Origin of the sequence: Variovorax sp. PBS-H4 (assembly GCF_901827205.1) — a bacterium.
In the GTDB taxonomy this organism is placed as follows: domain Bacteria; phylum Pseudomonadota; class Gammaproteobacteria; order Burkholderiales; family Burkholderiaceae_C; genus Variovorax.
Genome location: NZ_LR594675.1, coordinates 2,574,200 through 3,476,316 on the forward strand (window position 1 = coordinate 2,574,200; position 902,117 = coordinate 3,476,316).

At 66.9% G+C, this 902,117-nt stretch carries 840 protein-coding genes, 7 tRNA genes, 5 pseudogenes and 3 riboswitches (2 of these 855 running past the window's edge); of the genes and pseudogenes, 422 read left to right on the forward strand and 430 right to left on the reverse strand.

Features of this window, described 5'->3' with window-relative positions; all coding sequences use genetic code 11:
• The 6 genes from E5CHR_RS12165 to E5CHR_RS12190 all read left to right on the forward strand — a co-directional run.
• On the forward strand, positions 1-60 hold the 3' end of the coding sequence (locus tag E5CHR_RS12165) for an ABC transporter substrate-binding protein (protein WP_162579916.1). 1,317 nt of this gene lie to the left of the window's left edge; only the last 60 of its 1,377 coding nucleotides appear in the window; the start codon falls outside the window, past its left edge; it ends in the stop codon at positions 58-60.
• 25 nt (positions 61-85) lie between these two features.
• Positions 86-967 (forward strand): carbohydrate ABC transporter permease, encoded by an 882-nt coding sequence (locus E5CHR_RS12170; RefSeq protein WP_162579917.1) that lies wholly within the window; start codon positions 86-88, stop codon positions 965-967.
• Between the two features lie 82 nt (positions 968-1,049).
• Positions 1,050-1,901, forward strand: a complete 852-nt coding sequence (locus E5CHR_RS12175) for a carbohydrate ABC transporter permease (RefSeq protein WP_162579918.1) — start codon at positions 1,050-1,052, stop codon at positions 1,899-1,901.
• A gap of 21 nt (positions 1,902-1,922) precedes the next feature.
• On the forward strand, positions 1,923-2,993 hold the full coding sequence (locus E5CHR_RS12180; protein WP_162579920.1) for an ABC transporter ATP-binding protein: 1,071 nt from the start codon (positions 1,923-1,925) through the stop codon (positions 2,991-2,993).
• A gap of 291 nt (positions 2,994-3,284) precedes the next feature.
• Complete coding sequence (locus E5CHR_RS12185; protein ID WP_332061233.1) at positions 3,285-3,707, forward strand: tripartite tricarboxylate transporter TctB family protein; 423 nt, start codon at positions 3,285-3,287, stop codon at positions 3,705-3,707.
• A gap of 7 nt (positions 3,708-3,714) precedes the next feature.
• Complete coding sequence (locus E5CHR_RS12190) at positions 3,715-5,238, forward strand: tripartite tricarboxylate transporter permease (RefSeq protein WP_162583697.1); 1,524 nt, start codon at positions 3,715-3,717, stop codon at positions 5,236-5,238.
• Between the two features lie 151 nt (positions 5,239-5,389).
• Here E5CHR_RS12190 and E5CHR_RS12195 read toward each other — a convergent pair whose 3' ends face one another.
• Together E5CHR_RS12195 and E5CHR_RS12200 are read right to left on the reverse strand one after the other, a co-directional pair.
• Positions 5,390-7,156: a DEAD/DEAH box helicase gene (locus E5CHR_RS12195; RefSeq protein ID WP_162579922.1), complete on the reverse strand. Its 1,767-nt coding sequence runs from the start codon at positions 7,154-7,156 to the stop codon at positions 5,390-5,392.
• Positions 7,157-7,378: 222 nt separating this feature from the next.
• The gene (locus E5CHR_RS12200; RefSeq protein WP_162579923.1) at positions 7,379-8,599 is read right to left on the reverse strand and encodes a methyltransferase domain-containing protein; all 1,221 of its coding nucleotides are present in this window, start codon (positions 8,597-8,599) and stop codon (positions 7,379-7,381) included.
• Positions 8,600-8,838: 239 nt separating this feature from the next.
• Here E5CHR_RS12200 and ettA point away from each other — a divergent pair, with 239 nt between their 5' ends.
• The gene (ettA, locus tag E5CHR_RS12205; protein ID WP_162579924.1) at positions 8,839-10,500 is read left to right on the forward strand and encodes an energy-dependent translational throttle protein EttA; all 1,662 of its coding nucleotides are present in this window, start codon (positions 8,839-8,841) and stop codon (positions 10,498-10,500) included.
• A 54-nt stretch (positions 10,501-10,554) separates the two neighbouring features.
• Here the strand turns inward: ettA and E5CHR_RS12210 are convergent, their stop codons facing one another.
• The gene (locus E5CHR_RS12210) at positions 10,555-11,919 is read right to left on the reverse strand and encodes a TAXI family TRAP transporter solute-binding subunit (RefSeq protein WP_162579926.1); all 1,365 of its coding nucleotides are present in this window, start codon (positions 11,917-11,919) and stop codon (positions 10,555-10,557) included.
• Between the two features lie 19 nt (positions 11,920-11,938).
• Here E5CHR_RS12210 and E5CHR_RS12215 point away from each other — a divergent pair, with 19 nt between their 5' ends.
• Positions 11,939-12,220 (forward strand): hypothetical protein, encoded by a 282-nt coding sequence (locus E5CHR_RS12215; RefSeq protein ID WP_162579927.1) that lies wholly within the window; start codon positions 11,939-11,941, stop codon positions 12,218-12,220.
• Here E5CHR_RS12215 and E5CHR_RS12220 read toward each other — a convergent pair.
• The 3 genes from E5CHR_RS12220 to E5CHR_RS12230 all read right to left on the reverse strand — a co-directional run bounded on the left by E5CHR_RS12220 (position 12,217) and on the right by E5CHR_RS12230 (position 14,234).
• The gene (locus tag E5CHR_RS12220; protein ID WP_162579928.1) at positions 12,217-12,408 is read right to left on the reverse strand and encodes a hypothetical protein; all 192 of its coding nucleotides are present in this window, start codon (positions 12,406-12,408) and stop codon (positions 12,217-12,219) included. The genes E5CHR_RS12215 and E5CHR_RS12220 overlap by 4 nt on opposite strands.
• A gap of 119 nt (positions 12,409-12,527) precedes the next feature.
• Positions 12,528-13,556, reverse strand: a complete 1,029-nt coding sequence (locus E5CHR_RS12225) for a P1 family peptidase (protein WP_162579930.1) — start codon at positions 13,554-13,556, stop codon at positions 12,528-12,530.
• Positions 13,557-13,589: 33 nt separating this feature from the next.
• The gene (locus E5CHR_RS12230) at positions 13,590-14,234 is read right to left on the reverse strand and encodes a cation transporter (RefSeq protein ID WP_162579932.1); all 645 of its coding nucleotides are present in this window, start codon (positions 14,232-14,234) and stop codon (positions 13,590-13,592) included.
• Between the two features lie 55 nt (positions 14,235-14,289).
• On the opposite strand from E5CHR_RS12230, the gene E5CHR_RS12235 reads away from it, so the two are divergent.
• Positions 14,290-14,763 (forward strand): Cd(II)/Pb(II)-responsive transcriptional regulator, encoded by a 474-nt coding sequence (locus E5CHR_RS12235; protein WP_162579933.1) that lies wholly within the window; start codon positions 14,290-14,292, stop codon positions 14,761-14,763.
• A gap of 20 nt (positions 14,764-14,783) precedes the next feature.
• On the opposite strand, the gene E5CHR_RS12240 is transcribed toward E5CHR_RS12235, so the two are convergent.
• The 8 genes from E5CHR_RS12240 to E5CHR_RS12275 form a co-directional block, all read right to left on the reverse strand.
• Positions 14,784-15,788 (reverse strand): glycerophosphodiester phosphodiesterase, encoded by a 1,005-nt coding sequence (locus E5CHR_RS12240; protein ID WP_232062046.1) that lies wholly within the window; start codon positions 15,786-15,788, stop codon positions 14,784-14,786.
• Positions 15,789-15,949: 161 nt separating this feature from the next.
• A complete protein-coding gene (locus E5CHR_RS12245) occupies positions 15,950-16,531 on the reverse strand; it encodes a DUF1439 domain-containing protein (RefSeq protein ID WP_162579935.1) in 582 nt (193 codons plus the stop codon).
• Positions 16,532-16,561: 30 nt separating this feature from the next.
• Entirely contained in the window at positions 16,562-17,347 is a 786-nt protein-coding gene (locus E5CHR_RS12250) for an amino acid ABC transporter ATP-binding protein (RefSeq protein ID WP_162579936.1), read from the reverse strand.
• Entirely contained in the window at positions 17,331-17,984 is a 654-nt protein-coding gene (locus tag E5CHR_RS12255; protein WP_162579937.1) for an amino acid ABC transporter permease, read from the reverse strand. Before E5CHR_RS12255 ends, E5CHR_RS12250 begins: the two co-directional genes overlap by 17 nt.
• A gap of 9 nt (positions 17,985-17,993) precedes the next feature.
• A complete protein-coding gene (locus E5CHR_RS12260; protein ID WP_162579938.1) occupies positions 17,994-18,656 on the reverse strand; it encodes an amino acid ABC transporter permease in 663 nt (220 codons plus the stop codon).
• A gap of 8 nt (positions 18,657-18,664) precedes the next feature.
• Positions 18,665-19,456, reverse strand: coding sequence for a transporter substrate-binding domain-containing protein (locus E5CHR_RS12265; protein ID WP_162579939.1), 792 nt, complete (start codon positions 19,454-19,456; stop codon positions 18,665-18,667).
• Positions 19,457-19,563: 107 nt separating this feature from the next.
• On the reverse strand, positions 19,564-20,532 hold the full coding sequence (locus E5CHR_RS12270; protein ID WP_162579940.1) for a Bug family tripartite tricarboxylate transporter substrate binding protein: 969 nt from the start codon (positions 20,530-20,532) through the stop codon (positions 19,564-19,566).
• 42 nt (positions 20,533-20,574) lie between these two features.
• The gene (locus E5CHR_RS12275; RefSeq protein ID WP_162579941.1) at positions 20,575-21,015 is read right to left on the reverse strand and encodes an OsmC family protein; all 441 of its coding nucleotides are present in this window, start codon (positions 21,013-21,015) and stop codon (positions 20,575-20,577) included.
• Positions 21,016-21,204: 189 nt separating this feature from the next.
• On the opposite strand from E5CHR_RS12275, the gene E5CHR_RS12280 reads away from it, so the two are divergent.
• Positions 21,205-22,896, forward strand: a complete 1,692-nt coding sequence (locus tag E5CHR_RS12280) for a long-chain fatty acid--CoA ligase (RefSeq protein WP_162579942.1) — start codon at positions 21,205-21,207, stop codon at positions 22,894-22,896.
• A 22-nt stretch (positions 22,897-22,918) separates the two neighbouring features.
• Here the strand turns inward: E5CHR_RS12280 and E5CHR_RS12285 are convergent, their stop codons facing one another.
• The 4 genes from E5CHR_RS12285 to E5CHR_RS12300 all read right to left on the reverse strand — a co-directional run bounded on the left by E5CHR_RS12285 (position 22,919) and on the right by E5CHR_RS12300 (position 25,684).
• Positions 22,919-23,308, reverse strand: coding sequence for a lysozyme inhibitor LprI family protein (locus E5CHR_RS12285; RefSeq protein WP_162579943.1), 390 nt, complete (start codon positions 23,306-23,308; stop codon positions 22,919-22,921).
• A gap of 113 nt (positions 23,309-23,421) precedes the next feature.
• Positions 23,422-23,844: a GNAT family acetyltransferase gene (locus tag E5CHR_RS12290; RefSeq protein ID WP_162579944.1), complete on the reverse strand. Its 423-nt coding sequence runs from the start codon at positions 23,842-23,844 to the stop codon at positions 23,422-23,424.
• 66 nt (positions 23,845-23,910) lie between these two features.
• Entirely contained in the window at positions 23,911-24,321 is a 411-nt protein-coding gene (locus tag E5CHR_RS12295; RefSeq protein ID WP_162579946.1) for a VOC family protein, read from the reverse strand.
• A gap of 19 nt (positions 24,322-24,340) precedes the next feature.
• A complete protein-coding gene (locus tag E5CHR_RS12300; RefSeq protein WP_162579948.1) occupies positions 24,341-25,684 on the reverse strand; it encodes an NAD(P)/FAD-dependent oxidoreductase in 1,344 nt (447 codons plus the stop codon).
• A gap of 138 nt (positions 25,685-25,822) precedes the next feature.
• On the opposite strand from E5CHR_RS12300, the gene egtB reads away from it, so the two are divergent.
• The 5 genes from egtB (at position 25,823) to E5CHR_RS12325 (ending at position 29,663) form a co-directional block, all read left to right on the forward strand.
• The gene (gene egtB / locus E5CHR_RS12305; RefSeq protein ID WP_162579949.1) at positions 25,823-27,076 is read left to right on the forward strand and encodes an ergothioneine biosynthesis protein EgtB; all 1,254 of its coding nucleotides are present in this window, start codon (positions 25,823-25,825) and stop codon (positions 27,074-27,076) included.
• Positions 27,073-28,059, forward strand: coding sequence for an L-histidine N(alpha)-methyltransferase (gene egtD / locus E5CHR_RS12310; protein WP_162579950.1), 987 nt, complete (start codon positions 27,073-27,075; stop codon positions 28,057-28,059). Before egtB ends, egtD begins: the two co-directional genes overlap by 4 nt.
• Positions 28,060-28,095: 36 nt before the next feature.
• Complete coding sequence (locus tag E5CHR_RS12315; protein ID WP_162579952.1) at positions 28,096-28,377, forward strand: DUF427 domain-containing protein; 282 nt, start codon at positions 28,096-28,098, stop codon at positions 28,375-28,377.
• Positions 28,374-29,117, forward strand: coding sequence for a 2OG-Fe dioxygenase family protein (locus E5CHR_RS12320; protein ID WP_162579954.1), 744 nt, complete (start codon positions 28,374-28,376; stop codon positions 29,115-29,117). Before E5CHR_RS12315 ends, E5CHR_RS12320 begins: the two co-directional genes overlap by 4 nt.
• A 108-nt stretch (positions 29,118-29,225) precedes the next feature.
• Entirely contained in the window at positions 29,226-29,663 is a 438-nt protein-coding gene (locus E5CHR_RS12325; RefSeq protein ID WP_068683349.1) for a universal stress protein, read from the forward strand.
• Between the two features lie 17 nt (positions 29,664-29,680).
• Here the strand turns inward: E5CHR_RS12325 and E5CHR_RS12330 are convergent, their stop codons facing one another.
• Positions 29,681-30,322 carry an RluA family pseudouridine synthase gene (locus E5CHR_RS12330; protein ID WP_162579956.1) on the reverse strand — a complete coding sequence of 214 codons (642 nt, stop codon included), beginning with the start codon at positions 30,320-30,322 and terminating at the stop codon, positions 29,681-29,683.
• A gap of 47 nt (positions 30,323-30,369) precedes the next feature.
• On the opposite strand from E5CHR_RS12330, the gene E5CHR_RS12335 reads away from it, so the two are divergent.
• Positions 30,370-31,611 (forward strand): MFS transporter, encoded by a 1,242-nt coding sequence (locus tag E5CHR_RS12335; RefSeq protein ID WP_269474081.1) that lies wholly within the window; start codon positions 30,370-30,372, stop codon positions 31,609-31,611.
• Here the strand turns inward: E5CHR_RS12335 and E5CHR_RS12340 are convergent.
• The gene (locus tag E5CHR_RS12340) at positions 31,608-31,910 is read right to left on the reverse strand and encodes a 2Fe-2S iron-sulfur cluster-binding protein (RefSeq protein ID WP_162579958.1); all 303 of its coding nucleotides are present in this window, start codon (positions 31,908-31,910) and stop codon (positions 31,608-31,610) included. The genes E5CHR_RS12335 and E5CHR_RS12340 overlap by 4 nt on opposite strands.
• Positions 31,907-32,056 carry a hypothetical protein gene (locus E5CHR_RS12345; protein WP_174255716.1) on the reverse strand — a complete coding sequence of 50 codons (150 nt, stop codon included), beginning with the start codon at positions 32,054-32,056 and terminating at the stop codon, positions 31,907-31,909. The genes E5CHR_RS12340 and E5CHR_RS12345 overlap by 4 nt, the downstream gene beginning before the upstream one ends.
• 77 nt (positions 32,057-32,133) lie before the next feature.
• On the opposite strand from E5CHR_RS12345, the gene E5CHR_RS12350 reads away from it, so the two are divergent.
• Both E5CHR_RS12350 and E5CHR_RS12355 read left to right on the forward strand, forming a co-directional pair.
• Positions 32,134-32,652: a GNAT family N-acetyltransferase gene (locus E5CHR_RS12350; protein ID WP_162579960.1), complete on the forward strand. Its 519-nt coding sequence runs from the start codon at positions 32,134-32,136 to the stop codon at positions 32,650-32,652.
• 22 nt (positions 32,653-32,674) lie between these two features.
• Positions 32,675-33,598: a DUF808 domain-containing protein gene (locus tag E5CHR_RS12355; RefSeq protein WP_162579962.1), complete on the forward strand. Its 924-nt coding sequence runs from the start codon at positions 32,675-32,677 to the stop codon at positions 33,596-33,598.
• A gap of 25 nt (positions 33,599-33,623) precedes the next feature.
• Here the strand turns inward: E5CHR_RS12355 and mnmH are convergent, their stop codons facing one another.
• Positions 33,624-34,673 carry a tRNA 2-selenouridine(34) synthase MnmH gene (mnmH, locus tag E5CHR_RS12360; protein WP_162579964.1) on the reverse strand — a complete coding sequence of 350 codons (1,050 nt, stop codon included), beginning with the start codon at positions 34,671-34,673 and terminating at the stop codon, positions 33,624-33,626.
• Complete coding sequence (locus tag E5CHR_RS12365; RefSeq protein WP_162579966.1) at positions 34,673-34,891, reverse strand: hypothetical protein; 219 nt, start codon at positions 34,889-34,891, stop codon at positions 34,673-34,675. Before E5CHR_RS12365 ends, mnmH begins: the two co-directional genes overlap by 1 nt.
• Before the next feature lie 150 nt (positions 34,892-35,041).
• Here E5CHR_RS12365 and E5CHR_RS12370 point away from each other — a divergent pair, with 150 nt between their 5' ends.
• Positions 35,042-37,897 carry an autotransporter family protein gene (locus E5CHR_RS12370; protein ID WP_162579968.1) on the forward strand — a complete coding sequence of 952 codons (2,856 nt, stop codon included), beginning with the start codon at positions 35,042-35,044 and terminating at the stop codon, positions 37,895-37,897.
• A 91-nt stretch (positions 37,898-37,988) separates the two neighbouring features.
• Entirely contained in the window at positions 37,989-38,387 is a 399-nt protein-coding gene (locus E5CHR_RS12375) for a hypothetical protein (RefSeq protein ID WP_162579970.1), read from the forward strand.
• Between the two features lie 35 nt (positions 38,388-38,422).
• Here E5CHR_RS12375 and E5CHR_RS12380 read toward each other — a convergent pair whose 3' ends face one another.
• Positions 38,423-39,814: an MFS transporter gene (locus E5CHR_RS12380; RefSeq protein ID WP_174255717.1), complete on the reverse strand. Its 1,392-nt coding sequence runs from the start codon at positions 39,812-39,814 to the stop codon at positions 38,423-38,425.
• A gap of 177 nt (positions 39,815-39,991) precedes the next feature.
• Between E5CHR_RS12380 and E5CHR_RS12385 the strand changes: the two genes are divergently transcribed.
• Together E5CHR_RS12385 and gshA are read left to right on the forward strand one after the other, a co-directional pair.
• Entirely contained in the window at positions 39,992-40,660 is a 669-nt protein-coding gene (locus tag E5CHR_RS12385; protein WP_162579972.1) for an alpha/beta hydrolase, read from the forward strand.
• Between the two features lie 115 nt (positions 40,661-40,775).
• Positions 40,776-42,353: a glutamate--cysteine ligase gene (gene gshA, locus E5CHR_RS12390; protein ID WP_162579974.1), complete on the forward strand. Its 1,578-nt coding sequence runs from the start codon at positions 40,776-40,778 to the stop codon at positions 42,351-42,353.
• Here the strand turns inward: gshA and E5CHR_RS12395 are convergent.
• Positions 42,348-43,370, reverse strand: a complete 1,023-nt coding sequence (locus E5CHR_RS12395; RefSeq protein WP_162579976.1) for an ornithine cyclodeaminase — start codon at positions 43,368-43,370, stop codon at positions 42,348-42,350. The two genes, gshA and E5CHR_RS12395, sit on opposite strands and share 6 nt — an antisense overlap.
• 145 nt (positions 43,371-43,515) lie before the next feature.
• Between E5CHR_RS12395 and E5CHR_RS12400 the strand changes: the two genes are divergently transcribed.
• Positions 43,516-43,893 (forward strand): response regulator, encoded by a 378-nt coding sequence (locus E5CHR_RS12400; RefSeq protein ID WP_162579978.1) that lies wholly within the window; start codon positions 43,516-43,518, stop codon positions 43,891-43,893.
• A 7-nt stretch (positions 43,894-43,900) separates the two neighbouring features.
• On the opposite strand, the gene E5CHR_RS12405 is transcribed toward E5CHR_RS12400, so the two are convergent.
• On the reverse strand, positions 43,901-45,097 hold the full coding sequence (locus tag E5CHR_RS12405) for an acyltransferase family protein (RefSeq protein WP_162579979.1): 1,197 nt from the start codon (positions 45,095-45,097) through the stop codon (positions 43,901-43,903).
• A 141-nt stretch (positions 45,098-45,238) separates the two neighbouring features.
• Here E5CHR_RS12405 and E5CHR_RS12410 point away from each other — a divergent pair, with 141 nt between their 5' ends.
• The 3 genes from E5CHR_RS12410 (at position 45,239) to E5CHR_RS12420 (ending at position 47,517) form a co-directional block, all read left to right on the forward strand.
• Positions 45,239-46,129 carry a LytTR family DNA-binding domain-containing protein gene (locus E5CHR_RS12410; RefSeq protein WP_162579981.1) on the forward strand — a complete coding sequence of 297 codons (891 nt, stop codon included), beginning with the start codon at positions 45,239-45,241 and terminating at the stop codon, positions 46,127-46,129.
• 63 nt (positions 46,130-46,192) lie between these two features.
• Positions 46,193-47,146, forward strand: coding sequence for a ribosome biogenesis GTPase YlqF (gene ylqF / locus E5CHR_RS12415; RefSeq protein WP_162579983.1), 954 nt, complete (start codon positions 46,193-46,195; stop codon positions 47,144-47,146).
• Positions 47,147-47,229: 83 nt separating this feature from the next.
• On the forward strand, positions 47,230-47,517 hold the full coding sequence (locus E5CHR_RS12420) for a putative quinol monooxygenase (RefSeq protein WP_162579985.1): 288 nt from the start codon (positions 47,230-47,232) through the stop codon (positions 47,515-47,517).
• A 44-nt stretch (positions 47,518-47,561) separates the two neighbouring features.
• On the opposite strand, the gene E5CHR_RS12425 is transcribed toward E5CHR_RS12420, so the two are convergent.
• Genes E5CHR_RS12425 through E5CHR_RS12450 form a run of 6 tightly spaced genes read right to left on the reverse strand, consistent with a single transcriptional unit; the run spans position 47,562 to position 53,201 of the window.
• A complete protein-coding gene (locus E5CHR_RS12425; RefSeq protein ID WP_162579987.1) occupies positions 47,562-48,359 on the reverse strand; it encodes a fumarylacetoacetate hydrolase family protein in 798 nt (265 codons plus the stop codon).
• Between the two features lie 12 nt (positions 48,360-48,371).
• The gene (locus E5CHR_RS12430) at positions 48,372-49,364 is read right to left on the reverse strand and encodes a Bug family tripartite tricarboxylate transporter substrate binding protein (RefSeq protein ID WP_162579989.1); all 993 of its coding nucleotides are present in this window, start codon (positions 49,362-49,364) and stop codon (positions 48,372-48,374) included.
• Between the two features lie 18 nt (positions 49,365-49,382).
• Positions 49,383-50,630 (reverse strand): alpha-hydroxy acid oxidase, encoded by a 1,248-nt coding sequence (locus tag E5CHR_RS12435; protein ID WP_162579991.1) that lies wholly within the window; start codon positions 50,628-50,630, stop codon positions 49,383-49,385.
• Entirely contained in the window at positions 50,627-51,547 is a 921-nt protein-coding gene (locus tag E5CHR_RS12440) for a TauD/TfdA dioxygenase family protein (RefSeq protein ID WP_162579993.1), read from the reverse strand. Before E5CHR_RS12440 ends, E5CHR_RS12435 begins: the two co-directional genes overlap by 4 nt.
• Positions 51,548-51,594: 47 nt before the next feature.
• Positions 51,595-52,752 (reverse strand): iron-containing alcohol dehydrogenase family protein, encoded by a 1,158-nt coding sequence (locus tag E5CHR_RS12445; protein ID WP_162579995.1) that lies wholly within the window; start codon positions 52,750-52,752, stop codon positions 51,595-51,597.
• Positions 52,753-52,757: 5 nt separating this feature from the next.
• Positions 52,758-53,201 (reverse strand): nuclear transport factor 2 family protein, encoded by a 444-nt coding sequence (locus E5CHR_RS12450; protein ID WP_162579997.1) that lies wholly within the window; start codon positions 53,199-53,201, stop codon positions 52,758-52,760.
• A 170-nt stretch (positions 53,202-53,371) separates the two neighbouring features.
• On the opposite strand from E5CHR_RS12450, the gene E5CHR_RS12455 reads away from it, so the two are divergent.
• From E5CHR_RS12455 to E5CHR_RS12475, 5 genes are all read left to right on the forward strand, one after another.
• Entirely contained in the window at positions 53,372-54,349 is a 978-nt protein-coding gene (locus E5CHR_RS12455) for a LysR family transcriptional regulator (protein ID WP_162579999.1), read from the forward strand.
• Positions 54,350-54,540: 191 nt separating this feature from the next.
• Positions 54,541-56,157, forward strand: a complete 1,617-nt coding sequence (locus E5CHR_RS12460) for an AMP-binding protein (protein ID WP_162580001.1) — start codon at positions 54,541-54,543, stop codon at positions 56,155-56,157.
• An 11-nt stretch (positions 56,158-56,168) separates the two neighbouring features.
• Complete coding sequence (locus tag E5CHR_RS12465; protein ID WP_162580003.1) at positions 56,169-57,152, forward strand: 3-keto-5-aminohexanoate cleavage protein; 984 nt, start codon at positions 56,169-56,171, stop codon at positions 57,150-57,152.
• Positions 57,149-57,865 (forward strand): fumarylacetoacetate hydrolase family protein, encoded by a 717-nt coding sequence (locus tag E5CHR_RS12470; protein WP_162580005.1) that lies wholly within the window; start codon positions 57,149-57,151, stop codon positions 57,863-57,865. Before E5CHR_RS12465 ends, E5CHR_RS12470 begins: the two co-directional genes overlap by 4 nt.
• Positions 57,862-58,866 carry an NAD(P)H-dependent flavin oxidoreductase gene (locus E5CHR_RS12475; protein WP_162580007.1) on the forward strand — a complete coding sequence of 335 codons (1,005 nt, stop codon included), beginning with the start codon at positions 57,862-57,864 and terminating at the stop codon, positions 58,864-58,866. The genes E5CHR_RS12470 and E5CHR_RS12475 overlap by 4 nt, the downstream gene beginning before the upstream one ends.
• Here the strand turns inward: E5CHR_RS12475 and E5CHR_RS12480 are convergent.
• Positions 58,863-59,786 carry a LysR family transcriptional regulator gene (locus E5CHR_RS12480; protein WP_162580009.1) on the reverse strand — a complete coding sequence of 308 codons (924 nt, stop codon included), beginning with the start codon at positions 59,784-59,786 and terminating at the stop codon, positions 58,863-58,865. The two genes, E5CHR_RS12475 and E5CHR_RS12480, sit on opposite strands and share 4 nt — an antisense overlap.
• A gap of 143 nt (positions 59,787-59,929) precedes the next feature.
• On the opposite strand from E5CHR_RS12480, the gene E5CHR_RS12485 reads away from it, so the two are divergent.
• The 6 genes from E5CHR_RS12485 to E5CHR_RS12510 are packed head-to-tail and all read left to right on the forward strand — an operon-like array spanning position 59,930 to position 65,269.
• Complete coding sequence (locus tag E5CHR_RS12485; protein ID WP_162580011.1) at positions 59,930-60,913, forward strand: zinc-binding dehydrogenase; 984 nt, start codon at positions 59,930-59,932, stop codon at positions 60,911-60,913.
• A gap of 1 nt (position 60,914) precedes the next feature.
• Positions 60,915-61,448: a VOC family protein gene (locus E5CHR_RS12490; protein WP_162580013.1), complete on the forward strand. Its 534-nt coding sequence runs from the start codon at positions 60,915-60,917 to the stop codon at positions 61,446-61,448.
• A 33-nt stretch (positions 61,449-61,481) separates the two neighbouring features.
• Positions 61,482-62,576, forward strand: coding sequence for a TRAP transporter substrate-binding protein DctP (dctP, locus tag E5CHR_RS12495; RefSeq protein WP_162580015.1), 1,095 nt, complete (start codon positions 61,482-61,484; stop codon positions 62,574-62,576).
• 17 nt (positions 62,577-62,593) lie between these two features.
• A complete protein-coding gene (locus tag E5CHR_RS12500) occupies positions 62,594-63,142 on the forward strand; it encodes a TRAP transporter small permease (protein ID WP_162580017.1) in 549 nt (182 codons plus the stop codon).
• 4 nt (positions 63,143-63,146) lie between these two features.
• A complete protein-coding gene (locus E5CHR_RS12505) occupies positions 63,147-64,460 on the forward strand; it encodes a TRAP transporter large permease (RefSeq protein WP_162580019.1) in 1,314 nt (437 codons plus the stop codon).
• 20 nt (positions 64,461-64,480) lie between these two features.
• A complete protein-coding gene (locus E5CHR_RS12510; protein ID WP_162580021.1) occupies positions 64,481-65,269 on the forward strand; it encodes an SDR family NAD(P)-dependent oxidoreductase in 789 nt (262 codons plus the stop codon).
• Between the two features lie 31 nt (positions 65,270-65,300).
• Here the strand turns inward: E5CHR_RS12510 and E5CHR_RS12515 are convergent, their stop codons facing one another.
• Together E5CHR_RS12515 and E5CHR_RS12520 are read right to left on the reverse strand one after the other, a co-directional pair.
• The gene (locus tag E5CHR_RS12515) at positions 65,301-66,548 is read right to left on the reverse strand and encodes a restriction endonuclease subunit S (RefSeq protein ID WP_162580023.1); all 1,248 of its coding nucleotides are present in this window, start codon (positions 66,546-66,548) and stop codon (positions 65,301-65,303) included.
• 39 nt (positions 66,549-66,587) lie between these two features.
• Positions 66,588-68,255, reverse strand: coding sequence for an HsdM family class I SAM-dependent methyltransferase (locus E5CHR_RS12520; protein ID WP_162580025.1), 1,668 nt, complete (start codon positions 68,253-68,255; stop codon positions 66,588-66,590).
• Between the two features lie 128 nt (positions 68,256-68,383).
• Between E5CHR_RS12520 and E5CHR_RS12525 the strand changes: the two genes are divergently transcribed.
• Positions 68,384-69,322, forward strand: coding sequence for a succinylglutamate desuccinylase/aspartoacylase domain-containing protein (locus E5CHR_RS12525; RefSeq protein WP_162580027.1), 939 nt, complete (start codon positions 68,384-68,386; stop codon positions 69,320-69,322).
• Positions 69,323-69,332: 10 nt separating this feature from the next.
• Here E5CHR_RS12525 and E5CHR_RS12530 read toward each other — a convergent pair whose 3' ends face one another.
• A complete protein-coding gene (locus E5CHR_RS12530; RefSeq protein ID WP_162580029.1) occupies positions 69,333-71,132 on the reverse strand; it encodes a glutamine--tRNA ligase/YqeY domain fusion protein in 1,800 nt (599 codons plus the stop codon).
• Positions 71,133-71,267: 135 nt separating this feature from the next.
• Between E5CHR_RS12530 and E5CHR_RS12535 the strand changes: the two genes are divergently transcribed.
• The gene (locus E5CHR_RS12535) at positions 71,268-71,600 is read left to right on the forward strand and encodes a hypothetical protein (RefSeq protein WP_162580031.1); all 333 of its coding nucleotides are present in this window, start codon (positions 71,268-71,270) and stop codon (positions 71,598-71,600) included.
• Positions 71,601-71,681: 81 nt separating this feature from the next.
• On the opposite strand, the gene E5CHR_RS12540 is transcribed toward E5CHR_RS12535, so the two are convergent.
• The 4 genes from E5CHR_RS12540 to E5CHR_RS12555 all read right to left on the reverse strand — a co-directional run bounded on the left by E5CHR_RS12540 (position 71,682) and on the right by E5CHR_RS12555 (position 74,482).
• Positions 71,682-72,527, reverse strand: a complete 846-nt coding sequence (locus E5CHR_RS12540) for a LytR/AlgR family response regulator transcription factor (RefSeq protein WP_162580033.1) — start codon at positions 72,525-72,527, stop codon at positions 71,682-71,684.
• On the reverse strand, positions 72,524-73,591 hold the full coding sequence (locus tag E5CHR_RS12545) for a sensor histidine kinase (protein ID WP_162580035.1): 1,068 nt from the start codon (positions 73,589-73,591) through the stop codon (positions 72,524-72,526). The genes E5CHR_RS12540 and E5CHR_RS12545 overlap by 4 nt, the downstream gene beginning before the upstream one ends.
• Positions 73,588-73,881, reverse strand: coding sequence for a 2TM domain-containing protein (locus E5CHR_RS12550; protein WP_162580037.1), 294 nt, complete (start codon positions 73,879-73,881; stop codon positions 73,588-73,590). The genes E5CHR_RS12545 and E5CHR_RS12550 overlap by 4 nt, the downstream gene beginning before the upstream one ends.
• A gap of 73 nt (positions 73,882-73,954) precedes the next feature.
• Positions 73,955-74,482: a DUF6622 family protein gene (locus E5CHR_RS12555; RefSeq protein WP_332061234.1), complete on the reverse strand. Its 528-nt coding sequence runs from the start codon at positions 74,480-74,482 to the stop codon at positions 73,955-73,957.
• Between the two features lie 231 nt (positions 74,483-74,713).
• Between E5CHR_RS12555 and E5CHR_RS12560 the strand changes: the two genes are divergently transcribed.
• The 6 genes from E5CHR_RS12560 (at position 74,714) to E5CHR_RS12585 (ending at position 90,880) form a co-directional block, all read left to right on the forward strand.
• Positions 74,714-75,997, forward strand: coding sequence for an efflux RND transporter periplasmic adaptor subunit (locus tag E5CHR_RS12560; protein ID WP_162580039.1), 1,284 nt, complete (start codon positions 74,714-74,716; stop codon positions 75,995-75,997).
• 10 nt (positions 75,998-76,007) lie between these two features.
• Positions 76,008-79,142, forward strand: a complete 3,135-nt coding sequence (locus E5CHR_RS12565) for an efflux RND transporter permease subunit (protein WP_162580041.1) — start codon at positions 76,008-76,010, stop codon at positions 79,140-79,142.
• A 9-nt stretch (positions 79,143-79,151) separates the two neighbouring features.
• Entirely contained in the window at positions 79,152-82,466 is a 3,315-nt protein-coding gene (locus E5CHR_RS12570; protein ID WP_162580043.1) for an efflux RND transporter permease subunit, read from the forward strand.
• 32 nt (positions 82,467-82,498) lie between these two features.
• Positions 82,499-83,938: an efflux transporter outer membrane subunit gene (locus E5CHR_RS12575; protein WP_162580045.1), complete on the forward strand. Its 1,440-nt coding sequence runs from the start codon at positions 82,499-82,501 to the stop codon at positions 83,936-83,938.
• 246 nt (positions 83,939-84,184) lie between these two features.
• Positions 84,185-89,986 carry an autotransporter-associated beta strand repeat-containing protein gene (locus E5CHR_RS12580; RefSeq protein WP_162580047.1) on the forward strand — a complete coding sequence of 1,934 codons (5,802 nt, stop codon included), beginning with the start codon at positions 84,185-84,187 and terminating at the stop codon, positions 89,984-89,986.
• A 69-nt stretch (positions 89,987-90,055) separates the two neighbouring features.
• Positions 90,056-90,880, forward strand: a complete 825-nt coding sequence (locus tag E5CHR_RS12585) for an undecaprenyl-diphosphate phosphatase (RefSeq protein ID WP_162580049.1) — start codon at positions 90,056-90,058, stop codon at positions 90,878-90,880.
• 68 nt (positions 90,881-90,948) lie between these two features.
• Here E5CHR_RS12585 and E5CHR_RS12590 read toward each other — a convergent pair whose 3' ends face one another.
• Positions 90,949-92,784, reverse strand: a complete 1,836-nt coding sequence (locus E5CHR_RS12590; protein WP_162580051.1) for a hypothetical protein — start codon at positions 92,782-92,784, stop codon at positions 90,949-90,951.
• Between the two features lie 71 nt (positions 92,785-92,855).
• On the opposite strand from E5CHR_RS12590, the gene E5CHR_RS12595 reads away from it, so the two are divergent.
• Positions 92,856-93,038, forward strand: coding sequence for a hypothetical protein (locus E5CHR_RS12595; protein ID WP_162580053.1), 183 nt, complete (start codon positions 92,856-92,858; stop codon positions 93,036-93,038).
• An 889-nt stretch (positions 93,039-93,927) separates the two neighbouring features.
• Here E5CHR_RS12595 and E5CHR_RS12600 read toward each other — a convergent pair.
• The 7 genes from E5CHR_RS12600 to E5CHR_RS12630 all read right to left on the reverse strand — a co-directional run bounded on the left by E5CHR_RS12600 (position 93,928) and on the right by E5CHR_RS12630 (position 102,404).
• A complete protein-coding gene (locus E5CHR_RS12600; protein WP_162580055.1) occupies positions 93,928-94,431 on the reverse strand; it encodes a hypothetical protein in 504 nt (167 codons plus the stop codon).
• A 376-nt stretch (positions 94,432-94,807) separates the two neighbouring features.
• Complete coding sequence (locus E5CHR_RS12605; protein ID WP_162580057.1) at positions 94,808-95,656, reverse strand: proteasome-type protease; 849 nt, start codon at positions 95,654-95,656, stop codon at positions 94,808-94,810.
• 3 nt (positions 95,657-95,659) lie between these two features.
• The gene (gene mutS / locus E5CHR_RS12610) at positions 95,660-98,296 is read right to left on the reverse strand and encodes a DNA mismatch repair protein MutS (protein ID WP_162580059.1); all 2,637 of its coding nucleotides are present in this window, start codon (positions 98,294-98,296) and stop codon (positions 95,660-95,662) included.
• Between the two features lie 108 nt (positions 98,297-98,404).
• Complete coding sequence (locus tag E5CHR_RS12615) at positions 98,405-98,920, reverse strand: hypothetical protein (RefSeq protein ID WP_162580061.1); 516 nt, start codon at positions 98,918-98,920, stop codon at positions 98,405-98,407.
• 183 nt (positions 98,921-99,103) lie between these two features.
• Positions 99,104-100,420: a sulfatase family protein gene (locus tag E5CHR_RS12620; protein WP_162580063.1), complete on the reverse strand. Its 1,317-nt coding sequence runs from the start codon at positions 100,418-100,420 to the stop codon at positions 99,104-99,106.
• A gap of 23 nt (positions 100,421-100,443) precedes the next feature.
• The gene (locus E5CHR_RS12625; RefSeq protein ID WP_162580065.1) at positions 100,444-101,412 is read right to left on the reverse strand and encodes a Bug family tripartite tricarboxylate transporter substrate binding protein; all 969 of its coding nucleotides are present in this window, start codon (positions 101,410-101,412) and stop codon (positions 100,444-100,446) included.
• Between the two features lie 8 nt (positions 101,413-101,420).
• A complete protein-coding gene (locus tag E5CHR_RS12630; RefSeq protein ID WP_162580067.1) occupies positions 101,421-102,404 on the reverse strand; it encodes a Bug family tripartite tricarboxylate transporter substrate binding protein in 984 nt (327 codons plus the stop codon).
• A gap of 136 nt (positions 102,405-102,540) precedes the next feature.
• On the opposite strand from E5CHR_RS12630, the gene E5CHR_RS12635 reads away from it, so the two are divergent.
• Positions 102,541-103,038, forward strand: a complete 498-nt coding sequence (locus E5CHR_RS12635) for a MarR family winged helix-turn-helix transcriptional regulator (RefSeq protein ID WP_162580069.1) — start codon at positions 102,541-102,543, stop codon at positions 103,036-103,038.
• Between the two features lie 19 nt (positions 103,039-103,057).
• On the opposite strand, the gene E5CHR_RS12640 is transcribed toward E5CHR_RS12635, so the two are convergent.
• From E5CHR_RS12640 to E5CHR_RS12655, 4 genes are all read right to left on the reverse strand, one after another.
• The gene (locus tag E5CHR_RS12640) at positions 103,058-104,053 is read right to left on the reverse strand and encodes a Bug family tripartite tricarboxylate transporter substrate binding protein (protein WP_162580071.1); all 996 of its coding nucleotides are present in this window, start codon (positions 104,051-104,053) and stop codon (positions 103,058-103,060) included.
• A gap of 229 nt (positions 104,054-104,282) precedes the next feature.
• The gene (locus E5CHR_RS12645) at positions 104,283-105,374 is read right to left on the reverse strand and encodes a mechanosensitive ion channel family protein (protein ID WP_443083071.1); all 1,092 of its coding nucleotides are present in this window, start codon (positions 105,372-105,374) and stop codon (positions 104,283-104,285) included.
• A gap of 11 nt (positions 105,375-105,385) precedes the next feature.
• Positions 105,386-107,620, reverse strand: coding sequence for an FUSC family protein (locus E5CHR_RS12650; RefSeq protein ID WP_162580075.1), 2,235 nt, complete (start codon positions 107,618-107,620; stop codon positions 105,386-105,388).
• Entirely contained in the window at positions 107,620-108,648 is a 1,029-nt protein-coding gene (locus E5CHR_RS12655) for an inositol monophosphatase family protein (RefSeq protein ID WP_162580077.1), read from the reverse strand. Before E5CHR_RS12655 ends, E5CHR_RS12650 begins: the two co-directional genes overlap by 1 nt.
• A gap of 125 nt (positions 108,649-108,773) precedes the next feature.
• Here E5CHR_RS12655 and E5CHR_RS12660 point away from each other — a divergent pair, with 125 nt between their 5' ends.
• Both E5CHR_RS12660 and cysE read left to right on the forward strand, forming a co-directional pair.
• Positions 108,774-109,538 (forward strand): RNA methyltransferase, encoded by a 765-nt coding sequence (locus E5CHR_RS12660; RefSeq protein ID WP_162580079.1) that lies wholly within the window; start codon positions 108,774-108,776, stop codon positions 109,536-109,538.
• A 36-nt stretch (positions 109,539-109,574) separates the two neighbouring features.
• On the forward strand, positions 109,575-110,348 hold the full coding sequence (gene cysE, locus E5CHR_RS12665) for a serine O-acetyltransferase (RefSeq protein ID WP_162580081.1): 774 nt from the start codon (positions 109,575-109,577) through the stop codon (positions 110,346-110,348).
• A 12-nt stretch (positions 110,349-110,360) separates the two neighbouring features.
• Here cysE and mog read toward each other — a convergent pair whose 3' ends face one another.
• Both mog and yjgA read right to left on the reverse strand, forming a co-directional pair.
• Positions 110,361-110,960 (reverse strand): molybdopterin adenylyltransferase, encoded by a 600-nt coding sequence (gene mog, locus E5CHR_RS12670; RefSeq protein ID WP_162580083.1) that lies wholly within the window; start codon positions 110,958-110,960, stop codon positions 110,361-110,363.
• On the reverse strand, positions 110,957-111,613 hold the full coding sequence (yjgA, locus tag E5CHR_RS12675; RefSeq protein ID WP_162580085.1) for a ribosome biogenesis factor YjgA: 657 nt from the start codon (positions 111,611-111,613) through the stop codon (positions 110,957-110,959). Before yjgA ends, mog begins: the two co-directional genes overlap by 4 nt.
• Before the next feature lie 66 nt (positions 111,614-111,679).
• Between yjgA and pmbA the strand changes: the two genes are divergently transcribed.
• Positions 111,680-113,050, forward strand: coding sequence for a metalloprotease PmbA (gene pmbA, locus E5CHR_RS12680; RefSeq protein ID WP_162580087.1), 1,371 nt, complete (start codon positions 111,680-111,682; stop codon positions 113,048-113,050).
• A gap of 42 nt (positions 113,051-113,092) precedes the next feature.
• On the opposite strand, the gene E5CHR_RS12685 is transcribed toward pmbA, so the two are convergent.
• The 9 genes from E5CHR_RS12685 to nirB all read right to left on the reverse strand — a co-directional run bounded on the left by E5CHR_RS12685 (position 113,093) and on the right by nirB (position 123,945).
• A complete protein-coding gene (locus tag E5CHR_RS12685) occupies positions 113,093-113,542 on the reverse strand; it encodes a GatB/YqeY domain-containing protein (RefSeq protein WP_162580089.1) in 450 nt (149 codons plus the stop codon).
• Positions 113,543-113,652: 110 nt separating this feature from the next.
• On the reverse strand, positions 113,653-113,865 hold the full coding sequence (gene rpsU, locus E5CHR_RS12690; protein ID WP_007833691.1) for a 30S ribosomal protein S21: 213 nt from the start codon (positions 113,863-113,865) through the stop codon (positions 113,653-113,655).
• A 98-nt stretch (positions 113,866-113,963) separates the two neighbouring features.
• Positions 113,964-115,208: an NAD(P)/FAD-dependent oxidoreductase gene (locus tag E5CHR_RS12695; RefSeq protein ID WP_162580091.1), complete on the reverse strand. Its 1,245-nt coding sequence runs from the start codon at positions 115,206-115,208 to the stop codon at positions 113,964-113,966.
• Positions 115,208-116,338, reverse strand: a complete 1,131-nt coding sequence (locus E5CHR_RS12700; protein WP_162580093.1) for a sterol desaturase family protein — start codon at positions 116,336-116,338, stop codon at positions 115,208-115,210. The genes E5CHR_RS12695 and E5CHR_RS12700 overlap by 1 nt, the downstream gene beginning before the upstream one ends.
• A gap of 79 nt (positions 116,339-116,417) precedes the next feature.
• A complete protein-coding gene (gene cobA / locus E5CHR_RS12705; protein WP_162580095.1) occupies positions 116,418-117,212 on the reverse strand; it encodes a uroporphyrinogen-III C-methyltransferase in 795 nt (264 codons plus the stop codon).
• Positions 117,209-118,123 (reverse strand): DNA-binding protein YbiB, encoded by a 915-nt coding sequence (gene ybiB, locus E5CHR_RS12710; protein WP_162580097.1) that lies wholly within the window; start codon positions 118,121-118,123, stop codon positions 117,209-117,211. Before ybiB ends, cobA begins: the two co-directional genes overlap by 4 nt.
• A gap of 98 nt (positions 118,124-118,221) precedes the next feature.
• Entirely contained in the window at positions 118,222-121,017 is a 2,796-nt protein-coding gene (locus E5CHR_RS12715) for a nitrate reductase (protein WP_162580099.1), read from the reverse strand.
• Positions 121,018-121,036: 19 nt separating this feature from the next.
• Positions 121,037-121,462, reverse strand: coding sequence for a nitrite reductase small subunit NirD (nirD, locus tag E5CHR_RS12720; RefSeq protein WP_162580101.1), 426 nt, complete (start codon positions 121,460-121,462; stop codon positions 121,037-121,039).
• Between the two features lie 14 nt (positions 121,463-121,476).
• On the reverse strand, positions 121,477-123,945 hold the full coding sequence (gene nirB, locus E5CHR_RS12725; protein WP_162580103.1) for a nitrite reductase large subunit NirB: 2,469 nt from the start codon (positions 123,943-123,945) through the stop codon (positions 121,477-121,479).
• Positions 123,946-124,012: 67 nt separating this feature from the next.
• Between nirB and E5CHR_RS12730 the strand changes: the two genes are divergently transcribed.
• Positions 124,013-125,779, forward strand: a complete 1,767-nt coding sequence (locus E5CHR_RS12730) for a bifunctional protein-serine/threonine kinase/phosphatase (protein WP_162580105.1) — start codon at positions 124,013-124,015, stop codon at positions 125,777-125,779.
• A gap of 32 nt (positions 125,780-125,811) precedes the next feature.
• Here E5CHR_RS12730 and E5CHR_RS12735 read toward each other — a convergent pair whose 3' ends face one another.
• A complete protein-coding gene (locus E5CHR_RS12735) occupies positions 125,812-127,089 on the reverse strand; it encodes an MFS transporter (protein ID WP_162580107.1) in 1,278 nt (425 codons plus the stop codon).
• A gap of 38 nt (positions 127,090-127,127) precedes the next feature.
• Between E5CHR_RS12735 and E5CHR_RS12740 the strand changes: the two genes are divergently transcribed.
• The gene (locus E5CHR_RS12740; RefSeq protein ID WP_232062047.1) at positions 127,128-128,633 is read left to right on the forward strand and encodes a type IV pili methyl-accepting chemotaxis transducer N-terminal domain-containing protein; all 1,506 of its coding nucleotides are present in this window, start codon (positions 127,128-127,130) and stop codon (positions 128,631-128,633) included.
• 143 nt (positions 128,634-128,776) lie between these two features.
• Here E5CHR_RS12740 and E5CHR_RS12745 read toward each other — a convergent pair whose 3' ends face one another.
• The 4 genes from E5CHR_RS12745 to E5CHR_RS12760 all read right to left on the reverse strand — a co-directional run bounded on the left by E5CHR_RS12745 (position 128,777) and on the right by E5CHR_RS12760 (position 133,352).
• Positions 128,777-129,583, reverse strand: a complete 807-nt coding sequence (locus E5CHR_RS12745; protein ID WP_162580109.1) for an ABC transporter ATP-binding protein — start codon at positions 129,581-129,583, stop codon at positions 128,777-128,779.
• Positions 129,580-130,494, reverse strand: coding sequence for a nitrate ABC transporter permease (gene ntrB / locus E5CHR_RS12750; RefSeq protein ID WP_162580111.1), 915 nt, complete (start codon positions 130,492-130,494; stop codon positions 129,580-129,582). Before ntrB ends, E5CHR_RS12745 begins: the two co-directional genes overlap by 4 nt.
• 10 nt (positions 130,495-130,504) lie before the next feature.
• Entirely contained in the window at positions 130,505-131,749 is a 1,245-nt protein-coding gene (locus E5CHR_RS12755; protein ID WP_162580113.1) for a CmpA/NrtA family ABC transporter substrate-binding protein, read from the reverse strand.
• Positions 131,750-132,065: 316 nt separating this feature from the next.
• Positions 132,066-133,352 (reverse strand): nitrate regulatory protein, encoded by a 1,287-nt coding sequence (locus E5CHR_RS12760; RefSeq protein WP_162580115.1) that lies wholly within the window; start codon positions 133,350-133,352, stop codon positions 132,066-132,068.
• A 90-nt stretch (positions 133,353-133,442) separates the two neighbouring features.
• On the opposite strand from E5CHR_RS12760, the gene tsaD reads away from it, so the two are divergent.
• Positions 133,443-134,495, forward strand: coding sequence for a tRNA (adenosine(37)-N6)-threonylcarbamoyltransferase complex transferase subunit TsaD (gene tsaD, locus E5CHR_RS12765; protein WP_162580117.1), 1,053 nt, complete (start codon positions 133,443-133,445; stop codon positions 134,493-134,495).
• On the opposite strand, the gene E5CHR_RS12770 is transcribed toward tsaD, so the two are convergent.
• Positions 134,440-135,186 (reverse strand): alpha/beta hydrolase, encoded by a 747-nt coding sequence (locus E5CHR_RS12770; RefSeq protein WP_162580119.1) that lies wholly within the window; start codon positions 135,184-135,186, stop codon positions 134,440-134,442. The genes tsaD and E5CHR_RS12770 overlap by 56 nt on opposite strands.
• 194 nt (positions 135,187-135,380) lie before the next feature.
• A complete protein-coding gene (locus E5CHR_RS12775; protein WP_162580121.1) occupies positions 135,381-135,740 on the reverse strand; it encodes an Hsp20/alpha crystallin family protein in 360 nt (119 codons plus the stop codon).
• 119 nt (positions 135,741-135,859) lie between these two features.
• On the opposite strand from E5CHR_RS12775, the gene E5CHR_RS12780 reads away from it, so the two are divergent.
• The 25 genes from E5CHR_RS12780 (at position 135,860) to E5CHR_RS12900 (ending at position 159,638) form a co-directional block, all read left to right on the forward strand.
• Entirely contained in the window at positions 135,860-137,143 is a 1,284-nt protein-coding gene (locus tag E5CHR_RS12780; protein WP_162580123.1) for a branched-chain amino acid ABC transporter substrate-binding protein, read from the forward strand.
• Complete coding sequence (locus E5CHR_RS12785; protein ID WP_269474082.1) at positions 137,094-138,329, forward strand: pyridoxal phosphate-dependent aminotransferase; 1,236 nt, start codon at positions 137,094-137,096, stop codon at positions 138,327-138,329. Before E5CHR_RS12780 ends, E5CHR_RS12785 begins: the two co-directional genes overlap by 50 nt.
• Positions 138,330-138,439: 110 nt before the next feature.
• The gene (gene rpsO / locus E5CHR_RS12790) at positions 138,440-138,706 is read left to right on the forward strand and encodes a 30S ribosomal protein S15 (RefSeq protein ID WP_162580127.1); all 267 of its coding nucleotides are present in this window, start codon (positions 138,440-138,442) and stop codon (positions 138,704-138,706) included.
• 218 nt (positions 138,707-138,924) lie between these two features.
• Positions 138,925-141,207, forward strand: a complete 2,283-nt coding sequence (pnp, locus tag E5CHR_RS12795) for a polyribonucleotide nucleotidyltransferase (protein ID WP_162580129.1) — start codon at positions 138,925-138,927, stop codon at positions 141,205-141,207.
• A 79-nt stretch (positions 141,208-141,286) separates the two neighbouring features.
• Complete coding sequence (locus E5CHR_RS12800) at positions 141,287-142,285, forward strand: NAD(P)H-quinone oxidoreductase (protein WP_162580131.1); 999 nt, start codon at positions 141,287-141,289, stop codon at positions 142,283-142,285.
• 13 nt (positions 142,286-142,298) lie between these two features.
• Complete coding sequence (tpiA, locus tag E5CHR_RS12805) at positions 142,299-143,048, forward strand: triose-phosphate isomerase (RefSeq protein ID WP_162580133.1); 750 nt, start codon at positions 142,299-142,301, stop codon at positions 143,046-143,048.
• Positions 143,049-143,087: 39 nt separating this feature from the next.
• On the forward strand, positions 143,088-143,510 hold the full coding sequence (secG, locus tag E5CHR_RS12810) for a preprotein translocase subunit SecG (protein WP_162580135.1): 423 nt from the start codon (positions 143,088-143,090) through the stop codon (positions 143,508-143,510).
• A 164-nt stretch (positions 143,511-143,674) separates the two neighbouring features.
• Positions 143,675-143,759: transfer RNA gene (locus tag E5CHR_RS12815), tRNA-Leu, on the forward strand.
• Between the two features lie 56 nt (positions 143,760-143,815).
• Positions 143,816-144,175: an NADH-quinone oxidoreductase subunit A gene (locus E5CHR_RS12820; RefSeq protein WP_068678761.1), complete on the forward strand. Its 360-nt coding sequence runs from the start codon at positions 143,816-143,818 to the stop codon at positions 144,173-144,175.
• Between the two features lie 12 nt (positions 144,176-144,187).
• A complete protein-coding gene (locus E5CHR_RS12825) occupies positions 144,188-144,667 on the forward strand; it encodes a NuoB/complex I 20 kDa subunit family protein (protein WP_162580137.1) in 480 nt (159 codons plus the stop codon).
• Positions 144,668-144,679: 12 nt separating this feature from the next.
• Positions 144,680-145,288, forward strand: a complete 609-nt coding sequence (locus E5CHR_RS12830; RefSeq protein WP_162580139.1) for an NADH-quinone oxidoreductase subunit C — start codon at positions 144,680-144,682, stop codon at positions 145,286-145,288.
• A 7-nt stretch (positions 145,289-145,295) separates the two neighbouring features.
• Positions 145,296-146,549, forward strand: coding sequence for an NADH-quinone oxidoreductase subunit D (locus E5CHR_RS12835; RefSeq protein WP_162580141.1), 1,254 nt, complete (start codon positions 145,296-145,298; stop codon positions 146,547-146,549).
• An 8-nt stretch (positions 146,550-146,557) separates the two neighbouring features.
• Positions 146,558-147,088 carry an NADH-quinone oxidoreductase subunit NuoE family protein gene (locus E5CHR_RS12840; protein ID WP_162580143.1) on the forward strand — a complete coding sequence of 177 codons (531 nt, stop codon included), beginning with the start codon at positions 146,558-146,560 and terminating at the stop codon, positions 147,086-147,088.
• Entirely contained in the window at positions 147,085-148,428 is a 1,344-nt protein-coding gene (nuoF, locus tag E5CHR_RS12845; RefSeq protein ID WP_162580145.1) for an NADH-quinone oxidoreductase subunit NuoF, read from the forward strand. The genes E5CHR_RS12840 and nuoF overlap by 4 nt, the downstream gene beginning before the upstream one ends.
• Before the next feature lie 15 nt (positions 148,429-148,443).
• On the forward strand, positions 148,444-150,600 hold the full coding sequence (nuoG, locus tag E5CHR_RS12850; protein WP_162580147.1) for an NADH-quinone oxidoreductase subunit NuoG: 2,157 nt from the start codon (positions 148,444-148,446) through the stop codon (positions 150,598-150,600).
• Positions 150,597-151,673, forward strand: coding sequence for an NADH-quinone oxidoreductase subunit NuoH (gene nuoH / locus E5CHR_RS12855; protein ID WP_162580149.1), 1,077 nt, complete (start codon positions 150,597-150,599; stop codon positions 151,671-151,673). The genes nuoG and nuoH overlap by 4 nt, the downstream gene beginning before the upstream one ends.
• 11 nt (positions 151,674-151,684) lie before the next feature.
• On the forward strand, positions 151,685-152,230 hold the full coding sequence (gene nuoI, locus E5CHR_RS12860) for an NADH-quinone oxidoreductase subunit NuoI (RefSeq protein WP_162580151.1): 546 nt from the start codon (positions 151,685-151,687) through the stop codon (positions 152,228-152,230).
• A 39-nt stretch (positions 152,231-152,269) separates the two neighbouring features.
• Positions 152,270-152,917: an NADH-quinone oxidoreductase subunit J gene (locus E5CHR_RS12865; protein WP_162580153.1), complete on the forward strand. Its 648-nt coding sequence runs from the start codon at positions 152,270-152,272 to the stop codon at positions 152,915-152,917.
• On the forward strand, positions 152,914-153,222 hold the full coding sequence (nuoK, locus tag E5CHR_RS12870) for an NADH-quinone oxidoreductase subunit NuoK (RefSeq protein WP_028248920.1): 309 nt from the start codon (positions 152,914-152,916) through the stop codon (positions 153,220-153,222). Before E5CHR_RS12865 ends, nuoK begins: the two co-directional genes overlap by 4 nt.
• A 10-nt stretch (positions 153,223-153,232) precedes the next feature.
• Complete coding sequence (gene nuoL / locus E5CHR_RS12875; protein ID WP_162580155.1) at positions 153,233-155,266, forward strand: NADH-quinone oxidoreductase subunit L; 2,034 nt, start codon at positions 153,233-153,235, stop codon at positions 155,264-155,266.
• 24 nt (positions 155,267-155,290) lie between these two features.
• Entirely contained in the window at positions 155,291-156,769 is a 1,479-nt protein-coding gene (locus E5CHR_RS12880) for an NADH-quinone oxidoreductase subunit M (protein ID WP_162580157.1), read from the forward strand.
• Positions 156,770-156,792: 23 nt separating this feature from the next.
• Entirely contained in the window at positions 156,793-158,280 is a 1,488-nt protein-coding gene (nuoN, locus tag E5CHR_RS12885; RefSeq protein ID WP_162580159.1) for an NADH-quinone oxidoreductase subunit NuoN, read from the forward strand.
• Between the two features lie 5 nt (positions 158,281-158,285).
• Positions 158,286-158,591 carry a DUF2818 family protein gene (locus tag E5CHR_RS12890; protein WP_162580161.1) on the forward strand — a complete coding sequence of 102 codons (306 nt, stop codon included), beginning with the start codon at positions 158,286-158,288 and terminating at the stop codon, positions 158,589-158,591.
• A 1-nt stretch (position 158,592) separates the two neighbouring features.
• On the forward strand, positions 158,593-159,183 hold the full coding sequence (locus E5CHR_RS12895) for an NUDIX domain-containing protein (protein WP_162580163.1): 591 nt from the start codon (positions 158,593-158,595) through the stop codon (positions 159,181-159,183).
• Positions 159,184-159,194: 11 nt separating this feature from the next.
• A complete protein-coding gene (locus E5CHR_RS12900) occupies positions 159,195-159,638 on the forward strand; it encodes a DUF1178 family protein (RefSeq protein ID WP_162580165.1) in 444 nt (147 codons plus the stop codon).
• Between the two features lie 109 nt (positions 159,639-159,747).
• On the opposite strand, the gene E5CHR_RS12905 is transcribed toward E5CHR_RS12900, so the two are convergent.
• A complete protein-coding gene (locus E5CHR_RS12905) occupies positions 159,748-161,532 on the reverse strand; it encodes an ABC transporter transmembrane domain-containing protein (RefSeq protein WP_162580167.1) in 1,785 nt (594 codons plus the stop codon).
• Positions 161,533-161,610: 78 nt separating this feature from the next.
• On the opposite strand from E5CHR_RS12905, the gene E5CHR_RS12910 reads away from it, so the two are divergent.
• From E5CHR_RS12910 to E5CHR_RS12960, 11 genes are all read left to right on the forward strand, one after another.
• Positions 161,611-162,159, forward strand: a complete 549-nt coding sequence (locus E5CHR_RS12910; RefSeq protein WP_162580169.1) for a MarR family winged helix-turn-helix transcriptional regulator — start codon at positions 161,611-161,613, stop codon at positions 162,157-162,159.
• Entirely contained in the window at positions 162,140-163,618 is a 1,479-nt protein-coding gene (locus tag E5CHR_RS12915; RefSeq protein WP_162580171.1) for an efflux transporter outer membrane subunit, read from the forward strand. Before E5CHR_RS12910 ends, E5CHR_RS12915 begins: the two co-directional genes overlap by 20 nt.
• Before the next feature lie 29 nt (positions 163,619-163,647).
• Positions 163,648-164,955: an HlyD family secretion protein gene (locus tag E5CHR_RS12920; protein WP_162580173.1), complete on the forward strand. Its 1,308-nt coding sequence runs from the start codon at positions 163,648-163,650 to the stop codon at positions 164,953-164,955.
• A gap of 14 nt (positions 164,956-164,969) precedes the next feature.
• Positions 164,970-166,529 (forward strand): DHA2 family efflux MFS transporter permease subunit, encoded by a 1,560-nt coding sequence (locus tag E5CHR_RS12925; protein WP_162580175.1) that lies wholly within the window; start codon positions 164,970-164,972, stop codon positions 166,527-166,529.
• A gap of 162 nt (positions 166,530-166,691) precedes the next feature.
• Positions 166,692-167,462 (forward strand): ABC transporter ATP-binding protein, encoded by a 771-nt coding sequence (locus E5CHR_RS12930; protein WP_162580177.1) that lies wholly within the window; start codon positions 166,692-166,694, stop codon positions 167,460-167,462.
• Complete coding sequence (locus E5CHR_RS12935; RefSeq protein ID WP_162580179.1) at positions 167,463-168,185, forward strand: ABC transporter ATP-binding protein; 723 nt, start codon at positions 167,463-167,465, stop codon at positions 168,183-168,185.
• 61 nt (positions 168,186-168,246) lie between these two features.
• Complete coding sequence (locus E5CHR_RS12940) at positions 168,247-169,440, forward strand: ABC transporter substrate-binding protein (RefSeq protein WP_162580180.1); 1,194 nt, start codon at positions 168,247-168,249, stop codon at positions 169,438-169,440.
• Between the two features lie 29 nt (positions 169,441-169,469).
• Positions 169,470-170,657 carry an ABC transporter substrate-binding protein gene (locus E5CHR_RS12945; protein WP_162580182.1) on the forward strand — a complete coding sequence of 396 codons (1,188 nt, stop codon included), beginning with the start codon at positions 169,470-169,472 and terminating at the stop codon, positions 170,655-170,657.
• 75 nt (positions 170,658-170,732) lie between these two features.
• Positions 170,733-171,608: a branched-chain amino acid ABC transporter permease gene (locus E5CHR_RS12950; protein ID WP_162580184.1), complete on the forward strand. Its 876-nt coding sequence runs from the start codon at positions 170,733-170,735 to the stop codon at positions 171,606-171,608.
• A 13-nt stretch (positions 171,609-171,621) separates the two neighbouring features.
• The gene (locus E5CHR_RS12955; RefSeq protein ID WP_162580186.1) at positions 171,622-172,602 is read left to right on the forward strand and encodes a branched-chain amino acid ABC transporter permease; all 981 of its coding nucleotides are present in this window, start codon (positions 171,622-171,624) and stop codon (positions 172,600-172,602) included.
• Positions 172,603-172,765: 163 nt separating this feature from the next.
• On the forward strand, positions 172,766-173,704 hold the full coding sequence (locus E5CHR_RS12960; protein ID WP_162583702.1) for an SMP-30/gluconolactonase/LRE family protein: 939 nt from the start codon (positions 172,766-172,768) through the stop codon (positions 173,702-173,704).
• 10 nt (positions 173,705-173,714) lie between these two features.
• On the opposite strand, the gene E5CHR_RS12965 is transcribed toward E5CHR_RS12960, so the two are convergent.
• From E5CHR_RS12965 to E5CHR_RS12980, 4 genes are read right to left on the reverse strand one after another with little or no spacing between them, the layout of a single operon-like run.
• Complete coding sequence (locus tag E5CHR_RS12965; protein ID WP_162580188.1) at positions 173,715-174,455, reverse strand: aspartate/glutamate racemase family protein; 741 nt, start codon at positions 174,453-174,455, stop codon at positions 173,715-173,717.
• A gap of 23 nt (positions 174,456-174,478) precedes the next feature.
• Positions 174,479-175,867, reverse strand: coding sequence for an amidase (locus E5CHR_RS12970; protein ID WP_162580190.1), 1,389 nt, complete (start codon positions 175,865-175,867; stop codon positions 174,479-174,481).
• A complete protein-coding gene (gene hydA / locus E5CHR_RS12975; protein ID WP_162580192.1) occupies positions 175,860-177,350 on the reverse strand; it encodes a dihydropyrimidinase in 1,491 nt (496 codons plus the stop codon). The genes E5CHR_RS12970 and hydA overlap by 8 nt, the downstream gene beginning before the upstream one ends.
• Positions 177,351-177,382: 32 nt before the next feature.
• A complete protein-coding gene (locus E5CHR_RS12980; RefSeq protein WP_162580193.1) occupies positions 177,383-178,708 on the reverse strand; it encodes an MFS transporter in 1,326 nt (441 codons plus the stop codon).
• A 260-nt stretch (positions 178,709-178,968) separates the two neighbouring features.
• Between E5CHR_RS12980 and E5CHR_RS12985 the strand changes: the two genes are divergently transcribed.
• Positions 178,969-179,670 carry a GntR family transcriptional regulator gene (locus tag E5CHR_RS12985; protein WP_162580194.1) on the forward strand — a complete coding sequence of 234 codons (702 nt, stop codon included), beginning with the start codon at positions 178,969-178,971 and terminating at the stop codon, positions 179,668-179,670.
• A 24-nt stretch (positions 179,671-179,694) separates the two neighbouring features.
• On the opposite strand, the gene E5CHR_RS12990 is transcribed toward E5CHR_RS12985, so the two are convergent.
• From E5CHR_RS12990 to E5CHR_RS13040, 11 genes are all read right to left on the reverse strand, one after another.
• The gene (locus tag E5CHR_RS12990; RefSeq protein ID WP_162580195.1) at positions 179,695-180,798 is read right to left on the reverse strand and encodes a glycosyltransferase family 2 protein; all 1,104 of its coding nucleotides are present in this window, start codon (positions 180,796-180,798) and stop codon (positions 179,695-179,697) included.
• A gap of 142 nt (positions 180,799-180,940) precedes the next feature.
• Positions 180,941-181,576 (reverse strand): FABP family protein, encoded by a 636-nt coding sequence (locus E5CHR_RS12995; protein WP_162583703.1) that lies wholly within the window; start codon positions 181,574-181,576, stop codon positions 180,941-180,943.
• Between the two features lie 107 nt (positions 181,577-181,683).
• The gene (locus E5CHR_RS13000) at positions 181,684-182,742 is read right to left on the reverse strand and encodes a lipocalin-like domain-containing protein (RefSeq protein WP_232062048.1); all 1,059 of its coding nucleotides are present in this window, start codon (positions 182,740-182,742) and stop codon (positions 181,684-181,686) included.
• 6 nt (positions 182,743-182,748) lie between these two features.
• Positions 182,749-183,819, reverse strand: coding sequence for a PLP-dependent cysteine synthase family protein (locus tag E5CHR_RS13005; RefSeq protein WP_162580196.1), 1,071 nt, complete (start codon positions 183,817-183,819; stop codon positions 182,749-182,751).
• A 116-nt stretch (positions 183,820-183,935) separates the two neighbouring features.
• Positions 183,936-186,488 (reverse strand): FtsX-like permease family protein, encoded by a 2,553-nt coding sequence (locus E5CHR_RS13010; RefSeq protein WP_162580198.1) that lies wholly within the window; start codon positions 186,486-186,488, stop codon positions 183,936-183,938.
• A gap of 235 nt (positions 186,489-186,723) precedes the next feature.
• Positions 186,724-187,974: an RNA polymerase sigma factor gene (locus E5CHR_RS13015; protein WP_232062049.1), complete on the reverse strand. Its 1,251-nt coding sequence runs from the start codon at positions 187,972-187,974 to the stop codon at positions 186,724-186,726.
• A complete protein-coding gene (locus tag E5CHR_RS13020; protein WP_162580202.1) occupies positions 187,971-188,330 on the reverse strand; it encodes a YciI family protein in 360 nt (119 codons plus the stop codon). Before E5CHR_RS13020 ends, E5CHR_RS13015 begins: the two co-directional genes overlap by 4 nt.
• Positions 188,331-188,549: 219 nt before the next feature.
• Positions 188,550-189,845: an amidase gene (locus E5CHR_RS13025; protein WP_162580204.1), complete on the reverse strand. Its 1,296-nt coding sequence runs from the start codon at positions 189,843-189,845 to the stop codon at positions 188,550-188,552.
• Positions 189,846-189,912: 67 nt separating this feature from the next.
• A complete protein-coding gene (locus tag E5CHR_RS13030) occupies positions 189,913-191,271 on the reverse strand; it encodes an NAD(P)H-dependent oxidoreductase (protein ID WP_162580206.1) in 1,359 nt (452 codons plus the stop codon).
• Positions 191,272-191,274: 3 nt separating this feature from the next.
• Positions 191,275-192,150, reverse strand: a complete 876-nt coding sequence (locus E5CHR_RS13035) for a phytanoyl-CoA dioxygenase family protein (protein WP_162580208.1) — start codon at positions 192,148-192,150, stop codon at positions 191,275-191,277.
• A complete protein-coding gene (locus tag E5CHR_RS13040; RefSeq protein ID WP_162580210.1) occupies positions 192,147-192,836 on the reverse strand; it encodes a GntR family transcriptional regulator in 690 nt (229 codons plus the stop codon). Before E5CHR_RS13040 ends, E5CHR_RS13035 begins: the two co-directional genes overlap by 4 nt.
• A gap of 133 nt (positions 192,837-192,969) precedes the next feature.
• On the opposite strand from E5CHR_RS13040, the gene E5CHR_RS13045 reads away from it, so the two are divergent.
• Complete coding sequence (locus tag E5CHR_RS13045; RefSeq protein WP_162580212.1) at positions 192,970-193,398, forward strand: DUF4189 domain-containing protein; 429 nt, start codon at positions 192,970-192,972, stop codon at positions 193,396-193,398.
• 22 nt (positions 193,399-193,420) lie between these two features.
• Here E5CHR_RS13045 and E5CHR_RS13050 read toward each other — a convergent pair whose 3' ends face one another.
• The 3 genes from E5CHR_RS13050 to E5CHR_RS13060 all read right to left on the reverse strand — a co-directional run bounded on the left by E5CHR_RS13050 (position 193,421) and on the right by E5CHR_RS13060 (position 196,774).
• Positions 193,421-194,380 (reverse strand): Bug family tripartite tricarboxylate transporter substrate binding protein, encoded by a 960-nt coding sequence (locus E5CHR_RS13050; RefSeq protein ID WP_162580214.1) that lies wholly within the window; start codon positions 194,378-194,380, stop codon positions 193,421-193,423.
• A 146-nt stretch (positions 194,381-194,526) separates the two neighbouring features.
• The gene (locus E5CHR_RS13055) at positions 194,527-195,729 is read right to left on the reverse strand and encodes a CaiB/BaiF CoA transferase family protein (protein WP_162580216.1); all 1,203 of its coding nucleotides are present in this window, start codon (positions 195,727-195,729) and stop codon (positions 194,527-194,529) included.
• Between the two features lie 133 nt (positions 195,730-195,862).
• Positions 195,863-196,774: a LysR family transcriptional regulator gene (locus tag E5CHR_RS13060; RefSeq protein WP_162580218.1), complete on the reverse strand. Its 912-nt coding sequence runs from the start codon at positions 196,772-196,774 to the stop codon at positions 195,863-195,865.
• Between the two features lie 224 nt (positions 196,775-196,998).
• On the opposite strand from E5CHR_RS13060, the gene E5CHR_RS13065 reads away from it, so the two are divergent.
• A complete protein-coding gene (locus E5CHR_RS13065) occupies positions 196,999-198,159 on the forward strand; it encodes an acyl-CoA dehydrogenase family protein (RefSeq protein WP_162580220.1) in 1,161 nt (386 codons plus the stop codon).
• Between the two features lie 28 nt (positions 198,160-198,187).
• Here E5CHR_RS13065 and E5CHR_RS13070 read toward each other — a convergent pair whose 3' ends face one another.
• Positions 198,188-199,801 (reverse strand): alpha-amylase family glycosyl hydrolase, encoded by a 1,614-nt coding sequence (locus E5CHR_RS13070; protein WP_162580222.1) that lies wholly within the window; start codon positions 199,799-199,801, stop codon positions 198,188-198,190.
• Positions 199,802-199,811: 10 nt separating this feature from the next.
• Complete coding sequence (locus E5CHR_RS13075) at positions 199,812-201,956, reverse strand: glycoside hydrolase family 3 N-terminal domain-containing protein (RefSeq protein ID WP_162580224.1); 2,145 nt, start codon at positions 201,954-201,956, stop codon at positions 199,812-199,814.
• Between the two features lie 127 nt (positions 201,957-202,083).
• Between E5CHR_RS13075 and E5CHR_RS13080 the strand changes: the two genes are divergently transcribed.
• Genes E5CHR_RS13080 through E5CHR_RS13095 form a run of 4 tightly spaced genes read left to right on the forward strand, consistent with a single transcriptional unit; the run spans position 202,084 to position 208,806 of the window.
• Complete coding sequence (locus E5CHR_RS13080) at positions 202,084-203,367, forward strand: glucoamylase family protein (protein ID WP_232062050.1); 1,284 nt, start codon at positions 202,084-202,086, stop codon at positions 203,365-203,367.
• The gene (locus E5CHR_RS13085) at positions 203,364-204,755 is read left to right on the forward strand and encodes a glycoside hydrolase family 15 protein (RefSeq protein WP_162580228.1); all 1,392 of its coding nucleotides are present in this window, start codon (positions 203,364-203,366) and stop codon (positions 204,753-204,755) included. The genes E5CHR_RS13080 and E5CHR_RS13085 overlap by 4 nt, the downstream gene beginning before the upstream one ends.
• Positions 204,752-206,545 carry an ABC transporter ATP-binding protein/permease gene (locus E5CHR_RS13090; RefSeq protein WP_162580230.1) on the forward strand — a complete coding sequence of 598 codons (1,794 nt, stop codon included), beginning with the start codon at positions 204,752-204,754 and terminating at the stop codon, positions 206,543-206,545. The genes E5CHR_RS13085 and E5CHR_RS13090 overlap by 4 nt, the downstream gene beginning before the upstream one ends.
• Positions 206,542-208,806, forward strand: a complete 2,265-nt coding sequence (locus E5CHR_RS13095) for a CocE/NonD family hydrolase (RefSeq protein WP_162580232.1) — start codon at positions 206,542-206,544, stop codon at positions 208,804-208,806. The genes E5CHR_RS13090 and E5CHR_RS13095 overlap by 4 nt, the downstream gene beginning before the upstream one ends.
• A 30-nt stretch (positions 208,807-208,836) precedes the next feature.
• Here E5CHR_RS13095 and E5CHR_RS13100 read toward each other — a convergent pair whose 3' ends face one another.
• The 7 genes from E5CHR_RS13100 to E5CHR_RS13130 all read right to left on the reverse strand — a co-directional run bounded on the left by E5CHR_RS13100 (position 208,837) and on the right by E5CHR_RS13130 (position 216,651).
• Positions 208,837-209,493 carry an ABC transporter ATP-binding protein gene (locus E5CHR_RS13100; RefSeq protein WP_162580234.1) on the reverse strand — a complete coding sequence of 219 codons (657 nt, stop codon included), beginning with the start codon at positions 209,491-209,493 and terminating at the stop codon, positions 208,837-208,839.
• The gene (miaA, locus tag E5CHR_RS13105) at positions 209,490-210,419 is read right to left on the reverse strand and encodes a tRNA (adenosine(37)-N6)-dimethylallyltransferase MiaA (protein ID WP_162580236.1); all 930 of its coding nucleotides are present in this window, start codon (positions 210,417-210,419) and stop codon (positions 209,490-209,492) included. Before miaA ends, E5CHR_RS13100 begins: the two co-directional genes overlap by 4 nt.
• A gap of 145 nt (positions 210,420-210,564) precedes the next feature.
• On the reverse strand, positions 210,565-211,869 hold the full coding sequence (locus tag E5CHR_RS13110; protein WP_162580238.1) for a four-carbon acid sugar kinase family protein: 1,305 nt from the start codon (positions 211,867-211,869) through the stop codon (positions 210,565-210,567).
• Positions 211,866-213,134 carry a ribulose-bisphosphate carboxylase large subunit family protein gene (locus E5CHR_RS13115; RefSeq protein WP_162580240.1) on the reverse strand — a complete coding sequence of 423 codons (1,269 nt, stop codon included), beginning with the start codon at positions 213,132-213,134 and terminating at the stop codon, positions 211,866-211,868. Before E5CHR_RS13115 ends, E5CHR_RS13110 begins: the two co-directional genes overlap by 4 nt.
• Before the next feature lie 5 nt (positions 213,135-213,139).
• The gene (locus tag E5CHR_RS13120; protein ID WP_162580242.1) at positions 213,140-213,682 is read right to left on the reverse strand and encodes a VOC family protein; all 543 of its coding nucleotides are present in this window, start codon (positions 213,680-213,682) and stop codon (positions 213,140-213,142) included.
• A 61-nt stretch (positions 213,683-213,743) separates the two neighbouring features.
• Positions 213,744-215,624, reverse strand: a complete 1,881-nt coding sequence (locus tag E5CHR_RS13125) for a TRAP transporter large permease (protein WP_162580244.1) — start codon at positions 215,622-215,624, stop codon at positions 213,744-213,746.
• 7 nt (positions 215,625-215,631) lie between these two features.
• Positions 215,632-216,651 (reverse strand): TRAP transporter substrate-binding protein, encoded by a 1,020-nt coding sequence (locus E5CHR_RS13130; RefSeq protein WP_162580246.1) that lies wholly within the window; start codon positions 216,649-216,651, stop codon positions 215,632-215,634.
• Between the two features lie 114 nt (positions 216,652-216,765).
• Here E5CHR_RS13130 and E5CHR_RS13135 point away from each other — a divergent pair, with 114 nt between their 5' ends.
• Entirely contained in the window at positions 216,766-217,827 is a 1,062-nt protein-coding gene (locus E5CHR_RS13135) for a LacI family DNA-binding transcriptional regulator (RefSeq protein WP_162580248.1), read from the forward strand.
• Between the two features lie 73 nt (positions 217,828-217,900).
• On the opposite strand, the gene E5CHR_RS13140 is transcribed toward E5CHR_RS13135, so the two are convergent.
• Positions 217,901-218,863: an alpha/beta hydrolase gene (locus tag E5CHR_RS13140; RefSeq protein ID WP_162580250.1), complete on the reverse strand. Its 963-nt coding sequence runs from the start codon at positions 218,861-218,863 to the stop codon at positions 217,901-217,903.
• 157 nt (positions 218,864-219,020) lie between these two features.
• Positions 219,021-220,889 (reverse strand): DNA mismatch repair endonuclease MutL, encoded by a 1,869-nt coding sequence (gene mutL / locus E5CHR_RS13145; RefSeq protein ID WP_162580252.1) that lies wholly within the window; start codon positions 220,887-220,889, stop codon positions 219,021-219,023.
• Positions 220,890-220,958: 69 nt separating this feature from the next.
• On the opposite strand from mutL, the gene E5CHR_RS13150 reads away from it, so the two are divergent.
• Positions 220,959-221,609, forward strand: coding sequence for a DedA family protein (locus E5CHR_RS13150; protein WP_162580254.1), 651 nt, complete (start codon positions 220,959-220,961; stop codon positions 221,607-221,609).
• A 69-nt stretch (positions 221,610-221,678) separates the two neighbouring features.
• Here E5CHR_RS13150 and E5CHR_RS13155 read toward each other — a convergent pair whose 3' ends face one another.
• The 4 genes from E5CHR_RS13155 to tsaE all read right to left on the reverse strand — a co-directional run bounded on the left by E5CHR_RS13155 (position 221,679) and on the right by tsaE (position 227,759).
• Positions 221,679-221,957 (reverse strand): glycine zipper domain-containing protein, encoded by a 279-nt coding sequence (locus E5CHR_RS13155; protein ID WP_162580256.1) that lies wholly within the window; start codon positions 221,955-221,957, stop codon positions 221,679-221,681.
• A gap of 145 nt (positions 221,958-222,102) precedes the next feature.
• Positions 222,103-225,681 (reverse strand): indolepyruvate ferredoxin oxidoreductase family protein, encoded by a 3,579-nt coding sequence (locus E5CHR_RS13160; RefSeq protein ID WP_162580258.1) that lies wholly within the window; start codon positions 225,679-225,681, stop codon positions 222,103-222,105.
• Between the two features lie 33 nt (positions 225,682-225,714).
• Positions 225,715-227,256 (reverse strand): N-acetylmuramoyl-L-alanine amidase, encoded by a 1,542-nt coding sequence (locus E5CHR_RS13165; RefSeq protein WP_162580262.1) that lies wholly within the window; start codon positions 227,254-227,256, stop codon positions 225,715-225,717.
• Positions 227,257-227,261: 5 nt separating this feature from the next.
• Entirely contained in the window at positions 227,262-227,759 is a 498-nt protein-coding gene (gene tsaE / locus E5CHR_RS13170) for a tRNA (adenosine(37)-N6)-threonylcarbamoyltransferase complex ATPase subunit type 1 TsaE (RefSeq protein WP_162580264.1), read from the reverse strand.
• Between tsaE and queG the strand changes: the two genes are divergently transcribed.
• Positions 227,745-228,812, forward strand: a complete 1,068-nt coding sequence (gene queG, locus E5CHR_RS13175) for a tRNA epoxyqueuosine(34) reductase QueG (RefSeq protein ID WP_162580265.1) — start codon at positions 227,745-227,747, stop codon at positions 228,810-228,812. The genes tsaE and queG overlap by 15 nt on opposite strands.
• 3 nt (positions 228,813-228,815) lie before the next feature.
• On the opposite strand, the gene E5CHR_RS13180 is transcribed toward queG, so the two are convergent.
• Together E5CHR_RS13180 and E5CHR_RS13185 are read right to left on the reverse strand one after the other, a co-directional pair.
• Positions 228,816-229,247, reverse strand: coding sequence for a hypothetical protein (locus tag E5CHR_RS13180; protein WP_162580266.1), 432 nt, complete (start codon positions 229,245-229,247; stop codon positions 228,816-228,818).
• 18 nt (positions 229,248-229,265) lie between these two features.
• Positions 229,266-230,171, reverse strand: a complete 906-nt coding sequence (locus E5CHR_RS13185) for an AEC family transporter (protein WP_162580267.1) — start codon at positions 230,169-230,171, stop codon at positions 229,266-229,268.
• Between the two features lie 107 nt (positions 230,172-230,278).
• Here E5CHR_RS13185 and E5CHR_RS13190 point away from each other — a divergent pair, with 107 nt between their 5' ends.
• The 4 genes from E5CHR_RS13190 (at position 230,279) to E5CHR_RS13205 (ending at position 233,980) form a co-directional block, all read left to right on the forward strand.
• Positions 230,279-231,253: a tripartite tricarboxylate transporter substrate binding protein BugE gene (locus E5CHR_RS13190; RefSeq protein WP_162580268.1), complete on the forward strand. Its 975-nt coding sequence runs from the start codon at positions 230,279-230,281 to the stop codon at positions 231,251-231,253.
• 63 nt (positions 231,254-231,316) lie between these two features.
• Positions 231,317-232,231: a site-specific tyrosine recombinase XerD gene (gene xerD / locus E5CHR_RS13195; RefSeq protein WP_162580269.1), complete on the forward strand. Its 915-nt coding sequence runs from the start codon at positions 231,317-231,319 to the stop codon at positions 232,229-232,231.
• Positions 232,206-233,003: a DUF72 domain-containing protein gene (locus E5CHR_RS13200; protein WP_162580270.1), complete on the forward strand. Its 798-nt coding sequence runs from the start codon at positions 232,206-232,208 to the stop codon at positions 233,001-233,003. Before xerD ends, E5CHR_RS13200 begins: the two co-directional genes overlap by 26 nt.
• On the forward strand, positions 233,000-233,980 hold the full coding sequence (locus E5CHR_RS13205; protein WP_162580271.1) for a Bug family tripartite tricarboxylate transporter substrate binding protein: 981 nt from the start codon (positions 233,000-233,002) through the stop codon (positions 233,978-233,980). The genes E5CHR_RS13200 and E5CHR_RS13205 overlap by 4 nt, the downstream gene beginning before the upstream one ends.
• 5 nt (positions 233,981-233,985) lie before the next feature.
• Here the strand turns inward: E5CHR_RS13205 and E5CHR_RS13210 are convergent, their stop codons facing one another.
• The gene (locus tag E5CHR_RS13210; protein WP_162580272.1) at positions 233,986-234,798 is read right to left on the reverse strand and encodes a ferritin-like domain-containing protein; all 813 of its coding nucleotides are present in this window, start codon (positions 234,796-234,798) and stop codon (positions 233,986-233,988) included.
• A gap of 37 nt (positions 234,799-234,835) precedes the next feature.
• On the opposite strand from E5CHR_RS13210, the gene E5CHR_RS13215 reads away from it, so the two are divergent.
• Positions 234,836-235,360 (forward strand): gamma carbonic anhydrase family protein, encoded by a 525-nt coding sequence (locus tag E5CHR_RS13215; RefSeq protein ID WP_162580273.1) that lies wholly within the window; start codon positions 234,836-234,838, stop codon positions 235,358-235,360.
• Between the two features lie 21 nt (positions 235,361-235,381).
• Positions 235,382-236,380, forward strand: coding sequence for an Hsp33 family molecular chaperone HslO (gene hslO, locus E5CHR_RS13220; protein WP_162580274.1), 999 nt, complete (start codon positions 235,382-235,384; stop codon positions 236,378-236,380).
• Positions 236,381-236,387: 7 nt separating this feature from the next.
• On the opposite strand, the gene E5CHR_RS13225 is transcribed toward hslO, so the two are convergent.
• The 12 genes from E5CHR_RS13225 to E5CHR_RS13280 form a co-directional block, all read right to left on the reverse strand.
• On the reverse strand, positions 236,388-237,362 hold the full coding sequence (locus E5CHR_RS13225) for a hypothetical protein (RefSeq protein ID WP_162580275.1): 975 nt from the start codon (positions 237,360-237,362) through the stop codon (positions 236,388-236,390).
• 79 nt (positions 237,363-237,441) lie between these two features.
• A complete protein-coding gene (locus E5CHR_RS13230; RefSeq protein WP_162580276.1) occupies positions 237,442-238,362 on the reverse strand; it encodes a 4-deoxy-4-formamido-L-arabinose-phosphoundecaprenol deformylase in 921 nt (306 codons plus the stop codon).
• Positions 238,363-238,398: 36 nt separating this feature from the next.
• Complete coding sequence (locus E5CHR_RS13235) at positions 238,399-239,442, reverse strand: bifunctional UDP-4-keto-pentose/UDP-xylose synthase (RefSeq protein ID WP_162580277.1); 1,044 nt, start codon at positions 239,440-239,442, stop codon at positions 238,399-238,401.
• A gap of 34 nt (positions 239,443-239,476) precedes the next feature.
• Positions 239,477-240,490 carry a formyltransferase gene (locus E5CHR_RS13240; RefSeq protein ID WP_162580278.1) on the reverse strand — a complete coding sequence of 338 codons (1,014 nt, stop codon included), beginning with the start codon at positions 240,488-240,490 and terminating at the stop codon, positions 239,477-239,479.
• Entirely contained in the window at positions 240,487-241,470 is a 984-nt protein-coding gene (locus E5CHR_RS13245) for a glycosyltransferase (RefSeq protein WP_162583705.1), read from the reverse strand. The genes E5CHR_RS13240 and E5CHR_RS13245 overlap by 4 nt, the downstream gene beginning before the upstream one ends.
• Positions 241,471-241,487: 17 nt before the next feature.
• Entirely contained in the window at positions 241,488-242,609 is a 1,122-nt protein-coding gene (locus E5CHR_RS13250) for a DegT/DnrJ/EryC1/StrS family aminotransferase (RefSeq protein ID WP_162583706.1), read from the reverse strand.
• Between the two features lie 64 nt (positions 242,610-242,673).
• On the reverse strand, positions 242,674-243,063 hold the full coding sequence (locus tag E5CHR_RS13255; RefSeq protein ID WP_162580279.1) for a DMT family transporter: 390 nt from the start codon (positions 243,061-243,063) through the stop codon (positions 242,674-242,676).
• The gene (locus tag E5CHR_RS13260) at positions 243,060-244,679 is read right to left on the reverse strand and encodes a glycosyltransferase family 39 protein (RefSeq protein ID WP_162580280.1); all 1,620 of its coding nucleotides are present in this window, start codon (positions 244,677-244,679) and stop codon (positions 243,060-243,062) included. Before E5CHR_RS13260 ends, E5CHR_RS13255 begins: the two co-directional genes overlap by 4 nt.
• A 226-nt stretch (positions 244,680-244,905) precedes the next feature.
• Positions 244,906-245,181 carry a cell division protein FtsB gene (gene ftsB / locus E5CHR_RS13265; protein ID WP_162580281.1) on the reverse strand — a complete coding sequence of 92 codons (276 nt, stop codon included), beginning with the start codon at positions 245,179-245,181 and terminating at the stop codon, positions 244,906-244,908.
• A gap of 18 nt (positions 245,182-245,199) precedes the next feature.
• Positions 245,200-246,483, reverse strand: coding sequence for a phosphopyruvate hydratase (gene eno / locus E5CHR_RS13270; protein WP_162580282.1), 1,284 nt, complete (start codon positions 246,481-246,483; stop codon positions 245,200-245,202).
• Positions 246,484-246,526: 43 nt separating this feature from the next.
• Positions 246,527-247,381, reverse strand: coding sequence for a 3-deoxy-8-phosphooctulonate synthase (gene kdsA, locus E5CHR_RS13275; protein ID WP_162580283.1), 855 nt, complete (start codon positions 247,379-247,381; stop codon positions 246,527-246,529).
• Positions 247,382-247,460: 79 nt separating this feature from the next.
• Complete coding sequence (locus E5CHR_RS13280) at positions 247,461-249,131, reverse strand: CTP synthase (RefSeq protein ID WP_162580284.1); 1,671 nt, start codon at positions 249,129-249,131, stop codon at positions 247,461-247,463.
• A gap of 203 nt (positions 249,132-249,334) precedes the next feature.
• On the opposite strand from E5CHR_RS13280, the gene coaBC reads away from it, so the two are divergent.
• The 4 genes from coaBC to E5CHR_RS13300 all read left to right on the forward strand — a co-directional run bounded on the left by coaBC (position 249,335) and on the right by E5CHR_RS13300 (position 252,127).
• Entirely contained in the window at positions 249,335-250,558 is a 1,224-nt protein-coding gene (gene coaBC / locus E5CHR_RS13285; protein WP_162583707.1) for a bifunctional phosphopantothenoylcysteine decarboxylase/phosphopantothenate--cysteine ligase CoaBC, read from the forward strand.
• Positions 250,558-251,007, forward strand: a complete 450-nt coding sequence (locus E5CHR_RS13290; RefSeq protein WP_162580285.1) for a hypothetical protein — start codon at positions 250,558-250,560, stop codon at positions 251,005-251,007. The genes coaBC and E5CHR_RS13290 overlap by 1 nt, the downstream gene beginning before the upstream one ends.
• Positions 251,004-251,450, forward strand: coding sequence for a dUTP diphosphatase (gene dut, locus E5CHR_RS13295; protein ID WP_162580286.1), 447 nt, complete (start codon positions 251,004-251,006; stop codon positions 251,448-251,450). Before E5CHR_RS13290 ends, dut begins: the two co-directional genes overlap by 4 nt.
• Before the next feature lie 185 nt (positions 251,451-251,635).
• The gene (locus tag E5CHR_RS13300) at positions 251,636-252,127 is read left to right on the forward strand and encodes a glycine zipper 2TM domain-containing protein (protein WP_162580287.1); all 492 of its coding nucleotides are present in this window, start codon (positions 251,636-251,638) and stop codon (positions 252,125-252,127) included.
• A 56-nt stretch (positions 252,128-252,183) separates the two neighbouring features.
• Here the strand turns inward: E5CHR_RS13300 and E5CHR_RS13305 are convergent, their stop codons facing one another.
• Positions 252,184-252,708 carry an FKBP-type peptidyl-prolyl cis-trans isomerase gene (locus E5CHR_RS13305; RefSeq protein ID WP_162580288.1) on the reverse strand — a complete coding sequence of 175 codons (525 nt, stop codon included), beginning with the start codon at positions 252,706-252,708 and terminating at the stop codon, positions 252,184-252,186.
• A gap of 14 nt (positions 252,709-252,722) precedes the next feature.
• Here E5CHR_RS13305 and E5CHR_RS13310 point away from each other — a divergent pair, with 14 nt between their 5' ends.
• The 3 genes from E5CHR_RS13310 (at position 252,723) to E5CHR_RS13320 (ending at position 254,745) form a co-directional block, all read left to right on the forward strand.
• On the forward strand, positions 252,723-253,865 hold the full coding sequence (locus E5CHR_RS13310; protein WP_162580289.1) for a cupin domain-containing protein: 1,143 nt from the start codon (positions 252,723-252,725) through the stop codon (positions 253,863-253,865).
• Entirely contained in the window at positions 253,858-254,361 is a 504-nt protein-coding gene (locus E5CHR_RS13315) for a hypothetical protein (protein WP_332061243.1), read from the forward strand. The genes E5CHR_RS13310 and E5CHR_RS13315 overlap by 8 nt, the downstream gene beginning before the upstream one ends.
• 93 nt (positions 254,362-254,454) lie before the next feature.
• The gene (locus E5CHR_RS13320; protein ID WP_162580290.1) at positions 254,455-254,745 is read left to right on the forward strand and encodes a hypothetical protein; all 291 of its coding nucleotides are present in this window, start codon (positions 254,455-254,457) and stop codon (positions 254,743-254,745) included.
• 120 nt (positions 254,746-254,865) lie between these two features.
• Here E5CHR_RS13320 and E5CHR_RS13325 read toward each other — a convergent pair whose 3' ends face one another.
• The 6 genes from E5CHR_RS13325 to E5CHR_RS13350 all read right to left on the reverse strand — a co-directional run bounded on the left by E5CHR_RS13325 (position 254,866) and on the right by E5CHR_RS13350 (position 259,820).
• Positions 254,866-255,648 (reverse strand): MBL fold metallo-hydrolase, encoded by a 783-nt coding sequence (locus E5CHR_RS13325; protein ID WP_162580291.1) that lies wholly within the window; start codon positions 255,646-255,648, stop codon positions 254,866-254,868.
• Positions 255,649-255,767: 119 nt separating this feature from the next.
• On the reverse strand, positions 255,768-256,847 hold the full coding sequence (gene bamC, locus E5CHR_RS13330; protein WP_443083072.1) for an outer membrane protein assembly factor BamC: 1,080 nt from the start codon (positions 256,845-256,847) through the stop codon (positions 255,768-255,770).
• A gap of 115 nt (positions 256,848-256,962) precedes the next feature.
• Positions 256,963-257,853: a 4-hydroxy-tetrahydrodipicolinate synthase gene (gene dapA, locus E5CHR_RS13335; protein ID WP_162580293.1), complete on the reverse strand. Its 891-nt coding sequence runs from the start codon at positions 257,851-257,853 to the stop codon at positions 256,963-256,965.
• A 60-nt stretch (positions 257,854-257,913) separates the two neighbouring features.
• Entirely contained in the window at positions 257,914-258,456 is a 543-nt protein-coding gene (locus E5CHR_RS13340; RefSeq protein ID WP_443083116.1) for a class I SAM-dependent methyltransferase, read from the reverse strand.
• Positions 258,453-258,593, reverse strand: coding sequence for a hypothetical protein (locus E5CHR_RS13345; protein ID WP_174255718.1), 141 nt, complete (start codon positions 258,591-258,593; stop codon positions 258,453-258,455). The genes E5CHR_RS13340 and E5CHR_RS13345 overlap by 4 nt, the downstream gene beginning before the upstream one ends.
• Positions 258,594-258,599: 6 nt before the next feature.
• Positions 258,600-259,820, reverse strand: coding sequence for an MFS transporter (locus E5CHR_RS13350; RefSeq protein ID WP_162580294.1), 1,221 nt, complete (start codon positions 259,818-259,820; stop codon positions 258,600-258,602).
• Positions 259,821-259,973: 153 nt separating this feature from the next.
• Here E5CHR_RS13350 and E5CHR_RS13355 point away from each other — a divergent pair, with 153 nt between their 5' ends.
• The gene (locus tag E5CHR_RS13355; RefSeq protein WP_162580295.1) at positions 259,974-261,950 is read left to right on the forward strand and encodes a DNA topoisomerase IV subunit B; all 1,977 of its coding nucleotides are present in this window, start codon (positions 259,974-259,976) and stop codon (positions 261,948-261,950) included.
• A gap of 21 nt (positions 261,951-261,971) precedes the next feature.
• Here E5CHR_RS13355 and E5CHR_RS13360 read toward each other — a convergent pair whose 3' ends face one another.
• Together E5CHR_RS13360 and E5CHR_RS13365 are read right to left on the reverse strand one after the other, a co-directional pair.
• Positions 261,972-262,541, reverse strand: coding sequence for a ferritin-like domain-containing protein (locus tag E5CHR_RS13360; RefSeq protein ID WP_162580296.1), 570 nt, complete (start codon positions 262,539-262,541; stop codon positions 261,972-261,974).
• A gap of 43 nt (positions 262,542-262,584) precedes the next feature.
• Positions 262,585-263,301 (reverse strand): RNA polymerase sigma factor, encoded by a 717-nt coding sequence (locus E5CHR_RS13365; protein ID WP_162580297.1) that lies wholly within the window; start codon positions 263,299-263,301, stop codon positions 262,585-262,587.
• 91 nt (positions 263,302-263,392) lie between these two features.
• Between E5CHR_RS13365 and E5CHR_RS13370 the strand changes: the two genes are divergently transcribed.
• The 3 genes from E5CHR_RS13370 to E5CHR_RS13380 all read left to right on the forward strand — a co-directional run bounded on the left by E5CHR_RS13370 (position 263,393) and on the right by E5CHR_RS13380 (position 266,981).
• Complete coding sequence (locus E5CHR_RS13370) at positions 263,393-264,316, forward strand: lytic transglycosylase domain-containing protein (protein WP_162580298.1); 924 nt, start codon at positions 263,393-263,395, stop codon at positions 264,314-264,316.
• Positions 264,317-264,401: 85 nt separating this feature from the next.
• A complete protein-coding gene (parC, locus tag E5CHR_RS13375) occupies positions 264,402-266,786 on the forward strand; it encodes a DNA topoisomerase IV subunit A (protein ID WP_162580299.1) in 2,385 nt (794 codons plus the stop codon).
• Between the two features lie 12 nt (positions 266,787-266,798).
• Positions 266,799-266,981 carry a hypothetical protein gene (locus E5CHR_RS13380; RefSeq protein WP_162580300.1) on the forward strand — a complete coding sequence of 61 codons (183 nt, stop codon included), beginning with the start codon at positions 266,799-266,801 and terminating at the stop codon, positions 266,979-266,981.
• A 53-nt stretch (positions 266,982-267,034) separates the two neighbouring features.
• Here E5CHR_RS13380 and E5CHR_RS13385 read toward each other — a convergent pair whose 3' ends face one another.
• Positions 267,035-268,129 (reverse strand): MBL fold metallo-hydrolase, encoded by a 1,095-nt coding sequence (locus tag E5CHR_RS13385; RefSeq protein WP_162580301.1) that lies wholly within the window; start codon positions 268,127-268,129, stop codon positions 267,035-267,037.
• Between the two features lie 130 nt (positions 268,130-268,259).
• Here E5CHR_RS13385 and E5CHR_RS13390 point away from each other — a divergent pair, with 130 nt between their 5' ends.
• A complete protein-coding gene (locus E5CHR_RS13390) occupies positions 268,260-271,823 on the forward strand; it encodes a patatin-like phospholipase family protein (RefSeq protein WP_162580302.1) in 3,564 nt (1,187 codons plus the stop codon).
• 43 nt (positions 271,824-271,866) lie between these two features.
• On the opposite strand, the gene E5CHR_RS13395 is transcribed toward E5CHR_RS13390, so the two are convergent.
• Complete coding sequence (locus E5CHR_RS13395) at positions 271,867-273,570, reverse strand: hypothetical protein (protein ID WP_162580303.1); 1,704 nt, start codon at positions 273,568-273,570, stop codon at positions 271,867-271,869.
• Positions 273,571-273,736: 166 nt separating this feature from the next.
• Here E5CHR_RS13395 and E5CHR_RS13400 point away from each other — a divergent pair, with 166 nt between their 5' ends.
• From E5CHR_RS13400 to E5CHR_RS13450, 11 genes are all read left to right on the forward strand, one after another.
• On the forward strand, positions 273,737-274,408 hold the full coding sequence (locus tag E5CHR_RS13400) for an amino acid ABC transporter permease (RefSeq protein WP_162580304.1): 672 nt from the start codon (positions 273,737-273,739) through the stop codon (positions 274,406-274,408).
• 13 nt (positions 274,409-274,421) lie between these two features.
• Positions 274,422-275,075, forward strand: a complete 654-nt coding sequence (locus E5CHR_RS13405) for an amino acid ABC transporter permease (RefSeq protein WP_162580305.1) — start codon at positions 274,422-274,424, stop codon at positions 275,073-275,075.
• Positions 275,076-275,118: 43 nt separating this feature from the next.
• Positions 275,119-275,916 (forward strand): transporter substrate-binding domain-containing protein, encoded by a 798-nt coding sequence (locus tag E5CHR_RS13410; RefSeq protein WP_162580306.1) that lies wholly within the window; start codon positions 275,119-275,121, stop codon positions 275,914-275,916.
• A 40-nt stretch (positions 275,917-275,956) separates the two neighbouring features.
• Positions 275,957-276,736 (forward strand): amino acid ABC transporter ATP-binding protein, encoded by a 780-nt coding sequence (locus tag E5CHR_RS13415; RefSeq protein WP_162580307.1) that lies wholly within the window; start codon positions 275,957-275,959, stop codon positions 276,734-276,736.
• Positions 276,737-276,848: 112 nt separating this feature from the next.
• The gene (locus E5CHR_RS13420) at positions 276,849-277,589 is read left to right on the forward strand and encodes a sugar phosphate isomerase/epimerase family protein (protein ID WP_162580308.1); all 741 of its coding nucleotides are present in this window, start codon (positions 276,849-276,851) and stop codon (positions 277,587-277,589) included.
• A 10-nt stretch (positions 277,590-277,599) separates the two neighbouring features.
• Positions 277,600-278,550 carry a sugar kinase gene (locus E5CHR_RS13425; RefSeq protein WP_162580309.1) on the forward strand — a complete coding sequence of 317 codons (951 nt, stop codon included), beginning with the start codon at positions 277,600-277,602 and terminating at the stop codon, positions 278,548-278,550.
• Complete coding sequence (locus E5CHR_RS13430) at positions 278,550-279,536, forward strand: 2-hydroxyacid dehydrogenase (RefSeq protein ID WP_162580310.1); 987 nt, start codon at positions 278,550-278,552, stop codon at positions 279,534-279,536. Before E5CHR_RS13425 ends, E5CHR_RS13430 begins: the two co-directional genes overlap by 1 nt.
• Positions 279,537-279,538: 2 nt before the next feature.
• A complete protein-coding gene (locus E5CHR_RS13435) occupies positions 279,539-280,564 on the forward strand; it encodes a LacI family DNA-binding transcriptional regulator (RefSeq protein WP_162583710.1) in 1,026 nt (341 codons plus the stop codon).
• A gap of 192 nt (positions 280,565-280,756) precedes the next feature.
• Positions 280,757-281,962, forward strand: a complete 1,206-nt coding sequence (locus tag E5CHR_RS13440; RefSeq protein ID WP_162580311.1) for a saccharopine dehydrogenase family protein — start codon at positions 280,757-280,759, stop codon at positions 281,960-281,962.
• A complete protein-coding gene (gene amaB, locus E5CHR_RS13445) occupies positions 281,959-283,470 on the forward strand; it encodes an L-piperidine-6-carboxylate dehydrogenase (protein ID WP_162580312.1) in 1,512 nt (503 codons plus the stop codon). Before E5CHR_RS13440 ends, amaB begins: the two co-directional genes overlap by 4 nt.
• Before the next feature lie 248 nt (positions 283,471-283,718).
• Positions 283,719-284,960 (forward strand): MFS transporter, encoded by a 1,242-nt coding sequence (locus E5CHR_RS13450; RefSeq protein ID WP_162580313.1) that lies wholly within the window; start codon positions 283,719-283,721, stop codon positions 284,958-284,960.
• Positions 284,961-285,117: 157 nt separating this feature from the next.
• Here E5CHR_RS13450 and E5CHR_RS13455 read toward each other — a convergent pair whose 3' ends face one another.
• From E5CHR_RS13455 to E5CHR_RS13475, 5 genes are read right to left on the reverse strand one after another with little or no spacing between them, the layout of a single operon-like run.
• Positions 285,118-285,669: an Lrp/AsnC family transcriptional regulator gene (locus E5CHR_RS13455; protein WP_162580314.1), complete on the reverse strand. Its 552-nt coding sequence runs from the start codon at positions 285,667-285,669 to the stop codon at positions 285,118-285,120.
• Complete coding sequence (locus E5CHR_RS13460) at positions 285,590-286,048, reverse strand: RidA family protein (protein ID WP_162580315.1); 459 nt, start codon at positions 286,046-286,048, stop codon at positions 285,590-285,592. Before E5CHR_RS13460 ends, E5CHR_RS13455 begins: the two co-directional genes overlap by 80 nt.
• A complete protein-coding gene (locus tag E5CHR_RS13465; protein WP_162580316.1) occupies positions 286,045-287,040 on the reverse strand; it encodes a transglutaminase family protein in 996 nt (331 codons plus the stop codon). Before E5CHR_RS13465 ends, E5CHR_RS13460 begins: the two co-directional genes overlap by 4 nt.
• A 9-nt stretch (positions 287,041-287,049) precedes the next feature.
• Positions 287,050-289,740: a circularly permuted type 2 ATP-grasp protein gene (locus E5CHR_RS13470; RefSeq protein WP_443083073.1), complete on the reverse strand. Its 2,691-nt coding sequence runs from the start codon at positions 289,738-289,740 to the stop codon at positions 287,050-287,052.
• A 55-nt stretch (positions 289,741-289,795) separates the two neighbouring features.
• Entirely contained in the window at positions 289,796-293,293 is a 3,498-nt protein-coding gene (locus E5CHR_RS13475) for a transglutaminase family protein (protein ID WP_162580318.1), read from the reverse strand.
• A gap of 166 nt (positions 293,294-293,459) precedes the next feature.
• On the opposite strand from E5CHR_RS13475, the gene E5CHR_RS13480 reads away from it, so the two are divergent.
• The 11 genes from E5CHR_RS13480 (at position 293,460) to E5CHR_RS31975 (ending at position 315,511) form a co-directional block, all read left to right on the forward strand.
• On the forward strand, positions 293,460-295,853 hold the full coding sequence (locus E5CHR_RS13480; protein ID WP_162583711.1) for a DNA internalization-related competence protein ComEC/Rec2: 2,394 nt from the start codon (positions 293,460-293,462) through the stop codon (positions 295,851-295,853).
• 87 nt (positions 295,854-295,940) lie between these two features.
• Positions 295,941-297,467 (forward strand): circularly permuted type 2 ATP-grasp protein, encoded by a 1,527-nt coding sequence (locus E5CHR_RS13485; RefSeq protein ID WP_162580319.1) that lies wholly within the window; start codon positions 295,941-295,943, stop codon positions 297,465-297,467.
• 18 nt (positions 297,468-297,485) lie between these two features.
• On the forward strand, positions 297,486-298,442 hold the full coding sequence (locus tag E5CHR_RS13490) for an alpha-E domain-containing protein (protein WP_162580320.1): 957 nt from the start codon (positions 297,486-297,488) through the stop codon (positions 298,440-298,442).
• Positions 298,443-298,723: 281 nt separating this feature from the next.
• Positions 298,724-300,952, forward strand: coding sequence for a type I secretion system permease/ATPase (locus E5CHR_RS13495; RefSeq protein ID WP_162580321.1), 2,229 nt, complete (start codon positions 298,724-298,726; stop codon positions 300,950-300,952).
• The gene (locus tag E5CHR_RS13500; RefSeq protein WP_162580322.1) at positions 300,949-302,364 is read left to right on the forward strand and encodes an HlyD family type I secretion periplasmic adaptor subunit; all 1,416 of its coding nucleotides are present in this window, start codon (positions 300,949-300,951) and stop codon (positions 302,362-302,364) included. The genes E5CHR_RS13495 and E5CHR_RS13500 overlap by 4 nt, the downstream gene beginning before the upstream one ends.
• Before the next feature lie 44 nt (positions 302,365-302,408).
• Positions 302,409-302,621 (forward strand): hypothetical protein, encoded by a 213-nt coding sequence (locus E5CHR_RS13505; RefSeq protein WP_162580323.1) that lies wholly within the window; start codon positions 302,409-302,411, stop codon positions 302,619-302,621.
• Positions 302,622-302,829: 208 nt separating this feature from the next.
• Positions 302,830-303,693, forward strand: coding sequence for a hypothetical protein (locus tag E5CHR_RS13510; protein ID WP_232062052.1), 864 nt, complete (start codon positions 302,830-302,832; stop codon positions 303,691-303,693).
• A gap of 173 nt (positions 303,694-303,866) precedes the next feature.
• Entirely contained in the window at positions 303,867-304,793 is a 927-nt protein-coding gene (locus E5CHR_RS13515) for a hypothetical protein (protein WP_162580325.1), read from the forward strand.
• The gene (locus E5CHR_RS13520; RefSeq protein WP_162580326.1) at positions 304,790-306,760 is read left to right on the forward strand and encodes a hypothetical protein; all 1,971 of its coding nucleotides are present in this window, start codon (positions 304,790-304,792) and stop codon (positions 306,758-306,760) included. Before E5CHR_RS13515 ends, E5CHR_RS13520 begins: the two co-directional genes overlap by 4 nt.
• Positions 306,753-307,682: a hypothetical protein gene (locus E5CHR_RS13525; RefSeq protein WP_162580327.1), complete on the forward strand. Its 930-nt coding sequence runs from the start codon at positions 306,753-306,755 to the stop codon at positions 307,680-307,682. The genes E5CHR_RS13520 and E5CHR_RS13525 overlap by 8 nt, the downstream gene beginning before the upstream one ends.
• Positions 307,683-307,903: 221 nt before the next feature.
• Positions 307,904-315,511 carry a calcium-binding protein gene (locus tag E5CHR_RS31975; RefSeq protein WP_162580328.1) on the forward strand — a complete coding sequence of 2,536 codons (7,608 nt, stop codon included), beginning with the start codon at positions 307,904-307,906 and terminating at the stop codon, positions 315,509-315,511.
• A gap of 59 nt (positions 315,512-315,570) precedes the next feature.
• Here E5CHR_RS31975 and glpK read toward each other — a convergent pair whose 3' ends face one another.
• The gene (gene glpK, locus E5CHR_RS13595; protein ID WP_162580329.1) at positions 315,571-317,067 is read right to left on the reverse strand and encodes a glycerol kinase GlpK; all 1,497 of its coding nucleotides are present in this window, start codon (positions 317,065-317,067) and stop codon (positions 315,571-315,573) included.
• A gap of 16 nt (positions 317,068-317,083) precedes the next feature.
• Positions 317,084-317,854, reverse strand: a complete 771-nt coding sequence (locus E5CHR_RS13600; RefSeq protein ID WP_162580330.1) for a DeoR/GlpR family DNA-binding transcription regulator — start codon at positions 317,852-317,854, stop codon at positions 317,084-317,086.
• Positions 317,855-317,953: 99 nt separating this feature from the next.
• Between E5CHR_RS13600 and glpD the strand changes: the two genes are divergently transcribed.
• The 7 genes from glpD (at position 317,954) to E5CHR_RS13635 (ending at position 325,672) form a co-directional block, all read left to right on the forward strand.
• On the forward strand, positions 317,954-319,603 hold the full coding sequence (gene glpD, locus E5CHR_RS13605; protein WP_162580331.1) for a glycerol-3-phosphate dehydrogenase: 1,650 nt from the start codon (positions 317,954-317,956) through the stop codon (positions 319,601-319,603).
• A complete protein-coding gene (locus E5CHR_RS13610; protein WP_162580332.1) occupies positions 319,594-320,667 on the forward strand; it encodes an ABC transporter ATP-binding protein in 1,074 nt (357 codons plus the stop codon). The genes glpD and E5CHR_RS13610 overlap by 10 nt, the downstream gene beginning before the upstream one ends.
• Before the next feature lies 1 nt (position 320,668).
• Entirely contained in the window at positions 320,669-321,739 is a 1,071-nt protein-coding gene (locus E5CHR_RS13615) for an ABC transporter ATP-binding protein (RefSeq protein ID WP_162580333.1), read from the forward strand.
• An 82-nt stretch (positions 321,740-321,821) separates the two neighbouring features.
• Positions 321,822-322,712 (forward strand): carbohydrate ABC transporter permease, encoded by an 891-nt coding sequence (locus E5CHR_RS13620; RefSeq protein WP_162580334.1) that lies wholly within the window; start codon positions 321,822-321,824, stop codon positions 322,710-322,712.
• An 8-nt stretch (positions 322,713-322,720) separates the two neighbouring features.
• Positions 322,721-323,533: a carbohydrate ABC transporter permease gene (locus E5CHR_RS13625; protein ID WP_162583712.1), complete on the forward strand. Its 813-nt coding sequence runs from the start codon at positions 322,721-322,723 to the stop codon at positions 323,531-323,533.
• 11 nt (positions 323,534-323,544) lie between these two features.
• Positions 323,545-323,853, forward strand: a complete 309-nt coding sequence (locus E5CHR_RS13630; RefSeq protein ID WP_162580335.1) for a DUF2160 domain-containing protein — start codon at positions 323,545-323,547, stop codon at positions 323,851-323,853.
• 88 nt (positions 323,854-323,941) lie between these two features.
• A complete protein-coding gene (locus E5CHR_RS13635; protein WP_162580336.1) occupies positions 323,942-325,672 on the forward strand; it encodes an ABC transporter substrate-binding protein in 1,731 nt (576 codons plus the stop codon).
• A gap of 75 nt (positions 325,673-325,747) precedes the next feature.
• Here E5CHR_RS13635 and E5CHR_RS13640 read toward each other — a convergent pair whose 3' ends face one another.
• From E5CHR_RS13640 to E5CHR_RS13660, 5 genes are all read right to left on the reverse strand, one after another.
• On the reverse strand, positions 325,748-326,365 hold the full coding sequence (locus E5CHR_RS13640; RefSeq protein WP_162580337.1) for an HD domain-containing protein: 618 nt from the start codon (positions 326,363-326,365) through the stop codon (positions 325,748-325,750).
• Complete coding sequence (mltB, locus tag E5CHR_RS13645) at positions 326,365-327,423, reverse strand: lytic murein transglycosylase B (protein ID WP_162580338.1); 1,059 nt, start codon at positions 327,421-327,423, stop codon at positions 326,365-326,367. Before mltB ends, E5CHR_RS13640 begins: the two co-directional genes overlap by 1 nt.
• Positions 327,424-327,577: 154 nt before the next feature.
• Entirely contained in the window at positions 327,578-329,578 is a 2,001-nt protein-coding gene (locus tag E5CHR_RS13650) for a transglutaminase family protein (protein WP_162580339.1), read from the reverse strand.
• Between the two features lie 4 nt (positions 329,579-329,582).
• Entirely contained in the window at positions 329,583-330,527 is a 945-nt protein-coding gene (locus E5CHR_RS13655; RefSeq protein WP_162583713.1) for a DUF58 domain-containing protein, read from the reverse strand.
• A gap of 38 nt (positions 330,528-330,565) precedes the next feature.
• Positions 330,566-331,486 carry an AAA family ATPase gene (locus tag E5CHR_RS13660; protein WP_162580340.1) on the reverse strand — a complete coding sequence of 307 codons (921 nt, stop codon included), beginning with the start codon at positions 331,484-331,486 and terminating at the stop codon, positions 330,566-330,568.
• A gap of 74 nt (positions 331,487-331,560) precedes the next feature.
• On the opposite strand from E5CHR_RS13660, the gene E5CHR_RS13665 reads away from it, so the two are divergent.
• The 9 genes from E5CHR_RS13665 (at position 331,561) to E5CHR_RS13705 (ending at position 342,994) form a co-directional block, all read left to right on the forward strand.
• Positions 331,561-332,514, forward strand: a complete 954-nt coding sequence (locus E5CHR_RS13665; RefSeq protein WP_162580341.1) for a histone deacetylase family protein — start codon at positions 331,561-331,563, stop codon at positions 332,512-332,514.
• A gap of 4 nt (positions 332,515-332,518) precedes the next feature.
• The gene (locus tag E5CHR_RS13670; protein WP_162580342.1) at positions 332,519-333,799 is read left to right on the forward strand and encodes a mechanosensitive ion channel family protein; all 1,281 of its coding nucleotides are present in this window, start codon (positions 332,519-332,521) and stop codon (positions 333,797-333,799) included.
• A 137-nt stretch (positions 333,800-333,936) separates the two neighbouring features.
• Positions 333,937-334,686 carry an electron transfer flavoprotein subunit beta/FixA family protein gene (locus E5CHR_RS13675; RefSeq protein ID WP_162580343.1) on the forward strand — a complete coding sequence of 250 codons (750 nt, stop codon included), beginning with the start codon at positions 333,937-333,939 and terminating at the stop codon, positions 334,684-334,686.
• Between the two features lie 23 nt (positions 334,687-334,709).
• Complete coding sequence (locus E5CHR_RS13680) at positions 334,710-335,645, forward strand: electron transfer flavoprotein subunit alpha/FixB family protein (RefSeq protein ID WP_162580344.1); 936 nt, start codon at positions 334,710-334,712, stop codon at positions 335,643-335,645.
• An 83-nt stretch (positions 335,646-335,728) separates the two neighbouring features.
• Positions 335,729-337,519 carry an acyl-CoA dehydrogenase gene (locus E5CHR_RS13685; protein ID WP_162580345.1) on the forward strand — a complete coding sequence of 597 codons (1,791 nt, stop codon included), beginning with the start codon at positions 335,729-335,731 and terminating at the stop codon, positions 337,517-337,519.
• Between the two features lie 57 nt (positions 337,520-337,576).
• Entirely contained in the window at positions 337,577-338,539 is a 963-nt protein-coding gene (locus E5CHR_RS13690) for an NAD(P)H-dependent flavin oxidoreductase (RefSeq protein ID WP_162580346.1), read from the forward strand.
• Positions 338,540-338,585: 46 nt separating this feature from the next.
• Positions 338,586-339,680, forward strand: a complete 1,095-nt coding sequence (locus E5CHR_RS13695; RefSeq protein WP_162583714.1) for an acyltransferase family protein — start codon at positions 338,586-338,588, stop codon at positions 339,678-339,680.
• Between the two features lie 236 nt (positions 339,681-339,916).
• Positions 339,917-340,414, forward strand: coding sequence for a hypothetical protein (locus tag E5CHR_RS13700; protein ID WP_162580347.1), 498 nt, complete (start codon positions 339,917-339,919; stop codon positions 340,412-340,414).
• A gap of 15 nt (positions 340,415-340,429) precedes the next feature.
• Positions 340,430-342,994 (forward strand): hypothetical protein, encoded by a 2,565-nt coding sequence (locus E5CHR_RS13705; protein ID WP_162580348.1) that lies wholly within the window; start codon positions 340,430-340,432, stop codon positions 342,992-342,994.
• Between the two features lie 54 nt (positions 342,995-343,048).
• On the opposite strand, the gene E5CHR_RS13710 is transcribed toward E5CHR_RS13705, so the two are convergent.
• From E5CHR_RS13710 to E5CHR_RS13725, 4 genes are read right to left on the reverse strand one after another with little or no spacing between them, the layout of a single operon-like run.
• Positions 343,049-344,155 carry a glycosyltransferase family 4 protein gene (locus E5CHR_RS13710; RefSeq protein ID WP_162580349.1) on the reverse strand — a complete coding sequence of 369 codons (1,107 nt, stop codon included), beginning with the start codon at positions 344,153-344,155 and terminating at the stop codon, positions 343,049-343,051.
• Between the two features lie 51 nt (positions 344,156-344,206).
• Positions 344,207-345,253, reverse strand: a complete 1,047-nt coding sequence (locus tag E5CHR_RS13715; RefSeq protein WP_162580350.1) for a cytochrome d ubiquinol oxidase subunit II — start codon at positions 345,251-345,253, stop codon at positions 344,207-344,209.
• Position 345,254: 1 nt separating this feature from the next.
• A complete protein-coding gene (locus E5CHR_RS13720) occupies positions 345,255-346,646 on the reverse strand; it encodes a cytochrome ubiquinol oxidase subunit I (RefSeq protein WP_162580351.1) in 1,392 nt (463 codons plus the stop codon).
• 4 nt (positions 346,647-346,650) lie between these two features.
• Positions 346,651-347,262, reverse strand: coding sequence for a GbsR/MarR family transcriptional regulator (locus E5CHR_RS13725; protein WP_162580352.1), 612 nt, complete (start codon positions 347,260-347,262; stop codon positions 346,651-346,653).
• A 330-nt stretch (positions 347,263-347,592) separates the two neighbouring features.
• Between E5CHR_RS13725 and E5CHR_RS13730 the strand changes: the two genes are divergently transcribed.
• From E5CHR_RS13730 to E5CHR_RS13755, 6 genes are read left to right on the forward strand one after another with little or no spacing between them, the layout of a single operon-like run.
• A complete protein-coding gene (locus E5CHR_RS13730) occupies positions 347,593-349,725 on the forward strand; it encodes an ATP-binding protein (RefSeq protein WP_232062055.1) in 2,133 nt (710 codons plus the stop codon).
• Entirely contained in the window at positions 349,718-350,176 is a 459-nt protein-coding gene (locus E5CHR_RS13735) for a response regulator (RefSeq protein ID WP_162574488.1), read from the forward strand. The genes E5CHR_RS13730 and E5CHR_RS13735 overlap by 8 nt, the downstream gene beginning before the upstream one ends.
• A complete protein-coding gene (locus E5CHR_RS13740) occupies positions 350,166-352,694 on the forward strand; it encodes a response regulator (protein WP_162580354.1) in 2,529 nt (842 codons plus the stop codon). The genes E5CHR_RS13735 and E5CHR_RS13740 overlap by 11 nt, the downstream gene beginning before the upstream one ends.
• Complete coding sequence (locus E5CHR_RS13745; protein WP_162580355.1) at positions 352,687-353,331, forward strand: biliverdin-producing heme oxygenase; 645 nt, start codon at positions 352,687-352,689, stop codon at positions 353,329-353,331. The genes E5CHR_RS13740 and E5CHR_RS13745 overlap by 8 nt, the downstream gene beginning before the upstream one ends.
• Positions 353,328-354,452 (forward strand): chorismate synthase, encoded by a 1,125-nt coding sequence (aroC, locus tag E5CHR_RS13750; RefSeq protein ID WP_162580356.1) that lies wholly within the window; start codon positions 353,328-353,330, stop codon positions 354,450-354,452. Before E5CHR_RS13745 ends, aroC begins: the two co-directional genes overlap by 4 nt.
• Positions 354,452-355,681, forward strand: a complete 1,230-nt coding sequence (locus E5CHR_RS13755) for an MFS transporter (RefSeq protein ID WP_162580357.1) — start codon at positions 354,452-354,454, stop codon at positions 355,679-355,681. Before aroC ends, E5CHR_RS13755 begins: the two co-directional genes overlap by 1 nt.
• A gap of 117 nt (positions 355,682-355,798) precedes the next feature.
• Here E5CHR_RS13755 and E5CHR_RS13760 read toward each other — a convergent pair whose 3' ends face one another.
• On the reverse strand, positions 355,799-356,209 hold the full coding sequence (locus tag E5CHR_RS13760; RefSeq protein ID WP_162580358.1) for an Hsp20/alpha crystallin family protein: 411 nt from the start codon (positions 356,207-356,209) through the stop codon (positions 355,799-355,801).
• 15 nt (positions 356,210-356,224) lie between these two features.
• Positions 356,225-356,671, reverse strand: a complete 447-nt coding sequence (locus tag E5CHR_RS13765) for an Hsp20/alpha crystallin family protein (RefSeq protein WP_162580359.1) — start codon at positions 356,669-356,671, stop codon at positions 356,225-356,227.
• Between the two features lie 259 nt (positions 356,672-356,930).
• On the opposite strand from E5CHR_RS13765, the gene E5CHR_RS13770 reads away from it, so the two are divergent.
• The gene (locus E5CHR_RS13770; RefSeq protein WP_162580360.1) at positions 356,931-358,340 is read left to right on the forward strand and encodes an MFS transporter; all 1,410 of its coding nucleotides are present in this window, start codon (positions 356,931-356,933) and stop codon (positions 358,338-358,340) included.
• Positions 358,341-358,352: 12 nt separating this feature from the next.
• On the opposite strand, the gene E5CHR_RS13775 is transcribed toward E5CHR_RS13770, so the two are convergent.
• The 3 genes from E5CHR_RS13775 to E5CHR_RS13785 all read right to left on the reverse strand — a co-directional run bounded on the left by E5CHR_RS13775 (position 358,353) and on the right by E5CHR_RS13785 (position 361,022).
• Positions 358,353-358,544: a hypothetical protein gene (locus E5CHR_RS13775; protein ID WP_162580361.1), complete on the reverse strand. Its 192-nt coding sequence runs from the start codon at positions 358,542-358,544 to the stop codon at positions 358,353-358,355.
• A gap of 172 nt (positions 358,545-358,716) precedes the next feature.
• The gene (locus E5CHR_RS13780; RefSeq protein WP_162580362.1) at positions 358,717-359,583 is read right to left on the reverse strand and encodes a class I SAM-dependent methyltransferase; all 867 of its coding nucleotides are present in this window, start codon (positions 359,581-359,583) and stop codon (positions 358,717-358,719) included.
• Positions 359,580-361,022, reverse strand: coding sequence for an FAD-binding protein (locus E5CHR_RS13785; protein ID WP_162580363.1), 1,443 nt, complete (start codon positions 361,020-361,022; stop codon positions 359,580-359,582). The genes E5CHR_RS13780 and E5CHR_RS13785 overlap by 4 nt, the downstream gene beginning before the upstream one ends.
• A 234-nt stretch (positions 361,023-361,256) precedes the next feature.
• On the opposite strand from E5CHR_RS13785, the gene E5CHR_RS13790 reads away from it, so the two are divergent.
• A complete protein-coding gene (locus E5CHR_RS13790) occupies positions 361,257-362,891 on the forward strand; it encodes a hypothetical protein (RefSeq protein ID WP_162580364.1) in 1,635 nt (544 codons plus the stop codon).
• A gap of 21 nt (positions 362,892-362,912) precedes the next feature.
• Here E5CHR_RS13790 and E5CHR_RS13795 read toward each other — a convergent pair whose 3' ends face one another.
• Positions 362,913-363,707, reverse strand: coding sequence for an IclR family transcriptional regulator domain-containing protein (locus E5CHR_RS13795; RefSeq protein ID WP_162580365.1), 795 nt, complete (start codon positions 363,705-363,707; stop codon positions 362,913-362,915).
• A gap of 157 nt (positions 363,708-363,864) precedes the next feature.
• Here E5CHR_RS13795 and E5CHR_RS13800 point away from each other — a divergent pair, with 157 nt between their 5' ends.
• The 10 genes from E5CHR_RS13800 to E5CHR_RS13845 all read left to right on the forward strand — a co-directional run bounded on the left by E5CHR_RS13800 (position 363,865) and on the right by E5CHR_RS13845 (position 374,635).
• Complete coding sequence (locus tag E5CHR_RS13800) at positions 363,865-364,788, forward strand: shikimate dehydrogenase family protein (protein ID WP_162580366.1); 924 nt, start codon at positions 363,865-363,867, stop codon at positions 364,786-364,788.
• 17 nt (positions 364,789-364,805) lie between these two features.
• The gene (locus E5CHR_RS13805; protein ID WP_162580367.1) at positions 364,806-365,660 is read left to right on the forward strand and encodes a sugar phosphate isomerase/epimerase family protein; all 855 of its coding nucleotides are present in this window, start codon (positions 364,806-364,808) and stop codon (positions 365,658-365,660) included.
• Positions 365,661-365,725: 65 nt separating this feature from the next.
• A complete protein-coding gene (locus E5CHR_RS13810; RefSeq protein ID WP_162580368.1) occupies positions 365,726-366,562 on the forward strand; it encodes a shikimate dehydrogenase family protein in 837 nt (278 codons plus the stop codon).
• A 29-nt stretch (positions 366,563-366,591) separates the two neighbouring features.
• Positions 366,592-367,803, forward strand: coding sequence for a 3-carboxy-cis,cis-muconate cycloisomerase (gene pcaB / locus E5CHR_RS13815; RefSeq protein ID WP_162580369.1), 1,212 nt, complete (start codon positions 366,592-366,594; stop codon positions 367,801-367,803).
• Entirely contained in the window at positions 367,800-368,234 is a 435-nt protein-coding gene (locus E5CHR_RS13820; RefSeq protein ID WP_162580370.1) for a carboxymuconolactone decarboxylase family protein, read from the forward strand. The genes pcaB and E5CHR_RS13820 overlap by 4 nt, the downstream gene beginning before the upstream one ends.
• Positions 368,231-368,995, forward strand: a complete 765-nt coding sequence (locus E5CHR_RS13825; RefSeq protein WP_162580371.1) for an alpha/beta fold hydrolase — start codon at positions 368,231-368,233, stop codon at positions 368,993-368,995. The genes E5CHR_RS13820 and E5CHR_RS13825 overlap by 4 nt, the downstream gene beginning before the upstream one ends.
• Positions 368,996-369,095: 100 nt before the next feature.
• On the forward strand, positions 369,096-369,572 hold the full coding sequence (locus tag E5CHR_RS13830; RefSeq protein ID WP_162580372.1) for a type III secretion system chaperone: 477 nt from the start codon (positions 369,096-369,098) through the stop codon (positions 369,570-369,572).
• Between the two features lie 11 nt (positions 369,573-369,583).
• Positions 369,584-373,261, forward strand: coding sequence for a hypothetical protein (locus E5CHR_RS13835; protein WP_162580373.1), 3,678 nt, complete (start codon positions 369,584-369,586; stop codon positions 373,259-373,261).
• Positions 373,262-373,348: 87 nt separating this feature from the next.
• On the forward strand, positions 373,349-374,023 hold the full coding sequence (locus E5CHR_RS13840; RefSeq protein ID WP_162580374.1) for a DsbA family oxidoreductase: 675 nt from the start codon (positions 373,349-373,351) through the stop codon (positions 374,021-374,023).
• A gap of 66 nt (positions 374,024-374,089) precedes the next feature.
• Entirely contained in the window at positions 374,090-374,635 is a 546-nt protein-coding gene (locus E5CHR_RS13845) for a DUF4124 domain-containing protein (protein WP_162580375.1), read from the forward strand.
• A 20-nt stretch (positions 374,636-374,655) separates the two neighbouring features.
• Here the strand turns inward: E5CHR_RS13845 and E5CHR_RS13850 are convergent, their stop codons facing one another.
• Positions 374,656-375,519, reverse strand: coding sequence for a LysR family transcriptional regulator (locus E5CHR_RS13850; protein ID WP_162580376.1), 864 nt, complete (start codon positions 375,517-375,519; stop codon positions 374,656-374,658).
• Positions 375,520-375,602: 83 nt separating this feature from the next.
• Between E5CHR_RS13850 and E5CHR_RS13855 the strand changes: the two genes are divergently transcribed.
• The 3 genes from E5CHR_RS13855 to E5CHR_RS13865 all read left to right on the forward strand — a co-directional run bounded on the left by E5CHR_RS13855 (position 375,603) and on the right by E5CHR_RS13865 (position 378,509).
• Entirely contained in the window at positions 375,603-376,775 is a 1,173-nt protein-coding gene (locus E5CHR_RS13855; protein WP_162580377.1) for a YbfB/YjiJ family MFS transporter, read from the forward strand.
• 36 nt (positions 376,776-376,811) lie between these two features.
• Positions 376,812-377,405, forward strand: coding sequence for a carboxymuconolactone decarboxylase family protein (locus E5CHR_RS13860; RefSeq protein ID WP_162580378.1), 594 nt, complete (start codon positions 376,812-376,814; stop codon positions 377,403-377,405).
• A 216-nt stretch (positions 377,406-377,621) separates the two neighbouring features.
• Positions 377,622-378,509, forward strand: a complete 888-nt coding sequence (locus E5CHR_RS13865; protein WP_162580379.1) for a DUF3014 domain-containing protein — start codon at positions 377,622-377,624, stop codon at positions 378,507-378,509.
• Here the strand turns inward: E5CHR_RS13865 and E5CHR_RS13870 are convergent, their stop codons facing one another.
• From E5CHR_RS13870 to E5CHR_RS13935, 14 genes are all read right to left on the reverse strand, one after another.
• A complete protein-coding gene (locus E5CHR_RS13870; protein WP_162580380.1) occupies positions 378,510-379,832 on the reverse strand; it encodes an RNA polymerase sigma factor in 1,323 nt (440 codons plus the stop codon).
• A 118-nt stretch (positions 379,833-379,950) separates the two neighbouring features.
• Positions 379,951-380,376 (reverse strand): YciI family protein, encoded by a 426-nt coding sequence (locus E5CHR_RS13875; protein WP_162580381.1) that lies wholly within the window; start codon positions 380,374-380,376, stop codon positions 379,951-379,953.
• 132 nt (positions 380,377-380,508) lie between these two features.
• Positions 380,509-381,387, reverse strand: a complete 879-nt coding sequence (locus E5CHR_RS13880; protein WP_162580382.1) for an NAD(P)H-hydrate dehydratase — start codon at positions 381,385-381,387, stop codon at positions 380,509-380,511.
• Complete coding sequence (locus E5CHR_RS13885; protein WP_162580383.1) at positions 381,387-382,154, reverse strand: histidine phosphatase family protein; 768 nt, start codon at positions 382,152-382,154, stop codon at positions 381,387-381,389. Before E5CHR_RS13885 ends, E5CHR_RS13880 begins: the two co-directional genes overlap by 1 nt.
• A gap of 79 nt (positions 382,155-382,233) precedes the next feature.
• Positions 382,234-385,137 carry an aminomethyl-transferring glycine dehydrogenase gene (gene gcvP, locus E5CHR_RS13890; protein ID WP_162580384.1) on the reverse strand — a complete coding sequence of 968 codons (2,904 nt, stop codon included), beginning with the start codon at positions 385,135-385,137 and terminating at the stop codon, positions 382,234-382,236.
• Positions 385,138-385,184: 47 nt separating this feature from the next.
• Entirely contained in the window at positions 385,185-385,556 is a 372-nt protein-coding gene (gene gcvH, locus E5CHR_RS13895; RefSeq protein WP_162580385.1) for a glycine cleavage system protein GcvH, read from the reverse strand.
• Positions 385,557-385,613: 57 nt separating this feature from the next.
• Entirely contained in the window at positions 385,614-386,786 is a 1,173-nt protein-coding gene (gene gcvT, locus E5CHR_RS13900; protein WP_162580386.1) for a glycine cleavage system aminomethyltransferase GcvT, read from the reverse strand.
• A 41-nt stretch (positions 386,787-386,827) separates the two neighbouring features.
• A riboswitch (glycine riboswitch) is annotated at positions 386,828-386,941 on the reverse strand.
• A 12-nt stretch (positions 386,942-386,953) separates the two neighbouring features.
• Positions 386,954-387,053, reverse strand: a riboswitch (glycine riboswitch).
• A gap of 16 nt (positions 387,054-387,069) precedes the next feature.
• Entirely contained in the window at positions 387,070-387,957 is an 888-nt protein-coding gene (locus tag E5CHR_RS13905; RefSeq protein WP_162580387.1) for a hypothetical protein, read from the reverse strand.
• A gap of 305 nt (positions 387,958-388,262) precedes the next feature.
• A complete protein-coding gene (locus E5CHR_RS13910; RefSeq protein ID WP_162580388.1) occupies positions 388,263-389,540 on the reverse strand; it encodes a TRAP transporter large permease in 1,278 nt (425 codons plus the stop codon).
• Between the two features lie 25 nt (positions 389,541-389,565).
• Positions 389,566-390,060 carry a TRAP transporter small permease gene (locus E5CHR_RS13915; protein ID WP_162580389.1) on the reverse strand — a complete coding sequence of 165 codons (495 nt, stop codon included), beginning with the start codon at positions 390,058-390,060 and terminating at the stop codon, positions 389,566-389,568.
• Positions 390,061-390,146: 86 nt separating this feature from the next.
• Positions 390,147-391,124 carry a TRAP transporter substrate-binding protein gene (locus E5CHR_RS13920; protein ID WP_162580390.1) on the reverse strand — a complete coding sequence of 326 codons (978 nt, stop codon included), beginning with the start codon at positions 391,122-391,124 and terminating at the stop codon, positions 390,147-390,149.
• A gap of 52 nt (positions 391,125-391,176) precedes the next feature.
• Positions 391,177-392,193, reverse strand: a complete 1,017-nt coding sequence (denD, locus tag E5CHR_RS13925; protein ID WP_162580391.1) for a D-erythronate dehydrogenase — start codon at positions 392,191-392,193, stop codon at positions 391,177-391,179.
• A gap of 23 nt (positions 392,194-392,216) precedes the next feature.
• Positions 392,217-395,024 (reverse strand): ATP-binding protein, encoded by a 2,808-nt coding sequence (locus tag E5CHR_RS13930; protein WP_162580392.1) that lies wholly within the window; start codon positions 395,022-395,024, stop codon positions 392,217-392,219.
• Positions 395,025-395,040: 16 nt separating this feature from the next.
• On the reverse strand, positions 395,041-396,735 hold the full coding sequence (locus E5CHR_RS13935) for an electron transfer flavoprotein-ubiquinone oxidoreductase (RefSeq protein WP_162580393.1): 1,695 nt from the start codon (positions 396,733-396,735) through the stop codon (positions 395,041-395,043).
• A 120-nt stretch (positions 396,736-396,855) separates the two neighbouring features.
• On the opposite strand from E5CHR_RS13935, the gene E5CHR_RS13940 reads away from it, so the two are divergent.
• From E5CHR_RS13940 to E5CHR_RS13950, 3 genes are all read left to right on the forward strand, one after another.
• Complete coding sequence (locus tag E5CHR_RS13940; protein ID WP_162580394.1) at positions 396,856-397,638, forward strand: SDR family oxidoreductase; 783 nt, start codon at positions 396,856-396,858, stop codon at positions 397,636-397,638.
• Positions 397,639-397,715: 77 nt separating this feature from the next.
• On the forward strand, positions 397,716-398,546 hold the full coding sequence (locus E5CHR_RS13945; protein WP_443083074.1) for a DMT family transporter: 831 nt from the start codon (positions 397,716-397,718) through the stop codon (positions 398,544-398,546).
• The gene (locus E5CHR_RS13950; protein WP_162580395.1) at positions 398,543-398,962 is read left to right on the forward strand and encodes an acyl-CoA thioesterase; all 420 of its coding nucleotides are present in this window, start codon (positions 398,543-398,545) and stop codon (positions 398,960-398,962) included. Before E5CHR_RS13945 ends, E5CHR_RS13950 begins: the two co-directional genes overlap by 4 nt.
• 48 nt (positions 398,963-399,010) lie before the next feature.
• On the opposite strand, the gene E5CHR_RS13955 is transcribed toward E5CHR_RS13950, so the two are convergent.
• Positions 399,011-400,381 (reverse strand): sensor histidine kinase, encoded by a 1,371-nt coding sequence (locus E5CHR_RS13955; RefSeq protein WP_162580396.1) that lies wholly within the window; start codon positions 400,379-400,381, stop codon positions 399,011-399,013.
• Positions 400,378-401,055, reverse strand: a complete 678-nt coding sequence (locus E5CHR_RS13960; protein ID WP_162580397.1) for a response regulator — start codon at positions 401,053-401,055, stop codon at positions 400,378-400,380. The genes E5CHR_RS13955 and E5CHR_RS13960 overlap by 4 nt, the downstream gene beginning before the upstream one ends.
• 85 nt (positions 401,056-401,140) lie before the next feature.
• Here E5CHR_RS13960 and E5CHR_RS13965 point away from each other — a divergent pair, with 85 nt between their 5' ends.
• Together E5CHR_RS13965 and E5CHR_RS13970 are read left to right on the forward strand one after the other, a co-directional pair.
• Complete coding sequence (locus E5CHR_RS13965) at positions 401,141-401,854, forward strand: phosphatase PAP2 family protein (protein WP_162580398.1); 714 nt, start codon at positions 401,141-401,143, stop codon at positions 401,852-401,854.
• Positions 401,855-401,900: 46 nt separating this feature from the next.
• Positions 401,901-403,664, forward strand: a complete 1,764-nt coding sequence (locus E5CHR_RS13970) for a phosphoethanolamine transferase (RefSeq protein WP_162580399.1) — start codon at positions 401,901-401,903, stop codon at positions 403,662-403,664.
• 40 nt (positions 403,665-403,704) lie between these two features.
• Here the strand turns inward: E5CHR_RS13970 and E5CHR_RS13975 are convergent, their stop codons facing one another.
• Positions 403,705-404,286 (reverse strand): peroxidase-related enzyme, encoded by a 582-nt coding sequence (locus tag E5CHR_RS13975; RefSeq protein ID WP_162580400.1) that lies wholly within the window; start codon positions 404,284-404,286, stop codon positions 403,705-403,707.
• Between the two features lie 183 nt (positions 404,287-404,469).
• Between E5CHR_RS13975 and E5CHR_RS13980 the strand changes: the two genes are divergently transcribed.
• The gene (locus E5CHR_RS13980) at positions 404,470-405,351 is read left to right on the forward strand and encodes a phosphate/phosphite/phosphonate ABC transporter substrate-binding protein (protein WP_162580401.1); all 882 of its coding nucleotides are present in this window, start codon (positions 404,470-404,472) and stop codon (positions 405,349-405,351) included.
• On the opposite strand, the gene eutC is transcribed toward E5CHR_RS13980, so the two are convergent.
• Together eutC and E5CHR_RS13990 are read right to left on the reverse strand one after the other, a co-directional pair.
• The gene (gene eutC, locus E5CHR_RS13985; RefSeq protein ID WP_162580402.1) at positions 405,348-406,142 is read right to left on the reverse strand and encodes an ethanolamine ammonia-lyase subunit EutC; all 795 of its coding nucleotides are present in this window, start codon (positions 406,140-406,142) and stop codon (positions 405,348-405,350) included. The genes E5CHR_RS13980 and eutC overlap by 4 nt on opposite strands.
• Entirely contained in the window at positions 406,139-407,530 is a 1,392-nt protein-coding gene (locus tag E5CHR_RS13990) for an ethanolamine ammonia-lyase subunit EutB (RefSeq protein WP_162580403.1), read from the reverse strand. The genes eutC and E5CHR_RS13990 overlap by 4 nt, the downstream gene beginning before the upstream one ends.
• Before the next feature lie 117 nt (positions 407,531-407,647).
• Here E5CHR_RS13990 and E5CHR_RS13995 point away from each other — a divergent pair, with 117 nt between their 5' ends.
• Complete coding sequence (locus tag E5CHR_RS13995) at positions 407,648-408,025, forward strand: FKBP-type peptidyl-prolyl cis-trans isomerase (protein WP_162583715.1); 378 nt, start codon at positions 407,648-407,650, stop codon at positions 408,023-408,025.
• A gap of 74 nt (positions 408,026-408,099) precedes the next feature.
• Here E5CHR_RS13995 and E5CHR_RS14000 read toward each other — a convergent pair whose 3' ends face one another.
• Positions 408,100-409,698, reverse strand: a complete 1,599-nt coding sequence (locus tag E5CHR_RS14000) for a glucan biosynthesis protein (protein ID WP_162580404.1) — start codon at positions 409,696-409,698, stop codon at positions 408,100-408,102.
• Between the two features lie 169 nt (positions 409,699-409,867).
• On the opposite strand from E5CHR_RS14000, the gene ada reads away from it, so the two are divergent.
• The 3 genes from ada to alkB are packed head-to-tail and all read left to right on the forward strand — an operon-like array spanning position 409,868 to position 412,288.
• Positions 409,868-410,947 carry a bifunctional DNA-binding transcriptional regulator/O6-methylguanine-DNA methyltransferase Ada gene (gene ada / locus E5CHR_RS14005; protein ID WP_232062296.1) on the forward strand — a complete coding sequence of 360 codons (1,080 nt, stop codon included), beginning with the start codon at positions 409,868-409,870 and terminating at the stop codon, positions 410,945-410,947.
• Entirely contained in the window at positions 410,944-411,627 is a 684-nt protein-coding gene (locus E5CHR_RS14010; protein WP_162580405.1) for a 2OG-Fe(II) oxygenase, read from the forward strand. The genes ada and E5CHR_RS14010 overlap by 4 nt, the downstream gene beginning before the upstream one ends.
• A 4-nt stretch (positions 411,628-411,631) precedes the next feature.
• Positions 411,632-412,288 carry a DNA oxidative demethylase AlkB gene (alkB, locus tag E5CHR_RS14015; RefSeq protein WP_162580406.1) on the forward strand — a complete coding sequence of 219 codons (657 nt, stop codon included), beginning with the start codon at positions 411,632-411,634 and terminating at the stop codon, positions 412,286-412,288.
• A 90-nt stretch (positions 412,289-412,378) separates the two neighbouring features.
• Here the strand turns inward: alkB and E5CHR_RS14020 are convergent, their stop codons facing one another.
• Positions 412,379-412,909, reverse strand: a complete 531-nt coding sequence (locus E5CHR_RS14020) for a 4-hydroxylaminobenzoate lyase (protein WP_162580407.1) — start codon at positions 412,907-412,909, stop codon at positions 412,379-412,381.
• Positions 412,910-412,930: 21 nt separating this feature from the next.
• Positions 412,931-413,920, reverse strand: a complete 990-nt coding sequence (locus tag E5CHR_RS14025; protein ID WP_162580408.1) for a tripartite tricarboxylate transporter substrate-binding protein — start codon at positions 413,918-413,920, stop codon at positions 412,931-412,933.
• 213 nt (positions 413,921-414,133) lie between these two features.
• Here E5CHR_RS14025 and E5CHR_RS32080 point away from each other — a divergent pair.
• The 3 genes and pseudogenes from E5CHR_RS32080 to E5CHR_RS14035 form a co-directional block, all read left to right on the forward strand.
• Positions 414,134-414,178: pseudogene (locus E5CHR_RS32080) on the forward strand (hypothetical protein); the annotation flags it as partial.
• Positions 414,179-414,199: 21 nt separating this feature from the next.
• Positions 414,200-415,012, forward strand: coding sequence for a LysR substrate-binding domain-containing protein (locus E5CHR_RS14030; RefSeq protein WP_332061244.1), 813 nt, complete (start codon positions 414,200-414,202; stop codon positions 415,010-415,012).
• Between the two features lie 55 nt (positions 415,013-415,067).
• Positions 415,068-415,772, forward strand: coding sequence for a nitroreductase (locus E5CHR_RS14035; protein WP_162580409.1), 705 nt, complete (start codon positions 415,068-415,070; stop codon positions 415,770-415,772).
• On the opposite strand, the gene E5CHR_RS14040 is transcribed toward E5CHR_RS14035, so the two are convergent.
• Positions 415,753-417,414: an alpha/beta fold hydrolase gene (locus E5CHR_RS14040; protein ID WP_162580410.1), complete on the reverse strand. Its 1,662-nt coding sequence runs from the start codon at positions 417,412-417,414 to the stop codon at positions 415,753-415,755. The two genes, E5CHR_RS14035 and E5CHR_RS14040, sit on opposite strands and share 20 nt — an antisense overlap.
• A 104-nt stretch (positions 417,415-417,518) precedes the next feature.
• Entirely contained in the window at positions 417,519-418,106 is a 588-nt protein-coding gene (locus E5CHR_RS14045) for a LuxR C-terminal-related transcriptional regulator (RefSeq protein ID WP_162580411.1), read from the reverse strand.
• Positions 418,107-418,180: 74 nt separating this feature from the next.
• Between E5CHR_RS14045 and E5CHR_RS14050 the strand changes: the two genes are divergently transcribed.
• The 3 genes from E5CHR_RS14050 to E5CHR_RS14060 all read left to right on the forward strand — a co-directional run bounded on the left by E5CHR_RS14050 (position 418,181) and on the right by E5CHR_RS14060 (position 420,353).
• Entirely contained in the window at positions 418,181-418,981 is an 801-nt protein-coding gene (locus E5CHR_RS14050) for a CoA transferase subunit A (protein WP_162580412.1), read from the forward strand.
• A gap of 1 nt (position 418,982) precedes the next feature.
• Complete coding sequence (locus E5CHR_RS14055; protein WP_162580413.1) at positions 418,983-419,621, forward strand: 3-oxoacid CoA-transferase subunit B; 639 nt, start codon at positions 418,983-418,985, stop codon at positions 419,619-419,621.
• Between the two features lie 153 nt (positions 419,622-419,774).
• Entirely contained in the window at positions 419,775-420,353 is a 579-nt protein-coding gene (locus E5CHR_RS14060) for a DUF4142 domain-containing protein (protein WP_232062057.1), read from the forward strand.
• Between the two features lie 575 nt (positions 420,354-420,928).
• Here the strand turns inward: E5CHR_RS14060 and E5CHR_RS14065 are convergent.
• The 3 genes from E5CHR_RS14065 to E5CHR_RS14075 all read right to left on the reverse strand — a co-directional run bounded on the left by E5CHR_RS14065 (position 420,929) and on the right by E5CHR_RS14075 (position 422,843).
• On the reverse strand, positions 420,929-421,171 hold the full coding sequence (locus tag E5CHR_RS14065; protein ID WP_162580414.1) for a hypothetical protein: 243 nt from the start codon (positions 421,169-421,171) through the stop codon (positions 420,929-420,931).
• Positions 421,172-421,328: 157 nt separating this feature from the next.
• Positions 421,329-421,673 (reverse strand): cupin domain-containing protein, encoded by a 345-nt coding sequence (locus tag E5CHR_RS14070; RefSeq protein ID WP_162580415.1) that lies wholly within the window; start codon positions 421,671-421,673, stop codon positions 421,329-421,331.
• A gap of 273 nt (positions 421,674-421,946) precedes the next feature.
• Positions 421,947-422,843: a LysR family transcriptional regulator gene (locus E5CHR_RS14075; RefSeq protein WP_162580416.1), complete on the reverse strand. Its 897-nt coding sequence runs from the start codon at positions 422,841-422,843 to the stop codon at positions 421,947-421,949.
• 102 nt (positions 422,844-422,945) lie between these two features.
• Between E5CHR_RS14075 and E5CHR_RS14080 the strand changes: the two genes are divergently transcribed.
• From E5CHR_RS14080 to mmsB, 4 genes are read left to right on the forward strand one after another with little or no spacing between them, the layout of a single operon-like run.
• Entirely contained in the window at positions 422,946-424,466 is a 1,521-nt protein-coding gene (locus E5CHR_RS14080; RefSeq protein WP_162580417.1) for a CoA-acylating methylmalonate-semialdehyde dehydrogenase, read from the forward strand.
• Between the two features lie 10 nt (positions 424,467-424,476).
• Entirely contained in the window at positions 424,477-425,631 is a 1,155-nt protein-coding gene (locus tag E5CHR_RS14085) for an acyl-CoA dehydrogenase family protein (RefSeq protein ID WP_162580418.1), read from the forward strand.
• A 42-nt stretch (positions 425,632-425,673) separates the two neighbouring features.
• On the forward strand, positions 425,674-426,789 hold the full coding sequence (locus tag E5CHR_RS14090) for an enoyl-CoA hydratase/isomerase family protein (protein WP_162580419.1): 1,116 nt from the start codon (positions 425,674-425,676) through the stop codon (positions 426,787-426,789).
• A 49-nt stretch (positions 426,790-426,838) separates the two neighbouring features.
• Positions 426,839-427,735 (forward strand): 3-hydroxyisobutyrate dehydrogenase, encoded by an 897-nt coding sequence (mmsB, locus tag E5CHR_RS14095; protein ID WP_162580420.1) that lies wholly within the window; start codon positions 426,839-426,841, stop codon positions 427,733-427,735.
• A 32-nt stretch (positions 427,736-427,767) separates the two neighbouring features.
• Here mmsB and E5CHR_RS14100 read toward each other — a convergent pair whose 3' ends face one another.
• Positions 427,768-427,935, reverse strand: coding sequence for a hypothetical protein (locus tag E5CHR_RS14100; protein WP_174255719.1), 168 nt, complete (start codon positions 427,933-427,935; stop codon positions 427,768-427,770).
• Positions 427,936-428,171: 236 nt separating this feature from the next.
• On the opposite strand from E5CHR_RS14100, the gene E5CHR_RS14105 reads away from it, so the two are divergent.
• Positions 428,172-430,151, forward strand: coding sequence for an ATP-dependent metallopeptidase FtsH/Yme1/Tma family protein (locus E5CHR_RS14105; protein WP_162580421.1), 1,980 nt, complete (start codon positions 428,172-428,174; stop codon positions 430,149-430,151).
• Between the two features lie 143 nt (positions 430,152-430,294).
• A complete protein-coding gene (locus tag E5CHR_RS14110) occupies positions 430,295-430,942 on the forward strand; it encodes a TetR/AcrR family transcriptional regulator (protein ID WP_162580422.1) in 648 nt (215 codons plus the stop codon).
• Positions 430,943-430,963: 21 nt separating this feature from the next.
• On the opposite strand, the gene E5CHR_RS14115 is transcribed toward E5CHR_RS14110, so the two are convergent.
• The 8 genes from E5CHR_RS14115 to E5CHR_RS14150 all read right to left on the reverse strand — a co-directional run bounded on the left by E5CHR_RS14115 (position 430,964) and on the right by E5CHR_RS14150 (position 444,495).
• A complete protein-coding gene (locus E5CHR_RS14115) occupies positions 430,964-431,695 on the reverse strand; it encodes a hypothetical protein (protein ID WP_162580423.1) in 732 nt (243 codons plus the stop codon).
• A 1-nt stretch (position 431,696) separates the two neighbouring features.
• Complete coding sequence (locus E5CHR_RS14120; RefSeq protein WP_162580424.1) at positions 431,697-432,020, reverse strand: chaperone modulator CbpM; 324 nt, start codon at positions 432,018-432,020, stop codon at positions 431,697-431,699.
• 4 nt (positions 432,021-432,024) lie between these two features.
• Positions 432,025-432,996, reverse strand: a complete 972-nt coding sequence (locus tag E5CHR_RS14125) for a DnaJ C-terminal domain-containing protein (protein WP_162583718.1) — start codon at positions 432,994-432,996, stop codon at positions 432,025-432,027.
• Between the two features lie 26 nt (positions 432,997-433,022).
• Positions 433,023-433,637, reverse strand: a complete 615-nt coding sequence (locus E5CHR_RS14130; RefSeq protein ID WP_162580425.1) for a histidine phosphatase family protein — start codon at positions 433,635-433,637, stop codon at positions 433,023-433,025.
• Positions 433,638-433,698: 61 nt separating this feature from the next.
• A complete protein-coding gene (locus tag E5CHR_RS14135; RefSeq protein WP_162580426.1) occupies positions 433,699-436,347 on the reverse strand; it encodes a helix-turn-helix transcriptional regulator in 2,649 nt (882 codons plus the stop codon).
• A gap of 57 nt (positions 436,348-436,404) precedes the next feature.
• Positions 436,405-439,056, reverse strand: a complete 2,652-nt coding sequence (locus E5CHR_RS14140; RefSeq protein WP_162580427.1) for a helix-turn-helix transcriptional regulator — start codon at positions 439,054-439,056, stop codon at positions 436,405-436,407.
• A 76-nt stretch (positions 439,057-439,132) separates the two neighbouring features.
• A complete protein-coding gene (locus E5CHR_RS14145) occupies positions 439,133-441,772 on the reverse strand; it encodes a LuxR C-terminal-related transcriptional regulator (RefSeq protein WP_162580428.1) in 2,640 nt (879 codons plus the stop codon).
• Positions 441,773-441,849: 77 nt separating this feature from the next.
• Positions 441,850-444,495 (reverse strand): helix-turn-helix transcriptional regulator, encoded by a 2,646-nt coding sequence (locus tag E5CHR_RS14150; protein WP_162580429.1) that lies wholly within the window; start codon positions 444,493-444,495, stop codon positions 441,850-441,852.
• A gap of 132 nt (positions 444,496-444,627) precedes the next feature.
• On the opposite strand from E5CHR_RS14150, the gene E5CHR_RS14155 reads away from it, so the two are divergent.
• Complete coding sequence (locus E5CHR_RS14155; RefSeq protein WP_162580430.1) at positions 444,628-445,602, forward strand: Bug family tripartite tricarboxylate transporter substrate binding protein; 975 nt, start codon at positions 444,628-444,630, stop codon at positions 445,600-445,602.
• A 37-nt stretch (positions 445,603-445,639) separates the two neighbouring features.
• Here the strand turns inward: E5CHR_RS14155 and E5CHR_RS14160 are convergent, their stop codons facing one another.
• The 5 genes and pseudogenes from E5CHR_RS14160 to E5CHR_RS14180 all read right to left on the reverse strand — a co-directional run bounded on the left by E5CHR_RS14160 (position 445,640) and on the right by E5CHR_RS14180 (position 453,162).
• The gene (locus E5CHR_RS14160) at positions 445,640-447,190 is read right to left on the reverse strand and encodes a phospholipase D family protein (protein ID WP_162580431.1); all 1,551 of its coding nucleotides are present in this window, start codon (positions 447,188-447,190) and stop codon (positions 445,640-445,642) included.
• A 38-nt stretch (positions 447,191-447,228) separates the two neighbouring features.
• Positions 447,229-447,863 (reverse strand): annotated as a pseudogene (locus tag E5CHR_RS14165) (CDP-alcohol phosphatidyltransferase family protein).
• Between the two features lie 126 nt (positions 447,864-447,989).
• Entirely contained in the window at positions 447,990-449,435 is a 1,446-nt protein-coding gene (locus E5CHR_RS14170; protein ID WP_162580432.1) for a GTPase/DUF3482 domain-containing protein, read from the reverse strand.
• A 166-nt stretch (positions 449,436-449,601) separates the two neighbouring features.
• The gene (locus E5CHR_RS14175; RefSeq protein WP_232062059.1) at positions 449,602-450,984 is read right to left on the reverse strand and encodes a DUF2868 domain-containing protein; all 1,383 of its coding nucleotides are present in this window, start codon (positions 450,982-450,984) and stop codon (positions 449,602-449,604) included.
• Positions 450,985-451,188: 204 nt separating this feature from the next.
• On the reverse strand, positions 451,189-453,162 hold the full coding sequence (locus tag E5CHR_RS14180) for an ABC transporter ATP-binding protein (protein ID WP_162580433.1): 1,974 nt from the start codon (positions 453,160-453,162) through the stop codon (positions 451,189-451,191).
• A 135-nt stretch (positions 453,163-453,297) separates the two neighbouring features.
• On the opposite strand from E5CHR_RS14180, the gene E5CHR_RS14185 reads away from it, so the two are divergent.
• Together E5CHR_RS14185 and E5CHR_RS14190 are read left to right on the forward strand one after the other, a co-directional pair.
• Positions 453,298-454,131, forward strand: coding sequence for a DODA-type extradiol aromatic ring-opening family dioxygenase (locus tag E5CHR_RS14185; RefSeq protein WP_162580434.1), 834 nt, complete (start codon positions 453,298-453,300; stop codon positions 454,129-454,131).
• A 21-nt stretch (positions 454,132-454,152) separates the two neighbouring features.
• Positions 454,153-455,034: an alpha/beta fold hydrolase gene (locus E5CHR_RS14190; protein WP_232062060.1), complete on the forward strand. Its 882-nt coding sequence runs from the start codon at positions 454,153-454,155 to the stop codon at positions 455,032-455,034.
• Positions 455,035-455,037: 3 nt separating this feature from the next.
• On the opposite strand, the gene E5CHR_RS14195 is transcribed toward E5CHR_RS14190, so the two are convergent.
• Positions 455,038-455,868, reverse strand: a complete 831-nt coding sequence (locus tag E5CHR_RS14195) for an aldo/keto reductase (RefSeq protein ID WP_162580435.1) — start codon at positions 455,866-455,868, stop codon at positions 455,038-455,040.
• An 87-nt stretch (positions 455,869-455,955) separates the two neighbouring features.
• Here E5CHR_RS14195 and E5CHR_RS14200 point away from each other — a divergent pair, with 87 nt between their 5' ends.
• The 6 genes from E5CHR_RS14200 to E5CHR_RS14225 all read left to right on the forward strand — a co-directional run bounded on the left by E5CHR_RS14200 (position 455,956) and on the right by E5CHR_RS14225 (position 465,037).
• A complete protein-coding gene (locus E5CHR_RS14200) occupies positions 455,956-456,822 on the forward strand; it encodes a hypothetical protein (RefSeq protein ID WP_162580436.1) in 867 nt (288 codons plus the stop codon).
• A 15-nt stretch (positions 456,823-456,837) separates the two neighbouring features.
• On the forward strand, positions 456,838-458,154 hold the full coding sequence (locus tag E5CHR_RS14205; protein WP_162580437.1) for a DNA polymerase Y family protein: 1,317 nt from the start codon (positions 456,838-456,840) through the stop codon (positions 458,152-458,154).
• Positions 458,147-461,518, forward strand: coding sequence for an error-prone DNA polymerase (locus E5CHR_RS14210; protein WP_162580438.1), 3,372 nt, complete (start codon positions 458,147-458,149; stop codon positions 461,516-461,518). Before E5CHR_RS14205 ends, E5CHR_RS14210 begins: the two co-directional genes overlap by 8 nt.
• 170 nt (positions 461,519-461,688) lie before the next feature.
• Positions 461,689-462,708 (forward strand): aromatic ring-hydroxylating dioxygenase subunit alpha, encoded by a 1,020-nt coding sequence (locus E5CHR_RS14215; RefSeq protein WP_162580439.1) that lies wholly within the window; start codon positions 461,689-461,691, stop codon positions 462,706-462,708.
• A 62-nt stretch (positions 462,709-462,770) separates the two neighbouring features.
• Positions 462,771-463,979 (forward strand): ABC transporter substrate-binding protein, encoded by a 1,209-nt coding sequence (locus tag E5CHR_RS14220; RefSeq protein ID WP_162580440.1) that lies wholly within the window; start codon positions 462,771-462,773, stop codon positions 463,977-463,979.
• Positions 463,976-465,037, forward strand: coding sequence for a xylose isomerase (locus E5CHR_RS14225; protein WP_162580441.1), 1,062 nt, complete (start codon positions 463,976-463,978; stop codon positions 465,035-465,037). Before E5CHR_RS14220 ends, E5CHR_RS14225 begins: the two co-directional genes overlap by 4 nt.
• On the opposite strand, the gene E5CHR_RS14230 is transcribed toward E5CHR_RS14225, so the two are convergent.
• Complete coding sequence (locus E5CHR_RS14230; RefSeq protein WP_162580442.1) at positions 465,038-465,823, reverse strand: TetR/AcrR family transcriptional regulator; 786 nt, start codon at positions 465,821-465,823, stop codon at positions 465,038-465,040.
• Between the two features lie 231 nt (positions 465,824-466,054).
• Here E5CHR_RS14230 and E5CHR_RS14235 point away from each other — a divergent pair, with 231 nt between their 5' ends.
• Both E5CHR_RS14235 and E5CHR_RS14240 read left to right on the forward strand, forming a co-directional pair.
• Positions 466,055-469,672 carry a hypothetical protein gene (locus E5CHR_RS14235; protein ID WP_162580443.1) on the forward strand — a complete coding sequence of 1,206 codons (3,618 nt, stop codon included), beginning with the start codon at positions 466,055-466,057 and terminating at the stop codon, positions 469,670-469,672.
• Between the two features lie 104 nt (positions 469,673-469,776).
• Complete coding sequence (locus E5CHR_RS14240) at positions 469,777-470,697, forward strand: hypothetical protein (protein ID WP_162580444.1); 921 nt, start codon at positions 469,777-469,779, stop codon at positions 470,695-470,697.
• A gap of 6 nt (positions 470,698-470,703) precedes the next feature.
• Here the strand turns inward: E5CHR_RS14240 and E5CHR_RS14245 are convergent, their stop codons facing one another.
• The 4 genes from E5CHR_RS14245 to E5CHR_RS14260 all read right to left on the reverse strand — a co-directional run bounded on the left by E5CHR_RS14245 (position 470,704) and on the right by E5CHR_RS14260 (position 475,112).
• A complete protein-coding gene (locus E5CHR_RS14245) occupies positions 470,704-471,159 on the reverse strand; it encodes a hypothetical protein (RefSeq protein WP_162580445.1) in 456 nt (151 codons plus the stop codon).
• 106 nt (positions 471,160-471,265) lie between these two features.
• Positions 471,266-473,785, reverse strand: coding sequence for a cbb3-type cytochrome c oxidase subunit I (locus E5CHR_RS14250; protein ID WP_162580446.1), 2,520 nt, complete (start codon positions 473,783-473,785; stop codon positions 471,266-471,268).
• Positions 473,782-474,717, reverse strand: a complete 936-nt coding sequence (locus E5CHR_RS14255; RefSeq protein WP_162580447.1) for a cytochrome c oxidase subunit II — start codon at positions 474,715-474,717, stop codon at positions 473,782-473,784. The genes E5CHR_RS14250 and E5CHR_RS14255 overlap by 4 nt, the downstream gene beginning before the upstream one ends.
• Positions 474,714-475,112 (reverse strand): c-type cytochrome, encoded by a 399-nt coding sequence (locus E5CHR_RS14260; RefSeq protein WP_162580448.1) that lies wholly within the window; start codon positions 475,110-475,112, stop codon positions 474,714-474,716. The genes E5CHR_RS14255 and E5CHR_RS14260 overlap by 4 nt, the downstream gene beginning before the upstream one ends.
• Before the next feature lie 77 nt (positions 475,113-475,189).
• Here E5CHR_RS14260 and E5CHR_RS14265 point away from each other — a divergent pair, with 77 nt between their 5' ends.
• Positions 475,190-476,023: a c-type cytochrome gene (locus E5CHR_RS14265; RefSeq protein WP_162580449.1), complete on the forward strand. Its 834-nt coding sequence runs from the start codon at positions 475,190-475,192 to the stop codon at positions 476,021-476,023.
• Positions 476,024-476,062: 39 nt separating this feature from the next.
• Here E5CHR_RS14265 and E5CHR_RS14270 read toward each other — a convergent pair whose 3' ends face one another.
• Complete coding sequence (locus E5CHR_RS14270) at positions 476,063-476,470, reverse strand: GreA/GreB family elongation factor (RefSeq protein WP_162580450.1); 408 nt, start codon at positions 476,468-476,470, stop codon at positions 476,063-476,065.
• Between the two features lie 505 nt (positions 476,471-476,975).
• Between E5CHR_RS14270 and E5CHR_RS14275 the strand changes: the two genes are divergently transcribed.
• The 8 genes from E5CHR_RS14275 (at position 476,976) to E5CHR_RS14310 (ending at position 485,287) form a co-directional block, all read left to right on the forward strand.
• Positions 476,976-478,028 carry a TRAP transporter substrate-binding protein gene (locus tag E5CHR_RS14275; RefSeq protein ID WP_162580451.1) on the forward strand — a complete coding sequence of 351 codons (1,053 nt, stop codon included), beginning with the start codon at positions 476,976-476,978 and terminating at the stop codon, positions 478,026-478,028.
• 34 nt (positions 478,029-478,062) lie between these two features.
• Positions 478,063-479,178 (forward strand): LLM class flavin-dependent oxidoreductase, encoded by a 1,116-nt coding sequence (locus E5CHR_RS14280; protein WP_162580452.1) that lies wholly within the window; start codon positions 478,063-478,065, stop codon positions 479,176-479,178.
• Positions 479,179-479,198: 20 nt separating this feature from the next.
• Entirely contained in the window at positions 479,199-480,233 is a 1,035-nt protein-coding gene (locus tag E5CHR_RS14285; RefSeq protein ID WP_162580453.1) for a TRAP transporter substrate-binding protein, read from the forward strand.
• 55 nt (positions 480,234-480,288) lie between these two features.
• The gene (locus tag E5CHR_RS14290) at positions 480,289-481,329 is read left to right on the forward strand and encodes a TRAP transporter substrate-binding protein (RefSeq protein ID WP_162580454.1); all 1,041 of its coding nucleotides are present in this window, start codon (positions 480,289-480,291) and stop codon (positions 481,327-481,329) included.
• A gap of 126 nt (positions 481,330-481,455) precedes the next feature.
• Positions 481,456-482,490 (forward strand): TRAP transporter substrate-binding protein, encoded by a 1,035-nt coding sequence (locus tag E5CHR_RS14295; RefSeq protein WP_162580455.1) that lies wholly within the window; start codon positions 481,456-481,458, stop codon positions 482,488-482,490.
• A 13-nt stretch (positions 482,491-482,503) separates the two neighbouring features.
• Positions 482,504-483,007, forward strand: coding sequence for a TRAP transporter small permease (locus E5CHR_RS14300; protein ID WP_162580456.1), 504 nt, complete (start codon positions 482,504-482,506; stop codon positions 483,005-483,007).
• Positions 483,008-483,045: 38 nt separating this feature from the next.
• The gene (locus tag E5CHR_RS14305) at positions 483,046-484,341 is read left to right on the forward strand and encodes a TRAP transporter large permease (protein ID WP_162580457.1); all 1,296 of its coding nucleotides are present in this window, start codon (positions 483,046-483,048) and stop codon (positions 484,339-484,341) included.
• Between the two features lie 4 nt (positions 484,342-484,345).
• Positions 484,346-485,287 (forward strand): SDR family NAD(P)-dependent oxidoreductase, encoded by a 942-nt coding sequence (locus E5CHR_RS14310; RefSeq protein WP_162580458.1) that lies wholly within the window; start codon positions 484,346-484,348, stop codon positions 485,285-485,287.
• 137 nt (positions 485,288-485,424) lie between these two features.
• On the opposite strand, the gene E5CHR_RS14315 is transcribed toward E5CHR_RS14310, so the two are convergent.
• Positions 485,425-487,236 carry an acyclic terpene utilization AtuA family protein gene (locus tag E5CHR_RS14315; RefSeq protein ID WP_162580459.1) on the reverse strand — a complete coding sequence of 604 codons (1,812 nt, stop codon included), beginning with the start codon at positions 487,234-487,236 and terminating at the stop codon, positions 485,425-485,427.
• Positions 487,237-487,343: 107 nt separating this feature from the next.
• On the opposite strand from E5CHR_RS14315, the gene E5CHR_RS14320 reads away from it, so the two are divergent.
• The 3 genes from E5CHR_RS14320 to E5CHR_RS14330 are packed head-to-tail and all read left to right on the forward strand — an operon-like array spanning position 487,344 to position 490,251.
• A complete protein-coding gene (locus E5CHR_RS14320) occupies positions 487,344-488,240 on the forward strand; it encodes a succinate--CoA ligase subunit alpha (RefSeq protein ID WP_162580460.1) in 897 nt (298 codons plus the stop codon).
• Positions 488,237-489,436, forward strand: coding sequence for an ATP-grasp domain-containing protein (locus E5CHR_RS14325; protein WP_162580461.1), 1,200 nt, complete (start codon positions 488,237-488,239; stop codon positions 489,434-489,436). Before E5CHR_RS14320 ends, E5CHR_RS14325 begins: the two co-directional genes overlap by 4 nt.
• Complete coding sequence (locus tag E5CHR_RS14330) at positions 489,433-490,251, forward strand: enoyl-CoA hydratase-related protein (RefSeq protein ID WP_162580462.1); 819 nt, start codon at positions 489,433-489,435, stop codon at positions 490,249-490,251. Before E5CHR_RS14325 ends, E5CHR_RS14330 begins: the two co-directional genes overlap by 4 nt.
• Before the next feature lie 15 nt (positions 490,252-490,266).
• Here the strand turns inward: E5CHR_RS14330 and E5CHR_RS14335 are convergent, their stop codons facing one another.
• Complete coding sequence (locus tag E5CHR_RS14335; RefSeq protein ID WP_162580463.1) at positions 490,267-491,040, reverse strand: GntR family transcriptional regulator; 774 nt, start codon at positions 491,038-491,040, stop codon at positions 490,267-490,269.
• A gap of 138 nt (positions 491,041-491,178) precedes the next feature.
• Here E5CHR_RS14335 and E5CHR_RS14340 point away from each other — a divergent pair, with 138 nt between their 5' ends.
• The 4 genes from E5CHR_RS14340 to E5CHR_RS14355 all read left to right on the forward strand — a co-directional run bounded on the left by E5CHR_RS14340 (position 491,179) and on the right by E5CHR_RS14355 (position 495,810).
• Positions 491,179-492,168, forward strand: coding sequence for a Bug family tripartite tricarboxylate transporter substrate binding protein (locus tag E5CHR_RS14340; RefSeq protein ID WP_162580464.1), 990 nt, complete (start codon positions 491,179-491,181; stop codon positions 492,166-492,168).
• A 100-nt stretch (positions 492,169-492,268) separates the two neighbouring features.
• Complete coding sequence (locus tag E5CHR_RS14345) at positions 492,269-493,438, forward strand: acyl-CoA dehydrogenase family protein (RefSeq protein ID WP_232062061.1); 1,170 nt, start codon at positions 492,269-492,271, stop codon at positions 493,436-493,438.
• Complete coding sequence (locus E5CHR_RS14350; protein ID WP_162580465.1) at positions 493,438-494,457, forward strand: NADP-dependent oxidoreductase; 1,020 nt, start codon at positions 493,438-493,440, stop codon at positions 494,455-494,457. Before E5CHR_RS14345 ends, E5CHR_RS14350 begins: the two co-directional genes overlap by 1 nt.
• Before the next feature lie 150 nt (positions 494,458-494,607).
• Entirely contained in the window at positions 494,608-495,810 is a 1,203-nt protein-coding gene (locus tag E5CHR_RS14355) for an acyl-CoA dehydrogenase family protein (RefSeq protein WP_162580466.1), read from the forward strand.
• A gap of 22 nt (positions 495,811-495,832) precedes the next feature.
• Here E5CHR_RS14355 and E5CHR_RS14360 read toward each other — a convergent pair whose 3' ends face one another.
• Positions 495,833-496,789 (reverse strand): Bug family tripartite tricarboxylate transporter substrate binding protein, encoded by a 957-nt coding sequence (locus E5CHR_RS14360; protein ID WP_162580467.1) that lies wholly within the window; start codon positions 496,787-496,789, stop codon positions 495,833-495,835.
• Positions 496,790-496,835: 46 nt separating this feature from the next.
• Positions 496,836-498,077, reverse strand: a complete 1,242-nt coding sequence (locus E5CHR_RS14365; protein ID WP_162580468.1) for a CaiB/BaiF CoA transferase family protein — start codon at positions 498,075-498,077, stop codon at positions 496,836-496,838.
• Between the two features lie 126 nt (positions 498,078-498,203).
• Between E5CHR_RS14365 and E5CHR_RS14370 the strand changes: the two genes are divergently transcribed.
• The gene (locus E5CHR_RS14370) at positions 498,204-499,322 is read left to right on the forward strand and encodes an NAD(P)H-dependent flavin oxidoreductase (RefSeq protein ID WP_232062062.1); all 1,119 of its coding nucleotides are present in this window, start codon (positions 498,204-498,206) and stop codon (positions 499,320-499,322) included.
• Positions 499,323-499,339: 17 nt separating this feature from the next.
• Here E5CHR_RS14370 and E5CHR_RS14375 read toward each other — a convergent pair whose 3' ends face one another.
• Positions 499,340-500,209 carry a GntR family transcriptional regulator gene (locus tag E5CHR_RS14375; protein WP_162580469.1) on the reverse strand — a complete coding sequence of 290 codons (870 nt, stop codon included), beginning with the start codon at positions 500,207-500,209 and terminating at the stop codon, positions 499,340-499,342.
• 85 nt (positions 500,210-500,294) lie between these two features.
• On the opposite strand from E5CHR_RS14375, the gene E5CHR_RS14380 reads away from it, so the two are divergent.
• The 8 genes from E5CHR_RS14380 (at position 500,295) to E5CHR_RS14415 (ending at position 507,850) form a co-directional block, all read left to right on the forward strand.
• Positions 500,295-501,458, forward strand: coding sequence for an iron-containing alcohol dehydrogenase family protein (locus tag E5CHR_RS14380; protein WP_162580470.1), 1,164 nt, complete (start codon positions 500,295-500,297; stop codon positions 501,456-501,458).
• A gap of 164 nt (positions 501,459-501,622) precedes the next feature.
• Positions 501,623-502,777, forward strand: coding sequence for an LLM class flavin-dependent oxidoreductase (locus E5CHR_RS14385; protein WP_197893855.1), 1,155 nt, complete (start codon positions 501,623-501,625; stop codon positions 502,775-502,777).
• 6 nt (positions 502,778-502,783) lie between these two features.
• Positions 502,784-503,902, forward strand: a complete 1,119-nt coding sequence (locus E5CHR_RS14390; RefSeq protein ID WP_162580471.1) for a flavin reductase — start codon at positions 502,784-502,786, stop codon at positions 503,900-503,902.
• 56 nt (positions 503,903-503,958) lie between these two features.
• Positions 503,959-504,807 carry an SDR family NAD(P)-dependent oxidoreductase gene (locus E5CHR_RS14395; RefSeq protein ID WP_162580472.1) on the forward strand — a complete coding sequence of 283 codons (849 nt, stop codon included), beginning with the start codon at positions 503,959-503,961 and terminating at the stop codon, positions 504,805-504,807.
• Between the two features lie 11 nt (positions 504,808-504,818).
• Positions 504,819-505,604: an SDR family NAD(P)-dependent oxidoreductase gene (locus E5CHR_RS14400; protein WP_232062063.1), complete on the forward strand. Its 786-nt coding sequence runs from the start codon at positions 504,819-504,821 to the stop codon at positions 505,602-505,604.
• Between the two features lie 44 nt (positions 505,605-505,648).
• A complete protein-coding gene (locus E5CHR_RS14405; RefSeq protein WP_162580474.1) occupies positions 505,649-506,887 on the forward strand; it encodes a CaiB/BaiF CoA transferase family protein in 1,239 nt (412 codons plus the stop codon).
• Between the two features lie 12 nt (positions 506,888-506,899).
• Positions 506,900-507,514: a glutathione S-transferase gene (locus E5CHR_RS14410; protein ID WP_162580475.1), complete on the forward strand. Its 615-nt coding sequence runs from the start codon at positions 506,900-506,902 to the stop codon at positions 507,512-507,514.
• A 63-nt stretch (positions 507,515-507,577) separates the two neighbouring features.
• Positions 507,578-507,850 carry a hypothetical protein gene (locus E5CHR_RS14415; RefSeq protein ID WP_162580476.1) on the forward strand — a complete coding sequence of 91 codons (273 nt, stop codon included), beginning with the start codon at positions 507,578-507,580 and terminating at the stop codon, positions 507,848-507,850.
• 21 nt (positions 507,851-507,871) lie between these two features.
• Here the strand turns inward: E5CHR_RS14415 and E5CHR_RS14420 are convergent.
• A tRNA-Gly gene (locus tag E5CHR_RS14420) sits at positions 507,872-507,945 on the reverse strand.
• A 212-nt stretch (positions 507,946-508,157) separates the two neighbouring features.
• Here E5CHR_RS14420 and E5CHR_RS14425 point away from each other — a divergent pair.
• Positions 508,158-509,468, forward strand: coding sequence for a tyrosine-type recombinase/integrase (locus tag E5CHR_RS14425; protein WP_162580477.1), 1,311 nt, complete (start codon positions 508,158-508,160; stop codon positions 509,466-509,468).
• On the opposite strand, the gene E5CHR_RS14430 is transcribed toward E5CHR_RS14425, so the two are convergent.
• The 87 genes from E5CHR_RS14430 to E5CHR_RS14855 form a co-directional block, all read right to left on the reverse strand.
• Positions 509,441-509,701: a helix-turn-helix transcriptional regulator gene (locus E5CHR_RS14430; protein WP_162580478.1), complete on the reverse strand. Its 261-nt coding sequence runs from the start codon at positions 509,699-509,701 to the stop codon at positions 509,441-509,443. The two genes, E5CHR_RS14425 and E5CHR_RS14430, sit on opposite strands and share 28 nt — an antisense overlap.
• An 85-nt stretch (positions 509,702-509,786) precedes the next feature.
• A complete protein-coding gene (locus E5CHR_RS14435; protein WP_162577774.1) occupies positions 509,787-512,423 on the reverse strand; it encodes a hypothetical protein in 2,637 nt (878 codons plus the stop codon).
• 192 nt (positions 512,424-512,615) lie between these two features.
• On the reverse strand, positions 512,616-512,768 hold the full coding sequence (locus E5CHR_RS14440) for a hypothetical protein (RefSeq protein ID WP_162580479.1): 153 nt from the start codon (positions 512,766-512,768) through the stop codon (positions 512,616-512,618).
• A complete protein-coding gene (locus tag E5CHR_RS14445; protein WP_162580480.1) occupies positions 512,762-513,007 on the reverse strand; it encodes a hypothetical protein in 246 nt (81 codons plus the stop codon). Before E5CHR_RS14445 ends, E5CHR_RS14440 begins: the two co-directional genes overlap by 7 nt.
• Positions 513,004-513,186 (reverse strand): hypothetical protein, encoded by a 183-nt coding sequence (locus tag E5CHR_RS14450; RefSeq protein ID WP_162580481.1) that lies wholly within the window; start codon positions 513,184-513,186, stop codon positions 513,004-513,006. The genes E5CHR_RS14445 and E5CHR_RS14450 overlap by 4 nt, the downstream gene beginning before the upstream one ends.
• A gap of 12 nt (positions 513,187-513,198) precedes the next feature.
• The gene (locus E5CHR_RS14455) at positions 513,199-513,471 is read right to left on the reverse strand and encodes a hypothetical protein (protein WP_162580482.1); all 273 of its coding nucleotides are present in this window, start codon (positions 513,469-513,471) and stop codon (positions 513,199-513,201) included.
• Positions 513,468-513,845 carry a hypothetical protein gene (locus tag E5CHR_RS14460; RefSeq protein WP_162580483.1) on the reverse strand — a complete coding sequence of 126 codons (378 nt, stop codon included), beginning with the start codon at positions 513,843-513,845 and terminating at the stop codon, positions 513,468-513,470. The genes E5CHR_RS14455 and E5CHR_RS14460 overlap by 4 nt, the downstream gene beginning before the upstream one ends.
• On the reverse strand, positions 513,842-514,039 hold the full coding sequence (locus E5CHR_RS14465) for a hypothetical protein (protein ID WP_162580484.1): 198 nt from the start codon (positions 514,037-514,039) through the stop codon (positions 513,842-513,844). Before E5CHR_RS14465 ends, E5CHR_RS14460 begins: the two co-directional genes overlap by 4 nt.
• Positions 514,040-514,047: 8 nt before the next feature.
• The gene (locus E5CHR_RS14470) at positions 514,048-516,174 is read right to left on the reverse strand and encodes an AAA family ATPase (RefSeq protein ID WP_162580485.1); all 2,127 of its coding nucleotides are present in this window, start codon (positions 516,172-516,174) and stop codon (positions 514,048-514,050) included.
• A complete protein-coding gene (locus E5CHR_RS32125) occupies positions 516,168-516,695 on the reverse strand; it encodes an NUMOD4 motif-containing HNH endonuclease (RefSeq protein WP_162580486.1) in 528 nt (175 codons plus the stop codon). Before E5CHR_RS32125 ends, E5CHR_RS14470 begins: the two co-directional genes overlap by 7 nt.
• A complete protein-coding gene (gene thyX / locus E5CHR_RS14480) occupies positions 516,692-517,417 on the reverse strand; it encodes an FAD-dependent thymidylate synthase (protein WP_197893856.1) in 726 nt (241 codons plus the stop codon). The genes E5CHR_RS32125 and thyX overlap by 4 nt, the downstream gene beginning before the upstream one ends.
• Positions 517,414-518,520 carry a metallophosphoesterase family protein gene (locus tag E5CHR_RS14485; RefSeq protein WP_162580487.1) on the reverse strand — a complete coding sequence of 369 codons (1,107 nt, stop codon included), beginning with the start codon at positions 518,518-518,520 and terminating at the stop codon, positions 517,414-517,416. The genes thyX and E5CHR_RS14485 overlap by 4 nt, the downstream gene beginning before the upstream one ends.
• Before the next feature lie 223 nt (positions 518,521-518,743).
• Positions 518,744-519,238, reverse strand: a complete 495-nt coding sequence (locus E5CHR_RS14490) for a hypothetical protein (RefSeq protein ID WP_162580488.1) — start codon at positions 519,236-519,238, stop codon at positions 518,744-518,746.
• A complete protein-coding gene (locus E5CHR_RS14495; RefSeq protein ID WP_162580489.1) occupies positions 519,192-519,467 on the reverse strand; it encodes a hypothetical protein in 276 nt (91 codons plus the stop codon). The genes E5CHR_RS14490 and E5CHR_RS14495 overlap by 47 nt, the downstream gene beginning before the upstream one ends.
• Positions 519,460-519,618, reverse strand: a complete 159-nt coding sequence (locus tag E5CHR_RS14500) for a hypothetical protein (RefSeq protein WP_162577775.1) — start codon at positions 519,616-519,618, stop codon at positions 519,460-519,462. The genes E5CHR_RS14495 and E5CHR_RS14500 overlap by 8 nt, the downstream gene beginning before the upstream one ends.
• Complete coding sequence (locus E5CHR_RS14505) at positions 519,615-523,181, reverse strand: DNA polymerase (protein ID WP_162580490.1); 3,567 nt, start codon at positions 523,179-523,181, stop codon at positions 519,615-519,617. Before E5CHR_RS14505 ends, E5CHR_RS14500 begins: the two co-directional genes overlap by 4 nt.
• Positions 523,148-523,546 (reverse strand): hypothetical protein, encoded by a 399-nt coding sequence (locus E5CHR_RS14510; RefSeq protein ID WP_162580491.1) that lies wholly within the window; start codon positions 523,544-523,546, stop codon positions 523,148-523,150. The genes E5CHR_RS14505 and E5CHR_RS14510 overlap by 34 nt, the downstream gene beginning before the upstream one ends.
• Entirely contained in the window at positions 523,534-523,782 is a 249-nt protein-coding gene (locus E5CHR_RS14515) for a hypothetical protein (protein WP_162580492.1), read from the reverse strand. Before E5CHR_RS14515 ends, E5CHR_RS14510 begins: the two co-directional genes overlap by 13 nt.
• Positions 523,782-524,348, reverse strand: a complete 567-nt coding sequence (locus E5CHR_RS14520) for a deoxynucleotide monophosphate kinase family protein (RefSeq protein ID WP_162580493.1) — start codon at positions 524,346-524,348, stop codon at positions 523,782-523,784. The genes E5CHR_RS14515 and E5CHR_RS14520 overlap by 1 nt, the downstream gene beginning before the upstream one ends.
• Positions 524,323-524,574: a DUF7220 family protein gene (locus tag E5CHR_RS14525; RefSeq protein ID WP_162580494.1), complete on the reverse strand. Its 252-nt coding sequence runs from the start codon at positions 524,572-524,574 to the stop codon at positions 524,323-524,325. The genes E5CHR_RS14520 and E5CHR_RS14525 overlap by 26 nt, the downstream gene beginning before the upstream one ends.
• Before the next feature lies 1 nt (position 524,575).
• Positions 524,576-524,887: a hypothetical protein gene (locus tag E5CHR_RS14530; RefSeq protein ID WP_162580495.1), complete on the reverse strand. Its 312-nt coding sequence runs from the start codon at positions 524,885-524,887 to the stop codon at positions 524,576-524,578.
• A 1-nt stretch (position 524,888) separates the two neighbouring features.
• Positions 524,889-525,863 (reverse strand): hypothetical protein, encoded by a 975-nt coding sequence (locus E5CHR_RS14535; RefSeq protein ID WP_162580496.1) that lies wholly within the window; start codon positions 525,861-525,863, stop codon positions 524,889-524,891.
• Positions 525,832-526,434 (reverse strand): hypothetical protein, encoded by a 603-nt coding sequence (locus tag E5CHR_RS14540; protein WP_162580497.1) that lies wholly within the window; start codon positions 526,432-526,434, stop codon positions 525,832-525,834. Before E5CHR_RS14540 ends, E5CHR_RS14535 begins: the two co-directional genes overlap by 32 nt.
• Complete coding sequence (locus E5CHR_RS14545; protein ID WP_162580498.1) at positions 526,406-527,146, reverse strand: putative quorum-sensing-regulated virulence factor; 741 nt, start codon at positions 527,144-527,146, stop codon at positions 526,406-526,408. Before E5CHR_RS14545 ends, E5CHR_RS14540 begins: the two co-directional genes overlap by 29 nt.
• Complete coding sequence (locus E5CHR_RS14550) at positions 527,143-527,337, reverse strand: hypothetical protein (protein ID WP_162580499.1); 195 nt, start codon at positions 527,335-527,337, stop codon at positions 527,143-527,145. Before E5CHR_RS14550 ends, E5CHR_RS14545 begins: the two co-directional genes overlap by 4 nt.
• Entirely contained in the window at positions 527,337-528,179 is an 843-nt protein-coding gene (locus E5CHR_RS14555) for a hypothetical protein (RefSeq protein ID WP_162580500.1), read from the reverse strand. Before E5CHR_RS14555 ends, E5CHR_RS14550 begins: the two co-directional genes overlap by 1 nt.
• Before the next feature lie 40 nt (positions 528,180-528,219).
• Positions 528,220-530,934, reverse strand: a complete 2,715-nt coding sequence (locus tag E5CHR_RS14560) for a hypothetical protein (RefSeq protein WP_162580501.1) — start codon at positions 530,932-530,934, stop codon at positions 528,220-528,222.
• A 321-nt stretch (positions 530,935-531,255) separates the two neighbouring features.
• The gene (locus tag E5CHR_RS14565) at positions 531,256-532,752 is read right to left on the reverse strand and encodes an SNF2-related protein (RefSeq protein ID WP_162580502.1); all 1,497 of its coding nucleotides are present in this window, start codon (positions 532,750-532,752) and stop codon (positions 531,256-531,258) included.
• 102 nt (positions 532,753-532,854) lie between these two features.
• The gene (locus tag E5CHR_RS14570) at positions 532,855-533,334 is read right to left on the reverse strand and encodes a hypothetical protein (RefSeq protein ID WP_162580503.1); all 480 of its coding nucleotides are present in this window, start codon (positions 533,332-533,334) and stop codon (positions 532,855-532,857) included.
• A 32-nt stretch (positions 533,335-533,366) separates the two neighbouring features.
• Positions 533,367-534,599: an ATP-dependent DNA ligase gene (locus tag E5CHR_RS14575; protein ID WP_162580504.1), complete on the reverse strand. Its 1,233-nt coding sequence runs from the start codon at positions 534,597-534,599 to the stop codon at positions 533,367-533,369.
• Positions 534,600-534,602: 3 nt separating this feature from the next.
• Complete coding sequence (locus tag E5CHR_RS14580) at positions 534,603-534,983, reverse strand: beta-sandwich lipoprotein (RefSeq protein WP_162580505.1); 381 nt, start codon at positions 534,981-534,983, stop codon at positions 534,603-534,605.
• A gap of 523 nt (positions 534,984-535,506) precedes the next feature.
• A complete protein-coding gene (locus E5CHR_RS14585) occupies positions 535,507-535,860 on the reverse strand; it encodes a hypothetical protein (RefSeq protein WP_232062064.1) in 354 nt (117 codons plus the stop codon).
• A complete protein-coding gene (locus E5CHR_RS32130; protein WP_443083075.1) occupies positions 535,811-536,122 on the reverse strand; it encodes an NrdR family transcriptional regulator in 312 nt (103 codons plus the stop codon). Before E5CHR_RS32130 ends, E5CHR_RS14585 begins: the two co-directional genes overlap by 50 nt.
• Complete coding sequence (locus E5CHR_RS14590) at positions 536,119-536,373, reverse strand: hypothetical protein (RefSeq protein ID WP_162580507.1); 255 nt, start codon at positions 536,371-536,373, stop codon at positions 536,119-536,121. Before E5CHR_RS14590 ends, E5CHR_RS32130 begins: the two co-directional genes overlap by 4 nt.
• Before the next feature lie 301 nt (positions 536,374-536,674).
• On the reverse strand, positions 536,675-536,971 hold the full coding sequence (locus E5CHR_RS14595; protein ID WP_162580508.1) for a hypothetical protein: 297 nt from the start codon (positions 536,969-536,971) through the stop codon (positions 536,675-536,677).
• The gene (locus E5CHR_RS14600; RefSeq protein WP_162580509.1) at positions 536,968-537,309 is read right to left on the reverse strand and encodes a DUF2958 domain-containing protein; all 342 of its coding nucleotides are present in this window, start codon (positions 537,307-537,309) and stop codon (positions 536,968-536,970) included. The genes E5CHR_RS14595 and E5CHR_RS14600 overlap by 4 nt, the downstream gene beginning before the upstream one ends.
• Positions 537,306-537,527, reverse strand: coding sequence for a hypothetical protein (locus tag E5CHR_RS14605; protein ID WP_162580510.1), 222 nt, complete (start codon positions 537,525-537,527; stop codon positions 537,306-537,308). The genes E5CHR_RS14600 and E5CHR_RS14605 overlap by 4 nt, the downstream gene beginning before the upstream one ends.
• Positions 537,528-537,755, reverse strand: coding sequence for a hypothetical protein (locus E5CHR_RS14610; RefSeq protein WP_162580511.1), 228 nt, complete (start codon positions 537,753-537,755; stop codon positions 537,528-537,530).
• Between the two features lie 3 nt (positions 537,756-537,758).
• Positions 537,759-537,977, reverse strand: coding sequence for a hypothetical protein (locus tag E5CHR_RS14615; protein WP_162580512.1), 219 nt, complete (start codon positions 537,975-537,977; stop codon positions 537,759-537,761).
• A 2-nt stretch (positions 537,978-537,979) separates the two neighbouring features.
• Positions 537,980-538,720 (reverse strand): DUF7227 family protein, encoded by a 741-nt coding sequence (locus E5CHR_RS14620; protein ID WP_232062065.1) that lies wholly within the window; start codon positions 538,718-538,720, stop codon positions 537,980-537,982.
• A complete protein-coding gene (locus E5CHR_RS14625) occupies positions 538,668-539,288 on the reverse strand; it encodes a hypothetical protein (protein ID WP_162580513.1) in 621 nt (206 codons plus the stop codon). The genes E5CHR_RS14620 and E5CHR_RS14625 overlap by 53 nt, the downstream gene beginning before the upstream one ends.
• Before the next feature lie 2 nt (positions 539,289-539,290).
• Positions 539,291-539,662, reverse strand: a complete 372-nt coding sequence (locus tag E5CHR_RS14630; RefSeq protein WP_162580514.1) for a hypothetical protein — start codon at positions 539,660-539,662, stop codon at positions 539,291-539,293.
• On the reverse strand, positions 539,662-540,210 hold the full coding sequence (locus E5CHR_RS14635; RefSeq protein ID WP_162580515.1) for a hypothetical protein: 549 nt from the start codon (positions 540,208-540,210) through the stop codon (positions 539,662-539,664). Before E5CHR_RS14635 ends, E5CHR_RS14630 begins: the two co-directional genes overlap by 1 nt.
• Positions 540,211-540,263: 53 nt before the next feature.
• Positions 540,264-540,467, reverse strand: coding sequence for a hypothetical protein (locus E5CHR_RS14640; protein WP_162580516.1), 204 nt, complete (start codon positions 540,465-540,467; stop codon positions 540,264-540,266).
• Positions 540,467-540,847, reverse strand: coding sequence for a hypothetical protein (locus E5CHR_RS31790; protein ID WP_232062066.1), 381 nt, complete (start codon positions 540,845-540,847; stop codon positions 540,467-540,469). Before E5CHR_RS31790 ends, E5CHR_RS14640 begins: the two co-directional genes overlap by 1 nt.
• 2 nt (positions 540,848-540,849) lie before the next feature.
• A complete protein-coding gene (locus E5CHR_RS14650) occupies positions 540,850-541,074 on the reverse strand; it encodes a hypothetical protein (RefSeq protein WP_162580517.1) in 225 nt (74 codons plus the stop codon).
• A gap of 10 nt (positions 541,075-541,084) precedes the next feature.
• Positions 541,085-541,321: a hypothetical protein gene (locus E5CHR_RS14655; RefSeq protein WP_162580518.1), complete on the reverse strand. Its 237-nt coding sequence runs from the start codon at positions 541,319-541,321 to the stop codon at positions 541,085-541,087.
• Positions 541,322-541,332: 11 nt separating this feature from the next.
• A complete protein-coding gene (locus E5CHR_RS14660) occupies positions 541,333-541,593 on the reverse strand; it encodes a hypothetical protein (RefSeq protein ID WP_162580519.1) in 261 nt (86 codons plus the stop codon).
• Positions 541,590-541,901 carry a hypothetical protein gene (locus E5CHR_RS14665; RefSeq protein WP_232062067.1) on the reverse strand — a complete coding sequence of 104 codons (312 nt, stop codon included), beginning with the start codon at positions 541,899-541,901 and terminating at the stop codon, positions 541,590-541,592. The genes E5CHR_RS14660 and E5CHR_RS14665 overlap by 4 nt, the downstream gene beginning before the upstream one ends.
• Positions 541,879-542,061 carry a hypothetical protein gene (locus E5CHR_RS14670; protein WP_162580520.1) on the reverse strand — a complete coding sequence of 61 codons (183 nt, stop codon included), beginning with the start codon at positions 542,059-542,061 and terminating at the stop codon, positions 541,879-541,881. The genes E5CHR_RS14665 and E5CHR_RS14670 overlap by 23 nt, the downstream gene beginning before the upstream one ends.
• Positions 542,054-542,257 (reverse strand): hypothetical protein, encoded by a 204-nt coding sequence (locus E5CHR_RS14675; RefSeq protein ID WP_162580521.1) that lies wholly within the window; start codon positions 542,255-542,257, stop codon positions 542,054-542,056. The genes E5CHR_RS14670 and E5CHR_RS14675 overlap by 8 nt, the downstream gene beginning before the upstream one ends.
• 13 nt (positions 542,258-542,270) lie before the next feature.
• A complete protein-coding gene (locus E5CHR_RS14680) occupies positions 542,271-542,618 on the reverse strand; it encodes a hypothetical protein (protein ID WP_162580522.1) in 348 nt (115 codons plus the stop codon).
• 22 nt (positions 542,619-542,640) lie between these two features.
• Positions 542,641-542,934, reverse strand: coding sequence for a hypothetical protein (locus E5CHR_RS14685; RefSeq protein ID WP_162580523.1), 294 nt, complete (start codon positions 542,932-542,934; stop codon positions 542,641-542,643).
• Positions 542,935-543,030: 96 nt separating this feature from the next.
• On the reverse strand, positions 543,031-543,267 hold the full coding sequence (locus E5CHR_RS14690) for a hypothetical protein (protein ID WP_162580524.1): 237 nt from the start codon (positions 543,265-543,267) through the stop codon (positions 543,031-543,033).
• A 10-nt stretch (positions 543,268-543,277) separates the two neighbouring features.
• On the reverse strand, positions 543,278-543,628 hold the full coding sequence (locus tag E5CHR_RS14695; RefSeq protein ID WP_162580525.1) for a hypothetical protein: 351 nt from the start codon (positions 543,626-543,628) through the stop codon (positions 543,278-543,280).
• Positions 543,625-543,921: a hypothetical protein gene (locus E5CHR_RS14700; RefSeq protein ID WP_162580526.1), complete on the reverse strand. Its 297-nt coding sequence runs from the start codon at positions 543,919-543,921 to the stop codon at positions 543,625-543,627. The genes E5CHR_RS14695 and E5CHR_RS14700 overlap by 4 nt, the downstream gene beginning before the upstream one ends.
• A complete protein-coding gene (locus tag E5CHR_RS14705; RefSeq protein WP_162580527.1) occupies positions 543,918-544,136 on the reverse strand; it encodes a hypothetical protein in 219 nt (72 codons plus the stop codon). The genes E5CHR_RS14700 and E5CHR_RS14705 overlap by 4 nt, the downstream gene beginning before the upstream one ends.
• Complete coding sequence (locus E5CHR_RS14710; protein WP_162580528.1) at positions 544,133-544,501, reverse strand: DUF2528 family protein; 369 nt, start codon at positions 544,499-544,501, stop codon at positions 544,133-544,135. The genes E5CHR_RS14705 and E5CHR_RS14710 overlap by 4 nt, the downstream gene beginning before the upstream one ends.
• A gap of 3 nt (positions 544,502-544,504) precedes the next feature.
• Positions 544,505-544,972, reverse strand: coding sequence for a hypothetical protein (locus E5CHR_RS14715; RefSeq protein WP_162580529.1), 468 nt, complete (start codon positions 544,970-544,972; stop codon positions 544,505-544,507).
• A gap of 1 nt (position 544,973) precedes the next feature.
• A complete protein-coding gene (locus E5CHR_RS14720; protein WP_162580530.1) occupies positions 544,974-545,135 on the reverse strand; it encodes an Rmf/CrpP family protein in 162 nt (53 codons plus the stop codon).
• Positions 545,135-545,383, reverse strand: coding sequence for a hypothetical protein (locus E5CHR_RS14725; protein WP_162580531.1), 249 nt, complete (start codon positions 545,381-545,383; stop codon positions 545,135-545,137). Before E5CHR_RS14725 ends, E5CHR_RS14720 begins: the two co-directional genes overlap by 1 nt.
• A gap of 1 nt (position 545,384) precedes the next feature.
• On the reverse strand, positions 545,385-545,780 hold the full coding sequence (locus tag E5CHR_RS14730; RefSeq protein WP_162580532.1) for a hypothetical protein: 396 nt from the start codon (positions 545,778-545,780) through the stop codon (positions 545,385-545,387).
• Positions 545,781-546,058: 278 nt separating this feature from the next.
• Positions 546,059-546,235, reverse strand: a complete 177-nt coding sequence (locus E5CHR_RS14735) for a hypothetical protein (RefSeq protein ID WP_162580533.1) — start codon at positions 546,233-546,235, stop codon at positions 546,059-546,061.
• A 56-nt stretch (positions 546,236-546,291) separates the two neighbouring features.
• Positions 546,292-546,558, reverse strand: coding sequence for a hypothetical protein (locus E5CHR_RS14740; RefSeq protein WP_162580534.1), 267 nt, complete (start codon positions 546,556-546,558; stop codon positions 546,292-546,294).
• Between the two features lie 17 nt (positions 546,559-546,575).
• A complete protein-coding gene (locus E5CHR_RS14745) occupies positions 546,576-546,938 on the reverse strand; it encodes a hypothetical protein (protein ID WP_162580535.1) in 363 nt (120 codons plus the stop codon).
• Positions 546,935-547,333, reverse strand: coding sequence for a hypothetical protein (locus E5CHR_RS14750; RefSeq protein ID WP_162580536.1), 399 nt, complete (start codon positions 547,331-547,333; stop codon positions 546,935-546,937). The genes E5CHR_RS14745 and E5CHR_RS14750 overlap by 4 nt, the downstream gene beginning before the upstream one ends.
• Positions 547,330-547,587, reverse strand: coding sequence for a hypothetical protein (locus E5CHR_RS14755; protein ID WP_162580537.1), 258 nt, complete (start codon positions 547,585-547,587; stop codon positions 547,330-547,332). The genes E5CHR_RS14750 and E5CHR_RS14755 overlap by 4 nt, the downstream gene beginning before the upstream one ends.
• Positions 547,588-547,589: 2 nt before the next feature.
• Positions 547,590-548,264 (reverse strand): YadA-like family protein, encoded by a 675-nt coding sequence (locus E5CHR_RS14760; RefSeq protein WP_162580538.1) that lies wholly within the window; start codon positions 548,262-548,264, stop codon positions 547,590-547,592.
• A gap of 26 nt (positions 548,265-548,290) precedes the next feature.
• Positions 548,291-548,659, reverse strand: coding sequence for a phage protein NinX family protein (locus E5CHR_RS14765; protein ID WP_162580539.1), 369 nt, complete (start codon positions 548,657-548,659; stop codon positions 548,291-548,293).
• A 1-nt stretch (position 548,660) separates the two neighbouring features.
• Positions 548,661-548,969, reverse strand: a complete 309-nt coding sequence (locus E5CHR_RS14770) for a hypothetical protein (protein ID WP_162580540.1) — start codon at positions 548,967-548,969, stop codon at positions 548,661-548,663.
• Positions 548,966-549,196 (reverse strand): hypothetical protein, encoded by a 231-nt coding sequence (locus tag E5CHR_RS14775; protein WP_162580541.1) that lies wholly within the window; start codon positions 549,194-549,196, stop codon positions 548,966-548,968. Before E5CHR_RS14775 ends, E5CHR_RS14770 begins: the two co-directional genes overlap by 4 nt.
• 1 nt (position 549,197) lies before the next feature.
• On the reverse strand, positions 549,198-549,545 hold the full coding sequence (locus E5CHR_RS14780; RefSeq protein ID WP_162580542.1) for a hypothetical protein: 348 nt from the start codon (positions 549,543-549,545) through the stop codon (positions 549,198-549,200).
• Positions 549,542-549,718: a hypothetical protein gene (locus E5CHR_RS14785; RefSeq protein ID WP_162580543.1), complete on the reverse strand. Its 177-nt coding sequence runs from the start codon at positions 549,716-549,718 to the stop codon at positions 549,542-549,544. The genes E5CHR_RS14780 and E5CHR_RS14785 overlap by 4 nt, the downstream gene beginning before the upstream one ends.
• A complete protein-coding gene (locus E5CHR_RS14790; RefSeq protein ID WP_162580544.1) occupies positions 549,715-550,140 on the reverse strand; it encodes a hypothetical protein in 426 nt (141 codons plus the stop codon). The genes E5CHR_RS14785 and E5CHR_RS14790 overlap by 4 nt, the downstream gene beginning before the upstream one ends.
• Positions 550,137-550,535, reverse strand: coding sequence for a hypothetical protein (locus E5CHR_RS14795; protein ID WP_162580545.1), 399 nt, complete (start codon positions 550,533-550,535; stop codon positions 550,137-550,139). The genes E5CHR_RS14790 and E5CHR_RS14795 overlap by 4 nt, the downstream gene beginning before the upstream one ends.
• Before the next feature lie 546 nt (positions 550,536-551,081).
• Positions 551,082-551,360: a hypothetical protein gene (locus E5CHR_RS14800; protein ID WP_162580546.1), complete on the reverse strand. Its 279-nt coding sequence runs from the start codon at positions 551,358-551,360 to the stop codon at positions 551,082-551,084.
• Positions 551,357-551,554, reverse strand: a complete 198-nt coding sequence (locus E5CHR_RS14805) for a hypothetical protein (RefSeq protein ID WP_162580547.1) — start codon at positions 551,552-551,554, stop codon at positions 551,357-551,359. The genes E5CHR_RS14800 and E5CHR_RS14805 overlap by 4 nt, the downstream gene beginning before the upstream one ends.
• A gap of 2 nt (positions 551,555-551,556) precedes the next feature.
• Positions 551,557-552,261 (reverse strand): hypothetical protein, encoded by a 705-nt coding sequence (locus E5CHR_RS14810; protein WP_162580548.1) that lies wholly within the window; start codon positions 552,259-552,261, stop codon positions 551,557-551,559.
• Complete coding sequence (locus E5CHR_RS14815; RefSeq protein WP_162580549.1) at positions 552,251-553,912, reverse strand: hypothetical protein; 1,662 nt, start codon at positions 553,910-553,912, stop codon at positions 552,251-552,253. The genes E5CHR_RS14810 and E5CHR_RS14815 overlap by 11 nt, the downstream gene beginning before the upstream one ends.
• Positions 553,909-554,106 carry a hypothetical protein gene (locus E5CHR_RS14820; RefSeq protein WP_162580550.1) on the reverse strand — a complete coding sequence of 66 codons (198 nt, stop codon included), beginning with the start codon at positions 554,104-554,106 and terminating at the stop codon, positions 553,909-553,911. Before E5CHR_RS14820 ends, E5CHR_RS14815 begins: the two co-directional genes overlap by 4 nt.
• 4 nt (positions 554,107-554,110) lie before the next feature.
• Positions 554,111-554,449, reverse strand: coding sequence for a hypothetical protein (locus E5CHR_RS14825; protein ID WP_162580551.1), 339 nt, complete (start codon positions 554,447-554,449; stop codon positions 554,111-554,113).
• A gap of 554 nt (positions 554,450-555,003) precedes the next feature.
• Positions 555,004-555,279, reverse strand: a complete 276-nt coding sequence (locus E5CHR_RS14830; protein ID WP_162580552.1) for a hypothetical protein — start codon at positions 555,277-555,279, stop codon at positions 555,004-555,006.
• On the reverse strand, positions 555,272-555,535 hold the full coding sequence (locus tag E5CHR_RS14835; RefSeq protein ID WP_162580553.1) for a hypothetical protein: 264 nt from the start codon (positions 555,533-555,535) through the stop codon (positions 555,272-555,274). Before E5CHR_RS14835 ends, E5CHR_RS14830 begins: the two co-directional genes overlap by 8 nt.
• Before the next feature lie 3 nt (positions 555,536-555,538).
• The gene (locus tag E5CHR_RS14840) at positions 555,539-555,733 is read right to left on the reverse strand and encodes a hypothetical protein (protein ID WP_162580554.1); all 195 of its coding nucleotides are present in this window, start codon (positions 555,731-555,733) and stop codon (positions 555,539-555,541) included.
• Between the two features lie 179 nt (positions 555,734-555,912).
• On the reverse strand, positions 555,913-556,167 hold the full coding sequence (locus E5CHR_RS14845; RefSeq protein WP_162580555.1) for a hypothetical protein: 255 nt from the start codon (positions 556,165-556,167) through the stop codon (positions 555,913-555,915).
• Between the two features lie 9 nt (positions 556,168-556,176).
• A complete protein-coding gene (locus E5CHR_RS14850; RefSeq protein WP_162580556.1) occupies positions 556,177-556,761 on the reverse strand; it encodes a hypothetical protein in 585 nt (194 codons plus the stop codon).
• A 155-nt stretch (positions 556,762-556,916) separates the two neighbouring features.
• Positions 556,917-557,750 (reverse strand): hypothetical protein, encoded by an 834-nt coding sequence (locus E5CHR_RS14855; RefSeq protein WP_162580557.1) that lies wholly within the window; start codon positions 557,748-557,750, stop codon positions 556,917-556,919.
• A 525-nt stretch (positions 557,751-558,275) separates the two neighbouring features.
• Between E5CHR_RS14855 and E5CHR_RS14860 the strand changes: the two genes are divergently transcribed.
• From E5CHR_RS14860 to E5CHR_RS15065, 42 genes are all read left to right on the forward strand, one after another.
• Entirely contained in the window at positions 558,276-559,079 is an 804-nt protein-coding gene (locus E5CHR_RS14860) for a LexA family protein (RefSeq protein WP_162580558.1), read from the forward strand.
• On the forward strand, positions 559,076-559,309 hold the full coding sequence (locus E5CHR_RS14865) for a hypothetical protein (RefSeq protein WP_162580559.1): 234 nt from the start codon (positions 559,076-559,078) through the stop codon (positions 559,307-559,309). Before E5CHR_RS14860 ends, E5CHR_RS14865 begins: the two co-directional genes overlap by 4 nt.
• Positions 559,306-559,701, forward strand: a complete 396-nt coding sequence (locus E5CHR_RS14870) for a hypothetical protein (protein WP_162580560.1) — start codon at positions 559,306-559,308, stop codon at positions 559,699-559,701. The genes E5CHR_RS14865 and E5CHR_RS14870 overlap by 4 nt, the downstream gene beginning before the upstream one ends.
• A gap of 207 nt (positions 559,702-559,908) precedes the next feature.
• Positions 559,909-560,349 (forward strand): hypothetical protein, encoded by a 441-nt coding sequence (locus tag E5CHR_RS14875; RefSeq protein ID WP_162580561.1) that lies wholly within the window; start codon positions 559,909-559,911, stop codon positions 560,347-560,349.
• Complete coding sequence (locus E5CHR_RS14880) at positions 560,342-562,066, forward strand: phage terminase large subunit family protein (protein WP_162580562.1); 1,725 nt, start codon at positions 560,342-560,344, stop codon at positions 562,064-562,066. Before E5CHR_RS14875 ends, E5CHR_RS14880 begins: the two co-directional genes overlap by 8 nt.
• Before the next feature lie 179 nt (positions 562,067-562,245).
• The gene (locus E5CHR_RS14885) at positions 562,246-563,799 is read left to right on the forward strand and encodes a hypothetical protein (protein WP_162580563.1); all 1,554 of its coding nucleotides are present in this window, start codon (positions 562,246-562,248) and stop codon (positions 563,797-563,799) included.
• A 2-nt stretch (positions 563,800-563,801) separates the two neighbouring features.
• Positions 563,802-565,313 (forward strand): S49 family peptidase, encoded by a 1,512-nt coding sequence (locus E5CHR_RS14890; RefSeq protein WP_162580564.1) that lies wholly within the window; start codon positions 563,802-563,804, stop codon positions 565,311-565,313.
• 12 nt (positions 565,314-565,325) lie between these two features.
• Positions 565,326-565,802 carry a hypothetical protein gene (locus E5CHR_RS14895; RefSeq protein ID WP_162580565.1) on the forward strand — a complete coding sequence of 159 codons (477 nt, stop codon included), beginning with the start codon at positions 565,326-565,328 and terminating at the stop codon, positions 565,800-565,802.
• A gap of 29 nt (positions 565,803-565,831) precedes the next feature.
• Positions 565,832-567,013 carry a hypothetical protein gene (locus E5CHR_RS14900; RefSeq protein ID WP_162580566.1) on the forward strand — a complete coding sequence of 394 codons (1,182 nt, stop codon included), beginning with the start codon at positions 565,832-565,834 and terminating at the stop codon, positions 567,011-567,013.
• A gap of 82 nt (positions 567,014-567,095) precedes the next feature.
• On the forward strand, positions 567,096-567,536 hold the full coding sequence (locus E5CHR_RS14905; protein ID WP_162580567.1) for a hypothetical protein: 441 nt from the start codon (positions 567,096-567,098) through the stop codon (positions 567,534-567,536).
• Between the two features lie 21 nt (positions 567,537-567,557).
• Complete coding sequence (locus tag E5CHR_RS14910; protein ID WP_162580568.1) at positions 567,558-568,052, forward strand: hypothetical protein; 495 nt, start codon at positions 567,558-567,560, stop codon at positions 568,050-568,052.
• A gap of 6 nt (positions 568,053-568,058) precedes the next feature.
• Entirely contained in the window at positions 568,059-568,895 is an 837-nt protein-coding gene (locus tag E5CHR_RS14915) for a hypothetical protein (RefSeq protein ID WP_162580569.1), read from the forward strand.
• Positions 568,895-569,479: a hypothetical protein gene (locus E5CHR_RS14920; protein ID WP_162580570.1), complete on the forward strand. Its 585-nt coding sequence runs from the start codon at positions 568,895-568,897 to the stop codon at positions 569,477-569,479. Before E5CHR_RS14915 ends, E5CHR_RS14920 begins: the two co-directional genes overlap by 1 nt.
• Before the next feature lie 3 nt (positions 569,480-569,482).
• Positions 569,483-569,890 carry a phage tail terminator-like protein gene (locus E5CHR_RS14925; RefSeq protein WP_162580571.1) on the forward strand — a complete coding sequence of 136 codons (408 nt, stop codon included), beginning with the start codon at positions 569,483-569,485 and terminating at the stop codon, positions 569,888-569,890.
• A gap of 79 nt (positions 569,891-569,969) precedes the next feature.
• On the forward strand, positions 569,970-571,196 hold the full coding sequence (locus E5CHR_RS14930; protein ID WP_162580572.1) for a phage tail tube protein: 1,227 nt from the start codon (positions 569,970-569,972) through the stop codon (positions 571,194-571,196).
• Positions 571,197-571,281: 85 nt separating this feature from the next.
• On the forward strand, positions 571,282-571,680 hold the full coding sequence (locus E5CHR_RS14935; RefSeq protein ID WP_162580573.1) for a hypothetical protein: 399 nt from the start codon (positions 571,282-571,284) through the stop codon (positions 571,678-571,680).
• An 8-nt stretch (positions 571,681-571,688) separates the two neighbouring features.
• Complete coding sequence (locus tag E5CHR_RS14940) at positions 571,689-572,051, forward strand: phage tail assembly chaperone (RefSeq protein WP_162580574.1); 363 nt, start codon at positions 571,689-571,691, stop codon at positions 572,049-572,051.
• Positions 572,052-572,059: 8 nt separating this feature from the next.
• Positions 572,060-576,373, forward strand: coding sequence for a phage tail tape measure protein (locus E5CHR_RS14945; RefSeq protein ID WP_162580575.1), 4,314 nt, complete (start codon positions 572,060-572,062; stop codon positions 576,371-576,373).
• Positions 576,370-576,993 (forward strand): hypothetical protein, encoded by a 624-nt coding sequence (locus E5CHR_RS14950; protein ID WP_162580576.1) that lies wholly within the window; start codon positions 576,370-576,372, stop codon positions 576,991-576,993. Before E5CHR_RS14945 ends, E5CHR_RS14950 begins: the two co-directional genes overlap by 4 nt.
• Positions 576,994-577,065: 72 nt before the next feature.
• Positions 577,066-577,689 carry a hypothetical protein gene (locus tag E5CHR_RS14955; RefSeq protein WP_162580577.1) on the forward strand — a complete coding sequence of 208 codons (624 nt, stop codon included), beginning with the start codon at positions 577,066-577,068 and terminating at the stop codon, positions 577,687-577,689.
• Entirely contained in the window at positions 577,689-578,105 is a 417-nt protein-coding gene (locus tag E5CHR_RS14960) for a DUF6950 family protein (RefSeq protein WP_162580578.1), read from the forward strand. Before E5CHR_RS14955 ends, E5CHR_RS14960 begins: the two co-directional genes overlap by 1 nt.
• Entirely contained in the window at positions 578,093-582,514 is a 4,422-nt protein-coding gene (locus tag E5CHR_RS14965) for a phage tail tip fiber protein (protein ID WP_162580579.1), read from the forward strand. Before E5CHR_RS14960 ends, E5CHR_RS14965 begins: the two co-directional genes overlap by 13 nt.
• 1 nt (position 582,515) lies before the next feature.
• The gene (locus E5CHR_RS14970) at positions 582,516-583,103 is read left to right on the forward strand and encodes a DUF4376 domain-containing protein (RefSeq protein ID WP_162580580.1); all 588 of its coding nucleotides are present in this window, start codon (positions 582,516-582,518) and stop codon (positions 583,101-583,103) included.
• A gap of 43 nt (positions 583,104-583,146) precedes the next feature.
• Entirely contained in the window at positions 583,147-583,587 is a 441-nt protein-coding gene (locus tag E5CHR_RS14975; protein WP_162580581.1) for a phage tail fiber protein, read from the forward strand.
• Positions 583,587-585,368 carry a hypothetical protein gene (locus E5CHR_RS14980; RefSeq protein WP_162580582.1) on the forward strand — a complete coding sequence of 594 codons (1,782 nt, stop codon included), beginning with the start codon at positions 583,587-583,589 and terminating at the stop codon, positions 585,366-585,368. The genes E5CHR_RS14975 and E5CHR_RS14980 overlap by 1 nt, the downstream gene beginning before the upstream one ends.
• A 141-nt stretch (positions 585,369-585,509) precedes the next feature.
• The gene (locus tag E5CHR_RS14985; protein WP_162580583.1) at positions 585,510-585,881 is read left to right on the forward strand and encodes a hypothetical protein; all 372 of its coding nucleotides are present in this window, start codon (positions 585,510-585,512) and stop codon (positions 585,879-585,881) included.
• 76 nt (positions 585,882-585,957) lie between these two features.
• Entirely contained in the window at positions 585,958-589,089 is a 3,132-nt protein-coding gene (locus E5CHR_RS14990; RefSeq protein ID WP_162580584.1) for a hypothetical protein, read from the forward strand.
• Between the two features lie 148 nt (positions 589,090-589,237).
• Complete coding sequence (locus E5CHR_RS14995) at positions 589,238-589,561, forward strand: hypothetical protein (protein WP_162580585.1); 324 nt, start codon at positions 589,238-589,240, stop codon at positions 589,559-589,561.
• Positions 589,558-589,953 (forward strand): hypothetical protein, encoded by a 396-nt coding sequence (locus E5CHR_RS15000; protein WP_162580586.1) that lies wholly within the window; start codon positions 589,558-589,560, stop codon positions 589,951-589,953. The genes E5CHR_RS14995 and E5CHR_RS15000 overlap by 4 nt, the downstream gene beginning before the upstream one ends.
• 12 nt (positions 589,954-589,965) lie before the next feature.
• A complete protein-coding gene (locus tag E5CHR_RS15005) occupies positions 589,966-591,012 on the forward strand; it encodes a hypothetical protein (protein WP_232062068.1) in 1,047 nt (348 codons plus the stop codon).
• The gene (locus E5CHR_RS15010; protein ID WP_162580587.1) at positions 591,012-591,494 is read left to right on the forward strand and encodes a hypothetical protein; all 483 of its coding nucleotides are present in this window, start codon (positions 591,012-591,014) and stop codon (positions 591,492-591,494) included. Before E5CHR_RS15005 ends, E5CHR_RS15010 begins: the two co-directional genes overlap by 1 nt.
• The gene (locus E5CHR_RS15015; RefSeq protein WP_162580588.1) at positions 591,491-592,195 is read left to right on the forward strand and encodes a hypothetical protein; all 705 of its coding nucleotides are present in this window, start codon (positions 591,491-591,493) and stop codon (positions 592,193-592,195) included. The genes E5CHR_RS15010 and E5CHR_RS15015 overlap by 4 nt, the downstream gene beginning before the upstream one ends.
• Before the next feature lie 10 nt (positions 592,196-592,205).
• Positions 592,206-592,466, forward strand: a complete 261-nt coding sequence (locus E5CHR_RS15020; RefSeq protein WP_162580589.1) for a hypothetical protein — start codon at positions 592,206-592,208, stop codon at positions 592,464-592,466.
• A gap of 51 nt (positions 592,467-592,517) precedes the next feature.
• A complete protein-coding gene (locus E5CHR_RS15025; RefSeq protein WP_162580590.1) occupies positions 592,518-592,745 on the forward strand; it encodes a hypothetical protein in 228 nt (75 codons plus the stop codon).
• 14 nt (positions 592,746-592,759) lie between these two features.
• Complete coding sequence (locus tag E5CHR_RS15030) at positions 592,760-593,089, forward strand: hypothetical protein (protein WP_162580591.1); 330 nt, start codon at positions 592,760-592,762, stop codon at positions 593,087-593,089.
• 1 nt (position 593,090) lies between these two features.
• The gene (locus E5CHR_RS15035; protein WP_162580592.1) at positions 593,091-593,351 is read left to right on the forward strand and encodes a hypothetical protein; all 261 of its coding nucleotides are present in this window, start codon (positions 593,091-593,093) and stop codon (positions 593,349-593,351) included.
• Positions 593,348-593,635 carry a hypothetical protein gene (locus E5CHR_RS15040; protein ID WP_162580593.1) on the forward strand — a complete coding sequence of 96 codons (288 nt, stop codon included), beginning with the start codon at positions 593,348-593,350 and terminating at the stop codon, positions 593,633-593,635. Before E5CHR_RS15035 ends, E5CHR_RS15040 begins: the two co-directional genes overlap by 4 nt.
• The gene (locus tag E5CHR_RS15045) at positions 593,632-594,231 is read left to right on the forward strand and encodes an N-acetylmuramidase family protein (RefSeq protein WP_162580594.1); all 600 of its coding nucleotides are present in this window, start codon (positions 593,632-593,634) and stop codon (positions 594,229-594,231) included. Before E5CHR_RS15040 ends, E5CHR_RS15045 begins: the two co-directional genes overlap by 4 nt.
• Positions 594,232-594,300: 69 nt before the next feature.
• Entirely contained in the window at positions 594,301-594,624 is a 324-nt protein-coding gene (locus E5CHR_RS15050; protein WP_162580595.1) for a hypothetical protein, read from the forward strand.
• 85 nt (positions 594,625-594,709) lie between these two features.
• Complete coding sequence (locus E5CHR_RS15055) at positions 594,710-595,075, forward strand: hypothetical protein (RefSeq protein ID WP_162580596.1); 366 nt, start codon at positions 594,710-594,712, stop codon at positions 595,073-595,075.
• A 264-nt stretch (positions 595,076-595,339) separates the two neighbouring features.
• Entirely contained in the window at positions 595,340-595,879 is a 540-nt protein-coding gene (locus tag E5CHR_RS15060) for a hypothetical protein (protein ID WP_162580597.1), read from the forward strand.
• Between the two features lie 8 nt (positions 595,880-595,887).
• Complete coding sequence (locus E5CHR_RS15065; protein WP_162580598.1) at positions 595,888-596,304, forward strand: GNAT family N-acetyltransferase; 417 nt, start codon at positions 595,888-595,890, stop codon at positions 596,302-596,304.
• Between the two features lie 244 nt (positions 596,305-596,548).
• On the opposite strand, the gene gdhA is transcribed toward E5CHR_RS15065, so the two are convergent.
• Together gdhA and E5CHR_RS15075 are read right to left on the reverse strand one after the other, a co-directional pair.
• Positions 596,549-597,892 carry an NADP-specific glutamate dehydrogenase gene (gdhA, locus tag E5CHR_RS15070; RefSeq protein ID WP_162580599.1) on the reverse strand — a complete coding sequence of 448 codons (1,344 nt, stop codon included), beginning with the start codon at positions 597,890-597,892 and terminating at the stop codon, positions 596,549-596,551.
• Between the two features lie 138 nt (positions 597,893-598,030).
• Positions 598,031-598,852 (reverse strand): ferritin-like domain-containing protein, encoded by an 822-nt coding sequence (locus tag E5CHR_RS15075; RefSeq protein ID WP_162580600.1) that lies wholly within the window; start codon positions 598,850-598,852, stop codon positions 598,031-598,033.
• A gap of 229 nt (positions 598,853-599,081) precedes the next feature.
• On the opposite strand from E5CHR_RS15075, the gene alaS reads away from it, so the two are divergent.
• From alaS to E5CHR_RS15100, 5 genes are all read left to right on the forward strand, one after another.
• Positions 599,082-601,706, forward strand: coding sequence for an alanine--tRNA ligase (gene alaS / locus E5CHR_RS15080; protein WP_162583729.1), 2,625 nt, complete (start codon positions 599,082-599,084; stop codon positions 601,704-601,706).
• 106 nt (positions 601,707-601,812) lie between these two features.
• A complete protein-coding gene (locus E5CHR_RS15085) occupies positions 601,813-602,832 on the forward strand; it encodes a 2-dehydropantoate 2-reductase (RefSeq protein WP_162580601.1) in 1,020 nt (339 codons plus the stop codon).
• Between the two features lie 34 nt (positions 602,833-602,866).
• On the forward strand, positions 602,867-604,120 hold the full coding sequence (locus E5CHR_RS15090; protein ID WP_162580602.1) for a D-amino acid dehydrogenase: 1,254 nt from the start codon (positions 602,867-602,869) through the stop codon (positions 604,118-604,120).
• Positions 604,121-604,230: 110 nt separating this feature from the next.
• Positions 604,231-604,908 carry a hypothetical protein gene (locus E5CHR_RS15095; RefSeq protein ID WP_162580603.1) on the forward strand — a complete coding sequence of 226 codons (678 nt, stop codon included), beginning with the start codon at positions 604,231-604,233 and terminating at the stop codon, positions 604,906-604,908.
• The gene (locus E5CHR_RS15100) at positions 604,905-605,552 is read left to right on the forward strand and encodes an RES family NAD+ phosphorylase (protein ID WP_162580604.1); all 648 of its coding nucleotides are present in this window, start codon (positions 604,905-604,907) and stop codon (positions 605,550-605,552) included. The genes E5CHR_RS15095 and E5CHR_RS15100 overlap by 4 nt, the downstream gene beginning before the upstream one ends.
• A 3-nt stretch (positions 605,553-605,555) precedes the next feature.
• Here E5CHR_RS15100 and E5CHR_RS15105 read toward each other — a convergent pair whose 3' ends face one another.
• Positions 605,556-605,717 (reverse strand): hypothetical protein, encoded by a 162-nt coding sequence (locus E5CHR_RS15105; RefSeq protein ID WP_162580605.1) that lies wholly within the window; start codon positions 605,715-605,717, stop codon positions 605,556-605,558.
• A gap of 190 nt (positions 605,718-605,907) precedes the next feature.
• On the opposite strand from E5CHR_RS15105, the gene E5CHR_RS15110 reads away from it, so the two are divergent.
• The 17 genes from E5CHR_RS15110 (at position 605,908) to E5CHR_RS15190 (ending at position 621,982) form a co-directional block, all read left to right on the forward strand.
• The gene (locus E5CHR_RS15110) at positions 605,908-606,882 is read left to right on the forward strand and encodes a Bug family tripartite tricarboxylate transporter substrate binding protein (RefSeq protein ID WP_162583730.1); all 975 of its coding nucleotides are present in this window, start codon (positions 605,908-605,910) and stop codon (positions 606,880-606,882) included.
• A 7-nt stretch (positions 606,883-606,889) separates the two neighbouring features.
• On the forward strand, positions 606,890-607,705 hold the full coding sequence (locus E5CHR_RS15115; protein WP_162580606.1) for an SDR family oxidoreductase: 816 nt from the start codon (positions 606,890-606,892) through the stop codon (positions 607,703-607,705).
• Positions 607,706-607,724: 19 nt separating this feature from the next.
• Positions 607,725-608,279 (forward strand): cupin domain-containing protein, encoded by a 555-nt coding sequence (locus E5CHR_RS15120; RefSeq protein ID WP_162580607.1) that lies wholly within the window; start codon positions 607,725-607,727, stop codon positions 608,277-608,279.
• 19 nt (positions 608,280-608,298) lie between these two features.
• A complete protein-coding gene (locus tag E5CHR_RS15125; protein WP_162580608.1) occupies positions 608,299-609,171 on the forward strand; it encodes an alpha/beta fold hydrolase in 873 nt (290 codons plus the stop codon).
• Between the two features lie 25 nt (positions 609,172-609,196).
• Positions 609,197-610,024, forward strand: coding sequence for an IclR family transcriptional regulator (locus E5CHR_RS15130; RefSeq protein WP_162580609.1), 828 nt, complete (start codon positions 609,197-609,199; stop codon positions 610,022-610,024).
• A 10-nt stretch (positions 610,025-610,034) separates the two neighbouring features.
• Entirely contained in the window at positions 610,035-610,871 is an 837-nt protein-coding gene (locus tag E5CHR_RS15135; RefSeq protein WP_162580610.1) for an SDR family oxidoreductase, read from the forward strand.
• Positions 610,864-612,561, forward strand: coding sequence for a thiamine pyrophosphate-binding protein (locus tag E5CHR_RS15140; RefSeq protein ID WP_162580611.1), 1,698 nt, complete (start codon positions 610,864-610,866; stop codon positions 612,559-612,561). The genes E5CHR_RS15135 and E5CHR_RS15140 overlap by 8 nt, the downstream gene beginning before the upstream one ends.
• A gap of 9 nt (positions 612,562-612,570) precedes the next feature.
• Positions 612,571-613,371, forward strand: a complete 801-nt coding sequence (locus tag E5CHR_RS15145) for an aspartate dehydrogenase (protein ID WP_162580612.1) — start codon at positions 612,571-612,573, stop codon at positions 613,369-613,371.
• Between the two features lie 10 nt (positions 613,372-613,381).
• The gene (locus E5CHR_RS15150; RefSeq protein ID WP_162583731.1) at positions 613,382-614,860 is read left to right on the forward strand and encodes an aldehyde dehydrogenase; all 1,479 of its coding nucleotides are present in this window, start codon (positions 613,382-613,384) and stop codon (positions 614,858-614,860) included.
• A gap of 112 nt (positions 614,861-614,972) precedes the next feature.
• Positions 614,973-615,944: a VOC family protein gene (locus E5CHR_RS15155; RefSeq protein WP_162580613.1), complete on the forward strand. Its 972-nt coding sequence runs from the start codon at positions 614,973-614,975 to the stop codon at positions 615,942-615,944.
• 11 nt (positions 615,945-615,955) lie between these two features.
• A complete protein-coding gene (locus tag E5CHR_RS15160; RefSeq protein ID WP_162580614.1) occupies positions 615,956-616,951 on the forward strand; it encodes a Bug family tripartite tricarboxylate transporter substrate binding protein in 996 nt (331 codons plus the stop codon).
• 21 nt (positions 616,952-616,972) lie between these two features.
• Positions 616,973-618,127, forward strand: coding sequence for an FAD-dependent monooxygenase (locus tag E5CHR_RS15165; protein ID WP_162580615.1), 1,155 nt, complete (start codon positions 616,973-616,975; stop codon positions 618,125-618,127).
• A gap of 26 nt (positions 618,128-618,153) precedes the next feature.
• On the forward strand, positions 618,154-618,375 hold the full coding sequence (locus E5CHR_RS15170) for a recombinase-like helix-turn-helix domain-containing protein (protein WP_162580616.1): 222 nt from the start codon (positions 618,154-618,156) through the stop codon (positions 618,373-618,375).
• Between the two features lie 12 nt (positions 618,376-618,387).
• The gene (locus E5CHR_RS15175) at positions 618,388-619,425 is read left to right on the forward strand and encodes an aromatic ring-hydroxylating oxygenase subunit alpha (protein WP_162580617.1); all 1,038 of its coding nucleotides are present in this window, start codon (positions 618,388-618,390) and stop codon (positions 619,423-619,425) included.
• A 33-nt stretch (positions 619,426-619,458) separates the two neighbouring features.
• Positions 619,459-620,430, forward strand: a complete 972-nt coding sequence (locus E5CHR_RS15180; protein ID WP_162580618.1) for a PDR/VanB family oxidoreductase — start codon at positions 619,459-619,461, stop codon at positions 620,428-620,430.
• A gap of 27 nt (positions 620,431-620,457) precedes the next feature.
• Positions 620,458-621,564, forward strand: a complete 1,107-nt coding sequence (locus E5CHR_RS15185) for a porin (protein ID WP_162580619.1) — start codon at positions 620,458-620,460, stop codon at positions 621,562-621,564.
• A gap of 115 nt (positions 621,565-621,679) precedes the next feature.
• A complete protein-coding gene (locus E5CHR_RS15190) occupies positions 621,680-621,982 on the forward strand; it encodes a PIN domain-containing protein (RefSeq protein WP_162580620.1) in 303 nt (100 codons plus the stop codon).
• Between the two features lie 83 nt (positions 621,983-622,065).
• On the opposite strand, the gene E5CHR_RS15195 is transcribed toward E5CHR_RS15190, so the two are convergent.
• Positions 622,066-622,956, reverse strand: coding sequence for a LysR substrate-binding domain-containing protein (locus E5CHR_RS15195; RefSeq protein ID WP_162580621.1), 891 nt, complete (start codon positions 622,954-622,956; stop codon positions 622,066-622,068).
• Between the two features lie 116 nt (positions 622,957-623,072).
• Between E5CHR_RS15195 and E5CHR_RS15200 the strand changes: the two genes are divergently transcribed.
• The 3 genes from E5CHR_RS15200 to E5CHR_RS15210 are packed head-to-tail and all read left to right on the forward strand — an operon-like array spanning position 623,073 to position 626,422.
• Positions 623,073-623,921, forward strand: a complete 849-nt coding sequence (locus E5CHR_RS15200; protein ID WP_162580622.1) for a TauD/TfdA dioxygenase family protein — start codon at positions 623,073-623,075, stop codon at positions 623,919-623,921.
• Between the two features lie 36 nt (positions 623,922-623,957).
• A complete protein-coding gene (locus E5CHR_RS15205; RefSeq protein ID WP_162580623.1) occupies positions 623,958-624,932 on the forward strand; it encodes a tripartite tricarboxylate transporter substrate-binding protein in 975 nt (324 codons plus the stop codon).
• Positions 624,929-626,422, forward strand: a complete 1,494-nt coding sequence (locus E5CHR_RS15210) for an aldehyde dehydrogenase family protein (protein ID WP_162580624.1) — start codon at positions 624,929-624,931, stop codon at positions 626,420-626,422. The genes E5CHR_RS15205 and E5CHR_RS15210 overlap by 4 nt, the downstream gene beginning before the upstream one ends.
• A 68-nt stretch (positions 626,423-626,490) precedes the next feature.
• On the opposite strand, the gene E5CHR_RS15215 is transcribed toward E5CHR_RS15210, so the two are convergent.
• The 4 genes from E5CHR_RS15215 to E5CHR_RS15230 all read right to left on the reverse strand — a co-directional run bounded on the left by E5CHR_RS15215 (position 626,491) and on the right by E5CHR_RS15230 (position 632,281).
• A complete protein-coding gene (locus E5CHR_RS15215; protein ID WP_162580625.1) occupies positions 626,491-629,214 on the reverse strand; it encodes a CoA-binding protein in 2,724 nt (907 codons plus the stop codon).
• A gap of 17 nt (positions 629,215-629,231) precedes the next feature.
• Positions 629,232-630,518 carry an ATP citrate lyase citrate-binding domain-containing protein gene (locus E5CHR_RS15220; RefSeq protein WP_162580626.1) on the reverse strand — a complete coding sequence of 429 codons (1,287 nt, stop codon included), beginning with the start codon at positions 630,516-630,518 and terminating at the stop codon, positions 629,232-629,234.
• Positions 630,519-630,668: 150 nt separating this feature from the next.
• The gene (locus E5CHR_RS15225) at positions 630,669-631,436 is read right to left on the reverse strand and encodes a class II aldolase/adducin family protein (RefSeq protein ID WP_162580627.1); all 768 of its coding nucleotides are present in this window, start codon (positions 631,434-631,436) and stop codon (positions 630,669-630,671) included.
• A gap of 200 nt (positions 631,437-631,636) precedes the next feature.
• Complete coding sequence (locus tag E5CHR_RS15230) at positions 631,637-632,281, reverse strand: nitroreductase family protein (RefSeq protein ID WP_232062069.1); 645 nt, start codon at positions 632,279-632,281, stop codon at positions 631,637-631,639.
• Between the two features lie 528 nt (positions 632,282-632,809).
• Between E5CHR_RS15230 and E5CHR_RS15235 the strand changes: the two genes are divergently transcribed.
• A complete protein-coding gene (locus tag E5CHR_RS15235) occupies positions 632,810-633,052 on the forward strand; it encodes a hypothetical protein (RefSeq protein ID WP_162580628.1) in 243 nt (80 codons plus the stop codon).
• A gap of 11 nt (positions 633,053-633,063) precedes the next feature.
• Here E5CHR_RS15235 and E5CHR_RS31980 read toward each other — a convergent pair whose 3' ends face one another.
• Together E5CHR_RS31980 and E5CHR_RS15240 are read right to left on the reverse strand one after the other, a co-directional pair.
• Positions 633,064-633,198 carry a hypothetical protein gene (locus tag E5CHR_RS31980; RefSeq protein WP_269474051.1) on the reverse strand — a complete coding sequence of 45 codons (135 nt, stop codon included), beginning with the start codon at positions 633,196-633,198 and terminating at the stop codon, positions 633,064-633,066.
• Positions 633,199-633,254: 56 nt separating this feature from the next.
• A complete protein-coding gene (locus E5CHR_RS15240; protein ID WP_162580629.1) occupies positions 633,255-633,698 on the reverse strand; it encodes a universal stress protein in 444 nt (147 codons plus the stop codon).
• A gap of 102 nt (positions 633,699-633,800) precedes the next feature.
• On the opposite strand from E5CHR_RS15240, the pseudogene E5CHR_RS15245 reads away from it, so the two are divergent.
• The 9 genes and pseudogenes from E5CHR_RS15245 (at position 633,801) to E5CHR_RS15285 (ending at position 641,521) form a co-directional block, all read left to right on the forward strand.
• Positions 633,801-636,132 (forward strand): annotated as a pseudogene (locus tag E5CHR_RS15245) (heavy metal translocating P-type ATPase).
• Positions 636,133-636,143: 11 nt separating this feature from the next.
• Positions 636,144-636,269 (forward strand): annotated as a pseudogene (gene ccoS, locus E5CHR_RS15250) (cbb3-type cytochrome oxidase assembly protein CcoS); the annotation flags it as partial.
• Positions 636,270-636,333: 64 nt separating this feature from the next.
• On the forward strand, positions 636,334-637,776 hold the full coding sequence (ccoN, locus tag E5CHR_RS15255) for a cytochrome-c oxidase, cbb3-type subunit I (RefSeq protein WP_162580631.1): 1,443 nt from the start codon (positions 636,334-636,336) through the stop codon (positions 637,774-637,776).
• 7 nt (positions 637,777-637,783) lie between these two features.
• Positions 637,784-638,410: a cytochrome-c oxidase, cbb3-type subunit II gene (gene ccoO, locus E5CHR_RS15260; RefSeq protein ID WP_162580632.1), complete on the forward strand. Its 627-nt coding sequence runs from the start codon at positions 637,784-637,786 to the stop codon at positions 638,408-638,410.
• 10 nt (positions 638,411-638,420) lie between these two features.
• Positions 638,421-638,558 carry a cbb3-type cytochrome oxidase subunit 3 gene (locus E5CHR_RS15265; protein ID WP_162583733.1) on the forward strand — a complete coding sequence of 46 codons (138 nt, stop codon included), beginning with the start codon at positions 638,421-638,423 and terminating at the stop codon, positions 638,556-638,558.
• A gap of 9 nt (positions 638,559-638,567) precedes the next feature.
• Positions 638,568-639,482 carry a cytochrome-c oxidase, cbb3-type subunit III gene (ccoP, locus tag E5CHR_RS15270; RefSeq protein WP_162580633.1) on the forward strand — a complete coding sequence of 305 codons (915 nt, stop codon included), beginning with the start codon at positions 638,568-638,570 and terminating at the stop codon, positions 639,480-639,482.
• 7 nt (positions 639,483-639,489) lie between these two features.
• Complete coding sequence (gene ccoG, locus E5CHR_RS15275; RefSeq protein WP_162580634.1) at positions 639,490-640,929, forward strand: cytochrome c oxidase accessory protein CcoG; 1,440 nt, start codon at positions 639,490-639,492, stop codon at positions 640,927-640,929.
• 35 nt (positions 640,930-640,964) lie between these two features.
• The gene (locus E5CHR_RS15280; protein WP_443083077.1) at positions 640,965-641,270 is read left to right on the forward strand and encodes a FixH family protein; all 306 of its coding nucleotides are present in this window, start codon (positions 640,965-640,967) and stop codon (positions 641,268-641,270) included.
• 5 nt (positions 641,271-641,275) lie between these two features.
• On the forward strand, positions 641,276-641,521 hold the full coding sequence (locus E5CHR_RS15285; protein WP_162580635.1) for a hypothetical protein: 246 nt from the start codon (positions 641,276-641,278) through the stop codon (positions 641,519-641,521).
• 159 nt (positions 641,522-641,680) lie between these two features.
• Here the strand turns inward: E5CHR_RS15285 and E5CHR_RS15290 are convergent, their stop codons facing one another.
• Positions 641,681-642,421: a hypothetical protein gene (locus tag E5CHR_RS15290; RefSeq protein ID WP_162580636.1), complete on the reverse strand. Its 741-nt coding sequence runs from the start codon at positions 642,419-642,421 to the stop codon at positions 641,681-641,683.
• A 185-nt stretch (positions 642,422-642,606) separates the two neighbouring features.
• Here E5CHR_RS15290 and E5CHR_RS15295 point away from each other — a divergent pair, with 185 nt between their 5' ends.
• Both E5CHR_RS15295 and E5CHR_RS15300 read left to right on the forward strand, forming a co-directional pair.
• Entirely contained in the window at positions 642,607-643,275 is a 669-nt protein-coding gene (locus E5CHR_RS15295; protein WP_162580637.1) for a Crp/Fnr family transcriptional regulator, read from the forward strand.
• A gap of 114 nt (positions 643,276-643,389) precedes the next feature.
• Positions 643,390-646,305, forward strand: coding sequence for a Tn3-like element IS1071 family transposase (locus E5CHR_RS15300; RefSeq protein ID WP_003049965.1), 2,916 nt, complete (start codon positions 643,390-643,392; stop codon positions 646,303-646,305).
• A 434-nt stretch (positions 646,306-646,739) separates the two neighbouring features.
• Here the strand turns inward: E5CHR_RS15300 and E5CHR_RS15305 are convergent, their stop codons facing one another.
• From E5CHR_RS15305 to mltG, 7 genes are all read right to left on the reverse strand, one after another.
• On the reverse strand, positions 646,740-649,655 hold the full coding sequence (locus E5CHR_RS15305) for a Tn3-like element IS1071 family transposase (RefSeq protein ID WP_003049965.1): 2,916 nt from the start codon (positions 649,653-649,655) through the stop codon (positions 646,740-646,742).
• A gap of 369 nt (positions 649,656-650,024) precedes the next feature.
• Positions 650,025-650,690, reverse strand: a complete 666-nt coding sequence (locus tag E5CHR_RS15310) for an ankyrin repeat domain-containing protein (protein ID WP_162580638.1) — start codon at positions 650,688-650,690, stop codon at positions 650,025-650,027.
• Positions 650,687-651,493, reverse strand: a complete 807-nt coding sequence (locus tag E5CHR_RS15315) for a TatD family hydrolase (protein ID WP_162580639.1) — start codon at positions 651,491-651,493, stop codon at positions 650,687-650,689. Before E5CHR_RS15315 ends, E5CHR_RS15310 begins: the two co-directional genes overlap by 4 nt.
• Positions 651,494-651,557: 64 nt before the next feature.
• Entirely contained in the window at positions 651,558-651,932 is a 375-nt protein-coding gene (locus E5CHR_RS15320) for a PilZ domain-containing protein (protein ID WP_162580640.1), read from the reverse strand.
• Positions 651,929-652,948 (reverse strand): DNA polymerase III subunit delta', encoded by a 1,020-nt coding sequence (locus E5CHR_RS15325; RefSeq protein WP_162580641.1) that lies wholly within the window; start codon positions 652,946-652,948, stop codon positions 651,929-651,931. The genes E5CHR_RS15320 and E5CHR_RS15325 overlap by 4 nt, the downstream gene beginning before the upstream one ends.
• A complete protein-coding gene (gene tmk / locus E5CHR_RS15330) occupies positions 652,945-653,586 on the reverse strand; it encodes a dTMP kinase (RefSeq protein ID WP_162580642.1) in 642 nt (213 codons plus the stop codon). The genes E5CHR_RS15325 and tmk overlap by 4 nt, the downstream gene beginning before the upstream one ends.
• Entirely contained in the window at positions 653,583-654,602 is a 1,020-nt protein-coding gene (gene mltG / locus E5CHR_RS15335; protein ID WP_162580643.1) for an endolytic transglycosylase MltG, read from the reverse strand. Before mltG ends, tmk begins: the two co-directional genes overlap by 4 nt.
• 85 nt (positions 654,603-654,687) lie before the next feature.
• Here mltG and ygfZ point away from each other — a divergent pair, with 85 nt between their 5' ends.
• A complete protein-coding gene (gene ygfZ / locus E5CHR_RS15340) occupies positions 654,688-655,611 on the forward strand; it encodes a CAF17-like 4Fe-4S cluster assembly/insertion protein YgfZ (protein ID WP_162580644.1) in 924 nt (307 codons plus the stop codon).
• 21 nt (positions 655,612-655,632) lie between these two features.
• On the opposite strand, the gene E5CHR_RS15345 is transcribed toward ygfZ, so the two are convergent.
• Complete coding sequence (locus tag E5CHR_RS15345) at positions 655,633-655,845, reverse strand: YbdD/YjiX family protein (protein WP_162580645.1); 213 nt, start codon at positions 655,843-655,845, stop codon at positions 655,633-655,635.
• The gene (locus E5CHR_RS15350; RefSeq protein ID WP_162580646.1) at positions 655,845-657,914 is read right to left on the reverse strand and encodes a carbon starvation CstA family protein; all 2,070 of its coding nucleotides are present in this window, start codon (positions 657,912-657,914) and stop codon (positions 655,845-655,847) included. Before E5CHR_RS15350 ends, E5CHR_RS15345 begins: the two co-directional genes overlap by 1 nt.
• Before the next feature lie 336 nt (positions 657,915-658,250).
• Between E5CHR_RS15350 and E5CHR_RS15355 the strand changes: the two genes are divergently transcribed.
• A complete protein-coding gene (locus E5CHR_RS15355; RefSeq protein WP_162580647.1) occupies positions 658,251-659,957 on the forward strand; it encodes a hypothetical protein in 1,707 nt (568 codons plus the stop codon).
• Positions 659,958-660,030: 73 nt separating this feature from the next.
• Here the strand turns inward: E5CHR_RS15355 and E5CHR_RS15360 are convergent, their stop codons facing one another.
• Genes E5CHR_RS15360 through E5CHR_RS15375 form a run of 4 tightly spaced genes read right to left on the reverse strand, consistent with a single transcriptional unit; the run spans position 660,031 to position 663,872 of the window.
• Complete coding sequence (locus E5CHR_RS15360) at positions 660,031-660,663, reverse strand: response regulator transcription factor (protein ID WP_162583735.1); 633 nt, start codon at positions 660,661-660,663, stop codon at positions 660,031-660,033.
• 2 nt (positions 660,664-660,665) lie between these two features.
• Entirely contained in the window at positions 660,666-662,027 is a 1,362-nt protein-coding gene (locus E5CHR_RS15365; protein ID WP_162580648.1) for a cache domain-containing protein, read from the reverse strand.
• Between the two features lie 28 nt (positions 662,028-662,055).
• Positions 662,056-662,925, reverse strand: a complete 870-nt coding sequence (locus tag E5CHR_RS15370) for a YbgC/FadM family acyl-CoA thioesterase (protein WP_162580649.1) — start codon at positions 662,923-662,925, stop codon at positions 662,056-662,058.
• Positions 662,922-663,872 carry an alpha/beta hydrolase gene (locus E5CHR_RS15375; RefSeq protein WP_162580650.1) on the reverse strand — a complete coding sequence of 317 codons (951 nt, stop codon included), beginning with the start codon at positions 663,870-663,872 and terminating at the stop codon, positions 662,922-662,924. Before E5CHR_RS15375 ends, E5CHR_RS15370 begins: the two co-directional genes overlap by 4 nt.
• 67 nt (positions 663,873-663,939) lie before the next feature.
• Between E5CHR_RS15375 and E5CHR_RS15380 the strand changes: the two genes are divergently transcribed.
• A complete protein-coding gene (locus E5CHR_RS15380) occupies positions 663,940-665,076 on the forward strand; it encodes an iron-containing alcohol dehydrogenase (protein WP_162580651.1) in 1,137 nt (378 codons plus the stop codon).
• Here the strand turns inward: E5CHR_RS15380 and E5CHR_RS15385 are convergent.
• Positions 665,046-665,930: a LysR family transcriptional regulator gene (locus E5CHR_RS15385; RefSeq protein WP_162580652.1), complete on the reverse strand. Its 885-nt coding sequence runs from the start codon at positions 665,928-665,930 to the stop codon at positions 665,046-665,048. The two genes, E5CHR_RS15380 and E5CHR_RS15385, sit on opposite strands and share 31 nt — an antisense overlap.
• A gap of 91 nt (positions 665,931-666,021) precedes the next feature.
• Here E5CHR_RS15385 and bla point away from each other — a divergent pair, with 91 nt between their 5' ends.
• The gene (bla, locus tag E5CHR_RS15390) at positions 666,022-666,900 is read left to right on the forward strand and encodes a class A beta-lactamase (protein ID WP_162580653.1); all 879 of its coding nucleotides are present in this window, start codon (positions 666,022-666,024) and stop codon (positions 666,898-666,900) included.
• Positions 666,901-666,915: 15 nt separating this feature from the next.
• On the opposite strand, the gene E5CHR_RS15395 is transcribed toward bla, so the two are convergent.
• From E5CHR_RS15395 to E5CHR_RS15410, 4 genes are all read right to left on the reverse strand, one after another.
• Positions 666,916-667,137, reverse strand: a complete 222-nt coding sequence (locus E5CHR_RS15395) for a hypothetical protein (protein WP_162580654.1) — start codon at positions 667,135-667,137, stop codon at positions 666,916-666,918.
• 135 nt (positions 667,138-667,272) lie between these two features.
• A complete protein-coding gene (locus E5CHR_RS15400) occupies positions 667,273-668,307 on the reverse strand; it encodes an acyltransferase family protein (protein WP_162580655.1) in 1,035 nt (344 codons plus the stop codon).
• Between the two features lie 6 nt (positions 668,308-668,313).
• Positions 668,314-670,671 (reverse strand): Tex family protein, encoded by a 2,358-nt coding sequence (locus E5CHR_RS15405; RefSeq protein ID WP_162580656.1) that lies wholly within the window; start codon positions 670,669-670,671, stop codon positions 668,314-668,316.
• Between the two features lie 164 nt (positions 670,672-670,835).
• Entirely contained in the window at positions 670,836-671,741 is a 906-nt protein-coding gene (locus tag E5CHR_RS15410; RefSeq protein WP_197893857.1) for a LysR family transcriptional regulator, read from the reverse strand.
• Between the two features lie 168 nt (positions 671,742-671,909).
• Here E5CHR_RS15410 and E5CHR_RS15415 point away from each other — a divergent pair, with 168 nt between their 5' ends.
• From E5CHR_RS15415 to E5CHR_RS15435, 5 genes are all read left to right on the forward strand, one after another.
• A complete protein-coding gene (locus E5CHR_RS15415; RefSeq protein ID WP_162580658.1) occupies positions 671,910-672,722 on the forward strand; it encodes a 2OG-Fe(II) oxygenase in 813 nt (270 codons plus the stop codon).
• Between the two features lie 6 nt (positions 672,723-672,728).
• Positions 672,729-673,535: a 2OG-Fe(II) oxygenase gene (locus E5CHR_RS15420; RefSeq protein ID WP_162580659.1), complete on the forward strand. Its 807-nt coding sequence runs from the start codon at positions 672,729-672,731 to the stop codon at positions 673,533-673,535.
• A gap of 6 nt (positions 673,536-673,541) precedes the next feature.
• Positions 673,542-674,777, forward strand: coding sequence for an MFS transporter (locus tag E5CHR_RS15425; protein ID WP_162580660.1), 1,236 nt, complete (start codon positions 673,542-673,544; stop codon positions 674,775-674,777).
• Between the two features lie 157 nt (positions 674,778-674,934).
• Positions 674,935-675,495: a DUF2239 family protein gene (locus E5CHR_RS15430; protein WP_162580661.1), complete on the forward strand. Its 561-nt coding sequence runs from the start codon at positions 674,935-674,937 to the stop codon at positions 675,493-675,495.
• A gap of 134 nt (positions 675,496-675,629) precedes the next feature.
• Positions 675,630-676,976 (forward strand): MATE family efflux transporter, encoded by a 1,347-nt coding sequence (locus tag E5CHR_RS15435; RefSeq protein ID WP_162583736.1) that lies wholly within the window; start codon positions 675,630-675,632, stop codon positions 676,974-676,976.
• A 114-nt stretch (positions 676,977-677,090) separates the two neighbouring features.
• On the opposite strand, the gene E5CHR_RS15440 is transcribed toward E5CHR_RS15435, so the two are convergent.
• Genes E5CHR_RS15440 through E5CHR_RS15465 form a run of 6 tightly spaced genes read right to left on the reverse strand, consistent with a single transcriptional unit; the run spans position 677,091 to position 686,044 of the window.
• On the reverse strand, positions 677,091-678,320 hold the full coding sequence (locus tag E5CHR_RS15440; protein WP_197893858.1) for a hypothetical protein: 1,230 nt from the start codon (positions 678,318-678,320) through the stop codon (positions 677,091-677,093).
• A 34-nt stretch (positions 678,321-678,354) separates the two neighbouring features.
• On the reverse strand, positions 678,355-679,821 hold the full coding sequence (locus tag E5CHR_RS15445; protein ID WP_162580662.1) for a Dyp-type peroxidase: 1,467 nt from the start codon (positions 679,819-679,821) through the stop codon (positions 678,355-678,357).
• Positions 679,822-679,829: 8 nt separating this feature from the next.
• Positions 679,830-681,128, reverse strand: coding sequence for a hypothetical protein (locus E5CHR_RS15450; RefSeq protein WP_162580663.1), 1,299 nt, complete (start codon positions 681,126-681,128; stop codon positions 679,830-679,832).
• A gap of 27 nt (positions 681,129-681,155) precedes the next feature.
• A complete protein-coding gene (locus E5CHR_RS15455; protein ID WP_162580664.1) occupies positions 681,156-681,587 on the reverse strand; it encodes a hypothetical protein in 432 nt (143 codons plus the stop codon).
• Between the two features lie 59 nt (positions 681,588-681,646).
• The gene (locus E5CHR_RS15460; RefSeq protein WP_162580665.1) at positions 681,647-683,509 is read right to left on the reverse strand and encodes a GMC family oxidoreductase; all 1,863 of its coding nucleotides are present in this window, start codon (positions 683,507-683,509) and stop codon (positions 681,647-681,649) included.
• A gap of 6 nt (positions 683,510-683,515) precedes the next feature.
• On the reverse strand, positions 683,516-686,044 hold the full coding sequence (locus tag E5CHR_RS15465) for a hypothetical protein (RefSeq protein ID WP_162580666.1): 2,529 nt from the start codon (positions 686,042-686,044) through the stop codon (positions 683,516-683,518).
• 393 nt (positions 686,045-686,437) lie between these two features.
• Between E5CHR_RS15465 and E5CHR_RS15470 the strand changes: the two genes are divergently transcribed.
• The gene (locus E5CHR_RS15470; protein ID WP_162580667.1) at positions 686,438-686,896 is read left to right on the forward strand and encodes a hypothetical protein; all 459 of its coding nucleotides are present in this window, start codon (positions 686,438-686,440) and stop codon (positions 686,894-686,896) included.
• 22 nt (positions 686,897-686,918) lie between these two features.
• Here E5CHR_RS15470 and E5CHR_RS15475 read toward each other — a convergent pair whose 3' ends face one another.
• From E5CHR_RS15475 to E5CHR_RS15515, 9 genes are all read right to left on the reverse strand, one after another.
• A complete protein-coding gene (locus E5CHR_RS15475; protein WP_162580668.1) occupies positions 686,919-688,523 on the reverse strand; it encodes an MFS transporter in 1,605 nt (534 codons plus the stop codon).
• Between the two features lie 49 nt (positions 688,524-688,572).
• The gene (locus tag E5CHR_RS15480) at positions 688,573-690,006 is read right to left on the reverse strand and encodes an MFS transporter (protein ID WP_162580669.1); all 1,434 of its coding nucleotides are present in this window, start codon (positions 690,004-690,006) and stop codon (positions 688,573-688,575) included.
• A complete protein-coding gene (locus E5CHR_RS15485; protein WP_162580670.1) occupies positions 689,993-691,198 on the reverse strand; it encodes a multidrug effflux MFS transporter in 1,206 nt (401 codons plus the stop codon). The genes E5CHR_RS15480 and E5CHR_RS15485 overlap by 14 nt, the downstream gene beginning before the upstream one ends.
• 203 nt (positions 691,199-691,401) lie before the next feature.
• The gene (locus E5CHR_RS15490) at positions 691,402-691,944 is read right to left on the reverse strand and encodes a methylated-DNA--[protein]-cysteine S-methyltransferase (protein ID WP_162580671.1); all 543 of its coding nucleotides are present in this window, start codon (positions 691,942-691,944) and stop codon (positions 691,402-691,404) included.
• A gap of 10 nt (positions 691,945-691,954) precedes the next feature.
• Complete coding sequence (locus tag E5CHR_RS15495) at positions 691,955-692,575, reverse strand: PqiC family protein (protein ID WP_162580672.1); 621 nt, start codon at positions 692,573-692,575, stop codon at positions 691,955-691,957.
• Complete coding sequence (locus tag E5CHR_RS15500) at positions 692,572-694,200, reverse strand: PqiB family protein (RefSeq protein WP_162580673.1); 1,629 nt, start codon at positions 694,198-694,200, stop codon at positions 692,572-692,574. Before E5CHR_RS15500 ends, E5CHR_RS15495 begins: the two co-directional genes overlap by 4 nt.
• Positions 694,197-694,859: a paraquat-inducible protein A gene (locus E5CHR_RS15505; protein ID WP_162580674.1), complete on the reverse strand. Its 663-nt coding sequence runs from the start codon at positions 694,857-694,859 to the stop codon at positions 694,197-694,199. Before E5CHR_RS15505 ends, E5CHR_RS15500 begins: the two co-directional genes overlap by 4 nt.
• The gene (locus E5CHR_RS15510; protein ID WP_162580675.1) at positions 694,856-695,479 is read right to left on the reverse strand and encodes a paraquat-inducible protein A; all 624 of its coding nucleotides are present in this window, start codon (positions 695,477-695,479) and stop codon (positions 694,856-694,858) included. The genes E5CHR_RS15505 and E5CHR_RS15510 overlap by 4 nt, the downstream gene beginning before the upstream one ends.
• Positions 695,476-696,420, reverse strand: coding sequence for a LysR family transcriptional regulator (locus tag E5CHR_RS15515; RefSeq protein WP_162580676.1), 945 nt, complete (start codon positions 696,418-696,420; stop codon positions 695,476-695,478). The genes E5CHR_RS15510 and E5CHR_RS15515 overlap by 4 nt, the downstream gene beginning before the upstream one ends.
• A gap of 79 nt (positions 696,421-696,499) precedes the next feature.
• Between E5CHR_RS15515 and E5CHR_RS15520 the strand changes: the two genes are divergently transcribed.
• From E5CHR_RS15520 to E5CHR_RS15540, 5 genes are all read left to right on the forward strand, one after another.
• Positions 696,500-697,690, forward strand: a complete 1,191-nt coding sequence (locus E5CHR_RS15520; protein ID WP_162580677.1) for an MFS transporter — start codon at positions 696,500-696,502, stop codon at positions 697,688-697,690.
• Positions 697,691-697,730: 40 nt separating this feature from the next.
• Entirely contained in the window at positions 697,731-698,762 is a 1,032-nt protein-coding gene (locus E5CHR_RS15525; RefSeq protein WP_162580678.1) for an aldo/keto reductase, read from the forward strand.
• A 258-nt stretch (positions 698,763-699,020) separates the two neighbouring features.
• On the forward strand, positions 699,021-699,692 hold the full coding sequence (locus E5CHR_RS15530) for a winged helix-turn-helix domain-containing protein (RefSeq protein ID WP_162580679.1): 672 nt from the start codon (positions 699,021-699,023) through the stop codon (positions 699,690-699,692).
• The gene (locus tag E5CHR_RS15535; RefSeq protein WP_162580680.1) at positions 699,689-701,047 is read left to right on the forward strand and encodes an ATP-binding protein; all 1,359 of its coding nucleotides are present in this window, start codon (positions 699,689-699,691) and stop codon (positions 701,045-701,047) included. The genes E5CHR_RS15530 and E5CHR_RS15535 overlap by 4 nt, the downstream gene beginning before the upstream one ends.
• Positions 701,044-701,826, forward strand: coding sequence for a glycosyltransferase (locus tag E5CHR_RS15540; RefSeq protein WP_162580681.1), 783 nt, complete (start codon positions 701,044-701,046; stop codon positions 701,824-701,826). Before E5CHR_RS15535 ends, E5CHR_RS15540 begins: the two co-directional genes overlap by 4 nt.
• Here the strand turns inward: E5CHR_RS15540 and E5CHR_RS15545 are convergent.
• Positions 701,783-702,511, reverse strand: coding sequence for an FMN-dependent NADH-azoreductase (locus tag E5CHR_RS15545; RefSeq protein ID WP_162580682.1), 729 nt, complete (start codon positions 702,509-702,511; stop codon positions 701,783-701,785). The two genes, E5CHR_RS15540 and E5CHR_RS15545, sit on opposite strands and share 44 nt — an antisense overlap.
• Positions 702,512-702,634: 123 nt before the next feature.
• Here E5CHR_RS15545 and E5CHR_RS15550 point away from each other — a divergent pair, with 123 nt between their 5' ends.
• A complete protein-coding gene (locus E5CHR_RS15550) occupies positions 702,635-703,564 on the forward strand; it encodes a LysR substrate-binding domain-containing protein (RefSeq protein ID WP_162580683.1) in 930 nt (309 codons plus the stop codon).
• Between the two features lie 15 nt (positions 703,565-703,579).
• Here E5CHR_RS15550 and E5CHR_RS15555 read toward each other — a convergent pair whose 3' ends face one another.
• From E5CHR_RS15555 to E5CHR_RS15650, 20 genes and pseudogenes are all read right to left on the reverse strand, one after another.
• Complete coding sequence (locus E5CHR_RS15555; protein WP_162580684.1) at positions 703,580-703,939, reverse strand: DUF1428 domain-containing protein; 360 nt, start codon at positions 703,937-703,939, stop codon at positions 703,580-703,582.
• 241 nt (positions 703,940-704,180) lie between these two features.
• A complete protein-coding gene (locus E5CHR_RS15560) occupies positions 704,181-704,651 on the reverse strand; it encodes a hypothetical protein (protein ID WP_162580685.1) in 471 nt (156 codons plus the stop codon).
• A gap of 103 nt (positions 704,652-704,754) precedes the next feature.
• Complete coding sequence (locus E5CHR_RS15565) at positions 704,755-705,660, reverse strand: SDR family oxidoreductase (protein ID WP_162580686.1); 906 nt, start codon at positions 705,658-705,660, stop codon at positions 704,755-704,757.
• Between the two features lie 149 nt (positions 705,661-705,809).
• Positions 705,810-706,748 carry a glutathione S-transferase family protein gene (locus tag E5CHR_RS15570; protein WP_162580687.1) on the reverse strand — a complete coding sequence of 313 codons (939 nt, stop codon included), beginning with the start codon at positions 706,746-706,748 and terminating at the stop codon, positions 705,810-705,812.
• Positions 706,749-706,770: 22 nt separating this feature from the next.
• Positions 706,771-708,426 carry an isovaleryl-CoA dehydrogenase gene (locus E5CHR_RS15575; protein ID WP_162580688.1) on the reverse strand — a complete coding sequence of 552 codons (1,656 nt, stop codon included), beginning with the start codon at positions 708,424-708,426 and terminating at the stop codon, positions 706,771-706,773.
• A 31-nt stretch (positions 708,427-708,457) separates the two neighbouring features.
• Positions 708,458-709,474 (reverse strand): NADP-dependent oxidoreductase, encoded by a 1,017-nt coding sequence (locus E5CHR_RS15580; RefSeq protein WP_162580689.1) that lies wholly within the window; start codon positions 709,472-709,474, stop codon positions 708,458-708,460.
• 11 nt (positions 709,475-709,485) lie between these two features.
• On the reverse strand, positions 709,486-709,947 hold the full coding sequence (locus E5CHR_RS15585) for a PaaI family thioesterase (protein WP_162580690.1): 462 nt from the start codon (positions 709,945-709,947) through the stop codon (positions 709,486-709,488).
• A gap of 125 nt (positions 709,948-710,072) precedes the next feature.
• Positions 710,073-710,870, reverse strand: a complete 798-nt coding sequence (locus tag E5CHR_RS15590) for an SDR family oxidoreductase (protein WP_162580691.1) — start codon at positions 710,868-710,870, stop codon at positions 710,073-710,075.
• 50 nt (positions 710,871-710,920) lie between these two features.
• Positions 710,921-711,124, reverse strand: a complete 204-nt coding sequence (locus E5CHR_RS15595; protein ID WP_162580692.1) for a hypothetical protein — start codon at positions 711,122-711,124, stop codon at positions 710,921-710,923.
• Positions 711,124-712,956, reverse strand: a complete 1,833-nt coding sequence (locus E5CHR_RS15600) for an acyl-CoA dehydrogenase (protein WP_162580693.1) — start codon at positions 712,954-712,956, stop codon at positions 711,124-711,126. Before E5CHR_RS15600 ends, E5CHR_RS15595 begins: the two co-directional genes overlap by 1 nt.
• Positions 712,957-712,969: 13 nt before the next feature.
• On the reverse strand, positions 712,970-714,145 hold the full coding sequence (locus tag E5CHR_RS15605) for an acetyl-CoA C-acyltransferase (protein WP_162580694.1): 1,176 nt from the start codon (positions 714,143-714,145) through the stop codon (positions 712,970-712,972).
• A 26-nt stretch (positions 714,146-714,171) separates the two neighbouring features.
• Positions 714,172-715,653 (reverse strand): annotated as a pseudogene (locus tag E5CHR_RS15610) (M20 family peptidase); the annotation flags it as partial.
• A gap of 9 nt (positions 715,654-715,662) precedes the next feature.
• The gene (locus tag E5CHR_RS15615; RefSeq protein ID WP_162580696.1) at positions 715,663-717,765 is read right to left on the reverse strand and encodes a 3-hydroxyacyl-CoA dehydrogenase NAD-binding domain-containing protein; all 2,103 of its coding nucleotides are present in this window, start codon (positions 717,763-717,765) and stop codon (positions 715,663-715,665) included.
• A gap of 177 nt (positions 717,766-717,942) precedes the next feature.
• Complete coding sequence (locus E5CHR_RS15620) at positions 717,943-718,638, reverse strand: ABC transporter ATP-binding protein (protein WP_162580697.1); 696 nt, start codon at positions 718,636-718,638, stop codon at positions 717,943-717,945.
• Position 718,639: 1 nt separating this feature from the next.
• Positions 718,640-719,410 carry an ABC transporter ATP-binding protein gene (locus E5CHR_RS15625; RefSeq protein WP_162580698.1) on the reverse strand — a complete coding sequence of 257 codons (771 nt, stop codon included), beginning with the start codon at positions 719,408-719,410 and terminating at the stop codon, positions 718,640-718,642.
• 46 nt (positions 719,411-719,456) lie between these two features.
• Positions 719,457-720,845 (reverse strand): branched-chain amino acid ABC transporter permease, encoded by a 1,389-nt coding sequence (locus E5CHR_RS15630; RefSeq protein ID WP_443083078.1) that lies wholly within the window; start codon positions 720,843-720,845, stop codon positions 719,457-719,459.
• Complete coding sequence (locus E5CHR_RS15635; RefSeq protein ID WP_162580700.1) at positions 720,842-721,795, reverse strand: branched-chain amino acid ABC transporter permease; 954 nt, start codon at positions 721,793-721,795, stop codon at positions 720,842-720,844. Before E5CHR_RS15635 ends, E5CHR_RS15630 begins: the two co-directional genes overlap by 4 nt.
• Before the next feature lie 83 nt (positions 721,796-721,878).
• Positions 721,879-723,126 (reverse strand): branched-chain amino acid ABC transporter substrate-binding protein, encoded by a 1,248-nt coding sequence (locus E5CHR_RS15640; RefSeq protein WP_162580701.1) that lies wholly within the window; start codon positions 723,124-723,126, stop codon positions 721,879-721,881.
• Positions 723,127-723,289: 163 nt separating this feature from the next.
• Positions 723,290-724,936 (reverse strand): 3-(methylthio)propionyl-CoA ligase, encoded by a 1,647-nt coding sequence (locus tag E5CHR_RS15645; protein WP_162580702.1) that lies wholly within the window; start codon positions 724,934-724,936, stop codon positions 723,290-723,292.
• Between the two features lie 188 nt (positions 724,937-725,124).
• Complete coding sequence (locus tag E5CHR_RS15650) at positions 725,125-726,426, reverse strand: UDP-N-acetylglucosamine 1-carboxyvinyltransferase (protein ID WP_162580703.1); 1,302 nt, start codon at positions 726,424-726,426, stop codon at positions 725,125-725,127.
• A 174-nt stretch (positions 726,427-726,600) separates the two neighbouring features.
• Between E5CHR_RS15650 and E5CHR_RS15655 the strand changes: the two genes are divergently transcribed.
• Genes E5CHR_RS15655 through E5CHR_RS15675 form a run of 5 tightly spaced genes read left to right on the forward strand, consistent with a single transcriptional unit; the run spans position 726,601 to position 730,126 of the window.
• Positions 726,601-728,091, forward strand: coding sequence for a protein adenylyltransferase SelO (locus E5CHR_RS15655; RefSeq protein WP_162580704.1), 1,491 nt, complete (start codon positions 726,601-726,603; stop codon positions 728,089-728,091).
• Complete coding sequence (gene msrB, locus E5CHR_RS15660; protein WP_162580705.1) at positions 728,088-728,498, forward strand: peptide-methionine (R)-S-oxide reductase MsrB; 411 nt, start codon at positions 728,088-728,090, stop codon at positions 728,496-728,498. Before E5CHR_RS15655 ends, msrB begins: the two co-directional genes overlap by 4 nt.
• Position 728,499: 1 nt before the next feature.
• Positions 728,500-729,039 (forward strand): septation protein A, encoded by a 540-nt coding sequence (locus E5CHR_RS15665; RefSeq protein ID WP_162580706.1) that lies wholly within the window; start codon positions 728,500-728,502, stop codon positions 729,037-729,039.
• Positions 729,036-729,299 carry a BolA family protein gene (locus tag E5CHR_RS15670; protein WP_162580707.1) on the forward strand — a complete coding sequence of 88 codons (264 nt, stop codon included), beginning with the start codon at positions 729,036-729,038 and terminating at the stop codon, positions 729,297-729,299. Before E5CHR_RS15665 ends, E5CHR_RS15670 begins: the two co-directional genes overlap by 4 nt.
• 47 nt (positions 729,300-729,346) lie before the next feature.
• Positions 729,347-730,126 (forward strand): peptidylprolyl isomerase, encoded by a 780-nt coding sequence (locus tag E5CHR_RS15675; protein WP_162580708.1) that lies wholly within the window; start codon positions 729,347-729,349, stop codon positions 730,124-730,126.
• Between the two features lie 57 nt (positions 730,127-730,183).
• On the opposite strand, the gene purL is transcribed toward E5CHR_RS15675, so the two are convergent.
• The gene (purL, locus tag E5CHR_RS15680) at positions 730,184-734,212 is read right to left on the reverse strand and encodes a phosphoribosylformylglycinamidine synthase (RefSeq protein ID WP_443083079.1); all 4,029 of its coding nucleotides are present in this window, start codon (positions 734,210-734,212) and stop codon (positions 730,184-730,186) included.
• Positions 734,213-734,490: 278 nt separating this feature from the next.
• Between purL and map the strand changes: the two genes are divergently transcribed.
• From map to E5CHR_RS15695, 3 genes are all read left to right on the forward strand, one after another.
• A complete protein-coding gene (map, locus tag E5CHR_RS15685) occupies positions 734,491-735,315 on the forward strand; it encodes a type I methionyl aminopeptidase (protein ID WP_162580709.1) in 825 nt (274 codons plus the stop codon).
• 29 nt (positions 735,316-735,344) lie between these two features.
• Positions 735,345-737,933, forward strand: a complete 2,589-nt coding sequence (locus tag E5CHR_RS15690; protein ID WP_162580710.1) for a [protein-PII] uridylyltransferase — start codon at positions 735,345-735,347, stop codon at positions 737,931-737,933.
• 101 nt (positions 737,934-738,034) lie between these two features.
• Positions 738,035-738,439, forward strand: a complete 405-nt coding sequence (locus tag E5CHR_RS15695; RefSeq protein WP_162580711.1) for a DoxX family protein — start codon at positions 738,035-738,037, stop codon at positions 738,437-738,439.
• A gap of 6 nt (positions 738,440-738,445) precedes the next feature.
• Here E5CHR_RS15695 and def read toward each other — a convergent pair whose 3' ends face one another.
• The 5 genes from def to smc all read right to left on the reverse strand — a co-directional run bounded on the left by def (position 738,446) and on the right by smc (position 746,248).
• The gene (gene def, locus E5CHR_RS15700; protein ID WP_162580712.1) at positions 738,446-738,985 is read right to left on the reverse strand and encodes a peptide deformylase; all 540 of its coding nucleotides are present in this window, start codon (positions 738,983-738,985) and stop codon (positions 738,446-738,448) included.
• A gap of 40 nt (positions 738,986-739,025) precedes the next feature.
• Positions 739,026-739,451 (reverse strand): hypothetical protein, encoded by a 426-nt coding sequence (locus E5CHR_RS15705; protein ID WP_232062070.1) that lies wholly within the window; start codon positions 739,449-739,451, stop codon positions 739,026-739,028.
• Positions 739,452-739,549: 98 nt separating this feature from the next.
• Positions 739,550-741,601 carry an NAD-dependent DNA ligase LigA gene (ligA, locus tag E5CHR_RS15710; RefSeq protein ID WP_162580713.1) on the reverse strand — a complete coding sequence of 684 codons (2,052 nt, stop codon included), beginning with the start codon at positions 741,599-741,601 and terminating at the stop codon, positions 739,550-739,552.
• Between the two features lie 26 nt (positions 741,602-741,627).
• Positions 741,628-742,725 (reverse strand): cell division protein ZipA C-terminal FtsZ-binding domain-containing protein, encoded by a 1,098-nt coding sequence (locus E5CHR_RS15715; protein WP_162580714.1) that lies wholly within the window; start codon positions 742,723-742,725, stop codon positions 741,628-741,630.
• A 7-nt stretch (positions 742,726-742,732) separates the two neighbouring features.
• Positions 742,733-746,248, reverse strand: a complete 3,516-nt coding sequence (gene smc, locus E5CHR_RS15720; protein WP_162580715.1) for a chromosome segregation protein SMC — start codon at positions 746,246-746,248, stop codon at positions 742,733-742,735.
• A gap of 115 nt (positions 746,249-746,363) precedes the next feature.
• On the opposite strand from smc, the gene E5CHR_RS15725 reads away from it, so the two are divergent.
• The 7 genes from E5CHR_RS15725 to E5CHR_RS15755 all read left to right on the forward strand — a co-directional run bounded on the left by E5CHR_RS15725 (position 746,364) and on the right by E5CHR_RS15755 (position 753,472).
• On the forward strand, positions 746,364-747,116 hold the full coding sequence (locus E5CHR_RS15725) for a hypothetical protein (RefSeq protein WP_162580716.1): 753 nt from the start codon (positions 746,364-746,366) through the stop codon (positions 747,114-747,116).
• A gap of 340 nt (positions 747,117-747,456) precedes the next feature.
• Positions 747,457-748,848: an ADP-ribosyltransferase gene (locus E5CHR_RS15730; RefSeq protein WP_162580717.1), complete on the forward strand. Its 1,392-nt coding sequence runs from the start codon at positions 747,457-747,459 to the stop codon at positions 748,846-748,848.
• Positions 748,849-749,184: 336 nt separating this feature from the next.
• Entirely contained in the window at positions 749,185-749,649 is a 465-nt protein-coding gene (locus E5CHR_RS15735) for a type III secretion system chaperone (protein ID WP_162580718.1), read from the forward strand.
• Between the two features lie 67 nt (positions 749,650-749,716).
• Positions 749,717-750,508: a hypothetical protein gene (locus E5CHR_RS15740; RefSeq protein WP_162580719.1), complete on the forward strand. Its 792-nt coding sequence runs from the start codon at positions 749,717-749,719 to the stop codon at positions 750,506-750,508.
• 31 nt (positions 750,509-750,539) lie between these two features.
• Positions 750,540-751,016, forward strand: coding sequence for a hypothetical protein (locus E5CHR_RS15745; protein WP_162580720.1), 477 nt, complete (start codon positions 750,540-750,542; stop codon positions 751,014-751,016).
• 154 nt (positions 751,017-751,170) lie between these two features.
• Positions 751,171-752,661, forward strand: coding sequence for a hypothetical protein (locus E5CHR_RS15750; RefSeq protein ID WP_162580721.1), 1,491 nt, complete (start codon positions 751,171-751,173; stop codon positions 752,659-752,661).
• Between the two features lie 118 nt (positions 752,662-752,779).
• Positions 752,780-753,472, forward strand: a complete 693-nt coding sequence (locus tag E5CHR_RS15755; RefSeq protein ID WP_162580722.1) for a mobilization protein — start codon at positions 752,780-752,782, stop codon at positions 753,470-753,472.
• A gap of 373 nt (positions 753,473-753,845) precedes the next feature.
• Here E5CHR_RS15755 and E5CHR_RS15760 read toward each other — a convergent pair whose 3' ends face one another.
• The 7 genes from E5CHR_RS15760 to E5CHR_RS15790 form a co-directional block, all read right to left on the reverse strand.
• A complete protein-coding gene (locus E5CHR_RS15760; protein WP_162580723.1) occupies positions 753,846-754,352 on the reverse strand; it encodes a disulfide bond formation protein B in 507 nt (168 codons plus the stop codon).
• A 1-nt stretch (position 754,353) separates the two neighbouring features.
• On the reverse strand, positions 754,354-755,439 hold the full coding sequence (locus E5CHR_RS15765) for a sulfate/molybdate ABC transporter ATP-binding protein (protein WP_162580724.1): 1,086 nt from the start codon (positions 755,437-755,439) through the stop codon (positions 754,354-754,356).
• A gap of 12 nt (positions 755,440-755,451) precedes the next feature.
• A complete protein-coding gene (cysW, locus tag E5CHR_RS15770) occupies positions 755,452-756,354 on the reverse strand; it encodes a sulfate ABC transporter permease subunit CysW (RefSeq protein ID WP_162580725.1) in 903 nt (300 codons plus the stop codon).
• A 58-nt stretch (positions 756,355-756,412) separates the two neighbouring features.
• Positions 756,413-757,303, reverse strand: coding sequence for a sulfate ABC transporter permease subunit CysT (gene cysT / locus E5CHR_RS15775; protein ID WP_162580726.1), 891 nt, complete (start codon positions 757,301-757,303; stop codon positions 756,413-756,415).
• Positions 757,304-757,391: 88 nt separating this feature from the next.
• Entirely contained in the window at positions 757,392-758,396 is a 1,005-nt protein-coding gene (locus E5CHR_RS15780; RefSeq protein ID WP_162580727.1) for a sulfate ABC transporter substrate-binding protein, read from the reverse strand.
• Positions 758,393-758,971 carry an RBBP9/YdeN family alpha/beta hydrolase gene (locus E5CHR_RS15785; RefSeq protein ID WP_443083080.1) on the reverse strand — a complete coding sequence of 193 codons (579 nt, stop codon included), beginning with the start codon at positions 758,969-758,971 and terminating at the stop codon, positions 758,393-758,395. The genes E5CHR_RS15780 and E5CHR_RS15785 overlap by 4 nt, the downstream gene beginning before the upstream one ends.
• 173 nt (positions 758,972-759,144) lie before the next feature.
• Complete coding sequence (locus E5CHR_RS15790; protein WP_162580729.1) at positions 759,145-760,059, reverse strand: LysR family transcriptional regulator; 915 nt, start codon at positions 760,057-760,059, stop codon at positions 759,145-759,147.
• A gap of 135 nt (positions 760,060-760,194) precedes the next feature.
• Here E5CHR_RS15790 and E5CHR_RS15795 point away from each other — a divergent pair, with 135 nt between their 5' ends.
• Positions 760,195-760,842 (forward strand): FMN-dependent NADH-azoreductase, encoded by a 648-nt coding sequence (locus E5CHR_RS15795; RefSeq protein WP_162580730.1) that lies wholly within the window; start codon positions 760,195-760,197, stop codon positions 760,840-760,842.
• A gap of 80 nt (positions 760,843-760,922) precedes the next feature.
• Here E5CHR_RS15795 and E5CHR_RS15800 read toward each other — a convergent pair whose 3' ends face one another.
• Both E5CHR_RS15800 and epsC read right to left on the reverse strand, forming a co-directional pair.
• Positions 760,923-761,474, reverse strand: coding sequence for an NADPH-dependent FMN reductase (locus tag E5CHR_RS15800; protein WP_162580731.1), 552 nt, complete (start codon positions 761,472-761,474; stop codon positions 760,923-760,925).
• A gap of 88 nt (positions 761,475-761,562) precedes the next feature.
• Positions 761,563-762,468, reverse strand: a complete 906-nt coding sequence (gene epsC, locus E5CHR_RS15805; protein ID WP_162580732.1) for a serine O-acetyltransferase EpsC — start codon at positions 762,466-762,468, stop codon at positions 761,563-761,565.
• 156 nt (positions 762,469-762,624) lie between these two features.
• Between epsC and E5CHR_RS15810 the strand changes: the two genes are divergently transcribed.
• The 4 genes from E5CHR_RS15810 (at position 762,625) to E5CHR_RS15825 (ending at position 766,884) form a co-directional block, all read left to right on the forward strand.
• Positions 762,625-763,518, forward strand: coding sequence for a LysR family transcriptional regulator (locus tag E5CHR_RS15810; RefSeq protein WP_162580733.1), 894 nt, complete (start codon positions 762,625-762,627; stop codon positions 763,516-763,518).
• Between the two features lie 127 nt (positions 763,519-763,645).
• A complete protein-coding gene (locus E5CHR_RS15815; protein WP_162580734.1) occupies positions 763,646-764,632 on the forward strand; it encodes a Bug family tripartite tricarboxylate transporter substrate binding protein in 987 nt (328 codons plus the stop codon).
• A gap of 136 nt (positions 764,633-764,768) precedes the next feature.
• Positions 764,769-765,791 carry a Bug family tripartite tricarboxylate transporter substrate binding protein gene (locus E5CHR_RS15820; RefSeq protein ID WP_162580735.1) on the forward strand — a complete coding sequence of 341 codons (1,023 nt, stop codon included), beginning with the start codon at positions 764,769-764,771 and terminating at the stop codon, positions 765,789-765,791.
• Positions 765,792-765,816: 25 nt separating this feature from the next.
• Positions 765,817-766,884 carry an Ldh family oxidoreductase gene (locus tag E5CHR_RS15825; protein WP_162580736.1) on the forward strand — a complete coding sequence of 356 codons (1,068 nt, stop codon included), beginning with the start codon at positions 765,817-765,819 and terminating at the stop codon, positions 766,882-766,884.
• Between the two features lie 123 nt (positions 766,885-767,007).
• Here E5CHR_RS15825 and E5CHR_RS15830 read toward each other — a convergent pair whose 3' ends face one another.
• The 3 genes from E5CHR_RS15830 to E5CHR_RS15840 all read right to left on the reverse strand — a co-directional run bounded on the left by E5CHR_RS15830 (position 767,008) and on the right by E5CHR_RS15840 (position 769,068).
• A complete protein-coding gene (locus tag E5CHR_RS15830) occupies positions 767,008-767,223 on the reverse strand; it encodes a TOBE domain-containing protein (protein ID WP_007829250.1) in 216 nt (71 codons plus the stop codon).
• Positions 767,224-767,447: 224 nt separating this feature from the next.
• On the reverse strand, positions 767,448-768,032 hold the full coding sequence (ssuE, locus tag E5CHR_RS15835) for an NADPH-dependent FMN reductase (protein ID WP_162580737.1): 585 nt from the start codon (positions 768,030-768,032) through the stop codon (positions 767,448-767,450).
• A gap of 10 nt (positions 768,033-768,042) precedes the next feature.
• Positions 768,043-769,068, reverse strand: a complete 1,026-nt coding sequence (locus tag E5CHR_RS15840) for a sulfate ABC transporter substrate-binding protein (RefSeq protein ID WP_162580738.1) — start codon at positions 769,066-769,068, stop codon at positions 768,043-768,045.
• Positions 769,069-769,203: 135 nt separating this feature from the next.
• Here E5CHR_RS15840 and E5CHR_RS15845 point away from each other — a divergent pair, with 135 nt between their 5' ends.
• The 14 genes from E5CHR_RS15845 to E5CHR_RS15910 all read left to right on the forward strand — a co-directional run bounded on the left by E5CHR_RS15845 (position 769,204) and on the right by E5CHR_RS15910 (position 782,275).
• On the forward strand, positions 769,204-769,476 hold the full coding sequence (locus E5CHR_RS15845) for an oxidative damage protection protein (RefSeq protein WP_162580739.1): 273 nt from the start codon (positions 769,204-769,206) through the stop codon (positions 769,474-769,476).
• Between the two features lie 15 nt (positions 769,477-769,491).
• Positions 769,492-771,357, forward strand: coding sequence for an FAD-dependent 5-carboxymethylaminomethyl-2-thiouridine(34) oxidoreductase MnmC (gene mnmC / locus E5CHR_RS15850; protein WP_162580740.1), 1,866 nt, complete (start codon positions 769,492-769,494; stop codon positions 771,355-771,357).
• A gap of 138 nt (positions 771,358-771,495) precedes the next feature.
• Positions 771,496-771,666: a hypothetical protein gene (locus E5CHR_RS15855; protein WP_162580741.1), complete on the forward strand. Its 171-nt coding sequence runs from the start codon at positions 771,496-771,498 to the stop codon at positions 771,664-771,666.
• 183 nt (positions 771,667-771,849) lie between these two features.
• Complete coding sequence (trhA, locus tag E5CHR_RS15860) at positions 771,850-772,464, forward strand: PAQR family membrane homeostasis protein TrhA (protein ID WP_162580742.1); 615 nt, start codon at positions 771,850-771,852, stop codon at positions 772,462-772,464.
• Between the two features lie 6 nt (positions 772,465-772,470).
• On the forward strand, positions 772,471-773,196 hold the full coding sequence (locus tag E5CHR_RS15865) for an extensin-like domain-containing protein (protein WP_232062071.1): 726 nt from the start codon (positions 772,471-772,473) through the stop codon (positions 773,194-773,196).
• Between the two features lie 36 nt (positions 773,197-773,232).
• A complete protein-coding gene (locus E5CHR_RS15870) occupies positions 773,233-774,840 on the forward strand; it encodes an MFS transporter (RefSeq protein ID WP_162580743.1) in 1,608 nt (535 codons plus the stop codon).
• A gap of 231 nt (positions 774,841-775,071) precedes the next feature.
• The gene (locus E5CHR_RS15875; protein ID WP_162580744.1) at positions 775,072-776,850 is read left to right on the forward strand and encodes a nitrite/sulfite reductase; all 1,779 of its coding nucleotides are present in this window, start codon (positions 775,072-775,074) and stop codon (positions 776,848-776,850) included.
• Complete coding sequence (locus E5CHR_RS15880; RefSeq protein ID WP_162580745.1) at positions 776,847-777,254, forward strand: DUF934 domain-containing protein; 408 nt, start codon at positions 776,847-776,849, stop codon at positions 777,252-777,254. Before E5CHR_RS15875 ends, E5CHR_RS15880 begins: the two co-directional genes overlap by 4 nt.
• An 11-nt stretch (positions 777,255-777,265) precedes the next feature.
• The gene (locus E5CHR_RS15885) at positions 777,266-777,886 is read left to right on the forward strand and encodes a phosphoadenosine phosphosulfate reductase domain-containing protein (RefSeq protein WP_443083117.1); all 621 of its coding nucleotides are present in this window, start codon (positions 777,266-777,268) and stop codon (positions 777,884-777,886) included.
• Positions 777,887-777,930: 44 nt separating this feature from the next.
• Positions 777,931-778,908 carry a sulfate adenylyltransferase subunit CysD gene (gene cysD / locus E5CHR_RS15890; protein ID WP_162580747.1) on the forward strand — a complete coding sequence of 326 codons (978 nt, stop codon included), beginning with the start codon at positions 777,931-777,933 and terminating at the stop codon, positions 778,906-778,908.
• Positions 778,908-780,248 (forward strand): sulfate adenylyltransferase subunit 1, encoded by a 1,341-nt coding sequence (locus E5CHR_RS15895; protein ID WP_162580748.1) that lies wholly within the window; start codon positions 778,908-778,910, stop codon positions 780,246-780,248. The genes cysD and E5CHR_RS15895 overlap by 1 nt, the downstream gene beginning before the upstream one ends.
• 37 nt (positions 780,249-780,285) lie before the next feature.
• Positions 780,286-780,615 carry a ferredoxin FdxA gene (fdxA, locus tag E5CHR_RS15900; protein ID WP_162580749.1) on the forward strand — a complete coding sequence of 110 codons (330 nt, stop codon included), beginning with the start codon at positions 780,286-780,288 and terminating at the stop codon, positions 780,613-780,615.
• A complete protein-coding gene (locus E5CHR_RS15905) occupies positions 780,573-781,634 on the forward strand; it encodes an NAD(P)/FAD-dependent oxidoreductase (RefSeq protein ID WP_162580750.1) in 1,062 nt (353 codons plus the stop codon). The genes fdxA and E5CHR_RS15905 overlap by 43 nt, the downstream gene beginning before the upstream one ends.
• Before the next feature lie 83 nt (positions 781,635-781,717).
• On the forward strand, positions 781,718-782,275 hold the full coding sequence (locus tag E5CHR_RS15910) for a phosphatase PAP2 family protein (RefSeq protein WP_162580751.1): 558 nt from the start codon (positions 781,718-781,720) through the stop codon (positions 782,273-782,275).
• A gap of 9 nt (positions 782,276-782,284) precedes the next feature.
• Here E5CHR_RS15910 and E5CHR_RS15915 read toward each other — a convergent pair whose 3' ends face one another.
• On the reverse strand, positions 782,285-782,545 hold the full coding sequence (locus tag E5CHR_RS15915; RefSeq protein WP_162580752.1) for a TIGR04438 family Trp-rich protein: 261 nt from the start codon (positions 782,543-782,545) through the stop codon (positions 782,285-782,287).
• A gap of 103 nt (positions 782,546-782,648) precedes the next feature.
• Here E5CHR_RS15915 and E5CHR_RS15920 point away from each other — a divergent pair, with 103 nt between their 5' ends.
• Positions 782,649-782,954 (forward strand): c-type cytochrome, encoded by a 306-nt coding sequence (locus tag E5CHR_RS15920; protein WP_162580753.1) that lies wholly within the window; start codon positions 782,649-782,651, stop codon positions 782,952-782,954.
• Between the two features lie 17 nt (positions 782,955-782,971).
• Here the strand turns inward: E5CHR_RS15920 and E5CHR_RS15925 are convergent, their stop codons facing one another.
• Both E5CHR_RS15925 and acs read right to left on the reverse strand, forming a co-directional pair.
• Complete coding sequence (locus tag E5CHR_RS15925) at positions 782,972-783,487, reverse strand: LapA family protein (RefSeq protein WP_162580754.1); 516 nt, start codon at positions 783,485-783,487, stop codon at positions 782,972-782,974.
• 105 nt (positions 783,488-783,592) lie between these two features.
• Positions 783,593-785,584, reverse strand: a complete 1,992-nt coding sequence (gene acs, locus E5CHR_RS15930) for an acetate--CoA ligase (protein WP_162580755.1) — start codon at positions 785,582-785,584, stop codon at positions 783,593-783,595.
• A gap of 166 nt (positions 785,585-785,750) precedes the next feature.
• Between acs and E5CHR_RS15935 the strand changes: the two genes are divergently transcribed.
• Positions 785,751-786,371: a YqhA family protein gene (locus E5CHR_RS15935; RefSeq protein WP_162580756.1), complete on the forward strand. Its 621-nt coding sequence runs from the start codon at positions 785,751-785,753 to the stop codon at positions 786,369-786,371.
• Positions 786,372-786,385: 14 nt separating this feature from the next.
• Here the strand turns inward: E5CHR_RS15935 and fumC are convergent, their stop codons facing one another.
• A complete protein-coding gene (gene fumC, locus E5CHR_RS15940; RefSeq protein WP_162580757.1) occupies positions 786,386-787,783 on the reverse strand; it encodes a class II fumarate hydratase in 1,398 nt (465 codons plus the stop codon).
• A gap of 121 nt (positions 787,784-787,904) precedes the next feature.
• On the opposite strand from fumC, the gene E5CHR_RS15945 reads away from it, so the two are divergent.
• From E5CHR_RS15945 to E5CHR_RS15955, 3 genes are read left to right on the forward strand one after another with little or no spacing between them, the layout of a single operon-like run.
• A complete protein-coding gene (locus E5CHR_RS15945) occupies positions 787,905-789,455 on the forward strand; it encodes a fumarate hydratase (protein WP_162580758.1) in 1,551 nt (516 codons plus the stop codon).
• Positions 789,452-790,276, forward strand: coding sequence for a glutamate racemase (gene murI, locus E5CHR_RS15950; RefSeq protein WP_162580759.1), 825 nt, complete (start codon positions 789,452-789,454; stop codon positions 790,274-790,276). Before E5CHR_RS15945 ends, murI begins: the two co-directional genes overlap by 4 nt.
• 17 nt (positions 790,277-790,293) lie before the next feature.
• On the forward strand, positions 790,294-791,055 hold the full coding sequence (locus tag E5CHR_RS15955) for a hypothetical protein (protein WP_162580760.1): 762 nt from the start codon (positions 790,294-790,296) through the stop codon (positions 791,053-791,055).
• Here the strand turns inward: E5CHR_RS15955 and E5CHR_RS15960 are convergent.
• The 12 genes from E5CHR_RS15960 to E5CHR_RS16015 all read right to left on the reverse strand — a co-directional run bounded on the left by E5CHR_RS15960 (position 791,022) and on the right by E5CHR_RS16015 (position 804,118).
• Positions 791,022-792,359 (reverse strand): MFS transporter, encoded by a 1,338-nt coding sequence (locus E5CHR_RS15960; RefSeq protein ID WP_162580761.1) that lies wholly within the window; start codon positions 792,357-792,359, stop codon positions 791,022-791,024. The two genes, E5CHR_RS15955 and E5CHR_RS15960, sit on opposite strands and share 34 nt — an antisense overlap.
• An 80-nt stretch (positions 792,360-792,439) precedes the next feature.
• Positions 792,440-793,072, reverse strand: coding sequence for a DUF6806 family protein (locus E5CHR_RS15965; protein ID WP_162580762.1), 633 nt, complete (start codon positions 793,070-793,072; stop codon positions 792,440-792,442).
• Positions 793,073-793,094: 22 nt separating this feature from the next.
• Positions 793,095-793,187 (reverse strand) — tRNA-Leu (locus E5CHR_RS15970).
• 87 nt (positions 793,188-793,274) lie between these two features.
• Positions 793,275-793,348 (reverse strand) — tRNA-Cys (locus tag E5CHR_RS15975).
• Between the two features lie 76 nt (positions 793,349-793,424).
• Positions 793,425-793,500, reverse strand: a tRNA-Gly gene (locus E5CHR_RS15980).
• A 51-nt stretch (positions 793,501-793,551) separates the two neighbouring features.
• Positions 793,552-795,993 (reverse strand): endopeptidase La, encoded by a 2,442-nt coding sequence (gene lon / locus E5CHR_RS15985; RefSeq protein WP_162580763.1) that lies wholly within the window; start codon positions 795,991-795,993, stop codon positions 793,552-793,554.
• A gap of 123 nt (positions 795,994-796,116) precedes the next feature.
• Positions 796,117-797,382, reverse strand: coding sequence for an ATP-dependent Clp protease ATP-binding subunit ClpX (clpX, locus tag E5CHR_RS15990; protein WP_162580764.1), 1,266 nt, complete (start codon positions 797,380-797,382; stop codon positions 796,117-796,119).
• Between the two features lie 139 nt (positions 797,383-797,521).
• The gene (gene clpP, locus E5CHR_RS15995) at positions 797,522-798,130 is read right to left on the reverse strand and encodes an ATP-dependent Clp endopeptidase proteolytic subunit ClpP (protein ID WP_162580765.1); all 609 of its coding nucleotides are present in this window, start codon (positions 798,128-798,130) and stop codon (positions 797,522-797,524) included.
• Between the two features lie 88 nt (positions 798,131-798,218).
• Entirely contained in the window at positions 798,219-799,532 is a 1,314-nt protein-coding gene (gene tig, locus E5CHR_RS16000) for a trigger factor (protein ID WP_162580766.1), read from the reverse strand.
• 28 nt (positions 799,533-799,560) lie between these two features.
• Positions 799,561-799,647, reverse strand: a tRNA-Leu gene (locus tag E5CHR_RS16005).
• A gap of 111 nt (positions 799,648-799,758) precedes the next feature.
• The gene (locus E5CHR_RS16010) at positions 799,759-802,938 is read right to left on the reverse strand and encodes an efflux RND transporter permease subunit (protein WP_162580767.1); all 3,180 of its coding nucleotides are present in this window, start codon (positions 802,936-802,938) and stop codon (positions 799,759-799,761) included.
• Positions 802,939-802,948: 10 nt separating this feature from the next.
• Positions 802,949-804,118 (reverse strand): efflux RND transporter periplasmic adaptor subunit, encoded by a 1,170-nt coding sequence (locus E5CHR_RS16015; protein ID WP_162580768.1) that lies wholly within the window; start codon positions 804,116-804,118, stop codon positions 802,949-802,951.
• A gap of 92 nt (positions 804,119-804,210) precedes the next feature.
• Here E5CHR_RS16015 and hpnC point away from each other — a divergent pair, with 92 nt between their 5' ends.
• The 3 genes from hpnC to hpnE are packed head-to-tail and all read left to right on the forward strand — an operon-like array spanning position 804,211 to position 807,235.
• Complete coding sequence (gene hpnC / locus E5CHR_RS16020) at positions 804,211-805,125, forward strand: squalene synthase HpnC (RefSeq protein ID WP_443083118.1); 915 nt, start codon at positions 804,211-804,213, stop codon at positions 805,123-805,125.
• The gene (gene hpnD / locus E5CHR_RS16025) at positions 805,122-805,961 is read left to right on the forward strand and encodes a presqualene diphosphate synthase HpnD (RefSeq protein WP_162580769.1); all 840 of its coding nucleotides are present in this window, start codon (positions 805,122-805,124) and stop codon (positions 805,959-805,961) included. Before hpnC ends, hpnD begins: the two co-directional genes overlap by 4 nt.
• Positions 805,958-807,235, forward strand: coding sequence for a hydroxysqualene dehydroxylase HpnE (gene hpnE, locus E5CHR_RS16030; protein ID WP_162580770.1), 1,278 nt, complete (start codon positions 805,958-805,960; stop codon positions 807,233-807,235). Before hpnD ends, hpnE begins: the two co-directional genes overlap by 4 nt.
• Before the next feature lie 38 nt (positions 807,236-807,273).
• Here hpnE and E5CHR_RS16035 read toward each other — a convergent pair whose 3' ends face one another.
• A complete protein-coding gene (locus tag E5CHR_RS16035; RefSeq protein ID WP_162580771.1) occupies positions 807,274-807,735 on the reverse strand; it encodes an SH3 domain-containing protein in 462 nt (153 codons plus the stop codon).
• A gap of 119 nt (positions 807,736-807,854) precedes the next feature.
• Positions 807,855-808,580, reverse strand: a complete 726-nt coding sequence (locus E5CHR_RS16040) for an HAD family hydrolase (protein ID WP_162580772.1) — start codon at positions 808,578-808,580, stop codon at positions 807,855-807,857.
• A gap of 15 nt (positions 808,581-808,595) precedes the next feature.
• Here E5CHR_RS16040 and hemH point away from each other — a divergent pair, with 15 nt between their 5' ends.
• Positions 808,596-809,624 (forward strand): ferrochelatase, encoded by a 1,029-nt coding sequence (gene hemH / locus E5CHR_RS16045; RefSeq protein WP_162580773.1) that lies wholly within the window; start codon positions 808,596-808,598, stop codon positions 809,622-809,624.
• 13 nt (positions 809,625-809,637) lie between these two features.
• Here the strand turns inward: hemH and E5CHR_RS16050 are convergent, their stop codons facing one another.
• The 8 genes from E5CHR_RS16050 to E5CHR_RS16085 all read right to left on the reverse strand — a co-directional run bounded on the left by E5CHR_RS16050 (position 809,638) and on the right by E5CHR_RS16085 (position 817,593).
• Complete coding sequence (locus E5CHR_RS16050; RefSeq protein WP_162580774.1) at positions 809,638-810,144, reverse strand: DUF1993 domain-containing protein; 507 nt, start codon at positions 810,142-810,144, stop codon at positions 809,638-809,640.
• A gap of 46 nt (positions 810,145-810,190) precedes the next feature.
• Complete coding sequence (locus E5CHR_RS16055; RefSeq protein WP_162580775.1) at positions 810,191-811,066, reverse strand: alpha/beta fold hydrolase; 876 nt, start codon at positions 811,064-811,066, stop codon at positions 810,191-810,193.
• Positions 811,063-812,127 (reverse strand): branched-chain amino acid ABC transporter permease, encoded by a 1,065-nt coding sequence (locus E5CHR_RS16060; RefSeq protein ID WP_174255792.1) that lies wholly within the window; start codon positions 812,125-812,127, stop codon positions 811,063-811,065. The genes E5CHR_RS16055 and E5CHR_RS16060 overlap by 4 nt, the downstream gene beginning before the upstream one ends.
• A 13-nt stretch (positions 812,128-812,140) precedes the next feature.
• A complete protein-coding gene (locus E5CHR_RS16065) occupies positions 812,141-813,124 on the reverse strand; it encodes a branched-chain amino acid ABC transporter permease (protein ID WP_162580777.1) in 984 nt (327 codons plus the stop codon).
• The gene (locus E5CHR_RS16070) at positions 813,121-813,846 is read right to left on the reverse strand and encodes an ABC transporter ATP-binding protein (RefSeq protein ID WP_162580778.1); all 726 of its coding nucleotides are present in this window, start codon (positions 813,844-813,846) and stop codon (positions 813,121-813,123) included. The genes E5CHR_RS16065 and E5CHR_RS16070 overlap by 4 nt, the downstream gene beginning before the upstream one ends.
• 28 nt (positions 813,847-813,874) lie before the next feature.
• On the reverse strand, positions 813,875-814,639 hold the full coding sequence (locus E5CHR_RS16075) for an ABC transporter ATP-binding protein (RefSeq protein ID WP_162580779.1): 765 nt from the start codon (positions 814,637-814,639) through the stop codon (positions 813,875-813,877).
• 68 nt (positions 814,640-814,707) lie between these two features.
• Entirely contained in the window at positions 814,708-815,907 is a 1,200-nt protein-coding gene (locus E5CHR_RS16080; RefSeq protein WP_162580780.1) for a substrate-binding domain-containing protein, read from the reverse strand.
• Positions 815,908-816,060: 153 nt separating this feature from the next.
• Positions 816,061-817,593, reverse strand: a complete 1,533-nt coding sequence (locus E5CHR_RS16085) for a sigma-54 interaction domain-containing protein (protein WP_162580781.1) — start codon at positions 817,591-817,593, stop codon at positions 816,061-816,063.
• Positions 817,594-818,004: 411 nt separating this feature from the next.
• On the opposite strand from E5CHR_RS16085, the gene E5CHR_RS16090 reads away from it, so the two are divergent.
• The 4 genes from E5CHR_RS16090 to E5CHR_RS16105 all read left to right on the forward strand — a co-directional run bounded on the left by E5CHR_RS16090 (position 818,005) and on the right by E5CHR_RS16105 (position 824,323).
• On the forward strand, positions 818,005-819,507 hold the full coding sequence (locus E5CHR_RS16090) for an efflux transporter outer membrane subunit (RefSeq protein WP_162580782.1): 1,503 nt from the start codon (positions 818,005-818,007) through the stop codon (positions 819,505-819,507).
• A 5-nt stretch (positions 819,508-819,512) separates the two neighbouring features.
• Positions 819,513-820,667 carry an efflux RND transporter periplasmic adaptor subunit gene (locus E5CHR_RS16095; protein ID WP_162580783.1) on the forward strand — a complete coding sequence of 385 codons (1,155 nt, stop codon included), beginning with the start codon at positions 819,513-819,515 and terminating at the stop codon, positions 820,665-820,667.
• A 28-nt stretch (positions 820,668-820,695) separates the two neighbouring features.
• A complete protein-coding gene (locus tag E5CHR_RS16100; RefSeq protein ID WP_162580784.1) occupies positions 820,696-823,824 on the forward strand; it encodes an efflux RND transporter permease subunit in 3,129 nt (1,042 codons plus the stop codon).
• Between the two features lie 139 nt (positions 823,825-823,963).
• A complete protein-coding gene (locus E5CHR_RS16105; protein ID WP_162580785.1) occupies positions 823,964-824,323 on the forward strand; it encodes a hypothetical protein in 360 nt (119 codons plus the stop codon).
• On the opposite strand, the gene E5CHR_RS16110 is transcribed toward E5CHR_RS16105, so the two are convergent.
• From E5CHR_RS16110 to E5CHR_RS16140, 7 genes are all read right to left on the reverse strand, one after another.
• Positions 824,324-825,601, reverse strand: coding sequence for an erythromycin esterase family protein (locus tag E5CHR_RS16110; protein WP_162580786.1), 1,278 nt, complete (start codon positions 825,599-825,601; stop codon positions 824,324-824,326). It lies immediately after the preceding gene.
• Positions 825,602-825,737: 136 nt separating this feature from the next.
• Positions 825,738-826,778, reverse strand: coding sequence for a flavin reductase (locus tag E5CHR_RS16115; protein WP_162580787.1), 1,041 nt, complete (start codon positions 826,776-826,778; stop codon positions 825,738-825,740).
• Positions 826,775-827,143, reverse strand: a complete 369-nt coding sequence (locus E5CHR_RS16120) for a VOC family protein (protein WP_162580788.1) — start codon at positions 827,141-827,143, stop codon at positions 826,775-826,777. The genes E5CHR_RS16115 and E5CHR_RS16120 overlap by 4 nt, the downstream gene beginning before the upstream one ends.
• 8 nt (positions 827,144-827,151) lie before the next feature.
• On the reverse strand, positions 827,152-827,937 hold the full coding sequence (locus tag E5CHR_RS16125; RefSeq protein WP_162580789.1) for an SDR family NAD(P)-dependent oxidoreductase: 786 nt from the start codon (positions 827,935-827,937) through the stop codon (positions 827,152-827,154).
• Positions 827,938-827,950: 13 nt separating this feature from the next.
• On the reverse strand, positions 827,951-829,018 hold the full coding sequence (locus E5CHR_RS16130) for an LLM class flavin-dependent oxidoreductase (RefSeq protein ID WP_162580790.1): 1,068 nt from the start codon (positions 829,016-829,018) through the stop codon (positions 827,951-827,953).
• 209 nt (positions 829,019-829,227) lie between these two features.
• A complete protein-coding gene (locus tag E5CHR_RS16135; RefSeq protein WP_162580791.1) occupies positions 829,228-830,214 on the reverse strand; it encodes a Bug family tripartite tricarboxylate transporter substrate binding protein in 987 nt (328 codons plus the stop codon).
• Between the two features lie 46 nt (positions 830,215-830,260).
• Positions 830,261-831,340, reverse strand: a complete 1,080-nt coding sequence (locus tag E5CHR_RS16140) for an LLM class flavin-dependent oxidoreductase (protein ID WP_162580792.1) — start codon at positions 831,338-831,340, stop codon at positions 830,261-830,263.
• 121 nt (positions 831,341-831,461) lie between these two features.
• Here E5CHR_RS16140 and E5CHR_RS16145 point away from each other — a divergent pair, with 121 nt between their 5' ends.
• On the forward strand, positions 831,462-832,403 hold the full coding sequence (locus tag E5CHR_RS16145) for a LysR family transcriptional regulator (RefSeq protein WP_162580793.1): 942 nt from the start codon (positions 831,462-831,464) through the stop codon (positions 832,401-832,403).
• A gap of 34 nt (positions 832,404-832,437) precedes the next feature.
• Here E5CHR_RS16145 and E5CHR_RS16150 read toward each other — a convergent pair whose 3' ends face one another.
• Positions 832,438-833,319 (reverse strand): SMP-30/gluconolactonase/LRE family protein, encoded by an 882-nt coding sequence (locus E5CHR_RS16150; protein ID WP_162580794.1) that lies wholly within the window; start codon positions 833,317-833,319, stop codon positions 832,438-832,440.
• 274 nt (positions 833,320-833,593) lie between these two features.
• On the opposite strand from E5CHR_RS16150, the gene E5CHR_RS16155 reads away from it, so the two are divergent.
• From E5CHR_RS16155 to E5CHR_RS16245, 19 genes are all read left to right on the forward strand, one after another.
• Positions 833,594-834,364: an enoyl-CoA hydratase/isomerase family protein gene (locus E5CHR_RS16155; protein WP_162580795.1), complete on the forward strand. Its 771-nt coding sequence runs from the start codon at positions 833,594-833,596 to the stop codon at positions 834,362-834,364.
• A gap of 3 nt (positions 834,365-834,367) precedes the next feature.
• Positions 834,368-836,509 (forward strand): acetate--CoA ligase family protein, encoded by a 2,142-nt coding sequence (locus E5CHR_RS16160; protein WP_162580796.1) that lies wholly within the window; start codon positions 834,368-834,370, stop codon positions 836,507-836,509.
• Positions 836,510-836,517: 8 nt separating this feature from the next.
• A complete protein-coding gene (locus E5CHR_RS16165; protein ID WP_162580797.1) occupies positions 836,518-837,720 on the forward strand; it encodes an acyl-CoA dehydrogenase family protein in 1,203 nt (400 codons plus the stop codon).
• 1 nt (position 837,721) lies between these two features.
• On the forward strand, positions 837,722-838,684 hold the full coding sequence (locus tag E5CHR_RS16170; protein ID WP_162580798.1) for an acyl-CoA dehydrogenase family protein: 963 nt from the start codon (positions 837,722-837,724) through the stop codon (positions 838,682-838,684).
• Between the two features lie 14 nt (positions 838,685-838,698).
• Positions 838,699-839,457: an SDR family NAD(P)-dependent oxidoreductase gene (locus E5CHR_RS16175; RefSeq protein WP_162580799.1), complete on the forward strand. Its 759-nt coding sequence runs from the start codon at positions 838,699-838,701 to the stop codon at positions 839,455-839,457.
• Between the two features lie 19 nt (positions 839,458-839,476).
• Positions 839,477-840,700, forward strand: a complete 1,224-nt coding sequence (locus tag E5CHR_RS16180) for an SDR family oxidoreductase (protein ID WP_162580800.1) — start codon at positions 839,477-839,479, stop codon at positions 840,698-840,700.
• Positions 840,697-841,467: a carboxymuconolactone decarboxylase family protein gene (locus E5CHR_RS16185; protein WP_232062073.1), complete on the forward strand. Its 771-nt coding sequence runs from the start codon at positions 840,697-840,699 to the stop codon at positions 841,465-841,467. Before E5CHR_RS16180 ends, E5CHR_RS16185 begins: the two co-directional genes overlap by 4 nt.
• 384 nt (positions 841,468-841,851) lie before the next feature.
• Positions 841,852-842,463: a cytochrome c3 family protein gene (locus E5CHR_RS16190; RefSeq protein ID WP_232062074.1), complete on the forward strand. Its 612-nt coding sequence runs from the start codon at positions 841,852-841,854 to the stop codon at positions 842,461-842,463.
• A 7-nt stretch (positions 842,464-842,470) separates the two neighbouring features.
• Complete coding sequence (locus tag E5CHR_RS31795) at positions 842,471-845,311, forward strand: 4Fe-4S dicluster domain-containing protein (protein ID WP_162580802.1); 2,841 nt, start codon at positions 842,471-842,473, stop codon at positions 845,309-845,311.
• Between the two features lie 115 nt (positions 845,312-845,426).
• Positions 845,427-846,791 (forward strand): NrfD/PsrC family molybdoenzyme membrane anchor subunit, encoded by a 1,365-nt coding sequence (gene nrfD, locus E5CHR_RS16200; RefSeq protein WP_162580803.1) that lies wholly within the window; start codon positions 845,427-845,429, stop codon positions 846,789-846,791.
• Complete coding sequence (locus tag E5CHR_RS16205; RefSeq protein ID WP_162580804.1) at positions 846,788-847,318, forward strand: DUF3341 domain-containing protein; 531 nt, start codon at positions 846,788-846,790, stop codon at positions 847,316-847,318. Before nrfD ends, E5CHR_RS16205 begins: the two co-directional genes overlap by 4 nt.
• A complete protein-coding gene (locus E5CHR_RS16210) occupies positions 847,315-847,950 on the forward strand; it encodes a c-type cytochrome (protein WP_232062075.1) in 636 nt (211 codons plus the stop codon). The genes E5CHR_RS16205 and E5CHR_RS16210 overlap by 4 nt, the downstream gene beginning before the upstream one ends.
• On the forward strand, positions 847,947-849,032 hold the full coding sequence (locus tag E5CHR_RS16215) for a hypothetical protein (protein WP_162580805.1): 1,086 nt from the start codon (positions 847,947-847,949) through the stop codon (positions 849,030-849,032). The genes E5CHR_RS16210 and E5CHR_RS16215 overlap by 4 nt, the downstream gene beginning before the upstream one ends.
• Complete coding sequence (locus tag E5CHR_RS16220; protein ID WP_162580806.1) at positions 849,019-849,369, forward strand: hypothetical protein; 351 nt, start codon at positions 849,019-849,021, stop codon at positions 849,367-849,369. The genes E5CHR_RS16215 and E5CHR_RS16220 overlap by 14 nt, the downstream gene beginning before the upstream one ends.
• Positions 849,366-850,208: an SCO family protein gene (locus tag E5CHR_RS16225; RefSeq protein ID WP_162580807.1), complete on the forward strand. Its 843-nt coding sequence runs from the start codon at positions 849,366-849,368 to the stop codon at positions 850,206-850,208. The genes E5CHR_RS16220 and E5CHR_RS16225 overlap by 4 nt, the downstream gene beginning before the upstream one ends.
• The gene (coxB, locus tag E5CHR_RS16230) at positions 850,205-851,173 is read left to right on the forward strand and encodes a cytochrome c oxidase subunit II (RefSeq protein ID WP_162580808.1); all 969 of its coding nucleotides are present in this window, start codon (positions 850,205-850,207) and stop codon (positions 851,171-851,173) included. The genes E5CHR_RS16225 and coxB overlap by 4 nt, the downstream gene beginning before the upstream one ends.
• The gene (gene ctaD / locus E5CHR_RS16235) at positions 851,170-852,765 is read left to right on the forward strand and encodes a cytochrome c oxidase subunit I (RefSeq protein WP_162580809.1); all 1,596 of its coding nucleotides are present in this window, start codon (positions 851,170-851,172) and stop codon (positions 852,763-852,765) included. The genes coxB and ctaD overlap by 4 nt, the downstream gene beginning before the upstream one ends.
• On the forward strand, positions 852,762-853,442 hold the full coding sequence (locus tag E5CHR_RS16240) for a cytochrome c oxidase subunit 3 (RefSeq protein WP_162580810.1): 681 nt from the start codon (positions 852,762-852,764) through the stop codon (positions 853,440-853,442). Before ctaD ends, E5CHR_RS16240 begins: the two co-directional genes overlap by 4 nt.
• Positions 853,439-853,765 (forward strand): oxidase, encoded by a 327-nt coding sequence (locus E5CHR_RS16245; RefSeq protein ID WP_162580811.1) that lies wholly within the window; start codon positions 853,439-853,441, stop codon positions 853,763-853,765. Before E5CHR_RS16240 ends, E5CHR_RS16245 begins: the two co-directional genes overlap by 4 nt.
• Before the next feature lie 136 nt (positions 853,766-853,901).
• On the opposite strand, the gene E5CHR_RS16255 is transcribed toward E5CHR_RS16245, so the two are convergent.
• Positions 853,902-854,603, reverse strand: coding sequence for a Crp/Fnr family transcriptional regulator (locus tag E5CHR_RS16255; RefSeq protein ID WP_162580812.1), 702 nt, complete (start codon positions 854,601-854,603; stop codon positions 853,902-853,904).
• Positions 854,604-854,784: 181 nt separating this feature from the next.
• Here E5CHR_RS16255 and E5CHR_RS16260 point away from each other — a divergent pair, with 181 nt between their 5' ends.
• Positions 854,785-855,183: a hypothetical protein gene (locus tag E5CHR_RS16260; protein WP_162580813.1), complete on the forward strand. Its 399-nt coding sequence runs from the start codon at positions 854,785-854,787 to the stop codon at positions 855,181-855,183.
• 24 nt (positions 855,184-855,207) lie between these two features.
• On the opposite strand, the gene E5CHR_RS16265 is transcribed toward E5CHR_RS16260, so the two are convergent.
• The 3 genes from E5CHR_RS16265 to E5CHR_RS16275 form a co-directional block, all read right to left on the reverse strand.
• The gene (locus E5CHR_RS16265; protein WP_162580814.1) at positions 855,208-856,725 is read right to left on the reverse strand and encodes a tripartite tricarboxylate transporter permease; all 1,518 of its coding nucleotides are present in this window, start codon (positions 856,723-856,725) and stop codon (positions 855,208-855,210) included.
• Position 856,726: 1 nt separating this feature from the next.
• Positions 856,727-857,284 carry a tripartite tricarboxylate transporter TctB family protein gene (locus tag E5CHR_RS16270; RefSeq protein WP_162580815.1) on the reverse strand — a complete coding sequence of 186 codons (558 nt, stop codon included), beginning with the start codon at positions 857,282-857,284 and terminating at the stop codon, positions 856,727-856,729.
• A 79-nt stretch (positions 857,285-857,363) separates the two neighbouring features.
• Positions 857,364-858,323: a Bug family tripartite tricarboxylate transporter substrate binding protein gene (locus E5CHR_RS16275; RefSeq protein ID WP_162580816.1), complete on the reverse strand. Its 960-nt coding sequence runs from the start codon at positions 858,321-858,323 to the stop codon at positions 857,364-857,366.
• Between the two features lie 104 nt (positions 858,324-858,427).
• Here E5CHR_RS16275 and E5CHR_RS16280 point away from each other — a divergent pair, with 104 nt between their 5' ends.
• The 5 genes from E5CHR_RS16280 (at position 858,428) to E5CHR_RS16300 (ending at position 862,124) form a co-directional block, all read left to right on the forward strand.
• Positions 858,428-859,108 (forward strand): response regulator transcription factor, encoded by a 681-nt coding sequence (locus E5CHR_RS16280; RefSeq protein ID WP_162580817.1) that lies wholly within the window; start codon positions 858,428-858,430, stop codon positions 859,106-859,108.
• Complete coding sequence (locus E5CHR_RS16285) at positions 859,105-860,520, forward strand: sensor histidine kinase (protein ID WP_162580818.1); 1,416 nt, start codon at positions 859,105-859,107, stop codon at positions 860,518-860,520. Before E5CHR_RS16280 ends, E5CHR_RS16285 begins: the two co-directional genes overlap by 4 nt.
• 20 nt (positions 860,521-860,540) lie before the next feature.
• A complete protein-coding gene (locus E5CHR_RS16290; RefSeq protein ID WP_162580819.1) occupies positions 860,541-860,969 on the forward strand; it encodes an RNA-binding S4 domain-containing protein in 429 nt (142 codons plus the stop codon).
• A 46-nt stretch (positions 860,970-861,015) separates the two neighbouring features.
• The gene (locus E5CHR_RS16295) at positions 861,016-861,828 is read left to right on the forward strand and encodes a PPK2 family polyphosphate kinase (protein ID WP_162580820.1); all 813 of its coding nucleotides are present in this window, start codon (positions 861,016-861,018) and stop codon (positions 861,826-861,828) included.
• A 119-nt stretch (positions 861,829-861,947) separates the two neighbouring features.
• Positions 861,948-862,124: a hypothetical protein gene (locus tag E5CHR_RS16300; RefSeq protein ID WP_162580821.1), complete on the forward strand. Its 177-nt coding sequence runs from the start codon at positions 861,948-861,950 to the stop codon at positions 862,122-862,124.
• Positions 862,125-862,144: 20 nt separating this feature from the next.
• Here E5CHR_RS16300 and E5CHR_RS16305 read toward each other — a convergent pair whose 3' ends face one another.
• On the reverse strand, positions 862,145-863,002 hold the full coding sequence (locus tag E5CHR_RS16305; RefSeq protein WP_162580822.1) for an IclR family transcriptional regulator: 858 nt from the start codon (positions 863,000-863,002) through the stop codon (positions 862,145-862,147).
• Positions 863,003-863,160: 158 nt separating this feature from the next.
• Here E5CHR_RS16305 and E5CHR_RS16310 point away from each other — a divergent pair, with 158 nt between their 5' ends.
• The 3 genes from E5CHR_RS16310 (at position 863,161) to E5CHR_RS16320 (ending at position 866,110) form a co-directional block, all read left to right on the forward strand.
• Entirely contained in the window at positions 863,161-864,498 is a 1,338-nt protein-coding gene (locus E5CHR_RS16310) for an NAD(P)/FAD-dependent oxidoreductase (RefSeq protein WP_232062076.1), read from the forward strand.
• A 165-nt stretch (positions 864,499-864,663) separates the two neighbouring features.
• Complete coding sequence (locus E5CHR_RS16315) at positions 864,664-865,119, forward strand: hypothetical protein (protein WP_162580823.1); 456 nt, start codon at positions 864,664-864,666, stop codon at positions 865,117-865,119.
• A gap of 181 nt (positions 865,120-865,300) precedes the next feature.
• On the forward strand, positions 865,301-866,110 hold the full coding sequence (locus E5CHR_RS16320) for a S1 family peptidase (protein ID WP_162580824.1): 810 nt from the start codon (positions 865,301-865,303) through the stop codon (positions 866,108-866,110).
• A 103-nt stretch (positions 866,111-866,213) separates the two neighbouring features.
• Here E5CHR_RS16320 and E5CHR_RS16325 read toward each other — a convergent pair.
• From E5CHR_RS16325 to cysS, 6 genes are all read right to left on the reverse strand, one after another.
• Positions 866,214-866,306: transfer RNA gene (locus E5CHR_RS16325), tRNA-Ser, on the reverse strand.
• Positions 866,307-866,328: 22 nt separating this feature from the next.
• Positions 866,329-867,597 (reverse strand): aspartate kinase, encoded by a 1,269-nt coding sequence (locus tag E5CHR_RS16330; RefSeq protein ID WP_162580825.1) that lies wholly within the window; start codon positions 867,595-867,597, stop codon positions 866,329-866,331.
• 82 nt (positions 867,598-867,679) lie between these two features.
• The gene (gene tilS, locus E5CHR_RS16335) at positions 867,680-868,648 is read right to left on the reverse strand and encodes a tRNA lysidine(34) synthetase TilS (protein WP_162580826.1); all 969 of its coding nucleotides are present in this window, start codon (positions 868,646-868,648) and stop codon (positions 867,680-867,682) included.
• Between the two features lie 32 nt (positions 868,649-868,680).
• Positions 868,681-869,661 (reverse strand): acetyl-CoA carboxylase carboxyltransferase subunit alpha, encoded by a 981-nt coding sequence (locus E5CHR_RS16340; protein WP_162580827.1) that lies wholly within the window; start codon positions 869,659-869,661, stop codon positions 868,681-868,683.
• A 15-nt stretch (positions 869,662-869,676) separates the two neighbouring features.
• Entirely contained in the window at positions 869,677-870,333 is a 657-nt protein-coding gene (locus tag E5CHR_RS16345) for a DNA-3-methyladenine glycosylase family protein (RefSeq protein ID WP_162580828.1), read from the reverse strand.
• Positions 870,334-870,349: 16 nt separating this feature from the next.
• Positions 870,350-871,726 carry a cysteine--tRNA ligase gene (gene cysS, locus E5CHR_RS16350; protein ID WP_162580829.1) on the reverse strand — a complete coding sequence of 459 codons (1,377 nt, stop codon included), beginning with the start codon at positions 871,724-871,726 and terminating at the stop codon, positions 870,350-870,352.
• 195 nt (positions 871,727-871,921) lie between these two features.
• Between cysS and E5CHR_RS16355 the strand changes: the two genes are divergently transcribed.
• The 5 genes from E5CHR_RS16355 to E5CHR_RS16375 all read left to right on the forward strand — a co-directional run bounded on the left by E5CHR_RS16355 (position 871,922) and on the right by E5CHR_RS16375 (position 875,242).
• Positions 871,922-872,506, forward strand: coding sequence for a tetratricopeptide repeat protein (locus E5CHR_RS16355; protein ID WP_162580830.1), 585 nt, complete (start codon positions 871,922-871,924; stop codon positions 872,504-872,506).
• A 67-nt stretch (positions 872,507-872,573) separates the two neighbouring features.
• Positions 872,574-873,149: a peptidylprolyl isomerase gene (locus E5CHR_RS16360; RefSeq protein WP_162580831.1), complete on the forward strand. Its 576-nt coding sequence runs from the start codon at positions 872,574-872,576 to the stop codon at positions 873,147-873,149.
• Between the two features lie 22 nt (positions 873,150-873,171).
• On the forward strand, positions 873,172-873,681 hold the full coding sequence (locus E5CHR_RS16365; protein ID WP_162580832.1) for a peptidylprolyl isomerase: 510 nt from the start codon (positions 873,172-873,174) through the stop codon (positions 873,679-873,681).
• 2 nt (positions 873,682-873,683) lie between these two features.
• Positions 873,684-874,445: a UDP-2,3-diacylglucosamine diphosphatase gene (locus E5CHR_RS16370; RefSeq protein WP_162580833.1), complete on the forward strand. Its 762-nt coding sequence runs from the start codon at positions 873,684-873,686 to the stop codon at positions 874,443-874,445.
• Positions 874,445-875,242, forward strand: a complete 798-nt coding sequence (locus E5CHR_RS16375; protein WP_162580834.1) for a zinc-dependent peptidase — start codon at positions 874,445-874,447, stop codon at positions 875,240-875,242. Before E5CHR_RS16370 ends, E5CHR_RS16375 begins: the two co-directional genes overlap by 1 nt.
• A 23-nt stretch (positions 875,243-875,265) precedes the next feature.
• On the opposite strand, the gene E5CHR_RS16380 is transcribed toward E5CHR_RS16375, so the two are convergent.
• Entirely contained in the window at positions 875,266-878,094 is a 2,829-nt protein-coding gene (locus tag E5CHR_RS16380) for a DUF349 domain-containing protein (protein WP_162580835.1), read from the reverse strand.
• A 93-nt stretch (positions 878,095-878,187) separates the two neighbouring features.
• Positions 878,188-881,991, reverse strand: a complete 3,804-nt coding sequence (locus E5CHR_RS16385) for a DUF748 domain-containing protein (RefSeq protein ID WP_162580836.1) — start codon at positions 881,989-881,991, stop codon at positions 878,188-878,190.
• Positions 881,992-882,575: 584 nt separating this feature from the next.
• On the opposite strand from E5CHR_RS16385, the gene E5CHR_RS16390 reads away from it, so the two are divergent.
• The 3 genes from E5CHR_RS16390 to nrdR all read left to right on the forward strand — a co-directional run bounded on the left by E5CHR_RS16390 (position 882,576) and on the right by nrdR (position 885,333).
• Positions 882,576-883,415, forward strand: a complete 840-nt coding sequence (locus tag E5CHR_RS16390; RefSeq protein WP_162580837.1) for a lytic transglycosylase domain-containing protein — start codon at positions 882,576-882,578, stop codon at positions 883,413-883,415.
• 38 nt (positions 883,416-883,453) lie between these two features.
• A riboswitch (ZMP/ZTP riboswitch) is annotated at positions 883,454-883,582 on the forward strand.
• Between the two features lie 41 nt (positions 883,583-883,623).
• On the forward strand, positions 883,624-884,868 hold the full coding sequence (glyA, locus tag E5CHR_RS16395) for a serine hydroxymethyltransferase (RefSeq protein ID WP_162580838.1): 1,245 nt from the start codon (positions 883,624-883,626) through the stop codon (positions 884,866-884,868).
• A 21-nt stretch (positions 884,869-884,889) separates the two neighbouring features.
• Positions 884,890-885,333 carry a transcriptional regulator NrdR gene (gene nrdR, locus E5CHR_RS16400; protein ID WP_106558758.1) on the forward strand — a complete coding sequence of 148 codons (444 nt, stop codon included), beginning with the start codon at positions 884,890-884,892 and terminating at the stop codon, positions 885,331-885,333.
• Here nrdR and E5CHR_RS16405 read toward each other — a convergent pair whose 3' ends face one another.
• The 6 genes from E5CHR_RS16405 to E5CHR_RS16430 are packed head-to-tail and all read right to left on the reverse strand — an operon-like array spanning position 885,334 to position 891,940.
• Positions 885,334-885,801, reverse strand: coding sequence for a type IV pilin protein (locus tag E5CHR_RS16405; RefSeq protein ID WP_162580839.1), 468 nt, complete (start codon positions 885,799-885,801; stop codon positions 885,334-885,336).
• Positions 885,802-885,808: 7 nt separating this feature from the next.
• Positions 885,809-889,261 (reverse strand): pilus assembly protein, encoded by a 3,453-nt coding sequence (locus E5CHR_RS16410; RefSeq protein ID WP_162580840.1) that lies wholly within the window; start codon positions 889,259-889,261, stop codon positions 885,809-885,811.
• A gap of 27 nt (positions 889,262-889,288) precedes the next feature.
• Positions 889,289-889,849, reverse strand: coding sequence for a pilus assembly PilX family protein (locus E5CHR_RS16415; RefSeq protein WP_162580841.1), 561 nt, complete (start codon positions 889,847-889,849; stop codon positions 889,289-889,291).
• Entirely contained in the window at positions 889,846-890,811 is a 966-nt protein-coding gene (locus tag E5CHR_RS16420; RefSeq protein WP_162580842.1) for a PilW family protein, read from the reverse strand. The genes E5CHR_RS16415 and E5CHR_RS16420 overlap by 4 nt, the downstream gene beginning before the upstream one ends.
• On the reverse strand, positions 890,808-891,383 hold the full coding sequence (pilV, locus tag E5CHR_RS16425; protein WP_332061256.1) for a type IV pilus modification protein PilV: 576 nt from the start codon (positions 891,381-891,383) through the stop codon (positions 890,808-890,810). The genes E5CHR_RS16420 and pilV (E5CHR_RS16425) overlap by 4 nt, the downstream gene beginning before the upstream one ends.
• Positions 891,374-891,940 carry a GspH/FimT family pseudopilin gene (locus tag E5CHR_RS16430; RefSeq protein ID WP_162580844.1) on the reverse strand — a complete coding sequence of 189 codons (567 nt, stop codon included), beginning with the start codon at positions 891,938-891,940 and terminating at the stop codon, positions 891,374-891,376. The genes pilV (E5CHR_RS16425) and E5CHR_RS16430 overlap by 10 nt, the downstream gene beginning before the upstream one ends.
• A 384-nt stretch (positions 891,941-892,324) precedes the next feature.
• Between E5CHR_RS16430 and pilV (E5CHR_RS16435) the strand changes: the two genes are divergently transcribed.
• The 8 genes in view from pilV (E5CHR_RS16435) to E5CHR_RS16470 are tightly spaced (at most 45 nt apart) and all read left to right on the forward strand, a layout consistent with a single transcriptional unit that may run on beyond the window.
• Complete coding sequence (gene pilV / locus E5CHR_RS16435; protein ID WP_162580845.1) at positions 892,325-892,936, forward strand: type IV pilus modification protein PilV; 612 nt, start codon at positions 892,325-892,327, stop codon at positions 892,934-892,936.
• Between the two features lie 26 nt (positions 892,937-892,962).
• A complete protein-coding gene (locus tag E5CHR_RS16440) occupies positions 892,963-893,931 on the forward strand; it encodes a PilW family protein (RefSeq protein ID WP_269474085.1) in 969 nt (322 codons plus the stop codon).
• 2 nt (positions 893,932-893,933) lie between these two features.
• Entirely contained in the window at positions 893,934-894,557 is a 624-nt protein-coding gene (locus E5CHR_RS16445; RefSeq protein WP_162580847.1) for a pilus assembly PilX family protein, read from the forward strand.
• Between the two features lie 12 nt (positions 894,558-894,569).
• Positions 894,570-899,288, forward strand: a complete 4,719-nt coding sequence (locus E5CHR_RS16450; protein ID WP_162580848.1) for a pilus assembly protein — start codon at positions 894,570-894,572, stop codon at positions 899,286-899,288.
• The gene (locus E5CHR_RS16455) at positions 899,285-899,755 is read left to right on the forward strand and encodes a type IV pilin protein (RefSeq protein ID WP_162580849.1); all 471 of its coding nucleotides are present in this window, start codon (positions 899,285-899,287) and stop codon (positions 899,753-899,755) included. The genes E5CHR_RS16450 and E5CHR_RS16455 overlap by 4 nt, the downstream gene beginning before the upstream one ends.
• Positions 899,752-900,342, forward strand: coding sequence for a GspH/FimT family pseudopilin (locus E5CHR_RS16460; RefSeq protein WP_162583745.1), 591 nt, complete (start codon positions 899,752-899,754; stop codon positions 900,340-900,342). The genes E5CHR_RS16455 and E5CHR_RS16460 overlap by 4 nt, the downstream gene beginning before the upstream one ends.
• Positions 900,343-900,379: 37 nt before the next feature.
• On the forward strand, positions 900,380-901,477 hold the full coding sequence (ribD, locus tag E5CHR_RS16465) for a bifunctional diaminohydroxyphosphoribosylaminopyrimidine deaminase/5-amino-6-(5-phosphoribosylamino)uracil reductase RibD (RefSeq protein WP_162580850.1): 1,098 nt from the start codon (positions 900,380-900,382) through the stop codon (positions 901,475-901,477).
• 45 nt (positions 901,478-901,522) lie between these two features.
• Positions 901,523-902,117, forward strand: the 5' portion of a protein-coding gene (locus E5CHR_RS16470; protein ID WP_162580851.1) for a riboflavin synthase. The gene runs 59 nt beyond the window's last position; 595 of the gene's 654 nt are visible here — the first part of the coding sequence; the start codon lies at positions 901,523-901,525; its stop codon lies off the right edge, out of view.

Below are 902,117 nucleotides of genomic sequence, written 5' to 3' on the forward strand. Positions count from 1 at the left end.
GTGCCGGTGGACAAGGCGGTCGACGAGATGATCGAGCGCATCAAGACCGTCGCTCGCTGACGCACCCGGGAAAGGCGGCTTCACCATGAGCTCTACCGCAAGCGCCGTGGCCGGCAGCACTGCTGCCGGCGCCGCGCCGGCTGCAACGCGGCCCGGCCGCTGGCAGTTCTGGGGTCGGCTGATGGTCGTCCCCTACCTGCTGGTGTTCGCGGTCTTCGTGCTCTACCCGGTGTGCTACGGGCTGTGGCTGGCACGCCATCCGCAGAGCTATGTGCACCTGGTCGAGGATCCGATCTTCTTCCGCTCGGTGATCAACACCTTCGTGTTCCTGGTGGTGGCGATCAATGTCAAGATGCTGGTGGCGTTGGTGCTCTCGGGCTTCTTCGTGCAATCGCGCTGGTGGATCAAGATCCTGGCGGGGATCTTCATCCTGCCGTGGGCCATGCCCTCGATTCCGACCATCCTGTCGGTGCGCTTCATGCTCAACCCCGAGTGGGGTGTGATCAACTCCACCATCTTCCGGCTGACCGGCGCCGACGGCCCCAACTGGCTCAACGATCCGACGCTGGCCCTGGGCTTCGCGATGCTGATGCACATCTGGAAGTCGCTGCCCTTCTGGACGCTGATCCTGGTGGCCGGCCGGCTCGCAATCCCGAGCGAGCAGTACGAGGCGGCCTCGGTCGACGGCGCCACGTCGTGGCAGAAGTTCCGCTTCATCAGCTGGCCCTCGCTGCGCACGCTCTACCTGACGTCCACCATCCTCTCGATGATCTGGACGCTGGGTGACTTCAACAGCGTCTACCTGCTGACCGGTGGCGGGCCGGCCGACCTGACGCATGTGCTGGCAACGCTGGGCATCCGTTATCTCAGGCTGGACCAGGTGGATCTGTCCATGGCCTCCATCGTGGTCGCGATGCCGCTGGTATTGCCGCTCGTCTACTTCATGATGAAGAGGCTCTCGAAATGAGCCCCCACGCTCACCACTTCGTGTATTCGCTGCCCCCCGAGGGGGCGCTCGCCCTCCTAGAGGCGGCTCGTCGGAGAGCGAAATGAAGCGCCTGACCTTCAAGTCCGTGACGACGGAAGCCAAGCTGCTGCTGATCGGCATCCCTGTACTGTTGTGGACGCTGATCCCGGTCTATCACATGGTGCTGTTCGCGATCTCGCCGCGCGACTCGGCGACCTCGGGGCGGCTGTGGCCGACGGCGCCGACGCTGGACAACTTCCGCATCGTCTTCCAGCAGAAGCATTTCTACCTCGATCATTTCTGGGTGCAGCTGGGCAATTCGCTGCTGATCGCGATCGCAGTCGGCGTGATCACGCTCTTCGTCGCGACCACGGCGGCGTTCGCGATCAGCCGGCTCAGGGTGCGAGGCGGGCGCACGGTGATGAACATGGCGCTGTTCACCTATTTCATCCCTGCGGCCTTCCTGGCGGTGCCCATGTACAAGACCATGGGCAACTACGGGCTGCTCAACAGCCAGTGGTCGCTGATCCTCGCGATGGTCACCATTGCCTCGCCCTACTGCATCTGGGTGCTCAAGCAAGCGTCGGACAAGCTGCCCTACGAGCTCGACGAGGCCGCGCGCATGGACGGCGCCTCGCCGCTGCAGCTGTTCCGCCTGGTGTACCTGCCGCTGATGGTGCCCTCGCTGGTGGCCGTTGGCACCTACTCGCTGCTCTTGGCATGGAACGAGTATCTCTATGCCTTCCTGCTGCTGTCGAACGACCGCAGCGTCACGCTGGCAGTGGCACTCGGCAACTTCCTCGCGGCCGACGATTCGCCCTGGGAACTGCTGATGGCCACCGGCCTGATCTACGCGCTGCCGCCGGCGGCGATCTACTACGCCTTCAAGCGCTACATGGTGGGCGGCCTCACCGCCGGCGCGGTGAAGAGCTGAGAACGCAGGGACGAACTTCACATGGCAGCTGTTTCCTTTCGCAACGTCAAGAAGTCTTTCGGCAAGACGGAGATCATCCAGGGGTTGGGCTTCGACATCGCCGACGGCGAGTTCGTGGTGCTGGTCGGGCCTTCGGGGTGCGGCAAGTCGACCCTGCTGCGCATGCTGGCCGGCCTGGAGGACATCACCGCCGGCGAGATCCTCATCGACGGCCGGGTGGTGAACGAACTCGAGTCCAAGGACCGCGACATCGCGATGGTGTTCCAGAGCTATGCGCTCTATCCGCATATGACCGTGGGCGAGAACATGGGCTTCAGCCTGCGCCTGCGCAACGCCGACAAGGGCGTCACCGAGCAGCGCGTGGCCGATGCCGCGAAGATCCTCAACCTCGATGCGCTGCTGGCCCGCTACCCGCGCGAGCTTTCAGGCGGCCAGCGCCAGCGCGTTGCGATGGGGCGCGCGATCGTGCGAGACCCGAAGGTGTTTCTGTTCGACGAGCCGCTTTCCAATCTCGATGCCAAGCTGCGCGTCGCGATGCGTGCAGAGATCAAGGCACTGCACCACCGGCTCAAGACCACCACGGTGTACGTCACGCACGACCAGATCGAAGCCATGACCATGGCCGACCGCATCGTGGTCATGCACGACGGCATCGTCGAGCAGATCGGCACGCCGCTGGCACTCTACGACCGGCCCGAGAACCTGTTCGTGGCGCAGTTCATCGGCTCGCCCGCGATGAACGTGGTCGAAGGCGTGCTGCGGCGCAATGGGCAGGGCAGCGTCGTCGAAGCGCACGGTGCCCATTGGCCCGCGCCGCCCGCCGGCAATGCTGCCGATGGGCAGGCGGTGCACTACGGCATCCGGCCGGGCGACATCGTGCTGGCCGAAGCGGGCAAGGGCGTGCAGGCGCGGGTGATCGTGGTCGAACCCACCGGCAACGAGACGGAGCTGCTGGTGCAGGTCGGGGAGGCCCGGCTGATCGTCGTGGTGCACGGGCGCGTGCAGGCGGCGCCGGACGACGCCGTCGGGCTTGTGATCCGGCCGGGCAGTACGCACTTGTTCGATCGGCAGGATGGGCGGCGCCTGAACTGAGCAGTGCCCGCTTTCGCATTCCTGGCTTCATGGTTCCCTGGCTCCGGGCCGGGTGAGCGCGCCGGGCGCATGCGCGCCCGCATAGCCGCGCCCGCGTTGGTGCCGTGCGCCGCGCGTCCAACCTGCGCCGCCCGGGCGCCCTTCGGCTGTACGTAGTTCCCCGCACGGCGGCGTCAGACCGCGATCAGGCGACCACCGGACCATCGCGGGGTCCGGATCCCCATCCGGACGGAGACAACGCCCGCGCCGGTCAGGCGTGGGGAGCATCCAACCATTCTTCATCGTGGACGTATGAACAACAGAAACCTTGTCAGAGGACTCTTCCTCATGGCGATCGCGCTGGCCTTCGGGCTGACGGCGCTGCGTTATCCGATCGGCGACCTGAGCCGCGCCGGGCCCGGGCTGTTCCCTGCCATGGTCAGCGGGATGCTGCTGCTGATCGGCGTGGTGACGGTGATCCGCTCGTTCCTGGTGCAGCCCGTCGCCCTGTACTTCAACTTCAAGAACATCGGCCTGATCATGGCGAGCCTCTGCGGCTTCGCGCTGATCTCCATGTACCTGAACATGATTGCGGGGATCATATTCATGGTGTTCTGCTCGACCTTCGCCGGCTCGTCCTACTCGTGGGTGCGCAACGTGAAAATTTCCGCGGGACTGCTGGCGATGGCGTTCGCGCTGCAGAAGCTCCTCGGCCTGAACCTGCCGCTGTACTGACATCATGATCGAAGTCCTCAACAACCTGGCGTTCGGTTTCTCGCACGCCCTCACTTGGCAGAACCTGATGTTCTGCGCCATCGGCTGTACGGTCGGCACGCTCGTCGGCCTGCTGCCCGGGCTGGGCCCGCTGGCCACCATCAGCCTGCTGCTGCCGCTGACGTATTCCATTCCCACCACCGGCGCGCTGATCATGCTGGCCGGCATCTACTACGGCGCGCAGTACGGCGACAGCGTCAGCGCCATCACGATGAAGATCCCGCATGCCAGCAGCATCGTGGCGTGCATCGACGGCTACGCCATGACGCTCAAGGGCAAGACCGGCCTGGCGCTGTTCACAGCGGGCTTCTCCAGCTTCATCGGCGGCACGGTCGCCATCCTGGTGCTGTCCTTCCTGGCGCCGATGCTCGGCGAGGTCGCCTTCCTGTTCGGTCCCGCCGACTACTGCGCCATGATGCTCGTGGGCTTCGTGTGCGTGAGCTTCGTCACCACCGGCAGCCTGCTCAACGGGCTGGCCATGTGCATGATCGGCGTGCTGCTGGGCACCATCGGCACCGACGTCAACAGCGGCATGCTGCGCTTCACGATGGACCTGCCCTTCCTGACCGACGGTGTGGCGATCGTGAGCATCGCGCTGGGCTGCTTCGGCATCGCCGAGATCACGAAGAACCTCGATGCGAAGGAGGAGCGCTCGCCCTTCAACGGCAAGATCAACCTCATCCCGACCTGGCCGGAGTTCAAGCGGATCATCCCCAGCGCGCTGCGCGGCAGCGTGATCGGCTCCTTCCTGGGCATCCTGCCCGGTGGCGGCCCGGCCATCGCGCAGTTCGCGGCCTACGCGGTCGACAAGAAGCTCAGCAAGTACAAGCACGAGATCGGCACCGGCTGCATCGAGGGCGTGGCCGGCCAGGCCGCAGCCGACGAAGCCGCCGCGCGCACCAGCTTCATTCCGCTGATGAGCATCGGCATCCCGGAGAACGCGGTGATGGCGCTGATGCTGGCGGCCTTCATCATCAAGGGCATCCAACCGGGCCCGAACATGATCGCCAGCCACCCCGAGCTCTTCTGGGGCCTGGTCGCGAGCATGTGGATCGGCAACGTGTTCCTGCTGGTGCTGAACGTGCCGCTGGTGCGCTACTGGCTGTCGGTGTTCAAGATCCCGTATGTGGTGCTGTTCCCGTCGATCCTGTTCTTCTGCTGCATCGGTACTTACAGCGTGAACAACAACCTCGACGATGTGCTGATCACGGCAGCCTTCGGCTTCATGGGGTACATGTTCCTGCGGCTGGAACTGGATGCGGCGCCGCTGATGCTGGGCTTCATCCTGGGGCCGATGCTGGAGGAAAACTTCCGCCGCGCGATGCTGCTGAGCCGCGGGAGCTTCGGGGCCTTCGTCACGCGGCCGATCAGCGGCACGCTGCTGGGGCTGATCGCGATCTTCGTCACCTGGCAAGTGTTGTCGTTCGTCATCCAGGCGCGGAAGAAGGATGCCGCTGCGCTCGCGCCCGTGGTGCTGGAGCCGCAGGAGTAGCGGCGCTTGCGCGCTTGAACCTGGGCGCGGTTGCCTGCGCCCGACCAGCGGCCTTCGGGCCGCTTCTTTTTGTGCGCGGCGTTAGCATGATGGGTTCCGCGCGTGAAAAAGGGCGCCGTGGCGCCCTGGATGTCGAATGCGGTCCGCTGGCTCAGCGGCCGAAGGAGCGGCCTCCGCCGCCGTAGCCGCCGCCACCCGAACGTCCGCCGCCACCGCCGCCGCCGGAGCGGCCGCGTCCGCCATTGCCGCCACCACCACCACCGCGGCGCCCGCGACCGCCGAAGCTGTCGACGCTGGTGCGCAAGGGATCTGGCTGGCCCGCCACGCCGACGATGGCTTCCGCACGCTGGTGCGCGACCGCATCGGCCTGCGTGGGGCTGTGGCTGTTGCCGTGGTGACGCGGCTGGCGTTCCTCGTGCGGCAGGTGGTTCTGCGCGTGATGGGGGGCATGATGCGGCGCGTGGTGCGGGGCGCGCGCCGGGCCCTGGCCGCCTCGGCCCGCCTGGGCGCGTTGGCCCTGGCCTTGGCCTTGGCCGCCGCCGTTGCGGCCGGCCGGCGCACTCTGGCCGCCATTGCCGCGGCGCTGTCCGCCGTTGCCGTTGCCGTTGCCGTTGCCGCGCTCACCCTGGCCCGCCTTGTTGTCGCGGATGCGCTGCATCATCTCCTGGCGCGCGGCTTTGGCGGCCGCCTGCATCACATCGCGGCTCGGTGGCCGGCCAGCGCCGCCCCACAGCGTCTGGCGGCCCATGGCGATGGGCTCGGCGCGCTCGCCGTCCTCGGGGCCGAAGCCTTCGATGACCTTGACCGGGATCTGCTGCTTGGTGAAGCGTTCGATCTCCTGCATGAAGCCTTCCTCGTCCAGGCAGACCAGGCTCACCGCCTCGCCGCTGGCACCGGCGCGGCCGGTGCGGCCGATGCGGTGCACGTAGTCTTCGCTGATGTTGGGGATCTCGTAGTTCACCACGTGCGGCAGTTCGTCGATGTCGATGCCGCGGGCCGCGATGTCGGTCGCCACCAGCGCGCGGATTTCGCCGCTCTTGAAGCCGGCCAGCGCCTGGGTGCGTGCGCTCTGGCTCTTGTTGCCGTGCAGCGCCATCGCCTGGACGCCGTTCTTGCAGAGGAAGTCGGCAACGCTGTTGGCGCCGAACTTGGTGCGGGTGAAAACGAGCACCTGGCTCCAGTCGTGCTCGTTGATGATGTGGGCGAGCAGGGCCTTCTTCTTGCCGCGGCCGACCGGGTGGATCACCTGCGCGATGCGCTGAACGGTGGTGTTGCGCGGCGTGACCTGGATGCTTTGCGGGTTCTTCAGCAGCGTGGCGGCCAGGTCGCGGATCTCGTCGCTGAAGGTGGCGGAGAACAGCAGGCTCTGCTTTTCCGTGGGCACCAGAGCGAGGATCTTCTTCACATCGTGGATGAAGCCCATGTCCAGCATGCGGTCGGCCTCGTCGAGCACCAGGATCTGCACGGTGGAGAGGTCGAGCATGCCTTGCTGCTGCAGGTCGAGCAGGCGGCCGGGCGTGGCCACCAGGATGTCGACGCCGCTCTTGAGCCTGCTGATCTGGGGGTTCATGCCGACGCCGCCGAAGATCACGGTGGAGCTCAGCTGCAGGTACTTGCCATAGGTGCGGACCGATTCCTCGACCTGCGCCGCGAGTTCGCGGGTGGGGGTGAGCACGAGGGCACGCACGCCGGTGCCCCCGAACTTGTTGGTGGCGCTGCGGCTCATCGTGAGCTTGTGCAGCAGCGGCAGGGTGAAGGCGGCGGTCTTGCCGGTGCCGGTCTGGGCGCCGCCGAGGAGGTCGTGGCCATCGAGCACGGCGGGAATCGCCTGGGCCTGGATCGGGGTGGGAGTTTCGTAGCCCTGCTCGTGCACGGCTTTCAAGATGGCCGGGGCCAGCTTCAGTTCGTCAAAGTTCATTGAGTTCAAACAAGCGCCTTCCACGGCGCAGTGGTATCGGCCCACCCGGGCGTCTTGATGACGTCGGGCCAGTAGGGGCTGATGAGGGTCAGGAGTGGAGCGAGAGGGGCCTGGATTCTGGGCCTTCTTCGTCCTCGGCAGAGAGCCGGTGTTGCGGGCAACTGGACCCGGCAACGGTGTGGATTGTCGCACGACTCGGATGTACCTCCCGAAACTGCGTGTTCATCGGCGTGCCAGGTAGACGTACATGCCCTGGATGGCTTCGCGCTGGTCTTCGCGGATCGGGGCACGAACCAGCTGCACGAGATCGAACCCGTACCGCGCGGCCAGGGCGCGCAGGTAGCGTTCGGAGTGCGCATAGCGCAGGCTCGGCAGCAGCTCGAAGTCGGCGGCTTCGCTGGAGCTGCACTCGGCCGAAAAGCAGAAGAGCCCCCGCGGAGCCATGGCCCGGCCGAGCGCCGCGAAGACCGCTTGGAGGTCGCCGACATAGATGAAGACATCCGCCGCCGTGACCAGGTCGTAGCGCTCGTCCGTGCCTTTCAGGTGGTCCGCGATTTCTGCGTGCACCAGTTGGTCGTACAAGCCGAGGGCCTGTGCCTTCTCCAGCATCAGACTCGACAGGTCGACGCCCGTGAGCCTTTGCGTCATCGGCTTGAGCAAGGGCGCGCAGAGCCCGGTGCCGCAGCCCAGGTCGAGCGTGGAGCGAAAAGAGCTGCGGCCCAACGCGGAAACATGCCGGACCAGCGTGCTGTGGGCTCGGTAGCCCAGCACGCCCACCAAATGCGCCTCGAACTGTTCGGCGTAGTCGTCGAAGAGCGTTTCGACATAGTGGCTTGGTGCTGAAGGCGGAACGGGCTGCGCCGAGACGGAGGCGAGGTAGTAGCGGTGCAGTTCGGGATCGGCGCCGTGGGTTATCGCTTGCCTGAACGCCTCGGCGGCCTCGTCGTTGCGCTTCATCTCGCGCAGGATGCCCCCGCGGTTGCTCCAGGCCTGGGCCAGGCCGGGGTCGGCCGCCAGCGCGCGTTCGTAGGAGGCGAGGGCGCGTTCGGGCTGGTCCAGCGCCTGCAGGGTCTGGCCGTGGCGCAGCCACGGTTCCGCGGCGCCCGGCGGGCCGAGCGCCAGCAATCGCTCGTAGCCGAGCAGGGCCTCCTGATGGCGATTCAACTGTCCGAGGGCGCTCGCTTTGTGGAACCAGGCATCCGCGTTGTCGGCCTCGAGCGCCAGCACCTGCTCCGCTGTCGCCAACGCATCCTGCGGGCGTGAGAGCTTCAACTGGGTCGCGGCGAGATTGACCAGGGTGGAGACGCGGCCCGGAAGCAAGGCCAGCGAAGACAGGAAGCGCTGCTCGGCGGCGTCGAAGCGGCCTTGCTCGAAGTCCTGCAGCCCTTCGAGGAACAGTTTGCGGGCCTGTTGGAAGGCTTCTTCAGTGGGCGTTGCGCACATGGTGGGGAAGGGCTCGGCCGGTGTGGAAGGTCTGGCAACCCGGGATTGCCGGAGAATAGCAGCGGCTTCATCCGCCTTGGAAGGGCCTGCGTTAGACTCGGCGACAGACCCGGTCGGAAATCGCGCTGCAGCAGCAAGCGCATGCCAGAAGGCGGATTCGCACTCGATCCTTGCGCAAGATCGGTGCCCCGGTTTTCCCACCACCCCGTGCAGCCCACATCATCGGACACCAGATAGCCATGGCCCAGTACGTCTACACCATGAACAAGGTCAGCAAGACCGTGCCGCCCAAGCGGCAGATCTTGAAGGACATTTCGCTTTCCTTTTTCCCCGGCGCCAAGATCGGCGTCCTTGGCCTGAACGGCTCGGGCAAGTCGTCGCTGCTCAAGATCATGGCCGGCCTCGACAAGGAAATCGAAGGCGAGGCCCTGCCGATGCCCGGCCTCACGATCGGTTACCTCGAGCAGGAGCCCAAGCTCAATCCGACGCATACGGTGCGCGAGTCCGTCGAGGAAGCGATGGGCGCGGTTTACGCGGCGAAGGCGCGCCTCGAGGAGGTGTATGTGGCCTACGGCGCGGAGGACGCCGACTTCGACGCGCTGGCCGCCGAGCAGGCCGAGCTCGAAGCCATCATCGCCACTGCGGGCACCGACTCCGAGCACCAGCTCGAGATCGCCGCCGACGCGCTGCGCCTGCCGCCCTGGGAAGCCAACATCGGTGTGCTCTCGGGCGGCGAGAAGCGCCGTGTGGCGCTGTGCCGCCTGCTGCTGTCCAAGCCCGACATGCTGCTGCTCGACGAACCCACCAACCACCTGGACGCGGAATCGGTCGAGTGGCTCGAAGTGTTCCTGCAGCGCTTTCCGGGCACCGTGGTGGCCATTACCCACGATCGCTACTTCCTCGACAACGCGGCCGAGTGGATTCTTGAACTCGACCGGGGCCGCGGCATCCCGTGGAAGGGCAACTACAGCACCTGGCTCGAGCAGAAGGGCGAGCGCCTCGCGCAGGAGCAGAAGAGCGAGGAAGCCCACGCCAAGGCCCTGAAGAAGGAACTCGAATGGTCGCGCCAGAACCCCAAGGCGCGCCAGGCCAAGAGCAAGTCGCGCCTGGCCCGTTTCGAGGAATTGTCCGATTACGAATACCAGCGGCGCAACGAGACGCAGGAGATCTTCATCCCCGTGGCGGAGCGCCTGGGCAACCAGGTGATCGAATTCAAGAACGTCAGCAAGTCCTTCGGTGACCGCTTGCTGATCGACAACCTGAGCTTCGAGATTCCGGCCGGCGCCATCGTCGGCATCATCGGTCCGAACGGCGCCGGCAAGTCCACGCTGTTCAAGCTGATCGCGGGCAAGGAGAAGCCGGACAGCGGCGAGGTGGTGATCGGGCAGACGGTCAAGATGGCTTTCGTCGACCAAACCCGGGATGCGCTCGCCAACGAGAAGACGGTGTGGGAAGACATCTCGAACGGCCTTGACATCATCAACGTGGGCAAGTTCCAGATGGCCAGCCGCGCGTACGCCGGGCGCTTCAACTTCAACGGCGCCGACCAGCAGAAGAAGGTCGGCACGCTGTCGGGCGGCGAGCGCGGCCGGCTGCACCTGGCCAAGACCCTGATCGCCGGCGGCAACGTGCTGATGCTGGACGAGCCCTCGAACGACCTGGACGTCGAGACGCTGCGCGCGCTCGAGGACGCGCTGCTCGAGTTCGCAGGCTCGGTGCTCGTGATCAGCCACGACCGGTGGTTCCTTGACCGTATCGCCACCCACATCCTCGCCGCCGAAGGCGACAGCCAGTGGACCTTCTTCAACGGCAACTACCAGGAGTACGAGGCCGACAAGAAGAAGCGCCTGGGCGAAGAAGGCGCCAAGCCGCACCGGATGCGTTTCAAGGCACTGAAGTAAAAAACGGCGCCTGCGCAGAGTGAGGCGAGTCCGAGCTTTCGCCGGACTCAGCGCTCAGTTCAGTGCTTCGGTGGATTGGCGCGCAGCCTGCGGCATTCGCGCCAGCACCCGCTTGCGCACCGCGTAGATGTTGTTGCGCAGCGCGTAGAGCTCTTCGGCGTACGAGAGCGGCACCGCCACCTTGTTGACCACGCGGTCAAGGTTGTCAAGCTCCTCGATGAGTGCCTCGCGATCGCCCTTGCCGGATTCCAGCTTGTTCTCGACCTCGCGCAGTCGCGCATACCAGCGGAACACGCGCCGGCGCACCCGGAACTGGTACAGCGGCGGCACCACGCGGCTGAGCGGCAGCATCAGCACCAGCAGGCCGCCCAGCACCAGCCACATCCGCTCCACCAGGTTGCTGGCCCAGAAGGGCAGGTAGCGCTGCCAGAAAGGCGGCGTGCCGTTGATGGCGCGGTCGCCTTCGGGGCTCACGGGCAACTCGCTGGTGCGTGTATTGGGAAAGTCGCGTGCGCTGTTGAACCAGCCTGCGCCGCTGTGCAGGGTCTGCGCGGCTTGCGCGAAGAGTTGGCGCAGGGCGGGATGCGTCCTCTCGCGCGCCAGCAGCGAAGTCGTGGCCGCAAGCAGCGGCTCGTCCTGCGGCGGCAGGTCGGTCGCGAGGTCGACCACGCCGCGCGGCAGCGTGACAGGCTGCAGGAATGCGAAGCGCCGCGAATAGGCGTCGCTCTGCTTGAAGTCCATGAGCCGGATGTCCGGCGCGCGCAGCAGCCGCTGCACCAGGGGCGATTGCGGCGCCGAGGCCAGCACGACCACGTCGAGCAGCCCCGCCTCCAGGGCTTCCGTGGCGGGCGCCTGTTCGAGGTTGGACAGCTGCAGCGCCTGGGGGTCCATGTGGTTGGCGAGGAACATCCGTTCCATGACCTCGGGCACGCCGCTGCCGGGCTTGTCGACGTTGACGCGCAGGTCCTTGAACTGGGTGAGCGAGGTCAGACGCGCGTTCTTGCGGTCGATCGTGCGGGCCGCGTCGGCGCGGTAGAAGAACCAGAGCGGTTCGTAGAACAGGCTGCCCAGCGAGGTCAGCCCTGCGGCCTCGTCCGCGACCGGATCGGCACTGCCGCCGCGCACAAAGCCGACGTCGGCGCCACCGCTGCGCAGCAGCTGCAGGTTGTCCTGCGAGCCATTCGTGGGCTTCAACTCGACTTCGATGCCGTTCGTCTTGAGCGCCGCCGCATAGCGCCTGCCGAATTCCGCGTAGGCGCTCCCCGAGGGACCGGTGGCGAGCGTCACGCGCTTGGGCGGTTGCGGGTCGAGCCACCAGTAGGCGGCGATCAGGAGGCCGATCACGAGGAACACCACCGGCCCGGCGGAGGCGATCAGGTCGCGGATCGAAAGGAGGATGAGGCGGAGGGTACGGGGCATGCAGGAGACGGGAGGGGGCTTGGACGCGTCGGGCGCGCGGGAGCGCATTTTGATTGGCTTTTTGTGCGGGCTCCGTTACAAAGCGCGTGCGAATTCAGGGAGCACGAATGAAAATGCCAACCTCAGCGGACGCATTGGCCGGGGCTGCCCGGCTCGCGATGTCCAACCCGACAGCGCCCGCGTCGAGGATGCCGCGCGGCTGGCCTCGGTGCACGAGGAAATAGCCCGCATGCCGATGGGCTACAGCACGCACTCCGAGGCCGAACAAGAGCGGGACGACGCCCGCGAACCCGGCGCCTAGCGCCAGACGTAATGACCGGGAACGCGCCGTCCATGCTCCCGGTGTGCAGGCACCCAGACCTTGTGCTTGCGGTGGTGAGGCATGACGTGGTGGCGTTCCATGCGGGATTGCGGCGACGGATGCGCGGGCTGTGCCAGGGCAGTGGCCGACACGGCGCAGGCGGCGAGGGCGAGAAGGATCTTCTTCATGTTTGATTTCCTTGGATGAAGTATGAGTGCTCGAATCGGCACCCCGTAAGGCTAAGGCTTTTTCACGCCGCCATGTAGGCGCAGGGCAGTGTTGACTTGGGTGCAGGCGCACCCGTCGATCAGCCCAGCTCCGAAGCGCTCGGGAAAACGCTTTCCCCGACCCGCACCGTGCGCGCCGCGCGCACCGCTCGCAGCGTCGCCCTGGCCACGACTTCGGCCGCCATCGTGCCCAGCACCGTCATCCCCGGCGCGTCGCCCGCGAGCGGCACGCGTCCTGTAGCGAGTGCGAACAGGGTGTCGCCGTCGCTCATGGTGTGCACCGGATTGATCGCGCGCGCGAGCCCATCGTGGGCCACGGCCGCCAGGCGGTTGGCCTGCACCTTGGTCAGCACGGCATCGGTTGCGACCACCCCGACCGTGGTGTTGGTGCCGGCGAGCAGGGGTTTGGGCAACTCGCCGCGCAGCAGGGCGCGCCGGGTGTCGAGCAGTGCGCGCCCGTCTTCAGTGCGAGCACCCGCCACGACTTGCGCCGTGTCCGGGTCCAGCACGTCGCCGAGCGCGTTGCAGGCGATGAGTGCGCCCACGGTCACGCCGTTGACAGTGAGCGAGGCGGTGCCGATTCCGCCCTTCATTGCCCGGTGCACGCCGAACAGCTTGCCCACCAGTGCGCCGCTGCCGGCGCCCGCATTGCCTTCGGCCGGCGCGGCGGTCGACGCGGCGTCGCAGGCCGCATAGCCGGCTGCCGCATCGGGCCGGATGCGCGGATCGCCGACAGGCAGATCGAACAGCACGGCGGCAGGCACGATCGGCAAGGTGCCGAAGCGCACGTCGAGGCCGATGCCGCGTTCCTCGAGCCAGCGCATCGCGCCCTCGGCCGCGGCCAGTCCCCACGCGCTGCCGCCGGCGAGCATCACGGCATGGACCTGCTGGACCAGGTTGCCGGGCGCGAGCAGGTCGGTCTCGCGGGTGCCGGGCGCAGCGCCGCGCACGTCCACGCCGGCCACCGCGCCCTCGCGTGTCAGGATCACGGTGCAGCCGGTAGGCCGGCGCGGATCGCTGAAATGGCCGACCTCGATGCCGGAGACGTCGGTAATGGCGCCTGCGTTCGGCGCCGGGAAAGAGGAGGACGAAGAAGACTGCTGGGACATCGCCCGACGATTATGGAACCGTGTGCGGGCGTCTCAGGCGCGTTTCGTGTGCCCGGCGCCGGCGCGGCCCAACTCGCCGCGCGCCTGCCGCAGCACCGACCATCCGCCGCTGAGCGCGAGTGCCGACATCACCGCGGCCACCGCGAGATCGGGCCAGCCCGAACCGGTGCCGAACACGCCGAGAGCCGCCAGCATCACGGCCACGTTGCCGATCGCATCGTTGCGCGAGCACAACCAGACGCTGCGCATGTTGGCATCGCCCTCGCGGAAAGCGTAGAGCAGCACCGCGACCGCCACGTTCACCCCGAGGGCCAGGGTGCCCACGAGCCCCATGGTGAGCGCCTCGGGCGGGACACCCTGCATGGCCGACCACAGCGTCTTGCCGGCGACGAAGAGGCCGAAGCCGACCATGCTGAGGCCCTTGAGCACGGCCGCGCGCGCACGCCAGGCCAGGCCCATCGAGAGCACAGCCAGGGTCACGCCGTAGTTCGCCGCGTCGCCGAAGAAGTCGATGGCATCGGCGAGGAGAGAGACCGAGCCCGAACGGAAACCCGCGCCGATCTCGATCGCGAACATGGCCGCGTTGAGCGCCAGTGCGATCCACAGCACGCGACGGTAGCGCGGCGTGTCGGAGGCCGTGAGGTGTTCGTGGTCGTGTTCGCAGCAGCTTGCAGCCATGGTTTCTCCAGTGATGGCACTATTGGAAAGGTTGAAGTCACTGGAAGGTCAAGCCATGCCGCTCGCAAACCCGCCAGGGGAACAGGGTTACCGTATCGGCGAGGCCGCCGCAAGAAGCGGCCTGAGCGCCACCAACATCCGCTACTACGAAAAGGAAGGCCTCGTCGAGCCGCAGGCGCGCGGCGACAACAGCTACCGCTTCTACACCGACGCCGACGTGCATCGCCTGCGCTTCATCCGCCTGTGCCGTGCGATGGACATGTCGCTGGACGAGGTGCGCGCGCTGCTCGGCCTGGACCTGCGCAGCAAGGCGGATTGCGCCGCGGCGAGCGTGGCGCTCGATGCGCACCTCGGCCATGTGCGCGAGCGGCTGCGCGAGCTGCGTTCGCTCGAAAAAGACCTGATCGCGCTGCGCGACTGCTGCGACGGAAGCGATGCGCACTGCCACATCATCGAGGCGCTGCACGCGCGCGCCGATGCGCAGCCTGCTGGCGAGGCACCGGGGACGCGGGCCACGCGGCACGTCTAGCGTGGTCGCTTCCAGGGCGCTCAGGGCTTCGCAGCCGCCGGCAGCCCAAGCCCGCGCTCGCGCATCAGGTCGCGCAGCAGCGCGGGGTCGTCGGTGATGATGCCGTCCACCTGCCAGTCCATCAGCTTGGCCATGTCGGCGCGCTGGTTCACCGTCCAGGGCACCACCTGGAAGCCCAGCGCCTGCGCCTCCCGGACCTGTGCGGCCGTGAGGTCGTTGAAGGCGGGCGACCAGATCACCTTGCCCGGGCTCGTGCCGGCGGCGGCCTTCACCAGCCGCGGCGCCGAGCCGAAGTCCTGGAGCCGCAGGCCCGAAGTCCAGCGCGCGTCCCTGAGCGTGCGGGCAGTGGTGAGATAGGCGCGCTGCAACTGCGGCGCCCACTGGCCGACCAGTGCCAGCGTGCGCCAGTCGAAGCTCTGCACGGTCACCCGTGGCCCCACGTCTGCCTTGTCGATCTCCGCGAGGAGCGCGCGCACCATCTGTTCAGGTGCTGCGGTCTCGTCGGGGCGTGAGGGGTCGAGCTTGGTCTCGATGTTGAAGCGAACCTGCGTGGCGTTGCGCGCGCGCACCCGATCGAAAAGCGCGGCCAATGCCGGAATGCGTTCGCCGTCTCGCGGCACTTGCAGCGCGAACTGCTTGCCGTAGGGCGTCGTCGGGTCGATGCGACCGACATCGTAGGCCTGCAGTTGCGAGAACGTCAGGCTGTGGATCGCCGGACCCTTGGCAGCGAGGAAGGCGCCATTCGCGCCGCGCGTATGGTCGGGGTTGAGTACCGTGTCGTGCGAAATGACCACGACGCCGTCGGCCGTGAGTCCGATGTCGAGCTCGAGGGTGCTGACGCCGATGTCCATCGCGTTGTCGAAAGCGGCTAGCGTGTTTTCCGGTGCGAGCGCGCGGCCGCCACGGTGGGCCTGGAGGTCGAAGTCGCGCATCGCGCCTGGGCTCGCCGCAGAGCAGCCCGCGAGCCACAGTGCCGCAGCCAGCCACGCCGCGGGCAAGCGAAGCGAGGCTAGTTCGCGAAACACCGCGGAACCGGCTTTGCCGGGCCGCTGGTGTTGCCCCTGGTGAGGGGGCTGAAGGCCGCGGCTCCAAGCCTGCATGCGCAGGCTTGGACGGCCTGAAGGGCAAGGCCTCTGGCCGCAGCACGCAGGGCGGCTACACGAAGCGGGGCAACCTGGGGGAGAGCTCATCTCAATTCGACCTTGATGCCGTCTTGTTGCACTGTAATGTCACCGATCTCGTAGGTCTTGCGCCCTACGGTCAGCTCCTCGGCGGTGAAGGTGCGCAGCGGCTGACCGCGCAGCAGCTCCTGCGCGACCATTGCGCCGATCTGCTGCAGGCGCTCGGCGTCGCGCCCGGTCACGCCCTGCAGCTCGAGCCGCTCGGCCCTCGGCTGGTCGAGCCGCAATGCGCGCGCGGGAGCGTCGTACTTGAGCGCGCTGCTGACCGAGACCACGCCTTCGACGGTGGAAGGCCGAAGCAGTGGGCTGGCGATGCTGAGCACGGCTGTGATCGCGGCGCGGTTGGCCGCGGCGTCCAGGCCCAGTTGCGGGTCGCGAAGCGCGACGGTGAAGATGTCGGCGTAGCGCTGCTGCACCGGAAAGCGCTTCGCGATCTGCGCCTGAAGCTCTTCCCGACTCGCGGTGTACTCGCTGGTAAAGAAATTGAAGCCCGCCAGCGCGGCGAAGGGCGTGGGCGCTGCAACCGAGCCGAGCAGGGCGCGCAGAAGCAGGCGGCGGGACAGCGGCGGAAGAGAGCGGTACTGCATACCGCCAAGAGCTTGCCACAGCTCCTGAGTTCAGTCGTGAAGCGAGGAGAGGAACTGCTTCAGCTCAGGCGTCTGCGGATCGCCGAACAGTTTGGCCGGCGGGCCCATCTCGTGCACGCGGCCCTGGTGCATGAAGATCACGCGATCGCTGACCTTGCGCGCGAAGCTCATCTCGTGCGTGACCATCAGCAGCGTCATTCCTTCGTCGGCCAGCGACTCGACCACGCGCAGCACCTCGCCCACCAGCTCGGGGTCGAGCGCGGAAGTGATCTCGTCGCACAGCAGCACCGCGGGCTCCATCGCCAGTGCCCGCGCAATGGCCACGCGCTGCTGCTGCCCGCCTGAGAGCTCATCGGGCATGGCGTCGAACTTCTGCTCCAGGCCCACGCGCGTCAGCAGCCTGCGCGCCTGCGAGGCGGCTTCCGGGCGGCTGCGCTTCTTGACCAGCGTCGGCGCCAGCATCACGTTCCTGCCCACCGTGAGGTGCGGGAACAGATTGAAGCTCTGGAAGATCATGCCGACGTGCTGCCGCAGCTCGCGCATGGCCATCGCGCTTTCATGCAGCAGCGGCTTGCCGTCGACCGAGAGCGAGCCGTCCTGGAAGGCCTCGAGGCCGTTGATGCAGCGAAGCAGCGTGCTCTTGCCGGAGCCGCTCTTGCCGATGATGGCGATCACCTCGCCGCGCCTGACGTCGAGGTCGATGCCCTTCAGCACCTCGTTGCTGCCATAGGCCTTGCGCAGGGCGGTAATGCGGACGATGGGCGCGGCGCCCTTGGCAGTTGTGGCGGCGGGTAGAGCTTCAGCGATGAGCGCCACGGATTTTCCTTTCGAGGTTCTTGGCGTACAGGCTCACGGGAAAGCACAATGCGAAATAGAGCAGGGCCACGCAGCTGAAGACCACGAAGGGCTTGAATGTGGCGTTGGAGATCATGCTGCCCGCCTTGGTCAGCTCGACGAAGCCGATCACCGAGGCCAGCGCCGTGCCCTTGATCACCTGCACCAGGAAGCCGACGGTGGGCGCGATGGCAATGCGCTGGGCCTGGGGCAGGATCACATGGCGCATCTGCTCGCCGAAGCTCAGTGCCAGGCTGCCCGAGGCCTCCCACTGGCCCTTGGGGATGGCGGCCACGCAGCCGCGCCAGATCTCGGTGAGAAAGGCGCTGGTGTAGAGGGTGAGCGCGATCGAGGCAGCGGTCCAGGCCGACACCTCGACGCCCAGCAACGCAATCCCGAAGTAGGCGAGGAACAGCTGCATCAGCAGCGGCGTGCCCTGGAACAGCTGAACGTAGAAGCCGATCAGCCGATCGGCCAGTGGACCGGCCGACAGGCGCAGAAAGAGCAGCAAGCCGCCCACCAGCCCGCCGCCGACGAAGGCAATGAGCGACAGCGCCACCGTCCAGCGCAGGGCCAGCAGCAGATTGCGAAAAATGTCCCAGAAGGAGAACTCGACCACGAGGAAGCCCTATCTTCCGAAGAAGAACCTGGGCCCCGCCCAGTCGAGCAACCGCCGTGCCGCCACCGACAGTGCCAGGTAGATGGCGGTTGCGATGATGAAGGCCTCGAAGGCGCGGAAGTTGCGGCTCTGGATCAGGTTGGCCGCGTAGCTCAGCTCCTCGGTCGAGATCTGGCTGCACACGGCCGAGCCCAGCATCACGATGATGATCTGGCTCACCATCGCGGGCCAGACCTTCTTCAGCGCCGGCGGCAGCACCACACGCGTGAAGACCTGCACCTTGTTCAGCGCCAGGCTCACGGCGGCCTCGATCTGGCCGCGTGGCGTGGCCTCGATGCCGGCGCGGATGATTTCGCTCGCGTAAGCGCCGAGGTTCATCACCATCGCGATCACCGAGGCGGTCTCGGGCGAGAGCTTGAAGCCCGCGGCCGGCAGTCCGAAGAAGATGAAGAAGAGCTGCACGATGAAGGGCGTGTTGCGGATCAGCTCCACGTAGCTGCCGACCATCCAGCGCAGCCAGACCGGTCCGCTCGCGCGCGCCCAGGCGCAGGCGATGCCGACGGCCATGCCGATCAGCGTGGCGACGAGCGTGAGGCCGAGCGTCCACAGGACGCCCCTGGCCAGCAGCGGCCATTGGCCGAGCACGGCCCCGAAGTCGAATTCGATGCCCATCGCCGCGGTCAGAGCGGCAGCTCGCCGGCTTCCTTGCCGAGGAACTTCTTCGACATCGCGTCGATCGTGCCGTCCTTCTTGGCCGCCGCGATGATCTCGTTGACCTTGGCTTTCAGCGCATCCTCGCCCTTGGCGATACCGATGAAGCACGGGCTGTCCTTCAGCAGCAGCTTGTACTCGGCACCCAGTTGCGGGTTCTTCTGCATCATGTTGCCGGCCACGGCGGCGCTGGTGGCGATGGTCTGTGTCTGGCCGGCGACGAAGGCAGCAATGGTGGCGTTGTTGTCCTCGAAGCGCTTGTAGTCGACGTTGGCCGGCGCCACCTTGGCGAGCTCCTGGTCTTCCATCGCGCCGCGTGTCACAGCCACGCTCTTGCCGGCCATGTCGGCAAAGCTCTTGATGGCGAGGCCCTTGGACGCATACACGGCCTGGAAGAAGGGCGCGTAGGCGGCGCTGAAATCGATCACCTTCTCGCGCTCGGCGTTCTTGCCGAGCGTAGAGATCACGAGGTCGGCCTTCTTCGTCTGCAGGTAGGGGATGCGGTTGGCGCTGGTCACGGGCACCAACTCGGCCTTGACGCCCAGCTTGGCGGCGATGAGCTTTGCCATCTCCACATCCAGGCCCTGCGGCGCCATGTCGGGGCCGACGAAACCGTAGGGGGGGTAGTCGGTGGGGATGGCGACCTTGAGGGTCTTGGACTTCAGCACGTTGTCGAGCGCGCTCTGGGCTTGGGCTGCGCCTGCGGCGAGCAGGGCAGAGGTCGCGAGGCCGAGGGCAAGCAGGCGGTGGGAAAGCTTCATGGCGGGCTCCCGGGGAGCGGTGATGGACATGGGGCTTGCAGCCAGCAGCTTTCATGCCCGCTGGCCCGCCATACATGTGCACCAGAAGCGCGCACCCGCCTGCGGGATCAATCCATCCGGGCGCCCGAGGCCTTGACGGCCTTCTCCCAACGCGGCGTCTCGGCCGCGAGGAAGCGGGCGAAATCCTCGCTGCCGAGGTAGGCGGGATCGGCCCCCTGGCTGATCATGCGCTCGCGCACCTCCGGATTGCCCAGCACCTGCCGGAAGGCATCGGAGAGCTTCGCGACCACGTCCTTCGGCGTTCCGGTCGGTGCGAGGAAGCCATAGAAGCCCACCACGTCGAAGCCCTTGATGCCGCTCTCGATGACCGTCGGAATGTCGGGCAGGGCGGGGTTGCGCGTGGCGCTGGTGACGGCCAGCGCGCGCACCTTGCCCTGCTTGTGGTAGTTGGCCGCCTGCGGAATGGATTCGGCCATGAACTGCACCTGGCCGCCCATCAGGTCGGTAAAGGCCGGGGCGCTGCCGCGGTAGGGAATGTGGACCATGTAGAGGCCGGTCGCGGTCTTGAACATCTCGGGCACGAGGTGGCTGATGCCGCCGTTGCCGGCCGAGCCGTAGTTGATCTGGCCAGGTCGCGCCTTGGCATAGCGCACGAACTCCGGCAGGGTGTTGATGGGCAGCTTGGGCGTGACCAGGAGGGCGAGCGGCTGCATCGCAGTGCGCGCGATCGGCGTGAAGTCCCTCAGGGTGTTGTAGGGCAGCTTGTTGTAGAGCGCACCGTTGATCACGGCCACGCCGGTGTTCGCAAGCATCAGGGTGTAGCCGTCTGGGGGGCTCTTGGCCACCGCATCGGCGCCCACGGAGCCGCCGGCGCCGGGCTTGTAGTCGATCACCACAGGCTGTCCGAGCACGGCTTGGAGCTTGTCGCTCAGCAGGCGGGCGTGCTGGTCCAGCGGGCCGCCGGCAGGGAACCCGATCACGACCTTGATGGGCTTCTCGGGAAAGGCGGCCAGTGCCGCGGCCGAGGCCGCCAGGCACCAGGCCGCGACCAGCGTCTTCTTGGTATTGCCGTTCATGTCTGTCTCCTCGTTGGGAGGACGATCATAAACAGCGCAGTCTCAGGTCTTGAGCGTGGCCTCCAGCGTGATCTCGGGCACGCTCGCCAGCGCTTTCGACAGGGGACAGCCCGCCTTGGCGCCGGCGGCGAGCTCCTGGAACTTCGCCTCGTCGATGCCAGGGACCACGGCTTCCAGCTGGAGCTGGATACGGTCGATCTTGAAGCCAGGACCGTCCTTCGCCAAACGCACCGCGGCTGTGGTGTCGATGCGGGTCGCCGTGAAGCCCGCGCCTTCCAGGGCGAAGGCCAGGGCCATCGTGAGGCAGCCGGCATGCGCGGCGCCGAGGATCTCTTCGGGATTGGTGCCCGTGCGATCGTCTTCGAAGCGGCTCTTGAAGCCGTAGGGGTGGTCCTTGAGTGCGCCCGTCTCCGTGCTGATCTGGCCCTTGCCGGTCTTGCCGGCGCCTTCCCAGTGAACACTTGCGCGCTTGTCTGCTGCCATGAAAGCTCCTCGTCGGTGGTGGGATGATGGAGCAGCCGTTTTACGCCGGAACGCGCGCCATGTCTGTCGGCCGCCCGCGTGAGCGGAGCACCCCTGCGATGCAGAGTCACCGACGCGACCCGCTGGGGGCTTCCCCGATGCAACCGGCTGCCTTGGCAGCGTAGGCTTGCCCGTCCCAATGGAGCCCGTATGGATCGCCCGCACTACAAGTTCTGGCCGCAGCGCCTGCCCCGTTCGATCACCGTCCCGGCCACCTCGCTGTGGCACAACCTCGCCACGGCCGCCGAGCGCTTCCCGGACAAGACGGCGCTGGTTTTCTTCGGCCGAGCGACCACCTACCGTGAGCTCGCCGGGCAGGTCGAGCGGCTCGCGGGCACGCTGCACGCGCTGGGCGTGAAGCGCGGCGACCGCGTGGTGCTCGACATGCAGAACTGCCCGCAGTTGGTGATCGCGCATTTCGCCATCCTGCGCGCCAACGCGGTGGTGGTCCCGGTCAATCCGATGAACCGGGCCGAGGAGCTCAAGCACTACATCACCGATCCCGACGCCAAGGTGGCCATCACCACGGGCGACCTGGCGCCCGAGCTCGTCAAGGCCAGCGATGCGCTTGCGCCCGGCGAGCGCCTGGAGCACCTGATCGTCACGCAGTTCACCGATGCCTTCGATCCGGAAGCGCAGGGCGACGAAGCGCCGCCGCCGGCGTGGCGCGACTGGCTGCTCGCCCGCCACCCGCTGCCTTCGCTGGCCGATGGGCAGGTCATGGCCTGGACGGAGGCGCTTGCGGGAGGCCACGCGCCGCCCGTGCATTCGGTGGGTGCCAACGACATGGCGCTCCTGCCTTACACCAGCGGCACCACCGGACTGCCCAAAGGCTGCATCCATCACCACTCCAGCCTGATGCACAACGCCTACGCTTGCCAGCTGTGGGGCCTGTGTTCGTCGGAGACCGTGGTGCTGGCCGTGGTGCCGATGTTCCACATCACCGGCACGGTCAGCGTGCTGCACACCGTCATCATGAGCGCCGGCACGCTCGTGGTCATGCCGCGGTGGGACCGCGAGGTAGCCGGCCGGCTGATCTCGCGCCGCAAGGTCACGAGCTGGACGAACATCCCCACGATGGTGATCGACCTGCTGGGCAGCCCCAATTTCGCGAGCTTCGACCTCAGCAGCCTGGTCCACATCGGCGGCGGAGGCGCGGCGATGCCGCAGGCGGTGGCGCAGCGGCTCTACGAGCAGTACGGGCTCAAGTACGCCGAAGGCTACGGTCTCACCGAGACGGCCGCGCCTTCGCACACCAACCCCTTCGACAACCCCAAGCAGCAGTGCCTGGGCATCCCGTTCATGAGCACCGATGCGCGCGTGGTCGATCCTGACACGCTGAAGGAGATGCCGATCGGCGAATCGGGCGAGATCATCATCCACGGGCCGGAGGTGTTCCAGGGCTACTGGAAGCGCCCCGACGCCACCGATGCCGCCTTCGTGGAGTTCGAGGGCAAACGCTTCTTTCGGTCCGGCGACATGGGCCGGATGGACGAGGACGGCTACTTCTTCATCACCGACCGCCTCAAGCGAATGATCAACGCCAGCGGCTTCAAGGTCTGGCCGGCCGAGGTCGAGCTCCTGATGTTTCGCCACCCGGCGATCCAGGAGGCCTGCGTGATCTCCACCACCGATGCCTATCGCGGCGAGTCGGTCAAGGCCGTGGTGGTGCTGCGCCCGACTCACAAGGACACCACCGAGCAGGAGATCATCGACTGGTGCCGCGAGAACATGGCGGTTTACAAGATCCCGCGCGCGGTGCAGTTCGTCGACGTGCTGCCCAAGAGTGGCAGCGGCAAGGTCATGTGGCGGCTGCTGCAGGAGGCGGAGAACAAGGGCTGAGCCGCGACCCGAGCGGTGCGCCTCAAGCCTTGAGCCAATCCCTGAGCTGCTTCGTGCGCTGCTCCGTGTGCTCGATCTGGCAGCCGAGCGCGACGATGTCGCGCACCGTCCCGCCCGCCTTGAGCATGTACTTGGCCCTGCAGTCGTTGTCGCGGAACTGGACCCAGGCCCGCTGCGCCTGCTGCAGCAGCCTGCGGGCGCCAGCGTAGTCGATGGCATCGGCCTTGTCGGCAGGCTCGAGCGACTTCAGCAGTGTCTGGTAGGCGGCATTGAGTTCCCTGTCCTTGCGCTCCAGTGCCTGTTGTGCGCACTGATTGATCTCGGCCGTGTTGCGGGTCCTGCACGGCTCCTGGGCGAAGACGATGCCGGACATCAGGAGCAGGGCGGTGCCTAGGCAGGACAGCTTCTTCATTTTGAAACTCCGCGAACGCTGGGGGGCGGTGTTCGCATTCTGCGCCGCTCAGGCGTGGAATTCGAGCGCCGCCTCGATCCCCGCCGCAATGCCGAGTTTGCGCTCGCGCTGTATCAGGCGTCGGGGATGAGGCGCCGTCCCAGGCTGATCACGTCGTCCTGCGTATACCCGAGCCTGCGGTAGAAGGCGACGACCTCGGCATTGGACGAGCGCACGAGGAGGTTGATCTTCGGACAGCCGCGCTCCGTGAGCAAGCGTTCGGCCTCGTGCATGAGCGCGCGGCCGATAGCCATGCGCCGGTGCCCGGGCGAGACGGCGAGGTAGTACACCCAACCGCGGTGGCCGTCGAAGCCCGCCATTGCAGAACCAAGCAGCGCGCCTTCGTCGCCGATGGCGACCAGGAAGAGCTCGGGCTGTTCGCTGAGCTTGCGCTGGATGTCGCGGTGAGGGTCGTTCCACGGGCGCGTCAGGCCGCAGGCCTGCCAGAGCGCGATCACGCCGGCTTCGTCTGAGGGCTGGAAAGAGCGAATCTTCATCACGGAATGGGGGAGTCAGGAAGAAGCCGAGTCTCGCCCGACCATCGCTGCCGGAGGTGCCGCCCTTCAGATGGCACCAGGCGGACCCTTGAGCTCGATCACGTTGCCCTCGGGATCGTGCAGGTAGATGGAAGGCCCGCTGCCTTCCGCCCCGTAGCGCGCTTCCGTCGGCCCCGCCTCCACGCCGTGGGCCGCGAGATGGCTGCGTATCGCCGCTTCATCGAAGGGATCGACGCGAAGGCAGAAGTGGTCGAGGTTGCGGCCTTCCCGCCCCGGCGGCGCGCCACCGGCCCGGCCCAGCTCGCCATCGACGGGCACGAGATCGACCATCGAGCGCCCGGCGCGCAGCTGGATCAGGCCGATGGCGTCCTGCCGGCGCTCGACCGTGCAGCCGAGGACCTCGCAGTAGAAGCCGAGCATGGCATCGAGGTCGGCGACGCGCAGGACGATGTGGTCGATGTCGCGGATGTGGATCATGTCGTGTCGTGTCGTGTCGTCAAGCCTCGCCCTTGCCCTGCACATCGGCCACCACCCGCGCATGCCGCTGAAAGCTCCAGTAGGCGCTGGCCCAGTCCATCAGCACCACGATGCGGTTGCGGAAGCCGATCAGGAAATAGGCATGCGCAAACAACCAGAACAGCCAGGCGAGGCGGCCCGAGAAGCGCAGCGGCCCCATCGGCGTGCCCAGGTCGACCACTGCCGAGTTGCGCCCGATGGTGGCGAGGTTGCCGTAGTCGCGGTAGCGAAAGGGGACTGTTTTCTTGCCCGCGATGCGGCGCAGGATGTTCGCCGCAGCCGCGCGGCCCGCCTGCTTGGCGCCGGGGGAGACGCCGGGCACCGGCACGGGCTCCTTGCCGGGCCGGTAGCTCATGGCAGCCGCCAGATCGCCGACGACGCTGATCTCGGGATGGGCCGGCAGGCTGAGGTCGGGCAGCACCTTCACGCGGCCGGCGCGGTCGCATTCGGCGCCTGTGGTCTCGGCCAGCAATCGGCCGAGCGGCGAGGCGGCCACGCCGGCTGCCCAGATCACGCAATGGCAGGCAATGCGATGGGTGCCGGTGCCGGCGCCGCCATCGCTGAACGGTGACTGCACCTCGAGCCCATCGGGCAAGACGGCCGTGACGCGGGCATTGAGGCGCACCTGCACGCCAAGCTTCTGCAATTGTTCGAGTGCCCGCTGGCTCAGGACCTCGGGCATGGCCTGCAGCACGCGGGGTCCGCCCTCGATCAGCAGCACCTCGGCCGTGCGTGGATCGATGTGGCGAAATTCGCCGCTGAGCGTGTGGCGCGCGATCTCGGCCAGGGTGCCTGCCATCTCGACGCCGGTGGGTCCGGCGCCGATCACCGCGAAGGTGAGCAGGGCGCGCCGGCGCGCCGGGTCGGTTTCGACCTCGGCGGCCTCGAAGCTCATGAGGATCCGGCGCCGGATCTCGAAGGCGTCGGCCAGGGTCTTGAGGCCCGGGGCCATGCGCGACCAGCCGTCGTGGCCGAAGTAGCTGTGGGTCGCGCCGGCGGCCACGATCAGGTGGTCATAGGGCAGGCGGGTGCCGTCGGCCAGATGCACCGCGCGTTCGCCGGGCTCGATGCGCGTCGCCTCGCCCAGCAGGGTGGTGATGTTGGGCTGATGGCGGAACAGCAGGCGCACCGGCGCGGCGATGGAGGGCGCGGCCAGCCCGGCGGTGGCCACCTGGTAGAGGAGGGGCTGGAACAGATGGTGGTTGGTCTTGTCGACGATGGTGATGTCGACGCTCGCCTGCTGCAGCTTGCGCGCTGCCTCGAGTCCGCCGAAGCCGCAGCCGATGATCACGATTCGGGGGCGGGTGGGGGAGGGCGTGCTCATCCGCCGGATGATACGCAGGCGCCGTGCACGCTCTGGCGGCTTGTGCCAAAGTGTCGCGTTCGACGGACCGCGCGAACTTGTCCTACGGCGCGGGCGCCCATGCATGGGCTAAAACCTTCGTCCAACAATGGAGACCCCATGAAGCTCACCCGGCCGGCCACGCCCGCGGCGGACGACCTGCGCGAACGCTTCCAGGCGGTGCGTGCGCAGAGCCTCGCGCTGGCAGCACCGCTCTCGGCCGAAGACCAGTGCATTCAGTCGATGCCCGACGCCAGCCCGACCAAGTGGCACCTGGCGCACACCACCTGGTTCTTCGAGACCGTGCTGCTGCAGCCGCATGTTGACGGTTATCGCGTGTTCGATGCCGCGTTCGCCTATCTCTTCAATTCCTACTACGAGGCGCTGGGGCCGCGCCATCCGCGCCCGCAGCGCGGGTTGCTGACGCGGCCTTCGCTCGAGCAGGTGCACGCCTATCGACACCATGTGGACGAAGCGGTGCACGCGCTGCTCGCACGTGGCGACGGTGCGGCCGAATGGGACGCGATCGCGGCGATCGTCGAGCTCGGCCTGAACCACGAGCAGCAGCACCAGGAGTTGATCCTCACCGACATCCTGCATGCGCTGTCGTGCAATCCCTTGCTGCCGGCCTACCGTGCGACGCCCGCGCCTGCATTGCGGCTGGCCTCGGTGGCACCTGCGATGCGCTGGCTTCCGCAGCCGGGCGGCATGGTCGAGGTCGGTCATGCCGGCAGCGGCTTCTGCTTCGACAACGAGACGCCGCGCCACGCTGCGCTGCTGCAGCCCTACGCGATCGCGGACCGCCTGGTGAACTGCGGCGAGTACGCGCAGTTCATTGCCGATGGCGGCTACCAGCGCCCCGAGCTGTGGCTTTCCGATGGCTGGGCCGCGGTGCAGGCGCAGGGTTGGCGTCATCCTGCGTACTGGCTCGCTGCCGACGATCCGCGCCTGGCCGGCCACGGCACGACCGCGGAGTGGCAGGTCTTTGGCCTCCAGGGCGTGCGGCCGATGGAGCCGGAGGCGCCGGTCTCGCAGCTGAGCTTCTACGAAGCCGCGGCTTATGCCGAATGGGCCGGGGCGCGCCTGCCGACCGAGTTCGAGTGGGAGGCTGCGCACGATGCACCCGGCATTTCGCAGATGAGCGGTCAGGTGTGGCAATGGACACGCTCCTCCTACGACCCTTATCCGGGCTTTCGCCCGCTGTCCGGCGTGGCCGCCGAATACAACGGCAAGTTCATGGTTGGCCAGCTGGTGCTGCGCGGCGGCAGCGTCGCCACGCCCGTGGGCCATGCACGGCCCACCTATCGCAACTTCTTCCCGCCGGCCGCGCGCTGGCAGTTCTCGGGGCTACGGCTCGCCAAGGATTCGCGATGAGTATTCCTGCCATCAGCCTGCATGCATTCCGCAGCGCACAGCGGGCTGCGCCGCTCTCCGATTTCGGCCGTGAGCTGTTCGAGGGGCTGAGCCGCAGCCCGCGCAGCATTTCGCCGAAGTTCTTCTACGACGCTGCCGGCTCGCAGCTCTTCGACCGTATCTGCGAGCTGCCCGAGTACTACCCGACGCGCACCGAGATGCGCATCCTCACCGAGTGCGCGCCCGAGATCGCTGCCCAGATCGGCCCCCATGCCGAGGTCGTCGAGTTCGGCGCGGGCTCGCTCACCAAGGTGCGCCTGCTGCTCGATGCGCTGCAGGCGCCGCGCCGCTACGTGCCGATCGACATCTCGGGCGAGCACCTCGAGGGTGCCGCGCAGCGCCTGCGGGCCGACTACCCACACCTGGGGGTACAGCCCTTGGTGGCCGACTACACCATGCCGCTGGTGCTGCCGGCACGCAGCGAAGGCATGGGCCAGCGCGTGGGCTTCTTTCCCGGCTCGACGCTCGGCAACTTCAGCCCCGAGGAGGCGCTCGCGTTCCTGCAGCTCGCGCAGCGCCTGCTGCGCGGCGGCGGCCTGCTGGTGGGCGTGGACCTGGTCAAGGATCCGGCGCGGCTGCACGCGGCCTACAACGACGCGCAGGGCGTGACGGCGGCCTTCAACCTCAACCTGCTGGGCCGCGCCAACCGCGAGCTCGACACCGACTTCGACCTGGATGGCTTCTCGCATGCGGCCTTCTACAACGCGCCGCTGCGCCGCATCGAAATGCACCTGGTGAGCCGGCGCAAACAAACCGTGACGCTCGACGGCCAGCGCTTCCAGTTCGAGGAGGGCGAGACCATCCACACCGAGAACTCGTACAAGTTCACCGTCGATGGCCTGCAGGCGCTGGCGCTGAAGGCCGGGCTCAGGCCGACGGCGGTGTGGACCGATCCCGAGCGCCTTTTCAGCGTGCACTGGCTGCAGTCGCCCGCGGCACAATAGCTCCGTCCCGCGATCGGCGGGGTCTTGGAGATCTGGATGAAAGCAACCTGGAACGGCGTCACCATCGCCGAGAGCGACGACACCGTGCTCGTCGAAGGCAACCACTATTTTCCGGCGAGCGCGCTCAATCGCGACTACGTCAGCTTCAGCAATCACAAGAGCACCTGCCCGTGGAAGGGCACGGCCAGCTACTACTCGCTGCTGGTCAACGGCGAGCTCAATACCGACGCCGTCTGGTACTACGCCGACCCCAAGCCCGAGGCCGAGATGGTGCGCGACCGCGTCGCCTTTTGGAAGGGCGTGAAGGTCGGCGAGTGAGCGCGGGGGTATTCGACCCGCCGTTCACTCCCGTAGACCGTCTCGTCCCGGCGCTGCGCCAGGACGGCTACGTGGTGCTGAGCCCGCAGGGCGTGTCTGAATGGCTGGGCTGCGCGCTCGCGCAGCTCGAGCCGCTGCACGCCGACTGGAACCATCTTCCACTCGACGAATACCTGAAGGACGGCGGCCGCTACCGCACCCGGCGCCACGCGTGCTTCACGGTCGAGAACGCCATCATCGAGCAGGTGCCGCATCGCGCGCACTGGCAGCCGGTCGAGTACAACGCGCTGCACGGCGGCATGCAGCGCTGGTTCGCGCCGATGGAGGCCGGCACGCTGGTGCAGCCCGCATGGCAGGGGCTGATCAAGGGCCTGGCCGAGGTGGCGAATGGCCTGCGCGGCAGGCAGCGCTGGTACGTGGAGGCGCACCAGTTCCGCATCGATACCGCCGAGGGCATCGGCCGGCCGACGCCCGAGGGCGCGCACCGCGACGGCGTCGACCTGGTGGCGGTGGCGCTGGTCGGGCGCCACAACATCAAGGGTGGCGAGACACGCGTGTTCGAGGCCGCGGGCCGGCGCGGCGAGCGCTTCACGATGACCGAGCCGTGGACCCTGATGCTGATCGACGATGCACGCGTGATCCATGAATCGACGCCGATCCAGCCCGTGGTGGAGAGCCAGCCCGGCTGGCGCGACACGCTGGTCGTGACCTGCCGCGCAGGCGCGTTCCAGGGCGATTGAGCCTCGCCCTGCCGGGCCGTAGAAGTCCTACAGCCCGGCTTCCTGCCTGGATGTACATTCAAGACCCGGTTCGGCTGAGAGCCATCACGTGAACAAACGAGGTTTGCCATGTTCAATCACATCCTGGTTCCGATCGACGGCTCCGAAACATCGATGCTCGCGGTGAGCAAGGCCAGCGGGCTCGCGTTGGCTTTCGGCAGCCGCATCACCCTGATCCACGTGGTCGACAATTATCCCTTCATCGGCGTCGGTGCCGACTACGCGCTGGGCCAGAACGAATACCTTGCAGCCGCGACCAGCAGCGCCAATGCAGCACTCGCGCGCGGCGTCGCGGCGTTGGCCGCCGAAGGCCTGCACAGCGACCAGCGCGTGATCGACGGCCATGTGGTCCATGAAGGCATCGTCGACACTGCGGAGGCGATCGGGGCCGACTTGATCGTGATGGGCTCGCACGGGCGCTCGGGCATCGAGAAGCTGCTGCTGGGCAGCGTGACACAGCGCGTGCTGCAGGACGCCAAGGTGCCGGTGCTCGTCGTGAAGGGCTGAAAGGACCAGGGGTCCGATCAGACGAAAGGCGGCGGGCTCTCGAAACGCAGCACCTTTCCATCGACGGGGTGGGCAAATTCGAGTTCGCTCGCATGCAGCAGCAGGCGGTCTGCGCGCCGCTGCACTTCCTCGCTGCCATAGAGCGCATCGCCGAGGATCGGATGGCCGATCGACAGCAGGTGCACGCGCAATTGATGGCTGCGGCCTGTCAGCGGCGCGAGGCACACGTGGCTTGCATGGCGATCAGGCAGCAGCCGCTTGACGCGCCAACGCGTGCTGCTCGGCTTGCCGTTCAACACATCGACCTTCTGCCGCGGGCGGTGGGGCCAGTCGGCGATGAGCGGGGCGTCGATCAGCGACCACGCGTCGGTCGCGGGCAGCAGTCCATCCACGATCGCTTCGTAGCCCTTGTGCACGCGCCGCTGCGCGAAGGCATCGCCGAGCGCGCGCTGCATCGCAGGGCTTCGCGCCATGAGCACCAGGCCGCTGGTGGCCATGTCGAGCCGGTGCACCACGAGCGCATCGGGCCAGCGCGCCTGCGCGCGGGCGCTCAGGCAGTCCTGCTTGTCTTCGCCGCGACCCGGCACGCACAGGAGGCCGGCCGGCTTGTCGAGCACCAGCAGGTGGGCGTCTTCATGGATCACGATGAGCGAGGACATGGCCGAGCGAGTCTATGAGCCTTCGGGCCTCGGCTATCCTCGACCCGATGTCCATTCCCGCTGCCGCCTTGCCGACTTTCAGCGACCTCACGCGCGAGCGGCCCTTCATGCGGATGTGGACCGCGCGGCTCTTCGGTACCGCGGGCAGCCAGATGCTGCTGGTCGCGATCGGCTGGCACATGTACGAGCTGACGGGCAGCGCCTGGGACCTCGGGCTCGTGGGGCTCTACCAGTTCGTGCCGGCATTGCTGCTGGCACTGCTGGCGGGACACGTGGTCGACCGCCGTCATCGCGGCCGCATCGTCGCGGCCTGCTTCGCGGTGCAGGGGCTGGTGGGGCTGGTGCTGCTGCTTGCCGTGCAGGGCCGCCACGACTCGCGTGCGCTGCTGCTGGCGCTGTCGCTGGTGCTGGGCGCGGTGCGCGCCTTCCAGATGCCGGCTCAGCAGGCGCTGACGCCGCTGCTCGTCACGCCGCTGATGCTGCCGCGGGCCATGGCCTTCAGTTCGGCCGGCATGCAGGGCGCGATCATCGGCGGCCCGGCGCTGGGCGGGCTGCTGTTCGCGGCCGGCATCGGCGTGGTCTATGGGGCCGGCGTGCTCTTGTTCGCGGTGGGCTGCCTGCTCGTCATGCAGGTGCGCTACGACCATGCGCCGCCGCCGCGCGAGCCGGTCTCGCTGTCGACCGTGCTGGCCGGCGTGAACTTCATCTGGCACCGCAAGCCGGTGCTCGGTGCGGTCTCGCTCGACCTGTTCGCGGTGCTGCTCGGCGGCGCGGTCGCACTGCTGCCGATCTTCGCAAAGGACATCCTGCACACGGGCCCGTGGGGGCTGGGGCTGCTGCGCAGCGCCCCCGCCGTTGGGGCGCTCGCGGCGTCGATCCTGCTCACGCGGCGGCCCATCGAGCGCCGGGTCGGGCGAGCACTGCTCATCGCCGTGGCTGCGTTCGGGCTCTGCATGATCGTGTTCGGCCTGTCGCGCAGCTTCGTCGTGTCGCTGCTCGCGCTCGCCATCTCGGGCGCGGCCGACATGGTCAACGTGGTGATCCGGCAGACGCTGGTTCAGCTGGAGACGCCGGACGCCATGCGTGGTCGGGTGAGCGCCGTGAATTCGATCTTCATCGGCGCCAGCAACCAGTTGGGCGAGTTCGAATCGGGCGCCACTGCGGCACTGCTGGGGCCGGTGGGATCGGTGGTGCTGGGCGGCGTCGGCACCGTGCTGGTGGCGCTGGCCTGGTTCCGGCTCTTCCCGTCGCTGGCATCGCGGGACCGGCTGGTGAAGCCGGCGGGCTAGAAGTGCGAGAAGGCCCGGGGAACATCCAGCCTCACGTCGCCCACGGGCTCCGCCACGCAGGGCAGGATCCAGCCCTCGGCCTTTTCTTCGTGGCTCAGGCCCGGCCATTCGATGCGGTAGCGCACCTCGCCGTCGAGCAGGCGGCACATGCAGGTGCGGCAGGTCCCGTTGCGGCAGGAGCTGGGCAGCTCGATGCCGGCGGCCTCGGCGGACTGCAGAAGCGTGCGGCCCGCGTCGGTGTCGAACCGGAAGCCGCCGGGTTCAACCCGCGCCGTGGCCTGCGGCGCGCTTGTACTCATTCCTTGTTCTTGACCTTCCCGCGCGGAATCACTGCCGTCGTGACCGTGCGGACCGGCTCGAAGCCCGCGGGAGGCGCTTTCGGCGGCGAAGTGTCCTTCTTCGGCTTCTTGCTTTCCTTGTTGCTGCGTTGCTGACCCTTGGGCATGTGTTCCTCCAGTGATTGATGGCCGAGTTTAGCGAGGCGGCGACAATAGAGTCCCCATTGATCGTTTCCCCGCATTCATGCCCGACTACGAAGTTCGCCCCGCCACGCTGCGCGATGCCAAAGCCATCGCCGAAGTCCACGTTGCCTCCGCCCGTGCCGCCTATGCCGGTATCCTGCCCGAGGACCAGTTGAGCGCCTTGGCGCCCTCCACGCGCGAGGCCAAGTGGCGCGAGGCCATCGAATTCAGCGAGCCCCAGGTGCACGTCGCCGTGCTGGGGGAGGAGGTCGCAGGCTTCGTCGGCTTCGACCGTTCTCGCGACCCCAAGACACCCTCGACCACCGGCGAGATCTGGGCCCTGTACGTCAAGCCCGAACACTTGGGCAAGGGCGTCGGCGTCGCGCTGTGGGATGCCGCACGTGAAGGCCTGGAGGAAGAGGGCTGCACGCTGGTCACCGTGTGGGTCCCCCTGCGCAACGATCGCGCACTGCGCTTCTACGAGCTGGCCGGCTTCAAACGAGAAATGAAGACCGCCAAGACAACGTCCTTGGGCGGCACCAGGATCGAGGAGATCCGCCTCCAGCGAACCGTGGTCTGACCTCCGAGGAAGATCCTTTTCCATGGCCTCCAGTCTTCTGCTCCTGCTCGACGACATTGCGACGGTTCTCGACGACGTTTCCATTCTCACCAAGGTTGCCGCCAAGAAGACCGCCGGCGTGCTGGGCGACGACCTGGCGCTGAACGCGCAGCAGGTGTCGGGCGTGAGGGCCGATCGCGAACTGCCCGTGGTGTGGGCCGTGTGCAAGGGTTCGTTCGTCAACAAGGCGATCCTGGTGCCCGCGGCGCTGCTCATCGGCAGCTGGCTGCCCTGGCTGGTGACGCCGCTGCTGATGGTCGGCGGCGCCTTCCTGTGCTTCGAGGGTTGCGAAAAACTGGCGCACAAGTTCTTGCACAAGGAAGAGCACGACGCCGACATGTCGCGGCACGAGCAGGCGCTGGCCGATCCGGCCGTCGACCTGGTCGCGCTGGAGAAGGGCAAGATCAAGGGCGCAGTGCGGACCGACTTCATCCTCTCGGCAGAGATCATCGCCATCACGCTGGGCACGGTGCAGGGCCAGCCCTTCACCACCCAGCTGACGGTGCTGGTGGGCATCGCGCTGATCATGACCGTCGGCGTCTACGGCCTGGTGGCAGGCATCGTGAAGCTCGACGATGCCGGGCTCTACCTGAGCCGCCGCGCAGGCGGCGCCTCGCAGGCGCTGGGCCGCGGCATCCTGGCGGCGGCGCCCTGGCTCATGAAGGGGCTTTCCATTGCCGGCACCGCCGCCATGTTCCTGGTGGGCGGCGGCATCCTGGTGCACGGCGTGCCGGCGCTCGGCCACGCGCTCGAGGCCTGGGCCGCGGACGCCGGGGGTCTGCTCGGCGGGTTGGGCTCGATGGCCGCCAATGCGGGCGTCGGAATCGTGGCCGGCGCGATCGTGCTGGTGGCGGTGGAGTTCGCGAAGAAGGCTTTTGGTTCGACGGCTGTGGGCAAGAAGGCGTAGTGTCGCAATAGACACACCCCGCGAACTACCCCAGCTGCGCCACGCGCCGCGCCAGCGTTTCGATCGCGGCGTCGGAGAGATCGTCGGCCGCCACGGTCGACCGCTCGGCCCACCGCTCGAAATGACTGGCCTGCGAACGCCGGTAGGCTGGGTCGTAGTGCAGCGTGGTCAGTTCCGCGAACAGCGCCGGCAACTCGCCTTCGGCTGCCCATTGCTGCCAGCGCCCGATCACGGCCTTGCCGTGCAGTTCCTTCAGCAACCCGAGCTGGCGTGACAGATTTTCGGGATCGTCGCCGAGGTAGGCGTAGTCGCGCAACAGGTAAGCCAGGCGGACCTCGGGGGCCGCAACGATCTCGATACAGCGGCTCGCGCGCATGTGCTTGACCAGCGGCAGCGGAACATCGAGGCGGCCGATGCGCCGGCTCTCGCCTTCCAGGTAGAGCGGCTGCGCGGGATCGATCCGTTCCAGCAATTCGGCAATGCGGGTCTCGAAAGCCGTTTGCGACGGTTGCGGGGTGCCGGGCAGGGCGCCCAGCAGCGAACCCTTGTGGGCGGCGAAGCCTTCGAGGTCCAGCACCTGCGATCCCTGGCGCGCCATGGCCTGCAGCACGCGCGTCTTGGCGCTGCCGGTGGCGCCGCACAGCACGCGCAGGTCGAGCTGTGGGCAGAGCAGGTCCAACTGCGTGATCACGTGGCGCCGCCAGCTCTTGTAGCCGCCGGCGAGCTGTTGCGCGTCCCAGCCCACCAGGCGCAGCCAGGTCACCATCGAGCCGCTGCGCAGGCCGCCGCGCCAGCAATAGACCAGGGGCTTCCAGTCGGCCGGCCGGTCCGCGAAACGCTCCTTCAGGTGGCGCGCAAGGTTCGCCGCCACCATCGCGCCTCCGACGCGGCGCGCCTCGAAGGCGCCCTGTTGCTTGTACAGCGTGCCGACGATGCGGCGCTCCTCGTTGTCCAGCACCGGGCAGTTGATGGCGCCGGGGATGTGGTCGATGGCGTACTCGCCGGGCGAACGTGCATCGATCAGCGTGTCGAAGCGACCGCGATCGTCCACGCGCACGGGTGCGGGTCCGCGCATCAGCGGGCCTTGCGCCGGGCGCGCTGGACCAGGTCCACCACGACGAGCGCGATGCCGAGCACCAGCGCGAACCAGCCGACCACCTGGGCGCCGGCGAGCATGTCGTGCCATTGGGGCGAAGTCAGGAAACGAGGCGCGATCAGGACGGCCGCGCCGATGAGGATGCACATCAGGCCGCGCTCGAACATGCGCGGCGCTCTGGAGGGTCTGGAAGCCATGCCCGAGTTTACGGGCGTGCGCCGGGACGGCCGGATGCGCAGTGCCATGCCCAAATCGGGGCAGGCGTTGTTTTCCGTGAACTACTTCCTTACAAAATGTAAACCTAAGAACTACATTCTTAAGTATTCAATGTAATACGAAAGAACTCTATGAATCGCGTTTTCCAGGTGGTCTGGAACCCGAAGCAAGGACTCTGGGCGGTGGCCTCCGAACTGGCCAGAGGGCTGGGCACATCGACCACCCAGGCGGCTGCGGTTGCCGTGGTGCTGCTGAGCCTGGCAGGCCCTGCTGCAGCCGATTGCACCGGCCCCAGCGGCGGCACCATTGCCTGCACCACCGGGACGCCCCAGACCTTCGTGGTCATCGGCGGCTACGACGCCACGCCCGGCGGCACGGTGGATGTGCAGCCTGGCGCCGTCATCAGCACGACCAACCTGCCCGCCATCAGCATGGGCGACAGCGGGACCATCCGGGTGCAGCGCGGCGCCACCGTCGAGAACAACGCCGCGCCCGGCGCGACCGGCCACTACGGCACCGGCGCCAACACCATCGAGTTCCGTGCGGGCACCACCCTCACGATCGAGCAGGGCGCCCAGGTGCTCTCCAACGGCACAGCCCCCGATGCGGAGGCGATCAACGCGCATGGCAGCGGCAACCTCATCGTCAATCACGGCGAGGTGCGTTCGCTGGCTGGCGGCGCCGCCATCTGGCTCGAGCCTTCAGGCGGCTGGAACACGGTGGTCAACGGCGCGACGGGCGTCATCGAGTACAGGGGCGCGGCGGGCGACAACATCCTGGGCGTCTCGGGCAGCATGGCCGTCGATTTCACGAACCAGGGCCGTCTGATCGGCTCGCTGAACTTTGCCGGCGGCGACGATGCGCTGCATATCCACACCGGCTCCTCCATCACCGGCGGCATCGACGGCGGTGGCGGCAACAACCTGCTGACACTCGACGGCACGGGCACCGACACCTTCGCGCACGCCCTGTCGAACTTCCAGACCTTGGTGAAGCGCGATGCGGGCACCTGGACGCTTGGCAATGCGCTGCCGGGTTCGGGCATCACCAGCACCCGCGTGGCGGCGGGCACGCTCGTCCTGGGGGCCGACGCCAGCAGCTACACCGGCAGCATGACGGTCGATGCCGGCGGCACCTTGCAGACACCGGCCGAGTTCGCGCCTCTTTCGATCGTCGACAACGGCCTGGTGCGCTTCGCCCAACCCAGCGATGGCAGCTACGCCGGCCTGCTGTCCGGCAGCGGCGGTGTCGAGAAGACGGGGGCGGGGCGGCTGGTTCTCTCTACCGCCAATACCTACGCCGGCGCGACCACGGTCGTGGCCGGGACGCTGAAGGCCGGCGCCGCCGGCACCTTCAGCGCCGCCTCCGCGCACGCCGTGGCAGCAGGCGCCACGCTCGATACCGGCGGCTTCGACCAGCGCGTGGCCGCGCTGCACAACGCCGGCACGGTGAACCTGCTGAGCGCCAGCGCCGGCAGCACGCTCACGGTCACGGGCGCCTATGTGGGGCAGGGTGGCACGCTGAACCTGGGCACGGTGCTCGGCGGCAGCAACGCCCTGAGCGATCGCCTGGTGCTCAGCGGCCCCGGCGCCAGCGCCAGTGGTCACACCACGCTGCGTGTCACCAACCTTGGTGGTCTCGGCGCCCTGACGACTGGCAACGGCATCGAGGTGGTGAGCGCGCGCAACGGCGCCACCACCACCGCCCAGACGACGCGGGACGCCTTCACGCTGGCCAACGGCCATGTGGACGCGGGCGCCTACGAGTACCGCCTCCACGCCGCCGATGCCCAGGGTGCGGGCGAGAACTGGTACCTGCGCTCGACCGCCCCTGTGCAGCTGCCGGGCACACCGGGCACGCCCGTGACCCCGGTCACGCCCGTCACGCCGGCGGCGCCCGCCGGTTCCGCCGATCCAGCTGATCCTGCCCAACCGGCAGCCGTTGCCAATCCTGCGGGCCCTGCCGATCGCGCAAGCCAGTCCGAGCCTCTGATCACCGTCAAACTACCGCTGGTTCCGGGTGAAGTGCCGACCTACCGCGCCGAAGTGCCGCTGTTTGCCGCGCTGCCGGCGCAGTTGCGCCAGGCCGACCTCGCGATGCTCGGCAACCTCCATCGCCGCATCGGCGACGAGGACGCGTCTTCGGCGGGCAGCGACCCCGTGCCGCACCGCGCGTGGGCGCGCGCGGTGTACAGCGACCTGAACATCCGCCAGGACGGGATTGCCGCGGCGCAAAGCCTCGGCCATGTGAGCGGCCTGCAGGCCGGGACAGACCTGCTGGCCGGCCGCAACTGGCGCGCCGGCATCTATGCCGGGTTCCTCGATGGCAGCGCCGACGTGAGCGGCCATGCGCGCGGGACCTTTGGCCGGGTCGGTTCCAACGACCTGCGCTCGCGCTATCTTGGCGCCTACGCCACCTGGATGGACGGCAGCGGCCTCTACGCCGACGCCGTGGTCCAGGGCGGCAGCCATCGCTTTACGGTGCGGCCCGACGGGAATGCGAGCGTGGCCGGCAAGGGAGACAGCTTCACCGCCTCGATCGAAACCGGCAAAGCCTTTGCGCTGACGGAACGCTGGACCCTCGAGCCGCAGGCGCAACTGATCTACCAGCGCGCGCACTTCGACGCGGTGGCCATCGCCGGCGGCCTGGTGCGCCAGGATGCCGATGCCGGCTGGATCGGCCGCCTGGGCGTGCGCATCAAGGGCGATTTCGCCACAGGCGCGGGCCGGCTCGAGCCTTATGCGCGCCTGAACCTGTACCGCGCGAGCGCAGGCGCTGACGTCGCCGAGTTTGTCGGCCCGGCGGGTTCGACCCGATTCGCCAGTGCCAGCGGCTACAGCGCGGCTGAGGTGGCAGGAGGCGTCACGCTGGCCTTGACGCCCGCTGCAAGCCTGTATGGCGAACTGGGGCGCGTGTTCGCGCTCGGGGGCGATGCCCGGGTCAAATCGTCGGTGCAAGGCTCGATGGGGGTGAAGCTACGCTGGTAGGCCGCGCCAAGTGCTTCGTCTTCGGTTCCAATACGGGCATTCGCGCCGGCCGAGAGGCGGGCTGGTTTGAAAGCCATTGCAGATCTTGACCATGGGACTTCTCCGCCATTGCCTTTCCGCCGTCCTGTGGGTCGCCGCAGCAACGGCCGGCGCCCAGCAGCCGCCGCAGTCCGCCGATCGCTTCCCGGCGGCGGCCATGAGCTTTCTCGGCGGCGAGCTGCCGGCGATGGAATCGGCCATCGCGGCGCGGGACCGCGACTATTTCGAGGAGGCAATGGCCCGCATGCTGGACTTCTCGAGCAGCTGGGGCTTCAAGTCGCAAGACAACCCGGCTCTGAGCCGCTTTCCGATGTGCACCGAGGCGGTATCGGATTTCCTCGTAGTCGGCATGTGCCGCATCATGACCACCGCAGACGCCTGCGAACCGGCGCTGGCTTCGCGCTTCGACGCCAACCTGCGCAAGTGTCGCGAGCTTGCTTCGCGGCCCTGAGCCCGAGGCGGCATCGGCTGCTGTGCGGCGCAGTGCTATGCGTGGGCCGTCCTTGAAGAAGGTTCCGCGTCCGGCTGATGGGCTGCCGCGTCGTCGATGTCGCGGCCGGTGAAGTCCTTCAGCCACAGCAGGCCCAGCAGCGATACCAGCGTCATCCCGAGCAGGTACCACGCCGGTGCCAGCTTGTTGCCGCTTGCGCCCACCAGCCAGGTGCTGACGAAGGGCGAGAAGCCGCCGAACAACGCCACGCCCACGCTGTAGACCAGCGACATGCCGCTGGCGCGCACATGCTTGGGGAACATCTCCGGGAGCATGGTGATGGCGGGTACCGTCTGCACCACCAGCGCGGTGCTCAGCACGCCCACCACGATGAACAGCACGGCCGCCGTGGGCGATGCGTTGAGCCACCAGAAAGCGGGGTAGATCAGCAACGCCATCGCGACGCGGCCCCACACGATCAGCGGCTTGCGACCGACGCGGTCTGAAGCCACGCCCACCAGCGGCGCCAGCACGAACGACAGGAGGCCGGTGAGCACCGCGCCGAACAGCGCCACCGTCGGCGGCAGGCCCAGCTCGCGCACCGCGTAAGTCGGCATGTAGAAGGTCACCACATAGGCTGCGGCAGTGCCTCCCAGCACGCTGAGGATGGCGGCCAGCACCGTGCGGCCGTGCTCGCTGCAGACTTCGGCGATGCTGCTGCGCTGCTCGGGGGCGGGCGGCGCTCCCGCGGTTTCCAGCGACTCGTCGAGATGGCGGCGGATGTACATGCCGACCGGTGCGATCAGCATCCCGATGAAGAAAGGTACGCGCCAGCCCCAGGCTTCCATGCCTTGCGGGCCGAGCGCCGCGGTCAGGCCGCCGGCGACCGCCGCGCCGAGCAGGATGCCCAGGCCCTGGCTGGCGAACTGCCAACTGGCCATGTAGCCCCGGTTGGCAGGCGTCGCATGCTCGACCAGCAACGTGGTGGAAGCGCCGACCTCGCCACCGGCGGAGAAGCCCTGCAGCAGCCGCGCCAGCACGATCAGGATCGGCGCTGCGACGCCGATCTGCGCATAGGTGGGGGCAAGAGCAATCATTGCGCAGCCCAGCGCCATGAGAAAGATGGTGAGCGTCATGGCCTTCTTGCGGCCCGCGCGGTCCGCGTAGGCACCGATCACGATTCCACCCAATGGCCGCATGATGAAGCCGACGCCGAAGCTGCCGACCGTCAGCAGCAACTGGCCATAGCTGTCGAACGTGGGAAAGAAGAGCTTGCCGATCACCAACGCCAGGAAGCCGTAGATGGTGAAGTCGAAGAACTCGAGACCGTTGCCGATGGTGGTGGCGACAATGGTCTTGCGCCGGCTCATCGGAGTAGCTCCGCCCTTGGCTGCGCCATGAGCCTTGAGCGCGGCCGCGGGGCTCACGTGCGAATGTTTCGGGGTCATGGGGCTCCTCTTGTTGTGACGGCGTCGGTGCCGTTGTGGATGCGGGGCATCTGCCGCGCTCATGAAAGAACAATATCTCGAGGATATCGGCAACTCCCTGCATTCATGATGCCGGACCGCCCGCAAGCCGTCGATGCGGCACACTTCGGCCATCCACGCAACAAAACTCTTCCGTCCATGTCCCTCGCTCCCATCGAGATCGAAACCGGCCCCAACCCTACCGCCACTGTGCTCCTGATGCATGGACTGGGCGCCGACGGCAATGATTTCGTGCCCATCGCCAGCGAGCTCGACCTGTCGGGCGCCGGCGCGGTGCGCTTCGTGTTCCCCAACGCGCCGGTCATCCCGGTCACCATCAACGGCGGCTACCGCATGCCGGCCTGGTACGACATCGCCGCGCCCGACCTGGTCAAGCGCGAGGACGAGGCCGGCCTGCGCCGGTCGCAAGCCGCGATCGAGGCCCTGATCGCCAACGAGAAGCAGCGCGGCATCCCGGCCGGGCGCATCGTGGTTGCAGGTTTCTCCCAGGGCTGCGCAATGGCGCTGATGACCGGGCTGCGCAATGCCGAGCGGCTGGCCGGCATCGTCGGCCTCTCGGGCTACCTGCCGCTGGCTTCGACCACCGCCGCCGAGCGCCACGCCGCCAACCATGACGTACCGATCTTCCTCGGCCACGGCGTGCGCGACGGCGTCGTGCAGATCGAGCGAGCCCGCGCATCGCGCGATGCACTGGTGGCGCTGGGCCATGCCGTCGAATGGCACGAGTACCCGATGGAGCACTCCGTCTGCATGGAGGAGATCGCCGACCTCAACCGCTTTTTGCTACGCGTGCTGGCCGCTCCTTGATATCGGGATCGGCGCTATAGCAGAAACGCCGTCGGCGCTTTAAATACGGGTGTCAGCAGGCTGCCTGCGGCCGTGCTACCTTCCGGCCCACAAAGATTCACCGGGTCATAACGACATGAGCAAACTACAGGAGCGCCTGGGAGCGCTCGCACCCGCGCGCCTGAAGGGAGTCCGCCGGGGGATCGAGAAGGAGAGCCTGCGCGCCCAGCCCGACGGCAAGCTCGCCGCGACACCGCATCCCGCCGCCCTGGGTTCGGCCCTGACCCATCCGCACATCACGACCGATTTCAGCGAGTCGCAGCTCGAGCTGATCACGGGCGTACACGCCGATGTCGAGACGTGCCTGGCCGAGCTCGCGGAGGTGCACCAGTTCACCTACCGCGCGCTCGCCGATGCCGGGGACGAACGGCTGTGGGTGTCGAGCATGCCGTGCGGCCTGCCGCCGGACGAGACCATTCCGATCGGGCGCTACGGCTCTTCGAACGTCGGCCGTGCCAAGAGCGTCTACCGCATGGGCCTGAGCCACCGCTACGGGCGGCGCATGCAGACCATTTCGGGCATCCACTACAACTGGTCGATGCCGGACGTCTCGAGCGCGGAGTACTTCGCGCTGATCCGCAACTTTCGCCGCCATGCCTTCCTGCTGCTGTACCTGTTCGGTGCCTCGCCGGCCCTGTGCTCGAGCTTCGTGGCCGGGCGCGCGCACGAGCTCAAGCCGCTGGGCGAGGGCGGCATGCACATGCCGTACGGCACTTCGCTGCGGATGGGACGGCTGGGCTACCAGAGCGAGGCCCAGGCTTCGCTGGCCGTGAGCTACAACAGCCTCGACGGCTATGCCGCTTCGCTGCAGGACGCGCTGACGCGGCCGTGGCCCGCCTACGAGGCCATCGGCATCCAGAACCTGGGCGGCGAATACAACCAGCTTGCCACGAGCCTGCTGCAGATCGAGAACGAGTTCTACGGCACCATCCGGCCGAAGCGCGTGATCTTCCCCGGCGAGCGGCCGCTGCATGCGCTGCGGGAGCGGGGCGTCGAATACGTGGAAGTGCGGCTGATGGACCTCGATCCCTTCGAGCCCCTGGGCATCAATGCCTCCACCATGCGCTTCCTGGATGTCTTCCTGCTGCACTGCCTTCTGGCCGACAGCCCGCCGGATACGCGCGAGGAGATCGCGGAGCTGGCCCACAACCAGCATCTCACGGCCGCGTGCGGACGCGAGCCCGGGCTGAAGCTGCTGCGCGGCGGGCGCGAGGTGGCGCTGACCGAATGGGGCGCCGAACTGCTCGAGGCCTGCGTCCCGATCGCCGCCGCCCTGGACGCGGCCCACGGCGGCAGCCATCATGCCGACGCTGTGCGCGCCGCCGAAAAGGCACTGGCCGACCCGGCCTTGCTGCCGTCGGCGCGCGTGCTCGAGACGATGGCGCGCTCGCATGGCAATTCCTTCATCGACTTCGTGCGTGCCCGTTCCGAAGAAACGCGCGCCGCGTTGCTGGCGCTGCCTTTCAGCGCGGAGCAACAGGCGCGCTTCGAGCGGGCGACGCAGGACTCCATCGAAGCGCAAAGGCAGATCGAGGCCGCCGACACCATGCCGTTCGAGGTTTACCGCGAGCAGTACGTCTCGCCTGCGCGCCTCGGCTTCAAGAAGCACTGGATCGATTCGCCCCAGACCGTCACCCAGCCGGCGGCACTATGAGGCAATGAGTCGGAACAGGTCCTTGGGGTCGCCGTCCGGCGGCGCCAGGGCGATGTCCTGCCCCACGCCGTGCTCCAGCGCGAGCCGGTGGACCAGGCGCAGCGCGGAGTAGTCTTCCAGTGCGAAGCCGACCGAGTCGAAGACCGTGACCTGGGCCTCGTCCTGCCGCCCCGGCTCGGTGCCTGCGAGCACCCGCCATAGCTCGACCACCGGAAAGTCGGCCGGCAACTGCTGGATCTCGCCTTCGATGCGGCTCTGCGGCGGGTATTCGACGAACACACGCGCGGTCTTCAGCACGTCCACATGCAGCTCGGTCTTGCCGGGGCAGTCGCCGCCCACCGCGTTGATGTGCATGCCCGGCTCGATCATCCCGGGCGTGAGAACGGTCGCGCGCGCCTTGAGCGCTGTCAGCGTGCTCACGATGTCGGCGCCGCGCACCGCCTCGGCGATACCGGCTGCACGCTGCACGCGAAGGGCCGGATAGGCCGCCAGGTTTCGCACCAGCTTGTCGGTCGCGGCCGGATCCAGGTCGTAGGCCCGCACCTCGTCCACCCCCAGCAGCGCATGGAAGGCCAGCGCCTGGAACTCGGCCTGGGCGCCATTGCCGATCAGTGCCATGCTGCGTGCATGCGGCCGGGCCACCGCCTGCGCCGCAAGGGCCGAGACGGCGGCGGTACGCAGCGCGGTGGTGAGCGTGAGCTCGGCGAGCAGCAGCGGAAACCCGGTCTCCACCTCGGCCAGCACGCCGAAGGCCATCACCGTGGGGAGACCCCGCGCGGTGTTGGCGGGATGGCCGTTGACGTACTTGAAGGCATAGTGCCGCGCGTCGGCCACCGGCATCAGCTCGATCACGCCCAGTGCCGAATGGCTGGCCAGCCGGGCCGCCTTGTCGAATTCGGGCCAGCGCAGGAAATCCTCCCGCAGGGTCTGGGCCAGTGTCTCGAGGAAGCGGGGCGCTCCCATCGACCTGACGAGGGCCGACAACGCGTGAATGTCGACGAAGCGTGTGGTTGCCATGGTCGCAAGAAAACTTCCGTATTAGCCGGGTAGGCCATCGCCTACCCGCGTTGACCCTGATGACTCACCGAGCCGGCGCTGTTGCGAATCATCATGACATCAAGCAAGCCAAGATCCCCGACAACCCCCGTTTCTCGAAGCCGCCATGACTTTCAAGACCTACCTGGTTGAAGACAACCCCGTGATCCGGGAGAACCTCGTAGGCTTCCTGGAAGACATCGCGGACGCAACAGTCGTGGCCCATGCGGCGGGAGAACGCGAGGCGGTCGACTGGCTGGACCAACACCGCGACGGCTGGGACATGGCCATCGTCGACCTGTTCCTCCAGCAGGGCAACGGGCTCGGTGTGGTCGATGCGGTCCGCCGGCGCGGCGCTCACCAGAAGGTGGTGGTGCTGAGCAACTATGCCACGCCGGACATGCGGGCCCGCTCCAAGGCGCTCGGCGCCGATGCCTTCTTCGACAAGTCTGCAGAGATCGAGCTGCTGCTGGACTATTGCGAGAAGCTGAGCCACCGGAACTGAGCGGCGATCACCAACCAGGCGCAGCGCGCGCCCGGCTATTGGGACCTGCACCGAGACCCCGCGTACACCCAGCCGATCGCCTTTGCCCGAACAGAGGTCGCAGCCAGCTGATGCGTCGGATCAGTCCATCGGTCAGGATCCAGCAGCCCAGGACGGCAAGAGCGAGCAGCAGCAGCGGTTCGAGCACCGGCCCCAGCCGCCAGGGCGCGAGCAGCACGGCGGCGGCCACGATCAAGGTCTGGTGCAGCATGTACCAGGGATAGACCGACTCGTTGGCCCACTCGAGCCAAGGCCAGGGGCGGTCCAGGTGGCGGCGGGCGAAGCCCAGGATGGCAGCGATCGCGGTCCACAGGTAGAAAGCCCGGAGCCCGCGCAGCAGCCAGGCTTCGGCGCCGACGGCACGCAGCAGCAGGTAGGTGGTCACGAAGCCTAGCGCCAGCGCCAACGCCCACCCGCGCAGGCGCTCCAGTTCCCGCCAGAGGCCGTCGTCGATGCCCATCCAGTAGCCGTAGAGAAATACCGTGAAGTAAAGCGGGTGCAGGTAACCGTCGTGGATCAGGTCGTGGGTGGCCGGGAAGCGCGGCGCCAGCGTCAACCCGTAGAGCATCAGCGGCATGGCGGGCAGCACCAGCAGGCGCCAGCGCCGCAGCCCGGTGAAGGCGGCGCGCAGCCGTTGCGCCGGGGCCGAATCCAGCAGCGGCTGCAACAGCGCGATCGCGGCGGTGTAGACGAAGAGGTAGGGCAGGTACCACAAGTGATTCCAGGTCATGCCGAAATCCGAGCCTGCAAAGGCGCCCTTCGGCCAGGGCCCCATCCGCAGGTAGCGCAGCATGAAGTCGCCGAAGCCCGGCGCCACCAGCCCGTGCGCCAGTGCCTCGGCATAGGCCTGGTACGGGACCACCACCGTCATGCCGAAAGCCAGCGGCAGCAGGAGGCGCAAGGCGCGCTGCCGGATCAGGGCCAGCGGGTTCCGGCCGCGGAACAGGAAACCGAGCGCGACGCCAGAGATCACGAACACCAGGTCCATGCGCCAGATGTTGACCATCTGCATCGGCGCCTGCAGCCAGGCCGCCGCATGCGGACTCTTGAGGTGCCAGGGCCAGTCGGCCACGTAGTACATGCCCACGTGGTAGAGGATCAACAGGCCGAAGGCCAGCGCGCGCAGCGCGTCGATGTCGTGGCGGCGGGGCGAGGCGGGGGGCATGGGCGGCTCCTGGCTGTTCGAAGGCGGCCATGGTGGGCGCCCCGGGCGCCCGGGCGGCGCGCGGAGTGACGATCTGCCGCTCCTCTGGGACGAAAGGAGGCCACCCGGGACGAAATCCGCCCCGATTCACGAGAATGCCGCATGCCCGACGCCGCCCGCGAGACCCCGAAGAACCTGTTCGAGCGCTATCAGCCCTACCGTCGGCGCGTCGAAGTCGCCTTTTGGGTGGTCCTCATGGCGTTGCAGGCCGCCTTCAACTGCGTGGTCGCGGTGATCGACGCCGACCGCGCCGGGCGGGCGCTCCCAACCTGGCAGCCGGTCACCTGGGAGCTGTCCAGCCACCTGATGCTGCTTGCGCTGGTGCCCGCCGTGGTCGCGTTCGAGCGCCGCTTTCCGCTCGGCTTCTCAGGCTTCGCCCGCAACCTGCCGTGGCACCTGGCCGGCAGCGTGGTCTTCAGCCTGCTGCACGTCGGAGGCATGGTCGCGCTGCGCCGGGCGGCCTATGCCTGGGCCGGCAGCCGCTACGGCTTCGGCGGGGCCGAGCAGTGGGCCTACGAATACCTGAAGGATGTGCGCGTCTACGCGTTGTTCCTGATCGCGATCCTGAGCTATTGGCTCTTCATGCTGCGGCTGCAGGGCGAGGCGCGCGTGCTCGATCCGCCCGAGGAGCCCGCCGGGGCGCCGCCGCCTGCGCCGCAGCAGCAGCCCCAGGGGCGGCCCGAGCGCTTCCTGGTTCGCAAGCTGCGGCGCGAATTCCTGATCGCGGCCAGCGACATCGACTGGCTGCAGGCGCAGGGCAATTACGTGGGCCTGCGGGTGAAGGGCCATGACTACCTGCTGCGCGCCACCCTGACCGACTTCCTGGCGCAGCTCGACCCGGCGCGTTACGCCCGGGTGCACCGCAGCTACGCCGCGAACCTGGACCGCGTGACCGAGATCGAGCCGCTGGAAGGCGGCGATGCGCGCCTGCTGATGGAGGACGGCACTCGCATCCCCTGCAGCCGGCGCTACCGCGACGCGCTGCGCGCGTGAGCGCCCCCGGGCACCGGCGACAATCGCCGCCTTCCCCCGACCCCGAGCAAGAAAGAAGTCCCGATGGCCATCCAGTGGTTCCCCGGCCACATGCACCTGACCCGGAAGGCTATCGCCGAGCGCATTGCCGAGATCGACGTGGTCATCGAGTTGCTGGATGCGCGTCTGCCCGGCTCCAGCGCCAACCCGATGCTGGCCGAGCTGACCGGCCACAAGCCGGGGCTCAAGGTGCTGAACAAGCAGGACCTGGCCGATCCCGAGCGGACCGCGCTGTGGCTGGCCTACTACAACGCACAGCCGGCCACGCGCGCTATCGGTCTCGACGCCAGCCAGGCGGCGCCTGCGCGACGCCTCGTGGATGCCTGCCGCGAGCTGGCGCCGCAGCGCGGCAGCATGGCCAAGCCGATGCGGGTGCTGATCTGCGGCATCCCCAACGTCGGGAAGTCCACGCTGATCAATACGCTCGTCGGCACCCGCAAGGCCAAGACCGGCGACGAGGCCGGCGTGACCAAGCTGGAGCAGCGCATCGTGCTGGCCGACGGCTTCTATCTCTGGGACACGCCCGGCATGCTGTGGCCGCGCATCGTTGTGGCGCAGAGCGGCTACAACCTGGCAGCCAGCGGGGCGATCGGCCGCAATGCCTTCGACGAGGAACTGGTGGCGCTGGAGCTGCTGGGCTACCTCCAGCGTCACTACGCGGGGCTGCTCGAGGCGCGCTTCAGGCTGGATGCAGTCGCGGGCCTCGGCGACGACGAGCTGCTCGAGGCCATCGGCCGCCAGCGCGGCGCCCTGCTGGGCAAGGGCCGCGTCAACCTGCAGAAGGCGGCCGAGATCGTCATGAACGAGTTCCGCAGCGGGAGCCTGGGGCGCATCACGCTCGAGACACCCGAGGAGTTCGTGCAATGGCTGGCCGCGGGACAGGTGCTGGATGCGCAGCGCCAGGCGAAGAAAGAAGCCCGCGGGCGAAAGAAGAAGGGGCCGCCGAGCCGCGAGGAGGCGCCGCCCGGGGATACCTAGGGCACGTACCGGGAAACTCCGGGCCACGAGGTCGTCCCGCCGGGTGAAGATGCACGCCAACAACAATTTTGGGTGGAGCCGCCATGCACTACGTCTTCGCACGCATCACCGTCAAACCGGAGGTCGCGGAGCTCGCGAAATCCCTTCTTCTGGACCTCGTCGCCAAGTCGCGGCAACACCCCGGCTGCATGGCCTACGAGCTCTTCCAGCAAACCGAGGCGCCCCACGTGTTCCAGACCGTGGAGCATTGGAAGGACAAGGCCGACGCCGAGGCGCACATGAAGACGCTGCATGTCGGCGCGGCGCTCGCCGCTGCGAGTCCGCTGCTTGCGACGGGGCCCGAGATCGTCGCGTACGGCCGGCTCGCCTGATGGCGCGCCTCGACAGGGGCGTGCCACGTGCCGGAGCCGTCGAGCTAACGAGGCGTCTCCTGCGCCGCCACCAAGTGGTTGCGCAGGCAACCCAGGCCGCTGATCCCGACCTCGACCACGTCGCCCGCCTTCAACCGGGGTGACTTGCCGTCGGTGCCCATCCAGATCACGTCGCCCGGGTAGAGCGTGAGGTAGCGCGTCATGCGGCTGATGAAGGTTCCGATGCCGAACAGCATGTCGGCGGTCTGGAAATGGGTCCGTACCTCGCCGTTGAGCCGCACGGTGGTCTCGGCGGCTTGGAGGTCGAAATCGGTCTCGATCCAGGGCCCCATCGGCTTCCAGGTGTCCGTGTTCTTGGAGCGCCAGAAGGTGCGGTCCGATGCTTGCCACAGCCGCTCGCTCACGTCGTTGCCGATGGTGTAGCCCAGCACGCACGAGAGCGCATCGGCTTCGCTCAGGTGCCTGGCCCGCTTGCCGATGACCACCACCAGCTCGCCTTCGTATTCGACCTGCTGCGCGTCCGGCGGGATGACGACGGCCTCGTCATGGGCCACGAGCGCGTTGACCGCGCGGTAGCCGATGTCGGCCTGCTTCGGCTCGGCGATCCGTTCGCCCGTCTGCTCGGCGTATTCGCGGATGTGCTTGACGTAGTTGAGCCCGGCCGCATAAAAGGTCCTCGGGATCAGCGGGACTTCGAGCTTCACATCGGCGAGCGCGTGGACCGCACCGGTCGGCTCGCAGGCGCCGAAGGGACTTCCGCGGACTGCCCGGATGCAATCGTCGGACTCGAGGATCCCATAGGCGGCGGCTGCGCCCGGGACGGAGAAATTGACCCACTTCATGGTCGCTCCGGTCTATTCGGCCTTGATGTTGGCGCTGCGGATCAATTGCGCCCAGCGCGCGCGATCCTGCCCCAGCCAGTCCCGGTATTCGGCGGGGCCGAGGTGCTTCAGTTCGGCGCCCAGCGACTTGAACCTTGCCTGCATCGCAGGCTTGTTCAAGGCCGCCACGATGGCGGCGTCCAGCTTGGCTGCGATGGGAGCGGGCAGGCCCGCAGGTGCGATGAAGCCGATCGGCTGGGCGTAATCCTCGAAACCCGGAAACCCGAGCTCGGCGGTGGTGGGCACCTGTGGGTAGTCGGGGTGGCGCTTGGCTGTCGTTGCCGCCAGGATGCGGACCTTGCCGCTGGTGACGAACTCGGACACACCGACCATCGGGTAGAACATGAAGTCCACGCGACCTGCGATCACCTCGGTCAGCGCTGGCGCATTGCCCTTGAACGGGATGTGATTCATTTTCGTGTTGCTGCGCTGCTCCAGCAGCGCAGCCGCCAAGTGCGCGGAGCCGCCCACGCCGGCCGTGCCATAGCTGACCGCGCTGGGCGCGCTCTGCGCCTTCTTGACCAGGTCGCCGAGCGTCTTGTAAGGCGAATCGCCCGCCACGACGATGAGTTGCGGCAGCACCGCGACCATGCTGACGGGCGTGAAGTCCTTGACGGGGTCGTACTTGATGCGATCGGGCTGCAGCAGCGGATTGACGTTGTGCGAGATCGTGTTGACGATCAGCGTATAGCCGTCGGGCGCCGCATTCCGCACATAGTCGGTCGCGATGTTGCCGTTGACGCCCGGCTTGTTCTCGATCACGACCGGCTGGCCGAGCGAGGTGCCGATCTCCTGCCCGAGCACGCGCGCCAGCACGTCGGTGGGACCCCCGGCGCTATAGCCGACCACGACCTTGATCGGCTTGTTCGGATAGTCACCTTGCGCGAGGGCGGGCGCGACGAGGCCGGCGGCGCCCCAAAGGGCAGCGGCGATCAGCACGAGGCGGCGGGTGGTATGTCTCTTCATGGTATTTCCTTTTGCGGTTCAGGGATTCACGAGCTCGGGTGTTCGATGGGCGCGGAGCGCGACATGGCGGGCCGCCCGCGGCGCAGCTGCCAAGGCAGGCCACGAGGCATCCGGTTCGGCAGGCCGCAGGAGGTCGGCCGAGATCTGCGTCACGGTCGGCGCCCCGCACAGGCGCATCGTCCGCAACAGTTCGTCGTGCAGGATGTCGACGGCGCGCTGCGCGCCGGCGTCGCCGGCAGCCACCGCGCCGAAGAGGGTCGCGCGGCCGAGGAGCACGCCTTGTGCGCCGAGGGCGAGCGCCTTCGCGATGTCGCTGCCGCGGCGGATGCCGCCGTCCACCAGCACCGGCAGGCGTCCGCCCGTGCCCTGCAGCACCTCGGGCAACGCCAGCAGGCTGGGCACGGTGCCATCGAGCTGTCGGCCGCCGTGGTTGGACACGACGATCGCGTCCACGCCCATCGTGACCAGGCGCCGGGCATCGTCGCCGCGGCTCACGCCCTTGACGACCAGCTTGCGAGGCCAGCGGTCGCGCACCTCTGCCAGGCGCGCCCAGTCGAAGGCCGGGTCGTAGCTGCGGCCGACCGACGAGGCAATGGCGCTCGCGTGGGTGGCAGTGGCTTCGAGGCCGCGCAGGTTCTCCATCACCGGCATGCCGCGCAGCAGCATGTCCACCGCCCAGCGCGGCCGCGAGGCGAAGTCGAGCACGTTGCGCGGCGTGAAGCGGAATGGAATGGCGAAGTGGTTGTGGAAATCGCGCTCGCGCTTTCCCCCGACCGGCAGGTCGACGGTGATGACCAGGGCCTCGTAGTCGGCCCGCCGGGCGCGCTCGATCAATTGCCAGAAGAAGTCCCGGTTGCGCAGCACATAGGCCTGGAACCAAAGGCGCCCGGGTGCCTTGTCGGCGATGGTTTCGATGGCCGTGGTCGCGCTGCTCGACAAGGTGTAGGGCATGCCCATCTTCGCGGCTGCGCGCGCGAGCGCCAGATCGGCATCGCGGCAGCCGAAGCCGGCCGCGCCGGTCGGAGCAATGGCGGCCGGCATGCCGGCGGGAGCGCCCAGCAAGCTGCAGGCAGACGACGCCGCGGCGACATCGACGAGCACGCGAGGTGCAAGATGCCATCGGTCGAAGGCGTGGCGGTTGCCGGCAAGGGTTCGCTCGTCTTCGGCCCCGCCATCGTAGAAGTCGAACACCGCGCGCGGCAGCCGGCGCCGCGCCAGCGCGCGCAGATCGGCGATCGAATAGCAGGCGGCCACGCCACTCGTCATGCCGCTTCGAGCTCCGTGCGGGCCACCTCGCGCGGCGTGCCGTCGTCATGGAAGAAGCGCGTTGCCATGACCTGGCAGCGCTTGATGAGGCGCGGCTCGTCCGGTCGGTAGTCGGGGATCGCGTTGTGAATGGTCCCCATGTTGTCCCACATGAGCACGTCGCCGATCTCCCACCGATGCGCATAGCGGAACTCGGGCCGCGTCTGGTGTGCAAAGAGGAACTCGAGCGCTTCGTCGCTCTCCTTCGGGCTCAGTTCGTTGATGCGCACCGCATAGCCCGGATTCGCATACAGCACGCGGCGTCCGGTGATGGGGTGGCGCAGGAAGAGCGGGTGCGACACCGGCGGGCGAGCCGCGCGTTGGGCAGGCGTGAGCGGAGGCCGGGTGCTGCCGCGCTCGCGGCGCATCATTTCCCAGAACTTGTCGAAGTCGTGCAGCACCGTCATGCCATCGAGCCGCTTCTTCCATGCATCGGACAAGCCTTCGTAGGCCGCGTGCATGTTGCAGAACTCGGTGTTGCCCAGCGGTCGACCGTCGCGATGTGGAATCCGGATGCCGTAGAGCACGTTGGTGAACGCGATCATCTTGTTGTAGGACATGTCGGTGTGCCAGTCCTGCCCGGCATCGGACATGCCGACCGGCTTGCCGTTTTCGACGATGTTGGAGAGCACCATGACCTCGGGCATGCCGGGCTCCTGGTAGGCGCCGGCGACATTGACTTCGAGTCGGCCGAAGCTTGCCGAGAAGTCGCGCAGCTGCGCGGCGTTCAGTTCCTGCTTCGGATAACTGAGCACGCCGTGACGGCCGAGCGCCTGCAGCAGCTGCTCGAAGGCGTCGGCCGACAAGGGGCGGGAAAGGTCGAGATCTTCGACGCGGGCGCCGAGCGTTGCGCCGCTGGGAACGATGCGCAGGGTCATGGGTGAAGCTCCTTGTGTGGGTGGGGTGGGGTCGATGGCTGGCCGGCTCAGTAAGCGGCCTCGAGCAGAGTGCGGATCTCGCCTTCATCGACGATGGGGCGCGGGTTGTAATAGAGGCCGCGCTCCCGCATCGTCTTGGCGGCTATGCGGTCGAAGCCTTTGCGCGGCACGCCGATGTCGCGCAGCCTGGCCGGCACGGCGATGGCGGATTGCAGCTCGTGCAGCGCGCGCACCAGCGCGCTCGCGGATGCGCTGCCGCCCAGCGCCGTCGCGGCGCGCGCCAGCGGCTCGGCTGCGGCATCGGCGTTGAAGGCGATCGCGTGCGGCAGCATCACCGCATTGGCATCGCCGTGAGCGGCGCCGGTCACCGAGCCAATGGCGTGGCAGATCGCGTGATGCAGGCAGGTGCGCGCATTCACCAGCACCAGCCCGGACAGGTGTGCGGCATACAGCAGGGCCGCGCGCGCGCTGCTGTCGTTCGGCGCGCGATGCACGGCCGGCAAGGCCTGCGCGAAACGCGCCATCGCGTCGAGCGCGAGGGTCTCGGCCAGCGGCGAGCGCTCTTTCGAATACAGGCCTTCGATGCAGTGGGCGAGGCCGTTCATGCCGGTGGCGCACATCAGCGCGGCGGGCATCTCGAGATTGGCACGCGGGTCGATCAGCACCAGGCGGGCAGCGAGCTGCGTGTCCGTAAACAGGAGCTTGGCTCCATCGTCGTCGCGCACGCCGAGAGAGACGGTCACCTCGGCGCCGGATGCCGTCTGTGGAATCGCGACAATCGGCAGCTTGGGCGCCGTGAGGCGCGGCACGACCAGTGAAGCCGGCGGTGTGAAGCGCACCGCATGGTCGGCGAGGCGGCCCCCTTCGGCCATCAGCAGCGCGACCGCCTTGGCGGTGTCCGAGGCGCTTCCTCCACCGACGGCGATGAAGCCATCAACCCCGTCGGCCATCGATTGCGCCGCCAGCGCTGCCACCAGACCCACACTGGAATGCGCGGGCACCGGCTTGGCCAGCACATGCGGCAGACCGTCCAGCGCAGCGATGACACGGGCGAACGGCTCGGAGCGCTGCATGCGCGCACCGCCCAGCACCAGAGGCCGGCCGATGCCGAGGTCCGCGAGCTCCGCGCGCAGGCCGTCGATGGCGCCTTCGCGAAGGACCAGCCGCGTGACCGTGCCGCGGTGGGTGAAGGAGGCGGGCAGCATCGCACTCATCCGGCAAAGGCGAAGGCCGCCACCATGCGTTGTTCGGCGATGCGCCAGCCGCAGTCTGTGTCGCGGCGGAACACGGTGGTCGTGAGATTGAAGCGCAGCGGGCCGGCGCAGGAGGGCACTTCCCCAGGTTGTGCCGCGGCGGGATGGCGGTAAGCGGTCATGTAGGCCTCGACCTCCACCAAGCCCGCAGGGCAGGCACTCACGTGGGCATTTGTGAGCACATGACGGGTGTCGAAATTTGTCGGGCGGGCTTCCAGTGCCGTGCGCACTGCCGCCTTGCCTTCGAGCCACTGCCCCTGGCGCAGCCAGCGGCAGTCGTCGGTGAAAAGCTCGAGCATGCGCTCATAGCGGCGCATATCGAGTGCGTGGAAGAAAACGTGCAGTTGCTGAGTCAGCTCAGCGAGCAGCGGTGCGGCTTGTCGTGTGGGCAGGGCGGTCATGGTGTGCTGCGCTCGTGGGCGCTCGGCGTGAGGCAAAGTCTAGGCACCGCCTTGCCCTCTGGGTCACCCTGTTCGAGAATTCAAGGTTTGCGATTCGGAAACCTTGGATCACCCTTGCGCACGGCCGCGACCCTGGATGCATTTAGAAAAAGCCGTTTGACAAAAGCCCTGTGGATCGCCTTCGCTGCCTTCAGATCTTCACCGAGGTTGCCCGCTGCGGCAGCTTCGCACGTGCCGCCATGCAGCTCTCGGTCTCCCGCGCGACCGTCACCAAGCACGTGGCCTGGCTCGAGTCGTCCATGGGTGCCCAGTTGCTCAAGCGCAGCTCGAAGCAGGTCGCGCTCACGGAGGCCGGCGCACGTGTACTCGAAACCGGGCGCGATCTGCTGGAGCGCTACGAGGCGATCGAAGGGGAGGTGCGCGACGTCGTGCATCTGCCGCGCGGTGCGATCCGGGTCGGAACGCCGCCATCCTTCGGCGCCTACCATCTCATGCGGCTGATCTCGCAGTTCACGCAGCGGTATCCGGACATCGAGGTCACGGTGGTCCACGATGACGGTCGCTCTGACCTCGTCACCGAGGCGCTCGATCTCTCGATCCGGATTGCGCCCTCTCTCGAGGACGCGAGCTACGTCGCTCAGTCGCTCATGAAGTCGCCGCAGGTGGTGGTGGCCTCGCCAGCCTATCTGAAGCGGCACGGCCGGCCCGCGACGGCCGCCGACCTGGTGCGCCACAACTGCCTGGTGCACATCGTCAAGTCGAGCGCCGGCGTCTGGAAGTTCACCAGCGATCCGCCGCAGGAGGTGCACGTTCGCGGCACGGTGCGCTCCAACCTGGGCGATGCCATCAAGCAGGCCGCGCTACTCGGCGCCGGCATCTCGCTGCATCCCTACTACATGGTGTCGGAGGAACTGCGCGCGGGCACGCTCGAGGCGCTGCTGCCCGGCTGGGTTCCGGAAGAGCTCGACATCTACGTCGTTTTTTCGACCCGGCGCAACATGCCGACGCGCGTGCGGCATCTGCTGGAGTTTCTCAAGGAGTGGTCGCGCCACCCGCCGGATTGGGCCCTGCACGCCGCGGCAGCCAAGCCGCGTCCGCGCGGCAAAGAGTTCCGGAAGATGAGTTCGCCTGGAAAGGTCCGGGACTGACGGAGGGGCTGCAGCACGGCCGCGGCGTGGTTCTAAGCGTCGCGCGACGGCGCACGTGCACCTATTCGATCCGTTCGCTCGCGCAGCCCTGACGGACCATCGCCGCGCGCGATGACGCCATCCTCCGCGCCGCGTTGCGGCCGCAACAGCGGCTTCCTAAACTGCGCCGCAACCTGCCAAGCGACGCAACGATGACGACCACCCCCGACCCCCTGAGCTGGCCCGCCAGCAACGAGCGCACGCTCGGCGCCATGCTGCGCAATGCCGCGCAGGTCCATGCCGGCAAGACCTTCGCCGTCTTCCCCGACTCGCAATTGACCTACACGGCATTCGATGCGCTGGTCGACCGGGTGGCGGCCGGCCTGCGGGCGCAAGGCCTCCGGAAAGGCTCGAAGCTCGCGATCATGCTGCCCAACTGCGTGGAGTTCCTCGCGCTGTGGTTCGCCTGTGCCCGCATCGGCGCGGTCGAGGTGCCGATCAACGTGAGCTTCCGCGGCCCCTTGCTGAAGCACGTCATCCATCATTCGGACGCAGAGATGGTGGTGGTGGCAGGCAGCCTCGCCACCCATCTGGAACTCGTCGCAGCGGAGCTGCCGACGCTGCGCACCGTGGTGCTGCTGGGCGATCCGGAGCAACCCGTCCGCCTGCCCTTCAGGCAACTCGCGTACGGGCAGTTGCCCGCAGAGGCCGCCGAGCCCGTGACCGAGACGGTGCTCGCGGACGATCCGGTCGCGATCATCTTCACCTCGGGCACCACGGGCCCTTCCAAGGGCGCGCTGCTCTCGCACAACTACTTCTGGTGGTTTGCCGAACGCAGCTGGGCGCTGCGCGGCGAACAGGGCGACGAGCGCCTCTATACCTGCCTGCCACTGTTCCACGCCAACGCGCAGGTGCTGACCGCCTTGGCCGCACTGGTGCGCGGCCACGTCGCGGTGATCGACACGCACTTCACCGCCTCCGGCTTCTGGGAACGCCTGCGCGGCTTCGGCGCCACGCAGTTCAACTACATCGGCGGGATGATCCCGATCCTGATGAAGCAGCCGCCCGGCGGGCGCGACCGTGAGCATGCGGTGCGGCTGGCCCTCGGCGCCGCCGCCCCGCGCGAACAGTGGCGCTCATTCGAGGAACGCTTCGGCCTGCGCATCCTCGAGTGCTATGGCCAGACCGAGGATTGCGCGGTAACGGCCAACACGCTCGACACGGCCCGCATCGGCTCCATCGGCAAGGAAGGCTGGGGTTATGAAATGCAGGTGGTCGACGACCACGACCGCCCGGTGCCGACAGGAACCGTCGGAGAGTTCGTGGTGCGCCCCAGAGCACCCGGGCTGCTGATGCTCGGCTACTACAAGATGCCCGAGGAAACGCTGCAGGTGCTGCGCAACCTCTGGTTCCACACCGGCGACTACGGCTCGCAGGATGCCGATGGGTTCTTCTGGTTCAAGGACCGCAAGAAGGACGCCATCCGCCGGCGCGGCGAAAACATCTCCGCATTCGAGGTGGAGATGGTGGTCAACCAGCATCCGGCGGTGCTCGAATCGGCCGTCTATGCAGTGCCGTCCGAGGTGGGAGAAGACGACGTGATGGTCGCCCTGGTGCTGCAGCCCGGGCAGCAGCTGGCGCCGGCCGACCTGCTTCGGCATTGCGAGCGCCGCCTGGCCTACTTCGCGATGCCGCGCTATGTCGACATCCGGCCCGAGCTGCCCAAGACGCCGACCCATCGAATCGAGAAATACCGCTTGCGACAGCAAGGCATCACCCCCGGCACGTGGGACCGCGAACGGGCCGGCTACCAGCTTCAACGCAGATAAGGAGACACCGCATGCAGTTCAACTATTCCGATTCGCGCGAATACATGAAGCGCGCCGGCACCAGCCGGATGCCGCCGCTCATGATCAGCGCCGCGATCACCGGCGGCATCCAGGGCAAGGAGCTGAGCAAGGCCTTGCCCGAGACGCCCGAGGAGCAGGCCCAGGAAGCGCAGCGCTGCTACGAGGCCGGCGCGGTCATGGTCCACATCCACGCACGGAACCCCGAGCGGGGCTACGCGACACCTTCGCGCCGACGGGACGACTACGACGAGGTCAACCACCTGATCCGCCAGCGGTGCCCGGACCTGATCGTCGACAACACCTCCGGCGGCGGCTGCGGGCTCACGCTGGAGGAGCGGATCTCTTCGCTCGACGCCTTGCCCGAGGTCTCGGACATCGACATGGGCCCGTTCGCCTTCGCCATGAAGCTGCGCAAGCGCGCGGCCCCCCTGGCCGGCCGCGACGACGATGAGGAGATCGACGAGCTGCTCGGCATCACCGTCGGCGAGACCGAGCTGCGCGCCAGCATGATGAACGAGCGCGGTGTAGGCATCACGATGGCGCTGTTCCACACGGGGCACTGGAGCATGGTCGACAATCTGATCCGCAAGGGCCTGGTGAAGCCGCCCTACAACTTCATCTTCTTCCTGGGCATGAGCTCGGGCGCGCTGCCGACGCCGGCCGCGCTGCTAGATTTCGTGCGCGACGCACCGCAGCCCTCCAACGCCTTCGTCATGGCGGTCGGCCGGCATGACCTGCCGCTGGTCACGATGTCCACGCTGATGGGCATGCACGCCATGGTCGGGCTGGAGACCAACCTCTACGTGCGCGAAGGCGTGCTGGCAGATTCAAATGCGCGCATCGTCGAGCGCACGGTCCGCATCGCCCGCGAACTGGGCCGCGACATCGCCACGCCGGCGCAGGCGCGCGAGATGCTGGGCCTGCCGAAACAGCCACGCCAGTACCCGGCGCCGGTGCGCGCATTGGCGGCATGAAGCTGCTGAGGCACGGGCCGGCCGGCCTGGAACGGCCAGGTCTGCTGGACCTGCAGGGAAGGGTGCGCGACCTGTCTGCACATGTGCACGACCTCGGCGGAACGGCGCTGCTCCCGTCGAGTCTGCGGCGGCTCGGCGCGATCGACCATGCGCGGCTGCCGGTGGTGGAAGCGGGTGTGCGCCTCGGGCCCTGCGTGGACCGGGCGGGCAAGGTGGTGGTGGTCGAGGGCAACGCACTGCACCTGCTCGCCCCCACGGCCCTGAGCGGTGCGCGCGATGACGTCGTGTTGCCGGAAGGCATGGCCGTGCGGTGCGCGCTGCGCCTGGGAGTCGTCATCGGCCAGCCGGGCCGGCGCCTCGCAGTGCGCCAGGCCTTGGCGCACGTGGCCGGCTACTGCGTGCTCGGCGAGATCCGCCCCGAGCAGGCTTCACGGCAACATGGCGACACCTTTGCGCCACTCGGTCCGTGGCTGGTGGTCGAGCCCGCGGTCGAAGCCGACCGCGATGCGGTTGCGCGCGCCGTGGCCTTCGCCAGCGAATGCATGACCCTCCTTCCAGGCGATGTGCTGTCGCTGCCGCCGCCCCGCGCCCATGCAGCGCACCCCTTGGCCATCGGGGAATCGCGCCGGATCGGCATCGAGGGGCTCGGCGAGCAGCACTTCAGGGCCGTCGCGCTTCGTCTTGAAAACAGATCAGAGGAACAGCAGACATGAAGACACGCATCACCGAGCTGCTGGGCACCCAGTACCCGATCATGCAGGGCGGCATGCACTTCGTCGGCATGGCGCCGCTGGCGGCGGCGGTCAGCCAGGCCGGCGGACTCGGCGTGATCACCGCACTCACCCAGAAGACGCCGGAGCTGCTTGCGCGCGAGATCCGACAGGCACGCGAGCGCACCGACAAGCCGCTCGGCGTCAACCTCACTTTCCTGCCGACCTTCGCCAAGCCGCCCTACGAGGAATACCTGCGTGCCGCGCACGAAGGCGGCATCCGCATCATCGAGACCGCCGGCCGCAATCCCGAGGCCTTTCTTCCGGGCATGAAGCAGCTGGGCATGACCGTGATCCACAAGTGCACCTCGGTGCGGCACGCATTGAAGGCGCAGGCGATCGGCTGCGATGCGGTGAGCGTCGACGGTTTTGAATGCGGCGGCCATCCCGGTGAAGACGACGTGCCGGGCCTGATCCTGCTGCCGCGCGCGGCGGACGAACTGACCGTGCCCTTCCTGGCCTCCGGCGGCATGGCCGATGGCCGCAGCCTGGTGGCAGCGCTGGCGCTCGGAGCCGACGGCATCAACATGGGTACCCGGTTCATCGCGACGCAGGAGGCGCCGGTGCATGAGCGGGTCAAGCAAGCGGTGGTGGCGGCGAGCGAGCTCGACACGCGGCTCATCATGCGGCAGCTGCGCAACACCGAGCGCGTGCTGAACAACGAAGGCGTGCGCCGCATCGCCGAGATCGAGAAGGGGATGGGCGCCGACCTGAAGATCGACGACATCCTCGAGCAGGTGGCGGGCGTCTACCCCAAGGTGATGATCCATGGCGACATGGATTCGGGCGCCTGGAGCTGCGGGATGGTCGCGGGCCTGATCCGGGACGTGCCGACGGTGCGTGAGTTGATCGATCGCATCGTGCGGCAGGCACGCGAGATCGCAAGCCGGCGCTTGCAACCCATGCTCGGCGTTTTGCACGAACCCGAGCGCCTGCAGGCCTAGAGAGACCGCCCGATGTCCTGGACCAGGCCGCGCAGCCAGCGGTGCGCATTGTTGTCGTGCATGCGCTCGTGCCAGATGGCCCGCACCGGCAGTTCGGGCTCCGGCAGTTCGAAGGGCAGGGGCAGCACCTGCAGCGCTGGCGCGTCTGCCACGCTGTGCGCCAGCCTGAAGGGCATGGTGGCCACCAGGTCGGTGCGCGAGACCACGCGGGGCATCATTGCCAGGGACGGCATGTGCAGCACCACCCGGCGCTCCAGCCCGAGCGGCGGCAGCACCCGCTCCAGCAGCACCTCCACCGACGAGACGAAGTTGGGCGGCGCCCCGTAGTAGATGTGGTCCTCCGCCGAATACTGCTCGGCCGACACGCTTCCCGAGATGCGCGGATGTCCCGCCCGCACGACGCAGGCCAGGCGGTCGTGCGTGACGATCGTCTGGTAGAGGCCTTCCGAGATGTCGTGATAGAAGCCGACCACCAGGTCGACCTCGCTGTTGGCGAGCGCCTCGCGGATCCGGCTCGGCTCGGGGATCGCGACCGTCAGCGACACGTTGGGCGCCACCTGGCGAACCCGGTCGACCAGCGGCGGCATCAAGGTGTATCCGACGTAGTCGCTGGCCATGATGGTGAAGCCCATCGAAGAGGTTTCCGGATCGAAGGCCCCGCGGCGTGCGATCGCGAGGTCGATCTCGTTCAAGGCGCGCCGCACGCTGCCGGCAATCGCGGGAGCGTGCTCCGACGGCTGCATGCCGTGCGGCGTGCGCACCAGGATCGGGTCGTCGAAGATGGTCCGCAGCTTCGCCAGAGCGGTGCTCATGCCCGACTGGCTCATGCCGAGCTTGTCGGCGGCGCGCGTCACATGCCGCTCGGCCACCAGCGTCTCGAGGCATCGCAGCAGGTGGAGATCGATATTGGGAGCTGGCATCGCCGCGCCATTGGACCCCAGCACCGGTTGCCGCTGCATCGGTAATCACCCGTGGCGATGGCGGCATCGCCTCGTGGGAATGGCGCGGCCACGGGCCCGCTCCTAGACTGCCCACCAACCCGTCGAACCCACCAGGAGACATCGTGAAAGCCATCTGCATCGAGAGCGTCGAAGGAAAGCCCGAGCTCTTCCTGCGCGACGTGCCGCGCCCCGAACCGAAGGAGGACGAAGTCCTGATCCGGGTGAAGTGCGCCGGCGTCAACTTCGCCGATCTCTATCGCGCCGCGAAGCACCTCGGCAATGCCGGCGATACCCCGCATGCCATCGCCGGCCTCGAGATGACCGGCGAGGTGGTGGCGCTCGGCAGGGGCGTGCGCGGCATGGCCGTGGGCACGCGCGTGATGGGCTTCGCGACCGGCGCCTATGCCGAATACTGCTGCGTCCATGACCGGCACCTGCTGACGGTGCCCGATGCGCTCTCGTGGGCCCAGGCCGCGTCCACTGCCGGCAACTTCGTGACCGCACACGATGCGCTCGTGACCAACGGCGAGATGAAGCCGGGCGAGGCCGTGCTGGTGCAGGCCGCCAGTTCGGGCGTCGGCATCGCGGCCGTCCAGATTGCCCGCCTCTTGGGCGCCGGCCTGGTCATGGGCACCTCCACGACGCCGGCCAAGCTCGAACGGCTCTCGCAGCTGGGCCTGCAGCTCGGCATCGACAGCGTGCGGGGCGACTTCGCAGAGGCCGTGCTCGAAGCGACGCGCGGTGCAGGCGCCGATGTGATCATCGAGAACATCGGCGGCGACACACTGCCCGGGGACATCCGCTGCGCCGCAGTCAAGTGCCGCATCATCAACGTGGGCCGGCTGGGCAAATGGATCGGAGAGGTCAACCTCGACGAACACTCCAGGAAGCGCATCCGGCTGATCGGCGTCACCTTCCGCACGCGCACGGCCGAGGAGATCGCCGAGGTGATCCAGCGTGCCGGCGCCGTCCTGCTGCCGGCCTTGCAAGCCGGCACCATCGCACCGGTCATCGACCGCACCTATCCGCTCGATGCCGCCGCCGAGGCGCAGGAGTTCATGCGCGCCGGCCGCCACTTCGGCAAGCTGGTGCTGGAGGTGGCCTGACATGAGCGCCCTGTTCGGACCGGTTCGCCAATTGGGCTATGTCGTGCGCGACCTCGAGGCTGCGATGAAGTACTGGGTCGAGGTCATGCGCGTCGGCCCGTTCTTCCACTTCGAGCGCGCACCACTGCTCGACTACCGCTATCGCGGCACGCCGCAGGACCTGTGGATCAGCGCCGCGCTGGCGCAATGCGGGTCCATGCAGATCGAGTTGATCCAGCCGCGCAACGAAGCGCCCTCCATGTGGAAGGACTTCCTGCATGCCGGCCACGAGGGCTTGCAGCACATCGCCTTCTGGGTCGACGAAACGCATTACGACGCCAAGCTTGCCCAGGCGCAAGAGGCTGGCTTCAGGGTCTGCATGTCGGCCAGCACGGTGGACGCAAGCGGGCGGCTCGTCTACTTCGAGCAGGAGGCCCACCCTGGCACGGTGGTGGAGCTCTCGTGCATGACGCCGAGCAAGAAGAAGGTATTCGACGCCGTTGCCGAAGCCGCCGTGGGCTGGGACGGCAAGGACCCGATCCGAAGGCTCGATTAGGCCTGCGAAACACATCAATCAGGAGACAGCACCATGCGCAGATTCAACAGCTTGCTACTCGCCCTCGGGCTCGCCCTGGGCGGGGCGGCGAGCGCACAGACACGTATCGTCCTCGGCGGCTCGATGCCGGCCAAGGGGCCGGACTCGCGAGCCCTCGTTTCCTTCGCACAGAAGGTGGAGCAGCAGAGCAAGGGCACGCTGAAGTTCGATGCGTCCTTCGACGGCCAGGTCGTGAACTTCCGCAGCTCGCTCGGCGGCGTGAAGGACGGCCTGGTCGACGCGATCCAGCTCTACCCGGCCTTCTACCTGAGCGAACTGAAGGTCATGAACACCTTCGTCGACCTCGGGCTCGCCGCTTCCGAATCCTGGGCCCACACGGCCGCAGTGGCCGAGACGGTGCTGCTCGACTGCCCGTCCTGCGACGCGGAGTTCGCGCGCTACAAGGTCAAGCCGCTGGCGCTGAGCGGCAGCGCGCCCTTCAATCTCATCTGCAGGAACCCGGTGAACACCATGGCCGACCTCAAGGCCAAGTCGATCAGAGCGGTGTCGGCCAACCAGCTGCTCGTCAAGGCGGTGGGCGCCAATCCGGTGGCCATCGTTCCTTCGGAGGTCTTCGAAGCCATGCAGCGCGGGCAGGTCGAATGCGTCTTCAGTCCGCTCGACTGGATACCCGCCTACGGCCTGGCCGACGCCGCCCGGTTCGTGGTCGATACGCCGCTCACGCACGACTCCAGCCGCATCCCGCTGGCCGTCAGCCTCGACGTGTGGAAGAAGCTCACGCCCGACCAGAAGCAGGCGATCGTGCGCAACCTGCCGTACCTGAGCGCGGAGGCCACCAGCAACAACATCGCCGACGGCGTGGCGGCAAGACAGCTGGCCGAGTCGAAGGGGCTCAAGTTCGGCAGCGGCGGCACCGACTACGTCCAGCAGGTCGCCAGCTTCCGCAAGGGCGAGCTCGACCGCGTGGTGCGCGACGCCGGGGCGCGGGGAGTGGAGGGCGCCGCCGGCATGGTGAACAGCTACCGCGAGAAGCTCGCCAAGTGGCAGAAGATCGTGGCCGACGGCCACGGCGACCGTGCGAAGTACGAAGAAGCGCTCTGGCGCGAGATCTACTCGAAGTTCAAGTGACCAGCGGGAGCCTGAAAGTGAATGCCATCGAGCGTCTCCTCAACCGGCTGTCGACCGCCACCCTGGTGCTCGGTGCTGCCGCCACCTTGCTGATGATGCTGCACGTCGTGGTCGACGTGATTGCACGGGTCGTGTTCAAGCGGCCGGTCGGCGGCACCCTTGAGACAGTGACTTACATCTGGATGGTAGCTGTCGTCTTCCTGCCGCTCGCGATGGTGCAGCGGCGGCGCCAGCAGATCATCGTGGAGCTTTTTTCGCAGGTGCTGCCGCCGCGCGTGCTGGCCTTGCTCGACGGCATCGTGGCGGCGATCGCCTGCTGCTTCATGCTGGGGCTCACTTGGTACAGCGGGCACGAGGCCTGGGCCCAGACGCTGATCCGGGAGGCTGCGCCGTCCCCGACCAGCCCGGTGCCGATCTGGCCGGCGCGCTGGATGGTGGTGGCGGGCGCCGGGCTGGTGGCTGTCTATCTCGCGCTCCAGTCCGCGGCCGATCTGCGGCTGGCCGTGACCGGCAAGCGCAGCCTGACTGCCGATCCTGCTCCCGGCGCCCGTCTGGCGGAGGTGTGAGGCCATGAGCAACTTCCAGTTCGGCCTCGCCGGCATCGCAATGCTCTTCGTGCTGCTGCTGGCCCGCATGCCGATCGCCATCGCCCTCGGCCTGGTGTCGGTGGCCGGCATCGCATCCATCCGCGGCCCCGATGCGGCGTTCGGCGTGCTCGGCTCGCTGCCCTACGAGTTCGCAGCCAACTGGACGCTCTCGGCCGTGCCCATGTTCCTGCTGATGGGCGCGGTCGCGTTCCATTCGGGCATGACCGCGTCGGTCTACAAGGTGTGCCGGATGTGGTTCTGGTGGGTGCCGGGCGGGCTGGCGGTCGCCACCAACTGGGCGAGCACCGCCTTCGGCGCCGTCTCGGGATCGAGCGTGGCCGTGACGGCGGTGATGGCCAAGCTCGCGGTGCCGGAGATGCTGAAGTACCGCTACGACAAGTCGCTCGCGACCGCCGTGGTCGCGGCCTCCGGCACCATCGACGCGCTCATTCCGCCGAGCATCGCCTTCGTCATCTACTCGTGGTACGCGGAGGTGCCGGTCACCGACCTGTTCCTGGCCGGCGTCATCCCGGGCCTGCTGACGGCGGTGATCTACACGGCGATGATCGTCACCCGCTGCACGCTGAACCCGGCGCTCGGCCCGCGCGGCACGCGCGACTTCACCAAGGCCGAAAGGCGCGCCGCCAACATCGACGCCTGGCCGCTGCCGGCGCTTTTCGTGGGCATCTTCGCCGGGCTCTATTCGGGCGTGATGACCACCACCGAGGCGGCCGCCGGTAGCGCGATGCTCGCATGCGTGATCGCGCTCGTGCGGCGCGAGATGACGTGGAACGTCCTGCGCGAGAGCCTTTCCGAATCCGCGCTCACCACCGCGGCCCTGTTCTTCATCGTCATCGGTGCGGCGATGTTCACCCGCTTCATGGCGGTGTCGGGCCTGCCGGCGCAGCTCGGCCAGTGGATCACCGGCTGGCAGCCGAGCGTGACCACCTTCATGCTGATCGTCACGGTCATCTACATCGTGCTGGGCATGTTCCTGGAAGGCATCGGAATCATGATGCTCACGCTGCCCATCCTGATCCCGATCTGCCGGGCGCTGCACCTGGACCTGGTCTGGCTCGGTGTCGTGGTGGTGAAGCTCATCATGCTGGGCCTGATGCATCCGCCCATCGGCATACAGGCTTTCGTGGTGAAGGGCGTGGTGGGCGACAAGGTGCCGCTGCTCACGATCTTCCGCGGGCTGGTGTGGTTCCTCGGCGTGGAGCTGCTGGTGCTCGCGTTGCTGATCGGCTTTCCCCAACTGAGCCTCTGGCTGCCGCGGCTCGCGGCTTCCGCATGAATCCTTCTTGGAGCCCGGCAATGACGAAGAGATTCGAAGGCAAGGTGGCGCTCGTCACCGGCGGTGCCCGCGGCATCGGGGCCGCGACCGCGCGCCTGCTGCGCGAGCAGGGCGCCATCGTGGCCATCGCCGACCTGCCGGGCGCGGGCGGCGAAGCCATGGCCTCGGACATCGGCGCCGTCTTTCATGCACTCGATGTGGTGCAGGAAGACGAGTGGCGGCGGGTGCTGGCGCGCTTGGTGGCCGACACCGGCGGGCTGGACGTGCTGGTGAACGCGGCGGGCATTGTCGGCGACAGCGTGAACGGCGCACTCGACCGGATCTCGCTCGCCGAGTGGCGCCGCGTCCTCGCGGTCAACCTCGACGGCACGTTCCTGGGCTGCCGCGAAGCCGTGGCCCACATGCGCGAGCAGGGCCGCGGCGGGGCCATCGTCAACCTGGCCTCGGTCGGCGCCTACTACCCGACGCCGCAGAACGTGGCCTACGGCGCCAGCAAGGCGGCGGTGACGAACCTCACCAAATCGGTGGCCCTGTTCGCCGCGGAGGGCGGGCACAGGATCCGCTGCAACTCCGTGCACCCCGGCATGATCGAGACACCGATGTTCAAGCAGATCGTGTCGGAGATCTCCCAACGCGCCATTGCGACCGCGAGCAAGGGCGCGCAATCGTCGATGGAGCGGATGCCCCTCGGTGCGCCGGGCAAGCCCGAGGAGGTGGCGGCCATGATTGCCTTCCTGGCCTCCGACGAGGCCGCCTACGTGACCGGCTCGGAGTTCACGGTGGATGGCGGTTGGCGCCTGCTGCGATAGGGGAAGCGGGACACGCGCTTCAGCGCGCCCGCTAGCCCTCGAAGGCGCGCGCCAGCAGCGCCGCGAAGGTGTTCTTCGCATGAACCAGGGCGGCGTCCTGCTGGAGCGCGATGGCATGCAGCGCCGTGATCCGCTGCGCAAACGCCTCCTGCAGGTGCGCCGCCGGCACCATCACGCGCAGCGTGCGCAGCCGCTCCTTCGAAATATTGGGCATCGAGGCGGCAGTGCCGCTCGCCAGCAGCTGCAGCCCCCTTCGCATGGCCGGCGCCCGCAGCAGCGCCCACAGGTAGAGCGGATGCACGCCGGCGTCCTGGCGCAGGCGCAGCCGGAAGATCAGATCGGGCAGCAGGATCCGGCCCCGGGTCTCCCACACGTAGGCCGGCGTGCCCACCAGCTCCAGCGTGTTCTTGCGGCTGATCAGCAGGTCGCCGGTGCGCACCTCGTTGCGCGGGTCCGGCTGCTCGGTCTCGGGGAGCGTCTTGTGGTCGGACTCTTCGTAGAGCGCGTTCTTCAGCGCGCTCAGCCGCAGTACGCCCCATTCGTTTTCGGTCTTCGGCCGATCATGGCAGCGCGGGCTCTTGCCGCTGTCGATGCCGTCGAGCAGCTCGCCGAGCTGCACCACCGGCCAGGCCTTCGGATTGCTCTGCGGGTTGCCGAACATGTCGTCCAGCAGCGCCGGCACCATCAGCTCGGTCAGCGCCCGTCCCCGGCGCCGCAACCGGACCATGCTGTCGACGCAGCCGAGCAGGTCGACCAGACGGCGCTGCCGGGCAAGCTCGGGCACCGGAATGACAGCGCCCGCCATGTAGGCGGTCGGCACGCGCTGCTGGCCGGCGGTTCCGGTGAGGCTGCGCTTCGCTGAGTTGCGGAAACGCTGCTGGCGCAGGAAGAAGTAGATCCATTCGGGCAGCACGTCCTCGCGCGCACGCAGCACGTGAAACTCGGTGGAGCCGAAGCCGCGGCCACCGGGCAGGTCGCGCGCGAGGGCCACCTTGCCGTTCTCCATGCAAGGCGTGATCTTCGCGAAGAGGACGTCGCCCTCGGCAAAGGGGGTGTAGCCCTTCCTCACCTCGCCGAAGGGCCGCACCAACCGCTGAGCGATGGTGGCGCTGATCTCGTCCACCGCGGCCATCGGCACGAAGGCGACCTCGCTGTGCGCCTGCAGGCCGTGCTCCTTCGGAAGCCGGGGATTGATCTCGCAGACCTCGCCCAGAGTGGCCCGGCGGGCGGGTTGTCTTGTCGAATCACGTTGGCCTTCGGGCCGCCTTGCAATGCTCATTCGATAACGTCCCTGTTTTTGTCATTTCACGCTCGCGGATTACAGATCCAGCTCGGAGAGCAAGGCGCGCAGCGTCTCGATCTCTTTTTCGATCTCGGCTTCTATGGCGGCCAGTTCATCGAGGAGCGTGCGCGGGTCCTGGTGTTCGATCTGCGAGGGACTCATCGGCCGGTAGCGGCTGGCCGAGAGGCCGAAGTCGTTCGCGCGCAGTGCGGCGGCATCGGCGAACCACCACTTCTCGTGCCATTCGGCCGCCGCGTCTCGCGCCAGCCAGCGCGCCCATGCCGCCTCGCGTCCGATGAAGGCCTGCGCGAGCGCGGGCAGGTCGTCGGACTCGGTGGGCGTGTCGTGGTTGGCGTCCAGCCGGTAGCCGTCGTCCTCGACATGCAGGAACATCACGCGCTGCGTGCCGCCCCCGCGTCGAAAGAAGAGCACCGAGGTCTTCACGCCTGAATAGGGCTGGAACACGCCGCCCGGCAGGCTCATCACCGCCTCGACGCAATGCTGCTCGATCAATTGGCTGCGCAACTCGCGGTGCGCGATGGTGGAACCGAAGAGCACGCCCTCGGGCACCACCACCGCGGCCCGGCCGCCGGGGCGCAGGCTGTCGAGCATGTACTTGAGGAAAAGCAGCTCGGTCGCGCTGGTGCTGCCGAGCTTTACCTCGTCGACGATGCGATCCTTGTCGATGCGGCCCGAAAACGGCGGATTGGCGAGCACGACGTCAAAGCCCTCGGCGGGCATGCCCAGCCGTGTCTTGACCTTGTCGTCGAGCAGCGTGGTCAGCACATTGCGCTGCAGGATGCGCACATGGGCCAGGCCGCGCAACGTGAGGTTCATGGTCGCCAGCCGCACCATCTTCGGGTCGACATCGTTGCCGAAGAAGCTGCCGCGCTGCAGCGTGGCGAGCTGCGCGTCCGAGAGCAGGTCGCCCATGCCCCGACGGTGCGTCTTGCCCTCGAGCTCCGCTTCGACGATGCTGTCGGGCGAAGAGTTGGCCAGCCGCATGTGGTTGTAGGCCGCCACCAGGAAGCCCGCGGTGCCCGCGGCGGGGTCGTAGACGGTCTCGCCCACCTTCGGATCGATCATCTCGACGATGGTGCGGATCACGTGGCGCGGCGTGCGGAACTGGCCCAGCTCGCCGGCCTGCTTCATCTGGCGCAGCACGTGCTCGAACAGGTCGCCCTTGGTGTCGGCATCGGCCTGGTCCAGCCGCAGGTCGCTGACCAGGCGCACGACCTGCGTCAGCACCGTCGGCTCGTCGATGCCCAGGCGCGCGCCGCGCATGAAGTCATGGGCGGAAGCCTCGCCGATCTCCGCGAAGAAGGGGAAGACCTCGTCGCGCACGAAGCGCACCAGTGCATCGCCCGACAGCACCTGCGACCACCACGACCAGCGAAAGCGGCTGCGCGGGACGCAGGCCTGGCCGTTGTGCAGGATGGTCAGCTGCTGCATCTCTTCGGGCGCGCCCGGCACATGGGCGTTGGCGGGATTGCGCAGCTCCCATTCGCCGTCGAACAGGCTGCGGAACGAAACACCGAGCGCCTCTGCGCGCGCCTGCGCATCCGTGTCGAGGCCCTGGACCAGATAGAAGAAGAACAGGAAGCAGAGCTGTTCGGTGTTGCCGACGGGATCCGGATAGCCGCCGCCAAAGAGGTAGTCGCGAATCTGGTCGATCGACCGTCGCATGTCGGCAGTCAGGGGCATGGGGGAAGGAGGCTCGAAAACATTTTGTTGTGGCCGCGAGTCTACGAGGCAATTGGGGAGCGGCCCGCGGCGCCAGCTGGAGCAAACTAAAGGACTCGTACTACAACAGGCCGCAGCGCCACTCTGCCATGACCGCGACCCTCCCGCGCCTCGAAGTCGCCCAGCGCGATCTCTCCGCCTACGCCCAAGGCAACACCGGCATCGACTACGTCCACCGCTTCGAGTCCGGCAAGCCTGGGCCGCACGTGCTGATCAACGCGTTGACCCACGGCAACGAGATCTGCGGAATGGTGGCCGCCACCCGCCTGCTCGACAGCGGCGTGCGCCCGAAGATCGGCACTCTCACGGTGAGCTTTGCCCATGTGGAGGCGTACAACGCTTTTGACGCGCAGAAGCCTTTCGAGAACCGGCAGCTGGTGCACAACCTCAACCGCGTCTGGTCCGACGAGTGGCTGGACGGCCCGGAAGACAGCCCCGAGCTGCGCCGCGCCCGCGCGTTGCGGCCGGTCGTTGCGGCGGCGGACCACATCCTCGACCTGCACTCCACCAGCCAGGACGTGGTGCCCTTCTGGGTCTACCCCGCCTTCTCGCGCAACGCAGCAGTGGCGCTGGCGATCGGCCGGCCCTCGGTGCACCTGGTGATGCCCAAGGGCCTGGGCTCGGGCACGCCGCTGATCCAGCACGGCCGCCACGGCGAAGACGAGGGTCCGGCTGGCGCGGCGCTGGTGGCCGAGTGCGGGCAGCATTTCCTGCAGGCCACGGCGGACATGGCGGTGGCGGTGACTTTCGATTTCCTGGCTCATTTCGGCCTCGTCGACCGCGAAGCCTCTCTGCTCGCGCCCGAGCCACAGCGGCGCTTCGAGCTGCTGGAGACGCGCATGGTCAAGACGCCGGAATTCCGCTTCGTGCGGCCGCTCGTCGGCTTCGAGGTGTTCGCGAAGGACGAACTCATTGCGATCGATGGCGAGGAGGAGATCCGGGCCCCTTGCAACCATTGCACGGTGCTGATGCCGGCACGGGTGCCGATCGTGGGGCGGGAGGCGGTCTACCTGACGCGACCCTTGTAGGCGCCGCTCCTTATTTGCCCCAGCTGTCCTTCATCCCGGCCGCGCGGTTGAACACCAGTCCACCCGCTGTGCCATGCCGGCTGTCGGGCACGAAGTACCCGTGCCGCTCGAACTGGAAGCTTTGGCCGGCCGCGGCCGTGGCGAGCGCCGGCTCGACATAGGCCTGCGCCACCACCAGGCTGCCCGGGTTCAGCTCGTCCTTCACTTCGCCCGCGCCGGGCTGTGCAGCGGCGAACAGGCGCTCGTAAAGCCTCACCTCGGCCGGCACGGCATCGGCCGCCGCCACCCAGGTGATGTTGCCCTTGACCTTGATCGCGTCGGCACCCGGCGTGCCGCTCTTGGTGTCCGGCACCAGCTTCGCCTGCACCTCGACCAGCTTGCCGTCCCCATCGCGGGTGCCGCCCGTGCATTCGATGACGTGGCCGTACTTGAGGCGCACCTTGTTGCCGGGAAACAGGCGGAAGAAGCCCTTGGGCTGCACGTCCTCGTAATCGGTGCGCTCGATCCAGACCTCGCGGCCCAGCTTGAAGCTGCGCCTGCCCATTTCCGGATGGTGCGGGTGCACGGGTGCCGTGCATTCGTCGAGGAAGCCGGCGCCCATCGACTCGTCCCAATTGGTGATGACCAGCCGGACCGGGTCGAGCACGGCCATGGCGCGCGGTGCCACCGGGTCGAGGGTGTCGCGCAGCGCCGCCTCCAGGCTCGCATAGTCGATCCAGCCGCCCGACTTGGTGACGCCCGAGCGCTCGCAGAAGAGCTTCAGCGCCTCGGGCGTGTAGCCGCGCCGGCGCAGGCCTGCCAGGGTGGGCATGCGGGGGTCGTCCCAGCCGTCCACGTGGCCCTCCTCGACGAGTTGGCGCAGGCGGCGCTTGCTGGTGATGACGTGGGTGACGTTGAGGCGTGCGAACTCGTACTGGCGCGGATGCGGCGAGGCGATGAGGCCGCCCTCGGCCAGGCGGTCCAGCAGCCAGTCGTAGAAGGGGCGCTGGTCCTCGAACTCCAGCGTGCAGATGCTGTGGGTGATCTGCTCCAGCGCGTCTTCGATGGGATGGGCAAAGGTGTACATCGGGTAGATGCACCACTTGTCGCCGGTGTTGTGGTGGGTCGCGCGGCGGATGCGGTAGAGCGCCGGGTCCCGCATGTTGATGTTGGGGCTGGCCATGTCGATCTTCGCGCGCAGCACGGCGGCGCCGTCGGGTAACTGGCCGTCGCGCATGGCGCGAAAGCGCGCGAGGTTTTCGTCCGTCGTGCGGCCGCGAAACGGGCTGTCGGTGCCGGGGGTGTTGAAATCGCCGCGGGTCGCGCGGATCTGCTCGGCGCTCTGTTCGTCGACATAGGCCAGCCCGGCGCCGATGAGGTATTCGGCCGCACGGTACATGAAGTCGAAGTAGTTGCTGGCGAAGTAGACGTGCTCGCTCGGCTGGCCGGGGCGTGCCGGGTCGTCGGCAAGGCTGCAGTCGTAGCCCAGCCACTTCACCGCGTCGCGAATGGCGTCGACGTATTCCTGCTCCTCCTTCTCGGGGTTGGTGTCGTCGAAGCGCAGGTGGCACACGCCGCCGTATTCGCGGGCCAGCTCGAAGTTGAGCCAGATGCTCTTGGCGTGGCCGATGTGCAGGTAGCCGTTGGGCTCCGGCGGAAAGCGCAGGCGCACGCGGGCCGGGTCCTGCATGCCTTGGGCATGGTGCGCCGCATCGCCGGGAGAGCCGCCCCAGCGGCGGCCGGCATAGTGGCCCTGTTGGAGGTCGTTGTCGATGACGTGGCGCAGGAAATTGCTGGGTTTGGCGGGGTCGTGGTCGGCAGCGGAAGTCATCCGTTCATTCTAGGTTGCGCTTCAGCGGAGTTACTTTTGGAAACGTTCTTCACGGAGCAATGTGAACCGCGTTGACATTTCCTGCGTTCAATACGGACATGGACGCACGGCGTCCCCCTTACAAGGAGTCCCACCATGAGTGTCACCCGTTCCAATTTCTACAAATGGGCTGCCGTTGGCGCCGTCGCAGCGGGCGCGCTGTTCACCGCCGCCTCGGCCAATGCCCGCGGCGACGTGAGCTGGTCGGTCGGCATCAGCGCACCTGGCGTCGCGGTCGGCGTGGCGGCTCCCCCGGTGTACTACGCACCGCCGCCGCCCGTCTATTACCGTCCAGCTGCGCCCGTGTACTACGCGCCACCGCCGCCTGTCTATTACCGTCCGGCGCCCGTGTACTACGGTCCGCCGCCTGCGTACTACGGCCCGCCGCGCGGCTACTACCGCCATCACCACCATCGCGACTGGCGTTGATCGCAGACAGCCAAGATTGCCTGCTGTCACATGAAGGAACCGGCCCCGCGGCCGGTTTTTTCATGGCCGTTCCATCGGCGCCTACATCGCCTTGAAGAGGTGGGCGTAGAGGCGGCTGACGGGGATTTTCTCCGTACGGCCGCGCAGGGACAGGTGCAGCTTGCCGCTGTCGTCGCGGTGCACCGATTCGATGGCGTCGCTGCGCACGACGACCGCCCGGTGAACCTGCCAGAACAAGCCGGCGTCGAGTTGCGGCAGCAGCTGCTTCAGCGGCGTGCGGATCAGGTACTCGCGGGAAGCGGTGAGCACGCGCACGTACTTGTCGGCGGCCTCGAAGTACTGCACCTCCTCGACCGGCACCATGCGAACGGTGCTGCCCGCGCTGCCCGCGTCGCTGGCCGCAATCAGCTTGAGGGGTGCTGCACCCGCCAGGCCCGGAAGGGTTGCACCGCCGCCCGCTGCGGCCAGCAGCTGGCGCCACTGCGACAGCGTGCCAGCCAGCGCATCCTCGGCGCTGGGCGCGGGACCGTCGCGCTCCCGTGGCTCCAGCGTCTGGCGCAGCCGCGCGACCGTGCGCCGGAGCCGTTCCGGCTGCACGGGCTTGAGCACATAGTCGATGGCCTGCGCATCGAAAGCCCGGGCGGCATATTCGTCGTAGGCGGTCACAAAAACCAATTGCGGCATCGGCGCCTCGTCGGTGGGCCAGCTGTCGGCCAGCTCCGCGGCGGCGGCCAGGCCATCCTGCCCCGGCATGCGGATGTCGAAGAACAGCACTTGCGGCAGCAGTCGCAATGCCTCGCGCACCGCGCTGTGGCCATCGGCCACGGTGGCGAGCACCTCCAGCTCGGGCCAGGCGGCCGACAGCTCGGCGCGCAGGGCCTGCGCCAGCAGGGGCTCGTCTTCGGCAATGAGGGCAGTCGTCTTCATGGGGGGAGCGGGAAAGTGATGGTGGCGCAGGTGCCGCCGGCCGGGTGCGATGCCAGCTGCAGCGCGCCTTGCGTGCCGTAGACGGTGGCCAGGCGTTCCCGCACCTGCGAGAGGCCGAAGCCTCCGTCCGGGGCCGGAACGCCGGCGCTTTCGGCGATCCCTGCACCGGTGTCGCGCACCTCGACGACCAGGCGCCGGCCTTCGCGCCGCGCGCCGATGACGATCTCGCCGCCCTCGACCTTCGGCTCCAGCCCGTGGCGGATCGCGTTCTCCACCAGCGGCTGCAGCAGCAGCGGCGGCACGGGCACCTCGCGCAGATCATCGGGCAGCTCGAGCCGGTAGGCGAGCCGCGGGCCCATGCGCACGGACATCAGCTCCAGGTAGTCGCCCAGCCGCTGGAACTCGGCCGACAGCGGGTGTGCGAGCGAGCGCGAGCCGCTGAGGGTCACGCGCAGGTAGCTGTTGAGGCGGTCGAGCATGGCCACGGCGCGCGGCGGATCGGTGGCGATCAGCACGCGGAGGTTGGCCAGCGTGTTGAACAGCATGTGCGGCTCGAGCTGGGTTTCCAGCAGCTTGAGGCGCGCATCCGCGGCGTCGCGCTGGGCCAGCGCGATCTCGCCTTCGAGGTACTTGCTCTTGCCGCGGCTGTAGTAGAAGTAGCAGATGACCACGCCGGCCGCCACCGTGATCATGGCCGTGGAGGCCAGCTTGTCCCGCGAGAGGCTCAGCAATTCCAGCATGGGCTTGCCGGTCCAGGCGTCTCCGATCGCGTTGCCGCCCAGGAAGCCGGCCACGATGCCGGCAATGACCAGCGCGATGCCGCGCCAGCCGTGCGGCCAGGGCGTGGCATCGCGGCCGGCGAGCATCAGCCTGCCGACGTCGACCACCAGCCAGCTGATGAGCCCGATCGAGAGCGAATAGACGAATTGCGGCGCCCACGCGCCACGGCCCGAGATCGACAGCGCAACCGCGATGACGCAGCAGAACCCGGCCGTCGAGATGCCGTGCCGCAGAACGTGCCGGAGGTTTTCCGGCGAGAAGTTGCGTGCCGGCGCTTCGTTCACCCGCGGTCTCCGCCGCGCAGCGCCTTGCGTTCGCGTTCGAGCAGACGGTCGTAGAAATTGCCGCCCGGTGCCACGAAGAACACCACGGCGCCGTGAATCAGCAGCCCGAGGCCCCAGCCGAGCAAGGGGTACATGGCCCAGTTCTGCCCCCGCGAGCTCGCCAGGACGACGAGGAACAGGTTGACCAGCACATAGACGGTGGCATGGATGTACCAGCCCATCTTGGCGCCGGCGCGGCGGCGCGCGCGGCGTTCGAGGCGATCCGTGGAGGGGTGAAGGTCGTCGGTCATGTCGGTCTTTCGATGGAACAGGGATTCTTGCGGAAGAAGAAGGGGAACGGCGGAAAAAGCCGCGCCGTATCGATCAGGCGCCGACCGCGGGCAGGGCCCCGGCGGTGTTGCGAATCGCCAGCTTCCAAAGGCGCAGGGTGCGGGCGGCAAAGATGCCGCTGAAGGCGCCGTACAGTGTGCCGATGCCCAGGGCGAAGCCGGTATGGCGCGCCACTTCCGGATGCATCGCCAGCAGCACGCCCACGGCGTACTTCGTGAAGAAGATGCCCATCATCAGCGCCAGCGGCGCGGCGCTTCCGGGCAGGTGGAAGGTGCGGGTCGCGGCGTTGTAACGCGTGGCGGCCGGCAGCGGCCAGCGCTGCACGGTCAGCAGCAGCACGCTGACCGCGCCGGCCCAGCCAAGCAGGGCGACCGGCGAATCGCCGAAGGCCGAGAGCATCCCGAAGAAGGACAACCCGGCCATGGCCACGGGCAGCACCGTCACGCGCACCAGGCTCACGCTGCTGGCGAACATCTGCTTGATGCCCAGCCAGACGAGCAGGGCGAAGAGCACGAATACCCAGCGAGGGGTGTGGGTCAGGATCTGGGTCAGCATCTGCATGGTGTTTCTCCGTTGAAGAGGGTTCGGAAGCGTCGATGGGGGACTGTGCCGAGCGGCCCGCACACCCGCCACGGCCTTGCGACGAACTGCAGTGGACCGGCGCGAGTTGCAATCCGCTGTCGCCGGACGCAATGCGCAACGCCGGCTTTACCGGGGCTTTACGGTTTATGGGAACTGGGCGCTACGATTCGGCGCTCCACTAACGGCTGCTTGCGAACCGCCCCGTTGCCGATGTCCTTCCCTACTTCAGAGCCCCCAGCCACCGCCCCCCTTGCCGAACCGCCGGCGCCGCGGCCGCCTTCGCGCCGCAGGCTTTGGCTGGGGAGCCTGGCCGCGCTGCTGCTCGTGGTGGTCCTGGGCGGCGTCGCCTGGTACCTGATCAAGCGCTCGGGCGAGCCGGTCGCCGGCCGCGCCGGCTTCGGCCCGCCCGGTTCGACCGTCGGCCATGCGGTGGCGCGCCGGGCCGAACTGCCAGTCACCATCGATGCGCTCGGTACCGTGACGCCGCTGGCGACCATCACCCTGAAGCCGCAGGTCGGCGGCGTACTCACCGAGGTGCTCTACACCGAGGGGCAGGCGGTGGCAAAGGGCCAATTGCTGGCCCGCATCGATCCACGGCCCTACGAGCAGGCGCTGATGCAGGCCCAGGGCACGCGCGTGCGCGACGAGGCGCAACTGGAAGCCGCGCGCGTGACGCTGGCGCGCTACCGCACGCTGCTCACCCAGGACTCCATCGCGCGCCAGGACGTGGACACCCAGGCGGCGCTGGTCAAGCAGCTCGAAGGCACGGTGACCACCGATCGGGCCTCCGAGGCCGCGTCCAGGCTCAACGTCGAATACACGCGCATCACCGCGCCGGTGGCCGGGCGCATCGGCCTGCGCACGGTCGATCCCGGCAACACGGTGACGGCCAACGCGGCCACCGGCATCGCGGTGATCACGCAGATGAACCCGATCGACGTGCAGTTCGCCGTGCCGCAGGACCGCCTGCCCGACATCCAGGCCCAGCTCGCCAAGGGCGTGGCGCTGCCGGTCAGGGCGACGGATCGCACGCGCAGCACCACGCTGGACACCGGCACGTTCTCCACGCTCGACAACGTCGTGGACACCAGCACCGGCACCGTCAAGGGCAAGGCTCGCTTCGCCAACGCCCAGACCACGCTGTTTCCGAGCCAGTTCGTCAACGTCCAGATGACGCTGCGCACCGTCGATGCGGTGGTGGTGCCCGTGACGGCCGTGCGCACCGGGCCCACCGGGAGCTATGTCTACGTGATCAACGAGGACCGCACCGTCTCCATGCGGACGGTCAAGCGGGGCGAGTCGACGGTCGAGCTGGCAGCGATCAGCGAGGGCCTCGAGGCCGGCGAGAAGGTGGTCACCGAAGGCGGCGACCGCCTGAAGGAGGGCGCGCAGGTGGTGCTGCAGGGGGACAAGCCGGTGGCCGGCCCGCGCCCTGGCGCCTCCGGTCCGCGGGGCCCGCGCGGCGAGGGCCGGCGCCGGCCTCCGCCGCAGTGAGGCAGCCCCGATGAGCCCGTCGCGCCCCTTCATCGAGCGGCCGGTGGCGACGGCCTTGCTGATGCTTGCGATCGTGCTCGCGGGCCTGGTGGGCTTCCGCTTCCTGCCTCTGGCCGCCCTGCCGCAGGTGGACTACCCGACCATCCAGGTGCAGACCCTGTACCCGGGCGCCAGCCCGGAGGTGATGAGCCGCACCGTCACCGCGCCCCTGGAGCGCCAGTTCGGGCAGATGGCGGGGCTCGACCGCATGAGTTCGGTGAGCTCGAACGGCGTCTCCATCGTCACCCTGCAGTTCGCGCTCGACCAGACGCTGGACGTGGCCGAGCAGCAGGTGCAGGCTGCGATCAACGCCGGCGGTTCGCTGCTGCCGGCCGACCTGCCGGCGCCGCCGGTCTATGCCAAGGTCAATCCGGCCGACGCCCCGATCCTCACGCTGGCCGTGAGTTCCAGCACCATGCCGCTGACCGAGGTGCAGAACCTCGTCAACACCCGCCTCGCACAGAAGATCAGCCAGGTGGCCGGCGTCGGCCTGGTCTCGCTCTCGGGCGGGCAGCGCCCCGCGGTGCGCATCCAGGCCGACACCAATGCGCTCGCCTCGGTGGGCATCGGCCTGGACACGCTGCGCACCGCGATCGCCGCGGCCAATGCCAACAGCGCCAAGGGCAGCTTCGACGGCCCGCAGCGCGCCTACACCATCAATGCCAACGACCAGCTGGTCGCCGCGGCCGACTACAAGAACCTGATCGTCGCCTGGAAGAACGGCGCGCCCGTGCGCATGACCGATGTCGCGCGCGTGGTGGACGGCGCGGAGAACACGCAACTCGGCGCCTGGGCGGCGGCGCGCCCGGAATCGAAGGACGGGCAGGACGCGGCTGCCCCGGATGCCGGGATCTACCCCGCGATCATTCTCAACGTGCAGCGCCAGCCCGGCGCCAACGTGATCGGCACTGTCGACGCCATCAAGAAGCAGCTGCCGGAACTCCAGGCCTCGCTGCCCGGCGCCCTCAAGGTCGAGGTGCTGAGCGACCGCACCACGGGCATCCGTGCCTCGGTGCACCATGTGCAGCTCGAGCTTGCCCTGGCCGTGGTGCTGGTGGTGCTGGTGATCTTCCTGTTCCTGCACAGCGTGCGCGCCACGGTCATCGCCAGCATCGCGGTGCCGATCTCGCTCATCGGCACGCTGGGCCTCATGTACCTGCTGGGCTACAGCCTCAACAATCTGAGCCTGATGGCGCTGACCATCGCCACCGGCTTCGTGGTGGACGATGCCATCGTCATGATCGAGAACATCGCGCGCTACCTGGAGGAGGGCGATCCGCCCTTCACCGCCGCGCTCAAGGGAGCGACGCAGATCGGCTTCACCATCATCTCGCTGACGGTGTCGCTGGTGGCGGTGCTGATTCCGCTGCTCTTCATGGGCGACGTGGTGGGGCGGCTGTTCCGCGAATTCGCGGTCACGCTGGCGATCACCATCCTGATCTCGGCCGTGGTGTCGCTCACGCTCGTGCCGATGATGTCTGCGCGATGGCTCAAGCCGCAGGCCGAAGAGGGCGGCCGCTTCGGCGCCCGCGTGCAGGATTTCTTCGGGCGCGTGATCGCGCGCTACGACACCTGGCTGCAGTGGGTGCTGCGCCATCAGCCCCTGACGCTGGTCGTGGCGGCACTGACACTGGCGCTGACGGTGCTGCTCTACGTCGCCATTCCCAAAGGCCTGTTCCCCACGCAGGACACCGGGCAGCTGCAGGCGCGCATCGAGGCGGCGCAGGACGTGTCCTATGCGCGCATGGCCGAGCTGCAGAAGGCTGCGGCCGGTGCCATCCTGGCCGACCCCGACGTGCGCAGCCTCAGCTCGGTGGTGGGCGTGGATGCGGCGAACAACACCGCGCTCAACACCGGGCGCATGCTGATCAACCTGCGCTCGGCGCGCGACGACCAGGCTGTTGTGATGCAGCGGCTGCGCGAGCGGGTGAACGCGGTGGCCGGCGTGACGCTCTACCTGCAGCCCACGCAGGATCTGACGATCGATGCCGAGACCGGCCCGACCGAGTTCCGCGTGGCGCTCGAGGGTGTGGACACCACGGTCGTGAATGGTTGGGCGCAGAAGCTGGCAGAGCGGCTGCGCCGCACGCCGCAGGTGCGCAATGCCACCACCGACGCCGGTGCGCAGGGCCTGGCTGCCTACGTCGACATCGACCGCAACACTGCCTCGCGTCTGTCGGTCACGGCCAGCTCGGTCGACGATGCGCTCTACAGCGCTTTCGGCCAGCGCATCGTCTCCACCATCTTTACCGAGACCAACCAGTACCGGGTCATCCTGGAGGCGCAGCGCGAGGCGCTTGCGTCGCCGCAAGGGCTGGGCAACCTGCAGCTGCGCACCGGCGCCGGCACGCCGACGCCGCTGGCCTCGCTGGCCACCGTGCGCGAGCAGCTCGCGCCACTGCAGATCACGCGCGTGGCGCAGTACCCGGCCGCCACGGTGGGCTTCGACACCGCGCCCGGTGTCGCGCTGGGGAAGTCGGTCGCGGCGATTCGCGACGCGGCCAGGGAGATCGCCCTGCCGGCCAGCGTGCGGCTGAACTTTCTGGGCGCGGCCGGCGCCTACGAGAGGTCGCTCACCAACCAGCTCTGGCTGATCCTCGCGGCGGTGGTGTGCGTGTACATCGTGCTGGGCGTGCTCTACGAGAGCTACATCCATCCGCTGACGATCTTGTCGACGCTGCCATCGGCCGGCGTGGGCGCGCTGCTGGCGTTGATGGTGACGGGCAACGACCTCGGGGTGATCGGGATCATCGGCATCATCCTGCTGATCGGCATCGTGAAGAAGAACGCGATCATGATGATCGACTTCGCGATCGACGCCGAGCGGCATGGAGGGAAGTCGCCGCAGGAGGCGATCCACCAGGCCGCGCTGTTGCGCTTCCGGCCGATTCTGATGACGACGCTGGCGGCGTTGTTCGCGGCGCTGCCGTTGATGTTCGGATGGGGCGAGGGCGCGGAGCTGCGGCGGCCCCTGGGGCTTGCGATCTTCGGGGGGCTGGTGGTGAGCCAGGTGCTGACCCTGTTCACGACGCCGGTGATTTATCTGGCCTTCGATCGGATGGGGCGCAGGTTCGGGGGGAAGCGCGATGCCGCGCACGCCGCTTGAGGGCCGCAGATGAACCTCTCCCGCCCCTTCGTCGAACGCCCCATCGCCACCGTCCTCCTGACCATCGGCATTGCCCTGGCCGGGATCGTCGCCTTCTTCGCCCTGCCGGTCTCTCCGCTCCCACAGGTCGACTACCCCACCATCTCCGTCCAGGCGAGCCTGGCCGGCGCCAGCCCGAGCACCATGGCCTCGAGCGTGGCGACGCCGCTGGAGCGCAGGCTGGGCATCATTCCAGGCGTCAATGAACTGACCTCGACCAGCTCCAACGGCTCCGCGCGGATCACGCTGCAGTTCGACCTCAGGCGCAACATCGACAGTGCCGCGCGCGAGGTGCAGGCCGCCATCAACGCTGCCCGTGCCGACCTGCCCGCCACGCTGCGCAGCAACCCGACCTACCGCAAGCGAAACCCGGCCTCGGCGCCCGTGATGATCCTGGCGCTTACCTCCAAGACGCGCACGCCAGGCCAGATCTACGAGGCGGTGTCCAACATCGTGAGCCAGCGCCTGTCGCAGGTCGAAGGCGTGGGCGAGGTCGAGATCGGCGGCGGCTCGCTGCCGGCGGTGCGGGTGGAGCTGGAGCCCTTCTCGCTGAACCGCATGGGCATCAGCACCGAGGACGTGCGCGCCGCGATCCAGGCCAACAATGCGAACCGGCCCAAGGGCGCGATCGAGAGCGGCGACCGCCGGCTGCAGATCTACACGCCTGCGCCCGGCCGCCGGGCCGCCGACTACCGCGACCTGGTGATCGCCTGGCGCAACAACGCGCCGGTTCGCCTGGGCGATGTCGCCCGCGTCATCGACAGCGTCGAGAACACCCGCACGCTGGGCCTCTTCAACGGCGAGCCGGCGGTGGTGATACTGGTCACGCAGGCGCCGGGCGCCAACATCATCGAAACGGTGGACGGTATCCGCGACCTGATGCCCGAGCTGCGCGCGCAGCTGCCGCAGGACATCGACATCCAGATCGCTTCTGACCGGACCAACTCGATCCGCGCGTCGCTGCGCGAGATCGAGACCACGCTGATGATCTCGATCGTGCTGGTGGTGCTGGTGGTGGGCCTCTTTTTGCGGAAGGCACGCGCCACCATCATTCCGGCGGTGGCGACGGTCGTCTCGTTGCTCGGCACCTTCGTCGTGATGCGCCTGCTGGGCTTCAGCCTCAACAACCTGAGCCTGATGGCGCTCACCGTGGCCACCGGGTTCGTCGTCGACGATGCGATCGTGGTGCTGGAGAACACGGCACGCCATGTCGAGGCCGGCATGAAGCGCATGGAAGCGGCGCTGCGTGGCGCGCGCGAGGTGGGCTTCACCGTGTTGTCGATCAGTCTGTCGCTCGTGGCGGTGTTCATCCCGCTGCTGTTCATGGGCGGGCAGGTGGGGCGGCTGTTCCGCGAGTTCGCCGTGACGCTCTCGGCTTCGGTGCTGATCTCTCTGGTGATCTCGCTGACCACCACACCCATGCTGTGCGCCATGCTGTTGCGCAGCGAAGCGGAAGAACCCAGGACGAAGCGGGGCCGCGTGCTGAGCTGGCTGGGCAGCCGCTTCGAACGCGCCTGGAACTGGACCTTGCGCGTCTACGCCCACAGCCTCGACTGGGCGCTTGCCAGCAAGGGCGTGGTGATGTTGGTGCTGCTGGCAGTGATCGGCCTCAACGTCTACCTCTTCAACGCCATTCCCAAGGGCTATTTTCCGCAGCAGGACAACGGCCAGCTCAACGCCGGCATCCGGGCCGACCAGAGCATCTCCTCGGTGGCCGTCGCCGACAAGCTGCGCCAGGCGGTGGACATCATCCGCAAGGACCCGGCGGTGGCAACCGTGGTCGGCTTCTCCGGTGGAGGTCGCGCGGGTGGCGGCTTCATGTTCGTCAACCTGAAGCCGCTGGGGCAGCGCACCGAGAAGACGCAGGCTGTCATCGACCGCCTGCGCCCGCAGCTCGGCCAGCTCACCGGCCTGCGCGTGTTCCTGTTCCCGGTGCAGGACCTGCGCATGGGCGGGCGTTCCAGCAACTCGAGCTACCAGTACACGCTCAAGAGCGACAACCTCGAGGACCTGCGCAAGTGGACCGGCAAGCTCGCCGAACGGCTGCGCCAGGAGACCGCGCTCACCGACATCGACAGCGACGACGCGGCCAACGGCGTCGAGACCTTCGTCGAAGTGGACCGCGACGCCGCGGCGCGACTGGGCGTGACCTCGAGCGCGGTCGACAGCGCGCTCTACAACGCCTACGGGCAGCGCTCGGTCGGGACCATCTACGACGAGCTCAACCAGTATTCGGTGATCATGGAGTGGGCCCCGCGATTCCAGCGCGCGCCGATTGCGCTGAAGGACCTCTACGTGCCCTCGACGCTCAATGCGGTTGCCAACGCGAGCGGCGCGACCACCGTCACCACGCTCAAGGCCAACACCGACGCAGCGACCGGCACCTCGACCACCACCTCCGCCAACCCGGCCTCGCGCACCTCGTCGGCCGGGCAGCAGATCGCGACGACCACCACGCCGATGGTGCCGCTCGCGGCCTTCGCCAAACTCAGCGAGCGCGCGGTGCCGAGCTCCATCGACCACCAGGACACCGAGCTTGCGAGCACCGTCTCCTTCAGCCTGGCCGAGGGCGTGAGCCTGGCGGATGCGAAGCGCATCGTGGCCCAGGCGGAGGCCGACATCGCGATGCCTGTCAACGTGCGCGGCAGCTTCCAGGGCACGGCACTGGCGGCGCAGCAGTCGCAGGCGCAGCAGCTGTTCCTGATCTTCGCGGCGCTGGTCGTCATCTACATCGTGCTGGGCGTGCTGTACGAGAGCCTGGTGCATCCGATCACCGTGCTGACCACGCTGCCCTCGGCGGGCGTGGGCGCGGTGCTGGCGCTGCTCATGTTCCGGATGGAGTTCTCGATCATTGCGCTGATCGGCGTGTTCCTGCTGATCGGCATCGTCAAGAAGAACGCGATCCTGATCATCGACTTTGCGCTCGAGGCCGAGCGCGCGCGCGGCCTGAGCGCGGTGGAAGCCGTGCGCGAGGCCTGCCTGCTGCGCTTCCGCCCGATCCTGATGACCACACTCGCCGCCGCGCTGGGCGCCTTGCCGCTGGCAGTCGGTTTCGGCGAAGGCGCCGAACTGCGCCAGCCGCTGGGCGTGGCCATCATCGGCGGCCTGATCGCAAGCCAGCTGCTGACGCTGCTGACCACGCCCGTGGTCTATGTGCTGCTCGACAAGCTGCGCCGCCGCCCCGCCAACGAAAAGTACCTGAGCCGCAACGCCTCCGATCCTTCCCTCTCTCCAGCCACCTCTCTGGCTCCTTCTTCGTCTCCCTCTGGGAGCGGGCTGGGCTGAGGGCAGCGGCCCTTGATGACCTCGCAACGACCATGACCGTTCCGAATCCCTTGCTTCAACGCCCTGTTCGCTGCACCGCCGCCGTCCTGTTGACCCTGGCCCTCGCCGCCTGCGCCGTGGGCCCGCGCTACGAGCAGCCCACCACCGCCATGTCCTCAAGTTGGAAAGAGGCGCCCGCCGCCGAAGGCTGGCTTCCCGCCGTCCCCGCCGATGCCCTGGACCGTGGCGAATGGTGGAAGCTGTTCGGCGACCCCGTGCTCGACGACCTGGCCGCCCGCGTGCAGGTCTCCAACCAGAACATCGCCGCTGCGGTGGCCAGCTACACGCAGGCGCAGGCCGTGGTGCGGGAGCAGCGTGCCGCGCTGTTCCCGTCGGTCTCGGCCGGCGGCAGTGCGAACCGTTCGGGCGCGCGCAACAGCTCGCCCGGCAACACCGCCAGTGCCTCGCTGCGCGCCGATTGGGCGCCCGACGTCTGGGGCCGGCTGCGCCTGGCAGTCGGGGGTGCGCAAGCCACTGCCCAGGCCAGCGAGGCTGACCTGGCTGCGGCGCGCCTGTCGGCGATCGGCGCGCTCGCCACCAACTACTTCTCGCTGCGCGAGGCGGATGCCGAGCTGCGTCTGCTGGATGTCACGCTGGAGGGCTACCAGCGCAGCCTGGAGATCGCGCGCAATCGCTACAACGCGGGCATCGTCGCCCAGACCGACGTGCTGCAGGCGCAAACGCTCTACGTCACCACGCAGGCCGAGCGCGTGGCGCTGAAGCGGAACCGCGACACGCTGGAACATGCGATTGCCGTGCTGGTCGGCGCCGCGCCGGCCGACTTCAGCCTGGCCGCGGTCGACTGGACGCCGACCGTGCCTGGTGTTCCGGCAGGCGTGCCTTCGACACTGCTGCAGCGCCGACCCGACATCGCTGCTTCCGAACGCGCGGTCGCGGTGGCCAATGCGCAGATCGGCATTGCGCGCACCGCCTACTTTCCGAGCTTCGGCCTGAGCGGCACGCTCAGCAGCAACGCGAGCCGCGTGGGCGATCTGTTCAATGCCTCGAACACCTTGTGGTCGCTGGGCCTGTCCGTTGCGCAGACGGTGTTCGACGCCGGCGCCATTGGCGCCCAGGTCGACCAGGCGAAGGCGGCGCACGAGGCGGCAGTGGCACGCTATCGCCAGACCGTGCTGACCGCCTTCCAGGACGTCGAGGACCAGCTCACCGCGGGCGCGAGCCTGGCGCAGCAGGAAGGCCTGCGGCGCGAGGCGTCGGCGGCGGCGGATCGCAGCGAGCAGCAGTTCCTGAATCGCTATCGGCAGGGGCAGGTGAGCTACACCGAGGTCGTCACGGCGCAGGTGTCGGCGCTCAATGCACGGCGCACGCTGCTGCAGTTGCAGGTGAGCCGGCAGAGTGCGGCGGCGGCGCTGATTCAGGCCCTCGGTGGAGGATGGCACGCGGAGTGGACGGGGAGTGCGGCGCCGCGCTGATTTCCCGAACGCCGGCGCTCGACCGGGCGTGCCGGAGCGAATCATTTCTCGTTTTTTGTCGCATCTGTCTGACGGCGGAGGCGGGCGTTCCTAGCATTCGGCGGTCGCAGGCCCTTTGGGTTGAAGAGCAGCGGCCTGAGCTTCCGGCATGTGCGCGGGAGCGGGTGGCCGGCGCGCTGGCGGCATTGCCCGCCCCCTGCGCGCGCTGCGCGCGTGGGTCCCGAGACCACCCGTGGACCTTCCTCCATGAACAGAATGCATCGCAGCCTTTGGAATCCCGCGCTGGGCGCCTGGGTGGCTGCTCCCGAAAGCGCGCGTACGCGCGGCAAGCGCAGCGCTTCGCGCATAGCCCGCGCTTCTGCGCTGATGGCCGCCGTGTGGTGCACGGGCATGCCTGCCGCCCGCGCGTGCACTGCCGCCACCACCGCCCAATTGGCCGCCTGCATCACGGGCAGCGATGCCGTCATCGATCTCGCCGCGTCCATCAAGCTGAACGCACAGCTGCCGGTGATCGGGCGAGAAGTCACGATCAATGGCCACGGCCACAGCCTCGATGGCGACGGGATGTTCCGGGGCTTCTTCATCGGCTCGGGCACCACCACCGTCAACGGCTTGACGATGCAGAACCTGGTGGCGCAGGGCGGCAAGGGTGGCTCGGAGTCCTTTCCGGGCGGCGGCGGCATGGGCGCAGGCGGTGCGGTGTTCGTGGTCGGTAGCGCCGGAGCCATCCTGAACGACGTCATCGTCGTCGACAGCCGCGCCGTCGGCGGCAGCGGCGGCAGCAGGAGCGGGGCGCCGAGCAGGGCCGGCGGTGGCGGAATGGGGGGCGATGGCAGCAGCGGCAATCCCGACGCAGCGGGCGCCGGTGGTGGCGATGGCGGCGGCGGCTTGTTCGCCCCCGGCTTGGCGAGCCGGGCCGGGAGCAGTATCGGCGGCAATGGGGGCGGCCCGGCGGGCGGCCTCGGCACCGGCAACGATGGCCTCGACGGCGGGCTGTACAGCGGTGGCGGAGGCGGCGGCAGGGACGAGGGCGCCGGCGGAGATGGCGGCCTGGGCGGCGGTGGTGGCGGCAGTGGTGGCAGCAGCGGCTCTGCCAGTTTCAGCTATGGGGGCAACGGAGGTTTCGGCGGCGGCGGCGGCGGCGGCATCACCCGGGGAGGCAGCGGCGGATTCGGCGGCGGAGGCGGCGGCGGCAACGGCTTTGCCGGGGCTGCCGGTGGCTTCGGTGGCGGCGATGGAGGGATCGGCTTGCGCGGCATCGCGGGCGGCGGCGGGGCTGGCATGGGCGGCGCCATCTTCGTCATGGATGGCGGCTCGCTCACCCTGGGCGGCAATACCGAGGTGCGCGGCAACGGCGTCTCTGCCGGCGCGAGCGGAGGCGGCGTCGCACAAGACGGCTCGGCCTTCGGCTCCGGCATCTTCATGCAGGGCGGGGGCAGCACGCTTGCCTTCGTGCCTGCCGTCGGAAACACGCAGACCGTCGCCGACACAATCGCCGACCAGACCGGCTCCGGCGGCACCGGTGGCAATGCCGGCAGCATCGGCCTGACCCAACGAGGCGCCGGAAGGCTGGTGCTCTCGGGCGTCAACACGTACAGCGGCGGAACCACCGTCACCGCAGGGTTGCTGTCGATTTCGGCCGACGACAACCTCGGATTGCAGTCGTCCCTGTTGACGCTCGACGGCGGGGCGCTGCAGAACACCGCAGCCTTCACGACCACGCGCTCCATCACCCTGGGGAACGCCGGCGGGGGCTTCCAAACCGATGCCGACCTGAGATCCACCGGCGTCATCGCGGGTGCCGGCGGCTTGATCAAGACCGGCCAGGGCACGCTGACGCTCGCCGGTACCAACACCTACAGCGGCGGCACCACGATCAAGGCCGGCGAACTGGCGGTCTCGGCTGATGCCAACCTGGGAGCGGCCTCGGGTGCGCTCATCTTCGATGGCGGGATTCTTCAGGTCACGGACGCCACGTTCAGGTCCACCGCTCGCACCATCCAAATGAACGCGAACGGCGGCGGCTTCGACATCGTTCCGTCCTTCGGGACCTTCACGCTCGCGCAAGTACTCACAGGCGACGGTGGCTTGACGAAGAAAGGAGCCGGCACCCTGATGCTGACGGCAGCCAACACCTATGCAGGGGGCACCACGCTGGAAGGCGGCGTGCTGTTCGTCGCCCAGGACAGCAACCTGGGCGTGGCGTCGGGCCGGCTGACCTTCGACGGCGGCATGCTGCGCAGCGGGGCTTCATTCAACACCGGGCGCAACATGGACCTCCGCGCGGGTGGCGGCAGGTTCCTGATCAACAACTTCGTCACGGCAAGCGGCGTCGTCAGCGGTGAGGGCGCGTTGACCCTGACCGGCGTCGGCCGTCTCACGCTGACGGGCGTCAACACCTACTCGGGTGGTACGACGATCAGCGGGGGCGAGCTGAGGGGCAGCGCGGCCAGTTTCGGCAGCGGCGCCATCGTCAACGACGCCGCGTTGCTGATCCAGCAGCCCGAGGACGCCACCCTTGCCAACGCGATCTCCGGCAGCGGCGCCGTGACGAAGACGGGGGCCGGCAGGCTGACGCTTTCGGGCGCAAACACCTACACGGGAGGCACCACCATCAGCGCGGGCACGCTCGCCGGCAGTGCCACCGGTTTCGGCAGCGGCGCCATCGCCGACAACGCCGCACTCCTGATCGAGCAGTTCGGCGACGCCGTGTTCGGCAACACCGTTTCGGGCAGCGGCACGGTCACCAAGGCCGGTGCCGGCACCTTGACGGTCACGGGCACCAACACCTACAGCGGCGGCACCACGCTCTCGGGCGGCAAGCTGTCGGTTTCAAATGAAGCCAACCTCGGCGCAAGCACCGGCGCGCTCGCTTTCGACGGCGGCGTTCTCCAGGTCACGGGCACTGCATTCGGCTCCACCGCTCGCGACATCCGTTGGGGCGCGAACGGAGGTGGCTTCGACATCGTGCAGGACGCCGCGACCTTCGTCGTCGGCCAGTCGCTCACGGGAAACGGCGCGCTGACGAAGGAGGGCGCGGGCACACTGGCGCTGTCGGGTGCCAACAGCTACTCGGGAGGCACCACCAACAACGCGGGCACCTTGAGGCTCGAAGCCGGCGGAACGCTGGCGGGTTCAATCCTCAACAACGCGAAACTGGAGATCGCCAGTGCCGACACCGGCGCCATTGCCGCCATCCAGAACAATGCCGTGCTGAATTTTCGCGGTGCGGGTTCCGCGGGGCAGGCGGCCATCGCCAACAACGCGGTGACCGACTTCTTCGACGCCGCGACGGCCGGCAATGCCACCATCACCACCGCCGCCGGCGGCACGACCCGGTTCCACGATCGAAGCACCGCGGGCCAGGCGAGTTTCGTCACCGCGGCAGGCGGCGTCGTCGATTTTTCCGCGACCCTCGGTGCCGCCGGAGATGCAAGGCTCTCGGCAGGCGCCATCGAAGGTGCCGGCCGATATGCCCTCGGCGCCAACGCGCTCACCGTCGGCAGCGACGGCTCGTCTTCCACGGTAAGTGGTGTGATCGAAGGAATTGGCGGCTCGCTGGTCAAGGCAGGCACCGGCACACTGACCCTCGCCGGCGCCAACAGCTACACGGGCGGTACCACGGTCATGGGCGGTGTGCTGTCGGTCTCGGCGGACCAGAACCTGGGCGCTGCGTCGGGCGCACTGACGCTCGATGGTGCGACACTGCACACGTCAGCGGCATTTGCCACGGCGCGCGCGGTCAACCTCGGGCCACTCGGCGGCACCTTGCGGACGGACGTCGATCTGAACGTGAGCGGCGTTCTCGCGGGCCCGGGCAGCGTGACCAAGACCGGCGGCGGCATCCTGACGATCACGGGCGAGAACATCTACAGTGGCGGCACGGATCTCAAGCAAGGAGGCCTCGCGGTCGGCAACAACAGTGCACTCGGCACGGGACCACTGGCCATGCACGAAGGCACCGCGCTGCGCTTCGCTGCCGATGCGCTCACGCTGGCCAATCCGATCGCGTTCACCGAGGCCGTCGATCCCATCATCGATACGGGTGCCTTCACCGCCACGCTGTCCGGGGCCATCACCGGGCCAGGGGATCTGAGCAAGATCGGAAGTGGCACCCTTGTCGTCGCAGGCGCCAATGCCTACACCGGCGCGACGGCCGTGAGCGAAGGCACCTTGCGCGCCGGCAGCGCCAACACCTTCAGTCCTGCCTCGGCGCACAGCGTCGCCTCTGGCGCCATGCTCGATCTTGCCGGGTTCAGCCAGAGCGTCGCCGGTCTTGCCAACGCGGGCACCGTCTCCGTGGTGGGCGCGGCACCCGGCACCACCCTGACCGTCACGGGTCCTTACGTCGGCAATGACGGCTTGCTGCGCCTGGGCACGTCGCTTGGAGACAGCGCCAGCGCCAGCGACCGGCTGGTCCTCAGCGGCCCTGCGGCAGTTGCCAGCGGCCGCACCACCGTGCAGGTCGTCAACTTCGGCGGGTTGGGTGCGCTCACCACCGGGAGCGGCATCGAACTCGTCACCGCCCTCAATGGCGCCACTACCACCGCCCAGACCACCCGGGATGCATTTGCGCTGCAGGGTGGCCATGTCGATGCCGGGGCTTACGAATACCGCCTGCTGCCCGGAGACGCTGCGGGAGCCGGAGAGAACTGGTATCTGCGCTCCACCAGCACTTTGGTGGTCCCGCCGGGTCCCACGGGACCGGCTGGGCCTGGAACACCCGGAACGCCTGGAACACCCGGAACGCCTGGAACGCCTGGAACGCCCGGAACGCCTGGAACGCCCGGAACGCCTGGAACGCCCGGAACGCCTGGAACGCCCGGAACGACTGGAACGCCTGGAACGCCTGGAACGCCCGGAACGCCTGGAACGCCCGGAACGCCCGGAACGCCTGGAACGCTTGGAACGCCCGGAACGCCCGGAACGCCCGGAACGCCCGGAACGCCCGGAACGCCCTCGGCCGGATCACCTGGATTGGTGGACCCATCGGGATCACCGGATTCATCCAATTTTCCGATCTCGCCGATCTCGCCGACATCCCAGCTCGTGGCAATCCAGGTTCCGACTTATCGGCCCGAAGTCCCGCTCTTCGCCGCGCTGCCTGCCCAACTGCGCCAAGGCGATCTCGCCATGCTCGGCAACCTGCATCAGCGCATGGGCGGCGACGACATGAAGACGGCTGCCGGGGCTCAAGGCACTGCCGGAGCGACCACCGGCGAGCGCCGCGCCTGGGGCCGCGTGCTCAGCATCGGCCGCAACATCCGGCAAGGCGGCACCGTCAGCCCTCAAAGCGACGGGCGCCTGAGCGGCCTGCAGGCCGGCACCGACCTGTGGACCGATGCGAACTGGCGCGCCGGCCTCTATGTCGGCCAGCTCGACGGCGACGTGCAGGTCAAGGGCTTCGCGCGCGGCATCGCCAACCTCTCGGTGGGCAGCAACGACCTGCGCAGCCAGTACCTGGGCGGCTACGCCACCTACACCGACGCCAGCGGCTTCTACGCCGATGGCGTGCTGCAGGCCGGACGCCACCGCTACGAGGTCAAGCCACAGGCCAACCTGCGCACCAAGGGCAAGGCCAGCAGCCTGAGTGCCTCGCTGGAACTGGGCCAGTCCTTCGCGCTGGGCAAGGGCTGGCAGATCCAGCCGCAGGCGCAACTCGTGCATCAGCGCCTGGACTTCGACGACGTGGACATCGCCGGCGCGCGCGTGCATCAGGAGCGCGAGGGCAGCTGGCTCGCCCGCGTGGGTGTGCGCGTGAAAGGCGACGTCGCCACGAGCGCAGGCCGGCTGCAGCCGTATGCGCGGGTGAACCTGTACCGCGCCTCGGGCGGCAGCGATGTCACGCGCTTCATCAACCCGGCGGCCAGCACCGCCATTGCCAGCAGCAGGGGCAGCACCTCGACCGAGCTGGCCGCGGGCTTCACGCTGGGGCTGAGCGAATCGACCAGTCTCTACGGCGAGGTCGGCAAGCTGTGGGCATCAGGCGGAGATATGCGCGTGAAGAGCACCCTGAGCGGAGCCGCCGGCATCAAGGTGCGCTGGTAGAGGAGAGGCCCTGAACGGAGGCTGACCCACCTCCTCGCGATAATCGGCGCTCTTGAAAAAGGAGCGCGCGTGGATATCGTTTTGCTGGCCAAGGCCGCCATCATGGGCATCGTCGAGGGACTGACCGAGTTCCTGCCCATCTCGTCGACCGGACACCTGATCCTCGCCGGTTCGCTGCTGGGCTTCGACGACGAGAAGGCCAAGGTCTTCGACATCGCGATCCAGACCGGTGCGATCCTCGCCGTCATCATCGTCTACTGGCAGAAGATCCATTCCACTCTCGTGGCGCTGCCGCGCCAGCACAAGGCGCAGCGCCTGGTGCTCAACGTGCTGATCGGCTTCCTGCCGGCCGTGGTGCTCGGGCTTTTGTTCGGCAAGCTGATCAAGGCGCACTTGTTTACCGCGGTGGTGGTCGCCAGCACCTTCATCATCGGCGGCTTCATCATCCTCTGGGCCGAAAAGCGCCCGCCCGGCTCGGTACGGGTCGAGCACGTGGACGACATGACGCCCTGGGATGCGCTCAAGGTCGGACTGGTGCAGTGCTTCGCGATGATCCCGGGCACCAGCCGCAGCGGCGCCACCATCATCGGCGGCATGCTGTTGGGTCTGTCGCGCAAGGCGGCAACGGACTTCTCCTTCTTTCTGGCGATCCCGACGCTGATCGGCGCGGGTGCCTACAGCCTTTACAAAGAGCGAGCGCTGCTGTCGGTGGCAGATCTGCCCATGTTCGCGGTCGGCCTGGTCTTCTCCTTCGCCAGCGCCTGGCTTTGCGTGCGCTGGCTGCTGAAGTACATCAGCAGCCACAGCTTCGTGCCCTTCGCCTGGTATCGCATCGCCTTCGGCATCGTGGTGCTTGCGACCGCATGGAGCGGTGCGGTCGTCTGGGCTGACTGATGGACTAACGCGCAAAAAAAAGCCCCAGCAAAAGCTGGGGCCTTGGACCGGGCGATGAGCTCAGCGCTTTAGGGCACGTTCGAGCTGTGTACAGAGACGGGCCTGAACGGCAGGGCCAGCTTGCCCGCGAACTCGCCAGTGCCGTTCAGCGTGGGGCAGGCACCAGCGGTGGTGCAGAAGCCGCTGCTCGCATCAGGGTAGATCACGTCGCCGAAGCGGTAGTTGGCGATGCTGCCCCCCGAGTAGTCGGCCACCGTCAGGACGTCGCCCTTGGTCGAGTAGTTGTCGGCCATCGTCACCATGATCGGGTCCACTCGAGAGTCTTCCATGGTGCGAATCACGCTGCCGGTGGACGCCGTGTCACTGGTGTTCGCGATCTTGACCCAGCCCCACTTCCGGTTGGCCCGGTCGGTGAACAGGATCAAGTCGTTGATCGGGTCCGACACCCCCGAGTAGTCCTTGGCCGCGGCCAGGTACGTGATGTTGGTGCCCAAGCCGTAGACGGTGCCCGCCTGCTGGATATCCGTCGAGGCAGGCGTCGTCGGCTTCACGCCAGCGGCGTAGCGGCCGAGGGAGTAGAGCTGCAGGTTACCCCCCTCCGTCGCAATGGCGGCGCGAGCATATTGCGGGTTGGGACTCCAGAACGGGTAGGCGTCGATGCGCTGCTGTTCGTCCTTGCTCCAGTAGCTGCGCGTGGCCGTCGTCCACACCGCCGTCGGGCGCTGGGCCAGTGTCTCGGTCTTCACCACGACGGGCATGGCCTGCGGCTTGTCCGCCAGCAGGTACGGCCACTGGGTGGCGGCCAGGCCGACATTCTGCGTTTCCAGATTCGAGGCGGCGCTCCCCAGGTACATGTCGTTGGTGTACTTGAACAATGGCCCGAGATCGATGAACACCGCCTTCTTTTCGCTCTTGGAGACCACCACGACCGCGCCGCCCTTGGCATAGCGTTCGTAGTCCTCGCCCCCCGGCAGCAGCTTGGCCCGGTTGTTTGCCATCGGCGAGTCGAGCAGCTGGAAGTTGGAGATCTGTCCGGAAGCGTCGTACTTCAGCATCGAGGTGTACGGGTGGACGCCGGTGGTGGCGGCGATGCCCGTGGGCGCCTTGACGTCAGTGGGCAGATCCACGTAGCCGATGACCTTCATGAACACGTAATTGCCTTGGTCGGGGAAGCCCGGGTGCATCATGTCCATCCAGCCGTGCCACCAGTCGTAGCGCGCCTGTCCCGGCTGCCAGCCCTGCGGGGCCGAGCCGAGGGAGACGACGGCCACCTGGCCCTTGGTGTTCGGCACGTCCCAGCCGGACACCAGCGCGAACTCGCCGCCGCCGGTGACGGCGATCGCAGTCGGCACAAAGCCGACCTTGAACTTCGTGGAGGCGCGGTTTTGCGCGGTCAGGGTGCCCACCGTGTAGAGGCTTGCCGGCTTTGTCGGGCTTCCCTGCGTGGCAACCAGCGATAGGCGCGTAGAGGGGCTGTCCGCGGCGTTCTCGCCACGGTGCTCGGCCACTGGCAGGTCGGCCGGGTCGTTCTTCGCCAGAACCCCCCCGGCCAGGTAGTCGTCGATCGAGGTCGGCAGCAGCCGGCCTTGCTGCCACAGCACCTGCGGGCGCTGCTGGAAGGTCCGGCGGTCGGTCGCCGAGTTCTGGAGCCAGACGACCGAGTTCTCCACGCTCTGGCCTGCGGTCGGCACGCCGATGGTGGCAGCGTGGATCGACACGTACATGTTGTTCGTGGAGTCCTCGCGGCCCAGTTGGTAGACCGAGCCGATGCCGCTCATCACGCCGACGTCCGCGCGCTCGGGCAATGTCTGCACGCCGCTCTTGCTGGCGGGCGCTCCGTACTTGTAGGTGACGCCCACGTCGGAGTTGAACTTGTAGGCCATCGCCGCGTAGGCGCTGGGCACCACGGTTCCGGCGCTGTCGACGATGTCGCCGGCGGCCGCGCTGCCTGGGGACGGAGCTGGAGCTGGAGCTGGTGCCGGGGCGGGAGCAGGTGCCGGCGCTGGTGCTGGTGCTGGTGCAGGAGCGGGAGCAGGAGCAGGAGCAGGAGCAGGAGCAGGAGCAGGAGCAGGTGCGGGTGCAGGTGCTGGTGCAGGTGCAGGTGCAGTTATGGGCGCAGGCGCTGGACCGGCCGATACGCATGATTTTGCAGTCATGAACGCAGGGTCGCCACCAAAGAACGTGTTGGTGCAAGCGGCTGTTCCAGTGACTGACTTGCTGATCCAGCGCGAATCGGCGCCGTACTTCACAAGGGTGGGTGCGGGCACCGTGAACGAAGAACCTTCCTCGGCCAGCACAGTTCCTGCAGCGGGCGCGGCGGCCGGAGCAGGAGCAGGAGCAGGAGCAGGAGCAGGAGCAGGAGCAGGAGCAGGAGCAGGAGCAGTCGAGTTCTGCACATAGCATGCCTTCGCGACGTATTCCAGCGGGTCGCGGTCGAAAGTCGCATTGCTGCACACAACGCTGCCGGAGAGCTGCTTGCTCGTCCATGCTGACTTCGCGCCGTACTGCACCACCGTCGCGGCGGCCAGGTTGAACGTCTGGCCTTCATTGGCGACCTTGACCCAGCTCGAGTCGAGCTTGCTGATCAGCTCTGGCTCTTTGCCCGCGGCGGGCTCGGCTGTGGAGGCGGCCGCCGAAGAAGGCGTCGCATCCGTGCCTTGAGGGGAGGCAAAGCTGCCGCCTGCGCCGCTTCCTCCGCCTCCGCAGCCCGCGAGCGCACTTGCTGCCGCAACGCAAAGCAGAAGGGCGCGTTTTTCGATCTTGCTCACACTGAGTCTCCTCATTGGTTCGAAACTGAGAAAAAAGAAGTCCCCCTGCGCACTGGAAAGGCGCAAAGAACTTGGCGAAGAAATCGGGGAAGGGCTCGCCGGGGCGAGCGGCTACAGGGGCAGCACGGTGGGCGCGCTTTCCCCTGTTGCTAGTGCGTGGTCGGAGGTGGTGGCTGCGGATCGAATCCAGCGATCACGGCGGCAGCCCGGCCGTTCAAGAGAGCGTCATGTGTCGCGTCCCTTCTCGCTTGCCTGTTGGACTCGATCGTTGAACAGCTGCTAGACAGCGACGGCGTCGATCAGGCTCCGTAGCCTGCTCTTGAAGCGCATGCCGACCGAGGCGCTTTGGGGGCGCACTGCGATCGAAGAAGGCCGGCCGGCCTGGGTGGGCGCCCACATTTCGTCGCGCGAGGTGGTCGCGGCTCTGCCAGACTGAGGCGCGGCCAGCATCACGGAAGCCAGGAAGGCCGACTGGCCCGCTGCCTTCGACGCCGCGCTCAGCTGGCTCCAGTTCGATGGACGGGTGTTGGAAGGAAGCACTTCCAGATGACCCAGCAAGGAGCGGCTCACTTCCAGCAGTGCACTGGCGGAGGCCAGGCAGAAGTACACGGCGGACGGCGTTGCTTCCTGCTCGGCGCCCGGCCGCTCGAAAGGTGCTGCGGAGAACTCGTCGCGCGGCAGGCAATGATGTGCCGTGGCGGTGGTCTGGAGTGCGGAGAGCAACTGGTCGATCTCGTGCAGTGCGCGGTGCATGAGTTCGGTCTCGAGAAATGTGCTTGTCACGGAGAAGCTCCTGGACTGGCGCGAGACACCTCTGGAATCTGGCCACCGGGATCGGTCTCGCTCGATCAGTGGCTTGAATCCAGTGTTCCTTTTTGCCGGGCGGGTCGATAGGCCCGGAGGAGCCACGGCGCAGTTGCGCGGTGGCTCACGGCATGGAAGGGGGGCGTGGCCCGGGTCCGGCCATCCGCTCGCGTCGAGGGATGCGATCCGTTAACAATGACCGGATTGCATGCCCGGCGCCGTGCTGTCGACGATGCCAGGTGTACGTCGACGGTTGAGCCGGTTGGCCCGCTCGGATTGATCCGTGGCGGATTAATCCTTTTGTCAGGGGCGGGCGCGGAGAGCGCGGGGCGATCGCGCCCGAAGCGTCAGGCGCTCAGATGAGTTTTTCCTCGGGCGTCGAGATCTTTCGCAGCGGGCTGTGGCGTGTGGCCGGCATCTTGAGGGGATGCTCGGCGTAGGTGTCGTCCCAGACCGGGTCCTCGATGCTGTCGAACACTTCGCGCAGCTTCTGGCCCCAGCTGTTGTGGACCATGCGGTAGTACGGGTTGTCGGTGTCGATGCAGACGACCTTGTCGGTCTGGAGGCGGTTGGCCTCATACACGACCAGGTCCAATGGCAGGCCAACCGATAGATTGGACTTCATGGTGGAGTCCATCGAGACCAGTGCACACTTGGCAGCTTCGTCCAGCGGCGTGTCGGGTGTCAGCACGCGGTCGAGCACGGGCTTGCCGTATTTGGACTCGCCGACCTGGAAATAGGGTGTCTCGGTGGTGGCCTCGATGAAATTGCCGGCCGCGTAGACCAAGAACAGACGCATGCCCTCGCCCTTGACCTGGCCGCCGAAGATGAAGGTGACGTTGAACTCCAGGCCAGCGTGCTTGAGCGCCTCGGCATCGCGGTCGTAGACATGGCGCACCGCCGAGCCCAGCACGCGTGCGGCGTCGAACATGCTCTTCGCGTTCCAGATGGTGATGGGCGGGCCGTCGTCGCCGTCGTCGCCCATTTCACGTGTTTCGCGCAATTCCTCGATCTGCAGGATCTCGCGGACCGACTGCGAGATGCTCAGGTTGCCGGCCGACAGCAGCACCATGACCCGGTCGCCCGGCTGCTCGTAGACGATCATCTTTCGAAAGGTGCTGATGTGGTCCACGCCCGCGTTGGTGCGCGAGTCGGAGAGGAACACCAGGCCGGCGTTGAGTTTGATGCCTACGCAGTACGTCATGTGTTACAGGCTCTGGCCGTGCTCGCGCGCGTGGAGCTTCTTGAGTGTGTAGATTGCTTCGAGCGCCTCGCGCGGGCTCAGCGTGTCGGGGTCGAGCGCCGTCAGCGCGGATTCTACGGCGCTCGCCCGTGGCGTTTCCGCGGCTGGCGGCGGCGCGAAGAGATCGACCTGGGCACGGGCCTGCAGCTGCTGGGCCTCCAGGGCTTCGAGTGCCTGGCGCGCATGGTTGACCACTGCGGCCGGCATGCCGGCCAAACGCGCAACCTGGATGCCGTAGCTCTTGCTGGCCGGCCCCGGCTGCATCTCATGCAGGAACACGATGTCGCGCCCGGCCTCGGTGGCGCTCACATGCATGTTGACCGCGCCATGGTGCGTGGCTGGGAACTCGGTGAGTTCGAAGTAGTGCGTCGCAAAGAGCGTAAAGGCGCGTGTGCGGTCGTGCAGCTGCGCCGCGATGCCCGCCGCCAGCGCCAGCCCGTCGAAGGTGCTGGTGCCGCGGCCGATCTCGTCCATCAGCACCAGCGAATGGGCGGTGGCGCCATGCAGGATCTGCGCCGCCTCGGTCATTTCCAGCATGAAGGTCGATTGCGCGTTGGCAAGGTCGTCGGCCGCGCCGATACGCGTGTGGATGGCGTCGATGGGCCCCAGCCGGCAGGCATCGGCCGGAACGTGCGAGCCGATGGAGGCGAGCAACACGATGATCGCAACCTGCCGCATATAGGTGGACTTGCCGCCCATGTTGGGGCCGGTAATCACCTGCAGGCGTTGTTGGGGGCCCATGCGCGTGTCGTTCGCAATAAACGCGCCCGATGATTTTTCAGCCAGCCGTGCTTCGACGACAGGGTGGCGACCCTTCTCGATCTCGATGCAGGGATGGGCCACGAAAGAAGGCTGGCGCCAGTGCAGCGTGTGCGAGCGCTCGGCCAGTGCGCACAGCGCATCGAGGGAGGCCAGTGCGCCCGCCAACCGCGTGAGCGCCGCGACCGAGGGCTGCAATGCATCGAGCAACTGCTCGTAGAGCCACTTCTCGCGAGCCAGGGCGCGGTCTTGCGCCGACAGGGCCTTGTCCTCGAAAGCCTTGAGCTCGGGGGTGATGAAGCGCTCGGCGTTCTTCAAGGTCTGGCGGCGGCGGTAGTTGTCAGGCACCTTGCTCAGCGCGCTCTGCGTGACCTCGATGTAGAAGCCGTGCACGCGGTTGAACTGCACGCGCAGATTGGAAATGCCCGTGCGCTCGCGCTCGCTGGCTTCGAGCTGCAGCAGGTAGGCGTCGCTGTTCTCGCTGATGGCGCGCAGCTCGTCGAGCTCGGCATCGTGGCCGGTGGCGATGACGCCTCCGTCGCGCACCAGGGCCGAAGGCTCGGGGTGAATGGCCGCGACCAGCAGCTCGACGCAGCCGGGCGGCGGCGCCAGTTGCCCGGCCATCTGCGCAAGCAGCGGCGACGAGGAGGCGGGCAGGGCCGGCGCGAGTTCATCTGCCTTCGCCAGCGCCATGCGCAGCGCGACAAGCTCTCGCGGGCGCACCTGCCGCAGCGCAATGCGCGCGGCGATGCGCTCCACGTCGCTCGTGTTCTTGAGCCGATCACGCAGCGCGCGCCACGGGGCCGCGGGTGCACCCGAGGGCGCGGCTTGCAGCGCGGCGATGGCCTCCAGCCGCGCCTTCGCTTCGCTGCGGTCGCGGCGCGGCGCCAGCAGCCAGCGCTTGAGCAGCCGGCTGCCCATGCCCGTCATGCAGGTGTCGAGCAGCGAGAACAGCGTGGGCGATTCCTCGCCGCGCAATGTCTGTACGAGCTCCAGGTTGCGACGCGTGGTGGGCGGCAGCTCGATCAGCTCGCCGTCGCGCTCCACTGAGAGCCGCTGCACGTGCGACAGCGCGCGGCCCTGCGTGTGCTCGGCGTAGCCCAGCAGCGCGGCCGCGGCTGCATGCGCATTGGCCAGCGACTCCGCACTCCAGGCAGCGAGGCTGTTGCTGCCCATCTGCTCGCACAGCTTGCGCTCGCCCAGGCCGCCGTCGAACTGCCAGGCCGGCCGTACCGAAAGCGTAAAAGCCGCGCCGTTGCGCGCCGCCTTCAGGCGCTGCTCGAAGCCCTGCGTGACCTCCGCGCTGTAGAGCAGCTCGCTGGGGCCAATGCGCGCGATCCAGGCTTCCAGCGCATCGGCCGGGCATTCGGCCAGCCGTATTTCGGCGCCGGTGATGCTGAGCCAGGCCAGCCCGCAGAAATTGCGTGAACCCGCATGCACGGCGAGCAGCAGCGAATCGCTCTTGTCCTGCAGCAACTCGGCATCGGTCAGCGTGCCTGGCGTGACCACACGCACCACCTTGCGTTCGACCGGACCCTTCGCTGCCCCCACCTCGCCGACCTGTTCGCAGATGGCCACCGGTTCGCCGAGCTTGATCAGCCGCGCGAGGTAGGTGTCGACCGAGTGGAAGGGCACCCCGCACATCACCACCGGCTGCCCCGCCGATTGGCCACGCTGCGTGAGCGTGATGTCGAGCAGGCGCGCGGCCTTCTCGGCATCGGCGTAGAACAGCTCGTAGAAATCGCCCATCCGGTAGAACAGCAGGGTGTCGGGATGGTCCGCCTTGAGGGCCAGGTACTGGGCCATCATCGGCGTATGCGGTGCGGTGGAGGAAAGAGTCATCGAGGCGATGGATGGGTGCGGGGCCGGGAAATCGGCTGGGCCCGCATCATAAGGAAACGGGCGTCCGCCTCGTGGCGCACGCCCGTTGTTTTCAATCGACGCAGCGGCTCAGATCTGTCCGCGCCGCCGGCGCGCGACACGCACCGCATCCACCCACGTGTCGATGTTGAAGCGCTGCCCCGACTCCACGATGCGCGCGCCGGTGATCATGTGCAGCGGGATGCGGTACGTCTCGCCCGGCAGTTCGCCACGGCCGGTAACCAACCTCTTCTGCAGGTCCAGGTGCTCGACCTGCATCGTGCACTCCGCCTTGCGGCCGTGCGGATCGACGTAGCGCAGGCGGATGCGCGGTTGCTCGTCGACGACCGCGTGTTCGCCCTTGCCCTGGATGAACCACCCGGGCAGCGTGTCGGGCATCGAATCGGGCGATGGGTTCAGGCCGCCGCGCACGGTAGGAATTTCCAATGGCACGTGGCCGGAGCGCACCCGCGCCGCAGCGATCCGGCGCTCGGCTTCGCGCCGCTCGCCAAGCTTGTGCCAGGCAATCCACATGACCACGAACAGAAGCAGCGCCGCTGTCAGCAGCGCGAGCAGGAAGCGCCACTGGGCAAGTCCGATGTCCATCTCCGAAACCTTTGCGATCCGATAGCCATTAAGTACTCAATCAGCGCTAGATCGGAAATTCTGGTCGACCGGGAAAGGGGTGTCAAACGGCCGCGCGGCATAGCGCGTTCGGCCAGTGTTCGGTGAGCGGTTCACGTTTATAAAAAATCGAGCCGTGTGCGGCCCCTGTAAAGCGGCGGGTCCTCAGCGCTGGGGCATGTTCTTGGCCGAATAGCCCAGGCTCACCGTCGCATCTTCGGGAATGGGCGGCATGCTCGCGTTCCACGCGTCCCATGCCGCGCGCATCGATGCCAGCCGCTCGGGTTCGCGCTCGGCCTGGTTGGCGCGCTCGCGCTCGTCGGCCGGGATGTTGAACAGGTACTCGTTGCCGTCGACCTGCAGGTACTTCCAGTCGCCGTCCCGCAGGGCGCGCTGGCCGCGGTGGTTCATGCGCCAGTGCAGTGGACGATGGAAGCAGGCCGTTGCGTCGCGCAGCACCGGCAGCAGCGACTTGCCGTCGAGGGGGTACTCCGAAGGTGCCTGCGCGCCGCCGACGTCGAGCATGGTGGCCGACCAGTCCATCGTCATGCAGTGCTGGTCGCTTTCGCCGCCGGCGCGGATGAGGGCCGGCCAGTGCGCGATCCACGGCACGCGGATGCCGCCCTCGGTCAGGTCCATCTTGCCGCCGACCAGGGGCCAGTTGTCCGAGAAGCGCTCGCCTCCGTTGTCGCTGGTGAAGACGACCAGCGTGTCGTCGGCGATGCCCCGCCGCTCCAGCGCAGCCATGATCCAGCCGATGCCCTCGTCCATGTGATGGATCATGCGACGGTAGACGTGGATGTTGCCGCCGGCCAGGTCGAAGAGATTGTTCTTCACGGCTGGCGCGCGGCCGCCATCCTCGCGTGTTTCCCAAGGCCAGTGCGGCGCCGTGTAGTGCAGGCTCAGGAAGAAGGGCGCCTGCGCGTCGGCCATGCGCTCGACATAGTCGACCGCGCGGCGCGAGAGCAGGTCGGTGAGGTAGCCTTCTTCGTGCCTGTCTTCCTCGCCGGCCCACAGGTCGTGGCGCCCCGCAGAATCGCAGTGCGTGAAGTAGTCGACGCCGCCCGACATCGGCCCGAAGAACTCCTCGTAGCCCGAGCGCAGCGGCCCGAACGCGGGCGGAAACCCCAGGTGCCACTTGCCGATCAACGCCGTGCGGTAGCCCGCGCCGCGCAGCAGCGAGGGTAGGGTCGGATGCGACGGCGGCAGGCCCAGCGTCGCGCTGCCGCGGCTCCTGCTGTTGATCGGTTCCTCGGCCGCGCCGCGAAGGCGGTACTGGTAGCGCGCGGTCATCAGCGCGAAGCGCGTCGGCGAGCACACGGGCGAGTTCGCATAGCCTTGCGTGAAGCGGATGCCCTTGGCCGCGAGGCGATCGAGCACCGGCGACACGGGGCCGAATGCCGCATCGCGCCCGCCATAGCAGCCAAGGTCGGCAAAGCCGAGGTCGTCGGCGACGATGAAGATGATGTTGGGACGTTGCATGGAGGTGGAAGGGCCGTGCCTTCTCAGGGCTGGAAACCGGATTTCTGGACCACCGGCGCCCATTGCGCCCGGTAGGCCTTGAGCATGGCTGCAGTCTGCTCCTGGGTGCTGACGACCGGCGTCATCAGCGAATCCTTGAAGCGCCGCGTCGTGTCCGGGTCCTGCATGACCTCGCGGATCGCCTGCGAAAAGCGTGCGACCTTTTCCCGCGGCATGGTCGCCGGCGCGAAGAAGGCGTTCCAGCCGAGCGCCACGAGGTCGAGGCCCGCCTCCTTGAACGTCGGCACCTCGGGCGCAAAAGGAGAACGCTTCGCGCCCGACATCGCCAGGATGCGCACCTTGCCGGCCTGATGCTGCGGGATGACCACGTCCAGCGTATCGACGGCGATCGGTACCTGGCCGCCGATCAGGTCGGTGAGCAACGGGCCCGAGCCGCGATAGCCGATCACCTGGGTCTGCACCTTCGCTTTCTCGCCGACCATGAGGCCGAAGAAGTGCGGCAGGCTGCCGGTGGCCGGCACGCCGACGTTGGCCTTGTCGGGATTGGCCCGCATCCAGGCCAGCAGGTGCGGCAGTTCGCGCACCGGCACGGCGGTCGAGACCGACAGCGCGAACGCGTAGTCGTTGACATGCGAGACAGGCACGAAGTCGCGTTCGGCGTCATAGCCGTTGTCCTTGAAGACCAGCGGCGCGACGACCATCACCGCGGGGTTGGCGAGCATCAGCACGTTCTGCCCGGCAGGGGTGGCCTTGACCTGCTGGGCCGCCAGGCGTCCGCCGGCGCCGGGCTTGTTGTCGACGACCACCGGCACCCCGAGCTTGGCCTGGAGCTTGTCGCCGACGATGCGAGCCACCCGGTCGGTGGCGCCGCCCGGCGCGTAGCCGACGACGATGCGCAGCGGGCCGTCCGCAGACTGGGCGAATGCCATGCTTGACGTCAGTGCGGCGAGGGCGAGGGTGCCGGCGAAGCGGCGCAGAAGTTGCTGGAACATGGTGAGTCTCACTCGTTGGCCTGGAAGTTGACGGCCTTCATGATGCCGCTCCAGCGCGAGGTGTCCTCGCGCATGGTCTTCAGGAGCGCTTCGGGTCCGTCGCCTACGGGGTACATGCCGTTCTGCAGCAACTGCTGTCGCACTTCGCGCGAGTTCACCGCGCGCGTGAATTCGGCGCGCAGCTTGTCGACGATCGGCTGGGGCGTGCCGCGCGGCGCGTAGTAGGCGAACCAGGCCGCCGCCACCACGTCCCTGTAGCCAGCCTCGACGAAAGTGGGCAGGCTTGGCATCAATGGCGAGCGCTTGTCGCCGCTGGTCGCCAGCACCTTCACGCGGCCGCTGGCCTGCAACTGGAGCGCACCGCCCACGGTGTCGAAGTAGACGGGCACGGTCCCGCCCATCACATCCTGGCGCGCCGGGGTGGAGCCTCGGTAGGGGACGTGCACCATCTTCAGCCCGGCTGCGCGGTTGAGCATTTCCCCGAGGAAGTGCGAAGGCGTGCCGGCGCCGTACGAGGCGAAGCTCAGCTTGTCGCCCTGGCCTTTGGCCCAGGCGACGAATTCCGGCAGCGTGTCGGCCGGCACGTCCTTGTGGATCACCAGCGCCAGTTCGAAGCGCGCGGCGTTGACGATCGGCACGAAGTCCTTCACCGGGTCGTACGAAAGCTGCCTGTAGGCGCTGGGGAACATGGTCATCATGCTGGCCGTGCCCAGCAGCAGCATGCGGCCGTCGGGTGCCGCGGTCTTGACCGCCTCGGCTGCGATGCGGCCGGCCGCGCCGGAGCGGTTGTCGATGATCAGCGGGCCGAGGGTGTCGCGCACCTCGTGCGCAATGGCGCGCGTCAGCACGTCCTGCGTGCCACCGGCCGGCACGCCGATCAGCACCTTGATCGGCTGTCCGGGCGTGAAGGCCTGGGCATGCGCGAGCGAGCCGATGGCGAGACCGCCCAGCAGCGAGAGCGCGCGGCGGCGATGAAGGGTGAAGAGGTGCATCAGGTGGTCTCCGGTTTTTGTCTCTTTCGGGTCTTCCTCTGCTGTTCGTTGCGCAGTGGGCGCACGGCGGCACCGATCGAATTTAGAGTCGGGGCACCTGATTGATCAAATCAACCATTCCCCGGACTAACCCGAGATGAGCGAATTTGCGCGCCAACCCCTGGACGGGCTGCTGCTGTACCGCCTGTCCCGCCTGCTGTCCGTCGCCGGCAGCATGGTCATTCGCCTGTGCGAAGGGCGCTTCGGCATCACCCGGCGCGAATGGCGGCTGATCGCAACGCTTGCCAGCCGCGGCGAGCTCAGCTCCTCGGAGCTGGCCGAACATGCCCAGCTCGATCGGGCGCGGACCTCCAAGGCGGTGGGGTCGCTGGTCGAGAAACGGCTGCTGTCCCGCACGCATCCGGCCGGCGACCGCCGGCAGGTGCTGCTGCAGCTCACCGGGCGAGGACAGGCGGTGTACGACGAGCTGTACCCGCTGGTGACCCGCATCAATGCCGACCTGATGGCCACGCTGGATGCCGGCCATGCGGCTTGCCTCGACGAGGCCTTGCGCGAACTGCAGGGCCGCGCCGAGCAGCTCGCCGCCCAGGCGGTGCTGCCGAAGGCCGACCGCGGCCGGCGCGGCACCGGCTGAGTCCGCGTGCGCACGGCTTTCAGTCCAGCTTCATGCCCGTGGCCTTGACGATCCGCCCGTAACGCTCGCGGCTCCCATCCAGGCGCTGCTGCGCGGCAGCTCCGGTCTCGCCCAGGGCCACCATGTCGAGTCCCGCGAGGCGGGTCTTGAGCTCCGGCAGGGCGAGCGCGGACTGCAGGGCGCCGCGCAGGGTCTGCATCACCGGCTCGGGCGTGGCCGCCGGAACCATCGCGAGATAGAGCACCTCGAACTCCAGGTCCTTGAGCCCCAGCTCGCCCACGGTCGCCACCTGCGGCAGCATCGGCGAGCGCTGGCGGCCGGTGACGGCCAATGCGTGCAGCTTGCCGGCCTGGAGGTGCGGCAGCAGGCCGGGCGTCGCGAGAATGCCGGCCTGCACCTCGCCCGACAGCAGGGCCATGACGGCCGGGGCATTGCCCTTGTAGGGCACGTGCGTGATCTTCGCGCCGGTCGCGTTCGAGAAGATCTCGGCAGCGATGTGGCCCGGGCTGCCATTGCCCGCCGACCCGAAGGTGAAGGGCTGCGTCTTCCCCTGGCGGATGAGATCAGGCAGCGTCTTCGCATCCACCGACGTGGCGACACCGAAGGTGAGGCCGGAGGAGCTGAAGATCATCAGCGGCTTCAGGTCCTTCGCCGTGAAGGGCATCGAGGCGTAGAGGTGCGGGTTGATGGTGAAGGTGGTGTCGATGGACAGCAGCACCGTGTAGCCATCGGCCGGGCTCTTGGCCACGACGTCGGCGCCGATGTTGCCGCCCGCGCCGGGACGGTTGTCGACGACGAAAGGCTGTTTCAGGTCCTTCTGCAGTGCCTCGGACAGCGCGCGTCCGAGAATATCCAGCGGCCCGCCGGCCGGGAAATTGGTGACGAACTTCACCGGCCTGGCGGGGTAGGCGGTCTCCGCATGGGTCTGCGGGCCTGCGAGCCCGAGGGCCAGAGCGGCGCAGGCGGCCGCAAGACCGAGGCGGCGCGTCGCGCCGAAAGATGCAGGGCGGGTCATGTGTTTGTCTCCGAATTCGTGGGCGCACACGGCAAAGGGCGCGACACGGAGACTCTAGGAGCGCATTCGTTCCGGCACAACTGAAAGCTGTTCTGCCTGCTGTTCCGGATGGTTATATTTCCAGCCAGACCTCGACCAGCTGCATGCAGCTGTCGGTGCCTTGCCGAACATGGCCGCCCATCTGCTGCCGGATGCCTTCCTGGTGGCGCTGCGCGGGCGAGCACGCCGCTCAACCCACGCGGGCTGACGCAGGCCTGGCGGCGAAAGAGGCCGCTGATTCCGCTTCCGGTTGCGGGTCACCCTCGACGCGAAGCCGGGGCAGGAACTGCGGGTACTCGCGCTGCATGAAAGCGATCAGCCCCTCGCGCACCGTGCAGCGCAGGTCGAAGGCCAGCGACGAGGACGCGGCGGTGCACAGCACGCGGATCTGCATCGTGCGCTCGCTGGCGTCGGTTACGCGCAGGTTGAAGAAGCGCCCGTCCCACTCGGGCGCCGCCTTCACGATGCGCTCGACCTCCTCGCGCAGCGGCACCAGCGGCATGCCGTAGTCGGCGTAGATGAAGACCGAGCCCAGCAGTTGCGAGCTGCTGCGCGTCCAGTTCTGGAACGGCTTTTCGATGAAATAGGACAGCGGCAGGATCAGGCGCCGGTCGTCCCAGATGCGCAGGACGACGAAGGTGCCGGTGATCTCCTCCACGCGGCCCCATTCGCCCTCGACCACGAGCACGTCGTCGATGCGGATCGGCTGCGCCAGCGCGATCTGCAGCCCGGCGATCAGGTTGCTGAAGACCGGCTTGGCAGCGAGGCCGGCCACGATGCCGATCACGCCCGCGGAGGCCAGCAGGCTGGCGCCGACCTGCCGGGCGCCCGGGAAGGTCATGAGCATCAGCGAAGCGCCCGCCACCAGCAGCACGCTGGCGGCGCTGCGCGCCAGAACGCGGGTCTGGGTGAGCACGCGGCGCGCCTGCAGGTTGTCTTCCACGTCGTGGGGGTGCTTGGACAGCACGCCGTCCGCGATCCCGTTGACGGCGCGGATGGCAAGCCAGGTGGCAGCGGCGATCAGCAGCAATCCGTTGAGGTGCCGCACGCTGCCGATGAAGCGCAGGTCGTCCGGCGCGCCCTGCCACACCATCTGCAGTGCGACCAGCGGCAGCAGGAAGCGGGCCGGAACCTGGATGTTGACGAGCGTCGCGTGCACCACGGGCGCATGGCGCATCACGCGCCGCAGCACCATGCCGCCGACGCGATGGACGAGCAGTGCCAGCGGAACGGCGATCAGCGCAGCCAGGAGGGGGCCGAACCACGGATGGGCGAAAATCATGTCCTTGTTCATCAGGTGGTGTGGGGGATGTCGAGCGTGGGGGATTGAAGAATGCGCGCCGCGTCGTCGCGCAGCTGCGCCGAAATCCCGATCGCCATGTCGAGCCTGCGCAGCAGCCAGGGGCTGACGTCGTTCTCGAAGGGATCGGGCAAGGGAATGGGCTCGGCCACCGTGGTGGCGGCGGCGCTCTCGGGCATGACCGGGCCGGTGGTGGGCGTGCTGCCGATATTGGCCTCGATGCGCGCGGCCGCGCGCTGCAGCGGTGCCTCGATCTCGGCGGGGGTGAGGCGGTCGCGCCGCAGCACCAGCATGGATTTCACCGCGCTGAGCTGCGCCAGCAGCTGGTAGCTGTGCGCTTGCAGGTGCTCCAGCGGCTCCAGCGGCGGGCGCACTGCGCGCGGCTCCGACAGCGAGCGCTGCGTGGCCTGCACCAGCGCCGAGAGGCTGTCGTAGGCTTCTCGGCGAGCCAGGCGCCAGTCGAGCTCGGGGCTGGTCTGCACCGCGCGCAGCTGGCCGAGGCCGAGCGCGAGCCGCGCATGGCGCGCCTGCGCCGTCAGCGTGCGCGCGACCAGCGAGGGGATCTGGCTGCGCTCCCACGAGGGCAGCACGTAGCAGAAAGCCCAGGCCACGCCGGCGCCGATCAAGGTGTCCGCCACCCGCTCGAACAATGCGAAGGTGGGGCTCATACCCACGTTGAGCGCGTGCGCCTGCAACAGCCCCAGGACGGTGGCCGCTACGGAAGTGATCAGGTAGCGCCGGACCGCGAACCCGTGTGCGATGGCCTGCGCGGCGGTCATCGCCACCAGTGAGCCGAGCGCGGACGGATGGGCGGACAGGATCGCCACCGCGAAAACGCAGCCCAGCAGCGTGCCGGCCACCCGGCTGTTGCGCCTTTCGAGGGTCTGCGAGAGGCTGCCGCGCAGCACCACGACGATCGTCAGCAGGATCCAGTAGTCGTGCGAGCCCCAGGGCAGCATGACGGCGATGGTGTAGCCGACGGCGACCGCGAGCGCGGCGCGGATCGCATGGCGCAGCGGGGGCGCGTCCCATCGCCACAGCGCGAGGAAGGGGCGCAGCGACAAGTCGGTGGGGCTCACGAACATGTGCCAGTTCGCGCGCACGATGGTGAGGTCGGGCTCGCGCTCGCCGCGCGCGAGGCTCACCAGCCGCAGCACCTCGTCGTTGATGTGGCCGATGCGGCTGGCCAGGCCGCGCGCCAGCATTGCAGGCGTGGGTCCGGCGGTGGCGGTGGCCCGCTGAGCTGCATCGCCTTCGAGGTGGATGGCTGCGAGTTCCGGGCGGCGGTCGGGCGCGGGCTCGGGCTGGCGGCCGAGTAGCAGCGCGTCGGCCAACGCGACCGTCTCGTCGGCCAGTTCGCGGAGGACGCGCTGCATCTCGCGCAGCGCGGCGGCATGGCGGGGGTGCGCCTTGAGGGCGTCGAGGTCGAGCTCGCTGGCGAGCAGCATGTCGCGCAGTTCGAGCACGGTCACCAGCATGCTCGCAAGCTGCTGCCGGCGCGGCGTGCGGGGCGATTCGAGCACGATGTCGCGCGTCGCCTGCAACTGGTCCGCCAGCGCCGCCTGCGCGCGCAGCAACCGGCCCAGCAGCGGTGCGGGCACTTCCCGCACGTCGCCGGATTCGTCCCGCGGCGTGAACTGGCGGGCCTCCGTGCGCATCAGCGCGGCCAGCGAGAACAGGAGATCCGCCATCGCCTGCACGCGGTAGCGGGCGTTGAGCGCATGGTTCGCGAGCAGCGCGTAGATGACGTAGAGCGCCGCGCCGAGGCCGAAGTGCAGCGTGCGTTCGACGATCTCGTGCATGCCGGTGGGTGCCGGCGTTGCCATCGAAAAGATCATCGAGAACATGACAGCGATGGCGATCGGAATGCCGCGCTTGCCCCAGGCCATGGCCACGAAGGCCAGGAAGGTCGCCGGCACCAGCAGCAGCCCAAGTTGCAGGGGGGCCGAATGCAGCAATTGCACGCAGAAAAAGAGCGGCAGCCCGATCAGCGGCGAGGGGACCATCTGCCAGAACTTGCCGCGCCGAGGTCCGGGCAGGTCGGGCGGGGCGGTCACGATCACGCCCACGCCAGCTGCAGCGGCAGCGGCGCTGCCCAGGACCAGGTGGACGCCGCCCGAGATGAGCAGCAGCCCGAAGGCCACCGACATTCCGTTGGCGATGTAGTGGGAGAGCGCCACGCGCAGCGCGGCGCGGCCTCGTTCGGTGGCGGCGCGCTGCGCCTGCATCACTCGGCGGTGGCGTCGCCAGGGGCCGGCGCAGCCGGGCTTTCTTCGCGGCGCAGGCGGGTGAGCTTGCGTGGCGCAGGCGTGGCGGCGGGTTGCGTATCCGCTGCCGCTTCGGCATCGGTCGTTGCATTCGGCACCGTGCTTCGCGCATAGACGCTGCCGGCGGCGGGGTCCACCTCGCGAGCGCGCTCGCTGGCGGCGAACTTGTCATCCACGCTTGCGAACTTCGAATACTTGGCCAGGATCGGGACCAGTTGGCCGTAGATCCTCGGCGCCCCGGCGAGGCATTCGCGTTGATCGAGGAAGTCGGGTTCGCCGGTGAAGTTGCCGATCAGTCCGCCCGCTTCCGTGACCAGCAGCGAGCCGGCCGCGACGTCCCAGATGTTGAGCCCGGTTTCGAAGAAGCCGTCGCTGAAGCCGGCGGCGACATAGGCGAGGTCCAGCGCCGCCGAACCGGGCCGGCGCAGTCCGGCAGCGCGCGGCATCAGGTCAGCCATGATGGCCAGGTATTGCTTGAAATTGTCGCCGGTGCGAAAAGGGAAGCCGGTCGAGATGAGGCACTCGTTGAGCCGGGTGCGCTTGCTCACGCGCATGCGGCGCTCGTTCATGTAGGCGCCGCGCCCACGGGTCGCTGTGAAGAGGTCGTTGCGGGTGGGGTCGTAGATGACGGCCTGCTCGACCTTGCCCTTGATTGCGAGCGCGATTGAAACGCAATAGACCGGAAAGCCGTGGATGAAGTTGGTGGTGCCGTCCAGCGGGTCGATGATCCACACGTAGTCGGAATCGCGGGCGCCGTGCTCGGTGCCCGATTCCTCGGCCAGGATGCCGTGCCCCGGATAGGCGCCGAGCAGCGTCTCGATGACCGCCCGCTCGCTCGCGTGATCGACTTCGGTCACGAAGTCGTTGACCTGCTTCTGCGAAACGCGCACCGCCTCGATGTCGAGCGCGGCGCGATTGATGATGGCGCCGGCGGCGCGGGCGGCCTTGACGGCCACGTTGAGCATGGGGTGCAGGTTGGGAGACGGCATCGGATGGGGGGAAGAACGGCGGGCGGGGGCCCTGGTGGAGGCGGCCCGGCGATGCAGGCGGCGAGAATCGTGGATTTTACCGGCTTGGGCACGGCCCTTCGTCCCGTACCCCTTCTGCCTTCCCCATGCGCACCCGTTTCATCCTGATCCAGACCAGCCATGCCGGCAACGTCGGCGCCGCTGCCCGCGCCATGAAGACCATGGGCTTCGACGAGCTCGTGCTGGTGGCCCCGCGCTGGGCCAACGTGCTGCGGCGCGAGGAAACCATCCAGCGCGCGAGCGGCGCACTCGACGTGCTGGAGCGGGCGCGCATCGTCGATACGCTGGACGAGGCGCTCGATGGCGTGACCCACCTCTGCGCGACTGCGATGGTGCCGCGCGACTTCGGCCCGCCGACGCGCACGCCGCGCGAGCACCTGGTGGCCCTCGCGCAGGGAGAAGCGCAGCACGTGGCCTTCCTCTTCGGTTCGGAGCGCTTCGGCATGCGCAACGAGGACGTGTACCGCTGCCATGTGGCGCTCACCATTCCCACCGACCCGTCCTTCGGGTCGCTGAACCTGGGCGCGGCGATCCAGGTGATCGCCTACGAATGGCGGCTGGCGCTGGGCGGCTTCGGCGTGCGCGAGGCCGCCGCATCGGTGCGGGCGGCGGACGCGCGGGCCGTGGCGGGCATGCTGGAGCACTGGGAACGCTCGCTGGTGCAGATCGGCTTCCTGGACCCCGAGGCGCCGAAGAAGCTGATGCCGCGGCTGCAGCAGCTCTTCAACCGCGCGCAGCCCACGCCGGAAGAGATCCACATCCTGCGCGGCATCGCCAAGGCCATGGCCGATGCCTCCGCCGGCGGCAGCTACAAGACCCCATCGCCCGCGCGCGATGATCCGAGACCTTAGACTGCGCAGCCCATATCGTCATAACAAGAACGTCCCATGTTCTCGCGACTGCGCTCCGACATCCAGTGCATCCTCGACCGCGATCCGGCGGCGCGTTCCCGGTGGGAAGTGCTGACCCTCTACCCCGGCCTGCATGCCCTCGTGCTGCATCGCGTCGCGCATTGGTGCTGGGGCCATGGGCTGAAATGGTTGGGGCGCTTCGTGTCGTATGTGTCGCGCTCGCTCACCGGCATCGAAATCCATCCGGCCGCCGTCATCGGCGATCGCGTGTTCTTCGATCACGCAATGGGCGTGGTGGTCGGCGAGACGGCCGAGATCGGCGACGGCTGCACGATCTACCAGGGCGTCACCTTGGGCGGCACCTCGCTCTACAAGGGCGCGAAGCGGCATCCGACGCTGGGCAAGGACGTGGTGGTGAGCGCCGGCGCCAAGGTGCTGGGCGGCTTCGTAGTCGGCGACGGCGCCAAGATCGGAAGCAACGCCGTCGTGATCAAGCCCGTGCCCGCAGGTGCGACGGCAGTAGGAATCCCTGCGCGCATCATCCCGGCCAAGACGGCAAGCGGTGGCGCATCGAACGGCAGCGCCCGGAAGTTCGAGGCCTACGGGATCACGCAGGAAGACGATCCGCTGTCGCTCGCCATGCGCAGCCTCATCGACGCCGCGTCAAACCAAGACCAGCAGATCGCGCTGTTATGGCAGGCGATCGAGACCTTGTCTGCACAGCCTGGGAAGAAGGATTGCGTTCCGGCAGATGCGGCGACCAAGGCATGCTTCGAGGCCCGGCACCTGAACGAACTGGTCGGCAAGTGACGGTCTTGCAGTTCAGGGCGGTGAAGGACGGATCGCCGACTTCGGCCTGAAGGCCTTGCAGACCGCCTCGTCGGTTTCAAGATACGAGCCGCCGATCAGGTCGATGCAGTAGGGCACCGCCGCGAAGATGCCGGGCACCACCTGCGTGCCGTCAGGGTTCTTGAGCCCTTCCAGCGTTTCGGCGATGGATTTCGGCTGTCCCGGCAGGTTGATGATCAGGCTCTTGTCACGGATCACCGCCACTTGCCGCGACAGGATGGCCGTCGGCACGAAGCGCAGGCTGATCTGGCGCATCTGTTCGCCGAAGCCCGGCATCTCCTTGTGGGCGATGGCCAACGTGGCCTCGGGCGTCACGTCGCGCAAGGCCGGACCGGTGCCGCCGGTGGTCAGCACCAGCGAGCAGCCGGCGTCGACCAGTTCGATCAGCGCGGCGCTGATGGCGGATTGCTCGTCGGGGATCAGCCGGGGCTTGAAATCGATGGGATTGCGCAGCGCGCGCCGCAGCCATTCCTGCAGGGCGGGCAGGCCCTTGTCCTCGTACACGCCGCTCGACGCGCGATCGCTGATCGAGACGATGCCGATGCGCACCGGGTCGTAGGGGTTGTGGGTCATGCGTCTTCCTCTCGCGCCTGCGTGGCGGCTGCGTCTGCATCGGCCGAGGCGTCATGGGGTTCAAGCTCGGCGCGCAGCAACTGGAACAGCTCGCGGTAGGCCTTGCCCTGGCGCGGCGCCTCCCCGGGCGGGCCGTCCTTGCGGTCCTTGCGCGCCTGTCGCACCAGCGCGCGCAGCTGCTGCGCGTCGGTGCCCGGATGGGTGTCGATCCAGTTGCCCAGCGCGTCGTCGTCCGCGATCAGCCGGTCACGCCAGCGCTCGGCCTCGTGCAGCATCGCGGTTTCTTGCGCCGGGCCGCGGTTCTGCTCGTCGAGCGCTGCACGGATGGCATCGAGCGTCGCGGTGTCGAGGCCGCGCATCAGCTTGCCGATGAACTGCATCTGGCGCCGCTTGCCCTCGAAGTTGGTGATGCGCTTGGCTTCGGCGATGGCGTCGCGCAGCTTGTCGCCAAGCTCGAGCTTGTCGAACAGGCCGGCGCGCAGGCCCAGCAGGGCTTCGCCCAGCGCCTGCAGTTCGGTGCTCTCGCGCTTGAGGTCGGTCTTGCTTGCTGCGTCGCTGCCTTTGAGCTCGCGTTTGAGCTCGAGGTCGAGTTCGCTGCCTTCGGCGACAAAGGTGCCGCGGACGAAGTAGCCTTTCTTGGGTTTGCGGGACATGGAGGCAATCGTTGGGCCGTAAGCCGCTGCGTCGAGAACGGGGGGCGCAAGTATCATAGCCGCCACATGAGCACCTCTTCCTCGCGCGCCGACTCCGGCTTCGCCTACAGCCGTTCCTTCTTCGAAAACCTGGTCGACTCGGCCCTGGCGCATGCCAGGAAGCTCGGCGCCACCGACGCCGGCGCGGAGGCCTCCGAGGGCTGCGGCCTCAGCGTCTCCGTGCGCAAGGGCGAGCTCGAGAACGTCGAGCGCAACCGCGACAAGTCGCTGGGTGTCACGGTCTACGTGGGCCACCGCCGCGGCAATGCCAGCACCTCCGATTTTTCGGATGTGGCGATCGCGCAGACGGTGCAAGCCGCCTACGACATCGCGCGGTTCACGGCAGAGGACCCGGTCAGCGGCCTCCCCGACGAGGCCGATATCGCGACCGAGCAGCCCGACCTGGACCTGTTCCATCCCTGGGACGTCAGCAGCGAGCAGGCCGCCGCATTGGCGCTGGAATGCGAGGCAGCGGCCTTGTCGACGGACAAGCGCATCACCAACAGCGAAGGCGCCGGCGTCTCGGCGCAGCAAAGCCATTTCTTCAGTGCCCATACCCGGGGGTTCCGCGGCGGGTATGCGAGCTCGCGGCATTCGATATCGGTGGCGCCGATCGCGGGCAAGGGCAATGACATGCAGCGCGATGCGTGGTACAGCTCGATGCGCTCGGCCGAGGAACTCGCGAGTCCCGAGGCCGTGGGGCGCTATGCCGCCGAGCGCGCTCTGAGCCGCTTGAAGTCGCGCAAGATCAAGACCACCGAGTGTCCGGTGCTGTTCGAGTCGCCCCTGGCCGCGGGGTTGCTGGGTGGCCTGGTGCAGGCCACCAGCGGCGGCGCCCTCTACCGCAAGAGCAGCTTCCTGCTCGATTCGCTGGGCAAGCCGGTGCTGCCCTCGCACATCGACGTGCTGGAAGACCCGCACATCCCGCGCGGCAAGGGCAGTTCGCCCTTCGACGACGAAGGGGTGGCGACTCGCAAGCGCAAGGTGGTGGACGGTGGCCGGCTCGAAGGCTACTTCCTGAGCACCTACTCCGCGCGCAAGCTGGGCATGAAGACCACCGGCAATGCCGGCGGTTCGCACAACCTCACGCTGAGCTCGCGCAAGACGAAGAAGAGCGACGACCTCGACGCCATGCTCGCCAAGCTGGGCACCGGCCTGTTCGTGATCGAGCTGATGGGGCAGGGCGTCAATTACGTGACGGGCGACTACTCGCGCGGCGCGAGCGGCTTCTGGGTCGAGAACGGGAAGATCGCCTTCCCTGTGCAGGAGATCACCATCGCCGGCAACCTGAAGACGATGCTCATGGGCATCGAGGCGGTGGGTGCCGACGCCTACAACTACGGCGCCAAGACCACGGGCTCGGTGCTGGTCAACCGGATGAAGGTGGCCGGCAGCTAGACGGCGCCGTGGGCACCGCCAAGCGGTTGGGCCGGCCTCTGCTCAGGCGCCCGAAAGCACGGCCTTGACGGCGGCGCTGACCAGGCCCATGTCGGCCTTGCCCGCCAGGCGGGTCTTGACGGCGCCCATTACCTTGCCCATGTCGCCAGGTCCCTTGGCGCCGAGTTCTGCCACGATGGCCTTGACCTCGGCCGCGATCTCCTCGGCCCCCATGCGCTGCGGCAGGTAGACCTCCAGCACCTTGATCTCGGCGGCTTCCTTGTCGGCCAGATCGGCGCGGCCGCCCTGGGTGAAGGCGGTGACCGAGTCCTTGCGCTGCTTCACCAGCTTGTCGACGATGGCGACGACCATCGCGTCGTCCAGCTCGATGCGCTCGTCGACTTCCTTCTGCTTGAGGGCGGCCAACAACAGGCGAATGGTGCCCAGGCGCTCCGAGTCCTTGGCGCGCATGGCGGTCTTCATGTCTTCGGTGATCTGGTCCTTGAGGCTCATGGCTTTGCTTTCGGAGGGGCGGAAAAGACAAGAGCCGCGGCAGGTTTTCCTGGCGCGGCTCGGGGGCTCGGCATGGGCGTCGGCGCAAGTCCGACGCGGTGGGTGCCAGATCAGTACAGCTTCTTGGGGAGCTGCATGCTGCGCACACGCTTGTAGTGGCGCTTGACCGCGGCTGCCTTCTTGCGCTTGCGCTCGGCGGTCGGCTTTTCATAGAACTCGCGGGCGCGCAGGTCGGTCAGCAGGCCGAGCTTTTCGATGGTGCGCTTGAAGCGGCGAAGCGCGACGTCGAAGGGCTCGTTTTCTTTAACGCGGATAGTGGTCATTTAAAAATCGGTTGCTTGATTTTTGGCTTGGGGAAGATCGGGCCCCGGGCCGGGTTTCCTCAACACGAAAGGGGTAGGCCGTTGAGGGGTGGCCAAAGTTAGCCGGGCATTATAGCCTGATCACTGCGCAGTGCCAGTGCCTGCGCACAGGCATGCGCGCTGGCCCAGGCCCACTGAAAGTTGTAGCCGCCCAGCCAGCCGGTGACGTCCACCACCTCGCCGATGAAATAAAGGCCCGGCTGCTTCGATTCCATGGTCTGCGAGGACAGGTCGCGGGTGTCGACGCCGCCGGCCGTGACTTCCGCTTTCTTGTAGCCCTCGGTCCCGCTCGGCGTGATCTGCCAGCGGGCGATGCGCTCGGCGAGCGCCGCGAGCGCCCGGTCGGCCGCCTCGTTGATCGGACGCTGCAGCGCCGAGTCCTGTTTCACCCAGGCGTCGGCCAGCCGTGCCGGCACCAGCCCGGCGAGCTCGTTGGCAATGCGCTTGCGCGATCGCTGCTTGGCGTCGGCCAGCGCTGCCTGCACGTCCACGCCGGGCGCGAAGTCGACGTCGAGCGGTGAGCCCGGCTGCCAGTAGCTCGATATCTGCAGCACTGCCGGGCCGGAAAGCCCGCGATGGGTGAAGAGCAGGTCCTCGAGGAAGACCGTACGCGTCTTCTTGCTCCCGGTCGCGATCTGCACCGGCAGTGCGAGGCCGGCGAGGTCGGCGTAGGGCGCCCAGGCTTCGCCGCCGAAGGTCAAGGGGACCAGGGCAGGGCGCGGCGGGACCACGCGCAGGCCGAACTGAGTCGCCAGCCGGTAGCCGAAGTCGCTCGCGCCGATCTGGGGAATCGAAAGGCCGCCGGTCGCCACCACCAATCGCGGCGCACGCACCTCGCCGCGGCGAGTCTTCAGGCGATAGCCCTCGTCCGGTGCGAAGGCGATCTCGTCGATGCTGCACGGCTGCCAGTGCGTCACACCCCCTGCCGCGCACTCTGCCAGCAGCATGTCGATGATCTGCTGCGACGAACCATCGCAGAAGAGCTGTCCCCTGTGCTTTTCATGGAAGGCGATGCCGTGGCGCTGAACCAGTTCGATGAACTGCTGCGGGGTGTAGCGCGAGAGCGCCGAGCGGCAGAAGTTCGGGTTCTCGCCGATGAAATGGCGCTGCGGCGCGCGCACGTCCAGGTCGCGGTTGGTGAAGTTTGCGCGCCCGCCTCCGGAGATCCGGATCTTTTCCGCGATGCGTTCGGCGTGGTCGATCAGCAGCACCTTCAGGCCGCGTTGGCCCGCGAGCCCCGCGCAGAACAGTCCTGCTGCGCCCGCACCGACGACGATTGCGTCGAATGTGCTCGATCCCCCCATCAGCCCTTCCACAGGAACGGAAACTTCAGCTGCTTCAGGAAGCCGTTCGGCACGTAGTCGCCCACCACGCCATAGCGCTCAGGCCAGAGGCGGGTGCTCTTCACCGCCGTACCGAAGAGATAGTCGAGGAAGGCATAGTGGGCCGCGTAGTTCTTGTCGATCGCCTCGTCGTCCTGGCTGTGGTGCCAGTGGTGGAAGTTAGGGGTGACGATCACATAGCGCAGCGGCCCGAGCCTCACGCTCACGTTGGCATGGTTGAACACGGCCTGGAAGCCCACCACCACGATGTAGGCGTCGATGACTTCCTTGCTGAAGCCCAGCACGTAGATCGGCGCCAGCACCAGCGTGCGGGTGATCAGCAATTCGAGGATGTGCTGGCGCGAGCCGGCCAGCCAGTCCATGCTCTTCACGCTGTGGTGCACTGCATGCAGGCGCCACAGCAGCGGCACCTCGTGGTAGGCGCGGTGCGTCCAGTACTGCACCAGGTCGGCCACCAGGATGATCAGCAGCAGCCCGGCCCAGAAGGGCAGCCCCGCGACCCACCCGCGAATTCCGTCGTTGGCCGCCCAGCCGAAGAGCTTGTGCACCAGCAGGTTGGTGGCCAACAGCACGAAGCCCACGATCATGTGGTTGACCACGAAGTGGTGGAAATCGGTCTGCCACTCGGCGCGGAACACCGGCTGCTCCTTGCGGTGGGCGAACAGCTTCTCGATGAAGATGAAGATCAGCGAGGAGCCCAGCAGGTCGAGGATGAACCAGTCGAGCCCGATGTAGGGCGTGTTGTCCGCGAAGTCGTTGACCGGCACCTTGTGCCCGCCCAGCAGCGCCGCGGCCACCACCAGCAGGAAGGCGAAGGCGGAGAGCCAGCGCGAGCGGTTGAAGATGATGTTGACCAGCGCCAGCCCACCGGCGACCACCATGGCCGCAAGCAGCACCATGCGCATCACGTCGACGTTGTAGCTGCGGCGCAGCTCGGGCGTGCTCAGGTATTGCGGGAAGTGGAAGACCAGCACGCCCAGGAGGCAGAGGATGCCCAGCGACAGCGCAATGGTGCCGGTGACCAGGCCGCGGCCGCGCTGCAACTCGCCGTGGCTCTCGACGAATTCGTTGAGTTTCTCGAGTTCCAGCATGTCCGTCTCCGCCCGTAGTTTTTCGACCCGGGGATTCTAGGACCGCGGCCTCGGCGTGCCGACTGGCCGAACGGCCGGTTCAGGTGCCGAATCGCGTGGCCGGCAGGCCCGCAGCCGCCAGGCCGCGCAGCACGTCGCCCACCACGATCACGGCAGGGCTGCCCAGTCCGGCGGCCGCCAGGTCCAGCGGCAGACGCTGAAGCGTGGTCACGACGTGGCGCTGCTGCGGCAGGCTGGCGTGCTGGATCACCGCCACCGGCGTATCGCCCCCGAGGCCGCGCAGCAGCTCGTGCTGGATGTGCGCGACCCCCGCCACGCCCATGTAGATCACGAGCGTGAGATGCGCGTCGCGCGCTGTCGCAGCCAACTGGCGCCAGTCGGTGGGGTGCTCGTGGGCCGCGTGCCCGGTCTTGGCATGCCCGGTTACGAAGACCACGCCCTGCGCGTGATCGCGGTGCGTGAGCGGCACGCCCAGTGCGGTGACGGCCGCGAGGCCCGCCGTGATGCCGTTGATCACCCGCACCTCGATGCCTTCCTCGCGCAAGTGCTCCACCTCCTCGCCGCCGCGGCCGAAGATGAAGGGATCGCCGCCCTTGAGGCGCACCACGGTCTCGCCCTCGCGCACCGCCGTGATCATGAGTCGCTCGATGAAGGCCTGCGGCGTGCTCTTGCAGCCGCCTCGCTTGCCCACATGGACGATGCGCGCGCCGGGCCGCGCGTAGCTGGCCAGGATCTCGTCGCTCACCAGGTCATCGACCAGCAGCACCGTCGCGGCCTGGATGGCCTTGACGGCCTTGATCGTCAGCAGTTCGGGGTCGCCGGGGCCGGCGCCGACCAGTGTGCAACTGCCTTGGGAAAAGGAAAGAAGGCTCATGCGCGCTCCACGTCTCGGGTAAGTTGCAGGACTTGTTGCACCTGCTGATTGATCGCCGCCGGCGCTGGGGTCATGCCGTCCAGGACGCGGCGCGTGTAGTCGGCCGTGGTCTGGACATCGATTTCCGTCGGCAGGCCGGGCACCTCGGACTGCGTTCCGGGCTGCTGCGCCTGCAGTGGAATGCGCCGCCCGCGCACGAAGCCGTCGACCTGCGCGGTGCGGCGCGGATCGGCCACGCTCTCGCCCTCGAGCCCGCGCGACAGCAGTGCGTTCATGCCGAGCAGCTCGAAGGTGGCGGCCATCGATTCCGCGTAGGCCGGGTGCGTGTAGCTGCCGACGACGACGCAATCGCCTTCGCAGGGCTGCATCAGTTTGACCACGCTGTGGGCTGGATTGCGAAGGCCGACCACGCGGCGCACGTCGAGCAGGCGCTTGAGGCCGGGGCTGAGCAGGCCGGTCGGCGCGAACACCACCTCGCCGGCGGCGATGGGCCGCACGCGCTCGACCGGCTGCACGCCGAGTGCGCCGAGCACGTTGGAGGCCAGCACCCGCGACGATTCTGTGGCCGCGCCGTGCACCAGTACGGGCAAGCCTTCACGCGCCAGCAGCAGCGCCAGCAGCGGCGTGAGCACGGGCAGACGGCGTGCGCCGTTGTAGCTGGGCAGCACCACCAGCGGCCGGCCGGTGGCCGGGAAGCGCGCGAGCCGGGCGTGGGTCGCATCGAGAAAGCCCGCCATCTCCTCGGGCGTCTCGCCCTTGATGCGCATGGCCAGGCAGAAGGCGCCGATCTCCAGGTCGGTCACGCTGCCGTCGAGCACCTGGCCGAAGAGGTCGCGGGCCTGCTCGCGGTCGAGCGGCTTCGCGCCGCGCGCGCCCCGGCCGATTTCCTTGATGTAGTGGCTGATTCCCATGGGTGTGCGAATTGTCCCGCAAGCCTTATGCCGCACGGCGCGGTCGCTTATGCCCCGGCGTGCAGCAGGGGCGAGGGGCGCGCCGCGCGAACGGAGCCTCATGAGGCGCTCGCCAGTGCCGGGCGCGCCCGGACCATCCGCTTGAGCTCGGGCAGGCAGGACCCGCAGTTGGTGCCGCACTTCAGCGCCCCCTGCAATGCGCCCAGCCGCTCGCCGTCCGACCCCGGGGTGTCTGCCAGCTGTTCCTCGATGGCGGTCTGCGTGATGCCGAAGCAACTGCAGACCGTCTTGCCCCGCGATGCGACGCCGGCCGGGGCCGCCGCGCCCGGCTTCAGCAACTGGCGTCCGTAGGCCTGGGCGGGCAGCCGGTCCTGGAGGATGGCCTTGATCCAGGCCTCGGCGCGCGTGTCGCCAGCCAGCAGGAAGGCTTCGAGGCGCGCGTCCTCGCCATCGCGCACCAGCCGCGCGGCTCGCCGCTGGCCATGCTTCCTGTCGGCATAGCGCAGGCTGTCGGCGCCGTCCAGCGCCAGCAGCGCCTCGATGCGGGCCAGCAGTTCGTCGGGAGGCGCCTCGTACGCGGCGGCGCGCAACAGCACGCCGGTGCGTTCGCGTCCGCTGCCCTGCAGGGCGCCGCCGGCGCCGAAGGGCACGCAGCTTGCGAATACGAAAGCTGGCATCAGCGCGCACAAAGCCTCCCGCACGCGCAGGGCGGCGTCCTCCGGCAGCCAGCCCATCGCCAGCAGGGACCAGGGGAGCTCGGCCTTGAGGATCTTCACGGCTGCGTGCTTGAGTTCGGGCTGCTTCGAATCGGGGCAGAAGGCCGGCGTGGTGAGCACGTTGACACCGGCCAGCCGCTCGCCGGTGCTGGACCGGCCGCTCAGGTATTCCCCGCCCCAATGCATGGCGATGAAAGCCTGGCTCAGGCCCAGGTCCGTGCTGCCCGCCACGGGCAACACGATCGAACCGCGCCGCGAGGTGACGTGCACCAGCTCGCCTTCGCGCAGCTGGCGCCGCGCCATGTCCTGGGGATGCATCTGGATCGAGGGTTCCGGCACATGGCCGAACAGGCGGCCCAGGGTGCCGGTGCGGCTCATGCCATGCCACTGGTCGCGCAGGCGGCCGGTGGTGAGGGAGAAGGGATGGCGCGCATCGCGCGGCTCGGCCACCGGCTTGTAGGCGACGTCCGCAAAGCGCGCGCGGCCATCGGGCGTGGGGAACACGCCGTCCTCGTAGAGCCGCGCGCGGCCGGTGGATTCGCCTTCTCGCAGCGGCCACTGTTGCGGCGCGGCGTCCAGCAGGGCGTAGCTCATGCCGGTGATGTCGAGGTCGCGGCCGCGGGTGCTTTCGCGATGCTCGTTCCACACCGACTCGGCATCGGCATACGGAAACAGCGTGGCCGTGCGCCCGAGCCGGGTTTCGAGCCGGCGCGCAAAGTCGGCGGCGATCAGCCAGTCGTCCCGCGTCTCGCCGGGCCGGGCCACGGCATTGCGCACGCGCGAGATGCGGCGCTCGCTGTTGGTGACGGTGCCGTCCTTCTCGCCCCAGGTGGTGGCCGGCAGCAGGAGGTCGGCGTAGTCGCAGGTGGCGGTGGTCGAGAAGGCCTCCTGCACGACCACGAACTCGCAGCGCTCCAGGGCGCGCCGCACGGTGGCTTGGTCGGGCAGGGACTGGGCCGGGTTGGTGCAGGCGATCCAGAGTGCCCGGATCTCGCCGTCTGCCGCGGCCTGGAACATCTCGACCGCGGTCTTGCCGGGCTTCTCCGGCACCGAGGGCACGCCCCACAGCGCGGCCACCTCCGCGCGATGCGCGGGGTTGGCCAGGTCGCGGTGCGCCGAGAGCAGGTTGGCCAGTCCGCCCACCTCGCGCCCGCCCATCGCGTTCGGCTGCCCGGTCAGCGAGAAAGGGCCGGCGCCCGGCTTGCCGATCTGGCCGGTGGCGAGATGCAGGTTGATCAGCGCCGCGTTCTTTGCAGTGCCCGAGCTCGACTGGTTGAGGCCCTGGCAGTAGAGGCTCAGCGTCGTGGCTGACGTGGCGAAGAGGCGTGCAGCCTCCAGCAGGTCTTCCTTGGCGATGCCGCAGACCTGGGCCACGCGCTCGGGCGTGCAGTCGCGCACCGTGCGCTTGAGTTCGTCGAAGCCGCTGGTGTGGGCTGCGATGTAGGCGGCATCGGTCCAGCCTTCCCAGAGCATCAGGTGCAGCATGCCGTGGAAGAGCATCACGTCGGTGCCGGGCTGCAGCGCCAGGTGCAGGTCGGCGATCTCGCAGGTGTCGGTGCGGCGCGGGTCGGCCACGATGATCTTCATCGCCGGGTTGGCCGCCTTCGCGTCCTCGATGCGGCGGAACAGGATCGGGTGCGCCCAGGCCGTGTTGCTGCCGGTGATGAAGAGGCACTGCGCGTGCTGGAAGTCGTCGTAGCAGGCCGGCGGTGCGTCGGCACCCAGCGTCTTCTTGTAGCCCGCCACCGCGCTGCTCATGCACAGGCGTGAGTTGGTGTCGATGTTGTTGGTGCCGATCAGGCCCTTGGCCAGCTTGTTGAAGACATAGTAGTCCTCGGTGAGCAACTGCCCGGAGACGTAGAAGCCGACGGCGTCGGGCCCGTGGTCGCGGATGACCCGCGCGAACGTATCCGCGGCGGTGTCGAGCGCGGTGCCCCAGCTGATCGGCTGCGGCGTTGCGTCCCTGAGGGCGCGGCGCATGGGCTGCAGAAGGCGCGTCTGCATCGTGACGGCCGCGCTCGCGGTGAGATGCAGCGTCGAGCCCTTGGTGCAGAGCCGGCCGAAGTTGGCAGGGTGGTCCGGATCACCGCGCACGCCGGTGATCTGCTCGCCTTCGGATTCGATGATCACGCCACAGCCCACGCCGCAGTAGGGGCAGGTGGAGCGGGTTTCTTTCATGGCCGCATGCCTTCTGCGCCTACGCGCCGTGAGGCGCCTGCACGTCGAAGCTCTCGTCGCCCAGCTTGCCGGCCGTCGCAGCGCCCGGGCCTGCACGAGGCGGGGCCAGGTCGAGCGCCAGCGTCTCCAGCTCGCGCGCGTCCAGCATCACCTGCTCGCCTTCGACCTTGCAGGCGAAGCGCGGTGTGCAGCCCTCGTCGGGCGACTTCGCACAGCCGTCGTCCAGGCCGACAGTCCAGTTGTGCAGCGGGCAGGCCACGCTGGTGCCGAACACGATGCCCTGCGACAGCGGCCCGCCCTTGTGCGGGCAGCGGTCGAGCAGTGCGAAGACCTGGTTCTCGGCATTGCGGAACACGGCGACGTCCACGCCCACGGGCCGCGTCACGCGGCGCGCGCCGAGCACCGGGATGTCGTCGACGCGGCAGATGACTTTCCATTCGCTCATCGTGTCTTCCCCTTTCAGGCCGGCTGGGCGGCGTTGTCCACCACGGCCACCGGCGTGAATTGCCGCACGTCGACCGAAGCCTGGCTGGACTCGAACCACGGATCGGGCTCGCCATCGAGCGCGAACTGCAGCCGTTCCCACAGCGCCTGGCGGCCCTCGGCGTCCTCGACGATGCGCTTTTTCACATAGTCCAGGCCGACGCGTCCGATGTAGTGCACCGTGCGCTCGAGGTACCAGCCCTCCTCGCGGTAGAGCTGCAGGAAGGCGCCCGCGTACGCCATGACCTCCTCCGAAGTCTTGAGCTTGACCAGGAACTGCGCCACCTCGGTCTTGATGCCGCCGTTGCCGCCGACGTAGATCTCCCAGCCCGAATCGACACCGATCACGCCCACGTCCTTGATACCGGCCTCGGCGCAGTTGCGCGGGCAGCCCGAGACGGCGAGCTTGACCTTGTGCGGCGCATACATGGCCCACAGGGCGCGCTCGAGGTCCTTGCCCATCTGGGTCGAATCCTGGGTGCCGAAGCGGCACCACTCGCTGCCCACGCAGGTCTTCACCGTGCGCAGCGACTTGGCGTAGGCGAAGCCCGAGGGCATCCCGATGTCCTTCCAGACGTTGGCCAGGTCTTCCTTCTTCACGCCCAGCAGGTCGATGCGCTGGCCGCCGGTGACCTTGACGGTCGGGATCTGGTACTTGTCGGCTGCGTCGGCGATGCGGCGCAACTCATCGGGCGTGGTGTGGCCGCCCCACATGCGCGGGATCACCGAGTAGGTGCCGTCCTTCTGGATGTTGGCGTGGCTGCGTTCGTTGATGAAGCGGCTCTGCGGATCGTCCTTCGCCTCCTTGGGCCAGGTCGAGATCAGGTAGTAGTTGATCGCCGGCCGGCAGCTGGAGCAGCCGTTGGGCGTGCGCCAGCCCAGGCCGCGGTACACCTCCGCGTGGGTCAGCCAGTGCTCCTTGCGGATCGCTTCGCGCACGTCCTGGTGGCTGGTGTCGGTGCAGCCGCAAAGGGCCTTCTTCTTCGGCGCGGCCGAGTAGTCGCCTCCGGCGGTGAACATCAGGATCTGCTCCACCAGCCCGGTGCACGATCCGCAGGAGGCGCTGGCCTTGGTGTGCTTCTTGACTTCTTCCAGCGTGAACAGGCCCTTGTCCTTGATCGCCTTGCAGATGGTGCCCTTGTTGACACCGTTGCAGCCGCAGACCTCGGCGTCGTCCGGCATGCTGGCCGCCTTGCTGTGGCCTTCATGGCCCGTGTCGCCGATGTTCGACTCCCCGAACATCAGCTTGTCGCGGATGTCGTTCACGCTGCGGCCGTCGCGCAGCAGCTTGAAGTACCAGCTGCCGTCCACCGTGTCGCCGTACAAGCAAGCGCCGACCAGCTTGTCTTCCTTGATCACGAGCTTCTTGTAGACGCCGCCGAAGGGATCGCTCATCACGATCTCCTCGCAGCCCTCGCCGCCCATGAAGTTGCCGGCGGAGAAGAGATCGATGCCGGTCACCTTGAGCTTGGTCGAGGTGAGCGAGCCCGAGTAGCGCCCGATGCCGAAGTGCGCCAGGTGGTTGGCCGCCACCTTGGCCTGCTCGAACAGCGGAGCGACCAGGCCGTAGGCGACGCCGCGGTGGGCCGCGCATTCGCCGACCGAGTAGATGCGTGCGTCGGTCACCGTCTGCATGGTGTCGTTGACGACGATGCCGCGGTCGCAATGCAGGCGCATCTTCTGCGCGAGCTCCACGTTGGGGCGGATGCCCACGGCCATCACGACCAGATCGGCCGCTGCTTCGGTGCCGTCCTTGAAGCGGATCGCCTTGACGCGCCCGCTCTTGCCGTCATCGCCGTCGCCGACCAGCTCCTGCGTCTGTGCGCCGATCAGGAACTTCAGCCCCCGGTCCTCCAGCGACTTCTGCAGCAGCTTGCCGGCCACGTCGTCGAGCTGGCGTTCCATCAGCCACGGCATCACGTGCACCACCGTCACGTTCATGCCGCGCAGCATCAGTCCGTTGGCGGCTTCCAGGCCCAGCAGACCGCCGCCGATGACGACCGCGTTCTTGTGCGTCCTCGCGGTCTCGATCATGTAGTCGGTGTCGGCGATGTCGCGGTAGGCGATCACACCCTCGAGGTCCTTGCCGGGCACCGGCAGCATGAAGGGCGTGGAGCCGGTGCACATCAGAAGGCGGTCGTACTCGGCCTCGGTGCCGTCCTCGGCGCGAACGATGCGCCTGACGCGGTCGACTTCGGCCACCTTCCTGCCGGCATGCAAGGTGATGTTGTTCTCGGCGTACCACTCCCAGCTGTTGAGGATGATCTCGTCCACCGTCTGTTCGCCTGCGAGCACCGGCGACAGGAGGATGCGGTTGTAGTTGGGATGCGGCTCGGCGCCGAAGACGGTGATGTCGTAGAGCTCGGGCTCGATCTTGAGCAGCTCCTCGACGGTACGCACGCCGGCCATGCCGTTGCCGACCATCACGAGTTTCATCTTCTTCATGGGTGGGACCTTTCTGGACTCAAGCAAAGTGGGTGTGCATGGCGGGCTGCGTGGACAATCGCGCGCCATGACCTTCGAGGTGGAAATCGGCTACAGCAGCCATCGCGGCCCGCGCCCGCAGAACGAGGACTTCGCCGGCGCAGTGCATGCGCCGCGTGGCGAGGAATCGCGCGGGCTGATCGCAGCCATTGCCGACGGCGTCTCTTCGGGCGGCCATGGCCTGGAGGCTGCGCAGACCACCGTGATCGGCTTGCTGGGCGACTACTTCGCCACGCCCGACACCTGGGAGCCGACCGCGGCCATGGACCGGCTGATCGCTGCCCAGAACGCCTGGCTGGCCGATCACAACCGCCGCCGCCGCCAGGACAGCGCCATGACCACGCTGACCGCGCTGGCCCTGCACGGGCAGAGCTACACGCTGGCCCACGTGGGCGACACGCGCGCCTGGCGCGTGCGCAAGGGCGAGGGCGCCGCCACGCCGCTGACCGTCGACCATGCGCTGGACCACCTGGACCTGCGCAGCCGGCTGACGCGCGCCGTGGGCCTGGACGACCACGTGCGGGTCGACTACCTGCAGGGCGACCTGCGCGTGGGCGACTGCTTCGTGCTCAGCACCGATGGCGTGCACGGCGTGCTCAAGCCGGCGCGCGTGGCCGAGCTTGCGCTCGCCGACGGCGCCCAACAGGCGAGCGATGCGCTGGTCGCCGCCGCCATCGCCGCCGGCACGCGCGACAACGCGACCGCGCTGGTCATCCGCGTGCTGGGCCTGGATGCCCGGCAGCTGCACGACGAGCTGGGCGATGCACGACGGCTCGCGCCGCCCGCGGCGCTGAAGGTGGGCGATGTGCTCGACGGCTACGCCATTACCGCGCTGGTGGCCGATACCGGCGTGCACAGGCTCTACCAGGCACGCCACCTGAACAGCCGTGCGCTGGTGGCCATCAAGACGCTGCACCCGTCGCGTGCCAGCGACCCGGAAGAACGCGCCATGCTGGCGCACGAGGCGTGGCTCGGGCTGCGCGTGGGCGCCGCCCGGCCCCACGAAGTCACGCGCACGAAGGGCGCAGGCGACGGCGACCCGACGAAGACGCCCGGCGAGCACGGCTTCGTGCGCGTGCACGAGCGCGCCGGCGACGCCACCGCGCTCTATACCGTGTTCGACTGGCATGGCGGCCGCACCATCGAGCAGATGCTGCAGGCCCGCGCGCGCCCGACGGTCGCCGAGGTGGTCGCGGCCGCCGTCCAGATCTGCAAGGCCCTGGGCCGGCTGCACCGCCACGGCGTGGTGCACCGGGACATCAAGCCCGGCAACCTGCACCTCGGGGACGACGGCTGCTGGCGCATCCTCGACCTGGGCGTGGCGCTTTCGGGCCGGGAAGGCGCCGCGCAGCGCGAGCTGCATGCGGGCACGCCCAGCTTCATGAACCCGGAGCAATGGGAGGGCGCCGTGCCCGACGCCGGCAGCGACCTGTTCGCGCTGGGCGTGGTCCTCTACCAATGGCTCGGCGGGCGCCTTCCCTATGGCGAGATCGAGCCCTACCAGGCCGCGCGCTACCGGCGCGACCCCGTCGCCCTGTCGCGCATCCGGCCGGACGTGCCGGTCTGGCTCGACCACCTGGTGCGCAAGGCGGTGGCGCGCGATGCGCACCAGCGCTTCGAGACCGCCGAGGAAATGCTGCTGGCGCTGGAGCGCGGCGCCGCCCGTCCGGTCGGCGCGCCGGCTGCCACGCCGCTTGTGCGCCGCGACCCCGCGCTGCTGTGGAAGGCCGCGCTGGCCGCGTCGCTGCTGTTCAACGCGCTGCTCGTCTATTGGTTGTTGTTCCTGCCGCGCTGAGCGCGGGAGGGAAGTGACGTCCCGCATGGTCGTCACCCTCCAGCGCTGCGGCGCATCGGGCGAACCGGCCGGTCGGTCGGCTGGCTCGCGGTGTTGGGGCTGGGTCGCGCGCGACCGCCTTTTTCTGCCCACGTCCGGGTCCAGCGGATCTGCATGACCCGCATCACGCCGAGCATCACGACGGCCAGCACTGCGAACAGCACGAAGCCCCAGGTGTAGGTGCCGAGGTACTGCTTCGAGAGGCCCATTGCGTTGGGCACCAGGCCGCCGCCCAGTGCGCCGATCTCGCCGATCATCGAGCCGGCTACTGCCGTGGTGGTAGGCCAGCGCAGTGGCACCAGCTGGAACAGCGCGCCATTGCCCGCGCCCAGTGCCGCGAAGCAGACGATCAGCAGCAGCGTGGTCAGCACCAGCGAACTCGAGGTGAAGCCGATCAGCGCCAGCGTGGTGGCCGACACCACCAGCACCAGCGTCAGCGTGTTGACGCCGCCCCAGCGATCGGACAGCCAGCCGCCCATCACGCGCACTGCCGCGCCCATGAAAGCCGCCAGCATCGTCAGTTGGCCCGCCTGCACTTTGCTGACGCCGAACTGGTCGTAATAGTAGGAGGGCAGGAAGGTGGTGAGGCCGATGAAACCACCGAAGGTGATGCCGTAGATCAGGCTGAAGGCCCAGCCATCCTTCTCGAACAGGCACGCCACGTGCGCGCGCAGGCTGGCGTGGCTGTCGACGTCCGGCGGCTCCTGCGCGAACAGCACCATCACGGCCATCGGAACCAGAATGGCCACCGCCGCCACGCCATAGACCGCCTGCCAGCCGAGCCATTGCGCCAGCGGCGGCGCGACCAGCACCGACAGCGCCGTGCCCACGTTGCCGGCCCCGACCAGGCCCATCGCCAGGCCCTTGTTCTGCGGCGGAAAGGAGCCCGAGCCCAGCGACAGCGCCACGCCGAAGCTGGCGCCGGCAATACCCAGCAGCACGCCCATCGCCAGCAGGTCGTTGAAGCTGTGCACCATGAAGAAGCCGAACAGCATCGCCACCGCGATCAACCCCATTTCCACCAGCGTCGCATTCTTGCGGCCGATGTACTGCGACAGGATGCCGAGCGGAAAGCGCATCAGCGCGCCGGCGATGATCGGGATCGACAGCATCAGCCCCTTCTGTGCGGCGTTCAGCTGGAAGCTCTCGCTGATGAACGGGGCCATCGCGCCGTTCAGCACCCAGATGCAGCACGAGAACATGAAGTAGAAGAAGGCCGCGAAGAGAGTGGGAGCGTGCCCGGAGCGCAGGAAAGATTTGAAGCTGGTCATGGCTGTGGCAATGCGAAAAGCATCCATGCAGCCTTGGCGTGGCCGCGTGGATGGGCGATGAATGGGGAGCGTCCCGCCAGCAGCTGGCGGAATCGACGGGCGGTGGGCGAGTCCCTGCGGGGACCCCGGCCGGCTACGAGGCCGGCGACTTCACCAAAGCGGTGCTTCGTTACACCGCGCCCTTGGTTACGCAAGACACGTGCCTGCCGCTGCGCTGCCGCTTCGCCTATGCTGCGACCGCCTGCCTCGTTCGCCATCCGCCTTTCATGATCCGCCTGCTGCTCGTTCTCTCCGAAGCCGATTCCGATGCCCTGCGCGACGGACTGGGCCAGGTCCTGGCGGACGCGGATGCGGTGGCCATCGGCTGGGCGAGCTGCGACACGTTGGTGCAGGAGGCCGCCATGCTCGCACCGCAGCAGGTACTGTTTCACAGGCCCGCGTCGATTCCCCGCATGCAGGCCGCGCTGCAGGTCTGGGCCGGCGCGCCGCCGCTGCCGGTCATCTTGCTCAGCGAGCCGCTCCCGCCGGGCATGCACGAAGAACTGGTCGACCTCGGCGTGCACGCCTGGGCTTGCGCCGACGCACTGGATGCAGCGGGTCTCCGCGCGCTGCTGGCGCGGGCGCAGGCCCGCTGGCGTCGAGAGACCGCGCTGCGCGACACCTTGGCGCGTTCGCTGGCCCACCTCGACGAGCGCAAGTGGGTGGACCGCGCCAAGGGCCTGCTGATGTCGGCCCGCGGCATCGGCGAGGATGCCGCCTACGGCCTGCTGCGGGGCGCGGCAATGCATGCCAATCTTCGCGTCGGCGAGCTGTCGCGCTCGGTGGTGGAAGCGGCGCAGTCGGCCGAAGCCATCAACCGCGCCGGCCAATTGCGCATGCTGTCGCAGCGCCTGGTGCGGCTCGCGGCGCAGGCGCTGGCGGGCGTCGAGGTGCGGCGCAGCCGCGTGCTGCGCGCAGCGTCGATCGAGCGGGTGAAGGACAACCTCGATCATCTGTCTAGGCTCCCACTCGATGCAACGAGCGCCCGGGCCCTGGGGGGCGTGCGTTCGGCCTGGGAGGCACTGGACGGCGCGCTGGCGGCGCGGCTGTCGCCGGCCGCGCTGGCAGCCATCGATGCGAGCGCCGAGGCCTTGCTGAGCGCCGCCGAGGCACTCACCGACGCGCTCGAATCCTCGGGAGGACGCCGGGCGCTGCGCATCGTGAACCTCTGTGGCCGGCAGCGCATGCGCGTGCAGCGGCTGGCGAAGGACGCGTTGCTCGCCGCGATGCTGCCCGGCGGCGCGTGGAGCGCGCACCTGGCGTCGACCATGGACGACTTCGAAGCCTCGCTGCTGGAGCTGGAGCGCGCGCCGCTGAGCTCGCCCGAGATCCGCACCGCGCTCAGTGGCGCACGCGACGAATGGCTGAGGCTGGTGCGCGGCGTGCGCGAGGCGGAGCGCGCCGAGGGCCGGGCCGAACTGGTGCGCGCCAGCGAGGTGCTGGTCGACACCTTCGACCGCCTCACCGCTTCATACGAACACAGCCTGCAGGTCATCATGTCCTGAAGAAAATTGGCTCGCCCCCAGGTTGGCTCACTTCGTGTAGCCGCCCAACCCCTACCGGGGGCAAAACCAGCGGCCCGGCGAAGCCGGTTCTTCGGTGTTTCCCGAACAGGCCCGGCTTCGTCAGCCGCGGATTTCATGGCTGATCAGGCCGCAGCCTTTTCCACATGCGCCTGGCGCGTGTAGAGGAAGTCGATCACGGCCTTGCGGGCGTGGACGTAGACCGGGTCCTCCGCGAGCTCGACGCGGTTGCGCGGGCGCGGCAGATCGACCGGCAGGACCTCGCCGATGGTGGCGGCCGGGCCGTTGGTGAGCATCACGATCCTGTCCGACAGGAGCACCGCCTCGTCCACGTCGTGCGTGACCATGACCACCGTGCTGTGCGTCTTCGCGACGATGGCCAGCAGCTCGTCCTGCAGCTTGGCGCGCGTGAGTGCATCGAGGGCGCCGAAGGGCTCGTCCATGAGCAGCACCTTGGGTTCCATCGACAACGCTCGGGCGATGCCGACGCGCTGCTTCATGCCGCCCGAAATCTCGCCGGGGCGCTTCTGCGCCGCGGCGCTCAGGCCGACCAGCGCGAGCGCGGCGTCGGTGCGCGCCTTGAGCTGGGCCTTGTTCTCAGTCGAAGAGAACACGCGTTCCACGGCGAGATGCACGTTCTCGTAACAGCTGAGCCAGGGCAGCAGCGAATGGTTCTGGAACACCACCCCGCGCTCGGGGCCGGGCCCCCTGATCTCGCGGTTGGCGCACAGCAGAGCGCCGCGGGTGGGCGTGGTCAGCCCGGCGATCAGGTTCAGCAGCGTGGACTTGCCACAGCCCGAATGGCCGATGAGCGTGACGAACTCGCCCTTGGCGACGTGAAGGTTGACGTCGCGCAGCGCCAGGAAGCCGCCCTTGGGCGTCTTGAAGCTTTGCTCGACGTCATGGATCTCGATGAACTTCGAATCATTCATGCCTTCACCTCTTCGAACGTGAATGCGGTGGCGATCCGGATCAGGGCGAACTCGAGCACCAGCCCGACGATGCCGATCACGAAGATCGCGATGATGATGTTGGCGACGTTGAGGTTGTTCCACTCGTCCCACACCCAGAAGCCGATGCCCACGCCGCCGGTCAGCATCTCGGCCGCGACGATCACCAGCCACGCGGTGCCGACCGCGAGGCGCACGCCGGTGAGCATGTAGGGCAGCACCGCGGGAAACAGGATCCGGGTCAGGATCTTCCATTCGGAAAGATCGAGCACCCGCGCCACGTTCATGTAGTCGCTGGGCACGCGCTGCACGCCCACTGCGGTGTTGATGATCATGGGCCAGATCGAACAGATGAAGATGGTCCAGATGGCGGCCGGGTTGGCGCCCTTGAAGACCAGCAGGCCGATGGGCAGCCAGGCCAGCGGCGAGACCGGGCGCAGCAGGCTGATCAGCGGATTGAACATGCGCGCGAGGAAACCGAAGCGCCCGATCGCGAAGCCCGCGGGAATGCCGACCACGGCGGCCAGTCCGAAGCCCAGTGCCACACGCTGCAGCGAGGACAGCACGTTCCAGCCCACGCCCTGGTCGTTCGGCCCCTTGCTGTAGAACGGATCGCTGAACACGGTCAGCGCCTGTTGCCAGACGGCGCCCGGCGAGGGAAAGCCGGTGGTGCTTCTCAGTGCCACCAGCTCCCAGACCAGGATCAGGAGCGCGAAGCCGAGGATCGGCGGCAGCACGCGCAGCCAGATCCAGCTGAAGTCGCGGGGAAGACGCACCGGGGGCGTGTCCTGGGCCGCTGGTGTCGCCATCGTGGCGGGCTGAACCGGGCTGCGCGGTGCGGGCGCAGCCGGTGCGCGGGTTTCGAGGGGGGAATGAAAGACGGCGCTGACCATGGCGGGCTCCTCAGGCGTGGACCTTGAACGAATCGGCGTACTTCTTCGGGTCCTTGCCGTCCCACACCACGCCGTCCAGCAGCTTGCTGCTGCGCATCGGGTCCTTGGGCACGCTCACCTTCAGCGCCGAGGCGACGTCCTTGTACATGTCGATCTGGTTGATCTGCTTGGCGACAGCCAGATAGTCGGGGTGCTCCTTCAGCAGGCCCCAGCGCTTGTGCTGCGTGAGGAACCACATGCCGTCGGACAGGTACGGGAAGTTGACGGCGCCATCGTCGAAGAACTTCATGTGGTTCGGGTCGTCCCAGGTCTTGCCCAGGCCGTTCTCGTAGCGGCCGAGGATGCGCTGGTTGATGGCATCGGCGCTCGTGTTGATATAGGACTTCTCGGCCACCACTTCGGCCATCCTGGCCTTGTTCTGGAGGTTGGCGTCGATCCACTTGCCTGCCTCCATCACAGCCATCATCACGGCGCGGCAGGTGTTGGGATTGGCCTTGACGAACTCGCTGCGGGTGCCGAGGACCTTCTCGGGATGGTCCCTCCAGATGTCCTGCGTGGTGATGGCGGTCACGCCGATCTTGTCGATGATGGCGCGCTGGCCCCAGGGCTCGCCGACGCAGAAACCGTCCATGTTGCCGACGCGCATGTTCGCCACCATCTGCGGCGGCGGCACGACGATGACCTTCGCGTCCTTGACAGGGCTGATGTCGGCCGAGGCCAGCCAGTAGTTGAGCCACATGGTGTGGGTGCTCGTCGGGAAAGTGCCGGCGAACGTGTATTCGCGCTTGTCCTTGGCCATCAACTTGGCGAGCGAGGCAGCGTCCACGGCTCCCTTGTCGGCCAGCGCCTTCGACAGCGTGATGGCCTGGCCGTTGCGGTTCAGGCCCATCAGCACGGCCATGTCCTTCCTGGGCCCGCCGACGCCTACATGCACCCCGTAGACCAGGCCATAGAGCACATGGGCCATGTCAAGCTCGCCGTTGATCAGCTTGTCGCGTACGCCGGCCCAGCTTGCTTCCTTGCTCGGCACGATCTTCACGCCGTATTTCTTGTCGATGCCCAGCACCGAAGCCATCACCACGCTGGCGCAGTCGGTCAGCGGGATGAAGCCGATCTTGACCTCCTGCTTTTCGGGCTTGTCGGAGCCCTGGGCCCAGACGGCCGCGCGCAAGGCGGGATCGAGCCCGACGGCGCCAACGGCAGCTGCCTGCAGGATGCGGCGGCGGCTCAGTTTCGGTTTCAGCAGTTCGTTCATGGGCGCACTCCGAGGATGAAAGACGGTAAGCAAAACAAAAAGGCGTCCGCACCGCGCACGGGCCGCTCGAAACGAGCCCTTGCAGGATGGGGACGCCTTTGTCCGGTTGGGTGGGCCGCACCCGCCGTTGGATGCCGCCTGCCTGTGGCCCTTCGAGGACCTACGGGAGTTTTCTACGCAAAGTGCATGCCAGGCGTGGTGCGAGGTACGCTGCCATGGATTTCGGCAGACGATGCCGAAAGGCACGCGGCTGAACTGTTTGCATGCGCGTCCCAGGCACGTTTGTTGTGCAGCGCACCATTTCAGGCAGTACGCCTCAGCGCGCGAAATCGGCGGGGAGGTATTCGGCCATCGAGAGGACCGACTCGGCCACATCGACGAGCCTTCGCCCCTGGCTCATCGCGGTGCGCCGGAGCATCTTGTGGGCCTCTTCCTCGCTGAGCCGCCGGTGCGCCATCAGGAGGCCCTTGGCGCGCTCCACCAGCTTGCGTTCATTGAGGGTGGCCCGCACGGCCGCCAGCTCGTCGCCCATGGTCTGCAGGCGATGGGATTGCTCCTGCACCATCTCGAGCACCGAGCGTTCCAGGTGGCGGCCCATCGGCGCGGTCGCGGCCAGCGGGCGCGGCGGGCTGCTGCGCACGTCGATGCGCGGCAGCGCGTCGAGAAAGGCGGCAGCAGCGCCGGGCTCGACGATCAGTTGCGAGAAGAGCGCCTCATGGGCCTGCAGCTCCGCGCGGGCGCGTGCCGTCTTCTGCTCGCAAAGCAGCCGCAGGTCGCCGGCCAGGCGCTCGTCGATGGCCTGCATGGCGTCGATGCGAACGGAGCAGCAGTCGAACCAGGCCTGGCTCAGCTCCGCATCCAGGCTCACGCCCGCGGGCGCCGCGCACGCGACGCGCCGCAGTCGCTCCTGCTCGGCCATTTGCGGGGCGGACTGGCTGTCGCGCCAGAGTTGGCCCAGTGCTTCGCCCGAAAATTCGACAAAGACCTGGAAGCAGCGCTCCTGCGACTCGATGAGGTGAAGCCATTGCTGCTGGCGCGCCTCGTCGTTGTGGCCGGAGGCAAAGGCCGCCGCCCCGCAGGCGCGTTCCTGGCCGGCGAATTCCTTGCCCTGCATGAAATGGAACATTGCTACGAGCAGGCGCGAGATCTCCGGGTCGGTCGCACCGTCCGCAGCCTCGAAGACCACCGCCAGCAGCCCGGCGACCAGCTTGACGAATGCGGCCGTGGCGTCGGCGGCCGAGAGTTCCATGGCGCCGATGCGGCGGCGCAACTCGGGCAGTGCGTCCAGGCCGGGCAGGACCCAGGCGATGCGGCTGAAGAGGCGCGCGCCATTGCCGATGCGAACGGCCTCCGTGTCGAGCTGGTCGAAGGCGCTGCGCACGGCCTGCTCAGCATGCACGCAGGCGGCGATCTGCGCTTCACGCTGGGCCACGAAGCGGCTGCCGTTCGAGGCCAGCAGCACATTCGAGATGCCGCGCTCGCGCTGCAGCGCATGCACGAGGCGGCCGATGGTGGCCACGAGCGCACTGGTGCGTGCGAGTTGATCGAGCTCGTCGATCTCGCAGCGCAGCGCAGCGATCAGGAAACTCAGGCCGGACTTCATCGGGGTGGGAACAGGACGGCTGGGTGGCCCATTCCGAGGACATGCAGCAACATTCGTGCCCCGGATGCGCCACACCCCTAAACTCGCCGCATGTTTGTATTGGGAATCGAATCGTCCTGCGATGAGACCGGCGTGGCGCTGGTCGAGTCGGCTGCCAGCGGCCTGCCCCGACTGGCCGCCCACGCGCTGCACAGCCAGATCGCGATGCATCAGGCCTACGGCGGTGTGGTACCGGAGCTGGCGAGTCGCGACCACATCCGGCGCGTGCTCCCGCTGGCGCAGCAGGTGCTCTCGGAAGCCGGGCGCGGGCTGCGGGAGCTCGACGTCGTGGCCTATACGCGCGGACCGGGGCTGGCCGGCGCGCTGCTGGTGGGCGCCGGCGTGGCTTGCGCCCTTGGAGCAGCTCTGGCGAAGCCTGTATTGGGCGTGCATCACCTTGAGGGCCATCTCCTGTCCCCCTTCCTGAGTGCCGATCCGCCCGAATTTCCCTTTGTCGCGTTGCTGGTGTCCGGCGGCCACACGCAGTTGATGCGGGTGGACGGCGTGGGGCGCTACGAACTGCTCGGCGAGACCATCGATGACGCGGCCGGCGAGGCGTTCGACAAGAGTGCCAAGCTGATGGGACTGCCTTATCCCGGTGGCCCATGGCTGGCCAAGCTGGCGGAGCAGGGCGATCCTGCCGCTTTCAAGCTGCCGCGGCCGCTCATGCACAGCGGCGATCTCGACTTTTCCTTTGCCGGGCTCAAGACGGCCGTACTGACGCAGGTCCGCAAGCTGGGGGACGCGCTTGAAGACCGCAAGGCTGACCTGGCGGCCTCGACGCAGGCCGCGATCGTCGAAGTGCTGCTGAAGAAATCACTGCGCGCCATCGAGCAGAGCGGCTTGCAGCGCCTGGTGGTCGCCGGTGGCGTGGGTGCCAATCGCGAACTGCGCATGCAGCTCGACGCAGCGTGCGCGAGGCGGGGCGTGCGGGTGCACTACCCGGAGCTGCATCTTTGCACCGACAACGGCGCCATGATCGCGATGGCCGCTGCGATGCGCCTGCAGTGCGGACTGCAGGCGGCGACGCCTCGCTACGCGTTCGACGTCAAGCCGCGATGGCCACTGGCCTCGCTGGGTGCGCCTGAGCCGGAGTTCGGCTAGGCGCATGCCTGCGGCCGCCGTGCGAAGGCAGCGGCAGCACGTCGAGCATCTTGCGCCAGAGCTGCGACCACTGTGGCCAGTCGTGCCCGCCCTCGGTGGTGAACACGCGGCCGGCCGGCAGGGCCTCGGCCAGGAGGCGATGGTTGGCGGCAAAGCGGTCGGCCAGCCCGAAGCCAAGGTACAGCGGGGGCAGTTCCTTGGCCGGCTCGGCCGTTGCGTATTGCTGCAGCCAGGGCCAGAGCTTGCGGTCGACCTCTTCGTCCGGCGGCGGGCCCTCGGGCGCCTTCCAGGCGCGCAGGCCGCCCGCCTTGTGGATCTCGGCGCCGAGCGGACGCCGCCCGAGGTAGGGAGCGAGTGTCACGATGCCATCGACAGTCCCGGGCTTGGCCAGTTCGTGGATCAGGGCGCCGAAGCCACCGATGGAAATGCCGATCAGCCAGAGCGACTTGTAGCCCAAGGCACGCTGCGGCTGGAGGATGTCGTGGTGCAATCGCTCGATGAAGGTCTGGTCGTAGTAGTACGAGACGTCGGCGTCGACCAACAGGGCGTCAGCCGCCAGGTTGCGTTCCCGCACCGCACTGATGAACCCTTCGCGCTCGAATTCTTCCGGCTTCAGGAAAGCACCCGGCAGGAACACCAGCAGGGTGTCCGAGCGCGCATCGTTGCTGGCGAGTTTCAGGTGCGTTTTCATGGGTGCTTCATCAATGGCTTGTGCTTTTTCTTTGCCGCGTTCGCCGCCGACCTCAGGCAAGAGAGGAACTAAAGCACGCCACAAATGTGACGTTCTTGGCACATATTTTGTAGCCAAGAACAAAAAAGGCCGGCAACAAAGAGTTACCGGCCTGTTTACATGTGGTGTCTAAGTTGAAACACCTGTCAGCAAGCTTAGTGGATCGCGAGCTGGGTCACATTGCTGACGGGGACCTGTTTGCCGAGCTTCAGCGTCAGGACGCCATTCTCGAGCTTGGCCTCGCTCGCGGCAGCGTCGATATCCTGCGGGAGCTCGTACGCGGCCTTGAACTTGCGCTTGGCGTCTGCCTTGCTTTCGATGCGGACGACTGCGCCTTCGATGCCGATGGTGAGGTCCTCACGCGCGAAGCCGGGGACGTCGAGAGTCACGGTCCAGCTCTTGTCGTCCTGCTCGACGTTGAGCGAGCGGCGAGCGGCCACGGCGACGTCGGAGGCGAAGCGGTCGTATGCGTGAGGCACGAAGCGGGGGGTGCGAATGACAGGGGCGAAGAACATGAAGGGGTACTCCTGGATGAACACAATGGGGACGGGAAATGTGTGTCCCTTACACTGCGCGGCCTTTCAACAGAGTGCCGCTTGCCACCTCAATTAGGCGCAGCGGGGCGCGTTTCAAGATGAGTTCTTCCAGCTTTATTTCCCGCCGCGAGGCCTTGAATTTCGCGGCTGCGGCGCTATGCGCCGCCGCTGCGCCGGCCACGTATGCACAGCCTGCAGGGCCGATCCGGCTGGCGCTGATCGAAAGCATGAGCGGGCCGTTCGCCAACACCGGCGAGGCGGTGTTCCGCAACCTGCTCTGGGCTGTGGAGCGGGTCAACGCGCGCGGTGGCGTCAAGTTGCCGGGCGGTGCGCGATTCCTGCAGCTGGACCGCTACGACAGCAAGGGCCAGAACGAAGAGGCGCTGTCGGCGCTGCGTGCCGCGATCGACGACGGAGCGCGCATCGTGCTGCAGGGCAATTCGTCGGCCACCGCCGCGGCATTGCTGGATGCGATCGAGAAGAACAATGAGCGCGACAACTCCCGCCGCGTGCTCTTCCTCAACTATTCGGCCGTCGATCCGGTGCTCACCAACGAGCGCTGCAGCTTCTGGCACTTCCGCTTCGATGCCCACGCCGACATGCGCGTCACCGCGCTGATGGACGTGATGAAGAACGACGCCGCGCTCAAGCGCGTCTACCTGATCGGGCAGGACTACAGCTTCGGCCAGTCGGTCCTGCGCGAGTCGAGGCGCCAGCTCGCCCAGCTGCGGCCGGACGTGCAGATCGTCGGCGAGGAACTGCATCCGATGGGAAGAGTGAAAGACTTCGCTCCTTATGCGAGCAAGATTCTTGCGAGCGGGGCGCAGGCCGTGGTCACGGGCAACTGGGGCAATGACCTCACGCTGCTGGTGAAGGCCGCGCGCGAGGCGGGTTTCAACGGCAGCTTCTACACCTTCTACGGCAACGCGCTCGGCGCTCCCGCTGCCATCGGCGATGCCGGCATCGGGCGAGTGGTCGCGGTCGCCGATTGGCTTCCCAATGTTCAGACGCGCGAATCCGAGAACTTCTACCGTGCGTTCCGCGAGCGCTTCCCCAAACCGGCTGACGACTACGTGCACATGCGGATGCAACTGCTCGTCGAGGCGCTGGCGCAGGCCCTCGAGCGCGCCGGCAGCGTCGACACCGTCGCGGTCGCCCGGGCGCTGGAGAAGGCCGAGGTCAGCCTCGCGGGCCAGAGCGGGCGCATGCGTGCCGCCGACCACCAGTTCCAGCAGGCCCTGGTGGTGGGCGTGATGGACCGACAGGGCAATGCTGGCGTGAAGTTCGACGTCGAGGGGTCCGGCTACGGCTTCCGCGTGGTGCGCACCATTCCTGCCGAGCGCGCCGAAATGCCCACCAGTTGCAAGATGCAGCGCCCCTGAACAGCAAGGAAAGACTCAGATGCGCGAAGCCATCCACAATCTCGAAGCCTCCAAGATCCGCGAGGTTGCAAATGCCGGCATGGGCCGCGCCGACGTGCTGGCGTTCTGGTTCGGCGAAGGCGACGAGGTGACGCCGGAGCCGATCCGCCGTGCGGCCATCGAGTCCTTGCAACAAGGCGAAACCTTCTATGCCCACAACCTCGGGCTGCCCGAGCTGCGCGAGGCTGTCGCGCGCTACATGAGCGGATTGCATCCGGCCATCGATGCCGGACGCATCGCCATCACCTCGGGCGGCGTGAGTGCGCTGATGCTGGCGGTACAGGCCCTGGTCGACGCCGGGGACGAGGTCGTGGCGGTCACGCCGGTGTGGCCCAACCTGACGGCGCAGCCCGCGATACTCGGTGCGCGCCTGCGCAGCGTGCCGCTCGTGCCGGTCGAGGGGCAGTGGACGCTCGACCTGGAGGCGCTGCGTGCAGCCGTGACGCCGGCGACCCGGCTGCTGGTGATCAATGCGCCCAACAATCCGACGGGCTGGACCCTGACGCGCGACGAGCAGCAGGCGATCCTCGATCATTGCAGGCAGACGGGCACCTGGATCCTGGCCGATGAGGTCTACGAGCGCCTCTACTATGAGCCGACCTCGAATGGATGCGCGCCCAGCTTCCTCGACGTGGCGGCGCCGGGCGACCGGCTGGTGGTGGTCCACAGCTTCTCCAAGAGCTTTCTCATGACGGGCTGGCGTCTCGGCTGGCTGGTGCTGCCGCCCGCGATGGTGGAGGGCATGGGCAAGCTGATCGAGTTCAACACTTCGTGCACCAGCGTATTCACCCAGCGCGCAGGTGTGGCGGCACTCGCGCACAGTGCGGAGATCACGCCGCGCGTGGTGGCGCACTTGAAGGCCTGCCGCGACACGCTGGTGCCCCTGCTGGCCGCGCTGCCTGGGGTCCAGGTGGCGCCGGCGCGCGGCGGCATGTACGCCTTCTTCCGTCTCGAGGGCTTCGACGATTCGCTGGCGCTGGCCAAACGCCTCGTGGCCGAGGCCGGGCTTGGCTTGGCGCCCGGCAACGCCTTCGCGCCGCAGGCGCAGGGCTGGCTGCGCTGGTGCTTTGCGTCCCAGGACCCCCAGCGGCTGGTGCTGGGCGTGGAGCGACTGCGGGGTTGGCTCGCAGCGCAAGCCCGGCCCTGATCGGCAGCGCCGATATATAATCCCAAGGCTTTGCATGCCGCAAGGCGCACGGCGCGTGGAGTTCCACCGCTCGCCGCAAGTCAAACATCCCGGAACAGGAAAATCATCAAATGATCGCAGCCTCCATCAAGGCCGAAGTTGTCAAGGACAACGCCCGCGCCGCCGACGACACCGGCAGCCCCGAAGTGCAAGTCGCACTGCTGACCGCCCGCATCAACGAACTCACCCCGCACTTCAAGACGCATGCCAAGGACCATCATGGTCGCCGCGGCCTGCTTCGCATGGTGAGCCGCCGCCGCAAGCTGCTGGACTATCTGAAGTCCAAGGACGCCGACCGTTACACCGCGCTGATCGCCAAGCTGGGTCTGCGCAAGTAAGCTGATTCGCATGAAGGAACGCCTGGGTTAGTCCGCTAGCTCAGGCGTTTTTTACTTCGCGAATCGAATCAGGAGTGCCGTACAGAGCGAAGCTGTGTCATTCCAATGGAGCTTGCCCCGAGCTTCGCTGGAATGGCATCGTGTTCTGAAAAGCGCCCCATCCCGCGGAACCTGCGACTGCCGCAGGCCGAACCGCCCACAAGAAACAGGAGCTAGACATGAGCCTCTTCAACAAAGTCACCAAGACCTTCCAGTGGGGCGACAAGACCGTCGTCCTCGAAACCGGTGAAATTGCGCGCCAGGCCAGCGGCGCCGTCCTCGTCGACATCGAGGGCACCGTGGTACTGGCGACCGTGGTCGCTTCCAAGTCCGCCAAGCCTGGCCAGGACTTCTTTCCGCTGACGGTCGACTACATCGAGAAGACGTACGCTGCCGGCAAGATCCCGGGCAGCTTCTTCAAGCGCGAAGCCAAGCCCAGCGAACTCGAAACCCTGACGTCGCGCCTGATCGACCGTCCGATTCGTCCGCTGTTCCCCGAAGGCTTCCTGAACGAAGTGCATGTGGTGATTCACACGCTTTCGCTCAACCCGGAGGTCGACGCCGACATCGCCGCGATGATTGGCGTTAGCGCCGCGCTCTCGATCTCCGGCGTCCCCTTCAATGGCCCCATCGGTGCCGCGCGCGTGGGCTATGTCAATGGCCAGTACGTGCTGAACCCGGGACAGACTGCGCGCAAGGATTCGCAGATGGACCTGGTCGTCGCGGGCACCGAAGCGGCCGTGTTGATGGTCGAATCGGAAGCGCAGCAACTGAGCGAGGAAATCATGCTCGGCGGCGTGGTATTCGGCCACGAGCAGGCCGGCATTGCCATCAACGCGATCCACGAACTCGTGCGCGAAGCTGGCAAGCCCGTCTGGGACTGGCAGCCGCCGGCCGAGGACGAAGCCTTCGTTGCCAGGGTCAAGGAGCTGGCCGAGGAAAAGCTGCGCGCCGTCTACCAGATCCGCAGCAAACAAGCCCGCACCCAGGCCCTGCGCGAAGCCAACGCGAGCGTGATGGAGTCGCTCAAGGGAAGCGGCGACGCTTTCGATGCAGGCAAGGTCAGCGACTTGCTGTTCGCCATCGAATCGAAGATCGTGCGCAGCCAGATCCTGTCGGGCGAGCCCCGCATCGACGGCCGCGACACCCGTACCGTGCGCCCGATCGAGATCCGCAATGGCGTGTTGCCGCGCACCCATGGCTCGGCGCTGTTCACGCGCGGCGAGACCCAGGCGCTCGTGGTGACGACGCTGGGCACCGAGCGCGATGCACAGCGAATCGACGCGCTGGCCGGCGAGTACGAAGACCGCTTCCTGTTCCACTACAACATGCCTCCCTTTGCCACCGGTGAAGTGGGCCGCATGGGCTCGACCAAGCGCCGCGAAGTCGGCCATGGACGGCTTGCCAAGCGCGCCCTGGTGGCGTGCCTGCCGAGCAAGGAAGAATTCCCCTACACCATCCGCGTGGTGTCCGAGATCACCGAGTCGAACGGCTCCTCGTCGATGGCTTCGGTCTGCGGCGGCTGCCTCTCGATGATGGACGCAGGCGTGCCGATGAAGGCGCATGTGGCCGGCATCGCCATGGGCCTGATCAAGGAAGACAACCGCTTTGCGGTGCTGACCGACATCCTGGGCGACGAGGATCACCTGGGCGATATGGACTTCAAGGTGGCCGGCACGACCAACGGCATCACCGCGCTGCAGATGGACATCAAGATCCAGGGCATCACCAAGGAGATCATGCAGGTCGCCCTGGCTCAGGCCAAGGAAGCGCGCATGCACATCCTGGGCAAGATGCAGGAAGCGATGGGCGAAGCCAAGGCCGAAGTGTCCAGCTTCGCGCCGCGCTTGTTCACGATGAAGATCAACCCCGAGAAGATCCGCGATGTGATCGGCAAGGGCGGCTCGGTGATCCGCGCGTTGACCGAAGAGACCGGCACTCAGATCAACATCGACGAAGACGGCACCATCACCATTGCCTCTACCGATCCGGCCAAGGCCGAGGAGGCCAAGAGGCGCATCGAACAGATCACCGCTGAAGTCGAGATCGGCAAGATCTACGAAGGCCCGGTGACCAAGATCCTGGACTTCGGCGCGCTGATCAACCTGCTCCCCGGCAAGGACGGCCTGTTGCACATCAGCCAGATCGCCCACGAGCGCGTGGAGAAGGTGACCGACTACCTCAGCGAAGGCCAGATCGTGAAGGTCAAGGTGCTGGAGACGGACGACAAGGGTCGCGTCAAGCTGTCGATGAAGGCGCTTGCGGAGCGTCCGGCCGGCATGGAGTTCAGCGAGCGTCCGCCGCGCGAGGAGCGCGGCGAGCGTCGCGAGCGCGGCGATCGTCCGCCTCGCGGCGAGCGCGCACCGCGTCACGACACCGGCGAGCCGGCAGGCGAGCAGGCGGTGGCGGTCGAGCAGGACCCGCGTCCGCAAGAGCCCACCGGTGGAGACCGCCAGGTTTGAGAGGCGAGGGCGGTGACACTGTTGCCGTCGTTCAATCCTGCGCCCGCTTCCAGAGGCGGGCGTTTCAGCCGAGAAAAGCATGAAAGCCATTGAAATCACTTCCTTCGGTGCACCCGAGGTGCTGCGCATGGCCGACCGGCCTGCGCCTGCCGCCGGTGCGGGCGAACTGCTGATCCGCGTGGCCGCCAGCGGCGTCAACCGGCCCGATGTGCTGCAGCGCACCGGCAACTATCCGGTGCCGCCGGGCGCTTCGGACCTGCCGGGCCTCGAGGTGGCCGGTGAGATCGTCTCAGGCGATGCCGCGGCCATGAAAGAGGCCGGGCTTGCGATCGGCGATCGCGTGTGTGCGCTGGTCGCGGGCGGCGGCTACGCCGAGCTCTGCGTCGCGCCCGTCGCGCAGTGCCTTCCGGTGCCCAAAGGTTGGAGCGATGTCGAAGCGGCTTCGCTGCCAGAGACCTTCTTCACGGTCTGGAGCAACGTGTTCGACCGGGGTCGCCTGCAAAAGGGCGAGACCTTGCTGATCCAGGGCGGGACCAGCGGCATCGGCGTGACTGCCATCCAACTCGGCAAGGCGCTCGGCGCCACCGTGATCGCAACGGCGGGCAGCGACGAGAAGTGCGAGGCCTGCCGCAAACTCGGCGCCGACCATGCGATCAACTACAAGACCGCCGACTTCGCCGAGGAGGCCAAGCGCCTGACCGGTGGCAAGGGCGTCGATGTCATCCTCGACATGGTGGCCGGGGGTTACGTTGCGCGCGAAATCGAATGCCTGGCCGAGGACGGCCGGCTGGTGATCATCGCGGTGCAGGGCGGCACCAAGAGCGAATTTAACGCGGGCCTTGTGCTGCGTCGCCGCCTTACCGTCACCGGTTCGACGCTGCGGCCGCGGCCTGTTGCGTTCAAGGGCGCGATCGCCAGATCCTTGCGCGAGAAAGTGTGGCCGTTGCTCCAGAGCGGCGCCGTCAAGCCTGTGGTTCACAGCGTGTTCCCGGCGCAAGGAGAGCCCAGCGGTGCGGCGCAAGCTCATGTACTCATGGAATCCAATCAGCACATCGGCAAGATCGTGCTGACCTGGTGAACGAGGACAAGATATGACGAAGAAGAAGCTCATCGCCGGCAACTGGAAGATGAATGGAAGCCTGGCTGCCAACGAGTCGTTGGTGAAGGCACTGCTGCAGGACGTGGGCACGCCGGATTGCGAGGTCGCGGTGTGCGTGCCGGCGCCTTACCTGGCGCAGATGCAGGCGCTGCTGGCCGGCTCTCCGATCGCGCTCGGCGCGCAGGACCTGTCGGCCCAACAGCAGGGCGCATTCACAGGCGAACAATCCGCCACGATGCTCAAGGACTTCGGCGTTCGGTACGCCATCGTGGGTCATTCGGAGCGCCGCCAGTACCACGGCGAGACGGATGAAGCGGTGGCAGCCAAGGCCGCTGCCGCACTGGCGAACGGCATCACGCCCATCGTATGCGTCGGTGAGACGCTGGCGCAGCGCGAGTCGGCCCATACCGAGGAGGTCGTGAAGCGGCAGCTCGCGGCGGTCATCCATGTCAACGGCCATTGCATCAGCGAGATCGTGGTGGCGTACGAGCCGGTGTGGGCCATCGGCACTGGCAAAACCGCCACGCCAGAGCAGGCGCAGTCGGTGCACGCACTGCTGCGTGCGCAACTGCACCATGCGGCCAACGAACATGCCGCGGGCATCCACATTCTGTACGGCGGCAGCATGAATGCCGCCAATGCGGCCGAGTTGCTGGCCCAGCCGGACATCGACGGCGGGCTGATCGGCGGCGCATCACTCAAGGCCCCCGATTTCTTGCAGATCATTGCTGCGGCGCGCTGAAAGCGGCACCGCCGAGAACGAATTTAGGAGTTAGAACGAATGAACGTGGTCCTCAACATCCTCGTGGGCGTGCAGATGCTCGCAGCGCTCGCGATGATCGGGCTGATCCTGATCCAGCACGGCAAGGGCGCCGACATGGGTGCCGCATTCGGCAGCGGCAGCGCAGGGAGCCTGTTCGGTGCGAGCGGAAGCGCGAACTTCCTGTCGCGCACCACCGGTGTGCTGGCTGCGGTCTTCTTCGCGTGCACCCTGCTGCTGGCCTACTTCAGCCATGCGCGCCCAACCGGCGGGGGCAGCTTGCTCGAACGGGCCGCCGTCGGCGCGCCAGCACCGGCACCCGCGCCTGCAGCATCGGGGCCGGCCTCGCAGATTCCGTCAGGCAACGCGCAGGTCGCGCCGGCCGCCGGTGCACCGGCGCCGGCAACGCCGGCCTCAGGCGCTACACAGATCCCGACCAAGTGAGCCTGAACCCTGACTCTTCGGGTCGCACAGGTCGCAGGGCCGGAATCACAGCCGTTTTCAGTAAGCCGCCAAAAGAAAACGGCTCCGTTTCAGGGTAAACTCTAAAGCTGTCCGGGAAGCCAAAACCTAACAGGTTCCTCATGCCATCCGGACATGCAAACACCGCCGTCGTGGTGAAATTGGTAGACACGCTATCTTGAGGGGGTAGTGGCGAAAGCTGTGCGAGTTCGAGTCTCGCCGACGGCACCAAATCTCGCCGACAGGAAGCTTCATCTTCCTGTCGGCGTTAAGCGGTAAAGACCCCGATGAACCTCGATTCCTACCTCCCCGTCCTGTTGTTCATTCTGGTCGGAGTCGGTGTAGGCGTAGCGCCTCAGGTTCTCGGTTACATCCTCGGCCCCAACCGGCCGGATGCCCAAAAGAATTCGCCTTACGAATGCGGCTTCGAGGCCTTCGAAGACGCGCGCATGAAGTTCGACGTGCGCTATTACCTCGTGGCGATTCTCTTCATCCTTTTCGATCTCGAAATCGCCTTTCTCTTCCCGTGGGCGATCGCGCTCAAGCAGATCGGTCCGGTCGGCTTCTGGGCCATGATGATTTTTCTCGCCATCCTTGTCGTGGGCTTCGTCTACGAATGGAAAAAGGGTGCGCTCGATTGGGAATGACAAGGAACCACGATGGCCATTGAAGGCGTCATGAAAGAAGGCTTCATCACCACGACCTATGACTCGGTCGTGAACTGGGCCAAGACGGGATCGCTCTGGCCGATGACCTTCGGCTTGGCTTGCTGCGCGGTGGAGATGATGCATGCGGGCGCGGCCCGCTACGACATCGACCGCTTCGGCATGTTGTTTCGTCCGAGTCCGCGCCAGTCCGATCTGATGATCGTTGCCGGCACGCTGTGCAACAAGATGGCGCCCGCCCTGCGCAAGGTCTACGACCAGATGCCCGAGCCGCGCTGGGTACTCTCGATGGGTTCGTGCGCCAACGGCGGCGGCTACTACCACTACAGCTATTCGGTCGTGCGCGGCTGCGACCGCATCGTGCCGGTCGATGTCTATGTGCCGGGTTGCCCGCCCACTGCCGAGGCGCTGCTTTACGGGATCATCCAGCTGCAGCAGAAGATTCGCCGCACCAACACGATCGCGCGTGCCTGAGAAACGAGAGACATGACCGACTTTGCGATTTCTCCCGAGGCATTGCACGCCCAGATTACCGAAACGCTCGGCGACAAGGCCAAGAGCGTGACCATCGCGCTCGGCGAAGTGACGGTAGTGGTTCCTGCCGCCGGGTACCTCGAGGCCGCACGGCTGTTGCGCGATGCGCCCGGCTGCAAGTTCGAGCAGCTGATCGACCTCTGCGGCATGGACTATTCCGACTACCGAGAAGGCGAGTGGGAAGGCGAGCGCTTCTGCGTGGTTTCCCACCTGCTGTCCGTCAGCCTCAATCAGCGCGTGCGTCTCAAGGTCTTCGTGCCCAACGAGGATCTGCCCGTCGTCGATTCCCTGACCGGCATCTGGAGCGCGGCGACCTGGTTCGAGCGAGAGGCTTTCGATCTCTACGGCATCGTCTTCGAGGGTCACGACGACCTTCGCCGAATCCTGACCGACTACGGCTTCATCGGCCATCCCTTCCGCAAGGATTTCCCGGTCTCAGGCCACGTCGAGATGCGATACGACGCGGAGCAGAAGCGCGTGATCTACCAGCCGGTCTCGATCGAGCCGCGCGAAATCACCCCGCGCGTGATTCGCGAAGACAACTACGGCGGATTGCACTGACACCGATATGGCCGACATCAAGAACTACACGCTCAACTTCGGACCCCAGCATCCTGCGGCGCACGGCGTGTTGCGCCTGGTGCTCGAGCTCGACGGCGAGGTGATCCAGCGCGCCGATCCGCACATTGGCCTGTTGCACCGCGCGACCGAGAAGCTTGCCGAAACCCGCACCTACATCCAGTCGCTGCCCTACATGGACCGGCTGGACTATGTCTCGATGATGTGCAATGAGCACGCCTATTGCCTCGCCATCGAGCGGATGCTGGGCCTCGAGGTGCCGCTGCGCGCGCAGTACATCCGCGTCATGTTTGCCGAGATCACGCGCCTGCTGAACCACCTGTTGTGGCTGGGCGCGCACGGGCTGGACTGCGGTGCGATGAATATGCTCATCTACTGCTTCCGCGAGCGGGAGGACCTGTTCGATCTCTACGAGGCGGTCTCGGGTGCTCGCATGCACGCGGCCTACTTCCGGCCGGGCGGCGTCTACCGCGACCTGCCGGATGCGATGCCGCAGTACAAGGTCAGCAAGATCAAGAATGCCAAGGCGATCGAGAGGCTCAACGAGAACCGCCAGGGCTCGATGCTCGATTTCGTCGACGATTTCTGCAAGCGCTTTCCGAAAATGGTCGACGAGTACGAGACGCTGCTCACCGACAACCGCATCTGGAAACAGCGCACCGTCGGCATCGGCGTGGTCACCCCCGAGCGCGCACTCAACCTCGGCTTCACCGGCCCGATGTTGCGCGGCTCCGGCGTCGAGTGGGACCTGCGCAAGAAGCAGCCCTACGACGTCTACGACAAGATGGAATTCGACGTACCGGTCGGCAAAACCGGCGACTGCTACGACCGCTATCTGGTACGCGTCGAGGAAATGCGCCAGGCCAACCGGATCATTCAGCAGTGCTCGGCTTGGCTGCGCACCAACCCTGGTCCCGTGATTACCGACAACCACAAGGTGGCAGCCCCGGCGCGCGAGTCGATGAAGGCGAACATGGAGGAACTGATCCACCATTTCAAGCTCTTCACCGAAGGTTTTCACGTGCCTGAAGGCGAGGCTTATGCGGCCGTCGAGCACCCCAAGGGCGAGTTCGGCATCTATCTCGTGAGCGATGGCGCCAACAAGCCGTACCGACTGAAGATCCGTGCGCCCGGCTTCCCGCACCTGGCGGCTCTCGACGAAATGTCGCGCGGCCACATGATCGCCGACGCGGTCGCGGTGATCGGCACCATGGACATCGTTTTCGGCGAAATCGACAGGTGAGCGAACGAATGACTTCCGACACCACCCACAGCACGCAGGCGCCGCTGTCCGACGCCACCTTGGCGCTTTTCGCGCGGGAGGTCGCCAAGTACCCGGCTTCAGGCAAGCAGTCGGCCGTGATGGCCTTGCTCACGATCGTGCAAAAGGAAGAGGGCTACGTCAGCATGCAGCGCGAGCGCGAGATCGCGGCGTACCTCGGCATGGCGCCGATCGCAGTGCACGAGGTCACGACCTTCTACAACATGTACAACCAGCAGCCGGTGGGCAAGTTCAAGCTCAACGTCTGCACCAATCTGCCGTGCCAGCTGCGCGACGGGGCGGTCGCGCTGGCACACCTCGAGAAGAAGCTGGGCATCAAGATGGGCGAGACGACCGCCGACGGCATGTTCACCCTGCAGCAGAGCGAGTGCCTGGGTGCCTGCGCCGATTCGCCGGTGATGCTGGTCAACGACCGCACCATGTGCAGTTTCATGAGCAATGAAAAGCTCGACCAGCTGGTCGACGGCCTGCGCGGCGCCAAGGCGGAGGGTGCGCAATGATGACGCCCGAGCAAGTGCTGTCGCAGTTCCAGGCCACCGGCGTCCAGACCTGCTTTCACGATCGCCATATCGCGCCCCAGATCTATGCCGGCCTCGACGGCACGAACTGGCGCCTGGCCGACTACGAAGCGCGCGGCGGCTACAAGGCCCTGCGCAAGATCCTCACCGAGGGCCTCACGCCCGAGCAGGTGATCGCCGAGGTCAAGGCTTCGGGCCTGCGCGGCCGTGGTGGTGCGGGCTTCCCGACCGGTCTGAAGTGGAGCTTCATGCCCCGCCAGTTCCCCGGACAGAAGTACCTGGTGTGCAACTCGGACGAGGGCGAGCCCGGCACTTGCAAAGACCGCGACATCCTGCAGTTCAACCCGCACATCGTGATCGAGGGCATGGCCATCGCGGCCTACGCGATGGGCATCAGCGTGGGCTACAACTACATTCACGGCGAGATCTTCCAGACCTACGAGCGCTTTGAAGAAGCCCTCGAAGAGGCGAGGGCTGCCGGCTTCCTGGGCGACAACATCCTGGGCAGCAGCTTCAGTTTTCAGCTGCATGCGTCGCACGGCTTCGGCGCCTACATCTGCGGCGAAGAAACCGCGCTGCTGGAATCGCTTGAAGGCAAGAAAGGCCAGCCGCGGTTCAAGCCCCCGTTCCCGGCCAGCTTCGGTCTTTACGGCAAGCCGACCACCATCAACAACACCGAGACCTTCGCTGCGGTGCCGTGGATCATCGTGAACGGCGGCCCTGCGTATCTGGAGTGCGGCAAGCCCAATAACGGCGGTACCAAGATCTTCTCCGTCAGTGGTGACGTCGAACTGCCCGGCAACTACGAAGTGCCGATGGGCACACCTTTCGCGAAACTGCTCGAGCTCGCGGGCGGCGTGCGAAAGGGTCGCCAGCTCAAGGCAGTGATCCCTGGGGGGTCTTCGGCGCCGGTGCTACCGGCCTCGATCATGATGGAGTGCACGATGGACTACGACTCCATCGCCAAGGCTGGCTCCATGCTGGGCTCCGGCGCGGTGATCGTGATGGACGACAGCCGCTCCATGGTCGAGTCGCTCAAGCGGCTTTCGTACTTCTACATGCATGAGTCCTGCGGTCAGTGCACCCCCTGCCGCGAAGGCACGGGCTGGCTCTGGCGCGTGGTGGACCGCATCCACAACGGTCACGGCAAGCCCAGCGACATGGACCTGCTGAACTCGGTTGCCGACAACATCCAGGGGCGCACCATCTGTGCGTTGGGCGATGCCGCCGCAATGCCCGTGCGCGCCATGATCAAGCATTTCCGGCACGAGTTCGAAGCCTTGATTCCCGGCTATGTGCCCCCGGCACCGGTCAAGGCCTGAGCGAGAAAACAAGACATGGTTGAAATCGAACTCGACGGCAAGAAGGTCGAAGTGACCGAAGGCAGCATGGTGATGCATGCGGCTGACAAGGCGGGCACCTACATCCCGCACTTCTGCTATCACAAGAAGCTCAGCATCGCCGCCAATTGCCGCATGTGCCTGGTCGACGTCGAAAAGGCGCCGAAGCCGATGCCTGCCTGCGCCACGCCGGTGACGCAGGGCATGATCGTGCGCACCAAGAGCGACAAGGCCATCAAGGCCCAGCAGTCGGTCATGGAGTTCCTCCTGATCAATCACCCGCTCGACTGCCCCATCTGCGACCAGGGCGGCGAGTGCCAGCTGCAGGACCTGGCCGTCGGCTACGGCGGCTCCTCCTCTCGCTACGAGGAAGAGAAGCGCGTGGTCTTCCACAAGGACGTGGGTCCGCTCATCAGCATGGAAGAGATGAGCCGCTGCATCCATTGCACGCGCTGCGTACGCTTCGGTCAGGAAGTGGCGGGCGTGATGGAGCTCGGCATGACCCAGCGCGGCGAGCATTCCGAGATCGAGACCTTTCTTGGCGACTCGGTGGACTCCGAGCTCTCGGGCAACATGATCGACGTTTGCCCCGTCGGCGCGCTCACCAGCAAGCCTTTCCGCTACAGCGCCCGTACCTGGGAGCTGTCGCGCCGCAAGTCGGTGAGTCCGCACGATTCGACCGGTGCCAACCTGATCGTCCAGGTCAAGAACAATCGTGTGATGCGCGTGGTCCCGCTCGAGAACGAAGACGTCAACGAGTGCTGGATCGCGGATCGCGACCGCTTCTCGTACGAGGCGCTGAACGGGCCCGAGCGCCTGACACAGCCCATGCTGAAACAGGGCGGCCAGTGGCAGTCTGTCGACTGGCAGACTGCGCTCGAATACGTGGCGAACGGTCTCAAGCAAATCAAGGCAGACCATGGCGCGCACAGCATCGGTACGCTGACGAGCCCGCACAGCACGCTGGAAGAGCTGCACCTGGCCAAGCTGCTCATGCAGGGCTTGGGCAGCGCCAACATCGATCACCGCCTGCGCCATGCCGAGTTCCGCCCTTTCGAGGGCGTGCGCTGGCTGGGCACTTCGATCGCATCGCTGTCGCATCTGCAGCGCGTTCTGGTGATCGGCAGCAACCTGCGCAAGGATCATCCGCTTTTCGCCCAGCGCATTCGCCAGGCCGTGCGCAAGGGTGGGGTGCTGAGCGCACTCACGTCGCCCGAACTGCTGGCCGACGATGAAGCCTGGGCCATGTCCGTCGCAAACCCCGTGCGCGTGCCTGCACACGACTGGTTCGACGCGCTTGCCGAGATTGCCGGCGCGATCGCCGCGACGACCGGCGCTGCCGTCCCGGTCGTCCGCTCTGCCGAACCCGGTGATCAGGCCAAGGCCATTGCTGCATCGCTGCTCGGAGGCGAGCGCAAGGCCATCCTTCTCGGCAACGCCGCTGCCCACCACGCCGAAGCCGGCGCGCTGCTGGCACTCGTCAACTGGATCGGTGCGCAAACGGGCGCCAGCGTCGGTTATTTGACCGAGGCAGCCAACACGGTCGGTGCCCAGCTTGTCGGCGCGCTCCCCACGGACGCCGGGCTGAACGCGGGCGCGATGCTGTCCGGTGCGCTCAAGGCCGTGCTGCTGCTCAACACCGAGCCGGTCTTCGACTCGGCGGCCGGCGTCGAAGCAGCCGATGCGCTGACGCATGCCCAGATGGTCGTCACCTTGAGCCCCTTCAAGGCCAATCTCGAGTTCAGCGACGTTCTGCTGCCGATCGCTCCCTTCAGCGAAACGCCGGGCAGCTTCGTCAACGCCGAGGGCCGCGTGCAGGGCTTTCATGCCGTGGTGAAGCCGCTGGGCGAGACGCGCCCGGCCTGGAAGGTGCTGCGCGTGCTGGCCAACCTGCTGGGCCTGCCGGGCTTTTCCTTCGAGTCGGTGGCCGAGGTACAGGCTGACCTCGGCCTGGGCCCGGGCTTGCTGCCGGCGGACAGGCTGAGCAACGCCACCGCGGCGCGCTTCGACGGAGAACGCGCCGCGCCCGCCGCCGCACCCGTCGTCGCCTCGATCTACCAGCTCGATTCGATCGTGCGCCGCGCGCCTTCGCTCCAACTCACCGCCGATGCACGCGCCGCGCACGCCGAGGCTGCGCAGGAGGTGCTCGCATGATCGACAGCCTTCATGGCTTCGGCCTCGGCCTGATCGGCGCCGCGTGGTGGACCTCCGTCGCGTGGCCGGTGATCTGGACGCTGATCAAGATCGTGGTGGTGGTGTTGCCTTTGATGGGCGCCGTGGCCTACCTCACGCTCTGGGAGCGCAAGGCCATCGGCTTCACGCAGATCCGCCTGGGCCCGAACCGCATCGGTCCGCTGGGCCTGCTGCAGCCCATCGCCGATGCGCTCAAGCTGCTGACCAAGGAAATCATTCTTCCCACGGTCGCCAACAAGGGGCTGTTCCTGCTCGGGCCGATCATGACCATCATGCCGGCGCTCGCCGCCTGGGCCGTGATCCCCTTCGGTCCCGAGGTCGCGCTGGCCAACATCAACGCTGGCCTGCTCTTCGTCATGGCCATCACCTCGCTCGAGGTCTACGGCGTGATCATTGCCGGCTGGGCATCGAATTCCAAGTACGCGTTCCTGGGCGCGCTGCGCGCCTCGGCGCAGATGGTGAGCTACGAGATCGCGATGGGCTTCTGCTTCGTGGTCGTGCTGATGGTGTCCGCCAGCCTCAACATGACCGACATCGTGATGGGACAGGGCAGGGGCCACTTCGCCTCGATGGGCATCGGCTTCCTGTCATGGAACTGGTTGTCGCTGCTGCCGATCTTCGTCGTTTACTTCATCTCGGGCCTGGCAGAGACCAACCGCCATCCCTTCGACGTGGTCGAAGGCGAATCGGAAATCGTCGCCGGCCACATGATCGAGTACTCGGGCATGAGCTTCGCCATGTTCTTCCTGGCCGAGTACGCCAACATGTGGCTGGTTTCCATCCTGTGTGCTGTCCTGTTCCTCGGCGGGTGGCTGCCTCCCTTCGATTTCCTGGGCTTCGTCCCTGGCTGGATCTGGCTGGGCCTCAAGACCTTCGTCGTGGTCACCATGTTCCTGTGGGTCCGCTCGACCTTCCCGCGCTTTCGCTATGACCAGATCATGCGTCTGGGCTGGAAGATCTTCATCCCGGTCACGCTGGTGTGGCTGGTGGTGGTCGGCGCCTGGATGCAGACCCCGTTCAATATCTGGAAATAACTGGAATCGCCATGGCTGCGACCAACGCACGCGCGCTTGCGCGCTCATCATCGAACACGAAGGCGCCGGCCTTCTCGCTCAAGGACTTCCTGTCCAGCTTCATGCTGGTCGAGCTGTTCAAGGGCCTGGCCATCACGGGCAAGTACGCCTTCAGCCGCAAGATCACGGTGCAGTTCCCCGAAGAGAAGACGCCGCTCAGTCCGCGATTTCGCGGCCTGCATGCGCTGCGCCGCTACGAGAACGGCGAGGAGCGCTGCATCGCCTGCAAGCTCTGCGAGGCCGTGTGCCCCGCGTTGGCCATCACCATCGAGTCGGATGTGCGGGACGACGGTTCGCGCCGCACCACGCGCTACGACATCGACCTGACCAAGTGCATCTTCTGCGGTTTCTGCGAGGAGAGCTGCCCGGTCGACTCCATCGTCGAGACGCACATCCTCGAATACCACGGCGAGAAACGCGGCGACCTGTACTTCACCAAGGACATGCTGCTGGCTGTGGGCGACCGCTACGAAAAAGAAATCGCCGCTAACAAGGCGGCCGACGCCAAGTACCGCTAAGGCGGACTCGGCCCGACAACAAATAACGAAAACCGATCCATGGACGTCAAGACCGGTCTGTTCTACCTGTTCGCCGCGGTGCTGCTGTTCGCGGCGTTCCGCGTCATCACCTCGCGCAACCCCGTGTATGCGGCGCTGTACCTCGTGCTCGCCTTCTTCCAGGCCTCGGCCATCTGGCTGCTGCTGCGCGCCGAGTTTCTCGCCATCTCGCTGGTGCTGGTCTACGTGGGTGCGGTGATGGTGCTGTTCCTGTTCGTGGTGATGATGCTCGACATCAATGTCGACGCGCTGCGGCAGGGCTTCTGGAAGCATTTCCCGCTCGCCGCCGGGGTGGGGGCACTCATCGCGCTGGAGATGGCTGCAGTGCTGATGGGTGGCTTCCGCCTTGCCGAGCCGCGCCGTCCGATGGCCACCGGGCCGGACACCTCCAACACCCTGGAGCTCGGCAAGCTGCTCTATTCCGAATACCTCTATCCGCTGGAGATCGCGGCCGTCATCCTGCTCGTGGCCATCGTCGCGGCCATTGCGCTGACGCTGCGCACCCGCAAGGACAGCAAGTACGTGAACCCTGCCGACCAGGTGCGCGTGAAGGCGCGCGACCGCGTGCGCATCGTGCAGATGCCGGTGACGCAGGCCGCGCAACCCGTGGCCGACCCGGCGCCTGCAGCCGCGGAGACCAAGGCATGACCCTCACGCTCGGACACTTTCTCTCGCTCGGCGCGATGCTCTTCGCGCTGTCGGTGATCGGCATCTTCCTGAACCGCAAGAACCTCATCGTTCTCTTGATGTGCATCGAGCTGATGCTGCTCGCCGTCAACATGAACTTCGTCGCCTTCTCGTACTTCCTGGGCGACATGCACGGCCAGATCTTCGTGTTCTTCATCCTGACCGTGGCCGCGGCGGAGTCGGCAATCGGGCTGGCGCTGCTGGTGCTGCTGTTCCGCAACAAGTCGAACATCAACGTCGACGAACTGAACGCGCTCAAGGGGTAAAGGCAATCACATGAGCGCAACACTCTCCGCATCCGCACTGCTCGCGGTTCCCCTGGCGCCGCTCGTCGGCTCTTTGCTGGCCGGCCTGTTCGGCACCAAGTTCGGCGGCAACCGCTTCGGCCGCAGTGCCTCGCACTCGCTGACCATCCTGGGCGTCTTCGTCGCCTTCGTGATCTCGGCCATGACGCTCAAGAGCGTGGTGGTCGACGGCGCCCGCTTCAATGCCACGATCTACGAATGGATGGTGGTGGGCGGCATCAAGATGGAAGTCGGCTTCCTGGTCGACGGCCTGACGGCCATGATGATGTGCGTCGTGACCTTCGTCTCGCTGATGGTGCACATCTACACCATTGGCTACATGGAGGAGGACGAGGGCTACAACCGCTTCTTTGCCTACATCTCGCTCTTCACCTTCTCCATGCTGATGCTGGTGATGAGCAACAACATGCTCCAGCTGTTCTTCGGCTGGGAAGCGGTGGGCCTGGTGTCCTACCTGCTGATCGGCTTCTGGTACAACAAGCCGAGCGCCATCTTCGCCAACCTCAAGGCCTTCCTGGTCAACCGCGTAGGCGACTTTGGGTTCATCCTGGGCATCGGCCTGATTGCCGCCTACGCCGGTACGCTGAACTACGGCGAGGCCTTCGCCAAGGCGGATGAGCTGGCCAAGCTGGGCTTCCCCGGGACCGACTGGATGCTGATCACCGTGATCTGCATCTGCCTGTTCATCGGCGCCATGGGCAAGAGCGCCCAGTTCCCGCTGCACGTGTGGCTGCCCGACTCGATGGAAGGCCCGACCCCGATCTCGGCCCTGATCCACGCAGCGACCATGGTCACTGCCGGCATTTTCATGGTGGCGCGCATGTCGCCGCTGTTCGAGTTGAGCGATACGGCCCTGTCCTTCGTGCTGGTGATCGGCGCGATCACGGCGCTCTTCATGGGCTTCCTCGGCATCATCCAGAACGACATCAAGCGCGTGGTGGCCTATTCCACGCTCTCGCAGCTGGGCTACATGACGGTCGCGCTGGGCGCCTCGGCGTACTCGGTGGCGGTGTTCCACCTGATGACACACGCCTTCTTCAAGGCGCTGCTGTTCCTGGGCGCTGGGTCGGTGATCATCGGCATGCATCACAACCAGGACATCCGCTGGATGGGCGGCGTGCGCAAGTACATGCCCATCACCTGGATCACCTCGCTGCTGGGGTCACTGGCGCTGATCGGCACGCCCTTCTTCGCCGGCTTCTACTCCAAGGACAGCATCATCGAAGCGGTGCACGAGAGCCACCTCTGGGGCGCCAGCTTCGCGTACTGGGCAGTGCTCGCGGGCGTGTTCGTGACGGCCTTCTATTCGTTTCGCATGTACTTCCTGGTCTTCCATGGCAAGGAACGCTACGACCTGAATCCGGACGCCCACCACCATGAGCCCGACGCGGAGCCCGACCATGGCCACCACGATGATCACGCCAAGCCGCACGAGTCTCCCTGGGTGGTCTGGCTGCCGTTGGTGCTGCTGGCCATCCCCTCGGTCGTGATCGGCTACATGACGATCGAGCCGATGCTCTACGGCGAGTTCTTCAAGGATGCGATCTTCGTCGATGCCGACAAGCATCACGCGATGAAGGAGCTGGCCGAGGCCTTCCACGGTCCGATGGCCATGGCCCTGCATGGGCTGACCGCGCCGCCGTTCTGGCTCGCGCTGGCCGGCGTGGTGCTGGCCTGGTACATGTATCTCGTCAACCCGGCGCTGCCCGAGGCCATCAAACGCGGCTTCGGCCCGGTCTACCGGCTGCTCGAAAACAAGTACTACATGGACTGGATCAACGAGAACCTCATCGCGCGCGGCACGCGCGCGCTGGGCACCGGCCTCTGGAAGGGCGGCGACCAGGGGATCATCGACGGGGCCATCGTCGACGGCTCCTGGAAGGCGATCGGCCGCGTTGCGGGCGTCATACGCTGGATGCAGTCCGGCTACATCTATCACTACGCTTTCGCGATGCTCCTGGGCATCTTCATCCTCATGACGTATTTCGTCTGGTTCAACAGATAAGCGCGCTGCTGGAGAAAAACAAAAATGGGTCTGTTGAGCCTTGCCATCTGGGTGCCGATCTTGTTTGGCGCCGTACTGCTTGCCATCGGTCGTGAGCAGCACGCGAGCATCGTCCGCTGGATTGCGCTGGTCGGTTCGATCGTCAGCTTCCTGGCCACCGTGCCGCTCTACACGCGCTTCCAGAACGACACCGCTGCGATGCAGTTCGTCGAGAAGAGCGGCTGGATCGAGCGCTTCAATGTCAACTACCACGTCGGCCTCGACGGGCTGTCGCTGTGGCTGGTGCTGCTGACGGCCTTCATCACCGTCATCGTGGTGATCTCGGCGTGGGAAGTGATCACCGAGCGCGTCAATCAGTACATGGGTGCGTTCCTGATCCTTTCGGGGCTCATGATCGGCACCTTCTCGGCGCTCGACGGCGTGCTGTTCTACGTCTTCTTCGAGGCGACGCTGATTCCCATGTACCTGATCATCGGTATCTGGGGTGGCCCGAAGAAGATCTACGCCGCATTCAAGTTCTTCATCTACACGTTGCTCGGCTCGCTCCTGACGCTGGTCGCGCTGATCTATCTGTACAACCGGTCGGGCGGCAGCTTCGACATCCTGAGCTGGCACAAGCTGCCGCTGACCGCCAGGGAGCAGACCTTTCTGTTCTTCGCCTTCTTCGCGGCCTTCGCGGTCAAGGTGCCGATGTGGCCGGTCCACACCTGGTTGCCCGACGTGCACGTCGAGGCGCCCACCGGAGGGTCGGCGGTTCTGGCAGCGATCATGCTGAAGCTGGGCGCCTACGGCTTCCTGCGCTTCTCGCTGCCGATCGCGCCCGACGCTGCGCACGAATGGGCCTGGCTCATGATCGCGCTGTCGCTGATCGCGGTGATCTACGTCGGTCTCGTGGCGCTGGTCCAGCAGGACATGAAGAAGCTGGTCGCCTACTCGTCTGTGGCACACATGGGCTTCGTCACGCTTGGCTTCTTCATCTTCAACGAGATCGGGATCTCGGGCGGTATCGTCCAGATGATTGCGCACGGCTTCGTCTCCGGCGCCATGTTCCTGTGCATCGGCGTGCTGTACGACCGCGTGCATTCGCGCCAGATCGCCGACTACGGCGGCGTGGTCAACACCATGCCCAAGTTCGCGGCTTTTGCCTTGCTGTTCGCGATGGCCAACTGCGGCCTGCCCGCCACTGCCGGCTTCGTCGGCGAATGGATGGTGATCATCGGCGCGGTCAAGGCCAACTTCTGGCTGGGCCTGGGCGCTGCGACGGCGCTGATTTTCGGTGCGGCCTACACGCTGTGGATGTACAAGCGCGTGTACCTGGGCCCGGTGGGCAACGATCACGTCAAGGAACTCGGTGACATCAACGCCCGCGAGTTCCTCATGCTGGCGTTGCTCGCGATCGCGGTGCTGTGGATGGGCCTTTATCCCAAGCCCTTCACCGATGCGACCAGCGCCTCCGTGAGCGAGCTGCTGCGCCACGTGCAGACGTCCAAGATTCCAGGCTGAGTAGCCGGCCCTGAGAGAACGAGATGATTGACAAACTCAGCTGGATGACGATCTACCCCGAGCTGGTGCTGCTGGTCATGACCTGCATCATCGCGCTGGTGGATCTGTCCACGACCGACACCCACCGCACGCGCACCTATGTGCTGACACTGCTGACGCTGGCCGTGGTGGCCGTCCTCACCGGCATGCAGGCCACCGATCTCGACAGCCACTACGGCTTCGGCGGCATGGTCGTGAGCGACCCCATGGGCAACTGGCTCAAGTGTTTTTCCGCGCTGGCCCTGATGGTCACGCTGGTCTACGGCCGCCCCTATGCGGCCGATCGCGGCATGCTGCGCGGCGGCGAGCTCTTCACCATGAGCATGTTCTCGCTGCTGGGCATCTTCGTGATGATCTCGGGCGGCAACTTCCTGGTGATCTACCTCGGCCTGGAACTGCTCACGCTGTCGAGCTACGCGCTGGTCGCCTTGCGGCGCGACAACGCGGTGGCCAGCGAGGCCGCGATGAAGTATTTCGTCCTTGGCGCCATGGCCAGCGGCTTCCTGCTTTACGGGCTGTCGATGATGTACGGTGCCACCGGCTCGCTGGACACCACCGAGGTCTTCAAGGCCATCGCCAGCCGCAAGGTCAACCACCAGGTGCTGGTTTTCGGGCTGGTGTTCATCGTGGCCGGCCTGGCCTTCAAGGTCGGCGCGGCGCCGTTCCACATGTGGGTGCCTGACGTCTACCAGGGCGCACCGACCGCCGTCACACTGATGATCGGCGCGGCGCCTGAGCTCGCGGCTTTCGCCATCATCATCCGCTTGCTGGTGGAAGGCCTGCTGCCGCTGGCAATCGACTGGCAGCAGATGCTTGCGCTGCTTGCCATTGCCTCGCTGCTGGTGGGCAATCTGGCGGCCATCGCCCAGACCAATCTCAAGCGCATGCTGGCCTACTCGACCATCTCGCAGATGGGCTTCATGCTCTTGGGCATGGTCGCAGGCGTGATCGACAACAGCACCTACAACGCCCAGTTCGCCTACAGCGCCGCGATGTTCTACATCGTGACCTACGTGCTGACCACGCTGGCCAGCTTCGGCATCATCCTGCTGCTGGCGCGCGAGGGCTTCGAGAGCGAGGAGATCACCGATCTTGCCGGCCTCAACCAGCGCAGTCCGCTCTATGCCGGCGTGATGGCCATCGCCATGTTCTCGCTGGCGGGGCTCCCGCCGCTGGTCGGCTTCTATGCCAAGCTGGCAGTGCTCCAGGCACTGATCGCATCGGGGCAGGGCCTCTACATTGCGCTCGCCGTGTTCGCGGTCGTGATGTCCCTGATCGGCGCCTTCTACTACATCCGCGTGGTCAAGGTCATGTACTTCGACGCTCCCGTGACGGCGAGCACGGTCTCGGCGCCGCGCGACGTGCGTACCGTGCTGGCGCTCAACGGTGCGCTGATCCTCGTCCTGGGCATCGTGCCCGGCGGCCTGATGGCCCTGTGCGCCAAGGCCATCGTTGCCACGCTGGCCGGCTGAGGTCCGTGTCGCAGGGTGCCTCGGCCTGGGTTGTGTTGCTGGTCGCGCTTCTGGCGGCCAACCTGCCTTTCCTGAACGAGCGCTTGCTGGGCATCGTGCCGCTCGCGGCGCACGCCAAGTCGCTGGGCTTGCGGCTGGGTGAGTTGGTGATCCTCTATTTCGCCGCCGGCGGCATCGGGCTCCTGTTCGAGCGGCGTGCCGGCCAGATTGCGCCGCAAGGCTGGGAGTTCTACGCGGTCACGGCGGCGCTGTTCGTCGTGCTCGCCTTTCCCGGCTTTACCTGGCGCTACCTCCTCAAGCATCGGAAATGAAATGGACGACGCGCATCTGAAAGAAGAGGGCACTGCCAGCGAGCAACTCTTCAAGGGCAACTTCCTGCATGCCAAGCGCGACACCGTGCGCCTGCCCGACGGCAAGAGCGCGACCCGCGAGTACATCGTCCATCCCGGCGCGGTGGTGGTGGTGCCGCTGCTCGACGACGGGCGCGTGGCAATGGTGCGCCAGTACCGCTACCCGATCCATCGGGTGATGACCGAGTTTCCGGCCGGCAAGCTCGATCCCGGCGAGGATCCCTTGTTCTGCGGCCAGCGCGAGCTGGAGGAGGAAACCGGCTACACGGCACGCGAGTGGGCCCATGCCGGCGCCATGCACCTGGCGGTGGCCTATTCGACGGAGATCATCCATATCTACTTCGCGCGCGGCCTCACCGTGGGCAGCCAGCGGCTCGATCACGAGGAATTCGTCGAGGCCACCACCGCCACGCCAGCGCAACTGCTGGACTGGTGCCGCGACGGCACCGTGTCCGATGCCAAAACCCTGACCTGCGCGCTGTGGCTGCAGAACGTCCTGTCGGGCGCGTGGGTGCTCGACTGGCAGAGCGCCGCTTCGCCGGCTGGCGGCTGATAATCCGCCCAATGAAGGTCCTCAATCTCCAATGCGCGCACGGCCACGGCTTCGAGGGCTGGTTTGCGTCCAACGACGACTTCGATACGCAGCTCGCCAGCGGACTCGTGTCGTGCCCGATGTGCGGCGACACTGCCATCGTCAAGCTGCTCACCGCCCCGCGCCTGAACCTCGGCAGCCCCAAGCCGCCCGCCGAGGCTGCACCGGTACCCGTTGCGGCCCAGAACGACTCGCCCGAGGCACGCTTGATGCGCGCGGTGCGCGAAGTCATCGCCAAGACCGAAGACGTCGGCGACCGCTTTGCCGCCGAGGCGCGCAAGATGCATTACGGCGAGGCCGAGGAGCGCGGCATCCGCGGCCAGGCCACGCGCGAGGAGGCCCGCGACCTGATCGAGGAGGGCATTTCCGTCTTCTCGCTGCCGCTGCCGCCTGCGCTCAAGGAAACCCTTCAGTAGGCGTTGCGAGCGGCCGGATCGCCAGCTTGGTTTCGACCAGGGCGGCCCGCAGTGCCTCGGGCCAGGCCTGGTGCAGGCGGCAGGTTGCGTTCCGGGCCGACGACGTGGACTACGTGCTGAACTGCAGCGCGGCCAAGCGCGCGTAGACCCCGTTCTGCGCCACCAGCGCGGCATGCGTTCCCTGTTCCACGATCCCGCCGTGGTCGAGCACGATGATGCGGTCGGCCCTCTGGACTGTGGCCAGCCGGTGCGCAATGACCAGCGTGGTGCGGCCGGCCATGGCCGATTCCAGCGCCGCCTGCACCATGCGCTCGCTTTCGGCATCGAGCGCGCTGGTCGCCTCGTCGAGCAGCAGCAGCGGCGGGTTCTTCAAGATGGCGCGCGCAATGGCGATGCGCTGGCGCTGGCCGCCCGACAGGCGGACGCCGCGCTCCCCGAGAAACGTGTCGTAGCCCTCCGGCAGGGCCCGCAAGAAGCCGTCCGCGAAGGCCGCGCGGGCGGCGTCATGCACCTCCTCGGCGCTGGCCTCGGGCCGGCCATAGCGGATGTTCTCGAAGGCGCTGGCGGAGAAGATCACTGCATCCTGCGGCACCAGGCCGATGCGGGTTCGAAGGGCGTCGAGCGCCAGGTCCGCGAGCGGGGCGCCGTCGAGCAAAATGCGGCCCGCTTGCGGGTCGTAATAGCGCAGGAGCAATTGGAACACTGTGCTCTTGCCTGCGCCGCTCGAACCTACCAGCGCCACCGTTTCGCCCGGCGCGACGTCCAGGCTGAAATCGCGCAATGCCGGCGTGCCGGGCCGCGACGGATAGTGGAAAGTCACCCGCTCGATGCGCACGGCGCTTCCGGCCGCCGGAACCGTTGCCTGCACGGGGCGGACCGGAGACGCGATCGCCGGTTCGGCGTGCAGCAGTTCCATCAGCCGCTCGGTGGCGCCAGCGGCGCGCAGCAGGTCGCCGTACACCTCGCCCAGCACCGCGGCGGCACTCGCCAGGATGATCACGTAGACGACGGTCTGCCCTAGGTGACCGGCAGTGATGTCGCCCCGCAGAACCGCTTGCGTCCCCTGGTACAGGCCCCACAGCAACGCCGCCGACGTGGCGATGATGATGAACGCGACGAGCACCGACCGGGCCTTGGTGCGGCGCACGGCAGTGCGGAAGGCGTTGTCGGTCGACACGTCGAAGCGCGCCGCCTCGCGCGACTCGGCCGTGTAGCTCTGCACCACCGGAATGGCATTCAGCACCTCGGCCGCGATGGCGCTCGAATCAGCCACCCGGTCCTGGCTGGCACGCGAGAGCCGGCGCACCCGGCGGCCAAACCACATGCTGGGCAGCACCACCAGGACCAGGATCCCCAGCACCTGCACCATGACGTAAGGGTTGGTCCATATCAGCATCGCAAGCGCGCCGGCGCCCATCACCGCGTTGCGCAGTCCCATGCTGAGCGAGGAACCGACGACGGTCTGCACCAGGGTCGTGTCGGCGGTCAGGCGCGACAGCACCTCGCCCGTCTGCGTCGTTTCGAAAAAGACCGGGCTCTGGCGCAGCACGTGAGCGTAGACCGCGTTGCGCAGGTCGGCGGTCACCCGCTCGCCGAGCCAGCTGACCGTATAGAAACGCGCCGCGGAGAAAACGCCGAGCGCCACGGCGACCCCGAAGAGGGCCAGGAAATGGTCATGCAGCGCCATGGTCTGGGCGCCTCGGTCGGCGCCCACCAGCCCGCCGTCGATCAGGCCGCGCAGGGCCACCGGGAACACGAGCGTCGTCACGGCTGCCATGACCAGGAATACCGCCGCCAGGGTGATCTGGACACGATACGGACGAAGGAAGGGCGACAGGCCGGAAAGCGATTTGGGCGCGCCCTTGGCATCAGGCGGCGAGGCAGGAGAAACCATAGGGCGGCATTCTACTCAACGCTTGCCGTCACAAAGGTCGCCTTGACAATTACTGTCGCGGCAACTAATATTGGGCCCATGCCTGCTTCCACTAGCCCAGCCGCTGCCACCCCGCCGCCCGATCAAGCGAGCGCAGCAGCCGGGTTCTACAAGCCCGATTCGTACAACGCCGAAGAGAGCGTCGGCCACATGATGCGTCGCATCACCACGATGCTGGCGCAGGCGGTGGCCAGCCAGATGTCGGAGCCGAGCGGCCCGACCTTCCCGCAATGGGCGCCGCTGTTCAAGCTGCACCTGGGCCACGCGACCACCGTGGCCGAACTCGCACGCGAATGCCAGCTCGACACCGGCGCCATGACCCGCCTGCTCGACCGCCTCGAGGCCAAGGGCCTGTGCCGGCGCGTGCGCTCGGTTTCCGATCGCCGCGTGGTCAATATCGAGTTGACGGAGGAGGGGCGCGAAGCCGCTCGCCAGGTGCCCCACGTGCTGTGCAGTGTGCAGAACGAACTCCTCACCGGCTTCAGCTCCGAGGAATGGACGCAGCTCAAGCGCTATCTGCGCCGCCTCCTGGACAACGCCCAGGCCATCGCGGCCCGTGGAGAAAAGAATGATCCCGCTTCTTCCTGAAAACGCCCGGCGTCCCCTGGCGGCCGTGGCCGCTGCTGCGGCGCTGTTCCTGGCCGGCTGCGCCGACATGGGCCGCATCGATTCGCACGCCAGCTTGCGCGACGCCGCCTCGGTTGGCCTCGCGCCCGAAGCCGCCGCCATGGCCGCACCCTCCGTCGACAGCCAGTGGTGGCTGAGTTTCGGCGACGCCCGACTCGACGCGCTTGTCGACCAGGCGCTGCGCGGCAATCCCAATCTGCAGGTGGCGCGAGCCCGCCTTGAACGCGCGCAGGCCGCCACCGGCGCTGCCGAAGCCGGCCGCCTGCCAAAGGTCGACGGCCAGCTCGACCTCACCAAGCAGCAATTCAGCAGCAACTACATCTACCCGGCGCCGCTGGGTGGCTCGCGCCAGGAACTCGGCACGTTGCAGCTCAATGCGAGCTGGGAGCTCGATTTCTTCGGCCGCAACCGCACCGCCATCGAGACCGCCGTGGGCAGCGCCAATGCCGCAGCTGCCGATGCCGATGCAGCGCGCGTCCTGCTGGCGGGCAATGTGGCGCGTGCCTACGTCCAATGGGCGCGCCTCGAGGAACAATTGGCAGTGGCCCGGCGCACGCTCTCGCAGCGCGAGGAAACGCTCAAGCTCGTGCGCGATCGCGTCTCGGCCGGCCTCGACACGCGCCTCGAACAATTCCAGAGCGAAGGCGGGCTGCCGCAGGCGCGCCAGCAGATCGAGGCGCTCAACGAGCAGATCGCCCTGGCGCGCAATGCGCTGGACGCGCTGGTGGGCCAGCCCGGCGCCACGCGGACCCTGGCGGCACCGAAGCTCGACGATCTCCACCCGATCGCGCTCCAGCCGACGATCCCGGCCGACCTGCTGGGCCGCCGTGCCGACATCGCCGCCGCCCGCTGGCGCGTCGAGGCCGCGACCAGCGACGTCGCCAATGCGAAGACGCAGTTCTATCCCAACGTCAACCTGGTGGCCTTCGCCGGCTTCTCGGCACTCGGCTTCGGCCAGCTCGTCAAGTCGGGCAGCGAGCAGTGGAGCGTGGGCCCGGCGGTGCGCTTGCCGATCTTCGAAGGTGGCCGGCTGCGCGCCAACCTGCGCGGCAAGACGGCCGACCTCGATGCCGCGATCGAAAGCTACAACGCGGCCGTGCTCGACGCCGTGCGCGAGGTGGCCGACCAGGTCGCGAGCGCCCAGGCCGTCGCCCGCCAGCAAGCCGAGCAGGCCGCCTCGCAGCGTGCCGCCGAGTCCGCCTACGACATCGCGGTGCAGCGCTACGGCGCCGGCCTGGGCAACTACCTCAACGTGCTGACGGCGGAGACAACGGTGCTCGCCGAGCGCCGGCAGGCCGTCGACCTGTCCGCGCGCGCCCTCGAGACCCAGGTGGGGCTCGCACGCGCACTGGGCGGCGGCTGGCAGCCTCAGGCGCAGGCCACCGCCAACGCCGGCGACAAGGCGACCCGACAACCCTGAACAAATTGCGCGAATCCGAAGGACATCCCATGGACAGCAACAACACAACCGAACCGAACGTTCCGGCCGAGGCGCCGGCCTCCAACGGCAAGCGACGCCGCGCCCTGACCGCGCTGGCGGCCGCCGTGGTCGTGGTCGGCGCCGGCTGGGGCGTCTACGAATGGCTCGTCGCCAGCCATTACGAGTCGACCGACAACGCCTACGTGCAGGGCAACGTGATCCAGATCACGCCGCAGATCGGCGGCACGGTGATGGCCATCATGGCCGACGACACCGATTTGGTGAAGAGCGGTCAGCCGCTCGTGCAGCTCGACCCCGCCGATGCCAAGGTCGCCCTCGAGCAGGCCGAGGCGGCGCTGGGCCAGGCGGTCCGCCAGGTCCGCACGCTCTACGCCAACAACGGCTCGCTGGCCGCGCAGGTCTCGCTGCGCCAGGCCGACATCGTCAAGGCGCAGAGCGACATCGCGCGCGCGCAGGATGACCTCAAGCGCCGCCAGGCGCTGTCGGGGAACGGCGCGGTGTCGAAGGAAGAACTCAATCACGCCGAGACCACGCTCGCCAACGCGAAGAGCGCGCTGGCCGCGGCGCAGGCCGGCGTCATCGCGGCACGGGAGCAACTGGCCAGCAACCAGTCGCTGACCGAGGGCACCAGCGTCGAGCAGCACCCCAGCGTGCTGGCCGCCGCGGCCAAGGTGCGAGAGGCTTACCTCGCAACCCAGCGCGTGGCGCTGCCCGCACCAGTGGAAGGCTACGTGGCCAAGCGCACCGTGCAGCTGGGCCAGCGTGTCGCGGCCGGCACGCCCATGATGTCGATCGTGCCGCTCAACCAGCTGTGGGTCGACGCCAATTTCAAGGAAGTTCAGCTGCGCAACATCCGCATCGATCAGCCCGTCAAGCTGGTCGCCGACGTGTACGGCAAAAAGGTCGAGTACACCGGCCATGTCGCCGGCCTCGGCGTGGGCACCGGTGCCGCCTTTGCGCTGCTGCCGGCGCAGAACGCCACCGGCAACTGGATCAAGGTCGTGCAGCGCGTGCCGGTGCGCATCGCGCTCGACGCCGAGCAGCTCAAGGCCAACCCGCTGCGGGTGGGTCTGTCGATGGATGTCGAGGTCGACGTGCGGCAGAAGGACGGCAAGATGCTGGCCGATGCGCCGCGCGCTGCCGCTCTGGCCCAGACACAGGTCTACAGCCAGCTCGATCAGGGCGCCGATGCCGAGGTCCAGCGCATCATCGCGGCCAACCTGGGCCGTGGCGCGGCGCTCGCGAACACGGCCGCCAAGCCGCCGGTGGCTGCCGTGCCGGCCGCCGGCGTGCGCTCGCACGTCAACCCGATCTGAAGCAGGGCACGACGATGGCGACCGCTCCACCTGCCGCCGCTTATCCCCCGCTCGAGGGCTCGGCCGGCGTGTGGGGCACGATCGCGCTGTCTGCCGCGACGTTCATGAACGTGCTCGACACCTCGATCGCGAATGTCTCGCTGCCGGCCATCTCGGGCGACCTGGGTGTGAGCTCCACGCAGGGCACATGGGTCATCACCAGCTTCGCGGTCGCCAACGCCATTGCCGTGCCGCTCACCGGGTGGCTGACCCAGCGCTTCGGCCAGGTGCGGCTGTTCATGACCAGCGTGCTGCTGTTCATCATCAGCTCCTGGCTGTGCGGCCTGGCGCCCAACATGACCATGCTGATCGCCTTCCGCGCGCTGCAGGGCTTCGTGGCGGGGCCCATGATCCCGCTGTCGCAGACGCTGCTGCTGTCGAGCTACCCGAAGGCCAAGGCGGGGCTGGCCATGGCCATGTGGTCGATCACCACGCTGGTCGCACCCGTCATGGGGCCGCTGCTGGGCGGCTGGATCACCGACAACATCTCCTGGCCCTGGATCTTCTACATCAACATTCCGGTGGGGCTGCTTGCCGCCAGCATCACCTGGGGCATCTACCACAAGCGCGAGAGCACCACGCGCAAGGTGCCGATCGACGGCGTCGGCCTGGCGCTGCTGGTGCTGTGGGTGGGATCGCTGCAGCTCATGCTCGACAAGGGCAAGGAGCTCGACTGGTTCCATTCGCCCGAGGTCGTCGCGATGGCGGTGGTGGCGGCCGTGGGCTTCGCCTTCTTCCTCGTGTGGGAGCTGACGGACAAGCACCCCGTGGTCGACCTGTCCCTCTTCAAGCGGCGCAACTTCTGGTCCGGCGCGCTCGCCACGGCGGTGGCCTATGGCCTGTTCTTCGGCAACGTGGTGATCCTGCCCTTGTGGCTGCAGCAGTTCATGGGCTACACGGCCACGCAGGCCGGCATGATCATGGCGCCGGTGGGGCTGCTGGCCATCTTCTTCTCGCCGATCGTCGGCCTGACGGTGGGCAAGATCGACCCGCGCCGCTACGCGACCTTCTCGTTCCTGGTGTTCGCACTGGTGTTGTGGATGCGATCCAACTTCAGCACCCAGGCCGATTTCTGGACCATCATGATCCCGACGGTGATCCAGGGCGTCGCCATGGCGTTCTTCTTCATCCCGCTGGTGACGATCACGCTGTCGGGCCTGTCGCCCGACCGGATCGCGGCAGCCTCTGGCCTGTCGAACTTCGCGCGCATCACCGCGGGCGCCATGGGTACTTCGATCGCGACGACCCTGTGGGAAAACCGCGCCGCACTGCATCATGCGCAGCTCGTGGAGTCGGTCAACCTGGGCAACGCCGCCGCCAACAGTGCAATGGCCGGACTGAGCGCCAGCGGCTTCTCGGCCGAGCAGGTGCTGGGCCAGCTCAACCGCATGGTGGACCAGCAGTCCTTCATGCTGGCGGCCAACGATGTGTTCTACGCATCGGCGGTGCTGTTCCTGCTGCTCATTCCGTTCGTGTGGCTGGCCAAGCCCACGCGCGGCAGCGGCGCGTCCGACGCCGCGGCAGGCGCGCACTGATCCTTCCGGCCCCGAGTCGTTCCCGCAGCGCAGCATAGGCATTTGCCCCAGTAGGCAAGTCTCGCTGCGGCTGCAAACAATGCGTTCCGCGCAGCCATGGTGGCGCGCTCAAATGGACCGCATGACTGATCTTTCCTGCCAGCACCCGGGCGACCGCGCGAGATGAGCGACATCATTCTCGAAACACGCCAGCTCACCAAGGAATTCAAGGGCTTCACCGCCGTCAGCAAAGTCGATCTGAAGGTGGTGCGTGGCTCCATCCACGCCTTGATCGGCCCCAACGGCGCCGGCAAGACGACCTGCTTCAACCTGCTCACCAAGTTCCTCGAGCCCACCTCGGGGACCATCCTTTTCAACGGCCAGGACATCACGGGCGAGCGTCCCGCGCAGATTGCGCGGCGCGGCATCATCCGCTCGTTCCAGATCTCGGCCGTGTTCCCCCATCTCACCCTGCTCGAGAACGTCCGCCTGGGCCTGCAGCGCGCGCTCGGCACCTCCTACCATTTCTGGAAGAGCGAGAAGACGCTCAAGCCGCTCGATGTCCGCGCCCGCGCACTGCTGGCCGAGGTCGGCCTCGAGGAGCTGGCCGACGAAGAAACGGTGAACCTGCCCTATGGCCGCAAGCGCGCGCTCGAGATTGCGACGACGCTCGCGATGGAGCCCGAGCTCATGCTCCTCGACGAGCCCACGCAGGGCATGGGCCATGAGGACGTGCACCGCGTGGCCGAGCTGATCAAGCGTGTCTCGGCCGGCCGCACCATCCTGATGGTGGAGCACAACATGAGCGTGGTCTCGACCATCGCCGACACCATCACCGTCTTGCAGCGCGGCGCCGTGCTGGCCGAGGGGCCGTATGCCCAGGTCTCGCGCAACCCGCAGGTGATGGAGGCCTACATGGGCACCACCGATGGCCAGCTGCAGGGAGCCCACTGAATGAGCGTTCCTGCACTCGACATCAAGAACCTGCAGGCCTGGTACGGCGAATCGCACGTGCTGCACGGCGTCGACATGGTGGTGCAGCCGGGCGAAGTCGTCACGCTGCTCGGCCGCAACGGGGCAGGGCGCACCACCACGATGCGCGCCATCCTGGGATTGACCGGCGCGCGCAAGGGCAGCATCAAGGTGAATGGCGTCGAGACCATCGGCATGCCCACGCACCGCATCGCGCACCACGGCATCGGCTACTGCCCGGAGGAGCGTGGCATCTTCGCGAGCCTGTCGGCCGAAGAAAACCTCATGCTGCCGCCGGTAGTGAAAAGTGCAGTCAAGGGGGCGCCCGAGGGCATGTCGGTGGAGGAGATCTACGCCATGTTCCCCAACCTCGCCGAACGCCGCCACAGCCAGGGCACGCGCCTGTCCGGCGGCGAGCAGCAAATGCTGGCGGTCGCGCGCATCCTGCGCACCGGCGCCAGGCTGCTGCTGCTGGACGAGATCTCGGAGGGGCTGGCCCCGGTGATCGTGCAGGCGCTGGCCCGCATGATCCACACCTTGCGCGGCAAGGGCTACACGGTCGTCATGGTGGAGCAGAACTTCCGTTTTGCCGCACCGCTGGCCGACCGCTTCTACGTGATGGAGCACGGCCGCATCGTCGAGAAATTCGGCGCAGCCGAGCTCGATGCCAAGATGCCGGTGCTGCACGAGCTGCTCGGCGTCTGAACTCCGCTTGTGCTTGTTTCGTGTCTGAACCACCCATTTGTTTTTGCTTGAAGGAGACACCATGAAGACTGCATTCACCGCGATCGCGCTCGCCGTCGGCGCCCTGGCTCTGGCTTCCGGCGCGCAGGCGCAGGAGAAGGTCAAGATCGGCTTCGTCACCGACATGTCCAGCCTGTACTCCGACGTCGAAGGCAAGGGCGGCGCCACCGCGATCGAGATGGCCATTGCCGACTTCGGGGGCAAGGCGCTGGGCCAGCCCATCGAACTGCTCACGGCCGACCACCAGAACAAGGCTGACATCGCCGCCTCCAAGGCGCGCGAGTGGATCGACACCGCTGGCGCCACCATGATCTTCGGCGGCACCAACTCCGGCACCGCGCTGGCCACGGCCAAGGTGGCGCAGGAGAAGAAGCGCGTCTACTTCAACAACGGCGCGGCAAGCTCGGCGCTCACCAACGAGCAGTGCAGCCCCTACACCGTGCACTACGCCTACGACACTGTCGCACTCGCGAAGGGCACCGGCGCCACGGTGGTCGAGCAGGGCGGCAAGAGCTGGTTCTTCCTGACTGCCGACTACGCCTTCGGTCATGCCCTGGAAGCCGACACCACCCGCATCGTGAAGGAGAAGGGCGGAACGGTGGTCGGCGCGGTGCGCCATCCGCTCAATGCGTCGGACTTTTCGTCCTTCCTGCTGCAGGCGCAGAACTCCAAGGCGCAAATCCTCGGCCTCGCGAACGCGGGCGGCGACACCATCAACTCGATCAAGGCGGCCAAGGAATTCGGCATCGGCAAGACGATGAAGGTGGCCGGCCTGCTCGTCTTCCTGAGCGACATCCACAGCCTGGGCCTGAAGAACACCGAGGGCCTGCTGCACACCACCAGCTGGTACTGGGACTTGAATGACGATACGCGCAAGTGGGCCGCCCGCTTCTACGAGAAGACCAAGCGCATGCCCACCGACGTCCAGGCGGCCGACTACTCGGCCACCATGACCTACCTGAAGGCCGTCGAGGCCGCCAAGACCACCGATTCCGACAAGGTGATGGAACAGCTCAAGAAGATGCCGATCAGCGATTTCTACGGCAAGGGCCAGATTCGCGCCGACGGCCGCTACGTGCACGACATGTACCTGGTGCAGGTCAAGGCCCCGTCCGAATCGAAGAAGGAGTGGGACTACCTCAAGGTGGTCAAGACGCTGCCGGGCGACCAGGTCTTCACGACCAAGGCCGAGTCCAAGTGCGCACTCTGGAAATGAGCCGGATCCATTCTCGAAGGAAAGAACACATGACGAACAAACCTGCACTGTCGGCCGTCGCCCTTGGCTTGGCCCTGGCCGCGGGCGCCGCCCAGGCCCAGGTCAAGATCGGCTTCATCACCGACATGTCCAGCCTGTACGCCGATGTCGAAGGCCGCAACGGCGCCACCGCGATCCAGATGGCCATCGACGACTTCGGCGGCAAGGTCAACGGCCAGGCCATCGAACTGCTCACGGCCGACCACCAGAACAAGGCCGACATCGCTGCCTCCAAGGCGCGCGAATGGATCGACACCGCAGGCTTGACGATGCTGTTCGGCGGTACCAATTCCGGCACCGGCCTTGCGATGGCGAAAGTGGCGCAGGAGAAGAAGCGCGTCTTCGTGGTCAACGGTGCCGGCACCTCGGCACTGACCAATGAGCAGTGCAGCCCCTACACCGTGCACTATGCGTATGACACCGTGGCACTCGCCAAGGGCACGGGCGGCGCGGTCGTTGCGCAGGGCGGCAAGAGCTGGTTCTTCCTGACCGCCGACTACGCCTTCGGCGCGGCGCTCGAGGCCGACACCGCCAAGGTGGTCAAGGAGAAGGGCGGCACAGTGGTCGGCGGCGTCAAGCATCCGCTCAACGCCTCCGATTTCTCGTCCTTCCTGCTGCAGGCGCAGAACTCCAAGGCCAAGATCCTGGGGCTCGCCAACGCGGGCGGCGACACCATCAACGCGATCAAGGCGGCCAAGGAATTCGGCATCACCAAGACGATGAAGATGGCGGGCCTGCTGGTCTTCATCACCGACATCCACAGCCTCGGCCTGAAGAACACCGAAGGCCTGCTGCTCACGACCAGCTGGGACTGGAACATCGACGACAAGACCCGCGCCTTCGGCAAGAAATTCTTCGACAAGACCAAGCGCATGCCGACCGACATCCAGGCCGCCGACTACTCAGCCACCATGACTTACCTGAAGGCGGTGCAGGCGGCCGGCACGACCGATGCCGACAAGGTGATGGAGCAAATCAAGAAGACGCCCGTCGACGATTTCTACGCCAAGGGCCGCATCCGCGAGGATGGACGCTTCGTGCATGACATGTACCTGGTGCAGGTCAAGAGCCCGGCCGAGTCGAAGCAGCCGTGGGATTACTACAAGGTGGTGAGCAAGCTGCCCGGCGACCAGGTCTTCACCACCAAGGCCGAGAGCAAGTGCGCCCTCTGGAAGTAGTGCACGCGCCCCAGGCCGTCGGCCCGGCAGCTCCGGCTGCCGAGCTTCGGCGGCCCTGCTGAACAACAAGATCCAATGACCATCTCCTTTCCAGCACTGCTGAGCCAGCTCCTCCTCGGGCTGGTCAACGGATCGTTCTACGCGATCCTGAGCCTCGGGCTCGCGGTGATCTTCGGGCTGCTCAACGTCATCAACTTCGCGCATGGCGCGCTGTTCATGCTGGGCGCGGTGCTGGCTTGGATCGCGATGAACTACTTCGGCATCAACTACTGGGTGATGCTGGTCGCGGCCCCGATCGTCGTCGGCCTCTTCGGCATCCTCATCGAGCGGCTGCTGCTGCGGTGGATCTACAAGCTCGACCACCTCTACGGCCTCTTGCTCACGCTGGGTCTCACGCTGCTGATCGAGGGCGTGTTCCGCTCCGTCTACGGCGTCTCGGGCCTGCCCTACGACACGCCTGATGCGCTGGCAAGCGCCACCGACCTCGGCTTCATGATCCTGCCCAACTACCGCGCCTGGGTGGTGGTGGCTTCGCTGGTGGTCTGCTTTGCGACCTGGTTCGTGATCGAGAAGACGCGCCTGGGTGCCTACCTGCGCGCCGGCACCGAGAACCCGCGGCTCGTGGAGGCCTTCGGCGTCAATGTGCCGCTGATGGTCACGCTGACCTATGGCTTCGGTGTCGCGCTCGCTGCCTTTGCGGGCGTGCTGGCCGCGCCGGTGATCCAGGTCTCGCCGCTGATGGGGCAGAACCTCATCATCGTGGTCTTCGCGGTGGTGGTGATCGGCGGCATGGGCTCGATCATGGGCGCCATCCTCACCGGCCTGGGACTGGGCGTGATCGAGGGGCTCACCAAGGTCTTCTATCCCGAGGCTTCATCCACGGTGGTGTTCGTGATCATGGTCATCGTGCTGCTGATCCGGCCGGCCGGCCTGTTCGGCAAAGAGAAGTGAAGCGGCCCGCGCGATGAAGAACAACAACATTTCCCTTGTCCTCTACGGCCTGCTGCTGCTCGCGCTGCTGGCCGCGCCCTTCCTGGGCGCGTACCCGGTGTTCGTGATGAAGCTCATGTGCTTCGCGCTGTTCGCCTCGGCCTTCAACCTGCTGCTCGGCTACACGGGGCTGCTGTCGTTCGGGCACGCGGCCTTCCTCGGCGGCTCGGCCTATGTGGCCGGGCATGCGATGAAGGTCTGGGGCCTGTCGCCGGAGCTGGGCCTGATCGCCGGCACGCTCACCGGCGCGCTGCTCGGCTGGATCTTCGGCCTCCTGGCGATCCGCCGACAGGGCATCTACTTCGCGATGATCACGCTGGCGCTGGCGCAGATGGTCTTCTTCATCTGCCTGCAGGCCAAGTTCACTGGCGGCGAGGACGGCCTGCAAGGCGTGCCCCGCGGCAAGCTCTTCGGCCTGCTCAACCTGCAGGACGACCTGGTCATGTACTACGTGGCGCTGGCGATCGTCGTCGCTGCTTTCCTGCTTATCGTGCGCACCATCCATTCGCCCTTCGGCCAGGTGCTCAAGGGCATCAAGGAGAACGAGCCGCGCGCGCTCTCGCTGGGCTACGACGTGGCCCGCTTCAAGCTGCTGGCCTTCGTGATCTCGGCTGCGCTGTCGGGCCTGGCCGGCTCGCTCAAGACCTTGGTACTGGGCTTTGCCACGCTGTCCGACGTGCACTGGACCGCCTCCGGCCAGGTGATCCTGATGACGCTGGTGGGCGGCCTGGGCACGCTGTCCGGCCCGCTGGTCGGCTCGGCGGTGGTGGTGCTGCTGGAAAACAAGATCGGCGAGTTCGGCCACCTGCTCGCCAGCCTCACGTCCGTCGAATGGTTCAACACGCTGGGCGAGTCGGTCACCATGGTCACGGGCCTGATCTTCGTGATCTGCGTGCTGGCCTTCCGGCGCGGGATCATGGGCGAAATCATCGCCTTGGTATCGCGCAAACGTTAGCCGGGGGCAAGTGCTCATTGGCGTCCTTCACGTTTCAGCGCATCGATGTCACGCGCTCGAAACTTGCCTTTGGGCAGAGCGGCACGCAGTTCACGCGCCCATCTCCATCCACAATGGAACCATGTTGGTTCCAACCGACAGCGCCGTCGACCCGAGTCCGATCATGTGGCAACCCGCCGAACGCTATCCTGACCCCGCCGTCGAGATCCTCGATCCCCGCTTCGCCAAATACCGCCTGTTGAGCGCCGCGGTCGAGCGCCTGGCCACCGGCTTTCGCTGGGCCGAAGGGCCGGTATGGTTCGGCGACGGCCGCTACGTGCTCTGGAGCGACATCCCCAACAACCGCGTGCTGCGCTGGGATGAGGAAACCGGCGCCGTCAGCCACTTCCGCAAGCCATCGAATTTCGCCAACGGCCACACGCGCGACCGGCAGGGCCGCCTGCTCAGCTGCGAGCACGGCACCCGCCGCGTGACGCGCACCGAATACGACGGTTCGATCACCGTGATCCTCGACCGCTTCGAGGGCAAGCGCCTCAATTCACCCAACGACATCGTCGTCAAGTCGGACGACTCGATCTGGTTCACCGATCCACCCTTCGGCATCCTCGGCCACTACGAAGGCCACGCGGCCGAGCCGGAACTGCCGACCAACGTCTACCGCGTCGACGGGCAGACGGGCAAGGCCACCGTGGTCTGCAATGACATCGAGCGCCCCAACGGCCTTTGCTTCTCGCCCGACGAGAGCCTGCTCTACGTGGTCGAGTCGGGCAGCACGCCGCGCCGCATCCGCGTCTTCGACCTCAGCGAGGACGGGCAGGGCCTCGCAAACGGGCGCGTGTTCGTCGAGGCCGATCCGCAAGGCTCGCCTGATGGCTTCCGCTGCGATGTCGACGGCAACCTGTGGGCGGGCTGGGGCACCGGCGAGGGCCGCGATGGGGTGAGGGTGTTCGCACCCGACGCCACGCCCATCGGCCGCATCGCGCTGCCGGAACGCTGCGCCAATGTCTGCTTCGGCGGCGCGGCGCGCAACAGGCTCTTCATGGCGGCGAGCCAGTCGCTTTACGCGATCTACGTCAACACGCAGGGCGCGCGCGGCGGCTGAAGGCCCGGGCTCAGGGCGCGAAGCGGCGCGTGAGCGCCTCCGGCAGGCCGATGGCCGGCTTCGGCGCGGGCCTTCTGAAGGTGCCGGCGCTGGCCTTGCGCACGCGCAGCGTCGCGAGCGCCTCGGCCTGCTTCACGGCCGCGGCCATCTGGTCGACCACCGGCACGGGGATGCGGTCCTTGACCTTGTCGGCCAAGCCCGCCAGCGGCGCGCCGGCAAGGATCACCACGTCGGCCTCGTCCTCGTCGACCGCGCGGTTCGCCAGGTCCACCAGCAGCTGTTCCTTTTCGTCCTGCACATCGGCGATGGAGGCGAAGCGGCCTTCGAGCATGCGGATGCCGGCCAGGCGGCCCATGAGCCCATGCGATTCCACGCACTCCGCATACCAGGGGCCGAGTGCCTGCGCGAAGGTCACGATGGCAAAACGCTTGCCGAGCATGCACGCGGTCAGCATCGCGGCCTCGGCCATGCCGATCACCGGCATGTCGAAGAGCTCGCGCGCGCCGAACAATCCCGGGTCGCCGAAAGCCGCGATGACGGCGGCGTCGAAGCCTTCCTGGTGTTCGGCCAGCATCTCCAGCGCCACCGCGCCGCCGATCTGCGCCTCGGCGCGTGTGGCGATATAGGGAAAGCCGCGCGGCGCCGTGAGCGCGACCAGTTCCGTGCCGGCGGCTGCAGCGGGAAGGGCGGCACGCATCAGCCGATCGGTGATGCCCTGGCTGGTGTTCGGGTTGACGACGAGGATGCGCATGGGATTCCTTTGATCAGGCGTGACTATGCGGCCGTATGGCCGGCCTGCGCCAGCACCGCTTCGATGGCCCGGGCTGCTTCGAGCAGTTGCCGGTCCCGTCCGCGCGCCGCGATCAGCTGAAGCCCGACCGGCAAGCCGTCGCGGCCGCTGCCGCAGGGAATGGAAATGGCCGCCGCCATCGCATGGTTCACGAAAGGCGTGAACACCGCGTGCGCACGCGGCTCCACGGCCTGGCCGCCGATGTGCGTGGGCCCGAGCCGGTCGTTGCGCCAGGCGACGCAGGGTGCGGTCGGACAGATCAGCAGGTCATGGTGCCCCAGGAAGCCGGCCAGCGTCGAGGCGATCGCGGCGCCCGCGGCGCGGGCGCGCGCCACGTCGGCGCCGGACCACTGCAGCCCGCGTTCGATCTGGCGCGCCACATCGGGATCGAAGACGGAAGCGTCGCGCCGCCAGTCATCGCCGAACAGGTGGGCGAGCCCGGTGTGCTGCAGCGGCATCAAGGCCGCCTCGTCGGCACCCTCGGGCCAGGCCGGATCGGCATCGGCGATGTCGAAGCCGGCCGTACGCAGCGCGTCGATCGCGCTGGCGATGCATGCCTCCACGTCCTCGTCCACCGGCGCGTCGAGGCCCAGGCGCGGACTGAAGGCGATGCGCAGCCGGTTCGCGGCGCGCGGCGCGGCCGGGTCGGGCAGCAGGCTCGACGCCGGGTCGCGCGGGTCGGGGCCCGCCATCGCCTCGAACATCAGCGCGGCGTCGGCAACGGTCCGGGTGATGGGTGCGATCACCTGCAGACCGATGAAGGCGTGCGGGAAAGCAAAGGGATCGGGAATCGCGCCGAAGGAAGGCTTGAAGCCCACCACGCCGACGTGCGCGGGCGGTCGTCGGCTCGAACCGCCGCCGTCGGTACCCAGGGCGAGCGGCGCCAGCCGCGCCGCCACCGCGACGGCGCATCCGCCCGAGGAACCGCCCGGCGTCAGGGCGGGGTCCATCGGATGGCGCGTGAGGCCGTAGACCTTGTTCGTGGTCAGTCCCTTGCAGGCGAACTCCGAACTGTTGCCCATGCCGATGACCAGCGCGCCCGCGGCCCGCAGGCGCTCCACGGCCAGCGCATCACGTGGCGCGACGAAGTCCTGGAACAGCAGCGAGCCTTGCGTCACGCGCTGGTCCCGGACCCAGATCACGTCCTTGACCACCACGGGCACGCCGGCCAGCGGCATCGGCTCCTTGCGGGCGATGCGCGCGCGAAGGGCCTCTATCTCGGTCTCGAGCGAGGCAGGGACACCACCCACCACCGCATTGAGCACGCCGTTGCGCGAGGCGATGTTCTGCAGGAAGGCCGCCACCACCTCGCCCGGGTCCAGCGTTCCGCCCTGCACGCGTTGCGCGATCTGCGTGGCGTCGAGCTCAAGCATGCGGCGGCCCCTTCGCGAGCCGGGCCAATGCATCGGGCAAATTGCCCACATAGCCGCCGGCCGCCGCATCGCCGGGTTTGGGGCGTGCCATCTCCGGCTTGCCGCATGGCAGGAACTCGCCATGGCCCGAAGGGGCGCAGGGCTGGCCCTCGTCCCAGACGCGTTCGCCGCGCACCAGCGTGGTCACAGGCCAGCCGGTGACCTGCATGCCCTCGTAGGGTGTGTAGTCGACGTCGTGGTGGAGCATGCGGTTCTCGATGGTGACCTCCTTGTTCGGGTCCCAGATCGCGATGTCGGCATCCGAGCCAATTGCGATCGTGCCCTTGCGCGGGTGCAGGCCATAGAGCCGCGCCGGGTTGGTGGCGGTGAGGCTGACGAACTGGTTGAGCGTGATGCGCCCGGTGCGCACGCCTTCGGAGAAGAGCAGCGGCAGGCGCGTCTCCAGCCCCGGAATGCCGTTGGGAATGTGGCGGAAGGCCACCTCCTTGCCGCCGGGCTTCTTGCCCTGTGGATCGTCGAAGCGAAACGGCGCATGGTCGGAGGAGACGATGGTGAAGAGCCCGTCGGACAAGCCCTCCCACACCACGCGCTGGTTGGCCCGGTCGCGCGGCGGCGGGCTGCAGACGCACTTGGCGCCCTCGTAGCCGCCGCCCAGGTCTTCCGCGCTGAGGAACAGGTACTGCGGGCAGGTCTCGGCATACAGGCGCATGCCCCGGCCGCGCGCCCAGCGGATCTGCTCGATGGCCTCGCGGCCGGACACGTGCACGATCAGGATCGGCACATCGACCAGTTCCGACAGCGTGATGGCGCGGTGCGTCGCCTCGCGCTCGATGGCCATGGGCCGCGAGGTGCCGTGGTACAGCGGCGCGGTGTGCCCGGCTTCCTCCAGCGTCTCGGTGAGCCAGGCGATGCAGTCTGCGTTCTCGGCGTGGATCATCGCCAGCGCGCCGTGGCGGCGTGCGACCGCGAGCAGGCGCAGGATCTGGCGGTCGTCCAGCATCATGTCGTCGTAGGTCATGTAGATCTTGAACGACGTGTAGCCCTCGGCGATCAGGGCCGGCAGCTCCTCGCGCAGCACCTGCTCCGTGGGGTCGGTCACGATCATGTGGAAGGCGTAGTCCACCACCGCCTTGCGCCCCGCGCGCTGGTGATAGTCCTCCACTGCGTCGCGCAGCGACCGGCCCTTGATCTGCGCGGCGAAAGGGATCACGGTGGTGGTGCCGCCGCAGGCCGCCGAGCGCGTGCCGCTGGCGAAGTCGTCGGCCATCCGCAGGCCCTCGTCCATCGGCTGGTCGAGGTGGCAGTGGGCATCGACGCCGCCGGGCAGCACCAGCTTGCCCCGGGCATCGATCTCGACGCGGCCGCGCGCGAGCTCCTGCCCGAGTGCGACCACGCGGCCGTCGCGGATGCCGATGTCGGCCTGCATGGTTTCCGCAGCCGTCGCGACCAGGCCGTTGCGGATGACAGTGTCGAAGCCTTGCACTTGCGTTTCCTTGGTTGGCCTGCCGCCGGTGCTCAGTGCCCGGCATCCTTGAGGTCGATGCGCGCGGTCTCGCGGGCCGCAAAGGCGGCCACGGCGATCAGCGCACAGACGATCGCGAGATAGACGGCCACCGGCGTCGTGGAGTTGAAGCGCGCGATCAGCGCAGTGGCGATGATCGGCGCCAGCGCGCCGCCGAAGACGCCCGCGAACTGGAAGCCCAGCGAGGCGCCCGTCACCCGCACGCGGGTCGCGAACAGTTCCGGCAGGAAGGAGGCGAGCGGCGAGAACATGAAGGACACCAGGACCATGCCGACGAAGGAAGCCGCCATGATCATGGCCGGGTCGCGCGTCTGCACCATCTGCATGAAGGCGAAGGCCCAGAGCGCGCCGCCGATGCCGCCGATCATGAGCACCGGCCGGCGGCCGATGCGGTCGGACAGCCAGCCGGCCACCGGGATGAAGATCATCTGCGCCACCGCGCCCAGCAGCACCGCGTTGAGCGCGATCGACTTCGGCAGGCCCAGCTGCGTCGGCACGAAGTACAGCAGGAACAGGGTGAACACGTAGAAGGCGATGTCGCCGCCCAGGCGCGCGAAGAAGGCGATGGCGAGCTGCGGCTTGTAGTGGCGCAGGACCTCCTTGATGGGCGCGTGCGCTTCATGACCCTTGGCCTCCTTCTCGAACACCTTGGACTCGGCCACGCTCATGCGGATGTACAGGCCCACCCCCACCAGGATGGCGCTCAGCATGAAGGGGATGCGCCAGCCCCATGACAGGAAGGCCTCGTCGGACACTTGCCAGGTGACCAGCGCGAAGGCGCCGTTGGCGAGCAGCAGCCCGATGGGCGCCGCGATCTGCACCACGGCACCGAGCAGCCCGCGCCGCTTGCCCTCGGGGTCGAGCTCGTTGACCATGATCGCCGCACCGCCCCATTCGCCGCCCAGCGCCAGCCCCTGGATGATGCGCAGCAGCACCAGCAGGATGGGCGCCAGCATGCCGACCTGGCCGAAGGTCGGCAGGCAGCCGATCAAGAAGGTGGCCAGGCCCATCATCAGCAGCGTGATGAAGAGGATCGACTTGCGGCCCAGCTTGTCGCCGAAGTGCCCGAACACCGCCGCGCCCAGCGGACGTGCGACGAAGGCCACGCCATAGCTGGCGAAGGACAGCAGCGTCGCCACCAACGGCTCGCTTTGAGGAAAGAACAGTTTCGGGAAGACCAGGGCCGCCGCAGAGCCGTAGATGAAGTGGTCGTAGAACTCGAGCGTCGTTCCCGCCAGGCTGGCGGCAGCCACGCGCTTGGTGGACGAGGGGCTGGCTTCGCGTTCGGCTGTCCCGCCGATGGGCATGGTTGCATGCATTCGCTGTCTCCGTAGGTGATGGATATGAGGGGCTGAATCGTCGCGCGGTGCAAAAGATAGGCGATAACCGATGTGCAATCAAGAAGAAATTTGTACATCGCAAAAAACATTTATGTTCCTCGGGTCTAACTAATGGATAACCCGTATACGTCAGCGGTTCGCCCGGGGATTCAGTATGAAGACCAGCGGGTAAAGGCGCGATTGGCCACGTAACCGCCATACAATCAACCGTGATCTGATGTTCAAAAGGAAACGAGACAATGGCCAAAACAACGAGCACGGACGTCGATGCCCCCGGGGCGCCGTCCGTTGACGAGATCAGCGAGCGCATCCTCCAGGCCATCTGGGAGCACCGGCTGCCGCCCGGCACCAAGCTGGTCGAGGAGAAGCTGTCCGAGGTCTTCGGCGTCAGCCGCACCAAGATCCGGCTGGCGCTCGGCAGGCTGTCGCACGACAGCATCCTCACGGTCGAGCCCAACCGCGGCACCTTCGTCGCCAGCCCCACGGTCGAGCAGGCGCGCCAGGTGTTCAACGCGCGGCGCGTGCTGGAGCCAGCGCTGCTGCGCGACCTGTCCGGCCAGGTGCGGCGGGAGCAGCTCGCGCGCCTGCGCAAGAACATCGCGCTCGAAGGCGAGGCGCGCGAGCGCAACGACCGGCGCGCGACCATCCGGCTTTCGGGCCAATTCCACCTGCTGATCGCCGAGCTGGGCCAGAACCCTTACCTGCACAAGTGCATCCGGGAGCTGTGCTCGCTGACCTGCCTGGTGATCGCGCTTTACGACGCGCCCGGCACGCCGGCCTGCCCGCACCACGAGCACGATGCCATCGTCGACGCGCTGGAGCAGGGCGATGCCGAGCGCGCCTGCATGCTGATGATCGAGCACCTCACGCACATCGAGAACACGCTGCGCCTCGAGATGCCCGGGGACGAGGAGATCGACTTCCGCGCCGTGTTCGCCTGACTGGCGCCACGGCTGGCGTCGGGCTCAGGCCCGGCGCAGCAGCCTGCGCAGCACGGTCTTGAGCGGGCTGGCTCCGAAGATCAGCTGCGAGTACGACAGGAAGAGCGCGCGGGGCAGCAGCAGGCTGCCGTAGTAGTAGATGCGGTACTGCCGCGGGCCGTGGCGGGTGTCCGGGTGACGCAGCGCGCGCCGCAGCAGGCCGAGGTCCTTGCCGTCCCCGGACAGCCAGCGCTCGAGGAAGCTGAGCCACAGATAGCCGCCCTGGTCCTCCAGCGGCCGCCACAGTGTGGAGGCGCCGGGCTGCTGGCGGTCGAGCTGCGCACGCAGCCACAAGTCGAAGCGCGCGGCGCGCTGCCGCATCGCCTTGACCTGCGCCGCCGACACCATCGAGCCCTGCGTCGCGGAGGCGCCGTGCACGCGGTAGCGTGTCAGTGGCTCTGCAATCCAGGCGCAGGGGCTGAGCAGCGCTGCGGCCGTGCACAGCTGCAGGTCCTGGTACATCGTCCGGTCGGCGTCCAGCGGGCCGATCGCTTCCAGGACTTCGCGCCTGAAGGCCAGGCCCGAGGTCAGCGAGAGCACGAGGCAGGACGCCGCCTTCAAGGTCTCGACGGCCAGCCAACCCTCCGGCGCACGGCCGCCGGGGTAGTAGGGCGCCAGGCCCAGGTGCGGCTGGCCCTCCGAGAAGCGCTGCATGGCGTTGTGCGTCCACCCCGGAAGCTGCCCGTCCACGCGCCGGCGCAGTGCGTCCAGCACCTTCTCGATGCGTTGCGGCGCGATGGCGTCGTCGGCGTCGAGCAGCAGCACCACGTCGCCGCTGCAGGCGGCAAGGGCAGCGTTGGTGGCCACGCAGATGCCGCCGTTGGGCTGGTGAATGGGCTGGACCTGCGGGAAGCGCGCGGCGTAGCTGTCGAGGAGTTGCGCGCTGTCATCGGTGGAGCCGTCGTTCACCACCACGATCTGGTCCGCTGCAACGGTCTGGTCGAGGCAGCTGTCGAGGCATTCCGACAAAAAGCGCCCGTAGTTGAAGCAGATGATCGCGATGCTGACCTTCGGCACCGCCGGCAGCTCGGCCAAGGCCATGGGTTCGATTGCGAACGGTGCCTCGAAAGGAATTTTTTCGAATTTCACGACAGCGACCTCAGAGGCCACAGGGGCGGCGTCGTGGATTGTGCTCGCGGATTGCGCGTTGGTTGCAGTTTTTACAGCTCCGCGCGCGCTCCTTTGCAGCGTCCGCGATCCTTGGAGGCCCGCCGCGTGGGCGATCGACCGTTCAGGCCTGCAGGGCCAACGGATTCGGGCGGGGCTCGCCGACCTTCGTGAGCCTGTTGCGATCGGTATGGTGGAAGGGCTCGGCCTGCCCCTGGATCTGCAGCACCGTGTCCTGGTCGTAAGACCAGCTCCCGTCGGCGTTGAAGACGACCTCGATGCGCCATTCCAGCGTGGTGAAGGCATGCTCGATGAACGGGTTGGAGACGATGCCGTTCACCAGGCTTCCGTGCGTGGCCACGAGCTCGAATCGATCCGCGTCCGGACTGGCCTGGCCGCTGGCCATCGCGACCTGGCCGCGCGGGATCGCGAGCGTGTGCATGACCGTACCGGTCGCGGGCTCCCACAGCCAGTAGCCGACCTGGTCGTGGTACGTCTTGGTCAGGCCCGGCTTGTGGATGAAGGTGTGATAGCGCAGGCCATAGAGTACCTGCGGCCCGTTGGTCTGCGGATCGATCGGCTGCAGTTCGTAATGCTCCACGTAGACCTGCGTCTTCGGCCCCTGCGCCTTGGGCTTGACGTCCACGCCCTTCTCGCCGCGCCAGAGGCCCGCCATCCGGCGCAGGGGGCCGAGGTGGTCGAGGGTTCGTCCATCCAGGTCGGAAGGCTCGGTGTAGATGTCGTCGGGAAACTTGGACATGGCGTCGGAGAAGTCGATGAGGTTGCGGGGGGCCATCGGCGGCCAGGCAGCGGGGCGCCGGGGACGACACGGATTCTGCCCTGTCGCCGGGCGAGACGGCCGACGCGCTACATCCGCAACGGTTGCGCGTACCCTGTCATCTCCAGGTACCCGCGCCCGATGCGCCGGCCGTCCACGTCCAGCAGATCGCTGACGCCTTCCCAGTAGACGGCCCCGGTCGAGCCGCGGCTGTCGAGTTCCTGGTCGTCGAGCAGCGACTGCACGGTAAAGGTGCCCGCAGGCGTGTCGATGCGCCAGCGCAGCGGATAGACGGCCCGGGTGCGCGGACTGGTCCAGGCCCGTGCACCTTCGAATCGGACCTCGTCGGCGCCGAACACGCGCACCCGGCCGTCGGCACTGCGCAGCGAGCCGCCGAACCACAGGGCCGAGCCGTCGCGCCGGCGGATGCGGAAGGCCATCAACGCGCCGCCGTCGTCCAGGTTCATGCCGACCCAGTCCCAGCCCGCCGCATCGGGATGCAGGTAGGCATTGCTCCACTCGTGGTCCAGCCAGGCGCGGCCCTCCACATCGAAGCTTCGGCCCTGGATGCCGAGGCGGCCCTGCGTCGAGAGCTGCGGTTCGCTGTAGTAGTAGCTGGCCTGTTCGGCCTCCGGCCCCTTGCGCGAGAGGCCGTCCTTGCCTTGCAGCAGCACCGGCCCGGTCGGGGTGAAGTGCAGGTCGATCGCAAAGCCCTCGGCCGGCAGGCGGCCCGTGTAGCCACCCGCGTCGCGCTTCAGGGTCCAGTCGCGCAGCCGGATGTCGGTCTCTGCCTCGGCGGCGGACGCGATGCCGAAGCCTGCGCGCGCGATGCGCTGGTCGTGCCAGAGCCTGCGCGCCTGGAGGTCCGTGATGGCCGCATGCGCAAAGATCATCTGGCGTGCCGCGAAGGCCGAACGCATCTGCTGCGTGCCATCCACGCGCGAGCGGAAGAAGGTGAGCTGGAAGCCGAATTCGCGCGTGCCGGAGCGGGCGTGCCCGGTGATGTACCACCATTCGGTCTGCAGCTCCGGATGGCTGCCGAAGTCGCGGGGGAACTGCATCGTGCGTGCGGGCAGCGCCCATGCAGGCGGCATCGCCAGTGCCGTCATGGCGAGCAGGGCGCGCCGGGACAGTCCGTGCGGGGCCATGGGTTCTCAGCCCGCGAGCGCGGCCTGCACGCGCTCCTCGGCCGCGCCGCAGTCGCCGAAGTTCCGCGCCACCCAGCCGAGGTCGTGGTAGCTGGGCAGGTAGCGTTCGCCCGCGTCGCACAGCAGCGAGAGGATGGAGCCCCGCCGACCGGCCGTGCGCATCTCGCCGGCCAACGCCAGCATGCCGATGAAGTTGGTGCCGGTCGAAGGCCCCACCTTGCGGCCCAACAGACGGGAGAGCACGCGCATCGCGGCCACCGACTCGACGTTCGGCACTTCGATCATGCGGTTGACCAGCGAGGGGATGAAGCTGGGCTCGACCCGCGGCCGGCCGATGCCCTCGATGCGCGAGCCGGTCGCGGTCAGCGTCGCGTCGCCACTGCGGTGGTACGCCGTGAAGACCGAGCCTTCGGGGTCGGCCACGCAGATCCGGGTGTCGTGGCAGCGGTAGCGCACATAGCGTCCGATGGTCGCGCTGGTGCCGCCGGTGCCCGCGCCCACCACGATCCAGGCCGGCACCGGATGCCGCTCGTGCGCCATCTGCTGGAACATGCTTTCCGCAATGTTGTTGTTGCCGCGCCAATCGGTGGCGCGCTCGGCATACGTGAACTGGTCCATGTAGTGACCGCCGGCGCGTTGTGCGAGCGCGCGGGCTTCGTCATACACCTGCGCAGCGTGGTCGACGAAGTGGCAGCGCCCGCCGTAGAAATCGATCTGCGCGATCTTTTCCGGCGAGGTGCTCCTTGGCATCACGGCGATGAAGGGCAGGCCCAGCAGACGAGCGAAGTAGGCCTCGCTCACCGCTGTCGAGCCGCTCGAGGCCTCGACGATGGTGGTGCTCGCGCCGACCCAGCCGTTGCACAGCGCGTAGAGAAAAAGCGAGCGCGCCAGCCGATGCTTGAGGCTGCCGGTCGGGTGCGTCGATTCGTCCTTCAGGTAAAGGTCGATGCCCAGCGCCGCGAAGCCCGGCAGCGGCAACGGGATCAGGTGCGTGTCGGCGCTGCGATGGTAGTCCGCCTCGATGCGACGGATCGCGCCGGCAAGCCAGCCGGCGCTGGGGGAGGGAGATGCGTTCATGGGCGCATTGTCACCACTGTCCATGCGCTTGCGCGCGGACGCAGCACACTGGCTTTCGAGGACACCACCCTGCCGCGCCGTCGGCTAACAGAAGCTCGTCCACGCAATGAACTGGACTACCAGTCTTCCTTGACCGCCAGCACCGCGTCGCGCGAAGCCGCTGCGCGGCCGGCGAGCCAGGCGGTCATGGTGCCCGCTGCCATCACCGCGACGCACAGCGCTGCCAGGCGTCCCCACGGCAGCAGCAGGTCCATGGTCCAGTGGAAGCTCTGCGGGTTGACCACATGCACCAGCACCACCGCGACCGCGAGCCCGAGTCCCAGGCCCGCGGCTGCGCCGATCGCGGTCCAAGCCGCGCCTTCGCCCGCCACCACGGCCAGCACCTGTGCGCGCGTGAAGCCCAGGTGCGCGAGCAGCCCGAACTCCTTGCGCCGCGCCAGCACCTGCGCGCTGAAGCTGGCTGCAATGCCGAACAGCCCGATCCCGATCGCCACCGCCTGCAGCCAGTAGGTGACGGCGAAGCTGCGATCGAAGATGCGCAGCGAGGTCGCGCGCAGCTGCCCAACGGAGGCGATCTCGATCGGCTCGGCCGCACCGAACTCGCGCGCCGCCCATGCCCGCACGGCTTGCTGGACCTGCGCCTCGTTCGCACCCGGCGCCAGCCAGAGCGCGACATCGCTCACGCTGCGGTCGCCGGTGAGGCGCTCGAAGTCGCGCGCATCCATCGTGATCGCACCGAACTGCCGCACGTAGTCGCGCCACACGCCGGCCACGAAGAAGCGCGCCTGTCCGCCGAAGGCGCGCTCCAGCGGCTCGAAGCGCGTGCCGGGCCTCGCGCCGTAGAGCTCGACCATGGCCTCGCTCACGTACACGCCGATCGAGCCCGCGGGCACCGGCTGCGGGGCGCCCAGCAGCGGCAGCGAGCGCGACGCGCCGTCATCGAGGCTGCGAGATATCAGCGTGACCGAGGGCCGCGTCGGATCGAGCAGCAGCGCGCGCGTGCGCAGTGTGCCGCTGCGCGCCACGCCCGGCAGCGCCGACAGCGCATGCACCGAGGCCGGCGTGAAGGCCGCCTGCTCGCCGCCGACCGAGCCGCCACCACCGCCGCTGGCGCTGCGCACATACAGATCGGCCGGCAGCACCACGTCCAGCCATTGCGTCACCGATTCGCGGAAGCTCGCCACCATCACCGTCAGCGCGACCGCCAGGCTGAGGCTCGCGACCACGCCACTGACGGCCACCGCGGCCGTGGCGCGCATGCGCCGCGCGCGCTCGATGGCCAGCATCGGCAGCACGTGCCGGGCGAAGACCGGCGCCAGCCGGTCGTAGAGCAGGGCGATCAGCCAGGGAAGGGCGGCGATGCCGCCCACCAGCAGGAAGCCCACGGAAAGGTACGCCGCGATGGGGATGCCGAAGACTGCAGGCGCCATGGCCAACGCGATCCCGGCGGTGACCAGCAGCAGCGCGATCTTGTGTGCGCCGCCTTGCGCATGCGCCGCGCCCAGGCCCTTGAGCGTCTGCGCTTCGGGCAACGCCTGCGCCGCCCGCGCCGGCCACCAGCCGCCGACCGCTGCGGCGAGCAGGCCCAAGGCGCCGTAGAGCAGCGCCGGCCCCCAGCGCCAGCGCAGCGTCGGCGCGACCCCCTCGAAGTAGCCGCCGCCGAGGTCGCCGCCCAGCACCCGCAGGCCGAAGGCGGCAAGCGCGGTGCCGAGTGCAATCCCCGCGATGCTGCCGACCAGGCCCAGCGCCAGCGACTCGGCCAGCACCAGCCGCAGCCGCTCGCGCGGTGTGAGCCCGAGCACGCCGAGCAGCGCGAACTGCTGCGCACGCTTGGCCACGCTCAGGGCCAGCACCGAGAACACCAGGAAGGCGCCCGTGAACAGCGCCACCAGCGCGAGCACCGTCAGGTTGACGCGGTAGGCCCGCGAGAGATTGCTCACGCGCTCGGCCGCATCGCCCGGCTCGGCGATCTGGATGTTCGAGGGACAGCCAGGCGACTCGCGCAGCGCGCGCATGAAGGCTGCGCGATCGGTGCCGGGCGCGAGCCGCAGGTCGATGCGGGTCAGCTGCCCGGCGCGGCCGAACAGGTCCTGTGCTGCGCCGATGTCCATCACCGCCAGCGCGGCGCCACCGGCGGCGACCTGTCCGGCGATGCGCAGCTCGCGCGTCTGCGTGTCGATGCGCAGCGGCAATTGCGTCGCGCTTTCGCCCATGGCGTTGCGCGCGGCCGCGTTGAGGAACACCGTGTCGGGCGCGAGCAGGGCGAAGCGGTCGGCGCCTTCGGTCGGTCGCGGCATCAGCGCGGGCGCGATGGTGGGAAGCACCAGCGCATCCACGCCGATCACGCGCAGCGGCAGTCGGCGGGCATCGCCTGCGAGCGCCACGGCCTGCGTCTCCAGCACCGGGCTCGCGAGCTGGACCTGCGGCATCTGCGCGACACGGCCGAACAGGGACTCGTCGAAGCCGCCCTGCGCTGCGCGTAGCTCCAGGTCAGGCTGGCCATTGACCGAGCGCACCGCGCTGGAGAATTCGTCGAGCGCCGAGGCGTTGATCAGGTGGACCGAAAAGGCGAGCGCGACGCCAAGCATGACCGCCAGCACGGCCGCGGCGCTGCGCCAGGGGTGGTGGCGGAGTTCCTGCCAGGAGAAGGTGCGGAGAAGGGTTCGCATCGGGAATCGATTCTGCTCGCAGCTTGGAGGCTGGACCACGGCGCGGACAAGCGTCGGCTATATCCCTGCAGGGCTACTCGATGCAGCGACTTCATCGTCTTTGTCGATGGAAGCCGCCGCTGGTACCGGGGCAGGGTCAAGATTCTCCGTCAAGCGTGGCGCCATTTGCACAGGGTCGAGTGGCTACCAAGGTTGACGCAGCCGGGGCGCGCGTGACGCTGAGCGCCGTGCACGATCAAAGCCGCGCGGCCTCCGCCACAAGATAGGCACGCACCGCCTCGCTGGTGCTGAGCCCCGCCGCGCGTGCATACGCCTGGCGCGCCGCTTCCCTTTCGCCGCTTGCGCCCAGAAGATGCCCCCGCGCCGCCCAGTAGGGCTGGTAGTTCGCGACTTCGTCCGCCGCCAACGCGTCGAGGGCCTGCAAACCGGCGGCGGGGCCCTCGGCCCGCGCCAGCGCGCAGGCCCGGCTCACTTGCGCGCCGATGCTGGGACGCAGCGCAACCAACCCGTCGTAAAGCGCGAGCACCGCCTCGGGCGGAACCGGCGCGCCGAGGTGCCTCGCGCAGTGTGCGGACTGGATCGCCGCCTCGATCTGGTAGGCGCCGGCCGCGCGCATGCCGGCCGCGCGCTTCAGGGCCTCCTCGGCCTGCGCGTGCATGCCGAGGTCCCATTGCCGGCTGTCCTGCACATCGAGCGGCACATAGGCGCCGGTGTCGCTGCGGCGGGCTGCGGTGCGGCTCTCGCAGAACAGCATCAGCGCCAGCAGGCCGAGCGGTTCGGGCTCCTGCGGCATCAGGCCGCAGAGGATGCGGCACAGGTCGATGGCCTCGCGGGTGAGGCCGCGCTGCACGTTGTCGGCACCGTCGATGTCGTCCCAGCCCGTGCCGTAGGCGGCGTAGATGCCGTCGAGCACGTCCTGCAGGCGCTGCGGCAGATCCTTGGCGCGCGGGAACTCGAAGGGGATGCGCGCCGCGCGGATGCGGGCCTTGGCCCGCACCAGCCGCTGGCCCAGCGTGGCCGGCGCGACCAGGAAGGCGCCGGCCATGCGCGACGCGTCGAGGCCGAGCACGGTTTGCAGCATCAAGGGCGCGCGTGCCGCGGGGTCGATGGCCGGATGCGCGCAGACGAAGAAGAGGCGAAGCCGCTCGTCCGGCACCGCCTCGCCGCCGCTCGCATCGGCGGCAAACTCGTCGGCCACGGTCAGCAGCGTCTGCCCGGCCTCTTCCTGCACGCGGCTGTGGCGCCAGGCGTCCAGCACGCGATGGCGCGCCACGCTCAGCAACCAGGCCTCCGGCTGGCGCGGGATGCCCTCGGCGGGCCAGCGCTCGAGCGCGCGCGCGAAGGCCTCGGCCAAGGCATCTTCCGAGGCGGCGATGTCGCGCGTGCGCGCCGAGAGAATCGCGACCAGCCGGCCATAGGATTGGCGCGCCGCCTGTTCGGCTGCCGCATGCGCTTGCTGTGCCTCGGGGAGGGCCGGGGCCGTCACATCCCGGTGGGCGCGGTGAAGACGGGGCGCACTTCCACGCCGCCGGTTGCGGCGCAGGGCGCACGCGCGGCCCATTCCAGCGCGGCGTCGAGGTCCGGCACGTCGATCACGAAGTAGCCGCCGAGCTGCTCCTTGGTGTCGGCGAACGGGCCGTCCTGCACCTGGCGCTTGTCGCCGCGCACGCGCAGCGTGGTGCCGGTCATCGGCGGGTGCAGGCCATGGCCGTTCTGCGCGATGCCCGACTGGCGCACCGCGCCCACGTAGTCCATCCAGCTCGCGCGATAGGCCTGGGCCTTGGCTTCGTCGCGCTGGTCGAACTCGGACTGGGGTTGGTAGAACATCAGCATGTATTGCATGGGAGACCTCCGGGGAACGTATGTCGAGCAGGATCGCTCATCCCCATGACGTCTGGCAAGGCGGTATTTCGACAGCGATTTGCCGGCGGACCCGGAAAGTGATCGGCAATTGCGCCCATGAACCGCAGCGAAGCGCGCAACGGCGTGTGCCCGGCGAGAGCGATGCTTATCGCAAGCAATGCGGCGGCTGTCCTGCGCTGCGGGCCTGGCCCGGGTCAATCATGGTGCGTCTGCCAGGATGGCATGAAGGGTCGCGGCGACTGCCAGCAGTTCGCGCTCGCGCTGCGGATGGCCGACCAACTGCACGCCGATCGGCAGGCCCTGCGGACCGTGCAGTCCGGGCACGTTGACACAGGGCGGGCCGAGCAGGGTCCAGACGCGGTTGAACACCGGATCGCCGGTAGCGGCCAGGCCGACCGGCGCCTCGCCCGGGGCGGCGGGCACCAGCAGGGCGTCGAGGTCCTGCATCAGCGCGCCGACAGTACGGCGGCCTTCCTCGGCTTGCGCCAGGGCTTTCCGGTAATCGGCTTCGCTGCAGTCGCGCCCGTTCTGCAGCAGGCCGTGCAGGGCAGCGCTGAGCTGTTGCGGATGCAGCCGCCATTCGACATCGAGTTGTCGCGCGGCCTCGTAGGCCATCACGGTCTTCTGCGCGCTCAGCAGTCCCGCGGCGGCGGCGGGCAAAGCGACGTCGCGCAAGCTGGCACCAGCCGCGCCGGCGAGCTTCACGGCCTGCTCGAAGGCAGCCACGCCGCCGGCGTCCGCCGCCGGCCATTCGTGGGTGCGGCACACGCCGATTCGCAGCGCGCTCGGCGTGGGCGGCTGCAGCGGCGTGAAGGCCGTGCCGCCCATCGCGCAGCGCATCAGCTCCAGGTCTTCCGCGCTGCGCGCCAGCCAGCCGAGCGTGTCCAGCGAGGGCGAGAAAGGCTTGATCCCGTCCAGGCTGGCGAGGCCGAAGCCCGGCTTGAGCGCGAACACGCCGCAATACGAAGCGGGCCGGATCAGCGAGCCCGCGGTCTGCGTGCCGAAGGCGACGGGGACCATGCCGTCGGCCACGGCTGCGGCGGAGCCGCTGGAGGAGCCGCCCGGCGTGTGCGCAGGGTTCCGCGGATTGGCCGTGGGGCCGGGCTGGAAGTAGGCGAACTCGGTGGTCACGGTCTTGCCCATCACGACGGCACCGGCCGCACGCGCCATGGCGACACAGTGCGCATCTGCGGCAGGCTGGAAGCCCTCGTAGATCGGCGAGCCGTAGCGGGTGGGCAGTTGCGCGGTGGCGATGATGTCCTTCACGCCCAGCGGCACGCCGCCGAGCAGGCCAGGGACGCCGCGGGCGTCGAGCGCGCGCGCGGCGGCCAATGCGCCCTCGGCATCGAGGTGCTGCCAGGCATGGATCCGCGGCTCGCGCCCGGCAATGCGCTCCAGGGCGGCACGGGTGATGGCCTCGGCGCTCAGTTCGCCGCGCGCCAGCGCCTGCCGCAGCGCGACGGCCGTCATCCGGGTGTAGGTGCTGCTGTTCATTGAAATATTGGACATGTCGCCCGCAAAACGCGCCCCCGCACTTCGCCTCCGACCCCGAGCAGGGCAATCAGGCGGCCTTCGCACGCTCCGGCGCGAACATCGTCTCCATCTCGCGGCGCAATTGCCAGGCGTGGGTCGATGTATCCATCGCTACGTCCGCCCAGCACAGACTCTGCCCCTTCTTCACCGCTCGCACCAGCTTCACGTTGTGCGCGAGCCCGAGAGGCAGTCCGCCGAGTTGCAGCGAGCGCTCCGCCGGCAGCAGCTTGCCCCACACGGTGTAGCCGCCTTCCCCATCGAGCGTCTCGCCCGCCGCGAGGTCCCGCTTGGCCGTGGCCACCACGTCCGCGTTCCAGCAGGTTGCCACACCCGTGGGCTCGCCGCGCAGCGCCACGCTCGCGACCGAGACGCCGACCTCAAGCCCGATCAGGTGCCAGCGCTTGTAGAGCGTGAAATAGCGGCCGCTCGGATCGGTATGGGCGTTGTATTCCTCAAAGCAGTTCTTGATGTACTCGGTCTCGGCCTCGACCGTGACCCATACGCCCATCCGGATGTCGTAGGGAATGCGCCGGCCGTCCGCCTCCAGCGATGAGACCACCTCCACCATGCCCTTGCGTTCGAGCACGCCGCCCTCGCTCCTCGGCCGTGTCACGAAGGGGATGTCCTCCACGCTGGCCGGCGGGTAGAGCAACCCGTCGGAGGGCACGCCCAGGCCGGTCGCGTTGGCCACCGCCGCGCTCTCGATCGAAGGCTTCGAGCCGTCGAGGAAGCTGTTGAACATCTTCGGGTTGAGTCCGCCGCGCTTCGCCTGCTCGGGCGTGAGCCCGTAGTGGCCCCACACCGTCTCGGGCGTCGACGCGCTGAAATGCGGCAGCCACTTGTGGCCGCGCCCCGCCGCGACCACCGGAAAGCCGCAGGTGCGCGCCCAGTCGACCAGGTCGCAGATCAGCGCCGGCTGGTCGCCGAAGGCCAGCGAATACACCACGCCCGCCTCGTGCGCGCGGCGCGCAAGCAGCGGGCCGCAGAAGGCGTCGGCCTCCACCGTCACGTTGACCACGTGCTTGCCGTGCGCGAAGGCGTCGAGGCAATGCTCGACCGCAGCGACCGGGTTGCCGGTGCATTCGACCACGATGTCGATCGATGGCTCGCGGGTCACCGCCTGCCAGTCCTCGGTGATCCAGGTGGTGCCGTCGCGCAGCGCTTCCTGCGCCGAGCGGGCCGCGGCACGCTCGGGCGTCCAGCCCACGCGTTCGAGGTTCGTGCGCGCCGCGTCGGGCGAGAGATCGGCGATGGCCACCAGCTGCACGCCGGGGGTGCGCGGGATCTGCGCCAGGTACATCGCGCCGAATTTGCCGGCGCCGATCAGGCCGATGCGCACCGGCTTGTTCTCGGCGGCGCGCTGCTGGAGTCGTTGATGCAGGCTCATCGCTCAGGCCGCCACGGTGTCGATGTTTTCGAGCGAGGTGCGAAGCGCGCTCTCGGGCAGGCCCTCTTTCCACGGCGTCTCGACGGGGCAGGGCTTCAGCAGGCAGTCATCGGGCAGCAGCGCGATGGGAGTGAAGTCGCGGTGCGCGATGTACTCGGGCCGCTTGAAGCGCCGGATGTGGTTGCTGACCGCGCAAAGGCTCAGGTACACCGCCACGCGGTTGAAAGGCGAGAGGTTGCTGCCCGAGGCATGCACCAGGCAGCTGTGGAACAGGATCATCGAGCCGGCCGGGCCCTTGGGCGCAACGATGCCGCCGTGCTTGCCGCCGGCCCGATCCACCAGCTGGCGAATCAGCGCGTGGTCGATGGTCCACAGCGGATAGCTCGTGGTCGTGAGGTCGTGCTGCGCCTCGATCACGCCCTTGCGATGGCTGCCGGGGATGAACATCAGGGGGCCGTTGAACTCGCTCACGTCGTCGAGGAAAATGGCCACGTTCATCGCACGCTCGGTGGGCATCAGGTCGTCGTTGAGCCAGGTGCCGTAGTCCTGGTGCCACTGCCAGACGTCGCCCTCGAAGGCCATCTTGCCGTTGATCTTGAACTGGTGCATGTAGACCTCTTCCTCGAAGAGGTCCATCACCGGACCCACCATGCGCGGATGGCGGGCCAGCCGGGCGAAGGGTTCGCTGATCAGGTGCGCCGCAAAGTTGGTGCGCACCGCATCGGAGCCTTTCTCGCGCACGTTGAAGGCTTCGCGCCGCGCATACAGCGCAGGGACTGCATCGGTCAGCACTTTCGTTTCATCGGCCGAGAAATGACCGGGGAAGAACAGGTAGCCGTCGCGCTCGAACTGCGCGCGCTGCTCGGGGGTGAGTTTCATGCGGTGCTTCCTTGGTTGGCGTGGGCGGAAAGACGTGCGGCCAGCCGCGTGCCCAGCGTCTGGGCCGCCTGCGTGACATGCGCATCGCTCAGGCGTGCGGCCCGGTCGACATTGCCGGCCGCGATGGCTTTCGCAATGGCCTCGTGCTCGTCCCACAGCGACTCGCGCTGCGGCACGGACTGCAGCACCGCGCCCATGGCGCGGCGCAGGTGGCGCCAGTGCTGGTCGGCACTCTGCGCGATCAACAGGTTGCCGGAGGCGGCATAGATGGCGTGATGGAAGGCGGCGTCGGCTTCGATCATGGCTTCCACGCTGCGGCCGCGCGCGGCACGGCGGCCGCGTTCGATCAGCTTCGGGTCGATGCGGTGGCGCTGCGCCGCGGCGAGGCGCGCCGCCAACACGTCGAGCGCACCGCGCACCTGGTAGACCTTGTGCATCCAGTCGACATCCAGCGGCGCCACCAGCAGGCCGCGGCCGGGGGCGTCGAGCACGAAGCCGTCCTTCTTCAGCAGGCGCAGCGCCTGCAGCACCGGCTGGCGCGAGACAGCCAGGCGCCGGGCCAGGTCTTCCTGCGTGATGCGCTCGCCGGGCGCCAGCGAGCCGCTGCTGATGGCGTCGTGCAGCGCGCGATAGACCTGGTCGACGAGGTCGGGTGCGGCGGCGATCTGGAGCAACTGGGCGGGCATGGCGGCTGGATCTCTGAACTCTGTATACAGAGTACGATGTTTGCCGCAACCTGATGCTAGGGATTTACGCTAGCGTTCGGTCCGCAGCGCATCGGCCGACCGCGCCGGGCATTGATTCAAAATAAACGCCTCCATGACCTTGCACTCCTACGCTGTCCGCATGCTCGGCGCGCTCGCGCTGCTGGGGTGCTGCGACCCGAGCGGCCTCGCCGTCCGTCCTGCCCATGCCGAGCCATCGCGGGGTGCGAGCTGGGGAGCCATCGCTTCCGTCGACAACTGGTACGGCTACGCCTTCAACTTTCCGTCCCGCGACGCGGCCGAGCTCGCAGCGCGTTCCCGGTGCGAGCGTGCCGCGGGCGGTAAGGGCCGTGGGGGGGCTTGCGTGGTCCGTACCTACTTCGATCGCTCGTGCGGTGCGCTCGCCAGGGGCAACTATGGCGAGTGGGGCACGGCCGTCGCCGCCACGGCGAGCGAAGCGGCCAAGGCGGCGGCCGGGCAGTGCGAAACCCACCTGCCGACCGAGCCCTGCAAGGTGGTCGTCAGCGTGTGCTCGCCGGGCTGAGCAGGGCGGCCCAGCCGCTCGCTCAATGCGCCTGCTTCGGCAGGTTCAGGCTCTGGAGCAGCGGCACCCAGCGATTGAATTCGGTGTCGACGAACGTCGCCAGTTCCTCCGGGGTGCCGCCTCGCGGCTCCATGCCGATGGCCCTGGCGCGTTCGACGAATTCCGGGTCGGCGATCACCTGGTTGACGGCGCGGTTCAGGCGCTGGATCGCTTCCTTCGGCGTGGCGGAGGGGACCGACAGCGAATACCAGAGGACGGCCTCGATGTCGTAGCCCTGCTCCTTGAAGGTCGGCGCGTCCGGCACCTGGGGCATCCTCTTGCTGTCCATCACGCCCAGGACCCGGAGCTTGCCGCTGCGCACATGCGGCAGTGAGCCGGTGATGGAGGTTCCGTGGATGTCGATCTCGTTGCCCAGCAGCGCCTGGATGGCGGGAGCATCGCCGTTGAAGGGAATGTGGGTCGTGCTGAAGCCGGCGCTCTTCTCGAAGCTGAGGGGTGCGAGGTTGGTCAGGATGGCCGCACCGGGCGAGCCCCGGTTGATCTTGCCGGGGTTGGCCTTGGCATAGGCAACCATCTCCCGGATGTTCTTGTAGGGCAGGTCGGACCGGCCCACGATGATCGCCGGCTGGTAGGCAATCTGCGAGACCGGCGCGAAGTCCTTCTTCGGGTCGTAGGGCAGCTTGTCGTAGAGGATCGTGTTGTTGGCGAGTGTGCCCAGCGACGACACCAGGACCGTGTTGCCGTCCGGCCGGGCCCGCGCCACGTAGTCCGCGGCGACGATGCCGCTGGCGCCGGGCCGGTTGTCGACGATGACCTGGGTTCCCCGCTTGTTGAGCTCGGCGGCAAGGATGCGCACGTATTGGTCGGTGCCGCCGCCGGCCGCGAAGGGGACGACGATCCTGATGGGCTGCTGCGCGTGGGCCGGGCCCAACGCCGCAGCCAGTCCGAACAGCACGCCGGAAAAGAACTTCCGATAACTCACTTTGGTCTCCTGTTGGCTTTATTGGAATGGCAGGGAAGGCAATCGAATCTGAAAAGCCAGTCTATGGCCGCAGGTGCGGCGTGGACGTGCAGGGAATGAAAAGCACCTTTGTACGGCGTGCACGCGGCGGCTGCTGCTCGCAGGCATCACCCGGGGACGACGCCTTCGGCCTGCAGCGCCGCAATTTCCGCCGGCTCGAACCCTGCCTCGCGCAGCAGCTCCTGCGTCTGCGCCCCGTGGGCGGGGGCAGCCTGCGTGGGGCGGCGCGGCGTGTCGGCCAGCTCGTACGGCAAGCCGAAGCTGGGATAGCCCGGCCGGTCGCCGTTCGGCGCCGCCTCGATCACCATGCGGCTCGAGCGAAAGTCATCGCCAGCAAGCGCTTCGCTGTAGCTGCGCACCACCCCCACCACGATGTTGTTGCGCGTGAGCAGGTCCACGCATTCCTGCGTGCTGCAGCGCGAGAGACGGCTGCCCACGGCCTCCTTCATCGCCGGGCGGTTGGACACCCTCAGCTCATTGGTGAGGAAGCGCGCGTCGGTGGCCAGCTCGGGGCAGCCGATGCTTTCGCACAGCCGCACCCAGTGCGATTGAACGTAGGCCGAGACCACCACCATGCCGTCGCGGGTGTGGAAGATGTCCGCCGCGGGCGCGTTCATCGGCTGGCCATCGCCGCTGCGGGTGGGTTCGACGCCGCGCACCATGTAGTCGCTCCAGTTCGGCAACTGCAGGTGGAGTGCCACCTCCAGCAGCGAGACGCGGATGGTTTCGCCGGCGCCGGTGCGCTCGCGCCGGAACAGGGCCGCGAGGGTGGCCTGCGCGGCCACCTGCACGGTTGCGGTATCGATGATGGTGGCGCCCACCTTCTGCGGCAGCCCGTCGGGTTCGCCCGTTACGGACATCATTCCGCTTTCCGCCTGCGCCGCGATGTCGTAGCCGGGGCGGTCGCGCGAAGGGGCATCGGTGGGGAAGCCCGCGATCGACACGTGGATCAGCCCAGGGTGCCGGGCCCGCAGGGCCTCTGCGCCGAGGCCGAGGGCTTCGGCGGCGCCGGGCCGCAGGTTCTGCACCAGCACGTCGGCCGCTGCGACCAGGCGCAGCGCGACTTCCTTGCCGCGCGGCTGGCGCAGGTCGAGCGCGATCGACTTCTTGCTGCGGTTGTAGGCCCGCAGCATGGCCTCGCCGAAATGGCCCGTGTGGCGCGCCATGTCGCCTTCCATCGACTCGATCTTCACCACCTCTGCGCCGAGATCGCCGAGCGTCATGGCGGTTCCGGGGCCCGCGATGTAGTTGCCGAGTTCGATGACGCGGATGCCCTGCAGGGGGGGAAGAGGCACGGATCTGTCGTTCATCCGCAAGACTCTAGGATCGCCTGGCGCGGCGCGGAAAGCAGCAACTGCAAAGCAGCTTTGCACCTTGCGCCGACGATCACCCTCGACCGCGCAGTGATCGCGCCGTGATCGCGGCGTGGAGCCGGGCGGCGCCTCAGCCGGCCTCGCCTTCGCCCAGCGCCTGGGCAATGAAGTCGACGAAGGCGCGCACCTTCAAGGGCAAGGTGCGGCTCTGGCGGAACACCGCGTAGATGCCATTGGAGAAGCCGCGCACCGCAAACCGGTGCTCGGGCAGGAGGCGCACCAGCGAACCGTCCTGGAGGCAGCTGCGGATGGTGGGTTCCGACAGCAGCGCGATCCCCATGCCGCCGATCGCAGCCAGCCGCAGCAGTTCGCCATTGTTCGAGCTGAGCACGCCGTGGATCGCCAACGCCTGCTGCTCACCGTGCTCGTCGATGTACTTCCAGGTCGTGGCCTCCTGCTCTCGACGGTAGGTGAGGCATCGCACCTGCGGCAGGTCGGTCGGGTGCCGGATGCGCGGGTGCGCCTTGACGAAGGAGGGGCTGGCCACCAGCACCTCGTCGCTGCTGAGCAGCCGCTTGATCACGAAGCTCGAATCGTTGGACTCGCCGGTGCGGATATCGATGTCGAAGTCCTGCTCCACGAGGTTGACGGGGTGTTCGGAGAGCTCGATTTCGACATGGATGTCGCGGTACTGCTGGGCGAAGCGCGGCAGCAGCGGCGCGATCACCCGCAAGCCGATCTGGGTTCGCGAATGGATGCGCAGCCGGCCCTCGGGGCGCAGCTTGGAACTGCGCGCGGCTTCCTCCGCCTCGGCCATCGTCTCGAGCACCACCTCCGCCCGCTGCAGGAACGCCTGCCCGCTCTCGGTGACCTTGAGCTTGCGGCTGGTGCGGTCGACCAGTCGCACGCCGAGCTCTTCCTCCAGGGCACTGATCCGGCGGGAGATGGTCGCCGGAGACAGGCTGAGGCTGCGCGCTGCGGCCGAGAGGCTGCCCTTGCGTGCGGTGATCACGAAGATCCGGAGGGTGTCGAACGCCTTCATTCCGAAAGATGCAAAGAAGGTATGCGCAGGCTGGTGCCCCGCAGCCGCACCGGGTTCCTATGATTTCCCCGCGCAACTTTTTCAACAAGAGGCCCGGCGATGGATTTCGGAAACTTCATTCTGATGCAGCAGCGAAACAAGGAAGAGACCTTCTGCCGGACCCGCAAGATCCGGCCAGGGACCGGAATTGTCGTCGTTCTGCTTTGCCAGGGAGAGGTGGCCTGATGGTCCGTGACCGGCAGAAATTCTCCGACCTGCTCGCCGAGGTGCGTCGGTTCATCCGGACCGAGTGCTTGCCCCTGGAGGAAGAGGTGGATCGCTGCGACGCCATCCCCGAGCCGCTGGTCCGGCGCATGCGCGAGACCGGCCTCTTCGGCCACAGCATTCCCGAGGCGTATGGCGGCGCGGGCCTGAGCACGGAGGAGCTGTCGCTGGTGAACATCGAGGTCTCGCAGGCCGCGACAGCTTTCCGGGCGCGCTTCGGCGGCAACACCGGCATCGCCGCCGAATCGATCGTGGTCGACGGAACCGAAGCGCAGAAGCAGCAGTATCTGCCGCGCCTCGCCAGCGGCGAGTTGACCGGCTGCTTTGCGCTGACCGAGCCTGAGGCCGGCTCCGACGCGACAGCGCAGGCCACCGTGGCGGTGCGCGAGAACGATGGCTATGTGATCACCGGCAGGAAGTGCTTCATCACCAATGCGCCCATCGCGAGCCTGTTCACCGTCTTCGCCAGGACAGACCCCGGCAAGAAGGGGGCCGACGGCATCAGTGCCTTCCTCGTCGAACGCGGCGCGCCGGGGCTGTCGACCTCGCAGCCCTGCCGCAAGATGGGGCAGCACGGCTCGCCGGTGGGCGAGGTCATCCTCGAGCGTGTTCGTGTTCCGGCGTCGGCCATCGTCGGCGGCCTCGAGGGGCAGGGCTTTCGCACGGCCCTGAAGACGCTGAACAAGCAGCGCATCAACCTGGCCGCCTTGTGCGTCGGGCCCGCGATTCGCCTGGTGGAGGAAATGGCGCGGCATGCGCAGTCGCGCCGGCAGTTCGGCCAGCACATCGGCGACTTCCAGCTCGTGCAGCAGATGATCGCCGAGAGCAACACCGAGGTGCATGCGGCGCGCGCGCTCGTGCTGGAGACCGCGCGCAAGCGCGACGATGGCGCCGATGTCACCATGGAAGCGTCCATGTGCAAGCTCTTCGCCTCCGAGGCCTGCGGCCGGATCGCGGACCGGGCCGTGCAGGTGTTCGGAGGCCGTGGCTACATCGCCGGCAACGTGGCCGAGCGCTTCTACCGCGACGTACGCCTTTTTCGTCTGTACGAGGGGACGAGCCAGATTCACCTCGTCAACATTGCCAGGCGCACCATGGCATCGGTGCAGGCGCAGCCGTGAGACGCACTCGTCGTCTTCGGCAATTCCCTCAAGGCTGACCGACGACGACACCTTCGTACGGTTGCAGTAGCAGCGTCCCTTTTTCAATCTGCTCGGCGCGGGTGGGATCCGTCGATGCCAGCACGATCGACCGGTTCGGCACCATTCCGGCCGGCAGGGCGGCGGCCGTGGCGCCGAAGTTCAGCAGCACCACCACCCGCTGGCCCTCGAAGGTGCGTGCATACGCCAGCACGTCCTCGCTTTCCAGGCTCTCGTAGCGGCCCCGGTTCAGCGCCGGCCGCGCCCGCCGCAGCGCAATGAGCCGCCGATACAGCGTCAGCATGGATCCTGCGTCTGCCGTCTGCGATTCGACGTTGCGGCGGGCCCAGTCGTCGGCCAGGCGCAGCCACGGGGTGCCGGTGGTGAAGCCTGCGTGCAGTGCACTGCTCCACTGCATCGGCGTTCGCACCGGATCGCGGCCTTGGCCCAGGCCCGGCGCGCTCTTCTCGCTCGGGTCCTGCACTTCTTCCGGCGGAATGGCAACGTCCGTCATGCCGATCTCGTCGCCGTAGTAGAGCGTGGGTGTTCCGCGCAGCGTGAGCAGCAGCATGGCCGCGAGCCGCGCCATCTGCGGACCGACGCGGCTCGCGATGCGGGGCTTGTCGTGGTTGCCCAGCACCCAGTTCGGTGCGGCGCCGGCAGGCAGGGCGGCTTCGTAATCGCGCACCAGCTGGCCGATGTCCCGGGCCTGCCACGTCGCGCCGATCAGCTGGAAGTTGAAGGGAAGCTGCACCCCTTGGAGCACGCCGTCGTCGCCGAGCCCGTAATACGCCACCAGGCGTGGGAGCGGCAGGTAGAGCTCGCCCACCAGCACACGCGCCGAGGCCGCACTGCTGAATGCATCGACCACGCGCCGGATCTCCGCCACGATCTCCCGCATCTCGGGCTGGTCGGTGTTGTGCTGCGGTATCCAGCGCAGCACCGGATGCTGCCCCTCGACGAAGGCCGGATTGGGCGGGTTGTCGCGGAACTGCGCGTCCTTGACGAGATCGGAGAGCACGTCGACGCGAAAGCCGTCCACGCCGCGCCGCAGCCAGAAGCGCAGCACCTCGTACATCGCCGCGCGGACCTCGGGGTTGCGCCAGTTGAGATCGGGCTGCTCCTTCAGGAACGAATGGCTGTAGTACTGGCCGGTGGCGGGATCGAGCGTCCAGGCAGCGCCTCCGAAATTGCTGACCCAGTTGTTGGGTGGACCGCCATCGGGCGCCGGATCGCGCCACAGGTACCAGTCGCGCCGCGGATCGTCGCGTGCGCTGCGGCTCTGCATGAACCAGGGATGCCGGTCGGAGGTGTGGCAGGGCACGAAGTCGATGATGAGCTTGAGCCCTCGCGCGTGCACCTCGCCGACCAGGGCATCGAAGCCGGCCAACGTGCCGAAGCGCGGATCGATGTCGCAGTGGTCGGCGATGTCATAGCCGAAATCCACCATGGGAGAAGGAAAGATCGGCGAGATCCAGAGGGCGTCGACGCCGAGGGCGACCAGGTGGTCGAGCCGCGCGCGGATGCCGTCGAGGTCGCCGATGCCGTCGCCGTTGCTGTCTTGGAACGACCTCGGGTAGACCTGGTAGAAGATGCCGTGGCGCCACCAGTCGTCTGCCGACATCTTCATCCTTTCAACACAACTCGACGACCTGGCGCAGCAACCCTGTCGGCTCGGCACTCGGTCCGGCGAGGATCTCGACCTCGCCCGCCTCGAACTGGGGCTGCAGGTCCGGGCCGAGGTGGCGCAGCTCGGCCGCCGGCAGTTCCAGCTTCACGGAGCCGGCTTCGCCGGGCTTCAATCGCAGCTTCGCGAAGCCCTTGAGTTCCAGCAGCGGCCGGGTAACGCGGCTCAGCTTGTGGCGAACGAAAAGGAAGACCGTCTCTTCGGCCTCGCGCGCGCCGACGTTGCGCAGGCGCAGGCTGATCGCAAGCCGATCCTGTTCGCGCACGCGCCGCGGCTCGACCTGGAGCTCGCCGTAGTCGAACCGGCCGTAGGTCAGGCCGTGGCCGAAGTCGTACAGCGGCGTATTGGCCACGTCCAGGTACTTGCTCGTGTAGTGGTCGGCGGGATTCATCGGCCGGCCAGTGGGGCGCTGGCCGAAGAAGATCGGCACCTGCCCGAGGGCGCGCGGCCAGCTCATGGTCGTGCGACCGCCAGGCGACACGCGGCCGGTCAGCACGTCGGCCATCGCATGGCCGGCCTCGACGCCGAGGAACCACGCTGCCAGCAGCGCATCGGCGTGTTCGGCCAGCCAGGGGACGACCAGCGGGCGGCCCGAGAACAGCACCACGATGACGGGGATGCCTAGCGTGCGCGCGCGGGCGATCACCGCTTCGGCCAGGGCCTGCTGCAGCCCGGGGAGGGCAGGCGTGGCGCGGCTCGCCGCCTCGCCGCTCATCGGCGCGCGCTCGCCCAGGCACAACAGCACGGCGTCGGCGCCATTGCACAGCTGCGCGGCGGCTTCGATGCCGCTGTCGTCTGCATCCTCGATGCCGACGCCTGTCGCATGGCGGATGTCGGTCTGCGGCAGCGCGGCGCGCAGGCCGGCCAGCACGCTGACGGCCGGCTCGTGTTCGCCGGCACCCCACCAGGGGCCTTTCATCTCGGTGCTCGCGTCGGCCAGCGGGCCGATGACGCACAGCGTCTTCGCATGCGCAGGCAAGGGAAGGGCGTCGCGCTCGTTCTTCAGCATGACGATCGACTTGCTTGCGACCTCACGCGCCAGCGCGTGCCGCTCGGCGATGGCTGCCGCCGGCTCCGGTGCCGCGCCGCGGCGGTAGGGGTCGTCGAACAGGCCGAGCTGCTCCTTGAGCCGCAGCACGCGGCGCACGCTCGTGTCGATCTCCTCGATGGTCACGCGGCCCTGCTCGAGCGCGATCGGCAGGCCCTTGCGGTACGCGTCGGCCATCATGTCGATGTCGACGCCGGCCTTCAGCGCCAGCACCGCGGCGTCGGCGAGATCGGCGGCCACGCCGTGCTTGATGAGCTCCCCGATGGCGTTGTAGTCGCTGACGATGACGCCGTCGAAGCCCATCTCGCCGCGCAGCCAGTCGCGCAGCAAGGGGATGTGCGCCGTCATCGGCACGCCGTTGAGATCGGTGAAGGCCGGCATCAGCGTCGCGACGCCGGCGCGGACTGCCGCCGCGAAGCCCGGCAGATGCACCTCGCGCAGGGTTCGCTCGGAGATGTCCACCGCAGCGTACTCCCGACCGGCAGTGACCGCGCCGTAGGCGACGAAATGCTTCGCACAGGCGGCCAGCGATTCGGCAGACGACAGGTCGGCCCCCTGGAAGCCGCGCACCTTGGCCTGCGCCATGCGCGCGTTGAGCCAGGGGTCTTCGCCCGGGCCCTCGGCAGTGCGGCCCCAGCGGGGATCGCGCGACACGTCGAGCATCGGCGCGAAAGTCATCGCCAGCCCGTCGGCGGCGCCTTCGCGCGCAGCCTCGCGCGCCGTGCGTTCCCAGAGAGCTTCATCGAAGATGCCTGCCTCCGCGGGCGGGATCGGAAAGAGCGTGCGATGCCCGTGGATGATGTCCAGGCCGATCAGCAGCGGAATGCCCAGGCGTGACTTCTCGACCGCCAGCCGCTGCATCTCGTGCACATGCCCGGCGCCGACCATGTTGAGCAGGTTGCCGACGGACCCGTCGATGATCGACTGCGTGGAGTCCCCTGCAAGCACCGGCCCGGTGACCGTGTAGCTGGACGCTGTCATCGTCAGCTGGCCCAGCTTTTCGGACAAGGTCATCCTTGCCATGAGGGTGTCGATACGACTCATCGAAGAACTCCAGAATGCAACCCAGGGGGCTCAATAATGGCATGCTGCGGGGGGTCGCCGGCCGCGTAGCGCCGAGGCCTCGATGAAACCAAACGTGACGCACCCCCGTCGACGAAAGGAGCTGTTGGTGTTGAAGGATGACCGAAACCCGAGGGCCCTGGCGGCCCTGCCCGATGAAGACTTGATCGAGGCCGTGCAGCGCCAGACCTTCCGCTATTTCTGGGACGGCGCGGATGCCACCAGCGGGCTGGCGCTCGACCGCCGCTCGCTCGCCGGCGACACCGATGGGGACAAGGCCGCGATCGGCGGCACGGGCTTCGGCGTCATGGCCTTGATCGTCGCGGTCGAGCGCGGCTGGGTGACGCGGGACGCAGCACTTGACCGCCTGCGGCGCATGCTCGACGCCCTGTTCCGTGCCACCCGCTATCACGGCGCCTTCGCGCACTTCATCCATGGGCCGAGCGGCAAGACGATCCCGATGGGCGCCAAGGACGACGCTGGCGATCTGGTCGAGACCTCGTTCCTCATGATGGGCCTGCTGTGCGTGCGCCAGTACTTCAGCGAAGACACGGCCGCTGCGCGCCGGCTGCGCGCCGACATCGACACGCTCTGGCACGAGGTCGAATGGGACTGGTTCACCCAGGGCGGGCAGGACGTGCTGTACTGGCACTGGAGCCCGAACCACGGCTGGGCGATGAACCATCAGATCCACGGCTGGAACGAGTGCCTCATCACCTACTTCCTGGCCGCGGCCGCGCCGCGCCATGCGATCGATCCGCGGGTCTATCACCGCGGCTACGCCAGCGGGCCCGACTTCATCAACGGTCGGCAGTACTACGGCATCGACATGCCGCTGGGCTCGGCCTACGGCGGGCCGCTGTTCTTCACGCACTATTCGTTCTGCGGCCTCGATCCGCACGGGCTGAAGGACCGCTACGCGGACTACTGGGATCTCAACAGCCGCCACCTGCGGATCAACCGCGCCCATTGCATTGCCAACCCCCGGGGCTACCCGGGCTACGGCGAATCGTGCTGGGGCCTGACGGCCAGCGACGACCCGGACGGCTACCTCGCGCACGACCCGAGCAACGACAACGGCACCATCTCGCCGACGGCTGCGCTGGCCAGCTTGCCGTACGCACCTGCCGAAGTGATGCAGGTGGTGCGGCATTTCCTCGGCGTGCATGGCACGCGGGTGTGGAAGGACTTCGGCTTCGTCGATGCGTTCTGCGAACGGCGCGGCTGGTTCGCCGAAACCCATCTCGCCATCGACCAGGGCCCGATCGTGGTGATGATGGAGAACCATCGGACGGGCCTCCTGTGGAAGCTGTTCATGAGCGCGCCCGAAGTCCAGACCGGGCTGCGGCGCCTGGACTTCACCAGCCCGCATCTCGCGGCATCGGAGGCATGAGCTCGCGCGCGACCCACCTGCAAGACCCGGCGTTCGAGTCCTGGCTCGACACCCAGCTGGGCTGTTCGGCGAAGGCGATGTTGTCCAGCATCTCGCCGGTGTCGATCGTCAAGGATCGCTCCGGCTTCGGCCAGACCGTGCGGCCGATCGCCGGTGCCATCGTCGCCTCGCCCGTGCTCGGCAGCTATGACCCGGACCCGGACTACTTCTTCCATTGGTTCCGCGACTCCGCCGTGGTCATCGATGCCCTGCGCCTGCTCTACGTCGACCGGCGCGTCGGCGACGAAGCCCTGCAGCATCTGCGCGACTTCACCGGCTTCAGCCTTGCCCTGAACGGGCTCGACGGCCGCGCGATTGCCGCGGTGTCCGACCGCAGGTCGCGGGTGGCGCCCGACTTGCTGCAGTACCTGCGCGATGACGCAGAACTCGCGAGCGTCCACGGCACGGTCTCCGCCGAGACGCGGGTGAATCCCGACGGCACGCTCGACATCCTGCGATGGCCGCGCCCCCAGCACGACGGGCCGGCGCTGCGCGCGCTGGCGCTGCTGCGCTGGGTGAATGGCGGGTACCTCGACCCCTCCCTGCTGGCGGAAGTGGGGGCCTTGATCCGCCTGGACCTCGACTTCACGCTGCGTCACTGGCCCGAGCCTTCGTACGACATCTGGGAGGAGGAAAGCGGCCATCACTACTACACGCTGCGCGTCTCGGCGGCCGCGCTGGCCCAGGGTGCGGCATGGCTCGAGGGCCTGGGCGACACGGCGCAGGCGCAGCGCTGTCGGGAGGCGTCGCAGGCCGCACTCACCCAGCTCGACGGGTATTGGGTGAACGAACAGGCAGGCGATGGCGATGCGGCGCCGGGCTACTACCGCTCACGCGTGCTGGCGGACGGCCGGCCGAGTGCGAAGGCGCTGGACATCGCGGTGATCCTGTCGGCGATCCATGCCCTCGGTACCGAGCCCGCCCATGGCCCGGCCGATCCACGCATGCAGGCCACGCTGGCCCGGCTCGAGGCGCTGTTCGATGCGGCCTACCCGATCAACCACGGCCGTCCCGAAGGCCGCGGCCCGGCGATGGGCCGGTACGCCGGCGACGTGTACTACTCGGGGGGCGCGTACTACTTCTCGACGCTCGGCGCCGCCGAGTTCTGCTTCCGCGCCGCGGCGGCGGGCGGCGATGCACGCCACCAGAGCCAATGGACACAGCGCGGAGATGCCTACCTCGCCACGGTACGCGCGTACACGCCGGCCAATGGCGATCTGTCGGAGCAGTTCGATCAGCGCAGCGGCGTGCAGACCTCGGCGAAGCAACTGGCCTGGAGCCATGCCGCATTCATCTCGTGTGTCTCGGCGCGCAGGGTCGCGGCCGCAGGCCAGCCGCGGCGGCAATGAGCGCGGCGTCGCCGAATCTCGCCGAGCCGGCCGTCAAGACCGGTGTGGTCCGCCAGGTCGGTGAACTGCTCGGCGCGGTGCGAGTGTCCGCGGTCGGGAAAACGCTTGCCGCGCTTTCAGGCGGGATCGTGGTGGTCATCGCGCTCACGGCCTACGGGCAGATCTCGCTCAACAGCTGGAACAAGCCGTTCTACGACGCGATCTCGCGTCGCGATGTCGGCGACTTCATCGAACAACTCGGCATCTTCGCGATGATTGCGGGCGTGCTGCTGGTGCTGAACGTGGCGCAGCGGTGGCTGGTCGAAACCTTGCAGCTGAAGTTGCGAGAGGCCTTGGTCACCGACCTCGTCGGGCTGTGGCTGCAGCCGCGCCGGGCGTTCTGGCTCCAGGGCAGCGGCCCCATCGGTGCCCATCCGGACCAGCGCATGCACGACGACACGTTGAAGCTGTGCGACCTGTCGGTCGGCCTTGGCGTGGGGCTGCTGCAGGCAGCGATGCTGTTCGGCAGCTTCGCAAGCGTGCTGTGGGTTCTCTCGAAGGACTTCAACATCTTCTTCGACGGCAAGGACCATGCCTTGCCGGGTTTCATGCTGTGGGCCGCGATTCTCTATGCGGTCGCCGGCTCGTTGATGACCTACTGGGTCGGCAAGGGCCTCGTGTTGCGCAACGCCGAGCGCTACGCGCGCGAAGGTGAGTTGCGCTTCTCGCTGACGCGCATCAACGAGCATCTCGACGGGATTTCACTGGCCGGCGGCGAGCCCGACGAAAAACGGCGCGTCGCCCTGCACCTGGGCGAAGTCCTGCATGCCACGTCGCGCGTGGTGCTCGGGCTGACCAACCTGACGTGGGTCACCGCGGGCTTCGGCTGGGTCACCGTCATCGCGCCGCTGCTGGTTGCGGCACCGCTGTACTTCACCGGGAAGGTGTCGTTCGGGGGCCTGATGATGGCCGCTGCCGCCTTCACGCAGGCGCAGTCGTCGCTGCGCTGGTTCGTCGACAACTTCAGCCTCATTGCGGACTGGCGGGCCACGCTGCTGCGCGTCGCCGGCCTGCGCCAGGTGCTGGCGGCCGAGCTGGAGGCGCAGCCCTTGGGCAGCCGCATCGTCTATGAGGAGAGCGAAGCCCGAACCCTCGAGATCGAAGCGCTCGAGGTCCGCGCCTGGATCGGCCATGACCGGCTCGACGCCTCGGACCTCGTGGTGCACGCCGGTCAGCGCCTGTTGATCCTGGGCACGCCCGGCACCGAGAAGACCTTGCTGTTCCGGGCGCTCGCGGGTCTGTGGCCCTGGGGTTCCGGCACGGTGCGCCTGCCCCGCGGCGAGACGATCCACTACATGCCGCGCGGTACGCCCTACCTTCCCCGCGGCACCCTGGCCGAGGCGTTGTCGTACGGGATGGCGCCATCGAGCTACGAGAGAGATGCCATGGCATCCGCGCTGGAGAGCGTGGGCCTCCAGCGGCTGGCGCCCCTGCTGGACACGACGGGCCGCTGGGAGCGCGAGCTCAGCATGGACGAGCAGCTGCGGCTGGGCTTCGCCCGCGTGGTGCTGCAGGCGCCGCCCTGGCTGGTGATGGACGAAGCCTTCGGTGCGTTCGACGACGACACGCTCGAACTCATCATCGACGTGCTGACCACCAGGCTCGCGCACACGGGCATCGTCCACATCGGCTCGGCCGGAGAGGCGCACGGCCGGCTGTTCACGCAGGTGGTGCATCTGGTCAAGGCGCCAGTGGTCGAGCCGGTCGCACCGGATGATGCGCAGCCAGCCGCGCACGAGGATGCCCAATGAGCCTGTTTTCTCGTCGCGCGCTCATGCTGCTGTTGCTTGCGCTGCCGGCCTGGGCACGGGCGCTGGATTTCGGCTTCAGGCCACCCGGCGACCCTGACGATCCCGCTGCGGCGGACGTGATGCGAGACCTGGCGCAGCGCATCGTGCCGGTCTACCAGGAGGCCGAAACCGACGCGTTCCTTGCCAACATGACGGCGCTGCAGATCGTCAGCGGCGCCTACCGTGCAGCCGCCGACAGCAACAGGACCCTGCGCGGCCGCCAGCAAGGCAAGCCCTTCGACGGCCTGGCCGAGCGCGCGGTCCTCGACGGTATCTATGCGCGTGCGCTCGCGCTCGAAGCGAACGAGCGACTCGGCTTTGCCAAGGCCTTTGCGCGCGCGTTCCAGGAACTGGTGACGCCGCTCGACGATGCTCGGGCCTCGGCGGTCATCGCGCGGCTCGAGATGCCGGCCGCGGCCTACCGGGAGCCGGTGCAGCAAGCCTTCGATCAGTGGCGAGCGAAGGGCAGCATCCCGCAGGCCGACGCGGTGGCGCTGGTGCGCGCCTGGCTTGCCTACCAGTCCCGCCGCAGCTTCGCCGCGCTGCTGCCGGAACTGGTCGCGGCGGAACAGAGCCGCCGCTACGCCGCGGAAAGCGAGATCGTCCGGATCCCCGTGCGCTCGGGTGTCGTCATCCACGCGAACGTGGTCCGGCCCGGCGGCGCCAAGACTCCCTTGCCGACCTTGCTGCGCTTCACGCTCGATCCCGCCGAGGACGACGCGCAGCGCAGCGCCCTCAAAGGCTACGTCGGCGTCACGGCGTACGTGCGGGGCCGCACCCCCGACGGAAAGGGCGCCGTGTGGCCCTTCGTTCGAGACGGCGAAGACGCCGCAGCCGTCATCGGCTGGATCGCCCGGCAGCCGTGGAGCGACGGCCGCGTCGGCATGCTCGGCGACGGCTACTCCGGCTACGCCGCCTGGGCCGCCGCGCGCAGGAGACCGGCGGCGCTCAAGGCCATCGCCACGATGGCACCGATGGCGCCGGGCATCGACTTCCCGATGGCTGGACAGATCTACCGCAACGCCATGGTCCGCTGGGCGCAGGAGCACGCGAGCGGCCTGCCCCTGCGCCCCGGCACAAGCGCCGAGCAGGACACGCGTTGGCAGGCGCTCGACGCGCGCTGGTACAGCATCGGCGGCCCCTACTGGGACATCGACCGGGTCCTGCTGGGCAAGCGCAGCAAGCTGATCCGGACCTGGTTGACGCACCCCAGCCACGATCGCTACTGGCGCAAGTTCCTGCCGTCTGCCAAGCAGTTTGCGCAGATCGACATCCCGGTGCTCGGCATCGCCGGCTACTACGGTGCCGAGGCCGGCGCGCTGTACTTCCACCAGGAGCATCGCCGCAACCGGCCGCAGGCCGACACGACGCTGCTGATCGGCCCCTACGACGCCGACTCGATCCGGCTCGGCACGGCAGCGCAGCTGCGCGGCTACACGCTCGACCCGACGGCGCGCGTCGATCTGCCCGAGCTGCGCTACCAGTGGTTCGACCACGTGTTCAAGGGCGCGAAGAAGCCTTCGCTGCTGCAGGATCGCGTCAATTACCAGGTGATGGGCGCCGACGAGTGGCGCCATGCGCCGGCGCTGGACGCGCCGGATCGCAACCGGCTGCGCCTGTACCTCGACACCCGCGAGCGAGACGGCCCTCGTCGCCTCTCGCAGTCGCCTTCCGAAGGGGACGGCAGCGCGCAACTCTCGGTCGACCTTGCCGACCGCAGCGACGCGCGCATTCCGTGGCCGGACGCGCTGCGCGCCAGGCAACTGCCCGGGCGCAACAGCCTCCGCTTCGCCAGCGATCCGCTGCCGAAGGACATCGAGATCGACGGCAGCCTGCGCGGGGAGTTCGACATCACGCCCTCGCGGCAGGACGTGGACTTCAGCGTCTCGCTGTACGAAGAGACGGCGAACGGCGACTACCAGCTGCTGTTCGAGCCCTACGACTTCCGTGCCAGCTACGCGGGGCATCGCGTGTATCGCCACCTTCTGCGGGCCGGCGAGCGCCAGTCGCTTGCGTTCACCGCCGAGCGCCTGACCGCTCGCAAGCTCGCGGCGGGCAGCCGGATCGTGCTGCTGGTCGGCCTCGTCAAGCGCCCCGACCGGCAGATCAACTACGGCAGCGGCAAGGACGTGAACTCCGAGACCCTCGCCGACGCGAAACGGCCGGTGCGCGTGCGCTGGCACGCGGGCAGCCACGTCGAGATCCAGACCCGCGGGCCCTGAGAACGCCGGCCGTGAGAGCGCGGCGCCCGGCTACCCGCCAGTGCTTTCGATCCCGCCTGCGCTCAGGTGCAGCACCCGATCGGCCCGCGCCGCGGCCGACTCCGAATGCGTGACCAGCACCAGCGAGGCGCCGTGCTCGCGCGTCTGCGCGAACAGCACCTCCATCACTTTCGCCGCGGTGCCTGGGTCCAGGTTGCCGGTCGGCTCGTCGGCCAGCAGCAGCGCCGGCCGATGCACCAGCGCGCGTGCGATGGCGACCCGCTGCAACTGGCCGCCGCTCAGCTGGCCGGGCAGGCGTTCGCCGAAGCCCGCGAGTCCCACGGCATCGAGCATGTGGGCGACGCGCGCCGGGTCGGCCTGCTTCAGCAGCATCAGCGGCAAGGCAACGTTCTGGGCCACGTCCAGGTGCGGCAGCACATGGAAGGCCTGGAACACGAAGCCCACGTGCCGGCGGCGCCAGAGCGCGCGCGCTTCGCTGTCGAGCGCGCCGATGTCGACAGCATCGTGCACGATGGTCCCGGCATCCCAGCTGTCGAGCCCGGCCATGCAGTTGAGCAGCGTGGACTTGCCCACGCCCGACTCGCCCACGATGGCGACGAACTCGCCGGGCGCGACCTCGAGCGAGACCTGTTCGAAGACGACACTGTCGCCGTAGCGCTTGGCCAGGCCCTGTACGTTGAGCGTCATGCAATGCTGCCCACGGCGTCCACGATGCGCGCGATCGCATCGGGGGCTTCGGCCGGCACCACGCGGCGCGCGGGCATGCTGCGCAGCCAGGTGACCTGCCGCTTGGCGAGCTGGCGCGTGGCCACGATGCCGCGCTCGCGCAGTTCGGCCATCGGCCATCGGCCGTCCAGCGCCTCCCAGGCCTGGCGGTAGCCGACGCAGCGCATCGAAGGCAGGTCGGACACGAGGTCACCGCGCCCGCGCAGCGCCTGCACTTCATCGAGCAAGCCGGCTGCGAGCATTGCGTCGAAGCGCTCGGCGATGCGCTGGTGCAGCCAGGCGCGCTCCGTCGGTTCGAGCGAGAAGAGCGCGATCGGCGGCAGGCCGCTCGCGCCTTCGGACGCGTGGAAGCTGGAGATGGGGCGCCCGCTGGCCAGCCAGACCTCCAGTGCACGCTGGATGCGCTGGCTGTCGTTGGGCGCAAGCCGCGCGGCGGTGGGCGCATCGACCTGCGCCAGCCGCGCATGCATCGCGGGCCAACCCCGCGCCACGGCATCGGACTCGAGCTGCCGGCGCACTTCCGGGTCGGCGGCGGGCATTGCATCGATGCCCGCCGCCAGCGCCTTGAAGTACAGCATGGTGCCGCCGACCAGCAGCGGCAGGCGGCCGCGCGCGCGGATCTCGGCGACGAGCCGCGTGGCATCCGATACGAAGGCCGCCGCACTGTAGGGCTCGCGCGGGTCGCGGATGTCGATCAGGTGGTGTGGTACCTCGGCGCGCTCGGCGGCGCTGGGCTTGGCGGTGCCGATGTCCATGCCGCGGTAGACCAGGGCCGAATCGACGCTGACGATTTCCACCGGCCGCGTGCGCGCGATGGCCAGCGCGGCCGCGGTCTTGCCCGAGGCCGTGGGGCCGGCGAGGGCGACGTAGCCGGCTTCAATGACCATGGAGGGTGCCGTGGCGGTGCACGTGGACGGCTTGCAGGCGCGCGAGCACGTGGCCCCTGCGTGGAGGGGGGATGGCAGCGAAAGTCGTGCTGGGCGACATGCGCCCGAGGTTAGCAAATGCGATCCGGCGGGGGCGGGTGCCGGTTCAGCTGTTGCCGTGCGCCAGTCGCTCGAAGAAATCCTCGCCACCCATCTGGCCGCCTTTCAGCGCAACCTCCAGGCCGTCGAGTCCGGGCGTCTCGCTGTGCAAGCGGCACAAGGCGACGCCCGGCGCCAGCGGCGCCCGGAAGGACAGGCCCCAGGCATCGAGCGCCTGCAACGCGTGGCTCGAGGTGTCGCCTCCCGCAACGCCGATGCGTGAGAGCGGTACCGCCGCCAGCACGCCGGCCAGTACATGGCCGCCCGCACGGGCCAGGGCGCGCGCAGGAATGTCGGCGCCGGAACTCGGGGCGGCGCCCGGCTGCACGGTGCACGCCAGCACATGGCGGCCACGCGACAGCAGGGCCGCGATGGTGTCGATCGCCTCGGTGCGCGCACGCGCGTCTTCCGCCATGCGCTGCGGGTCGAGCCACACCTTTTCGAAGGACCCCGCTGCGGCAACCTGCCGCGCCGTGACCGGAGACAGGCTGCCGGCCAGCGCCAGTACCGCCCCGCGTGCGGGCGCCACTGCCTCGAGCGCCGGTGCTGCGCTCGCGAATCGCGCTGCGAAGGCCTGTACCACGCTGCTCGGGCCTACCGTCAGCAGCGGAGCCGCCTCGGCCTGGAGGCCCAGCAGTTCGCCAATGGCCTGAAGCTGCGCGTTCTCCGCGACATCGAACAGCACCGCGCCGGGCGTGTCGGCGACCAGCGCATCGAAGGCGCTGCGCAGTGCTGGAGCGCCCTTTGCGTGCACCGGGTACGGCAGCAAACGCGTGTCGGCCAGGCCCTGCGCCGCCAGATGCAGTCGCAGGTCGGCTTCGTGCATCGGCGTCACGGGGTGACGGCTCATGGTCGGATGGCGATCGATGCGGTGCACCGCACCGCCGCTGCCTGCCGCCGCGAACAGGTTGCCGAAGAGGCAATAGCGTTCCAGGTCGGGCTGGCCGCCGATGATCGCGGCCCAACGGGTGTCCACCGCGGGCCGCAGGGTGTCGAGGGCCACCGCGATGTTCCCGACATCGGGCGCGCTGTCGAAGGTCGAGCAGGTCTTGTAGTGCAGCACGCGCGCGCCGAGCCTGCGAAACAAGGCAGCCACGGGCGCCAGCTCGGCGCGCATCTCGTTGGGCGCCATCGAACGCGCAGCGCCGGCGATGCCGAGGCAATCGAGCGGTCCGGCGCCCGCGAGCTGAGCCGGCGTCGGAATCTGCAGGAACAGCAGCGTGCGCAGCCCCGCGCGCGCGCCGGTTGCCAAGGTGTCGGTCGCGCCGGTGAAGTCGTCGGCGTAGTAGACGATGGCCGGCGGTGCGCTCATCGCTTGCCGAAGAATTCCATCGCCAGGGCGAGTTCCGGCGCCTCGCGGGCGGCATCGGCCAGCGGCGTGCCGGCGCGCGCGGCAGCCCACGCCTGCCGGATGCTGGCGACGCCCGCGGCGGGGCCCTGCGGGTGCGCGAGGATGCCTCCGCCGGACATGAAGAGCAGGTCGTCGCTGCGGATCGCAGCCCACGTCGCGGGCACGGTACCGGCCCATTGTCCCGACGAAAAGGCCGGCATCACCCGGTCGTCGATGCCTTCGGTCAGCGGCGTGTAGCAGTCCCGCGCGGATGCGATCACCTCGTCGTCGGGCTGCGAGAACTTGCCCTGCAGTCCATGCACGTGCATGTGGTCGACGCCGGCAAGGCGCCACAGCGTCTGGTAGGCCTGGAATGAAATGCCCAGCAGCGGGTGACGCGACAGGGCGCCGAAGCCGTTCCGGTGGCCATGCAAGGCCAGCGGCGTGTGGCGGCGCAGGGTCTGCATGCCCGCGTGGCCGCACCAGTTGAGGCTGGCCATCACGCAGGAGCCGCCTTCGCGCGCCACCAGGTCGGCGTGGCGCTTCATGGCATCGGTTTCGTCGGTGATGTTGAAGGCCACCATCACATGCTTGCCGGTGCGCTCCTGGTGCGCACGCACCGCCGCCATCACCGCCGGAACGCGCGCGGCCAGCGGCGCGTGGTCCGGATTGGCGCAGACCTCGTCGTCCTTGATGAAGTCGACACCGGCGTCGCACAGGCGGCCGACCAGCTCGGCCGTCTCGGCCGCGGAAAAACCGACGTTCGGCTTGATGATGGTGCCGACCAGCGCGCCGCTTTCCACGCCGCAGGCACGGCGCGTGCCGGCGATCCCGACGCGCGGCAACTCGAAGCGCGCGCGGTATGCGGCGGGCAGGTGCACGGTCTCGAGGCGAAGGCCGCTGACTTCGCCCAGGTCATAGAGATTTCCTGCCACCGTTGCGACCAGCGTCGGCAGGTTGGCGCCGATGTTGGCGACCGGAAAAGAGATGTCCACGCGCGCACGCCGCCACGGGCCGCGCGCGCCCTTGCGCTCGAGCAGGGCGTTGGGCAGGCTGGGCGAGGCGGCTGGCTCGAGTTCGACGATCGACTCGACCGTCGCACGGGCCCGCGCCCGCAGTGCATCGGTCTCGCCCTCGACGCGCGTGAAGGTGCCGCAGGACTGCTCGCCGGCCATCACCTCGGCGACCTTCTCGGGCGGCTCCGGCGTCTCGATCAGGTAACTGGCGCGAATGCGATCCGTGGCCATCGTGCTCACAGTCTGGAAAGATCGGGGAAGGGGCGCACCGGCTGGGTGGTGCCGTCCCATGTCTTCGAGCTTTCGCGGATCAGGTCGAACATCTTGCCCTTGGGGCCGGCGACTTCCGACAGTTCGATCACCGTGCCGGGGTGGTACTCGGTGTCGAAATAGATGAAGCGTCCACGCTCGCCGACCTCGCCGCTCATCTTGGGCTTGAAGCCCTGGCCGAGCAGCCGCTCGACGTCGGCGTCGTAGCTCTGCGTCCAATAGGCGACGTGCTGCAGCCCGGTGCGGCCGGCACGCAGGAAGTCGCGGTACATCGAAGGCACGTCGTTGCGCGTCTGGATCAACTCGACCTGCACGAAGCCCGAGTTGGCGAGCGCCACCGAGTTGTGCGGTTCGTAGCTCTGGCCGTCGTAGCGATAGTTCACGATCGGCACCTTGGGGTTGTAGTACCAGGGGCCGACGCCCAGCGTCTTGCTCCAGTAATCCATCGCGGCTTCGATGTCGTGCACGACATAGCCCAGCTGGCGGATCTCTCCGAAATGGTGGCTCATTGTGGGTTCTGTAGGTGAGTGCGGGAAAAGGAATGCGTCGCCTGCGTGCCGGGCGTTCGGCCTACCTGGCAAGGAAGCCGATGGAGAACCAGGGCACGGCGGCCACCAGCGCGAGCCCGACCACCAGGGCGACCATGTAGCCGCCGATGTACTTCATGCCCTCGTTGGGATCGACCTTGGCAACGGCGCAGGCGCCGTAGTAGCCGACGCCGATGGGCGGTGCGAACAAGCCCAGGCCCATCGCGAAGATCACGACCATGGCGTAGTGCACCGGGTGCACGCCGGCGGCTTGCGCGATCGGGAACAGCAGCGGCCCGAACAGCACGATCGCCGGAATCCCTTCGAGCACGCAGCCCAGCACGGCGAAGGCGACGATCGAAATCGCGAGGAAGCCGTAGGCGCCCCCGGGGATGGCCGCCATCCAGTGCGCCAGGTCCGTGGAAAAGCCGGACTGCGTGAGCCCCCAGGCCATGGCAGTGGCGCATCCGACGATGAACATGATGGCGCCCGAGAGCGACGCGGTCTCGATCAACATCGGCTTGAGCCGGCGCCAGTCGAACTGGCGGTAGATGAGCAGCCCCGCCAATGCCGCGTACACGATGCCGATGGTCGAGACTTCGGTCGCGGTGGCCACGCCTTCGACCACCGCCGCGCGGATCACGAAGGGCAGCACCACCGCCGGCAGTGCGACGATGAAGAAGCGCCCGATCTGGGCCGCCGAGTAGCGCGCGACGCCGCTCAGGTCCTCCTTGCGGTAGCGCCACCAGACCACGCTGCACAGGCACAGGCCGAGCACGAGTGCCGGCAGCATGCCCCCGGTGAAAAGCGCGGCGATGGACACGCCCGTGACCGAGCCGATGGTGATCAGCACGATCGAGGGCGGAATGGTTTCGGTCTGCGCTCCTGTGGCCGACAGCAGCGCCACCAGGTCACCCGGTTTGGAACCGCGCTTCTTCATCTCCGGGAAAAGCACCGGCGCGATGGCCGCCATGTCGGCGATCTTCGATCCTGAAATGCCGGACACCAGGTACATCGCGCCGACCAGCACGTACGAGAGGCCTCCACGCACATGGCCCAGCAGGCTGGCGAGGAACTGGATCATCGCCTTGGCCATGCCGGTCATCTCGATCAGCGCGCCCAGGAAAATGAAGAGGGGCACGGCCAGCATGATGAGGTGCGACATGCCCTCGTCCATGCGGCCCACCATCACGGCCATCGGTGTCGAGGTGGTGAGCGCCAGATAGCCGAAGGTGGCGAGCGCGAAGGAGAACGCGATCGGCACGCCGGAGAACACGTTCACCGCCACGATCACCAGGAAGAAGAGGACCAGGTTCAGCTTGCCCAGCGCCGCGAACATCGGCCGCGCGAGCCAGAGGGCAGCGACCACCAGTGCGACGGTCGCAAGAGTGAGGGCGATCTCCCGCGCGGTCGACAGCCGCAGCAGCCGCAGTGCGCCGAGGACGATCATCAGCGCGACGCCCACCGGGATGGCCGAGGCGCGCCAGGCGTTGCTGATCTCCAGCGCGGGCGTGCTGATGAAGGCTTCGTCCGCCGCGTATTCATAGGCCGGCCACAGCACCAGCGCCAGGAAGGCCAGCGACGCCGCGATGGCCAGGGCTTCGAACAGGCGACGCGTGGAGGGGCTCAGCTTGCCGACCACCGCCGTCATGCGCATGTGCTCGCCGCGCCGCAGCGCGACCACGGCGCCGAGCATCGAAAGCCACAGGAACAGGATCGAAGCCAGTTCGTCCGACCACACGAGCGGCGCGTGGAATGCGTAGCGCGCGACCACGCCGGCGAACAGCACGACGATCTCGACCAGCACCAGCGAGGCTGCCACGGCTTCGATGAGCGTGCCCAGGTACCGGTCGACGCGCTCGGCGGTGCCGGCGAATGAGTTGGCCGGCGCGCGGCCGAGCTCGGTGACGGAAGCGATCGACATCGAAGAATCAGGCAAGCTTGCCGACGCTCTGCTCGAGCAGGCCCCAGGCCTCGTCGCCGAAGCGGCCCTTCCATTCGCTGTAGAAGCCCGCATCCCGCAGCTTGGCCCGGAAGCTGTCGGCCGACGGCCGGTTGATCGCCAGGCCCTTCGACTCCAGGTCGGCCACGACCGACTCGTTGAGCTTCTTGATATCTTCGCGCTGCTTCAGGCCGGCGTCGTTGATGGATGCGGCCACGATGGTCTTCAAATCGGCCGGCAGCGCGTCCCATGCGCGGCCGTTGGCAATGAACCAGTAACCGTCCCAGATGTGGTTGGTGAGCGAGGCGTACTTCTGCACCTCGTAGAGCTTGGCCACCTGGATGATCGGCAGGGGGTTTTCCTGCGCGTCGACGATCTTCGTCTGCAGCGACGAATACACCTCGCTGAACTGGAGGCTCGCCGGCGCCGCTCCCAGGCTCTTGAACATCGAGATCGACAGCGGGCTCACCGGCACGCGGATCTTCAGGCCGTCGAGGTCCTTCGCCGAAGTGACCGGCGCCTTGGAGCTGGTGGTCTGGCGAAATCCGTTGTCCCACATCTTGTCGAAGGCATAGAGGCGCGCCTTGCCAATGGCCGCGCGCACATGGGCGCCCAGCTTGCCGTCCATCGCGCCCCACACCTGGTTGTAGTCGGAGAAGGCGAAGCCGATGGCGTTGATGGCGGCGACCGGCACCAAAGTGGCAATGACCAGCGCCGACGGCGTGAAGAACTCGATGCCGCCCGAGCGCACCTGAGCCAGCATGTCGGTGTCGCCGCCGAGCTGGTTGTTCGGGAAGATCTTGATCTCGACGCGCCCCTTGGTTTCCTTGGCGATGCGCTCGACCGCCTCCTGCGCGCGCACATTCAACGGGTGCGTCACCGGCAGGTTGTTGCCGTACTTGTACGAGAACTCGGCAGCGCGGGCGATGCGCGGAACTGCCGCCACGATGCTGGCGGCGGGAAGCGCGGAAAGCGTGCGCAGGGCACCGCGGCGGGTGAACGATTTCATGGCCTGTCTCCGTTGTGGGTTTGATGCCTTTTGATGCATCATGTCTTGAATGCCTCAGGACGATAGAGATGCGTCGGCGTGACGTCAAACGATCTGGATGATGGTTTTTGATTGATGAAGGTTGACACTGCCACACCCGGGGCTGCCTTGCCGAGCCGCGCGCGGGTCGTCGACATTGCGCGCGCCGCCGGCGTGTCGACGGCCACCGTCGACCGCGTGCTCAACAAACGATCGGGCGTGCGCGACGCCACCGTCCAGCGCGTGCTGAGGGCGGCCGGCGAGCTCGACTACCTGCCGGGGCAGCTTCCCCATACGGCGCTCGCACCGAAGCCCTTGCGGCTCAGTGTCCTGCTGCCGGCCGGCACCAACCGCTTCATTCGCATGCTCGGCGACATGGTCGGCTACTCGGAGGAGCATTGGGCGCCTTTCAACGTGCGCTGCCGCACCGAATTCATCGAGAGCTTCAATCCGCAGGAGCTGGCGGCGGCGCTTCGTCGGCACGGCAGGCGCAGCGACGGCATTGCGGTGATGGCGCTCGAGCATCCAGCGGTGCGCGAGGCGGTTGCAGAGCTGGCGGAGCAGGGCGTGCCGGTGATCACGCTGATTTCCGATCTCTCGAACTCGCCCCGGGTGGCCTACATCGGGCTCGACAACCGTGCCGCGGGGCGCACGGCGGGCTATCTCATCGGGCGCTTCATCGGCGTGCGCAGCGCGAAGGTGGCGCTGATCGCCGGCAGCCTGAGCTACCGTGCACACGAGGAGCGCGAAGCGGGCTTCCTGCACGTCATCGAGGAAATGTTCTCGCACCTTTCGGTGGTCGGCCTGCGCGAGGGCCACGATGATGCCGAGCAGAACTACCGGCAGACACGCGCACTGCTCGACCAGCATCCCGAGCTCTGCGGCATCTACAACATCGGCGGCGCCTCCGATGGCGTGGCACGCGCGCTCAAGGAAGCCGGGCGCGACCAGAAGATCGCATTCATCGGCCACGGCCTCACGCCGGATACCCGTGCGCTGCTGGTCGACGGCAGCCTCGACGCCGTCATCACGCAGAGTCCCTATGCCACGCTGATGAGCTGCGTGCGCATCTTCACCAACCTGCGTGACGGGCGAGAGGTGATGAGCGGCGTGGAGAACACGCGCAGCCAGGTCATCTTTCGCGAGAACCTGCCCTGAGAAGTGCCGCAAGCCCTGCATCCCAGCCGAAGAGCGTGACCGCCACGCTGGAACGCCCCAGGCCCAGCGCGAATCAGCTCTTGTGGGGCAGGGCCGCGGCGGCTTCGCGCTTGTCGGTCGGCATCGCCTGGCGTGCGTCAGGCGCCGCGTGCGGCTCGGCAGCCTGCTCGTGTGCGGCCAGCACGGTGGGCGGCTTCATGCGAAACAACTGCGCCAGGGCGGCGCGGTATTGCGCCTCGCCGATCGAGCCGGTGCTGTGGTGCGAGCCGCCTTCTACCAGCACGAACTGCTTGGGCACCGTGGCGGCCTCGTAGAGCTTGCGCCCGAGCGTCGGGTTGATCAGGCTGTCGGCGCTGCCGTGCACCACCAGCAGCGGGGCGCCGATGCTCTTGACCTTGGAGATCGCTTCGAAGCGCTGCGTGATGAGCGGGCTGAAAGGGAGCCAGCCCCACTTGAAGCTGCTGACCACATCGGCGATGGAGGTGAAGGTGCTTTCGACGATGGTGCCGCTCTCGTCGTTTACCTGTGACGCCAGGTCGATGCCTATCGCGCCGCCGAGCGAGTGGCCGAAGATGTAGCGGTGCTGCTTCGGGTGGCGTGCCGCCAGCCAGATCCAGGCGGCACGCGCGTCCTCGCGAGCCGAATCCTCGGAGGGCAGGGCCTTGCTGCTCTTGCCGAAGCCGCGGTAGTCGATGGCCAGCACCGAGAAGCCCAGTTCGTGCATGCGCCGCATGCGCGGTGCGGATCCGGCCACGTTGTACTTCGCCCCGTGCAGGTACAGCAGCACCGGGGTGTCGGCCGATTCCGGCGCGCCGCCCAGCCAGAGGCCGTGCAGCCGGGCCGGCTGGCCCGTGACCTTGGAATCGAAGTCGATCCAGACATGCTCCATGCCCTCGCTCATGGCTTCGGAGTTGCCCCAACTGCGGTCGCTGGGCTGGAAGATCCATTCACGCTGGCGTTCGTCGAGGGTGGCACAACCCCCGGCCAGCAAGGCGACCAGGGCGGTGGCGGAAGCGAAGAGGGACCAGGACTTCATCGAAGGCTGAATGACAGTGGATTGAGAGAAAAGTTCACTCAAGACTGCATGCAACGGCCGTGCCGGGCTTCTCGATGACGCGTGAAAACCCTTGGTCGTCAGGCCAATTGGCGACAAATGTGCGGAAGTTGGCGCCAGTCAGCCGCGGAGGGTGGCCTCAGCGGCCGCGCATGAAAAGCCCATCCAGCTCCCGGACCGACAGCTGGCGCCAGGTGGGTCGGCCATGGTTGCACTGGTCCGAGCGCTCCGTGGCTTCCATCTGGCGCAGCAGGGCGTTCATTTCCTCGATCGTCAGCCGCCGGTTGGCCCGCACCGCACCGTGGCAGGCCATGGTCGAGAGCAGTTCGTTCTGGGCCCGCTGCACGACGGTGCTGGCGTCGTGCTGCGCCAGTTCGGCCAGCACGCCGCGCGCCAGCTCCACCGGGTCGCCGTCGGCCAGGGCGCCGGGCACTGCGCGCACCGCCAGCGTGCGCGGGGAGAAGGGCGTGATCTCGAGGCCGAGCGCTGGCAGCACCGCGGCGCAGGCCTCGGCAGTCGCGACTTCCTGGGGCGTGGCGGCAAAGGTGGCGGGAATCAGCAGCGGCTGGCTGGCGATTGCGGCGCCGTCGAGCTGGGTCTTCAGCCGCTCGTAGACGATACGCTCGTGGGCGGCATGCATGTCCACGATCACCAGACCGTGGCTGTTCTCGGCCAGGATGTAGATGCCTTGCAGCTGGGCGAGGGCCCGGCCGAGAGGCCAGGCCTCGCCGCCATGGGCCGCGGCAGATTCATCGGTGTTTGGCGCCTGCACGGGCGAGGCGGCCGAGGCCGGATCCTGGGCTGCCGCGGTGCTGAACGATGACAGGGGTGCAACGACCGGTTCGCGGCGCTGGCCGGGCCACATCGCGGCAGCATCGCCCAGCCCGCGCTCGGCGGCGAAATGCATGGCAGGCTGTGTCCATGCGGGTGCGGCCGGGGCGCTGCGCGGCTTGAAGAAAGGGGCGGCCGGCACCGAGACCGCATCGCCTGCACGCGGTGCCGCCAGTGCGTTCTCGAGCGCGTGGCGCACCGCCTGGTGCACCTCGCGTCCGTCTCGAAAGCGCACCTCGATCTTGGTCGGATGCACGTTGACGTCGACCCGCGCTGGATCGATCTCGAGGTACAGCGCATAGACCGGCTGGCGCTGGCCGTGCAGCACGTCCTCGTAGGCGCTGCGCACCGCATGGGCCAGGACCTTGTCGCGCACGAAGCGGCCGTTGACGTAGAAGAACTGCTGGTCGCCGCGCGAGCGCGCCGCGTCAGGAATACCGGCGCGACCGGCCACCCGCACCGGCCCCGCCGCGTGCTCGACCGCCACGCTCTGCGCCAGGAAGTCGTCGCCCAGTGCATCGGCCAGCCGCGGGTCGCGTGCCGTCGTGGCGCGCCACTGTTCGACCAGCTTGCCTTCGTGCCAGACCGCGAAGCCCACTTCAGGGCGTGCCAGGGCATGGCGCCGCACTGCCTCGACGCAGTGGGCCAGTTCGGTGGCGTCGGTCTTCAGGAACTTGCGGCGCGCCGGCGTTGCGAAGAAGAGCTCGCGCACCTCGACCGTCGTGCCGGTCGCGCGTGCCACCGGACGCAGCTCGCCGGTGCGGCCGTCGAGCGCGAAGGCGCTGTCGGCGCCCGCGGCGCGCGAGAGCAGGCTCAACTCGGCGATCGCGTTGATCGCAGCCAAGGCTTCGCCGCGGAAGCCCATGGTGCCGACGGTTTCGAGTTCGCCAAGGCTCGCGATCTTGCTGGTCGCGTGGCGGCGAAGTGCCAGCGGCAGTTCGTCGCGCGGCAGGCCGTGGCCGTCGTCCTCGACTGAAATCAGGCGCACGCCGCCGGCGGCGAGCCGCACCGTGACCTGGCGCGCGCCGGCGTCGAGGGCGTTGTCGAGCAGTTCGCGCACCACCGAGGCCGGACGCTCGACGACTTCGCCAGCGGCGATCTGGCTGATCAGTTCGTCGGGAAGTTCGCGGATGGGGCGGCGCGCGGCCGAAGGCAGGACTGAGGGGAGTGCGCTCACACGGGCATTCTAGAAGGCCGCAAGGGCTTCCCGAAGGGCACACGAGCGGCACCCGGATAATGCGCGGCCATGGAAATCATCAGCTTCTTGGTCGACTTCATCCTTCATGTCGACAAACACCTGGAGACCTTCGTCATCACCTATGGCCCCTGGGTGTACGCGCTGCTGTTTCTCATCGTCTTCGTCGAAACCGGGCTGGTGGTGATGCCTTTCCTGCCGGGCGACTCACTGCTCTTCATCGTCGGCGCGCTGTGCGGTGCGGGGCTCATGAGTTTCGGGATTGCGGTGCCGGTCCTCATCGCAGCGGCGATTCTGGGCGACCAATGCAACTACAGCATCGGCCGCTACTTCGGGCCGAAGGTCTTCCAGTGGGAGAACTCGCGGCTGTTCAATCGCAAGGCCTTCGACCAGGCGCATGCCTTCTATGAGCGCTACGGCGGCATCACGATCGTGCTGGCGCGCTTCATGCCCTTCATCCGCACCTTCGCGCCTTTCGTGGCGGGCGTGGCCGAGATGACGCGCGGCAAGTTCAGCCTCTACAACATCGCCGGCGGGCTGCTGTGGGTGGTGGGCCTGTGCACGGCCGGCTACCTGTTCGGCAACCTGGCCTTCGTGAAGGAGCACCTGGACAAGATCATCTGGGCACTGATCATCGTTCCTGGACTGATAGCGATTGTTGGCGCCTGGCGCGCGGGCCGCTCGCCGTCTTCGGCGCGCTGAGCGCTTCGACATGCATGAAAAAGGCGTGCCGTCGGCACGCCTTTTCGTTGGGTCTACGCAGCACCAGGCTCAGTAGGTCGGCCCGTTGCGCGGATAGTAGCCGCCGCGATAGTAGTTGCGGTCATAGTTGCGCTCGTCGGCTCGACGACCCACCTGGTTGCCGATGACACCACCGATGGCGGCGCCGCCCACCGTGCTGGCCGTATTGCCGCCGATGGCATTGCCCAGTACCGCGCCGCCGACTGCGCCGCCTGCCGTGCCCCATTGCTCGTTCGGTCCTGCTGCGCAGCCCGCAAGCGCCATGACGGCGGTGGCCGCACCGGCCGTGATCCAGAGACGTGTCTTCATGTTGTCCACCTTTCGATGAGTGATGAAGCCATTGTCTGAACGTCGCGTTCGGCGCTTGTAGGAGCCTGCCGCACCCCCTTGCCCGAGAGTGCGCGGAAGGGATGTGCAACAAGAAGCAACCGCGAAGTCGTCGCGGCGCCTGGCCTCAGCGACCCGAGGCAGTCACCGCGATGCCACGGATCTGCCCGGCGGTGCGCGAGGGCGCTGGCCGCGGAAACGCCTTGGAATCGAAGCGATACAGCAGTTCGGCCTCGCGCACCCGCGCAAGCGCGACGTTGGCCTGCTTGACGTGGCCGAAGCCGCGCATCTGCATCGGCAGCAGTGCGATCTCGGTCGCGATCTTCAGGCGCCCGGCATCGAGCGAAGGCAGCAGCGACTCGATGCGCAAGCGGTAGTCGTCGATCAACGCGCGCTCCATGCGCCGCTCGTCGGTGTAGCCGAAGGGGTCGAGCACCGTGCCGCGCAGGCGGCGGCCCTGCGCCAGCAGCTTCAGCATTGGCATCATCCAGCCGCCGAAGCGCAGCTTGCGCGGGGGCCGGCCCTCGCGCGTGCGGCTCAACCCCGGCGGTGCCATGTAGAACTCGAGCCGGAGTTCGCCCTCGAACTGCTGCCGCAGCGAGCGGGCGAATTCACCATCGGTGTAGAGGCGGGCCACTTCGTACTCGTCCTTGTAGGCCATGAGCTTGAACAGCCCCTGCGCCACCGCCCGCGTGAAGGGCAGCGCCGGGTCGGCCTGCAGGGCAGCCTCGCGCTGCCGCACCGCGGCCACCGTGCCGGCGTAGCGCTCGGCATAGGCGGCGTTCTGATAGGCGGCCAAATGAGACATGGCACGTTCGATCAGCGCGTCCAGCGGCTCGGGCTCGGCGGGCTGGGCGGAGGTGCCACGCAGCAGCGAGGCCGCGGCATCCGTATCGCCCGCGGCCAATCGGCCCAACGAGAAGGCGAGCTTGTTGTTGTCCACCGCCACGCCGTTGAGCTCGATGGCGCGCAGCAGGGCCTCGAGGCCCACCGGCACCAGGCCGCGTTGCCAGGCGTAGCCGAGCGCGACGATGTTGGACACGATCGAATCGCCGAGGAAGGCATCGGCCAGCGCTTGCGCATCGAGCGTCTCGACCCGCTCGGCGCCGGCGGCGAAGCGCAGCTTGTCGAGCAGTTGCGGTGCCTTGAGGCTGGCATCCGGGTTGTGCAGGCTCTCGGCCACCGGCGTCTCGTGGGTATTGGCGAGGATGCGGGTGCGCCCATGGCGCACGGTGGCGAGCGCTTCCGCGGAGGCGCCCACGACCAGGTCGCATGCCAGCAGCGCATCGGCCTGCTGGGTGTCGATGCGCACCTGGTTCAGGCGCCAGTGCACGTCCGCCACGCGCACGAAACTGAGTACCGAGCCGCCCTTTTGCGCGAAGCCCATGAAGTCGAGCACGCTGGCGCTTTTGCCCTCGAGATGCGCGGCCATCGCGACCAGCGCACCGACGGTGACGACGCCGGTGCCGCCCACGCCCGTCACCAGCAGGTCATAGGGGCCGGTCCAAGCGTGGGGTGCCGGCCGCGAAAGCGCGTTCACGCGCTGCATGAAGGCTTCGGCGCCTGTGGCCAGCGCACCGGTCTTCTTGCGCATGCCGCCGCCCAGCACGCCGACGAAGCTGGGGCAGAAGCCCTGCGCGCATGAATAGTCCTTGTTGCAGCTGCTCTGGTCGATCTTGCGCTTGCGGCCCAGCGGCGTCTCCGTGGGCAACACCGCCACGCAGTTGCTCTGCACCGAGCAGTCGCCGCAGCCCTCGCAGACCCGGTCGTTGATGTAGAGGCGGCGCGCGGGGTCGACCAGCTCGCCCTTCTTGCGGCGTCGGCGCTTCTCGGCGGCGCAGGTCTGCTCGTAGATCAACACGGTGACGCCGGGCACCTCGCGCAGGCGCCGCTGCACTGCGTCGAGCTCGGCCCGGTCGTGGAACTCGGTGCCGGCAGGGAAGCGCTGCCGCACGCTCTTGTACTTGCCGATGTCGTCCGACACCACCACCACCTGCTTCACGCCCTCGGCTTCGACCTGGCGGGCGATGCCATCGACGCTGATGAGCCCGTCCACCGGCTGGCCGCCGGTCATCGCCACCGCGTCGTTGAAAAGGATCTTGTAGGTCAGCGTGGCCCGGGCCGCGACCGCCTGGCGGATCGCGAGATAGCCCGAGTGGTAGTAGGTGCCGTCTCCGAGGTTCTGGAACACGTGCGGCACGCGGGTGAACATGGCGTGCGAGACCCAGTCGACGCCTTCCCCGCCCATCTGGATCAGGCCTTCGGTCTCGCGGTCCATCCAGCTCGCCATGAAGTGGCACCCGATGCCGGCCTGCGCGTGCGAGCCTTCCGGCACGCGCGTGCTGGTGTTGTGCGGGCAGCCGGCGCAGAAGTAGGGCAGGCGCTTGACGCTGTCGCTGGCGTTGGACAGCAGCTCGGGCGGCGTGAAGTCGCGCACCAGGTGGCGCCGGTCGAGGTCGGGGAAATGCGTGGCCAGCCAGTCGGCGACGACCTGGATCAGGCGCGAGGGCCGCAGCTCGCCGACGGCGCTCACCAGCGGGCGGCCTTGGACGTCCTGCTTGCCGACGATCGCGGGGCGCTCGGAGGCGTTGTAGAACATCGCGCGCAGCTGGTCTTCGACGACCGGCCCCTTCTCCTCGATCACCAGCACTTCCTTCAAGCCCTGCGCGAAGCAGCGCATGCGGGTCGGCTCGACGGGGTAGGTCAGGCCCAGCTTGTAGATGCGCAGGCCGTGGCGCTCCAGGGCTTCGGTGGTCACGTCCAGCCGGCGCAGCACCTCCATCAGGTCGTAGTGCGCCTTGCCGGCGGTGACGATGCCCACGGTTGCACCGGCGCTTTCGACGATCAGGCGATCGATGCTGTTGACGCGCGCGAAGGCGCGCACCGCGTCGAGCTTGGCGTGCAGCCGCTGCTCGATCTTCAGCGAGGGCAGATCGGGCCAGCGGTAGTGCAGGCCGTCGGGCGGCGGCGCATAGCCGGTGATGCGGCGCACGGTGTCGCCGTCCTGCCAGGTCGCGGCACGGGCGTTGATTCGATCGAGGTCGACGGTGGAGCCGCTTTCGACGATTTCCGACAGCGCAGTGAAGCCCACCCAGTTGCCCGAAAAGCGCGACAGCGCCCAGCCGTACAGCCCGTACTCCAGGTACTCGGCCACGCAGCCCGGCGAGACCACCGGTGCATGCCAGGACTGGAAGGCCTGGTCGCTCTGGTGCGGCATCGAGGAGGACACGCAGCCATGGTCGTCGCCGGCGACCATCAGCACGCCGCCATGGGCCGATGCGCCGTAGGCGTTGCCGTGCTTGAGCGCATCGCCCGCGCGGTCCACGCCCGGGCCCTTGCCGTACCACATGGCAAATACGCCGGCGCAGGTGCGCTCGGGGTCGGCCTCGACGCGCTGGGTGCCCAGCACCGCGGTGGCGCCGAGTTCCTCGTTGATGGCGGGAAGAAAGCGGATACCGCTCTCGTCGAGCTTCTTGCCGGTCTTCCACAACGCCATGTCCACCATGCCCAGCGGCGAGCCGCGGTAGCCGCTGATGAAGCCGCGCGTGTCCAGGCCTGCGGCCGCATCGCGCTGGCGCTGCATCAGCATCAGCCGCACCAGCGCCTGGGTACCGGTGATGAAGACGGAGCCGCCGCTGGCCCAGAGGCTATCGCTCAGGCGGTAGTCGGGGCGGGCGAGGGACGCGGGGGCGGTGGTGTCGACCATGGCGGTGGGTGTACCTCGCGAGACGTGAAAGGCCTACAGCTCGCGGCTGCGCGCCAGCGGCGGGTTCTGCGCAAAGTAGCGGTGGATGCCGCGCATCAGGGCATCGGCCAGGTCTTCCTGGTAGGCGACGCTGCGCAGCTTGGCCTCTTCCTCGGGATTGCTGATGAAGGCGGTTTCCACCAGCACGCTGGGAATGTCGGGCGCCTTGAGCACCGCGAAGCCGGCCTGCTCGACCCGCGGCTTGTGCAGCCGGGCGCCGATGCCGCGGATCTCGCCGAGCATCGCGCCGCCGAGCTTGAGGCTGTCGTTGATCTGCGCGGTGGTGCTCATGTCGAGCAGGGCACGCTGGACCTGGGCCTCGTGCGAGCCGACGTTCACGCCACCGACCCGGTCGGCCTGGTTCTCCTTGTTGGCGAGCCAGCGCGCGGCGCTGCTGGACGCGCCGGTCTGGCTCAGCGCGAACACGCTGGCGCCACGCGCATCGGGATTGGTGAAGGCATCGGCATGGATGCTCACGAACAGGTCGGCTTGCACGCGGCGGGCCTTCTGCACGCGCGTGCCCAGGGGAACGAAGAAATCGGAATCGCGCGTGAGGAAGGCGCGCATCGGGTTGCCGTTGACGCTGCTGGCGTTGATGCGGTCGCGCAGCCGGTGGGCGACCAGCAGCACGATGTCCTTCTCGCGCGTGCCGTTGGGGCCGATGGCACCGGGGTCTTCGCCGCCATGGCCGGGATCGAGGGCGACGATGATGATGCGGTCGGTGCGGCTGGCGGTGGCCGTGCTGCCGTTGCCGTTGTTGTCGCGTGCCGTTGCCCGCGCCGCGGGCATCACCGGCGCCGTGCCGACGACCGGCGGCAGCGGGGCGGGCGCAACCAGCGCAGGAGCGGACGCGTTGCCACCGAGCGGCGCAGTGGGGCGCATCGACTGCTGCGCCATCAGGTCGCCGAGCGGGTCCGTGGCAGGCGGCGCCGGCCGCAGCGGCGCGGGCGTGTCGCCTGGCGCCCCCGCGTTGCGCGGCGCGATGCCCGCGACGGTGCTGTCGGAGCCCTGCGCCTTGGGCGCGTCGCGCAGGCGCTCGGCGATCAGCGCTTCCATGGGGTCGATGGCCTGCTGCGGATAGAGGTCCAGCACCAGCCGGTGCTGGTAGGCGGCCACCGGGGCAAGCGAGAAGACCTGCGGCGCCACCGTCTGCTTCAGGTCGAACACGATGCGCACCACGCTCGGGGCGAACTGGCCGACGCGCAGGCCGTTGATGAAGGGGTCGCCCGGCTTGATCTTGCCGACCAGTTCGCGCAGGGCCGGGTTGAGATCGATGCCCTCGATGTCGACCGCGAGCCGCGGCGGATTGCCCACCACCAGCTGCTGCGATCGCAGGCGGCCGTCGGATTCGATGGTGACGCGCGTGTAGTCGTTGGCCGGCCAGACACGCACCGCCATGATGGTGGCGCCGCGTGCGATTTCATGCATGCCGAGCAGCAGGGCGAGGCTGCCGCCTTGCAGGAGCAGTGAGCGCCGGTTCATTGGAGTACCTTCGGCTTCGGTGCTATTCGCTTTCGGAGCGGTCGTGCGGCTCATGCGGTTCATGCCGCTGCGGCGATCAGGCGGTTGCCGAGCGCGGTGTTCGCCTGCAGGGTCACGGTGCGGGTGTCGTCGATCATTGCTTCGATTTTAATAGCGAGGTCGGCAAGTGGAATGCGCCCTGCCGCGTTGTCGGGCCACTCCGCGAGCTTGAGGCCGGGGCCCGCGAAGATGTCGCGGAAGCCGGCGTCGTCCCATTCGTGGGGGTCGCTGAAGCGGTAGAAGTCGAAATGGAAGATGGCGAGCCCGCCGGGTGCCTCGTGCGGCTCGACGACCGCGTAGGTCGGGCTCTTGATGCGCGAGCCGATCCCCAGCGCCCGCAACAGGTGGCGAACGAAGGTGGTCTTGCCGGCGCCGAGGTCTCCATGCAATGCGATGAACGCGTCGCCCAGCGCTTGCGATGACGCGAGCTTGACCGCGAGCGCGTCGCAGTCGTCCTCGCTCTGCCAGCGCTGCACCAGGGTTCGCGTTTCTACAATCGGCAGGTGATCGGCAGCCATCAACTCGTGAGTCGGATTAGGGCAGAGGCCCGGGAGCTGGGATTCTCCCAAATCGGCATCGCGGGTGTCGATCTGTCGAGCGCGGAGGAAGGACTCGCGCAATGGCTGGCGCAGGGCTTCCACGGCGAGATGCACTACATGGCTGCGCATGGGAAGCGCCGCGCCCGGCCCGCCGAGCTGGTGCCGGGCACGGCGTCGGTGATCACCGCGCGCATGGACTACCTGCCGCGCGGTACGCCCGACGACTGGCAAGCCATCGAGTTCGACCGGCTGCGTCATCCGGGCGAAGCCATCGTCTCCGTCTACGCCCGCGGCCGCGATTACCACAAGGTGATGCGCGGGCGGCTGCAGCGGCTGGCCGAGCGCATCGCCGAGGCCGTGGGGCCCTTCGGCCATCGCGTGTTCACCGACTCGGCGCCGGTGCTCGAGGCCGAGCTTGCCTCGCGCAGCGGGCAAGGCTGGCGCGGCAAGCACACGCTGGTGCTCGACCGCGAGGCGGGCTCGATGTTCTTCCTGGGCGAGATCTACGTCGACATGGCGCTGCCCGCGAGCGCGCCGGTCAGCGCGCATTGCGGCAGCTGCAGTGCGTGCATCGACGTCTGCCCCACGCGCGCCATCGTGGCGCCCTACAGGCTCGACGCGCGGCGCTGCATCTCCTACCTCACGATCGAGCATGCAGGGCCGATCCCGCTCGAGCTGCGGCCGCTGATCGGAAACCGCATTTACGGCTGTGACGACTGCCAGCTGATCTGCCCGTGGAACAAGTTCGCGAAGAAGAGCGCCTTGCCGGATTTCGATGCGCGCGACGGGCTGAGCGGGCGCCAGCTCGGCGAGCTCTTCGCTTGGAGCGAGGAAGACTTCCTGCGCTTCACCGAGGGCAGCGCGATTCGTCGCATCGGCCACGAACGCTGGCTGCGCAACATTGCAGTGGCGCTGGGCAACGCACTGCGTGCCGGCCGGCGCGAGGCGCGCGATGCCCTGGTCACGCGGCGCAACGATCCCAGTGCGCTGGTGCGCGAGCATGTCGAATGGGCCCTGGCCCAGGCCGACTGAGCCTCAGCGCTGCAGGATCGCCGAGACCTGGGCGGTACCGGCATCGAGCGACCGCATCGAGCTCAGCCGCAGCGAGGCGTACTTGAGGACCGGGTTGTTGATCAACTTGCCGGTGAAGTGGCCGTTGAAGCGGGCGTCCTTGCAGCCGCTCACGTCGAGTTCGAGCGCGGCGTTTGCCGGCGAGACGAAGTCCGTGCTGGAGCCGCTCAGGATGCAGGCCGCGTCGGGCAAATGGCCGCGCACGCTGCCGTCGGGGGCGATCTGCAGGCTGCCGTCGTAGACGGCCGCGGAACCCTGCGCGCCGGTGTCCTGCTGCGTCACATACAGCAGGAAAGGCCCCTGCCATTCGCCGTGGTAGCGGGTGTATTCCTGAGGCTGCGCCTGAGCTTGCACCTGGACGAGCGATGCGGCGGCGAGAACCAGCAGGATGCGCATCGGCGGGATGGTAGTCGCCTAGCGGCTCAATGACAGAGCGAAGGGAAGGCTGGCAACGCCCAGCAGGGTGGAAAGCGTCACCAGCCCCGCGACGTAGGCGCCGTTGTAGCCCATCCGCGCCGCCAGCACATAAGCGCTGGAAGCGGTGGGCACGGCGGAGAAGGTCATCAGCACGGCAGCCTGGGCCTTGTCCAGCTGCAGGCCCAATGCGAGGCCCCAGGCGATCAGCGGCAGCACCAGGTGCCGGATCGCCAGCACCGAAACGGCCAGCGCCTTGCCGCGCGCCAGCGTGGCGAACTGCATGCCGGCGCCCGCGGCCATCAAGCCCAGCGCCAGCGAGGCTGCCCCGATGCGAGTGAGCGTGGGCTCCAGCCAACTCGGCACGCCAAGGCCCAGGAGATTGGCAACCAATCCGCTCGATGTCGCGATGATCAGCGGATTGCGCAGCAGCTGCCGCGCGAAGCCGCTCTGCGCATGCCGCGCCATCGGCCAGACGGCGGCGATGTTGAAGAGCGGCACACACACGCCGATGAGCACCGCGATCATCAGGAGGCCGGCCGGTCCTGCCATGCGGTCGGCCATTGCCAGGCAGATGAAGGAGTTGAAGCGGAAGGCGATCTGCGCGCTCGCTGCGTGATCGCTGCGGTCGATGTGCGTGCGCAGCCATGGCAGGAAGGGCAGCGCATAGGCCAGGGCGATGCCGGCAAGGCCGACGCCCACGCCGGCGGTCAGCAGGTGCGACGTGGCGCCGAGGTCGAACGGGCTGCGCACGATCGAGTGGAACAGCAGCACGGGGAAGAGAAAGTAGTAGACCAGGCTCTCCACCTGGTCCCACACGCGCCGGTCCAGCGGCGTGTAGCGGCATAACAGCCAGCCGCAGCCAATGAGGGAGAAATCGGGGAAGAGCAGCTGGGCATAGTTCACCAGCCGAGGATAAACGGTGCCCTCCCATGGGTTATCCAGCAAGCGGCGCAGCGGGCCGAACCGGTAGCATCCCGCTTTTCGATTTCAGATTTTCAGGAGCCTCCTACATGCAACGTCGTCAATGGAACGCACTCGCCGGCACCGCCGCGCTGGCGCTGGTCGCCGCCCCGGTCTGGGCTCAGGGCTATCCGAACAAGCCCATCGAGCTGCAGGTGCCGTTCGCGCCCGGCGGCACCACCGACATCGTGGCCCGCGTGATCGCCGACCCGCTGGGCAAGCAATTGGGCCAGAGCGTGGTGGTGGTCAACAAGGCGGGCGGCGGCGGCATCGTCGGCGCTGCGGAAACGGCGCGCGTCGCGCCGGACGGCTACAAGCTCGGCGTGGCCACCGTCTCGAGCACGGCCGCCAACCCGGCGATCAACCCGAAGGTGCCCTACGACCCGATCAATGACTTCACGCCCATCATCAACATCGCGGCCACGCCCAACCTGATTGCGGTGCACCCGAGCTTTCCGGCAAAGAACTACGCCGAGTTCGTGGCCGAGATCAAGAAGAACCCGGGCAAGTACTCCTACGCGTCATCGGGAACCGGCGGCATCGGCCACCTGCTGATGGAACTCTACAAGAGCCTGAGCAACACATTCGTGACCCATATCCCGTACCGCGGCGCCGGGCCGGCGCTCAACGATGTGGTGGGCGGCCAGGTGCCGATCATTTTCGACAACATTCCTTCGGCGCTTCCCTTCATCAAGAACAAGCAGCTGGTGCCGATCGTCGTCGCGGCGCCGCAGCGACTGAAGGACTTGCCCAATGTGCCGACCTTCAAGGAAGTGGGGCTGGAGCCCGTCAACCGCATGGCCTACTACGGCATCCTCGGGCCCAAGGGCCTGCCGAAGGAGGTGGTCGACAAGATCAATGCGGGCGTGAAGAAGGCGGTCGAGGACCCTGCGGTGCGCAAGCGCATCGAGGACACCGGCTCGCTGATCGTCGCCAACTCGCCGGAGCAGTTCGCCGAGCAGATCAAGGCCGAGTTCGCGGTCTACAAGCAGGTAGTGGTCAAGCAGAAGCTCACGCTCGACTGATCGGCGCTTCTTCTCGACGCGAGCCGCCCGCCGGGGCGGCTTTTTTTTGCTATCTTGCCAATCATGACCGCGGCCCTCGACACGCTCACCGCCACGCCGGAGATCGACGATTTCATCGACGCGCTCTGGCTCGAGGACGGGCTGTCGAAGAACACGCTGGCGGCCTACCGCCGCGATCTCGCGCTGTTCGCGCAATGGCTCCGCACGCAGTGCGGCCGTGCCCTGGACGCCGCACGCGAAAGCGATCTGCAGGCCTACATGGGCGCGCGGCTCACGGCGCGAGGCAAGGCAACCTCGGCCAACCGACGGCTGACGGTGTTCAAGCGCTATTTCCGCTGGGCTGTGCGCGAGCGGCGCATCGGCGCTGATCCGAGCCTCCGGCTGGTGCCTGCCCGGCAGGCGCCGCGTGCGATCAAGACGCTGTCGGAGAAGCAGGTGGACGACCTGCTGTCTGCGCCCGATGTCGACACGCCGCTGGGTCTGCGCGACCGCGCCATGCTGGAGCTCATGTACGCGAGCGGGCTGCGCGTCAGCGAGCTGGTGGCGCTCAGGGTCTTCGAGCTGAGCCTGAACGACGGCGTGCTGCGCGTCCTGGGCAAGGGCAGCAAGGAGCGGCTGGTGCCTTTCGGCGGCGAGGCGCGGCGCTGGATAGAGCGCTACATGCACGAGTCCCGGCCCGCCATCCTCGATGGCCAGCAGACGTCCGACCTGTTCGTCACCGCACGCGGTGCGGGAATGACGCGGGTCATGTTCTGGATCATCGTCAAGAAGCATGCGCAGGCGGCCGGCATCGATGCGCCCCTGTCGCCGCACACGCTGCGCCACGCCTTTGCCACGCACCTGCTCAACCATGGCGCCGACCTGCGGGCGGTTCAGCTGCTGCTGGGCCATGCGGATATCTCGACCACCACCATCTACACGCACGTGGCGCGCGAGCGCCTCAAGCAGTTGCATGCAAAGCACCATCCCCGTGGGTGAAGGCTTGCCGCCGCCGCTGCATGTGGGCTGCGCCGGCTGGAGCCTGCCGCGCGCGCAATGGCCGCACTTCCCGGCCGAGGGTTCGCACCTGGAGCGCTATGCGGCACGCTTCGACATTGCCGAGATCAACACCTCCTTCTACCGGCCTCACCAGCGCGAGACTTATGCCCGCTGGGCTGCGGGCACCCCGGCGCATTTCCGTTTCTCGTGCAAGCTGCCGAAGCGCATCACGCACGAGAAGCGGCTCGTCGGCGCCGTGGCGGAATTGGAGTCCTTTCTCATGCAGGTGGAAGGCCTGGGATACAAGCTGGGTTGCCTGGTGGTGCAGTTGCCGCCCAGCCTGGACTTCGACCAGCCCGCGGTATCGAGCTTCCTCGCTGCGCTGCGCCGGCGGCACCCGGGGCCGGTCGCGCTGGAGCCCCGGCATCCGAGCTGGTTCGTGCCGCAGGCCGAGGAGCTTCTCGCGCGCTTCCGCACGGCGCGGGTGCTCGCCGATCCCGTACTCCACGACAACGCGGCAGCACCGGGCGGATGGGCCGGCCTGGTCTACCTGCGGCTGCACGGTTCGCCCCGGCGCTATTGGTCTTCATACCCCGATGCGCTGCTGCAGCAGCTTGCCCAGCGGCTGGGTCGGGCGCAGGAGGAAGGCGCGCAGTGCTGGTGCGTGTTCGACAACACGGCCAGTGGCGCGGCCGTCGCGAATGCCCTGACGCTCGCCGCGATGATCGATGCCGCGCCAGAATGGCAGGCTCGCAAGGAAGCTCATCGATGAACTGGAAATGCCGCATTGCTGCCCAAGCCGTGGCGCTGACCCTGGCCTGCTGCGCTCTCATCCCCGCTGCGCACGCGCAGGCCGTCCCCAAGACCATCCGCCTCGTGGTGGCCTACCCGACCGGTGGCGTCAGCGACATGATCGCTCGCGCGCTGGCGGACAAGCTGGCCGGGCAGCTGGGCAACACGGTCGTGGTCGAGAACAAGGCCGGCGCGAGCGGCACCATCGGCATGGACGCGGTCGCCAAGGCCGCGCCCGATGGCGCCACGCTGGGCTTTGCGGCCATCAGCCCGCTGGTGCTGAACCCGCACCTCGGCAGGTCTCCCTTCGACCCCTTGAAGGACATCGCGCCGGTGGCCAGCGTCATGTACTCGCCGGTGCTGCTGCTGGCGACCGAGGCCACGGGCACGCGCGATTTCCGCACGCTGCTGGAGGATGCCCGGGCCCGGCCGGGCGCAGTCCGCTGGGCCACGTCGGGCCAGGCCTCGCTGGGCCACATCGTGCTGGAGCAGTTGCGCAGCGCGGCGCGGGTGGACATCACCCACGTGCCCTACAAGGGCGGCGCCCAGCAGATGAACGATGCGCTGGGCGGCCAGTTCGAGATCCTGTCGATCAACGCCGGCCCCGGGGTGGCGTCGCACATCAAATCAGGCAAGCTGCGCCCGCTCGCGGTGGGGGCGCCGGACCGGCTGCAGAGCCTGCCAAAGGTGCCCACGCTGGCGGAGCTGGGCTTCCCGTCGGCCAACCTCAGTTCCGTGTTCGGCGTGTTCGCGCCGGCCGGAACACCCGCCATCCTGATTGCCAAGTACAACGCCGAGATCAACAAGGCGCTCGCCAGCCCCGACCTGCGCGCCCGGCTGTTGGCCACCGACAACGTGCCCACCGGCGGCGGGGCCGAGGCCTTCGCCGACGAGATCGAGGACGAGTACGCGAGCAACGCGCGCATCGTGAGGGCGGCGGGCATCAAGTCCGACTAGTCCGGTCAACGCGCGCCTGCTGAGAGCGCGTCCAGTTCTTCCGGGGTGAAGCCCGCATGCGCCCTGGCTTCGAGATTGAAGGGCGGACGCAGGCGCGGCGCCTCGTTGCGGCGGTAGAGCACGCGGTAGTGCGCGATCGGGTCGAGGCCCTCTCGTTCGCACAACCAGCGGTACCAGCGGTTGCCAATGGCGACGTGCCCGATCTCGTCGCGCAGGATGATGTCCAGGATCTCGCAGGCCTTGATCGCGTCGGGCGTGTTCACGCGCCGCAGCTTGGCCTGGATCAGCGGGGTGGCGTCGAGACCACGCGCCTCCAGCGTGCGCGGCACCAGCGCCATGCGCGCCAGCGCGTCGTGGCGGGTCTTCTCGCACATGGACCACAAGCCGTCGTGCCCCGTGAAATCGCCGTAGCGCCAGCCCATGCTGCGCAGGTGCTCGTGCAGCAGGGTGAAGTGCAGCGCCTCTTCGTCGGCCACGCGCAGCCAGTCGCGGTAGTACGCATCGGGCATGCCGTCGAAGCGCCAGGCGGCGTCGAGGGCAAGGTTGATGGCGTTGAACTCGATGTGACAGATCGAGTGGATCAGCGCTGCCCGGCCTTCGAGCGTGAAGGGCGAACGCTTTTCGACCGCCGTGGCTGCCACCCGCAACGGCTGTTCCGGACGGCCGGGAACACCGGCTTCGTCGCCTCCGGTGCGCACTGGCGCGGCGGGCGCCGGATGCACCCGCATTTGCGCCGCGGCGGCATGGGTCGCGGCCACCTTCTGCCCGGGATCGGCGAGGCGCAGCGCGGCCAGGGCGTCGAGGCGGGGGTGCTGCATCCCTACAATTCTAGTTTTGCACTCAGGAGATCCCGCGATGGCCCTCTACGAACTCGACGGCGTGGCGCCGCAACTGGGGCAGGGCGCTTATGTCGCCGACAGCGCGCAGGCCATCGGCCGCGTCGTCATGGGCGACAACGCCAGCCTCTGGTTCGGCGCTGTGGCGCGCGGCGACAACGAAGCCCTGACCATCGGCCGCAACAGCAACATCCAGGACCTCTCGGTGCTGCACTCCGATGCCGGCGTGCCGCTGACCATCGGCGAGAACGTCACGGTCGGCCACCACGTCGTGCTGCACGGCTGCACCATCGGCGACAACTCGCTGATCGGTATCGGCGCGGTGGTCTTGAATAACGCGAAGATCGGCCGCAACTGCATCGTCGGCGCCGGCAGCGTGGTGACCGAGGGCAAGGAGTTCCCCGACAACTCGCTCATCATCGGCGCGCCCGCCAAGGTGGTGCGCACGCTCGACGAAGCTGCCGCCGATCGGCTTCGGAAGAGTGCCGAACACTATGTGGAAAATGCCCGCCGCTTCGCGAAGGGCCTGAAGAAGATCGGCTGAACGCCGATCGGAGAGACTGCCTTGAGCGAGTTGCACAAGTTCCTTTTCGATGGTCTGCCCGTGCGCGGCATGATCGTGCGCCTGACGGACGCCTGGCAGGAAATCCTGTCACGCCGCGCCTCGAACACCGCCACGGGCGCATACCCCGCGCCTGCGGCCGAGCTGCTCGGCGAAATGACCGCTGCGGCCACGCTGATGCAGGCCAACATCAAGTTCAACGGCTCGCTGATCCTGCAGATCTTCGGCGACGGGCCCCTCAAGGTCGTGGTGGCCGAGTCCAAGCCCGACCTCAGCCTTCGCGCTACCGCCAAGGTGGTGGGTGAGCTCGATGCCGATGCGCATCTATCCGACATGGTCAACGCGGCCGGCAAGGGCCGCTGTGCGATCACGCTCGATCCCAAGGACAAGCTCCCGGGCCAGCAGCCCTACCAGGGCGTGGTGCCGCTGGTCGACGCGGAGGGCCGCAAGCTCGAGCGCCTGAGCGATGTGCTGCAGCATTACATGCTGCAGAGCGAACAGCTCGATACCACGCTGGTGCTCGCCGCGGACGACCAGGTGGCGGCCGGGCTGTTGATCCAGCGTCTTCCCGTCAAGGGCGACGCCAATCTCGAAGGCACCGGGCGCGGCGCGAGCGATCCCATCAGCGTCGACCAGATCGGCCACAACGAGGACTACAACCGCATCGCCATCCTCGCCGCGAGCCTCACGCGCGACGAACTGCTCACGCTGGATGTCGAAACCATCCTGCGCCGCCTGTTCTGGGAAGAGAAGCTGCTGCGCTTCGAGCCGCAGACCGGCATGCTGGGTCCGCACTTCGCCTGCACCTGCGGGCGCGAGCGTGTGGCGCAGATGATCCGCGGGCTCGGCCTGGAGGAGGCGGAGTCCATCCTCGTGGAGCGGGGCGACATCGAGGTAGGCTGCGATTTCTGCGGCAAACAATATCGCTTCGATGCAGTCGATACGGCCCAGATCTTCACCGCGCCGGGCGATCAGTTGCCGGCCAGCCCGGTGATGCAGTAAGGCGCCTTCAGCGCGGGCCGGTCTCGAAGCTTCCGAAGCGGATGTCCGGTGCGGTGGTGTTGTGGCGCGAAGGAATGCTGCGGCCGAAGCGCACGTCGGTGGCGTCGAGCGTGCTGATCTCGGGCAGCGGCTTGCGCTGCTCAGCGCCGTCCGGCGTGGCGCGCCATGCCACCTCGCTCATGTCGGCGTTGTCCGGTGCCACGTACATCGAGCGCAGCACGGCGAAGCGCGGCCCCTGGCCGCGGCCCGGCTTCATGGCCACGTCGAGCGTGGTGCGCGCCTCGCTGATCTCGCGCACGCCGACCTTGGCCTCGCCGCCGTTTGCGAACCGGAGCCTGAAGGCGAGCGGGCGGCTCTCGATCACGATCGATGCGATGCGCGCCATCGGCCGGCCTGCCTGCTCGATCGGGCCCATCACGAAGGAGGAGCCGTACACGCCATCGCCGAAGCGGGCCGGCGGCAGCGGCTTGATGCGCCAGTAGCCGTCGGACGGGTACATCACCAGTGCCTCCAGCGACCTGGTGCCGGTCTTGGCGAAGACCTGGATCATGTGGAAGCCGCGATCGGAGCGGCTGTCCACGCGGACCGGCACCTGCTCGGATCGCCAGAAGGAGGGGAGCGTGATGCCCACGATCTGCCATCGCGGACCGTCGTGCAGCACCACGCGCCGCTCCTTGAAGCTGAAGCGCGGATCGGTCGGGTGCGCACTGCCGTCGAAGTTGCAGCCCGAGAAATCGGGTGCCGTGCGGTCCTGCTCGATCGTGGCGAGGTAAGCGGGCGGCAGCGCCTCCACGCGAAAGCGGCGAATGCCGGCACCGTCCAGGTTGAGGGACACGTTGTCTTCTTCGGCGCAGGCGGTTGCATGCGTGTCGTTGCTGACCGTGGCTCGCGCCGGCGCTGCCGAGGCCGTGGCGCAGGCGAGGAGGCTGCAGAGGGCCAGCAGCGTGGCGGTGTGGCGTGTGAGGAGGCGTGTGCGGTGCATTCGATGTCCTGTCGTTGGTGACATCGTGACATGATGCCGCGCGCGTGCCGCGCCATGAAGGCGGCCCTCCGTCTGCGCCTCAGCGCGCCAGCGGCTGCCAGGCTTTGCCCTGCACCGCCAGCAGGCCGGACCGCCCGGGCACGCTGCCGAGCGCGATGCGATGCCGCGGCAGAACCGTGTGCGCCGTGCCTTCGTGCAGATTCCCCAGTGCGACGAGGCTGTGCCCCTGCGCCTGCCAGCCGGCGATCAGGCGCTCCAGTACCGGGCGCAGCTTCTGCCCTTCGAGCTCGGCATGAAGGGTGTAGACCTGGTCCTGCGCGATCTGCTCGGTCAGCCCCAGCAGATGCCGGTCGACGTTGCCCGCGTCGAGGCCGTCCAGGCCGATGAGTTCGTCCAGCGTCGGCAGGGTGGTGGGGTACTGCGGCGGGCCGAGGATGGTGCCGTCGTCCGCCACCGGCACGAAAGGATGGGTGCCGCGCGTGTCGGAGGCGAACTCGATGCGCAGCTCCGCCTCGGCCCGCGCCGCTGCCGCGTTGAACTGCCAGCCCGCGGCACCATGCACCCGGGCCGGCGCGCCGAACAACTCGGCATGGCGATCCAGCGCGCGTCGCATCTCGCGCTCGGCCCAGGCGCCGTCCTTGCTCAGAAGTCCGTCCTGCCAGCGCACGTGGTCCCAGCAGTGCACGCCGACCTCGAAGCCGGCGTCGCGCACGCCGCGCAGCGTGGCGGCCTCGCGCCGGCCGATGTCCGGCCCGGGCAGCAGCACGCCGTGCAGCAGGGTGCGCACGCCGTAGTGCTCGACCACCGAGGTGCGCGCCACCTTGCCGATGAAGCCGGGACGCAGCACGCGCAGGACGGCACGGCCGGTATGGTCCGGCCCCAGGCTGAAGAGAAAGCTCGCGCCGCAGCGGCGGGCGCTCAACAGGCGTACCAGGGCGGGCACACCCTCGCGGGTGCCGCGCCAGGTGTCGACGTCGACCTTCAGTGCGATGCGCGCCATCGCTCAGAAGCTATGAATGGATTCGTTCATAGCTTCTCATGCTGCCAGGTCGGCGGCAGCGGCGGCGTGATCGCGGTAGTACGCGAACATCTCGCGCAGTGCCTCCTGCATCCCGACCTGGGGCCGCCAGTCCAGGTCGGCCATGGTGGCGCGGATGTCGGGCACGCGGTGCAGCACGTCCTGGTAGCCGTTGCCGTAGTAGTCCGCCGAGGCGACATCGACCAGTTCCACCGAGGCTGCGGCCTCCTGGTATTCGGGCAGGGTCTTTGCCAGGTCCAGCATCATCGCGGCGAGCGAACGGATCGAGTGGTTGTTCTGCGGGTTGCCGATGTTGTAGATCTTGCCGTCGGCGATGCCGCCCTCGTTCGCGATGATCTTCACCAGCGCCGAGATGCCGTCGTCGACGTAGGTGAAGGCGCGCTGCTGCTGGCCGCCATCGACCAGCCGGATCGGCTCCCCGCGCACGATGTGGCCGAGGAACTGGGTCAGCACGCGGCTCGATCCTTCCTTGGGCGAATGGATGCTGTCGAGGCCAGGTCCGATCCAGTTGAAGGGCCGGAACAACGTGTAGCGCAGGCCCTCCTGCTGGCCATAGGCGTGGATGACCCGGTCCATCAGCTGCTTGGCGCAGGCATAGATCCAGCGCGGCTTGTTGATCGGGCCGTAGACCAGGTGGGAGGTCTCGGGATCGAATTGTTCATCGGTGCACATGCCGTACACCTCGCTGGTCGAAGGAAAGACCACCCGCTTGTGATAGCGCAGGCATTGCCGAACGATCGGGAGGTTGGCCTCGAAGTCGAGTTCGAACACGCGCAGCGGCTCGCGCACGTAGATGGCGGGCGTCGCGATCGCGACCAGCGGAAGCACCACGTCGCATTTCTTCACGTGGTATTCGATCCACTCCTTGTTGATGGTGATGTCGCCCTCGAAGAAGTGGAAGCGCGGATTCGACAGCCAAGGGGCGACGCGGTCCGACAGCATGTCCATGCCGTGCACGTGCCAGTCGGTGCGCTCCATGATGTGCCGCATCAGGTGGTGGCCGATGAAGCCGTTGACGCCGAGGATGAGGACTTTGAGCATGGCGGTGGTCGTGGTGCGGGAGAAGAGGATGGGGTCAGGCGTCGGCTGCAAGCCAGCCGCCGGCGTGAAGGGCCTCGAAGCCGCGGGCGTCCAGCGGCCGGGTGCTGCCCTCGCCGCGGGCAGCGAGCACCTGCAGGGCACTGCCGTCGGCCGCGATCAGCCAGAGCATGGCGCCGTCGCTCAGCAGCCTCAGCCCGGTCCCGGGTGCGCCGGCCGGCGCCTCGGCGGGCCGCGTGCGTTCGATAAAGACACGCAGGCCGCGCAGGTGCAGGAACGCGCAGGGATACGGCGGCGCCAGCGCGCGCACCAGGTTGTGAATCTCGCGTGCGCTCGCATGGGCGGGAATGCGGCCATCCTCCGGCCGGCGCCCGCCGAAGTAGCCGCCCTGCGACAGGTCCTGGGGCCGCTCGGCCGCGCTGCCTGCCAGCAGCCCGGGCAAGCTGCGCGCGAGCACGATCTCGGCCGCCACGGTCACCTTGCCGAATACCTCGTGCGCCGTGTCGTCTGACAGGATGGGCACCGCGAACTGGTCGACGATCGGGCCGTTGTCAGGCTTCTCGTTCATCCGGTGCAGGGTGGCGCCGGTCTCGCGCTCGCCGTGGATCACGGCCCAGTTGACCGGCGCACGGCCCCGGTAGTGCGGCAGCAGCGAGCCGTGCATGTTGTAGGCACCGCGCCGCGGCAGTTGCAGCCAATCGGGCTTCAGCATCTGCCGGTAGTAGAAGGAAAACAGGAAGTCCGGCTCGGCCTCGCGCGCGGCAGCCAGCAAGGCCGGCTCGTGCGGGTCCGCAGGCGTGACGCAGCGCAGGCCATGCTCGGCCGCCGTGCTGGCCACGCTCCGGAACCAGATCGTTTCGCCCGCGGCGTCGGCGTGGGTGACGACCAGCGGGACCTCCACGCCCGCATCGAGCAGCACGCGCAGGCAGCGCACGCCCACGTCGTGGTAGGCGAAGACGATGGCGCGCGGCGCTCGCGCTGCGCCGGTCACTCGCGTACCTTCGCCTTCGGCTGCGGTGCCATTCGCTTTCGGAGCGGCCGTGCGGCTCATCGCTTGCGCTCCAGGATCGCGCTGATCTGGTAGCGCGGCCGTGCCCGCACTTCTTCGTAGATGCGGCCGATGTATTCGCCCAGCAGCCCGATGCCGAACAGCGCCAGCCCGGCCAGCAGGAACAGCAGCGCGAACAAGGTGAACACGCCGCCTTCTTCTGGCCCGATCAGCAGGCGCCGCGCGAGCAGCAGCACGAAGAGCGCGCCGGAGAGCAGCGAGACGACGATGCCCAGCATCGAGAAGGCCTGGAGGGGCAACACCGAGAAGCCGGTGACCAGGTCGAAGTTCAGTCGGATCAGTCGGTAGAGCGAGTACTTGGATTCGCCGGCATGGCGGGCCTCATGGCCGACCACCACCTCGACCGGGCTCTTCGCGAACTGGTAGGCCAGCGCGGGGATGAAGGTGTTCATCTCGTTGCACTGATTGATCAGCTGCACGATCTCCCGACTGTAGGCGCGCATCATGCAGCCGTGGTCCGTCATCACGATGCCGGTGAGGCGGTGGCGCAGGCTGTTCATCGCGCGCGAGGCCCAGCGACGCCAGGCGGCATCCTGCCGGTTGCGGCGGATCGAGCCCACGTAGTCGTGCCCCGCGTCCATCGCTTCGACCAGCAGCCCGATGTCCTCCGGCGGGTTCTGCAGGTCGGCGTCGAGCGTGACCACGCGGGCGCCGCGGCAGTGCTCGAAGCCCGCAAGGATGGCGCGGTGCTGGCCGAAGTTGCCGTCCAGCAGGATCACCCGGGTGACGTCGGAACGGCGCTCGAACTGCGCGGCCAGCAGTGCGGCCGAGCGGTCGCGGCTGCCGTCGTCGATGAAGACGATCTCGTAGTCGAGTGCCAGCGCGTCGAGTGCCGGGTAGAGCCGTTCGAAGAGTGCGGCCAGCCCGGGCTCTTCGTTGTAGACCGGGATCACGACGCTGAGCGCCAGTCCTTGCGACCGGTCGTGCACCGCGGCGCTCGCGAGAGAGGGGGCGTCGTTCATCTTCATCAGAACCGTGTTCAGCGCAGCGCCGCGACTGCGCCAGCAACCGCGCGGCACACGCGGTCCACGTCGGCATCGGCCATGGCGGGGAACAGGGGCAGCGTGACGGTTCGTGCGCCGATGTCCTCCGCGACAGGAAAGTCGCCGGGTGCATGGCCGCGCTGGCGGAACATCGAGAAAAGATGCATGGCGGGGTAGTGCACGCCGACGCCGATGCCCTGCTCCCGCAGGGCGGCGATGAAATCGCCACGCCGCGGCGCAAGCCTGCGCGGCAGCAAGGGCTGGAACATGTGCCAGTTGCTGTGCTCGGCTTCGTCGGCAGGTGGCAACTCGAAACCCAGCGATGTGTCCCAGCGCGAGAGGTAGCGCTCGGCAAGGGCGCGACGCCGCGCGGTGAAGCTGTCGAGCTGGCGCAGCTGTCCAAGGCCGATGGCGGCGGCCACGTCGGTCAGGTTGGCCTTGCTGCCCCAGGCCTCGACGTCCATGGTGCCGTCCGGCAGGCGACTCACGCCCTGCAGCCGCAACTTTTCGAAGCGCCGCGCCTCCACCTCGTTGTTGAGCACCAGGCAGCCGCCCTCGGCAGTGGTGAGGTTCTTGTTGGCATGGAAGCTGAACGAGATCAGGTCGCCGAAGCTGCCGATCTCGCGGCCGCCCCAGCGCGCCCCGAAGGACTGCGCGGCGTCCTCGATCACCCGCAGCCCGTGGCGGCGTGCGATGGCGTCGAGACGGTCGCGGTCGACCGGCAGGCCGGCCAGGTCGACCGGTATCAGCGCGCGCGTGCGGGGGGTGATGGCACGCTCCACCAAGTGGAGGTCGATGTTGCGGGTGCTCGCCTCCGCGTCGACGAAGACCGGGGTCGCGCCGACGGCCAGCACGACGTTGGCCGTCGCCACCCAGCTCAGCGGCGTGGTGATGACCTCGTCGCCCGGACCGATGCCGCACAGCCGCAGTGCGAGCTCCAGGGACGCGGTGCCCGAGCTGACCAGGCGCACGGGCCTGCCGCCCAGGCGCTGCGACAAGGCGGCTTCGAGCTCCTGGCATCGAGGGCCGGTGGTGATCCAGCCCGAGCGCAGCACCTCGCCTACTTCGGCGATCGTGCGCTCGTCGATGAAGGGTCGGGTAAAGGGGAGGAAGGGCATCGGGTCCACTGGAATCTTTCTTCTTCGGCTGCGGTGCTGTTCATTGTCGGTGCGGTTGTGCGGCTCATGAACGGCTCCCGCTGTTCGCCACCAGCAGGACGCCGATGACGATGACGCCGATGCCCAGCCAGCGCTGTGCGTTGACGTTTTCGCCGAAGAGCCACCAGGCCAGCGCCGCGTTGACGACGTAGCCGATCGAGAGCATGGGGTAGGCGATGCTCACGTCGACGCGAGAGAGGGCGACGATCCACACGACCACGCTCACCACGTAGCAGGCCAGGCCACCGAGGATGCCAGGGTGCTGCGCCAGCCCGATCGCCGTGCGCCAGAGCGCCGGTGCGCCGGCCGACATGGAGATCTCTCCGACGCTATTGGCGCCGGCCTTCAGCAGAAGTTGGGCGAATGCATTGAGCAGCACGCCGCTCAGGACCCAGAGGAAATCGAGAACTCTCATTGCTTGACGACGACGACGCGCCGGGGATCCTGGAACACGATGCGCATCGGCAGGCCGCGCCGGTGCAGTTCCACCCAGGTGGCCGGGCCCATGTAGGCCGCGGCCTGGGGGGCGGCTTGCCAGCGTGATACGAATTCGTCGAGGGTCGGGATCCAACGGTTCGGCTCGCGCTGTTGGCCCAGGGCGAACTCGTCCTCGTAGTCGACCAGCACAACGTCGCGACGGAGATAGAAGGGCAGGGTCTGGTCGTAGTCGCGCACCGCGAACACTGGCGTGGCCGGTGTGATCGAGGGCGGCAGCGCTGCGGCCAGCGCCGCTGCACTCTTGAGCTGGCCGTAGCCGTTGTGCGCCTGGAGCAGGATCGCGATCGCCATCGAATGGGCGACAGCCAGGCCCAGCACGGCAGCGGTGACACGTCGCCGGCCCAGGCACCACCAGGCGAGCGCGCAACCCGCCAGCACCAGCGCGGCGCCGCTGCGCAACGCCGCGGCCAGCGGCACGACCACTTCCACCGGCGCGGTGATGGAGACGACACGGGCGCTCTGCGTCGAAGCCACGGCCGCGACGGCCCAGAGCGCTGCCGGCAGCAGCAGGTGCCAGCGCAGCGTTTCCGGAGGCACCTCGCGCAGCTTCATCGCGATCCACAGCGCCAGTGCCGGGAACATCGGCAGGATGTAGGAGGGCAGCTTGGAGCTCGACGCACTGAAGAAAAGCAGAACGAACGCGCACCACGCCAGGAGCAGGTGCCGGGGCGCGATCGATGCGGGCCGGTCGTCGGGGGCGCCATCCTGCCGCAACAGCCAGGGCAGGGCGCTGGTCCAGGGCAGCATGCCGGCCAGCAGCAAAGGCAGGTAATACCACCAGGCGCCTTCGCGGTTGTGGCTGTCGGTCAGGTAGCGGGCGAAATGCTCATGGATGAAGAAGAACTCGGCGAAGCCCGGGTTGCGCACCGACACCAGCACGAACCAGGGCGCCGTGACGGCCAGGAAGATCAGCAAGCCCGAGCCCCACTGCATGCCCCGCCAAAGGGTTGCATCGCGCCGCCACAGGCTGACCAGCACCAGCACGGCGCCGGGGATGACGATGCCCACGAGTCCCTTGCTCAGGACCGCGGCGCCCATTGCCGCCCAGGCGAGCCAGATCCAGCGGCGGCGCAGCCGCGCATCGGGCGGGCAGGCCATTGCCAGCAGCACCGCGCACAACGCGAGGGTGAGGAAGAGGGTCAGCCCCGCGTCCAAAGTGAGGAAATGGCTGTTGAGCTCGATCCAGCTCATCGAGGCGGCGATCGCCAGCGCGCGCACGCCGGTCTCACGGCCCCAGAGCCGGCCGGCAGTGAATCCGACCACCAGCACTGTCAGGAAGCCCGCCAGGCCCGGCCACAGCCGCGCCGAGAACTCGGATATGCCGAGGCCCCGGAAGGCCAGCGCACCGATCCAATACTGCAGCGCCGGTTTCTCGAAATAGGGGAGCCCGTTCAAGCGTGGCGTGACCCAGTCGCCGCTGCGGGCCATCTCCAGCGCCAGGCTGGCGTAGCGCCCTTCGTCGGGATGGATCAGGGAGCGGGTCCCGAGGGTGCCGAACCAGACCAGGGCCAGCAGGAGCAGCAGTCCCGCCATGGCCCACGAAGCAGCTCCGGAAGAGCCGGCGCTGGCCGGGCGAGGTAGCCCTGTGCACGCTCCCGGCGCCGATGCGGCGGTTTCGGAGTGCTGGCGCCGGGGGACGGCTGTCTTCATCGATCGTGGGCAGGCAAGGTCAAGGAGTCGCGCGTGGACAGCGGCTGTCCAGCGCAGGCGGCGAAGGTGCCGTACCAAGCTTAACCTCAGGTGAATGCCACGCCCGCGCTCAGCGCGTGATCTGCACGAACACTTCGTTGGGCTTGACCATGCCGAGCTCCTGGCGGGCGCGCTCCTCGACCATCTCCATCCCTTCCTTCAGGTCATTGACCTCGGAGTTGAGCCGCTCGTTGGCAAGTGCCGCCTTCGCGTTCTGGTCCTTCTGCTCGGCGAGTTGGTCCTTGAGCTGCGCCACGTCGCGCACGCTGCCGCGCCCGGTCCAGAGCTGCCACTGGAGGATCAGCAGCAGCAGGACCAGGATGACCGGAACGATGCGCGAACGCATGGTGCCCCGTTCCGCGGATCAGCGCAGGTTGTAGAACGCGGCACGCCCGGGATAGCTGGCGACGTCGCCGAGGTCTTCCTCGATGCGCAGCAGCTGGTTGTACTTGGCGATGCGGTCCGAGCGCGACAGCGAGCCGGTCTTGATCTGCCCGGCGTTGGTGCCCACCGCGATGTCGGCGATGGTGGAGTCCTCGGTCTCGCCCGAGCGATGGCTGATCACGGCGGTGTAGCCGGCGCGCTTGGCCATCTCGATGGCGGCGAAGGTCTCGGTCAGCGTGCCGATCTGGTTGATCTTGATCAGGATCGAGTTGGCGATGCCCTTCTCGATGCCTTCCTGCAGGATCTTCGTGTTGGTAACGAAGAGGTCGTCGCCCACCAGCTGCACGCGCTTGCCGAGGCGGTCGGTCAACAGCTTCCAGCCGTCCCAGTCGCCTTCGTGCATGCCATCCTCGATGCTGATGATCGGGTACTTGTCGACCCAGGTCGCCAGCATGTCGGCCCAGTTGCCGGCCGACAGCGTGAGGTTTTCGCCGGCCAGCACGTACTGGCCGTCCTTGTAGAACTCGCTGGCGGCGCAGTCCAGGCCCAGCGCAATCTGGGTGCCGGCGGCATAGCCGGCCTTGTCGATCGCCTCGAGGATCAGCTGGATCGCGGCCTCGTGGTTCTCGACGCTGGGGGCGAAGCCGCCCTCGTCGCCCACGGCCGTGCTGATGCCGCGGTCGTTCAGGATCTTCTTGAGTGCATGGAAGACCTCGGCGCCGTAGCGCACCGCCTCGCGCAGGCTGGATGCGCCCACGGGGATGATCATGAACTCCTGCAGGTCCAGGCTGTTGTTGGCATGTGCGCCGCCGTTGATGACGTTCATCATCGGCACCGGCAATTGCATGCCGCCCATGCCGCCGAAGTAACGGTACAGCGGCAGGCCCGACTCCTCGGCCGCGGCGCGAGCCACGGCCATGGAGACGGCCAGGGTCGCATTGGCGCCCAGGCGGCCCTTGTTCTCGGTGCCGTCGAGGTCGTTGAGCGTGCGGTCCAGGAAGGCCTGCTCGCTGGCGTCCAGGCCCAGCACCGCTTCCGAGATCTCGGTGTTGATGTTCTCGACCGCCTTCAGCACGCCCTTGCCCAGGTAGCGGCTCTTGTCCCCATCGCGCAGCTCGATGGCCTCGCGCGAACCGGTGGAAGCACCCGACGGGACGGCGGCGCGGCCCATAGTGCCCGATTCGAGCAGCACGTCGCATTCGACAGTGGGGTTGCCGCGGCTGTCGAGGATCTCGCGCCCGACGATGTCAACGATTGCACTCATTCAATTTCCTTCTGCAGTATCTGAATCTGATTTGGGGATGCGTTCATTGAAAGGAGTCTTCCAGGAACGGGTTCTTCTTGGTGACGCGGTCGAGGGCCAGAAGCGTCTCGAGCAGTGCCTTCATGTGCTTGAGCGGCACCGCATTGGGCCCGTCGCTCAGGGCTTTGGCGGGGTCGGGATGCGTTTCCATGAAGAGGCCCGCCACGCCCACAGCCACCGCGGCGCGCGACAGCACCGGCACCATCTCGCGCTGACCGCCGGAGCTGGTGCCCTGGCCGCCGGGCAACTGCACCGAATGCGTGGCGTCGAACACCACCGGCGACCCCGTCTCGCGCATGATCGCCAGCGAGCGCATGTCGGACACCAGGTTGTTGTAGCCGAAGCTGGCACCGCGCTCGCAGGCCATGAAGCTGTCTTCCGGCAGGCCCTTTTCCTTGGCAGCCGCGCGCGCCTTGTCGATCACGTTCTTCATGTCGTGCGGCGCGAGGAACTGGCCCTTCTTGATGTTGACCGGCTTGCCGGACTGGGCGGCGGCGCGGATGAAATCGGTCTGGCGGCACAGGAAGGCCGGTGTCTGCAGCACGTCGACCACCTTCGCGGCGGCAACAATGTCTTCTTCGGTGTGCACGTCGGTCAGCACCGGCAGCGCCAGTTCGCGCTTGACCTTGGCGAGGATCTCCAGGCCCTTGTCGCGTCCGGGACCGCGAAAGCTGGTGCCCGAGGAGCGGTTGGCCTTGTCGAAGCTGCTCTTGAAGATGAAGGGGATGCCCAGCAAGCCGGTGATTTCCTTCAGCGTGCCGGCGGTGTCCATCTGCAGCTGCTCGGACTCGACGACACACGGCCCCGCGATCAGGAAGAAGGGCTTGTCCAGCCCGATGTCGAACCCGCAAAGCTTCATAGATCCCCCCACGCTTGCCGCTTGGTGTGCTGCGCGGCCCCCCAGGGGGCTTTTGCGGCTGGGAGCGGTCCGGCGCCGCTCATGCCACGACCTTCAATGCCTGCTTGTCCGCGCCCTGGTGTTCGAGCGCCGCCTTGATGAAGGCGTTGAACAGCGGATGGCCGCTCCACGGCGTGGACTTGAACTCGGGGTGGAACTGCACACCCATGTACCAGGGGTGCACGTCCCTCGGCAGCTCGACGATTTCGGTCAGGTGCTCGCGCTGCGTCAACGCCGAGATCACCAGGCCGGCGCGGCGCAGCTCGTCGAGGTAGTTGGTATTGGCCTCGTAGCGGTGGCGATGGCGCTCGGTGACCACGTCGCCGTAGATGCTGTGGGCCAGCGTGCCGGGCGCCACGTCCGAGCTCTGCGCGCCCAGGCGCATGGTGCCGCCGAGGTCGGACTTCTCGTCGCGCAGCTTGATGGTGCCGTCGCGGTCCTTCCATTCGGTGATCAGCGCGATGACGGGGCAACTGGTGTCGGGATCGAACTCGGTGCTGTTGGCGTTCTTCAGGCCGGCCACGTTGCGTGCGTACTCGATGGTCGCGACCTGCATGCCCAGGCAGATGCCGAGGTAGGGGACCTTGGTCTCGCGGGCGAAACGGGCCGCGGCGATCTTGCCCTCGACGCCGCGCTGGCCGAAACCGCCCGGCACCAGGATGGCGTCGTACTTGCCGAGCCGGGCCACGTCCAGCGGCGAGATGGTCTCGGAGTCGATGTAGTCGATCTTCACCCGCGCATGGTTCTTCAGGCCGGCATGGCGCAGTGCTTCGTTGAGCGACTTGTAGCTGTCGGACAGGTCGACGTACTTGCCGACCATCGCAATGCTCACTTCCTTTTGAGGATGCTCGACCTCATACACCAGGTCGTCCCAGCGCTTGAGCTTGGCGGGCGGGGTGTTTATGCGCAGCTTGTCGCAGATCAGGCCGTCGAGGCCCTGCTCGTGCAGCATGCGCGGGACCTTGTAGATGGTGTCCACGTCCCACATGGAGATCACGCCCCACTCGGGCACGTTGGAGAAGAGCGAGATTTTCGCGCGCTCGTCGTCGGGAATGGGCCGGTCGGCGCGGCACAGCAGGGCGTCGGCCTGGATGCCGATGGCGCGCAGCTCCTTGGCCGTGTGCTGGGTGGGCTTGGTCTTGAGCTCGCCGGCCGCCGCGATCCACGGCACATAGCTCAGGTGCACGAAGGCCGAATTGTTGGGGCCCATGCGCAGGCTCATCTGGCGCACGGCCTCGAGGAAGGGGAGGGACTCGATGTCGCCCACGGTGCCGCCGATCTCGACGATGGCCACGTCGACTTCGTGCGCCGTCCCGATGCCGGCGCCGCGCTTGACGTACTCCTGGATCTCGTTGGTGATGTGCGGAATCACCTGCACCGTCTTGCCGAGGTAGTCGCCGCGGCGCTCTTTCTCGAGCACCGACTTGTAGATCTGGCCCGTGGTGAAGTTGTTGGCGCGGCGCATGCGCGTCGTGATGAAGCGCTCGTAGTGGCCGAGGTCGAGGTCGGTTTCGGCGCCGTCGTCGGTGACGAAGACCTCGCCGTGCTGGAAGGGCGACATCGTGCCGGGGTCGACGTTGATGTAGGGGTCCAGCTTGATGAGGGTGACTTTGAGGCCGCGGGACTCGAGGAGTGCGGCCAGCGAGGCGGAGGCGATTCCCTTGCCGAGGGAGGACACCACACCACCGGTGACGAAGACGAATTTGGTCATGCCAGTTCCGAACGTGCAGGTCCGGGCAGTGGGAAATGCAGATTATAGGTGCCGCCTCCGAGCCGCACGGCCGCTGCGAAGGCGAATAGCACCGCAGCGAAAGGCCAAGGTACTCCGGCGGCCTTCGAAGGCGAGGGGACGGCGCGTGAACGCGCGTTCACGCGCGCGTAGTGGGGCTGCTACATTGCCGGCTTATGCAAGCTCTGCAAGACCTCGCCGGCAAACACATCGTCCTGGGCCTCACGGGCGGCATCGCCTGCTACAAGTCGGCGGAGCTCTGCAGGCTGCTGGTCAAGGCCGGTGCCGGTGTGCAGGTGGTAATGACCGAGGCCGCGACCCAGTTCATGACCCCAGTCACGATGCAGGCCCTTTCCGGCCGCCCGGTCTATCTCTCGCAGTGGGATGCACGCGAGCCCAACAACATGCCGCACATCAACCTGAGCCGCGAGGCCGATGCGATCGTGCTGGCACCCGCCAGTGCAGACTTCATTGCGCGCCTGGTCCAGGGACGTTCGGACGAGCTGCTGAGCCTGCTGTGCCTCGCGCGCCCTGTGGAGCGCGTGCCGCTGCTGATCGCGCCTGCCATGAACCGCGAGATGTGGGTTCACCCGGCGACCCAGCGCAACCTGCGCCAGGTCGATGCCGATGGCGCCCGCGTGCTGGGCGTCGGCAACGGCTGGCAGGCCTGCGGCGAGACCGGCGACGGCCGCATGCTCGAACCGCAGCAGCTGTTGGAAGAGATCGTGGCGCAGTTCCAACCCAAGGTACTGGCCGGCCGTCAGGTGGTGGTGACGGCAGGGCCGACCTTCGAAGCGCTCGATCCGATCCGCGGCATTACCAACCATTCATCGGGCAAGATGGGCTTTGCGATCGCGCAGGCTGCGCGCGAAGCGGGCGCCCAGGTCACGCTGGTGGCGGGCCCGGTGCATCTGCCCACGCCGCGCGGTGTTGTGCGCATCGACGTGACTTCGGCGCGCGAGATGCTGGAGGCCAGCCGACAGGCCACGCAGCTGGCGTCGGTGTTCGTCGCCACCGCCGCAGTGGCCGACTGGCGCCCGGCGTCCCACAGCGAGCACAAGATCAAGAAGGACGGCAGCGGCGGTGCGCCGTCGCTGCAGTTCGTCGAGAACCCGGACATCCTGCTGACGATCGCGCAGGGCGAGCGTGCCAGGGCCGGCAAGCTCTACTGCGTGGGCTTTGCGGCAGAGAGCGAGAACCTGGTAGCGCATGCCAAGGCCAAGCGCGAGCGCAAGGGGATTCCCCTGCTGGTAGGCAACATCGGCCCGCTGACCTTCGGGCAGGACCACAACAGCCTGCTCCTGGTCGATGAAGAAGGTGTGCGCGAGCTGCCGCGTGCGCCCAAGCTTGCGCTGGCACGCGAACTGGTGGCTGAAATCGCAGCACGCCTGCCGCCAGGGAGCGCTTGATGAATCCGCAATGGAACACGCCGCCGGACGGCGACTTCGCACGCTACGTCGAGCGTCTTGCGGCCCAGGCCATGCAGCCGCATCGGCCCCCCCAGGAAGGCGAGCACGGGCTCGATGTAGGCATGACGCAGCGGTCACCGGATGCCGAGCCGGTCCATCTGCCGCAGGCGCAGGGGCCTTCCACGGAGGCCGGCGCCCGTCCTGCCCGCCACCTGCTCAAGGCCGCGGGCATCGCCTGGGTGGTGGTCCTGATGGTGCTGCTGGTGGCCGGCGCGCCGGCAGGCATTTTCCTGGGCCTGTTCGCGGCCGGCCTGTGGCTGGGCTACAAGTTCAAGCACCTGTTCATGCCGCCCGGCGTGGAAAACTGGAAGCAATGGCTCGAAGAAGCCGCCAAGCGACAACAGCAACAGCAACTGCAGCAGCAGCAACGAAAGCGCAATCCCAAGTGAACGTCGACGTCCGAATCCTCGATCCCCGCATGCAGGACCAACTGCCTGCCTACGCCACCCCCGGCAGCGCCGGCCTTGACCTGCGCGCCTGCCTGGATGCACCCATCACCCTCGAGCCCAATGCCTGGCAACTCGTAGGCACCGGCATCGCGATCCACCTGGCGGACCCGGGTTATGCAGCGCTGATCCTCCCGCGCTCGGGCCTGGGCCACAAGCATGGCATCGTGCTGGGCAACCTCGTGGGCCTGATCGATAGCGACTACCAGGGCGAGCTCAAGATCAGCGCCTGGAATCGCAGCGACACCGCTTTCGTCCTGCAGCCGATGGAGCGGCTGGCGCAGCTGGTGATCGTACCGGTGATGCAGGCGCAGTTCCGCGTGGTCGCGGAGTTCCCGCCGAGCGCCCGCGGCGAAGGCGGCTACGGGTCGACCGGCAAGCATTGACGTGGGTGTGTAGGCGGGCGCCTTCGGGCTCCGTGCCCTGTGGCTCACAGGTAAAGAACGGAACCGGCACTATGCCGTCAGCGTCGAAGGTTTCAACATGTGTTGAAGCGGTCATCGCGCCGGAGCGTGATGCGTTGAAACCATGGAGAGCGCGCTGCGCCGATCCGTTTCGAGGAGTACACACCATGAAGACCCCAACTCGCCTTGTTTCCGTCACCCTCTCCGTGCTTGCGCTGTCCGCGCTGACCGCTTGCGTAGCGCCACAGCCCGTTTACGAGAGCGCGCGCTATCCCTACCAGCCGGTCTATCCCGTAGCGCCATCGGCTTACGTCGAGTACGGCCGCGTCGCCAACATCGAGGTGATCCGCAGCCAGACGTCCGGCGCCGGCCCGAGCGGCGGGGGTGCAGTGGCGGGTGGCGTCATCGGTGGCGTCGTGGGCAATCAGTTCGGCCACGGCAGCGGCCGTGCCGCAGCCACCGCGCTCGGCGTCATCGGGGGCGCGCTGCTGGGCAACAGCGTCGAGGCCAATGCGAATGCACCGCGCGTTTACGAGAACTATCGCATCTCGATCCAGACGGAGCAGGGCGCCTATCGCTCCTTCGATGTGCCAAGCCCGGGCGATCTGCGTATCGGCGACCGCGTACGCATCGAAGGCGGACAGATCTCGCGCGTCTGAGCGCGATTCAAGACGAAAAGCCGGGCGGTGCCCGGCTTTTTTCGTTGGTCGAGCCTTCAGTGCAGCGTGTCGTTGCCCGGTGCGACAGGTGCAACCTTGAAAAAGCCGGTCCCGGCGGTGCCACGGCCAATTTCTTCCTCCGTCGCCTCGCGTACCGAGCGTACGGTCAGATCGAGCCGCAGCGCGATGCCTGCGAGCGGGTGGTTGCCGTCGAGCACGAGGTGCTCGGGGTAGATCTCGCTCACGGTGTAGATCGTGTCCCGGGGAATGTCTGGACTCACGCCGGCAGGGAGCGCAGCGCCATCGAAAGTCATGCCTTCCTCGATGCCTTCCGGAAAGAGGCTGCGCGGTTCGAGGAAGAGCAATTGCTCGTTGAAGTCGCCGAAGGCCTGCTCCGGCTCGAGCTGCAGCTGCACGCGCGCCCCCGGCTCGTGCCCGCGCAGCGCCGACTCGATGACGGCAAAGAGATCTTCGCCGCCGACCAGGAACTCCACGGGTTCCTCGAGCACGTCCAGCACGTCGCCGAGGGTGTCCTTCAGCGTCCAGGTCAGGCCGACCACGCATTGTTCAGAGATTTCCATACGAGAATTCTCCCATGGAGATTGAACGACCCCTGGCCCTGCTCGGAGGCCTCAGCGCCTCGCAATTCATGCGGCGCCATTGGCAGAAGAAGCCCTTGCTCGTGCGCCAGGCCGTTCCGGGCATGGTGCCGCCGATGGATCGCGAGGCGCTGTTTTCGCTGGCCGGCCGCGAGGAGGTCGAGTCGCGGTTGATCCGCCACGGCAAGAGTGGCTGGACCCTCAAGCACGGTCCTTTCGCACGCCGCGCGCTGCCTTCGCCGAAACAGGCTGCGTGGACCCTGTTGATCCAGGGCGTGGACCAGCACGACCAACGCGTGCATGAACTGTTGCAGCAGTTTCGTTTCGTACCCGACGTGCGGCTCGACGACCTGATGATCAGCTATGCGAGCGACACCGGCGGCGTCGGCGCGCACTTCGACAGCTACGACGTGTTCCTGCTCCAGGCGCACGGGCGCCGCCGCTGGTCCATCGGCAGGCAGCGCGACCTGCGCCTCGAACCCGGCCTGCCGCTCAAGATCCTTGCGCATTTCGAGCCCGAGCAGAGCTTCGTGCTCGAACCCGGCGACATGCTCTACCTGCCGCCGCGCTATGCCCACGATGGCGTCGCAGAGGGCAGTGATTGCATGACCTATTCCATCGGTCTGCGCGCGCCGGCGGCCGCGCCGCTGGGCGCCGACCTGCTGGCCCGCATTGCGGAGGCGCAGGCTGAGTTGCTGCAGGACGCGCCTGCCGTATCGGCCGCCCACTACAAGGACCCGGCGCAGCCGGCGGTGGCCACGCCGGCCGAAATGCCGCCCGCGCTGCAGGCGTTCGCGCGCGAGGCCGTGCTCTCGGCGTTGCGCGATCCCGATGCGATCGACCGTGCCCTGGGCGAATCGATGACCGAGCCCAAGCCCACCGTGTGGTTCGAACAAGGCGAGCCGCCGGTCGAACTGAGCGCTGTCTCGCTCGACCGCCGCACGCGCATGCTCTACGACGCGCGCCATCTCTACATCAACGGCGAGAGCTTCCGTGCCTCCGGGCGCGATGCCCGCCTCATGCGCCGTCTGGCGGACCAGCGCGCGCTGACGCCGCGCGAACTGGCGACCGCCAGCGAGGACGCGCGAGCATTGCTGAAGGACTGGTGCGAAGCGGGGTGGCTGCATGCCGATGAATGAAATGCCTGTCGACGACGCGTTGCCCGAGGGGGCATTCGACGGCCGCCGCGCATTCGAGGCGCATCTGCACGCCGCGCTCGCCGCCGCCGCTCGGGAGAACTGGCGCGAGATCGTGTTCGCCGATCCGGCCTTCATCGACTGGCCGCTCGGGGAACGTGCCATGGCCGAGGCCCTGCAGGCCTGGTCGGCGGCAGGCCGCAGCTTCGTGATGCTGGCGCAGCGCTTCGACGTGTTCGAGCGCGAGCATGCGCGCTTCGTGACATGGCGTCGCATGTGGAGCCACATCATCGATTGCCGCGCCTGCAGCGGGCCGGGCTTGCCACAGGTGCCGAGCGGAATCTGGACGCCGGGCTGGTTTCTGGCACGCATGGACGTGGAGCGGGTGCGCGGCGTCTGCGGCCGCGATCCAGAGCGCCGGCGTGCCCTGCGCGAGCGCATGGACGAGTGCTTGCGTCATGCGAAACCTGCATTTCCGGCGACGACTCTGGGCTTGTAAGCCAATGCCGCGAATCGCGGCGCAACAGGTGGTTCACCCAGGGTACAGGTCTAGAATTTTTCTTCGAGACCTCAATCCCAAAGGAGCCATGTAATGAGAAAGTCCGCCCTGCTCGCCTCGTTGACCGTCGCGGTGGCCCTTGCCGCCTGCGGCAAGAAGGAGGAGTCCGCGCCGGCCGTCGTGACCCCGCCACCTGCCGCGACGACGCCGGCACCCGCTCCGGCGCCTGCACCAGCGCCTGCACCCGACACTTCGTCGTCCTCGTCTTCGTCTTCAATGCCTTCCGCGGCGCCAGCGCCGTCGCCCGGAGCTTCTTCGGCGCTCGACGCCGCCAATGCCGCGACCGACGCTGCCAAGAAGAAGGAAGACGCACCCAAGCAGTAAGGCTGCTTTGCAGCTTCGCCAGGAGGCCGCCCTAGTGCGGCCTTTTTCATTGCCGCGCCTCAAGATGAAAATTGTCTTCTCGACGGCAGTGACGACGCGGAGCGAGAACGTGTCGGGCTCCTAAGCCCGGAGCTCCAGCCAGCCAGAGCCTTCGGCGGCGTTGGCGGTCAACATCTCGTCCTCGCTCGCACCGAGCGCCTCGGCCATCGCGCGCCGCACGAGCTCGGGACGGTTGTTCTGTTCGCTGAGGTGCGCGCCCAGCATGTACTGCAGGCCATCGTGGCGCAGGGCGTGTGCAATTGCCGCCGCGGCGGCGTTGGACAGGTGGCCGTAGTTGCCGCCCACGCGCAGCTTGAGGAAGGGCGGATAGGCCGAGCGGGCCAGCATGTCGCTGTCGTGGTTGAACTCGAGCATCAGCGCGTGGATTCCCGCCAGGCGGGCGAGCACGTGCGGTGTCGCATGCCCCAGGTCGGTCAGCACGCCGAGGCTGCGTGCGCCGTCGCTGCAGCGCAGTTGCAGCGGCTCGCGCGCATCGTGCGGCACCGTGAAGGGCTGTACCAGGAGGCCACCGATTTCGATGTCGTTGCCGTCCCGCGCGAAATGCAGGCGGCCCTCGAAGTCGTGCCCGCCCGATGCAAGCCAGGTGCCCTCGCTCATCCAGACCGGAATGCGCTCGCGCTTCGATAGCGCTCGGGCGCAGCCGATGTGATCGCCATGCTCGTGGGTGATGAAGATCGCATCGAGGTCGCAGGCTTCGAGGCCCGCGCGCGCCAGGCGAGCATCGAGGTGCTTGAGCCCGAAGCCGCAATCGATCAGCAGCCTCGAGCGGCGTCGGTCGCTGGTCGCCTCGACCAGCGTCGCATTGCCCGTGCTGCCGCTGCCCAGGCTGCGGAAGCGCAGCACCTAGATGGACCCGGGTTCAGGTGGAACACCGCGGAACCGGCTTTGCCGGGCCGCTGGTGCTGCCCCCGGTAGGGGGTGGGCGCCTGAACACGAAGTGCCGGGCAACCTGGGGGAGAGCGTCATTTCAAGTCGTCGGCGATGACCTGGACGATGCGCTGCGCATTGGCCGATGTTTCGGCTGCTCCGCTGTCGTTCTGCACCGACACCGTGCTGGTCTCGCCCTGGCCCTTGACCAGGATGCGGAACTTGAGCGGCGCCTCGGTCTTGCTCGAACTGAAGATCTTGGAGAAGAAGCCCGGCTCCTTCTTGTCGGGGTTCGGCGGCACGTAGCGTACGAAGTACACGCCGGCGGCCCGGTCGCGGTCCTCGACGGTGAAGCCGGTGCGGTCCAGTGCAAGGCCGACGCGGCGCCAGGCCCGGTCGAAGTTCTCGTTGATCTGCACCACGGGCTGGCCACCGACATTGGAAATGCTGGCCGTTCGTGCCGGCGCGCTGGTTTGCGCAACGAGCTTGGCCTGCTCCTGCGAGACGCCCAGCTTCACCATCAGGCGGCGCAGGAATTCCGTCTCGAGTTCGGGGTCGCTCGGGCGCGGCTGCCAGACCGTCTGGTCCTGGCGCGTGTTGGTGTAGACCTCCTGCATGCCGCGATGGCTGACGAAGATCTCGGTCGTGCCGTTGGCGCCGCGTTCGATGCGGGTGCGGAAACGGTCGAGCTCGCCGGTGGAGTAGATCGCGTCGACCAGCTTGCCCAGCGTGCCGCGGATCACGTCCTGCGGCAGCTTGGCGCGGTTCTCGGCCCAGTCGGTTTCCATGATGCCGAGGTTGCGCTGCTCGGTGGTCAGCAGGAAGCCGCTCTCTTGCCAGAAGTCCTTGATGGGTTCCCACAGCTGGTCGGCAGGGCGGTTGACCACGATCCAGCGCTGCGTGCCCGAGCGTTCCATGCGTACGTCACCGAGATTGGAGACTGCCGTAGGAATGCTGGGGGCGTTGGCGGCGCCGGCCTGGTAGGCGTTGGCCGAGACCGCGTTGCCAGGCACGGCGTAGCGATTCTCGCGCGACAGCTGCGTGAGGTCCGGCGGCACTTCGAGTGAAGGCGCCTTGCCGGCGCTCTTGTAATCGATCTTGTCGCTCTCGAGGACCGAGCAGGCGGCGAGGCTGGCGACCAGGGCCAGCAATGCGAATCGCGAAAGGGTGTTCAACGTCATCTTCCTTGTGGAATGTTTAGCGCAATCGTCTGGCTGCAGCGCCGCTGTGTCAGAGCGCCGGCCCTGCAAAAAGGTTGCCGGTGTCGAGGTGCGGCAGGTAAAGATGGGATCAGTCCTTGAGGAGCCCTGTGGCACGCAGCGCGGATTCGACGACGGGACGGGCCGACTCGGCGAGTTCCGTCAGCGGCAGGCGCAGCGCCCCGCCGCATAGCCCGAGCCGTGCCATCGCCCACTTCAGCGGAATCGGGTTCGGCTCGACGAACAGATGGCGGTGCAGCGGCATCAGCTCGAACTGGATCTGCATCGCGCGCTTCGCGTCGCCGGCGATGGCCGCGACGCACAGCTCGTGCATCTTGCGGGGCGCCAGGTTGGCTGTCACGCTGATGTTGCCCTTGCCACCGCACAGCATCAGCGCAACAGCGGTGGGGTCGTCGCCCGAGTACACCGCGAAGTGCTTCGGCACCTCGCGGATCAGCCACTGCGCGCGCTCGATGTTGCCGGTGGCTTCCTTGATGCCCACGATGCCGGGCACCTGCGCCAGGCGCAGCACGGTGTCGTGCGCCATATCGGCGACCGTCCGGCCGGGCACGTTGTAGAGCACCACAGGAAGGTCGCCGACTGCCTCGGCAATGGCCTTGAAGTGCTGGTACTGGCCTTCCTGCGTCGGCTTGTTGTAGTAGGGCACCACCTGCAGCTGCGAATCGGCGCCGACGCCCTTGGCGAAGCGAGCGAGCTCGATGGCCTCGCTTGTCGAATTGGCGCCGCAGCCGGCCATCACGGGCACGCGGCCGCGGGCTTGCTCGACCGACACGCGGATGATCTCGCAGTGTTCCTCGACGTTCACCGTCGGCGATTCGCCGGTGGTGCCAACCACGCCCAGGCAATCGGTGCCTTCGTCGATGTGCCAGTCGATCAGCCGGCGCAATGCGGGATAGTCAACGCTGCCGTCGTCATGCATCGGCGTGACGAGCGCGACGATGCTGCCTGTCAGTTGCTCCAAGGGGGTCTCTTTGTCGGTTGCGGAAAGGCAGCCATTCTACTGACTGGCCCGGCCAGCCGGTCAGAGGGGGTAGCGCAAAGGGCTGCGAGCCGAGCCTTCCGGCGGCCGCACGGCTGCGATCCGCTGCACGAAGCGTTCCGGGTCGGCGAGAAATCCGTCTTCGTAGGCCACCACCCGCAGCCCGGCGCAGGCGACGAGCAGCTCGCCCGGCTGCAGCAGAAAGTCCGGCCGCGAGGGCTTGCCTACGCTCTCGTTGCCGGCGGCGAAGGTCTCGTACAGCAGCACGCCGCCGGACGCCACTGCCGCCACGATGTCGGGCAGCCTCGCGCGCCAGAGGTAGTTGGTCACGACCACCGCGCCGAAGAACTGGCCCGCGAACGGCCACGGGCCCTGCTCGATGTCGGCCTGCAAGGCCCGCCCAAAGCGCGCCGCGGAGGCGATCGCTTCCGGGGAACGGTCGACGCCGGTGACGGCGTGGCCGCGTTGCGCGAACCAGCCCATGTGCCGGCCGGCGCCACAGGCGACGTCGAGCACGGTGGCGCCCGGGTCGAGCAGGTGCGACCAGCGCGCGACCCAGGGGGAGGGTGCGAGATCGTGGCTCAGAAGCAGGCCCAGACCTGGTCGACCAGCGTCACGAGGAACGCCGGGTGCGTATAAAGGCCGAACACCGCCACGAGCGCCAGCACCGCAGCCGTGAGCCAGCCGGCGTGCACGAGATGGTGGCGGATGTTCGGGCGCATGAGGGCTCAGGCCGGCTGAGGGGCCGGCTGGCGCACGATCGCGCCTTCCTTGACCGGCAGGTTGACCAGCGCCGCGAACACGCCGAGGGCGATCGCGAGATACCAGACGATGTTGTAGCTGCCGGTGCTGTCGTAGAGATAGCCGCCGAGCCAGACGCCGAGGAACGAACCGACCTGGTGGCTGAGGAACACGAAGCCGCCCAGCATCGAGAGATGCGCCACGCCGAAGATCTGGGCCACGATGCCGCTGGTGAGGGGCACGGTCGACAGCCACAGGAAACCCATCACGCTCGCGAAGACGTACACCGACAGGGGCGTGATGGGCGCCGCCAGGAAGACCGCGATGGTCGCCGCACGGCTGAAGTAGATCGCGGCCAGCAGCTTGCGCTTGGCAAGCCGGGCCCCGAGCGAGCCGGCGACATAGGTGCCGAACACATTGAACAGGCCGACAAGCGCCAGTGCGTAGCTGGCCACTTCGGGCGAGAGTCCTTTGTCGCGCAGGTAGCTCGGCATGTGCACGCCGATGAAGGCCAGCTGGAAGCCGCAGACGAAATAGCCCGCCATCAGCAACACGAAGCTGGGGTACTTGAAGGCCTCTCCCACGGCCTGGAGGATGGTCTGGTCGCGGTGGGCGACGGCGGCTTGTCCGACACGCGGCTCGCGCAGCCCGAAGGCGAGCGGCACGATCAGCAGCACCATGAGTGCCAGCACCAGCAGGGCCGTATGCCAGCCGAAGCCTGCGATCAGCTGGCCCTCCACCGGCACCATCAGGAACTGGCCGAAGGAACCCGCTGCGGCCGCCACGCCCATCGCCCAGGATCGCCGTTCGACCGGGATCTGCCGGCCGATCACGCCGTAGATCACCGCGTAGGTGGTGCCGGCCTGCGCTGCGCCGATCAGCACGCCGGCCGTCAGCGCGAACAGGAGCGGCGTGGGCGACAGCGCCATGCCCGCGAGCCCGGCTGCGTAGAGCACGGCCCCCGCCACCAACACGCGGAAGGCGCCCAGCTTGTCGGCCAGCATGCCGGCGAAGACGCCGATCACTCCCCAGGCGAGGTTCTGGATGGCGAGCGCCATCGAGAAGCTCTGGCGCGACCAGCCCTGCTCCTGCGTGATCGGCTGGAGCCACAGGCCGAAGCCGTGGCGGATCCCCATCGACAGGGTGACAATCATCGCGCCGCAGAAGAGGACCTGCTTGAGCGAGAGCGGCTGGGATTGAGCGTGCATCCGGCGACTTTATCGAAAACGACCGAAGTCCACCGGCAACCGCAGCGACTCGCATTGTTGATTTTTTGATCGTGCGTTGATGCAGTCTGCGCATCAACGCCGCTCTGTATGTCCATCCAGGTTTTCGGGAGCCCACGCATACAATCCGCCCCCATGGCGACTCTTACCAAGACTCCTCCGGCCTATTCCGAAGGCTCCATCCGTGTCCTCAAGGGACTCGAGCCCGTCAAGCAGCGTCCGGGCATGTACACCCGCACCGACAACCCGCTGCACATCATCCAGGAGGTCCTGGACAACGCCGCCGACGAGGCGCTCGCCGGCTACGGCAAGAAGATCAAGGTCACGCTGCACTCCGATGCGTCGGTCAGCGTCGAAGACGATGGCCGCGGCATCCCGTTCGGCCTGCATCCCGAGGAGAAGGCGCCGGTGATCGAGCTGGTGTACACCCGGCTTCACGCCGGCGGCAAGTTCGACAAGGGCGCGGGCGGCGCCTACAGCTTCTCCGGCGGCTTGCACGGGGTCGGCGTTTCAGTGACCAACGCGCTGTCGAAGCGGCTGGAGGTCCAGTCCTTTCGCGAAGGCTCGGCCGCGCGCATCGTGTTCGCAGGCGGCGACGTGGTCGAGACGCTGCAGGTTCGTCCCGTCGAGAGCGGCGAGCGTCGCCAGGGCACCACGGTGCGCGCCTGGCCCGACTCCAAGTACTTCGAGTCCGGCACGCTGCCGGTCAACGAGTTGACCCACCTGTTGCGCAGCAAGGCGGTGCTGATGCCCGGCGTGACCGTCACGCTGGTCAACGAGAAGACCAAGGAGACCCAGCAGTGGCTCTATAAGGGCGGCCTGCGCGACTACCTCATGCAGACGCTCAACGGCGACCCGGTGATCCCGTTGTTCGAAGGCGCCGGCCATGCCGACAAGAACGCCGACAACTTTGCCGAAGGAGAAGGCGCCGAGTGGTGCGTGGCCTTCACCGAAGACGGCCAGCCGGTGCGCGAGAGCTACGTCAACCTGATCCCCACCAGCGCCGGCGGCACCCACGAGAGCGGCCTGCGCGACGGCCTGTTCAACGCGGTCAAGAGCTTCGTCGACCTGCATTCGCTCCTGCCGAAGGGCGTGAAGCTGCTGCCGGAGGACGTGTTCGCGCGCGCCTCGTACGTGCTCTCGGCCAAGGTGCTCGACCCGCAGTTCCAGGGCCAGATCAAGGAGCGGCTCAACTCGCGCGACGCAGTGCGGCTGGTCTCCAGTTTCGTGCGCCCGGCATTGGAGCTCTGGCTCAACCAGCACGTCGACTACGGCAGGAAGCTTGCCGAGCTGGCGATCAAGGCCGCGCAGACCCGCCAGCGCGCCGGCCAGAAGGTCGAGAAGCGCAAGGGCTCGGGCGTCGCAGTGCTGCCGGGCAAGCTGACCGATTGCGAGAGCAAGGACATTGCCCACAACGAAGTCTTCCTGGTCGAAGGCGATTCGGCCGGCGGCAGCGCCAAGATGGGCCGCGACAAGGAAAGCCAGGCGATCCTGCCCCTGCGCGGCAAGGTGCTCAACACCTGGGAGGTGGAGCGCGACCGCCTGTTCGCCAACACCGAGATCCACGATATCTCGGTCGCCATCGGCGTCGACCCGCATGGGCCGGACGACACGCCGGACCTCTCCGGCCTGCGCTACGGCAAGATCTGCATCCTGTCGGACGCCGACGTCGACGGCTCGCACATCCAGGTGCTGCTGCTCACGCTCTTCTTCCGGCATTTCCCGAAGCTCATCGACACCGGCCATGTGTACGTGGCCAAGCCGCCGTTGTTCCGGGTCGACGCGCCGGCGCGCGGCAAGAAGCCTGCGTCGAAGGTCTATGCGCTCGACGAGGGCGAGCTCACCGCGATCCTGGACAAGCTGCGCAAGGACGGCGTGCGCGAGAACGCCTGGAGCATCAGCCGCTTCAAGGGCCTGGGCGAGATGAGCGCCGAACAGCTGTGGGAGACCACCCTCAATCCGGACACGCGCCGCCTGCTCCAGGTCCGCCTGGGCCGCTTCGACCTTCTTGGCACGCAGGGCGAGATCACCAAGCTCATGGGCAAGGGCGAGGCCGCCGCGCGGCGCGAGCTCATGGAGCTGCGCGCCGACGACGTCGAAGTCGACGTCTGAGAAACGGACGCGCCGGATCGCTCAGGCCATGAAAGCCCCGGGCACCGGTGCCTCGCCGAGCGCGTTGCGCAGCACCGCCCAGTGCATGGCCTCGTCGCCGAGGATGCTCGCCGCCGCCTTGGCCAGCGCACGGTCGTCGAACATCGGCACTGCACCCAGGTAGGCGCTGACGGCGCCTTGCTCCAGCTTGGCGGCGAAGCGCAGCACGTCGGCCTGCGACTTCAGCTGCGAGGTCGGAAAGTCGTATTTCGCCTTGGCGCTCACGGCCTTTCCGCCGAGCTTCTCCACGGTCGCCGCGAGCAACGCGGCATGGGCCCGGTGGTGGCCCTGGAAGGTCAGGGCCAGATCGAGCACCGGCTTGTCGAGTAATTTGCTCTCGGCCCCGACCTGATAGGCCGCGATGGCCTCGAGCTCCGACCCGAGCGCGGTGTTGAGGATCTGCGCATCGCTCGCTGCATCGCCGCCGGCCTGGGCCGCGAGCGCATCGTTGCCTGCCAGCAGCGCGACGGCAGCACCCGACAGCAGCAGGCCGGAGCGGCCGAGGAAGTAGCGTCGCGCGGCGACGGGCGTGGGCATCCGAAGGAAGGACATGGCGGTCTCCTTTTCCAAAGTGAGGCAGGACGGGTGGAAGAAATCAGGCGGGCGGACCCGGCGGCGGTCCGGTGATGACGGCCATCACGCGCGCGACGATCTCGTCGCAGCGTGCGCCGGCAAAAGAGAAGGCGTCGCCGATGGCGACATCGATTTCGCGCGACAGGGCTTCGCGCAGCAGGCCCCGCGCGCGGAAGAAGCGGGAGCGAACCGTGGCCTCGGGAATGCCGAGTGCCGCGGCCACTTCCTCGATGCTCAGGTCCTCGACCGCGCGCAGCACGAAGACGGTACGAAACACCTCGGGCAGCGCGTCGATGCCCGCCTCGATCAGCTTGCGCGTCTCGCCTCGCATCGCGCTGCGTTCCGGTTGTTCATCGGGGTCTGCCTGCATCCACATGCCCTCCGGGGTATCGACTGGCTCGACCGCCGTGTCGAAGGGGATGACCTGGGCGCCGCCCCGCCGCCGCAAGCGTCCCAGGGCCTCGTTGGCCACGATGCGCACCAGCCAGGTCGAGAGCCTGGCCTCCGCACGAAAGGAGCCCAGCGCGCGCCACGCACGCAGATAAGCGTCCTGCAAGGCGTCCTGTGCGTCGTCGTCGTTCTTCAGGATGCTGCGGCCGGTGCGAAAGAGCAGCCGGTTGTGCCGCCGCATGATGAGCTGGAAGGCGAGGGCGTCGCCTTGCGCGGCTCGCGCGGCGAGCTCGTTGTCGGTCGGCGCCGCGGGGTCGTTGGCGTCCTGGATGCGTTCGAGCGTGTGCATGGTGGTGTCGTCGTGTTGCCCATTGGATGGACGGGGACGCATTCCTGTTCCCAGACGTAAATCGGCGAGCTGGACGACAATCCGCCCCTCAATGAACTTCCGACATGTTCCGGGCCGCTGGTGGCGGCTCCCGCTCCTGCTGCTGGCACTGTATTCATGGCAGCCGCTCGTGCACGCATCCGACATCTTCGGTTATGTCGACGACAAGGGCGTGGCCCACTTCGCCTCCGAGAAGATCGACGAGCGCTACCAGCTCTTCTTTCGAGGCGGCCAGGCTTTCGATACCGCCCAGGGCATCGGCTCGCTCGCGCGGGGCCGCGCGGGCGGCATCGATGGCAAGGTGCCGCGCGCGTCGCAATCGCTGCTCGCGTTGTTCGAGGCCTCGCCCAACTACAAGCCTGCCCAGAAGGCGCTGCGCGAAGCGGCACAGCGCCATGACATCGACTACGAGCTGCTCCAGGCGCTCGTCGCCACCGAGTCCGGCTTCGATGCGCGTGCGGTCTCGCCGAAGGGCGCGCTCGGCCTGATGCAGTTGATGCCGGCGACCGCGCAGCGCTATGGCGTCGGGGCCGACAAGCGCGGCTCGATCGAGAAGAAGCTCTTCGATCCGCACGTCAACATTGCCGCCGGTGCCCGCTACCTGCGCGACCTGATCGCAATGTTCCCCGGCGACATCGAGCTCGCGCTCGCCGCCTACAACGCAGGCGAGGGCGCGGTGCAGCGCGCGGGCAACAAGATCCCCAACTACCGGGAGACACAGAACTACGTGAAGACGGTGCTGCAGCTCTATGCCTACCTGAAGCCCTCGACGGCGTCAGGCAGAGGCAACGCGCCGGCCCGCGTGCGCATGGAGCTGGCGGCGCCGCGCGGCGGCGCAGCGGGGCGCGGGAACATGCCCTCGCCATCGAGCGCAATGCCTGCGTTGCCGGAACTGGCCGAGGCACCGCAGGCGGGCGACATGGATGCGAGCGGCGCGCCGCTGAAGCTGTCGGATCGGATCTCGAAGCAACGATGAGGGTCGCACCCGCGCCCGGGAGCTGATCGGTTGAGAGGGCGGGCACGGCCACTACACTTGCCGCTCCCACAAAGTCTCTCTCGCAATGGATTCCCAACCGCCCCTCGATTTCCAGAACCCCGAAGAGGACGGGGCCCTCACGCTGGCCGATTACGCGCAGACCGCGTACCTCGAATACGCGCTTTCGGTCGTCAAGGGCCGCGCGCTGCCAGATGTCAGCGACGGCCAGAAGCCGGTGCAGCGGCGCATCCTCTACTCGATGTCGCGCATGGGCCTCGGCTTCGGGGGCGCCAACGGCACCGTCGGCGCCAAGCCGGTCAAGAGCGCCCGCGTGGTCGGCGACGTGCTGGGCCGCTTCCACCCCCACGGCGACCAGGCCGCCTACGACGCGCTGGTGCGCATGGCCCAGGATTTCTCGCAGCGCTATCCGCTGGTCGACGGCCAGGGCAACTTCGGCAGCCGCGACGGTGACGGCGCCGCGGCCATGCGCTACACCGAGGCGCGGCTGTCGCGCATCACCAGCCTGCTGCTCGACGAAATCGACGAGGGCACGGTCGACTTCATTCCCAACTACGACGGGTCCACCGAAGAGCCGCGCCTGCTGCCCGCGCGGCTGCCCTTCACGCTGCTCAACGGCGCCAGCGGCATCGCGGTCGGCCTGGCCACCGAGATCCCCAGCCACAACCTGCGCGAGATCGCCGACGCGTGCGTGGCGCTCATCAAGACCAACGGCAAGCTTTCCGACGAGGAACTGCTTGCGCTCGTGCCCGGCCCCGACTATCCCGGCGGCGCGCAGATCATCAGCGGCCCGGCGGACATCGCCGAGGCCTACCGAACGGGCCGCGGCTCGCTCAAGGTGCGCGCGCGCTGGAAGATCGAGGAACTCGCGCGCGGCCAGTGGCAACTGGTCGTCAACGAACTGCCGCCCGGCGTCAGCACGCAGAAGGTGCTGGAGGAAATCGAGGAGCTCACCAACCCCAAGGTCCGTGCCGGCAAGAAGGCGCTGACGGCCGAGCAGACCCAGCTCAAGGCGGCCGTGCTCGCGGTGCTCGACGTGGTGCGCGACGAGTCGAGCAAGGACGCGCCGGTACGCCTGGTCTTCGAGCCCAAGACCTCGCGCATCAGCCAGGAGGAGTTCATCACCACACTGCTGGCGCAGACCTCCCTGGAGAACTCGGCCCCCATCAATCTCACCATGGTGGGCATCGACGGCAAGCCGACGCAGAAGTCGCTGCGCCAGATGCTCAACGAGTGGATCGCCTTCCGCGAGATCACGGTGGAGCGCCGCTCGCGCCATCGGCTCGGCAAGGTGCAGGACCGCATCCACATCCTGGAGGGCCGGCAGCTGGTGCTGCTCAACATCGACGAGGTGATCGCGATCATCCGCGCCGCGGAGGATCCGAAGGCTGCGCTGATCGCGCGCTTCGAGCTCAGCGAGCGGCAGGCCGAAGACATCCTCGAGATCCGGCTGCGCCAGCTGGCACGGCTGGAGGCGATCAAGATCGAGCAGGAGCTCAAGGGCTTGCGCGAGGAGCAGAAGAAGCTCGAGGACATCCTCGCCAGTCCGGCCGCACTGCGCCGCCTGCTGGTCAAGGAGATCGAGGCCGACGCGAAGAGCTTCGAGGACCCGCGCCGCACGCTGATCCAGGCCGAGAAGCGCGCCGTGGCCGAGGTGCGCGTGGTCGACGAGCCGGTGACGGTGATCGTCTCGCAGAAGGGCTGGGTGCGCACGCAAAAGGGCTGGGCCAGCGAGCGCGCGGCCGGCGCCGCTGCGCCCGAGTACAGCTTCAAGTCCGGCGACGCGCTCTACGGCGCCTTCGAGTGCCGTTCGGTCGACACGCTGCTGGTCTTCGGCACCGCCAAAGACAAGAGCGTTCGCGTCTACAGCGTGGCCGTGGCGTCGCTGCCGGGTGGGCGCGGCGACGGCCAGCCGGTAACCACGCTGATCGACCTCGACAGCGGCACGCACGTCGCGCACTACTTCGCGGGGCCATCCGGCGCTGCGCTGCTGTTGTCCAATACGGGCGGCTACGGCTTCATCGCCTCGGTCGAGAACATGATCTCGCGCCAACGCGGCGGCAAGGCCTTCATCGATGTGGGCGAGGGCGAGCAGCTGTGCCGGCCCTCGCTGGTGGGCGGGGCGAGCGGTGCCGAGCCGATGCCGGCGGCCACCCACGTCGCCTGTGCTTCGACGGGCGGGCGCATCCTGACCTTCGAGATCCTGGAGATGAAGGCGCTACCGAAGGGCGGCCGCGGGCTCACGCTGATCGACCTCGATGCCAAGGACACGCTGGCCGGCGCCGCCGCCTATACGCGCAGCGTGAAGATCGAAGGCATCGGCCGCGGCGGCAAGGAACGCGAGGAGACGCTGGAGATCCGCAGCCTCAACAACGCGCGCGGCAGCCGTGCGCGCAAGGGCAAGGCGGCGGACCTGGGCTTCAAGCCGACCAGTGTCGTGCGCGTGCTCTGAGGAAATCAACGCATGGACTTCGGCCCGATCGGCCTCTTCGTCCTCATCGTGACCAGTGCCGCGAGCTTCCTGCTTGCGCGCTGGCTCTCGAAGCGGCGGCGCGACTCGAAGCGCGAGCGCGAGCGCCGCACCGAGGAGGCCGCGCAGAGCCGCCAGGTGCGGAGGGCGCGTGAGCGCAGGCAACAGCGACGCTGAGCGGGGCTGCCTGAAGACCGGTCCTGCGACCGCCGCATTCGAAGCTCGCCCTTCTACCTGAGCCCTTCCCACCAAAGCGCATTGGCGCGCGGCCTTCCGACCGTCAGCACCTCCCCGATCACCGGCGTCGCAAGGTCGATCTTCTTCGTCTGCGCCAGCTTCGCGATGCGGTCCAGCGGATCGTGCCACGTGTGGAAGGCGAGGTCGAAGGTGCTGTTGTGCACCACGTACAGCACCTTGCCGCGCAGGTCCTCGAAGGCACGCACGCTCTCTTCGGGCGTCATGTGGACCGCGGGCCAGTAGGCGTCGTAGGCGCCGTTCTCCATCAACGCCAGGTCGAAGCCGCCGAAGCGCTCGCCGATCTGGCGGAAGCCCGAGAAATAGCCCGAGTCGCCGCTGTAGAAGATGCGCTGGCCGCCGCTCTCGACGATCCACGAAGCCCAGAGCGTCTTGTTGCGGTCGGTGAGCGTGCGGCCCGAGAAATGCTGGGCCGGCGCGGCCGTGAGCCGTACTCCCTCGTGCTCGGTGGCCTGCCACCAGTCGAACTCGGCCACGCGCTCGGGCGGCACGCCCATCTCCAGCAGGCGGGCACGCACGCCCAACGGGACGAAGTAGCGCTGCACGCGCTGCGCCAGGTACTCGATGGTCGGCACGTCGAGGTGGTCGTAGTGGTCGTGCGAAAGGATCAGGCCCTCGATGGGCGGCAACTGCTCGAGCCGCAGTGGCGGCTTGTGGAATCGCTTCGGCCCTATGAACGAGAAGGGCGAGGCGCGCTCACCGAACACCGGATCGATCAGCCAGTACTTGCCGCGCAGCTTGAGCAGGTGCGAGGAATGGCCGAGGCGGATCACGTGGTTGGCGTCGCGGTCCAGTGCTTCGAGCTGCGCCGGGTCGAGCGCCTGCACAGGGATCGGATCGACTGGCACGGTCCCGGTCTTGGTGCCGCCCAGGAAGCGCGACCAGATCTTCCATGCACTGGCCGAGGGCAGGGCCTGGGGGTTGGGCAGGTTCTGGAAGCCGCAGTCCTTGAACTGCGGGGAAGCCGCGTAGGGCGTCTCGCAGGCGCTGCTCGCGGTGCTTGCGCAGCCGGCGACCAGCCCGAAGGCCGCGGCCAGGATGAGGCTCTTGCAGAGGAGGGCGGTGGTCATCGGTGGCTCGGAAGAGGAGAGGGCTGTTGCGGCGACGGCCGAGCTTACCTGTGATCCGGCATAGGCCGTTCGCGGCATTGCCGGCCCCTGCGAGGCATGAAATATTCCGTGCGGAACGACGAGGAGCCGCATGGACGAAGCGATCCGCAAGCTGGTCACGGCCCGCCGCGAGGCGCTCTCGGGGGCCGATGACGGCAGGCGGCCGTGGGGCCTGGCGCTGTCGGGCGGCGGCATCCGCAGCGCGACCTTCTGCCTCGGCCTGCTCAAGTCGCTGGCCGCGCGCCGGCAACTGCTCGAGTTCGACCTGGTCTCCACGGTCTCGGGCGGCGGCTACATCGGCGCCACGCTGGGACGGCTGTGCACCAACGCGAAATCGGCCGAGGAGGTGCGCGAGATCGAGCGCGCCTTCGGCGACGTCGACCGCGCGCGTTTCGGCTGGTGGCTGCGCGGCAACGGCCGCTACCTGATCCCCGGGGGCCTGCGCGATACGCTGTTTGCAGGTGCGCTCTACCTGCGCAACCTGCTGGGCACGCACATCGAGATCGCGATCGCCGCCAGCCTGATCGGCATGGTGCTGGCCGCCATCAACCTGGTGCTGTGGGACTCGGTGTTCCGAGCGGTCGACCTCAACAGCGTGCCGCCCGACTCGGTGGTCGGCGTCAGCGACCTGGGCAGCGTGCATTCGCTGCGCCTCCTGGTGCAGTGGGCGACGCAATGGCCGACGCTGTGGTTCACGCTGGTGGGGCCCTTCATCGCCTCGATCGTGCTGGCCTGTGCCTATTGGTCGGTACGCGACCGGAGATCCACGGTATCGATGCTGCTGCAGGTGGGGATGTGGTGTGCACTCGCCGCAGGGGCCTGCTGGGTCGGACCGCAGTTGGTCCGCCACTACAGCGGGCCGGGATGGCCGGCCCCGGCGTTCGTGGGCTTCGCATCGTGCTGGGTGCTCGCGCTGCTGTGGGTGCTGTGGCGCAGCCGGAAACGTTCGCCCGCGCAGTTGCGCAACGACCTGACCGACGCGCTCGCTTCGGTGATCAACACCGCGCTGCTGATCGTGATGCTGGGCCTGCTCGACCGGGTCGGATGGTGGATCGCAGCCGAGAGCCAAGACATGCGTGCCTCCTACGGCGCCGCCTTGCTGCTGGTGGCGGCGGCGCTGCGCGGCGTGCTGCCGATGATGCTGTCTCAGAAGCAGCAGGCACCCGGCATCGGCAAGACGCTGATGCTCAGCATTGCGAGCCTGGCAGGCTTGCTGCTGGCCTTCTGCCTCGCGGCCTGGTGGGTGGGCGTGGTGTATGCGGCGACGCTGCTGCCGGTGTTCACGCCGTCCGGGTTGGACTTCTCGCGCGGCTGGGTCTGGCTGGGCACGATTTTCGTCATCGTCTTCAGCTACGCGCTGGTGACGGGGCGCAACTTCGGCTTCCTCAACGTCTCCTCGCTGCACATGTTCTACAAGGCGCGGATCGTGCGCGGCTACCTGGGCGCGGCCAACGCACGCCGCCTCGGCGCAAGCCCGACGGAGCAGGTCTCGGGGCTCGAGCCGCCGCAGGTGCCGGTCGGCGAGGTCGACCCGCAGGACGACATCTCCCAGCTCCACTATGCGCCGCACCTGCACGGCGGTCCGGTGCACCTGGCCAACGTCTGCATCAACCAGACGCACGACACCAAGCAGAAGCTCTTCAACCGCGACCGGCGCAGCCTGCCGCTGACCATCGGTCCACAGGGCTGGATGCAGGCCGGCGGCGCGGGCTGGGCGCAGGCGCGCGGCGATGGCGCGCTCACCCTGGGCGCATGGACCGCGATCTCGGGCGCAGCCTTCGCGCCCGGCCTCGGCCGCCTGACCAAGCGCGGCATTGCGGCGTTGTCGGTCTTCGCCGGCCTGCGCCTGGGCTACTGGTGGAACAGTGCCGAAGCGGGCATCGTGCAGCGCGGTGCCGCGGTGCATGGCAGCCCGCTGCTGATGAAGACGCGCTTCATGCTGCTCGAATGCTTCGGCGTCTTTCCCGGCAGCAGCTCCGCCAACTGGTACCTGAGCGACGGCGGCCACTTCGAGAACACCGGCGCCTACACGCTGCTGCGCCAGGAGGCCGCGCTGATCGTGGTCGCCGATTGCGGCGCCGACCCGGACTACCGGTTCTGCGATCTGGAGATCTTGATTCGCCGCGCGCGCATCGACCTCAATGCCGAAATCACCTTCATGAAGCCGCGGCCCGACGCCGACTGGGCGCACCTGGGCGCCTTCGGTTCCCTCAACGACCTGGCCTCGACCCAGAGCCAGGCTTGCCTGGCGCTGGCGCAGGTGCGCTATGCCAGCGGGGCGACCGGGCAGATCGTGCTGGTCAAGCCCAATGTTTCGGCTGCCCTGCCGGTGGACCTGGTGAACTTCAAGGCCGCCAATCCGCTGTTCCCGCAGCAGCCCACCACCGACCAGTTCTTCGACGAGGCGCAGTGGGAAAGCTATTTCCGCCTCGGTGCCGAGATCGGCACGCGCCTCGAGGGCGACATGCTGGCGCAGGTGGCGGCGGGCGCCCCCGGCATGTTCGTGCCGGATGACGGGCAGCCGCAGCCAATCATGAAGGCCGCTCCGACGGGCGACGGCAAGGCGCCGGACAAGGACAGCGCCACCGCGGCCGCCGTGGGGTCGATGAGCCGACTGCAGGCACGCGTGATGCGGGCGGGCGCGGTGACCGCCTCTGTCGGCATCGGGACCGCCGCGACCTTCGCCGTCGCGGCCTGGCAGGGCATCGACAGCTGGCGCGCGCAGCGGGCCGAGACGGAGAAGGCAGAGAACAGCTCCTTCAAGGAACTGACCGAGCACTGGGCCCGCCTGCAGGCGAGCGCATCGAACAGCGAGGCGTCCGCCCAGTTGGCCGCCGAACTGCTGCGCACTGGCGACCTGCTGTGCCGCGAAGGGCGCGACAACTTCATGGCCAAGTTCCGGCTCTCGGTGCGTATCGTGGATGACGCCAAGCAGGCCTGCGCCAGGGCGCCCGCCGAGCAGCGTACGCCGGCCTGCGCGCGCCTGCTCGATGCAGGCAACGGCATCGACTGCCTGCAGCCCGCGCAGGCGCCGCCCTGCGCGCCGCGCTACTGGGCCCGCGACTACACCGGCCAGGTCGGCTCCAAGCAGAACTGCAGCGGCATCCTGCCCGCGCCCTGGCCCGCGGTGGTGTGGCTGCGCGACCGCATCCGGGACGTGGGCCCGGACGAGGTGCCGATCGGATCGGCCCCGCCCGCGGCCGGTCCCGCAGTGCAACCCTATCCGAACGCTGCCCCCGGCCCGGGCGTCGAGCCCTCGAACGGGACCGAAGCGCCCCCGCCGCCGCCGCCACCGCCTGCCGCCGACATCTGCGCTGGCACGGTGGTCTACATCCAGCTCTACGGTCCCGCGCTGCGCGACCGGGCGCGCAGCTGGCGCGGCCCTTGGCGCACGCTGGGCGCCTCGGTGCCGCCCCTCGAAGATGTGCTGAGCACCTCGCGCCGGGCCGGGCGCTCGCCGCCGGTCGGCCATCCGGAGCCGACCATCATCATCCGCGACGAGAAGACCCGGCCCTGCGCCGAGGCACTGATCCAGACCGCTGCCTCGCCGACGGGCCAGCCCTGGGCGATCAAACTGCGACCGCAGGGCGGCGCCGAGACGAAGAACAACATCGAAGTGTGGCTGCCGCGCACCGGCGGGCCACTGGCGAACTGAAGGCATGGGCCTGCTGAATTGGCACGCAGGCCCGTACGAAACTTCAGTCCGACCCAGGCCGCCACACCCGCCCCAGCACCGCGAGCCGGCTCCTGAAGCTGTGCCGCTCGTCCGAGAGCGCGTCGATGAAGTCCGAGAGCCGCTTGGACTTGATCATGGTGTAGAAGGTCAGCCACGTCGTGAGGCCGCCCACGACGCCGAACCACAGCAGCTTCCGCCACAGCGGTGCGTCCGCTTCGGCCAGCAGGTTCATCCCGAGGAAGCCGGTGGTGATGGTGCCGATCAGCCCGAACAGCGTGACCACCGTGAGGCGCACCACCGTGTTCGCTTGCCGCCGCAGGCTGTCGGCGTCCAGGTAGGTGTTCATGTCGGCGATGCGCTCCTTGACCTCTTCATAGAGGGGGTCGAGCGCCAGGTGCGTGGTGCACAGGCGCGACAGGGCGCGCACCTGCGCCTGTTCCGAGATCTCGTGGAACCAGTAGCGGTGGGTAAAGCGCAGGAAGCCTTCGAAGCTTGCGCGGATCGCGCGCTTGAAGAGTTTGACGCTCGCCAGGTCGTGCACGTCGAGCCGCCGCAGTGCCTCGACCAGGCGATCGGAAAACATCAGCAGCGCCGCCTTCTGGAAATGCGCGATGAGGAACACCAGGAAGTGCTGGTGCCGGAACTGCGCCAGCACACCGCGGTCGCGGCAGCAGAAGTACTCCGAATCCGCCACGCCGACCACCACCAGCGAGCGGCCGCTGCACAGGTAGCGCGTGTTCGGTGCGCTCCCCGCATCGACCCAGAAGCGGTCGTAGCAGTAGCGCTGTTCGAAATCGGCCAGGTGTTCCTCCGGAAAAGGCTGGGGCCCGCTGCCGCCCACGGCGGGCTCGGCGGCGCCTGTCACCAGCGCCAGCCGGATGAAGTCGCTGCGCGAGAGGCGGCGCGGATCGTCGAGGGCCAGGTAGGCCATCAGCGGCATGCGGTAGTACTCGAGTTGGCGAAAGCGCAGCGCGCCGGCCTCGCCCGAATGGTCGCTGACCAGCGGCTGCATCAACCAGGCCCAGTGCGCTGCGATGCGCGGCGCGCGGTGCTCGGCCACGTGTTCGAGGAAGAGGTCGCGCTGCTGCGCATCGGAGCTCGCGAGCACGCGGCCGCCGGCGTCCAGCCACTCGACGCTGGCCATGCAGTGCAGCGCCGTGCCGTGCGTGTCCCATCCACCGGGGTAGGCGCGGCCGAAGCGGTAGAGGACCTCCTGCGCCTGCGGCAAGCTCAGGTCGTCCACGCCGACCTCCATGTTGAGCATCACCACGTCGACGTCGAAGAAGAAGTAGAGGTCCGTGTGCACCACATGGAGCGTGATGGGCGCATCGCCCGGACGCGCGACGACACGGACGGCCGCGAGGTCGCGCCGGCGAAAGATGCGCATCGGCGACTCCCCGCCCGTGCCGCCTGCCTCCCGGCCGCGGCGGCCGTCGCCGTAGAGGAACCGCTGCACATAGGGCAGGAAGCTCACGAACTCGTTGTAGTGGCGCTCGTGGAAGCCTTCGCTGTTGCCCGTGTATTCGTCGACCTCCTCGCGCCAGGGGGAGGCATCGCCCATCTCCGTCAACAGCTGCCAGGGACTGCGCCGTTGCAACTGCTGCCCCTGCACCGGCATCAGGCGCAGCGGCCACAGCAGGGTGGCGCGCAAATGACGTACGGCGGGCGCCGCGCCGGTAGTTGCCGCCTGCGTCGCAGCTTCTGCCGTTGGAGTGATTTGCTGCATGGCGCGAGTGTAGGCATGCGCATGGCGCGCGGCTGACGACAGAGCGGTTTAGGGAAATCCCTGATCCACGCTGAAACCGGTTTCAGTACACTGACGCAAGCCTTCGAGAATGCCTTTCGGTGCCGCTGCAACGCAAGCGCCACAGGCTCCCAGACCCTCATTCAAAGTGAACTACCAATTCCAGTTCGACGCCGTCTTCGCCGCCTGGCCGCTGCTGCTGAAGGGCACCTGGATCACGATCCAGCTCTCGCTCGTGGCCACGCTGCTGGGCCTGGTGGTGGCGGTCTTCTGCGCCTGGGGCAAGACCTCCGGGCCGGGCTGGCTGCGCTTCATCATCAACGCCTACATCGAGGTGATCCGCAACACGCCTTTCCTGGTGCAGCTGTTCTTCTTTTTCTTCGCGCTGCCGGCCATCGGGCTGCGCTGGTCGCCGTACACGGCCGCGCTCACCGCGATGGTGGTGAACCTCGGCGCCTACGCGACCGAGATCATCCGCGCCGGCATCGAGTCCATTCCCAAGGGGCAGATCGAAGCCGGCCGGGCGCTCAACCTGAAGCCGTGGGAGATCTTCCGCTTCGTGATCATCAAGCCCGCGCTGAAGGCCATCTACCCGGCGCTCACCAGCCAGTTCATCCTGCTGATGCTGAGTTCAGCGGTCGTGTCGGTGATCTCGGCCGACGACCTCACCTCGGTCGCGGCCAACCTGCAGTCGCAGACCTTCCGCAGCTTCGAGATCTACATCGTGGTCGCCGGCATCTACCTGGCGCTCGCGCTGCTGTTCTCGGCGCTGTTCAAGCTGATCTACCGGCGCACGCTCAACTACCCGGACCGGCGCTGAGGCATTGTCATCCATGCGTACTTTCGGCTTTCCTGATTTCCTCTTCATCCTCGAGGCCGCCAAGTGGACCTTGGCGCTGTCGCTGATCGCCTTCATCGGCGGTGCGATCCTGGGGCTGGTCATCGCGCTGGCGCGCACGTCCGAAAGCAGGGCGGCGCGCGTGCTCTCCACCGGCTTCATCCAGGTCTTCCAGGGCACACCGCTGTTGCTGCAACTGTTCCTGATCTTCTTCGGCGCGCCGGTGCTCGGCTTCGACATCAACCCGTGGATCGCCGCCGGCGTGGCGCTGGTGCTCAACAGCGCGGCCTTTCTCGGCGAGATCTGGCGCGGCTGCATCGAGGCCATTCCGCGCGGCCAGACCGAGGCCGCCCATGCGCTCAACCTCGGCTATGCGAGCCGCATGCGCGACGTGGTGCTGCCGCAGGCCTTCAAGATCGCGCTGGCGCCGACGGTGGGCTACGTGGTGCAGATCATCAAGGGGACCTCGCTCGCCGCGATCATCGGCTTCACCGAGGTCACGCGCGCCGGGCAGATCATCAACAACGCGACCTTCCAGCCGCTGTACGTGTTCACCACGGTGGCGGCCATCTACTTCGTCATCTGCTGGCCGCTGTCTTTGATGGCGGCGCACATGGAGCGCAAGCGTGCCCGGGCACTGGCGCGCTGAGCTTGCTTCCTTCTTTTCCATTCAATCCAAGGAGACCCCTTCCATGACTTTCCTCACCACCCGCCGTGCCGCCATCGCCGCCCTGGGCCTGGGCGCCGCGCTGACCGCCTTTGCACCGCTCGCCTCGGCCCAGTCCGTGGCCGACATCAAGAAGAAGGGCGAAGTCACGATCGGCATGCTGGTCGACTTCCCGCCTTACGGCACCACCAACGCGCAGAACCAGCCCGATGGCTACGACGCCGATGTCGCCAAGCTGCTGGCCAAGGACTGGGGCGTCAAGGCCAACATCGTGCCGGTCACCGGTCCGAACCGCATCCCCTTCCTGCTGACCAACAAGGTCGACCTCCTGGTGGCTTCGCTGGCGGTGACGCCCGAGCGCGCCAAGCAGGTGCAGTTCTCGCAGCCCTATGCCGCGGCCACCATCGTTCTCTACGGCAAGAAGGGCGCCAACATCAAGGGTGCGGCCGACCTGAAGGGGGTGCGCGTCGGCGTGGCGCGCGCCAGTACGCAAGACGTGGCGGTGACCAAGGCCGCGCCCGAGGGCACCGAGATCCGCCGCTTCGACGACGACGCCTCGGCCATGCAGGCGCTGATCTCGGGCCAGGTCGACGCCATCGGCTGCTCCGTCACCGTGGCCGCGCAGATCGCCAAGCGGGTGCCTGCCGACACGTTCGAGAACAAGTTCACCCTGGTGCAGCAGGCCATGGCCATCGCCATGCGCCCCGGCCAGGACGACCTGCTGAAGAACGTCAACGAGTTCGTGTCGAAGAACACGGCCAACGGCGAGCTCAACAAGCTGTACAACAAGTGGCTGCAGACGGACCTGCCCAAGCTCAACTGAGCTTGCGCATGGAGAAGAACAGAGACAGGAGCGCATCCTCATGACGGACGCAGTCGCGACCCACGCCGGCGCCGAGCCCATCATCCGCATGGAAGGGGTGAACAAGTGGTACGGCACTTTCCAGGTGCTGACCGGCATCGACCTGTCGGTGCGCACCGGCGAGCGCATCGTGATCTGCGGGCCCTCGGGTTCCGGCAAATCCACGCTCATCCGCTGCATCAACCGGCTCGAGACGGTACAGAAGGGCAAGATCGTGGTCGACGGCATCGATCTCACGGCCGGCGGGAAAAACGTCGATGCCGTGCGTGCCGAGGTCGGTATGGTGTTCCAGCAGTTCAACCTGTTCCCCCACCTGACCATCCTCCAGAACTGCACGCTGGCGCCCATGCGATCGCGCGGCATGTCGAAGGAAGAGGCCGAGCAGGTCGCAATGAAGTACCTGGCGCGGGTGCGCATTCCGGAGCAGGCCCACAAGTACCCGAGCCAGCTCTCCGGCGGCCAGCAGCAGCGGGTGGCCATCGCGCGGGCGCTGTGCATGTCGCCCAAGATCATGCTGTTCGACGAGCCGACTTCCGCGCTCGATCCCGAGATGGTCAAGGAAGTGCTGGACACGATGATCGGCCTGGCCGAGGACGGCATGACCATGCTGTGCGTGACGCACGAGATGGGCTTCGCGCGCAGCGTGGCCGATCGCGTGATCTTCATGGCCGACGGCAAAATCATCGAGCAGGCGCCGCCGCAGGCATTCTTCGGCAGCCCCAAGCACGAGAAGACGCGGCAGTTCCTGGGTCAGATCCTCAGTTCGCACCAGGCATCATGAGTTCTCCCCCAGGTTGGCCCACTTCGTGTGGCCGCCCACCCCCTCACCGGGGGCAACACCAGCGGCCCGGCAAAGCCGGTTCCGCGGTGTTCCCCGAAGGAGAGATGTCGATATGAACGTCCTCGTTTCCTTGTCTTCCTTTGGTGCGGCCGAGGTGGGGCGGCATGGGCAGCTTTGGTGTACGCGGCTGGCGCTGGAGGCAGGGGCTGACAGCGTGGAGGTGCGCGGCGAGCTGTTGCGCAACGCGTCCGCGGAGCTGCCTGAATTGGCGGGCCTGGCCTCCGTCTATTCGAGTCCGGAGGGACTGTGGTCGGACAACGGCGCGCTGGATGAGGGGGCGCTCGCGCGCGGCCTGGCGGCGGTGGGCGTCCTGCGCGCGCATCGGCTCAAGATGTCCATCGGCGGCTACGCTGCAGGATCGCAGGGCTCGCTGGCGCGGCTCAGGGAACTGCTCCATGAACAGGCGCCCGAGGTCGAGCTGTTGATCGAGAACGACCAGACGGCACGGGCCGGCACGCTGCCCGCGCTGCAGGGCTTCTTCAGCGCGGCCGATTCGGCAGGGCTCGACCTGGGCATGACCTTCGACATGGGCAACTGGCACTGGCTGGGCGAATGCCCGCTCGCCGCGGCCCAGGCACTGGCGCCGCGGGTGCGCTATGTGCACTGCAAGGGCGTACAGCGCCTGCCGGCCAAATGGGTCGCGGTACCGCTGGCCGAGTCGATGGCGCCGTGGCGTGCGGTACTGCGGGCCTTGCCCGCGGATGTGCCGCACGCCATCGAATACCCCCTGGTCGGCGACGATCTGCTCGCCGTCACGCGCGAGCAGATCGCGCAGATCCGTTCGGTTCGCTGAAAGCTGCGCGATGACGAATTCTGCCTTCGATGTCGCCCTGTTCGGCGAAGCAATGCTGCTGCTGGTCGCCGACCAGCCCGGACCGATCGAGAACGCGACCGCTTTCCACAAGCGCACGGCCGGCGCCGAGACCAACGTCGCGATCGGCCTGTCGCGCCTGGGCCTGAAGGTCGGCTGGGCCAGCCGGCTCGGCACCGATTCGATGGGCCGTTCGCTGCTGGCCACCATGCAGGCCGAAGGCATCGACTGCTCGCACGTGACCAGCGATCCGTCGCAGCGCACCGGCTTCCAGTTCAAGGGCCGCGTGACCGACGGCAGCGATCCGCCGGTCGAGTACCACCGCAAGGGCTCGGCCGCGAGCCACATGGGCCCGGCCGACGTCGACGAGGCCTGGCTGCGCTCGGCGCGGCACCTGCATGCGACCGGCGTGTTCGCTGCCATCTCCGACACCAGCCTGCAGGCATCCTTGAAGGCGATGGAGGTGATGCGCGCGGCCGGCCGCACGATTTCCTTCGATCCCAATCTGCGGCCGACGCTGTGGTCCTCGACCGAGACCATGCGCCACTGGATCAACGAGCTGGCGTCCCGCGCCGACTGGGTGCTGCCTGGCATGGAAGAAGGCCTGCTGCTTACCGGTCAGTCCACGCCTGAAGGCGTGGCGCGCTTCTACCGCGAACGCGGTGCCAAGCTGGTGGTGGTCAAGCTCGGTGCGCAGGGTGCCTACTACGACAGCGATGCCGCGGGCACCGGCCAGGTCGACGGCTTTCCTGTGGCGCAGGTGGTCGACACCGTCGGCGCCGGCGACGGCTTCGCCGTGGGCGTGATCAGCGCGCTGCTGGAGGGCAGGGCGGTGCCGGAGGCAGTGCGCCGCGGCGCCTGGATCGGCGCTCGCGCAGTGCAGGTGCTGGGCGACACCGAAGGCCTGCCGACGCGGGCGCAACTCGAAGAGGCGAGGCTGTGATGCGCAGGAAGAAAGTGCTGGTCTTTCGCGAACTCCCCGACGACCAATTGGCGCGCCTGCAGGCCGCGCACGAAGTCACCGTCGCCAACCCGCGGATCGCTGCGCAGCTCGGCGCCTTCGAAGCCGCGCTGCCCGAGGCCCAGGGCCTGATCGGCTCCAGCTTTCCGGTCGACGAGGCGCTGCTCGCGCGTGCGCCCAAACTGGAGGTGATCTCCAGCGTCTCGGTCGGCGTCGACAACTACTCGCTGGCTGCCCTGCATGCGCGCGGGATCCTGCTGTGCCACACGCCCGGCGTGCTCGACGAGACGGTGGCCGACACCGTCTTCGCGCTGCTGATGGCGACCAGCCGCCGCGTGGTCGAGTTGTCGAACCTGGTGCGGGAGGGCCGCTGGACCAGGAATATCGACGAGGCGCTGTTCGGCTGCGACGTGCACGGCAAGACGCTCGGCCTGCTCGGCTTCGGCCGCATCGGCCAGGCCATCGCCAGGCGTGCGGCCCTGGGCTTCGGCATGCCGGTGCTCTACCACGCGCGGCGCGCCGTCGACCTGGCGGAGCAGGCGCCCGAGCTGCTGGGCCGCGCCGCGCACACGCCGCTCGACGAGCTGCTGGCACGCGCCGACATCGTGGTCGCCATGCTGCCGCTGTCGGACAGCACGCGCGGCATGATCGATGCGCGCGTGTTCGCCCGCATGAAACCCGGCGCGATCTTCATCAACGGCGGGCGTGGCGCCACGGTGCAGGAGCCCGCGCTGCTGGCTGCGCTCGACCAGGGCACGCTGCGGGCCGCGGGCCTCGATGTGTTCGCGACCGAGCCGCTGCCCCACGATTCACCGCTGCGCACCCATCCGCGCGTGACGCCGCTGCCGCACATCGGCTCGGCCACGTACGAGACGCGGCATGCCATGGCCGAGCTGGCGACGACCAACCTGCTGAAGGCGCTGGCCGGCGAGCGGCCCGTCGCGGCCTACGACACGGCCTTCGCGTGAGTCTGAAGAAGCCTTCACGAGCAACCATTGCCGACGTGGCGAAGGAGGCCGGTGTCTCCAAGGCCACTGTCTCCCGCTTCCTGAACCACCGCGATCGCCTGCTCAGCGCCGACATCGCCAAGCGAGTGGAGGCCGCCGTCGCCAAGCTGGCCTACACGCCCAGCCCGATGGCGCAGGCCCTGAGCCATGGCCGCTCGCGCCTGATCGGCCTGATCGTGGCCGACATCACCAACCCCTATTCGGTGGCCGTGCTGCGCGGTGCCGAGAAGGCCTGCCAGGAGGCCGGCTACCTGGTAATGCTGTTCAACCTGGGCAACGACATCGATCGCGAGCGAGAGGCGATCGACGCGCTCGCCGGCTACCAGGTCGATGGCTTCATCCTGAACACGCTCGGCCGCGGCGCGGGGCTGGTCGATGCGGACGCGCTGCACGGCAAGCCTGCGGTGCTGGTCGATCGCCGGCATGCCGGCATGCACACCGACTTCGTCTCGCTCGACAACCCCGCCGCAATGAAGGCTGCCTGTGGCCACCTGGTCGAGGGCGGCTATCGCGAGTTGCTCTATATCACCGAGCCGTTGAAGGGCGTGAGCTCGCGGCGCGAGCGCACCGCGGCCTTCTGCGATTGCGTCGCGGCGCACCAGCCGCGCGTGTCCGGGGAGGTGTTCGAAAGCAGCGGCGAGGACAACGATGCGCTCGACGCCGCCCTGCGCGCCGTGCGCAAGCGTGCCGGGCGAGGGCGCCGCGCCGCCGTGCTGTCCGGCAACGCGGTCGTGACCCTGCGCGTGGCCTCGGCGATGGCGCGCCTGGGCTGGCACTTCGGCGTCGAGCTTGGCTTCGTGGGCTTCGACGATCCCGAATGGGCGCCGTTGATCGGCCCGGGCCTCAGCACCATCGCTCAGCCCACCGATGCGATCGGCCGGACCGCGGCAAGCTGCCTGATCGAGCGCCTGCGCGGGCTCGAGGGACCGCCGAGGCAGATGTTGCTGCCGGGGGAGCTGGTGGTGCGCGGGTCGTCGGGCGCGCGATAGCCGGCGTCATCGCGAGGCATTGCGCTCGCGCCCCGAACGGCAATGCGTCGCATGGCCTGGCGGGCACCGAGCATTCGACGCAGGCGACCCGACGTTCCGCTTGCATCACGGCGCTTTCCTGACGCTTTGGCGGCTTCCGCCTGCCAGGCCTCGCACCTACAGTGTTCGCATGAATGCGAAAAGAGGTGCGCGATGAACCCGACCGACAACGACAGGTTTCAGAAGGTCCTGGTGCTGGGCGCCGGCAAGGTGGGCAGCACGGTGGCCGACATGGTGGCCGAGTACCACCACCTGCCGGTGACTTTGGCGGATCGCACGCTGCCGCTTGCGAAGCTTGGCGACCACGGGATCGCACGCGTCGTGCTCGACGTGGAAGAGGACGTCGCGCTCGCGGCGGTGATGGCCGGCCATCAGGTTGTCATCAATGCCTTGCCTTTCCATCTGGCCGCGCGTGTCGCCGCGGCCGCCTGCGCACAGGGCCTGCATTACTTCGACCTGACCGAGGACGTGGCGGCCACAGCCGCCATCCGCGCGCTGGCGCCCAGCGCCGACACGGTGCTGATGCCGCAATGCGGCTTGGCGCCGGGCGTGATCGGCATGCTCGGCATGCAGCTGGCCGGTCGCTTCGACACGCTGCGCGACCTGCACCTGCGCGTGGGTGCGCTGCCGCGCCATGCAACCAACCGCCTGCGCTACGCCTTCACCTGGAGCATCGACGGCCTCATCAACGAGTACTGCAATCCCTGCGCCGCGATCGTGCAAGGCCAGCCGGTGTCGGTGCAGCCGCTCGAAGGGCACGAGACGCTGCTGCTCGAAGGCGAGGCCTACGAAGCCTTCCACACCTCCGGCGGGCTGGGCACGCTGGCCGAGACACTGGCGGGCCGGGTGCGCAACCTCGACTACAAGACGCTGCGCTACCCGGGGCATCGCGACGCGATGGACTTTCTGCTGCATGACCTGCGACTGGTCGAGCGGCGCGAGCTGCTGCGGCAGGTGCTGGAGCATGCTGTGCCGCACAGCCGCGACGATGTCGTGATCGTCTTCGCCTCTGCGACCGGGGAGCGCCACGGCCGCTTCGAGCAGTTGACGCGCATGGCGCGAATCCACGGCGGCCGGCTGCGCGGCGTGGACCGCACTGCCATCGAGCTCGCGACTGCGGCCGGGGTGGTCGGTGCGTTCGAGCTGCTGCGCGCCGGACGCCTGCCGGCACGCGGTTTCGTCGGGCAGGAACAAGTGGGGCTGGACGCCTTCCTGAGCACCCGCGTGGGCAGCTGCTATGCGGCGCTGAACGAGTCGGCCTCGACGCTGTCGCGAGCAACCGCGCGCCAGGGCCATGCGGCCGTCCATACTTGGCCGCCACCGATCCGGCACCGCCGAGCGAAGGAGGCCCGCCCATGAACCATGAAGAACACTCAGTCCTGTTCGAGCGCTGCGGCATCGCCGCCGAGCAGCGATCGGGCGGCAGCCTGTGCGTGCGGTCGCCCATCGACGGCGCCGAGATCGCCCGCCTGCACGAGACGCCGCTGGCCTCGGTGCCGGCGATGCTCGAGCAGGCCCAGTCCGCCTTCCGCCAGTGGCGCGAGGTGCCGGCACCGGCGCGCGGCGAGCTGGTGCGGCTCTGGGGCGAGGAACTGCGCGAGGCCAAGGCGTCGATCGGCCGCGTGATCTCGATCGAGGTGGGGAAGATTGCGCAGGAGGGCCTCGGCGAGGTGCAGGAGGCGGTCGACATCTGCGAATTCGCGCTCGGCCTCTCGCGGCAGCTCTACGGCAGGACCATTGTCTCGGAGCGCCCCGGCCACCGCATCATGGAGCAGTACCACCCGCTGGGGCCGGTGGCAGTGATCACCGCCTTCAACTTCCCGAGCGCAGTGTTCGCATGGAATGCCGCCATCGCGCTGGTGTGCGGCGACCCGGTGATCTTCAAGCCTTCGCAGAAGGCGCCGTTGTCGGGCCTTGCGACCTTCCGCGCGCTGGAGCGCGCCATCGCCCGTTTCGGCGAGCGTGCGCCAGCCGGACTGGCGCAGATCGTGATCGGCGGCGGCCTCCAGGCCGAGGCGCTGGTCGAGAGCCCGTTGATCCCACTGGTCTCGGCGACCGGCTCCACCCGCATGGGCCGCGCGGTAGGACCGCGCGTGGCGGCGCGTTTCGGGCGCCGCATCCTCGAACTGGGCGGCAACAACGCGATGGTCGTGACGCCCGACGCCGACCTCGACATGGCGGTGCGCGCCATCCTGTTCAGCGCGGTAGGCACGGCAGGCCAGCGCTGCACCTCGCTGCGGCGATTGATCGTCCACCGCAGCGTCAAGGACGCGCTGCTCGGCAAGCTGCTGCCGGCCTATGGAAGCCTGCGCATTGGCGATCCGCTGGAGGAGCGCACGCTGGTCGGGCCGCTGATCGATGAGGCCGCGTTCGGCGCAATGCAGGCCGCCATCGCAGAGGCAAAGGCGCAGGGCGGGCGCATCGTCACCGGCGGCGAGCGCGTGCTTGCGGAGCGGTTCGCGCGTGCCTGGTACGTTCGCCCCGCCATCGCGGAGATGCCGGCGCAGACCGAGGTAGTGCGACGCGAGACCTTCGCACCACTGCTCTACGTGATGGACTACGAAGGGCTCGACGACGCGATTGCCATGCACAACGACGTGCCGCAGGGCTTGTCTTCGTGCATCTTCTCCAACAATCTGCGCGAGATCGAACGCTTCATCTCGGCCGCGGGTTCCGACTGCGGCATGGCCAACGTCAATATCGGGCCGAGCGGCGCCGAGATCGGCGGCGCCTTCGGCGGCGAGAAGGAAACCGGCGGCGACCGCGAGAGCGGCTCGGATGCATGGAAGCAGTACATGCGCCGCAGCACCAACACCATCAACTTTTCGACCGAGCTGCCGCTGGCGCAGGGGATTCGCTTCGGCTGATTGCCCGGTTTGACTCCCTCTCCGCTGGCACGGGGCAGGGCTGAGGGCTCCGGGCGTTCAAAATGCACAAGCCTCCCTCGTTTCGCGCATGAGCTTCTTCGCCACGCATTGTTAGCCATCGGGAAACGGACAACTTCTCCACGCCGTCTTGGACGAACGGCGCAGCGCCTGCAGACTCGGTGCTGCTCAAACCGCAAGCCCGGGCTGCCCCGCAGGCCCAGGCTTTTCTTTTTCGAAGAACCCCTCACATGAATGCTCCCTGCACCACTTGCGACGGCGCCGTGCTCACGCCCGCGCATACGGAAGAAGCCTCGCGTTCCGCCTGGCTCGGAGTCGGCTCCATCGCCGTCGGCACCTTCGCCATGGTCACGACCGAGTTCCTGCCCATTGGCCTGCTGACCGATATTGCCGCCGGCCTCGGCACCTCCGACGGCACTGCGGGCCTGATGGTGACGATGCCCGGCGTGCTGGCCGCTTTCGCCGGACCGGCCCTGATCGTGGCCTCGGGCCGGCTCGACCGGCGCACGGTGATGATCGCGCTCAGCGCGCTGCTGGTGGCTTCGAACTTCCTCGCAGCGCTGGCGCCCAACTTCGCGACCATGCTCGTTGCGCGCCTGATGCTGGGCTTGTGCATCGGCGGCTTCTGGACCTTCGCGCCCGGTGCCGGCACCCAGCTCGTGCCCGACGTCTCGAAGGCGCGCGCCATGTCGATCGTGCTGGCAGGCGTCTCGGGCGCGACGGTGTTCGGCGTGCCGCTCACCGCCTTTCTCGGCGACCTGGCCGGCTGGCGCACTGCCTTCGGAGCGACCGGCGTGCTCGCGGCTGCGGTACTGCTGATGCAGATCTGGCTATTGCCTTCGATGCCGCCGGCGCGTGCGATCCGGCCGCGCGATCTGCTGACGCCGCTCACCCGCCGCATGGCGCAGGTGGGTCTGCTCGCGGTGCTGTTCCTCATCGCCGGCCACTTCGCGGCCTACACCTACCTCAAGCCGCTGCTGCAGCAGAGCTTCGGCCTCGGTCCGGATGAGGTGACGACCTTGCTGCTGGTCTATGGCGCGACCGGCTTCGTCGGCACCTTCTTCGGCGGCAGCCTGGTGGCACGCAGCGTTCGCCTGGCTGCGCTGGCGGCGGCGCTGCTGCTGGCGTCGGCCCTGGTGCTGTCGACGCTGGTCGGCAGCGGCATGCTGGCCGGCGCGGTGGTGGTCGTGGTCTGGGGCGCGGCCTTCGGCCTGATCCCGGTGGCGCTCACCGGCTGGATGATGCAGGCCGTGCCTGATGCCCCCGAGGCCGGGCAGGCCCTGCTGGTAAGCGGCTTCCAGGTCGCCATTGCCAGCGGCGCGCTGGCCGGCGGCGTGGTGGTGGACGGCTACGGCATCGCGAACACCATGCTGATGAGCGCCGCGCTGGTGCTGGTGGCGGCAGCCGTCATTGCCGCACTGGGGCGGGCGCCGCGTGCGCTGGCCTTGAATGCGTCGGCCGAGCGGTCTTAAAAAAACATTCGATCATCGAAGCCGAAGGGGTTCCGCTCGACCGTGATCTTGATGGATGCGAACGCCATAGGGGTCCGGGTTCAGGACGATGTTGTTCGCTTCCGGTGCCACCGCGAAAGGCACCTACCGTCCCGGTGCGGGTGGGGCGCTGCATCCCTTAAGTCGATTGCCGCACCTCGCTCACCGCGCTGCGCCGATCGATCTTGCGGCTCAGCACCACCGAGGTGTGGGTGTGCTGGATGCCCTCGATCAGGCCGATGCGGTCGAGCAGGGCGTCGAGCTGCTCGTTGGTCTTGCAGCGCAGCGCGAGCATGTAGTCGTATTCGCCGCTGACGGCCGAGAGCTCCTCCAGCTCGGGCAGCCGTTCCAGCGCGCGGATCACGCCGGCTGCCATCTTCGGCGCGACGCTCAGGCCGCAGTACGCGCGCACGGCGGCCTGCTCCAGGCACTGGCCGAGGCGCACGCCATAGCCGGCAATCACGCCCTCGCGCTCCAGGCGGGCGATGCGCGCGACGACGGTGGTTCGCGCCACCTTCAACTTGCGCGCCAGCTCGGCCGCGGGGGCGCGGGCGTTGGCCTGCAGCAGGCTCAGCAGGTGGCGGTCGGTGTCGTCCAAGCGAACCGCGGCGTCATTCGACTTCGGCGACGAGCTCGATCTCGACGCAGGCGCCGAAGGGGATCTGCGCCACGCCGAAGGCACTGCGCGCATGCGCGCCCTTCTCAGGGCCAAAGACTTCGGCAAAGAACTCGCTGGCGCCGTTGGTCACCAGGTGCTGCTCGGTGAAAGAGGCCGTCGAGTTGACGAGGCTCATCACCTTGACGATGCGCTTGACCTCGTTCAGGTCGCCGATGGCGGCCTGCAGCGTGCCCAGCAGGTCGATCGCGATGGCACGCGCAGCCTGCTTGCCTTCCTCGGTGCCGAGGCTTGCGCCGAGCTGGCCGACCCAGGGCTTGCCGTCCTTCTTCGCGATATGGCCGGAGAGGAAGACCAGCTTGCCGGTCTGCACGAAAGGCACGTAGGCGGCGGCGGGGACCGCGACCGGAGGGAGCGTGATGCCGAGGCTTTTGAGTTTGTCGTCGATGCTCATGGGGATTCCTTGTCTGGATCTTGGAGAGGCGATTGTGTCTGCGTTTGCGTTTGCGTTTGTGCCTGCACCTGCTTGACCGCCTGCGCAGCCTCGGCCCGCAGCTCCTCGAGCGGCTGCACCGTGACCCGCACGTCCAGCGTGTGGCGTGCGCCGCCGTGCAGCACGCCGCGCATGGGCGAGACGTCGGAGTAGTCGCGGCCGACGGCCAGCGCCACGTAGTCGTCGCCAGGCTGGCGGCCGTTGGTCGGATCGAACTCGGCCCAGTCGCCGGGCCCGTCGGCACCGGGAATGTAGACCGAGACCCAGGCGTGCGAGGCGTCGGCGCCGAGGAGCCGAGGCCGCCCTGGCGGCGGCTGGGTCAGCAGGTAGCCGCTGACGTAGCGCGCCGGCAGGCCCAGGGTGCGAAAGCACGCGATCATGATGTGCGCGAAGTCCTGGCACACGCCATGGCGCTGCGCCAGGGCCTCGAGTGCCGGCGTGCTGATCTCGGTGCTGGCGCTGTCGTAGCGAAAGTCGGCATGCATGCGCAGCGCCAGGTCCATGGCGGCGTCGAACACCGGGCGGCCCGGCGTGAAGCTGGGCCGCGCATAGGCGGCGAAGTCGTCATGCCGCGGCACGTAGTGCGAGGGGAAGACGAATTCGGCAGCGGCGTCGAAGCGCGCGCCCTTGGCATAGCGGAAGCGCTCTCGCACCTCTTCCCACGGCAGCTCGCGGGCCGCGGCCGCCGAGAGCACGGGCGTAGAGGTCTCGACCACGCTCTCGGCCCTCACCACCAGCTCGTCGTGGGTCGAATCCAGCGCAAAAAAGGCGCGCACATTGCCGTAGACGTCGGGCGATTCGCTGCGCTGCGCCGGCTCGGGGCTGACGGCAAGCGCGTGGCTCACCAGGCGCTGCGCCGGCGTGGTCCGCGGCTTGAGGTGCGCGAGGTGCTGCGCGGTTTCCACCGGGGGCGAATACGCGTAGCGCGTCTCGTGGGTCACGTGCAGGAGCATGGCCAGGCCCTACGCCCCGACGGAGCGCAGCGATTCGAAAGTGAGGGTGAAGTAGCGGATGCCGATCGCATCCGACACATGGTAGGCGGCGGTCTCGCAGGTCTCGAGCAGTTGCATCAGCGCGCCGTAGTCCTCATCGGGCCCGGGCTGGCACAGGAGCTCGAGGGTCCAGGTGGCAGGGTCGGGCAGCTCGTGCGAAAGCGCCGTGAGCTTGCCCGGCGCGCTGCCCGCGAGCCGCGCAATGCGCCCGCGCAGCGTCTGGGTGACCCAGGCCAGCGAGCGCGGGTTGTCGCCGTCGAGCACCAGCAAGTCGACCAGGGGCGCGACGTCGCGCCGCTGCTGGTAGCGCGCGTGGAAGGTGATGGTGCTGTCGAACAGGGCGACCATGGCTTCGAAGCCGCTCACGTCGTGCACCGAGCCGATCTCGAAGCCGGCCGCCAGCGCGCTCGACAGGAAAGCCAGGCGCTCGATGTGGCGGCCGATGGAGAGCAGGCGCCAGGCGTCGTCGCGCGTCATGCGGTCGGTCTGGGCACCGGTCATCGCGGCCAGTGCGGCGCTGGTCGACTCGAGCATGCGCAGCGCCGCGGCACTGGCGTGGCCGCCTTCCACGCGCTCGCCGGCCTGCTCGGCGCTGCGGCGCATGAATTCGCCCTCGGCGCGCACGATCTGGTTCCAGTGGTCCGGCGACAGCCGTTCGCGCACCGCAGCCGCAGCCTGGCGCACGCAGCGCAGGCTGTAGCCGACGCTGCCGCCCTCGTCGATGTCGGCCAGCTCGGCGATCAGCGAGCGCTCGAACACGCGCCGCGAGCGCGGCAGGCTGGGCACGTCGCGCGGTACCAGCGCGTTGCGCAGCGCCATGTCGTGCAGCCACGCCAGCAGCGCAGGCGAGGAGGGGTCTTCGCCGCTGAGCAGGTCGAGCGTGAGCCGCGCCAGGCGCACGGCGTTCTCGGCGCGCTCGGTATAGCGGCCCAGCCAGTACATGTTCTCGGCCGCGCGGCTGGTGACCGGCGCACGGTGGCGCGCGAGCGAAGCGGGCGTGGCGTGCACCTGCAGCCGGGTGGTGCGGTCGACCTCGCCGTGCGTCTGCACCCACACGTCGGCGCTGCTGCCACCGCGCTGCATCGAGGCGATCTGCGCGTCGGCCCCGGCCAGCCGCGCCAGGCCGCCGGGCAACACGCGCCAGGACTGCGGGCCCACGCAGACGACAAACACGCGCAGCAGCACCGAGCGCGGCGCGATGTGTCCGGCGCCGAGGTCCTGGGCCCAGGTCGGCATCTGCGAAGTCGGCAGGTAGTTCTGCACGGTGTATTCGTCGCCTGCGCGCACGATGCGGCCTGCCCATTCGTCGAGCTCGCGCCGGCTCAAGCGGCTGCCGAGCTGGGTCTCGAAGCCGGCATGCCCCTCTTCGCCGGCGTAGGTGGGCTTGATGGCGCAGCCGGCCAGCTGCGGCAGCACCGCCTCCATCGCGGCGCGCTCGCCGCACCACCAGGTGGGCAGCGCCGGCAGGAGGAGCTTCTCGCCGAGCAGGCGACGCGACAGTGCGGGCAGAAAGCCCAGCAGCGCGGGAGATTCAAGGAAGGCGGAGCCCGGCGTGTTGGCCAGCAGCACGTTGCCGGCGCGTATCGCCTGCAGCAGGCCGGGAACGCCAAGCGTCGAGTCGGCCCGCAGCTCCAGCGGATCGAGGAACTGGTCGTCGAGCCGCTTGATGAGCCCGTGGACCGGCCGCAGGCCCTGCAAGGTCTTGAGGTAGAGCCGCTGGTCGCGCACCGTGAGGTCGTTGCCCTCGACCAGCGTGATGCCGAGGTAGCGGGCGATGTAGGCGTGCTCGAAGTAGGTCTCGTTGTAGGGCCCGGGCGTCAGCAGCGCGATGTGCGGCGGCTGGCCGGCCGGGCACATGCTCTGGAGGCCTTCCATCATCGCGTTATAGGTGGCAGCCAGGCGCTGCACGTTCAGTGCTTCGAAGGCCTGCGGAAACTGGCGCGCAATGGCCAGGCGGTTCTCCAGCAGGTAGCCGAGACCGGAAGGAGCCTGCGTGCGCTGCGACACCACCCACCAATTGCCGTCGGGACCGCGGGCGAGGTCGAGGGCGGCGATGCGCAGCCAGGTGTCGCCGGGCGGGCGCACGCCATGCATCGCGCGCAGGTAGCCCGGATTGCCCTGCACCAGGGCGGGCGGCAGCAGGCCTTCGGCCAGCAGTTGCTGCGGCCCGTAGACGTCGGCCAGGATGCGGTCGAGCAGGCGCACGCGCTGCAGCGCGCCGGCCTCGATTGCGGCCCAGCTCTCGGGCGGGACGATCAGCGGGAAGAGATCGAGCGACCAGGGCCGCTGCGGGCCGCCGGTATCGGCATACACGTTGTAGGTGACGCCGTTGTCGCGAATCTGGCGCTCCAGGCTGACGGCGCGCCGGGGCAGGTCGCGGAAGCCCTCGGTGCCGAGCTGCTCGAAGAAGTCGGCCCAGTGCGGCGCCAGCGGGCTGCGCTCGCCGGCCGCGGGCTCGGGCAGCGCTGCCGGGCGTGGGGACGAGGCGTCATGCAGCGGCGCCGGCTGCGAGGGCACGCCGAGCCGCGGCGCGCCGGCGGGCGCAGGGGTGGAGAGGCCGCGCAGCTCGTCGAAGTGCCCCGGCGCGGCTGGCGGCGCGAGCGATGACGCCAGTTCGGCTGGTGATTCCAGCGCCTGTGCGTCGAAGAGGGATTCGTTCAAGGGGTCCACGGTGCGCTGATTGTCACACCGGGGGCGCGGGAAGCGGAGGCCCGCGTCAGCCCCTGCGCAGATCCAGCGTGAACGGGAATTCGCGGCTGCCCGCGATTTCGATATTGGCCGGCGGCGTGCGCAGCACCCCCGGCGAATGACCCATGCGCGAGAAGCGCGACAGGCGCCGGCTCTCGGCCTCGTAGGCATTGACCGGGAAGGTCTCGTAGTTGCGGCCGCCCGGGTGGGAGACGAAGTATTGGCAGCCGCCGAGCGAGCGCTTCATCCAGGTGTCGGCAATATCGAAGGTCAGCGGCGCATGCACGCCGATGCTGGGGTGCAGCGCCGAGGGCGGGTTCCAGGCCTTGTAGCGCACGCCGGCGACGAACTCGCCGGCCGTGCCGGTGGGCTGCAGCGGCAACGCCTGGCCATTGACGGTAATGGCGTAGCGGCTTTCGTTGAGCCCGGTCACGCGCACCTCGATGCGTTCCAGCGAGGAATCCACGTAGCGCACCGTGCCGCCGGCCGAACCTTCCTCGCCCATCACGTGCCAGGGTTCGAGCGCATTGCGCAGCGAAAGCTCCACGCCCATGGCCTGGACCTGGCCGACCAGCGGGAAGCGGAACTCGAAGTGCGGCGCGAACCACGCCGCATCGAAGGCAAAGCCGGCCTGGCGCATTTCGCTGATGACGTCGTCGAAGTCCATGCGGACGAAGGTGGACAGCAGGAAGCGGTCATGCAGCTCGGTGCCCCAGCGTGTCACGGGCGCGCGATAGGGCGCATCCCAGAAGCGCGCGACCAGGGCGCGCAACAGCAGCTGCTGCGCGATGCTCATGCGCGCATGCGGCGGCATTTCGAAGGCACGCAGCTCCAGCAGGCCGAGGCGGCCGGTCGCGGAGTCGGGCGAGTACAGCTTGTCGATGCAGAACTCGCTGCGATGCGTGTTGCCGGTGACGTCGACCAGGATGTTGCGCAGCGTGCGGTCGACCAGCCACGGCGGCATGTCCTCGCCATACACCTCGCGGCTGCGGGCGATCTGCGCCAGGGCGATCTCGAGCTCGTAGACCTGGTCGTTGCGCGCCTCGTCCACGCGCGGTGCCTGGCTCGTCGGGCCGATGAACATGCCCGAGAACAGGTAGCTGAGCGACGGGTGGTTGTGCCAGTACAGCAAGAGGCTGGCGAGCAGCTCGGGCCGGCGCAGGAAGGGGCTGTCGGCGGGCGTGGCGCCGCCCAGCACGAAGTGGTTGCCGCCGCCGGTGCCGGTGTGGCGGCCGTCGGTCATGAACTTCTCGGCCGAAAGGCGGGTCTGGAAGGCCGCACCGTAGAGGAACTCGGTGTGGGCCACCAGCTCGCGCCAGTTGTGGGCCGGATGGATGTTGACCTCGATCACGCCGGGGTCGGGCGTGACCTGCAGCAGCTTGAGCCGCGGGTCGCGCGGCGGAGGGTAGCCTTCGATCACCACCCGCAGGTCCAGCTCGCCCGCCGTGGCCTCGACTGCGGCGAGCAGGTCGAGGTAGTCCTCCAGCCGCGCTAGCGGCGGCATGAAGACGTAGAGCACGCCCGACGCGGTGCCGACCTTCTCGCCCGCCGGCCCGTTGGCGCGGCGCGGGTCGCGCACCTCCACGCACAGCGCGGTGCGCGTGACCCAGTCGGCAGACTCGCCGCGCCGCGGATGGCGCACGGCGCTTGGCTCCGCTGCGACCTGGGCCCGCGCCGCCGTCGCGTTGCCGTGCGCGGCCTGGAAGCGAAGCGCGGCCGGGGACTGCTGCGGCGTGCCGAAGTCGTGGGGCACCTCGGCGAGATCCGGCGCGCCGCGGAGGGCGCCGTCATAACGCGCGCGGAAGAGGGCCGAAGCCGGCAATGGCGCGCGCGGGGCATTGGGGTCGCGCTCGATGAGGTAAGGGTAGTCGCCCTTGCTGGCCCAGGGTTGCGAATCCAGCGGAAGGCGATAGCCCATTGGCGAATCGCCGGGGATCAGGTACAGCCGGTCGTCGCGCAGGAACCAGGGGCCGGTCTTCCATGCCGGGCCGGCGAGCGCGGGCGCGTCGGTCTCCGCATTGGCGGCTTCGATGGGCAGGACGTAGCCGACGACGGCATCGAGCTTCTGCGTGAACACGCGGCGCAGGCGCACGCGCTCCATCTCGTCGTCGAGCTTGGAGTCGAAGGGATCGACATTCACGGGCAGGCGGCGCTCGCGCCATAGGTAGTAGAAGAGGTCCTCGTGGCCGGGCTGCACGAAGCGGTCGGTCAGCCCCAGCTTGCGCGCGAGTGCGCGGGTGAAGCGCTGCGCATCCTCGCTGGTGTAGTGGGTGGGGTGGCGCTCGTCGGCGAAGAGCTCGGGCCGGTGCCATACGGCCTGCCCGTCGGTGCGCCAGAAGATGGAAAGCGCCCAGCGTGGCAACTGCTCGCCCGGGTACCACTTGCCCTGGCCGAAATGCAGGAAGCCGCCCTGGCCGTATTCGTCGCGCAGGCGGTGCACGAGCTCGGTCGCGTAGCCGCGCTTGGTGGGACCGAGCGCATCGGTGTTCCATTCGGCCGCGTCGCGGTCGGACGTGGCAACGAAGGTAGGCTCGCCACCCATGGTGAGCCGCACGTCGCCGGCTGCAAGGCGCGCATCCACCGCCTCGCCCAAGGCCAGCACCTCGGCCCACTGGTCCTCCGTGTAGGGCTTGGTCACGCGCGGCGATTCATGGATGCGCGTGACCTTCATCTCGTGGCCGAATTCCACCTCGGCATCATCGACCACGCCTTCGATCGGCGCCGCGCTGGACGGGGTGGGTGTGCAGGCCAGCGGAATATGGCCTTCGCCTGCCATCAGGCCGGAGGTGGCATCGAGCCCGATCCAGCCGGCGCCGGGCAGGTAGACCTCGCACCACGCGTGCAGGTCGGTGAAGTCGACCGTGGTGCCGCTCGGGCCATCGAGCGCCTTCACATCGGGCGTGAGCTGGATGAGGTAGCCGGAGACGAAGCGCGCCGCCAGGCCGCAGTGGCGAAGAAGTTGGACCAGCAGCCACCCCGAGTCGCGACAGGAACCGGAGCCATTCGCCAGCGTCTCCTCGGGCGTCTGCACGCCGGGCTCCATGCGAATGAGGTAATTGACGTCCTGCTGCACTTGCTGGTTCAGGCCGACCAGGAAATCGATGGTGCGCTGCGTCTTGCGATCGACCTTTTCGAGGTAGGCCGCCACCAGCGGGGTGGCGGGATCGGCCACCAGATAAGGGGCGAGCTCCTGGGCCTGTGATTCGGTGTACTTGAAGGGAAAGTTTTCCGCCTGCGGCTCGAGGAAGAAGTCGAAGGGGTTGTAGACGGCCATTTCGACCACCAGGTCGACCGTGACCTTGAACTCGCGCGTCTTTTCCGGGAATACCAGCCGCGCGAGGTAGTTCGCGAAGGGATCTTGCTGCCAGTTGATGAAGTGCTGCTCGGGTTCGACGCGCAGCGAATAGGAGATCACCGTGCTGCGGCAATGCGGCGCCGGCCGCAGGCGCACCAGCTGGGGCCCCAGTTGCACCGGACGGTCGTACTTGTAGTGGGTGACGTGGTGAAGTGCAGCGTGGATGGACATTTTTTTTCGATGGCGTCGAAGGCCCCTGAACGAGGACGCATACTAGCTGACACGCATAGCAATTAGCGCGCCACAGAGCGCAGCAAGGGAGGGATTGCAGCATGTCACCCGTGAGTGTTTCGTGACGGCCGACACGCAGGGCCGCGGCCTGGGCTTCTTCGCACTCATGGGCGGCTCGGTGCTGGGCGCGGCACTGCAGCTTCAGCAATCGGCATTGTGGGAGCGCACCGCGTATGCCGGGCTGCTGCTGGCTGCTGCGGTGGGCTGGCTGGTGCTGCACCGCGCGCGATGGTGGTTGTTCCCGCGCCTGCTGCTGCCTGCGCTGCTCCTGGCCGGCGCGATGGCCGGGGCCGGGCTTGCGGGCTGGCGTGCCTGCTCGCATGCCGGTGACGCACTCGACCCCGCGCTCGAAGGCGCAGATGTCGAGGTGCTGGGCGTGGTCTCGCAGATGCCGCAACAAGGCGATGGCGCAGTGCGCTTTCTCTTCGATGTCGAGGGCGCCCGCTGGGCAGCCGATGCCAGGCGCAGCCTGCCGCGTGCACCAAGGCGCGTCGCGCTGGGGTGGTACGCCGACAGCACCCGCCTTTGGGGGCGCGCGCCCGAGGCATCTTCACGCACCGAAGCCGCCGCGCCGCCGGGCACCGTGCACGCGGGCGAGCGCTGGCGAATGACGGTACGGCTGAAGGCGCCGCACGGCACCCTCAACCCGTATGGCTTTGACCAGGAACTGCGGCTCTGGGAACAGGGCGTGCAAGCGAGTGGCTACGTGCGCACGGGCGCGCATGATGCTCGGCCGCAGCCGCAGGGCCAGACCTGGCGCCACCCGGTCGAGCGTGCGCGCGAGGCCGTGCGCGACGCGGTCTTCGAGCGCGTGGCCGAGCGGCGCGCGGCCGGTGTGATCGCGGCGCTGGTCACCGGCGACCAGAACGCGATCGAACGTGCCGACTGGGACGTGTTCCGCGCCACCGGTGTTGCGCACCTGATGTCGATCTCGGGCCTGCACATCACGATGTTCGCCTGGCTTGCCGCATGGGCGGTGGGAGCGGGCTGGCGGCGCAGCGTCCGGCTGATGCTCCGCGTGCCTGCCCCGCATGCAGCCTTGGTGGGCGGCGTGATGCTGGCGGCGCTGTATGCACTTTTCAGCGGCTGGGGGTTGCCCTCGCAGCGCACGGTGTGGATGCTCGCCACGGTCGCGCTGTTGCGCCTTTCCGGGCGGCAGTGGCCCTGGCCCTTCGTCTGGCTGCTCACGTGCGCGGTGGTCGTCGCCGTCGATCCCTGGGCGCTGACGCAGGCCGGCTTCTGGCTCAGCTTCGTGGCGGTCGGCGTGCTGTTCGCCACCGGTCCTCCCGATGAAGGCGGCACAGGCATCGCGGCGCGCCTGGCGCACATGGCGCGCGAGCAATGGGCGGTGACGCTGGCATTGACGCCGCTCAGCCTGTTGCTGTTCCAGCAGGTTTCGAGCGTCGGCCTGCTGGCCAACGCCATCGCCATTCCGTGGGTCACGCTGGTGCTCACGCCGCTCGCCATGCTCGGCGTGTTGCTGCCGCCGCTGTGGGACCTGGCGGCGCGGGCGGTGCAACTTCTGGCGCTGGTGTTGCAGTGGTTGGCCCAATGGCCCCTGGCGACCCTGTCGGCTCCGGCGCCGGCGCTCTGGGCCAGCGTTGCCGGCGTGGCCGGCGGGGTGCTGCTGGTCATGCGCCTGCCGTGGGCGTTCCGGGTCCAGGGGCTGCCGTTGCTGTTGCCGGCGCTGCTCTGGCAGGCGCCGCGCCCGCCGGCCGGCGAGTTCGAGCTGCTGGCCGCCGACATCGGGCAGGGCAACGCAGTGCTGGTGCGCACCGCGACCCACAGCCTGCTGTACGACACGGGCCCGCGCTACAGCCTGGAAAGCGATGCCGGCCATCGCGTGCTGGTGCCGCTGCTGCGCGCGCTGGGCGAGCGGCTCGACACGCTCGTCCTGAGCCACCGCGACAGCGACCACACCGGCGGCGCGCCCGCGGTGCTGGCGATGCAACCGGGCGCCGAGCTGCGCAGCTCGATCGAGGCCGGGCATCCGCTCGAGCAACTGCGCCCGGTGCAGCGCTGCGCGGCCGGCCAGGCCTGGACCTGGGACGGTGTGCGCTTCGAGATCCTGCATCCCCAACAGGCCGACTATGCCGGCTTCACCAAGCCCAACGCGGTCTCCTGCGTGCTGCGCATCGGCAACGGGCGGGCCACCGCGCTGCTGGCCGGAGACATCGAGCGCCTGCAGGAAGCCGCGTTGACGGCGCGTACGCCGGACCTTCGCGCCGATGTGCTGCTGGCGCCGCACCATGGCAGCAAGACCTCGTCGAGCCCCGCGCTGCTCGAGGCCGTGCGGCCGCGCATCGCGCTGGTCCAGGCCGGCTACCGAAATCGCTTCGGGCACCCGGCCGCGGAGGTGACGGCGCGCTATGCGGCGCGCGGCATCGCCCTCGTCGACTCCGCGCATTGCGGTGCGGCCGGCTGGTCCAGCATGCATCCTGCGGCCGTGCGCTGCGAACGGCAGGAAGCGCAGCGCTACTGGCACCACAGGCCGCCGTGAGTGCATGTGGGCGCCGTGTTGGGGTTAGCGTGAGCACGGCCTCTGGCCTTGAACTTGCTAAGCTATGCCCCAGGAGATCGGACGCCCATGCACAAATTCGACGAGATGTACGAGCAGCTGCCCTACCAAGGCGCCGCGATCCGGAACCACTACAAGCGCTACGACCAGTGGCTCGCCAAGCAGCCTTCCGAGGTCATGCGCTCGCGGCGCGAAGAGGCGGAAATGATCTTCCGCCGGGTCGGCATCACCTTTGCCGTCTACGGCGCGAAGGACGAGGACGGCTCGGGCACCGAGCGCCTGATCCCGTTCGACCTGCTGCCGCGCATCATCCCCGCGCACGAATGGGAAAGCATGGAGCGGGGCCTGGTGCAGCGCGTGACCGCGCTCAACCGTTTCATCCACGACGTGTACCACGGGCAGGAAATCATCAAGGCCGGCGTCGTGCCTTCGGAGCAGATCTTCAACAACGCGCAGTACCGGCCCGAGATGGTGGGCGTGAAGGTCCCCAACGACGTCTACTCGCACATCTCGGGCATCGACATCGTGCGCGCACCGGACGCCAGCGGCAACGGCGAGTACTACGTGCTCGAAGACAACCTGCGCGTGCCCAGCGGCGTGAGCTACATGCTCGAGAACCGCAAGATGATGATGCGGCTCTTTCCCGATCTCTTCAGCCAGAACCGCGTCGCGCCGGTGGCGCACTATCCCGACCTGCTGCTCGAGACCTTGCGCGCGTCCGCGCCTCCCGCCACCGCGGAGCCCACGGTGGTGGTGCTCACGCCCGGCATGTACAACAGCGCCTATTTCGAGCACGCCTTCCTCGCGCAGCAGATGGGCGTGGAGCTGGTCGAGGGGCAGGACCTCTTCGTCAAGGACGACTTCGTCTACATGCGCACCACCCGCGGGCCGCGGCGCGTGGACGTGATCTACCGCCGCGTGGACGACGACTTCCTCGACCCCGAGGTGTTCCGCCCCGGCTCGACGCTGGGCTGCGCCGGCCTGATGCGCGCGTACCGCGAAGGCAACGTGGTGATCTGCAATGCGGTCGGCACCGGCGTGGCCGACGACAAGTCCATCTATCCGTATGTGCCGAAGATGATCGAGTTCTACCTCGGCGAGCAGCCGATCCTGAAGAACGTGCCGACCTGGGTGTGCCGCAACAAGGACGACCTCGACTACACACTGGCCAACATGAAGGACCTGGTGGTCAAGGAAGTCCACGGCGCCGGCGGCTACGGCATGCTGATCGGCCCGGCGGCGACGCAGGCCGAGATCGAGGATTTCAAGAAGGCCGTGCTGGCCAAGCCCGACGGCTACATCGCGCAACCCACGCTCAGCCTGTCGACCTCGCCCACCTACGTCGAGTCGGGCATCGCGCCGCGGCACATCGACCTGCGGCCTTTCGTGCTCTCGGGCAAGGAGGTGCAGATGGTCCCTGGCGGGCTCACGCGCGTGGCGCTCAAGGAAGGTTCGCTGGTGGTCAACTCCTCGCAAGGCGGAGGCACCAAGGACACCTGGATCCTCGAGGGCGATCGGTGGAGCAAGCCGCGCAACGGCGAGTCGGGCCAAACGCAAACGCAAACGCAAACGCAAACGCAAACCCAGTCGAGCTGATCCAGGAGAGCACACGCCATGTTGTCACGCACCGCGGATCACCTCTACTGGATGTCTCGCTACACCGAGCGGGCGGAGAACACCGCCCGCATGCTAGACGTCAACTACCAGACCTCGCTGCTGCCGCAGTCGGCGGAAGTCGCCAAGTACGGCTGGCAAGGCCTGCTGTCGATCAGCGAACTGCTTCCGGCCTTCAACGAGAAGTACGACCAGATCACGCCCGACCGGGTGATGGAGTTCATGGTCAAGGACGAGTCCAATTCGTCGTCCATCCTTTCTTGCCTGCGTGCCGCACGCGAGAACGCGCGGGCGGTGCGGGGCGCGCTCACCACCGAATCGTGGGAGACGCAGAACACCACCTGGCTCGAGGTCAACCGCATGCTGCGCGCGGGGGACTTCGAACGCGACCCGGGGCAGTTCTTCGAGTGGGTCAAGTTCCGCTCGCACCTGTCGCGCGGCGTGACCGTGGGCACCATGCTGCAGGACGAGGCCTTCCACTTCTCGCGCCTGGGCACTTTCATCGAACGTGCAGACAACACGGCGCGTCTGGTCGACGTGAAGTTCCACGCGCTCAACAGCGAGTTCTTCGGCACCGCGACCGAGGAGGACCAGGAGTACGACTTCTACCACTGGAGCGCGATCCTGCGCAGCGTCTCGGCTTTCGAGGTCTACCGCAAGGTGTACCGCGATGTGATCAAGCCGGAGCGCGTGGCCGAGCTGCTGATCCTGCGGCCCGACATGCCGCGCTCACTGCACGCCAGCCTCATCGAGGTGGTGAACGATCTCCAGAAGGTGCAGAACGACCAGAGTGCAGAGACTCAGCGCCGCGCCGGCAAGTTGCTGGCAGACCTGCAGTACGCCGTGGTCGACGAGATCCTCGCGACCGGCCTGCACGCGTACCTCACGCAGTTCCTCGACCGGGTGAACGACCTGGGGTGGCGCATCAGCCAGGACTTCCTGGTGCCGGGGCACTGAAGGGATTAATCCCAAGCCAGCGGGAGCTCCGGCTGCGGTAAGGCGCAAGTCCTTATCGATTTCATCCGTCGGCTTTTGGAGGGGATGCATTTCATTGCAGCCCCTCCACGCTTCGGCTATCTTCCCGCGCCACACACAGCAAGGCTCGGGGAGTCGGACAGCGCGTTTCTCGACAAGGCCGCACACCCCAGCTACCCATTGCTGAGGAGGCGCCGTCGCGGCGACTCCGTCAAGCTTCGCGGGTTTTTACCCAAATAACATCAAGGTTCAGGGAGTTGGTGATGCAGGGAGTAGGAGAAGCCGCCGCATTGGCGGCGGGTTCGTGCGCGGGCCCGCAAGAGACGCACGCGCCAACCGCGGGCCATGCGCTGCAGGCGTTGTGCGCGGTGGCGCGCGTTCATCGCATCACGGCCGATCCGGCGACGCTCGCCCACCAACTCGGCATCAGCACCGGCGACGGCGCCGACATCCATCTGCTCTTGCGTGCGGCCCGGCACCTGGGTCTCAAGGCGAGGCGATCGAGACCGCCCATCGAGCGCCTCGCCACGACGCCCTTGCCCGCACTCGTGCAGATGCGCGGCGAGGAAGGGCGGATGCGCTGGATGGTCCTTGCGCAGTCCGATGCGAAGCGCGTGCTGCTGCATGATCCGGCGGCCATGCCGGCAGTGCCCAGTGCCATCGAGCCATTGGACGATTTCGCGCGCCAATGGACCGGCGAGATCATCCTCGTCACCAGCCGCGCCGGCCTCGCAGCGGAGCTGGCGAAGTTCGACTTCTCCTGGTTCGTTCCGAGCCTCGTCAAATACCGCCGGCTGCTGGGCGAGGTGCTGGCCATCTCCTTCATGCTCCAGCTCCTCGCGCTGGTGAGCCCGCTGTTCTTCCAGGTGGTCATGGACAAGGTGCTGGTGCATCGCGGCCTCACCACGCTGGATGTGCTCGTCATCGGCCTGGTGGTGGTCGTCGTGTTCGAAAGCCTGCTCAACGGATTGCGCAGCCATGTCTTCAGCCACACCACCAGCCGCATCGACATCGAGCTCGGCACGCGGTTGTTCCGCCACCTGGTGCAGCTGCCGCTGGCCTACTTCCAGGCCCGCAGGATCGGCGATTCGGTGGCGCGCGTGCGCGAGCTGGAGAACATCCGCAGCTTCCTCACCGGCAATGCGCTCACCGTCGTGCTCGATATCGTGTTCTCGGTAGTGTTCATCGGCGTCATGCTGTTCTACAGCGCGTCCTTGACGCTCATCGTGCTGGCCAGCTTGCCGCTCTACTTCGGGCTGAGCCTCGCCATCGTGCCTGTCCTGCGCCGCCGGCTGGACCAGAAATTCGCGCGCGGCGCGGAGAACCAGGCCCTGCTGGTGGAGACCGTCAGCGCCATCCAGACCGTCAAGGCCACCGCCCTCGAGCCCGTCTTCGGCCGGCACTGGGACGAGCAGCTCGCGGCCTATGTCTCGGCCAGCTTCAGGACCCAGAGCCTCGCGAGCTGGGGCCACGAGGGCATCAACCTGACGGGGAAGCTCGTCAACGCCGCCACGCTCTGGTGGGGCGCTCATCTGGTGATGGACAACCAGCTCACCGTCGGCCAGTTCGTTGCCTTCAACATGTTCGCCCAGCGCGTGGCGCAACCGATCATGCGCATGGCGCAGCTGTGGACCGACTTCCAGCAGACCGGCATCTCGATGGCCCGGCTGGGCGACATCCTCAACACCCGCACAGAAGCCGCGCCGATCGCTGCCGCGCGCCTGCCCGCCCTCAAGGGCCATGTCACGCTGGACCAGCTGAGCTTCCGCTACCGGCCCGAGGCGCCGCCCGTGCTCCAGGGCGTCAGCCTCGAAGTCCGCCCCGGCGAGGTGATCGGCATCGTCGGGCGCTCCGGCTCCGGCAAGAGCACGCTGACCAAGCTGATCCAGCGGCTCTACACGCCCGAGCAGGGGCGGGTCCTGGTCGACGGGATCGACATCGGCCTGGTCGACGCCGCACAGCTGCGAAGACAGGTCGGCGTGGTGCTCCAGGAAAACGTGCTCTTCAATCGCAGCGTGCGCGAGAACATCGCCATTGCCGACCCCGCAGCGCCGCTCGAATCCGTGATGCAGGCCGCCGGGCTGGCCGGCGCGCACGCCTTCATCAGCGAGCTGCCCGAGGGCTACGACACCGTCGTGGGCGAGCAGGGCGCATCCCTGAGCGGCGGCCAGCGCCAGCGCATCGCGATCGCCCGGGCGCTGTTCGCGCAGCCGCGCATCCTGATGTTCGACGAGGCCACCAGCGCACTCGACTACGAGAGCGAAGCCATCGTCCAGCACAACATGGCGCGCATCTGCCAGGGCCGCACCGTCTTCATCATCGCCCACCGGCTGAGTGCCGTGCGCCATGCACATCGCATCATCGTGATGGACAAGGGCGCCATCGTCGAAGAGGGCGCGCACGAGGCGCTGCTGGCCCGCCCGCAAAGCATCTATGCGCGGCTGTGGGCCATGCAGGCCGGCGGCCGGCCGACCGAAGGAGCTGAAGCATGAGCGCGCAGGACTTGCTCGCCCGCTACCGCACCGTCTTCCGCGCCGCCTGGCAAGCCCGCCACGAACTCGCCGGCCCCAGGCGGTTGGCCGACGAACTGGCCTTCCTGCCTGCGGCCCTCAGCCTGCAAGACACCCCCGTGCATCCCGCCCCGCGCCGCCTCGCCTGCGCCATCGTCGCCTTGTTCCTCATCGCGCTGCTGTGGTCCATCATCGGCGAGGTCGACATCGTGGCGACCGCACCGGGCCGCATCGTGGTGAGCGAGCGCACGAAGCTCGTCCAGCCCCTGGAGCGCAGCATCGTCCGCCGCGTCCTGGTGAAAGACGGCGATCGCGTCGAGGCCGGCCAGGTGCTGGTGGAGCTGGACCCTACCGCCGCCAGCGCCGACCGCACCAGCATCGACGAGCAGCTGAAGTCGGCGCAGTCGGAGCTGCTGCGCACGCGCACGCTGCTGCAAGCCATGCACCTGCCGGCGCGGCCGCCCGAGCTCGCCGGCCGCCTCCCGGCCGGCTGGTCCGAGGCCGATGCGCGCGCTGCGCGAACCCACCTGGCCGACGAATGGAGCGACATCACCGCCAAGCGGGCCCGGGCCGCCGCCGAGATCCAGCGGCGCCAGGCCGAGATCGCCACCGTGCACGAGATGATCGCCAAGCTGGAGACCACGCTGCCCATCGCCCGGCAACGAGAGGCCGACTTCCGCCAACTCGCGGAACAGGGCTTCATGTCCGCCCATGCCAACCAGGACCGCACGCGCGAGCGCATCGAGCTCGAACGCGACCTGGCCACCCAGCGCGCGCGCCTCGCCGAAGCAGCTGCGGCCTTGAAGGAAAGCGAGAACGCCCGCACCGCTTTTGTGGCCGAGACCCGCCGGGCCCTGGGCGAGCGCGAAGCAGCCGCCGAGCTTCGGGAGCAGCAAGGTGTGCAGGAACAGGCCAAGGCCGCGCAGCGCGAGCGCCTGACCCGCCTCCGGGCGCCGGTGGCCGGCACCGTCCAGCAGCTCGCGGCGCACACCGAGGGCGGCGTCGTCACCGAGGCTCAGCCGCTCATGGTCATCGTCCCCGAGGGCGCGCAGGTCATGGCGGAAGTGACGCTGGAGAACAAGGACATCGGCTTCCTGCACGAAGGCCAGCAGGCCGAGGTCAAGTTCGAGACCTTCCCGTTCACCCGCTACGGCACCGTGCCTGCCACCGTGCGCACAGTGACCGCCGATGCAGTGAACGACGAGAAGCGCGGCGCGATCTTTCCGGTGACGCTGGTGCTCGAGCGCAGCCATATCGACATCGACGGCAAAGCGGTCAAGCTGGGGCCGGGGATGAACCTGACGGCGGAGGTGAAGACGGGCAAGCGGCGGATCATCGAATACCTGTTGAGTCCGGTGCAGCGGGCAGCCGGCGAGAGTCTGCGCGAGCGTTGAAAGCCAGGCCCGCGAAGCGAAACGGAACAGAAGAGGAGAAGCGCATGGACCTGGGCGATATCCCATTCGGCGTCTGGTCGAGCGTGGTGCTGGCCATTGCGGCCTTGGCATGGTTTCTCGGAGAGGACGCGACCAACGAAAGGCGATATCGGCAACTCGTGCGTCTCGAGAAGATCCTGCTATGGGCCGCTGCGGTCGCGCTGGTAGCCGGCGCAATTGGCTCGGTGGGACTGTTCTTGTGGTGGTGGTTGGCGTGAATCCACTCAAAGCGTTGCGCAATGCCCACAGGACTCAAATCTGACCAATTCTCGTTTGGGGATTATTCACATTGAATTCGGAGTCGCGGGTCGTTAACGTGCCGGACTTGATCCAGCGGGCGCCGTGTTCTTGATCGGCGCTGCACACAGAAGAATACAGGGAACCAAAATGACAACTACCCCAAACGTCGCCGACGACCTCGAGCACGTGCATCTGCAGATGGCGTCGAAGGCGCTTCGCAAGGTGTTAGATCTGCTGCACCGGCCCAAGGCATCGGTGGCCGATCCGGCCGGCATCAATCAGGTCGTCACCTTTACCGACGACCTGGCGTGGATCGTGGACTCGCTCCATATCCAGAACGTCTTGCTGCAGATGCTGCCCGCCAGCCAACGCGACAGCGACCAGGCTGTCGAGACGCTCAGCCGAATCCTGCAATGCGCGTTCAATCTGGAGTTGGCCGATGCGAATGCGCGTTTCGACGAGGGCGAGGACAAGGCCGAAGGCGACGCGCTGGAGAACGTGCTCAATGCGCTGGCCGGCCTGGCCTTGGGGCCCCTTGGCCAACCGCGGCTGAAGGGGTCGCGAGACAGCAACGGCCGGCATCTGATGGAAGACCGGGGAGGCTTTACGGGGCGGAACACGTTCTACGCGGTGCTTCAACTGATCCAGCAGAGTGAGCTGTTCAAGAAGGCCGTCGCCGGAGAGGTGTCGTTGGGGCTGGTTGCAAGCGCCACCGACCTGACGCAAGACGCACGCATCGATTTCGGCGCATTTGCGGCCTTGTACGGTCTCACTCCGTTTGTGTTCACGTCCTCCACCCCTGATGCCTTCGATGCGATCGCGGGCAGGAACTGGGGCGTGATCTACGACGATTGGCAAGCGGACCGGGCGGCACTGATGGCGGGTGCCACGGTGGACGAATTGCATGTCACGGATCAATGGCTGGAGGATCGTGCGTTGCTGCTGGGGCGTAGGAGTCGTTTCTACGGGGGCAATGCGGGCGCAGGCGACAACACACTGCCGGCGTCTTCGCATCCTTCCGCTTGCTCGCCACGCAGAACATGCCCGTAGTTCCGGGGGGCAAGCCATGCCCTCGCGTGGATCTGCATTGGGCTGATCGGTTTTTATCGTTGCAGCTCTTCGAATCGCGAGCCAGGACCTGATTTCAATATCGACCTGTATGGCAACGACCTCCAGAGAGTCGGCGCTCAAGGAAGAACTTCAAAACAACAACGGAATTACGTATGACTTTCGATTTTGCAGACGTTCTCAAATTGGTCCTGTGGGTGTTCCTCGGGGCGCTGGCACTCGCACTCTTCATGGCGATCGGACTCGGCAAGACGGCGAAGGCTCGTTTAGGCGGGGCGCTGATGGTGTTGGCGTTCTTTGGGGCAATCACCGCTCTGGCTTACTACAAGCTCATTGCCGAGCCTCGGAAGTTTGCAGATGAAGAGGCGCGGAGGAAGGGGATACCGACTGCTGACGAATACAAGGAGCGCCATGCCAAGGCCAAGGCGTTGTTCGATGAGCGATGTAAGGCAGCGGGGGAGAAGATCTACCGAACTGTGGAGAACGTCGACGGGGTGTTCGTCATGAAGCCCCGCACGGAGCAACTCAACTATGGCCAGCAGCACAAGCTGGACGATCCCTACGGCTACGCGGGGACTGGTGAAGCCTATCTAAAGCTCTTTGTTCGTGGGAGGCCGACCGTTCCAGCAAGAACAGGAGAGTTGATTGATCCCGCTAACGTCGTGAGCTACAGATTTGTGGAGATCGCTGATGAAACAGGTAAAGGCTTTTATCGCTATACCACGCCCATGCCGAAGGACGAGAGCGAGCGCATTACGCGGAATGGCGGAGGCGTGGTGCCACTAGTCAGGACATCAGTCCTCACGCGTACAGCTAGATATGCAATCACGTGGGCCGATATTTCCACACATGAAGACCGAGATCACTGGATAGCCGGCAGCTCGCAGCAGGTTGTTGACTTAGCGACGAATGAGGTCATCGCAGAGCGAATCGGCTACATGTTCGATCGCGGCCTTGGTGACATATCTGGAGGTCGTTCGCCTTGGAGTGCGGCACGCAGCAACGCGTGCCCGCCACTCAATGAAAAAACCTTCTACTTTTTTGATCGTGTAATTCAACCTGCCCGGGAGGCAATCAAATGAGCAATGAGATCACAACATACCTGAAGTATGTCAATCTTCAAATGGCCGCCGAGGCGCTGTGGGATCGTGTAGATCCGGAAGGTGCACTTGGGCAACTGCAATATGGGAACAATCATTCCAGCAAATTCACCAAGACCCAGGCCCAACAGTTCATCGACGAAGGCTGGACAGTCGCCGAGCACAAGAGCAACACCTCGACAGGCTTCAGCGGAACCCTGTTCCGCAACAGCAACACCGGTGAATTGGTCCTGTCCTTCCGCAGCACCGAATTCGTCGACGACGCAGCCCGCGACAACCAGGCCACCAACAGCATGGAGATCAAGGAGAAGGGTTGGGCCTTCGGCCAGATTGCCGACATGAAGGCCTGGGTCGACAGCCTCTACGCCAGCAGCAAGATCACAGCCGACAAGCAACTCACCGTCACCGGCTACAGCCTCGGCGGCCACCTCGCCACCGCGTTCAACATGCTGTATGGCGGCGATGCCGACGCCACCTATACCTTCAACGGTGCAGGCGTCGGGCAGATGAAGCCCGGCCATAGCTTGGGCGATGTCATCGCCGAATTCCAGTCGTTGCGCACCTCCGGCAGCGGCTCAAGATTCACGACGCCGGAAGTCGCTGCGCTCTATCGGGAACTACGCTCCACCATCAACGGCCAGGCTACTCAAAGCCAGATCGATGCCGCATACGAGCGCGTGAGCGGACTCATCGACACCTACCAACCCGATCCGCAATCCGCGCCGATGGTGTCGCCCACCGAGCGCAACCAGGAACTCACATTGCTGCGCGATGCGCTCCATCGCACCGGGCTTGTGGTCGCCGAGGCTGTGCGCGTGCCCGATCTCGCTTCGCAGGGTGCATCGGAATCTCCGCTGGACATCAAGCCTGAACTGATCGACGGCGAGGCAATCATCGACGCCACGCGGCTGGACTACCAGTTGGCCGTACTCCTCGCGTCGAAGAACACTCAACCATCGGTCGGGGTTATTGGTGGCGGCGTGCAAGCGGTACTTGGCCGGGAGCAGGGTGCCTACACGCTGCCCAACTTCTACGACATCTACGGCGACACGGCCCCCTCGGCCGTCTCCAATTCACAGCTGCATTACGGCGCCGCGACGCCGATCTTCATCGAAGACCAACCGCTACTGCGTGGCACGGTGATCGGTGACGCAATCGCGGCCACCTTGCAGGCTCATCTTGACATCAAGTTGCTGGTGGATGGCTTCAGCAGCAACGACTTCGGCGACACCCACAGCCTGGTGCTACTCGTCGACTCACTGAGTGTCCAGAACACATTCGCTCAGCTTGATCCCACGCTCACGGCCGACAAGATGAGCGGCGTCTTGGCAACTGCCTCGAACCAGAAATCCGATTGGGCTCAGCGCACGCAAGGCAAGGCGGATGGCGATACGCTGGAGAGCCTCGTCAACGCGCTGGCGGACACTCTGGGGTTGGGTTGGACCGGAGAAGCCCGACTGGAAGGCGACCCCAGCGGCAACACCTGGGCGCGCCTCGAAGACCAGAACGGCTACAGCGGACGAATTACGTTCTACCAGCAACTGAAGCAACTCACCGACAGCGGCGTCTACCAATCATTGCAGGGGAAGGTGACGTTGGAGGAAGTGCCGTCAACCGGTGGCAGCTTTGCGTTGGGGCTTTCCCCGCGCCGCAGTCCCGACCAGACCTGGAATCCGCCATCGGGCACCGCCACCTGGACCAAGGGCAGCACCTGGGGCGTCTACGAGACAGGCAACACCTACGTGCTGGAGGGCGGAGCGTCCCTCACGCCGGACGACCAAGCCGACGTGGTCTACGCGGGCAATGGGCTTGACTACGTCTTTGGGGGCAGGGGCGACGGCCTTCTGGATGGGGAAGTCCAAACGCTAAGTCGCCGCCGCGCCCGCATTTGTAGCGTGATAGGTGCACGCCGAGCTTGCCCGCAAGTCAGGGGGACAAGCCATGCTTGAACTGGGTGTAGGCGCAGACATCTTGCGTGGTATTGGTTGGCTGTATATCGCCTTGGCGTGCGGTGCGCTCTACTTGGTGATTCGGCATGTCGAAGGCTGGCTGCTGAAGGCGTTGTGCATCGCCTTAGTAGTTGGAGTCTTCGGCTATGTTCCCGCAAAGGGAGCATGGGACACGAAGAGGCAGCGCGATAGGTACCAAGCAGCAAAGGCGCTGTTTGATGAACGATGCAAGACGGCGGGCGAGAGAGTTTATAGAACAGAGGTCGATATCAAGGGCGTCTATCTGATGCGACTGAGAGACCCAGCGGAAAGCGGATGGTTCGATCAGCAGTTCAATCAACATGATGTATTTACATCCGAAGACGGACACAGCGGGCAAGCGGGTGGATCTTCAATAAATTCCAAGACAAAGGAGCCTCCGCCCGATCCTTACATCCTTTCCTTCCTCAAGCCGAAGATCATTGATCCTCCGAGTCGGCAAACAATCCCAGACACCCTGGTTGGACGCTATGACTACGTGGAAGCAACGGATCCGCGTGATGGCAGGTTGTATCGCTATACGGCGCGGTCGGTTGCCCCTATCAAGCTACTGCCGGAGTATGGAGAGTGGGTCCGAGAGACCGAGCTCGTTCGTTCCGCTATCAGTAAGCGAACGGCTAAATATGGGGTGACTTGGAAAGACATTTCCGAGTCGACCGATCGCCAGCATTGGATCGCCGGCAGCGAAGTACGCATATTTGACTTGGACGCGAATGAATTGATCGCTGAACGAGCTGGCTATGTGATGGACTTTGCACAGGGCAGCAGGGCTGGAGCGAGATCACCGTGGCTTTTCGCAAAGTCCTGCGCTAACTACCAACCGGCAAAGCGGCATACGAGATTCTTTGTGGAGCAAGTCCTTAAACCAGTTGAAAGGGAGTAATCGTGAGTGCCAATGAAATTTCTGTCTATCTCAAGTACGCCAATCTCCAAATGGCGAGTGAAGCGCTGTACTCTTTTCGGGAGGGTCAGGCCGACGAAGAAGCGCTACCGGGGACAACTCGATCCTATGCAAGCCTATCCGCTGCTGATCTCATGGCGGGCAATGGTCGATCCAGTAAGTTCACATTGGAAGAGGCTCAAGAGTTTGTGAGGGACTGGGCTGTGGTCGAGCACATCAGCAACACCACCACGGGCTTTTCGGGAACCCTATTCCAGGCTCTTCGCACCGACGAATCCCGCGGCATTACCGCAGGTGAGTTGGTCATCTCCTTCCGCAGCACCGAGTTCATCGACGACGCAGCCCGCGACAACCAGGCCACCAACAGCTTGGAGATCAAGGAGAAAGGCTGGGCCTTCGGCCAGATCGATGACATGAAGACGTGGGTCGATACGCTCTACGCAAGCGGCAAGATTGCAGCCACCGAACCGCTCACCGTCACCGGCTACAGCCTCGGCGGCCACTTGGCTACAGCGTTCAATCTCCTGTATCCGAGTGCCGCCGCGTCGACTTACACCTTCAACGGCGCTGGCGTGGGTGCTCTCAAGAACGGGGCGAGCCTGAGCGGCGTTGTCGCCGAATTTCATCGTTTACGCGAGAACGCAGACGGCTCGCAGATCGCCTTCGGCGATTCCCTGGTTCAAGCCCGATACGTGGAGCTGCGAAGCAGCTTCGCTAGCGGCGTGATGCCCACTATCGACGACATCGCTTCGGTGCGCCTGCTGGCAGTGGGCAGCCCGACCGCCTTTGCCGACAGCGAAATGCTTGCCTCTGCGCTGGAGCGCGTTCGCTCCATCATGCAGGAGGCTGTCCGGGTTTCGACGCTCTCCGACCCATCCGGCAAACCGTTGGAGGTGAGCGGATCGAACATCGCAGCCACCGGCTTGGACTACCAGTTGGCTGTGCTGTTCGCATCGAAGAAGACCGAAGCCCAGTACGCGGACGTCGCACAGGGCGGTTGGGCAGCCTATGCGGGACGCCATTTGGCGACAGGAGCGCCCTGGTCTAACTTTCATGACCTCTACGGCGCCAACGCGCCGTCTGCCGTTTCGAACTCGCAGCTTCACTATGGCCAAGACGTTCCCATCTTCATCGAAGACCAACCGCTCTTTCGCGGCAACGTGCTGTTCAGCGCTCTGGGTGCCAGTGCTTTGAATGCGGAAGCCAAATTGCTGGTGAACAACTTCGGCGCCAACGACTTCGGCGACACGCATAGCCTGGTGCTGCTCGTCGACTCCCTGAGCGTACAGAACACGCTCGCGCAAATCGATCCGACCCTTACGCAAGCGACGCTGAATGCCATCTTCGCTGCCGCATCAGCAATAAAGGCCGAGGCCAGTCTTGGCTTCCAGGGCAAGGCGGAAGGCGATGTTTTAGAGAACGTCATCAAGAGCCTGGCCGCCATGTTCGACGTGAACATCGCATCCATGGCCGCCAGACTCGATGGTGGCACATGGGCCAATGCCGATGATCGCGCCGTGTTTCACCGAAACCTCAAGACCATTTCCAGCAAAGTTGCGGAACTGGACATCGGGGAACAGGCGGTCATTCGCGCGTCCGGCTCAGACCTTCAAGTAGCGGCCCGCACCGACTTTGGCGCAGTCGCGGCGCTGATCGAGCTCTCGCCCTTCTGGATCGCAGGCAAGGATGCGGCCACCAAGGCAACACTGGAGACTGTGTGGGAGTTCGTGCACGGCGAAGACTTCCTCGCATGGCAGGAAGACAAGAGTGCGGCGGTACCAACCACCTTCACGAACGAGTGGATCGCAGACCGTGCAACGATGTTGGGGCTGGTTGTCCAACGCAACGCCAGCAATACGCAAGGCGTGCTTCCTGGTAGCGAGAACCTTCGCTATTACGACGCTGCCAGCGACACTCAGATCCTGGTCGGTTCAGGTAGCTCGCAGCGCAAGCAGTTTTTCTTTGGCGGGGACGAGGCCGACACTGTGAGTGGCCAAGGATTCGGCGACCATCTCTATGGCGGCGCAGGCGCCGACACTCTGAGTGGCCTGGGCGGCGACGACTACCTGCAGGGCGATGCCGGCAACGACACCCTCGAAGGCGGCATCGGCAACGACACCCTCGTCGGCGGCACCGGAGCCGACACCTACCGCTTCGAAGGCACCTTCGGCAAAGACACCCTCCGAGACAGCGACGGCCTCGGCAGCATCGTCCTCGACGACCAAACCCTCACCGGCGGCGCAGGCACCGGCAAGCGCAACACCTGGTGTAGCGAGGACCCCGCCGGGAACCGCATCGACTACCTCGTCCAGGACGATGCCGCATCCGCCACCGGCAAGACCCTCCTCGTCTCCAGGCAAGGCGACAGCGCCCACACCATCACCCTGCGCGACTTTGACCTGGACCAGGCCCGCTCGGACGCCGGCTATTTGGGCATGCGGCTGCAAGGCCCGCGCCTCGTCCTGCAGCAGGCCGGTGGCGGCAACCCCTTTGCCGACCCCCACTTCGAGCCCGAGCAGGGCACCAGCCGCATCGAGGAAGGCGGCGCGGCCGGCTACGTCCTGTACCTCGACCAAGCCGCCTCGGCAGGCGACACCCTCACCTTGAGCCTGTCCGCCCTGGCCGGCCAGTTCCAACTGCTCCACGGCGGCACATCGATCCCTGCCGCCGGGGCCGTCATCACCCTCGTCGAAGGGCAAAGCGAAGTTCACTTCGCGCTCATGCAGCAGGGAGAGATCTCGGCCGATGCCTTGGCACAACTGTCGGCCACCTACCGCGGCGGCAGCGTCACCGCCGACTCCAATGCATGGGAACTCACCGTCGAGGACGCGGGCGAGCAGGCGCGGACCTATCTGGGCGACCAGCATCCGTCCCTGAGCGAAGGCGGCTTCTACGACTGGAGTTCCGTCCACTGGGCATCCGACGGAACCCTCGAAGGCGGTGTGGCCGATGCGGGCTTCAACGACGTCATCGTCGGCCAGGCGGACAACAACCGCATCGAGGGGCTCGGCGGCAACGATGCCCTGGACGGCGCAGGCGGCAACGATGTCGTCGACGGCGGGGAAGGGGACGACCTGCTCGCGGGCGGCGCCGGCAGCGATCTCATTCGTGGGGGCGGTGGCAACGACTGGATCCTGAGCGCCCATGCGTTGGGGCTTTCCCCGCGCCGCAGTCCCGACCAGACCTGGAATCCGCCAGCGGGCACCGCCACCTGGACCAAGGGCAGCACCTGGGGCGTCTACGAGACAGGCAACACCTACGTGCTGGAGGGCGGAGCGTCCCTCACGCCGGACGACAAGGCAGACGTGGTCTTCGCGGGCGATGGGCATGACTACGTCATTGGGGGCCGAGGCAACGATCATCTGGACGGGCAAGCCGGCGACGACATCTTGTGGGGCAATGGCGGCGCCGACGTTCTCGCCGGATCGGCGGGCAACGACTGGCTGATGGGGGACGGGCTCGCGGAGGCGGGCCATGTCAACAGCACGCCAGAGGCGCTGCACGGCAACGATGTTCTCGACGGCGGCGACGGCAACGACCATCTGCTGGGCGACGGCGGCGAGGATGCCTTGTATGGCGGTGCCGGCGAAGACACCCTTCGCGGTGATCGTCCCGAATTCGAACTCGCCGGCACGGCGCACGGCGAGGACTATCTCGACGGCCAGGACGGCAATGACATCCTCCTGGGCGGAGGAAAGGGCGACGCCTTGTACGGCGGCGCCGGCAACGATCGCATGTGGGGCGATGACGAGAACGAGGACCAGCTCCCCGGCACGTTTCATGGCAGCGACTTCCTGGACGGCGAGGCCGGTGACGACCAACTGGTGGGGGGTGGCGCGGACGACACCTTGATCGGCGCAGCGGGCGCCGACCTCATGCTGGGCGATGATCGCGAGGCCAACCTGGCAGGCCGCTTCCACGGTGCGGATTGGCTGGAGGGCGGGAGCGGCGACGACACGCTCATTGGTGGCGGAGGCAACGACATACTGTTCGGCGGCCAGGACGACGACATCCTCGTTGGCGACGACCAGGGCCAGGACCTTCTTGCCGCCGAATTCCACGGCAACGATGAACTTGACGGCGAGGAAGGCGACGACCAGCTGACCGGCGGCGGCAAGGACGACACTCTCCTGGGCGGAGCCGGCAACGACTTCCTCCGCGGCGATGACGACGTCATGGAACAACTCGCCGCGCAATGGCACGGCAACGATCTCCTGGACGGAGGCGACGGCGACGACATTCTGCTGGGCGACGGCGGCGACGACATTCTCCGGGGTGGCGCTGGTGACGACTGGCTCGCCGGTGAAGATCAAGCCAGCACCGACGCGGCCACCAGGCTCATTGGAGACGACCAGCTCGATGGCGGCGACGGCGCCGACACCCTCATCGGCGGCGCCGGGAACGACCTGCTCGACGGCGGCAGCGGCAACGATTCCCTCCATGGCGGCGCCGGCAACGACACCCTCGACGGCGGCGCCGGGGCCGACTGGATGTCCGGCGGCGCCGGTGACGACATCTTCCGCGTTGCGCTGTCCGACAACGACACCGTGGGCGACTTCGGGCGCGGCACCGATCGCATCGTGCTGCAAGGCGCCTTGCCCCAGGACCTCACCGTGACCGCCGCCGGCGCCACCCTGCATCTCCAGGGCAGCGGCGGCGCCCTCGTGCTTGAGAACTGCCTTCGCAATGGCGACACGCAAGCCGGCATCGAGTTTGCCGACGGCACCGTCTGGCGCCGATCCGATCTCATCAGCCGTCTGGACCTGGACATCCCCAGCCAGGCATGGCTGGACCATGCCGAACTTCTGGTCGCGCAGCCGGAAGGCGGTCGCCTGGTCGGCGATATCGGCAGTAGCGTCATGGTCGGGCGCGAAGGCCACGATGTCTTCGAGGATCTTGGAGGCGACGATTTCTTCTATGGCGGGGCCGGAGGTGACCTCCTGCATGGCGAGAATGGCAATGACCTGCTCGATGGCGGCACCGGTAGCGATGTACTTCTGGGCGGGCCGGGCAGCGACGTTCTTCTGGGGGGAGAGGGTGACGACGCGCTCGTCGCCGTAGGGCAGACCTCGCATGTCCAGATCTACGACGACCCTTCCACCGAGGTCGACATCCTGGATGGCGGACCGGGCAATGACAACCTCCTCGGAGGATGGGGAGGCATGGGCGGCGACCACAGCATCTACCTCTTCGGCTATGGGGACGGCCGCGACACCATCAGCGGCGGTACGGACAACCTCATCCGCTTCAAGCCCGGCGTATCTCCCGAAGACGTTGTCATCTTCTGCAATCAAGGCCGCGTCGTCTACTGGTTGAGCGCTGCCGATCAGATCTCGGAATCTCAATCCACATGGCAGACGGGGCACATCGAATTTGCCGACGGGACCGTGTGGGACCGCGCCGAGATCGATGCCCGGACGATGGACACGGCGCTCGAGTTGGCCGGTCCGCGCACACTGCAGCTGCATGTCCACGAGGGACAGGGGTTTCAGATGGACCTGCCCGAAGGCTTCTTTGCTCCCGGCTCCCGCAGCGGACAGGTGTCCTACGCCACCGCGGATGGACTGCCCGGGATCACCGTCGATCCGCACACAGGCTCGATCTCCGCTACCTCCGAGCTCTTCAGCGGCAACTTATGGTTCTGGGCCGAACCCTGGATAACGATCACGGCCACCGATGAACTCGGCGCCCGCCAAACCATCGAGGTCGGGGTGTGGCTGCAGAGGCCTGACGCCAGCTTCGGTTCCGTCATTGTCGGTACGCGCGACGCCGACTGGCTATGGACGTCCGACGGCGACGATGTCGTATACGGCGGTGCGGGCAACGATGACTATGTCTTCCGGCCCGGGGACGGTCACGACATCATCGAGGAGGGCAACCCGCTCGCAACCGCCGACTTCGATGTTGTGACCTTCCAGGGCCCGCTAATGCCCGCAGACGTCGCCGTCCGACGGGAAGGTGCCGATCTCGTGCTGGTGTACGGGGCGGGAGACAGCGTCACCGTCAGGCGCTGGTTCGAATCTGCGTCGAACCGGATCGAGGAGGTTCAATTCGCCGACGGCACCGCGTGGAACGTGGTGCAACTCCAGGCCCTTGCCGAATGGCGCCCGCCGATCGTCGGCACGCCGGCCAACGACACCTTGAACGGCACCTCCGGTAACGACACGCTAGAGGGGCTTGCCGGTAACGACACGCTCGACGGAAAAGCCGGTGCGGACGTGATGGCCGGTGGCCTCGGCAACGACATCTACTACGTCGACAACAACGCCGACGTGGTGACCGAGCTGGCCGACGAAGGCATCGACGCGGTCCGCACCAACATCAGCCACACGCTGGCGGCCAACGTCGAGGGCCTGATGCTCAACACGACGACAGACATCAACGGCACGGGCAATACGCTCGACAATGTTCTGTACGCCGGCGCGGGCAACAACGTGCTCGACGGCCAGGGCGGCAGCGACTACGTGTCCTACATCTATGCCGGCTCCGCCGTGAACGTCAGCCTGGCGGCCACCGGCGCGCAGGCCACGGGCGGCAGCGGCTTCGACACGCTGTGGAACATCGAGAACCTCTACGGCAGCAACTACGACGATGTCCTGATCGGCAGCCCCATTGCCAACATGCTCAACGGCGGGATCGGCGCGGACACCCTGAGGGGCGGCGCGGGCAACGACATCTACTACGTCGACAACAGCGCCGACGTGGTGACCGAGCTGGCCAATGAAGGCACGGACCTCGTGCTAGGCACTATCAGCTACACGCTCTCGGCCAACGTCGAGAACCTCACCTTGACCGGCACGGCGGCCATCGATGCCACCGGCAACGAACTGGACAACCTGCTGACCGGCAATGCCGCGAACAACACCTTGAGCGGTGGTTCAGGCAACGACACGCTCAACGGGAGCGCCGGTGCCGACACCATGACGGGCGGCGTGGGCAACGACATCTACTTCGTCGACAACACCGCCGACGCAGTGATCGAGCTGGCAGGCGAAGGCACCGACACGGTTCGCACCACCATCACCCACACGCTGGCGGCCAATGTCGAGAACCTGATGCTCAACTCGACAGCGGCCATTGACGGCACCGGCAATGCGCTGGGCAACGTTCTGTACGCCGGGGCCGGCAACAACGTGCTCGATGGTCTGGGGGGCAACGACTGGGTCTCGTATGTCTATTCCGGCTCCGCGGTGACCGTCAGCCTGGCGGCCAACGGGGCGCAAGCCACGGGCGGCTCCGGCACCGACACGCTGCGCAACGTCGAGTACCTTTTCGGCAGCAACTACAACGACATCCTGACCGGCAGCAGCACGACCAATGCACTCAGCGGCGGGCTCGGCGACGATACGCTGATCGGCGGCCAGGGAGCGGACACGCTCATCGGCGGCACGGGCAACGACACCTACCGCTACCGCTCGGGCGACGGCAACGACACGGTGTCGGAAGCAGGCGGCGACGACACGGTGGAACTGCTGGACCTCAACCCGGGTGACGTGCGCATCGTGCAGGGCCTCAACGGAAACCTCGACCTGATCGTCGATGCACTCACCGGCCAGACCATCACGCTGGACCTGAATCTGGTGTCCCCCGGCTGGTCGGCAGACGGCTCGCAAGTGGAGCATCTGCGCTTCGCCGACGGGACGGTGTGGAACAGCGAGCAGATGCGTGCCGCCGCGGAGCTGGAAAGAAGCGTGAGCCTCATGGTGCAGGCGATGGCCACCTTCGCGGTGCCGGCGCCCGGCCTGGTGACTTCGACGTCATTGGATGATCAATCCAGGCTAGCGCCTGTACTTGCCGCCAGCTGGGGCTAGGCGCTGAGCAAAGGGGCGGCGCTGGCGTTCCTTGAGAACCCCGGGGAGTCGCACCCGGATCAGACCAACGTCGCCCGTCGCACCGCCAGCTCCCACCGCGCCATCTTCTCCTCGGCCTTCTCCCGGCTCAGCGTGGGCAGGAAGCGCCGCTCCACGCGCCACTGCTTCGACAACTCGCCGACATCGCGGTACACGCCGGTCGACAGGCCGGCGAGGTACGCAGCGCCGAGCGCCGTGGTCTCGATGACCTCCGGCCGCACCACCGGAATGCCCAGCAGATCCGCCTGGAACTGCATCAGCAGGTCGTTGACGGCCGCGCCGCCATCCACCCGCAGCTCGGCCACCGGCGCACCTCCGGCAGCGACGGCATCGCGGCTCATCGCCTGCAGCAGCGCGGCGCTTTGGTAGGCGATGCTCTCCAGTGCCGCGCGCGCAATGTGCGCCACCGCGGTGCCGCGCGTCAGGCCTGTGATGGTGCCGCGCGCGTCGGCGTTCCAGTAGGGCGCGCCCAGCCCCGTGAAGGCCGGCACCATCATCACGCCGCCGGCATCGGGCACGCTCTCGGCCAGCGCTTGGACTTGCGCGCTGCCCTGGATGGCCTTCAACCCGTCGCGCAGCCACTGCACCACCGCGCCGCCGACGAAGACGCTGCCCTCCATCGCATACTGCGGCGGCATGCCGGTCGTCTGCGCGGCACTGGTCACGAGCAGGCCGTTGTGCGAAGGCTGGAAGGCGCCGCCCGTGTGCATCAGCAGAAAGCAACCGGTGCCGTAGGTGTTCTTGGCCATGCCGGCCTCGAAGCAGGCCTGGCCGAAGAGGGCGCTCTGCTGGTCGCCGGCCACGCCGCCGATAGGCAAGGGGCGATCGAAGAGACCGGCATCGGTGTCGGCGAAATGCGTGCTCGATGGCTTGACCTCGGGCATCAGCGAGGCGGGGATGTCCAGCGCCTTCAGCAGGTCGGCATCCCACCGATGCGTGTGCACGTTGAAGAGCATTGTGCGCGAGGCATTGGTGACGTCGCTCACATGCAGCTTGCCGCCGGTCAGCTGCCAGATCAGCCAGCTGTCGACGGTGCCGAAAGCCAGCTCGCCGCGGTCGGCCGCTGCGCGCGCTCCGGGCACGTTGTCGAGCAGCCAGCGCAGCTTGGTGCCGGAGAAGTAGGCGTCGATCACCAGCCCCGTCTTCTCCTGGATGGTGTCGGCCATGCCGTCCTCGCGCAGCTTGGCGCACAGCGGCTCGGCGCGCCGGTCCTGCCAGACGATGGCGTGATGCACGGGCTGCCCGGTCTTCCGGTTCCACAGCACGGTGGTCTCGCGCTGGTTGGTGATGCCGATCGCGTGGATGTCGCTCGCCGTGAGCCTGGCCTTGGCCAGCACCTCGTGCGCGGTGGCGAGCTGGCTCTGCCAGATCTCCAGCGGGTCATGCTCGACCCAGCCGGGCTGCGGGTAGATCTGCGTGAGCTCCTTCTGGGCGAGGGCGACGATGCGCCCCTCGCCGTCGAACACGATGCTGCGGGAGCTGGAGGTGCCCTGGTCGAGGGCGAGCAGGTAGGTCATGTGAAAACCTCGTGGATCAGTGTTCGCGCGCGATCTCGCAACGGACCTGTGCGCGCTCGAGCAACTCGGGGAACGGCGGCGGCGGCTCGGCGTCGGTGAACAGGCAGTCGATCTGCGACAGCGTGGCCAGCTCGATCATGGCAGGGCGGTTGAACTTGCTCGCGTCGGCCGCGAGCCAGACCTCGCGTGCTTGCGCAATGATGGTCTGCGCCACCTTCACCTCGCGCAGGTCGAAGTCGCGCAGCGTGCCGTCGGCCTCGATGCTGGAGACGCCGATCAGCGCGATGTCGACCTTGAACTGGCGGATGAAGTCGACCGTGGCCTCGCCCACGATCGCGCGATCGCGCAGCCGCACCGAGCCGCCGGCCACGATCACTTCGCAGTTCGGGTTGTCGCTGAGGATCGTCGCCACGTTGAGGTTGTTGGTGATCACGCGCAGCCCGGTGTGCTGCAGCAAGGCCTTGGCGATGGCCTCGGTGGTGGTGCCGATGTTGAGGATCAGCGAGCAGTCGTTCGGCACCCGCGCGGCCACGGCGCGCGCGATGCGGGCCTTGCCCTCGGCATGCAGGTTCTCGCGCTGCCGGTAGCCGATGTTCTCGGTGGTCGAGCTCGGCACCCGCACGCCCCCATGAAAACGCCTGAGCAGTCCCTCGTCGGCCAGGCGCTGCACGTCGCGGCGCACCGTCTGGAGGGTCACGCCGAGCATGTCCGCCAGCTGCTCGACCGTGACCGAGCCGCGCGTGCGCACGGTGTTGAGGAGCTTGAGTTGTCGGGGATTCGAATTCACGCGAAATGGAACAGAGCGCAGGGCGCGCTACTTTAGAACGAAAGAAAACGAATGCGCCAAGGGTTAACGAGGAGGAAAATCGCGCTTTAAGGAACCAAAATGAAAAAAACCGAAAACGCTCCAGGCGAAATTCGCACAATCAAAACCCAGACCGTGAGCGCCACCCCCTTATCCCCGCCGGCCACCGAGGCCGCCTGCGACGTGCTGATCGTCGGGGGCGGCATCAACGGCTGCGGCATCGCACGCGACCTGGCCGGCCGCGGCTGGCGCGTGCTGCTGTGCGAGAAGGACGATCTCGCGGCGCACACGTCTTCCTCGTCCACCAAGTTGATCCACGGCGGGCTGCGCTACCTCGAGTACTACGAGTTCTCGCTGGTGCGCAAGGCGCTGCAGGAGCGCGAGGTGCTGCTGCGCAGCGCGCCGCACATCATGTGGCCGTTGCGCTTCGTGATGCCGCACGACCCTTCCATGCGGCCGGCCTGGATGGTGCGCATCGGGCTCTTCCTGTACGACCACCTGGCCCGGCGCGAGGTGCTGCCGGGCTCGCGTTCGGTGGACCTGCGCGCGCACGCCGCCGGCGCGCCGCTCAAGCCGCGGTTCAAGCGCGGCTTCGTGTATTCGGATGGCTGGGTCGACGATGCGCGGCTCGTGGTGCTGAACGCCCTGGACGCGCGAGCCAAGGGTGCGGAGGTGCTGACGCGCACGCGCTGCCTCGGCGCGCAGCGCGATGCCGAGGGCTGGACCGCGGTGCTCGAAGGCCCGGCCGGGCGCCGCACGGTACGCGCCCGCGCGGTGGTCAATGCGGCGGGACCCTGGGCCGAGTCCTTTCTGCGCGGCGTCGCGCGGTCCGCGCAGGGCGAGGCGCTGGCCACGCGGCACCTGCGCCTGGTCAAGGGCAGCCACATCGTGGTGCCGCGCCTCTTCACCCACGACCACGCCTACATCTTCCAGAACCCCGACAAGCGCATCATCTTCGCGATCCCCTACCAGGATGCCTTCACGCTGATCGGCACGACCGACATCGAGTTGAGCGGCGACGACCCCGGCGCGGCACGCATCGGCGCGGACGAGATCGACTATCTCTGCACCCAGGCCAGCCGCTATCTGGAGAAGCCGGTCGTGCCGGCGGACGTGGTCTGGACCTACTCCGGCGTACGCCCACTGCTCGACGATGCCTCGGGCGACCCTTCGGCGGTCACGCGCGACTACATGCTCGAATCGAACACCACCGCGGCGCCGCTGCTGTCGGTGTGGGGCGGCAAGATCACGACCTTTCGCAAGCTTTCCGAGGATGCGGCCGACGAGGTGGGCCGGATGCTCGGCGAATCGCGCCCGGCCTGGACCGAGGGTGCCTTCCTCGCAGGCGGCGACCTGTCTGGCTGGATCGGTGCCGCCACTCGGCCCGACGAGGACTTCGAGCGCTTCGTCACCGCTGTCCGTGCAAAGCACCCCTGGCTCGATGGCACTTTGGCGCGCCGGCTCGCGCGCGCCTACGGCGACCGCATCGCGGCCGTGATCGTGGATGCGCAATCGATGAACGACATGGGCGAAGCGGTCGCGCCCGGCCTGCACGAGCGCGAGCTGCGCTACCTGCAGGACGAGGAATGGGCGTGCAGTGGCGAGGACGTGCTGTGGCGGCGCTCCAAGCTGGGCCTGCACTACACCCCGGAAGAACGCGAACGGGTCGGTGCCTGGATGCAGCAGCAGGCCTCCACCCCCAGCCAGCACGAAGGAGTTGCATGCAGTTGACACTGGAGCGCGTCACCAAGAAGGTGGGTGCGCAGACCTGGCTCTACGAGCAGAGCATCGCGCCGAGGCACGGCGCCGTGACGGTGCTGCTCGGCGCCACGCAGGCCGGCAAGACCAGCCTGATGCGGCTGATGGCGGGGCTCGACACGCCCACGTCGGGCCTGATCCTGGTCGACGGCAAGAACGTGACCGGCGTGCCGGTGCGCGAGCGCAACGTGGCGATGGTGTACCAGCAGTTCATCAACTACCCGTCGCTGAGGGTCGCCGAGAACATCGGGTCGCCGCTGAAGCTGCGCGGCGAGAAGAACATCGAGGCACGGGTGCGCGAACTGGCCGACAAGCTGAGCATCGGCATGTTCCTCGACCGCTACCCGGCCGAGCTCTCCGGCGGCCAGCAGCAGCGCGTGGCGCTGGCGCGCGCACTGGCCAAGGAAGCGCCGCTGGTGCTGCTCGACGAGCCCCTGGTCAACCTGGACTACAAGCTGCGCGAAGGCCTGCGCGAGGAGCTGACGCAGCTCTTTGCCACCGGCGACTCCACCGTGATCTACGCCACGACGGAGCCCGGCGAGGCATTGCTGCTCGGCGGCTACACCGCGGTGATGGATGCGGGCGAACTGCTGCAGTACGGGCCGACCGCCGAGGTCTTCCACGCGCCCCAGTCGCTGCGCGTGGCGCGTGCCTTCAGCGACCCGCCGATGAACCTGCTGGCCGGGCGCGTGGCAGCCGGCGGCGTCCAGCTGGCCGGAGGCCCGCTGGTGCCGGTCGCGCTGCCGGCCCAAGTCGATGGCGCCGTCACCGTCGGCCTGCGTGCCAGTGCGCTGCACGTGCGCCCCGGCGACGGTGGAATCGCCATTCCCGGCAAGGTCGAGTTGGCCGAGATCTCCGGCTCCGACACCTTCGTGCATGTCGAGACGCTGGTAGGCGACCTAGTGGCCCAGCTCACGGGCGTGCACCGCTTCGAGCTCGGGGCCGCCATCACGCTCCACTTTGCAGCCGCGCAGGCCTATGTGTTCGACACCGCCGAACGGCTGGCGCTGGCGCCCGCCTGGCGCAGGGGAAGCTGACGTGGCACGCATCGACCTCGACCTGGCCCATGCCTACCGGCCCAACCCCAAGCAGGACAGCGACTATGCGCTGCTGCCGCTCAAGATGAGCTTCCGCGACGGCGGCGCCTATGCCTTGCTCGGCCCCTCGGGCTGCGGCAAGACCACCATGCTCAACATCATCTCGGGCCTGCTGGTTCCCTCGCGCGGCACCGTCAGCTTCGACGGGCGCGATGTCACGCACGCGTCGCCGCAGGAGCGCAACATTGCCCAGGTGTTCCAGTTCCCCGTGATCTACGACACCATGACCGTGGCCGAGAACCTCGCCTTTCCCCTGCGCAACCGCAAGCTGCCCGCCGAGCAGATCAGGAAGCGCGTGGGCGAGATCGCCGAGATGCTCGACATGAGCGGCCAGCTGAACCAGCGCGCCGCCGGGCTCGCAGCCGATGCCAAGCAGAAGATCTCGCTGGGCCGCGGGCTGGTGCGCAGCGACGTGTCGGCCGTGCTCTTCGACGAGCCGCTGACGGTGATCGATCCCAACCTCAAGTGGCAGTTGCGGCGCAAGCTCAAGCAGATTCATCGCGAGCTCAAGCTCACGCTGATCTATGTCACGCACGACCAGGTCGAAGCGCTCACCTTTGCGGAGGAGGTGATGGTCATGACACGCGGCAAGGCCGTGCAGGTGGGCAGCGCCGATGCGCTGTTCGAGCGGCCGGCCCACACCTTCGTCGGCCATTTCATCGGCTCGCCGGGCATGAACTTCCTGCCGGTGCAAAGCAGCGGACGGTCGCTCGAGATCGCCGGCATGCGGCTGACGACCCCGCGCACGCTGCCCGAGGGCGCGCTCACGCTCGGCATCCGCCCCGAGTACGTCACGCTGGCCGAGCCCAACGCGGCCGGTGCCCTGGCGGCCAGCGTGGTGCAGCTGCAGGACGTGGGCACGCACCAAATGCTCACGGCGCGGGCAGGGGAGAGCGTGATCAAGGCACGGCTTCCATCCGACGTGCAGGTGCCGTCGATCGGCGCGCCGGTCTGGCTGAAGGTGGTGGACACGCACACCTGCTTCTATCGTGATGAGGAGCTCGTGGCATGAACGCAGCGCAGAACCGCTTCAAGCAAGCTCCCGCCCCCTTGGGGGGCAGCGAGGACACGAAGTGCCGAGCGTGGGGGCAGATATGAACGGAACGAACAAGCCCATCAACCAGAAGGCCTGGTGGCTGGTGTTGCCGGTGCTGCTGTGCGTGGCCTTTTCGGCCATCGTGCCGCTGATGACGGTGGTCAACTACTCGGTGCAGGACATCATCTCGCCCGAGCGCCGCGTGTTCGTCGGCACCGAGTGGTTCGCCTCGGTGATGCGCGACGACGAGCTGCACGGGGCGCTGTGGCGCCAGCTCGGCTTCTCGCTGGCGGTGCTGCTGGTCGAGATCCCGCTCGGCATCTGCCTGGCGCTCTCGATGCCCTCGACCGGGTGGAAGTCGTCCGCCGTGCTGGTGATCGTCGCGCTGTCGCTGCTGATCCCCTGGAACGTGGTCGGCACCATCTGGCAGATCTACGGCCGCGCCGACATCGGCCTGCTCGGCTGGACCCTGCAGAGGCTGGGCATCGACTACAACTACACCGGCAGCGCGACCGACGCCTGGATCACGGTGCTGGTGATGGACGTCTGGCATTGGACGCCGCTGGTGGCCTTGCTGTGCTTTGCGGGGCTGCGCTCCATCCCCGACGCGTACTACCAGGCCGCGCGCATCGACGGCGCCAGCCGCTTCGCCGTATTCCGCTACATCCAGCTGCCCAAGATGCGCGGCGTGCTGATGATCGCGGTGCTGCTGCGCTTCATGGACAGCTTCATGATCTACACCGAGCCATTCGTGCTGACGGGCGGCGGGCCGGGCAACGCCACCACCTTCCTGAGCCAGTACCTCACGCAGAAGGCCGTCGGCCAGTTCGACCTGGGCCCGGCGGCGGCGTTCTCGCTGATCTACTTCCTGATCATCCTGCTGTTCTGCTTCGTGCTCTACAACTGGATGCAGCGGGTCGGGACGCAGACCGTGGAGGAGCCGAAATGAGCGCCGATATGAACGAGCGACGCTTCCGCAAGCGCAGCATCTTCCTGCTGCTGTACATCCTGTTCGCCCTGTTGCCCATCTACTGGATGATCAACATGAGCTTCAAGACCAACGAGGAGATCCTTTCGAGCTTCTCCTTCTTTCCGCAGCAGTTCACCTGGGCCAACTACGCGCGCATCTTCACCGACGAGTCGTGGTACTCGGGCTACATCAACAGCCTGATCTACGTGGGCATCAACACGGTGGTGTCGCTCACGGTGGCGTTGCCGGCAGCCTATGCCTTCTCGCGCTATTCCTTTCTCGGCGACAAGCACGTCTTCTTCTGGCTGCTGACCAACCGCATGACGCCGCCGGCCGTGTTCCTGCTGCCTTTCTTCCAGCTCTACACCACCGTCGGGCTGATGGACACGCACCTGGGCGTCGCGCTGGCGCACCTGCTCTTCAACGTGCCGCTGGCGGTGTGGATCCTGGAAGGCTTCATGAGTGGTATCCCGCGCGAGATCGATGAGACGGCCTACATCGACGGCTACTCCTTCCCGCGCTTCTTCCTCACCATCTTCCTGCCGCTGATCAAGGCGGGCGTGGGCGTTGCGGCCTTCTTCTGCTTCATGTTCAGCTGGGTCGAGCTGCTGCTGGCGCGCACGCTGACCAGCGTGAACGCCAAGCCCATCGTGGCAACGATGACGCGGACGGTGAGTGCGTCCGGCATGGACTGGGCGACGCTGGCGGCCGCCGGCGTGCTCACGATCGTGCCCGGCGCGATCGTGATCTGGTTCGTGCGGCACTACATCGCGAAAGGGTTCGCGATGGGGCGTGTCTAGAGGAGACGGAGATGCTCGAATGGATGGTCTGGACCACCCCGGTGGCCGTGTTCTTCAGCTGCATCGCGCTGATGCTCGTCGCCATGACCGTGTGGGAAGTCAAGTCGCCCACCACCTTGCGCCGCGGTTGGCTGCCGATGGAAACCACGCGCGGCGACCGGCTCTTCATCGGCCTGCTGATCGCGGCCTATATCAACCTGGTCTTCATCGGCATCGCGGGCAAGCTCCAGGAGTGGCTGTCGCTGGAGGCCGAACCGTCGATCTGGATCAGCTTCGTGCTGTCGATGCTCGTACTCGGGCTTGTCATGCGCAAGGGCTGAGGCACGACTTGTTTCCACGCTCTCCGGCTCTTCGCTTTCCCGGGGCCGGGATCTGCACAACACCGGGAAGCACCTAGAGGAGACATCCATGAAGATTCGCTACACAGCGCTGGCACTGGCAGCGGCGGCGCTTGCCATGCAGAGCGCCTCGGCCGGCGAGGCCGAGGCCAAGAAGTGGATCGACAGCGAATTCCAGCCGTCGACCCTGAACAAGGACCAGCAGACCGCGGAGATGAAGTGGTTCATCGATGCCGCGAAGAAGCTGCAGGCCAAGGGGGTGCGTGAGATCTCGGTGGTGTCGGAAACCATCACGACGCACGAGTACGAGTCGAAGACCCTGGCCAAGGCCTTCGAGGAGATCACCGGCATCAAGGTCAAGCACGACATCATCCAGGAAGGCGACGTGGTCGAGAAGCTGCAGACGTCGATGCAGTCGGGCAAGTCGATCTACGACGGCTGGATCTCCGACTCCGACCTGATCGGCACCCACTACCGCTACGGCAAGATCATGTCCCTCACGGACTACATGGCCAACGCCGGCAAGGAATGGACCAATCCGGGGCTCGACGTCAAGGACTTCATCGGCACCAGCTTCACGACCGCACCGGACGGCCAGCTCTACCAGCTGCCCGACCAGCAGTTCGCCAACCTGTACTGGTTTCGCGCCGACCTGTTCGCGCGCCAGGACTTCAAGGACAAGTTCAAGGCCAAGTACGGCTACGAACTGGGTGTGCCGCTGAACTGGAGCGCCTACGAGGACATCGCGGAGTTCTTCAGTACCGACGTGAAGACCATCGATGGCAAGCCGATCTACGGGCACATGGACTACGGCAAGAAGGACCCCTCGCTGGGCTGGCGCTTCACCGACGCGTGGCTGTCCATGGCCGGCACCGCCGACAAGGGCATTCCCAATGGCATGCCGATCGACGAATGGGGCATCAAGGTCGCTGCCGACAAGTGCACGCCCGTGGGCGCCAGCGTGGCACGGGGGGGCGCGACCAATTCGCCGGCCGCCGTCTATGCGCTCACCAAGTACATCGACTGGATGAAGAAGTACGCGCCCAAGGAAGCCACCGGCATGACCTTCGGCGAGGCCGGCCCGGTGCCGGCGCAGGGCCAGATCGCTCAGCAGATCTTTTGGTACACCGCCTTCACGGCCGACATGACCAAGCCGGGCCTGCCGGTGGTGAACGCCGACGGATCACCGAAGTGGCGCATGGCGCCCGGCCCCAACGGCCCGTACTGGAAGCAGGGCATGCAGAACGGCTACCAGGACGTGGGCTCGTGGACCTTCTTCAAGGCCCATGATCCCAACAAGACGGCGGCGGCATGGCTCTACGCGCAGTTTGTGACATCCAAGACCGTCTCGGCCAAGAAGAGCGTGGTGGGCCTGACCTTCATCCGCGAGAGCGACATCCGCCATGACTACTTCACGCAGAACGCCAACAAGTACGGCGGCCTGATCGAGTTCTACCGCAGCCCGGCGCGCGTGGCCTGGACGCCCACCGGCACCAACGTGCCCGACTATCCGAAGCTCGCGCAGCTGTGGTGGAAGAACGTGGCCGAGGCAGTGACCGGCGAGAAGACGCCGCAGAAGGCGATGGACAACCTGGCCGAGGAAATGGACAACGTCATGGGCCGGCTGGAGCGTGCGGGCATGGCCAAGTGCGCGCCCAAGCTCGCGCCGAAGGGCGATCCCAACAAGATGCTGAGCGACGAGCACGCGCCTTGGAAGAAGCTGGCCAACGAGAAGCCCAAGGGCGAGACCATCGATTACGAGAAGCTGCTGACGGCCTGGAAGGAAGGCAAGGTACGCTGAGCGTCCGCGCGGACCTGCAGGGTTGCCGTGCTGCGGGCATGGCAGCCCTTTTTCATTGGAGGACTCGGTGTTCGGTCAGGCGACCGCGCGCTGCAGGTTGACGCGAGCTTGCGCTTCAAGGCGCGCACGGATCGACGGCGTGAGATAGAGCGAGTTGCGTGCCAGGAAGCTGCCGAGGATCTGGCGGCGCCGCGGCTCGAAGACCTCGGGCGGCACATGCGCATACTCGAAGCGGATCTGCTGCTCGTACTCGGCGAAGCGCGGCGCCGGTGCGCCGAGGATCGATAGATCGATGTCGACCAGCAATTGCGCATCGGCTTCCTGGGGCTGCGCCTGGTGGCGCGTCGCCATCACGAGTGCATGCACGCGCTGCGCCGCGTGGGCATCGGCGCCCGCATCGCGCAGGGCTTGCAGGGCCCAGTCTGCGCTGCGTTCCTCGTTGTCGTGGCGGTGCACGTCGTAGATGGCGTCGTGGAACCACAGCGCCAGCGCAATCTCGGCTGGGCGATTCGCCTGGCGGGCTTGGCGTGCGAGTGCTTCGAGGCATTCGTCCAGGTGCTGGAGCGTGTGATAGGCGCGATGCGGCTCGCTGTACCGCGCGATCAGCCCATCGAAAAGCGCATCGCCGGGCGGCTGCACGCCGAGGCCCTGCCAGGCATCCAGCCATGCAACGTGGCGCGCATCGGCTTGCATCAGTCGTCCATCGCCGCGTGGACTTCGCGTCCCAGATCGATCACCGACATCGCGTAGTAGCTGCTCCAGTTGTAGCGCGTGATCACGTAGAAGTTCTGTGTGCCGGCCACATAGGTGGGTGCCTCGTCGCCGTTCTGCAGTTCGATGAGCGCCAGCAATCCCTTGTGCCGCAGCGCCTCGCCCTCGAGCAGGGCGCCGCCGGCCACGAAGGCGTCGGCGCTGAAGGTGGGGAGGATGTCGGGCGCCAGCAGCACGTCTTTCTTGAGCCGCGCCGGATCGAAGCTCACCGGGTAGCTGGGCGACATGCCGGGCTGCCAGCCGAACGCCTTGAAGTAGCTGGCCACCGAGCCGATCACGTCGGCCGGGTTGTTGACCAGGTCGATGCGGCCGTCGCCATCGAAGTCGATCGCGTACTTGGCGATGCTGCTGGGCATGAACTGGGGCATGCCCATCGCGCCGGCATAGCTGCCTACCGGAACCATCGGGTCTTCGGCGGTGCGGCTTTCGGTGCTGAGAAAGCTTTCGAGTTCGCTGCGGAAGAATGCCTGGCGTTCGGCCGCGCGCGGATGGGCCTGCGGAAAGTCGAAGGCCAGCGTGGCGAGCGCGTCGATCACGCGGAAGTTGCCCATGTTGCGCCCGTAGATGGTCTCGACCCCGACGATGCCGACGATGATTTCTGCCGGCACGCCGTACTCGGCCTCGGCGCGTGCCAGCGTGGCGGCATTGGCGCGCCAGAAGCGCACGCCCGCGCCGATGCGCACCGGGTCGATGAAGCGGCTGCGGTAGACCCGCCAGTTCTTCGCCGTGCCGCGTGGCGCCGGCACCATCAACCGCGGCACATTAGGCAAGAAGCGCGCGTTGCCGATGGTGGCGCGCACCCATGCGCGATCAAGATTGCGCCGTGCGGCAACGTCATCGGCGAATTGCATCGCGTCGGGGCGTGTGGCGTACGGTGTTTCGCCGCGCACCACTTTCTGGGCGGAAGCAGGGAGTGAGGGGAGGGCAGCGCCCAGCAGGACGAAGGCCAGCGAGAAAACGGTCGGGAGAAGGCGTCGCATGGGTTTCGATTGTGCCGCCCATGGGCTGTCGCGTGTTCACACGCCAGGCCTGGCGGGCGCGAAGGTCTCCGTCGCTGGATGCGCGCCCGGCATGCGGTGCGGTCCGGTCGACCCCACCGCGGCGGCCTTCGGGACTTTCCTGCGGTGCTCGCCTTCAACTCCGGCGCGGCCAGACCAGATGGCGGAACTCGGCGCGCAAGGCGGCCAGCGTCAGGCCGGACGCAGCGGCGGCGTAACGCTGCGCCTCCAGCCGTAGCAGCCACTCTTGCGCAGGTTGTGAGCCGTTGCCGAAACGCTCGGCAAGCTGCTTCGCCATCTGGCGCGGCGGCGTGCCCTCGGGCAGTTCGATGCCGGCCTGCGCGAGCCGCATGCGTGCCTGGCCCAGCAGCCGGAGCCAGGGGTCGTGCTGGCTGCGTTCCCACAAGGTCCAGCCGGCGCCCGCCAGGCTGGCCACGACCAGCAGTGCCAGCAGCACGCTCGCGAGGTCCTGCAGGCTTGGCGCGTCGAAGCCCAGCTTCTTCAGCATGTCCAGCTGGCGGCTCTGCGTGTAGCTGAGCACCCACTGGTTCCAGCCGTTGTTCAGCGCTTCCCAGGCCGCGCGCAGGTTCTGGGCCAGGGTGGGGCTCATGGCGTCCACCGCCCCGCCGAAGAAGCCCGGCTGCGGAACCAGGCGCTGGAACTGGCCGACGCGGTCGGGCGAGATCGCGCCGGTCGGATCGACGCGCACCCAGCCGGTGTTCTCCTCCCACACCTCCGCCCATGCATGAGCGTCGCTGTGGCGCAGCGTCCAGAAGTGGTCGACGCCGTTGAGCTCGCCGCCCTGGTAGCCCGTCACGATGCGGGCCGGGATGTCGAGCGCACGCATCAGCACCACGAAGGCCGAGGCGATGTGCTCGCAGAAGCCCGCTTTCCTGTCGAACCAGAATTCGTCCGCCGTCTCGTTGCCGTAGGCGCCGGGCTCCAGCGTGTAGCTATAGCCGCCGGTGCGCAAGCGGCGCAGCGCGGCCTGCACGAAGGCGCCGGTGTTCGCGCCCGCAAGGACGGGATCGCTCTTCATCTGCGCGGCCAGCGCAACGGTTCGTGGGTTGGAGCCCGCAGGCAACGCCACGTAGGGGCGCAGGGCGACGCCGCGCCGCTGCGGGCCGCTCTGGAACTGCGTGTAGCTCTCGGCGCGGTAGCGCACCAGGTCGCTGATCGGCCGGCTTGCCAGCCATTGCAGGTCGGCCGTGCCGAAGACCTCGTAGCCCGGCAGCTCGGGCTTTTGCGGCGTGGCGTCGAGCGTCAGCAGCCAGGGCCGGTTGCTGGGCTCCAGCGTGACCTGGTAGCCGATGGGCTCGCCCTGCACGCGCACGTTCGGCGCGCCGCGCGTGAGCAGCGGCGAGGCCGTCCACTCGCGGCCATCGAAGCGCGACAGCACCGGGCCACGGAAATACAGGTCGCGTTGCGCCGGCACACGGTCGCCGTCGAACTTGATGCGCGCGGCGATCCCGTCATCGAGCGCGAGCTGCGCAATACTGCCCACGCGCATCGTGTTCGACAGGCCGCTGCGGCCGACCATGGCATCGCTGGGTGTGCCCCACAGCGGCGCCATGCGCGGGAAGAGCAGGAACAGCACCAGCATGATCGGCGCGCCGAGCAACGCCATCCACCCGGCGGTGCGCGCCGCCTGCATCAGCGGCGGCCGGCCCACCGGCATGTGGGCGTTGACCAGTGCGGTCAGCAGGCCCAGCAGTGCCAGCAGCATGGCGAAGGCGGTGGGCAACGCCTGCGAATAGAAGAAGTTCGTGAGCATCGTGAAGAAGCCCAGGAAGAAAACCACGAAGGCATCGCGGCGTGCGCGAAGCTCGAGGGTCTTGAGCGCCAGCAGGATCACGATCAGCGTGACGCCCGCGTCACGGCCGAGCACGGTTCGGTAGGTGGCGTAGGTGGCGAGCAGCGTGACCGCGAGCAGGCCGGCGCGCCACCACTTGCTGGGAAGCGGACGAGCCTGCACCGCCAGGCTGCCCCGCCAGAGCAGCACCGCGGCCGCGAGGGTGCTGCACCACCAGGGGATGTTCCGCAGCTGGGGGAGGAGGATGAGCGCGATCACGCCCAGCAGGAAGAGCGTGTCCCTGGCTTCGCGGGGGAGGGACTGGAGCCTGGCTGCGAGCTTCATGTCGTCAACAGAGCGCCAGAATTTCGAGGCACCGTCGCCTGTGCGCCTCGCCTTGCGATGGCGCCATCGTGCGCCCCGCGACGCGCAATCCGTAATCGATGCCAAGGCGATCCGCCATCAACACCCACGCGCAAAGCCGCGACAGCCGCCCCTCGGCGTCCGCCAGCCCCGTGGCTTGTGCATCCAGCCACAGCTCCTGCCGCTGCGCCTGCTGCGTATCGCGGCTCACCAGGTCTTCAGACCCTGTGGCCTGCGCCTGCGCCGCCCGCTTCCAGACCACGAGCTTCAGCGGATCGCCGCGCCGGTAGGCGCGCAGGCCGTCGTACTCGCCTGCCACGCTGGCGCGCAGCGCGGAGGAGGCCGCCTGGCCAGGCAGCGGCTCGCGCGGCGGCAGCGGCGGCGGGTGCGGCTCGGGCGCAGGATAGACCAGCACCTTCGAAGCCGGCCTCCACACGGTCCAGACGCGGAAGGTGCCGAGCGGGAAGCGGGTCTCGGCCGTGAGCGTGGGGACCGCATGGAGCCCGCGGCGATCGGGCTGGAACGCCACCTCGACCGTCGAGCTGCCCTCCGCGGGCACGTCGCTCCAGGCCCATTGCCCGCTGCGGCGCACCGCCAGTCCGATGCCGTAGCGGGTGCTGCGCCGCGCGTTGTGCAGCACGACGCGCAGCACGGCCGCCGCACCTGCGAACTGCGGATCGGGCGCCATCAGGCGCAGCTCCAGCCCGCGCAGGGTGGCGTGGCTCACATGCATGCCGACCGCCACGCTGCCGGCCAGCAGGAAGGTGAGGAGATAGCCGAGGTTGAGCTGGTAGTTGATCGATCCGATCAGCAGCAGCAGCAGCGTGGCGGCCAGCATCCAACCCGCCTTCGTGGGCACGATGTAGACATTGCGCTGGGTGAGCTCCAACGTGTCGGAAGGCGGCCTGCGCGACAGGAACCACCCTTCCATGCGCGAGCGGACCGGGACGAAGAGGCGCGCAGCCAGGTTCACGGCAAGGGGACGGCGGCGATCATCGCGCGCACCTGCTCGGTGGCGCCGCGGCCGGCGTCGCCGACGGGCGTCAGGCGATGCGCGATGGTCTGAGGAAGCACGGCCTGCACGTCGTCGGGCGCTACATAGTCGCGGTTGGCCAGCAGTGCCTGCGCCTTGGCGGCGCGCAGCACCGCGATGCCCGCGCGCGGCGACAACCCCTGCAGGAACCAGCGGCCCGAGCGCGTCGCGGCGATCAAGTCCTGCACGTAGTTCAGCAGCGGCTCGGCGGCATGGACCTGCAGCACGCGCTGCTGCAGGGCGGTGAGCTCGCCGGCCGTCAGCAAGGCTGGCAAGCCCGCCAGCATCTCGCGGCGATCGGCACCGGCCAGCAGCGCGCGCTCGGCCGCGCGATCGGGGTAGCCCAGCGAGATGCGCATCAGGAATCGGTCGAGCTGCGATTCGGGCAGCGCGAAGGTGCCGAGCTGGTCGTGCGGGTTCTGGGTCGCGATTACGAAGAAGGGGCTGGGCAGCGGGCGGGTCTCGCCTTCCACCGTGACCTGCTTTTCTTCCATGGCCTCGAGCAGCGCACTCTGTGTCTTGGGGCTGGCGCGGTTGATCTCGTCGGCCAGCAGGACCTGCGCGAAGATCGGTCCGGGGTGAAAGACGAAAGCCTGCTGCCCGCGGTCGTAGATGGCGACGCCCGACAGGTCGCCCGGCATCAGGTCAGCCGTGAACTGGACGCGCGAGAACTGCAGCCCGAATGTGTGCGAGAGCGCGTGGGCGAGGGTGGTCTTGCCGACCCCCGGCACGTCCTCGATCAACAGGTGGCCGCCGGCGAGAAGGCAGGCCACGCAATCGCGCACCTGCGCCTCTTTGCCCACGATCACCGTGTTAAGCTGACCAAGCAAACTGGCGAGCTTCGCGGCGACGTCCATTTTTGTATCCATATGCAAACAATACCGTAAGCCTGGCGCCCTCAGCCGCGTGAGGCCTACGACGCGAGTCGATCATGGGCAAAACCGGCTACTTCACACACCGCGACTGCTGGAAGCATGACATGGGCGCGGGCCATCCCGAATGCCCGCAGCGGCTCGATGCCATCGAAGACCGCCTGCTCGTCACGGGCGTGGCCGATGCCCTCGAACGCGGCGACGTGCCGCTGGCGACCTTGCCGCAGATCACGCGCGCGCATGACGTCGAGCACATCGAGCACCTCGAGGCCCTGAACCAGCGGCTGGTGGCTGACGAGCCTGCCGGCGGCCCCCGCTACGCGCAACTCGACCCGGACACCGCGCTCATGCGCTTTACGCTCCTGGCAGCGCGTCGCGCGGCGGGCGCGGCCATCGCGGCGACCGACGCCGTGATCTCGGGCGCGCTCGACAATGCCTTCTGCGCCGTGCGTCCGCCCGGCCACCACGCCTGCCACGACAAGGCCATGGGTTTCTGCTTCATCAACAACATCGCGGTGGCCGTGCGCCATGCCATCGAGGTGCACGGACTGGAGCGCGTCGCCATCGTCGACTTCGACGTCCACCACGGCAACGGGACCGAAGACATCTTCAGCGGCGATCCGCGCGTGCTGATGGTGGGCATCTTTCAGCACCCGTTCTATCCGTACAGCGGCACCGACCATCCGGCGGCCAACATGCTCAACCTGCCGGTGCCGGCCTACACGAAAGGCATGGACGTGCGCGAGCTGATCGAAACCTGCTGGATGCCGCGGCTGGAAGAATTCCGGCCGCAGATGGTCTTCGTGAGCGCCGGCTTCGACGCACACCGCGACGACGACCTGGGCCAGTTGCGGCTCAACGAGAACGACTTTGCCTGGATCACCGAGCGCATCCGCGCGGTGGCGCGGCGCCATGCCGGCGGGCGCATCGTGTCCCTCCTGGAGGGCGGCTACAACCTCGATGCGCTGGCCACCAGCGTGGAGGCCCACGTGCGGGTGCTGGCAGATCTGTAGGCCGATGACTCTGGACGATTTCCTCAAGCGGCTCAGCCAGATCCATGCCGAGACTCTCTGGGTCGAGATTGCCGCACTGATGGCCTGCGTGGCGCTGGCCTGGGGCCTGTGCCGCTGGTTCGGCCGCGACCAGCCCAAGGACTCGATCTGGTTCGGCGAACGCACTTTCGACGGGCTGCTGTTCCCGCTGCTGGCGCTGCTCCTGACCGATCTCGCAAGGCGCTTCGTGCTCGACTTCCAGCCCGTGCTGGTGCTGCGCATCGCGGTGTCGATGTTTCTTTCGCTGGCCGCGATCCGCCTGGTTGCGCGCGTGCTGCGGGCCGTTTTCCCGAACTCGGCGCTGGTTCGGCTGGTCGAGCGCACCGTCTCCTGGCTGGCCTGGATCGCGGCGGTGCTGTGGATCGTCGGCCTGCTGCCGGCCGTGCTCGCCGAGCTCGACAAGATTACGCTTTCGTTCGGCAAGAACCAGGTCAGCCTGCGCACCATGCTCGAGGGCACGTTGTCCGCTGCGCTGGTGCTGGTGATCGCCTTGTGGATCGCGTCGACCATTGAAAAGCGGGTGCTTCAAACCGCGCTGACCGACCTGTCCATGCGCAAGGTGGCCTCCAACGCCATCCGCGCCATCTTGCTGCTGGTCGGTCTGCTGTTCGGGTTGTCGTTGGTGGGCGTGGACCTGACGGCCCTGTCGGTGCTCGGCGGCGCCCTGGGTGTCGGACTGGGGTTCGGCTTGCAGAAGCTTGCCGCCAACTATGTGAGCGGCTTCGTGATCCTGCTGGAGCGGTCGATCCGCATCGGCGACAACGTGAAGGTGGACGGATTCGAGGGTCGGATCACGGACATCAAGACCCGCTACACGCTGGTGAGGGCAGGCAACGGGCGCGAGTCGATCGTGCCGAACGAATCTCTTATCACGAGCCGAGTCGAAAACCTGTCGATGGCCGATCTCAAGTTCAACATCACTACCAGCATCGTGGTGGGCTACGACAGCGACGTGGCGCAGGTGATCGGGATCCTCTGCGGTGCGGCCACTGCGCAATCGCGCGTGATGAAGGAACCGGCACCCGTGGCCTATCTGTCGAACTTCGCGCCCGACGGACTGGAGTTCAGCCTCAACGTCTGGGTTGCCGACCCCCACAACGGCAAGGACAACCTGCGCTCCGCGATCAACATCGCCATCCTCGAAGGCCTTCGCAAGGCAAAGATCGACATTCCCTATCCGCAGCGCGTGCTGCGCGTCGAATCGTTACCAGCTGGAATGCTGTCGACCGGCGAAGCTCGCCTATAATCGCAAAAAAGCACGACCGTTCTTTTTTCTGCGCTACAGCGTCCGATGATTGAAATGAACAGTTCGCGCGGAGGCCGACGCCTAGAATCTTCGGTTCCTCTGCACCCCCAGTTTCGCAATTCAATGGAGTCAAGCCAATGAAGGTCCTGGTCCCCGTCAAGCGGGTCGTCGACTACAACGTCAAAGTGCGCGTGAAGTCCGACGGCACCGGAGTCGATATCGCCAACGTCAAGATGAGCATGAACCCCTTCGACGAGATCGCCGTCGAAGAGGCGGTGAGGCTCAAGGAGAAGGGCGTGGTCACCGAGATCATCGCGGTGAGCTGCGGCGACGCGAAGTGCCAGGAGACCTTGCGCACTGCCATGGCCATCGGTGCCGATCGCGGCATTCTCGTCGAGACCACCGAGGAGCTCCAGCCCCTGGCCGTGGCCAAGCTGCTCAAGGCCTTGGTCGACAAAGAGGCTCCCCAGCTGATCATCCTCGGCAAGCAGGCCATCGACGACGATGCCAACCAGACCGGCCAGATGCTCGCCGCGCTGGCAGACCTGCCCCAAGCCACTTTTGCGTCGAAGGTCGAAGTGGCGGGTGACAAGGTCAACGTCACCCGCGAAGTCGACGGCGGCCTGGAGACCATTTCGCTCTCGCTGCCCGCAGTCATCACCACCGACTTGCGCCTGAACGAGCCGCGCTACGTGACCTTGCCCAACATCATGAAGGCCAAGAAGAAGCAGCTCGACACCCTCAAGCCCGAGGACTTGGGCGTGGACGTCAAGCCGCGCCTGAAGACCCTGAAGGTGGTCGAGCCCCCGAAGCGCGGCGCCGGCATCAAGGTGCCCGATGTCGCCACGCTGGTGGACAAGCTCAAGAACGAAGCCAAGGTGATCTGAGGCCGGAACCAGGAAGAATCGACATGACCGTACTCGTTATCGCAGAACACGACCACGCCACCGTCAAGCCCGCGACGTTGAACACCGTGACCGCGGGCATCGCCTGCCAGAGCGGCGATGTGCACGTGCTGGTGGCTGGCGCCAACGCCGCCGAAGCCGCGGCTGCCGCCGCCCAGATCGCCGGCGTGGCCAAGGTGATCGCCGCCGACAGCCCCTCCCTCGCGGACAACCTCGCGGAGAACGTGGCCGCGCAGGTGCTGGCCATCGCCAACAACTACAGCCACATCCTGTTCCCTGCGACTGCCAGCGGCAAGAACGTCGCGCCGCGCGTCGCGGCCAAGCTCGATGTGGCGCAGATCAGCGACATCACCAAGGTCGACAGCCCCGACACCTTCGAGCGTCCCATCTACGCGGGCAATGCCATCGCCACCGTGCAGAGCAGTGACGCCATCAAGGTCTTGACGGTGCGCACCACCGGCTTCGATGCGGCCGCTGCCACGGGCGGCAGCGCCACGGTGGAGAACGCCGAGGGCGTGGCCGACAGCGGCAAGAGCAGCTTTGTCGGGCGCGAAGTCACCAAGAGCGAGCGCCCGGAGCTGACCGCCGCCAAGATCATCGTCTCGGGCGGTCGCGCCCTGGGCAGCTCCGAGAAGTTCACCGAAGTGATGGCGCCGCTGGCCGACAAGCTCAACGCGGGCCTGGGTGCCAGCCGCGCCGCGGTGGATGCGGGCTATGCGCCCAACGACTGGCAGGTGGGCCAGACCGGCAAGATCGTGGCGCCGCAGCTGTACATCGCCTGCGGCATCTCGGGTGCGATCCAGCATCTGGCCGGGATGAAAGACTCCAAGGTGATCGTGGCGATCAACAAGGACCCGGAAGCACCGATCTTCTCGGTGGCCGACTACGGTCTGGAGGCCGACCTGTTCACCGCGGTGCCGGAACTGGTCAAGGCACTCTGAGCACCTTCGCCGAACCGACAGCGAAGTAACCACAGGGCATCGTTCGCGATGCCTTTTTCATATCTGCCGCATTGGACACAGCCATGAGCTACACCGCCCCCATCAAGGACATGCTCTTCGACATCGAGCATCTTGCCGACATCGCGCAGGTCTCGCAGATGCCCGGCCTCGAGGACGCCGGCCTCGAGACCGCGCAAGCCGTGCTCGAGGAGTGCGCGCGCTTCAACCAGGACGTGGTCGCACCCTTGAACGTAGCGGGCGACAGGCATCCGTCGTCGTTCAAGGACGGCAAGGTGTCCACCACGCCCGGCTTCAAGGAAGCCTTTGCGCAATATGCTGCGGGCGGTTGGCAGGGGCTGCAGCATCCGGCCGAATTCGGCGGCCAGGGCCTGCCCAAGACCATCGGCGCCGCCTGCGTCGAGATGCTCAACTCGGCCAACATGAGCTTCGCGCTATGCCCGCTCCTGAGCGATGGCGCGATCGAGGCGCTGCTCACCGCCGGCTCCGACGAGCTGAAGGCCACCTACCTCGAGAAGCTGGTGAGCGGCCAATGGACCGGCACCATGAACCTGACCGAGCCGCAGGCCGGCAGCGACCTCGCGATGGTGCGCAGCCGCGCCGAGCCGCAGCCCGACGGCCGCTACAAGATCTTCGGCACCAAGATCTTCATCACCTACGGCGAGCACGACATGGCGGAGAACATCGTGCACCTCGTGCTGGCACGCGTGGTCGGTGCGCCGGAGGGTGTGAAGGGCATCAGCCTGTTCGTGGTGCCGAAATTCCTGGTCAACCAGGATGGGTCCCTCGGTGATCGCAACGACGTCCACTGCGTCAGCATCGAGCACAAGCTGGGCATCAAGGCTTCGCCGACGGCGGTCCTTCAGTATGGCGACCACGGCGGCGCTGTCGGCTATCTCGTCGGCCAGGAGAACCGCGGGCTCGAATACATGTTCATCATGATGAACGCGGCGCGCTATGCGGTGGGCATGCAGGGCATCGCGATTGCCGAGCGCGCCTACCAGCAGGCGGTGGCCTATGCCAAGGACCGGGTGCAGAGCCGCCCGGTGGACGGCTCGCTCAACGCCAGCGCGCCCATCATTCACCACCCCGACGTCAAGCGCATGCTGATGACGATGCGCGCCTACACCGAGGGGTGCCGCGCCATGGCTGCCACCGCGGCGGCGGCCTACGATGCGATGCATCACCACCCCGATGCCGAGACGCGCAAGCAGAACCAGGCCTTCTACGAATACATGGTGCCCCTGGTGAAGGGCTACAGCACCGAGATGAGCCTGGAGGTCGCGTCGCTGGGCGTGCAGGTGCACGGCGGCATGGGTTTCATCGAGGAGACCGGCGCGGCGCAGTATTTGCGCGACGCCAAGATCCTCACCATCTACGAAGGCACGACCGCGATCCAGGCCAACGACCTTGTCGGCCGCAAGACGGCGCGCGACGGCGGGCAGGTCGCCAAGGCCATCGCGGCCCAGATCGAGAAGACCGAGGCTGAGCTCGCCAGGCGCGACAGTGCCGGCGCACGCGCGGTGGCCAAGCGGCTGAAGGCTGCGCGCGAGGCGTTCGTCGATGTCGTCGAGTTCGTGGCCGGCCAGACCAAGGCCTCGCCCAATGAGGTCTTCGCAGGCAGCGTGCCCTATCTGATGCTGGCGGGCAATCTCGTCGCCGGCTGGCAGCTCGCGCGTTCCCTGCTGGTGGCCGAGGATCAGGTCAAGGCGGGCAACGACGTCGCCTTCATGCAGGCCAAGATCGCCACCGCCCGCTTCTATGCCGAACACATCCTCAACAAGGCACCGGGGCTGCGCGACAGCATCGTCGACGGGGCGGAGAGCGCTACCGCATTGGCGATCGACGCCTTCTGAAATCGGGCAGCCGGCTGTCCGCTTCCGCATCCCGCAACCTCAAGAGACGACCCGACCATGTCCAAGCTTCCTCCCGTGCTCGCCAACCTCCCGCTGCCGATCATCGGCTCGCCGCTCTTCATCATCAGCAACCCCAAGCTCGTGATCGCGCAATGCAAGGCCGGCGTGGTGGGCGCGATGCCCGCGCTGAATGCGCGCCCGGCCTCGCAGCTGGAAGACTGGCTGGCCGAGATCACCGAGGAACTCGCGGCATACAACAAAGCAAACCCCGACCGGCCCGCCGCTCCCTTCGCCATCAACCAGATCGTGCACAAGAGCAATGACCGGCTCGAGCACGACATGGAAATGGTCGTGAAGTACAAGGTGCCCATCGTCATCACATCGCTGGGCGCGCGCACCGATGTCAACGACGCCGTGCACAGCTATGGTGGCGTGACGCTGCACGATGTCATCAACAACGCCTTTGCCCGCAAGGCGATCGAGAAGGGCGCCGACGGCATCATTGCAGTGGCGGCCGGGGCCGGCGGGCACGCCGGCATCAAGAGCCCCTTCGCGCTGGTGCAGGAAATCCGCCAGTGGTTCGAGGGCCCCGTCGCGCTGTCGGGCGCGATCGCGACCGGCGGCGCGGTGCTGGCGGCGCAGGCCATGGGAGCCGACTTCGCCTACATCGGCACCGCCTTCATCGCCACGCAGGAGGCGCGCGCGAGCGACGAGTACAAGCAGGCCATCGTCGACGGCAACTCCGACGACATCGTCTATTCGAATCTCTTCACGGGCGTGCACGGCAACTACCTGGCGCCGAGCATCGTGGCCGCGGGCATGGACCCGGCCAACCTGCCGCAGGGCGACCTCAAGACCATGAACTTCGGCGGCGGGGAGGGCAGCAAGACCAAGGCCTGGAAGGACATCTGGGGCTCGGGGCAGGGCATCGGGGCCGTCACCGAAGTCGGCACCGCCGCGGCCTTCGTCGAGAAGCTCAAGCGCGAGTACCAGGAAGCGCGGCAACGCCTTGCCCTCTGATCCTGGCGCGGCGTGCACCAACGCCGCGCCTGCGGCAGCGGTGCGCATGCCGCTGCTCGATGTGGCAAAAGGGCTCGCCTGCGCGTTGATCGTCGGGCATCACCTCGCGCGCTACGGTCCGCTGCCGGCCAGTGCCTCCGCGCTGGCACCGAGTGTCTTCGAATGGCTGGCCGACAACGGCCGCCTTGCCGTGCAGGTGTTCCTGGTGATCGCGGGCTTCCTGGCGGCCGGCAGCCTGGCGCCCGATGGCGTGCTGCGGATCGACCGCCCCCTGCTGCGCGTGTTCCAGCGCTACGGCCGGCTCGTCATGCCCTACCTGGCGGCGCTCAGCGTCAGCGTGCTGGCCGCCGCGCTGGTGCGGCCCTGGCTCGCCGACGAGGCTGTGCCGGCGGCGCCTGGCCTCGCACAGCTGGTGGCGCACGGGCTGCTGCTGCAGGACCTGCTCGGCTACGAAGCACTCTCCGCCGGCGTGTGGTACGTGGCGATCGACTTCCAGCTCTTCGTGCTGGCGCTGGCGGCCATCGGCTTGTCGGAGCTGCTGCAGCGCCGCTGGGCGCTGCACCTGGAGCGCTCGCGCTGGCTGGCGGTGGCCCTGGTGCTGATGCTGGCCATTGCCTCGCTCGCGGTGTTCAACCGCAACGCAGCGCTCGACGACACGGCCCTCTATTTCTTCGGCGCCTACGGCCTGGGCATGCTGGCGTTCTGGATCGGCCGGGCCACGCGACGCAGCACCTGGCGCTTCGCGGTGGCGCTGCTGGTGATGGTGGGCGCCGCCGCCCTGGCGCTCGACTGGCGCAGCCGCATCGCTACCGCACTGGTCACGGCGCTGCTGCTGGCGGCGGCCCAGCGCCACGGCAGCCTGGTGCTGGGCGCGTGGCGGCCGCTGCTGCGGCTGGGGCGCATCTCGTATTCGCTGTTCCTGATCCACTTTCCGGTGTTGCTGCTGGTGAGCGCGGCGGTGGCGCATCTGGCGCCCGTCGGGCCCTGGACCGCTCTGCTTGGCCTCATCACCGTCTTCGGGCTGTCGATTGCCGCGGCGGCGCTGCTGTACCGCTGGGTCGAGTCGCAGCCGGTCACGTGGCCCAGGTTGCTGGCCCTGTTCGCGGCGCTGCTCGCGTGCGGGGCGGTGACCTGGGCCTGATGAAGGGGGCGGACGAACCAGCCGGCGCCCTCGGCCGGCCGGACCACGCCGGAGCGAGCATGCCCGGTCGTCACCTGCGCTTCAGCATATAGCCGCCTGCCCGGCTTGAACACGCCAAGCCCCACGCTTCCGGTGTCCGACGATTCGCATCTCTGGGCGACGTTGTGCTGCCCGGAACTCGGCCTTCGTTGCTGTTACCCAGTTGTGGCGCAGTTTAAAGAAGGCTCAGCTATCCAATGACGAGAGAAGAACTATGTGCTTGTGTTGAAGCCGCCGCGGGACGATTGCCGTTCGTGCGCCAAGTCCACATTGGCGATGGCGTGAGATTGGCATTCGAAGATGGCAGGGAGTTAGTCACTTTGCTGTTGCCGGATCACGGTCTCGTGCGCATCTATGGGGACTGTGTCGCTCGGGTCGACGAAACCCATGAAGAGACTGAATGCGGCGACGAGGACGAATTCTTTGTCGCGGCAGAAGACGAAGGCGAGTTCGTCGAACTTCGCACCGACGATGACGGCCAATGGTCCATCTACTGCGCGGAGGATGAAGCTGCTTTCACATTGCTGCTGGATCTTCCCGAGGCTGGGTTTGATCAGGCGCGGTGCGACGAGCTCCTGGAGCGGTTCATCGGCGAACTCGCGTTCTGGACGGAGATCTTTGACAAATTCGCGCGTCCCTCGCCGCAGCGCGCTCGGCATTCCAAGGATGGCTACCGCCTAGCTGCTTTGATCTGAATCACGAGAATTGAAATGAGACCAACCACCACGCCCACCCCCACCCCCATCCCCACCCTCAAGAGGACACAACATTCACTCAATTTGAAGCGGGACCCTTCGAAGTCGGACGCCGGCAATGCGACGCCGAGCACAGCTAGGCGCCCGATCCCGCAGAAGGGCGCACCGCCTGTGCCGCGACGGTTCGAAATCGTCGAGGTTCCGGGAGAGACCGATGCGGCGTTGATTCTTGACGATCGGGACCTCGGCGATCTGATATGCGGTTTGAAGCTGCCCGGTGTCACATCCAGGACGCACCTTCTCCGCGGGCCCAAGGATAAGCTGCAGCCAGCACTGGATTTTGCGAATCTGTTCACCAGCGTGAAAGGCCAACTGTCCTTACACGTGTTCCAAGACGCGGAAAAAGCGCTTGTCGAGATCTGTGAAGTTCTGGCAATGAGCGGTGACTTGAAGCTGTCGGGCAACAACATGGTGTCTGGCTCCGGCCATCTGGTAACTATGCTTGCATTTGAGTTGGAGGAACTCGCTCGGAAAGGAAATTCCGAAGCCGCGTTCGCGCTGTTCAGCCGATGTTCGGCCCACACTCAAGTCGCAATTCTTGCCACTCCGACAGGTCTAGCCTTCGGGCAAGCAATCGAGCGTAGTGTTTCGCTGAGTAGAAGCTTCGCGAGAATGCTGGCGGATGAGGCTCGTTTCATAGTAAAGCGAGGCGACTCGCAGTTCCTCAAGAAATTTCTTACGGTCTGTCCTTTATTCGCGCGGGATCGAGTCCTGAAGTTGATCGCTTCCTCTCAATCTGCTGATAGGGTGGAGCTGCTTTGCATCGCCGATAGCGATCTGACGGACGTCTTGCTGGGAATGCTCCCGTTGAACCAGAACCTTCCGCTCGATCCGGCAGGTTTGCTGCGGTCTCGGCTCACCAAACTGCCGCGGCGCTCCTTGTCGAGCCCGAACGGCAGCAAGCCGCCCAAGGTTGGTGACCTGCAGAGCTACGCGACACTCAAGAAGGGTGGATGGCTGACGACCACCGGCTCCGCCACCCTGCATCTCGACAATGTGCCTACGAAGTGGGACATACCAGTCAAAGATGTCATTGAGATCATGGTGATGGAGTCTCCGGACAGTGCGATGCACCTCGCGCTCGATCTTTTTGCGGGTTTTGCGGGGCCCGTCAAACGCAGTGCGCATACCAACTGGACCGCCCCGCACGCCATTCAGGCGTGGTATGCACTTCAGACGTATGCCGTTCAGCTCGCCGCAGAGAACGATCCGATTGCGGCTCTTGCGAAGGAGGTCAGCGACAAGTTCCGCAAGCGGCTTGTGGCAGCCTTGGCCGGCCTGAATTCCACGGAGCGCGCCAACGCATTCACGGAATGGCTCGCCGTGCTGGACGGCCCCGAACTGGCTGCCTGTAGAGAGCTCCAGCTTGCACCGGACGCGCAGCTCGATAACGATCTGCGCCGATGGATCAGCGACCGTCTCGCGGCCGCGTTCAGCGCGGGTTCCGGCGACGCCGCGAGGGCCGCCCTGCGTCGTTGCGGCGTTTTAGGTGTGGCGTTGGTTCCGGGGGACCGTAAGGCCGAGAACTTCATTGGGGCAATGCTGAGTTCTGTAGTCAATGACCAGTCCAGCCGGACCCAGGATGACGACATGCTCCGCGCATTCCTCGCGATGCTCGAGGAAGCCGATCCGCAGATCTTCGCGAATCTTGCGCTCGCCAATGCTACGGCCGACTTGGCTGCAACGGGCGGCGGCCTTATCGTGCAGATTCACCCTGGCGACCTGGGGGATGTCGTACCAGGGCCGCTGGCTGAGAAGATCCGGTCCTTGATGCGGGAGTGGTTGTCGGCAAAGTATTCGGGACCGCTTTCCCTGGATCCCTATGCTCTGGCGCTGAATCAATTAATCCCGCAGGCGTCACAGCCGGTGCCGGGGGCGAGCTCGTTCAACTACCTGCAGGCCATGGCGCGAACGATGTTGCCCGATCCATCTGTACAAGGAGGATGGGTCGCGCCATTGCGGGATGGCGCCTCTAAGCTGGCCGGAGCTGGTGCGAGCTCCCCGAAGGCCGCTGAATACTTGCAGCAGATTGCGAACGCCCTGGCATCCGCGCCACCCGGCTACTCTCCCTTCCCGGAGGTGAGGCAAGACGTAAGCGCGCATCTTCTTGCGCTCGTCGAGGCGAGCAATTGGCAGGCGCTGAGTGACTGTTGCAATGCCTTCGGGAATGGGAATGAAAATGGCCAGATCTTCCTGGCGGAGTTGCTCGGCGGACTCGCTTCGACCGCTTGGGGGAAGAACAATTTTGCGCAGTCGGCAAATGTGCTTGCCAGCTTTCTGAACAGCGGTCCGATATTGGCGACGGCGATGCAGCAGTTCACCGCTTCCACGCAGGGTATTCTTGAAGCACTCCAGTTGGGGATTCTGTGGCACACGCACAATTCGCTGTTCAACCCTGCAGGCATACAAGCGCGCGTTGAATGGGTGAACGAAGCCTTGGATCTCGTCACACGCAATGTGGCGAGTGCCCAAATGACGCGCAGGGCGGAGGTGCTCGGGAGGTTGGCCAAGAGGCAATAGCATCCGGGCACCCGTCCTGGCCCCGCAATCACCCGGTTGGGTCGCGAGGCCTGGTTAGCTTTCGGCGGCCAGCGCCTGCGCATAGTGCGCGGAGAACTGCTGCGCCACCGAGTCCCAGTCGTAGCGCTTTGCCTTGCGCTGCGCGGCCTCCGACATCGCGGCGCAGCGCGTGGCGTCCAGACCGGTGAGCTCCCGAACCGTGGCCATGTCGACCGCACTTCGTTCGAAGCCGAGGAAGAAGCCATTGACGCCGCGCTCGACGAAGCCGTTGATCGGCGCGATGTCGCGGCACAGCACGATCTTCCCCGCCGCCATGGCCTCGAGAATGCCGACGCCGAAGCCCTCGTACTCGCTGCCGGTGACGAAGACGGTGCGCTGCTGCAGCTCGTGCATCAGCGCGGCATCCTCGATGTAGGGGTGCAGCCGGACCGACCTGTCGAGCTTCAGCGCGCGGATCTGGTCCTGCAGCGATTCGCGCAGGTTGTCGAAGTCCGGCCCTGCAATCAGCAGGTCGATCGCGATGCCCTGGTCGCGGGCCATGGCGACCGTGTCGATCACCGCGTCGATGCGCTTGTTGCGCGACCAGCGGCCCCAGTAGATCCATTTCGACGCATCGGGCGCGCCGGTCAGCAGGCCCTGCTGGAACTTGGCATAGGCGATGCCGTTTTCGCACTTCTCGACGCGGTCCGAGAACTGGCTGAAGTACGCCGTGTCCGACTCGCTGGTCGCCAGGATCTTGCGGTAGTGCCGCAGCAGCGAGCGCATCAGCAGGCGCTCGTGCAGCCACTTGATCGACCGGTGCCGCGTCGTGTGGCGGAAGCCGCCGTGCGTGCTCAGCACGGCCGGGATGTGGCGGCACTGCAGCAGCACATTGCCGGTGAGCATCATCAGTTGCGGGTCGTGCACGTGCAGCAGATCGTAGCCCGCGGCCAGGCGGCCGAAGTCGCGCGCATAGCCGGCGAGCCGGTTGCCGGCCACGGGCACGCGGTAGACCTTCAGGCCGTCCAGCTCGTCCACGGAGGGTTGCGCGAGCTTGGGCGACACATGGGCCACGTCGACCTGCACGCCAGGGCCCGAGGTGCGCACGGCCAGCTCGCGGACCACCGACTCGATGCCGCCCACCTGCGGAAAGTAGGTCGGCGTGATGGAAAGAACTTTCAATGTCGCTCCCGAATGCTGCTTCGGCCGATCGTATCAGCGGCCCGCGTCCCGTCAGTGCCCGGAGGAAGCGACCGGACCGGGGCCGGCCGTCGTGCCATAGCTCAGCGCCTGCGCGCGGCCCCAGAACACGCGGTACATGAAGATCGTGTAGATGATGATGGCGGGCAGGGTGATCGCCACGCCGATCCCGATCACGACCAGCGCTTCGGTGGCGCTCGCGGCCTGCCAGACGGTCAGGCGGTCCAGCACCACGTAGGGATAGATGCTGTAGGCGAGCCCGAGGAAGGCCATCAGGAAGATCAGCACCGTGCCGGCGAACACTACCCATCCATAGCCGGCCGCGACAACCCTGGGCTTGGAGATGACCTGCAGGATCGCGAAAAAGGCTACGCCGCAGGCCAGCGGAATGGGCAGCAGGCCCAGCAGTTGCGGCAGGCTGAACCACTTGTCGAACACGGTCGGGCTGACGATGGGCGTCGCGACGGAGATGCCGACCAAGGCAACCCCCATCGGCCACAGCACGGCGCGGGCCCACCGCACCGCCTTCTGTTTCAGCGAGTCGCCGGTCTTCATGATCAGCCAGCCGGCACCCAGCATGGCGTAGGCGGTCGGCAGCGTCAGCGCGATGCCCAGGCTGAAAGCCAGCGACAGGCCGCTGCTGCTGAACCCGGTCAGATAGCTGCCGAGCATCCAGCCCTGCGCCATGGCAGCCAGCAGGGAGCCGATGGAAAAGGCGTTGTTCCAGGCCCGCTTGTGTTCGTCCCGCGCCTTGACGCGAAAGTCGAAGGACACGCCTCGCAGCGTGAGGCCCACCAGCATCAGCGTGACGGGCAGGTAGAGCGCGCTCAGCACCACGCCGTGCGCCAGCGGAAAGCAGATCAGCAGCACACCGATGCCGAGCACCAGCCAGGTCTCGTTCGCGTCCCAGAAGGGGCCGATGCTCGACACCATCACGTCCTTCTCGGCATCGGTCGCGAAAGGCAGCAGGATCCCGACGCCCAGGTCGTAGCCGTCGAGCACGACGTAGATCATGAGCGCCAGCCCCATCACCCCCATGAAGACGAGGGGCAGTATGGTGGCCCAGTTCAGTGTGTTCATGTCAGCCTTCCAGCGCGGCGGAGCCGGCTCGGGTGGTCACGGGCAAAGGCGCTTCGGGTGCTGGCGCCGCGGGGTGTTCGGCCATGTACTTGAGCACCGCCACATAGGAGAGGAGCAGGACCACGTAGAGCAGCAGCCAGGCAGCAAGCGTGCTTGCCACCAGGGCCGGTGGATGCACTGCCACCACATCGGCGGTGCGAAGCAGCCCGTAGACGATGAAGGGCTGCCGGCCGATTTCCGTCACATACCAGCCGGCCAGCGTCGCAACCCAGCCGGAGAAGGTCATGGCGGCGAGCGTCCACAGCAGCGGGCGCGGCTCCGGCGCCATGGCCCCGTCTCGCCTGCGGCGCAGCAGCTTCCACGCGGCCCACCAGGAAACGATGAGCATCAGCACGCCCATGCCCACCATCACGCGGAAGCTCCAGAACACCGGCGCCACGGGAGGATGGGCGTTCGGAAATTCATCGAGGCCCTTGATCTCGGCGTCGATGTCGTGTGCGAGGATCAGGCTGGCGAGCTTGGGCACCTGGATGGCGTAGTCGGTGCGGCCTTCCTTTTCATTGGGCCAGCCGAACAGCGTCAGCGGTGCGCTCTTCTCGGTGTGCCAGACGCCCTCGATCGCGGCGATCTTCGCGGGCTGGTGGTGCAGCGTGTTCAGGCCGTGCAGGTCACCCATGAAGATCTGCAGCGGAATCGCGATGGCAGCCAGGCCGACGCCGGCGCGCAGGGCCTTGCGGGTGCCCGCGTGCGGCGTGCCGCGCAGCAGTTGCCAGGCACTCAGGCCGGCGATGAGGAACGACACCGTGAGCGCGGAGGCCAGCAGCTTGTGCCCAAGGCGATAGGGGAAGGAGGGGCTGAAGATCACGTCCCACCAGCTCAGCACGTGGAAGCGGCCGTCGACGATCTCGTAGCCGCTGGGCGTCTGCATCCACGAGTTGAGCGCCAGGATCCAGAAGGCAGACAGCGTGGTGCCGCCCGCCACCATGAGGCTGGCGACGAGGTGGACGCGCTGCGACACCCGGTCACGGCCGAACAGCATGATGCCGAGGAAGGTTGCCTCCAGGAAGAAGGCGGTGAGCACCTCGTAGCCCAGCAGCGGGCCGGCGATGTTGCCGGCCTTCTCCATGTAGCCGGGCCAGTTGGTGCCGAACTGGAAGCTCATCGTGATGCCGGAAACCACCCCGAGCGCGAAGCTCAGCGCGAACACCTTGGTCCAGAAGTAGTAGGCCGCTTCCCAATGCGCGGCATCGGGCGTGCCCTTGGTGGCGATAGTCCTCAGCCTGAAGAACACCAGCACCCAGCAGAGTGCGATGTTGATGGTGGGGAACAGGATGTGGAAGCTGATGTTGGCCGCGAACTGGATGCGCGACAGGAGCAGGGTGTCGAATTCCATGGGTTCAGTCCTTCTTGTTCGCGAGCCTGGCCGGCTTCGGGGTCGCCGCCGGGGGACGTGCCGTCCGGCCCGTGAGGCGATCCTTGAATTCGAGCACCCTGGTCACCTTGGCGCCCATGCCCATCAGCTGCATCGCGGTTTCGGGCGCCAGCTTCTGGACATCGTCGAACCAGGTCATGAGCCGGTCGATCAGCTCGTGCATCTGCCGCATGCGTGCCTGGGCATGGCGCTCCGCGTCGCTTGAGGGCGTCTCGAGCAGCGCGCTGCGCAGCATCGAGAGCGTCGGCTCGATTTCGCGCCGGCGGCGCTCCTCGGCCAGCACGCGGAAGATCTCCCAGACATCCTGCGGCGCCTCGAAGTACTCGCGGCGATCGCCGGGCAGATGGCGAAGGCGCACCAGCCGCCAGGCTTGCAGTTCCTTCAGTCCCATGCTTACGTTGGAGCGCGAGAACTCGAGCAGCTCGGCAATCTCGTCGGCATTCAGCGCGCGCTCGGAAATGAAGATCAGCGCATAGATCTGCCCGACCGTGCGATTGATGCCCCAGCGGCTTCCCATCTCGCCGAAGTGGGCGACGAAGCGTTGATTGAGGGCAGGGAGGCGGGTGCTGTCGGCCATGCCGCCATTCTCGTCTGAAATTGCTGTAATTTCACGAATTACTGAAAATTGAAACAGTTGAACGTTCCCGGGGCAGCCGGTGGCGGGGCCGAGCGGCGCGGGTTGACTCGGCGAAATCCCATCCAAGGCCGGGGCATCGACTTGCAGAGCACGTAGGCGACGGCTCACGCGCGCGCCGGCCCGGTGCAGCGCAAAATCTGCCGCCTTTCCATGCGCCGAATGCCACACACGCCCTTGCAGCTCTCGAGCCCGAACCCGCCAGACGCTGATCTCGCCGCGTGCGACCGCGAGCCGATCCGGGTGCCGGGCGCCATCCAGCCGCATGGCCGAATGCTTGTGCTGGACCCGAAGACGCTGCGCATTGCCGCCTTCAGTGCGAATTGGGACAACGGTGGCATCGACGAAGCTGCCGAGTTCCTGCGCGACCGGCAACTGCATCACCTTGTCCTGGGGGCACCCGCGCAGTCCCTTGGCGTGGTCTGCGCAGGGGCGAACACGTTCGATGCCTCTGCCCATCGCACCGCAGACCACCTGATCGCCGAGTTCGAGCCAGCGTTGCCCTCCCAGGGTAACGAGGCGCCCATCTATTCGCTGATGCGGGTGTTCCTGCCCCAACTGCAGCGCGCGGGCTCCATGGAGGAGCTCAGCCGGCTGGCCGTGGCGGAAATGAAGCGGCTGACGGGCTTCGGCCGCTGCCTGCTGTATCGCTTCGACGAAGCAGGACATGGCGAGGTGCTGGCGCAGGTGCTCGAGCCCGGGTACGACAGCTATGCCGGCCACCACTTTCCGGCCTCCGACATTCCCCAGCAGGCGCGTGAGCTCTACCTGCTGAACCGCTTCCGCCTGATTGCCGACGCCAACTACCAGCCGGTGCCTTTGCAGACCGCCGATGCATCCCTGGCCTCGCACCAGATCGACCTGTCGCAGTCGCAGCTGCGCAGCGTTTCGCCAATCCACCTGGAATACATGCGCAACATGGGCACCCTGGCCTCTGCGTCGGTTTCGATCGTGGTCGATGGGCGCCTGTGGGGCTTGATCTCGTGCCATGACCATGCACCGAGGCCGCTCGGCATTCCGACGCGGCGAGCCTGTGAGCATCTCGGACAGCTGCTCGCGCTTCAGATCCAGTCGAACAGCGCGACGGCCTCGGTGGCGGAGCGGCTGGAGTTGCGCCAGCTCACGCTGGAAATCGTCGCGCAGCTGTCCGAGAGCGACGACGCCACCCTGCAACACCTGGTGCGCGAGGATTCGCTCATGCTGCGCGTCGCCCGTGCGGAAGGTGTGGCCGTGGTGCTGAACGACACGGTCTGGCACGTCGGCCAGACGCCGGAAAAGACGCAGATCCTTCAGATCGCAGAGTGGATCGTCGGCATGGGCGCGGAGGTCTATCACAACAATGCACTTCCTGCGCACTACGCGGCCGCGGATGCGTTCGCGGCCAAGGCGGCCGGCGTGCTGGCAATCTCGATCTCGCAGGTGCACCGCCACCTGGTCTTGTGGTTCCGGCCCGAAATCGTGCAGACCGTGACCTGGGCTGGCGAACCGCGCAAGGCGGTCACCGCCGCACCGGATGGACGGATCCATCCGCGGCTGAGCTTCGCGAGTTGGGTGGAGCACATCCGTGGCCGCTCCGTCGCCTGGTCCGATGCCGAAGTGGGCGCCGCTGCCGAGCTGCGGCAGGCGCTGATCGCGATCGTGTTGCGGCGCGCGGAGGAAATGGCCGCAGTCGCCACCGAGCTGGCCCGGGTGAACAAGGAGCTCGAGTCCTTTTCCTATACGGTGTCGCACGACCTGCGCGCCCCGATGCGCCACATTTCGGGCTACGTCGACCTGGTCGTGAGCCAGGAGGGCGACAAGTTGTCGGATCGTTCCCTGCGCTACCTCACGCAGGCCCGCGAGGCGTCGGCGTTTGCGGGGCAACTGGTCGATTCCCTCCTCGATTTCTCGCGCATGGGCCGGGCGTCGCTCAAGCGCCGGGCAGTCGACACCTCGTTGCTGGTCTCGGACCTGGTACGGGAGCTGTCGCGAGGCGAGCAGGGTCCGGTGCAGTGGATTGTCGAACCCGACCTGCCGTTGCTGCATGCCGATGCGCTGCTGGTGCAGGTTGCCGTGCGCAACCTCCTTTCCAACGCCATCAAGTACTCCCGCGGCCGCGATCCGGCGCGCGTGACGGTACGCGGCGTTCGCGTTGCGCAGGGCGACGGCCTGGAGGTCGAGGACAACGGGGTCGGCTTCCAGATGAAATACGCCGACAAGCTGTTCGGCGTCTTCCAGCGGCTGCACGCCGCGGAGGAATTCGAGGGCACTGGCATCGGACTCGCCAACGTGAAGCGCATCGTCGAGCGCCACGGCGGTGAGGTCTGGGCCCGCGGCGAAGTCGGCGTGGGCGCGACCTTCGGCTTCGTGCTGCCGCGCGTCGATGACGCAGCCCCAGATAGACATGGAGAAGGAAACGATGCTTAAGCCGATCCTGCTTGTCGAAGACGACAAGCGCGACCTCGAACTCACGTTGATAGCGCTGGAGCGCAGCCAGCTCGCGAATGATGTCGTGATCCTGCGAGATGGCGCGCAGGCGCTCGATTATTTGCGCCGCGAGGGCGACTATGCCGGGCGCGACCTGGGCAACCCTGCCGTCATCCTGCTGGACCTCAAGCTGCCCAAGGTCACTGGCCTCGAAGTCCTGAAGGAAGTGCGGGACGACCCGGCTCTGCGCAGCATCCCGATCGTGATGCTGACCTCGTCGCAAGAAGAGTCCGATGTCGTCAAGAGCTACGAACTGGGGGTCAATGCCTACGTGGTCAAGCCCGTGCTGTTCGAGCAGTTCGTGTCTGCAATTGCAGACCTCGGCGTGTTCTGGGCGGTGCTCAACGAGCCGCCGCCCGGGTCGCTCAAGGCCCGGCGCCATGATTCATGAGCCGAGCCGATCTGCGCAGCCGGCAAGCCTGCGGATCCTGATCCTCGAGGATTCGCGCTTCGACGCCGAGCTGCTGCTCGAGGCGGTGGGCCTCGCTCAGCCCCTGGCGCACGCGACGGTGGTCACTACCGAAGGCCACTTCCTGGATGCCCTGCGCCGGGAGACGCCCACGCTCATCCTGTCCGACTTCGAGCTGCCCGGCTTCAGCGGCGCACACGCCCTCGAGATTGCGAAGGAGATGGCACCGGGGGTGCCGTTCATCTTCGTCTCGGGCGTGATCGGCGAGGACAACGCGGTCGAGCTGCTGAAGCGCGGCGCCACAGATTACGTGAGCAAGGGGCGCCTTGCGCGTTTGCCCCTGGTGCTCGAGCGCGCCTTGGGAGAGTCGGCCGATCGGCAGGCCAGGGAAGCCGCCCAGCACAAGCTGCGCGAGGCCAATGCCGCCTTTGCGCAGGCCGAGGCGCGGCGTCTGGCGCTGATCGAACTAGGCGATCGCATCCGCGACCTGGACGACCCCAGCGCCATCGCCTACGTCGCTTCCGAGATGCTCGGCCGCATGCTGAACGTGGACCGTGCCGGATACGGGGTGGTCAACAAGGCGGCGGAAACCATCACCATCGAGCGGGACTGGTGCGCGCCGGGTGTGGCCAGCCTCGCCGGCAGGCTGAACTTCAGGGACTATGGGTCCTATATCGACGATCTGCGGCGCGGCGTGACCGTGGCCTTTGCCGATGCGCGGGAGGACCCCCGCACGCGTGGCACTGCACAGGCGCTGGAAGCGATCCGCGCGCGCGCCGTCGTGAACATGCCGCTCACCGAGCGCGAGGGCCTCGTCGGGCTGCTCTACCTGAACCACGGGGGTGTTCGGGAATGGTCCGCCGACGAGCTGGCCTATGTGCGCGAGGTCGGCGACCGGGTACGCACCGCAGTGGCGCGGCGCGAGGCGCAGATCGAACTGCAGGCCTTCGCGGCCTCGCTCGAACGGCAGGTGGAAGAGCGCACGCGTGAGCGCGACCGCATCTGGGCGCTGAGCGAAGACCTGTTGGGTGTTGCCAATCCCGATGGCTACTTCGAGAGCGTCAACCCGGCCTGGACCACGGTACTGGGATGGACGAGCGATGAGCTGCGCAACGCGCCGTTGCGCCAGCTGTTGCATCCGGACGACCTGCCCGCCGCCGAGATCCAGTTCGAATGCCTCGGGCGCGGCGAGCGCACGCGCGGCTTCGAGAGCCGTTGCCGCACGCGTGCCGGCGAGTATCGCTGGCTCACCTGGACCATCGTGCCGGAGGATGGCCTCTACTACAGCGTGGCTCGCGACATCACCGAGCAGAAGGAGCGCGCGTCGGAGCTCGAATCCGCACGCGAGCAACTGCGGCAAAGCCAGAAGCTGGAGGCCGTCGGTCAGCTCACCGGCGGGCTGGCGCACGATTTCAACAATCTTCTGGCCGCCATCTCCGGCAGCCTCGAGCTGATGCGGCGCAAGGGCGCCGATGGCCGCACCGTCGAAGTGGACCGCTACCTCGAAGTGGCGCAAGGTGCCGTCAAGCGGGCAGCGTCGTTGACGCATCGGCTGCTGGCGTTTTCGCGCCGGCAGACGCTCGAGCCCAAGCCGCTCAACCCCGATCGGCTGGTGGCCGGCATGGAAGAGCTGATCCGCCGCACGATGGGCCCCCAGATCTCGCTGGATGTGGTGGCTGCCGCCGGCGTCTGGAACGTGCACGCCGACCCGGGCCAGCTGGAGAACGCATTGCTCAACCTGTGCATCAACGCGCGCGACGCGATGCCCGAGGGCGGCCAGCTCACCATCGAGACCGCCAATCGCTGGATCGATGCACGCATGGCGGCAGGGCGCGATCTTGCACCGGGCCAGTACGTGTCGCTGAGCGTCAGCGACACCGGTGTCGGCATGGCGCCCGACGTGGTGGCCCGAGCCTTCGATCCCTTCTTCACGACCAAGCCGATCGGCATGGGCACGGGCCTGGGCTTGTCGATGGTCTACGGCTTTGCCAGGCAGTCGGGTGGACAGGTGCGCATCGATTCGAAACCGGGCGAGGGGACGACCGTCAGCCTCTACCTGCCGCGGGATCTGCGCACGGCAGAGCCTGAGGAGCGTGGCCTGCCCGCTCTGGCGAGCCCGCGCGCCGACCAGGGCGACACGGTGCTCGTGGTCGATGACGAAGCGGCGCTGCGGATGCTGATTGTCGAGGTCATGCAGGGGCTGGGCTACGCCACGCTGGAAGCCGGCGACGGCGCCGAAGCGCTGCGCGTGCTCCAGTCCGGTGAGCGCGTCGACCTCCTGGTGAGCGATGTCGGGCTGCCGGGCGGCATCAATGGGCGCCAACTGGCCGATGCCGCCCGTACGGCCCGCCCAGGGCTCAAGGTGCTGTTCATCACGGGCTATGCGGAGAACGCCGTCGTGGGCCAGGGGCACCTGGACCCGGGAATGCAGGTGATGAGCAAGCCTTTTGAGCTGGAAGTGCTCGCCAGGCGTGTCAAGGAGCTGATCGCGAATGCCTGAAGAAGAACGCGCATCGTCCCTGCTCGTGCAACGGCGCGCCGACGTGCTGCAGGCGCTGCGGACCGCAACCGCGCCGCTGCATGAGCGGCTCGACAAAGGCTTGCCGATTGCCCGCGAGGATGCCTCGCTCGATGACTACGCGGCCCATTTGCGCGTGCTTCGGCCGTGGCTCGAGGCGTTGCGGCGCGACCTGGGTGCGAGCCGGGTTGCGGCGCTGCACGCGGCGGCTCTGCGCATCGATGCCAAGCTCGCGGACCTGGCGCTCGATCTGGCCGACGCCGGCGATGCTGCACCGGCGCTCCAGCCCGCCTTTCAGCCCGCGGATGCCTGCGTGCCGCCTGCGTTCGGTTGGGGATTGGCCTATGTGGTCGAAGGCTCGCAGCTCGGCGGCGTCGTGCTCCACCGCCGGCTGCGCGACCGCCTCGCACCGCATCCCTTGCGTTACCTGTCGAAAGCCGGGGACGAAGCAGGGGTTGCGGCGCGCTGGCGCGACTTCATCCTGCAGTTGCGGGAAAGCGTCGTGGACCCCGCCTCCATCCGGCAGGCCGAGCGCGGCGCGACGGCCGCTTTCCTGGACCTGCTCGAGCGCTTCGGCGCCCGCGGGGCCAAGGCTTGCGCGGATAATCCCCGCCCATGAGCGGCAACACCTTCGGCACCCTTTTCGCGGTCACCAACTTCGGCGAGTCGCACGGCCCCGCGATCGGCTGCGTCATCGATGGCTGCCCGCCCGGCCTGGCCCTCACCGAGGCCGACATCCAGGGCGACCTGGATCGCCGACGGCCTGGCACCAGCCGCCACGTGACGCAGCGAAACGAGCCGGACACCGTGCAGATCCTCTCCGGCGTCTACGAGGGCAAGACGACCGGCACGCCGATTGCGCTGCTGATCCGCAACACCGACCAGCGCAGCAAGGACTATGGCCAGATCGCGCAGCAGTTCCGCCCCGGCCACGCCGACTTCACCTACTGGAAGAAATACGGCATTCGCGACCCGCGCGGCGGTGGCCGTTCCTCGGCGCGGCTGACGGCGCCGATGGTGGCGGCCGGCGCGGTGGCCAGGAAGTGGCTGTTCGAAAAATACGGCACCGTGTTCCGCGGCTGCATGGCCCAGATCGGGGAGATCGAGATCCCGTTCGAGAGCTGGGACCATGTGCCGAACAATCCCTTTTTCGCCCCGGTGGCGGACGTCTCCCGGCTCGAGGCCTACATGGACGCGCTGCGCAAGGCAGGCGATTCCTGCGGTGCCCGCATCCGCGTTACGGCGTCGAAAGTGCCGGTCGGCCTCGGTGAGCCGCTGTTCGACAAGATGGACGCCGACATCGCCTGGGCCATGATGGGCATCAACGCGGTCAAGGGCGTGGAGATCGGCGCCGGCTTCGACAGTGTCACGCAACGCGGCACCACCCATGGCGACTCGATCAGGCCCGACGGCTTCGAGAGCAACAACGCCGGCGGCGTGCTCGGCGGCATCACCACGGGTCAGGACCTGGACGTGAGCATCGCCATCAAGCCCACCAGTTCGATCATCAGTCCGCGGCAGTCGGTGGACATCCACAACCAGCCGGTGGAGGTGGTCACCAAGGGCCGCCACGACCCCTGCGTCGGCATCCGGGCGACGCCCATCGCAGAGGCGATGCTGGCACTCGTCGTGATGGAACATGCGCTGCGCAACCGCGCACAGTGCGGCGACGTGATCGGGGCGCCCGGTGGGGACGAGTCCGCCGCCGAAGGAACGTCGCCGCAGGCGTCTTTCCTCTAGTGGCTGCGCCGGAGTCTGCTGCGGGCGGCCGCGGCCACCTGCTGGCGTTCGCCGGCCTGTCGGCAAGCTACTTCGCCCACATCGGCTTCTTCAACCCGTACCTGCCGCTCTGGCTTCAAAGCCTGGGGCTGCCGATCTTCACCATCAGCCTGCTGACATCGGTGCAGTCGATCACCCGCGTTTTCGCGCCTTACGCGTGGGGCGCGCTGAGCGACCACACGGGGCAGCGGGTGCTGCTGCTGCGCATCAGCGCAGCGGTGGCGCTGTTCGCGTCGCTGGGCCTGTGGTGGAACGGCGGCGCCTGGTGGCTGGGCCTGGTGCTGCTGGTCACTTTTACCCACACCAGCTCGATGATGTCGCTCACCGAGGCGGCCATGGCGCATCTCGTGGCGGGCGACTGGGGCCGGTACGGCCGTATCCGGTTGTGGGGCTCGGCCGGCTTCCTGGTCACCGTGTTCGTCGCCGGCGAGTGGTTTGAGCGCTTCGGGATGGCTCATTTCCCGGCCTGGGCCGGCGGCACGCTGGCCATCGTGCTGATCGCGACCCTGCGCCTGCCCGACACCCGCGAGGCGCCCCTGACGCACGCAGCGCAGAAGGAGCCGGTCGGGCCGGTGCTGCGCATCCCGGCGGTGCGCTGGTTTTTCGCGTCGCTGTTCTTTCACGTGATGGCGCATTTCGCGGTCTACGGCTTCCTGTCGCTCTACCTGGATTCGCTCGGCTACGGCAAGGGCGTGATCGGCTTGCTGTGGGCGCTGTCCGTGGCTGCCGAGGTCGCCTGGTTCTTCCTGCAGGGCCGGCTGCTCGGGCGCTTCGCAATGCCGCGCTGGCTGCTGATCTGCGGCATCGCTGCGGTGCTTCGCATGGGGATCACCGCCGGTTGCGGATCATGGGCCTGGGCGCTGGCGGCTGCACAGCTGCTGCACGCGCTGTCCTTCGCGGCGCACCACACGACCTGCATCGCGATGGTGTCGCGCTATTTTCCCGGCCGGCTGCGCGGGCGTGGTCAGGCGCTTTTTACCGTGATCGGCTACGGCTTCGGCGGCGTGCTGGGAGTATTGGCCGGCGGCATGATCGCGCAGCACTTCGGCTATGTGGTGATGTTCGGCGTTGCGACCCTGCTTGCGGTGGTGGGCAGCGCCTGCGCGTGGCGCACGCAGCGGCTGGAAGCGATGGGCCGACGGCCGAGCGCGGCGGCAAGCAAGGCCAGCGCTAAACCGCCTTCGGCCTGATCGGAGCAGGCCGGGTCCGAGAGGCCGTTGTTTCCGATCGCCCGCGGGCGACCCGAACTGAAGCCGCGCCCGGCAGGGCAGCTCCTCCCTGCCGCTGCCGGGCGGCCAACTCGCGGCTCAGGCTGCGTTCACCGTGATCCGGCGTGGCTTCGCGTGCTCGGCCTTCGGGATCCTCAGCCTCAGCACGCCGTTGGAAAGGTCTGCCGAGACTCTCTCCGCATCGAGCTCCTTGCTGAGCGTGAAGCTGCGGCGGAAACGGCCGACGCCGACCTCGGTGTGGCTCGACTGCAGTCCCTCGGGCAAGGACAGGCCAAGCTCAGCCTCGATCGTGAGCGTGCCGCTGTCCACGTGCAACGCCAGTGTCTCCTTCGACACGCCGGGAAGATCGGCATACAGCGTGAGGCTGTCTGCATCTTCGATGACATCCACGGGCGGCATCAGCGCGGGCGCACCCTCGCGCGTGCCCGGCTGCTCCTTCTCGGTCACGGTGGTGGAAGCAGCGCCGTCCTGTTTGCGAACGTCGTTCATCTGCGACTCCTTTCTTCAATTGACGGTGATGCGGCGCGGCTGCGCAGAAGCACGGCGCGGGATGGTGATCTGCACGATGCCGTCGCGGTACTGGGCCTTGACTGCGTCCGGGTCCACCTCGTCCGGTAGCGTGAGAACCCGTGTGAACTGGCCTGCGAAGCGCTCGTTGATATGGACGACCGGTCGCTTGCCCTCGGTGCCTTCCTCCGGCAGCGACGACTTGCGCTCGCCCGAGATGGTCAGCACACCCTGATCGACATGGATCTCGAGCGTGGCTGGATCCAGGCCCGGAGCAAAAGCGTAGACCTCCACCGCTTGCGGCGTGTCTCCCACGTTGATCGCGGGGAAGCCGCTTCGGCCGAAGCCGCGGATGGTCGGGGAAAGATCGAATGCCTGCTGCATGTCGCGCTGCAGGCGATCAAGCTCCGCGAACAGGTCGCGCGGGAACAAGGATCTGTACATGCGAAACCTCCTTTCAGGCTTGATGGACAACGTGCGTCGGGTGCTTTCCGGCGCCTCCGAGGCCTAGATAGGAGTGCCTGGACCCGAGTTCAAGAGGTCTCGCCGGGTGCTGCCGCTGCGCAACTCTGGGAGAAACCCGGGTTTCGCGCGAATACCGTACATGCCTGAACGATGATCGAACAGCAGGGCAGGCCGTCCCGTTGGCACCGATCTTGTGCGGCCCTACAGTCCGCCTCGCCCTTACTCAACGGAGACATTCATGAGCAAACCCCAGGCGCACGAGCCCCCTGGCCGCCACCAGTCGAAGAAGGCCGCGGCCAGCGGCTGGATCGGCTCGGCCCTCGAGTACTACGACTTCTTCATCTACGCCACCGCGGCGTCGCTGATCTTTCCGCAGATCTTCTTTCCCAAGGGCGATCCGAAAATCGCCATCGTCGCCTCGCTGGCGACCTATGGGGTAGGTTACGTGGCGCGGCCGATCGGCGCCTTCTTCCTGGGCCACTGGGGCGATACCCACGGCCGCAAGCAGGTGCTGATCCTGTGCATGTTCCTGATGGGCTTCTCGACCATTGCGGTCGGCGTGCTGCCGACCTATGACCAGGTCGGCCTGCTGGCGCCAGTGCTGCTGGTGGTCTGCCGCCTGGTGCAGGGCTTCGCGGTGGCCGGGGAGATTTCCGGCGCCAGTTCCATGATCCTGGAGCACGCGCCCTTCGGGCGGCGCGGCTTCTTCGCGAGCTTCACGCTGCAGGGTGTGCAGGCCGGGCAGATCCTGGCTGCGGCGGTCTTCCTGCCACTGGCGCACTACATGCCGGAACAGGCTTTCAACAGCTGGGGCTGGCGAATTCCGTTCCTGCTGAGCTTCATCGTGATCGTCGCGGGCTACATCATCCGGCGCGAGGTCGAGGAGACGCCTGCTTTCGCAGAAGAAGGGCAGAAGCAGCAGCGTCCGCGCTCTCCCATCGTCGATGCATTCAAGTACAGCTGGAAGGACATGCTGCGCGTGGTGGCGATGGCGCTGATGAACGTCATCCCGGTGGTCGCAACCATCTTCGGCGCAGCCTACGCGGTGCAAGCCGCTTACGGGATCGGGTTTGCGAAGGACATCTACCTCTGGATACCCGTGCTGGGCAACATCCTTGCGGTGGTGGTGATTCCCTACGTGGGCAACCTGTCGGATCGTATCGGCCGCAAGCCGCCGATTGTCTTCGGCGCGCTGGCTTCGGGCCTGCTGGCCTTCGGCTATCTCTATGCCATCAGCATCAAGAGCGTGCCGCTGGCAATCTGCATGTCGCTCTTGATGTGGGGCGTGGTCTACCAAGGCTACAACGCGGTGTTCCCGAGCTTCTACCCCGAGCTGTTCCCGACCCGCACGCGCGTTTCGGCGATGGCGATCTCGCAGAACCTCGGCACGGCCATCACCGCCATGCTGCCCGCGCTGTTCGCCACCGTGGCGCCTCCGGGCGCGGCCAACATCCCGCTGATCGTCGGCTCGCTGGCCTTCGGCATCACGGTGATTGCCGCGATTGCAGCCCTGAGTGCGCGCGAGACGTTTCGCATCCACATGAACGATCTTGGCAATGCCGATGCGGTGCCTGTGCCGAAGCCGGACTATGAACGCATGCGCGAGCAGACACTGGCGGACGCGAGGTTGGCGAAGGCGCTGGGCTGAAGGCCCGCGCGCTCAGTCTTTGCCGCGGAGGATAAAAACCCGGGCCACCTCGGCAGGCGAGAAGCCGTCGAGGACCTGGTCCGTCAACAATTTCTGATTCTCTGCCGAGAGGTTTCTGAAATCGAGCACAAGCCCGTCGATATCGGTTTTGGGCCGATGCTGAACTTCGGTGTTCAAGGCCGGGCCCCCCTTGGAAATTTTCATAGCGTCGTTTTGATTCTGTTGTCGTGTGACGGTCTCTGGTCTGAAGCATGCGGCCCGGGCAATCACACGGGAGCGCCCTGGAGCGTTCAGCCCACAGCCACCAGGGGACCCGGATTCTGAGCCCGATCGGCCTCGACCAAATCTGGTCTTTTATGACTGAACTGTTGCCGGTTCATCGTTTCTCGCAGAGCACGAGGTTCTCGCCGTCGAGCAGCGTGTGGGATGTCCCGGCTTCGGAGGCCAGCTCCTGTGATGGCACGACCTCGATCGGCGTGAGCTCGAAGCGCTGCAGGAAGCTGTCGATGCGTTGCACCTCGATGGACCACGCGAAGGGTTCGCTGCGAAAGGCCAGCCACCGCTCGACCCAGCGGCTTCGCGGGCGAAAGCCGGTGCTGCCGTCCGGCCACTTCGACATGAAGCTGAACACCATTCGGGTCGATGGCCCGTGCAGCGTCGCGATGGCGTGGAACAACCGGTCGATGACGGCGGGCGCCAGGTACATCAGCACCCCCTCCGCGATCACCAGGGTGGCGCGGCCGTCGTCGAAGAGCTCGGCCGGCAGCGGGTCGGCCGCGAGGTCGATGGCAACGAAGCGCACGTTGGGTGCAAGCTCGCCGCACAGCGCGTCGGATTTGGCGCGCTGTGTTGCCGGATGGTCGATCTCGATCCAGTCGATATGCGGAAATTCCGTTGCAAGGCGCAGGGCCAGCGTGTCGAAGCCGGCGCCGATGACCACCACGCGTCGACAGCCTTCGGCGATGGCTGCGCGGCATCGGCGTTCGATCCAGCGCTTGCGGTGCCAGTAGTGGGTGATGATGCCAGGCAGGACCACCTGCTCAAGCATGCGCCACAGCCCGCGGGTGGGAGCGAAAACTGCGCTCTTCGCAAGCAGGACATCGGCAAGGTTGCCCGAGAGGAAGCGTTCGCACAACGCCCGCGCGCCCGGCGCCACCAGCGCGGTCGTGTGCGGGTCGCTGGCCAGCAGGATCGTGCTGGCCGCGATCAGCTTGGCAGTGCTGCTGGCCTGTTCGGCCTTCACGCCGGCGCACCTTCACATGCGGGCACGTCGGGGAGGGCGCGCGCGAACGCGCCGCGATAGTGCATGTACCAGGTGCTCACGAAGAGTTCGTGCGGGTCGTGTTCGAGCTTCTTCGCGAGCCATGCGCCGAACTGCGGATAGCACCGCCGCACCTGTGCGGCAGACGCGTGGCGATGGTAGGTGAGATAGAAGCTGCCTCCGAGGGCGGCCGAGGCATCGATCAGGGCCCGAAAGGTGTCCGCCGTGCGGGCCCGTCCGGTGTCGTCGTGAGGAGTTCTCAAATTGAAGATGATGCACGCGAAGTCTTCTTTCGCCCATGGAAGGTATGAGGTCGTGTCGCGCAGGATGGAGCGGATGGTGCCGTAGATCACTTCGGTGCCAAACACGCGAAGGATGTCGCGCGCCTGCTGCATGAACGCCAGCAGCCGATGGCGCGGCACATAGTGCTCGCCGATGACGAGCGTCTCTTTGACGAAAGCCTTTTTGGCCGGCTGCCTGCTCGCCAGGAAGTCGGCATAGCTCGGGATGTAGGTGCTGAGCTGCATGGTGTCTGACCCATACACCGCGCCGTGCGTGTCGAGGTAGTGCCTGGCGTATTGCGCAAAGGCGGCCTGCTTGTCGTGGTGCGCGAGCTCGAGCAGCTGCAGCCAGGCATCGGGTGCGAGGTCGGCCGCTGCGTGCCCGCGCGTGCCATCGAGCTCCGCCGGCTTGTAGCAGGCCAGGACGCCGCGGCGCAGAAAGTGATGGTCCTGTGAGTCGATGGCGAACTGGAAGTCGCCGTAGGCGCAGCCCTCGTCGGCACGGCGAAAGACGGCGTTCACTGCGTCGTCCAGGTCGAGCACGTCGACCACGCGCCGGACGAGAAGGCGCGGGCACAGGCGCAGGGTCGCGGCGTACACGATGCCGAACAGGCCGTAGCCGCCGATCACCAGCGAGAACAGCTCGGCGTTGTGAGTGCGGCTGCAGAACACCACATCGCCGCGTGCATCGACGAGGGTGAGATCCTCGATGTCATTGCCCAAGGGCTGCATGGCCAGGCCGCGTCCATGGGCATTCGCCGCGATGGAGCCGCCCAGCGTGACGTCGTCGACGCCCGTCTGCTTTTGCCGGATGCCCCAGCGGCCCTGGCCGGCGGCGTCCATGGCGTGCGTGGCCTCGACGATGCGCGGCCACTGCGCGCCGGCTTCGATCTGCAGCAGCCCGGCCGATGGGTCGGTCTTCAGCACCCGGTCCAGGCCGCGCGTGTCGATGTGGAGGGAGTCCACGGCAAACTGCTGGCCGCCCATGGCGTGCCGGCCGCCTGAGACCGAGATGCGCTGGCCGGCGATGGCTGCCCGCCTGACCGCTGCCTGCAGTTCGGACAGCGTCCGGGGCCTGCAGAGGTGCGCCACCGGCGTGGGGTTCAACTGGGAATGGACGTCGTCGAGAACTTGCTTCATCGTTGCCGCGTGGAGGGCGGTGGCTTGTGGCGAGGGGCGCATCATGGCCAGGCCGTCGCTCCAGGTTTCAACGAAGACCGCGAAGGTCGCCGAATACGCGCTGCGGCGTACCGAATGCCGATACTTCGCTCGGAACGAGGCGAAGCGCGTGGTTACGAACGAAAGCGTGCACTGAATACACGTTCGTGCGCGCGCTCTCCTATCGCTCGTGGAACGCCACACCGCAAAGTCACTATGAATATCCAGAAATCCCCGCCGATTCGCCCTTCGAGCTCCTTCGGCTCTCACCCCAAACCCATCCCTGCCGAGCCGCCGCTGGATCCACGCAACGAGGACGTGACGATGGAAGAAGCCTGCGCAGCCGACGACGCGCCGTTGAGTTCGGATGTATCAAGCCCTCCAACGGAGAGCCAAATGCGCGATTACAACGAGATGGTGCAGAGTGTCCGGAATCGAGGGATCAACGAGCGCTGCGTGATACTCGGCGCTACGAGTCTTCAAACGATTTCATTCGCCTGCGGCTACGTCCGCGCGCGAGGCAACCCCACGGCGGCTGCCAAATTGGCGATCTCGGCCGTCAGAGGCTTGGTGCTTGCCGGCAAGCTGCACCACGACCTGGTGGCAATGGGGGCAAAGATCAAAGACTTTCTGCGGCCTGAAGGCTGCCGCCCCAGCGGAGAAGATCTCGAGGAGGCGGCCAAGCTGTTGGAGGACTTGACTTCGCAGTCGCAGGCCCAACGCATGCTTCAGCGGCCCGTGGAAAGCTTGGGCAGGGATTTGGCGCAGCGTTGGTTGGATCTGGGGAAATGGTCGCGGGCGTGCGACTTTGTCCACGCCGTGAAGCTGGACTTCAATTTGCGGGAGCTTCTCCAGACCTGCGAACTCGAAACCAACCTGTCGGCTGCCGGTGTGTTGGTCACGGCTTTTGAGGCCAACAAGGACGTCATTTTGCACGCCGACAGGGTGGTGTTGCTACGGCCGAGCAGCGGGACGCTGGGTGCGCCCTTGCATGTGGCGGAGCGGCTTCTCGAATGCGTGCCTTTGCTGGTGGAAATGGCCGACGTCGATAACAAGTTCGACGACAACCATGATGGGAGCTTCAGGGGAATCTATAAATCAGACAGCAGGTCGTACCTCCGGCAAATCATCGAGACGATCTTTTTACCCCGAACTGAAATTCGTGAGTTGAAAATCAACACGAACACCGACCCGTCTGCCTTGGCGTCGCTGATCCAGAGTCAGCTATCCTCCAATGAAGGAATCACTGAAAAAACCTGCGAGTGGCTTGCCCAGCTGATGTCGCATTCATCCGCCCGTGATGATCAGTTGAAGGTCTTCTCGAGTACATCCAACCTCCTGCGGACCAGCATGGTCGCTGCCAAGCAGAAATGGGGCCAGCTCGAAGCCGAGAAGCTTGCGAAGAGCATCTTCTCCCGCATGCTCTTTTTCCGCGGATGGTATACACACCCTTGGATGTCCGGGTTGGCCCCCTTTAGTGTCACCGGTAACGAATGGATGGCGACGCAGATCGCCTCCACGCCGGTCCATCAGCAAGGCCGCACAGGTCCATCGATGGTGAGCCATGCTCACTTTACGAAGGAACTGGTCCTTGAACTGAAAAAGTTCTTGGCTGAGGCGGAGAGACGCCTCGGGCCCGACGGTGCCGCGCTGTCGGAGTACATGCGCTTCAACACACTGGCTCATATTCATGATCTCATGCTTGTGTTCAAAAATTCTGGCGGCAACCGCGAGAAGCTGGGTGCGGTCGTCGCCGCCCATGAGCTGGCGAAGGACCTCGGAGCAGCCGAATCGAATATCGATCGCTACCAGAGCTGGTTGAATCCCATTTTTGAATCTGTGCTGCTTTGATCTATCCGCCGCGGGCTGGATTCAAATCATGGCGCGCATCGCCTGCGCCGTTTCACGCAGAACCGGCAGCACGCGGGCGACTGCGTCCTCGCTGCTTTCATGGCCCATCGGCATGGTGATGTTGAGCGCGCCCACCAGCGCGCCATGCCGGTCGCGCAGCGGCACCGCAATGCCCCGCGAATTCAGGTCGAGTTGCTGTTCCGACAGAGCCCAGCCTTGTGCACGGATGCGCGCAAGCTCGAGCTTCATGCGCTCCTTGCTGGCGATGGTGTGCGAGGTAAAGACGGTGAGCTCGTGCGTGGCTAGCCATAGGCTGCGCTCTTCGTCGCTGCGCATCGCCAGCATCAACATGCCCGATGCGGTGACCTGCGCCGGCACCCGGGCGCCGAGCACGTACCCGGTGCTCATGCTGCGGTTGGGACCGTTGCGCGCGATGTAGACGACCTCGTCGCCGTCCATCACGCTGAGGTAGGCGATCTCGTGCGTGCCGGCCGCGACGCGCTGCAGAAACGGCTGGACGATGCGCGGAAGCCGCGCTGATTCCAGGTATGACTGGCCCAGACGCAGCACTCGCGGCGTCAGCCAGAACAGCTTGCCGTCGCCCGCCACGTAGCCCATGTGCTGCAGCGTCAGGAGGTAGCGCCTGGCGGCGGTGCGCGTCATGCCCGTGCGCTGCCCGGCCTCACTCGCCGTCATGCGCGGATGGGCGTCATCGAAGGCCTCGATGATCGACACGCCGCGCTCGAGGCCTGCGATCCAGTCCCGCTTGTCGAGCCCGGCGGGAGCAGGAGAAGGATCAGAGTCGTTGGTGGTCATCGGGGACAAACCCTGAATTCGTCCGTTTATCGAACGGTTTTGGATGATGATCGCGCCATTCTGCAGGCGTGACCCCCGGCATGCAACCCTGCCGCACTACATTAACGGCGCTCGCGGCAATTTGCGCGTTAGCCGAACAACCGAGCGAGACCCGCCCATGTTCCCTTCCATCGCAGGCAGTACCGACCTCTACCTGATTCCGGGTGATCCGGTGACCAACGTGCGCCTGCCCCGCATGTTCAACGCCGTCTTCGAGCGCTTCAGCCTTGATGCGGTGATGGCTCCGGTGCATGTGGCGACGCGCGACTTCGCCGTCTTCGTCAAGGCCGCCTTTCTTGCGAAGAACGTGCGCGGCATGGTGATTGCGCCCCCGCACAAGCCGCTGGCGGTGGACCTGCTCGATGGCGCTGGCCTTTTCGGCCGGGTCGCCGGCTCGGTCAACGTGGTCAAGCGCATCGCCAACGGCGAGCTCGAGGGCGACCTGTTCGACGGCGAGGGTCTGGTGGGTGCGCTCGACCACTACAACATCCCCTTCCGCGGCAAGCGTGTGCTGATCCTCGGCGCCGGCGTCAGCGCGGCGGCCATCGGCGTCGCGCTCGCCGAGGGCGGCACCGTTGATGGTGCCGAGCACATTGCCTTCCACGACATCTCGGCCGGCAAGGCTGCAGGTGTCGCCGCCAAGCTCGACGCCTATTTCGACGCCACTGCCACTGCGGTCGACAGCAGCGATCCGGCAGGCTACGACCTCGTCATCAACGCCACGCCGCTGGGCCTGAAGGAGGGTGACGCCTTGCCGATCGATGTGGCGCGTATGGACGCGCACGCGGCGGTGTTCGACATCCTGCTGCGCAACCAGCCCACGCCACTCGTGCGCGCGGCTCGCGCGCGCGGCCTCAACGCGCAGGCCGGGTTCGAGATGCTGATTCAGCAGATGCCTTACTACCTCGACTTTTTCGGCCACGCAGCCGCGGCGCACGGGGTGCGCGAGGACGCGCGCTTCCTGCGCGAGTTGATCTACACCCAGGCAATGGCGGCCGAGATCGACTCACCCTTGCGCTATCACTCCGACAGCGTGGCCTGAGCACCACGCACTGAACCATGGCCCTCTCGCTGGACCGCTTCGGCTTCAACACCGTCACCATGGGAGGCGACCTCGGCCATAAGCTCGATTGCATGAAGGCCGCGGGCTTCGCCGGTGTCGAGCTCTGGGCGCGCGACCTCGTCGCCCACCCGGCCGGGGTCGAGAAGGCGGCCGATCTGGTGAAGGCCAGCGGCCTCAAGATCACCGACTTCCAACCGCTTCGCGACTTCGAATGTGCGCCTGACGCCATGCGCCCGCACCGCCTCGAAATGGCACGCGAGCAACTGCGCCAGATGGCACTGGTCGGCACCGACCTGCTGCTGGTGTGCTCCACCACGTCGCCGCTGGCGATCGACGACCCGGAGCGCGCGGCCGAGGACCTGCGCACCCTCGCCACGCTGGCGACTCCGCTCGGCATCCGCATCTGCTACGAGGCGCTTTCATGGGGCCGGCACGTGAATCGCTGGCATCAGGCCTGGGACATCGTGCGGCGCTGCAACCGCCAGAACGTTGGCCTGAACCTCGACAGCTTCCACATGTCCGTGCACGGCGACGACACGCCCGAAACACTGGCGCAGTTGGCGCAGGTGCCCGTGGAAAAGATCTTCTTGGTGCAGCTGGCTGACTATTTCTTCGAGTACAGCGACCGGCAGGCCGACATGATCGAGCTGGCGCGTCACCAGCGCCTGTTCCCGGGGGAAGGCCTGCACGACGTGCGCGACATGGTCCAACTGCTCGAGCAGATGGGCTATCGCGGCCACTACACCTTCGAGGTGTTCAACGATGACTACGTGAACTCCGACCCGATGGTGATCGGCCAGCGCGGCATGAAGAGCGCACGCTGGATCAGCGAGTCCGTCATCGGCACATGAATCAGGACAGGCACAGCAACAGGATGCCGAAGCGCCAACCGGCGCCAGGCCGCAGGGCACCGCATATGACACTCTCAGGCAAGACCACCCTCATCGCGCATCTCGGCTATCCGACCGAGAGCTTCAAGGCGCCGATGATCTACAACCCCTGGTTCGAAGCGAACGGCATCGATGCGCTCGTCGTGCCCATGGGCGTGAAGGCCGAGGACTACCAGGCCTTCTTTCCCTTGCTGTTCCGCATGAGCAACATCCGAGGCGCGTTGGTGACCATGCCGCACAAGGTCACGACCATGGCGATGGTCGATGCGCTCACGCCAGCGGCAAAGATCGCGGGCGCCTGCAACGCGGTGCGCAAGGATGCGGACGGCCGCCTGGTTGGCGACCAGTTCGACGGAGCCGGCTTCGTGCGCGGGGTGCAGCGCAAGGGGTGCAGGCTGGAGGGCGCGCGTGTGCTGGTCTCCGGCAGCGGCGGCGTGGGCTCGGCGATTGCGGCCTCGCTCGCCGCGGCCGGGGTGGCCGAGCTCTCGCTTTTCGATACGCGGGCCGCGTCGGCCGAGGCGCTCGGCGAGCGGCTGCAGGCGCACTACCCCACGCTGCGCGTGGTCACCGGCTCGAAGGATCCGGCCGGGCATGACCTGGTGGTCAATGCCACTCCACTGGGCATGAAGGCGAATGATCCGTTACCCTTCGATGTCGATCGCATCGCGCCTTCGACCTTCGTCGGCGAGGTCGTGATGAAATCCGAGTACACACCGCTCCTGCGTGCCGCCCGCGACAAGGGCTGCGCAGTGCAGGTCGGCACCGACATGTTGTTCGAAATGATCCCTGCTTATCTCGAGTTCTTCGGCTACGGCACCGCTACGCCGGACGAGCTGAGGGCGACGGCTCGCGTGGCCTATTGAAATGAAGCGTACATCCAGGCTTGCCCACCATGAGTATTTTTGAGGGCTTCCTCTCGACATCCGAAACCCTGGCCGCCTTCAGCGAACACGCCTTCGTCGCCGCCATGCTGCGCTTCGAGGCTGCGCTGGCGAATGCGCAGGCCGCCGAGGGCCTGATTCCCGAGTCGGCCGCTCGGTCCATCGTCGGCAGCTGCAAGGTCGAACTGTTCGACGTTGCCAAGGTCGTGCGCGAGAGCGGGCGCGCCGGCAGCGTGGCGATTCCGCTGGTCAAGAGCCTCAAGGAGGCGGTCGGTCTCTTCAACGCCGAGGCCGTGCCCTTCGTGCATTTCGGCAGCACCAGCCAGGACGTGATCGACAGCGCCATGGCCCTGGTCACCCGCGAGGCCGTGACGCTGGTCGAAGCCGACCTGCGCAAGGCCGCACAGGCGCTGCTGGCGCATGCCGAGCAGCACGCTGCCACGCCCATCCTCGCGCGCACGCTGATGCAGCCGGCCTCGGTCACCAGCTTCGGCCTCAAGTGCGCAGGCTGGGCCGCGCCCCTGGTGCGCAGCCGTACGCGGCTGGCCGAGGCAGCGCGGCGGGCGTTGAACGTGCAGCTCGGCGGCGCCGTCGGGACCCTCGCGCAGATGAAAGGGCAGGGGGCTGCCGTGCGGCGTCACATGGCGCAGGAGCTCGGCCTTGGCGATCCCGGCCAGACCTGGCACACGCAGCGCGATGAATGGGTAGCACTCGGCTGCGAGCTGGGCCTGATGGTCGGCAGCCTCGGCAAGATCGCCAAGGACATCGCACTCATGGGTCAATACGAAGTCGGTGAAGTGGCCGAGCCCACGGAGGCCGGTCGGGGTGGCTCATCCGCCATGCCGCACAAGCGCAATCCCGTCGCCTCGATGGTGGCGCTCGCTGCGGCGCAGCGCGCACCTCAGCGCGTGGCTGCGCTGCTCGCCGCCATGCCGCAGGAGCACGAGCGCGCGTTGGGCGCCTGGCAGGCCGAGCTGGGCGAATGGCCACAATTACTGATGTCCGCCCACGGCAGCGTGCGTGCGCTCGCCGGGGCTTTGCCCGGCCTGCAGATCGATGCCGCGCGCATGCGTGGCAACATCGAACGGCTGCGCGCTGAACTGCCGAGCGAGGCCGCGGACGAATGGTTCGACCCGGCCCTGGCCGGTGAGGCCTCCACCATCGCTCTGGCGCAGGTTCGTGCCCTGCAAGACCAGCTCAACGAACGGAACATGCAACGATGACCGCATCCGCCCCGCCCGCCGGCGACTACGAAGCCGGCCTCCTCAACCGCCGCCGCATCCTTGGCGATGCCTGGGTCGACAAGTCGCTGGCCAACCGCAACACCTTCAACAGCGAGTTCCAGGAACTGATCACCCGCCACGCGTGGAACGACATCTGGGGCCGCCCGGCGCTCGGCGACAAGACGCGCCGCTTCATGGTGCTGTCGATGATGCTGGGCATCCATGCCTATGAGGAGTTCGCGATGCACGTGCGTGCCGCGCTCGACGGCCCGCCCGAGTCGCGGCTGACTCCCGAGGAGATCAAGGAGGTGATCATGATGGCCGCCATCTACTGCGGCGTCCCGGTGGCCAACCATGCCTTCGGCATTGCTACTGCGATCCTGCGCGAGAAAGGCCTGCTGGAAGAACGCACGAAGGAAGGAACCGCATGACCCGGCTCAACGTTCTGCGCGAGGGCGAGGGGCCCATCGTCGTGCTGAGCCACGCCCTCGGCTGCGACCTGCACATGTGGGACGGCGTGGCCGAGGTGCTGGCGCGCGCCCACACCGTGCTGCGCTACGACCACCGCAACCACGGCGGCTCCGAGGTGGTGCCCGGTCCGCTCACGATGCAGATGCTGGCCGACGACGCGGCCGCGCTGATCGCGCGCGAGGCCGGGGCCGAGCCGGTGCATTTCGTCGGCCTCTCGATGGGCGGCATGACGGCCCAGGCGCTGGCGCCGACGCACCCGCAACTGCTGCGCAGCGTGGTCATCGCGAATTCGTCGGCCTACTACCCCGACCGCGCGCCCTGGCGCACGCGCGTCGAGACCGTGCAGGCCCAGGGCGTGTCGGCCATCGCGCCCGGTGCCGTGGCGCGCTGGCTCACACCTGCCTATGCCGCCACGCCCGAAGGCGCGGAGGCCGCGCGCCGGTTGCACGCCACGCTGTCCGCCACCGATGCGGCCGGCTACATTGCCAGCTGCGATGCGGTGGCGGCCATCGACTTTCGGGAAAGCAACCGCGGCATCCGGACGCCCACGCTCGTGATTGCCGGAAACCAGGACGAGGCCACTCCGCCTTCGATGTCAGAGGCGATCGTCGAAGCCATTCCCGGCGCGAAGCTGGCCCGCATCGAGGCCGCGCACCTCAGCGCCGTCGAGCGGCCCGTGGAATTCACTCAGCTTTTGATCGACTTCTGGCGCAGCCTTTGACGGGCTGAACGCGCCCACGGAACCCCGGGGCTCCCCGCGTTACTCAGGCAGCAGTACCCCTTGATGGAGGGGCACCGTTTTCACTGCCGGAGCCTCGCTTGTGAGCTTTCATTTCGACCCCCAGTACATCAGCCATCGCCTCGGCGAGGTTGGTCCCGATGCCGAGAACCTCTCGGTCATCGTCCAGGATGACGATTCCACCTGGACGCTTGCCTTCGAGAGCGAAGTCACCGTTCTCATCCTTGCCGAATGGGCCGAGGAGCCGGCGCGCCTGGTCTTGAGCGCCGACATCGGCACGCCGCCGGAGGGCCGCGCGGCCCAGGTGCACAAAACTGCGCTGTCCTACAACACGCTGTGGCGCGACACCGGTGGCGCGCGTATCGGCATGGGCGGCGAAGAAGGGGGCCTGCTCCTCGTGCGCGAACTGGACCCGGCAAGCGTCCAGGGCGGCGAGTTCGCGCGAGTCCTCGAACAGTTTGCGGCAGTCGCACAGTGGTGGGAAGGCTATGTCACCGCAGAAGACATCGCCATTCCCGCATCTGCCCCTGCCATGGCGCAGATGGCTGCTCGAATCTAAGGAGAAGATCGATGGGTAAAAAAATCGGCAACAACAATCCGCCGCAGAGTTTTGAAAGCCTGGCGCATGTTTTTCAGGATGTCCTGGATGCGGCGCCCCAGGTCAAGGATAAGAAGACGTATTTCGTCGGGGAAAAAACCAAGGACAAATGCGAAATCGACGGTGTCGAGCGTGGCGACATCACATATCTGTCCCATAAAAAGGCAAAGCATGGTGCGGCGGCCGCGGCGTATCGCCTGAGCGGGCGCAGACAGAACGACTACAAAGAGGCCAGGATTTACCTGGAGGGGCTGATCGAGCGGGCCGAAAACAGCGATCCCAAACGGTATAGAGTGGCGACAAGCAGTCTTCGGCTCGTGCTGGCGAGAAGCAAATCGAAGGGCTACATTGACATAAATGCCATCCGGAATGATGTGCAAGTTATTCTCAATGGTGTCAAGGAAACGACTCAAAAATCCGCGGAAGCACTGAAGAACGATCTACGTATTGCTGACGATTCCATATCGCATTTCCTGAATGACATTGAAGCAATAAGATCAGTATCCACCAGAAAGGTGGTGATTCCTAAAAATATCAGGGAAGAAAACAAGCTCCTGTTGGGAAAAATCAGCAGTATCAACAAGCAAGCAGAAAGCCTTCGCAATAACAAGAAGATCACCAGCCAGCTACGGCTGAAACGCCCGTCGTTCACCGTTTCTGCGAGTTCTGCCGCGGAAGAGGTGACTGCCCAGGATCTGTTAGACAAGATCGCCGACTGGCCAGGCCCTCAGCTTCAGCTGGATCTGGCCAATTTCTTTGCATGCGCCAAATCGGGAAGCAGCGAAAGATCAGCCGAACTCCAACAAGCGAGCAAGAGGCTGCTCTTGTCCTTGGCCGAGCAGGAATCCATTCTGAGCTTGATCAGCAATGAATTTCTCAATACGATCGAAAATGCCGACGATCGAAGAAACCTTCAGAATCTCCGCAACTCGGCTAAACAACTTCTCTCGGATTTTCACAATCCTGATTTGCCGTTCGGAAGGCTCAAAAAGCTGGCTTTGGCAGGATATCACTGGCCGGAGGAGACGGCTAAGCAGGTTGTTTCACAGCGGGATGAGTTCTTCCGGTCTTTACTTGGACCGATTGCAGGCGATCCCGCCGGGCAGCAGCCCGCCATTGGCAATGGACAGCCACAGCCCCTGATCGTTCCACCGGCAGGTAGTTTGCCGCCCGTTGGCGACCTGCCGCCGCTGCCCGTCAACATGCAGCCGGCCGCCGGCAATGGACAGCCACCGCCTTACCTGCTACCGATCCCCAACGGCGCGCCACCACCGCTCAACGTCCCTGCGATTCCCGAAGATCTGCCACCGCCGCTTCCGGCTTCGCTGGACCACACGGAGTCGCCTTCGGCGCACCCAGGGGTTAAGGCTGAAATGGCCCGGATTTTCCGTCCGCGCGAAATGCCGCCTCCCGAGGATCTGCAGCCGCCGCCCGTCAACGTGCAGTTGGCCGCTGGCATCGAACAGCCACCGCTTCACCTCCCACCGATCCCCAACGGCGCGCCACCACCGCTCAACGTCCCTGCGATTCCCGAAGATTTGCCGCCGCCGCTTCCGGGTCCGATGGACCACACGGAGTCGCCTTCGGCGCACCCAGGGGTTAAGGCTGAAATGGCCCGGATTTTCCGTCCGCGCGAAATGCCGCCTCCCGAGGATCTGCCGCCGCCACCCGTCATCGTCGAGCCAGCCGCTGGCAATGCACTCCCACCGATCCTCAACGGCCTGCCGCCGCCGCTCCCGGTTACTGCTGGTGCGTCGCCGCCTCCAGCCGACGAGCCGCCGCTGGCGCCCCACCTGGCGCAAGCTGCCAGCGTCCCGCCGCTTCCGAATGTGGCGCAATCTGCTGCTGGCGTCGTGCCGGTTACGGGCGGCTTGCCACTTGAGACGTCCGCTCCCGGCAAGTTCGTGGCGAAGCGTGTGGCGGAATTCACCAACCCGTCACCGGAGGATCAAGACGATGCGCTTCCTCCGGCCGACCTGCCGCCGCCCCCCGCCGGAGAGCCCACGTCCCGCCTACTGGAAGCGGAGGCGTCTGGCCAATTGAACCCGGCGCAAAAAGCTGCAGCGGCCATGCTTTCGGCTGCTCTCGACATTCCGCCATTGCCCGAGGGCGCGCCCCCGCCACTTCCCGGCAATTCGCCCCCGCCGGTTTTTAGCGGGGTGCTGCCCCCGAGCGACCTACCACCGCTGCCTGGTGACGTCCGAAAACCCCGGCCGGACGACACGGAGTCGTCTCCGGCAGACCCTCGGGCGAAAGCCGCACTCGCCGAGCTCCCACCTCTAACCAGCGCCGCGAAGCTGCTTGCAGACCTGGCATCGAGTGATCAGACGTACCTGATGGCCAGCAAGGTCGACGATGGGACTGGGCACAAAGTGGTCACCAAAAAAGGAAAGGTTCTTTTCCTCAAGGCCAGTTCCGGGCAAGAGAAAGAGGCAGGATTGCGCTCCCTGATCACCAACAAGCTGCGTGGACGAAGGGATGCCCAATACCGGAACACCAGAAAGGCGCTCGCGGCACTGCTAGAGGATACCGAGACGCGTGGGTTGATCCCAAAAGAAAACGGAGCAACCGCTCACGCGGCCACCATACTCGCCCATTCGCTTGAAATCGGGAAAAACGGGATCCAATTTGACAAGACTGTCCGAGAAAACGTGATAACAATCTTGGCTGAGAATGTAAAAAGGCAGCAGGATATCGCAGAGCGTCAAAATCTCATCTCGATGCTTATCGACCAATCCAAAGAGCCACAATCAAAAAATCCCGAAGCAGCTATTGACGGATTTTCTGCTACCAATGGATCGGATTTCGAGAAGAATAAAAAGGAGATTTTCTTTAAAAAACTGGATGATCATGTCGGTTCTATCAAACCGCCTGTGCACGCAATCGACGAATCTTCCTTGTCTTCCGTGGATCAGTGGAATTACGAATTTATAAGATCAGTGGATCACTTTACAAGTCTGGCGGAAGACATAAAAAAGATGATTACTCGCCCTGAGCACTTGAATGAGGGGGATCATTTTTTCACGCTGCCTCTTTCTTTCGATGAGGCTACCCGATCTTTCGTAGAAAAGAACATGCCAGGTGATGCTGGTATATTTACTGGCAATATTCTGAACGAGAGCACCGTCGTTTTTTCACAAGGGCTTGTCACGCAAGTCAATCTGTTGATGGGTGTTATTTCGATAGATGATTTGGTGCAATTCAAAGGAGGGATGGGGGAAATCACGAGAGTGTGCGAAAAAGCGTTCCGGCAGCTCGAATTTTTGGCGCGACTGTTTACCAATGAGCAGTATCTTGCGCAAGTTCCGATTGAAGGGCTCGACTTGTTGCGCCGGTATGGCGAGGCCCTGCAGGAAGTGGCTGTGCGGGTTCTGGACCCCAAGGGACCCTACATTGCCTTCTACCGGATGAGCCAAGCCGCAGGCACTTCGCCGGAGACTGCGATGCCCTATTTCCGTATAGCTTTTGAATTGGATAAAGAGCGCTCCCCCGGCGCGCAGGCTGGTGAGAGCAAGCCGCCGTCCAGGCCGCTACCGCCGATCCCGGCCGGTTTGTCTTCGAATCCGAAGCTCGGGCCGCCGCCGGCCGAGCTGCTGCCGCTGCCGACTTCCGGCGTCTCGCCGCAATCGGATGCGGTCGAGACTACATAGTCCATGGGGCCATGACGGCCGCGGCGCTTGCCTCGGCCGCGGCCAGTCGCATGATGGCGGCTTTCAGCAAGCCGCCACTCTCATCCCATGCCCTCCCACCTCCGCATCGACTTCGTCTCCGACATCGCCTGCCCCTGGTGCGCCGTCGGCCTTGGTGCTCTCGAAGCTGCGCTGAAGCGCGTCGCTCCCGAGATCACGGCCGAACTGCACTTCCAGCCCTTCGAACTCAACCCCCACATGCCACGCGAAGGCCAGGACGCCTTCGAGCACCTGCACGAGAAATACGGCAGCACGCGTGAGCAGCAGGCGCAGATCCGCGAGACGATCCGCGCTCGCGGCGCGGCAGTGGGCTTCGAGTTCCGCAGGGAAGGGCGCTCGCGGGTCTACAACACCTTCGATGCGCACCGCCTGCTGCACTGGGCAGCGCTCGAGGATGCGGCCAAACAGGTCGCCCTCAAGAAGGTGCTCCTCAAAGCCTGCCACACCGACGGCGAGAACCCGTCCGATCCGGAAGTGCTGGCGCGCCTGGCCGGCGAGGCGGGCCTCGATCCGCAGCGCGCACGCGCCATTCTCGGCAGCGACGAATACGCCGCGCAGACGCGCGAGCGCGAGCGCCTCTACACCGATGCCGGCATCCACTCGGTGCCGGCCATCATCATCGACAACAAGCACCTGATCTCGGGCGGCCAGCCCGTGGAGGTGTTCGAGCGCGCGCTGCGCCAGATCGCCGGGGCCGCGCCGGCCACCACCGCGCTGGCCTGAGGCCCGAGCTCGCGGGCTGCCAGCACAGGCCGGCGCGCCGGTGCCCGGGCGCACAATGAGCGCGCCATGCACCGCTTTCTCGCCCTCTGCATCCTGAGCGCCCTAGGCCCGCTGTGCGCTGCGGAGGTGATTCGCTGCGCCGATGCCGCCGGCAACGTGACTTATACCGATGGCGCCTGTCCCGCGGGCGCGAGCCGGGTCGGGCGTGTCTCTACGCCGGAGCCGGCGCCGTCGGGCCGGGCCGAGCGCAACGCCGATGCGGGCTCTGTAAGCCCGCCGCCGCGGCCGCCGGTCGAAGCCGCCGCAACCCCGCCGCAGGCACCGCCGGGCCCGGTCATCATCGATTCCCGTGCTGGCACCGATCGGTCGGCGGACCCGCGCCGCAGCGATGTCGGTGACGACGCATCGGTGATCGATGACGGCTACGCCTACCCCGGCGCCCCTCGGCAACCCCGGCCGCGCGACATGCGGCCGCGCCTGCGCAATTGCGACGCGACGGGCTGCCAGGACAGGCAGGGCAATCATTACAACCGTTCCGGCCAGCTCGACCGGTACCAGAGTCTCGACGGCAAGACCTGCCAGCCGGTGGGGACCACGACGATCTGCCGCTGAGCCCTCGGCCCGGCATTTGGTCAGCCCTTGCCCAGCATCTCGATCAGCCGCGCGAGCGCCACCGAAGGCGTGCCGCGCCACACCAGGTGCGTGCGGTTCGCCCGGATGCGTTCGGGCAGCACGTGCTGGCGTACGTCCGCCGTGGCGCGCAGCGCCTTGAGCACCGACAGCGGCACGATGGCAAAGCCCGTGCCCGCCGCCACGCAGGCGATCATGGCCTGGTACGACGAGAACTCCAGCGAACGCGATGGCAGCACGCCGCCCTTGCCCAGCCATTGCTCCAGCACCCGCCGGTACGAGCAACCCTGCGCGAAGGCGATGAGCGTGGCGCCTGCCAGGTCGGCCGGCCGCGTGACCGCGGCCACGCTGCGCGCGGTGATCAGCACCAGCTCTTCCTCGAATGCCGCCAACGTCTCGAAGCCGGTGGCGGAAAAGGGCTGCGACACGAACGCAGCCTCCACGTCGAAGGCCTCCAGGCGTTTCAGCAGCGCACCTGTCGTGCCGCTGACCAGTTCGACCACCACGCCCGGATAGAGCGTGTGGAAGCGCGAGAGCACGGGCGGCAGCCGGCTCCCTGCGGTGCTTTCGAGCGAGCCCAGCCTGAAGGTGCCGACCGGCACTTCGCTGCGAAGCTCGCCCTCTGCTTCGTCGGCCAGGCGCAGCAGCCGGTCGGCGTACGGCAGCAATTTGCGCCCGGCCGGGGCCAGCGCCAGCGAGCGGCCCTGGCGCAGGAAGAGCTTCTGACCCAGCCGCTCCTCCAGCTGACGGATGCGGGTCGTGACGTTCGATTGCACCCGGTTGAGCTTGCCCGCGGCGCGGATCACGCCACCTTCGCTCACCACGGTTCGAAAAATTTCCAGGGAGTCGAGGTCGATCGTTCTCATGGCCGAATCATTCACGAAAGAAGAATGTTTGTTCTCGATAATTCATTTGTCGCGCATCGGAATTTTGCGTCCAATGGAGTGCCATGTCGAATCCAACCCTCAGCATGCCTCGGCCTTCCTTCGCAGCGATCTGCCTGGCGGGGTTGATTGCACTGGCGATCGCGATGGGGATCGGCCGCTTCGCTTTCACGCCGATGCTGCCGCTCATGATCCGCGCCGGCAGCGCCGATGTGGCGGCCGGTGGGTGGCTGGCCGCCGCCAACTACGCGGGCTACCTGCTGGGCGCGCTCACGACGGCGCGACTCCCCCTCGCGCCGCAGCGCGTCGCGCTCCTGGCGCTTGCGCTGATCGTCGCCTCGACCGCCGCCATGGGCTGGACGGCCTCGCTGACGGCCTGGCTGATCCTGCGCTTCGTGGCCGGCGTGGCCAGCGCCTGGGCCCTGGTGAGCACCAGTGTCTGGTGCCTGGGCTGGCTGTCGCGCTTCGAGCGGCCGGCCGGGCCAGGCCTGCTCTATGCGGGCGTCGGCGCGGGTATTGCGCTGGCGGGTCTTTACTGCTGGCGCGCGGGCGCGGCCAATGTAAGGCCCGAGGTGCTGTGGCTGCAGCTCGGCGCGCTCGCGCTCGTGGGCATGGTGGTGGTGGTGCTGCTGATGCCGCGCGGCATGCCCTCTGCAGTGGCGCCTGCGCCTGCCGCGGGCGGGCCTGCAACGCCTGGCGGCGTGGCCTGGGGCTTGGTGATCTGCTATGGCCTGCTCGGCTTCGGCTACATCCTGCCGGCCACTTTCCTGCCGGTGCTGGCGCGCGCGGTGGTCGACGATCCGGCCGTTTTCGGCGCCGCCTGGCCGGTGTTCGGCGCCGCGGCGGCGGCATCCACGATCTTCGCGAGCCTGGCGTTGCCGAAAATGGCGCGGCGTCACGTGCTTGCCGGCAGCCATGCACTAATGGCGCTGGGCTGCCTGCTGCCGGTGCTGCACCTGTCGGCGTTCACCGTGCTGCTCGCGGCGCTGCTGGTAGGTGGCACCTTCATGGTCGCGACCATGGCCGGCATGCAGGAGGCGAGGGCACGCAGCGTCGGCGACCCCACGCGCTCGCTGAGCCGCATGACCGCGGCCTTCGCCATCGGCCAGATGGCGGGGCCGGTACTGTCGTCCCTGCTCAGCGGCAGCGCCCATGGCTTCGGCGGTCTCTTCATCGCGCTGGCGATCGGCGCGCTGGCCTTGGCCGGTAGCGCCTGGTGGCTGGCGCGTGCCGCATGATCCGCACACCATCTCTTAGCTGAAAGGAAAACGACGATGTTCGAACAAGGCCACACCCGACCCTGGGCCGAGCGCTTGCCGATGCCTGCTGCCGACACCCTGTCCGAGGCCCAGCGCAAGGCGGCGCAGACGCTGCTCGATGGCCCGCGCAAAGGCGTCTTCGGTCCGTTCATCCCGCTGCTGCAGAGCCCGGTGCTGATGGATCGCATCGGCAGCCTGGGTGAATACCTGCGCTTCGACAGCCAGCTCGATGCGCGGGTGCGCGAATTGGTGACCTGTGCGGTGGCACGCGAGGTCGGGAACCAGTTCGAGTGGCTGCTGCATTCGCAGGCGGCGGTCAATGCCGGCGTGAGCCCCGAGGCCATCGAGGCGCTGCGCCTGGGCCGCCGCGCCGCGCCCTTGGCCGACGACGAGCAGCTCGCGCTCGACTTCGCGCTTGAACTGCAACGCCACCATGGGGTGAGCGAGCCCACCTATGCCGCGGCGGAGGCGCGCTTCGGGAAGCAGGCGGTGGTGGAACTCAGCGCGCTGGTGGGCTACTTCGTGATGGTGTGCTGGGTGATGAACGTCGCGCACACGCCGGGCAAGGCCGCCGAAGGGCAGCCCGGTCTCGACGCCTTTCCGCTGTAGAGCAGCAAAGCCGCACGCGGGCCCCACGGCCAGCCCGAAGGCAGACAGCACCGCATCCGGAGGCAAAGTCGACGCCGGCGGGCTGTAGCGGAACCACTCCGCCCGCACGCGATCCGACCGGATGCAGCCCACCGTCACAGGCCGTTACCAGCGCCGCGGCCCCCGCCGCGCCGGTTGGCGTCCAATGGTGGAGCTCATGGAAAAGGAGAGATGCCCATGCCCGGACGCGAGTTCGACGATTTGAGACCGGCGCGCGAGTCCTCGCTGTGGATCATCGTGGTGCTGGTGGTGCTGGCGCTGGGCGCCGGCGCCGTCTGGTGGCGCTGGTCGCACCAGCAGGCCGCCCCGATCGAAGCCACCCCCGCTGCCACCGCTCCGGAGCCCGAGGCCTCCGCACCGGCACCCGCCGCGGCAGCGCCGGTGGAACCGCAGAACCCGGTCGACACCACGGCAGACGCAGCCCTGCCCAAGCTCGAAGATGCCGACGCCCACGTGCGCTCCGCGCTGGCCGAGCTGCTGGGTGCCAAGGCAGTGGGCAACTTCCTGCAGACCGATGGCTTCGTGCACCGCTTCGTCGCCACTGTCGACAACCTTCCGCGCGACCAGGCAGCGGCGCGCATGTGGCCGGTGCAGCGCACGCCCAAGCGTTTCATGGCCAGCGGCAGCGGGGACGTGCAGACCATCAGCCTGGACAACGGCGCGCGCTACACGCCACTGGTGCTGTTCGCCGAATCCGTAGATCCGCAGCGCGCGGCGGCGCTCTACCAGAAGCTCTACCCGCTGTTCCAGCAGGCCTACGAGGAACTCGGCTATCCGAACCGCCACTTCAACGACCGCTTGGTGGCGGTGATCGATCACCTCCTGCAGGCGCCCGAGCCTGCCGGGCAGCCGCAGGTGAAACTGGTCGAGATCAAGGGCGACGTGGCTTCCGAGCGCCCCTGGGTGCACTACGAGTTCGTCGACCCGGGGCTCGAGTCGCTGTCGGCGGGCCAGAAGATGATGATCCGCGCCGGCCTGGTCAACGAGCGCCGGCTCAAGGCGAGGCTGCGGGAATTCAGAGGCCAGATCGCGGGCGGCGCGCTCGCGAAGAAGAAGGCCGAATAGTCATTGGCGCGTCTGCTGCGTGTCGGGCGGCGCATCGGGCGGCAGCTCGCTTCCCGAGCAGGCCAGCGCGCGCATCAGCAGCAGCTTGCGTTCGCGCGAATTGCGAGTGAGCGATGCGGCATGCTGGAACTCCGCGCAGGCTTCGTCTTTGCGGCCCAGCTTGGCCAGCAGGTCGCCGCGCACGCTGGGCAGCAGGTGGTAGCCCTTCAGCAGCGGCTCGTCGCGCAGTGCGTCCACCAGCTCCAGGCCCGCGACCGGCCCGAAGGCCATCGACAGCGCCACCGCGCGATTGAGTTCGACGATGGGCGAGGGCGCGAGCTGCGCCAGTGCCTCGTACAACGCCGCGATGCGGGTCCAGTCGGTCTGCTCCGGCGTGCGCGCACGCGCATGGCAGGCCGCGATGGCCGCTTGCAGCGCGTAGGGTCCCAGCGCGCCGCCCAGCGCCTCGGCCCGCTCCAGCGCGGCGAATCCTCGTCGAATCAACAGCGGGTCCCAGCGCGCGCGATTCTGAGCCAGCAGCAGCACGGGCTCTCCCTGGGCATCGACGCGCGCTGCTGAACGCGAGGCCTGGATCTCCATCAGCGCGACGAGCCCGTGCACCTCGGACTCGTCGGGCACCAGGCCGGCCAGGATGCGACCCAGGCGCAGCGCTTCGTCGCACAAGGCCGGGCGCATCCAGTCGTCGCCTGCGGTTGCGGAGTAGCCCTCGTTGAAGACCAGGTAGATCACCTCCAGCACCGAAGCCAGGCGGGCGCCGAGCTCGTGCGTGCGCGGCGCCTCGAAGGGCACGCGTGCGGCCGCCAGCGTGCGCTTGGCGCGCACGATGCGCTGCGCGATGGTGGGCTCCGGCACCAGGAAGGAGCGCGCGATCTCGTCGGTGGTGAGGCCGCCCAGCAGGCGCAGCGTGAGCGCCACGCGCGCCTCGGGCGAGAGCACCGGGTGGCAGGCGATGAAGACCAGGCGCAGCAGGTCGTCGCCCACGTCGTCGTCAAGCGCCGCATCGACCGCTTCCGCGAAATCGGCTGTCGCCATGGCGTGCCGGGCATCCATCTCTCGGCCGATCTCGTGCTCCTTGCTTGCATGCAGCTTGCGCCGGCGCAGCAGGTCGAGGGCACGGTGCTTGGCGGCTTGCATGAGCCAGGCCGCAGGGTTGTCCGGCACACCGTCGCGAGGCCATTGCTCCAAGGCAGCGACCAGTGCGTCCTGCGCCAGCTGCTCGGCCACGCCGACATCGCGAACCATGCGTGCGAGCGCCGCGATGATCTTCGCCGACTCGATGCGCCAGACGGCATGGATGATGCGATGGATCTCGGGCGTGCTCATCCGGAAGATTGCTCCTCAACGCTGCGCCGTGGCGCGCTTCTCGGCCGCGTCGCGCAGCCAGTCTTCGTGCTGCGCATCTTGGCGTGAACTCGGCGCCGAAGTCCTCCGCCTCGGACGCTCAAGACCTGCGGTTCTTTTCCACTCCCTCCATGAGCCGCTTTTCCTGCTCGCGCAGCTCGGGCGTGAGCTCCACACCGAAGTCTTCCATTTCGAAGACCTGGCGCAGCTCGACCTCTGCCCCATCGCCGAAAGGCGCGCGCTTGAGCCATTCGATGGCTTCGTCCCTGGAACGCACTTGCCAGAGCCAATACCCGGCGATCAGCTCCTTGGTCTCGCTGAAGGGACCATCGATCACGGTGCGGTTCTTGCCGTCGAATCGCACGCGGGCCCCTTTGGAGCTGGGCTGGAGGCCTTCGCCAGCCAGCATCACGCCGGCCTTCACCAGTTCCTCGTTGTACTTGCCCATCGCGGTGAGCATCTTCTCCGTCGGCATCACGCCCGCCTCGGTGTCCTTGTCGGCTTTGACGATGACCATGAATCGCATGTCGTATCTCCTGAAGTTGGATGGACGAGCTTCGAAATGAGGCTCTAAATGCACGTCGAAGGAGGACGGCATCGATCGACACCCAAGCTTGTAAAGTTTTGCAAGGCCGCAGCGACCGTGCTCGAGGCCCGGTCAGCGACCGAGCTTCCGCATCACTGCCGGCACTTCCCCGCCAAGCTCACGCGCGAGATAACCCACGGGGCCGAGACGCCGGCCCAGATTGTTGCCGGCTTTGGCATGCACCACAACGGCCCAGGCGGCTGCCTGCTCGGGCGGGAGCCCGCGGGCCGCGAAACCGCCCATGAGCCCCGCAAGCACGTCGCCGGAACCCGATGTCGCAAGCCCGAGCGAGCCGTCATCGAAGCGCCATGCGCGGCCTTGCGGCGTTGCAATGATGGTGCGCGCGCCTTTCAGCACCACGCAGGCATTCCAGCGAACGGCTGCTTCGCAGGCGACCGCCAGCGCTTCCTGGGCAATGGCCTCCTTGGACAGGCCGGACAGGTGCGCCATTTCGCCTGCGTGCGGCGTCAGGAGCACCGGGGTGTCGAAGGGGCGTTCGGTCGCCACCGACATGGCAATCGAATCCAGCAGCACGGTGCACTCCCGGAAGAGGGGCAGCAGCCGGCGCACGAAGGGCATGCTGCCTCGCTCGTCGCGCAGCCCAGGTCCGACCACCACTGCCGCGACCCGCTCGGCCAGCGGAGCCAGCGCCTCGCAGCCGCGCGCTGCGAGACCGCCGCCACGCGTCTCGGGCAGGGGGATGACGCGCGATTCAGGCACCGCGAGCGCCAGGCCCGGTGCAATTGACGCGGGGCAGGCGATGGTGAGCTTGCCCGCGCCCGCCCGCAGCGCCGCAATACCGGCGAGCAACGCCGCCCCGCGCAGCTCGGTGCTGCCCGCGATCACCAGCACCTGTCCGCGAGCCTCCTTGTCAGCGTTCGGTCCGGGGTCGGGCAGCGGCCAATGTGCCAGCGATGCTTCGGTCAGGGCTGCGGCGCGCGGAAGGACCATCAGGGCTTGGGCGCTGCCGGCTGGTCGGGCGCGCGGGTGACCGGCGTGTCGGCTTCGCGCAGCGGCGCGAGAAAGTTCACCAGGTCGAGTTGCAGCACCTCGTCTTCGTCGCCGCGGCGCTCGGCGCGGTAAGAGGTGATGGCGCAATTGGGCACGTCGCCCTGCCGGTCGATATCGAGGATCTGCTTCTCGTCCAGGTGCTCGATCAAGTAGCGCAGGCAGTTGACGATGACCTGGTGCGCCACCACCAGCACGCGCTGGCCCGCGTACTCGCGCGTCGCCATCTCGAGCAGGCTGCGCAGGCGCAGGATCACGTCGCACCAGCTCTCGCCGCCGGGCGGGCGAAAGTAGAACTTGCCCACGTGCAGGCGCTGCGCGTCGAGCTCGGGATGCTTCTGGCGGATGCCGAACTTGGTCAGCCGGTCAAGAATGCCGAATTCCTTTTCCCGCAGGCGCTCGTCGACGCGCAGCTTGATCGTGTCGCCGGACAGGCCGCCGTGCTCGGCGACGAGTTCCGCCGTGGTGCGGGCGCGCACGTAGGGAGAGCAGAGGATCACTTCGGGCTTCTCCTGCGCGGGCAGCTTGGCGAACCAGCTGCCGAGCGCAATCGACTGCTCGATGCCCAGGTCGGAGAGCGGCACGTCGATGTCGCGCCACGCCAGCTCGATCAGCGGAAGCCCGCCCGCTTCGGCGGCGTCGCGCGCGACATTGCCGGCGCTTTGGCCGTGGCGCGCGATCCAGAGGGTTTGAGGCCAATTCGATTGCATGGCGAGGGCCATGGTAGGAAGCCTCGTCCGCTCGCCTCGTAGGCAAAGGCCTATTTCGGCAGATGCGCCCCAGGCGGCATCACACGTAGTCGGCAACCGGCACGCAGCTGCAGAACAGGTTGCGGTCGCCGTAGACGTTGTCGATGCGGCCCACTGGCGGCCAGTACTTGGCGTCCTTCACCGAGGCGATCGGGAAGGCGCCGAGCTCGCGCGAGTAGGGCCGGGACCACTCGCTGGCCAGCAGGCTGTCGGCGGTGTGCGGCGCGTTCTTCAGCGGGTTGTCCTCGCGCGGCCAGATGCCTTCCTCGATGCGGCGGATCTCGCCGCGGATCGCGATCATCGCGTCGATGAAGCGATCGAGCTCGGCCAGGGGCTCGCTTTCGGTGGGCTCGACCATCAGCGTGCCGGGCACCGGGAAGCTCAGCGTGGGCGCGTGAAAGCCGTAGTCGATCAGGCGCTTGGCTACATCCTCGGCCGTCACGCCGCTGGTGTCCTTGAGCGGCCGCAGGTCCAGGATGCACTCGTGCGCCACATGGCCGTTCGGGCTGGCGTAGAGGGTGGGATAGTGTTCCTTGAGCCGCGCACTGATGTAGTTGGCGCTGAGGATCGCCGTCTCGGTCGCGGCCTGCAGGCCTTCCGCGCCCATCATGCGGCAGTACATCCAGCTGATCGGCAGGACCGCCGCATTGCCCAGCGGCGCGGCGGACACGGCGCCGACGCCGTTCGAGGGAATGCCGCTGCTCACATGGCCGGGCAGGTAGGGCACCAGGTCCTCGACCACGCACACTGGCCCCACGCCGGGCCCCCCACCGCCATGCGGAATGCAGAAGGTCTTGTGCAGGTTGAGGTGGCTGACGTCGCCGCCGAACTCGCCCGGCGCGGCCACGCCGACCAGCGCGTTCATGTTCGCTCCGTCCACGTACACGCGGCCGCCATGCGCATGCACGATCTCGCACAGCTCCTTGACGCGGGTCTCGAAGACGCCATGGGTGCTGGGGTAGGTGATCATCACCGCGGCGAGGTCGTCGCGGTGCAGCTCGCAGGCGCGCGCCAGGTCGTCCATGTCGACGTTGCCCTGCGCGTCGCAGGCGGTCACCACCACCTTCATGCCTGCCATCTGCGCGCTGGCGGGATTGGTGCCGTGGGCGGAGGAGGGAATGAGGCAGACATTGCGATGGCCGTGTCCCTGGGCTTCGTGGTAGGACTTGATGGCCAGCAGGCCCGCGTACTCGCCTTGCGAGCCGGCGTTGGGCTGCAGGCTGATGCCGGCGTAGCCTGTGGCTTCGCAGAGCCAGGCGCGCAGTTGCGCATCGAGCTCGGCGTAGCCGCGCAACTGCTCGGCCGGGGCAAAGGGGTGGATATTGGCGAACTCGGGCCAGGTGATGGGGATCATCTCGCTGGTCGCGTTGAGCTTCATCGTGCAGCTGCCCAGCGGAATCATGCTGCGGTCCAGTGCGAGGTCCTTGTCGGACAGGCTGCGGATGTAGCGCAGCATCGCGGTCTCGCTCTTGTGGGTGTTGAACACCGGGTGCGTGAGGAAGGCGCTCCCGCGGCGCAGGTCCGGCGGGATGCGCGCGCCGACCGTGGCCGAGAGCTCGTCGAAGCGAGGCATCGGCATGCCGGCCGGCACGAACAGGGCCCACAGCGTCTCGATGTCAGCGCGCGTGCTGGTCTCGTCGAGCGAGATGCCCAGGTGCTGCTGCAGGCCCTGGCGCAGGTTGACCGAGGCGGCCTGGGCCTTCTCCAGGATCTTCGGCGTGTCGTCGCCTGTCAGCACGGTGAGCGTGTCGAAAGCCGTGGCATTGGCGAGCTCGCGGCCCATCTGCTCGAGGCCTTGCGCCAGGATGGCTGTGAGGGCGGCCACGCGCTGGGCGATGCGCGTCAGGCCTTCGGGTCCGTGGTAGACGGCATACATGCTCGCCACCACCGCCGGCAGCACCTGCGCGGTGCAGATGTTGGAGGTGGCCTTCTCGCGGCGGATGTGTTGTTCGCGCGTCTGCAGTGCCAGCCGGTAGGCGGGCCGGCCCTGCGTGTCGACGCTGACGCCCACCAGCCGGCCAGGCAGCGAGCGCTTGAACTCGTCCCGGCACGCCAGGTAGGCCGCATGCGGGCCGCCGTTGCACAAGGGCATGCCGAAGCGCTGCGTGGTGCCGCAGACGATGTCGGCATCCCACTCGCCGGGCGGCGCCAGCAGGGTGAGGGCCAGCAGGTCGGCCGCCACGCAGAAGGCGGCATCGCACGCGTGGGCGTGGCCCGCGAGCGGGCGCAGGTCGTGCACGTGGCCGGTGGTGGAGGGGTATTGCGCCAGCGCGCCGAAGAAGTCGCCGCTCGCCATCAAATGCGGCAGGGTCTCGGAAACGGTGCTGACCTTGACCTCGATGCCGAGCGGCGCGGCGCGCGTCTTGATGACTTCGATGGTCTGAGGGTGGCAGTCCCCCGAGACGAGGAACACATTGCTCTTGTTCTTGACGCTGCGGCGGGCCAGCGTCATCGCCTCGGCTGCGGCGGTGGCCTCGTCGAGCATCGAGGCATTCGCGATGGCCATGCCGGTCAGGTCGCAGACCATGGTCTGGAAGTTGAGCAGCGCCTCCATGCGTCCCTGCGAGATCTCGGCCTGGTAGGGCGTGTACGCCGTGTACCAGGCCGGGTTTTCAAGCACGTTGCGCAGGATCACGCCCGGCGTGTGGGTGCCGTAGTAGCCCTGGCCGATAAAGCTCCTCGCCACCTTGTTCTTCGCCGCGATGGCGCGCAGCTCGGCCAGCGCGCCGGCTTCAGTGACCGGCGCAGGCAGGCGCATCGCGTGGCTTCGGCGGATGGCGGGCGGCACGATGCCGTCGATCAGCTCGGCGCGCGTCCTCGAGCCGACGGCAGCGAGCATGCGCGTCTCGTCCGCGGCCTCGATCCCGATATGGCGTGCGATGAATTCGCCTGCGTTCTCGAGATCGGCGAGGGTGGGCGGGGAAGGCGGGGTGGACTTCGGCATGGAGTGTGAGCAGGGTGGCGGGATCAGGAAACCTTGGCAGTCCGCTTTCAGGCCTCGTCGGCGAACTTGTCGTAGGCGGTCTTGTCGAGCAGGGCCTCGATTTGGGCAGGCTCCGTGATCTTCATCTTGAAGAACCAGCCTTCGCCTTCGGGCGCGCTGTTGGCCAGCGAGGGATCGGCACGCAGCGCCTCGTTGACCTCGGTGACCTCGCCGGCGACCGGCATGAACACGTCGGCCGCTGCCTTGACCGACTCGACCACGCCGGCGACCTCGCCCTGCGCATAGCCTTGGCCGACCTGCGGCAGATCGACGAAGACCACGTCGCCCAGCGCGTCCTGCGCATGCAGCGTGATGCCCACGGTCGCGGTGTCGCCCTCGGCGTTCACCCACTCGTGGTCCTTGGTGTACTTGATGGTCATGGAATGGCTCCTGGGGAAGAAATGGAAACTTGAAGGGTGACGTCGAACAGCGGGCCTTCAGCCTCGGTAGTAGCGCGCGGGAACGAAGGGCAGGGTGCTGACCTCCATCGCCACCGGCTTGCCGCGCACGATGGCCTGGATTCGGGTGCCGGGCGCTGCGTACGCAAGCGCCACATAGCCCATTGCGATCGGCCGATCCACCGTGGGGCCGAGCAGCCCGCTGGTGACCCGCCCGATATCGACGCCCTCGAAGGATTGCAGCAGCGTGCCGTCGCGCACCGGTACGCGCTCCAGCGCCACCAGTCCGACGCGCTTGCGCGTGAGCGTCTCGTGGTCGAGATGGCCCGCGGTGCCGGCGTCTGCCGTGAGCTGCGCCAGCACGCGGTCCGCCCCCGGAAAGCCGCCTTCTCGCGCGCCGCCGCTGCGCCGCACCTTCTGGATCGCCCAGTTGAGCGAGGCCTCGACCGGGCTGGTGGTGGTGTCGATGTCGTTGCCGTAGAGGCACAGGCCGGCTTCCAGCCGCAGCGAGTTGCGTGCCCCCAGGCCGACGGGCTGTACTTCGGGCTGCGCCAGCAGCAGCCGGGCCAGGGCCTCCGCATCGTTTGCGGCAACCGAGATCTCGAAGCCGTCCTCGCCGGTGTAGCCGCTGCGGGTCGCGAAGGCCGCGATGCCGCCGATCTGCACCGCGCCGCCGGTCATGAAGACGAATCGCTCGATGCCGGGCGACAGGCGTGCCAGCACGGCCGCGGCCTGGGGCCCCTGCAGGGCAAGCAGGGCGTGATCGGGCATCGGCTGCACCTGGCAGCGCTGTCCGATGCTGGCCTGGATGTGCGCGATGTCGCCCGCCTTGCACGCGCCGTTGACGATCACGAAGATCGAATCGTGCCCCTCGTTGAAGAACATCAGGTCATCGAGGATGCCGCCCTCGTCGTTCAGCAACAGGCCGTAGCGTTGCTTGCCGGGCGAAAGGCCGATCACGTCGACCGGCATCAGGGTCTCGAAGGCGGCAGCGGCTTCGGCCCCCACCAGGCGCAGCTGGCCCATGTGGGAAATGTCGAACAGGCCGGCCGAAGTGCGCGTGTGTCTGTGCTCGGCCATCAGGCCGGCGGGGTATTGCACCGGCATCGAGTAGCCCGCAAAGGGCACCATGCGGGCGCCGAGCTCGATGTGCAGGTCGTGCAGCGGGGTCTTTTGCAGATCGTCGGAAGCGGAGGCCAAGGCACTCTCCATCAGGTCAGGGGCAGTCCGGATCCATGGCAGTCAAGCCATGGGCCACCCCTGCTGTCCGCTTTACCTGAGAGATTCGCCCCACGATCGGGGTTTGCTCCTTCGGTGGGCGACCCTCGCTTCAATACAAAGCGCCGCCTCTCTCCAGCAAGGAAACGCCCGCAACCTCGGGCGCCTCGTCAGTCCTTTTGCCTGAGCGTTCGGGCCTCGTTCAATGGGCCCTGCGCCTTCGGCGGCCCCACCTCCGGGGCTCTCTCCTGACCGGGCGAGTGTAAGGGAAAGGGCCTTACGAACGCTCCAGCCGCAGCCGGCGCAGCAGGAATTTCTCCCAAAGCTTGTCCGCGAGGAACTGCAGGGAGCGCCGGATGTGCTCGCGTGCGTTGCGGGCGTCATAAGGCGAGCGGATGTCGGCGCCGAGCTGCCGGGCGCGCAGGCTCAGCATGTGCTCCGACAGGCAGCAGCGCGCCTTCATGCGCAGGTCCTCGAAGTTCTCGGGGCCCAGCGGGCTGGCCTTGTGCCATTCGTGGTCCCACTTGAAGCGGCGCTTTTTCTGCACGCCCTGGCCGTCGTCGCTGATGAGCCAGGCGGACACGAAATCGACATAGGCCTCGCCCACATGGTCGCGGAAGACGCCCCGTTCCGGCTCGAAGCGCTCGTTGACCAGCGAATCGAGCAGCGCGTTGCCCGGCGAGAGCGTACCCAGCCGGTGGCGCAGGGTGTCGTTCATGGCGAAGCAGTAGGTCGACACCCATTCGAGCAGTGGTCCCATGGGCGTCATGGTCGAGCGCGGGAAGTCGTTGATCTCGCCGAACAGCCAGGGGCCCGGGTGCAGCGCGAGCTTGCCGATCTCGCCGCCGAAGCGCTCCAGCCGGCGCTCGCTCCAGGCGTGGTTGAGGGCGACCGTGTCGTTCGAGAAGAGCCAGACATCCGGCTGCTCGCCTCGGGAGAGCAATGTCTCGACGCCGCGGTCCCAGCCGGAGAACTCCCGGTTGCTGTTGTCGCCCGGGACCACCAGGCCCTGCTCCGAAGCCATGCCGGTCGCGCTTTCGGCCGGCCTGGGGCGGGCGTTGTCGACGATCACGCTCGAGAAGCGGTCGCCGTCCTGGGCGAGGCGGGTTCGCAGCCTTTCCAGGACCTGGAGCGAACGGTCGCGGTGCTGGTCGCCGAATTCCAAGTGAACGAAACCGTAGCTTGTCATGCGTGCAGGGAGAGAAGAAATCAGGTGCGGCGGGGCTCAACCCCATGCGTTGCGCGGCCTTGCGAGCTGCGCAAATGTTAGTGCCTTGATGCAGAAAGCGACGATGCTGTCAGCAAGAGCGGGGAAACCCCAAGCCTATTCACGAACGAGGGGTCGCGTTTGTCAGCGAAGACGCCGTATGGCCGACCGCCCTGTAACCCGTTGTTCTCACGACCGCACGCCTCCTCGCAAGGCGCGCAGGTTGAACGCGGACCGAACGGGCTCGGGCCGCCGTGCCTGGACTACCTCGAATAGACCAGGTCTCGCAGCCCCAGCGAAATGCCCGGCACGTAAGTGATGACCATCAGGCAGGCCAGGATTACCAGTACGAAGGGAACCAGGTGCGCGACCATGCGGTCGAGCGAGATGCGAGCGACCGTGCAGGCTGCGAACAGGTTGACCCCGAAAGGCGGCGTGATCATGCCCAGCGCCAGGTTGACCACCATCACCAGCCCGAAGTGCACCGGGTCGATGCCGAAGTGCATCGCCACCGGCGCGAGGATCGGCGCCAGCACGATGATCGCGGCGCTGGTTTCGATGAACATGCCGATGACGAAGAGCGCGGCGTTGACGCCGAGCAGGAACATGGCCGGCGACTTCAGCACGGCCTCGAGCCAGTGGCCGATCGCCTCGGGCACGCCGGCGCGAGTGATCAGGAAGGCGAACAGGCCGGCGTTGGCGATGATGAACATGATCACCGACGACGAGATCACCGACTTGCGCAGTACGGCGTAGAGCTGTGGCAGCTTGATCTCGCGGTAGATCAGCATGCCGACGACGAGGGCGTAGAGCACGGCCACGGCAGAGGCTTCGGTGGGCGTGAAGATGCCGCCGTAGATGCCGCCAAGAATGATCACCGGCATCAGCAGTGCCCAGCCCGCTCGCCAGGTGGCCACGCCGACACTCAGCCGGCCGTCGCCGTCGTTCTTGCCGAGGCCCTTGAACTTGCAGTAGACATAGACGAAGGCCATCAGCGCCAGGCTGATCAGGATGCCGGGGCCGAACCCGGCGATGAACAGCTCGCCGATCGACACCTCGGCGCTCACACCGTAGAGGATCATCGGGATCGAGGGCGGGATGATCACGCCCAGCTCCGCGCTCGTGGCCTGCAGCGCCGCCGCGTAGCTGGTCGGGTAGCCGTGCTTGATCAGCGCCGGGATCAGGATGGCGCCGATGGCGAAGGTGGTGGCGACCGAAGAGCCCGACACCGCGGCGAAGATCATGCAGGTCAGTACGCACGTCATGGGGAGGCCGCCTTGCACGCCACCCACCAGGCTCTTGGCGAACTCCACCAGGCGGCGCGAGATGCCACCGGTCTCCATCAGGTTGCCGGCCAGGATGAAGAAGGGGATGGCCGCGAGCGGAAACTTGTTGATCGCGTTGAACATCTCCTTGACGGAGATCAGCATGTTCGCGTTCGAGGCCTGGATACCGACGATGGAGGCCAGGCCGATCGAGACGGCGACGGAGATGGTGAGTGCGAAGCACACCACCATCGTGGTGATCATGACGGGGGTCATGGAGCCCCCACGCTTGTTGCCGTGCTCATTGCGCAGTCTCCAGTTCCTGCCGCTGCGGATCGAGCAGGTTGCCGATGATGCCGACCACGCTGAACAGGCCGCCGATGGGCATTGCCACGTACGCCCAGAACATCGAGATCGACTCCAGCCCTGCCATGGACTGCACGCCGCCGCGCTTCGCGTAGTCCCAGCCCCACCAGATGATGACGCAGATCAGCGTCAGCGCGGCGAGGCACACCATCCAGTCGAGCACGCGCCGCATCTTCGGCGGGCTCCAGCGGTACAGCACGTCGACGCTGACCATCGCGCCCTGGCGAAAGGCAGTCGGGATGCCCATGAAGACCATCCAGATCAGGCTCACCCGGATCAGGATCTCCGACCATTCGGCCGGCTGCTCGAGCACGAAGCGCGTGATGATCTGGAACACGCCGAGCGCCGAGGCGATCACCAGCATGAGGCAGGCGACGGCCATGGACAGCGAACTGGTCCATCGGTCGAATCGGAGGAAGGCAGATTTCATGAGCGAGGCATGGAAGGTCTGAAAAAAAGAGCGCCCGCGAGCTGGTGCTGCGCGGGCGCGCGCCGCGAGTCATCGCGGCAGGAAGCTCACTTGAAATTGCGGATCTTGTCGATGTTGGCCTTGCCGAACTGCTTCTCGAATTCGGCGTTGACAGGCGCCAGCGTGCTGACGAACTTCGCCTTGTCCACGTTCTCGATCACGGTCATGCCCTGGGCGCGCAGTTCCTTCACGCCATTGGCGTCGTCCTGGTCGACGCGGTCGCGGTTCGCCTTCACCGCCACCTTGGCGGCTTCGAGGAAGGCGGTCTTGTCGGCCGCGCTGAGCTTGTCGAAGGCCGCCTTGTTCATCAGGAAGATGCAGGGCGAGTAGACGTGCCCCGTCAGCGAAAGGTGCTTTTGCACCTGCGCGAACTTGGCCGACATGATCACCGACAGCGGGTTCTCCTGGCCATCGACGGTGCCCTGCTGCAGCGCCGTGAACACTTCGGGGAAGGCCATCGGCGTGGTGATGATGCCGAGGCCCTTGTACGCCGCGATGTGCACCGGGTTCTCCATGGTGCGCATCTTCAGGCCCTTGAGGTCTTCGGGCGCCTTGATGTCGCGCTTGCTGTTCGTCATGTGGCGGAAGCCGTTCTCGGCCCAGGCCAGGGCCTTGAAGCCCTTGGCGTCGAACTTGGTCAGCAGGTCCTGGCCGATCGGGCCGTCGAGCACCGCGCGCGCGTGGGCCTTGTCGCGGAACAGGAAGGGCACGTCGAGGATCTTGGTCTCGGGCACGAAGTTGGGCACGGGGCCCGTGGAGGAGAAGGCCAGCTCCTGGGTGCCGAGCTGCACCGCCTCGATCGATTCGCGTTCGCCGCCCAGCGAGCCGTTGTAGAAGGTCTCGATCTTGTAGCGGCCATTGGTGCGCGCCGCCACTTCCTTGGCGAAGGTGTCGATCGCTACGCCCTGGTGCGAATTCTGGGCCGTCGAGATGCTGATCTTCATGGCGGTCTGCGCGAAGGCCGCGCAGGCCATGCCGAGGCCGAGGACGAGGACGAGGCCGGCGGCCAGGCGTTTCAACTTCATGGGGAGTCTCCTGTCGATGTGACGTTTGATGTGACGTTTGGCAAACGTATGACTATGCATCGGTGGGCAGCTTCACGGCGTCGGGATTTTCACGGACGTAGTCACGGATCACATCCTCGAAGCTGGCATCGGGCAGAAGGCCCAGCCCGCGCGCGCGCCGCGCCTCGATGCGGCCCGGCCAGGTCTTCACGATGCGCTGGATCGCCGGATCGGGCGTGCGGTCGAGCAGGGCGGTGGCGGCCGGTCCGGCCACGCGTTCGAGTGCCGCGGCCATGTCGCCCACGGTGAGGCCCAGCGAGGGCAAGTTGAGTGCGGTGCGCGGGCCCCATTGCGCATCGCTCGCCTCGGCAGCGCGGATGATGCCTTCGATGGTGCGGGCCGGCGAAGCCAGCGCCACCGGCGTTTCGTCAGGGACGGGGCAGGCGGCACGGACGCCGGCGAGCGGCTCCCGGATCATGCCGCTGAAGAAGCTCGAAGCGGCGCCGTTGGGCCGGCCAGGGCGCACGCTCACCGTCATCAGCCGCACGCTGCGGCCCCGGACGAAGCCTTTGCGCGTGTAGTCGGCCACCAGCTGCTCGCCGATGAACTTCTGGATGCCGTAGCTGGTCTGGGGCGTGGGCAGGGTGTTGTCGTCGATGACTTCGGGCAAAGGCTGCTCGGGCGAATTGCCGAAGACCGCAAGCGAGCTCGAGAACACCAGCACCGGCGCGGTGCCGGCGGCGCGCAGGCGTTCGAGCAGGGCGTTGGTGGCGCCGAAGTTGCTCCGCATGCCGAGGTCGAAGTCGGCTTCGCACTCGCCGCTCACCGCCGCGGCCAGGTGGAAGACGGCGTCGGCGTTGGCCCAGTAGGCGGCGCCGGCGTCGGCAAGCTGCGCATTGAGGTCGCCGACGACGGTCGAGATGCGCGGGTCGGTTGCAAGATCGGCCGGCGCTGCGGCGCGGTCGACCAGGGTCATGCGTTCGATGGGCCGCGCTGCGGCCCCGGCAAGTGCCAGGCTGCCTTGCGCGAGCAGCGTGCGCGCCAGGCGGGCGCCAAGAAAACCGGCGCCGCCGGTGATGACGATGTGCATGGTGTCTCCTTCAGGCGCCCAGTCTATCCCCGCTGTGTCGACGCTCGACCTTGCATGTAGATCTGGGCAAGCCGCGCCAACAGGATCTCTGCCTGGGCCGGCTTGGCGAAGTGGTCGTCGAAGCCGGATTGCAGCGCCCGCTGGCGATCGGCCTCCCGTCCGTAGCCGGTCAGCGCGACAAGCGCCATCGATCGCGTTGCAGTCTCTGCACGCAAGCGGGTGGCCAGCTCATAGCCACTCATGCCAGGAAGGCCGATGTCGATCACGGCGCCGTCGCAGGGCTTGCGGCTCAGCACGTCCAGCGCCTCTTCAGCCGAGAATGCCAGATGCGTTTCCTGCCCTTCGAGCTCGAGCCAGCTGGCGAGCGCTTCGGCCGCATCCTTGTTGTCGTCGACGATCAGCAGTGACAGCGCCGGCGCGGCACTTGCGGCAGGCGCGGCGGACTGAGTCTTCTCGTCGGGCCCCGCGTGCAGAGGCAGACGCACCTCGAACGTGGTGCCCTGTCCCGCACCTCGGCTCTCCACCGTGATCTCACCCCCGTGCAGGCGTGCCAGGCTCTGGGCAATAGGCAGGCCGAGGCCCAACCCGCCGGCGGCCCGATGCAGCGCTTGCTCGCCCTGCACGAACCGCTCGAACACGCGCGGCAACAAGTCGGGTGTGATGCCGATGCCATCGTCGATGACGCGCAGCAACGCCTGCGGCGAACCGGCCGCAGTGTCGATGGCCAGCAGGATCTGGATCGATCCCTTGGGATCGGTGAACTTGGCCGCGTTCGTCAGCAGGTTGCCCACGATCTGGGCCAGGCGCACCGGGTCGCCCTGCACCGGGACGGGTGTCGGGGGCATCTGGGCCTCCGGCATCCGTTCGCGTTCCTGCAGCGCCGGAAGCGTGAGTTCGAGGGCCCGCGCGACGACATCGCGCATGTCCACCAACTCGCTCTTCAACGTGATCTTGCCGGCGACGATGCGCGAGACATCCAGCAGGTCGTCGACCATGCGGGACAGGTGGCGAACCTGTCGTTCGATGATCTGGCGTTCGCGCGGGAAGGCCTGCGGGTCGCGGCGCGCCATGAGTTGCAAGGCCAGCCCCATGGGCGCTAGCGGATTGCGCAACTCGTGTCCGAGCATCGCGAGAAACTCGTCTTTCGACCGGTTGGCCTGCTCGGCCTGGTGCTGGGCGCTGCGCGCCTGTTGAAGCAGCCGGACGTTGTCCAATGCCAGTGCCACGCGCTGGGCCAGCTCCCCGACCAACGACCCATCTTCAGCGCTGAAGCGTCGCTGCGACTCGGCCTGCAAGACGGCCATGACGCCGATCGTGCGGCCGCGCGCCACCAGCGGCACGACACAGCCCGCCGTGATGCCGACGCTTTGGGTGAACTCCTTCAGCTGGGGATCCAGCTTCTCGACGGCCTCGGCATCGTCCAGGTTGAGCAGGAATATCTTCCCGGTCGAGATGGCCCATGGGAAAGAGCCCGGCACCTGGGGGGCCGTGCGCGTGCTGACGAACTGCGCGACGAACGCGCTGCGCGCCGGGTCGGAGTGGTGCGTGAGCTTGCGCTGCAGCACGCCGCTTTCGTCGAGCAGATCGATGCGGCAGAGGTCGGCGACCGCTGGCACGATCACCCGCGCGATCGCCGCGAGCGTCGATTCTTCTTCCAGCGACTGAGAAAGCGCTGTGCTGGCGTCCCCGAGGCGCGCCAGCCGCTGCTCTGCCGCTTGTGCGTTGGCGCGCGCCACGCGCTCACCCTCCAGCAGGTGCTGTCGTTCGGCTTCGCCGCGTCGCCGTTGCTCGGAAGCTGTGGCCAAGGCCACTGCGACGGCGTCCACTTCGGTGATACCCGACTCCTGCGCCGGGAGCGTTTCACCGCGCCCCACAGCGTCTGCCTGTGCGCGGAGAAGGTCCATCGGTCGCGTCACGCCGCGCGAGATCCACCAGGCAGCCAGGCCGCCAAAGCACAGGGAGATCAGCAGGCCGCCGCCATAAGCCACCAGCAGGCTGCGCGACGCGCTTTCAGACGCAGCGACCGCCGCCCCGAGCACCACCATCCAGGGTGCCGAATCCATCCGAGCAATGGCGGTCCTGGTCCGAACGCCTTCGATGTTGGTGGTGGAGCCGACCCCGTCGCGTTGAGGCCCGATGGTGGCAAGCAGTTGGCGCAACGTGTCGGTGGGCGCCGTTCCGCGCAGCCGGTCATCGTCCACGTTGCGCGCCACCCGGGCTTGCCTCGAGTCGAACACCGACACCGTCCATCCTTCCGGGATGCGCTGGCGTTGCAGCACCGCGGTCACCGCCGCCGGGTCGACGACGGCCGTGAGGACGTGGCGAAGCTCCCCCTCGCGCAGGACCGGGACACGCACGGGAAATGCGAGCTGGCCGCGGGGCCCGCGGGTCATCGGGCCAACGACCGGCAGCTGTTCGCGCACGACTTCCTGCAGGCTTGCCGGATCGACGACGCTCGCATCGGGCGCGACGGGCCCGCGCTCGCTGCTGAAGAGAATGCGGCCGTCCGGCGCCGCCAACACGAGGTCGCGCCATTCCGGGTGAGATGCCCGCACTGCAGTGACGAGCCGGTATGCCTCGATCAGGCCTTCCGGCGTGGTCGTGCCCAGTGGCTCGGTCAGCGCCAGTGCCTGCAGTGCGGCGGCGGTCATGCGAAGTTCGCTGTCGACGGCCGTGGCGATGGCCCTTGCCACGCCCACCGTAGAAGCCTGGGTCTGGGCGCGCTGGGACTTCACCAACGCGTCGAGTGCGAGGCCGTAGACCACGGCCAGCGGGACAATCGCGGCCGTTGCGATCAGCAACAGACGCCGCCGCAGGTTGATCGTGCGCATGCGTCTGCAGGCGCTCCTACATCCCTACGTAGTTCGGCCCGCCCCCGCCCTCCGGCGTGACCCACACGATGTTCTGCGTCGGGTCCTTGATGTCGCAGGTCTTGCAGTGCACGCAGTTCTGCGCATTGATCTGCAGGCGCGGCTTGCCGCCCTCGCCCTCGACGAACTCGTAGACGCCAGCCGGGCAGTAGCGGGCCTCGGGGCCGGCATACTCGGGCAGGTTGATCTCGGTGGGGACCGCGGCGTTCTTCAGCGTGAGGTGCGCGGGCTGGTTCTCTTCATGGTTGGTGTTGCTGACGAACACCGAGGAGAGCCGGTCGAAGGTGAGCTGCCCGTCCGGCTTCGGGTAGACGATCTTCTTGCATTGCGCGGCCTTCTTCAGGCGCTCGTGGTCGGCCTGTTCGCGATGCACCGTCCAGGGGATGTGCCCGCGCAGCACGAACTGCTCGATGCCGGTCATCAACGTGCCGACCGTCAGGCCCTTCTTGAACCACTGCTTGAAATTGCGAGCCTTGTTCAGCTCGCGGTGCAGCCAGCTCTTCTCGAACGAGGCGGGGTAGGCCGTGAGTTCGTCGTGCTGGCGGCCAGCCATCACGGCATCGTAGGCGGCCTCGGCGGCGAGCATGCCGGTCTTGATGGCGGCATGGCTGCCCTTGATGCGGCTGGCGTTCAGGTAGCCGGCGTCGTCGCCCACCAGCGCGCCGCCCGGGAACACCGTCTTCGGCAGCGAGAGCAGCCCGCCGGCCGTGATGGCGCGTGCTCCGTAGCTCAGCCGCTTGGGCGCCTTCAGGCCCTTGTCCTGGCCCTCGAAGTACCAGCGGATGTTCGGGTGCGTCTTGAAGCGCTGGAACTCCTCGAAGGGGCTCAGGTGCGGGTTCTGGTAGTCGAGGCCGACCACGAAGCCGACGATCACCTGGTTGTTCTCCGCGTGGTACAGGAAGGAGCCGCCGTAGGTGTCGGCCGGCAGCGGCCAGCCCGCGGTGTGCACTGCCAGGCCCGGCTCGTGGCGCGCCGGGTCGATTTCCCACAGCTCCTTGATGCCGATGCCGTAGCTCTGCGGGTCCTTCCCGGCGTCGAGCTTGTATTTGGCAATCAGCTGGCGCCCCAGGTGCCCGCGTGCGCCCTCGGCAAAGATCGTGTACTTGGCGTGCAGCTCCATGCCGAGCTGGAAGTTCTCGGTCGGTTCGCCGTCCTTGCCGATGCCCATGTTGCCCGTGGCCACGCCGCGCACCTTGCCGTCGTCGGTGTAGAGCACCTCGGCCGCGGGGAAGCCCGGGAAGATCTCGACGCCCAGCGCCTCGGCCTGCTGCGCAAGCCAGCGCACCACGTTGCCCAGGCTGACGATGTAGTTGCCCTCGTTATGGAAGTTCTTGGGCAAGAGGAAGTTCGGCGTGCGGTAGGCACCGGTCTCGCTGAGCATCAGGAAGGTGTCCTGCGTGACCGGCTGGTTGAGCGGAGCGCCTTGCTCCTCCCAGTCGGGCAGCAGCTCGTAGAGTGCGCGCGGGTCCATGATCGCACCCGACAGGATGTGGGCGCCGGGCTCCGAACCCTTCTCGAGCACCACCACCGAAATGTCCTTGCCGTGCGAGGCCGCCAGCTGCTTGAGGTGGATGGCAGTCGCCAGCCCGCCCGGGCCGGCGCCCACCACCACCACGTCGTATTCCATGGCTTCACGGGGGCCGAACTGGGCGAGGATTTCGTCGTGCGTCATGAGGGGTCTGGTCGATAATGGTTTTTGAAGGGGCGAGGCGCCGCGAAGGCCGGGCCATTTTATGCGGCGCCCCAGCGTGCGTCCGCACGTCGCCCAGGCGACTCCCAACAGGACCTCCTCATGGCTTACAGCATTGATCTTTCAGGCCGAGTGGCCTTCGTTACCGGCGCGTCGAGCGGGCTCGGCGCGCAGTTCGCCAAGGCGCTGGCCCGCGCTGGCGCCGCGGTGGTGCTGGCCAGCCGCCACACGGACCGCCTCAAGGAACTGCGGGCACGCATCGAAGGCGAGGGCGGCGATGCCCACGTGGTGGAACTCGACGCGACCGACATGGGCAGCATCAAGGCCGCGGTGGCCCGGGCCGAGACCGAGGTCGGGCCCATCGACATCCTGGTCAACAACTCGGGCGTGAGCACCACCCAGCGGCTGGAAGAGGTGAAGCCGCAGGACTACGACTTCATCTTCGATGCCAACGTGAAGGGTGCCTTCTTCATCGCGCAGGAGGTCGGCAAGCGCATGCTGGCGCGCGCCCGGGGCGCGGCGCCCGGCACCTACATCGGCGGGCGCATCGTCAACATCGCCTCGGTGGGCGCGCTGAAGGTGATCCCCAAGATCGGCATCTACTGCATGAGCAAGGCCGCCGTGGTGCAGATGACCAAGGCGATGGCGCTCGAATGGGGGCGCTTCGGCATCAACGTCAACGCGCTGTGTCCCGGCTACATCACGACCGACAACAACGAGGACCACTGGGCCTCCGACGACGGCCAGAAACTGGTCGGGGGGCTGCCGCGCAAGCGCCTGGGCAAGCCCGAGGACCTGGACGGGCTCATCGTGTTGCTGGCCAGCGGCCAGAGCCACTTCGTCAATGGCGCCGTGATCGCGGCAGACGACGGATACGCGCTCTGAGCCGCGGCGCTGTCAGCGGCATCGCGGCGGGGCTGGCCGCGGGTGCGCTCTGGGGCCTGGTCTTCGTGGCTCCGCGGATGGTGGGTCATTTCGGCATGGTGGACATCACTTCGGCGCGCTTCATCGTCTTCGGGGCGGTGGCTGGGGTGGCCGTGTGGTGGCGGCCCCGCGGGCAGCGCTGGCCCGACACGCGGCAGGCCTCAACCGTGCTGGCCCTGAGCGGGCTGGGCTTCACCGGCTATTACTTGCTGCTGGCCTTCGCGATCGTCGGTGCTGGCACGGAGGTGCCCAGCCTGATCATCGGCACCATTCCTGTCTGGATGATGCTGCTGGGGCGGCCGCCGGGACTGCGTGTGCGGGCCCTGTTGCCCGGGCTGGCACTCACCGCGGCCGGGATTGCGCTGATGGTGGTCGCCGCCTGGCCGGAGGGCGGCATCGTCGACACGGGGCGTGCGCATTTCGCCTGGGGCCTGCTGCTCGCCGTGCTCGCGATGGCGAGCTGGACTGCCTTCGGCCTGCTGAACGCTGCCTGGCTGCGGCGCCATCCCGAGGTGCACGCGGCTGACTGGACCAACTGGCTCGGCATCGCCGCCGGCATCGGTGCCTTCCTGCTGTGGCTGGCTGCGGGCTCCGACGTGGCAAGCTTGCGCGCGCAGCCGGACGGCGGCTTGTTCGTGCTGCTGGCGCTCGCCGGCGGGCTGGGCTCCTCGTGGCTCGCAACCGTGCTCTGGAGCATTGCGAGCCAGCGGCTCTCGGCCAGCCTTTGCGGCCAGCTGATCGTGAGCGAAACGCTGTTCGCCTTGCTTTATTCCTTCCTGTGGGATGGCCGCTGGCCCCATGCGAGCGAGCTCGCGGCGGCGCTGCTGTTCGTCCTTGGCATCCTCGCATCCATCAAGGCACACCGATGAGAATAGAAATTCCTGAAAACAAGAAGCTGGTCTACGAAATGACGATCCCGATCCGGTGGGGCGACATGGACGCGATGGGCCACCTCAACAACACCACCTACTTCCGCTACCTGGAAACGGCGCGCATCGACTGGTTTCATTCGCTGGGCGCCGAGCCCTCGCCGGAGGGGCAGGGCGTGGTGATCGTCAACGCCTTCTGCAACTTCTACAAGCAGCTCGAGTACCCAGGCGATGTACTGGTGAAGATGTACGTGAGCGACCCCGGCCGCACCACCTTCGAAAGCTGGGCCACCATGGCCCGCGCCGATGCGCCCGGCGTCATCTGCGCGGCGGGCGGCGCGACCACCATCTGGGTGGACTTCCCGAAGCAGAAGGCGCTGCCGCTGCCGGACTGGCTGCGGGCGATCGTGAGCTGAGCGCGGAGGCTGAATCGGCGGAGGTCTTTGGCCTGCCGCGCATGGCTCTCAGCCCGCCTCCAGCACGATCCGCGCCTCGAACCCCGCCGCAGCCCCCGGCGGCGGTGAGTACAGCTCGAGCCGCGCGCCGTGCTTTTCGACAATGGTGTTGACGATCGAGAGCCCCAGCCCGTAGCCCGCGCGGTCGGAGCTGTGGCGCACGTGGCGATGCTGCAATGTGCGCAGTTGCGCGCTGTCCACGCCAGGGCCGAAGTCGCGCACCGCCAGGGTGCAGGGTGTCATCACCTCGACCTCGACGCGGCCGCGGCCGTAGCGCAAGGCGTTCTCGATCAGGTTGCGCAGCGCGATCGCCAGTGCGTCCACGTCGCCGAGTACCCGGGGCGCATCGGCGTCCGGCACCTTCAGCGTCAGGCGCTCGTTGGCGCGGGCGTCCTTCCAGAACTCCTGCGCGACGGTGCCCGCGAGCTGGACCAGGTCGACCTGTCCGCGTGCGAACGAGGCACCCGATTCGGCGCGAGAGAGCTGCAGCAGCTTCTCGGCCCGGTGGCCCAGTACTTCCAGCGCGTCGAGCGCGGCCTCGACGTCGTGGCGGCGCAGGTCGTGCTCCAGCGCAGTCTGCAATCGCAGCCGGGCGGCGGTGAGCGGCGAACGCAGCTCGTGCGCCGCGTTGGCCGCGAGCGCGCGCTCGACGTCGAGTGCGTGGGACAACCGCTGCAGCAGGCGGTTGACGTCGTCGCCGACCGAGCGCAACTCGCGCGGCAGGCCCGTGAGCCGGATCGGCCGGAGGTCCGCGCCGTTGCGCAGCGCGATCTCGCCGGCCAGCGCCTGCAGGGCGCGCAGCTCGCTGCGCGCCACGTTGCGCAGGACCAGCGCCAGCAGGGGCAGCACCGCGACCAGTGGAATGATCAGCCCGAGCAGGGTGCGGTTGAGCGCCGTGCGGCGCTCTTCGAGCGGGTCTGCGACCTGAAGGTAGAAACCTAGCGTGGGGTGGCGCGCGGTATAGATGCGCCAGGCCTCGCTGTCGGCGAAGCCCTGGGCCAGCGGCACGTCGAAGGCATTGGGCGGTGCCTCGGAAGAGCGCAGCAGCACGCGCTCGTGCAGGTCCACCATCTGGTACAGCACCGCATCGGTGGGATACAGCTGTGGCGGCGCGATCAGCGGCAGGGCGGCGCCGGGGCGCTCGGTGCGAAGCTTGTCGAACTCGTGCACCGCAGCGTCGAAGGTGCGGTGCGCGACTTCCGCCAGCTCGTTGTCGAAGTTGTGGTTGATCTCGCGGTCCACGTACCAGGCCGCGCCCAGCACGCACAGCAGCCAGACCCCACCCACCCAAACGATGAGCGTGCGCGTCAGCCGTCCGGCGAGCGAATCACGTGAACCGAGCTCGGCCTCTGCCTGCTGCTGCAGAAAGCCGAGATTCATTCGTCGTATTCCTCGGGCGAGGACGAGAGCCGGTAGCCCAGGCCGCGCAGCGTCTGGATGTGGCTGCGTCCGAGCTTGCGGCGCAGGCGGCTGATGAACACCTCCAGCGTGTTGCTGTCGGCCTCGTCACCGAAGCCGTACAGCGCATCGGCCAGGTTCTCGCGCGTGTGGATGCGCTCCGGCCGGGTGGCCATCACGCGCAGCAGCGCCCATTCCTTCTGCGTGAGCGTGACGGGCATCCCGTTCTTGCGCACAAGGTCGCGCGCGAGGTCGATCTCGAGCGTGCCCAGACGCAGCACCGGCGTGGCGGCGCTGCTGCGGCGGCGCTCGACGGCGCGCAGGCGCGCCAGCAGCTCGGCGGGGTCATAGGGCTTGATGAGGTAGTCGTCGGCGCCGGCGTCGAGGCCGCGGATGCGGTCGGTGACCTGGTCGCGGGCGGTGAGCACGATCACGATCGGGCGGTCGCGCAGCGCGCGCACGTCCGGCAGCAGCGACAGGCCTTCGCCATCGGCCAGGTGCAGGTCGAGCAGTACGGCCGCGTACTGCACCGCCGCCAGCGCTGCGCGTGCCTGCGCCAGGCCGGGCGCCACGTCGACCACGAAAGCCTTGGCCTCGAGATAGCTGCAGACCGCACTGGCCAGCGCGGCATCGTCCTCCACCAGCAATATGCGCACGTCCCGTCCTGCTCGTTCAAAGGTCCCAAGTCTAGGCGAGACGCTTCAGCCAACGTTCAGCACGCGGCCCTAGGCTCGCGCTTCCATGCTCCGTTCCATGCTCGCCAGGCCCGCTCTCGCCTGGACACTCCTGACCTTGCTCCTGCTCCTGGCCTGGGATGCCAGCGGCCTTGACCTCGTGCTGGCCGGCCTGGCCGGCACGCCGACCGGATTCCCGTGGCGCGAAAACGCGTTCCTCGTGCACGTGATGCACGAGGGCGCACGGTCGCTGAGCTGGCTGCTGCTCGCCGCACTCTTCGCGGCCATCCGCTGGCCGGTAGGCGTGCTGCGCCGCCTGCGGATGCGCGAGCGGGCGCAGCTCGCCTTCACCGTGCTGGCCGCCGTGCTGGTGGTGACGCTGGTCAAGCAGGCGAGCGCGACCAGCTGTCCCTGGGACCTCAAGGCCTTCGGCGGCATGGCCCACTATGTGTCGCACTGGGCCTGGGGCCTGCGCGACGGCGGGCCGGGTGGCTGCTTTCCGGCCGGCCATGCCTCCGCGGGCTTCGCCTTCGTGGCGGGCTGGTTCGTGCTGCGGCGCGTCTCGCCGTCCGCGGCGCGGGCATGGCTCGCCTGTGCGCTGGGAGCCGGGCTGCTGCTGGGCCTGGCGCAGCAGCAGCGCGGGGCCCACTACATGAGCCACACGCTGTGGACCGCCTGGCTCTGCTGGACCACCGCCTTTGCCGTGGACGCGCTGCTGGGCCTGGTGTATGTCCGGCGTGATGCGCCGCCGGGCGGCGCGCTCAAGCTGAACAAAAGCTGACTGAGCCATTCAGTGAGTTTTCAGTCCGGCTTACCAGACTCGACCGATGCCCTTGTCGACTGTCCGGTCTCCTGTCCTCGTTCCTGATCATTCCGTTGCCACGCCGCCAGCGCAAGTCACCGACATCGACGCCAGCGCGCCCCTCTGGGGGCGCATCGACGACTGGCTGGCGCAGCCCCGCTCGGCGCGCAGCGTCGTCGTCTGGCTGAGTTTCTATCTCTCACTGGCCGCCAACTGGCCGCTCTTCAAGGAGCTGGCGCGCATCGGCGGCGCGCCCAGCATCTACCTGCCGCAGGTCGCACTGATGGCACTGCTCACCCTCTGCGGTACCGTGGCCCTGCTGGCCTTGAGCGCCTGGTCGCGCTGGATGAAGCCCCTGTGGTTCGCCGTGGTGGTGGTCGCCGCGGTGGCGCAGCACTTCATGCTGAGCTATCACACGGTGATGGACCCAAGCATGCTGGCCAATGCAATGCAGACCGACCTCCACGAAGCAGGCGACCTCATGGGCTGGGGCCTGTTGCTGCATGTCGTGCTGGTGTCGGCCATACCTGCCTGGGCCCTGTGGCGCATGCGCGTGGTGCCCATGGGGCTGCTGTCGCAGGCGTGGCGCAACTTGCTGCTACTCGTCGCGGCCGTGGCGCTGGCAGCCGCCGGCGCGCTGGCGATGAACCGGCAGCTCGCGCCGCTGATGCGCAACAACGTGCATCTGCGCTACATGATCAATCCGCTGGCCAGCCTCTATTCGGCGTCGACGGTGGCGCTCAAGCCGCTGTTCAAGCACAGTCGCAAGCTGATCCCGATTTCCGGCGGCACCGCACTGGGCGCCAGCTATGCGGCACAGGCCCGCCCGCCGCTCTTCGTGCTGGTGGTCGGCGAGACCGCGCGGGCGGATCATTTCAGTCTCAACGGCTATGCGCGCGACACCACGCCGGCGCTCGCCGCGCGCAAGGTGCTGTCCTGGCGCGACGTCCATTCCTGCGGCACCAATACGCTCGCATCCGTGCCCTGCATGTTCTCGCCCTTGGGCAAGGCGGCCTTCGAGGCGCGCAAGGACGACTACGAAAACCTGATGGACGTGTTGCAGGCTTCCGGGCTCGCGGTGTTCTGGCTCGACAACCAGCCCGGCGGCTGCAAGGGCGTGTGCGACCGCGTTCCGCACGCCTCCGCCGTCGACCAACTCGCGCCAGACGCGAAGAGGGCGCTGTGCGACGGCGACGAATGCCTCGATGACGTCATGCTCCAGGGTCTGGATGAGCGGCTGGCCGCGCTGCCGGCCGATCGCCGCGCCAAGGGCGTTGTGCTGGTGATGCACCAGATGGGCAGCCATGGTCCGGCCTACTACAAGCGTTCCTCGACCGATGCCAAGCGCTTCCTGCCCGAATGCAAGACCAACGCGCTGGCCGAGTGCAGCCACGCCGAGCTGGTGAACGGCTTCGACAATTCGATCGCCTACACCGATCGCTTTCTCGGCAAGACCATCGATTGGCTGCAGGCGCAGTCGCGCAGCTACGACACGGCCTTGCTCTACCTGAGCGACCACGGCGAGTCGCTGGGCGAGTATGGATTGTTCCTGCACGGCGTGCCCTACAGCTTTGCGCCTGAAGTGCAAAAGCACATTCCGATGGTGATGTGGTTCGGGCCTCACATGCGTGAACGCGCGGGGCTGTCGAGCGCCTGCATGGAGGCGGGACTCGATGCGCCATTGACCCATGACAATCTCTACCACACGGTGCTCGGCGTAATGGACGTGAGGGCGGCGAGCTACAGGGTGGGTCTGGATGCATTGGCGTCCTGCCGCGGGACCGGTTGAGTTCTGCTCCGGACGAAGCAAGAGGCGCTAGCAACAGACGCTACTTCCTGGCCTTGGGCACGCGCCCCAGCAAATAGAACTCGTCGTTCGGTTGCATTCCGCTGAAGCTCGCCATCCGGTTCGAAAGCCCGAAAAAGGCGGTGATGGCAGCGATATCCCAGATGTCCTCGTCGCTGAAACCGTGCGCATGGAGCGGTGCGAAGTCGCTGTCGCCGATCTCGTGCGAACGCTCGCACACCTTCATCGCGAACTCAAGCATCGCAAATTGTCGCGGCGTGATGTCGGCCTTGCGCCAGTTGACTGCCACCTGGTCAGCCACCAGCGGCTTCTTCTCGTAGATGCGCAAGAGTGCACCGTGCGCAACCACGCAGTACAGGCAGCGGTTGGCGGCGCTGGTGGCGGTGACGATCATCTCGCGCTCGCCCTGCGTGAGCGATCCTTCCTCCTTCAGCATCAGCGCATCGTGGTAGGCGAAGAAGGCGCGCCATTCTGCCGGGCGGCGTGCGAGGGCGAGGAATACGTTGGGGACGAAGCCAGCCTTCTCCTGCACCTCGAGCACCCTGGCGCGGATGTCTTCGGGCAGGTCCTTGAGCTCGGCGAGCGGGTAGCGCGCAACGGTCATGACGGTTCCTTGGGCTTGCATCAGAACGGACATCATAGGGAGCTCGCTCGCGCCGATGCGGCCGACGTGACTTAAGTCACCCCACTTGTCACGACGTCATCGCGCTCGAGGCATGGGAGCACATTGTTTGGCTACAGTGCCCTTGAGAGAGCGCACGGCCTCACAACACAAAGGACAGTCGTGATGAAGTATCAGGGAGACGCGGCCGCGGCCGCCATGGGCCGCAACGAGCCCACGCAACATGCATGCGCGTCTGTCAGCGTCCGCCGGTGGCTGGCGCCGTTGGTCCTGCTGGCAGCAGGCGGATCGGCCCATTCGCTGGTGATCGGCGTGACGGAGGGCGTGACCTACCGGGCCGGCGACAGCGAGATCGAAGCCCGGTTCGCGCCGATTGCGGAGATGCTGAGCAAGACGCTCAAGCAGCCTGTGACCATCAAGGTGCTGAGCACCTACGGCAGCGCGCGCGAGGCCTTGAAGCAGCAACAGGTCGAGCTGGCCTTCGTGCACCCGGCGCACGTGGCCTTCGAGGCGACCAAGGGCGGGGGTTACAAGGGGCTCGCCTGGACCGCGGGCTTCACCGAGTACAAGGTGTCGTTCCTGTGCAAGGACATGCCGTCCATTTCCAGTTGGAAGGAGATCGCCGGCAAGACCCTGGTCATGCCGGATCCGGATTCGATCACGTCGGTGATCACGCGCGCGATGCTGCGCGAGCACGGCTTGCAGGAAGGTGCGGTCAAGCTCTCCAGCACGCGCTACCAGGACGCAGTGCCGTTCTATGTGCAGAACGGCTTCGCCGCCTACGGCGCCACTGCCTCCGCCGGTGTGGTGAAGGCCTGGCAGACGTCGGGTGGAAAGACCTGCGCCGAATCGCGGGGGGTGCCCATCAAGCAATGGCTGATGTCGAGCAAGCTCGATGCCACCACTGCCGCAACCGTGCGGGAGGCCTTGCTGCAGCTCGGGCAGTCGGAAGGCGGCAAGCGCGCGCTCGCCGCGTCGAGCTACTCGGGCTTCGTTGCGCCGTCGGTCGAGGTCGAGAAAACCTTGACGGCGTGGCTGGGCATCTAGGAACCTGGAGCGCCGATCACCGGTGCTGAGAAGTCATCCGGCGCGAGCACGGCCGACGCGCTTTCATCCTTGAGTGCGACGCCCGTCAGGCCGCGGCGCAATGCTTCTCGGACGAACCAGGCCAGCCGGAAGGCGGCAGCTTCGCAAGGCAGCCCCTCCGGGCGCACGTTGGAGATGCAGTTGCGCTCCGCATCATGCCGGCCGCGGCGCGGTGCATGGGTGATGTAGATGCCAAGGCTGTCGGGCGAACTGAGCCCGGGGCGCTCGCCGATCAGCATCGCGACCAGCCGGGCACCGACCGCTTCGCCGATCTCGTCCGCGAGCGCGACGCGCGCCTGTGTCGCGATCACCAGGGGGGCGAGCCGCAGCGAGGCGGGCAATTGCGACCGCAAGGCCGAGAGCAGCGGCAGCGCGTGGCGGGCCGCGGCCAGGGAAGACAAGCCATCGCCGATCACGATGGCGAGATCGATCCCCGGGCCCGACCGCGCGCGCAGGGCTGCTGCAGCCTCCGGCGCGAGTTGCCTGCCCAGGTCAGGGCGCCGCAGGTACGTCGTGCGATCCGGTGCTCGGCTGCAGGCCCGCAGCACCTCCCAGCCTTCTGCGCGCAATGCGGCTTCGAGCGCATCGGCGTCCAGCGCCGCGTGGATGGCGTCGCGTGCCATCGCATGTGCCCAGCCGAACCGCAGCACCTCGTCCGTCGGCATGCCGGCGCCGGCGCGGCCCAGCGCCAGGCGCGCGGGCGTGGCGCTGCGCCAATCGGTCCAGGGGCTGTGCGTGACGGGGTCTTTCATTTCAATGCCTCCAGCGAACGCATGTCCGCGAGCAGCCGGTTGGAGGAGGGCGGCTGCAGCTGGCCCGCCGCGTCGGTGATCTGCATCCGCTGCAGCCAGGCCTCGAACTCGGGCGCGCGCTTCAGTCCCATCGACTCGCGCAAGAAGAGCGCGTCGTGAAAAGACGTGCTCTGGTAGTTGAGCATCACGTCGTCCGCGCCCGGCACGCCCATGATGAAGTTGATGCCCGCGGTGCCCAGCAGCACCAGCAAGGTGTCCATGTCGTCCTGGTCGGCCTCGGCGTGGTTGGTAAAGCAGACATCGCAGCCCATCGGCAACCCCAGGAGCTTGCCGCAGAAATGGTCTTCCAGGCCCGCCCGGATGATCTGCTTGCCGTCGTACAGGTATTCGGGCCCGATGAAGCCGACCACGGTGTTGATCAGCAGCGGCTGGTAGCGGCGTGCCAGGGCATAGGCGCGCGCCTCGCAGGTCTGCTGGTCGACGCCGAAGTTGGCGTCGGCCGAGAGCGCGCTGCCCTGGCCCGTCTCGAAGTACATGAGGTTGCGGCCCACGGTGCCGCGCGCGAGCGACTGCGCCGCCGCATGGGCTTCATCCAGCAGCTCGGGCGTGATGCCGAAGGAGCGGTTGGTCTTCTCGGTGCCGCCGATGGACTGGAACACCAGGTCTACGGGCGCGCCGGACTCGACGAGCTTGATCGCATGGGTCACGTGAGTCAGGACGCAGCTCTGCGTCGGAATGTCGAAGCGCTGGATCACCTCATCGAGCATGCGCAGCAGGTCGCCCAGGTGCTGCAGGCTGTCGCTCACGGGGTTGATGCCGATCACCGCATCGCCGGCGCCCATCAGCAGCCCGTCGAGCAGGGAGGCGGCGATGCCGCGCAGGTCGTCGGTGGGATGGTTGGGCTGCAGCCGCACCGCGAGGTGGCCGGGCAGCCCGACGGTGTCGCGAAAGCGCGTGACCACGCAGCACTTGCGTGCCACGGCGATCAGGTCCTGGTTGCGCATGAGCTTGGACACCGCGGCCACCATCTCCGGCGTCAGGCCTGGGGCGAGCGCCGTTAGCGTCTGCGTATTCGCCTGTTCCGAGAGAAGCCAGTTGCGGAAGTCGCCGACGGTCAGGTGCGCCACCGGCGCAAAGGCCGCCGCATCGTGGCCGTCGATGATGAGGCGGGTGATGTTGTCGTCTTCGTACGGGATCAGCGCCTCGTTCAGGAACTGGGTCAGCGGCGTTTCGGCCAGCACGTGGCGCGCAGCCATGCGCTGCTGCGCGGTGGCGGCGCCGATGCCCGCCAGGTAGTCACCCGAGCGTGCCGGGCTGGCGAAGGCCATGACCTGCCGGAGGTCGTCGAACGCGAAGGCTTGCGAATGAAGGGTCGTCCGGTAGCGCATCGGGCATCTGCCGCGTGAAGAGTTCGTACCAGGGTAAATAATGGACTGTTTTCAACCAATCCGGGAGACCGTCGCGTGCATTCCTTTTTTCGACTGACCACCGCAGCCCTCGTATCCATGTGTGCGTTGCCCATTGCCCTGGCGCAGACCGCGCCCGTCACAACACCCAGCGGGTTGGTCTACCAATCGCTGAAGGAGGGCAGCGGCGCCTCGCCCGCAGCCACCGACGTGGTCAAGGTGCATTACCGGGGCACGTTCCCGGACAGCGGCAAGGAGTTCGACAGCTCCTACAAGCGCAACGAGCCGACGGAGTTTCCGCTCAACGGCGTGATCCCGTGCTGGACCGAGGGCGTGCAGAAGATGAAGGTTGGCGGCAAGGCCAAGCTGACCTGCCCGCCGGCGATCGCCTACGGGACCCGCGGCGCGGGCGGCGTCATCCCGCCCAATGCAACGCTCAACTTTGAAATCGAGCTTATCTCGATCGGCAAGCGCTGATCGTCCGGCCGGCCCGGGTGCGATCTGGGCCGAGCCGCCGCGAGCGAGCCGTAGAACGGCTTCGCCGAGAGTCCTCAGCCCGGCTGATACTGGTACAGCCAGGTCTCCGTCAGTGTCTGGTCGCCGTTCTTGAGGTAAAGCCGCATGTCCACGGGCTCGGTGCCCTCGGTGGTGAAGTCGAACTGCGCGCGCCAGTGCCCCGGCACGCCGTTGGGCACCGCCTCGGCAAAGATGTACGAGAACTTGCCGCGCGAGGCCGTGAGCACCAGCTCGGGCTTGACGCCGAAGGGAATGGCTTCGAGCGGCTTGCCGAGGAACTCGACCATGAACTTGCGCACCCCTGCAGGGCGCTGCGTGCCCGGCTCGCCCCCGCGGCCCATGCGGGTGGCAATGCAGCGCGCCAGCGGCGAAGGGAAGGGTTCCTGGTCGGTCCAGTGCAGCCGGTACTTGAGCTGGTAGCTCGCGCCCGCCTTGGCCGGCGCCTTGGGCACCCAGCAGGCCAGGATGTTGTCGTGGATCTCGTCGTCGGTCGGAATCTCGATCAGCTGCACCGAGCCCTCGCCCCAGTCGCCCAGGGGCTCGACCCAGAGGCTGGGCCGTTTCTCGTAGAGCACGCCGTCCTGGTAGTGATCGAAGTTGCGATCACGCTGCAGCAGCCCGAAACCGCGCGGGCGCGTGTCGCTGAAGGCCGAGGCGCGGGTCTGGGTGGGGTTGTTGAGCGGTCGCCAGATGCGCTCGCCGGCACCGTTCCAGATCGCGAGACCGTCGGAGTCGTGCACCTCGGGCCGCCAGTCGATGGCAGTCGGCTTGACGGTCTCGCCATACCAGAACATCGAAGTCAGCGGAACCAGTCCGAGCCGGCCGACGTCGCGGCGCAGGAACAGGCGCGTCTCGATGTCCATCAGCACTGCCTTGGTCCGCTGCATCACGAACTTGTAGGCACCCGTGATGCTCGGGCCTTCGAGCAGGGCATACACCGTCATGGTGTTGGCCTCGGGCGTGGCCGGCGGCTCGAAGTAGAAGCGGGTGAAGTTGGGAAACTCTTCGGGGCGGTCAGGCATGGCTGCGTCGAGTGCGATGCCCCGCGCCGACAGGCCGTACTGGTAGAGCTCGCCGATGGCCCGGAAGTAGGAGGCGCCGAGGAAAGCCACCCAGTCGTTGGTTTGCCAGGGCAGCTTCTTCTGGTCGCCCAGGCGGCTCTCCTGCAGCCGGAATCCCGCAAAGCCTGCGCCCTCGCGCAGTTGGCGCGCAGGGCTGTCGGCGGGCATCGTGAAATAGTCGCTGTCGTAGAGGATCTCGCGCGCAAAGCCGTCGCCGCTGGCGGCCTCGGTGACGTACATGTGGACCGGCGCCTGAAAGTAGCGGCCCAGGTGGAAGAAGGTCACCGGGAACTGGCCCGGCCCGTCGCGGAAGACAGCGAGCTCGGGGTTGTACTTGATCTTGCCGTGCGCGTCGTAGTCGATGCGCTGCAGCACTTCGGCCGGCAATGAGGTGTCGGCCACGTAGGGCTTCGCCGCGAGCGCCTTGGCGTCGGTAACAAGACGTTCGAAAGAAAAAGGACGGGGCTGGCTGAGCTTGATTTCCCCAGCCGCCAGGGCGTCTGCGGGGAAACCGAGGGCGGCGAGCGCCATGGAGGCGCCACCGGCGGTGAGGAGTGAACGGCGATCAATCATCGGCAAGGATGGTAACGAGGCCAGCCCCTGCGCTCCGTAGGCCGAGGGCGCAAGCCCGAAAGCGCGGGACTAACATCGAATTTGAAAGCAAGACCCGGAGTGCGCAGGCGAAGCCCGATCTCCAGAATCGGCGCATCGATCCAGAAATCCGAAAGGACTTGCAATGAACATGATGAGCAACCCCAATGAACTCCGTGCCCTCCAGATCGCGAGCGACCCGCGCTGGGCTGCGGTGCTCGCGCGCGATGCCGCGGCCGACGGACAGTTCTTCTATTCGGTGCGCAGCACCGGCGTGTACTGCCGGCCGTCCTGCGGGGCGCGCCAGCCGCGGCCCGAGAACGTTGCCTTCCACGCGACGGCTGCCGACGCCGAGCGCGCGGGATTCCGGCCCTGCAGGCGCTGCAAGCCGGACCAGCCGCCCCGTGCCGCGCAGCAGGCGGCCCAGGTGGCCGAGCTGTGCCGGTTCATCGAAAACGCCGACGAGACGCCGAAGCTCAGCGAACTGGCCGAGCGCGCCGGGCTCAGCACCTTTCACCTGCATCGCATCTTCAAGGAAGTCACGGGGCTCACGCCCAAAGCCTACGCCGCGGCGCATCGCGACCGGCGCGTGCGCGAAGCGCTGGGGCGCGGCGGGAGGGTGACGGACGCCATCTACGACGCCGGCTACAACTCCAACGGCCGCTTCTACGAGCGCTCCACTGAGGTGCTGGGAATGACGCCAACGCGCTTTCGCGACGGGGGCGCCAACACCGACATCCGCTTCGCCATCGGCCAGTGCACACTGGGCGCGATCCTGGTGGCGCAGAGCGCGCTTGGCGTCTGCGCCATCGCACTGGGCGACGATCCCGATGCGTTGGCGCGCGAGCTGCAAGACCGTTTCCCGCAGGCCCGGCTGATCGGCGGCGACCCGGGCTTCGAGCAACTGGTCGCGCGCGTGGTGGGCTTCGTCGAGGCGCCAGCCGTAGGGCTGGATCTGCCGCTGGACGTGCGTGGCACGGCCTTCCAGCAGCGAGTGTGGCAGGCGCTGCGCGAGATCCCGCCGGGCAGCACGAGGAGCTATGCACAAATTGCAGAGCGCATCGGCAGCCCGAAATCGGTGCGCGCGGTGGCGCAGGCCTGCGGCGCGAATGCGCTGGCGGTGGCGATCCCCTGCCATCGCGTGGTGCGCCGCAATGGCGCGCTTTCAGGCTATCGCTGGGGCGTGGAGCGCAAGAGCGCGCTGCTGAAGCGGGAGGCCGAGGCGGCATGATCGACTGGGAGCGCGTGGCGCTGGACCTCGATGCCGAGGGCAGCGCGCTGATCGAAGGCCTGCTGTCGCGCGAGGCGTGCGAGTCGCTCGCGGCCCTGTATCCGCTCGATTCGCTGTTCCGCAGCCGCGTGCTGATGGAACGCCACGGCTTCGGGCGCGGCGAGTACAAATACTTCGGCTATCCGCTGCCTGAGCAGCTGGCGACCCTGCGTGAAGCGATGTACCCGCAGCTCGCGCCGATCGCCAACCGCTGGAACCAGGCCATGGGCATCGAGGTGCGCTTTCCGCCGCAGCACGCGGAGTTCATCGCGCGCTGCCACGCGGCGGGACAGATGCGCCCGACGCCGCTGCTGCTGCAATACGGCGAGGGCGACTACAACTGTCTGCACCAGGACCTCTACGGCGAGCATGTGTTCCCGCTGCAGCTGGTGATCCTGCTGTCGGAGCCCGGCCGCGATTTCACCGGCGGCGAATTCGTCATGACCGAGCAGCGCCCGCGCATGCAGTCGCGGCCCATGGTGCTGCCGCTGCGGCAGGGCGACGCGGCGGTGATCGCAGTGCACCACCGGCCGGTGCAGGGCACGCGCGGCGTCTATCGCGTCAACCTGCGGCATGGCGTGAGCCGGGTGCGCTCGGGGCATCGGCACACGGCCGGCATCATCTTTCACGATGCAGCCTGACACCATGACGCCCGATCTCTTCGGCGACCTCGACGCGCCTCCGCTGCCCGCGACGCAGCCACTTGCGCCCGGCGCGGTGCTGCTGCGCGGCTTCGCGCGACCGGACGAAAGGGCGCTGTTGGCCGGGGTCGACGAGGTGCTGGCGCGGGCGCCGTTGCGTCACCTGATCACGCCCGGAGGCTTTCGCATGTCGGTGGCGATGAGCAACTGCGGCCGGCTGGGCTGGGTCTCCGACCGCAGCGGGTATCGCTACGACGCGAACGATCCCGACAGCGGCCGGCCCTGGCCCGCGATGCCTGCCGTCTTCCTGGAACTGGCCGGGGCCGCTGCGCGCCGGAGCGGCTTCGAGGGTTTCGCACCGGACGCCTGCCTGATCAATCGCTATGAGCCGGGCACGCGGCTCTCGCTGCACCAAGACCGCGACGAGGGCAACTACGATTGGCCGATCGTCTCGGTCTCGCTGGGCCTTCCGGCGGTGTTCCTGTTCGGTGGACCGAAGCGCTCCGACAAGGCGCAGCGTGTGCCGCTCGCGCACGGCGACGTGGTGGTGTGGGGCGGGCCTTCTCGGCTGCATTACCACGGTGTGCTGCCGGTGAAGGAGGGCGTGCATCCCTCGACGGGTGCCTGCCGCATCAACTTGACTTTTCGTCGAGCGAGTTGATCTGCTCACGGCATGGCGAGCATGAGCCCTCGGAGATGAATTGACTCGCGGTGCGCCCACAAGGGCAATCGAATGCGAGAAGCAAGCAGGTCAGGCGGGCGGCTGGATGTCGTACGAGATGCGACCCGCTGGCAAGTAGAACAGTGCGATCACGGCGCCGCCCTTGGCTTCGGGATAGTGATGGCTCCCCGGCGGCGGCGCGGTCCAGCCGCCGTAGCACCACCCGTTGGGACCGGCGAGCGCCGCCCCATCGTTGAGCGGCACCACCATGTTGAACTCGCCGTAGGGGTGCGCGTGATAGTCGCCGCGGAAGCTGCCCTCCGCGTTGCCCTGGTCGTTGCCGGTGCTGTCCATGTAGACGGCCGTGATGCTGAAGCCCAACGTTTCCGGCGTGGCCACGCTGATGCGGCTGCGGCGGTAGCGTTTCCCCTGGATCTCGACGTTGGCAGCCCAGCCGTCGCGCACGCCGGCCTTTACCAGCGCCGCGAGCCGCTCGTAGAGCGGGCTACCTGGGCCGTGCGTGGCGTTCAGCCATTGTTCCACCTCGCTGCCTGCGGTCATGTTCTTGATCTCATCGAGAAAAGGCAGGCTGGTCGCGATGAGTTCTTCCTGGTCGGTCATGGCGTGTTTTTCCTTTCGTTGTTACTCGTCGGCCTTGAAACCCGATGCCGCGACGATCGGCTTCCACCGCTCACGCTCGGCGGCCATGGCTTGCGTGTACTGGGCCGGTCCGACGTAGGCAGCTTCCAGGCCGATCTGTTCCAGTCCGCCGAGCAGCGCCTTGTCCCCCGCAGCGGTCCGGGTCGCGGCCGCCAGCGCGGCGATGACATCGTCCGGCGTGGCGGCCGGCGCGAACAGGCCGTAGCTTTCAACGCCCACGACAGGCGCGAAGCCTTGTTCGGCGAAAGTGGGAACGTCCTTGAGAAAACGGGAGCGCCGCTCGCTGCTCACCGCCAGCAGCCGCAACTTGCCGCTGCCCAGGTACTGCAGGAAGTCGCCGACGAAGCCGAAGTAGGCAGGCACCTGTCCGCCCAGCAAGTCCTGCAGGGCCGGTGCGGAGCCGCGATAGGGCACATGGGCCAACGGAACGCCCGCGGCCTCGGAGAAGCGGAAGCCGAGGAACTGGGCCAGCGATCCGGCGGCGGGCGAGGCGTAGCTCCGGCTGGCCTCGTTCGCCTTCAGCCACCGGACATAGCCGGCCAGCGTGCGCACGTCGGCGGGGACCGCCGTGCTGATCGCCAGCACGCAGGTGGAAGAAGCCAGCGCCGCAACCGGGCGAAGGTCGCGCACCGGGTCGTACGACAGGCGCGTATAGACATGCGGGTAGATCGTCATCGCGGACGTCTGGGTGCACAGCACGACACTGCCGTCCGCGCGCTCCCGTTTCATCTGGGCCGTGGCGATGCGGCCTGCGGCTCCGGGGCGGTTGTCGACCAAGTAGGCCCGGTTCTGGGCCCGCCATGCCTCGGCCAGCCGTCGCGCGGTCTGGTCCATGGTGCCACCGGGCGGATACCCGACGACGATTCGGCCTGGCCCGTCGGGCTGCGCCCAGGCCGGAATCGCGAGCAGGGAAGGGACCGGCACGAGGCTGGCTACATACTTGGCGAACTGTCGCCGTGAGAGTTCGGTCATCGCGGGCTCCATCCGTTTCGGTGAGGCTTGAACATTGCCAGCGCAGCGCCGACGCAGGAAGCGACGAATCTGCAACCGCCACATGCACGAGGTGCAACATGACCACGAGAGCGCCGGCCGCGCTGAACGCGAGACGCATCGACCTGAACCTGCTGCGCGTTTTCGACGCCGTACGAGGACCGCAACCTGCTGCGCGCGGGCAAGCGGCTGCATCTGAGCCAGTCGGCGATCAGCCACGCGCTCGCACGCCTGCGCGAGGCGCTGCAGGACGAGCTCTTCGTGCGGACCCCCAAGGGCATGGAGCCGACTGCGCGCGCGCTGGCCATGGCACCTGCCTTGCGCGAGGCCTTGCGCAGCATTCACGACACGCTCGGCGTTCAGCCTTTCGATCCCGCGAGCACTGCGCGCAGTTTTGTCATTGCGGCCAATGACTACGTGAGCTCGGTGCTGCTGACGCAGCTGACCGCCTGCATGGGCGAGGGGGCACCGGCGATCGATCTGGTGGTGCGTCCTTCGACGCGGCTCGATCTGGCGGAGCAGATCGACGTTGGCCGCATCGACATTGCGCTCGGCGTCTTCGCCGAAGTTCCGGGCCGATTCCAGAGCGCACGCCTGTGGCTGCAGGAAGACGTGCTCGTCTTCCGGCGTGGACATGCGCTCGCGCGGCGGAAACCGCGCATCGCCGATCTCGCGGCCTTCCCGCTGCTGACCGTGTCGCTGGGCGGTCAGGAGGAGGGCGCGGTCAGCGGCTTCATTGCGGAGCGCGGCCTGGCGCGCCAGTCGGAGATGTTCGATCGCGCAGCGCTGGAGGACGCACTGGCGTCGGCCGGCTTGCGCCCGCGCTACCGGATTACCGTGCCGCACTCGCTTGCGGTGCCCGATCTGCTCGCCGGCAGCGACATGGTGTCGATCGTTCCGGCGCCGCTGGCGCAGGCCTTTGTCGCGCGTCGCGAACTGCTGGCCAGGGCGCTGCCCTATGCGTCCCAGCACGCCACCATGCGCGCCGTCTGGCACCGGCGTCACGAGCACGATCCGGCGCATGTCTGGCTCAGGGAGCAGCTCGCCCGGCTCGCCCTGTCGTTTCATGCATGAGCATCTTTCGCAATGTTCAGTGGATGCCGGCGCGGCGCTCGTGCACCATGGTGCCATGACGAAATCTGATCCCGTGGTGGCCGAGAACGGCGACGTCGCCGGCATCGTGGATTCGGTGATCCGGTCGCGAAGAGCCGTGCGCGCCTTCAGGCAGACACCTGTTGGGCGCGCCGTGGTGGCGGACATCCTCAGCGTCGCGCGCTGCGCGCCGAGCAACTCCAACTCACAGCCCTGGAGGGTGCATGTGCTGGAGGGCGAGCCCAAGCGGCGCCTGAGCGAAGCGCTCATCGAGGCACACGAGCGCAACGAGCTGCCGCCGTCGGCGCATTTCCCCGCCGATCTGCCGGCGGAGTGCGCGGCGCGGCAGGCCGATTTCGGCGCCCGCTACTACGCCGCGCTGGGAATCGATCGCGCGGACCTGCCGGCACGCTATCGGCAGTCCGGGCGCAACCTTTGTTTCTTCGATGCGCCTGTGGGGCTGATCTTCACCATCGACAGCAGGCTGACCCGCCACAGCTGGGCCGACTACGGGATGTTTCTGCAGAACATCATGATCGCCGCGAGGGCGCGGGGGCTCGATACCTGCCCGCAGGTCTCCTTTGTGCGCTACGAGCCGGTCATCTCGCAGTTCCTCGGGCTGCCGGCCACGCAGGCGCTGGTGTGCGGAATGTCCCTTGGCTATGCGGACGTGGAGGCGGAGGTTAACGACCTCGGAATGCCCAGGGAAGCGGTCGACGACTTCACGGTGTTCTGGCGCTAGGGGGCCACTCAGGCCGCGAAGACGGCTCCCAGCGATCCGGCGTGGTCGCGACCAGGCTCTTGAGGTCGGTCCAGGGCCTGGCGCCCGGCACCGTGGAGGCGCCCGTCACCGCCGCCTGCGCGAAGGCAATCATGCGCTGCTGCAGGTAACGCTGGTCCTCCGGGTCCCAGGTCTCGATCGAATGCGGGCCGCGCGCCACCACGATCTCCTTGAGGCCACGGATGCGGTCGTAGGCAGCGATGGTGCCCTCCAGGCTCTCGGCGCGGTCCCACAGGCCCTTGCCGAAGAACGCGGCCGGCCAGTGCACCATGCCCGCGAGCGTGGCCGAGTTGGGATAGAAGGCGATGTGATGCTCGGCCGCCATGCCGCCGAGGAACAGGTTGCGGTCCTTCAGGTCGGGCGCGGCCGGCACGTAGCCCGCGCCGCTCGCGAAGGAGGCGAGCAGGATCGCGCCCTTGATGTTCGTGTAGCCCTTGGGCGGCGTGCAGGTCACGGCCGGCATGTCGTAGCTGCAGGACTCGACGAAGTTCTTCGTCATTGCCCAGGCGGCGGACATGGAGCCGCGGGAGTAGCCGCCGAGCAGGATCGGGATCTGCCTGGCCTTCATGCCGGCCAGTAGCCGGCCGCCTGCTGCGCTGCCTTCGATCAACTGGCCTGAGGGCGTGAGCATGCGCAGGCCCAGGCCGCTTTCCAACTGCTCGAGCACGCGGAACACGTCCTCGCCCTGTTCCAGCGTGTGGGTGTCGCTGAAGCCGCCGGATATGCCCTCGCCTCGGCGGTCATAGGCCAGCACGTCGAAGCCGGCGGCGTTCAGCGCCTGCAGGTTCTCGCGCCACCAGCGCTGGCCCATCGTCTCCGTGGTGGCGTTGGGGAAGGTGATGGCGATGGTCCGGCCGGTGGCGGCATCAATGCGGTAGGCGCGCTCGTCCGGGTGCTGGATGGCCGTCATCTGCCCGCCGCCGCCGTTGGCCATGATCGCCAGCGCGCGCAGGCGGCCGCCCCGGCCGTCGTCCACGCCCGCGCCTTCGATGTACCAGCCGCGAAGCTTGATGGGGTCCTGCATCTCCAGGGCGATTCGTTCGAAGGTGTCGCGCGGCGCGCTGAACTCGACGGTGTAGGTGCGCGGCTCGGCCTGCGCGATCGATTCGCGGTAGGGCGCCTTCGCGAAGAAGGCGGGACGCCGGATCTGGCGCAGGTCGACGTCGCCCTCGGGGTCGATCCGCCCGGATGGATCGACCACGCCCGTGGAGCGCGTGGCGCGCTCCTTGTTGGGCGGCAGCCAGCGCTGCATCTGGGCATCGATGCGCCGAAAGCAGGCGGCGTCGGCCTTGCAGGAATGCCAGCGCGCCTTGAGCCTGGCGTCGGTGAATTCATCGACGTAGTAGTCGCGGCCCTCGTAGTTCGGCGGTGGGCGGTTTGCGCTCGGGAGCAGGGGGACGCAGACGGTCTTGCCGTTCCCGCTCGGCAACAGGTAGCCCGGCAGCATCGCGTTGCGGTCGGTGCCCACGTGCGCCTGGCAGTCGGTGCGTGGCGGTTCGGCGCGGGACGACGCGCCATCGCTGCCGGGGAGGGCGCAGCCGGCCACGACGAGCAGCGCCAGTGCTGCGCTTCTTCGAAGCTGCTCCGCCGGCGGGCGGTGCATGGATCGGCAGCGGGCTGCGTGGAGCACGCCGGCATGATGCACCGCTGCGCCAGGCTTCGACAAGTGCGCGCGCTACTTGATTTGCTCTGCTTACGGCAGGCGCCTTAAGCTGCAATGAGCTTTTGCACCAATTCCGCCGTGGTCGCCGCGGCGTACTTGCGCATCAGCCGCGCGCGATGGATCTCGACCGTGCGATGGCTGATGCCCAGCGCCCGCCCGATCTCCTTCGACGTCAGGCCCTTCATCAACTGTGCCGCCACCTCGCGCTCGCGCGGCGTGAGCTCGGCCTTGCCCGCGCGGCGCGAGCCCAGGTCCTCGAAGGTCCAGATGCCGGCCTCGTGCGGCGCCGCGCGGTTGAGCGCCTGGCCGCTCACGTGGCACCAGAAGGTCTCGCCTGCAAAGGCGCCGTGCAGGCCGCCGACGCGCCGCATCATGCGGTTGTCGGCGTAGCGGCCACTGGCGTTGAGGATCGGCTCCATGCGCTTGCCGATGCGCTCGAATTCGGCGACGCTCGGGTAGAGCACACGGAACGACTCGCCAATCAGCACGTCGCGCGTGGCGCCGAACATCTCGCACAGCCTCGCATTGCAATCGACGATGATGCGGTGGCGCGACAGCACCATGCCCACCGGCGCCTCCTCGAAGGCGAGCCGATAGTCGATGGCGGCAAGGGCGGTGTCCGGTGTCTCCATTACGAAATACTACGTATGCGCATACGTAGTATCGTCCGGGTTGTCCATCAACCCCCATTTCCGAACGAGGAATCATGGCGAACAAGATCTATCCCTCTGCCGATGCGGCGCTCAAAGGTGTCGTCGCCGATGGCCAGACGCTCGCGGTCGGCGGCTTCGGCCTGTGCGGCATTCCCGAGGCCCTGATCGATGCTCTGCACGACTCGGGCGTCAAGAACCTGACCTGCATCTCCAACAACGCCGGCGTCGACGGCTTCGGCCTCGGCAAGCTGCTGGAGACGCGGCAGATCAAGAAAATGATCGCGAGCTACGTGGGCGAGAACAAGGAGTTCGAGCGGCAGTACCTGGCCAACGAGCTCGAGCTCGAGTTCACGCCCCAGGGCACGCTGGCCGAGAAGCTGCGCGCCGGCGGCGCGGGCATCCCGGCCTTCTTCACCAAGACCGGCGTCGGCACGCTGGTGGCTGAGGGCAAGGAACTGCGCGAGTTCGACGGCGAGACCTACGTGATGGAGCGTTCGCTGGTGTCCGACGTGGCGCTGGTCAAGGCGGACGTCGCCGACAAGTCCGGCAACCTGCGCTTTCGCCTGACGGCGCGCAACTTCAATCCGGCCGTAGCAATGGCCGGCAAGCTCTGCATTGTCGAGGTCGAGAAGATCGTCGAAATCGGCGAACTGGCGCCCGACGACATTCACCTGCCGGGCATCTACGTGCATCGCATCGTGCTCAATGCCCATCCCGAGAAGCGGATCGAGAAGCGCACCGTGAGCGCTGCGGTCGACGTGGCCGCCGCCAAGGTCGAAGCGCAGGCAGCCATCGCGCAGGCAGCCGCCGGCAGCGAGGTGCCGGCTCCCGTCAAGAACAGCAAAGGAAACTGACATGCCCTGGACCCAAGACCAGATGGCGGCACGCGCCGCCCAGGAGCTGGAAGACGGCTTCTACGTGAACCTCGGCATCGGCATCCCCACGCTGGTGGCCAACTTCGTCGGCGACAAGGAGGTCTGGCTGCAGAGCGAGAACGGCATGCTGGGCATCGGTCCCTTCCCGACCGAGGACCAGGTCGACGCCGACCTGATCAACGCCGGCAAGCAAACCGTGACCACGCTGCCGGGATCGGCGATCTTCGGCAGCCACGACAGCTTCGCGATGATCCGCGGCGGCAAGATCAACCTTTCGATCCTGGGCGCCATGCAGGTCAGCGCCAAGGGCGACCTCGCCAACTGGATGATCCCGGGCAAGATGGTCAAGGGCATGGGCGGCGCCATGGACCTGGTGGCCGGCGTGAAGCGCGTGATCGTGCTGATGGAGCATGTGGCGCGCAAGAAGGATGGCACCGAGGATCTCAAGATTCTCGAGGAGTGCACCCTTCCGCTAACGGGCGTGGGCGTGGTGGACCGCATCATCACCGACCTGGCCGTGTTGGACGTTACGCCCGAGGGCCTGAAGGTGGTCGAGCTTGCCGACGGCGTCACCTTCGAGGCGTTGCAGGCGAAGACCGGCGTCAAGCTCCTGCACTAGTCCTTGCGGGAAGGGGCACTGCCCCTCGAATGCGCGCCCTCCGAGCTCATCCATGTGCCCATCGAAAGATGGCGGCAGGCATCGCCGATGGCCTACAGCATCGGCTGCGCGCGCTCTGCACATTGCTCCCATCACATCACTTTGGAGCAAGACATGATGCATTCGACGACGCGGACTTTGGCCATCGCTGCAGTCGCAGCGGCCGGCTTGATGGTTCAGGTTGACACGGGCGCTCAGCAGCAGCAACCGCGTGCCGGCACCGGCAGTGCGGCGGCAAATGCGAAGGGAGCTACGTCCAAGCTCAGCAGCGGGGACGCGGGCATGTTGCGCGACATCGCGCAGGCCAACATGGCGGAGATCGAGATCGGGCGCGTCGCGTTGGAAAAATCCCAGAACGCAGACGTGAAGAAGTTCGCGCAGATGATGGTGGACGATCACACGAAGGGCCTGGCGGACGTAAAGGAGCTGGCAAGCGCAAAGGGTGCCGAGCTGCCGGACGGGCCGGACGCAAAGCACAAGGCCAACATGGTCGAGTTCAAGACGATCAAGGGCGATACCTTTGACAGCCAGTACATGAAGCACGCCGGCGTGGGGGACCACGAGGCGACGCTCAAGCTGCTCAAGAAGACGCAGGCGCAAGCGGCCGACGCGGACCTGAAAGCTCTGGCGACCAAGATGATGCCCGTCGTGGAAGAGCACCTGAAGCACGCGCAAGGCATGGCGAAGAAGTAGCGCATCGTTTTCACGCTGCTCGCAGTTGCTGAAGCGGCCGGTGCCTTGCCTCGCAGAGCAGGCCGGCAAGGCGTTTTCCGGGGTGGAATCGGGTAATACGCGTCGCCATCGTTGCTCGGGTACTCGCGGGTGATGCTCGTGCGGGGATGCTCCTGGCCGGTCGTCCTCGTCGGTCCGCGTGGGGACCGGGAAAGTTACCGATCGGTCGAGCAGGGCCGCATCGCGCCCCCACTGCTTGCCGGTGTAGCCCTCGAAGAACTTGCGGTAGAGCTTTTCGCCCACCCGGCTGATCACGACGTCGCGCGAACTCTTGTCGATCCCGGGCGACGCGCGCTCGGCGAGGAAGCGCTGCGCACCTGCGGCGTCAAGCTGAAGGCCGAAGAGGCCATTGACCCGCGAATCCGCCGCCGACGATCAGGAAGTCGTAGGCGCGCGCGGTTGCGCATGCAAGAGAAATTGGTTTGGAGGTCATGGCTGGGTCTGAGGGGAGGTGACTCAGCCATGAGTGGCAACCGGTGTGCCTGGCGCCCGCGGGGCACGATCGCGCCGGCAGTCCGTCGGGCGATCGTCGAGCCTCAGCGCGAGAGGGCGGCCACGATCATTGAAAGACTGAAGCTGGAGAAGGTCATGGACAGGGCGACGAGGAGGATCTGGGTCTTGCGCGAGAGCTTGTGCCAGATCTCGACAGACCGGGTGGCGGTTTGGCGTAACACGAATTGCAGGGAGGCAGAAAGGCGGGCCTTTTCGGGCCGCAGGTGATGCAGGGGCTGAAGGCCGGAGTGCAGGTTTTCCAGCGAGGTCGCAGCGGCTGAGCTCATGACAAATCTCCGATCAGTGGGGCGCCGGACAGCAATTCATCTCTTTCCGGCGCATGAACGAAGTATTTGGTTTCCACGTTTTTGGCACATCGCCCAGAGGAGCCAGTTCAGGCTGGACGGAGGGCCAAGGCGCAAGGGCCATGGTCCAGGCCGAGGTTCAAGCCGGCGATGATCCCGCAGCAGCCGGTGTGAAACCTGTCACGAGTTGCATGGGCTCGGCCCCGATATTGACCACCTGGCTGTCGATGCCCGCGGGCAGCACCAGGCTGCAGGGGGCGTGAAAGCGTTGAGCCGCCCCATCGACCACGAGCTTGCCGTGGCCGGTGAGCACCAGCACGACCCGGGCACATTCAATGGGCTGGAGGTCGACGCGTGCATCGATGTCGAGGACTTCGATCCAGAGCTCGAAAGGCGCAAAGCCCAGGCCTTGATGGGCCGCGGCAAAGCGTTGCCGCCCTTCGGCGTGAAGACGAGGCAGGCTGGAGTGGTCGATGACATGCATGATCTGATGCTGTGACTGGCGCACCGTCATCGCGGGGCGCGTTGGATGCTCTTGAGGTAGTGCCAGTGTTCCCGCTCCGGCCCTTGATGCCTAGGCCAATCAAGAGCCAATGGCGAGCCAATGGGCCCCTCCAAAGGTGCCGCCTTGGCTCCATAGCCGGCCAAGGGGACCCGGGGAACGAGGCTGCCAGGTGAGCAAGCCGCGGTTTCAGTCGGTGCCGGCGAGTAGCAAACGAGGCTTGCACGTCCCGCCAAGCGGCCGAGCCGTGGCGGGTCAGGGCTGCGGCGGCAGCAGGACCCCCCGCTGCGCTTCCACCGTCTCCCGCAGGAAGCTCCAGACCGCTTGCATCCGCGCCAGGTGCTTGCTCTCGGCTGGCATCGAGATCCAGAACGTGCGCGTGAAGTTCGCTTCGTCCGGCAGCACGGTCCGCAGCCGCGAATCGCGCCCGGCAAGGAAGGCGGGCAGCACCGCGATACCCGTGCCGGCTGCCGCTGCCTGGTGCTGTGCCAGGATGCTGGTGCTGCGCAGCGCGAACGCGTCGGGCCGGTACAGCTCGTCGAGGTATTGCAGCTCCTTGCTGAAGAGCAGGTCGTCCACGTAGCTGATGAAAGTGTGGCCGCGCAGGTCTTCGCGCGTGGCAATGCGCGGATGGGAATCCAGGTAGTCGGCCGAGGCATACAGGCGCAGCACGTAGTCGGTCAGTTTGCTCACCATGACGGGCCCACGCGCAGGGCGTTCCAGCGAGATCACGATGTCCGCCTCGCGCCGGGACAGGTGCACCAGCCGCGGCATCGCCAGCAGGTCGATCACCAGCCTGGGATGCTGCTGCGCAAATCGCGCCAGCTCCGGCGCGAGCACCACCGTGCCGAAACCTTCGGTGACGCCGATGCGCACCAGCCCCGACAAGCCCTCCTGCGCAGCCGGCGTCGCGCTCTCGATTGTGAGGAAGGCCCCTTCCATGGCCTCGACCTGCGGCTGCAGCCGCCGCCCGGCTTCCGTCAGCCTGTGGCCTCCTGCCTCGCGGGCGAAAAGGGCGGTGCCGATCTCTTTCTCGAGTGCCTGAATGCGCCGCGCCACGGTCGTGTGATCGACAGCCAGCCTGCGCGCCGCGCTGACCAGCGTGCCGCTGCGGGCCAGCTCGAGGAAGAAGCGAAGGTTGTCCCAGTCCATGCGTTGCGATTATGCAGATCGTCGGTGCACATTTGTCTATTGCCATCGCAAAAGTGCAAAGCTAGCATCGGATCATTGAAGGCTTAAACCGGAGACAAACCCATGGATGCCACCACCACGCCCGCGACGCAGGTCGCCACCGTCAAGCTGCTCATCGGCGGCAAGTTCGTCGACTCGAAGACGAGTGAATGGCGCGACGTCGTCAACCCCGCGACCCAGGAGGTGCTGGCCCGCGTGCCCTTTGCAACGCAGGCCGAGGTCGACGCCGCCGTGTCCTCGGCGCAGGACGCGTTCAAGACCTGGCGCAAGACCGCCATCGGCGCACGCGCACGCATCTTCCTCAAATACCAGCAGCTGATCCGCGAGCACATGGGCGAGCTGGCCGCCATCCTCACGGCCGAGCAGGGCAAGACCCTCCCGGACGCCGAGGGCGACGTGTTCCGCGGCCTCGAGGTGGTCGAGCATGCCGCCGGCATCGGCAACCTGCAGCTGGGCGAGATGGCCAACAACGTCGCGGGTGGCGTCGACACGTATACGCTGCTGCAGCCGCTGGGCGTGTGCGCGGGCATCACGCCTTTCAATTTCCCGGCCATGATCCCGCTGTGGATGTTCCCGATGGCCATCGTCACCGGCAATACCTTCGTGCTCAAGCCGTCGGAGCAGGACCCGATGGTGACGATGCGCCTCGCCGAGCTGGCACTGGAAGCCGGAGTTCCGCCGGGCGTGCTCAACGTCGTGCATGGCGGCGAGGCGGTGGTCAACGCGATCTGCGACCACAAGGACATCAAGGCGATCTCCTTCGTCGGGTCGACCAAGGTCGGCACCCACGTCTACAACCGCGCCACGCTGGCCGGCAAGCGCGTGCAATGCATGATGGGCGCAAAGAACCACGCCATCGTCATGCCCGATGCGCACAAGGACCAGTCGCTCAACGCCCTCGTCGGCGCGAGCTTCGGCGCGGCGGGGCAGCGCTGCATGGCAGTGTCGGTTGCGGTGCTGGTGGGGGATGCGCGCAAGTGGATTCCCGAGCTCGTCGAAAAGGCGAAGACGCTGAAGATCGGCGCCGGAACGGAGAAGGGCGTCGACGTCGGTCCGCTGGTCTCGTGCGCGGCGTACGAACGCGTTACCGGCCTGATCGAGCGCGGCGTGGCCGAGGGCGCCAAGCTCGAACTCGACGGCCGCAAGCCCGCGGTGCCTGGCTACGAGAAGGGCAATTTCGTGGGCCCGACCATCTTCTCCGGCGTGAAGCCGGGCATGACGATCTACGACCAGGAGGTCTTCGGCCCCGTGCTGTGCGTGGCGGGTGCCGAGAGCATCGACGAAGCGATCGAGATGATCAACGCCAACCCCAACGGCAACGGCACCGCGATCTTCACGCAATCGGGCGCAGCGGCGCGGCGCTTCCAGGAAGACATCGATGTAGGCCAGGTGGGCATCAACGTGCCGATCCCGGTGCCGGTGCCGATGTTCTCCTTCACCGGCTCGCGCGCGTCGAAGCTCGGCGACCTCGGGCCCTACGGCAAGCAGGTGGTGCTGTTCTACACGCAGACCAAGACCGTCACGGCGCGCTGGTTCGACGATGCCACGGCGCATGGCCTCAACACCACCATCAGCCTGAAGTAATCTAGGCTGCATGGACTTCGAACTTTCCGAGGAACAGCGCGCTTTCGCCAACACGGCGCGTGAGTTCGCGCTGGCCGAGTTCGCCCCGCATGCCGCGCAGTGGGATGCGGAAGCCATCTTCCCGAAAGAGGCCATCGCGAAGGCAGGCGAGCTGGGCTTCTGTGGCTTGTATGCCCCGGAGCGCATCGGGGGACTGGCCCTGCCGCGCCTCGATGCGACGCTGGTGTTCGACGAAATGGCCGCGGTCGATCCGTCGACCACCGCCTTCATCACCATCCACAACATGGCCACGTGGATGCTCGGCACCTGGGGCACCCCGGCCGTGTGCGAGCGCTGGGGCGCCGACCTGACCAGCGGGCGCAAGCTGGCGTCCTACTGCCTGACAGAGCCCGGCGCTGGCTCGGATGCCGGCGCGCTCAAGACCCGCGCCGAGCTGCAGGGCGGCGAGTACGTGCTGAACGGCAACAAGGCTTTCATCTCGGGCGCAGGGGCCACCGACGTGCTGGTGCTCATGGCCCGCACCGGCGGCGGCGGCGCTGGCGGCATTTCCGCACTGGCGGTGCCGGCCGATGCGCCCGGCATCAGCTACGGCAAGAAGGAACACAAGATGGGCTGGAACAGCCAGCCCACCCGCACCATCAGCTTCGACAACGTGCGCATCCCTGCGGAAAACCTGCTGGGCAGCGAAGGCGAAGGTTTCCGTATCGCCATGAAGGGACTGGATGGCGGCCGCATCAACATCGCGACCTGCTCGGTCGGGGCAGCGCAGGGTGCCCTCGACGCCGCGCGGCGCTACCTGCACGAGCGCCAGCAGTTCGGCAAGCCGCTCGCCAGCTTCCAGGCCCTGCAGTTCAAGCTGGCCGACATGGCAACCGAGCTGGTGGCCGCGCGCCAGATGGTGCGCCTGGCGGCGAGCAAGCTCGACGCGGGGCACGCCGATGCCAGCACCTATTGCGCCATGGCCAAGCGTTTCGCCACCGACGCCGGCTTCAACGTCTGCAACGAGGCGCTGCAGCTGCACGGCGGCTACGGATACCTGAGCGAATTCCCGCTGGAGCGGCTGGTGCGCGATGCCCGCGTCCACCAGATCCTCGAAGGCACCAACGAAATCATGCGGGTCATCATCTCGCGCAAGTTGCTGGAGGGGGATGGCGACATCCGCTGAACCCTGCAATCCCAAATCGGACAACCGCCTTTCGCGAAACCCATGACAGACCCAGTAGTTCTCTTCGACGACATCAACACCGCAGGCGGCCAGCGTTTCGGCGTCGCAACGCTCAACGCGCCGGCGTCGCTCAACTCGCTGTCCGTGGCAATGGTGCGCCTGCTCACGCCGAAGTTGCGTGAATGGGCACAAGACCCTTCCGTGGCCGGCGTGCTGCTGCAGGCTACGGGCGAGAAAGCCTTCTGCGCCGGTGGCGACCTGAGGCAGCTCTACCAAACGCTCCTGGTGTGCGGCTCCGCACGCAACACCTATGCGGAGGACTTTTTTCGCGAGGAGTACGTACTCGATCACCTGATCCACACATTCCCCAAGCCCCTGCTGTGCTGGGGGCACGGCATCGTGATGGGCGGCGGCGTCGGCTTGATGTCGGGCGCCTCGCATCGGGTCGTGACGCCGCAGAGCCGCATCGCGATGCCCGAGATCAACATCGGTCTGTACCCCGACGTCGGCGGCAGCTGGTTCCTGCGGCGCATGCCGGGACGCGTCGGCCTGTTCCTGGCATTGACCGCGGCGCCGCTCAATGCGGCCGATGCGATCTTCTGCGGACTGGCGGACCTGGTCGTGCCGCAGGAGCGCAAGGCGCAGCTTTTGGAAGCCATCGCGGCGGCGAGCTGGCGCGTCGAGCCCGAGGCGGATCGGGCCACGCTCTCGCGCCTGCTCGCCCAGGCCGGGGAGGGCGCGGAACACTCGCCGTCGAAACTGCGCGAACATTTCGACGCCATCAACGAACTGATGGCGGGCGACGACCTGCTGGACATCGCAAAGCGGCTGCGCACGGTGGAGTCAGAGGATCCGTGGCTGCAGAGCGCGGCCCAGACCTTCACCAAGGGCTCGCCGAGCTCGGCCGCCGTGTCCTTCGCGCTGTGGCAGCGGGTGACCCGCATGTCGCTGGCCGAGGTGTTCCGCCTCGAGTACTGGGCCTCGCTGGGCTTTTGCGCGCACAAGGATTTCGCCGAGGGCATCCGGGCCCTGCTGATCGAGAAGGACCGCAACCCGAAGTGGAGCCCGGCCACGCTCGAGGAGATCACGCCGGACTTCATCGAGGACCACTTGAGGCCACGCGGCGAAATGCCACCTGCGCTCGCGGCGCTCACCTAGCGCAGACCCGCCCTCTGCGTCCGGTATTCGCATTCACAGGAGACAACAAATGAAAATCGCATTCATCGGCCTGGGCAACATGGGTGCTCCCATGGCCCACAACCTGCACAAGGCCGGCCACGTGCTGAGCGCTTTCGACCTTTCGCCCGATGCCTGCAGGAAGCTCGCTGCAGAGGGCGTACCCATCGCGCCCTCGGCCGCCGACTCGCTGGCAGGTGCCGAGGTGGTGATCAGCATGCTGCCCGCGAGCCAGCACGTCGAGTCGCTCTACTTCGGCAGCGAGGGCCAGCCCGGTCTGCTCGAGCGCGTTGCACCCGGCACGCTGGTGATCGACAGCAGCACCATTGCCGCGGCGACGTCCCGCAAGCTGGCGCAGGCCGGAGCCAAGCGGGGCATCGCGGTGCTCGACGCGCCGGTCTCTGGCGGCACCGGCGGCGCGATTGCGGGAACGCTGACCTTCATGGTGGGCGGCGCCGCGTCCGACCTCGAGCGTGCGCGGCCGGTGCTGGAGAAGATGGGCGCCAACATCTTCCATGCCGGCGAGCCCGGCGCGGGCCAGACCGCGAAGATCTGCAACAACATGCTGCTCGGGGTGCTGATGATCGGCACCTCGGAAGCCATTGCGCTGGGCGTTGCCAATGGCCTGGATCCCAAGGTGCTCTCGGAGATCATGCGCCGCAGTTCGGGCGGCAACTGGGCGCTCGAAAAGTACAACCCGCTGCCGGGGGTGATGGAAAACTCGCCGGCGTCCAAGGGCTACGCGGGTGGCTTCGGCACCGACCTGATGCTCAAGGACCTCGGCCTGGCGCAGGAGAACGCGGCGGCCGTTCGTGCCGCCACGCCGCTGGGCGGACTGGCGCGCAGCCTGTACGCGGCTCACAGCCTCGCCGGCCACGGGATGCTGGATTTCTCCAGCGTGATCAAGCTGGTTCAAAAGCCCGGCTGAAGCCCGGCGATCGACGCGGCCCGCTTGCGGCCTCAGTGTTTGCTTTTCGGTTTGCGGGCCGTCTTCTCGGCCTTTTCGAAGCTTTCCTCGCTCGGCGCGCCAGGCGAGCCTGGCTTGCGCATGTGCTCGCCGCTGCCGTGCTTGATCCGCTCCTGCTTGGCGTGGATGTTGGCGTACAGCCCCTTTCGCTTTGCCGGCATGTCGAAGCTCCTTAAATTACCTCGTGCCAAGTTAGGCTGCCCGTGGCAGCGCCTTGCACGCACCGGTCTCGTCGCTGCGTAGGACGATCCCCTCGAGCCGCGATGCGGGAACGCAACGCGCCCGGGCGCCAACAATTGCACGCCCGCCCGCTGTTACCTGCACGCCGCATCCTTCGGACGGCTGCGCGTGCGTGCGAGTGCCTACGATTTGGCCTTGCGCTCGCGCCCGCCGTCCCATGAAGCACTTCCATCGACTCCTCCGCTCCAAGCCTCGCCTGAGCCTCGCGCTCGTCCTCGCCTTCGCCGCACTCGCTGTCGCAGCGGTGTTCCTGCTGCTTCGAGCACCGGCCGTTCATCCATTGGATCGGCCTGCCCAGGCGATGCGCAGCACGCCGGAAGCCTGGACGGCCGTCGAGAAAGACGGTTCCGACCTGCTGCGCGACCTGCGTGCCGGGCACGTCGGCGCGCTGGGTCTGGCGCCGAACGCGCTTCTTGTCTCCACCACCCGGGGCGAGCGCTACTTCGTGGTCGACGCCCGCGGCTCCTTTGCAGCACTGGCCATCTCGCAGGCCCAGCAAGCCGACGCACGCCCTTTCCAGCTTGTCGTGCTGCCGGACAGCACGGTAGGTGCGCCTGCCGCGGACAGCCGTGCGCTCACGACGGCGCGCGACCTGGCGGCCATCTTCCTGCCGCTCTTCCTGCTCGCGCTCGTGGTCTACACCATGCGTGACTCGATCGGCGGCGGCGCAAAGCTGGTCGAGAAGCCCGCCGGCGTCGGCTTCGACGATGTGATCGGTGCCGGCGAGGCCAAGCATGCGCTGCAGGACATCGTCGACTACCTGAAGGACCCAAGCCGCTATCGCGCCATCGGGGCGCGCGCGCCGTGCGGCGTGCTCATGCTCGGCGGGCCCGGCGTCGGCAAGACGTTGCTCGCGAAAGCGCTCGCGGGCGAGTGCGGCGCGAACTTCATCGCGACCAACGGCAGCGAGTTCACGTCGAAGTTCTACGGCGTAGGCGTGCAAAAGGTCAAGAAACTCTTCGAAACCGCTCGCAAGAACGCGCCGTGCATCCTGTTCATCGACGAGCTGGACGGCATTTCCAAGCGCACTTCGTCCGGCGCCGGGCCCGCCGAATCGGAAAGCAACCGCATCATCAACCAGCTGCTCGTCGAGATGGACGGGTTCGAAGCGAATGAGGGCGTGATCGTGGTCGGCGCGACGAACCTGGAGGAGCATCTCGACGAGGCGCTGCTGCGCGAAGGCCGCTTCGACCGCCGTGTCCACGTCAAGCTGCCGGACGTGCGCGACCGCTGCGCGATCTTCCGCCTCTATACCGGCAAGCTGCGCACCGAAGGCTCCATCGATCACGAGCAGCTCGCCCGGCTGACCACCGGCCTGTCGCCGGCCACCATCGCGCACATCGTCAATCATGCGGCGCTCGTGGCCGCGCGCGGCGGCAGCCGGGCCGTCGCGATGACCCACTTGATGGAAGCCATCGAGACGACACGCATCGGGGAGCTCAACGGCGCGCAGCGCGCACTGGGCGAGCGCGAGCGCCGCTACATCGCCGTACACGAAGCCGGGCATGCGCTGGTCTCGGCGGTGCTGGGCTACGGCAAGGTCGAGAAGGTCACCATCCTGCCCCGCGGCGGCGCGCTGGGGGTCACGCTCGTCACGCAGGAGGAAGACCAGACGCTGGTGCTCAAGAGCGACATGGAAAAACACATCCAGATGCTGCTCGGCGGGCGCAATGCCGAGCTGGCGGTGTTCGACGAGGCGTCGAGCGGGGCCAGCCAGGACCTCCAGCAGGCCTCCAGGCTTGCGCTCGACATGGTCGGGCGCTACGGGTTCGGCCAGGATGGCGCGCTCTTCAGCATCGGCGCGCTGCCGGCACAGCATGCCTCCCGGCAGATCTCGGCAGCTGTGCGCCAGGCCAACCAGCTGCTCGAAACCCTGAACCTCCAGTGCCAGCATGTTCTGCGCGCTCACCGCCGGGCGCTTGACGCGCTGACCGAGGAGCTGCTGGCGCAAGAGACGGTACCCGGCGCTCGGGTGCTGGAACTTGTCGGCGCGCGCGGGCCGACTCCGTCGGCCAGCATCATGCCGGCGCCGCACAAGGCACCGCCGTGGAAGCTGACGATGGAGCTGCAACCCGCCTGCAGCGCAGGTTGTCCGACCAGCAATTCCGCAAACCCGGCCGGCAACGTCTTTCCCTGAAAGAGGCGCAGTAGTTCCTCGGGCTGCCGCGAACTGGACAGCTGTCAAAAAACCTCGGGAAGGACATCGCCAGTCAGGTTGGCGCAAAGCACCGCGTGCTATCCTTTTTCGAAGCTGGCTACCTGTTCCAACCATCCTCGGCCATGGCTTCACAACGCGAAAAGCAGGCGGATCGTGTGCCGCGTACACGCGTGGACAAGTTCGCCGAGCGGCGCGCCGAACTTGGCGAGGCCGCGCTGCAGACGCTTGCCACCTTGGGCTACGCCCGCACCAGCCTCCGTGAGATCGCGCAGAACTCGGAGTTCTCGCACGGCGTGCTGCACTACTACTTCAGCGACAAGGTCGACCTGATCGTCTGCAGCGTGCGCCAGTACAAGGCGCGCTGCGTCACGCGCTACGACCGCGTGACGGCGGACGCCGCCAGCTACGACGAGATGATGGAAGGATTCCTGCGTGCCTTGGGCGATACGCTGCGCGGCGAGGCCCACATGCATCGCCTGTGGTACGACCTGCGAGCCCAGGCCTTGTTCATGGAGGCCTTCCGCGCCGACGTGGCTGCCATCGACAAGAGCCTGGAAAACATGGTCATGCGCGTCATGAGACGCTTCTCGGAGTTGGCGGGGGTGCCGCTGGCGTTGTCTCCCGCCGTGCTTTACGCCTTGTTCGATGGGCTCTTCCAGCATTACCTGCTGCGCCACTTGTCGGGCGCCGAGGATGCCGTCGAAGCCTTGCAGGCGGATGCGCGCAGCGCCGTCGACGCGCTGTTCGGCGTGACCGAGCACGTCGGCTAGAGCACGCAGGCAGGCTTCGGCCTAGTAGCCCAGTTGCAGCGGGTTGCGGCGCGCCACGTCGCGCCGTGTCTGATCGCGGACGGCGTCGCAGTGCGGGTGCTTGTAGTACTGCGCCTTGGCGCACTGCGCGGCTTCGCAGCGCGCCGCTGCGATGAAGTTGAGATGCGCGCAAGCGGGTCGCGGGTCGGCCGCGCTCGAGCGCGCGACCACCTTGCGCGACTCTTCCGAACGCACGGCCTGCGCATCGTTGCCGCGGCGCGGCGGCGGCGCCACTTGCACCAGTTCGCCCTGGACGGGCCCAGGCGCGACCAGACTCTCGGTGGGGCCCAGCGCCTCCGCAGGGCGCACCGGTTCGGAGACCGGGAGCCTCTCGTGGTCGGCGGGCGCGAGGGGGATTGCGCCGGCGTTCAGCTGCGTCGGCGCTGGCGCCGCGGCGGCCACCGCCGCCGGGGGGGCAGGGGAGTGATTCAACGGGACCTTGCGGGTCACATAGGCATACCAGCTGACGAAGACCGTGGTGATCACCACCGACAGCACGGCGAAGCGGATCCAGAAAGCGCGTGTCTCGATCGGCAGCATGCCTGGCGTTTCCGTCGCCAGCGGCGGCGTCGCGTGCGGCACCCGCAGCGCTTTCATGGTCTGGAGCGCGGACGGGCCGGTGGCGGCGTAGGAGGGCAGTTTTGCCGCGCAGCCCTTGCAGAATTTGGCGCTCTCGCGGTTCCCGGTCCCGCATTGGTCGCAGACCACAGGCATGTCAGATCTCCCGGCCGAGGCCCCGGGCGGCGAGCAGGGCCTTGAGCCGCCGCACTTCGTGCTCGAGGTCGAGGATCAACGCCGCCGCGTCGAGGCCGACTCCGAAATCGCGCTCCAGCCGGCGCGCATCGAGCGCGCGTTGCAGGTCGGCACTGTGGAAGCACCAGTCGTCCGGGCCTTCTGCAGGGCCGCGCACCTCGATGATGCCGATCTCGACCAGCTGAATGACCCAGGTGATCTCTGCGCCGCAGGCATGGGCGAGTTCGCCGGCGCGCAGCGGATGGGCGTTGCCCAGGGGGAGGGTGTCGAAGGATGGACCGGGCATGGCGTCAGACTCCCAGATGGCGCCGCGGATCGAAAGGGGCGGCCTGTGCCAACTGTTCGTAGGCTTTGCGCGCGACCTCGGTCTGGGCCGGCGGGAGCGCGATCTCCAGCAGCAGGTAAAGGTCGCCCGCCTGCTGGCCCGCCAGGCCGCGCCCCTTGAGCCGCAGCTTGAGGCCGTTTCGCGCGTTGGGCGGCACGGTCACCTCGACCACGCCGCCGCCGGGTGTGGGCACCTTCACCTGTGCGCCGAGCGCGGCCTCGGTGGGCGTGACCGGCAGTGTCATGTAGAGGTCGCGGCCCTCGACGCGGTAGAGCTTGTGCGGCGCGAGACGCACCTCGAGGTACAGGTCGCCCGCGGGCTCGCCGCCATGACCGGGCATGCCCTGGCCCGCCAGCCGGATGTACTGGCCGGGATGCACGCCCGGCGGGATCTTCACGGCGAGCGTGCGGGTCTTCCATTGAGGCTGGCCCTGGTCGTCGAGCTCCTGCGAGCGCAGGGTGATTTCGCGCTCGGCGCCTTTCAGGGCATCCTCCAGCGCGATCTCGATGGCCGCATGGTGGTCCTCGCCGCGGGCCCTGTATTGGCGGCGCTGCGCGCTGCGGCGCTCGGCGGCGCCGAAAAGAGAGGAGAAGAACTCGCTGAACTCGGCATGGTCCGCGGGTCCCTGGCCCGGGCCGCGGTGGAACTCGAAGCCCTCGTCCCAGCCCGGTGGCGGCTGAAAGCCCTCGCCCGGCCGGGCGCCGGCCGAGCGGCCGCTGGCGACCTGATCGGCCAGCGCGTCGTAGGCTGCGCGCTTTTCCTTGTCGCGCAGGACATCGTTGGCCTCGTTGATCTCGCGCATGCGCCGGTCGGCGTCAGGCTCCTTGCTGACGTCCGGGTGGTACTTGCGCGCGAGCTTGCGGTAAGCCTTGCGGATGTCCTCTTCCGTCGCGTTGCGCTCGACGCCGAGCGCTTGGTAATAGTCCTTGAAGTCCATGGCGATGATGGGCGGCTCGATGCCGTTCAGGCCAACGCGGCCCCACCATCCGAATGGTGCAGGAGCGGCCTCACCGCCCATGTAGGACCGCTTCGCCCGAAGTACAAGGGTTGCGCGTTGCCAAGCACGTTCGGGTCCGCCGCAATGCCAAGTGCCGCAACCAGGACGTGGAGCGAGCCGCCGTGGGCCACGATCAGCACCGGCGCGGGATGCGCCAGTGCCGCCTCCAGCGCGGCGCGCTTGCGCGTGACGAACTGGGGCAGGGTTTCGCCGCCCTCGGGTTCGCAGCTCCAGTCCAGTTCGGCGGAGGAGGTCCCGATCAGGGCGCCGAAGTCGCGTTCTCGCAGGCTGTCGAAGTGCTGCGGTACCTTGCCCAGACCGGCGGCGACCGTGCGGGCGGTATCGGAAGCGCGACGGGCATCGCTGCAGACCACGCTGCGGATCGGCTCGCCGGCCAGCCGTTCGGCGGCGCGCGCTGCCTGTGTCAGCCCGAGGGTGCTGAGCGGCGTGTCCACCGCTTGGAAGATCCGTTGCGCATTCCCCTCGGTCTGCCCGTGGCGCAGGAAATAGAAGTGGTCGCAGGCCGGCGCCAGCGGCTGGGCTTTGGCGAGTTCGATGAGTCGGGCAAGTCCGTTGTTCATGCAAGTCCTCAGGTGGTGGGGCCCTGGGTCAGGGCCACGGCGGACGGCTGCACCTGCTTCATCAGCTGAAGCGAGCGCTGTACCAATTGGCAGCCTGCATGCGCGAGGCCATGTCGAGCCTGTCGAGAATGCTGGCCACGTGGCGCTTGATGGTATGCGGACTCAGGTCCAGGCTCCGTGCAATCAGCTTGTTGCTCTGGCCTTGGGTCAGCAATGCGAGAACTTCGAGTTCCCGGCCGGTCAGGCCCGCATCGCGCCCGGTGGCTGCGACAGCCAACTCCTCCTGCGCGCCGGCCTTGAACTGCCGCGCGGTCTCCCGCCAGTGGTGCAGGATCTTCAGGCCTTCCTCGGTCGCCGCGTTTCCCCACGCGGCGAGCGACAGCTTCGTGAGCACCTGCGCGCCCATGAACAGGGCCTGCCCGACATTTCCGCTGGTGCGGATTCGTTCGATCAAGGGCGCCAACGCGCGCCAGGCTGCGCCGGGCGAACCATCGGCGAGCTCTGCGAGAGCCAGGCGAGTCCGGACCGTGCCGTCGACAAAGAGCGTATCGAGTACCGCCGAGCTGACCACCAGCGCACGAAGCCCCGTCAGTGCCTCGCCGATGCGCCCATCCTGAAATGCCAGCTGCGCGTCGAAGCTGTGGATGAGCATCTGCACGTCGGGTTTTTCGTTGCCGACCGCACGCCGCAGCACAGGCAGGTTCGTGCGCACGGTCGGCCAGTCTTCGATGGAAGCCGAGGCCACGATGATCACGATGAGGTACACGAGAGGCAGGTGGCTGGAGCGGTCGAGCAGGGAAAGAGCCGCGACCATGGCCTTGCAGGTCTCGCGCACCAGCTCTCTCTCGTCGCACGTCACCTGGTACATGGCCTTCAACGACAACAGCCGCAGGCGCAGGCCCGCGGGCTGGCCCAGCCATCGGGAGTCTTCTTCGATCCGCTGCAGTGCCGCCTCCGTCTCGGAGACCTTGCCTTGCCAGAGGAGCAGCCAGGCTTCCATCAGGTTCGCGGTGGCTTGCAGCGACCACCGCCCTTCGCCCGCTGCCGCCCGGGCGCCGTTGACCATGCGCTGGAGCTGTGCGCTCACCCCGGTACGGCTGATGAAGGTGTTGACCCTGTTCATGCATCGAAACCAGAGCTCGGCGCTGCCGCCCCGCTCGAGCATGTCGATCACCTTGGCAAGGCGCTGCCCGGGGCCGTCGGCGGGGCCGTGGTAGCCCTCGTACCAGAAAGAGAGCAACTCGCTGAGCGTCTCGGTTTCGAGATCCATGCGCCCGGCGCGCACGACCTGGCTCAAGCTCAGGGCATCGTCCGTGAAGCCGCAGAAAAACATGGCCAGCGCCTGCATCGCCCGCGCCCGCTGCGCGTCGTCGTGCCGCCCCAGTTCGTCGAATCCGTCGGCGGCATTCGCCATGTGCGAGCGTGCGGTGGCGTACTCGTAGCGCGGCCATGCGCACCAGCCCCGCACATAGGCCAGCAGCGGCGAGCTGGCCTGGATGTCGGGCGGAAACTGCTCGATGAGGCGGATCACCTGGGCGCCTTCGTCGCGGGCCAGCATGTCGGGCGTTGCGTCGGCCAGGCTCTGCTCAGCTTCATCCCACGCGCCTGCGCGCAGGTACGTGAGCGTGCGCCGCAGCGGATCTGCTTCGCCCTGCGCCGCGCGGCGCAGCAGCGTTGGCACTTCGGCGGGATAGACCCTGCGCAGCCGCTGTTCCAGAAAGTCGCGAAAGAGATCGTGCAGGCGCAGCGTCAGTTCCTCGCCTTCCAGTACCGAGCTGAACAGGCGTCGTCGCCCGATCTCATCGAGCCATTGAGCCGCCCGCGGGTCGCCGCTGATCTGCTGGCAACGCACTTGCGTGAGTTCGGAAAGCAACGAACAGCGCAGCAAAAATTCCTGCAGTTCACCCGGCAACTCTTCGAGCACTTCGGTGGCCAGGTATTCGAACAGGTAGCGGCGATCGTGGCGGAGGCCGGCGGGCGCCGTGGCGGCCGATTTGCCCGATGCGGCAAGGCTCAGGCTGAGCCCGGCGGCCCAGCCCTGGGTGCGGTCGTGCAGGCGCCTGGCCTCCTCGGGACCGTCCGACCCCGTGGCGTGGCGAAACAGGTCTTGCACTTCCTTCACCGAGAAGGCGAGGGCGGCCTCGTCGAACTCGGCCACTTCGCGCCGCGCCCGCCATCGGCCCAACGCCAGCGGGGGCTCCACGCGCGAGGCGATCACCAGCGTCCAGTTCGGCGGCAGGCCGTCCAGCAGGTGATTGAGGAACTCGAAGACGCGCGCGTCCGCGACGGCATGCAGGTCGTCCAGCACCAGAACGCCGCCACCCGGCGTGTCCGTGGCTTCAAGGGTATTGAGCAAGGCCGGCACCGCGTCGCGCAGGCGACCCTGGTCCACCAGCGTGAGCAAGGCTTCGGGTGCGAGCCGCCACGGAGGGTCCAGCGGCTCAAGCGCCTCGATCAGGTGGGACAGGAGCCGATGCAGATCGTCGTCCTCGTCGGCCGTGAGCCAGGCGAGGGCACTGCCCGCGGGCCGCCGCTGCAGCTGGCGCGACAGCGCGGCCGTCTTTCCGTAGCCCGCCGCCGCCACCAGAAGGACCAGGCGCCGGTTTGCCAGTGCTTCGCCGAGTTGCTCTTCGAGCTCGTAGCGCTCGATCAGTCCGCCGCGGAAATGGGGCGTCTGAATCTTGGCGCTGGCGTGGCTGACGGGTTGCATGGCGTGGGCATATGACTGTAAACGGTGGTTCACATCGCCCGGCGCGGCGCGAGGGCGTCAACCGGCAAAGCGCGTGCGGTACCAATTGGCTGCCTGCATGCGCGAGGCCAGGTCCAGCCGATCGAGGATGCGTGCGACATGGCGCTTGACGGTGTGCGGGCTCAAGTCCAGGGCTCGTGCGATGAGCTTGTTGCTCTGACCCTCGGCCAGCAGTGCGAGCACTTCGAGTTCCCGCGTGCTGAGGCTTGCAGTCTGCGGGCCTGCCGGGTCGTGTTGCTTCTTCTGGGCGCCGGCCTTGAAGCACCCCGCGACCTCGGTCCATTCACGCAAGGTGGCCAGTCCTCGCGTGGATGCATGCCCTTTCCAAGATGCTTGCAACAGTTCGTTGAGGCCTCTCGCGCCGGTGACCAGGACCTGCCCCGGACTACCGCTGGAGACGACCCCCTCGATCAGCGGCTCCAGTGCCCGCCACGCCGCTGCCGGCGACCCATCGGCCAGCTCTGCGAGAGCAAGCCATGTGCGGACCATGGCGTCGAGGAAACTCGTGTCGAACGCGGTGGACTTTTCGGCCAGTTCGCGCAGCGCTTCAAGCGCTTCATCGGTGCGCCCCTCCTGGAATGCGAGCCGCGCCTCGATGCAGCGCAAAAACATTCGCATGCACGGGCTCTCGTGGCCGACCTGGACCGCGAGTGAAGGCAAGTGCGTTCGCACGCCGGGCCAGTCCGCGATGGCGGCCGAGGCCCGCACGACGATGGACAGGTACTGCAGCGGCAGGTCGCTGGACGCGTCGAGCAATGCAGCACGCGCTGCCATGATGTCGCGCGTCTTGCGCACGGCGTCGGTGTCGTCGCAGATCAACTGGTAGTTGACCCTCAGCGTCAGCAGCCGGACGTGCAAGCCGACCGGCTGGCCGAGCCACTGGGCATCTTCTTCGATCTTCTGGAACGCGGCCTCCAGCTCGGCGAGCCTGCCGTGCCAGAGATGGAGCCAGGCGTCCATCAGGTTCGCGTCGACTTGCAAGGACCACTGGCCTTCTCCCGTGGCGGCCCTGGCGCCGTTGACCATGCGTCGGATCTGCTCGCTCACGCGGGGGCGGCTGCTGAACATGTTGACGCGGGGCATGCAGCGAAACCACAGCTCGGCGTGTGCGCCTTGTTCGAGCAGGTCGATCACCTTGGCAAGGTGATTGCCCGGTCCGTCGATGGGTCCGTGATGCCCCTCGTCCCAGAAGTCGAACAGTTCGGTGAGCGTCTCGGTTTCGAGATCCATGGGCCGGGAGCGAACGGCCTGGCTCAAGTGTCGGGCTTCCGCCATGTGGGCGCAGAAGAACATCGCCAGGGCCTGCATCGCCCGCGCGCGTTGCGCATCGCGCTGCCGCCCTTGCGCTTCGAAGCCCGCCGCCGCCTGCGCCATGTGCGACCGGACCGCGCTGTACTGGTAGCGTGGCCAGGCGCACCAGCCGCGGAGATAGTCGCGCATGGGCGAGCGCGCCTGGATGTCGGCCGGAAATTGCTCGATCAAGCCGATCACGCGGGCGCCCTTGTCGGAAGCCAGCAGGTCCGCGGTGGCTTCGGCCAGGGTTTGTTCAGCCTCGTCCCAGGCGCCCGCACGCAAATACATGGTGGTACGACGCAGCAGGTCGGCTTCGCCCTGGGCGGCACGCCGCAACAGCATGGGCACCTCGTCGGGATGCTGACGGCGCAGGCGCTCTTCCAGGAAGTCCCGGAAGAGATCGTGCAGGCGCAGCGTCAGCTCCTCGCCGTCGAGCACCAAGCTGAACAGGCGGCGGCGTTCGATGTCCTCCAGCAGCCGGGCCGCCCGCGGGTTGCCGCTGATCTGCTCGCACCGCGGCACCGTGAGTTCCGGCAGCAACGAGCAGCGCAACAGAAAAGCCTGCAGTTCACCTGGCAGCTGTTCGAAGACCTCGCTGGCCAGGTATTCGAACAGGTGGCGGCGGTTGTGCCAGGTGCCTGCGGGCGCCGTGGCGGTCGACCTTTGCGACGCTTCGAGGCTCAGGCTGAGGCCGGCGGCCCAGCCCTGCGTTTGATCGAGCATGCGGTCTGCCTGCTCGGCGTCTTCCCGGCCCGTGGCATGGCGCCACAGATCCTGCACTTCCTTTTTCGAGAAGCTCAGCGCGGTCTGGTCGAACTCGGCTACTTCGCGCCGCGCGCGCCAGCGGGCCAGGGCCAGCGGAGGCTCCACACGCGAAGAAATCACGAGCGTCCAGTTCGGCGGCAAGCCTTCGAGCAGGTGGCCCAGGAACGTGAACACGCGGGCGTCGGCGATGGCATGCAGGTCGTCCAGCACGATCACGCCTCCGCCGGGCAAGTCCGTGACTTCGAGTGTGCCCAGCAACGCGCTCGCGGTCTCGCGCAGCTGGCCCTGGGCCACCCGCTCGAACAGCGCCTCGGGCGCCAGCCGCCAGGGCGGATCGAGGGGTTCCAGCGCTTCGATCAGGTGGGCCAGAAGGCGCTGCAGATCGTCGTCGGCGTCGGCGGTAAGCCACACGACGGCACAGCCCGCAGGAAGCCGCTGCAGCTGGCGCGACAGTGCGGCGGTCTTGCCGTAGCCGGCCGGGGCAACGAGCAGGACCAGCCGCCGATGCGCCAAGGCATTGCCGAGGCGCTGTTCGAGCTCGCCGCGCTCGATCAGGCCGCGGCGGTAGCGGGGCGCCTGGATCTTGCTTCTGGCGAGGCTGGCAGATTGCATGCTTGAAACTGACTATGCCATGACGCCCCGCAAGCGACCGAAGCGTCTTCGGCAGCCGCTGCAATGGAAGGGCGCCTCAGCCCCCGACGTGGGTGTGGTACCAGCGGGCTGCCTGCATGCGCGAATCCACGTCGAGCCTGTCGAGGATGCGCGCCACGTGGCGCTTGACCGTGTGGGGGCTCAGTTCGAGCACCTTCGCGATCAGCTTGTTGCTTTGGCCCTGGGCCAGCAGCGCGAGGACTTCGAGCTCCCGCGGGCTGAGGCCAGCATGGGCCTGGGCTGCCGAACTGCGCGGCTGTTCCTGCGCACCGGCCTTGAGCTGCCGGGCCGTCTCCGCCCATTCGCGCAAGACCGCCAGCCCCGCCTTGGGTGCCGCACCGTTCCACGAGGCGAGCGACAGCTGGGTGAGCACGTGGATGCCGACGATCAGCACCTGGCCCACATTGCCGCTGGCCACCACCTGCTCGACCAGCGGCTCCAGCGCTTGCCAGGCGGCTTCTGGCGAACCATCGGCCAGCTCGGCGAGCGCCAGCTGTGTGCGGACCGTGACGTCCAGGTAGACCGTATCGAGCGTGGACGATCGGGTCACCAGCCTGCGAAGCATCGTCAACGCTTCGCTGACGCGTCCGTCGTGCAACGCCAACTGTGCCTCGAAGCTGTCGATGAGCATCTGCGTGCCGGGGTTTTCACGGCCGGCTTCCACGTTGAACGAGCGCATATAGGTGCGCACGCTGGGCCAGTCATCGAGCGCGACGCAAGCCTTCACGAGGATGCCGAGGACTGCGAGGTACATGTCGCTGGAGCGGTCCAACAAGGACGCATGCGTCGCGATGACGTCGCGTGTCGCGCGCAGGTTGTCCATGTCGTCCCTGGCGATCTGGTACATGACCTTCAGCGTTGCCAGCCTGATGCGCAGGCCCGAGGGCTCGCCCAGCCATCGGGAATCTTCCTCGATGTCCTGCAGCACGGTTCCCAGCTCGGCAATCCTGCCTTGCCAGAGCAGCACCCATGCTTCCATCACGTGCAGAGACCAGTGTGCTTCGCCTGCCGCCGCCCTGGCGCCGCGCAGCAGGCGTTGAAGCTGGGCGCTCACGCCGGGGCGGCCGAGGAATATATTGAAGAGCGCCATGCAGCGAAACCACAGTTCGGCGCTCGCCCCTCGCGTCAGCAGAGCGACGATCCTGGCGAGGCGATGGCCAGGGCCCTCGATCGGGCCGTGATGACCTTCGTACCAGAAGTCGAGCACCTCGCTGAGGGTTTCGGTTTCCAGGTCCATGGGCCGGGAACGAATGGCCTGGCCCAGGCGCTTGGCAGCCTGCATCTGGCCGCAGAAGATCATGGCGAGCGCCTGCATGGCGCGGGCGTGTTGCGCGTCGTGGTGCAGTCCCAGTGCGTCGAAGCCGGCCGCGGCATGCTCCATGTTCGACCGCGCCGTGGCGTACTGGTATCGCGGCCATGCGCACAAGCCTCGGGCATAGGCCAGCGAGGGCGAGCGGGACTGGATGTCGGCCGGAAACTGCTCGACGATGCGCAGGATCTGGGCGCTTCTGTCGTCTGCCAGCATCTCGGCTGTCCCATCGGCCAGGCTCTGCTCAGCTTGCTCCCAGGCGCCCGCGCGCAGGTACATGAGCGTGCGCCGCAGGGGATCAATTTCGCCCTGGGCCGCGCGGCGCAGCAATGCCGGGATCTCCTCGGGATAGACCCGGCGCAGCCGCTCCTCCAGAAAGTCCCGGAAAAGGTCGTGCAGGCGCAGCGTCAGTTCCTCGCTGTCGAGCACCGAGCTGAAAAGCCGGCGGCGCCCGATGTCGTCCAGCAGTTCGGCCGCGCGCGGGTTGCCGCTGATCTGCTCGCAGCGCGCCACCGTCAGCTCGGGAAGCAACGAACAGCGCAGCAAAAACGCCTGCAACTCGCCGGGTAGTTGTTCGAGCACTTCGCTGGCCAGATACTCGAACAGGCGGCGACGGCTGTGCCGGATGCCTTTGGGCTCGGTGACAGCCGATTGCGGCGATGCTTCGAGGCTCAGGCTGAGCCCGGCGGCCCAGCCCTGGGTGCGGTCGTGCAGGCGGTCTGCGTGCTCGGGGTCGTCCGAGCCGGTGGCATGGCGCCACAAGTCCCGCACCTCGCGCCGCGAAAAGGCGAGGGCGGCCTCGTCGAATTCGGCCACTTCGCGCTGCGCCCGCCATCGGCCCAACGCCAGCGGGGGCTCCACGCGCGAGGCGATCACCAGCGTCCAGTTCGGCGGCAGGCCGTCCAGCAGGTGATTGAGGAACTCGAAGACGCGCGCGTCCGCGACGGCATGCAGGTCGTCCAGCACCAATACGCCGCCACCCGGCGTGTCCGTGGCTTCGAGGGTGTTCAGCAAGGCCGGCACCGCCTCGCGCAGGCGACCCTGGTCCACCAACGTGAGCAAGGCTTCGGGCGCCAGCCGCCATGGGGGATCGAGTGGCTCCAGCGCCTCGATCAAATGGGCCAGGAGCCGCTGGAGATCATCGTCCTCGTCGGCGGTGAGCCAGGCGACGGCGCTGCCTGCAGGGAGCCTTTGCAGCTGTCGTGAGAGGGCGGCTGTCTTGCCGTAGCCCGCGGGCGCCACCAGAAGCACCAGCCGCCGGCTCGCCAGCGCTTCGCCGAGTCGCTGTTCGAGCTCGCCGCGTTCGATCAGGCTGCTTCGAAAATGCGGCGTCTGGATCTTGGCTCGGGCAAGGCTGGCGGACTGCATGAAGAGACAGAACTATACCTAGCTCTGCAACAAATAGTTTCGATCGCGCGCTCAGAAGCGCCCCATGACGGGCGGATTCAACGGCCGAACCGTTTGGCGTACCACTCGGCCGCCTGCATTCGCGAAGCCAGGTCGAGCCGATCGAGAATGCGCGCGACGTGGCGCTTGACGGTGTGCGGGCTCAGGTCCAGGGCTCGTGCGATCAGCTTGTTGCTTCTGCCCTCGGCCAGCAACGCAAGGACCTGGAGTTCCCGCGCACTGAGACCTCCGTCCTGGACTGCCGACCCACGGGGCTGTGCTTGCGAACCGTCCTTGAACCGCCGCGCAATTTCCACCCATCGGCGCAGGGACGCCAGCCCTTCCTTCGACGCAGCATCTCCCCAGGGCGCGAGCGAGAGTTCGGTCAGGCCGTGCAGGCCGGTGACCAGGACCTGCCCCACATCGCCGCTCGCCGATACGCGCTCGATCAGCGGCTCCAGCGCTCGCCATGCGGCTGCCGGCGAACCATGGGCGAGTTCGGCGAGGGCAAGCCGTGTCCGCACCGTCGCATCGAGGCTGTTGGTGTCGAACACGGTCGATCGAGTCGCCAGCTCGCGAAGCGTTGCCAGCGCTTCGTCGACGCGGCCATCCTGCAGCGCCAGTTGCGCCTTGAAGGTGGACAGGAACATCTGCAAGCTGGAGTTCTCGCGGCCGACATCGACGTTGAACGCAGGCAAGTGCATGCGCACGGCTGGCCAATCCTCGATGGCGGCAGAGGCCCTCACCGCGACGGCGAGGTATCCCAGCGCCATTTCGCCGGAGCGTTCCAGCAAAGCGGCATGCGCGGCGATGGCGTCGCGGGTCGTGCGCACGGCGTTCCGGTCGTCACAGATCAACTGGTACATGACCTTCAGTGTCAGCAGCCGAATGCGCAAGCCCGGCGGCTGGCCCAGCCAATGGGAATCGTCCTCGATCTTTTGCAACGCACCTTCCAGCTCGACAGTCTTGCCTTGCCAGAGAAACAGCCAGGCTTCCGTCAGGTTCGCATTGGCCTGCAGCGACCAATACCCATCGCCTGCGGCGGCCCTGGCGCCGTGGACCAGGCGCTGGATCTGTGCGGTCACGCCGGGGCGGCTGATGAGCATGTTGACGCGGGTCTGGCAGCGAAACCACAGTTCGGCGCTGCCCCCTTGAAGCAGCAGGTCGACGACCTTGGCAAGGCGACTCCCGGGTCCGTCGACCGGGCCGTGGTAGGCCTCGTACCAGCAGTCGAGCAGCTCGCTGAGGGTCTCGGTTTCGAGGTCCATGGGCCCGGCGCGAACCGCCTGGCTCAGTTGCCTGGCGTCCGCCATGTGGCCGCAGAAGAACGTGGCCAATGCCTGCATGGCTCGGGCGCGTTGCGCGTCGTTGTGCCGCCCCATGGTTTCGAAGCCGGCAGCGGCATGCCCCATGGCCAGGCGCACCGCGTCGTACTGGTAGTGCGGCCAGGCACACAGGCCTCGGGCATAGGCCAGCAAGGGCGACTGGGCCTGAATGTCGGCAGGAAACTGCTCGATGATGCGACTCACCTGGGCGCTGGCGTCGGACGCGAGCATGTCCGCCGTCGCGTCGGCCAGCCCCTGCTGTGCCTCTTGCCAGGCGCCCGCGCGCAGGTACATGAGCGTGCGGCGAACGGGGTCGGTCTCGCCCTGTGCCGCAAGGCGCAGCAGCCCCGGCACCTCCTCGGGATGGAGCCGGCGCAGGCGCTCCTCCAGAAAGTCGCGGAAGAGGTCGTGCAGACGCATCGTCAATTCTTCACTGTCGAGCACCGAGACAAACAGCCGTCGCCGTTCGATGTCCTCCAGCAGCCGGGCCGCACGCGGATTGCCGCTGATCTGCTCGCAGCGCGGCACCGTGAGTTCCGCCAGCAAGGAGCAACGCAGGAGAAACGCCTGCAGTTCGCCGGGAAGTTGTTCAAGGACTTCGCTGGCCAGGTACTCGAACAGGTGGCGGCGGTTGTGCCAGACGCCCTTCGGGGCCGTTGCGGCCGATCCTTCCGAAGTCTCGAGCCCCAGGCAGAGCCCCGCGGCCCAGCCCTGGGTGCGATCGAGCAGGCGCTCGGCGCGCTCCGGATCGTCATGTCCAGTGGCATGGCGCCACAGATCCCGCACTTCCTGCCTTGAGAAGCTCAGGGCCGTCTCGTCGAACTCGGCTATTTCGCGCCGCGCACGCCAGCGCCCCAAGGCCAGAGGCGGCTCCACCCGCGTCGCGATGACGAGCGTCCAGTTCTGCGGCAAGCCTTCCAGCAGGTGGCCCAGGAACTCGAACACGCGGGCGTCCGCGACGGCATGCAGGTCGTCCAGCACGATCACGCCGTTGGCTGTGTCGGTGGCTTCGAGCGCACCCAGCAACGCGGACGCCGTCTCGCGCAGCCGACCTTGGGCCACCAGTTCGAGCAGCGCCTCGGGGGCCAGGCGCCACGGCGGGTCCAGGGGTTCGAGCGCTTCGATCAGGTGGGACAGGAGCCGCTCCAGATCGTCTTCTTCGTCTGCAGTGAACCAGGCTGCGGCGCAACCTGCAGGAAGCCGCTGCACCTGGCGCGACAGCGCGGCCGTCTTGCCGTAGCCCGCTGGTGCCACGAGCAGGACCAGGCGCCGGCTCGTCATTGCATCGCCGAGTTGCTGTTCCAGATCCTCGCGTTGGATCAGTCCGCCGCGGAAGCGAGGCGCCTGGATCTTGGCTCTGGCAAGGCTGGTGGAGGGCATGGGAGTGCGGACTATATTAGACCTGCACACCCCCGTGCCGCCGCGGCAAGGCGCACGGCTGCGCCGTTGAATGATTTCGCCAAGTAAGCAAAGATGCAGGATGTTCGATGCTTGGGACCCGGGCTGAACGACATGCGAAGACGCATCTTTCTTGCGAGCGCGACGGCGACGCCGGTCTTTCTGAGCGTCTGGCCGACCCGTGCGGATGATTACCCGGTCAGGTCCGTCCGCCTCGTGGTGCCTTTCGGTCCGGGCGGTGTGGCCGACCTCACTGCGCGCGCGGTCGGCCGAATCCTGGGCCAGCGTCTCGGGCAGAGCCTCGTGGTCGACAACCGCCCGGGCGCCGGCGGGGTCGCGGCCGGCGAGACCGTGGCCAAGGCCGCGCCGGATGGCTACACGCTGCTGCTGCTGAGCAACGCCACGGCGGTAAGCCGAGGCCTGTTCAAGCATCTGCCTTTCGACGCACGCAAGGACTTCGCGCCCATCTCCTTGCTCAGCCGGTACGACCTGGCGTTCATCGTTCCCGGTCTGTCGAGCTTCGAGAGCCTGCAGGCATGGCTCTTGGCCGCCCGGCAGCGGCCCGGCGAACTGAATGTCGGCACCGTCAACGTCGGCAGCACCCAGCATCTCGCAGCCGAGCTGTTCAGGCTGTCGGCGCACGTCGATTTGCAGGTCGTGCCTTTCAACGGCACGCCCGCCGTGCTCACCGCCCTGCGCAGCGGGCAGATCGATGCGGCGGTGGAGTCCCTGCCGCCGATCATGGCGCACATCCGCGCACAGAGCATTCGCCCCCTGGCGGTGCTCGGCGAGACGCGTTCGCCGCCGCTGCCGCAGGTGCCCACGGTTGCGCAGGGCGCCGGGATCGAGGGTTTCAACGTCAGCTCGTGGACCGCCCTGGCCGCGCCTGTGAAAACGCCGCGCGACATCCTCGCTCGCCTCGCGCGCGAGGTGCGTGAGCTGATGGAGTTGGCAGAGGTGAAAAAGGAGCTGGCGGATCTGAATGTGCAGGCACGCGCCAGCACCCCTGAACAACTGGCAACGCTGCTCGACAGCGAGATCACGCGCTGGGGCGAGGTGATCGCGCGTGCCGGCATCCCGCGCCAATGAGCCAATGAGCCAATGAGCCAATGAGCCGCAGCAGGCCCTACAGCAGCCACTCGATCGGCAGCAGCGACAGGAAGTCGACCCACAGCCGCCGCAATCCGCCGGTATCCGGTTCGCTGCGGTAGCGCGTCTCGCCGTCAGGGGCGCGATCGATCCATTCCATGCCGCCTCCCACCGGCAGGCGCACCTCGAAGGCCTGTGTCGGCACGGCATGGTCGATCTCGACCGCCAGGCGCCGCGCGAGCTCGGGGCTGTCGATCACCACGCCCATCTCGGTGTTGAGGTGCACCGAGCGGGGATCGAGGTTGAGCGAGCCGACGAAGATGCGGCTGCGGTCCACTGCGAAAGTCTTGGCATGCAGGCTTGCGGCCGAGCTGCCCCCAGGGTTGCGGCGCTTCTCCTCGTCCGGCCGCGGTGGCGGCGCGGCGCCGGGCTTGAGCTCGTAGAGGACGACGCCGGCGTCCAGCAGCTCCTTGCGGTAGCGGGCATAACCGGCATGAACCGCGGCGACGTCGGTCGCGGCCAGCGAGTTGGTCAGGACGCGCACCGCCACGCCGCGCCGGGCCAGCGCGGCGAGTTCCTGCGCGCCGTCCGTGCCGGGCACGAAGTAGGGCGACACCAGGTCGAGCGCGTGCCGGGGCTCGCCCATTGCTTGCTTGAGCAGCGGGAACATGAGCTGCTGCTCGCGCCCGCTCGCCGCCCGCACCTTCGCCGGCAGGTCGCTCACCACGTGCGCATCGGCCCACTCGAAAGGGAGGCGGCGCGCCGCTGCCTCGCGCATCAACGGTGTCTGGCGCACCGCCTCCAGGTAGTCCTGCGTGTGCGGCTGCTGGCGCAGGCTGTCCCACTGCGCGAGCAGCCGCGCCGCCGCGTCGCTCGATGCCTTGCCGAGCAGGGCGCTGGCCGGATAGGCGGCATCGCTGTTCCAGTACAGGTCGAACTGGCGCGAGACCTCGCGCACCACCGGCCCGACTGTGACGACATCGAGGTCTTCGAAGCCGAGCAGCTGGTCGGCCCCGTAGTATTCGTCGCCCACGTTGCGCCCCCCGACAATGGCCGCCTGGTTGTCGGCCGTAAAGGACTTGTTGTGCATCCGGCGATTGACGCGCGAGAAGTCGAGCGCGAAGTCCCCGGCCCGGAGGCCGCGGTTGGCGAACGGATTGAAGAGCCGGACCTCGAGATTCGGATGCGCATCGAGCACGGCCAGCGTGCCGTCCAGGCCGCTGGTGTTGTTGTCGTCGATCAGCAGGCGCACGCGCACGCCGCGCTCGGCCGCCGCCCAGGCGGCCTCGAACAGCAACTGCCCGGTGGTGTCGCCGCGCCAGATGTAGTACTGCATGTCCAGGCTGCGCTGGGCAGTCTGCGCCAGCGCCATTCGTGCCGCGAAGGCTTCGCGCGCGTCGATCAGCGGCAGGATGCCGGTGAGCCCCGGATGCGCGGCCAGCTCCGGCGCCAGCGCGTGGCCGAGGAAGGTGTCGTCGGTGCTGGTGAGGGCGAACGAGGGCGGGCGCTGGACCGTGGCCGGCAGCGTGGCGCAGCCCAAGACAAGGAATGTCAGTGAAAGTGCAAGGAAGGCGCGCAGGGACCGCATGCCGGGAGGGTAACCGGCCTCCGCGGGCGAGAGGACGTCTACAACTTCGGGATTCGCAACGTCTTGCTGATCATCAGCGTCCCGGAGAGCGCGAACAGCAGGGTCAGCGGATGCAGCATCCACGGCCCGAGCATCCATGCACCGCCCCACACGGCCTCGCCGAGGCTTCCCTGCAGGCCAGCACACCGACCAGCACCACGCTGGTCGGGATCGGCGTGCCCTCGAAGTACTTGACCTTGTCGCCGCCCCCCGAAAGCGATTCTGCGGTGACGTTGTACCGCGCCAGCCGGCTCACACCGCAGCAGACGAAGTAGGTGAGGATCAGGCAGTCCCAGCCACCGTCCAGCCCGGCCGCGAAGCCCAGGGCGGCGGGCGCCACGCCGAATGAGATGACGTCGGCCAGCGAGTCCAGCTCGCGCCCGAGGGCCGACTGCGTCTGTCGCCAGCGCGCGATGCGGCCGTCGAAGACGTCGAAGATGAAGGCGGCCGGTGCGAGGGCCGCGGCCCACAGGAAATGCGCACGCTGCTGGCTTGCGATGTAGGCCATTGCGAGGAACACGGCGCCGATCCCGCAGGCCGCGTTTCCTAGCGTGAAGAAGTCGGCCAGGTGGAAGCCGCGGATCATCGAGAAATGCTTGCGGGGCCGCGCCGCGACCGGGGAAGGTGTGGACATGTCTGCGCTTCGGTGGGTCGGGATGCGGAGCACCTTAGCGCAACTGGCGCAGGCCGCGTGTAGTCGCGGGTCGATGCTGGCGTGTGGGCCTACAGGCCGGCTCTCGCGCAATGGGTGCTCGTTGGCTCATTGAAGATGGTTCTTCGCGAAGGCCTCGATGGCGGGCGGCACCTGCCGCGCCACCCTCAGCACGAGGTCGCGCCGCTGGGGCGCCTCGCGCCAGCGCAGGCGCGCTTCGCTGTCCCAGTCCGGATGGCTGCGCGCGGGCTGGGCAGCGCGCACCAGCTCGGCCAGTGGACGCCGGGCGGCTTCCAGGTCGTCCATCGGCGCGTCCGCCGGCGCGGGGGCGGCGATCCGATCGACGGCGGCATGCCCGCGCTGCTCGAGCGCGCGCAGCAACCTCAGCTGCCAGGCCGCAAGCACGACCAGCACGCGGTCCTCCACGGTGAGCTCGTGGACGTCGCGCAGCTTGTTGGCGAGCTTGCGGCCCAGCGGTCCGAAGCCCTGCGAGAGCGCGCCGCCGATGGCCCCGCCGAGCGCCGCACCGGCGCCCAGCGACAGGCCGGCCAGCGCCAGGTCGGCCACGACGCCAACCGCGGCGCCGACGGCCACGCCCTTGCCGAGCAGGATGCCGGCGTCCTTCAGCGCCTCGGGGTGGAAGAAGTCCATGGTCCAGCGGCCTTCCAGCAGCGGCAGCGGCGCCTCGTCGGCATCGTTCTCGCGAAAGCCGTAGAGGGCCAGCAGGTCGGAGGCGCAGCGCTGTGCCTTGTCGAACACAGCCTTCTGCAGGGCGGCAACCAGGCGTTCGCGGCTGCTCGCGATCTCGAACTCGACCGCCGAGGCCGTGCGCCGCATCGCGGCCGCGTCCACCAACAGCTCGGCGATGCGCTCGCCAGCGGCTTCGCGGCGCCGGCCGGATTCCTCTTCGAGAAAGGCGTTGATCCGCTCGAGCTGCGTGCGCCGTTCGCGCAGCAGCGTGGCCAGGTCGCGGTAGAGCTCGCGCTCCGCGCCGACGAAGGGCGCGGCGGCATCGAAGCGCACCACCACGTGCAGTCCGTAGGCTGGGAGCAGCGCCTTCCAGGCGTCCTCGCGGCTTCCCGCGTCGCGCAGGAAGTTCATCACCGGGAGCAGCGGCCGGGCGCAGGCGCCGAGCAGCTCGATCTCGGCGCGAAACTTGGGCAGCACGGGCTCGCGTGCATCGATCACCAGGAAGGCGGCGTCGACCTCCAGCAGGGCGCGCAGCACCTTGGCCTCCTGTTCGAACACGCCGTGCGCCTCGGGCCCGGCCAGGAAGCGCCGGATGCGCTCGGGCGGGGTGAGCTCGCCGCGTGGGTCGAGCGCGTCGATGTGCTCGCGCAGCGCGACTGCGTCTTCCAGCCCCGGCGTGTCGAGGAAGCGCACCGCGGCGCGGCCGTCGACCTGCAGCTCGATGGCTTCGACGTGGCGCGTGGTGCCGGGCTGCCCCGACACCTCGCCGAAGTTCACGCGCCGCGTCAGCGTGCGCAGCAGCGAGGTCTTGCCGGCGTTGGTGTGGCCGACCACGGCGATGCGGATGGCATCTTGAACGCTCACGTAATCGCCCCCACGCTTGTCACTTCGTGTACTGCGCTGCCCCCCGAGGGGGCTCTCGCGCCTTCGGGCGGCCGAGCGGCTCTCGATAGCGCCCCCACGCTTGTCACTTCGTGTACTGCGCTGCCCCCCGAGGGGGCTTTCGCGCCTTCGGGCGGCCGGGCGGCTCTCACGTCCACCCGCGCAGCGCGCCCCGCGGTTCGTCGCTGGCGTCGATGCGTTCGAGGCCGGCATCGGCCAGCCAGGCGTGCCACCGGCTGCTCGCTTCGGGCGTGGCGCCATTGCCCTGCAGCCAGAGCCGGCATTCGGTGCTGAGCGCGGCGACTTCGCGCAGGAAGCGCTCGGTGCCTCGGTCGGGGCTGGCGGCGGCGTTGCAGCCGACCAGCACGCGCCGCGGCCGCAGCCGTGCAAGCAGGTCCAGCGCCTCGCGACGAGCTTCGGCACTGCCATCGACGCGCAGCGCCTGCACACCCGCGGCATCGAGCGCGGCCGGCGGCCAGGGCAACTCCTCGGGCAGCTCGAAGCCGATCGCCATCAGCGTGTCGCGGGTCTGGTCCGCGGCCAGTCCGCCAAGGGCGCCATGCCGCGCGTTGCCGGGATCGGCATCGACGATCTGCCGCGGTGCCAGTGCCTCGAAGCGTGCCAGCAGGCGGCGGTAATAGGGCTGCGACAGATCGGGCTGCAGCGCCCGGCGGCGCGCGCGCCAGACGGCCGCGCACAGCAGCGTGAAGAACAGGCGCGGCAGCAGCCCGTAAACCAGGATGCAGCCGGTGAGCCACAGCGCCCAGTCGCGCTGCCCGGCAGTGGCCGCCTGGGGCGCCAGCACGGTTTGCGCATCGGGTACCGGAAAGCCCAGCCAGGACGGCGCCCGCCCCAGCCACTGCACGGCACGCACGAAGAAGGCCGGGTCGAGGATCGTGGTCTCCCAGCTCAGCGTATAGCTGCGGAAGGCCAGCGCGAACAACAGCACCGCGAGCACCACGGCGAAGGAGAGCGACCAGATCGCATGGCTGACAAGGCCCAGCACCCACGGCGCGAGCCGCGCGCGAACCAGCAGCCGGGTGGCCGCTCGCAGCAGCAGCGGCGCCTGGCCCTGGCGCCCGCCCGCGACGCGCGCCGTGAGCGCCAGCCAGAGCCAGCCGAGGGAGAGATTGAGCGAGCCCAACGGCAGCACCAGCCCCAGCAGCCACAGCAGCAGGGTAAGCAGGTGCAAGCCGAGCAGGCTGGCCAGTGCCACCACCACGTTGATGCTGCGTTCGCTGCCGCCGATCACGCTGCCGGCGAGCGCCAGGCCGCCGAGCACGATCAGCGCGACCAGTGCCAGCAGGATCCACGGGGCCCAGGCACGGGCGCGAGCCAGCTCGTCCTGCAATCCAAGCCGTTGCCCCAGTAGGCGGGCCCGTTCGACGAACCGGTGGGGGCCATCGGCACGGGTCGCCAGCGCCTGGCGCATGGCCTGCCCATCGTCGAGCGGGCCGGCTTCTTCGACCAGTTGCACCGCCTCGGCGACCGCCGCATCCTGAAAAGAAAATGGGAGCGCTCCGGGATTCAACGGCTTCCTTCGACAAGAGCGCGGAATTATGCCCGGGGGGCCAAAGCAGCCCTGCAATGAAAAAAGGGGCCGCAACCGGCCCCGTAGCACTGCCTCCGAAGAGGCAGGAAGGAAGGTGCAGCGCTGGCGGCTGTCAGCGCAGTCCGAAGAAGGACAGAACGGCGACGACCACGACGACCAGACCGACGATATAGATGATGGAATTCACGGCGCAGGCTCCTCTTGCGTTGAAGACAACTCCAGCTTGCCAGCAACCGGCTGGCGGGTTGTAGTCACCGTACGTCGCGCGCTGTAGGACTCGCCAGGGAGTCCCGGTCCCACACCGTCGTCTTCGTCGTCATCCTCGCCCAGGAAGCCGCCGCTCTGGTGCGCCCACAGCCGCGCGTACAGCCCGCCCCGGGCCAGCAGCGTGTGGTGGTCGCCCTGTTCGACCACGCGGCCCTGGTCGAGCACGATCAACCGGTCCATGGCGGCAATGGTGGAAAGCCGGTGCGCAATCGCGATCACGGTCTTGCCCTCCATCAGCCGGTACAGGCTGGCCTGGATCGCGGCCTCGACCTCGGAGTCGAGCGCGCTGGTGGCCTCGTCGAGCAGCAGGATCGGCGCGTCCTTCAGCATCACGCGCGCGATCGCGATGCGCTGCCGCTGGCCGCCCGACAGCTTGACACCGCGTTCGCCCACGTGCGCCTCGTAGCCGCGGCGGCCGTTCGGGTCGCCCAGCGCCTGGACGAAGTCGTGCGCCTCGGCACGCTCGGCGGCCCCGCGAATCGCGGCCGCGCTCGCATCGGGCTGCCCGTAGGCGATGTTGTCGGACACCGAGCGGTGCAGCAGCGAGGTGTCCTGCGTCACCATGCCGATGTGCGCGCGAAGCGAATCCTGGGTGACGTGCGCAATGTCCTGGCCGTCGATGAGGATGCGGCCGCTTTCCAGGTCGTGAAAGCGCAGCAGCAGGTTCACCAGCGTCGACTTGCCGGCGCCGGAGCGGCCGACCAGCCCGATCTTCTCGCCGGGCGCGACGGTCAGCGTCAGGTCGTCGATCACGCGGCGGCCGCCTTCGCCGGGGTCCAGGCCGTAGCGGAAGCTCACGTGCTCGAAGCGGACTTCGCCGCGCGGCACCGCGAGCGTGGCAGCATCCGGCGCGTCGAGCACAGTGCGCGGGCGCGACAGGGTCTTCATGCCGTCCTGCACCGTGCCGATGTTCTCGAACAGGCTGGTCATCTCCCACATGATCCAGTGCGACATGCCCTGCAGGCGCAGCGCCATTGCGGTGGCCGCCGCCACCGCGCCGACGCCCACGGCGCCTTGCGACCACAGCCACAAGCCCATGCCTGCCATGCCGGCGGTCAGGCCCATGCTGAGGGTGTGGTTGGCGATCTCGAAGGCGCTCACCAGCCGCATCTGGCCGTAGCCGGTGGCCATGAAGTCCTGCATGGCGGCGCGCGCGAAGCCGGCCTCGCGGTGCGCATGCGAGAACAGCTTGACGGTGGCGATGTTGGTGTAGGCGTCGGTGATGCGACCGGTCATCATGGCGCGGGCATCGGCCTGGGCCTTGCCGATCTTGCCCAGCCGCGGCACGAAGAAGAACAGCATCGCGACGTAGAGCACGAGCCAGATCGCGAAGGGCAGCATCAACTGGCGGTCGAGTACGGCAGCCAGCACGATCATGGTGGCGACATAGACACCCATGGCGACCAGCACGTCTGCCAGCACGAAGACGGTTTCGCGCACTGCCAGCGCGGTCTGCATGACCTTGGCGGTGATGCGGCCGGCGAACTCGTCCTGGTAGAACGCCATGCTCTGGCCCAGCATCAGCCGGTGGAAGTTCCAGCGCAGGCGCATCGGCAGGTTCACTGCCAGGGTCTGGTGCTTGACGATGGTCTGCAGCGCCACCACGGCAATGCTGGCGGCGAGGGCGATGCCCAGCCACATCAGCGTGGTGCCGCGCTCTTCCCACAGCCGCGCCGGCACCTGGTTGCCGAGCCAGTCGACGATGCGGCCCAGCATCGCGAACAGCAGCGCCTCGAAGGCCGACATCGCGGCCGTGAGCAGCGCCATCGCGAGGATCTTTCCGCGCAGGCCCTCGGTGCAGGCCCAGAGAAAGGCGAAGAAGCCGTTCGGCGGAAGGCGGGGTTCGGCAGCAGGGTAGGGATCGAGTCGTTTTTCGAAGTAGGTGAACAAGGTGGGACGCTCTCCAGAGAGGCGCCACTGTAGCGTCGCCTATGCTCATGCGCTCGGTAGGGTTTCGCCGGGATTCCATGGCGAAGCTGTGCGCGGCGGTCGCCCAGACCCTAGACTGCACGCGAGGAGCATTCCATGACCACGACCCCACTGACCCTTCCCACCTATTTCATCTCCCACGGCGGCGGCCCCTGGCCATGGATGAAGAAGGAGATGGGCAATGCCTACGCGCAGCTCGAGGCTGCCCTGGCCGACATGCCGCGCCAGATCGGCCGCAAGCCCGAGGCCATCCTGATGGTCTCCGCCCACTGGGAAGAGCCGGCCTTCACCGTGATGGGCAACCCCAGGCCGCCGATGATCTACGACTACGGCGGCTTTCCGGAACATACCTACAGCGTGCACTACGACGCTCCCGGTTCACCCGCCTTGGCGCGTCGCGTGCAAGGCCTCGTCGAGGCGGCAGGGTTGCCCGCCGCCTTCGACGCGGAGCGCGGCTTCGACCACGGCATGTTCTCGCCGATGGCCGCGATCTATCCCGACGCCGATGTGCCCGCGGTGCAGTTGTCGCTCCGGCGCGGGCTCGACCCGGCCGAGCACGTGGCGCTGGGCCGCGCGCTGGCGCCGCTGCGCGACGAGAACGTGCTGATCGTCGGCAGCGGCTTGAGCTATCACAACCTGCGCAACTTCGGGCCACAGGCACATGAGCCGTCGAAAGCCTTCGACGACTGGCTGGCCGATACCGTCGATGCCGATCCCACCCGGCGGACCGAGCGCCTGCTGGCCTGGTCCCAGGCGCCGGCGGCACGCATTGCGCATCCGCGCGAGGAACACCTGATCCCGCTGATGGTCGCGGTCGGCGCGGCCGGGCAGGATGCGGGCGTGCGCATCTACCACGAGGACGCCTTCATGGGCGGCATCGCGGTGTCGAGCTATCGATTCGGTGCGGCAGCGGGGGACAGCGCCGCCTGAGGTGCGCGGCACAATCGCCCGGTGCCCGAACACGCCATCTTCGACCCCGCCGCCGATGCCAGCGCGCATCGGCTGATCGCCCGCCTCGACGCGCTCTCCACCCATCACGACGTGCTGCATGCCGGCCGGCGCGTACGCTGGCGCCGCTTCGGCGAAGACAACGACCAACGGCCGCCGCTGGTGCTCCTGCATGGCGGCCATGGCAGCTGGATGCACTGGCTGCGCAACATCGAGCCGCTGTGCGCCGCGCGCGCCGTGTGGCTGCCCGACATGCCCGGGTTCAACGACTCCGACACGCCGCCGCAGCCTGGGGCCGGGCAGGCGCCGCTGGACCCGGCGCTCGATGCGCTCGTCGGCTCGCTGGCCGCGCTGATCGGTGCCGACGCGCCCATCGACCTGGCAGGCTTCTCCTTCGGCGGACTGGTTGCTTCGAAGTTCGCGCTGCGGCTTGGCCATGTGCACCGCCTTGCGCTGCTCGGCAGCGCAGGCCATGGCACCAAGCGGCGCATGGACGTGCAGATGATCAACTGGCGCGAGGCCAAGGACCGGCTCGAGGAGCGCTCCGCGCTGCTGCACAACCTGCGGGCGCTGATGCTGCACGACCCCGCTGCCATCGACGCCCTGGCCTTTGCCATCCACGATCTGTCCTGCCACGGCACGCGCTTTCGCAGCAAGGAGGTCTCGATGGCGGGGGGATTGCAGGCGGCCCTGGACGCCTTTGCCGGCCCGACGCTCCTGCTATGGGGCGAGCATGACGTGACGGCCGACTCGCGCGCATTGGTGGCGCAGCTCGTGGCTGGGCGTCCTCAGTGCGAAGGCGTCGTGATCGACGACGCCGGGCACTGGGTGCAGTACGAGCAGGCGATGGAAATCAACGCGCTGCTGCTGCGTTTCTTTGCCTGACGACTAGAGCGGCAGCGACGCCCCATGGCGCTGCCAGAATCCCGCGTCGGGAAAGCTGCCCGTTGCCGCCGCCGCGTTGTCCGCCATGTGCTCGGCCCGGCTGGTGCCCGGGATGGTGCAGGTCACCGCCGGATGGCTCAGCACGAACTTCAGCAGCAGCTGCGCCCAGCTCGCGCAGCCGATCTCGGCCGCCCAGCCGGGCAGGGGCAGGGCGCGCAGCCGGCGCAGCAGCCCGCCGCCGCCGAAGGGCATGTTGGCGATCACCGCCACGCCGCGCTCGGCTGCCAGCGGCAGCAGGCGCTCCTCGGCCTGGCGCGCGTCGATCGAGTAGTTGATCTGCAGGAAGTCGAGCGGCTCGGCGCGCAGCACCGCTTCGACCTCGGCATAGGCCGAGGCGGTGTAGTGCGTGATGCCGATGTAGCGCACGCGACCCTGCGCCTTCCAGTCGCGCAGCGTCGCCAGGTGGGTGCGCCAGTCGACCAGGTTGTGCACCTGCAGCAGGTCGATGCGCTCGGTACGCAGGCGCTGGAAGGACTGCTCCATCTGCGCGATGCCGGCCTCGCGGCCCGAGGTCCACACCTTGGTGGCGAGAAAGGCCTTGTCGCGCTGCCCGCTCGCGGCCAGCAGGGCGCCCACCACCGTCTCGGCGCGGCCGTACATCGGCGAGCTGTCGATCAGCGTGCCGCCGGCGGCGAACAGCGCGTCGAGCACGCCCGGCAGCCGCTGGTGCTCGGGGCTGCCGGGGCTGACATCGAAGCCGATCCAGGTGCCGCAGCCGATCACCGGCAGGGCTTCGCGGGTGGAGGGGATGGGGCGGGTGATCACTGTGTCCATGGCTTTTCCGCATGATCTTCCCGGACTTGCAAAAAGAAAACCCCGGGCCTGCTTGATTACTGTATAAAAATACAGTTATCAATCATCATGGGCCTGCCTTCCTTCGACTCCTTCTCCACAGCCGCGCGCCACAAGGTCTGGCGCGGGGACACGCTGGGCCTGGCAGATGGGCAGGTCATCGGCACCGGCCATGCGGCCCTTGACGCGGAGTTGCCCGGCGGCGGCTGGCCGGTGGGCGCGATGACCGAGCTGCTGCAGTCCGCGCCCGAGGCGCATGCCTGGCAGCTGCTGTTGCCCGCGCTGGCGCAGGCGGTGCAGGGCGGGGCAGGGCCGGTCGTGCTGGTCGGCGCGCCGCAGGAGCCCTTCGGCCCCGCGCTGGCGGCCCAAGGCCTGCCGGTCGAGGCGCTGCTGTGGGTGCGCAGCGAAGCACCGCCTGCCGCCGGGCCGCCCCAAGGCAGGCGCGGCCCCCTCGGGGGGCAGCGAGGACACGCAGTGCCGAGCGTGGGGGCACATGTGGCCCGGCTGTGGGCCTGCGAGCAGGCGCTGCGCTGCGCCGAGGTGGCCGCCGTGCTGGCCTGGCTGCCGCAGGCGCGCGTGGGCGAACTGCGGCGGCTGCAGCTCGCGGCGGCGCAGCACGATCGCCTGCTGTTCGTGTTCCGCCCCGACGCCGCGGCGGCCCACTCGGCCTCGCCGGCGCGGCTGCGCCTGCGGCTTGCCACCTGCACCACGGACAGCACGCAGGTCGACGTCCACATCCTCAAGCGCCGCGGCCCGCCGCTCGCCGCGCCCCTGCAACTGCCGGCGCGCAACCAGCGCATGACGGCGCTGCTCGCGGCCGGCCAGCTCCGGCGCAAGCTGCGCCAGCAACAGGAGGGCAGGCTGCCACCCAAGGCCGAGGGCGCCGAGGGCGCGACAGTGGTCCGTCTCGATCTCCATCCGGAACTTGTCCACTGAATCACTGAAGTAGCCATGCACTGGATCGCATTGCGCTGGCCGCCTGAGGCCGCGGCTGCCAAGGAGGTGCCGCTGCCATCGCCCGAGGCGCTCGGGTGGTGGGCCCTGCAGTTCACGCCGCGCGTCGCCTGGATCGACGGCGAGGCCCTGCTGCTCGAAGTCTCGGCCTGCGAGCGGCTCTGGGGCGGGCGCCTGGCGCTGATGCGCGAGATCGCACGGCTCAACCCGGTGCCGGATGTCCCCGTGCAGCGTGCACAGGGCGCCACCAGCCTGGTCGCGCTGGCGCGGCTGCGCATGTTCGCGCGCGGCGAGCAGCCGCCGCAGGAGCTGCCCTCCGGCCTGCCGCTCGAGACCCTGAGCGCGGCCCGCGAACATCTCGCGGTTTTGTCGCATCTCGGTTGTCGCAGCTGGGGCGATGTCGAGAAGCTGCCACGCGGCGGCCTTGTGCGCCGCTTCGGCAAGGCCTTGCGCGCGGCGCTGGATGTGGCCTACGGCCTCGCGCCCGACAGCCATGACTGGCTGCAACTGCCCGACGTGTTCGAGCAAAAGCTGGAGCTGCCCGCCCTGGCCGAAGGCGCGCCCCAGCTCATGTGGTCGGCCAACCGCCTGCTGGCGGCGCTGCAGATCTGGCTGCGCGCGCGCCAGCGCGGCGTGCTGGCGCTGGAGCTGCAGTGGACGCTCGACCTGAAGCGGCTCGACGGCGTCGCGCTGCCGCCGCACCAGCAGGTCACGGTTCGCACGGCCGAGCCCACGCAGGACATGGCGCACCTGCGGCGCCTCCTGTCCGAGCGGCTCGCGCTCACGGCCCTGGCCGCGCCTGCAAGCTGGCTGCGCCTGCGCTCGATCGAGACCGCGCCCTGGGCCGGCGCCAGCACCAGCTTCCTGCCGGAAGACAACCGCAAGGGCGACAAGCTGCACGAACTGGTCGAGCGCCTCAGTGCGCGGCTCGGGCCGCAGCAGGTGCTGCGCGCAGTCGCGCGGGCCGACCACCGGCCCGAATGCCGGCAGGCATGGCAGCCTGCATTGCACAAGCTCCCGGCCGAGGCGGGCCCTCCCGAGGCAGCCGACGCCATCTACCCACCCTGGCTCTTGCGAGAGCCCTTGCTCCTGGACATGGATGGCGAGCGCCCGTGCTACCAGGGGCCGTTGCGCAAGCTGATCGGGCCGCAGCGGGTGGAAACCGGCTGGTGGGGCGAAGGCCAGCCCGCGGTCCGCGACTACTACATCGCGCAAAGCCCGGGCGCCGGCCTGGTGTGGATCTACCGCGAGCGGCCCTCGTCCTGCTTCACTTCCGACACGCCGCGCTGGTACCTGCAAGGCCTGTATGCCTGAACTCAGCGACAAGCAGATCCAGAAACGCACGCGTGCCTCGGCCACGGTGCATGCCTTGCCGCCGCGGCTGCCCCAGCCGGATGCCGGTCCGCCGATGCCGCGGGGCCTGCCGTCCTATGCCGAGCTGCACTGCCTCACGAACTTCAGCTTCCAGCGCGGGGCCTCGCATCCCGAGGAGCTCGTGCAGCGCGCCTACGAGCTCGGCTACGAGGCGCTCGCGATCACCGACGAATGCTCGGTGGCCGGCGTGGTGCGGGCGTTCGAAGGGCTGCGGGAACTGCTCGAGACGCTCGATCCGTCGCAACGACATCCGTTCCGGCTGCTGTTCGGCAGCGAGTTCCGTTTCGAGCGCTTCAAGCTGGTGGCGATCGCGCACGATCTCGAAGGCTGGGGCAACCTCTGCGAGTTCATCACCGCCGCTCGCATCACGGCGCCCAAGGGCACCTACGAGGTGAGCTGGGAAGGCAGCGACCTCGCCTCGCTGCGCCATTGCGAGATCCTCTTCGTGCCCCTGCGCACGCCCGGCGCCGCGCCCGACGCCGAAGCACTCCGCGCCGACGTGGCCGAGGCCGCGCGCCTCTTCGAGGGCCATCTCTGGATCGCGGCCGAGCTGCCCAACGAGCTCGACGACGACCTCTGGCTCATCACGCTGCTGCAGGCGGGCGCGCAGGCCGGCGTGCCGCTGGTGGCGGCCGGCGACGTGCACATGCACGTGCGCTCGCGCAAGCCGCTGCAGGACGTGATCACGGCCGTGCGCGAGGGCAGGGCGGTCGCCGGATGCGGCTTTGCGCTGCAGTCCAATGCCGAGCGGCACCTGCGTTCGCGGCTGCGCCTGTCGAACCTCTACCCGGCCGAACTGCTGGCCAACACCCTCGAGGTCGCGCGGCGCTGCACCTTCGACCTGAACGTGATCCGCGAGCACTACAAGTACCCGCTCGAGAACGTGGCCAACGGCGAGACACCGGTCCAGACGCTGGTGCGCAAGACCTGGGAGGGCGCGCGCGAGAAGTATCCCCAGGGCGTTCCCGACAAGGTGCAGGCCCAGATCCGGCACGAGCTCGACCTGATCGCCGAGATGCACTACGAGATGTTCTTCCTCACGGTGGAAGACATCGTGCGCTTCGCGCGCTCCAGGAACATCCTGTGCCAGGGCCGCGGCTCCTCGGCCAATTCGGCGGTCTGCTTCTGCCTCGGCATCACCGCCATCGATCCTGAAACCGGCAACCTGCTGTTCGAGCGCTTCCTGAGCCGCGAGCGCCGCGAGCCGCCCGACATCGACGTCGATTTCGAGCACCAGCGGCGCGAGGAGGTGATCCAGTACATCTACGAGAAGTACGGCCGCGAGCGGGCCGCGATCGCCGCGGTGGTGATCTGCTACCGCTCGCGCAGCGCGGTGCGCGACGTGGGCAAGGCGCTGGGCATCGATGCGCGCCTGGTCGACGAGTTCGCCAAGGACCATTACTGGTTCGACGGCGTGGTGCTCGACCAGCGGCTGGAAGAGGCGATGCAGCGCTCGGGCGTGCAGGAAGACATGCCCCGGCTGCTGCAGTGGATCGAGCTCACGCAGCAGCTGCGCGGGTTCCCGCGCCACCTGAGCCAGCACGTGGGCGGCTTCGTGCTCACCCAAAGCAAGCTCACGCGCCTGGTACCGGTCGAGAACGCGTCCATGAAGGACCGCTCCGTGATCCAGTGGGAAAAGGACGACCTCGAGGCCATGGGCATGCTCAAGGTCGACGTGCTGGCCCTGGGCATGCTGAGCGCCATCCGGCGTGCGCTGGCTCTGGTCAACAGTTGGCGCGGCACGGCGCTGCAGATGCACCAGATACCGAACGACGACGAAGCCGTCTTCGACATGATCTGCGATGCCGACACCGTCGGCGTGTTCCAGATCGAGAGCCGGGCGCAGATGTCGATGCTGCCGCGCCTCAAGCCGCGCTGCTACTACGACCTGGTGATCGAGGTGGCCATCGTCCGGCCGGGGCCGATCCAGGGCGGCATGGTGCACCCGTACCTGAAGAACCGCGAGAAGCTCCACAAGGACGGCGAGATCGTCTACCGCTACCCCGACCTTATCCCGGCGCTCGGCCGCACCCTGGGCGTGCCGATCTTCCAGGAGCAGGTGATGCAGATCGCGATGATCGCGGCGAAGTTCACCCCCGACCAGGCCGATCGGCTGCGCCGCTCGATGGCGGCCTGGAAGCGCAAGGGCGGTGTCGAGAAGTTCCACGAGCCCCTGGTCGACGGCATGATCGGCAACGGCTACGACCGCGAATTTGCCGAAGCCATCTTCAAGCAGGTGCAGGGCTTCGGCGAATACGGCTTCCCCGAAAGCCATGCTGCCAGCTTCGCGCTGCTGGTGATCGTGAGCAGCTGGCTCAAGTTGCACGAGCCCGCCTGCTTCCTGGCGGCCATGCTCGATTCGCAGCCCATGGGCTTCTATTCGCCCTCTCAGCTGGTGCAGGATGCCAGACGGCATGGCGTCGAGGTGCGCGCGGTCGACGTGACCGCGAGTGAGCTCGACTGCACCCTCGAAGCCCCGGTTCTTGCTCCTTCCTCCTCCGACGGAAGGCTGGGATGGGGGCAACAGCCTCCGCAAGCCATCCCACCCCATTTCGCCACCCGCCTCGGCCGCCCTCGCCAACCCGCCGTGCGCCTCGGCCTGCGCCGCATCACGAGCCTCAGCGAAGCCGGCGCCAAGCGCGTCGTCGAAGCCCGCGCCCAGGCGCCCTTCACCAGTACCGAAGACCTGGCCCTGCGCGCCGAGCTCGACGCCAAGGACATGGCCGCGCTCGCCGCGGCCGATGCATTGCTCGCACTCTCGGGCCACCGGCGCCAGCAGGTCTGGGACGCCACCGCGCAGCGGCGCGCGCCGGCGCTGCTCAAGGGCGTGCCCATCCATGAGCGCGCGCTGCAGCTGCCGCTGGCACCCGAGGGCGAGGAGATCGTCGGCGACTACGCCTCGCTGGGCTTCACGCTGCGCCGCCATCCGCTGGCGCTGCTGCGCCCGCGGCTCGCGCGCATGAAGCTCAGCAGCGCCGAGCAGCTGCGCGACCTGCCCAGCGGCCGGACCGTGCGCGCCTGCGGCATGGTCATGGGCCGCCAGCGCCCGCAGACCGCCAACGACACCATCTTCGTCACGCTCGAGGACGAGACCGGCAACGTCAACGTGATCGTCTGGAAGCACGTCGTCGAGGCCTGGCGCGAACAGGTGCTGAAGTCGCAACTGCTCGCCGTGCAGGGCACCTGGCAGCGCGACGTGGACAGCGGCGGCGAGGTGCGGCACCTGGTGGCGACCGGCTTCCGGGACCTGACGCCGCTGCTGGGACGGCTCGGGAAGAGCAGCAAGAGCCGGGACTTCCATTAGCGCCTTTCGTGTCGCACCATCGCATCTTCCCGGTGCAAACCCCAAGCCTGTTTGCACCGAAATTAAGTATTCTCTCCATTAAATTGAAGAATCTGCTTACTTAACCGCTGGCACGCTTTCTGCAACGCTCCCCGCCATCCGAAACCGCCGGCCCCACGAGAAAACCCGCCATGACCCCGTTTGCCTACAACGCCTGGTATCCACTCGCCTGGTCGCGCGACATCGGACGCGAGATCGTCGCGCGCCGCGTTCTGGAGGAGGACCTTGCGGTCTATCGCACGGAGGCGGGCGTCGTCGCGGCGCTCGAGGACGCATGCCCGCACCGGCTGGCGCCCCTCACCATCGGCTGGCTGCAGGGCGACGCCATCCAGTGCGCCTACCACGGCCTCACCTTCGACTGCAGCGGCCGCTGCGTGCATGCGCCCGGCATGCCGCGCGTGCCCGAGAGCTTCCGCGTGCGCAGCTATCCCACGGCCGAAAGCATGGGAATGGTCTGGGTGTGGATGGGCGATGCCGAGAAGGCCGACCGCAGCCAGGTGTTCCACCTTCCGCAGTACGACGACCCGGCCTACAGCGTGGTCGAGGGCGATGCGCTGCTCGTGCAGGCCAACTACCTGAGCCTGGCTGACAACCTCTGCGACCCCACGCACGTCGTCTACGTGCACCAGACGACGCTGGCGAGCGCCGGCCGCGAGGAGACGCGCGTGCAGCACGAGCGCCAGGGCAACAAGGTCGTGACCTGGCGATGGGTGCTGGACGGCCCGCTGATCCCGATCTTCGAAGGCCTCAAGGACTTCGGGGGCAATGTCGACCGCTGGCACTACTACCACTACCACGCCCCCAGCATTGCCGTGATCGACTTCGGCTCCGCCCGCACCGGCACCGGCGCGCCAGAGGGGAACCGCGACGACTGCATCCAGATGTACGCCTGCCACTTCATCACGCCCATCGACCAGCGCAGCTGCGTGCAGCACTGGCTGTGCCTGAAGAACTCGCCGGCCGACCCCGTCGTCGACGAACGCCTGCGCAGCAACCTGCGCATGGCCTTCAATGAGGACAAGCGCGTGCTGGAAGCCATCCAGCGCAACGAGGACAAGCCGCGCCAGTGGCACCGCATCAACCTCGCGCTTGACGGCTCCTCCATCAAGATGCGCCGCATCGTCGAGGAGCTGGCATCTGGCAACGGTTGAACCGCTCATCTTCCCGCACTTCATTTCCGCCTCCCGCCACGCCTGCCAGAAAGGACTTCACCATGAAACTCGTGCTCTCCGTGTCCGCCCGCCTGCTGGCGGCGGCCAGCCTCTGCCTGGCAGGCGCGCACGCCGCCGCGCAAGGCACCATCAAGATCGGCGAGATCAACAGCTACAAGGCCCTGCCGCAGAACCTCGTTCCCTACAAGCAGGGCTGGATGCTGGCGCAGGAAGAGATCAACGCCGCCGGAGGCGTGCTCGGCAAGAAGCTCGAAACAGTGTTTCGCGACGACAACGGCAACCCCGGCGATGCGGTGCGGATGGCCGAGGAACTGCTCGCGCGTGAAAAGGTCGACATCCTCTCCGGCGTGACGCTCTCCCATGTCGGTCTGGCACTCACCGACTTCGCCAAGCAGAAGAAGTTTTTCTTTCTCGCATCCGGCCCGCTGAGCGACAAGGTCGTGTGGGACAACGGCAACCGCTATACCTACCGCCTGCGCTCAGGCACCTACGCACTCGCCACCTCGGTGATCGGCGAGGCCGTCAAGCTCAAGAAGAAGCGCTGGGCGCTGGTCTATCCCAACTACGAGTACGGCCAGGCGGCGGTGGCGGCCTTCAAGGAGAACATGAAGAAGGCGCAGCCCGATGTCGAGTTCGTGGCCGAGCAGTCTCCGCCGCTCGGCAAGATCGATGCCGGCGCCGTGGTGCAGGCGCTGGCCGACGCCAAGCCCGACGCCATCTTCAATGTCATGTTCGGCAGCGATCTCACCAAGCTCGCACGCGAAGGCAAGACACGCGGCCTGTTCGAAGGCCGCGAGGTGGTGAGCCTGCTGACCGGCGAGCCCGAATACCTCGACCCGCTGAAGGACGACGCGCCCGCCAACTGGATCGTCACCGGCTACCCCTACGCCAGCATCGACACGCCCGAGCACAAGGCCTTCCTCGCTGCCTACCAGAAGAAATACAACGACTACCCGCGCCTGAACTCGGTGGTGGGCTATGCCACGGTCAAGGCCATTGCGGCGGGCGTGCAGAAGGCCGGCTCGACCGACACCGAGAAGCTGATCGCGGCCTTCAAGGGCCTGCAGTTCGATTCGCCTTTCGGGCCGGTGGTGTTCCGGCCGCAGGACAACCAGTCGACCCTCGGCATCTTCGTCGGCCGCACCGCGGTGAAGGACGGCAAGGGCGTGATGCCCTCGGGCACCTACCTCGACGGCGCGAAGCTGCAGCCTGCCGAAGAGCAGATCCGCAAGCTGCGCAACCCGTCGTGACGGGCGCGACCCTCCCGCCCATCGGCTGCAACGGCCGGGGCGCGCAGGCTTCTTCGCTCGAGCGGCCGGTTTCATTGGCCGAGCCGCCGGTCGAGGAGCAGTTCCGCTTGGTGCGCGAGAGCGGCGCCTTCGACTGCTTCGACCGCCTGCCGATGCCTGGCCAGGTCGACACCTACCTGCGCTGCATCGAGCGCTTCGGCCTGCCGGTGCACACCGCGAGCTGGTTCTATGCGCTCGGGCGCGACGAGGCGCTGCTCGCCGACAAGCTGCAGCTCGCGGCCGAGGTCGGCGCCCGCACCCACAACATCATGCTGCACTGGCACGACGCGACCGGTCGGCCCATCGGCAACGACGAGGTGATCGACTTCTACCTGCGCGCCTACGACGAAGGCATGGCGCGCGGCGTGGAGCCGGCCTTCGAGTTTCACGTCAACATGTGGAGCGAGGACCCGCGGCGCGTCGCGCCCGTGGCCGAGGCCGTGCGCCGCCGCGGCGTTCCCTTTCACTTCACGCTGGACTACAGCCATGCGATCTTCAAGATCGGCAATGCGCAGGAGCTGGCGATCTGCGGATTGACGGAAGACGTCGCTTCGGGGCGCGCGGTTCTCGATCCGTTCAAGCCCGGCAACTTCGTGGACCAATGGCTCGAGATGGGCATCGTGCGCTGGCTGCAGGTGCGCAGCGTGGCGCCCAACGGCCCACGCAACCGCTGGTCGCTGGGCGACTCGGGCGAGGCGGTCGCGGCCGTGCCCGAGCATTCCATCTTTCCGTACGCCAGGGGCGAGCCCGGCCGCGGCATCCTCTATCCCTTCACCGAGCCGGCACCCGGGGAATGGCACTCGCCGTGGGACCCGGGCGCGCTCGCCTGCACGCGCGAAGTGGTTCGCAAGGTGCTGGCCTACCACTGCACGCACGAAGAATCGCCGCTGCGCTGGATCACCACAGAAATGATCAACCTGCCCGATTACGCGCACAACGCGCGCTTCTCGCTGATCGGGCAGAACGCGGCCATCGCGCGCTTCGTGCGCGAGCAGTGGGCCGCGCTCGCCCCGGCCTGATCACTTCTTCTTCGAAGCGGCCGGCTTGCGCCGCGGCTTGGGGGCGGCTTGCGCCTCGACCGGTTCGTCGCCGGTCGCGAGCATGCGCAGCACCACGTCGCAGATGTGCTCGCGCCAGGCCGCGCGGCGGGGCCGGCTCATCAGGTCCGCGCCGATCCAGGTGGCACAGGTGTACTGGTTCGAGAGATAGAAGAAGCCGAGCGACATGATCGTCATGAGCACGTGCTCGGACGACACGTCGCGGCGGAACGCCCCGCGCGCCTGCCCGCTCTCCAGCAGGGTGGCGACCGTCTGCACCAGCGGCAGGGCGGTGCGTTCCACCACCTGCGGCGCCTGCCGGATGTGCTTGCCGCGCAGCAGGTTCTCGTTCATCAGCAGCCGCACCAGGTTCGGGTGCGAGAGGTAGTGGTCCCACGAATGCTGCACGAGCTGGCGCATGCCTTCGACCGGGTCCTCGGGGCTCACGAACTCGCGCTGCGCGCCGATCATGTCCTCGTAGATCTTCGCCAGCACCGCCTGGTAGAGGCGCTCCTTGTTGCCGTAGTAGTAGTACAGCATGCGGTCGACCGTGCCGGCCGCGGCGCTGACGCGCTCGATGCGCGCGCCGGCGAATCCATGCTCGGCGAACTCCTCGGCGGCAGCGTCGAGGATGCGGGTCTCCAGCAGGTCCGTGCGCTCGCGCCGCAGGCGCCGGCGCGTCGGGCCGCCTTCCTCGACCGGCGCAGGCTCGTCCGCACGCGCGGCGGGGCGGCCGGTGCGGCCGGCGGAAGAGGATCGTTCTGGCACGGTGGAGTCGCTCCTTGTCATTGCGGGTCCGGGCAACGGACGATGAAGAGGCATTCTCTCGCATGCCGATCGGGGCGTGCCGGGTCTGACCTGGCTGGCGCATGAGCTGCCGCGTCACGCGGGCTCCCCAGTTCAATGGATTGCAGACTGGCGTGCGCCCCTCCAGAATTCCGCGCGGTGCAGCAGCATCGGCAAAGCTTGCGCGAAGTCTTGAAGACAGCGAGGTGCGCAATGAGCAAAGCAACGGCAGGAACGATCGATCGGATTCGCGCGCATGTCCCAGGCTTCCTCGACGCGGGCGTCCGCAGGACAGGGGAGGGCCTGGCCTTCGTCTTCGGCAGCGCGCGCATCCTGGGTGTGGCGCTGGTCAGCGCTGGGATGATCATGCTGCTGCTGCAGTCCATGCTCTACGTCCGCACGGGCTGGGGCGTGGAGGACTATCTTGGCTGGGCCAACGACGGCCCCGCGGCCGCGTTGCTCGAACTGTGGCGCCGCTGCCAGCTCCTCTGGCTCGCCCGGCTCTACCTGGCGCTCGACAGCATCGCCTTCGTGCCGATCTACGCGGCCTTCTTCCTCAAGACCGGCTGGGTGCTGGCCCGCGCGCTGGACGACGACACCGGCCGCCCGGCGCCGGCAGGGCGGCGGTGGTTCGCCCTGTTCTGGGTGCCGGTGCTGATGCTGGTGGCGGTCGATCTGGTCGAGAATCTGGCGGGGCTGCAGCGCACCGGCGGCTACGGCTCGCTGATCGGGGCGGTAGCGCTCGTCCTCGGCGTGGCGGGCGTGTGGAGCCTGGCCGCCCTCGGGGTCTGGAAGATCCCGGCCCACCGGGGCGCGCTGGCGCTCGGGCTGCTGCTCCTCGCAGCACTGCTGGCGTGGATGTTCTTCGGGACCGAGGCCTGCGCGGCCGTCGACGGCGCAAGCTGGCGCGGGCGGCTCGGCTGCGCGGCGCACCACTCGAAATCGTGGCTGACCGTCGCGGTCTTCGGCTTGCTGGCCGCTGGCGGAATCTGCTGGCTCTTCGGCGCCGTGCTCTCGACGCATGCCGACGTGGCCGGGAACCCGGAGCGCGCGCGGCGCCGGGCCGACCTGCGCGCCGCGATCTTCGACTGCCTGGTGCGCAGCCGCTATGTGCTGGCCGCGATCGCGCTGCTCGCCGGGCTCACCGTCGTCATGGACCAGTCGCGTGACGTCATCGCCTCCACGGCCTCCTTCGTGCCCCGCTTCTTCACGATGATCCACGTCGACTGGGGCGGCGTGCCGGCGCCCGCGCCGGGCGTGGCGATCGACTGGGGCGGCGTGCTGTGGCTGCTGCTCGGATCGCTCACGGTCTTCGGCCTGTCCATCCTCGGGCTGGCACTGCTGGTGTTCGCCTGCTGGCTATGGACGCGCAGCGTCTGCCATCTGCGCTCGGCGGGCCGTCGCCCCGTCGCCGTGGGCTTCGAGCCCGCCCGCGACGGCGATCGGCACGAGGACATCTTTGCCCGCGACTGGGCCCGCGTCCTGGCCCTGGTGCCGGTGCTGCTGGTGGTGCTGCTGTGCGCCAGCGTGCTGCAGGACCTCGCCAAGGCCCAGACCGGCGCGGGCGCGCATTCGAGCACCGGTTTCGGCTGGCTCGCCTGCCTGTTGCCCAGCGTGGGCGTGGTGGCCTTCGCGGTGCTGGCCGTCGTTGCCGGCGGCGGCTTCATCTGGCGGCGCGGCGATCGTGCCTCGACCGCCGGCTACTACGACTGCATCGACTGGGCGGCGTGGAGCACGCGCGCCGGCCTGATGGACGCCAGGGCGCATGCCAGTCTTGCGCCGGGGGGCGAGGGCGCTCGTCTCGCGGACCTCAAGTACAACTTCCTCGGAAAGGTCACGCCCTACCTGCTGCCGATGGTGGCGCTCGGGCTGGTCTTCCTCTGCCGCCTGGTCGACGTGCTGCCGGGCCGCACCGGCGACTACTTTCCCACAATGGCCTTCCCCGTCATCCTGCTGTCGCTCACCTTCTGGCTCTGCTTCTTCGGCTGGCTCTCGCTGCTCGAGGTCTATAACGCCGTGCCCTGGGTGCTGGTGCTGGTCGCATGGATCGGGGTGCTCGGACTGGCGGGCCTCACCGACAACCACCTCGTCTGGCCGGGCCCGCTGCAAGGCGAGCCCAGCGCCTGGGGCGGCATCCGGATGTGGGCCTGCAGCGTCGTGCTCGGCGGCGTCATCGTGGTGGCCTACCGCTGGGCCATGGAGCGGGTGCGGCATCCCGGCAGCGGCGCTTCGCTGAAGGTCTACTGGCCTCTGGTCCTGGTCGTGCCCGCGCTGACCATCGCCATCATGGTGGTCGGCAACTTTTTCGCGACGGCGCGCCGCCCGCAGGCGCCTGCGGTCACCGCACAGGCCGCCGCCCCCGCGGTGCCGCTCGAGACCGCCATGGCCGGCTGGCTTCGCACGATCTGCCATGCGCCCGACGACGACAGCCCGTGCGCCTCGCAGCTGAAGCCCCGCCCGGCCGCAGGCGGGTACGACGTGTACTTCGTCTCGAGCGAAGGGGGCGGCATTCGCGCCGCCATGTGGACCGCCTTCGCCCTGCACGAACTCGAGGCCGAAGATCCGGGTTTCGACCAGCGCACCTTCGCGATCTCGGGCGTGTCCGGCGGCGCGATCGGCGCGGCGGTCTACCGCGCCTGCAGCGAAGGTGCGCAGGGCACGGCCCGCACGGTACTCGAGGTCCGCGACGCCCGCGAGACCTGCATTCGGCGCTTCGGGCAGACCGATCTGCTGTCGCCGCTCCTGTCCTCCTGGATGTTCGAGGACCTGCTGGGCCGCCTCGTGCCCAGCGGGCTGTGCCGCACGCCGGGCTGCGGCTTCATGTCGCGCGGCGCCTGGTTCGAACAGACGATGGAAGTCGGCGCTCCGCGACTGCGCCGCGGCCTACGCGAGCTGCGCAATGCCGACACCACCGGCGTGAACGCCGGAAAGCACGTTCCTTACCTGCTGCTGAATGCCACCTGGGTGGAGACCGGCGAGCGTGCCATCGCGACCGAGCTGCTCGTGTCGCAGGCGGACTTCCCGGGCAGCAAGGACCAGTTGGGCCTGGTGGGCGCGGACATGCCGCTGGGCGCCGCCGCGCACAATGCGGCGCGCTTTCCCTACGTGAATGCGATCGGCGGCCTGAAGACGCCGGCCGATCTTTGCGACCGCCGCGGCGTGGCCGTGCCCGGCAAGACAGAGCCGGGCACCAAGATCTGCGGACACCTGGCGGACGGCGGGTACTTCGACAACGGCGGGGCGCAATCGACCACCGACCTCGTGCACGCCTTCGTTGCCTGCCTCGCTGCGCGCGAAACCAGGGACAAGACGACCGGATGCGGAAACCTGCCGGAAGCCCAGCGCACCTGGCTGCGGGAGAACCTGGTGCCGCGCGTGCTGATGATCCGCAACGAGCCCAACCCCGGCGCCGCCGTCGCGGAGCGCTGCGGCGAGATCACCCATCCCGGAGCGGCGGATGTCTTCCCCGTCCTCGACAACGCCTGCACCGCGCCCATCGGCAAGCGCTACCGCCCCGCGCAGCCTTTGTGCGCGCGCGGCAAGGTTCCGTACCTGGACCTGATCGGGCCGCTGCTGGCCGTCATCAACACCAGCGGCGTGGGCGCCGCCGGGCGCCTGGCCGAGGCGCGCGAGGCCGACGCGATCGTGCAGGCGCGCATCGCGATGCGCGGCAAGGCCGCGGCCGCGACGACCGAGCCCGTGACCGCGATCGAGCTCTTGCCCAAGGGTGTGCATTTCCCGCTTGGCTGGCACCTGTCGCGCTCCGGCGTGGACAACATGAGCGAGCAGGCTGCGCGCTGCAGGATCGTGCCGGCGGAGGACAAGCCTTGATCACCGGAGCCTGACGCGTTCGGTCTGGAGCGGCGCGTGCGGCGCGACCTCTTGCAGCCGCGATCCGATCGCACCGGGGCGCGCTTTTTCGCTAACCTCGGGCAATGACCGCATTCGCCCCGCAGCGCTCCAGCGTCGACGCTCCCATCGGCCCGCCGCCTCCCGCACCCGACCTGCCTATTCCCCCTGCGCCGCCCCCGGCGCCTTCACCCCCGCCCGAAGGAGACCCGCCACCCGCCGATCCGCCCATGACCGAGCCTGGCGCGCCGCCGCCGGTGGCCGATCCGCCGCCCGGCGCTTCGGCCCTCGGCCGCCTGCATGCGCGGCGCCTGCGCGAGATGTACCGCTCGGCCGGTTGGCCCTGCTGCGATGCGATCGAGGTCGAATTGCTGGCCGCCGGCCTGCTGGAGCGCGTGCGCTGGCCGCAGGGGCACGAGACGCTGCGGGTAAGCGACGCCGGCATTGCCCACATCGCGGGCAGCCTGGTCGTCAACCGGGCGGCACTCTCACGGCACGAGGCGCTGGTCGAGCAGGTGGCGCGCGAGATGACCCGCGCCGGCAGAGTGGCGTGGCGCGGGCTGAGCCTGCGCGCACGGCTGCCTGCGGTGAAAGAGGGCGACAAGCCGCGCTGGTGCGTCGCGCGTCCCGACGTGTTCTCGATCCGCAACACGAGCGTGGAGGCCTATGCGCAACCGATCGTCCACGAGGTGAAGGTCAGCCGCGCCGATCTGCTCGGCGACTTGCGCAAGCCCGACAAGCGCGCGGCCTACCTCGATGTGGGCGGCGAATGCTGGTACGTGCTGGGCTGCGATGCCAAGGGCCGGCCCATCGCAGATCCGGACGAGATTCCGCCGGAATGCGGCGTGCTGGTCGCGCAGGGTGCGCGCATGGTGGTGGCACGCACGGCCGTGCATCGCGCCCAGGCACGCCTGCCTTTCAGCGTGTGGATGGCGTTGGCCAAGGCGCAGCCGGTGCCCGGCTTCGATGACGAATCGCAGGACCTGCTGGCCGGCGCCGAGGGCTGAGCTCTCTCAGGTGCCGCGCCTCACCGGCACCGCGCGGCCGAGCGGGGCGGAGCCGCCGTCGCCGTCATCTCCCGCCTCGTCTTCATCGTCGCCCGCATCGAGATCGTCCGTGTCCTCGGCCAGTTCTTCGGCCGCGGCGGCAGTGGGATCCTCGACCTCGTCGGTCACCTCGCCGGCGTCGTAAGGCACGGTCCCGATGCGGTCGGGCAGGATGTCGGCATCGTCGGACGCGGCCGTGGGATCGGCCGATGCACGCTCGCCGGTACCCGTGGAATCGGTGTCGCTGCCGTGCGCGATGGGCAGCGCGCCTTCGGCGCTCCCGTCGGGCATGGCGGTGCGGCTGCGGTCGGTCTGCACGTCGCTTCCGCTGTCGCTGGTGTCGCTCGGGCCGAGTGAATCCACGTCGGTTCCGCGAGGCTCGCGTGGCGCGTGCTCGCCGCCCAGGATGCTGCTTGTGGCCATGAAGGTCCTCCTTGTCGATGGCAAGGCTCGACTCTGCGCGGCGACACCGCGCCTGGTGTGGGCTGCGGCCGACGCCGTGTGTCGGCCGGCGTGCACGCCTGGGCCCTCAGCCGAGCAGCCGCGGCAACGCCTGCACGAGCAGCAGGCCCGACACGCCCTGCACGGTGGCGCAATGCCACATCGGCAGCGTGTTGTCGAGCGTCGCGCGCGCCTGCGGCTGCAGGCGGCCGGCGAAGGAACGCGCCAGCAGGTAGCCGCCCATGATCATCAGCACCGCGACGTGCAGCCCCTGGTAGGCGAGCAGCATGGCGACGGTGGCGCTCCAGGCCTGCGCCTGCGGATCCAGGCCGGCCTGCGCCTGCGCGAACAGCTCGATGCCGAAGGCGCCGGCGACGCACAGCATGGCCAGCGCCACCTGCAGCCGCAGCATTCGCTGGCCTCGCGGGTCGGCATGGCGCAGGCGCCTCGGCGCGGTCGCCATCCACAGCGAACCGATGCCGAGCAGCGCGGCCGAGGCCCAGGGCCAGCGCAGCGCCGGCAGCGCGGCGCCGGGCGGTGGGCAGGTGTCGGCCGCCATGGCGACATGCACATGCGCATACGCGAAGGATGCGAAGACCGTCATGTCCACCACGACCAGGACGAGCGTGGCCCACCACGAATGCGAATGGGTGAGCCGGCTGCTGCCGACGGGCAGTTGCACGCCGTGCGCCACCTCGACGCGTGGGCGCGGCGCGGGCAGGTCCGTGGCCCAGAGCCAACGCAGCACGGCCACGATCGCGACGCCCCCGAAGGCGAAGGCTGCGACGGTCAGCTCGACCGTCAGCAGCAGGAAGAAGCCCGCCGTCCCGATGGCCGCCAGCAGCGGCCACCAGCCGTCGGTGGGCAGGCGCAGCAAGTGCAGCGGGCGCGCGTCGACGATGCTGGTGACCAGCGTCTCGCGGCCACCGAAGACGGTGCCGGGCAGCCAGTGACGCCCGTCCTCGACCTCCCGCGGCAGCGCCGGCTGGTCCCACAGCGGCTCGCGCGAGGCGAGCTGCGGAATGCTCCGCACACCGTACTCGCGCAACGGCAGCCATTCCAGCGTGCCGGCCCGCCACGGATTTCCGTGGTCCTTGGTCGGCCGTCGCAGCGTGCGCGCGGCATCGGCGACGAACAGCAGCACGCCCGTGGCCAGCACGAAGGCGCCGGCCGTGGACCACAGGTTGAGCGCGTTCCAGCCCAGGTCGCCGGGGTAGCTGTGGACGCGCCGCGGCATGCCCAGAAGGCCCGCAATGTGCATCGGGAAGAAGGCCAGGTTGAAGCCGCCGAACATCAGGCCGAAGACCCAGCGGCCCCAGCGCTCCGAGAGGCGATTGCCGTTGAACACCGGCGCCCAGTAGTAGAAGCCCGCGAACAGCGGGAACACCATGCCGCCGATCAGCACGTAGTGCAGGTGGGCGACGATGAAATAGCTGTCGTGCGCCTGCCAGTCGAAGGGCAGCACCGCCACCATCACGCCCGTCAGGCCGCCCAGCACGAAGATGAAATGAAAGCCCAGCAGGAACAGCGTGGGCGTGTTCAGGCGCACCTCGCCACGCCAGAATGTCGCGATCCATGCGAACACCTGCACGCCGCTGGGAATGGCAACCAGGAAGCTGGCGGCCGACGTGACCGTCATCGCCAGGTCGCCCACGCCCGCGGCGAACATATGGTGGACCCAGAGCGCGAAGCTCACGAGCCCGACGCCGGCGAGCGCCGCCACGATCGCGCGGTAGGCGACCAGGCGCGTGCCCGCGAGCGCGGGGATCATCATCGAGACCATGCCGGCGGCAGGCAGGAAGATGATGTAGACCTCCGGGTGCCCGAAGAACCAGAACAGGTGCTGCCACAGCAGCGGATCGCCGCCACGCCCGGCGATGAAGAAGGGCCAGTCGAAGGCGCGTTCGAGTTCGAGCAGGGTGGTCGCGGCGATCACCGCCGGAAAGGCGAAGACGATCATCAGCGCCGTCACCAGCATCGCCCAGGCGAAGGCCGGCATGCGCATCAGCGTCATGCCCGGAGCACGGGTGAACAGGATGCCGATGACAAGCTCGATGGCGCCCGCGATGGCCGAGATCTCGATGAAGCCGATGCCCAGCAGCCACCAGTCGGCGCCGCGTCCGGGCGAGAACTCCTTGCCGGTCAGTGGCGGGTACATGAACCAGCCGCCATCGGGTGCCTCGCCGAAGAACAGCGTGCAGAAGAAGACCAGTCCGCCGATCGCATAGGCCCAGAAAGCATAGGCGGACAGCCACGGAAAAGGCAGGTCGCGCGCGCCCAGCATGCCGGGCAGCAGGTAGACCGCCACCGCCTCGACGATCGGCACGGCGAACAGGAACATCATCACCGTGCCGTGCATGGTGAAGAGCTGGTTGTAGGTCCGCACCTCCACCAGCGCGTTGTCGGGCACGGCCAACTGCGCGCGCATCACCAGCGCGAGCACACCGGCCAGCACGAAGAAGAGCATCGCCGTTGCGATGTAGTACACGCCGATGCGCGTGTTGTTGACGGCCGAGAGCGCCCGCCAGCCCTGCGGCGCTTGCCACGCGCGCTCGAGTGCCTCGCGCTCGCCCGCGGGCCGGGGCAGGGCGGACGGCAACTCGCTCATTCCAGCTGCCCCAGCCAGGCCGCGATGGCCTGCAGGCTGCTCTCGTCGATGCGCTCGTGCGACGACGGCATGCGTGCGCCGGGCTTCAGTTGCTGCGTGTGCTCCACCCAGCGCGCGAGGCCCTCGACATCGTTCGGCAAAAGGCCAGCGCCCAGGTACAGGCGGCTGCCCACGTGCGTGAGGTCCGGCCCCAGGCGGCTTTCCTCGCTGACGCCGCGCACGGTGTGACAGGCATTGCAGCGGTGCGCAAGGAAGGCGTCTCGTCCACGCTGGAGCGCGGGCGTCGCTGGCGGCGAGGCCGGGCGTGCCTGCTTCGCAAGCCAGGCATCGAAGGCCGCAGTCGGCTCGGCAACCACGTGCAATGCCATGCGGGCATGCTGGTCGGCGCAGTACTCGGCGCAGCTGCCGCGCCAGGTGCCGGGGCGACTGGCCTGCAGCTGCAGGTGCTGCATGCGGCCCGGCACCATGTCCATCTTCCCACCGAGCGCCGGCACCCAGAAGCTGTGGATCACGTCGGCGCTGGCGAGCGCGAAGTACACGGGCCGGCCGACCGGAATGCGCAGCTCGTTCGCGCCTGCGATCTCCCGGCCCGTGGCCGGGTCGCGGTAGCGCAGCTCCCACCACCACATGTGCCCGGTGACGGCCACGATCAGCGCATCCTTCGGCGGGGCCACCCGCCAGGGCGGCTTGTGCCATTCGCTGTAGACGAAGAGGGCCGTGAGCACGGCGCCGGGAAAGGCCAGGCCGCCGCCGAGCACCCACCAGCCCGCGTTCACGCGCCCACGCCGGCGTAGGACCGCGAACGCCAGCAGCGCCATGACGCCGACGAAGATCAGCGCCGCGCCCGCAACGAGCACGCTCGTCACGCCCAGGAGCGTCTCGGCCACCGGGCCGGCCACATGCAGGGCCGACTGGGGCGGTTCGCCGCTCATTCGAGCGCCAGCAGGAAGGCCGCCATGTCGCGTGCCTGATCGGCCGAGACGCCCATGGGCGGCATGAGGGTGTCGGGCACCAGCGCCTTCGGCTGGACGATCCATTGCGCCAGCACATCGGGCCGGTTCGGCACTTCCCCGGCGATGTAGCTGCGACGTCCAAAGCCGCCGAGCGCAGGTCCAGCCCTCCCACGGGCCGCGGGCACGTCAGGGATGACGTGGCAACTGCCGCATTGGTATTGGGCCACCAGCGCCTGCCCACGCAGCCTTTGCGCGCGGGGCGCATCGGCATAGGGGAGCCCGCTTTCCTTGACGCAGCCGCCCGCGAGCGCCAATGGGACCAACGCCAGCAGCAGCGTGGTCCGTGGGCCGTGGCGTTCCAGCGAGAGGGCCATGGCGGCATTGTGCCGGCGGGAATGCGCGCTGCGCCGACAGGGCGGCGCTCACGTGCGTCGGACAATGCCGCCAGAACATGGGAACCCTCAAGACCGCTCTGCTCACGTCAGCGGTGCTCGGCCTGGTCGCCGCGGCCGGCGCGGCGGCCGTGGTGTACGGCGGCCTGTACAACGTGGCGGCAACCTCCCAGCACATGCAGCCGGTGCATACGCTGCTCGAGACCGCGATGCGCCAATCGGTCCGGCTGCGTGCCCGCGGCATCGAGGTGCCGCGGCTGGACGACCCGCAACTGGTCATGCGCGGCGCAGCCTGCTTCAGCGCCAAGTGCCAGCAATGCCACGGCGCGCCCGGCGTGGCACAGGGCGACATCGGCAAGAGCATGCAGCCGCTGCCCGGACCGCTGGTCGACGCGCGCCATCATTGGAAGGCGCAAGAGCTGTACTGGGTCACGAAGCACGGTATCAAGATGAGCGGCATGCCGGCTTGGGAGTACCGCCTGGCGGAAGAGGACCTGTGGGCAGTGGTTGCCTTTCTGGAGCGGCTACCCGACCTGACGGCGCGGGAATATGCCGAGCAGACAGACAGGCCGTCCACCTGCGGTCCGGGCGAACCGGCGACGACCGCCACATTGGGCGATGCGCGGCGCGGCGCGCGGGCGTTGCACCAGTACGCGTGCAATGCCTGCCACAGCATTCCCGGCGTCACCGGGTCGTCGGTCCATGTCGGCCCGCCACTCGATGGCATTGCGCGCCGCACCATGATTGGCGGGCGGCTCGCCAACACGCCCGACAACATGGTGCGCTGGCTGCGCCGCACGCACGAGGTCGATCCGCGCACGGCGATGCCGGAGATGGGAGTGACCGAACAGGACGCGCGCGACATCGCCGCGTATCTGTCGACGCTCAATTGAATTGCAGCCTGCCGGCCGGGCTGCGACCGCGGAACGGGATCAGGTCGTGTAGTCGCCGCTGGCTTCAGGCTGGAACAGGATCTCGGTCACCCGCGCGCTGCCCTCGCCGCCACCGGGCAAGATCCAGTTTGCCGTGGCGCCAAGGCGCAGGCCGATCAGGCTGATGCCGACGGGCGAGAGCACCGAGACGAATCCCGACGCGGGATCCGCGTCCTGCGGGTAGCACAGCGTCAGCTTGCGGCGCTCGCCCGTGCGAGTGTCCACCAGCGTCAGCTGCGAATACATGGTCACGAGATCGGACGGAACTTCGCGCGAGCGGATCACATCGGTCGACTCGAGCAAGGTCTCGAGCACCGGATGGTGCGGCGACTTTTCGAGCAGCTTGGCGAGGCGGGCGTGATCGAGTTCGGTGAGCGTACGCTCGCCGAGAAGAAGCGTGATGGTCATGGAGCACTCCAATCGAATGCGGGCGCGGTGTGCAAGGCAACGGCGCTCGCGAATGCGCGGGGTCGGGGCCCGGCGATCGATGGTTTGCGCTACTGAGGGGAGGAGGGGGATCGCCGGGCGGAGGAGTGTGCGGCCGGCATGTGCTTGCCGCGCGGCAAGGCGGTTTCAGCGCCGGCCACCTGCGCGCGAATCACGGTCGCGCGCACGGCGGGCGTGGCAGCGTCGAAGTGAGTGCGGGTGAGGGCGGGGGAGCGCATTGCGCCATTGTAGGCCGCGTGGCTCGCGGGCGCGCATCGCGCCGCCCAATGACCGGATGCAACGGCTGATTCCTTGGACAGGACAGCGCAGTGACCTTGATTGACAAATCCGAAAGTCCTATTAATAATTCTTTCGGCCATCTGACGTTCTCGTCCAGGCGGCGGCTCCCCACACAACCTTGTTCTGCGAGCCAGCAAAGTTTCCCAAGAAGTCCTATTGACCCGTTCTTAAGTCAGGAGACACCCGCATGCGCATCGTATCGTCCGTCCTTGACCTCATCCTCGCCGCAGGCGCGGCTGCCACCCCGATCATGGCGGCGGCGCAGGCTGCCGCGCAGCCCATCGTCCTGAAGTACTCGTCCTACCACCCCCAGACCATCTGGTTCACCAGCAAGGGTATCAACCCCTGGATCGCCGAGGTCGAGAGGGCGACCCAGGGCCGCGTGAAGATCGAGACCCTGCCCAAGACGGTCGGCACGCCGGCCAGCGCCTTCGAAGTGGCTCGCGACGGGCTGGCGGACATGTCGATCGTGATCGCCGGCTATACACCCGGCCGCTTTCCCTTGGCCGAGATGGGCGAGTTGCCCTTTGCCGGTGACGATGCATCGACGATGTCTCCGGCGTTCGACCGCGTCTACCGCAAGCACTTCGCCAAAGCCGAGGAGTTCAAGGGCGTCGAAGTGCTGAGCATCTTCACGATCTCGCCCGGCCACATCTTCACCACCAAGCGGCAGGTCAAGACCTTCGACGATCTCAAGGGCCTGAAGCTGCGCAGTCCGGGTGCGACGTCGACCCGCTCGCTCACGCTGATGGGCGCCGTGCCGATCCTGAAATCGTTCACCGAGGCGCACGAGATGCTGTCCACCGGCGCGATCGACGGCAGCCTGATGCTCAAGGAAACCGTGAAGTCCGGCAACGCGGTTGACTTGCTCAAGTACGGCACGCTGGTGCCCGGCGGCGTGTTCAATGCCGTGCTGGCCGTGGTGGTCAATGCCGACAAGTGGAAGGCGATTCCTGAAGCCGATCGCAAGGCCGTCATGTCGGTTTCGGGCGAGGCCCTGGCCCGGCACATGGGCCTCGCCTACGTCGAGGCCGACAAGGAAGCCGTCGGCCTCATGACGCAGGCCAAGTACGTGGTCGAGACGGCCAGCCCCGCACTGCTGGCGGACATGAAGAAGGCGCTGGCGCCGCAGGAAGCCGAGTGGCTCGAACGCGCAAAGAAGAAGGGCATCGCCGACCCGATGGCAGCACTTGCCGAGTTCCGCCAGGAATCCGTGAAGCCCAGCGTCGCGGCGCGCTGAACGGCATCCTTCATTCGCACGGAGACCTGCTTTCATGGACCTCGGCTTTTTCACGATGCCCCTTCATCCGCTGTCGCGGAACTACCCGGACACGCTGGATGAGGATCGCGAGGCGATCATCCTGGCGGACCAGCTGGGATTCAAGGAAGCGTTCGTCGGCGAGCATGTGACCGACCTGTCGGAGCCCATCAGCTCGTCCTTGATGTTCCTGGCTTCGCTGGCGTCCGATACCCGGCAGATCCGCCTGGGCAGCGGCACGGTCAACTTGCCGAACAACCACCCGGTGGCGGTGGCGGCGCAGGTCGCCATGCTGGACAACCTCTTGCGGGGGCGTTTTCTCCTGGGCATCGGACCGGGCGGACTCAAATCGGATTCGGAAGCCTTCGGCAACCTGGACGAAGACCGCACGGCGATGTTCGTCGAGGCGATCGACCACATCCTGGCCATGTGGCAAGACGAGCCTCCCATCGTGCGCGACGGCAAGTACTGGAACATCCGGATGGATCGCACCTATGTGCCCGAACTGGGCCAGGGTGTGATGCTGCGGCCCTACCAGAACCGCATTCCGGACATCTTCGCGACCGTGGTGGCGCCGCACTCCAAGGGCATCGTCGCCGCGGCCGAACGCGGCTGGCTGCCGATCACCGGCGACATGCTGCAGCCGGTGTGGAAAGCGACGCACTGGCCGCTGTACGAGAAGGGGTGCCAGAACGCCGGCCGCGTCGCGGACCGCCAGGACTGGCGGGTCGCGGTCAACATGTTCGTCAGCGACGATGCCGACACGGCGAAGCGCTACGGCGGCAGCGCGGACGGGCCTTATGGGCAACGCTGGGAGAGCTTGCGCACTCGCTTCGTCTTCAACGGCCGCATGGATCTGTTCAAGCCGGACCTGAAGCTGCCCGACTCGGCGATCGACGCGCAGTACCTGACCGATACGCTGACGATCAGCGGTACGCCCGAAGTGGTTGCCCAGAAGCTGCTCGCCCACCATGACGCCCTGGGAGGCTTAGGCACCGTCCTCTATGTCGGTGCCGACTGGATGGACTCGAAGCTGGCGCGCCGCTCGATGGAGCTCATGGCCACACGCGTCATGCCCATGGTCAACGCTGCCCTGGCAGACCGCGAACCACGTACCGGTACCCTCGGTTGATACTGCTGCGGAGACTCTCCATGAAGCCCATGGTCCTGGCCGCCGCTCTCTGGCTGGCGGCAGCGTTCCCGGCGGCGGCCGAAACGCTTATCCGGTATTCGAACTGGTTGCCCGTCAAGCACCAGATGCACGCCGAAGTCTTCGTTCCCTGGATGGCAGAGGTGGAAAAAATCACCCAGGGCCGCGTCAGGTTCGAGATCCTTCCGAAGCTGGTGGGCACGGTGCCGACGCAGTTCGACGTGGTCCGCGATGGCCTGGCCGACATGGCGGTGTTCGTCCCCGGTTTCTCTCCCGGCCGCTTCGAGTTGAGCGAGGTCACGGAGCTGCCGCTGCTGGCAGACGAACCCACGGTCATCTCGCCGGCGGCAAATGCGCTCTACACGAAGCACCTTGCAAAGTACAACGAGTTCAAGGGCGTGCACATGGTGAGCCTCTTCTCGACGGCTGCCGGACACATCTACACGGCCAAGAAGCCGATGCGTTCGCTCGCGGACCTCAAGGGACTCAAGTTGCGCACCTCGCTGGCCAGCAACGGTCCGGCCATGATTGCGCTCGGAGCGGTGCCGATACAGAAAGGGACCAACGAGATCTACGAGCTGGTGACCAGCGGCGTGGTCGATGGCACCTTGTGGACCAAGGAAGGGCCTGCCGGCTTCAACATGGTCAACGGCACGCTGAACCACATGCTCGTGGTCCCGGGCGGCCTGTACAACTCCATCCTGGCGCTGGCGATCAACGAGGACAAGTGGAACAGCATCTCTCCGCCCGATCGCGATGCGATCACGAAGATCTCGGGCGAGGCGATGGCCAAGGCAGTCGGCGAGTCCTACAGCCGCGCCGACGAGCGCGGTCTCCAGGTGATGAAGGCCGCGGGGACCACCGTCGTCACGGCCGAAGGCGACTTCCTGGCCGGCATACGCCGCGCGCTTGCGCCTGCGGAGGCCACCTGGATCGCCAAAGCCAGGAAGAAGGGCATGGCCAATCCGGAAGCCGTGCTCGCAGATTTCAAGGCCGACATAGCGGCGCGCCAGCGCGCGTTCGAAGGCACCCGCTAGTCCCGGCACCTGGCACCTGGTGCCGCCTCGAGACAGCCCCCCAAGGAGACCTCACATGAAGAGATTCGCACTTTGCCTCGCCCTCTTGTTGGCGAGCGCCGCCCCGGCGTGGTCGCAGACAGTCCTGCGCTATTCGAACTGGCTCCCTGCCAAGCACCAGATGCATTCCGAGGTCTTCGTGCCCTGGATGGCCGAGGTGGAAAAGATCACGCAGGGCCGCGTCAAGTTCGAGATCCTTCCCAAAATGGTCGGGACCGTGCCGACGCAGTTCGACGTGCTCCGCGACGGCCTGGCGGACATGGCCGTGTTCGTGCCCGGGTTCTCGCCGGGGCGCTTCGACCTGATCGAGATGGCCGAGCTTCCCCTGGTCGCCGACGAGCCCAACGTGATGGCGCCCGCCGTCGCACAGCTCTATGCGAAGCACCTCGCGAAGTACAACGAGTTCAGGGGCGTGCACATCGTCAGCATCTTCACGACGGCCGCCGGACACGTCTACACGGCCAAGAAGCCCGTGCGGTCGATGGAGGACTTCAAGGGCGTCAAGCTGCGCACCTCGCTGGCTGCCAACAGCCCCGCCGTGCAGGCGCTGGGCGCGGTGCCGGTGCAGAAGGGCACCAACGAAATCTATGAGCTAGTGTCTTCCGGTGTGCTGGACGGAACCCTCCTGAGCAAGGAAGGCGTGGTCAGCTTCAGCCTGGTCAACACCCTCAACAACCTCACGATCATTCCGGGCGGCATCTACAACTCGGTTCTGTCGCTGGCGATCAACGAGGACAAGTGGAAGGCGATTTCCCCGCAGGACCAGGAAGCCATCACCAGGATCTCGGGCGAGGCGATGGCCAGGGAAGTCGGGCGGGCCTACAGCAAGGCCGATGCGAATGCCGTCGCCACGATGAAGCAGGCGGGCAAGACCGTGATCGTTGCCGAGGGCGATTTCTACAAGCAGATCAAGCAGGCGCTGTCCTATGCCGAGGCCACCTGGATCGCCAAGGCGAAGAAGAAGGGCATGGCCAATCCGGAGGCGGTACTGGCCGAGTTCCGCGCGGACATCGCCGCGCGGCATCAGGCACTCGGTATTCCAATGATCGGCCAGTGAATTCGTGCATGACAAGTACTATTGACAGGTAAAGAGGCAAAGGCGTAGATTGCCTGGGCGGATTCCCCCCGCGACGACCCCCTCAGATGCCCGCCCAGCGGGACATAACAGTCGATGGAGACAGGTATGCACAAGCTCAACACTGCGTTTTTCCGAACGGCCGCGATCGGTCTCTTCCTTGCTGCGACGGCGGCGCTGGCGCACGCCCAGGCGCAGGTCGTCGTCAAGTACTCGTCGTGGCTGCCGCCCACGCATTGGTTGAACACGACGGCGGTCATTCCCTGGATGGCCGAGGTCGAGAAGGCGACACAGGGACGGGTCAAGATCGAGATGCTGCCGAAGACCGTCGGCACGGCGCCCACGCAGTTCGATGTCGTTCGCGACGGCCTGGCAGATCTCGGCCTGATCGTGACGGGCTACACCCCGGGCCGATTCGAACTGGCCGAGATGGGCGAACTGCCCTTCCTCGGAGAGGACCCGACGATCATGTCGCCGGCATTCGACCGCGTGTATCGCAAGCACTTCGCGAGCGCCAACGAGTTCAGGGGCGTGGAGGTGATGAGCATCTTCACGATCGCGCCGGGACACATCTTCACGTCGAAGAAGCAGATCAAGACCCTCGACGACCTCAAGGGCATGAAGCTTCGCAGCGCCTCGGCCACCGGCACGCGCGCCCTGACGCTGCTGGGTGCGGTGCCGATCCTGAAGTCGTCCACCGAGGCATTCGAAATGCTGTCGACCGGTGCCATCGACGGCAGCCTGATGCTGCAGGAGACCGTGAAGTCGACCAACTCGGTGGGCCTGCTGCACTACGGCCTGCTGGTTCCCGGTGGGCTGTTCAATTCGTCGCTCGCCGTCATCGTGAACGGCGACAAGTGGAAGGCGATCTCGCCCGCGGACCAGCGCGCGATCATGGGCGTGTCGGGTGAGGCGCTGGCGGCGAAGATCGGTCGCGCCTACGCGGCGGCCGACCAGTCCAGCATCGATGCGATGAAGGAAGCCAAGTACGTCGTGGAGCGCGCCAACCCGGCATTGACCGAGGGCCTTCGCAAGGCCATGAGCCCGATCGAGGACGAATGGATTGCCAAGGCAAAGAAGAAGGGTGTTGCCGATCCGGCCGCCGCGCTCGCCGAGTTCCGCGCCGCAGTCCAGTCCCGGTAGCAGGAGCGACGCGATGTATCACCGGATCGAACGCGCGGCAGTGAACCTGGCAGCAGTGCTGCTGTTCGGGCTGATGCTCCTGACCTTTGTCGACGTGGTGGGACGCAATCTGTTCAACAAGCCGCTCACGGGGGCTTCCGAGCTCACCGAAATTCTCCTGGCGCTGGTCATCTTCCTGATGCTGCCGCAAGTCGCGCGACGCAATGAACACATCGTGATCGACCTGATCGACCAGATCTGCAGCCCGATGGTGCGCAAGGTACTCGACGCCATTGCCTGCGTGCTGGCATCGATCATGTTCGGCCTGATCGCCTGGCAGTGCTGGATCCTCGCGAACAGGGCGATCGGCTACGGCGACAGCACCGCTGCGCTTGGAATCCCCGTCGGGCCGGTTCTCTACGGCTTGGCAATCATGGCTGGCATCGTGTCGGTGGCCTCGCTGATTGCCATCGTTCCGCGGAACCGGAAAGCGGAGCCGGCCCCCGGTGAGCCCGCGCACGAGCCCGTCATCGTCTGACGCTTGCACCTTTCAGCCACTCAATCCTCGGAGTCACCATGTACGCAGCAAGCGCGGGTTTCCTGTTTTCGTTCGTGCTGATCTTCATGCGCGTTCCGATCGCCGTCGCTCTGGGGCTCACGGGCGTGGTGGGCTTCGGCCTGACCACCGGCTGGACCCAGTCCTTCGTCATGCTGGCGCTGACCACCCGCGAGGCGGCAATGACGTACTCGATGGTCGTCATTCCCTTGTTCATCCTGATGGGGAACCTGGTTGCGGGTACCGGCGTGTCCAAGGAGCTCTACCACGCCGCACAGGCCTTCCTGGGGCGGCAGCGCGGCGGCCTGGCCAGCGCCACCGTCCTGTCCTGCGGGGGCTTTGCCATGGTGTGCGGCTCCAGTGTCGCCACGGTGGTGACGATGGGGAAGGTGGCCTTGCCCTCGATGCGATCGTTCAACTACGACGACCGGCTCAGCGCCGCGACCATCGCTGCAGGCGCCACGCTGGGCATCATCATCCCGCCCAGCGTTCTGCTGGTGATCTACGGCGTGATGACCGAGACGCACATCGGCAAGCTGTACGCGGCGGCATTGGTTCCTGGTGCTCTCGGCGTCATCGGATACATCCTGGCTGTCCGCTGGACCGTCTGGCGCAATCCGGCGAGTGCGCCTCCCTCGACCGGTTCGACCCGCGCCGAGAAGCTCAGCGCGGTGTTGGCGATCTGGCCGATCCTGGCTCTTTTCGGCCTGGTGCTGGGCGGCATCTACAGCGGCCTGTTCACGGCAGCTGAAGCTGCCGGCATCGGCGCCATGGGCGCCTTCGCGCTCGGCCTGGCGCGCGGGAAGATGTCTTTCAAGCTGCTCCAGGAAGTGCTGATCGACACCGCGCGATCGACCGCCGTGATTTTCGGCCTGCTGATCGGCGCGCTGGTCTTCACGGAGTTCCTGAACCGTACGGGCGCGCACAACGCGGTGCTCTCGCTCGTGAAGGACCACGGGTTCTCGCCCTTCCAGGTCGTGGCCGTGATCTGCGTGATCTACATCGTTCTGGGTGCGCTCATGGAAGAACTCTCCATGATCCTGCTGACGGTGCCGCTGTTCTTCCCCGTGGTGACGGGCCTGGGATACGACGGCGTGTGGTTCGGCGTGCTTGTGATCGTCTTGTGCGAACTGGGAATGATCGCGCCGCCCGTCGGCATGAACCTGTTCGTCGTCCGCTCTTTCGCACCGGAGATACCCATCGGAACGATCGTGAAGGGAATCGCACCTTTCGCGGTGGCCGACATCGTGCGGATCTTCATCATCGCGGCGTTCCCGATCCTGTCGATGTACCTTCCGAACCTTTTCTACAAGTGAGCCCATGCGTGAACAAGCACCGAAGCGCGACGGCGCGATGACGATTCGATTCGATGGACGCGTGGCCATCGTCACCGGCGCCGGGACCGGCATCGGCCGCATCTATGCCCTGCAGCTTGCCGAACGCGGTGCGAAGGTCGTGGTCAACGATCTCGGCGGAAGCGTGATCGGGCAGGGCAGTTCCAGCCAGTCCGCCGACAGCGTGGTTGCCGAAATTTGCGCCGCGGGCGGCGATGCCGTGGCCAACTACGACAGTGTGGCTACCGCCGATGGCGCCGAGCGCATTGTCGCGACGGCCCTCGAGCGCTTCGGCCGGCTCGATGTCCTGATCAACAACGCCGGCAACCTCAAGATGGCCAGGCTCGGCGAGGCGGCCGTGCACGATGTGGATGCGCAGGTCGGCGTGCACTTGATGGGATCGCTGTACTGCTGTCGCGCGGCCTTGCCCGCGATGCAACGCCATGGCTACGGCCGTATCGTCCTGACCAGTTCGGGCTCCGGCCTGGTGGGCTTTGCCGAACAGGCCGCCTATGGTGCGGCCAAGACTGGCATGGTGGGCCTGATGAACTGCATCTCGCGCGAGTACGGCGAACAGGGCATCTTCACCAACACCATCGTTCCGACGGCGACCACCCGCATGAGCCAGGGCCTGCTCTGGCCGCAGATGGAGAAGTTCCTGCGCCCCGAGCTGGTCGCGCCGGCCGTGCTCTTCCTGGCCAGCGAACGCTGCACCTCCAACAGCGGCATGTTCGCCGTCGCTGGCGGGCATGTCGCAAAGCTGGAAGTGCACAAGGCGCCTGGCGTCCAGTTCGACCCGAACCAGGCGGTCACGCCGGAGATGGTCGCCATGCGCTTCGACACGGTGTGCGACATGTCGGGCGCAGCCGAGTTTCGCGGCACGCAGGCGGCCATGGAAAAGATGCTGACCGAGATGGGCGTCTTGTAGCGGCACTCGCGGGCAAGGACCAACGACGCCTCGAGCCTCCTCAAGTGGGCATGCGCGCGGGGCCCAGGGCGCGGTGAGCCAGGTGCCGGCCACCACGCCGGCCAGGCCGACGAGGTGCAAGCACCTGGCCCATGCCATCAGGACGCGATCGTCCCCTGGAAGCCGGGGTCGATGTCGGGCAGCCAGGCTTTGGGGATGTCGACGGGGTGCGTCAACGCGATCTGGCTGAAGGTCTTGCCGAGCGGGTCGTTGCGCAGCGATGCCGCGCCGCCACCGCCGAGGGCTTCGTCCAGGACGTAGTTGTAGGCATGGATGCCCGGGACTTCGTACCGGTGCACACGGCCCTTCGCCAGGTGGTCGAACCAGGAACGCATCGCGGCTTCGGTCAGCTGCGTGCCGATGAGGGCGGCGAAGCGCGGTTGCCGCGCGATGATCGCCAGGTGTGCCCGGTCTCCCTTGTCGCCGCTGCGCGCGACTGCGATGGCCGACAGCGGCACGGTCACGGTTTCGCCAGCAGGCAGGGGCTGGTGTGAAAAGCGGGCGCCGCCTCCCGGCACGGACTCGGACGCGGACGGGGCGATCTCCACCTCGTTGCGTTCCTTGTCGATCACGACGCTCACAGGGACGCGGCTCTTGGGCCACAGGAAGGAGAACAGCCTGAAGACAGCCTGCGGCTTCTGGCGGCCGCTGAAGCCCGTGGTGCCGGGTGCGCCGGCGATGCCCATGGGTGCGACCTCGCTGGCCACCATCTCCAATGCCTTGGCATGGTCATGATGCACGGCCAGCCGAACCACCACTTCGCGGGCGTCGGGGCGGGCATGGGCACCGAAGGACGGCTGCTCGCTGCCGAGGACCTCGATGCACACGCGCTTGAAGTCTCCATGGCCGGCCTCGGCCATCAGCCGGCGTGCGCGGGCGACGATGGCGTCCATGGCACGTTGGCCCATGGCCACCGCATCCTTGCCGACGAAGGTGAGCGTGGTCGAGAGACGATAGCCATCCACCCAGGTGCCGCTGACCTTGTAGGTCGGCGTGGGCGCCCGTCCGCGCGCGCCGCGAACGCGCACGCAGTTGGCACCGGCCTGTTCGAGGGTGACGGAAGTGAAGTCGCAAGTCACGTCCGGCAAAAGGTAGTTGGCCGGGTCCGTCACCTCGTACAGCATCTGCTCGGAGACGACCAGCGGCGTGATGAGGCCGCCGGTGCCTGGGGGCTTGCTGAGCACGAACGTGCCATCGGCTTCGCATTCGGCAATGGGATAGCCCATGTCCTCCCATCCCGGCACCTTCCACCAATCGGTGAACAAGCCGCCCGTGGTTTGGGTCGTGCATTCGAGGATGTGGCCGACCAGGCTGCCGGCGGCAAGGCGGTCGTAGTCCCCGGGCTTCCAGTCGAAGCGATGGATGAGGGCTGCGAGCGCCAGAGCGCTGTCGGCGCAGCGGCCGGTGATGACGACATCGGCACCCTGGCGCAGCGCGGCCGCGATGGGGAAGGCGCCGAGGTAGGCGTTCATGCTGGTCAAGCCCTCTGGCAGCGGCGCGCCGGAGAACGCTTCGCGCACACCGGCGGCGCTCACGGCCTCGCTGTGAGGCAGCAGGTCGTCGCCTTCGATCACCGCGATGCGCAGGCCGACGCCGGCGGCATCCGCTGCCGTGCGCAGCGCCTGCGCGCAGGCCTGCGGATTCATGCCGCCGGCGTTGCTCAAGAGCGTGGTTCCCCGCTGCTTCAGCGTCTTGAGGTGCGGGCCCACCGCCTTGACGAAGTCGGTTGCATAGCCGAGCTCCGCATTGCGGCTCTTTGCGCTGGCCATGATGGAGAGTGTGAGTTCGGCGAGGTAGTCGAACACCAGCACGTCGACGTCGCCGCGTTGGACCAGTTGTTCGACGCCCTTGTTGCTGTCGCCCCAGAAGGCGCTGGCGCCACCGATGCGCAGCGTGTCCTTGTCAGCCATCCGGATTTCCTTTCGTGCGTGGTCTTTCGAGCCTGAAGTTTCCCTGTTAGCATGTAGTTCTGTCAATAGTACTTCTTTGGAATTTCACTCATGGAGCGTTGCACGGCATGGCCATTCTGCTGACCTCGGGCACCCGCGTGCTGGCAGTCAACGCGACCGGCGCGTATGGAGGCGGCCAGGTGCGCGCGATGCGTGAGTTCGGCACGCGGGTGGTTGCTCATGTGGCCCCCGGCCGTACCGGCGAGATCGATGGGCTGCCGGTGTTCGCAACCATGGCGGATGCGGTGGGCGCGACCCAGGCAAGTGCCGCGGCCATCTTCACGCCGGCAGCCGGCGTACGCGATTCCCTGGACGAGGCTGCGCGTGCCGGCCTGTCGCTGGCCTTCGTGGCAGCGGAGTTCGTGCCCGTGCACGACGTGCTGCGCGCCGCACGGCAGGCGCGCGAGGCCGGGCTGTGGCTGGTCGGCCCCAACTCCAGCGGCATGGCGTCGCCGGGACAGGCCGTCCTGGGCGCCATACCTCCGGGCATGACGCGGCCCGGCCGCATCGGGGTCATGGGCCGCAGCGGCACCCTCACCATGAACGTCTGCCGGGCGCTGAGCCTCGCCGGGCTCGGGCAGAGTTCGGTCGTGCACATCGGGGGTGACGTGGTCTGCGGACGCAATCCGCACGAATGGCTCGGCCTGTTCATCGCCGATCCGCAGACCGACCTGGTGGTCTACCTGGGAGAGCCTGGTGGCACCAAGGAGTACGCCATGCTGGACGCCGTGCGCAGTGCCGGGAAACCGGTGGTGGCGCTGGTGGTCGGGCGCCATGTTCCCAAGGAGCGCCGCATGGGCCACGCAGGCGCCCTGGTGGGCAGCGAACGTGAAGCCGCTGCCGCCAAGATCGAGGCGCTCGCCGCGGCGGGCGCGCATATCGCCAGGTCTCCCGCCGAGGTGGTCGAGCAGGCCGGCGCGCTGCTCGGGCAGCCCGCGCCGACCGTGCTGGAGTCGCTTGCATGAACCTCGTCGAATTCGAGGCGAAGGCGCTCCTGCGAAGGGCAGGCCTGCCGCTGCCGGCCGGCATCGTTGCGGATGAATCCGCCGACGTGGCCGTGCATGCGCCCTGCGTGCTGAAGGCACAGGTTGCCGAAGGCGGACGCGGCAAGCGCGGACTCGTCGTGCCGGTGAGCTTCGGCGACGATGGCGCGTCGCAGCTGCGCCTGCTGCGCGAGCGGATGCGGGCGCAGGGACACGATGCGCCGCAGGTGCTTGTCGAGGAAACCATTGAAGCCATCGAGGAGTGCTACTTCAGCTGGAGCATCGATGACGTGGCGCAGGACTACGTCCTGCAGTTCTCGATGCAGGGAGGCGTCGAGGTCGAGTCGCAGGCCCACACTTTGCGCAGCCTGCATGTCGCGGCCGGCCATGTGCCTGCCGCACATGAGTTCGTGCACTTCTTCGCCCAGTCGGGAGCGAAGGGGCGAACGGTGGGCGCGCTGTGCCGCTTTGCCAGTGCATCCTGGCGCGTATTCGTCCAGGAAGATGCCCAACTGCTGGAGATCAATCCGCTCGCCGTGCTGGCGTCCGGCGAGGTGATGGCGCTGGATGCCAAGCTGGTCCTCGACGACAACGCCGCCGCCCGCCACCTGGACTGGACGGCGCTGTATTCGTCCCGGCTGGCGGATCGCCAGGCCACGGCGCTGGAGCGCCGCGCCGCAGCCAACGGCTTCGCGTTCGTCGAGCTCGAGGGCGAGATCGCCATGCTGGCGGGTGGCGCGGGCATCGGCATGGCCATCCTGGACATCCTGGCAGACGCGGGGATGCCCGCCGCCAATTTTGCGGATGCCTCCGGTGGAAGCGGTGCGAATGTCTTCGAGACACTGGGACGCATCGCCTTCGAGCGCGCGGCGCGGCCGGACGTGAGCGCCATCCTGATGTACTTCACCTTGGCCGCGACCTCGGTCGCCAGCGTGGTGAAGGGGATCATGGCGCTGCTGGACGCCGGCGCGCCGCCGAAGCCTTTGGTGATCGGACTGCTCTGCTCCGGCGCCGGCGAACGCGAGATGACTTTTGCCCAGGCCCGGGATGCCTTCGCCGCGCGCGGCCTGCGCTGCGAGCCCGGCCTGCCCGAGGCGCTGGATGCGCTGGCGCAGGTGCGCCTGCCGCGCCCGGCCGGCCCAGTCCTTATCCACGAACAAGACGGAGGTATTCGATGAAAGAAGATGGTTTTGCCAACGACAAGAATCGCAGCCATGCCGACGGCGATCTGCTGGTGGTTCGCGAAGGCGGCATCCTGCGCCTGACCCTCAACCGCCCGCAGCGCCGCAATGCGTTGACGGACGCAGTGCTCCTGGGCCTGCGCGACGAACTGGCCGCGGCCTCGAAAGACACAACGCTGCGCGCCGTCATCCTCACCGGCGCCGGCGACAAGGCCTTCTGCGCCGGTGCCGACCTGACCCCGGGCGATACGCCGTTCCAGCCCGATTTCGCGCGCCTGACATTGCCGATGGCCGACCTGATGCGGGCGGCGCATGACTGCCACGTCCCCATCATCGGCCGCATCAACGGCGTCTGCATGGCGGGGGGCATGGGTCTCTTCGGGCTGTGCGACATGGCCATTGCCGTCGATGACGCGCGCTTCGGCATGCCCGAGGTGAAGGTCGGCATCTTCCCGATGCAGATTCTCGTGGTGCTGCGCGACCTCATTCCGCCGCGCTTCCTCAACGAGATGTGCATGACGGGAAAGCCCATCGATGCCGCGACCGCGTTCTCCATCGGATTGCTGAACAAGGTGGTCCCGGCGGCCGAGCTCGACGCTGCCGTGGACAGCCTCGTGCAGGATCTCCTTGCGGTGTCGCCGATGGCCAACCGGCGCGGAAAATATGCGCTGCGCGCGGTGGAGGCCATGGCGTTTCCGGAGCGCGTGGCATTCACCGAGACAGCCATCAGCGCGATGATCCAGACGCAGGATGCGCGCGAAGGCCTCGCGGCGTTCAACGAAAAGCGGCCACCGCAGTGGAAGAACCGCTGAGACTCGCGCGCGGCCTCAACCGGCCTTGATCAACTCCGTCGTGTCCCGCTCGATGCCGAAACGGTCGCCGCGAAAGGTGAGCAGGGCGTAGTAGAGGATGTCGCCTTTGGCGTCCAGGAACACCCGCCGGATGCGCGCGACAGGCGCAGAGAGGGGGCACTTCAACAGTTGCGACTCCTCGAGATCGGCCGCGGCCACCGTGACGCGTTCATGGCAAAGGTGCAGGGCGCCGCGCGCCTTGTCCCGCACCAGCCGTGCGATCTTCACCTGTTCTTCGCCCACCTTGCCGAAGCGTTTGTAGATCGGGAGGGAGACGAAATGGGTCGAGACCGAATACGGGTCGCCGCTTTCGAAATCGACCTTGCGAATGCGCATGTACGGCCCACGGGCCTTGCCCATGTACGGGTCGCCGAGATAGCTCTCCGGCACGTTGTCGCGGCTGATGATGGTGATCTCGTACCGCGGCGTGACCGACGACACCATGTTGATCGACACGAACAGCGGGTTCTTGTCTTCGGCCGGCGTGTAGGTGACGAAAGTGCGCCGGCCGCGCTGGCTGGACACCAGGCCTTCCTTCATGAGGATCTGCATGGCCTGGCGCACCGTGACGCGCGCCACGTTGAATTCGGCGGCAAGCTCCTCGAGGGTGGGGATTTCCGCGCCGTTGGGCCAGACGCCACTCTTCACGCGTTCGCGCAGGATTCCGGCAAGTTGGGCGTACAGCGTGACCGGCCCGGGCTCGAGCCGGTAGGCAGGGGACGAACGAACAGGATTAGGCTGTGCCGGCATGCGTCGGATTGTAGATGGGACATCCGTGCTTCCCCTCGCCCGGCCGTTTCGCAATCGTGCATCCGCACATCACCTGCGGGCACGCACAAGGCCGTAAGATCATTGACGGTACCTTGAGATGAACCTGGTTTTTTGCGCATGAATGAACCCGCCTTGTCCGTCTTCCGCAGGTCTGGTCTGGTTGCGACTGCGGTGCTGCTCGTCCTTTCTGCAGTTCCGGCCGCCGCGCAGAGCAGCGCAGGCCGTGCCGCACGCATCGTCGTAGGGAGCGCGGCCGGCGCCAGCTCCGACGCGGTAGCGCGTTTGCTGGCCGACAGCTTCACGCACAGCCTCGGCCGCCCGTTCATTGTCGACAACAAGCCCGGCGCCTCGGGCAACATCGCAGCCGAGCTCGTCGCGAAGTCGCCACCAGACGGCAACAACCTGCTCTTGATCTACAACGCCCATCCCGCTGTCGGCGCTTTGTTTCCTCATCTCCCGTTCGATCCGGTCAAGGACTTTCGATCGGTCGGCCTGATCGGGACCACCCCGTATGTCCTGGTGGCAACGCCGACCCTGCCGGGGCGCAACCTCGGCGAGGCGCTGGCCCGGGCCCGGGCTGCGGGAACGCCCCTGTCCTTCGGCTCCACGGGCGCGGGATCGCCGCAGCACCTGACGATGGAGCGCCTCAAGAAAGAGTCGGGCATCGATATCACCATGGTGCACTACAAGGGCGGCGCACTCGCGAGCAACGATGTGATCGCGGGACACGTGAACATCACCCTCGCCACACCCAGCCTCGCCATGCCGCAGCTCAAGGCCGGCCGGCTGAAGGCGCTGGCGGTTACCGCTGACGAGCGCCTGCCCGAGCTGCCGGACGTGCCGACCGTGACCGAGGCCGGATTCCATGGCTTCGTGTCGGTCGGCTGGTTCGCGCTGCTGCTGCCCGCCGCCACGCCGGACGCCGTGGTGCAGCGTTACAACGAAGCGCTCGACCAGGCGTTGCGCACCTCACCCGTGAAGGAGCGGCTGCTGGCACAGGGCATCACCCCGACGCCTGGCGCACCTGCTGTGCTCGACAGGCAGATGCAAGGCGATGCGCAGATGTGGACGCGGCTGATCAAGGAGCTGAACATCAAGCCAGAATAAAGTCGGTTGACCGCTCATTAGGACTACTTTATTCTTGCCGTTGTCGCGCCGACGACGGATCTCTCCGTGCGGGCGCCAGTCAACCTTGCAGGAGAACCCCATGCCCGGATTGGTCATGACGCCTTTGCGTCAGCAGATTCACGACTCGGCCAAGAAGATCTGCGATCGCTTCGACGACGCGTACTGGCTCGAGAAGGATCTCAATCACGAATGGCCGGTGGCGTACCACACCGCAGCCAAGGAAGCCGGCTGGCTCGGGATCACGATCCCCGAGGAGTACGGCGGGGCCGGCCTGGGCGTGACCGAGGCGGCCTTGCTGATGCAGGTCGTCGGCGGATCGGCCGGCGCGATCGCAGCCTGCTCCACCATCCAGGCCGGCGTCTTTGGCCCGCACGCCGTCACGGTGCACGGCAACGACGAGCAGAAGAGGCGCATCCTTCCGCGGCTGGCGACCGGCGAGGACCAGGCCTGCTTCGGAGTGACCGAGCCCGACGCCGGCCTCAACACCACGGCGATCACCACGCGCGCCGTGAGGAAGGGCGACCGCTACATCGTCAATGGCCAGAAGGTCTGGACCTCGACCGCCCAGGTGGTGAACAAGATCATGCTGCTGGCCCGGACGACGCCGCTCGAAGAATGCGCCCGGCCCACCGACGGCATGACGCTGTTCTGCACCGACTTCGACCGAAAGGCCATCCAGGTGCAGGAGATCGAGAAGCTCGGGCGCGCGGCGGTCGATTCGAACTCGATCTACATCGAAGGGCTCGAAGTGCCGGTGGAGGACCGCATCGGCGCGGAGGGCCAGGGCTTCAAGGTCCTGCTGGACAGCTTGAACCCCGAGCGCATCATCATCGCCGCCGAAGTGGTGGGCCTGGGCCGCCGGGCGCTCGCAAAGGCGACCGAATACGCCAAGGACCGCGTGGTGTTCGGACGCCCCATCGGCAAGAACCAGTCGATCCAGCACCCGCTCGCCGAAAGCTGGATGGAGCTGGAGGCCGCCGACCTCATGACCTGGCGCGCGGCTGAACTCTACGACGCCGGCAAGCCCTGCGGCGCCGAGGCGAACGCAGCCAAATACCTGGCCGCCGAGGCGTCGTTCCGTGCATGCGATCGGGCGGTCCGCACCCACGGAGGCTTTGGGTACGCCAAGGAATTCCATGTCGAGCGCTACCTGCGCGAGACCATCCTGCCGCGCATCGCACCGGTCAGCGGTGAACTGATCCTGTGCTTCATCGCCGAGAAGGTCCTCGGCCTGCCCAAGTCCTACTGATGCGCTCGAATCGACAGATCGTCCTCAAGGCGCGGCCGCGGGGACTGCCCCGGTCCGATGACTTCGAGCTCGTCGAATCGCCGATCCCGGCGCCGGCCGATGGCGCGGTGCTGATGCGCCACGACTGGCTGGGACTCGCACCTGCTGCGCGCCTGCGCATGGACGAGACCGGCTCGTACAGCGCCCCGATGTCGCTGGGCGACGTGGTCTATGGGCAGGCGATCGGCACGGTCCTGCACAGCCGGCACCCGGACTTCGAAGCTGGCGACATGGCGATGGCGATGCGCGGGGGCTGGCAATGCTTTTCTTCACTGCCTGGCGGCGACCTCAACAAGATCGATCCGCAGCTGGCGCCGCCGCCGGCCTGGCTGGGCCCGCTGGGCACGTCCGGGCTCGCCGCATACATCGGCCTGCTCGAACACGGCCGGCCCGAGCGGGGCGAGACAGTGGTGGTGAGTGCCGCCGCCGGCGCGGTGGGCTCGGTGGTGGGGCAGATCGCCCGGATCCGAGGCTGCCGCGTCGTGGGCATCGTCGGGAGCGAGGACAAGCGGCGCGTTGCGGTCGAGGAGTTCGGCTTCGATGACTGTGTGGATCACCACGACCCCGACTTGGCGAAGGCACTCGCGCGCGCCTGCCCCGACGGCATCGACGTGAGCTTCGAGAACGCCGGCGGCGTGTCGCGCGACGCGGTATGGCCCCTGATGGCGCGCGGTGGACGCATCGTCGTGTGCGGCCTCATCTCCGAATACAACGAGCCGCAGGCCACGGGCCCCGGCTGGTACCGGCTGCTGACCCAGCGCCTGACGATTCGCGGCTACATCACCTCGGACCACTTGCACTTGCGCGGCGCGTTCGAGCGGGACATGGCGCGCTGGTGGTCCGAGGGACGCATCCGCATGCGCGAGGACGTGAGCGAAGGGCTGGCCAGCGCGCCTGCGGCCTTCATCGGCATGCTGCAGGGGCACAACCGCGGCAAGGTGCTGGTTTCGCTCGCGGCAGACCACGCGGAAGCGGGATGAGCCGCCGGGCCGCTCCGAAGGCTCTTGGCACCGCAGCCGCAGCCGCAGCTGCAGAAGAAGTGACTGCACTGAGGCCGTTGCCCGCGCGCGAGTGAGCGCCTGTCACGGGCGCGTCCGTTCCCGGACTTCGGCCGTCGGACAATCGTTTCCATGACCCTCCAAGACATCTACCTGATCAAGGCGCCGACGACACGCTCGCGCGAAATAGCCGACCGCGTCGAAGCTTTCGTGCGGGACATCGTCATCCCGTTCGAGCGCGATCCCCGGTGCACCCCGCACGGGCCGAGCGCGGAGCTGGTGGCCGAGCTGCGTTCGGCGGCCACGGCCGCGGGTGTCATGACACCGCACATCCTGGACGACGGCAGCCATCTCACGCAGCGTGAGACCGCGGCCGTGCTTCAGCGATCCGGCCTTTCGCCGCTGGGCCCGGTCGCCGTGAACACCGCCGCGCCCGACGAGGGCAACATGTTCCTGCTCGGCAAGGTGGCCACGGCATCTCAGCGCGAGCGCTTCCTGGAGCCGCTGGTGCAGGGCAGGGCGCGATCGGCCTTCTTCATGACCGAGCCGGCCGCGGAGGACGGGGCCGGGTCCGATCCGTCCATGCTGAAGACGCAGGCCACCCGCACCCCCGGCGGCTGGTCGATCTCGGGGCGAAAGGCTTTCATCACCGGTGCGGATGGTGCAGGCGTGGGCATCATCATGGCGCGAACCGGCACGGGCGATGCGGTCGAGGCGACGATGTTCCTGGTGCACCTGCCGCATCCCCGCGTTCGCATCGAGCGCGTGCTGGACACCATCGACAGCTCGATGCCGGGCGGTCACTCCATCGTGATGATCGACGCGCTGGAAGTGCCTGACGAAGACGTGTTGGGCGGGCCGGGCGAGGGCCTGCGCTACGCACAGGTGCGGCTCGCTCCCGCGCGCCTGTCGCACTGCATGCGCTGGCATGGCGGCGCAGTGCGTGCGCAGGGCATCGCGACGGCGTATGCGCTGCAACGCAAGGCCTTCGGCAAGCCCCTGATCGACCATGAGGGCGTCGGCTTCATGCTCTCCGACAACCTGATCGACCTGCGGCAGGCCGCCTTGATGATCGAGTGGTGCGCCGACGCGCTCGATGGCGGTTCACAGGCCAGCGTCGAAAGCTCGATGGCGAAGGTCGCAGTGTCGGAAGCGCTGTACCGCGTGGCCGATCGCTGTGTCCAGGTGATGGGAGGAACCGGGGTGAGCGCGGACACCATCGTGGCGCAGATCTTTCGGGAAGTCAGGGCCTTTCGCATCTACGACGGTCCGACCGAGGTCCACAAATGGTCGCTTGCGAAGTACATCAAGCGGCAGGCCAGGCCCGCGGAATGAACCACGCCGCGGGAGGCCGGCTTCATTCCGGCTTGATGCCCTGCTCGGTGATGACCTTCTTCCACATGGCGGCGTCTTCGCGGATCTGCCGGTCGAGCACTTCGGGCTTGCCAGGCGCGGCCACGAGGTTCGAAGCCTTGAACTTCTCGAGCACCGCGGGGTCGGCGAGGACCTTGTTGAGTGCCTCGTTGTAGGTCTTCACGATGGCCGGTGGCGTGCGAGCGGGCAGCAGCATCGCGTACCAGCCGTCGGTGACGAAGCCCTGGTAGCCCATCTCCTTGACGGTCGGTGCATCGGGGAACTGCGGCAGCCGCTGCGGGCTGGTCACCGCCAGCAACTTCATCCGGCCTGCGCGCACCAGCGGTTCGCAGAAGGCGATGGTCGACAGCGTGAAGTCGACATGGCCGGCCGTGACGTCGGACTGGCCGAGCGACGGATTCTTGTAATGCACCATGCGGATGTCCACGCCGCTCTGCTGCTTCAGGCGCTCCAGCATCAGGTGCTGCGGCGTTCCGATGCCGATCGAGGCAAAGGCGAGCGAGCGGCCCTGGGTTCGCGCGAGGTCGAGAACCTCCTTGAGGTTGGCGCCGGGCAGGGACGGCGTGGCCACCAGCGCATAGGGCGTGCTCGCGATCATCCCCACGGCCTGGAAGCTGGCCACCGGATCGAAGGGCAGGCTGGGGTGCAGCGCGCCGGCGATCGGGTGGACGTTGAAGGTCACGAGTGCCGTGTTGCCGTCAGGCGCCGCCTTGGCCACATGATCCGCGGCAATGTTGTAGGAGGCGCCGGGCTTGTTCTCCACGATGATGGTTCGCCCCATGACGCGGCCCATCTGCTCGGCCAGCAGGCGCGTGAGGATGTCGGTCCCGCCACCGGGCGCGCTGCCGGTGATGAACTTCGTGACCTGCTGGGCCCGGGCGCCGGTGGTTCCCAGGATGGCCAGCAGGGCGGCAGTGGCGGTTCGGCGATTGCATGTCATGGTGGCCTCGGAATGTCTTCAAGCAAATGGTTGGAGGCCAGCAGCTTCAGCCGCGGGCGCCGGCGCTGGCGGAGGGCTGCCGGGTGATGCCGTCTTGCAGCATCTGCTCGATCTGTGACTCGCTGTAGCCGACTTCGCGCAATATCTCGGCGCTCTGTTCTCCCTGCAGGGGCGGCGGCCTGTAGTTCTCCGGCGGCGTGCCGTGCCATTCGCTGGGAACGGCCATCTCGCGGATCCTGCCCACGTGCGGATGGTCGACTTCCGAGAAGAAGCCGATGTCGCGCAGATGGGGGTCGTCCAGCAGGCTTTCGAAGGTGTTCATGGGGAACACCGGGATATCGGCCGTGGCCAGCGCTTCCTGCCATTGCGCCGTGGTGCGCAGAAGGAGCTGGTCGCGCACGAACGCGTTCAACGCCTCGCTGTGCGCCGTGCGCGTCGTCATGGTGGTCAGGCGCGGGTCGGTGCCCCACAAGTGGCCCATGCCGACCACTTCGAGGAAGGCTTTCCAGTGGTGGTCGTGGTAGATGGCGCAGCAAACCCAGGCGTCCTTCGTGCGGTACGGCTGCCGGGCCTTCGCCAGCAGGCGCGGATAGCCGAAGTCACCCTGAGGCGGCAGGAATTTCTGGCCATAGAGATGGTCGCCGAGCACGTAGGGCACCATGGTCTCGAACATGGGCACGTCCACCTGCTGGCCCTTGCCCGTGCGGTCGCGGCTGTACAGCGCGGCCAGCACGATGCCGAAGGCGTAGAGGCCGACCGAGCGATCGGCGATGTTGACGGGCACGTAGTGCGGCTCGTCGTCGGTGTTGGCCGCCACGGCCCACGGTATGGCGGTCGCGGCCTGGATCAGGTCGTCGAAAGCGGGCGAGCGTGCATAGCGTCCGCGCTGGGAAAAGCCGACCATGCTGACGTAGATGATGCGGTCGTTGACTTCGGCGACGTCCTGGTAGGTCAGCCGCAGGCGCTTCATGCCGTCCGGCCGGACATTGGTGGTCAGCACATCTGCATCTCTCACCAGCCGCAGGAAGGCCTCCCGGCCCGAGGGCTGCGCCAGGTCCAGCACGATGCTGCGCTTGTTCCGATTGGCGGCAAGGTAGACCGGTCCCATGCCGGCGTCGCCCTGCGGCCCGATCTTCCGGGTGGCGTCGCCCACGCTGGTCTCGACCTTGATGACGTCCGCCCCCAGGTCGGCGAGCATCTGCGTGGCCGACGGCCCCATCAGGACGGCGGTGAGGTCGACGATCTTCAGGCCCGAGAGCGGGCCCGTGAGTGGCTTGTCGTGCGGCATTTTCGAAGAAGTGTTTTCAACGCTGTGGGCTTAATGTACCATTATCGGAACTTCCGGTCGAGATGTTCGTTCCGGACTCTCCTGGCGGCCCCGCGCCGTCCTCCATGCCATTTCGAAGGAGCCAAAGTGACCCAGAACGCCATGTGCAGCATGTTCAACATCGAGATTCCGGTCTTCGGGTTTTCCCACTGCCGCAACGTCGTGGCCGAGATCACCAAGGCAGGGGGGCTGGGCTGTCTCGGAACGGCCTACTACACGCCCCAGGAACTCGAATGGGAGCTCAAATGGATCGACGAGGAGGTGGGCGACAAGCCCTACGGCGTCAACCTGCTGCTGCCGCAGAAGTACGAAACGGTGGGCGAGGCTTCGCTCGATCCGGCCCGTCTTTCGCCGGAGCATGTGAAGTGGCAGCGTGACCTGCTCGATGCGGCGGGTATCCCTCCGCTCCCGGCCGCGGAGCGCGAGGAGCTGATGCAGGCCGAGCTGGGCCGCCTGCACATGACGCCCGAGTTCGCCGGCGAGCTGCTCGACGTCGCCTTGCGGCACCCGAACGTGAAACTGGTCGTGAGTGCACTGGGCTCGCCGCCGCGTCCGATCCTCGACCGTCTGCATGCGCATGGCGTCAAGGTCGGTGCGATGACGGGCAAGGTCGAACATGCGCTCAAGCACAAGGAGGCGGGCCTGGACCTGGTGATCGCCCAGGGGACCGAGGCGGCCGGCCATACCGGCGTGGTGAGCTCGATGGTCCTGTGGCCGGAGGTGGTGGACGCGGTTGCGCCCATGCCGGTGCTGGCGGCCGGCGGCATCGGCCGGGGGCGGCAGATGGTCGCTGCGTTCGCGCTGGGTGCGCAGGGCATCTGGTGCGGCTCGATCTGGCACGGCACTCGCGAGAGCGACCTGACCGACGAAATGAAGCAGTTGCTGTTCCAGGCCAAGTCGGGCGACGCCGTTCAGACGCGCTCGAAGACCGGCAAGCCGGGGCGCATGCTGCGCAGCAAGTACACCGAGGCGTGGCTGCAGCCCGATGCGCCCAAGCCTCTGCCCATGCCCTGGCAAAGCGTGCTGAACGTCGAAGCTCGCCTGCGAATCGATCGCGCCCGTGCGCTGGACTACATGACGTGCCCGGTCGGCCAGATCGTGGGGACCATCAACCACGAAAGCTCGGTTCGCCAGGTGATCTACGACATCCTCGACGAGTTCGCCGACACGATGGAGGGCTTGGGCGAAAGGTCCGGCCTGGTCTGAGAAAGGCGCGGGCGGGCTCAGCCGCCACGGCGAGCGGGTGGCGTGGCTGGTGCAGCGTGCATGAGCGGCCTCGGGTCGCTCGTGCGGTCCGCCTGGCCGGGCGGCACCGCCAGTGCGTAGCTGACATCGCGCTCGACCGAAAATCGATCTGCCCGGTAGACCAGCACGCCGAGGTAGACCAACTGGCGATTGGGCGCGAAGAAGGCCCGCATCACGTGCGCCACCGGGCTGCCGACCGCCACCTGCAGATGGGTCGCGTCCTCGTACGTCGCCACGGAAATGGACGTGCGTTCGATGGCCGACGTGATCGGCGGCCGGGCGTTGTCGCGGACCAGGCGGCTGAGCTTGATGGTGTGTTCGCCGCCCGAGGGAAAGCGCTGGTAGAGCGACAACGCCACGTAGTTGTCCGACACGGTGTAGGGCGTACCGTTCAGCCCGTCGATCTTGCGGATGCGGACGTATTTTCCGGCGGGCGTGCCCAGCCCGGCGAACTGCGTCGGCAGCTGATCGAACTCCTGGAGCGAGAGCACCTTGATCGAATAACTGTTGCCGTCGCCGTCGCTGTCGCCCTCCATCGAGCCGGTCGAAGAGAACAGCGGCGCGTCGACGCTGGCGGGATCGAAGGTCACGCAGGTACGGCGGCCGCGCTGGCTCGACAACAGGCCTTCCTCCACCAGGATCTGGATCGCCTGGCGCACCGTGACCCGCGCCACCGCAAACTCGTCCACCAGCTGCTCGAGCGTGGGAATCTCTTCGCCGGGCTTCCACAGCCCGGTGACGATCCGGTCGCGCAAGATCCCCGCGAGCTGCGCGTACAGCGTGATCGGCCCGGCTCGCAGGGGTGCGTGGTTCATGCTCCCGGGAGCGTAGGCGGCTGCGAGTGGCATCCAGGTCTCCTGCAAGTTGTCGAGAAAGACTAATGACAAGCTTATAGCACTAGCCTAGACTCGACGCATTCATTCCGGCAGCAGCATGACGGGTTTCCAGCATCACATCACCGAGTTGAGGCTTCACTGTGGCGAAAAGGCCCTGGAAGCGCTGCCTCGCGAGCTCGATCGGCTGGAATGCCGCCGGGCCGTCGTCTTTTGCGGCGCCACGCTGAGCCAGCCGGGGGGCGCGCTGGACCGCGTTGCGCAAGCGCTCGGAGACCGTCTTGCCGCGGTCTTTCCGCGCGTGCGCGGACACAGCCCCGTCTCCAGTGTGGAGGAGGGCGCCGCCTGCATCGCCGACGCACGGGCCGACGCGGTCGTTGCGCTGGGGGGCGGCTCGGCCATCGTGACGGCTCGCGCGGCAAGCGTCCTCGCCGCTGAAGGAGGCCGCGTGGGCGATCTGGCCAGCCGCATCGACGGCGATGGCCAGATGCGCAGTCCGCGCCTCGGCAAGCCGAAGCTGCCCCAGTTCGTCGTGCCCACCACGCCCACCACGGCCAGCGTGAAGGCCGGCAGCGCAGTGCAGGGCGCTGGCGGTGAACGCTTGGCGTTGTTCGACCCGAAGACGCGCGCAAAGGCAGTGTTCATCGACCACGCCTTGCTCGCTACGGCGCCGGAGGACCTGGTCCGCTCTGCTGCGCTGAACGCACTGGCCATGGCAGTGGAAGGGCTGGAATCGAAAAGCAGCGACCCCTTGTCCGATGCGCTGCTGATGCATGCGCTGCGCCTGCTGGTGCAGGATCTGCCGGGACTGCGTCGTGAACCTCGCGATGCGGCCCGACGGGCGCGGCTCGTGCTGGCGGCCGTCCTGTGCGGGCAGGGCACCGACCAGGCCGGGGGCGGACTCGCTTCGGTGCTGGGCCACGCGATCGGCCACCGCAGCGGGGTGCCCAACGGCATCGTCAATGCCATCGTGCTGCCGCACACCATGAGATTCAACCTGCCGGCGACGCAGGAGCGCGCGTGGAAGCTGCAAGCCAGCCTCCCGGCAATGGGCCGCGCGGAGTTCGAAGCCGATGCGATCGAAGCGCTCGAAGCCCTGTTCGTCGATCTGGGCCTGCCCCGGCGCCTGCGCGACACGGGCCTGCGGCAGGCCGACTTCGACGCTGTCGTGGCCGATGCGGGCGCCGACCATTTCCTGCAGCGCAATCCACGGCGCATCGAAGGCCCGGCGCAACTGCATGCGCTGCTGCAGGCGTGCTGGTAGGGCGCGGCACTGCGTGCAAGGCCAGCCGAGGCTCCGATGCATCTTCCAGATCATAACAAGTACTATTGACAGATCTTTAAGACCATTGTCCACTCGACCTTGCCGAGTCAATCCGCATTTGCCTCGCGACCCCTCGTCATTCCGAAGTCCAGACAGGAGACCCAATGTCACAGATCCCCCTCCAGCACGGCGTGTTCCTCGCCCCCTACCATCCGAACGAGGAAAGCCCCACCACCTGGCTGCGCCGCGACATCGAGCTGGCCCAGCATCTGGACAAGCTGGGCTTTGCCGAACTGTGGGTGGGTGAGCATCACTCGGGCGGCTTCGAGATCATTGCGTCGCCCGACCTGTTCATCGCCGCGGCCGCCGAAGTCACGCGCCGCATCCGCTTCGGCACCGGGGTGATGACGCTGCCGTATCACAACCCGCTGGTGGTCGCCAACCGGATCGCCCAGCTCGACCACCAGACGATGGGACGCGTGTCCTTCGGCTTCGGTCCGGGGTTGTTGATGTCCGATGCGCTGATGATGGGGATCGACCCGGAGAAGACGCGCGACATGCTGCTCGAAGCGATGGACGTGATCGTGCGGCTGCTGCGCGGAGAGTGCGTGACGGCCAAGACCGAGTGGTTCAACCTGGTCGAGGCGCGCGCCCATCTGCTGCCGTATTCGCAGCCGCTCGAGATGGCAGTGGCCAGCGCCGGAACGCCTTCCGGCGGACGCGCCGCCGGGAAGTTCGGCATGTCGATGTTGTGCGTTGCCGCGTCCCAGGTGGGTGCATTCGACGTGCTGGCAAGCAACTGGAAGATCGCCAACGAAGTGGCCGCCCAGTACGGCAACACCATGGACCCGGCCAAGCTGCGCCTGGTGGCGCCGGTGCACATTGCCGAGACCCGCGAAAAGGCGCGCGAGAACGTCCGCCATGGCCTGGACCGCTGGGTGCGCTACTACGACATGGCCTCGCCCAACCCATTTCCGAAGGATGGCCGGGACCCGGTCGACATCCTGATCGATTCCGGCCGCGCCGTCATCGGGACGCCTGAAGATGCAATCGCCATGATCGAGCGGCTTCGTGGCAAGCAGGGCCAGTTCGGCGTGTTCCTGGCGCAGCACGTGGACTGGGCCGACTGGGACCAGACCATGAAGTCCTTCGAGCTCTATGCGCGCTACGTCATGCCTCACTTCAGCGGCGCCAATGCCAACCGCATTGCCACCTACAACGTGATGGCCGAACGGGTCGAAGAGTTCAAGGCCCTGCGCCGCGGCGCGGCGGACAAGGCCTTTGCACAGCACGAGGCCGCCCCGCGCAAGGTCGGTTGAGCATCCATGAGCGCCGTTGCAAGCACTGGAGACGCCGGCACGGTCACCGAGTTCAGCTCGGTCGATTTCCGTCGCTGCCTGGGTGAGTTCATCACCGGCGTCACGGTCATCACGACCGTGGGGCCGGACGGGCGCCGCTACGGATTGACCGCCAACTCCTTCAGCTCGGTGTCGCTGGACCCGCCGCTGATCCTCTGGAGCCTGCGGCTCAATGCGTCGAACTTCCCGATCTACAGCACCGCCGACCATTTCGTGGTCAACATCCTCGCCGAAGACCAGATCGGGTTGTCGCAGCGCTTCGCCAAGTCGGCAATGGATCAGTTCGAAGGCGTGACGTTCACGACGAGCGCCGACGGCGTGCCGCTGCTCGAGGGCTGCGTCGCGCAGATCGAGTGCCGGCGCGAGGCGACCTATCCGGGCGGCGACCACGTCGTGTTCCTCGGCCGCGTCCTTCGCATCCGCAACCATGGGCGCCCGCCGCTGGCGCTTCGCAGCGGGAAGTACATGGTGGTCCATGCGCACGAGCCGGTGGCGCCGGGGGAGGTGGACGAAGCCAACGTCGCGACGCTGTCGGCGATCCATGCTGCGCGGCCCTTGACCGATGAGCTCGGCCGTGAGACCGATCGCACGGTCGGCATCTCGGTGTGGGGAAATCTCGGCCCCACCATGATCTGGTGGCGCGAGTCGAGCCGGCCGCTGCGCACCAGCGTGCGCTGCGGGCTGGTGGTGTCGCTGCTGGGGTCTTCGACGGGCGCGCTGTTCGCGGCCTATGCGCCGCGCGAGGTGACGGGGCCGTACCTCGACCAGGAACTGGCGCAGCAGGAGCCGGGGGACGAACGGCGCTTTCGCACCCGCGACGACGTCGAGAACTACCTGCGCGAAGTTCGTGCGCGGGGCGTCGGCACCATCACCGGCGCGATGACGCCGGGCGTCAACGAACACCCGGTCACGGCCGTGGCTGCTCCGGTGTTCGATGCCAAGGGCGCCATCGTTCTTGCCATTGCGATGCTCGGCGACGCCAAGGAGTTTCGCGTGGACGACGGCGCGGTCGAGCGGCTGCGCGCCGTTGCTGCGGGCCTTTCCATGCGCCTTGGCTACAAGGCCGAATACCAGCGGCATCGGTGACATCACCGTTGCAGTCTCCGCCGGCATGACCGGACTTTGAATCGAAGGAACACCACGTGAACTATGGACTCGCAGGCCGCGTCATTGCGGTCACCGGAGGCGCCTCCGGCATTGGCCTGGCGGTGGCGCGGGAGGCGCTCCGGCAGGGCGCGCGCGTCGCGCTCCTGGACAGCTCCACGCAACAGATCGACGCCGCATTGACGGAACTCAAGGCCATGCCCGATGCGACCGTCGTGGCCCACGCCGTGGATGTCCGGGACAGGGCTGGCTGCGAAGCCGCTGTCGAGGCCATCGAGCTGGGGCTCGGGCCGATCGACGGGCTGGCGGCATGCGCCGGCGTCTCGCGCCCCGAGCCGGGGGAACAGATGGCCGAGGACACCTGGGACCTGGTGATCGACATCAACCTCAGCGGCGTCTTCCACAGCGTTCGCCCGGTCGGCCAGCGCATGCTGGCGCGCGGCCGCGGGGCGATCGTGACGATCGCTTCGACCGACGCGCTGGGCGGCCATGCAGGGCGCTCCCACTACGCCGCGTCCAAGCACGGCGTCGTCGGGCTGACGCGCTCGCTCGCGATCGAATGGGGCCGCTACGGCGTCCGCGTCAACGCGGTGGCGCCCGGCGTGGTGGATACGCCCCTGCTGCGCAAGGTGGCGCCGCCCGAACACGTGCAGAACGCGATGGTCGACCGCGTGCCGATGGGCCGCTTCTCGCGCGCCGATGAGCAGGCGCACGCCACCTTGTTCCTCCTGTCCGACGGTGCGTCCTACATCAATGGCACGACGCTGGCGGTCGACGGCGGGCTGACCGCCGGCTATTTCACGCGCTGGCACGGCGCCGACCTGGGCTCCAAGGCGATGCTGGAGAAGGGCGTGTACGGCCCGCCCTCCAGCTCGCCCGCGGCTTGAAGGAATCGATGATGGCGAGTGAACAAGCCACCAGGCGCATCGCGCTGCTGACGGGGGGCACCGGGGGCCTCGCGCAGGCCACGGCCGAACGTTTTGCTGCCGTCGGCATGACCGTGGTGATCGCCGACCTCGACGCAGCGCGTGCCCGCACGGCGGCCGAATCGCTGCCGGGCGACGGCCATCGGGGCATCGGGATGAACGTCAGCGACGAGGCTTCGGTGCGTTCGGCGTTCGATCAGGTGGAGGGCGAGGTCGGGCCGGTCGCCGTACTGGGTTGCTTCGCCGGGCTCCTGAGCACCGCAAGCGTGCCCGGGCGCGTTCTGCTGACGGATCTGACGCTGGACGAGTGGGAGAAGGTCAACGCCGTCAATGCGCGCGGCACCTTCCTGTGCATCCGCGAGATGGCGCGTCGCCGCGCTGCCGTGCCGGTGGCGCATGGCCGCATCATCACCATCGCCTCGCTGGCCGGCCAGCAGGGTGGCCTGGCCGCAGGCGCTGCCTACAGCGCCTCCAAGGGCGCGGTGCTCGCGTTGACCAAGGTGTGCGCGCGCGAACTCGCCAGCCAGGCCATCACGGTGAACGCGATCGCGCCGGGTCCGATCGACACCCAGATGCTGCGTTCGACCGTGCCGGCCGCGCGCGCCGGCGAGAAATATGAGCACGTCCAGGGCATTCCCCTGGGGCGCGTCGGGCTGCCGGGCGAAATCGCGGCGGCCGTTGCCTGGCTTGCCTCCGTCGACGCGGGCTACATCACCGGGGCCACCATCGATGTGAATGGCGGCCTCTACATGCGCTGAATCAGCAGCCACAGCGACACGACACATCCATACAAGGACCCTTCATGGAATTTTCCGGACCTCTGGCAGGCGTGCGTGTGGTGGACATCACGGCGGTGCTCATGGGCCCGTCCGCCACCCAGATGCTCGCGGACCTGGGCGCCGACGTGGTGAAGATCGAACCGCCTGCCGGCGACGCCACGCGCAAGATCGGGCCCGCGGGCGACGAGCGCATGGGGCCGATCTACCTGGGCCTGAATCGAAACAAGCGCAGCCTGGTGCTGAACCTGAAGACCCCGGAGGGCCTGGAGGTGCTGCGCAAGCTCGTGGCGAAGGCGGACGTGCTCACCTACAACGTCCGCCCGGCCGCGATGGAGCGGCTGGGCCTGACCTACGAGGCCCTGGGCGCGCTCAACCCGCGCCTCATCTACGTCGGCATGTTCGGCTTTTCGCAGCGGGGCCGGTATGCGCCGTCACCCGCGTTCGACGATCTCATCCAGGCCGCGACCGCCATGCCCAGCGCGATGGCGCCGAGCGTGGACGGGACGCCGCGCTTCATCCCGATCAACCTGGCGGACCGGTCCGTCGGCCTCTATGCCTTCGGCGTGATTGCGTCGGCCTTGTATGCACGCGAGAAGACCGGCCGCGGTCAACGTGTGGACGTGCCCATGTTCGAGACCATGGTGCCCTATGTGCTCGGCGACCATCTCTACGGAGAGAAGTTCGTTCCGGCCCGAGGCGACTTCGGCTATCCGCGCTTGCTGTCGCCGGCCCGGCGGCCCTTTCGTACCCTCGACGCCCACGTGTGCTGCGTCATCTATCAGGACCATCACTGGAAGGCGTTCCTGGAGATCCTGGGCATGGGCGACATGTACGAGACGGACCCCCGGCTCGCCAACATCACGACACGGACGCAGCACGCCGACGAACTCAACGAGTTCGTCGAGCAGCACCTGGCACGCAAGAGCACTGCGCAGTGGCGAGAGTTGCTCAAGTCCGCCGATATTCCAGTGTTCCCGGTGCATACCTTCGAGACCTTGCTCGACGACCCGCACTTGAAGGACATCGGCTTTTTCCGCGAGCAGGACGTGCCATCTCTCGGCATGATCCGCGAGACGGCCGTTCCGAGCGAGTGGCATGGAACACCGCCCGCAAACTATCGGCCGCCGCCGGCGCTCGGCGAGCACAGCGCGGAAATATTGCGAGAGCTCGGCTACGGCGACGACGACATCGAGGCGCTGGCCGGCCAGGGCGTGACCCGTGCCGGCGTGCCTTATCCCAGGAGCGAAGCCGAACCCATCTGAACGGCGCCCCACATGCAGCTGTTCGATTCGACAAGTTCGCCCTTTGTCCGCAAGGTCAACATCGTGATTCGCGAGCTGGGCCTTGAGGCTCGCATTGAGCGGCTGGCGCAGGACGCCCATCCCGTGCGGCGCGACGCCCACCTGATGCGCTTCAACCCCTTGGGCCAGGTGCCCACGCTCGTCCTGGATGACGGCTGCGTGTTGTGCGACAGCCGCGTGATCTGCGAATACCTGGACCAGCTGGGCGAAGGCCGCATCTTTCCGCGAGAGGGGCCTGCGCGTTGGGGGGCACTGGCCTGGCAGTCCCTCGCGGACGGCCTGCTGGATGCGGCCATCCTCATGCGCTACGAAGCCAATGCGCGTCCACCGCAGTACCGGTGGGAGGGATGGGAGGCTGCGCAATGGGCCAAGGTCGAGTCGGTCCTGCAGTCCCTGGCGCGTGCCGCTCCTTCGTTGGGCGACCGATTGAACATCGGCACCCTCAGCATCGCGTGCGCACTCGGCTACCTGGACTTCCGTTTTCCCGAGCGGGCATGGCGCCCGCAGCGCAGCGCGTTGGCCGACTGGTTCGGCCGGATGTCGATGCATCCCTCGATCGAGGCGACCCTGCCTCGCCCGCGAACCTGATCAACCCCTTTCAAGCTCCACCCGATCACCATGGAAATACATTGGACCGACGGTGCGCTGTCCTTGCATCGGCCCGACGATTTCAAGGCATTCAAGGTCGTCGTTCACGCGGCATTGGATGTGAACGACCGGGTCTTGAAGGACTTTGCGGGCACCGCACGTTTTGAAGACGATCAGGCCTGCTGGGTCTCCCAAGCCGGCCTGCGGACGCTGGCCGGACCGCTGGCGACGCCGCAATGGCTGGCGGACCTCGACGCCATGGTGTCCAAGGCGCGGCCACATGGCTGGATCGACGATTCGACGGGGGATATCCGCGCCCATGTGGAGCGGGGTTGATCCGCGGTGCTTGCGGATCGATGGAGCGGGTGAAGGGAATCGAACCCTCGTATGAAGCTTGGGAAGCTGCCGTTCTACCATTGAACTACACCCGCATTTCCTAACTCGTTGATTTGCAACGAGTTTCTCGCCTAAGTCGTTGATTGAGCGTAGGTTTTCGAGCCCTTCGGATCCTAGAGATTCCCAATCTCACTTATCCAAACCCCCACGCACTTACGACCTAGGTGTAGGTTTGGTATAGGTTTTTGAGAGAATCTATACCTCGACCCACTCGGGGCCACGCCCCGACAGCGAGGAGTATAGAGCCATGTATTTTGATGTTCGAGCGGCCAAGCTCCTGGCGCCCGGTGAGCACCTGACGGTGAGCGGCTGCCCAGGCCTGCGCCTCGAGGCCACGGCCTCTCGCAAGGCCTGGACGTACCGCTATCGATCGCCGGTGACGGGCAAGCTCAAGCAGGTGAAGATCGGCGAGTACCCGGCGATGCCGGCGCCTGCGGCGGCCGCAGCCTGGGACCAGCTGCGGCAGCAGCGTGCCGAGGGCGTCGACGTGAAGGCGGTGAAGTCGGAGAAGGTGCGCGCCGCGCGCGCGGCCGCGGCGACGGAAACCTACACGGTGCGGCGCCTGGTTGACGACTACGTCACCGGGCACCTCGAGGGCGGGCGCAAGGAGGCCGGGGCGCTGGCGACGCGCCGCGCGCTGGAGCGCTTGCTTGACGAAGAGGAAGCGTTCGCGGAGATGCGGGCCGACCAGGTCACGCGAGCGACTTGCTTCGACATCCTGGACGCGCGAAAAGCTACACCGACAGCGGCCCAGAAGCTGCGCTCGGAGCTGGGGTCGGCCTGGGAGTACGCGCTTGACGCCGGGCGCCTGGACGGCAACGTGCCGAACTGGTGGCGCACCGTGATGCGCGGCCGGCTGAAGAGTAAGGGGAAGGTGATCGCGGGCCGGCACGTCGGCCAGCAGCGCCGCGCGCTGCGCGACGACGAGGTCTCGCAGCTGCTGGCCTGGCTGCCGAACATGCACGAGCTCGGGCGCGACGCGACGCAGATGTACCTGTGGACCTGCACGCGCGGCGCCGAGTTCCTCGGCATGCGGGCGGAGCACGTCACCGAGGAGCGGGACGGCTGGTGGTGGACGGCGCCGAAGGAGGCGACGAAGAACGCGCGCTTCGAGAATGCCGTCGACCTGCGCGTGCCGCTGGTCGGGCGCGCGCTGAAGATCGTGAAGAGGAGGCTGAAGGGGGTGGGGGAGGCTGGCTGGCTGTTCGCTGACGAAGAGGGCGGCCAGTACACGCAGCACAGCTTCAGCACCTACATCTACGACCTGCAGCCGTACTCAGCGAAGCGCAAGCGTCACGGCTCGGATGGCGCGCACTTGAAGGCCCTGCCGGTGACGGGCTGGACGCCGCACAGCCTGCGCCGCACGGGGCGCACGATGCTGGCGGCGTTGGGGTGCCCCGAGGAGATCGCCGAAGCGATCCTGGGGCACATGCCTGAGGGCATCGTTGGCACCTACAACGCCTACAGCTACGACAAGGAGCGCCGGGAGTGGCTGGGCAAGCTGTCGAAGCACCTCGAGGCGCTGGTGGCTCAGGCAGGCTTGCCGGCGCGCCCGTAGCCGCTGTTCTCTGGCGGCAGCAGGTCGGACACCGGCAGCTCGCGGCCCCAGTTGTCCAGGTCCTCCACAAGCCAGGCGGTACGGCCGGCGCTCAGCTTGCGAGGCTTCGGCACCTTGCCCCGCGCGACCAGGTTGTCGAGCAGGCTCTCGGAGATGGCCAGGTAGGCCGCGGCGTCTGGTCGTGCGAGGAACAGCGGGCGGATGGTGACGATGGGTGCGGGAGGTGTCTTCATGGTCCAGGCCGCTTGAGCGGCTCTTGTTCTTGTCGGGGAGAAAGTAACGGGGCCCGAAGGCCCCGTCAACGTCTTCGTCGCTGCCTTACGGCACGTTGGAGCTGTGCACCGAGGTCGGCTTGAACGGCAGGGCCAGCTTGCCAGCGAACTCGCCGTTGCTGGTCAGCGTCGGGCAGGCGCCTGCCGAGACGCAGAATCCGCTGCCGGCGTCCGGATAGATCACGTCGCCGAAGCGGTAGTTCGCCACGCTCATGCCCGTGTAGTCCGCCACGCTCAGCACCCGGCCCTGGGTCGAGTAGTCATCTGCGTTGGTGACCATGATCGGGTCGACCCGGCTGTCCTCCATCGTGCGAATTACGCTGCCGGTCGAGCTCGAGTCGCTCGCGTTGCTGAGCTTCACCCAACCCCAGCGCCGGTTGGCTCGGTCGGTGAACAGCACCAGCTCGTTGATCGGGTCCTCGACGCCGGTGTAGCCCTTGGCAGCAGCCAGGTGCGTGATGTTGTCGCCCAGGCCAGTGACCGATCCCACCTTCTGAATGTCCGCCGGGTCAGGCGTCGTCGGCTTCGCGCCGGCGGCGTAGCGCCCGAGGGAGAACAGCTGCAGCTCGCCACCTTCGACAGCGATCGCGGCGCGCGGGTACTGCGGCGTGGTTTTCCAGAACGGGTAGTCGGGGATCCGCACCTGCTCGTCCTTGCTCCAGTAGCTGCGCGTGGCAGTCGTCCACAGGGCTGTCGGGCGGCTGGCGAGGGTCAAGGACTTGACCACCACCGGCATCGACTCCGCGGTCAGCGGGTATGGCCACTGCGTTGCGGCCTGACCCACGTTTTGCGTCTCGAGGTTGCTCGCGGCGCTGCCCAGGTACATGCCGTTGGTGTAGGTGAACAGAGGCCGGAGGTCGATGAAGGCCACCTTCTTCTCGCTCTTGCTGACCACCACCGAGACACCGCCCTTGGCGTAGCGCTCGTAGTCCTCACCGCCCGGCAGCATCTTCGCTCGATTGTTCGCCATCGGCGAGTCGAGGTACTGGAAGCTGGAGATGGTGCCCGAGGAGTCGTACTTGAGCATCGTCGTGTACGGGTGGATGCCCGTGGTGGTCACGATGCCGGTGGGCGCCTTCATGTCCGAAGGCAGATCGACGTAGCCGACCACCTTCATGAACACATAGTTGCCCTGGTCGACGAAGCCCGGGTGCATCATGTCCATCCAGCCGTGCCACCAGTCGTAGCGCGCTTGGCCGGGCTGCCAGCCTTGCGGAGCGGAGCCCAGCGACACCACTGCCACCTGGCCCTTCGTGGCGACCGTGTCCCAGCCGCTGACCAGAGCGAACTCGCCGCCGCCGGTGACGGAGATGCCGGTCGGCACGAAGCCCAACTTGAACTTCGTGCTCGCGCGGTTCTGAGCCGTCAGCGTGCCGACGGTGTACATCGTCGAGGGCTTGGTCGGGCTGCCCTGCGTGGCGATCAACGACAAGCGGGTCGCCGGGCTGTCCGCTGCACTCTCTCCGCGGTGCTCTGCCACAGGGAGATCTGCCGGGTCGTTCTTCGCCAGCGCGCCGCTCGACAGGTAGTCGTCGATCGCCGTGGGCAGGAGGCGCTGCTGCTGCCACAGCACTTGCGGGCGCTGCTGGAAGGTCCGGCGGTCGGTCGCAGAGTTCTGCAGCCACACAACCGAGTTCTCGACGCTGCGCGTGCCGGCCGGGACACCGATCGTCGCGGCGTGGATGGACACGTAGAGGTTGTTCGTCGGGTCCTCGTGGCCCAGCTGGTAGACCGAGCGGATGTCGGACATGACTCCAGTGTCCGCACGCTCGGGCAGCGTCTGAACGCCAGCCTTGCTTGCGGGTGCACCGTAGCGGTAGGCCACGCCAGCGTCCGTCGCGAACTTGTACGCCATCGAGGCATAGGCGGCGGGGTCGACGGCACCGGAGGTGTCGACGATGTCACCAGCAACAGCAGGGGCCGGAGCGGGAGCAGGGGCAGGCGCAGGCGCTGGAGCTGGCGCAGGCGCCGGGGCGGGGGCGGGGGCGGGGGCGGGCGCGGGCGCGGGGGCGGGAGCGGGAGCGGGCGCTGGGGCCGGAGCAGGTGCAGGAGCAGCCACAGCCCCGGCCGACACGCACGACTTCGCAGTCCCGAATGCCGGGTCGCTGCCGAAGAACTCGTTGGTGCACGATGCAGCGCCGTTGACTGCCTTTGATACCCAGCGCGTGTCGGCGCCGTATTTCACGAGGGTCGGGGCCGGCACGGTGAACGATCCGCCTTCCTGGGCCAGGACGGTTCCTGCGGACGGTGCGACAGGCGCTGGTGCCGGAGCGGGTGCCGGCGGGACCTGCGTGTAGCAGGCCTTGGCCACGTAGGGCGCGGGGTCGCCGAAGGTCTGGTTGGTGCACGCCACGGTGCCGGACAGCGTCTTCGAGACCCACCGCGAGTTCGCGCCGTATTGAACGACGGCGCTCGAGGCAAGGGTGAAGGACTTGCCTTCATTGGCCACCTTGATCCAGCTCGCGTCGAGCTTCTGGAATTCGTCCGACACCTGCGCGGCGGCGGCCGGGGCCTCCGCAGTCGCCGTGGCGAACAGTGGCATCGGGGTTGCACCGCCGCCTCCGCCGCCGCAACCGGCGAGAACGCCAGCTGCGGTGAGCATCAGGAGCAGGGCTGTGGGTCGTGGCGCGCGCCTCGCGCCGGCTGGGTCTGGCTGCTTGAGCAGCTCTTGTTCTTTTGTCACGGGGGTTTCTCTCTCTTACATGGGGATGTTCTTGTTCTTATTGGCTCGGAGGCGTTTCCGCCTCCGTCACCAGCCCTTGAGCGCCCTCCGCGGGGTGTAAATGGGTCATCTACCCCTGCAGACCTCCGAAAAGGAGGCGCTGAGGGCATCGTGGGGTGTTGCGGGGCCCGGGGGGAATCCCCCGGGCATTTGTCACAGGTACGCCGCCCGGATGAGCATGATCCCGGCCAGGTGGATGGCAAGCTGGGCGTACCAAGGCGGCTTGAGCCAGATCGACAGCGGAACGGCGATCGGGATCGCCAGGGCCGACAGCTTCAGCGACTCGAGCAGGTCTGGGTTCACCACTGCGCGCGCTTCCAGAAGTCCTCTGCCTCATCGATGCCGTGCGAAAGGGCGACGATGACCGTCGTGAGCCCGATACTGGCGGCGAGGGGTATCCACCAGAGCATGCGCCACAGGATCGTGTACCAGGGCGCCAGGTTGTTGCCACTCGTCGCCGGCCAGCGCAGGTTGATCTTCGGCAGCCGGACGCCGTAGAGTCGGGCCGCCAGGGCGGCACGGGTTCGGTCGGAGATGAGTCTCATGCGTCACCCACCAGGACGAGGACGCGAGCGACGCCCGGGTGGGAGGCCTTGACGGCCTCGATGGCTTCTCCGAATCCGATGTTGGTGTCTGACACCTGGAACGCCATCAGCTTTCCGTCGGAGGGGCTTCGCGCGTAGGCGATGGTCGGCCGCTTTTGCGGCTCTTCTTCTTCTGGCACGGGGGTTCCTTTTCAGGTGGTTGGGGGTTTGGGGTGGTCGGCAGCGCTCGGCGCGCGCCAGGTGCCGAGGAGCACGCTGATGCAGTCGTCGCTGTCGAGCATGTAGTCGTTCATCGCCGCGGCGTCATCCGCCGCCTTGATGCGGGCGCACATGTCGTCGACGATGCCGCGCACGGCCGGCACCACCAGCTGCGCGATGCGCTCGCGCAGCTGCTGGGTCTGGCCGTACACGCGGCCCACGTTGGTCAGCTGCCCGACAAGGGCTGCGATCTCGTGGTCTTTCACTTCTTCTCCGTGATCGTCATCTCGAAGCCGAACTGAGCCAGGATCCGCTGCAGGTCGTACAGCTTGACGTTGGGGATGTAGCTGACGACGTCGCTCCAGACGTGGTTGAGGCGCTCCTCGAAGCCCTCCGGCCACTTCCGGATGACCGACAGCTGCAGCGGCGAGCTGCTGCGCTCCACGGCCCCGCCGCGCGCCCGCAGCAGCTCCAGGATCTGGCCCAGGGTGCAGCCGTAGACAGTGCCTTCGTCGTTGAGCATCTCGAAGTCGAGCTGCAGCATGTGCTCGGCCACGAAGTGCTCGGCTTCGGTGAACTGCGGCTCCTGGCCGGCCCGGTACTCGAGCTGGCCCAGCTTGTATTGCAGGTCGCTGCTCACAGGGCAGACCTCGGAAGGCCCTTCAGGAGTTCTCGAGCGTTGCTGCGGAGGCGGTCGGTCATGACGATCAACTCCTCGAGCTGAGAGGCAAGCAGTTCGCACGGTGCGTCGCATAGCCGCGGCGCAGTGATCTCGTCCCTGAAGACCTCGATGCGCTTCAGGATCCTCTCCTGGTTCAATGTGAAATGGGCCATCACCCCTCCTAGATCGTGATCACGTTGTCGGCGACGGACTCGCTGATGTCCTCGTGGGTCACCAGCAGGGTCTGCGGGAATCCGCAGGTCACCAGGAAACCGAGCATGAGCTCGGTGCGCTCCCCGTCCATGGCAGCCGCCGGCTCGTCGAGAACGAGGAACGGCGCCGTGGGCAGGAAGGTGCGGGTCAGGGCCACGCGGATCGCCAGGCCCAGGATGTCGAGCGTGGACCCCGACAACGTCGTTGACGGGTGTCCATCGACCTTGAACCCGTCGGTGTCCTTCGTGACGCTCGACTTCGAGCCGCGCATCTCCGAGAAGTACCTTCCGACGGCCGCCAGGACCAGGTTCCACAGCTTGTCGGCGATCACCGGGCGCGCGGCGCGCACGTCCTTCAGCAGCCGGTTGTTGAACGCCAGCTCGGTCAGCTCCTTGCGGCGCGCCGCGAGCGTGAGCTCGGCCACCTCGGCGGCCTTGACGGCGCGCCCGTACGCCGCGATCGCGTCCTCCTTGCCGCGCACCTCGTTGTCGAGGTTGCGCTGGGCGTTGCGCTGCTCGGCCACCAGATCGGGGCGCTTGGCCTGCGCGTCCATCAGCGCCTTCTGCGCCGGCACCGGGTCCACGGCCGGCAGGAGCGACAGCTTCCGGCGCAGCTCCTGGTGCTCGAGTTGCAGGGCATTCACCGTCTCTTCTGCGGAGATTCGACGGCCATTCGCCGCATCGTAGGCGCGCTGGGCGGCCTCGAAGGTGGCGATCTGCTTCTCGATCGCGTCGATCTCGGCCTCGACGTTGTCGGGGATCTCGCCGCCGACCCACTTCAGGGTGGGCGGCAGGAGGAGGTCGATGTCCAGGTAGCTCTCGAACTTGGCAAAGGCGTTCAAGCGCGGGGTCGATTCCTTCTGGATGGCCTCGAGCTCCTGCAGGTATCGCGTCAGCCCCTGGTGCGTGGAGGCGAAGATCTCCTGCTGCTTGCGCGCCTCCGTCACCTCAGCCTGCAGCTGCGCGTTGCGCGCCGCCACTTCCGGAAGGTGGCTGATGTCCTGGCCGCAGGTCGAGCACGATCCCGTCGAGATCTTCGACTCGGCCAGGTCGGCACGCGACTTGTTGGTGTCGCGATCCCTCTGCGCAGCGGTCACCTGACGGCGCGTCTGCGTGATCTCCTCCTGCAGCGCCTCGATCGTGCCCTCGAACCGATCGTCCTCGGGGCGGGACGGCTCGTCCAGGAACGGCTCCACGGCGGCGCGCGCCGCGCGCACCTTCCCCATGTCGGCCAGCTGGGCAATCCGCTCGCGCAGCGCCTTGACGTCGACAGGCTCCGGCGCCTTCACGGCCTGGGCTTCCACCTGCTGCTGGATCGCCCGGTTCAGGCGCGCCGTCGCCGCCTCGAGGGCCTTCTCGGCCGCGTCCCGGTCCTTGGCCCGGTCGGTCAGCCGGTGCGCCTCCTTGCGCAGCACCTCGACGGTTGTGTCGTGCACGTCCAGGGCCTTGGTGGCCAGCTCCAGATCAGCCTGGGCGTTGAAGATCCGTCGGTCGTGACCCTCGACGTCCACCGGCACCGCCGCGGCGCGCGCCTGCTCGAGCTGGATCTCGGCGTTGGAGATGGCCGCCTCGGCCACCTTCGGGCTGCCCAGCGTGAGGGTGCCTTCCATCTTCTCGATCAGGTTGTCGAGCTGGTCGAACTCGGCAAGCTGCTCGATCAGCTTCGTGGTCTCGGCCGGGCCCTTCTCGAGCGCGCCGCGGATCTCGTTCTGGTTGGCCAGCATCAGCTTCGACGCCGCGCCGGCGTCAGCCTTCAACAGCTTGGAGACGAACGCCGTGCACTCGTTCTGGCCGGTGACGATGCCGCCGTCGTAGTTGATCTCGGCGCCGGACTTGCCGCGCTTGATCGTGTACACGACGCCATCGACCACGAACTCGAGCACCACCTTGAGGGTGTTGGTCGGCTCACCCCAGGTGACCAGCTCGTCGAGCGAGACGGGCATGGCCTTGGAGCCGAAGAGGGCGTAGCAGACCGCGCGGATCAGCGTCGACTTGCCGGCCTCGTTGCTGCCGCGCAGCGCGGAGATGCCGGCGTTGAAAACCACCTCCAGGTTGCGGTGGCGTTGGAAGTTGGTGAGGGTGATTTTGTTCAGCATGCGAGTGCCCTTTGTTGTGTTCGCGCCAGCCACCGGGGCGGGCTATCCGGACGGGTCCATCCCCTGTGAGACAGGGACTTCCCACTGAGCAGTCGGCTCACCCCGGATGGCAGCAGGCCGTTCTCTCGGCAGAGAGCCAGGAGGCCCTCCGACCTAACGACGAGGCCCTGTGGTGACACCAGCTCGAATGAAACTGGGAACGGGCTCCGGCCATGCGTGTCCGCCACCCAGGTATCGCGACTGGCCCAGAACAAGTTGCTGGTCCGGTTGTTGGTCAGGTCCCCGTCCTTGTGGGCGGGTACGGCGCCGTCGGGTTTGTATCCCTTGAAGGCCTCGCACACGATGGTTGCGACGCTCCTTGTCTGGTACACGCCCCCGCTGCACAGGGTCACCGTGGGAGTCTCCCCGGGCTTTTTGTTCAGGGACAGGGCCTTGCCGCGCTTGACCCCGAGCACTCGGCCCAGGTTCGATACTCGATACAGGCCCTCGTAGCCCTTGACGTCTTTCCAGATCTCTCTCATTGAGCCCCCAGGCGGTGCTTGCGAAGGGCCGCGACAGCGACCGGAACGATGGGCTCGATAAGCTCGAGCATGGCCTGCGCGTACACGCGGATCTCGTACTGCGAGTGCTCATGTAGGCGCAGCTTCAGGAAGTGAGCCAGGTTGTGAAGATCCACCGTGGCGAACATGTGGCTGTAGGTGTTGACGGGGAGCACGCCGCGGGCAAGCTCTCGGGGCACGCCCATACAGATCAGGTACTTGTAGCGATCAAACGCCTCTTCGCAGGACCGGCGAATGTTCTGCTGAGCAAGGAATGCCTCAGGGTGCTGCTCCGCCGTCCGCATCTGCTTGTTGCTGGTCGCCTGGGTCGTGATCTGGTTCAGCTCCGGCACGTAGAACTCCTCCGGAAGCTCGGCGTAGCGGGCCGAGATCTCGTTGAAGCTCCAGGTTCGGTGGCGGTGCCACTGGCGGAAGACGAAGATGGGCGCCTTCACCTCGAACGTGAAGCTGACGGCCTCCAGCGGCGATGTGTGGTGGTTGCGCACCAGGTAGTCGATCAGCTTGGCGTCCTTGCCTTCGTCCTCGCCGGCGCGCCACTCGGCGTCGTAGCTGACGCGAGCGTTGCGCACGATGGACAGGTCGCTTCCCATGTGCTCGACCAGGCGCACGAGGCCGTGGTCAAGCACGCGGCGCACGTCCTTCGGTTGGAGATCCATCTCCTCCGGTTTCATGATTCGGCTCACGCTGCCACCTCCTCTTCTTCCTCTGCCTCAGCCGCCTGCGGCTCGACGTCGCGGCCGACCAGCTGCTTCACGACGCGCTGCTGCTCCGGGTCCAGGACCTCGAGCAGCAGGTCGATCACGTTCACGCTGCGCACGTCCTCGACACTGGCAGCGATGTCGCCCAGACCTTCTGCCTGCTCGACCTGCACGGCGTTGGTGATGACGAACGCCTCGCTCTTCGAGCGCAGGGTCGAGATCGCCTTGATCATCTCGGCGGCCTCTTCGCCCTTCGCGTTGCCGGCCACGCGGATGAAGCCGCTCGGCTCGTGGATGAAGCCGGCGACGTCGCGCCAGTCGACCTCCTGGAAGTAGCCGACCTTGTCGTCGCGCGACCAGGTCTGGATGAACGACAGCTCACCGTCCTCGATCACCGCACAGCGCTTCGTGTCGTTGCCCAGGCAGTCCGCCACCGAAGTGGGGAACTGGTTGCCGACGATCACGACGCGGCCGCCCAGCAGGTCGCGCTGCTGGTGCTCGTGGCCAAGGATCATCGTGATGCCGCGATCCCGCAGCGCCTTGGCCTGCTTGCGCGACAGGTTCAAGCTGTGGTCCATCGCGCCGGCGAACTCGTTGTCAAAGTTGCAGTGCAGCAGGAGGAACTTCACACCTGTCGGAATGCGAGTCAGCTCCATGTCGAACATCTCCTGGTTCGCCACGTGGGGGATGATGTAGATGTCGGCTCCGAGCAGGCCGGCTCTGTCAAGCAGTTGGAACCGCCCCGGAAACTGGCCCTGGAGCAGCGCGCCCAGGAACGCGACGGTGCCCAGCTTGCTCGAGTCCTTGCTCAGGTCGTGGTTGCCCACCGCCCAGATGACGCGCGACTTCTGCTTGGCCTGCAGGTGCTCCACCACGGTGATGTAGATCTCGATCGCCTGCGCGAGCGGAATGTCGTAGACATCCGAGAGGTCGCCGTTGACGATCGTCGTGTCGCCGTCGTCGGCCTGGGCCAGCAGGTCGCGATGCTTCGTGTGGCCGTACTCGCGCAGGGCGTCGAGTGAGGAGAGGGTGGTGCCACCGGAGCGGTTCACGCCGAGGTGGAGGTCGTTGATGATGATGGTCTTCATTCGGGTTTTCTTTCTCTCGCCGCGGCGGCGATTCGTTTGGCTTGCGCAGCGCGCTCGGCTCGATCGCGATCGGCCAGCGCCTGGAGCTCGGCGCGCGGCAGGCGCCGCTTCGCCTGGCAGGCAGGGCACATGCCGCGCGTCGTGTTGGACCTGTGGTCGACGACGATGCGGAAGCCCTCGTCGACCACAAACCCGCGGTGGTACGGGCAATACCTCTCGGCCATCACAGAGACCAGAGCAGCGGGTTGAGCGCGCGCAGGGCTTCGCCGGGCGTGTCGAACGCCGGGAACTCGGCGATGTTCCAGCTGCCCTTGTCACCGTTGTCGCGCATCCAGAGCGCGTTGATGCAGCGCCACTTGTCGATCGTCTTGTGATGCACGAGGACGTGGCAGGTGCCGCCGCACTTCATGTGCTTGACCAGGCGGGGCATCTGAGACACCTTGGCTCGTTCAAGCCTGTAGTCGTGCTCCGTCTCCTTCACCTCGAGCAGGCCGAAGAAGGCGAACACGCTGTTGGTAGGGAAGTAGAAGAACTCGAAGTCAGCCTTCGATGCCTTGATGATGCGGCCCGCCGCCTTGGTGTCGACCAGGCGGTTGAACTCGCGGTTGGCGTAGCCACTCGCCCACTGCGACAGGTACTTGGAGGCAGCGTTCTCGGCCTCTTTGCCCCGGTCAGCGAACTTGCTCTTCCGAAAGCTCGGGATTACTTTGTTGGTCACGGATGCGCTCTCTTTGTTGTTTTTCTTTTTGGAGCTGGTCCTGTCGCGCCTTCACGCTCTCAGGAATCTGAGGCAGGTATCCCCAGGCGATGGCGCCCTCGTACCAGTGCCCCTTGTAGCCGGTTCCACCCGGCCCGACGACCCAGAGAGTCACCCCGCGCGGGGCGGGGTGGATCTCCGGATCGAAGCAGACGCTGACCGGCGCGGTCAGCACGTTGCGATCAGCCATTGACGATCTCGTTCCAGCGGGTTGAGTCGCAGGGGATCACCTCGAAGTCGTCACTCATCCAGAGGTACTCCTCGAGGTCCTCGAAGTAGCACCACGTGTCGTCCGGCCAGAGGCAGATGTCCTCGTTTCGGATTGGGCGAATGTCGCTCAAGCTGCCACCTCCTCTTTGTCGAAGATCTCGGCCAGCGCGGCGCGGATCTTGGCCTCGTCGAACTCGTCACCGCACTCGATCTGGTGCTTGAAGTCAGGTCCGATCGAGATCGACGACACGACGGGGATCGTCATGCCGCCGTACGGCTGCGCCATGCAGGCGTGGAACTCGCGGATGAAGTTCACCGCGTGATCCCTGTCAGCGGCATCGACGCTGGCCACGCACTCGTCGTGGATCGGCGCGATGAACTCCGCATCGTAGCGGCCTGTGAACAGACCCTGGTCCCACATCTCGCCCATGGACAGCTTCGACTGCTCGGCGCCGGAACCCTGGATCTCGAAGTTGGGGCCCTGGCGGCCGGCCTTCGATCGCTCCCAGTGGTTGTCGCTGCGCAGGACCTCTTCCAGGTGCCGGCGCGCGCCGAGCAGCGTGGATGCGTAGCCGATCTCCTCGACCTTCTTGCGAACCTCGTCCTTCCAGATCCCGATGCCCGGCATCGCGGCGTCCTTGGCGTCGATGAACTGCTGAGCGACCTCGTCCTCGACCTTCAACTTGATGGCAAGCGCAGGCGCCTGCATGTCGTAGTTGGTGCCGAAGTTCACGATCTTGGAGTCCTTGCGCAGCTCCTCTGCCTTGTCGGCGATGGCCTTGTCGTCGCTCTTTCGGCGCTGCACGAAGGTCTCGTAGCTCATCTCCCCGTCCCACAGCCACTTCGAAGACGCCGCGGCCGTCAGGCTGTGCACGTCCTTCTTGTTGTCGCCCACATAGCACGACGTCAGGTTCTCGTCCTTCGACAGGTGAGCCATCAAGCGCAGCTCCTGGCCGGAGAAGTCGCACGACACGACGACGGCCGTCGGCTTGTGCGGCTGGACGATGCCACGGAACTCCGAGCCTTCGCCCAGCTTGGGCAGCTGCTGCAGGTTGGGGCCGCTGCTCGAATAGCGCCGCGTCACCGCCTGGCACTGGTTCATGTTCGAGTGGATCCGGCCGGTGCGCCAGTGCGGGATCGCCTTGTAGGTCTTGTAGAAGAGGCTGCGGCGAGTCATCACCGATCGCACCGCCTGGTACGCCTTCAGCGCCTCGCGGTTCTCATCGGTCAGTGGGTCGCGGGCCAGCGAGAACTCGACCAGGTCGTCGTCCGTCGATGCCTTGGAGATCAGGATGTCCCGCTCCTCCTTCGTGAGGTCGGACATCGTCAGCTTGCCGTCCTTGATCAGGCGCAGCTTGCGGAACGCGGCGGCCATCTCGGGGATGTCGCGCTGCTTTTCGGTCAGCGCGTTGAACCCCCGGGGAGTCATGCCCATCACGTTGTAGAACAGATTCTGCATCTGCTTGGGCGAGTTGAACTTGATCTGCGGCTCGCCGGTGAAGTGCTCGCGCACCAGCTGATTCACGCCCTCGACGTTGTCCGACTCGACGTAGTTGGCCAGCACCGAGGCGACGTCGTTGTCGGGGAACTGCTCGCGCAGGGCCGCCGCCATCGCGTTGTGCTTGCGCGCCCTCGTCGAGAACTCGCCGTCTGGCAGCAGGATGCCTGCAGCCAGCTTTACGTCGGACGGCTCAAGGCTTCCCTCGAACTCCGGGCACACGGTGCCTTCCCAGCCGTGCTTGAGCAGGAACGCGCGCAGCGTGGCCCAGCCCTGGGCGTAGCGCTCGTCGTCCTTGCGCTCCATCTCCTTGAGCTTAGCCATCGAGATCTTGACGCCCTGGAAGTTGGCCAGGCTGGTCAGGTACTGCGGGCGCTGCTCGACCTCGAGGTACACGTTCCAGGTGTTCTCGATCTCCATCACGAGCTGGAAGAAGGTGTGCAAGGCGGCCGTGCACATCGTGTCGTCGCAGCCGTAGCCCAGCACGTGCGCGGCGGTCAGCTCCTTCATCTTGTACTGGCGCTCTTCCCAGTCCTCGGTCACCGCCGGCGTCACCACGATGTCCTTCAGCGGCTTGGCCTCGGTGCTCTTCGGGTTCGGCTTCGTCACCGCCGGCACGATCTCGACCGGGTAGACGGACTTCACGCGCCCGCCGGTGAGCGTGCCGACCCGGCCCCTGCGGGTGGTCACTTCCTCGTAGGTGGTCTGCTTGTATCCGAGGTGCGTCGCGCTGCGCTCCTTCAGGCCGCGCGGAAGGTTCTCGTTCTGGTACGAGGCGCCGATCGCGGTGTCGATCGCGTTGGGCACGAAGCCGCCCCAGCCGTTGTCTTTCCAGGCCTGGCCGAAGTGGCGATACAGCACGCCGAATTCGAAGCTGCGGTTGTGGATCACCGTGTGCATCTTCTCGTGCGGGATCAGCTCGAGCACCTCGCGGAACTGGTCCAGCGTGATGTTGCGGTGCTCGTCGGTCTCCAGGTGGTCCACCGTCATGTAGATGGTGTGCTGGGTGTTCGGGCCGAAGGTGATCGAGCCGCCGGTGAGCTCGTGGCCCAGGGCGTCCAGACGGTCCTCGCCATCCTTCTCCAGCGCGCGATTCAGCGCCTCGACCCACTCGTCGGACTCGTCCGTCGAGGACGTCTCGATGTCCGCGGTGATGAACGGAGACTCGGCGAAGCGCGCGGCCAGCTTGGCTTTCACCTCTTCGTAGTTGCCGGCGTGCACCAGGGTGTTGGTCGCATACGAGCGGCGAAGCGCATCGACGCGGCGCTCCGGCGCGAGCGAGCTCCACACCTTCACCATGCCGGCCTGGATCTCGAGCGGCCCTTCAAGGGTGTTCACCTTGTCAACGTGCAGCTCGGCGCAGCGCCAGGACAGCGCGACCTGGTCCTTGCAGTCGATGACCTTCTGCAGGCCAGCGGCGAGCGCCTTGAGGTCCTTGCTGTGCTCCTTGGTCGCGCCAGGTGCCGCCGCAGCCTTGAGCAGGTCGTCGATGTCCTCGCGCAGGGAGGTCAGCTTGCCGGTCAGGATCAGGTCCTGCATCGATTCAAGGCACTCGACCCCGAAGATGCGGATCATGTCGACGAACTTGGTGTCGCCGAAGCCGGTGGCGCCGGGGATCTTGTCGCTAGAGTCTCCGACCAGGCTCTTGTACAGGGTGATGAACTTGTGCGGGAACGGGCCGTAGGGCTGCTGGTTAAGCTCGCCCAGGCGCCAGACATGGGTGTCTGTTGCAACGTCGAACAGCACGCTCAGGTCGCCGTCCACCGTGCACACGACCTTGCGGCCGGGCAGCGTCTTGCACAGGTAGCCGATCACGTCGTCGGCCTCCATGCCCTTCTGCTGCATCACGGTCATGCCCAGGTCGAGTGCCATCTGGGTGATGGCCTCGCGCGCCTTGTTGAGCTCGACGTTGACCTCGTCGATCTTGTCGCGCCCGAGCTTGTAGTTCGGCAGGTAGGCTCGCCGGCGCGCCTTGGCGTTCTTGCCATCCCAGGTGAGGATGACCTGCCGGGGCGCGGCGCCGAAGTGCTCGAGGTCGGCAACGACCTTGTCCCAGAATTTGTCGACGCCGTACTCGGCGCCGTTGACCTGGACCTGCTTTCCGTCCTCGGTCTGGACCTTGTAGCCGTAGTCGTGATCGGTGCCGCCCAGCAGGGCGGCGTTCAAGTAGCTGTTGCCGTCGATGAGAAGTCGCATTCAGGTTCCTTTGCGGGTTTCGATTTCTTCCCCTGGCGCTCTCCGTCGATGAAGGCGGTGCGTGCGCTGAAGGCCGGCAGACCGCGCGGCTCTAGCCACATCGGGTACTCGCCGGAGGAGGGGTTTTCGGACGCCGCGGTCGCGGCGAGCTGGAAGGTGGGAGGCTCGGTGCTCTTGTGCATCACCACCTCGCCGGTGCGGACGGCGTTCGAAAGCCACCCGTACAGGAAGTTGCGCGTGACCCCCTTCGTCCTGGCGGCGGCGATCAGGCCGGCGCGCGTCTTGGGGGCCCGCAGGAGGCCCTCCAGGAGGGCCTTGGCGCGGCGAATCTTGGAGGCCTGGGAGTTGGGGTTCACCTTGGCCATTGGCGAACTCCACCGCGCTCCCGCAGGTCCTGGCAGGTCACGCATCGGATCTTCCCGAGAGCGAGGCGCTGGCCCAGATCGGCGTCGCATTCGATGCACGCGACGATCGGCCAGGTGCCATCGGGGTTCTGCACCTGCTCAGGCTTGACCTGGCGGCGCACGGCAGCGATCTGGGCTTCGGCCAGGGCGCGGGTCAGATCCGCGGCCCGGTCAAGGTTGTCAGCCTCCTGTGCCATCAGAGCAGCTCCGCCTGCGCGCCGCGCGACGGGCCCAGCCGATCGATGATCTTGCGGGCTTCGGCGTTCAGCTCTCCGATCGAGCCGTTGTTGCAGATCTGCTCGTTGATCAGGTCGTCTCGGATGCCGGCCTCCGACTCGTGCGCGGCGGCTACGCCGGTGAGCCCGACGTTGCCGGGGCGCCAGACGTGGAGGATGAGCCCACCGAACTGGCAGATCAGCTCCGCCTCGTTGGTGTAGCGCACGTCGGTGATGACGGCGTTGGGGCGGCCCATGCGGTCCCAGGCGTCGAGCGCGCGGCGCACCCAGATGCCCTGGTCAAGCACGTCTCGCACGCCCTTGCCGACCGCCTGCAGCGCATGGCGCCGCGTGCAGTTGAGCATGGGCGAGAAGCCTTCCTTGCCCTCGATCGTGTGGAAGAGCTCGAGAGGCTCCCCGGCGATGACGGAGACGGCTTCCTTCAGCGGGTCCGCGAATGAGATCCGGCGGTAGCCGGCTCGCACGAACTCCGCGCCCAAGGTGTCTTTGCCGGCCTGGGCTTTACCCGTGATTCCTATGAGTGACATGGCTGTTGTTGTTTTTGTTATTGAGCCAATTGAAGAAGCGCCGCCAGTAGTAGCTGCGAACTACGCTGACGACAGTGAAGAGCACCGTGATGCTCAGGTTCTCGAAGATCGACTTGTGCAGGTGCCACAAGGGGTCGACGATGAATTGCTGCACGAGCAGAGAGATGAGGAAGGCGACGGCGGTGCCGGTCACGACCTCGAAGAGGGAGTGGCGCTTGGACTGCATGTCAGTTCCAGCGCGGAGGAGGGGCGTCTGCCAGAGCCAGCGCGTCAAGCATCAGGGACTTGCACTGCGCCTCGTCATAGGCGAGGCCCCAGGAGTGGATGGCAGCCTCGGCGGCTATCCCCGTGAGGTTCGTGGCCACGTCGGGGAATCCGGCTAGGGCGAGGGACCGACCGAGCATGACGATCCCAGCTATGGTCATCGCCTGGTAGAGGTAGGCCTGGCCTCGCACAGCGAGTACCGATTCCTTCACCTCGGGTTGCCGCGCCTGCGCGGCCTGGACTTTTTGTTTTAGTTTTTGTGGGTCCATCTGCATCTCACGTTGCGAGTGCGAAGAGGCTCTCACGCCACCGTTTGACCGTCTCCGGTCGCGGCGCTGTGCCCCGAAAAGGGTTGCCGAAGTCCTGTCGGAATTCGGCGGCGGAGATCACGGTCGGCACGATCCTGTCGTACACGGCGCGCAGGCTCCACTCGCGATCAAGGTGGTTGATCGCATCGACCACGGCGGCCTCTCGTGCTACTCGCCCGGCGCGCGCGTCCGGCAGCCGGACCTCCCGAGCGGAGAGGCGCTTGGCAGAGAGCCCGCGCAGCACGACGTTCGCAGCCTGCAGGCAGGTGTGCGGCGTGTCCTCGTTCTCCAGTAGCGCCCGGGCGAGCGGGTGGGCGGTGCGCAGCGGCCGGATGCACAGGCCATCCAGCATGGCGTCGGAGGCCGGGCGATGCGCCTCGATCGGGCGCGCGCCGAGGTTCGAGTACAGCGTCGTCGGCGTCGCCTCCAGCAGGTAGCCGGAGACGTGCAGACGAAGGCGCGAGATCGCCGAGCGCTCGAACTTGCCCTTGCTGCGCTCGACCGAGACGGACAGGTTCTCCTGCCCCTCGACCTGCTGCGCCAGCGCGATGATCATGGCTGCGGGCTGGAACCACTGGCTAGGGCGCCGCGGAAGCCCGAACACGCGCCGGAAGGCAGTGCGCCCGAGCACGAAGCGATCCGACTCGATCGGCGTCATCGGCGTGCGCGCACCCAGCTGCTGGTCGACATAGCATTCCCAGAGGTTGATCAGGTCAGAGACATCACCCTTGAGTTGCGGCATCAGCCAGGAGTAGGGCGCGACCGGCGACGGCGGCTCGAAGAGGTGGAAGCCCGGCAGCTCGACCATCTCGGGCGCATCCAGCTCGAGCTCGCGCGAGCGCGCCTTCACCGCTGAAGCAACGCCGCCCTCTACGGCGGCGCTGATCAGCGTGCGAAGGGCCCGGCGCGGGTCAGCCCAGGACGGCAGCTTCCAGAGTCTCACGTTCGCCAGCCAGGTCGCGTTGCAGGGCGCGGAACTGTTCGTACTTCCCGGCGGGGAAGCGCTTGGCCAGCTTGGCCATGTTCACAGATCGGATGCGCGACACGGAGGCGTCGGACAGAGGCACCAAGCCTTGCTCGCGACCGGCGATCTGCGCAACCAGGACCAGCGAGAAGGCAGCAGGAATCGACAGCGGCGCCGTGCCGTATCCGACCCATCTCTTGGCGTGGTCGAGCAGCTCGTTGAGGGTGCTGTCGAGCATCTCCTTGCGGCCGTCGGGCGTCAGCGAGATAAACACCCTCAGCTCGTCTTCGACCTGGGCCTCGATGTCGGACATCGGCAGCCTGTCAACGATGAAGTCCTCGAGCACCTGCTTGGTAGCCTGGACGTAGAAGTCGGCGTCGCCGAGCTCCTCGATCGCATGGGTGCGGTCCTTGGCCCGCAGGTACTCGTAGGTCTCCGTGACCACGCCCATGATGGCATGCGCGAAGTCTTTGGAGGGGTCGCCGCTGACCTGGAAAAGACTGCGGACGAATGCGGGATAGCTAGGCGCGGACGCCAGTTGGTTGCTCATTATTTTTCTTCTTATTGAGAGCGAGTTCGAAAGTGTATTGCAAGTCGCCGTCCAGGTCCTTCATATTTTCAAGGGCCCAGCGCAGATACGACTTCGGCACTTGGGGCATCGGCTGCCCCTTGTGTTTGCCAAACGGCATCACCGCGACTTCCATGGGCGCGGCGCTCGCTTCGGCAAGTTGCCGCAGCGTGGCGCCGACTCGCTCACAGATGTGCTTGGTGAGGTAGTAGGCGGAGTAGATGTCAGACATCACTCGGTGCGCGCCCTCGGGCCGCGGCAGGCCCAGTGCGAACATCATGGTCGACAGCTTGTGGTCGTCCGCATCCGGGTAGATCTTGCGCACCCAACGCAGCGTGCACAGCTGCTGAGCGACGTTGATGTAGGGGGACAGGAACCTATGGTCGAACGAGATGCGGTGTCCGATGAGGACGACAGGGTCCGTCACCTTGCGCCCGTAGCAGCTCGGGTCGTCGACGCTGAAGTATTCCTCGATCGTCGGCGCGTGCTCGACGTCGGCGTTGGTCAAGCCGTGGATGCCTGACGCGCTGGGCGAGATCATGTACTGCGGGTCGATCAGGCTCTGGGTCTCCGACAGCACGTTGAAGTGCTCGTCGACCTCGATCCATCCCAACTCGCACACCTTGTCCTCGGGACCGGCGCCAGTGGTTTCGGTGTCCGCTACAAAGAAGCGGACGTTGTCGGGGATGCTCATTGCGGGAGTCGGCTCAGCGCCGACCAGAAGGCATCCGCGCATCGCTGCGCGCAGTCCTCCGTGGTCAGCGCTGCGGCCTCCTCGCGGCTGATGCACTCCCCCGCGCGGGCCGCCCGCTCCCAGTCATGGAAGTAGGCGGCAACCGCGGCCTTGGTCACCGTGATGGTGGCTTCAGCTGCGGGGGTCTTCATCAGAACTTCGCCGGCAGGGTGCTGACGATCTTCAGCTTGGTCCAGGACATCGAGCCCTTCGACGCGTCCTCCGTCACGTAGTAGAACGTGAACGGGTTCTCGGGCATCTCCAGGCCGGGCGGCGGCTTGATGCCGGTCATCGCGAAGCGCGCCTTGGCTTCCAGGCTGGACTGGTAGGCCCGGAATGCGGGGATGCTCGACGACGACAGGGAGACCTGCACGATGTCGTGGAAGTCAGGCTCGTTCTCGCTGTTGAGCACGGCCACCTGGGTGTCGATGAACTCGCGCTTGGCGGCCTTCGGGAAGTCTTCCTGCTCGATGAGGTACGTCAGGTACTCGCTGACCGGCTTGCCGATCCATTCGCGCTGCTCCTCGCCGATGACGTAGTCGATGACCTCGCCGTCGGAGCTGTAGCCGACGTAGGCCGAGCTCTTCTTGTCGTCGCCGCCGGGGGAGATTTCGAAGTGACGGTCCCAGGCCAGCAGCTGGACTTGCACCCAGCGGCCGAGCTTGAGCTTCTCACCGCTCATCTCCTTGATGGCGCCGTCCTTCGCCTTGAACACCCGGTGGGCGCCGTAGCTGAAGTCGGCGGCGCCGCGCATCGCGGAGACCTCGGCCTTGAAGGCCTTGGCCTTCGCAGCGATCTCGTTGCGATCTGCGGACACAGCCGTGCTGCGGGCGACGGCGATTGCCGTCGACGCCTGCTCGGCTGCGGGTGCTGCGGCAGCAGCGGGAGCTGCAGTCTCACGCTCCAGCACTGCCGTGTCGGCGCCTTCGGGGGCGCCGGCGTCGGCTGCGGTGGAGGTGGGTTCTGCTTCGAATGAGGGCTTCTTGAGTGCCATGGTTTTAGTTCCTAGTCGATTTCAATTTACATATTGCCGATCAGTCCTGCGACGAGTCGCGGAACATCTCGACGCCTTCTGCCGCCAGCTTTTGAAGGCTGAAACGGAAGACCCTTGATTGCCCGCTCTTCCGGATCGGAGAGCGCAGGCAAAGTTTGTCGGTGACGGCGTCGGACTTCGACGTCGCCACGATGAATGCGTCGGCACTCGCGAACAAGGACGGGAAGCCCTTGCGCTTGTTCCACGCGTTGTATTTGATGAAAGACTCCCGCATGAGAATCTCGATGTAGTCCTCCCCAATGACGTATTCGTAGCCGTTGCGCAGCGCGAACTCGCTGTCGGGGGCCTCGGTCGTGCTGATGACCGCCATGTCGTTGAGCACCTTGGCGGTCTCGTTGATCGCCTGCACGGCGATCTCCTGCTGGTTGGTGTGCACCGCCTGGCGAAGCACGTCGATGTCGGCAATGAACTCGTCGCCGAAGATGACCTTGAGCACGCCGTCGAGGAAGTTCAGGCCGGCGAGCACGATGGCAAGGTTGTAGACCTGGCGGTCGTGCACGTTGCGGTCCAGCGACGCGCGCAGGGACTCGACCAGCGGCTTGATGGCCTCCTTCCTGGACTCGACCGTCTCCACCATCCCGGCGCGCAGCAGCGCGGCGCCCAGGCGCGGCATGAAGTCGATGCCGTCACGCGCCGCCTCGAAGTGAGCGGTGCGCGCCTCCGCGCCTCGCCGGGTGAAGCTCACCGGCAGCGAGCGCTGAAGGACGGCAGTCGTCATCTCCTGCGACTCCGCCATGTAGACGATAGGCGCCGAGTACTCGAAGTTGGTGACGTCGCGGAAGCTGCTCGTTGCGCCTCCGCGCGAGATTCCGCCGGTGGCGCCGCGCGCCTGGTTGTACGCGAGCTTGAATGTCGCCAGCAGCAGGTCGTGCCGGCCGGGCGCGAACTCCGCCGGCTTGTACTCGTCCAGGATCAGCGGGATCGAGGCGCTGCCCTGGCAGGCCGACTTGAGCATGAAGGGCGTCAGCGACACCCCGCAGCCGTAGACAAGCGGTTTGGTCGTGTTGTGCCAGAGCCGCGCGAAGAGCCCGGTCGTCTGGGTCTTGCCGGAACCCGCGGTGCCGTTCGGGTGCAACAGCGGGAACTGGTTGTAGGCCTCCTGGTAGTGCTGCTTGTGCAGGCAGGACACGAACCAGCCGAACATCTGGGCGACGACCATCGGATCGTTGATCTGGAAGAGGTGGTGCAACCACTCGCGCGTCTCCGGCGTGTTCTCGATCGGCGCACACTCGTGCACGTCGCTGCGGTACACCGGCTCGTTGGACAGCCTGGAGCGGAAGCGGTAGTTCACATCCGGGTTGTGGGAGAGCACCACATCGGGCGCAGCCCAGATCACATCGCGCGAGATCTCGTCGACGACGTTGGGGTTCTGGACGATGTCCAGGCCCTCGCGGTGCACGGTGAAGACTTCTCTGCCGGCTTCCCGCGCGGCACTGTCGAGTACGGTCAAAATTGCTCCTGCCTGGACGTCATTGCCCATGAAGGTCCCGCCGTAGGCGGAAAGCGTCTCGTGCATGCGAGCACGGGACTTGAAGGTGTCCAGCGGCACGTAGCTGGTCGAGTGACGCTTGCCGGCTGCCAGCACGTCGCACTCGAACCCGATGTGCATGCGGTCCTCAGCGGACAGCAGGCGCGTCGGCTTGATGAAGGCGATGTGGCTCAAGGGTTTGAGGCCCTCGCCGTTGCGCACGAACATGCCAAGGCGGTGGATCGACACGCCGGCGGTCTGCCCGCGGTTGGCCAGCTCGATCTCGGCGACCTGCTCCTCGCTGAGCGACTCCTCTTCGTCGCCCATCGGGACGTTGCCCTCGAGCGATCTGTCGACGGTGTCGAGATCACTGGACGGCGTGCCAGGCTCGAGCAGCGAGCGCAGCCCGCCGGCGGAAAAGCCGTAGCAGGGGTTCTCGTGCACGTAGTCAAACATCCGGCGCAGCTCTTCCTTGCGCTTGCGCGGGGAGTTGTAGCGCTGCGAGTCGCTCGAGTGGTTCTTGCACAGGCCCTCGGCCGCCTCGACAAGTTCGTTCGCCGTCTTGCCCATGGCGCTTGCGGCGATCGCGAGCTGCATGGCGATGGGGTGGAAGCCCTTGTCCGGCATGATCGACTCGCCGGCCAGGATGCGCTTCATCGTGGCGGGGAACTCGCCCTTGAACTTGGCCAGCAGGACCAGGTCGCCTTGGTTCTTCGCGCTGCGCTTGACCGCCTCGTTGATCTTGTGCTGGCTCTTGACGTACAGGGCCGTCAGTCCGATTGCCGTTGTCGGGGCCGCGCGTTCGGGCTCCGCGCGCGGCTCGCTGGTGAGCTCGTCGTACAGCTCCGGCGTCATCGCCAGAGCTTCCTCCAGCGTGATCGGCACCTTGTACTTGCCGTTGCTGCGCACGATGTTGGGCGTGCGCCACATCCTGCCTTTACGCCCTGTGAAGACCCGCATGTCCAGCGTCTCGACCACCAGCTCGTGCGCCATCTCCTTGTAGACGTACGGCAGGCTCTGCACGCCGGTGCGCGGCACGCGCGGCATGAAGATCTCTTCGGGGACCTCGATGTGGAAGCCGCGCCCGCCGGTGGCGTAGAGACGCAGCTGCTCGAGGTTGACGCCCTGGTCGTCGCGGAGGTTGACCAGGAACAGTTGGAAGTGAGGGATCGTCTCCTTGACGTCCTCAGCGTCGAAGTCGAAATACAGCGGGCCGCTGTACTTCATCTTCGCGTATTCCTCGCGCCCCCAAGACGCCTCGGGGGAGGAGTGCGCGTCGAGCACCGTCACAAATGCGGGATGGAGCTCGGCGATTATTTTCCGACGGTGTTCTGCCAGGCCTTCGACCCAAGCATCCTCACCCCCGGATTTCTGATACCAGAGAAAACTCATTGAAGCCCACGTTGTTATTCTTCTTTTAGGGCTGAGTCGCGGAGGGCCATCAGGCCGCTCCGCGCTCACTTCTTGCGCTAATTCTCAGCGTCTTCGCGCCGAAGGCTGCCGATTCTGGAGGCAATTCGATGCCTCGTCAAATCCAACCTGGACACGTCACGCCATGGCCGGAGACTCTGCCGGAGTCTCGACTCCCAGCACGGCGTCCTTCAGGTCCTGGTAGCCGCGCTGCACCGAATTGATCTGTGCGTCGTTGGCCAGCAGGCTCTTGAACATCCGCACCTGCACGGTTTTGTTGGCAATTGCAATCCGGCAGTTGACGGGCTCCTTCTGTCCGTCCCGGTCAAGTCGGGCCACCACCTGCCAGAACGGGGGTGCCGTGGTCGGCGCCTCGACAATCAGCATGTCGGAGCACACGTGCTGCAGGCCATCCACCCCGTAGCCGGCGGAGGAGGGCTGCAGCTGGATGATCCGGCACGCCGGATCGTCGATGAAGCGCGCGATCGCCTCCTGCTTCTTCTTGGGCGAGACGTCGCCGTACACCGCGACGGCGCCGTACTTCTGCAGCGCGCCGAGCAGGAACTGGTTCGATCGGATGAAGTGCACCGCGAGCGCCAACTTCTTGCCCTCGCCGATCTCGTCCATCACCTGGTCGATGACGTCAAGGACGGCCGGACGCTTGCCGGGGTCGTCCTCGAAGTAGGCCCAGTTCAAAACGATCTGCTGCAGCGCAGCGTAGAGCGCAGACTCATTGAGCGCGTTGATCTCTCGACCGTCCTCGTACTCGAGCAGCTTCTCGACTGACAGCCGCTCATAGAGCTTCTGGTGGGCGGGCTCGAGGTTGTAGGCAATCGGCGTGAACGTCACGGGCGGCAGCTGCGACTGCACATCGCGCCGCAGGATCCGGCTCGCATTGATCCGCATGCTCTCCGCCAGCACGTCCAGGTTGCCCCAGGCGATCGGCTTGTCGTAGTCGTCCACCTCGAGCACGTGCAACTGCTCGAAGTGCCGGCGGTTGCGGTATCGCCCTGGGGCGATAAGTCGACACAAGCCGTAGGCGTCGCCGGGCTTGGTCAGTGGCGTTCCGGTCAGGATCATGCGCGGGCGCTCGGTGCCCGCGAACTGGTAGAAGGCCTTGTGGTTGGCCGACTCGTGGTTCTTGAGCGCGTGGCCCTCGTCGGCGTTGAGGCCGACCAGCCGGTCCTCACACAGCTCCCACAGGCGCTCCCAGTCGTTCTTGAACATCTGGTAGGACATCAGGAAGAACTGGCTGGTCGTGTCCAGCTTTTGCCGCGCCGCCGGCGTGCCCACCCACTCGGTGACAGTCAGCCGGGCGCCGTCGTCCTTTCGCGTGATGCTGCGCAGCCAGCGTGCCCACTGCGGGATCAGGATGGGCGGCATCAGCACGATGTACGCCTCGACCCCGTGGAACTCCATCTGGTAGAGCATCTGGTGCGTGGAGATGGCCGTCTTGCCGGTGCCAGGCTCGTCGTAGTGGCCGGCGTGCAGCCCGTCGCCTTGGGCTCCGGCCTGGCCGGTGTATTGGAAGACCCCGATGTTTCCTTCCGAGAGGCGATTGACCTCCTCGATCTGGTAGGGACGCAGTGGGAACGGGAAATTGAACCGCCCCCTGACCGCTTCGTATGGCGTCATGGTTTTCTTGGAGAGCTGGAGAAGACGGGCAGGGTGGATGAACCACCCGCCCAGGGGCAATCCCCCGGTCAATGGCTGACCGGGGTTGGAGTCAGGCGCGCGTCAGCGCCGGGATGCTATGGAGGCGAGCAGCGCTTGGGCCTGCGCCACGGACTCGACGTCGTCGTCAACGCCGTCTTCGTACGTGGCGCATTTCCAGCTGCGCTCCTTGATGGTCGCAAGCCACCTGTTGCCAAGCGCCTTGTACAGGGGCAGCTGCCGCAGGATCGAGTGAACCTCAATCACCTTGACAAACTGCGGCGCCGGCAGCTTTAGCAAGCTTCGAACGGACATCGAGCCGGCGCCGTGGTAGTCGATCTCGCCGGTGTCCAGCCGCGTCGCGACCGTCTTGACGACGAGCGACGTGAACTGCGGGTTGGCCGGGGTCGGGCGCGCGTCGTAGTCGAACGAGAGGAACGCAAGGTTCCAACACTCGACGTCTTTGCTCAGGAACACTGAGTTTCTCGGCCCGACAAACTGCGGGCCGTCCTTGCCGTGGGCGATCCTTCCGTAATCTTCGATCGGCCGCGGCGAGTAGCGCATGTGGGGGTGTGTGACAGTGGTTGACGGCAGAATTATTCCCTTTCTCCGGTGAGTGTGTCCCGGAATTTCACGAACCGGGGGTGTCGCAGCGAGCCCGAGGGGGTTCGCTCGTGGAAGCCGACCTCGATCAGGCGGCCAATCACGTTGGGGTTGTTCCAGATCTCGGCGCGCAGCGCTTCGGTGATACCGGCGACGCGGCACTCCTCGCCGTTCTCCAGCCGCACGACGAAGCCGCCGGCGGTGCCGACGTACTGGCCGGTCCCTTCGAAGACGGCCAGGACCTCGAACTCGGCCGAGTCGTAGCCCTTCACCTTCATCCAGTGGTAGCCCCGCTTGAGCTCGTAGGGCGCGTCCAGGATCTTGACCATGCCACCTTCCTCGCCCGCGTCCCACTCGCGGTTCACCGCGGCCTGGACCTCGTCGTCGGAGTGGCAGTACTGGACCGCCACGCGCCCGATGCGCGGGGTGTTGTAGGCGGTCACGATCGAGTCGACCAGCGTCAGGCGCTGCTCCAGCGGCAGCTGCGAGCCGCCCGGGCCAAACACGTCGAAGATGTTGAAGACGGCGTCCTCGGCGTCCTTCGACTTGCGGCGCACCTGGCTGACCGTGTCGTTGAAGCTGCCGCTGGTGGCCTCGCCGTCCAGGAAGATGGGCTTCTCGAGCCACTTCGCGAACATGCCGACGCCTGCCCTCAGGACCTCGGCGATCGGGTCAAGCGCGGGCAGCGGGCGCCCTTCGCGGCTCACCATGTCGACCGTGCCCTTGTCGGGGTCGACGATGGCGACAGCGCGCATGCCGTCGAGCTTGCGCTGAAACGCCACCGGCCAGGACTTGACGCGCTTCGGGTCGTAGACCTCGCTCAGCTGGACCGCGAACTTCGGGATCAGCCCAGGCCAGACCTCGTTGATCAGCGTCGTGCCGGTGCCGCACTTCAGGTCCTTGGTGATGATGCGCGCCAGCACCTGCTGGCTGCCAGCGGTGAGCGATCCCATCGCCTTGTCGATCGCCTGCTTCGCGGCGTTGCCGGACAGCTCCCGCGAGGCAAGCCGTTCGAGCATCGTGATGTGGCCCTCGGCAATCGCGCTGACGCCGGGCGCCGGGAAGTGGACCTTGGCCACGCCGTACGTGATGAATGGGTTCATCGCGCGGTGCATCAGATCCTTGGTGGTCTCGTCGGCGGTGGCCAGGATCGCGAGCTTCTCGTTCTTGCTCTTCGTCGCGCCGAGGCGCTCGAGGAAGGCGAAGGTGTGGTCGGAGTCGTGCATGCCTCAGAACCCCGCCTTCACGTTGATGTCCGGCACGATGACCGACGGCTTGAACACCACCCGGTATCGGTACACGTTCGCGGGCGCCGGCTCAAGCTGTTCGATGAACCAGGTCACGTTGTTCGACACGCCCAGGTAGTGCTTCTTGAACACGCCAACGCCTGTCTTGCAGGTGATGGAGATCTTTGGGTGCGCCGCTTCGAGGCTGCACAGTCCCTCGATGGTCAGGATGTACTCGCCGGTGATGCCGTTATAGAAGACGACGCGTCGATTGATCTCGAAGTTGTCGGCGGCTTCGGACAGGTTGCGTGACGCCACGCGGGCATCGTTGTCGCATCCGGCGAGGGTGGCGATGAGGGCCAGGGCGATCAGGGTTTTCTTCATTGGTTGTGTTTCCTCCTCAGGCCCGAACGGGCCGAGACTTGCCCGCGACGCATCGCACACGAGTGCAGCCGCGGGGCGTGTTGACGATACGAGTCGGGAAGCCAATCCCCAGTGCGCGCTGAATGCGCGGAGGCAGGCTGTCAGCTACTTCTTGCGAGATACCGTGGACGGCGAGTACCGTTCCGACGGCGAATCCGTCACCCGTGCTTTCGACGTCCATGAGGACTTGGTCGACGCTAACTGGGTTCATTCCTGGAAGGCTGATCATCCAGGTGCCTTGACGAAATTCTGCACAAACGAGTGCGTTGGCGTTGTTCAAGATAGGTCCGCTAAGAGATGGGGTGCCCCCCTGGCGCAAAATTGCGCTGTGCCCGTTCTTTGTCGAGCTTCGATAAGCACTCCTCGAAGAATTTATTCCCGGTTGCGGAGCCGGAGCGTGCGAGGTCCACGCGAGAGAGATCTGTGTCTCTCATTTCAGTTGGGCGGTGGGCTGGCCAGGCCCTATGGGTTAGCCGGTGTCATCTCAGTCGTTGTCTTCAGGCGAGTCGCCTCGTGCGCGGCGCAGTTGCTCTTCCAGCGTGTCGAACATGTCGGCCTGTACCGGGAAGCAGATCTGCGCGTGGGTGTGATTTCCGTCTTGCCAGCTAATCCTTGCGACGGAGAGAATCCATCGCAGCATCCGGGCGTCCTCGAGCTCCTGCTCAAGGATGTCGATCAGACGACGCGCCAACTCCGATGCCTGGCTCGCGGTGTGCCTGACAGGCCCGTTGAGAATGGCTTGGAAGAGAGCGTCTCGGACGCCTTGGTTGTGAGGCATTTCAGTTCCTTCAGATTTGCAGCCGGCGAATCCGCCGGATGTGTCCTGGGTGAAGCCCATAGACCGCGGCGAGTTGCCGCGACGACCTGGGGTCTCTGATGATTTCCTCGTCCCGGCGCCAGAGTTCAACGCGAGCATCGCGCGCCCTGGCATATCGGCCGACTCTGTACGCGACATTGCGAAAGGCCGGCTCTTCGATCTCGAAAGTGGTGAAGCGGTGCGGGTTGGAGTTGGAGCACTCACGACGACGCTGCACGGTGCCGTGCTCTCCAGCTCGGGTCTCTAGAACGCGCGTAGGCTTCCCACAAACTGCGCACTTCATTCGATGTCCTTGAGGCCTCCTCTCGCGGTGATAGTCCAGACACGTCCACGGCCTTCGAGCAGATCTTGGGCGCCCTCGGGGCCCTCCCGCAATAGGCGAAGTACCGCGTCCTTGTCGACCTTGAGGTCGACTTCCTTGATGCGAACAGCGGAGCGCCAGACGGGCTCCTCCTTGCGCCCGTCTTCGTGGGCGTCGCCCTGAGTGCCGAAGTAGCGGATCGGGTCAGTGTCAGTGCGGACAAAGAATTTCATGAGAGACCCTCCCCCTGAGAGGGAGACTCCGAGTGAGTAGTGGTTCGAGTCGCCCGGGATTCCTTGAGGTGCGCGGGCACGGTGGCCCACCAGGCGCGGACCGCCGACATGGCGTAGAGGCGCTGGCGCGGCCGCGCACTGCTCGAGCTTCCGACGTTCATCGCGCACTGCAGGCCGGGGTAGTGGCGCAGAGCGGCGGTGAGGCGGGTGGTTGGGTACTTGAGCCGGTCGGCGACCTCCGGCAGGGTGAACAGCGGCTCGCGCGGCGCGCCCTTGGGCGCAGGTGATGGGCGGCCGAGCTTCAACGCCACTCCTCGCCGACCTTAATGCCGTTCTCTTCGAGCAGTGCGATGGCCTCGGTCGGCAGCGAGAAGATGCCGTCGTAGTCGGTCAGCTCCCGCGTGTCCGGGTTGAACCAGATTCCGATTCCCTCGGTGGTCTCGATGTCGGGGATGTCCCACTCGATGAAGTAGTAGCCGGCTCCGTCGCCCTCCCACAGGTCCATGGTGGACTCGTGCTTCCCGAGCTGGCGCGAGCCCCAGCTGCCCTCGAGAATCATCTCTGCGGTGAATGTCTTGGTCGCGATCTTCTTGCTCATGTGACGATCACCCCTGCGCGGATTGCTTCCTTCGCGTACTCGCTCAGAGGCTTCTTGGCCACGAAGGAGATGTCGCGCTCGATCGGCATCCCCAGCCTGCCGCGCAGCTCGCGCAGTTCGCTGATCGAGACGTAGCCAAGCTCCGGGTATCCGAGGCCAAGGTCGCACAGGCCGAAGGCGAGGTCTTCCTCCTCGTCGATCTCGGTGAGCAGCCAGGTGGCGCCAGCGTCCGGGGTGAACAGCTTGACCACCGGGTAGTGGTCGCAGTTGTCGTTCGATCGAGACTCAGCGTTGTTGGCCACCATCGCGGCCAGTTGCTCAGGGGTCCACAGGTTCATGGGAGTGCTCCGAATGGGTTGGCGCGCAGCTCTTCGTTAGCGGCGCGGCGGATGTCGTCAAGGCACAGCGGGTCGCGCACCTTGCGCTCGTGCATGGCTCGGTCGACCTGGGCGAAGAAGGCTTCGTCGATGGCGAGCTGGTCGAAGAGCGCCTGGTCGAAGGCGTTGTCGGGGGCGGTGACGTTGTCGGGGGCGGTGACGTTGTCGGGGGTGATCATTCAGATCTCCACGTAGTTGCCGTCGTCCTTCAGATCGGCCTCGTACACCGTGTCGTGGTGTTCCACCAGGCCGACGATGTCGGTGTCCAGGTGCTTGTAGAGCCCGCCCGCGGCAGCCTCATGCAGGAAGTCGCGCAGCTCCTCGCCCTCGAGCTCATCAGGCACTTCTATCTCGACATACAGGCGCTCCCAGACAGCCTGGTCGATGCGTACGGGAATGGTCTTCATTGGTCACTCCGGAATGACGATCAGCATCGCGATCGCGTCGGGATCGATGTGGTGCATGAGCTCCGGCCCCTTGGTCCATGCCTCTGCGAGGACACAAAGCACGTTGCCCTGGATGAACGCAGTCCCAGTGAGCGGGATGCGGCCGCGGTGCAGGTGGACCCGCAGCTTGAATGGGTGGTCGTAGCGCGCTTCGACTACGTTCCGGACGTCTTGCAAAAGCATGGTCACTCCTTCTTCATGAAGAACACGGCCTGCGCGCGCTTGGCGCCACTGCCGTGAGCGGGGAATCCGACGATCGCGGTGCGGTCCTGCTTCTGGCAGATGCCGCAGTTCAGGCAGTCGGTATTGCCGGTGGTGGCGGGGCAGACGATGACGTGGCGGCCCGCCGGCGTCTTCACTGCCTTGGTGGCGTCAGCCGGCAGCACGACGACCACCGGCGCGATGCCGATCTCCGCGTACTCGTCGGCCTGCTCGAGCGTCTCGGCGCTCAGGTTGACGGTGAACCCCATCAGGTTCGCCGTGCGGATCGCCGCCCGGTTGTGCGGCGTTGGCTGGTAGTGGGTGTAGGTGAACCCACGCTTGCCCTTGTTCGCGATGGCAAGCCGCGTGAGCAGCTGGCCGTCGATCTCGCCCGGCGCAGACGGCGTCAGGTCGCCAGCCTGGTTGTGCCGCCACAGAGCGTTGCGCCTGATGGTGAGCACGTCCTCGATCAGCTCGTCGAACGAGTACCCGCGCTTGCCGGCGTCGAGCTGGCGCCAGTGGATGGCAAGCGGCCCGTGCTCGGCGTAGCACCCGTTCGACTTGAAGCTGCAGGTGGGTGGGCAGGAGTTCGAGCTCGTGGTGGTGACAGGGATGGGGCCCGTCTTCTGGTTCGAGCTGACGCGGGTGAAGTGGTAGGTGACGGGGACCGGCTTAGCTGCCGGTGATCGTGGCGCCTTGCGCGCCGGTTCCTTGAGTGCTTGCATGCATTTCCTCGGTGAGGCTTTTCGCCTTCTGGGTCGCGGACTCGTAGCTGTCGAAGTAGGCGGGTTGTCCCTCCCTGTTGAGATGAATCTGTCGGGACCTTTCGAGCTCGAGGGGTCGTACTACCATCCAGGCAGGGATGTCCTGCGCCCACCACTCGTGATCCGGCCGCAGCACGGCGCGCCACGGGCGCACTGGGAAGTAGTCGGGCCTCCAGCGCTCGATCGCGTCGATGGTGAAGATGCGGTCGATCACGGCTCGGTCGTCCTCGTCGATCGGCAGGCCCCACTCGAGGACCTTCTTGAAGTAGACGTAGCGGACGCCTTCGTCGTCGCTGGCGAACTTCAATTCCTCCGCCACGTCTTCGGCGCTCGCCCAGAGCTCCACGATCCGGCTTCCACTGCTGTAGTTCAGGCGCGCCAACTGGCAGCCGATCGACTCGCGCCGGCGCTGGTTGCTGGGCCGCTCCCGCAGCCAGCCGCCCACGTTGTAGTTGGCCTCGAGCAGTCGGTAGGCCTCGCAGACGTCGAAGACGCTGATGGATTGGCCGTTGGGGTCGAAGTAGTCCATGGTCACTCCACGAGGGTGAAGATGGCGAAGCCGTGCTCGAGCAGGTCGTCGCCGAAGTCGCGCAGCTGGTAGTCCAGGTACGCCCAGAAGCGGCCGTTGATCTCATTCGTGCCGTCGTCGTGAACGTCCATCGACTCGGCGATGCAGGGCGCCGAGCTCAGGCCCACGAAGGGGTTGCCCTGGCCGGCGTCGAAGGGCTCGAAGCTGCCGTTGGTCCAGTACTGCTCGGTGCCTTCCCAGAGAAGGTCTTCGCTGGTCCGCGTGGACCGCATCTCGGAGAACCAGGCGCGGGCCTCCTCGTCAGCCAGGCGCACCTCGAGGTGGCCGGTCGGGAGGATCGTGCAGACGATAGCGTCGCGTTCGTGGAAGATCATCAGTAACCCTCCAGCAGAGCCTCGAGCAGCTCGTGCTGCTCATGGGTGAAGAACTTGCGCAGGTCGTTGTGGATCTGCTGACAAGCGCGGTACGTTTCCAGGGCCTTGATCGAGTCGCTGTCCGATCCGAAGTCGCTGCACCAGTCCTCGAAGGTCTGGGTCGCACCACTTGCGTCCATGAACATGCTGTGGAGCAGGCTGGCAATCGGCGGCTTGACCGGCTGCAGTAGCTTCTGCTCGTCGTGCCAGGCCAGCGTGTTGGTGGTGTACGGTTTGCCGAGGCGCCGGTAGCTCTGCGGGAACTTGCGTAGGCCGGTGCCGGTTCGAAACGTCTGTCGCATCGCGGCGATTGCCTTGGAGAAGTTCGGGTTGCCGTCTCGACGTACGAGCTCGAACATCCACTCGTCGTGCTTCCAAGGACGGTCGCCGCTTCTGGTCTCCCCGCGCTCGCCTAGGTGGTGCACGTCGTAGGTGACGTGCATAGCGACCAGGGCGTCTTCGACCGCCTGCTCCCGCTCGGTCAGCTTTGGTTTCTGAATGACAGACATGAGTTCTCCTTGCGCCCCGGTGGCCCAGGGCGTTGGTGTTGACGTTGTCGGGGTCAGTGCTCGAGCTTCGAGCGCAGACGGGTGAGGGCGTTGGCGCCGAGGGCGCGGGTGACGGCCTGAGGCGAGAGCAGCATGCCCTTCACCATCTGGATCTCCGCCGTGTAGCGGTGGCCGCCTGGGAGCGAGGCGTTGGCGGCCTCAAGGGTGGCGAAGGTTGCCTCGGCCTCCGGCGTGAGCTTCGGGGGTTTGTCGGCCATCAGGCGAACCTCGCCAGCAGCTTTTCCTTCAGCTCGACGCCGCAGTCGTGCCAGGCGGCGCCATGGATCATCCCGCTGTCGAAGTCTTCCGGCTTTCCCTCCGCCACCTTGCTCGCGTAGGACAGGAGGGCCTCGAGAACGAAGGCCTGGATCAGCGCGCCGCGCCGGCTGCGCTCCATCAGGTCGGTGACGAACTCGACGTTGGTCGGCGGTCCGGCCTCCACCCTCTCAGTGTTGGGGTCGATGCCCTTCGCGCCGCAGCTCTCGCAGGTGATGTCGTCGAAGGTGCGGACGTCATCCTCGTCGTTGAGGTGCACGTAGGCGTCGGCCAGCAGGTCCTCGCTGCCGCAGTGTGGGCAGGTGTAGATGGTCTTGAGCATGGTCAGTCCTCTTCCGCCGGTTCGGTCGCGTTGAGCAGGGCGTGCGCTTCGATGACGCACGGGGGCAGCGGGTCGTTCTCGAGCGTGGCGCTCTCCGCGTAATCGGCCAGGTCAGCCAGCACCAGGCGCACGTCGCGCAGCAGCATCAGGGGCACGACGACGTCCTGGTCGTCTGGGTAGGCGTCAAGTTCCTGGACGCTCAGGGTGTCCTTCCAGATCTTGCTCATGGGGTTCCTTTCATAGCCAGGTGATGGCGGGACCGACCAGGTCCTCGAACTGCATGCACTCCTCAAGCCGCTCCCGGGCGTCGGCGTCGGGGAGTTCGTAGAGGTCCTCGTTGTCGGGGGTGACGACATCGAACAGCTGGCCGTCGTGGGCGACGATGCGGCCCCAGCAGTAGCCATTGCTTCGAACGACGGTCAGGGTGGCGGGCTTGCCGCGGAAGGTGACGTTGACGGGGTCGGACATGTGCATGGGCGGTCCCTTCAGATGACGTAGTCGGGCGGGCTCGGCAGTTCGCCGCAGAACCAGTCAAGCTCGTCGAGCAGGTCCGTAGCGATGTCGATAGCGGTGTCGGTGTCGACTCGGTCACCTTCCAGGTACGACCAGACGGCCACGAACATCGGCTCGAAGCCGCACTGCCAGCCAACCAGGCGGGCGTTGGCGGGCATCTCGCTGACGTCGCGCGGCGAGAGGCAGTCATCGACGCAGTGGCCGATGTAGGGGAGGGCGTCGGTGCGGTTCATGTCAGTGCGATCTCCGCGCCGAAGCAAAGGCCGTCGTTGGTGGGCGAGGGCTTCCCGTTCTGCTTGATCCACCAGTCCGGCGGATCGATCGGTGCAGCCATCACGCCCAGGTAGCCGTCCATCGAGGCGTAGGCGGTGACCTTGGCCAGGCCGATGGCGTTGATCCGGATCCGGATCGTGTCGCCGATCGCCGGCGGGTCGAAGGGCGCCGACCACATCAGGAGGTCGGTGGTCTTTCCGGCGCGTGCGTCCTCGGCTGTCATGTGGACGAAGGGCGGCAGGGTGTCAAGCCGTTGGAAGTTGCTCATGCGCGTTCTCCTTGATGAAGTCGACGAGGTCCTCGGTGGTTGCGTCGCGCCAGTCGGAGCAGGTTCCGGGCGAGTAGTAGTAGTAGTCGACCCACTCGAAGCGGCGCTGCAGCACGAGTGCGCCGCGCCAGCCGGTTCGGAAGCGCCAACCCTTAGGCATTGGCTTCCACCCTCTCCAGGTGGCACGGCGCCCGGCGGCTTCCGTTGGCTCGATCCCACTCGTAGAAGTCGACCAGGCTACGGAAGATCGGAGAGATAGCCTTGAACTCCCCTGTTCGCTGCCAGTGCTCCGTGTCGAACAGGAAGCACCCGGTCTGCCCCGTCGTCACATCCGTGCACTGGACCGTGTAGTTCATGAGGCAGGCCATGTCACACCTGCGGGATCGCGGTTGGGTGGAGCGGGATGGGCGGGTTCTTCGGCGTGCGGTCGCGCCGGAGCGACTCTTCTATCTGCTTGGCAACCGAAGGCCCGTCCGACGATCTCTTGACCTCGTTCTTGATCTCGAACGCCGGCGCCGACGTTGTCGGGGCGTCGATGCGCTCCAGTCGCGCGATGTACTCGCGCAGCGACTCGGAACGCATGCGGTGGTAGACCTCCATCGACTCGGCCCAGTCGCGCTCCTGCTGGGCCTTCAGCTCGCCCAGCTCGGCGGCCTTCAGCAGCTTGCGCGCGGCCTCGACGGCCTTGTTCTTCTTGCTCAGGTTGAAAAATCGCATGGTGGGATCTCCTGGTTGGGTGTCAGCGCTTCGCGTGGCGGCGGGCCCGGCGGGCGTCTTCGATCACGACCTCCTCGCGGGTGGCCGCGGCCCGCGTGTTGGCGGCCCGGCGCTTCTCGGCCTTCTTGCGATCGACGTCGTGGTTCCAGGCGCGGATCTCCATGGACTGGTAGGCCTTGGCCACCTCTTCCTCCTGGGTGTGGAAGTTGGACGGGCGGCGGCCGGTGGCGGCGCGCATGGCCGCCGGGGCGCCGTACACCTGGCCGGCGAGGGCCAGCGCGGCGTAGATGGGGAGACTGCTTCTGCTGCTGCTCATGGTTCAGGCGTGAAAAAGCCCGCGCTCGGCGGGCTGGGTTGCGGGAATGAAAAAGCCCGCGCGAGGCGGGCTTTGGGGTTGACGTTGTCGGGGCGCCTAGCGTGGGTTGCGCAGTTTCTCCGCGGCTTCTTTTGGCTGGATTCCGTCCCTGAAGATGGACCAGGCGTCGTATGGATTCACCTCACCCCCTAGCTCGGAGCCGATCTCCGACACCACTTCGAATAGCCACGTCCGGAACGCCTTCTTGACCATCTCCGCTTCCGTCGAGTTGATCGGGATCTGCTGCAGGTTGGGCTCGTTGCGGATGCGGCGGCCAGTGGGTGAGGTGGTCATGGTCGACATCCTACTTGTCCAGGCCCTCGAGCCTGGCGAGCTTCTCTTCGATCTCGGGCGTGACCACCTTCACGGAGCGGTTCAGCAGGCCGACGATGTGGCCATAGGTCTCGGCGCTGACGCCCGAGTAGGTGGCCTCTGCGCTGTAACCGCTGTCCGCCGCAAGGCGGTAGCTGAAGACCGCGAGGTTCTCCTCGACCTTGTCGGGGCCCGGCACCGTCGGCGTGCACAGGCGGACGATGGTCGCTGCTTCGTTCCCAAGCTCGACCAGCGCGTCGATCTGATCGTCGTCGAGGGCGCTGAGGTCCTTCGCGTAGTTGTCGATGACGCGCTGCGCCAGTTGCTTCAGGTGGTTGCTCATGCGGTCAGTTCCTTCTTCGTTACGTCGGCGGAAGGCGGGGCCTCCTGCGGCGGGATCACCTCGAGCCAACACTCGAGGAAGTCGGCCTCGGGCCCAGCGCCGTAGTAGGTCTTGAGCACGCCATCCTCGGCGCGGCAGTGCCAGACGTTCTCCTGCTCCAGGCCAGCCTTCTCGGCGTGCAGGAACTGGGTGACGACGACCTTGTTCTGGTTCGGGCTCGCGCCTTCGCCGTTGAACGGGCTGCGGCCGCCGATGACGCGGCAGCGCTGGCCGGGTTCGGTGGGGTGGGTCATGGAATGCTCCAGGTTTGAACCGGCTCAGGCACCGCGTCGAGGCCGTCGATGTAGGCGCGGCCCTTATCGGTGATCTCTCCGTGGTCGTCCTGCATGCCGGCGGCTCGGAGTTCGTTGCGGGTGCTGACGGTGCACTTGGGCGACAGGGGCGAGTCGTACCCCAGGTAGTCGCACAACAGCAGGAGGCGGAAGTTGTTGGAGTAGGGGCCGGTCATTCCTCGTGCACCTCCAGCTCGTCGAAGTCGGGCACCTCCACGTAGGCGCTGGCGATGCGGACGCCCGCCGAGGGCATGCCTTCCTCCTTCAGAAGGTCGGCGGTCCACGCATCGGACCGCTGGCTGTCGCAGGTCGGAAACAGCGCGCCGCCGTCAGCCATCATCATCAGCAGCGCGCGGTGCGCGGCCATCATCGCGACGCAGGCGTAGATGTCCTCGTCGTCGAACCCGGCCAGGCGCTCCTTGGCACCGCTCAGGAAGTTGTTGACCTCGTGCGCCAGGTCCTCGGTCAGCACGTCGGTGTCGATCTCGATCGTGACCTGGTTGTCGTTGCGATCGGAAATGGAAAATCGTCTCAGGGTCATGTTTCAGGCCTCCGGGCGGGTCAACTCGTCGATCACGCGCTCGACCTCGGCAAGCCGGTTCGCGATCCGCGTGGCCGCAACGGCGTGGTCAGTGCCGCCCTCCCTGCTCTCTCGCGAGTCGAACAGATACCACTCGCCGAACAGATACTTGGCGACGTTGCTGCCGCACTCGTATCGCTCGCCGGCGCCGATCTCGGGGGTGCCTCGCCCGGGGTTCTGCCGGACCCCCATCTCGGCGAAATACGGCGCCCAGGGCAGCCAGCCACCGAAGCAGGCGAGCGTGCCGCACGAGGGCGGCGTGCTGTAGTCCACGATCTCGTCCAGTTCCTCGCCTTCGGGGTCGCGCCAATCGCAGAGATCGACGTTGTCGGGGTTGACGGTGGCCCAGAACTTCTGGGCCTCGAGCAGGTTGGTGCGCCAGAAGTTGTAGCGCTCGAGGCTGGTCATCTCGTACAGGTGCTTCAGTTCCATGTCAGTCCTCGTCATCGTCGGTGAAGTCCATCCAGTCGCAGTCCTCCCAGCCGCGGTGCCACTCGCGGGCGGCCTTGCTGTCGTGGGGGTGCGGGCAATCCCAGGGCTGGGCGCCGTTGCTGCGCGCCGAGTAGCCCTGGCTGTGGTAGTTGGGCTCGGTCATCACGCCTCCGCGATCCCGGCAAGTCTCGCGCGCTCGACAATGCGCGCCGTCTTGTTGATGCCGCTGTCGGGGTCGATCAGCGCCGTGAGGATCTCCCCCATGTGGCGTCGGCTGCTGTGGAAGCGCTCCGTCTGCTCGGACTCGTATCTGCCGACGCGCTCCCGCAGAAGGGCGTTCTCGTAGCTCAGCGACTCAAGCTCGTCCTGCATATCCAGGATGTCGCGCGCCAGGTTGGTTGCGAAGCTCATGTCAGGCCTCCGCGCCCAGTTGGCGCATGCGGTTGGTGATGCGGCGGATGACGATGTCGCGGTCGGACAGCCAGTCAAGCTCGTGCTCGCGCGCCGTGCGGTGGTCGAAGATGTCGAAGTCACCGAACAGGTAATCCGCCACGTCGAACGCCCGGCCCACGCCGTCGATATGCGGCGCGTTGTTGAAGGGGTGGGTGGTGACGCCCAGAGCCTTGAAGTGCTCGTCGTACGGCAGCCATCCGCCGAAGCAGGCGAGGGTTCCGCAGTCGTTACCCCAGGTGCTGAGGCTCACCTCGCGCTCGGCCTTCAGCATCATCATGGCCAGGGCGGCGCGCAGGTTGGTGATCCAGAACGCCTCGCGTTCGTGGTCGGTCATGGTTTCGATGTCGGGTGCCATGTCAGCGCACCGGGTGACGATGGATGCGGCGGAAGACGGTCACGGTGCCGCGGCGGGTTTCTATCAGGTGAGAGAACTTCATGTCGATCTCCAAAAGAGAAAGGGCTGTCTTGCAAGACAGCCCTCAGGTTGTTGGGTGCTGGCGGTGCACGTTAGGGTGGCCAGCGGCACCGGCTGAAAGGCGGGTCAGGGTGGGTCGCGTGCTGAGGGGCACCCCTTTCCCGACGCAGAGTCCTCACGTGCAAGGGTTGTCCGCGCCTACGTCATGCTCCCCTCTGTTATTGGGTGGGGTTGAGCTTTCGAGCGACCGCTTCGGCGATCTTCTCGGCGAGTCGGTCCTCTCGCTCGGTCTCGGACTTGAGCACTGCGATCCGGGCGCAGCGCGGGCAGGGGAGGTCCATCTCTTCCAGCCACCAGAGGTGCTCCACGGGTTTGCCGCACGGCGGCATCGGCATGGCAGCCGCGCGCTCCGACCTTGTCGGGGGAGGAGGTCTACGCTTGAAGGGCCAGATCATCGCAGTGGCTCCCAATCTGACTCGCTCGGCTCAGTCAGGCCCTCGAGGGCAAGCTCCTGCGGGTCCGTGTACTCGTAGCAGTTGAACTTGCCCTTCCACCGGCGCCAGGCGACGGCGGGCAGGGCGCCCATCTCGGTCAGGACCCGGAGCGCGATCTCCGGGTCGCGCTTGACCCGGCCCTCGAGCTCCCAGCACCGATCGCATCGCCTCGTGCCGGTCATCGTGGTCGGCGTGCCGCACAGGCCGCAGGGAACCTCAGGCATGTTCCACTGGTTCGGCATCACACCGCCTCGCTGTTCGCGATGAGCTGACCGATCGTGACCTCACGGCGGAGCAGGGGCCCCTTGTGGCGATCCCAGATCAGGAACCCGGCGCGCTTATCGTAGAGCTCGTTGCGCGAGATCGAAGCGGCGGCGCCTCGCAGCACGACGTACCCCGGCCCCCAGCCCTCTTCGCTCATACCGCATTCGAGGCAGACGCGCAGGGGCGGCAGGGCGCCGCCGTCCGTCATCACACTCTTCTGGTAATCGCACTCGGCCAGGCTCGTGTGCTCGCAGACCTGCTGCAGGTTGCGAAGCGCCGACGCGCGCTCTGCGCGGAGCTTGTCGATTCGATTGTTGAGGCATTCGATTGCCCGGTTCACTCCACCACCTCGCTGTTCTCGATGAGCCAGCGCAGGCGATTCGTGACCAGCTCGTGGTCGGTGCCGGTGAAGCCGTCGTCGGCAACGTGACCTTCACGGGAGTTGAACAGATCGTCGACGTGGTCGTTTTCGCGGGGTCCAAACAGCTCCGCGAGCCGGTTCCAGGATCCGAAGACTCCATCCGGCAGTTGGGCGCGGAATGCCGGCCACCACTCGGCCCAGCCGCCGAAGCAGGCAAGGGTTCCGCACGTCGGGGCGTCGGAGTACCCGCCTTCTCCCTGCCGCCAGGTGTACAGGTCGTGCACCACGTTCTCTGGGGGCACGCTCGGCCACATCACGTTGAGGGCCTCGAGGGCGTTGGCGCGCTGTTGCGCGGTGACTTGGATCTTGTTCATGTGGATGCTCCTTGGTGCGCGGCGATCGCCGCATCGATCTCGGCGTGCAGCTCGTCGTCTGCGCCGCTGGCGTTGTCGGGGTGCATGTCCTGATACCAGCGCAGCCCGTTCTGGGCTTGCTGCAGCAGGTTGATGAGGTGGTTGTGCTGGCCCACCAGGGCGTTGAAGTCGATGGCGAGCACCACCAACCCCAACCCGTACACGTTGTGGACCTCTGCCTTGCCGTCGGCCGCCGTGCACTCCATGGTCGTCATGATCAGAACGACTTCTCGACGCCCAGCGCGATGCCCGTGCCACCGCTGCCCACCGACAAGCCGCCGGTGAACGACAGGTCGCCGGCGCGGTTCGACTTGCGGAAGCTGATGCCGACGGCGGAGTGGCCCTTGTACGAGCCCACACCCAGGCGCATCACCAGGGCGTCGACCTTGTGCGGGTTGATGGTGGGCATCTGCAGGGCAAGCGCGCCGGCCACGCCGGAGTAGGCGGACTTCGCGACGCCGCGGATCTCGCCGCGCACGCTGTTGATCTGCGCGGCGGTGGCGGCGTTCGACTGCGCGACTGCGCCGGTCATCTGCTGCACGGTCACGACGTCTTCCGGCACGACGCCGGGCGCGCCGTCGATGCCGTCTCGCCCGTTGGCTCCGTCGATGCCGTCGCGCCCGTCGCGGCCGGCTGGGCCGGTGATCGACTGGCCGTCGATGCCATCACGGCCAGCGGGCCCGGCAGGTCCCGTTGCTCCGTCACGTCCGTTCGTTCCGTCGCGGCCATCCCGTCCGTTCAGGCCCGGCGCGCCGGGCGCGCCGGGGTCGCCCTTCGGGCCGTTCTTGATGACGACGTGGTGGCCGTTGCCCTGCGGCTGGTGCCCCTGGTTGCCGGTGGCGAAGGCGGAGATGGAGACGAGGGCGGCGATTGCGATGAGGGTGTGCTTCATGATTCGAATTGGAATGAGGGGGTTGGTCAGGCTGCGGGGAGCAGCTCGTCGGGGATGTCGACCTCTTCGCCGAGGCGCGAGGCGACGAAGCAGCGCATGGCGGCGATGGCAGCGGTGGGGCCGAAGTTGGCCGTCTGGTCGCTCTGATCGATCCAGCTCTGCCACGCGGGCGCGTCGTTGTAGAAGATCGGGCAGAGGTGGATGCGCTCTCGCTCGATGATCGAGAGGGCCTCGTCCTCGATGCCGTAGTTGTCGAACCAGGCCCAGAAGCCGCCTGTCGGCTTCTTCATGATGAGGATCAGGTCATCGGGGTTCCGAACGAACTCGTAGCCATCAGCCAGCGCCACGGCGTAGGCAAGTGGGCGGCCGGCTAGGGCTGAGGTTTGGACCTTCATGTCAGATCTCCGTGATGGCTGTCTTGCGGTTGAGGACCAGGAACAGCAGCAGGTAGAGCCCCAGGAAGACGACGATGCCGAGCAGCGCGCCGAACATCACCATCACGACGCCGTTGAGGTTGGACGTGCACAGGGTGGCGCTGAGGATCCAGGCCTTGACCGGCGCGAGCAGCGCGCCCAGCCAGGCGAAGTCGGTGGGGAGAGTGCTCAGGTCGGGTTTCATCAGCCCGACTCCGACCAGGAGGACGAGAACCGCGAGGATCAGCGCAAGCCGGGGTCGCAGCATTCGCTTGAGGTATTTGGAAATCATGTCGTTGTCCTTGCGAGGTTGTTGGGCATCGGGCGATCGAGGAACACGCACGCGTCGTCGCCGTGCACGTAGCCCGGGTACACCGCGTCGTCGACCAGGTAGTAGTCGAGCCCGAAGATGGAATAGGGCACGACCTTCACCGTCTTGATCGGCTCGATGTCGTTTTGGCGGTCAGTCGATCTGGCGTAGACGCTGACGTTGTCGGGGCGGCGGTTGCGGCGGTCCATGTCAAGGCACCTCGGCAAGCAGTCGCGTACCCTCTGGCACGTCCGTGAGCCACTCCAACTTGTAGTTGCGGTGGTAGCTTCCGTTGGTGTATGACCTCACGACGGCGACCGGCTTCATCGCCCGCAGACGCTCGATCTCGTCAAGAAGTGCCGGAAGCCAGGCGTGCGCCGCGTCACAGAACGAGGCGTCGTTGGAGTGCGTGAACTCGGCGATGCCGCAGGCTGGTCGAGTCGTGCCCGGGTTGTAGGCGACCGTGTGGTGCGAGGTTGCGCCCTGTGCCCACTTGCCGGGAGTCGCACTCTTGTGGAGCTCGCGCAGATCGCTGATCACGTCAGGGGTGATGGTCACGTCGTGCCCTCCGGCCGGTTCACGCTCGGCGCCGGCAGCGCCGGCATGCCGGGCTTCTTCTGCCACGCAGCCATCGCGGCGGCGCGGCGCGCCTGGCAGCCCGGACAGGTCTTGAAGAAGACGTTGTTCGAGTTCGCGCGGCAGGCGCTGCACAGGGGTTGGTATGCATTCATGACCTGGCCGCCACGAAGAACCGGATTCGGCGAGCCACGTCGAGTGGGCCTGCCTTGCCCTCGTACGACCCGGCCGCGAACAGGAGGTTTGAGTGCTCCTGCTTGAGCCCGAAGAACCAGTTGACGGCGTCGAAGTGGCCGAAGAGCGGGCCTTCAGGGCCATGCTGGTAAGCGGGCATGGCCCCGTCCCAGTACAGGCCCTGCTCGTTGAATTCGGGCAGCGCGCAGGCCCATCCAACGGCGCAGCCGGCGAAGCCACAACCGTGCAGCAGCTCATGGTCGGAGACGTAGCGGCGGCGCTCTTCTTCGTACTGGCCCTCGGCGTGCAGGCGCCAGTCGGCCAAGTCGAACCGATCGGCGGGGATGCGCGTCTCCAGCGCGTTGGCCAGCATCAGCAGGCGCTTCTTGTGGGTGGGTCTCACGATGCGTCTCCATCGGCCACGAAGGCACGGATGCGCCGAGCCACCGCCAGCGGGTCGGTGTGCTGGCCCGGCCGGTATTTGTCGGAGTCGAACAGGTATTGGGCGTCGTCCTCGTCGATGGCGAAGAAGGCCTCGACGGCGTCCCATCCCCCGTGGTCGCTGTTGCGGATCTCGGGGAAGCCGTGCTCATTCCAGACCAGGCCCTGCCGCTGGAACTCGGGCAGTGCGCAGGCCCAACCAACGGCGCACCCGGCGCTGCCGCAGCCATGCACCAGCTGCTCATCGGTCGTCTCCGATCCGTAGGTTCCGCGGCGCCAGCTTTCGAGGTTGAACTTTTCAGCCGGGATGCTCTTCTCGAGCGCGTCGGCCAGCATCAGGAGGCGGGTCTTGTTCATGGTCGTAGTCCTTGTCGGGGTGCCCACGACCAACGCCCCGTCAAGGGCGTTGGCGGGGCGTGTGTTTGATGCCGGGGTTCCTGCCCGGCGGCATGGGCAGCTCTTGACGCGTGGCTGGCGGTGTTCGGCCCGGTACTGCGGGCGGCGAGGAGGAATCCCATCGGTCAGTCGCGGCCGTATGCAAGTTGCACGGCGCGGCCAGGGCGGCGCTGTGCTCAGGCTTGTTGGTGGCGCTGACTCGGTATGGGATTGATTTCGCGGCCATGCAGGAGCACGGCCAAATGGATCGAGGCGACCATCGAGCGCAAGGGCTTTGCATCCCTGCGTGCTGGGTCTTTCAACGTAGCCCTCAACGTGTCGCCACGACTCAGCGACGTGAGGTCGCTGAGCGGGGTAGGTGGGCTGGTCGCCTGGTGTGGTGAATTGGCCCGGGTCAGCCGGGCTGATTCAAAGACGCTTCATGTGTAGCTCCTCAGGTGTGGGGTTGGCCCTCGACAGCGTCGATGACGTTGTCGGGGCGGGAGTGCGTGACAGCAGATTGATGGGTCAGGTCTCGCGCATGCGGCGGGTGATCTCTCGGGCCTGCGCCTCGGTCGCCCACGGGTCGGCTTCGACGCGGTGGTAGCCGCCGCCCGGGTATCTGCCGTACGGCGTCAGCAGGCCAAGTCCGCACAGCTTGGCCAGCACACCTGATGGGGTGCGCCCGACCTCGAGGCAGATGTCCTCCAGGTCCAGGCCCTGGCGGAACAGGCGCTTGAGCTGCTCGAGGTCCTCGGCAAGCCAGACCTTTCCGGCGTTCGGCAGTTTGGGGTTGGTGTCGGTCATGAGAACCCCAGTTGAAATTCGAAGAGCTCGTCAAGCCTGTCGCGCAGCGCGTCCCACTCGCCGCGGTCGATGCCGTGGTCCTCGCATCGGACACCGGCGGCGCCCATCAGCTTGTGCACGCACTCGGCCAGGGCCAGCAGCTGCTTGTCGTGCTCGTTCATCCACTGGCGAACCAGGTGCAGATCGGCGTCCATGTTCAGTCTCCCGCTGGCCGCTCGGCCTGGGAGGCTGCGAGGGACTGCAATGCACGCAGGCCAGCAAGTGCCCGGCTCACTTCGTCTTCGTAGGCGGGCATCTTCACAAAGGCCAGGACTTTTGAAAGTGCTTCTGCCGCCGCGTCGATGCGCTCCCCCACTGCCTGCCCTGCTGGTGCTCCTGCGAGGGCCTCGGGCTCAAAGGGGTACATGAACGTCATCAGGTGGGATCGAAGTTCGTTTCGGTAATGGTCGGCACCTTCACGGTCATTCATTCCTACAGAACCAGCATGCAGAGAGGACAACTCAAGTGCGCGGGCCACCGCATTGAAAGGCGAGTTCTGCCCTACTGGTGCTGGCCGCCGCTCGGATTGCTGGCCGGCGAGGGCCTTCTCTGCAAAGCGGACGCCGGCACGGAAGGCGGCATAGTCGCTGGAGACGTTGTGGGCAAGGGCGGCTTGCACGATGGCACCTTCGCTCATCGGCTCGGCCTGCTGCCCGGAGGGCGCTTGCGGTGCGGCGGCGATGGATTCGGCGACCAGTTCCTCGAACTTCTGCCGCGTCTCGTCGGACAGGCGGTTTAGCTTGTACGAATCGCTGTCGGCTTGCTGCCAGTACGTTTGTCCCAGTTGATAGGCGCGGCGCAGGGCTTTCTCGATGGGCGACTGTTCGCGCCGTTGCCATGCAATCAGTTCCTCATTGGTCACGGTCGGCTCCCTTCGTATCTGGAGGGGCAGGGGTGGAGAGCTTGCGCGCTCGGATTTGGCCGCAGTTGCAGCACCATGGAAGCTCCAAAGAACGTCCCGTGCTCATCAGGCATTCTGGTTCGTGCTCCCCCTCCCCACTCGGAGCCGCCTGCTTTTCAGCGGGCGGGGTGGCGAGTCGAGCACGCGCAAGGTTGATGGCAGCATTGCGCCGCTGTTGCTTCACCGATTCTTCAAGATCGCAGGCGATCGAGTCTGCACCGTCATTGAATGCATCGTCGTAAAGCGCCACGAGTGCGTCACCGCACAGGGCTGGTGCCGGCTTCGTGTCTTGCTGCGCAGGCTCTGCCTCCGGGGTCGGGGGAGTGGAGAGGGCATCGAAGAACTCGCCAACTCGAACGAACTCTGTGAAGTGGTAGCCGCGCAGGATGCTCTCGGGCCGGCTGTCGTAGAGTCGCCGCCAATCGGCAAGCGACCGCTTCGCCTCCGTCTTCGCAGGCTCTGCCGGGGTGGGGGCGGCGAAGTTCACCGAGCCATCGAGCGGAATTGATCCTTCCTCGGGGTACTCGGCAAGCCAGCAGCACAGGCCCGCAGGGTAGGGCTCTCCGTCCATGTCTATGCCCGCGTCGCGCTCCGCAATGCACACCTCCTGCTCCATCTGCTCGTCGGTGCCGTCAGGCGCTACGAACGTCATGGCCTCGCGCAGTTGGTAGCCGGACAGGTTGAGGGGCGGCAGCATGTAGCGGATGCCGTTGGGCAGGCACTTCTGATCCGCCGCCTCCGCTGGGGCTGCTGGCGCTTGCCGGGAGAGGGCGGCTGGAGAGCGAGAGGCGAACAACTGCGTTCCGGCTGGCAGCGTGTACAGGCCGGGCAGATACTCCACGCCGACACCTCCACCTTTGCCGACGCCGACAACGGCCACCGCCTCTCCAGCACTGCCGCTCTGGATGGGCTCTGCGGCAAACCCATGTTGCGCCGCATCGACGATAAGGTGCGAGATGCGTTCGCGCAGTTGCTGGGCATCGCGGTACTGCAAGGCAACGTCTCGCAGGTTGTTGACGAGTGCGGCCGTCTGATGATCTTTCCACGGCTCTGCGGCTGGTCGCGTGCCGAAGCGGGCGAGGACCGCTCTGGCGACGCTGAGGAAGTCGTCGCGGCCGTAGCCCCAGTGCTGTTCAATGACAGCCTGCAGCTCCGCATCGCTCGGCTCCTTCTCGCCTGCGATCATGAAGCCCAGGATCTCGATGGCGTTCTCGGCGGACACGCCACCGCGCAGCTCAGGGATGAACTCCGCCCACTTGTCCTTGGCGGCGAGGGCCTTGCGGACATCGCGCTCGTAGTCGCCTTCGGATGCGGCTGCGCGCATCGTCGTCAGCGCCTTGGCGAAGTCGTTCCAGAACTTGATGGCCTCCCGCATCGTCGCGCGGTAATGGCAGTCCGGCGGCATGTAGAGCGGGCAGCCCTCGTTCGTGAGTCCGTCTTGCGGCCCGATGGGCTCGTTGGTGGAGCACATCACGGCCTTCGTTGCTGGTCCGTCCGGCGACACGCTGTACTGCCAGAGCTCAGGCGTTCCCCCGCAGCACGGGCAGGGCTCAAGGCGTGCGCCGTCGGGTATCGACAGGCGCTTGTAATCGTCGTGCAGCGGCGCGCTCACCTGGCCACCTCGACAAGGTTGCCGAAGTCGTCGACCACGCAGTAGGCGCCCCAGCGGCCCAGGGGATCGGAGACGCGCAAACCGGAGATGTAGGCGTAGTACTTGCCGTGCGGGAGGCTGTCGCCCCAGCGCAGGGTCACGGCGTGGACGGCGGTCTCGCTGATGTTGCCGGCGGGGTAGATGTTGGTTTTCATGGTGTCAGGTCTCCGGTTGAGTCTTGGCAAGGGCGGCGCGGGCGTCCTTCACCGCGCCCTCGGTCTCGGGGTCCCAGTTCCCGGCGTCCCCGCTGTTGGCCAGAGCCACGTAGCGGTCGAGAAGGGCGCTCAGGGCGGCGCTCAGCTCTGGCGCGGCGGCCATCAGCGCGAGGTTGGCTGCGTTCTCCAGGCTGGCTGGGCTGCACGCGTAGCGCCAGCCGCCGCTCGAGGTGGAGCCGGTGGCCACGACAGCGAGCGTCTCGCCGCCCTCGCACGGGATCTGGGCGACGACCAGGAGGTTGTTGATGACCGTCCACGGGCCTTTGGTGTGTAGGGTGCTCATGCGGGCCTCCGATTGGGGTGGGGATTGCAAGGTGGGCGGGGAGTGGGCATAGTCGCGAGTAGCGACTGAGGTCGCGTTCGAGTTCAATCCCCAGCTGAACAACCGGGTCAGACGCAGGCGGGGGTAGGGTGTACCGGCACTCGCGGACAGAACCAGGTTTGTTACAAATGCCCCCTTGAGGGGCTTTCGGCGTTTCCGAAACGGTCCTGGATGGGCGTCAGGGCCTGGTCCTGGAAGTGGCACTTGAGGCTCTTAATTTCAAGCAGCTCAAGTGGGTTAAGTCCTTGTCCCGCCTCAGGAAAGTGGCAATTGGGAAGCGGGAAAAAGTGGCACTCGGAGGGGAGTTGTGCAAGGGGTGGGTTGAGCGATTTCAAACTTCGAAGAGGAAGTTGAGATATTTCTTGAAAATGAGTTTTAGAAGTGGCATTCCCAAAAAGAGGTCACTTTTTCAAATGAAACTCGTAAGTCCCTGTCAGAGTTGAGGATTCAGGCACTTTTCTCTTCAAAGTATGAGCTGAGTGCCACTTCAGCGCCCACTTGCACCCGGGTAGAACTCACAGAATCGTTGAGGAGATCCATGCGCCGATCCGGTGCAGCAGCCTTGCCGTTGGCGTTGTCGGGGCAGGTTTCGGGCTGAACACTTGCCGGTAGCGCTCGCGGCTGGACAGCATGGGCTGGTGGCTCGGCCGGGCGGCGCGCGTGAGCGTCGGCGCCGGCGTTGGGGTCGGGATTGACGTTGTCGGGGCGTAGCGGGTGTCGTCGTCCGGCAGCGGCACGTTCAGCGGCGACGGTCCAAGGGTGATGTACAGGTTCGTTGCGCGGTCACGCATGGCGTCGTCCTTTTGATTTGGCTGCGAGCTCGGCCTTCAGCCGCTCGCGGAGGTCCTGCACGTAGCCGGGCACACCAACGTGGCCAGGCGGGTCGAACGGCGCGTCTGGCGCCGGTTCCTGCGGCTTGTCGAGGCCCAGCTGCCAGCGCAGGTCGAACGCCTCGTTGCGCAGCGATGCGAGCTCGCGTGCCTTGCTGATCAGGGCGCTGCGCAGCCGCTCGATCTCGGCCTCCAGCTGCGCCTTGGTTTTGGCCACGCGTCACTCCCCGTCGAATTCGTCGGGGTCGCCCATGGGCGCGTCGTCGTAGTCCTCGTAGAGGTCCTCGCGATCCCAGATGTCGGCGGTCTCTGCGCGCGCGTCCTCGGCGCTGACGTCGGCGCGCAACTGCTCGCGGCGCAGCCGCTCCATGTCGGCCTCGTGCGCCAAGTCGCGCTCTTCAAACAGTTCGGGCATGACTTCTCCTTCGCGCCAAGCACGGCGCGAGCAAAAAATCGGAAAAAATTCGGCCCCGGGGGTATTTTTCGGGGACTTCTGCTATCAATTTGATAGCGCCGACTGCTATCGTTTTAATAGCACGCCAGCGTGTCCAGTCGTGGCCTCAGTGCGGACCCAGTCCCAGTTCGGGACTGAAATCAGTTTTGAATCTGAACCGGAGTCGAGGCCGGCGCGTAGCGGTAGATCCACTTCTGGGCCACCTGCTCGGCCATGGCCTGGGCGTAGGCCTCGGCCAGGTAGAGCTCGTCCTCGAAGGTCTGGACGCGATTGCAGGCGACGAAGTAGTCGTGATCGCCCGTGTGGTCCTCGTCGTGGTCGTAGGCGGCCAGGCGCTCACGTGCGATGGCCAGGTCCAGGCGGATTGCAGGGATGCTGCGGTGCTCGATTTCCATGTCAATCTCCTAGATCGAGTTCTGCTCGATGCTCATGAGCAGGGCCTCGTGGGTCATTCGGATCTCGCCCGCAGCGCGGGTGAGCACATAGACAACGGTGCTGCCGTTGTGGCCTTCCCGGTCGCCGCCCTGGTGCGGGCTTGCCCCGCGCACCCGCAGCTTGTAGGTCCTCCCGCCGATGGAAAGCAATCCCACCTTCAACGCCTTTTGCAGGAAGGCCTCGCGGTCCCGATCCCGGTCGTACTCACGCGGGCAGTGCCAGGCCTCGCCGTCAACGACGCCCCAGGCGTCGCCGGCTACCTCGCGCAGCAACCCAACGCGCACCGCGAAGTAGGTGCGGCGCCCGCGCTCGTCGAGCCGCGCGATCTCGCGCATGGTCTTCGAGCTGGCCGCAACCCACACGCCGTTCACGCGCTCCTCATATCTTGGAGATATGTCCACCACGGCAGCATCGTTCTGCGGTGCAGTGGCCATCGAACCGACCAGGTGCACAAACCCGCGCCGATCCACCACCTCATAGCCGCTTCTCGGCCCGCCGTTCGGGCTGGCCGATTTGGCTTTGCCGTTCGCGGTCAGTTGTCGAGGTTGCTTCATGGCTCGATCTCGTTCGTTGATGCGTGAGAAACCAGGGCCCCGTCAACGACGGGGCCAACATCAGGGTCAAACCGCCCCGACAACGGCAAAATCCCCGACAACGTCAACTCCCACGCCGACTCTCGATCGGCGCTGACGTTGTCGGGGTTGGCCAGTCAGGCGGCGTCCGTGATCTTCATTTCCGCCAGCAGTTCGGCGTCGTCGTCCTTGGCGAAAATGCGCTTCGCCTCGGCGGCAATCTGGCGCAGCAGGTCAAGCTCTGCCATCAGCTGTGCCTGCTCATCGGCAATCAGTTGCGCATCGTCGGCGGCCGCCGCTTCCTGCTCTGCCTGCTCTGCGGCCGCTTCAGCATCGGCGGCCGCTTGGCCAACCGCCGCAGTCAGCGCCTTGAAATACTGCGCCTTGATCTTCCCGTAGGAATCCTCGGACAGTGCGAACTCATCGCACGCCGCCTTGATCTTGGCGAACATCTCGTCGCGGCCAGCCGGGTTGACCGTGGCACCCTCACTGGTGAAGTTCAGGCAAGCATTCACAGCCACCTTCACGCACTTGTCGCCCGCGTCTTTGGCTTCGGCGACGGTTTCCCAGAAGGGAAGGGCGACGCGCTCCATCTTGAGGGCCAGCGGGCCCGGTTCGCCGTCGCCCGCATTGCCAGCGTTCTCCACGGGCATGCCCTCGCCAAAGGCGACGCGCACCTTGATGACTGCCGATCGGATGGTGGAAAGGTTCGATGCACCCTTTCCCGCGTTGCCGATGGCTTCGCGCAGCGGCCCGACAACGTCGGAAACAGTCTCTTTGTGGATGACCCGCAGGACTGCGCGGGTCATGCTGCCCGTGAGGGCTTTTGCCGCGCTCGACAAATCGCCGAGGTGCGCGCCAGCGGTCCCGATGACTGCGGCAATGTTTGCGAGGGTCGCGCTTTCGAGTTCTTGGCGCGTCGAATTGATCGCCTTTTGGCTCGGAGCAGAGATAATCACAGACTTGGACATGGTCAATTCCTTTACTTTCCTTTGCTACTTATCTCGGAGATAAGTGCCTCAGACGACGGTGCGATATGCACCAGGCAAAGCTCCTCCCTTAGGCCACGACAGTGGCTTTGTCAGGGTGGAGCACGCGCCTACGGGATGTAGGCGCGGCCCATGGGAAGAACATTAGGTGACTAGTCACCTAGTAGCGGGTCCGATCACCTCGCTGTGCATCCATTATAGGGCACTGTGCATGCTCTGTGCAAGGGTTAACCCTCAAAAGACCGTGAAAAGAGCAGGATAAGTGTAAATGTCTGTAACCGTGCCGTTGACGGGTACACTTTTCATGATGTGGGACGCGGGCGGCGGGCTCCAGGCCTCCAAAACGCCGGCCAGTTTTTTCAAAACTTTTGCACAGTGCACATCTTTGTAGGCGCACGCCTACGCGACTAGCACAAAAACCAACACTGTGCGCAAAAAGAGCTTTACACACACTGCACAGTCGGGTATAGTGCGTGCACTGTCATAAATAAGCCACATAATATTTTTATGCGTGAACTAAAGGACTACGTCGACGAGGTGATCCTCAACGGAAAGAGCATCAAGAGCCAGGCCGAAGCGGCAAAAGTTAACGTTTCGACACTGCGCAGGCTCGTGCTGAAGGATCCTCGCTATGACGAGGCAAAACGCGAGGGTAAGATTGCTACTAAGGACTTCAGCCCGCCCGAAGCTCTTCGTAAATCGGACCTGGTGGTAGGCATTGTCAGCGGAACGATGACCATTCCGGAAGCGATGAGCAAATACGGGCTGAATGATTCCGCTGTGCGCGCCCGAGTGAAGAAGGCCTACCCCGACTTTTTCTCGCGCCGCAATTGGACGGTCACTTCTCCGCGAGAAACGAATGAGGCAATTAACGTGCCCAGCTCTCACACAGGACCAGTCACTCCAAGAGGAGTGCTCCCTGTGATTACCTGGGAACAAGCAGGCGACTGGTCGCCAGAGCTAGGAGACATCCCGACCGACGAATCCACCGAGTGGATGGCGTCGCCGGTGCCCAGCAGCCAGCACAGCTACATCCTTCCGATCCTGGACAACGCGATGACGGCGCCGCCAGGCGCAGCGCGATCCTTCCCGATCGGCAGCAAGATCTTCGTCGACTGCGCACCGCGCGAGCCGGTGGAGGGCGACAGGGTCGTTGCCAGGGTGAGGGCCAGCGGCGAGATGGTGTTCCGCATCTACCACGTTGTCGGTGGCGGGACTCCGTGGCTGGAGCCTTTGAACCCCATGCACCTGCCGATCCGCGAGGAGTTCAAGGTCATCGGGCACGTGTTCGGCAAGTGGGAGGACGCGTGACGTCCAAGTACGACGTCTGGCTGCACAGGGTGGGCGAAGAGCCCACCTCTGGCTACGGCTACTACCTCAAGGACCTCAAGGAGGTCTACGAGAGGGCGACGGAATGGAGCAGCTTCACCCCGGCAACCTGCCCGCACGGGGCCATGCTGGGTGGCGCGAAGTGCAATTTGTGCGGAAACATGTTCATGGTGACGGTGCTCCACCCGAACGATCTGGAGGCGTCTGCGTGAGGGCCCTCTGCGCCCTTTTTGCCGCCCTGGTCACCGGCTGCGCGCCGCCGCTACTGGTCCACACGAAGAGCGAGTTCCGCAAAGTGGGGGAGCAGGTGGGCTACGCGTCCGCCTGCGGCAACTACGCGCAGATCGCGCGATTCTGGGACGAGCACGCGCGCAAGATGGAGGTCGACGGGCAGGGCGCGTCGCACATGACCATCATCCCGGAGGAGAGCAGGGCGGAGATCGTGGTCGGAAAGGGCCCGTATTTCGCCCTGATGGACCTCAAGGACGCTGGGGGCAGCCGCACGACCTTGACCAGCTTCGTGGCGGGCCCGTACTTCATCGAGCCGGTGAGGGGGTGGGAGCGCCAGATCGTGCAGAACTACCCCTGCAAAGGTACCACTTGACCTCCAGAAGAGTGCGCAGACCGGGCCGGTCGAGGCCCAATCCGGCCCCAAAACCACCTGAAAAATGACCGAAACGCCCCACATTTGGGGCGTTTTTCATTGGAAACGGGTCAAATTCGCCCGGATTTGACCGGGGATTGACGATTTCCGGGCCGTGGCTCTAGTTTCGGGGCCAACAACAAGAAGCCACCTCAAGGTGGACGGTTCATGGCCCTTCCCGCACTCCCTCCGGCTTCGGCCGGAGGCTCTTCTCGCAAAGTCCAAGCCACCCACAGCCTTCAGATCGACCTGACGGGCATGCCGGTGACGCAGCTGCTCGAGTTGCGCGCGCTGATCGACGAGAAGTTGCCGGTCAAGGACCTCAAGGACATCGATCTCAATCGCGAGCTCGTGCTGCAGATGCTGCAGACGCAGCAGCTGCAGGCGAACGTGCTCAAGGAGGACGAGACGCCGGCCAACCAGCGCGCGCAGGTCGCCAACGCGGTCGCCGGGATCATCTCGCAGCTCGCGCAGCTGCAGGCCAAGGTCTACACCAGCGAGCGCCTGAAGCGCATCGAGACGGCGCTGATCGACACCCTGCAGGAGCTGCCGAAAGAGGCCCAGAACGTGTTCCTGGAGCGCTACGAGGTGGCGTTGAAGGATGTCTGACCAGATCACGCGCCTGCATCTTCAGCGCCTGAAGATGGCCACGACGGGCAAGCTCACGCGGCGCGACCTTGCCAAGTGGGTGGAGACCGAGACCTTCATCAACGGCAAGCCCTACAGCTTCAAGGACCACGAATTTCAGGAACGGATCCTCAGCGACGAGTCGCAGATCACCGTGACGCGCAAGTGCTCGCAGGTTGGGATGTCGGAGACGTCGCTGCGCCTGGCGCTTGGCCTGGTGTCGATCATGCAGAACTTCTCGCTGATCTACGTCTTCCCGACGGCGACGTTCGCCAAGCTCTACGTCAAGACGCGCCTTGACCCGATCATCAACGGCAGCCCGTTCCTGCGCTCGGCGGTGCGCTCGAGCGACTCGGGCGCGGACTCGGCGGAGGTGAAGCAGCTGGGCTCGGGCGGCTTCCTCTACTTCCGCGGCGCGAGCTCGGACACCGCGGCGATCTCGGTGGCGGCGGACGCCATCATCTACGACGAGTACGACTTCGCCGACCAGGAGATCGCCGGGCAGTTCCAGTCGCGCCTGACGCACTCGCCGCACAAGATCCGCGCCTACCTCTCGACGCCCAGCGTGCCGGGCGGCCCGATCGACGCGGCCTTCCAGGACAGCCGCCGGCACTGGAATTTCGTGCGCTGCCACCATTGCGGGCACCGCTTCTGCCCGAGCTACCTGGACCACGTCAAGATCCCGGGCTACGACGACGAGCTGCGCAGGATCACGAAGTCGACGCTTGCGCGCATCCGCTACAAGGAGGCGGTGCTGCTGTGCCCGCACTGCGGCAAGATCCCGAGCCTGCAGCCCGAGCACCGCGAGTGGGTGATCGAGAACCCGACCGAGAACCACATCGCGACCGGCTACCAGGTGCAGCCGTTCGATGCGCCCAACATCATCGACGTGCCCTACCTGGTGCAGGCCTCCACCGGCTACGGGCGCTGGGCGGACTTCATCAACTTCGGCCTTGGCCTGCCTGCGGAGGACGCCGACAGCGGCATCACGCCGCAGGACGTGGACGCGGCCATGATCGAGATGGACTCGAGCCCGTTCCACACGCACGTGATCGGCGGGGACATGGGCCTGATCTGCCGCCTGTTCGTGGCGGGCGTCACCTCGCGCGACGAGCTCATCATCGTGCACACCGAGCAGATCCCGATCGGCGACTTCCGCCGGCGCTACGCGGAGCTCGCGCGCCAGTACCGGGTCACCTCCAAGGTGCTGGATGCGCAGCCCTACGTGGAGACGCTGCTGAACCTGCAGGAGCACGACTTCAACCTGTTCGCCGCCTACTTCGTGACGAAGAAGGGCATCGCAATCTACGACACCGTCTCGCGCGAGGAGAACGCGGCCGAGGGCAAGACGGCGCTGCGCCAGATCTCGGTCAACAAGCACCCCGCGCTTGACATGATCCTGGACGAGCTGCGCGGCGGGCGCATCAAGATCCGGCGCACGAAGGACGCCAAGGACATCAAGGACCAGCTCACCGCGTCGAAGCGCTCGAAGAAGGTGACGGAGGACGGGCAGCTGTCGATCTGGAACAAGCCGAGCCACGGCGACGACCACTTCCACTACGCGCTGCTGTACACCTGGCTGGCCGCGCAGATCCGCGGCGCAGCCTCGCGCGGCTACGGCCAGGCGCCGATGGTGGGCACCTTCAAGCTGCGGCCGCCCAAGTCGGAGCAGGCGCGCAGCGGGACGGGGATGGGATGAAGGTGTCCGAAATGCCGCCAGAGAAGGAGGCGGAACTGCGCGCCTGTTACGGTAGGCACTGGCCAGAGGTCAGGGAGCTCCTCCTGAAGCTCGAGCGACTGCGCGAGCTCGCGCAGGCCGCGAAGGGCTGATCCACCCGGGGATTGTTTTCGGCGTAGCCGGCCTCCAGTCTGCCGGCCATGCTTTTCGGCCTCAACAAAATCGTCTCCGGAGTCCGCGGCGTCTTCAAGGGCGCCGCCGGCCAGCTTCCGCCGATCGTCGAGCCGAAGGTGCCGACCAAGCCGCAGTCGCAGCAGTCGTTCTCCAAGCGCAGCAAGACCTCCAACGGCGACCAGCGCCTGTCGGCGACCGACCGGCGCACCGCGAACCTTGACCTGCTGACGCTGCGCAACGGCACGTCTACCAAGTCCACGATCCGCGACCTGGCCAAGGTCTCGCCCGACTTGTCGGCGAGCGTCTGGGCCTACCAGCGCATGGTGGTGACGCGCAATTTCACCGCGGTCGCGCGCAACCAGGACGGCACGCCGAACCCGGAAGCGACGGCGGCGGTGCAGCAAATCATCGCGCGCTTCAACTACCTGACCGACTACACCGACGGCTTCAGCGGCGTGTCGTCGATCCACGCGGTGGCGGAGTCTCTGACCAAGGAGCTGCGCATCGAAGGGGCGTGCTCGCTGGAGCTGGTGCTCGACAAGGCGCGCCTGCCGAACCGACTGGTGCCGGTCAGCACCTCGCAGATCGACTTCTTCGAGGACAACACCGGCTACACCTACCCGGTGCAGAAGGCCTCGAGCGGCGACATCTCGCTCGACATCCCGACGTTCTTCTACGAGGCGCTCGACCAGGACCTGCTGACCGCGTACAGCGACTCGCCCATGGAGGCGGCCATCCAGTCGGTGCTTGCCGACACCGAGTTCACCAACGACATCCGCCGCACGACCAAGCGCGCGCTGCACCCGCGCCTGAAGGCCGTCATCGACTACGAGAAGTTCCGCAACTCGATGCCGCCGGAGGTCTCCGGAGACGCCGAGGCGATGAAGGCGTTCACCCTCGCTTACATCGAGGACGTGGCGAACACCGTCAACGGACTTGAGCCGGACGACGCGCTGATCAGCTTCGACTCTGTCGATTTCGAATACCTGAACAACGGCAACGTCACGCTCAATAAGGAGTGGGAAGTGCTGCAGGAGATGAACAACGCCAAGATGGCCACCGGCGCGAAGGCGCCGCCGGCGGTGCTTGGCCACGGCTCCGGCAGCCAGAACGTGGCGTCTACCGAGAGCGCACTCTTCGCGCGCTACTGCGAGGGCGTGCAGAACAAGGTCAACTCGATCCTATCGCGCGCGCTCACGCTGGGCGTGCGCCTGCTGGGCCACGACGTCTACGTCGTCTTCGGCTTCGACCGCGTGGACCTGCGGCCGGACAGCGAGCTCGAGGCATTCCGCGCTATGCGCCAGAGCCGCATCCTGATGCAGCTGTCGCTGGGCCTGATCTCCGACGAGGAGGCCGGCATCGCCATCACGGGCCAACTGCCGCCCGCCGGCGCGCCGAAGCTGAGCGGCACGTTCTTCATGGCCGGCGCGCAAGACCCGAACGCGGTCGACACGGCCTCGGCGCAGAGCAACACAGGCGCCCTGCAGCAGGGCACCTCGTCGGACGCGCCCAAGAACAACAAGGGCAAGCAGCCCGACACCTCTTCGACCAAGGAGCCCGCCGTCAAGCGGGTCAAGTGAACATGGACATTTTTGAACTGGGCCTGTGGGCCGGCACCGAGGACTCGCTGGCCACCTACCTGCTGCAGCTGCGCAAGCTGATGGTGGACACCTCGTTCTCCGAGCTGCTGGCCAACGGCGGCGCGCGGCCGAAGCAGGGCGCCTTCGCCGGCATGGAGCGCGACGCGCAGGAGCTGCCGCGCCTGCTAACGGTGGCGGACGGCGTGGCCACGATCCGCATCGCGGGCCCGCTCAACAACAGCTCGAGCTGGATCAACGAATACATCGGCGCCACCGGCTACCCGGAGATCCGCCAGGCGCTTGTCCACGCGGCCACCGACCCGGCCATCAAGTCCATCGTGCTGGACGTCGCGTCCGGCGGGGGCGCGGTGAGCGGCATGTTCGACACCGCGGACTTGATCACGAGCATCGACAAGAGGGCCAAGCCGGTGACTGCGTTCAGCGACAGCGCCATCCTGTCGGCCGCCTACGCGCTGGGCTCGAGCGCGCGCCACATCACGATCTCCAAGTCGGCCGAGGCCGGCTCGGTAGGCGTGCTCATGGTGCATCAGGAGATGAGCAAGATGATGGAGAAGGTCGGCATCACGCCCACTGTCATCCGTGCCGGCAAGTACAAGGCGCTCGGCAACCCGTACGAGCCGCTGTCCGAACTTGCCAAGGAGGAGATGCAGGCCAGCGTCGATCACAGCTACGGCCTGTTCGTCCAGCACGTGGCCGACCACCGCGGCGTCACCTACCAGGTGGCCGACACCAAGCTCGCGCAAGGCCGCGTCTTCCCCGGCGAGCGCGCGCGCGAAGTCGGTCTCGTCGATGCGATCGGCACCTTCGACGAGGTGATCGGCAAGGCCCAAAAGGCCAAGTCGAAAGAAAAGATTGGGGGTGGGATTGCAAATGACGAACGACCTTCCCAGTATGGCGCGCATTCAGAAGGAACAACCTTGAAAAACGCACTCACCGAAGCCCAGCTCGCTGCACTCGCCGAAGGCGGCGTCGCAGTTGACCCCGAGGCTGCCGCTGCTGCCGCAGCCGAGGCTGCCGCCAAAGAAGCCGCCGACAAGGCCGCTGCCGACAAGGCTGCTGCTGACCAAGCGGAAGCCGAAGCGAAGGCTGCTGCCGAGAAGGCCGATGCCGAAGCGAAGGCCGGCGGCGTGGTTGCCTACCTGCAAGGCCAGCTGGCCGAAGCCAACACCAAGATCACCGACCTGACGATCGCCGCGCGCGACGCGAAGGCCGCGAGCGACGCGCTCGTCACCTCGCACGCTGCGATGCGCGAGATCACGGTCGCATCGGTCGATCGCCTGCGCGTTGCCCTGGGCCACCCGGCCGGCGGCGCGGCTGCGATGACCGACGCCGAGCTGCTCGCCGCGCACAGCACGCTGCGCACGCAGTTCGAAGGAAAGTTCAAGGCGGGTGGCGTTGCTGCGGTCTCCGCGGCGGCGTCGTCCGACAAGGAGAGCAAGGCCACCGTTGACCCGGTGCACCAGGCTCGCATCGCAGCCACCCGCCACAAGTAAGGAGAAAAACAAATGGCGAAGTTCCAATTCAACGAGCTCATCCGTCCCTACGACTCGAACATCACTGCTCGAGTCGCCGACGGTACGGGCACTTCCAACCAACTCTCCGACGCGGACGTCAACAAGTTCGTGAAGCTGAAGGGCGACAGCCAGTTTGGCCTGTGCGCTGTGGGCGACGAGATCGAAGGCTTCCTTGCCTCGATCGAGTCCGGTCCCATCCAGGACGGATTCCAGCTGGGCTCGGTCCAGGAAGAAGGCCGAAAGCTGGTGACCCTCGACGGTCTGCAGGGCACGCCCGGCACCGGCACCATCGCTGTCGGCGACTACGTGGTGGCCGGCACGGTGACCGCTCGCGGCACCAAGCTGCCTGGCCCGCCGAAGGTCTGCAAGGCCACTGCCACCAAGGACGCCCTGTCGTTCCTGTGGCGCGTCGTGTCCCTGAAGGGCACCGGCGCCGTCGGCCAACTCGCCGTCATCGCTCGCGTCTGATCACCAACCCACAGAACAAGGAGAATAAAGTGGGCAAAGAACTCGTTTACGTCGACGCAGCTGGCAACCAGCAGGCGCTCGACCTTGGGCTGCACACGTACAAGGCGGCAGCCGCGGCTGGCCAGACGGTGCCCCAGTACCTCGCCACCCAGTTCCCGACCGATGCCAAGAAGCACGGCACCGCGTTCGAGCAGGCTTGCGAGCAGGCCGGCATCTTCGTGAAGGGCAACAAGGAATACGGCATCCGCCCGTCGACCATGCTCGACGTGATGGACCCGAAGCAGGAAGCTGCGGCGATCGTCAAGGAAGGCGTGCCCGCTTCGCGCATCCTGTTCCCCGCCGTGATCCTGGGCGTGATCGAAGACAAGCTGGCGACCGACCTGAAGACCTCGGTCGCGGGCCTGGAGCGCATGATTGCCGTCGACGACAGCATCAACGGCGACAAGTTCGAGCGCGCGGTGCTGAACTTCAGCAACCCGGAAGCGGCTCGTAGCGCCCCGGTCGGCCAGCTGGCCCTGCCGCAGTCCATGCTGACGATCACCGCATCGGACGTGGCCCGCAAGATCCCGAGCTGGGCAATCGGCATGGAGATCTCCGAGCAGGCGCTCAAGAGCACCACGCTTGACCTGGTCGGCCTGGCCGTCGCCCGCCAAGCCGCGGTGGAATCCAACGAGAAGGCTTACGGCTACATCCTGTCGTTCCTGAACGGCGACAGCGACTACGGCATTGCAGCCCTGTCCTCGATCTCAGGCAAGGTGGTGGCAGCCAGCTCGCTGGACACAGCGTCCAGCGGCGGCACGCTGACTCAGAAGGCCTGGATGAAGTGGCTGATCCGCAACCACGGCAAGCGCACCATCAACCTGGTGGTGACCGACCTCGACGGCGCCTTCGCGATCCAGAACCGCACCGGCCGCCCGGTCGTGGTGGGAGACAACGGCACCTCGGCTCGCATCAACACGAACGAGAACGTGGTCAACGCCTCGTGGAACGGCGACGTGGACATCTTCCTCACGGACGATGTGAACTGGCCCACCGGCACGATCATGGGTATCGACACCCGTTACGGCGTGCACCGCGTGAAGTCGCTGACCGCAGCCTACAGCGCGATTGAAGCCTTCGCCCTGAAGCGCTCGACCGCCATGCGCGTCGACAAGGGCGAGCTCCTGTACCGCCTGTACGACGAAGCGTTCGAGGTCCTGACGCTCACCTAAGTAGCTCAGACCCAACAGTAGGGCGCCGGTCGGTTCGCTGGCCGGCGCCTTTCTCCATCCAGAACCAGGAGTAGTCCCCGCAATGTCCAAGAACAAGCCAACACTGACCCTGAAGCCGGCTGCTACCGAGCCGGTCGTCGACCACGCCGCGCCGGCCGCAGCCGCGCCGGAGACCTCCGGTGTACCCCTGTCGTCGATGCCGGAGCTGCAAGCCCAAGTGGCGCAGGGACTGGCCGATGGCTCGCTCCAAATCCAAGGAGCACTCTCGACCGAAGCACAAGCCGCTCCCGCAGCGGCAACTCAGGGCGAAGCGCCCGCGGCCCCCGCAGACGAAGTCAAGGCTCCGGCGAAAGCCTGGGAGATTGGCGACGTCGTCGACCTCGTGATCGTCCACACGCAACCTCTCCACCACTTGCACACAGGCGTCGTGTTCGGAGTGGAGCCTGTGCAGGCCGAGATCGATGCATTCATCGCCCTCCAGCTCAATGCGGGCAAGCTGGCCATCGTGCCCAGCGCAACCTGATCCTTTGCGGGAGCTTTTGGCATGGCACTGACGCCTTACTGTGAAAACGCGGAGGTTCGAGCCGCCCTTGGGGTGAACTCGATCGAGCTTCCCGACGCAGTCCTGAACCTGCCGATCTACCAGATTGGACTGGTGCGCGAGCTCAACAAGGTCGCGTCGTCTTTGCCTGCCTCTTTTTCTGCAGCCAACGCGAAGCCGTCCGACCAGCGCACGGAGGCGGAGAAAGCACTGCTTGACGCTACGAAGCTGTTCAGCGCCTACGCCAGCGCGCGCCAGGTCGGCGTCTCCCTGGCCAGCATGATGCCCAAAGACGTGGGCGACGGGAAAGCCACTGTGTCCCGTTTCGCAGACGCACCCTACAAGGACACGCTTGCGCGCCTGGAGGCCATGTACCTGGCCGCGCGCTCCAGCCTGCTCGCCTCGCTTGCCGAGCTGAACCAGACGGACATCGCCACCGCGGTGACGCCGATCGCCTTCATCGCCGGCAAGCGCAGCTACGACCCGGTGACGGGGTAACCGGCCATGATGACGCTGGCCGCCGCCTCCTCCTACTTCGACAGGACGGAGGTCTTCGACGCCTACTCTGGCGAGCTTCTGTTCCGGGCCCAGATCGACCCGTACGACGACAGCAAGCGCGACGCCATGGTGGCGTACCGGCGCGTGCTCTCCGTCGCGCCCGACGTCGTCATCCCGAGCCACCGCTGCATACGCGCCTTCGGCGCTGTCTACATCGTTGCCGGAGAGGCGTCGATCGACGGCCTCGACGAAGCGCACCGCGTCAAGCACGTGCTGCAGGCATCGGACGGCACGTTCAAGGTCGGCACCATTACCCAGTTCCTGGACAACGACCCGGCGTCGACCGTCTATGGGTTCGCCGAGTGGGTCAAGGACGCGAAGCAGGAAGCCGAGTCATCGGACCTGGCCAACGTGTTCGAAGTGATCATGCCGCTCGGCACCAACGTCAAGCCTCGCCAGGTGCTCTGGCGCGACGACATCGTCTACATCACGACCTCGGTGCGGCGGCTGCCGTCGGACTTCATCGGCGTCACTGCGGTGCGGCTTGACCAGGTCGAGCCGCTCGAGGCCGGCATCCAGAGCCGAACCTACAACCCCGCCACCGGCGGATACACGCTCGGCGCCCAGGACTTCCCCTACGCACTTCGGGTGCGTTGGCAGAACCTGTTTCGCTACGACGCACAGCTCGAGGCGCGCTACCAGGAAGGCGACTTCACACTTGCCCTGCCGGAGGATACCGAGGTCGACACCTCTTCGAGGATCACCTTCATGGACGTGCCGCACAGGGTGCTGGCCGTCGACGTGATCGAGGGCGCCGTCGCCGTTCACGTGCGGAGGTCCTGATGGGCATGGTGCGCAACCGCGCCAAGGTGCAGCGCGACATCGCGCTCGCCATCGAGCGCGCCCAGGACGCGCCCGTTCGCATCTACCGGCGGGTGGTCTGGAAAATCTTCAAGCGCATCGTGCTGGAGACACCCCAGTTCTCCGGCCGCGCGGTGGCCAACTGGAACCTGGGCATCAACTCGCCGGACATGAGCTTCGACCCGAACCTGGGCGATTGGCCGGACATCGCTCCGGGCAAGAAGCCGCACTCGGAGCCCGGGCGCAAGGACAGCGCGCTGCACCAGCGCGGAGACCCGGAGTGGGCCAACGTGGCGCTGCGCCGCGGCCGTGAAGTGCTCGATCGAGTGCGGCGCGGCGACAAGGTCTACATCACCAACGCCACGCGCGGCGACACCTTCGTGCGTGGCGGCAAGGCGAGCAGCGAGGCGTACCTGGCCGACTTGCAGAACCCCGCGTTTCACACGCGCCTGCGCGCGGTGAACCGGCCGTACGAGACTGCCATGGAGTCCGCCGCGTTGATCGCCGAAGGATTCCTCGCCGAAGGGACGATACCGATCGGCGACCTCACCAGCAACCACGGATAAACCATGGCCACAGAACAATTCCGCAGCGACGCGAACGCGGCCATCGAGGCCTGGCGACTTGCCAACTTCCCCGACGTGCCGGCCTTCTACGAGAACGGGCCGCAGCCCGACGAGCTCACGGTTGGCCCGATCTGGATCGACGTGTCGATCCGCTGGTACGGCGCGAAGCTCGTGACCATGGGCGATCGGCCTCTCGGCCGGCACACCGGCGTGGTGTCGGTCAACGTGTTCCACCGGGAGGGGGAGGGCACCGCGCTACCCGACCAGGTCATCGACTCCGTCAAGGAGTTGCTGCGCGCGCGCCGGCTCGGAGCGGCCGTGCTGTACATGCCGCAGCGGCAGATCCCGACCAGCGTGGACGGCTGGTACAAGACCGGCGTCTTCGCGCCGTTCACCCTAGACGACGCCTGATTACCCCGGGGATTGCAATCTCCTCGGCGGGTGCCCAGTATCCGCCGCAACTCAAGAACAAGAAGGCGGAGAGCCCAAAATGACTTTTGCTTCTGGATCGTTTGGCCAGCTGCGCTACATCGCTGAGACCGTGCGCGGCCTGGTCCCGGGCGCCGGCAACTCGACCAATCTTCGCATGGTGCAGCCGACGATGAAGGCCGCCATCCAGACGATCAAGTCCAGCGAGGTGAACTCCAACCGGATGTCGAGCAGCAACACCCGCACCGACCTGACTGTTGACGGTGGCTTTGACTTCGAGCTGTCCGCCAAGGAGTACGACCCCTTCCTGACTGGCATCGTGGGCGGCACTTTCGCGCACTACGGCACCAGCGGCCTGGGCGCGGCGTTCGACATGCAGACCACGTCGAACACCATCACCGCGGCCGTGGCGCCGACCGGCAACTCCGCCTTCTCGGTGCTGCCGATCGGCAGCTGGTTCAAGATCGTGCCCCCGGCCGGCGCGAGCGCCGCCGTCAAGGCCTACTTCAACGACATCTGGCTGAAGAAGCTGTCGAGCACCTCGACCACGATCACCCTCGACCCGAGCACGCCGCTGGCAGCGCCCGGCATCCTCGGTGCCAACCTGGTCGGCTGCAAGATCGCGCAGTCGATCGCAGTCAACGGCTCGGCCCGCCAGACCTTCGCCTTTGAGTACGAGCTCACCGACGTCGGCAGCAAGCTGCTCTTCACTGGCATGGAGCCCAACACGATGGAGCTCAACGTCGAGGTGGGCGCGATCGTCAAGGGCTCGTTCGGCTTCATCGGCCAGACCCACGATGTGACCGACGACGCCAGCTTCATGCCGGGCACGCCCCAGGCCGCTCAGGCCTACGAAGTGATGAACGCCGTGACCGACGTGGGCACGCTGTTCGAGGGCGGGATCAACCTGCTTGCTGGCGGCTCCTTCATCAAGAGCGTGTCGCTCAGCATCAACAACAACGCCCGCGGCCAGAAGGCGGTCGGTGTGTTCGGCAACGCCGGCGTGGGCCTGGGCGAGTTCGAGATCTCGGGCTCCATGCAGGTCTACTTCGAGGATTCCACGATGTACAAGAAGTGGCTCGACGGTGACCGCACCAGCTTGACCATCGGCTTCGCCGACAACGACGGCAACGGATACCTGATCGAGCTGGACAAGGTCAAGTTCCGAGACGGCGGCCTGAACCCTGGCGGCAACAACGAGGACGCCATGCTCGACCTCCCGTTCGACGCCTTCTACGACGCAGCGACCGGCCGTGGCATTCGCATCACGCGCGCGCTGAGTGCGTAACCAATCCTCTGGGGCAGCCTTCGAGCTGCCCCAAGGAACGCAGGCCCTTCTGGGCTTTTTTACCTCCCGCAAAAAGAAGAACAAGATGGACATTTTCGAAACATTCGCCACCGACCCCAAGCTCGAGCTCGAGGGTGCCTTGCTCCCGCTGGACAGCAAGGGTGCCAAGGTCCTGGTAGCCCGCGCCGGCAACGACAACTACATCCGCCTGTTGCGCAAGAAGCTCGAGGCAGCCAACCTCGACCTGGCCAGCACCAGCAAGGAAGACGAGGCGGCCGCCGAGGCGCTGTTCATCGAAGTCCAGGCTCAGACCATCCTGCTGGGCTGGGAAGGCCTGAAGTTCAAGGGCGACACGCTGCCGTACTCCGTCGAGAACGCGCGCATCCTGCTGAGCGTGAAGGACTTCCGCCGCAAGATCGAAGCCCTCTCGCAGAACTTCGACAACTTCAAGGCCAAGGCCGAGAAGGCGCTGGGAAACGGCTGACCGCGCACTTGGCGTGGCAGCTGAAATACGGCAGCCACGCCAAGGCGCTTGAGGACAGGGCCCGCCGCACCGGCGTAAAGCCTGCGGCGTTGCAGAAGCGGCCGAAGATCCGGGTCACCGACGCCCCGTTTTCCGAGGCCTTTTTCACGCTCCACTCGGCCCGCACCTTCGGCGCCGCGGCGCCCAACCCGATCTCGCTGCAGGAGATCGTCGCCTACTGTTCGCTCCAGGGGATTGATTCCAAGGCGGAGAAGGCCAAGTATCTGCGCCTGATCCAACTGCTTGACCAGGTGTACCTAGGCCACTGGGCTGAAAAGAACCCCTCTAGCAGCACGCCCCCCAAGGGCAGCAAGAACAACCAGAAGAGCTGACCGAGGCGATGAGCGACGACATCAAGATTGGACTGGACGGCAAGCCGCTCGAGAACGCGGCGAAGCCCGCCCTTGAGGCGCTGAAGCAGCTGCAGGTCGCCGTTGAGCGCCTTGACCAGGCTAGCCTGAAGCGCCTCAACAAGGAGACGCAAGGCCTCGTCACCAGCCTGAAGTCGCTGGCGTCCTCGACGTCCGCCGACATGCAGAAGTTCGTGAGCGCGGTTGGATCTTCGATCGAGCGCGCCGCCCGTGAGGCCAAGCCGAAGGCCGACGCCGCTGGCAAGTCCATCGGGAAGTTCATAGCCTCTTCGATCGAGGAGGAGACATCCAGGGTCAAGATCTCCATCGGAGGCTCGGTTGACCTCGGCGCCGGCCTGAAGGCCAGTATTCGCGCCAGGGGCGCCGAGGCGGCGCAGGAGGTGAGGGCCGAGCTTGCCAAGATCGCCAACTCGGCCGAGGCCGTCTCCGCACTGCGCGCAGGATCCGCGCCCCGCCTCGACCCGCGCACGCTGTTGGGCCTTCCTAGCCGGGACAAGATGAAATCCATCGGCGCCGAAATTGCGGCGCAGATGCGTGAGTCCGTGGCAATCGACGGCCTTCGCGAGCGCTCGGCGTCGAACATCGACCCCCGCACCCTTCTGGGCCTGCCGAGCCGCGACAAGATGAAGTCGATGGGCGCGGAGATCGCTGCCCAGATGCGCGAGGGAGTTGCCACCGACGCGCTCCGTGCCAAGTCGGCAACCAACATCGACGCCCGAACTCTCCTGGGCCTGCCGAAAGAAAAGGACGCTCGGGCCATTGGGGCGGAGATCGCAGCACAAATGCGCGCGGGTGTTGCCGCTGAGCAGTCGCGTAACGCCTCCATCTCGCGCGACGCAGCCTTCAACACGCTGTCCCCGGCCGGCCAGGTGTCGCGCGCGACGCGCGTGGCCTCGGCTGTCAGTATGGGAATGTCGGAGGCTGAGGCTACGACTCGGTACGGCGCTGCCGCGGTCTCCGCCGCGCAGAACATTGACCGCCTTCGCGCTGCCAACGAGGGGCTGCGGGCGTCTCAGGACAATGTCCACGCCAGCGCACGCGCGATGGCCTCAGGGCAGCGAGAAGTTCATTCGGCAATTCGGGGCGTCGCCGGCGCAGCCGACGCGCTGTTCCTGACCTACGGCTCTCTGCTGCCGCTGACCGCCACCTTCTTCGCCACGACGGCGGTCAAGGAGGCGATCCAGGCCTACAAGGATCTCGAGTACCAGATCAAGTTCGTCCGCGCCCTGGAGGAGGACGGGGGCAAGGGCCTCACCGAGCGCGCGATGCGCCTGCAGACGGGGGACATCGCCGTCGGCTCCGGCGTGGATCCGGTCGAGGCGTCGAAGGGCCTCCGCCTGCTTGCTCAGTCCGGCTTGAACGCGCAGGAGGCGCTCGGGGCTCTCCCGGCTGTGCTCAAGACCGCCCGTGTGGGCGAGCTCGGCGTGGCCGAAGCGACCGAGACCCTTACCGGCCAGGTGCACGCTTTCGGCCTGCAGATGGACGACATCGGGCGTGTGGGGGACGTGATGGCCAAGGCCGGCGCGATCTCCAACACCAGCGTCTCGAAGATGTCGGAGTCGATGAAGCAGGCGTCTACGATCGCCCAGCAGTACGGACTCAAGATCGAGGAGGTCTCGACCATCCTCGTGGCCCTGGCGAAGCGAAACATCACCGGCTCGTCAGCGGGTACGGCCACCGCCAACCTGTTCCGCGAACTCGGTAACCCGCACGGGCGGGAGGCCAAGCAGATCGCCAAGGACCTCGGCATCACGCTGTGGGACCCGCTTGACAAGTCGCGGAAGGACTTCTTCGATCGCTTTGTCCCGGAGCTCCGCAAGAACCTCGAGGTGCTGGACCCTGAGAGCCAGTCCTTCGTTCTCAACCGGCTCACCAACAACCGAGGCGAGAAGGCGCTGGGCGCCATCCTCGGGCTGACCGACGAGGCGCTGGGCGACATCAAGTCGAAACTGGAGAGCGCGACAGGATTCGTCGACACGGCCAACGCGAAGCTCATGGACTCCGTCCAGGGCGACATGGACCGCCTGAAGGCCACGTTCACCAACGCTCTGGCCGAGGCCGGCTCGGCCGGCGCCGGAGATTTCCGAAGCGCGCTGCAGGGCCTCCAGGCGATTGTTGGATCTCCCGAGTTCCAGCAGGGCCTCAGTGGCCTGGTGAAGGGTATCGCGGCGATTGCCAACGTTTCCGTGACCGCCGCCCAGTGGGTCGGGGAACTGTACGGTTGGCTGCAGAAGCTCTTTGTCCTGCCCGAGTTCGTCAAGATTCTTGGGGACCTCTACGAGAAGCTCAAGGACCCCAGCGGGACGAACGCGGCGATCAGCCAGGGCAATGCCTACATCGCAAGCCTTGACACGCAAATCGCGAAGGTGCGCCAGCTCGCCGCCGAGAAGGCGCGCGCCGACGGCACTGCTTCTCCGGTTGGACTGGCCTCGCTTCGCAAGACGCGCGATGACGCCGAAGCCGCCCTGAAGGCCGCCAGGGGCGGCGACGATCTCAGCAGCCACCCAGGCCTGCGCGCGGCGCAGGAGTCCCAGCGCGCGGTCAAGATGCAGGTGGCACAGGCCGCCTACGACCAGGCGCAAGCGAAGCTGATGGAGGCGCACAACAAGAACATCCAGCTCATCAAGGAGACCCGCGAGTACAACAACTCGTTTGAGAAGACGGTCACGCCGGGCAACGCTCTCGGCACGGGTACTCGGCACTACGAGATCCCACCAAAGGTCAATGCGGGTGCCGCGCGCCGCGCGGCAGACGAGGACTACAAGAACGAGAAGAAGCGTCTCGACCTGCTTTCAGCTGGCAACCGACTGCTTGTCGAGCAGACCGACACCGAGTCGAAGGAGCGCGAGGCGGCGCTGCAGCAGAGCTACGACCGGGGCGTCATCGACTTCAAGACCTACCAGCAGAAGCTCAGCGAGGCGCAGCAGGAGCAGGCGACGATCCGGATCAACCTTGCGGAGGCCGAGAGCAATGCGATCAAGGCGGGTCTCTCCGTCCTGAGGAGCAAGGCCGAGGCGCAGAAGAAGGCCGGAAAGGCCGACGTCGACGACGCGCTCTCCAATGAGATCCAGGCCCAGACCAACAAGTACCTGCAGGCTCAGCAGAACATCGCCAAGCTGGTCTCCGAGCAGAAGGCTCGCGCCGAGAAGAGCCTGACCGATGCACTGAAGCCGGCATCCGAGATCCTCAAAAATTCTGAGAAGGAGTCCGCGGTCGAGGACGAGCGCATGCGCCAGGAGATGGAGAAGCTTCGCGTGAAGGGCTCCGGGCTGGAGCTGAGCGAGCGCGAGCAGTTCATCCAGTCAGAGATCCTGCGGATCCTGGGCGAGCAGGAGAAGAAGCTCTCCAGCGCACAGGCAATCATGCAAAAGATGACGGAGGACGGGGTCTTCAAGGACGCCGACACCAACCCCGAGGTGCGGGCGGTGCGCGATCGGCTGCAGGGCTACATCGACTCCAAGCGATCAACTATCGACGCGGCCCGCCCTGCGATCACCGACGCAGCAGGTAATACCTTCGACGGCAAGCGCTGGACGGGCATCGCGGATCGACTTGCCAGCTCCACCGAGGGCGCTATCAAGGACGGGCTGAACGCCGCGTTCACGGGCGACACGACGGCGCTGAAGAACTTCGGCAAGACGCTGCAGAAGACGGTAGCCGGCGCGGTCGTCGACGCTTTCTACGACGTGTTCGTCAAGGACGCTGTCAAGGGCCTGGCTCGGGACTTGATGAACTCTCTGCGCGGCGCCGCGAGCGGGGGCTCGTCGAGCAGCGGCAGTGGACTGGGGTCTCTCATCGGCGCGGCCGTGTCTCTCTTTGGGGGCGGAGGCGCGACGGCGGCCTTCTCTCAGACGGCGCTGGGCGCGTCTGGCTTCGGGTCGGGCCTTGCCTACGGCAACCTCGACCTTGGGCTGGCCCTGTCCGGCGGCGGGTATACGGGCCCCGGTGGCAAGTACGAGCCGAAGGGCGTCGTGCACGGCGGAGAGTTCGTGATCAACAAGGAGTCGACCTCCAAGCTGGGCCTGGGCTTCCTCAACAGCCTGAACCAGTTCGCCGACGGCGGCTACGTGCCACTGACGTCGGGCCCGTCGATGCTGAGCAATCCGGCAGCGCGCGTGTCCGACTCGGGTGGCCAGTCAATCGTGTACTCGCCCACCACCCACGTCAGCGTCGACTCGCGCAGTGACCGCGCCGCCGTGATCCAGGACGTGCAGCGGGTCGTGTCCGAGAACCAGAAGAATTTCGTTGAACAGCTCAAGCGCGTGAAGGTTCTTCCAGCATGACGATCCTCCAATTCCCGGCCGGGATCCTGGTCAAGCGCCAGGACTTCGGCGCCATGAACTTCGACCTGACGTTCGCCAATCAAGACAGCGGCGCTGTGCAGACCGCGATCAGTGGCCCCCAGCGCTGGTCGTGCACCATGTCGTCCGAGGAACTGCTGGACCAGGACCAGGCGGCGCGCTGGAGAACGCTGGTGCTTTCGCTCAAGGGGCGGGTCAACCACCTTGCCGTGTACGACCTTCTGAACCCCGCCCCGCGCGGCACGGTGCGCGGAACGCTGACCGCCGCCGCGGCGGCGCCCGCGGGCGCCTCAATGCTGCAGATCAACGCCGGCTCGAGCCAGGCCGGCAAGGTCTTTCGCATGGGCGACTGGATCGGGGTCAACCAGGGCGGCACGAACCGGCAGCTGCTGCACCTGCAGCAGGACTATGCCGTCGACGGCAACGGAATCGTCACCGTGTTCTTCGAGCCGGTGCTGCGCGTGGCCGTCGGCCAGGGCTCCTCCATCGTGTGGGACAAGCCCACGTGCCTCATGAAGCGCAACGACGCCACGACCACGTGGGCCAGCGAAGGCGCGGTCCAAGGCGGCTTCAAGCTCGACCTTCAAGAGCAGTGGTTCTGATCGTGTGGTGGGGGATTCCCACCACACAGGGTCCGTCTCCAGTATCCGCGGCACTCCACCGCAGATCAGGACATGGCTCTCACCACCAACTCCGGCTTTCAAGCTGCCGCAGGCGCCGATGCCTACGGGCAGCTTGCGCTCGTGGAGCTGCAGCTCCGGCCCGGCACCGTCCGCTACACCACCTGGCCCGTCTCCCTAGACAACGTGATGGGCGAGCAGTGGATGGGCGTGGGCAACCTCGGCTCGATCGGCGAACTCCATGAGAGCGAAGACGGCGCGGCTGAGAAGCTGACGCTGAGCCTGTCGGGCGTCGACATCGGCGCGCGCGCGCTTGCTCTGGGGGGCCCAGCGGATTTTCAGGACCGCCCCGTGCGCGTGTGGGTCGGCCTGCTTGACGGGCAGACCCTGCAGCTGAGCGGTCAGCCTGTGCTTCGCTTCGCCGGCGTGATGGACCAGTTCAAGGGAAACCGGGACGGCTCGCAAGCGTCCTTCCAGCTTGACTGCCGCACAGGCTCCTACGACCGGCGCGCCAACCCGTCGTCGCTGCGCATGAACCACACACAGCACCAGGAGCGCCACCCCGGCGAGCGCGGCTTCGAGTACCTGACTTCTCTCATCGGCAACCCGGCCGTCTGGATCACCAAGTGGCTGCAGACGAACCTGCAGGCCTTCGCGCAGCTGAGGCAGGGTCGCTGATGAAGCCGGATCTCGACACCTTCATTGCCGAGCGCCGCAATGTCCCGTTCGAATACTTCAGCCACGACTGTGCCGGCATTGCAGCCGACTGGGTCAAGGTCAAGACCGGGCGCGACGTGCTCGAGGACCTACGGGCGCCGGGCGCACCGCTTGATCGAAAGAGCCTGCTGGCGGCGCTGCGCGTCGTGCGCAATGCCGGCGGCTTCATCCAGGCCGGCACGCAGCGCCTGGGCCCGTTCCTTCCCGGTCTGATGGCCCAGCGCGGAGATGTGGTCTTGGCCCTCAGCGGCGGGAAGGTTGGGCGCGTCTCTGGCTACAGCTTCGGGATCTGCACCGGCACGCACATCGTCTGTCCGGGCAACGAGAAGCTCGAGTTCCTCCCCCTCACTCAAGGAGTCGCGGCATGGCGCGTCTGATTCGCGGCCTGCTGGTCTTCGTGGCGCTGGTCACGCTGTGCGTTGGCGCGAGCGCAGAGCCCGTCACAACGTTCCTCGCCTCGACGGCGTTCACCACGGCGGCCGGAGCCGCGATCAGCTACGGAGCCGTCATCAGTGCAGTGGTGACTGCCGTATCCGTCGTCTCGAGTGTCTACGGATCGATGCAGGCGAAGAAGCAGGCGCGCCAGGCCATCGAACGCAAGGTCCAGCAGGACCTTGCCAACCTGCGAGAGCGAACGACCACGATCGTGGCCGCAGACGACGCATGGCCCGTCATCTACGGCGAGCCGGCGCCGGTCGGCGGCTCGGTCAAGGCGGTGATGCTGAGTGGCGAGCGCGACCAGTACAAGCACATCGTGCTGGTGCTGGCCTCCCACGAGTGTGACGACGTCACTGACGTCCTCATCGACGGCGAGAGTCTTCAGCTCGATTCCTACGGGACGTCGCACCACCCTGCGTATCAGCTCGAGTACGGCGTTGTGCAGGAGGCTACCTTCCCCTTCACCGTTGGGGAGTACCTGAATGTCCTGACGGGTGAGATGGTCAGCGCGGCCACTGTCGACACTGGCGCTCTCGGGCAACTCTACAACGCCCCCCAGATCCTTGAGATCAAGGACGCCGACGGCAACCCTATCTCGGGGATGACGATTGGCAACCCCATGGGGATCCGAGCGCCCAACACCGGGTTCGTTCTGCTGGGCGGCACACCGGGACTGACCGGAACGGTGAAGCTCCGGATCGAGGGAGCCGGCAGCGCGGTCCACGTCAGCAAGCATCTGTCCCGCGGAGGCGTCGACTTCGCGGACCCGATACTGCGGGGGGCTGTGCCGAGCCTCTGGACGGAAGACCATAAGCTCTCGGGCTACACGTACCTGGTCATCACGATCAACCTGCTGCTTGAGCGATTCCAGGGCGGCATGCCGTCGTTCACCGCGAGGGTGCGCGGCAAGCGCTGCTACGACCCGCGCACGGGAACCACCTACTACACGCGCAACCCGGCGATCTGCCTTGCCGACTTTCTGCAGTCCGAGGCCGGCTACCTGGCGCTGCCGGAGCAGATCGACCAGAACGCGCTGATCGCGGCAGCCAACGCCTGCGACCAGGTGGTCTACGGGGAGGGCGCCTGGGGCGACAGCGTGAACTACGGCAACGACACGCGCCTGTACACCTGCGACGGCATGTTCCGCACCGACCAGGATCGGGACACGACCCGCCAGCAGATCGAAGATTCGATGGCCGGCTACAGCCTAGAGTCCGGCGGCGTGTGGCGCATCCTCGCCGGAGCCTGGTCGACGCCGGTCATGGCACTGACGGATGCTGACCTGCTGGCACCGCCCGTCGTCGTGCAGACCTGCAACCCGGGCACGGCACGGTACAACGGCGCGCGCGGCAGCTACGTCAACAAGGCGCGCAACGGCGTCACCGAGGACTTCACGCCCTACCAGAACGCGGTGTTTCGCGAGGCGGACGCCAAGGACAAGATGCTGGACGTGGCGCTGTCCTTCACCAGCTCGCACGTGCGGGCTCAGCAGATCGCTCGCACGCTGGTGGAGCAGAGCCGAGGCGGCTTCATCCTGGCCATCAACCCGAAGATGACGGCTTGGCACCTGCAGCCGGGCGATCGCTTCGTGTTCTCCAGCGACGACCTTGCCATCTCGAACAAGAACTTCAGGATTCAGGACTGGGCGTACTCGCAGACCTCCCCACTCGCCTTCCAGGTCATTGAGGACGAGCCGTCGTTCTACGATCTGGCCGACGAGGTTCAGGCCGACCCGGCGCCCAACACCAACCTGACCAGCCCGTTCCTGAAGCCTGGCGCGCCGCTTGACCTAGCCGTCACCTCCGGAGCCAACGAGGTGGTGGTGCAGGGCGGGTCCGCGGTCGTGCGCGCGCACGTGACCTGGGCGCAGAGCGACTCGGCAGCTGTCCGGATGGGCGGCTGGGTGCGCCTGCAGTGGCGCACGGTCACTCCGGTGGGGGAGTGGGTCACGATCGACCTGCCGGGTGATGCCGTCGAGACCTACATCCTCGGGCTGAACGTCAGCAGCGAGTACCAGGTACGCGTCCGATTTCAGACGGCATACACCTTCTCGGATTGGTCGACGGTGTCGCACACGCTGCGCGGCATTAGCGAGATCCCGTCCGACGTTCAGGGCCTGACCGCCACGCTAGAGGCGGACGGCACGATCGCGCGCTGGTCGTCGCCTCAGGGTGCGGAGGCCACGGACTGGGCCTTCACGCAGATCCGCGTCGGCGCGACCTGGGAGACGGCCGAGGTGCGGTTCACCGGCAAAGCCCTGATGGCCAACATCGGCTGGCTGCCGGCCGGGACGGTCAAGGTGTGGGCCGCGCACGCAAACACCCAGGGCGTGTTCGGCGTGGCGATCTCGACGACGATTGACATCGAGCCGCCGGCTCAGCCCATCGTGCAGGGGGAGGCGTGGCCGCCCAACATCGAGCTGCGCTGGCAGGACTGCCGCACCGACCAGCCGATCTCCTCGTACCTCATCAAGGTGGGGCCAACGCTTGATGCGGCCGTCCAGATCGGACAGACGCAGGCGCTGAACTTCGTCAGGGGCGAGCCTCCCGGAACGCGCCTGTACTGGGTGCAGGCCTTCGACGCGGGCGGCAATGCAGGAGACGCTGGATATGTCGAGGTGCAGTCCCTGGCGCCCATCGACGTCGCGCTCGAGGAGCTGCAGGCGGGCCTTGACCAGACCGTCGCCGACCTGCTGAACGTCGGCTCCGGAATCAGCGAGCGCCTGGTCGACGAGGTGTTTGAGCGCGGCACCGAGATCGCTCGGGTCGAGACCCTGGTGACCGAGGGCGACGAGCAGCTGGCCCAGCAGATCGAAACCGTGGCGGCCCGCGCGGTCGGCTATGTGCGTGCCAACCTGATCAAGAACGGCGGGTTCGAGTTCGACCTTGACAACTGGACGATGAGCTCGGCAGGCTGGGCGATCGTCGAGGATTCCTGGGGCACCTCGGCGCGCCTGAGTTCCAGCGTGCCGGCCTCGGGTTGGCTCTCCAGCCCCAAGTTCCCGGTGCATCCTGGTGACATGTTCACCGGATCCGGGGACGCCGAGTGCCTGGGGTCCGGCAACTACGGACTCTCGATCGAGTATTTCGACGCCGGAGGCAACTCGCTTGGTTCGGCTGCCAACCTGTTGCCCGGGCCTCACGACTTCGAGAACACCCAGGATCGACGCAACGACCTGTCGCTTGAAGCGCTGGCGCCGCCTCTGGCCGCCGAGGGCGCGGTCGTGTTCCGTTGGAACGGCTTCAGCGGCACCGAGCTAGGCATTCGCTACGTGAAGGCCGAGCACGGCGGTCTGCCCTCCACGCCGTACACCAGCGAGTCGAGCGACCGCGGCGCGGTCGCGGCGGTGCGGCAGGAGACCCTTGCGCGCGCGTCAGCGATCGAGGCAGAAGCCACCGCACGACTGACTCTTGCCGCCACGGTCAACGGCAATACGGCTGCGATCTCTCAGGAAGCGACAGTGCGCGCAACGCAGACGGGTCAGCTCTTCGCGCGTTGGGGTGTTCGGATGGACGTGTCCGGAAAGATCTCCGGCTTCATCCTGAACAACAACGGCAGCCAGTCCGACGCCGTCTTCCTGGTGGATCGCTTCGCCGTGGCCACACAGGCCGCCGGCACCACGAAGTATCCATTCGTGGTGGGCAGCGTCGCCGGCGCCGCGACGGTTGGCATCGACGGCAACCTGGTGGTCGACGGCTCGATCCAAGCGCGCTCGATCTTCGTGGACCGCCTGTCTGCGCTCGTCGCCAGGCTTGGCTATGTGACGGCCGGCCAGATCGACATCAACGGGGACGGCGCAGGCGGGTGGGGTTGGATCCGCAGCCCTGGCAAATGGCGCGACGACAACTGGGGCTGGGCCTTGGCTCAGCACCCCACCGGCGACATGTTCGTCGACTTCAACCTGAACGGTTGCGGCCTGGTGATGCATCACCAGCCGGGTGTCTCCGCCAACTTCCACCTGTTCGGGCCAGGGTTCGACCTGACGCAGAGCGGCCTGACGATCGACCAGATCAACGTCATCGACACGCTGCAGATCCGCGGCCAGGCGGTCACGATCCCGTCGTTCAATGCCTCCCCGGGGAATACCTGCGACCTGCTTCACTTCACCCCGGGAACCGCGCCGCTTGACACATTCATCCTGGGCTCCGTATTCGTGGCCCAGCTGGCGCTCGTGACCATCATCGTCGACGGCAACCAGGAGTGGGTCGGCGGCGGCGTGGCCGGCACGACGGTGACAGGCGGCATCCAGCGCGCCCTTGCTCCGGGGTGGCACTCCATCCGGATCACCACGGCGGCTTCGGCCGGCTCCGGCGGCTCCTCTCTCTACGCGCTCTCGACGCGCCGCTGACATGACCTTCCAGTTCACCGTCTACAAGACGCTCACCGGCCAGATCGTGTCCTCTGGCACGCAGGCGCAGCGCAACTGGTGCTACATGCAGGCCAAGGACGACGAGTCCGTCTACTTCGGCGCCGCGCGCTGGGACCAGTACATGGTCGATGGGCAGCCCGTCGACATGCCGCCCAAGCCCAGCGAGGCGCACGTCTTCGACTACGGCCTGCGTGACTGGGTGGACCCCCGAACGCTTGACGACCTGAAGGGCCAGCTGAAGGCCACGGTGGCCGATCTGCGCTGGCAGGCGGAGACGCGCGGCATCACAGTCGACGGGGTCGAGGTCAGCACGACGCGCGAGGCGCGCGCCACGTTCAAGCAGGCCCTTGACGATGCACTCGATGCTGGACTCGAGCAGATCGACTTCAAGGCCTTGAACGGCTTCGTGACGCTGACCCTCGATCAGATGCGGGGGATTGCGCGAGCGACCACCGCTCACGTCCAATCCTGTTTCACGGCGGAGCGCGTTCACGTGGATGCGATCAATGCGCTCACCGAGCTGAGTACCGCGATGAGCTACGACACCCAGGCCCACTGGCCGCCGTGATCAGGCCTCGCTCCAAGAAGAACAAGAAGAAAAGGAGCCGAAATTGGCCTACACCACAGCATCGGCAGAAGCCATGCTCAAGCTCTTCCTCCAGGCCCTCCCGTTCCCGGGCCTGGCGGACCCCACCGCGGGTGGGCTCACGCAGTTGTGGCTTGGCCTGTACAAGGGCGATCCTGGCGCCGTCGCTGACCAGACCACCAACGAGGTCGTCTATCCCGCCTACGGCCGGATTGCTACCGCGCGCAGCGCCTCCGGCTGGACGGTGACCGGCAACGAAGGGCAACTGGTGAACGCGGCCCAGTTCCTGGCAGTGACTGGCTCCGTCGACGACAGCGCCACCCACATCGGTCTCGGCACCCTCCAGACCGGGCCCGGCCTGCTGTTGGTGCACGGCCCGCTGTCGCTCGCCATCCCAATCCGCGCGGGGACTGTGCCCCGCCTGTCCCCGGCCACCAAGGTCCGATTTTCTGTGGTGAGCAACTGATGACGCACATCTTCGCCGATCGAGTCCTGGAGCTCTGCAACGTCTCCGGAACAAACGACGCCGCCGTCATTGGTGCTGTCTCTGGCTACCGCACCTTGTCGTCTGCGGTGTCCAACAACGACACGATCCACTACATGATCCAGGAGGTGGACGTGGGTGGCCGACCGAGTGGCGCCTGGGAGGTGGGCCGAGGCTCCTACAACGCTGGCAGTGTCACTCGTACGACGGTGATCGCGTCGAGCACCGGGTCGAAGATCAGCTTCTCGGCGGGCACCATCAAGCAGCTTGCGCTGACTGTCGCTGCGCCGTCGATCCCCGCCGTCGCCGGCGACTGGCGCTCCGCTCTGGGCGCAGTCGCCAAAGCGGGGGACACCCTGACAGGGCCGCTGAACTTTGCGCCCCCGGTCAATCTGGCCGCGGCCGGCACCACAGACCTGTCCACGGCCCTGTCGAATGTCATCAACATCACGGGCAGCGCGACCATCAACTCGTTCGGCATCCTGGCGGCCGGCGCCACGCGGCGCCTGGTCTTCGCCGGCACGCCAACGATCAACAGCAGCGGGGGCGCGACCAGGCTTCCGGGCGGAGTGGCCAGCATCTCGGTTGCAGCCGGAGACACCGCGGAGCTGATGTCTTTGGGCGGTGGTTCGTGGGCGGTCACGAACTACACGCGCGCCGCCGGCTTCGGGGAAGTCATCGCCTCGGCCCCCACGCTTGCCTCCGTGATGGCGCTGCTTCGCGCCAGCGATCAGCCGACCTACCGCAACCTGCTCATCAACGGCGACATTCGGCTGAACCAGGAGGTGGCGGTCAGTGTCACAGGGCACGGAACCTTCCCGGTCGACGGGTGGCAAATCGCCAACGCCTCGACAGCGCGAATCACGGCGGCTCAGCAGGTGACGAGCGCATTCCAGGGCTTCCTTACCTCGCTGCGTGCCACCGTCACTACTGCAGGTGCGCCGGGCGCGGGTGACCTGCACGCATTCATTCAGGGAGTTGAAGGTTATGCAACCGGGCGCCTGGGTTGGGGCACGTCTGGCGCCCTTGGCGTCTGGGTCAGCGGCTACTTCAGGAGCTCGGTGCCAGGCACCTACGCAATCTCCATGCGCAACGCCGCGCAGAACCGCTCCTACGTTGCGCCGCTGGTGATCAACAACGCCAACACCACCGAGTACAAGAGCTGGTTCATTCCAGGCGACACAGCCGGCACCTGGGCCAACGGAAGCTCGGTTGGCATGTACCTGACCGTCGCCCTTGCTGTGGGTAGCACCTACCAGACAGCCACAACGAATGCCTGGCAGGCGGGCAATTTCCTGGGCATCACGGGACAGACGCAGCTGACCTCGACCAATGGCGCGACGTTCGAGATGACCGGCGTGCAGAACGAGCCGAGCTACCTGTCGGCCTACGAGGCTCTGCCCTTCGACATTAGCCTCCAGCGCGCGCGGCGCTACTGGCAGTCGAGCTACGCCTATGGCTTTACTCCCGGGACGAACGTCGACTCACTGGGCAATGCTTATCGTGGATTCGCCATCGGCTCCAACGACCTGGTGGCATTCGCTCCGTTCCCTGTCGAGATGCGGGCGGCGCCATCGGTGGTCCTCTACAGCCCAGGCAACGGAGCGGCCTCCAACGTTCGGCGCGTCGCCAACGGGGCCAACCAGCCCCTTTCGGCCGGTATGTCTGCAGGCGCGCGCGGCATGTACGCATGCCAGGGGGGCGGCGGATTTGTCTCCGGCGAGCTCTACGACTTTCACTACGTCGCGAACGCGCGCATCTGACATGCACACCTTCAAACCCAGTGACATCGCGGCCGGCCTGCCCGGCGCGGGGGCCTGAGTGTGTTCGGCTCAGCACCGTTCGGCGGCGTATTCGGGGCAACTCCGTTTGTCGGGGATCTGGTCTTCGAATCGACCGGCCTCATGGTCGGCGAGTTGCTCATCTCCGCGGGACCGCAGCGTGCCTACGACCAGCTCTTTCCCGCCAACGTCTATGACGGAGCGACCGTAATGATCGGGCAGCGCCTCTTCGTATGGAAGGCCAACACCGCGCGCTGGACGCCGGGCGGCGCCGTCGACGACCTGACCATCACGGTCGACCTTGCCACCCTGTACGCCGCCAACCTGTTCGGCGTGTCCGGGTCGATCGTCCCCATCCCGGGCACCGACGCGGTGCCGGACCTGGTCGCCATCTTCGAAGCCCACCTTGCCACCGGGTCGAACGACACGCTGGCCACGATTCCCGGCACGGACCCGGTCCCAGACCTGGCGGCGATCTACGAAGACAACCTGTAAACGCCCGGGGATTGATCTGCGCGGGGCGAGGAACCCAGTATGCGCAACACCCCGGCCATAACAAGAAGAAGAGCCAATGAGCTTCGACAGCAACCTGCAGAACCTTGCGATCCGCACCGCGGTGGGGGACAAGTCGCTGCGCACTCTCATCAACGGCAACGCGCCCGACCTGACCGCCCTTGCGACTGCGAACAAGACCAGCCTGGTGGCCGCCATCAACGAGACCCTGGCCACGGCGGGGGGAGGTAGCGGCACCGGCGCGGGGGCCCCGGTCTGGATGAGCGACTCGAACATCAACCGCACGCTTGTGCTGGGGGACGCCGGCAACGGCATCTCGATGCTCTCGGACGCCTACAACTTCGTGATCGTGCCAGACCACGCCACGGCTCCGATTCCGATCAATGCGCGAATCTACGTCGAGATGGGCGGCGACGGGCGCACCCGGATCAAGCCGGCGAACAGCAACGTGCAGGTGCTGTGCGATGTGCGCTACGCGCTGCTGATCGCTGCGCGTTACTGCGTCGTCGAGCTGACGAAGCGATCCAACAACATCTGGCATGTGACGGGAGACCTGACGCTGCGTGCGGACGTGCCACTGCCCGTCATCAAGACCCTCACGGTGTCGCCCACCAGCATCGAAGCGGGCGAGAGCGCGACCCTTGCCTGGACCAGCGACGGCGCGGTCAGCGCGGCCATCCTCTCCCCGGGTATCGGATCGGTGAGCCCGAGCGGCTCCATGACGGTGACACCGTCGCAGCCGACGACCTACACGCTGTCGGTCAGCAACGAGGGAGGCACGACGTCGCAGAGCATTTCGCTCGCCGTCACGGTTCCGACGGGGAGCGTGCCACCGACCATCGACAGCTTCACGTCGAACACGTCTTCGGTGTTCCCCGGAAACTCCGCGCGGTTCGATTGGGAGACCAGCAATGCGGACACCGTCACGATCACCCCCAGCCCGGGCCTGGTGAGTCTTGACGGCTTCACCTTCGTTGTCCCGACGCAGACCACGACCTACACGATCACCGCGACCAACGCCCACGGCAGCGATTCGCGCCAGATCACGATCGGCTACGGCGAGGCGCCCCCGCCGGCCCCGACGCCGACTATCAACAGCTTCACGGCAAGTCCGACATCGATCCAGGCTGGCGGACTTGCGCAGCTGGACTGGGCGGTGACCGCGGCGGACTCCGTCAGCATAAACAACGGCGTTGGCCCGGTGTCCTCGACCGGCTCCGTGATGGTCCAGCCGTCGGTCAACACGACCTACACGCTGACCGCCACGAACACCGCCGGGTCTACCACCGCCACCGCCTCGGTCACGATCGCTGCGAGCGGATCGGGCGGTCAGATCGCGGGCGACATCGTCAACAGCTCCGGCGCCGTCGTGCAGCAGGCCTACAACGACATTGGGGGCAACTTCTCCGAGCCGACCAAGGGCCTGGCGTATCGCTACGGGCCCGCCGCCACGAAGACCGGCGTGCACACGCTCACGCAGCGTCCCGACCAGCCGGCCCCGATCACGTACGGCAGCGGCGTCAGCATCTACTACCAGTTCGGCACGGAAGACAACAACTCGTTCAACGACTTCATCACCAGCGATGGGTGGTCGTTGTCGCGCCCGCCGAGCAACGGCACGTCCGTCGCTACGGCCGTGCGTGCCTTTTTGACCTGGGCGCAGGACCGCCGGACGACCGCCCAGAGGCCGCAGGCCCGGTGGCAGGAGGGCAGTTCTCTGCAGCTGCCGGCGATCGCCGATTACACCCAGCAGGGCATCCTCAGCACCACCGATGCGGCCGACCTTCCGATCGTGATGGGCCACTGGTGCGGCCCCGCCGACTCCGGGTGCGGCCGCATGGCGGTGGGCGCCACGCAGGGCAGCCTGACGCGCGGGTCCCGGGTCTTCACGATGGGCACCTTTACCGCCAAGCAGCAGGGCAGCTGCACCCTTGCTCCCGGCAAGGTGCCCACAGCCATCGACTTCACCAGCGGCGCGGAGTTCGCCTTCGTCACGGTCTGGGACCTGATCAACTTCAAGGGCCAGGTGGCAATCATTGCGCTCGGCGGCGTGCCCATGGGCTGCACCTGGCAGAACACCAGCAACTGGTACGACTGGTGGCACGATTGGACCGACATGTGCCACCCTGGCTTGAAGAACGAGGGCGGCTGGGCGTTCATGAAGGTGATCGGCTACCTCGATCTGCCGTCCAGCATGAAGGCGCCGACCCACTGCTTCTCCAACACCGGGCTGCACCCGTACGTGCCTCTCTACTACATGGGTCAACCCGCGGGTATTGGGCAGCTCGGGTCACCCCTAGCCAGCAATCGCGCTCGCTTCCTGGACTACAACGACCTCGGCCAATACGTCAACCGCGGGGGACTGCTCACGATTGCCTCCAAGTCCGAGAAGACGGTGTGCTTCATCGACTTGCGCCCGCTCTTCACGTACTTCAACGACATGTACTTCGGCTCGTCGGCGAGCAACCTGGAGACGCAGAACCTGGGGATGGCCCCCAACCAGTGGCCCTACCTGCTTTCTGATCATCCGACAGCGATGCCGACGATCATCAAGACGGTGACGATGCCCGGGAAAATTTGCGGCATTCGGGGCACGGTGGCCTACAACTACTGGTCCAAGGACTGGACGCGCCACGAGCCGAACACGCCGTACATGATCCCGGCGCCCAAGTCCGCGAGGACCTTCATCGTCACAGAAGAGAACGGTGGCACCTGCCACATCTTCTCCTGCGGCCGCTGGGTCATCGGCGGGTATCAGCCGGACCAGACGCCGGTGGCCTCGGAGATCGCGGAGATCGGAAGTTTCTCCGGCCTCGGCGAGCAGATCACGCACGTCTTCGGCGTGAAGGACTACGACGTCGACCCGCTGGGTGTTGTGTACGAGGACGGCAGCGGCGCCCCCGGATGCCTGGATGAGATGTTCGGAACCACCGACCGCAAGAACCGTCGCATCAATTGGTGGCAGCTCTCACTCAACACTGGCGTCAACACCTCGGCCAACACCGGGTTCCTCGCGGGGTCGCTCGAGGACTCCCGGCTGGACGTGACAGAGGTCGACCACGTGGACGGCTACAACAAGTCGAACAAGGTGATCTTGGCGGCAGACCCCACGGCCGGCGGGGTTCACACCTACCGCGCGAACTCGCAGTACCCATTCTCTCCGTACGGGCACCCCATTCCCCACGCTTGATGCAGGCGGGGAGTACGGCGGGTTCCTGGGATTGCCTGGCACGGTGTTCACGACCCGCACGACGAACAGCCCGTAAGGCGGGGATTGCATTCCGGAGCTTGACCGCTCCAGTATGCGCCCCAGCCCCAGAACAAGAAGAACAAGCGGCATGCTCGACCTCAAGCGCGGTGACACCCTGTCCTATTCCGGATTTCTCCCGGAAGGGTGGCTGCCGTCCGGCACCTGGTCGGTGCTCTGCAAGGTGCAGGAAAAGAAGACCGGCAACAAGTTTCCGGTCACTGCCACGCTCACGCCGCCGTCCGGAGCGGAGACTCGCTACGCACTGTCGCTGTACGCCAGCGCCGCGGACGTCGCGGCCTGGCCGATCGGAAAGCTTAACGCCGACATCCAGTTCACCAACAGCGCGACCACGCCGCCCTACGTGTTCTCGAGCGCCACGTTCATCGTGAACCTCATGGAAGACGTCGCATGAGCGATCCCGTCGAACTGTCGTCCCCCACCGGCGAGCTCGTCCTCGACTTCGATCGACCGGAGCAGCCCATCGACCTGTACTCGCCGGTAGGCGCGGGCGTGCTCACGGTCGAGTTCCCCAAGGCGCAGCCACTGGCTCTCGGGCTGCAGCAGATCTTCAAGGGTGACAAGGGGGAGAAGGGCGATGGCGCGACCAACGACTCGTTCTACCAGCACGCGCAGGCAGTCCCCGAGGCCGTCTGGACCGTGACCCACAACCTCGGAAAGTTTCCCAGCGTGGCCGTTGTCGACAGCGCCGGCTCGCACGTCGAGGGGGACATCGAGTACCTCGACATCAACACCGTGCGCCTGTCGTTCGCCGGCGGCTTTTCGGGCATCGCCTACCTCAATTAAAGGAGCCAGGACATGGCGCGCAAGTTCCTCGTATCGATCGACCACAACAAGCTCGAGTCCCTGCAGTTCCGGCTGCAGAACCTTGCGACGGCCCCGAGCTCTCCGGGCGTCGGCCAGAGCTACTTCGACACTGTTCTCGGAGCGGCCTACACCTGGAACGGAACTGCCTGGGTGCCGTCCGATGCGAGCAAGGTAGCCGCCGGGTCGATCCCGAACACCGCGCTCACGACCAACCCGCTCGCGCGCGCGAACCACACCGGCACGCAGACAGCCGCGACGATCAGCGACTTCGACGCGCAGGTCCGCACCAGCCGACTTGACCAGATGGCGGCGCCCACGGCAGACGTGGCGCTCAACGGGCGAAAGATCACGGGCCTTGCCGACGGCACGAGCGCCACGGACGCAGTCACCAAGCAGCAGCTCGACGCGGTGTCTCAGGGCCGGGACTTCAAGGACTCGGTGCGCGTCGCCTCGACCGCCAACGTCACGATCTCCGCGCCTGGCACGGCGATCGACGGCGTCACGCTGTCGAACGGCGACCGCGTGCTGCTGAAGAACCAGACGACCGCCTCGCAGAACGGCATCTACGTCTTCAACGGATCCGCCGCCGCGATGACGCGCGCGACGGACGCTGACACTGCCGCCAAGCTGACCGCGAACACCACAGTCATGGTCGAGGAGGGTACGGCCAACGCGGATACGCAGTGGACCATGACGACCAACGGTGCCATCACGATCGGCACCACGTCGCTTGCCTTCGTGCAGACGGGCGCGGGCACGACCTACACGCAGGGCACTGGCATCTCGATCTCCGGCGGCGTGATCGCTGTCGACAGCACGGTCGCGCGCAAGTACAGCGCCACGGTGGGGGATGGCTCGGCCACCTCGATCGCCATCACGCACAGCCTGGGAACGCAGGACGTCCACGTCCAGGTGCGCGACGCCTCGACCAACGCGATCGTTGAGGTCGACTGGGTCGCCACGAGCACCACGGTGGTCACGCTGACCTTCGCCGTGGCACCGGCCTCGAACGCCTACCGCGTCGTCGTCATCGGCTGATGAAGCAGCTCGGCCCGCTCACGCTGGTCAGCCTGGCCCTCGCCAGCGGTGCCACCACGCCGGTGCCCGCTGCCGTCGGCAGCATGGTCTGGAGCACCACGACCAGCTCGGTGCTCATCTGGAACGGATCGAGCTGGCAGCCGGAAGCTCCGGACAAGGCGCCGAAGGCGCCTGGGGTTCAGTCCGTCACGTCGTCCGCGACCGTCACGCCGACCTTCTCCAACGACATGGTCAAGATCACCGCGCAGGCCGCGGCCTTGACCCTGGCAAACCCAACGGGCACAGCTGTGGACGGCTGGGGCATGGTGATCCGCATCAAGGACAACGGCACCGCGCGTGCCATCACCTACGGCACGCAGTACCGCGCCATAGGCGTGACCCTGCCGACCACCACGGTGGTGAGCAAGACGTTGTACCTCGCCATGATTTTCAACACCGAAGACACGAAGTGGGACGTGATCGCGGTGGGGCAGGAAGCGTGAGGCCGTTCGCGGCCATGCGGTTCAAGCGGCCGCCGGCGGCCGCTGGTGGCGACCCCAACTTCGCGTCGCGCACGGTCCTCCTTCCGCTCAACGGCAACGCCACCCCCGTCAAGGGCAGCGCCTGGTCGAACACCGGAAGCGCACCCACCTGGACCTCCTCCAACCCGCCGTTTGCCGGGCTGCAGAGCCTTGAGCTGCTGGGAACCACGAACTCGCTGGTGTCCGCCACGAGCCAGGCGATCCTCGGGTCTGGAGATTTCGGCGTCGAGCTCCTGTTCCGCCTCACCAGTACCTCGAACTCGTTCCGCACGCTGCTCACCAACTACGACGCCGACGGCCTTTTCTCGTGGGGCCTGTGGACCAACGACGCCGGCCAGCTCTACTACTACGGCGACGGCGCGGGCCTCGAGCTGTTCGGTGGAGTCGATTGCAGAGACAGCAGCTGGCGCATCGCGCAGCTCGTGCGCCAGAGCGGCCGGCTTGCCATCCGGATCGGAAAGCTGGGCGATGGCGGCAACACGACGGAAGTCGCGTTCGTCACCAGCAACACGACCAACTTCAACTCCACCAAGGCGATGCGCCTTGGCTTGGAGGGCTCGTATCTGGGCGCGCCGTTCTTCGGTCAGTTTGCTCAGCTCCGTATCTCTGTCGGGGTCGCGCCGTCATTCGCAATTCCGACCGCTCCGTGGCCGACATCCTGAAGGAAGAAACGTGGCAACCAACCCCAAACTGACTTCTTCCGTGTCGCTCTCGGCGTACCGGACTGCGATCGCTTCAATGAGCCCAGCCGAGCTCCAGCAGGAGGTGTCCACCTACCGCGAGGTGATTCGAGCACCTGCCTATTGGCAGACCCTCAGGCCCAAGGAGCGCGGCGATTTCTTCAGGAAGTGGGAGGCGCTGCGCGCACGCACCGGAGTCGTGCAGGAGCCGCCAGTGGCGAACTTTGAATCTGCCCCGGGATTGAGTTCGTGAGTGGATGTTCCCAGTATGCGGCGCATTCAGAACCCGCAGAAGCAACTGACCATGTCCATCCACATCGCCCGCAAATTGAAGATGAGCCCGGGCCTGACTCTTGAGGAGTACCAGGCCGTCCTGAACGTGATGACTCCCGAGTCGCGCGCGCGAGAACTTGAAAACTTCCACCTCCTATTCGGCCCGGCGCAATGGAACGCGATGCCGCCCGAGATGCGTGAAGACTTCCGAGCCAAGGGTTCGGAGCTCGCCGCCGCAGTCGCTGCCGATCAGGCCTGAACCTGGGCCTCCGAATGCTGAACGCTGACGACGCCTTCTCCGGCCTGAGCCCTACGAAACTCGCCGCGGGAATTGCCGGCGCTCTTGTGTCGATGAAGTTCCTCCAGGGCACCTGGCCAGAGAAGCTGGGGATGGCGGCCGGCGGCAGCGCGCTCTCTTACTTCGCAACCACGCCGATCGCAGAGTGGCTCAGCACGCCGCGTGCTGAGGGCCTGGTCGGATTCCTCGTTGGCCTTTTCGGGATGGCCATTGTCTCGAAGGGGTACGAGGTCATACAGATGCTTGACTCCAAGGAGATGGCCAAGGAGGCATGGGCGTGGTGCGTTCGCAAGTGGAAGGCATGACATGCAGGACCTCTACCTTGCCGCCCTCGTCACGCTGGTGATCCTGGCTGTAGTCGCAACGCTGGATCCGAACTTCGATGACAACTTCGCCCAACGCGCGGGCCTCGGCCTTGTCGGGGTTGGGTCTGCTGTAGAGGCCATGAACCTGCTGCAGTTTTCGTGGAGCCCAAGCCACGCGCACATGGTGTTCACCCTCGGGTGCGCGGTGTACGGCGTCGGCGCGGTCTTCAAAGTCTGGAACCGACGGAGAAAAACAAAATGAACGTCACCATCCTCAAGCTGCGCCTCAAAGTCCTGGCGCTCAAGATCACCACCTGGCTTGCCGTTGCCGCCGTCGCCGCGCCCGGCGCGCTGCAGTGGGCCGTCGACAACATCGCGCTGCTCGGCGTCTTCACGGACTTCGACGCAGAGACTCGTGAGTACCTGCGAATGGTGCTCGTCGCCCTGATCCCTGTCGCGAGCGCGCTGCCGCAGAAGAGCGTGTCGGAAGCCCGCGCTGAGCTCGAGGACGCGGAAGCTGCTCTTCGCCTGCAGGCCCACGAATGAAGCCGCGCCTGACCGAGGCCGACTTCCAGGTCGCTGCAGAGCGCTTGGGCGTGCCGCCGGCGGCCGTCAAGGCGGTGTGCACGGTCGAGGCGCCGAACGGCGGCTTCGATCCGGAGGGGCGCCCGCGCATCCTGTTTGAGGGCCACGTCTTCCATCGAAACACTGGCGGCAAGTTCGACGCGATGGTGCCGGACCTGAGCTTCCGGACATGGACCTCACGGTTCTACGCCACCGGCGCCAACATGGACGTGCGCAACGCGCGCGAGCACGAGCGCCTGGCGAGGGCCGCCGCGCTGGCGCGCCCGGCGGCGCTGATGAGCGCCAGTTGGGGCGCCTTTCAACTGCTCGGTGAGAACTTCGCTTCGTGCGGCTTCCACACGCTGCAGGACTTCATCAACGCGATGTACGACGGTGAGCTGGCGCAACTGCTTGCCTTCTGCGAGTTCGTGATGCACGACCGCGGCGGAAAGGGCTTGAAGGCGCTGAAGCAGGCGGTGGCCACCGGCAACTGGACGCCGTTCGCCGAGTTCTACAACGGCAGCCAGCAGGCCAAGAACAAATACGACCAGCGCCTGAAGGCCGCGTTCGGAAAGTAGGGCTTGCGCACCCCAACGCCGTTCCGAGACTTTGCCAGGTACGCAAAGAGCCGGGCCGCCAAGAAAGGCATGGGCTTCGACTTGACCGCCTCGGCCCTCCGGGACCTTTGGCTCGAGCAGCAGGGACACTGCTTCTGGACCGGGCTGCCGATCGACTTCGACTACGGCCAGGCCCGGCACCCGATGCGCCCCTCCGTTGACCGGCTGAACCCCAGCGAGGGCTACACACTTGAGAACGTAGTTTGGGCTTCGAACTTTGCGAACCGAGCGCGCGGCGACTTGTCGCCGCAGGCCTTCGCCGAGCTCATGTGCGCCCTGGGATTCCCTTCCAAGGTCGACGACCCTAGACTCCGCGGCCGGAAGCATCGCCAATTGGAGCAACAAGAAAAATGAAAAAAGCTCTCCAGCTCACCGCAATCGCCGCGGCGGCCGTTATGGCCCTCGCACCTTTCCTCGTCATCCTGTGCGCGAGGCAGCCATGAACCTATTCGAAGGCCGCCGCGCCCACACACCTCTGACCGAGTGCAAGGTTCCCCCGGAAGGCTGGCGCTGCACGCGCGGCCACGGCCACGACGGACCGTGCGCCGCGTGGCCGGCCCTGTCCCCCGACTTCACCGTGAAGGTGGACGCGAACGGCTGCGTCAGCGGGTTGAGTATCACCAAGGGAGAGGAATTCGTCGACGTCTATCCGAGTCACCTATTTGTCGGATTCAACCAGGTCGTTCAGAAGGGCCACGTCACCACCGGCGTGCCGCCCGAGCGCGTCGCCGCGCTGTGGCAGGAGCACTACATGCAGCCGCAGGCCTTCGCGCAGGCAGTGCTCGCGGAAGCGGGGATTCGATGATGCCAGCACTCGTTCTTGGCGCGCTGTACGTGTCCGAGGGCTGGTACTCGTCCTGGGCGTGCCGCCGGCGCAGGAATGACAGGCTCCACCACCGAGCGCGCGCCGCGGTGGTGTTCGATCGAGTACTCAACCAGGAATGGGGCCGATCAACCCAGCCCGTCGAAGGGGTGCGCTGATGTGGCTCCTCCTCCCCGAGATCTGCATGCAGGCCTGGTTTGACCTGTTCGGCATGCGCCGGCCCGCTGCGCCGCCGAAGGATCCGCAATGATGTTCGCCGCCGCCAAGGTCTACCTGGTCGGCGGCGTGATCGCCGCGCTGGCGGCTGCGGCCGGCGTTCAGACCCTGCGCCTGGCCGGCGCCCACACGCAGCTGGAGCGGCAACGCGCCGCTGCCGCACAGCTCGAGGCCGACCGCGCGCGCGTGGCGCTGACCGACGCACTGCGCACCTCAGAAAAGATGGCCGCGTTCGCGGCCGCACAACAAGGGATTTCCGATGCTCTCTCGAAAGAAACCGCTGCTCGCGTTGCTGCTGAGCGCAGCAATGGCCAGCTGTCTGCCGGGCTGCGCGACGCCTACGCCGCAGCCGCCCGTCGTCGGCCAGAAGCCAAAGCCAGCTGCCCCGACAACGGCGATGTCGGCGATCGATCCCAGGCCCTCGACGGACTTTTTGCAGAAGCAGGAGAGCTACTTGCTCGATCTGCAGACCTTTCGGAAGAAGCTCGCAGCATCGTTCAGCGACGAGACTCCGAAGTCAAAGCCCTGACGGGCGAGAACAAGGCGCTGCGCGCGCTGATGGACGAGTAGGGGGTGTCGTGGGCTACCTGGTTCGGCGCAGCACCAACGCACTGCTGCTCACCCAGCTGCAGGTCGAGTGCCTGCCGGGCGATGATCCGATCACCGTAGAGGACCACGACCAGTGGTGGGTGGTCTGGCTTGACAAGCAGCCCGTTGGGTTCGCGGCGCTGCGGCCCTGCCAAGGCCATCCGACCATGGGGTACCTCGCGCGCGCGGGCGTCGCGCCGGAGCACCGAGGCCGCGGCTTGCAGCGGCGGCTCATCAAGGTTCGCGAGAACGCTGGCCGCCGGCGCGGCATGGCGGTGATGGTGACGGACACGCACCTCACGAACCACGCCAGCTCAAACAACCTGATACGGTGCGGCTACAGGCTCTACGAGCCCGGCGGCCGGTGGGCCTTCGGCGACGGCCTGTACTGGCTGAAGCACCTCTGAATTTAGTATAGGTTTTGGTGTAGGTTTTCGGGCAGAAAGCTACACTTCCCTCGGGGGAGAAGTTCTACCATTGAACTACACCCGCAGCAGGCGCGGATTGTACCAACGTACTCGCCGCCATCCCCGTCGGCATGATCAGTGCGGTGCTCATCGCGCACCCATGCGCTGATCGATAGAACCGATCGGCAACGAGGCCCGCGCACGTCGGCTCGGCTTCAGGCCGGGCTGCGGCGAGCCCGAACGCTCAAACGACCCCTTGCGCCAGCATCGCGTCCGCAACCTTGACGAAGCCCGCGATGTTCGCGCCATCCACGTAGTTGACGGTCCCGTCGGCCCGCGACCCATGCTGCACGCAGGTCTGGTGGATGCCCACCATGATGTCGTGCAGGCGGCGGTCGACTTCCTCGCGCGGCCATGAAATGCGCATCGCGTTCTGGCTCATCTCCAGCCCCGAGGTCGCCACGCCGCCGGCGTTGCTGGCCTTGCCCGGTGCGTAGAGCACGCCGGCATCCTGCAGCCGCTTGATCGCGTCCATCGTCGTCGGCATGTTGGCCCCTTCGGCGACGCACTTCACGCCGTTCGCCACCAGCATGGCCGCGTCGTCCGTACCCAGTTCGTTCTGCGTGGCGCAGGGCAGGGCGACATCGACGGGCACGATCCACGGCTTGGCGCCTGCCCTGAAGTTGGTCTTGGTGCGATCTGCATAGTCGCTCACCCGGCCATAGAGGTGGTTCTTGACTTCCATCAGCTCGGCCAGCTTTTCGGGGGTGAAGCCGTCCTCGTCGATCACGGTGCCGCTGGAGTCCGACACAGTCACCACCTTCGCGCCCATCGCCATGGCCTTCTGCACTGCGTACTGCGCGACATTGCCGGAGCCCGAGACGCTGACGCGCAGCCCCTCGAAGCTGCGACCGGCGCGCTTGAGCATCTCTTGCGCGAAGTACACCGTGCCGTAGCCCGTGGCCTCCGGACGGATGAGCGAGCCGCCGAAACTCAGGCCCTTGCCGGTGAACACGCAGTCGGCCCGGTTGCTGAGCTTCTTCATCATGCCGGCCATGAAGCCGACCTCGCGGCCGCCCACGCCGATGTCGCCGGCCGGCACGTCGGTGTCGCTGCCCACGTGACGGAACAGTTCGGTTACCAGCGCCTGGCAGAAGCGCATGACCTCGCCGGGGCTCTTGCCCTTCGGATCGAAGTCCGAGCCGCCCTTGCCGCCACCCATGGGCAGCGTGGTCAGCGCGTTCTTCAGCGTCTGTTCGAACGCGAGGAACTTGAGGATCGACAGGTTGACCGACGGATGGAAACGCATGCCGCCCTTGTAGGGCCCCACCGCCGAGCTGTGCTGGATGCGGTAGCCGCGGTTGACCTGGACGTCACCGTGGTCGTTGGTCCACGCGATCCGGAACATGACGATGCGCTCGGGTTCGACCAGCCGCTCCAGCAAGCCATGCTCCGCGTACTTGGGGTGGGCCGCAATGAAGGGCCAGAGACTCTCCATGACTTCTGCGACCGCCTGCAGGAACTCCGGCTGTCCCGGATTGCAGCTGCCGACATGATCGAGGAAGTCATGTACCGAGGCGTGTCTCATCTGCTCACTGCTCCTTGCGAATTCAATTCAAACGCATATTGTGCGTCCGTCGCTCGCGCCGGTGCCTCGAGGCACGACATCCCGTCATCCGTTCCAAGGTAGACCCGACTGCCCGCGCCGCGAGCGCCGCGGACGCGCTCAGCGCAGAAACACCCGCGTCATGAACTGCTCGATGGGGAACTGCACCGCCGCCTCGACCCGCCGCGGCAGTTCCAACGGGCGCATCAGCATCTTGAGCGCGGTCCCCGGGCTGATGTTGCGGCCCACCGTCCGGCCCATGCGGCTGCTCATCTCGCGCAGGTAGCGCGCGTCCTCGGCGCGTTCCGGCGCACGGGCCTTCGCAATGTGGCGGATGGCGCAATCGGCGTCCTCGCTCCTGAGCTCCCAGGTGCGCCGCGCCAGCGTACGCATGACACGGGTGCGGCCCAGCCCTTCTTGCTCGCGGTAGCGGCGGAAGAAGCGAAAGAACTGCTTGTAGTGGCTGACTTCGTCGTTGGCGATGTGGGTCGCGAGGTCGCGGAAGACCGGCTCGCGCGTGCCGCGGGCGAGTGCCCGGTAGTAGGTGGCGGTGCCGGTCTCGACCACGCAGCGCGCCGACATCTCCAGGCCGCGGGTGGGCGCCAGCAGTTCCACCTTGCAGTAGGTGGAGTACTCCTCGAGGAAGCCGCGGAAGGCAGACTCCCAGTCGAACTCCGGCCACACATGCTGCACATAGGCGCGCAGTGCCCTGCCGTGCTGCAGTTCCTCGGCTTCCCAGTGCTCGCGCAGCCAGGTGGTGACCTCGTCGTCGCCCGCGAACAGGTCGACCAGGTTGCGGGTGTACAGGTCGGAGCCGCTCTCGACGAACGAGGCCGAGCAGGCGAGGTAAAAATGGGTCTCGTCCGAGCGCACGCGGTCGAGCGCAATGGACGAGAAATCCAGGTCGGAGATTTTCCAGCGTGGGGGGTTGCAGGCCGGCATGGCGACACCTTACAACCACCGCGACCACGTTCTCACTTCCTGCCTGCCGATGCCACAGATGCCGCAGGGCATAGCGGCCCCGGTTCAGCACCGCGAGGGATACATGGCCGCAAGGGCGGCAAGGGCAGGGCCAAACCTATAATCCACGGCTCAGCAGATCAATGGTCAGGTGGGTTCGATGCAGGGGCTGCCCGCAGCCGGCCGCCTCTCCCAGAACTCCAATCCCAAGATGAGCCAGCCCACCTTCAGCGTCGCGGACATCCGCAAGTCCTTCCTCGACTTCTTCGCCTCCAAGGGTCATACCGTGGTGCCGTCGAGCTCGCTGGTGCCGGGCAACGATCCGACCCTGATGTTCACCAACTCCGGCATGGTGCAGTTCAAGGACGTGTTCCTCGGCACCGACAAGCGCCCCTACGTCCGCGCGGCCTCGGTGCAGGCCTGCCTGCGGGCCGGCGGCAAGCACAACGACCTGGAGAACGTGGGCTACACCGCTCGGCACCACACCTTCTTCGAGATGCTGGGCAACTGGAGCTTTGGCGATTACTTCAAGCGCGAATCGCTGAGCTGGGCGTTCGAATTGCTGACGCAGGTCTACAAGCTGCCGGCCGAGCGCCTCTGGGCCACGGTCTACCAGGAGGATGACGAGGCGCACGACATTTGGACCAAGGTCATCGGCCTGCCGCCGGAGCGCGTGGTGCGCATCGGCGACAACAAGGGCGGACGCTACATGTCCGACAACTTCTGGATGATGGCCGACACCGGCCCCTGCGGCCCGTGCTCCGAGATCTTCTACGACCACGGCCCCGGGATCGCGGGCGGCCCGCCCGGCTCGCCCGATGAAGACGGCGATCGCTACATCGAGATCTGGAACAACGTGTTCATGCAGTTCGACATGCAGCCCGACGGCAGCGTCAAGCCGCTGCCCGCCCCCTGCGTCGACACCGGCATGGGCCTGGAGCGCCTGGCCGCGATCCTGCAGCACGTGCACAGCAACTACGAAATCGACCTGTTCGACCGGCTGGTCAAGGCCGCTTCGCGCGAGACCGGCGAGAAGGACCTCGGCAACAAGAGCCTGCGCGTGATCGCCGACCACATCCGCGCGACCGCCTTCCTGGTGGCCGACGGCGTGATCCCCTCCAACGAAGGCCGCGGCTACGTACAGCGCCGCATCGTGCGGCGTGCCATCCGCCACGGTTACAAGCTGGGGCAGAAGAAGCCCTTCTTCCACAAGCTGGTGCCCGACCTCGTGGCGCTCATGGGCGAGGCCTACCCCAAGCTGGTGGCCGACGAACAGCGCATCACCGAGACGCTGAAGGCCGAGGAAGAGCGCTTCTTCGAGACGCTCGCCAATGGCATGGAGATCCTGGATGCCGCCCTGGCCGGCGGCGCCAAGGTGCTGCCCGGCGACGTGGCGTTCAAGCTGCACGACACCTACGGCTTTCCGCTGGACCTGTCGGCCGACGTCTGCCGCGAGCGCGGCGTCGAGGTCGATGCCGCCGGCTTCGATGCCGCGATGGAAAAGCAGAAGGCCGCCGGCCGCGCTGCCGGCAAGTTCAAGATGGACCGTGCCGTCGAGTACGCAGGCGGGGCCAATGCCTTCACCGGGTACGAGCACCTGGAGGAACAGGCCCGCGTGCTGGCGCTCTACGTCGAAGGCGCGCCGGTGCAGGAACTGAAAGAAGGCCAGCCCGGCATCGTGGTGCTCGACACCACGCCCTTCTATGCGGAGAGCGGCGGCCAGGTCGGCGACCAGGGCGTGCTGGTGGCCGAAGGCCTGCAGTTCGGCGTCGACGACACGCAGAAGATCAAGGCCGACGTCTTCGGGCACCACGGCACGCAGACGCAGGGCACGCTGAAGGTCGGCGACACGGTCACGGCCCGCGTCGACACGTCCCTGCGCGCCGCCACCATGCGCAACCACAGCGTGACCCACCTGATGCACAAGGCGCTGCGCGAGGTGCTCGGCGGGCACGTGCAGCAGAAGGGTTCCCTGGTCGATGCCGACAAGACCCGCTTCGACTTCGCGCACAACGCGCCGGTCACGGCAGCGCAGGTGCTCGAGATCGAGCGCCGCGTCAACGCCGAGATCCTGGCGAACCAGGCCACGCAGGCGCGCGTGATGGACATGGAGGCGGCCCAGAAGACCGGCGCCGTCATGCTCTTCGGCGAGAAGTACGGCGAGACCGTGCGCGTGCTCGACATCGGCACCAGCCGCGAGCTGTGCGGCGGCACGCACGTGGCGCGCACCGGTGACATCGGCCTTTTCAAGATCGTGAGCGAAGGCGGCGTGGCGGCCGGCGTGCGCCGCATCGAGGCGGTGACCGGCGCGAATGCGCTGGCGTACCTGCAGGGCCTCGAGGCCACGGTCAACAGCGTCGCGGCCACGCTCAAGACGCCGGTGCCCGAGGTGCAGCCACGCCTGGTGCAGGTCCTGGAGCAAGTGCGTGCGCTCGAGCGCGAGGTCGGCGCGCTCAAGGGCAAGCTGGCGTCCTCGAAGGGCGACGAGCTGCTGGCGCAGGCCGTCGAGGTCAAGGGCATCAAGGTGCTGTCCGCCAAGCTCGACGGCGCCGATGCCAGGACGCTGCGCGACACCATGGACAAGCTCAAGGACAAGCTCAAGACCGCGGCCATCGTGCTGGCGGCGGTGGATGGCGACAAGGTGCAGATCGCGGCCGGCGTCACCGCCGACAGCGTGGGCAAGGTCAAGGCCGGCGAGCTGGTCAACTTCGTGGCGCAGCAGGTGGGCGGCAAGGGCGGCGGCAAGGCCGACATGGCAATGGCCGGCGGCACCGATGCGGCCGGACTTCCCAAGGCGCTCGCCTCTGTGCAGGACTGGGTCGCGCAACGGGTCTGAACACCTGCCACAGCCGCGCCCGTCCGTGCCATAGTCGCGCGGATGCAAGGGGCTCTCCGGATCGCTTTCCACTTTCTCGCGCCGCCATGGGCGGCCGCTTCCGAACATGGCTGAAGTTCCGCCCGTCGACGTGCTGGTGATGGGGGCAGGCGCCATCGGATGCTACGTTGGCGGCAGCCTGGCGTCCGAGGGCGTTCGGGTGTTCTTCGTCGGCCGCCCCCGTGTGCTCGAGGCGTTGGAGCGGCACGGCCTGCGCGTCAGCGACCTGGACGGCGGCGAACGCTACGTGCCGCCCGGCAGCCTGCGCGCAGCCGAGCGAATTCCGCGCGGCGTGCACCCGGGCCTGGTGCTGCTGACAGTGAAGAGCAGCGACACTGCGGCAGCCGCGGCCGAGCTGGGCGAGGTGCTGCCGCCGGGCACGCCCGTGGTCTCGCTGCAGAACGGCATCTCGAACGCCGCCACGGCGGCGCGGGTGGCGCCCGGCTTGCGGGTGCTTGCGGGCATGGTGCCGTACAACGTCGCGGAGATCGATCGCGGCGCGTTTCACAGGGGCACGACCGGCCGCCTGGCCGTGCAGGACCATGCGCTGCTGCGGCCCTGGCTGGCCGTGTTCGACAGCGCCGGCGTGCCGATCGACCGCCACGCCAACATGCTGCCGGTGCAGTGGGGCAAGCTCCTGCTCAATCTCAACAACCCGGTCAACGCGTTGTCGGGGCTGCCGCTGCGCCAGCAGCTGATGGACCGCGGCTACCGCCGCTGCCTTGCGGCCCTGATGGACGAGGCGCTGGAGGCACTTGCGTGGGCCCACATCAAGCCAGCGCAACTTGCGGCCGTGTCGCCGCGCCGGATGCCCACGATCCTGCGCTTGCCCGATCCGCTGTTCAAGGTGATCGCGGCGCGCATGCTGCGCATCGACGACAAGGCGCGCTCCAGCATGGCGGACGATCTGGCGCTGGGCCGCCGCACCGAGATCAACGAGCTGTGCGGCGAGGTGGTGCGGCTCGCGCGTTCCAACGGCGCCCGCGCGCCGCTGAGCGCCAAGATGGTGGCGCTGATCGAAGCGTGGCCCGCCCGGCCGCAGCCGCTCTCGGCGCAGGAACTGCTGTCGGCGCTCGGGCTGGGGTAGGGCAGGGAACCCCTTCGAAACAAGGCAAAGCTGCATGAATGTCCTGATCCTCGGCAGCGGCGTCATCGGCACCACGGTCGCCTACTACCTTGCGAAGGACGGCCACGAGGTCACGGTGCTGGAGCGCCAGGACGGCCCGGCACTGGAGACCAGCTACGCCAATGCGGGCGAGGTCTCGCCCGGGTACTCGGCGCCCTGGGCCGGGCCCGGCGTGCCGGCGAAGGCTGTCAAATGGCTGCTGATGCGCCACAGCCCGCTGGTGATCCGGCCCATGCTCGATCCCGCCATGTGGCGCTGGGGCATCGCGCTGCTGCGCAACTGCACGCAGGCGCGCTATGAGATCAACAAGAGCCGGATGGTGCGGCTGGCCGAGTACAGCCGCGATTGCCTGCGGCAACTGCGCGCCGAGACGGGCATCCGCTACGACGAGCGTTCGCTGGGCACGCTGCAGCTGTTCCGCACGCAGGAGCAGCTCGACGGCACGGCCAAGGACATCGAGATCCTCAAGGCCTATGGCGTGCCCTACCAACTGCTCGACCGCGAGGGCTGCGTGCAGTACGAGCCGGCGCTGGCCGTCGTGCGGCACAAGTTCGTGGGCGGGCTGCGCCTCCCGGACGACGAGACCGGCGACTGCTTCAAGTTCACCCAGGGCCTGGCGCGGCTGGCCGAGGCCGCCGGAGTGCGCTTCCGGTTCGGCGTGACCATCACCGACGTGGCGCGCAGTGCCGAGGGCGTCGTCGCGGTCCATACCGATGCCGGCCCCTTCCATGCCGACCGCTATGTGGTCGCGCTGGGCAGCCATTCGCCGCTTCTCCTGAGACCGCTGGGCATCCGCATGCCGGTGTATCCCGTCAAGGGCTTCTCGATCACGCTGCCGATCACCGATGCCGCCATGGCGCCGGAGTCGACGGTGATGGACGAGACCTTCAAGGTCGCGGTGACGCGCCTGGGCGCGCGCATTCGTGCCGGCGGCACGGCGCAGCTCTCGGGCTATGACCTGCGCCTGAACGACCGGCGGCGCGACACCCTCGAGCATGTGGTCACCGACCTGTTCCCGGAAGGCGGGAGCGTCGAAGGGGCGGAGTTCTGGACCGGCCTGCGCCCGATGACGCCCGACGGCACGCCGCTGCTGGGCGCGACGCAGATTCCCGGCCTGCTGCTGGCGACCGGGCACGGCACCCTGGGCTGGACCATGGCGGCGGGCACCGGGAGGGTCATGGCCGACCTGATCGCGGGCCGTTCACCCGAGATCGACATGGAAGGCCTGGGCCTCGAACGCTATGCCTGAAAAGCCTGACGCACCTGCCGGCGCCACGCCCGCGTCTCCCTTGACCTCTTGTTTGATCCGGTTGACATAGATCGGTAGAATCAGGTCAAACGGATCAAACCAAGACGTCCATGAGCACATCCGATCTCACCGCCAAGTTGCACGGCGACCTGCTGTCGCTGGAGCCCTATACCTCCGCGCGGGCCGCCCGAAAGACCAGCGCACGCAAGTTCCTGCTGGAGATCAAGGACGAGGCGATCTCGAAGGTGCTGCTGGCCTCGTTCCCGATGCTCGAACGCGCCTTGCTCGAAAAGACGGCGCAGGCCCGCGAGCGCCGCATCGAGGCCGTGGTCGACTTCATGGCGGGGCAGATGGTGCAGCCCAGCGAAATCGACAGGGAGATGGCCCAGCGGCTCGCCCGGCGGCATGCCCGCGTGCTGAACGATTTCGGGTACTTCACGGCCGAGCAGCTGGCCGACGCCAACCGCTCGCAGGCCAGCAGCCGCAGTGCCTTGGTGGACAACTGGCGCAAGCGGCGCCAGGTATTCGCGGTGCCGCATCCCGACAAGAGCGCGCGCGAGCGCGACGTCTATCCCGCCTTCCAGTTCGAGGACCACAAGCCGATCAAGGCGGTGCAGGCCGTGCTGGAAGCCTTCGGCGACCGCCGGGCGCCCTGGAAGCTCGCGCTGTGGTTCACCTCGAACAACGGCTGGTTGCCCGACAGTGCGCGGCCGGTCGATCTCCTGGCATCGAATCCGCAAGCTGTCATCGAGGCGGCACGCCGCGATGCGGAAGGGAGCGCGGCTTGAGTTGCCGCGCACCGGCGCCGCTTCTCGACCCTCTCTTCGATCGCTGGCCGGCCGGCGCGCTGATCCACGTCATCCACGACACGGCCTTTGCCCCGGAGAGCTTCAATCCCGGCATCGATGGCGCCGGCACGCTGTGCAAGTCCACCCGCTTCGCGCCCATCCGCGACGCCAAGGGCCGGGTCGTGCCCTACCTCTACGGCGGTGCGACCTTGGACTGTGCGATCTTCGAGACGGTCTTCCACGACGTGCCGATCGACGCACCCGACAAGTTCGTCGCCCTCGACGATTTCGCGCACCGCGGCCACGGCCAGCTCGTGCCCAACCGCGAACTCCTGCTGGTGGACCTGACGAGCGAAGGGCTGCACCGCCTGAAGGTCCCCAAGGAAGAGCTCATCGCCAGCCCGGCACGCGACTACGTGGACACGGCCAGATGGGCCGAGGCATTGCACCGCCAGTGCAAGGACGCCGATGGGCTGGTCTGGATGTCGCGCCAGCGCGATCGCGACAGGGCGATGCTGCTGTTCGGCGACCGTGTGAAGGGCGTTCTTTCCGGGACGCGCATCGGCGGGCCGTTGGCTCGCAACGATGCGCTGCGCCAGGCCATCCTGGCCGCAGCGCTGCGTGCCGGCATCGATGCGTCCTGACGTTCAGGGCTTGGCCGCTGCCGGCTCCAGCCCGCTCTCGATGACCGGCGCTGCCTGCGGCGGATTGAAGTAGCCGATCCACCGCCCGCCGCCTCGGGCTGGCGTGCAGTGCTCGACGCGCCTGAACCTGGCGCTCAGCCGGGTGTCTTCGGGAAATGATCCCACCCATCCACGCAGGCCTAGCTGCCGGTTCGCGTTCACGCGGGCGTGGGCAAACGCGTTCGGACCAGGGTTTATGGCTAGACAACCTGAGCCTTTCAGGATTATTCTTCGCCTGTCCGTTCCATTAATAAATCAACGTTTTACTAATGGAACAAAAACCCACTCACCCAGTCCACGGATCGACACCACGATGATGAAGCCCACCCGTCGCCAGGCGCTCGCGCTGGCCGTTTCCATTGCCGCCGCCAGCGCCGCTTTCCCCACGTGGGCGCAAGGCTATCCGGCCAAGCCGATCACCCTCGTGGTTGCCTACCCGGCCGGTGGCGACACCGACGCGCTCGCGCGCCTCTTCGCCGAAAAGCTGGCCACGCGTACGGGCCAGCCGGTGGTGGTGGACAACCGGCCCGGTGCCAGCGGCGTGATCGGCAGCAGCTTCGTCGCCAAGGCCCCGGCCGACGGCTACACGCTGCTGCTGGCCCCCAGCACCTTCTCGATCGCGCAACTGGTGCTCAAGACCGGCGGCAGCTCCAGCTACGACGTGCTCAACGGCTTCACCCCCATCATCGAGACCGGCACGCTGCCGCTGTTCCTGGTGGCGGGTTCGGGCGCCGGCCTGAAGAGCTTGAAGGACGTGCAGGCCAAGGGCCAGTCGCTCTCCTATGCCAGCCCGGGCAGCGGTTCGCCGATGCACATCCTGGGTGAGATGGTCAACAAGGCCGCGGGCATGAGCCTCGGCCACGTGCCCTACAAAGGCGTGGCCCCCGCGGTCAACGACGTGCTGGGCGGCCATGTGCCGCTGACCTACATCACCTACGGCCCGATCGCGCCCCACCTGGCCGCCGGCAAGATGCTGCCGCTCGCCGTCGCCGACCGCGCCCGCTCGGCACTCGCACCCAGCGTGCCCACGTTTGCGGAACTGGGCTACAAGAACGTCGAAGTGACGGCCTGGCATGGCTTGTTCGGTCCCAAGGGACTGCCGCCCGAGATCGTGAAGACGCTGAACGGCCACATGAACGAGATCCTCAAGATGCCCGACGTGGTGTCGAAGATGGCGGTCCTGGGCGCCTTGCCGCTGGGCGGCGCGCCGGACGTGCTGGCAAAGACCAACGCCGCCGACTTCGAGCGCTTCGGAAAGATCATCAAAGAACTCGGCATTCAAGCGGATTGAGGCAGGCATGACCGACATCAAGGCCATCCCCGATCCCGACAGCCTGCAGAGCCTGCTGGCCGAGCTGCCGGCCAACCTGCTCGCCGGACGCCGAGTGCTGGTGACCGGCGCCGCGCGCGGTCTCGGGCTGGCGTTCGCCAAATGCATTGCCGCCGCGGGTGCGTCCGTGGTGCTGGCCGATATTCTTTCGGATCTCGCACAGACCGAGGCCCAGGCCCTGCGCGATGCCGGCTTCAAGGCGCATGCGCTGGCGCTGGACCTGTGCGACCCGGGCTCGATCGAGGCCGGCGCCGCCGCCGCGGTGCGGGCGCTCGGCGGCCTCGACGGCCTGGTCAACAACGCCGCAATCACGAACTCGGGCGGCCGCGACGCCCATGCGCTGGACATCGAGACGTGGGACCGCGTGATGGACGTCAACGTGCGCGGCACCTGGCTCATGAGCCGCGCCTGCCAACCGGCGCTTGCACAGGGCGGCCGCGGCGCGATCGTCAACCTCGCGTCGGACACCGCACTCTGGGGCGCACCCAAGCTGCTGGCCTACGCATCGAGCAAAGGCGCCGTGATCTCGATGACCCGCTCGCTCGCCCGCGAGTGGGGGGAGGCCGGCATCACCGTCAACGCCGTCGCGCCGGGGCTCACGCTGGTCGAGGCCACCGAATACGTGCCGCTGGCGCGCCACCAGAAGTACCTCGAGGGCCGCGCCCTCCCGCGCGAACAGCAGGCGGTGGACGTCTGCGGCGCGGTACTGTTTTCCCTCTCCGGCCTGGCGCGCTTCGTGACCGGCCAACTGCTTGCCGTCAACGGCGGCTTCGTCATGCACTGATTTCCCCAAGGAGTTTTCGATGAGCGATTTGTCCGAGCAAAAGAAATTCGACGACAGCAAGGTGGGCGAGACCCTGCGCCGCCCCGAAGGCGCGAGCCTCGAAGCGTGGATGAACACCCGCATTGCCCGCTACTCGACACGCAAGTACGACTGGGATGCGCTGAAGTTCCAGGCTGATTTCGACCCCAAGTTCCGCCGCGCGCAGATGCGCTACGTGGGAACCGGCGGCACCGGCGTGGCGAGCGACGTCAATACGATCCCCGCCGAGAGCTTCACCTTCTCGACCATGGTGATCCCGGCCGGCCACGAAGGCCCGCCGCACCTGCACGTCGATGTGGAAGAAGTCTTCTTCCTGCTGCGCGGGAAACTCAAGGTGGTGCTGACCACGCCCGAGGGCGAGCGCTACGAGACCGTGCTGACCGACCGCGACCTGATCTCCGTGCCTCCGGGCGTGTACCGCGAAGAGATCAACATCGGCGACGAAGACGCGCTGATGTGCGTGATGCTCGGCGCGAAGAAGCCGGTGACGCCGACGTACCCCGCCGACCATCCCCTGGCCAAGATCAAGCGTTGACCGTGCAGGACCACGCAGCATGAGCGATTCGACCGTGACCGATGTCCAGCGCCTGCCGGTCAACGAACTGGCGCGCCTCGAAGCACGCTTTCCGGCGCGCAGCGTGCCGGTGCAGGGCGGCGCCTTCGTCTCGGTGCGCGAATGCGGAGTGGGCCCGGCCATCGTGTGCCTGCATGGCATCGGCTCGGGCTCGGCCTCGTGGCTGGACACGGCCCTGCTGCTCGAAAGCGAGGCGCGCCTGATCGCCTGGGATGCGCCTGGCTACGGCGAGTCGACGCCGCTGGCCGCCCAGGCGCCCACCGCGCACGCGTACGCGCAGCGGCTGCACGGGCTGCTCGATGCACTCGACGTTCGGTCCTGCGTGCTGGTCGGTCATTCGCTCGGCGCGCTGATGGCCGCATCCGCGGCGCGTGAAGGCTCGCCGCTGGCGCCGCGCATCTCGAACTTGCTGCTGATCAGCCCCGCCGCCGGCTACGGTGCGGCGAGCCGCGCGCAGGCGCAGGCCCGCGTGCGCGCCGAACGCCTCGGCACGCTCGATGCGCTGGGCATCGCCGGCATGGCCGCCGAGCGCTCGGGCCGGCTGGTCTCCGACCACGCGAGCGAGACCGCACGCCAATGGGTGCGCTGGAACATGGCACGCCTGCACGCCACAGGCTACCGCCAGGCCGTGGATTTGCTGTGCGGTGCCGACCTGATGGCCGACCTGCCGCCTGCCGTGCCGGTGCGCGTGGCCTGCGGCGCGCTGGACGTGGTCACCACGCCCGACGCTTGCGCCGAAGTGGCGAAGCGATGCGGAGTGCCACTCGAACTGCTGCCCGAAGCAGGCCATGCCTGCTATGTGGAACGACCCGCCGCCGTGGCTGCGCTGCTGCGCCAGGCGCTCGCCGCCTGAACAACCGAAACAAGAACGAGAGACCATGAGCAACGACCTGATCGAAGAGGGCGCCGAGCGCTACAACGTGCCTGCCCTGGAACGCGGGCTGCGCATGCTGTGCGAATTCAGCCGCGAGAGCCGCACCTTGTCGGCGCCCGAGCTGGCGCGCCGCTTCGACCTGCCGCGCTCCACCGTGTTCCGCCTGCTCAGCACGCTGGAGAACATGGGCTTCCTGGAGCGCGCCGAAGGCGGACGCGACTACCGCCTGGGCCTGGCCGTGCTACGCCTGGGCTTCGAGTACCTCGCTTCGCTGGAGCTCACGCAGCTGGGCACGCCGCTGCTCAATCGCCTGTGCGAGGAGCTGCGCACGCCCTGCAACCTGGTGGTCCGCGACGGCCGCTCCATCGTCTACGTGGCCAAGGTCGCGCCACCCACGCCCTTTGCGAGCTCGGTCAGCGTCGGCACGCGCCTGCCGGCCCATGCGACCGTGCTGGGCCGCATCCTGCTGGAAGACCTGACGCTGCCGCAACTGCGCGCACTCTATCCGGAAGACAAGCTCGAGACCTTCTCGCCGAGCACGCCCAAGACCGTCAACGAGCTCTTCGACATGGTCCAGGCCGACCGCGAGCGCGGCTACGTGCTGGGCGAGGGCTTCTTCGAGTCGAACATTTCCACCATTGCCGCGCCGGTGCGCGACCACAGCGGCCACATCGCCGCCGCGCTGGGTGCGACCATCACCTCGGGCCACATCGACGAGAACCGGATGGACGAGATGGTGCGCCGCGTGCGTGAGACGGCGGACGAGATCTCGGGCCTGCTGAACTACGCACCCGCCAGCAAGGCCAAGGTGGTTCCGCTGCGCAGCGCCTGAGGGCGACGACATGACTGCACCCACTTCTTCTTCCTTCTTCGCCGCAGACGCGCTGGCCGGCCGCGTGGCCGTGGTGACCGGCGGCTCGTCGGGCATCGGCCTTGCGACCGTCGAAGCCCTGCTCGGCTGTGGCGCCGCGGTGGCGCTGTGCGGCCGCAATGCAGAGCGGCTGGACCGCGCGGTGGCGGGCCTGCGGGAAGCACGCCCCGATGCCAGGCTCTTCGCGCAGACCTGCGACGTGCTGGACCCCTCGTCGGTGATGGCCTTCGCCGCGGCCAGCGAGGCGGCGCTCGGCCCGGCCTCGATGCTCGTCAACAACGCCGGGCAGGGACGCGTTTCCACCTTCTCCGACACGACGGATGCGGCCTGGACCGAGGAGCTGCACCTCAAGTTCTTCTCCGTCATCCATCCCACCCGCGCATTCCTGCCTCAGCTCGCGGCACAGCGCGCCGTGTGGGGGGATGCCGCCATCGTCTGCGCCAACTCGCTGCTCGCGCGCCAGCCCGAGCCGCACATGGTCGCGACCTCGGCCGCCCGCGCAGGCCTGCTCAACCTGGTGCGCTCCATGGCCACCGAGTTCGCGCCGCAGGGCGTGCGCGTCAACGGCATCCTGATCGGCCTGGTCGAGTCGGGCCAGTGGCGCCGCCGCTTCGAGGCGCGCGAAGACAAGTCGCTCGAGTGGTCCGCCTGGAGCGGCCAACTCGCGCACAGCAAACACATCCCGCTGGGTCGCCTGGGACTTCCGGCCGAAGCCGCACGCGCGATTCTTTTCCTGGCATCGCCCCTCGCGTCGTACACGACGGGCAGCCACATCGACATTTCCGGAGGCCTGTCCCGCCATGCATAACCCATCCATCCCCGCGCAGGTCACGGTCGGCGCCGTGGTCGCCGCCTTCCTCGAGCAGTGCAACGTCAAGGCCGCCTTCGGCGTGATCTCGATCCACAACATGCCGATCCTGGACGCCTTCGCGCAGCGCGGGCAGATCCGCTTCATCTCCGCGCGCGGCGAGGCCGGCGCGGGCAACATGGCCGACGCCTACGCACGCTCCACGGCCAGCCTGGGCGTGTGCGTGACCAGCACCGGCCCGGCTGCAGGCAACATCGCCGGCAGCATGGTGGAAGCCCTCACCGCCGGGGCCCCCGTGTTGCACATCACCGGCCAGATCGAGACGCCTTACCTGGACAAGGGCATGTCCTATATCCACGAGGCCCCGGATCAGCTCGCCATGCTCAAGGCGGTCTCCAAGGCCGCCTTCCGCGTGCGCAGCGTCGACAACGTGCTCGGCACGCTCAAGCGGGCGGTGCAGGTCGCGCTGACCGCGCCCACCGGCCCGGTCAGCGTGGAGATCCCGATCGACATCCAGTCGGCACTGACCACGATGCCGGCCGACCTCTCGCCGCTGCCCATCGAGGCACCCGTGCCTTCGAAGGCCGGGCTCGACGCGCTGGCCGAACGCCTCGCGGCGGCCAGGCGCCCGATACTGTGGGTTGGTGGCGGAGCACGCCGCGCCGGGGCCGCGATCCAGCGCCTGCAGAAGCTCGGCTTCGGCGTCGTGACCACCACCCAGGGCCGCGGCATCGTGCCCGAGGACGACCCGGGCTCGCTCGGCGCCTACAACATCCAGAAGCCCGTCGAGGCCTTCTACCAGACCTGCGACGCGATGCTGGTGGTCGGCTCGCGCCTGCGCGGCAACGAGACGCTCAAGTACGAGCTGAAGCTGCCGCGCCCGCTGTACCGCATCGATGCCGACGCGGCCGCCGAAGGCCGCTGCTATGCGACCGACGCCTTCGTCTGCGGCGATGCGGCGCTCGCGCTCGAAGGGCTGGCCGACCGCCTCGAAGCGCTGCAGTACAAGGCTGACGCGGCGCTGCTCGCCGACTTGCGCGCCGCCCACGAGCAAGCGGTCGCCACGCTGCGCGATGGCCTCGGCCCCTACGCCGAACTCGTGCGCCAGATCCAGTCCGTGGCCGGACGCAACTTCAACTGGGTGCGCGACGTGACGGTCTCCAACAGCACCTGGGGCAACCGCGAGCTGCGCATCTTCGAGCCGAGCGCGGGTGTCCACGCCACGGGCGGCGGCATCGGCCAGGGCATGCCCATGGCGATCGGCGCGGCCATCGGCGCGGCGGTCACCGGCTCGGGCCGCAAGACTTTCTGCCTGGCCGGCGACGGCGGCTTCATCCTCAACCTGGGCGAGCTCGCCTGCATGGTGCAGGAAGAGGCCCCCATGGTGATCGTGCTCATGAACGACAAGAGCTACGGCGTCATCAAGAACATCCAGGACGCACAGTACGGCGGCCGCCGCTGCTACGCGGAGCTGCACACGCCCGACTACGCGCTCTTGTGCAAGTCGATCGCGCTGCCGCACGCGCGCGTCTCGCGGCTGGAGGAGCTGAAGGGCCAGCTCGACGAAGCCCTGGCTGCGCGCGGTCCCTTCCTGCTGGAGATCGACATGCTGTCGATCGGCGGCTTCAAGAGCACTTTCGCGGGCCCGCCGACCAATGCCGTGACGCAGATCCCGGCGTTGGCCAAGTGAGGCACTGACATGCTGCGCGTGGCACTCATCGGTTGCGGCGCCATCGGCAGCTCGGTGATCGAGTTGTTGAAGGGCGATGCATCGCTTGCGGTTGTGGTGGTGGTGGTTCCGCAGGAGGGCATGGCCACCGCGCAAGCTGCGCTGCAGACGCTGGCGCCCGGCGTGCAGGTCGGGACCGCCGTGCCTGCGTCGGGGGTCGACCTGGTGGTCGAGACCGCCGGCCATGCCGCGATCGAGGAACACGTGCTGCCGGCGCTGCGGCGCGGCACGCCCTGCGTGGTCGCCTCGGTGGGTGCGCTGTCGGCGCAGGGCCTGGCGGAAAAGCTCGAGATCGCGGCCATCACCGGAGGGACGCAGGTGCAGCTGATCGCCGGCGCGATCGGCGGCATCGATGCACTGGCGGCGGCCCGCATCGGTGGGCTCGACAGCGTGCGCTACACCGGCCGCAAGCCCCCGCGCGCCTGGAAGGGCACGCCGGCGGAGCAGGGGCGCGACCTCGACGCGCTGACCGCCGAATGCGTGATCTTCGAAGGCAGCGCCCGCGAGGCCGCCGCGCTCTACCCCAAGAACGCCAACGTGGCGGCCACGGTGTCGCTCGCGGGTCTGGGCCTGGACCGCACGCAGGTGCGCCTGGTTGCCGACCCGGCCGTCGACGAGAACGTGCACACGGTCGAGGCCGAGGGTGCCTTCGGCAGCTTCGAGCTGAGCATGCGCAACAAGCCGCTGGCTGCCAATCCCAAGACTTCCGCGCTGACGGTCTACAGCGCCGTCCGCGCCCTGCGCAACCGCGCCGCGGCCCTTGCCATTTAAAGAAGCCATGATGATCTCCACCGAACTTCTTCCCATCAACGTGGCCGGCGAGTGGCGCCAGGGCGGCGGCGACGCCTACGAGAGCCTTTATCCCGCCACCGGCGAACCCATCGCCCGCCTCAAGGCTGCGAGCCTGGCCGACGTCGAGGAAGCCATCGTGCGTGCCGACCAGGCCTTTCGCACCAGCGGCTGGGCGCAGAAGCTGCCGCACGAGCGCGCTGCGGTGCTGCACCGCGTGGCACAGCTGATCCGAGACGAGGCCGAGCCGCTGGCTCAGAAGCAGCGCCTGGACAACGGCAAGCCGATCAACGAGACGCGCGCACTGGTCGCGAGCGCGGCCGGCACCTTCCAGTTCTTCGCGGCAGCCCTGGAGACCCTGGAAGAAACCCTGACGCCCTCGCGCGGCCCCTTCGTCACGATGAGCGTGCACGAGCCCATGGGCGTGGTCGCTGCCATCACGCCGTGGAACTCGCCGATCGCGAGCGAGGCCCAGAAGCTCGCGCCCGCCCTGGCTGCGGGCAATGCGGTGATCGTCAAGCCGGCCGAGGTCACGCCACTGATGGCGCTGGAGCTGGCCCGCCTCTGCGAGGCGGCCGGCGTGCCGAAGGGCATCGTGAGCGTGCTGCCGGGCAAGGGTTCGGTGATCGGCGACGCGATCACCAAGCATCCGCTGGTCAAGCGCGTGTCCTTCACCGGCGGCACGACAACGGGCAAGCACATCGCCCACATCGCGGCCGACAAGATGATGCCGGTATCGCTGGAACTCGGCGGCAAGTCGCCCACGATGGTGCTGGAGGATGCCGACCTGGACCACGCCGTCAACGGCGTGCTCTACGGCATCTTCAGTTCCTCGGGCGAGTCGTGCATCGCCGGTTCGCGCCTCTTCGTTGCGCGCAGCATCTACGACGAGTTCGTCACGCGCCTGGCCGATGCCGCCAAGGCGCTGCGGGTGGGAGACCCGGCCTCGGAGCGCACGCAGATGGGCCCGCTGATCACCGCGAAGCACCGCGAAAGCATCGAGCGCTATGTGGAGCTCGGCGTCTCCGAAGGCGGGCAGATCCGCACCGGTGGCGTGCGCCCGCATGGCGCGGAGTTCGAGCGCGGCTACTACTACGCGCCCACCCTCCTGGAAGGGCTCACCAACGGCGCACGCATCAGCCAGGAAGAGGTGTTCGGCCCGGTGCTGGTGGCGATGCCCTTCGACAACGAGCAGGAACTCATCAAACAGGCCAACGACAGCGTCTACGCGCTCGCCGCGGGCGTGTGGAGCCGCGACTTCAAGCGCGCCTGGCGCCTGGGGCGCGCGGTGCAGGCGGGCACGGTCTGGGTCAACACCTACAAGCAGTTCTCCGTCTCCACGCCGTTCGGCGGCTGGCGCGACAGCGGCCTGGGCCGCGAGAAGGGACGCGAGGGCATCTTCCAGTACATGGAGCAGAAAAGCATGTACTGGGGCACCAACGAGCAACCACTACCTTGGGCACAGCAATGAAACCTGTCTTGTTCCAGAAACACCACGGAACCGGCTTTGCCGGGCCGTCGGTGTTGCCCCCGGTGAGGGGGTGGGCGGCTACACGAAGTGAGCCAACCTGGGGGAGAGCCATATGACCATTCTTGGAATCGACCAGATCACTTACGCGGCAGACGACCTGCCGACCTGCCGCCGCTTCTTCTCCGACTGGGGCCTGGCGCTGAAGTCGGAGACGGCGGACGAGCTCGTCTTCGAGTGCCTGAACGGCTGCCGCGTGGTGGTCGCCGAAATGAACAGGCCGGGGCTGCCGCCGGCCATGGAAGAGGGCCCGACCTTGCGCGAGGTGGTGTGGGGCGTCGAAAGCGACGCCGACCTTGCCCGCTACGCGCAGGCCATTGCACAGGACGCCGGCTTCGTGGACGTGGAAGTGGAGGGCGTACGCCGCATCGGCTGCACGGATCCGAACGGCCTGGCAGTGCGCCTGCAGGTCAGCCGCAAGCGCAGCATCGAGGTCGATTGCGGCGCCATGAACACCTGGAACGCCAAGCCCCGTGTGAACCAGGCTGCGCCGATATACGAGCGCGCCACGCCGATCGAAGTGGGCCATGTGGTGTTCTTCGTCGCCGACGTGAAGGCCACCGCCGACTTCTATGCGCAGCGCTTCGGCTTCGTCGGGTCCGACAGCTATCCCGATCGGGGCGCCTTCCTGCGCTGCGCGCCCGAGGGCGGGCATCACGACCTGTTCCTGCTGCAACTGCCCTCGGGCAAGCGGGGACTCAACCACGTCGCCTTTACCGTGCGCGACATCCACGAGGTCTTCGGCGGCGGGCTGCACTTTTCGCGTTGCGGCTGGGAAACCCAGCTCGGCCCCGGCCGGCACCCGATCTCCTCCGCGTATTTCTGGTACTTCAAGAACCCGGCCGGCGGGCTGATCGAGTACTACGCCGACGAGGACCAGCTCACAGCCGAGTGGCAGCCGCGCGAGTTCGAGCCGGGCCCGACTGTATTCGCCGAGTGGGCGGTCGACGGCGGGCTCGACGGCCATACGCGCCGGCAGAGGAACGCCGAAGGCCCGCAAGGGAAATTCCTGACCGAGAAGAAGTGACTGTGACCACCATGCAACGACGTACCACCTTGTTGACCCTTGCCGGCGCCGCCTGGATGGCGCTGGCCGCCGTCGCGCCGGCGAATGCGCAGAACGCGGTCGAAAAGCAGCTCGCGAGCGACCGCTTCACCATCGTCTCGCCGTTCCCGCCCGGAGGCCCGGTCGACACGCTCGCACGCGTGCTCTCCGACGGCCTCGCCAAGCGCTACGGCCAGCCCGCAGTGGTGGAGAACATGCCCGGCGCGGCCGGCAACATCGGCATCGACAAGGTCAAGCGTGCGAAGGGCGACGGCCACACGCTGCTGGTAGTGCCTGCCGGCAACCTGACCATCAACCCGACGCTGATGCCGAACTTTCCCTTCGACATCGAGAAGGACTTCGTGCCCGTCACCATGCTGGCCAAGGCGCCGAACGTGCTGGTGGCCTCGCCCTCCGCCGGCATCAAGACGGCGAAGGAGCTGGTCGCCCAGGCGAAGGCGAAGCCGGGCACGCTGTCCTACGCCTCGCCGGGCGTGGGCAGCGGCCTGCACCTGGCGGGCGAGCTCTTCAAGCAGCAGGCCGGCATCGACCTCCTGCACGTGCCGTACAAGGGCACCACGCCCGCACTCAACGACGTGCTGGGCGGCGTGGTGCCGCTGATGTTCAGCAACCTGCCCGCAACGCTGCCCTTCATCAAGAGCGGCAAGCTGGTCGCGCTCGGCGTGACCGAAGCCAGGCGCAGCCCGGCGGCGCCGGACATTCCGACGCTGGCGGAGCAGGGCATCCAGGGCGTGGCCGTGACCTCGTGGTATGGCCTGCTCGCGCCGGCCGGCACGCCGCCGGCGGTGGCCGAGCAGTTGGCCAAGGATGCGGCTCAGATGCTGGCCGAGCCGGGCGTACGCGAGCGGCTGAAGGCGCAGGGCATGACCGACGCCACGATGAAGCCGGGTGAATTCACCGTTTACATGCGCGACGAGACCGCCATGTGGGCCAAGATCATCAAGGCCCGCAACATCGTGGCCGAGTGAAGGCAGAGGGACGCAGACAGCATGAAGACGAATGAATCCACCATCGGCATCGTCGGCGCGGGCATCGGCGGACTGGCCGCCGCCATTGCCCTTTCGCGTGCGGGCCACGAGGTCGTGGTGTTCGAACAGGCAAGGCAGTTCGCCCGTGTCGGCGCCGACATCAACCTCACGCCCAACGCGGTACGTGCACTCGATGGCCTGGGTGCCGGCGAGGCCGCGCGGGTGACCGCGGCGCGGCCGACGCATCGCATCAGCCGCAACTACGACACCGGTGAGGAGACCTCGCGCCTGGAAATGGCCGAGACCGCCGAGCAGAAGTACGGTGCGCCTCAGCTCACCATCCACCGCGCCGACCTTCTTGCGGCGCTCGCGAACATGGTCCCGGCCGAGCGCGTGGCGCTCGGCAAGCGGGCCTCGAACATCGCGGCGGACGAGGAGGGCGTGAGCCTCTCGTTCGAGGACGGCAGCAGCGCCCGCGTGGGCGCGCTGCTGGGCGCCGACGGCATCCACTCCGCCGTGCGCGGCGCCATGTTCGGCGCCGAGAGCCCGCGCTTCACCGGCATCGTGGCGTACCGCGCCGTGGTGCCGTCCGACCGCGTTGCCGGCTTGCCGAACCTGGGCGCCTTCACCAAGTGGTGGGGGCCGAATCCGCAAAGCCAGATCGTTACCTTCCCGCTCAACCGCGGCAAGGACATCTTCATCTTCGCGACCACGCCGCAGGACAGCTGGCAGCTCGAATCCTGGACCGCCCCGGGGAGCGTGGACGAGCTGCGCCAGCAGTACACCGCCTACCACCCCGAGGCGCGTGCGCTGCTCGATGCCTGCGACACGGTGCTCAAGACCGCCCTGTACGAGCGCGATCCGATGCCGGCCTGGGCCGCGGGCCGCATGGCGCTGCTGGGCGATGCGGCGCATCCGATGCTCCCGTTCATGGCGCAGGGTGCGGGCATGGCCATCGAGGACGCTGTCGTGCTCGCGCGCCATCTCGACGGCGTGGCAATGCGCGACATCGCCGGCGCGCTGCAGCGCTACGAGCGCGCGCGCATCGAGCGCACGAGCCAGATCCAGCTCGGATCGCGCGGAAACAACTGGCTGCGCGAGGGCGGCAATGCGGACTGGGTCTATGGCTACGACGCCTGGACCGTGCCGCTCGCCGACGCTGCCGCCATTGCCTGAACTCATCTCTTCCCACGGAGGCCACGATGCAACAAGACCGCTACCTGCAACCCCACCAGGCGCGCCAGCGCCCGGCAACCACCTACGAAGACCTGCTGGGCGATGCCATCGAGCGCGCCTTCGGCGACGGCGTGCACGACCTCGCCGGGCTGGTCGAACGGCTCAACGACAGCGGCCTGGCCACGCCCGGCGGCCAGCGCTGGACCGAGGACCTGTACGCCCGGGAAATGGCGAAGCTCGGCGCCTGAGGAGAACATCACATGAACACGATCGCCATCCAACCCGTTGCGCAAGACCCGGTGGACCGACTGCTCGAGATCGGCCTGAAGAATCTCTGGTACCCGATCTGCCCCTCGCATTTCATTCGCGAGAACCCCGTCTCGCTGCGCCGGCTGGGCCGCAAGCTGGCCCTCTGGCGCGACGGCGAAGGCAAGTTGCATGCACTGGAAGACCGCTGCCCGCATCGCGGCGCGCCGCTGTCGCAGGGCGTGATCCTGGGCGACCGGCTGTCGTGCCCCTACCACGGCGTTGAAGTGCGCCATGACGGCGTGGTGACGCGCGTGCCAGGCAGCCCCGGCTGCAAGCTCGAGGGCTCGCAGGCCACGCGCCACTTCCACGTGGAAGAGCGCGCAGGCGCGGTGTTCCTCTACAACGCCAAGGAGTCGGTGGACGTCCCGCCGCCGCTGGTGCTGCCCGAGCAGCTCTCGGACGACGCGCAGTACGCGTCCTTCCTCTGCTACACCGAGTGGAAGGGCGACTATCGCTACGTGCTGGACAACGTGATGGACCCGATGCACGGCACCTTCCTGCACAAGCAGTCGCACTCGATGGCCGAGGGCGAGTCGCAGGCGAAGTTCGGCATCCGCGCGACCGACCACGGCTTCGTGTTCGAGAAGGAAGGCCAGCGCAACGTGAACTTCGACTGGACGGAATGGGCCGACACCGGCATGCACTGGATGCGCCTGGAGATCCCGTACCCGCGCACCGGGGGGCCGGGCGGCAACTTCATCATCATCGGCGCCTTCTCGCCCATGCCCAACGGCATGACCGCGACCTTCTTCTGGCGCGTGCGCAAGCTGGCGCCCGGATGGGAACGCGATACCTGGCGCTTTCTCTACAAGAACCGGCTGGAGGCGCGCCACTGGCACGTGCTGGAGCAGGACCGCGTGATGCTGGAGGACATGGAGCCGGACGCCAATCAGCACGAGAACCTGTACCAGCACGACCTCGGCATCGTGCGCCTGCGCCGCCACATGCGCAACCTGGCCCAGGCGCAGCTCGAGCAGGCCGCAGCCTGAGGTTGCCAACGCTATTTCCAGAGGTCCACGCCCATGTCTTCTCCCACGCTCAATGCGCTCGTGCACACCATGCGCTACGAGGCCGAGGGCATCGTCAGCGTCGAATTCCGGCCGGCTTCGCCCGACGTGGAGTTCCCCGCCTTCGAAGCCGGTTCGCACATCGACCTGCACCTGCCCAACGGCCTGGTGCGCAGCTACTCGCTGTGCAACCCGGCCAGCGACCGGCAGCGCTACGTGGTCGGCGTGGCCAACGACCGCAAGAGCCGCGGCGGCTCGCGCTACGTGCACCAGCAGCTGCGCGTGGGCATGACGCTGCCGATCTCGGCCCCGCGCAACAACTTCCACCTGGAGGAGGGCGCCCAGCACTCGGTGCTGGTGGCCGGCGGCATCGGCGTCACGCCCATCTGGTGCATGCTGCAGCGCCTCGTCGCCATCGGCAAGCCGGTGGAAATGATCTATTGCGCGCGCACGCGGAAGGAAGCCGCCTTCTGCGACGGCATCGACGCACTGGCGCGCGAGAACAAGGTCGCGCTGACCTGGCATTTCGATGCCGACAAGGGCGCACCGCCGGATCTCGCGACGCTCCTGGCCGGCAAGAGCGCGGACAGCCACTTCTACTGCTGTGGTCCGGCGCCGATGCTCGATGCCTTCGAGAAGACTTGCGAGCAGCTGGGCTACGCGCATTCGCACATCGAGCGCTTCTCGGCCGCGCATGTCGAGGCGCCCAGCGCGACCGAGACCTACGTCGTCGAATGCGCGAAGAGCGGCAAGAGCGTCGAGGTGCCCCCGGGCAAGTCGATCCTCGACAGCCTGATCGATGCCGGCCTCAACCCTGACCACAGCTGCAAGGAGGGCGTGTGCGGCGCTTGCGAGACGAAGATCATCTCGGCGGGCGAGATCGAGCACCGCGACGGCATTCTCACCAAGGCCGAACAGGCGGCGAACAAGACCATGTTCATCTGCGTCTCGCAATGCAAGCGCGGGCCCTTGGTGCTGGACATCTGATTTCCCAACTCCCTTTCTAGAACTCCAATGAAGAAATCCCTTGTGGCCGCGGCCGCATGCGTGGCTGCGGCCGGCGCCTGCGCGCAATCCTCTTCCGTGCAGGTCTTCGGCATCGTCGATGCTGCCGTCACCTACACCACGGGCTCGGGCTATGGCTCATCCGGCAAATGGCAGCTGACCAACAGCGGCAACAGCTTCAGCCGGCTTGGCTTTCGGGGCACTGAAGACCTTGGCGGTGGCCTCGCTGCCAGCTTCTGGCTGGAAGCCGGCTTGCAGAACGACAACGGCACAGGCTTCAACTCCAACCCCAACAACCAAGCCAGCGGTGCCGCCGGCCCCGGCCTGCTGACTTTCAACCGGCGCTCGACCGTGAGCTTTTCCGGCGGCTTCGGCGAACTGCGCCTGGGCCGCGACTACACGCCGACTTTCTGGAACACGGCGCTGTACGACCCCTTCGGAACCGGCGGTGGCATCGGCGCCAACCAGCTCTACTTCTCGGGCCTGGGCGGCCTCACCGCGCCGACCGGCACGCGCGCCTCCAACAGCATCGGCTACTTCCTGCCGCCGAACCTGGGCGGCTTCTACGGGCAGGCGATGGTCGCGATGGGCGAGAACGACAACCGCTCGGTGCTGCCGGACACGCTGATCTCCAATCGCCACGACGGCGACTACGCCGGGATTCGGGTCGGCTACCTGAACGGACCGTTCAACGTGACACTCGCCACCGGCCGGACGCGCTACGCGACGGGCAACCTGCGCGTGTCGAACATCGGTGCTTCCTACGTCTTCGAGTCGCTGATGAGCCTCAAGCTGATGGGCGAGATCTACAGCGAATCGCTGGGCGCAGTGGACGGGAAGGGCGCGCTGCTGGGCTTCAGCCTGCCGGTGGGCGTTGGCGAGATCAAGGGTTCGTACGCACGCTACAAGCGCGAGCCGCTGGGCAATGTGCCGGAGCCCACGACCTCGAAGCTCGCGCTGGGCTATGTCTACAACCTGTCGAAGCGCACGGCGCTGTACGGCACCCTGGCCTACCTGCGCAACCGCAATGGGGCGACGCAGTCGCTCGCCGGTTCGACCACCGCGCCCAACCGAGCCTCCAGGGGGACGGAGTTCGGCATTCGCCACGCGTTCTGAGCGCGCAATGTCGGACCAGCCCCTTCACGGCCATCACAGGGCGAGCGCAGAGATATCGTCCTCGGAGCGAGATCGAGCCACGCCGTTCTGCGATGCCAGTGCGGGCGGTCAAGTTGTGAGCGGCTGGCTGCTTGATACCAACGTGATCTCCGAGTTGAGTCGACCGCGCCTCAGCGCGCGGGTCCGAAGATTCATCGCGGGCCAACGGCTCGAGGACCTGTTCGTCAGCACCGTCACTCTGGCCGAGATCCGCTTCGGCATCGAGGCCGTCGGCGATCCAACGCGCCGCGCCGAACTGAGTGACTGGCTCATCGCTGCAACCGCTCTGCAGCACGGGCAGACCGTTGTGACCCGCGATACCGGAGACTACAAGCTCACGCGAGTCCCGGATTTGAATCCGTGGGTCGCCGACTCTTGATGGCTTCGGTCTGCGAGACCAGCCTATTTTCAGGACAGTAAATTCGCCCTCGCTGCGGGGTTGCCGGCGTGTGTCGCCGGTGCCTATCTGCCCTTGCGCGACGCCGTAGACAGGAATGCGGGGATCGTCGGGTTCTGGTTCTGCGAGTCGTAGGCCAGCGCCACGGGGTAGCGCAGCCTGGCGCGGTTGTGGGTGATCGACATGTACTTCACGCGTGGTATCGCGACACCTTGCATCGATGCCGGTACCAGTGCAATGCCGACGCCCGCGCTGACGAGCGAGAGCACCGTCAGCATCTGGGGCGCGCTTTGCTCCACATGTGGCAGGAAGCCACTGTTGCGGCATGCGGTGACCACGAAGGTCTCGAAGGCCGGGCCCTCGCGCGAACGAAAGCTCACGAAGCCTTCGTGCGACAGCGTCTTCAGCTCGACGCTCTTCTGCCCCGCGAGCGGATGCGATGCGGGCACGGCCAGCGCCAGGTCTTCGTCCGCGAGCGCGAGCAGCTTGAGGCTGCCGGAACCCGGCAAGGGGGGCACGACGATGGCGATGTCGATCGAATGGCGCAACAGATCCCGGCTTTGCTGTGAGCTGGCTTCGGCATTGAGCATGATCTTGACGTCGGGATAGTTCTGCCTGAAGCGCGAGAGCAGCTCAGGCACCAGCTGATAGGCCGCGCTCGGAAAGAACGACAGCCGCAAGGTGCCCAGCATGCCCGCCGCTGCGTGCCGCACCAGCTCGCGCGACTGCGCGGCCTGCGCGAGCAGCCGTCGCGCTTCGACGAGCAGTGCCGAGCCGGCCGGCGTGAGTGCCACACCCTGCCGGTCTCGCAGGAACAACGCGACACCGAGATCTTCCTCGAGCCGCTGAATCGCGATGCTCAGCGGCGGTTGCGACATGTGCAGGCGCTCCGCCGCCCGGCGAAAGTTGAGTTCTTCCGCGACGGCGATGAACTGCCGCATGCTTCGTAAGTCCATGGGGGATCTCCGGCCGGTCAGCTGATTCGACAATCGAATCATGAACCATCCAAATCAGTATTGGCTGGATCGGACAAGGCTGCCTACGATTCATTTCAAACAACCCTCGCGACACGATGAACAGCCAGCAGACCCCACTGGAAATCCGCCCCTGCACCCCGACAATCGGGGCCGAAGTCTCAGGCTTCGACCTCGACCATGTGAGCGACGCCACTGCAGCGCGGTTGCGCGACGCACTGGTTCGCCATGAAGTGCTCTTCCTGCGCGACCAGAAGCTGACGCCCGCGCAGCACGTGTGCCTCGCCGAGGTCTTCGGCCAGACCCTCGCCGCCAAGTCGATCGTCTTTCCGTCGCCCGAGGGGTTCCCGGCGATCGAGGTCGTCGAGTACGGCGGCGGGCGCGTGCCGCAGACTGACATCTGGCACACCGACATCATCTGGCAGCAGCGGCCCGCGCTGGGCGCCGTGCTGTGCGCCGAGGTGTTGCCGGAGACGGGCGGCGACACGCTGTGGGCCAGCATGACTGCGGCGTACGAAGCGCTGTCGCCGCGGATGCAGGCCTATCTCGAAGGCCTCACGGGCGTGAACACCTGGGAAATCTCGTCACAGAAAAAGGACGCGCTGGCACAGCGCGGCTACGACGGGCTGCTCGCGCTGATGCAGAAGTACCCGCCGGTCGAGCATCCGATCGTGCGCACGCATCCGGTCTCGGGCAGGAAGATCCTCTACTGCACGCGTTCTTTCACCTCGGAGATCAAGGAACTGCCCGAAGACGAGGGCCGCGCCGTGCTGGAGTTTCTCTTCGAGCATGTGAAGCGGCCCGAATTCCATGTGCGCTTCCAGTGGCGCGCGGGCTCCGTCGCGATCTGGGACAACCGCTCGACCCAGCACTACGCCGTCAACGACTACATGCCGAACCGTCGCCGCATGCATCGCGTGGCGGTGGCGGGCGATGTTCCGTTCTGACCACTTCTCGAGACCCACGATCGAAGCGTACGCACCATGTTCGACAAGTCATTCATCGCCGGGCTCCTGGCCGGCGTCCTTCTCTTGCCGTTCGGCGCCGGCCTGGCACGCGCCGAGACGCCGACGCGCATCCTGGTCGGCTTCCCGCCGGGCGGCACCACCGACGGCGTTGCCCGTCTTTACAGCGAGGGTTTGTCGAAGGCGCTGGGCCGTACCGTGCTGGTCGAGAACAAGCCCGGCGCCGGCGGCGCGATCGCGGCGGCGGCGCTCAAGGCCGCGCCGCATGATGCGAGCACGCTCATGCTGGCCGCGATCGTGAACATCAGCGTCTATCCGAGCACGGCCAATCCGCCGGCCTACGACCCCTTCAAGGACTTCGTCGCCGTATCGATGGTCGGACGCTACGACCTGGCGCTGGCCGTCAGCGCGGCGAGCGGCATCGAGACGGTCCCGGCGTACGTCGCCTGGGCCAAGGCCCGCCACGACAAGGCGAACTTCGGCTCCCCCGGCAACGGCAGCCTGCCGCATCTCTTCGGTGCTCAGTTTTCACAAGCCGCGGGCCTGGACCTGGTTCACGTGCCTTTCCAGGGCGCGACGCCATCGATCGTGAATCTGCTCGGCGGCCAGATCGGCGCCGTGATCCAGCCGGTGAGCGACCTGGTCGCGCAGCATGACGCCGGCAAGGTCCGCATCCTGGCGACCACCGGTTCGCAGCGCAACGCACGGCTGCCCGGCGTGCCGACCTTCAAGGAGCTCGGCTATCCCGGCATGGAAGGCGGCGGCTGGATCGGCTTCTTTGCGCCGGCCGGTACGCCCGAAAAGGCGACGCAGGCGATCTGGGAGGCCGTGCAATCCATCCAGGCGACGCCTGCCGTGGTCTCGCGCATGCAGGCTCTTGGCTTCGACGTGACGCCCATGACCCGTGCCGAGTTCGCCGAGCTGACCCGCAAGGATGCGGCGCGCTGGGGCGATGTCGTGCGCAGCGGCAACATCCTGGTCAAGACACCATGACCAGCACCGCTGCCACCACCGTAATCACCCTGCATTCGGCGGCCGAATATGCCGGCCTGCTTCGTGCCGTGCCCGAGGGCTCGATCTACGTTGACGGGCGCTATGTCGGCGCGCATGACCGGCATCGTGTATTCGCAAAAGCAGACGGTGCATTCATCGCGGAGATCGGATATGCGTCAACCGGCGATGTGAATGCAGCAGTGGAAGCCGCCGATGCGGCGTTCCCGGCCTGGGCCGCGCGCGCTCCCTCCGACAGGTCGACCATGCTGTCGCGCCTGGCCGACGCGCTGGAGAGGCGTTCGCATGAATTCGCCATGCTGGAGGCGCACCATGCCGGCAAGCTCATCACGGATGCCGAGCTCGAGATCCGCTCGGGCGTGCAGACTTTGCGATGGTTCGCGAGCTGCGCCCTGCACATCGATGGACGCATGCCCGCGGGAACGCCTGCGCAGCTGCGCTACGTGCGGCGCGAGCCGCTGGGCGTCTGCAGCCTGATCCTGCCATGGAACTTCCCGTTGCTGCTCATGCTGTGGAAGCTTGGCCCCGCCTTGGCGGCCGGCAACACCGTCGTCGCCAAGCCGGCGAGCGAAACGCCGCTGACGGCGCTGGCGTTCGGGCTCCTGTGCGACGAGGCCGGCTTGCCGCACGGCGTCTACAACGTGGTGCCGGGCAGCGGACGCGAGGCCGGCATGGCGCTGGCGACACACGACAGGATTGCGAAGGTGTCCTTCACCGGCTCGACCTCGGTCGGCCTTCAGGTTGCGGCCGCAGCGGCGCGGACCGTCAAGCGCGTCACGCTCGAACTGGGCGGCAAGTCGCCGAACATCGTGTGCGACGACGCCGATCTGGACCGTGCCGCGGCCGGCATCGCCGGCATCTTCGGGCATGCCGGGCAAAAGTGCGCCGCGCGCACGCGCTGTTTCGTGCAGGAATCGGTGGCCGACCGGCTGGTTGAAAAGGTCGCCGCACGCGCGAGCGCGCTGCGCATCGGCGACCCGCTCGATCGAGCTGCCACGCTCGGTCCGGTCATCAACAGCGAGGCACAGGAAACGATCCTCGGCTACTGCCGCTCGGCTACGGAAGAGGGCGCGCGGCTGGTCTGCGGCGGCAAGGCGCCCGTCGGACGGCGCGGGCCCTACGTCGAGCCCACGGTCTTCGACCATGCACGCAACGACATGACCTTTGCGCGCGAAGAAATCTTCGGGCCGGTGCTGGCCGTGATTCGCATCAAGGACATCGACGAGGCGATCCTCCTCGCAAACGATTCCGTCTTCGGCCTCGCGGCTTCAGTGTGGACCGGTTCGTTGTCGAAGGCGCACACCATCGCGGCAAGGCTCGAAGCGGGCAGTGTCTCGGTCAACACGCCCGCGGTGATCGGCATTGAAACGCCGTTCGGCGGCTACAAGCAGAGCGGGCTCGGGCGCGAACTGGGCGTCGAGGGGCTGGATGCGTATCTGCAGCACAAGAGCGTGATCGTGGACCTCGGCTGACGCGAGAGAGGTCTCGGCAGCAGGCCGCGCCGAAAGTCGAAGCGCCGAACCTTCCAGCGCGGTCGCTTTCAGGCCACGAACTTGCAGAGCGACGCGACGGTGCGCGTGTCCATGTTGCGGCCGCGGTTGAGGTGGTCGTCGATCTCGGCGGCACAGCCCAGCATGCGCGGGTAGAGGAAGATCGTGAACGCGGCCGTTTCGAGCTCGCGCTCGCCAATCTCCCCGGACTGCAGCGGCTTCCACAGCATCTTGAGCAGCAGCGCGGCGATCACCGCGTCCACGTTCACGCAATAGACGTTGCGCGACACGCCGGCATCGAAGAGCTGCCGCACCAGCGCACGGTAGAAATCGTGGAACACGTTGTGGTCGCCGCGCGCCTCGCGCAGCCTTGCGATGAAGACCTCGCGCGGATCAAGATTGACCGGCTTGTCCTTGAAGACCGGGTGGTTCACGCCCGGCAACTTGGCGATGTCCAGGCTGCCCGCGCTCTTCTTCCGGGTCTTGTACTGCGCGTATCGGTCCACCGCCTTTGCGGCGAGGGCCTGGAGATCCACGCCGTGGTTCGGGGCGCCCGGGTCGTCGAGGCCGGTGCCCTTGAACTGCTCGATCAGGTAGGCGATCCCCTCGTAGCCATTGCCGCCGTGGGCATAGCCGGTGTGCGTGAGGAAACCGATCAGCGCCTTGTTGAGCTGCACTCGCTCAGGCTGCTCGGGCCCGTCCGCCGACACCGCGCCCTTGGCGCCCTGGGCCGAAATCGCGCCGGGGCCGTTGGTCAGCAACAGGCCGACCAGGGTCTGGAAGGCGAACAGGTCGGCCTCGGCCGGCGTGCGGCCGAGGAGGGCGGCGAAGGCGACCTCGCCGAGGCTCGCGCTCTCCAGCAACTGCTGCTGCGCGATGCCGCAGAAGCGGCCTTCCTCATGCCGCGCGGCATCCGCCGAGGCGCCGATCAGCGTGCCGAAGAGCTGCAGCCACCAGGGGAAGTTCTGCGCCGTCAGCAGCGAGATGCGTTTGCGGGACAGCGGCCCCCAGGCCAGCGTGGCCGAGATCGCGGCCAGCACGGCCGCCTCGGTCGGGTGGCCGGCGAGGCTTTGCAGCCAGCGCAGGAACACCGAGCGCCCGCCGCGTGCCTGCACGCCGGCCAGCAGGGCCTGGGCACGGCCGTCGGGCGTGTCGCCGGTGAGCGTTGGCGCTCCGGTCATGTCGATCTGCCCGATATCGAAGCTGTCGCTGAGCGAGGCGCCGAATTCGTTGCCTAGCGCGGCGGCATGGAAGCGTTCGAGCATGAAGCCCAACGCCTCGCGGGCCGCCTGCTGCCGCTTCGGCCCGACGATGGCGGCTGCTGCTGCCAGCACCGAGTTGGGCGCATTGCCGGCTTCGCGGCTGGCTTGCGCGGCCGCGAGTTCAGGGCGGCCGTGCAGGTTGACGTAGGCAGCGATCGCGGGCGCGATGAGTCGCCGGTCGTTGTCCCCGCCGGCATCGTGCAGCAGGGCGAGTGCCACGTTGGATTCCAGCGGGAGGGTGGCTGCGTCCAGCATGCTGGTGCCGTGCAGGCTGCTGACCTGCGTCTTCGCGTCCATCTGCGAGGCGCCCGAGGCGTCCTTCATCGCCTGGCGCGGCACCACGCCGCCGATCTGCGTGTTGAGCAGCGCCACCTGCTCGTCGTAGGGTGCGAGCGCCTGTACCACGGGCAGGCGCAGTTCCTGCGGAAGGTCGAGGCCCTCGTCGGAGCCGAACCACGGCTTGAGCGCCAGCGTGCCTTCGGGCGCGAAGTCCGGCAGGGTCGCGTTCGCGCGCATCACCGCGGTGAGCGCGGCCGGGATATGGGCGATGTTGGTGACCAGCGCACCCTTGGCTGAGAACACGGGGTTGTCGGGCGTGAAGATCGCGTCGACCCCGAACTTGTCCATGAACCAGCGTTCCTTGGCCAGCGCATCGTCCGAGCCGCCGGCCATTGCGCCGGCATGACCGACCGCCCGCGTGAGCTTGCTTTTCCAGCGCCCGACCACGCACGCGACCACCGGCTTGGTGAACTTCGCATCGAGCTCGTAGTAGCCGCCTGGTTCGCAGTAGAGCACCGCCGCCTTGCTGCGTGCATCGTTGGCCAGCGCAAAGGCGAATTCGGGCGCGGCGTAGTGGATGTAGACGTCCTTGCCCGACGAGATCACCGTGGTCGTGCCCCAGCCCGCCATGCGCAGATACTGGGCAATGGTGGTGGAGAAGCCGCCCGAGTTGGAGAAGATCGCGATCGAGCCCGGCCGCAGCGAGTCGCCGGGCTTGTCGCCGCCCAGCGCACCGCCGACGCGGACCTGGTTCCACGAGTCGGCCACGCCCAGGCCATTGGCGCCGAAGATGTCGATGCCGTTCTGCTGGCCCATGGCGCGGATCTCGCGTGCATCGTGCACCGCGATCTTCTCGGTGATGATGAAGATCTTGCGCAGCTCCGGGTTCACGCGGATCAATTCGGCCACGCCGTCGCGCGCGGCCGATGGCGGCAGGTACACCACGCCGCAGTTGAAGCGGTGGCCCGCCGCCAGCCCGTCGCGCACGTTGTTGAAGACGGGAATCTCGCCGATGGGCGTCTCGAGCACCGCGCCGCCCTTGCCGGGCGCGGTGCCGAAGACGACGTTGCCGCCCGAGTAGGCATGGCTCACCGGCGTGACCTCGCTCGACTCGCCGCCCAGGATGTTGAGCACGCAGACGCGGTCTTCGCGCGAGGCGACCTGCGTGAGCGAGCTGATGCCGACGTGGTACTTGAAGTCGCCCACGCCTGTCTTCTGCCAGCTGGATTGCATGATGTCTTCCTTCCCTTTCAAGCGGCCGCTGCGGCCTGGATGCCAAGGCGCGCCGCGACCTGCTCGCGGCCGCCGTCCTTCATCCACGCGTTGACCTTGCGGGCGAACTGGATCACCTCGCTCATGTCGGAGTCGAAGCCGAAGAGGCGGTAGGGCAGGCCCAGGGCATCGCAGGTGTCGCGCAGCGCGCCCATGCCGCGCACCAGGTTCGGCCCGCCACGGCCCACCACCACGTAGAGAGGCGTTGGTCCATGCTGGCTGAAGTGCTCGCGCAGCGCGTCGGCCATCGCGCGCAGGGTCTCGAAGATGTCGGTGTTGTTGCTCTTGCCGCCGATGATGAAGAGCACGTTGGCCTGCTTGAGCCAGTGCCTGAAGCAGATGCGCGCCACCTCCTTCATCTTCTCGTAGGGCGGGTTGCCGCCGAAGTCGGAACTGATGATCGCGTCGTCGCCCAGCATCTCGGTCACCAGCGAGTTGGCGCCACCGCCGAAGGTAGGGGCGAGCACCGTGCCGTTCTCGTTGATCACGTACACGTCGCTCTGCCCCTGGTGCGTGCGCAGGGTGTTGATCTCTTGCTCGAAGTCCGAGTAGTCGGCCGCGAACAGATGGGGCGGCAGACCCAGGCGCAGCCAGCGCGGGTCGTCGCGGTCGAAGCCGCACTTGAAGTCGCAGGCGACCGGCGTGAGCCGGCCCTTCTTGTCCTCGCGCATGCGGATCGGGTTGAGCTCCAGCGTGGTCATCCCGAAGTCATGGAACAGTTCCCACAGCTTGGGCAACTGCTGGACCAGCGGCGAGATGATCTCCTTCGGCGCGCCGATCTCGGTGAGCGCGTTCGCCACCACGAAGGCCTTCAGGCCGGTCAGGGGGTCGAAGGGCACCGTCGCGACCTGGGTCTTGTCCAGCTCCTCGATGTCCATGCCGCCCATGTGCGTGAGCGTCATGGTCGGCGCGCGGAAGCGGGTGGAGTCGCTGATGGAAAAGTAGACCTCGTGCTTGGCCGGCACGCCGGCCTCGAAGGTCACGCCGTTTGCCTTGGCCTTGACATGGCCGACCGTGTGCTCGGCGAAGTAGAGGCGTTCCTTTTCGGCGAGTGCGGTCTTCAGGTCGGTGGCCCGGCCCAGCAGGCCGGCCTTGCCCTTCTTGCCGATGCCGCCCTTGAAAACGGGCTTGACGAAGATGAGCCCGTACTTGTCGATCAGCGCCTTGATTTCCTCTTCGCTGGCCGCGGGGCCCAGCACCTCGGTGGCCGGAAAGCCCGCGAATTGCAGCAGGCGTGCGCCGTGCAACATGCCGGTGATCTGCATGGTCGATGTCTCCTGTAGTGCGCGAACTGCGCCGTGGGCGGCCCGCGTCTCGGGCGGCCTCGGAGAAATCGTAGGAATCGAAGCTGTCGATCCGCCGTCAGTGCGCTGAGGGTAAGTACGGGTAGCGAGACTGCCGGCCGCGGCCCGCTACTAGTTCTTGTAGGTCGAGTCGATCCGGTCGAGCCTGCGGATCAACGCAGGCCAGACGAAGGCCCCGCCCAAGCCACCGGTCTGCACCTTCAGCGCCTGCCCCACGCCTTCGATGATGCGCGGATCGACATGGGTGAGTTCGCCGCCGCCTGCCTGTGCGGCGATCTGGATCTGGCAGGTGTTTTCGAAGGTGTACATCGACAGGAACGCGTCGGCGATGGTCTTGCCCACGGTCAGCAAGCCATGGTTGCGCAGCATCAGGAAGTTGGCTTCGCCCATGTCGGCCTGCAGCCGCGGCTTCTCGTCGTCGCGGAAGGCCACGCCCTCGTAGTCGTGGTAGGCCAGCGAGGCCAGCACGAAGGTGGATTGCTGGCTGATCGGCAGCACGCCGTCTTTTTGCGCGCTGACGGCGATGCCCGCACGCGTGTGGGTGTGCAGCACGCACTGGATGTCCGGCCGGGCCGCATGGATGGCGCTATGAATGACGAAGCCCGCGGGATTGACGGGGTAGGGCGAGGTGATCACCTTGCTGCAGTCCTGGTCCACCTTGACCAGGCTCGAGGCGGTGATCTCGTCGAACATCAGCCCGTAGGGATTGATCAGGAAATGGTGATCGGGCCCCGGCACGCGCGCACTGATGTGGGTGAAGACGAGGTCGCTCCAGCCGTGGAGGGCGACGAGCCGGTAGCAGGCCGCGAGGTCCACGCGCAATTGCCATTCCTCGGCGGAGACGAGCTTCTGGATTTCGGAATGCGTGGTGGTGTTCATGGCGATGCGCGGTCCTGCGCGTTGGATGGCCGAAGGTTGATTGTCAAGATACCGCGGCAGGTTTCAACGCGGGAAAACGCCGGGTCGACGCTCAAGGTGCGCAGGCGCGGGCGTCAGGGCATCTCCACCTTCGAGACGAGGATGTAGCCCGCGCCCTGGACCGTGCTCACCGGCGCCATGTCAGCGCCAAGCAGAACGCGTCAATGTCCGCGTACGGGCCCCAGTTGTGAGACATAGCGCTCGAGCGCTGGCCGTGCCGGGCCCTCTTTGTGGGCCAGCACCGTGCCCACGCTGATGAAGCACAGCGGCTCCTCGTGTTCCTCCACGCCGAACAACGCGCGCAGCTCGGCAGACTGGAGCGACTCGCCGCTGGTGAGGGCAGAGCCGTAGCCCAGGACGGTCGCAGTCAGCAGCATGTTCTGGATGGCGCATCCGGCCGACAGGATTCTCTCGGTCGCCGGGATCTGCTCGTTCTGGGGGCCGAGCCGAACGATTGCGAGCATCAGGACCGGTGCCTGGAATGCCTTCTCGCGCTCCATGCCGCGCTGGTCAGGCGTGGCGGCGGTGTCGCGTTCCTCCAGGGACCGCGCCAAAACTTCGCCCAGCCGCCCGCGTTGCGGTGGTGGAACGATGACGAAGCGCCATGGCACGAGTCCTCCATGATCGGGCGCCGCGGCGGCGGCGCCGAGGATATGTTCGAGTTCGGGCTGCGTGGGTCCCGGCGCGCCGAGCCGCCGGGGCAGCACGGTGCGGCGCGTGTGGAGGAGCTCGGCCAGTTGCCGTTCGGTGACAGGCGGATCGGCCGCGCCCGGCGATGACACGCCGTGTTCCATGGAAGAAGACATTGGGAGCTCTCTTGTTGCGTTTGGCGAGGCCTCCACAGGTCCGGGGTGCTCCGGAAGCGGGTGTCGCGCTTGAATCCTCGGGACATTGTTCGGGTGTTCACAGCGTAGCGGGACGCGGTCTCCAGGCGTTGATCTGGATCAACCCACTTCCGGTCACGCACCGCGCGACGGAGATGCGCGATTCGAAGAACGGCGCAGCAACTCGCCGCGGTTGCAACCACTATGTCGTTCAGGCTATTGCACTCTCCGGCGGGCCTTCTACGATAGCGAACGCGTCGGACACTGCGGTCGACGCCATGGCTCCAGCGGCCCGCGTTACCCGGACCTCCGCGGAGACTTGAAACTCGAGAGGCCATCTGGGCCCGACGACAGACGGTGGTATGGGTCCCGCAATCGGAACCTTGTTGCACGCGTCATCGCGAAGTGCTGCACGCAACCCGCCCTCGGCCGGCTTCGGCTTGAACGGCGAGGTGCGCAGAACTTGACCTCCAATCATCCGCGTCGGTTTGGCCACACCCAGGAGCCGGTATGAACATCGTCATGGGAATTCGCACATCGATCTTTATGTGCGCAGCACTCACCATCTCCGCCTGCTACGACAGCGGCGTGAAATCCAAGGACAACGGCGCGACGCCTGTAGCCCTGAAGGCCCAGGCGACGGAGCAAGGAGGCATCGAAGGGCGGCTCGACGCCTACTTCGGTGAAAGGTTCTCGGAAGCCCAGAAGGCGCTTTCGACAAGGGCCCCCGATCCGGACGCCCCCAGCTTCTGAGGGCGCCAACGTCAGGCCGGCCGTACGGTAGCGGCCTGCGCCTGTGGAGATTCCGCCAAGCCTGCGGCCACCAGCAAACCGGTCGCCGCCAGGGTGGCAAGAACGAACGCAAATGCCTTCAGCATGGCGGACTGTTTCGTGGTCAAGGTACAAGCTCCTGCAGGGTTTCGAGAAGTTCGTTCGCCTCGATGCGAGCCGCCCGCTATCGAAGCACCAGCACAGGCAGCGCCGAATGCGTCAGCACATGCTGCGTCTCGCTGCCCAGCAACAGCCGCTTGATCCCTTTGCGCCCGTGCGAGGCCATCACGATCAGGTCGCTCTTGTGCTTCTTCGACGCCGCGATGACCGCATCGGCCACCCGGTCCGAAGTGACTGCGACCGTCTTGGCGCGAATGCCGGCTGCCTTGGCCCGCGCACCGATCGCGTCGAGCAGGCCCTGCGCCTTGTCGGCCCACTGCTTCTCGATGCGCGCGACATCCTGGTGCGAGAACGACATCGCGCCGTCGAAGTAGTTCGTTGGATAGCGCGGTATGACGGTAAGCGCGACGAGGTCGGCGTCATGCTGCGCCGCAAGCGCGATGGCGCTGGACACGGCCTTCTTCGAGAGCGTCGAGCCGTCGGTCGCGACGAGGATGCGTTTGAACATGGTGTTTCCGATGAAGCGATGTTGCCAAGCGTAGACGGCTGGCGCGCAAGCGGGTTGATACAGATCAATCCAGGGGCACGTGCGGCCCCGTAGCCTCGCCACATGCAAGCTGCACTCTCGGCGACCCGGGCCACCGGCGCGGACCCAACATGCGCTGATGCCGAATCGAAGGCCGGCTGGACGGCGCTCGACGACCCGGCCGAGTGGCACGCCTTCGGGCGACCGCTCGACGGCGACGCCGCCACCGGCCGCTGGGAATCGCAGGTCGTGGTCGAGGGCATGCACTGCGCGGCGTGTGCGTTCACGGTGGAGGCGGTGCTGGCGCAGGTGCCGGGCGTGTGCAAGGTCGAAGTCAATGCGGCGACCCGGCGGGCGCGTGTGGTCTGGTCGGCCGCAGCCGTGAGTCCTTCCCGCTGGTTTGGCGCCAGTGCTGCAGCCGGATACCGGCTGCTGCCCGCCGCGGACACGGCCCTGCGCGCGCGACGCACGCGCGAGGCCCGGCTGGCGCTCTGGCGCTGGCTGGTCGCGGGCTTCTGCATGATGCAGGTGATGATGTACGCCTATCCCGCGTATATCGCCCAGCCCGGTGACCTGGCGCCGGACGCCGCGCAGCTGCTTCGCTGGGCATCGTGGGTACTGACGCTGCCGGTGATGCTGTTCTCGTGCGGTCCGTTTTTTCGCAGCGCGCTGCGCGACCTGCGCATGCGACGCGTCGGCATGGACCTGCCCGTGGCGCTCGGCATTGCCGTGACCTTCGCGGTCAGCACAGCAGCCACCTTCGACGCCGCGGGACCCCTGGGCGGCGAGGTCTACTTCGATTCGCTCACGATGTTCGTGTTCTTCCTGCTGACGGGGCGATGGCTGGAAGCACGATTGCGGGACCGCACGGCCGGGTCCCTGGAAGCCTTGATGAACCGGCTGCCGGACAGCGTCGAGCGGCTCGGCGCCGACGGGGCCTTCTTGCGCGTCGCCGTGCGGCGGCTCGTGCGCGGCGACGTGGTGCGCGTGCTGCCTGGCGAAGCCTTTCCGGCGGACGGCGTCGTGACCGCGGGCGACACCACGGCGGACGAAGCCCTGCTGACCGGCGAATCGCGCCCGGTGCCGCGCCCCTGCGGCGCGCACGTGCTGGCCGGCAGCCACAATCTCTCGTCGCCCGTGCAGGTGCAGGTGGAATCAGTGGGGCAGGGCACGCGCTTCGCTCAGATCGTCGCATTGATGGAGAGCGCTTCGTTGCAGAAGCCGCGGCTCGCCCAACTGGCGGACCGTGCGGCGCGGCCCTTCCTGCTGGCCGTGCTTGCCGCCGCCGCGCTGGCTGCCGCGTTCTGGTGGCAGGTCGATCCCGGTCGCGCGTTGATGGTCGCGGTAGCGGTGCTGATCGTGACCTGCCCCTGCGCGCTGTCGCTCGCCACGCCGGCGGCCATGCTGGCCAGCGCGGGTGCAATGGCGCGCGGCGGCGTGATGGTGCGCAATCTTCAGGCGCTCGAGGCGCTGGCAACTGTGGACACCGTCGTGTTCGACAAGACCGGCACACTGACGCGCGATACGCCCAGGCTGGAGCGCGTCTATTGCCGCAAGGGCCTGCGGCCGGGCGACGCGGTCGAGCTCGCCGCCGCGCTCGGCGCGCAATCGCTGCATCCGGCCGCACGCGCGATGGTCGGCGCGTGGCGTTCGCAATTTCGCTCTCCCCCGGCATGGGAACTTCTAGGCACGACCGAATACAGCGGCATGGGACTCCGAGGGCCGCTTGCGCCGTGCAGGCGATGCGGGGGGGGCGGCGCGCCGACTGCGCCTGGGCTCGGCGGCATTCTGCGACGTCGAGCCGCTGCAGGTCGCGACGCGGCGCAGGTGCACCTGAGCGATCCGCAGGGCTGGATCGCCAGCTTTGTGTTGGCCGAGGAACTGCGCAGCGATGCTGTCGGGATCGCGTGGCCGCGCTGCGGGAGCAGGGCGTTGCCGTGCAACTCCTGTCCGGCGACCGTGCCGCTGCCGCGCAGGACGTGTTGCGCGGCGCGCGGGTATCGGCGTGTTCCAAGGGGACTGCACGCCGGAGGCCAAGCTGCGCGTGCTGCAGGCGCTGCAGGCGCATGGCGGTCGGGTCGCCATGGTCGGCGACGGCGACGGCCCGGTGCTCGCGCAGGCCAACGCGTCCTTCGCGGTCGGCGCCGCGGTCCCGCTGGCGCAGGCGCGCGCCGATTTCGTCGTGCTGGGCGATTCGCTCGCGGCCATCCCGCAGGCCATCGCGCAGGCGCGCCGCACCCTGCGCATCGTGCGCCAGAACCTCTGGTGGGCGGCCGGCTACAACGCGCTGTGCGTGCCGATGGCGCTGACAGGCTGGCTGCCTGCCTGGCTCGCCGGGCTGGGCATGGCGGCGAGTTCGCTGGTGGTGGTGCTCAACGCGGCGCGCCTGGCCAGGCCGGCAGGCAGGAGAGACTGATGGACATCCTCTTCCTGCTGGTCCCCTTTTCTGTGGTGCTCGTGCTGGTGATCCTGGCCGGTCTTTGGTGGGCGGTCGAGCGTGGCCAGTTCGACGACATCGAAGGCGAAGGCGAGCGCATTCTGCGAAACGATTGATCTGCATCAAGCCGCCGGCCATGCGGCGCCCGGACACTGGCGCCACCAAGACAAGGCCACGAAGATGCAACCCTCCAATCCCTCCCAAGCCGTCTACAGCGACACGGTCGTGCGGCAGTTTGCCCTCATGTCCGTAGTCTGGGGCGTGGTCGGCATGCTGGTCGGCGTGATCATCGCGTCGCAGCTGGCATGGCCTGAACTCAACTTCGGCATCCCCTGGCTCAGCTACGGGCGCCTGCGGCCGCTGCACACCAACGCGGTGATCTTCGCCTTCGGCGGCTGCGCGCTGATGGCGACCAGTTTCCACGTGGTGCAGCGCACCTGCCAGGTCCGCCTGTTCGCGCCCGGCCTGGCGTCTTTCGTTTTCTGGGGCTGGCAGGCGGTGATCGTCGCCGCCGCCATCAGCCTGCCGATGGGCTACACGAGCGGCAAGGAGTACGCCGAGCTCGAGTGGCCGATCGACATCCTGATTGCGCTGGTGTGGGTGGCCTATGCGGTCGTGTTCTTCGGCACCATCGGCACGCGCAAGGTCCGCCACATCTACGTGGCCAACTGGTTCTACGGTGCCTTCATCATCGCGGTGGCACTGCTGCACATCGTCAACAGCGCGGCCATCCCGGCCGGCTGGATGAAGAGCTACTCGGCCTATGCCGGCGTGCAGGACGCGATGGTGCAGTGGTGGTACGGCCACAACGCCGTGGGCTTCTTCCTCACGGCGGGCTTCCTCGGGATGATGTACTACTACATCCCCAAGCAGGCCGGCCGGCCGGTGTACTCGTACCGGCTTTCGATCGTGCACTTCTGGGCGCTGATCTTCACCTACATGTGGGCGGGGCCCCACCACCTGCACTACACCGCGCTGCCCGACTGGACGCAGTCGGTCGGCATGGTGTTCTCGCTGATCCTGCTGGCGCCGAGCTGGGGCGGGATGATCAACGGGATCATGACGTTGTCGGGCGCCTGGCACAAGCTGCGCACCGATCCGATCCTGCGCTTCCTGATCGTGGCGCTCTCGTTCTATGGCATGGCGACCTTCGAGGGACCGATGATGTCGGTCAAGACGGTGAACGCACTGTCGCACTACACCGACTGGACGGTGGGCCACGTGCATGCCGGTGCGCTCGGGTGGGTCGGGCTGATCACGATGGGTTCGCTCTACTACCTGATCCCGCGGATGTACAGCCGCACGGAGATGCACAGCGTCAAGGCCATCGAGCTGCATTTCTGGATGTCCACTGTCGGCATCGTGCTCTACATCGCGGCCATGTGGATCGCCGGCGTGATGCAGGGACTGATGTGGCGCGCCGTGAACGCCGACGGCACGCTCACCTACACCTTCGTCGAGGGCGTCAAGGCCACCTATCCGTACTACGTGGTGCGGATGATCGGCGGCCTGCTTTACCTGTCCGGCATGCTGGTCATGGCGTGGAACGTCTGGATGACCGTGCTCTCCGGGCGCTCGGCACGCGCCACCATTCCGCTCTCCGCCGCCGCCGCACACGCCTGAGGAAACCATGAGCTCGAGCAACCCCGAATCCGGCTTCTCCCACGAGAAGATCGAGACCAACAACTTCCTGATGGTCGTGCTGATCCTGCTGGTCGTCGCCGTCGGCGGCCTGGTGGAGATCGTGCCGCTGTTCTTCCAGAAGTCGACCACGCAGGCCGTGGCGGGCATGCAGCCGCCGACCTCCATGCAGGTGCTGGGCCGCGACATCTATGTGCGCGAGGGCTGCTACAACTGCCACTCGCAGATGATCCGGCCGTTCAGGGCGGAGACGCTGCGCTACGGCCACTACTCGGTGGCGGGCGAGTTCGTGTACGACCACCCCTTCCAGTGGGGAAGCAAGCGCACTGGCCCCGACCTCCACCGCGTCGGCGGCAAGTACAGCGACGAGTGGCATCGCATTCACTTGACCAACCCGCGCGACCTGGTGCCCGAATCGAACATGCCGGCCTACGCCTGGCTCGACAAGGCGCCGCTCGACGGTGCCGAGGCCGAGGCCCACATGCGCGCGCTGCGACGGGTCGGCGTGCCTTTCACCGACGCGCAGATCGCTGCCGCGCCGGCCGAAGTCAAGGGCAAGAGCGAGTTGGACGCGCTGGTCGCCTATCTCCAGTCGCTCGGCCTGGCGCTCAAGTAAGGACATGCAGATGGACATCACTACCTTGCGGATCGCAGCCACGCTGGCCTCCTTCGCCGCCTTCATCGGCATTCTCGTGTGGACCTTCTCGCGCCGTCGCGCGAAGGCCTTCGAAGAAGCGGGCCGGCTCCTCCTCGAACAGGACTGAGAGACCTTCATGAGCGACTTCTTCAGCGACTTCTGGTCGAACTATGTGGCCATCGCCACGCTGGTCAGCATCGGGCTGTGCGCGGTGCTGCTGTGGCTGATGGCGCGCGCACCGACCACCAAAGGGGAGGGCAGCACCACGGGCCATGTCTGGGACGAGGACCTGCGCGAGGCGAACAATCCCATGCCGCGCTGGTGGATAGGCCTGTTCGTCATCACCATCGTCTTCGGCCTCGCCTACCTGGTGGCCTACCCCGGGCTCGGGAGCTACAAGGGCGAGTTGGCGTGGAGCACCGAAAGCGAGTACAGGAACGACCAGGCGCGAGCCGCCCGCGAGCTCGAACCCGTCTATGCCGCCTATGCGGCGATGCCTGTCGAGCGCGTGGCCGGCGCGCCGGCTGCGGTGGCGATCGGCGAGCGCCTGTTCCTCAACAACTGCGCGCAGTGCCACGGCTCGGATGCACGCGGCAGCAAGGGCTTTCCCAACCTGGCGGACAACGACTGGCTGCATGGCGGCGCGCCCGAGAAGATCAAGGAATCGATCACGCTGGGGCGGACAGGCGTCATGCCGCCGATGGCGGCCGCGGTAGGCACGCCCGAGGACGTCAAGAACGTCGCCAACTACGTGTTGAGCCTTTCGGGCAGCCCGCACGATTCGGTGCGTGCCGGCCTGGGCAAGGCCAAGTTCAGCGCATGCGCGGCGTGCCATGGCATCGGGGGCACCGGCAATCCGGCGCTGGGCGCGCCCAACCTTGCTGACAAGGTCTGGCTGCACGGCTACGGGCAGGAGGCGATCATCTCCATCATCAACACCGGCCGGACCAACCAGATGCCGGCGCAGCAGGGCCGCCTGACCGAAGCGCAGATCCATGTGCTGGCCGCCTACGTCTGGGGCCTGTCGAACAAGCCCGTCCCGGCCCCGTAGGCGCGCCATGCAGGAAACCGCTCCAACACCCGCCGGGCACGCGCACCAGGTGATCCCGATCGCCACCGCGCCGGAAAACGGCGGACTCTTCGCCGCGCACCGGAAGATCTACCCGCGTACGGTGCGCGGGATCTTCGCGCGCTGGCGCTGGGCGTTCGTGTTCATGACGCAGCTCGTGTTCTACGGCCTTCCGTGGGTCGAATGGGGCCAGCGCCAGGCCGTGCTGTTCGACCTCGGGGCCCGGCGCTTCTACATCCTCGGCCTGGTGCTGTACCCGCAGGACCTGATCTACCTGACGGGGCTGCTGGTGATCTCGGCGCTCTCGCTGTTCCTCTTTACGGCAGTTGCCGGCCGGCTGTGGTGCGGCTATGCGTGCCCGCAGACCGTCTACACCGAGATCTTCATGTGGGTCGAGCACAAGATCGAGGGCAATCGCGTCGCGCGCATGCGGCTGGACGAGGGCGAGTTCTCGCTCGAGAAGCTGGTCAAGAAGTGGTTCAAACACATCGTCTGGCTCGGCATTGCGCTGTGGACCGGTTTCACCTTCGTCGGCTACTTCACGCCGATCCGCGAGCTGGGCCTTGAATTCCTGCAGACGCGGATGGGCTCGTGGGAAGCCTTCTGGGTCTTCTTCTACGGCTTTGCGACCTACGGCAACGCCGGCTTCATGCGCGAGCAGGTCTGCATGTACATGTGCCCCTATGCGCGCTTTCAGAGCGCCATGTTCGATCGCGACACGCTGATCGTGAGCTACGACACCGCGCGCGGCGAGCCTCGCGGTTTTCGGGCGAAAGGCAGCGATGCGCGTTCACTGGGCGTCGGCGACTGCATCGACTGCACGCTGTGCGTGCAGGTTTGCCCGACCGGCATCGACATCCGCGAAGGTCTGCAGTACGAGTGCATCGGCTGCGGCCTGTGCGTGGACGCCTGCAACACGGTCATGGACCGAATGGCAACGCCGCGCGGGCTGATCCGGTACGCGACCCAGAACAGCATGGCCGGCCGATGGACGCGCGCCCAGGTGCTGCGCCGGGTCCTGCGCCCACGGGTGCTGATCTATGCCGCCGCGCTGACCGCATTGACCGTCGGCGTGCTCGCGAGCCTGGTGGTGCGCACGCCGCTGAAGGTCGACGTGGTGCGCGACCGCGCCTCGCTGGCGCGCATCGTGGAAGGCGGGCAGCTCGAGAACGTCTACCGGCTGCAGATCATGAACGCGACCGAGCGGCCGCAGCGCTACCGCATCGAGGCGCACGGCCTCGAGGGACTCAGTGTGGCGCCTGCGGAGCCGGTCGAAGTCGGACCCGCGCAGTCGCGCTGGGTCGCGGTGCGGCTGCAACTGCCGTACGGCAGCGCCGCCGCCGGCTCCCACCCGGTGCACTTCGACGTGCGCTCGACGGACGGCAGTGCACAGGTGTCGGAGAAGGCCGCCTTCATGGTGCCCCGTTGAATGCTCCGCCGAAACCGAACTTCCAGGAGACCTCGATGAACGACCCCAAGGCGATTTCGCCCAAACCGGAAGCAGGAGTTGCAGGGGCTGCCCCAAAAGCAGACTGGTGGCAATTTCCGCTGGTCTGGATGGTGATGGCAGGCCCGGCCCTTGTCATTGCAGCGAGCTTTGTCACGCTCTTTCTTGCACTGCGAACGCCCGACCCGGTGGTCGACCCGGACTACTACCGCCGCGGCATCGAGATCGACAAGCCCCTCGCGGACAAGAAACTGATGCCGGCCCTGGCCGGACGCAACCACGCGGTGACGCCGGACTCCGACGTGCCCGCGCCCCGGCGATGAAGGTCATGAAGACGCAGGACTGGATGTCGATTCTCTGGCCAGCCTTCCTGCTGGCTTGTGCGACCGAACTGCTGGTGTTCGCGCTGTTCGACCCGGCCGACCTTCAATGGCGTGGCGAGGCGCTCGGCCTGTCGCCGCAGGCGGTCTACACGGGCGGCTTTTTTGTCTTCTGGCTGCTGGCGGCCAGCGCGAGCGCCTTGACGCTGCTGCTGACAAAACCTGCCAAGGAGATCAACAGCCCGGAGGGCTGAGGACGCGTGCAGCGTGCGCGCGGTTGACGCACATCAAGCGTCGCAGGCCGGCCGCCGTGCCTGCGCCGCGTCATCCGGATCGTGCGCGTGACTTGAGGGCAGGGGAGTCGCCACGTTTCGCTCGTCGCCGCGACATGGCTGTGGCAGGGGGCTGAGCTGTCAGCCCTTGCCGATCGTGTCCAGGAGCACGGCCTGCATCACGCTGCGGTGGTTCTCCGCGCGGCGGGCTTCGTCGATCGCGCAGGCAGATGCCATCAGCGACCAGCGCGGGGAGCGCATGGCGTCTACGAGGAAGGCCGCTTCGTCTCGCGCCGACTGTCCGCGGTCAGCGATGCGTACCTCGAATTGCGCTTCCCGAGCGGCTGCGACGAAGTAGCGGCCGCGCGCGGTGGTCGGATCGCCCAGGAACACGATCGACGCGCCGAGTGGGGACCGGTGCTCGCGCAGCGTCATGAGGTCCGCCAGGGCGCGGGCGGGATGGTCGTCCAGGCTCAGGCCACGGTAAACCGGTATGGCCGCGTCCTGCTCGACCGCTCGCGCTGCATCGGGCGGCAACTGCCCGCAGTCGACAGCGTCATACATTCGGCCCAGCACGCGCCCCAGCGTGCGGATGTCGTCGCGCCCAGGAACTGCGGGCTCCTCCGGAGCGGCGAATCGAAGCTCGGCCACCCTCGCGCCCATGTCCTGCGCAGCCCGCCGTAGCGCGGCAATCTCCGCGCCCGAGCTGTCAGGGCGGAGCAGCAGAGCCAGGTTCTTTCCGCGCAATGGCTGGCCCAGAGTGCCCGCACGTGCGCCCGCTCGCAGGCGCTCGGCCGCACTGAAGGCCTGCAAGATGCTCCCGCCGGGCAAGGGCGCGTGCAGCGGCGCACCGTCTGGAGGGTCGAAGATGGCGGAGTTCACAAGCGCAAAAGGTAGGGCTTGGCGCCGCTTTCGGCTTGATGCCCGTCAATGTCTGCGCATCTTGGCCGAATGCCGACACCGATTCGACACACAGCGTTCACGCACTGTTACCGAGAGCCCGATCGCATTGGTGCCACGGTTGCAGTGCCTTTCTAAGCTTCGTCCATCGATTTGAGGAACGTGCAATGACCGAAGCCATCTGCCACCCCAAGGCCGCCCCGTCGGGCGCCCAGCGCATCTCCAATGCCCTCCAACTGCTGGAGAGCAACGTCGCCATCCAGCGGCGCGTCGTGCGGACGGGAGACACCGTGTATCAGGTGGGACAGCCGTTCGCCTGCCTTTACGTGATCAACTCCGGCTTCTTCAAGATGGTCAACCTGTCCAGCGAAGGCCGCGAACAGGTGGTCAGCGTCCATTTCAAGGGTGACTGGCTAGGGCTCGACGGCATTGCGGCAGGGCACTACGGCTGCGACGCGATCGCCATGGACACTGGCGAGGTCTGGGCGATCCGCTACGACGCCTTGCTCCAGGCGGCGCTCCGTGCCCCAGCGCTGCTGACTGCGCTCCACGAAGCGATGAGCCGAGAGCTCACGCGCGACCACGAATCCTTCCTCTCGCTGTGCACCTTGCCGGCAGACGCACGCGTCGCTGGCTTCCTGCGCTATTGGGCTGACGCGCTCGCGCAGCGCGGGCTGCGCACTGACCAGATCACGCTCCACATGACCCGAGCAGAGATCGGCAATTACCTGGGCATGACGCTGGAGTCCGTGAGCCGCGCGTTCTCGCGCCTGGCGCGGGGCGATGTGATCCGCTTCATCGAGAAGGGGTCTCCTCGTTTTCAGTGCAATAAGTGACGGTACGCAAAGCTAGCACTGGCGCGGGGGTGGTCTGGGTAGACCGTTGATTTCATTGACTTTCCTGTTCGCTTTGTAAACGGGTATGGTGGCCTCCCACTTTTGAGGTTCACGATGCAGGGTTGGCACACAACGTTTTTGGGGATGCGTGGGCTCCCCCGCGATATCAGCGACTTCGAGATGAAGGCATTTTTCACCTTCGATGGTGCCGAGCGCGACGCAATCAATGCACGCCGAGGTGATTCCCACAAGCTTGGTCTGGCGCTCCATATTGGTTTCCTGCGCATGAGTGGGCGTTTGCTCGGTGCCTTTCGGGTAATTCCAGTAGCCTTGTGGCGCCACCTTGGCAACGAGCTTGGCATTGCAGCACCAGAAGTCGCCTCGCTGAGAGCCATGTATGAACGCGGGCGCACGCTATTCGATCACCAACAAGTAGCCTGCACGGTCCTTGGATTCCAGTGGATGAGCGAGCACCAGCGCCGCTCACTGGTACGTGAACTGCGCGACGAAGTGGCGCGCTGCGCCGACCGCGATCAGCTACTCGTGCGGGCGCGTCAATGGCTGTACAAGAACAAGCTGGTGATCGTGCACGAGCGGGCAATTCGGACACTGATTGCGGCGGCACTTGCCCAGCTTGAAGTTGAAACAGGCACCGCCATCGCCGCCAGCGTTGATCCAGCAACACTTGATCGCTGGCGAGCCTCAGTTTCAGAGCTGCGCCCAGATGGACAAACCCAGCAGAGTTGGCTATGGGCTGCACCGGCGAAACACTCAACCCGCCAAATCAGCGAGGTACTGGAGCGCATCGACCTGCTTTACACGCTGGACGTTCATAAGCACCTGGCAGACATCCCCGATCTCATCTTGCGCCGCTACGCGCGCCGACTTGTCTCCAGGCCGCCCTCAGCCGGAGCCAAGATCAAAGAGCCAGCGCGCACCGTGGAGGTCGCATGCTTTCTTCGGTATTGCCTGTTCACCACCACAGACCAGTTGATCCTTATGGTGCAGCGCCGGATCGCCGATCTGTGGCGTCAGGCTGCCGCCGATGTCCCCGCTACCGTCAATTGGGCCGCAATGTACAAAACGCTGCTCGGCGAACTTGTTGCCTTGAGCGCGCAAGGTGCGGTGCCAGATGCTGAGTTGCGTGCCCGTCTTGAAGCCTTGATCACCGAAACCCAGAAACGCAAACCACCGAGCAGGGCCTCCCTGGTCCGCGAGGGATTGATTGATGGAATTCGCCCCGTGCGGTCGTTGCTCGTCGCCATTGCAAAGCTGCCCTGGCAGGCCACCGGCGAGCATCCTGCCATCGAGTACCTTGCCAAGCTGCAAGCTTTATATCTCAAAGGATCCAGAAAGCTGCCAGTTGAAGTGGTGGCACCAAGTCTGGGAATGATCTGGCAGGTTTCGATCTCCAGCCCAGACCGGGAACGGGCGTTTCAGGCGTTGGAGGTGGCCACCCTGTTTGCCCTGCGCCGCGCGGTGCGCAATGGCTCGGTCTGGATTGAGCACAGCCTGAGCTTTCGGGGTCGTGCGCGCTTGTTCTTCACGGACGAGCGTTGGCAGGCAGAGTCCAAGAAACACTATGCCCGTCTATCGTTACCCAGCAAGGCTGCCACTTTCTTGAAGCCTTTGCTGGCCAGAGTAACTGCCGGTGTCGATGCGGTGGCCGCTGCAGCCCGCAGTGGCGTACTGCGCGTGGATGATGAACTCCATTTGTCGCCATTGCCCGCAGAGGACGAAGACCCAGAAGTGACCAAGCTGCGCGCGGCTTTGGATCACCGCATCGGTGAGGTTCAATTGCCGGAAGTGATTCTGGCCGTTGACGCCCAGGTGCGCTTTAGCTGGATCATGCTCGGACGTGAGCCGCGCTCTACCGACGAGCTGCTGATGGTCTATGCCGGCATCATGGCCCACGGCACCAGTCTGACTGCGGTCGAATGCGCGCGCATGATTCCGCAATTGTCTGCCACCAGCATTCGCCAGGCCATGCGCTGGGCGCGGGACGAACGGCGTCTGAGCCAGGCCTGCCAGGCTGTGCTGGAATTCATGCAGCGACACCCGATTGCCGCCACCTGGGGGCGGTCCGATTTGGCATCTTCTGACATGATGAGCATGGAGACCACCAAACGGGTGTGGCAAGCCCGGCTTGATCCTCGGCGCAACACACCTTCCATTGGAATCTACTCCCATGTAAAAGACCGGTGGGGCATCTTCCATGCGCAGCCCTTTGTGCTCAATGAGCGCCAGGCGGGCGTGGCCATTGAAGGTGTCATCCGCCAAGAAAAGCTGGAGACCAGCCAGCTTGCTGTGGATACCCATGGCTACACCGACTTTGCCATGTCACATGCCCGTTTGCTTGGTTTTGATCTTTGCCCGCGGTTGAAGGAACTCAAACAGCGCCACCTCTTTGTGCCACGCGGCACCAAAGTGCCCGCAGAAATCGCTGCGGTGTGCGAAGCCAATGTCGACGTCGCTTTGATCGAAAAGCATTGGGATAGTCTGGTGCACCTGGCAGCCTCGGTCATGAGCGGACATGCCAGTGCGGTGGCAGCTCTTGCGCGGTTCGGTTCTGCCGCCCAGGGCGATCCAATCTATGAGGCTGGCGTGCAATTGGGGCGGTTGCTGCGTACGGCGTTTTTGGCTGACTACTTTGTCAAGGACGCTTTCAGGAACGAGTTGCGCCGGGTGCTCAATCGGGGCGAGGCTGTTAACGCCCTCAAGCGCGCCATTTATACCGGCCGGATCAGCCCGGCGCAGGCCAAACGTGTCGATGAAATGCAGGCTGTGGCCGATGCGTTGAGCCTGATGGCCAACATCGTGATGGCGTGGAATACCTCACAGATGCAGGCGGTCCTGGATCGCTGGTCGAACCGCCGCCAGGTCATTCCACCGGAACTGATCGGGAAGATTGCGCCCACCAGGCTGGAGAGCATCAACTTGCGGGGTGTGTTTCGCTTCCCGGTTGACCGCTATGCTGACCAAATCCTGCCTTCGCGGCCAAATGCATCGATAACTGGCACCAATGGATGAAACCGACCACGGTTTGACGCCACGAATCGCAGATTTGAAAGTGAACAGGAAAGTCAATGAAATCAACGATCTACCAACACCACCTCCGCGCCAGTGCTAGCTTTTCGTACCGTCACTTATTGCACTGAAAACGAGGAGACCCCAACTGCTATTTCAGCAATGACTTCACTGCATGGCGGCGGCTTCCATGGGCCGTCCGACGTGCAGCATGAAGCTCGTCAGTGCCTCCACTTTCGGGATGTGGATGTCGCGTCGGCCTTTCTCGGGGTCTCCTCGTTTTCAGTGCAATAAGGGGTCTCCTCGTTTTCAGTGCAATAAGTGACGGTACGAAAAGCTAGCACTGGCGCGGAGGTGGTGTTGGTAGATCGTTGATTTCATTGACTTTCCTGTTCACTTTCAAATCTGCGATTCGTGGCGTCAAACCGTGGTCGGTTTCATCCATTGGTGCCAGTTATCGATGCATTTGGCCGCGAAGGCAGGATTTGGTCAGCATAGCGGTCAACCGGGAAGCGAAACACACCCCGCAAGTTGATGCTCTCCAGCCTGGTGGGCGCAATCTTCCCGATCAGTTCCGGTGGAATGACCTGGCGGCGGTTCGACCAGCGATCCAGGACCGCCTGCATCTGTGAGGTATTCCACGCCATCACGATGTTGGCCATCAGGCTCAACGCATCGGCCACAGCCTGCATTTCATCGACACGTTTGGCCTGCGCCGGGCTGATCCGGCCGGTATAAATGGCGCGCTTGAGGGCGTTAACAGCCTCGCCCCGATTGAGCACCCGGCGCAACTCGTTCCTGAAAGCGTCCTTGACAAAGTAGTCAGCCAAAAACGCCGTACGCAGCAACCGCCCCAATTGCACGCCAGCCTCATAGATTGGATCGCCCTGGGCGGCAGAACCGAACCGCGCAAGAGCTGCCACCGCACTGGCATGTCCGCTCATGACCGAGGCTGCCAGGTGCACCAGACTATCCCAATGCTTTTCGATCAAAGCGACGTCGACATTGGCTTCGCACACCGCAGCGATTTCTGCGGGCACTTTGGTGCCGCGTGGCACAAAGAGGTGGCGCTGTTTGAGTTCCTTCAACCGCGGGCAAAGATCAAAACCAAGCAAACGGGCATGTGACATGGCAAAGTCGGTGTAGCCATGGGTATCCACAGCAAGCTGGCTGGTCTCCAGCTTTTCTTGGCGGATGACACCTTCAATGGCCACGCCCGCCTGGCGCTCATTGAGCACAAAGGGCTGCGCATGGAAGATGCCCCACCGGTCTTTTACATGGGAGTAGATTCCAATGGAAGGTGTGTTGCGCCGAGGATCAAGCCGGGCTTGCCACACCCGTTTGGTGGTCTCCATGCTCATCATGTCAGAAGATGCCAAATCGGACCGCCCCCAGGTGGCGGCAATCGGGTGTCGCTGCATGAATTCCAGCACAGCCTGGCAGGCCTGGCTCAGACGCCGTTCGTCCCGCGCCCAGCGCATGGCCTGGCGAATGCTGGTGGCAGACAATTGCGGAATCATGCGCGCGCATTCGACCGCAGTCAGACTGGTGCCGTGGGCCATGATGCCGGCATAGACCATCAGCAGCTCGTCGGTAGAGCGCGGCTCACGTCCGAGCATGATCCAGCTAAAGCGCACCTGGGCGTCAACGGCCAGAATCACTTCCGGCAATTGAACCTCACCGATGCGGTGATCCAAAGCCGCGCGCAGCTTGGTCACTTCTGGGTCTTCGTCCTCTGCGGGCAATGGCGACAAATGGAGTTCATCATCCACGCGCAGTACGCCACTGCGGGCTGCAGCGGCCACCGCATCGACACCGGCAGTTACTCTGGCCAGCAAAGGCTTCAAGAAAGTGGCAGCCTTGCTGGGTAACGATAGACGGGCATAGTGTTTCTTGGACTCTGCCTGCCAACGCTCGTCCGTGAAGAACAAGCGCGCACGACCCCGAAAGCTCAGGCTGTGCTCAATCCAGACCGAGCCATTGCGCACCGCGCGGCGCAGGGCAAACAGGGTGGCCACCTCCAACGCCTGAAACGCCCGTTCCCGGTCTGGGCTGGAGATCGAAACCTGCCAGATCATTCCCAGACTTGGTGCCACCACTTCAACTGGCAGCTTTCTGGATCCTTTGAGATATAAAGCTTGCAGCTTGGCAAGGTACTCGATGGCAGGATGCTCGCCGGTGGCCTGCCAGGGCAGCTTTGCAATGGCGACGAGCAACGACCGCACGGGGCGAATTCCATCAATCAATCCCTCGCGGACCAGGGAGGCCCTGCTCGGTGGTTTGCGTTTCTGGGTTTCGGTGATCAAGGCTTCAAGACGGGCACGCAACTCAGCATCTGGCACCGCACCTTGCGCGCTCAAGGCAACAAGTTCGCCGAGCAGCGTTTTGTACATTGCGGCCCAATTGACGGTAGCGGGGACATCGGCGGCAGCCTGACGCCACAGATCGGCGATCCGGCGCTGCACCATAAGGATCAACTGGTCTGTGGTGGTGAACAGGCAATACCGAAGAAAGCATGCGACCTCCACGGTGCGCGCTGGCTCTTTGATCTTGGCTCCGGCTGAGGGCGGCCTGGAGACAAGTCGGCGCGCGTAGCGGCGCAAGATGAGATCGGGGATGTCTGCCAGGTGCTTATGAACGTCCAGCGTGTAAAGCAGGTCGATGCGCTCCAGTACCTCGCTGATTTGGCGGGTTGAGTGTTTCGCCGGTGCAGCCCATAGCCAACTCTGCTGGGTTTGTCCATCTGGGCGCAGCTCTGAAACTGAGGCTCGCCAGCGATCAAGTGTTGCTGGATCAACGCTGGCGGCGATGGCGGTGCCTGTTTCAACTTCAAGCTGGGCAAGTGCCGCCGCAATCAGTGTCCGAATTGCCCGCTCGTGCACGATCACCAGCTTGTTCTTGTACAGCCATTGACGCGCCCGCACGAGTAGCTGATCGCGGTCGGCGCAGCGCGCCACTTCGTCGCGCAGTTCACGTACCAGTGAGCGGCGCTGGTGCTCGCTCATCCACTGGAATCCAAGGACCGTGCAGGCTACTTGTTGGTGATCGAATAGCGTGCGCCCGCGTTCATACATGGCTCTCAGCGAGGCGACTTCTGGTGCTGCAATGCCAAGCTCGTTGCCAAGGTGGCGCCACAAGGCTACTGGAATTACCCGAAAGGCACCGAGCAAACGCCCACTCATGCGCAGGAAACCAATATGGAGCGCCAGACCAAGCTTGTGGGAATCACCTCGGCGTGCATTGATTGCGTCGCGCTCGGCACCATCGAAGGTGAAAAATGCCTTCATCTCGAAGTCGCTGATATCGCGGGGGAGCCCACGCATCCCCAAAAACGTTGTGTGCCAACCCTGCATCGTGAACCTCAAAAGTGGGAGGCCACCATACCCGTTTACAAAGCGAACAGGAAAGTCAATGAAATCAACGGTCTACCCAGACCACCCCCGCGCCAGTGCTAGCTTTGCGTACCGTCACTTATTGCACTGAAAACGAGGAGACCCCCAGTTGGCCACACGGCTACGGGACCGGGAGGACTCACGCCAACCGCAACTCGGTGCCTGCGCCTGCAATCGAGCTGGGTGCTCGGGCTAGGGGCCTCAAGGCCAAGGCTTCGGCTGCAGGGCGGCCCAGGCCTTCTTGCGCTTGATTACGTGGCCATCCTATTTAACATAATGCACATTGTATTTCTCGAGAAGGCAGCCCAGCCCAGGCGTACCCAGGCTCGGTCACCACTTCCCGTCGCTCGGCGCCTTGCTCGCCCGAACCGCCGTGCTCAGCAACCGCACCGCGTCTGGCCGATTGGCGCGCTGCGCGAAATCCAGCGCCGTCATGCCCAGTTGGTTCTTCATCGCCGTGTCGGCACCCTCGTCAAGCAGCAGCTGAACCGCGGCGCTGGAGCCGTACATCGCGGCCATCATCAGCGGCGTGGTCCCATTGGGCGACTGCGCATCGATGAAGGCGTAGTGCTCCAGCAGCTGCTTGATGATCGCGACGTGCCCGCCGGTAGCCGCGTAATGCAGCGGAGTCCAGCCCGTCTTGTTGACGTCTGCGTCACGTGCGATCAGCCGCGTCACCAGCTCCTGTTGACCCTTGAGCGCTGCCAGCATCAATGGGCTTTCGTCCTTCGCGTTCCGCGCCTCCACGTCGGTCTTGCGCGAGTCCAGCAGCACCTGGATAACCTTGGGCGATGGCTCGCGCATGGCGATCAACAAGCCGGTCTGGCCTTGCTCATCGCGCGTGTTGGGGTCGAAGCCGCGGTTCAACAGATCCGCAACACCACCGGCGTTGTCGCTGCGAACGGCCCGGAAAAAGTCGTCGAAGGAGCCTGCGTAAAGGGAAAAAGAAGCTGTAAAAACAGCAAGATACAAAGCTCTTTTAAGGTAATTCTTCATCTTTTGACGCCTGAAAACAGGGTCTCGAAATTACGGGTGGTGACCTCGCCGATGGTCTCGACCGGCAGCTTGCGCAGCTCGGCGATCTGCCGCGCCACGAACGGCACGTAGGAGGGATTGTTGGTCTTCCCGCGGTACGGGACAGGCGCCAGATAGGGACTGTCGGTTTCGATCAGCATGCGGTCCAGCGGCACGAAGGCCGCCACGTCGCGCAGGTCTTGCGCCTTCCTGAAGGTCAGGATGCCCGAGAACGAAATGTAGAAGCCCAGCTCCAGCGCCGCACGGGCGACGTCGGCCGTCTCGGTGAAGCAATGGAACACGCCCCCGGCAGCTTCAGGCGAACCATCCTCGCCCTCCTCTTTCAGGATCGCCAAGGTGTCGGCCGAAGCTTCGCGGGTGTGGATGATCAGCGGTTTGCGCACCTGCCGCGCCGCACGGATGTGCACCCGGAAGCGGTCGCGCTGCCACGCCAGGTCGGCAATGCTGCGTCCCCCTTTTCGCTCCTCCATCTGGTAGTAGTCGAGGCCGGTCTCGCCGACGGCCACGACCTTGGGCAGGGCGGAACGTGTCACCAGATCCTCTACCGATGGCTCCGCGATGCCCTCGTTGTCCGGATGGACGCCTACACTGGCCCAGAAGTTGTCAAAACCAGCCGCCAACGCCTGCACCTGCGGAAATTCTTCCAGGGTTGTGCAGATGCACAGCGCCCGGTCGACCTGTGCGGCGGCCATGGCCTCGCGGATCTGCGGCATCTGGCCGGCGAACTCGGGAAAGGTCAGGTGGCAATGGGAGTCGGTGAACATCGCAAACCTTCAGAAAACGGCGGCGCGACCGCAGCGCATGCGGTCTGCATCATGCGAACAGAGCTCAAATGGTCTGGGTAGGACGGTCGGAGGCCGCGATGCCGCCGAGCGCCTCTTCGATGCGCGCCTTGAGCTGGCGCGACTTTTCGTCCGAGGGGAAGCGAATGCCGACGCCCGGCGCCCGGTTGCCAGCCGCACGCGCCGGCGTGATCCAGGCGACCTTGCCGGCCACCGGGTAGCGCTGCGGGTCCTCGGGCAGCGTGAGCAGTACGTAGACGTCGTCGCCCAGGCGGTACTCGCGCGAGGTCGGGATGAAAATGCCGCCCTCGGCGAAAAGCGGAATGTAGGCCGCATAGAGTGCGCCCTTTTCCTTGATCGCGAGCTGGATGACGCTGGGTCGGGCGGGCGCGGTGGGGGGAGGAGAGGCTGTTGTATTCATGAGCGGCGGCTCGCGGAGTTTAGGGTGCTTCGTGCTTCGCTCACAAGTGCTTCGAGCATCAGGCCGGGATTGAAGGGATGTTCTGCGGTTTTTGCCGCATTGGCGAGCGACCGGGCCCACCGGGCCAGCGCGGATTTCGGGGGCACGGCCGGCAGGTCTGCGGCTTCGAAAAAGCGCGGGGCGGCGCCGCTGTCCACCGTCATGAGGTCGTGGCAGAGCTTCTGCAGCGCGCTGATGGCCTGGGCTGGGGCATGGTCGGCCAGCGCGCTGACGTCGCCACGCAGCATGGCCTTGGGCAAAAGGCTCCAGGCCTTGGGCGACTGGCCGGAGGCGGCGAGGCGCAGCGCATCGCTGGGCCGTCCGCCGGCGGCGCGCAGCAGGCCTGCCGCGTCTGTCGCCGCGACGCCCTGCCCCACCAGCCAGTCGCGCGCCTCGTCGTCGCCGGGCCAGGACAAGGTGAAGCCCAAGCACCGGCTGCGAATGGTGGGCAGCAGTTGCCAGGCGGCTTCGCTGGCCAGCACGAAGCGCACGTCGCCGACCGGCTCCTCGAGCGTCTTGAGCAAGGCGTTGGCAGTGATGGTGTTCATGCGCTCGGCCGGATAGACCAGCACGACCTTGCCGCGCCCGCGCGCGCTGGTCCGCTGGGCGAAGCCGACCGCATCGCGCATTGCCTCCACGCGGATCTCGCGGCTGGGCTTGCGCTTCTTGTCGTCGATGTCGGCCTGGCTCTTTTCGTCGAGCGGCCAGCCGAGCTCTTGCATGGCTACTTCCGGCATCAGCACGCAGAGATCGGCGTGGGTTCGCACGCCGATGGCGTGGCAGCTCGGGCAATGGCCGCAGGCGCCCTGCCCGCCCGCTTCGTCGCGCTGCTCGCAGAGCCAGGCCGCTGCCAGCGCCAGACCCAGTTCGTACTGGCCCAGCCCCGACGGCCCGTGCAGCAGCCAGGCGTGGCCACGCTGCCGCAGCAGTTCGGCCAGGGGCTTGTGCAGCCAGGGCGCCAGGGTCGTTTCGCTCACGGCTTGCTGCCGGCGAGGCCACGCTGGACCAAGGCCGCCTCGATCTGCTGCCACACCTGGTCGCGCGGCTGGTTCGCGTCGATGCGCACGAAGCGCGGCGCTGCCGCGGCGCGCTCGGCATAACCGGCGGCGACGCGGCGGAAGAACTCGACCGGCTGCGATTCAAACTTGTCGGGCAGCCGCGTCCCGGCCAAGCGTGCGGCAGCGATCTCGGGAGGCAGGTCGAACCACAGCGTCACCGCCGGCTGCAGCAGCGTGCCGTCGCGCACCTGCACCCACTGCTCCAGGGTCGAGAGCACTGCCTTGTCGTAGCCGCGCCCCGCGCCCTGGTAGGCGAAGGTGGCGTCGGTGAAGCGGTCGCACAGCACCACCTCGCCGCGCGCCAATGCCGGCTCGATGACCTGGACAACATGGTCGCGCCGTGCGGCGAACGCCAGCAGCGACTCTGTGAGCGGGTCCATGGCCTGCGTGAGGATCATCGTGCGCAGCGTCTCGGCCATCGGCGTGCCGCCTGGTTCGCGGGTTCGCGTGACCTGCCGGCCCTGGGCCTTGAACAGTGCCTCCAGCGCATCGACATGGCTGGACTTCCCGGCGCCGTCGATCCCTTCGAGCGTGAGGAACAGTCCCTTCTGCGTCATCGTTCGCTCCGTGGTGCCGGCTCGGCGCCGCGCTGGTAGCGGTTCACCGCCCGGTTGTGCTCGTCGAGTGAGCTGCTGAAATGGCTGGAACCATCGCCGCGGGAGACGAAGTACAGCGACTTGCTCTGCGCCGGCTGCACCGCCGCCAGCAGCGCGGCCTTGCCCGGCAGGGCGATCGGCGTGGGCGGCAGGCCGGGCCGCAGGTAGGTGTTCCAGGGCGTGTCGGCCTGCAGGTCTTTCTTGCGCAGATTGCCGTCGAAACGCGTTCCGAGTCCGTAGATCACCGTAGGGTCGGTCTGCAACGGCATGCCGATGCGCAGCCGGTTGACGAACACGGCAGCGATCTCGGCCCGGTCCTTGGCTGCGCCTGTCTCCTTTTCGACGATGCTGGCCAGGATCAGCGCCTCTTCGGGCGTCTTGAGCGGCAGATCGGACGCGCGCGCCGCCCAGGCGGCCTCGAGCTTCTTGTCCATGGCCCGCATGGCCCGCTGCAGCAGGGCGAGGTCGGTGGAACCCTTGGAATAGGTGTAGGTGTCGGGGAAGAAGCGTCCTTCCGGTCGCACGGCGGGCTTGCCGAGCCGGGCCATGAGCTCCTCGTCGCTCAGCCCGACAATTTGCGGCTTCAGCTGCTCGGCCTTGGCGAGCGCAGCGCGCACCTGGCGGAAGTTCCATCCTTCGACCAGCACGATGCTGCGCGTGGCCTCTTCGCCGCGCACCAGCATGTTGAGCAGCAGGCGCGGCGTGACGCCCTGTTCGAGCTCGTAGCTGCCGGCGCGGATCTGACGGTCCTGTCCGGAGAAGCGGAACCAGCCGTAGAGCAGCTGCCACGGCACGCGCACACCTGCGTCTGCCACCGCCTGCGCGACGCCCCGCGGCGTGGTGCCGGGCTCGACCGAGAGGTCCACCGTGGGCGCCGGCAGCTTCAGCGGATGCTGAACCCACCAAAGCCCTGCCGCGCCGGCGCCGAGGACGACGAAGGCGACCAGGAGAAAGAGCGTGAGGAGGAATCGACGCACGGATGCGAATGAGGCGGCGGACGGAAGGGAAAACGCGGTAGCCCTGCGGGCCGAACGGAACGGAGCAGCCCATGATAATTCAGCGATGACCCCAGTCGTTCTGAATGGCGTAACAGCCCTTTCGCACCTCGGCGTGATCCGCGCCGAGGGCCCCGAAGCCGCGAATTTCCTCAATGGCCAGCTGACGCAGGACTTCGCCCTCCTCGGCCCCACCGAAGCCCGCCTGGCCGCGCTGTGCACGGCCAAGGGCCGCGTGATCGCGAGCTTCATCGGCATCCGGCCGCAGCCCGAACGTGTGCTGCTGGTCGTCAGCCGCGACATCCTTGCAGCCACGCTCAAGCGCCTCTCGATGTATGTGCTGCGCGCCAAGCTCAAGCTCAGCGATGCCACCGGAGAATTCATGCTCCACGGCCTGGCCGGCACGGCGCTCGCGGCCAACGGCGTCAGCGCGGATGCGCCGCCCGGGCGCTGCTGCCAGGCCGGCGACGTCAACGTGGTTTCGCTCTATCCCTCGGACGGCGTGCCGCGCGCGCTGCACATCGCGCCGGTGGGCAGCACTGCGCCCGAGGGCCCGACGCTCGATGCTGCGCTGTGGCAGTGGAGCGAGGTGCGCAGCGGCATCGTGACCGTCAGCGAGCCGATTGTCGAGGCTTTCGTGCCGCAGATGCTCAATTACGAGTCGGTGGGCGGCGTGAACTTCAAGAAGGGCTGCTACCCCGGCCAGGAGGTGGTGGCGCGCAGCCAGTTCCGCGGCACCCTCAAGCGCCGGACCTACCTGGTGCAGGCGACGGCCGCGGTGGCCGCGGGCCAGGAAGTCTTTGCTGCCAACGATCCCGAGCAGCCGGTCGGCATGGTCGCGCAGGCGGCCCCGGCGCCTGGCGGCGGATGGGCTGCGCTGGTGTCCATGCAGATCGCCTCGCTCAGTGCAGGCGGCCTGCGCGCCGGCAGCGCCGAAGGGCCCGCGCTCAGCGTCGAGCCCCTGCCCTACCCGCTGCTCGAAGACATCTGAGGCGGCCAGGGCGGCCGCCGTTCAGCAGCAGCGCCCCTTGCCGCCCCCGTAGCGCGCCTCCAGGCGCTCGCGGAAGAACGCCTCGTAGCTCATCGGCGCCGCTTCAGGGTGCGTCCGCGCCATGTGGCCGAGGTAGGTGTCGTAGTCCGGCAGGCCCACCATCAGCCGCAAGGATTGCGTGAGCGAGCGCGCCAGATAGCGCCCGGTCTCGGGCAAGGCCGCCAGCGATCGCATCAGGCCGCCTGCGCCTGCGCCGGCATCGGCTCGAAGGGCGTCTCGCGCGCCGTCGGCTTGTTGGCGGCGCGCGCGGCGAGCGCGCTGCGCACGCTGTAGAACAGCACGCTCAGCACCACGAAGATGAAGAGCCCGCAGAGCGCAGCATCGAGCCGGTCATTGAAGACGATGCGCGACATCACCTCGGGCGTCTTGGCGGGCGCGAGCAGCACGCCCTTTTCGATCGCGTCCGCGTACTTCGAGGCGTGCGACAGGAAGCCCACTTTCGGGTCGGCCGAGAAGATCTTCTGCCAGCCCGCCGTGAGCGTGCACGCCAGCAGCCACACGGCCGGCGCGACCGCGACCCAGGCGTAGCGCTCGCGCTTCATGCGGAACAGCACGACCACGCCCAGCAGCAGCGCCACGGCAGCCAGCATCTGGTTGGAGATACCGAACAGCGGCCACAGCGTATTGATGCCGCCCAGCGGATCGACCACGCCCTGGTACAGGAAGTAGCCCCAGGCCGCAACGCACAGGAAGGTGGCGATCAGGTTGGCCACGGCCGAGTCGGTGCGCTTCAGGGCGGGCACGAAGCTGCCCAGCAGGTCTTGCAGCATGAAGCGCCCGGCGCGCGTGCCGGCATCGACCGCGGTCAGGATGAACAGCGCCTCGAACAGGATCGCGAAGTGGTACCAGAAGGCCATCATGGCCGGCCCACCGATGACCTGGTGCAGGATGTGCGCCATGCCTACGGCGAGCGTCGGTGCGCCGCCCGCGCGGCCGAGGATGGTGCTCTCGCCCACGTCCTTGGCGGTCTGCACCAGCATCTCGGGCGTGACCACGAAGCCCCAGCTCGAGATGGTCTGCGCCACCGCTGCCGGCGTGTTGCCGACCAGAGCGGCCGGACTGTTCATTGCAAAGTACACGCCCGGCTCGATGCAGGCTGCTGCCACCAGCGCCATCACCGCCACGAACGACTCGGCCAGCATGCCGCCATAGCCGATGAAGCGCGCATGGCGCTCGTTGTCCAGCATCTTGGGCGTTGTGCCCGAGGAGATCAGCGCGTGGAAGCCCGACACCGCGCCGCAGGCGATGGTGATGAAGAGGAAGGGAAAGAGACTGCCCGACCACACCGGCCCGTTGCCCTGCGCGAACTGCGTGACCGCCGGCATCTGCAGCGTCGGCGCGACGAACACGATGCCGATCGCCAGCGCGACGATGGTGCCGATCTTCAAGAAGGTCGACAGGTAGTCGCGCGGGGCCAGCAGCAGCCACACCGGCAGGCTGGCAGCGATGAAGCCGTAGATGATCAGCATCCAGGTCAGTGCCTTGCCGTCGAAGGTGAAGAGCGATGCCCAGTCCGGGTTCTGCGCCACCGCCTGGCCGCCGAAGATGGCCAGCATCAGCAGCACGAAGCCGATCACCGAGACCTCGCCGATGCGGCCCGGCCGGATGTAGCGCAGGTACACGCCCATGAAGACCGCGACCGGAATCGTTGCCGCGACGGTGAAGGTGCCCCACGGTGATTCGGCCAGCGCCTTCACCACGATCAGTGCCAGCACCGCCAGGATGATGATCATGATCATGAAGGTGCCGAAGAGGGCAATGAGCCCCGGCACCGTGCCCATTTCCTGCTTGACCAGGTCGCCCAGCGAGCGCCCGTCGCGCCGCGTCGAGATGAAGAGCACGATGAAATCCTGCACCGCGCCGGCGAAGACCACCCCGGCCACGATCCACAGCAGCCCGGGCAGGTAGCCCATCTGCGCCGCCAGGACAGGTCCGACCAGCGGCCCGGCTCCTGCAATGGCCGCGAAATGGTGGCCGAAGAGCACGTTCTTGTCGGTGGGCACGTAGTCCAGCCCGTCGTTGTGCCGGTGGGCCGGCGTCATGCGCCTGCCGTCGAGCCCGAGCACGCGGTCCGCAATGAAGAGGCTGTAGTAGCGGTAGGCGATCAGGTAGCAGCAGACGGCTGCAATCACGACCCAGAGGGCGCTGATGGCCTCGCCGCGCGCCAGGGCCACGGTCCCCAGCGAAAAGGCGCCGGCCACGGCCACGACAAGCCACACCAGGTGGCGGCGGATGCTGTGCATGGATGTCTCCAGAGGTTGAACCCGGCGAGTCTCCCGATTCGCCGACCGGTTGGCATCCGTCGCACCGCGCGGGACGGCCGCGTGGTGTTGCCTACGGGATAACCCGCGAACGCTTGGTCCTGCTGCTCACCTGACACTGTGGGCGGAGGGAGCCTCGCAGACCGGTGGCCGGTGTTATTGGTCGGCGAATATGGAACTGACCGAAATCCGGAGTAACTCAATCGGTACATCACCCGCCCGGAGCCGCTTCGTCTCCGATGGTGGATGCGGCCTGCTGCCTAAGGCAGTCGCAGCGCCTTCGGGGCGCGCCCACGGAGTGCCCGCAACTGTTCAATCATGTATCCGTCATCGACGAGCAATTATTTGCCTCACAGCCCGACTTCGACCCGTCCCGAAAACTCCGCACCATCCATTCAAGCTGCACAGTTGCCCGATTCAGCACCACTTCGTGCATGGGCGAGCAACGAGCGCGTGAAGCCGGAGGCGTCCGCTGCACGATGGGAAATCGTGCGCAGGCTCGAAAGCGCCGCCGCGTCTCCGACAAGTGAACTGAACCTGGGCAACTGCGACCGGCAGGCATGCATGGACCTGCCAGCCTCAGTGGTGCGCGCGCATGCGATGAAGTGCACAACATCTGAGCCGCCGACGAGCCGGCTGATTCTTCCTCCAGGACTCAAGAACGTTCCGGTGTGGATCGCCGAATTCAAAGCGACGCTTGGGCAAGTCACGGCGCATCATTTCGTCGGCAGCGAACAAACCATCCGCACCGATTTGAAATTTTTCTGGCCAGATTCGAAGACCACTTGGGATTTGTCGCCCGGCGCCACCGAGAACGCCGCGAAACCTTCCGCGACTCTCGATATGGAGCGCCAGCTCGATGTGCAGACCGTCCTGTCGAACAACGCGCTTCGTGCGGTTGCTCGTCCCTATATCGGCGAATTGGACGAAAGTGCGAGGGCCGGGCTCGAGTGTTTTATGGACCAAGTGCGAGACGCTTCGCCGTTCGACCCGAAGAAGGGCATTGACTACAACCTGGGAGGGTTCAAGATGGTTCGGTCGCACAGTGGAGAACTCGAGCTCTTGAAGCTCGCGACTCCGCCTTATGCGGAGCCTGATTTCGATCCGGACTCGCTGCATGCAAGAGCCTTGCCGAAGGCGATCGAGGTGTTCGACGCCCTCCACGGGACTGTGCAGGTCGCCGTTTGGCAAGCGATGTCCAAATACGGCATCGTTGATTACTTCAAAGGCCATGCCACGCAGCTTATAGACGGCCCGTGGGACATCCTGGTCAATATCAATCCCTATTTCAGCCGGAGTCCGAAGGCGATAGAAGCTCACAGGGACACTGAAGGAGAGAACATGTTCCTGATGCTCTTTTATTGCAAGGCCGGCATGGGGATCGAGTATCAACTGAGGCACAAGAATCCAAAGGGCTATCTGCAATACATGAGACAGCATTTGCCTTCGGTCTTCGTCGACGAGGTGGAAGATGTCCTCAAAGAGCCGGCCGACGGCGTCGCATATGCGCCAACGATCGAACCCTGGAACTTCATCGCAGGTTGCGACGAAACGATGGTTCACTCAACCCCGTTCCTTCATCATCGAGGCGCATTCTTCCTGAAGTCTGTCTTGAATCAGATGGACGCTTCGCTCGAAGACTGCTCTGCTGCCTGGACCGCTGAAGAATATTGCGGACGTGTGCTGCCGGCTGCCGGCAAGGTGCGGGAACAGCTGAAAGATGTCATGTCTTCCGACGACTGCGTCGATCGCGGCGAACTCGAAAGGCTTTTGCGTGTTGCCGGGCTTACTGCTCCGGAGGCGGCAAAAATCGTCGAAACACTGGCGCCCAGCATGCGCACCAAAGATCCCTTTGACGGAACAGCCGGCGTGGGAATTCCCGGGTTTCATGAGGCAAAAGTGCCGCGCGGGAAAAAGCTCCATCGACAAATGAGCGATCGTCTGGACGCGGGGACGGCGCTTCCCAATGCGGGACCTCGCGACTACATGAGGGTCTGGATCATGGCGCGACGAAAGCAAGAGTGAGACGGAGGTACTTTCATCGCTTTGGGCGAACGGCGTACAGCCGATGCGCCTCGCAGGGCGCCGACTGCCCGCTTCAGCTCCGCCCGAACTGCCGGGCATGCTCCACGGCGTACTTGATCAGTTCCGCCTGCCCCTCGATACCCAGCCGCCGCTTGATGCTCTGCCGATGCGCCTCGACCGTACGCACGCTCAAGTCGAGTCCGCGCGCGATCTGCTTGCTCGATTCGCCTCGGCCCAGCGCCGAGAGGATCTCGCTTTCGCGCGGCGTGAGCAGCGGCCGCGGCGCCTGGTTGCGGAACAGCCGCTGCGATACCGCCGGGCTCAAAAAGGTCCCACCGGCGGCGGCCGCTTCGATGGCCGCCACGATCTCGGCCGCCGGCGCGTCCTTGAGTACATAGCCTCGCGCGCCGGCCGCGAGCGCCTGCTGCACGTACTCGGGGTTGTCGTACATGCTGAGCATCACCACGCGCACCGCCGGCGCAAGCGTCTGCAGCCGCGCGGCCAGTTCGATGCCGTTCATGTCCTTCATGCCGACGTCGGCCAGCACCAGTTGCGGCTGCAGGCGTTCTATGGCCTCCAGCGCTTCGGCGGCGCTGCCGGCCTCGCCCACGATCTCAATGCCCGACAAAGGGTCGAGGCGCGCATGCAGGCCGTCGCGCACCAGCGGATGGTCGTCGACCAGGAACACGCGGATCGGCTGCGTCATCGTCACGCCGCCTCCAGGCTCTTTGCCGGGACGAAAGCGACGATGGCGGTTCCTTTGCTGCCCGAGTGCAGGTCGAGGCGCCCGCCGATCGCCGAGATGCGCTCGCGCATGTTGCGTAAGCCGATGCCGCGGTTCGGGTCGAGCTGCGTGGCCGCCAGGTCGAAGCCGACTCCGTCGTCGTTGACCTCCAGCCGCACGCCGCGCGGCTCGAAGTCGAGCGCGATGCGCACCTGCCGCGCCCGCGCGTGCTTGCGCACATTGGTCAGCGCCTCCTGGGTCACGCGGAACAGCGCGGTCTTGACCTCCTCCGGGAGTTCGCGCGGCTCGCCCTGAACCGCGACCGCGGCGGCCACGTCGCCCTCCTCCCCGAACTCCGCGCCCAGGCGTTCCAGCGCGGCCGGCAGCCCCAACTGATCCAGCAGCGCTGGCCGCAGCCGGTGAGAGATGCGCCTTACCTCGGCAAGGCATGCGTTGAGCCGCACCAGCGCCTTGCCCAGCACCGTCGGCGCGGGCTGATTCGTGCGCTCCAGCATCTCCACGGCCGACTCCACCAGCAGCTTGGCCGACACCAGCGTCTGGCTGGTGCCGTCGTGAAGTTCCCGCGCGAGCCGGCCGCGCTCCTCTTCCTGCGACTGCACCACCTGGCGCGCCAGCAGGCGCAGCTTGGCCTCGGCCACCCGGTGCTCGCTGAGGTTGAGCAGCAGCCCGCCGGCACTCACCGCCGCGAGGCACAGCGCCGCGATGGCCGCGATCCAAAGCAGGGTGGCGGCGACGTTCTGGTTCATCTGCCGGTCCAGCGCCTGCATGGTCGACTGGATGTCGTCCATGTAAAGGCCGGTGCCCACCATCCAGTTCCAGCGCGGCAGCATCGTCACATAGCCCAGCTTGGGCGCAGTCTGGGCACTCGAGGGCTTGCGCCATTCGTACTCGACGAAGCCGCCGCCGCTGCGGGCACGTGCAATCAGCTCCTGGATGGTGAAGCGCCCGCGCGAGTCGCGCAGCTCCCACAGATTCCGGCCCACCAGCTCGGGCTGGCGCGAATGCATCAGCGAGCGGCCCTGCAGGTCGTAGACGAAGAAGTAGCCGTCGTTGCCGTAGTCGAGCGCGGCCAGCCGATGCAGCGCCTCGGTGCGCGTCGCCTCGTCGTCCCGGCCCGTGTCGTACAGCGGCTGCACCACGCTGACCGCCAGCGCCACGTAGCTGCGCAGCTCGCTGCGCCGCTGGTTCATGTAGGTCTGCTCGATCAGCGCGCGTTCGCGCGTCGCCAGATCGCGCTCCTGGTGGCGCACCGCCAGTGCCACCAGCACCAGTGCGACCAGCAGCGGCGCAATGGCCAGCGCGACGATCTTGAGGCGGAGGTTCATGGGGCGTGGCAACCCGGGCGCCATGCGCTCAGAGCGCGCGGCGCATCTCGATGTGCGCGATGCCTGCTTCCTCGAACGGCTCGCCGTGCGGCACGTAGCCCAGCCGCGAATAGAAGGCCTCGGCGCTGCGTTGCGCATGCAATGTCACCTCGCGATCACCGCGAACCTTGGCGGCCGTCTCCAGTGCGCGCAGTACCGCCGCCCCGTGGCCACCACCGCGCAGCACGCGGTGCACGGCCATGCGGCCGATGCGGCCCTGGCCCGCCGCGCCCGGCACCAGCCGCCCGGTTGCGATCACCTGGCCCAGCCGGTTGCGCGCCACTGCATGGACCGCGCTCTCGTCGTGCTCGTCCCACTCCAGTTCCTTGGGAATGCGCTGCTCGTCGATGAAGACGCTGCGACGTACCGCGCCGGCCCCCTCGCCGAGCTCGGCCCAGCTGCCGGTGCGGACCTCGGTCAGGGTTTCGCCTTTTTCGTAGGCCGTGAAGATCTCGCGCAGCAAGGGCGGTACCGGCTTGGAGGTCTGCGTGGACGGATCGGCGAACACGTAGACCAGCTCGCAGCCGACCAGGAAGTCATCGCCGCGAAACAGCCCGCCGTGGAAGACGATGGAAGAGTTGCCCACGCGCACGCATTTCATCGCGACGTCCAGCACGTCGTCCACCCGCGCCGAGGCCTGGAAGTCGACGGTGGCCTTGCGCACGTAGAGGTCGCCGCCCAGCGCATGCATCGCCTCCTCGTAGGGCAGCGCCAGCGCGCGCCAGTAGTCCGCTATGGCGGTGTCGAAGTACATCAGGTAGTGGGCGTTGAAGACGATCTTCTGCATATCCACCTCGGCCCAGCGCACGCGCAGGCGGTGGAAGAAGCGGTAGTCGGATCGGCGGGTGTTCTCGGTCATGGTTGCAAGGCTTCCTTCAGGGCCCGCGCCGCATCGGCCTGGGCCTGCAGCGCTTCGGGGATGGCACGGCCCATTTTGACGAATTCGTGGATCACGCCGCGGTAGATTTCCAGATCGACCGGCACGCCAGCAGCGCGCAACTTGTCGGCGTAGGCGATGCCCTCGTCAACCACCGGGTCGCACTCGGCCAGCCCGATCCAGGCCGGCGCGACGCCTTCCACATCTTCGGCGTTGAGCGGGGCGAAACGCCAGTCGTCCCGCTCGGCCGGGCTTCGGAGGTACTGCGCGAAGAACCAGGTAATGAGCTGCTCGCCGAGGAGCGGGCCATCGGCGAGGCGCCGGTGCGAGGGCGTGTCCTGGTGCGAGGTGGTGCCGGGGTAGAAGAGCATCTGCAAGGCGACCGGCAGTCCCTCGTCGCGCGCGAGGATGGCGCACACCGCCGCCAGCGTCCCGCCGGCGCTGTCGCCGCCGAGCGCCATGCGGCTGCCGTCCAGGCCAAGTTCCGCAGCACTGTGCGCAATGAACTGCACGGCATCCCAGGCATCGTTCGAGGCGGTCGGAAACTTGTGCTCGGGCGCCAGGCGGTAGTCCACCGAGACAACGGCACAGCCACTCTTCTCGCTCAGCACGCGGCACAGCGTGTCGTGCGTGGCGATGCTGCCGACGGTGAAGCCCCCGCCGTGAAAGAACAAAAGCACCGGCAGCGCGGCACGCGAGGAAGCATAGAGCCGGGCCGGCAGCGGATGGCCGTCGCGCGCGGGAATTGCGAAGTCTTCGACCCGCTCCAGCTTCGGCTTGGGAACCTCGAGCACGTCGGCGCCCTTCTCGTACGCGGCCTTGGCCTCGGCGGGCGTGAGCGTGTAGTACGGCGCCTGGCGGGCGCGCGCCATGCGCTCGACGACGCCGGCCATCTTGGCGGTGAGCCGCGGCGCGAGGGTTTGGGTCATGGGCAAGACGGTCGGCAGTTGTTAAATTGGGAGGCCCGAATCGTAGCCTCCACTCTCCATACGCCCCATGGCCCTCATCCAATACCTGACCCAGATCCAGTTCGACTTCGGCGCCGTCCAGCTGCTTCGCAGCGAATGCGAGCGCATCGGCATCAGCCGGCCGTTGATCGTCACCGATGCCGGCGTGCGCGCCGCCGGCATCCTGCAGAAGGCGCTGGACGCGCTCGGCGGCCTGCCGTCGGCGGTGTTCGACCAGACCCCCTCCAACCCTACCGAGGCTGCCGTGCGCGCCGCAGCCGCCATCTACCGCGACGAGCACTGCGATGGCCTGATCGCCGTCGGCGGCGGCTCGGCCATCGACTGCGCCAAGGGCGTGGCCATCGCGGCCACGCACGAGGGGCCGCTTAAGACCTACGCCACCATCGAAGGCGGCTCACCGAAGATCACCGAGCGCGTGGCGCCGCTGATCGCCGTGCCCACCACCAGCGGCACCGGCAGCGAGGTCGCCCGCGGTGCCATCGTGATCGTGGAGGACCACCGCAAGCTCGGCTTCCACAGCTGGTTCCTGATGCCCAAGGCTGCGATCTGCGATCCGGAGCTCACCCTGGGCCTGCCGCCGCGGCTCACGGCGGCGACCGGCATGGACGCCATCGCGCACTGCATGGAGACCTTCATGTCGGCCGCCTTCAACCCGCCTGCCGACGGCATCGCACTCGACGGACTGCAGCGCGCCTGGAACTACATCGAGCGCGCCACCAAGGACGGCAGCGACCGCGAGGCGCGGCTCAACCTGATGAGTGCCTCGATGCAGGGCGCCATGGCCTTCCAGAAGGGCCTGGGCTGCGTTCACTCGCTGAGCCACAGCCTGGGCGGCATCGACCCGCGCCTGCATCACGGCACGTTGAACGCCCTCTTCCTGCCGGCCGTGATCGGCTTCAACGCCGGCGCAGACTCAGTGCGGAAGGAGCAGCGCCTGCAACGCATGGCGCAGGCCATGAACCTCGACTCGGCCGGCGATCTGTCGGCGGCCATTCGCGACATGAGTGCGCGCCTGGGCTTGCCGAAGGGGCTTGGCGAGGTGGGAGTGACGCAGGCGATGTTCGAGCCGATCATCGATGGCGCGATGGCCGACCATTGCCACAAGACCAACCCGCGACTCGCGAGCCGCGAGGACTACCGCGCCATGCTCGAAGCCTCGATGTAGTCCACCAGCCAGCGGCGGAAGGCTTCCATCGCGGCGCTCGATTTCCTCGACTTGAGGCGCACCAGCCAGTAGCTGCCGGTCATCACCTCGGTCGACAGCGGCCGCACGAGCCGGCCGTCGTCCAGCTCGCGTTCGAACATGGAGGCCGGCGCGAGCGCCACTCCCGCGCCCTGCATCGCCGCTTCCACCATCAGTCGCGAGGAATCGAACACCGGCCCCCGGATCGCCGGGCAGGCTGCGCCGGCCGCGGCGAACCAGGCGGGCCAGTCCTCGGCGCGGTAGGAACGCAGCAGCGTCTGCTGTGCCAGGTCCCGAGGCTTGGTCACGCGTGCCGCGATGGCCGGCGCGCACAGCACTGACAGTGGCGCCGCCATGAGGTGTTCGGCCTTCAGACCTGGCCAGTTCCCGTCGCCGAAGCGAATCGCACAGTCCAGCCCCTCGCCCGCCAGGTCGACCACGTTGTTGTGTGTCATCAGCCGCAAGTCGGCGAATGGGCAGCTTTGCTGGAACAGCCGCAAGCGCGGAAGCAGCCATCCGACAGCGAAGGTGCCCACCACTCCCACCGTCAGCACCTCGAAGAAGTGACCATTGTCGAACTGCTGTACCACTGCCTCCATGCGCCCGAAGGACTCGGCCAGCACCGGCAGCAGCGCATGCCCCTCGTCGCTGAGCGCCAGCCCGCGCGGAAGGCGGCGAAACAGCGCCACGCCCAGCCGCGCCTCGAGGCCTCGCACTTGCTGGCTGACGGCGGCCTGCGTCACGTTCAGCTCGGCTGCCGCCAGCGTGAAGCTCAGATGGCGCGCAGAGGATTCGAAGGCGCGCAGTGCGTTGAGGGGGAGATGAGTCCGAGCCATAAGAAATTCTTTTGCGACACAGCAAATACTATCGTTTGCGCCACCGTCTTCGATCAAGGAAAGTCACTGCTTTTCAGGAGCACGCATTCCCATGATTCAACGACGTCAATTCGCAGGCGCCCTTCTGCTTCCAGTGGCCGCCGCTTCATTCAACATTCGCGCAGAGGGCCGTCCGGGCCTTGCGCGGCAGCTCGCGGAGATCGAAAAGAAAATCGGCGGGCGGCTCGGCGTCCACGTGCTCGACACCGCGAATGGCCGACATGCGGGACATCGGGAGGACGAGCGCTTCGCGCTGTGCAGCACCTTCAAATTTCTCGCCGCTGCGCTGGTGCTGGCGCGTGTGGATCAGGGCAAGGAGCGCCTGGACCGCCGAGTCGTTTATTCGCGCGACGACCTCGTGACCTATTCGCCCGCGACCGAGAAGCACGCCGGCACGGACGGCATGACGATGGCCCAGCTGTGCGAGGCCGCCGTCACGCTGAGCGACAACACGGCCGGCAACCTGATGCTCGCGAGCTTCGGCGGACCCGCCGGCCTCACGGCTTTCATGCGCTCGCTCGGCGATGCGCACACCCGGCTGGACCGCATCGAGACCGCACTCAATGAAGCGCGCGAGGGCGATCCGCGCGACACCACCACGCCAGCTGCCATGGTGGCCAGCATGCAAAAGATTCTCTTGGGGGACGCACTCTCGACTGCCTCGCGCGCCCAGCTGCTGCAATGGCTGGACGACAACAAGACCGGCGGTCAGCGAATCCGCGCCGGCGTGCCCGCAGACTGGAAAGTGGGTGACAAGACCGGCACCGGCGAGAACGGCGCGGCCAACGACATCGCGATCCTGCGGCCGCCCGGACGCTCGCCCATCCTGCTGTCGGTCTACCTGACGGAGACAAGGGCATCGATTGCCGATCGCAACGCGGCCCATGCCGCCGTCGCTGCCGCAGTCGCTGCCTGGGCTGCTGCCGCCTGACGAAGCGCCTGGCCCTCAGCCCTTCCTGCCGCCGAACACCACCAGCGCGCCACCGACGACGATCGCCGCCACGCCGGCCCAGGTCGGGAAGCTGACGGTTTCCTTCTCCTTCACCGACAGCTCGATCGGGCCGATCTTGGCCTGGTGCGTTTCCTTGGTGAAGCTGAAGCCGCCGAGGCCGATGGCGGCAATGCCGGCAACGATCAGGATCAGGCCAATGATTCTTGTGGCATTCATGGTGTCGAGCTTCCCCGTGGTTGAAATCGATGGCCCGACTGTAGCGCCGCGGTTCGCCTCAGAGCCGCGCCAGGTCCGCCATCGGGGCCTCGGTGGGGCGGCTCGGCACCGGGCCCCCACCGATGCGCAGAGACTTCACCGCTTGCCGACCAGCACGCCGAGTCCGAGCATCTGCAGGAGCCAGCCGACACCGAGGCCGGCGAGCATGGTCGCTGCGACCACGGCGAGCAGGCCCCAGGGGCCCGCATGGGACACGGCGAAGTCCGTGAACCCGATGCTTTTGCTGACTTCCAGCATGGCGACATTGGCCACGTAGACAGCGAAGGTGTTCCTGCCTATGAATGCGACGAGCCGGCCCAGCACCCCGGGCCGCCGTGGCGGCGCGCGATCGGCTGCAACGGCACTCATCAGCAGCAACAGGGAGGCGAGCGTGACGGTCAGCGTCAGATACGCCGAGTGTTCGGCGAACAGCCGGCTCTCTATCGGCGCCGCGAGCAGGAGCAGGACCGCGACGACGCCCAGCCCCGGCTTGCGCGCGAACTCGCCGCGTGCGAGCGCGACGCCCATCGCCACGTACGGTACCCAGTAGATGAATAGCCGGTCGCCGACGGCGGATATCCATCGGTTCTCGAACAGCCAGTAGCCCGCAGCCACATTCAGCGCGACACCCGCCGCGATCACCGGCAAGGTCGGCGCTTCCGCGACCCACCGCCGCAGAAGCGGAAAAAGCAGTGTGAGCTGAAACAGGATCACGAAGTAGTACTGCCCGGACCACCCGTAACCGCCGAACCATCCGCCGACGATCGTGTGCAGCGGCGTGGTGTCCCAGCGCCCGTCGTAGAACTTCTCGATGTAGAGCAAAGTCCATGCGACGTAGGCCACGCCCAGTTCGACCAGGCGCTGGCCCAGGTAGGCCAGGTGCGTGCCCGGCTCACGGCGTGCCAGGGCCTTCTCGAGGTAGTAGGCCCAAAGCCCGATGAACACAGGTACGCCGAAGCGGTACACGTCCTCGAAGGGCAGGCCCGCATGGATGCAGACCACGCCGGCGATCGCGGCTGCCTTCAGGTAGTCCGCGTGCAGGTCGCGGTGGCCGGCGGCCGCCTCGGCCCGCGAAGGCGGTCCATCGGCGCGAGCAACCGCTTGACGAAGATCGGATTGCCGGCTTCCCATTGCGTTCTAGGACTTTCGCAGGCCCTGCAGCTTGGCGAAGGCGCTGGCCATCTGGCCGCTGGGCTGGGGCGCGTTGTCGCGACGCGGACTTTGGTGTCCGCGCCCGGCCCCTTCGAAGCGGTTCTCGCGGGGCCCGTCGCGACGGCCAGGCGCCGCATCGAGCTTCATCGACAGGCCGATGCGCTTGCGTGCCACGTCCACTTCCATCACCTTGACCTTGACGATGTCGCCGGTCTTGACCACCTCGCGCGCATCGTTGACGAACTTGTGCGAGAGCTGGCTCACGTGGACCAGGCCGTCCTGGTGCACGCCCAGGTCGACGAAGGCACCGAACTGGGCAACGTTGCTGACCGTCCCTTCGAGCACCATGCCCTCCACGAGGTCCTTGATGTCCTCGACGCCGTCGTTGAAGCGCGCCACCTTGAAGTCAGGACGCGGATCGCGGCCCGGCTTCTCGAGCTCGCCGAGGATGTCCTTCACTGTGATCACGCCGAACTTCTCGTTGGCGAAGAGCTCGGGCTTGAGGGTCTTGAGCATCTCGGCACGGCCCATCAGCGCGTCGATGGGTTTGCCCGTTTTCTCGATCATCTGCTCCACGACCGGGTAGGTCTCCGGGTGCACGCCCGTCATGTCCAGCGGATTGGTGCCGCCACGGATGCGCAGGAAGCCCGCGCTCTGCTCGAAGGTCTTGCCGCCGAAACCCGTGACTTCCAGCAGTTGCTTGCGCGTAGAGAAGGCGCCATTGGCCTCGCGCCATCGCACGACGGCCTTGGCGACGGCCGCGGACAGGCCCGAGACGCGCGACAGCAGCGGCACGCTCGCGGTGTTGAGGTCCACGCCCACGGAGTTCACGCAATCTTCGACCACGGCATTCAAGGTACGCGCCAGTTCGCTCTGGTTCACATCATGCTGGTATTGGCCGACGCCGATGGATTTCGGATCGATCTTCACCAGCTCGGCCAAGGGATCCTGCAGCCGCCGCGCGATGCTGGCGGCGCCACGAAGGCTGACATCGATGTCAGGCATTTCCTGCGAAGCGAACTCACTGGCGGAATAAACCGAGGCGCCCGCCTCGCTCACCACCACCTTCTCGACCTTCAGCGGCGGCGCGCCGGCCTGCTCGGCCATCTTCGCGAGCAGCTTGATGAGGTCGGCTGCCAGCTTGTCGGTTTCGCGGCTGGCGGTCCCGTTGCCGATGGCAATCAGGTTGACGCCGTGCTTCGCGCACAGCTTGCCCAGCGTGTGCAGCGAGCCCTCCCAGTCGCGCCGCGGTTCGTGTGGGAACACAGTCGCGGTGTCGACCAGCTTGCCGGTCGCATCGACCACCGCGACCTTCACGCCGGTGCGGATGCCGGGGTCCAGGCCCATGGCAACGCGAGGCCCGGCCGGAGCGGCCAGCAGCAGATCGCGCAGGTTGTCCGCGAAGACCTTGATGGCGACCTTCTCGGCCTCCTCGCGCAGCCGCGAGAACAAGTCACGCTCGGTCGAGAGAGAGAGCTTCACGCGCCACGTCCAGGCCACGCACTTGCGGATCAGGTCATCTGCGGCGCGGCCTGCGTGGCTCCAGCCGAGGTGCAGCGCAATCTTGCCTTCCGCAATCGAGGGCTTGCCCGGCTCGGGTTCGACGGGCAGCACCAGCTTGGCGTCGAGGATGTCGAGCGCGCGGCCGCGGAACACTGCCAGCGCACGATGCGACGGCACGCGGCCGATCGGCTCGTCGTAGTCGAAGTAGTCGCGGAACTTGGCGACATCGGCGTTGTTTTCGTCCTTGCCCGCCATCAGGCTCGCCTTGAACAGGCCTTCGGCCCACAGCCATTCGCGCAGCCGCTGCACCAGCACCGCGTCTTCGGCCCAGCGCTCGGAGAGGATGTCGCGCACGCCGTCGAGCACCAGCGGCACGGTCGAGAAATCAAGTCCGTCCGCGGCGGGCTTGACGAAGGCCGCGGCTTCCTCGGCCGGGTTCAGGGTCGGGTCGGCGAAGAGCTTGTCGGCCAGCGGCTCGATGCCCGCCTCGCGCGCCATCTGGCCCTTGGTGCGGCGCTTGGGCTTGTAGGGGAGGTAGAGGTCTTCCAGCTCCTGCTTGGTGGGCGCTGCATCGATGGCAGCGCGCAATTCGGCCGTCAGCTTGCCCTGCTCCTCGATGCTCTTCAGCACCGCCGTGCGGCGCTCCTCGAGCTCGCGCAGGTAGGCGAGGCGTGCCTCGAGTTCGCGCAGCTGAATGTCGTCGAGGCCATCCGTCGCTTCCTTGCGGTAGCGGGCGATGAAGGGCACGGTGGCGCCCCCGTCGAGCAGCTCGACGGCGGCCTTCACCTGGTGCTCGCCGACCTTGATCTCGGCGGCAAGCTGGCGAATGATTTTCTGCATGTCTGGGGAGAGGTTCGCTGCGGACGCCGCGCGGGCGCCGGTCGGGTGGCGAGATGAAGAGAAACGAAGCCGGCAAGTTTGCCATAGCGGGCGGAGCGCTCGCGCGAGCGCCCTGCGAAGATTTGCAACAACGCTTGTTGTGCGCGATGCCTGTAGCGTCCTCTCTACGCGGCGCACGCACGCTGCGCAGATGCGGATGCCAGCGGCGTCAATTCGTCCAGGATCGCCCGTACCCGTGCCGGCACCATCCGGTTGGCGGGCATGACTGCGTGGATCGGCGTACTCGGAGGCCGGCAGTTCGGCAGCAGCTCGATCAAGGTGCCCGCATCCAGCTGGCGGTTCACCATATAGTCGGGCAGCTGCGCGATGCCGAGCCCGAGCTCGGCAGCTTGGGCCATGGCCTCGCCATCGGAGAACCGGAAATGCGCCACGGCGCGGAAGTCACGCTGGCGCCGGCCTTCGCGAAAGTGCCACACCTGGTCGCGGCCGCTCGTCGGCATGCGGAACAAGATGGCCCGGTGTCCAGCCAGGGCCGACACATCCTCCGGACGCCCCTGCGCATCGAGATAGGCAGGCGCTGCGCACAAGACCCAGTCCTGGCTCGCGATGCGCCTTGCCACCAGCCGTGAGTCCGACATGGCACCGATCCGGATCGCCAGGTCCACGCCCTCCTCGACCAGGTCGACGAAAGCGTCCGACAGCCGCACATCCAGACGCAATTCAGGGTGCTTGGCCGCGAGTTGGATGATGGCGGGCATCACGCGCTCGCGACCGAAGACCACCGGCAGATCCACTCGCAGGGTCCCGCATGGCCTGGTCAGCGTGCCAAGTGCCTCGGCCTGGAGCTCTTCGATTTCGGAGATGACCCGCTGGCATCGGTCGAACAGCCGCTCGCCATCGGAAGTCAGCGTCACGCGCCGCGTGGTGCGATGAAAAAGCCGCAGCCGCAGCGTCGATTCAAGCCGGGCGACCGCCTTGGCGACCGTCGACGGTGTGGTCCCGAGCTCTCGCGCCGCGGCGGCAAACGAACCGTGCTTGACGGTCTCGGTGAATGTCAGAAGCCACTCCATTCCCAGCATTTCAATCCTCCCCTATTGCAGAAATTTGTTCCTCAGTGTCATGCCTGAGACGCGCATTCTCAATCAGGGTTGACGAGCGCAAACTGCCGGCCTTCAGCGCACGCGAGGTCAGTCTTTGCGGGCTCGCAAACATCACGGCAAATCAGGGAGGCCTCCTACATGAACACGTTCATCGATGATGAGCAGGATTCGAAGCTCGTCCTGTCGGCGACGCGCGGCGAGCTCAGCGCCCAGGCGCTCGTCGCGCTGGCCCGCGGCGCGGCCATGGTGCTGCACATTCGCAGGTTCGTCGATCCTTCCACCTGCGCGCTGCTGGCCCAGCGTGCCGAGCACCTGGGCTATTCGTCCTACCTCAACGTTCCGAGCGTACGGCGCATCGGCATGGCGTACTACGAGACCGAAGGCAAGCCCGATCTGATCGACAGCTACTTCGACTCGGCATCGCAGCATCTGTCCGACTTCAGGCGCGCCTGCGCGCCCTTCTGCTCGCCGATCGACACCTTGCGCTGCACGCTTGACGAAATCTGGCCATGCGGCGCACGCCTTCAGTCGCTGGGGGGCCGCAAGATGTTCGTCGGCCTCTCGCGCAGCGTCGAGCCCGGCGCCACATTCCTGGCGCACCACGACATCTTCTCGGAAGACGCGCCTGGACAGCCCGAGGCCACCAGCCTGAGTGCCCAGTTCGGCGCCAACATCTACCTCCAGATGCCCGGCGCCGGTGGTTCGTTGCTGATGTGGAAGGACGAGATCGCACCCGCAACATTCAACAAGATGCGCGGCGATCACTACGGCATCCCCATCGATCGATTGGGTCCACCGGATGTCAGGGTGCGGCCCGCTCCGGGCGACCTGCTCATCTTCAACGCCCGAAAGATGCACGCCGTTTCACCCGGCACCGGGCGCAGCCGCCTTGCCTTGTCTTGCTTCGTCGGCTATCGCGGCGAGTCCAACCCCCTGAGCTTCTGGAGCTAGAACACCATGTCCAACAACGTCATTGAAGAAAAGCCGCGCGACCTGCTCACGTTCCCCGATGGACTGAGCCATCAGGCGCTGCAGGCACTCACGCGTCATGAAGCCCTGATCGTGCGCATACCTGGCTTCATATCCGCCGGCGTGTGCCACTTGATCGCGCGCGGCCTTCTGCGCCAGGGCTACGACGACTATCTCAATGCGCCCGCCGTCGGTCGGATCGGAATGTCCTTCTTCGAGACCGGCGGCAAGGCAGAGCTCATCGACCAATACTTCGCCACCGCGCTTCCCAACATCCGACTTTTGCGCAATGCGTGCGCGCCCTACCAGTGTCCCATCGACGTCTTCCGGTGCATGGTTGACGAGCTATGGCCCGCGGGCGCGAGTCTCCAAAGCCTTTCGGGGCGCAAGATGTTCGTCGGCCTGTCGCGCAACATGCGGCCTGGCGCGCCGCTGCTCGCACACCATGACCGCTTTGCGCGGCTGGCGCCCCATGACCCCGAGGCCAACGACCTCCTGATGCAGATAGCCGCGAATATCTATGTCAATGTGCCGCAGTACGGCGGCGAGCTCATGACTTGGCGCGAAGAGCTCACCGACGCCGAGTTCCTGCGTCGGCGCGGCGACAAATACGGCATGGACCTCGAGCCGCTGGGTCCGCCCGACATCGTCGTCAAGCCGCACATCGGCGACTTGATTCTCTTCAACGCGCGCAAGCTGCACGCGGTAGCGCCTGGCGCCGGCTCCGACCGGCTGACCCTGTCTTCGTTTCTCGGCTTCCGTGGCGATGCACAGCCGCTGACCTTCTGGAGCTGACGACCGATGACGCCACTGACCAGCGGCCGGGCATTCGTCGTCTTCGCCGTTTTCGCACTGGGCTACTTTCTCTCGTCATTGGTGCGCGGCGTCACCGCGACACTGGCGCCGGCGCTGACCCAGGAGTTCGCGCTTTCGTCGAGCCAGCTCGGACTGCTCGGCGGCGCCTACTTCCTCGGCTTCGCAATGCTTCAACTGCCGTTGGGCAACTGGCTCGATCGCGTCGGGCCCCGGCGCGTGTTGAGCTTCTCTCTGGCGGCGGCGTCGCTCAGCTGCGTCGCCTTTGCCATGGCGGACGGCTTCGTGTCGTTGCTGCTGGCGCGCTTCATCTGCGGCGTGGGCGTGAGCGCGTGCCTGATTGCACCGCTTACCGGAGCGCGCTTGTGGTTGCAGGGCAGCCAGCAACAAAGCGCCAACGCATGGATGCTGATGGTGGGCTCCCTGGGTCTGCTGACTGCCACGCTGCCGGTGCAATGGGCCCTGCCCGTCTACGGCTGGCGATCGCTGTTCCTGGTGCTCGCCCTCTTCTTTGCATTGACGGTGCTCGGGACGGCGCGCCAGGTGCCTGCGATACAGAGTGCATCGGCACCCTCGAGGGGCAGCAGCCTCTTTGCGAGCTACGCGCCCATCTTCGCGAACCGTTATTTCCGCCGCATGGCCTGGGTCGGATTCGTCAATTACGGCATCCTGGTGGCGGTCCAGACTCTTTGGGCCGGCCCATGGATGACCGCGGTCGCCGGCTATTCCGCCGCCGAGGCAGCACGCGGCCTGTTCGCGATGAACCTGACGATGCTCTTCGTGTTCTGGTTCTGGGGGATGGCCAACCCGCGTCTCCATCGAGCGGGCTTTGTTGCCGAACGCATCATCCTGCGGGGCCTGCCGTTCGGCTTCATCGCGCTCGCCGCCATTGCCTGGCTCGGACCGCGCGCAGGCTGGGAGGCATTTGCCATCTACTGCGCGATGTCGAGCGTTCTCGCGCTGACGCATCCTGCGATCGGCATGAGCTTTGCCGCACACGAAGCCGGACGCGCCATCTCGGCGTTCAACCTGCTGCTGTTCGCCGGTGTCTTCACGACCCAGTGGTGCGTCGGCGCGGCGCTGGACCGGCTCCAGGCGGCGCATTGGCAGGTCGTCGACGCCTACCGCGCCGTGTTCGGTCTGCTGGCGTTGGCCTGCGGCCTGAGCTATCTCTGGCTGCTGCAAGGCAGCACCGAGAACCGGCAAATGGCCGCCAAGGCCTGAGGCCCGCCGACTTTCAGGAAAGAGCCCGCAATGCCAGAAGCTTGAACGCCCGATCCAAGCGATGCCGCTTTCAATCAGATGGCCGGGCGCACGGTGATGCACAATTTTCACCCGGGTAGATTGCAAGATACCTTTTGCCCCGGGTATTATTCGCGGCATGTCCTCTGTTCCCGATCCCAGCCTTACCGCCTTTGCCGGATTCGAGCGTATCGCCGCCGGTCCGAGCGCCGAAGTCATTGCCCGATTGCGGGCTCGCACCGACGCGCAGCCGGTCTTCGTCTTCGACGACAGCACCGGTGAGCGTATCGATCTCGACCTGCGCGAAGGCATGTCCCCAGCGCCAGAAGGCGTCGCTGACGAGCAAGCCACCCGCGGCGTGGGCCGCCCCAAGCTCGGCGTGGTCGCACGCGAGGTCACGCTGCTGCCCCGCCATTGGGACTGGCTCAGCCGCCAGCCCGGAGGCGCCTCGGTTGCGCTGCGCCGGCTGATCGACGAAGCGCGCCGCGTCCATGCCGACCGCGATGCGCAGCGTGCCTCGCGCGAGGCAGCCTACCGCTTCATGAGCGCCATCGCGGGGGACCTGCCGGGCTTCGAGGAAGCGGCGCGCGCCTTGTTCGCCGGCGAAGGCACGCGCTTCGCGCAGCTCGTGTCGGCATGGCCTGAAGACGTGCGCGGGTACTTGCAGCAGCTGGCCGCCACGTCCTGGGGCGGCCAATGAAGCGCACGGTACCCACCCAGTCGATGGAGGCCGAAGACGTGGAACATGCAGGCGAGATCGTTGCTCCTCCGGCAACCGCGACCGATCCGGTGCCCCCGCAGATCGCCTCGAAGGCCGATGCGCGCGGCGCCGCCATGGCCTCGCGCCCGCTGTGGAAGACCTTCCTGGTCTTCCTCGCGCCCATGCTCCTGAGCAATATCCTGCAGTCGCTCTCCGGCACGCTCAACAACGTCTACCTGGGCCAGATGATCGGCGTGGGCGCGCTGGCAGCGGTCTCCAGCTTCTTCCCGATGATGTTCTTCTTCATCGCCTTCACCATCGGCCTGGGCGCGGGCGCCTCGGTGCTGATCGGCCAGGCATGGGGTGCGCGCGAGCCCGAGAAGGCGCGCGCGGTGGCGGGCACCACGCTCACGGTGGGCGTGCTGTTCGGGCTGTGCGTCGCGGTCTTCGGAGGCGCCTTCACGCAGCCGATGCTGGCCGCGCTGGGCACGCCCCCCGACATCCTGGCCGACGCCACGCGTTACGCCCGCATCATCCTCATCGCGATGCCGGGCCTGTTCGTGTTCCTGCTCTCCACCGCGATGCTGCGCGGGGTGGGCGACACGGTGGCGCCGCTCTACACGCTGACCATTTCCACCGCGCTGGGCTTGGTGATCACGCCGGCGCTGATCCGCGGCTGGTTCGGCCTGCCCCAGATGGGTGTTGCCAGCGGCGCCTGGGCCACGGTCATCTCCTTCGTGGTCGCGACAACCTGGCTCGCCTTCCACCTGCGCCGCAAGAAGAGCCCGCTGGCGCCCGACGCCGGGTTCGTGCGGCACCTGCGCGTTCGCCCGACGCTGCTGAAGGCGGTGCTGAAGGTGGGCGTGCCGACGGGCGTGCAGATGATCGTGGTGTCGCTCGCCGAGCTTGCCCTGCTCTCCTTCGTCAACGCCTACGGCTCAGGGGCCACCGCGGCCTACGGCGCGGTGAATCAGGTCGTGGCCTACGTGCAGTTCCCGGCCATCTCGATCGCCATCGCGGCCTCGGTGCTGGGAGCGCAGGCCATCGGCGCCGGCCAGATGCAGCGGCTGGGCGCCATCGCGCGCACCGCGCTGATGATGAACCTGGTGCTGACTGGCGGCCTGGTACTCCTTGGCTACCTGTTCTCGCGCCCGCTGATGGGTTTCTTCATCACCAGCGAGCCGGTGATCGAAGTCGCGCAGACGCTGCTGCACATCATGCTATGGAGCACGGTGATCTTCGGCATGGGCGCGGCGCTGTCGGGGATCATGCGCGCGAGCGGCTCCGTGCTGGTGCCGACGTCGATCTCGATCTTCTGCATCGCCCTGATCGAGGTGCCCGTGGCATGGTGGCTGAGCCATCGCATAGGGCTCAACGGAATCTGGGTTTCGTACCCGGTGGCCTTTGCGGCCATGCTGACGCTGCAGGCGAGCTACTACCGGTTCGTGTGGCGCAAGAAGACGATCCGGCGGCTGATTTGAAGCGGGCGGGTCAGGCGTCAGCGTCATCAGAGCGCCGACATGCCCGAATATCTCTGTCCATTGCATGTCGGAATTTGCGCGTGAGGCGGGACTCGGTGCTTCAGCTGACTTTGACTAGTCGAATACTTCGTCTCCGTTGGGCTCGTAATGCGGCACCGCATTCATGTCATGCCGCAGCTTCGACAGCTCCCAGTACATCCGCCGACGCGCCCGGCTCTGGTTCCCGAGGGGCCGGTGCTCGGGCGTGGTATGCCAGGGGTTGTACGAAAGCTTCTTCGCGAATTCCATCTGCGCAGGCGAATCGAAGCTCTGCGTCGGGATGCGCAGCGTGGCCACGCTGACCCGCGGCGACAGCCTCTCGGGCCACAGCACGCCCGCGTTCTCGATGGGCATCAAGTGCGGGTCGGTCTGCATCTGCAGGCGGATGTCGAACTCCACCTCTTCCCTGCTCAGAGTCGCGGCCATGGCCTGGCGCAGGTAGTCGTCGGGCGGGCGCAGCGGCAGGCGCGGGATCGGCGTGCGCTTCGTCGACTTCGGCCATACCGAGTACTGCATCGCCTGGCCTTCGCCCAGCAGATACGGCACGCAGCTGAAGTACGGCGCCTCGAGCGGGCTGGACTGGGTCTTGATGAAGAGCGATTGCATGACCAGGTCCAGCATATGCGGCTCGCGCAGGTTGACGAAGTAGAAGATCTGCGCGTTCTTCACGCTCTCTATCTGCAGCGCTGCGTTGGCCTTGACGTCAGGCGTGACGAAGGTGGGCGTGGACACGCCGAACATGTCCAGCGTGTACTGCTCTTCCTCCATCAGCTTCGGGCCCGGCACGCCCATGAGCTTGATGCTGATGCTCATGAAGCCCACGTCCTCGATGTCCGGCGTGATGTAGGGGCCCGGGCCTGAGAAGCGCACCCAGGCGCGGAAGCGCTGGGGCTTTGCATAGATGCCGCGCTTCATCTGAACCGGGATGTCGTCGTGCACGATGAACTCGCCGCGCACGATGCCCTGGGTCTTGGTGTTGCCGCCCCGCTCGTAGCCGCCGGGCTTCCACAGGTCGCGCATCTGCTGCGTGAAGCTGCGGACGATCGAGTCCACGAACTCTTCCTCGCCCGGCAACAGTCTTTCTTCGGCGATGGCGAGGCCCTCGTTCGGGCGGCGGCTATTGATCAGCGCCGTCGTCAGGCGTGCCAGCGGATCGCGCAGCAGCGCGTCGAAGGCCGGGCGCATGAAGGGATCGAAACGCCGCTCCAGCCGCAGGATTGCCATGCCGGAGTCGCTGATGAAATTCTTCAGCGCGGAGCCGGTGTTGGCCGGTGGCGCGGGGCGGCTCGCGTTCGAGTGGGTCATCGAATCACCTCGCGCGCAGTTGTCGCCGGCGCGCTCATGACGACCGCGCCTCCGACAGATAGCGCAACGCGCGAATGCCGGGCATGAAGAAGTACGCGCCTCCCATCACGGTCACGAACTGCGGCAGCCCCGAGAGCCGGCGATCGGGCCCCGTACCCACCGGCATCGAGAAGCTGTCCGTCGGGCTGCCGTCCACATCCGGCAACCGATGGCCCAGCAATGGATCGGACTCGCCCGAAAGGCCATCGAAGCGCGTGCCGGCCATCCAGGCGTTCTGGACGAACTCGAACTGCCGCGCGATGTTGGCACCCAGGCAGATGAAGTGCAGTCCCGCTTCCTCACCCGGCGCTCCTCCGTACTCGCGGCCGCGGCGCAGCAGGCGATGGAAGCGCGCGGACGCGACCAGGTCGGGACGCAGCGGATCCGCGCCGAAGCCGAGCCGCCGCCACAGGCGCGACAGCGGATTGGCCCAGCCCGGCGGCAGGTCGGCATTGCGCGGGTTGGCGCGGCGGATGTGCGCGCCGAGGGGACAGCGCAGCCCGTCGGGATCGCTGCGGTAGGTGAAGCCGTTGCGCCGCTGCGCGTCGTGGTCGATGCCGTCGATGTGCTCCCGGCCTGACCCCACGAGCGCCTCGCCGCCGTCCATCTTGCGGCCGACCATGGCTTCGGCCAGGCGCCGGCGCAGGGCCGGGTCGCCGCCGGCCTCGCGGTCGAGGAACTGCCAGAAGCCGCCCACGTCCTGGCGCAGCTGCCGCATCACCAGGTAGCTGCCGTTGCGCCCGATGTCGGCCAGGTCCGGCGCATCCTCGGCACGGGGCAGCATCGCGCCGGGGTCGCGTTGCGGTGCGAGCAGGGGACGATCGGTGTACGCGCCGTACTCGTTGGGATAGCCCAGGAGGTACTCGCCGAGGGAGGACCGATTGGTGAAGGCGAACTGCTCCTCGTCGCGGGCCGGACGCTTGCGCTCCCAGTCGACACGCGGCTGCGAGATCCCGTCGACGAAGCCGAAGGGTTCGGTGTCGCGCAGCCGGGCGGTAAAGAGGCAAGCCATCTCCTCGAAGCCGGATTCGCAATCGGCACGCGTGGCCGCGAGCCACGCGTCGAGCTGGCCCGGCATTGCGTACAGCATGAGCAGCACATGCGGCACGTCGTGAGGGGCGCCGCCCCACCGCCAGCCCATGGGACCGTTCGCCCCGAGGTCGCCGAGCCGGCGCGCCCGGCTGCCATCGCTGCTCATGCCGGCCAGGAACTCCGCCGAGAAGCCCTCGACAATGTCGCGTGCCACGCCCAGCCTGTGCAGGCCGGGGGCGCTGATGGCGATCTGCAGCGCGGTGCGCGGCGGCGGCTGGCGCTCGACGGCCGGCGTGACCGGCGCATGCGCGAGCCAGGCGCGCGCAGCCTTGGCATCGCGGATGCGCAGCAGCACGAAGCAAGCCTGCGCCAGATGCTTGTAGCCGTAGCGCACCAGGCCCTGGATGTCCTCGAAATCGACGCCGGTCATGCCACTGCTCATAGCAACCTCAGCCACGCGAGCGCTTCCGCATCGCTCATGCCCACGCGCTCGAAGCCTTCGCGGATGCGCCGGTTGCGTTCCAGGTCGCTGAGGGTGAGGCCCGGGTAGGCCTTGTACCAGACCTCGGTCGGCAGCTGGTGGCCGCGCTGGTAGTACTTGAAGGGCAGCTCCCGCCGCGCGCCCTGCTTGATCAGCCACGCAGTGCGCGGCCAGCCGAAGCCGTTGCTGAAGACCAGGTTGAGTCCCCACGCGACCTTGTTGATGAAGTCGTCCATGTAGGCCTCGTGGCTGCCGTCGTAGTTGCTGGTGAACAGCACCCGGATCTTGTTGTCGAGGAAGACCCAGTGCGCGAAGTGGATGGTGCGCACGCGTCCCAGGTGCCCGCGCGCGAAGACATGCCGGCAGCCCCACGCGATCGCGAGCAGCAGCACCTGCACCAGCGCGCGCCGGAACCAGCCCGGCTTGACCGCCCCCAGCGCGGTGAAGCTGTTGCTCGGGCCGTGGTCCTCCAGCTCCTGCATCTCACCCACGGCGGCGGCGCGCGGACGTGGGCAGTATTCGAGGTCGGCGCGCTCGTGCCGGCGCAGCAGCACCAGAAAAAACGGCAACGAGATCAGCAGCAGCGGCGACAGCAGCACTGCAGCCAATGGAAGGCCGATCGCGTGCAGGGCGTTGCTTAGCCACCAGCCGAGCGGCGTCGGCGCCGGCGGCGTCAGCAGCAACCGGCCTGCCGCCTGCTCGGAACGCACGAAGTTCACAAGGTCCCGCCGCAGTGTCTGCGGATCGACTGCCGCTTTGCGCACGCCGCGCGGCACCCGCGCCGCCAGTGCGCGCTGCAACGCGCTCTCTTCGCGGATCTGCTGAACGGTGCGGCCGATGCGATTGACGTAAGGTGCGGCCACCGGGCGGTCATGCTCGATCAGCCACTCGAGAAGGTCGTCGCGCAGGTCGAGGCTGCGGCAATGCGAGAAGATGCGGCGCAGGCCCTCGCCCGCCTGCTGCACCATCTCGGCCAGCTGCGCTTCGGCCGGGCCGTCGCAGTCGCCCATGAAGAGCAGGTAAGTCGGCAGCTTGGGCCGCGGCAGCCCGAAGACCTCGAAGTCCGCCATGGTCGCGTCGCCCAGTATGGCGAAGCGGGCGAAGTGCAATCGCTCGAAGGCGCTGAAAGGCAGCACTGCATTGGCCGGATCGGCCGTGCCCGGCGCGAGGGTCATGGTGGCCAGCAGCTTGCGCAGCCCTGCTTCGCGTCCGGGGGCGATGGCGGCGACCACCACGAAGTGCGATTGCGGAGTCACTGCATCAGGTTCTGTGGGCAGGTCGCACTAGAACTCGAGGCAGAAGTCGATCAGCCGCTCCTTCCCCCAGTAGACCTTGCCCAGGTAGAAGGCCGGCGAGACCATCCGGATCTCGTCCCGGATCCAGTGAGCCACCACCGAGGTCTTGGAGTAGTCGAGCACGATGCACTCCTTCTGGTCCAGCCAGCTGTCGCCTTTGTAGACCTTGGCCACGATGGCCTGGATGCCGAAGGGGCTGACCTTGTTCTTCAGCACGCCGTTGGCGGGGTCGAAGACCTTGCCCTGCCAGCCGAAGAAGTTGATCATCTTCGCGATCGACTGGGTGTAGCGGGTGCCGGGCGCGATGATCGCCGTGCCCTCTGCCTCGCCCGACGGAATTTCCCCCGCCGGGCTGGTCGTGAAGAGCTCGTCGAGCTGCTGCTGCGTCATGTCGAGCAGTTGCTGTACGTCGTAAGCCATGCGCCATCTCCTCGAGTGAAGACCCTGCCGTCCGAGTGTCCGGCCAGGGTCGGGGGCCGTCAATTCGCCGAAAGTGGTGTGCGCGCGGCCGTGCGCAGCACCGCATCCGCCGCCTTCTCCGCGGCCATGTAGACCGCCGAAGCGACGAAGAACCCTGGGATGCGCGGGAACACCGAGGCATCGACCACGCGCAGCCGCGGCACGCCGTGCACCGCGAAGTTGCCGTCGAGCACCCCGCCCTGCTCCGGCGGCCCGATCGCGCACGAGCAGGAGGCGTGGTGGCCCCAGGCCGTATCGCGCACGTAGCCGGCCAGCGCCTCGTCGCTTTGCACCGCGGGGCCCGGCGCGGTTTCCTCGGCGATCCATCCCTTGGCCAGCAGCGGCGCCGTCATCCGGCGCACGAGGCGGATCGCCTGCACCACGGCCTTCAGGTCCTCCGCGCCGGGATCGTCGGTCTCGTCGAAGTAGTTGAAGTCCACCAGTGGCGTGTCGCGCGGATCGGCCGAGCGCAGGCGCACCGTGCCGGCTCGGTTGCGCGTGTGGCCCTTCAGCACGGCCCAGGTCAGCTGGTCGGGCTGGTCGCGTATCAGCGCCGAGAAACCAGGGAAATAGCCTTCGAAGCGCCCCAGCAGCGCCATGCAGAAGAGATCGGGCTCCGCGCCCGGCTGCGCCGCCAAGCTCGAGCGCTGCACCACGCCCAGGGCCGCGCCGTTGGAGGCATACATGCCAAGGCGCCCTTCGCTCCAGCGCCGCCACAGCGTGTCGTCGCGATCGAAGCGCGCGCCCTCCAGCACCTCCCACGACCGGCGCATGCGGTGCGTGACGGCGATCTCGTAGCGGTCCTGCAGATTGCGGCCGACGCCGGGCAGCGCCGCGCGCAGAGCGATGCCGTGCCGGCGCAGCTCCTCCTCCGGCCCGATGCCAGAGAGCATCAGCAACTGCGGCGTGTTGAAGGCGCCACCGCACAGGATGACCTCGCGCCGCGCCCGCGCCTCGTGCCGCTCGCCCTCGGCCGTGCTGGGTGCCGCATGGGCGCGGTACAGGTGCGCACCCTTGAAGTACTCGACGCCGCAAGCTGCGCCTGCCGGGTCGAAGAGCACGCGCGCGGCCAGTGCATCGAGCTCGATGTGCAACCGCTCCGGGTGCTTCTTCGACACGGCCAGCAGCCGCTCGCGGATGCCCGCGCGCCGATGCGCCGAGGTGGACAGCGGCGTGTAGCACAGGCCCTCGAAACTGCCCGGCCACAGACGCCGTGAATTGGGGTCGCCCAATCCGCCGCGCAGCCAGCGCAGCGTGCTGCGCACCGGCGTGGGCAGGCCGCCGGCGAAGACGCCCGCGCTGTTGCGCAGCACGCGCATCAGCCCGCCGTCGCCGAGCACCGTGAGCGGGATCGCCTTCTCGGTGCGCAGCCAGCCGCCCCAGCCGTGTCCGGTGGGATCGAGCCCCACGTGGCGCAGCACCCGCCACAGAGGCCGGTGCCCGCAGTTCTCGATGCGCTGCGCGTAGTGGCGCATGCGCGAAGCGCGCCACGAGCGGTCGCCGGTCATCCGCGCGATGTGGTTCCAGTCGGAGGCGTGCGGCAGCATGAAGATCATCGCGTTGTGCGCGCTGCACCCGCCCAGCGCCGCCGCGCGCGGGTACAGCACGCCCTGCCCGGTCTCGTACTTCCAGTCGCGGGCTTGCCGCGCCTCGTCGGCATAATGCCGCACGCGAAAGCTCCAGCTGATGGCGGGGTTCTCGCAGGCGAAGGCGTGGAAGGCCGGTACGTCATAGTCATCCGGCAGCCGCGGCGCCGTGGCCCGCGGGTCGCCACCGGCCTCGATCAGGAAGACCCGCATGCCCGCCTCGGCCAGCCGCGCGGCCAGCGTGCCTCCACCGGGGCCGGAGCCGACGATCACGTAGTCCCATTCGGCTTCAGCCATCCGAGATCAAAAGGTCTTGAGGAAGGCGATCAGCGCGCGCTTGTCCTCGTCGTTCAACTCCGGTTCGCGGCCGAAGGCTTTCTCGTCCTCGCTCAATCCGTCCTGCCTGTTGAACTGCGCGGTGCCGAAGTAATGGCCGCGGTTGACCACGAAGTCGGGGCACTTGCTCAACTGCATCATCGGCTCGCGCAGCTTCGAGAAATGCGCACGCAGTTGCTCGTCGGTCGCATTGACCGGGGCGCTCTTCAGCGCGCGCCTGAGCTCGATCAGGAGCTCGCCCACGTCGTGCACGTGGGTCGCCTTCTCGTGCAGGCTGTCGCCCTCTGCCCGCAGCTTCAGATTGGCGAGCAGCGCCACCGGCGTGCCCTTGGGGATGGGGCCGAGCACGATGTCACCGTCCTTCTCGGCCAGCCACGGTGCCCAGCGGTGCAGCGTGCCTTGCAGCGGCCGTAGCGCCTCTGGCACGAACCCGGTCGGCACCGTCACCGTGCTGCGCTCGGTGGTTCGATCGATCAGGCCTTCTACCTTCTCGCCCAGCTCCGGGTCACGCTCGCGCCGCTCGGGCCACAGCATCTGTTCGATCGAGGCCTCGAAGCTGCGCAGGCGGGCATTCACCGAGGGATCGATGTCAAAAGGCCCCACCGTGTTGTTGAGCAGCAGCGGCGCGGTCGACCAGACACTGATCAGCGAAGGCACGCGCGTGTAGCCGCGCCCACCGCCTGGCATTGCATAGGGCCGCGGCTCGCCGCTGAAGGGATCGCGCAGCGTCACCGTGCCCACCGAGGGCAGTTGCTTGTAGGTTTGCGAGGAGAAGTCGTTCCAGATGTTGCCGGCCAACGCATTGGTCGCGAGCGGGCTGCAGATGTTGGTGCGCAGCAGCGTTACGGGAATGCGCGCGTCCGTCGACAGGTAGTTGCCCTGCAGGAAGTCCGGCGCCTGCACGATCTTGCGCATCTCGACCTTGTACTCGTCGCCCTGCGTCCACTTCCAGTAGCGCTTGAAGCAGTCAAGATAGCCGGCGCCGGCGCACTTCGCGGGCGTGAGCTCCAGCGCGGGTGGCGGTGTCGGCGTCTTGCTCGAGTGGCAGCGTGCGCAGGTGTCGGCGAAGGCCGTCTTGCCACGTTCGAGCAGGCCCGCACCGGCCTGCAGGTGCTCTGCGCCGCCGGGCGCGTCCTGGAGCCGGTCGGGTTGCGCCGCCTTGAGGAAGAACAGCGCGGTGTTGGGCGTGCCCGCCTCCGTCGCCTGCCAGTAGCTCGAGTTCTTCTGCGCTGCCGCGATCGGTATCGGCGTGATCGTCTTGCCGCCCACCACCGGATTGAAGTGCAGCAGCCATTCTTCGCTGAACAAGCCGATGTTGAGGTAGACCCGGTTGAGCGCGCCCAGCAGGCCTACCGAATCGGCGCCGTCCTTCAGCACATGCGGCGTACGCACTGCATCGGGCTTGGTGAAGAAATCGAGCAGCGGCCCGCTGGCAACGAAGTCGTTGAACTGCTTGTTGTGCAGTTCGCCGCCGGCGAGCTTCTCCTGCCCGATGCGCTTGGCCATTCCCAGCCGCGCGCCGAAGTCGTACACCGCATTCATCGTGCGCGGGTTGTTGATGCTGTCGGTGGAGACCAGCGAGGTGTCCATGCTGCCGGGCCGATAGGTGTGAGCCAGCTGGAACATGTAGTTGGCGCGGCCTTCGGGCTTGTTGGCGTTATGGATGAACAGCCGGTCCACCCACATGTACTGCGCGCCCACCGACGAACTGAGGTTCTCGAACTTCGGGCTGTTCGGGTCGGCCGGCGGCTTCACCGGGCTGGGGCCGATGTGGCAGAAGCCGCAGGACATGCCCACGCGGTAGGGACGCACCAGGTCCTTGCGGTTGTAGTAGCTGGGGTCGGTGTAGTACTTCTCCGCGTCCCATTCCTTGGCTGCCTTGGCATCGAAGGCCGGATTGGGAAAGAGCCTGAGGCCTGCGATGCCCGTGCCCCATCCATAGAAGGAGCCCACCGGCTGCGTGCTGCCATCGCCCAGCGGCTGGCCGCGCGATCCGATCTTGACGCCCGGGTACTTGCTCTCGTTCTCGAAGGGGTCGGGGCCGCAGTCCTTGCTGCGCACGTCGAGCCAGAGGCCGCGGCGCGATGTGTCGGGACCGGTCGCGGCCTCGAAGCAGGGTTCGTTGACCAGGCCGAAATAGCTCCACCGGTTGGCACGCGAATAGCCGAGCGTCGGATGCGTGCTCACCACCTTCAGCAGGTCGAAGGCGCCGAAGGTGTAGTCCGTCATCTGTGTCCAGAAGCGGTCGTTGCCGCCGCTCCAGACCAGCCACATGTTGCGGCCCGTGACCTCTTCGGGCGTGAGCGCGATGCCGCGGTCCATGTCGTGGAAGTAGTCCTCCGTGGCATGCGGGAAGGAGGCCACGTCGCGGCCGGCCTGTTTGGCTTCATCGAGCACTTCACCAGGCTTCGGGCCCTTGCTGCAGGCGGCGATGCACAGGATGGCTGCCAGCGGCAACAGCACTCGCTTCGCCGCGGAGCAGCGTGTTGGGATCATGGCCATTCCTCCTGCGTCCGACACGTGTCGGTGAACGGGGGATCACGACGCGCAGTGTGGGCGGGGGTGGTGCGGCTTGCCTATCAGCCATGCGCGCTAACGCGAAGGGCGTAGGTGGGGGGGCTCACACCCTGAGTCACTTGCGGTACCGGGGCAGGTACGGCGACAAGGGGTCCACGTGGACCCCGCAGGCCTGGATCGAAAGCGTACGCCGCCATCAGCCGCAAACGCAAATGCAGCTTCTTCGTCGCTATCGAAAACCCCGCTATTGACGACAAGGCCATCGAGCCCGTCTAATGCCCCTGCCCGTCAGCACCGAGCCAGCAACCCTGGTGCTGCCTCAGCCGGCCCAGCCGAGATCTCGCATCACTACACCAGCAGCGGAGGAAAAAAATGAGCGTGCACAGACGCATTGACGGCACCTGGGTCCGTCTGAGTTCGGAAGAGCACGATGATGCCTCCGCGCACGCCGGTGAAGAGCCTGAAGACCTCGAAGCCCTCGCTCAGGATTCGGCCTCGGCCATGCAAGTCCGCAGGGCATTCCTGTATTGCTCGGTACTTAATTTCTCCCTTTACGAACTGCTGGGTCTCGACGACGCCGATACCAAAGACTTCGTGGTGACGCTCGACCCTGCGCAGTACGTGCACATGCTTCGAACCGCTGCCCAACTCGCTCCCACCGCACTCGATCGAGAAATCGGCCGCGACGCCGGCTTCATCGAAAGCGTCGAGTCCGGCGACATCGACCTGGTGGAGTATCCCGTGCAGTTGGCATTGGACATTGCGCGAAGCACTCGATCTTCCGCCAGTCGACTGATCAAGGTCTTGGAGCAGGCAGCCAAGCGCTCCTAGAGACTCTTCGTGCCACTGGCCCTCAACGCGGCCTCGGCACCGCCGCCCTCGCCTCACTCGGCCCACGCCCGATCATCACCCACGCACTCAGCGCACTCAGCAGCGCGAGCCCTGCGCAGATCAGCATCACCCACCGAAATCCCGCGACAAAGGACTCGGCCACTGCGCGCTTGAGTGCCGCGGCAGCCGCTGCATCAATGCCCGGCGGCAACTCCGCCCCCGCCAGCTTGCTCCGCTGCCCTTCGATGAACGCACTGGCCTGCGCCGACGCCCCTGCCTCGCGCAACCCTTGCGCCAGCACCGAATCGAAGACCCACGCCATCACCACGCCGAACACGGCAATCGCCAACACCGACGCCGCACGCGATACCGCGTTGTTCACGCCCGAGGCAATTCCCGCCGCCTCGGGCCCGACCGCATTCATCACCGTCGTCGTCAGCGGCGCCACCGTGACTGCCATGCCGAATCCCAGCACCACCACCGCGGGCAGGAAAGCCGTCCAGTAGTTCGCCCCGACGCCCGGCACCGCGAAGAGTGCGAAACCCGCGGCCGCAATGCTCGGCCCGACCACCAGCGGCAATCGTGGCCCGAAGCGATCCACGAGTTGTCCGGCCCAGCCCGAGAGCGCGAACATGATCAGGATGAACGGCAGCAGCGCGGCACCCGCGACGGTGGCCGAGTAGCCCTGCACCTGGATGAGGTTGAGCGGAAAGAAATACAGCCCGCCGCCCAGCGCCGCATACAGCAGCAGCGTCAGCAGGTTGGCGCCGGCAAAGTTGCCGATGCGCATCAACGACAAGGGCAGCATCGGAGATTCGACACGCCGTTCGACCAGCACGAAGGCCACGCTGCTCACGACCCCGATGACCAGGGCCGCCAGCACGGCCGCCGAGCCCCAGCCTTGCGTCGGCGCCTCGATGAAGGCATACACGATCCCGCCCAGTGCCGCCGTCGCGAGTACGGCGCCCCACGCATCCAGCCCGCTACCGGCCGAGCTGCCGCGGCTCTCCGGCACATGGCGCCACGCGATCCACAGCACCACCAGCGCCATCGGCACGTTGATCAGGAAAGCCCACGTCCACGAATAGTGATCGACCAGGAAGCCGCCGAGCACCGGCCCGATGGCCGCGGTGATGCCGCTCGCGCCGGACCAGGTGCCGATGGCACGGCCTCGCTCCTTCTGTCCGAAATTGGCGCTGATCAGCGCCAAGCTGCCAGGCACCAGCAGCGCCCCGCCGATGCCCTGCACTGCGCGCGCCAGGATCAGCTGCTGCACCGTGCCCGACAGCGCGCATGCGATCGAGGCCAGCGCGAAGAGCACGACGCCGAGCGCGAAGATCCGCCGCCGCCCGAACAGGTCCCCGAGTGCTCCGCCGACCAGCAGCAGCGCCGCCAGGAAGAGCGCATACGACTCCACCACCCATTGCGCCTGGAAGGCCGTGGCGTTGAGCTCGCGCTGGATCGCGGGCAGTGCGACGTTGACCACCGTGCCGTCGATGAAGGCCATGCTCGAGCCGATGATGGCCGCGGCCAGCACCCAGGGCTTCGAGCGCTGCGGACATGGCGCGGCTTCGCTGCCGTGCAGGATCAGGGTGTCGTCGCCCGGGGGCTTGCCGATCTGAGTCATTGAAGGAGTATGGCCGCCGGTGCCCCCGCGTCCAAGCCCGTCGGCTGCCTCAGGCGCTGCGCGTACGCGGTTCGCGCGTACGCAGCGTGCTGCACACCGCGGCCACGGCCGCGCAGGCGGCGGCCAGGCCGAGCGCAATGAACGGCCCGCGCCCCGCGTGCGGAGGCCAGATGCTGAAGATCCCCGCCAGCAGCACCGCACCCAGGGTCTGGCCCGTGAGCCGCGCAGTACCCAGCATGCCGCTGGCCGCGCCGCTGCGGTGGCTGGGCGGCGAAGTCACGATGGTGTGATTGTTGGGCGACTGGAACAGGCCGAAGCCGAGGCCGCACAGCGCCATGCGCCAGACGATGTCGGCATTGCCCGGCTGGGCCGGCAGCGACGCGAGCAGCACCAGGCCGAGCGCCAGCACGCTCAGGCCGATGCCGCCGAGCCAGCCGTCGGGGTAGCGGCCGATCAGCCGCCCCGCGATCGGCGCCATCACCACGATGGCCAGCGGCCATGCGGTGATCAGCAGGCCCGCTTCCACGTGCGTGCTCCCGAAGGTTTCGAGCAGCAGGAAAGGCAGCGCGATGAAGGACAGCATCTGCGCGCAGAATGCGGCCACCGAGGTCCCCATCGACAGCGCGAAAACGGGGATCCGCAGGAGGTCCACGGGGAACAGCGGCATGGCCAGCGCACGCTGCCGCCGCAGATAGACGAAGCCCACGGCCACGCCCGCCAGCAGCAACGCCCAGGCGATGGGCGCAGGGCCCTGCCCCGACCCGCTGCGCACGCCCAACCGGTCGGCACCGACGAAAATCAGCGCGAACATCAGCACGTTGAGCAGCACGTCGACCCACGAGAAGCGCTCGCCGGCAACGGCGGCCGCTCGTTGCCCCGGCAGTGCGCGCGCGCCCAGCGCCAGCACCAGCAAGCCCAGCGGCACGTTGAACGCGAACAGCCACGGCCACGAAGCCACCGAGAGGATCGCCGCCGCCACCGAAGGGCCCGCCACCGAGGCGCTGGCCACCACCACCGAGTTGAGCGCCATGCCGCGGCCCAGCTGCGCGCGCGGATACACCACCCGCACGAGCGCGGAGTTGACGCTCATCAGCCCGGCAGCGCCGAGCCCCTGCAGGGCGCGCGCGGCGATCAGTGTCTCCAGCGAGTCGGCCAGCATGGCAACCAACGAGGCGAGCGCGAACAGCGCCATGCCGCACAGGTACACGCGCCGGTAGCCCACCAGGTCACCGAGCGAGGCCAGCGGCAGCAGCATCACCAGCGTCGCGATCTGGTAGGCATTGACGACCCAGATCGCATGCGCGGGATCGGCCTGGAGCTCGCGCGCGATGCCCGGCAGCGCGAGGTTGACGATGGTGCCATCGAGCACCGCGACGGTGATGCCCATGATGATGACCAGCATCGCCCAGCGGCGCTGCGGCTGCGGCAGCCCGTCCGTGGCGGGCGCCTGTTGCGCGCGGGCAGCCGACTCAGCGTGTCGCATAGGCCACCGGCCGGCGTCCGCCAAGCGTGAACCAGGTGAGCACGACGGCGGCCAACGCGCCGGCCGCCATGCCCGTGACCATCGGCAGCGGCCGGCCATCGGTGAACAGGCCGATCACCGCCATCACCACCGCGCCGGTCAGCATCTGCAGCGTGCCGAGCAAGGCGGAAGCCGTGCCGGCAATGGCGCCGTGCTTCTCGAGCGCGAGCACCGAGGTGGTCGGGATGACCAGGCCCATGAAGCCGCTCGCGATGAAGTACAGCACGATGAGCGCCTCGAGACGATCGCCCCCTGCGAGGTAGTACGCGAACATCGCGAGCATCACCAGCCCGCAGGCGCTGACGCTGGCCTTGACCACGCGCACGATACCGAAGCGCTCGCACAGCAGGCCGTTGAGCTGGGCCGCACCGAAGAAGGCCGCGGCGTTGATGCCGAAGGCCACGCTGTAGAGCGTCGGCGAGAGCCCGTAGTGGCCGATCATCACGAAGGAGGAGTTGGCCAGGTAGGTGAAGAAGCCCGCCATTGCGAAGGCGCTGATGAAAACGAGCCCGAGGTAGTGCGCATCGCGCAGCAGCACCCCGTACGCCCGCAGCGCGCTGCCCAGGCTGCTTTCGACGCGGTCCTCTGCCGGCCGCGTTTCCGTGAGGGTCACAGCCATCAGCGCGAGGCCGGCCGCGGCGGCGAGCGTCACGGCCCAGAACACGCCGCGCCAGCCGGCGAAGGCGATCACCGCGCTGCCGGCCAGCGGCGCCAGAATGGGCGACACACTGAAGACCAGCATCAATAGCGACATCAACCGGGCCGCGTCGGTGCCGGTGTGCAGGTCGCGCACCACGGCCCGCGGAATCGCCATGCCGGCGGCGGCCCCCAGTCCCTGCACGAAGCGCAGCACGATCAGGGTCTGGATGTCGGTGGCAAGTGCGCAGCCCACACTCGCCGCCGCGAACAGCAGCAGTCCGAAGTACAGCGGCGGCTTGCGTCCCACCATGTCCGACACCGGGCCGTAGATCATCTGGCCGATGCCCAGCGAGATGAAGAAGGCTGTCAGGCTCATCTGCACTGGCCCGATGCTGGCGCCCAGGCTCGCGCCGATCTCGGGCAGCGCCGGCAGGTACATGTCGATGGCGAAAGGCCCGATGGCCGAGAGCAGGCCAAGCACGAGCGCGATCCTGAAGAAGCGCGAGGAAGTCATTGCCCGATTGTGACCAAGGCCGCAATGGGCGCGTGCAAGCGGCAACGGCCCTGCTGTGCTAGGCCGTGATCCGCAACGAGTTTTCCCTCTATTCGAATCATGCCGGTCGCCGACTCTGACTCGAACGAATACATGGTGACGCGACTCGATGGAGCCGGTGCCGGATTCCGCCCACACGTGTGGGCCCCCGGCGCGCTCGCGACTCAGAACAGGGGCGCCGTGTCGCTCGGTGGGCGCGCACCCTCGATCAACAGCATCCGGAGCTTTGCCTCCGCGCCGCCGTGCGCCGAGAAGCCGCCGGGCTTGCCACCCGCAGCGAGGATGCGGTGACAGGGCACCACCGGCGCGAAGGGGTTGTGGCCCAGCGCCTGCCCGACGGCGCGCGAAAGTCCCTTGTCGCCCAGCTCCGCAGCGATCTCGCCGTAGCTGCGCGTATGGCCGGGCGCGATGCGGCGGGCGATGTCGTAGACGCGGCGATGGAAGTCCGGCACGCCTTCATAGTCCAGCACGATCTCCGCCAGGTCGCGCAGCTCGCCTGCGAGCAAGGCACGGATCGCAAGGCAGGCGGCCTGCGCCGCGACCGTGGGCGCCGTTTCCGGCGCCTGTGCAAAGCGCTGCCGCATGCGCGCGCGCGTGGCACCCTCCCCGGCTTCCGGCAACTGAACGCCAACGATGCCGCGCGGACCCCACGCAATGCCGCAGGCGCCGATCGCGGTGTCGAACAGCGCGAAGCCTTCGGCGTTCATTTGCACCTGCTCATGGCGGGCATGCGTTCGCCGCATTGGCCTGCATCGCGGTCACGCTGCGTGCAATGGCGTCAGCGAGCCGTGCCGTCGCGCGCTGCGTACCGCGGGCAAGTTCGTCGATGCCGCCGCCGACCGGTTCCGAGACGAAGAGCTGGCAGGCGGCGGCGGGGTTCTCCTCGGTTCGGCGCACGGTCCAGCTGAAGCCCGCGTCGACGCGGCTGCTCTCCACCGCATCGAGCTGCCGCAGCTGCACCGCGATGCGCGTCACCGGCTGCCCGCGCGGACGCCCGGCCTTGGTTGCATCGACAGCGCCGAGGCGCTGCGCAATGCCGCTGCCCAGCGCGTCTCGCAACTCGTTCTCGAACGAGGAGGACCAGCGGTGCTGCTCCAGGATGTCGACCTCCGGGCCGGAGCCCGAAGTCTTTTGGCGCACCACGAGCTGCGGGCGCACGAAGCGCTCGGGCATGGCGACGGGCGCCAGCTCGATAAAGCCCGCGGTGCCGGTGGACGCGGACAGCGCGGCCGGTGCCTCCGTATCGGCGAGGCTGTAGTACCGGGGCGCCGGGCTGGCGCAGGCGGACAGCAATGCGGCGGCGGCCCATGCCAGGCCATGTGCTCGGATGGTGTTCATTTCTTCTTGTCCTCCGGCTTGCCGCGCAGCAGCGACTCGGGGTGGCGCTCGAGGTAGTCGGTCAGCACGCGCAGCGAGCCTGCCGCGCGCGTCACCTCCTGCAGCGTCTGGCGCATGTCCTGCTGCAGCGGCGAATCGTCGGCCAACGTCTTCTCCGCGCTGTTCAACGTCTTGCGCACGTCCTTCATGGCCGCGGCCATCTCAGGGCTCACGTCGTTCTTCAGGCTCGCGGCCAGTTGCTCGGCACTGACGAGGGTCTTGTCCAACGTGGCGAGCGCCTTGCGAAGGTCGCGGCCGATCTCCTCGAAGGGCACCTTGTTGAGCTTGCGCGCGATGTCGCCCACCTGCGCCTGGATCTCGTCCAGGCTGTTGGCGACAGTGGGCATCTCGATCGGGTTCTGGTCGACGTCGACCTTCACCGCGGGCGCCTTCGGGAAAAAGTCGAGCGCCACGTAGACCTGCCCGGTCAGCAGGTTGCCAGTGCGCAATTGCGCACGAAGGCCCTTGTCGATCAGGAACTTCAGGCGTTCGGCCTGCGTGTAGCGCGACTCCTGCATACCGAGGCTGCCGCGGCGGCGCAAGCGGTCGGGATAGACCTGGACCAGCACCGGCATCTTGAACTCGCGCACCTGTGGATCGAACTCGACGCCAATGGACTTGACCTCGCCGATCTCCACGCCACGGAAGTCCACCACCGTGCCCGGCGACAGGCCGCGCAGCGACTGGTTGAAATGCATCAGCAGGAGTTGCGAAGGCCCGTCGGGCTCCTTCATGGCGGCGGACTCGTCGTCTGCCAGCGCGAAGGTCGTGTTCTCCTGCGCGACCTGGCCTTGTGCATCGTCGGGCGCCTGGAAGGCGATGCCGCCGAGCACGATGGTGGCGAGCGACTGGGTGCGCAGCTTCACACCGCTGGCGCTCAGCTGCACGTCGAGGCCGCTGGCATGCCAGAAGCGCGTGTTGATGCCCACGAATTTGTCGTACGGCGCGTTCACGAACACGCGCAGCGTGACGCCTCGCCCGTCGCCGTCGAGCTCGTAGGCCGCGAGCTGGCCGACCTTGATGCGCCGGAAGTACACCGGGGAGCCGATGTCCAGCGAGCCGACGTCGCGCGCGCGCAGCAGGAACTGCTTGCCCGATGCGTCGCGGGTGACGATGGGCGGGGTCTCCAGTCCGGTGAATTCGCTCGCCGTCTCCTCGGAAACGCCCGCGTCCGCCCCGATGTAGGCGCCCGAGAGCAGCGTGCCCAGGCCGGAGATGCCCGAGGTGTCCAGGCGCGGGCGCACCACCCAGAAGCGCGTGTCCTCGGCCGTGAAGCTCTCGGCCTCCTTGTTCAGCTGGACGGTCACGCGGACGTTCGACCGGTCCCTGGCCAGGCGGATGTTCTGCACGGTGCCAATCTGCACGTTCTTGTACCGGACGGCGGTCTTGCCGGCCTCCAATCCCTCCGCGGTCTCGAAGGTCAGCACCACCTCCGGCCCGCGTTGCGTGAGGATGCGCGCCAGGAGCCCGATGCCGACCAGCGCGGCCACGATGGGGATCAGCCAGATCAGCGAGGGCAGCCAGTTGCGCCGTCTGACCACGACCGGCCTGGGCAGCGGCTTCGTCTCGTCCTGCGGGTCGGTCATACCACTTGTTCCTTGCTGGGCATTCGGGGTTCGGGCTCCTCGTTATCCATCATGTCCTCGGTGTCCCAGGTGAGCCGCGGATCGAAGCTCAGCGAGGCCATCATGGTCAGCACCACCACCGCGCCGAAGGCCCCGATGCCGATGCCCGCCGTGATCTCGGCAAAGCCCTGGATTTGCACCAGGCCGGCCAGCAGCGACACCACGAAGACGTCGAGCATGGACCAGCGGCCGATGACCTCGAGCGCCTGGTAGAGCCTGGCACGTTCCGGCTGGCGCCAGCTGCTGTGCCGCTGGGCCAGCACCGCCAGAAGAACCAGCGCCGTGAGCTTGAAGAGCGGCACCAGGAAGCTGGCGATGAAGATGATCGCTGCCAGCCCGTAGGCACCCGAGACCCAGAAGTAGATCACGCCGGACAGGATGGTGTCGTACTGCGTGCCCAGCAAGCTCTTGGTGATCATCACCGGCAGCAGGTTGGCCGGAACGTACATGATGCAAGCCGCGATCAGGAAGGCCCAGGTGCGCTGGAGGCTCTGGGGCTTGCGCCGATGCAGGTGCGTGCCGCAGCGCCCGCAGGGCTCGTCCTCGGCGGCGCCGCGCCAGACCGTGCCGCAATGGCTGCAGCTCCGCAGGCCGAGTTCGGCGCCTGTCTGGATCGTCATGCGCGCTGCCCCGGCCGGGGCTCCTGCGCCATCTCCCAGAAGGTCCGCGGGTTGAAGGAAAGCACTGCGGTGAGCAGCACCGTCAGGCCCATGAAGGCCCACAGCGCCGGGCCGGCGACCACCTGCGCCAGGCTCGACAACTTGACGATGGCGACCAGCACGCCCAGCAGGAAGACCTCGACCATTCCCCATGGCCGCACCATCTGCAGGATTCGCACCAGGATGCCGAAGCCGGCCGGCTGCCGCTCGCGGGCCATTGGCACAAGCAGGTAGAACAGGATGCACAGCTGCACCAGCGGGAACAGGATCGTCGTGGCCAGCACCAGCAGCGCCACCAGCGACATGCCTTCGGTACCGAGCGCCACCACCGCGCCCGCAAGCGTCGTCTGGCTGTGCAGGCCCTTGACCTGGATCTCGACGATCGGGAACAGGTTGGCGATCGCGAACAGGATCAGGCTGGCCACGGTGAGCGGCAGCACGCGCGCAGCCTGGTCGCCGGCGTGCCGGTCGAGCTCGGTGCCGCAGCGACCGCAACGGGCCACCTGGCGCCGGCGAAGCGGCTGGCGCTGGTAGACCGCGTCGCAGCCTTCGCAGACGATGGCTTCGGGAACTTCCTTCATGGTCGTGAATGGCGTGGGCCGGCGGCCCACCGGGTCTTATTGTCGGCGAGGCGCGCGGCCAGGTAGTCGAGCACCGCCCGGATGCGCGCCGGCAGCCGTCCAGCCTTGCCGAGGTAGACGGCGTGGACCGGTACGGTGTCGCGCGGGTTGAACTCTTCCAGCACCGGCACCAGCCGGCCGGCGTCGATGTCGGGCTGGATGTGATAGAGCGAAAGACGTCCCAGGCCCACGCCCTCCAGCACCAGCCGGCGCAGCGTCTCGCCGTCGCCGGCGCGCACCGTGCCGATCACCGGCATGTCGACCGAATGTCCGTCGACCCGCAGCGGCCAGTCGGCCATGTGGCGCTGGTAGGTGAAGCCGATGCGGTTGTGCGCCTCGAGCTCCTCGGGCGTACGCGGCGTGCCGAAGCGCCCCAGGTACCCAGGCGAGGCGACGATCGCCTGTGCGGTGTCGAACAGATGCCGCGCCACCAGGTCGGAGGGCGGCAGCGGGCCCCAGCGGATCGCGACGTCGGTGCGTTCGTCCATCAGGTCGACGACGCGGTCGGTCAGCACGATGTCGAGCGTGACCTGCGGGTGCAGCTCCAGAAAGCGCGGCACCAGCGGCATCAGGACGCAATGGCCGAAGGAGTAGCTGGCATTGATGCGCACCCGCCCGCGCGGCGCGGCGCCGGCGGCGGCGCAGCGCTCGGCTTCGTCCATGTCGGCCAGCACGCGCACGCTGCGCTCGTAGAAGTTCTGTCCCTCGGGCGTGAGCTGCAGCTTGCGGGTCGAGCGATGCACCAGCTGCGTGGCCAGCCGCGCTTCGAGCCGTGCGACCAGCTTGCTGACGGCCGAAGGCGTCATGCCCAGCACGCGGGCGCCCGCCGAGAAGCTGCCGCGGTCGACCACCTGGACAAAGGCTTCCATTTCGCCGGAGCGGTTGACGTCGGTGCGGGCCATATGTGAATTCAAGTCACAGTTCTGTGTCCGGCGGGCATTCTAGTCATGTATGCCGGGAGCCCGCACAGTACAGGACATCATGCCCATCGCCCTCCTCGCCCTCACCGCTGGTGCCTTCGGCATCGGCACTACCGAATTCGTCATCATGGGCCTGCTGCTGCAGGTCTCGGCCGACCTTCATGTCTCCATCGCGGCCGCAGGCCTGCTGATCTCGGGCTACGCGCTCGGGGTCGCGGTCGGCGCGCCGCTGCTCACCATCGCCACGCGGCGCATCTCGCGCAAGACCGTGCTGCTCGCGCTGATGGCGATCTTCACGCTCGGCAACATCGCCTGCGCGCTGGCACCCAGCTACGAGACGCTGATGGCGGCGCGGGTCATCACCTCGCTGGCACACGGCACCTTCTTCGGCGTCGGCTCGGTGGTGGCGACCGGCCTGGTGGCGCCCGAGAAGCGCGCTTCAGCCATTGCGGTCATGTTCACCGGCCTCACGGCCGCCACCATGCTCGGCGTGCCGGCCGGCGCGTGGCTCGGGCTGCACTTCGGGTGGCGCTCGACCTTCTGGGCGGTGGCGCTGATCGGCGTGCTTGCCCTGGCCGTGCTCGCGCTCTTCGTGCCGCGCGACCGCAGCGCGAATTCGCTTGCCTCCGCGCCGCTGCGCGAGGAGCTCGCGGTGCTGGCCCGGCCGCAGGTGCTGCTCGGCCTTGGCATGACGGTGCTGGGCTATGCCGGCGTGTTCGTGGTCTTCACCTATATCCAGCCCCTGCTGACGCGCATCACCGGCCTGTCCGAGGCCGCAGTCTCCCCGCTGCTGCTGCTCTTCGGCGGCGGGCTCGCGGTCGGCAACATCCTCGGCGGCAAACTGGCCGACCGGGCACTGATGCCGGCCGTGCTGGGCACGCTCGCGGCGCTGGCCGCTGTGTTGGCAGTGATGCAACCGGCGCTGCAGGCCGGCGCGACCGCGGCCCTGTTCGTCGGCGCGCTGGGCATCTCGGCCTTCGCGACGGTCGCGCCGCTGCAGCTGCGCGTGCTCGAGAAGGCAGCCGGAGCCGGCCAGAACCTGGCTTCCAGCCTCAACATCGCCGCCTTCAACCTCGGCAATGCGCTGGGCGCCTGGGTCGGCGGCACGGTGATCGACCGCGGCCCGGGCCTGGGCGCACTGGGCTGGGTGGCGGCGCTGCTCACGCTGGTGGGCTTGGCGATTGCGGTGTGGGGCCGCGCGCTCGACCGGCGCGATCCGGCGCCCGTGGACTGCGCGCCGGCGCGCACCTGAAGTCGCCTTCTTCATTTCAAATCAAGACCAAGGACTCGTCATGGAACATCGCTATCTCGGCAACTCCGGCTTCAAGGTGCCCGCCCTCGGTTTCGGCGCCGGCACCTTCGGCGGCCAGGGGCCGCTCTTCAGTGCCTGGGGCAACACCGACGTGGAGGGCGCGCGCCGCCTGATCGACATCTGCCTCGACGCCGGCGTCAATCTTTTCGACAGCGCGGATGTGTATTCGAACGGTGCTTCTGAATCCATCCTCGGCGCCGCCGTCAAGGGCCGGCGCAGCAAGGTGATCCTCTCGACCAAGATGGCCTTGCGCGCAGGCGACGGCCCGAACGATGTCGGCGCCTCGCGCCACCACTTGATCGCGGCGACCGATGCCGCGCTCGCGCGCCTGGGCACCGACTACATCGACCTCCTGCAGCTGCATGCCTTCGACGCCATGACGCCGGTCGAGCAGGTGCTGCGTACGCTCGACGACCTGGTGCGCGCCGGCAAGGTCCGCTACATCGGCGTGTCGAACTTCTCGGGCTGGCAGCTGATGAAATCGCTGGCCGCTTCCGATCGGCTGGGCCTGTGGCGCTATGTCGCCAACCAGACCTACTATTCGCTGATCGGCCGCGACTACGAATGGGAGCTGATGCCGTTGGGCATTGACCAGGGCGTCGGCGCGATCGTCTGGAGCCCGCTGGGCTGGGGGCGCCTCACCGGCAGGATCCGGCGCGGGGAGCCACTGCCGCCCGGCAGCCGGCTGCACGACACCGCCGGCTTTGCACCGCCGGCCGAAGCGGAGCGGCTGTACCGCGTGGTCGATGCCATGGACCAAGTGGCCGAGGAGACCGGCAGGACGCTGCCGCAGATCGCGCTCAACTGGCTGCTGCAGCGCCCCACGGTGGCCAGTGTGCTGATCGGCGCGCGCGACGAGGAACAGCTCAAGCAGAACCTCGGCGCGCTCGGTTGGCAGCTGAGCACGGAACAGGTCGCGCGCCTCGATGCGGCAAGCGCCGTGACGCCGCCCTACCCCTACTACCCCTATTGGAACGGGCAGTTCGCCGAGCGGAGCCCGGTGGCGGTCTGAGCGCAGCGGGCACGTCCGCACGCCGGGCCTCGTTAAGGATTCGATAAGGCGGGGCACGCATCATCGCGGCCTCCCGCATGAACACGAACGTCCGAACCCTCTCCATTGCCGCCGCTGTGGGCCGGTGCCGCAATGGTGGGCGACGCCCGTGAACAGTTTCGCGAACAGACCCGCGAACTGTCCGCATCCGCGACCTCAGCCCGGCAGCCGCCAGGGACAATGACCGAGCCACCCGCCCGACCAAGCCAATCCCGACCCATGCGCATCCTTCTCGCGGAAGACGACGCCCTGCTCGGCGAGGGGCTTCGCGACGGCCTCCGACAGCTCGGCTTCCAGGTCGACTGGGTGCGTGATGGCGTGGCCGCGGAACTCGCGCTGCGGGCCAATCCCTATGCAGCCTCCGTGCTCGACCTGAGCCTGCCCGCCAAGGACGGACTCGCAGTGCTCGCCGCGGTCCGCACCGCGCAGGTCAAGCTTCCCGTGCTGGTGCTGACCGCCCGCGATGCAGTGCGCGATCGCGTGCGAGGCCTGGACGCAGGCGCCGACGACTACGTGATCAAGCCCGTGGACATGCTCGAGCTGGCGGCACGCCTGCGCGCCCTGGTGCGGCGCTCGCACGGCCAGCCGCAGGATTGCCTGTTCGCGCAGGACGTGCTGTTGGACCCCGCCGCTCGCGCGGTCCACAAGGCCGGCAAGCCGGTGCTGCTCTCCGCCCGGGAATTCGACCTGCTGCACACGCTGATGCTCCATGCCGGCCGCGTCCTGTCGCGGGAGCAACTGGAGCAGCACCTTTACAGCTGGGGCCGGGAAGTGGAGAGTAACGCCATAGAGGTCCACGTCCATCGCCTGCGCCGCAAGCTCGGCAACGCGCTGATCCAGACCGTGCGCGGCGTGGGCTACGTGCTGATGCGGGCTTCCGCTTCTCCGTGATCCGGGCCACCTACTCGCTGCAGGGCCGGCTGGCATGGCTGCTGTTGAGCCTGCTGGTCGCGGTCTGGAGCGGCACCGTCGCCATTACCTGGTTCGACGCACGCCACAAGGTGCAGGAAATTCTCGACAGCCAGCTGGTCCAGGCGGCCGCCCTCGTGATGGCGCAGCAGCGCGAGGCCGCGCACGGCCTTCCGGTCGACGCACCCGCGCTGCACCCCTCTGCCTACAAGACCGCGATCCAGGTCTTCCATGGCGAACGCCTGGTGCTGCGTTCCGCCAATGCCCCCGTCGCAGCGCTGGCGCAGGGCCGCAGCGGCGGCACGCCGGGCTTCAGCACGGTCCAACTCGAAGGCCGTGCGTGGCGCGTGTTCTCGGTCGATGACGCCAGGGCCGGGTTGCAGGTCCACGTGGGCGAAGAAGAGAAATCCCGCGACGCGATCCTGTGGGCCGTTCTGCGAAGCACCTTGTGGCTCCTGTTCGGCGCCCTGCCGCTGCTGGTGCTGGCCATGTGGTGGGCGGTGCATCGGGGACTGCGTCCGATGCGCCGGCTTGGGCGCGCGCTGCTCGAGCGCCGGCCGGACGTGCTGGACCGCGTGCGGGTCGACGACGCGCCTTCCGAGATGACACCCATGATCGAGGCGCTGAATGCGATGTTCCGGCGCATCGAGTTCCTGCTCGAATCCGAGCGGCGTTTTACGGCCGATGCCGCCCACGAGTTGCGCACGCCCATTGCAGCGATTCGCGCGCACGCACAAGTCGCGATGCACGAGGCCGACGAGGAGCGCCGCTGCCGTTCGCTGCAAGGCACCATCGACGGCTGCGACCGCGCCACCCGCCTGGTCGAGCAGTTGCTGACCCTGTCGCGTCTGGAGGCCGATGCCATGCCTGAACAAAGGGACGTGGACCTCGGCGCCCTCGCCCGCCGCGTGCTGGCCGACATCGCGCCGCGGGCCATCGCCAAGCACCAGTCCCTGGAACTGAACGGTGGCCCGGCCTGCATCGTCCGCGGCGACGAGACGCTGCTGACGGTGCTGATCCGCAACCTTGTCGACAATGCCGTGCGCTACAGTCCGCCGTCGGCCCGCATCACGGTGCGCGTCGGGTGCGGCGCCTCCGGGGTCCACCTCAGCGTGGAGGATGGCGGCCCCGGCCTGGCCGACGCCGACATGTGGCGCCTCGGGCGGCGCTTCTTCAGGGTGCTCGGCAGCTCCGAGAGCGGCAGCGGCCTGGGCCTGTCGATCGCGCGCCGCATCGCTGCAGTCCATCGAATGGCCATAGACATCGGGCGCTCCCCGCAGCTGGGGGGACTCGCGGTCCATGTCCGTTGCCTGCCTCCTTCACTCCACACCTCATGACCGACGCGCCCGACCCCCCCCGCATTCCATTCAAGCTGACCCTGCTCAATGCGCAGCGCCGCCACATCCTCTGCATGAAGTGGGGTACCCGGTACGGGCCGGAATACGTCAACCGCCTTTATGCAATGGTTCGCCGCCAGCTGCTCAGCGGCTTCCGCTTCACCTGCTTGACGGACGACCCTCACGGCATCCGGTCCGAGGTGGAGTGCCAGCCCATTCCAGCACTCGAGCTGCCCAAAGGCCTGCCCGAGTCCGGCTGGCAAAAGCTGGCCGCCTTCTCCGCAGACCTGTACGGCCTGCGCGGCACGGCACTTTTGCTCGACCTGGACGTGGTGATCGTCGGCGGACTCGACCCGTTCTTCGACCACCCGGGCAAGTTCCTCATCATCCGCGACTACAAGCGCAAGCGCAGCCTGACGGGCGATCCCTCGGTCTGCCGCTTCGACATCGGTGCCCACCCGGATGTGCTCGAGCATTTCCGCAACAACGTCGACGAGGTGTGCTCGACCTTTCCCAACGTGCAGGCCTACCTCTGCGACTTCCTGCACCGACAGGGCAAGCTCGAATACTGGCCGGCGCCTTGGTGCCCGAGCTTCAGGCACCACGGCATCCCGGCGTGGCCGAGCAACTATTGGCGCGCGCCCGCCGTGCCTCCGGAGGCGCGCATCGTGGTCTTCCATCGCGAGCGCAACCCGCAGGACGCACTCGCCGGCCAGCGCAACCGGCCCTTGCGCTTTATCCGTTCTGCGGCATGGATAGCGGAGCACTGGCGGGAGTGATCCGCGCGCTTGCGCCATCCGCGGTCGAAAGCTGGTCGACCAGGTGATCGACGGCACGCTCGGCCTGCGCAAGCGACTGCGCCAGCCGCTCCCCGCCGAATTCGTCGTACTCGACCGCAATCTCATGCACATCGTCGATGCCGATGTAGCCGAATACCGAGCGCACGCTGGCCTCCACGTGGTTGAGATGCCCGATGCGCTGGCCCCTGCCGTAGCCGAAGTCGCCGCGCGCGCTCAGCAGCACCAGGCGCTTGCCTGGGGCCAGCATCGGCCAGTACGGCACCTCCCCGCGTGCTCGGTCGAAGCCGAAGGTGCGGCCGACGCGCACGATGTTGTCGATGTAGGCCTTGAACTGCGCCGGCACGCCGAAGTTGTACATGGGCAGCCCTACAACGATCAGGTCCGCGGCAATGAGCGAGTCCAGCAGGTGATCGCTCTCGGCCAGCGCCTCCTGCATCCAGGGCTCTCGTGCGGCCGGTGGCGTGAAGGCGGCGTGCACCCACTTGCCGGTCACCGGCGAAGGCGGATGGCTGCCCACGTCGAGATAGTCGACGCGGTCTCCGGGACGTGCGCCGCGCCAGCGCTCGGCGAAGCGTGCCGACAAACGGCGCGTATGAGAACCATGTGAATCGAGGTCGGAGCGCCCCGGCCGGGCACTGGCATCGATGTGCAGAAGCGTGTTCATGAAGCAGGGTTTCCTGTAGGCGATGGATGAAAATGCCTCTTGTGTCTTGGCTTGGCCGGACACTGTGGCGTTCGTCGAATTTAGGTGGGCACTGCACGCATCACAAACGATCATTTCTTTTCGATGAGTGAGATCATTTCACCCACCCGCTCAGCTCGGCGCCTGCCGCCGTTGTCCGCACTGCGGGCTTTCGAGGCGGCTGCCGCGCATGCAAGCTTTCAGCGCGCTGCGGCCGAGCTTTCGGTCACGCCCACCGCCATCAGCCATCAGGTGCGCGGTCTGGAGAGCACGCTGGGCCAGCCGCTGTTTCGGCGCCTCACACGGCAGCTGGTGCTGACGCCTGCGGGCCTGCGCCTGTTCCACGCGTTGCGCGAAGGCTTCGACACGCTGGAGGCCGGCGTGCAGGCTGTGCGCGCGCGCATGGAAAGCGAGACCGTCACCCTGACCGCCAACACCGCGTTCGTTGCCAAGTGGGTGCTTCCGCGCATTACGGCCTTCCGCCTCGCCTGCCCCAACATCGAGCTGCGGCTGCATGCGAGCGACACCCTGGTCGACCTTGCGCGTGGTGATGCGGATCTCGCGATCCGCTCCGGCCAGGGTGATTGGCCGGGCCTCGCGACGGCCGAGCTGATGCCCGAGCGCTACGCGCCTCTATGCAGTCCGCACCTGAAGTTGAAGCGCGTGCAAGACCTCGTGCAGCACCGCCTGATCCACAGCGACTGGCAGCCCCATGCAAGCGCGCCGGCGCTCTGGCCGCGCTGGTTCGAGGAAGCCGGTGTGGCGATGCCGGCAAGGCCTCGTTCCAAGGCGTCCGCCGGCCTCTCTTTCTCCGACGAAACCCATGCAATGCTCGCCGCATTGGCCGGCCACGGCGTAGCACTGCTGAGCCTTACGCTCGCTGCGCAGGAGCTGCACAGCGGAGCGCTGGTGCAGCCCTTCGGTCCGGCCCTCGACACCGGCTGCTATTTTCTGGCGACGGCCAAGGGTCGGGAACGCGAACCCGCGATACGCGCCGTCTGGGACTGGATCGCGGGGCAGGTTGGCGAGAGCTGAGGCGGCCGAGGGCCCTCAGAGCAGGACCAGCGTTTCGAAACCGCCCCAGAACATGCGCTTGCCGTCGAAGGGCGAGGTCTTGGGGTCCATCATGTCCGCCAGGCGCGGATCGCTCATCACCTTCGCATTGACTTCGTCACGGTGCGCGCGGGACTCGAACACGATGTACGAGAAGACCACCAGTTCGTCGTCCTTCAGATTCACGCTCTGGGGAAAGGACGTGACCTCACCCGATTTCACGTCGTCGGCCACGCACTCGCGGTACTCGAGGGCGCCATGCTCGCGCCAGATCTTGCCGGCCTTGGTGGCCATTTCGCGGTACTGCTCGATATTGCGCTTGGGCAGCGGAAGAACATAACCATCGACATAAGCCATGCAGGTCTCCTTTGAAGGTTCGGGTGGTGCCTTCAAGCGTAGTGCGCCTCGCCGCGATCGCAAGCGCGGGACGCCGCCGAAAGTTGCCGGGCTGACTGCACCTGTCCCCGCTGGAGGTGGACAAGCTTGTGGAAAAGTACCGGAGCAACTCCGGGAAGCCTTGTCCCATAAGGCCTGCGGCCAGATTGCCTGAAGAAGAAGCAGTGCGTTACAACAAAATGCAGCAGATACAACGAAAGCTCTATTTTTCGCGAAGCCAGGCGTCGGCACAAGCTTCGAACAGGGGGATGTTCTGATCGATCTCATCGCGCAGGAACCGGCGTGCGCCTTCACGGACATGACCATCGAGCGCGATCCACGCCTCCCACAGGCGGCTGTCGGCCGGCGGCGGCGTTGCCTCCCACACGAGGGCGACAAGTGGCAAGGTCTCCGCGGGGGGCAGGTCCGACCAGATGATCCCGAGCTTCGACAGCAAGCCCGGCTGCTCGCTCAGCTCGACGCCGGTGCGGACCTGGCCTTCCTCTTCGACGATCACGGGGCTGAGGCCGCCGGAGAGCAAGACGCTCAGCAATTCTGCGGGGGTGGCCTGCCGCACCCATTCGTCGGCGCGCCGTGCGAGTTGGGCGCCGAGATCGGCCTTGCTGAGGTGCTGATGCGGTCGGCCGTAATCGCGCCTGGTGGCGTCGGGCATGGCATAGGCATGGTTGAACATCCCTGCCAGTGTCACCAAAGCAGAGGCACTGTCTGCCAGCGGGCGCCTACGCCTGCCCTCCTGGGTCCGACTCCGGGCCCACAGAGCCAGCGTGCCGGCGCGATCAGCCCCCGCGCAGCTGGGCGCGCAACTGCACGCCGATTTCCGGCCGCTCCAGGAAAGGATCGGCCGGATTGGCGAGGGCTACGATGTTCTCCATGCGGCTTCTCACGTTGCCCAGTGCCTTGGGATGGCTGAAGACGTAGAACTGGTTGGCGCTGATTGCCTGGAAGACCTTGTGGGCCACTTCGGCGGCGGTGATCTTGCCGCTGCTCACCGCCTTGTTGCTCATGGCCTGGCCGATCAGCTGGCTGCGCGTCGGCTTGTCCGCCGGAAGTCCGCCGGGCCGGTTGCGCTCGCTGCTGGTAATGCCGGTGGGAACGAAGTAGGGGCACAGCAGGCTTGCGCCCACCTGGTCGGTGATGAGCTTGAGATCCTGGTAGAGGGTTTCGGTGAGGCTCACCACTGCGGCCTTGGCTGTGTTGTAGATGCCCATGTTGGGCGGCGTCAGCAGGCCCGCCATGCTGGCGGTGTTGACGATATGGCCGCGCCAGGCCGGATCGGCGGCAGCCGCCTCGAGCATCATGGGCGTGAACAGGCGCACGCCATGGATCACGCCCCACAGGTCGACGCCGAGCACCCATTCCCAGTCGGCCACGGTGTTCTCCCACACCAGCCCGCCCGCCCCCACGCCGGCATTGTTGAAGACGAAATGCGGCGCGCCGAAACGCTCCTTCACATCGCGGGCGAGCTGTTCCATCTGGGCGGCATCGGCCACGTCGACCTTGCGCGCTATGACCTGGGCGCCGGCTGCTTCCATCTCGACGCGCGCCTTGTCCAGTGCATCCTGCTGCACGTCGACCAGCACCAGGTTCATGCCGCGCGCTGCGCCGATGCGCGCGCATTCGAGGCCGAAGCCGGAGCCGGCGCCGGTGAGAACGGCGGTAGTGCCTTGAAAGTCCTGAATCATTGGGGGTCCTTGTCAAACGGAAGCGCGAACCGAATGCAGAAGGCACGAAGCTTTGCAAAGGCCGCAGAAGAAAACACCGGAAAAATTCTGGCCGTTCTGCCGCGAGTTCTGCGTAACCTCCGCGACTTCCGCACTCGGCTCCGCTCGCTTCAGCCTTCGGCCTTGCGCAGCGTGTACCCGATGCGCGGAAAGTGCACATGCACCGTGCCGGCCCGCGGGTCGGTGCGGCGCAGCGTGTAGTGCGTGCGCGTGGCGGCCATCAGCTCGCCCTCGGTCGGCTCGGGCCCGAAGCTCTCGGCGGCGATGGTGACGCGCGTGCCCAGCGGGATGCCGTGCTCGTCCTGGAAGGTGCTGTCGGACAGCAGCGTGTGCGGCGTATTGGCGGCGGCGACGGCAATGGCCTGGGCAGCGTCGAAGGTCTCCATCGTGCCGTGCCCGATGGCGGCCATGCGGTCCATCCAGTCGCTCACGGCGGGCGTGATCTGGAGGATGTCGGCCATCGAGGGCGTGCGCTTGCGGGTGAACCACAGCGCGTGGTAGCAGGAGAAATCGGCGACGGTCGGATAGGCGCCCGTCAGGTAGTCGGTGTCGTCGAGCATGTCGGACATGCGGCGCAGGTACGACTTGTACGCCGCCGCCGCATCGCCCGGACGGTGCCGCACCATGTTGACGCTCATGGCCTTGCGGTCCTCGCCGAAGGCCTTGGCCGCTTCGGGCGGCGCCTTGGCGAACAGGTCGGCCGCGCCCTTGCCGCTGAAGCTGTAGGCCATCGCGGCCCAGAAAAGGAGCGTGTCGCCCCACTGGCCCACCACACGCTCCAGGCCCTTCCCCGGCTCGGGGTAGAGCGAGGGCAGCGGCGCGACGTGCTCCAGCACGTCGCAGATGAGCGCGGTGTCGCAGTAGATGTCGGCCCCGATCTGCAGCACCGGCGTACGGCGGTAGCCGCCGGTGAGCGCGACCAGGTCGGGCTTGGGCGCGATCTGCGGAATGATCACGGACTTCCAGGCCAGCTTCTTGTAGCCCAGAACGAGGCGCAGCTTCTCGGAGAACGGCGAGGTGGCGTAGTGGTGGAGGATCAGGTCTGGCATGGGGTCCTAGCTTCCTGGCGGCTCAGCGGGGCCGGGCGCGCGCGATGATGGAATCGAAATCGGTGCCCGCGCCGAGGGTGCCGAAGGCATGGCCCCAGTCGCCGGCGACGCGGGAGGCGCAGAAGGCTGCCGCGACCGCAGGCGGCGCGGTCTGCACCAGCAGCGCGGCTTGCACCGCGAGCGCCACGTCCTGTGCAAGGCGGCGGGCCTCGGCTTCGGTGGCCATGGCTTCGATGCGCGCAGGCAGCGCGTCGGCCAGCCGGTCGAGGGCCGCATCGCTGCCGCGCGCAGGCTTCAGCTCCTGCGCCAGCGCGGCGATGGCATCGCCCTTGCGCAGGCCGCGCAGCAGGTCGAGCGCCATGATGTTTCCGGCGCCTTCCCAGATGGAGTTGAGCGGCATCTCGCGATAGATGCGCGCCATCACGCCTTCGCCGCCCTCCTCCACGTAGCCGTTGCCGCCGAGGCATTCCATCGCCTCCTGCGCGAAGTGGCTCCCGCGCTTGCAGATCCAGAACTTGGCCACCGGTGTGAGCAGGCGTGCCATCAGGCGCTCGTGCGCGTCCTGCGGGCGATCGAAGGTGCGCGCCAGGCGGATCGCCAGCGCGGTGGCAGCTTCGCTTTCAAGCGCGAGGTCGGCCAGCACGTTCTTCATCAGCGGCTGCGCGAGCAGCGGCTTGCCGAAGGCCTGCCGCTGCGATGCGTGATCGAGCGCGAGGCCGAGCGCCTGGCGCATCAGCCCGCTGGTGCCGAGGGCGCAATCGAGGCGGGTCATGGTGCCCATCTCGAGGATCTGCGGAATGCCGCGGCCCTCCTCGCCCACCAGCCAGGCGCTGGCGCCGTGGAACTCGACCTCGGAGCTGGCGTTGGCCTTGTTGCCCAGCTTGTCCTTCAAGCGCTGGATGCGGATCGCGTTGCGGCTGCCGTCCTCCAGCACGCGCGGCAGGAAGAAGCAGCTGAGGCCCGCGGGCGCCTGCGCCAGCACCAGGAAGGCATCGCACATCGGCGCGGAGAAGAACCACTTGTGGCCCCAGAGCTCGTAGCGCTCGCCCCAGGCGTCGCTGCCTGCGCGCGCGGCGCGCGTGGTGTTGGCCCGCACGTCGGAGCCGCCCTGCTTCTCGGTCATGCCCATGCCCATGGTCAGGCCGGGCTTGTCGCGCCAGGGCTTGAGGGCCGGGTCGTACCAGAGGCTCGCGAGCTTGGGCCCCCAGTCCGCGCAAATGGCCGCGTTGCCGCGCAGCGCGGGCGTGACGGCGTAGCTCATCGAGATGGGGCACAGGATGGAGGGCTCGAGCTCGGTGAAGAGCATGAAGCCCGCGGCGCGCCGGACGTGGGGGCTGCCCCCGTCCCGGCCCGTTCCCTCGCTCCCCCACGGCGCCCCATGCAAGCCAGCTCCAACGGCCGTTTTCATCAGCACGTGGTAGCTCGGATGAAACTCCACCTCGTCGATGCGCCGCCCGAAGCGATCATGCGTGTGCAGCACCGGCGCATGGATGTTGGCCAGCCGCGCATGACCCTGCATCTCTGCCGACCCGAGGACGCCACCCAGATGCGCCAGGGCCGACAGTTCCAGCTGCGGTGCATTGAACTTCAGTGCATCGCGCAGGGGATGGTTGATGTCGAACAGGTTGTAGTCCACCAGCGGCGTCGGCTGGTTGAAGACCTCGTGCGTCGCGTCCATCACGGCCTCCTTGCGCGAATGAGCTGCCGCGCTAGACCAGCTTCACGAGCTGCTTGCCGAAGTTCCGGCCCTTCAGCAGGCCCAGGAAGGCCTCGGGCGCCGACTCGATGCCCTGCGCCACCGACTCGCGCGGCCTGAACCTGCCGCTGCCGACGAGCTGGCCCAGTTCGGTCAGCGCTTCGGGCCAGACCTCCATGTGCTCACTGACGATGAAGCCTTCGAGCTTCATACGGTTGATGAGAAACAGGGCCGGGTTGGCCAGCGGCACCGGTTGCCCGTCGTAGCCGGCGATCATGCCGCACAGCGCGACGCGCGCGAAGGCATTGGCGCGCAGCAGAACCGCATCGAAGATATAGCCGCCGACGTTCTCGAAATAGCCGTCGATGCCATCGGGGCAGGCTTCCTTGAGCGCAGCACTCATGCTTTTCGCATCGGGGTGCTGCTTGTAGTCGATGCAGCCATCGAAGCCCAGTTCGTCCTTCACGTAGCTGCATTTGTCCGCGCCGCCCGCGATGCCGACCACGCGGCAGCCACGTGCCTTCGCCAGCACCCCGACCGCACTGCCGACCGCGCCGCTGGCGGCCGTGACCACGACCGTCTCGCCGGCCTTCGGGTCGATGATCCTGACGAGGCCATACCAGGCCGTCACGCCCGGCATGCCGACGGCGCCGAGGTAGTGCGACAGCGGCACCTGCGTGGTGTCGACCTTCTTCAGCGCGCCAGGCTGCGAGGCATCGACCACGCTGTACTCCTGCCAGCCGCCGAAGCCGACCACCTTGTCGCCCGCGGCGAACTTGGGATGCCGGCTCTCGACCACCTCTCCGGCCGTGCCGCCCTGCATCACCTGGCCCAGCGGCTGCGGCTGGGCATAGCTCTTGGCATCGTTCATGCGGCCACGCATGTACGGGTCCAGGCTCATGTAGTGGTGGCGCACCAGGACCTGGTTCTCCTTCAGCGGCGGGGTCTCGACGCTCACCAGCTTGAAGTTGGAAGCGACGGCTTCGCCGTCGGGGCGGTTGTCGAGCAATTGCTGGCGATTGGTGGGCATGCTGAGTCCTGTCAGTCGGTGGAGGGCGGGCGCATGGCATTCGCACTGCCGGGCCCGGTGGGAAGGCGTCTCTTCACGTACTTGAAGGTGCCGGTCGCATGGGCGCAGGCGCGCTCCTGTTCATCGTAGATCGTGGCCTCGGCAAAGGCCAGCGTCGCGGTACGGTGCATCAAGCGGCCACGCGCGTGCAGCGGGCCGATGGACGGCTGCATGAAGCTGGTCTTCATCTCGATGGTGACAACGCCGATCTCGGGCGTCTGGCTGCGCGCGGCCGCGGCCATGGCAATGTCCAGCAAGGTCATGCACGCGCCGCCATGGGTCACGTCGAAGGTGTTGAGGTGCTCGGGCTTCGCCGTATAGCGGATCTCGGATTCGCCAGCCTCGAACTTCGTGAGCTCGAAGCCCAGGTGCCGCGCAAAGGGAATCTGGCTCGTGTACGAGCGGGCATTGATGTCGTCGCGTTCAGTCGGCATGGCAGATCATCGGCAGGATATTTTTTCAGGAACACCGCGGAACCGGCTTTGCCGGGTCGCTGGTGTTGCCCCCGGTAGGGGGTGGGCGGCCACACGAAGTGGGCCAACCTGGGGGGGAGCTTGATTCAAGCGGCGCCCAGCACGACACTGACGCCGCCGTCTACCGCCAACCACTGGCCGGTGATGTGCTTGCCGGCGTCGCTGGCGTAAAGCAGCGTGATGCCCTTGAGGTCTTCGTCGTCGCCCAGCCGACCCAGCGGCGCGCTTGCGGTCATCTTCTCCTCGCCGAGCGACTTGATCAGGCCGGCCGCCATCTTGGTCATGAAGAAGCCGGGGCAGATCGCGTTGACGTTGATGCCATAACGGCCCCATTCGGCGGCCAGCGTCCGGGTGAAGCCGATCACCGCCGTCTTGGAGGTGTTGTAGGCCAGGGTCCGCATCTCGGGCGGATTGCCGTTCAGCCCGGCGATGGAGGCGATGTTGATGATGCGCCCGCTCTTCTTCGGGATCATGTAGCCGCGCGCGACCTGCTGCGCCAGGATGAAGTAGCCGCGGACGTTGAGGTTCATCACCTTGTCCCAGGCCTCCACCGGATGGTCTTCGGCCGGCGCACCCCAGCTGGCGCCGGCGTTGTTGACCAGAATGTCGACCGCGCCCAGGCGCTCCAGGGTCTCGTCGGCCAGGCGGCGCGTGTCTTCCTCCTTGGAGCAATCGGCCGCAATCCAGCGGGCGTCGATGCCCGCCGCCTGCAGCTCGGCCGCGGCCTGCTCCAGGTCGTCGGCCTTGCGCGAGCTCAGCATGACCTTGGCGCCGGCCTCGCCCAATGCGTGGGCCATCTGCAAGCCCAGGCCGCGGGAGCCGCCGGTGACCAGGGCCACCTTGCCGCTCAGGTCGAACAGTTTCTGGATGCTTCGTGCGCTCATGGTCTCTTCTCCGGGTTCAGGGTTTCAAAGTGGGGCAACGCCACGTGCGGTCACGGCTCGAGCCTCGAGCGGACGTAGATCAGGACCACGCCGGCCGCGGCCAGTGCTGCGCCGGGCAGCGCCACGGACCAGCCCAGCACTGCGTCGGAGCGCCCCGCCGCAATGCCGAGGATGAGCAGGAACAGCCCGCCGTAGATCAGGATCCAGATCCACTTCTCGAGCTTGGCATGGGGCTTGGGGCCGGTGGCGGTCATCAGAAGGCTTCCTCGGGCAGGGCTGCGCAGGTCGTGTCGCGGCGCTCCACCACCTGGAGCCAGGCGCCGATCTTGGGCAACTCGTAGTGAAAGAAATAGTCGGTGGCGCCGACGCGGCCCGCCGTGGCCGGCAGCGCCCTCGAGGCGTCGCGGCGCAAGGCATGCTCCGCCACGTCGAGCCAGATCCAGGCCAGCACCGTGTGGCCGAAAGCCTGCATGTAAGGCACCGCGTTGGCCAGCGCTTCCTGCGGGTTGCCCGTGGACCAGGCGGCACGAGTGGCATTGCCAACGTCCTGCAGGGCCTGGGCCAAGGCCTTCGCGTGCGCGGCGAACGCCGGTACGGGTGCGGCACGCCCGATGGTGCCGGTAATGCGCGCCGCCAGCAGCTGCAGGCCGCGGCCATCTTCCATCAGGACCTTGCGGCCCAGCAGGTCGGCGGCCTGGATGCCGTGGGTGCCTTCGTGGATCATGTTGAGGCGGTTGTCGCGCCAATACTGCTCCACCGGGAAATCGCGCGTGTAGCCATAGCCGCCATGCACCTGAATCGCGAGCGAATTGGCTTCGAGGCACCATTCGCTGGGCCAGCTCTTGGCGATGGGCGTCAGCACTTCGAGGAGCAGGCGCGCATCGTCGGCGGCCTGTGCATCGCCGGTCTTCTGCTCGTCGACCAGGCGCGCGCAGTAGAGCTCGAGCGCCAGAGCGCCTTCGCAGTAGGCCTTCTGCGCCAGCAGCATGCGGCGCACATCGGCGTGCTCGATGATGCGGACCTGCGGCTTGGCCGCATCCTTGCCGGCAGGGCCTGCGGGTCGGCCTTGCGGCCGGTTCCTCGCATAGTCGAGCGACGCGTGGTAGCCGGCCATGCCGAGCATGGTGGCCGCGGTGCCGACGCCGATGCGGGCCTCGTTCATCATGTGGAACATGCAGTGCAGGCCCTTGCCCGGCTGGCCCACCAGGTAGCCGATCGCACCGGGCTTGCCGTCGACCGGGAACTTGCCTTCGCCGAAGTTCAGCAACGTGTTGGTGGTGCCGCGCCAGCCGAGCTTGTGGTTGAGGCCGGCGAGCGCGACATCATTGCGCTCGCCGGTGAGTCGCCCTTGCGTGTCGACCATCCGCTTCGGCACGATGAACAGCGAGATCCCCCGCGTGCCGGGGACCAGCTTGCCGTTCTCGTCCGGGATCTTGGCCAGCACGATGTGAACGATGTTCTCGGTCAGCTCATGGTCGCCGGCCGAGATCCACATCTTGTTGCCGGTGAGCCGGTAGCGGGGGCCCAGCGGATCGTCCTGGAAGTCCGGCCCGTCGGGCACGGCGCGCGTGGCCACATCGCTGAGGCTCGAGCCCGCCTGCGGTTCCGACAGGCACATCGTGCCCGACCAGCGCCCGGCAAACTCGTTCTTCGCGAACACGGCCTGCTGCATCGGCGTGCCGTGCACCATCAGCAGGTTGGCGTTGCCGCTGGTCAGCATGTTCGAGCCGATGCTCACCGAGGCCATGGCGAAGAAGCTGTTGGCCGCTGCCTGCAGCGTGTAGGGCAGCTGCATGCCGCCGATGTCGTAGTCCTGCGCCGCGCTGAGCATGCCCGACTCGACGAAGGCCTTGTGGGCGTCGTGCGTGGCCTGCGGCAGGATCACCTTCTCGCCGTCGAAGTGCGGCTCCTGCGTGTCGACGACGCGGTTGTAAGGCGCGTACTTCTCGCGCGCAATGCGCTCGCAGGTGTCGAGCACGGCGTCGAAGGTTTCGCGCGAGTGGTCGGCGAAGCGCTCGCGCTGGTTGAGCGACTCGGCGCCGAGCCAGTCGTAGAGGAGGAAGTCGAGGGTGGGACGAAGGCTCATGGGACAGCTCGCCTCAAAGCACCTCGAACACCCCCGCCGCGCCCATGCCGCCGCCAATGCACATCGTCACCACCACCTTCTTCGCGCCGCGGCGCTTGCCTTCGATCAGCGCGTGCCCCGTGAGGCGCTGGCCGCTCACGCCGTAGGGGTGGCCCACCGCGATGGCGCCGCCGTTCACGTTCAGCCGGTCGCCCGGGATGCCCAGCTTGTCGCGGCAGTAGATCACCTGCACTGCGAAAGCCTCGTTGAGCTCCCACAGGTCGATGTCGTCGATCTTCAGGCCCAGGCGCTTGAGCACCTTGGGAATGGCGAACACCGGCCCGATGCCCATCTCGTCGGGCTCGCAGCCCGCAACCGCGAAGCCGAGGAAGCGTCCCAGGGGCTTCAGGCCCTTCTTCTCGGCGTAGCCCTCCTCCACCACGACGCAGGCGCCGCCGCCGTCGGAGAACTGGCTGGCGTTGCCGGCCGAGATCACGCCGCCGGGAATGGCCGGGCGGATGCCGCTGATGCCTTCCTTGGTGGTGCCGGGCCGAATGCCCTCGTCGTTCTCGATGGTCACTTCCTTGGTGCGCAGGCCGAGCACCGGGTCGGCCACGCCGGCGAGCACGGCGATCGGGGCGATCTCGTCCTTGAAGAGGCCCTTCTCCAGGGCGGCAGCCGCCTTCTGCTGGCTCGCCGCGCCGTACTCGTCCATGGCGTCGCGGCCGATGTCGTAGCGCTTGGCGACCTGCTCGGCGGTCTGCAGCATGTTCCAGTAGATCTCGGGCTTGTGCTTGACCAGCCACGGGTCGGCCAGCATGTGCTTGTTCATCTCGTTCTGCACGCACGAGATGCTCTCCACGCCGCCGGCCACGTAGACCTCGCCCTCGCCCGCGATGATGCGCTGCGCGGCGGTGGCGATGGTCTGCAGGCCCGAGGAGCAGAAGCGGTTGATGGTCATGCCGGCGGTGGTGATGGGCAGGCCGGCGCGCAGGGCGATCTGGCGTGCGATGTTGGCACCGGTTGCGCCTTCGGGGTTGGCGCAGCCCATGATGACGTCGTCGACTTCGGCGGCCTCGATGCCGGCGCGCGCAACGGCGTGCTGCACGGCATGGCCGCCGAGGGTGGCGCCGTGTGTCATGTTGAAGGCGCCCTTCCAGCTCTTGGCGAGCGGGGTGCGGGCGGTGGAAACGATGACGGCGCGGGTCATGGTGGAGTCCTTTTGAAAATGGAAAACTACTGGGGCTGCGCGGTGTTGCGCAGCAGCTGGTGATAGAACCGGATCATCTCGGCATAGTTGGCGATCGAGATGCGCTCGTTGGTGCCGTGGAAGCGCGACAGGTCCTCAGGCCGCGCGCGCACCGGAGAGAAGCGGTAGACCGCATCGCTCAGGATCGAGAAGTGGCGCGAGTCGGTGGCCGCGATCATCAGGCCCGGCGCCACGATCGCATCCGGGAACACCTGGCGCACCGACTGGGCGATCGTGCGGTAGCCCAGGCTGTCGGCCGGCGAGACCGGCGAGGGCTCGGAGTTGCCGGCATAGGGCTTGATGGCGATCGCGTCGTCGCCCATGGTCTTGCGGATGTGCGCCTCGACGGAAGCCAGGCTGTCCCCGGGCAGCACGCGGAAATTGACGGCGGCCTCGGCGCGGCCGGGCAGCACGTTGTCCTTGTTGCCGGCGCGCACGATGGTCAGCGCGGTCGTGGTGCGCAGCATCGCGTTGCTGCTGGCGCCCTTCTCGAGCTGAGCCTGCACCAGCGGGCCGAACAGCCACAGGTTGGACAGCGCGACCCGGTTGAAGCCGCGCATCTCGGGCGCGAGCGTGGCGAACATCTCGCCCGCCACGCCGTCGATCGCGGCCGGCATCGGGTTGGCCTCGAGCTTTGCGAGCGCCGTGCTCATGCGGCCGATCGCACTGTGCGAGGGCGGCATCGACGAATGGCCGGGCGGCTGGTCCAGCGAGAGGAAGAAGGTGCCATAGCCCTTCTCGGCCAGGCCGATCAGCGCGGCCGGCTTGTCGAGCCCGGCGAGCACGCCTTCGGTGACCAGCAGGCCTTCGTCGAGCACCCATTCGAGCCGCACGCCGCGCGACTTCAGCAGCTCCGCGATGGGCTTGGCGCCACGCAGGCCGCTGACCTCCTCGTCGTCGCCGGCCACGAGGTACACCGTCTGGCGCGGCTGGAAGCCCTGCGCCAGCAGCATCTCGACCGCCTCCATCTGCGCCAGCAGGTTGCCCTTGTCGTCCCAGGTGCCGCGCCCCCAGACGAAACCGTCCTTGATCTGGCCGCTGAAGGGATCGGCCGACCAGGCCTTCTCGGTGCCGGGCGCGATGGGTACGACGTCCTGGTGCGCCATCAGTGCGATCGGCTTGGTCGTCGGATCGCTGCCGGTCCAGGTGTAGAGCAGCGCGTTGTCGCCGACGACTTCTTTCTTCAACGTGGCGTGCAGCTTCGGGAAGCGCTGCTCGAGGTAGGCATGCAGCTTCCTGAACTCCTCTCCACCAGCCTGGAGGCCCTCCATGCCGGAGATGGTGCGGATCGGGATGGCACCCGCCAGCCGCTCGGCCGCGGCTTTCTCGTCGACCTCGACCCGCTGGGCCGGAGGCACCTGCAGCTGCAGCGAAGGGCGGCGCCAGGTGTTGCCTGCGATGACCACTGCCAGCACGAGGACGGCCAGCAGCAGCGTCACCAACACCCGTTTCACCATGGCGTGCCTTTGCGCTCGTCTTCAGCCGAACTGCTTGCCTTCGGCGACCAGCTTCTGGATCAGCGGGGCCGGCTGCCAGAACGCGGCATCGTCGCGCGGGTTCTTCGCAAAGCGCTTCATCGCTTCGGCCACGTTGAAGAGGCCGACCTGGTTGGCGTAGTGCATCGGGCCGCCCCGCCATACCGGGAATCCGTAGCCGGTGAGATAAACCATGTCGATGTCGCCGGACTTGGAGGCGATGCCGTCCTCCAGGATGTGCGCGCCCTCGTTGACCAGCGCGTAGACCAGGCGCTGGACGATTTCGTCGTCGGAGATCTTGCGCGGCGTGATGCCGAGCTCCTTGCGGTGGTCCTCGATCATCTTGTTGACCAGCTGCGACGGAATGGCGTCGCGCTTGCCGGCCTGATAGTCGTACCAGCCTGCGCCGGTCTTCTGGCCGAAGCGGCCGAGTTCGCACAGCTTGTCGGCGGTGCGGCTGTATTTCATGTCGGGATGCTCGACGGCGCGGCGCTTGCGGATCGCCCAGCCGATGTCGTTGCCGGCCAGGTCGCCCATGCGGAACGGACCCATGGCAAAGCCGAATTTCTCGATGGCGCGGTCCACCTGCTGCGGGGTGGCGCCTTCGTCGAGCAGGAAGCCGGCCTGGCGCGAGTACTGCTCGATCATGCGGTTGCCGATGAAGCCGTCGCACACGCCGGAGACCACGGCCGTCTTCTTGATCTTCTTGGCGATAGCCATGACGGTGGCCAGCACGTCCTTACCGGTCTCCCTGCCGCGAACGACCTCGAGCAGCTTCATGACGTTGGCAGGGCTGAAGAAGTGCATGCCGACGACGTCCTGGGGCCGCTTCGTGAAGGCGGCGATCTTGTCGACATCCAGCGTGGACGTGTTGGAGGCCAGGATGGCGCCGGGCTTGGCGACGCGGTCGAGTTCCTTGAAGACCTTCTCCTTGACACCGAGCTCCTCGAAGACGGCCTCGATGATGAGGTCGGCGTCCTTGAGATCGCCGTAGTCCAGGGTGGTCGACAGCAGCGCCATGCGCTGCTCGTACTTGTCGGCCTTGAGCTTGCCCTTCTTGACCTGGGCCTCGTAGTTCTTGCGGATGGTGGCGATGCCGCGGTCCAGCGCCTCCTGCTTCATCTCGAGGATCTTGACGGGGATCCCGGCGTTCAGGAAGTTCATGGTGATGCCGCCGCCCATGGTGCCGGCGCCGATCACGCCGACCGACTGGACGGAACGCTGGGGCGTGTCTTCGGCAACATCGGGGATGCGCGAGGCGGCGCGCTCGGCCATGAACACGTGGCGCAGCGCAGCGGACTCGGGCGTGAACATGAGCGCGATGAAAGAGCGGCGCTCCTGCGCCATGCCCTCGTCGAACTTCAGCTTGGTAGCGGCCTCGACCGCGTCCACGCACTTGAGCGGCGCCGGATAGTTCTTCGACATCGCCCCGACGGTGTTGCGCGCGAACTGGAAGTAGGCGTCGCCCTGCGGATGCTTGCACGGCAGGTTGCGCACCAGCGGTAGATCGCCGCCCTTGGCGGCCGCCGACCTGGCGAGCTCGACCGCCTCGTCGAACAGCGACTCGGGCGAGGCGGCCAGCTTGTCGAACAGCTTCTGCCCCGGCATCGAAGCGAGCATCTCGCTCTTGACGGCCTCGCCGCTCACGATCATGTTGAGCGCGGTCTCCACGCCCAGCACGCGCGGCAGGCGCTGCGTGCCGCCGGCGCCCGGCAGGAGGCCCAGCTTGACCTCGGGCAGCGCGACGCTGGTGCCTGGCGCGGCAACGCGGAAGTGGCAGCCCAGGGCCAGTTCCAGGCCGCCGCCCATGCACACCGAATGAATGGCCGCGACGACGGGCTTGGTCGATGCCTCGAGCGCGAGGATCACGCTCAGCAGGTTGGGCTCCTGCAGCGCCTTGGGCGTGCCGAATTCCTTGATGTCGGCGCCGCCCGAGAAGGCCTTCCCGGCGCCGGTGATCACGATGGCCTTGACGGCCGCATCGTCCAGGGCTTTCGAGAGGCCCTCGGTGATGCCGATGCGTGTCGAGAAGCCGAGCCCGTTGACCGGGGGGTTGGACAGGGTGATCACGGCGACATCGCCGAGCACTTTGTATTCAGCCGTCATGCTGCGTTCCTTAGGGGATGGAGAGGATCGGAAAAAACGGGGTCGGGATGCAGCATGCACCTTGCTTCGCTGCACCGCATCTAAAAAGCACGGACGTTCTTTTTTTCGGGAAATTCTAGGCGTTTCACGGGCGCCGGCAAACGGCCCCAGTCGCTGGCGAGACAAAGGCTTCAGCCCTCAGACCTCCAGCCACTCCTTGCGCGTCGATGCATCGGCTCGCAGGCTGTCCGGGGTACCGTCGAACACGATGCTGCCATGGCCCATGACGAGCGCGCGATCGGAGATCGCCATGGCGATGGTCAGCTTCTGCTCGATCAGCAGCACCGAGATGCCCTTGTCCTTGAGTGTGCGCAGGTACTGCCCCACCAGCTCCACGATCTTGGGGGCGAGGCCCTCGGTGGGTTCGTCGATGATGATCAGGTCCGGGTCGCCCATCAGGGTGCGGCACAGCGTCAGCATCTGCTGCTCGCCCCCCGAGAGGACGCCGGCTTCGGTGTGCTGGCGTTCCTTGAGGCGCGGGAACATGCCGTACATGTCGTCGAAGGACCAGCGGCTGCCTTTGCCGCTGCCCTTCTGCCCGAGCAGCAGGTTCTGGTGCACCGTGAGCTTGGGGAAGATGTCGCGGTTCTCGGGGACGTAGCCGATGCCCATGTGCGCGATCTCGTAGGCCTTGCGGCGCAGGATGTCCTGGCCCTTCCAGTGCAGGCCGCCCTCGGCGTGCACCAGGCCCATGATGGCCTTGGCGGTGGTCGAGCGGCCCGAGCCGTTGCGCCCCAGGAGCGCCACGATCTCGCCCGGGTTCACGCCGAACGAAACGCCATGCAGCACATGGCTCTTGCCGTAGTAGGCGTGGATGTCTTCGAGTTTCAGCATGTCAGTGCCCCCCGCCCTGCGCATCGGCCACGGCGGACCCGAGGTAGGCCTCCTGCACACGCGCGTTGGCACGCACGGCAGCGGGGGTGTCGAAGGCGATCACCTCCCCGTAGACGACCACTGCAATCTTGTCGGCCAGGCCGAAGACCACGCCCATGTCGTGCTCCACGGTCAGCAGGGTCTTGCCAACCGTGACCTGCTTGATCAAGGCGATGAAATGCGCGGTCTCGGTCTTGCTCATGCCGGCGGTGGGCTCGTCCAGCAGGATCACGCCGGCGCCGCCGGCGATGGTGACGCCGATTTCCAGCGCGCGCTGCTCGGCGTAGGTGAGGTTGACCGCGAGCACGTCGCGCTTCTTCTCGAGGTGGACCTGGTGCAGCAGCTCTTCGGCGCGTTCGTTGGCGTCGTCCAGGTTCGAGAGGAAGCGCAGGAAGGTGTAGCGGTAGCCGAGGCTCCACAACACGCCGCAGCGCAGGTTCTCGAACACGCTGAGCTTCGGGAAGATGTTGGTGATCTGGAAGCTGCGCGAGAGGCCGAGGCGGTTGATCTCGAAGGGCTTCTTGCCGTCGATGCGCTCGCCGTTGAGCAGCACCTCGCCGCTGGTGGGTGCCAGCCGGCCGCTGATCAGGTTGAACAGCGTGGACTTGCCGGCGCCATTGGGGCCGATGATGGCGATGCGGTCGCCAGCCTTCACCGAGAGATCGACGCCGCGGATGATCTCCGTCTTGCCGAAATTCTTGCGCAGGGCCTTGAGTTCGAGTGCAGCTGTCATGGCATCCCCGCGCTCCGCGCTGCCGCGAGGCGGTTGTGCACTGCGTTCATGCTGTTTCTCCCCGCTTGATCTCTGCCTCGATTTCTTCCTGGGCCTTGCCCCAGACCCGCACGAAGCGGCGCCGCACCGCCTCGATCAGCGCAACGCCTATCACCAGCAGCGCCACCGAAACGGCCCAGCTCGCGAAGCCGGAGGTGTCGAGCGTCACACCGAAGAAGTTGAGCGTCGGCCCAAGGGCCGAGTTGAGCTGGATGTGATAGATCATCTCGATCACCGCGGCGGCGCCCGCCACCAGCGGAATGGCCGCGAGCAGGAACGCGCCGTACAGGCCCCAGAGACGGTTGAACTTGCCGAACTTCGCCACCCGCAGGTTCATCATGATGAGGCTCGCGATGCCGCCCGGCGCGAACATCACCATGAAGACGAACACCAGGCCGAAGTAGAGCTGCCAGGCCTTGGAAAGCTCCGACAGCAGCACCGACGCGAACACCAGCAGCACTGCGCCGATGATCGGCCCGAAGAAGAAGGTCGCGCCGCCGAGGAAGGTGAACAGCAGGTAGCCGCCCGAGCGGATCGCGTTCAGGCTGTCGGCCGCGTTGACGATCTCGAAGTTGATCGCCGCCAGCCCGCCGCCGACGCCCGCGAAGAAGCCGGCGATGATGAAGGCGAAGTAGCGCACCCGCTGCGTGTTGTAGCCGATGAACTCGACCCGCTCCGGGTTGTCGCGCACCGCATTCAGGATGCGGCCCAGCGGCGTGCCGGTGAAGGCGTACATCAGCGCCGTGCAGACGAAGCAATACACCGCGATCAGGTAGTAGACCTGGATCTGCGGGCCGAAGTTGATGCCCAGGAAGGGCGTGCCGTAGACCCGGTCGGTGGTGACGCCGCCCTCCCCGCCGAAGAAGCTCGGGAACATCAGCGACATGGCGGCCACCAGCTCGCCGATGCCCAGGGTGATCATGGCAAAGGTGGTGCCCGACTTCTTGGTCGTGACGAATCCGAAAAGGATCGCGAAGAACATGCCTGCCAGCCCGCCGACCAGCGGGATCAGCATCAACGGAATGGGCCAGCCGCCTTTGCTTGCGAGGTTCATCGCGTGAATGGCGATGAAGGAGCCGAGCCCGGTGTACACCGCGTGGCCGAAGCTCAGCATGCCCCCTTGGCCGAGCAAGATGTTGTAGCTCAGGCAGATGATGATGAGATAGCCCATCTGCGAGAGCATGGTGAGCGCCAGGCTGCTGCGGAACACGTGCGGCGCGGCGATGAGGGCCAGCGCGAACAGAGTCCAGATCAGGTAGCGGCCAATGTTCCAGGGCTTGAAACGATAGTACGGCCTGGTCTTTGTCGAAGCGCCGGATACGAGGACCGGGCCGATTGGCGCGACCGGAGCCGGCTGCGGCTGGTCGAGGCTGTCGTGTGTTGTGCTCATCGTCAATCTTCCCGCGTTCCGAGCAGGCCCTTGGGCCTGAAGATCAGGATCAGGACCAGGAACAGATAGGGCAGGATCGGCGCCACCTGCGAAATCGTGAGCCTGAGCAGTTCGTAGCCGAAGGTCTGCTCGCTGACTGCCACGCCGATCGCCTTCAGGCCGGTGGCCAGCGACTGGTCCATGGCCACCGCGAAGGTCTGGATGATCCCGATCAGAAGCGAGGCCAGGAACGCGCCTGCCAACGAGCCCATGCCGCCGACCACCACCACCACGAAGATGATCGAGCCGACCGAGGCTGCCATTGCCGGCTCGGTGACGTAGGTGTTGCCGCCCACCACCCCGGCCAGGCCCGCCAGCGCCGCGCCGCCGCCGAACACCAGCATGAACACGCGCGGCACGTTGTGGCCCAGGGCCTCGACCATTTCAGGGTGCTTGAGCGCGGCCTGGATGACGAGACCGATGCGGGTGCGCGTGAGCAGCAGCCACACGGACAGCAGCATCAGGAGCGCCACCAGCATGATGAAGGAGCGCGACTTGGGAAACTGGGTGCCGTACAGCGTGAAGAGCGGTCCCTGCAGTTGCGCAGGCAGGCCGTAGGGCACGGTCGAGCGGCCCCAGACCAGTTGCACCAGTTCGAGGATCAGGTAGGACAGGCCGAAGGTCACGAGCAGCTCGGGCACATGGCCGTACTTGTGCACGCGCCGCAGGCTGTAGCGCTCGAAGCCGGCGCCGAGCGCGCCGATCAGCAGCGGCGCGATGAACAGGGCCGGCCAGAAGCCGATGATCCCGGACAGCGTGTAGGCCACGTAGGCCCCGAGCATGTAGAAGCTGGTGTGCGCAAAGTTGAGCACGCCCATCATGCTGAAGATCAGCGTCAGGCCGGAGCTCAGCATGAACAGCAGCAGCCCATAGCTCACGCCGTTGAGCAGCGAGATGACGAAGAATTCGAGGTTCATCGTTCCTCAGACGGAAGGAGAAATGAAAAAGGCCCGAGTGTTGAAGTCGGGCCTCGACCGCACTGCTGGGGCCTGTCAAGCCATCAGGGGCTCGGTCGCTTCATCTGGCACGAGGTGGGCGTGCTGGCCACGTACGGCTCGTAGTACTTGACGGGGACGAAGGTGTAGCCGGTCTTCTCGGCATCGACCTTGTACTTGCCTTCCGCCTTTTCCCACTTGGCGATGTACAGCCCCTGCTGGAGCTGGTGGTCGGCCTTGCGCATCTCGACCTCGCCGTTGAAGCTCTTGAACTTCATGCCTTCCAGCGCCGCAGCGACCTTCACCGGATCGGTGGACTTGGCCTTGACGAAGGCTTCGCTCAGCATCACGAAGGCCGTGTAGGCCGACGAGGTATAGAGGTCCTCGTTGAACTTCTTGTTGAACTCCTCGGACAGGCGCTGGATCTCGCCGCCCATGTTGTAGTGGCCGTATCCGACCTGGTACACCTTGCCGGCCGATGCCGAGCCCATGGCGGTCGGCGTGCCGCTCACGGTGCCGTAATAGGTGTAGAACTTGACGTTGCTCAGGCCCGAGTCGTTGGCCGCCTTGATGAGCAAGGCCAGGTCCGAGCCCCAGTTGCCGGTGATGACGGTGTCGGCGCCCGAAGCCTTGATCTTGGCGACGTAGGGCGCGAAGTCGCGCACCTGTGCAAGCGGGTGCAGGTCCTCGCCGACGATCTGTACGTCGGGCCGCTTGACCTTCAGGTCCTCCTTGGCGAACTTGGCGACCTGCTGGCCGTGCGAGTAGTTCTGGTTGAGCAGGTAGACCTTCTTGACGTCGGGCTGATCCTTCATGAAGGTGGTCAGCGCCTCCATCTTCATGGAGGTGTCGGCGTCGAGGCGGAAATGCCAGTAGCTGCACTTGCTGTTGGTGAGGTCCGGGTCGACGGCGGCATAGTTGATGTACAGCACCTCCTTGCCGGGGTTGCGTGCATTGTTCTTCTCGAGCGCGTCGATGATGGCCAGCGCCGCGCCGGAGCCGTTGCCCTGCAGCACGTAGCGCGCGCCCTGGTCCTGGGCCGAGCGCAGCGCGTTGGTGGTCTCCTGCGGGCTGAGCTTGTTGTCGATGCCGATGATCTCGAACTTGACGCCGGCGACGTTCTTCTTGTTGAACTCCTCCGCCAGGAACTGGTACGTCTTGAGCTGGTTCGTGCCCACCGCGGCCATCAGCCCGGACAGCGGGTCGAGCCAGGCGATCTTCACGGTCTCGCCCTTCTGCGCCAGGGCGCCGGTGGCGGTGACGGCCAGGACGGCCGCGGTTGCGAGTTTGAGTGTGCTCAGAGCGAACTTCATTTGTGTCTCCTGGTCATGCTGCAATGCGAGATGAGGTTACTGTTCTTTGTACCCCCGCCCGTCAGGGAATGCCCGTAAGAGCCCCGCTGCGGAGGCGCTTTCTATCACCCAGGCGACAGGCCGCACCTCCCTGGTGCTACCCGGCGGTAGGAATGCTGCGGCTTCAGCACTCGGGCAGCTTGTAGCCGCGCAGCTGCTCGCGCAGCTTGGTCTTGAGGATCTTGCCGGTGGCGCCCAACGGAATGGCCTCGACGAAGACCACGTCATCAGGCACCTGCCACTTGGCGACCATCTTGTCGCCGTAGAACGCGAGCAGTTCCTCGCGGCTGAGCTCGGCGCCGGGCTTCTTCACGACGATCACGATCGGCCGCTCGTCCCACTTGGGATGCGGCACGCCGACGCAGGCCGCCATCGCGACCGCCGGATGCGCTACCGCGATGTTCTCGATGTCGATGGAGCTGATCCATTCGCCGCCGGACTTGATCACGTCCTTGCTGCGGTCGGTGATCTGCAGGAAGCCATCGGGATCGATGGTGGCGACGTCGCCGGTCGGAAACCAGCCGCGGCCGCGCGCGTCGGGCACCAGTGGATCGCCGCCCTCGCCCTTGAAGTATTCCTTGACCACCCAGGGGCCCTTCACCAGCAGGTCGCCGGAGGCCTTGCCGTCCCAGGGCAGTTCCTGGCCGCCGCCGTCGACGATCTTCATGTCGACCCCGAAGATGGCGCGGCCCTGCTTCATGCGGATCGCCGTCTGCTGCTCCTGCGACTGCGACAGGTGCTTGTTCTTGAGCGTGCACAGCGTGCCGAGCGGCGACATCTCGGTCATGCCCCAGGCGTGCAGCACCTCGACGCCGTACTGCTGCTGGAAGGCGTCGATCATGGCCGGCGGGCAGGCCGACCCGCCGATCACGGTGCGCTTGAGGGTGGAGAACTTCAGGTCCTGCGCCTGCATGTGGCCCAGCAGCATCTGCCACACGGTGGGCACGCCGGCCGCGAAGCTGACCTTCTCGCTCTCGATCAGCTCATAGACCGACTTGCCGTCCAGCGCCGGGCCGGGGAACACCAGCTTTGCGCCCGTCAGCGCAGCCGAGTACGGAATGCCCCAGGCGTTGACGTGGAACATCGGCACCACCGGCAGCACGGCGTCGCGCGCCGACAGGTTCATCACGTCCGGCAGTGCCGCCGCGTAGGCATGCAGCAGGGTCGAGCGGTGGCTGTAGAGCGCAGCCTTGGGGTTGCCGGTGGTGCCGCTCGTGTAGCACATGCTCGAGGCCGAGTTCTCGTCGAAGCTGGGCCAGTCGTACCGGTCGGACAGGGGCCCCATCCAGGCCTCGTAGCTCACCAGGTTGGGGACACCCGTGTCTGCCGGCAGCTTGTCGGCATCGCACAGCGCGATCCACTTCTTGACGGTGGCGCACTTGGCGTGAATCGCCTGTACCAGCGGCAGGAACGTGAGGTCGAAGAACAGGATCTGGTCCTCGGCATGGTTGGCGATCCAGGCGATCTGGTCGGGATGCAGCCGGGGGTTGACGGTATGCAGCACCCGTCCGCTGCCGCTGACGCCGTAATACAGCTCCAGGTGGCGGTAGCCGTTCCAGGCCAAGGTCGCCACGCGGTCGCTGAAGAGCAGTTGTTCCTGGTCCAGCGCATTGGCGACCTGGCGCGCACGGGAAGCGATCTGGCGCCAGTTGCTGCGGTGGATGTCGCCTTCGACCCGCCGCGACACGATTTCCCCGTCGCCGTTGTGGCGTTCGGCGAACTCGATCAGCGACGAGATCAGCAATGGTTGGTCCTGCATTAAACCCAGCATCGGAAGGCTCCTTGGAACGACATTTCTTGAAAAATTCGCGCGTCGGGCCGGGCGGCCCTGCGGCACCTGCGATTCACGCAATCTTCTAGCGATCCCACAATGACAGAAACCCGCAGAACGACCACAGGCGGCCGCGCGGCGCCGCTGCCGATGCGGCGGACGCGGCGGATGAGGCCGGGTACCGGAACCTATTCGTCAGGCGTCCACTCCACCCGCACCCCCAGACTGCGCAGGTTCTCGGCGAAGCGCGGATGGGCGCGCCGGATAGGCGCGGCGTTGCGGATCTCCGAACGCCCCTCGATGCTCGCCGCGACCATGAAAAGCGCGATCGCGACGCGGATGATGTAGGGGCTCTCGACCACGGCAGGCGCCAGCGGCCCGCCGCCGAAGGTGATCAGCCGGTGCGGGTCGGACGAGAACACGTGGGCGCCGAATTTCGAGAGCTCGCCGGTCCAGCCCAGGGCACCGTCGTAGACCTTGTTCCAGAACATCGCGTTGCCCTCGGCGCGCACGCCCAGTGCGATGAAGATCGGCAGCAGGTCGACCGGAAAATAGGGCCAGGGGGCTGCCTCGACCTTGGTCAGCACATTGGCCGTGAACGGGGCCTGCACCTTCAGCGGGCCGCTTCGGTGGGCCTGGGACCAGCCGTCGCGGTGCTCGATCCGGACGCCGAACTTGGCAAAGGTGCGGTCGATCAGCGGGAACTGCTCCGGCGCGGAGTTGCGCACCTGCACCTCGCCGCCGGTTATGGCGCCCAGCGCGAGGAAGGTGGTGATCTCGTGGAAATCCTCGTCGAAGCGGAATTCGCCCCCAGCCAGAGGCGCGCCGCCCTGCACGGTCAGTTTCGACGTGCCGATACCCTCGATGCGCGCGCCCATCATCGCCATGAAACGGCAGAACTCCTGCACGTGCGGCTCCGAGGCCGCATTCGTCAGCGTCGAAGTGCCGGCGGCAGAGACGGCGCAAAGGACGAAGTTCTCGGTGGTGGTGACGGAGGCGTAGTCGAGCCAGTGGTCCACCGGACGCATGCCCTCTTCCAGGCGCACCAGCAGCGAGCCGCCGGTACGTTCGACGCGGCCGCCGAAGTGGCGGAAGACCTCGACATGGGGGTCGATCTCGCGCACCCCCAGCGTGCAGCCCTTGACGTTGTCCTCCAGCCGGGCCACGCCGAAGCGGGCGAGCAGCGGCGGCACCAGCATGATCGAGGACCGCATCTCCTCAGGCAGGCGATGGCGCGCGGCGTCGAAGCCGGTGTCCCGGTGGTGCAGGTCCAGCGTGCCCGCCTCGCGGTCGAGCCGCACGTCGCTGCCTAGGTCACGGAAGATCTCGAGGATCTTGCGCACGTCGGTGATGTCCGGCACGCCGTGCAGGCGCAGGGGCTCGCGCGTGAGCAAGGTGGCGCAGAGCACGGGCAGCACCGCGTTCTTGTTGGCCGAAGGATTGATCCGGCCGCGCAGGGGCGTGCCACCGTGGACGATAAGACTGGACATGGGAGGGGAAGACCTGGATGTGAGGCGGCGAGGGAACGCGAGCCCGAACTCTACCGGCTCCGGCCGTGTAAACCGTGGCGCAGCGCCTTGCTTGAACAAATGGAAACAGGACGCCAGCAGAGAGCCGATGGCCCCCGCGGCGCGGGGTTTAGGTCGGTACGGGACAATCCCCGCATGAGCATCCTTGCAGACGAAGCGGAAGTGGTCGACCTCGGCGTCGACTGGACCGCCGGCTTCTCGACCCTGGGCCCCGCCTTTTTCACCGAGCTGCGCCCCACTCCGCTGCCCGAGCCCTATTGGGTTGGACGCAGCCACGCGTTGGCGCGCGAGATCGGGCTGGACGAAGCCCGCCTGCAGTTGGGAGACGGCCTGGCCGCCTTCACGGGCAATGTCCCGGTCGCCGGCACCCGGCCGCTGGCCAGCGTCTACAGCGGCCATCAGTTCGGTGTCTGGGCTGGCCAGCTGGGCGATGGTCGCGCCATCCTGATGGGCGAGACCGCGAGCGGGTGGGAGCTGCAGCTCAAGGGCGCGGGGCGCACGCCCTACTCGCGGATGGGCGACGGCCGCGCTGTGCTGCGCTCCAGCATCCGCGAATTCCTCTGCAGCGAGGCCATGCACGCCCTCGGCATTCCGACCACACGCGCGCTGTGCGTGACGGGATCCGACGCGCAGGTGGTGCGCGAGGAAATCGAGACGGCCGCGGTCGTGACGCGTGCGGCGCCCAGCTTCATCCGCTTCGGCCATTTCGAGCATTTCGCCGCCGCCAACCGCGTCGACGAGCTGCGCGCGTTGGCCGACTTCGTGATCGACCGCTTCTACCCGGCCTGCCGCCACGGCGCGCGCTTCGAGCGCTTCGGCGGCAATGCCTACGCGGCGTTCCTCGAGGCGGTGAGCGAGCGCACCGCGGCGCTGCTTGCGCAGTGGCAGGCCGTGGGCTTCTGCCACGGCGTGATGAACACCGACAACATGAGCATTCTCGGGCTCACCATCGACTACGGGCCCTTCCAGTTCCTCGACGGCTTCGACCCGCGCCACATCTGCAACCACAGCGACACTGGCGGGCGCTACGCCTACAACCAGCAGCCCAACGTCGCCTACTGGAACCTGTTCTGCCTGGCCCAGGCGCTCCTGCCGCTGATCGGCGACCAGGAAGTCGCCGTGGCCGCCCTGGAGTCGTACAAGACGGTGTTCCCGGAGGCCTACGAGGCGCGGATGCGCGCCAAGCTCGGCCTGCCCGAGGCCGCGCCCGACGACCGCGCGCTTGTCGAAAGCGTGCTGAAGCTGCTCGCGCAGGAAAAGGTGGACTACACCATCTTCTGGCGCCGCCTCGCCGACCACAAGGCCGGCGGTGACCCGGCTCCGGTCCGCGACCTGTTCCTCGACCGGGCCGGCATCGACGGCTGGCTGCAGGCCTTCGTGCAGCGCCACGCGCAGGTCCCGGCGGGCCAGGCGGCACAATCGATGCGCGACGCCAATCCGAAATTCGTGCTCAGGAACCATCTGGGCCAACAGGCCATCGAACTGGCGCAGCGCAAGGACTTCTCTGGCGTGGCCACCTTGCTGAAGCTGCTCGAAACCCCATTTGAAGACCACGCCGGCCACGAGGCCTATGCCGGCTTCCCGCCCGACTGGGCTTCCACGATCGAAATCAGCTGCTCATCATGACTGCACCCGTCCAGAAAACCGACGCCGAATGGAAAGCCCTGCTCGCCGAGAAAGGCGCCGAACCCGCCGCCTTCGAGGTCACGCGCCATGCCGCCACCGAACGCCCCTTCACCGGCAAATACGAAGCGCATTGGGACGACGGCACCTACCACTGCATCTGCTGCGGCGCCAAGCTGTTCGAATCGGCCACCAAATTCGATGCCGGCTGCGGCTGGCCCAGCTTCTCGCAGGAGGCGGTTCCCGGTGCGATCAAGAACATCGTCGACCGCTCGCACGGCATGGTGCGCACCGAGAACGTCTGCGCCAACTGCGGTGCCCATCTGGGCCATGTGTTCCCCGACGGCCCGACCGAGACCGGCCTGCGCTACTGCATGAACTCTGCCTCGCTCGATTTCCAGAAGCGCTGACATGAAGGTCCTGCTCGACTTCTTTCCGATCCTGCTGTTCTTCGGCGCCTTCAAGCTCTACGACATCTACACCGCCACCGGCGTGCTGATGGCGGCCACCGTGCTGCAGATGGCCATCGTTTGGTTCACCGAACGGCGACTGGCGCCGATGCAGAAGGCCACGCTGGTGCTGATCCTGCTCTTCGGCTCGCTGACGCTGTTGCTGCACGACGACCGCTTCATCAAGTGGAAGCCGACCGTGCTCTACGGCGCCATGGCCGTGGCGCTGGCCATTGCGCTGTGGGTGTTCAAGAAGAACTTCCTCAAGATGCTGCTGGGCGCGCAGCTCGACCTGCCGGTGCCGGTCTGGAACCGGCTCAATGTCGCATGGATCGCGTACTGCGTGTTCATGGCTGCAATCAACGGTTACGTGGCGGCCTACTTCAGCACCGAGGCCTGGGTGAACTTCAAGCTCTGGGGCTATGCGTTCCCGGTCGTGTTCCTGGTGGCCCAGGGCCTGTACATCTCGCCGCATCTGAAATCGGACAAGCCTGCAGCATGAGCCTCGCGACCGCCACCGACCTTGAAGCGCGCCTGCGGGCGGCGCTGCAGCCGACCGTGCTCGAGGTGATCGACGAAAGCGCGGCGCATGCCGGCCATGCGGGTGCCAACGCAGAGGGCTACGGCACCCATTTCCGGGTGCGGATCGCCTCTCCCCTCTTCGAAGGAAAGCCGCGCGTGGCGCGCCATCGCCTTGTGTATGATGCGCTGCAACTTTTCATCGCACAGGGCCTTCACGCCATCGCCATCGAGACGCTTTGAAGCGCTTTGTTTCCCGCCCTCCCGGCGGCAAAAGTACCCTCCCCTCCATGAAGAAACATCTCCTGCAGGCTGCAGCCGCCGCCGCCCTTCTGGCTGCACTTCCCGCCTTTGCGCAGAACGCCGCCATCGTCAATGGCAAGCCGGTGCCCAAGGCCCGCATGGACGTGCTGGCCCAGCAGCTCGCCGCCGCAGGCCGCCCGGTCACGCCGGAAATGCAAGGCCAGCTGCGCGAAGAAGTGGTCGCCCGCGAGATCTTCATGCAGGAAGCCCAGAAGCAAGGCCTGGACGGCACCGACGACTACAAGAATCAGCTGGAGCTGGCGCGCCAGGCCATCCTGATCCGCCAGCTGTTCGACAACTACCGCAAGAGCAATGCGGTGTCCGATGCCGACGCACAGGCCGAGTACGACAAGTTCGCCGCTGCCAATGGCGGCAAGGAATACAAGGCCCGCCACATCCTGGTCGAAAAGGAAGACCAGGCCCAGAAGATCCTGGCCGACCTCAAGAAGGGCGCCAAGTTCGAGGACCTCGCCAAGAAGCAGAGCAAGGATCCGGGCTCCGGCGCCAACGGCGGTGACCTCGACTGGGCCGCGCCGGCCAGCTTCGTGCCCGAATTCTCGGAGGCGATGATCAAGCTCAAGAAGGGCGAGACGACCCCGGCGCCGGTCAAGTCGCAGTTCGGCTACCACATCATCCGCGTCGACGACATCCGCCAGGCCCAGTTGCCGAAGCTGGAAGAGGTCAAGCCGCAAATCGTGCAGCAGCTGCAGCAACAGCGTTTGCAGAAGTACCAGGAAGAGCTGCGGGCCAAGGCGAAGGTCGAATAAGGCCGTTCAGCGCTTCAGAACAAAAAAGCGGCCCGCGGGCCGCTTTTTTCATGGGGCTCAGCCCACCCACTTCCGCGCGTTGCGCCAGATCCGCATCCACGGGCTGAGCGCGCTCTTGTCCCCCGGGGTCCAGCTCATCTGGATATTGCGGAACACCCGCTCCGGATGCGGCATGACCGCGGTAAAGCGGCCATCGGCGGTGGTCACTGCCGTCAGGCCGCCCGCGCTGCCGTTGGGATTGAAGGGATAACGCTCCGTCGCTTGCCCATGGTTGTCGACGAAGCGCATCGCCGCGATGGCCTTCGCCGGGTCGCCCCGGTGCTTGAAGTTCGCATAGCCCTCGCCATGCGCCACCGCAATGGGCAGCCGGCTGCCGGCCATGCCCGCAAAGAACACGCTGGGTGAATCGAGCACCTCGACCATCGACAGCCGCGCCTCGAAGCGCTCGCTCTGGTTGGTGGTGAAGCGCGGCCAGTGCTCCGCGCCAGGAATGATGTCAGCCAGTTCGGCAAACATCTGGCAGCCGTTGCACACGCCCAGGCCAAAGGTGTCGGCGCGGCCGAAGAAGGCCTTGAACTGCTCGCTCAGCTTCGGGTTGAAGGTGATGCTTCGCGCCCAGCCGATGCCGGCGCCCAACGTGTCGCCGTAGCTGAAGCCGCCGCAGGCCACCACACCCTTGAAGTCGGCCAGGTCGGCCCGGCCGGTCTGCAGGTCGGTCATGTGCACGTCGAAGGATTCGAAGCCTGCCTCATGAAAGGCATAGGCCATCTCGACGTGCGAGTTGACGCCCTGCTCGCGCAGGATCGCGACCCTGGGCCGCGCGAGGTTGAGGAAAGGCGCGGCCACGTCCTCCTCGACGCCGGGCGCCAGGTGCACGTGCCGGCCCGGGTCCTGCGGCTCGCCTGCGGCGGCATGCTCGGCGTCCGCGCAGTCCGGGTTGTCGCGCACGCGGCAGATCTTCCAGCTCACCGCGTCCCAGACCTGGTGCAAGTCGTGCAGCCTGGCGCTGAAGATGGCCTTGGCATCGCGCCACACCTCCACCTTGCCCTTGCCGGCGTCGATGGCCGAGGCGTCGGGCCGGGTCTTGCCGACGAAATGGCTGTGCGCGCTGAGGCCGTGCGCGCGCAGCGTCTGCATCACCTCGTTGCGTTCGGCGGTTCGCACCTGCAGCAGCATGCCGAGTTCTTCGTTGAAGAGCGCCTTCAGGCTGAGCTCCTCGCGCCGGGCACTGACCTGGCCGGCCCAGTTCTTGGCATCGCCGTACTCGGCGCGGCTGTCGCTGATGCCGTCGCCTTCGGTCACCAGCAGGTCGATGTTGAGGGCGACGCCCACATGGCCGGCAAAGGCCATCTCGCAGGCGGCGGCGAACAGGCCACCGTCGCTGCGGTCGTGCATCGCGAGGATCTTGCCCTCGGCGCGCAGCGCGTTGACGGCCGCCACGAGCTTGACGAGGTCCTGCGGGTCGTCGAGGTCCGGCACCCTGTCGCCGCTCTGCGCGAGCGCCTGGGCCAGGATGCTGCCCGCCATGCGATTCCGGCCCCGTCCCAGGTCGATCAGGACGAGCGTGCTGTCGGGCTCGGTCGCATCCAGCTGCGGCGTCAAGGTGCCGCGCACGTCGGCCAGGGTGGCAAAGGCGCTCACGATCAGGCTCACGGGCGAGCTGACCTTCTTCTGTTCGCCGCCCTGGTCCTGCCACTGGGTGCGCATGGACAGGGAATCCTTCCCCACCGGAATGGAGATGCCGAGCGCCGGGCAGAGTTCGAGTCCCACGGCCTTCACGGTCTCGTACAGCGCCGCATCCTCGCCCGGTTCGCCGCAGGCCGCCATCCAGTTGGCCGACAGCTTGACGCGCGAGAGCTCGATGGGCGCAGCCAGCAGGTTGGTAATGGCTTCCGCCACCGCCATCCGCCCGGATGCCGGTGCGTCGATAGCGGCCAGCGGAGTGCGCTCGCCCATGCTCATCGCCTCGCCGGCAAAGCCCTTGTAGTCGGCCAGGGTCACCGCGCAGTCGGCCACCGGCACCTGCCAGGGGCCGACCATCTGATCGCGATGACTGAGCCCGCCGACGGTGCGGTCGCCGATGGTGACAAGGAAGCGCTTGGAGGCGACAGTGGGGTGAGAGAGGACGTCGATGGCTGCCTTCTGCAGGTCGACGCCGGTCAGCTCGAGGGGCTTGAACTTGCGGCCGACGCGCTTCACGTCGCGCAGCATCTTGGGGGGCTTGCCGAGAAGAACGTCCATGGGCATGTCGACGGGTGGTGGAGTGTCCTCGTCCGCCACGACCAGTTGCCGCTCCTCCGTGGCCACGCCCACCACGGCAAACGGACACCGCTCCCGCTCGCAGAACGCCTGGAACTCCAGCAGCGACTGCGGCGCGATCGCCAGCACATAGCGCTCCTGGCTCTCGTTGCACCAGATCTCCTTCGGCGCCAGGCCCGATTCCTCCAGCGGCACGGCGCGCAGGTCGAAGCGCGCGCCCCGGCCCGCATCGTTGGTGAGCTCCGGGAAGGCATTGCTCAGTCCACCTGCACCCACGTCATGGATCGCCAGGATCGGATTCGCCGCGCCTTGCTGCCAGCAATGGTTGATGACCTCCTGAGCGCGTCTCTCGATTTCGGGATTGCCGCGCTGCACCGAGTCGAAGTCCAGTTCCGCCGCATTGGCGCCGGTGGCCATCGAGCTCGCCGCACTACCGCCCATGCCGATGCGCATGCCCGGCCCGCCCAGCTGGATCAGCAGCGTGCCCGCGGGAAACTGGATCTTCTTCGTCTGGCCCGCATCGATGCTGCCGAGGCCACCCGCGATCATGATCGGCTTGTGGTAGCCGCGTTGCAGCGTGTCGCGCTCGCTCGCGATGGCCTGCTCGTACTCGCGAAAGTAGCCAAGCAGGTTGGGCCGGCCGAACTCGTTGTTGAAGGCGGCCCCGCCAAGCGGGCCGTCGGTCATGATCTGCAACGGGCTGGCGATGTGGTCGGGCTTGCCGTAACTGTGCTCGTCGGGCCAGAGCTTCGAGACAGTGAAGCCGGTCAGCCCGGCCTTGGGCTTGGAGCCGCGGCCGGTGGCGCCCTCGTCGCGGATCTCGCCGCCGGCACCGGTGGAGGCGCCCGGAAAAGGCGAGATCGCGGTTGGATGATTGTGCGTCTCGACCTTCATCAGCACGTGGTTCAGCGCATCCTGCCGGCCGTAGGGGCCAGCGGCCGAAGTCGCGACAAAGCGCTCGATGCGCGAGCCTTCCATGATCGAGGCGTTGTCGGCGTAAGCCACCACGGTGTGCTGCGGGTTCTGGCGTTCGGTGTGCCGGATCATCGAAAACAGGCTCTGCGGCTGCGGCTCGCCATCGATCACGAAATCTGCGTTGAAGATCTTGTGGCGGCAGTGCTCGCTGTTGGCCTGGGCGAACATCATCAGCTCGACGTCGCTCGGGTTGCGGCCGAGTCGGGTGAAGGCTTCGACCAGGTAGTCGATCTCGTCCTCGGCCAATGCCAGGCCGAAGCGCTTGTTGGCCTCGACGAGCGCGGCGCGCCCGTCGGCCAGAACATCCACCTGCGCCACCGGCTGGCCCGGCAACTCCGCGAACAGCGCCGCTGCCTGCTTGAGCCCGGTCAGCACCGATTCGGTCATGCGGTCGTGCAACAGTGCAGCCACCGCGGCCAGCCGATCCTCGTGCAGCACCGGCGCCTTGCCGAGCAGCGGGGCCTTGAGTACCAGGTCGTACTGCGTGACGCGCTCGACCCGGCGCAGCGCCAATCCGCAGTTGTGGGCAATGTCGGTGGCTTTCGAGGCCCAGGGCGAGACGGTGCCCAGGCGCGGCGTGACGACGAGCACCGGCCCCGCCTTCGCGGGCGCGTCGAAGGGCTCGCCGTAGTCCAGCAAGGCGGCGAAGCGCTCGCGTTCGGCGCCTTCGAGCGCATGGTCGGTCGCAACCAGGTGCACGAAGTGCGCCGAAACGCCCACGATGAGCGGCTCGACGGCCTGCAGCCTGGGCAGCAGTTGCCGTCCCCGGAACTCACTGAGCGCGCTGCCGCCCTCGAAGAAGGTCACGACCGGGGGCAGGGGATGGAGGGGCGCATTCAGGGGCAGGATCACGATCGGATCGGCCGTCGGGCCGCGTTGGAAACCAGGAGATGAAGTCGGCGGCCGCTGACCAGTCCACTGGATCACTGAAATGACACCCGCTGTCCATGCGATACGAGCCGCGCTGCGGCGTTGCGAATGCTCGCAATGCCACCGGCATCGCTGCGCTTCGCGCCTTGCATCGCAGCCCGTCTCGCATGTCCCTCGGGCGCCATTTCAATGACCCAGCGGACAGGGCCATCCGCGCCGAGGCCGGAATTTTAGCGGGGCGGATGGGATAATTCCGGCCCATGAGCATCACCTACAAAGACGCCGAGGGCGTGGCCGGCATGCGCACCGCGTGCCGCCTCGCAGCCGAAGTGCTGGACTACCTGACCCCGCACGTGAAGCCCGGCATGACCACGAACGAGATCGACAAGCTCGCGCACGACTACATCACGCAGGTCCAGGGCGCGATCCCGGCCCCCCTCAACTACATGGGCGCCTCGAGCGTGCCCTACCCCAAGTCCGTCTGCACGTCGGTCAACCACGTGGTCTGCCACGGCATTCCGAACGACAAGCCGCTCAAGAAGGGCGACATCGTCAACATCGACGTCACGGTCATCAAGGACGGCTGGCACGGCGACACCAGCCGCATGTTCGTCGTGGGCGATGCCTCGATCGCGGCCAAGCGGCTGTGCGCCCTCACCTACGAGGCCATGTGGCACGGCATCGTCAAGGTCAAGCCGGGCGTGCACCTGGGCGACATCGGCTTCGCCATCCAGCGCTTCGCCGAAAGCAACGGCTTTTCGGTGGTGCGCGAGTTCTGCGGCCACGGCATCGGCCGCGGTTTCCACGAGGAGCCGCAGGTGCTGCACTACGGCAAGCCCGGCACGCTCGATGAGCTCAAGCCCGGCATGACCTTCACCATCGAGCCGATGATCAACGCCGGCAAGCGCGACATCAAGGAAGACGCGCGGGGCGGCCAGTATGACGGCTGGACGATCGTCACCCGCGACCACTCGCTGTCGGCGCAATGGGAGCACACGGTGCTGGTCACCGAGACCGGCTACGAGGTGCTCACGCTCTCGCCCGGCAGCCCGCCGCCGCCTGCGTTCGCCAGCGCATCGGCCTGAAGGCGGTGTCCAGCCTTCGGCGGGCTGCCATGGTGGACATTGCCTCCCTGCGCGACGCGTACCGCACGCACAAGCTTGCGCTGTACGACCAGGCACGCAGCGCACGCGCGCCCACACGCAGCGTGCACACCGTGCTGCGCCAGTTGTCAGCGTTGGCAGACGAGGCCCTCAATGCGCTGTGGGAGGACGCGGGCTTCGGCAACCGCCTCGCACTGGTCGCAGTGGGCGGCTTCGGGCGCGGCGAGTTGTTCCCCTTCTCCGACGTCGATGTGCTGCTGCTGCTGCCCGCCGACCATGCCACCGAGATCGAACCGGCGCACATGGAGGCTTTCATCGGACATTGCTGGGACGCGGGCCTCGAGATCGGCTCCAGCGTGCGCACGGTGGACGAATGCCTGGCCGAGGCCGCCAAGGACGTCACGGTCCAGACCTCGCTGCTGGAGTCGCGTCTCGTCGCCGGCGACAAGAAGCTTTACACCGCCTTTCGCAAGAGCTTCCTCGCCGACATCGACCCGCACGCCTTCTTCGCGGCCAAGACCCAGGAAATGCGGCATCGGCACCAGAAGTACGAGAACACGCCCTATGCGCTGGAGCCCAACTGCAAGGAATCACCGGGCGGGCTGCGCGACCTGCAGACCGTGCTCTGGGTCGCCAAGGCGGCCGGCTTCGGCAGGCGCTGGGACGACCTGGCAAAGAACGGCCTGGCCACGCCTTTCGAGGTACAGCAGATCAAGCGCAACGAGGCGCTGCTGAGCCTGATCCGAGCCCGCCTGCACCTGATCGCCAACCGGCGCGAGGACCGCCTGGTGTTCGACCTGCAGACCGCCGTGGCCGCCACCTTCGGCTACGGCGGCGAGTCGCAGCGCAAAGCCAGCGAGGCGCTCATGCGCCGCTACTACTGGGCCGCCAAGGCGGTGACGCAGCTCAACCAGATCCTGCTGCTCAACATCGCCGACCGGCTGAATCCGCAGGAGGAGCAGGCCACCCGGATCAACGAGCGCTTCTTCGAAAAAGGCGGGCTGATCGAGGTCGCAAGCGACGATCTGTACCTCAAGGATCCGCACGCAATCCTCGAGACCTTCCTGCTCTACCAGAAGACCATCGGCGTGAACGGGCTGTCGGCGCGCACGCTGCGCGCGCTCTACAACGCGCGCCACGTGATGGACAGCAAGTTCCGCAACGACCGCGTGAACCATGCGACCTTCATGCGCATCCTGCTGGAGCCGCGCGGCATCACGCACGCGTTCAGGCTGATGAACCAGACCTCGGTACTGGGCCGATACCTGCGCGTGTTCCGCAGCATCGTGGGCCAGATGCAGCATGACCTGTTCCACGTCTACACGGTCGACCAGCACATCCTGATGGTGCTGCGCAACGTGCGCCGCTTCTTCATCGTCGAGCACGCGCACGAATACCCCTTCTGCTCGCAGCTCGCGGGCGGCTGGGACAAGCCATGGATCCTCTATGTCGCGGCCTTGTTCCACGACATTGCGAAGGGGCGCGGCGGCGACCATTCGGAACTGGGTTCGCGCGACGTCCGGCGCTTCTGCCGCCAGCACGAGATCCCACGCGAGGACGCCAAGCTGATCGAGTTCCTCGTCTCCGAGCACCTCGTGATGAGCCAGGTCGCGCAAAAGCAGGACCTGAGCGATCCCGAGGTGATCGGCGGCTTCGCCAAGCGGGTGGGCAACGAGCGCTACCTGACGGCGCTGTACCTCCTCACCATCGCCGACATCCGCGGCACCTCGCCGCGTGTATGGAACGCGTGGAAAGGCAAGCTGCTCGAGGACCTCTACCGGTCCACATTGCGGGCGCTGGGCGGCCGCATGCCCGACCCGGGCGCCGAGGTGGAGGCCCGCAAACGCGACGCGCTGGTGCAACTGGCCTTGTATGCGCAGCCCTTCGAGGCGCACAAGGCGCTGTGGGAAACACTCGACGTCGGGTACTTCATGCGTCACGACGCCTCCGAGATCGCCTGGCACACCAAGCAGCTGTCGCGCCACGTGCCGCCCAGGAACGTGCCGGTCGACCCGCATGCGCCCGCGATCGTGCGGGCCCGGCTCTCACCGGTGGGCGAAGGGCTGCAGGTGGTGGTCTACACGCCCGACCAGGCCGATCTGTTCGCGCGCATCTGCGGCTACTTCGACCAGTCCTCCTTCAGCATCCTCGACGCCAAGGTGCACACGGCCACGAACGGCTACGCGCTCGACACCTTCCAGGTCGTCACCACCTTCATTCCCGAGCACTACCGCGACCTGATCAGCATGGTCGAGACCGGCCTGGCGAAGACGCTGGACGAGGCCGGCCCGCTGCCTTCGCCCAGCAAGGGCCGGGTGTCGCGCCGGGTACGCAGCTTCCCGGTCAAGCCGCGAGTCAGCCTGTTGCCCGACGACAAGGCGCAGCGTTGGCTGCTCAACATCTCGGCGAGCGACCGGGCTGGCCTCCTGTACTCGGTGGCGCGCGTGCTGGCGCGTCATCACCTCAACCTGCAGCTCGCCAAGATCACCACGCTGGGCGAGCGGGTCGAGGACACCTTCCTGATCAGCGGGCCCGAGCTGCAGGGCCAGCGCACGCAGGCGACCATCGAGACCGAGCTGCTCGAAGCACTGGCAGCCTGAGCCTGCAGCAGTCTCCCCAGGTCACCAGTGGACGGCCAGGAGATCGTGCACGGAATCGACCACAATCGCCCCTGTTTTTTTAACAACAGAAAGGCTTCGACATGATCCGTTCCGACGACACCGGCAAGCTCGTACTCCGCGTCGCCCTGGGCGTCCTCATCCTGCTGCACGGTATCGCGAAGATCAGTGGCGGCGTGGGCTTCGTATCCACCATGCTGGCTTCGCACGGCTTGCCGGGCGCCTTGGCCTACCTGGTCTATGTCGGTGAAATCATCGCGCCGGTGCTGCTGATCATCGGCCTCTATACGCGGCCTGCGGCGTGGATCGTGGTCATCAACATGCTGGTCGCGGTCTGGCTGGTCCACATGAAGCAGATCGGCCTGCTCAACAAGCAAGGCGGCTGGGAGCTCGAGCTGCAGGGCATGTTCTTCTTCAGCGCGCTGGCCGTGGCCTTCATGGGCGCCGGGCGCTTCAGCATCGGCGGGAGCGGCGGGCGCTACAACTGAACGCCGCTACTCGTCTTCGCTCGCATCGAGGCCCGGGAACAGGATCTCGGTGTAGCCGAAGCGCGAGAAATCGCGCACCCGCATCGGGTAGAGCTTGCCCAGAAGGTGGTCGACCTCGTGCTGCACCACGCGTGCGTGGAAGCCGGTGACGGTGCGGTCGATGGGTTCGCCATAGGGGTCGAAGCCGCTATAGCGGATGTGCGCGAAGCGCGGCACCACGCCGCGCAGCCCCGGCACGGACAGGCAGCCTTCCCAGCCCTCCTCCTCCGCGTCGCCGATCGGCGTGATGACGGGATTGATCAGCACGGTGCGCGGCACGGCAGGCGCATCCGGATAGCGCGGATTGACGGTGTCGGTGCCGAAGATCACGAGCTGCTGGTCGACGCCGATCTGCGGCGCGGCGAGGCCCGCCCCGTTTACCGCGTGCATGGTCTCGAACATGTCGCGCACGAGCAGATGAAGCTCGTCGGTGTCGAATTCAGCGACCGGCTGTGCAATGCGCAGCAGCCGGGGGTCGCCCATCATCAGGATTTCGCGTACCGTCATGGCCGCCATTATCGCGACCGTGCACCCCGGCCGCGCAGCCTCAGGGAGGCGTCTGGTTGCGCGAGTCCGGCGAACTGAGCATGCGGTTGATCTCGCGCGCACTGCGGCCCGGAGGAATCGGCACCTGCGTGCCGGCAACACCGCCGGTCCGCGGGCCCAGGCCGGGCGGCGGCGGCACGGGAACGCCGGGGCGTACCCCGCTCCAACCGGAGCGCGGATGGTCTGCATACGGGTAGTAGCCCGGGCGCCCGTGGTCGTAGCGGTACGGATAGGGATAACGCGGCCGGGAGTAGTAGCCACCGTCGATATAGACGTTCGGCTGGACCACGACCGGCCCCGGGTCGGAATAGTAGGGGTAGGGGTCGGAGTACCCGTAGGAGCCTCCCGGCACGGCCACGCAGCCGCCCAGCAGGGCCGCCCCGCCGACGACGGCGCCCACACCCCATAGCCGAAGATTCTTGATCATGATGGACTCCTGGTAGGTACTCCTGTCAACGTCCCCTTTGTAGACCTTGTTGACTTCTGCCGGATAAAGCGCAGTAACGCCCGGTAAAGCTCGGCTCTTCAAAGCCCGTTCTCGAGAATCTCGAGCATGCGCGCCTCGTCGATGACGGCCACCCCCAGCCCGGTCGCCTTGTCGAGCTTGCTGCCGGCCTCGGCGCCCGCCACCAGGAAATCGGTTTTCTTGCTGACCGACCCGGCGACCTTGGCGCCCGCCGATTCCAGTTTGTCCTTGGCCTCGTCGCGGCTGAGCGTAGGAAGGGTGCCGGTGATGACGAAGGTCTTGCCCGCGAGCGGCTTGGGCGCGCGTGCGGCCGGCTCGCCCTCGTGCCAGGTCACGCCGCAGGCGCGCAGCTGCTGCACCACCTCGCGGTTGTGTTCCTGCTCGAAAAAGGTTCGCAGGCTCTTCGCAACCACCGGTCCGACGTCGTTGACTTCGAGCAATTCCTCTTCGGTCGCATCCATGATCGCGTCGAGCTTGCCGAAGTGCTTGGCCAGGTCCTTCGCGGTGCTTTCGCCGACGTGCCGGATGCCGAGCCCGAAAAGAAAGCGCGGCAGCGTGGTCTTCTTCGATGCTTCCAGCGCATCGACCAGGTTCTTCGCCGATTTGTCGGCCATGCGATCAAGGCCGGCCAGGGTTGCAAGGCCCAGCTTGTAAAGGTCGGGCAGAGTGCGGATCAACTGGCCGTCCACCAGCTGCTCCACCAGCTTGTCGCCCAGGCCTTCGATGTCCATGGCGCGCCGTGCCGCGAAATGCAGGATGGCCTCCTTGCGCTGCGCGCCGCAGAACAGGCCGCCGGTGCAGCGATAGTCGACCTCGCCCTCCTCGCGCAGCGCATTGGAACCGCACACCGGGCATTTGTTCGGCATAGTGAAGATGGGGCCGCGCTGCTCCGGCGGCCGCGCGGCGCTTTCGGGCACCACGCCCACCACCTCCGGGATCACGTCGCCGGCGCGCCGCACGATCACGGTGTCGCCCACCCGCACATCCTTGCGCCTCGCCTCGTCCTCGTTATGGAGCGTGGCGTTGGTCACGGTGACGCCGCCGACAAACACCGGTGCCAGCTTCGCCACCGGTGTGAGCTTGCCGGTGCGGCCCACCTGCACCTCGATGCTTCGCACCTCGGTCGTTTGCTCCTGCGCAGGGTACTTGTGCGCCACGGCCCAGCGCGGCTCGCGGCTCTTGAAGCCGAGCCGGCGCTGCAGCTCCAGGCTGTCGACCTTGTAGACCACGCCATCGATGTCGTAGGGCAGCTGGTCTCGCTGCGCCGCAACGCGCGCGTGGAAGGCCACCAGCGTGTCGGCGCCCGGCCCCACGGCGCGCTCCTTCGCCACCGGCAGTCCGAAGGCGGCCAGCGCGTCCAGCATTTCGCCGTGCGTGGCCGGCTGCTGCGTCCAGCCCACGACCTCGCCCAGCCCATACGCGAAGAAACTCATGGGCCGCTGCGCCACCAGCGCGGGATCGAGCTGCCGAATGGCGCCTGCCGCCGTGTTGCGCGGGTTGATGAAGGTCTTGTCGCCGCGCTCGCGCTGGCGTTCGTTCAGCCGCTCGAAGGCGTCGCGCCGCATGTAGACCTCGCCGCGCACTTCCAGCACCGCCGGCGCCTTGCCCGAGAGGCGCAGCGGGATCTGCCCGATGGTGCGAAGGTTCTGCGTCACGTCTTCGCCGGTTTCCCCGTCGCCGCGAGTGGCGCCCTGCACCAGCACGCCGTTCTCGTAGCGCAGGTTGATGGCCAGTCCGTCGAACTTGAGCTCCGCCGAGTATTGGACCGGGGGTGCGTCTGCAGCCAGGCCCAGCTCGCGCCGTACCCGGGCGTCGAAAGCCAGGGCGCCGGCGGCGGTGGTGTCGGTTTCGGTGTGGATGGACAGCATCGGCATCGCGTGCCGCACCGGCGTGAGGCCTGGCAGCACGGCGCCTCCAACGCGCTGCGTGGGCGAGTCGGGCGTGCGCAGCTCGGGGTATTCGGCCTCGAGCGCCTGCAGCCGCTGGAACATGCGGTCGTACTCGGCGTCGGGCAGCTCGGGCGCGTCGAGCACGTAATAGAGATGGGCGTTGTGGCGCAGCTGCTCGCCCAGCGCTGCGGCTTCGCGAGCCGCTTCCTCGCGTGGTGTCATTGAAATCTCCGGATCAGAGCGCGTTTTTAGCTGAACAGCCGCCGGGCCAGTGGCGACCCCGCCGACAGCTCGCGCGAATCGAGGGTGTCGTAGAGCTGCTCGAGGTCGGCCCCGATCGCGTCCATCGTCTCCTCGCGCAGCAGCTGGCCGTCGCTGTCGGTCACGACGCCATCCATTTCGCGCGCCAGCGTGGCGGCCGTTTCGCGCATGCGCGTGAAGGGGCGTTCGGCGCGGTCGACCTGGGGGACATCCAGGCTCAGCGTGAGCTCGCGGATGGCAGACTGGGCCGGGTCGTCGGCCAGCGCGGCCTGGGTGTCGAAGGACAACCCCAAAATCGGCGGCAGCCCGAGCTCGCTCGCCGGCAGCACCATGCGGCCAGGAATGATGCCGGCCACGAAACCCAGCCGCGCGGCATTCTGCTGCACGTAGCCCGGGCTCCAGGCGGCGTGCTGCGCGCGGAGCACGAAGCTCAGCTGGGCATCGTGCGCGCTCGCGAACTGATCGAGCTCGCGCGCCCGCGCCACCTCGTCGAGCATCTCGGGGAACTCGGGCGCGCCGTTGACGGCATCCGCAAAGGCCTGGGCCTTGACCACGAATTCGGAGTACTCGATCTCATTGAGCGCACCGGTGCGGTTGGCCAGTTGCACGCCGGCCTGGAAGGCGCCGTAGCGCTGGCCGGGCGCGGCCGGCTCCCATTCGCCGGTGTGTTCGTTGAGGCCCTCGATGGCTACCGGCTTGCTGCCGGCGCGCCGCGTCGCCGGCATGGCGGCAATGGCGGCATCGCCCGAGGCCAGACCGTCCAGCGTGATGGGCGCGATGACGTCGATCAGCGGGTCCAGCCCGCCGCGACGGTCGGCCGTCGGAATCGGCAGCGCGCTGGGCGCGGGCAGGTCGGGGTCGAACAGCGGCTCGTGGCGCTCGGCGCCGGCTACCGGGTGTCCGGCCACGTGCAGCACCGGCTCTTCATCACGGTTGAGGGGCGCAGGCGCTGTTTCAGGCCGATCGCCCACTGGTTCATCGGGTTGGCGCGGCGCGTTGCGGCGCGACATCCAGGCGTTGTAGCCAACCACCGCGGCCAGCACGAGGCCGCCGAGGATTGCGAGTGCGACGGTGAGGTTGCTCATCCGGCGCCTACGCGGCCTCGGCCATCGACACGGCCGATTCCATGTCGACCGCCACGATGCGCGAGACGCCCTGCTCCTGCATGGTCACGCCGATCAGCTGTTCAGCCATTTCCATCGCGATCTTGTTGTGGCTGATGAAGAGGAACTGGGTCTCGCGGCTCATGGCCGTCACGAGCTTGGCGTAGCGCTCCGTGTTGGCGTCGTCCAATGGCGCATCCACTTCGTCGAGCAAGCAGAAAGGCGCCGGGTTGAGCTGGAAGATCGCAAACACGAGTGCGATGGCTGTCAGCGCCTTCTCGCCCCCCGACAGCAGGTGGATGGTTTGGTTCTTCTTGCCGGGCGGCTGGGCCATCACCTGGACGCCGGAGTCCAGGATCTCGTCGCCGGTCATCATGAGCCTTGCGTTGCCGCCGCCGAAGAGCTCGGGGAACATGCGGCTGAAGTGCTCGTTGACGATCTTGAAGGTGCCGCCGAGGAGCTCGCGGGTCTCGCCGTCGATCTTGCGGATGGCGTCTTCCAGCGTGTTGATGGCCTCATTGAGGTCGGCCGACTGCGCGTCGAGGAAGGTCTTGCGCTCGCTCGCCACCGCGAGTTCGTCGAGGGCGGCGAGGTTGACCGCGCCGAGCGCGGCGACCTCGCGGTTGAGCCGGTCGATTTCCGATTGCAGGCCGGTGAGCCGGACCTTGTCCTCCTCGATCGACCGGGCGATCGCTTCGAGATCGGCCTCGGCATCGGCCAGCAGCTGCTGGTACTGCTCGAAGCCCAGGCGGGCGGCCTGCTCCTTCAACTGCAGCTCGGTGATGCGCTGGCGCAGCGGGTCGAGCTCGCGCTCCAGCTGCAGCCGGCGCTCGTCGCTGGCACGCAGCTTGAGCGTAAGGTCGTCGTACTGGCTGCGCGCGGCGCCCAAGGCGGTCTCGCGTTCCAGCTTGAGCGAGAGCGCGTCCTGCAGGCCGGCCTGTGCGGCGGCATCGGACAGGCGGCCGAGCTCGGCGCGGGCGCGCTCGTCCTCTTCGGTGAGCGACACGACCTGCTGGGTCGCCGTTTCAATAGCGCGGTTGAGCTCGCCGCGGCGCGCTTCCAACGTGCGCTGCGCGAAGACCGCCTCCTGCGCCTGGCGCTCCAGGCTGCGGTGCTGCTCGCGACTGGCGGACAGCGCGCGGCCGGCCTCGATCACGCGCTCGTCGAGCTGCGCATGGCGCTCCTGGCTGTCGGCCAGCTGCATGTCGAGCTCCTCGAAGCGGCCCTCGGCGGCGATACGCTTTTCCTGCAGCTCCTCGAGCTGCGCCTCGACTTCGCCGAGGTCGCTGGACAACTGCTCGCTGCGCGCGCGCGTCTGCTCGGCCAATTGCGTGAGGCGCAGCGTCTCGACCTGCAGCTCGTGCGCGCGTGACTGCGTGTCTGCCGCTTCGCGCCGCGCGATGACCAGCCGCTGCGCTGCATCGCCGTAGGCGGACTCGGCGCGGGCCAGCGCGGTACGGGCCTCCTCGCTGATCAGCGTCTGGGCGCGCAGTTGACGCTCCAGGTTCTCCATCTCCTGCTGGCGCGCCAACAGGCCCGCCTGCTCGGAATCCTGGGCGTAGAAGCTCACGCTATGGGCCGTGACCGCATGGCCGCTCTTGACGTAGATCGCCTCCCCCGGCTGCAGCTTGTCGCGCTGGGCCAGGGCTTCCTCGAGCGTCGGCGCGATGAAGCAGCCGTGCAGCCAATCGGCCAGCAGCGCCTGCTGACCCGCGTCGCCGAGGCGCAGCAGGTCCGCCAGCCGCGGCAGCGCGCCTGGCGTTTGCGGCGCGGCAGCCGTGGGCGGGCTGTAGAAGGCCAGCTTGGCGGGTGGCGCATCGCTGCCGAAGGCGCGGACCATGTCCAGGCGGCTGACTTCAAGCGCGCCGAGGCGCTCGCGCAGCGCGGATTCGAGAGCGTTCTCCCAGCCTTGCTCGATGTGGATGCGGCTCCAGAGGCCTTGCAGGCTTTCGAGGCCGTGTCTGGCGAGCCAGGGAGCCAGCTTGCCGTCGGTCTTGACCTTCTCCTGCAGCGCCTTCAAGGCTTCGAGCCGAGCCGACAGCTCGGCATGGCGCGCACCCTCGGTGTTGACGGAAAGCTGCTTGGTGCGGCGGTCCTCGTCGAGCTGCGGCACGGCTTCCTGCAAGTCGTGCAGGCGGGCATCGGCTTCGCTGGCGGCTTCCTGCGCGGCGGCCAGCTGTTCCTGCAGCTCGCGCAGCCGGGCCTCGTCGGGTGCGGCCAGCGCATTCTTGTCGCTGCGCAGGCGCTCCGCGCGCAGCGTGAGCTGGCGGGTCTGCTCCTCGATGTTGCGCTGGTCGGCGGCCAGCACCTGGATCTGCTGCTGCACCTGCGCGACGCTGGCACGCTGGGCGTTGGCCTCGTCCTGGGCACGCTGCTGCGCCTCCTCGAGGCTCGGCATGCGCGCGTCGTGCTCCTCGAGTTGCGCGGCCAGCAGTTCGGCCTGCTCCTCGGCATTCACCCCCTGGCCGGCGAGCGTCTCGATCTCGGTCTCGGCGTCTTCCCGGCGCGTGTTCCATTGCGCGATCTGCTCGCCGAGCTGCAGCAAACGTTGCTCGACCCGCTGGCGGCCTTCGACCACGAAGCGGATCTCGCCTTCCAGCCGGCCGACTTCGGCACTCGCCTCGTAGAGCTTGCCCTGCGCCTGGTTGACCTGGTCGCCGGCCCCGTAGTGGGCTTGGCGGACCGTCTCGAGCTCGGACTCGACATGGCGCAGGTCGGCCATGCGCGACTCGAGGTCGTTGATGGCCTTCTCGCCGTCTGCCTTGACCTTGGCCTGGTCGCCCTCGCTCTCGCTGCGCTTCAGGAACCACAGCTGGTGCTGCTTGCGCGTTGCATCCGCCTGCAGCGTGTTGTAGCGGGTGGCGACCTCGGCCTGCTTCTCCAGCCGCTCGAGGTTGCTGGTGAGCTCGCGCAGGATGTCCTCGACGCGGGTCAGGTTCTCGCGCGTGTCGCCGAGCCGGTTCTCGGTCTCCCGGCGGCGCTCCTTGTACTTGGAGACGCCGGCCGCCTCCTCGAGGAAGAGCCGCAACTCCTCCGGCTTGGACTCGATGATCCGGCTGATCGTCCCCTGTCCGATGATCGCGTAGGCGCGCGGGCCAAGGCCGGTGCCCAGGAACACATCCTGCACGTCGCGCCGGCGCACCGGCTGGTTGTTGATGAAGTAGCTCGAATTGCCGTCGCGCGTCAGCACCCGCTTGACCGCGATCTCGGCGAACTGCGACCACTGGCCGCCGGCACGGTGGTCGGCGTTGTCGAACACCAACTCCACGCTCGATCGGCTGGCCTGCTTGCGCGTGGTCGTGCCATTGAAGATCACGTCCTGCATCGACTCGCCGCGCAGTTCGGAAGCTCGCGATTCGCCGAGCACCCAGCGCACCGCATCCATGATGTTCGACTTGCCGCAGCCGTTGGGGCCGACAACCCCCACCAGTTGGCCCGGCAAGAGGAAGTTGGTCGGTTCCGCGAAGGACTTGAAGCCGGAGAGCTTGATGGAGTTGAGACGCACGGCTGGTCTGGTTGGCTTTTAAGTTGCCAAGGTATTGATTTGTAAGGGAATATCGGCCGGTCTGACCTCTCCGGGACCGGCTGCTGCCCGAGGCGGCGATGATAACGTGCGGGCCATGAGCGAAAACCTCTTGTCTACTCCTCTCGCGCGCCGCGCCGTACTCATGGGTGGCCTGGCCGCTGCGGTCCTCGGCCTTGCGGGCTGCGCCAGCACCGAACGCGCCGAGGCCTATGGCAACAATGAATGGCTGCAAAGCGGTGCCAACCGCATCGCCAACCTCGCCTTGCGCGACAACCTGCAGTCGATACGGCGCGTGCAGCTCTCGCTGTACCGGCGCAACCCGCGCGAATGGCGCAAGTGGGCGACGAGCGCGGAGGACGCGACCCAGCGCACCTGGGACGCTATTTCGCAGGACGTCCCGCTGGCCGCGTTGCGCGGCACTACCGGCATCGACGCCATCCGCCTCGCCTTCGAGACCCAGCCCAGGCCCTACGAGGGCGACCGCGTCGCAGCGATGGTGGTCGGCTGGGCATCCATGCTCAAGCAGGCCAACGGCGGCACCTGGGAGCAGACCATGCTCGACGGCGTGAATGCCGAAAACAGCTACCGCGCGGCGCGCAACGTCGAGATCTCGCTGTGGCTGATCGGCTCGAAGACCGGACCGGACGGCCAGCCGCTGCTGCTGGCCACGGAGATCAGCGAACGCGGGCGCAACCTGGTGGTCGATCGCGAATTGTCGAAGGTGGTTGCGCGGCTGGACCTCCTGGCCGCGCAGGCGGATGAGAAGTACCGGCGGGCGGCGCTGGACTTCGGCCAGAACTGGCTGCTGGGCAACCTCGGGCCCTTCTTCTCAATGGTTCAGAGATAGGCCGCTCCGCCGGCCCCGCTTGGCCATGGAAACTTTCGTTTTCTGAACGCGTTTCCATTCTTCGCCAAAAAACAGAATCCCAAAGGTTTCCGAGCTGGCGAAAAATATTGCCGAGCCGCGCTCTTCCCAAGCGAATCGGCTCCTAAGGCCCTTCTGAACAATGTTTCCGGGATAGCTCGATCCCGAGCCGATCAGGCTATGGAACTTTGGTTTTCTGAACGTTCCCCATCATGCAGGAAGACCGGGTCACGGCGGCTTCCAATCGTCTCGACGCCGCCAAGCTGAACGCCGCCGAGCTCACGGGAACATTTTTCATCCACCACCGAAAGCAGTTCAGGCCATGAGTGATCGCATAACCACGTCGCGTTTTATGCCCGCGAATCCCACGCGCCGTCCTATTTCACGTTCTGAAGACGGAAAGCAGCCCGAGGACGCCAGGACATCATCACCCTCGACAAAATTAACCAGCATCGTTCCAAAAAGAACCGCCTTCGTGAAGGCAGTTCCTCCTAGCTCGCGAATTCTCAATACCATAAGCCCGGATCGCTCGTCATCTTCCAGCGCGGCTCAAGAAGAATCGCCATCTGGCAGCGAGGAGAAATCGGCAACGAGCGAAAGCGAGACGTCGAGCTTCTCCGAATCAGAACATTCGACTGAAAAAACTCAGGCTGCAATCTCAACTCCGTGGCAACGGACAGACACAAAACATCAAAAGAAATTAAACAGGCTGAAGGAAAAAAGAAAGGAGGCCTCAAGTCAGAAAATTGAGCGAAAGAAGGCCCAGCCCTTGCCTCCGGGATTGAAATTAAATTCAAGGCTCTCAAGCAATTCAGAGCTTTCATCAAATGCGACAGAACTTGATCATTCAATTTTTCTCTCGCCGGCCTCAAGTCAGCATGGCCTGTCGCAGAGGAGCAAGAAATCACTTGTTTCTTCGATCCCAAAGCGCCTGATCGGGAAGCTCCAAGAGGCCACATCGACCAGAGCCATTGAGCCTTTGGTCAATGAAATCGCCGACGCTCATGCTCGCGAAGCTTTTGGCGAGAGCATGAGCAACACCTTGAAGAGCCTGAACAAATCCGATCTCTACAAGGATGCCCTGAAGGGCAACGAAGACCTGGCCACCCTGCTTCCAGGTGTCCTGGAAAGCTACCTCTCGAGTTTGCTCAACAATCCCAGCGCACTGGAGACCATCAAGACGCACGAATTGACTGCCGACGAGGCCGTCGCTATCCGGTGGTATGGGCGCGAGGGCTTCCAGTACGTTCAGCCATCACTCAGGCAAAAGCCGGACCCTGCTCTCGGCGAAGACAACGTTGCCGCTCCGCCGACAACCTTCGCGAACCTGGTGAAGGCCTGCGACAACGGCTTTGCCAAGCTGCCGCCGCTCCCTCACGGCATGGAACTGTTCCGCGGCACGAACTTCTTCAACGCCGACCTGGAGGCAGGTGACGTCTATACGGACCCGGCATTCGTCTCCACGAGCACATCACGGGACGTCGCAGAGCAAAAGTTCCAAGGGTGCTTTGTGCTGAAGTTCATCAACATTCCGGAAGGTGACCCGAGCTGGCGCGACATCTCCACCTTGACGGGCAACCCGAAAGAGGCAGAGGTCCTCTGCCTGCCCGGCAGGACATTCAGAGTCTTCTCTCGCGGAGAGGGTGCAAACGCGGGAGAAGGGACGATTAACAACCCGGAAATCATCACGCTCGAGCCCGTCTTCATGGGATGAGCAAGAACTCGACCCTCACACGACTACTTTTGGTTGCAGAGCTCCCAACACTGGAAGCACGACAAGCTGATGGCAACAGCTTTCGAAGCCACCGGAAAACTGGCGGTCCCGCGCTGCACTCCCGTGTGGAACAGCTTCCTAGCACTTTCTTCTCGATGACTCAGAAAAGGTCAACTCCCGGCCCTCTTTGACAGTGGAACCTTCGTTTGCAGGGGGGTTACTCATCCGGTGAGCAAACCGGGTCACAAAGGTTTCGAGATTCACAGGGGGTTCCACCCGTGGCGAGGAAGCACGCCGTCATGCGGCGGCTTGCCACGTGCAAGCAGGCAGGTGTTCATGAGCATTGATTCAAACCAGGTGGCCCGACTCCTCGTGGAGTTGGGCGAACGCACACCGCGCATCGAAAGCATCGTTCAGGAAGCGGACGCGCCTCGCTGGGCCATTGAGTTGGACGATGGCCATGTCGTCCTCGCGGAACTCGATCAGGAGCGCAGCAGGCTCAGCCTCGAGGCGGATCTAGGCCGACCGCCCGAGGAGCACCGACTCCCGACTTGCGAGGCTTTGATGATGCTCACGTCCCTTGAGCACGCCTCGCGCGATTGGGCGATGGCGCTCAGCGAGCCGAATGGTGAATTCCAACTCTGCGGTCAGATTGCAATGCCATCGGCCTATGCGATCGACTTACAGACAACTCTCTTCGCATTTATCGATCAAGCGCAGCAGTGGCGAGAAATTGTTGCGCGCGGAGCACAACCGGCGGGTGAGCAGATTCAGCAATTACCCCCCGACCTCCTGATCTAGGACCAGCCGCTAGATTACCGGTTTCTGGCATATTCCCTACCTTCCTTAAATATCGGAAAATTTATTTATGAATCCCAACAAGACGCAACCAAGGATCACAATCACCGAGAGCACACGCCTTAGTGATCTGGAAAAATTCACGGAAAACCTAAACTACAACGCCAAACTTCGTGGAAAAATCAAAAAGGACGGCACATATTCTCTCAAGGTCAGCACAAAAGGCAACGGAACTGGACTAAAGAATGCCTTATTTGGCACCGTAAAAATCCGTCGCGATTCAGCCCGCCTTGCAATAGCACGAGTCGCCTTCAAAGAAGGGAACGCAGCCCTTGCCAAGGGGTTGAGGAAGAAATCTGGCGAACTTACTGCAGGGGACTTCATGGCCCTGCTTTCTGCGCCTGAGTCCCCCAAATCGGTGGAACTAGATTTAACTCGCCAGCCATCCTTGGAAGATGACTTCAATGCGCTCGAATTCGAACTTACAAAAAGTGCGACAGAAAACAAATCAACGATGCATTGCACCAATTTCTTCAAGAAGACAAAAGATGAAATTTATCAAATTTCCAAGAAAAGCGATGACGTCATTGCTGATGAGCTTAAAGAAATCGGGGCGATCGAGGAAGTCAATCTTGCAAAAATGGGGGAGAAAGACCGCAAAATGCTGGAAAGAAGCGCTTTTGCCGAAAAGATCTATGCCTTGCAAAAAGAGGCAGCCCTCAAAAATACCGAACACAATAATTTTGTGAAAAAACTGGAAAAACGTCCAAGAAGGCATATTTCTAGGACCAACCGACAAAGAGGAACGGGGAGTTTTCAATCGACTGTGCTTCAAATTTTCAAGGAACATAGCCGGTCATGAGCATTTTCCCACAAATGTCGGTCTTGAAGTCTTGGGTCTTGGACTTTTGGTCGATCGTGGCATCAATTTAGTGCTGACCGAATTTGAAAAAGTCATAATTGTAGTCAATGAAAGCAAAGTCATTGATAATACCGGAAAAAAGAACGCCATTAAAGCGGAAATAAAAAAGCTCGCCCTCGAAGCGAGGCTTGATGAAAGACTTGAAAAACTGAAATTTGCAGCAACCCTACTCATGAACGATGAGTTTCTTTCTGCACTTCCAAAAGAAAAACGCGTTCCTTTAGGAATTCTTGGCATCAACATGGCAAATTTGGTTAGAACGTTTGAGAAACCGGATGGGCCGTATCAATCTCTTCGTCGCGTACTCGACGAAGCCGTGAAAAATCCTGACAAATTTATAGAATGGGCGCAGAAAGTAAAAAAGCCCGGCGAAACTGAGCAATTACCTGAGCAGATGGTAGAAAATAATGCCGATGCGAGTGCATCACAAGAGCAAATCGAATTCTAAGCCGACGAGCGATCTCCTCTTTGATCGGCTTTCGTTGATTCCCGTTATATTGGCGGTGACTCAAAAAAGAATTCTGAAACCGGCAGCCTGCATTCATCAGCTAGCCAAACAGCATTACATATTTTCGTCCATCCATCATCAAAAGTAATTAATTATGTCCAGATTTTCAGCCCTCACCCCGCGCGCCAAGATTTTCACGCGCGAAAAAACGCAAACCCCAAAAGCAGATTCGTCTTCATCCGAAGAGAAAAAATTACCCAACATCGTTTTAAAAAAACACTCCCCGAAAGCCATTCCTCGACCTCAATTCAATCGTAGGCGCAACGAAATGGAAGCTCAACAATTATCCTCCAGCACGGGAGAAGAGTCGAAGTCAATTGAAAAAGAAAGCAAATCAGAAATCAGTGGGAGCGATAGCGCCGACACACCCGCGAAAAAGAAAATCAATCTATCGATATCCAAGGCTTTGGTCAACATTGTTCCAAAAGATAGATTCAAATCAACGAGGCCTTCGTCAGCCCGATCTCCGCGCGCCTTCTTGAGTCGGAATGCCGCCTCCGTAAAGAAGGCGCCGCCTCCTTCGTCGGACGCAGATCTACTGCTTGAAGGTCAGCTATCTCCAGGAATGAACCATGAAACAACGCCGCCACCTCATCTGATAAATTTTCCCAGCTTGCCGGAATACGCACGCGGGAGTGCGTTCAAGAGAACTGCTTTTGCCAATTCCAAGCGCCAAGAGCCCTTGCAAAAGAGAGGTGTATTCGCAACAAAGGCCAACGCCGACGCCAAGAAGACCAGGCTTCAACGTATCCGAGGGACCCTGCCGACAGGAGTGAATCTGGATGACAATGGCAATTTGACCGGCACCACTTATCTCATCGCAACTCCAAAATTTCTCGAAGGCGGTTCTCCTGCGTTTGAAGGGCTGGAGGACCTGGCTTTTCAAGACTATTTCAATAGGGTTGAGAATAACGCTTTGAATGGCAATCTCGCCGAAGTTGCCGGCCAGAAGATAACACCCCAGGCGCAAAGTGATTTCTTTCGACTCGATTATGAATTTTGCGACGAGGATGGGAGTATATTTCGATCCTATGATCTCGATATTCCGAAAGAAAAACAGAAACAGCGCAACGAGGCCGTCACCCTCGCCCTGCGTGCATTTTCAGGCTCTGACGCCGCAACGACCGTTCTATCCGCAATTCTTCATCAGAGTACCCCGGGCGCCATTGCGCGGGGCCTGAGAAATGTTGACGGATTTGAAATGGCACACCTGCGCTTGATCAGCGCAATGAATACAAAAGTGCGGAAGGTATATGTGGTGAAGGAAGACGGTTCCCGGGAGCACATCGTGAACCCGCTAGGATTGGCCGGGGCCAGGTTCAAGCTTTCCAAACAGGAGAATGACTTCAAGTTGTCGATCGAATGGCAGATGTATTACGAAGCAAAACTCGGGCAGGAAGAATTTTTGCCTTTAGGCGAGAACGAGATCATTGGTGTCCATTGCCAGGCTGAGTTTGTCGTCCATGGAGACACGGCGCACACAACCGTGACGACCGATGACGACAAGGAACGCAACTTCATGGAGCTCACGATTCCGGATGGTGGGATTCAAGCGACGTTCTCGGGACGCCTCAAGTTGGACTGACGAAACTGAGCGATGCCAGCGCACGGCTAGGTTCAAGTGGGAAGTGGCAGCCGTCAGCGCGGCAGCTGGCACCTAGAATGCTTCCGCTTTCTCCATCCCATCTTTTCCGAAGCACTTCATGAGCTCCATCAACTTCATCGGCGGCGAAAAAGGCGGAGTCGGCAAGTCCGTCTCCGCACGGGTTCTGGCGCAGTACTTCATCGACCACAGCAAGCCCTTCGTGGGCTTCGACACGGATCGATCGCACAGCTCCTTCACCCGCTTCTACGAGGGCTTCGCCTCGCCGGTGGTGGTTGACAGCTACGAGGGGCTGGACACGGTGGTCAACGGCTTCGAGACGCATCCGGAGCAGAGCGTGATCGTCGACCTTGCAGCGCAGACGCTCGCGCCGCTGGCGCGCTGGATCAAGGATTCGGAGCTTTTCGATGTCTTCGCCGGGCTCGGCGTGACGGTCAACTTCTGGCACGTGCTGGACGACGGCAAGGATTCGAGCGACCTGCTAGGCACGCTGGTCGACACTTTCGGCAACCGGCCCAACTACATCGTGGTGCAGAACTACGGCCGCGGCAACGACTTCGCCCTGCTGCTCGGCTCGCAGTCGCTCAGCAAGGCGACGGCGCATGGGGCGCGCGTGATCACCCTGCCCCGCCTGCACGACGCGAGCATGCGCAAGATCGATGCGCGCAACACCAGCTTCTGGAAAGCGGTCCACGACCGCGAGGGCCCGAACGCGCTCGGACTGCTGGAGCGCCAGCGCGTCAAGAGCTGGCTGGCGACTTCTTACGCGGCTTTCGACACGCTGCCGCTTTGAGCGGCGGCTCCTGCTTGCGCGGCAGTAGCGCATCGGCGATGCGAGCTGCCTCAAAACCTGACCAGACCTCCTTGCGGCGGCGATCGCGCGAGACCGCGTTGACGATCTGCTGGGGGCCCGCCTGGGCGCAGACCGCGATACTTGTAGACGATATCTGGCTCACTCTTCCTGACAATTAAAAAAAGACCAGTTTCCAGGCTGTCTTGGCCGCCTTGAACCGATATCGGTCTGAAAATTCCGATATGCCACCGAACATGTCGCCGCTGCTAGAAGATCAGCTGGAGATATCCGATGCGTCGCAGGCATTGATTGATCCTGCGCTGCTTGTAGTTTGACCCATTGCCAGGTCTGCTACGAGGAACGAGGCGCGGGTTCAGCCATGAGGAGCGCGACGCCAGAACAGCAGCCCCAGCAACAGCAGGCCAAACACCACGAAGGCGATGAATGACCAGTTTGCAATCGACAGCCCCAAAAAGGTCCAGTCGATCTGCGTGCAGTCCCCGCCGCCCCGAAAGATCATCGGCAGCGCCCGCTTGAGCGGGAAGGTCTCGATCATCCCGTACAGGTCGCGCCCGCAGGACACGACTTCAGGCGGATACCACTGCAGCCAGCTCTGGCGCGCGGCGGTGTAGGCGCCGCCGATGGCCATCACCAGCGCCAGGGTCGCGCCGGTGAGCTGCAGGCCTCGGCTCTTGCTCAGCGCCCCCAGGCCCGTGAACACCGCCACCAGCACCAGCGCGTAGCGCTGCACGATGCACATCGGGCACGGCTCGAGGCCCACCACGTGCTGCAGGTAGAGCCCGAAGGCCAGCATCGCCACGCAAGCGGCGCAGATCAGCGCGAGCGCGCGGCGCGGCGCTCCGAAATACCAGTTGAACAAATCAGTGCCCCTCTACGAAGACGCGGGCCCGGCGCGGCGTTGCAACTACCGTCTCGCCTTCGCGCAGGCCCAGGTCGCGGAACTGTTGCGCAGGAAGTTGCGCCTCGATGATGGTTCCGGAACCAGGATTGTCTGGATTCGATTCCACCGGTTCGAGTTCCAGCCGCGCAATGGGCCCGACCACGATGGCCCGGCTCAAGGTCGCAACGATACCGCTGGCTCCGGGCACGTAACGCTCGACGTCAAGGTCGTGCGGCCGCACATAGGCCAGCGCCTTGCCGTCGCGCAAATCCCGATGCTCGGGCGAGTCGATGCGGATACCTTCGACATGCACCTCGCCCTCGTGCGCGCGGCCGTGGAAGAGGTTGACGTCGCCGAGGAAGCCGTAGACGAAGGGGCTGGCCGGATGGTCCCACACGTCCTGCGGCGCTCCGACCTGCTCGATGCGGCCGCTGTTCATCAGCACCACGCGGTCGGCGACTTCAAGCGCCTCCTCCTGGTCATGGGTGACGAAGATGCTGGTGACGTGCAGTTCGTCGTGCAGCCGCCGCAGCCAGCGGCGCAGCTCCTTGCGGACCTTGGCGTCGAGCGCGCCGAAAGGCTCGTCGAGCAGCAGCACCTTGGGCTCGACCGCCAGCGCGCGGGCCAGTGCAATGCGCTGCCGCTGGCCGCCCGAGAGCTGGGCCGGATAGCGGTCGGCCAGCCAGTCCAGCTGCACCAGCTTGAGAAGCTCGTGGACCTTGGCCTTGATCTGCGCCTCGCCCGGGCGCAGGCCGCGCGGCTTGACGCGCAGGCCGAAGGCCACGTTCTCGAACACCGTCATGTGGCGGAACAGCGCGTAGTGCTGGAACACGAAACCGACCTGGCGCTCGCGCACGTGCACGTCGGTGGTGTCCTCGCCGGCAAACAGGATGCTGCCGGCGTCGGCCGTTTCCAGGCCCGCGATGATGCGCAGCAAGGTGGTCTTGCCGCAGCCCGAGGGGCCCAGCAGCGCGACCAGCTCGCCGGAGTCGACGTCGAGGCTGACGTCGCGCAGCGCGTGGAAGTCGCCGAACTGCTTGCTGACGTTGCGGATTTCAATGCTCATGTTCTGTTCTCCTCAGGTCCCCGCAGCAGCCGACAGCGGCCGCTCGGGCGGCAGCTCGGCCAGTGCCTTCATCTCGCGCTCATGGCGCCATTCGATGACCGACTTGATGACCAGCGTGACCAGCGCCAGGATGGCCAGCAGCGAAGCGACCGAAAAGGCCGCCACCGATTGGTACTCGTTGTAGAGCACCTCGACGTGCAGCGGCATGGTGTTGGTCTGTCCGCGGATGTGGCCCGAGACGACCGACACTGCGCCGAACTCGCCCATGGCGCGCGCGTTGCACAGGATCACGCCGTACAGCAGGCCCCACTTGATGTTGGGCAGCGTCACGCGCCGGAAGGTCTGCCAGCCGGTGGCGCCCAGCACGATGGCCGCCTGTTCCTCCTCGGTGCCCTGGGCTTGCATCAATGGGATCAGCTCCCGCGCGATGAAGGGGAAGGTCACGAAGACGGTGGCCAGCACGATGCCGGGCACGGCGAAGATGATCTTGACGTCGTGCGCCTGCAGCCACGGCCCGAACCAGCCCTGCGCGCCGAAGACCAGCACGTAGATCAGGCCCGCCACCACCGGCGACACCGCGAAGGGAAGATCGACCAGCGTGGTCAGCAGCGCCTTGCCGCGGAACTCGAACTTGGCGATGGCCCAGGCGGCGGCGACACCGAAGACCAGGTTCATCGGCACCGCGATGGCGGCGGTGATCAGCGTGAGGCGGATGGCGCTCCAGGCATCGGGCTCCTTCAGCGCATCGAGGTAGGCGTCGAGGCCCTTGCGCAAGGCCTCGGTCGCGACGGCAGCCAGCGGCAGCACGAGGAACAGGAACATGAAGGCCAGCGCGAGGCCGATCAGCGTGAAGCGGACCCAGGCCGCTTCGGTGGTGCCTGCCTTGGCGCGGCGAACGGCGCGGCTGCTGCTCATTGGTGTACCTTCGTGCTTCGCACTGCGGTGCTATTCGACTCGGGAGCGGCCCGGCGTCTCATGCCGACGCTCCACGCCGCCGCTGCCAGGCCTGCAGCGCGTTGATGACCAGCAGCAGCGCGAAGGAGATGAGCAGCATGACCAGCGCGACCGCGGTGGCGCCGGCGTAGTCATACTGCTCGAGCTTTCCGATGATGATGAGCGGCGTGATCTCGGAAATCATCGGCATGTTGCCGGCAATGAAGATTACCGAGCCGTACTCGCCGATCGCACGGGCGAACGCCATGGCAAAGCCGGTCAGCAAGGCCGGGGTGATCGACGGCAGGATCACCTTGGTAAAGGTCTGCAGCCGAGTCGCGCCCAGGCTGGTGGCGGCCTCTTCCAGTTCCTTCTCGGTGTCCTCGAGCACCGGCTGCACGGTGCGTACCACGAACGGCAGGCCGATGAAGATCAGCGCGATGACCACGCCGGCAGGCGTGAAGGCGAGCTTGATGCCCATGGGCTCGAGGTACTGGCCGATCCAGCCATTGCCGGCGAGCAGCGCCGTCAGCGAAATGCCCGCGACGGCCGTGGGCAGCGCGAACGGAAGGTCGACCAGCGCATCGACGATGCGCTTGCCGGGAAACTTGTAGCGCACCAGCACCCAGGCCACCAGCAGTCCGAAGACCAGGTTGACCAGCGCCGCGATGAGCGAGGCGCCGAAGGTCAGGCGATACGAAGCCATCACACGCGGCGCGGTCACTGCCGTCCAGAACTGCTCCCAGCTGAGCAACGACGTCTTGAACGCCAGTGCCGACAGCGGGATCAGCACGATGAGGCAGAGATAGAAGATCGAAAACCCGAGCGTCAGATGAAAGCCCGGCAGCACGCGCCGGGACACCCCTGTGTTGCCCGGACGCGGCGAAGGCGCTGCCGAGGACGGCAGCGCCGAAGAGAGAACTCCGCTCATAGGGCGTGGCCCCCGCGCCCGGCGCTGATGCGTCCTCGTTGCCCTTCCAGGGGGCCGTTTGGTTGGTCGAGGCGGCTCGGCGCGGCGCTCATTTCGCGCCAGGCGTGTAAAGCTTGTCGAACTGCCCACCATCGTTGAAGTGCACCTTCTGCGCCTCGCCGAGGCTGCCGAACAGTTCCTGCACGGTGAAGAGTTGCAGCGGCTTGAAGGTGGCGACGTGCTTCTTGAGCACCGCCTCGGAGCGCGGGCGCAGCGCGTGCTTGGCCGCGATTTCCTGGGCTTCATCGGAGTACAGGTAGTCGAGGTAGGCCTTGGCGAGCTCGGCCGTGCCCTTCTTGTCCACCGTGCGCTCGACCACCGCCACCGGGTTTTCGGCCACGATGCTGATCGATGGATAGACTGCATCGGCTTTGCCGGCGCCGAACTCGCGATCGATGGAGACCACTTCCGACTCGAAGGTGATCAGCACGTCGCCGATGTTGCGTTGCAGGAAGGCCGTGGTCGCATCGCGCCCGCCGCGCGCCAGGATGGGGACGTTCTTGAACAGCTTGCCCACGAACTCCGCCGCCTGCGCATCGGTGCCGCCCTTCTTCTTCACGTAGCCCCAGGCCGCGAGGTAAGCGTAGCGGCCGTTGCCGCCGGTCTTGGGATTGACGATCACGACCTGCACGCCGGGCTTGATGAGGTCGTCCCAGTCCTTGATGCCCTTTGGGTTGCCCTTCCGCGTGAGGAACAGCATGGTCGACGTGGTGGGCGCCGCGTTCTGCGGAAAGCGCTTGGCCCAATCCTTGGCGACCACCCCGGCGTTGGCCAGGAAGTCGATGTCGGTGGTGGTGTTCATGGTCACCACGTCGGCCGCCAGACCGTCGGCCACGGCGCGCGCCTGCGCGCTGGAGCCGGCGTGCGACTGGTCGATCTTGACGTCCTTGCCGGTAGTCTTTTTGTAGTGCGCAATGAAGGCGGCGTTGTAGTCCTTGTAGAACTCGCGCGCCACATCGTAGGACACGTTCAGCAGGGTCTGCGCCGAAGCGGCACCGGCAGCGGCCGCCAGCGCCAGGGCGGCAATGATTGTCTTCGTCGTCTTGAAAGTCATGAGGTTGCCAATGGTTCGAATGGGGAACGGGCGCCGATCAGCGTGCTGGGTTCGCCTGTCAGCGACTGGAGCAGCGCCAGGCCCAAAGGCCAGTCGCCATGCCCTGAATCAATGTTGATATGGCCGGCATTTTGCATGCGAACAAATTCGCTGCCCCAGGCGCGGGCATAGGCACCGGCCAGGCGCACCGGGCAGTAGGGGTCGTTGCTGCTGGCCACCAGGATGCTGCGATATGGCAGCCTGGCATGCGGCGCGGGCGCGAAGTCCGCAAGTGCCGCGCGACGCTCAGGGTCGGCAGGGGCCACCAGCAACGCGCCGCGGACGCGGGACGCCGCGGCTTCCGGCAGATGCACAGTCGCGATGCAGCCCAGGCTGTGGGCGGCGATCACAACCGGCCCGGGGCTTTCCAGCACCAGTTTTCCGAGCGCGGCCACCCACGCCTCGCGCCTGGGCGTGACCCAGTCGTCCTGCACCACTCGCACGGCGTCCGGCATGCGTTCGGCCCAGAGGCTCTGCCAGTGGCCCGGGCCGGAGTCACGCCAGCCCGGCACGATGATGAGGGTCGCTGCGCTCACGCGTTCGTCCATCGACCGATGAAACCGAGGACCGTGTGGCCGGGGCGCAGGCTTGCCATGTTGGCTCTCTTTTATTCTGGGCTGGAGGAAGGACCGCCGATTCTGCGCAGCGTTGCTTCGAAGCCAAACGAATATCTACTTGTTTAAATATGGCCCATAGCGAATAAGGAGCTTCACACCATCAATTCGAAGCCGTCGGCACCGGCGTGCTCGTCGAGGAAGTCGATCAGCTTGCGGATCGCCGGCACCAGCGCCCGCCGAGACGGAAACACCGCATGCAGGATGCCCGCCGGAGGCCTCCACTCCGGCAGCACTTCGACGAGCCGGCCCGCCTCCAGGTCCTCCTTGCACATGTAGCCGGGCAGGATGCTGGCGCCGACGCCCTCCACGACCGCGAACTTGAGCGTCAGGAGATCGTCCGCCAGATAGCGCGGTTTGAATTGCACGGTCCGCATCGCGCCGCCAGGGCCCTCCAAGGACCAGCTCACGCGCCCGTCGGCTGCCGATTGGGCCACGGTGTCCAGGCGCGCAAGATCATCCAGTGCGCGAACCGGGCCCTGGCGCTGCAACTGCTCCGGGCTCGCCACCAGCACGGGCCGGGCCATGGCGAACTGTTTGGCAACCAGCGTCGTGCTGTCCTCGATGACCGGCCGCACGCGAAGGGCCAGGTCGATGCCCTCCTCGATCAGGTCGACGGCCCGGTTCAGGATGCGCATTTCGATCTGCACCGCCGGGTAGCGCCGCATGAACTGCGCCACCAGGACGCCGAAGTTGCTCTGCGCCAGCGTGATGGGGCAGCTGATGCGCACCAAGCCACGCGGCTCGGTCTGCACCTGGGCGATGGCCTCCGCAGCCGCCTGGGCGGCGTCGCGCATGGCGATGCTGTGCCGCAGGTAAAGCTCGCCCGCCGGGGTCAGCGAGAGCTGCCGCGTACTGCGTTGCAGCAACTGCACGCCCAGTCGTGCTTCCAGCTCGGCGACGCGGCGCGAGAGCCGGGATTTGGGGATGCCCAGGGCTCGCCCGGCGGCGGCAAAGCCGCCGCGCTCTGCCACCTCGGCGAAGAAAACCATGTCATTGAGGTCTTGCATGCTGAGGATTGTTCCATCAACAGGACGATGTGTGTGAATTTTGCCGTCTTATCAGTCAATCGACTCAAAAATAGAATTGAGTTCATGCCGACCGATCCCTGCGCCGGCCGCCTTATCGAAAGAGAGCGATTGATCATGAAACTGCTGCACGTCGATTCCAGCGTCCTGGGTGCCAACTCCGTCTCCCGCCAGCTCACCGCGGAAATCGTGGCCGAATGGCGCAAGAACCATCCGGACACGAGCGTCGAGCACCTCGACCTCGCCATCGAAGCACCCAACCACTTCAATGCCGATGCGCTCGGCATCAAGGTGGGTGTCCAAGCCAACCCCACCGAAGCTCAGCGAAGGGAAAATGCCATTTCCGAGCGGCTGGTGAGCCAGTTCCTGGCCGCCGATGTGATCGTGATAGGCGCACCGCTCTACAACTTCAGCGTGCCGACTCAGCTCAAGGCCTGGATCGATCGCGTGGCGCAAGCCGGCCGCACCTTCACCTACACCGACAAGGGCGCGGTCGGTCTGGCCGGCGGCAAGACCGTGATCGTGGCGTCGACCCGCGGTGGCATCTACTCGACCAGCGAAGGCGGCCAGGCGATGGAGCACCAGGAAAGCTACCTGAAGGTGATTCTCGGATTCATGGGCATCACCGATGTACGCTTCGTCCGCGCCGAGGGCCTGGCGATGGGCGAGGCGCCCAAGGCCGCCGCGATGAGCGCCGCCCGTGCCGACATCCTTGCTGCGACGGCCGAAGCCGCGAACCAGGACCGCGCTGCTCTCGCAGCCTGATGAATGCGGCGGGCGCTGCGCCAGGCGCCCGCGATCATTGCCCAGTGCGTGCCGCCCACCACGGCTTTGCCAGGCAACTCTCAGCTGCCGTGGCGCTTGACCCAGGCCACATAGCTGTCCACCCAGCCCTGGAGGAACTTCTTGCTGCCTTCAGCGATGTGGCCCTTGTCGTCGAACAAGCCTTCCTTGTTCTGGATAAAGGCCTCGGGCTGACCCATGGTGGGCACGTCGAGATAGGCGAGCACATTACGCAGGTGCTGCTGCGCGAGCGCCGTCCCGATGGCGCCGACCGAGACCCCGATCACGCCCGCCGGCTTGCCGGCCCACGCGCTCTGCCCGTACGGCCGCGAGGCGTGGTCGATCGCGTTCTTGAGCACGCCCGGCATGGACCGGTTGTACTCCGCCGTCACGAACAGCAGTCCCTGCGAGGCCGCGATCTCCGACTTGAGCCGCTTGACCGAAGGGGCCTGGTTCCCGTCATCGTCCTGGTTGTAGAGCGGCAGGTCGTCGATGCGCAGGTGCTCGAAGGTGAAGTCCGAAGGTGCGAGATGCGCGATGGCAAGTGCGAGCTTGCGGTTGAACGAATCCTTGCGCAGGCTGCCGACGATGACGGCGATTCGGGTCTGGCTCATGAAAGCTCCTGGAAAAAAGTGATGGGCGGAAGGTCCGGCAAATTATGCGAAGCGCGTTAGACCTTTTCCGGACAAGCTCATTCGCGATCTAGTCGCAACCCGCCTTCTGCAGGTTGGCCTGGGTGATGTTGGCACCGGCGGGCACGTCCTCGGTGATCCACGTGTTGCCGCCGATGACGGCGCCCTTGCCGAGCGTGACGCGGCCGAGGATGGTGGCGCCGGCATAGATCACCACGTCGTCTTCCACGACCGGATGCCGGGGCAGGCCCTTCTGCAGGTTGCCGTCCGCGTCTGTCGGAAAGCGCTTGGCGCCGAGGGTCACCGCCTGGTACAGCCGCACGCGCTTGCCGATCACGGTGGTCTCGCCGATCACGACCCCAGTTCCGTGGTCGATGAAGAAGCCGGCATCGATGCGTGCGCCTGGGTGGATGTCGATGCCGGTCTGCGCATGCGCGAGCTCGGCCACGATGCGCGCCAGCAGCGGCAAGCCCAGCCCATATAGCCGGTGCGCAAGCCGGTGATGGATCATCGCGAGGATGCCCGGGTAGCACAGCAACACTTCGTCGACGCTGCGTGCGGCCGGATCGCCCTGGTAGGCCGCGAGCACGTCGCCGTCGAGCAGCCGGCGGATCGCTGGCAGCGCGCCCGCGAAGTCGCGCACGGCCTGCTGCGCCTCGCCATCGATGGCGGCCGCTTCGCGCGGCTGGTGGCGCGCGTTGTAGCGAAGCTCCAGCCGGGCCTGCACCAGCAGCGATTGCAGTGCCGAATCGAGCGTGTGGCCGACGTAGAAGTCCTCGCCCTCGTGGCGCAGCTCGGGCGGGCCGAGGCGCATCGGGAACAGCGCGCCTTTCAGCGACTCCACGATCGCAGCCAGCGCATCGCGCGAGGGGAACTCGCGGCTGCCCGGCTCGCGCGAGCGCTTCTGCGCATCGCGCCACTCCTCGCGCGCCTCGCGCAGTGCGAACACGATCTCACCCACTTCGAATCCGGCCATGGCTTTCTCCTTGTGGCACCCATTGTTGCGGCAAATGGGCGCCGGCCGCGGCCGGTGGGGACTTAGCTGCCCGTCGCCGTTCGGTCAGCTTCGCCCCTGAGACAATCCTGCGCGATCAGCAGATCACCCCTCCGCAGCTTCCACGGCCGTTCCGCAATGATCCAGTTCAGCCAAGTTCGTTGTTTCGTCGCCGTTGCGCAGGAACTGCATTTCGGGCGGGCCGCCAAGCGTCTGCACATGACGCAACCGCCCTTGAGCCGGCAGATCCAGCAGCTCGAGCACGCGCTCGGTGTGGTGCTGCTCGAACGCGACCGTCGCCAGGTGCGCCTGACCGCCGCGGGACGGGCCTTTCTGCCGGAGGCCGACCACCTGATGCGCGTTGCCGAGGCGGCTTCGCTGACGGCCCAGCGCGCGACCTCCGGCACCGTCGGCTCGGTGCGACTGGGCTACGTCCCCGGCATCAGCTGCACTTTGCTGCCGCCCTTGGTCGCCGCGCTATCGCGCGACTTCCCCGACGTGGACACGGATCTGCGGGAGCTCAGCACCCATGAACAGGTCGATGCGCTGCGGTCCGACCGCCTGGACCTGGGCCTGGTGCGCATGCCCTGGGCCCGGGGCGAGTTCGACACCTGCTGCCTGGTGCGCGAGGCGTTCATCGCAGCGGTCCCTGCCGGCCACCTGCTGGCCTCGCGCGAACGCCTTTCCATCGGCGATCTGCACAGGCAGCCCATGTTGATGTTCCACCCGGCGCAGGGCGGCTACTTCTACGAGTTGCTGGTACGCCTGTTCGAGTCAGAGGGCGTGTCGCCACGCTACCTGCAGTACGCGCGCCAGGCCTATTCCATGATCGGCCTCGTCAGTGCGGGCATGGGCGTGGCGCTGATGCCCACCTCCAACGCCATGCTTGGACTGCCCGGCGTCGTCTTCCTGCCCATCGACCTGCCCACGGCGCCGGTGGCCGAGCTGCACCTGATCTGGCGCAAGATCGATCCGGTGGACGCGCCGGCCGTCGAGGCCATCCGCACGCGCATCCTGGGCCACGCGTTCTAGCTTTCGCCGAGGCCGGATCGATTCAAGAGTTGATTCACCGCAACCAAGATTCGCATTGGACGGTCATCGGGACAGGTGCTGAAATCCGTGCGCCACCAGGGAGTGGCGCGACGAACACGGAGACTCCATGCACTCAGCCCACCTCACGCGCCGCAGAGCGGCCCTCCTGCTGCTGGCCGCCCAGACACTGCTGCCGGTCGCAATGGCGCAGACGCCGCGCTTCCCGACCGCCCCCATCCGCATGCTTGTCGGCACGCCGGCGGGCGGTACCACCGATGTGATCGGCCGGCTCGTTGCCCAGAAGATGGGCGAGAACCTGGGCCAGCAGGTCGTCGTGGAGAACAAGGCGGGCGCGGGTGGCCTGATCGCGGCCGAATCGGTCGCGAAGGCAGCAGCCGACGGCTACACGCTGCTGATGGCGCCGGCCCAGCTGGCCACCTACCGCGCGCTCTATCCGGGCACCACACTGAATCCGGAGACGGACCTGCAGCCGCTGGGCTTGGTAGCCACCACGCCCTATGTGATGGTCGTGCACCCTTCGCTGGCGGTGAAGTCCCTGCCCGAACTGATCGCCCACGCCAAGGCGCATCCGGGGCAGGTGTCCTATGCAGGCTCGACGCCCGGGGGCGCGCAGCACCTTGCCTGGGAGCAGATCAAGCGCAGCGCCGCGGTCGACATGCAGTTCATTCCCTACAAGGGCACGGCAGCCCTGATGCCAGACCTGCTGGCTGGCCGCCTGCAGGCCGGCATCGACAACATCGCCGTACTGGCACCCTACGTCAAGAGCGGCCAGCTGCGCGGCATCGCGGTGACGAGCGCCAAGCGCACGGACCTGCTGCCGGAGGTGCCGACCGTGGCCGACAGCGGCATGCCCAACTTCCAGGCGATCGGCTGGTTCGGCGTCTTCACCACCGGCAAGGTGCCCGCGGCGGTCCTGTCCGCCCTCTCCGGCGCGGTCGAGGCGGCGGTCAACTCGCCCGACATGCGCAGCCGCCTGGCCGCGCTGGGGGCCGAGCCGCAGTCCGGCAAGGCCGAGGACATGCGCGCGATGCTTAGCCGCGAGACGGCGACCTGGACGCGCGTGATCCAGGAAGCGGGAATCAAGGTGCAGTGAGCGCGACCCGCCGGGGCCTACGTCCTGCCGATTGACGGCCGCCCCACGAGAACTGCCCGATGCAAACGCGGACAACGTGGGCCCTGCGCCTGCGTGTCCGATCGAGACAGCTGGTCAACCAAAGGAGAACACACCCATGAAACGCAACTGCCTGTTGCCGCGGCGCGCCGCCGTCCGCGCACTGGTCCAAGCCGCTGCGCTCGTCGGCACGACGGCCCTGTTCGGCACCGCCCAGGCCGCCGATCCCGCGAGCGCCCACTTCAAGGGCAAGAACATCCGCATCATCGTGCCGAACCCGGCCGCGGGCACGTCCGACATCCTGGCCCGCGTGCTCGCACCCCGGATGGGTGAACTGCTGGGCGCCAACATCCTCGTCGAGAACAAGGCCGGTGCGACCGGCAACCTCGGCTCGGACTTCGTGGCCAAGGCGCCGGCCGATGGGCTCACGCTGCTGCTCACCGACATCGGTTCGCTGGCCATTGCGCCGAGTGTGTTCCGCGGCCTGCCGTTCGACCCGGTGAAGGACTTCGCACCGGTCTCGCTGGTGGCCTACTCGCCGCACATCCTGGCCGCATCGCCCGGGCTACCGGTGAAGGACGTCAAAGAGCTGATCGCGCTGGCCAAGGCCAAGCCGGATTCGCTCAACTTCGCCATCTCCGGCACGGGTGGCGCCAACCATCTTGCCGGTATCGACTTCGCTCTGCGCACAGGGATTGCCTGGACTTACGTCCCCTACAAGGGCGGCGCCCAGGCCATCAACGACGTCGTCGCAGGCCAAGCGGACGTGCTGTTCAACGGCATGGTCGCCACCTACCCGATGGTCAAAGGCGGCAAGCTCAAGGCCCTGGCGATCTCCAGCAGCAAGCGCTTTCCGGCCGCGCCGGAGATTCCCACCGTGGCCGAGGCTGCCCAGCTGGAAGGCTTCGAGACCGGCTCGTTCCAGGGCGTCGTTGCGCCCGCCGGCACGCCCGCGCCCGTCGTAGCAACGCTGCACGCCACCCTGCAGAAGATCCTGGCAACGCCGGAGATGCAAAAGCGCCTGCAGGAACTAGGTGCTGAGTACCAGCCAGGCAGCTCGGCAGAGTTCGGCAACTTCATCAAAAAAGAAAAAGAACGCTGGGCCAAGGTCGTTAAGGACTCCGGCGCCAAGTTCGACTAGCAGGGGATCGCGCGTGGAGACTGGAATGGCACAACGCTTCGAACTGCATATGCTCAGCGCGACGGTGCTGGCCTTGTTCGGTAAGGCCGGGCTGACGCCCGAAGCGGCGCAGGCGGTCACGCAGGTGTTGCTGGAAGCAGACCTCATCGGGCACGCCACGCACGGACTGGCACTGGTGCCCTGGTACCTGGAGGCAGCGCGCTCAGGCGCCATGCGGCTCGCCGGTGCGCCGGAGGTGGTCTCCGACCGCGGGGCCTGCGTGGTCTGGAACGGCCACCGCTTGCCCGGGGCCTGGCTGGCCTCCCAGGCCGTCGCACTGGCCATCGAGCGTGCGCGTACCTATGGCACCGTGACGCTGGTCATCCGCGACTGCGGCCACGTCGGCGCGCTGGCGGCCTACATGTCACGGGCGACCGAGCGCGGCATGTTGCTGCTGATGGCCAGTTCCACCCCATCGGTGGCGGGAGTGGCGCCCTTCGGCGGACGCAAGGCCGTGTTCACACCCAACCCGATCGCCGCGGGCATTCCGACCGACGGCGATCCGATCCTGCTGGACATCAGTGCGTCCATCACGACGCTGAACCGCGCGCGGCAGCTGGCACGCGAGGGCCGCAGCTTTCCTGCGGAATGGGTGCTCGACCGGGACGGCAACACCTCGGCCGATCCCGCTGTCGTCGTCGACCAGGGCGGCAGCCTGCTGCCTGTCGGTGGCCTGGACCATGGCCACAAAGGCTACAGCCTCGCGCTGCTCGTGGAGGCACTGACCCAGGGCCTATCAGGCTTCGGACGCGCCGACGAGCCGAGCGGCACCAGTGTCTCGCTTTTCGTGCAGGTGATGGACCCCAGCGCGTTCGGCGGCAGCACCGCGTTCACGCGCCAGACGACGCATCTGGCCGCCGCGTGCCGTGACACGCCGCCCCTGCCAGGCGTCGAGAAGGTGCGGGTTCCAGGCGACCGCGCGGCCCAGGCCAGGCAATCGGCGCTCGAACGCGGTCTGCCACTGGACGATGTGATCCTGAAGGGATTGCAGCCTTGGCTGGACCGCTACGAAATGGCTATGCCGGCGCCGCTGGAGGTGAAGACGCAGCTGTAGGCTCCCTCGGTCGGTCGGGTAAAGGCCTGTGTACGCCCCCCGGGGGCCCCTGCGCCTCCCAACCCAGAACGCCGGTCGGCCGATGACACGGTATTGTTAGCCGCTCTTGGGGTTCGGCAACCCTCAGAGCTTCGCTATTGATACCTCTGTCGACTTCACGAGCGCGACCACGTCGGAACCCACTTTCAGCTGCAGTTCGTCGACCGAACGGGTGGTGATGACCGAGGTCACGATGCCCCAGGCCGTCTCGACATCGACCTCGGAAACGACGTCACCGCGGATGATCTCGCGAACCTTGCCCTTGAACTGGTTGCGGACGTTGATGGCTTGGATGGACATTCAGGGCTCTTTCGGGTTTGGAATCGGTGGAGGAAAAAAATCAAATGGGCCAGCGCAGCTTGTGCGCGGGTAGGGCACGCCACGGCCCATCGCTGGCGTGGCGAGGTTCGGATTCGGCGGGCTGTTCACGCGTCAAGGATCCCGCGCCGCGCGCACGGCGGCGAAGAGAACAGGGTTTGGAAACGGGGAGCAGCGATGCGTGGCCGGGGCCTCGAGCGCCGCGCTCAGACGCTACATCGCACGCGCGAGAACGGCACCGGCTCGAAGCCGCTCGTCGCCGGCAGCTTGAGCCCCTCGTGCGCGAGCGCCTCCACCGCGTCGTCGAGGCGCTGGGCCAGCTCGCTCTGCAATTGATAGGCGCCTTCGGACTGCAGCGTTACCTGGTTGTCCGTCGCATATACGCCGGGCAGGACGTGGCGCGCCGCCATCGATTGCAGCACCGGTCGCAGCGCATAGTCCAGCGCCAGCATGTGGTGCGGGCTGCCGCCGGTGGCCAGCGGCAGCACAGACTTGCCGCGCAGGGCGGACTGCGGCATCAGATCGAGAAAAAGCTTGAGCACGCCGCTGTAGGCGGCCTTGTAGACCGGCGTCGCGATCACGATCGCATCGGCCCGCCGCAGCTGCTCGGCAGCACGCTGGATCGCGGGATGCGAGGCCTCTCCCAGCACCAGCGCATGCGCCGCCAGCTCACGGATCGCGATCCGCTCGACCGGCACCTCGCGCAGCGCGAGCCTTGCGGCCACCGCATCGAGCAGCACGGCCGAGCGCGAAGGAGCCGACGGGCTGCCGGCGATCAGGAGAACAGTCACGCGTCCGCGCCTACTTGGTGAGTGCGTAGATCTGATCGAAGGAACCGCCGTCGGCAAAGTGCTCCTTGTCGGCCTTTGCCCAGCCCCCGAAGGCCTGGTCGATGCTGAACAGCGTGAGCTTCGGGAACTGCTTGTCGTACTTGGCCCTCGCCTTTTCCGAGGTCGGGCGGTAGTAATTGCGCGCGGCGATGTCCTGGCCTTCGTCGGAGTAGAGGTACTTGAGGTACTCCTCGGCAACGGCACGCGTGCCTTTCTTGTCGACCACCTTGTCGACCACTGTCACGGTAGGCTCGGCCAGGATGCTGATAGAGGGGACCACGATCTCGAACTTCTCGGGGCCGAATTCCTTCAACGCCAGGAAGGCCTCGTTCTCCCATGCCAGCAGCACGTCGCCCACGCCGCGCTGGACGAAGGTGATGGTGGAACCGCGAGCGCCCGTGTCGAGCACCGGCACGTTCTTGAAGACCTTGCCCACGAATTCTTTTGCCTGGGCATCGCCGCCGTACTTGCGCTTGCCGAACTCCCATGCCGCCAGGTAGTTCCAGCGCGCGCCGCCCGAGGTCTTTGGATTTGGGGTGATGACCTGGAGCCCGGGCTTGGCAAGGTCGTCCCAGTCTTTCAGGCCCTTGGGGTTGCCCTTCTTCACGAGGAAGACGATGGTGGAGGTGTACGGTGCCGCGTTGTGCGGCAGCCGCTTCTGCCAGTCGGCCTTGACCAGGCCGCCGTGCGTCACCAGCGCATCGGTGTCGCCGGCCAGCGCCAGCGTGGCGACATCGGCATCGATGCCATCGATGATCGAGCGTGCCTGCTTGCCCGACCCGCCGTGCGATTGCTTGATCGTGACGTCCTGGCCCGCCTTGCGCTTCCAGTAGGCGGCAAAAGCCTTGTTGTAGTCGACGTAGAGCTCGCGAGTCGGGTCGTAGGAGACGTTGAGCAGCGTGACGGTCTGCGCCAACGACGGCAACGCCGTGAGGGCGATGCCGGCCGCTGCGGCGGCGGCAAGGGAAAGCTTGATAAAGTCGCGGCGGTAGCTCATGGTCTTGTGCTTCGGAAAGGCATAACAGTGAAGCTCAGAATTCTCAATTGGGCATAAAGAAACTGGAACGACCGAGTTCTCAGTTCTAAATAGCCAAATCAACTAAGCAACCCCACCGCTTCAAGAGGCATCCAAATGGCACGCATGGTCCAGTGCATCAAGCTCGGCAAAGAGGCCGAAGGGCTCGATTTCCCGCCCTACCCCGGTGAACTCGGCAAGCGCCTCTGGGAAAGCGTCAGCAAAGAAGCCTGGGCTGCCTGGCTCAAGCAGCAGACCATGCTGGTCAACGAGAACCGGCTGAACCTGGCCGATGCCCGCGCCCGCCAGTACCTGGCGCGCCAGATGGAAAAGCATTTCTTCGGCGAAGGCGCCGACGTCGCGCAAGGCTACGTCCCTCCCGCAGACTGACCGTCCGCCCGCGCGATGGCCGAGCCGGTCGCCTGGGGCGCTGACGGCGTGCCGAAAAGCTTGCGCTTCGGCGACATCTATCACTCCGAAACTGGGGCCGTGGCACAGGCCCGGCATGTCTTTCTGGGCGGATGCGACCTGCCCGAAGCCTGGTCCGGGCAGCGCCAATGGCGGGTTCTCGAAACAGGCTTCGGGCTTGGACTTTCATTTCTGACAACCTGGCAAGCCTGGCGCGAAGACCCGCGACGTCCGGGCCTGCTGCACTTCGTCTCGATCGAGGCCTACCCGGTCAGGCGCGAGGATCTCCTGCGGGCCGCGGCAAGCCATCCGGAACTCGCACCGCTGGCAGAAGCGCTGGCGGCGCAATGGTGGGGCCTGCTGCCGGGCTTTCATCGCCTCGTGTTTGAAAGCGGGCGCGTGCTGCTCACCCTCTGCGTCGGCGATGTCCAAGCCATGTTGCGCGCCCAGCATCGCTTCGACGCCGACAGCATTTTCCTGGACGGCTTCAGTCCCGAACGCAATCCGCAAATGTGGTCGCCCGAGACGCTCAAGAGCGTTGCCCGCTTCGCGCGTCGCGGCACACGACTGGCAACCTGGAGCGTGGCGCGACCGGTGCGCGATGCCCTGGCGCCCTGCGGCTTCCGGCTGCACAAGGCCCCCGGCCTGCCGCCCAAGCGCGACTGCCTGCAGGGCGTGTTCGATCCGTCGTGGCTGCTGCGTCGCCAGGCGCCGGATTCGGCCACGGTGCAGGCACCAGGCCGCTGCGCAGTCGTCGGTGCGGGGCTCGCCGGCGCAGCCGTTGCCGCCAGCCTGGCGCGGCGCGGCTGGGAGGTCCAGGTCCTGGAGGCCGGCCCGCATCCTGCCGGAGGCGCGTCGGGTCTGCCGGTGGGCATGCTTGCGCCGCATGTCTCACCTGACGACGCACTGCTCTCGCGGCTCATTCGTGCGGGCGTGCGCGCCACCTGGGAACAGGCCAGGACCCTGCTGGCAGAAGGCACGGACTGGCGCGCTAGCGGCGTGCTCGAGCGCCGTGGCGCCGAACTGGTCCGCCTGCCTCAAGGCTGGAACGCCGATGGGCCCAACGAGTCCTGGCATGCCTCGCCCGAGCAACTGCGCGAGGCGGGGCTGCCCGCCGATTCAGCCGGCATCTGGCACGCCCGTGGCGGCTGGGTACGGCCTGGCCGGCTGGTGGAGGGCTGGCTGGGGCAGCCCGGCATCCGCCTCCGCACGGGTAGCCGCGTTGCGCGAATCGAGGCTTTGCCAGGAGACGCGGGACCTTGTGTCTTGCGCGATGCAGAAGGCAAGTTGTTGGCCGAAGCGGAGCGCGTCGTGATCGCAGCCGGCCACCAGAGCGCGGCACTCGCTCCGGCAATGCCGCTGCAGCCGGTGCGCGGGCAGTTGGCCTGGGGGCGCATGGCCGAGGGCATGCGCTTGCCGCCGATGCCGATCAATGGCGATGGCCATTTGATTGCCGATGTGCCTGATCCCGCTGGAGCGCTCTGGCTCAGTGGTGCCACCTTCGATCGCGATGACGCCGAAACAACGCTTCGCAGCGAAGACACCGAATCCAACCGGCAACGGCTCGCGCGCCTGCACACGGAGGCAGCGCGGCAGCTCGCACCGCTGTTCGAGCGCGGCGAGCTGCAGGCCTGGGCCGGCGTACGTTGCGCCTCCAGCGATCGGCGTCCCCTGGTCGGCCCACTCAGCGCCAAGGCGCCGGCCGGCCCGTGGCTGTGCACCGCGATGGGGTCGCGCGGCCTCAGCTTTGCGGCGCTGTGCGCAGAGCTCCTGGCGGCGCGCTGGCACGGAGAGCCACTGGCGCTGCCGGCATCGCAGGCCCGCGCGCTCGACGCGCAGCGCGGGCCCGCGGGTCGGCGCTGAGATGCGCAGTCAGCCGCCTGAGCGTCCGCGAATGGCGGCGAACTCTACGCCGCGGCCTTGGCAGGAGCGTGTCATGACACTGTATTTTTATACAGATAAGATGCCATGCCTTCCTGAGAAAAACCCGAGGCGCCCGGCATGCAGACTCTCCCCCCACCCGCCCCCGCTCTCGCGCGTGGCCAACACCTGTTCCTGATCGCCGGCCCGGCCGCACCGCGACGCGTGCCGGTGCAGCGCTTGCCTTCTGCGGACCTGCGCCGACAGGCGGCGCGCGTGATCGCCGTCACCGTACGGCATTGGTTCCCCTGAGCCAGTGCGCTGGCGCCTGGGAATCCCGCACGTTCCCTCTCGGCCGTACTGCTTCGGCAGTCCCCAGCATGCAGGAGGTCTAAGGCCAACGGCAGATGTGCCGTCGCGATCTTCGTTGTCTGATGTGTCACGACGGCGCAGCAAAACCGAGGCCCACTCCAACCATTCCTTTGAGGTGACACCATGTACCAAGGCGAACGCTTCAACGGCTACAGCCACCTGCTCGGCCTGATGCTGGCCACGGCCGGCTCGGCCTTGCTGGTGACAAAGACCGCCCCCGGCGATGACCCAGCCAGGACCGCAAGCGCGCTGGTCTTCGGGCTCTCGATGGTGGCGCTGTACGGCGCCTCCACCCTCTTTCACAGCACGCGCGGCCGCACGAAGCTGTTCTGGCAGCGGGTGGACCATTGCGCGATCTACCTGCTGATCGCCGGCAGCTATACCCCCTTCGCACTGGTCACCCTGCAAGGCGCCTGGGGCTGGGCGCTGCTGGCCGCAGCCTGGAGCGCGGCGCTGTTCGGAATGGCGCGCGAGTTGCGGCGGGGCGAGCCGCCCGCCCCCTCGCTGGCGCTGTATCTGGGCATGGGTTGGCTGGGCGTGTTGGCAGCCGTGCCGCTGGTCGAGCGGCTCGACGGCGCCGGGCTGGCGTGGCTGCTGGGGGGCGCCCTCTGGTATTCGGCCGGGACCGTCTTCTATCGCAATCCGCTGGGCTGGCGGCACGCGCACGGCACCTGGCACCTGTTCGTGCTGGCCGGAACCGCCAGCCACTATGTGACCGTGGCGCACTTCGTGTTGTAGTCGGGTGTGCGCCCGTTTTCACGACCTGGCCTGTTCCTCGTTTTTCTGATTGCGCTGGCGGCCTCGCTGGCGGCAGCGCTGCACTTCGGTGCGCTCCAGATCCCCGATCGCTTCGACCCTCGGACGCCGCTGGACGTGGCAGCGGAGCCGAACTTCCTCACCGGCCTCAAGCTGCGCCGCGCGAGATCCGACCCTGCGCGCTGCTTCGCCGTGCTCGAGCAGTCGGGTCTGCAGTACGAGCGGGTGGCCGACCGCAACACCGGTCCCGGCTGTGACCTGACCCATGCCCTGCGCCTGCGCGGCGGCCGCAGCGTCTCGCTGTCCTCGCCGACGCTTGTCAGCTGCCGCGCGGCGCTGTCCTTTGCCATGTGGGAGCGGCACGCGCTGCAGCCGGCCGCGTCGCGGCGGCTGGGCAGCCCGATCGCGACCGTGGAGCACCTCGGCAGCTACGCCTGCCGCAACATCAACACGGGCGAAGGCAGCACGCGCGACGGACGGCGCAGCCGCCATGCGACCGCGGACGCGATCGACATCGCCGGCTTCGTGCGCGAAGACCGGACGCGCATCACCGTGCGTCGCGACTGGGGCGGAGACGGCGCCGAGGCGCTCTTCCTGCGCGACGTCCATGCGGGCGGCTGCCGGTTTTTCGAAGGCGTGCTCGGCCCCGACTACAACACCCTGCATGCCGATCATTTCCATCTCGAGGTGGGCGGCTGGACCTTCTGCCGCTGAGCACTTTGGCTACCATGTGCCGCCGCAAGAGACCGCATGAAACCTCAGAACTTCGCCTTTCACCATCCCGTCGCCTTCTGGCTCGGCTGCATTGCCATCATCGGCGGGGTGCTGGCCCATGTGCCGATGTTCATGATGGGCCGCCACACGGGCTACCAGATGGTCGGCATGGAAATGGACGCCACCATGCTCGCCGGCATGGCCATGATCCCGCTGGGCGTGCTGCTCGCCATGTACGGCCTGATGCCGCGCATCGCCCAGATGAAGAAAAGCCTGCACGCCGATCGTCACCTGCAGTTCCACGTGGCCGACAGCGTGCCGCTGAACGGCGCCCACTGGAAGCTGGTGACCGTGCTGGTGATCGCCCTGGCGGTCGACGTGCTCAAGCCCGCCACGCTGGGCTTCGTGATGCCCGGCATGACCCAGGAATACGAGATCAGCAAGCAGACGGCCGGCCTCCTCGCGCTGGTGGCGCTCACCGGGACCACGGTGGGCTCGGTGCTGTGGGGCCGGCTGGCCGACGTGTTCGGCCGACGCGCGGCGATCCTGCTGTCGGCGCTGATGTTCATCGGCACCGCGATCTGCGGTGCCATGCCCGCGTTCGGGTGGAACCTCGCGATGTGCTTTCTGATGGGCGCTTCGGCCGGCGGCCTGCTGCCCATCACCTTCACGTTGATGGCTGAAACCGTGCCGGCCGCGCACCGCGGCTGGCTGCTGGTGGCGCTGGGTGGCGTGGGCACCTCGGCCGGCTACCTTCTGGCGGCCGGGTCGGCGGCGCTGCTGGTGCCGGAATTCAGTTGGCGCGCGCTATGGCTGCTTGGCCTGCCGACCGGCCTGCTGATCGTCTTCCTGGGCCGCTACATCCCGGAGTCGCCGCGCTTCCTCGTCAATGTAGGGCTCGATGACGAGGCACGAGCGGTGCTCGCGCGCTTTGCCGGCAAGGAGGCGACGGGCAACGGACAGGCCGGCGCTGCCGCCGTGGTGGCCGAAGAGGAGGCGCCGGCCGGCGGCGTCCGGCAACTGCTGCGCGGCAGCCACGCGCGCATCACCTGGGGCTTGATGGTCTGCGGCGTGGCCTGGGGGCTGGTGAACTTCGGGTTCCTGCTGTGGCTGCCCACCAATCTCGGCACCATGGGCATGGATGCCACTGCGGCCAGTTCTCTGCTGGCCCGGTCGGCGCTGCTGGCGCTGCCCGGCATTGCGATCGTCATCTGGCTCTACCATCGCTGGAGCAGCATCAAGGCGCTGGTGCTGTTCATCGCGCTGACCGCGGCGACGCTGCTGCTGTTTTTCGGCCTCGGGGTGGCGCGGGTGCAATCCAACCTCGCGATGGTGCTGACCACCGCCCTGCTGCTGGTGAGCTCGAGCGGGGTGATCGCGATGCTCATCCCCTATGCCGCGGAGATCTATCCCGTGCACCTGCGGGGCACCGGCTCGGGCGTCGTCGCGGCGGGTTCCAAGTTCGGGGGCATCCTGGGCGCGGGCTTCGGTGTGATGGGCGTGTTCGGCCATTTCGCCACCTCGGCCCTGCTGATCGCCCTTCCGATGGCAGTGGCCGCGCTGATGCTGGTGCGCAGTGGCATCGAGACGCGGGGGCGTGGTCTCGAGGACATCCAGCAGGCGCTGAACGGGACTTCCGCCTAGGCCGGCCGCTGGAACGCGGAAACTGGGCCGCAGCCCCCGGCCAAGTGGCGGTCAGCCTTTATCCGGAATATGCATTCCATCGGGCTGCGAGCCGCATGAAGACTGGCGAATAAGCTTATCCGCATAAGACGCGAACCAAAAAATAGTTTGGTTCCATAAGGCGCACTTTTAAAGTCCGGGCTCGCGTTGACGGGCCGTGGACGCACGCCTTCCAGCAGCAAAGAAAACACGATGTACCAATACACAGACTTCGATCGCCAGTTCGTACACCAGCGCGCAGCGCAATACCGTGACCAGCTCGAGCGCTGGCAGGCCGGCAAGCTCGCCGAAGAACAATTCCGGCCGCTGCGCCTGCAGAACGGCTGGTATGTGCAGCGCTATGCGCCGATGCTGCGCGTCGCCGTTCCCTATGGCGAACTCTCCAGCGCCCGCCTGCGCGTGCTGGCAAAGATCGCGCGGGACTACGACGCGCCCGACGCCGAGGTCTACAAGCATGCGAACGAAGTCCAGGGCAGGCTCGGGAGCGTCCGGTTGCCGACGCACTATGCGCACTTCACGACGCGTACCAACGTCCAGTACAACTGGATCCCGCTGTCCAAGTCGGCCGACGTCATGGACCTGCTGGCTTCCGTCGATATGCACGGCATCCAGACCAGCGGCAACTGCATCCGCAACATCACCAGCGACGAACTGGCCGGCATCGCCGTCGACGAGATCGCAGACCCACGGCCTTTCGCCGAGATCATGCGCCAGTGGAGCACGCTGCATCCGGAGTTCGCATTTCTCCCGCGCAAGTTCAAGATTGCCATTACCGGCGCCGTGGAGGACCGCGTTGCCACCGGCTGGTATGACGTCGGCCTGCAGCTGTACAAGAACGAAGAGGGCGAACTCGGCTTCCGCGTCAAGGTAGGCGGCGGCATGGGGCGCACGCCGATCATCGGCACGGTGGTGCGCGAGTTCCTCCCGTGGGACCAGCTGATGAACTACCTGGAAGCCGTGATCCGCGTCTACAACCGCTACGGCCGGCGCGACAACGCCTGGAAGGCGCGCATCAAGATCCTGGTCAAGGCCGAAGGCCAGCGCTACATCGACGATGTCGAGGCCGAATACAGGCAGGTCGTCGAGCACGACGGCGCGCCGCACACCATCACGCAAGCCGAGCTCGACCGCGTGACCGCGAGCTTCGTCACGCCGAAGATGGCTACACGCGTGTTCCGCAGCGCTGAAGAAACCGATGCCGAGCTGCGCGCGCAAGCCGACGAAGACGTGCAGTTCGCACGCTGGCTGCAGCGCAACGTCGCACCGCACAAGAACCCGTCCCTGCGCGCCGTCACGCTGTCCTTCAAGCGCCTTGGCCAGGCGCCCGGAGACGCTTCGGCCAGCCAGCTCGAGGCCGCCGCGCAGCTTGCCGACCGCTTCAGCGCCGGCGAGGCCCGCGTCACGCACGAGCAGAACCTGCTGCTGCCGTGGGTCCATGCCGAAGACCTGCACGCGCTGTGGTTGGCCGCTCGCGAGGCCGGCTTCGCGAGCCCCAACATCCACCTGCTGACCGACATGATCTCGTGCCCCGGCGGCGACTTCTGCTCGTTGGCCAACGCACGCTCGATCCCGATCGCCGCCGCCATCACCGAGCGCTACCAGGACCTCGACGAGCTCGACGACCTGGGCGAGATCGACCTGCACATCAGCGGCTGCATCAACTCCTGCGGCCATCATCACAGCGGCCACATCGGCATCCTCGGCGTCGACAAGGACGGCAAGGAGTGGTACCAGGTCACGCTCGGCGGTTCCGACGGTGCCGCTCGCAATGGGCCGGCGCTTCCCGGCAAGGTGGTCGGGCCTTCGTTCTCGGCGGCGGAGGTGCCCGACGTCGTGGAGGCCGTGCTCAACACCTATCGCGACCATCGCAATGGTGGCGAGAGCTTCATCGACACGCTGCGCCGCGTCGGCATGGATCCCTTCAAGGCGGCTGCCAACGGCGCGCGCTTCAAGGTCGAGGAGGCCGCATGAAACGAACGCTCCAACTGATCGCCGCAGAAGACCATGTGGACGATGGCGACCCGAGCGTGCTGCAGCTCCCTAACGATGCCGATCCCCTGGCGATCGAAATCTGCCTGAGCGACGTGCAGCGCATCGACCTCACCTTCCCGAAATTCACCGACGGCCGCGCTTTCAGCCAGGCCTACCTGCTGCGGCGCCGCCTCGGCTTCAAGGGCGACATCCGGGCCACCGGCGACGTGCTCATCGACCAGCTGGTGCAGATGCAGCGCAGTGGATTTTCGAGTGCCGTGCTCAAGGAGGGTGTGGACGCGGGGGATGCACAGCGCCAGTTCGACCGCTTCGGCGACTTTTATCAGGCCGATGCGGTGCGGCCCACGCCTCATTTCGCGGCAGCGGGGTCGGAGCCCGCATGAGCAGCCGCAACATGAACCTCGATCTTTCGCGCATCAACGCCGAATTCGGCCACAACGCCGAGGCCCTCGTGGACTGGGCGGCCAGCCTGGGCCAGCCTGCGATCGTCACCACGAATTTTCGGCCCTTCGAGGCCGTCATCCTGCACATGGTGACGCGCGCAAGGTCGGATGTTCCCGTGGTCTGGATGGACAACGGCTACAACACCGAAGCCACCTACCGCTATGCCGACGAGGTGACGAAACTGCTGCGCCTGGACTTGCGCATCTATCTGCCGCGCCGCTCGCGTGCGCATCGCGAAGCCGTGGAGGGGCCGACGCCGGCGCTCGACGATCCGCGCCATGCCGCTTTCACGGAAGAAGTGAAATTGGAGCCCTTCGCCCGTGCGCTGCGAGAGACGGCACCGAAGGTCTGGTTCACTGCGCTTCGGGCCACCGACACGGCCGTGCGCGCGCAAATGGACGCGGTCAGCGTCAATCCCGATGGCCTGATCAAGGTTGCCCCGCTGCTGCACTGGTCGTCGAAGGATCTGCATGCCTACTGCGAAACGCATGGCCTGCCCAACAACTTCGACTACGTGGACCCGACCAAAGGCGAAGAAAACCGCGAGTGCGGTTTGCATCTGGCGCATTGAGCGCCAAGGTTTGATCGATTTCCCGCACCGAGCACTTTTACCCGATGAACGCCAGAACCGAACACGACCTGCTGCTGCAGACCGCGCACACGCCGGCTCGCCTGTCCAACGCCCAACTGGACGCGCTGGAGGAAGAAGCCATCTTCATCCTGCGCGAGGTCGCCGCGTCCTTCGAGCGCCCGACGCTGCTGTTCTCGGGCGGCAAGGACTCGCTGGTGCTGCTGAAGTGCGCCGAGAAGGCCTTCATGAATTCGCAGGAAGCCGCAGGTGCCCGCGGGCGCCTGCCTTACCCGCTGCTGATGATCGACACCGGCCACAACTTTCCCGAAGTGACGGCGTTCCGCGATCACCGCGCGCAGGAACTGGGCGCCGAGCTGATCGTACGCAGCGTCGAGGACTCGATGGCTCGAGGGACGGTACGCCTGGCCCATCCGGGCGAGTCGCGCAACGTGCACCAGTCGGTCACCCTGCTCGAGGCCATCGAGGAATTCCGCTTCGACGCGCTGATCGGTGGCGCTCGCCGCGACGAGGAGAAGGCCCGCGCCAAGGAGCGCATCTTCTCGCACCGCGACGCCTTCGGCCAATGGCAGCCCAAGGACCAGCGGCCCGAGCTCTGGACCTTGTTCAATACGCGCCTCGCACCGGGCGAGCATTTCCGAGTGTTCCCGATCTCGAACTGGACCGAGCTCGACGTCTGGCAGTACATCGAGCGCGAGAAGATCGCCCTGCCCTCCATCTACTACACCCACAAGCGCGAGGTGGTCGAGCGCAGAGGCCTCCTGGTGCCGGTGACCGAGCTCACGCCGCCTCGCCAAGGTGAAACAGTCGAGCTCCGCGACGTGCGATTCCGCACCGTCGGCGACATCACCTGCACCTGCCCCGTCGACAGCCTGGCTGCCGACGCCGCCGATGTGGTGGTCGAGACGCTGGCCGCCGAGGTCAGCGAGCGCGGTGCAACGCGCATGGACGACAAGACTTCAGAGGCTTCGATGGAGAAGCGCAAGAAAGACGGCTACTTCTGATGACCGCGACGACCACCACCTTCTCCGCGCCCGAGACCCTCCTTGGCGACACCGGCACTGCCCTGCGCTTCATCACCTGCGGGAGCGTCGACGACGGCAAGAGCACGCTGATCGGCCGCCTGCTGGTCGACAGCAAGACCGTGCTTCAGGACCAGCTGGCGGGCGTGCAGCGCGGCGGCGAGACCGACCTGGCCCTGCTCACCGACGGCCTCTCGGCCGAGCGCGAGCAAGGCATCACCATCGACGTCGCGTACCGCTACTTTCCCACCGCGCGGCGCAAGTTCATCATCGGCGACGCGCCGGGCCATGAGCAGTACACGCGCAACATGGTCACCGCGGCCTCCGGCGCCGACGCCGCCGTGGTGCTGATCGATGCGACCAAGCTGGCCTGGGCCGCCGAGGTCGAGGATGGTGAAGTGGTGCGCCGCGAACTGCTCCCCCAGACGCGCCGCCATACGCTGCTGTGCCACCTGCTGCGCGTGCAGTCGATCGTGTTCGCCGTCAACAAGCTCGATGCCATTGCCGATGCCGGCCTGGCCTTCGAGCGCATCTCCGCTGCGCTCGCGAGCTTTGCCGAAGCTGCCGGGGTGCGGGTTTCCGCCACGGTGCCGATCTCGGCCTTGAAGGGCTGGAACGTTGCCACGTCGCATGGCGACTGGTGTGGCTACGAAGGCCCGAGCCTCATCGAGCTGCTCGAGGAGCTGCCCGTCACTCAGCAGGACGAGGCCGTGCCTTTCGCCTTCCCGGTGCAATGGGTCGAGAAGTTTTCCGGGTCGGCAGACACCTCCAAGGGCCGCCGGGTGTTCTGGGGTCGCGTGGCAAGCGGCCACGTGGAACCGGGCCAGCGCGTCGCCGTCCTGCCGGGCAACCAGACGGCTACCGTGGCGCAGGTGCTGAGCCACACGCGCCAGCCGAAGACGGTGCACGCAGGCCACAGCGCCGGCATGGTGCTCGATCGCGAGCTGGACGTATCGCGCGGCGACTGGCTACTGGCGCCCGGGGCCTTCGAGCCGGTGCGCGAGATCACGGCCACCATCGCCTGGCTGGACGATGAGCCCTTGGTCGCGGGCCGCGTGTACTGGGCATTGCAGGGCCACCGCTGGGTCAAGGCCCGGATCGCGCGCATCATCGACCGCGTGAACATCACGACGCTGGGTTCCGAGCCTGCGGACCGGCTGGAGCCCAACGCGATCGGCGACGTGGTACTGTCGCTGCAGCAGCCGCTCGCCGTGCTGCCCTTCGTGCAATCGCGCGCGCTCGGTTCGCTGGTGCTGGTCGACACGACCACCCACCGGACATCGGCGGCCGTGCTCGTGCAGCCCTCGCCGCCAAGCGCCTAAAATTCGCTGTCTTCCCCGATCGATCTCAAGCCCAGCCATGACCCACGTCGTCTCCGAAGCCTGTATCCGCTGCAAGTACACCGATTGCGTCGATGTGTGTCCCGTGGACTGCTTCCGCGAGGGCCCCAACATGCTGGTGATCGACCCGGATGAATGCATCGACTGTGCCGTCTGCATCCCCGAGTGCCCGGTCAACGCGATCTACGCCGAGGAAGACCTTCCGGCCAATCAGCTCGCCTTCATTAAGCTCAACGCCGAGCTGGCCCTGGCCGACGGCTGGAAGAGCATCACCAAGCGCAAGCCCGCGCTGCCGGATGCGGACGAGTGGAAGGACAAGACGGACAAGATCGGGGAGCTGGTGCGCTGAGCACGCTCCCCGCGCCCATCGAAACCGACGCGCTGGTCATCGGCGCCGGCCCGGTCGGGCTGTTCCAGGCCTTCCAGCTGGGCCTGCTCGAGATCTCCTGCCACATCGTCGACGCGCTGCCCGCCGCTGGCGGCCAATGCGTGCAGCTGTACGGCGACAAGCCCATCTACGACATCCCCGGCATCCCGGCGACCAGCGGCAGCGCCCTGGCGGTGGCCCTGCTGCAGCAATTGGCGCCGTTGAAGCCCACCTTCCATTTCGAGCAGCAGGTCGCCACGCTCGAGCGCCAGTCCGACGAGCGGCTGCTGCTTCGCACGACCAAGGGCACGGCCTTTCTCGCCAGGACGGTGTTCATTGCCGCAGGCGTCGGCGCCTTCGTCCCCAAGCGCATCTCACTCGAGGATATCCAGCACTTCGAAGGATCGGCCCTCTTCTACCACCCGGAATCGCTGGAGCGCTTCGACGGCCAGGCGGTGATCGTCAATGGTGGCGACGACGCTGCGCTGGCCACTGCACTGGCGCTCGTGGGTCGAGCCCGCAAGGTGACGCTCGTCCATCGGCGCGACGGCTTCCAGGCCGACGAGGGACTCGTGGCACGCATGCGGGCGGCGGTCGCGGGAGGCGCGATGCACTTCGCCGTGGGCCAGCCCGCAGCGTTCGACGGACGGGTGCTGCAGATCGCGACACCCGATGCACAGAGCCTGACCCTGCCGCTGGATGCGCTCATTGCCTGCCTCGGCATCTCGCCGCGTCTTGGACCCATTGCCGACTGGGGCCTGGACCTGGTGCGCAAGCAGGTGCCGGTCGATACGGAGCGCTTCCAGACCCGCGAGGCGGGCGTGTTCGCGGTCGGCGACATCAACACCTACCCGGGCAAGAAGAAGCTGATCGTCTGCGGCTTCCACGAAGCCACGCTGGCAGCGTGGGCGGCTACGGGCGTCGTGTTCCCCGGCAAGGCGGTGCCCCTGCAGTACACCACCACCAGCACGCGCCTGCACGAGTTGCTGGGCGTGGGCTGAGCCCGCAACCTCCGACTTGATCCTGAACCAAGCATGAAGGCTTCGTTCATCTCATCGCCCCACCGCGGCTCTATCATGCCCCCATGCAGGCGCTGAACATTGCACTTTTCCAGTGGCTCGGCGCCGGCCACGCCCCCAATTCGCCGCTGCTCTGGTTTGCAGGCATCGTGGCGGAGCAAGCTTCCTGGGTATGCGTGGCCCTGATGGCATGGGCTGCCTGGCGGTGGCCCGCGCAACGGCTCTACGTACTGGCGGCGCTGGTCGCGGCCGGCGCAGCCTCCCTGCTGGCCCATGAACTTGCAAATGCCTTGGCCATGCCGCGCCCTTTCGTCCTGGGCCTGAGCCCCGCGCATATCGAGCATGGCGCTCGCGGTTCGCTGCCAAGTGCCCACGCGACCGTCATGTTCACCGTCGGCCTGGTGTTTTGCCTGCGGCCGGCGCTCAGGACGATTGGCCTCGCGATCCTCGCCATCGCCACCTTGACGGGCTGGGCCCGCATCTATGTGGGCGTGCATTTCCCCTTCGACATCCTCGCCGGCCTGCTGCTCGCGGGCGCCATCACGGCGGTCTTCTGGTCGCTCCACCAGCTCGGACGCCGATTCATCGCGCCGCTGATCGCGCACAGCAGCCCGCGGGCCTAGACCGGCGGCTCAGCGGCCGCGGCGGCGGCGGTTGGAACGGCTGGTGAGCAGCCCCATCTGGCTGCGTTGCCGATCGATGCGGGCCTGGCGGCGTGCGTTCTCCCGTTCAACCACCTTGCGCTTGGTGTAGCCCGAGGCGTCGGCCCAGGCCCACCAGGCAGCGGCCAGCGCGAATGGAATGAGCACCACCCACCAGCTCCATTGCGCGACGAAGCCCACCTCGAAGAACTTGAGGGCCACGCCGAGCAGGCCAAGCAAAAGTAACCACATGAGAGAACCCCTCCAATCGTCTGGCCTCATCTGAATGGACCGTGCACCGCGCTACCTACAATCGCGTTGGATCGACTTTAACGCACCCCTATCACCGAACCCCATGAAAAGAGCGCTTTTCGCCGCCGTCCTCGGCCTGGCCGCAACGTCCCCTGCCCTGGCCGACCTCGCACTGGCCACGTCCAAGAACTGCATGAGCTGCCACGCCGTCGACCGCAAGATCCTCGGGCCGGCCTTCAAGGACGTCGCGGCCAAGTACAAGGACAACAAGGGCGCCGCCGACATGCTGGCGGCCAAGATCATGAAGGGCGGCTCAGGCGTCTGGGGCGCAGTGCCGATGCCTGCCAACAACCAGGTCAGCGAGGCGGAAGCCAAGAAGCTCGCTGCCTGGGTTCTGTCGACGAAGTAGCCGCGCGCTCGGCCTCTTCAGACGGGCGGCGGCATGCCGCCCCCGGGGGCCATCACGGCAGGCGGCCGCCGGTCGAACCGGTCCTCGAGCTGGCCGATGTGGGCCGCAAGCGTGTTGTCGGTCTGGTCGGACCGCACCTTGATCATGGTCTCCAACTGCTCCACGCGCGCCAACAGCGCCGCATGGCGTTCAGCGTTGCGCGACATATGTGCATTCTCCTGGGCTTCCAGAAAGTTGCGCAGCTCGGTGAAGCGCGAGGCCTCGGCACGGTCGGCCAGGTCGCGCTGGGCCTGCATTTCCTTGGTGTGGCGCCGCGTCTCGAGCAGCACCGTGGTCTGCAGGTAGACCACGTAGGCCACGAAGAAGATGCCCAGCAGCGCGGTGAGGCCGAGCATGATCAGCCCGAGCGGCGCCGTCACCTGCATGAAGCCGATCGACATAGCCGTGGGCGTGGCGAGGAGGCTCCAGTTCAGGGCCGCGAGCGCCGCGATCAGCAGCACAACCACCAGCAGCACGGCTGTTCTCAGTCCCATGAAAGTGTCCTCTCGACAATCGTTCGTGGGCCGGTTGTAACGCATCCGGCGCCTTGCCCCTGTCGGACAGGGGCGCGGCTGCCGGGCACGCCGGGTTTTGCAAGCCTAGTACGCCTGTCCCAACTGCTCCAGGATGGCCGGGTTCTCGAGGGTGGAGGTGTCCTGCGTGATGGCCTCGCCCTTCGCGATGCTGCGCAGCAGGCGCCGCATGATCTTTCCGCTGCGGGTCTTGGGCAGGTTCTCGCCGAAACGGATGTCCTTGGGCTTGGCGATGGGCCCGATCTCCTTGGCCACCCAGGCGCGCAGCTCGGTTGCGATCTGCCTGGCCTCGTCGCCGCTCGGGCGCCCACGCTTGAGCACGACAAAGGCGCAGACCGCCTCGCCCGTCATGTCGTCGGGGCGCCCCACGACCGCGGCTTCGGCCACCAGGTCGGTCTTGGCGACCAGCGCAGACTCGATCTCCATCGTGCCGAGCCGGTGGCCCGAGACGTTCAGCACGTCGTCGATGCGGCCGGTGATCCGGAAGTAGCCGCGATCGGGGCTGCGCACTGCGCCGTCGCCGGCGAGGTAGATGGTGCCGCCCATCTCCTCGGGAAAATAGCTCTTCTTGAATCGCTCGGGGTCATTCCAGATGGTGCGGATCATGGACGGCCAGGGCCGCTTGATCACCAGCATGCCGCCGCCGCCGTTGGGGATGTCCTTGCCGGTCTCGTCCACCACCGCGGCCATGATGCCGGGCAGCGGCAGCGTGCAGGAGCCGGGCACCAGCGGTGTTGCGCCGGGCAGTGGCGTGATGACGTGGCCGCCGGTCTCGGTCTGCCAGAAGGTGTCGACGATGGGGCAGTTTTCGCGGCCCACGTTCCGGTGGTACCACATCCACGCTTCCGGATTGATCGGCTCGCCCACGGTGCCAAGGATGCGCAGCGAGGACAGGTCCCAGTTCTTCGGATGCACCTTCTCGTCGCTTTCCGCCGCCTTGATGAGCGAGCGGATCGCCGTCGGCGCGGTGTAGAACACCGTGACCTTGTGCTTTTCGATCATCTGCCAGAAGCGGCCCGCATTCGGATAGGTCGGCACGCCCTCGAACACCACCTGCGTCGCACCCGCAGCCAGGGGTCCATAAGCGACGTAGGTATGGCCGGTGATCCAGCCGATGTCGGCCGTGCACCAGAACACGTCCTCGGGCCGGATATCGAAGGTCCAGTCCATGGTGAGCTTGGCCCACAGCAGGTAGCCGCCGGTGGCATGCTGCACCCCCTTGGGCTTGCCGGTCGAGCCCGAGGTGTAGAGGATGAAGAGCGGGTGCTCGGCGCCCACCGGTTCCGGCGGGCACTCGCTGCCCTGCCCCTGAAGCGCCTCGTCGAAGGTCTTGTCGCGGCCCGCAACCATGTTGCAGGCGGTCGCGGTGCGCTGGTAGACCAGCACGGTCTTGAGCGATGCCTCGCAGCCGCCAAGCGCGATGGCGTCGTCGACGATCGCCTTCAGCGGCAGCTCCTTGCCACCCCGTAGCTGAAAGTTGGAGGTGATCACCGCCACCGCGCCGGCGTCGATGATGCGTTCCTGCAGCGCCTTCGCCGAGAAGCCGCCAAACACGACGCTGTGGGTGGCGCCGATGCGGGCGCACGCCTGCATCGCGACCACGCCCTCGATGGTCATGGGCATATAGATGATGACGCGGTCGCCCTTGCGAATGCCCTGCGCCTTCAGCGCGTTGGCGAACTGCGAGACGCGCGCCAGCAGTTCCTTGTACGTGACCTGGGTGACCGCACCGTCATCAGCCTCGAAGACGATGGCGATCTTGTTCTCGACCGCCGTGCCGATGTGCTTGTCCAGGCAGTTGGCAGAGGCGTTGAGCTCGCCGTCGTCGAACCACTTGTAGAAAGGCGCATCGGATTCGTCGAGCGTGCGCGTGAAGGGCTTGGTCCACACCATGTGGGTCTTGGCCTGCCGGGCCCAGAAGCCCTCGAAGTCGTCGGCTGCTTCCTTGCACAGGGCCTCGTAGGCGGCCATGCTGCCGATGCGTGCACCCTTGGCTGCGCGGGCATCGGGCGGGAACACGCGGTTCTCGACAAGGAAGGACTCGATCGTGCTGCTCATTACTGCCTCCGGTGTGTAGCTGGGGAACTGACGGGCGCTAATGTCAGCGCCCGCACTTACGGATGACTGACGCTCCATGGTAGCGAGTGGTTCGATGTACGTCCGAGCCGCGGCGGCACTCTAGAATCGCGCGTTTTCCGCCCCACTCACCGGCCTGCCACCACTGATGTCCAACCTAGACCCCAACCTTCCGCAACACGCCGGCAGGGCCTCGCCGCTGCGTCCCCTGCCCAATCTGATCTTCGCGAGCCGCTGGCTGCAGCTGCCGCTATACCTGGGCCTGATCGTCGCCCAGGGCGTGTACGTGGTGCACTTCCTGGTCGAGCTGCTTCATCTCGTGGAAGCAGCCTTCGGCAGCGAAGAAGCGCTGAAGTCGCTGATCACCAGCATCGGCTACAAGACCACGGCGCCGGTCACCACGCTCAACGAGACGGTCATCATGCTCGTCGTGCTGGCGCTCATCGACGTGGTCATGATCTCCAACCTGCTGATCATGGTGATCGTCGGCGGGTACGAGACCTTCGTAAGCCGGATGAACCTCGAAGGCCACCGCGACCAGCCCGAGTGGCTGAGCCATGTGAACGCGTCGGTGCTGAAGGTCAAGCTGGCGACCGCCATCATCGGCATCAGCTCGATCCACCTGCTCAAGACCTTCATCAACGCCGACAACTACACCGATCGAGTCCTGATCGCGCAGACGGCGATCCATATCGCCTTCCTGCTGTCGGCGATGGCCATCGCGTTTACCGACCGGCTCATGGCGCCGCCGTCCTCCGCCGGCCACTGAGCCAGCTACCCGGTTCAACGCCCGGTCATCTTCTCAGGCACCACCCACTGGTCGAACTGCTCGGCCGTGAGGTGACCCGAGGCAATCGCCGCCTCGCGCAGGCTGCTGCCTTCCTTGTGCGCCTTCTTTGCGATGAAGGCCGCCTTGTCGTAGCCGATGTGCGTGTTGAGCGCCGTCACCAACATCAGCGAACGTTGCACCAGCTCCGTGATTCGCTCGCGATTGGGTTCGATGCCAACTGCGCAATGGTCATTGAAGCTGCGCATGCCATCGGCCAGGAGCCGCACGCTCTGCAGGAAGTTGTGGGCCACCATCGGCCGGAACACGTTCAGCTCGAAGTTGCCCGAGGCGCCGCCGATGTTGATCGCGACATCGTTGCCGAACACCTGCGCAGCCAGCATCGTGACCGCCTCGCTCTGGGTCGGGTTGACCTTGCCGGGCATGATCGACGAGCCCGGCTCGTTCTCGGGAATGCTCAGTTCGCCGATGCCGCTGCGCGGCCCGCTGGCAAGCCAGCGCACGTCGTTGGCGATCTTGGTCATGCTTGCTGCCAGGGTCTTGAGCGCGCCATGCGCATGCACCAAGGCATCGACAGACGCCATGGCCTCGAACTTGTTGGGGGCGGTGACGAAAGGCAGGCCCGCGAGCTTGGCGAGCTCGGCTGCCACCTGTTCGGCGTAGCCCTTGGGCGCATTGAGCCCGGTGCCGACTGCGGTGCCGCCCAGCGCCAGCTCGCACAAGTGCGGCAGCGCGGCACGCACATGGGCTTCGCCGTGGGCGAGCTGGGCCACGTAGCCCGAGAACTCCTGGCCCAGCGTGAGCGGCGTCGCGTCCTGCAGGTGGGTACGGCCGATCTTCACGATGTCGGCGAACGCCTCGGACTTCTTCTTCAGCGTCTCGCGCAGCTGCGCAATGGCCGGCAGCAGCCGATGCGTGAGCGACTCGACGGCCGCCACGTGCATCGCCGCCGGGAACACGTCGTTGGAGGACTGGCTGCGGTTCACGTCGTCGTTGGGATGCACGAGGCGCCCCTCGCCGCGCTCGCCACCCAACAGCTCGCTGGCGCGGTTGGCCAGCACCTCGTTCACGTTCATGTTGGTCTGCGTGCCCGACCCTGTCTGCCAGACGACCAGGGGAAACTCGTCGCCGTGCTGTCCTGCGATCACCTCGTCGGCCGCCGCGACGATGGCGTGCGTCTTCTTCTCGTCCTGCAGGCCCAGCGCGTGGTTCACCAGCGCCGAGGCGCGCTTGACCTGCGCCAGCGCCTTGATGATCTCTCGCGGCTGCCGCTCGCCGGAGATGTCGAAGTTCTGCAGCGAGCGCTGGGTCTGCGCACCCCACAGCTTGTCGGCCGGCACCTCGATGGGGCCGAAGGTGTCTCGTTCGATTCGGGTGGGGACGGATATCGCCATGAAAAAAGCTCCGCTGTCAAAATGGAGGGCGCGCCTGGCGCGCCAGGGCATCTACCCAGTATCGTCGCAAACAAGAATGGCTCGCATCGAGCGAGTGCTTTCCCCTCCCACGGACACAGCCATGACCATCATCCAGCAAGCCGACCTGATCGAGTCGGTAGCCGCCGCGCTCCAGTACATCAGCTACTACCACCCCACCGACTACATCGCCCACCTCGCGCGTGCCTACGAGCGCGAGCAGAGCCCTGCGGCCAAGGACGCGATGGCGCAGATCCTCACCAACAGCAAGATGAGCGCCACCGGCCAGCGGCCGATCTGCCAGGACACGGGCATCGTGAACGTGTTCCTGAAGGTCGGCATGGACGTCCGATGGGGCGGCTTCACCGGCTCGCTGGACGACGCCATCAACGAAGGCGTGCGCCGTGGCTACAACCACCCCGACAACATGCTGCGCGCCTCGGTGGTCGCAGATCCGCAGTTCGACCGCAAGAACACCAAGGACAACACGCCGGCGGTGATCTTCACGGAGATCGTGCCCGGCAACACCGTCGAGGTCACGGTGGCCGCCAAGGGCGGCGGGAGCGAGAACAAGAGCAAGCTCGTGATGCTGAATCCGGGTGACAGCGTGGTCGACTGGGTGCTCAAGACCGTGCCGACCATGGGCGCGGGCTGGTGCCCGCCGGGCATGCTGGGCATCGGCATCGGCGGCACCGCCGAGAAGGCTGCCCTGCTCGCCAAGGAAAGCCTGATGGACGACCTCGACATGCACGAGCTGCTGGCCAGGAAGCGTGCGGGCGCCGAGCTCGGCAAGGTCGAGGCGCTGCGCGTCGAGCTGTACGAGAAGGTCAATGCACTGGGCATCGGTGCGCAGGGCCTTGGCGGCTTGGCCACGGTGCTGGACGTCAAGATCAAGATGTACCCCACGCACGCGGCCAGCAAGCCGGTGGCGATGATCCCGAACTGCGCGGCCACACGCCACGCCCATTTCGTGCTCGACGGCTCGGGGCCGGTCTACCTGGAGGCACCTTCGCTGGACCTCTGGCCCAAGATCGAATGGGCGCCCGACTACAACAAGAGCAAGCGCGTCGACCTCGACAAGCTCACGCCGGCCGAGGTTGCCAGCTGGAAGCCCGGCGACACGCTGCTGCTCAACGGCAAGATGCTCACGGGCCGCGACGCTGCGCACAAGCGCATCGCCGACATGCTGGCCAAGGGCGAGAAGCTGCCGGTGGACTTCACCAACCGGGTGATCTACTACGTGGGCCCGGTCGATCCGGTGAAGGGCGAGGCCGTGGGCCCGGCCGGCCCGACCACCGCCACGCGCATGGACGGCTTCACCGAAATGATGCTGGCAAAGACGGGGCTGATCGCGATGATCGGAAAGGCCGAGCGCGGCCCGGTTGCCATCGAGGCAATCCAGAAGCACAAGAGCGCCTACTTGATGGCAGTGGGCGGCGCCGCCTACCTCGTGAGCAAGGCGATCAAGACTGCCAAGGTGGTGGGCTTCGCCGATCTCGGCATGGAAGCAATCTACGAATTCGACGTGGTCGACATGCCGGTGACGGTCGCGGTCGATGCCGGCGGCACCAGCGCCCATATCACTGGCCCGGCCGAGTGGCAGAAGCGCATTGCGAGCGGCGAGTTCAAGACCATCATGATGGAAGCGGCTTGAGCGTTCCAGGTGCCCTTGCCGATCGCCCGATCGGCGTCTTCGACAGCGGCATCGGCGGCCTCAGTGTGCTGAATGCGCTGCGCGAGGCTTTGCCGCACGAACGCTTCGCGTACTTCGCCGATACGGCCCATGCGCCATACGGCGAACGCGGCGATGCCTACGTCGCACAGCGCACCGGGACGGTCGCGCGCTACCTGCGCGAACGGCATGGCATCAAGGCGCTGGTGGTTGCCTGCAACACCGCGACAGCAGCCGCCATCCACGAACTTCGGGCCGAGCACCCGAATCTTCCGGTGGTGGGGGTCGAGCCTGCCCTCAAGCCGGCGGTGGCCGCCAGCAGGACGGGCCACATTGCCGTGCTCGCCACCCGCGTCACGGTGGAAAGCCGCAAGTTCGAGGCGCTGCGTACATCGCTGGCCGGACAGGCGCAGTTCCGCGTCATCCCCTGCGACGGCCTGGCAGGCGCCATCGAGCGCGGCGATGGCGCGGGCATTGCGGCCTTGAGCGAGCGCTATCTGCGCCAGGCCGGCCGCTTCGGCACCGCGCCTGGCGAGATCGACACGCTCGTGCTGGGTTGCACGCACTACCCCTTCATCGCGGACGAACTGCGTCGCCACTGCGGGAGAGCGGTGCGCTTCATCGACACCGGCGCACCGGTCGCGCTGCAGACGCAGCGGCTGCTGGCGCAGGCCGGCAAGCTTTCGGCGAATGGCGAAGGCGCAGTGGCGCTCCTGAGCAGCGCCGCGCCGGACGGGCTCGATGCCGCGGCGGCACGCTGGCTCGCGCGGCCCGCGGTGCCTGCGTCCTTGGCCGGCGCCTGACGCCTCCCAGCTTGCACATGCGTCGACACCTGTTCCTTGGCCTCCTGCTGGTGCTGCTGAGCGCCGCGGGACACGCGGCTTGCGACACCGGTCTCGCGGAGCGCATGCATGCCAAGCTGCACGCCAAGCAGGTGCTGGACCATGAACTTGCCGTGTGCCAGCCTTGGCGCGGCTTCGCCGGTCGCTTTATCGTCGTGCTGCCGCTGCCGCGCCCTTCCGCCGCCGCGGGCGTGACGGAGTTCGATCTGGACGTGCTTGTGGTGCAGGAGGCCGACAACGGCAATACCGAGCGAGCCACGGTCGTGAGCCGGCTGTTCGAGCCGTCCGCCCTGATCGAGGACGCAGCGCGCATCGGCGAGATCAAGGTCGACACGGCACGCTACACGCTCGCCAGGGACGCGCGGGCATTCGGGCTGCGCATCCTGCGCCAGGCCCGGTCGCGCGCGAACCCGTACTCCAACGAAACGCTGACGCTGTACGTCGCTCGCGGGCCGAAGCTCGCCAAGGTGCTCAATGGCCTCGAGCTGACCATGGAGCGCGGCGAATGGGACGTCAACTGCGCTGGTAATTTCGAGACCGTGCGCGGCAACCTGTCGGTTGCTCGCAGCACGAGCAACGCTTACGCCGACCTGTTGCTGCGCCAGACCCGCAATGAGACCCACTCCAGCGCGCAAGGAGACGAATGCGTCACGCAGGAGCGGCCGGCGAAGTACTCGTCGCAGATGCTGCGCTACGACGGGGCGGCCTACCGTGCTGCCAAGGGCTCCGCCTCCGACTGAGGCGTGTCCCCGGCCAGTGCCGCCGCCCGGCCGCGCCGCATGTCGATCGGCAGCAGCAGGAGCAGCCCGCCGATAAACAGCACGCTGGTCGCCAGGATCGCGATGCGCTGGTTGCCGCCAGTCGCCCAGGTGATGGCGCCGTAGCTCAGCGGCCCGATGATCGCAGCCAGCCGCGTGGCAAAACTCCAGAGGCCGAAGAACTCCGCCAACTGCCGCGGCGGCGCTAGCACGCCGGTCATGGCGCGCCCGGCCGACTGGCTCGATCCCATAGCCAGACCAGCGATGGTTGCCGCCCACCAGAACCCGCCCTTGGTCGTGACCGACGCGGCGATGACGCACACCGCTATCCAAGCGAGCAGTGCGCCGGAGAGTGCACGCCGGTGGCCGATGCGGTCCTGCAGATAGCCGAAGCCGAAGGCACCGAGCGCCGCCGCGATGTTGAGCACGAAGATCAGCACCATCGTCTCGCTAGGGACGAAGCCGATCACCTGCTCCGCATAGATTGCAGCAAGCGTGATCGCCACCGCCACACCGCCCTGGTAGCAGACGGTGCAGGACAAAAGCCACATGAAATCGCGGTAGGCGCGCGCATTGCGGAAGGTTTCGCTCAGCTGCTGCCAGGCGTTGCGGCTATCGGTGGCTTTCTGTGGCTGCGCACGCTCAGGCAGCAGTGCGAAGGTGGCGCAGGCCGCAAGACCGTAGATCGCCGCCGTGATCAGCATCGTGACCGGCACGAAATGGGCAGCGGGCAACCCTTTCGCCTGGGCGGAGAGCACGTAGGCCAGGCACACTCCGAGTGCGAGCATGCCACCGATGTAGCCGAAGGCCCAGCCCCACCCGCTGACCTTGCCCATGCCATCGACCGTCGCGAGCTCCGGCAGGAACGCGCCGGTCAGCGACTCGCCGTACGAGTAGAAGGTGTTGGAGACAATCACCAGGCCCATCGCGAGCGCAACCGCAAAGGGGCCGCTCAGCCGCGGCGTGATCGCTAGCGCCAAGGTGCCGAGCACGCAGCCGGCAGTGACGATGGCCAGCGCCTTTTTCTTCGCGGCGTGGAGGTCGGCCCAGGCGCCGATGGCCGGCATGCTCAGCATCACGATCGCGTAGGAGATGCTCAAGGCCACCGTCCAGGCGAACGGGCCCCATGGTGCCCCCTTGGCGATCCCGCCGACAAAGTAGGCCGCGAACACGGCCGTGATCACGACCGTCGTGTAGCCTGAATTGGCGAAGTCGTACATGGCCCAGCCAAAGACTTCGCGCTTGCGCACGCCGGGACGAAGGGCAGACTGGGAAAAAAGCGCCAAGCGACTCTCCTCGAACAGAAGGTCGCCGAGCATAGCGGAGCGGCTTGACCGCTCGATGGCCGGCGCAGTAGCGCCTCGGCTCAGTGCAGGTGGCGCGGGCGGCGTCCGCCGCCATGGCTTCCGCTGCCTGTGCCACCGGTGCCACCGCGCGGACGCTTGCCGATCTCGAGGGAGTTCACCAAGGCATCGAAACGGTCGCCGAAGAGTTTGTCGATCTCAGCCACCACGCCGCCGAGCTCTGCGCCATCGAAGTGGCGCTCCATGAGGTTCACCACGTCTTCGACCAGGAGGTCACGCTGCACCTGCATGATCGCGGCCGGGTTGGGGCCGATGAAGAGCATGAGGAAGTCATCGCGGGACTCTTCGTCTGGATCGCCCTCCTCCTCGTCGAAGTCGGTGTCGTAGAAGGTAACCTCGATCGCAGCGCCCTGCTCGGCCAGTTCGTTGAGAGCCATGCACATTTCGTCGAGGGCCTGCCGGAAATCCTCGTCGCCTGCCACGGTCCAGCAGATCTGCAGCAGGTGGTCCTTCTGCTCGAAGCGGATGCCCGGCTCCTCTTCGTAGACACTGTTCGCCCCATCGGCAAGCGAACGGGCCCCGGCATATTTCCAGAGGGGTTTGAGGGCTTCCTGGATTTGCTCGAAGCTCACATCGGAGCGAAGCGGCACATCGCCGTGGACGTGGATTTCGAACGGAGCGTTGTAGCGAGGCATGTCATGCTCCCTTGTGATGTGGTGGTGCCCGGAACCGGGATCGAACCGGTATGCCCCTTATGCAGGAAGCGGCGGATTTTAAGTCCGATGTGTCTACCAATTTCACCATCCGGGCGTCCGAGTGAATATGGACGATACCCGAAACAAGAACAGCCCCGACAACGACGGTTGGAGGGGCTGTCTGATCGATACGGCTGGAGGTTGGAGGCGCGACCCGGAGTCGAACCGGGCTAGACGGATTTGCAATCCGTTGCATAACCGCTTTGCTATCGCGCCATGCGTTCAATCAACGTTTTCTTCTTGGTCGGAACTCGCGAAAAAAAGGGAAGCTTGAAGCTTCCCTTTTGAAAACTGGAGCGGGAAAAGAGTCTCGAACTCTCGACCTCAACCTTGGCAAGGTTGCGCTCTACCAACTGAGCTATTCCCGCGTTTCAAGCCTTAAATTATAGAGCACTTTTTGAGTGTCCCGCAAGGCCCACTCAATGCTTGATGGAACCCCCGGCAGACTGCGACGCGCGTTGCTTCGCCTGCTCGGCCATGGCGGCCGCGGAGGCCGCGACCTCTTCGTCGGACAGCGGCGTGGGTTGCTTCTCCAGGGCGATCTCGAGCACTTTGTCGATCCACTTCACGGGCACGATCTCGAGTCCGTTCTTCACGTTCTCGGGAATGTCCTGCAGGTCCTTCGCGTTCTCTTCCGGGATCAGCACGGTCTTGATGCCGCCGCGCAGGGCAGCCAGCAGCTTTTCCTTCAGGCCGCCAATCGCGGTGACTTCGCCACGCAGCGTGATTTCGCCGGTCATCGCGACATCGGCACGCACCGGAATTCCGGTGAGAGCTGAGACGAACGCGGTCGTCATCGCCGCACCTGCACTTGGGCCATCCTTGGGCGTGGCGCCATCTGGCACATGGATGTGGATGTCTCGCTTCTCGAACACTTCGTCCCTGATGCCGAGCCGACGCGCACGGCTGCGCACCACCGTGCGTGCAGCCTCCACCGACTCCTTCATCACGTCGCCGAGTGAACCGGTACGGCTGATCACGCCCTTGCCGGGCATCGTCACCGCCTCGATCGTGAGCAGGTCGCCGCCCACCTCGGTCCAAGCGAGGCCGACCACTTGGCCCACCTGGTTCTGCTTCTCGGCCAGGCCGAAGGTGTACTTGCGCACGCCGAGGAAGTCGTTGAGATTCTTTCCCTCGACGACGACCTTGGGCGTCATCTTCTTGAGCAGCAGTCCCTTGACCGTCTTCCGGCAGATCTTGGAAAGTTCGCGCTCCAGCGAACGCACGCCAGCTTCGCGGGTGTAGTAGCGCACGATGTCGCGCACCGCCTCTTCGGTGATCAGGAGTTCGTCCTCCTTTACGCCGTTGTTCTTCATCTGCTTGGGCAGCAGGTACTTGAGCGCGATGTGCGTCTTCTCGTCCTCGGTGTAGCCCGCCAGGCGAATCACTTCCATCCGGTCCAGCAGCGCTGGCGGGATGTTCATCGAGTTCGACGTGGCGACGAACATGACGTCGGAGAGGTCGAAGTCGACCTCGACGTAGTGGTCGCCAAAGGTGTGGTTCTGCTCAGGATCGAGCACCTCCAGCAGGGCACTCGAGGGGTCGCCCCGGAAGTCGGTGCCCAGCTTGTCGATTTCGTCGAGCAGGAACAACGGATTGCGCGTGCCAACCTTGTTCAGGCTCTGCAGTACCTTGCCGGGCAGCGCGCCGATATAAGTGCGGCGGTGCCCGCGGATCTCGGCTTCGTCGCGCATGCCGCCCAGTGCCATGCGGGTGTATTTGCGGCCGGTCGCCTTGGCGATCGACTGGCCCAGTGAGGTCTTGCCCACACCGGGTGGGCCGACGAGGCAAAGAATGGGCGCCTTCACCTTGTCGACGCGCTGCTGCACCGCAAGATATTCGAGGATGCGGTCCTTGACTTTTTCGAGGCCGTAGTGGTCTTCGTTCAGCACCTCTTCGGCATGCGCGAGGTCGTGCTTGATTTTTGTCTTCTTGCTCCAGGGCAACCCGATCAGCACATCGATGTAGTTGCGCACGACCGTGGCTTCGGCGGACATCGGCGACATCAGCTTGAGCTTCTTGAGCTCGCCCTCGGCCTTCTTGAGCGCTTCCTTGGGCATCTTCGCGAGCTTGATCTTCTTCTCGATCTCCTCGATGTCCGCGCCCTCTTCGCCTTCGCCCAGTTCCTTCTGGATCGCCTTGACTTGTTCGTTCAGGTAGAAGTCGCGCTGGTTCTTCTCCATCTGCCGCTTCACGCGGCCGCGGATCTTCTTGTCGACATTGAGGATGTCGACCTCGCGCTCCAGCTGGCCGTACAGATTCTCCAGCCGCGCCTTGATGTCGTCGAGGTCGAGCACGGCCTGCTTGTTGTCGAGCTTGAGCGGCAAGTGCGCGGCGATGGTGTCGGCCAGACGGCCCGGATCATCGATGCTCGAGATCGAGGTCAGGATCTCCGGCGGGATCTTCTTGTTGAGCTTGACGTACTGGTCGAACTGCTGCATCACGGCGCGGCGCAGCGCCTCGACCTCTGTCCCCTTCTGGACCGCGCTCTCTGGCGCTTCCACGGGTGTCACGGTGGCGGAGAAATGGGTTTCGCCGTCGTCGATGCGGTTGACGCGTGCCCGCTGCTGGCCTTCGACCAGCACCTTCACCGTGCCGTCGGGCAACTTCAGCATCTGCAGGATGGTCGAGATGCAGCCCACTTCGAACATGTCCTCGACCGAGGGCTCGTCCTTGGCTGCGGCTTTCTGGGCGACCAGCATGATCCGACGCTCCGCTTCCATCGCGAGCTCCAGGGCCTTGATGCTCTTGGGCCGGCCAACGAACAGCGGGATCACCATGTGGGGGAAAACGACCACGTCGCGCAGCGGCAGCAGCGGCAGGTCGATCTCGGTGGCAGGCAAGGGGGTATGACCGGACATGGAAATCCTTTGGTTGATCATGGAAAGATGGTCGGCCGCGCGCGCTTTTCAAGCCCGCGGGCACGCGAATCGCCGAAGACGCCGGTCGCCGTTATCGCAGGGGCCGGCCTGAAAGTCACTCAGTCAGGCCTTCTTGGCCGCCTCGCGATAAACGAGGAGCGGTGGCTTGTTTTCGTCGATTGTGGATTCTTCGACCACGACCTTGTCGACATTGGTGGCATTCGGCAGCTCGAACATGGTGTCGATCAACGACTGTTCGAGTATCGAACGCAGTCCACGGGCGCCGGTCTTGCGGGCCAGCGCCTTGCGGGCAATCGCCTTGAGTGCCGCCGGACGGATCTCGAGGTCGACCCCTTCCATCTGCAGCAGCTTGGTGAATTGCTTGACCACCGCATTCTTCGGCTCGGTCAGGATCTGCACCAGGGCGTCTTCGCTGAGCTCGGCGAGCGAGGCAACGACCGGCATGCGGCCGACGAGCTCCGGAATCAGGCCGAACTTGATCAAATCCTCCGGTTCCACCTCACGGAAAACCTCGGTCAGGCTGCGCTGCTGCTTGCTCTTGACCGAAGCGCCGAAGCCGATGCCGGAAGCCTCGGTGCGGCTCTCGATCACCTTCTCGAGCCCGGCGAAAGCGCCGCCGCAGATGAACAGGATATTGGTCGTGTCGATCTGCAGGAAGTCCTGGTTGGGGTGCTTGCGCCCACCTTGCGGCGGCACGCTGGCCATCGTGCCTTCGATCAGCTTGAGCAGCGCCTGCTGCACGCCCTCGCCCGAGACGTCGCGGGTGATCGACGGGTTGTCGGACTTGCGCGAAATCTTGTCGATCTCGTCGATATAGACGATACCGCGCTGAGCGCGCTCCACCTCGTAGTTGCAGCTCTGCAGCAGCTTCTGGATGATGTTCTCGACGTCCTCGCCCACATAGCCCGCTTCCGTCAGCGTCGTGGCATCGGCCATCACGAAGGGCACGTCGAGCATGCGCGCCAGGGTCTGGGCAAGGAGGGTCTTGCCCGAGCCAGTGGGACCGATCAGCAGGATGTTGCTCTTGCTGAGCTCGACGTCCTCGCCCTTGGCCTTGTCCTTGTGGCGCAGCCGCTTGTAGTGGTTGTACACAGCCACCGAGAGCATGCGCTTGGCAGGCTCCTGGCCGATGACGTAATTATCGAGGTTGGCCTTGATCTCCAGCGGCGTCGGCAGATCGCTGCGCGCTTCCCGCGACTCGTCGCCGACGGGCAGTTCGTCGCGGATGATCTCGTTGCAAAGATCGATGCACTCGTCGCAGATGAAAACCGACGGTCCGGCGATCAGCTTCTTGACCTCGTGCTGGCTCTTCCCGCAGAACGAGCAATAGAGCGTTTTTTCGCTGGAAGAGCCTTTTTTCTCGGCCATGGACAGGTGCCTCGTAACGGGGGTTTAACAATGATAGCGAAGAAGGAAGACCCTCGGCCCATCCCCGATCCGAACAAAAACGGCGCTTTCCGTCGGGAAAACGCCGTTTTGTCGCCGGGGCGCCGCAGCGCTGTACGCGTCAGCTGCGCTTGGCGATCACTTGGTCGACCAGCCCGTATTCCTTGGCCTCGTCAGCCGTCAGGAAGTAGTCACGCTCGGTGTCGCGGGCAATTTTCTCCAGCGGCTGGCCGGTCCGCTCGGCGAGGATGCGGTTCATCTGCTCGCGGGTCTTCAGGATGTCGCGGGCATGGATCTCGATATCGGTGGCCTGGCCACGGGCGCCGCCCAGCACCTGGTGAATCATGATCTTGGAATTGGGCAGCGAGAAGCGCTTGCCCTTCTCGCCAGCCGCCAGCAGAAAGGCGCCCATGCTGGCCGCGAAGCCCACGCACAGAGTCGACACCGCCGGCTTGATGAACTGCATGGTGTCGTAGATCGCCATGCCGGCGCTCACGCTGCCACCGGGCGAGTTGATGTAGAACGAAATGTCCTTGTCGGGGTTCTCGCTCTCGAGGAACAGAAGCTGCGCCACCACCAGGTTGGCGGTCTGGTCGTTGACCTCGCCCACCAGGAAGATCACCCGCTCCTTGAGCAGCCGCGAATAAATGTCGTAGGAACGCTCGCCGCGGCCCGATTGCTCGATGACCATCGGGATCATGCCGAGGCCTTGAATTTCCTGTGCGCTCATGTGTGCTCTCCAGAGAGGTTTGTACTGTACCCAGACGACATGGGGCCCATGCCTTGAAAGCACAAGGCCCCGCGGTGGCCGGCTGAGATCAGCCCTGCTGGGCCATCAGTTCGTCGAAGGAGACCGACTTGGCGTTGACCTTGGCCTTGCCCAGCACGAAATCGGTCACATTGTTTTCGATGACGACTGCCTCGACCTCGGCCAGGCGCCGGTTGTCGCTGAAGTACCAGCGCACCACGTCGGCCGGCTTCTCGTAGCTGGCGGCCAGCTCGTCGATGTGGGCCTTGATCTGCTCCGGCTTGGCCTGCAGGTTGTTGGCGCGGACCAGTTCGGCCACCACGAGGCCTAGTCGCACGCGGCGCTCGGCTTGTGGGCGGAACACGTCGTCCGGAATCGGCGCCTTGTCCGCATCCTTGATGCCGCGCTGCTTGAGCTCGGCGCGCGCGCCTTCGACCATGCGGTCGACCTCCGCCTGCACGCTGGATTTGGGCAGGTCGAGCTCTGCGTTGGCGATCAGCGCGTCCATCACCGCGTTCTTGTTGCGCGCCAGCAGGCGGAACTTGACCTCGCGCTCGAGGTTGCGCTTGATGTCCGCGCGCAGGCCCTCGACCGTGGCCTCGGCGATGCCGAGCGACTTGGCCAATTGCTCGTTGACCTCCGGCAGGTGTGAGGCCTCGATCTTCTTCACCGTGACCATGAAGTCGGCCTGCTTGCCCGCCACGTCCTTGCCGTGATAGTCGGCCGGGAAGGATAAGGGGAAAGTGCGGCTGTCGCCGGACTTCAGCCCACGCACGGCGTCCTCGAACTCCTTGAGCATCTGGCCTTCGCCGACGATGAACTGGAAGTCGTCCGCCTTGCCGCCCTGGAAGGTCTCGCCGTCGATCTTGCCCTCGAAGTCGACCGTCACGCGGTCGCCGTCCTGCACCGTGGCGTCCTGCGCACGCTGGGCGAAGGTGCGGCGCTGCTTGCGCAGGATCTCGAGCGTCTTGTCGATCGCGTCGTCACCCACCTCGGCGCTGAGCTTCTCGACCTCGGCGTTGGACAGGTCGTTGATCTTGACGTCGGGGAAAACCTCGAAGACCGCGTCGAAGGCCATCTGGCCCTCGGGTGCCTCTTCCTTCTCGGTGATGCGAGGCTGGCCCGCCACGCGCAGCTTGGCCTCGTTGGCGGCCTGCGAGAAAGCCTCGCCGACCTTGTCGTTCATGACTTCGTAGTGCACCGAATAGCCATAGCGCTGGGCGACCACCGTCATCGGCACCTTGCCGGGACGAAAGCCGTCCATCTTGACGGTGCGAGCCAGCTTCTTGAGGCGTGAATCGACCTCGGACTGGATGGTGCCGACGGGCAAGGTCAGCGTGATCTTGCGCTCGAGCTTGTCGAGGGTTTCAACGTTCACGGTCATTTGTGTCTTCCTTGAGAGGGTCTTGTTCTGGTGCGCGGGGCCGGACTCGAACCGGCACGTTCTTGCGAACGTCAGGACCTAAACCTGGTGCGTCTACCAATTTCGCCACCCGCGCGGTTCCAGTTTTTTCAGGTGATGAATGCGCAGGCGGCCCGTAGGCCGCCTGCGCATTCGAGAAGCAGCCGGCCGGAAAAGCCGACCGCCTGAAATCGGTCAACCGTCTATTTTAAGCGCGAACCAAGGCCTCTTCGGCCTCCTTGGCCGGGTTGTGCTCATCGCGCCGGACGCGGAACCAGGCCGCGTACATCGCAGGCAAGGCCAGCAGCGTGAGGACGGTGGCAACGATAAGGCCGCCCATGATCGAGATCGCCATCGGCCCCCAGAACACGCTGCGCGACAGCGGAATCATCGCCAGCACCGCTGCCGCAGCGGTCAGCACGATCGGCCGCAGCCGGCGCACTGCAGATTCGACGATCGCATCCCAGGTCGGCACGCCGGCAGCGCGGTCGTGCTCGATCTGGTCGATCAGGATCACCGCGTTGCGCTGGATCATCCCCATGAGCGCAATCACGCCCAGCAGCGCCACGAAGCCGAAGGGCCGGTTCGACACCAGCAGCGCGCCAGCCACGCCGGCGATGCCCAGCGGCCCCGTCAGGAACACCAGAATCGAGCGGCTGAAGCTGTGCAATTGCAGCATCAGGAGTGTGAACACCAGGAACAGCATGATCGGCACACCGGCCACGATCGAGGACGAGCCCTTGCTGCTCTCCTCCACGGCGCCGGCCACCTCGATGCGATAGGCACCCTGCCCTTCGGCATGCCACTTGGCTTCCAGCGTGCGCAGCGCCGGCAGCAGCTGCTCGGTGACGGTGGCGCCCTGCAGGCCCTCGACGATGTCGCCCTGCACGGTGATCGCGTAGTCGCGGTTCTCGCGCCACATCACCCCCGGTTCCCAGGTAAACACCGGCCGGGCAATCTGCGTGAGCGGGATCGAACGGCCCGAGCTGGTCGGCAGATAGGCGTTGCCGATGTCCGAGATCGCTTCGCGCTCGTCCGGTTGCTGGCGCAGCACGATGTCGATCAGCAGGTCGTTCTCGCGGTACTGGCCGATGTTGGTGCCGCTGAACATGGTGCGCGACGCCTGCGCGATCGCCTGGCTGGTGACGCCCAGGGCGCGCGCCTTGGCCTGGTCGACCTCGAGCCGGATCACCTTGACCGACTCGTTCCAGTTGTCGTTCACGCCGCGCATGTTGGCGTTGTCGCGCATGATCGCCTTGACCTCGTCGGCATGCACGCGCAGTTGCTCCGGCTCGGTACCGATGACGCGGAACTGCACCGGGTAGGCCACCGGCGGGCCGTTGGGAAGCAGCTTCACGCGTCCGCGGATCTCGGGGAACTCCTGCGCCAGCAGCGTTGGCAGCTTGAGCCGCAACGACTCGCGGTACTTGAGGTCCTGCGCCAGCAGGATCAGCTGCGAAACGTTGGTCTGCGGGAACACCTGGTCCAGCGGCAGGTAGAAGCGCGGCACGCCGGAGCCGACCCAGGTGCTGACGGTGGTGATGCCCTGCTCCTTCAGCAGCCGCTGCTCGACCCGCTTGGTCACCTCCTCGTTGGCGGCGAACAAGGTTCCTTCGGGAAACCACAGCTCGACCATGATCTCGGGCCGGCTGGAGTCGGGGAAGAACTGCTGCTGCACCTTGCCCATGCCGACAATGCCCAGCGCAAAGGTCAGCAGCGTCGCGCCGATGGTCAGCCAGCGGTGCTCCACGCACCAGTTCACCGTGCGCCGGAAGGTGTTGTAGAAACCCGAGTCGAAGAGTTCGTGCGGCGGCTCCTCCGGGTCATGCGGCTTCACCTTGAGCAGCAGGGTGCCAAGGTAGGGCACGAAGTACACCGACACCAGCCAGCTCAGCACCAGCGCGATCACCGTCACCGCGAAGATCGCGAAGGTGTACTCGCCCGTCACCGACTTGGCGATGCCGATCGGCAGAAAGCCCGCAGCGGTGATGAGCGTACCGGTCAGCATCGGCTTGGCGGTGACGTCGTAGGCGAAGGTGGCGGCGCGCACCTTGTCGTAACCCTCCTCCATCTTCCGCACCATCATCTCCACCGCGATGATCGCGTCGTCCACCAGCAGGCCGAGGGCGATGATCAGCGAGCCCAGCGAGATCTTGTGCAGCCCGATGCCGAAATAGTTCATCGCCAGGAAGGTCACTGCAAGCACCAGCGGAATGGTGATCGCCACCACCAGTCCCGGGCGGATGTCGATGTAATAGCCGAAGCGCCCGCCCTTGTGCAGCCCGAGAGCGATGAAGCTCACCGCCAGCACGATCGCCACCGCCTCCATCAGCACGTGCACGAATTCATTCACGGAAGTCGAGACCGCCACCGGCTGGTCCTGCACCTGCGCGAGCTTCACGCCCGCGGGCAGGCGCTTGTCGATTTCGGCAGTGGCCGCGCGCAGCGACTTTCCCAGCGCGATGATGTCGCCGCCCTTGGCCATGGAGATGCCCAGCGCGATCACCTCCTGGCCCTGGTGCCGCACCTTGACCTGCGGTGGATCGACGTAGGCACGCCGGATCTCCGCGATGTCGCCGAGCCGGATCTGGCTGCCCGAGCTGCCGCGGATGGGCATCGCACGCAACTGCTCCACGCTGGTGAACTGGCCGGCCACCCGCACCTGCAAGACGTCCTGCGGCGCCTGGATCGCGCCGGCACTCTCGACGGCGTTCTGCTGGCCGAGCTGGGTCAGGACCGAATTGAAGTCGAGCCCCAACTGGGCCAGGCGTTTCTGCGAGACCTCGACAAAGATCTTTTCATCCTGCACGCCGAACTGCTCGACCTTGGCCACGTCTTTCACACGCAGCAACTGCTGCCGCACGTCGTCCGCGAAGGTCTTCAGCTCGGCATAGCTGAAACCGTCGCTCTCGAGCGCGTAGATCACGCCGTAGACATCGCCGAACTCGTCGTTGAAGAAGGGCCCCTGGATGCCCGCAGGCAGCGTGCCGCGGATGTCGCCGATCTTCTTGCGCACCGTGTACCAGACGTTGGCTACGTCGCCGGGCTTCGACGAGTCCTTGATCTGGAAGATGATCTGCGACTCGCCGGGCTTCGAATAGCTGCGGATCTTGTCGGCATAGGGCGCCTCCTGCAGCGTACGCTCGAGCTTGTCGGTCACCTGCTCGGCCACCTGCTGCGCCGTGGCACCCGGCCAGTAGGTGCGCACCACCATCGCACGGAACGTAAAGGGCGGGTCCTCGTCCTGGCCGAGCTGGAAGTAGGCCGCAAAGCCCAGCAGCATCAGCACCAGCATCAGGTAGCGGGTAAGCGCCGGATGGTCCAGCGCCCATTTCGAAAGATTGAAGCTCGCCTTGCGGGCACCGGCAACGGTGGTCTCGGACGTCATCCCAACGTCCTCAGCGGGCGGAGGAAACCGGGGTGACGTGCCCCGGCGCATTGACGGTTTCCTGCGTCGGCGCGGCGGGCTGCGCCGTTTTCTCGCGGTAGATCGACACCTTCTGTCCCGGCGACAGGACGTGCACGCCGGCCACTACCACCAGCGTCCCCGGCGCGAGGCCGCTGCCGATCACCGCCTCGTTGCCGTCGGCGGTGGCCACTTGCACCGGCTGCGAGCGCACCGTCATGCTCGGCTTGTCGAGGACCCACACCGCACTGCCCTTGCCTTCCTGGCGCAGTGCGCTGGTCGGCAGCTTCAGCACCGGCGTGCCGCTGCGCGACAGGGCCTGCGGTCGGGCATAGACGGTCGCGCCCAGGGCCGGCGCCGTGGCGGCGTCGATGGCGACCTTGATGGTGAAGGTGCGCGTCACCGCGTCGGCGCTGGCCGCCACCTCGCGCACCTTGCCTTCCATTTCCTGGCCACCCGACCAGCCCCGCACGGCAACCGCCGAGCCTGGCGTGACCAGGGCGGCGCGGTCTTCCGGCACCGAGAACACCACGTCACGCGCGCCGTCCTGCGCGATGCGGACGACGGGAGCACCGGCCGTCACCACCTGGCCCGGCTCCGCCTCGATCGCGGTGATGATGCCCGGCACGTCGGCCACGAGCGTTGTGTACTGCGCCTGGTTGCCCTGCGAGGCCATCTGCGCCTGCGCCTGCTCGAGCTGCGCCTGCGCGGCCTTGTAGGTGCTCTCGCGTCGCTCCAGCTCGGCAGCGCTGATGAAGTTCTGCTCGCGCAGTCCGCGATATCGCTTGAGATCGGCCTGGGCCAGGTCGCGGTTGGTGAGTGCGGCGGCGTGCTGGGCCCGCGCCGCCTCGGCCGCCAGTCGGTAGTCCTGCGGATCGAGTTGCGCCAGCACCTGGCCGGCGTTGACGTGCTGGCCGAGCTCGGCCTGGCGGCGGGTGATCTTGCCCGCCACGCGGAAGCCCAACCGCGACTCGACCCGGGCGCGCACCTCGGCGGAGAACTCGGGCTCGCTGTCGTAGGCGCTGGTGCCGACCGCCACGACCTTGACCGCCCGCAAAGGCTCCTCGGCAGGCTGGGGGCGGGAACAGCCCGCGAGCGCCAGGGCGGCGACAAGCAGAAGGCCGGCGTGACGGAAGACGACGGAAGCGGATGACGCGGTCATGGAGCACCCTTGGCAGAAGATCGGGGTCATTAATGACCGGCCGGTTAGTAATCTAGGGTAAACGAGAACCGGTGTCAACGACAATCCGGCGCGTGCCTTCCACGCCCCACCCTGCCATCGCCGCAGCCCACGCCCACTACGAGAATTTCCCGGTCGCTTCCTGGCTGTGCCCGCCGCGCCTGCGCCCACCCATTGCGGCGATCTATGCCTTCGCCCGCACGGCCGATGACATGGCCGACGAGGGCGACGCCGGTGCGGCCCAGCGGCTCGAAGACCTGCGCGCCTTTCGCGCCGAGCTTGCGGCCGCGGCCCGCGGGGCGGCGCCTTCGGCGCGCTGGCCCGAGGTCTTCGGCCCGCTCGCCCATGCGATGCGCGACTTCTCCCTGCCCGAGCCCCTGCTGGCCGATCTGCTCGCGGCCTTCATGCAGGACATCGAGAAGACCCGCGACCGGGCCGGCTACACCGATCGCGCAGAGCTGCTGGACTACTGCCGCCGCTCGGCCAACCCGATCGGCCGGCTGCTGCTGCATCTCTACGGCGTGGACGATGCCGGCGCCCTTGCCCAGAGCGACGCCATCTGCAGTGCCCTGCAGCTGATCAACTTCTGGCAGGACCTGAGCGTCGACCTGCCGCGCGGCCGCTACTACCTGCCGGCTGCCGAGCTCGCGTCGCACGGCCTCACTGCCCAGGGCCTTCGGGCCTTCCGGCCGCTGGCGCCGTCCGAGCCGCCGCCGTCCGCCATCGCGCTGGTCGCGGCCCAGGTGGGCTGGGCCCGACGGCTGATGAACGAAGGCGCCCCGCTCGTGCACCGCCTGCCGGGCCGCGCCGGCTGGGAGCTGCGCTTTGTCGTCCAGGGTGGCTTGCGCATCCTCGACAAGATCGAGGCCTTGGGCTTCGATACCTGGTCGCAACGCCCGACCATCGGCAAGACCGATGCACCGCTGCTGGCCTGGCGCACCCTGCGGATGCGGAGACAATCCCCCGCGATGACGAGTTTTCCACGATGACGCCCGAGCAGTACGTCCAGGACAAGGCGGCCGCTTCGGGCAGCAGCTTCTACTACGCGTTCCTGTTTCTTCCCAAGCCTCGGCGTGCCGCCATCACGGCCTTCTATGCCTTCTGCCGCGAGGTCGACGATGTCGTCGACGAGGTCAGCGATCCGAGTGTCGCGGCCACCAAGCTGGCCTGGTGGCGCAAGGAGGTGGCGCAGGCATTCGATGGCCATCCACAGCATCCGGTGATGCAGGCGCTGATGCCGTATGCCAATGCCTACGGCATCGAGACGCGCCACCTGCAGGAGGTGATCGACGGCTGCCAGATGGACCTGGAACAGACCCGGTATCTGGACTTCGCGGCCCTCAAGCGCTACTGCCACCTTGTCGCCGGCGTGGTAGGCGAAGCCGCGGCGCGCATCTTCGGCCAGACCGATGCGCAGACCACGGCCTACGCCCACAAGCTCGGGCTGGCGCTGCAGCTCACCAACATCATTCGCGACGTCGGCGAAGACGCGCTGCGCGGACGCATCTACCTGCCCGTCAACGAGCTGCAGCAGTTCGACGTCAAGGCCCACGAGGTGCTCAACCGGCTGCACTCGGAACGCTTCGTGGCGCTGATGAAGTTCCAGGCCCAGCGCGCCCATTCGGCCTACGAGGAGGCCCTTGCCCTGCTGCCCGCGGCCGACCGGCGCGCGCAGAAGCCGGGCCTCATGATGGCCAGCATCTACCGCACTTTGCTGCGCGAGATCGAGCGTGACGACTTCAAGGTGCTGGAGCAGCGCGTGAGCCTGACGCCGCTGCGCAAGCTCTGGCTGGCCTGGCGCGTACAAGCCCTCGGCAGGCTGTGAGAGAAAAGATCGCCGTCGTCGGCGCGGGCTGGGCAGGCCTGGCCTGCGCCGTCGAAGCCACGCGCGCAGGCCACGCGGTGACCCTGTTCGAGGCCGCGCGCACCTTGGGGGGCCGCGCACGCGCCCTGCCCGCGCAATTGCCGGGCGGCGAGCCGGTCATGCTCGACAACGGCCAGCACATCCTGATCGGCGCCTACAGCGCGACCTTGGGCCTGATGCGGGAAATGGGCATCGATCCCGAAGCGGTGCTGCACCGGATGCCGTTGCGGCTGCGCTTCGCCGACGGCGGCGGCCTCGCCGTACCGTCGGGCTGGCCACCGCCGCTGGACCTGCTGGCGGGCATCCTCGGCGCGCGCGGCTGGTCGTGGCGCGACAAGGCCGCGCTGGTGCGCCGCACGCTCGCGTGGCGCGCGGCCGGCTTCCGCTGCGATCCCCGGACCTCGGTCGGCCAGCTGTGCGCCGGCCTGACATCGCGCGTGCGGCGCGAACTGGTCGAGCCGCTTTGCATCTCGGCCCTCAACACGCCCGTCGAGCGTGCCAGCGGCCAGGTCTTCCTGCGCGTGCTGCACGATGCGCTCTTCGCAGGGCGCGGCGGCGCCGACCTGCTGCTGCCCCGCGTCGACCTGGGCGCGCTGCTGCCCGACGCCGCGGCGCGCTGGCTGGCGCAGCACGGCGCACGCGTTCTCACCGGCATGCGCGTGCAGAGCATCGGGCGCGACGACACGGGCTGGCAGGTCGACGGCGAGCGCTTCGACTGCGTGGTGCTCGCCGGCCCGTCGTGGGAGGCCGCGCGCCTTGCCGAAAGCGCCGGCCCGCCCAAGTCCGCTGGCTGGGCGCAATTGGCCCGGGCGCTGGAGCACGAAGCGATCTCCACGGTTTATGTCACCGGCGGGTCGGCGCTGCCCGCGCCGCTGCTTGCGCTGCGATCGTCAGCCGGCGCGCCAGCCCAATTCGTCTTCGACCGCGGCCAGCTCGGCGGCCCTCAGGGGCTGCTGGCTTTCGTGGTGAGCGCCAGCAACGAGCAACGCGAACTGCTGCAGCAACAGGTCCTGGCCCAGGCCCGCGAGCAGCTCGGCCTCGCCGATCTGCAGCCGCTGCTCACGGTCGTCGAGAAACGTGCCACCTTCGCCTGCACGCCGGGAATCGAGCGCCCTCCCGTCCGCATCGCGGCGGGCCTCCTGGCTTGCGGCGACTATGTCGAGGGTCCGTACCCGGCGACGATCGAAGGCGCCGTGCGCAGCGGCAAGGCCGCCGGCAGCCTCGCCCCCGCGTAGGCCCCTGCGACACGCAGGGTGCGCCAGCCCCTTGTGCGTCACCAGCCCCACAGCAGCCGCCGCGCGACCCAGCCCGTGGCGCCGCGCGCAAGGCGCACCTTCACCCACTCGCCACGGCGCTCCAGCGTGCGCAGCACGTCGCCATAGCGCGCCTTTCCAACGATGCGGGCTCGCGTACTCGGCGTGCCGCGCAGGTTCGCGACGCTGGCCGTGACGATGTGATGAGGCGTTCGTTTCGTTCGCGAGCTCAGCACCCAGCCCCGGTCATTCTCGAAGTCGCGCACTCGCAGCCAGGCGCCCCTGCGGGCCAGGACTTCGAGCGGATAGCCACGGCTGACGATCCACGCCGTGTCGTAACGGCTGCCTGGCCCGCTGCGCAGGTTCACCTCGTTGCGCGCTGCGCTGACCATCTCGCGCGCCTGCGCCGCGAGCGGCAGGGCCAGCGACAGCAGCGCGAGGAGGACGAGGAAAAATGCGGGCAGGCGTCGGGCGTTGAACATTCAGAGGAATCCTTTCCGGAGATGTGAAGAAGAAGAAACGAGACCGGCCGCGCCAGCGCAGCCAGCCCTTCAGGGCTTCTTCACCCTCAGAAGTTCCCCTCGACGAATGCGGGAAATCCTCAGGCCGAGTCCAGCGCCATGCACAGCGCCTGCAGGTTGGAGACGATCAGCTGCGGCCGCGCCCCATGTTCCCAGGGCCGTTCCTCGCGCACCAGCCAGGCGGCCTGCATGCCCGCGCCCAGCGCGCCCACCACGTCCAGCGCCGCGTCGTCGCCCACATGCAGCACGTGCTCCGGAGGGGCCCCGATCGAAGCGGCGGCGGCGCGGAAGATGGCCGGGTGCGGCTTGGCGCTGCCGAACTCGCGCGCACTGAAGGCAGCGCGGAACCAGCGCCCGACGCCCGCCAGGTGGACGTCGGCGTTGCCGTTGGAAATCGCCACCAGCGGGTAGCGCTCGCTGAGCCACTCGAGTGCGGGCAATGCGTCGTCGTAGAGCGTCACGCGCTGGCGCTCGGCGAAGAAGATGTCGAAGGCCGGATCGGCGAGGGCCGGGTCCTCGTGCGCGCGCTTGAGCGCAGTGCGGATGGACTCGCGGCGCAGCGCGCTGAGGTCGTGGGCCAGATCCGAACGCTCCTTCTCGGTGGCCTCGCGCAGCTCGCGCAGCACACCGGGCGTGATGAGCAGGTTCGCGGTCTTCGGCGCCTCGCGCAGCAGCCATTCGTGCAGCGCGCGCTCGGCGCGCTCGATCGTCGGCCAGATGGGCCAGAGCGTGTCATCGAGATCGAGCGAGATTGCGGCAATGCGCTTCACGTCGAGCGCCTGGGAATCGGGGGTCGCGAGGGCCATGGCCGAGAATAGCGCATGCCTTTTCGCCCCGAAGCTCCCGCAGCCGCCACAGACCCTGAGCGCACCGCCGTGCTCTGGTGCAACCTCGGCTCGCCCGACGAAGCGACCGCGCGCGCGGTGCGCCCCTACCTGGCCGAGTTCCTCGGCGACTCGCGCGTCGTCGAGATTCCAAAGGCGCTCTGGACGCCGATCCTGCAAGGCATCATCCTGCGCACCCGGCCTGCAAAGTCGGCCGCCAAGTACGCGAGCGTCTGGATGCCCGAGGGCGCGCCCCTGAAGGTATGGACCCAGAAGCAGGCCAAGCTGCTGGCCGGTTGGCTGGGCGAGCGCGGCCACCGTGTGACCGTGCGCGAGGCCATGCGCTACGGCCAGCCTTCGATTCCCTCGCAGCTCGATGCCCTCAAGGCCGAAGGTGCGGCGCGGGTGCTGGTGCTGCAGGCCTATCCCCAGTACTCCGGCACCACCACCGCCAGCGTGATCGATGCGGTCAATGCCTGGAGCGCGCGCGTGCGCCGTGTGCCGGAATTCCGCTTCGTCAACGACTTCTACGGCGAGCCGCTCTACATCGAGGCGCTGGCCCGCAGCGTGGAGGACCACTGGAAGCACCATGGCCGGCCCGACCGACTGCTGATGAGCTTCCACGGCATCCCGGAGCGCAACATACGCCTCGGCGACCCGTACCAGGTGCAATGCCTGGCGACCGCGAGACTGCTTGCCGAGCGCCTGAAACTCGCCGACGCGCAGTACCGCGTCACCTTCCAGTCACGCTTTGGCCGCGCGAAGTGGCTGGAGCCCTACACCGAGCCCACGCTGCGCGAGCTGGGTGCATCAGGGGTCGCGCGCGTCGACGTGATGTGCCCGGGCTTCCCCGCCGACTGCCTGGAGACGCTGGAAGAGATCGCGATGGAGGGCCGCGACGCCTTCCTGCAGTCGGGCGGCAAGGAATTCCACTACATCCCCTGCCTCAACGACCGCAGCGACTGGATCACGGCATTGGCCGCCATTGCCGAGCGCCATCTGAGCGGGTGGCCGACCCGCGTTTGAAATCCCGTATGGCTCAGAACGGACCCAGATAGTCCATCTTGCCCAGCGGGACGCCGCTATGCCGCAGCACGTCGTAGGCGGTGGTCACGTGAAAGAAGAAGTTGGGCAGCGCAAACTGCAACAGGTAGCGTTGCGCGGTGAAGTTCAGCTCGTTGCCGCGGGCCTTCATCGTGACGGGCCGGTCTTCGAAGCCGTCGACCAGCGCGCGGTCCACGCTCTGCAGATAGTCGACCGTCTTCGCGACGCGGGCCTGCAGTTCCGGGTAAGTGGTCTCCGTATCGGGAAAGCTCGGCGCCGTCAGGCCGGCGATGCGCGCAATGCCCAGCTTGGAAGCGTCGCTCGCGCTCTGGATCTGCCCCGCCAGCGTGAACATGTCGGGTGCAAGCCGCGCATTCACCAGCACCGCCGGGTCGATGCCCGACTCTTGCGCATGCGCCAGGCCCTTGTCGAGCAGGTGGGATAGTTGCCCGAGTCCGCGAAGGAAGACCGGGACCGAGATGTCGTAGAACGAAAGCGCCATCGATGACTCCGAGTTGATTCGGATCCGATTGTGGCGAGCTTGCGCGCTAGATGCCGGCGCCCCGCACAAAGGCCTCGATGGGGTCGAGATGGGCAGGCACGTTGAGCGCCGGCGCGTGGCCGCATCCCGGCACCTCGATCACCTGCAGGCGCCCTGCCGCGCCGGGGCCGCGGCGCTGCATCTCGCCCAGCGTGTCGGGCAGCACCAGGTCGGAATCGACGCCGCGCAGGCACAGAACAGGCACCTCGATCGCGTCGTAGTGCGGCCACAGCACGTAGTCCTCGGGATGCACGACAAACTGCCGCACCATGGCCGGGTCGTAGTGCGGCGTCACCCGACCGTCGGGCAGGCGCCGGGTCGAGGTCTCGGTGAGCCGCCGCCACTGCGCATCGCTGAGCCAGCCGTAGGGCTTGTACACCGTGCGGAAGAAGGCCTCGAGCTCGGCCACCGTGTCGAAAGCCGGCGGCTGGCCGGCATAGGAGCGGATGCGCTCGACTGCTGCGTTGGCGATCTGCGGCGCGTTGTCGTTGAGCACCAGGCTGGCGATGCGCGCCTTCATGCGAGGCTCGACGAGGCCACCTGCGCAGACCATGCCGATGGCGCCGCCCATCGAGGTGCCGACCCAGTGCACCCGCTCGAGTGCCAGCGCATCGCACAACCCTGCGGCGAGGCGCGCGTAGAAGGCCAGGTGGTATTCGTCGTCGGGCGCCGGGCTCCATTGGCTCAGCCCGCGGCCGAGGGTGTCGGGGCAGATCACGCGAAACCCGCGCGCGGAGAAGTGCCCGGCCAGCTCGTCCATGTCGCGGCAGGTGCGCGCCAGGCCATGCCAGGCGACGACCACGGGACCGCCCTGCTCGCCCCAGTCCATCCAGTGGATCTCGCGGCCGGCGACCTGCAGGTAGTTCGATGTCGGTGCATTCATCGATGGGCCCTTGCTCGTAGACGGCCGACGATGCCGGTCGGAAAGTAATAGACGGAAAGCACGAAGAGCACGCCCAGCCACAGCAGCCAGCGGTCGGGCGACAGCAGCGCCGCCAGCCAGCCAACGCTGCTCACCGCCTCGCTGCCAAGACGCAGCAGGTCCTGCAGATAGCTCTGCGCCACCACGAAAAGCGCGGCGCCGATGGCCGCGCCGTAGATCGTGCCCATGCCGCCGATCACCACGATCAGCAGCACGTCGATCATGATCTCGAAGGACAGCGAGGTGTCCGGCCCGTTGTAGCGCAGCCAGATCGCCAGCATCGCACCGGCCAGCGTCGCGAACAGCGCCGACAGCACCGAGGCAGTGGTGCGGTAGACCACCACCCGGTAGCCGATGGCCTCGGCGCGGAACTCGTTTTCGCGGATCGCCTGCAGCACGCGGCCGAAGGGCGAATTCACGATGCGCAGCAGCGCCAGCACCAGCACCACCGCGGCGACGAAGAGCAGGTAGTAGCACAGCAGTCGGCCGTCGAGCGACACGCCGAGGAAGGGCTCCTCCGCGAACTCGAACGACGGCGAGATCAGCTCCGGCAGCTTGAAGGTCAGGCCGTCCTCGCCGCCGGTGAAGTCCGACAGCTGCGAGGCCAGCGTCTGGAAGGCCGAGGCCACCGCCAGCGTGATCATCGCGAAGAAGATGGCCCGCACGCGCAGCGAAAACAGCCCGATCGCCAGCGACAGCAGCAGCGACACCACGAGCGCTGCGCCCAGTCCCAGCAGCAGCGCGCCCCAGCCCGGCCCCAGCCGTGTCGCCGAGATGGCGATGCCATAGGCGCCGATCCCGAAGAACATGGTGTGGGCAAAGCTCACGATGCCGGTGTAGCCCAGCAGCAGGTCGAAGCTCGCGACCAGCACGATGAACACCAGCACCTTGGCCGCCACGCTCAGCGCCTTGACGCCCGGGAAGATGAAGGGCGCGAAGGCCAGCCCGATCAGCAGCAGCACCAGCAGCACCGCCAGGACGCGGCTGCGCGGCATGTCGTTGGAAAGAAGGCGCTTCAGCATCATGTCGCCGCCCTCACCGGCTGCTTGCCACGGGATACACGCCTTGCGGACGCCACAACAGCACCGCCACCATCAGCGCGATGCTCGCGAACTGCGTCGCGACCGGCAGCAGGAAGCCCGTGTAGTTGGTGAGCAATCCGACCAGCAAGGCGCCGATCAGCGCCCCGGTGGTCGAGCCCAGGCCGCCGATGATGATCACGATGAAGATCAGCACGTTGACCTGCGCACCCATCTGCGGGATCAGGTTCTGCTGGAACAGCCCCCACATCACGCCGCCCAATCCGGCCAGCGCGCTGCCGACCACGAAGACGCCGATGAAGAGCCGCCCGATGCGGTAGCCCAGCGACTCGACCATCTCGCGGTCCTGCACGCCGGCGCGGATGAGCAGGCCGATCTTGGTGCGCGCGAGCGTCCATGCCAGCACCCCGAAGACGACGAGCCCGACCGCCACCGCCAGCAGGCGGTACTTGCTGATCGCCGCATCGCCGACCAGCAGCGAGCCGCGCAGCCCGTCGGGCAGCGGCAGCGGGATCTGCCCTGGTCCCCAGATCACCTTGATCAGCTCCTCGCCGATGATCATGCCGCCCATGGTGATCAGGATCTGCTTGAGGTGCTGGCCATACACCGGCCGCACGATGAAGCGTTCGAACGCCAGTCCGACGGCGCCGGCCACCGCCATGGCGACCAGCATCGCCGGGAACACCGCCACCAGGTTGCGCCAGACCTCCTGCGAGCCGGTCCAGTCGCCCATGCCGCCGAGCACCGTGCTCGCGACGAAGGCACCCAGTGCGATGAACACGCCGTGCCCGAAATTGAGCACGTCCATCAGCCCGAAGACCAGCGTCAGGCCCGAGGCGATGATGAAGATGATCATGCCCATGGCCAGCCCGGCGACGGTGAGCGTGAGCCAGGTGGAGAAGGAGCCGGTCAGCGGCAGCGCGACGAGCGCGAGCACGGGGACCAGCAGCAGCGGCTTCCAGTCGAAGTCGAGTTTCATAGGGCCAGTCCCAGCAGCGACCGCTGCAGTTCCTCGTCGGCCGAGAAGGCCGCCATGCTCCCGCCGTGCACCACGCGGCCGTTGTCCATCACAGCAACCGTGTCCCCCAGTCGCTGCGCGAAATGGAGGTTCTGCTCGACCAGCAGGATCGTCACGCCGCTCTTCTTCAGTGCGCCGAAGGCTTCGATCATGTTGTTGATGATCGCGGGCGCCAGGCCCTTGCTGGGCTCGTCGACGATCAGCAGCTCGCGCGGCTCGACGATGGCGCGCGCCACGGCAAGCATCTGCTTCTGCCCGCCCGAGAGCTTGCCGGCCGGGTGGTTCCAGAATTTCTGCACCGCGGGGAAGAGCTCGAAGATCCACTTCAGACGGGCCTCGTCCATCTGCTCGGCGTTCTTCGCGCCGTGCGCCGCAAGCAGCATGTTCTCCTTGACGGTGAGGTCGGAGAAGATGCCCATGTTCTCGGGCACGTAGGCGATGCCGAGCTCGGCGATCTGCGGCGTGCGCAGCGCGGTGATGTCACGTTCGCCGAAGCGCACGCGGCCTTGCGAGGCGTGCCACAGGCCCATGATGGTCCGCAGCGTGGTGGTCTTGCCGGCACCGTTGCGGCCCAGCAGCATGGTGAGCTGGCCCTTCGGCACGACGAGGTCGACGCCGTGGAGGATGTGGTACGCGCCGATGTGCGTATGAACGCCCTCCAGCGTCAGCAAATTCACGCTCATCGGTCTTGCTCCTTCCCCCCAAGCCCCGTCATGCAGCCTCCTTCGCGACGCCCAGGTACGCCTCCTGCACCACCGGCGAAGCAATCACCTCCGCCGGCTCCCCGTCCGCCACCAGTTGCCCGTTGTGCAGCACGATGATGCGGTCCGCCAGTTCGCGCACCACGTCCATTTTGTGCTCCACCAGCAGGATGGTCTTGCTCCGGTCCTTCTTGAGCGCGCGGATCAGGTCGAGGATGACCGGCGCCTCGGCCGCGTTCATGCCCGCCGTCGGCTCGTCGAACATGAACACCTTGGGTTCCAGCGCCATCAGCAGCGCCACCTCCAGCTTGCGCTGGTCGCCATGCGGCAGGCTCGCAACCGTCGCATGCTCCTTGGCCTTGAGCGCAACGTCGGCCAGGATCCGGTCGGCCCGCTCGGTGAGCGCGCGATGGTCGCTCCAGATGCTCCACAGGTTGAGCCCGCGCCGGTGCGCCCCCTCGCGCGTGGCCTGCACGGCGAGGCGCACGTTCTCGAGCACCGTGAGGTTGGGAAAGAGGTTGGTCAGCTGGAAGGCTCGCCCTAGGCCCGCACGCGTGCGCGCCGAGGCGCCCAGCCCCGAGAGCAACTGCCCGTCTAGCGAGACCGTGCCGGCGCTGGCCTTGAGCTGCCCCGAGATGAGATTGAAGAAGGTGGTCTTGCCGGCACCGTTCGGACCGACGATCGCCGTCAGCGTGCCGGGCGCGAAGGCGCAGCTCACGGCGTTGACCGCGACATGGCCACCAAAGCGGATCGTCAGATCCCTGGTTTCGAGCATGAACTGGAGAAAAGGAGGATGCGGGGGTTCCGGACGCAATGCGTCCTCTGCGTCCGGAATGCGTTTCTTCAGCGCTTGTTCTTGATCGGAATGTCCATCTCCGACGCCTTGATCTCGTGCACCAGTTCCGGCACGCCCCAGGCGAAGGCCGGGTCGGCCTTGATCTTGAAGTGGTACATGCTCTGCAGCGCCTGGTGGTCTTCCTTGCGGAAGGTCATCGGGCCCTTCGGCGTATCGAAGGTCATCCCTTCCATCGTCGAGATGAGCTTGTTGGTGCCGGTGTCGCCGCCCGTCTTCTTGAGCGCCGTCACCACCGCCATGGCCGCGCTGAAGCCGCCGGCGGTGAAGAAGTCCGGAGGCGTCTTGAATTCCTTGTAGTGGGCCGCGACCAGCGCCTCGTTCACCGGGTTCTTCGGGATGCCGAAGTAGTAGTAGGTCGCGCCTTCCATGCCCGGGAACTGCTTGTAGCTGGCCATGGCCGGCAGGATGTTGCCGCCCGTGGCGATCTCGATGCCGTAGCGCTTGAGGTCGAGGTCGGCGATCTTGAAAGGGTTGCCGGCGCCTGCCCACACGATCCAGATCACCTTGCGGCCCGGCTGATCCTTGAGCTTGTCGATGAGACGCTGCGCGCCGGCAGTGAAGTCGGTCGTGTTCTGCGGCAGGTATTCCTCATGGACGATCTTGGCCTTCTTGATCGCCTCCTTGAAGGCCTTCACGCCGTCGCGGCCGAAGGCGTAGTCCTGGGCCAGCGTTGCGATGCTCACGCCCGGCTTGTCGAGCGCGACCGCGTTGCTGATCGCGTCCTGGCTCGAGTTGCGGCCGGTGCGGAAGATGTACTTGTTCCACTTGTCACCGGTGATCGAGTCGGCCACGGCGGGCTCGACCAGCAGGATCTTCTTGTACTCCTCGGCCACCGGCAGCATCGCCAGCGCCACGCCCGAGGAGGTGGGGCCGACCGCCAAGGCGGCCTTGTCATCCGCATAGGCCGCTGCCAGCAGCGACTTGCCGAGATCGGGTTTGCCCTGGTCGTCCTTCTCGATGACGACGATCTTCTTGCCGTTGACGGCCATCGTGCCGCCGGTGGCGTAGTCCAGGCCCATCATGAGGCCGGTCTGCGTCTGCTTGCCATAGGCTTCCAGCGGGCCGGTCTTGCTGTAGATGTGCGCGATGCGGATCTCGTTGGACTGGGCCAGCGCAGGGGTGGTCAGCGCGGTGGCGCCCAGAGCTGCTGAAACGGTGGCGAGGGCGACCAGATGGCGACGGTGCATTCTTTTGTCTCCTGAGGGATGGATGACTGAATATTGCACACTTCGTGCCAACTGCGGCCTCAGCTGCGGCCGGGGACTTTCCCGCAGACTGCGAACGAAAAGACTGAAAGCAGGACACTCCTTTTGCCCGAATTTCAGTCAACTGCACTCTTTTCAGTCAGGGTTTTCCAGGCGTTCATACAAGGTCGCACGCGAGATTTTCAGAAGCCGCGACGCCGCCAGCTTGTTGCCCCCCGTCGCCGCCATCGCAGCGGCAATCGCCTTGCGCTCCAGCTCCGCGACCTGCTCGGCCAGCGGGCGCAGCAGCAGCGCCTTGTCGTCGGCCGCGGCCGTGCCAGGGGCCGGTTGCAATGGATCGGGCGCGGCGATCTTCTCCTGCCCTGTCTCGCGCAGGATCCGCTCCAACTGCGCCGCGTCGATGCGCTGCGAGTCGCTGCGCATGGTGACCTGCTCGAGCACGTTGCGCAGCTCCCGGATGTTGCCTCGCCAATGCTGAGCGGCCAGCAGCGCCAGCGCGTCCGGCATCAGCTCCGGCGGGGCCTCGCCGCTGCGCAGCGCCATGTCTTCCCCCAGCGCTTCGACCAGCGCCGGGATGTCGGCGCGCCGCTCGCGCAGCGGCGGCACGCGCACCGGCAGCACGTTGAGGCGGTAGAACAGGTCCTCGCGGAAGCGCCCTTCGCGCACCAGCGCCGGCAGGTCGCGCGAGGTGGCGGCGATCACGCGCGCGTCGAAGGGCACCAGCTTGTTCGAACCCAGCGGCTCGATTTCGCCCTCCTGCAGGGCGCGCAGCAGCTTGGCCTGAAGCGCCAGCGGCATGTCGCCGATCTCGTCGAGGAAAAGCGTGCCGCCGTCAGCCAGCTTGAACTTGCCCTCGCGCGCCTTGCGGTCCGCACCGGTGTACGCGCCAGGGGCGACACCGAAGAACTCCGCCTCCAGCAGCGTGTCGGGCACCGCCGCGATGTTCACGCTGACGAAGGCGTTGCGGGCCCGGGCCGAGGCGGCATGGATCGCATGCGCCAGCAGTTCCTTGCCGGTGCCGGTCTCCCCCAGCAGCAGCACCGGGCTGGAAGACTGCGCCGCGCGCCGCGCGTGGCGCTTGACCTCCACCGCCGCCGGGCTGGCGCCGATGAAGCTGGCAAAGGTGTACTTGGAGCGCCGCTGCCCATCGGCCGAGTGCTGCCAGATCGGGTTGTTGCGCTGGGTGGCAAGCTCCCGCCGCGCATCGTCCAGGTCGCGCTGCAGCAGCGCGAACTTGCTGATCAGCGGCTGCAGCGTGTCCTCGGGGTGGTCGAAAAGCACGATCCCGATGGCGCCGATCACCGCGCCGGCCGCGCCATCCTCGCGCTCCTCGCGCAGCGGAATACGGCTCACCACGAAGGTGCCGGCCTTGTTGGTCAGCAGGTCGATCAGGATCGGCTCGCCGGTCTCCAGCACGCGCTGCATCAGCGTGTTCGGCACCACTTCCTCCACCGGATGGCCGAGGAACTGGTCGATGGACGAGAAGCCCAGCGCCGGCAGGAAGCGGCGATAGCCCTCGTTGACCCAGACGATGCGGCCGCCGCGGTCGACCAGGAACATGCCCTGGCTGATGCTGGAGAAAAGATGAAACATCGAGCGCGCTGCCAGCGCCAGGATGCCTTCGGCATCGAGCGGCAGTGCGGCGGTAGGCGCGGTGATGGCTGACATGGCGGAATACTAGCTCGCCCCCAGGTTGGCTCACTTCGTGTAGCCGCCCACCCCCTTCCGGGGGCAACACCAGCGGCCCGGCAAAGCCGGTTCCGCGGTGAGCATGTTGCTCCCCCCCAGGTTGGCTCACTTCGTGTAGCCGCCCGCCCCCTACCGGGGGCAACACCAGCGGCCCGGCAAAGCCGGTTCCGCGGTGTTCCCCGAATGTCCATCCAAGCTTCATGCGCCGCGGGTCGCGCGAAGCACTGTGGAGCACCTGCCATGCAAAGTTTTTTTTGATCCGCCGTAGGGGCTTGAATGCCGGCGCGCGCCGTCTTGCTATGCTGCTCGGCTTGCCCGGCCCACGCGGCTGCATCCGGCCAGCGACGCGACCTACCCGGCCGCCAGCCACGCCAAATTTTGCGGAACCTCATGAGGAATTCCCGGCTTCGCGCGCTCTGCTTCGCGCTTCCTTTCACGCTCCCTTTGGCGTTCTCCGCCTGCACGCTCCCGCGTCCGCCAGAGAAGGTCACGGCGCCGACGCCGGTCCAGTGGAGCACTCCCCTGCCGCACGGCGGCTCACTGCCCGTGCTGGCCGACTGGTGGCGCCAGCTCGACGATCCGCTCCTGGTCGAGCTGATCGATGCGGCCCAGGCCGCCAGCCCCAACGTGGCGAGCGCCGCCGCGCGCATTGCCGAGGCACGGGCCTCTCGCGTGGCTGCAGGCGCGGCGCTGGCGCCCAGCCTCAACGCCAATGCGTCGGCAAGCCGCAGCAATTCACCCACCAGCGGCTTCGGCGGACTGAGCGGCACCGGCAGCACGGGTGCCGGTTCGACGAGCACCTCGATCCCCGCGATCACCACGCTCCAGGCCGGCCTGCAGTCCAACTGGGAGCTCGACCTGTTCGGCGGGCTGCGCGCCACCCGCGATGCCAACCAGGCGCGGCTCGACAGCACCGTGGCCCGATGGCACGAGGCGCGGGTCTCGGTGGCGGCCGAGACGGCCAACGCCTATTTCGGCGAACGCGCCTGCCGGCGCCAGCTCGCCGTGGCCACTGACGACACCCGCTCGCGGGCCGAGACCGCGCGCCTCAACGACCTGTCCGCACGCGCCGGCTTCACCGCGCCGGCCGACGCCGCGCTGGCGCGCGCCGGCGCCTCCGATGCATCGGCCAGGCTGACCCAGCAACGCGCCCAGTGCGCCCTGCTCCAGCAAGCGCTGGTTGCGATGACCGGCATCGATGCCCCCACGCTGCAGGCCCGGCTCGACGCCGCGCCCGTCGAGCGCGCGCTGCCGGGGGTGCAGCCTGTCGCCAGCGTGCCCGCCGAGGTGCTGGCCCAGCGGCCCGACGTGTATGCAAGCGAGCTCGGCGTCGCCGCCGCCAGCGCCGAGGCCGGCTCCGCGCTGGCGCAACGTTTCCCGCGCCTGACGCTGCAGGGGTCCATCGGCCGACTGCAGTTCCGCACCAGCGGCTTTCGCGAGACGGTCGACACCTGGAGCATCGGCCCGGTGGCCCTGACCGTGCCGATCTTCGACGGCGGCACGCTGGCTGCCAACGTGGACGCTGCGCGAGCCCGCTACGACGAAGCCGTCGCGCTCTACCGCGGCAGCGTGCGCCAGGCGGTGCGGGAGGTCGAGGAAGCCCTGATCAACCTGCAGAGCACCGACCAGCGCGCGGGCGACGCCGACGCCGCGGTACAGAACTACCAGGCTTCCTTCGACGCCACCAGCGCGCGCTACCAGAGCGGCCTGGCCAGCCTGTTCGAGCTCGAGGACTCGCGACGCACGCTGTTCGCGGCGCAGACCGCGCGCGTCTCGCTGCAGCGCGAACGCGCCGAGGCCTGGGTTGCGCTCTACCGCACCACCGGCGGCGGCTGGTCCCGGCCGGGCACCGAATCGACAAGCACCTCTTCGATCGCCACGTCGGCGAAGTAGCTCCTATGACAAGAATGAAGCGTTCCACCCTCCTCATCATCGTGGCCGTGGGGGTGCTGCTGCTCGCGGCCGCCGCCTTCCTGTGGTCGCGCGGCAAGCCGGCCGAGCACGCAGCCGGCAAGCCGAAAGAAGCCGCCGCCCAGCCGAGGCCCGCGCTCACCGTGACGGTGGCCAGGCCCGAGACCAGCGAACTCACCATCACGCTGGCCGCCAACGGCAACGTCGCCGCGTGGCAGGAGGCCAGCATCGGCTCCGAGTCCACCGGCTTGCGCCTGGCAGAAGTTCGCGTCAACGTCGGCGATGCGGTCAAGAAGGGCCAGGTCCTCGCCACCTTCTCCCAGGAGACCGTGCAAGCCGATGTGGCCCAGGCCCGCGCCTCGCTGGCGGAGGCCAGGGCCACGGCGGCCGATGCAGCCGGCAACGCTGCGCGCGCCCGCACGCTGCAAGCGACCGGCGCACTGAGCCAGCAGCAGATCAACCAGTACCAGACCGCCGAGCAGACCGCGAAGGCGCGCGTCGCGGCGGCCGAAGCCGTGCTGGCCGCGCAGCAGGTGCGCGGCCGCAACACCCAGGTGCTGGCACCCGACGACGGCGTGATCTCGGCGCGCACCGCCACCGTGGGCAGCGTGCTCGGCGCCGGGACCGAGCTGTTCCGGCTGATCCGCCAGGGCCGCCTCGAATGGCGCGCCGAGGTGACCTCCGCCGAACTCAGCCGCGTCACCGTCGGCACCCCCGCCGTGATCACCAGCGCCAGCGGCGCCCAGGTCAGCGGCAAGGTGCGCAGCATCGCGCCGACCGTCGACCCGCAGACGCGCAATGCCCTCGTCTACGTCGACATCCCCGGCGTGCAGCAGGCGAGCGCCGTCAAGGCCGGCATGTTCGCGCGCGGCGAGTTCCAGCTCGGCCGCAGCAGCGCGCTGACCGTTCCGCAAGCGGCCGTGGTGCCGCGCGACGGCTTCAACCACCTGCTCCTGCTCCAACCCGACAACCGCGTCGCCCAGCTCAAGGTCGAGACCGGCCGCCGCGTGGGCGACCGCGTCGAGATCACCACCAAGCTGCCCGACGACGCGCGCATCGTGGTCCAGGGCGCGGGCTTCCTGAACGACGGGGACCTGGTGCGGGTGGTGGATGCGCTGCCGGTGAAGCGAAGTGCACCCTGAGTATTCACCATCCAAAGCGAGCCACTGAATGAACGTCTCCGCCTGGTCCATCCGCAACCCCATCCCCGCGGTGATGCTGTTCGTGCTGCTCACCTTCGCCGGGCTGCTGTCCTTCAACGCGATGAAGGTGCAGAACTTTCCCGACATCGACCTGCCCACGGTGACCGTCTCGGTTTCGCTGCCGGGCGCGGCGCCCTCGCAGCTCGAGAACGACGTGGCGCGCAAGATCGAGAACTCGATCGCCACCGTGCAGGGCCTCAAGCACATCACGACCAAGGTGCAGGACGGCGCGGCCACGATGATCGTCGAGTTCCGCCTCGAGAAGCCGGTCCAGGAAGCGGTCGACGACGTGCGCTCCGCGGTGCAGCGCGTGCGCGCCGACCTGCCGGCCGACGTGCGCGATCCGGTCATCAACAAACTCGACTTCGCGGCACAGCCGGTGCTGGCCTTCACCATCGCTTCCTCCCGCATGGACCCGGAGGCGCTCAGCTGGTTCGTCGACGACACGGTCACCAAGAAGCTGCTGGCCATCAGCGGCGTCGGCGCGGTCAACCGGGTCGGTGGCGTCACGCGCCAGGTCCACGTCGACCTCGACCCTGGCCGCCTGCAGTCGCTCGGAGCCACGGCGGCCGACATCTCGCGCCAGCTGCGACAGGTGCAGACCGAGAGCGCGGGCGGGCGCACCGACCTGGGCGGCAGCGAGCAGCCGGTGCGCACGCTCGCCACCGTGCGCTCCGCCGATGCGCTGCGCGACATGCAGATCCCGCTGTCGGATGGGCGCAGCATCCGGCTCGACCAGGTGGCGCGTGTCTCCGACACCATTGCGGAGCCGCGCGCCGCCGCCCTGCTCGACGGCAAAGCCGTGGTTGGCTTCGAGGTCGCGCGCAGCCGCGGCGCGAGCGAAGTCGAGGTCGGCGCCGCGGTGCAGAAGGCACTGGCCGAGCTGCGCGCGCAGCACCCTGACATCCAGCTCACCGAGGCCTTCAACTTCGTCGAGCCGGTGGAGGAAGAATACGACGGCTCGCTCCACTTGCTCTATGAAGGCGCCCTGCTCGCGGTGATCGTGGTCTGGTTGTTCCTGCGCGACTGGCGCGCCACCTTCGTGTCGGCCGTCGCGCTGCCGATGTCGGCCATCCCCGCCTTCATCGGCATGCACTGGCTGGGCTTCTCGATCAATGTCGTCACGCTGCTGGCGCTGTCGCTGGTCATCGGCATCCTGGTGGACGACGCGATCGTGGAGGTCGAGAACATCGTGCGCCACCTGCGCATGGGCAAGACGCCTTACCAGGCCGCGATGGAAGCCGCCGACGAGATCGGCCTGGCGGTGATCGCCACCACCTTCACGCTGATTGCCGTGTTCCTGCCCACGGCGTTCATGAGCGGCGTGGCCGGCAAGTTCTTCAAGCAGTTCGGCTGGACCGCCTCGCTCGCGGTCTTTGCCTCGCTGGTGGTGGCGCGGATGCTCACGCCGATGATGGCGGCCTACATCCTGAAGCCGCTGGTCGGCGCCGAGAAGGAGCCGCGCTGGCTCAGTTTCTACATGCGCCTGGCCGAGCGCAGCCTGCGCCACCGCTTCACCACCATGGTGCTGGCCACCCTCTTCTTCTTCGGCTCGATCGCCCTGATCCCGCTGCTCAAGACCGGCTTCATCCCGGCCGACGACAACTCGCAGACGCAGGTCTATCTTTCGCTGCCGCCGGGCGCGACGCTGGCGCAGACGCTGGCGATGGCCGAGGAGACCCGGCAGCGCGTGATGGCCGTGGAACACGTGAAGAGCGTCTACACCACGGTGGGCGGCGGCAGTGCGGGCGGCGATCCCTTCGCCAGCTTCGGCACGCCGGAGACGCGCAAGGCGACGCTCACCATCAAGCTGGCCGACCGCGGCGACCGGCCGCGCAAGCAGGGCATCGAGAACAACATCCGCAAGACACTCGAAACCCTGCCCGGCGTGCGCACGACCGTCGGCCTCGGCGGGTCGGGCGAGAAGTACATCCTGGTGCTGACCGGCGAGGACCCGTACGCGCTCTCGACCGCGGCGCGCGCGGTCGAGAAAGACCTGCGCACCGTCCCCGGCCTGGGCAACATCACCTCCACCGCCAGCCTGATCCGGCCGGAGATCGCGGTGCGGCCGGACTTCGCGCGTGCCGCCGACCTGGGCGTGACGAGTTCGGCCATCGCCGAGACCCTGCGGGTGGCCACGCTGGGCGACTACGACCAGGCGCTGCCCAAGCTCAACCTGGCGCAGCGGCAGGTGCCGATCGTCGTCAAGCTGGAGGACTCGGCGCGGCAGGACCTGTCGCTGCTGGAGCGCCTGACGGTGCCTGGCGCGCGCGGCCCGGTGATGCTGAGCCAGGTCGCCGCGCTGACGATGGAAGGTGGGCCGGCCGTCATCGACCGCTACGATCGCTCGCGCAACGTCAACTTCGAGATCGAACTCTCGGGCGTGGGCCTGGGCGACGCCAAGAAGGCGGTCGAAGCCTTGCCCTCGGTGCGCAACCTGCCGCCCGGCGTGCGCGTGGCCGAGGTCGGCGACGCCGAGATGATGAGCGAGCTGTTCGCCAGCTTCGGCCTGGCGATGCTGACCGGCGTGCTGTGCATCTACATCGTGCTGGTGCTGCTGTTCAAGGACTTCCTGCACCCGGTCACCATCCTGTGCGCGCTGCCGCTCGCGCTGGGCGGGGCCTTCATCGGCCTGCTGCTGGGGCAGCAGGCGCTGTCCATGCCCTCGATGATCGGCTTCATCATGCTGATGGGTGTCGCAACCAAGAACTCGATCCTGCTGGTGGAGTACGCGATCGTGGCGCGCCGCGACCACGGAATGACACGCTGGGATGCGCTGCGCGACGCCTGCCACAAGCGGGCGCGGCCGATCATCATGACCACGCTCGCCATGGGCGCGGGCATGGCGCCGATCGCCTTGGGCCTCGGCGCGGCCGATTCCAGCTTTCGCGCGCCGATGGCGATGGCGGTGATCGGCGGACTGATCACCTCCACGGTGCTGAGCCTGCTGGTCGTGCCGGCCGTCTTCACCTACATCGACGACATCGAGCACTGGCTGCATCGCATGGTGGCGCGCATGCGTGGCCGCCAGCCCGACGCGGCAGACGCTCCCGAGGGGCCGCCTCCGCGCACTCGCGAGCAGCCAGCGGCCCGCTGAGGTGTGGTGCGGCAATCCGCGGCACCGCATCGGCCGCGTTCCGGGGCACGCCCTTGGCCTACTCGCCTTCGCTGCGGCCGCGCACAGCATCGGGCGGCGCATCGTGCGACGCTGCCGAAGCCCTGCAATGGAGAACACCGTGAAGCCCTCCCAGTTGCCCCGCACCTTCTTCGTTTGCGCCGGCCTGGCGACCGCTGTCGCCGCGTCGGCCCAGTCCGCCCCCGATGCGCTCCAGCGACGCTACGAGCGCGACATTGCAGCCTGCAACAACGGCACCCTGGCCACGCCGGCGCGCGAAGCCTGCATCCGCGCGGCCGGCACGGCGCTCGACCGCGCGCGCGGCGGTCCACCTTCCGAAGTGCCCCAGCCCTCCGCGGACGGGCGCGCCACGATCGTGGCACCGCCCGGCGCGGCCGCTTCGAGCGGCTCCGACGCCATCACTTCGCGCGACGGCCGCGCCACCATCGTGCAGCCGGCCGGCCAGGCGCCGCAGCGGTAGCTACGCCAGCGACTCCAGCGCCGAGGTCTGGTCCAGATGGACCAGGGCGTCGAACTGCTCGGCGACGCGTGCCTCGAAATAGTGGCTCTGCCGTTCGGTCGCCGGTGCATAGATGACGCCGATGGCGCGCTGAAGCCGCGCGTCGCGCAGGGCCTCGGCAAGCACCTGGTGGTTGCGCAAAATCAAGGCGAAACGCCCGAGTCCTGTCTCGTGCAGCAGCGCCTCGATGCTGCCCGCCAGCGGCGGGTTGATGCGCTTGCGCTCCGCGTCCCCATCCCATGCCGACGCGGCCATGACTTCGCCGGAGGCCGTGGTGAAACCGACATTGAAGCACTGGCCGCCATAGCGCTCGCGCATGAGCTGGCCCACGTTGAGCTCGCCGATGTTCGCCATCTCGGTGGCGCGTGCATCGCCCAGATGCGAGTTGTGGGCCCACACCGCGATGCGCGCAGGCCTGGACCGCCGGGCGCTCAGGTGCGCATCGAGCGCCTCCAGTGTCTGCGCCATGTGCTGGTCCCGCAGGTTCCAGGAAGCCACGCGGCCCTTGAACATGGTGCGGTAGTAGTGCTCGGCGTTGCGCACCAGCCGCGCGTTCTGCTCCGCATGGAAATGCGCGTCGACGCCGGCATGGACCTTCTTCTCGCGCAGCTCCATCAGTTGCGCCACCGCCGCATCCTCGCAGCTGGCGCTCAGGCCGAAGGCGGCAGCGTGTCCATAGGCTTGCGTGTCCTCGGCGAAATGATCGAAGCAGCCATAGCGGGAGCGAGCACGGCGCGCCGCCTCGGGGTCGACCCGGTCGAGGTATTCGAGCACCGACTCGATCGAGGTGTAGAGGCTGTACAGGTCGATGCCGTAGAAGCCGACGCGCTGCTCCGGCGCCCTGCCCTGGTTGAAGGCGCGCAGCCAGTCGACGAACTCGCGCACCGGCGGGTTGCGCCACATCCAGGCCGGAAAGCGCTGGAAATCGCCGAGCGCCTGCAGCGCGCTCGAATCATCGGACAGGCCGCGAACGAATCGATCGACCCGCAGTGCATCGGGCCAGTCGGCTTCGACCGCGACCGCATCGAACGCCTTCTCCTCGATCAGCCGCTTCGTGATGGCAGCGCGCTCGCGGTAGAAATCGTCGGTTCCGTGAGAGGCCTCTCCGAGGAGTACGAAGCGCGCGTCCGCAACGGCGAAGAGCAGCGCGGCATGGCAGTGCGGAGAAGTTCCGAGTGGGCACGCCGCCGCACGGATCGCACGGATCGCACCGTCGTCGTCCTGCCCTTTGCCGCGCATGCCGATCTCCTGTGTCTTCCACCAACGTGGGATCCAAAGGCTAGAACGACGGCTCGGAGGCGATGTCGGACCGCGCTTCGCGCAGCGTAGGAATGCAGCCCGCGATGGGGCTGGGCGGCAGCCGCCCGCCTGGCGTTCAGCGTTGGGCCGGGGCCAGGACGACGCCGCTGTCGTCGTGCGCGCCATCGCCCTGGCGCAACTTCGCGATCAGCTCGTCGAGCGCATTTGCTGCGCCTTCCGCATCCCGGGCCCGCAGGCATTGCACGACCTTGTGCCGCAGCGGGAACGCGTCGGGCCTCGGGCGCACGGGGATCACGTGCGTCATGCGCTCGCGCAAGACGGTGGTCATCGTCTGCGCCATGAGACGCAGCGCTTCGTTGTGGCCGGCCAGCGCAATCGACGAGAAGAAGCGTGCCGTGGCTTCGATGCGCTGCGCCAGCGCATGCTGGCCCTGGTGCTGCTCGATCTCGTTGGCGGCGGCCTCGATCGCGTCGACTTCTGCATCGGACCCCCGCTCACAGGCCAGCCGGAGCAGCGTGCCATAGAGGGAGCGGTACGCCTCGTCGATGTCGGCCGTGCCGAGTCGTCCCTCGAGCACCACCTTGCGCAACGATTCGGCCAGCATCATGTAGGCGCCCTTGTAGAACACCAGCGCATGGTCGGCCGAACCGGTGGCCATGTGCTTCACCTCGCCGATGAAGATCTCGTGGTCCCCGGCCTCGTGGCGCGCGTGCACACGGCACTCGAAGCTGGCGAGGCAGTCGTCGATGAGCGGCGTCCCGAGCGGGCCCGCACGCCAGGCCACGCCTTCGAACTTGTCGACGATCTTGCTCGATGCAAATCGCGCGGACAGCAGGTCCTGGCTCTGGGACAGGATGTTGATGGCGAAGGCATCGGCCTCCACGAACGCACGCAGCAGGCTGCTCGCCTTGCGCAGGCTGAAGAGTACCAAGGGCGGCTCGAGCGAGACCGAACTGAACGAATTGCAGGTCAGCCCCGCGGGTCGTCCGTCGGCGGCGTTGGTCGTGATGACGGCCACCCCGGTCGGAAAGCACCCCAGCAGCTGGCGAAACAGCTTGGGCTCGATGGCATCGATGTGCGGCGTCGAATGGCTCACTGGAGTACCTTCGCCTGCGGCTGCGGTGCTATTCGACTTCGGAACGGCCGTGCGTCTCATGGTGTCGTCGTCCCCTGGCGTTTGAAGAGTTGAACGATGTTGCCCTCGGGGTCGCGCAGCGACAGCACCGCGCCGTGCGACCCCATGTCCCGAGTGCCGAGGACCTCGCCGCCGGCGGCCGCGACACGTTCGATGGTGGCGGCGAAGTCCTCCACCTCGAACACCATGACGACGCCGGAAGTCGCAGGCAGTGCCTCTTCGCGGCAAGCCAGCGCGACGCTGGTGTTGCCCACCCCGTACTGGATCCATCGGTCCTTGTCCCGGAACTTGAGCTGCAGCCCGAGTGCCGATTCGTAGAAGGCATGGAGTTCGGCGGGCCGCTCGGCCACCACGAACACGTTCTGCAGGCGCTTTGGCGATTCCATGGTGCGGCTCACGATGCGTTGTTGTAGACGTTGGCCAGCGAGGCCTTGAGGAATCCGCCATCGACCACGAGGTCCTGTCCGTTGATGTACGTGGACGCATCGCTCGCCAGGAAGCAGACGGCACCGGCGACGTCCGAGGGAACGCCGACGCGGCGCGCCGGAATCCTCGACGTCCGGGTCTTCAGCACGGCCTCGTCGCGGTAGTGCACTTCAGACAGGGGCGTGCGGATCATGCCCGGGCTGACGGAGTTGGCGCGGATTCCGCGCGGGCCCCATTCCACAGCCATCTGATGGGTCAGCGCCCGCATGGCGGCCTTGGTCGGCCCATAGGCACCCACCCGCGTGGACACCTGCGCTGCGATGGATGCGATGTTGATGATGCTGCCCGCCTCCCGGTCGAACATCATCGGCACCAGTGCCTGCGCACACAACAAGGCGCCGCGCAGGTTGACGTGGAAGATGCGGTCCCACAGCGCGATCGGGAAGTCCTCGAGCGGCACGGGCGACGAGGTGATGGCTGCATTGTTCACCAGCACATCGCAACGGCCGAAACGCGAACGCGTCAGCTCGGCCATCGCGGTGATCGAAGCAGGGTCCGCGATGTCGCACTGCACGCTCAGCGAGCCGTCCGCCTCGACAGGCGCGGCCGGATAGCTGATGTCGACCTGCACCACCTGCGCGCCGATGGCGCGAAGTTGTTCGCACATCGCAAGGCCGAGGCCCCCGGAAGCGCCGGTGACCACGGCCACCTTGCCTTGCAGGGCGTGGCTGTCGAAGGGATTGGGAGAGGACATCGCCGGGCGTTCTTCAGGCTGCCACGGCATTCATCGACTCGACTTCCTTGCGGATGGCCGGGATGATCTTCTCGCCCCACAGCTCGATCTGGCGCAGCATGGTCTTCTGGTCGAAATCGCCCAGCTGCGTCTGCAGCGCGATGTGCTTGGGTCGCAGGATGCTGATTTCTTCCAGCATCTTGTCGATCACCTGGTTGACCGAACCCACGGGCAGGTTCTTGCGCAGTTGCTCGAAGCTCGGGTCCGTGGGCGACGGCACTTCCTTGACCATGTAGCCGTCGTCGGATTGCGCGCGGCGGAACTTGAGGCTTTCCGAGATGCGGCGCTGGAAGCGCGCGTTGTCCAGGTAGGCGTCGATCTCCGACTGCTTGTCGGATGCGAATGCGCAGCGCAGGAAGCCGAACTTCACGTCCTCGTCGAGGTCGGCGTTGTTGTCCGCTGCGACCTTGTCCAGGCGCTCGCGCAACGACACGATGGCGTCCGTACCGTTGAGAAGTGCCGTCACGAAAAGGTTGTGGCCTTCGCGCACGCCGCGCCCGAGCGTGACGGGATTGCCCGATGTGATCCACAGCGGCGGCATCGGGTCTTGCACAGGCCGCACGGCGATGGAACTGGGCGGCAGCTTGAGAAACTTGCCGTCGTATTCGACGATCTTCTGGGTCAGGCCCTTGGGGATGATGTCGAGGAACTCGTTGTAGATCGCACCCGAATCCTCGATCTTCACGCCGAAGCGTTCGAACTCGAATTCCTGGTAGCCCGAGCCGATGCCGAGTTCCAGGCGACCGTTCGACACCGTGTCGACGAAGCCCACCTCGGCCAGGAAGCGCGCGGGATGGTACAGCGGAAGAATGCAGACGGCCGAGCCCAGCCGGATGCGCTGGGTCTTGGCCGCCATGTGCGCGATCATCATCAGCGGCGACGGTGAGAGCGAGTAGTTGTTGAAGTGGTGCTCTGCATACCAGGCGGTGTTGAAACCGGCCTGCTCGGCCACCACGGTCTGCTCGATCGAGTTCTGGATGACCTGCTGCGAGCTCTGGTGATAGCCACGCTGCTGCGCCAGGATGAATACGCCGAATTCCATGTTTTCTCCGAGTCGGTTGGGTGGATGTGCGATGAAGAGAATTCTGCGGTCGCGCTCGTCGATCGGGAATATGGAAGGAGCGTGATTCAGTCCTGCAAAAAAGTGCGGGATGCCACCGCACTGATGGACGCCCATCGCCGCGGGCGCAAAAAAAAAGACCGGAGCCTCTGGCCCGGTCTGTCGTTGGCACCGCAAAAGCAGCCAGCCGTCTACTTGTCCTTCAGGTCCGTGGTTTTCGCCAGGCCCTGCCAGATGGCAGCGTCCTTCTTGATCGACGCTGCGAACTGCTGGGCAGAGCGCGCCGGGGGCACGATCATGTTCTGCCCTTCGATCTTCTGCCGCACCTCGTCGGTCTTCTGCAAGCGGTTGATCTCCGCGTTGAGCCGATCGATGATTTCAACAGGCGTGCCTGCCGGCGCGAATACGCCGTACCAGCCGTCGGCTTCGAACTTGTAGCCCTGTTCCGCAAGCGTGGGCAGGTCCTGCGTGGCGGGCCAGCGCTGCGAACCGGTCTGTCCCAGTCCCACCAGCCGGCCGCTGCGCATGTGCTGAAGCGGGGATTGGATATCGGTGAAGCCGACGCTGATGTTGTTGGCGATCAGGTCGGTGACCTCGGTGACGAGCGTCTTGTACGGCGCGTGGGGCATGTCGAGGCCGTAGTGCGCCTTGATGCCTTCCATGGCCAGGTGGCCGGAGGAGCCGGTGCCCCATGAGCCGTAGGCGAGCTTTCCGGGGTTGGCCTTGGCGTAGGCCACCATGTCCTTCAGGTTCTTGAAGCCCATGCTCGGATTCGCAACCAGCAGGATGCCCGCCGCGCCGATCTGCGTGATCGGGACCAGGTCCTTTTCCGCGTCGTAAGGGAGCTTGGGGTGAATCACCGGGTTGATGAGGATGGCCGACGAGGGGGCGAACAACAGCGTGTAGCCGTCACCCGGCGCCTTGGCCACCGCGTCGCACGCGATCAGGCCATTGGCGCCGGCCTTGGGGTCCACCACCACTGGCTGCTTCAGCACTTTCGAAAGCGGCTCGGCGATCAGGCGCGCGAAGGTATCGCCGCCGGCACCGGCCGAGCCGGCGACCACCAGGCGTATCGGTCGGGAGGGCCAGTTGCCCGTGCTGGCAAAGGCGCCGACACCGGCGCCGAGCAGCATGCTGCCGAGCAGGACGGTGCGTCGTTTGATGGGTACTTGGATCATGTAAGAGTCTCCGATTTCTTGGGCGGGTGATAGTGAAGGTCCGCCTCTACGCGGCGAGCGCGCGAGCATCGGGCTGGTTGCGCTCCAGCTCCTTGTTGATGGCGGGAATGATTCTTTCGCCCCAGAGGGCGATCTGCTTGAGCATGGTCTTCTGGTCGAAGTCCCCCAGCTGGGTCTGCAGCGCGATGTGCTTGGGGCGCAGGATGCTGATCTCTTCGAGCATCTTGTCGATGACCTGGTTGACCGAGCCCACGGGCAGGTTCCGGCGCAGCTGCTCCATCGTCGGGTCGGTCTCGGAGGGAACCTCCTTGATCATGTAGCCGTCGTCGGATTGCGAGCGGCGGAACTTCAGGCTTTCCGAGATGCGGCGCTGGAAGCGCGCGTTGTCCAGGTAGGCGTCGATTTCGGCGCTGTTGTCGGACGCGTAGGCGCAGCGCAGGAAGCCGAACTTCACATCGCGGTCGAGGTCCTTGCCGTTGTCGCCGGCTACCTTCACGAGGCGCTGGCGCAGTTCCTGGATGCCTTCGTTGCCCTTGAGCAGCGCGGTCACGAACAGGTTGTGGTTCTCACGCACGCCCCGGCCCAGCGAAACCGGATTGCCAGACGTGATCCACACCGGCGGCATGGGGCTTTGCACGCAGCGCACCGCAATGGAGCTGGGCGGCATCTTGAGGAACTGGCCGTCGTACTCGAAGATCTTCTGGGTCAGGCCCTTGTTCAGGATGTCCAGGAACTCGTTGTAGATCGCGCCCGATTCGGCGATCTTCACGCCGAAGCGGGCGAACTCGAATTCCTGGTAGCCCGAACCCACCCCGAGGTCGAGTCGGCCTCCTGACACCGTGTCCACGAACCCGACCTCGGCCAGGAAACGTGCGGGTTGGTAGAGCGGCAGGATGCAGACGGCTGTGCCCAGGCGAATCCGCTGTGTCTTGCCGGCCATGTGGGCCACCATCATCAGCGGAGACGGGGAAAGCGAATAATTGTTGAAATGGTGCTCCGCATACCAGGCATTGTGGAATCCGGCCTGTTCGGCTGCGATGGTCTGCTGGATCGAATTGTCGATGACCTGCTGCGAAGTCTGGTGATAGCCCCGTTGCTGGGCCAAAATAAATACGCCGAATTCCATATATTCCCCGCAAAATTAGCATCCGCTTTGGCATCAGCAAAGGGCTTCTTAATTCTAGATAGACAAACAGGATCGACTATGGCAAAAACTGCAGATCTGAACTGCGCAAACCGGAGGATTCATGGATAGATTGCGGGCCATGGAGCTGTTTCTATCGATCTCCCAGACGCGGAATTTTTCTGAAACAGCGCGGCGCTTCGGCATATCGGCCACGGGCGTGTCGCGCATGATCACCGACATCGAGGACGAACTGAAGGTCAAGCTCCTGCTGCGCTCGACCCGCCAGGTCGCGCTGACGGAGTCGGGCGAGGAATATGCGCGGCAACTGGAGGGCATCCTGTGGCGCATCAACGAACTGCAGGCCAACATCACGGCCATCAGCTCCGCGCCGCAGGGCTTGCTGCGCGTCCATTCGCGCGTGATGTTCGGCCTGGGCGTGTTGCCGCCGCTGCTCGCTGCGTTCCGCAAGCTCTACCCCGAGATCCACGTCGAACTCACGCTGACCGAGGCCGCCGTGGACCTGCGGCGCAACCAGTTCGACATCGACTTTCGCATTTCGCCGCCGGTGGAGGCCGGCGTGAAGCGCCGCATGCTTTTCCAGAGCGAGCGCCACCTCGCGGCCAGCCCCGCTTACCTGGCCGGGAAGCCCGCCCTGCAGATTCCCGAAAACATCCTGGAGCACGACTGCCTGGCCTACGAGTTGCCCGGCAACGAATACACCTGGATCTTCAAGCAGGAGGAGCGGCTTGCTGAAATCGCCTTCAAGCCTCGCCACGTCAGCAACAACGGCATCGCCTTGCTGGAACTGGCGCGCCTCGGCGAGGGGCTGGTGCTGCTGGATGACTACACGGTGCACAACGACATCCGTGCGGGCCGGCTCGTCAGGGTGCTGACCGACTATCGCATCAGCAACAAGGGCTTCGACGAAGGCATGTACGCGACCATCCTGGACACGCCCATCATCCCGGCCAAGATCCGCCTGTTCCTGGATTTCGTCGCCGAACACGTTGCCGGCCCCGAGTTGCGCTTCGCGGCGCACGGCAAGGCCCCAGGACTCGCATAACCAGGCTCCGAAACCTCCGCGCAGCGGGCGCGGTCTAGAGCGGCATTCGGCATACCGGCCGCGCGAACCCGCGAAAGCCCAGGCCGGTCAGTTTGAGCACGGCTCCGTCCAACGGTCCGGATGCGCTCAGCCGGCCGCTGTCGCTGATGCTGGTGACGAACAGATCGCCCATCTGCGGTCCGCCGAAGCACAGCGCGCTCGGGTGGGCCAGCGGGAGTTCGATCTTGTGGGTGAGCCGTCCCTGGCCGTCGAAGCGCGCGAGCGCCCCGGTGCGCACCAGCGCCGTCCACAGTCCGCCCTCGGTGTCGAAGGCGCAGCCATCGGGCCCGGAGTCAAGGACCTCCGTGCGGACGAAGACCTGCTTGTCTGCCAGCGTTCCGTCTGCCGCGAACGCATACGAATAGATGACCCTCGCAGCGCTGTCGGCCACGTGCAAGCGCCCGTTGGCCGGATTCACGCAAGGTCCGTTGGCAACCCCCAAGCCCTCGTCGAGCTTGTGCAGCTGCAAACGGGTGTCCAGCCGGTACAGGCCGCCCAGCGGTGGCTCGTCGGCCGCGCGAAACACATGCATGGTGCCGACCACGAAGCTGCCATCGGGCAGCGAGATGCCGTCGTTCAACCGCAGATGAGGGCTGCTCGCCTCGATCCGCGCGAGCGAGCGCAGTCGCCCGGTGCGAAGGTTCAACGCGGCGATTTCCTCCTTCAGCGAGAGCACGATGCAATCGAAACCGTCGCCGTTGAATGCAAACGAGCCGAGGGGCGGCGGCGCTTCATGGCGCGCGGTCACCTCGCCGGTGTCGGAATCGAGCGCAAGGATCAGGCCCTGGCGGCAGTCCATCAGCCACAGATGCGCCCCATGCCACAGCGGGCACTCGCCCAATGCCGTTTTCAAATTACCCAAGCGCCGAATTTCCATTTTCAACACGCCTTTATTTGCAACTCGGATATCGATTTAAATATCCGTCACTCGATTGAAAAGTAGGTAAAAACCCGGGCGATCGGGACAAGTTTCTGCGCCCCCTATTCGAGTGCCCGGCGCATGTTAGCAACCCGGCGTCCGGCGGATGCTGGCCGAATGCTTCACTTTCTGCAGAACACTCTCTCGGAATAATCGGAAATGAATTCGACTGTCATTTCTATAATCAATCGAGCAATTCTGCAGCAGCAAGCTGGCTTTAAAGAGGTGGTGTATGAGCGATGAATGGGTTCGTTTGGAAGTGTCAGACGGCGTGGGCCTGGTCACCATGGACCGCAAGCCGGTCAACGCGTTGAGCCGCCAGATGCGCCGCCAGCTGGTGGCCACCTTCGACGCCATTTCCGAACGCGAGGACATCCGCTGTGCGGTGCTCACCGGCGCGGGCGACGTGTTCTGTGCAGGTGCCGACCTGAAGGACCGCCCGAGCGCGGAGATCGCCGGCGACTTTCTCGAGCACAACCGCATCACCCGCGAGACCGGGAACGCCATTCGCGAGTGCGCCAAGCCCGTGATTGCCGCCATCAACGGTGCGGCATTGGGCGCCGGCTTCGGCCTGGCCGCCGCGTGCGACATCCTGTATGCGTCCGAGAACGCGACCGTGGGCATGCCCGAGATCAACGTCGGCCTGGCGGGCGGCGCCTCGATGCTCAAGACCTTGTTCGGCCGCTCCACCCTGCGCCGCATGTTCTTCACGGGCCAGCGCCTGAGCGCGCACGACCTGCTCAAGCGCAACGTCATCGAAGACGTGCTGTCCGAGAAAGACCTGCTGCCGGTGACGATGGCCCTGGCCCGCGAGATCGCCTCCAAGGCACCGCTGGCCATCGCCTATGCCAAGCGCGCAGCCAACATGGTGGACGTGATGCCGCAACGCGATGCCTACCGCTTCGAGCAGGAGTTCACCATGGCGCTGTCGAAGACCGAAGACGCTCGCGAAGCGCGCATGGCTTTCCTCGAAAAGCGCGCTCCGGTTTTCAAGGGACGCTGAACCATGCTGACCCAGGTTCAAGCAGCCCCTGGCGCCGGGCTGGACGCATTCTTCAAGGCCGACGGCGTGGCCGTGATCGGCGCCTCCGACGACATCACGAAGATCGGCGGCCGCCCTGTGCAGCTGCTGCGCAAGTACGGCTACGCGGGCGCCATCTATCCGGTCAATCCCAAGGGCGGCACCATCCAGGGCCTGCAGGCCTACGCGTCGATCCTGGACACGCCCGCGGCGCCGGAGCTGGCCATCGTGGCCGTGCCCGCCGGCGCCACGCTGCAAGCGGTGCGCGACTGTGCCGAGCGCGGCGTGCGCGGCGTGACCGTGCTGTCGACCGGCTTTGCCGAGGCCGGCCCCGAGGGCGCAGCGCTGCAGGCCGAGCTGGTGCGGGTCGCGCGCAACCACGGCATGCGCTTGCTGGGCCCGAACTGCCTGGGTGCCGTCAGCGTCGTGGACAAGCTGGTCGGTTCGTTCTCCATCGCGCTGGAACAAAGCATGCCGCCCGCCGGCCAGGTGGGCATCGTTTCGCAGTCGGGAAACATCGGCAGCTTCACCATGCGCAACATGGCCGATCGCGGCCTGGGCGTGAGCCGCTTCATCGCCACCGGCAACGAAGCCGACGTGGATGTGGCCGATGGCATTGCCGCATTGGCGCACGATCCCGCCACGCGCATCGTCCTGTGCTGCATGGAAACCTGCCGCAACGCGGGGCGCCTGCTGGAGGCGCTCGACATGGCACGCCGCCAGCACAAGCCGGTGATCGTTCTCAAGATCGGCGCGACCGAGCAGGGCCAGGCGGCCGCTGCTTCGCATACCGGCGCGCTGACGGGGTCCGACGCGGTGTTCGATGCCGTCTTCCGCCGCTACGGCGTGTTGCGCGTGCGCTCGTTCGAAGAGCTGCTCGAAGTGGGCCATGCCGTTGCCCTGCTGGGCGCCACGCGGCTGCCCACCACCGACGCCGTGACGCTGGTGGCCGCTTCCGGTGGCTTCGGCATCATGATGGCCGATGCCATGGTGGAAGCCGGCATGAAGTTGCCCCAGCTCGCCGATGCGACCAAGGCCCTGATCCGCGAGGCCGTGCCCACCGCCGGCACCAACAATCCGGTGGATGCATCGGCCCAGATGTCCGCCCGGCCCGACATCCTGCTGAAGATGCTCACCGCCCTGCAGGACGACGAGAACGGCAGCACGCTGGTGCTGCTGCTGGCGCTGTCGCTGTACAACCCGCGGTTGCGCGGCGTGTACCTCGACGCCCTGTCGAAGATTCGCGCCAGCCATCCCGACCGCCTGCTGATCCTGATCAGCCAGGGCCCGGCCGATGCAGTTGCCGAGATCAATGCGCTCGGCATCCCGGTGTTCCCCGGCATTTCGGCGGCAGCCCGGGGCCTGGCAGGCCTGGTCAAGCTCGGCCAGCTCGCCACCTTGCCTGGCGCCCCTGCGTATGGTGGGCCGGTCGACCCGGTCGACCCGGCCGTGTTCCGCAACGAGTTCCATGCCAAGAAGGCCCTGGCGGCTGCCGGCATCAGCGTGCCGCGCGAAGCGGTGGCGACGTCGGCGGACGATGCCGTGCGCAGCGCGCAGGCCACCGGCTACCCCGTGGTTCTCAAGATCGCTTCGGAAGACATCGCCCACAAGACGGAGATCGGCGGCGTGGCGCTGAACCTGCAGGACGACGATGCCGTGCGGGACGCGTACGGCCGCCTGGTTGCCAATGCCGCGAAGCACGCACCGCAGGCGCGGCTGGACGGCGTGCTGGTGGCCCCGATGGTCCGCGGCGGCGTGGAGCTGATCGCCGGGGTGTCGCGCGACCCTGTGTTCGGGCCGGTCGTCATGGTGGGGCTGGGCGGCATCCACGCGGAGATCCTCAAGGATGTCGCCGTGCAGGTGGCGCCCGTCTCCGAAGACGAGGCGCTGCACATGATCCGCGGCCTCAAGATGTTCGCGCTGCTGGACGGTGCCCGTGGCCAGCCGAAGGCCGACGTGGCTGCCGCCGCTCGCACCGTGGCGCGGCTTTCGGAGTTTGCATGCCGCCATGCCGAAGACGTGGCGGAAATCGACATGAACCCCATCCTGGTCAAGCCCGAGGGCGAAGGTGCCCTTGTGCTGGATGCGCTGATGGTCCCGACCTCCCGCAACACCACCGCCCATTGAAGTCCCTCATGCACATGGAAAAGAACCCGGCCATTCCGGCCGCTTCGGCAGGTCCGGCCGTCTACCGCCAGTACGCGCGCCAGTGGCTGCGCGCCAACCTGCCCGAGCACATGCGTGCGGACAGCATCGACTACCGCACGCCGACGCTGGACGAGTGCCGCGACTGGGAAGCGTCCATGTACGACGCAGGCCTGGCGGGCATGACCTGGCCGAAAGCCTATGGCGGCCTCGGCCTGACACTGCGGGAGCACCTGGCCGTCAACAAGGAAGTGGGCGCGCTCGCCATGCCCGAGAGCGTGAGCTCGATCGGCAAGGAGCTGGCGGGGCCGATCATCCAGACCGTCGGAACGGAAGAGCAGAAGCAGATGTTCCTGCCGGCCATTCTCTCGATGCGCAACTATTGGTGCCAGGGCTTCTCCGAGCCCGACGCCGGCTCCGACCTGGCGCGCCTGCGGACCAAGGCCGTGCAGGAGGGCGACACCTGGCGCATCAACGGACAGAAGATCTGGACCAGCGGTGCCGCCAAGGCGCACTACTGCCTGCTCCTCACCCGCACCGGCACGGTCGCCGACAAGCACCGGGGGCTGCTGATGTTCGCCGTGCCCATGGACACGCCCGGCATCCGCGTGGTGCCGATCAAGTCGATCGACGGCAAGGAATCCTTTGCCGAGGTCTTCTTCGACAACGTGGCGGTGCCGGACAGTGCGCGCCTCGGCGCCCCGGACGAGGGCTGGAACGCGGCCATCCGCGTCTTGTCGATCGAGCGCGCCACCAACCGCATGTACCGCGCGTGGCGCTTCGAATGCGAGCTGCGTCAGCTCGTTGCCGCGTGCAAGTCCGACCCGCAACTGTCGAAGTTGCTCGACGACGGCTACTACCAGCGCCGCATCGGCGATGTGGTGGGCGAGATCGACGCACTCAAGGGCCTGGTCGAGCGCACGGTGGACCAGATGATGGCCGGCGACAAGATCGGTGCCCGCGGCTCGCTGACCAAGCTCTTCTGGTCGGAGTGCCACCAGGCCTTCATGGGACTGGCGCTGTCGGTCGTGTCGCACGTCGACCCCCGTTCCAGTGCGCTGGCGCAACGCGCCCGCAAGCACTTCAGCACGGGCTACCTGTACGCCCGCGCCGAGACCATCTATGCCGGCACCACCGAAGTGCAGTTGGACATCATTGCGCAGCGCATCATGAATTTGCCGAAGGACCTCTGAGATGAGCAACCCAGACAACGATCTCAAGCCCGAAGAGTTCGCCCAGGCCGCGGCGGAGGCGATCGCCGATGCGCAGAGCCGCAGCTTCGGCGATGCCGCCCGGGTCCTCGCCAGTGCCGGGCTGTGCGGTGTATGCGCGCTCGAAGACGCGGGCGGCCTTGGATTGGGCATCGAGTTCGCCCTGCCCATTGCGGCCGAAGCAGGCAAGCTGCGCTTGCAGTGGCCGCTTCTCGAAACCATCCTGATCGCCAAGGCGCTGGGAGGCTCTCCGCTCTCTGCGGAACTCGCCGGCGGCACACGCGTCGCTACATGGGCCTTGCAAGGCAGTCTGCAGGACCGCTGGGCGGGACAGGCCCGCTGTGCCAAGGACTGCGACTGGGTGCTGGTGGCCGACGGGCACGGCGCAGCCGCCCTGCTCGACCTGCGCTCCGTCGAAATCCAGGACGACGGCGCACTGGACCCGGAACACCCCCAGTCGTGGCTGGCGCTCGAAGGCGCCAAGGTGCTGGCCGAACTCGACGCCGCCACATTCGCTGCACTGCAGCGCGACTGCCAAGTCCTGATCGCCGGCTTCGTCAACGGCGCCGCCGAAGCCGCACTGGCGACCACGGCGGAGTACATGTCGACCCGCGTGCAGTTCGGACGCCCGCTGTCGGCCAAGCAGGCCGTGCGCCACCTGCTGGCGCGGATGCGCCTGCTGCAGGAAGCCTCCAATGCCGGCATCCAGCGCGTGCTCGGCACGGATGAATACGGCAGCGTGCGCAGTGCCCAGCCGGTGCTGGCCAACGCGCTCGCCAGTGCCGCCTTCGTCCTGGAGAAATCCATCCACCTGCATGGCGGCATGGGCTTCACCTGGGAAGTCCCTTTGCACTATGCGCTGCGCGAAGTACGGAAGTTCGATGCGGCCTTCGGATCGGGCGCGCTGGCCTGCCAGGTCGGCCGGGACTTCATCCGGTCTGTATGAACCAAGGAACACCAATGAACCAGGATCTGCTCGGCCGCGTGGCCCTCATCACCGGCGCAGGCGCCGGTATCGGCCGCGAAACCGCCTTTCAGATGGCCGCGCGCGGCGCCGTCGTCTGCGTGAACGACCTCAAGGAAGACCTGGTGACGCCCGTGGTGGAGGACATCAAGTCCCGCGGCGGGCAGGCCATCGGCATCGCGCTGAACATTGCCAGCCGCGAAGGCATTCGCGAGGCCATCCAGCGCGCATTCGAGCACGGCAAGCGCTTCGACATCCTGGTCAACAACGCGGCCTGGGTGCGCTACCAGGCCATTCCGGAAATCATGCCGGAGACCGTGGACCGCATGCTGGATGTCGGCTTCAAGTCCGTGATCTGGGGCCTGCAGGAGGCCGTGGCAGTGATGGACCCGCAGCGCGGCGGCTCGATCGTCAACGTCGCGTCGGTCGCGGCCCTGCGCTCGGCCGCCAACTCGGTGGTCTATTCCGGCATCAAGGCAGGCGTCCTGGGCATCACCCGCGCCGCGGCCGCGGAACTGGGTGCGCGCAACATCCGCGTCAATGCCGTGTGCCCCTCGGCCGTGCCCACCGAAGGCACGCAGCGAAACCGCAACGCCGAGCGCGATGCCAACCGCATCGCCCGCACGCCGCTGGGCCGGCTGGGCACCGTGGAAGACATCGCGCGCAGCATCTGCTTCCTGGCCAGCGACGACGCGGGCTTCATTACCGCGCAAGCCTTGACGGTGGATGGCGGCATCACGCTGACCAACATCTGATCTCCCTGCCGACCCGCAGATGCAGACAGTTCTGATCACCGGTGCTGCATCCGGCATCGGGCGCGACACCGCACGGCTGTTCGCCGCCGCAGGCTGGCAATGCGTGCTGGTCGACAACAACGAGCGTGCCTTGCACCCGCTGGGGCAAAGCCTGCCCTCCCCGGCTTCGGCCGCGCATGTGCTGCGCACGATCGACCTGACGGACCCCGGGCAAATCGCATCCCTGGGGGAAGGCACGCCCGAGCTCGATGCCATCATCAACAACGCCGGCATGTCCGACACGTCCAATACGCCGCTCGCAGAGCAGAGCCAGGCGCAGATGAACCGTCTGCTCGCGCTCAATCTCGCAGCGCCCGCGGCAGTGGTCGATGCGTGCAGTCATCTGCTCAAGCCGGGCGCGCGCATCGTGAACGTGGCCTCGGGGGCCGGGCTGCATGCCATTCCATGGCGCGGTGCCTACAGCCCGAGCAAGGCAGGGCTCATCGCCCAGACGCTGGCCCTGGCAAAGGCGCGGCCGGACTGGTGCGTGACGGTGCTGGCCCCAGGATTCGTGCGAACCGAGCTGGTGGATGGACTCATCCAGGCCGGTCGACTCAGCCCTGAGCGCGCCGTGGCGAAGATTCCGCTCGGCCGCATGGCTATGCCCGAGGAAATGGCACGGGCCCTCTACTTTCTGGCCAGCACCGGAGCGCAGCCGCTGAGCGGGCGGGTGCTCGCAGTCAACGGCGGCTCTTCCGTCTATGGCGGCAGCCAGCCATTCACGCCGGCCGCGCGGGAGCCACACCCTTTCGATACGCCGTTGCAACTGGAGGTGTGCGGCGGCGACACCGCGCCATGGCAAGCCGTGGCGCAGGCGCCCGCGGCAGGCGCGCACTACGCAGCCTGCCTCGACCTGTCACCGTGGCACGGTGCTCCGGCGCGCCTGTTGCAGACCGTGCATGCCGCCGCGGCACGTTTCGCGGCGCGTCACCCAGCGCAGGCCAGCCTGACCCTGGTGCTGCCTGTCGAAGATGCCACCCGGTGGCAAGACGCCGGCAACGCTGCCGCGACACGCATGCTGGTCTCGACCCTCGCGTGCGAGTGGGGCCCTCGCGCCCTGCGCATCAATGCGCTGGAAGTGCCAGCAGGTGTAGACCCAGCGGCATTGCACCCGCTGCTGCGTTTCGTCTGCGGATCTGCTGCCCAGTACCTCACGGGGCAGACCCTTGCCTGCAGTGCCGCCATACGACAGGAGTCGCGATGAAGAAACCAGATGTCATGACCGACGACGCACGCGCGCAGATCAAGCAGTCCTTCATCGCGGAGCGAGGGTACTGGCGGCCCTGGACCCAAACCATGTTGCAGGCCTGCCCCGCCTTCGTGCAGCAATACGCCCGCTATGCAGGATATCCGGCGCGCACCGGGCCGCTGACGGAGCGCATGGTGGAGCTCATCTATATCGCGCTCGATTCCTCTTCTTCCCATCTTTTCGAGCCCGGCTTGCACACCCACATGAAGCGGGCGCTCGAAGTGGGCGCGACCCAGGCCGATATCTTCGATGTGCTGCACCTCGTTGCCGTGCAGGGCCTCGCCAGCGTGTGCCAGGCGACCGACATCCTCGCCGAGTTGACCGGCTCCAGCGCTGATGCGGTGGTCGACGAAGCACTCCGGGCCCGCGTCGATGGGCTCGGTCCGGCACACGCGCTGGCGCTGAACTCCGTCGCGCGGCTCGACCCCCGCTATGCCGAGGTGCTGCTCGACTTTGTCGAGCAAGGCCGCCCCGGCGGAGGGCTGACCACTGCGGAGCGCAGCCTCGTGCAGTTGGCATTGCATTCGTGCTTTACAGCTTTCAACCCACACGCGATCCGGCAGATGCTCGCCACCGCACTGTCCCAAGGACTGACGGCGGCCGAGCTGCTTCAAGCCATCCAGCTGGGCGCTCATCTGGCGGTTCATGGGACCGCCCTCGGCACCAACGTCCTTCGGGAAGTTCAGTCCAGCGATATCGACAGCGCACACCCTGAACGGTAGCTGAACTCCCCTTGCCAGAACCCTTCGGTTCATTGCAAGCTCTCGTCTGACAGGCCCTCTCGCGAGGTTCCTGCAACGCCTCAGGAGGCCGGGCCAAACCATTTGGTTTCGTCATCCGCCATGGCACTGTGTAGCAGGACACGGATGAGCACATGACGCGCGCGTCGCGTCAGCATTTCAGAATCAAAACTCTCAAAGAGGTGCGCGTGCGTCCAAGACTCTCCGGCTCGGCGCCGCGACCGGTGCCGAGCTACGTCGCTTCCGGCATGGCGGCGCCGAGTACCACCGGCAACGCGCGAGCCGAGGCGGTGCAGCGCCGCTGACGTAATGCCATCGCAGCCGCAAACCCGCGCCCAGGTCTTCAGCCGCCGTATGGAGTTGGGCGTGAAGCTGGTGATCGCGGGCCTGTTCCTGCTGTTCCCCGCGCTGGTGGCGTTCGCCGTGTGGCGGGAGAGTTCGTATCAGGCACTGGGCTCGCCCGTGGCGCAGCCGATCCCGTTCAGCCACAAGCATCATGTGGGGGACGACGGCCTGGACTGCCGCTATTGCCACACCACGGTGGAGACCAGCCGCCATGCCGGGCTGCCCTCGACCCGCATCTGCCTCACCTGCCATTCGCAGCTGTACACCGACGCCAAGGTGCTGGAGCCGTTGCGCGAAAGCGCCCGCACCGGACGACCGATCGCCTGGCGCCGCGTGCACACCCTGCCGGACTTCGTCTATTTTGCGCACAGCGTGCATGTCGCCAAAGGTGTCGCATGCATCGAATGCCACGGCCATGTGGACCAGATGCCGCTGACCTGGCGCGCGCAGCCGCTGCAGATGCAGTGGTGCCTGGCTTGCCACCGCAACCCCGCCCCGCACCTGCGCCCGCGCGACCAGGTGTTCGACATGCGCGGCAACAGCGTGAGCGCGGAGGACGCCGCCAGCATGGCCCGCCTCATGCGACTGGAAAGCCGGCAGCGCATGACCGACTGCTCGACCTGCCACCGGTGAGCCCGACGTGAACGACGACCGCGGCGACCCGCTCACCTTTCATCGCACCGCTCCTGGCGAGATGAGTCGGCGGCGCGCACTGGGCGTGATGGCGGCTTCGCTTGCATTGGCCAACGGCGCCTGCACGCGGCTACCCCACGATCGCATCTACCCCTGGGTCGAGATGCCGGAAGCCCGCGGCAGCGGTGTGCCGGTCTACTACGCCAGTGCCTTCGTGCGCGACGGCTACGCGCTCGGCGTGCGGGTCGGCACCGACGACGGCCGGCCGATCAAGATCGAAGGCAACCCGCTGCATCCATCCAGCCTGGGCGCGACGGACGTGTTCGCGCAGGGCTCCGTGCTGCAGTTGTGGGACCCCGACCGCTCCGCTGCCGTGACGCAGAGGCTGGGCGAAGCCTCCGCGGCCGGGGCGCCCGGGCACAGCGCCATCTCCAGCTGGACCGCCTTCGAAACTGCCTGGCGCGAGCGCGCGCCGCAGTTGCTGGCGCGGCGCGGCGATGGCCTGCGTGTCCTCACGGGGCCCGTCACGTCACCAACGCTGCGCGCGCAGATCGCGGCGCTGCTGCAGCGCTTCCCCGAGGCGCGCTGGCATCAGCACGCCCCTCTGCACGACGCCGCTGCACAGGCCGGTGCTGTCGCCGCATTCGGCCAGAGGGTGCAGCCGGTGCTGCATCTGGACCAGGCGCAGTGCGTGCTGGCGCTGGCCAGCGACCCCTTCAGCGACGGACCGGGCGCGGTACGCCACGCAGCGGATTGGTCGCGTCGACGCGCTGCCACGGCATGGAACGGGACGCCTGCGCGCCTGTTCGCCGTGGAGATCACGCCCGGCTTGTTCGGCGCGCGCGCGGACCACCGGATCGCGCTGCCTCCCGCCGAGATCGATGCGCTGCTGTGGCGCGTGGCCGGTGCGCTCGGCGGCGGCACGGCTCCGACAGCGGTCGACAGCGCCATAGCCAGCTTCGAAGCAGAACTGGTGCGCGCGCTGAGGGCGAGCGGGCCCGCCAGCCTCGTCGCCCCTGGCCCCTGGCTGGCGCCGCAAAGCCACGCGCTGGTGCATGCGATCCACCAGCAGCTCGGCGCCCAGGGCCACACGCTCGAGCTGATCGCGCCGCTCGCATCCGCGCCCGAGGCCGGCACGCTGTTCGAACTCGTGGACGCGATGAACGCCGGTTCGGTCGACACCCTGTTCATCCTGGACGCCAACCCGGTCTACGAATCGCCTGGCGTACTCGAGTTCGCGACGGCACTGGCCAAGGTGCGCTTCAGTGTCCACAGCGGCTTGTACCGCGACGAGACCGCCCGCGCCTGCGCGTGGCACCTCCCGCTGTCGCACGTCTACGAGCAATGGAGCGACGCGTTGGCGCACGACGGCAGCGCCACCCTGATCCAACCGGCGATCACGCCTTTGTACGACAGCCGTTCCTTGCACGAGCTGATCGCGCTGCTTGCGGGCGACGAGGCCCGCGACGGCCACTCGCTGGTGCAGCGGCAGTGGCAGCCGCAAGGCGGCACAGACTTCGCGGGGTTCTGGCAGGCCAGCCTGCAACGCGGTGTGATCGCTGGCAGTGCGCCGCAAGCTCTTCAGCTGCGCGCGGCGCGTCGGCCGGCGGCCGCGCCGATGGCGGCAACGGCTGGCGCGCTCGCCGCAATATTTGCGGCCGACCCGTCGGTGCACGATGGCCGCTTCGCCAACAACGGCTGGCTGCAGGAGCTGCCGCGCCCCTTCACCAAGCTGACCTGGGACAACGCCCTGCTGATCGGCCCGGCCACCGCACGGCGACTGGGCATCGTCACCGGCGACGTGGTGCGCGCCACGCTGGCGCAGCGGCATGTGGACGCCCCGGTCTGGGTGCTGGCCGCCCACGCCGAGGGGGCGGTGACCTTGCCGCTGGGCTATGGGCGGCACGAGGCGGGGCGTGTAGGAAGCGGTGTCGGCTTCGACGCGTTCCGCCTCCACCCGATGGACGGCTCCGCCGGGCCCGTGCAACTCCTGCCGCTGGGCCGCAAGCACGAATTCGCCGTCACCCAGCACGCCATGGAGCAGCATGGGCGCGAGCTCGCGCGCGTGCTCGCGCCCGGCGCTCGCATCTCCGAAGCGGGGTCGGACCCGCCGTCGCTATATCCGAAGGTCCAATATCCCGGGCATGCCTGGGGCATGGCGATCGACCTGGACGCCTGCATCGGCTGCAACGCGTGCACGATCGCCTGCCAGGCCGAGAACAACATCCCGGTGGTGGGCAAGGCCGAGGTGGCCAATGGGCGCGAGATGCATTGGATTCGCGTCGACCGCTACGAAACGCCCGAGGTGGAAGGCAGCATCTTCCAGCCTGTGCCCTGCATGCACTGCGAGAAGGCACCCTGCGAAGTGGTCTGCCCCGTGGGCGCGACGATGCACGACAGCGAGGGCCTGAACGTACAGGTCTACAACCGCTGCATCGGCACGCGCTTTTGCTCGAACAACTGCCCGTACAAGGTGCGGCGCTTCAACTTCCTGCAGTACAGCGACCAGGAGACCGAGTCGCTCAAGGGCCAGCGCAACCCGAACGTGACGGTGCGCCAGCGCGGAGTGATGGAGAAATGCACCTACTGCCTGCAGCGTGTGGCGCGGGCGCGCCAGCATGCGCAGAGCACCGGCGTGCCGCTGGCAGACGGCGACGTGGTGACGGCGTGCCAGGCGGTCTGCCCGACCAGCGCCATCCACTTCGGGGATTTGAACGATCCGGCGAGCGCGATCGCGCGCATCAAACAGTCGCCGCGCAACTACGCCCTGCTGGGCGAGTTGGACACGCAGCCGCGCACCACCTACCTCGCGCGCATCGCGGCTCGCAAGACGCCCTCTTCGGGTTGAGAGGAGATCACATGATCACGGACAAGGCCGAAGTGCCCCGTACCCTGAAGCGCTCCGCGGCAAAAGCGCCGCCGCGCCGCTGGGCCGCCGTGTCCGCCGAAGGGCCCTGACGACGATGAGCACGCCACCCGTTTCGCGCGACATCGGCGTGCTGCACGCCGGATGGGGCTACGCCAGCATCAGCGACAAGATCGCCGACCTGGTGCTCACGCGCCCGGTGCGTTGGCCGTGGCTGCTCGCGTTCTTCGGCACCCTGGCCGGCACGGTGGTGTTCGTCGGTGCCATGGCCTACCTCTTTGTCGAGGGCGTCGGCATCTTCGGCATCAACATTCCCGTGGCCTGGGGCTTCGCCATCGCCAACTGCGTCTGGTGGATCGGCATCGGCCATGCGGGGACGTTCATCTCGGCCGTGCTGCTCCTGCTGCGCCAGCGCTGGCGCACGTCCATCAATCGCTTCGCCGAGGCGATGACGCTCTTCGCGGCCGCGATGGCGGGCCTGTTCCCCATCCTCCACCTGGGGCGGCCCTGGTTCTTCTACTGGATTGCGCCCTACCCCGATCGCATGAACCTCTGGCCCCAATGGCGCAGTCCGCTGGTCTGGGACTTCTTCGCCATCGCCACTTACCTGATCGTCTCGTTCCTGTTCTGGTACATCGGGCTGCTCCCGGACCTGGCCACGCTGCGCGACCGCGCGCACAGCCGCTTCAAGCAACTCACGTTCGGATTGATGGCGCTAGGCTGGCGTGGCGAGGCACGGCACTGGGCAAGGCACGAATCGGCTTACCTGCTGCTGGCCGGCCTGGCGACGCCGCTGGTCGTGTCGGTGCATTCGGTGGTGTCGCTGGACTTCGCGATCGGCAACACGCCGGGCTATCACTCCACCATCTTCCCGCCCTACTTCGTGGCGGGTGCCCTTTACTCCGGGTTCGCCATGGTGCTGACGCTGGCCATTCCGCTGCGCCGCGCCTTCGGCCTGCACGACTTCATCACCAGCGTGCACCTGGACCACGCGGCCAAGGTGCTGCTGGCGACCGGTTCGCTGGTGGCCTACGGTTATGCGTGCGAGACCTTCATGGCCTTCTACAGCGGCGACGAGTTCGAGATCGCCATGACCGTCGACCGCTGGACCGGTGCCTATGCGCCGGTGTACTGGTCGATGATGTTCTGCAACGTGGTCGCCATGCAGATCCTGTGGTGGCGCCGGGCGAGGCGCAACGCGTTGCTGCTGTTCGGCCTCAGCCTGGTCATCAACCTGGGCATGTGGATGGAACGGGTGATGATCGTCGTGCAAAGCCTGCACCATGACTTCCTGCCTTCGTCCTGGGGCCTGTTCATGCCGACGCGGTGGGACTGGATCTTCCTGCTCGGTTCGATCAGCACCTTTGCATGGCTGTTCCTGGTCTTCATCCGGCTGTTGCCGGCGATCTCGATCTCGGAGATGCGCCTGCTGGTGCGCGAGAGCGCGAAGGAGGCCGCATGACGGGCAACTGGGGGCTGATGGCGGAATTCGCCACCGCCGACGAACTGCTGGCCGCCGCACGGCGCGTCCACGCCGTCGGCTACCGGCATGCCGAGGCGTATTCGCCCTTCCCCGTCGAAGGCCTGGCGGAGGCGCTCGGTTTCCAAGGCAGCCGGGTGCCGTTCTTCACGTTCGTGGGAGCGGCTTTGGGCGGCGCCTCCGGCTTTTTCATGCAGTGGTACTCGGCCGTGATCGACTATCCGGTCAACATCGGCGGACGTCCCCTGAACAGCTGGCCGATGTTCGTGCCGGTGACTTTCGAACTGGCCGTGCTGGGCGGCGCGCTGGCCGCCGTCCTTGCGATGCTGATCGGCAGCGGCCTGCCGCGGCTGCGGCATCCGGTGTTCGGCGCACGCGACTTCGAGCTGGCAACGCGCAACCGGTTCTTCCTGTGCCTGCGCAGTGACGACCCGGCCTTCGACGCCGAGCAGGCGCCCCGGCTCCTGGACGGCATGAAGCCGCTGCGCCTGGTGGAGGTGCCGCTGTGACGGCCCGCGCACTCGCTTTCGGCGCCCTGCTGCTGTTCGGCTTGGCAGGCTGTGAGCGGACGATGCGCGACATGTACGAGCAGCCCCGCTACGGCCCTGGCGAGGGCAGCCCGCTCTTTCCCGACGGGCGTGCGGCGCGCCCGCCGCCGCCCGGCAGCGTGGCCAATGCCTCAGGCGATCTCGCCGCCACCAGCAGCGGACGCCATGGGCAAGCTGAAGTGGCACTGCGCGAATCGGCCTACGCCGCGAGCGCGCCGCCGCCCGTCACCCGAACGCTGCTTCAGCGCGGCCAGGAGCGCTACAGCATCTATTGCCTGCCATGCCACAGCCCCGTGGGCGACGGCGACGGGCCGATCGTTCGCCGTGGCTTTCCGCGCCCGCCTTCCTACCACGAGCAGCGCCTGCGCGAGGCACCGGACCGGTACTTCTTCGACGTCATCACGCACGGCCGCGGCATCATGTATTCGTACGCGGACCGCGTCGCGCCCGAAGACCGCTGGGCCATCGTCGCCTACATCCGCGCCTTGCAATTGAGCCAGCATGCGCCGCTGGCAGCCCTGCCGCCCGCCCTGCAGGAGAAGCTTGCCGCCATGCCGGCCGAGCCGCCGGCGAACAAGGAGCCGGCACGATGAGCCGCGGCAACCTTGCCGGCCTGCTCCTGCTCGCCGTGTCGCTGGCTGGCTGGTGGGTCGATGCGCGCGTGCTGCTGGCGAGCTGGCTGGCCGCGTGGTGGTGGTCGCTGGGCCTGGTCCTGGGCTGCTTCGTCAACGCATGGATGCACCGGCTCACAGGCGGGGCCTGGGGCGAGGCACTGCGGTCGGTCGCCCTGCTGCTGGGCCGCCGCATGCCCTGGCTGCTGCTGGCGCTGCTGCCGGTGCTCGCCGGCATGGGGCTGCTCTATCCCTGGGCCGGCGAGCCGCAGCGAGCGTGGCTGGAAGCGTTCTCGAGGCCGGCATTCGTGCGCGCCTGGCTGTCAACGCCGTTCTTCATCGCGCGCGTCGCGGTGTACGCGATCGCCTGGTGGTGGCTCACGCGCGAGGCCTCTCTCGAGCGCAAAGGACGCGCGGCCGCTTCGCTCGCAGTGCACACCGTCCTGAGCTCGCTCGCCGCTGTGGATCTGCTGATGTCACTGCTGCCCGGCTGGTACAGCACCGCATTCGGACTGATCGTGCTGGCCGTGCAGGCGCTGGGCGGCGCAGCCCTGGCCGTGCTGCTCGTGGCCTGGTGCCTGCCGCGGCGGCTCGAGGCGGATGCCGCGCGGCGTCTGCCGCTGTCACGCGACCTGGGCAATCTCCTGTTGATGTGGAGCATGACCTGGGCCTATCTGGCCTTCATGCAGTTCCTCGTCATCTGGGCCGAGAACCTGCCGCGCGAGATCGCCTGGTACGTGCCGCGGCTGCAGACCGGATGGGTCGACGTGGCGATCGCGCTGGTGCTGCTGCAATGGCTGCTGCCATGCGTGGCACTGCTGTTCCGAGCCGTGAAGGACCGGCCGGCGCGCCTGGCGCCGGTGGCCGCGCTGCTGGTCGCCGCTTCGGCCCTGGACGTCGCGTGGACCGTGCTGCCGTCCGTGGCGCCGCACAGCCTGCATGGCTGGTGGCTGCTGCCGCTCACCTTCTGCGGCATGGGCCTGCTGCTGTTCGGCGGGATCCCCGCGCAGTTGCGCGAGCGCGCCGGCGATACGGGCTTCAGGGTGCAGCATGCCGGCGCATGACGTCCACGCGCGCACCATCCTGTGGAGCGGCATGGCCATAGCTCTGGGAGTGGTGCTTGCCGTCACCGCCGTGTTCGTGCTGCTGCGGTTGTGGAACACACCGCCCGGCGCCGATTCCGCGCGCCTGGACTACCACGCCACAGTCCCGCAGCCCCAGCTGCAAAGCGCCCCGCAGCCTGACCTGGCGCGGTACCGCGCGCAGAAACGGCAGATCCTGGAATCCAGCGGCTGGGTCGATCGGGACCACGGTGTCGCGCGCATACCGATCGCAACCGCCATGGACCTCCTGGCGAATCCCCCGACGGCGAGCTCGAGCCGCCCGCAGGTGCAGCCATGAAGCGCCACCTGGTTCTCGCGGTCGCGGCGGCTCTCTGGATCGCCTGCCACACGCAGGCGCAGCCGCTGGTGACACCCGTGCCGCCGTCCGCTTCAATCACGCAGCAGTTGGACGTGGCATTGCCCATGGACATGACACTGGTCGACAGCCGTGGCCGCCGCGTGCACCTGCGCGACTACTTCGGCGATGGCCGAGCCGTGCTGCTGGTGCTGGGCTACTACCGCTGTCCGCAGCTGTGCGGGCTGGTGATGCAAGGCCTGCTGCAAGCGCTTCACGATGCGCAGGTGCCGCGGCGGGAGATGCGTATCCTGCGCGTGAGCATCGACCCGGGGGACACGCCGGCCACGGCCACCGCCAGGCGCGAGCTCGACCTCGCCTACGCGGACTTCCTGCTCGGGGCGCAACCGGCCGATGGTGCACTCGAGCTGGAGGCATTGACTGCACTCGCTGCCGACAGCGCACGGCTGGCGCGCCAGGCCGGCGTCAGCTACACGCCGCTCGCACCGGACCCATCGGACCGTTCGGCGGCGCTCCCCTCACGCTATGCGCACCCCGCCGCGGTGCTGGTGATGACGCCGCAAGGCCGGATCTCGCGCTACTTCATGGGCATCGCGTTCGATGCGTCCGAACTGCGCCTTGCGCTCGCCGAGGCTTCGCGCGGACGAATCGGCGGCCTGAGCGAGCGCCTCGCGCTGCTGTGCGCGCATTTCGATCCGCATTGGGGACGGCACTCGGACGCCGTGATGAACGGCTTGCGCGCGATGGGGATCCTGCTGGCCGGCGCACTCGGGGCATGGTGCTGGCGACGCCGGGGTGCGCCGCCCGGGAGGCGCCCATGAACGGCGACACCGACGCCCGTTTGAGCTCCAACTTCCGGCTGCTCGCCGAAAGCGCCTCCACAGTGGCGCAGGACACCGACCTGCTGTTCGCGGCCATGCTGGTCCTGTGTGGGGTTGTCGCGCTGGGTGTCTGCATCGCAGTGGTGTTCTTCGCCGTGCGTTATCGGCAGGGCGCGCGGGTGACGCGAGGCAATGTCGCGCGCAACCTCGGCCTCGAGCTGGGCTGGACGCTGGTGCCTCTCGCGTTGTTCATCGCCCTGTTCGCATGGGCGGCGCACGGCTTCGTGCGGCTCTACCGCGTGCCGCCGGACGCGCTGCCGGTGTACGTCGTCGCCAAGCAGTGGATGTGGAAGCTGCAGCATCGCAACGGCCGGCGCGAAATCAACGAACTGCATGTGCCCCTGGGGCAGCCGGTGCACCTGCTCATGACCTCGCAGGATGCAATCCACAGCTTCTACGTGCCGGCATTTCGCTTGAAGCAGGACCTGGTGCCGGGCCGCTACACCGGCCTGTGGTTCACCGCCACGCAATTGGGGGAGTTCCGCCTGTTCTGCGCCGAGTACTGCGGCACCGAGCACTCGCAGATGCTGGGACGCATCGTGGTGATGAACCCAGGCGAGTACGCCCGCTGGCTTGGCAGCGGCAACGAACAACCCAGCCTCGCGCAATACGGTTTCGCGCGTTTTCGTCAATTGGGCTGCAGCGGCTGCCATTCGGCGAACTCCACCGTTGCGGCGCCATCGCTGGAGGGGTTGCTCGGGCGCACGGTGCACCTGCAGGACGGCCGCAGCCTGGTCGCCGACGAGAACTATGTGCGCGACTCCATCCTGTTGCCGAAGAAGGACGTGGTCGCCGGCTTCGCGCCGGTGATGCCTTCCTTCGCCGGCCAGGTGAGCGAGGAGGACATCCAGGCGCTGGTGGCGTACCTGCGTTCCACGGCAGTCCCGGCGGGAGCACAGCGATGAGTTACCTCGAAGACGGCATGACGCTGCGGTCGTGGCTCACGACAACCGACCACAAGCGAATCGCCATCCTTTACGCGATCTCGATCACGGCGTTCTTCTTCGTCGGCGGCGCGGCGGCCACGCTGATCCGGCTGGAGCTCGCCACACCGGTCGGCGACCTGGTGTCGCACGACACCTACAACAAGCTGTTCACCGCTCATGGCGTGATCATGGTGTGGCTGTTCCTCATCCCCTCGATCCCGTCGGTGCTCGGCAACTTCCTGATTCCGCTGATGATCGGGGCGCGCGACCTCGCGTTCCCACGCCTGAATCTCCTCAGCTGGTACCTCTATGTGGCGGGCGGGCTGATCATCCTCGTCGCCCTCGTGCTGGGTGGCGTGGACACCGGTTGGACCTTCTACACGCCCTACTCCAGCATGTTCTCCAACAGCTGGGTCGCGGTCACGCTGGTGGGCGTGTTCGTCACGGGCTTCTCCTCCATCCTCACCGGCCTGAACTTCATCGTCACCGTCCACATGCTGCGCATGCCGGGACTCGGCTGGTTCAAGCTGCCGCTGTTCGTCTGGGCGCACTACGCGACGAGTGTGATCCTGGTGCTTGCGACGCCTGTGCTTGCCGTCACGGCCTTGCTGGTGGTCGCGGAGCGGCTGTTCGGGATCGGGGTGTTCGATCCAGCGCACGGTGGCGACCCGCTGCTGTTCCAGCACTTGTTCTGGTTCTATTCGCATCCTGCGGTCTACATCATGGTCCTCCCGGCCATGGGCGTGGTGAGCGAAATCGTGCCGTGTTTCGCGCGCAAGCGCATCTTCGGATACCGCTTCATGGCCTACGCAATCCTCGGCATCGCCAGCATTGGCTTCCTCGTGTGGGGCCACCACATGTTTGTCGCCGGCCAGTCCCTGGCGGCGAGCATGGTGTTCTCGCTGCTGAGTTTCCTGGTGGCGGTTCCATCGGCGATCAAGGTCTTCAACTGGACCGCCACTCTCTACAAGGGCTCGATTCGCTTCGACGCACCGATGCTTTACGCGCTCGGCTTTGTCGGACTCTTCACCATTGGCGGGCTCACCGGCCTGTTCCTCGCGTCGCTGTCGCTGGACGTGCATCTCAGCGACACCTACTTCGTGGTCTCGCATTTCCACTACATCATGGTCGGCGGATCGGTGATGGCGTATTTCGGCGCGCTGCATTTCTGGTGGCCCAAGGCGACCGGGCGCATGTACTCCGATGTCTGGGCGCGCATCGCTGCCGTGCTCATCTTCCTCGGTTTCAACTTCACTTTCTTCCCGCAGTACATCCTCGGTGTGCAGGGAATGCCGCGGCGCTACCACACCTATCCCGCGGAGTTCCAGGTGCTGCACCTGATGTCTTCGGCGGGCGCCGTGGTGCTCGCGCTCGGCTATCTGCTGCCGCTCGTCTACTTCGCCTGGTCGCTGCGCGCAGGGCGCGCCGCCAGCGACAACCCGTTCGACGCGACCGGACTCGAGTGGCAGACAGGGTCGCCGCCACCCACGCACAATTTCGAGCATCCGCCGCAAGTGCCGGCGCGGGTGTACGACTACGACCCCAACCGCGCCGTGGGCGCCGCACCATGAGCCGCCCGGCCGTTCCGAAGGCCAACGGCACCGTGGCTGCAGGCGAAGGTACGCCGGTGTGCCGCACGGCTGCGCACCCATCACCCGCGCCCGAGATCGGGCAGTTGGGCATGTGGATCTTCATCGGCACCGAGTTGCTGTTCTTCGGCGGCCTGCTGTTCGCCTATCTGTACGGGCGCACGCACTGGCCGCAGGGCTTCGGCGCGGCCAGCAGCCACACCGACGTGGTGCTGGGAACGATCAACACGGGCTTGCTGCTGACCAGCAGCGCCGTAGTCGCCTTCGCGCTCGCTTGCACCGAACACATCGCACACCGCCGCTGGACGGCGCGCTTGCTGTGCCTCACCGCCGCGCTCGGGCTGGTGTTCCTGGCGATCAAGGGCATCGAGTACCGCAAGGAGTGGCACGAGCACCTGTTCCCGGGCCGCGGGTTCGCGTTGGCCGACATCGGCGGCGCCGAGCTGTTCTTCTGGCTGTATTTCGTCATGACGGGCCTGCACGCGCTGCACCTCGTGATCGGCATTGCGGGCGTGGCGGCGCTGGCCTGGGGCGCCGGCCGCGGGCGGCCCTGGGCCGCCGCGCGGCACATCGAGCCGATGGCCCTGTACTGGCACTTCGTCGATGTGATCTGGGTCTTTCTCTACCCCATCCTCTACCTTGTGGAGCGGCACGCATGAACGAAACCGAATTCAAGCGCCATTCCCGCCGCCTGCTGTTCGCATGGATTGCGCTGGTTGCGCTGATGCTCACGAGCCTCGGCAGCGCCTATGTCCCGCTGGGCATTGGGAATGCGTTCGCGGGTCTGGCCATCGCGATCGCCAAGTCAGCCATCATCGCCGTGCTCTTCATGCGGCTCGCGCGCGCCTCGACCATGGTGCGCATCACCGCAGCCACTGCGTTGGCGACCTGGCTGCTGCTGATCGGCCTGAGCAGCGTCGACTACGCGACGCGGCCGCACGACCCCGCGGAGATGCAACCCGCCTCGTCATGGGCATGGTGACGGCGGGATGCGGCGGGATGCTGCGCGACATCGTCTGCAACGAGATCCCGCGCGCGTTCAGCGATCACCGGCCCGATGCTGACAGGCTGGAAGCTGCCGGCTTGCGGTCCGAGTCGCAAGAATTGTCGAATAGCGCCTACGCACCGCGAACCTCTTCCACCATCCGTACGAGGCGCAGCGCGTCGGTGAGCACCAGCGCTCGGCCGTCCTTGGCCAGCAGGCCGTCGCGCCGCAGGGCGTTGAGCTCGCGCGTGACCTGCTCGCGGTTGGTGCTGATCTGGCTGGCCAGCTCGGCATGGGTGGGCGCCGGCTCCAGCCGGGCGCGGTTGCCATTGATGCCCGCCGCCTGCGCCAGGCGCAGCAGCTCGGCGTGGACACGGTTCTGTACGCCGAGCGTGCTGAGATCGATCACGCGCTCGGACAGCTGGCGAACCAGCGCGGTGAGGCTGCGCATGACGCGCTCGGCGACCACCGGCTCGTCGCGCAGCAGCGCGAGGAAGGCGCCGCGATCGAGGCTGGCAACCACGCTGGGCGTCAGCGTCACCACGTCGGCCGAGCGCGGCTGGCCGTCGATGGCGGCGATGTCGCCGAAATGTTCGCCCTCCAGAGAGTCGCGGAAGGTCACCTGTCGCCCGTTGGCCGCATAGATCGTCACCCGCAGCCGGCCGGACACCAGGAAGAAGACATCGCTCTTGCGCTCTGAGCGCAGCAGCAGCGGCTTGCCCACCGGCAGGCTTTGCCAGAGGCAGCGAGCGGCGAGTTGCTTCAGCCGCTCGGGCGACAGGCCCTGAAGCAGCACGATGTGCTGCAGGCCCAGGCTGGAGCGGTCAGTCGGCATGGCACGAACTCCGCGACGGCGTCTTTGCAAAACCTGTGCGCTAACGCACAGCCCTCGGGACGGCGGCCCATCAAAGTAAGGACCGTGATGGATGCGATTTCCGCACCCACACACCCGCAGAGGAGATTTCATCATGAATACAAAAGTTCTTGCTTTTTTTGCTGTCACATGCGCCGGTATCGTGTCTGCGCAAACGGTTCCTCCAGAACAATGGGTCGGCGCGCCGATCCCTTCGGCCAGCACCCTGAGCCGTTCGGCCGTGATGGCCGACTACATCGCCACGGCACCTGGCGAAGCGAGTACGCCGCAGGAATTCCGCGTGGGGCCGCCTGACGCGCAGCCTGGCGGACTGAGCCGCGCCGAGGCGGTCGCCGACCTGAACTTGTGGCTGCGCTCCGGGCTGGGCCAGAGCGCCTATCGCGACGACTTCGATCCCGCGCGCGGGCACTACCGCACCCAGTTGGCGATGTACCAGCGGCTGCGCCATGGACCGGAGTTCACGGCGGAAGTCGCGCGCATCCAAGGCGCGGGCAGGTTCGCCACCATCGCGCAAGGCGCGGCGACCCCGGCCGACGAGTAAAGCGAGCGCCGCGCCGCCGGCTTCTCAGCGGCCGGCGGCGCGAAGCTGCTTGCGATCGCTCATGTACTTGGCCGCCCGCGGCAGCACCAGCACCGCCAGTACGACCACAATCAGCGCCAGCGACATCGGCCGCTGGAAGAACACCACCGCACTGCCCTCGCCGATCGACATTGCGTTGCGCAGCTGCGCCTCGGCCAGCGGGCCGAGGATCATGCCGACCACCACCGGCGCGGTCGGGAAGTCGAAGCGGCGCATCACCACGCCCAACAGGCCGATCACGTAGAGCAGCACCAGGTCGAAAGAGCTCTGGCGCATGCCGTAGGCGCCGACGGTCGCGAAGATCAGGATGCCCGCGTAGAGCTGCGGCTTCGGAATCTTGAGCAGCTTGACCCACAATCCCACCATTGGCAGGTTCAGCACGAGCAGCATGACGTTGCCGATGTAGAGCGAAGCGATCAGCGCCCAGACCAGCGCAGCGGAGGTGGTGAAGAGCTGCGGCCCGGGCTGGATGCCGTAGTTCTGGAACGCACCCAGCAAGATCGCGGTGGTGTTGGAGGTCGGGATGCCGAGCGTGAGCAGCGGGATCAGCGCCGCGGTGACGGTGGCGTTGTTGGCGGCCTCGGGGCCGGCAACACCTTCGATCGCACCCTTGGTGCCGAACTCGGCTTTGTCCTGAGGGTCCTTCACCAGCTTCTTTTCGGCGGCGTAGCTCAGGAAGGTCGGGATCTCGGTGCCGCCCGCCGGAATGCAGCCGAAGGGCGTGCCGATCGCGGTGCCGCGCAACCAGGCCGGAATGGAGCGCTTCCAGTCGCGAGCCGTCATGTGCACGCGGCTGAGCTTGTTTTGCGTTTCGACGGTACGTCCTTCGTAGAGGACCGCGTAAAGCACCTCCGCCACCGCGAACAGGCCCACCGCAACGAGCACGATCTCGATTCCATCCAGCAACTCGGGGATGCCGCCGGTGTAGCGGCCCTGCCCGGAAATCTGGTCGAGGCCGATGCAGCCCGCGGCGAGCCCGATGAACAGGGCGGTAAGCCCGCGCAGCGTGCTCTTGCCCAGCACCGCGCTCACGGTGGTGAAGGCCAGCACCATCAGGAGGAAGTACTCCGGCGGCCCGAGCTTGACGGCGAAATCGGCCACATAAGGGGCGAACAATGTGACGATGACGGTGGCAATGGTCCCCGCGAAGAAGGAGCCGATCGCAGCGGTAGCGAGCGCAGCCCCGGCCCTCCCGCTCTTGGCCATCTTGTTGCCTTCCATCGCCGTCACCATGCTGGCGGTCTCGCCGGGTGTGTTCAGCAGGATGGAAGTGGTCGAGCCGCCATACATGGCGCCGTAGTAGATGCCAGAGAAGAAGATCATGGAGGCCGTGATGTCCACCTTGCCGGTGATCGGCAGCAGCATCGCAACCGCAACCGCGGGACCGATGCCGGGCAGCACGCCGACCGCCGTGCCGAGGGCGCAGCCCACCAGGCACCAGAGCAGGTTCGCAGGCGTGATCGCGGCCGCGAAGCCCTGCATCAATGCGTTGAAAATGTCCATGTCAGATCCAGCCCGTCGCGGTCAGGCCTGGCAGGTTGATGGCCAGGAATTTGGTGAACATCCAGTAGACCGGCGCCGCGATCAGCACGCCTGTGACGATGTCGATGAGCCACGTGCGCGGCGAATTGACGCCAGCCAGTCCCTTCGAGCGCCGCAGCCCCTGCACCGCAAGCAGGTAGCACAGCGTGCAGCTCAGGATGAACCCGATCGTGGTGATCAGCGCTGCATTGAGCAACAGGCCTGCAGAGACCCAGGCGAGACCGCTCCAGTAAGCGGGTCCGTCGTCGGACGCCTCCATGTCGCGAAATCCGCCGGTGCGCGACTCCCAGATGATCCAGGCGCCGCAGAGGGTGAGCGCCCCCGACACCAGCCAGGGCAGGAAGTTGGGGCCGACGCCGCCATAGCCTGCTTCGGATGAAATGCCGATCGCGCCGTAGGCCAGGGCCAGCCCGACGAGGAGAACGCCGGCGCCGACCAGGGTTTGCGGCCAGAGCGCTGCGGGCGATAAATCGTGTTCGAGCGGCACATGCCCACTCGAGGTGGGGTCGATGTTGGACATTGTTCTGGACCTCGCGTGTGATCGAAGGAAAGCGGGAGGGCGGCCCGCGCCGCAGCCTCCGCACGCGCGCTGGAGCGCGTCAGACCATGCCGGACTTGTGCATGGTCGCGCGCAGGCTCGCAAACTCCTCGTCCACGAACTTGGCGAAGGTGTCCCCCGACATCAAGGCCGGGGTCCAGTCGTTCTTCTTCATCGCTTCGTTCCATGCGGGGGTCTTGACTGCGGCAAGCACCAGGTCCGTCAGCGCCTTGCGCTGCTCGGGGGTGATGCCCGGGGCGCCGTAGACGCCGCGCCAATTGCCGATCTCGACGTCGATGCCCTGCTCCTTGAGGGTGGGCACGGCGATTCCGGGCAACCTCTGCGCCGAGGTAACGGCAATCGCGCGCATCTTGCCGTCGGCGATGTACGGAGCAAACTCGCTGTAGCCACTGCCGCCCACAGTGACGTTGCCTCCGAGGATGGCAGCGGTGGCCTCGCCGCCGCCGCGGAAGGCCACGTAGTTGATCTTGGACGGATCGGCGCCGACCTTCTGCGCGATCATGGCCGCGGCAATGTGCTCGGTGGAGCCGCGCGAGCCGCCGCCCCATTTGACGCTGCCGGGGTCTTTCTTGAGCTGCTCCACCACGTCCTTCATGGTCTTCAGTGGCGAGTTCGCCGGCAGCACGAACACGTTGTACTCGCTGGTAAGCCGCGCCAGCGGCGTGGCCTGCGACAGATTCACCGGCGGCTTGCCGGTGATGATGCCGCCCAGCATCACGGCCCCCATCACCATCAGTGCGTTCGGGTCGCCCTTGGAACCGTTGACGAACTGTGCCAGGCCCAGAGCGCCGGCGGCCCCGCCCTTGTTGTCGTAGGTGACGGTATCGGCCAGCTTGGCGTCCGTCATGGCCTTGCCCAGTGCACGGCCCGTGGTGTCCCACCCGCCACCCGGGTTCGCCGGGATCATCATCTTGATGTTGGGCGCCGCCCAGGCCGACAGCGGCAGGGCTCCGGTAGCGGCCAGCGCGGCCATGGACTTCAGGAAGGTATCTCGACGCATGCATGTCTCCTTGGAGGATCTGAAAAGCGGAACGCCGCTATGATGCGCGCCCCTGCTGTCAGTTGGCTGTCCTGCACACTGGGGTAAACACCGAAATACCGGCCATGAAGCTGCTGTTAGTCGAAGACGACCCCTCGATGCAAACCACCCTGCAGCGCACGCTGGGCCGCCGGATGATCGACGTGCGCGTGTGCGGCGACGGCGCGCAGGCGTTGGCGCAGTGGCGCGCGCTCGAGCCCGACGTCGTCGCGCTCGACCTGAGCCTGCCCAACCTCGACGGCCTGCAGGTGCTGGCGCAGGCGCGCGCCCAGGGCCTGCGCACGCCGGTGCTGCTGCTGACCGCACGTGGCACCGTGGGCGATCGGGTGGTCGGCCTCAACACCGGCGCCGACGACTATCTGCCCAAGCCGTTCGACCTTGACGAACTCGAGGCACGCATCCGCGCTTTGCATCGCCGCCACCAGAGCGCCGGGTCCGACGCCCCGCACAATCCGCAGCAGGTCGGCGGCCTGCGCTACGAGCCCGACAGCGGCGCCATTTATCACCGCGCCGAGGTGCTGGAGCTGACGCCGCGCGAGCTCGCCCTGCTCAAGGCGCTGATGGTGAAGCCGGGCCATGCAGTGGCCAAGGAGCGCCTCTTCGAGCTGGTCTTCCCCGGCGAGACCGAGGTGCAGTACGAGGCGGTCGAGGTGGTGGTGTATCGGCTGCGCAAAAAACTCGCCGGTACCGGCGCCGCGTTGATGACCTTGCGCGGCCTGGGCTACCTGCTGCGCGAAGAACCGTGATGCGCGCCGCCTCGCTGCGCGCCCGGCTGCTTATCGGCATCCTGGTGCCAGTCGCGCTCTTCATCGTGATCAACAGCGTGAGCCTCTACCGCCAGAGCCTCGCGGCCGCGACCACTGCCTACGACCGCACCCTGCTCGCGTCGGCCAAGACCATTGGCGAGCAGCTCGACGTCGAGGGCTACGACGAGCACGCGTCGCTGCGCGCCATCGTTCCCTACTCTGCGCTGGAAGCTTTCGAAGCCGACAACCAGAGCAAGATCTTCTACCGGGTCTCTACGCTTGGGGGCGAGATGATTTCCGGCTTTGCCGACCTTCCATTCTGGACAGGCAAGCTGCCGACCCGACCGCCCTACGCGGCGCTGGTGGACTTCTACGACGAACGCTTTCGCGGACAGCCGGTGCGAATGGCGGTGCTCCTCCAGCCGGTGGCCAGCGCTCGCGGGCGGGGGATGGCCGTGGTGCAGGTGGCCGAGACGCTGGAGCTGCGCGAAACGCTGGTCCGCAAGCTGCTGGTCGACATGCTCTGGCGGCAGCTGGTACTTCTCGCCGTGATTGCCGGCGTGACCGTTTTCGTGGTGCAGCGCGCGACCCGGCCGGTGCGCCACCTGGGCGAGCTCATCGAAGCGCGCGCGCCCGACGATTTCTCGCCCATCGATGCGCCCGACACGCCACGCGAGCTGCGTCCGCTGGTCGATGCCACCACGCAGGTCATGGGTCGGCTACAGCGCGTGCTCGACCACCAGAAGCGCTTCGTACGCGACACCGCGCATCAGCTGCGCACGCCGCTGGCGGTGCTCAAGGCCCAGGTGCAGTCGGCGCGCCGCGGCGACGCGCCGACCGGCCAGTCACTGGCCGAGATCAGCGACACCGTGGAGCGCGCCACCACGCTGGCCAACCAGATGCTGTCGCTGGCCAAAGTCGAGCAGTTGCGCCAGCAGCCGGACTCGCAAGTCCTGGACCTCGGTGAGGCGGTCCGTCAGATCGCGCTCGACCTCTCCCCGCTGATGGCCGACAAGGCGCTGGACGTGGAGCTTTCGGGCGGCTCCGTACCGGTGCTCGTGCGCGCGCATCGCTGGATGCTGCAGGAGCTGGCGCGCAACCTGCTGCACAACGCCATCAAGCACAACCCACGCGGCGCTGCCCTGGGGGTCCGCGTGGGAGCCGAGAACGGAAGAGCCGTCTTCGTCGTGAGCGACCAGGGCGCCGGCATTCCCGACGAATTGCGGCAACGCCTCTTCTCGCCTTTCGCCGCGGGCGACGTTGCCAGCGGTTCGGGGCTGGGCCTGGCCATCTGCCGCGAAATCGTGCTTGCGCTGGGCGGAAGCATCGCCCTCGACAACCGGGAAATCGGCGGACAGCGTATCGGGCTCGATGCCGTAGTGCAGCTGCCGCTGGCGCGCGACAATCGCTGAAATTCCACTCAGACGGAGACATGGACCGCCTGCGCATCGACAAATGGCTCTGGGCCGCACGCTTCTTCAAGACGCGTACCCTTGCCGCCGACGAAATCGGCAAGAACCGCGTGCAGATCAACGGAGAGGTCGCGAAGGCCTCGCGCGAGGTGAAGGCAGGCGACCTGGTCGCGCTGCGGGTCGGCGGTGGGCTGGACCGCATCGTGCGGGTGCGGGGCCTGAGCGGGCAGCGCGGACCGGCGCCGGTGGCACAGCAGCTCTATGAAGAGACGCCCGAGAGCCTGGCCGCACAGGCAGCCGCGCGCGAGCAGCGGCGCATCGGCAGCGAGCCGGCACTCAGCATCGTGCAGGGGCGGCCGACCAAGCGCGATCGGCGCGATCTCGACCAGGCTCGGCACGTCGATTGGGACACCCGCTGGAGTGCGTCGCTGGACACGGACGAAGACTGAACATCGCGTACCCTCGGGCCATTGCCAACAACGAGGGCGCACGGCGATGGCCAGTTTCAAGAAGTACCGCGTCACCACAAGCGAAAAGTTCAAACTCGCGAGCATCGACCCCGCCGACACCCCTTTTTTAAAGGGCGACGAGGAAGGCCAGCGGGAACGGCTCGAACAGCTGGCCGGCGAACTCGACGAGCTGCAGAACCTGCTTCATGCCGAGGGCCGCCGCAAGCTGCTGCTGGTGCTCCAGGGCATGGACACCAGCGGCAAGGACGGCACCATTCGCTGGGTGTTTTCCCGCACCTCCCCGCTGGGCGTGCGCGTGACCGCCTACAAGGCTCCGAGCGAGGACGAGCGTGCCCGCGACTACCTATGGCGTTGCCATGCCAACGTGCCGCGCGCCGGCGAGATCATGGTGTGGAACCGCAGCCACTACGAAGACGTGCTGGTGCCCTGGGTCGAAGGCTGGATCGACAAGCAGGAGCTGAGCCGCCGCTACGCGCAGATTCGGGACTTCGAGCGCCTGCTCGTCGAGACGGGCACGGTGGTCGTCAAGTGCATGCTGCACATCAGCAAGGCGACGCAGCGCGAGCGCCTGCAGGAACGGATCGACGACCCGGGGAAACGCTGGAAGTTCCGGCTCGACGACCTGGAAGTGCGCAACAAGTGGGACGCCTACCAGCGCGCCTACGAGCAGGCGCTGCGCGGCACCTCCAGCAGCTACGCGCCCTGGAATGTGATTCCAGCCGACAGCAAGCTTCATCGAAACTTGATGATTGCCGAACTGCTGGTCAAGACCCTGCGCAACATGGAGCTTGCCCTGCCGCCCGCCGACCCTTCCCTGGACGGGCTTCATGTCAAGTAGGACGGCGCCGCGTTTTCGCCTCCGGTTCTCCTCCGAAAGGCGTATTGAGGTGCCAGGAGGCCAGTGAGACACTGCCCTGGCTGCTCGCCCGAGCTGTTGCCTACGCGAAGGACCAAACAATGGACGTGTTGACCTATTCAGACCTGATGACCGGGCTTCTTTCGGTGCTCGGCAGCGGCATCCTTTTCCTGTCGGTCGCCAACTGGACTCCGAAGCCGCTTCGAGAGGAGATCGCTCGAAGAGTCGAGCACTCGATTACGCTGCTCGACACCTTCGAGGAACCACGCAACCGCTGAGCTGGCCTCGCGGGCTCTGCTCAGACCGCAGCCAGTTCCCGGTTGATGTCCCGCGCCGTCTTCAACAATTGCGGCACAAGGCGGCGCAGCACCTCCGCCATCGACCAGCGCGGCGAAGGCACTGCGATGTTGACCGCACCGAGCGGCTCCCCGGCGCGATTGATCAGCGCCGCCGCGATCGAGACTTCTCCGACGAAGACCTCCTGGTCGTTCAACGCATAGCCCAGCTCGCGCGCCTTTGCCAACGCCTCGCTCAAGCCCCGCAGGTCGGTGACGGTGCGCTTTGTCATCGGCTTTCGCTTGAGGGCCGCCAGCATCGCCATCGCCTCGGTTTCATCGAGCTTCGAAAGGATCGCGCGGCCGGCCGCGCTGCAGTAAACCGGCAACCGCGAGCCCACGTGCAGGTCGACGCTTACCGCGTGCAAACTGGGAAAGCGTGCAACGTAAACGATCTCCGGTCCCTCCAATTCAGCCAGGTTGACCGTTTCTCCGATCTTGCGATTCAGCGCCTCCAGGTGCGGGCTCGCCTTCTCGCGCAGCCGGTGGGTCGCCAACAGCGTGTGGCCAAACCGCAGCATGCGGCCCGACAGCGTAAAAGCCCGCGTGACCGGATGCTGGCGGAGGTAACCCAGCGCGTGGAGCGTGTGCGTGACCCGCTGCACCGCGCTGCGGTCCAGCACCGCCAGAACGGCCAGCTCGGTCAGGGCAACCGGGCGCCCTGCAGCGCTGAGCGCCTCCAATACCTGGAAGCACTTGGCGACGGAAACCATGAACAGCGGGCTGTCGCGCGCCGAGTCTGTCTGGCGTGTTTTGCGCGCGAGGGCCGCTGCGGCGGGTCTGGCACGGGGCATGGCGGCCTTGAAGAGCTGGAGCACCATTATTGCATTGCAATATGGCGTATTGATAAACGATACAAGACGTCATAGAGTCAAGTCCTTGTCGCTCACCGTCCACCTTGCGTCCGACAGGCCCATGATGCCGCGCCTCACTCTTCCAATCGCCCTGTTCTCGACGCCAGACCTCCCAGGCCCTGCGCGTGCGCAGCAAGCCGCTCATCCGTCGCAGCCCACCGGCCGGGACAAACGCCGGCTCGCCGGTCGCCATGCCGCCGGCTGACTTGCGGGTAGCCGTCGTTGGTGCCGGCGTGGTCGGCAGCTGCATCGCGCTGGCGCTGCGCAAGCGCGGCGCGGCCGTCACGCTGATCGACCGCGACGAGCCCGGTCGCGGCTGCAGCTACGGCAACTCTGGGGCCATCAGTCCGGCATCGGTAGCGCCATTGGCCATGCCGGGCATCCTGTCTTCGGTGCCGAAGATGCTGCTCGACGAAGAGAGCCCGCTGCACCTGCCCCTCTCGTACCTGCCGAAGGCGGTGCCTTGGCTGATGCGCTTCATCGCGTCAGCCCAGCCGTCGCGAGTTGCGCTCTCGGCCGCCAAGCTGGCGGCGCTGCATACGGGCGCCATCGACCGCCACGAAGCGCTTACGCGTGAACTCGGGGTGCCCGAACTCTTCGTGCGCCAAGGCCACTTGCATCTTTACCCGGACGCGCGCGCCTTGGCCAAGGACGCCGACGGTTGGCGCATGCGCCTTCACTACGGCTATGCGTTCACCCAGCTGGACCGTGACGGCATCCTGGCACTGGAGCCACGCGTGGCCGAACGCTACCGGGTCGGGATGTTCATGGCCGACCACGCAACCATCGTCAATCCCTACCGGTACGTGCAGGCGATGGTGCGCGGCTTTGCCGTGCGCGGTGGCCGGGTGCGGCGTGAGGAGGTGCGGGCGATGACGCCGCTGGAGGGCGGGCGCTGGCGCCTGGCCACGGCCGGCACAGCCGATGGCGCGGAAGACTGCTTCGACCACGTGGTGGTGGCGGCCGGGGCATGGTCGCGCCGGTTGTTGGACCCGCTGGGCGTGCACCTGGCGCTCGAGAGCCAGCGCGGCTATCACGTGCAGTTCCAGGGCGGGCGCAGCACGGTCTCGCGCACCGTGGTGCTGGCCGATCGCAAGATCTTCCTGACGCCGATGGAAGAGGGTTTGCGTGTGGGCGGTACCGTGGAATTCGGAGGCCTGGAGCGACCGCCGGACCCGCGCCGCGCCGCGATCCTCGAGCGCATCGCGCGCGAGACCTTTGAGGACCTCGACGGGGTACAGGCCACCCAGTGGATGGGCCACCGGCCCTGCATGCCCGACTCTGTGCCGGTCATCGGCCCGGCAGCCGGCCGGCGCGGCCTTTGGCTGGCGGTCGGCCACGGCCACCTCGGCCTGACGGACTCCATCAGCACCGCTCGATCCATCGCCAGCAGCATGCTCGGCGCGCGGTCCATCGCCGCTGAATTCGAAAATGGGCGATGTGCTCAATCCAGGCCGAAGTGAAAAGTATCAATAGCGATCGCCGCGTCATTTCGTGTTCGGGACGCGCCTTCCGCAAGCGTCGAGGATTTAACAGCACGGGTGCATTTCTATCGCGGTGCAGGCCTGCATTCGCCTGCCAGCGCAGACACTTCATTGCTTACAACATTGACGCCTGGAGGAGTTGCCATGGAATCACCGGACCTTGAGACAGTCGAGAAGGCGCGCGCGCTCATCCAGGAAGTCATTGCCGGGCGCAGCCACCTGGCTGCCGCCGTGCCCTACTTCGCCCCGACCGACATCGGTTGCCTGCCGCCCGCGCTGCAGGAGGCCGAATCGCGCATCGAGGAGGAAAACGACTTCGGAAATCGCGTGCGCGCGGCCATCCAGATGAGCCTGGCCGCGGCGGCCGCATCGTTGCGCGTCAGCGAATCGCTGATGCAGGACTTTGCCCAGCTGGGATCCCATGAGCGCCAGAAGGAGCTGGCTCGCTGCGCATGCGAAGCCGAGGCCTCCAGGGACATCACCGGCCATATCGCGGCAATCCTCTCGGGCAAGGAAGCGCCGAAACTGGATGCCCTGATGGAAATCAAGCGGCTCAAATCGGCCATCTACGAGCGATTCGGTCGCTGGCCAGGCCGCTGAGCCGTCTTCGGCACGCAGCGCGACGCCTGATCCTGCGAGCGCGTGCCCTGCGCCCCTGCGGCGTACACTGCGCCGTAACGGCATGGCGCCAGGGAGGTCCCGTCCTCTGGCCGGGTCCGCGGCAAATCCAGTCTCGAGAACGCGGCTTGACCGCGTTTTCTTTTTTTGAAAGGCGCACGCGATGAAGAACCTGCAAGATGCCACCGCGCCGCGGGCGCAGCGTCCTGCCACCGAGGCGGCGCTCCTGACCACAACGCGCGTCAGCACCTTCCTGGGGCCGGGCTCCTTGTCCGGTGCCAGCGGCTTTTTCTTTCGCCGCAACGGAAGGCTGTTCCTGGTCACCAGCCGCCATGTGCTTGCCGATGAAACGAGCAGCCATTTTCCCGACCGGATCGAAGTCGAGATACATACCGATGCGCTAGACCTGACACGGTACGCGGCGGTTTCGGTGCCGCTGTATCGCGACGGCCTGAGCCAATGGCGCCAGGCCGCCGACAGCGCCGGCGACGTGGACGTGGCCGCCATCGAGATCGATCCCGGCACCCTGCCCGACTCCAGCATCCTGCACGCGTTCGGACCGGAGCACCTCGAAGCGACCGATGACGTTGCCGAGGTCGGAGACGCGCTGGTCATCGTCGGCTTCCCGCTGGGCTTCCATGACACGGTGCACCATCTGCCCGTGGTGCGAAGCGCGTCCATCGCTTCGGCTTTCGGCGTCCGCTTCCAGCAGCAGGGTTACTTTCTGACCGACGCCCGCACCCATCGCGGCAGCAGCGGAGCGCCGGTGCTGCGGCGCATCCAGAATCCGAACGCGGAGCGGTCGCAACTACCCTGGCAACTGCTGGGCGTGCATTCCACGCGCATGGACATGCGCACGCGTGACCTCGTGCAGGACGAATCGCTCGGCCTCAATTGCGCCTGGTACGCGGACGTGCTCATGGCCTTGACCGAGCCTGTTGCGCCAACGACGGAAGCCTCGACGGACACCTGATCCCGTCAAAGTCTCACGCGCCAAGTGGGGGTGACACTCCCCCAATGAAAAACCCCGCGGCGGGTAGCGCGCGGGGTTCAAAGAGAGGCTCTGAGATTGTTCTTGGCGGAAACGGAGGGATTCGAACCCTCGATGAGGCTCTACACCCCATACTCCCTTAGCAGGGGAGCACCTTCGGCCACTCGGTCACGTTTCCAGGAAACCGCAATTATGCCAGCTTACGCGGGCGGTTGATCGAGATCGAAGGCCTTGTGCAGGGCCCGCACGGCGAGTTCCATGTACTTTTCGTCGATCACGACCGAGGTCTTGATCTCGCTCGTGGAGATCATCTGGATGTTGATGCCCTCCTCGCTCAGCACGCGGAACATCTTGCTGGCCACGCCCACGTGGCTGCGCATGCCGATGCCGACGATGCTGACCTTGCAGATCCTGGTGTCGCCTACGATGTCGCTCGCACCCAGCGTTGGCAGCACCTTGTCCTTCAGCAGGTCGACAGTCTTGGCGTAGTCGTTGCGGTGCACCGTGAAGCTGAAGTCGGTGCGCCCGTCCTTGCTCAGGTTTTGGATGATGACGTCGACCTCGACGTTGGCATCGGCGACGGCGCCGAGGATGTGGTACGCGATGCCCGGCTTGTCGGGCACGCCGATCACGGAGATCTTGGCTTCGTCGCGGTTGAACGCAATGCCGGATACGACGGCTTGTTCCATGTTTTCATCTTCCTCGAATGTGATCAGGGTTCCCGAGCGGGCCTCTTCCTTGATGTCGATGTCCCAGGGCGTGAAGCTCGACAGGACACGCAGGGGCACCCGGTACTTGCCGGCGAACTCGACCGAGCGGATCTGCAGCACCTTGGAGCCGAGGCTCGCCATCTCCAGCATTTCCTCGAAGCTCACCGTGGTCAGGCGGCGCGCATCGGGCTCGACGCGCGGGTCCGTGGTGTAGACGCCGTCGACATCGGTGTAGATGAGGCACTCGTGCGCCTTCATTGCCGCAGCGATGGCGACGGCCGAAGTGTCGCTGCCGCCGCGGCCCAGCGTGGTGATGTTGCCGGCGTCATCGACGCCTTGGAAGCCGGTGATGACCACCACCTTGCCGGCCTCGAGGTCGGCGCGCACGCGCTGGTCGTCGATGCTTTCGATGCGGGCCTTGGTGAAGGCGCTGTCGGTCCTCACCTGCACCTGCCAGCCGGCATAGCTGACGGCCTGCACGCCCTCAGCCTGCAGCGCGATGGCCAGCAGTGCGGACGAGGCCTGCTCGCCGGTCGCGGCCAGCATGTCGAGCTCGCGGTTGTGGTCGTCGTCGGTCTTGCCGGAAGCGAGTTCTTTGGCCAGGCCGAGCAGGCGGTTGGTCTCGCCGCTCATGGCGCTCGGGACCACGACCATCTGATGGCCGGCGCGCGCCCACTTGGCAACGCGCTTGGCGACATTCTTGATGCGCTCGGTCGAGCCCATCGACGTGCCGCCGTATTTGTGAACGATCAATGCCATGGATGAAGTCAAGGAGAAGAGTTCGGATGCCTGCGGCAGTGCCGGCGTCCGTGGCCCCGTCGCATGCCTGGGTTGTCCAATTTCAGCGCAAGGCTGCGGGCTGCGAAGGAGGCCGGGCATTGTACCAACGCAGGAACTCACCCTCTCGCTGGACGTAACCGTCCGCAACCTTGAGGCGGATGCGGTGGCCGCGGGTGCTGCAGGCCTCGATCTGGTCGAGCAGTTGTTCGAGCTGGGCCTCGCTGGGCACGGCGTCATGCTCGCGCCTGAGCCAATGGCGAAGAACATTGGCGAGCCGCTCGCGCGGCAAGGTGCGCAAGGCGGCAAGGGCCGGCGGCGCTCCTGCTGTGGCGAGGTCAGCCGCGGCGATCTCGGCCAGCAGACGCGAGGCCCTGGCGGCGTTGCGGGCGGAGCGCGCAAAGGTCTCGCGGAACTGCGGCAGCGTCGTGGCAAGCGCCGGCAGCAGCTGCAGCCGGATCCGGTTGCGCGTGTAGCGCAGGTCTGCATTGCTGGGGTCTTCGATGTGTGCAGTGCCGCTGCCGGTGATCCATTCGCGTAGTCCGACCGCCTGCACCTCCAGCAATGGCCGATGGAAATTCACGCCATGCCGCTGCATCCGGCGCGGCATGCCGGCCAGTCCGTCGAGGCCAGCGCCGCGGCCGAGCGCGATGAGCATGGTCTCGACCTGATCGTCAGCATGCTGCGCCAGCGCGACATCCCCAAGGCCGTGGGCCCGCGCAAGCGCGGCCAGCGTGACATAGCGCGCCCGCCGCGCCGCATCTTCAGGGCTTTCGCCAGGCGCGTGCCGAGCGTCGACGCGCCCCACGCGCAGGGGCACGTCCAAGGCCTTGCAGGTCGAGAGGCAATGCGCCTCGAAGTCGTCAGCCGCCGCCTGCAGGCCGTGATGCACGTGCAAAGCCTCCACCTGGCCCGGCCAGAGGCCAGCGGCTGCGTGCAGCAAGGCGGTGGAATCGGCACCGCCGCTGTAGGCGATGGCCAGCGGCAACGGGGCCGCCCATGACGCCAGGGCAAGCGCGGCGGGATTTTCCATGGGTCGTGCCCCGCCCTCGCGCCGGCCGCGGACTACTTGGCGCTGTCGGCTTTGGTATCGGTGAAGCGCCCGTAGCTCTGCAGGCGCTCATAGCGACGATCGAGCAGTTCCTTCGGCCGCAGATCGGCGACCTGGCGGAAAGCATCGTTGAGCGCGCGCTTGAGGAACGCGGCCATCTGCCGGTGGTCGCGATGCGCGCCGCCGACCGGCTCGTTGACGATCTTGTCGACCAGCCCGAGCGCTTTGAGCCGATGCGCGGTGATGCCCAGCGCGTCAGCCGCTTCCTGGGCCTTGTCGCTGGTCTTCCAGAGAATGGAGGCGCAGCCTTCGGGACTGATCACCGAGTAGACCGAGTACTGAAGCATCAGCACCTGGTCGCCGACCGAGATGGCCAGCGCCCCGCCCGAGCCGCCCTCGCCGATGATGGTGACGATCACAGGCACCTCGAGCTGCGCCATCTCGAAGATGTTGCGGCCGATGGCTTCCGATTGGCCGCGCTCCTCGGCATCGATGCCCGGGTAAGCACCCGGGGTGTCGACGAAGGTGAAGACCGGCAGCTTGAACTTCTCGGCCGTCTTCATGAGCCGCAGTGCCTTGCGATAGCCCTCGGGCTTGCTCATGCCGAAGTTGCGGGCGGTGCGCTCCTTGGTGTCGCGGCCCTTCTGGTGGCCCAGCACCATGCAGGGGGTGCCATTGAAGCGCGCGAGGCCACCGACGATCGAGAGGTCGTCCGCAAAATGGCGGTCGCCGTGGAGCTCGACGAAGTCGGTGAAGATCTCGTGGACATAGTCCAGCGTATAGGGGCGCTCGGGATGCCGGGCGATCTTGGTGATCTGCCAGGGCGTCAGTTCGCTGTAGATTTCCTTGGTGAGCTGGAGGCTCTTCTTGCTGAGCTGGTCGATCTCTTCGGAAATATCGACAGCCGATTCGGTCTGCACATAGCGCAGCTCTTCGATCTTGGATTCGAGCTCGGCGACGGGCTGCTCGAAGTCGAGAAAGGTTCGTTTCGCCAACGTCTTCTCCTCTTGTCAGTATGCGACCACCGGGAGGGGGTCGAGCGATCGCCAAATATACCAAGTCGCGACACTGCAATAAGGGGCCCAGGCGACCGCCACCTCGCGCGCATCGCTGCGACTGACCGGATCGCCCGAAAAATAGCTGCGGCTGATGCCGGTGATCAGGCCAGCGTCGTCCAGCGGAAGCACGTTGGGCCGCATCAGGTGGAAGATCAGGAACATCTCGGCGGTCCACCGGCCGATGCCGCGGATCGCGACCAGCTCCGCAATGATCATCTCGTCGGACATGTCTGCCCAGGCATCGACATGCACGGTGCCCGAGTCGAAGTGCAACGCCAGGTCGACCAGGTACTCGACCTTGCGCGCCGACAGGCCAGCCGCGCGCATGTCGTCGACCTTGAGCTTGAGCACGTTCGCAGGCGTCATCTTGCGCGGGAGCCTGGCAAAGCGGTCCCAAACCGACTGGGCGGCCTTCACCGAGATCTGCTGACCCACGATGCTGCGCGCCAGCGTTGTGAAGGCATCGCCGTGCGACTCCAGGCAGGCGTCGCCGAATTGCGGGATCAGCCGCTTCATGACGCGGTCCTTCCTCGCCAGGTGCTTGCAGGCCTCTTCCCAGTAAGGGGGGGTATGGACTTCGATGATGGGAGACTTCTTGGCGGCAGGCATTGCGGTTCTCATGCCCTCACTTGGCGGTGGTCCAGGTGGTGCCCGTCGGCGAATCCTTCAGCACGATGCCCTGCGCCAGCAGCTCGCCACGGATGCGATCGGCCTCGGCGAAGTCCTTCGCAGCCTTGGCCTCGGCGCGGCGCGCGATCAGGGCCTGGATCGATGCATCGTCGAGCGCGCTGCCGGCCTGCAGGAAGGCCTCGGGGTCGCCCTGCAGCAGACCGAGGCAGGCGCCCAGCGCCTTCAGCATGCCGGCGGCATGCGCCGATTTCGTCCGGTTCACTTCGCCGGCCAGTTCGAAGAGCACGGCCACTGCCTCCGGCGTGCCGAAGTCCTCGTCCATTGCCGCCTTGAAGCGCGCCGCATGGGGGTCGGCCCAGTCGACCGCGATCTCGGCGGGCGCCACCAGGTGCAGCGCCGTGTAGAGCCGCTTGAGCGAGGCCCGCGCATCATCCAGGTGGACATTGCTGTAGTTGAGAGGACTGCGGTAGTGCGCGCGCACGACGAAGAAGCGGATCGTCTCGGCATCGAATTGCTTCAGCACGTCGCGAATGAGGAAGAAGTTGCCCAGGCTCTTGGACATCTTCTCGTCGTCGATATTGATGAAGCCGTTGTGCATCCAGGTGCGGGCCAGCGGCTTGCCGGTCGCGCCTTCGCTCTGTGCAATCTCGTTCTCGTGATGCGGAAACTGCAGGTCCATGCCGCCGCCGTGGATGTCGACGGTCTCGCCAAGCAACTGGCAGGCCATGGCCGAGCATTCGATGTGCCACCCGGGGCGGCCCGGGCCGAACTGGCTGGCCCACTTGACCTCCTCGGGCTCCGCCGGCTTGGCACTCTTCCACAGCACCGGGTCGAGCGGGTCTTCCTTGCCGTCCAGCACCGCCACGCGCTCGCCGGCATGCAACTCGTCCAGCGACTTTCCGCTGAGCTTGCCGTAGCCGGGGAACTTGCGCACGGCGTAGTTGACGTCGCCGTTGGTCGAGCGGTAGGCGAGGCCCTTCTGCTCCAGCGTCGCGATGAGCGACAGCATCTGCGGCACGTACTCGGTCGCGCGCGGCTCGTGCGTGGGCCGCTCGATGCCCAGGGCGTCCGCGTCCTCGTGCAGCGCCTGGATCATGCGGTCGGTGAGCGCGCGGATGCTCTCGCCATTCTCGACCGCGCGCCGGATGATCTTGTCGTCGATGTCAGTGATGTTGCGCACGTAATCGACGACAAGCCCCGAAGCCTTGAGCCAGCGTTGCACCACGTCGAAGGCCACCATCGAGCGCGCGTGTCCGAGATGGCAGTAGTCGTACACCGTCATTCCGCACACATACATGCGCACCCGACCGGGTTGCAGAGGAGAAAAATCCTCCAGTTCACGCGACAGCGTGTTGTAGATGCGAAGGCTCATGAGACAGGGGAATGCCAAGATTCGCCCGCGCAAAATGGCGAGCGACAGAGAATTTTTTCAGGGGTGAGGATGCTATGGCAACGAGGGGATGAACGGAGCCCCTCGGCTACAATCCCGCGTCAGTATAAACGGCCGGTTCCGTTATTTTCCCGGGTGTTTTCGAGGCCCGCGTTCCCCCTCCTTCTCTCGAGGCTCATGAAGCACGCCGCTGCCCCCTCCTCTTTTTTCATCCCGCGTTTGCTGTCGGTTCTTCTGCTCGTCTTTGCCGCCGCTGCGGCACACGCCGACGACTATCTCGACGTCAACACCCTGCTGCGCCAGGGCAAGGCTGCCGAGGCTTTGGCCAAGGCCGATGCCTACATCGCCGGCAAGCCGCGCGACCCGCAGATGCGCTTCCTGCGCGGCGTGATCCTCACCGAACAAGGCAAGCAGGCCGAGGCCGTTACAGCCTTCACCCAGCTCACCCAGGACTTTCCCGAACTGCCTGAGCCCTACAACAATCTGGCGGCGCTCTACGCGAGCCAGAGCCAGTTCGACAAGGCCCGCGCGGCGCTGGAGATGGCGATCAAGCTCAATCCGAACTACGCCACCGCGCACGAGAACCTGGGTGACGTCTACGCGCGGCTCGCCGGCCAGTCCTATGGACGTGCACAGCAGCTCGAGGCGGGCAACGCCAGCATCCCGCCGAAGCTCGCACTCATCCGCCAGCTGTTCAGCACGCCGGGTACCGGTTCGCTGCCGGCCGCTGCGGCCGAAGCCCGCAAGCCGGTGCGCCGCTAGAACGTAGCCTGTCCGCGGCACTGCCCCGGGGTTCGTCGTCTCTTTCAGCCCGTTCTACTTCTTCACCATGCACATCCTTTCCCGTCGCGCGGCACTGGTCCTCGTCTCGACAATGAGCCTGGCAGGCGCCGGCTGGGCGCAACAGACTGCGCCGCGCGTCAAGCTCGCCACCTCTGCTGGTGACATCGTGGTCGAGCTCGCACCCGACAAGGCGCCTAAAACGGTCGAGAACTTCCTGCAGTACGTGCGGGACAAGCACTACGACGGCACGGTGTTCCACCGCGTGATCGACGGGTTCATGATCCAGGGCGGCGGCTTCACGCCCGAGCTGAAGCAGAAGCCCACACGCGCGCCGGTCCCGCTGGAGGCGAGCAACGGCTTGAAGAACGACAAGTACACGATCGCGATGGCGCGCACCGCCAACCCCAACTCGGCGACCTCGCAGTTCTTCATCAACGTGAACGACAACGCGATGCTCAACGCACCCAATCCCGACGGCCACGGCTACACCGTGTTCGGCAAGGTCGTCGCGGGCACCGAGGTGGTCGACAAAATCCGCGCCGTGCGCACGGGCAACAAGAGCGGCATGCAAGACGTGCCGCTCGAAAGCGTCACCATTCAATCCGCCACCGTGGCGAACTAAAGCCAATCAACAAGGAGCCCTCATGAGCAACCCCCAAGTCGAACTGCACATCAAGGACCAAGGCGTCATCACGCTCGAACTCGACCAGGACAAGGCGCCGAAGACGGTCGAGAATTTCCTCGCCTACGTCACCAAGGGCCACTACGACAACACGGTGTTCCACCGCGTCATCCCTGGCTTCATGGTGCAAGGCGGCGGCTTCGAACCGGGCATGTCGCAGAAGCCGACGGGCGCCGAGGTCCAGAACGAGGCCAACAACGGCCTGAAGAACGACAACTACACGGTCGCCATGGCCCGCACCAGCGCGCCGCATTCGGCCACGGCCCAGTTCTTCATCAATGTGGCCGACAACGGTTTCTTGAACCACACCGCGCCCTCCGCCCAAGGCTGGGGCTATGCCGTGTTCGGGAAGGTGGTCGGTGGCAAGGAAGTGGTCGACAAGATCAAGGCGGTGAAGACCGGGCGCAAGGGCTTCCACGATGACGTGCCGCTGGAAGACGTGGTCATCGAGAAGGCTGTCATCAAAGGCTGAGGATGACCGCCTTCGCCGAGCTCGTGGCTCCTGCGGCGTGGCGCACGGTCGATCTGATCTCCGACCTCCACCTGCAGTCCTCGGACACGGCGACCTTCGAGGCGTGGCGCGGTTATCTGCAGACCACACCGGCGGATGCCATCTTCATCCTGGGCGATCTGTTCGAGGTCTGGGTCGGCGACGACGCGGCCACCGAGCCCGGCTTCGAGGCGCAATGCGCGCAGGTGCTGCGCGAAGCCGCCACGCGCCGGCCGTTGTTCTTCATGCATGGCAACCGCGACTTCCTGGTCGGTCCCGCCTTTGCCGAGCAATGCGGCATGCGGTTGGTCGACGATCCAACGGTGCTGGCCTTGCACGACAGACGCTGGCTCCTGAGCCATGGCGATCTTCTCTGTCTCGAAGACACCGAGTACCTGCGCTTCCGTGCTGAAGTGCGCGCTCCTGCCTGGCGCAGTGCGTTCCTTGCGCGGCCGCTGGCGCAGCGCCGCGCCCTTGCGCGTTCGATGCGCGCGCAGAGCGAGGACCGCAAGCGCACCCCCGGCGTGGTCTGGGCCGATGTCGATGCCGATGCCGCGCGCACGTGGTTGCAGCAAGCTGGCGCGACGACGTTGATTCACGGGCACACGCACTGGCCCGCAACGCATGAGCTTGGCGACGGCCTGGAGCGCATCGTGCTGAGCGACTGGGACTTGAAGGCACATCCGGCGCGTGCGCAGTTGCTGTGCCTGTCGAGCGCGGGCGCGCAACGCGTCGACTTGCGCTGATGTTCAGCTGGCTGCGCGGGCTGCGCGCCCCGCCCCCGATTCCCGATGCGGCCTGGCGGGCCACGCTGCTGCGCTACCTTTTTCTGGCCGACCGCTCCGGTCGCGATATAGAGCGCCTGCGCCGCCTCGCCGCTGAGTTCCTGCGCGACAAGGAATTTCACGGCGCCCATGGCTTCGTCATCACCGACGAGGTCGCGCTCGCGGTAGCGGCGCAAGCCGTGCTGCCGGTGTTGCACTTGCCGGCCGGCCTGCGCTGGTATGACGACTTCGTGGGCATCGTGATCCACCCTTCCGAGGCCGTGGCGCGGCGCAAGACGGTCGACGAGACCGGCGTTGTCCACGAATACGACGAAATCGTGGCCGGCGAAGCGATGGACCGCGGCCCGGTGATGCTCAGCTGGCAGGACGTACTGGCGGGCAGCGTCACGCAGGACGCGGGCTACAACGTGGTGATCCACGAATTCGCCCACAAGATCGACATGAAGAGCGGTGAAGCCGATGGCTGCCCGCCGCTCCCCTCGGGCTTTGCGGGCACGTCGACCGCGCGCGACGCGCGAGGTGCCTGGTTCGCGGTGCTGCAGCCGGCCTACGAGGACTTTCGCGAGAGAACCATCGTCGCCGAGCGCTTTGGCGGCCCGGCGCCGTGGCTCGACGCTTACGGCGCCACATCGCCGGGCGAATTCTTTGCCGTGGCCTGCGAGGCCTACTTCGTGAACCGCGCCAAGCTGGCTTCCGAATTCGCCGGCCTGGTCACCCTGTTCGACGAATTCTTCAAACGCCCATCCTCGGCAGCCTAGGCACCGGGCGCAGGCTCCTACCCTTACTTGCGCAGGAGCGCCTTGAGCGCGTTCTGCAGGCGCCGCGCCGAGGCGGCGTCGTGCGCGGCGGCGAGCACTGTGCCTGCATCCTGGCCCCAGGTCTGCGCCGGTGCGGGATCGCCGCGGCGCGTCAGCAGCTTCAGCTGCAGGGCGCGACGCGCTTCGAGTTGCTCGGCCGGCGTCGGCACCTCGGCCGCCATTTCCAGCCGCAACAGCGCCTCGGCGACGGCATCGGGTTTTGCCGAGGGACTGGAGGCCAGGGCCTGCGACCACTGCCCGCGGACCGCAGGCGAGACGACGCGGCCCAGCTCCTGCACGCTGGGCAGCTTCGTCGCATCGCGCTGCTCCCATGCGCCCAGCACCTGCGTCAGCGCCTCACCGTGGGCCTGGGCGGCAAGCTTGCGCAAGGCTTGGTCGGCGCGCTCCAGCGCTTCACGTTGAGCACGGAAAGCGGCGTCACCGAGTCGGGGGCCACGCTCCTCGCGCTGCGGACGATCGCCGAAGCGGCCGGCGCCGGGACCCCGGTCGCCGGCACGCGGCGGTCGATCGTTGCCGCGGCCGGGAGGGCCGCTGCGGCCGTCGCGGCGATCGCCGCCGAAACGGCTGTTGCCGCGTCCCCCCGGCAGCGCTTCGGCCTTCTTGTTGCCGGGCCGGTCATCGCCACGCACGGCAATCACGGGCTTGGGTGCGGGCTTCGGGGGCGCCACGGGCGTTGGTGCGGCCTCTGACTCGGCGTTGCCGGCGTCGGCGCGCGCCGACGCATCGGCACCATCGGCCGGCGCCACCAAGTCGGGCGTCGACGTTGAGCCTTCTTCGGCGCCCGATGGGGGCGAAGCCTCGGCGTCGGCTCCCGCGGGGGCCTGCTGGGCGCTCTCGCCGAACTCGGCAGCCGCCTGGGCCGGTGCTACCACCCCGGTCGCGCCCACGGAAGGGCCGTCCGTGGCGGCTGGCTTGTCAGCGACTGCGGCCTTGGGTGCCGGCGGTGCCTCGCCGCGCAAGGCGGCCTCGAGCTGGGCCACCGCAGCACGGATCTTCTGGGCATCCCCCGTGGCGTTCGCGGCCTCCACCGCCTTCGAGGCGTCGAGCACATAACGGTCATGCTCGCTCATCGCCGCCGCCGCCTTCTCACGTTCAGCGCTCTTCCGATTGAAGGCCTCGTCGATCGGTGCCCGGAACGCGTCCCAGAGCTTCTGTTCCTGCCGGCGGTCGAGCGGCACGCCCTGCGCCTCGGCCTGCCAACGCTGCTGCAGCGCCTTGACGGCATCGATACGCAACATGGGCGCAGCGCCAAGTTCGGCGGCCTCGGCAATCATGCCCTGGCGACGCTCAATGCTGGCCTTCTGTGCCGCTTCGAAAGGTGCTCTTGCGGCGCCGAATGCAGCGTTCCACTGGGGCTGGAGCTCGGCGAACACCTTTTCGCCCACGTGGCCTGCATCGCGCCAGCGATCAGCAAACTGGTGCAGCGCCCGGTTGCAGGCCTTGAGGTCGGTGCTGCCGACCTGCGCCTCGGCCCAGGCTTTCACCTCTTCGATCAAGGCCAGGCGCTGGGCACGGTGCTCGGCCGCATCGGCCCGCACCTTGTCGAGCCAGGCCTCGACGACCTTGTGGGCTTCATTGCATGCTTCATCGAAGCGTTTCCACAGCGCATGGTTTGGCACGCCGCCCTGGTCAGCCTGCTTCCATTGTTCGCGAAGGCTACGCAGCGTCTCCTGCATCTTGCGCCCGCCCAGGGCCTGGCCTTCGGGGCGCTTGAGCAGTGCCTCGGCCTTGGCCACGAGATCCTCACGCACCTTGTCGGCGCTCCAGCGCTGCCACCCTTCGAGCTCGCCGGCCGCCACCAGGGCTGCATGGACGCGCGCCTCGAGAGCCGCGTCGACCATCTTGCCGTGCTCCTTGAGCACGGCGCGCAACGCTGCGGCGGCGCCGGCACTGGCCTTGCCGTGGCCTTCGGCGGTTTCCTGCTCTAGCTTGGCCAGCGCGGCCTCCACAGCCGCCTGGGCTGCGGCGCGCTTCTCGGGATCGACCTTCGGCGACGGCGGCTTTTGCTGGGCGGGCTGCACCTCGGGCGCACCGCCGCGCGCAATGCGCAGCTCGTCGGCCCACACCGGCACGGGCGGCAGGGGCGCCGCGGCGTCCTCGGCGGCGGCCACGGTCTGGGCCAGCGCTTGGTGGAACGCGTCGGACACCACCAGCAGCTGGGCCTTGGACGATTCCAGCTGCGGCGCGAACTTTGCGTCCAGGCTGTTCCAGTTGGGATCGGCAGCGATCTCGTCGGCCTGCTGCTGCCAATGCGCCACGTCTGCGCGCAGCGATTCTTCGGCAGCCTGGGCGTCGCGCCAGCTCTTGGTCGACAGCACCTCGAAGCGCTGGGCCAGCAACACAGCCGCTTCACGGTGCACCTGGGCACGGTGCTGGAGGTCCTCGATCCCCTTCACGCGCTCGGCAAGCCGGGCCTTGAAGCTCGCCAACGGCTCGCGCGACAAGGGGGCGCCCGCCTTGGCAGCATCGCGCTGCCAAGCCAGCGCATCGGCGATGTTGAGCTTGGGCTGGGCCAAGAGCACTTCCGCCTTCTGCGCCCATTCGGCGGCAATGGCTTCCTGGCCGCGAACCCGCTTGAGCTCGTCGAGCTTCTCTCGCAGGAGGCGCGCGGCGCCCTTGTCGCGGCCGCTGAGTTCCTTGAAAACCTCCTGCATCTGCTCGGACGCCGGATTGCCCGCCAGCCAGTCGCGGATGCGCTGCGCACGCTCCCCCGAGGTCGGTGCAGTGAAGGCGCCGCCCGTCATCGTGTCGAGGGACTGGAGGTCGTGGGGCTTGGTCGATGTTGAGGTCACGCGCGAATAAAACCTGATCTGTAGAAAGAAAAGCGAAGGCGCCGGCATTTGCCGGCGCACGCCGCTATTTTCGCCGACTTGCGGCGCGTAGGGTCAGCGGGTGGCCAGATTCAGTTCGGCCCCGGGTTTCCAGTCGGCATCGCCGGCACGGGTGCGCACCGCGCCGAGGAACAGCCGCTCGCTCGGCAGCTTCTGGGCCAGCAGGTAGTCGCGTACAGCGGCGCCGCGCTCGACGGCGAGCTGCCGTATGGCCTCTTCGTCGACCGGAATACTCGCCATCAGCAGATCTTCCATCTCCTTGGTCGGGACGTCCTTGGCCAGGCCGATCACATTGCGGGGCTTGGTCTTGAGGTCGGCACGGTTGTAGACAGCGGCCAGCAGCTCCGGGTACTCCGCATCGGTAACCGGCGCGACATCGGCCGCATTCTGGTTGCCACGCACTGCAGCGCGGCGCTTCTCGGCCTGGGCGAGCTGGCGCACACGCTGGCGCTGATAGGCCTCGCGCTCCTGCTCGAGGCTGGCGGTGCCCACCACCGTCATGCGCAGTGCAGGCCGGTCGGCCAGCGCCTTGGCGACCTTGTCCAGGCTCTGCTTCGCCTCGGCCGACAGCACCGCGCTGCCGGGCGCGAAGGCGATGGTGCTCGAATCCCCGCCGCCGCCGCCGAGACCACCCGTCAGCAGCGCGAAGGGTGCCGTCGCGGCCTTGACGATCAGGTTCACCACTGCCTTCAGGATCAGGGGACCGAGGCTGAACTGCGGATCGTTGAGCGATCCGCTGATCGGGAAGTCGATGTCGATGACGCCGTTGCGGTCGGCCAGCAGGGCAACGGCGAGCCGCACCGGCAGGCTGTTGGGGGCACCCTGCACCTCGTCACCGAATTGCAGCTGGTTCAACACCAGCTTGTTGGTGGCGGTGAGCTGGCCATCGGGGGCAATCTTGTAGTTCACGTCCATGCTGAGCTTGCCGCGCTCGATGCCGTGTCCCGCGTAGCGCACCGAATAAGGCGACAGCGGCGGCAGGTCGAGCTCGCGCATCTTCGCCGTGATGTCGAGCTCCAGGGGCTTGGCCAGCGGATTGAGCTTGCCGGTGATCTCCAGCGAGGCCGTCTGCTGGGCCTTGCCGCGCAGCTCGAGGTCTGCCAGGGCCGGCCGTTCGCCCTGCGGCTTGGACGAGAAGGCACTGAGCTTGCCGGTGAGCTCGCTGAGGTCGGCCGAGTAGTTGGGCTTGACGAACAAATCGCTGAAATCGATCCGCCCGTTCACCAGGCTCATCGGACCGAAGTTGATGACCGGCGCGGGTCCGCTGCTGTCGGATTCCGGGGCTTTCGCTGCCGCTGCCGGGATCGCCGCAGCCGGCGCCGTCGGACCCCCGCCGACCATCGCTTCCGCGGAAACGGGGGCCCCTGCGGAAGGAGCCGCGGGCTTCCTGGCGATGGTGGTCGTCGCGGTGCCTCCCAGGCTGCGCCGCGTAGTGGCCACGGCGCCCGGCTCCGGCGCCTGAGCCGGCTGCCCAGGCTTCCTGGTCAAATCCTGCAGGTTGAGCCTGCCGGTCGGGTCGATGATCACTCGCGCGAAGAAGTCGGTGAGCGCGGTTTCGCGCACGTCCACCGTCAGTGGCGCCTTGGGAACCAGAGTGACCTGCAGCCCGCGCAGACTCAGAGTTTTCCAGCTCAGCAGCTGGTTGCTGCGATTCCCGAGCCCGGGCGACTGCGTCAACGTCGCGCTGTTGGCGCGGAAATCGTCCAGCGTCGTGTCACCGGCCAGCTTCACGCTCATGCCCGCAGGCGCCGCGGTGTACTTGACCGTGCCGCGGTAGCTCGCAAAGGCCCGGCGGATGTCGATATTGAGTGCGTCCGCGTAGTACGCCTTGAAGGCATGCGCCGGGACGGAGGCCACTTCCAGCCGCCCCTCGGCCGCCACCGGCGCGAGCACGACCGTGCCCTTGTAATCGAATCGTCCGGGCTCGGCGCGGCCGGCGGCGATGCGCCCGGACAGCTGCAACGGCGAGGCGGTAGCGGTGTTGGGCGCGATCTTCTGGGCGTCGAGCTTCAGGGCGCTGATCTCGAAAGCGACCGGCGTCGCGCCGGCCTTGTCCGAATAGGACAGCGCACCGTTGTCGACCGCCACGGTGCCGATCGACAGCTCCCAAGGCCTGGCGGCGGCGCCGGCTGCCTTCGCATCCTTGGGGTTGACGATCTTGGTGCTCGCATCGGCGGGCTGGCTGCCGTTGGATGGCGCCTTGAGCCAGCGTTCGAACATCCAGCGCTTCTCCTTGTCGCGCTCGACCTGGACCTTGGGGCTGCTGGCGCTGAACGAGGCGATGTTCAGCGTGTGCTTTGTCATGTCGACTTCTGCATCGGCCAGTTCGAAGCGTCCCGCGCTGGCCAGCGTGGTCTTGGCCTGGGTCAAGGCCAGCCCGTCGAGGGCGACGCGGCCGGCCTTGAACTTGAGCTCGGCCGGAGTCCAGGCGACGTCGATCTTGCCGCTCAGTTTTCCGTCGAGCGTCGGCTCCAGGCTCTGCGCGAGATACGGCGCAGCCAGCCAAAGCGGCAAGGCTTCGACCTCGGCCTGCACCTTCGCAGCCTTGTCGGTCGCCTCGCCGCCGAACTTGAGGGCTGCGCCCCCCACTGCCGTGGAGCCATTGAAGACAGCTGGCTTTTCCATGGGCCAGGCGATGCCGCTGGCGTCGAACTGAAGCTGCTTCATGTCGATCGCCGCCGCTGGCTGGACGGTCTGGTCGCGCCAGCCGACTTCGCCACCAGACAGCGCCAGCTTGTCGACCTGCACGCGCCAGCCCGGCGCTGGCGCTGATGGCTTGGCGCCCGCCTCTGAGTTCGGCGGGGCGCCGGTCGCAGGCGCCTGACCCGGTGCTCCGGCGGCCTCGCCGGCAGGCAGCAGGTTGAGCCGCCCAGCCGCGTCGCGCGCCACCACCAATTGCGGCGCGGCGAGTGCGACATCGCTCAGGTGCACCACCCGCTCCAAAGGCCGCACATCGGCCAGCGCCAGCTTGAGGGAGTCGAAGCGAAGCAGGTCGCGCGCCTTGGAATCCGCCAGTTGGACGGCATGCGCCGCTACGGTCCCGGTGATCTTCAGGCCGGTGGTGGTTGTCTGCGCAAAATCGATCTTCAGGTCCGCATCCAGCTTGCCTGCCTGCAGCGCGACCGGCAGCCCGCCGGGGATATAGCCCAGGTAAGGGGCCAGGTCCAGGTCCTTGAAGTTGATCTGCGCATCGGTCTTGCGGTCGTCCGCGAATGGCGTGCTCGAGGCGGCCGAATCGAAGGCGCTGCCGTTGAGCACGAAGGCCAGCTTGGGCTCGGTCTTGATCTCGCGCTGGGAAGGCAGGTTGCTCAGGAGCGGCACCTTGAGCACGAAGTCGCGCAGCTCATGCTTGCGCTTGACCGCCTGATCATCGAAATCGACCGACCCGTTGGTGATGGCGATGTTGTAGACCGAGAAGCGCGGCGGTTCGCCCTTGGGCGCCTCTGGGGCGCTGGCCAGCCGGGCCAGGATGTCATCGATGTCGTACTTGCCGTCCGCCTGGTGCGTCAGCAGCACGGCGGGAGCATCGATGGTGAGGGCGTCGATCACCGGGGCGAGGCGCAAGATCGACTGCAGCTCGGCATCGGCATAGATGCGGCTGACCGCGAGTTGCGATCGGCTGCCGTCGGCCGTTGCGATGCGCAGCTCGTCGAGCGCAAGCTCGAGCGTCCACGGTTTGAAGTCGATCTTGCCTACCGTTACTTGGCGGCCCAGCTTTTCGCTGGCGATCTTCTCGATCTGGCTCTTGGCGATTGGCGGCACGGCCAACCAGGCAACGAGCCAAAACACGAGCAGCACCAGCAAAGCCAGCACCGCACGCCTCACCCACTTGTTTTGTTTCAGCGAAGCAGCATTCATCGGACGGCGAGTGTGCCCCAAACCGACAAAGCCTCCCACAAAGAAGAAAGCCCGGAGACCTGACTGAAGTCTGGCCTCCGGGCTCGATGGCGGGCGCCACGCCCATGCCATCTTTTCGCTCGATCGGAAGTTGGATGTTCCGATCATGCCGGCAGCAAGAGATTGCCACCATCAGACCTCGGCCACCGAACCGTTCGAGAAATTCTCTCCCGGTTACCGGCCTTGGTTAACCGCCTGATGACTCAGGCCATCAAAGCGTATGCGGGCTGTCGCCAGAATGCAAATGAGCTTTTCAATGGACGAGCGTCGGGCGATTTCGCAGTTCCAATGCAAAGAACTATCATAAAAGATTGTTTCCTTATTCTTGACCGGATATTAAGCGACTTCTAAAATTCGCGCTGCTGAAGCCGCACCTTTGCGGCCGGATCTTGTCCTACACCCGCTGCCGAATACTTTCGGCTTAATCAGGCAGCCGCGACTCAACCTCTCGCGCGGCACCTGACTCATACCAATCCACAAGCGCCGTCTTCGACCAATGCCTTTTGGGCTTTGCGACTCGGGGCCCGCACAAAGGAGGAAGAGCGATGAAACAGGCGTTTGATGCCACGGCCCGCGGGCTGCGGACTTTCATGTCCGACGTGGCCGAAGGCTTTTTCGAAGTGAGCCACAACGGCTTTGCCCTGCTCGGCTTGGCCATCGTCTTCGGCGTGCTGGCGCTTGCCGCACGTCCGGATCTGCGCCAGTCCGGCGAAGAGCAGCTGATGGGCTGGCTCCAGTCGCGCAAGCCGCCGCCCGAGGTCTCGGACCTGGAGCCCACGGCCATTGACCGCACGACGGCGGCCAGCCCGAGTGAGCTGCCAAAGCCGCAGGCCGCTGTTGCCTACTGGCTGAGCAAGAAGTACCGCGTGGCGGTCGAGCCGTTGAGCGTGCTGGTGTCCGAGGCGTTCGAAATCGGCAAGCGGACCAAGCTCGATCCCACGTTGATCCTGGCGATCATGGCCGTCGAGTCCAGCTTCAATCCCTTTGCCCAAAGCCATGTCGGTGCCCAGGGCCTGATGCAGGTGATGACCCAGATACACGGCGAGAAGTACGAAAGCGCCGGCGGCACCCTGACCGCCTTCGACCCTGTCACCAACATGCGCGTCGGCGTAAAGGTGCTGCAGGAGTGCATCGCGCGGGCAGGTTCGCTCGAAGGCGGCCTCAAGTACTACGTGGGTGCAGCCAACCTGCCGGACGACGGCGGCTATGCCGGCAAGGTCATGGCCGAGCATGCGCGACTGCAGCTCGTGGTCGCCGGACGCGCGCCTTCCACCATCGCCACTCCGACACCGCCCGGCATGCGTACGCAGCCCCTGCCGGTCGTGGCACCGGCGAAGCCGGAGGGCACCAGCCCGCAGAAGGTCGCGCTCGCGTCGGATCTTTAGGCTTTTTTGCGGCGGCGCATGAAGCCGTCGGCTACACTCGCACCGCACGCGACTGGCGATAGGCGCCGCACCTCTTCGGGTGCCATGCGCTGACGTGGATGACCACTGGGAAGCGTGCCGCCTGCGGCGCCGAGCAGGCGTTTCCGCCGTTCGCCTGGGCAGCCCTTGTTTGTTTGAAGAACAAGGACCATCCGTCTTAAGGACTGCCATGTACAACCGTCAAAACCTGGTCGAACAGACCGATCCCGAAATCTGGGCCGCCATCCAGGCGGAGCACGCCCGCCAAGAACAGCACATCGAGCTGATCGCAAGCGAGAACTACGCTTCCCCGGCCGTCATGGCCGCGCAAGGCTCCCAGCTCACCAACAAATACGCCGAGGGATACCCTGGCAAGCGCTACTACGGCGGCTGCGAGCATGTCGACGTGGCCGAGCAACTGGCTATCGACCGCGTCAAGCAGTTGTTCCGCGCCGATGCAGCCAACGTGCAGGCCCATTGCGGCGCCTCGGCGAACGAGGCTGTGATGCTGGCCTTCCTCAAGCCTGGCGACACCATCATGGGCATGAGCCTGGCCGAAGGCGGTCATCTGACCCATGGCATGCCCCTCAACATGAGCGGCAAGTGGTTCAACGTCGTGAGCTACGGGCTCAACGACAAGGAAGAAATTGATTACGACGCGATGGAACGCAAGGCGCACGATGCCATGCCCAAGCTCATCATCGCCGGCGCCTCTGCGTATTCGCTGCGCATCGACTTCGAGCGCTTCGCCAAGGTGGCGAAGGACGTCGGGGCCATCTTCATGGTCGACATCGCCCACTACGCAGGCCTGGTCGCGGCCGGCGTGTACCCCAACCCCGTGCCGCACGCGGACGTGGTGACCTCCACCACCCACAAGAGCCTGCGCGGCCCGCGCGGCGGCATCATCCTGATGAAGTCGCAGCACGAGAAGGCCATCAACAGCGCGATCTTCCCTGGCCTGCAGGGCGGCCCGCTGATGCACGTGATTGCAGCCAAGGCAGTGGCCTTCAAGGAAGCGCTGTCGCCGGAATTCAAAACCTACCAGCAACAGGTCGTGAAGAACGCGCAGATCGTCGCCGAGACGCTGAGCGCGCGGGGCCTGCGCATCGTCAGCGGCCGCACGGAAAGCCACGTGATGCTGGTCGACCTGCGCGCAAAGGGCATCACCGGCAAGGAAGCCGAGGCCGTGCTGGGCAGTGCCCACATGACGATCAACAAGAACGCCATCCCCAACGACCCTGAGAAGCCGATGGTGACCAGCGGCGTGCGCATCGGCACGCCCGCCATGACCACGCGCGGCTTCAAGGACGAGGAGGCGCGAGCCACCGCCAACTTGATTGCCGACGTGCTGGACAACCCGCGCGACGCCGCCACCATCGAAGCGGTGCGCGCCAAGGTGCACGCGCTGACCAGCCGCTTCCCGGTCTACCGCTGATCACAAGCACATGGCGTCCGGATGAAGTGCCCTTTCTGCGGTCATCTCGAAACGCAGGTCGTCGAGACCCGCGTGTCGGAGGATGCCGACTTCGTGCGGCGCCGCCGGCAGTGCGGCACCTGCGAAAAGCGCTTCACCACCTACGAACGACCGGACGTCAACTTCCCGGTGGTGGTCAAGAAGGACGGCAGCCGCGCCGACTTCGACGCCAAGAAGGTCCGCGCCTCGATGATGCTGGCGCTGCGCAAGCGCCCAGTGAGCATCGAGCAGATCGACCACGCGCTGCTGCGCATCGAGCAGAAGCTGCTGTCCAGCGGATTGCGGGAAATCGAATCCACCAAGGTGGGCGAGCTCGTGATGCGCGAACTCAAGCGCATGGACAAGGTGGCTTACGTGCGCTTTGCCTCGGTGTATCGCAGCTTCGAAGACGTGGACGAGTTCAGGCAGTTGCTGCGGGATATCTGATTAACGCCAGCAATCGCTGGGTGTCAGGCCAGCTTGTTGGTCGGCAACACTCCGGAGTCCTGTGCTGTCGAGTCGCAGCTTTCCGCAGCGGTCACCCATCATTGACCCGGTTGGCACCGCCTCGAGATTGAAAGCGCTGGCGGTATGAGTGACGAACTGAATCGTATACGTTGCCGCCGCCCCCCCTCGCGGCACCGACGTCAATGCATCCGGAAGCGTCATGTCTGGATTTGTGCTGTCGTTGAGGACCTTCAGGAAACTGTCGTTCTGCGAATAAAAGCGCTGCATGTATTGCGCCACTTCCATGAGCTGCGCGCGCGCCTCGGCGCGCTTCGACTTGCGTACGGACTCGAGATAGCTTGGATAGGCGATCGCCGCCAGGATGGCGACGATCGCGACCACGATCATCACCTCGATAAGGGTAAAGCCCCTGTGGCGCCGGGGCGCTTGGTCAATGCTTGTGATCATTCTTTACTCAGTACGCAGGGGGCGTGATGATCTGACGCCATTGCCGCCTGATGGGTGTTCCTCCGAGGTTGGCCTGCTTGCTATCCGACGTACCGCCTCCTGCTCCCGAACCTTCAAGTCGAACCCGTGAAGTCCCAGGGATGTACACAACCGGGCGCCGTCCGATCGATGAAAAGTGCGCGACGGCGGCAGTTGCGTTGTCCGTGGATGTGAAAAGGCCGTCACTATTGGTGTCGAAGGTGGGCCCATCCCGGCCCGGCGCACCCGTGAAGGGGTCGAGTACAAAGGTATAGCCTTGGGGCTGTGTGGCAGTACAACCGGAGGCAACGCCGCCAGGCACCATGGTGTCGAAAATCACTCGACCCGATTCGAGCTGCGGCGCATAGATAAGGCGCTGACCGCTGGCAATCGTCATTCTGATCATCCAACCGCGTTTTCTGGCTGTGGCTCCGCTACCGTAGTCCACCCCGTTGTTGCTGATCGAGAAGTAGTCTCCCGTTCTATTGTCGATCGTCAGCGATTGAATCGTCTGCGTCACGAGGTCAGTAGGCTTCACGTCGCCGCCCGATAACGGCTTGTCCCAGACGCCGTAGAGACTTTTCTCGCTCGTGCTGGACGCGTCATCGCGCTCGAACAGCTTGCCTGTTCCCGCAAGCACCATCACGCCGCCAAGCGGATGAGGCATTACCGCCGGAGACGCGGTGAAAGACTCGGGCTGACCCGCGCTGTTCGTTGCAGAGAAAAGCGGCAATCCGGAGAAGGCTACCGTCCATTCAGAAGGAGTAGCGGATGACAGATCGAACTTCCACATATGGCCGGCGAGATCGCCGGCATAGGCAGCCACGATGCGCTTGTTGCTATCGCGCACAAGCTTCACTCCCCCAAGGCCGTTGGACATATCCGATCCGGCATTCAGCACTGCCACACGTGCTCCGGTGCGCGCATTGATCACGTACAGCTTCGCCCGCCCACTCGCGCTGTCATAGCCGTTGCCAGTGATGATGACCCAGGTGCCGTCCTGCATGACGCCTGTCTCCGGCGCCTGCAGCACATTGCCCAATTCGCTGTAGTCTGGATTGTCACTGTTGACTTCCCACAGGATGTCGGCAGCGCCAGGAGCCGATTTCAGGGCAGAGAGTGCTTCGGGGTCGCCACTCGTCAAAATAACCGGCACTGGCACATTGATCGCGAAGAGGCTTTTCGCCCCGGCACCTGTGCTGCCCACAACCACGTTTCGCCATTTGGCATCAATCGAGTCGTAAATGTCAGCCTCCGTCGATGGGCCGTCGACAAAGTATTGATGGTCATAAGCAGGATTTGCCAAATTCTTGAGTCGCCCCAGTACGCTGCGTGGGATGTAGGCAAAGCCTTCTACCCCGGAATTTGCATCGAACGCATGCAGCATTCCATCATTAGCTCCTACGAAGAGTTGGGGCATTCGAAATTTCTTGGTTTTCAAATACGCTAAATAACTGCTCCGCCCCGGCGCCGTTGACGGCAGAAAATCATATTGACTGTCAACAAGATCTTTCACCAAGATGGGAGTAGAATTGACAATATCACCCAACAACGAGATTCTCTTGCGGTAACTGACCGCCTCTCCGGACTGATCGCCGCGTATGTAATTGACAAGCCTGCCTGGATCGCTGGTAGCCAGCAAAGCCCGTGTTTCGTTATTCATCGCTGAGTCGAAAGCAACGCCAACGGAATTCGAGCTGAGTGTGTAGATATTTCGATGCTCATGAGCTGGTAAGACTTGCGAAGCAGACCATAGCTTGCTGCCATCCGCTAGTTTTTGAGCTTCAACTTCACCTATCCAGTCACCAGGCTTGTAGCTGGGAATGTACTTCACTGAATCGTCAGCAGAATAGCTTCGTCCTGAGACAGCAGTACCGGCTTCCCGGCCGCCACCGCCTACAATTGTTTCGACCATCGACTTCAGCGCGGCAGTGTATTCAGATACGCTGCTGGCGAGGGCGGACCTTCCTCGGCTGTTGACGGCCGCGTGCCAAAGGTCGTCCGCTCTTTCTGGAGATCCGGAGACCTGGGTCGAGCCCCAGCTTGTATTCCCCGCGGCCAAGCCTTGCCAATCATCTGGACGAAGTTTTCCCGCAATTCCCAAGCCAATCGTGTAGGTCACCAAGTGCTGCCAGAAGGCAGGATCCGACTCGCTCGGCGGCACATCATTCTTTAAATTGTCACGCAAATCCCGGTTCCAATAATACATTGCAACGTCGGCAAGATTAGGAGGACCAGTGCCGGCATACGGCGCAGCGGGCCTGTATTGAAATGATGGCCTTGTCTTGTCAAAAGGGGCAATTCTAGGCCCATTCAGACTATCGACATCCTGGATCAAGGCCGGCGTGGTGGCCTCCTCATTGCTCCACATGCCATCTGTCATGAGGACATGAAACGAACGTCGACAACTTTGACTTGCGTCCGGCAACTGCCCTGCTATTGAAGGATCTGCGGCCCAGGGTGCATCGGATTTTTCAAAATACCGCCCTACGTTATCTAAGGCACTACGAAGAGGGGTTCCAGACATTGGTAATGCGGTTAACAGTTTTTTGTAAAATGCTTCACGATTCTCTCCTGCGAATGGCCGCACGCCCATCAAGATAGTTTTTGTATTAACACCATCAATAAATTGAGGCGTAAGACTGTTGATAGTCCCATATCCGACACGAAACCCTGAAGGTACAGAGCCGAATGCTTCGGCTGTTCCGCCCTTGGCGACCTTTAATCGATTACGCGCATAAGTAAACCAATTCGAGAAGTTTTGAGCCTCTTCCTCATAAGTACAACTACTGCCTGCGCAATCTGTGCGATTGGCAAACTTCGGATAAACGGCAGGATTTTCGGGCGAAATGATGATTTGTGTAAAATCTTCTTTAACATCTCCCTTTTTATCCTTACCAAGCTGATAATATTGCGCAGCCCAGATAGTTTCATCAGCTAATACTTGCACCGCAAGTCGATCGTCGCCTGCCCATTTGCTGTTGATTGTTTGCCAATGGACAAGATTCATCGCTCGAGAGGGATTGTTTGGATCGATCGGAGCCGCAGAAGCGGGATACTCCGGATAGCGCAATCCATTCGCTTTCAACCATGGCAGGTAACGCACTTGCGGGTTGTAATAAATTGGATTGATGGCCGACGAGCGCAAGCGTCGAGCAACAAGAGTGTTGGTGTTGTAAGTCAGGGGGATCGCCACCGTGGTGGAAGTGGCAACTTCATTCCATGGGGTGACGTTGACCGAATTAGCGCGCCAGCCGATGCAAAGTGGATCCGGCACACACTCCCATACCATCGAGCTTGAATCATCCAATGTGAACATCAAGTTCGGCATGACGGACCCAGTTGTTCCTGTTAAAGGCACCTGAGAGACGACCGCCCCCGCTCCGCCACTCACAACTAGGCAGAACCCAAATGCTGCCCAATACTTGCCCCAGATAGTCATTCTGCTTTCTCCTCTTTGTTTCTTAGATCAGCGCGGACGCGTGATCGTCGATTGCAACCACACCTCGCTGCCCGTCTCGGGCGTCCCAGCGGCCGTAGTTCGATAGTCCGGGCTGTATCCAACAGCAGTGATCAGGAATCCTTCGAGGTCCTGCCCATCGTTAGGCAGCCGCAAGCTCTCCGCCATGCAGCGCGGCAACGCTTCTGTCGGCAATTGCCTCGCAGTGCTATCCGCCGAGTTGGCGACGGTGAAACGTATCGCGATGGCCTTGCCCGCCGAGAGTGCCCAGTTGGATCGTGTTTTCCATTGCACAGGTGCGCTTCCGTCCAGCGGAACTGGAGCGACAACCGGTGCGCTCGCAGTGCCTTTGATGACTTGGTCTTCGCAATACCGCAGCGCGGTTTCAGCGGCCTCGAAGGCGACCGTCTGTGTTCGCATTCCCTTGGAAATCTGTTCTCCGGAAGTCGCCCGCCGGATAGCGACGGTTGCGACCAACGAAACAAGGATCAGCAGAATCAGCGCCATGACGAGCACGATGCCGTTTTGCGGGCCTGCGCCGTGTGTGCGCAATGCGGTGCGTGTGCTCATGGTGCCATTCCGGCAATGCCGCCCCGATTGCGCAGTGCAATGGTCTGGACATAGCTGCGCCGGCTGAATCCATCACTGGAAGATGTTGGATTGCCATCGCAATCGACGTAGCTGGTTCCGGCGTCCGCAGGGCTCGCCGATGCGCCGCGCATGAGCAGGCACAGCCTGACGGTGACGACACGGGACCAATTCTGGTCAGCGCTTGCGCCGAGTGCATCGACGTCGGCCGCGCTGTCGAGGTACTGCACGACGTCGCTGCTGGTGCCATTCGCAGCGACGCCGAAGCGCAAGCGCATGTCTGCCACGTTTTGGACCATAGGTTGGGATCTGGCAAACGCGTTGCCATTGCCAATGCACGACAGATCAGACGTCCCACTCGATCCATTGGCACCGACCGTGAACCGCGACTCCACCAACGGATAGAGGGCGCCTTCGGCATCAGTGCTGAGTTCAGCAGCATCGTCGCCAACCGCTTGGCCGAGGCAGTCGAGATTGGCGGGAACCAAGAACCGAAAATCGTCGGCGGTTCCAGCAGGATCTGCACCTTCGAATCGCACAGCGAAAGCCGCCGCCCCGGTCGAGCCTGTTGCGCAGGCAAGAGCATTGAAGGCGACGGTCGAACTCGTGAAGCCATGATCACAGGCGCGTATACCTGCGCCGATGAATTTCCGATCCGGCAGCGAGACGCTTACGCCGTCAACCGTGGCGGCACCGGGCACTACACCCTTGCGAGGGATGCTGAATCCAGCCATGCGCAGTTGCGAGCTCATGAGGGAGAAGGCGATGGCGGCGTCTTCGTTCATTCGGGAAACGGCGGTGGTCTGCCGGCTGCTGGCGCCGGTGGCGAGGTAGACGGCGATCAATGCTCCAAGAATGACGATGCCGATGGTGATGGCGATCATGAGTTCGAGCAGCGTGCGCCCCTTCATACGCCACGCGCGATGACGATGGCGAGGATTCATAGACTGATCCGGTAATACATACAGCGGGGCTTTGGAGCGTCATCGGCAATCCCTGCCAATGCCGCCGCGGGGCAATCGGTTGAGGCATCTGCGACGGAGAGCTCTTTTGATGCTTTGGGGTCGATCCAGAGGATCCAGATGTCGGTGGCCAAGGCATTGGCCGGATCGAGCTTCACGTGAGCATCGCCGCCCGGAAGGCGCTTTTGCAGTTCGCCGACCCACTGGGCCATGTCAAGGGCCGCGAGTTCCGCAGAGGTACAGGCTGAAGGGGTCGCGCAGGTTGGAAGTTCTACGGCCGTCGTCGAATAGGCGTTGGCCCTGACATACAGGCCTTTGCTGAAGCCATTGATGTTGCCGCGCATCCGCTCGCCCAGATCCGTTGCCATCAACGTGCCGATCGACTGGAACTGAGCCATCTTCACGTACCGCTGCGCTGCCGCTGCCAATCCGCCCAGACCCAGCAGGCCAAAAGAAAGGATGAGGATGGCAACCATCACTTCGAGCAGCGAACTTCCACGGTGTCTTGTCCTGCTCATACGAAACGCTTGGTAGAAGAAAGAAGTTACCCGCATGCACTGTCCACGTATGTACGTCCGCCAAGACTCACGCAGACCACTTTTGAAAGAGCGGGCGTTTTGGAAGGGGATGTGAAAGTGAAGCGGGGAGTGATGGAGGACAGCGTGCCCATGGGCGTGAACACCAGAGCGCCTGCACGGGCGCGGTCGATTTCGCCGTTTTTTGTGAAGCTGCCTTGCACCCGCAGTACGGAGTCGTTCGTCCCAAGTGCCCCGTCGCCGGTATAGTCGACGAAAACGATCCAGCCGGCCGCCCATGCAGTACCAGTCTCGCAGGCCGGAATTCCCGTTGTGGCGGCATTACTGGGGCAAAGAGCAACCGGTACTCCGCGCTTGATCGCCTCGGCACGTGCAAATGCAATGCTGCCCATCAGGCTGTCAACGCTGTCGGACACACTGTTGCTTTCAATGAGGTTGCGCATCGAAGGCGCCGCTAGCGCGACAAGAATGGCGGAGATGGCGATCACGACCATGGCCTCGACCATGGTGAAGCCGCCCTCCCTGCGGCGGCACAAGCCTGGCGCTGACTTAGCAGAACAGAAAAATCGCTTCATGACGAGCTGGAACTCCTACCGATGGGAAACATGAACTTTTTAACGAGATGCACGAGATATTTAAACCGCGCCAGTCATCCGCTCAATGGCGCAGACTGACCGCTCATCAATACAATCTCGCAAAATGTTCCTTCCTTAAGGAGCATTCGAGATATTTGCGAAAGAAAAGCATGAACCCCCGGTGGCTAGGCATGGCCGAAACCTCGGAGTTGCTGCTGGTTATCTGACTTTCTGAAAAGACCTTGCCGTCATCGCCAGACGGCGAAAGGATTTCGGGCCCAACGGTTTCGCAACCCCGCTTAGCGGCCGCTCGTCTTTCTCCCCGCCTCCCAGAATCGCCAGTTGAGTCGCCAACAGATGGCGGCCTAACTGCTGGAGGTAGTGATGCAATCGAGTATTCAGCGACGCAGTCGGGCATCGGGCTTTTCTTTGATCGAGGTGCTCGTCGCACTTCTCGTGCTCTCGTTCGGCTTGTTGGGAATGGTTGGGCTGCAGGCAACGGCCATGCAGAACAATCGGGAGGCCCGCCTCCAATCAGTCGCCGTCGATCTGGCGCGCGAACTCGCCGAGATGATGCGAGGCAACAAGGATGTTGCAATGCTGGCGGCCGCCAACCCCTATGTTGGGGATTTTTCCGCCACCGCTCAGGCGGCGGCCGTGCCTGCTTCACCTTCTTCCTGCCTGTCGACTGGATCTTCCTGCGCCAACAACGACGCAGTGGCAAGCGCCGAGCTGACTGACTGGCTGGCCCGCGTATCTGCCAGTCTTCCCGGCGCCCGGGTGAAGATCTGCCCTGATTCAGCGCCCTACTCCGGCGCCGGCTTGCCTCAGTGGAACTGCACCGCGAGCGCAAGCACCGACGTGATCGTCGTCAAAATAGGATGGACTCACCTGTCTACGGACGGATCCCTGCAGGATCGGAACATCCGCACCACGAGTACAGACGATGTCCCGCGGGTGATCCTGCCGGTAACTGCGGGTAGCACGACGTCATGAAGCCGCCGCCCCGCCCCAGTGCGCGCATGCGCCGCCGTCCCAGAGGCATGACGCTGGTGGAACTTCTCGTGGCCATGACACTGGGCTTGCTGATCACACTCGCCGCAACCGCGGCGCTGGTCGCGGCGCGGCGCGGATTCACCACCGTGGATGCCGCATCACAGCTGCGCGACAACGCCCGTTTTGCAACCAGCCTCATCCAACGCCTGGTAGTCCAAGCCGGATACAGGGACGTGTTCAACGTTACCACCAAGCGCAGCAATGCGGCCGGGACCAGTGCCGACCCTGATCCCTACGTGTACGGCTTCGACAACGCTGTTGCGTCGAAGACTTCGGTCACGTCCGCAGACCCACGCAGCGACGACTCCTTAGGCTATTTCGGCGATGTGTTGATTCTGCGCAGCCAGCCCACCGAGACCTATCCCGGCTCCGGCAAGGCCGACAAGGGAATGATCGATTGCTCCGGCTTCGCGGCTGATACGCCACCGGCCAACCGGGACGATACCCGAGCAAGCGTCCTTTTTGTCTCTCCATCGTCCAGCGACGGCGAGCCGACGCTGAAGTGCTATCGATCGGCGACCGGCACGGTACCTTTCGACCAGGCAGTGCCGCTGATCCGTGGCGTAGAAAACTTTCAGGTGCTGTATGGCGTCGATGGTGTCGTAGCCAACACGGCCATCGATCCCGCAAACGCCGCCTTGAAACCCGACACGGTCCCCGATAGCTACTTGCGCGCCGACCAGTTGACGGTGGCGGGCAACGATACAGCGACGCGTGCCAATTGGCGGCGCGTGCGCAGCCTGCGCATCGGCATGGTCCTGCGCAGCGACGTCGGTGCAGCACAGGAGTCCAAGACCAAGACTCTGTACCCCCTGGGCAGTTCTGGCTTCAGTTCGACCGACGACATAGGCACGATCTACACGGCGCCGGCCGATGGCCGAGTGCGGCAAGTCGTGACCTTCACCGTGCATCTGCGCAACGACCAGGGACTGTGACAATGCCGCATCTGTCTTACGCCGGATCCGCACAGCGCCAGAGAGGCCTGTCGTTGATCGTGGTGCTTCTCATCCTTGTAGTGATATCGATCCTCGGGGTGGGCAGCGCCCAAATCGCCTTGCAAGGCGAACGTAGCGCGCGCAATGACCGCGACATGCAGTTGGCATGGCAGGCTGCCGAAGCAGCGCTGCAGGATGCGGAGTTCGATATTCATGGGCCAGGAACAAACAATCGCAGCGCATTCTTTGGATCCCTGCAAGACACCAGCGGCTTCGTCACCAACTGCGGCACCCAGGGCTCAGGAAGTTCCTTCAACGCACTTGGGCTTTGTGCGCTGGTCATGAGCGGAACACCAGCGTGGCTGAACGTCGACTTCACGGTCACGGACACATCGGCACGCACTGTCAAGTTCGGCACCTTCACCGGCAGAAGCTTTGCCGCCAGCGATTCGGGCACCCGGGGCATCGAACCCTACCAGGCTCCGCGCTACGTGATCGAGCCGATCCCGGATCCGGGCAATCGTGACCTCTCTTCGACCGCCAGCTATGTCTACCGCGTGACCGCCATGGGATTCGGACCACGCAAGGACATCCAAGCAGTGACTCAGATCATCTACCGAAACTAGCGCGACGACACTATGCTCGATCTTGTTCGCAACTTGCCACCTCGGCTTAGAAACCTTTTGCGCGCCGGCTCCTGGAGCCGAGCGCAGCGCCTGCTCGTCGGGCTCTTCCTGCCGGTCATGGCGATCGCCGTGTCGGTGGCAGTGCGAAGTCAGACCGTAGCGCCGGCAATTCCACAAGTATCACTTTCGAGCGACCCACTCTATGCAACGGCCTCGGGCGACAAGCCAACCATGGCGCTGGCGCTGTCGGTTGAATGGCCTACCGCAGGAGCACAGTACATCAAAGGATCGAATGCCCTTGACAACTCCTACACCAATACGTCCGAGTACCTTGGTTACTACGACACCGAGTCCTGTTACGCGTACAACGATAAGCCCACAGAGACGCTTCAACCGAGCGAGCAAACCACCGACTACAAGCGATTCGACCGCACCGGTCCGGCGACAAGCCGTATGTGCGCAGACGGGTTCAGTGGCAATTTTCTAAACTGGGCCAGCGGCTCGGCAATCGACATGCTGCGCCTTTCCCTTTCCGGGGGAGACCGTTCTATAGACCGCGAAGACCTCACCATCCTTCAACGCGCATTCGTTCCCAACGGTGATCCGCATTGCCTCTGGAATTCCACCTCTTTTCCTGCCAAGCAGTTGCAGCGCGACGGGGGTGGCGCGGGAGCTTACTGGGGTGCGATTCCCGTTGCCATGCGCAAAGCGGCAGCGAAACAAGATGTCTGGGTTGCCAACACGCTGAACCAGATCTTCTTCGGAACGTTCCGCGGCGCAGGTTGCGGCATGGCTGGTGTCCATGTGGGCAACGGTAGCTACACACTGGGATCCAACGTCCCAACCGTCGTGGCTAACTTCACCCCCGTTTTTCAACCCCTGCCAAGCGATGCCTCGCCCGCATGCGCTACCGAGAACGGTATATGCACGTTCTCGGGCATCAGGCAGGTCTGGTACGGCAGCGGAACGCAATGGGCCGTGGCGGCGGCGTCGGGCCCGATCATATGCACCAGTCGCATGTTCTCTAATTTCGCCCCCGACGTCTCAAAAGCCTGCTACACCCGCCCGTACACGGGTACTTGGAAACCCACCGCAGCTGCGAAGTTAATTACTGCCGGCCCTGTCACCCGCCAGAACCAAAGCCTGCCGAATGATGCATCGGCGGCATGCGCAACCGAAGGAGGCACATGCACATTCGACGGCATCAAAGAGGTTTGGTACGGCGCAGGTACGCATTGGGATGTGGCGCCAGCCGTTGGCCCCATCACGTGCTACGCGGGTCAGGTCTTCGGCGATCCTATTTATGGCGTCGTCAAATCGTGCTACACGCGCAACTACGCCGGGCCCTGGTTGCCTTCCTACGCGGCTGACCCCGCGGCGCCTGGTTCCGGCTCAAGCGCAGCACTGAACAGCGACGGCTTCTTCTATGCCCGCGTTAAAGTCTGCGATCAAGACGCTTCCGGCGCGCTTCTGGACGTCCGTGACTACGGAGCCGGCCACAACTTCTGCACTGCGTACCCCAGCACCAAATACAAACCTACCGGCGCCATTCAGAAGTATGCCAACTCGCTTCGGCTGGCGGCCTTCGGTTACGCGCTGGACCAAACCCTCAGTCCCGAAGGCGGACGCTACGGTGGGGTACTGCGCGCGCCGATGAAATACGTCGGAAACAAGACCTTCGACAAATACGGGCAAAACAACACCCCGGCTGGCGGCAATCCTGCTGCCGAGTGGGATGCCAGGACAGGCGTGTTCTACGCCAACCCTGACAACGACACGACGCAGACCCCGGCCATCAGCGGCGTGATCAACTATCTCAACAAGTTTGGACGCACCAGCGCGACGCCCGGACGCTACAAGGATTGGGACCCGGTAGGCGAGCTTTACTACGAGACACTGCGGTACCTGCAAGGACTGCCACCCAGCCCGGACGCCGTCAGCAAACTGACCCCGGACATGTATGACGGCTTTCCTATCTTCACGGACTGGTCTGGGCTTGACCCGTTTGCCGATCGCTCCCCGACCAGCAGCTATGCCTGCCTCAGGAACAATATTGTCGTGATCGGCGACATCGAAACCCATGACACGCCCAACTACGGGCGCTTCCCGGGGGCCAACCTGGCCATCAACGTGCCTGATTTCGCAGCCTCGCTCGCCACTGTCGCCAGCTTCGAGAGCGGTACCGCCACTTCCTACGAGGATGGGCAAGGCATGCTTCGGACCACAAGCAATCCGAACACGCCAAATCCTTACAAGTTCGGGACCGAAATGGGAATCGCAGGCACCGCGTACTGGGCCCATACGCACGACATTCGCGGGACCAACTGGACCGCCGAACCGTCCAAGCAACGGCCCGGACTGCGCACCAGAACGTTCACCTTTGACGTGAACGAATACGGCAACCAGAACTTGGCCGCGAACCGCCACTACCTGAATCCGTTCTTCACGGCTGCAAAATACGGGGGTTACGAGTCGATGCCCTCCCGGAAGGACACTGCGAGGCCGTACAACACTTGGGGCAATCCTTTCATGAGGGATGGCGGCACAGTCGAAAACAATGTGTGGCAGGACCCTACCCAGCCGGGCGAGGCCGCCACGTATGCTTTGCAAAGCAATGGACGCGCTGAGTTATCCGCCTTTGACAAGATTTTCGATAGCGCTGGAGAGCCGACATTCAATATTGCTGGCGCCGCCGCGCAGGCAGGCGTGTTGACCCAAGGCACGAACAACACGATCTTTCAAGCCCAGTTCGACTCCACCGACTGGTCCGGTGATGTTGTCGCGAAAATTGTGTCTGTCGACGCGTCCAACCAAGTCTCGCTCTCTCAAAGCCCTCAATGGAGTGCTGCAGAACGCCTCAGGAATTTCACAGACCCTGTAAACAACCGAAATATCGTGATCGGCAACGCAGGCGCTACAAGCAGTCCAGTCGCTTCGGCATTCAAGTGGAACGAGATCAGCAGCGTTGTTCAACAAGCGCTCAACAAGCCGGACCCCTCGTCAGCGGCCGACAATCAAGGGGAGGATCGCCTCAAATTCATTCGCGGCGACCATTCGAAGGAAGGCAACGTTTTCCGAAATCGTGAAGGCAAGAGTCTGGGAGACATCGTCAATTCAGGCGTCGCGTATTCCGGCGCGCCGAACGGCACCATCAACTCGAGCACCTATCCGGCGTTCCGGGAAGACAACAAGAATCGCACACCCGCAGTGTTCGCCGGCGCCAATGACGGCATGATGCATGCCTTCAATGCAACGACGGGCGACGAGCTGTTTGGTTACATCCCGAGTTGGCTGGCACCAAAGCTCTCTGTCCTTACCAGCAAGGACTACATGGTCAACCATCAGAGCTATGTGGATGCGACTCCCGTGGTGGCCGACGCGGAAGTGGGCACAAATTGGAAGACAGTGCTCGTTGGTGGAACGGGAGCGGGCGGGCGGGGTGTGTATGCTTTGGACGTGACCGATCCGGCCGCGTTCTCTGCTTCGAAGGTGATGTGGGAATTCACCCCAGCCGACGATATCGATTCCACAGATAGCAATTACAGCTTGGGGAATGTCGTCGGACGTCCGCAGATCCTGAAGTTCCGTACCAGTGCCACGGGCGCGCCCCCCGCCTACAAATGGTTCGCGGTCGTGGCCAGCGGAGTCAACAACTATGTTCCCGACGCAGAGGGCCACTTCAGTTCTACGGGCAGGCCGGCAATCTATCTGCTGGACCTTGCCAAGCCACAGGGGACAGCCTGGTCGCTCAATAGCAACTATTACAAGATCTCCATCCCGGTAGACAGCAGCTTGAGTAGTACCCAGCCCCCAGGCGTCCTGAACTTCAAGGCGGCTCTTGGCGCTCAGCAGGAGGTTACCAAGCTGTTCGTGGGTGACCTGCACGGAAAGCTCTGGAAGCTGGACTTCACTCCCTGGGGAACAGACCACTGGAACATGGCCGATCTTTCAGCTTTCCATACGGGCACCCAACCCTATCCACTCTTTATCGCCAGAAGTGCGACGGGCCAGGTGCAACCGATCAGTGCCGCCCCCCTGCTGGTCCGCGGGTCGGCGCAGCAATCCATCTATGTTGCGTTCGGCACTGGCAAATACCTGGAGGCCACGGACAGCGCATCTGCCATCACCAACTCGTTCTATGTGGTGAATGACGACGGAACAGCGAGGCCCGACAGCACTTCCGGTTCGCCTGCAAGTGCAATTACAGGGCGCGGCCGCCTGCAAGGCGGTACCTTCAACAGCACGACCGGCGACATCAATGTCCCAGCCTTTGTCTGGGGCCGCGCCGCCAGCGACGGCGACACGACGCAACGATCCGGGTGGTATCTCGACTTCCCGAGCACCGGGGAGCGCCAGGTCACCGGCACTTCGCTGGCAGGCGACACCCTGATATTCAGCAGCCTCACTCCCAATCCCAGCACCAGTGCGAGTATCTGCGGAGCCGGCGGCGGTACCGGGCGCGAGTACCGCTTGACCGTGGACACGGGTGACGGGGCATCGACCCAGTCGACCGTCGGATTGCTGGGCGAAAGTATGGCCATGAGGATCGCTTCGGCCACCACCTCGACCATCACCGACAGCACGGGCCGCCGTCATCGCACCATCACGACGCAGAGCATCAGCCAAGGTACGACCGGCCTTGCTGCCACCAGCACTGTCACGCAGGAGGAGATTGCCGGCCGGCTCAGCTGGCGGCAGATTCACAACTACCGGGATCTCAAGACCCAATGAAAAAGCGCTCTCAAAAAGGCTTCACGCTCATCGAACTGATGATCGTGGTTGCTATCGTCGCGATCCTGGCGAGCATCGCGTATCCGTCCTATGCGTGGGCAGTGCTGAAGGGCCGGCGTGCGCAGGCGCGAACGGCGATTCTGGAACTGCTCCAACAGCAGGAGCGATACATGACTCAGAACAACACCTACATGGCGTTCACCACCACCTCCGCGGGCGTGACCACTCCGGCCGGCGTTCCCTTCAAGACCTTCGCAGGCGACAACTCGAATGGCGCGCCCTACTACCTGACAGCCGCGGCATGCACCGGCAGCACGATCGATGAATGCGTGCAAATCAACGCAAAGCCTACCTTCACCGATGGGGAGGTCGATGAACTATGGGCCACCAGCGGCGGCAGCAGGAACTGCACAGGAACAGCCGGCACTACACCGCCTGCCGCTCCACCCAAGGTGTGCTGGCCATGAGTCCGCAGCGTTCCTACATGTCGACCCGCGGCTTCACCCTGATCGAATTGATGGTGACGCTGGCGGTTGCGGCGATCTTGATGACGATCGCGGCGCCGAGCTTTCTCGCGTTCCAGCGAAACTCCGAGCTCACCTCGGCCGCCAATGGTTTGGTTGCGACCATCGCAGCGGCTCGCGGCGAGGCCATGAAGTCCGGGATGTACGCAATGATCGTCCCGGCGGATGGAGCGGCATGGAGCAGCGGCTGGGTGGCATTCATCGACAAGGATGCGAATCGCGCATTTACGGCCAGCGCTGATCAGGTGATCTCCAGACAGGCGGCGCTCGCCAGTTACTTCACGGTAAGCAGCACGGGCACGGCCAACGAATCCCCCCCTTACATCATGTTCGACGGCTCGGGCTACCCGAAGACGACTTCCAACGGATTCGGCCAGCTGACCTTCAGCATCGCACGTTCCGACGTCCTCGACTCGGCACGCCCGGACCAGACCCGCAACGTTATGATTTCAGTCGCTGGCCGCATTCGCTCCTGCAAGCCGGCCAGCGACTCAGACCCAAAGTGCCGTGCCTCTGACAACGACGATTGATACCGGCCCCACAGACCGCTTGCCAGCCGATGCGAGCATGCGGCTCGCACTGGAGTTGAGCGCATCAGCCCGCACGCTCTCCCCACCGAATCCCCACGTAGGCTGCCTCATCCTGGCGGCAAACGGGCAGCGGCTGGGCCAGGGCCACACCCAGCGTCCCGGCGGGCCGCACGCTGAAATCATGGCCCTGCGGGACGCCGTGGCCCAGGGCCACTCCGTCGTCGGCGCCACCGCCTACGTCACCCTCGAACCCTGCGCCCACCACGGCCGCACCGGCCCGTGCTGCGACGCCCTGATCGCCGCCGGCATCCGCAAGGTCGTCGCATCGCTCACCGACCCCAACCCGCTGGTCGCCGGCCAAGGCTTCGAGCGCCTGCGCGCGGCGGGTGTCGAAGTCGAGGTGGGCCCCGGCGCAGAGGAGGCGCGCGAACTCAACATCGGTTTCTTCAGCCGCATGATCCGCAAGACCCCGTGGGTCCGGCTCAAGGTCGCCGCCTCGCTGGACGGCAAGACCGCCCTGCCTGACGGCACCAGCCAATGGATCACCTCCGAAGCCGCCCGCACCGACGGCCATGCCTGGCGCGCGCGTGCCGGTGCCCTGCTCACCGGTGTCGGCACCGTGCTCGAGGACGATCCGCGGCTCGACGTGCGCCTGGTCGAGGCGCCACGCCAGCCGCCGCTGGTGGTGGTCGACAGCCAGTTGCAGACGCCGCCCACTGCACGCCTCTTCGAACCTGCCCGGCCAGTCTGGATTTACGCCGCAGCTCCCAACGCGCCGGCCCAGGCAGCGCTTGAAGCGCGGGGTGCCATCGTCCGCTACGTCGCCAACCCCCAAGGCAAGGTGGACCTCGCAGCCATGCTTCGCGACCTCGCGCTGCGCGAAGTCAACGAGTTGCACGTCGAGGCAGGCCACAAGCTCAACGGCTCGCTGATGCGCGAAGGCCTGGTGGACGAATTGCTGTTCTACGTCGCCCCGAAGTTCATTGGCGAAGGCCTCGGCATCGCGCACCAACCCAATCCCGCGGGCAACCTGACCCGGCTGGACCAGGCCCTCCCGTTGGAATTCAAGTCGGTCGAAGCCCTCGGACCCGACCTGCGCATCGTTGCCCGGATTGCGGGTCGCGACCGCTTTTAGTCAGAGCCTGCCGAGGCGGCCTCGCATCTCTGCGAAAATGCCGCGATGTTCACCGGAATCATCACCGGCGTGGGGCGCATCGCCGCCGTCCACGACCTCGGCAGCTCTTCATCCCACGGCAAGCGGCTCGGTATCGCGACGCCCGCCGGCTATCTGGACGACGTGGGCCTGGGCGACAGCATTGCGCTCAACGGCGCCTGCATGACGGTCACCTCCCTGGACCCAGCGCAGCAGCTCTTCACCATCGACATCTCGGCGGAATCGCTGGACAAGACGGCCGGCCTCGCTGCCACCGGTGCCCGCGTCAACCTCGAGAAAGCGCTGCGCGCCAGCGACCGCCTCGGGGGCCACATCGTCTCCGGCCATGTCGACGGCATCGGTACCGTGAGCCACTTCGCCCCGGTGGGCGAAAGCTGGGAGCTCCGGGTGCTGGCACCGAAGGCGCTCGCCCGCTTTCTCGCGTACAAGGGCTCGATCACCATCAACGGCGTGAGCCTCACCGTCAACACCGTAAACGACGGCCCCGATGGCAGCGAGATCAGCATCAACCTTATCCCTCACACCGTCGAGAACACCGCGCTCGGCAGCCTCGAGGCCGGCAGCCGCGTGAACCTCGAGATCGACACCGTCGCACGCTACG

Coding starts and splice junctions, on each gene's coding strand:
- E5CHR_RS12170 (WP_162579917.1), top strand. CDS start 86: ATGAGCTCTACCGCAAGCGCCGTGGCCGGCAGCACTGCTGCCGGCGCC.
- E5CHR_RS12175 (WP_162579918.1), top strand. CDS start 1,050: ATGAAGCGCCTGACCTTCAAGTCCGTGACGACGGAAGCCAAGCTGCTG.
- E5CHR_RS12180 (WP_162579920.1), top strand. CDS start 1,923: ATGGCAGCTGTTTCCTTTCGCAACGTCAAGAAGTCTTTCGGCAAGACG.
- E5CHR_RS12185 (WP_332061233.1), top strand. CDS start 3,285: ATGAACAACAGAAACCTTGTCAGAGGACTCTTCCTCATGGCGATCGCG.
- E5CHR_RS12195 (WP_162579922.1), bottom strand. CDS start 7,156: ATGAACTTTGACGAACTGAAGCTGGCCCCGGCCATCTTGAAAGCCGTG.
- E5CHR_RS12200 (WP_162579923.1), bottom strand. CDS start 8,599: ATGTGCGCAACGCCCACTGAAGAAGCCTTCCAACAGGCCCGCAAACTG.
- ettA (WP_162579924.1), top strand. CDS start 8,839: ATGGCCCAGTACGTCTACACCATGAACAAGGTCAGCAAGACCGTGCCG.
- E5CHR_RS12210 (WP_162579926.1), bottom strand. CDS start 11,919: ATGCCCCGTACCCTCCGCCTCATCCTCCTTTCGATCCGCGACCTGATC.
- E5CHR_RS12220 (WP_162579928.1), bottom strand. CDS start 12,408: ATGAAGAAGATCCTTCTCGCCCTCGCCGCCTGCGCCGTGTCGGCCACT.
- E5CHR_RS12225 (WP_162579930.1), bottom strand. CDS start 13,556: ATGTCCCAGCAGTCTTCTTCGTCCTCCTCTTTCCCGGCGCCGAACGCA.
- E5CHR_RS12230 (WP_162579932.1), bottom strand. CDS start 14,234: ATGGCTGCAAGCTGCTGCGAACACGACCACGAACACCTCACGGCCTCC.
- E5CHR_RS12235 (WP_162579933.1), top strand. CDS start 14,290: ATGCCGCTCGCAAACCCGCCAGGGGAACAGGGTTACCGTATCGGCGAG.
- E5CHR_RS12245 (WP_162579935.1), bottom strand. CDS start 16,531: ATGCAGTACCGCTCTCTTCCGCCGCTGTCCCGCCGCCTGCTTCTGCGC.
- E5CHR_RS12260 (WP_162579938.1), bottom strand. CDS start 18,656: ATGGGCATCGAATTCGACTTCGGGGCCGTGCTCGGCCAATGGCCGCTG.
- E5CHR_RS12265 (WP_162579939.1), bottom strand. CDS start 19,456: ATGAAGCTTTCCCACCGCCTGCTTGCCCTCGGCCTCGCGACCTCTGCC.
- E5CHR_RS12270 (WP_162579940.1), bottom strand. CDS start 20,532: ATGAACGGCAATACCAAGAAGACGCTGGTCGCGGCCTGGTGCCTGGCG.
- E5CHR_RS12275 (WP_162579941.1), bottom strand. CDS start 21,015: ATGGCAGCAGACAAGCGCGCAAGTGTTCACTGGGAAGGCGCCGGCAAG.
- E5CHR_RS12280 (WP_162579942.1), top strand. CDS start 21,205: ATGGATCGCCCGCACTACAAGTTCTGGCCGCAGCGCCTGCCCCGTTCG.
- E5CHR_RS12285 (WP_162579943.1), bottom strand. CDS start 23,308: ATGAAGAAGCTGTCCTGCCTAGGCACCGCCCTGCTCCTGATGTCCGGC.
- E5CHR_RS12290 (WP_162579944.1), bottom strand. CDS start 23,844: ATGAAGATTCGCTCTTTCCAGCCCTCAGACGAAGCCGGCGTGATCGCG.
- E5CHR_RS12295 (WP_162579946.1), bottom strand. CDS start 24,321: ATGATCCACATCCGCGACATCGACCACATCGTCCTGCGCGTCGCCGAC.
- E5CHR_RS12300 (WP_162579948.1), bottom strand. CDS start 25,684: ATGAGCACGCCCTCCCCCACCCGCCCCCGAATCGTGATCATCGGCTGC.
- egtB (WP_162579949.1), top strand. CDS start 25,823: ATGAAGCTCACCCGGCCGGCCACGCCCGCGGCGGACGACCTGCGCGAA.
- egtD (WP_162579950.1), top strand. CDS start 27,073: ATGAGTATTCCTGCCATCAGCCTGCATGCATTCCGCAGCGCACAGCGG.
- E5CHR_RS12315 (WP_162579952.1), top strand. CDS start 28,096: ATGAAAGCAACCTGGAACGGCGTCACCATCGCCGAGAGCGACGACACC.
- E5CHR_RS12325 (WP_068683349.1), top strand. CDS start 29,226: ATGTTCAATCACATCCTGGTTCCGATCGACGGCTCCGAAACATCGATG.
- E5CHR_RS12330 (WP_162579956.1), bottom strand. CDS start 30,322: ATGTCCTCGCTCATCGTGATCCATGAAGACGCCCACCTGCTGGTGCTC.
- E5CHR_RS12335 (WP_269474081.1), top strand. CDS start 30,370: ATGTCCATTCCCGCTGCCGCCTTGCCGACTTTCAGCGACCTCACGCGC.
- E5CHR_RS12340 (WP_162579958.1), bottom strand. CDS start 31,910: ATGAGTACAAGCGCGCCGCAGGCCACGGCGCGGGTTGAACCCGGCGGC.
- E5CHR_RS12345 (WP_174255716.1), bottom strand. CDS start 32,056: ATGCCCAAGGGTCAGCAACGCAGCAACAAGGAAAGCAAGAAGCCGAAG.
- E5CHR_RS12350 (WP_162579960.1), top strand. CDS start 32,134: ATGCCCGACTACGAAGTTCGCCCCGCCACGCTGCGCGATGCCAAAGCC.
- E5CHR_RS12355 (WP_162579962.1), top strand. CDS start 32,675: ATGGCCTCCAGTCTTCTGCTCCTGCTCGACGACATTGCGACGGTTCTC.
- mnmH (WP_162579964.1), bottom strand. CDS start 34,673: ATGCGCGGACCCGCACCCGTGCGCGTGGACGATCGCGGTCGCTTCGAC.
- E5CHR_RS12365 (WP_162579966.1), bottom strand. CDS start 34,891: ATGGCTTCCAGACCCTCCAGAGCGCCGCGCATGTTCGAGCGCGGCCTG.
- E5CHR_RS12370 (WP_162579968.1), top strand. CDS start 35,042: ATGAATCGCGTTTTCCAGGTGGTCTGGAACCCGAAGCAAGGACTCTGG.
- E5CHR_RS12375 (WP_162579970.1), top strand. CDS start 37,989: ATGGGACTTCTCCGCCATTGCCTTTCCGCCGTCCTGTGGGTCGCCGCA.
- E5CHR_RS12380 (WP_174255717.1), bottom strand. CDS start 39,814: ATGACCCCGAAACATTCGCACGTGAGCCCCGCGGCCGCGCTCAAGGCT.
- E5CHR_RS12385 (WP_162579972.1), top strand. CDS start 39,992: ATGTCCCTCGCTCCCATCGAGATCGAAACCGGCCCCAACCCTACCGCC.
- gshA (WP_162579974.1), top strand. CDS start 40,776: ATGAGCAAACTACAGGAGCGCCTGGGAGCGCTCGCACCCGCGCGCCTG.
- E5CHR_RS12395 (WP_162579976.1), bottom strand. CDS start 43,370: ATGGCAACCACACGCTTCGTCGACATTCACGCGTTGTCGGCCCTCGTC.
- E5CHR_RS12400 (WP_162579978.1), top strand. CDS start 43,516: ATGACTTTCAAGACCTACCTGGTTGAAGACAACCCCGTGATCCGGGAG.
- E5CHR_RS12405 (WP_162579979.1), bottom strand. CDS start 45,097: ATGCCCCCCGCCTCGCCCCGCCGCCACGACATCGACGCGCTGCGCGCG.
- E5CHR_RS12410 (WP_162579981.1), top strand. CDS start 45,239: ATGCCCGACGCCGCCCGCGAGACCCCGAAGAACCTGTTCGAGCGCTAT.
- ylqF (WP_162579983.1), top strand. CDS start 46,193: ATGGCCATCCAGTGGTTCCCCGGCCACATGCACCTGACCCGGAAGGCT.
- E5CHR_RS12420 (WP_162579985.1), top strand. CDS start 47,230: ATGCACTACGTCTTCGCACGCATCACCGTCAAACCGGAGGTCGCGGAG.
- E5CHR_RS12425 (WP_162579987.1), bottom strand. CDS start 48,359: ATGAAGTGGGTCAATTTCTCCGTCCCGGGCGCAGCCGCCGCCTATGGG.
- E5CHR_RS12430 (WP_162579989.1), bottom strand. CDS start 49,364: ATGAAGAGACATACCACCCGCCGCCTCGTGCTGATCGCCGCTGCCCTT.
- E5CHR_RS12435 (WP_162579991.1), bottom strand. CDS start 50,630: ATGACGAGTGGCGTGGCCGCCTGCTATTCGATCGCCGATCTGCGCGCG.
- E5CHR_RS12440 (WP_162579993.1), bottom strand. CDS start 51,547: ATGACCCTGCGCATCGTTCCCAGCGGCGCAACGCTCGGCGCCCGCGTC.
- E5CHR_RS12445 (WP_162579995.1), bottom strand. CDS start 52,752: ATGCTGCCCGCCTCCTTCACCCACCGCGGCACGGTCACGCGGCTGGTC.
- E5CHR_RS12450 (WP_162579997.1), bottom strand. CDS start 53,201: ATGACCGCCCTGCCCACACGACAAGCCGCACCGCTGCTCGCTGAGCTG.
- E5CHR_RS12460 (WP_162580001.1), top strand. CDS start 54,541: ATGACGACCACCCCCGACCCCCTGAGCTGGCCCGCCAGCAACGAGCGC.
- E5CHR_RS12465 (WP_162580003.1), top strand. CDS start 56,169: ATGCAGTTCAACTATTCCGATTCGCGCGAATACATGAAGCGCGCCGGC.
- E5CHR_RS12470 (WP_162580005.1), top strand. CDS start 57,149: ATGAAGCTGCTGAGGCACGGGCCGGCCGGCCTGGAACGGCCAGGTCTG.
- E5CHR_RS12475 (WP_162580007.1), top strand. CDS start 57,862: ATGAAGACACGCATCACCGAGCTGCTGGGCACCCAGTACCCGATCATG.
- E5CHR_RS12480 (WP_162580009.1), bottom strand. CDS start 59,786: ATGCCAGCTCCCAATATCGATCTCCACCTGCTGCGATGCCTCGAGACG.
- E5CHR_RS12490 (WP_162580013.1), top strand. CDS start 60,915: ATGAGCGCCCTGTTCGGACCGGTTCGCCAATTGGGCTATGTCGTGCGC.
- dctP (WP_162580015.1), top strand. CDS start 61,482: ATGCGCAGATTCAACAGCTTGCTACTCGCCCTCGGGCTCGCCCTGGGC.
- E5CHR_RS12505 (WP_162580019.1), top strand. CDS start 63,147: ATGAGCAACTTCCAGTTCGGCCTCGCCGGCATCGCAATGCTCTTCGTG.
- E5CHR_RS12510 (WP_162580021.1), top strand. CDS start 64,481: ATGACGAAGAGATTCGAAGGCAAGGTGGCGCTCGTCACCGGCGGTGCC.
- E5CHR_RS12515 (WP_162580023.1), bottom strand. CDS start 66,548: ATGAGCATTGCAAGGCGGCCCGAAGGCCAACGTGATTCGACAAGACAA.
- E5CHR_RS12520 (WP_162580025.1), bottom strand. CDS start 68,255: ATGCCCCTGACTGCCGACATGCGACGGTCGATCGACCAGATTCGCGAC.
- E5CHR_RS12525 (WP_162580027.1), top strand. CDS start 68,384: ATGACCGCGACCCTCCCGCGCCTCGAAGTCGCCCAGCGCGATCTCTCC.
- E5CHR_RS12530 (WP_162580029.1), bottom strand. CDS start 71,132: ATGACTTCCGCTGCCGACCACGACCCCGCCAAACCCAGCAATTTCCTG.
- E5CHR_RS12535 (WP_162580031.1), top strand. CDS start 71,268: ATGAGTGTCACCCGTTCCAATTTCTACAAATGGGCTGCCGTTGGCGCC.
- E5CHR_RS12540 (WP_162580033.1), bottom strand. CDS start 72,527: ATGAAGACGACTGCCCTCATTGCCGAAGACGAGCCCCTGCTGGCGCAG.
- E5CHR_RS12550 (WP_162580037.1), bottom strand. CDS start 73,881: ATGACCGACGACCTTCACCCCTCCACGGATCGCCTCGAACGCCGCGCG.
- E5CHR_RS12555 (WP_332061234.1), bottom strand. CDS start 74,482: ATGCAGATGCTGACCCAGATCCTGACCCACACCCCTCGCTGGGTATTC.
- E5CHR_RS12560 (WP_162580039.1), top strand. CDS start 74,714: ATGTCCTTCCCTACTTCAGAGCCCCCAGCCACCGCCCCCCTTGCCGAA.
- E5CHR_RS12565 (WP_162580041.1), top strand. CDS start 76,008: ATGAGCCCGTCGCGCCCCTTCATCGAGCGGCCGGTGGCGACGGCCTTG.
- E5CHR_RS12570 (WP_162580043.1), top strand. CDS start 79,152: ATGAACCTCTCCCGCCCCTTCGTCGAACGCCCCATCGCCACCGTCCTC.
- E5CHR_RS12575 (WP_162580045.1), top strand. CDS start 82,499: ATGACCGTTCCGAATCCCTTGCTTCAACGCCCTGTTCGCTGCACCGCC.
- E5CHR_RS12580 (WP_162580047.1), top strand. CDS start 84,185: ATGAACAGAATGCATCGCAGCCTTTGGAATCCCGCGCTGGGCGCCTGG.
- E5CHR_RS12605 (WP_162580057.1), bottom strand. CDS start 95,656: ATGACGTACTGCGTAGGCATCAAACTCAACGCCGGCCTGGTGTTCCTC.
- mutS (WP_162580059.1), bottom strand. CDS start 98,296: ATGACTCTTTCCTCCACCGCACCGCATACGCCGATGATGGCCCAGTAC.
- E5CHR_RS12615 (WP_162580061.1), bottom strand. CDS start 98,920: ATGGACATCGGACTTGCCCAGTGGCGCTTCCTGCTCGCGCTGCTGACA.
- E5CHR_RS12620 (WP_162580063.1), bottom strand. CDS start 100,420: ATGCAACGTCCCAACATCATCTTCATCGTCGCCGACGACCTCGGCTTT.
- E5CHR_RS12625 (WP_162580065.1), bottom strand. CDS start 101,412: ATGTTCCAGCAACTTCTGCGCCGCTTCGCCGGCACCCTCGCCCTCGCC.
- E5CHR_RS12630 (WP_162580067.1), bottom strand. CDS start 102,404: ATGCACCTCTTCACCCTTCATCGCCGCCGCGCGCTCTCGCTGCTGGGC.
- E5CHR_RS12635 (WP_162580069.1), top strand. CDS start 102,541: ATGAGCGAATTTGCGCGCCAACCCCTGGACGGGCTGCTGCTGTACCGC.
- E5CHR_RS12640 (WP_162580071.1), bottom strand. CDS start 104,053: ATGACCCGCCCTGCATCTTTCGGCGCGACGCGCCGCCTCGGTCTTGCG.
- E5CHR_RS12645 (WP_443083071.1), bottom strand. CDS start 105,374: ATGATTTTCGCCCATCCGTGGTTCGGCCCCCTCCTGGCTGCGCTGATC.
- E5CHR_RS12650 (WP_162580075.1), bottom strand. CDS start 107,620: ATGCAGGCGCAGCGCGCCGCCACCGAACGAGGCCGCGCCGCGCTGCGC.
- E5CHR_RS12655 (WP_162580077.1), bottom strand. CDS start 108,648: ATGCCGTCTCCCAACCTGCACCCCATGCTCAACGTGGCCGTCAAGGCC.
- E5CHR_RS12660 (WP_162580079.1), top strand. CDS start 108,774: ATGCGCACCCGTTTCATCCTGATCCAGACCAGCCATGCCGGCAACGTC.
- cysE (WP_162580081.1), top strand. CDS start 109,575: ATGTTCTCGCGACTGCGCTCCGACATCCAGTGCATCCTCGACCGCGAT.
- mog (WP_162580083.1), bottom strand. CDS start 110,960: ATGACCCACAACCCCTACGACCCGGTGCGCATCGGCATCGTCTCGATC.
- yjgA (WP_162580085.1), bottom strand. CDS start 111,613: ATGTCCCGCAAACCCAAGAAAGGCTACTTCGTCCGCGGCACCTTTGTC.
- pmbA (WP_162580087.1), top strand. CDS start 111,680: ATGAGCACCTCTTCCTCGCGCGCCGACTCCGGCTTCGCCTACAGCCGT.
- E5CHR_RS12685 (WP_162580089.1), bottom strand. CDS start 113,542: ATGAGCCTCAAGGACCAGATCACCGAAGACATGAAGACCGCCATGCGC.
- rpsU (WP_007833691.1), bottom strand. CDS start 113,865: ATGACCACTATCCGCGTTAAAGAAAACGAGCCCTTCGACGTCGCGCTT.
- E5CHR_RS12695 (WP_162580091.1), bottom strand. CDS start 115,208: ATGGGGGGATCGAGCACATTCGACGCAATCGTCGTCGGTGCGGGCGCA.
- E5CHR_RS12700 (WP_162580093.1), bottom strand. CDS start 116,338: ATGCTGGAACTCGAGAAACTCAACGAATTCGTCGAGAGCCACGGCGAG.
- cobA (WP_162580095.1), bottom strand. CDS start 117,212: ATGAGCCTTCTTTCCTTTTCCCAAGGCAGTTGCACACTGGTCGGCGCC.
- ybiB (WP_162580097.1), bottom strand. CDS start 118,123: ATGGGAATCAGCCACTACATCAAGGAAATCGGCCGGGGCGCGCGCGGC.
- E5CHR_RS12715 (WP_162580099.1), bottom strand. CDS start 121,017: ATGAAAGAAACCCGCTCCACCTGCCCCTACTGCGGCGTGGGCTGTGGC.
- nirD (WP_162580101.1), bottom strand. CDS start 121,462: ATGAGCGAATGGAAAGTCATCTGCCGCGTCGACGACATCCCGGTGCTC.
- nirB (WP_162580103.1), bottom strand. CDS start 123,945: ATGAAGAAGATGAAACTCGTGATGGTCGGCAACGGCATGGCCGGCGTG.
- E5CHR_RS12730 (WP_162580105.1), top strand. CDS start 124,013: ATGACCTTCGAGGTGGAAATCGGCTACAGCAGCCATCGCGGCCCGCGC.
- E5CHR_RS12735 (WP_162580107.1), bottom strand. CDS start 127,089: ATGACCAGCTTCAAATCTTTCCTGCGCTCCGGGCACGCTCCCACTCTC.
- E5CHR_RS12745 (WP_162580109.1), bottom strand. CDS start 129,583: ATGAATGATTCGAAGTTCATCGAGATCCATGACGTCGAGCAAAGCTTC.
- ntrB (WP_162580111.1), bottom strand. CDS start 130,494: ATGGTCAGCGCCGTCTTTCATTCCCCCCTCGAAACCCGCGCACCGGCT.
- E5CHR_RS12755 (WP_162580113.1), bottom strand. CDS start 131,749: ATGAACGAACTGCTGAAACCGAAACTGAGCCGCCGCCGCATCCTGCAG.
- E5CHR_RS12760 (WP_162580115.1), bottom strand. CDS start 133,352: ATGAAGTCCGGCCTGAGTTTCCTGATCGCTGCGCTGCGCTGCGAGATC.
- tsaD (WP_162580117.1), top strand. CDS start 133,443: ATGTTTGTATTGGGAATCGAATCGTCCTGCGATGAGACCGGCGTGGCG.
- E5CHR_RS12770 (WP_162580119.1), bottom strand. CDS start 135,186: ATGAAAACGCACCTGAAACTCGCCAGCAACGATGCGCGCTCGGACACC.
- E5CHR_RS12775 (WP_162580121.1), bottom strand. CDS start 135,740: ATGTTCTTCGCCCCTGTCATTCGCACCCCCCGCTTCGTGCCTCACGCA.
- E5CHR_RS12780 (WP_162580123.1), top strand. CDS start 135,860: ATGAGTTCTTCCAGCTTTATTTCCCGCCGCGAGGCCTTGAATTTCGCG.
- rpsO (WP_162580127.1), top strand. CDS start 138,440: ATGATCGCAGCCTCCATCAAGGCCGAAGTTGTCAAGGACAACGCCCGC.
- pnp (WP_162580129.1), top strand. CDS start 138,925: ATGAGCCTCTTCAACAAAGTCACCAAGACCTTCCAGTGGGGCGACAAG.
- E5CHR_RS12800 (WP_162580131.1), top strand. CDS start 141,287: ATGAAAGCCATTGAAATCACTTCCTTCGGTGCACCCGAGGTGCTGCGC.
- tpiA (WP_162580133.1), top strand. CDS start 142,299: ATGACGAAGAAGAAGCTCATCGCCGGCAACTGGAAGATGAATGGAAGC.
- secG (WP_162580135.1), top strand. CDS start 143,088: ATGAACGTGGTCCTCAACATCCTCGTGGGCGTGCAGATGCTCGCAGCG.
- E5CHR_RS12820 (WP_068678761.1), top strand. CDS start 143,816: ATGAACCTCGATTCCTACCTCCCCGTCCTGTTGTTCATTCTGGTCGGA.
- E5CHR_RS12825 (WP_162580137.1), top strand. CDS start 144,188: ATGGCCATTGAAGGCGTCATGAAAGAAGGCTTCATCACCACGACCTAT.
- E5CHR_RS12830 (WP_162580139.1), top strand. CDS start 144,680: ATGACCGACTTTGCGATTTCTCCCGAGGCATTGCACGCCCAGATTACC.
- E5CHR_RS12835 (WP_162580141.1), top strand. CDS start 145,296: ATGGCCGACATCAAGAACTACACGCTCAACTTCGGACCCCAGCATCCT.
- E5CHR_RS12840 (WP_162580143.1), top strand. CDS start 146,558: ATGACTTCCGACACCACCCACAGCACGCAGGCGCCGCTGTCCGACGCC.
- nuoF (WP_162580145.1), top strand. CDS start 147,085: ATGATGACGCCCGAGCAAGTGCTGTCGCAGTTCCAGGCCACCGGCGTC.
- nuoG (WP_162580147.1), top strand. CDS start 148,444: ATGGTTGAAATCGAACTCGACGGCAAGAAGGTCGAAGTGACCGAAGGC.
- nuoH (WP_162580149.1), top strand. CDS start 150,597: ATGATCGACAGCCTTCATGGCTTCGGCCTCGGCCTGATCGGCGCCGCG.
- nuoI (WP_162580151.1), top strand. CDS start 151,685: ATGGCTGCGACCAACGCACGCGCGCTTGCGCGCTCATCATCGAACACG.
- E5CHR_RS12865 (WP_162580153.1), top strand. CDS start 152,270: ATGGACGTCAAGACCGGTCTGTTCTACCTGTTCGCCGCGGTGCTGCTG.
- nuoK (WP_028248920.1), top strand. CDS start 152,914: ATGACCCTCACGCTCGGACACTTTCTCTCGCTCGGCGCGATGCTCTTC.
- nuoL (WP_162580155.1), top strand. CDS start 153,233: ATGAGCGCAACACTCTCCGCATCCGCACTGCTCGCGGTTCCCCTGGCG.
- E5CHR_RS12880 (WP_162580157.1), top strand. CDS start 155,291: ATGGGTCTGTTGAGCCTTGCCATCTGGGTGCCGATCTTGTTTGGCGCC.
- nuoN (WP_162580159.1), top strand. CDS start 156,793: ATGATTGACAAACTCAGCTGGATGACGATCTACCCCGAGCTGGTGCTG.
- E5CHR_RS12895 (WP_162580163.1), top strand. CDS start 158,593: ATGGACGACGCGCATCTGAAAGAAGAGGGCACTGCCAGCGAGCAACTC.
- E5CHR_RS12900 (WP_162580165.1), top strand. CDS start 159,195: ATGAAGGTCCTCAATCTCCAATGCGCGCACGGCCACGGCTTCGAGGGC.
- E5CHR_RS12905 (WP_162580167.1), bottom strand. CDS start 161,532: ATGGTTTCTCCTGCCTCGCCGCCTGATGCCAAGGGCGCGCCCAAATCG.
- E5CHR_RS12910 (WP_162580169.1), top strand. CDS start 161,611: ATGCCTGCTTCCACTAGCCCAGCCGCTGCCACCCCGCCGCCCGATCAA.
- E5CHR_RS12915 (WP_162580171.1), top strand. CDS start 162,140: ATGATCCCGCTTCTTCCTGAAAACGCCCGGCGTCCCCTGGCGGCCGTG.
- E5CHR_RS12920 (WP_162580173.1), top strand. CDS start 163,648: ATGGACAGCAACAACACAACCGAACCGAACGTTCCGGCCGAGGCGCCG.
- E5CHR_RS12925 (WP_162580175.1), top strand. CDS start 164,970: ATGGCGACCGCTCCACCTGCCGCCGCTTATCCCCCGCTCGAGGGCTCG.
- E5CHR_RS12930 (WP_162580177.1), top strand. CDS start 166,692: ATGAGCGACATCATTCTCGAAACACGCCAGCTCACCAAGGAATTCAAG.
- E5CHR_RS12935 (WP_162580179.1), top strand. CDS start 167,463: ATGAGCGTTCCTGCACTCGACATCAAGAACCTGCAGGCCTGGTACGGC.
- E5CHR_RS12940 (WP_162580180.1), top strand. CDS start 168,247: ATGAAGACTGCATTCACCGCGATCGCGCTCGCCGTCGGCGCCCTGGCT.
- E5CHR_RS12945 (WP_162580182.1), top strand. CDS start 169,470: ATGACGAACAAACCTGCACTGTCGGCCGTCGCCCTTGGCTTGGCCCTG.
- E5CHR_RS12950 (WP_162580184.1), top strand. CDS start 170,733: ATGACCATCTCCTTTCCAGCACTGCTGAGCCAGCTCCTCCTCGGGCTG.
- E5CHR_RS12955 (WP_162580186.1), top strand. CDS start 171,622: ATGAAGAACAACAACATTTCCCTTGTCCTCTACGGCCTGCTGCTGCTC.
- E5CHR_RS12960 (WP_162583702.1), top strand. CDS start 172,766: ATGTGGCAACCCGCCGAACGCTATCCTGACCCCGCCGTCGAGATCCTC.
- E5CHR_RS12965 (WP_162580188.1), bottom strand. CDS start 174,455: ATGCGCATCCTCGTCGTCAACCCGAACACCAGCCAGGGCATCACCGAT.
- E5CHR_RS12970 (WP_162580190.1), bottom strand. CDS start 175,867: ATGCTTGAGCTCGACGCCACGCAGATCGCGCAACGCGTGCAGGGCGGA.
- E5CHR_RS12980 (WP_162580193.1), bottom strand. CDS start 178,708: ATGCATGCAACCATGCCCATCGGCGGGACAGCCGAACGCGAAGCCAGC.
- E5CHR_RS12985 (WP_162580194.1), top strand. CDS start 178,969: ATGGCCAAAACAACGAGCACGGACGTCGATGCCCCCGGGGCGCCGTCC.
- E5CHR_RS12995 (WP_162583703.1), bottom strand. CDS start 181,576: ATGTCCAAGTTTCCCGACGACATCTACACCGAGCCTTCCGACCTGGAT.
- E5CHR_RS13000 (WP_232062048.1), bottom strand. CDS start 182,742: ATGGCCCCGCACGGACTGTCCCGGCGCGCCCTGCTCGCCATGACGGCA.
- E5CHR_RS13005 (WP_162580196.1), bottom strand. CDS start 183,819: ATGAACGCATCTCCCTCCCCCAGCGCCGGCTGGCTTGCCGGCGCGATC.
- E5CHR_RS13010 (WP_162580198.1), bottom strand. CDS start 186,488: ATGCGAACCCTTCTCCGCACCTTCTCCTGGCAGGAACTCCGCCACCAC.
- E5CHR_RS13020 (WP_162580202.1), bottom strand. CDS start 188,330: ATGCAATACATGCTGATGTTCTACCAACCCCAGTCCGAGTTCGACCAG.
- E5CHR_RS13025 (WP_162580204.1), bottom strand. CDS start 189,845: ATGAACAGCAGCACCTACACCCGGATGACGGCCGTCGCGCTGCGGCAG.
- E5CHR_RS13030 (WP_162580206.1), bottom strand. CDS start 191,271: ATGAGCCTGCATCAACGACTCCAGCAGCGCGCCGCCGAGAACAAGCCG.
- E5CHR_RS13035 (WP_162580208.1), bottom strand. CDS start 192,150: ATGAAACTCACCCCCGAGCAGCGCGCGCAGTTCGAGCGCGACGGCTAC.
- E5CHR_RS13040 (WP_162580210.1), bottom strand. CDS start 192,836: ATGCCCGCCCAGTTGCTCCAGATCGCCGCCGCACCCGACCTCGTCGAC.
- E5CHR_RS13045 (WP_162580212.1), top strand. CDS start 192,970: ATGACCTTGCACTCCTACGCTGTCCGCATGCTCGGCGCGCTCGCGCTG.
- E5CHR_RS13055 (WP_162580216.1), bottom strand. CDS start 195,729: ATGAACGACAGATCCGTGCCTCTTCCCCCCCTGCAGGGCATCCGCGTC.
- E5CHR_RS13060 (WP_162580218.1), bottom strand. CDS start 196,774: ATGAAGGCGTTCGACACCCTCCGGATCTTCGTGATCACCGCACGCAAG.
- E5CHR_RS13065 (WP_162580220.1), top strand. CDS start 196,999: ATGGTCCGTGACCGGCAGAAATTCTCCGACCTGCTCGCCGAGGTGCGT.
- E5CHR_RS13070 (WP_162580222.1), bottom strand. CDS start 199,801: ATGTCGGCAGACGACTGGTGGCGCCACGGCATCTTCTACCAGGTCTAC.
- E5CHR_RS13075 (WP_162580224.1), bottom strand. CDS start 201,956: ATGAGTCGTATCGACACCCTCATGGCAAGGATGACCTTGTCCGAAAAG.
- E5CHR_RS13085 (WP_162580228.1), top strand. CDS start 203,364: ATGAGCTCGCGCGCGACCCACCTGCAAGACCCGGCGTTCGAGTCCTGG.
- E5CHR_RS13090 (WP_162580230.1), top strand. CDS start 204,752: ATGAGCGCGGCGTCGCCGAATCTCGCCGAGCCGGCCGTCAAGACCGGT.
- E5CHR_RS13095 (WP_162580232.1), top strand. CDS start 206,542: ATGAGCCTGTTTTCTCGTCGCGCGCTCATGCTGCTGTTGCTTGCGCTG.
- E5CHR_RS13100 (WP_162580234.1), bottom strand. CDS start 209,493: ATGACGCTCAACGTACAGGGCCTGGCCAAGCGCTACGGCGACAGTGTC.
- miaA (WP_162580236.1), bottom strand. CDS start 210,419: ATGGTCATTGAAGCCGGCTACGTCGCCCTCGCCGGCCCCACGGCCTCG.
- E5CHR_RS13110 (WP_162580238.1), bottom strand. CDS start 211,869: ATGAGCGCACCGCCGGCCATCGTCTACTACGCCGACGACTTCACCGGC.
- E5CHR_RS13115 (WP_162580240.1), bottom strand. CDS start 213,134: ATGGCCACGGATCGCATTCGCGCCAGTTACCTGATCGAGACGCCGGAG.
- E5CHR_RS13120 (WP_162580242.1), bottom strand. CDS start 213,682: ATGAGCCACCATTTCGGAGAGATCCGCCAGCTGGGCTATGTCGTGCAC.
- E5CHR_RS13125 (WP_162580244.1), bottom strand. CDS start 215,624: ATGTCGATCGCTTCCGTCACCGAGCTCGGCCGCGCGCCGGCCAACTCA.
- E5CHR_RS13130 (WP_162580246.1), bottom strand. CDS start 216,651: ATGAAATCGTTCACCCGCCGCGGTGCCCTGCGCACGCTTTCCGCGCTT.
- E5CHR_RS13135 (WP_162580248.1), top strand. CDS start 216,766: ATGAAGGTTGACACTGCCACACCCGGGGCTGCCTTGCCGAGCCGCGCG.
- E5CHR_RS13140 (WP_162580250.1), bottom strand. CDS start 218,863: ATGAAGTCCTGGTCCCTCTTCGCTTCCGCCACCGCCCTGGTCGCCTTG.
- E5CHR_RS13150 (WP_162580254.1), top strand. CDS start 220,959: ATGGAAATCATCAGCTTCTTGGTCGACTTCATCCTTCATGTCGACAAA.
- E5CHR_RS13155 (WP_162580256.1), bottom strand. CDS start 221,957: ATGAAGACACGTCTCTGGATCACGGCCGGTGCGGCCACCGCCGTCATG.
- E5CHR_RS13160 (WP_162580258.1), bottom strand. CDS start 225,681: ATGGTCGACACCACCGCCCCCGCGTCCCTCGCCCGCCCCGACTACCGC.
- E5CHR_RS13165 (WP_162580262.1), bottom strand. CDS start 227,256: ATGAGCCGCACGACCGCTCCGAAAGCGAATAGCACCGAAGCCGAAGGT.
- tsaE (WP_162580264.1), bottom strand. CDS start 227,759: ATGGCTGCCGATCACCTGCCGATTGTAGAAACGCGAACCCTGGTGCAG.
- E5CHR_RS13180 (WP_162580266.1), bottom strand. CDS start 229,247: ATGCGCATCCTGCTGGTTCTCGCCGCCGCATCGCTCGTCCAGGTGCAA.
- E5CHR_RS13190 (WP_162580268.1), top strand. CDS start 230,279: ATGCAACGTCGTCAATGGAACGCACTCGCCGGCACCGCCGCGCTGGCG.
- xerD (WP_162580269.1), top strand. CDS start 231,317: ATGACCGCGGCCCTCGACACGCTCACCGCCACGCCGGAGATCGACGAT.
- E5CHR_RS13200 (WP_162580270.1), top strand. CDS start 232,206: ATGCAAAGCACCATCCCCGTGGGTGAAGGCTTGCCGCCGCCGCTGCAT.
- E5CHR_RS13205 (WP_162580271.1), top strand. CDS start 233,000: ATGAACTGGAAATGCCGCATTGCTGCCCAAGCCGTGGCGCTGACCCTG.
- E5CHR_RS13210 (WP_162580272.1), bottom strand. CDS start 234,798: ATGCAGCACCCCCGCCTCGACGCCCTGGCCGCGCTGCGCCTCGCCGAT.
- E5CHR_RS13215 (WP_162580273.1), top strand. CDS start 234,836: ATGGCCCTCTACGAACTCGACGGCGTGGCGCCGCAACTGGGGCAGGGC.
- E5CHR_RS13225 (WP_162580275.1), bottom strand. CDS start 237,362: ATGCACCGCACACGCCTCCTCACACGCCACACCGCCACGCTGCTGGCC.
- E5CHR_RS13230 (WP_162580276.1), bottom strand. CDS start 238,362: ATGGCGCGCATCGCACTGAAGGTCGACGTCGACACCTGGCGCGGCACC.
- E5CHR_RS13235 (WP_162580277.1), bottom strand. CDS start 239,442: ATGCTCAAAGTCCTCATCCTCGGCGTCAACGGCTTCATCGGCCACCAC.
- E5CHR_RS13240 (WP_162580278.1), bottom strand. CDS start 240,490: ATGAGCCGCACGGCCGCTCCGAAAGCGAATGGCACCGCAGCCGAAGGC.
- E5CHR_RS13245 (WP_162583705.1), bottom strand. CDS start 241,470: ATGAACGACGCCCCCTCTCTCGCGAGCGCCGCGGTGCACGACCGGTCG.
- E5CHR_RS13250 (WP_162583706.1), bottom strand. CDS start 242,609: ATGCCCTTCCTCCCCTTTACCCGACCCTTCATCGACGAGCGCACGATC.
- E5CHR_RS13255 (WP_162580279.1), bottom strand. CDS start 243,063: ATGAGAGTTCTCGATTTCCTCTGGGTCCTGAGCGGCGTGCTGCTCAAT.
- E5CHR_RS13260 (WP_162580280.1), bottom strand. CDS start 244,679: ATGGCGGGACTGCTGCTCCTGCTGGCCCTGGTCTGGTTCGGCACCCTC.
- ftsB (WP_162580281.1), bottom strand. CDS start 245,181: ATGCGTTCGCGCATCGTTCCGGTCATCCTGGTCCTGCTGCTGCTGATC.
- eno (WP_162580282.1), bottom strand. CDS start 246,483: ATGAGTGCAATCGTTGACATCGTCGGGCGCGAGATCCTCGACAGCCGC.
- kdsA (WP_162580283.1), bottom strand. CDS start 247,381: ATGAAGCTTTGCGGGTTCGACATCGGGCTGGACAAGCCCTTCTTCCTG.
- E5CHR_RS13280 (WP_162580284.1), bottom strand. CDS start 249,131: ATGACCAAATTCGTCTTCGTCACCGGTGGTGTGGTGTCCTCCCTCGGC.
- E5CHR_RS13290 (WP_162580285.1), top strand. CDS start 250,558: ATGAATCCGCAATGGAACACGCCGCCGGACGGCGACTTCGCACGCTAC.
- E5CHR_RS13300 (WP_162580287.1), top strand. CDS start 251,636: ATGAAGACCCCAACTCGCCTTGTTTCCGTCACCCTCTCCGTGCTTGCG.
- E5CHR_RS13305 (WP_162580288.1), bottom strand. CDS start 252,708: ATGGAAATCTCTGAACAATGCGTGGTCGGCCTGACCTGGACGCTGAAG.
- E5CHR_RS13310 (WP_162580289.1), top strand. CDS start 252,723: ATGGAGATTGAACGACCCCTGGCCCTGCTCGGAGGCCTCAGCGCCTCG.
- E5CHR_RS13315 (WP_332061243.1), top strand. CDS start 253,858: ATGAATGAAATGCCTGTCGACGACGCGTTGCCCGAGGGGGCATTCGAC.
- E5CHR_RS13320 (WP_162580290.1), top strand. CDS start 254,455: ATGAGAAAGTCCGCCCTGCTCGCCTCGTTGACCGTCGCGGTGGCCCTT.
- E5CHR_RS13345 (WP_174255718.1), bottom strand. CDS start 258,593: ATGCGCCCGAACATCCGCCACCATCTCGTGCACGCCGGCTGGCTCACG.
- E5CHR_RS13350 (WP_162580294.1), bottom strand. CDS start 259,820: ATGCACGCTCAATCCCAGCCGCTCTCGCTCAAGCAGGTCCTCTTCTGC.
- E5CHR_RS13355 (WP_162580295.1), top strand. CDS start 259,974: ATGGCGACTCTTACCAAGACTCCTCCGGCCTATTCCGAAGGCTCCATC.
- E5CHR_RS13360 (WP_162580296.1), bottom strand. CDS start 262,541: ATGTCCTTCCTTCGGATGCCCACGCCCGTCGCCGCGCGACGCTACTTC.
- E5CHR_RS13365 (WP_162580297.1), bottom strand. CDS start 263,301: ATGCACACGCTCGAACGCATCCAGGACGCCAACGACCCCGCGGCGCCG.
- E5CHR_RS13370 (WP_162580298.1), top strand. CDS start 263,393: ATGAACTTCCGACATGTTCCGGGCCGCTGGTGGCGGCTCCCGCTCCTG.
- parC (WP_162580299.1), top strand. CDS start 264,402: ATGGATTCCCAACCGCCCCTCGATTTCCAGAACCCCGAAGAGGACGGG.
- E5CHR_RS13380 (WP_162580300.1), top strand. CDS start 266,799: ATGGACTTCGGCCCGATCGGCCTCTTCGTCCTCATCGTGACCAGTGCC.
- E5CHR_RS13385 (WP_162580301.1), bottom strand. CDS start 268,129: ATGACCACCGCCCTCCTCTGCAAGAGCCTCATCCTGGCCGCGGCCTTC.
- E5CHR_RS13390 (WP_162580302.1), top strand. CDS start 268,260: ATGGACGAAGCGATCCGCAAGCTGGTCACGGCCCGCCGCGAGGCGCTC.
- E5CHR_RS13395 (WP_162580303.1), bottom strand. CDS start 273,570: ATGCAGCAAATCACTCCAACGGCAGAAGCTGCGACGCAGGCGGCAACT.
- E5CHR_RS13405 (WP_162580305.1), top strand. CDS start 274,422: ATGCGTACTTTCGGCTTTCCTGATTTCCTCTTCATCCTCGAGGCCGCC.
- E5CHR_RS13410 (WP_162580306.1), top strand. CDS start 275,119: ATGACTTTCCTCACCACCCGCCGTGCCGCCATCGCCGCCCTGGGCCTG.
- E5CHR_RS13415 (WP_162580307.1), top strand. CDS start 275,957: ATGACGGACGCAGTCGCGACCCACGCCGGCGCCGAGCCCATCATCCGC.
- E5CHR_RS13420 (WP_162580308.1), top strand. CDS start 276,849: ATGAACGTCCTCGTTTCCTTGTCTTCCTTTGGTGCGGCCGAGGTGGGG.
- E5CHR_RS13425 (WP_162580309.1), top strand. CDS start 277,600: ATGACGAATTCTGCCTTCGATGTCGCCCTGTTCGGCGAAGCAATGCTG.
- E5CHR_RS13430 (WP_162580310.1), top strand. CDS start 278,550: ATGCGCAGGAAGAAAGTGCTGGTCTTTCGCGAACTCCCCGACGACCAA.
- E5CHR_RS13440 (WP_162580311.1), top strand. CDS start 280,757: ATGAACCCGACCGACAACGACAGGTTTCAGAAGGTCCTGGTGCTGGGC.
- amaB (WP_162580312.1), top strand. CDS start 281,959: ATGAACCATGAAGAACACTCAGTCCTGTTCGAGCGCTGCGGCATCGCC.
- E5CHR_RS13450 (WP_162580313.1), top strand. CDS start 283,719: ATGAATGCTCCCTGCACCACTTGCGACGGCGCCGTGCTCACGCCCGCG.
- E5CHR_RS13455 (WP_162580314.1), bottom strand. CDS start 285,669: ATGCGCGCAGTGCCTTCGGCGTGGCGCAGATCCCCTTCGGCGCCTGCG.
- E5CHR_RS13460 (WP_162580315.1), bottom strand. CDS start 286,048: ATGAGCATCGACGACAAACTCAAAAGCCTCGGCATCACGCTCCCTCCG.
- E5CHR_RS13465 (WP_162580316.1), bottom strand. CDS start 287,040: ATGCTCCTGCACGTGACCCACGAGACGCGCTACGCGTATTCGCCCCCG.
- E5CHR_RS13475 (WP_162580318.1), bottom strand. CDS start 293,293: ATGTCCATCCACGCTGCACTTCACCACGTCACCCACTACAAGTACGAC.
- E5CHR_RS13480 (WP_162583711.1), top strand. CDS start 293,460: ATGGGCGGCTCGGTGCTGGGCGCGGCACTGCAGCTTCAGCAATCGGCA.
- E5CHR_RS13485 (WP_162580319.1), top strand. CDS start 295,941: ATGCACAAATTCGACGAGATGTACGAGCAGCTGCCCTACCAAGGCGCC.
- E5CHR_RS13490 (WP_162580320.1), top strand. CDS start 297,486: ATGTTGTCACGCACCGCGGATCACCTCTACTGGATGTCTCGCTACACC.
- E5CHR_RS13495 (WP_162580321.1), top strand. CDS start 298,724: ATGCAGGGAGTAGGAGAAGCCGCCGCATTGGCGGCGGGTTCGTGCGCG.
- E5CHR_RS13500 (WP_162580322.1), top strand. CDS start 300,949: ATGAGCGCGCAGGACTTGCTCGCCCGCTACCGCACCGTCTTCCGCGCC.
- E5CHR_RS13505 (WP_162580323.1), top strand. CDS start 302,409: ATGGACCTGGGCGATATCCCATTCGGCGTCTGGTCGAGCGTGGTGCTG.
- E5CHR_RS13515 (WP_162580325.1), top strand. CDS start 303,867: ATGACTTTCGATTTTGCAGACGTTCTCAAATTGGTCCTGTGGGTGTTC.
- E5CHR_RS13520 (WP_162580326.1), top strand. CDS start 304,790: ATGAGCAATGAGATCACAACATACCTGAAGTATGTCAATCTTCAAATG.
- E5CHR_RS13525 (WP_162580327.1), top strand. CDS start 306,753: ATGCTTGAACTGGGTGTAGGCGCAGACATCTTGCGTGGTATTGGTTGG.
- glpK (WP_162580329.1), bottom strand. CDS start 317,067: ATGACCTACCTGCTCGCCCTCGACCAGGGCACCTCCAGCTCCCGCAGC.
- glpD (WP_162580331.1), top strand. CDS start 317,954: ATGAAAAAAACCGAAAACGCTCCAGGCGAAATTCGCACAATCAAAACC.
- E5CHR_RS13610 (WP_162580332.1), top strand. CDS start 319,594: ATGCAGTTGACACTGGAGCGCGTCACCAAGAAGGTGGGTGCGCAGACC.
- E5CHR_RS13620 (WP_162580334.1), top strand. CDS start 321,822: ATGAACGGAACGAACAAGCCCATCAACCAGAAGGCCTGGTGGCTGGTG.
- E5CHR_RS13625 (WP_162583712.1), top strand. CDS start 322,721: ATGAACGAGCGACGCTTCCGCAAGCGCAGCATCTTCCTGCTGCTGTAC.
- E5CHR_RS13630 (WP_162580335.1), top strand. CDS start 323,545: ATGCTCGAATGGATGGTCTGGACCACCCCGGTGGCCGTGTTCTTCAGC.
- E5CHR_RS13635 (WP_162580336.1), top strand. CDS start 323,942: ATGAAGATTCGCTACACAGCGCTGGCACTGGCAGCGGCGGCGCTTGCC.
- E5CHR_RS13640 (WP_162580337.1), bottom strand. CDS start 326,365: ATGCAAGCCGATGCGCGCCACGTTGCATGGCTGGATGCCTGGCAGGGC.
- mltB (WP_162580338.1), bottom strand. CDS start 327,423: ATGCGACGCCTTCTCCCGACCGTTTTCTCGCTGGCCTTCGTCCTGCTG.
- E5CHR_RS13650 (WP_162580339.1), bottom strand. CDS start 329,578: ATGAAGCTCGCAGCCAGGCTCCAGTCCCTCCCCCGCGAAGCCAGGGAC.
- E5CHR_RS13655 (WP_162583713.1), bottom strand. CDS start 330,527: ATGGAAGGGTGGTTCCTGTCGCGCAGGCCGCCTTCCGACACGTTGGAG.
- E5CHR_RS13660 (WP_162580340.1), bottom strand. CDS start 331,486: ATGGACGTCGCCGCGAAGCTCGCCAGTTTGCTTGGTCAGCTTAACACG.
- E5CHR_RS13665 (WP_162580341.1), top strand. CDS start 331,561: ATGGGCAAAACCGGCTACTTCACACACCGCGACTGCTGGAAGCATGAC.
- E5CHR_RS13670 (WP_162580342.1), top strand. CDS start 332,519: ATGACTCTGGACGATTTCCTCAAGCGGCTCAGCCAGATCCATGCCGAG.
- E5CHR_RS13675 (WP_162580343.1), top strand. CDS start 333,937: ATGAAGGTCCTGGTCCCCGTCAAGCGGGTCGTCGACTACAACGTCAAA.
- E5CHR_RS13680 (WP_162580344.1), top strand. CDS start 334,710: ATGACCGTACTCGTTATCGCAGAACACGACCACGCCACCGTCAAGCCC.
- E5CHR_RS13685 (WP_162580345.1), top strand. CDS start 335,729: ATGAGCTACACCGCCCCCATCAAGGACATGCTCTTCGACATCGAGCAT.
- E5CHR_RS13690 (WP_162580346.1), top strand. CDS start 337,577: ATGTCCAAGCTTCCTCCCGTGCTCGCCAACCTCCCGCTGCCGATCATC.
- E5CHR_RS13695 (WP_162583714.1), top strand. CDS start 338,586: ATGCCGCTGCTCGATGTGGCAAAAGGGCTCGCCTGCGCGTTGATCGTC.
- E5CHR_RS13700 (WP_162580347.1), top strand. CDS start 339,917: ATGACGAGAGAAGAACTATGTGCTTGTGTTGAAGCCGCCGCGGGACGA.
- E5CHR_RS13705 (WP_162580348.1), top strand. CDS start 340,430: ATGAGACCAACCACCACGCCCACCCCCACCCCCATCCCCACCCTCAAG.
- E5CHR_RS13715 (WP_162580350.1), bottom strand. CDS start 345,253: ATGAACACACTGAACTGGGCCACCATACTGCCCCTCGTCTTCATGGGG.
- E5CHR_RS13720 (WP_162580351.1), bottom strand. CDS start 346,646: ATGGAATTCGACACCCTGCTCCTGTCGCGCATCCAGTTCGCGGCCAAC.
- E5CHR_RS13725 (WP_162580352.1), bottom strand. CDS start 347,262: ATGGCCGACAGCACCCGCCTCCCTGCCCTCAATCAACGCTTCGTCGCC.
- E5CHR_RS13730 (WP_232062055.1), top strand. CDS start 347,593: ATGCTTGTGCTGGACCCGAAGACGCTGCGCATTGCCGCCTTCAGTGCG.
- E5CHR_RS13735 (WP_162574488.1), top strand. CDS start 349,718: ATGCTTAAGCCGATCCTGCTTGTCGAAGACGACAAGCGCGACCTCGAA.
- E5CHR_RS13740 (WP_162580354.1), top strand. CDS start 350,166: ATGATTCATGAGCCGAGCCGATCTGCGCAGCCGGCAAGCCTGCGGATC.
- E5CHR_RS13745 (WP_162580355.1), top strand. CDS start 352,687: ATGCCTGAAGAAGAACGCGCATCGTCCCTGCTCGTGCAACGGCGCGCC.
- aroC (WP_162580356.1), top strand. CDS start 353,328: ATGAGCGGCAACACCTTCGGCACCCTTTTCGCGGTCACCAACTTCGGC.
- E5CHR_RS13760 (WP_162580358.1), bottom strand. CDS start 356,209: ATGAACGACGTTCGCAAACAGGACGGCGCTGCTTCCACCACCGTGACC.
- E5CHR_RS13765 (WP_162580359.1), bottom strand. CDS start 356,671: ATGTACAGATCCTTGTTCCCGCGCGACCTGTTCGCGGAGCTTGATCGC.
- E5CHR_RS13770 (WP_162580360.1), top strand. CDS start 356,931: ATGAGCAAACCCCAGGCGCACGAGCCCCCTGGCCGCCACCAGTCGAAG.
- E5CHR_RS13775 (WP_162580361.1), bottom strand. CDS start 358,544: ATGAAAATTTCCAAGGGGGGCCCGGCCTTGAACACCGAAGTTCAGCAT.
- E5CHR_RS13785 (WP_162580363.1), bottom strand. CDS start 361,022: ATGAAGCAAGTTCTCGACGACGTCCATTCCCAGTTGAACCCCACGCCG.
- E5CHR_RS13790 (WP_162580364.1), top strand. CDS start 361,257: ATGAATATCCAGAAATCCCCGCCGATTCGCCCTTCGAGCTCCTTCGGC.
- E5CHR_RS13795 (WP_162580365.1), bottom strand. CDS start 363,707: ATGACCACCAACGACTCTGATCCTTCTCCTGCTCCCGCCGGGCTCGAC.
- E5CHR_RS13800 (WP_162580366.1), top strand. CDS start 363,865: ATGTTCCCTTCCATCGCAGGCAGTACCGACCTCTACCTGATTCCGGGT.
- E5CHR_RS13805 (WP_162580367.1), top strand. CDS start 364,806: ATGGCCCTCTCGCTGGACCGCTTCGGCTTCAACACCGTCACCATGGGA.
- E5CHR_RS13810 (WP_162580368.1), top strand. CDS start 365,726: ATGACACTCTCAGGCAAGACCACCCTCATCGCGCATCTCGGCTATCCG.
- pcaB (WP_162580369.1), top strand. CDS start 366,592: ATGAGTATTTTTGAGGGCTTCCTCTCGACATCCGAAACCCTGGCCGCC.
- E5CHR_RS13820 (WP_162580370.1), top strand. CDS start 367,800: ATGACCGCATCCGCCCCGCCCGCCGGCGACTACGAAGCCGGCCTCCTC.
- E5CHR_RS13825 (WP_162580371.1), top strand. CDS start 368,231: ATGACCCGGCTCAACGTTCTGCGCGAGGGCGAGGGGCCCATCGTCGTG.
- E5CHR_RS13835 (WP_162580373.1), top strand. CDS start 369,584: ATGGGTAAAAAAATCGGCAACAACAATCCGCCGCAGAGTTTTGAAAGC.
- E5CHR_RS13840 (WP_162580374.1), top strand. CDS start 373,349: ATGCCCTCCCACCTCCGCATCGACTTCGTCTCCGACATCGCCTGCCCC.
- E5CHR_RS13845 (WP_162580375.1), top strand. CDS start 374,090: ATGCACCGCTTTCTCGCCCTCTGCATCCTGAGCGCCCTAGGCCCGCTG.
- E5CHR_RS13850 (WP_162580376.1), bottom strand. CDS start 375,519: ATGAGAACGATCGACCTCGACTCCCTGGAAATTTTTCGAACCGTGGTG.
- E5CHR_RS13855 (WP_162580377.1), top strand. CDS start 375,603: ATGTCGAATCCAACCCTCAGCATGCCTCGGCCTTCCTTCGCAGCGATC.
- E5CHR_RS13860 (WP_162580378.1), top strand. CDS start 376,812: ATGTTCGAACAAGGCCACACCCGACCCTGGGCCGAGCGCTTGCCGATG.
- E5CHR_RS13865 (WP_162580379.1), top strand. CDS start 377,622: ATGCCCGGACGCGAGTTCGACGATTTGAGACCGGCGCGCGAGTCCTCG.
- E5CHR_RS13870 (WP_162580380.1), bottom strand. CDS start 379,832: ATGAGCACGCCCGAGATCCATCGCATCATCCATGCCGTCTGGCGCATC.
- E5CHR_RS13875 (WP_162580381.1), bottom strand. CDS start 380,376: ATGCGATTCATGGTCATCGTCAAAGCCGACAAGGACACCGAGGCGGGC.
- E5CHR_RS13880 (WP_162580382.1), bottom strand. CDS start 381,387: ATGGTCCTTCCGCGCGCCGCAGCCCTGACCGAAGCATCGCTGGCACAT.
- E5CHR_RS13885 (WP_162580383.1), bottom strand. CDS start 382,154: ATGCAATCGAATTGGCCTCAAACCCTCTGGATCGCGCGCCACGGCCAA.
- gcvP (WP_162580384.1), bottom strand. CDS start 385,137: ATGCCGAAGTCCACCCCGCCTTCCCCGCCCACCCTCGCCGATCTCGAG.
- gcvH (WP_162580385.1), bottom strand. CDS start 385,556: ATGACCATCAAGTACACCAAGGACCACGAGTGGGTGAACGCCGAGGGC.
- gcvT (WP_162580386.1), bottom strand. CDS start 386,786: ATGGAGAGTGCCTTGGCCTCCGCTTCCGACGATCTGCAAAAGACCCCG.
- E5CHR_RS13910 (WP_162580388.1), bottom strand. CDS start 389,540: ATGACCCCCGTCATGATCACCACGATGGTGGTGTGCTTCGCACTCACC.
- E5CHR_RS13915 (WP_162580389.1), bottom strand. CDS start 390,060: ATGAAATCTGCCTTCCTCCGATTCGACCGATGGACCAGTTCGCTGTCC.
- E5CHR_RS13920 (WP_162580390.1), bottom strand. CDS start 391,124: ATGAAGTTGAAACGCCTGGCCGCCGGCCTCGTCCTCGTCCTCGGCCTC.
- denD (WP_162580391.1), bottom strand. CDS start 392,193: ATGCACATCGTCATCACCGGCGGCGCCGGTTTTCTTGGCGCCCGCCTG.
- E5CHR_RS13930 (WP_162580392.1), bottom strand. CDS start 395,024: ATGCGCACGATCAACCTGCGGCGGCGTCTGTTGCTGATCGCAACGGCC.
- E5CHR_RS13935 (WP_162580393.1), bottom strand. CDS start 396,735: ATGACGCACGACGAAATCCTCGCCCAGTTCGGCCCCCGTGAAGCCATG.
- E5CHR_RS13940 (WP_162580394.1), top strand. CDS start 396,856: ATGGCTTACAGCATTGATCTTTCAGGCCGAGTGGCCTTCGTTACCGGC.
- E5CHR_RS13945 (WP_443083074.1), top strand. CDS start 397,716: ATGGTGGGTCATTTCGGCATGGTGGACATCACTTCGGCGCGCTTCATC.
- E5CHR_RS13950 (WP_162580395.1), top strand. CDS start 398,543: ATGAGAATAGAAATTCCTGAAAACAAGAAGCTGGTCTACGAAATGACG.
- E5CHR_RS13955 (WP_162580396.1), bottom strand. CDS start 400,381: ATGAATCTCGGCTTTCTGCAGCAGCAGGCAGAGGCCGAGCTCGGTTCA.
- E5CHR_RS13965 (WP_162580398.1), top strand. CDS start 401,141: ATGCTCCGTTCCATGCTCGCCAGGCCCGCTCTCGCCTGGACACTCCTG.
- E5CHR_RS13970 (WP_162580399.1), top strand. CDS start 401,901: ATGCCCTTGTCGACTGTCCGGTCTCCTGTCCTCGTTCCTGATCATTCC.
- E5CHR_RS13975 (WP_162580400.1), bottom strand. CDS start 404,286: ATGACCGTTGCGCGCTACCCGCTCGCCGAGCTCAAGGACCTGCCCGAA.
- E5CHR_RS13980 (WP_162580401.1), top strand. CDS start 404,470: ATGAAGTATCAGGGAGACGCGGCCGCGGCCGCCATGGGCCGCAACGAG.
- eutC (WP_162580402.1), bottom strand. CDS start 406,142: ATGAAAGACCCCGTCACGCACAGCCCCTGGACCGATTGGCGCAGCGCC.
- E5CHR_RS13990 (WP_162580403.1), bottom strand. CDS start 407,530: ATGCGCTACCGGACGACCCTTCATTCGCAAGCCTTCGCGTTCGACGAC.
- E5CHR_RS13995 (WP_162583715.1), top strand. CDS start 407,648: ATGTGTGCGTTGCCCATTGCCCTGGCGCAGACCGCGCCCGTCACAACA.
- E5CHR_RS14000 (WP_162580404.1), bottom strand. CDS start 409,698: ATGATTGATCGCCGTTCACTCCTCACCGCCGGTGGCGCCTCCATGGCG.
- ada (WP_232062296.1), top strand. CDS start 409,868: ATGATGAGCAACCCCAATGAACTCCGTGCCCTCCAGATCGCGAGCGAC.
- E5CHR_RS14010 (WP_162580405.1), top strand. CDS start 410,944: ATGATCGACTGGGAGCGCGTGGCGCTGGACCTCGATGCCGAGGGCAGC.
- alkB (WP_162580406.1), top strand. CDS start 411,632: ATGACGCCCGATCTCTTCGGCGACCTCGACGCGCCTCCGCTGCCCGCG.
- E5CHR_RS14020 (WP_162580407.1), bottom strand. CDS start 412,909: ATGACCGACCAGGAAGAACTCATCGCGACCAGCCTGCCTTTTCTCGAT.
- E5CHR_RS14025 (WP_162580408.1), bottom strand. CDS start 413,920: ATGACCGAACTCTCACGGCGACAGTTCGCCAAGTATGTAGCCAGCCTC.
- E5CHR_RS14035 (WP_162580409.1), top strand. CDS start 415,068: ATGACGAAATCTGATCCCGTGGTGGCCGAGAACGGCGACGTCGCCGGC.
- E5CHR_RS14040 (WP_162580410.1), bottom strand. CDS start 417,414: ATGCACCGCCCGCCGGCGGAGCAGCTTCGAAGAAGCGCAGCACTGGCG.
- E5CHR_RS14045 (WP_162580411.1), bottom strand. CDS start 418,106: ATGGAGACACCGGACACCGCCCTTGCCGCCATCGACTATCGGCTCGCC.
- E5CHR_RS14050 (WP_162580412.1), top strand. CDS start 418,181: ATGGCGAACAAGATCTATCCCTCTGCCGATGCGGCGCTCAAAGGTGTC.
- E5CHR_RS14055 (WP_162580413.1), top strand. CDS start 418,983: ATGCCCTGGACCCAAGACCAGATGGCGGCACGCGCCGCCCAGGAGCTG.
- E5CHR_RS14060 (WP_232062057.1), top strand. CDS start 419,775: ATGATGCATTCGACGACGCGGACTTTGGCCATCGCTGCAGTCGCAGCG.
- E5CHR_RS14065 (WP_162580414.1), bottom strand. CDS start 421,171: ATGAGCTCAGCCGCTGCGACCTCGCTGGAAAACCTGCACTCCGGCCTT.
- E5CHR_RS14070 (WP_162580415.1), bottom strand. CDS start 421,673: ATGCATGTCATCGACCACTCCAGCCTGCCTCGTCTTCACGCCGAAGGG.
- E5CHR_RS14075 (WP_162580416.1), bottom strand. CDS start 422,843: ATGGACTGGGACAACCTTCGCTTCTTCCTCGAGCTGGCCCGCAGCGGC.
- E5CHR_RS14080 (WP_162580417.1), top strand. CDS start 422,946: ATGGATGCCACCACCACGCCCGCGACGCAGGTCGCCACCGTCAAGCTG.
- E5CHR_RS14085 (WP_162580418.1), top strand. CDS start 424,477: ATGGACTTCGAACTTTCCGAGGAACAGCGCGCTTTCGCCAACACGGCG.
- E5CHR_RS14090 (WP_162580419.1), top strand. CDS start 425,674: ATGACAGACCCAGTAGTTCTCTTCGACGACATCAACACCGCAGGCGGC.
- mmsB (WP_162580420.1), top strand. CDS start 426,839: ATGAAAATCGCATTCATCGGCCTGGGCAACATGGGTGCTCCCATGGCC.
- E5CHR_RS14100 (WP_174255719.1), bottom strand. CDS start 427,935: ATGCCGGCAAAGCGAAAGGGGCTGTACGCCAACATCCACGCCAAGCAG.
- E5CHR_RS14105 (WP_162580421.1), top strand. CDS start 428,172: ATGAAGCACTTCCATCGACTCCTCCGCTCCAAGCCTCGCCTGAGCCTC.
- E5CHR_RS14110 (WP_162580422.1), top strand. CDS start 430,295: ATGGCTTCACAACGCGAAAAGCAGGCGGATCGTGTGCCGCGTACACGC.
- E5CHR_RS14115 (WP_162580423.1), bottom strand. CDS start 431,695: ATGCCTGTGGTCTGCGACCAATGCGGGACCGGGAACCGCGAGAGCGCC.
- E5CHR_RS14120 (WP_162580424.1), bottom strand. CDS start 432,020: ATGCCCGGTCCATCCTTCGACACCCTCCCCCTGGGCAACGCCCATCCG.
- E5CHR_RS14125 (WP_162583718.1), bottom strand. CDS start 432,996: ATGGACTTCAAGGACTATTACCAAGCGCTCGGCGTCGAGCGCAACGCG.
- E5CHR_RS14130 (WP_162580425.1), bottom strand. CDS start 433,637: ATGAACAACGGACTTGCCCGACTCATCGAACTCGCCAAAGCCCAGCCG.
- E5CHR_RS14135 (WP_162580426.1), bottom strand. CDS start 436,347: ATGCAACCCGTCAGCCACGCCAGCGCCAAGATTCAGACGCCCCATTTC.
- E5CHR_RS14140 (WP_162580427.1), bottom strand. CDS start 439,056: ATGCAATCTGCCAGCCTCGCCAGAAGCAAGATCCAGGCGCCCCGCTAC.
- E5CHR_RS14145 (WP_162580428.1), bottom strand. CDS start 441,772: ATGCAGTCCGCCAGCCTTGCCCGAGCCAAGATCCAGACGCCGCATTTT.
- E5CHR_RS14150 (WP_162580429.1), bottom strand. CDS start 444,495: ATGCCCTCCACCAGCCTTGCCAGAGCCAAGATCCAGGCGCCTCGCTTC.
- E5CHR_RS14155 (WP_162580430.1), top strand. CDS start 444,628: ATGCGAAGACGCATCTTTCTTGCGAGCGCGACGGCGACGCCGGTCTTT.
- E5CHR_RS14160 (WP_162580431.1), bottom strand. CDS start 447,190: ATGCGGTCCCTGCGCGCCTTCCTTGCACTTTCACTGACATTCCTTGTC.
- E5CHR_RS14185 (WP_162580434.1), top strand. CDS start 453,298: ATGACCACGACCCCACTGACCCTTCCCACCTATTTCATCTCCCACGGC.
- E5CHR_RS14195 (WP_162580435.1), bottom strand. CDS start 455,868: ATGGACACAGTGATCACCCGCCCCATCCCCTCCACCCGCGAAGCCCTG.
- E5CHR_RS14200 (WP_162580436.1), top strand. CDS start 455,956: ATGGGCCTGCCTTCCTTCGACTCCTTCTCCACAGCCGCGCGCCACAAG.
- E5CHR_RS14205 (WP_162580437.1), top strand. CDS start 456,838: ATGCACTGGATCGCATTGCGCTGGCCGCCTGAGGCCGCGGCTGCCAAG.
- E5CHR_RS14210 (WP_162580438.1), top strand. CDS start 458,147: ATGCCTGAACTCAGCGACAAGCAGATCCAGAAACGCACGCGTGCCTCG.
- E5CHR_RS14215 (WP_162580439.1), top strand. CDS start 461,689: ATGACCCCGTTTGCCTACAACGCCTGGTATCCACTCGCCTGGTCGCGC.
- E5CHR_RS14220 (WP_162580440.1), top strand. CDS start 462,771: ATGAAACTCGTGCTCTCCGTGTCCGCCCGCCTGCTGGCGGCGGCCAGC.
- E5CHR_RS14235 (WP_162580443.1), top strand. CDS start 466,055: ATGAGCAAAGCAACGGCAGGAACGATCGATCGGATTCGCGCGCATGTC.
- E5CHR_RS14240 (WP_162580444.1), top strand. CDS start 469,777: ATGACCGCATTCGCCCCGCAGCGCTCCAGCGTCGACGCTCCCATCGGC.
- E5CHR_RS14245 (WP_162580445.1), bottom strand. CDS start 471,159: ATGGCCACAAGCAGCATCCTGGGCGGCGAGCACGCGCCACGCGAGCCT.
- E5CHR_RS14250 (WP_162580446.1), bottom strand. CDS start 473,785: ATGAGCGAGTTGCCGTCCGCCCTGCCCCGGCCCGCGGGCGAGCGCGAG.
- E5CHR_RS14255 (WP_162580447.1), bottom strand. CDS start 474,717: ATGAGCGGCGAACCGCCCCAGTCGGCCCTGCATGTGGCCGGCCCGGTG.
- E5CHR_RS14260 (WP_162580448.1), bottom strand. CDS start 475,112: ATGGCCCTCTCGCTGGAACGCCACGGCCCACGGACCACGCTGCTGCTG.
- E5CHR_RS14265 (WP_162580449.1), top strand. CDS start 475,190: ATGGGAACCCTCAAGACCGCTCTGCTCACGTCAGCGGTGCTCGGCCTG.
- E5CHR_RS14270 (WP_162580450.1), bottom strand. CDS start 476,470: ATGACCATCACGCTTCTTCTCGGCGAGCGTACGCTCACCGAACTCGAT.
- E5CHR_RS14275 (WP_162580451.1), top strand. CDS start 476,976: ATGCGCATCGTATCGTCCGTCCTTGACCTCATCCTCGCCGCAGGCGCG.
- E5CHR_RS14280 (WP_162580452.1), top strand. CDS start 478,063: ATGGACCTCGGCTTTTTCACGATGCCCCTTCATCCGCTGTCGCGGAAC.
- E5CHR_RS14285 (WP_162580453.1), top strand. CDS start 479,199: ATGAAGCCCATGGTCCTGGCCGCCGCTCTCTGGCTGGCGGCAGCGTTC.
- E5CHR_RS14290 (WP_162580454.1), top strand. CDS start 480,289: ATGAAGAGATTCGCACTTTGCCTCGCCCTCTTGTTGGCGAGCGCCGCC.
- E5CHR_RS14295 (WP_162580455.1), top strand. CDS start 481,456: ATGCACAAGCTCAACACTGCGTTTTTCCGAACGGCCGCGATCGGTCTC.
- E5CHR_RS14300 (WP_162580456.1), top strand. CDS start 482,504: ATGTATCACCGGATCGAACGCGCGGCAGTGAACCTGGCAGCAGTGCTG.
- E5CHR_RS14305 (WP_162580457.1), top strand. CDS start 483,046: ATGTACGCAGCAAGCGCGGGTTTCCTGTTTTCGTTCGTGCTGATCTTC.
- E5CHR_RS14310 (WP_162580458.1), top strand. CDS start 484,346: ATGCGTGAACAAGCACCGAAGCGCGACGGCGCGATGACGATTCGATTC.
- E5CHR_RS14315 (WP_162580459.1), bottom strand. CDS start 487,236: ATGGCTGACAAGGACACGCTGCGCATCGGTGGCGCCAGCGCCTTCTGG.
- E5CHR_RS14320 (WP_162580460.1), top strand. CDS start 487,344: ATGGCCATTCTGCTGACCTCGGGCACCCGCGTGCTGGCAGTCAACGCG.
- E5CHR_RS14325 (WP_162580461.1), top strand. CDS start 488,237: ATGAACCTCGTCGAATTCGAGGCGAAGGCGCTCCTGCGAAGGGCAGGC.
- E5CHR_RS14330 (WP_162580462.1), top strand. CDS start 489,433: ATGAAAGAAGATGGTTTTGCCAACGACAAGAATCGCAGCCATGCCGAC.
- E5CHR_RS14335 (WP_162580463.1), bottom strand. CDS start 491,040: ATGCCGGCACAGCCTAATCCTGTTCGTTCGTCCCCTGCCTACCGGCTC.
- E5CHR_RS14340 (WP_162580464.1), top strand. CDS start 491,179: ATGAATGAACCCGCCTTGTCCGTCTTCCGCAGGTCTGGTCTGGTTGCG.
- E5CHR_RS14345 (WP_232062061.1), top strand. CDS start 492,269: ATGCCCGGATTGGTCATGACGCCTTTGCGTCAGCAGATTCACGACTCG.
- E5CHR_RS14350 (WP_162580465.1), top strand. CDS start 493,438: ATGCGCTCGAATCGACAGATCGTCCTCAAGGCGCGGCCGCGGGGACTG.
- E5CHR_RS14355 (WP_162580466.1), top strand. CDS start 494,608: ATGACCCTCCAAGACATCTACCTGATCAAGGCGCCGACGACACGCTCG.
- E5CHR_RS14360 (WP_162580467.1), bottom strand. CDS start 496,789: ATGACATGCAATCGCCGAACCGCCACTGCCGCCCTGCTGGCCATCCTG.
- E5CHR_RS14365 (WP_162580468.1), bottom strand. CDS start 498,077: ATGCCGCACGACAAGCCACTCACGGGCCCGCTCTCGGGCCTGAAGATC.
- E5CHR_RS14375 (WP_162580469.1), bottom strand. CDS start 500,209: ATGCCACTCGCAGCCGCCTACGCTCCCGGGAGCATGAACCACGCACCC.
- E5CHR_RS14380 (WP_162580470.1), top strand. CDS start 500,295: ATGACGGGTTTCCAGCATCACATCACCGAGTTGAGGCTTCACTGTGGC.
- E5CHR_RS14385 (WP_197893855.1), top strand. CDS start 501,623: ATGTCACAGATCCCCCTCCAGCACGGCGTGTTCCTCGCCCCCTACCAT.
- E5CHR_RS14390 (WP_162580471.1), top strand. CDS start 502,784: ATGAGCGCCGTTGCAAGCACTGGAGACGCCGGCACGGTCACCGAGTTC.
- E5CHR_RS14400 (WP_232062063.1), top strand. CDS start 504,819: ATGGCGAGTGAACAAGCCACCAGGCGCATCGCGCTGCTGACGGGGGGC.
- E5CHR_RS14405 (WP_162580474.1), top strand. CDS start 505,649: ATGGAATTTTCCGGACCTCTGGCAGGCGTGCGTGTGGTGGACATCACG.
- E5CHR_RS14410 (WP_162580475.1), top strand. CDS start 506,900: ATGCAGCTGTTCGATTCGACAAGTTCGCCCTTTGTCCGCAAGGTCAAC.
- E5CHR_RS14425 (WP_162580477.1), top strand. CDS start 508,158: ATGTATTTTGATGTTCGAGCGGCCAAGCTCCTGGCGCCCGGTGAGCAC.
- E5CHR_RS14430 (WP_162580478.1), bottom strand. CDS start 509,701: ATGAAGACACCTCCCGCACCCATCGTCACCATCCGCCCGCTGTTCCTC.
- E5CHR_RS14445 (WP_162580480.1), bottom strand. CDS start 513,007: ATGAGACTCATCTCCGACCGAACCCGTGCCGCCCTGGCGGCCCGACTC.
- E5CHR_RS14465 (WP_162580484.1), bottom strand. CDS start 514,039: ATGGCCCATTTCACATTGAACCAGGAGAGGATCCTGAAGCGCATCGAG.
- E5CHR_RS14470 (WP_162580485.1), bottom strand. CDS start 516,174: ATGCTGAACAAAATCACCCTCACCAACTTCCAACGCCACCGCAACCTG.
- E5CHR_RS32125 (WP_162580486.1), bottom strand. CDS start 516,695: ATGAGAGAGATCTGGAAAGACGTCAAGGGCTACGAGGGCCTGTATCGA.
- E5CHR_RS14485 (WP_162580487.1), bottom strand. CDS start 518,520: ATGAAGACCATCATCATCAACGACCTCCACCTCGGCGTGAACCGCTCC.
- E5CHR_RS14495 (WP_162580489.1), bottom strand. CDS start 519,467: ATGGCTGATCGCAACGTGCTGACCGCGCCGGTCAGCGTCTGCTTCGAT.
- E5CHR_RS14505 (WP_162580490.1), bottom strand. CDS start 523,181: ATGCGACTTCTCATCGACGGCAACAGCTACTTGAACGCCGCCCTGCTG.
- E5CHR_RS14510 (WP_162580491.1), bottom strand. CDS start 523,546: ATGGCCAAGGTGAACCCCAACTCCCAGGCCTCCAAGATTCGCCGCGCC.
- E5CHR_RS14515 (WP_162580492.1), bottom strand. CDS start 523,782: ATGGCACAGGAGGCTGACAACCTTGACCGGGCCGCGGATCTGACCCGC.
- E5CHR_RS14520 (WP_162580493.1), bottom strand. CDS start 524,348: ATGTCACTCATAGGAATCACGGGTAAAGCCCAGGCCGGCAAAGACACC.
- E5CHR_RS14525 (WP_162580494.1), bottom strand. CDS start 524,574: ATGCAGTCCAAGCGCCACTCCCTCTTCGAGGTCGTGACCGGCACCGCC.
- E5CHR_RS14530 (WP_162580495.1), bottom strand. CDS start 524,887: ATGCAGATGGACCCACAAAAACTAAAACAAAAAGTCCAGGCCGCGCAG.
- E5CHR_RS14540 (WP_162580497.1), bottom strand. CDS start 526,434: ATGAGCAACCAACTGGCGTCCGCGCCTAGCTATCCCGCATTCGTCCGC.
- E5CHR_RS14545 (WP_162580498.1), bottom strand. CDS start 527,146: ATGAGCATCCCCGACAACGTCCGCTTCTTTGTAGCGGACACCGAAACC.
- E5CHR_RS14550 (WP_162580499.1), bottom strand. CDS start 527,337: ATGAAGACCCCCGCAGCTGAAGCCACCATCACGGTGACCAAGGCCGCG.
- E5CHR_RS14555 (WP_162580500.1), bottom strand. CDS start 528,179: ATGGCACTCAAGAAGCCCTCATTCGAAGCAGAACCCACCTCCACCGCA.
- E5CHR_RS14560 (WP_162580501.1), bottom strand. CDS start 530,934: ATGAAGTACAGCGGCCCGCTGTATTTCGACTTCGACGCTGAGGACGTC.
- E5CHR_RS14565 (WP_162580502.1), bottom strand. CDS start 532,752: ATGACGCCATACGAAGCGGTCAGGGGGCGGTTCAATTTCCCGTTCCCA.
- E5CHR_RS14570 (WP_162580503.1), bottom strand. CDS start 533,334: ATGCGCTACTCGCCGCGGCCGATCGAAGATTACGGAAGGATCGCCCAC.
- E5CHR_RS14575 (WP_162580504.1), bottom strand. CDS start 534,599: ATGCACGACTCCGACCACACCTTCGCCTTCCTCGAGCGCCTCGGCGCG.
- E5CHR_RS14580 (WP_162580505.1), bottom strand. CDS start 534,983: ATGAAGAAAACCCTGATCGCCCTGGCCCTCATCGCCACCCTCGCCGGA.
- E5CHR_RS14585 (WP_232062064.1), bottom strand. CDS start 535,860: ATGGGCTTCACCCAGGACACATCCGGCGGATTCGCCGGCTGCAAATCT.
- E5CHR_RS32130 (WP_443083075.1), bottom strand. CDS start 536,122: ATGAAGTGCGCAGTTTGTGGGAAGCCTACGCGCGTTCTAGAGACCCGA.
- E5CHR_RS14590 (WP_162580507.1), bottom strand. CDS start 536,373: ATGAAATTCTTTGTCCGCACTGACACTGACCCGATCCGCTACTTCGGC.
- E5CHR_RS14595 (WP_162580508.1), bottom strand. CDS start 536,971: ATGAGCAAGAAGATCGCGACCAAGACATTCACCGCAGAGATGATTCTC.
- E5CHR_RS14600 (WP_162580509.1), bottom strand. CDS start 537,309: ATGAACCTGTGGACCCCTGAGCAACTGGCCGCGATGGTGGCCAACAAC.
- E5CHR_RS14605 (WP_162580510.1), bottom strand. CDS start 537,527: ATGATCACCCCCGACAACGTCACCGCCCCCGACAACGTCACCGCCCCC.
- E5CHR_RS14610 (WP_162580511.1), bottom strand. CDS start 537,755: ATGAAGACCATTCCCGTACGCATCGACCAGGCTGTCTGGGAGCGCCTG.
- E5CHR_RS14615 (WP_162580512.1), bottom strand. CDS start 537,977: ATGCTTTTGCAAGACGTCCGGAACGTAGTCGAAGCGCGCTACGACCAC.
- E5CHR_RS14620 (WP_232062065.1), bottom strand. CDS start 538,720: ATGCAAGCACTCAAGGAACCGGCGCGCAAGGCGCCACGATCACCGGCA.
- E5CHR_RS14625 (WP_162580513.1), bottom strand. CDS start 539,288: ATGGACTACTTCGACCCCAACGGCCAATCCATCAGCGTCTTCGACGTC.
- E5CHR_RS14630 (WP_162580514.1), bottom strand. CDS start 539,662: ATGATCTTCCACGAACGCGACGCTATCGTCTGCACGATCCTCCCGACC.
- E5CHR_RS14635 (WP_162580515.1), bottom strand. CDS start 540,210: ATGTCTGTCATTCAGAAACCAAAGCTGACCGAGCGGGAGCAGGCGGTC.
- E5CHR_RS14640 (WP_162580516.1), bottom strand. CDS start 540,467: ATGGCCGACAAACCCCCGAAGCTCACGCCGGAGGCCGAGGCAACCTTC.
- E5CHR_RS31790 (WP_232062066.1), bottom strand. CDS start 540,847: ATGCTCAAGACCATCTACACCTGCCCACACTGCGGCAGCGAGGACCTG.
- E5CHR_RS14650 (WP_162580517.1), bottom strand. CDS start 541,074: ATGAGCAAGATCTGGAAGGACACCCTGAGCGTCCAGGAACTTGACGCC.
- E5CHR_RS14655 (WP_162580518.1), bottom strand. CDS start 541,321: ATGCACATGTCCGACCCCGTCAACGTCACCTTCCGCGGCAAGCCCGCC.
- E5CHR_RS14660 (WP_162580519.1), bottom strand. CDS start 541,593: ATGAACCGCACCGACGCCCTCCCCTACATCGGCCACTGCGTCGATGAC.
- E5CHR_RS14665 (WP_232062067.1), bottom strand. CDS start 541,901: ATGAGCAACTTCCAACGGCTTGACACCCTGCCGCCCTTCGTCCACATG.
- E5CHR_RS14670 (WP_162580520.1), bottom strand. CDS start 542,061: ATGCCTAAGGGTTGGCGCTTCCGAACCGGCTGGCGCGGCGCACTCGTG.
- E5CHR_RS14675 (WP_162580521.1), bottom strand. CDS start 542,257: ATGAACTACACGGTCCAGTGCACGGATGTGACGACGGGGCAGACCGGG.
- E5CHR_RS14680 (WP_162580522.1), bottom strand. CDS start 542,618: ATGCGATTTTTCAACCTGAGCAAGAAGAACAAGGCCGTCGAGGCCGCG.
- E5CHR_RS14685 (WP_162580523.1), bottom strand. CDS start 542,934: ATGAGCAGCAGCAGAAGCAGTCTCCCCATCTACGCCGCGCTGGCCCTC.
- E5CHR_RS14690 (WP_162580524.1), bottom strand. CDS start 543,267: ATGACCACCTCACCCACTGGCCGCCGCATCCGCAACGAGCCCAACCTG.
- E5CHR_RS14695 (WP_162580525.1), bottom strand. CDS start 543,628: ATGAGCAACCACCTGAAGCAACTGGCGCAGCGCGTCATCGACAACTAC.
- E5CHR_RS14700 (WP_162580526.1), bottom strand. CDS start 543,921: ATGACCCACCCCACCGAACCCGGCCAGCGCTGCCGCGTCATCGGCGGC.
- E5CHR_RS14705 (WP_162580527.1), bottom strand. CDS start 544,136: ATGACCGGCCCCTACTCCAACAACTTCCGCCTCCTGCTGTTGTGCGAC.
- E5CHR_RS14710 (WP_162580528.1), bottom strand. CDS start 544,501: ATGACCCTGAGACGATTTTCCATTTCCGATCGCAACGACAACCAGGTC.
- E5CHR_RS14715 (WP_162580529.1), bottom strand. CDS start 544,972: ATGGAACTGAAGCACCTGTACGAGATGACCAGCCTCGAGCGCTACAAC.
- E5CHR_RS14720 (WP_162580530.1), bottom strand. CDS start 545,135: ATGACCGAGCCCAACTACCACAGCCAGGGCTACTCGGCGCGCAGCAAC.
- E5CHR_RS14725 (WP_162580531.1), bottom strand. CDS start 545,383: ATGAGCTTCGCAACCAACCTGGCGCGCGACATCCTGGATATGCAGGAC.
- E5CHR_RS14730 (WP_162580532.1), bottom strand. CDS start 545,780: ATGGCACCCGACATCGAAACCATGACCGACCACGAACGCGAGGCGTTC.
- E5CHR_RS14735 (WP_162580533.1), bottom strand. CDS start 546,235: ATGCCGATGCCGCCGTGCGGCAAACCCGTGGAGCACCTCTGGTGGCTG.
- E5CHR_RS14740 (WP_162580534.1), bottom strand. CDS start 546,558: ATGCCTGAGGTTCCCTGCGGCCTGTGCGGCACGCCGACCACGATGACC.
- E5CHR_RS14750 (WP_162580536.1), bottom strand. CDS start 547,333: ATGAACAAGATCCAAGTCACCGCGCAACAGCGCGCCAACGCCCTCGAG.
- E5CHR_RS14755 (WP_162580537.1), bottom strand. CDS start 547,587: ATGACGACCATGGAGTGCACGGCGGCCGACGGCAAGGCAGAGGTCCAC.
- E5CHR_RS14760 (WP_162580538.1), bottom strand. CDS start 548,264: ATGAAGCACACCCTCATCGCAATCGCCGCCCTCGTCTCCATCTCCGCC.
- E5CHR_RS14765 (WP_162580539.1), bottom strand. CDS start 548,659: ATGAAGGTCCAAACCTCAGCCCTAGCCGGCCGCCCACTTGCCTACGCC.
- E5CHR_RS14770 (WP_162580540.1), bottom strand. CDS start 548,969: ATGATTTCCAAATACCTCAAGCGAATGCTGCGACCCCGGCTTGCGCTG.
- E5CHR_RS14775 (WP_162580541.1), bottom strand. CDS start 549,196: ATGGACCGCCGCAACCGCCGCCCCGACAACGTCAGCGTCTACGCCAGA.
- E5CHR_RS14785 (WP_162580543.1), bottom strand. CDS start 549,718: ATGAATGCATACCAACCCCTGTGCAGCGCCTGCCGCGCGAACTCGAAC.
- E5CHR_RS14795 (WP_162580545.1), bottom strand. CDS start 550,535: ATGAACAAGACCCGCCTCCTGATGCTGGCCGACGCGCTCGAGAAGAGC.
- E5CHR_RS14800 (WP_162580546.1), bottom strand. CDS start 551,360: ATGACCGACACCAACCCCAAACTGCCGAACGCCGGAAAGGTCTGGCTT.
- E5CHR_RS14805 (WP_162580547.1), bottom strand. CDS start 551,554: ATGGACGCCGATCTGCACCTGGTTCGCCAGTGGATGAACGAGCACGAC.
- E5CHR_RS14820 (WP_162580550.1), bottom strand. CDS start 554,106: ATGAAAACCAACATCTACCCCGCCGGCAACATCAGCGAGACCGCCGTC.
- E5CHR_RS14825 (WP_162580551.1), bottom strand. CDS start 554,449: ATGAGCACCCTACACACCAAAGGCCCGTGGACGGTCATCAACAACCTC.
- E5CHR_RS14830 (WP_162580552.1), bottom strand. CDS start 555,279: ATGCGTGACCGCGCAACGAACCTGTACATCACCCTTGGACCGTCGCCG.
- E5CHR_RS14840 (WP_162580554.1), bottom strand. CDS start 555,733: ATGCCCGAACTGTTTGAAGAGCGCGACTTGGCGCACGAGGCCGACATG.
- E5CHR_RS14845 (WP_162580555.1), bottom strand. CDS start 556,167: ATGGAAATCGAGCACCGCAGCATCCCTGCAATCCGCCTGGACCTGGCC.
- E5CHR_RS14850 (WP_162580556.1), bottom strand. CDS start 556,761: ATGAAGCAACCTCGACAACTGACCGCGAACGGCAAAGCCAAATCGGCC.
- E5CHR_RS14855 (WP_162580557.1), bottom strand. CDS start 557,750: ATGTCCAAGTCTGTGATTATCTCTGCTCCGAGCCAAAAGGCGATCAAT.
- E5CHR_RS14860 (WP_162580558.1), top strand. CDS start 558,276: ATGCGTGAACTAAAGGACTACGTCGACGAGGTGATCCTCAACGGAAAG.
- E5CHR_RS14875 (WP_162580561.1), top strand. CDS start 559,909: ATGGCCCTTCCCGCACTCCCTCCGGCTTCGGCCGGAGGCTCTTCTCGC.
- E5CHR_RS14880 (WP_162580562.1), top strand. CDS start 560,342: ATGTCTGACCAGATCACGCGCCTGCATCTTCAGCGCCTGAAGATGGCC.
- E5CHR_RS14885 (WP_162580563.1), top strand. CDS start 562,246: ATGCTTTTCGGCCTCAACAAAATCGTCTCCGGAGTCCGCGGCGTCTTC.
- E5CHR_RS14890 (WP_162580564.1), top strand. CDS start 563,802: ATGGACATTTTTGAACTGGGCCTGTGGGCCGGCACCGAGGACTCGCTG.
- E5CHR_RS14895 (WP_162580565.1), top strand. CDS start 565,326: ATGGCGAAGTTCCAATTCAACGAGCTCATCCGTCCCTACGACTCGAAC.
- E5CHR_RS14905 (WP_162580567.1), top strand. CDS start 567,096: ATGTCCAAGAACAAGCCAACACTGACCCTGAAGCCGGCTGCTACCGAG.
- E5CHR_RS14910 (WP_162580568.1), top strand. CDS start 567,558: ATGGCACTGACGCCTTACTGTGAAAACGCGGAGGTTCGAGCCGCCCTT.
- E5CHR_RS14915 (WP_162580569.1), top strand. CDS start 568,059: ATGATGACGCTGGCCGCCGCCTCCTCCTACTTCGACAGGACGGAGGTC.
- E5CHR_RS14920 (WP_162580570.1), top strand. CDS start 568,895: ATGGGCATGGTGCGCAACCGCGCCAAGGTGCAGCGCGACATCGCGCTC.
- E5CHR_RS14925 (WP_162580571.1), top strand. CDS start 569,483: ATGGCCACAGAACAATTCCGCAGCGACGCGAACGCGGCCATCGAGGCC.
- E5CHR_RS14930 (WP_162580572.1), top strand. CDS start 569,970: ATGACTTTTGCTTCTGGATCGTTTGGCCAGCTGCGCTACATCGCTGAG.
- E5CHR_RS14935 (WP_162580573.1), top strand. CDS start 571,282: ATGGACATTTTCGAAACATTCGCCACCGACCCCAAGCTCGAGCTCGAG.
- E5CHR_RS14945 (WP_162580575.1), top strand. CDS start 572,060: ATGAGCGACGACATCAAGATTGGACTGGACGGCAAGCCGCTCGAGAAC.
- E5CHR_RS14950 (WP_162580576.1), top strand. CDS start 576,370: ATGACGATCCTCCAATTCCCGGCCGGGATCCTGGTCAAGCGCCAGGAC.
- E5CHR_RS14955 (WP_162580577.1), top strand. CDS start 577,066: ATGGCTCTCACCACCAACTCCGGCTTTCAAGCTGCCGCAGGCGCCGAT.
- E5CHR_RS14960 (WP_162580578.1), top strand. CDS start 577,689: ATGAAGCCGGATCTCGACACCTTCATTGCCGAGCGCCGCAATGTCCCG.
- E5CHR_RS14965 (WP_162580579.1), top strand. CDS start 578,093: ATGGCGCGTCTGATTCGCGGCCTGCTGGTCTTCGTGGCGCTGGTCACG.
- E5CHR_RS14970 (WP_162580580.1), top strand. CDS start 582,516: ATGACCTTCCAGTTCACCGTCTACAAGACGCTCACCGGCCAGATCGTG.
- E5CHR_RS14980 (WP_162580582.1), top strand. CDS start 583,587: ATGACGCACATCTTCGCCGATCGAGTCCTGGAGCTCTGCAACGTCTCC.
- E5CHR_RS14985 (WP_162580583.1), top strand. CDS start 585,510: ATGGTCGGCGAGTTGCTCATCTCCGCGGGACCGCAGCGTGCCTACGAC.
- E5CHR_RS14990 (WP_162580584.1), top strand. CDS start 585,958: ATGAGCTTCGACAGCAACCTGCAGAACCTTGCGATCCGCACCGCGGTG.
- E5CHR_RS14995 (WP_162580585.1), top strand. CDS start 589,238: ATGCTCGACCTCAAGCGCGGTGACACCCTGTCCTATTCCGGATTTCTC.
- E5CHR_RS15000 (WP_162580586.1), top strand. CDS start 589,558: ATGAGCGATCCCGTCGAACTGTCGTCCCCCACCGGCGAGCTCGTCCTC.
- E5CHR_RS15005 (WP_232062068.1), top strand. CDS start 589,966: ATGGCGCGCAAGTTCCTCGTATCGATCGACCACAACAAGCTCGAGTCC.
- E5CHR_RS15010 (WP_162580587.1), top strand. CDS start 591,012: ATGAAGCAGCTCGGCCCGCTCACGCTGGTCAGCCTGGCCCTCGCCAGC.
- E5CHR_RS15025 (WP_162580590.1), top strand. CDS start 592,518: ATGTCCATCCACATCGCCCGCAAATTGAAGATGAGCCCGGGCCTGACT.
- E5CHR_RS15030 (WP_162580591.1), top strand. CDS start 592,760: ATGCTGAACGCTGACGACGCCTTCTCCGGCCTGAGCCCTACGAAACTC.
- E5CHR_RS15035 (WP_162580592.1), top strand. CDS start 593,091: ATGCAGGACCTCTACCTTGCCGCCCTCGTCACGCTGGTGATCCTGGCT.
- E5CHR_RS15040 (WP_162580593.1), top strand. CDS start 593,348: ATGAACGTCACCATCCTCAAGCTGCGCCTCAAAGTCCTGGCGCTCAAG.
- E5CHR_RS15045 (WP_162580594.1), top strand. CDS start 593,632: ATGAAGCCGCGCCTGACCGAGGCCGACTTCCAGGTCGCTGCAGAGCGC.
- E5CHR_RS15050 (WP_162580595.1), top strand. CDS start 594,301: ATGGGCTTCGACTTGACCGCCTCGGCCCTCCGGGACCTTTGGCTCGAG.
- E5CHR_RS15055 (WP_162580596.1), top strand. CDS start 594,710: ATGAACCTATTCGAAGGCCGCCGCGCCCACACACCTCTGACCGAGTGC.
- E5CHR_RS15060 (WP_162580597.1), top strand. CDS start 595,340: ATGATGTTCGCCGCCGCCAAGGTCTACCTGGTCGGCGGCGTGATCGCC.
- gdhA (WP_162580599.1), bottom strand. CDS start 597,892: ATGAGACACGCCTCGGTACATGACTTCCTCGATCATGTCGGCAGCTGC.
- E5CHR_RS15075 (WP_162580600.1), bottom strand. CDS start 598,852: ATGCCGGCCTGCAACCCCCCACGCTGGAAAATCTCCGACCTGGATTTC.
- alaS (WP_162583729.1), top strand. CDS start 599,082: ATGAGCCAGCCCACCTTCAGCGTCGCGGACATCCGCAAGTCCTTCCTC.
- E5CHR_RS15085 (WP_162580601.1), top strand. CDS start 601,813: ATGGCTGAAGTTCCGCCCGTCGACGTGCTGGTGATGGGGGCAGGCGCC.
- E5CHR_RS15090 (WP_162580602.1), top strand. CDS start 602,867: ATGAATGTCCTGATCCTCGGCAGCGGCGTCATCGGCACCACGGTCGCC.
- E5CHR_RS15095 (WP_162580603.1), top strand. CDS start 604,231: ATGAGCACATCCGATCTCACCGCCAAGTTGCACGGCGACCTGCTGTCG.
- E5CHR_RS15110 (WP_162583730.1), top strand. CDS start 605,908: ATGAAGCCCACCCGTCGCCAGGCGCTCGCGCTGGCCGTTTCCATTGCC.
- E5CHR_RS15115 (WP_162580606.1), top strand. CDS start 606,890: ATGACCGACATCAAGGCCATCCCCGATCCCGACAGCCTGCAGAGCCTG.
- E5CHR_RS15120 (WP_162580607.1), top strand. CDS start 607,725: ATGAGCGATTTGTCCGAGCAAAAGAAATTCGACGACAGCAAGGTGGGC.
- E5CHR_RS15125 (WP_162580608.1), top strand. CDS start 608,299: ATGAGCGATTCGACCGTGACCGATGTCCAGCGCCTGCCGGTCAACGAA.
- E5CHR_RS15130 (WP_162580609.1), top strand. CDS start 609,197: ATGAGCAACGACCTGATCGAAGAGGGCGCCGAGCGCTACAACGTGCCT.
- E5CHR_RS15135 (WP_162580610.1), top strand. CDS start 610,035: ATGACTGCACCCACTTCTTCTTCCTTCTTCGCCGCAGACGCGCTGGCC.
- E5CHR_RS15140 (WP_162580611.1), top strand. CDS start 610,864: ATGCATAACCCATCCATCCCCGCGCAGGTCACGGTCGGCGCCGTGGTC.
- E5CHR_RS15145 (WP_162580612.1), top strand. CDS start 612,571: ATGCTGCGCGTGGCACTCATCGGTTGCGGCGCCATCGGCAGCTCGGTG.
- E5CHR_RS15150 (WP_162583731.1), top strand. CDS start 613,382: ATGATCTCCACCGAACTTCTTCCCATCAACGTGGCCGGCGAGTGGCGC.
- E5CHR_RS15155 (WP_162580613.1), top strand. CDS start 614,973: ATGACCATTCTTGGAATCGACCAGATCACTTACGCGGCAGACGACCTG.
- E5CHR_RS15160 (WP_162580614.1), top strand. CDS start 615,956: ATGCAACGACGTACCACCTTGTTGACCCTTGCCGGCGCCGCCTGGATG.
- E5CHR_RS15165 (WP_162580615.1), top strand. CDS start 616,973: ATGAAGACGAATGAATCCACCATCGGCATCGTCGGCGCGGGCATCGGC.
- E5CHR_RS15170 (WP_162580616.1), top strand. CDS start 618,154: ATGCAACAAGACCGCTACCTGCAACCCCACCAGGCGCGCCAGCGCCCG.
- E5CHR_RS15175 (WP_162580617.1), top strand. CDS start 618,388: ATGAACACGATCGCCATCCAACCCGTTGCGCAAGACCCGGTGGACCGA.
- E5CHR_RS15180 (WP_162580618.1), top strand. CDS start 619,459: ATGTCTTCTCCCACGCTCAATGCGCTCGTGCACACCATGCGCTACGAG.
- E5CHR_RS15185 (WP_162580619.1), top strand. CDS start 620,458: ATGAAGAAATCCCTTGTGGCCGCGGCCGCATGCGTGGCTGCGGCCGGC.
- E5CHR_RS15195 (WP_162580621.1), bottom strand. CDS start 622,956: ATGGACTTACGAAGCATGCGGCAGTTCATCGCCGTCGCGGAAGAACTC.
- E5CHR_RS15200 (WP_162580622.1), top strand. CDS start 623,073: ATGAACAGCCAGCAGACCCCACTGGAAATCCGCCCCTGCACCCCGACA.
- E5CHR_RS15205 (WP_162580623.1), top strand. CDS start 623,958: ATGTTCGACAAGTCATTCATCGCCGGGCTCCTGGCCGGCGTCCTTCTC.
- E5CHR_RS15210 (WP_162580624.1), top strand. CDS start 624,929: ATGACCAGCACCGCTGCCACCACCGTAATCACCCTGCATTCGGCGGCC.
- E5CHR_RS15215 (WP_162580625.1), bottom strand. CDS start 629,214: ATGCAATCCAGCTGGCAGAAGACAGGCGTGGGCGACTTCAAGTACCAC.
- E5CHR_RS15220 (WP_162580626.1), bottom strand. CDS start 630,518: ATGCAGATCACCGGCATGTTGCACGGCGCACGCCTGCTGCAATTCGCG.
- E5CHR_RS15225 (WP_162580627.1), bottom strand. CDS start 631,436: ATGAACACCACCACGCATTCCGAAATCCAGAAGCTCGTCTCCGCCGAG.
- E5CHR_RS15230 (WP_232062069.1), bottom strand. CDS start 632,281: ATGTCTTCTTCCATGGAACACGGCGTGTCATCGCCGGGCGCGGCCGAT.
- E5CHR_RS15235 (WP_162580628.1), top strand. CDS start 632,810: ATGAACATCGTCATGGGAATTCGCACATCGATCTTTATGTGCGCAGCA.
- E5CHR_RS15240 (WP_162580629.1), bottom strand. CDS start 633,698: ATGTTCAAACGCATCCTCGTCGCGACCGACGGCTCGACGCTCTCGAAG.
- ccoN (WP_162580631.1), top strand. CDS start 636,334: ATGCAACCCTCCAATCCCTCCCAAGCCGTCTACAGCGACACGGTCGTG.
- ccoO (WP_162580632.1), top strand. CDS start 637,784: ATGAGCTCGAGCAACCCCGAATCCGGCTTCTCCCACGAGAAGATCGAG.
- E5CHR_RS15265 (WP_162583733.1), top strand. CDS start 638,421: ATGGACATCACTACCTTGCGGATCGCAGCCACGCTGGCCTCCTTCGCC.
- ccoP (WP_162580633.1), top strand. CDS start 638,568: ATGAGCGACTTCTTCAGCGACTTCTGGTCGAACTATGTGGCCATCGCC.
- ccoG (WP_162580634.1), top strand. CDS start 639,490: ATGCAGGAAACCGCTCCAACACCCGCCGGGCACGCGCACCAGGTGATC.
- E5CHR_RS15280 (WP_443083077.1), top strand. CDS start 640,965: ATGAACGACCCCAAGGCGATTTCGCCCAAACCGGAAGCAGGAGTTGCA.
- E5CHR_RS15285 (WP_162580635.1), top strand. CDS start 641,276: ATGAAGACGCAGGACTGGATGTCGATTCTCTGGCCAGCCTTCCTGCTG.
- E5CHR_RS15295 (WP_162580637.1), top strand. CDS start 642,607: ATGACCGAAGCCATCTGCCACCCCAAGGCCGCCCCGTCGGGCGCCCAG.
- E5CHR_RS15300 (WP_003049965.1), top strand. CDS start 643,390: ATGCAGGGTTGGCACACAACGTTTTTGGGGATGCGTGGGCTCCCCCGC.
- E5CHR_RS15305 (WP_003049965.1), bottom strand. CDS start 649,655: ATGCAGGGTTGGCACACAACGTTTTTGGGGATGCGTGGGCTCCCCCGC.
- E5CHR_RS15310 (WP_162580638.1), bottom strand. CDS start 650,690: ATGAAGAATTACCTTAAAAGAGCTTTGTATCTTGCTGTTTTTACAGCT.
- E5CHR_RS15315 (WP_162580639.1), bottom strand. CDS start 651,493: ATGTTCACCGACTCCCATTGCCACCTGACCTTTCCCGAGTTCGCCGGC.
- E5CHR_RS15320 (WP_162580640.1), bottom strand. CDS start 651,932: ATGAATACAACAGCCTCTCCTCCCCCCACCGCGCCCGCCCGACCCAGC.
- tmk (WP_162580642.1), bottom strand. CDS start 653,586: ATGACGCAGAAGGGACTGTTCCTCACGCTCGAAGGGATCGACGGCGCC.
- ygfZ (WP_162580644.1), top strand. CDS start 654,688: ATGACCCCAGTCGTTCTGAATGGCGTAACAGCCCTTTCGCACCTCGGC.
- E5CHR_RS15345 (WP_162580645.1), bottom strand. CDS start 655,845: ATGCGATCGCTGGCGGCCTTGCCCGAGACCGGGCGCTATCTGGCGCGC.
- E5CHR_RS15350 (WP_162580646.1), bottom strand. CDS start 657,914: ATGCACAGCATCCGCCGCCACCTGGTGTGGCTTGTCGTGGCCGTGGCC.
- E5CHR_RS15355 (WP_162580647.1), top strand. CDS start 658,251: ATGTATCCGTCATCGACGAGCAATTATTTGCCTCACAGCCCGACTTCG.
- E5CHR_RS15360 (WP_162583735.1), bottom strand. CDS start 660,663: ATGACGCAGCCGATCCGCGTGTTCCTGGTCGACGACCATCCGCTGGTG.
- E5CHR_RS15365 (WP_162580648.1), bottom strand. CDS start 662,027: ATGAACCTCCGCCTCAAGATCGTCGCGCTGGCCATTGCGCCGCTGCTG.
- E5CHR_RS15370 (WP_162580649.1), bottom strand. CDS start 662,925: ATGACCGAGAACACCCGCCGATCCGACTACCGCTTCTTCCACCGCCTG.
- E5CHR_RS15375 (WP_162580650.1), bottom strand. CDS start 663,872: ATGACCCAAACCCTCGCGCCGCGGCTCACCGCCAAGATGGCCGGCGTC.
- E5CHR_RS15380 (WP_162580651.1), top strand. CDS start 663,940: ATGGCCCTCATCCAATACCTGACCCAGATCCAGTTCGACTTCGGCGCC.
- E5CHR_RS15385 (WP_162580652.1), bottom strand. CDS start 665,930: ATGGCTCGGACTCATCTCCCCCTCAACGCACTGCGCGCCTTCGAATCC.
- bla (WP_162580653.1), top strand. CDS start 666,022: ATGATTCAACGACGTCAATTCGCAGGCGCCCTTCTGCTTCCAGTGGCC.
- E5CHR_RS15395 (WP_162580654.1), bottom strand. CDS start 667,137: ATGAATGCCACAAGAATCATTGGCCTGATCCTGATCGTTGCCGGCATT.
- E5CHR_RS15400 (WP_162580655.1), bottom strand. CDS start 668,307: ATGGGAAGCCGGCAATCCGATCTTCGTCAAGCGGTTGCTCGCGCCGAT.
- E5CHR_RS15405 (WP_162580656.1), bottom strand. CDS start 670,671: ATGCAGAAAATCATTCGCCAGCTTGCCGCCGAGATCAAGGTCGGCGAG.
- E5CHR_RS15410 (WP_197893857.1), bottom strand. CDS start 671,741: ATGGAGTGGCTTCTGACATTCACCGAGACCGTCAAGCACGGTTCGTTT.
- E5CHR_RS15415 (WP_162580658.1), top strand. CDS start 671,910: ATGAACACGTTCATCGATGATGAGCAGGATTCGAAGCTCGTCCTGTCG.
- E5CHR_RS15420 (WP_162580659.1), top strand. CDS start 672,729: ATGTCCAACAACGTCATTGAAGAAAAGCCGCGCGACCTGCTCACGTTC.
- E5CHR_RS15425 (WP_162580660.1), top strand. CDS start 673,542: ATGACGCCACTGACCAGCGGCCGGGCATTCGTCGTCTTCGCCGTTTTC.
- E5CHR_RS15430 (WP_162580661.1), top strand. CDS start 674,935: ATGTCCTCTGTTCCCGATCCCAGCCTTACCGCCTTTGCCGGATTCGAG.
- E5CHR_RS15435 (WP_162583736.1), top strand. CDS start 675,630: ATGGCCTCGCGCCCGCTGTGGAAGACCTTCCTGGTCTTCCTCGCGCCC.
- E5CHR_RS15440 (WP_197893858.1), bottom strand. CDS start 678,320: ATGACCCACTCGAACGCGAGCCGCCCCGCGCCACCGGCCAACACCGGC.
- E5CHR_RS15445 (WP_162580662.1), bottom strand. CDS start 679,821: ATGACCGGCGTCGATTTCGAGGACATCCAGGGCCTGGTGCGCTACGGC.
- E5CHR_RS15455 (WP_162580664.1), bottom strand. CDS start 681,587: ATGGCTTACGACGTACAGCAACTGCTCGACATGACGCAGCAGCAGCTC.
- E5CHR_RS15460 (WP_162580665.1), bottom strand. CDS start 683,509: ATGGCTGAAGCCGAATGGGACTACGTGATCGTCGGCTCCGGCCCCGGT.
- E5CHR_RS15465 (WP_162580666.1), bottom strand. CDS start 686,044: ATGATCCCAACACGCTGCTCCGCGGCGAAGCGAGTGCTGTTGCCGCTG.
- E5CHR_RS15470 (WP_162580667.1), top strand. CDS start 686,438: ATGAGCGTGCACAGACGCATTGACGGCACCTGGGTCCGTCTGAGTTCG.
- E5CHR_RS15475 (WP_162580668.1), bottom strand. CDS start 688,523: ATGACTCAGATCGGCAAGCCCCCGGGCGACGACACCCTGATCCTGCAC.
- E5CHR_RS15480 (WP_162580669.1), bottom strand. CDS start 690,006: ATGCGACACGCTGAGTCGGCTGCCCGCGCGCAACAGGCGCCCGCCACG.
- E5CHR_RS15485 (WP_162580670.1), bottom strand. CDS start 691,198: ATGACTTCCTCGCGCTTCTTCAGGATCGCGCTCGTGCTTGGCCTGCTC.
- E5CHR_RS15490 (WP_162580671.1), bottom strand. CDS start 691,944: ATGAACGCCGAAGGCTTCGCGCTGTTCGACACCGCGATCGGCGCCTGC.
- E5CHR_RS15495 (WP_162580672.1), bottom strand. CDS start 692,575: ATGAACACCATCCGAGCACATGGCCTGGCATGGGCCGCCGCCGCATTG.
- E5CHR_RS15500 (WP_162580673.1), bottom strand. CDS start 694,200: ATGACCGACCCGCAGGACGAGACGAAGCCGCTGCCCAGGCCGGTCGTG.
- E5CHR_RS15505 (WP_162580674.1), bottom strand. CDS start 694,859: ATGACGATCCAGACAGGCGCCGAACTCGGCCTGCGGAGCTGCAGCCAT.
- E5CHR_RS15510 (WP_162580675.1), bottom strand. CDS start 695,479: ATGAAGGAAGTTCCCGAAGCCATCGTCTGCGAAGGCTGCGACGCGGTC.
- E5CHR_RS15515 (WP_162580676.1), bottom strand. CDS start 696,420: ATGGCCCGCACCGACGTCAACCGCTCCGGCGAAATGGAAGCCTTTGTC.
- E5CHR_RS15520 (WP_162580677.1), top strand. CDS start 696,500: ATGCCCATCGCCCTCCTCGCCCTCACCGCTGGTGCCTTCGGCATCGGC.
- E5CHR_RS15525 (WP_162580678.1), top strand. CDS start 697,731: ATGGAACATCGCTATCTCGGCAACTCCGGCTTCAAGGTGCCCGCCCTC.
- E5CHR_RS15530 (WP_162580679.1), top strand. CDS start 699,021: ATGCGCATCCTTCTCGCGGAAGACGACGCCCTGCTCGGCGAGGGGCTT.
- E5CHR_RS15540 (WP_162580681.1), top strand. CDS start 701,044: ATGACCGACGCGCCCGACCCCCCCCGCATTCCATTCAAGCTGACCCTG.
- E5CHR_RS15545 (WP_162580682.1), bottom strand. CDS start 702,511: ATGAACACGCTTCTGCACATCGATGCCAGTGCCCGGCCGGGGCGCTCC.
- E5CHR_RS15550 (WP_162580683.1), top strand. CDS start 702,635: ATGAGTGAGATCATTTCACCCACCCGCTCAGCTCGGCGCCTGCCGCCG.
- E5CHR_RS15555 (WP_162580684.1), bottom strand. CDS start 703,939: ATGGCTTATGTCGATGGTTATGTTCTTCCGCTGCCCAAGCGCAATATC.
- E5CHR_RS15560 (WP_162580685.1), bottom strand. CDS start 704,651: ATGTTCAACCATGCCTATGCCATGCCCGACGCCACCAGGCGCGATTAC.
- E5CHR_RS15565 (WP_162580686.1), bottom strand. CDS start 705,660: ATGATTCAGGACTTTCAAGGCACTACCGCCGTTCTCACCGGCGCCGGC.
- E5CHR_RS15570 (WP_162580687.1), bottom strand. CDS start 706,748: ATGCCAGACCTGATCCTCCACCACTACGCCACCTCGCCGTTCTCCGAG.
- E5CHR_RS15575 (WP_162580688.1), bottom strand. CDS start 708,426: ATGGACGCGACGCACGAGGTCTTCAACCAGCCGACGCCGCTGGTGGAC.
- E5CHR_RS15580 (WP_162580689.1), bottom strand. CDS start 709,474: ATGCCCACCAATCGCCAGCAATTGCTCGACAACCGCCCCGACGGCGAA.
- E5CHR_RS15585 (WP_162580690.1), bottom strand. CDS start 709,947: ATGCCGACTGAACGCGACGACATCAATGCCCGCTCGTACACGAGCCAG.
- E5CHR_RS15590 (WP_162580691.1), bottom strand. CDS start 710,870: ATGAGCGCACGAAGCATCCAGAAACTGTTCGACCTGAGCGGCAAGGTG.
- E5CHR_RS15595 (WP_162580692.1), bottom strand. CDS start 711,124: ATGACCGCCACCGGCCCCAAGCCCCATGCCAAGCTCGAGAAGTGGATC.
- E5CHR_RS15600 (WP_162580693.1), bottom strand. CDS start 712,956: ATGAGCCTTCGTCCCACCCTCGACTTCCTCCTCTACGACTGGCTCGGC.
- E5CHR_RS15605 (WP_162580694.1), bottom strand. CDS start 714,145: ATGACCCGCGCCGTCATCGTTTCCACCGCCCGCACCCCGCTCGCCAAG.
- E5CHR_RS15615 (WP_162580696.1), bottom strand. CDS start 717,765: ATGACGGCTGAATACAAAGTGCTCGGCGATGTCGCCGTGATCACCCTG.
- E5CHR_RS15620 (WP_162580697.1), bottom strand. CDS start 718,638: ATGCTGAAACTCGAAGACATCCACGCCTACTACGGCAAGAGCCATGTG.
- E5CHR_RS15625 (WP_162580698.1), bottom strand. CDS start 719,410: ATGACAGCTGCACTCGAACTCAAGGCCCTGCGCAAGAATTTCGGCAAG.
- E5CHR_RS15635 (WP_162580700.1), bottom strand. CDS start 721,795: ATGAACCTCGAATTCTTCGTCATCTCGCTGCTCAACGGCGTGAGCTAT.
- E5CHR_RS15640 (WP_162580701.1), bottom strand. CDS start 723,126: ATGAAGTTCGCTCTGAGCACACTCAAACTCGCAACCGCGGCCGTCCTG.
- E5CHR_RS15645 (WP_162580702.1), bottom strand. CDS start 724,936: ATGCTGGGTTTAATGCAGGACCAACCATTGCTGATCTCGTCGCTGATC.
- E5CHR_RS15650 (WP_162580703.1), bottom strand. CDS start 726,426: ATGTCCAGTCTTATCGTCCACGGTGGCACGCCCCTGCGCGGCCGGATC.
- E5CHR_RS15655 (WP_162580704.1), top strand. CDS start 726,601: ATGAGCATCCTTGCAGACGAAGCGGAAGTGGTCGACCTCGGCGTCGAC.
- msrB (WP_162580705.1), top strand. CDS start 728,088: ATGACTGCACCCGTCCAGAAAACCGACGCCGAATGGAAAGCCCTGCTC.
- E5CHR_RS15665 (WP_162580706.1), top strand. CDS start 728,500: ATGAAGGTCCTGCTCGACTTCTTTCCGATCCTGCTGTTCTTCGGCGCC.
- E5CHR_RS15670 (WP_162580707.1), top strand. CDS start 729,036: ATGAGCCTCGCGACCGCCACCGACCTTGAAGCGCGCCTGCGGGCGGCG.
- E5CHR_RS15675 (WP_162580708.1), top strand. CDS start 729,347: ATGAAGAAACATCTCCTGCAGGCTGCAGCCGCCGCCGCCCTTCTGGCT.
- map (WP_162580709.1), top strand. CDS start 734,491: ATGAGCATCACCTACAAAGACGCCGAGGGCGTGGCCGGCATGCGCACC.
- E5CHR_RS15690 (WP_162580710.1), top strand. CDS start 735,345: ATGGTGGACATTGCCTCCCTGCGCGACGCGTACCGCACGCACAAGCTT.
- E5CHR_RS15695 (WP_162580711.1), top strand. CDS start 738,035: ATGATCCGTTCCGACGACACCGGCAAGCTCGTACTCCGCGTCGCCCTG.
- def (WP_162580712.1), bottom strand. CDS start 738,985: ATGACGGTACGCGAAATCCTGATGATGGGCGACCCCCGGCTGCTGCGC.
- E5CHR_RS15705 (WP_232062070.1), bottom strand. CDS start 739,451: ATGATCAAGAATCTTCGGCTATGGGGTGTGGGCGCCGTCGTCGGCGGG.
- ligA (WP_162580713.1), bottom strand. CDS start 741,601: ATGACACCACGCGAGGAAGCGGCTCGCGAAGCCGCAGCGCTGGGCGAG.
- E5CHR_RS15715 (WP_162580714.1), bottom strand. CDS start 742,725: ATGAGCAACCTCACCGTCGCACTCGCAATCCTCGGCGGCCTCGTGCTG.
- E5CHR_RS15725 (WP_162580716.1), top strand. CDS start 746,364: ATGAGCGAAAACCTCTTGTCTACTCCTCTCGCGCGCCGCGCCGTACTC.
- E5CHR_RS15730 (WP_162580717.1), top strand. CDS start 747,457: ATGAGTGATCGCATAACCACGTCGCGTTTTATGCCCGCGAATCCCACG.
- E5CHR_RS15735 (WP_162580718.1), top strand. CDS start 749,185: ATGAGCATTGATTCAAACCAGGTGGCCCGACTCCTCGTGGAGTTGGGC.
- E5CHR_RS15740 (WP_162580719.1), top strand. CDS start 749,717: ATGAATCCCAACAAGACGCAACCAAGGATCACAATCACCGAGAGCACA.
- E5CHR_RS15750 (WP_162580721.1), top strand. CDS start 751,171: ATGTCCAGATTTTCAGCCCTCACCCCGCGCGCCAAGATTTTCACGCGC.
- E5CHR_RS15755 (WP_162580722.1), top strand. CDS start 752,780: ATGAGCTCCATCAACTTCATCGGCGGCGAAAAAGGCGGAGTCGGCAAG.
- E5CHR_RS15765 (WP_162580724.1), bottom strand. CDS start 755,439: ATGAGCATTGAAATCCGCAACGTCAGCAAGCAGTTCGGCGACTTCCAC.
- cysW (WP_162580725.1), bottom strand. CDS start 756,354: ATGAGCAGCAGCCGCGCCGTTCGCCGCGCCAAGGCAGGCACCACCGAA.
- cysT (WP_162580726.1), bottom strand. CDS start 757,303: ATGAGCGGAGTTCTCTCTTCGGCGCTGCCGTCCTCGGCAGCGCCTTCG.
- E5CHR_RS15780 (WP_162580727.1), bottom strand. CDS start 758,396: ATGACTTTCAAGACGACGAAGACAATCATTGCCGCCCTGGCGCTGGCG.
- E5CHR_RS15790 (WP_162580729.1), bottom strand. CDS start 760,059: ATGCAAGACCTCAATGACATGGTTTTCTTCGCCGAGGTGGCAGAGCGC.
- E5CHR_RS15795 (WP_162580730.1), top strand. CDS start 760,195: ATGAAACTGCTGCACGTCGATTCCAGCGTCCTGGGTGCCAACTCCGTC.
- E5CHR_RS15800 (WP_162580731.1), bottom strand. CDS start 761,474: ATGAGCCAGACCCGAATCGCCGTCATCGTCGGCAGCCTGCGCAAGGAT.
- epsC (WP_162580732.1), bottom strand. CDS start 762,468: ATGGCCGGATTCGAAGTGGGTGAGATCGTGTTCGCACTGCGCGAGGCG.
- E5CHR_RS15810 (WP_162580733.1), top strand. CDS start 762,625: ATGATCCAGTTCAGCCAAGTTCGTTGTTTCGTCGCCGTTGCGCAGGAA.
- E5CHR_RS15815 (WP_162580734.1), top strand. CDS start 763,646: ATGCACTCAGCCCACCTCACGCGCCGCAGAGCGGCCCTCCTGCTGCTG.
- E5CHR_RS15820 (WP_162580735.1), top strand. CDS start 764,769: ATGAAACGCAACTGCCTGTTGCCGCGGCGCGCCGCCGTCCGCGCACTG.
- E5CHR_RS15825 (WP_162580736.1), top strand. CDS start 765,817: ATGGCACAACGCTTCGAACTGCATATGCTCAGCGCGACGGTGCTGGCC.
- E5CHR_RS15830 (WP_007829250.1), bottom strand. CDS start 767,223: ATGTCCATCCAAGCCATCAACGTCCGCAACCAGTTCAAGGGCAAGGTT.
- E5CHR_RS15840 (WP_162580738.1), bottom strand. CDS start 769,068: ATGAGCTACCGCCGCGACTTTATCAAGCTTTCCCTTGCCGCCGCCGCA.
- E5CHR_RS15845 (WP_162580739.1), top strand. CDS start 769,204: ATGGCACGCATGGTCCAGTGCATCAAGCTCGGCAAAGAGGCCGAAGGG.
- mnmC (WP_162580740.1), top strand. CDS start 769,492: ATGGCCGAGCCGGTCGCCTGGGGCGCTGACGGCGTGCCGAAAAGCTTG.
- E5CHR_RS15855 (WP_162580741.1), top strand. CDS start 771,496: ATGCAGACTCTCCCCCCACCCGCCCCCGCTCTCGCGCGTGGCCAACAC.
- trhA (WP_162580742.1), top strand. CDS start 771,850: ATGTACCAAGGCGAACGCTTCAACGGCTACAGCCACCTGCTCGGCCTG.
- E5CHR_RS15870 (WP_162580743.1), top strand. CDS start 773,233: ATGAAACCTCAGAACTTCGCCTTTCACCATCCCGTCGCCTTCTGGCTC.
- E5CHR_RS15875 (WP_162580744.1), top strand. CDS start 775,072: ATGTACCAATACACAGACTTCGATCGCCAGTTCGTACACCAGCGCGCA.
- E5CHR_RS15880 (WP_162580745.1), top strand. CDS start 776,847: ATGAAACGAACGCTCCAACTGATCGCCGCAGAAGACCATGTGGACGAT.
- E5CHR_RS15885 (WP_443083117.1), top strand. CDS start 777,266: ATGAACCTCGATCTTTCGCGCATCAACGCCGAATTCGGCCACAACGCC.
- cysD (WP_162580747.1), top strand. CDS start 777,931: ATGAACGCCAGAACCGAACACGACCTGCTGCTGCAGACCGCGCACACG.
- E5CHR_RS15895 (WP_162580748.1), top strand. CDS start 778,908: ATGACCGCGACGACCACCACCTTCTCCGCGCCCGAGACCCTCCTTGGC.
- fdxA (WP_162580749.1), top strand. CDS start 780,286: ATGACCCACGTCGTCTCCGAAGCCTGTATCCGCTGCAAGTACACCGAT.
- E5CHR_RS15910 (WP_162580751.1), top strand. CDS start 781,718: ATGCAGGCGCTGAACATTGCACTTTTCCAGTGGCTCGGCGCCGGCCAC.
- E5CHR_RS15915 (WP_162580752.1), bottom strand. CDS start 782,545: ATGTGGTTACTTTTGCTTGGCCTGCTCGGCGTGGCCCTCAAGTTCTTC.
- E5CHR_RS15920 (WP_162580753.1), top strand. CDS start 782,649: ATGAAAAGAGCGCTTTTCGCCGCCGTCCTCGGCCTGGCCGCAACGTCC.
- E5CHR_RS15925 (WP_162580754.1), bottom strand. CDS start 783,487: ATGGGACTGAGAACAGCCGTGCTGCTGGTGGTTGTGCTGCTGATCGCG.
- acs (WP_162580755.1), bottom strand. CDS start 785,584: ATGAGCAGCACGATCGAGTCCTTCCTTGTCGAGAACCGCGTGTTCCCG.
- E5CHR_RS15935 (WP_162580756.1), top strand. CDS start 785,751: ATGTCCAACCTAGACCCCAACCTTCCGCAACACGCCGGCAGGGCCTCG.
- fumC (WP_162580757.1), bottom strand. CDS start 787,783: ATGGCGATATCCGTCCCCACCCGAATCGAACGAGACACCTTCGGCCCC.
- E5CHR_RS15945 (WP_162580758.1), top strand. CDS start 787,905: ATGACCATCATCCAGCAAGCCGACCTGATCGAGTCGGTAGCCGCCGCG.
- E5CHR_RS15955 (WP_162580760.1), top strand. CDS start 790,294: ATGCGTCGACACCTGTTCCTTGGCCTCCTGCTGGTGCTGCTGAGCGCC.
- E5CHR_RS15965 (WP_162580762.1), bottom strand. CDS start 793,072: ATGCCTCGCTACAACGCTCCGTTCGAAATCCACGTCCACGGCGATGTG.
- lon (WP_162580763.1), bottom strand. CDS start 795,993: ATGTCCGGTCATACCCCCTTGCCTGCCACCGAGATCGACCTGCCGCTG.
- clpX (WP_162580764.1), bottom strand. CDS start 797,382: ATGGCCGAGAAAAAAGGCTCTTCCAGCGAAAAAACGCTCTATTGCTCG.
- clpP (WP_162580765.1), bottom strand. CDS start 798,130: ATGAGCGCACAGGAAATTCAAGGCCTCGGCATGATCCCGATGGTCATC.
- tig (WP_162580766.1), bottom strand. CDS start 799,532: ATGACCGTGAACGTTGAAACCCTCGACAAGCTCGAGCGCAAGATCACG.
- E5CHR_RS16010 (WP_162580767.1), bottom strand. CDS start 802,938: ATGACGTCCGAGACCACCGTTGCCGGTGCCCGCAAGGCGAGCTTCAAT.
- E5CHR_RS16015 (WP_162580768.1), bottom strand. CDS start 804,118: ATGACCGCGTCATCCGCTTCCGTCGTCTTCCGTCACGCCGGCCTTCTG.
- hpnD (WP_162580769.1), top strand. CDS start 805,122: ATGACGCCCGAGCAGTACGTCCAGGACAAGGCGGCCGCTTCGGGCAGC.
- E5CHR_RS16035 (WP_162580771.1), bottom strand. CDS start 807,735: ATGTTCAACGCCCGACGCCTGCCCGCATTTTTCCTCGTCCTCCTCGCG.
- E5CHR_RS16040 (WP_162580772.1), bottom strand. CDS start 808,580: ATGGCCCTCGCGACCCCCGATTCCCAGGCGCTCGACGTGAAGCGCATT.
- hemH (WP_162580773.1), top strand. CDS start 808,596: ATGCCTTTTCGCCCCGAAGCTCCCGCAGCCGCCACAGACCCTGAGCGC.
- E5CHR_RS16050 (WP_162580774.1), bottom strand. CDS start 810,144: ATGGCGCTTTCGTTCTACGACATCTCGGTCCCGGTCTTCCTTCGCGGA.
- E5CHR_RS16055 (WP_162580775.1), bottom strand. CDS start 811,066: ATGAATGCACCGACATCGAACTACCTGCAGGTCGCCGGCCGCGAGATC.
- E5CHR_RS16060 (WP_174255792.1), bottom strand. CDS start 812,127: ATGCTGAAGCGCCTTCTTTCCAACGACATGCCGCGCAGCCGCGTCCTG.
- E5CHR_RS16065 (WP_162580777.1), bottom strand. CDS start 813,124: ATGAAACTCGACTTCGACTGGAAGCCGCTGCTGCTGGTCCCCGTGCTC.
- E5CHR_RS16070 (WP_162580778.1), bottom strand. CDS start 813,846: ATGAGCGTGAATTTGCTGACGCTGGAGGGCGTTCATACGCACATCGGC.
- E5CHR_RS16075 (WP_162580779.1), bottom strand. CDS start 814,639: ATGCTCGAAACCAGGGATCTGACGATCCGCTTTGGTGGCCATGTCGCG.
- E5CHR_RS16080 (WP_162580780.1), bottom strand. CDS start 815,907: ATGCACCGTCGCCATCTGGTCGCCCTCGCCACCGTTTCAGCAGCTCTG.
- E5CHR_RS16085 (WP_162580781.1), bottom strand. CDS start 817,593: ATGTCAGCCATCACCGCGCCTACCGCCGCACTGCCGCTCGATGCCGAA.
- E5CHR_RS16090 (WP_162580782.1), top strand. CDS start 818,005: ATGAGGAATTCCCGGCTTCGCGCGCTCTGCTTCGCGCTTCCTTTCACG.
- E5CHR_RS16095 (WP_162580783.1), top strand. CDS start 819,513: ATGACAAGAATGAAGCGTTCCACCCTCCTCATCATCGTGGCCGTGGGG.
- E5CHR_RS16100 (WP_162580784.1), top strand. CDS start 820,696: ATGAACGTCTCCGCCTGGTCCATCCGCAACCCCATCCCCGCGGTGATG.
- E5CHR_RS16110 (WP_162580786.1), bottom strand. CDS start 825,601: ATGCGCGGCAAAGGGCAGGACGACGACGGTGCGATCCGTGCGATCCGT.
- E5CHR_RS16115 (WP_162580787.1), bottom strand. CDS start 826,778: ATGAGACGCACGGCCGTTCCGAAGTCGAATAGCACCGCAGCCGCAGGC.
- E5CHR_RS16120 (WP_162580788.1), bottom strand. CDS start 827,143: ATGGAATCGCCAAAGCGCCTGCAGAACGTGTTCGTGGTGGCCGAGCGG.
- E5CHR_RS16125 (WP_162580789.1), bottom strand. CDS start 827,937: ATGTCCTCTCCCAATCCCTTCGACAGCCACGCCCTGCAAGGCAAGGTG.
- E5CHR_RS16130 (WP_162580790.1), bottom strand. CDS start 829,018: ATGGAATTCGGCGTATTCATCCTGGCGCAGCAGCGTGGCTATCACCAG.
- E5CHR_RS16135 (WP_162580791.1), bottom strand. CDS start 830,214: ATGATCCAAGTACCCATCAAACGACGCACCGTCCTGCTCGGCAGCATG.
- E5CHR_RS16140 (WP_162580792.1), bottom strand. CDS start 831,340: ATGGAATTCGGCGTATTTATTTTGGCCCAGCAACGGGGCTATCACCAG.
- E5CHR_RS16145 (WP_162580793.1), top strand. CDS start 831,462: ATGGATAGATTGCGGGCCATGGAGCTGTTTCTATCGATCTCCCAGACG.
- E5CHR_RS16150 (WP_162580794.1), bottom strand. CDS start 833,319: ATGGAAATTCGGCGCTTGGGTAATTTGAAAACGGCATTGGGCGAGTGC.
- E5CHR_RS16155 (WP_162580795.1), top strand. CDS start 833,594: ATGAGCGATGAATGGGTTCGTTTGGAAGTGTCAGACGGCGTGGGCCTG.
- E5CHR_RS16160 (WP_162580796.1), top strand. CDS start 834,368: ATGCTGACCCAGGTTCAAGCAGCCCCTGGCGCCGGGCTGGACGCATTC.
- E5CHR_RS16165 (WP_162580797.1), top strand. CDS start 836,518: ATGCACATGGAAAAGAACCCGGCCATTCCGGCCGCTTCGGCAGGTCCG.
- E5CHR_RS16170 (WP_162580798.1), top strand. CDS start 837,722: ATGAGCAACCCAGACAACGATCTCAAGCCCGAAGAGTTCGCCCAGGCC.
- E5CHR_RS16175 (WP_162580799.1), top strand. CDS start 838,699: ATGAACCAGGATCTGCTCGGCCGCGTGGCCCTCATCACCGGCGCAGGC.
- E5CHR_RS16180 (WP_162580800.1), top strand. CDS start 839,477: ATGCAGACAGTTCTGATCACCGGTGCTGCATCCGGCATCGGGCGCGAC.
- E5CHR_RS16185 (WP_232062073.1), top strand. CDS start 840,697: ATGAAGAAACCAGATGTCATGACCGACGACGCACGCGCGCAGATCAAG.
- nrfD (WP_162580803.1), top strand. CDS start 845,427: ATGAGCACGCCACCCGTTTCGCGCGACATCGGCGTGCTGCACGCCGGA.
- E5CHR_RS16205 (WP_162580804.1), top strand. CDS start 846,788: ATGACGGGCAACTGGGGGCTGATGGCGGAATTCGCCACCGCCGACGAA.
- E5CHR_RS16215 (WP_162580805.1), top strand. CDS start 847,947: ATGAGCCGCGGCAACCTTGCCGGCCTGCTCCTGCTCGCCGTGTCGCTG.
- E5CHR_RS16220 (WP_162580806.1), top strand. CDS start 849,019: ATGCCGGCGCATGACGTCCACGCGCGCACCATCCTGTGGAGCGGCATG.
- E5CHR_RS16225 (WP_162580807.1), top strand. CDS start 849,366: ATGAAGCGCCACCTGGTTCTCGCGGTCGCGGCGGCTCTCTGGATCGCC.
- coxB (WP_162580808.1), top strand. CDS start 850,205: ATGAACGGCGACACCGACGCCCGTTTGAGCTCCAACTTCCGGCTGCTC.
- ctaD (WP_162580809.1), top strand. CDS start 851,170: ATGAGTTACCTCGAAGACGGCATGACGCTGCGGTCGTGGCTCACGACA.
- E5CHR_RS16240 (WP_162580810.1), top strand. CDS start 852,762: ATGAGCCGCCCGGCCGTTCCGAAGGCCAACGGCACCGTGGCTGCAGGC.
- E5CHR_RS16245 (WP_162580811.1), top strand. CDS start 853,439: ATGAACGAAACCGAATTCAAGCGCCATTCCCGCCGCCTGCTGTTCGCA.
- E5CHR_RS16255 (WP_162580812.1), bottom strand. CDS start 854,603: ATGCCGACTGACCGCTCCAGCCTGGGCCTGCAGCACATCGTGCTGCTT.
- E5CHR_RS16265 (WP_162580814.1), bottom strand. CDS start 856,725: ATGGACATTTTCAACGCATTGATGCAGGGCTTCGCGGCCGCGATCACG.
- E5CHR_RS16270 (WP_162580815.1), bottom strand. CDS start 857,284: ATGTCCAACATCGACCCCACCTCGAGTGGGCATGTGCCGCTCGAACAC.
- E5CHR_RS16275 (WP_162580816.1), bottom strand. CDS start 858,323: ATGCGTCGAGATACCTTCCTGAAGTCCATGGCCGCGCTGGCCGCTACC.
- E5CHR_RS16280 (WP_162580817.1), top strand. CDS start 858,428: ATGAAGCTGCTGTTAGTCGAAGACGACCCCTCGATGCAAACCACCCTG.
- E5CHR_RS16290 (WP_162580819.1), top strand. CDS start 860,541: ATGGACCGCCTGCGCATCGACAAATGGCTCTGGGCCGCACGCTTCTTC.
- E5CHR_RS16295 (WP_162580820.1), top strand. CDS start 861,016: ATGGCCAGTTTCAAGAAGTACCGCGTCACCACAAGCGAAAAGTTCAAA.
- E5CHR_RS16300 (WP_162580821.1), top strand. CDS start 861,948: ATGGACGTGTTGACCTATTCAGACCTGATGACCGGGCTTCTTTCGGTG.
- E5CHR_RS16305 (WP_162580822.1), bottom strand. CDS start 863,002: ATGGTGCTCCAGCTCTTCAAGGCCGCCATGCCCCGTGCCAGACCCGCC.
- E5CHR_RS16315 (WP_162580823.1), top strand. CDS start 864,664: ATGGAATCACCGGACCTTGAGACAGTCGAGAAGGCGCGCGCGCTCATC.
- E5CHR_RS16320 (WP_162580824.1), top strand. CDS start 865,301: ATGAAGAACCTGCAAGATGCCACCGCGCCGCGGGCGCAGCGTCCTGCC.
- E5CHR_RS16330 (WP_162580825.1), bottom strand. CDS start 867,597: ATGGCATTGATCGTTCACAAATACGGCGGCACGTCGATGGGCTCGACC.
- tilS (WP_162580826.1), bottom strand. CDS start 868,648: ATGGAAAATCCCGCCGCGCTTGCCCTGGCGTCATGGGCGGCCCCGTTG.
- E5CHR_RS16345 (WP_162580828.1), bottom strand. CDS start 870,333: ATGCCTGCCGCCAAGAAGTCTCCCATCATCGAAGTCCATACCCCCCCT.
- cysS (WP_162580829.1), bottom strand. CDS start 871,726: ATGAGCCTTCGCATCTACAACACGCTGTCGCGTGAACTGGAGGATTTT.
- E5CHR_RS16355 (WP_162580830.1), top strand. CDS start 871,922: ATGAAGCACGCCGCTGCCCCCTCCTCTTTTTTCATCCCGCGTTTGCTG.
- E5CHR_RS16360 (WP_162580831.1), top strand. CDS start 872,574: ATGCACATCCTTTCCCGTCGCGCGGCACTGGTCCTCGTCTCGACAATG.
- E5CHR_RS16365 (WP_162580832.1), top strand. CDS start 873,172: ATGAGCAACCCCCAAGTCGAACTGCACATCAAGGACCAAGGCGTCATC.
- E5CHR_RS16370 (WP_162580833.1), top strand. CDS start 873,684: ATGACCGCCTTCGCCGAGCTCGTGGCTCCTGCGGCGTGGCGCACGGTC.
- E5CHR_RS16375 (WP_162580834.1), top strand. CDS start 874,445: ATGTTCAGCTGGCTGCGCGGGCTGCGCGCCCCGCCCCCGATTCCCGAT.
- E5CHR_RS16385 (WP_162580836.1), bottom strand. CDS start 881,991: ATGAATGCTGCTTCGCTGAAACAAAACAAGTGGGTGAGGCGTGCGGTG.
- E5CHR_RS16390 (WP_162580837.1), top strand. CDS start 882,576: ATGAAACAGGCGTTTGATGCCACGGCCCGCGGGCTGCGGACTTTCATG.
- glyA (WP_162580838.1), top strand. CDS start 883,624: ATGTACAACCGTCAAAACCTGGTCGAACAGACCGATCCCGAAATCTGG.
- nrdR (WP_106558758.1), top strand. CDS start 884,890: ATGAAGTGCCCTTTCTGCGGTCATCTCGAAACGCAGGTCGTCGAGACC.
- E5CHR_RS16405 (WP_162580839.1), bottom strand. CDS start 885,801: ATGATCACAAGCATTGACCAAGCGCCCCGGCGCCACAGGGGCTTTACC.
- E5CHR_RS16410 (WP_162580840.1), bottom strand. CDS start 889,261: ATGACTATCTGGGGCAAGTATTGGGCAGCATTTGGGTTCTGCCTAGTT.
- E5CHR_RS16415 (WP_162580841.1), bottom strand. CDS start 889,849: ATGAGCACACGCACCGCATTGCGCACACACGGCGCAGGCCCGCAAAAC.
- E5CHR_RS16420 (WP_162580842.1), bottom strand. CDS start 890,811: ATGAATCCTCGCCATCGTCATCGCGCGTGGCGTATGAAGGGGCGCACG.
- pilV (WP_332061256.1), bottom strand. CDS start 891,383: ATGCGGGTAACTTCTTTCTTCTACCAAGCGTTTCGTATGAGCAGGACA.
- E5CHR_RS16430 (WP_162580844.1), bottom strand. CDS start 891,940: ATGAAGCGATTTTTCTGTTCTGCTAAGTCAGCGCCAGGCTTGTGCCGC.
- pilV (WP_162580845.1), top strand. CDS start 892,325: ATGCAATCGAGTATTCAGCGACGCAGTCGGGCATCGGGCTTTTCTTTG.
- E5CHR_RS16440 (WP_269474085.1), top strand. CDS start 892,963: ATGCGCCGCCGTCCCAGAGGCATGACGCTGGTGGAACTTCTCGTGGCC.
- E5CHR_RS16445 (WP_162580847.1), top strand. CDS start 893,934: ATGCCGCATCTGTCTTACGCCGGATCCGCACAGCGCCAGAGAGGCCTG.
- E5CHR_RS16450 (WP_162580848.1), top strand. CDS start 894,570: ATGCTCGATCTTGTTCGCAACTTGCCACCTCGGCTTAGAAACCTTTTG.
- E5CHR_RS16455 (WP_162580849.1), top strand. CDS start 899,285: ATGAAAAAGCGCTCTCAAAAAGGCTTCACGCTCATCGAACTGATGATC.
- E5CHR_RS16460 (WP_162583745.1), top strand. CDS start 899,752: ATGAGTCCGCAGCGTTCCTACATGTCGACCCGCGGCTTCACCCTGATC.
- ribD (WP_162580850.1), top strand. CDS start 900,380: ATGCGGCTCGCACTGGAGTTGAGCGCATCAGCCCGCACGCTCTCCCCA.